Source organism: Sulfitobacter sp. TBRI5 (assembly GCF_051013555.1).
GTDB lineage: Bacteria > Pseudomonadota > Alphaproteobacteria > Rhodobacterales > Rhodobacteraceae > JL08.
This window is the reverse complement of record NZ_CP112884.1, coordinates 1,299,275-2,222,020: the sequence shown is the minus strand read 5'-3', so window position 1 is coordinate 2,222,020 and position 922,746 is coordinate 1,299,275. Positions and strand designations below refer to the sequence as shown.

879 protein-coding genes, 5 tRNA genes, 13 pseudogenes and 5 riboswitches (2 of these 902 only partly in view) are annotated in these 922,746 nt (G+C 56.9%); of the genes and pseudogenes, 428 read left to right on the top strand and 469 right to left on the bottom strand.

Annotated features, from left to right (window positions below; all coding sequences use genetic code 11):
- From OLX72_RS11160 to OLX72_RS11150, 3 genes are all read left to right on the top strand, one after another.
- Positions 1-275: the 3' end of a hypothetical protein gene (locus OLX72_RS11160; RefSeq protein ID WP_433988664.1), read on the top strand. It extends 475 nt beyond the left edge of the window; 275 of the gene's 750 nt are visible here — the last part of the coding sequence; its start codon lies beyond the left edge, outside the window; its stop codon occupies positions 273-275.
- A 228-nt stretch (positions 276-503) separates the two neighbouring features.
- On the top strand, positions 504-761 hold the full coding sequence (locus tag OLX72_RS11155; RefSeq protein WP_433988663.1) for a DUF3302 domain-containing protein: 258 nt from the start codon (positions 504-506) through the stop codon (positions 759-761).
- Positions 758-1,885 carry an HlyD family secretion protein gene (locus OLX72_RS11150; protein ID WP_433988662.1) on the top strand — a complete coding sequence of 376 codons (1,128 nt, stop codon included), beginning with the start codon at positions 758-760 and terminating at the stop codon, positions 1,883-1,885. The genes OLX72_RS11155 and OLX72_RS11150 overlap by 4 nt, the downstream gene beginning before the upstream one ends.
- Positions 1,886-2,325: 440 nt before the next feature.
- Here the strand turns inward: OLX72_RS11150 and OLX72_RS11145 are convergent, their stop codons facing one another.
- The 3 genes and pseudogenes from OLX72_RS11145 to OLX72_RS11135 all read right to left on the bottom strand — a co-directional run bounded on the left by OLX72_RS11145 (position 2,326) and on the right by OLX72_RS11135 (position 4,927).
- Positions 2,326-3,033 carry a hypothetical protein gene (locus tag OLX72_RS11145; RefSeq protein ID WP_433988661.1) on the bottom strand — a complete coding sequence of 236 codons (708 nt, stop codon included), beginning with the start codon at positions 3,031-3,033 and terminating at the stop codon, positions 2,326-2,328.
- Between the two features lie 119 nt (positions 3,034-3,152).
- Positions 3,153-3,344: pseudogene (locus OLX72_RS11140) on the bottom strand (transposase); the annotation flags it as partial.
- A gap of 647 nt (positions 3,345-3,991) precedes the next feature.
- A complete protein-coding gene (locus tag OLX72_RS11135; RefSeq protein ID WP_114870441.1) occupies positions 3,992-4,927 on the bottom strand; it encodes a LysR family transcriptional regulator in 936 nt (311 codons plus the stop codon).
- A gap of 182 nt (positions 4,928-5,109) precedes the next feature.
- Here OLX72_RS11135 and OLX72_RS11130 point away from each other — a divergent pair, with 182 nt between their 5' ends.
- From OLX72_RS11130 to OLX72_RS11105, 6 genes are all read left to right on the top strand, one after another.
- Positions 5,110-5,997, top strand: coding sequence for an amino acid ABC transporter substrate-binding protein (locus OLX72_RS11130; RefSeq protein ID WP_114870442.1), 888 nt, complete (start codon positions 5,110-5,112; stop codon positions 5,995-5,997).
- A 67-nt stretch (positions 5,998-6,064) separates the two neighbouring features.
- Positions 6,065-6,787: an amino acid ABC transporter permease gene (locus tag OLX72_RS11125; protein WP_114870443.1), complete on the top strand. Its 723-nt coding sequence runs from the start codon at positions 6,065-6,067 to the stop codon at positions 6,785-6,787.
- A complete protein-coding gene (locus tag OLX72_RS11120; RefSeq protein WP_114870444.1) occupies positions 6,784-7,443 on the top strand; it encodes an amino acid ABC transporter permease in 660 nt (219 codons plus the stop codon). The genes OLX72_RS11125 and OLX72_RS11120 overlap by 4 nt, the downstream gene beginning before the upstream one ends.
- Positions 7,440-8,168 (top strand): amino acid ABC transporter ATP-binding protein, encoded by a 729-nt coding sequence (locus tag OLX72_RS11115; RefSeq protein WP_114870445.1) that lies wholly within the window; start codon positions 7,440-7,442, stop codon positions 8,166-8,168. The genes OLX72_RS11120 and OLX72_RS11115 overlap by 4 nt, the downstream gene beginning before the upstream one ends.
- A gap of 299 nt (positions 8,169-8,467) precedes the next feature.
- Positions 8,468-8,851: a hypothetical protein gene (locus OLX72_RS11110; RefSeq protein WP_433988660.1), complete on the top strand. Its 384-nt coding sequence runs from the start codon at positions 8,468-8,470 to the stop codon at positions 8,849-8,851.
- Positions 8,838-9,101: a hypothetical protein gene (locus OLX72_RS11105; protein WP_433988659.1), complete on the top strand. Its 264-nt coding sequence runs from the start codon at positions 8,838-8,840 to the stop codon at positions 9,099-9,101. Before OLX72_RS11110 ends, OLX72_RS11105 begins: the two co-directional genes overlap by 14 nt.
- Here the strand turns inward: OLX72_RS11105 and OLX72_RS11100 are convergent.
- The 13 genes from OLX72_RS11100 to OLX72_RS11040 all read right to left on the bottom strand — a co-directional run bounded on the left by OLX72_RS11100 (position 9,083) and on the right by OLX72_RS11040 (position 22,269).
- A complete protein-coding gene (locus OLX72_RS11100) occupies positions 9,083-10,963 on the bottom strand; it encodes a hypothetical protein (protein WP_433988658.1) in 1,881 nt (626 codons plus the stop codon). The two genes, OLX72_RS11105 and OLX72_RS11100, sit on opposite strands and share 19 nt — an antisense overlap.
- Before the next feature lie 18 nt (positions 10,964-10,981).
- Positions 10,982-11,398, bottom strand: coding sequence for a hypothetical protein (locus tag OLX72_RS11095; protein WP_433988657.1), 417 nt, complete (start codon positions 11,396-11,398; stop codon positions 10,982-10,984).
- A gap of 567 nt (positions 11,399-11,965) precedes the next feature.
- Positions 11,966-13,456, bottom strand: coding sequence for a primase-helicase family protein (locus OLX72_RS11090; protein WP_433988656.1), 1,491 nt, complete (start codon positions 13,454-13,456; stop codon positions 11,966-11,968).
- Entirely contained in the window at positions 13,446-14,372 is a 927-nt protein-coding gene (locus tag OLX72_RS11085) for a bifunctional DNA primase/polymerase (RefSeq protein ID WP_433988655.1), read from the bottom strand. Before OLX72_RS11085 ends, OLX72_RS11090 begins: the two co-directional genes overlap by 11 nt.
- Positions 14,369-14,695, bottom strand: a complete 327-nt coding sequence (locus OLX72_RS11080; protein WP_433988654.1) for a hypothetical protein — start codon at positions 14,693-14,695, stop codon at positions 14,369-14,371. The genes OLX72_RS11085 and OLX72_RS11080 overlap by 4 nt, the downstream gene beginning before the upstream one ends.
- A gap of 111 nt (positions 14,696-14,806) precedes the next feature.
- Positions 14,807-15,508: a hypothetical protein gene (locus tag OLX72_RS11075; RefSeq protein ID WP_433988653.1), complete on the bottom strand. Its 702-nt coding sequence runs from the start codon at positions 15,506-15,508 to the stop codon at positions 14,807-14,809.
- Positions 15,501-15,815, bottom strand: coding sequence for a hypothetical protein (locus OLX72_RS11070; protein ID WP_433988652.1), 315 nt, complete (start codon positions 15,813-15,815; stop codon positions 15,501-15,503). Before OLX72_RS11070 ends, OLX72_RS11075 begins: the two co-directional genes overlap by 8 nt.
- A 52-nt stretch (positions 15,816-15,867) precedes the next feature.
- The gene (locus OLX72_RS11065) at positions 15,868-17,100 is read right to left on the bottom strand and encodes a hypothetical protein (protein WP_433988651.1); all 1,233 of its coding nucleotides are present in this window, start codon (positions 17,098-17,100) and stop codon (positions 15,868-15,870) included.
- A gap of 238 nt (positions 17,101-17,338) precedes the next feature.
- Positions 17,339-17,584, bottom strand: a complete 246-nt coding sequence (locus tag OLX72_RS11060; RefSeq protein ID WP_433988650.1) for a helix-turn-helix transcriptional regulator — start codon at positions 17,582-17,584, stop codon at positions 17,339-17,341.
- A gap of 216 nt (positions 17,585-17,800) precedes the next feature.
- The gene (locus OLX72_RS11055) at positions 17,801-18,937 is read right to left on the bottom strand and encodes a tyrosine-type recombinase/integrase (protein ID WP_433988649.1); all 1,137 of its coding nucleotides are present in this window, start codon (positions 18,935-18,937) and stop codon (positions 17,801-17,803) included.
- A gap of 384 nt (positions 18,938-19,321) precedes the next feature.
- Positions 19,322-20,875, bottom strand: a complete 1,554-nt coding sequence (locus OLX72_RS11050; RefSeq protein WP_433988648.1) for a phytoene desaturase family protein — start codon at positions 20,873-20,875, stop codon at positions 19,322-19,324.
- A complete protein-coding gene (locus tag OLX72_RS11045; RefSeq protein ID WP_205388975.1) occupies positions 20,868-21,173 on the bottom strand; it encodes a 2TM domain-containing protein in 306 nt (101 codons plus the stop codon). Before OLX72_RS11045 ends, OLX72_RS11050 begins: the two co-directional genes overlap by 8 nt.
- 259 nt (positions 21,174-21,432) lie before the next feature.
- On the bottom strand, positions 21,433-22,269 hold the full coding sequence (locus tag OLX72_RS11040) for a nitroreductase family protein (protein WP_114871169.1): 837 nt from the start codon (positions 22,267-22,269) through the stop codon (positions 21,433-21,435).
- Positions 22,270-22,407: 138 nt separating this feature from the next.
- On the opposite strand from OLX72_RS11040, the gene OLX72_RS11035 reads away from it, so the two are divergent.
- Genes OLX72_RS11035 through OLX72_RS11005 form a run of 7 tightly spaced genes read left to right on the top strand, consistent with a single transcriptional unit; the run spans position 22,408 to position 28,422 of the window.
- A complete protein-coding gene (locus OLX72_RS11035; RefSeq protein WP_433988647.1) occupies positions 22,408-23,130 on the top strand; it encodes a succinate dehydrogenase/fumarate reductase iron-sulfur subunit in 723 nt (240 codons plus the stop codon).
- Positions 23,130-23,462, top strand: coding sequence for a succinate dehydrogenase (locus tag OLX72_RS11030; RefSeq protein WP_114871171.1), 333 nt, complete (start codon positions 23,130-23,132; stop codon positions 23,460-23,462). The genes OLX72_RS11035 and OLX72_RS11030 overlap by 1 nt, the downstream gene beginning before the upstream one ends.
- A complete protein-coding gene (gene sdhC, locus OLX72_RS11025) occupies positions 23,459-23,800 on the top strand; it encodes a succinate dehydrogenase, cytochrome b556 subunit (protein ID WP_114871172.1) in 342 nt (113 codons plus the stop codon). The genes OLX72_RS11030 and sdhC (OLX72_RS11025) overlap by 4 nt, the downstream gene beginning before the upstream one ends.
- A gap of 3 nt (positions 23,801-23,803) precedes the next feature.
- Positions 23,804-25,567 (top strand): L-aspartate oxidase, encoded by a 1,764-nt coding sequence (locus OLX72_RS11020; RefSeq protein ID WP_114871173.1) that lies wholly within the window; start codon positions 23,804-23,806, stop codon positions 25,565-25,567.
- Positions 25,564-26,520, top strand: a complete 957-nt coding sequence (locus OLX72_RS11015) for a fumarate hydratase (protein ID WP_114871174.1) — start codon at positions 25,564-25,566, stop codon at positions 26,518-26,520. The genes OLX72_RS11020 and OLX72_RS11015 overlap by 4 nt, the downstream gene beginning before the upstream one ends.
- A 19-nt stretch (positions 26,521-26,539) precedes the next feature.
- Complete coding sequence (locus OLX72_RS11010; RefSeq protein WP_114871175.1) at positions 26,540-27,757, top strand: CaiB/BaiF CoA transferase family protein; 1,218 nt, start codon at positions 26,540-26,542, stop codon at positions 27,755-27,757.
- The gene (locus OLX72_RS11005; protein WP_114871176.1) at positions 27,754-28,422 is read left to right on the top strand and encodes a fumarate hydratase C-terminal domain-containing protein; all 669 of its coding nucleotides are present in this window, start codon (positions 27,754-27,756) and stop codon (positions 28,420-28,422) included. Before OLX72_RS11010 ends, OLX72_RS11005 begins: the two co-directional genes overlap by 4 nt.
- Here the strand turns inward: OLX72_RS11005 and OLX72_RS11000 are convergent.
- Genes OLX72_RS11000 through OLX72_RS10985 form a run of 4 tightly spaced genes read right to left on the bottom strand, consistent with a single transcriptional unit; the run spans position 28,419 to position 31,902 of the window.
- Positions 28,419-29,036, bottom strand: coding sequence for a glutathione S-transferase family protein (locus OLX72_RS11000; RefSeq protein WP_114871177.1), 618 nt, complete (start codon positions 29,034-29,036; stop codon positions 28,419-28,421). The genes OLX72_RS11005 and OLX72_RS11000 overlap by 4 nt on opposite strands.
- Positions 29,037-29,063: 27 nt before the next feature.
- Complete coding sequence (locus OLX72_RS10995) at positions 29,064-30,200, bottom strand: mandelate racemase/muconate lactonizing enzyme family protein (RefSeq protein WP_114871178.1); 1,137 nt, start codon at positions 30,198-30,200, stop codon at positions 29,064-29,066.
- A 47-nt stretch (positions 30,201-30,247) separates the two neighbouring features.
- Positions 30,248-30,991, bottom strand: a complete 744-nt coding sequence (locus tag OLX72_RS10990; protein ID WP_114871179.1) for a sulfite exporter TauE/SafE family protein — start codon at positions 30,989-30,991, stop codon at positions 30,248-30,250.
- Positions 30,988-31,902, bottom strand: coding sequence for a LysR family transcriptional regulator (locus tag OLX72_RS10985; RefSeq protein WP_114871180.1), 915 nt, complete (start codon positions 31,900-31,902; stop codon positions 30,988-30,990). Before OLX72_RS10985 ends, OLX72_RS10990 begins: the two co-directional genes overlap by 4 nt.
- Positions 31,903-32,054: 152 nt before the next feature.
- Between OLX72_RS10985 and OLX72_RS10980 the strand changes: the two genes are divergently transcribed.
- The 3 genes from OLX72_RS10980 to OLX72_RS10970 all read left to right on the top strand — a co-directional run bounded on the left by OLX72_RS10980 (position 32,055) and on the right by OLX72_RS10970 (position 35,094).
- The gene (locus tag OLX72_RS10980; RefSeq protein ID WP_433988646.1) at positions 32,055-33,032 is read left to right on the top strand and encodes a Bug family tripartite tricarboxylate transporter substrate binding protein; all 978 of its coding nucleotides are present in this window, start codon (positions 32,055-32,057) and stop codon (positions 33,030-33,032) included.
- A gap of 80 nt (positions 33,033-33,112) precedes the next feature.
- A complete protein-coding gene (locus OLX72_RS10975) occupies positions 33,113-33,604 on the top strand; it encodes a tripartite tricarboxylate transporter TctB family protein (RefSeq protein ID WP_114871182.1) in 492 nt (163 codons plus the stop codon).
- Entirely contained in the window at positions 33,601-35,094 is a 1,494-nt protein-coding gene (locus OLX72_RS10970) for a tripartite tricarboxylate transporter permease (RefSeq protein ID WP_433988645.1), read from the top strand. The genes OLX72_RS10975 and OLX72_RS10970 overlap by 4 nt, the downstream gene beginning before the upstream one ends.
- Before the next feature lie 13 nt (positions 35,095-35,107).
- On the opposite strand, the gene OLX72_RS10965 is transcribed toward OLX72_RS10970, so the two are convergent.
- Entirely contained in the window at positions 35,108-35,866 is a 759-nt protein-coding gene (locus OLX72_RS10965; RefSeq protein WP_114871184.1) for a sulfite exporter TauE/SafE family protein, read from the bottom strand.
- A gap of 210 nt (positions 35,867-36,076) precedes the next feature.
- Between OLX72_RS10965 and OLX72_RS10960 the strand changes: the two genes are divergently transcribed.
- On the top strand, positions 36,077-37,693 hold the full coding sequence (locus tag OLX72_RS10960) for a GMC family oxidoreductase (protein ID WP_433988644.1): 1,617 nt from the start codon (positions 36,077-36,079) through the stop codon (positions 37,691-37,693).
- Between the two features lie 12 nt (positions 37,694-37,705).
- Positions 37,706-38,809: a mandelate racemase/muconate lactonizing enzyme family protein gene (locus OLX72_RS10955; protein WP_433988643.1), complete on the top strand. Its 1,104-nt coding sequence runs from the start codon at positions 37,706-37,708 to the stop codon at positions 38,807-38,809.
- Here the strand turns inward: OLX72_RS10955 and OLX72_RS10950 are convergent.
- The 3 genes from OLX72_RS10950 to OLX72_RS10940 are packed head-to-tail and all read right to left on the bottom strand — an operon-like array spanning position 38,793 to position 40,953.
- Positions 38,793-39,551 carry an SGNH/GDSL hydrolase family protein gene (locus OLX72_RS10950; protein WP_433988642.1) on the bottom strand — a complete coding sequence of 253 codons (759 nt, stop codon included), beginning with the start codon at positions 39,549-39,551 and terminating at the stop codon, positions 38,793-38,795. The two genes, OLX72_RS10955 and OLX72_RS10950, sit on opposite strands and share 17 nt — an antisense overlap.
- Positions 39,552-39,581: 30 nt before the next feature.
- Positions 39,582-40,373, bottom strand: coding sequence for an SseB family protein (locus tag OLX72_RS10945; RefSeq protein ID WP_433988641.1), 792 nt, complete (start codon positions 40,371-40,373; stop codon positions 39,582-39,584).
- Positions 40,366-40,953: a uracil-DNA glycosylase family protein gene (locus OLX72_RS10940; RefSeq protein ID WP_433990455.1), complete on the bottom strand. Its 588-nt coding sequence runs from the start codon at positions 40,951-40,953 to the stop codon at positions 40,366-40,368. Before OLX72_RS10940 ends, OLX72_RS10945 begins: the two co-directional genes overlap by 8 nt.
- Positions 40,954-41,256: 303 nt before the next feature.
- Here OLX72_RS10940 and OLX72_RS10935 point away from each other — a divergent pair, with 303 nt between their 5' ends.
- The 4 genes from OLX72_RS10935 to OLX72_RS10920 are packed head-to-tail and all read left to right on the top strand — an operon-like array spanning position 41,257 to position 45,947.
- Entirely contained in the window at positions 41,257-41,916 is a 660-nt protein-coding gene (locus tag OLX72_RS10935) for an ABC transporter ATP-binding protein (protein WP_114871189.1), read from the top strand.
- Entirely contained in the window at positions 41,894-43,588 is a 1,695-nt protein-coding gene (locus tag OLX72_RS10930) for a capsule biosynthesis protein (RefSeq protein ID WP_114871190.1), read from the top strand. The genes OLX72_RS10935 and OLX72_RS10930 overlap by 23 nt, the downstream gene beginning before the upstream one ends.
- Positions 43,589-43,591: 3 nt before the next feature.
- Positions 43,592-44,425, top strand: a complete 834-nt coding sequence (gene kdsA, locus OLX72_RS10925) for a 3-deoxy-8-phosphooctulonate synthase (protein WP_433988640.1) — start codon at positions 43,592-43,594, stop codon at positions 44,423-44,425.
- A 25-nt stretch (positions 44,426-44,450) separates the two neighbouring features.
- Positions 44,451-45,947 carry a phosphomannomutase/phosphoglucomutase gene (locus tag OLX72_RS10920; RefSeq protein ID WP_433988639.1) on the top strand — a complete coding sequence of 499 codons (1,497 nt, stop codon included), beginning with the start codon at positions 44,451-44,453 and terminating at the stop codon, positions 45,945-45,947.
- A gap of 77 nt (positions 45,948-46,024) precedes the next feature.
- On the opposite strand, the gene OLX72_RS10915 is transcribed toward OLX72_RS10920, so the two are convergent.
- Complete coding sequence (locus OLX72_RS10915; protein WP_433988638.1) at positions 46,025-47,983, bottom strand: AsmA family protein; 1,959 nt, start codon at positions 47,981-47,983, stop codon at positions 46,025-46,027.
- Between the two features lie 99 nt (positions 47,984-48,082).
- On the opposite strand from OLX72_RS10915, the gene rimO reads away from it, so the two are divergent.
- On the top strand, positions 48,083-49,471 hold the full coding sequence (gene rimO, locus OLX72_RS10910; protein WP_114871193.1) for a 30S ribosomal protein S12 methylthiotransferase RimO: 1,389 nt from the start codon (positions 48,083-48,085) through the stop codon (positions 49,469-49,471).
- Between the two features lie 155 nt (positions 49,472-49,626).
- Here the strand turns inward: rimO and OLX72_RS10905 are convergent, their stop codons facing one another.
- A complete protein-coding gene (locus OLX72_RS10905) occupies positions 49,627-50,211 on the bottom strand; it encodes a PA14 domain-containing protein (RefSeq protein WP_114872393.1) in 585 nt (194 codons plus the stop codon).
- A 178-nt stretch (positions 50,212-50,389) separates the two neighbouring features.
- On the opposite strand from OLX72_RS10905, the gene OLX72_RS10900 reads away from it, so the two are divergent.
- Positions 50,390-50,632, top strand: a complete 243-nt coding sequence (locus OLX72_RS10900) for a CDGSH iron-sulfur domain-containing protein (RefSeq protein ID WP_433988637.1) — start codon at positions 50,390-50,392, stop codon at positions 50,630-50,632.
- Here OLX72_RS10900 and OLX72_RS10895 read toward each other — a convergent pair.
- From OLX72_RS10895 to OLX72_RS10885, 3 genes are all read right to left on the bottom strand, one after another.
- Complete coding sequence (locus OLX72_RS10895) at positions 50,627-50,914, bottom strand: DUF6455 family protein (RefSeq protein ID WP_114871195.1); 288 nt, start codon at positions 50,912-50,914, stop codon at positions 50,627-50,629. The genes OLX72_RS10900 and OLX72_RS10895 overlap by 6 nt on opposite strands.
- A gap of 85 nt (positions 50,915-50,999) precedes the next feature.
- Positions 51,000-51,254, bottom strand: a complete 255-nt coding sequence (locus OLX72_RS10890; protein WP_114871196.1) for a DUF6455 family protein — start codon at positions 51,252-51,254, stop codon at positions 51,000-51,002.
- A 138-nt stretch (positions 51,255-51,392) separates the two neighbouring features.
- A complete protein-coding gene (locus OLX72_RS10885) occupies positions 51,393-52,118 on the bottom strand; it encodes a M48 family metallopeptidase (protein WP_114872394.1) in 726 nt (241 codons plus the stop codon).
- A gap of 106 nt (positions 52,119-52,224) precedes the next feature.
- Between OLX72_RS10885 and OLX72_RS10880 the strand changes: the two genes are divergently transcribed.
- Both OLX72_RS10880 and OLX72_RS10875 read left to right on the top strand, forming a co-directional pair.
- Positions 52,225-52,464: a hypothetical protein gene (locus OLX72_RS10880; RefSeq protein WP_114871197.1), complete on the top strand. Its 240-nt coding sequence runs from the start codon at positions 52,225-52,227 to the stop codon at positions 52,462-52,464.
- A 38-nt stretch (positions 52,465-52,502) separates the two neighbouring features.
- Positions 52,503-53,615, top strand: coding sequence for a class II histone deacetylase (locus tag OLX72_RS10875; RefSeq protein ID WP_114871198.1), 1,113 nt, complete (start codon positions 52,503-52,505; stop codon positions 53,613-53,615).
- A gap of 3 nt (positions 53,616-53,618) precedes the next feature.
- Here the strand turns inward: OLX72_RS10875 and OLX72_RS10870 are convergent, their stop codons facing one another.
- On the bottom strand, positions 53,619-55,277 hold the full coding sequence (locus OLX72_RS10870; protein ID WP_114871199.1) for a Y-family DNA polymerase: 1,659 nt from the start codon (positions 55,275-55,277) through the stop codon (positions 53,619-53,621).
- 197 nt (positions 55,278-55,474) lie between these two features.
- Between OLX72_RS10870 and OLX72_RS10865 the strand changes: the two genes are divergently transcribed.
- Together OLX72_RS10865 and OLX72_RS10860 are read left to right on the top strand one after the other, a co-directional pair.
- Positions 55,475-56,587: an S-(hydroxymethyl)glutathione dehydrogenase/class III alcohol dehydrogenase gene (locus tag OLX72_RS10865; RefSeq protein ID WP_114871200.1), complete on the top strand. Its 1,113-nt coding sequence runs from the start codon at positions 55,475-55,477 to the stop codon at positions 56,585-56,587.
- Entirely contained in the window at positions 56,584-57,291 is a 708-nt protein-coding gene (locus OLX72_RS10860; RefSeq protein ID WP_302622780.1) for an NYN domain-containing protein, read from the top strand. The genes OLX72_RS10865 and OLX72_RS10860 overlap by 4 nt, the downstream gene beginning before the upstream one ends.
- Before the next feature lie 3 nt (positions 57,292-57,294).
- On the opposite strand, the gene OLX72_RS10855 is transcribed toward OLX72_RS10860, so the two are convergent.
- Positions 57,295-57,912 carry a TetR/AcrR family transcriptional regulator gene (locus tag OLX72_RS10855; protein WP_433988636.1) on the bottom strand — a complete coding sequence of 206 codons (618 nt, stop codon included), beginning with the start codon at positions 57,910-57,912 and terminating at the stop codon, positions 57,295-57,297.
- A 135-nt stretch (positions 57,913-58,047) separates the two neighbouring features.
- Between OLX72_RS10855 and mbfA the strand changes: the two genes are divergently transcribed.
- From mbfA to OLX72_RS10820, 7 genes are all read left to right on the top strand, one after another.
- Entirely contained in the window at positions 58,048-59,022 is a 975-nt protein-coding gene (gene mbfA, locus OLX72_RS10850; protein WP_114871202.1) for an iron exporter MbfA, read from the top strand.
- 42 nt (positions 59,023-59,064) lie between these two features.
- Positions 59,065-59,991 (top strand): AEC family transporter, encoded by a 927-nt coding sequence (locus OLX72_RS10845; protein ID WP_114871203.1) that lies wholly within the window; start codon positions 59,065-59,067, stop codon positions 59,989-59,991.
- 95 nt (positions 59,992-60,086) lie between these two features.
- Positions 60,087-60,920 (top strand): S-formylglutathione hydrolase, encoded by an 834-nt coding sequence (gene fghA / locus OLX72_RS10840; RefSeq protein ID WP_114871204.1) that lies wholly within the window; start codon positions 60,087-60,089, stop codon positions 60,918-60,920.
- A gap of 71 nt (positions 60,921-60,991) precedes the next feature.
- Positions 60,992-61,450 (top strand): YaiI/YqxD family protein, encoded by a 459-nt coding sequence (locus OLX72_RS10835; RefSeq protein ID WP_114872396.1) that lies wholly within the window; start codon positions 60,992-60,994, stop codon positions 61,448-61,450.
- Positions 61,451-61,487: 37 nt separating this feature from the next.
- Positions 61,488-62,108 (top strand): HAD family hydrolase, encoded by a 621-nt coding sequence (locus tag OLX72_RS10830; protein WP_433988635.1) that lies wholly within the window; start codon positions 61,488-61,490, stop codon positions 62,106-62,108.
- 1 nt (position 62,109) lies between these two features.
- A complete protein-coding gene (locus tag OLX72_RS10825; protein WP_114871205.1) occupies positions 62,110-63,027 on the top strand; it encodes an ornithine cyclodeaminase family protein in 918 nt (305 codons plus the stop codon).
- A complete protein-coding gene (locus tag OLX72_RS10820) occupies positions 63,024-63,962 on the top strand; it encodes an alpha/beta fold hydrolase (RefSeq protein ID WP_433988634.1) in 939 nt (312 codons plus the stop codon). Before OLX72_RS10825 ends, OLX72_RS10820 begins: the two co-directional genes overlap by 4 nt.
- A gap of 11 nt (positions 63,963-63,973) precedes the next feature.
- Here the strand turns inward: OLX72_RS10820 and OLX72_RS10815 are convergent, their stop codons facing one another.
- Complete coding sequence (locus tag OLX72_RS10815; protein ID WP_433988633.1) at positions 63,974-65,215, bottom strand: MFS transporter; 1,242 nt, start codon at positions 65,213-65,215, stop codon at positions 63,974-63,976.
- A 156-nt stretch (positions 65,216-65,371) separates the two neighbouring features.
- On the opposite strand from OLX72_RS10815, the gene zapE reads away from it, so the two are divergent.
- Positions 65,372-66,436: a cell division protein ZapE gene (zapE, locus tag OLX72_RS10810; RefSeq protein WP_433990454.1), complete on the top strand. Its 1,065-nt coding sequence runs from the start codon at positions 65,372-65,374 to the stop codon at positions 66,434-66,436.
- Between the two features lie 9 nt (positions 66,437-66,445).
- On the opposite strand, the gene OLX72_RS10805 is transcribed toward zapE, so the two are convergent.
- From OLX72_RS10805 to OLX72_RS10790, 4 genes are read right to left on the bottom strand one after another with little or no spacing between them, the layout of a single operon-like run.
- Positions 66,446-67,720, bottom strand: coding sequence for a bifunctional folylpolyglutamate synthase/dihydrofolate synthase (locus OLX72_RS10805; RefSeq protein WP_433988632.1), 1,275 nt, complete (start codon positions 67,718-67,720; stop codon positions 66,446-66,448).
- On the bottom strand, positions 67,717-68,667 hold the full coding sequence (gene accD / locus OLX72_RS10800; protein ID WP_114871209.1) for an acetyl-CoA carboxylase, carboxyltransferase subunit beta: 951 nt from the start codon (positions 68,665-68,667) through the stop codon (positions 67,717-67,719). Before accD ends, OLX72_RS10805 begins: the two co-directional genes overlap by 4 nt.
- A 60-nt stretch (positions 68,668-68,727) precedes the next feature.
- On the bottom strand, positions 68,728-69,624 hold the full coding sequence (locus OLX72_RS10795; protein WP_433988631.1) for a lysostaphin resistance A-like protein: 897 nt from the start codon (positions 69,622-69,624) through the stop codon (positions 68,728-68,730).
- Positions 69,625-69,645: 21 nt separating this feature from the next.
- Positions 69,646-72,720, bottom strand: a complete 3,075-nt coding sequence (locus OLX72_RS10790; protein WP_433988630.1) for an ABC transporter transmembrane domain-containing protein — start codon at positions 72,718-72,720, stop codon at positions 69,646-69,648.
- Between the two features lie 182 nt (positions 72,721-72,902).
- On the opposite strand from OLX72_RS10790, the gene ilvD reads away from it, so the two are divergent.
- The 4 genes from ilvD (at position 72,903) to OLX72_RS10770 (ending at position 76,501) form a co-directional block, all read left to right on the top strand.
- On the top strand, positions 72,903-74,636 hold the full coding sequence (ilvD, locus tag OLX72_RS10785) for a dihydroxy-acid dehydratase (protein WP_114871212.1): 1,734 nt from the start codon (positions 72,903-72,905) through the stop codon (positions 74,634-74,636).
- Positions 74,617-75,243 carry a hypothetical protein gene (locus OLX72_RS10780; RefSeq protein ID WP_114871213.1) on the top strand — a complete coding sequence of 209 codons (627 nt, stop codon included), beginning with the start codon at positions 74,617-74,619 and terminating at the stop codon, positions 75,241-75,243. The genes ilvD and OLX72_RS10780 overlap by 20 nt, the downstream gene beginning before the upstream one ends.
- A 95-nt stretch (positions 75,244-75,338) precedes the next feature.
- The gene (locus OLX72_RS10775; protein WP_114871214.1) at positions 75,339-76,112 is read left to right on the top strand and encodes a DUF6478 family protein; all 774 of its coding nucleotides are present in this window, start codon (positions 75,339-75,341) and stop codon (positions 76,110-76,112) included.
- A gap of 11 nt (positions 76,113-76,123) precedes the next feature.
- On the top strand, positions 76,124-76,501 hold the full coding sequence (locus tag OLX72_RS10770) for a hypothetical protein (RefSeq protein ID WP_114871215.1): 378 nt from the start codon (positions 76,124-76,126) through the stop codon (positions 76,499-76,501).
- An 11-nt stretch (positions 76,502-76,512) separates the two neighbouring features.
- Here OLX72_RS10770 and OLX72_RS10765 read toward each other — a convergent pair whose 3' ends face one another.
- Positions 76,513-76,983, bottom strand: a complete 471-nt coding sequence (locus OLX72_RS10765; protein WP_114871216.1) for a DUF1203 domain-containing protein — start codon at positions 76,981-76,983, stop codon at positions 76,513-76,515.
- A gap of 115 nt (positions 76,984-77,098) precedes the next feature.
- Here OLX72_RS10765 and OLX72_RS10760 point away from each other — a divergent pair, with 115 nt between their 5' ends.
- The 6 genes from OLX72_RS10760 (at position 77,099) to OLX72_RS10735 (ending at position 85,501) form a co-directional block, all read left to right on the top strand.
- The gene (locus OLX72_RS10760; RefSeq protein ID WP_433988629.1) at positions 77,099-79,978 is read left to right on the top strand and encodes an error-prone DNA polymerase; all 2,880 of its coding nucleotides are present in this window, start codon (positions 77,099-77,101) and stop codon (positions 79,976-79,978) included.
- 94 nt (positions 79,979-80,072) lie between these two features.
- Positions 80,073-81,590: a 2,3-bisphosphoglycerate-independent phosphoglycerate mutase gene (gene gpmI / locus OLX72_RS10755; RefSeq protein ID WP_433988628.1), complete on the top strand. Its 1,518-nt coding sequence runs from the start codon at positions 80,073-80,075 to the stop codon at positions 81,588-81,590.
- On the top strand, positions 81,587-82,720 hold the full coding sequence (locus OLX72_RS10750; RefSeq protein ID WP_114871219.1) for a murein hydrolase activator EnvC family protein: 1,134 nt from the start codon (positions 81,587-81,589) through the stop codon (positions 82,718-82,720). Before gpmI ends, OLX72_RS10750 begins: the two co-directional genes overlap by 4 nt.
- A gap of 5 nt (positions 82,721-82,725) precedes the next feature.
- Positions 82,726-84,063, top strand: coding sequence for a S41 family peptidase (locus OLX72_RS10745; RefSeq protein ID WP_114872399.1), 1,338 nt, complete (start codon positions 82,726-82,728; stop codon positions 84,061-84,063).
- A gap of 137 nt (positions 84,064-84,200) precedes the next feature.
- On the top strand, positions 84,201-84,779 hold the full coding sequence (locus OLX72_RS10740; RefSeq protein WP_433988627.1) for a nitroreductase family protein: 579 nt from the start codon (positions 84,201-84,203) through the stop codon (positions 84,777-84,779).
- Complete coding sequence (locus OLX72_RS10735; RefSeq protein ID WP_433988626.1) at positions 84,776-85,501, top strand: EI24 domain-containing protein; 726 nt, start codon at positions 84,776-84,778, stop codon at positions 85,499-85,501. The genes OLX72_RS10740 and OLX72_RS10735 overlap by 4 nt, the downstream gene beginning before the upstream one ends.
- On the opposite strand, the gene OLX72_RS10730 is transcribed toward OLX72_RS10735, so the two are convergent.
- On the bottom strand, positions 85,452-85,727 hold the full coding sequence (locus tag OLX72_RS10730; protein WP_114871222.1) for a DUF1467 family protein: 276 nt from the start codon (positions 85,725-85,727) through the stop codon (positions 85,452-85,454). The two genes, OLX72_RS10735 and OLX72_RS10730, sit on opposite strands and share 50 nt — an antisense overlap.
- 3 nt (positions 85,728-85,730) lie before the next feature.
- Entirely contained in the window at positions 85,731-86,135 is a 405-nt protein-coding gene (gene mce / locus OLX72_RS10725) for a methylmalonyl-CoA epimerase (protein ID WP_114872400.1), read from the bottom strand.
- Positions 86,136-86,303: 168 nt separating this feature from the next.
- On the opposite strand from mce, the gene OLX72_RS10720 reads away from it, so the two are divergent.
- Positions 86,304-87,023 (top strand): response regulator, encoded by a 720-nt coding sequence (locus OLX72_RS10720; protein WP_433988625.1) that lies wholly within the window; start codon positions 86,304-86,306, stop codon positions 87,021-87,023.
- A 44-nt stretch (positions 87,024-87,067) separates the two neighbouring features.
- Here the strand turns inward: OLX72_RS10720 and OLX72_RS10715 are convergent, their stop codons facing one another.
- Both OLX72_RS10715 and aspS read right to left on the bottom strand, forming a co-directional pair.
- Complete coding sequence (locus OLX72_RS10715) at positions 87,068-87,799, bottom strand: GNAT family N-acetyltransferase (protein ID WP_433990453.1); 732 nt, start codon at positions 87,797-87,799, stop codon at positions 87,068-87,070.
- Between the two features lie 52 nt (positions 87,800-87,851).
- On the bottom strand, positions 87,852-89,627 hold the full coding sequence (aspS, locus tag OLX72_RS10710) for an aspartate--tRNA ligase (RefSeq protein WP_114872402.1): 1,776 nt from the start codon (positions 89,625-89,627) through the stop codon (positions 87,852-87,854).
- Positions 89,628-89,803: 176 nt separating this feature from the next.
- Here aspS and OLX72_RS10705 point away from each other — a divergent pair, with 176 nt between their 5' ends.
- The 3 genes from OLX72_RS10705 (at position 89,804) to OLX72_RS10695 (ending at position 95,090) form a co-directional block, all read left to right on the top strand.
- Positions 89,804-91,048 carry a class I SAM-dependent methyltransferase gene (locus OLX72_RS10705; protein ID WP_433988624.1) on the top strand — a complete coding sequence of 415 codons (1,245 nt, stop codon included), beginning with the start codon at positions 89,804-89,806 and terminating at the stop codon, positions 91,046-91,048.
- A gap of 252 nt (positions 91,049-91,300) precedes the next feature.
- Complete coding sequence (gene carB, locus OLX72_RS10700) at positions 91,301-94,633, top strand: carbamoyl-phosphate synthase large subunit (protein ID WP_433988623.1); 3,333 nt, start codon at positions 91,301-91,303, stop codon at positions 94,631-94,633.
- Between the two features lie 163 nt (positions 94,634-94,796).
- Positions 94,797-95,090 carry a hypothetical protein gene (locus tag OLX72_RS10695; protein WP_114871225.1) on the top strand — a complete coding sequence of 98 codons (294 nt, stop codon included), beginning with the start codon at positions 94,797-94,799 and terminating at the stop codon, positions 95,088-95,090.
- 64 nt (positions 95,091-95,154) lie between these two features.
- Here OLX72_RS10695 and OLX72_RS10690 read toward each other — a convergent pair whose 3' ends face one another.
- From OLX72_RS10690 to OLX72_RS10680, 3 genes and pseudogenes are all read right to left on the bottom strand, one after another.
- Complete coding sequence (locus OLX72_RS10690; protein WP_433988622.1) at positions 95,155-95,514, bottom strand: VPLPA-CTERM sorting domain-containing protein; 360 nt, start codon at positions 95,512-95,514, stop codon at positions 95,155-95,157.
- Positions 95,515-95,633: 119 nt separating this feature from the next.
- Positions 95,634-95,720, bottom strand: a pseudogene (locus OLX72_RS10685) (recombinase family protein); the annotation flags it as partial.
- A 164-nt stretch (positions 95,721-95,884) separates the two neighbouring features.
- Positions 95,885-96,763: a transferrin-binding protein-like solute binding protein gene (locus tag OLX72_RS10680; RefSeq protein WP_433988621.1), complete on the bottom strand. Its 879-nt coding sequence runs from the start codon at positions 96,761-96,763 to the stop codon at positions 95,885-95,887.
- Between the two features lie 444 nt (positions 96,764-97,207).
- Between OLX72_RS10680 and OLX72_RS10675 the strand changes: the two genes are divergently transcribed.
- Positions 97,208-98,266, top strand: coding sequence for an IS110 family transposase (locus OLX72_RS10675; RefSeq protein ID WP_114868711.1), 1,059 nt, complete (start codon positions 97,208-97,210; stop codon positions 98,264-98,266).
- 351 nt (positions 98,267-98,617) lie between these two features.
- Here OLX72_RS10675 and OLX72_RS10670 read toward each other — a convergent pair whose 3' ends face one another.
- Both OLX72_RS10670 and OLX72_RS10665 read right to left on the bottom strand, forming a co-directional pair.
- Positions 98,618-99,904 (bottom strand): surface lipoprotein assembly modifier, encoded by a 1,287-nt coding sequence (locus OLX72_RS10670; RefSeq protein WP_433988620.1) that lies wholly within the window; start codon positions 99,902-99,904, stop codon positions 98,618-98,620.
- Positions 99,905-100,494: 590 nt separating this feature from the next.
- Complete coding sequence (locus OLX72_RS10665; protein WP_433988619.1) at positions 100,495-100,740, bottom strand: hypothetical protein; 246 nt, start codon at positions 100,738-100,740, stop codon at positions 100,495-100,497.
- A gap of 460 nt (positions 100,741-101,200) precedes the next feature.
- On the opposite strand from OLX72_RS10665, the gene OLX72_RS10660 reads away from it, so the two are divergent.
- Both OLX72_RS10660 and OLX72_RS10655 read left to right on the top strand, forming a co-directional pair.
- The gene (locus OLX72_RS10660) at positions 101,201-102,160 is read left to right on the top strand and encodes an IS481 family transposase (protein WP_433988618.1); all 960 of its coding nucleotides are present in this window, start codon (positions 101,201-101,203) and stop codon (positions 102,158-102,160) included.
- Positions 102,161-102,501: 341 nt separating this feature from the next.
- Positions 102,502-103,626, top strand: coding sequence for a beta-ketoacyl-ACP synthase III (locus tag OLX72_RS10655; protein WP_433988617.1), 1,125 nt, complete (start codon positions 102,502-102,504; stop codon positions 103,624-103,626).
- Between the two features lie 9 nt (positions 103,627-103,635).
- Here the strand turns inward: OLX72_RS10655 and OLX72_RS10650 are convergent, their stop codons facing one another.
- A complete protein-coding gene (locus tag OLX72_RS10650; RefSeq protein WP_114871227.1) occupies positions 103,636-104,094 on the bottom strand; it encodes a hypothetical protein in 459 nt (152 codons plus the stop codon).
- Positions 104,095-104,498: 404 nt separating this feature from the next.
- On the opposite strand from OLX72_RS10650, the gene OLX72_RS10645 reads away from it, so the two are divergent.
- Complete coding sequence (locus tag OLX72_RS10645; protein ID WP_433988616.1) at positions 104,499-105,086, top strand: thymidine kinase; 588 nt, start codon at positions 104,499-104,501, stop codon at positions 105,084-105,086.
- 2 nt (positions 105,087-105,088) lie between these two features.
- On the opposite strand, the gene OLX72_RS10640 is transcribed toward OLX72_RS10645, so the two are convergent.
- The 5 genes from OLX72_RS10640 to OLX72_RS10620 all read right to left on the bottom strand — a co-directional run bounded on the left by OLX72_RS10640 (position 105,089) and on the right by OLX72_RS10620 (position 108,221).
- Positions 105,089-106,039 (bottom strand): 2-hydroxyacid dehydrogenase, encoded by a 951-nt coding sequence (locus tag OLX72_RS10640; protein ID WP_433988615.1) that lies wholly within the window; start codon positions 106,037-106,039, stop codon positions 105,089-105,091.
- Positions 106,039-106,377, bottom strand: coding sequence for a tRNA-binding protein (locus OLX72_RS10635; protein WP_114871230.1), 339 nt, complete (start codon positions 106,375-106,377; stop codon positions 106,039-106,041). Before OLX72_RS10635 ends, OLX72_RS10640 begins: the two co-directional genes overlap by 1 nt.
- The gene (gene proC / locus OLX72_RS10630; protein WP_433988614.1) at positions 106,370-107,185 is read right to left on the bottom strand and encodes a pyrroline-5-carboxylate reductase; all 816 of its coding nucleotides are present in this window, start codon (positions 107,183-107,185) and stop codon (positions 106,370-106,372) included. Before proC ends, OLX72_RS10635 begins: the two co-directional genes overlap by 8 nt.
- A 39-nt stretch (positions 107,186-107,224) precedes the next feature.
- The gene (locus OLX72_RS10625; RefSeq protein ID WP_114871232.1) at positions 107,225-107,725 is read right to left on the bottom strand and encodes a YbjN domain-containing protein; all 501 of its coding nucleotides are present in this window, start codon (positions 107,723-107,725) and stop codon (positions 107,225-107,227) included.
- A 253-nt stretch (positions 107,726-107,978) separates the two neighbouring features.
- Positions 107,979-108,221: an accessory factor UbiK family protein gene (locus tag OLX72_RS10620; RefSeq protein WP_114871233.1), complete on the bottom strand. Its 243-nt coding sequence runs from the start codon at positions 108,219-108,221 to the stop codon at positions 107,979-107,981.
- 96 nt (positions 108,222-108,317) lie between these two features.
- Here OLX72_RS10620 and lgt point away from each other — a divergent pair, with 96 nt between their 5' ends.
- The 5 genes from lgt to OLX72_RS10595 all read left to right on the top strand — a co-directional run bounded on the left by lgt (position 108,318) and on the right by OLX72_RS10595 (position 112,633).
- Entirely contained in the window at positions 108,318-109,208 is an 891-nt protein-coding gene (gene lgt, locus OLX72_RS10615; protein WP_433988613.1) for a prolipoprotein diacylglyceryl transferase, read from the top strand.
- Positions 109,198-110,253, top strand: coding sequence for a class I SAM-dependent methyltransferase (locus tag OLX72_RS10610; protein ID WP_433988612.1), 1,056 nt, complete (start codon positions 109,198-109,200; stop codon positions 110,251-110,253). The genes lgt and OLX72_RS10610 overlap by 11 nt, the downstream gene beginning before the upstream one ends.
- Entirely contained in the window at positions 110,250-111,005 is a 756-nt protein-coding gene (pgeF, locus tag OLX72_RS10605) for a peptidoglycan editing factor PgeF (RefSeq protein ID WP_433988611.1), read from the top strand. The genes OLX72_RS10610 and pgeF overlap by 4 nt, the downstream gene beginning before the upstream one ends.
- Before the next feature lie 279 nt (positions 111,006-111,284).
- Positions 111,285-111,428 carry a hypothetical protein gene (locus tag OLX72_RS10600; RefSeq protein WP_205388977.1) on the top strand — a complete coding sequence of 48 codons (144 nt, stop codon included), beginning with the start codon at positions 111,285-111,287 and terminating at the stop codon, positions 111,426-111,428.
- 347 nt (positions 111,429-111,775) lie between these two features.
- Positions 111,776-112,633: a Hint domain-containing protein gene (locus OLX72_RS10595; RefSeq protein ID WP_254684631.1), complete on the top strand. Its 858-nt coding sequence runs from the start codon at positions 111,776-111,778 to the stop codon at positions 112,631-112,633.
- A gap of 6 nt (positions 112,634-112,639) precedes the next feature.
- Here OLX72_RS10595 and OLX72_RS10590 read toward each other — a convergent pair whose 3' ends face one another.
- Complete coding sequence (locus OLX72_RS10590; RefSeq protein WP_114871238.1) at positions 112,640-113,140, bottom strand: Lrp/AsnC family transcriptional regulator; 501 nt, start codon at positions 113,138-113,140, stop codon at positions 112,640-112,642.
- Positions 113,141-113,353: 213 nt separating this feature from the next.
- Here OLX72_RS10590 and trxB point away from each other — a divergent pair, with 213 nt between their 5' ends.
- From trxB to OLX72_RS10575, 3 genes are all read left to right on the top strand, one after another.
- Positions 113,354-114,298 carry a thioredoxin-disulfide reductase gene (trxB, locus tag OLX72_RS10585; protein ID WP_114871239.1) on the top strand — a complete coding sequence of 315 codons (945 nt, stop codon included), beginning with the start codon at positions 113,354-113,356 and terminating at the stop codon, positions 114,296-114,298.
- Positions 114,299-114,435: 137 nt separating this feature from the next.
- Positions 114,436-116,145, top strand: a complete 1,710-nt coding sequence (locus tag OLX72_RS10580) for a bifunctional sulfate adenylyltransferase/adenylylsulfate kinase (RefSeq protein WP_114871240.1) — start codon at positions 114,436-114,438, stop codon at positions 116,143-116,145.
- Positions 116,146-116,252: 107 nt separating this feature from the next.
- Entirely contained in the window at positions 116,253-117,809 is a 1,557-nt protein-coding gene (locus tag OLX72_RS10575) for an AMP-binding protein (protein ID WP_433988610.1), read from the top strand.
- Here OLX72_RS10575 and OLX72_RS10570 read toward each other — a convergent pair.
- From OLX72_RS10570 to OLX72_RS10560, 3 genes are all read right to left on the bottom strand, one after another.
- Positions 117,806-118,672, bottom strand: a complete 867-nt coding sequence (locus OLX72_RS10570; RefSeq protein ID WP_433988609.1) for a glycosyltransferase family 10 domain-containing protein — start codon at positions 118,670-118,672, stop codon at positions 117,806-117,808. The genes OLX72_RS10575 and OLX72_RS10570 overlap by 4 nt on opposite strands.
- 122 nt (positions 118,673-118,794) lie before the next feature.
- Positions 118,795-119,019: a DUF1150 family protein gene (locus OLX72_RS10565; protein WP_114871242.1), complete on the bottom strand. Its 225-nt coding sequence runs from the start codon at positions 119,017-119,019 to the stop codon at positions 118,795-118,797.
- 3 nt (positions 119,020-119,022) lie between these two features.
- Positions 119,023-119,436, bottom strand: coding sequence for an Hsp20 family protein (locus OLX72_RS10560; RefSeq protein WP_114871243.1), 414 nt, complete (start codon positions 119,434-119,436; stop codon positions 119,023-119,025).
- A 159-nt stretch (positions 119,437-119,595) separates the two neighbouring features.
- On the opposite strand from OLX72_RS10560, the gene OLX72_RS10555 reads away from it, so the two are divergent.
- From OLX72_RS10555 to OLX72_RS10545, 3 genes are all read left to right on the top strand, one after another.
- Positions 119,596-119,820: a YdcH family protein gene (locus tag OLX72_RS10555; RefSeq protein WP_114871244.1), complete on the top strand. Its 225-nt coding sequence runs from the start codon at positions 119,596-119,598 to the stop codon at positions 119,818-119,820.
- 93 nt (positions 119,821-119,913) lie between these two features.
- The gene (purE, locus tag OLX72_RS10550; protein ID WP_433988608.1) at positions 119,914-120,402 is read left to right on the top strand and encodes a 5-(carboxyamino)imidazole ribonucleotide mutase; all 489 of its coding nucleotides are present in this window, start codon (positions 119,914-119,916) and stop codon (positions 120,400-120,402) included.
- The gene (locus tag OLX72_RS10545; RefSeq protein ID WP_114871246.1) at positions 120,395-121,471 is read left to right on the top strand and encodes a 5-(carboxyamino)imidazole ribonucleotide synthase; all 1,077 of its coding nucleotides are present in this window, start codon (positions 120,395-120,397) and stop codon (positions 121,469-121,471) included. Before purE ends, OLX72_RS10545 begins: the two co-directional genes overlap by 8 nt.
- 32 nt (positions 121,472-121,503) lie before the next feature.
- Here the strand turns inward: OLX72_RS10545 and OLX72_RS10540 are convergent, their stop codons facing one another.
- Positions 121,504-122,697, bottom strand: a complete 1,194-nt coding sequence (locus OLX72_RS10540) for an alpha-D-ribose 1-methylphosphonate 5-triphosphate diphosphatase (protein WP_254684632.1) — start codon at positions 122,695-122,697, stop codon at positions 121,504-121,506.
- Positions 122,651-123,451, bottom strand: a complete 801-nt coding sequence (locus OLX72_RS10535; RefSeq protein WP_433990452.1) for an esterase/lipase family protein — start codon at positions 123,449-123,451, stop codon at positions 122,651-122,653. Before OLX72_RS10535 ends, OLX72_RS10540 begins: the two co-directional genes overlap by 47 nt.
- A gap of 95 nt (positions 123,452-123,546) precedes the next feature.
- On the opposite strand from OLX72_RS10535, the gene OLX72_RS10530 reads away from it, so the two are divergent.
- The gene (locus OLX72_RS10530; RefSeq protein ID WP_114872406.1) at positions 123,547-123,999 is read left to right on the top strand and encodes an NUDIX domain-containing protein; all 453 of its coding nucleotides are present in this window, start codon (positions 123,547-123,549) and stop codon (positions 123,997-123,999) included.
- Here OLX72_RS10530 and OLX72_RS10525 read toward each other — a convergent pair.
- The 4 genes from OLX72_RS10525 to groES all read right to left on the bottom strand — a co-directional run bounded on the left by OLX72_RS10525 (position 123,947) and on the right by groES (position 127,865).
- The gene (locus tag OLX72_RS10525) at positions 123,947-124,813 is read right to left on the bottom strand and encodes a DMT family transporter (RefSeq protein ID WP_433988607.1); all 867 of its coding nucleotides are present in this window, start codon (positions 124,811-124,813) and stop codon (positions 123,947-123,949) included. The genes OLX72_RS10530 and OLX72_RS10525 overlap by 53 nt on opposite strands.
- 4 nt (positions 124,814-124,817) lie before the next feature.
- Positions 124,818-125,681, bottom strand: coding sequence for an NAD(P)-dependent oxidoreductase (locus OLX72_RS10520; protein ID WP_433988606.1), 864 nt, complete (start codon positions 125,679-125,681; stop codon positions 124,818-124,820).
- 197 nt (positions 125,682-125,878) lie between these two features.
- On the bottom strand, positions 125,879-127,528 hold the full coding sequence (gene groL / locus OLX72_RS10515) for a chaperonin GroEL (RefSeq protein ID WP_114871250.1): 1,650 nt from the start codon (positions 127,526-127,528) through the stop codon (positions 125,879-125,881).
- Positions 127,529-127,577: 49 nt separating this feature from the next.
- On the bottom strand, positions 127,578-127,865 hold the full coding sequence (gene groES, locus OLX72_RS10510; protein WP_433988605.1) for a co-chaperone GroES: 288 nt from the start codon (positions 127,863-127,865) through the stop codon (positions 127,578-127,580).
- Positions 127,866-128,089: 224 nt separating this feature from the next.
- Between groES and OLX72_RS10505 the strand changes: the two genes are divergently transcribed.
- Positions 128,090-129,079: a TraB/GumN family protein gene (locus OLX72_RS10505; RefSeq protein WP_114871252.1), complete on the top strand. Its 990-nt coding sequence runs from the start codon at positions 128,090-128,092 to the stop codon at positions 129,077-129,079.
- Here the strand turns inward: OLX72_RS10505 and OLX72_RS10500 are convergent.
- Positions 129,076-129,756 carry a DUF2161 domain-containing phosphodiesterase gene (locus OLX72_RS10500; protein ID WP_114871253.1) on the bottom strand — a complete coding sequence of 227 codons (681 nt, stop codon included), beginning with the start codon at positions 129,754-129,756 and terminating at the stop codon, positions 129,076-129,078. The two genes, OLX72_RS10505 and OLX72_RS10500, sit on opposite strands and share 4 nt — an antisense overlap.
- A 120-nt stretch (positions 129,757-129,876) precedes the next feature.
- Here OLX72_RS10500 and OLX72_RS10495 point away from each other — a divergent pair, with 120 nt between their 5' ends.
- Positions 129,877-130,797: a manganese-dependent inorganic pyrophosphatase gene (locus tag OLX72_RS10495; RefSeq protein WP_114871254.1), complete on the top strand. Its 921-nt coding sequence runs from the start codon at positions 129,877-129,879 to the stop codon at positions 130,795-130,797.
- 73 nt (positions 130,798-130,870) lie between these two features.
- Here the strand turns inward: OLX72_RS10495 and OLX72_RS10490 are convergent, their stop codons facing one another.
- The gene (locus tag OLX72_RS10490; RefSeq protein WP_433988604.1) at positions 130,871-131,833 is read right to left on the bottom strand and encodes a Hint domain-containing protein; all 963 of its coding nucleotides are present in this window, start codon (positions 131,831-131,833) and stop codon (positions 130,871-130,873) included.
- Positions 131,834-131,837: 4 nt separating this feature from the next.
- The gene (locus OLX72_RS10485; protein WP_433988603.1) at positions 131,838-132,347 is read right to left on the bottom strand and encodes a toxin-activating lysine-acyltransferase; all 510 of its coding nucleotides are present in this window, start codon (positions 132,345-132,347) and stop codon (positions 131,838-131,840) included.
- 209 nt (positions 132,348-132,556) lie between these two features.
- On the opposite strand from OLX72_RS10485, the gene OLX72_RS10480 reads away from it, so the two are divergent.
- Positions 132,557-133,432: a TIGR01459 family HAD-type hydrolase gene (locus OLX72_RS10480; protein WP_114871257.1), complete on the top strand. Its 876-nt coding sequence runs from the start codon at positions 132,557-132,559 to the stop codon at positions 133,430-133,432.
- A gap of 29 nt (positions 133,433-133,461) precedes the next feature.
- Here the strand turns inward: OLX72_RS10480 and tnpA (OLX72_RS10475) are convergent, their stop codons facing one another.
- Positions 133,462-133,860, bottom strand: a complete 399-nt coding sequence (gene tnpA, locus OLX72_RS10475; protein ID WP_433988602.1) for an IS200/IS605 family transposase — start codon at positions 133,858-133,860, stop codon at positions 133,462-133,464.
- Positions 133,861-134,087: 227 nt separating this feature from the next.
- On the opposite strand from tnpA (OLX72_RS10475), the gene OLX72_RS10470 reads away from it, so the two are divergent.
- The 4 genes from OLX72_RS10470 (at position 134,088) to OLX72_RS10455 (ending at position 137,122) form a co-directional block, all read left to right on the top strand.
- Positions 134,088-134,531 carry a MaoC family dehydratase gene (locus OLX72_RS10470; RefSeq protein ID WP_114871258.1) on the top strand — a complete coding sequence of 148 codons (444 nt, stop codon included), beginning with the start codon at positions 134,088-134,090 and terminating at the stop codon, positions 134,529-134,531.
- A gap of 148 nt (positions 134,532-134,679) precedes the next feature.
- On the top strand, positions 134,680-135,612 hold the full coding sequence (locus OLX72_RS10465; protein WP_114871259.1) for a bifunctional riboflavin kinase/FAD synthetase: 933 nt from the start codon (positions 134,680-134,682) through the stop codon (positions 135,610-135,612).
- A complete protein-coding gene (locus tag OLX72_RS10460; RefSeq protein ID WP_433988601.1) occupies positions 135,609-136,079 on the top strand; it encodes a YcgN family cysteine cluster protein in 471 nt (156 codons plus the stop codon). The genes OLX72_RS10465 and OLX72_RS10460 overlap by 4 nt, the downstream gene beginning before the upstream one ends.
- Complete coding sequence (locus OLX72_RS10455) at positions 136,079-137,122, top strand: threonine aldolase family protein (protein WP_114871261.1); 1,044 nt, start codon at positions 136,079-136,081, stop codon at positions 137,120-137,122. The genes OLX72_RS10460 and OLX72_RS10455 overlap by 1 nt, the downstream gene beginning before the upstream one ends.
- On the opposite strand, the gene OLX72_RS10450 is transcribed toward OLX72_RS10455, so the two are convergent.
- Together OLX72_RS10450 and OLX72_RS10445 are read right to left on the bottom strand one after the other, a co-directional pair.
- Positions 137,119-137,925 carry an alpha/beta fold hydrolase gene (locus tag OLX72_RS10450; protein ID WP_433988600.1) on the bottom strand — a complete coding sequence of 269 codons (807 nt, stop codon included), beginning with the start codon at positions 137,923-137,925 and terminating at the stop codon, positions 137,119-137,121. The genes OLX72_RS10455 and OLX72_RS10450 overlap by 4 nt on opposite strands.
- Positions 137,925-138,524 carry a 2-hydroxychromene-2-carboxylate isomerase gene (locus tag OLX72_RS10445; RefSeq protein WP_114871262.1) on the bottom strand — a complete coding sequence of 200 codons (600 nt, stop codon included), beginning with the start codon at positions 138,522-138,524 and terminating at the stop codon, positions 137,925-137,927. Before OLX72_RS10445 ends, OLX72_RS10450 begins: the two co-directional genes overlap by 1 nt.
- A gap of 109 nt (positions 138,525-138,633) precedes the next feature.
- On the opposite strand from OLX72_RS10445, the gene OLX72_RS10440 reads away from it, so the two are divergent.
- Positions 138,634-139,653 (top strand): ribose-phosphate pyrophosphokinase, encoded by a 1,020-nt coding sequence (locus tag OLX72_RS10440; RefSeq protein ID WP_433990420.1) that lies wholly within the window; start codon positions 138,634-138,636, stop codon positions 139,651-139,653.
- A 16-nt stretch (positions 139,654-139,669) separates the two neighbouring features.
- Here the strand turns inward: OLX72_RS10440 and OLX72_RS10435 are convergent, their stop codons facing one another.
- From OLX72_RS10435 to OLX72_RS10395, 9 genes are all read right to left on the bottom strand, one after another.
- Positions 139,670-140,416, bottom strand: a complete 747-nt coding sequence (locus tag OLX72_RS10435) for an FkbM family methyltransferase (RefSeq protein WP_433990419.1) — start codon at positions 140,414-140,416, stop codon at positions 139,670-139,672.
- 99 nt (positions 140,417-140,515) lie between these two features.
- On the bottom strand, positions 140,516-140,866 hold the full coding sequence (locus tag OLX72_RS10430; protein ID WP_114871265.1) for an H-type lectin domain-containing protein: 351 nt from the start codon (positions 140,864-140,866) through the stop codon (positions 140,516-140,518).
- A 124-nt stretch (positions 140,867-140,990) separates the two neighbouring features.
- Entirely contained in the window at positions 140,991-141,704 is a 714-nt protein-coding gene (locus OLX72_RS10425) for an FkbM family methyltransferase (RefSeq protein ID WP_433990418.1), read from the bottom strand.
- Positions 141,705-141,841: 137 nt separating this feature from the next.
- Complete coding sequence (locus tag OLX72_RS10420; protein ID WP_114871268.1) at positions 141,842-142,240, bottom strand: F0F1 ATP synthase subunit epsilon; 399 nt, start codon at positions 142,238-142,240, stop codon at positions 141,842-141,844.
- A gap of 14 nt (positions 142,241-142,254) precedes the next feature.
- Positions 142,255-143,679 carry a F0F1 ATP synthase subunit beta gene (gene atpD / locus OLX72_RS10415; RefSeq protein WP_114871269.1) on the bottom strand — a complete coding sequence of 475 codons (1,425 nt, stop codon included), beginning with the start codon at positions 143,677-143,679 and terminating at the stop codon, positions 142,255-142,257.
- A gap of 21 nt (positions 143,680-143,700) precedes the next feature.
- Complete coding sequence (locus tag OLX72_RS10410; protein ID WP_114871270.1) at positions 143,701-144,573, bottom strand: F0F1 ATP synthase subunit gamma; 873 nt, start codon at positions 144,571-144,573, stop codon at positions 143,701-143,703.
- 17 nt (positions 144,574-144,590) lie between these two features.
- Entirely contained in the window at positions 144,591-146,129 is a 1,539-nt protein-coding gene (gene atpA / locus OLX72_RS10405) for a F0F1 ATP synthase subunit alpha (RefSeq protein ID WP_433990417.1), read from the bottom strand.
- The gene (locus OLX72_RS10400; protein ID WP_114871272.1) at positions 146,130-146,690 is read right to left on the bottom strand and encodes a F0F1 ATP synthase subunit delta; all 561 of its coding nucleotides are present in this window, start codon (positions 146,688-146,690) and stop codon (positions 146,130-146,132) included.
- Between the two features lie 333 nt (positions 146,691-147,023).
- Entirely contained in the window at positions 147,024-147,770 is a 747-nt protein-coding gene (locus OLX72_RS10395) for a class I SAM-dependent methyltransferase (RefSeq protein WP_114871273.1), read from the bottom strand.
- Between the two features lie 61 nt (positions 147,771-147,831).
- On the opposite strand from OLX72_RS10395, the gene gloB reads away from it, so the two are divergent.
- A complete protein-coding gene (gloB, locus tag OLX72_RS10390) occupies positions 147,832-148,602 on the top strand; it encodes a hydroxyacylglutathione hydrolase (RefSeq protein WP_433990416.1) in 771 nt (256 codons plus the stop codon).
- Between the two features lie 174 nt (positions 148,603-148,776).
- Positions 148,777-151,098: an ATP-dependent Clp protease ATP-binding subunit ClpA gene (gene clpA / locus OLX72_RS10385; RefSeq protein ID WP_114871275.1), complete on the top strand. Its 2,322-nt coding sequence runs from the start codon at positions 148,777-148,779 to the stop codon at positions 151,096-151,098.
- A gap of 98 nt (positions 151,099-151,196) precedes the next feature.
- Here clpA and OLX72_RS10380 read toward each other — a convergent pair whose 3' ends face one another.
- Together OLX72_RS10380 and glyA are read right to left on the bottom strand one after the other, a co-directional pair.
- Positions 151,197-152,714 carry an ABC-F family ATP-binding cassette domain-containing protein gene (locus OLX72_RS10380; protein ID WP_114871276.1) on the bottom strand — a complete coding sequence of 506 codons (1,518 nt, stop codon included), beginning with the start codon at positions 152,712-152,714 and terminating at the stop codon, positions 151,197-151,199.
- Positions 152,715-152,938: 224 nt separating this feature from the next.
- Positions 152,939-154,255 (bottom strand): serine hydroxymethyltransferase, encoded by a 1,317-nt coding sequence (glyA, locus tag OLX72_RS10375; RefSeq protein WP_114871277.1) that lies wholly within the window; start codon positions 154,253-154,255, stop codon positions 152,939-152,941.
- A gap of 97 nt (positions 154,256-154,352) precedes the next feature.
- On the opposite strand from glyA, the gene OLX72_RS10370 reads away from it, so the two are divergent.
- On the top strand, positions 154,353-155,240 hold the full coding sequence (locus OLX72_RS10370) for a LysR family transcriptional regulator (RefSeq protein ID WP_433990415.1): 888 nt from the start codon (positions 154,353-154,355) through the stop codon (positions 155,238-155,240).
- Between the two features lie 3 nt (positions 155,241-155,243).
- On the opposite strand, the gene OLX72_RS10365 is transcribed toward OLX72_RS10370, so the two are convergent.
- The 3 genes from OLX72_RS10365 to OLX72_RS10355 all read right to left on the bottom strand — a co-directional run bounded on the left by OLX72_RS10365 (position 155,244) and on the right by OLX72_RS10355 (position 158,883).
- The gene (locus tag OLX72_RS10365; protein WP_114871279.1) at positions 155,244-157,088 is read right to left on the bottom strand and encodes a peptidoglycan -binding protein; all 1,845 of its coding nucleotides are present in this window, start codon (positions 157,086-157,088) and stop codon (positions 155,244-155,246) included.
- A gap of 3 nt (positions 157,089-157,091) precedes the next feature.
- Positions 157,092-158,282 (bottom strand): biopolymer transporter ExbB, encoded by a 1,191-nt coding sequence (locus OLX72_RS10360; protein ID WP_114871280.1) that lies wholly within the window; start codon positions 158,280-158,282, stop codon positions 157,092-157,094.
- Between the two features lie 70 nt (positions 158,283-158,352).
- Positions 158,353-158,883 (bottom strand): gamma-glutamylcyclotransferase, encoded by a 531-nt coding sequence (locus OLX72_RS10355; RefSeq protein ID WP_114871281.1) that lies wholly within the window; start codon positions 158,881-158,883, stop codon positions 158,353-158,355.
- Between the two features lie 58 nt (positions 158,884-158,941).
- On the opposite strand from OLX72_RS10355, the gene OLX72_RS10350 reads away from it, so the two are divergent.
- On the top strand, positions 158,942-159,949 hold the full coding sequence (locus OLX72_RS10350; protein WP_433990414.1) for a DUF2125 domain-containing protein: 1,008 nt from the start codon (positions 158,942-158,944) through the stop codon (positions 159,947-159,949).
- On the opposite strand, the gene OLX72_RS10345 is transcribed toward OLX72_RS10350, so the two are convergent.
- The 6 genes from OLX72_RS10345 to OLX72_RS10320 form a co-directional block, all read right to left on the bottom strand.
- Complete coding sequence (locus OLX72_RS10345; RefSeq protein WP_114871283.1) at positions 159,946-160,737, bottom strand: extensin-like domain-containing protein; 792 nt, start codon at positions 160,735-160,737, stop codon at positions 159,946-159,948. The two genes, OLX72_RS10350 and OLX72_RS10345, sit on opposite strands and share 4 nt — an antisense overlap.
- On the bottom strand, positions 160,734-161,654 hold the full coding sequence (locus OLX72_RS10340; protein ID WP_114871284.1) for a prephenate/arogenate dehydrogenase family protein: 921 nt from the start codon (positions 161,652-161,654) through the stop codon (positions 160,734-160,736). Before OLX72_RS10340 ends, OLX72_RS10345 begins: the two co-directional genes overlap by 4 nt.
- Positions 161,651-162,736: a histidinol-phosphate transaminase gene (gene hisC, locus OLX72_RS10335; protein ID WP_114871285.1), complete on the bottom strand. Its 1,086-nt coding sequence runs from the start codon at positions 162,734-162,736 to the stop codon at positions 161,651-161,653. Before hisC ends, OLX72_RS10340 begins: the two co-directional genes overlap by 4 nt.
- Positions 162,737-162,856: 120 nt before the next feature.
- On the bottom strand, positions 162,857-163,477 hold the full coding sequence (gene rpsD / locus OLX72_RS10330; RefSeq protein ID WP_114871286.1) for a 30S ribosomal protein S4: 621 nt from the start codon (positions 163,475-163,477) through the stop codon (positions 162,857-162,859).
- Between the two features lie 158 nt (positions 163,478-163,635).
- A complete protein-coding gene (locus OLX72_RS10325) occupies positions 163,636-164,700 on the bottom strand; it encodes a Hint domain-containing protein (RefSeq protein WP_114871287.1) in 1,065 nt (354 codons plus the stop codon).
- 145 nt (positions 164,701-164,845) lie between these two features.
- Positions 164,846-167,356, bottom strand: a complete 2,511-nt coding sequence (locus OLX72_RS10320) for an adenosylcobalamin-dependent ribonucleoside-diphosphate reductase (protein WP_114871288.1) — start codon at positions 167,354-167,356, stop codon at positions 164,846-164,848.
- A gap of 118 nt (positions 167,357-167,474) precedes the next feature.
- Between OLX72_RS10320 and OLX72_RS10315 the strand changes: the two genes are divergently transcribed.
- Positions 167,475-167,906, top strand: a complete 432-nt coding sequence (locus OLX72_RS10315; protein WP_433990413.1) for a DUF1489 family protein — start codon at positions 167,475-167,477, stop codon at positions 167,904-167,906.
- Positions 167,907-167,909: 3 nt separating this feature from the next.
- On the opposite strand, the gene hisG is transcribed toward OLX72_RS10315, so the two are convergent.
- From hisG to hisS, 3 genes are read right to left on the bottom strand one after another with little or no spacing between them, the layout of a single operon-like run.
- Positions 167,910-168,602, bottom strand: a complete 693-nt coding sequence (gene hisG / locus OLX72_RS10310) for an ATP phosphoribosyltransferase (RefSeq protein WP_433990412.1) — start codon at positions 168,600-168,602, stop codon at positions 167,910-167,912.
- A complete protein-coding gene (locus tag OLX72_RS10305) occupies positions 168,599-169,684 on the bottom strand; it encodes an ATP phosphoribosyltransferase regulatory subunit (protein ID WP_433990411.1) in 1,086 nt (361 codons plus the stop codon). The genes hisG and OLX72_RS10305 overlap by 4 nt, the downstream gene beginning before the upstream one ends.
- Positions 169,684-171,285 carry a histidine--tRNA ligase gene (gene hisS / locus OLX72_RS10300; protein ID WP_114871291.1) on the bottom strand — a complete coding sequence of 534 codons (1,602 nt, stop codon included), beginning with the start codon at positions 171,283-171,285 and terminating at the stop codon, positions 169,684-169,686. Before hisS ends, OLX72_RS10305 begins: the two co-directional genes overlap by 1 nt.
- Positions 171,286-171,407: 122 nt before the next feature.
- Between hisS and OLX72_RS10295 the strand changes: the two genes are divergently transcribed.
- Positions 171,408-171,602 (top strand): SlyX family protein, encoded by a 195-nt coding sequence (locus OLX72_RS10295; RefSeq protein WP_114871292.1) that lies wholly within the window; start codon positions 171,408-171,410, stop codon positions 171,600-171,602.
- A 4-nt stretch (positions 171,603-171,606) separates the two neighbouring features.
- On the opposite strand, the gene OLX72_RS10290 is transcribed toward OLX72_RS10295, so the two are convergent.
- Together OLX72_RS10290 and dnaE are read right to left on the bottom strand one after the other, a co-directional pair.
- Complete coding sequence (locus tag OLX72_RS10290; protein WP_114871293.1) at positions 171,607-172,353, bottom strand: hypothetical protein; 747 nt, start codon at positions 172,351-172,353, stop codon at positions 171,607-171,609.
- Positions 172,354-172,444: 91 nt separating this feature from the next.
- Positions 172,445-175,957, bottom strand: a complete 3,513-nt coding sequence (gene dnaE, locus OLX72_RS10285; RefSeq protein ID WP_433990410.1) for a DNA polymerase III subunit alpha — start codon at positions 175,955-175,957, stop codon at positions 172,445-172,447.
- 353 nt (positions 175,958-176,310) lie between these two features.
- On the opposite strand from dnaE, the gene xdhA reads away from it, so the two are divergent.
- The 7 genes from xdhA (at position 176,311) to OLX72_RS10250 (ending at position 185,674) form a co-directional block, all read left to right on the top strand.
- Positions 176,311-177,675: a xanthine dehydrogenase small subunit gene (gene xdhA, locus OLX72_RS10280; RefSeq protein WP_433990409.1), complete on the top strand. Its 1,365-nt coding sequence runs from the start codon at positions 176,311-176,313 to the stop codon at positions 177,673-177,675.
- The gene (gene xdhB, locus OLX72_RS10275) at positions 177,672-180,017 is read left to right on the top strand and encodes a xanthine dehydrogenase molybdopterin binding subunit (protein WP_114871296.1); all 2,346 of its coding nucleotides are present in this window, start codon (positions 177,672-177,674) and stop codon (positions 180,015-180,017) included. The genes xdhA and xdhB overlap by 4 nt, the downstream gene beginning before the upstream one ends.
- Positions 180,007-180,933 (top strand): xanthine dehydrogenase accessory protein XdhC, encoded by a 927-nt coding sequence (xdhC, locus tag OLX72_RS10270; RefSeq protein ID WP_114871297.1) that lies wholly within the window; start codon positions 180,007-180,009, stop codon positions 180,931-180,933. The genes xdhB and xdhC overlap by 11 nt, the downstream gene beginning before the upstream one ends.
- A complete protein-coding gene (locus OLX72_RS10265; RefSeq protein ID WP_114871298.1) occupies positions 180,930-182,459 on the top strand; it encodes an ABC transporter ATP-binding protein in 1,530 nt (509 codons plus the stop codon). The genes xdhC and OLX72_RS10265 overlap by 4 nt, the downstream gene beginning before the upstream one ends.
- Before the next feature lie 84 nt (positions 182,460-182,543).
- Positions 182,544-183,626 carry an ABC transporter permease gene (locus OLX72_RS10260; RefSeq protein WP_433990408.1) on the top strand — a complete coding sequence of 361 codons (1,083 nt, stop codon included), beginning with the start codon at positions 182,544-182,546 and terminating at the stop codon, positions 183,624-183,626.
- Positions 183,626-184,546, top strand: coding sequence for an ABC transporter permease (locus tag OLX72_RS10255; protein WP_114871300.1), 921 nt, complete (start codon positions 183,626-183,628; stop codon positions 184,544-184,546). Before OLX72_RS10260 ends, OLX72_RS10255 begins: the two co-directional genes overlap by 1 nt.
- Before the next feature lie 54 nt (positions 184,547-184,600).
- Positions 184,601-185,674 (top strand): BMP family ABC transporter substrate-binding protein, encoded by a 1,074-nt coding sequence (locus OLX72_RS10250; protein ID WP_114871301.1) that lies wholly within the window; start codon positions 184,601-184,603, stop codon positions 185,672-185,674.
- A gap of 66 nt (positions 185,675-185,740) precedes the next feature.
- Here OLX72_RS10250 and pssA read toward each other — a convergent pair whose 3' ends face one another.
- Complete coding sequence (pssA, locus tag OLX72_RS10245; RefSeq protein WP_114871302.1) at positions 185,741-186,487, bottom strand: CDP-diacylglycerol--serine O-phosphatidyltransferase; 747 nt, start codon at positions 186,485-186,487, stop codon at positions 185,741-185,743.
- A 3-nt stretch (positions 186,488-186,490) separates the two neighbouring features.
- The gene (locus OLX72_RS10240) at positions 186,491-187,183 is read right to left on the bottom strand and encodes a phosphatidylserine decarboxylase (RefSeq protein ID WP_114871303.1); all 693 of its coding nucleotides are present in this window, start codon (positions 187,181-187,183) and stop codon (positions 186,491-186,493) included.
- Positions 187,184-187,373: 190 nt separating this feature from the next.
- Between OLX72_RS10240 and OLX72_RS10235 the strand changes: the two genes are divergently transcribed.
- From OLX72_RS10235 to OLX72_RS10225, 3 genes are all read left to right on the top strand, one after another.
- Positions 187,374-188,450 carry an NAD(P)/FAD-dependent oxidoreductase gene (locus tag OLX72_RS10235; protein WP_114871304.1) on the top strand — a complete coding sequence of 359 codons (1,077 nt, stop codon included), beginning with the start codon at positions 187,374-187,376 and terminating at the stop codon, positions 188,448-188,450.
- The gene (locus OLX72_RS10230) at positions 188,450-189,106 is read left to right on the top strand and encodes a DUF938 domain-containing protein (RefSeq protein WP_114871305.1); all 657 of its coding nucleotides are present in this window, start codon (positions 188,450-188,452) and stop codon (positions 189,104-189,106) included. Before OLX72_RS10235 ends, OLX72_RS10230 begins: the two co-directional genes overlap by 1 nt.
- 70 nt (positions 189,107-189,176) lie before the next feature.
- Positions 189,177-189,512 carry a carboxymuconolactone decarboxylase family protein gene (locus OLX72_RS10225; RefSeq protein WP_114871306.1) on the top strand — a complete coding sequence of 112 codons (336 nt, stop codon included), beginning with the start codon at positions 189,177-189,179 and terminating at the stop codon, positions 189,510-189,512.
- A gap of 61 nt (positions 189,513-189,573) precedes the next feature.
- On the opposite strand, the gene OLX72_RS10220 is transcribed toward OLX72_RS10225, so the two are convergent.
- The 4 genes from OLX72_RS10220 to OLX72_RS10205 form a co-directional block, all read right to left on the bottom strand.
- Positions 189,574-192,078 carry a GcvT family protein gene (locus OLX72_RS10220; protein ID WP_114871307.1) on the bottom strand — a complete coding sequence of 835 codons (2,505 nt, stop codon included), beginning with the start codon at positions 192,076-192,078 and terminating at the stop codon, positions 189,574-189,576.
- A 220-nt stretch (positions 192,079-192,298) separates the two neighbouring features.
- A complete protein-coding gene (locus OLX72_RS10215) occupies positions 192,299-193,705 on the bottom strand; it encodes an FAD-binding oxidoreductase (protein ID WP_433990407.1) in 1,407 nt (468 codons plus the stop codon).
- A 20-nt stretch (positions 193,706-193,725) separates the two neighbouring features.
- Positions 193,726-195,507, bottom strand: coding sequence for a gamma-glutamyltransferase (ggt, locus tag OLX72_RS10210; RefSeq protein ID WP_114871310.1), 1,782 nt, complete (start codon positions 195,505-195,507; stop codon positions 193,726-193,728).
- A 28-nt stretch (positions 195,508-195,535) separates the two neighbouring features.
- Entirely contained in the window at positions 195,536-196,522 is a 987-nt protein-coding gene (locus OLX72_RS10205) for a 2-hydroxyacid dehydrogenase (protein WP_114872409.1), read from the bottom strand.
- Positions 196,523-196,623: 101 nt separating this feature from the next.
- Between OLX72_RS10205 and OLX72_RS10200 the strand changes: the two genes are divergently transcribed.
- Positions 196,624-197,181 carry an SH3 domain-containing protein gene (locus OLX72_RS10200; protein WP_254684635.1) on the top strand — a complete coding sequence of 186 codons (558 nt, stop codon included), beginning with the start codon at positions 196,624-196,626 and terminating at the stop codon, positions 197,179-197,181.
- A gap of 5 nt (positions 197,182-197,186) precedes the next feature.
- On the opposite strand, the gene OLX72_RS10195 is transcribed toward OLX72_RS10200, so the two are convergent.
- Positions 197,187-198,089 (bottom strand): haloalkane dehalogenase, encoded by a 903-nt coding sequence (locus OLX72_RS10195; protein ID WP_433990406.1) that lies wholly within the window; start codon positions 198,087-198,089, stop codon positions 197,187-197,189.
- A 98-nt stretch (positions 198,090-198,187) separates the two neighbouring features.
- Between OLX72_RS10195 and OLX72_RS10190 the strand changes: the two genes are divergently transcribed.
- The 3 genes from OLX72_RS10190 to OLX72_RS10180 all read left to right on the top strand — a co-directional run bounded on the left by OLX72_RS10190 (position 198,188) and on the right by OLX72_RS10180 (position 200,708).
- Positions 198,188-199,177, top strand: coding sequence for an NADPH:quinone reductase (locus OLX72_RS10190; protein WP_114871312.1), 990 nt, complete (start codon positions 198,188-198,190; stop codon positions 199,175-199,177).
- A 77-nt stretch (positions 199,178-199,254) separates the two neighbouring features.
- Positions 199,255-200,568 carry a mechanosensitive ion channel family protein gene (locus tag OLX72_RS10185; RefSeq protein ID WP_114871313.1) on the top strand — a complete coding sequence of 438 codons (1,314 nt, stop codon included), beginning with the start codon at positions 199,255-199,257 and terminating at the stop codon, positions 200,566-200,568.
- Positions 200,569-200,633: 65 nt separating this feature from the next.
- Positions 200,634-200,708 (top strand) — tRNA-Gln (locus OLX72_RS10180).
- Between the two features lie 172 nt (positions 200,709-200,880).
- Here OLX72_RS10180 and OLX72_RS10175 read toward each other — a convergent pair.
- Genes OLX72_RS10175 through OLX72_RS10165 form a run of 3 tightly spaced genes read right to left on the bottom strand, consistent with a single transcriptional unit; the run spans position 200,881 to position 203,187 of the window.
- On the bottom strand, positions 200,881-202,521 hold the full coding sequence (locus tag OLX72_RS10175; RefSeq protein ID WP_433990405.1) for a recombinase family protein: 1,641 nt from the start codon (positions 202,519-202,521) through the stop codon (positions 200,881-200,883).
- Complete coding sequence (locus OLX72_RS10170; protein WP_433990404.1) at positions 202,518-202,928, bottom strand: DUF2924 domain-containing protein; 411 nt, start codon at positions 202,926-202,928, stop codon at positions 202,518-202,520. The genes OLX72_RS10175 and OLX72_RS10170 overlap by 4 nt, the downstream gene beginning before the upstream one ends.
- Positions 202,918-203,187, bottom strand: a complete 270-nt coding sequence (locus OLX72_RS10165) for a DUF3489 domain-containing protein (protein ID WP_433990403.1) — start codon at positions 203,185-203,187, stop codon at positions 202,918-202,920. Before OLX72_RS10165 ends, OLX72_RS10170 begins: the two co-directional genes overlap by 11 nt.
- 447 nt (positions 203,188-203,634) lie before the next feature.
- Between OLX72_RS10165 and OLX72_RS10160 the strand changes: the two are divergent.
- The 3 genes and pseudogenes from OLX72_RS10160 to OLX72_RS10150 all read left to right on the top strand — a co-directional run.
- Positions 203,635-204,582 (top strand): annotated as a pseudogene (locus OLX72_RS10160) (IS110 family transposase); the annotation flags it as partial.
- Between the two features lie 55 nt (positions 204,583-204,637).
- Positions 204,638-205,764, top strand: a protein-coding gene (locus tag OLX72_RS10155; protein WP_433990402.1) for an IS3 family transposase whose coding sequence is annotated in 2 segments (ribosomal slippage) — positions 204,638-204,902 and positions 204,902-205,764 — 1,128 coding nt in all. Because the reading frame shifts where the segments join, the coding sequence is not laid out codon by codon here.
- A 925-nt stretch (positions 205,765-206,689) separates the two neighbouring features.
- Positions 206,690-208,891 carry an NB-ARC domain-containing protein gene (locus OLX72_RS10150; RefSeq protein ID WP_433990401.1) on the top strand — a complete coding sequence of 734 codons (2,202 nt, stop codon included), beginning with the start codon at positions 206,690-206,692 and terminating at the stop codon, positions 208,889-208,891.
- Between the two features lie 902 nt (positions 208,892-209,793).
- On the opposite strand, the gene OLX72_RS10145 is transcribed toward OLX72_RS10150, so the two are convergent.
- From OLX72_RS10145 to pnuC, 4 genes and pseudogenes are all read right to left on the bottom strand, one after another.
- Positions 209,794-210,018 carry a DUF2924 domain-containing protein gene (locus OLX72_RS10145; protein WP_433990400.1) on the bottom strand — a complete coding sequence of 75 codons (225 nt, stop codon included), beginning with the start codon at positions 210,016-210,018 and terminating at the stop codon, positions 209,794-209,796.
- Positions 210,019-210,136: 118 nt separating this feature from the next.
- Positions 210,137-210,271 (bottom strand): annotated as a pseudogene (locus OLX72_RS10140) (IS6 family transposase); the annotation flags it as partial.
- Between the two features lie 151 nt (positions 210,272-210,422).
- Complete coding sequence (locus OLX72_RS10135; RefSeq protein ID WP_433990399.1) at positions 210,423-211,364, bottom strand: AAA family ATPase; 942 nt, start codon at positions 211,362-211,364, stop codon at positions 210,423-210,425.
- Between the two features lie 89 nt (positions 211,365-211,453).
- Positions 211,454-212,053 carry a nicotinamide riboside transporter PnuC gene (pnuC, locus tag OLX72_RS10130; protein ID WP_433990398.1) on the bottom strand — a complete coding sequence of 200 codons (600 nt, stop codon included), beginning with the start codon at positions 212,051-212,053 and terminating at the stop codon, positions 211,454-211,456.
- A 757-nt stretch (positions 212,054-212,810) separates the two neighbouring features.
- Positions 212,811-212,914, top strand: a riboswitch (SAM-I-IV-variant riboswitch).
- Positions 212,915-212,960: 46 nt separating this feature from the next.
- Here pnuC and OLX72_RS10125 point away from each other — a divergent pair.
- The 7 genes from OLX72_RS10125 to OLX72_RS10095 all read left to right on the top strand — a co-directional run bounded on the left by OLX72_RS10125 (position 212,961) and on the right by OLX72_RS10095 (position 223,434).
- The gene (locus OLX72_RS10125; RefSeq protein WP_433990397.1) at positions 212,961-213,563 is read left to right on the top strand and encodes a hypothetical protein; all 603 of its coding nucleotides are present in this window, start codon (positions 212,961-212,963) and stop codon (positions 213,561-213,563) included.
- Positions 213,564-213,794: 231 nt separating this feature from the next.
- The gene (locus OLX72_RS10120; protein ID WP_433990396.1) at positions 213,795-214,469 is read left to right on the top strand and encodes a hypothetical protein; all 675 of its coding nucleotides are present in this window, start codon (positions 213,795-213,797) and stop codon (positions 214,467-214,469) included.
- A gap of 708 nt (positions 214,470-215,177) precedes the next feature.
- Complete coding sequence (locus OLX72_RS10115) at positions 215,178-217,832, top strand: Z1 domain-containing protein (RefSeq protein WP_433990395.1); 2,655 nt, start codon at positions 215,178-215,180, stop codon at positions 217,830-217,832.
- The gene (locus OLX72_RS10110; protein WP_433990394.1) at positions 217,822-218,829 is read left to right on the top strand and encodes a PD-(D/E)XK motif protein; all 1,008 of its coding nucleotides are present in this window, start codon (positions 217,822-217,824) and stop codon (positions 218,827-218,829) included. The genes OLX72_RS10115 and OLX72_RS10110 overlap by 11 nt, the downstream gene beginning before the upstream one ends.
- Complete coding sequence (locus tag OLX72_RS10105) at positions 218,826-220,691, top strand: hypothetical protein (RefSeq protein ID WP_433990393.1); 1,866 nt, start codon at positions 218,826-218,828, stop codon at positions 220,689-220,691. The genes OLX72_RS10110 and OLX72_RS10105 overlap by 4 nt, the downstream gene beginning before the upstream one ends.
- Positions 220,688-221,596: a hypothetical protein gene (locus OLX72_RS10100; protein WP_433990392.1), complete on the top strand. Its 909-nt coding sequence runs from the start codon at positions 220,688-220,690 to the stop codon at positions 221,594-221,596. The genes OLX72_RS10105 and OLX72_RS10100 overlap by 4 nt, the downstream gene beginning before the upstream one ends.
- The gene (locus OLX72_RS10095; protein ID WP_433990391.1) at positions 221,593-223,434 is read left to right on the top strand and encodes a hypothetical protein; all 1,842 of its coding nucleotides are present in this window, start codon (positions 221,593-221,595) and stop codon (positions 223,432-223,434) included. Before OLX72_RS10100 ends, OLX72_RS10095 begins: the two co-directional genes overlap by 4 nt.
- 203 nt (positions 223,435-223,637) lie before the next feature.
- Here OLX72_RS10095 and OLX72_RS10090 read toward each other — a convergent pair whose 3' ends face one another.
- The 15 genes and pseudogenes from OLX72_RS10090 to OLX72_RS10020 all read right to left on the bottom strand — a co-directional run bounded on the left by OLX72_RS10090 (position 223,638) and on the right by OLX72_RS10020 (position 235,615).
- The gene (locus OLX72_RS10090) at positions 223,638-224,039 is read right to left on the bottom strand and encodes a hypothetical protein (protein WP_433990390.1); all 402 of its coding nucleotides are present in this window, start codon (positions 224,037-224,039) and stop codon (positions 223,638-223,640) included.
- Positions 224,036-224,524, bottom strand: a complete 489-nt coding sequence (locus OLX72_RS10085; RefSeq protein ID WP_433990389.1) for a very short patch repair endonuclease — start codon at positions 224,522-224,524, stop codon at positions 224,036-224,038. The genes OLX72_RS10090 and OLX72_RS10085 overlap by 4 nt, the downstream gene beginning before the upstream one ends.
- Entirely contained in the window at positions 224,525-225,724 is a 1,200-nt protein-coding gene (dcm, locus tag OLX72_RS10080; protein WP_433990388.1) for a DNA (cytosine-5-)-methyltransferase, read from the bottom strand.
- Positions 225,725-226,267: 543 nt separating this feature from the next.
- A complete protein-coding gene (locus tag OLX72_RS10075) occupies positions 226,268-227,149 on the bottom strand; it encodes a phosphorothioated DNA-binding restriction endonuclease (protein WP_433990387.1) in 882 nt (293 codons plus the stop codon).
- A gap of 240 nt (positions 227,150-227,389) precedes the next feature.
- Positions 227,390-228,418, bottom strand: coding sequence for a hypothetical protein (locus tag OLX72_RS10070; protein ID WP_433990386.1), 1,029 nt, complete (start codon positions 228,416-228,418; stop codon positions 227,390-227,392).
- Between the two features lie 9 nt (positions 228,419-228,427).
- The gene (locus tag OLX72_RS10065) at positions 228,428-228,781 is read right to left on the bottom strand and encodes a helix-turn-helix domain-containing protein (RefSeq protein ID WP_433990385.1); all 354 of its coding nucleotides are present in this window, start codon (positions 228,779-228,781) and stop codon (positions 228,428-228,430) included.
- Positions 228,782-228,893: 112 nt separating this feature from the next.
- The gene (locus OLX72_RS10060) at positions 228,894-229,454 is read right to left on the bottom strand and encodes a hypothetical protein (RefSeq protein WP_433990384.1); all 561 of its coding nucleotides are present in this window, start codon (positions 229,452-229,454) and stop codon (positions 228,894-228,896) included.
- Complete coding sequence (locus tag OLX72_RS10055) at positions 229,451-231,013, bottom strand: ComF family protein (protein WP_433990383.1); 1,563 nt, start codon at positions 231,011-231,013, stop codon at positions 229,451-229,453. Before OLX72_RS10055 ends, OLX72_RS10060 begins: the two co-directional genes overlap by 4 nt.
- A 27-nt stretch (positions 231,014-231,040) precedes the next feature.
- Positions 231,041-231,238 carry a DUF5681 domain-containing protein gene (locus OLX72_RS10050; RefSeq protein ID WP_433990382.1) on the bottom strand — a complete coding sequence of 66 codons (198 nt, stop codon included), beginning with the start codon at positions 231,236-231,238 and terminating at the stop codon, positions 231,041-231,043.
- A complete protein-coding gene (locus OLX72_RS10045; RefSeq protein ID WP_433990381.1) occupies positions 231,231-231,770 on the bottom strand; it encodes a DNA-methyltransferase in 540 nt (179 codons plus the stop codon). Before OLX72_RS10045 ends, OLX72_RS10050 begins: the two co-directional genes overlap by 8 nt.
- 59 nt (positions 231,771-231,829) lie before the next feature.
- Positions 231,830-231,994 (bottom strand): annotated as a pseudogene (locus tag OLX72_RS10040) (ParB N-terminal domain-containing protein); the annotation flags it as partial.
- 98 nt (positions 231,995-232,092) lie between these two features.
- Positions 232,093-232,890, bottom strand: coding sequence for a hypothetical protein (locus OLX72_RS10035; RefSeq protein WP_433990380.1), 798 nt, complete (start codon positions 232,888-232,890; stop codon positions 232,093-232,095).
- A 423-nt stretch (positions 232,891-233,313) separates the two neighbouring features.
- Positions 233,314-234,942: a recombinase family protein gene (locus OLX72_RS10030; RefSeq protein ID WP_433990379.1), complete on the bottom strand. Its 1,629-nt coding sequence runs from the start codon at positions 234,940-234,942 to the stop codon at positions 233,314-233,316.
- Positions 234,942-235,355, bottom strand: a complete 414-nt coding sequence (locus OLX72_RS10025; RefSeq protein ID WP_433990378.1) for a DUF2924 domain-containing protein — start codon at positions 235,353-235,355, stop codon at positions 234,942-234,944. Before OLX72_RS10025 ends, OLX72_RS10030 begins: the two co-directional genes overlap by 1 nt.
- On the bottom strand, positions 235,352-235,615 hold the full coding sequence (locus tag OLX72_RS10020; protein WP_433990377.1) for a DUF3489 domain-containing protein: 264 nt from the start codon (positions 235,613-235,615) through the stop codon (positions 235,352-235,354). Before OLX72_RS10020 ends, OLX72_RS10025 begins: the two co-directional genes overlap by 4 nt.
- A gap of 289 nt (positions 235,616-235,904) precedes the next feature.
- On the opposite strand from OLX72_RS10020, the gene OLX72_RS10015 reads away from it, so the two are divergent.
- The gene (locus tag OLX72_RS10015) at positions 235,905-236,264 is read left to right on the top strand and encodes a hypothetical protein (RefSeq protein WP_433990376.1); all 360 of its coding nucleotides are present in this window, start codon (positions 235,905-235,907) and stop codon (positions 236,262-236,264) included.
- A 179-nt stretch (positions 236,265-236,443) separates the two neighbouring features.
- Here OLX72_RS10015 and OLX72_RS10010 read toward each other — a convergent pair whose 3' ends face one another.
- The 3 genes from OLX72_RS10010 to OLX72_RS10000 form a co-directional block, all read right to left on the bottom strand.
- A complete protein-coding gene (locus OLX72_RS10010; protein WP_433990494.1) occupies positions 236,444-236,806 on the bottom strand; it encodes a hypothetical protein in 363 nt (120 codons plus the stop codon).
- Positions 236,807-237,801: 995 nt separating this feature from the next.
- A complete protein-coding gene (locus OLX72_RS10005) occupies positions 237,802-238,530 on the bottom strand; it encodes a gamma-glutamylcyclotransferase (RefSeq protein ID WP_433990375.1) in 729 nt (242 codons plus the stop codon).
- Between the two features lie 277 nt (positions 238,531-238,807).
- The gene (locus tag OLX72_RS10000) at positions 238,808-239,191 is read right to left on the bottom strand and encodes a hypothetical protein (protein WP_433990374.1); all 384 of its coding nucleotides are present in this window, start codon (positions 239,189-239,191) and stop codon (positions 238,808-238,810) included.
- Between the two features lie 609 nt (positions 239,192-239,800).
- Here OLX72_RS10000 and OLX72_RS09995 point away from each other — a divergent pair.
- The 3 genes from OLX72_RS09995 to OLX72_RS09985 all read left to right on the top strand — a co-directional run bounded on the left by OLX72_RS09995 (position 239,801) and on the right by OLX72_RS09985 (position 242,618).
- The gene (locus OLX72_RS09995; protein WP_433990373.1) at positions 239,801-240,412 is read left to right on the top strand and encodes a hypothetical protein; all 612 of its coding nucleotides are present in this window, start codon (positions 239,801-239,803) and stop codon (positions 240,410-240,412) included.
- 115 nt (positions 240,413-240,527) lie between these two features.
- The gene (locus tag OLX72_RS09990; protein ID WP_114868711.1) at positions 240,528-241,586 is read left to right on the top strand and encodes an IS110 family transposase; all 1,059 of its coding nucleotides are present in this window, start codon (positions 240,528-240,530) and stop codon (positions 241,584-241,586) included.
- A gap of 327 nt (positions 241,587-241,913) precedes the next feature.
- Positions 241,914-242,618 carry an IS6 family transposase gene (locus OLX72_RS09985; protein WP_433990372.1) on the top strand — a complete coding sequence of 235 codons (705 nt, stop codon included), beginning with the start codon at positions 241,914-241,916 and terminating at the stop codon, positions 242,616-242,618.
- A 155-nt stretch (positions 242,619-242,773) separates the two neighbouring features.
- On the opposite strand, the gene OLX72_RS09980 is transcribed toward OLX72_RS09985, so the two are convergent.
- Positions 242,774-244,486: an adenylate/guanylate cyclase domain-containing protein gene (locus OLX72_RS09980; protein WP_114872176.1), complete on the bottom strand. Its 1,713-nt coding sequence runs from the start codon at positions 244,484-244,486 to the stop codon at positions 242,774-242,776.
- A gap of 301 nt (positions 244,487-244,787) precedes the next feature.
- Here OLX72_RS09980 and OLX72_RS09975 point away from each other — a divergent pair.
- A pseudogene (locus OLX72_RS09975) lies at positions 244,788-245,231 on the top strand (integrase core domain-containing protein); the annotation flags it as partial.
- A gap of 343 nt (positions 245,232-245,574) precedes the next feature.
- On the opposite strand, the gene OLX72_RS09970 reads toward OLX72_RS09975, so the two are convergent.
- The 8 genes and pseudogenes from OLX72_RS09970 to OLX72_RS09935 all read right to left on the bottom strand — a co-directional run bounded on the left by OLX72_RS09970 (position 245,575) and on the right by OLX72_RS09935 (position 252,903).
- Entirely contained in the window at positions 245,575-246,744 is a 1,170-nt protein-coding gene (locus OLX72_RS09970) for a cation:proton antiporter (protein ID WP_114871317.1), read from the bottom strand.
- A 189-nt stretch (positions 246,745-246,933) separates the two neighbouring features.
- Positions 246,934-247,620, bottom strand: a pseudogene (locus tag OLX72_RS09965) (IS6 family transposase); the annotation flags it as partial.
- Positions 247,621-247,784: 164 nt separating this feature from the next.
- The gene (locus OLX72_RS09960) at positions 247,785-249,395 is read right to left on the bottom strand and encodes an AMP-binding protein (RefSeq protein WP_114871319.1); all 1,611 of its coding nucleotides are present in this window, start codon (positions 249,393-249,395) and stop codon (positions 247,785-247,787) included.
- Positions 249,392-250,204, bottom strand: coding sequence for an enoyl-CoA hydratase (locus OLX72_RS09955; protein WP_433990371.1), 813 nt, complete (start codon positions 250,202-250,204; stop codon positions 249,392-249,394). The genes OLX72_RS09960 and OLX72_RS09955 overlap by 4 nt, the downstream gene beginning before the upstream one ends.
- Positions 250,205-250,207: 3 nt before the next feature.
- Positions 250,208-250,597, bottom strand: a complete 390-nt coding sequence (locus OLX72_RS09950; RefSeq protein WP_114871320.1) for a rhodanese-like domain-containing protein — start codon at positions 250,595-250,597, stop codon at positions 250,208-250,210.
- Between the two features lie 116 nt (positions 250,598-250,713).
- Positions 250,714-251,178 carry a CoA-binding protein gene (locus OLX72_RS09945; protein WP_114871321.1) on the bottom strand — a complete coding sequence of 155 codons (465 nt, stop codon included), beginning with the start codon at positions 251,176-251,178 and terminating at the stop codon, positions 250,714-250,716.
- A gap of 1 nt (position 251,179) precedes the next feature.
- The gene (locus tag OLX72_RS09940) at positions 251,180-251,548 is read right to left on the bottom strand and encodes a 2Fe-2S iron-sulfur cluster-binding protein (RefSeq protein ID WP_114871322.1); all 369 of its coding nucleotides are present in this window, start codon (positions 251,546-251,548) and stop codon (positions 251,180-251,182) included.
- Positions 251,545-252,903 (bottom strand): selenium-binding family protein, encoded by a 1,359-nt coding sequence (locus tag OLX72_RS09935; protein ID WP_114871323.1) that lies wholly within the window; start codon positions 252,901-252,903, stop codon positions 251,545-251,547. Before OLX72_RS09935 ends, OLX72_RS09940 begins: the two co-directional genes overlap by 4 nt.
- A gap of 70 nt (positions 252,904-252,973) precedes the next feature.
- On the opposite strand from OLX72_RS09935, the gene OLX72_RS09930 reads away from it, so the two are divergent.
- Positions 252,974-253,735, top strand: coding sequence for an IclR family transcriptional regulator (locus tag OLX72_RS09930; protein WP_433990370.1), 762 nt, complete (start codon positions 252,974-252,976; stop codon positions 253,733-253,735).
- Positions 253,736-253,831: 96 nt separating this feature from the next.
- The gene (locus OLX72_RS09925; RefSeq protein ID WP_114871325.1) at positions 253,832-254,185 is read left to right on the top strand and encodes a putative quinol monooxygenase; all 354 of its coding nucleotides are present in this window, start codon (positions 253,832-253,834) and stop codon (positions 254,183-254,185) included.
- Between the two features lie 282 nt (positions 254,186-254,467).
- On the opposite strand, the gene ureG is transcribed toward OLX72_RS09925, so the two are convergent.
- Positions 254,468-255,079: an urease accessory protein UreG gene (ureG, locus tag OLX72_RS09920; protein ID WP_433990369.1), complete on the bottom strand. Its 612-nt coding sequence runs from the start codon at positions 255,077-255,079 to the stop codon at positions 254,468-254,470.
- Positions 255,080-255,352: 273 nt separating this feature from the next.
- Between ureG and OLX72_RS09915 the strand changes: the two are divergent.
- The 6 genes and pseudogenes from OLX72_RS09915 to OLX72_RS09890 all read left to right on the top strand — a co-directional run.
- Positions 255,353-255,654, top strand: a pseudogene (locus OLX72_RS09915) (integrase core domain-containing protein); the annotation flags it as partial.
- A 158-nt stretch (positions 255,655-255,812) separates the two neighbouring features.
- Positions 255,813-257,237, top strand: coding sequence for a circularly permuted type 2 ATP-grasp protein (locus tag OLX72_RS09910; protein ID WP_114871326.1), 1,425 nt, complete (start codon positions 255,813-255,815; stop codon positions 257,235-257,237).
- Between the two features lies 1 nt (position 257,238).
- On the top strand, positions 257,239-258,180 hold the full coding sequence (locus OLX72_RS09905; protein WP_114871327.1) for an alpha-E domain-containing protein: 942 nt from the start codon (positions 257,239-257,241) through the stop codon (positions 258,178-258,180).
- Positions 258,180-258,977: a transglutaminase family protein gene (locus OLX72_RS09900; protein WP_114871328.1), complete on the top strand. Its 798-nt coding sequence runs from the start codon at positions 258,180-258,182 to the stop codon at positions 258,975-258,977. Before OLX72_RS09905 ends, OLX72_RS09900 begins: the two co-directional genes overlap by 1 nt.
- Positions 258,978-259,010: 33 nt before the next feature.
- Positions 259,011-259,742, top strand: coding sequence for a peptidase (locus OLX72_RS09895; RefSeq protein WP_114871329.1), 732 nt, complete (start codon positions 259,011-259,013; stop codon positions 259,740-259,742).
- Positions 259,743-259,975: 233 nt separating this feature from the next.
- Positions 259,976-260,899: pseudogene (locus OLX72_RS09890) on the top strand (IS30 family transposase); the annotation flags it as partial.
- Here OLX72_RS09890 and OLX72_RS09885 read toward each other — a convergent pair.
- The 5 genes from OLX72_RS09885 to OLX72_RS09865 all read right to left on the bottom strand — a co-directional run bounded on the left by OLX72_RS09885 (position 260,800) and on the right by OLX72_RS09865 (position 262,703).
- Entirely contained in the window at positions 260,800-261,126 is a 327-nt protein-coding gene (locus OLX72_RS09885) for an erythromycin esterase family protein (RefSeq protein WP_433990451.1), read from the bottom strand. The pseudogene OLX72_RS09890 and the gene OLX72_RS09885 overlap by 100 nt on opposite strands.
- A 6-nt stretch (positions 261,127-261,132) precedes the next feature.
- A complete protein-coding gene (tnpA, locus tag OLX72_RS09880; RefSeq protein ID WP_433988602.1) occupies positions 261,133-261,531 on the bottom strand; it encodes an IS200/IS605 family transposase in 399 nt (132 codons plus the stop codon).
- 64 nt (positions 261,532-261,595) lie between these two features.
- On the bottom strand, positions 261,596-261,844 hold the full coding sequence (locus OLX72_RS09875) for an erythromycin esterase family protein (protein ID WP_433990368.1): 249 nt from the start codon (positions 261,842-261,844) through the stop codon (positions 261,596-261,598).
- Positions 261,808-262,086, bottom strand: a complete 279-nt coding sequence (locus OLX72_RS09870; RefSeq protein WP_433990367.1) for a hypothetical protein — start codon at positions 262,084-262,086, stop codon at positions 261,808-261,810. Before OLX72_RS09870 ends, OLX72_RS09875 begins: the two co-directional genes overlap by 37 nt.
- A gap of 209 nt (positions 262,087-262,295) precedes the next feature.
- The gene (locus OLX72_RS09865; protein WP_114871336.1) at positions 262,296-262,703 is read right to left on the bottom strand and encodes an STAS/SEC14 domain-containing protein; all 408 of its coding nucleotides are present in this window, start codon (positions 262,701-262,703) and stop codon (positions 262,296-262,298) included.
- A gap of 279 nt (positions 262,704-262,982) precedes the next feature.
- Between OLX72_RS09865 and OLX72_RS09860 the strand changes: the two genes are divergently transcribed.
- The 3 genes from OLX72_RS09860 (at position 262,983) to OLX72_RS09850 (ending at position 267,568) form a co-directional block, all read left to right on the top strand.
- Positions 262,983-263,468, top strand: a complete 486-nt coding sequence (locus OLX72_RS09860) for a flavodoxin family protein (RefSeq protein ID WP_114871337.1) — start codon at positions 262,983-262,985, stop codon at positions 263,466-263,468.
- Positions 263,469-263,798: 330 nt separating this feature from the next.
- Positions 263,799-265,844, top strand: coding sequence for an FAD-dependent oxidoreductase (locus OLX72_RS09855; protein WP_433990366.1), 2,046 nt, complete (start codon positions 263,799-263,801; stop codon positions 265,842-265,844).
- A 458-nt stretch (positions 265,845-266,302) separates the two neighbouring features.
- Positions 266,303-267,568, top strand: a complete 1,266-nt coding sequence (locus OLX72_RS09850) for an alpha/beta hydrolase (protein ID WP_433990365.1) — start codon at positions 266,303-266,305, stop codon at positions 267,566-267,568.
- A 93-nt stretch (positions 267,569-267,661) separates the two neighbouring features.
- Here the strand turns inward: OLX72_RS09850 and OLX72_RS09845 are convergent, their stop codons facing one another.
- Positions 267,662-268,984 carry an aspartate aminotransferase family protein gene (locus tag OLX72_RS09845; RefSeq protein ID WP_114871339.1) on the bottom strand — a complete coding sequence of 441 codons (1,323 nt, stop codon included), beginning with the start codon at positions 268,982-268,984 and terminating at the stop codon, positions 267,662-267,664.
- A gap of 301 nt (positions 268,985-269,285) precedes the next feature.
- On the opposite strand from OLX72_RS09845, the gene OLX72_RS09840 reads away from it, so the two are divergent.
- The 7 genes from OLX72_RS09840 (at position 269,286) to OLX72_RS09810 (ending at position 276,506) form a co-directional block, all read left to right on the top strand.
- Positions 269,286-270,152 carry a MurR/RpiR family transcriptional regulator gene (locus OLX72_RS09840; RefSeq protein ID WP_114871341.1) on the top strand — a complete coding sequence of 289 codons (867 nt, stop codon included), beginning with the start codon at positions 269,286-269,288 and terminating at the stop codon, positions 270,150-270,152.
- Positions 270,153-270,177: 25 nt separating this feature from the next.
- A complete protein-coding gene (locus tag OLX72_RS09835; RefSeq protein WP_114871342.1) occupies positions 270,178-271,143 on the top strand; it encodes a TAXI family TRAP transporter solute-binding subunit in 966 nt (321 codons plus the stop codon).
- Positions 271,144-271,230: 87 nt separating this feature from the next.
- On the top strand, positions 271,231-273,855 hold the full coding sequence (locus tag OLX72_RS09830; RefSeq protein WP_433990364.1) for a TRAP transporter permease: 2,625 nt from the start codon (positions 271,231-271,233) through the stop codon (positions 273,853-273,855).
- A 10-nt stretch (positions 273,856-273,865) separates the two neighbouring features.
- On the top strand, positions 273,866-274,291 hold the full coding sequence (locus OLX72_RS09825) for a universal stress protein (protein ID WP_114871343.1): 426 nt from the start codon (positions 273,866-273,868) through the stop codon (positions 274,289-274,291).
- Positions 274,292-274,659: 368 nt separating this feature from the next.
- The gene (locus tag OLX72_RS09820; protein ID WP_114871435.1) at positions 274,660-274,863 is read left to right on the top strand and encodes a hypothetical protein; all 204 of its coding nucleotides are present in this window, start codon (positions 274,660-274,662) and stop codon (positions 274,861-274,863) included.
- A 47-nt stretch (positions 274,864-274,910) separates the two neighbouring features.
- Positions 274,911-275,279 carry a hypothetical protein gene (locus OLX72_RS09815; protein WP_114871436.1) on the top strand — a complete coding sequence of 123 codons (369 nt, stop codon included), beginning with the start codon at positions 274,911-274,913 and terminating at the stop codon, positions 275,277-275,279.
- A gap of 168 nt (positions 275,280-275,447) precedes the next feature.
- Positions 275,448-276,506: an IS110 family transposase gene (locus tag OLX72_RS09810; protein WP_114868711.1), complete on the top strand. Its 1,059-nt coding sequence runs from the start codon at positions 275,448-275,450 to the stop codon at positions 276,504-276,506.
- Between the two features lie 448 nt (positions 276,507-276,954).
- On the opposite strand, the gene OLX72_RS09805 is transcribed toward OLX72_RS09810, so the two are convergent.
- Positions 276,955-278,595, bottom strand: coding sequence for a BCCT family transporter (locus tag OLX72_RS09805; protein WP_114871346.1), 1,641 nt, complete (start codon positions 278,593-278,595; stop codon positions 276,955-276,957).
- Between the two features lie 56 nt (positions 278,596-278,651).
- Positions 278,652-279,068, bottom strand: a complete 417-nt coding sequence (locus OLX72_RS09800) for a universal stress protein (protein ID WP_114871347.1) — start codon at positions 279,066-279,068, stop codon at positions 278,652-278,654.
- Between the two features lie 493 nt (positions 279,069-279,561).
- Here OLX72_RS09800 and OLX72_RS09795 point away from each other — a divergent pair, with 493 nt between their 5' ends.
- The 5 genes from OLX72_RS09795 to OLX72_RS09775 are packed head-to-tail and all read left to right on the top strand — an operon-like array spanning position 279,562 to position 286,093.
- The gene (locus OLX72_RS09795) at positions 279,562-280,548 is read left to right on the top strand and encodes a TAXI family TRAP transporter solute-binding subunit (protein WP_114871348.1); all 987 of its coding nucleotides are present in this window, start codon (positions 279,562-279,564) and stop codon (positions 280,546-280,548) included.
- The gene (locus tag OLX72_RS09790; protein ID WP_114871349.1) at positions 280,545-281,015 is read left to right on the top strand and encodes a DUF1850 domain-containing protein; all 471 of its coding nucleotides are present in this window, start codon (positions 280,545-280,547) and stop codon (positions 281,013-281,015) included. The genes OLX72_RS09795 and OLX72_RS09790 overlap by 4 nt, the downstream gene beginning before the upstream one ends.
- A complete protein-coding gene (locus OLX72_RS09785) occupies positions 281,012-282,979 on the top strand; it encodes a TRAP transporter permease (RefSeq protein WP_114871350.1) in 1,968 nt (655 codons plus the stop codon). Before OLX72_RS09790 ends, OLX72_RS09785 begins: the two co-directional genes overlap by 4 nt.
- A gap of 46 nt (positions 282,980-283,025) precedes the next feature.
- A complete protein-coding gene (locus OLX72_RS09780; RefSeq protein WP_114871351.1) occupies positions 283,026-284,765 on the top strand; it encodes a sensor histidine kinase in 1,740 nt (579 codons plus the stop codon).
- The gene (locus OLX72_RS09775) at positions 284,762-286,093 is read left to right on the top strand and encodes a sigma-54-dependent transcriptional regulator (RefSeq protein WP_114871352.1); all 1,332 of its coding nucleotides are present in this window, start codon (positions 284,762-284,764) and stop codon (positions 286,091-286,093) included. Before OLX72_RS09780 ends, OLX72_RS09775 begins: the two co-directional genes overlap by 4 nt.
- 145 nt (positions 286,094-286,238) lie before the next feature.
- Here OLX72_RS09775 and OLX72_RS09770 read toward each other — a convergent pair whose 3' ends face one another.
- The 3 genes from OLX72_RS09770 to OLX72_RS09760 are packed head-to-tail and all read right to left on the bottom strand — an operon-like array spanning position 286,239 to position 291,131.
- Positions 286,239-287,525, bottom strand: coding sequence for an aspartate aminotransferase family protein (locus OLX72_RS09770; protein WP_114871353.1), 1,287 nt, complete (start codon positions 287,523-287,525; stop codon positions 286,239-286,241).
- 4 nt (positions 287,526-287,529) lie between these two features.
- Entirely contained in the window at positions 287,530-288,678 is a 1,149-nt protein-coding gene (locus OLX72_RS09765) for a mandelate racemase/muconate lactonizing enzyme family protein (RefSeq protein ID WP_433990363.1), read from the bottom strand.
- Positions 288,675-291,131: an FAD-dependent oxidoreductase gene (locus OLX72_RS09760; protein WP_433990362.1), complete on the bottom strand. Its 2,457-nt coding sequence runs from the start codon at positions 291,129-291,131 to the stop codon at positions 288,675-288,677. The genes OLX72_RS09765 and OLX72_RS09760 overlap by 4 nt, the downstream gene beginning before the upstream one ends.
- Positions 291,132-291,202: 71 nt before the next feature.
- Here OLX72_RS09760 and OLX72_RS09755 point away from each other — a divergent pair, with 71 nt between their 5' ends.
- From OLX72_RS09755 to OLX72_RS09685, 15 genes are all read left to right on the top strand, one after another.
- The gene (locus OLX72_RS09755) at positions 291,203-292,090 is read left to right on the top strand and encodes a MurR/RpiR family transcriptional regulator (RefSeq protein WP_433990450.1); all 888 of its coding nucleotides are present in this window, start codon (positions 291,203-291,205) and stop codon (positions 292,088-292,090) included.
- Positions 292,091-292,095: 5 nt separating this feature from the next.
- The gene (locus tag OLX72_RS09750) at positions 292,096-293,211 is read left to right on the top strand and encodes an aromatic ring-hydroxylating oxygenase subunit alpha (protein ID WP_114872417.1); all 1,116 of its coding nucleotides are present in this window, start codon (positions 292,096-292,098) and stop codon (positions 293,209-293,211) included.
- A gap of 93 nt (positions 293,212-293,304) precedes the next feature.
- The gene (locus OLX72_RS09745; RefSeq protein ID WP_114871355.1) at positions 293,305-294,147 is read left to right on the top strand and encodes a helix-turn-helix domain-containing protein; all 843 of its coding nucleotides are present in this window, start codon (positions 293,305-293,307) and stop codon (positions 294,145-294,147) included.
- 6 nt (positions 294,148-294,153) lie between these two features.
- Positions 294,154-295,152 (top strand): ArsJ-associated glyceraldehyde-3-phosphate dehydrogenase, encoded by a 999-nt coding sequence (locus tag OLX72_RS09740; RefSeq protein WP_433990361.1) that lies wholly within the window; start codon positions 294,154-294,156, stop codon positions 295,150-295,152.
- The gene (arsJ, locus tag OLX72_RS09735) at positions 295,149-296,426 is read left to right on the top strand and encodes an organoarsenical effux MFS transporter ArsJ (RefSeq protein ID WP_433990360.1); all 1,278 of its coding nucleotides are present in this window, start codon (positions 295,149-295,151) and stop codon (positions 296,424-296,426) included. Before OLX72_RS09740 ends, arsJ begins: the two co-directional genes overlap by 4 nt.
- Positions 296,423-297,433 carry an ACR3 family arsenite efflux transporter gene (gene arsB, locus OLX72_RS09730; RefSeq protein WP_433990359.1) on the top strand — a complete coding sequence of 337 codons (1,011 nt, stop codon included), beginning with the start codon at positions 296,423-296,425 and terminating at the stop codon, positions 297,431-297,433. The genes arsJ and arsB overlap by 4 nt, the downstream gene beginning before the upstream one ends.
- Before the next feature lie 142 nt (positions 297,434-297,575).
- Positions 297,576-298,451: a hypothetical protein gene (locus OLX72_RS09725; protein ID WP_433990358.1), complete on the top strand. Its 876-nt coding sequence runs from the start codon at positions 297,576-297,578 to the stop codon at positions 298,449-298,451.
- Positions 298,452-298,692: 241 nt separating this feature from the next.
- A complete protein-coding gene (locus tag OLX72_RS09720) occupies positions 298,693-301,569 on the top strand; it encodes a monovalent cation/H+ antiporter subunit A (RefSeq protein ID WP_433990357.1) in 2,877 nt (958 codons plus the stop codon).
- 1 nt (position 301,570) lies between these two features.
- Positions 301,571-301,939, top strand: a complete 369-nt coding sequence (locus tag OLX72_RS09715) for a Na+/H+ antiporter subunit C (RefSeq protein WP_114871373.1) — start codon at positions 301,571-301,573, stop codon at positions 301,937-301,939.
- Positions 301,936-303,477, top strand: a complete 1,542-nt coding sequence (locus OLX72_RS09710; RefSeq protein WP_433990356.1) for a monovalent cation/H+ antiporter subunit D — start codon at positions 301,936-301,938, stop codon at positions 303,475-303,477. The genes OLX72_RS09715 and OLX72_RS09710 overlap by 4 nt, the downstream gene beginning before the upstream one ends.
- 1 nt (position 303,478) lies before the next feature.
- The gene (locus OLX72_RS09705; RefSeq protein ID WP_114871375.1) at positions 303,479-303,979 is read left to right on the top strand and encodes a Na+/H+ antiporter subunit E; all 501 of its coding nucleotides are present in this window, start codon (positions 303,479-303,481) and stop codon (positions 303,977-303,979) included.
- Positions 303,976-304,263, top strand: coding sequence for a K+/H+ antiporter subunit F (locus tag OLX72_RS09700; RefSeq protein ID WP_114871376.1), 288 nt, complete (start codon positions 303,976-303,978; stop codon positions 304,261-304,263). Before OLX72_RS09705 ends, OLX72_RS09700 begins: the two co-directional genes overlap by 4 nt.
- Positions 304,260-304,649: a Na+/H+ antiporter subunit G gene (locus OLX72_RS09695; protein ID WP_114871377.1), complete on the top strand. Its 390-nt coding sequence runs from the start codon at positions 304,260-304,262 to the stop codon at positions 304,647-304,649. Before OLX72_RS09700 ends, OLX72_RS09695 begins: the two co-directional genes overlap by 4 nt.
- Before the next feature lie 153 nt (positions 304,650-304,802).
- Positions 304,803-305,297: a histidine phosphatase family protein gene (locus OLX72_RS09690; RefSeq protein WP_114871378.1), complete on the top strand. Its 495-nt coding sequence runs from the start codon at positions 304,803-304,805 to the stop codon at positions 305,295-305,297.
- A 140-nt stretch (positions 305,298-305,437) separates the two neighbouring features.
- Positions 305,438-305,992 carry a L,D-transpeptidase gene (locus tag OLX72_RS09685; RefSeq protein ID WP_114871379.1) on the top strand — a complete coding sequence of 185 codons (555 nt, stop codon included), beginning with the start codon at positions 305,438-305,440 and terminating at the stop codon, positions 305,990-305,992.
- 73 nt (positions 305,993-306,065) lie between these two features.
- Here the strand turns inward: OLX72_RS09685 and OLX72_RS09680 are convergent, their stop codons facing one another.
- From OLX72_RS09680 to OLX72_RS09645, 8 genes are all read right to left on the bottom strand, one after another.
- Positions 306,066-307,046: an ABC transporter substrate-binding protein gene (locus OLX72_RS09680; protein WP_162798127.1), complete on the bottom strand. Its 981-nt coding sequence runs from the start codon at positions 307,044-307,046 to the stop codon at positions 306,066-306,068.
- A gap of 61 nt (positions 307,047-307,107) precedes the next feature.
- The gene (locus OLX72_RS09675; RefSeq protein WP_114871380.1) at positions 307,108-307,947 is read right to left on the bottom strand and encodes an ABC transporter permease; all 840 of its coding nucleotides are present in this window, start codon (positions 307,945-307,947) and stop codon (positions 307,108-307,110) included.
- Positions 307,947-308,810, bottom strand: coding sequence for an ABC transporter permease (locus tag OLX72_RS09670; protein ID WP_433990355.1), 864 nt, complete (start codon positions 308,808-308,810; stop codon positions 307,947-307,949). The genes OLX72_RS09675 and OLX72_RS09670 overlap by 1 nt, the downstream gene beginning before the upstream one ends.
- Before the next feature lie 228 nt (positions 308,811-309,038).
- A complete protein-coding gene (locus tag OLX72_RS09665) occupies positions 309,039-309,824 on the bottom strand; it encodes an ABC transporter ATP-binding protein (RefSeq protein WP_114871382.1) in 786 nt (261 codons plus the stop codon).
- A gap of 30 nt (positions 309,825-309,854) precedes the next feature.
- Positions 309,855-311,315 carry a dihydropyrimidinase gene (gene hydA, locus OLX72_RS09660; RefSeq protein ID WP_114871383.1) on the bottom strand — a complete coding sequence of 487 codons (1,461 nt, stop codon included), beginning with the start codon at positions 311,313-311,315 and terminating at the stop codon, positions 309,855-309,857.
- A 33-nt stretch (positions 311,316-311,348) separates the two neighbouring features.
- Positions 311,349-311,639 (bottom strand): hypothetical protein, encoded by a 291-nt coding sequence (locus OLX72_RS09655; RefSeq protein ID WP_114871384.1) that lies wholly within the window; start codon positions 311,637-311,639, stop codon positions 311,349-311,351.
- 46 nt (positions 311,640-311,685) lie between these two features.
- Positions 311,686-312,936: a Zn-dependent hydrolase gene (locus OLX72_RS09650; RefSeq protein WP_433990354.1), complete on the bottom strand. Its 1,251-nt coding sequence runs from the start codon at positions 312,934-312,936 to the stop codon at positions 311,686-311,688.
- 12 nt (positions 312,937-312,948) lie between these two features.
- A complete protein-coding gene (locus OLX72_RS09645) occupies positions 312,949-313,236 on the bottom strand; it encodes a cupin domain-containing protein (RefSeq protein ID WP_114872421.1) in 288 nt (95 codons plus the stop codon).
- A gap of 182 nt (positions 313,237-313,418) precedes the next feature.
- Between OLX72_RS09645 and OLX72_RS09640 the strand changes: the two genes are divergently transcribed.
- On the top strand, positions 313,419-314,045 hold the full coding sequence (locus tag OLX72_RS09640) for a TetR family transcriptional regulator C-terminal domain-containing protein (protein ID WP_433990353.1): 627 nt from the start codon (positions 313,419-313,421) through the stop codon (positions 314,043-314,045).
- Between the two features lie 41 nt (positions 314,046-314,086).
- Positions 314,087-314,686, top strand: coding sequence for a short chain dehydrogenase (locus tag OLX72_RS09635; RefSeq protein ID WP_433990352.1), 600 nt, complete (start codon positions 314,087-314,089; stop codon positions 314,684-314,686).
- Positions 314,687-314,713: 27 nt separating this feature from the next.
- Here the strand turns inward: OLX72_RS09635 and preA are convergent, their stop codons facing one another.
- Both preA and OLX72_RS09625 read right to left on the bottom strand, forming a co-directional pair.
- Positions 314,714-316,015, bottom strand: a complete 1,302-nt coding sequence (gene preA / locus OLX72_RS09630; protein WP_114871388.1) for an NAD-dependent dihydropyrimidine dehydrogenase subunit PreA — start codon at positions 316,013-316,015, stop codon at positions 314,714-314,716.
- 36 nt (positions 316,016-316,051) lie between these two features.
- On the bottom strand, positions 316,052-317,374 hold the full coding sequence (locus tag OLX72_RS09625; RefSeq protein WP_114872422.1) for an NAD(P)-dependent oxidoreductase: 1,323 nt from the start codon (positions 317,372-317,374) through the stop codon (positions 316,052-316,054).
- 383 nt (positions 317,375-317,757) lie between these two features.
- Here OLX72_RS09625 and OLX72_RS09620 point away from each other — a divergent pair, with 383 nt between their 5' ends.
- Positions 317,758-317,964, top strand: coding sequence for a cold-shock protein (locus OLX72_RS09620; protein ID WP_114871389.1), 207 nt, complete (start codon positions 317,758-317,760; stop codon positions 317,962-317,964).
- An 87-nt stretch (positions 317,965-318,051) separates the two neighbouring features.
- Here the strand turns inward: OLX72_RS09620 and OLX72_RS09615 are convergent, their stop codons facing one another.
- Positions 318,052-318,705, bottom strand: a complete 654-nt coding sequence (locus OLX72_RS09615; RefSeq protein ID WP_433990351.1) for an arylesterase — start codon at positions 318,703-318,705, stop codon at positions 318,052-318,054.
- Between the two features lie 49 nt (positions 318,706-318,754).
- On the opposite strand from OLX72_RS09615, the gene OLX72_RS09610 reads away from it, so the two are divergent.
- Complete coding sequence (locus OLX72_RS09610; RefSeq protein WP_433990350.1) at positions 318,755-319,447, top strand: ABC transporter ATP-binding protein; 693 nt, start codon at positions 318,755-318,757, stop codon at positions 319,445-319,447.
- A complete protein-coding gene (locus OLX72_RS09605) occupies positions 319,444-321,972 on the top strand; it encodes an ABC transporter permease (protein WP_114871392.1) in 2,529 nt (842 codons plus the stop codon). Before OLX72_RS09610 ends, OLX72_RS09605 begins: the two co-directional genes overlap by 4 nt.
- 42 nt (positions 321,973-322,014) lie before the next feature.
- On the opposite strand, the gene gcvP is transcribed toward OLX72_RS09605, so the two are convergent.
- The 4 genes from gcvP to OLX72_RS09585 form a co-directional block, all read right to left on the bottom strand.
- Positions 322,015-324,864 (bottom strand): aminomethyl-transferring glycine dehydrogenase, encoded by a 2,850-nt coding sequence (gene gcvP / locus OLX72_RS09600; RefSeq protein WP_114871393.1) that lies wholly within the window; start codon positions 324,862-324,864, stop codon positions 322,015-322,017.
- A gap of 91 nt (positions 324,865-324,955) precedes the next feature.
- The gene (gene gcvH / locus OLX72_RS09595; RefSeq protein ID WP_114871394.1) at positions 324,956-325,315 is read right to left on the bottom strand and encodes a glycine cleavage system protein GcvH; all 360 of its coding nucleotides are present in this window, start codon (positions 325,313-325,315) and stop codon (positions 324,956-324,958) included.
- Positions 325,316-325,346: 31 nt separating this feature from the next.
- A complete protein-coding gene (gcvT, locus tag OLX72_RS09590; RefSeq protein ID WP_114871395.1) occupies positions 325,347-326,471 on the bottom strand; it encodes a glycine cleavage system aminomethyltransferase GcvT in 1,125 nt (374 codons plus the stop codon).
- 92 nt (positions 326,472-326,563) lie between these two features.
- A riboswitch (glycine riboswitch) is annotated at positions 326,564-326,641 on the bottom strand.
- A riboswitch (glycine riboswitch) is annotated at positions 326,642-326,730 on the bottom strand.
- 21 nt (positions 326,731-326,751) lie between these two features.
- Positions 326,752-327,213, bottom strand: a complete 462-nt coding sequence (locus tag OLX72_RS09585) for an RrF2 family transcriptional regulator (RefSeq protein WP_433990349.1) — start codon at positions 327,211-327,213, stop codon at positions 326,752-326,754.
- A gap of 85 nt (positions 327,214-327,298) precedes the next feature.
- Here OLX72_RS09585 and OLX72_RS09580 point away from each other — a divergent pair, with 85 nt between their 5' ends.
- The gene (locus tag OLX72_RS09580) at positions 327,299-327,895 is read left to right on the top strand and encodes a gamma-glutamylcyclotransferase (protein ID WP_433990348.1); all 597 of its coding nucleotides are present in this window, start codon (positions 327,299-327,301) and stop codon (positions 327,893-327,895) included.
- Between the two features lie 48 nt (positions 327,896-327,943).
- Here the strand turns inward: OLX72_RS09580 and gltX are convergent, their stop codons facing one another.
- The gene (gene gltX / locus OLX72_RS09575) at positions 327,944-329,269 is read right to left on the bottom strand and encodes a glutamate--tRNA ligase (RefSeq protein ID WP_114871397.1); all 1,326 of its coding nucleotides are present in this window, start codon (positions 329,267-329,269) and stop codon (positions 327,944-327,946) included.
- Between the two features lie 69 nt (positions 329,270-329,338).
- On the bottom strand, positions 329,339-329,767 hold the full coding sequence (locus OLX72_RS09570) for a DUF1801 domain-containing protein (protein ID WP_433990347.1): 429 nt from the start codon (positions 329,765-329,767) through the stop codon (positions 329,339-329,341).
- 106 nt (positions 329,768-329,873) lie between these two features.
- On the opposite strand from OLX72_RS09570, the gene OLX72_RS09565 reads away from it, so the two are divergent.
- On the top strand, positions 329,874-330,794 hold the full coding sequence (locus OLX72_RS09565; protein WP_433990346.1) for an MBL fold metallo-hydrolase: 921 nt from the start codon (positions 329,874-329,876) through the stop codon (positions 330,792-330,794).
- A 42-nt stretch (positions 330,795-330,836) separates the two neighbouring features.
- Here the strand turns inward: OLX72_RS09565 and OLX72_RS09560 are convergent, their stop codons facing one another.
- Positions 330,837-332,168, bottom strand: coding sequence for an NAD(P)/FAD-dependent oxidoreductase (locus OLX72_RS09560; RefSeq protein WP_114871400.1), 1,332 nt, complete (start codon positions 332,166-332,168; stop codon positions 330,837-330,839).
- Positions 332,169-332,291: 123 nt separating this feature from the next.
- On the opposite strand from OLX72_RS09560, the gene OLX72_RS09555 reads away from it, so the two are divergent.
- Positions 332,292-332,537 carry a zf-TFIIB domain-containing protein gene (locus OLX72_RS09555; protein WP_433990345.1) on the top strand — a complete coding sequence of 82 codons (246 nt, stop codon included), beginning with the start codon at positions 332,292-332,294 and terminating at the stop codon, positions 332,535-332,537.
- A 21-nt stretch (positions 332,538-332,558) separates the two neighbouring features.
- On the opposite strand, the gene OLX72_RS09550 is transcribed toward OLX72_RS09555, so the two are convergent.
- Positions 332,559-334,217 carry an NAD+ synthase gene (locus OLX72_RS09550; protein WP_114871401.1) on the bottom strand — a complete coding sequence of 553 codons (1,659 nt, stop codon included), beginning with the start codon at positions 334,215-334,217 and terminating at the stop codon, positions 332,559-332,561.
- Positions 334,218-334,374: 157 nt separating this feature from the next.
- Between OLX72_RS09550 and OLX72_RS09545 the strand changes: the two genes are divergently transcribed.
- Positions 334,375-335,769 (top strand): MORN repeat-containing protein, encoded by a 1,395-nt coding sequence (locus OLX72_RS09545; protein WP_114871402.1) that lies wholly within the window; start codon positions 334,375-334,377, stop codon positions 335,767-335,769.
- A 27-nt stretch (positions 335,770-335,796) separates the two neighbouring features.
- On the opposite strand, the gene OLX72_RS09540 is transcribed toward OLX72_RS09545, so the two are convergent.
- Entirely contained in the window at positions 335,797-336,462 is a 666-nt protein-coding gene (locus OLX72_RS09540) for an SDR family NAD(P)-dependent oxidoreductase (protein ID WP_433990344.1), read from the bottom strand.
- Between the two features lie 338 nt (positions 336,463-336,800).
- Here OLX72_RS09540 and OLX72_RS09535 point away from each other — a divergent pair, with 338 nt between their 5' ends.
- From OLX72_RS09535 to OLX72_RS09505, 7 genes are all read left to right on the top strand, one after another.
- A complete protein-coding gene (locus tag OLX72_RS09535; RefSeq protein WP_433990343.1) occupies positions 336,801-338,375 on the top strand; it encodes a 2-isopropylmalate synthase in 1,575 nt (524 codons plus the stop codon).
- Between the two features lie 188 nt (positions 338,376-338,563).
- Complete coding sequence (locus OLX72_RS09530; RefSeq protein WP_205388988.1) at positions 338,564-339,592, top strand: rod shape-determining protein; 1,029 nt, start codon at positions 338,564-338,566, stop codon at positions 339,590-339,592.
- A gap of 32 nt (positions 339,593-339,624) precedes the next feature.
- Entirely contained in the window at positions 339,625-340,527 is a 903-nt protein-coding gene (gene mreC, locus OLX72_RS09525) for a rod shape-determining protein MreC (RefSeq protein WP_433990342.1), read from the top strand.
- On the top strand, positions 340,520-341,059 hold the full coding sequence (locus tag OLX72_RS09520; protein ID WP_114871407.1) for a rod shape-determining protein MreD: 540 nt from the start codon (positions 340,520-340,522) through the stop codon (positions 341,057-341,059). The genes mreC and OLX72_RS09520 overlap by 8 nt, the downstream gene beginning before the upstream one ends.
- The gene (gene mrdA / locus OLX72_RS09515) at positions 341,056-342,999 is read left to right on the top strand and encodes a penicillin-binding protein 2 (protein WP_433990341.1); all 1,944 of its coding nucleotides are present in this window, start codon (positions 341,056-341,058) and stop codon (positions 342,997-342,999) included. Before OLX72_RS09520 ends, mrdA begins: the two co-directional genes overlap by 4 nt.
- Positions 342,996-344,135, top strand: coding sequence for a rod shape-determining protein RodA (rodA, locus tag OLX72_RS09510; RefSeq protein WP_114871409.1), 1,140 nt, complete (start codon positions 342,996-342,998; stop codon positions 344,133-344,135). Before mrdA ends, rodA begins: the two co-directional genes overlap by 4 nt.
- Positions 344,136-344,156: 21 nt before the next feature.
- A complete protein-coding gene (locus OLX72_RS09505; protein ID WP_114871410.1) occupies positions 344,157-345,089 on the top strand; it encodes a 2-hydroxyacid dehydrogenase in 933 nt (310 codons plus the stop codon).
- 6 nt (positions 345,090-345,095) lie between these two features.
- On the opposite strand, the gene OLX72_RS09500 is transcribed toward OLX72_RS09505, so the two are convergent.
- Positions 345,096-347,108 (bottom strand): M3 family metallopeptidase, encoded by a 2,013-nt coding sequence (locus tag OLX72_RS09500; protein WP_114871411.1) that lies wholly within the window; start codon positions 347,106-347,108, stop codon positions 345,096-345,098.
- Positions 347,109-347,235: 127 nt separating this feature from the next.
- Between OLX72_RS09500 and OLX72_RS09495 the strand changes: the two genes are divergently transcribed.
- The 5 genes from OLX72_RS09495 (at position 347,236) to OLX72_RS09475 (ending at position 352,542) form a co-directional block, all read left to right on the top strand.
- A complete protein-coding gene (locus OLX72_RS09495; RefSeq protein ID WP_433990340.1) occupies positions 347,236-348,444 on the top strand; it encodes a trans-sulfuration enzyme family protein in 1,209 nt (402 codons plus the stop codon).
- Positions 348,445-348,723: 279 nt separating this feature from the next.
- Positions 348,724-349,776, top strand: coding sequence for an ABC transporter ATP-binding protein (locus OLX72_RS09490; RefSeq protein WP_433990339.1), 1,053 nt, complete (start codon positions 348,724-348,726; stop codon positions 349,774-349,776).
- Positions 349,773-350,684 (top strand): ABC transporter permease, encoded by a 912-nt coding sequence (locus OLX72_RS09485; protein WP_433990338.1) that lies wholly within the window; start codon positions 349,773-349,775, stop codon positions 350,682-350,684. Before OLX72_RS09490 ends, OLX72_RS09485 begins: the two co-directional genes overlap by 4 nt.
- Complete coding sequence (locus OLX72_RS09480; protein ID WP_433990337.1) at positions 350,677-351,480, top strand: ABC transporter permease; 804 nt, start codon at positions 350,677-350,679, stop codon at positions 351,478-351,480. Before OLX72_RS09485 ends, OLX72_RS09480 begins: the two co-directional genes overlap by 8 nt.
- A gap of 36 nt (positions 351,481-351,516) precedes the next feature.
- Positions 351,517-352,542 carry an extracellular solute-binding protein gene (locus tag OLX72_RS09475; protein WP_433990336.1) on the top strand — a complete coding sequence of 342 codons (1,026 nt, stop codon included), beginning with the start codon at positions 351,517-351,519 and terminating at the stop codon, positions 352,540-352,542.
- Between the two features lie 98 nt (positions 352,543-352,640).
- On the opposite strand, the pseudogene OLX72_RS09470 reads toward OLX72_RS09475, so the two are convergent.
- Positions 352,641-353,189, bottom strand: a pseudogene (locus OLX72_RS09470) (integrase core domain-containing protein); the annotation flags it as partial.
- Positions 353,190-353,438: 249 nt separating this feature from the next.
- On the opposite strand from OLX72_RS09470, the gene OLX72_RS09465 reads away from it, so the two are divergent.
- Both OLX72_RS09465 and OLX72_RS09460 read left to right on the top strand, forming a co-directional pair.
- Positions 353,439-353,714 (top strand): hypothetical protein, encoded by a 276-nt coding sequence (locus tag OLX72_RS09465; protein WP_433990335.1) that lies wholly within the window; start codon positions 353,439-353,441, stop codon positions 353,712-353,714.
- A gap of 77 nt (positions 353,715-353,791) precedes the next feature.
- A complete protein-coding gene (locus tag OLX72_RS09460; protein WP_433990334.1) occupies positions 353,792-355,462 on the top strand; it encodes an amidohydrolase in 1,671 nt (556 codons plus the stop codon).
- A gap of 18 nt (positions 355,463-355,480) precedes the next feature.
- On the opposite strand, the gene OLX72_RS09455 is transcribed toward OLX72_RS09460, so the two are convergent.
- From OLX72_RS09455 to OLX72_RS09435, 5 genes are all read right to left on the bottom strand, one after another.
- Positions 355,481-356,536 (bottom strand): HesA/MoeB/ThiF family protein, encoded by a 1,056-nt coding sequence (locus tag OLX72_RS09455; RefSeq protein ID WP_433990333.1) that lies wholly within the window; start codon positions 356,534-356,536, stop codon positions 355,481-355,483.
- Positions 356,536-356,997, bottom strand: a complete 462-nt coding sequence (gene dut / locus OLX72_RS09450) for a dUTP diphosphatase (protein ID WP_433990332.1) — start codon at positions 356,995-356,997, stop codon at positions 356,536-356,538. Before dut ends, OLX72_RS09455 begins: the two co-directional genes overlap by 1 nt.
- A gap of 42 nt (positions 356,998-357,039) precedes the next feature.
- Positions 357,040-358,242 (bottom strand): bifunctional phosphopantothenoylcysteine decarboxylase/phosphopantothenate--cysteine ligase CoaBC, encoded by a 1,203-nt coding sequence (coaBC, locus tag OLX72_RS09445; protein WP_433990331.1) that lies wholly within the window; start codon positions 358,240-358,242, stop codon positions 357,040-357,042.
- A 68-nt stretch (positions 358,243-358,310) separates the two neighbouring features.
- Entirely contained in the window at positions 358,311-359,102 is a 792-nt protein-coding gene (locus OLX72_RS09440) for a ChaN family lipoprotein (RefSeq protein WP_114871420.1), read from the bottom strand.
- A complete protein-coding gene (locus tag OLX72_RS09435; RefSeq protein ID WP_114871421.1) occupies positions 359,099-359,977 on the bottom strand; it encodes an RNA polymerase factor sigma-32 in 879 nt (292 codons plus the stop codon). The genes OLX72_RS09440 and OLX72_RS09435 overlap by 4 nt, the downstream gene beginning before the upstream one ends.
- A gap of 97 nt (positions 359,978-360,074) precedes the next feature.
- Here OLX72_RS09435 and cobU point away from each other — a divergent pair, with 97 nt between their 5' ends.
- From cobU to OLX72_RS09415, 4 genes are all read left to right on the top strand, one after another.
- A complete protein-coding gene (gene cobU, locus OLX72_RS09430) occupies positions 360,075-360,605 on the top strand; it encodes a bifunctional adenosylcobinamide kinase/adenosylcobinamide-phosphate guanylyltransferase (RefSeq protein ID WP_433990330.1) in 531 nt (176 codons plus the stop codon).
- On the top strand, positions 360,602-361,177 hold the full coding sequence (locus OLX72_RS09425; RefSeq protein WP_433990329.1) for a histidine phosphatase family protein: 576 nt from the start codon (positions 360,602-360,604) through the stop codon (positions 361,175-361,177). The genes cobU and OLX72_RS09425 overlap by 4 nt, the downstream gene beginning before the upstream one ends.
- Before the next feature lie 58 nt (positions 361,178-361,235).
- Entirely contained in the window at positions 361,236-361,919 is a 684-nt protein-coding gene (locus OLX72_RS09420) for a glutathione S-transferase (RefSeq protein ID WP_114871441.1), read from the top strand.
- A gap of 73 nt (positions 361,920-361,992) precedes the next feature.
- A complete protein-coding gene (locus tag OLX72_RS09415) occupies positions 361,993-363,510 on the top strand; it encodes a YifB family Mg chelatase-like AAA ATPase (RefSeq protein ID WP_433990328.1) in 1,518 nt (505 codons plus the stop codon).
- Positions 363,511-363,522: 12 nt separating this feature from the next.
- Here the strand turns inward: OLX72_RS09415 and gshB are convergent, their stop codons facing one another.
- The 3 genes from gshB to rsmI all read right to left on the bottom strand — a co-directional run bounded on the left by gshB (position 363,523) and on the right by rsmI (position 365,760).
- Positions 363,523-364,461 (bottom strand): glutathione synthase, encoded by a 939-nt coding sequence (gene gshB, locus OLX72_RS09410; protein ID WP_114871443.1) that lies wholly within the window; start codon positions 364,459-364,461, stop codon positions 363,523-363,525.
- Between the two features lie 73 nt (positions 364,462-364,534).
- Positions 364,535-364,891, bottom strand: coding sequence for a YraN family protein (locus tag OLX72_RS09405; protein ID WP_433990449.1), 357 nt, complete (start codon positions 364,889-364,891; stop codon positions 364,535-364,537).
- 5 nt (positions 364,892-364,896) lie between these two features.
- A complete protein-coding gene (gene rsmI, locus OLX72_RS09400; RefSeq protein WP_114871444.1) occupies positions 364,897-365,760 on the bottom strand; it encodes a 16S rRNA (cytidine(1402)-2'-O)-methyltransferase in 864 nt (287 codons plus the stop codon).
- Positions 365,761-365,849: 89 nt separating this feature from the next.
- On the opposite strand from rsmI, the gene OLX72_RS09395 reads away from it, so the two are divergent.
- The 3 genes from OLX72_RS09395 to murJ are packed head-to-tail and all read left to right on the top strand — an operon-like array spanning position 365,850 to position 371,372.
- Entirely contained in the window at positions 365,850-367,025 is a 1,176-nt protein-coding gene (locus tag OLX72_RS09395) for a penicillin-binding protein activator (protein ID WP_433990448.1), read from the top strand.
- 19 nt (positions 367,026-367,044) lie between these two features.
- A complete protein-coding gene (locus tag OLX72_RS09390) occupies positions 367,045-369,834 on the top strand; it encodes a [protein-PII] uridylyltransferase (RefSeq protein WP_254684808.1) in 2,790 nt (929 codons plus the stop codon).
- The gene (gene murJ / locus OLX72_RS09385) at positions 369,831-371,372 is read left to right on the top strand and encodes a murein biosynthesis integral membrane protein MurJ (protein ID WP_114871447.1); all 1,542 of its coding nucleotides are present in this window, start codon (positions 369,831-369,833) and stop codon (positions 371,370-371,372) included. Before OLX72_RS09390 ends, murJ begins: the two co-directional genes overlap by 4 nt.
- Here the strand turns inward: murJ and OLX72_RS09380 are convergent.
- Positions 371,369-372,079, bottom strand: a complete 711-nt coding sequence (locus OLX72_RS09380) for a rhomboid family intramembrane serine protease (RefSeq protein WP_114871448.1) — start codon at positions 372,077-372,079, stop codon at positions 371,369-371,371. The two genes, murJ and OLX72_RS09380, sit on opposite strands and share 4 nt — an antisense overlap.
- Positions 372,080-372,153: 74 nt before the next feature.
- Between OLX72_RS09380 and trpS the strand changes: the two genes are divergently transcribed.
- From trpS to OLX72_RS09315, 13 genes are all read left to right on the top strand, one after another.
- Positions 372,154-373,173: a tryptophan--tRNA ligase gene (trpS, locus tag OLX72_RS09375; protein WP_114871449.1), complete on the top strand. Its 1,020-nt coding sequence runs from the start codon at positions 372,154-372,156 to the stop codon at positions 373,171-373,173.
- A 100-nt stretch (positions 373,174-373,273) separates the two neighbouring features.
- Complete coding sequence (locus OLX72_RS09370; protein WP_114871450.1) at positions 373,274-373,759, top strand: VOC family protein; 486 nt, start codon at positions 373,274-373,276, stop codon at positions 373,757-373,759.
- 59 nt (positions 373,760-373,818) lie between these two features.
- Complete coding sequence (locus OLX72_RS09365) at positions 373,819-374,682, top strand: branched-chain amino acid aminotransferase (protein WP_433990327.1); 864 nt, start codon at positions 373,819-373,821, stop codon at positions 374,680-374,682.
- 77 nt (positions 374,683-374,759) lie between these two features.
- Entirely contained in the window at positions 374,760-375,215 is a 456-nt protein-coding gene (locus OLX72_RS09360) for a universal stress protein (protein WP_114871452.1), read from the top strand.
- An 86-nt stretch (positions 375,216-375,301) separates the two neighbouring features.
- The gene (locus tag OLX72_RS09355) at positions 375,302-375,865 is read left to right on the top strand and encodes a NifU family protein (protein WP_114871453.1); all 564 of its coding nucleotides are present in this window, start codon (positions 375,302-375,304) and stop codon (positions 375,863-375,865) included.
- Positions 375,855-376,475 carry a tRNA (adenosine(37)-N6)-threonylcarbamoyltransferase complex dimerization subunit type 1 TsaB gene (gene tsaB, locus OLX72_RS09350; protein WP_433990326.1) on the top strand — a complete coding sequence of 207 codons (621 nt, stop codon included), beginning with the start codon at positions 375,855-375,857 and terminating at the stop codon, positions 376,473-376,475. Before OLX72_RS09355 ends, tsaB begins: the two co-directional genes overlap by 11 nt.
- Before the next feature lie 5 nt (positions 376,476-376,480).
- Complete coding sequence (locus OLX72_RS09345) at positions 376,481-376,897, top strand: GNAT family N-acetyltransferase (RefSeq protein WP_114871455.1); 417 nt, start codon at positions 376,481-376,483, stop codon at positions 376,895-376,897.
- 157 nt (positions 376,898-377,054) lie between these two features.
- Positions 377,055-378,050: a BMP family lipoprotein gene (locus tag OLX72_RS09340; protein WP_114871456.1), complete on the top strand. Its 996-nt coding sequence runs from the start codon at positions 377,055-377,057 to the stop codon at positions 378,048-378,050.
- Positions 378,051-378,052: 2 nt separating this feature from the next.
- Positions 378,053-379,615 (top strand): ABC transporter ATP-binding protein, encoded by a 1,563-nt coding sequence (locus OLX72_RS09335; protein ID WP_114871457.1) that lies wholly within the window; start codon positions 378,053-378,055, stop codon positions 379,613-379,615.
- Positions 379,616-380,710 carry an ABC transporter permease gene (locus OLX72_RS09330; RefSeq protein WP_114871458.1) on the top strand — a complete coding sequence of 365 codons (1,095 nt, stop codon included), beginning with the start codon at positions 379,616-379,618 and terminating at the stop codon, positions 380,708-380,710.
- Complete coding sequence (locus OLX72_RS09325; RefSeq protein WP_114871459.1) at positions 380,710-381,675, top strand: ABC transporter permease; 966 nt, start codon at positions 380,710-380,712, stop codon at positions 381,673-381,675. Before OLX72_RS09330 ends, OLX72_RS09325 begins: the two co-directional genes overlap by 1 nt.
- Before the next feature lie 100 nt (positions 381,676-381,775).
- Positions 381,776-382,699, top strand: a complete 924-nt coding sequence (locus OLX72_RS09320; RefSeq protein ID WP_114871460.1) for a sulfite exporter TauE/SafE family protein — start codon at positions 381,776-381,778, stop codon at positions 382,697-382,699.
- Positions 382,700-382,702: 3 nt separating this feature from the next.
- Positions 382,703-383,458 carry a TIGR02186 family protein gene (locus tag OLX72_RS09315; RefSeq protein WP_114871461.1) on the top strand — a complete coding sequence of 252 codons (756 nt, stop codon included), beginning with the start codon at positions 382,703-382,705 and terminating at the stop codon, positions 383,456-383,458.
- A gap of 23 nt (positions 383,459-383,481) precedes the next feature.
- On the opposite strand, the gene OLX72_RS09310 is transcribed toward OLX72_RS09315, so the two are convergent.
- From OLX72_RS09310 to OLX72_RS09280, 7 genes are all read right to left on the bottom strand, one after another.
- Positions 383,482-384,216, bottom strand: coding sequence for an SDR family oxidoreductase (locus OLX72_RS09310; RefSeq protein ID WP_114871462.1), 735 nt, complete (start codon positions 384,214-384,216; stop codon positions 383,482-383,484).
- Positions 384,213-385,736 carry an ATP-dependent DNA helicase gene (locus tag OLX72_RS09305; RefSeq protein WP_433990325.1) on the bottom strand — a complete coding sequence of 508 codons (1,524 nt, stop codon included), beginning with the start codon at positions 385,734-385,736 and terminating at the stop codon, positions 384,213-384,215. The genes OLX72_RS09310 and OLX72_RS09305 overlap by 4 nt, the downstream gene beginning before the upstream one ends.
- A gap of 61 nt (positions 385,737-385,797) precedes the next feature.
- Positions 385,798-386,436: an acyl-homoserine-lactone synthase gene (locus tag OLX72_RS09300; protein ID WP_433990324.1), complete on the bottom strand. Its 639-nt coding sequence runs from the start codon at positions 386,434-386,436 to the stop codon at positions 385,798-385,800.
- 94 nt (positions 386,437-386,530) lie between these two features.
- Positions 386,531-387,247, bottom strand: coding sequence for a helix-turn-helix transcriptional regulator (locus OLX72_RS09295; protein ID WP_114871465.1), 717 nt, complete (start codon positions 387,245-387,247; stop codon positions 386,531-386,533).
- On the bottom strand, positions 387,189-387,401 hold the full coding sequence (locus OLX72_RS09290; protein ID WP_162798130.1) for a hypothetical protein: 213 nt from the start codon (positions 387,399-387,401) through the stop codon (positions 387,189-387,191). The genes OLX72_RS09295 and OLX72_RS09290 overlap by 59 nt, the downstream gene beginning before the upstream one ends.
- Positions 387,402-387,608: 207 nt before the next feature.
- Positions 387,609-388,895 carry a crotonyl-CoA carboxylase/reductase gene (ccrA, locus tag OLX72_RS09285; RefSeq protein ID WP_114871466.1) on the bottom strand — a complete coding sequence of 429 codons (1,287 nt, stop codon included), beginning with the start codon at positions 388,893-388,895 and terminating at the stop codon, positions 387,609-387,611.
- 141 nt (positions 388,896-389,036) lie between these two features.
- The gene (locus OLX72_RS09280; RefSeq protein ID WP_114871467.1) at positions 389,037-390,449 is read right to left on the bottom strand and encodes a 1-acyl-sn-glycerol-3-phosphate acyltransferase; all 1,413 of its coding nucleotides are present in this window, start codon (positions 390,447-390,449) and stop codon (positions 389,037-389,039) included.
- Between the two features lie 148 nt (positions 390,450-390,597).
- Here OLX72_RS09280 and OLX72_RS09275 point away from each other — a divergent pair, with 148 nt between their 5' ends.
- The 3 genes from OLX72_RS09275 to deoD all read left to right on the top strand — a co-directional run bounded on the left by OLX72_RS09275 (position 390,598) and on the right by deoD (position 393,708).
- Entirely contained in the window at positions 390,598-392,565 is a 1,968-nt protein-coding gene (locus OLX72_RS09275; RefSeq protein WP_433990323.1) for a methylmalonyl-CoA mutase family protein, read from the top strand.
- 93 nt (positions 392,566-392,658) lie between these two features.
- Positions 392,659-392,982, top strand: a complete 324-nt coding sequence (locus OLX72_RS09270; protein ID WP_114871469.1) for an H-NS family nucleoid-associated regulatory protein — start codon at positions 392,659-392,661, stop codon at positions 392,980-392,982.
- A gap of 21 nt (positions 392,983-393,003) precedes the next feature.
- Positions 393,004-393,708: a purine-nucleoside phosphorylase gene (gene deoD / locus OLX72_RS09265; RefSeq protein WP_433990322.1), complete on the top strand. Its 705-nt coding sequence runs from the start codon at positions 393,004-393,006 to the stop codon at positions 393,706-393,708.
- Positions 393,709-393,756: 48 nt separating this feature from the next.
- On the opposite strand, the gene OLX72_RS09260 is transcribed toward deoD, so the two are convergent.
- The 13 genes from OLX72_RS09260 to OLX72_RS09200 all read right to left on the bottom strand — a co-directional run bounded on the left by OLX72_RS09260 (position 393,757) and on the right by OLX72_RS09200 (position 403,947).
- On the bottom strand, positions 393,757-394,932 hold the full coding sequence (locus OLX72_RS09260; RefSeq protein ID WP_114871471.1) for a type III PLP-dependent enzyme: 1,176 nt from the start codon (positions 394,930-394,932) through the stop codon (positions 393,757-393,759).
- Positions 394,933-395,250: 318 nt separating this feature from the next.
- Positions 395,251-396,030, bottom strand: coding sequence for a succinate dehydrogenase iron-sulfur subunit (locus OLX72_RS09255; RefSeq protein ID WP_114871472.1), 780 nt, complete (start codon positions 396,028-396,030; stop codon positions 395,251-395,253).
- A gap of 108 nt (positions 396,031-396,138) precedes the next feature.
- Positions 396,139-397,065: a hypothetical protein gene (locus tag OLX72_RS09250; RefSeq protein WP_114871473.1), complete on the bottom strand. Its 927-nt coding sequence runs from the start codon at positions 397,063-397,065 to the stop codon at positions 396,139-396,141.
- Positions 397,022-397,309, bottom strand: a complete 288-nt coding sequence (locus OLX72_RS09245; RefSeq protein WP_114871474.1) for a hypothetical protein — start codon at positions 397,307-397,309, stop codon at positions 397,022-397,024. Before OLX72_RS09245 ends, OLX72_RS09250 begins: the two co-directional genes overlap by 44 nt.
- Positions 397,309-399,114 (bottom strand): succinate dehydrogenase flavoprotein subunit, encoded by a 1,806-nt coding sequence (gene sdhA, locus OLX72_RS09240; RefSeq protein ID WP_433990321.1) that lies wholly within the window; start codon positions 399,112-399,114, stop codon positions 397,309-397,311. The genes OLX72_RS09245 and sdhA overlap by 1 nt, the downstream gene beginning before the upstream one ends.
- Before the next feature lie 22 nt (positions 399,115-399,136).
- Positions 399,137-399,508 carry a succinate dehydrogenase, hydrophobic membrane anchor protein gene (gene sdhD / locus OLX72_RS09235; RefSeq protein WP_114871476.1) on the bottom strand — a complete coding sequence of 124 codons (372 nt, stop codon included), beginning with the start codon at positions 399,506-399,508 and terminating at the stop codon, positions 399,137-399,139.
- A 12-nt stretch (positions 399,509-399,520) separates the two neighbouring features.
- Positions 399,521-399,904: a succinate dehydrogenase, cytochrome b556 subunit gene (gene sdhC / locus OLX72_RS09230; RefSeq protein ID WP_114871477.1), complete on the bottom strand. Its 384-nt coding sequence runs from the start codon at positions 399,902-399,904 to the stop codon at positions 399,521-399,523.
- A gap of 158 nt (positions 399,905-400,062) precedes the next feature.
- Positions 400,063-400,770 (bottom strand): DUF1194 domain-containing protein, encoded by a 708-nt coding sequence (locus OLX72_RS09225; protein WP_433990320.1) that lies wholly within the window; start codon positions 400,768-400,770, stop codon positions 400,063-400,065.
- Positions 400,771-400,816: 46 nt separating this feature from the next.
- Positions 400,817-401,260 (bottom strand): hypothetical protein, encoded by a 444-nt coding sequence (locus OLX72_RS09220; RefSeq protein WP_433990319.1) that lies wholly within the window; start codon positions 401,258-401,260, stop codon positions 400,817-400,819.
- Between the two features lie 29 nt (positions 401,261-401,289).
- Positions 401,290-402,324 carry a MaoC family dehydratase gene (locus OLX72_RS09215; RefSeq protein WP_114871479.1) on the bottom strand — a complete coding sequence of 345 codons (1,035 nt, stop codon included), beginning with the start codon at positions 402,322-402,324 and terminating at the stop codon, positions 401,290-401,292.
- A complete protein-coding gene (locus OLX72_RS09210; RefSeq protein ID WP_114871480.1) occupies positions 402,325-402,528 on the bottom strand; it encodes a DUF1737 domain-containing protein in 204 nt (67 codons plus the stop codon). It abuts the gene before it with no gap.
- The gene (locus OLX72_RS09205; protein ID WP_114871481.1) at positions 402,525-403,082 is read right to left on the bottom strand and encodes an NnrU family protein; all 558 of its coding nucleotides are present in this window, start codon (positions 403,080-403,082) and stop codon (positions 402,525-402,527) included. Before OLX72_RS09205 ends, OLX72_RS09210 begins: the two co-directional genes overlap by 4 nt.
- A gap of 7 nt (positions 403,083-403,089) precedes the next feature.
- The gene (locus OLX72_RS09200) at positions 403,090-403,947 is read right to left on the bottom strand and encodes an HpcH/HpaI aldolase/citrate lyase family protein (RefSeq protein ID WP_114872429.1); all 858 of its coding nucleotides are present in this window, start codon (positions 403,945-403,947) and stop codon (positions 403,090-403,092) included.
- Between the two features lie 298 nt (positions 403,948-404,245).
- Here OLX72_RS09200 and OLX72_RS09195 point away from each other — a divergent pair, with 298 nt between their 5' ends.
- Complete coding sequence (locus OLX72_RS09195) at positions 404,246-404,557, top strand: hypothetical protein (protein ID WP_254684809.1); 312 nt, start codon at positions 404,246-404,248, stop codon at positions 404,555-404,557.
- Here OLX72_RS09195 and OLX72_RS09190 read toward each other — a convergent pair.
- The gene (locus OLX72_RS09190; RefSeq protein ID WP_114871482.1) at positions 404,554-405,309 is read right to left on the bottom strand and encodes a sulfite exporter TauE/SafE family protein; all 756 of its coding nucleotides are present in this window, start codon (positions 405,307-405,309) and stop codon (positions 404,554-404,556) included. The two genes, OLX72_RS09195 and OLX72_RS09190, sit on opposite strands and share 4 nt — an antisense overlap.
- A gap of 167 nt (positions 405,310-405,476) precedes the next feature.
- Here OLX72_RS09190 and mdh point away from each other — a divergent pair, with 167 nt between their 5' ends.
- The 7 genes from mdh to lpdA all read left to right on the top strand — a co-directional run bounded on the left by mdh (position 405,477) and on the right by lpdA (position 415,389).
- Positions 405,477-406,439 (top strand): malate dehydrogenase, encoded by a 963-nt coding sequence (gene mdh, locus OLX72_RS09185; protein WP_433990318.1) that lies wholly within the window; start codon positions 405,477-405,479, stop codon positions 406,437-406,439.
- A 308-nt stretch (positions 406,440-406,747) separates the two neighbouring features.
- Positions 406,748-407,941 carry an ADP-forming succinate--CoA ligase subunit beta gene (sucC, locus tag OLX72_RS09180; protein ID WP_114871484.1) on the top strand — a complete coding sequence of 398 codons (1,194 nt, stop codon included), beginning with the start codon at positions 406,748-406,750 and terminating at the stop codon, positions 407,939-407,941.
- A gap of 53 nt (positions 407,942-407,994) precedes the next feature.
- Positions 407,995-408,876, top strand: a complete 882-nt coding sequence (gene sucD / locus OLX72_RS09175) for a succinate--CoA ligase subunit alpha (RefSeq protein ID WP_114871485.1) — start codon at positions 407,995-407,997, stop codon at positions 408,874-408,876.
- A gap of 76 nt (positions 408,877-408,952) precedes the next feature.
- Positions 408,953-411,916 carry a 2-oxoglutarate dehydrogenase E1 component gene (locus OLX72_RS09170; protein WP_114871486.1) on the top strand — a complete coding sequence of 988 codons (2,964 nt, stop codon included), beginning with the start codon at positions 408,953-408,955 and terminating at the stop codon, positions 411,914-411,916.
- Positions 411,917-411,919: 3 nt separating this feature from the next.
- Entirely contained in the window at positions 411,920-413,428 is a 1,509-nt protein-coding gene (odhB, locus tag OLX72_RS09165) for a 2-oxoglutarate dehydrogenase complex dihydrolipoyllysine-residue succinyltransferase (protein ID WP_433990317.1), read from the top strand.
- Positions 413,429-413,549: 121 nt separating this feature from the next.
- Positions 413,550-413,960 carry an MAPEG family protein gene (locus OLX72_RS09160; protein ID WP_433990316.1) on the top strand — a complete coding sequence of 137 codons (411 nt, stop codon included), beginning with the start codon at positions 413,550-413,552 and terminating at the stop codon, positions 413,958-413,960.
- Positions 413,961-414,000: 40 nt separating this feature from the next.
- The gene (lpdA, locus tag OLX72_RS09155; RefSeq protein ID WP_433990315.1) at positions 414,001-415,389 is read left to right on the top strand and encodes a dihydrolipoyl dehydrogenase; all 1,389 of its coding nucleotides are present in this window, start codon (positions 414,001-414,003) and stop codon (positions 415,387-415,389) included.
- A gap of 18 nt (positions 415,390-415,407) precedes the next feature.
- Here lpdA and OLX72_RS09150 read toward each other — a convergent pair whose 3' ends face one another.
- The 6 genes from OLX72_RS09150 to OLX72_RS09125 form a co-directional block, all read right to left on the bottom strand.
- Positions 415,408-415,548, bottom strand: coding sequence for a hypothetical protein (locus OLX72_RS09150; protein ID WP_433990314.1), 141 nt, complete (start codon positions 415,546-415,548; stop codon positions 415,408-415,410).
- Entirely contained in the window at positions 415,518-416,642 is a 1,125-nt protein-coding gene (locus tag OLX72_RS09145; protein ID WP_433990313.1) for a hypothetical protein, read from the bottom strand. The genes OLX72_RS09150 and OLX72_RS09145 overlap by 31 nt, the downstream gene beginning before the upstream one ends.
- 82 nt (positions 416,643-416,724) lie before the next feature.
- Positions 416,725-417,330, bottom strand: a complete 606-nt coding sequence (locus tag OLX72_RS09140; protein WP_114871490.1) for a pyridoxamine 5'-phosphate oxidase family protein — start codon at positions 417,328-417,330, stop codon at positions 416,725-416,727.
- On the bottom strand, positions 417,317-418,066 hold the full coding sequence (locus OLX72_RS09135; RefSeq protein WP_433990312.1) for a lysophospholipid acyltransferase family protein: 750 nt from the start codon (positions 418,064-418,066) through the stop codon (positions 417,317-417,319). Before OLX72_RS09135 ends, OLX72_RS09140 begins: the two co-directional genes overlap by 14 nt.
- Positions 418,063-418,968, bottom strand: a complete 906-nt coding sequence (locus OLX72_RS09130; RefSeq protein WP_433990311.1) for a cell division protein FtsX — start codon at positions 418,966-418,968, stop codon at positions 418,063-418,065. Before OLX72_RS09130 ends, OLX72_RS09135 begins: the two co-directional genes overlap by 4 nt.
- Complete coding sequence (locus tag OLX72_RS09125) at positions 418,965-419,642, bottom strand: cell division ATP-binding protein FtsE (RefSeq protein WP_114871492.1); 678 nt, start codon at positions 419,640-419,642, stop codon at positions 418,965-418,967. Before OLX72_RS09125 ends, OLX72_RS09130 begins: the two co-directional genes overlap by 4 nt.
- A 197-nt stretch (positions 419,643-419,839) precedes the next feature.
- On the opposite strand from OLX72_RS09125, the gene OLX72_RS09120 reads away from it, so the two are divergent.
- Positions 419,840-420,688 carry a zinc-ribbon domain-containing protein gene (locus OLX72_RS09120; RefSeq protein ID WP_114871493.1) on the top strand — a complete coding sequence of 283 codons (849 nt, stop codon included), beginning with the start codon at positions 419,840-419,842 and terminating at the stop codon, positions 420,686-420,688.
- Positions 420,689-420,690: 2 nt separating this feature from the next.
- Here OLX72_RS09120 and OLX72_RS09115 read toward each other — a convergent pair whose 3' ends face one another.
- The 8 genes from OLX72_RS09115 to argH all read right to left on the bottom strand — a co-directional run bounded on the left by OLX72_RS09115 (position 420,691) and on the right by argH (position 427,818).
- Positions 420,691-423,267: a TIGR02302 family protein gene (locus OLX72_RS09115; RefSeq protein WP_433990310.1), complete on the bottom strand. Its 2,577-nt coding sequence runs from the start codon at positions 423,265-423,267 to the stop codon at positions 420,691-420,693.
- 33 nt (positions 423,268-423,300) lie between these two features.
- Positions 423,301-424,566 (bottom strand): diaminopimelate decarboxylase, encoded by a 1,266-nt coding sequence (gene lysA, locus OLX72_RS09110; protein WP_114871495.1) that lies wholly within the window; start codon positions 424,564-424,566, stop codon positions 423,301-423,303.
- 147 nt (positions 424,567-424,713) lie between these two features.
- A complete protein-coding gene (locus OLX72_RS09105) occupies positions 424,714-425,100 on the bottom strand; it encodes a VPLPA-CTERM sorting domain-containing protein (protein WP_114871496.1) in 387 nt (128 codons plus the stop codon).
- 120 nt (positions 425,101-425,220) lie between these two features.
- On the bottom strand, positions 425,221-425,442 hold the full coding sequence (locus OLX72_RS09100; RefSeq protein WP_433990309.1) for a hypothetical protein: 222 nt from the start codon (positions 425,440-425,442) through the stop codon (positions 425,221-425,223).
- Positions 425,443-425,625: 183 nt separating this feature from the next.
- Entirely contained in the window at positions 425,626-425,943 is a 318-nt protein-coding gene (locus tag OLX72_RS09095; RefSeq protein ID WP_114871498.1) for a DUF2834 domain-containing protein, read from the bottom strand.
- Complete coding sequence (locus OLX72_RS09090) at positions 425,943-426,107, bottom strand: argininosuccinate lyase (protein ID WP_114871499.1); 165 nt, start codon at positions 426,105-426,107, stop codon at positions 425,943-425,945. Before OLX72_RS09090 ends, OLX72_RS09095 begins: the two co-directional genes overlap by 1 nt.
- Before the next feature lie 146 nt (positions 426,108-426,253).
- On the bottom strand, positions 426,254-426,430 hold the full coding sequence (locus OLX72_RS09085) for a hypothetical protein (RefSeq protein ID WP_205388991.1): 177 nt from the start codon (positions 426,428-426,430) through the stop codon (positions 426,254-426,256).
- Entirely contained in the window at positions 426,427-427,818 is a 1,392-nt protein-coding gene (gene argH / locus OLX72_RS09080; RefSeq protein WP_433990308.1) for an argininosuccinate lyase, read from the bottom strand. Before argH ends, OLX72_RS09085 begins: the two co-directional genes overlap by 4 nt.
- Positions 427,819-427,843: 25 nt before the next feature.
- On the opposite strand from argH, the gene OLX72_RS09075 reads away from it, so the two are divergent.
- Positions 427,844-428,404: a TlpA family protein disulfide reductase gene (locus tag OLX72_RS09075; RefSeq protein WP_114871501.1), complete on the top strand. Its 561-nt coding sequence runs from the start codon at positions 427,844-427,846 to the stop codon at positions 428,402-428,404.
- A gap of 4 nt (positions 428,405-428,408) precedes the next feature.
- Here the strand turns inward: OLX72_RS09075 and OLX72_RS09070 are convergent, their stop codons facing one another.
- Complete coding sequence (locus OLX72_RS09070) at positions 428,409-428,981, bottom strand: DNA-3-methyladenine glycosylase I (protein WP_433990307.1); 573 nt, start codon at positions 428,979-428,981, stop codon at positions 428,409-428,411.
- A 122-nt stretch (positions 428,982-429,103) separates the two neighbouring features.
- Here OLX72_RS09070 and OLX72_RS09065 point away from each other — a divergent pair, with 122 nt between their 5' ends.
- The 5 genes from OLX72_RS09065 (at position 429,104) to yddG (ending at position 434,317) form a co-directional block, all read left to right on the top strand.
- Positions 429,104-429,955, top strand: coding sequence for an EAL domain-containing protein (locus OLX72_RS09065; RefSeq protein ID WP_433990447.1), 852 nt, complete (start codon positions 429,104-429,106; stop codon positions 429,953-429,955).
- A 168-nt stretch (positions 429,956-430,123) separates the two neighbouring features.
- A complete protein-coding gene (locus OLX72_RS09060; RefSeq protein ID WP_114871503.1) occupies positions 430,124-431,299 on the top strand; it encodes an acetyl-CoA C-acetyltransferase in 1,176 nt (391 codons plus the stop codon).
- 151 nt (positions 431,300-431,450) lie between these two features.
- Positions 431,451-432,173, top strand: coding sequence for an acetoacetyl-CoA reductase (phbB, locus tag OLX72_RS09055; RefSeq protein WP_114871504.1), 723 nt, complete (start codon positions 431,451-431,453; stop codon positions 432,171-432,173).
- A gap of 312 nt (positions 432,174-432,485) precedes the next feature.
- The gene (locus OLX72_RS09050) at positions 432,486-433,433 is read left to right on the top strand and encodes a transcriptional regulator GcvA (protein WP_114871505.1); all 948 of its coding nucleotides are present in this window, start codon (positions 432,486-432,488) and stop codon (positions 433,431-433,433) included.
- Positions 433,430-434,317: an aromatic amino acid exporter YddG gene (gene yddG, locus OLX72_RS09045; RefSeq protein ID WP_114871506.1), complete on the top strand. Its 888-nt coding sequence runs from the start codon at positions 433,430-433,432 to the stop codon at positions 434,315-434,317. Before OLX72_RS09050 ends, yddG begins: the two co-directional genes overlap by 4 nt.
- Here the strand turns inward: yddG and OLX72_RS09040 are convergent.
- The 3 genes from OLX72_RS09040 to OLX72_RS09030 form a co-directional block, all read right to left on the bottom strand.
- On the bottom strand, positions 434,306-434,470 hold the full coding sequence (locus OLX72_RS09040) for a YdcH family protein (RefSeq protein WP_433990306.1): 165 nt from the start codon (positions 434,468-434,470) through the stop codon (positions 434,306-434,308). The genes yddG and OLX72_RS09040 overlap by 12 nt on opposite strands.
- A gap of 97 nt (positions 434,471-434,567) precedes the next feature.
- Positions 434,568-435,341, bottom strand: a complete 774-nt coding sequence (locus tag OLX72_RS09035) for a tRNA1(Val) (adenine(37)-N6)-methyltransferase (protein WP_114871507.1) — start codon at positions 435,339-435,341, stop codon at positions 434,568-434,570.
- Positions 435,341-435,562 (bottom strand): DUF2007 domain-containing protein, encoded by a 222-nt coding sequence (locus OLX72_RS09030; protein WP_114871508.1) that lies wholly within the window; start codon positions 435,560-435,562, stop codon positions 435,341-435,343. The genes OLX72_RS09035 and OLX72_RS09030 overlap by 1 nt, the downstream gene beginning before the upstream one ends.
- Positions 435,563-435,630: 68 nt before the next feature.
- On the opposite strand from OLX72_RS09030, the gene OLX72_RS09025 reads away from it, so the two are divergent.
- Positions 435,631-436,620: a polyprenyl synthetase family protein gene (locus tag OLX72_RS09025; protein WP_254684643.1), complete on the top strand. Its 990-nt coding sequence runs from the start codon at positions 435,631-435,633 to the stop codon at positions 436,618-436,620.
- Here OLX72_RS09025 and OLX72_RS09020 read toward each other — a convergent pair.
- The 4 genes from OLX72_RS09020 to soxR form a co-directional block, all read right to left on the bottom strand.
- Entirely contained in the window at positions 436,596-437,486 is an 891-nt protein-coding gene (locus tag OLX72_RS09020; protein WP_433990305.1) for a 4-(cytidine 5'-diphospho)-2-C-methyl-D-erythritol kinase, read from the bottom strand. The genes OLX72_RS09025 and OLX72_RS09020 overlap by 25 nt on opposite strands.
- Positions 437,470-439,164 (bottom strand): tetratricopeptide repeat protein, encoded by a 1,695-nt coding sequence (locus OLX72_RS09015; protein ID WP_368073718.1) that lies wholly within the window; start codon positions 439,162-439,164, stop codon positions 437,470-437,472. The genes OLX72_RS09020 and OLX72_RS09015 overlap by 17 nt, the downstream gene beginning before the upstream one ends.
- Positions 439,165-439,283: 119 nt before the next feature.
- The gene (locus OLX72_RS09010; RefSeq protein WP_433990304.1) at positions 439,284-440,933 is read right to left on the bottom strand and encodes an electron transfer flavoprotein-ubiquinone oxidoreductase; all 1,650 of its coding nucleotides are present in this window, start codon (positions 440,931-440,933) and stop codon (positions 439,284-439,286) included.
- A gap of 154 nt (positions 440,934-441,087) precedes the next feature.
- Positions 441,088-441,567, bottom strand: a complete 480-nt coding sequence (gene soxR / locus OLX72_RS09005; RefSeq protein ID WP_114871513.1) for a redox-sensitive transcriptional activator SoxR — start codon at positions 441,565-441,567, stop codon at positions 441,088-441,090.
- 76 nt (positions 441,568-441,643) lie between these two features.
- Here soxR and OLX72_RS09000 point away from each other — a divergent pair, with 76 nt between their 5' ends.
- The 3 genes from OLX72_RS09000 to OLX72_RS08990 all read left to right on the top strand — a co-directional run bounded on the left by OLX72_RS09000 (position 441,644) and on the right by OLX72_RS08990 (position 443,661).
- On the top strand, positions 441,644-442,024 hold the full coding sequence (locus tag OLX72_RS09000; RefSeq protein WP_433990303.1) for a VOC family protein: 381 nt from the start codon (positions 441,644-441,646) through the stop codon (positions 442,022-442,024).
- A gap of 131 nt (positions 442,025-442,155) precedes the next feature.
- Positions 442,156-442,626 carry a transcription elongation factor GreA gene (gene greA / locus OLX72_RS08995; protein ID WP_433990302.1) on the top strand — a complete coding sequence of 157 codons (471 nt, stop codon included), beginning with the start codon at positions 442,156-442,158 and terminating at the stop codon, positions 442,624-442,626.
- Between the two features lie 12 nt (positions 442,627-442,638).
- On the top strand, positions 442,639-443,661 hold the full coding sequence (locus OLX72_RS08990) for a hypothetical protein (protein ID WP_114871516.1): 1,023 nt from the start codon (positions 442,639-442,641) through the stop codon (positions 443,659-443,661).
- A gap of 25 nt (positions 443,662-443,686) precedes the next feature.
- On the opposite strand, the gene OLX72_RS08985 is transcribed toward OLX72_RS08990, so the two are convergent.
- Genes OLX72_RS08985 through OLX72_RS08970 form a run of 4 tightly spaced genes read right to left on the bottom strand, consistent with a single transcriptional unit; the run spans position 443,687 to position 447,760 of the window.
- On the bottom strand, positions 443,687-445,768 hold the full coding sequence (locus tag OLX72_RS08985) for a molybdenum cofactor synthesis domain-containing protein (RefSeq protein ID WP_433990301.1): 2,082 nt from the start codon (positions 445,766-445,768) through the stop codon (positions 443,687-443,689).
- The gene (gene mobB, locus OLX72_RS08980; RefSeq protein ID WP_114871517.1) at positions 445,765-446,256 is read right to left on the bottom strand and encodes a molybdopterin-guanine dinucleotide biosynthesis protein B; all 492 of its coding nucleotides are present in this window, start codon (positions 446,254-446,256) and stop codon (positions 445,765-445,767) included. The genes OLX72_RS08985 and mobB overlap by 4 nt, the downstream gene beginning before the upstream one ends.
- Positions 446,253-446,873 (bottom strand): molybdenum cofactor guanylyltransferase MobA, encoded by a 621-nt coding sequence (gene mobA, locus OLX72_RS08975; RefSeq protein ID WP_114871518.1) that lies wholly within the window; start codon positions 446,871-446,873, stop codon positions 446,253-446,255. Before mobA ends, mobB begins: the two co-directional genes overlap by 4 nt.
- Positions 446,870-447,760, bottom strand: coding sequence for a formate dehydrogenase accessory sulfurtransferase FdhD (locus OLX72_RS08970; protein WP_114871519.1), 891 nt, complete (start codon positions 447,758-447,760; stop codon positions 446,870-446,872). Before OLX72_RS08970 ends, mobA begins: the two co-directional genes overlap by 4 nt.
- Positions 447,761-447,807: 47 nt before the next feature.
- Here OLX72_RS08970 and OLX72_RS08965 point away from each other — a divergent pair, with 47 nt between their 5' ends.
- A complete protein-coding gene (locus tag OLX72_RS08965) occupies positions 447,808-448,527 on the top strand; it encodes an AzlC family ABC transporter permease (RefSeq protein WP_114871520.1) in 720 nt (239 codons plus the stop codon).
- Positions 448,524-448,850, top strand: coding sequence for an AzlD domain-containing protein (locus OLX72_RS08960; protein ID WP_114871521.1), 327 nt, complete (start codon positions 448,524-448,526; stop codon positions 448,848-448,850). The genes OLX72_RS08965 and OLX72_RS08960 overlap by 4 nt, the downstream gene beginning before the upstream one ends.
- A 3-nt stretch (positions 448,851-448,853) precedes the next feature.
- Here OLX72_RS08960 and OLX72_RS08955 read toward each other — a convergent pair whose 3' ends face one another.
- From OLX72_RS08955 to OLX72_RS08935, 5 genes are all read right to left on the bottom strand, one after another.
- Complete coding sequence (locus tag OLX72_RS08955; RefSeq protein ID WP_433990300.1) at positions 448,854-449,444, bottom strand: hypothetical protein; 591 nt, start codon at positions 449,442-449,444, stop codon at positions 448,854-448,856.
- 21 nt (positions 449,445-449,465) lie between these two features.
- Positions 449,466-449,600 carry an aa3-type cytochrome c oxidase subunit IV gene (locus tag OLX72_RS08950; RefSeq protein WP_114872436.1) on the bottom strand — a complete coding sequence of 45 codons (135 nt, stop codon included), beginning with the start codon at positions 449,598-449,600 and terminating at the stop codon, positions 449,466-449,468.
- A gap of 85 nt (positions 449,601-449,685) precedes the next feature.
- Positions 449,686-450,192 carry a DUF6173 family protein gene (locus OLX72_RS08945; protein WP_114871523.1) on the bottom strand — a complete coding sequence of 169 codons (507 nt, stop codon included), beginning with the start codon at positions 450,190-450,192 and terminating at the stop codon, positions 449,686-449,688.
- A 3-nt stretch (positions 450,193-450,195) separates the two neighbouring features.
- The gene (locus OLX72_RS08940) at positions 450,196-451,254 is read right to left on the bottom strand and encodes an MBL fold metallo-hydrolase (RefSeq protein WP_433990299.1); all 1,059 of its coding nucleotides are present in this window, start codon (positions 451,252-451,254) and stop codon (positions 450,196-450,198) included.
- Positions 451,251-452,963 carry an acyl-CoA dehydrogenase gene (locus OLX72_RS08935; protein ID WP_433990298.1) on the bottom strand — a complete coding sequence of 571 codons (1,713 nt, stop codon included), beginning with the start codon at positions 452,961-452,963 and terminating at the stop codon, positions 451,251-451,253. The genes OLX72_RS08940 and OLX72_RS08935 overlap by 4 nt, the downstream gene beginning before the upstream one ends.
- A gap of 127 nt (positions 452,964-453,090) precedes the next feature.
- Here OLX72_RS08935 and OLX72_RS08930 point away from each other — a divergent pair, with 127 nt between their 5' ends.
- On the top strand, positions 453,091-454,035 hold the full coding sequence (locus tag OLX72_RS08930) for an L-threonylcarbamoyladenylate synthase (protein WP_114871526.1): 945 nt from the start codon (positions 453,091-453,093) through the stop codon (positions 454,033-454,035).
- A 13-nt stretch (positions 454,036-454,048) separates the two neighbouring features.
- On the opposite strand, the gene OLX72_RS08925 is transcribed toward OLX72_RS08930, so the two are convergent.
- The gene (locus OLX72_RS08925) at positions 454,049-454,663 is read right to left on the bottom strand and encodes a YqgE/AlgH family protein (RefSeq protein ID WP_254684645.1); all 615 of its coding nucleotides are present in this window, start codon (positions 454,661-454,663) and stop codon (positions 454,049-454,051) included.
- 122 nt (positions 454,664-454,785) lie between these two features.
- On the opposite strand from OLX72_RS08925, the gene OLX72_RS08920 reads away from it, so the two are divergent.
- Positions 454,786-455,601, top strand: coding sequence for a protein-disulfide reductase DsbD domain-containing protein (locus OLX72_RS08920; RefSeq protein ID WP_254684646.1), 816 nt, complete (start codon positions 454,786-454,788; stop codon positions 455,599-455,601).
- On the opposite strand, the gene OLX72_RS08915 is transcribed toward OLX72_RS08920, so the two are convergent.
- The 5 genes from OLX72_RS08915 to OLX72_RS08895 form a co-directional block, all read right to left on the bottom strand.
- On the bottom strand, positions 455,598-458,993 hold the full coding sequence (locus OLX72_RS08915; protein WP_433990297.1) for an efflux RND transporter permease subunit: 3,396 nt from the start codon (positions 458,991-458,993) through the stop codon (positions 455,598-455,600). The genes OLX72_RS08920 and OLX72_RS08915 overlap by 4 nt on opposite strands.
- A 3-nt stretch (positions 458,994-458,996) precedes the next feature.
- On the bottom strand, positions 458,997-460,454 hold the full coding sequence (locus OLX72_RS08910; protein ID WP_433990296.1) for an efflux RND transporter periplasmic adaptor subunit: 1,458 nt from the start codon (positions 460,452-460,454) through the stop codon (positions 458,997-458,999).
- Positions 460,455-460,549: 95 nt separating this feature from the next.
- On the bottom strand, positions 460,550-461,092 hold the full coding sequence (moaB, locus tag OLX72_RS08905) for a molybdenum cofactor biosynthesis protein B (RefSeq protein ID WP_114871530.1): 543 nt from the start codon (positions 461,090-461,092) through the stop codon (positions 460,550-460,552).
- 3 nt (positions 461,093-461,095) lie between these two features.
- The gene (locus tag OLX72_RS08900; protein WP_433990295.1) at positions 461,096-461,716 is read right to left on the bottom strand and encodes a LysE family translocator; all 621 of its coding nucleotides are present in this window, start codon (positions 461,714-461,716) and stop codon (positions 461,096-461,098) included.
- Complete coding sequence (locus OLX72_RS08895) at positions 461,709-462,473, bottom strand: uracil-DNA glycosylase (protein ID WP_433990294.1); 765 nt, start codon at positions 462,471-462,473, stop codon at positions 461,709-461,711. Before OLX72_RS08895 ends, OLX72_RS08900 begins: the two co-directional genes overlap by 8 nt.
- A gap of 153 nt (positions 462,474-462,626) precedes the next feature.
- On the opposite strand from OLX72_RS08895, the gene OLX72_RS08890 reads away from it, so the two are divergent.
- From OLX72_RS08890 to OLX72_RS08865, 6 genes and pseudogenes are all read left to right on the top strand, one after another.
- Complete coding sequence (locus OLX72_RS08890; RefSeq protein ID WP_114871533.1) at positions 462,627-463,577, top strand: aspartate carbamoyltransferase catalytic subunit; 951 nt, start codon at positions 462,627-462,629, stop codon at positions 463,575-463,577.
- Positions 463,577-464,134, top strand: coding sequence for a hypothetical protein (locus tag OLX72_RS08885; RefSeq protein ID WP_114871534.1), 558 nt, complete (start codon positions 463,577-463,579; stop codon positions 464,132-464,134). The genes OLX72_RS08890 and OLX72_RS08885 overlap by 1 nt, the downstream gene beginning before the upstream one ends.
- Positions 464,131-465,420, top strand: a complete 1,290-nt coding sequence (gene pyrC / locus OLX72_RS08880; protein ID WP_114871535.1) for a dihydroorotase — start codon at positions 464,131-464,133, stop codon at positions 465,418-465,420. Before OLX72_RS08885 ends, pyrC begins: the two co-directional genes overlap by 4 nt.
- The gene (gene plsY, locus OLX72_RS08875) at positions 465,420-466,028 is read left to right on the top strand and encodes a glycerol-3-phosphate 1-O-acyltransferase PlsY (protein WP_114871536.1); all 609 of its coding nucleotides are present in this window, start codon (positions 465,420-465,422) and stop codon (positions 466,026-466,028) included. The genes pyrC and plsY overlap by 1 nt, the downstream gene beginning before the upstream one ends.
- A 63-nt stretch (positions 466,029-466,091) precedes the next feature.
- Positions 466,092-466,433: pseudogene (locus OLX72_RS08870) on the top strand (LysE family translocator); the annotation flags it as partial.
- Positions 466,434-466,494: 61 nt separating this feature from the next.
- Positions 466,495-466,653 (top strand): hypothetical protein, encoded by a 159-nt coding sequence (locus OLX72_RS08865; protein ID WP_433990493.1) that lies wholly within the window; start codon positions 466,495-466,497, stop codon positions 466,651-466,653.
- Here the strand turns inward: OLX72_RS08865 and OLX72_RS08860 are convergent.
- From OLX72_RS08860 to OLX72_RS08845, 4 genes are all read right to left on the bottom strand, one after another.
- Positions 466,644-467,192 (bottom strand): amino acid synthesis family protein, encoded by a 549-nt coding sequence (locus OLX72_RS08860; RefSeq protein WP_433990293.1) that lies wholly within the window; start codon positions 467,190-467,192, stop codon positions 466,644-466,646. The two genes, OLX72_RS08865 and OLX72_RS08860, sit on opposite strands and share 10 nt — an antisense overlap.
- 93 nt (positions 467,193-467,285) lie before the next feature.
- Complete coding sequence (locus OLX72_RS08855; protein WP_433990292.1) at positions 467,286-468,656, bottom strand: glutamate--cysteine ligase; 1,371 nt, start codon at positions 468,654-468,656, stop codon at positions 467,286-467,288.
- Positions 468,657-468,715: 59 nt separating this feature from the next.
- A complete protein-coding gene (locus OLX72_RS08850; protein WP_114871539.1) occupies positions 468,716-469,243 on the bottom strand; it encodes a hypothetical protein in 528 nt (175 codons plus the stop codon).
- The gene (locus OLX72_RS08845; protein WP_114871540.1) at positions 469,240-469,962 is read right to left on the bottom strand and encodes a 16S rRNA (uracil(1498)-N(3))-methyltransferase; all 723 of its coding nucleotides are present in this window, start codon (positions 469,960-469,962) and stop codon (positions 469,240-469,242) included. Before OLX72_RS08845 ends, OLX72_RS08850 begins: the two co-directional genes overlap by 4 nt.
- Positions 469,963-469,974: 12 nt before the next feature.
- Here OLX72_RS08845 and ubiA point away from each other — a divergent pair, with 12 nt between their 5' ends.
- The 3 genes from ubiA (at position 469,975) to OLX72_RS08830 (ending at position 473,228) form a co-directional block, all read left to right on the top strand.
- Positions 469,975-470,937: a 4-hydroxybenzoate octaprenyltransferase gene (gene ubiA / locus OLX72_RS08840; RefSeq protein ID WP_114871541.1), complete on the top strand. Its 963-nt coding sequence runs from the start codon at positions 469,975-469,977 to the stop codon at positions 470,935-470,937.
- A 61-nt stretch (positions 470,938-470,998) separates the two neighbouring features.
- Positions 470,999-472,885, top strand: a complete 1,887-nt coding sequence (locus OLX72_RS08835; protein WP_114871542.1) for an OmpA family protein — start codon at positions 470,999-471,001, stop codon at positions 472,883-472,885.
- Between the two features lie 10 nt (positions 472,886-472,895).
- On the top strand, positions 472,896-473,228 hold the full coding sequence (locus OLX72_RS08830; RefSeq protein ID WP_114871543.1) for a hypothetical protein: 333 nt from the start codon (positions 472,896-472,898) through the stop codon (positions 473,226-473,228).
- 4 nt (positions 473,229-473,232) lie between these two features.
- Here the strand turns inward: OLX72_RS08830 and OLX72_RS08825 are convergent, their stop codons facing one another.
- The 12 genes from OLX72_RS08825 to OLX72_RS08770 all read right to left on the bottom strand — a co-directional run bounded on the left by OLX72_RS08825 (position 473,233) and on the right by OLX72_RS08770 (position 482,925).
- Entirely contained in the window at positions 473,233-473,676 is a 444-nt protein-coding gene (locus OLX72_RS08825) for a molybdenum cofactor biosynthesis protein MoaE (protein ID WP_114871544.1), read from the bottom strand.
- Between the two features lie 3 nt (positions 473,677-473,679).
- The gene (moaD, locus tag OLX72_RS08820; protein ID WP_114871545.1) at positions 473,680-473,925 is read right to left on the bottom strand and encodes a molybdopterin converting factor subunit 1; all 246 of its coding nucleotides are present in this window, start codon (positions 473,923-473,925) and stop codon (positions 473,680-473,682) included.
- Positions 473,925-474,590 carry a CDP-diacylglycerol--glycerol-3-phosphate 3-phosphatidyltransferase gene (gene pgsA, locus OLX72_RS08815; protein ID WP_114871546.1) on the bottom strand — a complete coding sequence of 222 codons (666 nt, stop codon included), beginning with the start codon at positions 474,588-474,590 and terminating at the stop codon, positions 473,925-473,927. The genes moaD and pgsA overlap by 1 nt, the downstream gene beginning before the upstream one ends.
- A gap of 107 nt (positions 474,591-474,697) precedes the next feature.
- Positions 474,698-475,561 carry a DUF6544 family protein gene (locus tag OLX72_RS08810; RefSeq protein ID WP_433990291.1) on the bottom strand — a complete coding sequence of 288 codons (864 nt, stop codon included), beginning with the start codon at positions 475,559-475,561 and terminating at the stop codon, positions 474,698-474,700.
- 51 nt (positions 475,562-475,612) lie between these two features.
- A complete protein-coding gene (uvrC, locus tag OLX72_RS08805; RefSeq protein ID WP_114871548.1) occupies positions 475,613-477,490 on the bottom strand; it encodes an excinuclease ABC subunit UvrC in 1,878 nt (625 codons plus the stop codon).
- Positions 477,491-477,779: 289 nt separating this feature from the next.
- Positions 477,780-478,562: an SDR family oxidoreductase gene (locus OLX72_RS08800; protein ID WP_114871549.1), complete on the bottom strand. Its 783-nt coding sequence runs from the start codon at positions 478,560-478,562 to the stop codon at positions 477,780-477,782.
- 23 nt (positions 478,563-478,585) lie between these two features.
- Positions 478,586-479,530 (bottom strand): calcium/sodium antiporter, encoded by a 945-nt coding sequence (locus OLX72_RS08795; protein ID WP_114871550.1) that lies wholly within the window; start codon positions 479,528-479,530, stop codon positions 478,586-478,588.
- Positions 479,531-479,533: 3 nt separating this feature from the next.
- On the bottom strand, positions 479,534-479,722 hold the full coding sequence (locus OLX72_RS08790; protein ID WP_114871551.1) for a hypothetical protein: 189 nt from the start codon (positions 479,720-479,722) through the stop codon (positions 479,534-479,536).
- On the bottom strand, positions 479,703-480,500 hold the full coding sequence (locus OLX72_RS08785) for a S49 family peptidase (RefSeq protein ID WP_114871552.1): 798 nt from the start codon (positions 480,498-480,500) through the stop codon (positions 479,703-479,705). Before OLX72_RS08785 ends, OLX72_RS08790 begins: the two co-directional genes overlap by 20 nt.
- Positions 480,501-480,612: 112 nt before the next feature.
- A complete protein-coding gene (locus OLX72_RS08780) occupies positions 480,613-481,374 on the bottom strand; it encodes an ABC transporter permease (RefSeq protein ID WP_114871553.1) in 762 nt (253 codons plus the stop codon).
- Entirely contained in the window at positions 481,365-482,300 is a 936-nt protein-coding gene (locus OLX72_RS08775; RefSeq protein WP_114871554.1) for an ABC transporter ATP-binding protein, read from the bottom strand. The genes OLX72_RS08780 and OLX72_RS08775 overlap by 10 nt, the downstream gene beginning before the upstream one ends.
- A gap of 100 nt (positions 482,301-482,400) precedes the next feature.
- Complete coding sequence (locus tag OLX72_RS08770) at positions 482,401-482,925, bottom strand: CoxG family protein (RefSeq protein WP_114871555.1); 525 nt, start codon at positions 482,923-482,925, stop codon at positions 482,401-482,403.
- 143 nt (positions 482,926-483,068) lie between these two features.
- On the opposite strand from OLX72_RS08770, the gene OLX72_RS08765 reads away from it, so the two are divergent.
- The 3 genes from OLX72_RS08765 (at position 483,069) to OLX72_RS08755 (ending at position 488,460) form a co-directional block, all read left to right on the top strand.
- Positions 483,069-484,049: a DMT family transporter gene (locus OLX72_RS08765; protein WP_114871556.1), complete on the top strand. Its 981-nt coding sequence runs from the start codon at positions 483,069-483,071 to the stop codon at positions 484,047-484,049.
- A 168-nt stretch (positions 484,050-484,217) separates the two neighbouring features.
- Positions 484,218-485,312 carry an efflux RND transporter periplasmic adaptor subunit gene (locus OLX72_RS08760; protein ID WP_433990290.1) on the top strand — a complete coding sequence of 365 codons (1,095 nt, stop codon included), beginning with the start codon at positions 484,218-484,220 and terminating at the stop codon, positions 485,310-485,312.
- Positions 485,313-485,316: 4 nt separating this feature from the next.
- A complete protein-coding gene (locus tag OLX72_RS08755) occupies positions 485,317-488,460 on the top strand; it encodes an efflux RND transporter permease subunit (RefSeq protein WP_433990289.1) in 3,144 nt (1,047 codons plus the stop codon).
- A 431-nt stretch (positions 488,461-488,891) separates the two neighbouring features.
- Here OLX72_RS08755 and hemA read toward each other — a convergent pair whose 3' ends face one another.
- Positions 488,892-490,115, bottom strand: coding sequence for a 5-aminolevulinate synthase (gene hemA, locus OLX72_RS08750; RefSeq protein WP_433990288.1), 1,224 nt, complete (start codon positions 490,113-490,115; stop codon positions 488,892-488,894).
- Positions 490,116-490,250: 135 nt separating this feature from the next.
- On the opposite strand from hemA, the gene OLX72_RS08745 reads away from it, so the two are divergent.
- The gene (locus OLX72_RS08745; protein ID WP_433990287.1) at positions 490,251-490,982 is read left to right on the top strand and encodes a Crp/Fnr family transcriptional regulator; all 732 of its coding nucleotides are present in this window, start codon (positions 490,251-490,253) and stop codon (positions 490,980-490,982) included.
- Positions 490,979-491,539, top strand: a complete 561-nt coding sequence (locus OLX72_RS08740) for a DUF4202 domain-containing protein (RefSeq protein ID WP_114871558.1) — start codon at positions 490,979-490,981, stop codon at positions 491,537-491,539. Before OLX72_RS08745 ends, OLX72_RS08740 begins: the two co-directional genes overlap by 4 nt.
- On the opposite strand, the gene OLX72_RS08735 is transcribed toward OLX72_RS08740, so the two are convergent.
- From OLX72_RS08735 to OLX72_RS08700, 8 genes are all read right to left on the bottom strand, one after another.
- Positions 491,529-491,792: a nitric oxide reductase F protein gene (locus OLX72_RS08735; protein ID WP_205388993.1), complete on the bottom strand. Its 264-nt coding sequence runs from the start codon at positions 491,790-491,792 to the stop codon at positions 491,529-491,531. The two genes, OLX72_RS08740 and OLX72_RS08735, sit on opposite strands and share 11 nt — an antisense overlap.
- Before the next feature lie 2 nt (positions 491,793-491,794).
- Complete coding sequence (locus OLX72_RS08730) at positions 491,795-492,343, bottom strand: cytochrome c oxidase subunit 3 (RefSeq protein ID WP_114871560.1); 549 nt, start codon at positions 492,341-492,343, stop codon at positions 491,795-491,797.
- Positions 492,340-494,265: a nitric oxide reductase activation protein NorD gene (locus OLX72_RS08725; RefSeq protein ID WP_433990286.1), complete on the bottom strand. Its 1,926-nt coding sequence runs from the start codon at positions 494,263-494,265 to the stop codon at positions 492,340-492,342. Before OLX72_RS08725 ends, OLX72_RS08730 begins: the two co-directional genes overlap by 4 nt.
- Before the next feature lie 9 nt (positions 494,266-494,274).
- The gene (locus OLX72_RS08720; protein WP_114872442.1) at positions 494,275-495,087 is read right to left on the bottom strand and encodes a CbbQ/NirQ/NorQ/GpvN family protein; all 813 of its coding nucleotides are present in this window, start codon (positions 495,085-495,087) and stop codon (positions 494,275-494,277) included.
- Between the two features lie 5 nt (positions 495,088-495,092).
- The gene (locus tag OLX72_RS08715) at positions 495,093-496,457 is read right to left on the bottom strand and encodes a cbb3-type cytochrome c oxidase subunit I (protein WP_114871561.1); all 1,365 of its coding nucleotides are present in this window, start codon (positions 496,455-496,457) and stop codon (positions 495,093-495,095) included.
- A gap of 15 nt (positions 496,458-496,472) precedes the next feature.
- Positions 496,473-496,925 carry a c-type cytochrome gene (locus OLX72_RS08710; RefSeq protein ID WP_433990285.1) on the bottom strand — a complete coding sequence of 151 codons (453 nt, stop codon included), beginning with the start codon at positions 496,923-496,925 and terminating at the stop codon, positions 496,473-496,475.
- A 110-nt stretch (positions 496,926-497,035) separates the two neighbouring features.
- The gene (locus tag OLX72_RS08705) at positions 497,036-498,229 is read right to left on the bottom strand and encodes an NnrS family protein (RefSeq protein ID WP_433990284.1); all 1,194 of its coding nucleotides are present in this window, start codon (positions 498,227-498,229) and stop codon (positions 497,036-497,038) included.
- Positions 498,226-500,331, bottom strand: a complete 2,106-nt coding sequence (locus OLX72_RS08700; RefSeq protein WP_433990283.1) for a 4Fe-4S binding protein — start codon at positions 500,329-500,331, stop codon at positions 498,226-498,228. The genes OLX72_RS08705 and OLX72_RS08700 overlap by 4 nt, the downstream gene beginning before the upstream one ends.
- Before the next feature lie 109 nt (positions 500,332-500,440).
- On the opposite strand from OLX72_RS08700, the gene OLX72_RS08695 reads away from it, so the two are divergent.
- From OLX72_RS08695 to OLX72_RS08645, 11 genes are all read left to right on the top strand, one after another.
- Complete coding sequence (locus OLX72_RS08695) at positions 500,441-502,195, top strand: nitrite reductase (RefSeq protein ID WP_114871563.1); 1,755 nt, start codon at positions 500,441-500,443, stop codon at positions 502,193-502,195.
- A gap of 74 nt (positions 502,196-502,269) precedes the next feature.
- Positions 502,270-503,055: a uroporphyrinogen-III C-methyltransferase gene (gene cobA / locus OLX72_RS08690; protein ID WP_114871564.1), complete on the top strand. Its 786-nt coding sequence runs from the start codon at positions 502,270-502,272 to the stop codon at positions 503,053-503,055.
- Positions 503,048-503,356, top strand: a complete 309-nt coding sequence (locus OLX72_RS08685) for a c-type cytochrome (protein WP_433990282.1) — start codon at positions 503,048-503,050, stop codon at positions 503,354-503,356. Before cobA ends, OLX72_RS08685 begins: the two co-directional genes overlap by 8 nt.
- Positions 503,353-504,495: a cytochrome D1 domain-containing protein gene (locus OLX72_RS08680; protein ID WP_114871566.1), complete on the top strand. Its 1,143-nt coding sequence runs from the start codon at positions 503,353-503,355 to the stop codon at positions 504,493-504,495. The genes OLX72_RS08685 and OLX72_RS08680 overlap by 4 nt, the downstream gene beginning before the upstream one ends.
- A gap of 3 nt (positions 504,496-504,498) precedes the next feature.
- Positions 504,499-505,491, top strand: coding sequence for a siroheme decarboxylase subunit beta (gene ahbB / locus OLX72_RS08675; RefSeq protein ID WP_114871567.1), 993 nt, complete (start codon positions 504,499-504,501; stop codon positions 505,489-505,491).
- A complete protein-coding gene (locus tag OLX72_RS08670; protein WP_114871568.1) occupies positions 505,488-505,937 on the top strand; it encodes an Lrp/AsnC family transcriptional regulator in 450 nt (149 codons plus the stop codon). The genes ahbB (OLX72_RS08675) and OLX72_RS08670 overlap by 4 nt, the downstream gene beginning before the upstream one ends.
- Complete coding sequence (gene ahbB, locus OLX72_RS08665; RefSeq protein WP_114871569.1) at positions 505,934-506,422, top strand: siroheme decarboxylase subunit beta; 489 nt, start codon at positions 505,934-505,936, stop codon at positions 506,420-506,422. The genes OLX72_RS08670 and ahbB (OLX72_RS08665) overlap by 4 nt, the downstream gene beginning before the upstream one ends.
- A 2-nt stretch (positions 506,423-506,424) precedes the next feature.
- Positions 506,425-507,648 carry a heme d1 biosynthesis radical SAM protein NirJ gene (gene nirJ / locus OLX72_RS08660; protein WP_114871570.1) on the top strand — a complete coding sequence of 408 codons (1,224 nt, stop codon included), beginning with the start codon at positions 506,425-506,427 and terminating at the stop codon, positions 507,646-507,648.
- A complete protein-coding gene (locus tag OLX72_RS08655) occupies positions 507,623-509,170 on the top strand; it encodes a nitrite reductase (protein WP_114871571.1) in 1,548 nt (515 codons plus the stop codon). The genes nirJ and OLX72_RS08655 overlap by 26 nt, the downstream gene beginning before the upstream one ends.
- Positions 509,127-509,876: a CbiX/SirB N-terminal domain-containing protein gene (locus OLX72_RS08650; protein WP_114871572.1), complete on the top strand. Its 750-nt coding sequence runs from the start codon at positions 509,127-509,129 to the stop codon at positions 509,874-509,876. Before OLX72_RS08655 ends, OLX72_RS08650 begins: the two co-directional genes overlap by 44 nt.
- Positions 509,873-510,118: a hypothetical protein gene (locus tag OLX72_RS08645; RefSeq protein ID WP_114871573.1), complete on the top strand. Its 246-nt coding sequence runs from the start codon at positions 509,873-509,875 to the stop codon at positions 510,116-510,118. The genes OLX72_RS08650 and OLX72_RS08645 overlap by 4 nt, the downstream gene beginning before the upstream one ends.
- Before the next feature lie 120 nt (positions 510,119-510,238).
- Here OLX72_RS08645 and OLX72_RS08640 read toward each other — a convergent pair whose 3' ends face one another.
- From OLX72_RS08640 to OLX72_RS08625, 4 genes and pseudogenes are all read right to left on the bottom strand, one after another.
- Complete coding sequence (locus OLX72_RS08640) at positions 510,239-510,619, bottom strand: c-type cytochrome (RefSeq protein WP_114871574.1); 381 nt, start codon at positions 510,617-510,619, stop codon at positions 510,239-510,241.
- Between the two features lie 36 nt (positions 510,620-510,655).
- Positions 510,656-511,588 carry an FAD:protein FMN transferase gene (locus tag OLX72_RS08635; protein ID WP_433990281.1) on the bottom strand — a complete coding sequence of 311 codons (933 nt, stop codon included), beginning with the start codon at positions 511,586-511,588 and terminating at the stop codon, positions 510,656-510,658.
- A 192-nt stretch (positions 511,589-511,780) separates the two neighbouring features.
- Entirely contained in the window at positions 511,781-514,024 is a 2,244-nt protein-coding gene (locus OLX72_RS08630) for a molybdopterin cofactor-binding domain-containing protein (RefSeq protein ID WP_433990280.1), read from the bottom strand.
- A 1-nt stretch (position 514,025) separates the two neighbouring features.
- Positions 514,026-514,483, bottom strand: a pseudogene (locus OLX72_RS08625) ((2Fe-2S)-binding protein).
- Positions 514,484-514,586: 103 nt separating this feature from the next.
- Here OLX72_RS08625 and OLX72_RS08620 point away from each other — a divergent pair.
- Positions 514,587-515,150, top strand: coding sequence for a TetR/AcrR family transcriptional regulator (locus OLX72_RS08620; protein ID WP_114871577.1), 564 nt, complete (start codon positions 514,587-514,589; stop codon positions 515,148-515,150).
- 88 nt (positions 515,151-515,238) lie between these two features.
- Positions 515,239-517,197, top strand: a complete 1,959-nt coding sequence (locus tag OLX72_RS08615) for a sensor histidine kinase (RefSeq protein WP_114871578.1) — start codon at positions 515,239-515,241, stop codon at positions 517,195-517,197.
- Here OLX72_RS08615 and OLX72_RS08610 read toward each other — a convergent pair.
- The 9 genes from OLX72_RS08610 to OLX72_RS08570 form a co-directional block, all read right to left on the bottom strand.
- Positions 517,194-518,552 (bottom strand): sigma-54-dependent transcriptional regulator, encoded by a 1,359-nt coding sequence (locus OLX72_RS08610; protein WP_433990279.1) that lies wholly within the window; start codon positions 518,550-518,552, stop codon positions 517,194-517,196. The genes OLX72_RS08615 and OLX72_RS08610 overlap by 4 nt on opposite strands.
- A gap of 2 nt (positions 518,553-518,554) precedes the next feature.
- Positions 518,555-518,680 (bottom strand): hypothetical protein, encoded by a 126-nt coding sequence (locus OLX72_RS08605; RefSeq protein ID WP_433990278.1) that lies wholly within the window; start codon positions 518,678-518,680, stop codon positions 518,555-518,557.
- 21 nt (positions 518,681-518,701) lie between these two features.
- On the bottom strand, positions 518,702-519,904 hold the full coding sequence (locus tag OLX72_RS08600; protein WP_114871580.1) for a formate dehydrogenase subunit gamma: 1,203 nt from the start codon (positions 519,902-519,904) through the stop codon (positions 518,702-518,704).
- A 111-nt stretch (positions 519,905-520,015) separates the two neighbouring features.
- Positions 520,016-520,612, bottom strand: a complete 597-nt coding sequence (gene fdh3B / locus OLX72_RS08595) for a formate dehydrogenase FDH3 subunit beta (protein WP_114871581.1) — start codon at positions 520,610-520,612, stop codon at positions 520,016-520,018.
- Between the two features lie 13 nt (positions 520,613-520,625).
- On the bottom strand, positions 520,626-523,520 hold the full coding sequence (locus OLX72_RS08590) for a formate dehydrogenase subunit alpha (protein WP_114871582.1): 2,895 nt from the start codon (positions 523,518-523,520) through the stop codon (positions 520,626-520,628).
- Positions 523,521-523,598: 78 nt separating this feature from the next.
- Positions 523,599-523,790, bottom strand: a complete 192-nt coding sequence (locus tag OLX72_RS08585; protein WP_114871583.1) for a ubiquinol-cytochrome c reductase iron-sulfur subunit N-terminal domain-containing protein — start codon at positions 523,788-523,790, stop codon at positions 523,599-523,601.
- Positions 523,791-523,844: 54 nt separating this feature from the next.
- Positions 523,845-524,453, bottom strand: a complete 609-nt coding sequence (locus OLX72_RS08580) for a TorD/DmsD family molecular chaperone (RefSeq protein ID WP_114871584.1) — start codon at positions 524,451-524,453, stop codon at positions 523,845-523,847.
- The gene (locus OLX72_RS08575; RefSeq protein ID WP_114871585.1) at positions 524,450-525,112 is read right to left on the bottom strand and encodes a DUF3306 domain-containing protein; all 663 of its coding nucleotides are present in this window, start codon (positions 525,110-525,112) and stop codon (positions 524,450-524,452) included. Before OLX72_RS08575 ends, OLX72_RS08580 begins: the two co-directional genes overlap by 4 nt.
- Positions 525,109-525,651: a DUF3305 domain-containing protein gene (locus OLX72_RS08570; protein ID WP_114871586.1), complete on the bottom strand. Its 543-nt coding sequence runs from the start codon at positions 525,649-525,651 to the stop codon at positions 525,109-525,111. The genes OLX72_RS08575 and OLX72_RS08570 overlap by 4 nt, the downstream gene beginning before the upstream one ends.
- A gap of 173 nt (positions 525,652-525,824) precedes the next feature.
- Here OLX72_RS08570 and OLX72_RS08565 point away from each other — a divergent pair, with 173 nt between their 5' ends.
- Entirely contained in the window at positions 525,825-526,052 is a 228-nt protein-coding gene (locus OLX72_RS08565; RefSeq protein ID WP_433990277.1) for a hypothetical protein, read from the top strand.
- Positions 526,037-527,989: a 4Fe-4S binding protein gene (locus OLX72_RS08560; protein ID WP_433990276.1), complete on the top strand. Its 1,953-nt coding sequence runs from the start codon at positions 526,037-526,039 to the stop codon at positions 527,987-527,989. The genes OLX72_RS08565 and OLX72_RS08560 overlap by 16 nt, the downstream gene beginning before the upstream one ends.
- Here OLX72_RS08560 and OLX72_RS08555 read toward each other — a convergent pair.
- A complete protein-coding gene (locus OLX72_RS08555) occupies positions 527,983-528,729 on the bottom strand; it encodes a c-type cytochrome (RefSeq protein ID WP_114871587.1) in 747 nt (248 codons plus the stop codon). The two genes, OLX72_RS08560 and OLX72_RS08555, sit on opposite strands and share 7 nt — an antisense overlap.
- A gap of 98 nt (positions 528,730-528,827) precedes the next feature.
- Here OLX72_RS08555 and OLX72_RS08550 point away from each other — a divergent pair, with 98 nt between their 5' ends.
- The 11 genes from OLX72_RS08550 to OLX72_RS08500 all read left to right on the top strand — a co-directional run bounded on the left by OLX72_RS08550 (position 528,828) and on the right by OLX72_RS08500 (position 539,627).
- Entirely contained in the window at positions 528,828-529,022 is a 195-nt protein-coding gene (locus tag OLX72_RS08550; protein WP_114871588.1) for a DUF6494 family protein, read from the top strand.
- A 1-nt stretch (position 529,023) separates the two neighbouring features.
- The gene (locus OLX72_RS08545; RefSeq protein WP_114871589.1) at positions 529,024-530,091 is read left to right on the top strand and encodes an Mrp/NBP35 family ATP-binding protein; all 1,068 of its coding nucleotides are present in this window, start codon (positions 529,024-529,026) and stop codon (positions 530,089-530,091) included.
- Complete coding sequence (locus OLX72_RS08540) at positions 530,088-530,795, top strand: biotin/lipoate--protein ligase family protein (RefSeq protein WP_114871590.1); 708 nt, start codon at positions 530,088-530,090, stop codon at positions 530,793-530,795. Before OLX72_RS08545 ends, OLX72_RS08540 begins: the two co-directional genes overlap by 4 nt.
- On the top strand, positions 530,792-531,304 hold the full coding sequence (locus OLX72_RS08535; RefSeq protein ID WP_114871591.1) for a DUF6505 family protein: 513 nt from the start codon (positions 530,792-530,794) through the stop codon (positions 531,302-531,304). Before OLX72_RS08540 ends, OLX72_RS08535 begins: the two co-directional genes overlap by 4 nt.
- Positions 531,305-531,405: 101 nt before the next feature.
- Positions 531,406-532,803 (top strand): FAD-binding oxidoreductase, encoded by a 1,398-nt coding sequence (locus OLX72_RS08530; RefSeq protein WP_433990275.1) that lies wholly within the window; start codon positions 531,406-531,408, stop codon positions 532,801-532,803.
- Between the two features lie 100 nt (positions 532,804-532,903).
- Positions 532,904-533,608 carry a GntR family transcriptional regulator gene (locus OLX72_RS08525; RefSeq protein ID WP_114871593.1) on the top strand — a complete coding sequence of 235 codons (705 nt, stop codon included), beginning with the start codon at positions 532,904-532,906 and terminating at the stop codon, positions 533,606-533,608.
- Positions 533,598-534,503: a dihydrodipicolinate synthase family protein gene (locus tag OLX72_RS08520; RefSeq protein WP_114871594.1), complete on the top strand. Its 906-nt coding sequence runs from the start codon at positions 533,598-533,600 to the stop codon at positions 534,501-534,503. Before OLX72_RS08525 ends, OLX72_RS08520 begins: the two co-directional genes overlap by 11 nt.
- Positions 534,503-535,981, top strand: a complete 1,479-nt coding sequence (locus OLX72_RS08515; protein ID WP_114871595.1) for an aldehyde dehydrogenase — start codon at positions 534,503-534,505, stop codon at positions 535,979-535,981. The genes OLX72_RS08520 and OLX72_RS08515 overlap by 1 nt, the downstream gene beginning before the upstream one ends.
- Positions 535,978-536,739: an NAD(P)-binding domain-containing protein gene (locus tag OLX72_RS08510; RefSeq protein ID WP_114871596.1), complete on the top strand. Its 762-nt coding sequence runs from the start codon at positions 535,978-535,980 to the stop codon at positions 536,737-536,739. The genes OLX72_RS08515 and OLX72_RS08510 overlap by 4 nt, the downstream gene beginning before the upstream one ends.
- Positions 536,736-538,289: a trimethylamine methyltransferase family protein gene (locus OLX72_RS08505; RefSeq protein WP_433990274.1), complete on the top strand. Its 1,554-nt coding sequence runs from the start codon at positions 536,736-536,738 to the stop codon at positions 538,287-538,289. The genes OLX72_RS08510 and OLX72_RS08505 overlap by 4 nt, the downstream gene beginning before the upstream one ends.
- 60 nt (positions 538,290-538,349) lie before the next feature.
- Positions 538,350-539,627: an NAD(P)/FAD-dependent oxidoreductase gene (locus OLX72_RS08500; RefSeq protein ID WP_368073719.1), complete on the top strand. Its 1,278-nt coding sequence runs from the start codon at positions 538,350-538,352 to the stop codon at positions 539,625-539,627.
- Between the two features lie 15 nt (positions 539,628-539,642).
- Here the strand turns inward: OLX72_RS08500 and OLX72_RS08495 are convergent, their stop codons facing one another.
- On the bottom strand, positions 539,643-541,580 hold the full coding sequence (locus tag OLX72_RS08495; protein WP_114871599.1) for a multiheme c-type cytochrome: 1,938 nt from the start codon (positions 541,578-541,580) through the stop codon (positions 539,643-539,645).
- 198 nt (positions 541,581-541,778) lie between these two features.
- Entirely contained in the window at positions 541,779-542,486 is a 708-nt protein-coding gene (locus tag OLX72_RS08490; protein WP_433990273.1) for a Crp/Fnr family transcriptional regulator, read from the bottom strand.
- A 165-nt stretch (positions 542,487-542,651) separates the two neighbouring features.
- Between OLX72_RS08490 and OLX72_RS08485 the strand changes: the two genes are divergently transcribed.
- From OLX72_RS08485 to OLX72_RS08450, 8 genes are all read left to right on the top strand, one after another.
- On the top strand, positions 542,652-544,241 hold the full coding sequence (locus OLX72_RS08485) for an arylsulfatase (RefSeq protein ID WP_114871601.1): 1,590 nt from the start codon (positions 542,652-542,654) through the stop codon (positions 544,239-544,241).
- Between the two features lie 119 nt (positions 544,242-544,360).
- Positions 544,361-545,329: an HAD family hydrolase gene (locus tag OLX72_RS08480; protein ID WP_433990272.1), complete on the top strand. Its 969-nt coding sequence runs from the start codon at positions 544,361-544,363 to the stop codon at positions 545,327-545,329.
- Between the two features lie 42 nt (positions 545,330-545,371).
- Positions 545,372-546,358: an AAA family ATPase gene (locus OLX72_RS08475; RefSeq protein ID WP_433990271.1), complete on the top strand. Its 987-nt coding sequence runs from the start codon at positions 545,372-545,374 to the stop codon at positions 546,356-546,358.
- Positions 546,359-546,369: 11 nt separating this feature from the next.
- Positions 546,370-547,305 carry a DUF58 domain-containing protein gene (locus OLX72_RS08470; protein WP_114871604.1) on the top strand — a complete coding sequence of 312 codons (936 nt, stop codon included), beginning with the start codon at positions 546,370-546,372 and terminating at the stop codon, positions 547,303-547,305.
- On the top strand, positions 547,302-547,781 hold the full coding sequence (locus OLX72_RS08465; protein WP_433990270.1) for a DUF4381 domain-containing protein: 480 nt from the start codon (positions 547,302-547,304) through the stop codon (positions 547,779-547,781). Before OLX72_RS08470 ends, OLX72_RS08465 begins: the two co-directional genes overlap by 4 nt.
- Complete coding sequence (locus OLX72_RS08460) at positions 547,778-548,761, top strand: VWA domain-containing protein (protein ID WP_433990269.1); 984 nt, start codon at positions 547,778-547,780, stop codon at positions 548,759-548,761. Before OLX72_RS08465 ends, OLX72_RS08460 begins: the two co-directional genes overlap by 4 nt.
- Positions 548,758-550,290, top strand: a complete 1,533-nt coding sequence (locus OLX72_RS08455) for a vWA domain-containing protein (protein ID WP_433990268.1) — start codon at positions 548,758-548,760, stop codon at positions 550,288-550,290. Before OLX72_RS08460 ends, OLX72_RS08455 begins: the two co-directional genes overlap by 4 nt.
- Positions 550,287-551,552 carry a hypothetical protein gene (locus OLX72_RS08450; RefSeq protein WP_433990267.1) on the top strand — a complete coding sequence of 422 codons (1,266 nt, stop codon included), beginning with the start codon at positions 550,287-550,289 and terminating at the stop codon, positions 551,550-551,552. The genes OLX72_RS08455 and OLX72_RS08450 overlap by 4 nt, the downstream gene beginning before the upstream one ends.
- A gap of 6 nt (positions 551,553-551,558) precedes the next feature.
- Here OLX72_RS08450 and OLX72_RS08445 read toward each other — a convergent pair whose 3' ends face one another.
- The 7 genes from OLX72_RS08445 to OLX72_RS08415 form a co-directional block, all read right to left on the bottom strand.
- Complete coding sequence (locus tag OLX72_RS08445; RefSeq protein ID WP_433990266.1) at positions 551,559-552,836, bottom strand: amidohydrolase family protein; 1,278 nt, start codon at positions 552,834-552,836, stop codon at positions 551,559-551,561.
- Complete coding sequence (locus tag OLX72_RS08440; RefSeq protein ID WP_114871609.1) at positions 552,836-553,780, bottom strand: ABC transporter permease; 945 nt, start codon at positions 553,778-553,780, stop codon at positions 552,836-552,838. The genes OLX72_RS08445 and OLX72_RS08440 overlap by 1 nt, the downstream gene beginning before the upstream one ends.
- 3 nt (positions 553,781-553,783) lie before the next feature.
- Positions 553,784-554,833 carry an ABC transporter permease gene (locus OLX72_RS08435; protein ID WP_114871610.1) on the bottom strand — a complete coding sequence of 350 codons (1,050 nt, stop codon included), beginning with the start codon at positions 554,831-554,833 and terminating at the stop codon, positions 553,784-553,786.
- Complete coding sequence (locus OLX72_RS08430; protein ID WP_114871611.1) at positions 554,823-556,373, bottom strand: ABC transporter ATP-binding protein; 1,551 nt, start codon at positions 556,371-556,373, stop codon at positions 554,823-554,825. The genes OLX72_RS08435 and OLX72_RS08430 overlap by 11 nt, the downstream gene beginning before the upstream one ends.
- Positions 556,374-557,378, bottom strand: a complete 1,005-nt coding sequence (locus OLX72_RS08425) for a BMP family protein (protein WP_433990446.1) — start codon at positions 557,376-557,378, stop codon at positions 556,374-556,376.
- A 203-nt stretch (positions 557,379-557,581) separates the two neighbouring features.
- Positions 557,582-561,010: a translocation/assembly module TamB domain-containing protein gene (locus OLX72_RS08420; protein WP_433990265.1), complete on the bottom strand. Its 3,429-nt coding sequence runs from the start codon at positions 561,008-561,010 to the stop codon at positions 557,582-557,584.
- Complete coding sequence (locus OLX72_RS08415; protein WP_433990264.1) at positions 561,007-562,803, bottom strand: autotransporter assembly complex protein TamA; 1,797 nt, start codon at positions 562,801-562,803, stop codon at positions 561,007-561,009. The genes OLX72_RS08420 and OLX72_RS08415 overlap by 4 nt, the downstream gene beginning before the upstream one ends.
- A 283-nt stretch (positions 562,804-563,086) precedes the next feature.
- Here OLX72_RS08415 and OLX72_RS08410 point away from each other — a divergent pair, with 283 nt between their 5' ends.
- From OLX72_RS08410 to OLX72_RS08390, 5 genes are all read left to right on the top strand, one after another.
- Positions 563,087-564,037 (top strand): MBL fold metallo-hydrolase, encoded by a 951-nt coding sequence (locus OLX72_RS08410; RefSeq protein ID WP_114871615.1) that lies wholly within the window; start codon positions 563,087-563,089, stop codon positions 564,035-564,037.
- 4 nt (positions 564,038-564,041) lie between these two features.
- The gene (locus OLX72_RS08405; RefSeq protein WP_114871616.1) at positions 564,042-564,608 is read left to right on the top strand and encodes a DinB family protein; all 567 of its coding nucleotides are present in this window, start codon (positions 564,042-564,044) and stop codon (positions 564,606-564,608) included.
- A complete protein-coding gene (locus tag OLX72_RS08400; RefSeq protein WP_433990263.1) occupies positions 564,605-566,209 on the top strand; it encodes an FAD-dependent oxidoreductase in 1,605 nt (534 codons plus the stop codon). The genes OLX72_RS08405 and OLX72_RS08400 overlap by 4 nt, the downstream gene beginning before the upstream one ends.
- Position 566,210: 1 nt before the next feature.
- Complete coding sequence (locus OLX72_RS08395; protein WP_114871618.1) at positions 566,211-566,411, top strand: DUF2783 domain-containing protein; 201 nt, start codon at positions 566,211-566,213, stop codon at positions 566,409-566,411.
- Between the two features lie 105 nt (positions 566,412-566,516).
- The gene (locus OLX72_RS08390) at positions 566,517-567,533 is read left to right on the top strand and encodes an SDR family NAD(P)-dependent oxidoreductase (RefSeq protein WP_433990262.1); all 1,017 of its coding nucleotides are present in this window, start codon (positions 566,517-566,519) and stop codon (positions 567,531-567,533) included.
- 10 nt (positions 567,534-567,543) lie between these two features.
- Here the strand turns inward: OLX72_RS08390 and OLX72_RS08385 are convergent, their stop codons facing one another.
- The gene (locus OLX72_RS08385; RefSeq protein WP_433990261.1) at positions 567,544-568,803 is read right to left on the bottom strand and encodes a UDP-N-acetylglucosamine 4,6-dehydratase family protein; all 1,260 of its coding nucleotides are present in this window, start codon (positions 568,801-568,803) and stop codon (positions 567,544-567,546) included.
- Positions 568,804-569,014: 211 nt separating this feature from the next.
- On the opposite strand from OLX72_RS08385, the gene OLX72_RS08380 reads away from it, so the two are divergent.
- The 3 genes from OLX72_RS08380 to OLX72_RS08370 all read left to right on the top strand — a co-directional run bounded on the left by OLX72_RS08380 (position 569,015) and on the right by OLX72_RS08370 (position 571,272).
- On the top strand, positions 569,015-569,701 hold the full coding sequence (locus tag OLX72_RS08380; protein ID WP_114871620.1) for a DUF1045 domain-containing protein: 687 nt from the start codon (positions 569,015-569,017) through the stop codon (positions 569,699-569,701).
- A 93-nt stretch (positions 569,702-569,794) separates the two neighbouring features.
- Positions 569,795-570,487 (top strand): ribulose-phosphate 3-epimerase, encoded by a 693-nt coding sequence (gene rpe, locus OLX72_RS08375; protein WP_433990260.1) that lies wholly within the window; start codon positions 569,795-569,797, stop codon positions 570,485-570,487.
- Between the two features lie 20 nt (positions 570,488-570,507).
- Positions 570,508-571,272, top strand: coding sequence for a 2-dehydro-3-deoxygalactonokinase (locus OLX72_RS08370; RefSeq protein WP_114871622.1), 765 nt, complete (start codon positions 570,508-570,510; stop codon positions 571,270-571,272).
- Here OLX72_RS08370 and OLX72_RS08365 read toward each other — a convergent pair.
- The 5 genes from OLX72_RS08365 to OLX72_RS08345 all read right to left on the bottom strand — a co-directional run bounded on the left by OLX72_RS08365 (position 571,230) and on the right by OLX72_RS08345 (position 577,452).
- A complete protein-coding gene (locus OLX72_RS08365) occupies positions 571,230-572,402 on the bottom strand; it encodes an acyl-CoA dehydrogenase family protein (RefSeq protein ID WP_433990259.1) in 1,173 nt (390 codons plus the stop codon). The genes OLX72_RS08370 and OLX72_RS08365 overlap by 43 nt on opposite strands.
- Positions 572,399-573,598, bottom strand: a complete 1,200-nt coding sequence (locus OLX72_RS08360; RefSeq protein WP_114871624.1) for an acyl-CoA dehydrogenase family protein — start codon at positions 573,596-573,598, stop codon at positions 572,399-572,401. The genes OLX72_RS08365 and OLX72_RS08360 overlap by 4 nt, the downstream gene beginning before the upstream one ends.
- A gap of 11 nt (positions 573,599-573,609) precedes the next feature.
- On the bottom strand, positions 573,610-574,779 hold the full coding sequence (locus tag OLX72_RS08355) for an acetyl-CoA C-acyltransferase (protein WP_114871625.1): 1,170 nt from the start codon (positions 574,777-574,779) through the stop codon (positions 573,610-573,612).
- Positions 574,780-574,784: 5 nt separating this feature from the next.
- Positions 574,785-576,866, bottom strand: coding sequence for a 3-hydroxyacyl-CoA dehydrogenase NAD-binding domain-containing protein (locus OLX72_RS08350; protein ID WP_114871626.1), 2,082 nt, complete (start codon positions 576,864-576,866; stop codon positions 574,785-574,787).
- 100 nt (positions 576,867-576,966) lie between these two features.
- Entirely contained in the window at positions 576,967-577,452 is a 486-nt protein-coding gene (locus OLX72_RS08345; protein WP_114871627.1) for a class I SAM-dependent methyltransferase, read from the bottom strand.
- Positions 577,453-577,707: 255 nt separating this feature from the next.
- Between OLX72_RS08345 and OLX72_RS08340 the strand changes: the two genes are divergently transcribed.
- The 4 genes from OLX72_RS08340 to OLX72_RS08325 are packed head-to-tail and all read left to right on the top strand — an operon-like array spanning position 577,708 to position 583,562.
- Positions 577,708-579,480 (top strand): ABC transporter ATP-binding protein, encoded by a 1,773-nt coding sequence (locus tag OLX72_RS08340; protein WP_114871628.1) that lies wholly within the window; start codon positions 577,708-577,710, stop codon positions 579,478-579,480.
- Positions 579,473-581,386 carry an ABC transporter substrate-binding protein gene (locus OLX72_RS08335; RefSeq protein WP_433990258.1) on the top strand — a complete coding sequence of 638 codons (1,914 nt, stop codon included), beginning with the start codon at positions 579,473-579,475 and terminating at the stop codon, positions 581,384-581,386. The genes OLX72_RS08340 and OLX72_RS08335 overlap by 8 nt, the downstream gene beginning before the upstream one ends.
- A complete protein-coding gene (locus OLX72_RS08330; protein ID WP_114871630.1) occupies positions 581,383-582,411 on the top strand; it encodes an ABC transporter permease in 1,029 nt (342 codons plus the stop codon). The genes OLX72_RS08335 and OLX72_RS08330 overlap by 4 nt, the downstream gene beginning before the upstream one ends.
- A complete protein-coding gene (locus tag OLX72_RS08325) occupies positions 582,408-583,562 on the top strand; it encodes an ABC transporter permease (protein ID WP_114871631.1) in 1,155 nt (384 codons plus the stop codon). The genes OLX72_RS08330 and OLX72_RS08325 overlap by 4 nt, the downstream gene beginning before the upstream one ends.
- A gap of 8 nt (positions 583,563-583,570) precedes the next feature.
- Here OLX72_RS08325 and OLX72_RS08320 read toward each other — a convergent pair whose 3' ends face one another.
- Positions 583,571-584,431 (bottom strand): N-formylglutamate amidohydrolase, encoded by an 861-nt coding sequence (locus OLX72_RS08320; RefSeq protein ID WP_433990257.1) that lies wholly within the window; start codon positions 584,429-584,431, stop codon positions 583,571-583,573.
- 149 nt (positions 584,432-584,580) lie between these two features.
- On the opposite strand from OLX72_RS08320, the gene OLX72_RS08315 reads away from it, so the two are divergent.
- The 3 genes from OLX72_RS08315 to OLX72_RS08305 all read left to right on the top strand — a co-directional run bounded on the left by OLX72_RS08315 (position 584,581) and on the right by OLX72_RS08305 (position 586,093).
- Positions 584,581-584,655: transfer RNA gene (locus OLX72_RS08315), tRNA-Val, on the top strand.
- 85 nt (positions 584,656-584,740) lie between these two features.
- Positions 584,741-584,866, top strand: coding sequence for a type B 50S ribosomal protein L36 (ykgO, locus tag OLX72_RS08310; protein ID WP_114871632.1), 126 nt, complete (start codon positions 584,741-584,743; stop codon positions 584,864-584,866).
- Between the two features lie 207 nt (positions 584,867-585,073).
- Complete coding sequence (locus OLX72_RS08305) at positions 585,074-586,093, top strand: Fe(3+) ABC transporter substrate-binding protein (protein ID WP_114871633.1); 1,020 nt, start codon at positions 585,074-585,076, stop codon at positions 586,091-586,093.
- 70 nt (positions 586,094-586,163) lie between these two features.
- Here OLX72_RS08305 and OLX72_RS08300 read toward each other — a convergent pair whose 3' ends face one another.
- From OLX72_RS08300 to OLX72_RS08255, 10 genes are all read right to left on the bottom strand, one after another.
- Positions 586,164-586,817 carry a hypothetical protein gene (locus OLX72_RS08300; protein ID WP_114871634.1) on the bottom strand — a complete coding sequence of 218 codons (654 nt, stop codon included), beginning with the start codon at positions 586,815-586,817 and terminating at the stop codon, positions 586,164-586,166.
- Positions 586,818-586,829: 12 nt separating this feature from the next.
- A complete protein-coding gene (locus OLX72_RS08295) occupies positions 586,830-588,230 on the bottom strand; it encodes a selenium-binding protein SBP56-related protein (protein ID WP_114871635.1) in 1,401 nt (466 codons plus the stop codon).
- Between the two features lie 149 nt (positions 588,231-588,379).
- Complete coding sequence (locus tag OLX72_RS08290; RefSeq protein WP_114871636.1) at positions 588,380-590,023, bottom strand: ABC transporter permease; 1,644 nt, start codon at positions 590,021-590,023, stop codon at positions 588,380-588,382.
- Between the two features lie 105 nt (positions 590,024-590,128).
- Complete coding sequence (locus OLX72_RS08285) at positions 590,129-591,346, bottom strand: phenylacetate--CoA ligase family protein (protein WP_433990256.1); 1,218 nt, start codon at positions 591,344-591,346, stop codon at positions 590,129-590,131.
- A gap of 14 nt (positions 591,347-591,360) precedes the next feature.
- Positions 591,361-592,185 (bottom strand): ABC transporter ATP-binding protein, encoded by an 825-nt coding sequence (locus OLX72_RS08280; RefSeq protein WP_114871637.1) that lies wholly within the window; start codon positions 592,183-592,185, stop codon positions 591,361-591,363.
- Positions 592,186-592,253: 68 nt separating this feature from the next.
- Positions 592,254-593,561: an ABC transporter substrate-binding protein gene (locus tag OLX72_RS08275; RefSeq protein ID WP_368073721.1), complete on the bottom strand. Its 1,308-nt coding sequence runs from the start codon at positions 593,559-593,561 to the stop codon at positions 592,254-592,256.
- Positions 593,562-593,612: 51 nt separating this feature from the next.
- Entirely contained in the window at positions 593,613-594,689 is a 1,077-nt protein-coding gene (locus OLX72_RS08270; protein ID WP_114871638.1) for a branched-chain amino acid ABC transporter permease, read from the bottom strand.
- 81 nt (positions 594,690-594,770) lie between these two features.
- On the bottom strand, positions 594,771-595,724 hold the full coding sequence (locus OLX72_RS08265) for a branched-chain amino acid ABC transporter permease (RefSeq protein WP_114871639.1): 954 nt from the start codon (positions 595,722-595,724) through the stop codon (positions 594,771-594,773).
- A gap of 9 nt (positions 595,725-595,733) precedes the next feature.
- A complete protein-coding gene (locus OLX72_RS08260) occupies positions 595,734-596,489 on the bottom strand; it encodes an ABC transporter ATP-binding protein (RefSeq protein ID WP_114872453.1) in 756 nt (251 codons plus the stop codon).
- Between the two features lie 106 nt (positions 596,490-596,595).
- Complete coding sequence (locus tag OLX72_RS08255; protein ID WP_433990255.1) at positions 596,596-598,569, bottom strand: AMP-binding protein; 1,974 nt, start codon at positions 598,567-598,569, stop codon at positions 596,596-596,598.
- 248 nt (positions 598,570-598,817) lie between these two features.
- On the opposite strand from OLX72_RS08255, the gene OLX72_RS08250 reads away from it, so the two are divergent.
- The 3 genes from OLX72_RS08250 (at position 598,818) to OLX72_RS08240 (ending at position 601,774) form a co-directional block, all read left to right on the top strand.
- Positions 598,818-600,725: a PAS-domain containing protein gene (locus tag OLX72_RS08250; protein WP_433990254.1), complete on the top strand. Its 1,908-nt coding sequence runs from the start codon at positions 598,818-598,820 to the stop codon at positions 600,723-600,725.
- Positions 600,722-601,435, top strand: a complete 714-nt coding sequence (locus OLX72_RS08245; RefSeq protein ID WP_114871640.1) for a response regulator transcription factor — start codon at positions 600,722-600,724, stop codon at positions 601,433-601,435. Before OLX72_RS08250 ends, OLX72_RS08245 begins: the two co-directional genes overlap by 4 nt.
- Positions 601,436-601,525: 90 nt before the next feature.
- Positions 601,526-601,774 carry a VOC family protein gene (locus OLX72_RS08240; RefSeq protein WP_254684651.1) on the top strand — a complete coding sequence of 83 codons (249 nt, stop codon included), beginning with the start codon at positions 601,526-601,528 and terminating at the stop codon, positions 601,772-601,774.
- A gap of 226 nt (positions 601,775-602,000) precedes the next feature.
- Here the strand turns inward: OLX72_RS08240 and OLX72_RS08235 are convergent, their stop codons facing one another.
- The 3 genes from OLX72_RS08235 to OLX72_RS08225 all read right to left on the bottom strand — a co-directional run bounded on the left by OLX72_RS08235 (position 602,001) and on the right by OLX72_RS08225 (position 605,172).
- Entirely contained in the window at positions 602,001-603,269 is a 1,269-nt protein-coding gene (locus OLX72_RS08235) for an ABC transporter permease (protein WP_114871641.1), read from the bottom strand.
- Positions 603,266-604,072, bottom strand: coding sequence for a taurine ABC transporter ATP-binding protein (locus OLX72_RS08230; protein ID WP_114871642.1), 807 nt, complete (start codon positions 604,070-604,072; stop codon positions 603,266-603,268). The genes OLX72_RS08235 and OLX72_RS08230 overlap by 4 nt, the downstream gene beginning before the upstream one ends.
- Positions 604,073-604,182: 110 nt before the next feature.
- Positions 604,183-605,172 carry a taurine ABC transporter substrate-binding protein gene (locus OLX72_RS08225; RefSeq protein ID WP_217621161.1) on the bottom strand — a complete coding sequence of 330 codons (990 nt, stop codon included), beginning with the start codon at positions 605,170-605,172 and terminating at the stop codon, positions 604,183-604,185.
- On the opposite strand from OLX72_RS08225, the gene OLX72_RS08220 reads away from it, so the two are divergent.
- The 9 genes from OLX72_RS08220 to OLX72_RS08180 all read left to right on the top strand — a co-directional run bounded on the left by OLX72_RS08220 (position 605,171) and on the right by OLX72_RS08180 (position 616,882).
- Positions 605,171-605,509, top strand: coding sequence for a hypothetical protein (locus tag OLX72_RS08220; RefSeq protein WP_162798137.1), 339 nt, complete (start codon positions 605,171-605,173; stop codon positions 605,507-605,509). The genes OLX72_RS08225 and OLX72_RS08220 overlap by 2 nt on opposite strands.
- A gap of 78 nt (positions 605,510-605,587) precedes the next feature.
- On the top strand, positions 605,588-606,979 hold the full coding sequence (locus OLX72_RS08215) for an aspartate aminotransferase family protein (protein ID WP_114871645.1): 1,392 nt from the start codon (positions 605,588-605,590) through the stop codon (positions 606,977-606,979).
- Positions 606,980-607,060: 81 nt separating this feature from the next.
- Positions 607,061-607,651, top strand: coding sequence for a CIA30 family protein (locus OLX72_RS08210; protein WP_114871646.1), 591 nt, complete (start codon positions 607,061-607,063; stop codon positions 607,649-607,651).
- Between the two features lie 252 nt (positions 607,652-607,903).
- The gene (locus OLX72_RS08205; protein ID WP_114871647.1) at positions 607,904-609,364 is read left to right on the top strand and encodes a PLP-dependent aminotransferase family protein; all 1,461 of its coding nucleotides are present in this window, start codon (positions 607,904-607,906) and stop codon (positions 609,362-609,364) included.
- Positions 609,365-609,483: 119 nt separating this feature from the next.
- The gene (xsc, locus tag OLX72_RS08200) at positions 609,484-611,262 is read left to right on the top strand and encodes a sulfoacetaldehyde acetyltransferase (RefSeq protein WP_433990253.1); all 1,779 of its coding nucleotides are present in this window, start codon (positions 609,484-609,486) and stop codon (positions 611,260-611,262) included.
- Positions 611,263-611,310: 48 nt separating this feature from the next.
- Positions 611,311-612,333: a phosphate acetyltransferase gene (gene pta, locus OLX72_RS08195; RefSeq protein WP_433990252.1), complete on the top strand. Its 1,023-nt coding sequence runs from the start codon at positions 611,311-611,313 to the stop codon at positions 612,331-612,333.
- Positions 612,334-612,451: 118 nt separating this feature from the next.
- The gene (locus OLX72_RS08190) at positions 612,452-615,265 is read left to right on the top strand and encodes a molybdopterin oxidoreductase family protein (RefSeq protein WP_114871649.1); all 2,814 of its coding nucleotides are present in this window, start codon (positions 612,452-612,454) and stop codon (positions 615,263-615,265) included.
- Positions 615,262-616,008 carry a 4Fe-4S dicluster domain-containing protein gene (locus tag OLX72_RS08185; protein WP_114871650.1) on the top strand — a complete coding sequence of 249 codons (747 nt, stop codon included), beginning with the start codon at positions 615,262-615,264 and terminating at the stop codon, positions 616,006-616,008. The genes OLX72_RS08190 and OLX72_RS08185 overlap by 4 nt, the downstream gene beginning before the upstream one ends.
- Before the next feature lies 1 nt (position 616,009).
- Positions 616,010-616,882, top strand: coding sequence for a dimethyl sulfoxide reductase anchor subunit family protein (locus OLX72_RS08180; RefSeq protein WP_114871651.1), 873 nt, complete (start codon positions 616,010-616,012; stop codon positions 616,880-616,882).
- A 40-nt stretch (positions 616,883-616,922) separates the two neighbouring features.
- On the opposite strand, the gene dapA is transcribed toward OLX72_RS08180, so the two are convergent.
- Positions 616,923-617,798, bottom strand: a complete 876-nt coding sequence (gene dapA / locus OLX72_RS08175) for a 4-hydroxy-tetrahydrodipicolinate synthase (protein WP_433990251.1) — start codon at positions 617,796-617,798, stop codon at positions 616,923-616,925.
- Positions 617,799-617,937: 139 nt separating this feature from the next.
- Here dapA and OLX72_RS08170 point away from each other — a divergent pair, with 139 nt between their 5' ends.
- Complete coding sequence (locus tag OLX72_RS08170; protein WP_433990250.1) at positions 617,938-619,908, top strand: lytic transglycosylase domain-containing protein; 1,971 nt, start codon at positions 617,938-617,940, stop codon at positions 619,906-619,908.
- Here OLX72_RS08170 and OLX72_RS08165 read toward each other — a convergent pair.
- Positions 619,864-620,742 carry a DMT family transporter gene (locus OLX72_RS08165; protein WP_433990249.1) on the bottom strand — a complete coding sequence of 293 codons (879 nt, stop codon included), beginning with the start codon at positions 620,740-620,742 and terminating at the stop codon, positions 619,864-619,866. The genes OLX72_RS08170 and OLX72_RS08165 overlap by 45 nt on opposite strands.
- The gene (mnmD, locus tag OLX72_RS08160; protein ID WP_162798138.1) at positions 620,739-621,413 is read right to left on the bottom strand and encodes a tRNA (5-methylaminomethyl-2-thiouridine)(34)-methyltransferase MnmD; all 675 of its coding nucleotides are present in this window, start codon (positions 621,411-621,413) and stop codon (positions 620,739-620,741) included. Before mnmD ends, OLX72_RS08165 begins: the two co-directional genes overlap by 4 nt.
- 61 nt (positions 621,414-621,474) lie before the next feature.
- Between mnmD and OLX72_RS08155 the strand changes: the two genes are divergently transcribed.
- Complete coding sequence (locus tag OLX72_RS08155; RefSeq protein ID WP_114871656.1) at positions 621,475-622,518, top strand: NAD(P)/FAD-dependent oxidoreductase; 1,044 nt, start codon at positions 621,475-621,477, stop codon at positions 622,516-622,518.
- Here the strand turns inward: OLX72_RS08155 and OLX72_RS08150 are convergent.
- A complete protein-coding gene (locus OLX72_RS08150; RefSeq protein ID WP_114871657.1) occupies positions 622,515-623,318 on the bottom strand; it encodes an FAS1-like dehydratase domain-containing protein in 804 nt (267 codons plus the stop codon). The genes OLX72_RS08155 and OLX72_RS08150 overlap by 4 nt on opposite strands.
- 42 nt (positions 623,319-623,360) lie before the next feature.
- On the opposite strand from OLX72_RS08150, the gene OLX72_RS08145 reads away from it, so the two are divergent.
- The gene (locus OLX72_RS08145; RefSeq protein WP_114872457.1) at positions 623,361-623,765 is read left to right on the top strand and encodes a VOC family protein; all 405 of its coding nucleotides are present in this window, start codon (positions 623,361-623,363) and stop codon (positions 623,763-623,765) included.
- On the opposite strand, the gene OLX72_RS08140 is transcribed toward OLX72_RS08145, so the two are convergent.
- Positions 623,762-624,304, bottom strand: coding sequence for an NADPH-dependent FMN reductase (locus OLX72_RS08140; RefSeq protein ID WP_114871658.1), 543 nt, complete (start codon positions 624,302-624,304; stop codon positions 623,762-623,764). The genes OLX72_RS08145 and OLX72_RS08140 overlap by 4 nt on opposite strands.
- Positions 624,305-624,702: 398 nt before the next feature.
- On the opposite strand from OLX72_RS08140, the gene OLX72_RS08135 reads away from it, so the two are divergent.
- Positions 624,703-625,503 carry a GNAT family N-acetyltransferase gene (locus OLX72_RS08135; RefSeq protein ID WP_433990248.1) on the top strand — a complete coding sequence of 267 codons (801 nt, stop codon included), beginning with the start codon at positions 624,703-624,705 and terminating at the stop codon, positions 625,501-625,503.
- 217 nt (positions 625,504-625,720) lie between these two features.
- Here OLX72_RS08135 and OLX72_RS08130 read toward each other — a convergent pair whose 3' ends face one another.
- The 6 genes from OLX72_RS08130 to OLX72_RS08105 form a co-directional block, all read right to left on the bottom strand.
- Positions 625,721-626,524, bottom strand: a complete 804-nt coding sequence (locus tag OLX72_RS08130) for a class I SAM-dependent methyltransferase (protein ID WP_433990247.1) — start codon at positions 626,522-626,524, stop codon at positions 625,721-625,723.
- Positions 626,525-626,713: 189 nt separating this feature from the next.
- Positions 626,714-627,247: a hypothetical protein gene (locus OLX72_RS08125; protein ID WP_114871662.1), complete on the bottom strand. Its 534-nt coding sequence runs from the start codon at positions 627,245-627,247 to the stop codon at positions 626,714-626,716.
- Between the two features lie 171 nt (positions 627,248-627,418).
- The gene (locus OLX72_RS08120) at positions 627,419-628,087 is read right to left on the bottom strand and encodes an OmpA family protein (protein ID WP_433990246.1); all 669 of its coding nucleotides are present in this window, start codon (positions 628,085-628,087) and stop codon (positions 627,419-627,421) included.
- 136 nt (positions 628,088-628,223) lie between these two features.
- Positions 628,224-629,075: a methylated-DNA--[protein]-cysteine S-methyltransferase gene (locus tag OLX72_RS08115; protein WP_114872458.1), complete on the bottom strand. Its 852-nt coding sequence runs from the start codon at positions 629,073-629,075 to the stop codon at positions 628,224-628,226.
- 91 nt (positions 629,076-629,166) lie between these two features.
- Entirely contained in the window at positions 629,167-629,850 is a 684-nt protein-coding gene (locus tag OLX72_RS08110) for a benzoate/H(+) symporter BenE family transporter (RefSeq protein ID WP_433990245.1), read from the bottom strand.
- Complete coding sequence (locus OLX72_RS08105) at positions 629,847-630,314, bottom strand: benzoate/H(+) symporter BenE family transporter (protein ID WP_433990244.1); 468 nt, start codon at positions 630,312-630,314, stop codon at positions 629,847-629,849. Before OLX72_RS08105 ends, OLX72_RS08110 begins: the two co-directional genes overlap by 4 nt.
- A 146-nt stretch (positions 630,315-630,460) precedes the next feature.
- Between OLX72_RS08105 and nth the strand changes: the two genes are divergently transcribed.
- From nth to OLX72_RS08090, 3 genes are read left to right on the top strand one after another with little or no spacing between them, the layout of a single operon-like run.
- Entirely contained in the window at positions 630,461-631,105 is a 645-nt protein-coding gene (gene nth, locus OLX72_RS08100) for an endonuclease III (RefSeq protein WP_433990243.1), read from the top strand.
- Positions 631,102-632,094 carry an adenosine kinase gene (locus tag OLX72_RS08095; protein ID WP_433990242.1) on the top strand — a complete coding sequence of 331 codons (993 nt, stop codon included), beginning with the start codon at positions 631,102-631,104 and terminating at the stop codon, positions 632,092-632,094. Before nth ends, OLX72_RS08095 begins: the two co-directional genes overlap by 4 nt.
- A complete protein-coding gene (locus OLX72_RS08090) occupies positions 632,030-632,695 on the top strand; it encodes a GNAT family N-acetyltransferase (protein WP_433990241.1) in 666 nt (221 codons plus the stop codon). Before OLX72_RS08095 ends, OLX72_RS08090 begins: the two co-directional genes overlap by 65 nt.
- A gap of 11 nt (positions 632,696-632,706) precedes the next feature.
- Here OLX72_RS08090 and OLX72_RS08085 read toward each other — a convergent pair whose 3' ends face one another.
- On the bottom strand, positions 632,707-633,189 hold the full coding sequence (locus OLX72_RS08085; RefSeq protein WP_433990240.1) for an RNA pyrophosphohydrolase: 483 nt from the start codon (positions 633,187-633,189) through the stop codon (positions 632,707-632,709).
- Between the two features lie 133 nt (positions 633,190-633,322).
- On the opposite strand from OLX72_RS08085, the gene OLX72_RS08080 reads away from it, so the two are divergent.
- Together OLX72_RS08080 and OLX72_RS08075 are read left to right on the top strand one after the other, a co-directional pair.
- Complete coding sequence (locus tag OLX72_RS08080) at positions 633,323-635,350, top strand: FAD-dependent oxidoreductase (protein WP_433990239.1); 2,028 nt, start codon at positions 633,323-633,325, stop codon at positions 635,348-635,350.
- A 40-nt stretch (positions 635,351-635,390) separates the two neighbouring features.
- A complete protein-coding gene (locus OLX72_RS08075) occupies positions 635,391-636,332 on the top strand; it encodes a CorA family divalent cation transporter (protein WP_433990238.1) in 942 nt (313 codons plus the stop codon).
- A gap of 161 nt (positions 636,333-636,493) precedes the next feature.
- On the opposite strand, the gene OLX72_RS08070 is transcribed toward OLX72_RS08075, so the two are convergent.
- Positions 636,494-636,910, bottom strand: coding sequence for a hypothetical protein (locus OLX72_RS08070; RefSeq protein ID WP_433990237.1), 417 nt, complete (start codon positions 636,908-636,910; stop codon positions 636,494-636,496).
- 172 nt (positions 636,911-637,082) lie between these two features.
- Between OLX72_RS08070 and OLX72_RS08065 the strand changes: the two genes are divergently transcribed.
- The 3 genes from OLX72_RS08065 to OLX72_RS08055 all read left to right on the top strand — a co-directional run bounded on the left by OLX72_RS08065 (position 637,083) and on the right by OLX72_RS08055 (position 641,439).
- Complete coding sequence (locus tag OLX72_RS08065) at positions 637,083-638,720, top strand: winged helix-turn-helix domain-containing tetratricopeptide repeat protein (protein WP_433990236.1); 1,638 nt, start codon at positions 637,083-637,085, stop codon at positions 638,718-638,720.
- 160 nt (positions 638,721-638,880) lie between these two features.
- On the top strand, positions 638,881-639,585 hold the full coding sequence (locus tag OLX72_RS08060) for an SDR family NAD(P)-dependent oxidoreductase (RefSeq protein ID WP_433990235.1): 705 nt from the start codon (positions 638,881-638,883) through the stop codon (positions 639,583-639,585).
- A gap of 219 nt (positions 639,586-639,804) precedes the next feature.
- A complete protein-coding gene (locus tag OLX72_RS08055) occupies positions 639,805-641,439 on the top strand; it encodes a hypothetical protein (protein ID WP_433990234.1) in 1,635 nt (544 codons plus the stop codon).
- A gap of 274 nt (positions 641,440-641,713) precedes the next feature.
- Here OLX72_RS08055 and OLX72_RS08050 read toward each other — a convergent pair whose 3' ends face one another.
- A complete protein-coding gene (locus OLX72_RS08050; RefSeq protein WP_114871674.1) occupies positions 641,714-641,932 on the bottom strand; it encodes a tautomerase family protein in 219 nt (72 codons plus the stop codon).
- Between the two features lie 123 nt (positions 641,933-642,055).
- Between OLX72_RS08050 and OLX72_RS08045 the strand changes: the two genes are divergently transcribed.
- The 3 genes from OLX72_RS08045 (at position 642,056) to OLX72_RS08035 (ending at position 644,301) form a co-directional block, all read left to right on the top strand.
- Positions 642,056-642,481 carry an acyl-CoA thioesterase gene (locus tag OLX72_RS08045; RefSeq protein WP_162798140.1) on the top strand — a complete coding sequence of 142 codons (426 nt, stop codon included), beginning with the start codon at positions 642,056-642,058 and terminating at the stop codon, positions 642,479-642,481.
- 102 nt (positions 642,482-642,583) lie between these two features.
- Entirely contained in the window at positions 642,584-643,384 is an 801-nt protein-coding gene (locus OLX72_RS08040) for a class I SAM-dependent methyltransferase (RefSeq protein WP_114871676.1), read from the top strand.
- Positions 643,385-643,911: 527 nt separating this feature from the next.
- A complete protein-coding gene (locus OLX72_RS08035) occupies positions 643,912-644,301 on the top strand; it encodes a GFA family protein (protein WP_162798141.1) in 390 nt (129 codons plus the stop codon).
- Positions 644,302-644,400: 99 nt separating this feature from the next.
- Here the strand turns inward: OLX72_RS08035 and OLX72_RS08030 are convergent, their stop codons facing one another.
- Positions 644,401-644,823, bottom strand: a complete 423-nt coding sequence (locus tag OLX72_RS08030; protein ID WP_433990445.1) for a DUF4399 domain-containing protein — start codon at positions 644,821-644,823, stop codon at positions 644,401-644,403.
- Positions 644,824-645,064: 241 nt separating this feature from the next.
- On the opposite strand from OLX72_RS08030, the gene OLX72_RS08025 reads away from it, so the two are divergent.
- Positions 645,065-645,970, top strand: a complete 906-nt coding sequence (locus OLX72_RS08025) for a LysR family transcriptional regulator (RefSeq protein ID WP_114871679.1) — start codon at positions 645,065-645,067, stop codon at positions 645,968-645,970.
- A gap of 91 nt (positions 645,971-646,061) precedes the next feature.
- Here the strand turns inward: OLX72_RS08025 and OLX72_RS08020 are convergent, their stop codons facing one another.
- The 4 genes from OLX72_RS08020 to OLX72_RS08005 are packed head-to-tail and all read right to left on the bottom strand — an operon-like array spanning position 646,062 to position 649,016.
- The gene (locus OLX72_RS08020; RefSeq protein WP_114871680.1) at positions 646,062-647,000 is read right to left on the bottom strand and encodes an OmpA family protein; all 939 of its coding nucleotides are present in this window, start codon (positions 646,998-647,000) and stop codon (positions 646,062-646,064) included.
- The gene (locus OLX72_RS08015) at positions 646,997-647,569 is read right to left on the bottom strand and encodes a peroxidase-related enzyme (protein WP_433990233.1); all 573 of its coding nucleotides are present in this window, start codon (positions 647,567-647,569) and stop codon (positions 646,997-646,999) included. The genes OLX72_RS08020 and OLX72_RS08015 overlap by 4 nt, the downstream gene beginning before the upstream one ends.
- Positions 647,566-648,297 carry a GNAT family N-acetyltransferase gene (locus OLX72_RS08010; protein WP_433990232.1) on the bottom strand — a complete coding sequence of 244 codons (732 nt, stop codon included), beginning with the start codon at positions 648,295-648,297 and terminating at the stop codon, positions 647,566-647,568. The genes OLX72_RS08015 and OLX72_RS08010 overlap by 4 nt, the downstream gene beginning before the upstream one ends.
- Entirely contained in the window at positions 648,294-649,016 is a 723-nt protein-coding gene (locus tag OLX72_RS08005) for a competence/damage-inducible protein A (protein ID WP_433990231.1), read from the bottom strand. Before OLX72_RS08005 ends, OLX72_RS08010 begins: the two co-directional genes overlap by 4 nt.
- Positions 649,017-649,062: 46 nt before the next feature.
- Here OLX72_RS08005 and sfsA point away from each other — a divergent pair, with 46 nt between their 5' ends.
- From sfsA to OLX72_RS07990, 3 genes are all read left to right on the top strand, one after another.
- A complete protein-coding gene (sfsA, locus tag OLX72_RS08000; protein ID WP_433990230.1) occupies positions 649,063-649,767 on the top strand; it encodes a DNA/RNA nuclease SfsA in 705 nt (234 codons plus the stop codon).
- 54 nt (positions 649,768-649,821) lie between these two features.
- Positions 649,822-650,649, top strand: a complete 828-nt coding sequence (map, locus tag OLX72_RS07995) for a type I methionyl aminopeptidase (RefSeq protein WP_114871684.1) — start codon at positions 649,822-649,824, stop codon at positions 650,647-650,649.
- Positions 650,650-650,831: 182 nt separating this feature from the next.
- Positions 650,832-651,866 (top strand): TRAP transporter substrate-binding protein, encoded by a 1,035-nt coding sequence (locus OLX72_RS07990; RefSeq protein WP_114871685.1) that lies wholly within the window; start codon positions 650,832-650,834, stop codon positions 651,864-651,866.
- A gap of 74 nt (positions 651,867-651,940) precedes the next feature.
- Here the strand turns inward: OLX72_RS07990 and OLX72_RS07985 are convergent, their stop codons facing one another.
- The 3 genes from OLX72_RS07985 to OLX72_RS07975 are packed head-to-tail and all read right to left on the bottom strand — an operon-like array spanning position 651,941 to position 653,923.
- The gene (locus OLX72_RS07985; protein ID WP_114871686.1) at positions 651,941-652,147 is read right to left on the bottom strand and encodes a hypothetical protein; all 207 of its coding nucleotides are present in this window, start codon (positions 652,145-652,147) and stop codon (positions 651,941-651,943) included.
- 19 nt (positions 652,148-652,166) lie between these two features.
- Complete coding sequence (rsmD, locus tag OLX72_RS07980; RefSeq protein ID WP_114871687.1) at positions 652,167-652,718, bottom strand: 16S rRNA (guanine(966)-N(2))-methyltransferase RsmD; 552 nt, start codon at positions 652,716-652,718, stop codon at positions 652,167-652,169.
- The gene (locus tag OLX72_RS07975) at positions 652,715-653,923 is read right to left on the bottom strand and encodes an NAD(P)/FAD-dependent oxidoreductase (RefSeq protein WP_433990229.1); all 1,209 of its coding nucleotides are present in this window, start codon (positions 653,921-653,923) and stop codon (positions 652,715-652,717) included. Before OLX72_RS07975 ends, rsmD begins: the two co-directional genes overlap by 4 nt.
- Positions 653,924-654,018: 95 nt before the next feature.
- Between OLX72_RS07975 and OLX72_RS07970 the strand changes: the two genes are divergently transcribed.
- Entirely contained in the window at positions 654,019-654,507 is a 489-nt protein-coding gene (locus tag OLX72_RS07970) for a peroxiredoxin (RefSeq protein WP_433990228.1), read from the top strand.
- 131 nt (positions 654,508-654,638) lie between these two features.
- Here OLX72_RS07970 and OLX72_RS07965 read toward each other — a convergent pair whose 3' ends face one another.
- From OLX72_RS07965 to OLX72_RS07950, 4 genes are read right to left on the bottom strand one after another with little or no spacing between them, the layout of a single operon-like run.
- Positions 654,639-654,929, bottom strand: coding sequence for a 4a-hydroxytetrahydrobiopterin dehydratase (locus tag OLX72_RS07965; RefSeq protein ID WP_114871690.1), 291 nt, complete (start codon positions 654,927-654,929; stop codon positions 654,639-654,641).
- Complete coding sequence (locus OLX72_RS07960) at positions 654,926-656,113, bottom strand: GNAT family N-acetyltransferase (RefSeq protein ID WP_433990227.1); 1,188 nt, start codon at positions 656,111-656,113, stop codon at positions 654,926-654,928. Before OLX72_RS07960 ends, OLX72_RS07965 begins: the two co-directional genes overlap by 4 nt.
- 44 nt (positions 656,114-656,157) lie before the next feature.
- Positions 656,158-656,922 (bottom strand): glycerophosphodiester phosphodiesterase family protein, encoded by a 765-nt coding sequence (locus OLX72_RS07955; protein ID WP_114871692.1) that lies wholly within the window; start codon positions 656,920-656,922, stop codon positions 656,158-656,160.
- The gene (locus OLX72_RS07950) at positions 656,919-657,377 is read right to left on the bottom strand and encodes a RidA family protein (RefSeq protein ID WP_114871693.1); all 459 of its coding nucleotides are present in this window, start codon (positions 657,375-657,377) and stop codon (positions 656,919-656,921) included. Before OLX72_RS07950 ends, OLX72_RS07955 begins: the two co-directional genes overlap by 4 nt.
- 352 nt (positions 657,378-657,729) lie before the next feature.
- Here OLX72_RS07950 and OLX72_RS07945 point away from each other — a divergent pair, with 352 nt between their 5' ends.
- Positions 657,730-658,551 (top strand): MlaA family lipoprotein, encoded by an 822-nt coding sequence (locus OLX72_RS07945; RefSeq protein ID WP_254684653.1) that lies wholly within the window; start codon positions 657,730-657,732, stop codon positions 658,549-658,551.
- Positions 658,541-659,149, top strand: coding sequence for an MlaC/ttg2D family ABC transporter substrate-binding protein (locus OLX72_RS07940; RefSeq protein ID WP_433990226.1), 609 nt, complete (start codon positions 658,541-658,543; stop codon positions 659,147-659,149). The genes OLX72_RS07945 and OLX72_RS07940 overlap by 11 nt, the downstream gene beginning before the upstream one ends.
- Before the next feature lie 5 nt (positions 659,150-659,154).
- On the opposite strand, the gene OLX72_RS07935 is transcribed toward OLX72_RS07940, so the two are convergent.
- Positions 659,155-661,365: a transglycosylase domain-containing protein gene (locus OLX72_RS07935; protein WP_114871696.1), complete on the bottom strand. Its 2,211-nt coding sequence runs from the start codon at positions 661,363-661,365 to the stop codon at positions 659,155-659,157.
- A 254-nt stretch (positions 661,366-661,619) separates the two neighbouring features.
- Here OLX72_RS07935 and OLX72_RS07930 point away from each other — a divergent pair, with 254 nt between their 5' ends.
- Positions 661,620-661,958, top strand: coding sequence for a P-II family nitrogen regulator (locus tag OLX72_RS07930; protein ID WP_114871697.1), 339 nt, complete (start codon positions 661,620-661,622; stop codon positions 661,956-661,958).
- Positions 661,959-661,987: 29 nt separating this feature from the next.
- Positions 661,988-663,310 carry an ammonium transporter gene (locus OLX72_RS07925; RefSeq protein ID WP_114872461.1) on the top strand — a complete coding sequence of 441 codons (1,323 nt, stop codon included), beginning with the start codon at positions 661,988-661,990 and terminating at the stop codon, positions 663,308-663,310.
- Between the two features lie 143 nt (positions 663,311-663,453).
- On the opposite strand, the gene OLX72_RS07920 is transcribed toward OLX72_RS07925, so the two are convergent.
- Positions 663,454-663,948 (bottom strand): DUF6647 family protein, encoded by a 495-nt coding sequence (locus tag OLX72_RS07920; protein ID WP_433990225.1) that lies wholly within the window; start codon positions 663,946-663,948, stop codon positions 663,454-663,456.
- A 109-nt stretch (positions 663,949-664,057) separates the two neighbouring features.
- On the opposite strand from OLX72_RS07920, the gene OLX72_RS07915 reads away from it, so the two are divergent.
- On the top strand, positions 664,058-664,975 hold the full coding sequence (locus tag OLX72_RS07915; RefSeq protein WP_433990224.1) for a LysR substrate-binding domain-containing protein: 918 nt from the start codon (positions 664,058-664,060) through the stop codon (positions 664,973-664,975).
- A gap of 277 nt (positions 664,976-665,252) precedes the next feature.
- Here the strand turns inward: OLX72_RS07915 and OLX72_RS07910 are convergent, their stop codons facing one another.
- From OLX72_RS07910 to smpB, 4 genes are all read right to left on the bottom strand, one after another.
- On the bottom strand, positions 665,253-666,437 hold the full coding sequence (locus tag OLX72_RS07910; RefSeq protein ID WP_114871700.1) for an aromatic amino acid transaminase: 1,185 nt from the start codon (positions 666,435-666,437) through the stop codon (positions 665,253-665,255).
- A gap of 2 nt (positions 666,438-666,439) precedes the next feature.
- Positions 666,440-667,294 carry a 3-mercaptopyruvate sulfurtransferase gene (gene sseA, locus OLX72_RS07905; RefSeq protein ID WP_114872462.1) on the bottom strand — a complete coding sequence of 285 codons (855 nt, stop codon included), beginning with the start codon at positions 667,292-667,294 and terminating at the stop codon, positions 666,440-666,442.
- Between the two features lie 73 nt (positions 667,295-667,367).
- Positions 667,368-668,015 carry a glutathione S-transferase family protein gene (locus OLX72_RS07900; RefSeq protein ID WP_114871701.1) on the bottom strand — a complete coding sequence of 216 codons (648 nt, stop codon included), beginning with the start codon at positions 668,013-668,015 and terminating at the stop codon, positions 667,368-667,370.
- Complete coding sequence (smpB, locus tag OLX72_RS07895; protein WP_433990223.1) at positions 668,008-668,484, bottom strand: SsrA-binding protein SmpB; 477 nt, start codon at positions 668,482-668,484, stop codon at positions 668,008-668,010. The genes OLX72_RS07900 and smpB overlap by 8 nt, the downstream gene beginning before the upstream one ends.
- A 153-nt stretch (positions 668,485-668,637) precedes the next feature.
- Between smpB and OLX72_RS07890 the strand changes: the two genes are divergently transcribed.
- Positions 668,638-669,882 carry a lytic murein transglycosylase gene (locus OLX72_RS07890; protein ID WP_114872463.1) on the top strand — a complete coding sequence of 415 codons (1,245 nt, stop codon included), beginning with the start codon at positions 668,638-668,640 and terminating at the stop codon, positions 669,880-669,882.
- Between the two features lie 82 nt (positions 669,883-669,964).
- Here the strand turns inward: OLX72_RS07890 and OLX72_RS07885 are convergent, their stop codons facing one another.
- Entirely contained in the window at positions 669,965-670,783 is an 819-nt protein-coding gene (locus tag OLX72_RS07885; RefSeq protein ID WP_114871703.1) for a sulfotransferase family protein, read from the bottom strand.
- Positions 670,784-670,928: 145 nt separating this feature from the next.
- Between OLX72_RS07885 and OLX72_RS07880 the strand changes: the two genes are divergently transcribed.
- Positions 670,929-672,506 carry a DUF5928 domain-containing protein gene (locus OLX72_RS07880; RefSeq protein WP_433990222.1) on the top strand — a complete coding sequence of 526 codons (1,578 nt, stop codon included), beginning with the start codon at positions 670,929-670,931 and terminating at the stop codon, positions 672,504-672,506.
- 8 nt (positions 672,507-672,514) lie between these two features.
- Positions 672,515-672,895: an HIT domain-containing protein gene (locus OLX72_RS07875; protein WP_114872464.1), complete on the top strand. Its 381-nt coding sequence runs from the start codon at positions 672,515-672,517 to the stop codon at positions 672,893-672,895.
- A 14-nt stretch (positions 672,896-672,909) separates the two neighbouring features.
- Here OLX72_RS07875 and OLX72_RS07870 read toward each other — a convergent pair whose 3' ends face one another.
- Genes OLX72_RS07870 through OLX72_RS07840 form a run of 7 tightly spaced genes read right to left on the bottom strand, consistent with a single transcriptional unit; the run spans position 672,910 to position 680,398 of the window.
- On the bottom strand, positions 672,910-673,563 hold the full coding sequence (locus OLX72_RS07870; RefSeq protein ID WP_114871705.1) for a DUF1523 family protein: 654 nt from the start codon (positions 673,561-673,563) through the stop codon (positions 672,910-672,912).
- Positions 673,564-673,575: 12 nt separating this feature from the next.
- Entirely contained in the window at positions 673,576-673,842 is a 267-nt protein-coding gene (locus tag OLX72_RS07865; RefSeq protein WP_114871706.1) for a hypothetical protein, read from the bottom strand.
- Between the two features lie 2 nt (positions 673,843-673,844).
- Positions 673,845-675,191 (bottom strand): DUF6638 family protein, encoded by a 1,347-nt coding sequence (locus OLX72_RS07860; protein ID WP_114871707.1) that lies wholly within the window; start codon positions 675,189-675,191, stop codon positions 673,845-673,847.
- Positions 675,188-676,210 (bottom strand): AbiJ-NTD4 domain-containing protein, encoded by a 1,023-nt coding sequence (locus OLX72_RS07855; RefSeq protein ID WP_433990221.1) that lies wholly within the window; start codon positions 676,208-676,210, stop codon positions 675,188-675,190. The genes OLX72_RS07860 and OLX72_RS07855 overlap by 4 nt, the downstream gene beginning before the upstream one ends.
- Positions 676,211-676,216: 6 nt before the next feature.
- Entirely contained in the window at positions 676,217-678,148 is a 1,932-nt protein-coding gene (locus OLX72_RS07850) for an ATP-binding protein (protein WP_433990220.1), read from the bottom strand.
- A 39-nt stretch (positions 678,149-678,187) separates the two neighbouring features.
- Positions 678,188-679,321 carry a hypothetical protein gene (locus OLX72_RS07845; protein ID WP_433990219.1) on the bottom strand — a complete coding sequence of 378 codons (1,134 nt, stop codon included), beginning with the start codon at positions 679,319-679,321 and terminating at the stop codon, positions 678,188-678,190.
- On the bottom strand, positions 679,322-680,398 hold the full coding sequence (locus OLX72_RS07840; RefSeq protein WP_433990218.1) for a hypothetical protein: 1,077 nt from the start codon (positions 680,396-680,398) through the stop codon (positions 679,322-679,324).
- A 185-nt stretch (positions 680,399-680,583) separates the two neighbouring features.
- Between OLX72_RS07840 and OLX72_RS07835 the strand changes: the two genes are divergently transcribed.
- On the top strand, positions 680,584-680,925 hold the full coding sequence (locus tag OLX72_RS07835) for a cupin domain-containing protein (RefSeq protein WP_114871711.1): 342 nt from the start codon (positions 680,584-680,586) through the stop codon (positions 680,923-680,925).
- A 167-nt stretch (positions 680,926-681,092) separates the two neighbouring features.
- A complete protein-coding gene (locus OLX72_RS07830) occupies positions 681,093-682,571 on the top strand; it encodes an NAD-dependent succinate-semialdehyde dehydrogenase (RefSeq protein WP_114871712.1) in 1,479 nt (492 codons plus the stop codon).
- A gap of 85 nt (positions 682,572-682,656) precedes the next feature.
- Here the strand turns inward: OLX72_RS07830 and OLX72_RS07825 are convergent, their stop codons facing one another.
- The 3 genes from OLX72_RS07825 to OLX72_RS07815 are packed head-to-tail and all read right to left on the bottom strand — an operon-like array spanning position 682,657 to position 684,963.
- Positions 682,657-683,775, bottom strand: a complete 1,119-nt coding sequence (locus tag OLX72_RS07825; RefSeq protein ID WP_433990217.1) for a CaiB/BaiF CoA transferase family protein — start codon at positions 683,773-683,775, stop codon at positions 682,657-682,659.
- The gene (locus tag OLX72_RS07820; protein ID WP_114871714.1) at positions 683,775-684,440 is read right to left on the bottom strand and encodes a DsbA family protein; all 666 of its coding nucleotides are present in this window, start codon (positions 684,438-684,440) and stop codon (positions 683,775-683,777) included. Before OLX72_RS07820 ends, OLX72_RS07825 begins: the two co-directional genes overlap by 1 nt.
- Positions 684,441-684,453: 13 nt before the next feature.
- Positions 684,454-684,963 carry a DUF721 domain-containing protein gene (locus tag OLX72_RS07815; RefSeq protein ID WP_433990216.1) on the bottom strand — a complete coding sequence of 170 codons (510 nt, stop codon included), beginning with the start codon at positions 684,961-684,963 and terminating at the stop codon, positions 684,454-684,456.
- Positions 684,964-685,046: 83 nt separating this feature from the next.
- On the opposite strand from OLX72_RS07815, the gene mutY reads away from it, so the two are divergent.
- Complete coding sequence (mutY, locus tag OLX72_RS07810) at positions 685,047-686,108, top strand: A/G-specific adenine glycosylase (protein WP_114871716.1); 1,062 nt, start codon at positions 685,047-685,049, stop codon at positions 686,106-686,108.
- Between the two features lie 63 nt (positions 686,109-686,171).
- Positions 686,172-687,308, top strand: coding sequence for an alkane 1-monooxygenase (locus tag OLX72_RS07805; protein WP_433990215.1), 1,137 nt, complete (start codon positions 686,172-686,174; stop codon positions 687,306-687,308).
- Here the strand turns inward: OLX72_RS07805 and OLX72_RS07800 are convergent.
- On the bottom strand, positions 687,305-687,976 hold the full coding sequence (locus OLX72_RS07800; RefSeq protein WP_114871718.1) for a cupin domain-containing protein: 672 nt from the start codon (positions 687,974-687,976) through the stop codon (positions 687,305-687,307). The two genes, OLX72_RS07805 and OLX72_RS07800, sit on opposite strands and share 4 nt — an antisense overlap.
- A 95-nt stretch (positions 687,977-688,071) precedes the next feature.
- Positions 688,072-689,463: an adenylate/guanylate cyclase domain-containing protein gene (locus OLX72_RS07795; RefSeq protein WP_114871719.1), complete on the bottom strand. Its 1,392-nt coding sequence runs from the start codon at positions 689,461-689,463 to the stop codon at positions 688,072-688,074.
- A 447-nt stretch (positions 689,464-689,910) separates the two neighbouring features.
- Between OLX72_RS07795 and OLX72_RS07790 the strand changes: the two genes are divergently transcribed.
- Genes OLX72_RS07790 through OLX72_RS07780 form a run of 3 tightly spaced genes read left to right on the top strand, consistent with a single transcriptional unit; the run spans position 689,911 to position 691,723 of the window.
- A complete protein-coding gene (locus tag OLX72_RS07790; protein WP_433990214.1) occupies positions 689,911-690,381 on the top strand; it encodes a hypothetical protein in 471 nt (156 codons plus the stop codon).
- Entirely contained in the window at positions 690,378-691,067 is a 690-nt protein-coding gene (locus OLX72_RS07785) for a hypothetical protein (RefSeq protein WP_433990213.1), read from the top strand. The genes OLX72_RS07790 and OLX72_RS07785 overlap by 4 nt, the downstream gene beginning before the upstream one ends.
- Before the next feature lie 44 nt (positions 691,068-691,111).
- Positions 691,112-691,723, top strand: a complete 612-nt coding sequence (locus OLX72_RS07780; protein WP_114871722.1) for an MAPEG family protein — start codon at positions 691,112-691,114, stop codon at positions 691,721-691,723.
- Between the two features lie 31 nt (positions 691,724-691,754).
- Here OLX72_RS07780 and OLX72_RS07775 read toward each other — a convergent pair whose 3' ends face one another.
- Complete coding sequence (locus OLX72_RS07775) at positions 691,755-693,683, bottom strand: DUF3604 domain-containing protein (RefSeq protein ID WP_433990212.1); 1,929 nt, start codon at positions 693,681-693,683, stop codon at positions 691,755-691,757.
- A gap of 142 nt (positions 693,684-693,825) precedes the next feature.
- Entirely contained in the window at positions 693,826-694,518 is a 693-nt protein-coding gene (locus OLX72_RS07770; RefSeq protein WP_114871724.1) for a winged helix-turn-helix transcriptional regulator, read from the bottom strand.
- A gap of 170 nt (positions 694,519-694,688) precedes the next feature.
- Between OLX72_RS07770 and OLX72_RS07765 the strand changes: the two genes are divergently transcribed.
- Positions 694,689-695,015 (top strand): DUF1330 domain-containing protein, encoded by a 327-nt coding sequence (locus tag OLX72_RS07765; protein WP_114871725.1) that lies wholly within the window; start codon positions 694,689-694,691, stop codon positions 695,013-695,015.
- A 135-nt stretch (positions 695,016-695,150) separates the two neighbouring features.
- Here OLX72_RS07765 and OLX72_RS07760 read toward each other — a convergent pair whose 3' ends face one another.
- The 3 genes from OLX72_RS07760 to OLX72_RS07750 form a co-directional block, all read right to left on the bottom strand.
- Positions 695,151-696,248: a site-specific DNA-methyltransferase gene (locus OLX72_RS07760; RefSeq protein ID WP_114871726.1), complete on the bottom strand. Its 1,098-nt coding sequence runs from the start codon at positions 696,246-696,248 to the stop codon at positions 695,151-695,153.
- A 105-nt stretch (positions 696,249-696,353) separates the two neighbouring features.
- Positions 696,354-696,971, bottom strand: coding sequence for a ribonuclease HII (locus OLX72_RS07755; RefSeq protein WP_433990211.1), 618 nt, complete (start codon positions 696,969-696,971; stop codon positions 696,354-696,356).
- 116 nt (positions 696,972-697,087) lie between these two features.
- Positions 697,088-697,588 carry a hypothetical protein gene (locus tag OLX72_RS07750; protein WP_114871728.1) on the bottom strand — a complete coding sequence of 167 codons (501 nt, stop codon included), beginning with the start codon at positions 697,586-697,588 and terminating at the stop codon, positions 697,088-697,090.
- Positions 697,589-697,766: 178 nt separating this feature from the next.
- Between OLX72_RS07750 and OLX72_RS07745 the strand changes: the two genes are divergently transcribed.
- Both OLX72_RS07745 and OLX72_RS07740 read left to right on the top strand, forming a co-directional pair.
- A complete protein-coding gene (locus tag OLX72_RS07745) occupies positions 697,767-698,060 on the top strand; it encodes a hypothetical protein (RefSeq protein ID WP_114871729.1) in 294 nt (97 codons plus the stop codon).
- Complete coding sequence (locus OLX72_RS07740) at positions 698,032-698,736, top strand: winged helix-turn-helix domain-containing protein (protein ID WP_205388999.1); 705 nt, start codon at positions 698,032-698,034, stop codon at positions 698,734-698,736. Before OLX72_RS07745 ends, OLX72_RS07740 begins: the two co-directional genes overlap by 29 nt.
- A gap of 16 nt (positions 698,737-698,752) precedes the next feature.
- Here OLX72_RS07740 and OLX72_RS07735 read toward each other — a convergent pair whose 3' ends face one another.
- Positions 698,753-699,409, bottom strand: coding sequence for a TetR family transcriptional regulator C-terminal domain-containing protein (locus OLX72_RS07735; protein WP_433990210.1), 657 nt, complete (start codon positions 699,407-699,409; stop codon positions 698,753-698,755).
- Positions 699,410-699,549: 140 nt separating this feature from the next.
- Here OLX72_RS07735 and OLX72_RS07730 point away from each other — a divergent pair, with 140 nt between their 5' ends.
- Genes OLX72_RS07730 through OLX72_RS07715 form a run of 4 tightly spaced genes read left to right on the top strand, consistent with a single transcriptional unit; the run spans position 699,550 to position 705,394 of the window.
- Positions 699,550-701,187 (top strand): phytoene desaturase family protein, encoded by a 1,638-nt coding sequence (locus tag OLX72_RS07730; protein WP_433990209.1) that lies wholly within the window; start codon positions 699,550-699,552, stop codon positions 701,185-701,187.
- Positions 701,188-701,197: 10 nt separating this feature from the next.
- The gene (locus OLX72_RS07725; protein WP_433990208.1) at positions 701,198-702,763 is read left to right on the top strand and encodes a phytoene desaturase family protein; all 1,566 of its coding nucleotides are present in this window, start codon (positions 701,198-701,200) and stop codon (positions 702,761-702,763) included.
- Positions 702,763-703,968 carry an aminomethyltransferase family protein gene (locus OLX72_RS07720; protein ID WP_433990207.1) on the top strand — a complete coding sequence of 402 codons (1,206 nt, stop codon included), beginning with the start codon at positions 702,763-702,765 and terminating at the stop codon, positions 703,966-703,968. Before OLX72_RS07725 ends, OLX72_RS07720 begins: the two co-directional genes overlap by 1 nt.
- A gap of 22 nt (positions 703,969-703,990) precedes the next feature.
- The gene (locus OLX72_RS07715; RefSeq protein WP_433990206.1) at positions 703,991-705,394 is read left to right on the top strand and encodes an aminotransferase; all 1,404 of its coding nucleotides are present in this window, start codon (positions 703,991-703,993) and stop codon (positions 705,392-705,394) included.
- Here the strand turns inward: OLX72_RS07715 and OLX72_RS07710 are convergent.
- Positions 705,391-707,427 (bottom strand): FAD-dependent oxidoreductase, encoded by a 2,037-nt coding sequence (locus OLX72_RS07710; RefSeq protein WP_433990205.1) that lies wholly within the window; start codon positions 707,425-707,427, stop codon positions 705,391-705,393. The genes OLX72_RS07715 and OLX72_RS07710 overlap by 4 nt on opposite strands.
- Before the next feature lie 157 nt (positions 707,428-707,584).
- Between OLX72_RS07710 and OLX72_RS07705 the strand changes: the two genes are divergently transcribed.
- Complete coding sequence (locus tag OLX72_RS07705) at positions 707,585-708,649, top strand: ABC transporter substrate-binding protein (RefSeq protein ID WP_433990204.1); 1,065 nt, start codon at positions 707,585-707,587, stop codon at positions 708,647-708,649.
- 67 nt (positions 708,650-708,716) lie between these two features.
- On the opposite strand, the gene OLX72_RS07700 is transcribed toward OLX72_RS07705, so the two are convergent.
- The 5 genes from OLX72_RS07700 to OLX72_RS07680 form a co-directional block, all read right to left on the bottom strand.
- A complete protein-coding gene (locus tag OLX72_RS07700; RefSeq protein WP_433990203.1) occupies positions 708,717-709,499 on the bottom strand; it encodes a methyltransferase domain-containing protein in 783 nt (260 codons plus the stop codon).
- A gap of 74 nt (positions 709,500-709,573) precedes the next feature.
- Entirely contained in the window at positions 709,574-710,665 is a 1,092-nt protein-coding gene (locus tag OLX72_RS07695) for an ABC transporter ATP-binding protein (RefSeq protein ID WP_433990202.1), read from the bottom strand.
- A gap of 23 nt (positions 710,666-710,688) precedes the next feature.
- Positions 710,689-711,525: an ABC transporter permease gene (locus OLX72_RS07690; protein ID WP_433990201.1), complete on the bottom strand. Its 837-nt coding sequence runs from the start codon at positions 711,523-711,525 to the stop codon at positions 710,689-710,691.
- Complete coding sequence (locus OLX72_RS07685; protein ID WP_433990200.1) at positions 711,522-712,391, bottom strand: ABC transporter permease; 870 nt, start codon at positions 712,389-712,391, stop codon at positions 711,522-711,524. The genes OLX72_RS07690 and OLX72_RS07685 overlap by 4 nt, the downstream gene beginning before the upstream one ends.
- A gap of 71 nt (positions 712,392-712,462) precedes the next feature.
- Positions 712,463-713,674, bottom strand: a complete 1,212-nt coding sequence (locus OLX72_RS07680; protein ID WP_433990199.1) for an aromatic ring-hydroxylating oxygenase subunit alpha — start codon at positions 713,672-713,674, stop codon at positions 712,463-712,465.
- Between the two features lie 289 nt (positions 713,675-713,963).
- Here OLX72_RS07680 and OLX72_RS07675 point away from each other — a divergent pair, with 289 nt between their 5' ends.
- Positions 713,964-715,127, top strand: coding sequence for a primase-helicase family protein (locus tag OLX72_RS07675; RefSeq protein ID WP_433990198.1), 1,164 nt, complete (start codon positions 713,964-713,966; stop codon positions 715,125-715,127).
- Positions 715,128-715,264: 137 nt separating this feature from the next.
- Positions 715,265-715,405: a hypothetical protein gene (locus tag OLX72_RS07670; protein ID WP_433990197.1), complete on the top strand. Its 141-nt coding sequence runs from the start codon at positions 715,265-715,267 to the stop codon at positions 715,403-715,405.
- A gap of 251 nt (positions 715,406-715,656) precedes the next feature.
- Here the strand turns inward: OLX72_RS07670 and OLX72_RS07665 are convergent, their stop codons facing one another.
- Positions 715,657-716,715 carry an IS110 family transposase gene (locus OLX72_RS07665; protein WP_114868711.1) on the bottom strand — a complete coding sequence of 353 codons (1,059 nt, stop codon included), beginning with the start codon at positions 716,713-716,715 and terminating at the stop codon, positions 715,657-715,659.
- 175 nt (positions 716,716-716,890) lie between these two features.
- Here OLX72_RS07665 and OLX72_RS07660 point away from each other — a divergent pair, with 175 nt between their 5' ends.
- Positions 716,891-718,282, top strand: a complete 1,392-nt coding sequence (locus tag OLX72_RS07660; RefSeq protein WP_433990196.1) for an alpha/beta fold hydrolase — start codon at positions 716,891-716,893, stop codon at positions 718,280-718,282.
- Between the two features lie 238 nt (positions 718,283-718,520).
- On the opposite strand, the gene OLX72_RS07655 is transcribed toward OLX72_RS07660, so the two are convergent.
- Positions 718,521-718,790 carry a hypothetical protein gene (locus tag OLX72_RS07655; RefSeq protein WP_433990195.1) on the bottom strand — a complete coding sequence of 90 codons (270 nt, stop codon included), beginning with the start codon at positions 718,788-718,790 and terminating at the stop codon, positions 718,521-718,523.
- Between the two features lie 713 nt (positions 718,791-719,503).
- Here OLX72_RS07655 and OLX72_RS07650 point away from each other — a divergent pair.
- The 4 genes from OLX72_RS07650 (at position 719,504) to OLX72_RS07635 (ending at position 722,939) form a co-directional block, all read left to right on the top strand.
- Positions 719,504-720,022 (top strand): hypothetical protein, encoded by a 519-nt coding sequence (locus OLX72_RS07650; protein ID WP_433990194.1) that lies wholly within the window; start codon positions 719,504-719,506, stop codon positions 720,020-720,022.
- 245 nt (positions 720,023-720,267) lie between these two features.
- A complete protein-coding gene (locus OLX72_RS07645) occupies positions 720,268-721,944 on the top strand; it encodes an adenylate/guanylate cyclase domain-containing protein (protein WP_433990193.1) in 1,677 nt (558 codons plus the stop codon).
- Positions 721,945-721,984: 40 nt separating this feature from the next.
- Positions 721,985-722,347, top strand: coding sequence for a helix-turn-helix domain-containing protein (locus tag OLX72_RS07640; protein ID WP_433989924.1), 363 nt, complete (start codon positions 721,985-721,987; stop codon positions 722,345-722,347).
- A 16-nt stretch (positions 722,348-722,363) separates the two neighbouring features.
- On the top strand, positions 722,364-722,939 hold the full coding sequence (locus OLX72_RS07635; RefSeq protein ID WP_433990192.1) for an IS630 family transposase: 576 nt from the start codon (positions 722,364-722,366) through the stop codon (positions 722,937-722,939).
- Positions 722,940-722,985: 46 nt separating this feature from the next.
- On the opposite strand, the gene OLX72_RS07630 is transcribed toward OLX72_RS07635, so the two are convergent.
- Both OLX72_RS07630 and OLX72_RS07625 read right to left on the bottom strand, forming a co-directional pair.
- Positions 722,986-723,252, bottom strand: coding sequence for a hypothetical protein (locus tag OLX72_RS07630; RefSeq protein WP_433990191.1), 267 nt, complete (start codon positions 723,250-723,252; stop codon positions 722,986-722,988).
- Between the two features lie 177 nt (positions 723,253-723,429).
- A tRNA-Arg gene (locus tag OLX72_RS07625) sits at positions 723,430-723,506 on the bottom strand.
- Positions 723,507-723,626: 120 nt separating this feature from the next.
- On the opposite strand from OLX72_RS07625, the gene OLX72_RS07620 reads away from it, so the two are divergent.
- The 10 genes from OLX72_RS07620 (at position 723,627) to OLX72_RS07575 (ending at position 735,527) form a co-directional block, all read left to right on the top strand.
- Positions 723,627-724,652: a LacI family DNA-binding transcriptional regulator gene (locus OLX72_RS07620; RefSeq protein WP_114872470.1), complete on the top strand. Its 1,026-nt coding sequence runs from the start codon at positions 723,627-723,629 to the stop codon at positions 724,650-724,652.
- Between the two features lie 4 nt (positions 724,653-724,656).
- On the top strand, positions 724,657-725,859 hold the full coding sequence (locus OLX72_RS07615) for a winged helix-turn-helix domain-containing protein (protein ID WP_433990190.1): 1,203 nt from the start codon (positions 724,657-724,659) through the stop codon (positions 725,857-725,859).
- A gap of 209 nt (positions 725,860-726,068) precedes the next feature.
- Positions 726,069-728,162: a hydantoinase/oxoprolinase family protein gene (locus OLX72_RS07610; protein ID WP_433990189.1), complete on the top strand. Its 2,094-nt coding sequence runs from the start codon at positions 726,069-726,071 to the stop codon at positions 728,160-728,162.
- Positions 728,159-729,802 (top strand): hydantoinase B/oxoprolinase family protein, encoded by a 1,644-nt coding sequence (locus tag OLX72_RS07605; RefSeq protein WP_433990188.1) that lies wholly within the window; start codon positions 728,159-728,161, stop codon positions 729,800-729,802. The genes OLX72_RS07610 and OLX72_RS07605 overlap by 4 nt, the downstream gene beginning before the upstream one ends.
- On the top strand, positions 729,795-730,877 hold the full coding sequence (locus OLX72_RS07600) for a pyridoxal phosphate-dependent aminotransferase (RefSeq protein WP_114871742.1): 1,083 nt from the start codon (positions 729,795-729,797) through the stop codon (positions 730,875-730,877). Before OLX72_RS07605 ends, OLX72_RS07600 begins: the two co-directional genes overlap by 8 nt.
- Positions 730,874-731,626 (top strand): maleate cis-trans isomerase family protein, encoded by a 753-nt coding sequence (locus OLX72_RS07595; RefSeq protein ID WP_433990187.1) that lies wholly within the window; start codon positions 730,874-730,876, stop codon positions 731,624-731,626. Before OLX72_RS07600 ends, OLX72_RS07595 begins: the two co-directional genes overlap by 4 nt.
- A complete protein-coding gene (locus OLX72_RS07590; RefSeq protein WP_433990186.1) occupies positions 731,623-732,966 on the top strand; it encodes an MmgE/PrpD family protein in 1,344 nt (447 codons plus the stop codon). The genes OLX72_RS07595 and OLX72_RS07590 overlap by 4 nt, the downstream gene beginning before the upstream one ends.
- A complete protein-coding gene (locus OLX72_RS07585; protein WP_114871745.1) occupies positions 732,963-733,922 on the top strand; it encodes a D-2-hydroxyacid dehydrogenase in 960 nt (319 codons plus the stop codon). Before OLX72_RS07590 ends, OLX72_RS07585 begins: the two co-directional genes overlap by 4 nt.
- Positions 733,923-733,944: 22 nt before the next feature.
- Entirely contained in the window at positions 733,945-734,853 is a 909-nt protein-coding gene (locus OLX72_RS07580; RefSeq protein WP_433990185.1) for a dihydrodipicolinate synthase family protein, read from the top strand.
- Positions 734,854-735,014: 161 nt separating this feature from the next.
- Positions 735,015-735,527, top strand: a complete 513-nt coding sequence (locus tag OLX72_RS07575; protein ID WP_433990184.1) for a hypothetical protein — start codon at positions 735,015-735,017, stop codon at positions 735,525-735,527.
- A 220-nt stretch (positions 735,528-735,747) separates the two neighbouring features.
- Here the strand turns inward: OLX72_RS07575 and OLX72_RS07570 are convergent, their stop codons facing one another.
- The 6 genes from OLX72_RS07570 to OLX72_RS07545 form a co-directional block, all read right to left on the bottom strand.
- Positions 735,748-735,996, bottom strand: coding sequence for a hypothetical protein (locus tag OLX72_RS07570; protein WP_433990183.1), 249 nt, complete (start codon positions 735,994-735,996; stop codon positions 735,748-735,750).
- A gap of 166 nt (positions 735,997-736,162) precedes the next feature.
- Entirely contained in the window at positions 736,163-737,149 is a 987-nt protein-coding gene (locus OLX72_RS07565; protein ID WP_433990182.1) for a calcium/sodium antiporter, read from the bottom strand.
- A gap of 190 nt (positions 737,150-737,339) precedes the next feature.
- Positions 737,340-737,513, bottom strand: a complete 174-nt coding sequence (locus OLX72_RS07560) for a hypothetical protein (RefSeq protein ID WP_433990181.1) — start codon at positions 737,511-737,513, stop codon at positions 737,340-737,342.
- A gap of 45 nt (positions 737,514-737,558) precedes the next feature.
- The gene (locus OLX72_RS07555; protein WP_433990180.1) at positions 737,559-737,780 is read right to left on the bottom strand and encodes a hypothetical protein; all 222 of its coding nucleotides are present in this window, start codon (positions 737,778-737,780) and stop codon (positions 737,559-737,561) included.
- 604 nt (positions 737,781-738,384) lie between these two features.
- Positions 738,385-739,011: an exopolysaccharide biosynthesis protein gene (locus OLX72_RS07550; RefSeq protein WP_433990179.1), complete on the bottom strand. Its 627-nt coding sequence runs from the start codon at positions 739,009-739,011 to the stop codon at positions 738,385-738,387.
- A 5-nt stretch (positions 739,012-739,016) separates the two neighbouring features.
- Entirely contained in the window at positions 739,017-740,024 is a 1,008-nt protein-coding gene (locus OLX72_RS07545) for a TerC family protein (protein WP_433990178.1), read from the bottom strand.
- Between the two features lie 843 nt (positions 740,025-740,867).
- Between OLX72_RS07545 and secD the strand changes: the two genes are divergently transcribed.
- The 11 genes and pseudogenes from secD (at position 740,868) to OLX72_RS07490 (ending at position 752,624) form a co-directional block, all read left to right on the top strand.
- Entirely contained in the window at positions 740,868-743,408 is a 2,541-nt protein-coding gene (gene secD, locus OLX72_RS07540; RefSeq protein WP_433990177.1) for a protein translocase subunit SecD, read from the top strand.
- A gap of 47 nt (positions 743,409-743,455) precedes the next feature.
- On the top strand, positions 743,456-743,851 hold the full coding sequence (locus OLX72_RS07535) for a hypothetical protein (RefSeq protein WP_433990176.1): 396 nt from the start codon (positions 743,456-743,458) through the stop codon (positions 743,849-743,851).
- Between the two features lie 63 nt (positions 743,852-743,914).
- Positions 743,915-744,427, top strand: a complete 513-nt coding sequence (locus OLX72_RS07530) for a pentapeptide repeat-containing protein (RefSeq protein WP_433990175.1) — start codon at positions 743,915-743,917, stop codon at positions 744,425-744,427.
- Positions 744,424-744,714 (top strand): hypothetical protein, encoded by a 291-nt coding sequence (locus OLX72_RS07525; protein ID WP_433990174.1) that lies wholly within the window; start codon positions 744,424-744,426, stop codon positions 744,712-744,714. The genes OLX72_RS07530 and OLX72_RS07525 overlap by 4 nt, the downstream gene beginning before the upstream one ends.
- A pseudogene (locus tag OLX72_RS07520) lies at positions 744,702-745,001 on the top strand (transposase); the annotation flags it as partial. The gene OLX72_RS07525 and the pseudogene OLX72_RS07520, both read left to right, overlap by 13 nt.
- A 224-nt stretch (positions 745,002-745,225) precedes the next feature.
- Positions 745,226-748,540, top strand: coding sequence for an ATP-binding protein (locus OLX72_RS07515; RefSeq protein WP_433990173.1), 3,315 nt, complete (start codon positions 745,226-745,228; stop codon positions 748,538-748,540).
- 458 nt (positions 748,541-748,998) lie between these two features.
- The gene (locus tag OLX72_RS07510) at positions 748,999-750,012 is read left to right on the top strand and encodes an IS110 family transposase (protein ID WP_433990172.1); all 1,014 of its coding nucleotides are present in this window, start codon (positions 748,999-749,001) and stop codon (positions 750,010-750,012) included.
- Between the two features lie 432 nt (positions 750,013-750,444).
- Positions 750,445-750,765 (top strand): hypothetical protein, encoded by a 321-nt coding sequence (locus OLX72_RS07505; RefSeq protein ID WP_433990171.1) that lies wholly within the window; start codon positions 750,445-750,447, stop codon positions 750,763-750,765.
- 487 nt (positions 750,766-751,252) lie between these two features.
- Positions 751,253-751,756 (top strand): GFA family protein, encoded by a 504-nt coding sequence (locus OLX72_RS07500; protein ID WP_433990444.1) that lies wholly within the window; start codon positions 751,253-751,255, stop codon positions 751,754-751,756.
- 212 nt (positions 751,757-751,968) lie between these two features.
- Positions 751,969-752,175 (top strand): hypothetical protein, encoded by a 207-nt coding sequence (locus tag OLX72_RS07495; protein ID WP_433990170.1) that lies wholly within the window; start codon positions 751,969-751,971, stop codon positions 752,173-752,175.
- Positions 752,172-752,624 carry a DUF5681 domain-containing protein gene (locus OLX72_RS07490; RefSeq protein ID WP_433990169.1) on the top strand — a complete coding sequence of 151 codons (453 nt, stop codon included), beginning with the start codon at positions 752,172-752,174 and terminating at the stop codon, positions 752,622-752,624. The genes OLX72_RS07495 and OLX72_RS07490 overlap by 4 nt, the downstream gene beginning before the upstream one ends.
- 81 nt (positions 752,625-752,705) lie before the next feature.
- Here the strand turns inward: OLX72_RS07490 and OLX72_RS07485 are convergent, their stop codons facing one another.
- Positions 752,706-752,888 carry a hypothetical protein gene (locus OLX72_RS07485; RefSeq protein ID WP_433990168.1) on the bottom strand — a complete coding sequence of 61 codons (183 nt, stop codon included), beginning with the start codon at positions 752,886-752,888 and terminating at the stop codon, positions 752,706-752,708.
- A gap of 621 nt (positions 752,889-753,509) precedes the next feature.
- A tRNA-Leu gene (locus OLX72_RS07480) sits at positions 753,510-753,595 on the bottom strand.
- A gap of 218 nt (positions 753,596-753,813) precedes the next feature.
- On the opposite strand from OLX72_RS07480, the gene OLX72_RS07475 reads away from it, so the two are divergent.
- On the top strand, positions 753,814-754,800 hold the full coding sequence (locus OLX72_RS07475; protein ID WP_433990167.1) for a complex I NDUFA9 subunit family protein: 987 nt from the start codon (positions 753,814-753,816) through the stop codon (positions 754,798-754,800).
- Here OLX72_RS07475 and OLX72_RS07470 read toward each other — a convergent pair.
- On the bottom strand, positions 754,791-755,594 hold the full coding sequence (locus OLX72_RS07470) for an undecaprenyl-diphosphate phosphatase (RefSeq protein ID WP_433990166.1): 804 nt from the start codon (positions 755,592-755,594) through the stop codon (positions 754,791-754,793). The genes OLX72_RS07475 and OLX72_RS07470 overlap by 10 nt on opposite strands.
- Before the next feature lie 233 nt (positions 755,595-755,827).
- On the opposite strand from OLX72_RS07470, the gene OLX72_RS07465 reads away from it, so the two are divergent.
- From OLX72_RS07465 to OLX72_RS07430, 8 genes are all read left to right on the top strand, one after another.
- Positions 755,828-757,261 carry an NAD(P)-dependent oxidoreductase gene (locus tag OLX72_RS07465; RefSeq protein WP_433990165.1) on the top strand — a complete coding sequence of 478 codons (1,434 nt, stop codon included), beginning with the start codon at positions 755,828-755,830 and terminating at the stop codon, positions 757,259-757,261.
- Positions 757,262-757,299: 38 nt separating this feature from the next.
- Positions 757,300-757,701, top strand: coding sequence for a GFA family protein (locus OLX72_RS07460; protein WP_254684659.1), 402 nt, complete (start codon positions 757,300-757,302; stop codon positions 757,699-757,701).
- Positions 757,698-758,135: a GFA family protein gene (locus OLX72_RS07455; RefSeq protein ID WP_114871766.1), complete on the top strand. Its 438-nt coding sequence runs from the start codon at positions 757,698-757,700 to the stop codon at positions 758,133-758,135. The genes OLX72_RS07460 and OLX72_RS07455 overlap by 4 nt, the downstream gene beginning before the upstream one ends.
- Positions 758,132-762,664 carry a glutamate synthase large subunit gene (gltB, locus tag OLX72_RS07450; RefSeq protein WP_433990164.1) on the top strand — a complete coding sequence of 1,511 codons (4,533 nt, stop codon included), beginning with the start codon at positions 758,132-758,134 and terminating at the stop codon, positions 762,662-762,664. Before OLX72_RS07455 ends, gltB begins: the two co-directional genes overlap by 4 nt.
- 157 nt (positions 762,665-762,821) lie before the next feature.
- Positions 762,822-763,571: a monofunctional biosynthetic peptidoglycan transglycosylase gene (mtgA, locus tag OLX72_RS07445; protein ID WP_114871768.1), complete on the top strand. Its 750-nt coding sequence runs from the start codon at positions 762,822-762,824 to the stop codon at positions 763,569-763,571.
- 58 nt (positions 763,572-763,629) lie between these two features.
- The gene (gene fzlA / locus OLX72_RS07440) at positions 763,630-764,295 is read left to right on the top strand and encodes an FtsZ-binding protein FzlA (RefSeq protein ID WP_114871769.1); all 666 of its coding nucleotides are present in this window, start codon (positions 763,630-763,632) and stop codon (positions 764,293-764,295) included.
- A gap of 63 nt (positions 764,296-764,358) precedes the next feature.
- Entirely contained in the window at positions 764,359-765,408 is a 1,050-nt protein-coding gene (gene queG, locus OLX72_RS07435) for a tRNA epoxyqueuosine(34) reductase QueG (protein ID WP_433990163.1), read from the top strand.
- A 76-nt stretch (positions 765,409-765,484) separates the two neighbouring features.
- Positions 765,485-767,491, top strand: a complete 2,007-nt coding sequence (locus OLX72_RS07430) for a hydantoinase/oxoprolinase N-terminal domain-containing protein (RefSeq protein WP_433990162.1) — start codon at positions 765,485-765,487, stop codon at positions 767,489-767,491.
- A gap of 26 nt (positions 767,492-767,517) precedes the next feature.
- Here OLX72_RS07430 and msrA (OLX72_RS07425) read toward each other — a convergent pair whose 3' ends face one another.
- Positions 767,518-768,030, bottom strand: a complete 513-nt coding sequence (gene msrA / locus OLX72_RS07425) for a peptide-methionine (S)-S-oxide reductase MsrA (RefSeq protein ID WP_114871772.1) — start codon at positions 768,028-768,030, stop codon at positions 767,518-767,520.
- Positions 768,030-768,479, bottom strand: a complete 450-nt coding sequence (gene msrB / locus OLX72_RS07420; protein ID WP_433990161.1) for a peptide-methionine (R)-S-oxide reductase MsrB — start codon at positions 768,477-768,479, stop codon at positions 768,030-768,032. Before msrB ends, msrA (OLX72_RS07425) begins: the two co-directional genes overlap by 1 nt.
- Positions 768,480-768,623: 144 nt before the next feature.
- On the opposite strand from msrB, the gene OLX72_RS07415 reads away from it, so the two are divergent.
- The gene (locus OLX72_RS07415; protein WP_433990160.1) at positions 768,624-769,145 is read left to right on the top strand and encodes a glutathione peroxidase; all 522 of its coding nucleotides are present in this window, start codon (positions 768,624-768,626) and stop codon (positions 769,143-769,145) included.
- On the opposite strand, the gene OLX72_RS07410 is transcribed toward OLX72_RS07415, so the two are convergent.
- The 5 genes from OLX72_RS07410 to ade form a co-directional block, all read right to left on the bottom strand.
- Positions 769,142-770,140 carry a GlxA family transcriptional regulator gene (locus OLX72_RS07410; protein WP_433990159.1) on the bottom strand — a complete coding sequence of 333 codons (999 nt, stop codon included), beginning with the start codon at positions 770,138-770,140 and terminating at the stop codon, positions 769,142-769,144. The two genes, OLX72_RS07415 and OLX72_RS07410, sit on opposite strands and share 4 nt — an antisense overlap.
- A 68-nt stretch (positions 770,141-770,208) precedes the next feature.
- Complete coding sequence (locus OLX72_RS07405; protein WP_433990158.1) at positions 770,209-771,105, bottom strand: DMT family transporter; 897 nt, start codon at positions 771,103-771,105, stop codon at positions 770,209-770,211.
- Positions 771,106-771,176: 71 nt separating this feature from the next.
- Positions 771,177-771,464, bottom strand: coding sequence for an HU family DNA-binding protein (locus OLX72_RS07400; RefSeq protein WP_114871777.1), 288 nt, complete (start codon positions 771,462-771,464; stop codon positions 771,177-771,179).
- 151 nt (positions 771,465-771,615) lie between these two features.
- Complete coding sequence (locus OLX72_RS07395) at positions 771,616-773,079, bottom strand: AMP nucleosidase (protein ID WP_205389311.1); 1,464 nt, start codon at positions 773,077-773,079, stop codon at positions 771,616-771,618.
- A gap of 5 nt (positions 773,080-773,084) precedes the next feature.
- On the bottom strand, positions 773,085-774,887 hold the full coding sequence (gene ade, locus OLX72_RS07390; protein ID WP_433990157.1) for an adenine deaminase: 1,803 nt from the start codon (positions 774,885-774,887) through the stop codon (positions 773,085-773,087).
- A 59-nt stretch (positions 774,888-774,946) separates the two neighbouring features.
- Here ade and OLX72_RS07385 point away from each other — a divergent pair, with 59 nt between their 5' ends.
- Positions 774,947-775,384: a glyoxalase gene (locus OLX72_RS07385; protein WP_114871780.1), complete on the top strand. Its 438-nt coding sequence runs from the start codon at positions 774,947-774,949 to the stop codon at positions 775,382-775,384.
- A 66-nt stretch (positions 775,385-775,450) separates the two neighbouring features.
- Positions 775,451-776,206, top strand: a complete 756-nt coding sequence (locus tag OLX72_RS07380; protein WP_433990156.1) for a class II aldolase and adducin N-terminal domain-containing protein — start codon at positions 775,451-775,453, stop codon at positions 776,204-776,206.
- Between the two features lie 43 nt (positions 776,207-776,249).
- On the opposite strand, the gene OLX72_RS07375 is transcribed toward OLX72_RS07380, so the two are convergent.
- Positions 776,250-777,197 carry a GlxA family transcriptional regulator gene (locus OLX72_RS07375; protein ID WP_114871782.1) on the bottom strand — a complete coding sequence of 316 codons (948 nt, stop codon included), beginning with the start codon at positions 777,195-777,197 and terminating at the stop codon, positions 776,250-776,252.
- A gap of 78 nt (positions 777,198-777,275) precedes the next feature.
- Here OLX72_RS07375 and OLX72_RS07370 point away from each other — a divergent pair, with 78 nt between their 5' ends.
- From OLX72_RS07370 to OLX72_RS07360, 3 genes are all read left to right on the top strand, one after another.
- Positions 777,276-778,436, top strand: a complete 1,161-nt coding sequence (locus OLX72_RS07370; protein ID WP_433990155.1) for an acyl-CoA dehydrogenase family protein — start codon at positions 777,276-777,278, stop codon at positions 778,434-778,436.
- 216 nt (positions 778,437-778,652) lie between these two features.
- Entirely contained in the window at positions 778,653-780,668 is a 2,016-nt protein-coding gene (locus tag OLX72_RS07365) for an acetate--CoA ligase family protein (RefSeq protein ID WP_433990154.1), read from the top strand.
- Positions 780,669-781,448: a carnitinyl-CoA dehydratase gene (locus OLX72_RS07360; RefSeq protein ID WP_114871785.1), complete on the top strand. Its 780-nt coding sequence runs from the start codon at positions 780,669-780,671 to the stop codon at positions 781,446-781,448. It abuts the gene before it with no gap.
- Here OLX72_RS07360 and OLX72_RS07355 read toward each other — a convergent pair.
- Positions 781,445-782,074 carry a class I SAM-dependent DNA methyltransferase gene (locus OLX72_RS07355; RefSeq protein WP_433990153.1) on the bottom strand — a complete coding sequence of 210 codons (630 nt, stop codon included), beginning with the start codon at positions 782,072-782,074 and terminating at the stop codon, positions 781,445-781,447. The genes OLX72_RS07360 and OLX72_RS07355 overlap by 4 nt on opposite strands.
- A gap of 86 nt (positions 782,075-782,160) precedes the next feature.
- Between OLX72_RS07355 and OLX72_RS07350 the strand changes: the two genes are divergently transcribed.
- Positions 782,161-783,021, top strand: coding sequence for an SDR family oxidoreductase (locus tag OLX72_RS07350; protein WP_114871786.1), 861 nt, complete (start codon positions 782,161-782,163; stop codon positions 783,019-783,021).
- A 6-nt stretch (positions 783,022-783,027) separates the two neighbouring features.
- Here the strand turns inward: OLX72_RS07350 and dxs are convergent, their stop codons facing one another.
- From dxs to OLX72_RS07320, 6 genes are read right to left on the bottom strand one after another with little or no spacing between them, the layout of a single operon-like run.
- Complete coding sequence (gene dxs / locus OLX72_RS07345) at positions 783,028-784,956, bottom strand: 1-deoxy-D-xylulose-5-phosphate synthase (RefSeq protein ID WP_433990152.1); 1,929 nt, start codon at positions 784,954-784,956, stop codon at positions 783,028-783,030.
- A 33-nt stretch (positions 784,957-784,989) separates the two neighbouring features.
- Entirely contained in the window at positions 784,990-785,898 is a 909-nt protein-coding gene (locus OLX72_RS07340; RefSeq protein ID WP_433990151.1) for a polyprenyl synthetase family protein, read from the bottom strand.
- Positions 785,858-786,112 (bottom strand): exodeoxyribonuclease VII small subunit, encoded by a 255-nt coding sequence (locus OLX72_RS07335; protein ID WP_114871789.1) that lies wholly within the window; start codon positions 786,110-786,112, stop codon positions 785,858-785,860. The genes OLX72_RS07340 and OLX72_RS07335 overlap by 41 nt, the downstream gene beginning before the upstream one ends.
- A complete protein-coding gene (locus OLX72_RS07330) occupies positions 786,109-787,035 on the bottom strand; it encodes a histone deacetylase family protein (protein ID WP_433990150.1) in 927 nt (308 codons plus the stop codon). Before OLX72_RS07330 ends, OLX72_RS07335 begins: the two co-directional genes overlap by 4 nt.
- Positions 787,036-787,081: 46 nt before the next feature.
- Positions 787,082-787,783 carry a response regulator gene (locus OLX72_RS07325; protein ID WP_114871791.1) on the bottom strand — a complete coding sequence of 234 codons (702 nt, stop codon included), beginning with the start codon at positions 787,781-787,783 and terminating at the stop codon, positions 787,082-787,084.
- On the bottom strand, positions 787,780-788,292 hold the full coding sequence (locus OLX72_RS07320; RefSeq protein ID WP_114871792.1) for a MarR family winged helix-turn-helix transcriptional regulator: 513 nt from the start codon (positions 788,290-788,292) through the stop codon (positions 787,780-787,782). The genes OLX72_RS07325 and OLX72_RS07320 overlap by 4 nt, the downstream gene beginning before the upstream one ends.
- Before the next feature lie 167 nt (positions 788,293-788,459).
- Between OLX72_RS07320 and OLX72_RS07315 the strand changes: the two genes are divergently transcribed.
- Positions 788,460-789,329, top strand: a complete 870-nt coding sequence (locus OLX72_RS07315) for a branched-chain amino acid aminotransferase (protein WP_114871793.1) — start codon at positions 788,460-788,462, stop codon at positions 789,327-789,329.
- A 60-nt stretch (positions 789,330-789,389) separates the two neighbouring features.
- Here OLX72_RS07315 and cobO read toward each other — a convergent pair whose 3' ends face one another.
- From cobO to aroC, 3 genes are read right to left on the bottom strand one after another with little or no spacing between them, the layout of a single operon-like run.
- Positions 789,390-789,989, bottom strand: coding sequence for a cob(I)yrinic acid a,c-diamide adenosyltransferase (gene cobO / locus OLX72_RS07310; protein WP_433990149.1), 600 nt, complete (start codon positions 789,987-789,989; stop codon positions 789,390-789,392).
- A 54-nt stretch (positions 789,990-790,043) separates the two neighbouring features.
- Positions 790,044-790,982, bottom strand: a complete 939-nt coding sequence (locus OLX72_RS07305; protein WP_114872475.1) for a DMT family transporter — start codon at positions 790,980-790,982, stop codon at positions 790,044-790,046.
- Positions 790,983-791,033: 51 nt separating this feature from the next.
- Positions 791,034-792,137 carry a chorismate synthase gene (aroC, locus tag OLX72_RS07300; RefSeq protein ID WP_114871795.1) on the bottom strand — a complete coding sequence of 368 codons (1,104 nt, stop codon included), beginning with the start codon at positions 792,135-792,137 and terminating at the stop codon, positions 791,034-791,036.
- An 89-nt stretch (positions 792,138-792,226) separates the two neighbouring features.
- A riboswitch (TPP riboswitch) is annotated at positions 792,227-792,327 on the top strand.
- A gap of 39 nt (positions 792,328-792,366) precedes the next feature.
- Here aroC and thiB point away from each other — a divergent pair.
- The 3 genes from thiB to thiQ are packed head-to-tail and all read left to right on the top strand — an operon-like array spanning position 792,367 to position 795,555.
- A complete protein-coding gene (gene thiB, locus OLX72_RS07295; protein ID WP_433990148.1) occupies positions 792,367-793,344 on the top strand; it encodes a thiamine ABC transporter substrate binding subunit in 978 nt (325 codons plus the stop codon).
- Positions 793,320-794,870 carry a thiamine/thiamine pyrophosphate ABC transporter permease ThiP gene (locus OLX72_RS07290; RefSeq protein WP_114871797.1) on the top strand — a complete coding sequence of 517 codons (1,551 nt, stop codon included), beginning with the start codon at positions 793,320-793,322 and terminating at the stop codon, positions 794,868-794,870. The genes thiB and OLX72_RS07290 overlap by 25 nt, the downstream gene beginning before the upstream one ends.
- Entirely contained in the window at positions 794,863-795,555 is a 693-nt protein-coding gene (gene thiQ, locus OLX72_RS07285) for a thiamine ABC transporter ATP-binding protein (RefSeq protein ID WP_114872476.1), read from the top strand. The genes OLX72_RS07290 and thiQ overlap by 8 nt, the downstream gene beginning before the upstream one ends.
- On the opposite strand, the gene OLX72_RS07280 is transcribed toward thiQ, so the two are convergent.
- A complete protein-coding gene (locus OLX72_RS07280; protein ID WP_302622800.1) occupies positions 795,552-796,043 on the bottom strand; it encodes a 6,7-dimethyl-8-ribityllumazine synthase in 492 nt (163 codons plus the stop codon). The genes thiQ and OLX72_RS07280 overlap by 4 nt on opposite strands.
- A 27-nt stretch (positions 796,044-796,070) precedes the next feature.
- A riboswitch (FMN riboswitch) is annotated at positions 796,071-796,222 on the bottom strand.
- Positions 796,223-796,287: 65 nt separating this feature from the next.
- On the opposite strand from OLX72_RS07280, the gene OLX72_RS07275 reads away from it, so the two are divergent.
- From OLX72_RS07275 to OLX72_RS07255, 5 genes are all read left to right on the top strand, one after another.
- Positions 796,288-796,914, top strand: coding sequence for an FMN-binding negative transcriptional regulator (locus OLX72_RS07275; protein WP_433990147.1), 627 nt, complete (start codon positions 796,288-796,290; stop codon positions 796,912-796,914).
- 48 nt (positions 796,915-796,962) lie between these two features.
- Entirely contained in the window at positions 796,963-797,571 is a 609-nt protein-coding gene (locus tag OLX72_RS07270) for a glutathione S-transferase (RefSeq protein WP_433990443.1), read from the top strand.
- 230 nt (positions 797,572-797,801) lie between these two features.
- Positions 797,802-798,362, top strand: coding sequence for a ubiquinol-cytochrome c reductase iron-sulfur subunit (gene petA / locus OLX72_RS07265; protein ID WP_114871799.1), 561 nt, complete (start codon positions 797,802-797,804; stop codon positions 798,360-798,362).
- A gap of 14 nt (positions 798,363-798,376) precedes the next feature.
- Positions 798,377-799,705, top strand: coding sequence for a cytochrome b (petB, locus tag OLX72_RS07260; RefSeq protein ID WP_114871800.1), 1,329 nt, complete (start codon positions 798,377-798,379; stop codon positions 799,703-799,705).
- Between the two features lie 16 nt (positions 799,706-799,721).
- Complete coding sequence (locus tag OLX72_RS07255; protein ID WP_114871801.1) at positions 799,722-800,516, top strand: cytochrome c1; 795 nt, start codon at positions 799,722-799,724, stop codon at positions 800,514-800,516.
- Positions 800,517-800,596: 80 nt separating this feature from the next.
- Here the strand turns inward: OLX72_RS07255 and OLX72_RS07250 are convergent.
- The 4 genes from OLX72_RS07250 to dapF form a co-directional block, all read right to left on the bottom strand.
- Positions 800,597-801,348, bottom strand: a protein-coding gene (locus OLX72_RS07250) for an IS5 family transposase (protein WP_433988765.1) whose coding sequence is annotated in 2 segments (ribosomal slippage) — positions 800,597-801,015 and positions 801,015-801,348 — 753 coding nt in all. Because the reading frame shifts where the segments join, the coding sequence is not laid out codon by codon here.
- Positions 801,349-801,789: 441 nt separating this feature from the next.
- Positions 801,790-802,449, bottom strand: coding sequence for a Crp/Fnr family transcriptional regulator (locus tag OLX72_RS07245; RefSeq protein ID WP_114871802.1), 660 nt, complete (start codon positions 802,447-802,449; stop codon positions 801,790-801,792).
- A gap of 74 nt (positions 802,450-802,523) precedes the next feature.
- Positions 802,524-803,774: a tRNA (N(6)-L-threonylcarbamoyladenosine(37)-C(2))-methylthiotransferase MtaB gene (mtaB, locus tag OLX72_RS07240; protein WP_114871803.1), complete on the bottom strand. Its 1,251-nt coding sequence runs from the start codon at positions 803,772-803,774 to the stop codon at positions 802,524-802,526.
- Entirely contained in the window at positions 803,771-804,604 is an 834-nt protein-coding gene (dapF, locus tag OLX72_RS07235; protein ID WP_114872479.1) for a diaminopimelate epimerase, read from the bottom strand. The genes mtaB and dapF overlap by 4 nt, the downstream gene beginning before the upstream one ends.
- A 105-nt stretch (positions 804,605-804,709) precedes the next feature.
- On the opposite strand from dapF, the gene OLX72_RS07230 reads away from it, so the two are divergent.
- Positions 804,710-804,785: transfer RNA gene (locus OLX72_RS07230), tRNA-Lys, on the top strand.
- 687 nt (positions 804,786-805,472) lie between these two features.
- Here OLX72_RS07230 and OLX72_RS07225 read toward each other — a convergent pair.
- Positions 805,473-806,291, bottom strand: coding sequence for a helix-turn-helix domain-containing protein (locus OLX72_RS07225; RefSeq protein WP_114871818.1), 819 nt, complete (start codon positions 806,289-806,291; stop codon positions 805,473-805,475).
- A 1,199-nt stretch (positions 806,292-807,490) separates the two neighbouring features.
- Between OLX72_RS07225 and OLX72_RS07220 the strand changes: the two genes are divergently transcribed.
- The 3 genes from OLX72_RS07220 to OLX72_RS07210 all read left to right on the top strand — a co-directional run bounded on the left by OLX72_RS07220 (position 807,491) and on the right by OLX72_RS07210 (position 813,323).
- Positions 807,491-810,133 (top strand): zinc-dependent metalloprotease, encoded by a 2,643-nt coding sequence (locus OLX72_RS07220; protein WP_433990146.1) that lies wholly within the window; start codon positions 807,491-807,493, stop codon positions 810,131-810,133.
- A 35-nt stretch (positions 810,134-810,168) separates the two neighbouring features.
- Positions 810,169-812,130 carry an alpha/beta hydrolase gene (locus OLX72_RS07215; protein WP_162798155.1) on the top strand — a complete coding sequence of 654 codons (1,962 nt, stop codon included), beginning with the start codon at positions 810,169-810,171 and terminating at the stop codon, positions 812,128-812,130.
- Between the two features lie 149 nt (positions 812,131-812,279).
- Positions 812,280-813,323, top strand: a complete 1,044-nt coding sequence (locus OLX72_RS07210; protein ID WP_433990145.1) for a helix-turn-helix domain-containing protein — start codon at positions 812,280-812,282, stop codon at positions 813,321-813,323.
- A gap of 68 nt (positions 813,324-813,391) precedes the next feature.
- Here the strand turns inward: OLX72_RS07210 and OLX72_RS07205 are convergent, their stop codons facing one another.
- The 12 genes from OLX72_RS07205 to OLX72_RS07150 all read right to left on the bottom strand — a co-directional run bounded on the left by OLX72_RS07205 (position 813,392) and on the right by OLX72_RS07150 (position 825,454).
- Complete coding sequence (locus tag OLX72_RS07205; RefSeq protein WP_433990144.1) at positions 813,392-813,739, bottom strand: GlsB/YeaQ/YmgE family stress response membrane protein; 348 nt, start codon at positions 813,737-813,739, stop codon at positions 813,392-813,394.
- Positions 813,740-813,798: 59 nt separating this feature from the next.
- Complete coding sequence (locus OLX72_RS07200) at positions 813,799-814,368, bottom strand: hypothetical protein (protein ID WP_433990143.1); 570 nt, start codon at positions 814,366-814,368, stop codon at positions 813,799-813,801.
- Positions 814,369-814,445: 77 nt separating this feature from the next.
- Positions 814,446-815,579 (bottom strand): SH3 domain-containing protein, encoded by a 1,134-nt coding sequence (locus OLX72_RS07195; RefSeq protein WP_433990142.1) that lies wholly within the window; start codon positions 815,577-815,579, stop codon positions 814,446-814,448.
- Positions 815,563-817,209, bottom strand: coding sequence for a serine hydrolase (locus OLX72_RS07190; RefSeq protein WP_433990141.1), 1,647 nt, complete (start codon positions 817,207-817,209; stop codon positions 815,563-815,565). Before OLX72_RS07190 ends, OLX72_RS07195 begins: the two co-directional genes overlap by 17 nt.
- Before the next feature lie 727 nt (positions 817,210-817,936).
- Entirely contained in the window at positions 817,937-818,875 is a 939-nt protein-coding gene (locus OLX72_RS07185) for a metallophosphoesterase family protein (protein ID WP_433990442.1), read from the bottom strand.
- Positions 818,865-820,043: a hypothetical protein gene (locus OLX72_RS07180; RefSeq protein WP_205389004.1), complete on the bottom strand. Its 1,179-nt coding sequence runs from the start codon at positions 820,041-820,043 to the stop codon at positions 818,865-818,867. The genes OLX72_RS07185 and OLX72_RS07180 overlap by 11 nt, the downstream gene beginning before the upstream one ends.
- 260 nt (positions 820,044-820,303) lie before the next feature.
- Entirely contained in the window at positions 820,304-820,969 is a 666-nt protein-coding gene (locus OLX72_RS07175) for a hypothetical protein (RefSeq protein ID WP_162798163.1), read from the bottom strand.
- Positions 820,970-821,023: 54 nt separating this feature from the next.
- Positions 821,024-821,905 (bottom strand): SdiA-regulated domain-containing protein, encoded by an 882-nt coding sequence (locus tag OLX72_RS07170; protein ID WP_433990140.1) that lies wholly within the window; start codon positions 821,903-821,905, stop codon positions 821,024-821,026.
- A gap of 17 nt (positions 821,906-821,922) precedes the next feature.
- Positions 821,923-822,861 carry a hypothetical protein gene (locus OLX72_RS07165; protein ID WP_433990139.1) on the bottom strand — a complete coding sequence of 313 codons (939 nt, stop codon included), beginning with the start codon at positions 822,859-822,861 and terminating at the stop codon, positions 821,923-821,925.
- Positions 822,834-823,565, bottom strand: coding sequence for a heparan-alpha-glucosaminide N-acetyltransferase (locus OLX72_RS07160; protein WP_114871832.1), 732 nt, complete (start codon positions 823,563-823,565; stop codon positions 822,834-822,836). Before OLX72_RS07160 ends, OLX72_RS07165 begins: the two co-directional genes overlap by 28 nt.
- Positions 823,566-823,821: 256 nt before the next feature.
- The gene (locus OLX72_RS07155; protein ID WP_433990138.1) at positions 823,822-824,139 is read right to left on the bottom strand and encodes a hypothetical protein; all 318 of its coding nucleotides are present in this window, start codon (positions 824,137-824,139) and stop codon (positions 823,822-823,824) included.
- Positions 824,140-824,476: 337 nt separating this feature from the next.
- Complete coding sequence (locus OLX72_RS07150) at positions 824,477-825,454, bottom strand: helix-turn-helix domain-containing protein (RefSeq protein ID WP_433990137.1); 978 nt, start codon at positions 825,452-825,454, stop codon at positions 824,477-824,479.
- Between the two features lie 393 nt (positions 825,455-825,847).
- Between OLX72_RS07150 and OLX72_RS07145 the strand changes: the two genes are divergently transcribed.
- The 3 genes from OLX72_RS07145 to OLX72_RS07135 all read left to right on the top strand — a co-directional run bounded on the left by OLX72_RS07145 (position 825,848) and on the right by OLX72_RS07135 (position 829,010).
- Positions 825,848-827,386, top strand: a complete 1,539-nt coding sequence (locus OLX72_RS07145; RefSeq protein ID WP_433990136.1) for a phospholipase D-like domain-containing protein — start codon at positions 825,848-825,850, stop codon at positions 827,384-827,386.
- Between the two features lie 220 nt (positions 827,387-827,606).
- Complete coding sequence (locus OLX72_RS07140) at positions 827,607-828,689, top strand: hypothetical protein (protein ID WP_433990135.1); 1,083 nt, start codon at positions 827,607-827,609, stop codon at positions 828,687-828,689.
- A 36-nt stretch (positions 828,690-828,725) separates the two neighbouring features.
- On the top strand, positions 828,726-829,010 hold the full coding sequence (locus OLX72_RS07135) for a hypothetical protein (protein ID WP_433990134.1): 285 nt from the start codon (positions 828,726-828,728) through the stop codon (positions 829,008-829,010).
- Between the two features lie 97 nt (positions 829,011-829,107).
- Here the strand turns inward: OLX72_RS07135 and OLX72_RS07130 are convergent, their stop codons facing one another.
- From OLX72_RS07130 to OLX72_RS07100, 7 genes are read right to left on the bottom strand one after another with little or no spacing between them, the layout of a single operon-like run.
- Positions 829,108-830,106: a HupE/UreJ family protein gene (locus tag OLX72_RS07130; RefSeq protein WP_433990133.1), complete on the bottom strand. Its 999-nt coding sequence runs from the start codon at positions 830,104-830,106 to the stop codon at positions 829,108-829,110.
- A complete protein-coding gene (locus OLX72_RS07125) occupies positions 830,103-830,942 on the bottom strand; it encodes a peptidyl-prolyl cis-trans isomerase (protein WP_162798168.1) in 840 nt (279 codons plus the stop codon). The genes OLX72_RS07130 and OLX72_RS07125 overlap by 4 nt, the downstream gene beginning before the upstream one ends.
- A 17-nt stretch (positions 830,943-830,959) precedes the next feature.
- Complete coding sequence (locus OLX72_RS07120; RefSeq protein ID WP_433990132.1) at positions 830,960-831,949, bottom strand: SphA family protein; 990 nt, start codon at positions 831,947-831,949, stop codon at positions 830,960-830,962.
- A 49-nt stretch (positions 831,950-831,998) separates the two neighbouring features.
- Positions 831,999-832,769 (bottom strand): hypothetical protein, encoded by a 771-nt coding sequence (locus tag OLX72_RS07115; RefSeq protein WP_433990131.1) that lies wholly within the window; start codon positions 832,767-832,769, stop codon positions 831,999-832,001.
- A gap of 9 nt (positions 832,770-832,778) precedes the next feature.
- The gene (locus OLX72_RS07110) at positions 832,779-834,551 is read right to left on the bottom strand and encodes a DUF3604 domain-containing protein (RefSeq protein WP_433990130.1); all 1,773 of its coding nucleotides are present in this window, start codon (positions 834,549-834,551) and stop codon (positions 832,779-832,781) included.
- Between the two features lie 35 nt (positions 834,552-834,586).
- Positions 834,587-836,185: an arylsulfatase gene (locus OLX72_RS07105; protein ID WP_114871839.1), complete on the bottom strand. Its 1,599-nt coding sequence runs from the start codon at positions 836,183-836,185 to the stop codon at positions 834,587-834,589.
- Positions 836,186-836,195: 10 nt separating this feature from the next.
- Positions 836,196-836,882, bottom strand: a complete 687-nt coding sequence (locus OLX72_RS07100) for a DUF3604 domain-containing protein (protein ID WP_433990129.1) — start codon at positions 836,880-836,882, stop codon at positions 836,196-836,198.
- Between the two features lie 133 nt (positions 836,883-837,015).
- Between OLX72_RS07100 and OLX72_RS07095 the strand changes: the two genes are divergently transcribed.
- A complete protein-coding gene (locus OLX72_RS07095; RefSeq protein ID WP_433990128.1) occupies positions 837,016-837,378 on the top strand; it encodes a Crp/Fnr family transcriptional regulator in 363 nt (120 codons plus the stop codon).
- 42 nt (positions 837,379-837,420) lie between these two features.
- A complete protein-coding gene (locus OLX72_RS07090; RefSeq protein WP_433990127.1) occupies positions 837,421-837,699 on the top strand; it encodes a helix-turn-helix domain-containing protein in 279 nt (92 codons plus the stop codon).
- Positions 837,700-837,839: 140 nt separating this feature from the next.
- Here the strand turns inward: OLX72_RS07090 and OLX72_RS07085 are convergent, their stop codons facing one another.
- From OLX72_RS07085 to OLX72_RS07075, 3 genes are read right to left on the bottom strand one after another with little or no spacing between them, the layout of a single operon-like run.
- A complete protein-coding gene (locus OLX72_RS07085; RefSeq protein ID WP_114871842.1) occupies positions 837,840-838,502 on the bottom strand; it encodes a rhomboid family intramembrane serine protease in 663 nt (220 codons plus the stop codon).
- A gap of 36 nt (positions 838,503-838,538) precedes the next feature.
- Entirely contained in the window at positions 838,539-839,924 is a 1,386-nt protein-coding gene (locus tag OLX72_RS07080; protein ID WP_433990126.1) for a hypothetical protein, read from the bottom strand.
- A gap of 27 nt (positions 839,925-839,951) precedes the next feature.
- Entirely contained in the window at positions 839,952-840,680 is a 729-nt protein-coding gene (locus tag OLX72_RS07075) for a polysaccharide biosynthesis/export family protein (protein WP_433990125.1), read from the bottom strand.
- 225 nt (positions 840,681-840,905) lie between these two features.
- Between OLX72_RS07075 and OLX72_RS07070 the strand changes: the two genes are divergently transcribed.
- Complete coding sequence (locus OLX72_RS07070) at positions 840,906-841,127, top strand: hypothetical protein (protein ID WP_114871845.1); 222 nt, start codon at positions 840,906-840,908, stop codon at positions 841,125-841,127.
- A 110-nt stretch (positions 841,128-841,237) separates the two neighbouring features.
- Here the strand turns inward: OLX72_RS07070 and OLX72_RS07065 are convergent, their stop codons facing one another.
- The 3 genes from OLX72_RS07065 to OLX72_RS07055 are packed head-to-tail and all read right to left on the bottom strand — an operon-like array spanning position 841,238 to position 844,564.
- Complete coding sequence (locus OLX72_RS07065) at positions 841,238-842,134, bottom strand: CpsD/CapB family tyrosine-protein kinase (RefSeq protein ID WP_433990124.1); 897 nt, start codon at positions 842,132-842,134, stop codon at positions 841,238-841,240.
- A gap of 19 nt (positions 842,135-842,153) precedes the next feature.
- Positions 842,154-843,704: a GumC family protein gene (locus OLX72_RS07060; protein ID WP_433990123.1), complete on the bottom strand. Its 1,551-nt coding sequence runs from the start codon at positions 843,702-843,704 to the stop codon at positions 842,154-842,156.
- Positions 843,701-844,564, bottom strand: coding sequence for an ExeA family protein (locus OLX72_RS07055; protein WP_114871848.1), 864 nt, complete (start codon positions 844,562-844,564; stop codon positions 843,701-843,703). Before OLX72_RS07055 ends, OLX72_RS07060 begins: the two co-directional genes overlap by 4 nt.
- An 876-nt stretch (positions 844,565-845,440) precedes the next feature.
- Here OLX72_RS07055 and OLX72_RS07050 point away from each other — a divergent pair.
- The gene (locus tag OLX72_RS07050) at positions 845,441-846,166 is read left to right on the top strand and encodes a sugar transferase (RefSeq protein ID WP_433990122.1); all 726 of its coding nucleotides are present in this window, start codon (positions 845,441-845,443) and stop codon (positions 846,164-846,166) included.
- Between the two features lie 265 nt (positions 846,167-846,431).
- Positions 846,432-848,753, top strand: coding sequence for a tetratricopeptide repeat protein (locus tag OLX72_RS07045; RefSeq protein WP_433990121.1), 2,322 nt, complete (start codon positions 846,432-846,434; stop codon positions 848,751-848,753).
- A gap of 98 nt (positions 848,754-848,851) precedes the next feature.
- Here the strand turns inward: OLX72_RS07045 and OLX72_RS07040 are convergent, their stop codons facing one another.
- Entirely contained in the window at positions 848,852-848,977 is a 126-nt protein-coding gene (locus OLX72_RS07040; protein ID WP_302622783.1) for a hypothetical protein, read from the bottom strand.
- 230 nt (positions 848,978-849,207) lie between these two features.
- Here OLX72_RS07040 and OLX72_RS07035 point away from each other — a divergent pair, with 230 nt between their 5' ends.
- From OLX72_RS07035 to OLX72_RS07005, 7 genes are all read left to right on the top strand, one after another.
- Positions 849,208-849,822 (top strand): ribonuclease D, encoded by a 615-nt coding sequence (locus tag OLX72_RS07035; RefSeq protein WP_433990120.1) that lies wholly within the window; start codon positions 849,208-849,210, stop codon positions 849,820-849,822.
- Between the two features lie 12 nt (positions 849,823-849,834).
- Complete coding sequence (locus tag OLX72_RS07030) at positions 849,835-850,803, top strand: KpsF/GutQ family sugar-phosphate isomerase (RefSeq protein ID WP_114871851.1); 969 nt, start codon at positions 849,835-849,837, stop codon at positions 850,801-850,803.
- A gap of 1 nt (position 850,804) precedes the next feature.
- Complete coding sequence (gene lptC / locus OLX72_RS07025; protein ID WP_114871852.1) at positions 850,805-851,419, top strand: LPS export ABC transporter periplasmic protein LptC; 615 nt, start codon at positions 850,805-850,807, stop codon at positions 851,417-851,419.
- Positions 851,420-851,461: 42 nt separating this feature from the next.
- Positions 851,462-851,929 carry an LptA/OstA family protein gene (locus OLX72_RS07020; protein ID WP_433990119.1) on the top strand — a complete coding sequence of 156 codons (468 nt, stop codon included), beginning with the start codon at positions 851,462-851,464 and terminating at the stop codon, positions 851,927-851,929.
- Positions 851,929-852,687, top strand: a complete 759-nt coding sequence (lptB, locus tag OLX72_RS07015; RefSeq protein ID WP_433990118.1) for an LPS export ABC transporter ATP-binding protein — start codon at positions 851,929-851,931, stop codon at positions 852,685-852,687. Before OLX72_RS07020 ends, lptB begins: the two co-directional genes overlap by 1 nt.
- 249 nt (positions 852,688-852,936) lie before the next feature.
- Entirely contained in the window at positions 852,937-853,500 is a 564-nt protein-coding gene (gene hpf, locus OLX72_RS07010; RefSeq protein WP_114871855.1) for a ribosome hibernation-promoting factor, HPF/YfiA family, read from the top strand.
- Positions 853,501-853,539: 39 nt separating this feature from the next.
- Complete coding sequence (locus OLX72_RS07005; protein WP_433990117.1) at positions 853,540-854,004, top strand: PTS sugar transporter subunit IIA; 465 nt, start codon at positions 853,540-853,542, stop codon at positions 854,002-854,004.
- Here OLX72_RS07005 and OLX72_RS07000 read toward each other — a convergent pair.
- The 9 genes from OLX72_RS07000 to cysQ form a co-directional block, all read right to left on the bottom strand.
- Positions 853,992-855,434, bottom strand: coding sequence for a sulfotransferase family 2 domain-containing protein (locus OLX72_RS07000; RefSeq protein WP_433990116.1), 1,443 nt, complete (start codon positions 855,432-855,434; stop codon positions 853,992-853,994). The two genes, OLX72_RS07005 and OLX72_RS07000, sit on opposite strands and share 13 nt — an antisense overlap.
- On the bottom strand, positions 855,434-857,131 hold the full coding sequence (locus OLX72_RS06995; RefSeq protein ID WP_433990115.1) for a beta-1,6-N-acetylglucosaminyltransferase: 1,698 nt from the start codon (positions 857,129-857,131) through the stop codon (positions 855,434-855,436). Before OLX72_RS06995 ends, OLX72_RS07000 begins: the two co-directional genes overlap by 1 nt.
- Before the next feature lie 15 nt (positions 857,132-857,146).
- Positions 857,147-858,157 (bottom strand): glycosyltransferase family 2 protein, encoded by a 1,011-nt coding sequence (locus tag OLX72_RS06990; protein ID WP_114871859.1) that lies wholly within the window; start codon positions 858,155-858,157, stop codon positions 857,147-857,149.
- Between the two features lie 44 nt (positions 858,158-858,201).
- Positions 858,202-859,446 (bottom strand): glycosyltransferase, encoded by a 1,245-nt coding sequence (locus OLX72_RS06985; protein ID WP_114871860.1) that lies wholly within the window; start codon positions 859,444-859,446, stop codon positions 858,202-858,204.
- Positions 859,406-860,389, bottom strand: coding sequence for a UDP-glucose 4-epimerase GalE (gene galE, locus OLX72_RS06980; RefSeq protein WP_114871861.1), 984 nt, complete (start codon positions 860,387-860,389; stop codon positions 859,406-859,408). The genes OLX72_RS06985 and galE overlap by 41 nt, the downstream gene beginning before the upstream one ends.
- A 21-nt stretch (positions 860,390-860,410) precedes the next feature.
- Positions 860,411-861,304, bottom strand: a complete 894-nt coding sequence (gene galU / locus OLX72_RS06975; RefSeq protein ID WP_114871862.1) for a UTP--glucose-1-phosphate uridylyltransferase GalU — start codon at positions 861,302-861,304, stop codon at positions 860,411-860,413.
- A gap of 155 nt (positions 861,305-861,459) precedes the next feature.
- Entirely contained in the window at positions 861,460-862,689 is a 1,230-nt protein-coding gene (locus OLX72_RS06970; RefSeq protein WP_433990114.1) for a glycosyltransferase family 2 protein, read from the bottom strand.
- Positions 862,686-863,486 carry a 3-deoxy-manno-octulosonate cytidylyltransferase gene (locus tag OLX72_RS06965; RefSeq protein WP_114872486.1) on the bottom strand — a complete coding sequence of 267 codons (801 nt, stop codon included), beginning with the start codon at positions 863,484-863,486 and terminating at the stop codon, positions 862,686-862,688. Before OLX72_RS06965 ends, OLX72_RS06970 begins: the two co-directional genes overlap by 4 nt.
- Entirely contained in the window at positions 863,486-864,283 is a 798-nt protein-coding gene (gene cysQ / locus OLX72_RS06960) for a 3'(2'),5'-bisphosphate nucleotidase CysQ (RefSeq protein ID WP_433990113.1), read from the bottom strand. The genes OLX72_RS06965 and cysQ overlap by 1 nt, the downstream gene beginning before the upstream one ends.
- Positions 864,284-864,400: 117 nt before the next feature.
- On the opposite strand from cysQ, the gene OLX72_RS06955 reads away from it, so the two are divergent.
- Positions 864,401-865,222, top strand: a complete 822-nt coding sequence (locus OLX72_RS06955; RefSeq protein WP_114872487.1) for an ABC transporter permease — start codon at positions 864,401-864,403, stop codon at positions 865,220-865,222.
- Positions 865,223-865,254: 32 nt separating this feature from the next.
- On the opposite strand, the gene OLX72_RS06950 is transcribed toward OLX72_RS06955, so the two are convergent.
- The gene (locus OLX72_RS06950; protein ID WP_114871865.1) at positions 865,255-865,857 is read right to left on the bottom strand and encodes an alpha-ketoglutarate-dependent dioxygenase AlkB family protein; all 603 of its coding nucleotides are present in this window, start codon (positions 865,855-865,857) and stop codon (positions 865,255-865,257) included.
- 215 nt (positions 865,858-866,072) lie between these two features.
- Between OLX72_RS06950 and dnaK the strand changes: the two genes are divergently transcribed.
- From dnaK to radC, 3 genes are all read left to right on the top strand, one after another.
- The gene (dnaK, locus tag OLX72_RS06945; RefSeq protein WP_114871866.1) at positions 866,073-867,977 is read left to right on the top strand and encodes a molecular chaperone DnaK; all 1,905 of its coding nucleotides are present in this window, start codon (positions 866,073-866,075) and stop codon (positions 867,975-867,977) included.
- A gap of 78 nt (positions 867,978-868,055) precedes the next feature.
- Complete coding sequence (gene dnaJ / locus OLX72_RS06940) at positions 868,056-869,210, top strand: molecular chaperone DnaJ (protein ID WP_114871867.1); 1,155 nt, start codon at positions 868,056-868,058, stop codon at positions 869,208-869,210.
- Positions 869,211-869,304: 94 nt separating this feature from the next.
- A complete protein-coding gene (radC, locus tag OLX72_RS06935; RefSeq protein WP_433990112.1) occupies positions 869,305-870,066 on the top strand; it encodes a RadC family protein in 762 nt (253 codons plus the stop codon).
- Between the two features lie 13 nt (positions 870,067-870,079).
- Here the strand turns inward: radC and OLX72_RS06930 are convergent, their stop codons facing one another.
- The 3 genes from OLX72_RS06930 to secA all read right to left on the bottom strand — a co-directional run bounded on the left by OLX72_RS06930 (position 870,080) and on the right by secA (position 875,447).
- Entirely contained in the window at positions 870,080-871,639 is a 1,560-nt protein-coding gene (locus OLX72_RS06930) for a substrate-binding domain-containing protein (protein ID WP_114871869.1), read from the bottom strand.
- Positions 871,640-871,661: 22 nt separating this feature from the next.
- On the bottom strand, positions 871,662-872,621 hold the full coding sequence (locus tag OLX72_RS06925) for a hypothetical protein (protein WP_433990111.1): 960 nt from the start codon (positions 872,619-872,621) through the stop codon (positions 871,662-871,664).
- A 123-nt stretch (positions 872,622-872,744) separates the two neighbouring features.
- The gene (secA, locus tag OLX72_RS06920; protein ID WP_433990110.1) at positions 872,745-875,447 is read right to left on the bottom strand and encodes a preprotein translocase subunit SecA; all 2,703 of its coding nucleotides are present in this window, start codon (positions 875,445-875,447) and stop codon (positions 872,745-872,747) included.
- Positions 875,448-875,630: 183 nt separating this feature from the next.
- Between secA and OLX72_RS06915 the strand changes: the two genes are divergently transcribed.
- Genes OLX72_RS06915 through mutT form a run of 3 tightly spaced genes read left to right on the top strand, consistent with a single transcriptional unit; the run spans position 875,631 to position 878,125 of the window.
- A complete protein-coding gene (locus tag OLX72_RS06915) occupies positions 875,631-876,482 on the top strand; it encodes a peptidylprolyl isomerase (protein ID WP_433990109.1) in 852 nt (283 codons plus the stop codon).
- A gap of 4 nt (positions 876,483-876,486) precedes the next feature.
- Positions 876,487-877,713 (top strand): bifunctional glutamate N-acetyltransferase/amino-acid acetyltransferase ArgJ, encoded by a 1,227-nt coding sequence (gene argJ, locus OLX72_RS06910; protein ID WP_114871873.1) that lies wholly within the window; start codon positions 876,487-876,489, stop codon positions 877,711-877,713.
- Positions 877,714-877,726: 13 nt separating this feature from the next.
- A complete protein-coding gene (gene mutT / locus OLX72_RS06905) occupies positions 877,727-878,125 on the top strand; it encodes an 8-oxo-dGTP diphosphatase MutT (protein ID WP_114871874.1) in 399 nt (132 codons plus the stop codon).
- 362 nt (positions 878,126-878,487) lie between these two features.
- On the opposite strand, the gene infB is transcribed toward mutT, so the two are convergent.
- From infB to pip, 6 genes are all read right to left on the bottom strand, one after another.
- Positions 878,488-880,989, bottom strand: a complete 2,502-nt coding sequence (infB, locus tag OLX72_RS06900) for a translation initiation factor IF-2 (protein WP_114871876.1) — start codon at positions 880,987-880,989, stop codon at positions 878,488-878,490.
- Between the two features lie 9 nt (positions 880,990-880,998).
- Positions 880,999-881,619, bottom strand: coding sequence for an RNA-binding protein (locus tag OLX72_RS06895; protein ID WP_433990108.1), 621 nt, complete (start codon positions 881,617-881,619; stop codon positions 880,999-881,001).
- 22 nt (positions 881,620-881,641) lie between these two features.
- Positions 881,642-883,276, bottom strand: a complete 1,635-nt coding sequence (gene nusA, locus OLX72_RS06890; protein WP_114871878.1) for a transcription termination factor NusA — start codon at positions 883,274-883,276, stop codon at positions 881,642-881,644.
- On the bottom strand, positions 883,276-883,878 hold the full coding sequence (rimP, locus tag OLX72_RS06885) for a ribosome maturation factor RimP (RefSeq protein ID WP_114871879.1): 603 nt from the start codon (positions 883,876-883,878) through the stop codon (positions 883,276-883,278). The genes nusA and rimP overlap by 1 nt, the downstream gene beginning before the upstream one ends.
- A gap of 142 nt (positions 883,879-884,020) precedes the next feature.
- Positions 884,021-884,902 (bottom strand): ABC transporter substrate-binding protein, encoded by an 882-nt coding sequence (locus OLX72_RS06880; RefSeq protein WP_114871880.1) that lies wholly within the window; start codon positions 884,900-884,902, stop codon positions 884,021-884,023.
- Complete coding sequence (gene pip, locus OLX72_RS06875) at positions 884,899-885,870, bottom strand: prolyl aminopeptidase (RefSeq protein WP_114871881.1); 972 nt, start codon at positions 885,868-885,870, stop codon at positions 884,899-884,901. Before pip ends, OLX72_RS06880 begins: the two co-directional genes overlap by 4 nt.
- 49 nt (positions 885,871-885,919) lie before the next feature.
- Between pip and ubiG the strand changes: the two genes are divergently transcribed.
- The gene (ubiG, locus tag OLX72_RS06870; protein WP_114871882.1) at positions 885,920-886,666 is read left to right on the top strand and encodes a bifunctional 2-polyprenyl-6-hydroxyphenol methylase/3-demethylubiquinol 3-O-methyltransferase UbiG; all 747 of its coding nucleotides are present in this window, start codon (positions 885,920-885,922) and stop codon (positions 886,664-886,666) included.
- 7 nt (positions 886,667-886,673) lie between these two features.
- Here ubiG and OLX72_RS06865 read toward each other — a convergent pair whose 3' ends face one another.
- From OLX72_RS06865 to OLX72_RS06850, 4 genes are read right to left on the bottom strand one after another with little or no spacing between them, the layout of a single operon-like run.
- A complete protein-coding gene (locus OLX72_RS06865; protein ID WP_114871883.1) occupies positions 886,674-887,111 on the bottom strand; it encodes a MarR family winged helix-turn-helix transcriptional regulator in 438 nt (145 codons plus the stop codon).
- Entirely contained in the window at positions 887,108-887,941 is an 834-nt protein-coding gene (locus OLX72_RS06860) for a carbon-nitrogen hydrolase family protein (protein ID WP_114871884.1), read from the bottom strand. The genes OLX72_RS06865 and OLX72_RS06860 overlap by 4 nt, the downstream gene beginning before the upstream one ends.
- On the bottom strand, positions 887,938-888,198 hold the full coding sequence (grxC, locus tag OLX72_RS06855) for a glutaredoxin 3 (RefSeq protein WP_114872488.1): 261 nt from the start codon (positions 888,196-888,198) through the stop codon (positions 887,938-887,940). Before grxC ends, OLX72_RS06860 begins: the two co-directional genes overlap by 4 nt.
- A 34-nt stretch (positions 888,199-888,232) precedes the next feature.
- Complete coding sequence (locus OLX72_RS06850) at positions 888,233-888,964, bottom strand: ComF family protein (protein ID WP_114871885.1); 732 nt, start codon at positions 888,962-888,964, stop codon at positions 888,233-888,235.
- Between the two features lie 14 nt (positions 888,965-888,978).
- Between OLX72_RS06850 and OLX72_RS06845 the strand changes: the two genes are divergently transcribed.
- Entirely contained in the window at positions 888,979-889,797 is an 819-nt protein-coding gene (locus tag OLX72_RS06845) for a methyltransferase domain-containing protein (protein WP_114871886.1), read from the top strand.
- A gap of 54 nt (positions 889,798-889,851) precedes the next feature.
- Complete coding sequence (gene hemH, locus OLX72_RS06840) at positions 889,852-890,913, top strand: ferrochelatase (RefSeq protein ID WP_114871887.1); 1,062 nt, start codon at positions 889,852-889,854, stop codon at positions 890,911-890,913.
- 94 nt (positions 890,914-891,007) lie between these two features.
- Here hemH and OLX72_RS06835 read toward each other — a convergent pair whose 3' ends face one another.
- Together OLX72_RS06835 and OLX72_RS06830 are read right to left on the bottom strand one after the other, a co-directional pair.
- Positions 891,008-891,190, bottom strand: a complete 183-nt coding sequence (locus tag OLX72_RS06835; RefSeq protein ID WP_114871888.1) for a hypothetical protein — start codon at positions 891,188-891,190, stop codon at positions 891,008-891,010.
- A 137-nt stretch (positions 891,191-891,327) separates the two neighbouring features.
- Positions 891,328-891,930 (bottom strand): L,D-transpeptidase, encoded by a 603-nt coding sequence (locus tag OLX72_RS06830; protein WP_433990107.1) that lies wholly within the window; start codon positions 891,928-891,930, stop codon positions 891,328-891,330.
- Between the two features lie 165 nt (positions 891,931-892,095).
- Between OLX72_RS06830 and OLX72_RS06825 the strand changes: the two genes are divergently transcribed.
- Positions 892,096-892,602 carry a CAP domain-containing protein gene (locus OLX72_RS06825; protein WP_114871890.1) on the top strand — a complete coding sequence of 169 codons (507 nt, stop codon included), beginning with the start codon at positions 892,096-892,098 and terminating at the stop codon, positions 892,600-892,602.
- 7 nt (positions 892,603-892,609) lie between these two features.
- Here OLX72_RS06825 and OLX72_RS06820 read toward each other — a convergent pair whose 3' ends face one another.
- From OLX72_RS06820 to OLX72_RS06785, 8 genes are all read right to left on the bottom strand, one after another.
- Positions 892,610-893,104: a L,D-transpeptidase family protein gene (locus OLX72_RS06820; RefSeq protein ID WP_114871891.1), complete on the bottom strand. Its 495-nt coding sequence runs from the start codon at positions 893,102-893,104 to the stop codon at positions 892,610-892,612.
- A gap of 86 nt (positions 893,105-893,190) precedes the next feature.
- Complete coding sequence (locus OLX72_RS06815) at positions 893,191-893,964, bottom strand: ion transporter (protein WP_433990106.1); 774 nt, start codon at positions 893,962-893,964, stop codon at positions 893,191-893,193.
- 17 nt (positions 893,965-893,981) lie between these two features.
- The gene (locus OLX72_RS06810) at positions 893,982-895,208 is read right to left on the bottom strand and encodes a class I SAM-dependent RNA methyltransferase (protein ID WP_114871892.1); all 1,227 of its coding nucleotides are present in this window, start codon (positions 895,206-895,208) and stop codon (positions 893,982-893,984) included.
- A 39-nt stretch (positions 895,209-895,247) separates the two neighbouring features.
- A complete protein-coding gene (locus tag OLX72_RS06805) occupies positions 895,248-897,080 on the bottom strand; it encodes an ABC transporter ATP-binding protein (protein WP_205389006.1) in 1,833 nt (610 codons plus the stop codon).
- Positions 897,077-898,915 carry an ABC transporter ATP-binding protein gene (locus OLX72_RS06800; protein WP_433990105.1) on the bottom strand — a complete coding sequence of 613 codons (1,839 nt, stop codon included), beginning with the start codon at positions 898,913-898,915 and terminating at the stop codon, positions 897,077-897,079. Before OLX72_RS06800 ends, OLX72_RS06805 begins: the two co-directional genes overlap by 4 nt.
- Positions 898,916-899,105: 190 nt before the next feature.
- Positions 899,106-900,266 carry a CCA tRNA nucleotidyltransferase gene (locus OLX72_RS06795; RefSeq protein WP_433990104.1) on the bottom strand — a complete coding sequence of 387 codons (1,161 nt, stop codon included), beginning with the start codon at positions 900,264-900,266 and terminating at the stop codon, positions 899,106-899,108.
- Entirely contained in the window at positions 900,263-900,859 is a 597-nt protein-coding gene (locus OLX72_RS06790) for a CoA pyrophosphatase (RefSeq protein ID WP_114871895.1), read from the bottom strand. Before OLX72_RS06790 ends, OLX72_RS06795 begins: the two co-directional genes overlap by 4 nt.
- Positions 900,852-901,838 carry an Hsp33 family molecular chaperone HslO gene (locus OLX72_RS06785; protein WP_114871896.1) on the bottom strand — a complete coding sequence of 329 codons (987 nt, stop codon included), beginning with the start codon at positions 901,836-901,838 and terminating at the stop codon, positions 900,852-900,854. The genes OLX72_RS06790 and OLX72_RS06785 overlap by 8 nt, the downstream gene beginning before the upstream one ends.
- 84 nt (positions 901,839-901,922) lie before the next feature.
- Between OLX72_RS06785 and OLX72_RS06780 the strand changes: the two genes are divergently transcribed.
- Entirely contained in the window at positions 901,923-902,357 is a 435-nt protein-coding gene (locus OLX72_RS06780; protein WP_114872491.1) for an NUDIX hydrolase, read from the top strand.
- Here OLX72_RS06780 and OLX72_RS06775 read toward each other — a convergent pair.
- Positions 902,350-903,624, bottom strand: a complete 1,275-nt coding sequence (locus tag OLX72_RS06775) for a PP2C family protein-serine/threonine phosphatase (RefSeq protein ID WP_433990103.1) — start codon at positions 903,622-903,624, stop codon at positions 902,350-902,352. The genes OLX72_RS06780 and OLX72_RS06775 overlap by 8 nt on opposite strands.
- A 164-nt stretch (positions 903,625-903,788) precedes the next feature.
- Between OLX72_RS06775 and OLX72_RS06770 the strand changes: the two genes are divergently transcribed.
- Complete coding sequence (locus OLX72_RS06770; protein ID WP_433990102.1) at positions 903,789-904,121, top strand: Hpt domain-containing protein; 333 nt, start codon at positions 903,789-903,791, stop codon at positions 904,119-904,121.
- Here the strand turns inward: OLX72_RS06770 and ilvA are convergent.
- Together ilvA and OLX72_RS06760 are read right to left on the bottom strand one after the other, a co-directional pair.
- On the bottom strand, positions 904,118-905,344 hold the full coding sequence (ilvA, locus tag OLX72_RS06765) for a threonine ammonia-lyase IlvA (RefSeq protein ID WP_114871899.1): 1,227 nt from the start codon (positions 905,342-905,344) through the stop codon (positions 904,118-904,120). The genes OLX72_RS06770 and ilvA overlap by 4 nt on opposite strands.
- A 4-nt stretch (positions 905,345-905,348) precedes the next feature.
- The gene (locus OLX72_RS06760; protein ID WP_433990101.1) at positions 905,349-906,077 is read right to left on the bottom strand and encodes a hypothetical protein; all 729 of its coding nucleotides are present in this window, start codon (positions 906,075-906,077) and stop codon (positions 905,349-905,351) included.
- Positions 906,078-906,214: 137 nt separating this feature from the next.
- On the opposite strand from OLX72_RS06760, the gene OLX72_RS06755 reads away from it, so the two are divergent.
- Positions 906,215-907,432 carry an argininosuccinate synthase gene (locus OLX72_RS06755; RefSeq protein WP_114871901.1) on the top strand — a complete coding sequence of 406 codons (1,218 nt, stop codon included), beginning with the start codon at positions 906,215-906,217 and terminating at the stop codon, positions 907,430-907,432.
- Between the two features lie 6 nt (positions 907,433-907,438).
- On the opposite strand, the gene OLX72_RS06750 is transcribed toward OLX72_RS06755, so the two are convergent.
- Together OLX72_RS06750 and OLX72_RS06745 are read right to left on the bottom strand one after the other, a co-directional pair.
- Positions 907,439-908,155 (bottom strand): HAD family hydrolase, encoded by a 717-nt coding sequence (locus OLX72_RS06750; RefSeq protein ID WP_433990100.1) that lies wholly within the window; start codon positions 908,153-908,155, stop codon positions 907,439-907,441.
- Positions 908,155-909,063, bottom strand: a complete 909-nt coding sequence (locus tag OLX72_RS06745) for a D-amino acid aminotransferase (RefSeq protein ID WP_114871903.1) — start codon at positions 909,061-909,063, stop codon at positions 908,155-908,157. The genes OLX72_RS06750 and OLX72_RS06745 overlap by 1 nt, the downstream gene beginning before the upstream one ends.
- A 147-nt stretch (positions 909,064-909,210) precedes the next feature.
- Between OLX72_RS06745 and msrA (OLX72_RS06740) the strand changes: the two genes are divergently transcribed.
- On the top strand, positions 909,211-909,873 hold the full coding sequence (msrA, locus tag OLX72_RS06740) for a peptide-methionine (S)-S-oxide reductase MsrA (protein ID WP_433990099.1): 663 nt from the start codon (positions 909,211-909,213) through the stop codon (positions 909,871-909,873).
- On the opposite strand, the gene OLX72_RS06735 is transcribed toward msrA (OLX72_RS06740), so the two are convergent.
- A complete protein-coding gene (locus tag OLX72_RS06735; RefSeq protein ID WP_433990098.1) occupies positions 909,870-910,748 on the bottom strand; it encodes a ribokinase in 879 nt (292 codons plus the stop codon). The genes msrA (OLX72_RS06740) and OLX72_RS06735 overlap by 4 nt on opposite strands.
- A gap of 31 nt (positions 910,749-910,779) precedes the next feature.
- Positions 910,780-913,035: an NADP-dependent malic enzyme gene (locus OLX72_RS06730; RefSeq protein WP_114871906.1), complete on the bottom strand. Its 2,256-nt coding sequence runs from the start codon at positions 913,033-913,035 to the stop codon at positions 910,780-910,782.
- A 152-nt stretch (positions 913,036-913,187) separates the two neighbouring features.
- On the opposite strand from OLX72_RS06730, the gene mutS reads away from it, so the two are divergent.
- Complete coding sequence (mutS, locus tag OLX72_RS06725; RefSeq protein WP_433990441.1) at positions 913,188-915,803, top strand: DNA mismatch repair protein MutS; 2,616 nt, start codon at positions 913,188-913,190, stop codon at positions 915,801-915,803.
- 66 nt (positions 915,804-915,869) lie between these two features.
- Here mutS and OLX72_RS06720 read toward each other — a convergent pair whose 3' ends face one another.
- Positions 915,870-916,433, bottom strand: coding sequence for a nucleotide exchange factor GrpE (locus OLX72_RS06720; protein WP_114871908.1), 564 nt, complete (start codon positions 916,431-916,433; stop codon positions 915,870-915,872).
- 9 nt (positions 916,434-916,442) lie between these two features.
- Entirely contained in the window at positions 916,443-917,507 is a 1,065-nt protein-coding gene (gene hrcA / locus OLX72_RS06715; protein WP_114871909.1) for a heat-inducible transcriptional repressor HrcA, read from the bottom strand.
- Positions 917,508-917,620: 113 nt separating this feature from the next.
- Between hrcA and rph the strand changes: the two genes are divergently transcribed.
- Genes rph through hemW form a run of 3 tightly spaced genes read left to right on the top strand, consistent with a single transcriptional unit; the run spans position 917,621 to position 920,092 of the window.
- Positions 917,621-918,334 carry a ribonuclease PH gene (gene rph / locus OLX72_RS06710; RefSeq protein WP_114872492.1) on the top strand — a complete coding sequence of 238 codons (714 nt, stop codon included), beginning with the start codon at positions 917,621-917,623 and terminating at the stop codon, positions 918,332-918,334.
- Complete coding sequence (rdgB, locus tag OLX72_RS06705; protein ID WP_433990097.1) at positions 918,331-918,942, top strand: RdgB/HAM1 family non-canonical purine NTP pyrophosphatase; 612 nt, start codon at positions 918,331-918,333, stop codon at positions 918,940-918,942. The genes rph and rdgB overlap by 4 nt, the downstream gene beginning before the upstream one ends.
- Positions 918,935-920,092 (top strand): radical SAM family heme chaperone HemW, encoded by a 1,158-nt coding sequence (gene hemW, locus OLX72_RS06700; RefSeq protein ID WP_433990096.1) that lies wholly within the window; start codon positions 918,935-918,937, stop codon positions 920,090-920,092. The genes rdgB and hemW overlap by 8 nt, the downstream gene beginning before the upstream one ends.
- Here the strand turns inward: hemW and OLX72_RS06695 are convergent.
- The 4 genes in view from OLX72_RS06695 to mnmG are tightly spaced (at most 17 nt apart) and all read right to left on the bottom strand, a layout consistent with a single transcriptional unit that may run on beyond the window.
- Positions 920,089-920,994, bottom strand: coding sequence for a ParB/RepB/Spo0J family partition protein (locus tag OLX72_RS06695; RefSeq protein ID WP_433990095.1), 906 nt, complete (start codon positions 920,992-920,994; stop codon positions 920,089-920,091). The genes hemW and OLX72_RS06695 overlap by 4 nt on opposite strands.
- Before the next feature lie 17 nt (positions 920,995-921,011).
- The gene (locus tag OLX72_RS06690) at positions 921,012-921,821 is read right to left on the bottom strand and encodes a ParA family protein (protein WP_433990094.1); all 810 of its coding nucleotides are present in this window, start codon (positions 921,819-921,821) and stop codon (positions 921,012-921,014) included.
- Entirely contained in the window at positions 921,814-922,434 is a 621-nt protein-coding gene (rsmG, locus tag OLX72_RS06685) for a 16S rRNA (guanine(527)-N(7))-methyltransferase RsmG (protein WP_433990093.1), read from the bottom strand. Before rsmG ends, OLX72_RS06690 begins: the two co-directional genes overlap by 8 nt.
- Positions 922,431-922,746 carry the 3' end of a tRNA uridine-5-carboxymethylaminomethyl(34) synthesis enzyme MnmG gene (gene mnmG / locus OLX72_RS06680; protein WP_433990092.1) on the bottom strand. Its footprint extends 1,565 nt past the window's final position, so 316 of the gene's 1,881 nt are visible here — the last part of the coding sequence; the start codon falls outside the window, past its right edge — the gene reads right to left on this strand; it ends in the stop codon at positions 922,431-922,433. Before mnmG ends, rsmG begins: the two co-directional genes overlap by 4 nt.

Genomic DNA, 922,746 nt, shown 5'->3' with positions numbered 1-922,746 from the left:
CGCACGCCACGCGCTGCCGCAATGCAAGGTATTGCGAACGTATCCACACGCACACGACCGGCGACGGTTCGGTCGAAGTGTCGCCTTTAATGGAAACGCGCCTTCGGGGATTCGACTTCGGATCACTTGAAGAGTTTCGTCGCGCGCTGTCTCGAGTAACCCTCGAGACCTATGATGACGGCGACGTTTGGATGCCCTGGATGCCTGCGGACTTCGACTACATGCCGCCAAAACACTCAGACAATACTGAGGACGAAGCTGATCAGCCGTTTTAGGCTCTGGGCCCATTAAACTTCAAAGTGTCGAAAACCATATAGCAGACCTTCGCAGCACTACGGGTAAACGACCGAGTTGCGGACTTTGCAGACTGTCGATCCGCAGTCCGAAATGCATGACTTAAAGCCTTTTCAGGTTTTATCGGTTGAGAGTGTTAAAGACGTATCCGCTTTCAATTTCATGTTTCAGTATGATAGCTTTGGCGCAAACAAAAACTGGGGACTTCCGTGAGCGGACTAGATATTTTTGCGTGGATTGTTCTCATCGTGCTCATTGGCACGGTGATTGTTATATGGGTGTTTTTGGCAATGTTGCCAGGACGTATTGCTGGGCAACGCAACCACCCTCAGCACGAAGCAGTGAATGTGGCTGGCTGGCTCGGCGCTATCGCTCTTGGTGTGTTCTGGCCACTGGCTCTGGTTTGGGCCTTTTACATTTCGCCGGGACAACAGCTTCCCAGCTCTGATGAGGAGGCAACGTCATGATTGTGTTTCTCACGCTTATCTATGTGGCGGTGCTTTTTGTTCTGATCCGTGCCAAAGTTCTTCCGGACACAAAGGCGACCTGGGCCACGACTGGCGTTTGGATAGTTCTTTTGACAGTCTTTCTATTTATTCCCATGCAATGGGGTGCACCTTCCGGACCAGTTCGCATCATGACCCGTGTGGTTCAGATCGTACCAAATGTAGCTGGGCAAGTGGTTGAAATTGTTGCCAAGCCCAATGTTGCGATTAAAAAAGGCGATGTCCTTTTTCGCATCGACCCTGTTCCATTTCAGCAATCGGTAGACATCGCCGAAGCCAATCTAGTGCGCGTTCAGGCGCAATCGAAACAGGACTTGGAGGCATTGAAAACGGCGCAAGCCAGCCTTCGCCAGGCAACCGCTCAAAAGGAGCTGGCTCAAGCTCGTTATGATGACGATAAAAAACTGGTGGATAGTGGAACTTATTCCGAGAACCGCCTTGAACGGCGTGCAAGTGATTTGGATCAGGCCGCGGCAGCAGTGGACTCGGCTCGTGCCTCTGTGACCCGTGCCGAAGCTGAATTGGGGGCCGTCATGCCAGGAGGAAAAGTTGCTAAACTAGCCGAGGCTGAAACCGGTTTGGATCAGGCCCGCTGGAACTTGGATCAAACGATTGTGCGCGCTCCAGGCGATGGTTATGTAACCAATCTGGCCCTGTCGGTCGGGCAGAGGGTGGTCAGCTTACCATTCGCACCGGCCATGGCTTTCGTAGACACAGCGGAAGCAGGGCCCGTGGCGCAGATACACCAAATATACCTTCGACACATTGAGCCCGGGCAGAAAGTTGAAATCGCCATGAAAACGCGCCCGGGAAAATTGATTTTTGGCACCGTGGACCGTGTCATTCCAGCAGTTTCAGGCGGTCAGGCACAAGTCTCTGGTTCTATTGCTGCGGCAGAGCAAGTCGCTGCAGAACCGTTCTTAGTGCGTATCAATTCCGACAATCCTGAAGATGCCGTCTTCATGGTCCCTGGGTCAGTCGGTACCGTGGCAATATACACCGAGAGCGTCGGGGCCACTCACATAATTCGTAAAGTTATGATGCGAATGACCGCCATTATGAATTACTTAAACCCAGCTCTATAATATTCGAAGAGACAGTAGACTGCGGTTCGCTTCAGGCCTTCCCAAACGTCAAGTTTTTCCGCTTCCTTCACGGCCGAGACTACGAGAATGAATGATGGTCACCCCCCGCGCCTCTGCGTCAACTTCTCGCCGTCCGACGCAATTCCCTTCACCCGCTCATACATTATGGTCTGGCGACACAAAGAAATGCTTGGGAATCAAGCAGTTCATTCCCTGCGCGCAGGGTTTTCGAGAATGCTTCGAGTCTGGACGAACCACTGACGCGATGGACATTTCTTGCGACGAACAAAACTCGGGATCGACGTGCACAGTCTGCTTTGCCCTTTAAACCGGACATCTTAGCAAAAGACTCAGATGTCCGAGTCGAGCCCATTCCGGAAGTGCTCCTGCTATGATACTCGCAGATGCAGCAAGCATGGTCTGAGATTGCGCCCCGGCGCTCAATTCAGATCTTTGTCTTGCCAATACTTCGTGCCAGAAGCATTTGCGTTAACGCGCCACCCCGTTTTGCTCAGCACAAAAAACGACCGCCCATCTGTGAATTTGACTTCAGTCGTCGTGCGTTCGTCTCCCTGCATCGCACCCGCATCTGCGGATGCATCATATCCATTTTCCACAAAGCGTTGGAAATCGACTGGGGTCTCGAACATGATGACGAACTGAGATTCAAAGCCGCCAATTCCGAATGCGGCCCCGGCACCTCCGGTCCCCATTTGCATATATGTACGGGCACCTTCAGGGAGAGACACGGCCACACCACGACCATATCCTGCCGAGAGAGGAAATATGGAGATCCGCCGCATATCGAAAGCGGCATATCCAGCACTGACTTCCAAGGCTCGGGCAGCCTCTGGATTTTCCGCAATTAGACGGGTCAGAACCTCATCTGCCATACGGTCGAGTTTTACTCTGGTCGCCGCCGGTGTTTCTTCATCTTTAACCAGTTCGCTGGTTGAATCTATAGCGTTGCCCGCTGCATCAACTCCTTTCTTGGCAACCTCACCGACCTTGCTCGCGCCTTTCTTCAGGTTGTCCATAAGGCCTTCAGCATGCGCGTGACCGGAACTCGTTACGAGCAAAAGAAGCAGGAGTATTTTCTTCACGATGTCATCGCCTTTTTTCTCAGAACGTGTTGAGTATGCCAACATGCATGGCTCTATAGTTTCGAAATTGCCATAACCGCGCCGTATCATCATACAGACGGACTTTTCGCCGGCCAACGGCTAAATGATGCTACTGCAGCGAAAGGCAGAAGTGTCCGGCGTTTTCAACGGGTCGACGCAACACATGCATTGAAACGCTCGGCTGGTGTTTCGTAGTTGAGCGTCTTTCGAGGTCGTTCGTTGAGTTGTCTGGCGACGGCGCTGAGCTTCGCCTGACTATGTATCGACAAATCTGTGCCCTTTGGGAAGTACTGTCGCAGCAGACGGTTGGTATTTTCGTTTGTGCCGCGTTGCCATCGATCCCATATCTCTGACTTCTGTTTATCTGTGAAAAATATCCGGCGACGATACTTCATTATGCTCACTCCATCTTTGGTCAAAGATTAAAGTGTTGCGTCGACCCGTTGAAACCGCCCCGCGTTGCGGTCATAGACGAATTTTTGACGACCGTCCGCTATCGCCCGAACCGGTCATTGACAGCAGAAAATTTGGTTTTTCGCGAACGAACGACCGCTGAGCGGCGCTTAGCCGTCATCTGAGAAAAACAGTCGGATGACCGAGTCGAGCCCAAAACAACTAATGCTGCATAATGTCTGAAAAGCAGTGGAGAGCGAAAAACCGGCATTGGTATTGGTGAGCACATTGGTGCGATGCGCTGTTGCATCGTCACAATACTATCCAGTTCCCAACAGGCGAAATTCTTTGGCCAGACAGGTTCGAGTTGAGGCAGTTTACAACTCTAATGGAGAAGCCTGAATGAGCTGAGTTTTAATTACAAAGTATTGTGATAGGCAGCGGCTTTGTTGAAAAGGGTGACCTATGGTTATCGAAGGAAATCTCCAAGCTACGTCACAATTTGCTTTTCAGAACAAATTACCTTCCTTTCACGCCATAATTTTCGAATTATATCATACATATAAAGGGTTTTTACATAACTAAATTCTTAAGCGCCAAGTCCCAATATCCCTTCCGATCTTGCCGGAAGAATGTTGGAAATTTCACGGCAAATCGCTTCGACGGTAGGTTTGAGGTTCTCAAATTCCTTTGTTTTCAATCTTAGCATTGTTATCTCCAGCGACGAGGATGGAAATCCCAGATGATCAATTCTGACCAACGTTCCATTTTCCAAGTCGTCTGATGTGGTGATGCCAGGAAGCCAGCCGCAACCCAGCCCGCAGCGAATGCCTGCCAGAATGGATTGTGTCAGGCCTGAAACCAGTTTCATCGACACTTTGTAAGGAAGTTGCGGCAAAAGCGATGAGCGCATCAGATCACCCATGAAAATCTCGGGCGGGTAGCAGACCAGCGGAATGGATCGATTACTGGCGATCATCTCTTTCAGTTCGGGCAGCCAATACGCGGCACAAACAGGGATGAAGCTGTCAAATCCAATGCTTGTGCGCTGCACCAGATCCTTGGGCGGGTCCAGCCGTTTGGTTTCGGTTTCATAGCAGATCATCGCGGCGACCTCTTCGGTCATCAGCATCTGAAAACAGATTTCAAGGTTGGCGGATCTAAGGCGAATGTCATGCGCTGCCATCACATCGCCCAGTGCCTTGAGGGCGCGGGGCAAGATGTTGGCCGAAATTGAGTGTAGCGCTGCAATCCTGATCAGCTGGGTCGGTTCATTGGCAAACGCGTCCTCCAGCTGATTAAGGCTGACCAGCGTGGTTTCAAGTTCAAGCTGAAGCGACCGTAAATGGAAGGTTGGCCCGGAGGGTCGTTTGCTTCGGTCGACGAGCATCACCTTAAGTTTGTATTCAAGTGCCTGAAGGCGTCGCGAATAGGCTGATTGCGATGCGTTGCGGGTTTGGGCCGCCAGTGTGACGCTTTGGGTGCGGATCAATGCCAGCAAATCAAGAATGGAATTTCTGTCCATGCGTCAGATATAGCATGCACATATTGCATAATAAAATGCAATAATATCGCTTTTAAATCGCACAAGCTGCATACAAATTCAGGTTAGAAATCGTGCGGCAGACGTGAGCCGCTGTTTTCGTTCGCTTATTGGCCTTCTTTGGGGCAACATGAGTGAAAACAACAAAAAGGGAGTAAACAACAATGAAACACGGCTTTAGAACACTTGCGGTGACGGCTATAGTGGCTGCGGGCTTTGCGGCACCGGTATTTGCCGATGCGGGCGACAGCCCAACGCTGAAACGCATTCAGGAACGCGGGGTCGTGAATATCGGCCACCGCGAGACATCAATTCCGTTTTCCTACATTGGCAGCGACAACGAGCCGATTGGCTATTCCATTGACCTGTGTCTGAAGATCGTCGACGCGATCAAAGCAGAGCTGGGCGTTGAAGAACTGGACGTGAAATACATCCCCGTCACGGGACAGACCCGCATCCCGCTGATTGCAAACGGCACGATTGATATGGAATGCGGATCAACGACCAACAATCTGACGCGCCAGTTGCAGGTCGAATATTTGCCAACGACCTTTATCACCGGCACCAAGATAGCGTCAAAGGCGGGTTCAGGCATTACCGAGCTGGAGGACTTAGAAGGCAAAATCATTGGGTTGTCGTCCGGCACCACCAACGAAAAGGCGATCAAAGCCGCGATTGAGGCCGGTGGCCTGAATGTGGATATCGTGCCGGTGAAAGACCATAGTCAGGGCTGGCTGGCGCTGGAAACCGACCGGATTGATGCCTATGGCTCGGATGATGTGCTGCTGTACGGTTTGATCTCAAAATCCTCTGATCCATCGGCCTATCAGGTCACGGGGCGGTATTTGTCGTTTGATCCCTATGCGCTGATGGTGCAGCGCAACGATTCCACCTTTGAACGTCTGGGCCGGGCCACCATGGCAGGGTTGATGCGCTCGGGCGAGATGGCTGAGATTTACGCCAAATGGTTTGAGCCAGGACCGACAGGTATCAATATGCCTTTGTCGGAAACCTTGCGCACAGCCTTTGAAGTGCAGGCGCTGCCCGAGTGACCAGACGCTGATACATCCGGGGGCGGGCGATGTTCCGCCCCCGTAACGACATGCGCCGGGGGATCACATGAACTATAACTGGGACTGGGGCATTTTGTTCCGCGAGCCCTATTTGGGGTGGATCATATCCGGTCTTGGCTGGACGTTATGGATTTCGCTTTTTGCCTGGATCATTGCCTTTAGCCTGGGGTCGGTTCTGGGGATTTTCCGCACCTCATCCAGCCCGGTGCTGCGCGCCATCGGCACGCTGTATGTTGAGATTTTCCGCAATATTCCCCTTCTGGTGCAACTGTTCCTGTGGTATTTCGTGTTTCCCGAACTGCTGCCTGATGATTGGTCGCGCTGGGTAAAGCGCGATATGCCGGCACCGGCGATGACCACCGCTATCATTGCGATCGGTCTTTATACGGCGTCGCGGGTGTGTGAGCAGGTCCGGTCGGGCATTGATGCCGTTGGTCTGGGTCAGCGACAGGCCGGCAAGGCCATCGGCATGACCGAGGTACAGGTCTATCGCCATATCCTGTTGCCCAATGCCTACCGCATCATCATCCCGCCGTTGACCAGTGAATTTTTGACGATCTTCAAACAATCCTCGCTGGCGCTGACCATCGGCGTGGTCGAGCTGACGGCCATGACACGCCAGATCGAGGAATACACATTCCAGGGGTTTGAAGCCTTTACCGCCGCCACCATCGTTTATTCGCTGGTGACATTCACGGTCATGGCTATCATGCGCCAGGTTGATAGGCACACGGCGCTTCCCGGCACCTTTTCAAAAGGGGCTGCATGATGTTCGATCTTGATTTCTCGGTCATCCCGGCAAATTCTGAATTGTTGTGGGAGGGTATGAAAATGACCTTCCTTCTGACCGGGCTGGCCATCTGTGGCGGTATCGTTCTGGGCACGTTTCTGGCGCTTTTGAGGATCGCCAAGGTTCCGGTGCTTCAGCATGTTGCGGCTGGCTATGTGAATTTCTTTCGCTCGCTTCCGTTGATTTTGGTGATCTTCTGGCTGTTCTTTCTGGTGCCGTTGATATTGGGGCGTCCGGTGGGCGCGTTTTCATCGGTGCTGGTGGCCTTTGTCATGTTCGAGGCCGCCTATTACTCTGAGATAATCCGCGCCGGGATCAATTCGGTGCGCCCCGGCCAACTGGCAGCGGCGCGGGCCATTGGCCTAACATATGGGCAATCCATGCGCTATATCGTACTGCCTCAGGCATTTCGCGCGATGACGCCCATTCTGCTGACCCAGGCGATCATTCTTTTTCAGGATACGTCGCTGGTTTACGTTGTCGGCCTGCGCGACTTCCTGGTCAGCGCCGAGATCGTGGCAAACCGCGATCAAAAACTGGTTGAGATGTTCCTGTTCGTCGCGGTGGTCTATTTCACCATCTGTTTCCTTGCGTCGATGGGTGTTAAATATCTTCAAAGAAGGCTTGCCACATGATTGAAATGTCATCCGTCAGCAAATGGTACGGTAAATTTCAGGTTCTCAAGGACTGCACGCTCAGCGTGGCAAAGGGCGAGGTTATCGTGGTTTGCGGGCCATCTGGGTCGGGCAAAAGCACGCTGATCAAAACTGTGAACGGGCTGGAGCCGATCAACAGCGGTCAGATTACTGTTGCGGGAACAGACATCACCGCGCGGAGCACGAATCTGGATCAAGTGCGTTCAAAAATTGGCATGGTGTTTCAGAATTTCGAACTGTTCCCGCATATGAACGTGACCGAAAACATCAAGCTGGGTCAGATCAAGGTGCTAGGTCGGGGGGCCAAGGAAGCCGAGGATAAGGCACTTGCGCTGCTAGAGCGCGTAGGCTTGTCCGAGCATGCCCACAAATATCCCTCACAACTGTCTGGTGGGCAGCAACAGCGCGTGGCGATTGCCCGCGGATTGGCGATGGAGCCAATGGCTATGCTTTTTGACGAACCTACGTCTGCGCTTGATCCCGAAATGATCAACGAAGTGCTGGATGTGATGGTCGAACTGGCACAGGAAGGTATGACCATGATGGTCGTCACCCACGAAATGGGATTTGCCAAGAAAGTGGCCGACAGGGTTGTGTTCATGGATTTTGGCGAAATCGTGGAAGATGCGACCTCAAAAGATTTCTTTGGGGCTCCCCGCAGTGAGCGAGCGCAAGAGTTTCTCTCAAAAATTCTTAGCCACTAATATCTGTTCTATGGCCGATAAATTGCCGAAGCGGTAATCGGTGTGAGCGCAGCGAATTCACACATTGTCCGCAAAGCTGTCATCAAGGCAAAATCAAATAATGTCCGGATTCATCCAAAGCGGACCTTCGGCAGGTAGTCAACTTCGAGTCTCAGGACCTTGTTTTGGGTATCCAACCAATCACGAGAAGGTGCCAATTTGGCGTTGTGGGTGACGCCCGCTCCTATGCATGTTTGAGAACTGCGGGGTGGGTTTCGGCTCGCCCCGCCTTCGTTCTTGAATCGCATAGGAACCCCAAAATGACTGACAAAAACCACAATGAAGACCGGGCAGAAAAGCTGGCCGGATTGCTCGCCCCGCTCGTTGCTAAAGACATCCAACATGGAATCGAGAAGCGCCTCAATGAGTTGGAGCAGGAAGTATCCACTCGCCTTGACGGGATTGCGTCAAAGAACTCGGAACTTCTCGATAAGCTCCATCGGACGAAAGACGCAAAACAGTCCCTTGAAGATCAGTTGACAGGGGTGGTCGAAAACCAGACTCGCGGCGACAAACTCGAGGAGATCGTTCTCGACAAAGTGAGCGCACTTGATCCGATCGCCTACCGTACCGCGAAGGCTCAGGCTGAAAAAGCGGGTATTCCGCTGCGCATCGATAGGGAGGCAAAACATGGAACTTCGTGAAGCAGCAAACTTGGCGGCATACGAATTCCTGGCGACCCAGTATCGCCAGGTACGCGACAGTGACGTCGGTCTCGTGCGAAACATCATTCTTGATCGTCTCTATGCATCACCTGCGTCCCCAAACTTTATTGAAGAGACATTGCAGAACCCCAGCTACAAGCGCGCGGTGACCCGTCTTTTGAAGCGCATGAAGCCGGAATTCGTGGAGATCATGGATCGCACCTTCGAACTCTATCGAGACATGGGCTGATGCCGTCGAAGAACGGGCATAAAGTTGAGCGGGAGCTGACCAGGTCGCAGCGAGATCAAATTGTGGTCGACCTCGCGACTGGAGTGATTTCCCCGGAACGGGTGGGATCCAAGTACGGTTTCTCCGGCAACGCTGTTCGGCGCTGGTGGAAAACCGTCCCAGAAGACGAAAAGTTGCTTCTCGTGGCTCAGGATCGGCAGCGTCGCGATGTCGCCTCGAAAAGGAGCGCCGCAGATATGCTCGCTTCGGACGGCGACGATATCGACAACGATCTGCGTTGGCTCATCCAACGCCTGACCTGAAATTCGGTTATCGCGCTTCTTGAGCCTGCGATTGCCCGTCGGCAGCTCTTCGACCAGCAAATTATCCACATTAGCGGCCAGAAGCGGGCAGTTATTGTGCCGGATCGCGCCGTCCAGCAAACGGCTTTCCAGCGACGCGAGAGCGGCACCAAGAACCCATGTTTGCGGGACGCTGGTGAATGTCTTGCTGGTGGCCTGGCGCAGTGCCTGTGCGAACCCAGAGATGCCATGTTCGTCGCCTCCGACAATGTCGGGCCGGATTTCCCGCACCAGATCGAATACGGCCTGCTGCATGTCCTCCGAGCGCTCGAACACGCGCAGGGTGCCACGTTTCACGGCCTCATCATATGTGTCCCTCAAGTTCTCGGGCGCGCGTTCATATCCCATCCGGGTCAGATACTGAAAAACGGTCATGTCCAGATTGCGAGGAGAGGCGCGATGCCGTGAGGCGATACAAACCGCCATAGGGTCGTCCGTCCCGCCTGCGTCGATGCCGATGGCTGTAAAATCGTAATCGGTCCGCGTCGGGCGTTCACATTTGCTCCAGTGTGAATGCAGAACGGTTTCGGCATTTGCGTCACTGTCATTGCGCTCGATACCAAGGCGCTGGGACAATGTGAGCGCAAATGTCTCAAGATCGGATGCGTCTGCGGCCTGTTTCAGTTCGCGCTCCAATTCCGTGGCATCCATTGTGCCCACAGGGTTGGATGCGCTGCGCAGAGAGGGCATGCCGCGCCACCATTGCGACGGATCGGTCGGATCGAGATCGGGGCGTTCTTTCAGCGGGAATGTGAACAGCAGCGGCAGAAAGTCCGGGTCATCGATCTCGCCAGACCGGACGGCGCGGGCATATGTTAGCTGGCGCTTGAATTCGCCCACGGGCGCACTGATCGGCATTGTGGAGATACTGACAGTCTTGAAATCGCGGCCCCAGTTCGCGCCGCCCTGTTTCAACTGATTGACCACGGCAGATGCTCCGTTGATCGTGGCCAGTTCGTGCGTCTCATCCAGTATCAAAAGCACCGGACGGCGTCCGACAGCCGCTTTCATATCGCAGGCAAGCACCTGAATTTCGATCCCAGTTTCCATATGCGTCAGGCTGCGGTTCTGGGCGTTGCTTTTGAACAGGGGCCGCAATTCGTCATCGGCCAGGACAGCCTGGGTGATGTGATCGAACACGATCTTGGCCGCTGGGATGGTCGGTGCCAGAACCGCGATCAGGCCGCGCGTGTTGATGCGCAGCGATGCCGACAGCATGGTGTAGCCCAATGCAAATGCTGCGACAGATACCGATTTGCCCGATCCCTTGCCAAGTACCCACAGGGTTTCGCGACACTGGAAGCTGGCCTTCAGAGCATCCCGTTGCCACGGCAGCCAGCACTGCTCCAACCTGCGGCCCGCCATCGGGCCTTGGGTCAGCATGGTTTTGCCCGCCAAAGTCACAAACCGCTCGGCCAACCCGTCAGGATCGGGCAGAACGGGCACGAGGTCTTGCGCACAGGTCGCCTGATGCCAGTCAGGATTGGCCGTTGTGACGGGGCGGGCGTATTTACTCGGCATCGGGCAGTTCCCGCATGATCAGGCACTCCAGACTTTCGAGGCGGGGTTGGATTTAGGCGGGGCGTTGGGTATCAGCTTGCCTTTTCCCAGTCCGAGCTGTTCGCCCAGCTTGTTCACTGTCGCGCTGTGACGGGCAATGATGGCGCTGGACGGGTGGATGCGCCCGTCTGGCATGACAATCCCGCCACTCGCCGTCATGGCCGCTTGGGCGTCCCGTACCGCCATCAGATTGAGGAAATATGTCTCAACAATTCCAGCTTTCTGCGGCACCCATGCGTCTATGTTGCGGAGATGCTGGATCATCGATTTCCATTCGGCTGCATATTCCTTTCTCAGGCTCTTTGGCAGCGGTGGCAGCGGTTTTGACCTACCTTGATCTGGTTTTGTCTGGATTGCCGTCAATTGGCTCTTTTCGGACGTGATCGGGTTAGGCATTTGAGGCTCCTTTCTTGAAGCGGTTGAAGATTTCTGCGGCGCGGTCGGGCTTAAAATGTTCTGTGTGTGTTTTCGTGGCCCCGTGCGTAGTGGCGCACCCCCAAGCCCGACCTTCGACATACCCCTCCCCCAGTTTTTGGGACCGCGCTCGATCCCGTTCGTGGAGGTTGCAGGGCTGGCATGCTCCACGCAGGTTTTCCCACGACCAAAACGTGCTGTTGTCGGGCAGGTGTTCGATGTGGTCGGCCTGGGTTGCAGGTGCGATGCCGCAGATCGCACAGATCGGACAAGATGCCAGAACACGTTTTCGTACACGTTTCCATCTCTGGGTGCCGTACCATTGCCTGCGTTGAGCTACGATGTGCGGAGGCGTTCTACCCATGCGTTAGCGCGCCTCGCTATATTGCAACCAGAGCGGGAAAAAGAGCGCTTTTGGTCCGTTAGGTCCAATGCGTCCAATATAAACACCCAACTCAGTTTTATATGTAGAAATATATTTTTCTAAAAATATACTTTTTTCCACGTAATGAATATGTATATCTACATTGGACCTATTGGACCTAGCTATCACTTCTGGGCTAACCATTCCTCAAATCCTCCCTGCAAAACAGTCCAATCGATGGCATAAACTTTGCCCATAGGGTGATCGCGCTCAAAGCCTGGGAAACAGACGGCCCGTTCCCTGTCCGTGTTCGCAGGACCGCTGCGCGTCCTGACCTCGCGCACCTTGTTTTGGGTCATCGCGTAAATGTCTTTCCAGAACACCTGCTTCGATACGGGTCTGGATGCGCGATGCTCGTGCTTCAGGTGCCATTCCTTGTAGAGACCATAGACTGTCTTCTTATCCGGCGTCCCGTTGCTGCCCATAGTATGTGTCATCGGCCCGAGACTTTCATTATCCAGAACATCGTGCCACCAGCGGTGCGTTTCGCGCAGGCTCTGGCGACGCTGATCCAGATAGATGTCCGTGATCGGCCTGCTGTCTACCGGGTGAAAGCCCGTCAAGTCGCGCCGTTGCAGAAAGTCCAGCACAGCGTTCTTTCCGCCAGCGTTCAACCATTTGTGCAGGTCATTCCAATATTGTCGCGTTTGTTTGGTCTCGCAGACCTCAAACATTGCAAAACGCCTGTCCGAGAATTCCACGTTCGCGGCGAAACGGTGATTTGTGGCCATAAGGATGCTCAGAAGGTTTTCCATGCAGGTGCTGTCGAGCCCTTTACGGGTCACGGTCATCCACGGTTCGGTGATGAGATTCTTGAACGCATCCGCGCCGCGCAGATCGCCTGCGAACAAGGCCTCATCCGCGAAACAGAACATGGCGCTTTCCAAATGTGCATTGAAGTGCCCCGTCAGGCCCTCAGACTGCGACACGCTCACCCCATGCTGTCCGAATATAGTCAGCATCAGGTTGCCCAGAGTGCCCTTGCCAGTGCCCTGCTTGGCGGAGATCAGGCACAGGGCGACACCAATGCGCTCTGCAGGCCTCTGGACGACCCACGCAAGCCAGTTCAGGATGTATTCACTACTTTCCGGGTTACCATCTGCCAGCAGCATGCTGACATAGTCCAGGAACGGCTTGGGGTCGCCTGGCTTTGGCGTGATCCCGAAACCCCGCCACAGGTTCAGCCGCCCCTCAAATTCGGCTGGTTTGGACGGATCACAGATCAGGCCCCTATATCTGGGCGTCTTCGGGTTGGCGATGAAACGCTCGACCAGCTCACGGTTACCCAGCCAGATTTCGAAATCACTCTTGGATAAGAGATTCAGACGGTCCCGTTTGTGTCCGTTCACCTTTTCGGACGTGAAGTATCCGATGCGAACCTTTTGCCCCATGTTGAGGATGAAATAGTCGGCAACCATTTGGTCGATGGCCACATCCCGCTGGGCGTCGCTCTCCGCATTCACCTGATCATGTACCAAGCGCCGCAACACTCCGATCTGCTGCGGGTAACCGCCTTGGCGACAGGCTGTTTTGAGCGCCTGAATGGCGGGTTCCCGGTCGATCTCGACCAGATCGGAAATGCGCAGGATTTCTGAGGCAAGGGTGTTAGCGTCCATAGAACATCTCCCGCACCTTTGGGCACATCACACCATCTCCACGGCCTTTGACGGCCCGCGCGGCTGCGCGCATGGCCTGACGTTCGGTGATCTCGGTCCAGCCGTCGCGGGCCACAACACCATGTTGAAACTGTGTGGCCAGAAGCCAGACAATCTCGGAATATTTAAACCGTTCGTTTGACAGCAGTTTGGCAATCGACATGTCGAAGCCGGATGCGGACGTATCGTGGAGGCCATCCGCCCCGCCCGCCCAGCGATACCGCAGGGACGGCCTGCCAAATGTCAGCGCCAGACCCAGCCGTCGCGTGACGTCGGCCCTGTCGATGGCCGCAAGCGGGGGCAACGTCAGGTCGCGGCTTGGACCTGATCCGGCCAGTAATTCATCACAGGCCATTTCGGGCAGTTCGGCCAGCGGCGACGAATCTGCGACCGCATACCCAGCCCCGAATGCGATCCACCCGCCCACGCCCCGCGTATCCAGCCCTTGCACCACGTTCTGGCGGGTGCGCAGGTCACGATGCTTTACGGGCAGGGTATAGAGCAAATGCAGTCCGCCCGAGACCGTCCTGTGTGTACGGGTTGCCGTTGGTACCTGCCACTGGATCAGCCATTGCTCCGCAAGGCATCCGTCTTTGTATCCGTCGAGGTCCAGAGAGTAGAGACCATTGCCCATTGCGATGCCAAATCCATTCGCCCGAGACCAGTCAAACCGACTGACATCGGTGCTGGCATTCAGATGCCCGTTCCGGGTCAGCGGGCGCTTGGTCCACTTCCCTTTGGCGGCATCCCATAGAATAGCGACAGGAAAGACAGGCAGACCCGTTGTCGCCGCATAATCGGCCCACGTTTGACCGTGCGGTTGGGCAGGTGCGGTTGGGCCGTCGCGTGTGATCGCCCATTCTGTGCTGGCACTCATGTCATCACCTCACGCACCCGGGCAAACCTGTCGCGATGCTCGTACATCGCCGCGCACTGGCCTGATGATGAGTAAATGCAGACGCCGTGCCGACCAGAAAGCATCTGCAAACGCTCGCCGTCTGCGATCAGCAAAGCAAACAATGCGCTGGTGAGAGGCTGGATCGGGATCGTGCGACAGATCAGGTTGACGTCACCCGCGTCGGCCCGGATCGTGACGGTATCGCCGCGCACCCGGCATTGGATGTCCAGCATGCCGAGTGCCTCATAAGGTTGCAGGACATGACTGAGCATGTTTTCGAGCCGCAAGGTGTAAGGGGTCATCGCATTTTTTCCTCTTGCATTTTTCTGACCGGATGCGATGGTGAGGTATCCATTTACCACCTTGCATCCGAGGGCCGTCAGCATCACCGCTGGCGGTTTCTCTATTTCAATTCACAGTTTTTCGGGCCTGTCAGCGCCCTTGGGGGTGGCACACATCGGCGATCCACCCCTGCGCGCATCCCGCATGATCTGGGATCGGACACACGAGCTTTTGTCCGACAAATCCGCGAGGAACGTCGTCACGCATCCGTAGCCGTACAATGCGGCCACAGCCGCCAGAGGCCCGTCAGACGCGCGTCTGATCGATGACAGCAGACTGGCAGCCTCATCGATCCCCAGCGCGTCACGCACGGCTGCCACACGGGCCTCGGCAGCTGCGCGGCGCTCGCTATTGCCACGGGTCAGTCCGCTCAACTGGGCACGCTGTGCCATCTGGACCGTTGCGGCCCGTGCCTTGGCGGCGCTCAACTGGGCGACCGCCTCGGACGGCTCGGGTTGACCGTGGAGCCACTTGGTTTGCGCCAACTCGACACGGTCCAAGACGGCTGCAAAATCACCCTCATCCGCCCAATATTTGAACGTCGCGATGGCCTCATAACACTCCAGATAAAAATGGACGGCTGGATGGTCGTGCATGCGCAAGCCGTCGCGATCATCAGGGTCCAGACCCAGCGCGCTGATGTCGTTCCGGGCCTCACGTGCCATCGACGTCAGGGTGATGATCACGTCGCCTGCTAACGCATCCGCAATCGGGGACGTCCCCGCATACCACGCGGCATCCATTTCCGGGACTATGCGCCGGAGATCATCCATGTTGATGCCACACGCGCTCGATGTGTTTGCGCAGCGCTGCCCAGCAGTCCGGGCACATGCAGCGCCCTTCCAGCAGTTTGCGCTGACGATGCTCTGTCTGCCCGAGGCTCAGAGTGATTGGGTGCTTGATGCCTCTGGCGGGCACCGTGTGCAGCGCCTTTGACCTGCCGCACATGACGTGCCCGCCAAACACGAGGTGCATTTCATAGGTGCGCATCGGGTGCGGGTTGTCGCGTCCGTCATCAAGGATCAGGGTGTGCGTCTCGCCATTGCCGATGCCGTGACACATTGGGATTGGGTTGTTCATGTTTCTCATCCTGTAAATTGGGGACGCGCCTGTCCGACGCGCCCCGAGTGCCTCAGTCGTTGTCGTCGAGCGCTTTGCGCGCCTGCATGCGGTTATGGATATCGAGCCAATCCCAACCGACACCTGTCAGGGGATCGCTGATCGGCTGTCCGTTCAGAACCGCTGCGGGAAGTTCGAAAGGCTCGGGTTCAAAACCATCAACCTCGTCCGCACTGATGGACATTGCCTCTTCAAGCTCGGCAACCTGCTTTGCGATTTCGGACAGCTTGGCGTCGAACTGTCCGCGCATGGCTTCCATCTCTTCATCGCCAATGGCGTCGTGCAGCCGTTGTGTCTCACGGCGCTCATATGAACGGACGGTTTCATAAACACGGCTTTTCAGTGTCGGGTCGAAATACGGCGAGAAATCTGCCTCAATCGCATCTATCAAAACTTGAGGGTTCAACGTGGCGAGAGCGTCGATTTCACTTTGCTCCCGACCCCAACGCGCACGCCAAGCTGCGGCCCTTTTGTCCGTGGCCTTGATGGGTGTGCTGGGTATGTCGTGTTCGACACATTGCTCGTAACTCAGAGCGGTCGGTAAGGTAATGACCTCCTGTTCCATCAACCCGATCTCGCGCATCAGGTGCAGTTTCCATCCGACAGCCTTTGGCATCGCAAAGCCGCTTGGATCGAAGTCGGAACAATAGCTGATGACGGCGGGTTTGCCGTGGTCGTCAATCATCTTGGCCATTTCGTAAATCAGCCCGTCCGAACCATCCCCTGTGAAGATGAAAACAGCGGCACCAAACTTGTCGGCAAGGTGGGTAAAAATGGGTTCGAGTGAACTTTTCTCCCCAACCAGAATCAATGTGTACGGTTGCGCCATCAGGTGCAGCGGTGTGTCAGTTTCCCTGTAAACCCTGATTTGCGGCTCAAGTTCGTCCGCGTCTGGTATTGAGATATCAAGCGCCGCAGACACCGACACATGATGTCCTGCAGGTGGCCTGATCAGCGGCGAAGCGTGCCGCTGATCCCGCATACAATCGAACGGGATGTATCCGAGCCATTTTGACGCTTTGATCGCATCGTTGAGCCAGTTCGCATCCGCGTCAGTGTTCCGATATGTCTGGCCATTGGTTTTTTTTACTTCGAGTGTCATCAAACCATAGTGAGCGCCGCGCGAATGCAGTGTGTCCAGCAACGGCAAACCAGCCGCTGTATACCTTTCGTTCGCACCTTTCAGAGCAATATCCATATTGGCGCGGAACCAAGAGCCATCGCGATGCGCCGCCTTGGTGTCCAAACGGATCGGATCGCGTTTCGGGGATTGCGCGCAAAGTTCGTCGAACGAAAGGCCAGTTTCTTCGCGGCGTTCGCGTAATACTTCGCCAAGTGTCTTCATAGTGTCATTTCCTTTTCGGGAGAAATGCACTAAAAAGCTGAGTTGTTAGGTTCGTGCTTTTTAGTGCGGATGATTGGGAAGGTCGGCGCGGTTCAGTTCGCGTCGGCTTTTTCTTTCGCCTTTACCGGGACGAATTCGTTCATACCCGTGCCAGATTGGCGTTCAAGATCGGGTCAGTGGACGGGTCGCCGCTATCACGCAGCTTAACCCGTGATGCGATCCACGCGTCAATTTCATGTTCTAGGAACCCACGGGTTTTTGGCGTCATCTGGACGGCGCGCGGAAACAAACCCTGACGGCTCATTTCGTTGACGGATGTGATGGAAAGGCCGACTTTTTGGGCGGCAAGTTTTGGGCGCAGGATGCGCAAATTTTTGGATGTCATTGTTTCCTCCACGACAATCCCGAACAAAAATAAAACCACCCGCGACCGTCGCGAACGGAGTTGTTTGTTTGTTTGATTGCCGCAGAGGAATTTAACCCTACGGGTTGTGACGAATCACAACATTCCTTGGTTCATTAAGTTCCGCAAAGGTTAGACGTAACCTCAGCGGATAGTGGGCGAATCGTCGCCCACACCTACATATTGTGCCATATGGGATCAGAGCGCAAGTATGGAATCTATTTTGTCGCCAAGTGCCTGATATGCCTCCCGCATTTCGTCCAGATAGTCATAGCGATCATATACGGCAGCCATGCGTCCCGCCCCCGTCAGCGCGTGCGACATACACCGTTCGGATATTTCGGGACGCACCCCAGCCCGTCCCATCAGAGTGCGGCTGGTGCGGCGCAGGTCATGCCAAGACCAGCCACTGGTGCCGGACAGTTCGTGTAACCGCTTCAGGGTGCGGTCGAAATTGTTGGACAGGGGTTTACCTGCGGCTGTCGCATAGATGTGTCCAGCGGTCACGCCACGCTTTTGCAGTATCTCGGCAAGCTGTGTGCTGATCGGGTGCGCCTCGACTTTGTGACCTCTGCCACGCACCTTGAAGATGCGAACCTGCCAGACGCCCGCATCGAAATCGATGTGTTCGACCGCAGCGGCACAAAGCTCGCCACTGCGGCGCATCGAATAGATCAATCCAAGACAGTAGTCGCGCCACAATGGCGTGAGCTTGCTGGATGCGTGGATGACGGCGCGCAGCTCGGTATCGGACAGGACGCGCTCTCGGCTGACCTCTGGCACAAGTTCGTCCAGTTTCCCGTTCGGGATCGGGTGACCTGCATCGGCCCAGCGCAGCACGGTGGACAGGTAGCGACAGGCGCGCTTGGCGGCGACATTGTTGTCGCGACGGACAGGGGCAAGCATTGCCTGCTCGGACAGTTTGGCCAGCGGTGTCGCGGGGTCATAACGATACGCGATGGCGGCGCGTTCCTCGTGCCAGCTTGACAGGTTTTTGCCAGCGTCGGCCTCATACCTGTCCAGCAGCTCTGCCAATGTCCTGCGGTCCTGAGTGGCCAGCACCTTTGTGCCAGTCGCGCCGTTAACCTTGGCGCGGTCGGCCTCGGCGATCAGGATGCCCGCGGCACGGCGCGCATCGGACAGGCTGGTGGACGGATATGTGCCAAGGGTGACCTTGCCAGCCTTGCGGCTCTCAAGCCGGAATGTCCGAACGCCGTTGGACGTAACCCGCAGGCGCAGACCTGCCACGCCATCGACGCTGAAATCGCTGCGGGTCTGACCTGGTTTGACCTTCGCGGAGCGGACCTGTGCGTCGGTGCTGATGATGTTTGTCATTGTTCGTTCCTTGCTTCGGGGGTGCGCTGGGGGTGCACCCCTGCTTTGTTGCAAGGCATATATGGGGCATATGGAGTACTTTATGCAAGAGGTCACTTGCAAAAAAGCCAACAAATTAAAGCGTATGGAACATATGGGTGAGTTGTCGGGGGTGCGAGGTGACGCATGGCATGCAGGAGGTCAGCGGTTCGATCCCGCTAGGCTCCACCAATTTCCCCCAACTGTTACGCGACGGGCAGAATATAATGCTCTGGCATAGGGTTTTCCTGTTCGAACACTGTCGCGCTCAAGACCAGAGCTCCGAATGGCGACTGCGCGGCGTTCATGACCGGCTGTATTGAGGTTTTTCGGTCACCTGCCCCAATAAGGTCCAAGTCCGGCAGATCAGCGTCTTACCTGTTTGAAAATTCTTGGATCAACGCTGGCAGCACAAAGTATCCCGCCCCAAAGAGCGCCTTGAATACCCTGACTGACCACGTCTTGCCCGGAGAGATATAGCCCTTTGATCGGGGTCTTGGCATTGAGCGCATCGCTCAGTACGCGTTCTGGCGTTCCGTCAAGCCCATAGAAACGGCCTTCGTGGTGGCCGGTAATCGACGCCGTCGCCAAAGGCGTCGAAAGCTCACGAAAGACGACAAGTTCCGCCAGATCGGGAAAACTCTTCTTGAACAGCGCGAACATTTTGTCCTCGACCCGTTGTTTCATGGCTTTGTACTCTGCGCCGCGTGCACCCGAAGGAAGGCCCGCCCATCGGGCGACACTGTTCCAATCGGCCCAGACGACCATTTCGCCCGCATATTTTTGCTTGGGGCCGGGATCGTGGCTTGGGTCTTTCAGGGACGCAAACGAGACAAAAAAGCCGGGCGGATCGCCTTCCGGCGCATCTGTCCACATCACGTCTACCTCTCCTGTCGGATAGATCCAGTGGTTAGACCGTGTGGCTCCGGCCTCTTTCACGTCACCCTCAAAACCCAAAAACAGGTTGAAGTGGGCAATCGAGGCTGGCAGCGCCTGAATTTTGCCGATCCAGTCTTCGGGTCCGAAGCCTGCAGGCAGTAAATGATTGACCGTTTCGCGCGCACCGATGTTGGATATGACGACATCCGAACGGATTTCCTCTCCCTCGGATGTGCGCACCCCGACGACCCCGTTTTTTTCGACCAGCAGCTTGTCAACCTTCACACCCGCGCGGGCTTCTCCACCTGCTTGCGTGATCGTAGGTACCAGATGCTCAGCAAAAGCCTTGCCGCCACCCACAGGATACCATGCACCGCTTTCCAGAAAAGAACCGCAAACCAGCGCATGCATGGCAAAACTTGCCTTTTTTGGGCGGCCTCCGTGGTCCCCCCATTGCGCGGTAAAAGCAGCGGCCAGATTTTTGTTTTGCGTGATACTGTCGACCACCTCCTGGGTTGTGCGGGCACACCATTTGTTAATGGCCCGATGGTTCCACCACTCAATCATGTGGCCAACAAAGTCAGGCATGGCGCGGGTTGACGCGATCGAGTACATGACTTCCCGCCCTGCGCGCAGCGCGGCAGTCCAGGCTTCGATCGCTTCGGCCTCGTCGGGAAAGCGATCCTTCAGGTCGCGCTCCTGTGCCTCATAGGGGCGTGACAGCGCTAAGGGCGCGGTATCCGCAAGATGCAGGTTGTCATAAACCGCCCCCATGGGTTCGAATTCCATGGGGGTGTGCGACAGCCAGTCGATAAATGCCCGTTCCCGGTCGCCGGGCGCGACACAGCCGAGATAATGAATCCCGACATCCCAGGAAAATCCCTCGCGCGAAAAGCTGTGCGTCAGTCCGCCCAGTGTCTTGTACTGCTCCAAAAGCAAGACCTTGTGGCCCATTTTGGCTAGTGCGGCGGCCGCGGTCATACCGCCCATGCCGGACCCGATAACAATCGCATCCCAAGTCTGTGTTTTTTCATCACCCATAGTGGTTACCCTCCGAATTGTATTCGGGACGTGCCCAAATCCGTTTCAATCCTGCTTCCGACAGCGGCGAAAAGTCTTGGGAAAGCGAGAACCACGAGAGTATGAGATGACCTGCAAAGCCCCAAAGCAGCATTGACCAGCGGCCAAAAACGGAACTGAAAGTGGTCGCGAAACTGACAACGGCAAGAAACAAATTGACCGACACGTAACGCCCCGAGTGAATATCGAAGCACATCATGGCTTCAAAGCGCTTGTTGGCTGATCGAAATGCTTCGAGGTTCTCCATCGCCTTTCTCAATCAGGATTGCTTGATCTTTCTAGTCTAACACACTGACGGGGCCGCCCTATTGAGCGAGGTCAAACTCTCGTGATTGTTCATGTGTTCTTTGCGGATATGAAGCACCGGCAAGCCAAGGAGACACCTCCGGGTTCGGCTGTTCGAACCCATGAAATGAACCGGGCGTCGCGGATAGAGCCATGTTTCGACCAATTGAAAACACGGTATTCCTGACTGCGCGGACCCCTGAATCGGATCGTTCCCCGCCATGCGGTTGCTGTCACTCCAGCTTGAACCCTTTGCTTCGTATGAAAGCGCCGAAATCTTCCCGCTCGGGTTTGGCATACTGACGGGTTTTGCCGTCGGACCAGACATAGGGGTCTGAATGACCAAAGGTTGCCGTGTCGCGCTGCGAAACCTTTTTACCGGGCTGGGCGCGCAAAGCGTCATATGCGTCCAATGCCTGCGTAATCCCGCTTTCGTCAAACCTGTCCCAATGCACCGTCACCGACAGCGGCAGGCGCGGGCTGATCCGGCCATGGGTTTCGGGGAAACCTACCGCCAGCGCAGCAACCGGAAAAACATGATCGGGCAGCTTCAACAGGTCGCTGACCGCTTGCGCATCGTTTCGGATCGTGCTGATCGGGCAGCATCCCAGTCCCATCGCCTCGGTCGCCGTAACACAGGCGGACAGGGCAATGCCGGCATCCACACTCGCGTTGAATAACGCATCCAGATGATCATTCGCGAACGGGCGGTTCCAGCGCGCATGCAACTGGCGTTGCCGCCGGTTATTGCCACAAAACACCAAAAGCGACGGCGCGCCCGCGATCCAGCTTTGCGCCGCTAGCAATTCCTTGACCGCCGACACCACCGCAGAATCGCGCAAAACGATAATGTCGCGTTGTTGCAGATCACTTTTGGAGGGCGCGGACATTGCAACCGCACACAACATCCGCAGGGTTTCATCCGCAACCGGATCCTTTCGGAACGACCGGCACGATGCGCGTGCCGCCATTTTCGTGATTGTTTCACGCGCCGATCCTGTCAGTTCGTCAAGATCAAGGTCTTCCGCGAACCGCGCGCGCAAGTGAGTTTGCAAATCAGACTGGGTCATGCCTGCCCTTTCCAAGCCAATTCGTAAGACTTTCTTACGCAAAACATAAATACTAATTCCTTTTTGTCAGTTTAACTCTTGCTTATAACCAAGGGTGCCGAACATTCGTAGCGAACCCCAAGGAGGCGGTCTGTGGCAATGCAAAAAACTTACCTGCACGTCACAGTCAGCCGCGGTGATGCGAAAGGCGGCCATAAAGACACGTTCAAGGTACCGGCCCACGACAACCAGACGGTTCTGGATGTTGTGTCATGGATCCAGCAAAACGCCGATCCGACACTCAGCTACCGGTTTGCGTGCCGCGTTGGCATGTGCGGCAGCTGCGCGATGATGGTGAACGGACAGCCACGCTGGACCTGCCGCACCCATGTGAAAAAGGTAACGGAAAACGACAGGGTAGATATCGCCCCCCTGCGCAATCTGCCGGTGATCAAGGATCTGGTCGCCGATATGGACCCGTTCTTTGACAAGTGGATCGCCGCCGAAGGGCTGCACCACCCGACACGCGACAGGTCAGATCCGATCGAACAGATCGATCCCCTAACCCCCGATCGCGTCACGGCCAACGCCGGGATCGAATGTATCAATTGTTCGGTCTGTTACGCGGCCTGTGACACCGTGGCGGGCAACGCGGATTATCTGGGGCCAGCGGCCCTTCAACGGGCGTGGACGCTTTATAACGATGCCAAGGACGCCCAGAAACAGGTGATCCTTGATGCCGTGTCCGGCAATGGCGGCTGTCATAACTGCCATTCCATGGGCAGTTGCACGCATTATTGCCCCAATGATCTTGATCCCATGTCCGCGATAGCGGGGCTGAAACGCGAAACCGCCAGATCTTTTTTCAAAAGGCGAACCTGATGATGGACCTTCGGCTTTATATGGCGCAGCGGATCACCGCGCTGATGATGGCCCCGCTTGTGCTGGGCCATATCGCGGTAATGATCTATGCGGTCCAGGGCGGGCTGAGCGCAGCCGAAATTCTGGGACGCACCCAGGGGTCACTTTTCTGGTTCCTGTTTTATGGCAGTTTTGTTCTGGCCGTATCCATACATGCAGCCATCGGGCTTCGCGTCATTTGCCACGAATGGCTTGGCCTGAAGGCCGGCGCGCTGAATGTCGTGTCGTGGGGGATCGGGCTGGGGCTGTTCGCACTGGGCGCGCGTGCCGTGGTGGCGGTTACATGGCTATGATCCGCCCTGCCCGTGCCCACCCGCTTTGGCTGGCCTTTGTGCTGCACCGTCTTTCCGGGCTGGGGCTGGCCCTGTTCCTGCCGCTGCATTTCTGGGTTCTGTCGCTTGCGCTGACCCAACCCGACCGGCTGGATGCGTTTTTGCAGTTCTCGGACCAGCCCATGGTGAAACTTGCAGAATTCGGTCTGGTGTTCCTGCTGGCTGTTCATATGTTCGGCGGCCTGCGCCTGATGGCACTGGAATGGCTGCCGTGGAGCGGAGCACAGAAAACCTGGGCGGCGGCGGCTGTGGGCATCGCATTCCTGATTTCCGGATCATTCTTTTTGCAGGTGGTGTAGCTAATGACATTCAATCCAAGGATCGAACGGCACGACACCGATATCCTGATTTTGGGAACCGGAGGCGCGGGCCTGTTTGCGGCGCTGCACGCCCATCAAAGCGCGCCGGAAGGCACAAAAATCACCATTGCTGTCAAAGGGCTGATCGGAAAATGCGGCTGCACCCGCATGGTGCAGGGCGGCTATAACGTGGCGCTGGGCGGTGGCGACACGGTAGAGCGTCATTTTATGGATACGATACAGGGCGGCAAATGGCTGCCCGATCAGGATATGGCGTGGCGGCTGTGTGAGCAGGCGGTTGTGCGTATTCGCGAACTGGAAAACGAAATCGGCTGTTTTTTTGATCGCAATCCGGATGGCACGCTGCATCAAAAGGCCTTTGCCGGTCAAACCGCCGATCGCACCGTGCACAAGGGCGATCTGACCGGGATCGAGATTATCAACCGGCTTATGGAACAGGTTCTGTCCCGACCGGTCGAAAAACTGCAGGAACACCGCGCCATTGGCCTGATCCCGACCAGGGATGGCAGCGCGCTGGCGGGCGTTCTGATGATCGACATGCGCACAGGCGGGTTTCGGTTCGTACGCGCGAAAACCGTGTTGATGGCCACAGGCGGCGGCCCGACCATGTACAAATACCACACCCCGTCAGGCGACAAGACGATGGACGGGCTGGCCATGGCGCTGCGTGTCGGACTGCCCCTGCGCGATATGGAAATGGTGCAGTTTCACCCGACCGGCCTTTTGGCCGGCGATCACACCCGCATGACCGGCACCGTGCTGGAAGAAGGCCTGCGCGGCGCGGGCGGGCAATTGATCAATCACAACGGTGCGCGGTTCATGTTTGATTATGACGCCAAGGGCGAACGCGCGACCCGCGATGTTGTAAGCCGCGGCATCTATGCCGAGATGCGCAAGAACAACAATCCGGAACAGGAAGGCGTGTTCATTTCGATGGCGCATCTTGGCCTCGACACTGTGCGTCAGAAATTCAAGGGCATGGTCAAACGCTGCGAAGACAGCGGCTTTGATCTGGCCGCCGGTCTGGTCGAGGTGGTGCCGACGGCGCATTACTTTATGGGGGGTGTCGTCGTTGATGTGGACACCCGCACCGCCATGGAAGGGCTTTATGTCGCAGGCGAGGATGCCGGCGGTGCCCATGGATCAAACCGGCTGGGTGGCAACGGGGTCGCCAATTCGACTGTATATGGCGGAATTGCCGGCGACGTGATGGGTGCCGACATCCGGTCCATGACCGCACTGCGCGAGCCCGACGAAGATGTGCTGGCCGCCGAAATCGAACGGGCCTGTCATCCGCTGACACGCGCACCTGATCTTGTCCTGCCGCTGCGCAAGCAATTGCAAGAGGCCATGTGGGACGATGTTGGCGTGATGCGCACCGCAACCGGCATGGCGCGCGGCTTGGAACGGATCGCAGAAATCTCGGAAAACCTGATGGACGTCGGCGTGGCGGCAGATAATCTTGCCTTCAACCTCACATGGCATGACTGGCTGAATTTGCGGTCACTTTGTGATATATCCACCGTCATCACCAAAGCAGGGCTGGCGCGCGAAAATTCGCGCGGCGCCCACTACCGCGAGGATTTTCCCGATCCCGGCGCGATGGAAGACAGTTATTTCACTGTGGCGACGCAAAATGGCAAGGACATAGACGTGACCCGCAAGCCGGTAGAATTCACCATCGTCCGCCCCGGCGAGACGATATTGCCCGATGATGAACCCGAAACACTGGTGGCTGCCCAATGATCCCCATCGACCTGATCCAGAAAACCGCTGAAACCCTAATGGACAAGGCCGCAATCGAAATCCCGCAGGATTATCTGGACGGGTTGAAAGCTGCCGCAAAAACCGAAGACGGCGATCTGTCATCCTTTGTGCTGCAGGCGATGCTGGAAAACTACAAGGCCGCCAAGGAAGACCGCCGCGCCATGTGCGGTGATACCGGCACACCGCGCTGGTACGTGAAAATGGGCAACGATACCCAGATCGAGGGCGGACCCATCGCGCTTGAGGCTGCGTTGCGCCGTGCGACGGCCAACGCCACCAACGGCGTGCCCCTGCGCCCCAACCGGGTGCATCCGCTTTGGCGCACCGACCACAACAACAACGTCGGCATCGGTGCCCCCGAAATCGAATATGGCTATGAACCCGGCGGCGAATGGATTGATCTGATCACCGTTCACAAGGGCGGATTATTTGGCACGGATTACCGGATGCTGTTTCCCTCGGACGGCATACAGGGGATCAAGCGCTTTTACCTCGACAGTCTGGTCGCCTTTGGCAAACGCGGATTGGCCTGCCAGCCCGCGATTATCGGCATCGGGCTGGGCGGGTGCAAGGACACCTGCATGGTATTGGGCAAGCGCGCCGCCTGTCTGCGCGTCGTCGGAAGCCGCAATGCGGATCCGCGCATCGCCGAATTGGAGGACGAGTTCAAGGAACTGGGCAATTCCATCGGTATGGGCGCGATGGGCTTTGTCGGCAAGAACATGGTGATCGATTGCAACATTGAAGTGGGATACTGCCACACCGGGGGCATGCAGATGTCTGTGCACGCATTTTGCCTGTCATCCCGCCGCGCCGTGGCGCGGGTGTTTGCCGACGGGCGCGTGGAATACCGCACTGACCCCGACTGGTTTACAGATTATCAACGCCGCGAAACGGTCGATTGGGAATCCGCGATGGAGGCGGCGGAATGATCTTGGGACCAACAAAAGAATGAAACAGACAAGACCGCTAGACGGTATCCGTGTTCTGGACCTGACCCACGTTCTTGCTGGTCCGTTTGCGACTGGGCAACTGGCGATGATGGGGGCAGATGTTATACGCGTGGAACGCCCGGCAGGTGACGATTTTGTACGGGCTCACGGTGGAACCGATGCGATGAAAGCCGCTGGTTTGGGTGCGTCTTTCCTAAGCCAGAACGCTGGTAAACGTTCTGTCGTGATTGACCTGAAATCAAAAAAAGGGCGTCAGGTATTCTTTGATCTACTTGTCACAGCGGACGTCATCACTGAAAATTTCCGCCCCGGAGTGGTCGACCGTTTGGGTATAGGGTTTGAACCTTGCACGGCGTTGAAGCCGGATATTATCTACGCCAGCCTGTCCGGCTTCGGCCCAAGCGGACCACTGGCAAACAGGCCTGCCTATGACCATATCCTTCAAGGAATCAGCGGGTTAATGGCGATGACAGGCACGGATCAAAGCGGCCCGATGCGTGTCGGCTTGCCAATTGTAGATTATGTCGCCGGTCAAACACTGATTACAGCGATTCTGGCTGCATTTTTACAAAGGGCGAAGACGCCGGAAACAGCCCAGCATCTTCAAATTTCCATGCTGGATGCAATCACGACAATGATGGGTGCTTACGCGCTTCACCATCAAGCGACAGGCCAGTTGCGCGGGCTGGACGGCAACCGTGCGTTTTCGGATTCACCATTTTCAGGACGGTTTGAAACGTCCAACGGACAACTGGTCATTACCGCAAACAACCCCGCGCAAGCACTGCGTTTATGCAAGGCCATAGATCAGGAAGGGTTGGCAGATGTTTCAGACCCCGCTGATGTGCAACGAGTGCTGCGCGATACCTTGTTGCGGCGCAGCGCCGATCACTGGGAGGATGTTTTGTCAGCCGCCCACGTGCCAGCAGCACGGATCAGGACTCTGGCGGAAATCATGGACCATCCGCAAATGCAAAACTCGCGCGCGTGGGGCGATTTGGCGGTGGCCGAACTGGGGCGCACTTTCAAAGTGCCAAGCCTTGCGTTTACAGCCCCGTGGCAAGTCGAAACACTTGAACCGGCACCAGTGCAAGGCCGCGATACCGTTTCAATTCTTTGCGAACTGGGGTATTCTCCGGATCAAATTGCGACTTTGCATCATGACGCTGTGATTTCCGTGCAAACAACGGTTCCACCCAAAGGAGCGGCTCGATGAAACCCCGTGAAATACGGCTGTCCACCACCCCCACACCCGAAGCCATTGCAGACCTGCGCCTTGGCGACATCGTCTATCTGGACGGGTTGATGTATACTGCGCGTGAAGGCGTTTACATGCGCGCGCTTGAAGATCAGGCCAATATCCCGATGGAACTGCCCTCACAAAGCGCTGCGAATTTCCACTGTTCGCCGGCTGCTCGGATCAATCCGGACGGGTCTTTTGAAATGGGCGCGGTGACCGCCACTGCGTCGTTCCGGTTTGCCAAATGGTTGCCGGAATGGATGGCCAAGACGGGCGCGAAACTGATCATCGGCAAAGGTGGAATGACATCAAAGGACTACAAGGAATACTTTGTCCCCAATGGGGCAATTTATCTGTCTACTGTCGGCTACGGCACCGGCGCGTTGCTGGGGCGTGGTGTTGAAAATGTCGAAGCGGTCCACTGGAACGAAGAACTGGGGCTGGCCCAGGCGATGTGGGTGATAAAATGCAACAAGATGGGCCCTTTTATCGTTGCATCAGACCTGAACGGTGATTGCCTGTTTGAACGCGAAAACGCCAAGATCGCACAGAACCTTGAACGGGTTTACGAGGGTACCAAACCGGCTGTTTTGAAACGCTATGGCGAAACCGACGACAGGTCAGACGAGGTCATCGGCTAAAGCCCGTGTTGTGCCAGTGCAGCCTGCACAGCGGGGCGGGCCCGCATTGCTTTGTTATGCGCGTTAAGTCTGGGGTAATCTGCCAGTTCAACCTGTGATGCCGCCATCCATCTGTGCACCAGAAACAGATAGGGGTCGCACATGGAATACCGCTCTCCCAGCGCCCATGGTCCCTTTATCAGGTGATCTTCGACAAACTGCGCGCCTTCTGCGATGTTGGGTGCAACCTTGGCCTGCATCGCCGCGATCGCAACCGGATCATCGGCCCAGCGCGCAGCGCGGGCCTTGTGTGCAAAGGCCACGTGCAAGGTGGAAGAAATGTAGCTGTTCAACGCCTGCGCCTGCGCAAATGCAAACGTATCGGTCGGGGCCAGTGCGTGTTCCGGATGCGCTTGCGTGAGATACGCCAGAATGGCAGTGTTTTCCGTCAGCACCCCTTGGGGTGTTTGCAACGCAGGCACCCGCCCTTTTGGATTGATCGCCAGATAATCCGGCGTCAGATGCGCCTTGTCCGGTATAGATACGACAACCGTGTCATAGGGCGCACCGATTTCTTCAAGCAGGATATGGGCTGCAAGGGCGGAACTACCTTTCGAAAGATACAAGGTATACATAAGTTTGCTTCCTTTCGGATTGCACGTTCAGGACACGCGCGTTTTTTCCAGCGACAATGTTTGATATGGCCCAAGGGCTTGCGGCAGGGTTTCGATACCCAGTCCGGCGGCAGTGCCCAGCGTCCAGTCACCACCTGACATAGCTTCGCCTTCAAAAGCGTCACGCAGCGGGTTCGGGTTTACATCCACTTCCAGCACCCCCGGCCCACCCGCAGCCGCCAACACATGCGCCGAAGCCCGCAGCCCGATACCGCCCCCCAGAAAATGCGGGCAATAGAACCGCCCGGCCTGCAATGCGGTGCGCGCAACGCGCAAACATCCGGTGACGCCACCCCATTTCGCCACATCCGGTTGCAGATAGGCGAAATGGCCCGCCTCGATTGCCTGCGTAAACGCAACATCACCAGCAATGTTTTCCCCAACGGCAATCGGTGTTTTTATGTTGTCGGCAAGGGCCACCCAATTTGAACGCGGGCTGTCTGCCGGAATGGGTTCTTCGATCCATCCAAGCCCAAATGCGTCGGCCTGCTGCATGAAGGCCACGGCGCGGGGCACATCCCAGGCCTGATTGGCATCAGCAAACAGCCGTTCGCCGCTGCCCAGATCATCCGACACCGCGCCCAGCGTTTCCAGATCGGTGACATCATTGAACCCGACCTTGATCTTGAAGGCACCAAATCCGTCGGCGCGGGCACAGGCAACCTGCGCGGCTGCCTTGGACGATGCAATGCCGCTGGCATAACACGGCACAGCCTCTGCCGCGGACGGGTTCAGATAACGCGCCAACGACAGACCAGCGCGCCGCGCCGCCATGTCATGCAGGGCCGTATCCAGCCCGGCAAGCACCTGCTGGAACGGCCCCCACTCTCCGGCTTGCAGCGCCCGAATACGGGTTTGATGTGTCAGTGTTTCCCAAGTGATTTCAGGGGTATCCGCACGGCTTTCAAACACGAGATCGGCAATATCCAGCATCAACAGGCGCGCCCGGTGCTCGGCCCCGGCAGCGGGCCAGTTGGCGAAAATTTCGCCCCAGCCAAAGGCTCCGTCCTCAGCGGTCAGTTGAACGAAAACCGCGGGCCGGTCGCGCATGATGCCAAAAGACGTGGCAACAGGTATTTCGATCGGGACGCGAAACACGGACACGGCAATACGTTCAATCTTCACCCCTGTTTCCTTTCAAGTCAGCAATTGGATCATCGCATCACCACGCGTCAAAACAGTTCACGCACCAGCAGGATTGTACCGGACACAAAGGTCAGCCCGATCAGCATTCTGCGAAACTGATCGTCAGACAGGCGTTTGAAAATCGCAATACCCAGTTGTGCAGCGATCATTGCCGCCGGCAGCGCGACCGCAAGATAGAACAGCGTTTGCTTTGTGTAAGCCCCCTGCAATGCAAGCATAAGTGCAGTCAGCGACAGAACCACCACGTTGAACGGCTGCAACACAGCGCGTGTTTCCGATTTTGGCCAGGGCCGTATGGAACACCACATTGTTGGCAACGCCCCCGAAAGCGAGGCCGTGCCCCCCAGCACCCCGCCGGCAAAGCCGATCAGGCCGTCAATAACCGGCGTGCGCCGTTCGATCCGTGGCAGTGTGCTGCGCAGGCTGAAGAACCCCCCATAAATCAGCAGGAATACGGCGATGATGATTTTAAGCGAGTGTGGTTCAATATAAGCCAGCGCCGCGACGCCAAGTGGGATGCCGAACAGCGCCGGCACCAAGAAACGCAAAAGGCGACGCGGATTGTCGAAAATTGCGTGGCGCACGATCCAGACGCCTTGAAACCCGCTGACAACAGACAGCACAACCACAATTGCAACGGCCTGTACCGGCGGCATGATGTTCAGGAAAAACCCCAAGGCAAAAAGCGCTGTACCAAAACCGGCCAACCCGTTTATAAGCCCGCCCGCACTGGCACCGAGGATCAGCAGAACAAGTATTTCAACGGTCATTCTGCGTTTTCCGGTCGGGGTGGAAGCGGCCTGAACTCGCCGATTTCGATCGCGTGCAGGAAAGCTTTGTGAAGTTCGTCAATGACGCGCTGGCGCAAACTGTCTTTCTTGTATGCCAGCCCGATCTGGCGCACCGGTGCATCATCACCAAGGGAAAGGCGCTTGATCGGCAGGGCATTGACGGGTTGAACCGAATGCACGGGGACGATGGAAACACCAAGATTCGCATAGACCATGCTGGAAATCGCCTCGAGGCTGTCCAGTTCCATCGTTTCCTGCACGATCAGCCTTTTGGACTGGATCCAAGCTTCGATCAGGGTCCCGACCACGGCTTCGCGATTGAACCGAATAAACGAATGCTTTTGCAACAGCTCGAACGGATCATCGCTTTTTGTTTCAAGCGACGCCAACAGCTGCATGGGTTCATCAGCAATATGCAAGAATTCCAATCCAACCGGCAATGCTGCGGGGCGCGAAACGACACCCGCATCAATAGCGCCCCGTTCGATCTGCGTCAGCAATGCGGATGTCAGACCTGGCTGGATGCGCACCCGCAACTCAGGAAAGGGTTGTTTCAAAATGGCCATCGCCAAGGGCGCAAGGCCGGTCAGCATCGTGGGCAACGCGCCAAGAACAACTTCGCCCCGCACCCCCTGATCCCCCAGCGCGGCAGCGACAAGATTGTCATAATCGTGAACGATCTGGCGCGCCTTGGCGACAATGGCGCGGCCCGACTGCGTCAGTTCGGGGGTGCGTTTGGAACGATCGAACAATGCCACATTCAACTCGATTTCCAGTGCACGCATTTGCTGGCTGACAGCCGCGTGCGTCACCAGAACAGAGTCAGCGGCGGCACTGAACGTTTTGTGTTCGGCTACGGCAATCAGCGTCCGCAGCATTCTGATCGACATTCCCCGCCCCTTCACGCTCTGAAATGTAAGCAAAAGTATCGAAATTTGTAAGACTTTATTGCTTATTAAAAGCTTGTCTTAACAATATAAAAAGTCAAGGGTTCACATCAGTTGCCAATAAGGTGAAGCTGTAAAAAAACAGGGAGGAAAAAATGAAACGTACATTTCTAGGCGCAATCGGTGCCCTGGGTCTTGGGCTGGCTGCGACGACAGCGCTGGCAGAATACCCCGAACGACCGATCAATATGGTCATTCCCTACGGTGCAGGGGGCGCAACAGATATCTCGGCCCGCACAATCGCGGAACCGCTGGGCAATGTCGTTGGCAAACCGCTGATCATGGCCAATGTCACCGGCGCGGGCGGCGCAACCGGATCGGTTGCGGTACAGAACGCAAAAGGCGACGGTTACACAATGCTGTTCGCGCGCGTCGGATCCCATTCCGTCAATCCGGCGATGAAGGCAACCCTGCCTTATACGCTGGATGATTTCCGCTTTGTTACCGTTTACGAAATCAACCCGGTCGCGTGCGCTGTCACGCCGGCTTCGGGCATCAATTCGATGGATGACCTTATCGCCAAAGTGAACGAAGGCGGCGTCAGCTACAGTTCCTCCGGCGTTGGCTCTCTGTTGCATCTTGCCGCCGTTATGGTGCTGAAGGAATTCGGCGTTGCCGATCCGCTTAATCAGGCCACACATATTCCGCAAAAGGGCGGCGGCGCGGCGGCTACCGCTGTGCTGAACGGCACAGCCACGTTCCTGTGCACAAACTCTTCGGCGGTGGCCAGCTTTATCGCCAACGGTCAGTTGAAACCCATTCTGGTGACAACGCCGGAACCCGTTGTCGGCTTTGATGCACCAACCGCGGCCGATCTGGGCAAACCCAGCCTGCACCAACTGGTTGGATGGACCGGCATCGCCGGCCCTGACGATCTCCCCGACGATGTTGCCGAAAAATGGGGCGCATGGATGGCCGAAGCCACACAAGACGCCGATTTTCTTGAAAAGATGACGGCGCGCGGCTCCGTGATCGATTTCATGGATCCGGTCGAAGCCAATGATTTCATCCAGACGCAGTATGAAACCTTCCGCGCCCTGGTTGACGAACTGGGCATGCGGATCGAAGGTTGATCATCGGTCAGACTGAAATGGCAAAGTGAAATTCGCCAGACCTGACCGGGTCTGGCGTTTTTCATCGGGGTGGAACGAAGATGAGCAACAAGACAATTCAGCTGCATTTGGGCATCGGGGCATGTATCGCCTGTGTTTTCCTGCTGGCCGTCGCAATTCCCACATGGGTGTCGTCGCCCAGCAATGTCCGTTTTCTGATCATGTCGCCGATATTCTGGCCTGCCACGCTGGCCATTCTGACCGGAATAGTGGGGCTGGGTTTGTTGCTGGACTGGCGTCGTGCCGCGCCCGAAGCGGATGAACCTGAAAACCTTGCGGACAGCACGAAGGCCGCAAGATTGCGCCTGTTGGGAATGGCTGCGATCATGCTGGTCACCATGTATGCGCTGCCGCGCGCGGGTATGGTCTGGACCTGTATGCTGGTGTTTGTCGCCAGTGCCTTTCTGGTCAAGACACGGCATCCCGTTGCAGCCATTGTATGTGCTGTTGCCGTACCGCTGGTTCTTTATGCATTTTTTGCCCACGTGGCCGGGGTCGCGATCCCCCAAGGCAACTTTGTGAGACTGCCATGAGCTTTGCAGACAGCATCCTTGCCGGCCTCTCGCTGGTCGGAAACTTCGAATCGTTCTTTGCCCTGTTCTGCGGGATCGTGATCGGTGTGATCGGCGGAGCAATACCCGGTATGTCGGCCACGATGGCCGTGGCGCTTACCCTGCCCTTCACATTCGCCTTGCAGCCGATCACCGGCATCCTGCTGCTTTTGGGCGTCTACAAGGGTGGAATTTTCGGCGGATCGATACCGGCGATCCTGATCAAGACACCCGGAACGCCCGCCTCGTCGGCAACCATTCTTGATGGCTACCCGATGGCCGAAAAGGGCGAGGCCGGGCGAGCGCTGGGGATGGCGCTTTGGGCGTCTTGCACTGCGGATGTCATTTCAAACCTTGCGCTGATCCTGTTTGCCGGATGGCTTGCGTCTTTTGCCCTCAGTTTCGGACCGCCCGAGTTCTTCGCGCTGATCCTCTTTTCCCTGACGATCATTGCCGGTGTATCGGGCGACAGCCTGTTGCGGGGTGCCTTGTCGGCGCTGTTGGGCCTGTTGCTGGCCACCATCGGCCTTGACCTGATTTATGGCACGAACCGGTTTACCTTTGGCAATCCGAACATGATGGGTGGATTGAACTTTATTGCGGTTCTGATCGGGTTGTTCGCCATTCCGGAAATTATCGCGATGGCCTGGAACCCGACAGCCCATGTCGGCAAGGCGCGCAGTCTGGGAAAGAACTGGGTCAGTTTTGCCGACTACAGGCGCTGTTTCAAATCCATCGTGCGTGGCAGCATGATCGGTGTGTTTCTTGGCTCTATTCCGGGTATCGGCGCGGCACCTTCCGCGTTTCTCAGTTATTCCGAGGCGCGCCGGAAATCACCTCACAAGGAAAACTTTGGCAAGGGCGAAATCGAAGGCGTCGCCGCATCCGAAGCCGGCAATAACGGTGTCGCGGGGGCCACGCTAATTCCGCTGCTTGCTCTGGGTGTGCCGGGGGATGTGATCACGGCAATCATCATCGGCGCATTCATGATCCACGGGCTACAACCCGGCCCGATGATGTTCATTCTGAACGTCGATATCATCTACGGCCTGTTCATCGGGTTGATTGTCAGCTCCGTGTTCCTGTTCTTTGTCGGAACCGTTGCCATCCGCGGGTTCAAATACGTGGCTGACGTGCCCAAGCGCATCCTGATCCCCGCCGTTCTGGTACTGTGCATCTATGGGGTCTTCGCCGTGAACAACAACCTGTTTGACGTGGGCGTTATGTTTGCGATGGGCTGGGTCGGGTTCGCGATGATGCGTTACCGCGTACCTGCCGCCCCCTTCCTGATCGCGTTTATTCTGGGCCCGCTTCTGGAGGACAATTTCCGCCAGTCTATGTTGATGTCGGGCAGCAACCCGTCAATCCTGTTTCGCGGGCCGATTACGTGGTTCTTCTGGTTGCTGACGATTGTAACCGTGATCGCGATTTCCCGCACAACGTTGAAGAACCGGGCTGCGCTGCGATCCTGAAAAGTCGGAAGTCTCAGCCGAAAACAGAGCGTCGGATCAGGTTCAGACCCATAAGAAAGAACACGGATAAAAGGATCCGGCGCAACGTAACCTCGTCCGCGCGGCCACGAAACCGTTCGCCGATCAGAAATCCGGCGAATGTCGGCACCAGCAAGGCAACCGACGCGCCGAATGTTCGAATGTCCACCAGCCCCTGCGCAAAATAACCTGCTGCAAGGGGCACGCTGCCGATAAAGATCAGCAGACCGCTGGCCCGCACAAACTCGGCCATTGGCACTTTGCGTGCGGTCAGATAGATCACCATCGGCGGCGCCCAGACCGAGGTTAGACCGCCCAGAACACCGGCAATTGTGCCCAGCAGATACTGCATCGGACGGGCAAGCCGGTCAGGTATATAGGGCGCCCATGCTGTCACATTGATCAGCACAAACAGAACGATCGCACCGCCAAGCACACCAAACAATATCCGGTCGGATACATCGTAGGTCAGATAGATCGTGACCCAGACCCCGATCACAAGGGCCACGGCAAACGGCAGGTACCGCAGCGCGGTTTGTCTGGCCTGACCGGCACGGTGCACCTGCCAGGCATTGGACACCAGCATCGGAACCAGCAGATAGGCAATCGCGATCCTCGGTGCCATCACGATGGTCATGATCCCAAGTGCCGTTGTCGGCAGCCCGATACCAATCGTGCCTTTCACGGTTCCGGCCACAAACAACGCAAACGCGGGCACAAGCAGATCAAGAAGTGAACCAGAAAGGATATCCATACCTTTCCCCTATCCCGCAGAACGCGGGACTTTACCAGAGCAACAAAACCAGTTGTGGCGCGCCCGTTGCGAATACCCTGACGGTGTGCAGTAAAATCCACGATATGTCGCTATTGAGCCATCTTGACGGAGACAGGGTTGCGCGCTTTGAGTTTCGTTCTGTATGGCGGTTCAAACCGATATCTGACCGCGAAATCCCAGAGGGCAAAATTGACTGAATTTGACTATGTAATTGTTGGTGCGGGATCTGCCGGGTCCGCTCTGGCCAACCGTTTGACACAAGACGGCAAAACTACCGTCGCTCTTCTGGAAGCCGGCGATTGGGATACCTCGATCTGGACACGCCTGCCAATCGGATACGGCAAGGTTTTTTATGATGCGCGCGTCAACTGGAAATACCAGAGCGAGCCCGACCCGAACCGCAACGGACAAAAGATGTACCTGCCACGTGGCAGGGTTCTTGGCGGCTCAAGCTCGATCAATGCGATGGTCTATGTACGCGGCCATAAATCGGATTACGAAGACTGGAATAAAACCGCACCCGGATGGGGTTGGGCTGACGTCGCGCCAGTATTCCGGCGTATGGAAGACTGGTCAGGCGGTTCTGACAATATACGCGGCACGGGCGGTCCGCTGTCCGTCTACGATATGTCAAAAGAAGCACATCCGCTTACTAATACCTATCTGAAGGCTGCGGGCGAAGCCGGTTTTCCACTGAACCCCGATTACAACGGGCCCGACATGGAAGGCGCGACCTGCTACCAGATTACCACGAAAAACGGGGTTCGCGCCTCTGCCGCGCGCAGCTATCTGTGGCCCGCACGCAAAAGGGCCAATCTTGATATCAGAACCCGGTGCCTGGCGCGGCGTGTCCTGATCGAAAACAAACGCGCGGTTGGCATCGAGTATGAACGGAAAGGTCAGATCGAAACCCTGCGCGCCCGGCGCGAGGTGATCCTGTGCGGCGGCGCGATCAATTCCCCGCAATTGCTGCAACTTTCCGGCATCGGCCCCCAAAATGTTCTGCGTGATCAGGGCATTACAATTGTCCACGCCTCGGAACAGGTGGGCCGCAACCTGCAGGATCATCTGGGCGGCGACAACCATTACCGCGCAAAAGTTCCCAGCCTGAACCAGCAACTGGGTCCGCTTTCCGGCAAGGTCCGCGTCGGGCTGGACTATCTTTTGCGCCGCAAGGGGCCATTGTCGCTCAGCCTTAATCAGGGCGGCGGGTTCGTGCGGGTCATGAAGGGTGCAGACCGCCCGGACCTGCAACTTTATTTTTCACCTGTCAGCTATACCCGCGCGCCGGTGGGCACGCGCCCTTTGATGGCGCCGGATCCGTTTCCGGGCTTTCTGCTGGGGTTCAATCCCTGCAAGCCAACCAGCGCCGGGTATCTGCAAATCCGGTCGTCTGATCCGAATGTCGCGCCGGAAATCCACTGCAATTATCTGGACACGCAATATGATCGTGATGTCATGGTCGCCGGCCACCGACTGATGCGCCAGATCGCCAACACTCCCGCGATGCAGGCCGTGATCGAAGAAGAAATTTCGCCCGGCCCCGATCTGACGTCGGATGACGATTTGCTGGCTTTTGTGCGCGAAAAATCCTGGACGGTTTTCCACCAGTGCAGCACGTGCAGAATGGGCACCGATCCTGCACAATCGGTTGTTGACGAACGCCTGCGCGTGCATGGAATTGAGGCGCTTCGGGTTGCGGATGCTTCGATTTTCCCGACTATTCCCACAGGCAATACCAATGCTCCCGCGATCATGGTTGGCGAAAAGGCCGCCGACCTGATCCAGGCAGACGCACATTCCTGAAAGGGGAACAGAATGAAGATCAAATCGATAGAAACCTTCAGCACCGAATTTGTCGGCTTTGTGCGAGTCACAGCCGAAGACGGTTCGCAAGGCTGGGGGCAGGTTTCGACCTATCATTCCGATATTACAACGCAGGTCTTGCACCGTCAGGTTGCGCCTTGGACCCTTGGACAGGACACGACCGATCTGGACGATCTTCTGGATATCGTGGCCGAGCGCGAGCACAAGTTTCCGGGATCATACCTGCGCCGTTCCATGGCAGGGCTGGATACGGCGATCTGGGATATGCGCGGCAAGCAGCAGGGCAAAAGCGTAGCGGAGTTGCTGGGTGGCACGCCGGGTTCAATCCGCGCCTACGCGTCATCCATGAAACGCGACATCACCCCGAAAGACGAGGCCGAGCGCATGAAGAAACTGCGCGACGTGCACGGCTTTGACGCATTCAAGGTGCGCGCAGGGGCGGAAGTGGGACGCAACAGGGATGAATGGCCGGGCCGCACGGAAGAGATTATTCCGACCATGCGCCGTGCCATGGGAGATGACGCCGCGCTGTTGATTGATGCCAACAGCTGCTATTCCCCCGACCGCGCAATCGAAGTCGGGCATATGTTGCAAGACCATGGATTTTCGCACTTTGAAGAACCATGCCCCTATTGGGAACTGGAACAAACCAAACAGGTCACCGATGCGCTGGATATTGATGTGACGGGCGGCGAACAGGATTGCGACCTGCCCACATGGCGCCGGATGATCGACATGCGCGCAGTGGATATTGTGCAGCCTGACATTCTGTATCTGGGCGGAATGTGCCGGACCATGCGGGTTGTGCGCATGGCGCAGGCGGCAGACCTGCCCGTTACCCCCCATTGCGCCAACATGTCATTGGTCACGCTGTTCACGATGCACCTGTTGCGCGCCATTCCGAACGCGGGAAAATACCTCGAATTCTCGATCGAAGGGTCCGATTACTATCCGTGGCAGGACGGGCTGTTCGTAACCTCGCCCTATGACATAAAAGATGGTCAGGCGACGGTCACGGATGCGCCCGGATGGGGTGTGGAAATTGCGCCTGAATGGCTGGCGCGGTCGCAATACCAGATCAGCGAACTTGGCTGACAATTTCCCCTGATTGCTGCAAATCATCCTTGCTTTGACGCTCAATGATTGCAGCGCTGATACGGTCTGCCCACGCGGCATAGACTTGTGCGCCGGGATGAAACCCGTCAATCGCCATTGCGCTTTGATCCAGTGGCAAATCAAGCGCGACGTAGGAACAATCCGGCTGCGCCGCAACGAAACGGCGCAATCCCTGATCCAGCCGGATCGAATGGCGCCCCAGAACCCAACGCAGCGGGTTTGGCAACAGCGGAAACCCACCCATCGGCGGCACTCCGGAAAAGCAAATATGCTGCGCGCCGAACTGAACCCGAAGCAGGCCGGCAAGCTGTTCAACCTGTTTGCGCCAAAGACCCAAAGGCAGCAGGCGGGTCACGTCATTCACACCCAGCGCCACAACGATCACATCGTAGGTTTTATCGTTCTGCCCTTGCAGGTGGCGAATAGTATCCCGCGTTGTAAATCCGGTTCTTGCGACCAGACACCAGTCAACACAATAGGTGCCGGCCAATTGCGTTGTCACCTGACCCGAAAGGGCCTCTTGCTGCGTTTCCACGCCAACGCCGGCTGCCGAGGAATCTCCGACAATAAGAAGTTTCAGATCAGGGCCGTCGCCCAACTGCCCCCTTCGCGCACCCGGAGGTTCGGGCAGTTTCATTGCTTTTTTGCGAACAGACACCGCCTGTGCGATCAACACGGGCAACAACGCGGTCCGCGCCACGACATCCAGCACCAATCCCATTTTACCTGTCTTTCACAAGTATGGACCGGTTCATCGCAACAGGGGCGGCTTGTCCGGGTCAGACCCGGGGGCCGGTCTGTTCACTAGCACCTCGGTCGCAGCAACCGGCAGATCAAAGCGCAACCCGTAGCGCGCCATATGCGCTGCAGCCGGATCGCTGGCGGCAAAGAAACCGACATCGATTGCGCCGGCTTCGATACCGGAAAAGGTCAACGCTTCGTTGGTCGCCTTGGCCAGTGCGGCCTCTGCCCCGTCCAGCGCATCGACAAACCCCAGAAGATGCCCCTGCCCGCCATCTTCGTAGGATACCGAAACCAGATAGGCGCTGGCCGCCAACCCGCGTGCCGTTGCCAGCTTGGCATCCAGCGCCTTGATCAGAACATCCGGCAATCCGGCAGGGGCAGAATAACCAGATATCCGCGCTTCGATTTCCTGTGGCGCCTGACCCAGGGTCTGATGCAGCCAAAGCACTGCGGCAGGCGGGATCAGGATCGAAGACGGTGCCACATCAAGGTTCAATCCCAAACCCATTTGCGCCGATGCCAGCATATTCGCGACGCCCCGCCCTGACAGGGCTGCATAGGGGGCTGCCTGGCCGACAAATGCGCTTAGTCGCGCCTCGCGGTCAAACACCAGTACGTACTGGCTGCCGTCCACATCGAACAATTCAGGTTCGATTGCATCCCCGTCTGCTTCGGATTTCAGAAGTACAAACAGTTCGGCATCTGCCAGCCGTTCAAAGAACCGCAAGCGCAGGGCGTCGTCGTCCTGCGCGGCTTCCATCGCTGCGTGGGCCAGATCAAGCGGGGTTGTTTCAGTCATTCAAAACCTCTTTTACGCGGGCCTGAAGCGCCGGCAAGACATCCGCTTCGAACCACGGATTCTTTCTGATCCACGCGGTATTGCGCCATGACGGATGAGGCAAGGCAAAGATGCGTGGCGCATGGGTCTGCCATGACCTTACCGTCTGGGTAACGGTCGTTTTTGCACCCAGATGCCAGCGATGCGCCGCGGCCCCCACCAGCACCGTCAGCCTGATGGCAGGCAGCGCCTTCATCACACGCGTGTGCCAGGTTTGCGCACAAACGGACGGTGGCGGCAGATCATGTCCATTTGCGTTGTACCCCGGAAAACAAAAGGCCATCGGCACAATTGCAATGCGTGACCTGTCATAAAATTCCGGCTCGTCCAGACCGAGCCAAGATCGCAAACGGTTCCCCGACGGATCGGTGAAAGGACGACCTGACTGGTGTACTTTCGCCCCCGGCGCCTGACCTGCGATCAGTATTCCGGCACCCGGATCAAACCAGGGAACCGGACGTGGCTGATGCGCTGTGGCCGTCGCGGCAAACCTGTCTGCACATATGCGGCACGCACGGATTTCTTCTACCAGATCGGGCATGCGGCGTGGATACCGCAAGCCGTGCCTCCCCATCAATGCCATACTGCAATGGTTGAAGGTCCAGTGACACAACGGCCCGGAATTAAGCGGGAAAGGCAGCATCCGCGCCAGAAACAGAGCCCCAAACGGCACAATTTTGCCAATTCGGGCCTGTTTTAAAGCCTCCGTTGCAGCATTGGCATTGTACTTCTACGCCGAGGTTCGACATAATGGCGTCAAAATCGTCCAATAAGACGTTAATAAACCTCTGTTAGAGAGGATGGCACGGAACCACGGGCCGACACGGGCAGCGCCGGAGCATTGATGCTTGAGTTTGAAAATGTCAGCAAGTCCTTCTGGACGGGCACACAGCGCAAGGTGATCCTTGACCGCGTGTCCTTTCGCGTGGAACTGGGCAATTCACTGGGCATTCTGGCACCGAACGGCACCGGCAAGACCACCCTGATCAACATGATGGCGGGACTAGAAAAACCCGACGAGGGCGAAATCCGGCGGTCATGCAAGATCTCGTTTCCATTGGGTTTCATGGGCGGCGTGATCAGCAAGGTTTCGGCTGTCGAAAACAGCCGGTATATTGCCCGGATGTACGGACTTGATCCTGATTATGTCGAAAGCTTCTGCCGTTGGCTGTGCAATCTGGATGAGTATTTCGAACAACCGCTTGGCACCTATTCGGCGGGCATGCGCGCACGGTTCTGTTTTTCGCTGATGTTGGCGCTGGATTTTGATATCTACCTGATCGACGAGGGGATGCCATCCACGACTGATGTGGAATTCAATCGCAAGGCCGGTGAAATCTTGCAGGAACGCTTGCGCACAACGACCATTGTAATTGTATCTCATCAGGCGGAGACGCTTGAAAAATTCGCACGATCTGCGGCTGTTCTGGTGGATGGTCAGCTTAAAATTTTTGACACGCTCGAAGAGGCGAAACAGCTTTATGACTACCAAACCCAAAGCTAGAAAATTCCGCATCCGACGGACACCCCCAACGCAATCTGGCGGCGTGGAAAACAGTACGTCGTCGAACCCGCACGACGGTACCGAACGCATGCCGCAGACTGCGGACGCCTACCGGTCAGATTTGCAGCACCAGACCAGTGCGCGCACAGATGATCAGATGCAGGATACCGATCAGCCAAGCCCCGATCTGGATGCGATCAAGCGCGAGGGTCTGACCGGTCGCCAGTTGCGCATGGCGCGCCGCGTTGCACAAAAACACAACCTTGCCCCGACATCCGATTTTGATGCAGTGCGGTTGTTGCGGTTGCAGGGCATCGATCCGTTTCAGCGATCCAACCTGCTGGAACTGGTTGTGCCGCGGGCCGGCGCCGAACAGCGCGATGGTGGCCCCGGCAATATGCTGGATGCGCTGCGCGCCCAAAGAGGCGGCGCAGGGTCTGAAGGTACGAAAGTTCAATTGCCCCAGACAGTACCGACGCACAAGCAAACATTGCCATCCACCGGGCTGAGCCCGTCTGAAAAACGCGTCAAGGAAATCACCGAAATCCAGCGGGACATTGCCCGCCGGCGGCGCCGCAAACTGGCCCTGCTGCTGACACGCCTGTCCTTCTTTGTTTTTCTTCCGACCTTCCTTGCCGGATGGTACTTTTTCGTCATCGCCACGCCGATGTACGCAACGAAATCCGAATTTCTGATCTTGCAGGCGGACAATACCGGTGGCGGTTCAGGCCTTGGCGGGCTTCTTTCGGGAACCCAGTTCGCGACCAATCAGGACAGCATTGCGGTCCAATCCTACCTGCAATCCAAAGATGCGATGTTGCGTCTGGATGCGGACGCAGGGTTCAAATCCCACTTCACGCAACCCTCGATTGATCCGATCCAACGCATGAACGAAAATCCATCGGCCGAGGAAGCGTATAAAACCTATAAGAAAAACGTGAAAATCGGATATGATCCGACAGAGGGCGTGATCCGGCTTGAGGTTGCGGCATCCGATCCTGATACAGCCACGCTGTTTTCCAAAAAGCTGATCGCCTATGCCGAAGAGCGGGTGAACAACCTGACACAACAAAAACGCGGCGACCAGATGAAGGATGCCCAGCAAAGCTTTGAAAACGCTGTGCTGGAACGGCGCGCCGCGCAGGAACAATTGGTCACGCTTCAGCAACAGGGCGCGGTTCTTGACCCTGAAGGCGTCATTGCTTCGCTGCGCGGTCAGATCAACACCGTCGAAATACAGCTTCTTGAAAAAGAGCTTCAACTGGCGGCCCTGCTGGACAACAGCCGACCCAACCAAAGCCGCGTGGAAGGTGCGCAGGGCGATGTTCGCCGCCTGCAGGACCAACTGGTAGAACTGAACGCCAAGATGACCGATGCCAGCCAGGGTGAAAACTCTCTGGCGCAGTTGGCGCTGAACATCCAGATGGCGCAGGCCGATCTTGCCACCCGCGATCTGCTGCTGCAATCGGCGCTGCAATCGGTCGAACAGACCCGTATGGAAGCCAGCCGACAGGTCCGCTATCTGACAATCTCGGTGCAGCCGGTTCCATCGGAAGACCCGAGTTACCCCCGCGCCTTCGAAAACACCATTCTTGCCTTCCTGATCTTTGCAGGCATTTATCTTATGATTTCACTTACCGCATCCATCTTGCGCGAACAGGTAACATCCTAACCCATGACACATGTAAAAATTAACGATCTGACAATCGGAAACGATTGCCCGCTGACCGTTATCGCTGGCCCCTGCCAGCTGGAAAGCGCGGATCACGCGCAGATGATTGCCGGCAAAATGAAAGAGGCCTGCGATGCGGCAGGCGCGCAATATGTTTTCAAAGCCTCTTTCGACAAGGCAAACCGTACCTCTCTGGCGGGTGTTCGCGGGCTGGGCATGGATGAAGGGCTGGCCGTGTTGCAGGGCGTGCGCGATGCAATCGGGGTGCCTGTGTTAACGGATGTCCACAACGAAGCCCAATGCGCCCCCGCTGCAGAGGCTGTCGACATTCTGCAAATTCCTGCGTTCCTGTGCCGCCAGACCGATATGCTGTTGGCAGCCGGGAAAACGGGGGCCGCGATCAATGTCAAAAAGGGCCAGTTTCTTGCGCCTTGGGAAATGGGCAACATTGTTACCAAGATCGAAAGCACCGGAAACAAGCGTATTCTGCTGACAGAGCGCGGCACAACATTTGGCTATAACACGCTGGTCGCAGACATGCGGTCGCTGCCGCAGATGGCAAAAACCGGATATCCTGTCGTGATGGACGCAACCCATTCGGTGCAACAACCGGGCGGCCAGGGCGGCAGTTCCGGTGGCCAGCGCGAATTTGCGCCCGTCATGGCCCGCGCGGCCGTTGCGATCGGCGTTGCCGCAGTATTCATCGAAACCCATGAAGACCCGGACAAGTCACCAAGTGACGGCCCCAACATGATCTATCTGGATCAGATGCCGGCCTTGATCAATGTGCTGATGCAATTGGACAAGCTGGCCAAAGCCAACCCCATTTTGATCTGACCATTCGAAAAAGCGAGCATTACCAGTGAAAAAACCGGCCCCGACCGTCACACCCAATACATGGGATTTTCTGAAAGACCCGATGATTACCCCAACGGGGTTTCGCGAATATGATGCGCGCTGGAAATACCCGGACGAAATCAACCTGCCGGGGATCACTGCGTTGGGGCTTGGGTTGGGCACACAGATGCACGCGCGCGGGATCAAACCCGAAATTGCCGTGGCAAATGATTACCGCGACTATTCGCTCAGCATCAAGAATGCCCTGATCCTCGGGCTGATGCAGGCCGGTATCTCGGTCAAGGATATCGGCCCTGCCGTGTCCCCAATGGCCTATTTTTCACAGTTCTATCTGGATGTGCCTGCCGTCGCGATGGTGACGGCCAGCCATAATCCCAACGGATGGACCGGCGTGAAAATGGGGTTTGACCGTCCGCTGACCCACGGCCCCGATGAAATGTCGGAGTTGCGCGACATTGTTCTTGAAGGGCGCGGGCAGGCCCGCCCCGGCGGCGCTTATGAATTTGTCGATGGCGTGAAAGAGGCCTATCTGGACGATCTTGCCGGTGATTTCAAAATGTCCCGCAAGCTGAAAGTTGTTTGTGCAACGGGCAACGGCACCGCCTGCGCCTTTGCGCCCGACCTGTTCCGCCGGATCGGAGTCGAAGTCGTCGAAAGCCACAACACGCTGGATTATACCTTCCCGCATTACAACCCCAACCCCGAAGCCATGGAAATGCTGCATGACATGGCTGACAGCGTCAAAGCATCGAAGGCGGATTTCGCGCTTGGCTTTGATGGCGACGGCGACCGATGCGGCGTGGTCGACGACGAGGGCGAGGAGATATTCGCGGACAAGGTCGGTGTCATCATGGCGCGCGATCTGAGCAAGATTTACCCCAACGCCACCTTTGTCGCCGATGTGAAATCGACCGGGTTGTTCGCGTCCGATCCGGAACTGATCGCAAACGGGGTCAAGGCAGATTACTGGAAGACAGGGCATTCGCACATGAAACGGCGGGTCAAGGAAATCGGGGCGCTGGCCGGCTTTGAGAAATCCGGGCACTACTTTCTGGCTGAACCGATCGGGCGTGGATATGATTGCGGCCTGCGCGTCGCTGTCGAGATTTGCAAGCTGATGAACCGAAACCCGGATAAATCCATGTCTGATCTGCGCCGCGCCCTGCCGCAAACCTGGGCAACGCCCACCATGTCACCTTATTGCGCCGACACGGAAAAATACGCGACGCTGGATCGTCTGGTGGCCAAACTGGTCGCCAAGGCAGACGCGGGCGAACCGCTGGCGGGCCGCGCCATCAAAGAGGTTGTCACCGTTAACGGGGCACGCGTCATTCTGGACAACGGCGCGTGGGGGCTGGTGCGGGCCTCGTCCAACACGCCCAATCTGGTTGTTGTCTGCGAAAGCCCCGAAAGTGATGCGGAAATGCGGGCCATATTTGCTGACATAGACGCGGTTATCCGCACCGAAGCCTCGGTCGGCGATTACGATCAGACGATCTGAAAACGGATTGGTCAGATTCAGGCTTTGGATCAGGACATAACCCCCTGACGAAAGCCCGTATTTGGGGCAAAAAAATGTCAGTCGAACAGCTTTTTCAGGCTGCGGCCCAGTTCCTGTTCCAGCTTGTCCTGAATAGCCTCTTCGGTGGTCTGGCCTTCTTCGGTCACGATACCCAGTTCTTTTTGCAACGTGCGCTCCACCTCTTGCCTGACCTCACTTTCAAGCGCCTTGCGTTCCTGTTCGAAATTCAACTCCAATGCTGCGCCCACATCGGGAATGATCCGGGGTGCAGCCCACGGGCCGGAAATCCGTACGGGAATCGCGAACCCGTTTCCCGAACGTGCGCGTACCGCGACAGGGGTGATCAGGTAATCGATATCCTTTGCACCCAACCCGATACGCCCGGCACCGCGGGTTTCAATCTGGGGCAGGATCAACAGCAGGTCATCGTTCAGGACATCACCGTTCTTCATGACTATTGACGCTGTCAGACTATCAAACACCGTGGTTCCACCGCCGCCGTCGCCTGACCTGATCAACCGGTCCAGATCAAGGCCCGAGATCGTGCCGCGCCCGACCGAAAGGGTGCCTTCGCCGGACAGATTGCGCATGATCTGGTCAACCGATTGGCCGACCCCCAGAAACGCGAGCCGGATATCCGCTTGCCCGGTAAGCCGCTTCCAGCCTGCCATGTCAGACAACACCCCGTTGAGCGCAATGCCCGTGCCCTGAAAGGCACCGCCCGTCGAAAACCCGTTGCGATTGTTCAGCACGATTTCGCCCGCAATGCGCCCGTCATAGGCAAGCACTTCTTCAAGCGTCACAACGGCGCGCGAGCGATCCACCCGAAGGTCCATCCGGGTCGCATCAAGTTTCAGAGATCCGAAATCGATGGCTTCGGCGCTCAGCGCGATGACTCCCTCAAAGGTGGACAGGACGCTGGCATCAATCGGCGTTGTCGACCAGCTCGATGGGGTCGCAGGTGCGGTTCCAGCAGACGATGCCGCGGGTGCGCCCGCACCAGCGTTCAGGCCCGAAACATCCAGCCTGCCGGCAGACAGGCGGGCGTTGATCTGCGGCACGTCGCCAAGTTGAATATCCGCCTCGGCGCGCAAACTGTTGCCATCAAGGTTCATCACCGCATCGCGCAACGCCAGAACACCATCGCGTGTGAGGGTCACGTTGGCGCTGATATCGGCTTTGCGGCCCAATCCCTGCGGCACATCAACCGGCCCAACCCCCAAAGCGTTCAGAAATCCGCCGGTATCCGGTGTGGTGATCTTGGTCTGGCCCGCCAGTTCGCCCAGAATACCGGCGACACCTTCAAAGGATACAGCGCCCCCCGGCCCTGAAACAGCGACGGAAACCGGCTGCGGCTGGCCCTGACTCCACTCCGCGAATTTGTCAATTTCAACCTTTATGGACAGCGGCACGCCGGTTGGGCGCGCTGTGGCGTCAAACTGTGCCGCTCCGGCAGGTTCAGGCCAGATCAGCGACAGGTCAACATTGGCGATATCAATCGTGTCCTGACCTTCGACCGCGTAAATCAGACGGGCATTTCTAACATCCAGATGTTCCAGAACGAATTCATTCTTGTCTGCATTCGGGTCCGGATTGGCGGGCGCTGGCACGTTGGACGGGGTCGGTGATGCCGGTCTGAACAACCAGTTCGCGCGCCCGTCTGCGCGTTGTTCAAGTCGGACAACCGGATTTTCCGCGTCCACCTTGGTAATACGCACATCTCCGCCAAACAAACCGGCAGTGTTGACCCCGATCGCCAGGCTGTCTGCGGTAAACATCGGCCCCTGATCCGACCAGCTCGCGTTCGCAAAGGCAACCGGACCTGTCACAATCCCCAGAACCGGCCACAACGTCACCTGCGTGTCGCCGGTAAATACCAGATCGCGCCCCGTCTGCGCCCTGATCTGATCCGAAGCGATCCGGGCGATCCTGTCACCGGGCAGCAGCAGGACAGACCCGACAGCAACACCGGCAATCAAAAGCAAAACACCGGCCAGACGTATCAACCACCGCATTGCGATACTCCTTGTTGATGAACCAGAGGTAGACCGCATCAGGCGGTATCGCAAGGTTGACCTCTTCCCGCGCGATCACGGATCGCGTATAGCGCGGGGATGAGCACGAACCCGCCAGATATGCGCCCCGATATCGCCCCCGCCGCCCTGTTGCCACAGGCCAAACGCAGCGACCAGCCAAGCATTGGCATGGTCTCGCTTGGTTGCCCCAAGGCATTGGTGGACAGCGAACGGATCCTGACCCGCCTGCGCGCGGAAGGCTACGGTGTTTCGCCCGATTATGCGGGCGCGGACGCCGTTATCGTGAACACCTGCGGCTTTCTGGACAGCGCCAAGGCGGAAAGTCTGGATGCCATCGGCGAAGCGCTGAAAGAAAACGGCAAGGTGATCGTGACCGGCTGTCTGGGTGCGGAACCCGATTACATTCGCGAACACCACCCCAATATTTTGGCGGTGACGGGCCCGCACCAATACGAGCAGGTTCTGGATGCGGTACACGCCGCCGTGCCACCCAGCCCCGACCCGTTTGTCGATCTGCTGCCGGCCTCTGGCGTGTCGCTGACCCCGCGCCATTACAGCTATCTCAAGATTTCAGAAGGGTGCAATCACAAGTGCAAGTTCTGCATCATTCCCGATATGCGTGGCAAACTGGCCAGCCGCCCCGCCCATGCGGTTCTGCGCGAGGCGGAAAAACTGGTGCAGGCCGGCGTGCGTGAACTGCTTGTGATATCACAGGATACATCGGCCTACGGGCTGGACCGCAAATATGATCTGAACCCGTGGAAAGACGGTGAGGTGCGCAGCCACATCACCGATCTGACCCGCGAACTGGGCCAGTTGGGTGCGTGGGTGCGGCTGCATTACGTCTATCCCTACCCGCATGTGCGCGATCTGATCCCGCTGATGGCGGACCCCGCCAATGGTGTGCTGCCCTATCTGGATATCCCGTTCCAGCACGCGCATCCCGATGTGTTACGCCGCATGGCGCGGCCTGCCGCGGGTGCCAGAACGCTGGACGAGATCGCGAACTGGCGCAGCATCTGCCCCGACATCACCCTGCGCAGCACCTTTATCGTCGGCTATCCGGGCGAAACCGAGGCCGAATTCCAGACCCTGCTGGACTGGATGGACGAGGCGCAACTGGATCGTGTCGGGTGCTTTCAATACGAAAACGTTGCCGGTGCGCGCTCAAACGCGCTGCCGGATCATGTTCCGCCCGAGGTGAAACAAGACCGCTGGGATCGCTTCATGGAAAAAGCACAGGCGATTTCCGAGGCGAAACTTGCCGCCAAGGTGGGCCGCTTGATCGATGTGATCGTGGACGACGTCGACACCGACGCCGCCACCTGCCGCACCATGGCCGACGCGCCGGAAATCGACGGCAACCTGTTCATCGACGAAGGGTTCGAGGGATTGAAACCCGGAGATATCGTTTCGGTTCAGGTGGATGAAGCGGGGGAATATGATTTGTGGGGGAAGGTTGTTTGATGTTGAACGAAAGCCAAACGGAACAAACCAACCATTCTTTGAGTATCCACTAGTTTCACTGGAAACAGGTTCCACCCTTGCGGTTTCTCGCAGCAAAAAGCCCGCCTATTACTAGGCGGGCTCTGGAAAAATGATCCCTGTAAGATCAAATATCCCTACTTCTTGTAGCCAAACGCCCCATTTGGCACCTGCGCCAGCGCGCCGCCGCCGCCGGATCCCATGCGCATCATCAGGCAGGATGTGCCTTCTTTCTGGAAATACAGCGCCTTGAGCTCGTACCAGCCGGCCTCGGGCACATCTACGGTTGTCACGCGGGTGGTTTCGCATCCGTGAATGCCATCATAAAGCGCCACCTGCTGGCCGCCGATCCAGACCTGTAGGCCGTCATTGGTCAGGAAATCGATATCATAGCTGCCGGGTGCATCGAATTTGATATAGCCGTTGATATCCGCCGCCACCTGATATTCACGCCGCGCCGTCATCACCAGATCGCCTTCGGTTGTATTCGGGTAGGATAGCCCGGCCAGCGGTTTGCCCCGCTTGCCGCTGCTGTTGATTGCCGCCGAAGCGTCCACCAGCGTTCTGATCTTGTTGGAGGGATACCCGTAATTCACCGCCAGCCCTTCCTTCAGTCTGGCGGGTTGCGGATCGGCGGGTGTCAATGTGACCGACCCTGCCAGACTTATAGTGGCACATAACATGGACAGGGCGGCAATGGCCCCGATCAACCTGATCTTCATTTCGTTCTCCCCATTTTTCGACACGGCAGCGGATTGATCCGTGCCGGCCTTTAAATCTCTATTGCCCCTGATCCTACGGCGCGGCGAAAACGCTGACAAGTAGATCGAATTCACGGACACGAGACTGTCATTTTTTCGGTGCTCCGCTAGATTGGAATCATCAAACAAGAGGTATCCCATGTCTGACGCTCCTATTATCGCCCAAAAGGCACCCTATGCTGTCGAAGTGATCGCCGGAAAAACCTATTTCTGGTGCGCCTGCGGCAAATCGTCAAAACAGCCGTTTTGTGACGGATCGCACAAAGATACCACCATCACCCCGATCAAATACGAGGTCGACGCAGACAAAAAGGCGTTTTTCTGTGGGTGCAAATATTCGACCAAATCGCCATTGTGCGACGGTTCACATTCAAAGCTATGAGGGTCGCCTGCGGCTTGTTTTCTGCCGGAGTTGGCAAAGGATGTCTGCGTTGACACAGTCTTTGGGTCCGGTCTCGGACTCGTCGAATTGCCGGGCCAGCCAGCGTTCGCAGGCATCGGCATGCGCGCAGGTACGGCAGTGTGTAACCATCGCACTGTAATCCTGTGCGCTCAGATGACCGGAATGAATACACTCACTCAGGTTCAGCCCCATCACACGGGCGACAGACCGGGTCAGCCAGAAATGGCGCTCCGGATGTCCAAGTTTAAGAATGTTCGTCATATCCGGGTTTCTTCTTTATCCAAAGCTCCGCCAACTCAGACGCCCCAGCGCCTGACGCCAGCGCCAGCCTCATAAGGAGAATGGGTTAGGGCAGCAGTCGTTCGATCAGATCGGTGTTGCGGCAATAGCTGGGGGATTTGTCCGCGACCCCCTCCTGCTGTGCCAGCCACTGATCGCAATGATCAGGATTGGAGCATCCCGTGCACCGCAATACCGCGTCGCTGATCTCTTCTATCTGAACGTCGCCACGCATCGTGGCCTCTTCCAGATCAACACCGCGCGCTGTGGCCATATGATCGACCAAGGCCGCGTGTCGTTTCAATACGTTTTCGTGTTGCATTGGCGTTTCGCCCCTGTTGTGGACCTTACATTAAGACCCATACTAAGAGAACCGCGCGGTAACGCGCCTTGACTCAGATCAAGGATGGTACCCGCCGGCGGGGCACCAGCGTCGCAATTTTGTGCAATTTTAAGGGAATTATAGCTGTGCGGCCGTCCGGCGAACCGTTTCGATCCGTGCTGCATTCGGCGGATGTGTGCCCAAAAAGCGGTCTCCCGGGTCGGGAATGCGGGTAAAGAACAGAGCACCGCGCAGTGGATCATAGCCAGCACGGGCCGTGATGATCGTGCCCAGCGCGTCGGCCTCAAGTTCGAATTCCTTTGAATAGCTGCGTGCGCCCACGGTGGCGCCCAGATCCTGCGCCGTCTGAACGCTGGCCGGATCGGCACCTGTTAACGTGGCCAGCCCGGCGAAAATCACGGCACCGGCCATCGCATTGTCGCGCTGGCGCGCCAGATGGCCTGCGATATGGTGGGCCGTTTCATGCCCAAGCACAAAGGCAAGCTCGTCCGCGTTGCGCGCATCCCGGATCAGCGCAATCGTGAATGCCACCACGGGCCTGCCGTTTTTATCCAGTGTCTGGAAGGCGTTAGAGGGTTGCCCCGGGCGATCATCCACGACAATCCTGAAATCGCAATTCACCCCGCGGGTGCGCGCGCGGCATTCCCGTTCGGCCACCGGTTCAACCGTGCCGACCACGCGCGCAAATGTGCGCCCGGCCGCATCCGCACTTAGTGCAGGCGCGACCGGCGCGGCAGGTTGTGCCTGCTGTGTCTGGGATGTGGGTGTATTGGTTGTCACGACCACCTCGCCGCACGCGGCGAGGGTTGCCAGAACCCCCAAAGACATCAGCCATCTACGCATCGATTCAGTCCACCAATCAGTTCTGCTTATTTTAGCACGCGTTGCATTGGCCGCCAGTCCTGATAACACGGTCGACGCTTCCGTTTGACACACAGAAAGGTGCGCCATGTTTTCCATCGAGCACGAATTTGACGCCACCGTGATCACCCTTGTGGACGAAGGTGCCGCCCCCTTGCAGGAAGACGTTGCCGTACACGCGTTCGAAGAATGCGTGACCATCGAACAGTTTGATCCGCGCCACGACACGGTCAGGCGCATCACCTTGTCACATGTGCAGGTGCGCGATCTTGCTGCCGCGTTGAATTTGCCGGAAGGTGTGTACCGTTCGATGCCAAAACGGGGCTGACACGGCATATCCGAAACGATCAATGGCATGAGGTTAAGATGAGCACAGGATTTTTCTGGGATGAACGGTGTTTCTGGCACGGCGGGGGCAATTATGCCTACACGCTGCCGGTGGGCGATCTGGTGCAACCGCTGGCGGCAGGCGGCATACCGGAAAACCCGGAAACCAAGCGCCGCCTGAAAAATCTGATGGAAGTGACGGGCATCACGCAAGATCTGGACATGCGCGGCGCGCAACCGGCCAGCCGGGACGATCTGCTGCGGGTGCATCCGGCGCACTACATTGATGAATTCAAAACCCTGTCGGACGCGGGTGGTGGCGAGCTGGGTCTGCGCACACCGTTTGCCAAAGGCGGATACGACATCGCCGCCCTGTCTGCCGGTTTGTCCGTTGCCGCGGTCGAGTCCGTTCTGCGCGGCGAGATTGACAATGCCTATGCCCTGTCGCGCCCGCCGGGGCATCATTGCCTGCCCGATTATCCCAACGGGTTCTGCCTGCTGGCCAACATCGCCATCGCAATCGAAGCGGCACGCGCCAAGGGGCTGGGGCAGAAATTTGCCGTGCTGGATTGGGATGTGCACCACGGCAATGGGACCGAAGCGATTTTCTTTGATCGCGACGATGTGCTGACAATCAGCCTGCATCAGGAAGGCAATTACCCGCTGGATACCGGGGCGATCGCCGATCGCGGCACCGGCGCGGGTGACGGGTATAACATCAATGTGCCGCTGCCCGCCGGCACCGGCCACACCGCCTATCTGGCGGCGATGGACGAAATCGTGCGCCCCGCACTGGACCGGTTCCAGCCCGATATCATCATCGTGGCCTGCGGTTTTGATGCATCGGCAATTGATCCGATGGCGCGGATGCTGGCCACGGCTGACACGTTCAGGCAGATGACATTGCGGATCAGGGATGCCGCCGAAGCCCTGTGCAACGGGCGTCTTGTTCTGGTGCATGAGGGCGGATATTCGGAAGTGTACGTGCCGTTCTGCGCCCATGCCACACTCGAAGCCTTGTCAGACAGCAAACGCACCGCACCGGATCCGCTGGCAAAGACCTTCGATGTGCGCCAACCCTCTGCGCGCTTTGATGCGTTTCTGCGCGAACAGGTGTCGGATATGGCGCGGCAACTGGGGCTGGCCGGATAAACGTCAGGCGAAACTGCCCTGACAGAACCAGCCGGCCGACATCGTGCCGCCATGCCCGTAGAACAGCCATAACCGTTCCCCATTCCGGGTGGTGACAACCCAGTAATCGCGCACTCCGCTGCGCCAGTCGGGATCATCCAGCCACCATTCCGGCGCGATCCGTTCCGGCCCGGTGGCACAGGCCAGATGCAGCGTGCGCCCGCGCCATCGAAACGTCGCCGGAACCGCAGGCTGGTCCGGTGCGCGCACGGGTTCGGGGCGCCACATCAGCACCGGACGGCGCGGCCCCTGATCGGGCCAGTTCGTATCAGCGGCAGACCATGCCGCCGCCATGATCTTTTGGGTTTTTTCCGGAATATGGCTTGCCGCGGGGTGCAAGCGCGTGATCGCGTCAAGCCCGACCCGCGCCCCGATCCGCCCGATCAGATCATCCAGCGCGGTGTTGGCCGCCAAACGCGCGTTCACAGCGCGCCCCGCCTCAAGATGGCCCACCGCCGTGCGATTGTGCAGCGCCTCGGTTTGCAGCGCCTCAATGCGCAACATATCGATCCCGAAACCGGCCTCTATCCGGTCCAGTTTCATCACCAGCAGCGGGCGGATACGGTCGGGGCTGGACGAAGCCCGCGCCAGCGCAACTTCGACCGATTGCACCCCCTGATCGGCCCGGAATACCTGTAAGCGCACCACACGCGCACCGCGTTCCTTTGCCTTCAAATGATCGCACAACCGCGGCAACACCCTGTCCAGCCCCGCAACAAGATCATCCATCAGCCCGATGGGATCAGGCAGTGTCAGGCGCACGGCAAAATGATCCGGCGCGCGTGCCGGTGAAATCGGCTCCGGGGCGCTGCCCATCGCCTGATCCAGCCGCAACACCAGCCCGCGCCCGAACCTGCGCGCCAGACCGGCACGCGGCTGGCCCAACAGATCGCCGACCCGGCGCAGCCCCAGATGCGACAATTGCGCGGTGGTGTCCCCGTCCAGCCTGAGTGCGGCAACCGGAAGCGGGCTGAGCGCGCTGTAATTCTGGCCGGGGGGCGCAATGCACCCAGATCCGGCCAGCAGCGCCGGCGCGCCTGCCGGTGCCGCCCCGCCTTTGGTCCAGTGCCGCCGCTTTCCGGCCCGCGAACGGGTCGCGCGCGCCTCCTGGTCGATGGCATCGCCGCTGCGATGTGATCCGGTGGCCTGCCCTGCATAACGTGCAAGCGCCCAGGCGGCCCCCAATGTGTCTGCTATACCGCACCGCACATGCAATCCCAGATCGGCGCAATCATCCTGAACCACCTGCAACAGCGCCGTTTCCCCGCCAAACAGATGCGCACACCCTGTCAGATCGATCACCAGACCATCGGGCGGGTGTTCAGCGACCCACGGGCTGAATTTTCCGGCCCAACGCCGCAAAACAGTCAGAAAGGCAGCTTCGGCCTCGCGATCCTGCAACCGCGTGATCAGCCCCAGACACATGGCATGGGCATCGCGCACCGGCTGCCCCACCTTCAGGCCCGCCTGCAACGCCTGCCCGTTCAGCGAAGACAGAACCTGCATGTTCTGCGTTTCGGTCACCACCGCCAATGGCATATCCCACAGCCCGCGCGCACGGCGCATCAGCCGTTCCGCACCAAGGCGCGGAAACCACAGGGACAGGACACGGGATTGCGGCATCAGATCACAAATGTTCTATTTTTGTTCTCATTCTATCTAGAGCGAGTCGCCCCCCGAGTCGAGGCCAGCCGGCGCACAACCCACCCCGCCAGAACCAACAGAAAACTGCCGCTTGGGTTATTTTCCGGAAGCAAACAGTTGAAATACCGCCGCGTTTGTCACAGGGTCGCCACAACAGAAAAAGGGGAGGATACAACATGCGCACCCGTGCCGCCGTTGCCGTGGAAGCCGGCAAACCGCTTGAGATAATGGAAGTGAACCTTGAAGGCCCGCGCAAGGGCGAGGTTCTGGTTGAAATCAAGGCCACCGGCCTGTGCCACACCGATGAATTCACCCGTTCTGGCGATGACCCCGAAGGGATATTCCCCGCGATTCTGGGCCACGAAGGTGCCGGTGTTGTGCTGGAAGTGGGCGAAGGCGTCACCACATTGGAACCGGGCGATCACGTGATCCCGCTTTACACGCCCGAGTGCCGCGAATGCGAATACTGCCTGTCGGGCAAGACCAATCTTTGCCAGAAAATCCGGGTCACGCAGGGCCAGGGCCTGCTGCCCGATGGCACCACGCGGTTTTCGATGCTGGATGGCACACCGATCCACCACTACATGGGCTGTTCGACCTTTGCCAACCACACCGTCGTGCCGGAAATTGCGCTGGCCAAAGTGCGCAAGGACGCGCCATTCGACAAGATCTGTTACATCGGCTGCGGTGTCACCACGGGTATCGGCGCGGTGATCAATACGGCCAAGGTCGAAATCGGCGCACGTTGTGTGGTTTTCGGACTGGGCGGCATTGGCCTGAACGTCATTCAGGGCCTGCGCCTTGCCGGGGCCGATCAGGTGGTGGGTGTCGATCTGAACGACGACAAGGCCAAGGTCGGCACCTATTTCGGCATGACCGACTTTGTGAACCCCACCAAGGTCAAGGGCGATCTGGTTGCGCATCTGGTCGAACTGACAGGTGGCGGTGCCGATTACACGTTTGATGCCACCGGCAACACAACCGTCATGCGCACCGCGCTCGAGGCGGCGCACAAGGGCTGGGGAGAAAGCATCATCATCGGCGTGGCCCCCGCGGGTGCCGAAATCTCGACCCGCCCCTTCCAACTGGTCACGGGCCGCGTTTGGCGCGGCACCGCCTTTGGCGGCGCCAAGGGGCGCACCGATGTGCCGAAAATCGTTGATTGGTACATGAGCGGCAAAATCGAGATCGACCCGATGATCACCCACAAGCTGACACTGGACCAGATCAACGAAGGGTTCGAGCTGATGCACAAGGGCGAAAGCATAAGGGCGGTCGTAGAGTTTTGAGCCTGCGCGATACACCGCTTCTGGCCGTGCTGATCGACGCTGACAATATGTCGGCGAAACACGCAGATGCGATCTTTCTTGAGATCGCATCGATGGGCGAAGCCAGCATCCGCCGTATCTATGGTGACTTTCAGGGCGGCGGCCCGCAAGGCTGGACCAAGGAAATACTGGCATCACACGCCATTATTCCCCATCAGCAATTTGCCGGCGCGACCAAAAGAAACGCCTCGGACATAGCATTGGTCATTGATGCCATGGATATCCTGCATTCCGGTCGCTTCGACGGCTTCGTGATCATCTCGTCCGACAGCGATTTTACCAGACTGGCTAGTCGTATCCGCGAGCAGGGAATTGATGTTTTTGGAATTGGCGAAAGCAAAACCCCTGCCGCTTTGCGAAAAGCGTACAAAAAATTCATTCTGGTTGAAAATCTGGTTGCCACGGACGAGCAGGCAGCAACGGAAAAAGAGAAAAGCAACCCGCCATCCAAGGCCCGGCCACTTTTGAGATCTGCCATCGAAGCCGCGGGCGCCGATGGCGGCTGGGTGCCGCTGGGTCAGGTGGGAAAACAGTTAAACGCAAATGACCCGTCATTTGATCCACGTGCCTATGGATGCCCCAACCTAAGCACACTTGCCCGCAAAGCAGGCACATTCGAAGTCAAGGAAATCGACAACACGTTGAAAATACGGACCAAAACCTAGCCTTCAGACCCCGTACCGCGCCAGAAACGTGTCTACCGCATTTTCAATAACTTGCGCGATTTCCGCCTTTGAAAACTCTGACTGGATCCCGAACACCGCCCGTATCCACAGCTTTGCCTTGCACAATTCGGAAAACTGGTCGGCCGCCATGCCGACATCTTCGATGTTCAGTTCTCCGCGCTCGACAGCGCCGCGCATGTATTCCGCCAACCGGTCATGCCCCATTTTGGGGCCGGCGGCATAGAATGCGCGACCAAGTTCGGGAAACCTGTCGCGCTCGGCAACACAAATGCGAAACACACTTTGCGAGAAATCCGACAGCAGGAAGGGCACCAGCTTTGATGCGGCAACAGTCAGCGCCGCACGCGGCTCCTTGCTGGCCTCGATCTGTTCGACAGCTTCATTTGCCATCCGGTCACATTCGATCGTGGCCACCTCCATGAACAGCAGCCGTTTATCGGGAAAATAGCTGTAAAGCGTGGCCTTTGACACACCGGCAGCTTTGGCGATGTCATCTACACTGGCGCCTTCGAAACCATCGGCCATAAACACCTGCCGTGCCCCTGCAACGACCTGATCGTATTTGCGGCCCTTGCGCACAATATCGACGGCTTCACCCATGGTATCCCCTTCTTTGGTAGCTGACAGTTTAAACTGACGGGTTCACTTTCAACAACACCTCAAAATTGATTTCGCACTTGACCCGAATTCGCAGCGGAATAACATTAGAACAATTCTAAATTACAGGAGCGAACCATGCGGTTCCTATCGCAGCGCAAACGTTTTTCGGACCTGTCCGAACAGGAAATCATCGCTTTGGCGATTTCGTCCGAAGAAGACGATGCGCAAATCTATCGCGGCTACGCGGAAACCCTGCGCGCTGATTTCCCTGACAGTGCCGCCGTCTTTGACGGCATGGCCAAGGAAGAAGACGGGCACCGCGCCCGCCTGATCGCATTGCATGAAAAACGGTTTGGATCGACCATCCCGTTGATCCGGCGCGAACATGTTGCAGGATATTATACACGGCGGCCCGTCTGGTTGGTTGAAAACCTGGGGCTGGAGCGCATCCGCGCCGAAGCCGAAGCGATGGAACGCGATGCGGAACGGTTTTATCTGAATGCCGCCGCAAAAACACAGGATGCCGCCACGCGCAAACTGCTGGGCGATCTGGCCGCTGCCGAAGCAGGCCATCAGACAGTCGCCGGAGAACTGGAAGACAAACATCTGGGGGGCGATGCACGCGACAGCGAAGATGCGACCGCCAAGCGCCAGTTCATTCTGACATGGGTGCAACCGGGCCTTGCGGGGCTGATGGACGGATCGGTATCCACGCTGGCCCCGATCTTTGCCGTGGCCTTTGCCACCCAGGACACCTGGACAACCTTTCTGGTCGGGCTGGCGGCGTCTGTGGGCGCCGGTATTTCAATGGGGTTCACCGAAGCTGCGTCTGATGACGGTGAACTGTCGGGGCGCGGCTCTCCTTTGAAACGCGGGTTTGCGTCGGGTATCATGACAACGGTCGGCGGGCTGGGCCACGCCCTGCCCTATCTGATTCCGGATTTCTGGACGGCGACCATCATCGCCTGCATCGTCGTGTTTATCGAGCTGTGGGCAATTGCATGGATCCAGAACAAGTACATGGATACCCCGTTTTTCCGTGCTGCGTTTCAGGTGGTTCTGGGGGGCGCGCTGGTCTTTGCCGCAGGTGTGCTGATCGGCAGCGGCTAGGCGGGCTTGCAGGCGGAGCACGCAAAATATACTGCATGACCCATGGTCGAGATATTTCTGAAAACATTGCCGTTTTTTGCACTGATCGGGTTGGGATTCTGGGCCGGAAAAACGCGGTTCTTCACCGAGGAAGCCACCGCCTATCTGACCAAATTCGTGTTTTATTTTGCACTGTCGGCCATGTTGTTCAGATTTGCCGCAAACCTGTCCCTGTCCGAGGTCTTTAACGGCAAGCTGATCGCGGGATACCTGTGGGCCACGGCCTTTGTCTACGGAATTGCCACCATGGTGGCGTTTATCCGTCGCCTGAACATTGAAACCGCCGCGATCGAGGCGCAATGCGCCGTGATCGGCAATGTCGGCTTTCTGGGCATTCCCATGCTGGTTCTGCTTTTAGGCCCGGACGCGGCAGGTCCGGTCATGCTTGTCTTGGCGGTTGATCTGATCGTGTTTTCAAGCCTGATCGTGATTCTTATCACCGGCGGGCGCGATGGCCGCATGAGCCTTGGCATCTTTCGCACAATCGGTGTCGGCCTGATCAAGAATCCGATGATCGTATCGATTGTACTGGGTCTTTTGTGGTCGTCCTTTTCGCTTCCGATCCCCGCCCCGATGAACGATTTTCTGGCCATACTCGGTGGCGCCGCAACCCCGGGCGCGCTGTTTGCCATCGGTGCATCTCTGGCGTCCAAATCCGCCGAACGCATCGAAGTTGCAGCATGGCTGACCTTTTGCAAACTGGTGCTGCACCCGGCATTCGTGGCCGTTGCCGTCCTGTTTATCTTTCCGATCGATGCCTATTCGGCCGCTGTTGTCATCTCGGCTGCGGCCCTGCCCGTGGCCGGAAATGTCTATATTCTGGCGCAGCATTACGGCGTTGCGCCGCACCGTGTTTCGGCAGCCATTCTTCTGTCGACCGCCGTCAGCATCGTCACCGTTTCGGCCGTGATTGCATGGGTTGCGCCCTGAAAACCTGCGTTTGGGCGGCAATGACCTGCCGTTCAACCCTTGCTGCATCGCACATCACCCGATAGCGATAGGGGAACACAGAAAGGGATGACAGGATGAAAACTGTATCAGAAAACCGGTGCTTTAACGGCCGCCAAGGTGTTTACACCCACACATCCGATGTCTGCGCCTGCGACATGACATTCGGACTGTTCCTGCCGGAAGAGGCCGCGGACGGGCCGGTGCCAGTGTTGTGGTACCTGTCGGGCCTGACGTGCACCCATGAAAACGCAATGGTCAAGGCGGGCGCGCAAACCTGGGCCGCCGAACAGGGCATCGCGCTGGTGTTTCCCGACACCTCGCCGCGGGGCGAGGATGTGGCGGACGACGAGGCGTATGATCTTGGCAAGGGGGCCGGGTTTTACGTGGACGCGACCCAAGACCCTTGGGCACCCCATTTCCAGATGCACAGCTATATCGCACAGGAACTTCCCGCGCTGATCGGCGAACATTTCGCCGTCGATATGGACCGTCAGGCCATTACCGGCCATTCCATGGGCGGCCACGGCGCATTGACCCTTGCGATGGGCCTGCCCGGGCGGTTCCGCTCTGTTTCTGCCTTTGCGCCAATCTGCAATCCGACAGCCAGCGATTGGGGCCGCAAACAATTGTCGGCCTATCTGGGCAAAGATCACAGCCTTTGGGCAGATCATGACGCAACGCTGTTGATGCAAAAGACAGGATTTGACGGCCCTATCCTGATTGATACCGGCACCGACGACCAGTTCATCGATCTTCTGAAACCAGAGGCATTTGCCGCCGCCTGCGCGGAACGTCGGCAAGAAGCGACATTGCGGATGCAGAAAGGCTATGACCACAGTTATTTCTTCGTATCGACGTTCATGGAAGATCACATGGCGTTTCACGCACAGGCGCTTTACGCCGCCTGAAGGTTACTGAATACACGCTGTTGACCTGTTCAACGGATGTTGACGCCGCAAAAAACGGAGCACTGAACAATATGGCCATCTATGTGGATGCCGATGCCTGCCCGGTGAAAGCCGAAGCCGAAAAAGTTGCGACACGCCACGGCATGCAGGTTTTTTTTGTATCCAATGGCGGCCTGCGCCCGTCGCAAAACCCGCTGGTTCAGAACATCATTGTTGATGCCGGCCCCGATGTCGCCGACATGTGGATTGCCGATCGCTGCGGCGCAGGCGATGTGGTTATCACCGGAGACATCCCGCTGGCCGCCAAATGCGTCGAGGCCGGGGCGCGTGTTCTGAAACACAATGGCGAAGCGCTGACACAGGCCAACATAGGCAACGTGCTGGCCACGCGGGATCTGATGGCCGATTTGCGCGCCGCCGATCCGTTTCGCGCAGGCGGCGGGAAAGGCTTTACAAAGGCCGACCGCTCCCGTTTTCTGGAGGCGCTGGAACGCGAATTACGCGCCGCAGCGCGGGGCGGACCCGCATGACACAATCGCCATGGCGACCCTTGAAAGCAGGACGGAAATGCAACCAAAAGCGGTGATCTTTGACATCGGAAACGTGTTGATCGAATGGCAACCGGAATGGTTTTACGATCGCGTGATCGGCGCCGACCGCCGCCAAGCCATGTTCGCCGAAGTGGACCTGCACGGCATGAACGACAGGGTTGATCTGGGCGGGCACTTTACCGAAACCATTTATGCCACCGCCGAAGAATACCCGGAATGGCGCACTGAAATTAGGATGTGGCACGATCACTGGATAGAACTGGCCTCGCCCGCGATTGATCATTCGGTACGTCTTAAATCGGCACTGCGCGCCAAAGGTATTCCGGTGTTTTCCCTGACCAATTTCGGCATCCAGAGCTTTGATTACGCAGCCACGCAATATCCGTTTCTGACGGAATTCGACCGCCAGTATATTTCGGGCCACATGAAGGTGATCAAACCGGATCCCGAAATCTACCGGATGGTAGAAGCGGATTGTGGCATAGAGCCTTCTGCGCTGCTGTTCGCCGATGACCGGACCGACAACATCACGATGGCTGCATCGCGCGGATGGCAGACGCATTTGTTCGATGGCCCGCAAGGCTGGGCTGATGCGCTTGTCAGCCATGGATTATTGACCCCAAGGGAGGCCGCATAAGATGACCCTGACACAAATCCCTTTCGAGGCCGGCGATGCCCTGCTGGACTGGTCGGAACTGGCGCTCGCTCTGGAACAGGGCCATAAGCTGCCAAAGGCCGATATCGGCGATACGTTTCTCTATCGGGGCAAGGACACGTTGCTGTCGCGCGCCGCGTGGATCGACGGCATGGGCGTCGCCGTGAAATCCGCCACCATCTATCCTGACAACCCCGCGCAAGGCAGGCCGATGATCAATGGCGCTGTCTGTCTTTATGCCGATGAAACAGGCATGCTAGAGGCGCTGATCGATTTCCATCTGGTGACAAAATGGAAAACTGTCGGGGACAGCCTGCTGGCCGCCCAAAAACTGGCGCGCGCCGACAGCAAGACAATCCTGATCGTTGGCGCGGGCACAGTGGGCCGTTCGGTTCACGCCGCCTTTGGCCCCGCCTTTAAGGACGCAAGGTTCGAGATATGGAACCGCACGACCGCGACTGCGCAAGCCATGGCCGCAGATTTGCCGAACCTGACAGTTGTCACCGATCTGGAGGATGCCGTGCGCCGCGCAGACATCATCGTGACGGCGACGATGTCCACAACCCCGCTGATCAAGGGTGAGTGGCTGCAACCGGGCCAGCACCTGAACATGATCGGAGCCTACCGCCCGGACATGCGCGAAGCGGATGATACCGCGCTGAAGCGCGCCCGGATTTTTGTAGACAGCTATGACACGACAATCGGCCACATCGGAGAGTTGAAAATCCCGATCGAGGCCGGTGTGATCACGAAATCCGATCTGGTGGCCGACTATTACGACATGGGCGCGTTCAAGCGCACATCAGAAGACGATATCACCCTTTTCAAAAACGGTGGCGGCGCACATCTGGACCTGATGACAAGCCGCTACATTCTGGAAAAATGGATGGCCGCTGCATGATTTTCTTCTGGGGCGTGCTGCTGATCATTCTGGGGGCACTTGTCGCACTGCCTTTCGCCCGCGAGGAAATGCGCCGCAAAATGGGCCCGGAGGAACGCAAGGCCGCCCCGGGACGCTTTGTTACACTATCCCAAGGTGTCACACATTATGAATGGCTGGGCCCTGTCCGCGGTCCGGTGGCCGTCTGTGTACACGGGCTGACAACACCGTCCTATGTGTGGCGTGGTATGGGGCGGGGCCTTGCTTTGATGGGGTATCGCGTGTTGATCTACGATCTTTACGGGCGCGGGTATTCGGATCGCCCCCCCGGGCTTCAAACCGGCCAATTCTTCAACACACAACTGGAAGATCTTCTGGAAGATCAGGCGGTCAGCGACGACATTACACTGTTGGGCTATTCCATGGGCGGAGCGATCGTTGCGTCCTTTACCGCCAGTCACCCTGAAAAAATCCGGCACCTGATCCTGATTGCCCCTGCTGGCATCGCCATTATTCGGAACAGATTGTACGATTTTTGTGTCCGCACCCGGATCGCGGGCGAATGGCTGATGCTTGCGCTGTTTCCATATTTCCACCGCAAAGGCGTGAACACGGAAAAGAATCTGCCCAGTTCAGTTGAGAATATAACGACCCTTCAAAAGGCGGAATTGAAATATCAGGGCTTTGTACCTGCCGTCCTGAGCAGTCTACGTGGCATTCTGGCCGTACCGCTTGAAGACGAACATCGCATCATTCATTCAGCCGGTATTCCGGTTCTGGCAGTGTGGGGCCGCCACGATGATGTCATCCCGCTAAGTGCCGTCGGAAAACTGACCGAGTGGAGCAGGAACGCCCGTCAGGAAGTGATTGAAGATGCCGGCCATGGCCTGACTTACACCCATACAGATGCTGTTCTGGCCGCGATGAGCGATGTGTTACGCGAAGGGCTGTCCTGACGGATCAGAAATCAGGCTGACTGAAGGTAGTGAACAGGCTTTTCCCTGATCGGCAGGTGAACGATGGCGCTGAAGGCGCCGACGCCAACACCGATCCACCAGACAAGTGTGTAATCCCCGTACACGTCATACAATCGTCCACCCAGCCAGACCCCCAGAAAACTACCGATCTGGTGGCTGAGAAACACAAACCCATAAAGCGTGCCCATGTACCGAACCCCGTAAATATAGGCGACAAGCCCGGATGTCAGCGGCACCGTGGCCAGCCACAACATGCCCATCGTCACTGAAAAAACGATGACTGTCAGTGGCGTGATCGGAAACATGATAAACACAGCCGCAACAATCGTACGCCCAACGTAAATACCGGCCAGAAGATATTTCTTGGGCAAGCGGCTGCCGGCCCACCCTGCCATAAGAGTTCCCACGATATTGGCCGCACCGATCAACGAAATCGAAATCGCGCCCAGCGCCGATGTGGTTGTGATCCCCATGGAATACAGCATCCCGCCCGGTTCGATCGGGCCGCAGAGTTCCGTGACAAAGGCAGGGAAATGCGCCGTGATGAATGCCACCTGATACCCGCAACTGAAGAACCCTACAAAAATCAGGATATAAGACGGATCGCGAAACGCCTGCCCCAGAACCGCACCCATTGATCGCTCAATCTCGGCCTTGTTCACGGGTTGGGGCGCGCTTAAAAACGGCAAGGTGAACAGTGTCGCAAGGATCAGGCCGGAAAACACGATAAACGTTGTCTGCCATGACATCAGGCCAAGCAGCCATTCCGCCCCCGGCGGCCCGACGATCTGCCCGAAACTGCCTGCCGCCGCCGCAATCGCAAGCGACATGGAACGGTTTTCATCCGTGGCCGCCCGCCCGACAACGGCCAGAATAACCCCGAACCCGGTCCCCGCGATACCGAATCCGATCAGCCAGGCATAGATCTGGTGGCCCAGCGGCGATGTGGAAAAGGCGGTCAGCACCAGACCCAAAGCATAAACCAGCGCCCCGATCACGATGGCGCGTTTGTCACCGATCTTTTCGGCGATCGCACCGAATATCGGCTGCCCGATACCCCACGCCAGATTCTGGATCGCGATGGCAAGCGAAAACTCGGTGCGCAGCCAACCCAGTTCCGCGGCCACGGGAATCTGGAAAACACCGAATGTCGCCCTGATGCCGAAACTCACGATGATAATGACGCAGCCGACAATCAGAACCGGATTGAATAACCGTGCACTGGTCTGCATGTCATGCTCCTGCTCGCTTTGGGCAGCTTTGTTGTTTGGCGTGCAGCGGTCAAATCAATAAATTTGCCGTTTCACATCAGAAATTCTAATGACTCTCTTTTGCGGCGCGCCGAACACACACTTTCCAATTGTCCACCGCCACGTTATCCCGATCTGATGACGCGCGTTCAGGATCATTATGCAGCCAAAATCGCGGACGGCACTTTACACGCCGATCCAGCGCAAGAGGCCGTGTTGCCCGAATTCGAACGTATGCGCGCCGCGCTGGCCGAACCGGTGCGCAAGAGCCTGTTCAAAAAGGCACCGCCACCGCCAAAAGGTCTTTATATCTGGGGCGGTGTCGGGCGCGGCAAATCCATGCTGATGGATTTGTTTGTGGAAACTCTGCAAGACGCTGATATCGCCGTGCGGCGGGTCCATTTCCATGCCTTCATGCAGGAAATTCACGCTGCTATGCATGTTGCCCGAAAATCCGGCGTGGAAGACGCGATTGCGCCGGTTGCAGCGGATGTTGCAGCACAGGTCCGGCTGCTGGCGTTCGATGAGATGCAGATTACCGATATCACCGATGCCATGATCGTCGGGCGCCTGTTCGAGGCGCTGTTCGCGGCAGGGGTTGTGATTGTCACCACGTCCAACCGCGTGCCGGATGATCTTTACAAGGACGGTCTGAACCGGCAGTTGTTTCTGCCTTTTATCGAGCTTCTGAAAGACAAGATGGTGGTATGGGAATTGTCCAGCCCGACCGATTACCGCCAGAACCGTCTGGAAGGGGCGCAGGTCTATTTCACACCGATCAACACCGAAGCCCGTGCCGCGATCAGCGCCGTGTGGCAGGATCTGACGGGCGGCCCCGCCACCCGCCTGACACTGCACGTCAAAGGCCGCGAGGTTGAAATACCTGCGTTCCGCAATGGCGTGGCCCGCGCCACGTTTTACGATCTGTGCGGCAAACCATTGGGAGCAGCCGATTATCTGGCGCTGGCGGAAACCGCCAAAGTGCTGGTGCTTGAAGACATCCCGCGCCTGTCACGATCCAATTTCAACGAGGCCAAGCGGTTCGTCACATTGATCGATGCATTATACGAGGCCGGAGTGCGGCTGGTGTGCTCCGCGGCCGCCGAACCGGAATTGCTTTATGTCGAAGGCGAAGGCACGTTTGAATTTGAACGCACAGCCTCTCGGTTGCGCGAAATGCAGGCCGAAGACTGGGGCCGCTGAAGCGTTGACCTAGCCGTTTTCGCGCAGAACCGAACCCGCCAGATACAATGACCCGCAAATCACCACGCGCGCCTCGGGATCCTGCTGCGCGATCTGGGTCAGCGCGTCTTTGACAGACATCGCGGTTTTCGCCGTCATGCCGACCCGAGTTGCCACCTCTGCCGTATCTTTAGCATCCAGTGTATTCGCCTCACCCGGGATGGAAACCGCAATCAGGGTTTCAGCCTGTGCCGCCATGGGGCGCAAATAACCTGCTATGTCCTTGGTGTTCAGCATCCCGCAAATCAGGTAAGTCGGACGTGGCGGCAAGCCTGACAGCAGATCGGCAATGGCATGACCGGCGGCGGGATTGTGACCGCCATCAAGCCAAAGCTCGGCATTGGGTGCGACACGCGAAAGCGGGCCATCCGTCAGGCGCTGCATCCGCGCCGGCCAATATGCGTTGGTCACAGCTGCCTCGCAGGCGGCATCGCCCAGATCAAGATGGCGCAACGCCGCCAGCGCAGCACCCGCGTTTTCGATCTGGTGCTTGCCCAGAAGATTGGGCAGCGGCAAATCACGCAGGCCCGTTTCATCCTGATAGATCAATCTGTCCCTTTCGCGCGCGACATGCCAGTGCTGGCCGTAAACCAGAAGCGGTGCCCCCTTGCGCGCGGCGACATCCTCGATCACGCCAAGCGCGTCTTCCGTTTGCGGCCCGACAACACACGGCACTCCGCGTTTGATGATCCCGGCCTTTTCAAAGGCGATTTTGGCAATCGTATCGCCCAGATACTGTTCGTGATCCATCGAAACCGGTGTGATGATGGTAAGTGCCGGATTTGCAATCACGTTGGTGGCATCCAGCCGCCCGCCCAATCCAACCTCAAGCAGGGTATAATCAGCTGGAACACGCGAAAATGCCAGCAAGGCGGCACAGGTTGTGATTTCGAAATAGGTAATCATTTCGCCGTTGTTGGCGGCGTAACATTCATCCAGCGCAACCGTCAGATCAGGCTCGGAAATCAGATTGCCTGCCAGCCTGATGCGTTCGTGGAACCGGGCCAGATGCGGCGAGGTATAAACATGCGCCGACAGACCCGCGCCTTCCATACCGGCGCGAATCATGGCCAGCGTGGAGCCTTTGCCATTGGTCCCCGCCACATGAATGACAGGTGGCAGTTTTTCCTGCGGATTATCCAGCGCGACAAGCAGGCGCCACACGCGATCCAGCGTCAAATCCATGATTTTTGGGTGAAGCGCCATCATCCGTTGCAGGATGATGTCCGAACTGTCAGCGTTCATTTCGCTTTGTCAGCCTTGGGTTTTTCTGGCGCATCCTTGCCCTTGCTATCCGGCGCATCAGGCGCATCCGGCGCGGGCAGATCACCTTTGATTGCCGGTGTCAGCCCCAAAAGCATGCGGGTGATCGTGATCAGTTCTTCGCGCAGTTCGGTGCGCGATGTCACGCGATCCAGCATGCCGTGATCCAGCAGATATTCCGCGCGCTGGAACCCGTCAGGCAGTTTTTCACGAATGGTCTGTTCAATCACGCGTGGCCCGGCAAAGCAGATCAACGCGTTGGGTTCAGCGATATGCACGTCGCCCAGCATCGCATAAGACGCGGTCACACCCCCGGTAGTGGGATGGGTCAGCACCACGATATAGGGCAATCCCGCCTCTTTCAGCATCTGCACTGCAACTGTCGTACGCGGCATCTGCATCAGGGACAGGATACCTTCCTGCATACGCGCGCCGCCTGCCGCAGAAAACAGGATCAGGGGACGTTTCAGTTTCACCGCCTGTTCGGCAGCCGCAATGATGGCATTGCCCACATACATACCCATAGAGCCCGCCATAAAGGAAAAATCCTGCGCCGCAGCCACAATCGGGGTCCGGCCGATTTCTCCGGATGCAACAAGCATCGCTTCTTTTTCACCGGTCGCCTTTTGCGCCGCCTTCATCCGGTCCGGATATTTTTTCTGATCACGAAACTGCAGCGGGTCAACCTTGGGCGCCGGCACAGAGACTTCGCTGTAAATGCCGCCATCGAACAATCTGTCAAAACGGTCCCGCGGCGAAATCGCCATGTGGTGGCCGCAATTGGTGCAGACATTCAGATTGTCGGACAATTCCCGATGAAACAGCATCGATCCGCATTCATCGCATTTATGCCAAAGGTTTTCGGGCGTTTCGCGCCGCGAAAAAATCGAATTGATCCGTGGCCGGACGTAGTTTGTAATCCAGTTCATTTCTCTGCCTTGTCTGGCCTGTGTCGGAATTCAGATAAGGCCCTGCGCCAATAAATGCAATCAGCGCCGCAAAGCCAGTCGTGCTGCAAGCCACGACACGATCATAATCGCAAAATCAACCGGGAGCCAAACCCGCAATGCCGCCTCGTCCGCCATAGAAAACGGAACGGTATAAAGCGAAAGCCCCGACAGGGTGTCCGGCAGGGACGTAAACAGCAACGCCGATACATTGGTGACAAAATGCACCGCGATGGCCGGACCCAATGTGCCTGATCTGGCCGTCAGGTCTGCCATCAGCAGCCCGAAACACGCCGCCCAAAGCGCAATAAGCCCTGCATTCGCACCTGTTTCGGCTGGAACATAGTGGGCCAGCCCGAACAGGGCAGATGGCAAAACCATCCATATCCACGGGCTTTTGAACCGTGCGGCCAGTTGCTGCTGTACATATCCGCGAAACAGGATTTCTTCGGCACTGGTCTGGATCAGCACCACAGCAAGAGAAAGTGGAAGCAGTGCAACCCATGTTCCAACGGGCAGGTTTGGCACCAAAGGCTGGTCCATGCCCCAGGGTGGCAAGATCAGGATAACAGCATTCAGGATTACCAGCGCCTTCAGCACCGCCCAGAAATCAGCATGTGCGATCCGCCACGGGCCAATCAGGCCCGAAGGCGCACGTCCGTGCATGACAAAGGCAGCAGCGCAGACACCTGCCGTCATGAACCCGAAGCTTGCGAGCGACACCAGCGCCGTCAGCGGCGTCGTTGCGGTTTGCATCCCTTCCAGAAAATCACCCATTTTTTCAGGCGGCATCGCGGTTTCGACACCTGTCAGAAACAAGATGTTCAAACCCGTCATGACGAAGGCGCCCAGCGCAAGCCCCAAGACCAGCCGCCAAAGCTCTGACTGGGCTCGCGCCGGCGCAACCAGCCATTCATGGCGCGCGTATGATAACTGCAAGATGTTCATCGGTGCCTTGGTTTACCGCGCCTCTGTTCGTTCGGCCTCGTCTTCGGGGCTGATGCCCGCATGGCGCAACCGTTCCGCTGCGCCATTCAAATGTCCTGCAACTGTCTGTAGCAGGTTCATCGCCACCGCCGGGTCACTTTCGATGACTGCGCGGTATTCCTGTGCGCCGATACGCAGGAACCTCGCATCTGTCACTGCGATCAGGTCAAGGGTACGCGGCTCGTTCAGTACGATCGCCAGATCGCCGATCACGCGCCCCGGCAGAACCGTTGAAATCGGCCTTTTGCTGCCATCGCTTTCGGGCCAGTGCAATTCCGCTGTACCCGACAAACACAGATACGCGGCGTCTGCCCTTTGTCCGACCGAAAAAATACGCTGTCCCGCCTTGGCCTCGTACCATTGCGCACTGAACGCCAACAGGCGTTGGTTTTTTCGATCCAGACGGGAAAACAGTTCGGTATTGGCGATGATGCGCTGTTTGCGTTGCAAATCATCTGAACCGGCAAGAGTGTCAAAACTTGAATCATGGTCCGAAACCGTCCCGATCCGCCCGTTCTTTATCTCGACGAAAATATCGTAGCTGTCGGGGTTTCTGAATTCCGCTTCCATGAAAATCTGTGTTGTATCGGGCAGCAGTTCGCGCAACTTTTCGCGGGTGGTAACGCGGCTTTTGTCATCGTGGCTGGCCAGCGCGCGATCCAAGATCAGGATGTCCGGGCGTTTAATGCCGGCGCGACTGAACGCGGCGCGTTCCTGAATGACCTTGGGCAGATTGGCGCCGCCCAGACCCGTTTCCAGATCATAGATCGTTTCAGACACTTTGCGCTTCAGTCCGTTTTCCAGAAGGACGGTGGCGACAACATCTTCGATTTCTTCCGCATAGGCCCCTGCAACGCGCGATATCCGCCCGTAAAGCGCGTTTTCCATCAACGTCAGGCGCGGCAGGTATGTATCGGGTGAAATCTCGACAAAAATATCCTGGACCTGTTCGCGCAGGGCGGCGGCGCGTGTCTTGCGAATTTCGACAATCTTGCGCTTGTAGCGATCCGGAAAACTTGGGCCGATCTGTTCCGCGGTCAACGCGAAAGGAACCGTCAGCATAAGCGCGTTTTCTTCTGCGGTCAGGCTTTCTGCCCCCTGCGTGCGGCGCTTTTCGGCAATCTGGATCAGTGTTTCGTACAGGTCTTCCTCGATCCCCAGCATCCGGAACAGGGGGTGATCGGTGCCGTCCCTGCCAAAGGTCTGATCCAGAGTGTCGATCACAGCCTGAGAAATCGCGATGCCGTCGTCTGCAAGCCCCTGTTCATCCACAAGCGTCATGAATTTGGTGTTCGCAGCAAGCCCGGTCTGGCTGATATCCTGCAACGGGGACGCAAACATAAGATTGCCCCCAAGCGGGATCGACGGATTAAAACTGTCGGGATCGAAATGGTAAACGTATTGATCCAGATCGGCCTCTTTCAACCGCTCAGCCACGACGGGCCGCAGATCTACCACCGCCTTTGCCAGATCGGGATGTCGTTCGGGATCAAATGTGGACCGCACGCTACGACGGAACATGCCATCGTCCAGCCCCATCGTTTCAACCAGTTTGAACCACCACGCACCGATTTCGTCCGGGCTGGACAGGCCTGCAAGGGAAGGATCAAGCCAGTCGGCCTCGAACGGGTCAACGCTGTTGCCTGTACGCTTTGCCTCGGATTCCTTCTTTTCATCCGCGAAGGCAAAGCCATGCGGCATCACGTTCAGGGGCATCAGCAGGTTTTCCCCCAATGTGCCATCGAACAAATAGGGCTGAGAATGGGCATAACCGATCCGCGCCGCAATCACGGCCTGATGAAATTCGTTCAGGTCCTGATCGCCGATCATCACTTTGCCGCGCGATGGAATCACTTCGCGCGTCAGCAATTCGGCAAAAGCCGTTCGTTCGACCTGGCTTGACGATTTGACGGCCACGCGGGCATGCGCGGGAATATCCAGATTGATATCTTCCAGCACCGGGTTCCCGTCCCCGTCTCGCACCGTAACATCCTTGAGAGAGATCGCACCGGAGAGCCGCGGAATTTCGTCCGGACGGCCAACAAAAAGCGATTCATCAATCATGCCCTTGGGAGCAAACCGTTCTGCAATCAACAGCCAGCGCAGGGACATGTCCTGCACCTGATTGTAATACAACAACAGCTCGCGCCAGGGTGCGGACAGATCCTTGTAAGCCGCCAAAGCCGCAACAAGGGCGCCCACCGTGATTTCACCCTTGATCACAAGGTACCCACCGACAGAAAAGAAAAAGAACGGCGTCAACTGCGTGATGAAGTTGTTCAGAAACTTCATAAAGAATTTTTTCTGATAGATCTGAAACCGGATATCGAACAGACGGCCCAACCTGTCCGTAAATCCGGCCAGACGGTATCGCCAGCCGCCATTGATCCGCAAATCACCGATGCCGGCCGCGCTTTCCCCGATTTCGGACGCCAGATGCCGCACTTCTCCGATGCGCGCCTTGTTCAACTGGTTGATCTGGCGTTGCAGCATCGGAATAAGCCATGCCTGCAAGGGGATCAGGGCAACAGAGGCCAACCCGAACCAGAAACTTTGGACAAAAAGGAAAAACAGAATCGTCAGCATCTGGCCCGCCTGAAACACCGGTTGCGCCACCGCATCCCCCATCAGCCCGCCCATCGGTTCGGCTTCGGATGTGATCATGGACACCAGTTCGCCTTGGGATGTGCGCCGGAAATACGGCCGGGGAAAGCGCAGGATTCGGCTGATCAATTGATAGCGGAACCGGCGCAACAGGCGTTCGGACAAGACGCCTTTCATCGTGTTCAATCGCATTTTCAGCAATCCGTGCGCCAGAACCGCCGCAAGAAACGCAAAACACAAAAGCAGCAGAAACTCGACCTGGGTCAGTTCCACGCCGTATGCATCAAAGGTGCTGAACGTGGCACCGATCGCATCGTTGATGATCCGCTTGGGTAATTCCAGGGTCGCGTAAAGAAACGGAAAGGTCAGCAGCGTTACCAGCAAAAGAATGATCTGGTCACGTTTGGAATACTTCCAGATAAACGCGAACAAGGTACGATCCATCAGGCCAACTCCGATCTGGGTGCGCCGGACTCTTGATCAGTTTTACAGAACCAGTGCCGGAATAGTGAGTTAGCGATCACAGACGCCCATTGCAAGGATCGTGCCGGAACAAGGCAATGGCCTTGCGGTGGTCCGGACCCTTGGGTATTCCGATAAAAACCAGTTTTCAGGGAGTCCCCAACATGCAAAAGCGCCACTTCGATAAATCCCGCCTGCCCAGCCGTCACGTGACAGAAGGACCGGCGCGCGCGCCGCATCGGTCGTATTATTATGCAATGGGATTGGGCGACGAGGAAATCCATCAGCCTCTGGTTGGCGTTGCCACGTGCTGGAACGAAGCGGCCCCTTGTAACATTGCGCTGAACCGTCAGGCACAGGCTGTGAAGCTGGGCGTGAAAACTGGCAGCGGTACACCGCGCGAGTTTACGACAATCACGGTGACAGACGGGATCGCAATGGGCCATGAGGGCATGCGCTCTTCCCTTGCCAGCCGCGAAGCGATTGCCGACACCGTGGAACTGACCATGCGCGGCCATTGTTACGATGCGATTGTCGGCCTTGCGGGCTGCGACAAATCGCTGCCCGGCATGATGATGGCGATGATCCGTCTGAACGTGCCGTCGGTGTTCATCTACGGCGGCTCAATCCTGCCGGGCCGTCTGGACGGCAAAGATGTCACCGTTCAGGATGTATTCGAAGCGGTCGGCCAGCATCAGGCCGGCAACTATTCGGATGAACAGCTGGCGGTTCTGGAACGTGTTGCCTGCCCGTCGGCGGGCGCGTGCGGTGGCCAGTTCACGGCCAACACGATGGCCTGCGTATCCGAAGCAATCGGCCTTGCCCTGCCCAACAGCGCCGGCGCGCCCGCGCCCTATGAATCGCGCGACCAGTATGCGATCGCCTCGGGCGAGGCTGTGATGAACCTGCTTGAGAAAAACATTCGCGCGCGCGACATCGTCACCCGCAAATCTTTGGAAAACGCCGCCCGCATCGTGGCCTGTACCGGCGGATCAACCAATGCCGGTCTGCACCTGCCTGCCATGGCGCACGAAGCCGGGATCGATTTCTTTCTGGATGACGTGTGCGAGATTTTCCGCGACACGCCCTATTTCGTCGATCTGAAACCGGGTGGCCAATATGTGGCCAAGGACATGTACGAAGCGGGCGGTGTTCCCGTGGTCATGAAGCAATTGCGCAAGGCTGGCCTGATCCACGAAGACTGCATGACCGTAACCGGTTATTCGATGGGCGAGGAACTGGACAAGATCGACCGCGAGGCGGATGGCCGCGTGATCTATCCGGTTGAAAAGCCGATCAGCAAAACCGGCGGCGTCGTCGGCCTCAAAGGCAATCTGGCCCCCGGCGGTGCGATTGTGAAGATTGCCGGCATGTCGGACGAAGAAATCGTGTTCACCGGCCCCGCCCGCGTGTTCGAATGTGAAGAAGACGCGTTCGAAGCCGTCAAGGCACGCACCTACAAGGAAGGCGAAGTGCTGGTCATCCGCAATGAAGGCCCTGCAGGCGGCCCCGGCATGCGTGAAATGCTGGCCACAACCGCTGCCTTGTCCGGCCAGGGCATGGGCAAAAAGGTTGCGCTGATCACAGACGGGCGGTTCTCTGGCGCGACACGTGGCTTTTGCGTGGGCCATGTCGGCCCCGAGGCGGCGCATGGCGGGCCGATTGCCCTGCTCAAAGATGGTGACATGATCACGATCGATGCGCCCAACGGCGCACTGACAGTTGCACTGAGCGACGAAGAACTGGCCGCGCGCAAAGCCGACTGGAAAGGCCCGCGTGACACGATCTACGCCAGCGGCGCACTTTGGAAATACGCCCAACTGGTTGGTGAAACCTACAAAGGCGCAGTGACCCATCCAGGCGGCAAGGCCGAAAAGCATGTCTATATGGACCTTTGATCGCGGTCTGGTTCTGGCCGCCAGTCTTGCGCTGGCGGCCTGTGTTCCAGCCTCGGAAATGGGATTTTTGTCAACGACACCGCCGCAACCCGACTCGGCTTTGCGCGCCGCTGTAATGGGCGACGGGGCCATCGCCCTGACGGCGCCGCCGGGCTATTGCATTGATGCCGGATCGCTGAAGCCCGGTTTTGCGCTGATCGCACGCTGCGACACGCTGGGCGGGGCAGGCAGGACTGCAAATGTGCCCCTGGCGTTGATTACCGCAACTGTCGTCACCCAGAAAGCGGGCACACCAGCGCCACGCGCCGCTGACCTTGTTTCAGTTCTGGACAATGCGCAGGTGCTTCAGGCGAAAGATCAAAAAGGCGTTGCGCTGGTTCAGTCCCGTGGCGAAACCGGTTTGCAAGGCTTTAGCGACACGCATTGGCGCGGCGCGTTTCTGGTGAATGATGTCATGGTCGGGCTTGCCCTTTACGCACCGGTCGACGGCAAGGCCAGCGGCCCCAGGGGCGCAGCCATTCTGAACGCGCTTGCCACGCAAACGAAATCCAACTCGGCCAACCAGCGCATTGCAGCGCCGACACCCGTATCCAGCAACACAAACTGAACAAAACGCGCAGATTGAACAATTGTCGGTTTATTTGGCCGGAAACGTTCCGTTAAATGCTGACAAGTCATCGGCAAAAGGCAATAAGACAACGTATGGCGTACAAGGGCGACAGCTTGATCGACAAGATATTGTACCGGCGTGAAATGCGCCGCTGGGCGCGGGCGGCCAGCCATGCTGGCGATACGAATTTAAGCACGCTGCGGGCGCAACGCCAGCAGGCCCGGCTGATGCGATCCCATCTGGACAGCTTGATTCACAAGGCGGAAAATCGGCTGGCCTTGCCCAGTGTCGGATCGACCACGTTTCCCAAACCCCACGATGCCGACTGGGCATGGCGCCCCGAACTGTGGCGCGGGCCGCTGGCGCAGGCCGGCATGTCTTCTGTGCAGACCAAATCCATGCTGGGCAACGAGGTGACGCTGTTTCACGACTGCGCCTATTCTGAACTGACCCTGCGCCAGTTGCGCAACCAGCGCGAGGCCGATCTTGCCCCTTACGGTGTACGGTTGGACGTTTTCAAATTTGACGGCTCGTTTCTGTCACTGGTCATTGATCTGCCACAGGCGGCCGTGGCGGGATTGAAACGCACACATCTGTTGCGGATGGATACAATTCTGGAAATCGAAAAGCCGCTGGAAATTTTTGCCCGCCTCAACATCAAACACGGGCCGAACACGGAACAGATCGTGCGCGAACTGCCCCTGCACGAACAGGATGTCATGGTCGAGTTTGATCTGGCCTATTCCAAACTGAATGAAAAGCGCATCGAAAAGGCGTGGCTTGATCTGATCTTTGAAGGTCCGGAAATGAACCAGGTGGTCATCCGCGATCTTACCTTTAACCGCCGCCCCCGCGCAGCCCTTTGATTGAGGCCGGAATGAGCGATTTTGAACTGACGAAGACCCGCATGATTCAGGGGATCTGGGAAGGTGTTTTGACCCCGAAATCCGGCAACAACACGGTGCCGGATGTCCAAGTCACGCATCTGGCCCAAGTCGTCGCAGACGTCGAAATTGTCGAGGATCAGGACGCCGGGTTATGGCGATTGCGTATTCCGGTGCCCGCCGATGCGATTTCGGATGGTGTGCAAACCTTTCTGATCCACGATAGCAGAACCAAGGATCAACTGGGCCAGTTCTGCCTGATTGCCGGGGACGCGTTGGGGGATGACATCCGCGCCGAAATGGACCTGTTGCGCGCCGAACTGGACATGCTCAAACGTGCGTTTCGCCGGCATTGTCTGGAAACGATGTAGCCGCTTGCAGATCAGGCTTTGCGCTCTACACGCGCCTGATAACAATTGTTGCGGGCCGAGCGGACATGGACATAGGCCACCTTGGGGTCGTCCAGAATGCGGGTCGCATGTTCTGCCAGTCTGGTCGTCGCCACCACAGCACCTGTTCCGTAAACGATCCGGTCATCGCGGCCATATCCTTTGATCAGATAATCCGGCGATGTGGTAAGAACCGGCGGCAGGGCAGTGCTGTCGGTGTGCCGTTCGCACGGTTCGGCACACAGGAAAATCGGGCCGGTTTCGGCGTAAGGGTGCAACCCGTCGAACGGACGATGCGCCAGAATCAGCATATCGGCCCCTTCGGGAATGTTGCGCAAGCAATGACGGCACGGATTGCCGGCCCCATTTGAAACAGCACGTTCGGCAGGGGCGCCATAGGCATCCGGCGCACCGGATTGATAAGCACGGACGATATCGGTTGGCAGGGCTGAAAATGTGATCATGGCACTCTCCTTTCGTCATGGTGTGCCACAGGTTTTGAGGCCCGCGCGACCCGTTTCCTGCGCAAATCACAAAAGGACTCGGAAAAAGAACAAAAGGTGAATAAAATGGATTTCCATGTTCACAGAATTATCGATCACGTCCAATTTCACGTTCCTGACAGGCGCGTCCCACCCCGAGGAATATATCCGCCGGGCGGCGACCCTTGATCTGCCCGCCATTGCCATTGCCGATGACAATTCGGTGGCCGGGATCGTGCGTGCCCACACCGAAGCGCGTCATATCATGCGGCTGGTGCGCGCACGGCAGGACTGGGACGCCGCGAACGGGCTGATCGGGCCGCCCTGCCCCGCTCATCTGCCCAAACCGCAGTCGTTTCCGGTGTATAATGCCCCGCGTCTGATCCCTGCCGCGCGGCTGGTATTTACCGATGCGCCCCCCGTGACGGTGTTGCCAACAGACCGGACCGGATGGGGAAATCTGTGCCGTATTCTGTCCACAGGCCGGTTGCGCACCACCAAGGGCGATTGCGATCTGCAACTGGCAGATTTGCTGGACCGCAGCGAAGGGCTGGAATTGCTGATCTGGCCACAGGGGGATTGGGAGCCGGCGGCGCGGCAGATCAAGACACACGCCCCCGACCGCCTGCATATACTGCTTTGCCCGCATTATGACGGGCAGGACAGCGCCCGTTTTGCCGCGCTGACCCGGCAGGCCAGCGCATTGAACCTGCCCACCCTGGCCAGCGCCGCGCCACGGATGCATCACGGCGCGCGGCGCAAATTGGCCGATGTACTGACAGCCGTGCGCCTTGGGCGAAAGGTGGACGATCTGGGACGCGACGCACTGGCAAACGCCGAACAGCGCCTGCGATCCGAACCCGAAATGCGGCACCTGTTCCAAGGCCACGAAGACGCGGTGGAACGGGCCTATACCCTCGGCACCAGACTGGGCTTCAGCCTTGACCAGTTGCGTTATGAATACCCATCAGAAGGCACGGCGCAGGAAACACCGGCACAACGGCTGGCGCGGTTGGCCTCCGACGGGCTGCGCTGGCGTTATCCGGGCGGGGCATCCGATAAGGTGCGCGCGATGTTGCAGCACGAACTGAATCTGATCAGCAAGCTTAAATACGAACCTTATTTCCTGACAGTGCGCGACATCGTGGCCTTTGCCCGTTCGCGCAACATCCTGTGTCAGGGGCGCGGGTCGGCTGCGAATTCGGTGGTGTGCTATTGTCTTGGCATCACATCCGTCAGCCCCGAGATCGGGACCATGGTCTTTGAACGGTTCGTATCCGAAGCGCGGGATGAACCGCCTGATATTGATGTCGATTTCGAACATGAACGCCGCGAAGAGGTGATCCAGCATATTTATGAACGCTATGGCCGCCATCGTGCGGGCCTGTGCGCCACCGTCGTGCATTATCGCGGCAAACGCGCCATCCGCGAAGTCGGACGCGCCATGGGGCTGAGTGAAGATACCATTTCAGCGCTCAGCTCTCAGCTTTGGGGTTTTTTCAGCACCAAGGGGCTGGAGGAGGAACGCATGCGCGAGATCGGTCTTGATCCGGCCGACCGGCGGCTGCGGCAAATGCTGGATCTGGTTCATGAGATCAACGGCTTTCCCCGCCATCTGTCCCAGCATGTCGGCGGCTTTGTCATCACCCAAGGCAGGCTGGATGAACTGGTTCCGATCGAAAACGCCACGATGGAGGGGCGCACGGTGATCTGCTGGGACAAGGATGACATCGACACATTGGGCATTCTCAAGGTCGATGTCCTGAGCCTTGGAATGCTGACCTGTATCCGCAAGGCGTTTGATCTGCTGCACCAGCATCACCAGATCGATCATACGCTGGCCACCCTGCCCCCCGAAGATCCCCAAGTCTATGATATGCTGTGCCGCGCCGACAGCATCGGGGTATTTCAGGTCGAAAGCCGCGCGCAGATGAATTTTCTGCCGCGGATGCGTCCGCGCAATTTCTACGATCTGGTGATCGAAGTGGCCATCATCCGGCCCGGCCCCATTCAGGGCGATATGGTGCATCCCTACATCCGGCGGCGCAATGGCGAAGAGGCGGTCAGCTTTCCATCAGACGCTTTGGGCGACGTGTTGGGCAAGACGCTGGGTGTGCCGCTGTTTCAGGAACAGGCGATGCAGATCGCCATTGTCGGTGCAGGCTTCACCCCCGATCAGGCCGACCGGTTGCGCCGCTCGCTGGCCACGTTCAAGAAACACGGCAATGTCAGCGAATTTCGCAACCTGTTCCTGCGCGGCATGAAGCGTAACGGTTATGATGAAGATTTCGCCGACCGCTGTTTCAGCCAGATCGAGGGGTTCGGCTCTTACGGATTTCCCGAAAGCCACGCGGCGTCTTTTGCGCTACTGGTCTATGCCTCTGCCTGGATCAAATGCCACCATCCGGGCATTTTTGCCTGTGCTTTGCTGAATTCCCAGCCCATGGGCTTTTATGCCCCCGCCCAGATCGTGCGCGATGCCCGCGAACATGATGTGACCGTACGCCCGATCTGTATCAATTCCAGCTACTGGGACAACGTGATGGAGCCCGACGGGCATGGCGGTCTGGCCCTGCGCCTGGGGTTTCGCCAGATCAAGGGGCTAAGCGAGGAAGACGCCTGCTGGATCACGGCGGCGCGCGGCAACGGGTATCGTTCGGTGCAGGATGTGTGGCGCCGCGCAGGGCTGTCGCCGCCGGTGCTGGCACGGCTGGCCGAAGCGGACGTGTTCGCCGGGCTGGACCTGTCCCGCCGCGCCGCCCTGTGGGAGGCCAAGGCGATCACAACCGACACCCCCCTGCCGCTGTTCGCAGGCGATATCGAAGGCGAAGGCATCGTTGAACCCGCCGCCAATCTTCCCGAAATGACGATGGGCGAACAGGTGGTCGAGGATTACGTTGCCATGCGTCTAAGCCTGCGGGCGCATCCGGTGGCATTGCTGCGCCATATCCTTACCCCCGGAACGCAACCCCTGTAATTTGCAGGCAGCACAACGCCGGCCCTGAAAAAGCGGTTCACCCCAAGCGGCGGACACGGTAGAAGGCGCAAAACAATCCACCGGAGCCTTCTACATGCCTGCCCCCAAACCCGTTGTGTTGTGCATTCTGGATGGCTGGGGGCAGCGGGCCGAAACGACAGGCAATGCGCCGGCGCTGGCCCACACTCCGACATTCGACAGGATCATGGCGACCTGCCCCCACAGTGTTCTTACCACCCATGGCCCCGACGTGGGCCTGCCCAGCGGCCAGATGGGCAATTCCGAAGTCGGCCATACCAATATCGGGGCCGGACGGGTTGTGGCGATGGATCTGGGGATGATTGATCTGGCCATCGAAGACGGCAGTTTTTTCAGTAATGCCGCGTTGTTGGATTTTGTCGAAACCCTTAAAAACACCGGTGGTGCCGCGCATTTGCTGGGCGTTGTGTCCGATGGCGGTGTACACGGGCATCTGGCCCATATTCAGGCGGCTGCACGGGCGCTAAGGGATGCGGGCGTTCCCGTTATCCTGCACCTTTGGACCGATGGCCGCGACGTTGCGCCAAAATCAGCCGCGCCTTTTGTGACCGAATTGCTGGGCGGATTGCCCGCAGGTGTGCAGATCGCAACCCTGACCGGGCGCTATTTTGCGATGGATCGCGACAATCGGTGGGATCGTGTCAAATCCGCCAGTGACGCCATCCTTTACGGGCAAGGGCATCCCTGCGCCGATGCTACAACCGCCATTGCCGAAGCTTATGCGCGCGGCGAAACAGACGAATTCATAACCCCCAGCGTCCTAAACGGGTACGCGGGCGCCACAGATGGGGACGGGCTGTTCTGCCTCAACTTTCGCGCCGATCGCGCCCGAGAGATTCTGGCGGCGCTTGGCCAGCCGGATTTTGACGCGTTCGAGGTTGGTCAACGGCCAAAATGGGCGGCGATGCTGGGCATGGTCGACTATTCCCAAGCCCATAACGCCTATATGACCACGGCCTATCCCAAGGCCGAAATCGTCAACACGCTGGGGGCTTGGGTCGCCGCGCATGAGTTGCGCCAGTTCCGGTTGGCAGAAACCGAAAAATACCCGCATGTGACGTTTTTTCTGAACGGCGGCAAGGAAATGCCCGAAACCGGCGAAGACCGCTTCATGCCGCAATCGCCCAAAGTGGCAACCTATGATCTGCAGCCAGAAATGTCCGCACCCGATGTGACGGATCAGTTTGTGCAGGCCATTCAGGACGATTACGATCTGATCGTCACAAACTACGCCAATCCCGACATGGTCGGCCATACCGGCGATCTGGACGCCGCCATCGCCGCCTGCGAAGCGGTGGATCAGGGTTTGGCCCGTGTGGTTGCGGCGCTGGAACAGGCGGGCGGCGCCATGATCCTTACGGCGGATCACGGCAATTGCGAAACGATGATCGACCCTGAAACAGGTGGCCCGCACACGGCACATACCCTGAACCCGGTGCCCGTTGCCCTGATCGGCGGCCCCGAAGGCGCGCAGCTTAGGCAAGGTCGGCTATCAGACATCGCGCCAACTCTGCTGGAGTTGATGCAACTGGAAACACCGGTCGAAATGACCGGCAAGAGCCTGATCAAATGAAACGTGTGATTGCCCTGATCACGGCCCTGCTTTGGCCCTGCATGTCGCTGGCACAAAGTGATCTGTCAGCAGATGCCCGCGCGGCGGCTGACGCGCTTGAGGCGGCATCGGTTTCATTGCAAGAGGCGGACAGCGCACGTGATCGCATCCGCGCCCTGACTGAAACCGTGAAAGCCTATGAAAGCGGACTTGAGGCGATGCGTGAAGGTTTACGCCGCGCCACGACCCGCGAAGCACAACTGAACCTTCAGCTTGAGGCGCGCAATACCGAAATCGCGGCCCTGCTGGCCGCGTTGCAAACAATCGGAAACACCCCGTCTCCCGTTCTGCTGCTGCACCCGTCCGGCCCCATAGGAACTGCGCGTTCCGGCATGATCCTTTCCGAAGTGACCCCCGCACTGAACGCCCGCGCGGCAGACCTGCGCCGCGATCTGGACGAAGTCCGTACCCTGCGCCTGTTGCAGCAAAACAGCGCGGATAACCTGCTGGAAGGGTTGAACGGCGTGCAAGAGGCGCGCCTGAAGCTGAGTCAGGCTGTGGCAAACCGCACCGATCTGCCGCAACGCTTTACCGAAGATCCGGTGCGTACCGCCGTTCTGATCGCTTCGACCGAAACGCTGGATGCGTTTGCCAGCGGGCTGGTCGAAATCAACGCCGATCAGGTCAGTGATCCTGATACAGATATCTCGATCCAGCAAGGCACGCTGAAATTGCCTGTTCAGGGGCGCATTTTGCATCGTGCCGGACAACCGGACGCCGCCGGGATCAAACGCCCGGGCCTGATCCTTGCCACCCGTCCCCGCGCGCTGGTCACCAGCCCGACGGCAGCGACGATCCGCTATCTCGGACCCTTGCTTGATCTGGGCAATGTGGTGATTCTCGAACCGCAGTCTGACATGCTGTTTGTGCTGGCCGGGCTGGATCAGGTGTTCGGAGAGGTTGGTCAGGTCATTCCACAGGACGCGCCTGTCGGTTTGATGGGGGGAGAAACGCCCGAAATTGGTGCAATCCTGTCACTAAGCGGTGAAGGCACTGGAACTGACCGTTCAGAAACGCTCTATATAGAAGTGAGAAAGGGCAATCAGCCCGTGGACCCGGAAACGTGGTTCCAAACCGAAAAGGATGGATGATCAAGATGAAGAAATTCGCTATGGCCGCAATTGGCGGTACATTGGCAGGTGTTGTCGCTGCAACCCAGATTGCGGGCCCGCTGGTGGCGCAGGAAGCGGCAAAAACCGTAAATGTATACGAGCAGCTTGATCTGTTTGGCGACATATTCGAACGCATCCGCGCGCAATATGTGGAAGAGGTGGATGCAGGTGAACTGATCGAAGCTGCCATTGACGGCATGCTGACATCGCTTGATCCCCATTCAAGCTATCTGTCGCCGGAAGATGCCAGTGCCATGCAGGTTCAGACACGCGGCGAATTCGGCGGCCTGGGCATCGAAGTCACACAGGAAGAAGGCTTTGTTAAGGTGGTGTCGCCCATTGATGGCACCCCCGCAGACGAGGCCGGTATCGAATCCGGCGACTTCATCACACATGTCGATGGTGAAAGCGTTCTGGGTCTGACCCTGGATGAAGCTGTGGATATGATGCGCGGACCTGTCGGTTCGGAAATCCTGATCACTGTCGTGCGCGAGGGCGAACCCGAGCCGTTCGACGTGTCGATCATTCGCGACACCATCAAACTGGTCGCGGTGCGCAGTCGTATTCAGGGCGATACCGTTGTTCTGCGGATCACGACATTCAACGATCAGACCACTCCCAACCTGGAAGCGGGACTGGCCGAGCAGGTCGAAGCTGCGGGCGGTATGGACAACGTCAACGGCATTGTGCTGGATCTGCGCAATAACCCGGGCGGCCTGTTGAACGAGGCGATATCCGTTTCGGATGCGTTTCTTGAAAGCGGCGAGATCGTCAGCACGCGCGGGCGCAACCCAGAAGACGGCGATCGCTTTAACGCGCGCCCCGGTGATCTGGCGATGGGCAAACCGATTGTTGTTTTGATCAATGGCGGGTCTGCATCTGCTTCGGAAATCGTGGCGGGCGCGTTGCAGGATCATCGTCGAGCCATCATCGTGGGCACCAAAAGCTTTGGCAAAGGATCGGTACAGACCGTGATGCCGCTGCGTGGTGAAGGTGCAATGCGTCTGACAACCGCGCGGTATTACACACCGTCGGGTCGTTCCATTCAGGCGCTGGGGGTTTCGCCCGATATCATCGTCGCACAACCCCGTCGTGACCCGAACGCCGAAGAGGAAGAAGAGGAAACAAACCGCTTCAGCCGCACAGAGGCCGATTTGCGGGGCAGCCTGAACAATGACAGCCTGACCGAAGATCAGCGCCGCCAGATTGAAGCTGACCGTGAAAAAGCCCAAGCCGCCGCAGACCTGCGCGAAGAAGATTATCAACTGGCCTATGCCATTGATATCCTGAAAGGTTTGTCCGCCCTCGGCCCGACCGAATAACCGGACCGCCCCGCCTGAAAAGGGCGGAGCGTAATCCCCTGCGATGCAACACCGGTTTGTGCATCTGCCCCGGTTACACCTTGAATTCCGGCAAGGCATGCCCAAGATCGATCCATCGCATTCTAAAAGGCGCCCTTATGCCCGATCCAAACTCTGCTACACTGGACTTTCTGCTGAACCGGCGCTCGCGTCCGGCCAAAACGCTGGGCTTGCCGGTGCCATCGCGCGCCGAGCTTATGCCGATCCTGACGGCCGCCGCGCGCACGCCCGACCATGGCAAGCTGGAACCGTGGCGATTTATCGTGCTGAACTGCACCGCCATTTTGCGCCTTGCCGATCTGGCCGAGGCGCGCGGACATGCGTTGGGCCTGCCAGATGACCAGATTTACAAAGGTCACGCGCCCATACGCACCGGCCATCTGGCTGTTGCCGTGATCGAAAGCCCCAAACCGTCCGACAAGATCCCGCCGCTGGAACAGACCTATTCAACCGGCGCGGTTTGTCTGGCCCTTCTGAACGCGGCGCTTGCCTCTGGCTGGGGCGCGAACTGGCTGTCGGGATGGCCGTCGCATGATCGCACGTTCATGACCGAAGGGCTGGCGCTTGAAGCGCATGAACGGATTGCGGGTTTCATCCATATCGGCACCGAAACCTCCGCACCGCCCGAACGCCCCCGCCCCGATCTGGACGCCATCACGACCTGGCAAGACACATGATCCTTAGCGCGTTCTTCAAGGCGTTGGCGCAGCTTGGCGATCCCCGCTTTCGCCGCGTGCTGTGGGTGGGCATTGGCCTGACACTGGCACTTCTGATCGGCGCAACAGCAGGCTTTGTTGCGCTGCTTGACTGGCTGATTGGTGAACAGGTGTTCCTGCCGCTGATCGGCGAAGTCACCTGGATCGACGATCTGGTCAGCTGGTCCTCTGTTCTATTGATGCTTGTCCTGTCGGTGTTTCTGATGGTGCCGGTCGCATCGGCAATCACGTCCATGTTTCTGGACGAAGTCGCACAGGCTGTCGAAGACAAATCCTATCCGCACCTGCCGCCCGCGCAGCCAGTGCCGTTTTGGGATGCGGTGCGCGACACGGTCAATTTTCTGGGGGTTCTGATCACAGCCAATATTCTGGCGATTATTCTTTACATCGTGCTTTCGCCGGTCGCGCTTTTCATCTTCTGGGGGATGAACGGTTTCTTGCTGGGGCGCGAATATTTTACTCTGGCCGCAATGCGCAGGTTGGACCGGGACAAGGCCAACGCCCTGCGCGCCCGTCACAGCGGAAAAATCTGGCTGGCCGGAACATTGATGGCGATGCCCCTGTCCGTACCTGTGATCAATCTGCTGATCCCGATTTTAGGGGCCGCAACGTTCACGCATTTGTATCACGCGATTATTGCGTCGGACCCATCCGCCCGAACCAGTCAAGATCGCGCACGCTGATCCATCCCGACAGGATGATACCGGCCACGATTACCCATAGAACAAAGGCAACACCGGTGGTGATCCACGCCTTTTTCTTCAGATTATGAACCTCGGGCGCACCCGCATGTGTCCCCGGAACGATATTGCCCAGATCGCCCTGAGTTTTGACACGGATTGGCAGCACGACCAGAAAGGTCAGGAACCAGAAAACGGCATATAGCACGATGGCCGAGGTTATACCCATGGTTCAGACCTGCTCCAGCTCGACCAGACAGCCGTTGAAATCCTTGGGATGCAGGAACAGGACAGGCTTTCCATGCGCCCCGATCTTGGGCTCTCCTGTGCCCAGAACACGTGCGCCGCTGGCGGTCAGATGATCACGCGCGGCCAGAATATCGTCGACCTCGTAACACACGTGATGAATGCCGCCTGACGGGTTCTTGTCCAGAAATCCTTGGATCGGGCTGTTTTCACCCAGCGGATACAACAGCTCGATCTTGGTGTTCGGCAGTTCGATGAACACAACCGTCACACCGTGATCCGGTTCATCCTGCGGAGCGCCCACTTGTGCGCCCAGCGCGTCGCGATATTGGGCCGAAGCCGCCTCAAGATCGGGCACGGCAATGGCAACATGGTTCAGACGTCCGATCATGGCAGTCTCCTTGATGGAAAAGATAACAGGTTGCGGATGCTTATGCCGCCCACCCCGCCCAAGGGCAAGCCTATCCGGCAGCGGCAAATCGCACGCCTTCGTTAACCCACTGTTAGGCAAGTCTGCATAACGATTGTCCATCTGCCGCTGCTCAAAAGGAATCTGCTCATGGATGAAATGGCCCCATTTATCGTTGCGCCCGCTGCGCCTACTGCATCGCGTCCGTTGACCGGGTTGACCGTTCTTGTTGTCGAAGACAGCCGCTTTGCCTGCGAGGCGATGCGCCTGTTATGTCTGCGCAGCGGTGCGCGCATCCGTCGCGCCGATTGCCTGCGATCCGCCCGCCGCCACCTCAAGGTTTATCGCCCGTCTGTGGCGATCATTGATCTGGGGCTGCCCGATGGCTCCGGCGCCGATCTGATCCGCGAGTTGTGCGAGGCCACCCCGCGCGTTGCCGCCATTTTCGCGACATCCGGTGACGAAAATGGCGAGGTTGTCGCGCGGATTGCAGGTGCGGACGGCTTTATGCCCAAACCGATCACGTCACTGGCGCTGTTTCAGAACATGGTACTGGCGCGCATGCCACAAGACCGACGCCCTGCAGGGCTGCGCGTTGTGCCGGATGAAACAGTGGTGCCCGATCCCATCGCATATCGCGATGACATGGCCCATGTCGCAGAGGTGCTGGGCGAAAACGCCGATGATGCGACACTGGATTACATCGCGCAGTTTGTCAGCGGCGTCGCCCATAGTGCAAATGATGCCCCTTTGCACAATGCCGCCAAGGCGCTTGCACGCGCCCGTTCCCAAGGCCGCCCGGTGGCGGCAAACACCGCACAGATCGCCGGGCTGGTACAGGACCGGCTGGATCAGAAAATCGCCATGTGACAGCGTGCGAAAGTGTTGGATCGAATTACCAGAGGATGACGCGCTTACAGTGTCGGATCGGATGTTACCCGGACCAAACCGGTCAGATCGCTTAAACGTTCAATCTGGTGACCGTCGGCATCAAAATTCGCCCGATCAAGCCACATACCGAACGCTTCTTTCAGCGCCGGCCACTCTGCATCGATTGCCGCAAACCACGCGGTATCGCGATTGCGCCCCTTGACGACCAGTGCCTGCCGGAAAACTCCCTCAAAGCTGAGCCCCAACCGCTGACCCGCCGCCCGAGACGGCGCGTTCAGCGCATTGCATTTCCATTCGAACCTGCGATATCCGGCTTCAAATGCCCACTGCATTGTCAGGAACAGCGCTTCAGTCGCTGCCCACGTGCGTTGTAGCGCAGGTGAAAAATTGATGTTGCCCACTTCAATCGAACCGGCAGCCGGCGCAATCCGCAAAAAGCTGAGGACACCACCGCAAATTTCCGTTTCAAGATCGAAAACCGCATAAAACAGATGCGCCTGATCTGCCACCGTTTCGCGCACCCAGCGATGGTATTGCGACGCCGACGAAAACGGGCCGTAAGGCAGATAATCCCAAAGGCTGTCATGCCCTTCATAGGCGCGAAACAACAACGCCGCGTGACGTTCTGCATCCAGCGGTTCCAGCCGGCAATACCGCCCCTTAAGAACAGCAGTTCTGTCCGGTTCGGGCGGAACATGCCAGTTGGGCACAGGCGCACCCAAAGGGCGGGCCGTATCGGATTTGGATTTCCCCATCATGGCGCGACGCTAGATTGAAAAACCCGACACGCCAAGCCTTCACTACGCCCTAGTCCTGCGGAATGATCCGCAACCCCAGTTCCATCAACTGATCGCTCATCGGGTCAGACGGCGCATTCATCATCAGGTCTTCGGCGCGCTGGTTCATCGGGAACATGATAACCTCGCGAATGTTCGCCTCATCCGCCAGCAACATGACGATCCGGTCAATGCCCGCCGCACAGCCGCCGTGAGGCGGTGCGCCATACTGAAACGCGTTGACCATACCGCCAAAGCGCTTGCGCACTTCGTCCGCGCCATAACCGGCGATCTCGAACGCCTTGAACATGATTTCGGGTTTGTGGTTACGGATCGCGCCGCTGACCAGTTCATAGCCATTGCACGCCAGATCATACTGGTATCCCAGAACCTCAAGCGGATCGCCGTTCAACGCGTCCATTCCGCCCTGCGGCATCGAAAACGGGTTGTGTTCGAAATCGATCTTGCCGGTTTCTTCGTCACGTTCGTAAATCGGGAAATCGACGATCCAGGCAAAGGCGAACCTGTCCTTATCGGTCAGGCCCAATTCATTCCCGATCTCGACCCGCGCGCGCCCTGCGACCGCTTCAAAGGTTTTGGGTTTGCCGCCAAGGAAAAACGCGGCATCCCCGACACCCAGACCCAGTTGCCGGCGCAGCGCCTCGGTGCGTTCCGGCCCTATGTTTTTGGCCAGCGGGCCCGCGGCTTCCATTCCCTCGCCCTGATCACGCCAGAAGATATAACCCATACCGGGCAGGCCTTCTTTTTGCGCAAACGCGTTCATGCGGTCGCAAAATTTGCGCGACCCGCCGCCTTGCGCGGGAATGGCGCGAATTTCAGTGCCTTCCTGTTCCAGCAATTTGGCGAAAATTGCAAAACCCGAACCGGCAAAGTGCTCACTGACCACCTGCATCTTGATCGGGTTGCGCAAATCCGGTTTGTCCGTACCGTACCACAGCGCCGCATCCCGATAGGAGATTTGCGGCCAGTGCTGATCCACCTTGCGCCCCCCGCCGAAATCTTCGAACACACCGGTCAGAACCGGCTGGATCGTGTCAAACACATCCTGCTGCTCGACAAAGCTCATCTCGAGGTCGAGTTGATAGAAATCGGTGGGCGAACGATCCGCGCGCGGGTCTTCATCGCGAAAGCACGGCGCGATCTGGAAATACTTGTCAAAGCCGCTGACCATGATCAGCTGTTTGAACTGCTGCGGCGCCTGCGGCAGGGCATAGAATTTACCCGGATGCAGCCGCGACGGCACCAGAAAATCACGCGCACCTTCCGGGCTGCTGGCCGTGATGATCGGGGTCTGGTATTCGCGGAAACCGCTGTCCCACATCCGTTTGCGCATCGACGCAACAACATCTGATCGCAGCTTCATGTTCTGCTGCAGCTTTTCGCGCCGCAGATCAAGATACCGGTAACGCAGGCGGGTTTCTTCAGGATATTCCTGGTCGCCGAATACCATCAAAGGCAGTTCCTCGGCGCGTCCCAGGATTTCGATATCCCGGATAAATACCTCGATCTCGCCAGTGGGCAGCTTGGGGTTCACTAATGACGGGTCGCGCGCCATCACGTTTCCATCAATCCGGATACACCATTCGCTGCGCACCTTTTCGATCTCGGCAAAAACCGGGCTGTCGGGGTCTGCCATCACCTGGGTGATGCCGTAATGGTCGCGCAGATCAATGAACAAAAGGCCACCGTGATCACGCACACGATGCACCCATCCGGACAGGCGAACGGTATCGCCGACGTTATCAGCGGTTAAAGCGGCACAGGTGTGGCTGCGATAGGCATGCATCTTATCGGTTCCCTTCGGGGTCAACGGCGTCGCGCCGATACACCTTGGTTGCGCGTAGAAGTCAAGCGCACCACGGCATCGGGGCAACCCGGAATTGGAAAATTTGTTGTTTGGATGTATATTAGCGCGCCGAAACCGAACGTTTTCAATCCAGACCCCGCAAAACGGGGAACCGGATGAAAGGGGGCGATATGTGGGAACCGGTTTTTGACACGATGATCAGGCGGTTGATCCAGACGGGTCATTTGCAGATCACCTACCCCGATGGCCGCACGCAAAGCTACGGCGACGGCAGCGGACCACCCGTATTGCTGATATTGCACGATCCTAAAATTCTACGCGCCCTGTGCCTTACGCCAGAACTGGCCTTGGGCGAAGGATATATGAACCGGCAGATCACCATCAAAAACGATGCGTTGGGCGATTTGTTGCGTCTAGTTCTGCGCAATCGCCGCCCCGATGCGTTTCCGTTCTGGATCCGCATTCTGGATCGCGCGCGTTTTGCCTTTCGCAATCTGGTGCAACGCAACACCGCCCACAGTGCCAAATCCAACGTCGCGCATCACTATGACATATCCGATGATCTTTACCGGCTGTTTCTGGATGACGACATGCAATATTCCTGTGCGTATTTCGCCGACGACGGGATGAGCCTGAACGACGCCCAAAGCGCCAAGAAATCCCACATCGCGCAAAAGCTGCTTTTATCCCCAGGCCAGCAAGTTCTTGATATCGGCTGTGGCTGGGGGGGCATGGCACTGACCCTGGCGCGCGATTACGGTGTAAAAGTCACCGGAGTGACATTGTCCGAAAACCAGCTGGAAACGGCCAGAACCCGCGTCACACAGGCCGGGCTATCTGACCGGGTCACGATCCGGCTGATGGATTATCGCGACCTGACCGGCCCGTTTGACCGGATTGTCAGTGTCGGCATGCTGGAACATGTCGGTGTTCCCCATTACCGGGATTACTTTGACAAGATCAGTGCGCTGCTTGCGCCGGATGGTGTTGCGCTGATCCATACAATCGGGCGCTGCGGGCCGCCGATTGCCCATTCGCCCTGGATCCACAAATACATCTTTCCAGGTGGCTACGTACCTTCCATGTCCGAACTTGTCCCGGCACTGGAACGATCCGGCCTTTGGACGTGCGACATCGAGGTCTGGCGCCTGCACTATGCCAAGACCCTGCGCCACTGGCGCAACCGGTTTGATGCGCAAATCGATCAGGTTCGCGCGCTTTACGATGATCGGTTCGTCCGTATGTGGCGCTACTACCTGACAGTGTGCATCATGGCCTTTGAAGAACAACAGCAGGCCGTGTTTCAGTTTCAGCTGTCGCATCAGCGCGATGCTGTGCCACTGACGCGCGACTACCTTTATTCCGGTCACATCCCTCGCCTGCATCACGCCGCACAATAAGCCGGACATCCGCTTCTTTTTGTTGCCAATCGTTCCCGCCCGCGTCACAGCGGCGCCTGCCGCGCGCCACTGAAAATCACGCGCTCCACAGGCGCGCTGCATTGGCGCCACATGAATGAACGCAAAAGCTTTTGTATTCCCCCTTGCACCTGCCCCCTTCATGCCTATAACCCACGACAATTTGGACGCGCTTGGGGGCGTGTCCGGAAATCCGATGTAAACCGCACATCTGTCAAAAAAGGGGCCGCTGCCATGCCGAAGAGAACCGACATCAAGTCGATTATGATCATCGGAGCAGGGCCAATCGTAATCGGACAGGCCTGCGAATTCGACTATTCCGGCGCGCAAGCCTGCAAGGCCCTGCGCGAAGAAGGGTATCGGGTTATTCTGGTCAATTCCAACCCGGCCACCATCATGACAGATCCGGGCATGGCGGATGCCACTTATATCGAACCGATCACCCCCGAGATCGTGGCCAAGATCATCGAGAAGGAACGCCCTGATGCATTGCTGCCCACGATGGGCGGGCAGACCGGGCTCAACACATCGCTTGCACTAGAAGAAATGGGTGTGCTGGCCAAGTACAACGTCGAAATGATCGGCGCCAAGCGTGAAGCCATCGAAATGGCCGAAGACCGCAAATTGTTTCGTGAAGCAATGGATCGTCTGGGCATTGAAAATCCCAAAGCCACCATCGCAACCGCGCCTAAAAAGGCCGATGGGTCCAAGGATTTGGCCGCAGGGGTACGCATTGCCTTGGAAGCGTTGGATGACATCGGCCTGCCGGCCATTATCCGTCCTGCCTTTACCATGGGTGGTTCGGGCGGCGGCGTGGCCTACAACCGCGACGATTACGAGTTTTACTGCCGTTCGGGCATGGATGCATCGCCCGTCGGGCAAATCCTGATCGATGAATCCCTGCTGGGCTGGAAAGAATTCGAAATGGAGGTGGTGCGCGATACAGCCGACAACGCCATCATCATCTGTTCCATCGAAAACGTCGATCCGATGGGCGTGCATACCGGCGACTCGATCACCGTTGCGCCAGCACTTACGCTGACCGACAAGGAATACCAGATCATGCGCAATCATTCGATTGCCGTGCTGCGCGAGATTGGCGTGGAAACCGGCGGATCGAACGTGCAATGGGCCGTCAACCCGGCGGATGGTCGTATGGTTGTGATCGAAATGAACCCGCGGGTGTCCCGCTCCTCCGCGCTGGCCTCCAAGGCAACGGGATTTCCGATTGCCAAGGTCGCGGCCAAACTGGCCGTCGGCTACACGCTGGACGAGTTGGACAACGATATCACCAAAGTCACGCCTGCCAGCTTTGAACCGACAATCGACTATGTCGTGACCAAAATTCCGCGCTTTGCATTCGAAAAATTCCCCGGATCAGAACCGCACCTGACCACGGCGATGAAATCCGTCGGCGAAGCCATGTCGATCGGGCGCACAATTCATGAATCCATGCAAAAGGCGCTGGCCTCGATGGAAACCGGCCTGACCGGATTTGACGAGATTGACATACCCGGCGCACCCGATCCTGCCGCCATCACCAAAGCCCTGAGCCAGCAAACACCGGATCGCATCCGGGTTATCGCGCAAGCCATGCGTTTGGGAGCCTCTGATCAGGATATCCATGCGGTTACGATGTTTGATCCGTGGTTTCTGGCGCGCATTCGCGAAATCATCGATGAAGAGGCCAAAGTGCGCGAAAACGGCCTGCCCGATGACGAACAGGGACTGCGCCACCTCAAGATGATGGGATTCACCGATGCACGCCTTGCCAAGCTGGCAGGTAAATCCGAACAGGCGGTGCGCAAGGCACGCAGCGCAGCGGGCGTTGTCGCCTGCTTTAAACGGATCGACACCTGCGCTGCCGAATTCGAGGCGCAAACCCCGTACATGTATTCGACCTATGAAACGCCCGTGTTCGGAGAAGTCGAATGCGAGGCGCGCCCGTCGGACCGGAAAAAAGTGGTCATTCTGGGTGGTGGACCCAACCGGATCGGTCAGGGGATCGAATTCGATTACTGCTGCGTCCATGCATGTTATGCGCTGACAGATGCCGGTTACGAAACCATCATGGTCAATTGCAATCCGGAAACAGTATCGACGGATTATGATACATCTGACCGGCTTTATTTCGAGCCGCTGACCTTTGAACATGTGATGGAAATCCTGCGGGTCGAACAGGAAAACGGCACGTTGCACGGCGTGATCGTGCAATTCGGTGGCCAGACACCTTTGAAACTTGCAAACGCGTTGCAAGACGAAGGTATCCCGATCCTTGGGACAACCCCCGACGCCATCGATCTGGCGGAAGACCGCGAACGTTTCCAGCAACTGGTGCAAGGGCTTGGCCTGAAGCAACCGCATAACGGCATCGCATCAACCGATGCTCAGGCCTTTGAAATCGCAAAAGATATCGGGTTTCCTCTGGTCATCCGCCCCTCTTACGTTCTGGGCGGGCGTGCGATGGAGATCGTGCGCGATCAGGCACAGCTGGAACGCTATATATCCGAAGCGGTGGTTGTTTCGGGGTCCAGCCCCGTGCTGTTGGACAGCTATCTGTCCGGCGCTGTGGAATGCGATGTTGATGCGATCTGTGACGGCACTGACGTGCATGTCGCCGGTATCATGCAACATATCGAAGAGGCGGGCGTTCATTCTGGCGACAGCGCCTGTTCACTGCCGCCCTATTCGCTGGCCCCCGACATCATTGCCGAATTGCACAATCAGACACATGCGCTGGCCCGTGCGCTGAATGTTGTCGGCCTGATGAATATCCAGTTCGCTGTCAAGGACGGCGAAGTGTATCTGATCGAGGTGAACCCGCGTGCAAGCCGGACCGTTCCGTTTGTCGCCAAGGCCACGGATTCCGCCATTGCCTCTATCGCGGCGCGGATCATGGCGGGCGAAAAGCTGGCCGATTTCCCGCAACGCGCGCCCTATGATGCCAATGCCGCTTATGATGACGTGTTGCCGCTGGGCGACCCGCTCAGCCTTGCCGATCCCAACATGCCGTGGTTTTCGGTGAAAGAGGCCGTTCTGCCCTTTGCCCGCTTTCCCGGCGTCGATACAATTCTGGGCCCGGAAATGCGCAGCACCGGCGAAGTGATGGGCTGGGATCGCGATTTCCCGCGCGCGTTTCTCAAGGCGCAGATGGGCGCAGGCATGAGCCTGCCAACATCGGGCTGTGCGTTTCTGTCGATCAAGGACGCCGACAAGACACCGGATATGCTTGAGGCGGCACAAATCCTGACCGGCCTTGGCTTTAGCCTTGTCGCCACACGTGGCACCCAAAGCTGGCTGGCGGAACAGGGCGTGGAGTGCAGCGTCGTCAACAAGGTCTACGAAGGCCGCCCGGACATCGTAGACATGATGAAGGATGGCCGTGTCCAACTGGTGATGAACTCGACCGAGGGCGCGCAGGCGGTCGAGGATTCCAAATCCATCCGCTCGGTCGCATTGTTTGACCGCATCCCCTATTTCACCACGGCGGCCGGTTCACACGCTGCCGCGCTGGCAATCCGCGCACAGGCGGACGGGGATGTTGGCGTGAAGCCGTTGCAGGGCTGATTTGAACTCTGCAAACGTTTGGTCTTTGCCGGTCTGCGGAATTATCCGCAGTCAGGTTCGGTTCTGTGCCCCGTAAATTACACGCGCAAGACTTTGCCGAGCCCTATCCGCTTTTTCAAAACCCATGCTAAGCTGCTTTGTGTCACATCAAAGGAGTTTCCCAATGCGCCCGTTTCTTGCCTTGCCTGTTGCCTTGCTTGTCGCTGCCTGCGCGCAGGAACCAACCCCGCCGCCTGAAACGACCCTGCCCTTTTTTGGCGACGGGTACCGGTTTAGCGGGGATGCCTGCCGCCGCATCGGCGAGGACGCGTATACCAACCAGTTTCTTGACGATGCGGCAGATTTTGTTGGTTGCCCGGAAACAACTGAAAATCTGGGCGTCTTTGTCACCGACACCGGCGCCATCGAAGTGGCGCGGCGCGATGGGTATGTGCTGTATTCCGTGCCAACCAGATAGCGGCTGACGAAAAAAAGGGCCGCCCACTGGGGCAGCCCTTGTTCTAATTCTATGGCAATCGCGTTTACGCGGCCTTGCGGCGCTTGCGGGCTGCGACCAATCCACCGACCGCTGCGATCAGCATGATGCCACTGGCCGGAAGCGGCACAGGCGACACGGTGACAAGGTTCTGCTTGCGCGCGCTGTCCTGGCCCATGCTTTCAAGGAACGTCAGGCGCCAGCGGTCGCCACCAATGTAGTTCTGGGCCGCCGTCAGGAATTCACCTGCAATATCTTCGACCGCATCGCTTGCGCTGGCCTGGAAAGCACCGGTTTCGATGTCGTAGTCGGTGTCATACACCAGTTCCCACAATGCCAACTGGAACCCGGCGGTTGTATCAAGATCCGTCGTAACCAGAGGATTGCCGTAATTGGCATTAAACATCGCCTGAATGCGCGCGATATTTGCCCGGCAATGGCTGACACTTTCATTCCTTCTGATGCCATCTCTCTGATCTTCTTGTAATCCAGACGGACAGGACGACCTTTGTAGACACCCTTGGCTTTAGCTGCTTCAATCCCGGCTCTCTGCCGTTCCTTGAGGTGGTTGAGTTCCATCTCGCCGACCATCCCCAAGACTGTCAGGATCATCTTAGGCACCGGATAGAACATTGGTAAACGTATCTATCACCTTGTTTTCCTTGGGTACTTAGTTCTCAAGGTGCATCTCCCACCGGCCCCGGAAGCCATCGTCCCGATGGACCAGAGGCCAATCATGCGCTAATTTTCAAATTGGACCACGTAAGTGGGGTTATTCAGGGCCGCTCACCGCCAAACGAACCGATGTAACCTCCCGCGCTGAAAGTTCCGCCAATTTCTTGGGCATTTGGGCCGTAAAACTTCCCTGTTGCCGTGCCGCTCAAACCAGAACCAGCAACATTCCCAATATTCATGTCAAAGGATGCACCATTAACTGTTCCTGACCCCTCAAAATCTAAGTCGGGTCGGGGGGTGGTGGGGCCGATGATGCCGGCTTGGGTATTTGTGCTCAACAAATCAATATCTCTGAAATCTGTTGTTGCCGTAACGGTCGAAGTGGTAGCTACAATTTTGCCAGAAACATCCGTAGTAGTGCCGATGCTGTTGCCGCTGTAGGTTGCACTGCCTGTTGGAACTCTATTATTAGACGTGGCCGCTCCGTAACTGCCTGAACCAATCGTACCGGAACCGCTATTTCTGCCCGTCTGCCAAACACCAAAGGTCTGATATTCATATTGTCCTTCAAACAGCGCAGTGTCATCTCCATTTCGCTTGGTCCAAGAGTTCAGAGTGCCAATCTTGATCAAATCATCGCCGTTTGCCTTTTGAAGGTTTACTGATGAATTACCTGCAGGGGCGGTCAGTGCAAGCTTGGTTGTAGCACCATTTTTGGCCTCTAGGTTTAAGGTGGAGGAACCAGAAGTCTCATTAGTTATTGTCGTGGATCCATTGACCACTTCATAATTTGCCGTCTCTGCAGAACCACTGAGAACGGCTGTTCCGTTAGCCCGGAGCGCAGACGCTGACGTGAAAAGATAAACGTCACTATCACCGATACTGCCACTGCCACTGTCACTGCCACCACCACCGCCGCAAGCAGTTAGAAGGAATGGCGAAATCCCAACAAAAAACGACGTCCAAAATCTAATTTTCATAGTTCACCTTAGAACTCTTTTTCAATTTATATCAGTGTATTATGTAGATTGTCGTGTGCTAATGGCAATGCGTTTCTTTACGTAACTCTGTTTCTAGTTAGGAAACGATGCACAGGGAGGCCCTCTAACACCTTCATCCCTCGCGCAGCTTGTCGTACTTTTTTGATAATTATGCTGAAGGCGCTACCCTGGCTTACGATTTCAAGCCATTCTTTTGCGGATATTGGATAATTTTTTCACTTTTTGTCTTATTTCCATCTTACCTAGCTGCTGATCGGTGCAAGCTGACCAAGATGATCCTGATCTTCTTTTCCATTGCATACTGCTTGCGCCTAGCGCAATTGACTTCATTGACGGACCTTCCGGCCAGTACGCTAATGGGATGTACCGGCTGCTTCACCCAGCAGGTTAGGCTTGGCCTATACTGCAAAAAGGAGAAGTAGCATGGCGAAGAATGATTTTGATGAGCTGATGTCAGTTGGCGTTGATATCGGCAAAGACGTATTTCACTTGGTTGGCTTTGACAAAGAAGGTCGGCTTGTTTTGCGCAAGAAGATCAAACGCATGGCGTTGGTTGCGACGTTTGAGGAGCTGCCGCAATGTATTGTCGGGATGGAAGCTTGCCTGAGCGCGCACTTTGTCAGCCGAACGCTGAGCAAGATGGGGTTCGAGCCCCGGATCATTCCCGCGATTTATGTGAAGCCTTTCAACAAGGGCCAGAAGAACGACTACAATGACGCTGAAGCTATTGCAGAAGCCGCTTTGCGTCCCAATCTCAAGACGGTATCGGAGAAGACGCAGGAGCAGCTTGATCTCCAGGCGCTGCATCGCGTTCGGTCACGGCTTGTGTCACGTCGGACAGCAGCAATGAATCAGATCCGGGCCTTTCTGATCGAACAGGGGATCACTGTCCGACGTAGTGTCGCGGCTCTGCGCGCCTCGCTCGAAGCCATTCTTAGCAATCGCGGCGACGAGATGTCCTTGCGGATGCGGAGATTGATCCTGGGGCTCCAACAGGATTGGATATGGCTGGATAAACGGATCGATATGACCACATCTGAAATCAAAGAGGTCAGCGAGACCGAGGAAAGCTGCCAACGTCTGATGACCATTCCGGGCATCGGGCCAATCATCTCAACGGCTGTGGTTGCAGCTGTCGGGACCGGCGAGGCTTATGATCGGGGGCGAGATTTTGCGGCTTGGCTGGGGCTCGTTCCGCGACAACACAGCACCGGCGGGCGCACCATCCTGGGTCGTATCACAAAACGAGGCAGCCGGTATCTCCGCATGCTGTTTGTGCAGGCCGCGCAGGTCATCATGATGCGACCGAAGAACTGGCATAAGTTTAGTTTTGGCGCATGGTTGGAAGCCGCCGCGACGCGCATGCAGCACAACAAGCTCGGCGTGGCGCTTGCCAATAAGCTAGCGCGGATCGCATGGAGTGTTCTTAACTCAGGCAAGGACTTCGATTGGATGGAAAAAGAATTGGCGACTGCGATCTGATCACAGCCGCAAACGACGTTCGTAAACCTCAAATGCATGGAACAGAATAAAAACGCACTCAAAGTCTGAGAGCCCGAATGGTCATAATCGACCTGTCCGCTAATGAGACAAAGGCGCGTGCGTACTCCCAACAGGGCCACGGCAAGCAACACAAGCCGATCCAAAGGCCGGATACATATCAGCGACTTCCAGAAGACATGCAATTGAACACTTGCGAACAGCAGCCGGTACATACATTTCGGGCTCCAGTTGTCTGTCTCATGTCGCACCCCTCAGTATTTACCGATGAGACAACAGCATTTTCTTATCAAGTTGCCCTGCTTGAACCCATAAGCGTCGACGTCACATATTTCAAAATCTTCTCTCCAATCCAAACTCGTACTCGGTTTCGGAATAGCTAAATGCATCGATCCCGGACTTTGTTCGTCTGTGGCTCAGCTCCAAGAAAGGTGAAAATCCATCTCCAATGAACAGGTCGTTCTTTTCAATTCTGATCCTCGCCCCTACAGACTCTTCATCAGGGTTCCCCGTAAACAACGGGCTTGGCTCTGGGAATCCCTTTTTCTCGAAGAAGATCGACGGTCGAAGTGTTAGCCCAAACGGGATATCAACCACTCCCAGCAGTCGCACGCCGTACAGGTCATAGTTGTCCAGATTGAAATCGACACTTTTACCCTCGTAGAAGAGAGACAAACCTATGGAGCCAGTTCCGCCAATTGATTGACGGATGCCAATTTGGGCCTGTCCAAGTGTACCATCAAGGTCATCGGCGGTTTTGTTGTTAACGTTTGCATAGGATGCCTGACCAAAGACGGAAAACCCGGAACCAGTGCGGTTCTCAAAAGTTAACTCCAGCCCAGCATTATCTTCGTAATGCTCCCCGGCAAGATAACGTTGGTAGTAGACAGGGGCCACCGAATATGTGGTGTTCTCGCCCGTGAACCGAAGTCCCGTTCTGGCCCCGGCTGTGTAATCATCATAATTTGAGTTCGATGCCTCGATAATATCGAAGAAGCCCTGTACGAAAAGGGATGAGGTGACATTGTCTCCGAACGTAACACCAATGGGGAGCCGATAGCTCACGGTTCCCGTTGCTCGAACCGCCAGTTGCGAACTCGTGTCTCGATCCAAAGAGGCTGGCCGGATAAGTCCTCCGAAGTCCAACAAGATTGTGTCAGAGTCGTAGTCGCGACTGTTGCCTGCATTGGTGAGGCCCAAGCTAAGATCCCAGTCAAATCCGCGTCGTGCATCTATCGCTCGGATAAAACCGAGTACTCTACGTCGAACTGAATCCGGCAAGTCGCCAGAAAGCACTATGAAGAATTCCTGTCTGGCTCGGTCCCATTGTTCGGCAGCAAAATAGGCTCGTGCCAGTTCGAGACGAACCCTTATCAAAGTCGGATCGGCCCCCAAGATCGACGAAAAAGCCTCAATAGCTTTATCGGGTTTGCCAATTTCAAGATCCTTGAGCCCGGCAAGAAAAATCGATTCAATCGTGTTTGACGATAGCGGTTTTCCGTCAGCGCTGGGGATGCCTGCATTGGCCGAACCGTTATCTTGTTCCGAGTTGGCGAATGCTGGACCAGTTGATAACTGATACATCGAAAGCAGGACGAAAAGAAACAAAAGACGAACCAATTTGATCTCCAAACGAGGGCTTTGGAACTAAAACGAAAAATTGCAATCGTTCAAATTATACGTATCGCCTTGAGCCCCTTACAGTCTGCATTATGGCGTTTAGCAGAATTTGCACTATGCTGAATTAAGCGTTAAGTTCTCGTTTGACAACTTATCCGACATTCCCCAAGTGGAATGCTTTCATCGGTACGGATGCTCGTCCTATTGAAAGAAGCCGTCGTTTCATGAATTTTCCGTCCGCTATTTGAAGATGGTTTATGAACAACATCGCCCAATTTTAATTTAACTTTGAGGTCGATCAAGCGCGATGGCTGCCACCCTCATGGGTCCAACATTGAATGGAACATACGAACCGTGCTCAGGCGGAACATACCTGAAATTTCGACGCACCAAGGAGTATAAATTGCGCGTATTTGGGAGTATATGTGACTGATTAGGAGGGAACAGTATCTCACCGTTAACCCCCCTAACCTATTGTAAATAAAGAGAAAAATAGTATAGGCTTAGGCGTACAGAAATTTGAACGCTCTAATCCCTGTCTCTCCGCCAGTGGCCCTTCCCCAAGCGGGCTTTACAGCCGCAAACCCCACCTAAGCTGCCGCCAGACGGGCCAGTTCCTCTGCGACATGACGGGCAAAGCCCAGATCGTCCAGAATGGCGCGGTGCAGTACAGGTTTTGCGCCTTTCACTTTCCGGATAACCCCGCTTTGATATTTTCCGGGTCCGATCTGGAACACGAGCGGGCGCCACGCACCGCCCTCGTCTTCCTTTAAGCCGCCCGAATGCACCAAAAGCGCGCCCTCGGGTTTGTACTCATACTCAATCGTCAGGTCCATTTTAAACCCTTTCGTTGTCATCGTTACACCTCAACACGGCCGCAACTTGTCCGGTCACGGCCGGATACACATCCTACACGCGCTCTTTCACCGCACAAACAAGGTGGGGATATGACAGGATTGGAGCAAGCTATGGCGGGTTTAAGACCGCGCGGTGGCAGGTCAAACTCCGTAAGAGCGGGGATTGATGCCATTCCTGCAACAATGCTGTAAATGCTTGGACGCGTTTTCCCGTTTTCTCAAGTAAATGGCAGCGGCTGTTTCCATAACAAGCACAAACAGGGCGCCCCGGGTCGGGTTCGATTTCTGGCAAACATGCCCAGATTGGACTTGACGCAAATGTGAAACACAGTGTTTCCAAATGTGCGATTCCGGCCGGACGGACTGGAAAACAACAGCTTAGGTGTTTGATCCCACGGTTTGATGGTGCGATCCTTTCTCAGGAATGGAAGGAAGCACTATGGGACAAGTTCGTCACGGGAGCGCCACGACCACGCACGCCGTCAGAGCTGCAATACAGCGATCGCAAGCTTCGCTCGCGCAACTGAGCCAGGAACTTGGCATCAATCCCAAGACGGTAGCGAAGTGGCGCAAACGCCAGTCCGTTGAAGACCTGAAGACGGGGCCGAAGGAGCCACGCTCGACGGTTCTAACCGAAGCCGAGGAAGCGAACATCGTCGCATTCAGACGGCATACATTGTTGCCGCTGGACGATTGTCTCTATGCTCTGCAGCCGTCCATCCCACATCTGACGCGTTCGGCGCTGCATCGGTGCCTGCAGCGACATGGCATCTCTCGATTGCCTGACGTGGAAGGCGACAAGCCGAAGCGCCAGAAGTTCAAGCGCTACCCTATCGGCTTCTTCCATATCGACATCGCCGAGGTGCAAACCGCTGAGGGCAAGCTTTACCTGTTCGTCGGCATTGACCGCACAAGCAAATTTGCCGTGACCCAACTTGTCGAGAAGGCAGACAGGAAGACAGCCTGGGAGTTCTTGCAGCACATGCTCGAAGGTGTGCCTTATCAGGTGCATACCATTCTGACAGACAACGGCATTCAGTTCGCAGAGCAGCCTAGAAACCGCAACACCATCTATTCCCGGCCAATGCGCTTCGACATGATTTGCGAGGCCAACGGGATCGAACATCGCCTGACGAAGCCCAACCACCCGTGGACCAACGGCCAGGTCGAGCGGATGAACCGGACGATCAAGGACGCGACCGTCAAACGCTTCCACTACGAAAACCACGATCAGTTGCGAACACACCTCGCCGACTTCATGGCAGCCTACAACTTCGCACGCAGGCTGAAGACCCTCGGCGGTCTAACGCCCTACGAATACATCTGCAAAATCTGGACATCAGAGCCAGATCGATTCATCATCAATCCGATCCACCAGATGCCGGGACTGAACACCTAGTTCGCGCCCAACCGTTGGGCGGGGGTCTCTGGTGGCCGCGCGATGGATTGCTGGTCCAACGGGTTTTACCCAACAGGGTGGCAAGTTCAGAGTGGCCCTTTGACGGCAGGTTAAGCACCCCCCGAAACCCACCTTAAGCAGTGATTCATTGTGAACGTCAGTGAACACCTTGAACGCCCCTGTGGACTTCATTGGCAGAGGGACATACATACGGCATATCGGGGGACATACTGCAATTTTTCTAACCCCCCAAGTCATTGGTTTATAATGGTAAATCATCTTTTATAGATTTGTTCTGACAGAGGCATTACTCTGACTGAAACTCACGCAAGGGCCACTTCATGTACAAAGCTGCCATTACCGGCACCGGGGTGTTCACCCCCAGTGAAATCATCACCAATGCCGAACTGGTGGCCGCCTTTAACGCCTATGCGGACCTGTTCAATGCCCGACACGCAGATGAGATTGCGGCCGGCACGACAGAGGCCAAGGAACATTCGTCCGAAGAGTTCATTGTAAAGGCCAGCGGCATCAACCAGCGCTATGTGATCGACAAGTCAGGCGTTCTGGACCCCGAGATCATGCACCCGCTGCTGCGCCAGCGTAGCGATGAAGAACCATCCCTGATGGCGGAAATGGGCGTTGATGCCGCGCAAAAAGCGCTGGCTCAGGCGGGTCGATCGGCATCCGAAGTCGATCTGGTCATTTGCGCCGCTTCGAATATGGAACGCGCCTATCCGGCCATTGCGGTTGAAATCCAGAACCTGCTTGGCTGTGCCGGTTTTGCCTTTGACATGAATGTTGCATGTTCATCTGCAACCTTCGGAATTCAGGCCGCTGCGGACATGATCAAATCCGGCAGCATCCGCAGTGCACTGGTCATCAACCCCGAGATTTGCAGCGCGCATCTGGAATGGCGCGACCGCGATTGCCATTTCATTTTTGGCGATGTCGCAACGGCCACCTTGATTGAACACGCCGACCTGGCGGGCGGCCCCTGTTTCGAGATCGTCTCGACCCGCTGCGCCACCGAATTTTCCAACAGCATCCGCAACAACAACGGCTTTTTGCGCCGCTCGCGCCCCGATGGCACAAAAGACAGGCGCGATATGCAATTCATGCAGAACGGCCGCAAAGTGTTCAAGGAAGTGCTGCCCATGGTCAGCGCGCACATCGCGGCCCACATGGAGGCCGAAAACATAAAAGCATCTGATCTTAAACGGCTTTGGCTGCATCAGGCCAACAAAACGATGAATGATTTCATCGGCAAGAAAGTATTGGGCCGCGCGCCGGAACCAGGCGAACAGCCCAACATCCTGCAAGACTACGCCAATACATCATCGGCCGGTTCCATCATCGCCTTTTCGAAATTCTCTAACGATCTGGCGGATGGTGATCTGGGCGTGATCTGTTCTTTCGGCGCAGGCTATTCTGTCGGGTCGGTCATCGTGAAACGCCGCGACTGACGTACAGGGTCAGCCGCTTTCTTCTTCCAGATGCAACTTCATATCAATCAGAACCTGTTGCAGCATCGACGTTTCTTTCAGCAAACGCTTGGCTTCGTTGATGGTGATAATCCCGTCTTCGATGGATTGCTGGTACTCGGCCATCAGCATCGCAAAGCGCTGGCTTAACGCAATGACATCCGTATTGATCCCGCCTTTGCGTTGTTCATTGGGACGCCTGTCATCATAAGACAGGGTAATCCCTTTCAGTTCGGCCAGTGCCGACGTGACATGAGGATAGGCCGATGCCTCTTCCAGCAGGGCAACGGCATCAATTGGCATAAACCGATCCGCGTGTTCGGGATTGTCTGAATAATAGCGCCCCAATGTCGCCTTGGATTTTCCTGTTAAGGTGCAGGCGGGTTCAATTCCCACATCTTTCACCAAAGCTTCTGTGTGCTTTTTCAGATAACTGCCAATACCGGCCATACAACGCTCCCTGTTACAACCCCGATACAAGACCCCAAGCGGGGAAACCGTAAAGACTTTTCCCATTAATCTGTTTCAAGGGAAATGTCATTTATAAACCGTCCCATAGGTTTTCGGGAAGGTACGAGTTGCCGGTGCCCACTACATCGGTTTCAGGGTGGGGCCCGTCGCGTTACCTGTTTGTAAGGGTCGGCATGTCCGGCTTTTGGGCAGGTGATGCGCGGGTCTATTGAACCAGAGACGTTTCCTTGCATCCGGCGGTTCCTGCCGGTGTCCCCCTTGGACGCGTTATTTGGTGACAATAGAGTTTGTAACGGTTCTGTTCCCATCGCATTTTGCGACACCAGCATCGGCCCCACCCTGGATAGACTTGCCGGGCGGGGCCGATCATCGTAACTGGGCGCATGGCCAAGCTGTATTTTCACTTTTCCACCATGAATGCCGGCAAATCGACGGTTCTGTTGCAGGCTGCGCATAACTATCGCGAGCGCGGTATGCAGACCTATCTTTTGACCGCCCAGTTCGACAAACGCGCCGGAGAGGGACGAATCGCATCGCGGATCGGCATAGGAGAACCTGCAGACACATTTGCTCCGGGAGAAGATCTGTTTGCGAAACTGCAATCACGGATGCAATCCGGCCCCGTTGCCTGCGTATTTGTGGACGAAGCCCAGTTTCTTGAGAAAGATCAGGTGTGGCAACTGGCCCGCGCCGTCGACGATCTGAACGTACCGGTCATGTGCTACGGGCTGCGGGTCGATTTTCGCGGCGCGCTGTTTCCCGGTTCTGCCGAATTGCTGGCCCTGTCTGACGAAATGCGTGAAGTGCGCACCATCTGCCATTGCGGAAAAAAGGCAACGATGGTGATCCGGCAGGACGCAGACGGAAAGGTAGTGACCGACGGAGCGCAGGTACAGATCGGCGGAAACGAAACCTATGTGTCGCTGTGCCGACGTCATTGGCGCGCCGCCACCGGCGACGCACCTGTCTGATGTCACACCGGGTTTGGCAACGGCTTGCCGTCTTTAAACGCGCGTAGATTATCCACCACCATCATCCCCATCGATACACGCACCTCGAGTGCCGATGTCCCGAGATGCGGCAGCAGAACCGCGTTTTCCAACGCGATCAGCGCTTTGGGCACCTTGGGTTCGAATTCATAAACATCAAGCCCGGCACCGGCGATCTGGCCGTCCTCTAGCGCTGTAATCAACGCCGTTTCGTCGATCACGTCACCGCGGGAAATATTGATCAGGTGTGCGGTGGACCGCATTGCCTGAAGAATGCTCTGATCAACCAGATGATGTGTTGCAGCCCCCGCCGGTACAGCCAGCACCAGAACATCAACCTGCGCGGCCAGATCTGTCAGAGTGGCGATACGATCTGCCGGAAAACTCAGCGTTTTTTCGCTTCGGTTGAAATATTTTACCTGCATTCCGAACCCGAAATGGCAGCGTTGCGCAATAGCCTGACCGATCCGGCCCATGCCGACGATACCAACGGTTTTTCCGCTCAGGTGAAGCCCCAGCATCTGTGTCGGGTGCCAGCCTTCCCATTGACCAGATCGCACAAGCCGTTCGCCTTCGCCCGCGCGTCTTGCAGACATCAGCATCAGGGTCATCGCGATATCGGCGGTGGCATCGGTGACGGCCCCCGGCGTGTTGGACACCAGCACACCAGCCGCTCTGGCGGCACTTACATCCAGATGGTTGTATCCGACACCGAAATTGGCCAGCAACCGGCAGCGGGGCGTTGGAACATCGGCAAAAACCTCGGCCGAGAATAGGTCTCCCAATGTTGGCATGACCGCGTCGTAATCGGTTAAGGCCTTGCGCAGTTCATCAGGTGTCAGGGGTGTGGTTTGCGCCCGCACGGTCACGTTGAAATCCGGCTCCAGAGCATCCAGAACCGCCGAAGGCAACGGGCGAGATATCAAGATATCCATCAGTGCATCCGTGCGCCCAAGGGGACGTCCTTGTCCGGCGCGATCAGAACAATATCCCCGTTATTGTCCGATACGCCCAGCACCAGTACCTCTGATCTGACCGGTCCGATCTGGCGGGGCGGAAAATTGACCACGGCCATGACCGATTTCCCGATCAGGGTGTCGGGATCATAATGCTTTGTGATCTGGGCCGAACTTTTTCGTTCGCCGATCTCTTCGCCGAAATCAATCCACAGCTTGAAGGCCGGTTTGCGCGCTTCGGGAAAGGGTTCGGCGCGCACGATGCGACCGACGCGAATATCCACCTTCAGGAAGTCTTCAAAATCAATCTCAGCCACCCGACAACTCCTTCGATCTTTCGCTCGCTGCCTTGACAGCCTTGGGCAACAAGGCGGGAAAACCCTTTTTTTCATCCATCAGAACCTCAAGCGCAGCTTGGGTCGTGCCGTTGGGGCTGGTCACATTTACCCGCAATTGCGCCGGCGTTTCTTCGGTGGCTTCGGCAAGCGCTCCGGCCCCCGCGACAGTGGCCTTGGCCAACTGCATGGCAAGATCTGCGGGCAATCCCTGCGCCTCACCACCTGCCGCAAGTGTTTCGATCAGATGAAACACATAGGCGGGGCCTGACCCGCTGACGCCTGTCACCGCATCCATCTGCGCTTCGCTTTCCAGGCGGACGGTCTGCCCGACAGCCTGCAACAACGCTTCGGCCAGCGCCATGCTTGACGCATCCGCCTTTGCGTTACCGATCAATGCTGTAATCCCCTTTCCGATTGCCGCAGGTGTGTTCGGCATGGCGCGGATCACCGGGGTATCCGCGCCCAGAACCCGTTCGTAGAACGCAATCGGCGTTCCCGCAGCGACGGACACGAACAAGGTTGCGCCGTTGCCCATCTGCGCCAGTGTCGGCAATGCTTCGGCCATCATTTGCGGCTTGACGGCCACCAGAACGATAGCCGGAGCATTGGGCAGATCAGTGTTCAGATGCACGCCTTGCTGTTTCAGCCAGTCTGATGGGTAAGGATCTTTCACCCAGACCGATTGAGGGGGCAATCCGCCGGCCAGCCATCCGGCAAGCATCGCAGATCCCATTTTTCCACAGCCCAGCAGCACAAGGCCCCGGTCTGCCACGATTTTCATGTTCATAGTTGCCCCCTGATCCGGCGTGCCGTTCAGGGGGCAGTTTTACGCGCGCCCGTAGGCCTCTGCAATGGCGACCTGCATCGCCTGGCGGACAGTTTTCCCGCCCCAGACTGCAAGCTGCACAGCCGGGTAATAGCGTTCTGCGCTGTTCACCGCGGCGCCTATCATCGTGTCAATCTGATCCGGACCGGCGACCTGCCCGCCGGACAGAACCAAGCCGTACCGGTAAACCATCAGTTTCTGCTCGGGCCAGTAGGTAAACGCCCCGGCCCAGCATTGATCATTCACCGAATTCAGCAACTCGTAAAGCTGCGGTAGCTTGTCTTCTGGCGGTTCCATTTCGAAAGAGCACACCATTCGCAAAGTCTCGTCATAGCCGGACCATGCCAGCGTGATCGAATAGGTCCGCCATTGTCCCTCGACCGCCATGGCGATCTGGTCATCACCAATACGATCGAAATCCCATTCGTGGTGTTCGGCCAGATGTTCGACGATGTCGATAGGGTGAAGGTCTTCTTCCAGATACTGCTCGGAAAGGGCCATGGTGCCACCTCTTATGATCGCTTCTAGCGATGTGGGGCGGCAGCGCCCCAAGCGCTAGGTGCCTGCTCTACGGGCCGGGGCGAACCCCCGGTCCCATACTATATATGGTGGAGTGTGCAACTGCATCTGGCAACCCCCAATTTTGGGGACAGCCGCAATAAGTTGTGGATAGGTCGGAAAACTGCCCACAATATGGACAGCTCCAGCCTCACTGTTTCAGATCACGAAATGAACGCGCAAGCCGCGCTTCGGCTCAGCCTTTGGCCTCAAGCGCATCAAGCCGCGCCTTCAGTGCCTCATTCTCTTCCCGCGCCTTTTGCGCCATTGCGCGGACCGCATCGAATTCTTCGCGGGTCACGAAATCGCGATCGGCCAACCAGCGGTCGATCATCGAAGACATAGCCGTTTCCGCCTCGTCCTTTGCGCCTTGCGCCACGCCCATCGCATTGGTCATCAACTGCGAAATATCGTCCATAATTTTGTTGCGGGTCTGCATTTGCGTGCACTCCTTTACCGTTGCGATCTATATGGGCATTGTGCGCATCGACCACAAGGTTGACTTCCCCGCACGGCCAAAGGCATTCAGACGCATATGCACGCTGTTCTTCCCTTTCCTGACATCTCGCCCGAGATTTTTGCCATCGACATCTTTGGCTTCCATCTGGCGCTGCGCTGGTACGCGCTGGCCTATATCGTGGGTATCGTTGCGGGCTGGCGTCTAGTGTTGCGCGCCGTTCGAACACCACAACTATGGGCCCACAACAAGGCAGTGATGACCCCGCAGCAGATCGAAGATTTGCTGACCTGGGTGATACTGGGTGTCATTCTGGGCGGCCGGCTAGGTTATGTTCTGTTTTATCAGGCGGGTTACTACCTGCAAAACCCGGCGCTGATCCTGCAGGTCTGGCAAGGCGGCATGTCCTTTCACGGTGGTCTGCTGGGTGTCATACTTGCCGGATTTCTTTACACAAAGCGCCACAACATCAGCAAATTGTCCGCCGCCGACATCATGGCGCTGGGTGTACCGCCGGGTTTGTTGCTGGGACGGCTTGCCAACTTCATCAATGCCGAATTGTGGGGTCGCCCGACCGATCTGCCCTGGGGCGTTGTGTTTCCCGGTGAAGCGGCCCAGTCATGTGATGGCCTGATAGGCCTGTGCGCCCGCCATCCATCGCAACTTTACGAGGCCGTGCTGGAAGGTCTGATCCTTGGCGCTGTCCTGATCTGGCTGGTCTGGCGGCGCGACGGGTTGAAAACGCCCGGGCGCATCGCAGGCACATTCTTTGCCGGCTATGGTCTGGCCCGGTTTGCGGTCGAGTTTGTCCGCCAGCCGGATGCACAGTTCATCACCCCGGGCAATCCGTTGGGCCTTGCGTTGCATATCGGGGGGTATGGCCTGACGATGGGGCAGTTGCTATCCCTGCCGATGATCTTGCTGGGGGTGTATTTGATCAGAAACGCACGGCGACACCATGACGCTTGAGGCGCATTTACTGGATCGAATTGCCCGCGAAGGGCCGCTTAGCGTCGCTGAATACATGACGGATTGTTTGTTGCACCCCACGCTGGGCTATTACACAACCCGTGATCCTTTGGGCGCAACGGGCGACTTTACGACCGCCCCCGAGATCAGCCAGATGTTCGGCGAACTGATCGGGCTGGCTCTGGCTCAGGCTTGGATGGATCAGGGGCGCCCTGCCCATTTCATACTGGCCGAACTTGGCCCCGGACGGGGTACGCTCATGGCCGATATCCTGCGGGCCACCAAATCCGTCCCCGGTTTTCTGGACGCGGCGCAGATCACCCTGATCGAAGCCAGCCCCGTGTTACGACAAAAGCAAAGGGACATGTTGCAGGGCAGTGCCGTACAATGGATCGAAACAACCAATCACTTGCCGGATGCGCCACTTTTTCTTGTCGCGAACGAATTTTTTGATGCTCTGCCCATTCGCCAGTTTGTACGCACCGGACCGGGGTGGCGTGAACGCTGCATCGGCGCCCCTGACGGAAAACTTGCCTTTGGGCTGGGGCCGCCCGGTAAATGGGCGGATCTGGATCATCGTCTGGAAGATACCAAAGACGGCGATCTGATCGAAACCTGCCGCCCCGCGCAGGCCATTCTGGACGATATCGGGCACCAGATCGAAACCTTTGGCGGCGCGGGATTGATCATTGACTATGGCGACTGGCGGACATTGGGCGACACGTTGCAGGCCGTAAGAGCGCATGAATATGTCGATCCCCTGTCGGCCCCCGGTCAGGCCGATCTGACGGCACATGTCGACTTCGAAGCGTTATGCGCAAGCGTGCCCTGTGCCCATACACGCGTCACCCCCCAGGGCATCTTTCTGGAACGGCTTGGCATCTCGCAACGTGCAGAAGCACTGGCCAAAACCGGCTGTCAGGCGCGCAAGGATGTGATCGTTGCCCATCACAGGTTGACGCACCCGACAGAAATGGGAAACCTGTTCAAGACGCTGGGCCTGTTCCCGACAAACGGCCCGCCCCCGCCCGGACTGGATTCATGACGCTTGAAATCATTACCGCAGATGCCTTGACCCCTGCCCGCCATGGGTTTTTCACGCGGCGTGGCGGGGCATCTTCGGGGGTTTTTTCCGGATTGAATTGCGGCGCGGGCAGTTCGGATCAATCCGATATGGTAGCGATCAACCGGGCGCGCGTGGCGGACGCTATGAACGTTGCCCATGACCATCTGGTATCTGTGCATCAGTTTCATTCCACAGATGTCGTGACCCTGACCGAACCCCCGTCCGAAAAACCGCGCGCCGACGCGATGGTTACCGCGACGCCCGGACTGGCGCTTTCCGTATTGTCGGCCGACTGCCAGCCGGTTTTGTTTCATGATCCCAAGGCCGGCATTGTCGGTGCAGCCCATGCAGGATGGCGCGGCGCGCTGGACGGTATTCTGGAAGCGACGATCAAAGCGATGGAAGGCTTGGGTGCAAATCGCGAAAACATAAACGCCGCAATAGGCCCATGTATCAGCCAGTCTGCTTACGAGGTCGGGCCGGATTTTCTGGATGAATTCCTGGCCGATGATCACGACAACGCGCGCTTCTTTGCCAATGGCGCGGGCGATCGGATGCAATTTGATCTTCCCGCATTTGGCCTGCACAGGCTAAGGCGCGCGGGTGTCGGACATGCGGAATGGACACGCCATTGCACATATACGGATGCGGACCGTTTTTTTTCCTATCGGCGCAGCGTACACGCCAAGGAAGCGGATTACGGACGCCTGATCGCTGCCATTTCACTTTGAACTGGGGCAGTACCGTGGCGGTTCATGCCTATTTGACGCCCTATTGCTTGAGCTGAAACACTAAAATCTCGTGGTATTCCCTGATCGCGTTTATTTTTTCGTAATGTTTTCAGTTCAGTAAAGCCTTCGCCACAACGGCTGCGTTATTCAGGAAGGTGTGCCAGAAGATTTTTCAATAAAATCCGTTGTCGTCAAATCCTTGCCCTATTACGCGGGCATTCTGTTCGCGATCAGGACGCATCAAGACGTCATGTCCCTATTGAGAGCAAGGAGCAGATCATGAAAACGAATAAACGGTTCATCAAATCAGTGACCGCGGCAGCCGCATCCACAGAAGTATGCATGCCCTGGGCTCGCGGCGCACGCCGCGCTGCATTCATTGCCAAGCGTTCCGCGCCATTGGCCAAAGTGAAAACCGCCTGACGGCACATGCCCCGTTACACTCGGGCTAGGTGCCTTGCGAGGCGCAGGTGTTACCTGTGACCCGAGTACGAGTGGAAACCCGCCTCCGTTGATTCGGAGGCGGTTTTTTTTGTGCCGAACCAGCCGCTTGGCCAAATTATGGCAAGCCATTCGCAGCAACAGGAAACAAAAAATGCATTTCCCGACAATTGTTTCCGTTTTGAAAAACAATGGTTCGAAAATTTTGACAGTTTACCCGAATCCGGACGACTTTAAGTCTAACGCAAGACATTGAAGCTAACTTTTGCTTCTGTCGTTGATCCGGTGGGGGCCGGCGAAAGAAGCGAATAACCTGCAAAGGTAATCGCATGAAGACCCCCACAAGCGCCGAAGCTTCGGTGCGTCCCTCCACCGCCTTCTCTCGGGCGGAACCCTCCGCAGCCGTCTCTCCGGCTGGTACCAGTATCAATCCGGCGATGTATGGCCGGAAACCGCGCCCCAGTGCATTCGACGGGCGGTCTTCGCAGCAGGCAGCGCCCGCATTGCGCCGCTACGAAGTCGCCTGTCTGAATGCACGCGGCGATATCGAAACATCATCCCACATCGCGCCCGCCATTCCGCTTTTCGAGGCAGCAGTGTCTGCTTTCGCCCGCGGCACGCTGATTTCCACGCCGACCGGCGAAGTAGCGATCGAAGACCTGCTACCCGGAGACGAGATTTTGACAGGCCGCGGAAACGCATCCCCAGTTCAGTGGATCGGATCCACGACATTTCGCCCCGACCGCCCGTCATCCCAAAGCAGCATCACCCATATGACGCGGGTGATGGCAGATGCTTTTGGCATCTCGCGCCCTAGCTCTTACATGATGGCCGGGCCTGCGGCACGTATCCTGCATACGCCTGATCATTTGCGCGCATCTGCCGGGGCGCAAAAAATGCTGACCCCCCTGCGCGGTTTCGTTGACGGGGAAAACGTGATTGACGTCACGCCCCCCGCCCCGATCGAACTGTTTCATCTTTGCCTGAAACATCATGCGATCATTTTTGCCGGTGGGCTTGAAGTGGAAAGCTACCACCCCGGTACTGGCGCATCGACTGAAGTGTCACACAACCTGCGCCAGATTTATCTGTCGATGTTTGATCACATACACCACCTCGCCGATTTTGGCCCGATGATCTACCCGCACGCGCCGGGTGCCCGTTATCACGATGCTTCTGCGATCTGACGCAGTTCAGGCAGATTTTTCCAAACGCGCTTCCAGTACGTCGAACGGCACGCCGGGTTCATCCTTGGCCCCACGAATAACCAGCGATGTTTTAACACTGGCCACATTCGGAGTTGTTAACAGACCGGATGTCAGAAACGTCTGAAAAGTGCTGAGGTCGGGCGCGACGCATTTCAATATGAAATCCACCTCGCCGTTCAGCATATGGCATTCGCGCACCAGCGGCCACTCGCGACAGCGCTGTTCAAAAGCGCGCAGATCGACTTCGGCCTGGCTTTGCAGGCCGACCATCGCAAAAACCTGCACTTCAAAGCCCAGTTCGCGGGCATCCACATCTGCATGATACCCGCGGATAAAGCCGTTTTCTTCCAATGTGCGCACCCGGCGCAAACACGGCGGTGCAGAAATGCCGACCCGCTTGGCCAATTCGACATTGGTCATGCGCCCGTCAGCCTGCAATTCGGCCAAAATCTTGCGATCAATCGGATCAAGGCGCGTTCCGGCCATGTTACCCCCAGTGGAATTTGCGTTTGTTATAGCACTACCGCAGGTGCGCGCAATAATCTTTCGTCTGCGCGCAACATTCTTAACACCACGCGCTTTCGCACATGCAAGGCAGCCATGCAATACAGACAGATTTCAGGGCTTTTCGCCCCCGGACCGGGCCGCTATATGCAACGGGCCGCTGCCAGCACGCAAATCTATACCGGGGAAAAACACATGGCCGAAACACGCAAAACCAAAGTTCTGATCATCGGGTCCGGCCCTGCGGGATACACGGCGGGCGTTTATGCCTCGCGTGCGATGCTGAACCCGATACTGGTGCAGGGCATCGAACCCGGCGGACAACTGACAACCACGACCGAAGTGGAAAACTGGCCGGGCGATACCGAAGTGCAAGGCCCCGATCTTATGATTCGCATGCAGGATCATGCCAAGGCGATGGGCTGCGAGATTATCGGCGACATCATCACGTCAGTCGATTTTTCCAAACGCCCCTTTGTAGCACAATCGGACAGCGGCACAGTGTACGTGGCAGACGCGATTATTCTGGCCACCGGCGCCCGTGCGAAATGGCTGGGTTTGCCCTCGGAAGAGAAATTCAAGGGATTTGGCGTGAGCGCCTGCGCCACTTGCGACGGCTTCTTCTATCGCGGGCAGGAAATCGTGGTAATCGGCGGCGGCAATACTGCGGTGGAAGAAGCGCTTTTCCTGACCAATTTCGCGTCAAAGGTAACTTTGGTCCACCGGCGCGACGAATTGCGCGCCGAAGCCATCCTGATCGACAGGTTGATGAAAAACCCGAAAATCGAACCCCTCTGGTTCCATACACTGGAAGAGGTCATCGGCACGGACGCGCCTTTGGGTGTCGAAGCGGTTCGGGTCAAACATACCAAAACAGGTGAAATCACCGAAATTCCCGCCAAGGGGGTGTTTGTCGCCATCGGACACGCGCCGGCGAATGAACTGGTCAAGGATGTACTGGAAACCCACATGGGTGGCTATGTCGTGACCAAGCCTGACAGCACCGCCACCTCGATCCCCGGCGTCTTTGCTGCGGGCGATCTGACCGATTATAAATATCGTCAGGCCGTCACCAGCGCAGGCATGGGCTGCATGGCCGCGCTTGAGGCCGAGCGATTTCTGGCTGAAAACGAAGAGTGAATGTGCACTGGGCGCGCCAATTTACCACAACGCCCCAAGAATTGCCGCATCACGCTAGACTTTTGCCATGATCACCGGCTAAGCCGCGCGCGAACGGGCAATTACGCCAGTCGGTTATTAAAACGAAAGAGTATCCTATGACGATGTTGAGTAACCTCGCTCCTATTCCCGAGCTTTATGTTTCATATGAATCCGCCCAGAAATTGAAGGTGGAGGCAGGCAATCTGATCAGCTGGGATCTGTCCCCCAGACAGGTTTGCGATCTGGAGCTTTTGATGAATGGCGGGTTCAATCCGCTCAAGGGCTTTCTCGGCGAGGACGATTACAATTCAGTCGTTGAAAACATGCGTCTGCAAAGCGGCGCGCTTTGGCCGATGCCGATTACGCTGGATGTGAACGAAAAATTCGCGGAAAGCATCGAGGTCGGACAGGACATTGCGCTGCGTGATGCCGAAGGCGTTATTCTGGCCACAATGACCGTCACAGACCGCTGGACGCCAGACAAGGCCCGCGAGGCGGAAATGGTGTTTGGCGCTGACGACGATGCGCATCCGGCCGTGAACTACTTGCACAATCAGGCAGGCAAGATTTACCTGGGTGGCCCTGTGACCGGCATCCAACAGCCTGTCCATTATGATTTCCGTGCGCGTCGCGATACACCGAACGAATTGCGCGCCTACTTCCGCAAGGTCGGCTGGCGCCGTATCGTGGCGTTCCAAACCCGCAATCCTTTGCACCGCGCCCATCAGGAACTGACATTCCGCGCCGCGCGCGAAGCGCAGGCCAACCTGCTGATCCATCCGGTTGTCGGCATGACAAAGCCGGGCGACGTCGATCATTTCACCCGCGTGCGCTGCTACGAAGCCGTGCTGGACCAGTACCCGGCTGCCACCACCAGTATGTCTTTGCTGAATCTGGCGATGCGGATGGCTGGGCCGCGCGAAGCCGTCTGGCATGGTCTGATCCGCGCCAATCATGGCTGCACCCACTTTATCGTTGGCCGCGATCATGCAGGCCCCGGCAAGAATTCAAAGGGCGAAGATTTTTACGGCCCTTATGACGCGCAGGACCTGTTCAAAACCCACGAGGAAGAGATCGGCCTTGAAATGGTTGATTTCAAACACATGGTCTATGTGCAGGAAAAAGCGCAATATTATCCTGCCAATGAAGTTCCCGAAGGCGACACGGTTCTGGATATTTCCGGCACCGAATTGCGCCGCCGGCTGGCCGAAGGGCTGGAAATCCCCGAATGGTTTTCCTTTCCCGAGGTTGTGACAGAACTGCGCCGCACGCGCCCTGCCCGTTCCAAACAAGGTTTTACCGTGTTTTTCACCGGTTTTTCGGGGTCGGGAAAATCCACCATCGCCAACGCCTTGATGGTCAAGCTGATGGAAATGGGCGGTCGCCCCGTCACATTGCTGGATGGTGATGTTGTCCGTAAGAACCTGAGCTCCGAACTGGGTTTTTCCAAGGAACACCGCGATCTGAACATTCGCCGCATCGGCTATGTCGCAAGCGAGATCACCAAGAACGGCGGCATCGCAATCTGCGCACCGATCGCCCCTTACGCCACAACACGCCGCGCTGTGCGTGAAGACATTGAATCTTTCGGCGCCTTCGTCGAAGTTCACGTGGCCACGTCCATCGAAGAATGCGAACGCCGTGACCGCAAGGGTCTCTACAAGCTGGCGCGCGAAGGCAAGATCAAGGAATTCACCGGCATTTCCGATCCCTACGATGTTCCGCAAAACCCGGAACTCAGCGTGGAAACCGAAAATGTCGACGTTGACAACTGCGCCCATCAGGTTTTGTTGAAACTTGAAAGCATGGGCTTGATCAAAGCCTGATTTCCAAGGCCCTTCGCCCAGCCGGGCGGGGGGCCTATTGTACCCCGAAAATTTTTTGCCAGCACAGCTGAAAACTGTGTCATATTTGGTAAAAAATGGGGGTTCACATGACAATCTACAAAAGCCCGATGGCAGATCTTCCGCTTGTTGACCGGACGATCACACAGCGCGTTTTCGAAGGGCTGGAAACGCGACCGGATGCAATTGTCATTATTGACGGCGTCAGCGGCGAACAGGTGCGCGCGGGTCAATTGATCTCTGATATCCAAAGCCTTGCCGGCGGGTTGACAGAGCGTGGTTTCGGCAAGGGCCACACCATCGCTATCATGGCCCCCAATATGCCGGCCTATGCTGTCGTGTTTCATGCCGTGGCTTGGGCGGGCGGAACAATCACAACCATAAACCCGACCTATACAGCACACGAAGCCCGGCATCAGCTGATTGATTCCAATTCCGAAATGCTGCTCACAATCCCGGCGTTTCTTGACATTGCAAAGGCGGCCGTTGACGGCACCGGCGTCAAGGAAATCGTGGTCATCGGAACGAGTGAAAGTGCAACACCTTTGGATGATTTGATGGGGCCGCCCCTGATCGAACAGGTGCCTGTGGACGTGAACGATCATGTGGTTGTTCTGCCCTATTCATCGGGCACCACCGGCTTGCCGAAGGGTGTCATGCTGACCCACCGGAACCTTGTCGTTAATCTGGATCAGGTGCTGGCGGTTGCGGATATGAAAGAAGGCGACACAACGCCCGCTTTCCTGCCGTTTTTTCACATTTACGGAATGATGGTGCTTCTGAATTCATACCTTGCGGCAGGGGCGTGCATCATCACCATGCCCCGCTTTGATCTGGAATTGTTCCTGCGACTGACGCAAGACCACAAGGCACGCGCGCTTTGGGTTGTTCCGCCAGTTGCAATTGCGCTGGCCAAACACCCGATGATCGACCAGTTTGATCTGTCGTCGGTCGAATATGTCGGATCAGCCGCAGCGCCCCTGGGCGCAGACCTAGCAAATGCCGTGGCCAACCGCCTGAACTGTATCGCCGTCCAGGCATATGGCATGACCGAATTAAGCCCCGGATCCCATGTCATGTCGCCACATAACCCCAAAGAGGGCGCATGCGGTCAGACCCTTCCCAATACGGAATGCAGGATCGTCGACCTTGAAAGCGGGCAGAACCTTGGCCCGAACCAGGAAGGTGAATTGTGGGTGCGCGGACCGCAGGTAATGAAAGGGTATCTTAACAATCCAGACGCAACCGCCCAGACCATCGACAAGGATGGCTGGCTGCGCACCGGTGACATTGCCTGTTTCGATGACGAAGGATTCCTGTTCATCCGCGATCGCCTGAAAGAATTGATAAAATACAAAGGCTTTCAGGTTGCCCCGGCCGAGCTTGAGGCAACTTTGATGGCACATGACGCAATCGCAGACGCTGCCGTGATCGGCATTCCCGATGACGAAGCGGGCGAGGTTCCGATGGCCTTTGTCGTGTTGACCTCCGGGCAGTCTCTGAACGAAGACGAGGTCAAGGCGCACGTGGCCGAGCATCTTTCGCATTACAAGCAGGTGCGCCACGTCTCATTCATCGACGCCATACCGAAATCCGCATCCGGCAAGATTTTGCGCCGCATATTGCGCGACGGTCTGGCAGCCTAAAGACTGTTCAGCAATGCCTGCGCGGCCCGTTTTTCAAGATCGCCATACGTATCCGCGACGTCTTTGACGGCACGCAACGCAGGCAGACGCTTTTGGTAATCTTCCGGCGAAGCATGTTGCAGCGCCTGCCTGATCTCTTCGGTGTCGCGGCACAGGATCATGCCGGACACATCCATGAACTTGTCCAGATTCGGGCAGCCCCAATAAATCGGTACCGTTTCACACAGAACCGCATCTATCAGCTTTTCAGTAAAGTAGTTTGGTTCCTGAATGTTTTCGATAATGACAGAATACCGATAGGGCAAAAGCCCGTCTGATTTTTGCGCAAAAGGCTGGTAACCGCGTCCCAGAATATCGACGTCAAACCCTTCGTCATTTACCATCTGAACAATGCTGTGACGCAGGCGATGGCCCTGCTGGCTGCGTTTGGCCGAGGCGATGAGAGACGTTAATTTTGTTTTCAGCGGCGACAGGTCCCGCCAGTCCGGCACCCACGTGGTGCCATAGGGTAAAAAAACGCCGTTCGGTATTTGCGCCAACAATGCGTCGTTGTAACTGAGCACACGAAAAAAACGCCGGTGGGAATAGCGTAACAACCAAAGATGTTTGGCATGGATCGCTTCGGGTTCGACAACCATCATCGACACTTGCGCACGCGTGCCAAAGGCAAGTCGGAAATGGGTGCTTGTCCTTGGGTAGACAATCAGATGGTCTGTGGACGCCAAGGCACTTGCCGGCTGGCCGCGCATCCTGTCCGGCTGGCCAATTGGCCAATGCAGATCGTCTGCCGGAAACTGATCCAGATGCCCCCCCGGGGATTGGCCATAAGGCAATATCGCAACTGCGGGGGTCTGGTCTTGCATGTGCCGCATCCTTTGCGCCGTGCTAGCGCAAAAGGCATCACGTTGGCAACGACCGGGCGCACCGCGCAATCACAAGATCATGTTCGCGTCATATGGCGAATGCGCGCCCGGATTTACCGTTCTTAGTGAACCGCTACCGGCGCAAGATCATGCTGACGCGCCAGCACAAAGGCCAGTTTGCGGTCTGCGACAAGGGCAAGTTGTTCCCCGTCTTCGCGGTGTACGGCATACAAATGTTCCAGATCGCCTGCTTCACGCCGCACAGCATCCGGAAGGTCAGCCACCTCGACGGTTTTCACATAGACGATCCGGCTATCGCTTTCCGGTAATTCAAATGGACTGTTCATGGCTTACCCTTTCTTGATCGCAATCGTCTGTACAATAGTTTCCGGTTTCGAGCGGGTCAGATCGACATGCAGCAAACCGTTTTCCATAATCGCCTCGCCGACGTCTACGCCATCAGCCAGCACAAACGAGCGTTGGAATTGTCGCGCTGCAATACCCCGATGCAAAAACACGCGACCGTCATTATCTTCGCTTTGGCGGCCCCGAATGACCAGTTGGCGGTCTTCCACGGTGATCGACAGATCATGTTCACCAAACCCGGCCACGGCCAGCGTTATGCGATAAGAGTAATCCGAAGTCTGTTCGATATTGAACGGCGGATAGCCTTCGTTTCCGGATTTTGCAGTACGTTCCAGCAAACGTTCCAGTTGCTCGAACCCCAGCAGATGGGGATACCCCCCAAGTGTCAGTTTCGTCATATAAGCGTCCTTTGCAAAAGCGACGGTGTGTTGCGGCCCCGTTTCGGCAACCGCTTTGATAGAAACATGGGGTCAAACATCGCGCCAGACAAGGTCTTTGCCAAATCACAATGAATGACTATCTTGGGTTGTCCGACAAATACCGGGAATCAGGCAGCGATGAACGCCCCAATCGATATCTCAATGAAAACCGACGATGTGTTGCGGGTGGAACTGGCTGTGTTCCGGCGCGAACATCGCGATCTTGATGATGCGATAGCAGCGCTTGTTGAAAAGGGAACGGCCGACCAGTTGACCCTGCAACGGCTGAAAAAACGCAAATTGCGCCTGAAAGATACAATCGCCCTGATCGAAGACCGCCTGACGCCCGATATCATTGCCTGAATAGCCGCTGCCTTGCAGGCGCAAACCCGATTGCACCCTTGCCTGCGTTGGCTATAGTGCCCGCTCTTACTTTGGGCGAAAGGCATAGCCGCGATGACATTTCCTCATGTTGGCCTGATCATGGGCAGCCAGTCGGATTGGGCCACGATGAAAGAAGCGGCAGACATTCTGGACGCGCTGGATATCCCTTATGAGGCGCGCATCGTGTCGGCCCACCGCACGCCGGACCGGTTGTGGGACTATGGCAAAACGGCCGTAGAACGCGGTTTGCAGGTGATTATCGCCGGCGCAGGCGGAGCCGCACATTTGCCCGGTATGATGGCATCGAAAACCCGCGTTCCGGTGATTGGCGTTCCGGTTCAGACCCGCGCACTTTCGGGTGTGGATTCATTGTATTCGATCCTGCAAATGCCACGCGGTTATCCGGTGGCGACCATGGCAATCGGCGCACCCGGTGCAGCCAATGCAGGATTGATGGCGGCTGGCATTCTGGCTCTTCTGGATGCAGAACTAGCCACGCGGCTTGATGCATGGCGCGCCGCACTTTCTGCTTCGATCCCGGATGTGCCCCAAGATGACTGAGACACTGAAGACAGGCGCGACCATCGGAATTCTGGGGGGCGGTCAACTGGGCCGTATGCTGTCCGTTGCTGCCGCGCGACTCGGCTTTAGAACCCACATATTCGAACCGGGCGCAAACCCGCCCGCCGGCGATGTTGCACATTGCGTCACCCAAGCGGCGTATGAAGACAGCGATGCGCTGATCAAATTTGCCAACGCAGTCGACGTGATCACCTACGAATTCGAAAACATCCCGACAGCGGCTTTGGATATTCTGGAATCCCACCGCCCGATCCGACCCGGGCGCGAGGCGCTGCGCGTCTCACAGGACAGGCTGACCGAAAAAACGTTCCTGCAAGGTTTGGGTCTGAAAACCGCCCCCTTTGCCGACATAACCGATGCAGAAACCTTGTCCGCTGCACTCGCGACAATTGGCGCGCCCGCCATCCTGAAGACCCGCCGCTTTGGATATGACGGCAAAGGGCAGGCGCGGATCAAATCGCCCGATGATGTTGCGCAAGCCATGGATGATATGGCCGGTGCGCCGTCCATTCTGGAAGGGTTCGTTGATTTTTCTTACGAAGTCTCGGTTATTGCCGCCCGTGGGGTACATGGTGATGTGGCCTGTTTTGATCCGGGCGAAAACGTGCACCGCGATGGTATCCTGCACACAACAACCGTGCCCGCAAGGCTGAGCGCTTCGCAACGCACAGATGCCATTCTTCTGGCCGCGAACATATTGAATGCACTCGATTATGTGGGCGTACTTGGCGTTGAATTGTTCGTCACGTCTCAGGGCCTGATCGTCAATGAAATCGCGCCGCGCGTACACAATTCGGGCCACTGGACACAAAACGGCTGCACCACGGATCAGTTTGAACAGCACATTCGCGCGATTGCCGGCTGGCCCTTGGGCGACGGGCAAAGGTTTGCAGATATCGTGATGGAAAATCTGATTGGCCACGATATGGATCGTGTGCCGTTGCTGGCCAAAGAACCGGACACCGCCCTGCATCTCTACGGAAAGGCCGAAACCAAACCGGGTCGCAAAATGGGCCACGTCAATCGGGTTGTCCGTACCAAAACCTGAATGGCCTCGGCAATGCCGGTCTGACTGTCGCGTTATGCAGCCATGAACCGCGTCGCAACATCACCGGACAGATAGCTGAACCGCCCCGCAGCCATGGTTGCCACAACCCGGTGTGAACCTTGTTCCAGCACCACCAGATCCGCGCGCTGCCCCGAAACCAGCGTGCCGCGATCGGTCAATCCCAGAACACGCGCTGGCCCCGCAGACACCAGATGCCATGCACCCGCCAGATCGGTAAGGCCGCTGGCCGCCAGCATCAGCGCCGCGCGGCGGGGCGAGGGATAATGGTAATCCGATGCCAGCGCATCGCACAATCCCATTGCAATAAGATCCACGGCGCTGGCGTTGCCGTTATGCGAACCACCCCGCACCACATTCGGCGCCCCCAGAATAACAGCGTCACCAGCGGCCTTTGCGGTTTCCGCAGCCTCGACCGTTTCGGGAAATTCCGCGATATGCACGCCCCTGTCGTGCCATTGCCTGCGACCCTGTTGTTTTGCATCGTCATGGCTTCCCATCCGGATGCCGCGCGCCCGCAAATCAGCGCATAACTGGTCCAGCGCCGCGCCGACTTCGTGCGTGCGCGCGAACAGGCCCTCGATCAACGCAAGGTGCGCCTCGGGGCTGCGTCCCGCCTTGAGCGCCTGCCCTGTCAGACGTGGGGGGCGTTTACCCGCTGCCAACCTGTCATGGGGCAGATGATCGTTGAAGACAACGTAAGGCACCTGCCAGCGCGCAATGTCTTCGGGCAGACTGGCGTATTCATCCAACAGATGAGTCTCAAACCGCAACTGCGGTATCAGGTCCGTAACATGGCTGGCTCTGGTGTCGCGGATGGCACACAAGACCTGATCGGCAAATGCCGCACCACGCAATCCGCCTTCCCAACTCAGAAACTGGGCCATGACACCTGTGGTGATGCCATTTGCGGCCAACTCGGCCTCGGCCGCGATCAGCCCTTCCGCCGTTTGTTTCATCGCCCCACGGCGCGGGGCAAGGTGCCGCTCGAACCCGTCGCCGTGAATGTCCACAATGCCCGGCAGCACCAGATAACCACGCAAATCAATCTTGCGCCGTTGCGCATCCGCGCAGATCAAACCGCTTTCAAGATGCAGTTCGGCGTTGTCGCAAACGCCATCGGGGCGCAGCACACTGGCACCCTGAATGGAAAAACAAACATCAGTTCCCATCGTCTGGCGGACCGGATGGATTACCCGTTGTTTCATCCGGGGGCGTTTCGGAACCGCGCGCACCATCCAGACATATTCCGGCCTCGCACCCGATGCCGATCGCCGTTTCCCGGGCAACATCGGTCCAGGACACATCCGGATCAAAGCGCCCGTTTTCCAGAAAAAAGATCACTTCGGCAATCACGGTCGGATTGTTCATCATGAACGTGTGCGTCACAGGCAAAACGATATGATCCGCCATACCGGCAACCTTGGTCGATGCAACACTGACCTTGCCGTCATCCGGGCCTTCGATCACGCTGGAAAAAAACGGGTTCAGCGATTGATCACCTGCGATGACCCCCAGTTCGAAATCGACAGGCGGCAATTTGCGCGGCAGGCTGTCGGGTCCGGTGCCCAATTGTTTGCCGGCCGGGCCATTGAACCAGCCAAAGGATTTGTAATCATCGAACATATCAACCAGTTCGCTGCCCTGATTGGGTGGCCCCAACATGACGACGCGCCCCAGTTTGGCGGGTTTGTCGTACAGAAAAAACTGGCGCACCAGAATGCCACCCATTGAATGGGTCACGAAATGCACCGTGTCATCATCGCATTGTGCAATCGCTTTTGGCAGGGTTTCGGCCACCAAAGTCTGAACCAATGCTTCGGTTGACGGGTATTGGGCATTCACGACGGAATAGCCGTTTGCCTCAAGCACGGTTTCCATCAACACGAAAGACGTATCCGTACGCGCCAGCCCGTGCAGCAAAACGACGCAATCCGCCGCCGCAACACCGGGCCATAACATCAAAAAGGCAAACACCATCCGCATGGGGTTGAGATAGTCGCAAACGCAGCGCTACAAAAGGCCTCTTGTGCACGCTTATCGATGAAAGGCCCGTGATGCGCCCCACAACCGTCCGATTGGCCACCCGCGCCATCATAGTACACGAAAACCGCCTGCTGGTTGTGAACGCATGGCCCGACGGCAAAAGCCCCCTGATGTGCGCGCCCGGTGGCGGTGCCGACGCGGGCCAGTCCTTGCCCGATAATCTGGCGCGCGAAGTGCACGAGGAAACCGGATTGCGCGTGCGTGTCGGCGCACCCTGCATGATCAACGAATTTCATGATCCTGACAGCGGCTTTCATCAGGTCGAGGTGTTTTTCCGCTGTACCGTTGAAACCGCAGACTTATCCGATGACTGGTGCGACCCCGAAGGCATCGTCACGGACCGGCGGTGGGTCACTGCCATCGAACTGGCGGCCCTGCCCCACAAACCCGACAGCCTTGGCCTGCTGGCGTTCAGTCCTGCGCAGGCGCCGCTTTACGATCCGCTTGAACAGGTGACGTGGTAACGGCAATTGCAATCCCCCCCAGCACGACGATCGATGCCAAAACAAGGCGCAGGGTCAGCGCCTCGCCCAGAAACAAAACGCCGCCGATAATGGCGATCACCGGCACGCTAAGCTGCACGACAGCGGCAACCCCGGTGTCCAGCCTGGGCAGAATACTGTACCACAGCGCATATCCCAAACCGGATGTAACGGCCCCCGAAACGATGGCCAGACCGGCGCCGATCAACGTGACTGATGTGCCGCCCCCGACCAGAAGCAATGTCAGCAACGGAACCGCGATCAGGAAATTGGCAGCTGTCGCACCCAGCGCATCGGTCGCGCTGCGCCCTGCTATCGTGTAAACGGCCCAGCCCAGCCCCGCTGCAATCATCATCATCGCGCCACTCAGATAGGGTGGTCCACCGGGCCCGGGCCAAAGCACATAGACCAACCCGCCAAACGCCAGTGCCGCGCCAACCAGTTGTTGGCGGCGTAATCCCCCTGGTTGGCGCGCAGCATGCCCCAGCATGGTGATCTGGACCGTGCCAAACAGGATCAGTGCGCCCAGCCCGGCGTCCAGTGTCAGATACGCCAGGGAAAAACCCACCATATAAACCGACAGCGAAAAGGCCCCGATCAATCGCGGGCGCCATTGCATCTGTACGGGGCCACCGCGCACCGTCAGGATCATACCCAACATGACCGCACCCGAAACAACGCGGATCAACGCAAAACTGCCCGGATCAATGTGCATTCCGTCTACTGCCATGCGGTTCAGCACGGAATTCGCAGCAAAGGCCATCATGGTCAGGGTGGTCAGCAAGATCAGGCGCACGGGCTCAGGCCTTTTCGTAGGCAGTTGAAATCAACGCAGCAATATCGTCGGGTCCCTGCCCGCCTGCCTGTGCGGCGCGCCAGCATTCCTGCGCGATCTGCAATGTTGGTACATCAAGGCCCAGATCATGCGCGGCGCTTACGAACACGTACGCATCCTTGCTGGCGCCATCAATATCAAAGCCGACAGATTTATCCTGCCCCAGAATTCTGGGCACGCGTCCAGCCAGCATGGGCGCGCCGGCAGGCCCGCCCGCCAGCACCGGCATGACCTGATCCAGCGCCAAACCAGATCGTTTTGCGATCTGCATCACATCCACCAAGACCGCCCACAGCCCTTGCAACACGCTGTTGTTCACGATTTTCATGGCCAGCCCGCTGCCCAACGGCCCCACGTGATGCACCTGCCCTGCAATCATCGAAAGGACAGGCGCGGCGCGAGCGAAATCCTGTGCGGTTCCACCGGCAAAGACGCCGCACTGTCCCGCCAGAACCAGTTCAGGTCCGCCCGATATGGGTGCGTCCATCAAAGACCCGGCAGCCGAAACGGTTCTGTCCAGATACTCCTGAAGAACCTTTGGTGCGACCGTTGATGTATCAATGATCAACTTGCCTGAAATCTCTGATTCCAGCAGGGAATGCATCACGTCGCGCACGGCGCTTTCATCGAACAAGCTAAGCAAAATGACATCTGACCGAGTGACCAGATCAGCCAGCGTCATGCAAGGCGTCACACCCCAGCGCGCTGCCTCGGCAGTGCTGATGCCTGAACGTGTCCACGCGGCAACGTCCGCACCTTGCCCCGCCAGACGCTGCGCTATTGCGCGACCCATCCGGCCAAGACCCACAACGCCAAGCCTGTCACCCATCTATGTGCCCCCTGTTTCGGTTTGTTGGTTTACCATACGCGAACCGGCACAGGGCGCAATTTGCCTTTGGCTTGGGTGGCATGTTTCGCCACCGTAAATCTTGCGCGCCGCAGCAGCGCGATAGAAGCGGTGCCAAACGGAAAAAGGCCCGCCAATCCGGCGGGCCTTTCCCTTACTTCACAGTGCCAAAGGCTGGCTTACATCATGCCGCCCATGCCGCCCATGCCGCCCATATCGGGCATGCCGCCGCCACCTGCATTGTCTTTGGCAGGCTTGTCAGCAACCATTGCTTCGGTTGTGATCAACAGACCAGCGATCGAAGCGGCGTCTTGCAGTGCTGTGCGCACGACCTTGGCCGGGTCAATCACGCCGAACTTGAACATGTCGCCATATTCTTCGGTCTGCGCGTTAAAGCCGAACGACGGGTCATTGCTTTCGCGGATCTTGCCAGCAACAACCGAACCGTCCACGCCCGAGTTTTCGGCGATCTGACGCAGCGGTGCTTCAAGTGCCTTGCGAACGATGTTGATACCGATGTTCTGGTCGGCATTTGCGCCTTCCAGTCCGTCCAGTTTCTTCGCCGCCTGGATCAGTGCAACGCCACCACCGACAACGATACCTTCCTGCACGGCCGCGCGGGTCGCGTTCAGGGCATCGTCAACGCGGTCCTTGCGCTCTTTCACTTCGACTTCGGTCATGCCGCCAACACGGATCACGGCAACACCGCCTGCCAGTTTGGCAACGCGCTCTTGCAGTTTTTCACGGTCGTAATCGGAAGTGGTTTCTTCGATCTGGCCGCGGATCTGGGCAACACGTGCCTCGATCTCGGCTTTGGCGCCATTGCCGTCAACGATGGTGGTTTCATCCTTGGTGATCTGCACTTTCTTCGCAGAACCCAGCATGTCCATTGTGACGGATTCAAGCTTCATGCCCAGATCTTCGGAAATCACCTGACCACCTGTCAAAATCGCAAGGTCCTGCAACATCGCTTTGCGGCGATCGCCGAAACCGGGTGCTTTGACAGCTGCGATTTTCAAACCGCCGCGCAGTTTGTTCACAACCAGAGTTGCCAGCGCTTCGCCTTCGACATCTTCCGAAATGATCAACAGTGGCTTCTGCGACTGGATGACCTGCTCCAGCAGGGGAACCATTGGCTGCAGCGACGACAGTTTCTTTTCGTGCAGCAGGATGATCGCGTCTTCCAGTTCGACAGTCATTTTGTCCGCATTGGTGACAAAATAGGGGCTGAGATAGCCACGGTCGAATTGCATGCCTTCGACAACATCGGTTTCTGTTTCCAGACCTTTGTTCTCTTCAACGGTGATCACGCCTTCGTTGCCGACTTTTTGCATCGCATCTGCGATTTGCTGGCCGATTTCCGCTTCGCCGTTGGCGGAAATTGTTCCGACTTGCGCAACTTCCGCACTGTCGGACACGTCGCGCGCCGCTGCTTTGATCGCTTCGACAACACGGGCTGTTGCCAGATCGATGCCGCGCTTCAGATCCATCGGGTTCATGCCGGCGGCAACCGATTTCATGCCTTCTTTGACGATGGCCTGAGCCAGAACAGTCGCGGTTGTGGTACCGTCGCCTGCTTCGTCATTGGTGCGGCTGGCCACTTCTTTGACCATTTGCGCGCCCATGTTTTCGAACTTGTCTTCCAGTTCGATTTCCTTGGCAACCGATACACCGTCTTTGGTGATGCGCGGTGCGCCAAAGGATTTGTCCAAAACCACGTTACGGCCTTTGGGGCCCAGCGTTACCTTTACGGCATCCGCCAGAATATTTACGCCGCGCAGAATCTTGTTGCGGGCATCTGTGTCGAATTTGACGTCCTTAGCAGCCATTTGAATGCTCCTGAATGTCTAGTGTTTCATTGAATAGAAGGTGCGCGACTTAGGAGATGATCCCCATGATGTCGCTTTCTTTCATCATAAGCAGCTCTTCGCCGTCGAGTGTGACCTCGGTGCCCGACCATTTGCCGAACAGGATTTTGTCACCGGTTTTTACAGCCATTTCGATCAGTTCGCCGCTGTCTTTGCGCGCGCCTTCGCCTGTGGCGACAACTTCGCCTTCGCTGGGCTTTTCTTTTGCGCTATCGGGGATGATCAATCCGCCCTTGGTTTTCTCTTCGCTTTCTGTGCGGCGAACCAGCACACGGTCATGAAGCGGTTTCAATGCCATCTTTGCAGCTCCTTAAGGCTCAAAGTTTCTCCCATTGACCCTTCGCAGTCCGAAGGGCCGTTATCACTCACCCCATGCGAGTGATAACGAGGTGTAGCTAAGGATGCCGGAGGCCCGAGTCAAGCTGCGAGCGACAAAAATTTGAACAAGTTCAACATTGCTTTCTGTTGAACTTTGTTATCTTCGCACGTAGCCTTGAGTTCGTTGAATTTCAAGGAATTGCCATGATCTTTCGTTTTGCCGTGACACTGCTGTTTCTGGCTGTGCCTTTGATCGCTGCCGCACAATGTGGCGGAGGCGACTTGCGCTTGCAGATGCCCCAAGGCGAAGCCGATGATCTGGCCCGCAACGTCCAGAACATCCCGTTTGCCACCGGCAATCACTGGCGCGCGGTCAAAGACGCGCGGACAGTCCATGTGATCGGCACCATCCATGTCTATGATCCTCGGCTGGAACCGGTGATGGACGGATTGCGGCCCCTGATCGAAAGCGCAGACCTGATCCTGCTTGAAGCGACGCCGGAAGAAGAAAAGAAACTGCAAGCGGCGATCACCACAAATCCTGCGCTGGTTTTTCTGACCGACGGCCCCACCCTGCCCGAACTGATGCCGGAAGAAGATTGGCAACGCTTGTCCGCAGCGGCAGCATCCCGTCGCATCCCGCCGTTCATGGCCTCGAAATTCCAGCCATGGTATCTGTCTTTGCTGATGGGCATTCCCGGTTGCGCCATGCAAGAGGCTGTCGCAGGGGCGCGCGGTCTTGATCATATGATCGGTGATATCGCAACCGCAGCCAACGTGCCGATGCGCGCGCTGGAACCGTTCGATATGCTGTTCGGCTTGTTCAATGGCGACACGCTGGAAGAACAGATCAGGATGCTGACCCTGAGCGTGATGCCGGATCAAGTGTCCGAAGATGCTCTTTTCACTCTCAAGGAAACCTATTTCGAACAAAGCCCCGCAGAAGCATGGGAGTTTTCGCGTTATCTGGCCCACACCCTACTTGACCTGCCAACAGCCGAGGTTGACGCGCTGTTCGGCGAACTGGAAGACCTGTTGCTGATCCAGCGTAATGCCGCATGGATGCCAATAATTGAGGGGGCATCAGGCGATTTGATTGTTGTTGCCGTTGGCGGCGCGCACCTCATGGGCGAAAATGGCGTTCTGCAATTGCTGGAAAACGCAGGTTACGCCCTGACGCGTCAGACGTTTTAATCAACGCCATCATCGCCCCAGCTATAGGCCCAGTGTTTTAACCCGTCCGCGCCTTGATCGGTAAGCCGGTAAACACCCGTGCGCACCCGTTCGAACCAGCCGTAATGGTTGTCGGCCATGATCCGTGTTGCCACAGACACCTGCACGGCACGGGCCACATCCGATCCCTTGCTGGGTCCATGCTCTGCCAGATGGGCCGCACAGCGCAGCGCTTCTTGTCTGTATCCGGTGACGATACCGAACCGCGTGGCCCCGCCTGCGTTGGGGTCCCCGTCCAGCCGGTCAAACTCTTTCAACAGGCGGTTCGTGCGTTTCCTTGACTTGCGCGGTGCGTAAGGCCCTGGGTCGCATAACACTTCGGCCCGCTTGCCATCGCGCACGACAATCAGGCCAAGCCCCAATCGGCGGCAAAGCGCCAGATTGTCCTTGGTGGCACGCTTGGCGGTTTTGCCACTGGGTTTGGGCACCCCCAGATACACCTGATCCGTGATGGCCAGGCGGGCAATGGCCTGATGAAACAGGCTCAGACTGAACCGCAATTTCAATTCGACGATGACAGGCGGGTCATCGCCGCGCCGCGCCACCAGATCCGCCGCCCCGACTTCGCCCTTGACGGTATAACCCTGCCGTTCTAGCAGAGCCTTAATCGGCGGATAGAGATCACTTTCGCGGTTCATACACGGCAGACTAGGCGATGTTGCGGGCAGCGTCCATTTGTCCCCATCCACACCGTGACAACCTGATTTCGCCCCCGTATAAGGCGGCCAAATCCGACCCTTATTTCAGGAACACACGTTATGACCATCCAAGTATTCGGACACAAATCCCCAGACACAGACAGCACCGGCAGCCCGATTATCTGGGCCTGGTATCTGAACGAAATCAAGGGCGAAAAGGCCGAAGCTGTCCTGTTGGGCGAACCCAATACAGAGGCCGCGTTCATGCTGAAACGCTGGGATCTTCCAAAACCGGCGATCATGTCGGATCTGAAAGCCGACACACCGGTGGTGATCGTAGACACCAACAACCCCGCCGAATTGCCCGACAACATCAACGATGCCGACATTCTGGCAATCATCGACCATCACAAACTGGTCGGCGGGCTGGAAACCAAAGGCCCGATTGATATCACCATCCGTCCGCTGGCCTGCACCGCCACGCTGATGCACGATCTGATGGGGGATGACGCCGCCAAGATGCCCGACTGGGCCAAAGGCGCCATGCTGACCTGTATCCTGTCAGACACTCTTGAATTCCGCAGCCCGACAACAACGCCGACTGACAAGGCGCTGGCTGAGTCGCTTGCCGCTGATCTTGGCCTGTCGATCCCCGAATACGCGGCCGAAATGTTCGCGGCGAAATCGGACGTTTCTTCCTTTTCCGAAGCGGAATTGCTGCGCATGGATTCCAAGGAATACGAAGTTGGCGGAAAACAGTTCCGCGTATCGGTTCTGGAAACCACTTCGCCCCAAATGGTTCTTGACCGCAAGAATGCGCTGATGGCCGCGATGACAGGTGTCGCACAGGAAGACGGCGCCGATCAGGTGTTGCTGTTTGTTGTCGATATCCTGAACGAAGAAGCAACGCTTTTGGTACCCAATGATCTGGTGCGCAATGTCGCCAAGAAAAGCTTTAACGCGGATGCAACCGGCGACAGCGTAGTTCTTCCGGGGATCATGAGCCGCAAGAAACAGATTATCCCGAACCTGAAGGTTTAACCTTTCAATGCAGACAAACGGGGCGTGCATGATTTGATCGGCGCGCCCTTTTTGCTGCGGCAACCAACAGGTCTTAAACCGGTTGAAGCATTGCGGCCTCAAATTCCTTAAGCATTTTCCGCGCCGCTGCGCCAAATCCGGTGGGCATCGCACCGGGGGTATCGGCAAAGATTGCCGCCAGTTCCTGCAATCCTTCGGACCCCATCGCACTCAGCGCCTCTTCGCCCAGATACAGGCTCTCGGCTTTGGCCCCTTCGGCCAACAACACCTCGTGACGGTCCAGCAAGATGTGAAAGTATTCAACAGGTGTAACGGGCGTGACAATCTCGATCCCAGGCCAGTTGATCAGGCTTTTCGCCGGCACCAGCACTTCGGCTTCGCCAAACAACAACTCTACTGCCGGCCCCGCCATTAGAATGCGGTGCTGCTGGGACACAAAAAGATCACGTTGCGGCACCCCGGCCCCTAACGCGCCCGCTGCAATCCGGACCGGGCGCAGCGCCGTTTTTTCATTCAGGTCCTGAACCGATACAGCACTGCTTTCGATCCACCGGACATGTTGTGGGCCGTGGTCAACCGTGGCCACCAGATCCCCGACATTCAAATCCTGAACCGCAACGGCCCCGGACGGTGTGTCGATAAGCGTTCCCGCACAAAAGCATACGCCCTCGATCGTCACTGTGACCAGCAACGTTTCCGTCTGGTTGTTGATCCCGCCCCCCGGCGGGAATGCAAAGGCCGTGAACGTGACTTCAAACGTGTCTGAAACGATCTCTCCGTTGTCCAATGCGTCAAACTCGACCGGATCAACGACATAAGTCCATTCGCCGGTCGTGCCATCGATCGTGGCCGTCCCGATCCCGGGGTCATCGGAAATATCCCATGTGGTGAACCACAGGCTCCAACCGGGATTATTGAACGTGACAGTGGCGTCAAGATCGCCGGTCGCGTCATTGGGTGGCTCACCCGTGACAAACCCGGTGCTGTCACCGGTGATATCGATATCAATCGCGCCAGGCGGGGCTACCGATACCATCAGATCACGCCCCGCGATCCAGCAAACGTTTGAACGCCGCTTTCTTGTAAAGATGCATGTGTACCGTTCCGTCTTCTGTTCTGGTCCACTCGACGATCCGTTCGCGCGTCAGGTCACTGTCCATTCGATTGGTACGGACTCTTTCGTGGGGAATTTCACGCTTCAGTATGTCAACAATTTGACGGATCTGACCAAAAGGCGCGACCATATCCACGATCCAGAAGGACGAACCGCTGGCGAAATCCTTGTCGGTCAAAGGCTTGCCTTCGATCGCATACTTCCGCTCCGCATCATCCGACAGGCCTGCAAACGTTACGAACCCGCGCGGAAACCCGTTTTGTCGAAAGATATGATACTGGCGCAGGCGCAGCGGCGTTTCAAAAGCGTAAATCGCCTGTGTCAAAGACCGTTTGTTATGGGTTTTTGTCAGACCCGACAAATACAGCATCGCACCCAGATCGGCATATGCCTCTGGCGCGATATCAAACCAGCCTTTCGGATACGTCTGTTCCAATGCCTGCTGCCTTTTTGGCTTATTGACGACAGTCTGCCACGACACGCCCCATTTTTGAAGAGTCCGTATGACCGCTCCCTGCGCAAAACATCGCCAGTGTTCCAAATGCGCCCCATGTGGTCCGGGCGGGATATTTCTGGTGGCCCCGGCCTGATGGTTCTTTTATGCAGAACAGGCGCCTTCCCCTTTGTCCAAATCCCGAGGTTTGAATGACCCAGATTATCTCTGCCCTGTCCGACATCTCTGACACTTATGAGGCCCTGTTTGTGGATCTGTGGGGGTGCGTTCATGATGGCGTGAAAGCGTTGCCCGAGGCTGTTGCGGCATTGCAGGCGTATCGCGCCAAAGGGGGCGCTGTTGTTCTGGTCACAAATTCGCCCAAACCCCGCGCTGGTGTCGCAAGCCAGATGAAATCCTTCGGCGTGCCCGATGATGCCTGGGACACCATTGCAACATCCGGGGATTCCGCGCGATCGGCGATGTTTCAGGGTGCGGTTGGCAAAAATGTCTATTTCATGGGTGAATGGGACAGAGATGCTGCATTTTTCGAACCGATCCATCTATTGGACAATCCTGTCGACATAAAACGCGTCCCGCTGGATCAGGCCGACGGGATTGTATGTTGCGGACCGTTCGACCCGATGGCCGACCCGGATGTGAACCGCCCCGACTTTCTGTACGCAAAGCAAAAAGGTCTGAAACTTTTGTGCGCAAACCCTGATATCGTCGTGGATCGGGGTGAAGTGCGCGAATGGTGCGCCGGAGCATTGGCGCAGCTTTACACCGAAATGGGCGGCGAAAGCCTGTATTTCGGCAAACCCCACCCACCAATCTACGATCTGGCCCGCCGCAGACTGGCCGAAATCGGGAATTTGCCCCGCGACAACGCGATTCTGGGCATCGGAGACGGCATTCTGACCGATATTCGTGGCGCAATGGGTGAAGATATCGATTCTCTTTTCATCACTGGCGGGCTGGCGGCCATAGAAACCAAAACGTCGCACCAGCCGGACCCGGATGCGCTAACCGCTTATCTTGAAAAGGAAATGTCCAATCCGACCTATGCAATCGGAAAACTGCGGTAGTGAAGGACCTCCTGCTGACGCAGGAGGCATCATTTGGTGGAATGTAATTCCAGGTACTGCTTGATGACATCGTCAGTCACGTTCCCGGAGGTCGTCGAGAAATACCCACGCGCCCAAAAGCGTCTGCCCCAATACCGCTTGCGCAGGTCAGGGAACTCCATCTGGATGCGTCGGGATGAGCGACCCTTGATGCGTTGCATGACATCGGACAGGGACAGCTTGGGCGGGATCGACAGGAACATATGGATATGATCGCGCGCCAAAACGCCTTTCACGATATGGACACCCAGTTCTCCGCAGGTCTGGATGATTATTTCACGGATCCGCTCACGCATGGCACCCTGCAGAACCTTGTACCGGTACTTCGTGGCCCATACGACGTGGTATCTATGATAGAATCGCGTGTGCGCGGATGACGAGTAGCGCATGATCTTCTCTCCTGAATTTTGAAACCATACCGCCTCAGCGGGTTTCAAAATTCAGGAGAGAAGATCAGAATAGATTCGCTGAAGCGAACCGGCTGGAAGCCGGTGGCTTAAATCCATTAGGTGGAAAGTCAAAAAAAGCTTGCCTTTCTGCATCTGCAAAGTAATAAAGTTACGCAATCGGCCCCAAAACAGGCCCTAATATTACTTTCGGAATTCAGGAGGGCGATATGTTGGACAACATGCCCCGCGGCACGATCTGTATCGAAGACATTGAAATGGGCATGATCCGCTCGTTGCAGAAGGTCGTGACCGACCATGACATTGAACTGTTCGCACAAGTATCGACAGACCGTAATCCGGTTCATCTGGATGATGAATACGCTCAGGATACGATATTTGAGGGACGGATTGCGCATGGCATGCTGACGGCTGGCCTGATTTCTGCGGTGATCGGAGAACAATTGCCGGGTCACGGCACGGTTTACATGGGCCAGACCCTGAAATTTCTGGCACCTGTCCGCCCCGGCGACAGGGTTCAAGCCGAGGTGGAAGTGATCGATATCGACTTTTCAAAGCGCCGCGTCAAACTGGATTGCCGCTGTCTGGTTGACGGCAAAAAGGTTCTGATCGGCGAGGCCACCGTTCTGGCACCGTCGCGCAAGTTCGACTGATCCGGCCCCGGCGTTCCACACCGCGCGTCCCGATCCGGGCTGCGTAAGGAACAAGTATTTATGAAAAGATGAAAATGGCGCCGTGCGATGACGCACCCGGGTGCAACTGCGTCTTGCGTCCGTGCAAACAGGCGGCTACCCAAGCGCCATGAGAATTGTCCGGGATTATCAATTTGTCGAGCCGCAGGATCGCGGCGCCTGTGCCGCTATCGGCAATTTTGACGGTGTCCATCTGGGCCATCAGGCGGTTATCGATCTTGCCAGAAAAACTGTGCCTGATGCGCCACTGGGTATTGTGACGTTTGAACCGCATCCGCGTGCTTTCTTTGCCCCGGACGCTAAGCCGTTTCGATTGATGGGCAGCGAGGCGCGCGCAAGCCGGTTGGAAAAACTGGGCGTCGATCTGCTGTATGAATTGAACTTTAACGCCGGACTTGCCGGGCTGAGCCCCGAAGAATTTGCCCGCAACGTGATCTGTGACGGTCTGGGCCTGTGCCATATAATCGTCGGACCGGATTTCTGTTTTGGCAAAGGCAGGGCCGGCAATGCGCAGGATCTGGTGCGGTTCGGGCAGGACATGGGATTTGGCGTGACGATTTCGCCGCTGATCCAGCAGGGCGTTGCGCGCGTGTCATCCACGGCGATCCGTCAGGCGCTAAGCGATGCACGGCCACGCGACGCGGCAGCCATGCTGGGGCACTGGCATCGCATCGAAGGCCCCGTCATCAGCGGGGAACAGCGTGGGCGTGATCTGGGATATCCCACGGCCAATATGTCGATCGACGGGCTGCACCCGCCTGCATATGGCGTTTATGCGGTTCTGGTGGATGTTCTGGATGGCCCTCACAAGGGCGAATATAAAGGCGCGGCGTCCCTTGGCGTGCGCCCGATGTTCGGGGAAAACCGCGCCAATCTGGAAACGTTTCTGTTCGATTTCTCCGGTGATTTATATGGTGCACATCTTTCAGTCGCTCTGGTCGAATACCTGCGTGGCGAACAGAAATTCGATTCACTTGACGCGCTGACAGACCAGATGAAAGCGGACTGTGCCCGGGCGCGTAGCATTCTGGACGCCTTATGAAAGACCCGATCGAACGCGACGGGCTGGCCAGGCGGTTCTGGGAGTTCAAACCCCTGAACCGGATGACACAGCCCGAATGGGAGGCGCTGTGTGATGGTTGCGGCAAATGCTGTCTCAACAAACTTGAAGACGAAGACACAGGCGAGGTTGCTCTGACGCGCGTCGCCTGCCGTTTGTTTGATGACGAGACATGCCGATGCGCGCAATATGATATCCGCCACCAGTTCGTGCCGGAATGCATTGTTCTGAAACCGGACAATCTGGATACGCACGCCTACTGGATGCCACAAACCTGCGCCTACAGACTATTGTGGGAGGGTAAACCGTTGTTTGACTGGCATCCCCTGATTTCGGGTGACCCCCAAACCGTTCATGATGCCGGCGTATCCGCGCAGGACATCACGGTCAGCGAGTTTGCAACCCCCGAAGACGAGTGGGAAGACTATATTATCGAGGAGCCGACCTGATGTTTTTTGCATCTGACAACGCGGGGCGCGTGCATCCACAGGTTATGGACGCACTGGCCACAGCCAATGAAGGCTTTGCAAAGCCGTATGGTGCCGATCCCATCATGCAGGACGTGCGCACCCGCCTGCGCGAAATCTTCGAAGCGCCAGAGGCCGCGATCTATCTGGTGGCCACCGGAACGGCCGCCAATTCCATCGCGCTGGCCACGATTGGCCAACCCTGGCAAACCGTGTTCTGTTCGCCCGTGGCCCATATTCAGGAAGACGAGTGCAACGCGCCGGAGTTCTATTCCGGCGGGGCCAAGCTGACCCTTGTCGGCGATCGCGACAAGATGAGCGCACAGGCCCTGAACGCGGCCATCGGGCGCGAAGAAACACGTGGCGTGCACGGCGCACAACGCGGGCCGGTTTCGATCACACAAGTGACCGAACGTGGATCGGTATACACTCTGGATGAGATCAGAGCGCTGTGCGATGTGGCAAAATCGTTTGATGTGCCGGTACATCTGGACGGCGCGCGTTTCGCCAACGCACAGGTTGCGCTGGGGTGCAGCGCCGCCGACATGACGTGGAAGGCCGGTGTGGACGTGGTCAGCTTTGGCGGCACCAAGAACGGCCTTATGGGGGTCGAGGCGGTGATCCTGTTCGATCCTTCCAAGGCGTGGGAATTCGAATTGCGGCGCAAGCGCGGCGCGCATCTGTTTTCCAAACATCGCTACCTGTCGGCGCAGATGGCAGCCTATTTGCGCGATGATCTGTGGCTGGACAGTGCGCGCGCGGCCAATGCCAATTGCGCGCGTTTGGCCAACGGGTTAGCCAATGCGGGTGCGCAACTGCTGTATGAACCGCAGGCCAATATGATTTTTGCCGATTTTCCACGTGCAGCGCACCAGCGTCTGCACGATGCCGGGGCCATCTATTATGTCTGGGAAGGCCAGCTTGACGGAAATGATCCCGAAGAGTTGCTGACCGCGCGACTGGTCTGCGACTGGTCGATCACACATGACCAGATCGACCGGTTCGTGGACATATTGAAGGGTTAGGGCGCGTGCGAGAACAGGTCACGGATTGAATCTGCGACCAGACCTGCATGGGTGATCGGGGCCATATGCCCTGCCCCCGGAATTGTGACGCGCGTTGCATCCGGCAATCGCTGCGCCAGAGCCTGACAAATCACATCCATGATCGGATGGGCAGCAGCCCCTTGAACCAGCAGCGCGGGCATCGCCGCCCGTTCGATCACACCGGGGGCAAGCAGACCGTGAACATCGAGGTTCAGGCTGTTGTTTGTCGCCGGGATAAAGATGATCCGATCACACAGGTAAGACCGTGTCTGGGCCGGCAGATCAAACCAGCGCCGCCCATCCCCCCACGCCCGCACAAAATTGCGCGTCACACTTTCTTTGTTGGCGTCCAGATTGCCAAACATGGCCCGCTCTTCTGCGATATAGGCGTCATAAGCGTCCGGGGCGATCGCCTTGGCCGCCGCAAAAAACACCGGTTCAACCAATGTCAGACTGCGCACCCGATCAGGGAAAAGCGTTGCCAGCCGCAGGGCGACCGTCGCGCCGAAGGAATGGCCGACAAGGTCCATCCCGTGCGTCAGCATTGCCGCGCCCATTTCGGTCGCAACATCATGCAGGTCTGAATGACCATCCCAGTCGCCCGATCGTCCGTGCATCGGCAGATCGTAGGCGGTGATTGATGCGATGTCCTGCAACTGCTGCGCCAGTCCAGTCCACGCCCCCGAATGCGCCAGCGAGCAATGTATCGCCAGAACATCGCGTGGCCCGCCAGGGTACATATGCCAATAGGCGGGATGCCCGCCCAATTCACCCGTTGGCATCAGCCGCGTGCAGCCAGATGCGCTTCCAGATCATCCAGACGGTCTTCGCCCCAGAACCGCTGATCATCATCGGTGATGAAAAACGGCGCGCCGAACGCCCCGCGGTTCACCGCCTCTTCCAGATTGGCGGCATAAGTTTCCGCCCCTGCCAGCAACCCGCTGTCAGCAAGCGACGGATCAAACCCCGCCTCTGACAAACAGGCCTTGATCACATCATCCTGTGCCACGTCTTTTTCTTCGGCCCAACAGGCGGCTGTCAGCGACGCAACCAGTTTTGAAAGATCACCACCGCCTGCCGATTGCGCTGCAATGATCGCATAAGACGAAGGTGCCGGATTGGTCGGCCAGAACGCTGGCTTGGGATTGATCGGTTTGCCCGCACGCGCAGCGCGGCGCGGGATTTCCTGCAACCTGTATTCCTGACGCGAGATATGCCGGTCCTTGGGCGGGATGCCACCGGTGCGCGCAAACAGCCTCATGATATCCAGCGGCTTGTACGTGATGGTTGCGCCGTGTTTTTCAGCGATTTCGGCCGGTCTTGTACCGGACAGATAGGTGAAGGGCGAAATCGTTGCGAAAAAGTAATCTATATGGGCCATCTTGTCTCTCTTGCTCCCCTAAATCTTGGACGGACCGTAAGGCCGTGCTAAGCGGTGTCAACATCACGATTCTGTCACATAACCACCGCTGCCACGGGGAATCCATCAAATGCCAGCCATAGTCGAACCCAAGATGATCGCGGGGAATGCAAACCTGCCTCTGGCCAAAGCCATCGCCCGCCGCATGAGCATGTATCGCGGGTCCAATGTCGGGCTGGTCGATGCCCGCGTTGAACGGTTCAATGACGGCGAAATATTTGTCGAAGTGTACGAAAACGTGCGCGGCGAGGATATGTTCATCATTCAGCCGACCTCGAACCCAGCCAATGACAATCTGATGGAACTGCTGATCATGTCAGATGCGCTGCGCCGGTCTTCGGCAGCGCGCATTACTGCTGTTCTGCCCTATTTCGGATATGCCCGCCAGGACAGACGCACCAAGGCACGCACGCCGATTTCTGCGAAACTGGTTGCGAACATGCTGGTCGAGGCGGGAATTGAACGGGTACTGACGATGGATCTGCACGCGGCACAGATTCAGGGGTTTTTCGATATTCCGGTCGATAACCTTTATGCGTCCCCCATTTTTGCGCTGGATATCCAGACGCAGTTCAAAGGCCGGATGGACGATCTGGCCGTTGTGTCCCCGGATGTGGGCGGCGTGGCCCGCGCGCGGGAACTGGCCAAGCGGATCAATTCGCCGCTGGCGATCGTTGACAAACGCCGCGAAAAACCCGGCGAAATCGCTGAAATGACGGTAATCGGCAACGTGAAAGACAAGGTATGCCTGATCGTAGATGACATGTGCGACACGGCCGGAACGCTGTGCAAGGCGGCCGAAGTGCTGTTGGAAAACGGCGCGAAGGAAGTGCATTCCTATATCACGCACGGTGTCATGTCCGGACCCGCTGTGGAACGTGTGACAAATTCGGTAATGAAATCTCTGGTTATCACCGACTCTATTCAGCCCACGGCAGTGGTAAAAAGCGCCGCAAACATCCGTATCGTGCCCACCGCCCCCCTGTTCGCGCAGGCGATCCTGAACATCTGGAACGGAACGTCTGTCTCATCCTTGTTTGATGCCGAAACGCTTGAGCCGATTTATGACGGAATGTACGCGCTCGGCTAGACGAAGGCCCGGTTTATCAACCGGTCGGTTGAGATATCCATTCTTGGGGTAGTGTTAACGCAGGACGATGCGGGTTGTGCCGACGATCCAGCGCATTAGGCAACCCTGATACGGGCCGTGCGTTGACAACGCGGTCACGGCGCAGAAATGTGGCTTCCACGACTCGGGGAATTTGAACCGCTTCAATTTCCACAACACCTGACACATTGTTGGGATGCAGATGAACCGACTGGAAATCGGGGGAAAGCGCATCAATCATCGCCTTTGCCCGGTTGAAAAAGGCAGGCTTTGTCAGGCTTGAAGGGATATGATGCAACTCGATCACGATGATCCTGAACCTTTGCAAAACTTCCGCTGGCGTTGCCGCCAGTGTTTTGTATTCCGCGCCTTCTATATCCATTTGCAGCAGTAGATCAGAGTCGGAGTCCGGATCGGTCTGGTTCACCCAACTCGCAAGCGACATGAATTCACCGTCATCCTCGGGTCCCAGAAACTTTTTTACAAACTGCCCGCCCGGTACATCAATCGGCGGCGCATCAACCGAAGCATCTGCCATGAATGATGGGATTCCGTGTTTGGCGATATCGAATTCAAAAGAAGATTGCGCGGAAACACCGGGGGAGTAACACGCCGAAATACCTGAGAAATCGTTTGGTACGAGATATCCACCATCCTTGAAATCGCCCACCCGGATCAATGGCTTATCAGTTTGAACAGGACGCAGAAAATCGCCGAAGAATGCAAAATTCTTGTAAAAATCCAAAATGTTCAGCCCCTCGCCGAAAACACATGATCAAAACTTAGTGGAGGGGTTCTTGGAAGACAAGCACTGGTCAGCTGAGTGGGAATTGCACGCCTTGCCCTAGTACAGTTCCCAATCATCCGCATGCGCCAACTCGCCCATCGCCATCCAGGCGGCCCGGATGCGCGCGACACGGGTGTCGGCCCATGTACGAAACACCAGATCGAACCCGATTTCGGTGATGTTGTCGGCGGATAAGTCAGCACGGATATTCTGTTCCGCGTCCACATCCCACAGCGAAATCGAAACATGAACCGCGGGGGGGACACGGAAACTTTCCGAAAACGCAACGGTTTTGCGGCGCTCACGCGGGCCGGTTCCGGTCCACATGGTGCCTCCGTTCTCAAACTCCGAGAACATAGCCGTTTCACCCTGATCGATACCAACCAGGTGGTTGCGCAATCGTTTCATAAAACCAGTCAATCATTGCCCGACCGCCAGATTATCCGCGGATTTGGACAAAATTGGGCCTTTAAAAAGGTATGTTTCGCGGAACTATCACGCCTGAAAAATAGCGTACCAGCGTGAAACAGCCTTATACGTATGTGTTTTTCTGCAAATACGGCATCGTCAGCGGTTCGAAATACAGGTCAATCTGCCAGAAACATTTGTCTTGCGGGCGCCACAAAGGATCGGACATATCGACCACCCCAAAGCCCTTGGCCCGCATATAGGCCACCATTTCGTCAAACAGCAGTGATGTGGGGGTAAGCTGATAACAATACACTTCGATCACGACCAGTGAAGCCTTGGCCAGCACGTTTTCAGCGCCTTCTAGAATAGGGACTTCGTGCCCGTGGGTGTCCAGCTTCAGGAAGAACGGGGCTTCATATGGCCCGTTCGGAGCTGCGAAATCATCCAGACGCACGGCCTTTACTTCAATGGCCGTTTCCGGATTTTCCGGATCAGCCGACCCTCCAAACGGAACGCTCCCGTCGAAACGGAGCGTCCCCGTCTTATCACTCGCGGCGGCAAGTTCGTATTCTGCCTGCGCATGTACGCGACAAAAGGTTTCCAGCGCTGGCTGATGCACCGGATTTGCTTCGACCAGAAGATAGTTTGCGTCGGGAAAATAATCCATGGCGGCCAGGGACCACCGCCCATCGGATGCACCCACATCAATCACGGTTTTCACTGTCACACCCCGTGCTGAAATCCGTTTCAACGCTGCCCGCGCGTGTGATCTCTTTCTTTCCGCGGCATACCGCTTGAGAGAAGGTGGCACAGCTTTTTTCAGAAGGGTCTTCATGTCAATGTTCCTGATTATCTTTGCACAAAAATCGCATTTTCAACAATTCGATACAACTCGCATCCGCAATAACAAAAGGCCCCGCCGCAACCGGCAGGGCCTTGAAACTGTTACAGGGCTGCATACCCGGTCAGCGCTTAAACGCCCACCGCTGTCCGCAAAGCTGCCAGATCCGCCAGCAATTTGTCCGCCGCATCCTTGGCTTCACCAGACAATCCGGCCGCACTTTCAGTGGCTTCCGCGACCAGCGCATCGATATCCGCCGCCTTGACTTCGGAGACCTCCATCGCCTTTTCAGCAAGCACCGAAGCGCCTTCGGAAGAGATTTCCGCAAAGCCGCCGGTCACAAGATATTCGGTCGTGCCCGACGGGCCGTTCACGCTCAGAACACCGGGACGCAACGTGGTGATGACGGGCGCATGATCCGGCATCGCCGTCATGTCCCCGTCCGCGCCGGGAATTTGCACCGATGCAACCTGAAGCGACGCAAGGCGGCGCTCTGGTGACACCAGATCGAATTGCATTGTGTCTGCCATCGGTTCAGCTCTCCTTAAGCGGCGTCAGCCGCCATTTTTTCGGCTTTTGCAATCACTTCCTCGATGCCGCCAACCATATAGAAGGCACCTTCGGGCAGGTGATCATATTCGCCGGCCACAACCGCTTTAAACGACTGAATGGTTTCTTCCAGCGGCACCTGTTTGCCGTCTGCACCGGTAAACACCTTGGCCACGTCGAACGGCTGGCTCAGGAAACGCTGAATTTTCCGCGCGCGTGCAACGGTCAGTTTGTCTTCTTCGCTCAGTTCGTCCATGCCCAGGATCGCAATGATATCCTGCAGGGATTTGTAGCGCTGCAGGATACCCTGAACGTCACGGGCAACGCCGTAATGTTCTTCACCAACAACAGCAGGGTCCATCAGACGCGACGTGGAATCCAGCGGGTCAACCGCGGGGTAGATACCAAGTTCGGAAATCGCACGCGACAGAACCGTTGTCGCATCAAGGTGCGCAAACGAAGTTGCCGGCGCCGGGTCGGTAAGGTCATCCGCAGGCACGTAAACGGCTTGCACGGATGTGATCGAACCGGCCTTGGTCGATGTAATACGTTCCTGCATCGCACCCATGTCGGTGGCCAGCGTTGGCTGGTATCCAACCGCAGAAGGAATACGGCCAAGCAGGGCCGAAACCTCGGAACCCGCCTGCGTAAAGCGGAAGATGTTGTCCACGAAGAACAGAACGTCGGTTCCCGACTGGTCGCGGAACTGTTCCGCCAGCGTCAGACCCGTCAGGGCCACACGCATCCGCGCTCCGGGAGGCTCGTTCATCTGGCCGTAGACCAGCGCCACTTTGGACTCTTCAAGATTGTCCGGAACGATAACGCCGGATTCGATCATCTCGTGATAAAGGTCGTTGCCTTCACGGGTCCGTTCACCAACACCCGCGAACACGGAAAAGCCCGAGTGCACTTTGGCGATGTTGTTGATCAGTTCCATGATCAGAACCGTTTTGCCCACACCGGCACCACCAAACAGGCCGATTTTTCCGCCCTTTGCGTAGGGGGCCAGCAGGTCAATCACCTTGATCCCAGTGGCCAGAACCAGCGATTCAGTCGCCTGTTCAGAAAATGCGGGGGCGTCCTGGTGAATCGAACGTGTTTCTTTCGACTTGACCGGACCTTGTTCATCCACGGGTTCGCCAACAACGTTCAGGATGCGGCCCAGGGTCGCGTTTCCGACCGGCACCGAAATCGGACCGTCCGTGTCGGTTACTTTCTGACCGCGCACCAAGCCTTCTGTGGCGTCCATCGCGATCGTGCGCACTGTGTTTTCACCAAGGTGTTGCGCCACTTCCAGCACAAGCGTCTTGCCGTTGTTGTCGGTGGTCAGGGCGTTCAGAATCTCTGGCAGATGATCGCCAAACTGCACGTCGACGACGGCGCCGATAACTTGGGTGATTTTTCCGACTGCATTTGCCATGTCGTTTGTCTCCGGTTCTCGTTAGAGCGCTTCCGCGCCCGAAATAATTTCAATCAGTTCATTCGTGATCACAGCCTGACGCGACCGGTTATATTGGATCGTCAGCTTGTCAATCATCTCGCCCGCGTTGCGCGTGGCGTTGTCCATAGCAGACATCCGCGCGCCCTGTTCGGACGCCCCGTTTTCAAGCAAGGCTGCAAAAATCTGTGTCGCAACACCGCGCGGCAGCAGATCGGCCAGAATTTCCTCTTCGCTGGGTTCATACTCGTACCCAGTTGCAACATCATCAGCATCCGTTTCGAACGCAGCGGGAATAACCTGCTTTTGCGTCGGAATCTGCGTCACAACGTTTTGGAACTCTGAGAAAAAGATCGTCGCCACATCAAACTCGCCGGCGTCAAAACGGGCCAGTACGTCCTTGGCGATATTTTGCGCATCGACATAGCCGACACGTTTGACTTCGCTCAGATCGACATGGCCCACAAAATGTGAACCATATTCGCGTTTCAACTGGTCGCGGCCTTTTTTGCCGACTGTCAGGATCTTGACGGTCTTGCCTTGTTGCAGCAATTCACCCGCACGCACCCGAGCCATTTTGGCGATGTTGGTGTTGAACCCGCCGCACAGCCCACGCTCTGACGTCATCACAACCAGAAGGTGCGTCTGGTCGGATCCCGTTCCACGCAACAACAGCGGCGCGTTATCCGATTTCCCGACAGACGCCGCAAGGCCACCCATCACGGCATTAAAGCGTTCCGTGTATGGGCGCGACTGCTCCGCAGCCTCTTGCGCGCGGCGCAACTTGGCCGCGGCAACCATCTGCATCGCCTTGGTGATCTTGCGGGTCGATTTGACCGACTCGATCCTGTTTTTAAGGTCCTTAAGACTTGGCATTGGCCTGCATCCCTCCCTTAAGCGAAGTCAGCGGCGAATTCGTCCAGCGCAGCCTTGATCTTGTCCTCGACGTCCCCTTTGATTTTGGGGTCTTCGTTGGTGATCATGTCCAGAAGGTCCTTGTGCTTACCACGCAAGTGCCCCAGCAGGCCCGCTTCGAAGCGACCAACATTCTTGACCGAGATTTTATCAAGATAGCCTTTGGTTCCGGCAAAGATCACACAGACGATTTCTGCGTTGGTCAGCGGCGAATACTGCGGCTGCTTCATCAGCTCTGTCAGACGCGCGCCACGGTTCAGCAACTGCTGTGTCGCAGCATCAAGATCGGAACCGAACTGCGCGAACGCCGCCATTTCACGATATTGCGCCAGTTCCAGCTTGACCGGGCCCGCAACAGATTTCATTGCGTTGGTTTGTGCCGAAGATCCCACACGCGAAACCGACAGACCAGTGTTCACAGCCGGGCGGATGCCCTGATAGAACAGTTCGGTTTCAAGGAAAATCTGACCATCTGTGATCGAAATCACGTTGGTCGGAATAAAGGCCGACACGTCACCCCCTTGCGTTTCAATGATCGGCAGCGCCGTCAGCGATCCGTTGCCCGCGTCATCACCCAGTTTCGCCGAGCGTTCCAGCAAACGCGAGTGAAGATAGAAAACGTCACCCGGATAGGCTTCGCGGCCGGGCGGGCGGCGCAGCAGCAGGGACATCTGGCGATAGGACACGGCCTGTTTGGACAGGTCATCGTACACGATCAGCGCATGACGGCCATTGTCGCGGAAATGTTCGGCCATCGCTGTTGCCGAATAGGGTGCCAGAAACTGCATCGGTGCCGGTTCGGACGCGGTTGCGGCCACAACGATCGAGTATTCGATCGCGCCGGTTTCTTCCAGCTTCTTGACCAGCTGCGCCACGGTCGACCGCTTTTGGCCGATCGCAACATAAACGCAGTAAAGCTTCTTGCTTTCGTCTTTTCCGGCAGCGTCGTTGATCGACTTCTGGTTCAGGATCGTATCCAGCGCCACGGCTGTTTTACCTGTCTGACGGTCACCAATGATAAGTTCGCGCTGGCCACGGCCAATCGGGATCATCGCGTCAACCGATTTCAATCCGGTTGCCATCGGTTCGTGAACCGACTTGCGCGGGATGATACCCGGCGCCTTCACGTCGGCAACGCCACGTTTTTTCGCCTTGATCGGGCCCTTGCCGTCGATCGGATTACCCAGACCATCCACAACGCGGCCCAGCAGTTCGTCACCGATTGGAACGTCCACGATGGAATTCGTGCGCTTGACGGTGTCGCCTTCCTTGATGTCACGATCGGACCCGAAGATCACAACGCCGACATTGTCAGCTTCAAGGTTCAGGGCCATGCCCTGAATGCCACCGGGAAATTCGACCATTTCACCGGCCTGCACGTTATCCAGACCGTAGACACGGGCAATCCCGTCACCAACGCTCAACACACGGCCGACTTCGGCGACTTCTGCTTCTTGACCAAAGTTCTTGATCTGGTCTTTCAGGATCGCAGAAATTTCTGCTGCTTGGATACCCATTTATCCGACCTCTTTCATTGCGTTCTGGAGGGAATTGAGTTTGGAACGGATCGACGTATCGATCATTTTCGAACCAACCTTGACGACAAGACCGCCGATCAGACTTTCATCGACGGTCGCATTGATATTTACGGTTTTGCCAAATTGCGCTTTCAGCGTTTTGGCAAGCTTGTCTGTTTGCGCCTTTGTCAGCGCCTTTGCACTTGTCACATCTGCGCCTACTTCACCTTTGCTTTCGGCGATCAGGTTGCGCAGGGATTGCACCAGTTGTGGCAGCACGAACAGCCGGCGTTTTTGCGCCATCACGGCCAGCGTGTTTGCCATCAATGGTGTCAGGGACATCTTCTTGGCAATCGCGGCTATGGCGCCGGTCTGTTCATCGCGGGTGTAAATCGGCGAATGTATCAGCGCGTTGAAATCGTCGCTGCCCGCCAAAGCATCACTCAGGCCAGTCAGATCGGATTCGATCTTGGCGATAGATTTGGATTCAGTAGCAAGTTCAAAAACGGCTGCAGCATAGCGTGAAGCGATGCTTGATGAAATCGAAGCTGGTTCAGACACGTCGACCCTTCCGACATCTGGCCCCTTTCCGCGCGACTGTATGCGCGGCCCGAGGAGGTTAGCGCGCCCTGATACCCACCAAAGCGTCAAAATCAGCGTGGATGTAGCAGAGCCAACCTCACCCCGCAACATGGTATAGCGATAACATCAAAATGCTCTGCGCCCTATAAAAAAGGGCTTTAGCCCGCCTGCGACGGTTTGCGCAACAGATTTTGCAAGTTTTTTTGTTGCGATCCGCAAGGATTCGACGGTTTGGTGCGTATCAGCGGCATCCCCTGTCAGCAGGCGCGCCCGCTGGCCTGATACGATTCTTTGCCCTGTTTCGCACCAGTCTCAAACCGGTTTGGGGGCCCGTTCCTTCATCCCTTCCAGAACGCCCAGCGCGTTTCGCGCGGTATCCCGGATCACCGTACCGGTCGGCGGGTGCACCCTCTTTGTCGCCTCGACCATCAAGACACCACCGGCAATGGCAACAGGTGCCTTGCGCCCGACCCGTTCACAAAGATCAGCCGCCTTGCGCCAGAATCGCCGTGTTGACGGTGGCTGATAAAGGGCCGCACCATGTGTTTCGGGAAGAAAATGATGTTTCTTCAACTGCGTTTCCAGCTGGCTCAGCGTATATGGCCGCCCGAACCCGAACGGCGTCTTGTCACTGCGCGACCAAAGACCGGCGCGGTTCGGAACGATAAACAACGCCTTGCCCCCCGGCCCCAGCACGCGCCAACATTCCTCAAGAAGTTCGGATGGGTGTTCCGAAGTTTCCAGCCCGTGCATCAATACTAGCTTGTCAATGTGCCCGGTTTCGATCGGCCACAGTGTTTCCTCGGTCAGCACTGCAACATTGGGCATCCCTGCGGGCCACGCCATAACGCCTTGCGGTGCTGGCATCAGCGCCGTGACGCGACGCGCATCCGCCAGATACGGACGCAGCAACGGTGCGGCGAAACCGAACCCTGCAACTGTCTGCCCTTTGGCCTCGGGCCAGAACTCCAGCATCCGGTCGCGCACAGCCTTTTGGGCCGCGCGCCCCAAAGCGCTGCGATAGTAGAAATTCCGCAGGTCTTGCACATCAAGATGCATTGCAGCTTTCGTTTGGTTCCGTCACTCTGACCTCAATGTAGCAACGAAAAGGCGAAACACCATGCCTCTTGATATCATCACGATCCCCTGCTTGCAGGACAATTACGCGTTTCTGGCCCACGATCCGGTTTCAGGCGAAACCGCACTGGTCGATATTCCCGAAGCCGCGCCCATCCTGGCCGCATTGACGCAACGCAACTGGAAACTGACCCATGTCCTGATCACGCACCACCATGACGATCACGTGCAGGGGTTGGGCGCGGTGCTTGCCGCTTACCCCGATGCAAAAGTGATAGGCGCCGCGGCAGATTCCCATCGCCTGCCTGACCTGAATATCGAAGTCGCGGAAGGCGACACGGTGCGTATCGGCGCAGATACCGGATACGTGATTGATGTATCCGGCCACACCGTAGGGCACATCGCCTTTCACTTTCCTCAAAGCGCGGCGGTGTTCACCGCGGACAGCCTTATGGCACTGGGGTGCGGGCGTCTGTTTGAAGGCACCGGACCGCAGATGTGGGCCAGCCTGTCCAAGCTGGCGGCACTTCCTGCGGAAACCATAGTTTATTCAGGCCACGAATACACTGCCGCCAACGCCGCGTTCGCTTTGACCATTGAACCCGACAATCCCGCGCTTATATCTCGCAGTGAAGCAATCACCGCGGCCCGTGCCGCCCAAACTCCCACCGTGCCTTCGGCTTTGGCGTTGGAACTGGCTACAAACCCGTTCCTTCGGGCCGCTGTTCCATCCGTGCAGGCCCATCTGGGTATGCAAGGGGCAGATCCAGCAGCAGTTTTTACCGAAATTCGGGCACGAAAAGACCGATTTTGATGCGTCTTTGACGCACAGAAAAGACGCAATCACGTGTTTTGTTACCGCAAAACCAAAGAAAAAACTTGAAGCCGGGAACGGATCAACCAAACTCTAACAGTATGAGGTCATGGTTGGTTCGGGGCGATACCGCAAAACAGTCCTACCCGGCCCAGAATACAAGAGGAGCACAAAGTGCCTTCATTCTCGAATACACTAGAACAGGCAATCCATTCCGCTTTGGCGCTGGCCAACGCGCGGCGTCACGAATTCGCAACTCTGGAACACTTGCTTCTGGCGCTGCTGGACGAACCCGATGCCACGCGGGTGATGAAAGCGTGCAGCGTCGACATCGACGAACTGCGTACCACACTCAACGAATTCATCGACGATGATCTGTCAAACCTTGTGACCCAGATCGACGGGTCCGAAGCTGTGCCGACTGCCGCGTTCCAACGCGTGATCCAGCGCGCGGCGATCCACGTCCAGTCCTCGGGTCGTACCGAAGTAACGGGTGCGAATGTTCTGGTCGCGATATTCGCGGAACGTGAAAGCAATGCCGCGTACTTCCTGCAGGAACAGGACATGACGCGGTATGATGCGGTGAACTTCATCGCCCATGGCGTTGCCAAAGATCCCGCGTTCGGCGAAGCGCGGCCCGTTTCGGGCGCGCCGGAAACCGAAGAAGAGCCTCAGGGCGTGACGGAAGGCGAGCAAAAAGAAAGCGCGCTGGCGAAATACTGCGTTGATCTGAACGCCAAGTCCCGCGAAGGCGACATTGATCCGCTGATCGGTCGCGATGCCGAAGTCGAACGTTGCATTCAGGTGTTGTGCCGCCGCCGCAAGAACAACCCGCTTCTGGTGGGTGATCCGGGCGTGGGCAAAACCGCGATTGCCGAAGGTCTGGCGCGTAAAATCGTGTCCGGCGAAACGCCCGAGGTTCTGGCAAATACAACGATCTATTCGCTTGATATGGGCGCGCTTCTGGCCGGAACACGGTATCGCGGCGATTTCGAAGAACGGCTGAAAGCGGTTGTGTCCGAACTGGAAGGACACAAGGACGCGGTGCTTTTCATTGATGAAATCCACACGGTGATCGGCGCGGGCGCAACATCAGGTGGCGCGATGGATGCGTCCAACCTGCTGAAACCGGCCTTGCAGGGCGGCAAGCTGCGTACAATGGGCAGCACCACCTACAAGGAGTTCCGCCAGCATTTCGAAAAGGATCGCGCACTTAGCCGCCGGTTCCAGAAGATCGACGTGTCCGAACCAACGGTCGAGGATGCTGTGAAAATCCTGAAAGGATTGAAGCCCTATTTCGAAGAACATCACGGTGTCAAATACACCGCCGACGCCATCAAGACGAGTGTCGAACTGGCGGCACGCTATATCAACGACCGCAAACTGCCCGACAGCGCAATCGACGTGATCGACGAAGCCGGCGCAGCGCAGCACCTCGTGGTCGCGGCAAAGCGGCGCAAGACGATTGGCACAAAAGAGGTCGAGGCCGTTGTCGCCAAGATTGCCCGGATCCCGCCGAAAAACGTGTCGAAAGACGATGCCGCCGTGCTGAAAGATCTGGAAGGATCGTTGAAGCGCGTGGTTTTCGGACAGGACAAGGCGATCGAGGCATTGTCATCCGCGATCAAACTGGCCCGCGCGGGCCTGCGCGAACCGGAAAAACCCATTGGCAACTACCTGTTCGCAGGGCCGACGGGTGTAGGCAAAACCGAAGTGGCGAAACAACTGGCCGATGTGCTGGGCGTTGAACTGCTGCGCTTTGACATGTCCGAATACATGGAAAAACACGCCGTTTCGCGCCTGATCGGTGCGCCCCCCGGTTATGTCGGGTTTGATCAGGGCGGTATGTTGACCGACGGTGTCGATCAGCACCCGCACTGCGTATTGTTGCTGGACGAAATGGAAAAGGCCCACCCGGATGTCTATAACATCCTGTTGCAGGTGATGGATCACGGCAAACTGACCGATCACAACGGTCGCACGGTGGATTTCCGGAATGTCGTTCTGATCATGACGTCAAATGCGGGCGCGGCAGAACAGGCGAAAGAGGCCATCGGATTTGGCCGTGACCGTCGCACCGGCGAAGACACTGCCGCGATCGAACGCACGTTCACGCCGGAATTCCGTAACCGTCTGGACGCTGTGATCAGTTTCGCGCCGCTGCCCAAGGATGTCATCCTGCAAGTGGTCGAGAAATTCGTACTGCAACTCGAAGCGCAACTGATGGATCGCAATGTTCATATCGAACTGACCAAACCCGCTGCGGAATGGTTGGCCGACAAGGGTTATGATGACAAAATGGGGGCGCGTCCTCTGGGCCGTGTCATTCAGGAAAACATCAAGAAACCGCTGGCCGAAGAACTGCTGTTTGGCAAACTTGCCAAAGGCGGTCTGGTCAAGGTTGGCCTGAAAGACGGCAAATTGCATCTGACCATCGAAGGCCCGGAAAATCCGCGCCTGTCCGGTAACAAGCCGCCGCTTTTGACAGCGGAATAGAACTGTCGCGGCGTCGCTCGCGATAACCAAAGAAACAAACGCTGCCGAGGTTTGACCCCGGCAGCGTTTTTTTATTTATCAACGCGGCAGTACCCGCGCTATTCCCCGCCCATCTCCCGGGACAGAAACGCTTCGGGGTCATCGACTTCGATCAGCGTGTTGCGCTTGATCCACCAGAACCTGTTGCCCACGTTTCGCAGGAAACTGCGGTCATGGCTGACCAGCAGGCAGGATGCTCCGTGTGCAATCAGTTCGGCTTCCAGCGTCTCCTGCCCTTCAATGTCCAGATGGTTCGTTGGTTCGTCCAGCAAATAGAAATTCGGGTTCTTCAACCGTAACACCAGCATGGCCAGTCGTGCCTTCTGCCCGCCCGACAATGCCCCGATCCTGGTGTCCTGCATCGCAATGGACACGCCCGCACCGGCCAGCAAACCACGTGCCCGCTGGTCGCCCACATCAAACTGTCCGGCAACGGCTGTCATTGGCGTGTCGGCATCATCCAACTGGCTCAGATGCTGGTCGGAATAGGCGGACACAACCGATGGCGCGCATTTAATCACGTCGCTGTCACCTTTCAGCGCCTGCCAGATCAACCGGACAAGCTGTGTCTTGCCCGTCCCGTTGGCTCCCAGCACCACAACGCGATCACCCTGACTAAGCCACTTTCGTCCGGTGCGGTAGAGCAGCCGCCCGTCCGGTGTTTCAACCGCAACATCTTCGAAAGTGAACAGCGCCTTGGCGTGTGTGCCGCTGTTCACCAGCCTGATGTCGCCCGCACTGCGGTCCTGATGGGCCGGTTTGGCCGCCGCCTCCATCTTTTCCGCGCGCTCTGTCAGTTGTTTGGTTTTGGTCACCAACAGGTCAGAACCGGAATTGATGCCGATATTTTTCAGCTTTGCCGCCTGTTTGCGCAATTGCTGCGCCTTGTTCAGATCGTTGGCAAAACGGCGCGCATCTGCCGCGTCGGCCTCTTCCAGTGCGGTGCGCGCAGCCGTGAACGGCAGTTGAAAAACCCGCGACCGTTCCGCCCGCAGGAACAATGTGCGGTTGGTCGTGGCATCCAGAAAAGCGCGATCATGCGATGTGATGACAACGGGCATTTCGCGCGGCAGGGCCCGCAGCCAATCTTGCAACAAGGCGATGCGGTGCAAATCCAGATGGTTTGTCGGCTCGTCCAGCAACAGAACATCCGGCGCGGTGATCCACGCTGCGGCAAGCAGTGCGGTTCGCTGCCATCCACCACTCAGTTCACTTAGCAGCGTGTGGTGCAGTTCATAGGGCACTGTCAGTTCATCCAGCACCACATCGACCCGCCAGCTTTCATAATCGGCCTGTTCCGGCGGCAAGGCGGCCAGCACCAGTTCATGAAAGGTCAGCTTCAGGGCATCTTCGGGCACGTATTGTGCGACATGGGCAACGCGCAATCCGCGCGCACGGGTTATATCGCCGCTGGTGTTTTCAAGGGTTCCGGCCAGCACGGCCAGCAATGTTGATTTCCCCTGACCGTTCGCAGCCACCAGCCCGATCCGGTCGCCTTTTGAGATGGTCAGGTTCAGGTCTGCAAACAAGGGAAAGCCAAGGGTCACGCCCAAAGCATTTGTGTTGATAAGTGTCATGTTGATCTCTGGTCATAAAAAGAACGCCGCAAAGCGCGGTTTTAGGCGGACCAGTGGGGTATGTGTTCCCGGGCCAGCCCTGCAAACGGATTTACAGGGCTTGGCGGGGACCATGCTGAAGTCGGCGGATGATGCGCATGTTCAGCTGGTGCCCTCCCGTTGTTGTCTGTGACCTGAAGCCCAGATTAGAAAGCACAGCCGGTTTTGGCAACCGTGCCTTTGGTTCAGTTGACAAAGTGCAACCGGTCAAACCTTTGCCGAAACGCCGATGTGCGGGCGGCCAGGTGTTCCGGGGCGTTTGAACGCAGGGCTGTCGCGATCAGATCAGCCAGTTCATCAACATGCTGCACGCCTACCCCCCAGCGCACCAGTTCCGGTGTGCCGATACGCAGGCCGTTCATGTCGCCGGCAACCGGTGCAATCGGCAACCCGATCCCGCAGGCCAGAAACCCTGCCTTGCGCAAGGTTTTCGATGCTGCCTGCCCGCCACCAAAATCCGCCGCTGCAATGGCGAACTGGTGCGAACGGGTAAATCCGCGATCCTTGGCAAACACCGGCAATCCTGCACGGTCCAGCGCACCGGCGAACGCTCTGGAAACAGCGATCATTTCAGCCGCATAGGCAGGCCCGCGATCGCGCCAATCCAGCATTCCCACGGCCAGCGCGGCCGACTTCGCAGCATCGAAATTCGCAGTCATGCCCGGAAACGCAATGGCATCCAGCGCGCGCGCCAGTTCCGCGTCATTGCTCACGATCAGCCCGCCTGCCGGACCGCCCAGGCTTTTGTAGGTGCTCATCGTCATCAGATGCGCGCCCTCATGCAGCGGGTTCTTCCATGCCTTGCCCGCGATGATCCCGCATTGATGGGCCGCATCGAACAAAACCTTGGCACCGGTTTCGTCCGCGATGGCGCGCACTTCGGCAACAGGGTGTTCGAACAGGTTCAGGCTGCCGCCCACTGTGATCAGTTTGGGGCGTTCAGCCCGTGCAAGATCGCGCAGGGCGTCTACGTCCAGCGTGTAGCCATCGGCATTGATCGGGGCCTCCACACTGCGCAACCCGTATAGGCCGGCGCATCCTGCGCTGTGATGGGTGACGTGCCCGCCAATTGATGCGGGGGGAACGATGATCGTATCACCCGGTTTGCAGGTGGCCATAAACCCGCACAAATTTGCAATCGCACCCGACGGAACGCGTATTTCGGCAAATTTCGCGTCAAACACTTCGGCACAAAGCTCGGCGGCAATCACCTCGATCTCTTCTATCGCCTCAAGGCCCATTTCATATTTGTCACCAGGATATCCCAGCGACGGACGCGACCCGATACCCGAGGCCAACAATGCCTCGGCCTTGGGGTTCATCACGTTTGTGGCCGGGTTCAGGTTAAAGCAATCAACCTCGTGGATTTTCCGGTTTTCCGCAGCCAGTGCCGTGATCCGCGCGGCGACGTCACGCGACGGCGCTGGCCGGGTGCGCTGCGCTATGTCCTGAACGCGGGCTTCACATTCGGTGGGAACCCAATCTCGGGGGGCAAGTTTCATGGGATGTCTCCTAAGGTCTGACTCATTTTGAAATTACTATGCGCCGGACGCAAACCAGATTATGTATTTTTGTCATTAGAAAAACTAAGGCTAGATTATGTCAGTTTCCCCACCCCGCCCGAAAGGCCCACCGTTGAACGCATTACGCGCCTTTGAGGCGGCCGGTCGAATGGGCGGTTTTGCCCGCGCTGCAGAAGAATTGGGTGTCACACCCGGTGCTATTTCTCAGCACATCAGCACGCTGGAGGGGTGGACAGGGACACTTCTTTTTGAACGCCGTTCGCAAGGGGTTCGGCTGACCAAGACAGGCGCCGATCTTTTGCCGCAGTTTTCCGCGGCTTTTGACGAACTGGGCCACGCCGTAAGGGCCTTGCGCGCAACAACGCCACAACCCACCCTGCATCTGGCTCTGCTGCCCAGTATCGCTCAGTTGTGGTTGGCCCCGCGATTGCCCCGCCTGCGCGCGGCCTTGCCCGGGTTGAAATTGTCGGTGTCTGCCGTAGAAACGCCGCCCAACCTGGACCGCGAGTTGTTTGACCTTAGCCTGTTCATAAGAAAACCGTCGCACTGCGCGGGCGAAACAGTGATCTGTCCTGACGTCATTTTTCCGGTGTGCAGCCCCGAAATTGCAGCGCATCTGACCACACCAGACCAACTGTCTTCCCAAGTGCTGTTGCATGATGCGACTTGGTTTGGCGATTGGGCACTATGGGCTGACCATACCGGATGTTTCCTTTCCAATATCGCAAGTGGTCCGCAGTTTTCCCTTTACAGCCTAGCACTGGAGGAAGCACGCAACGGCGCCGGCGTTCTGATGGGCCATCGCTGTCTTGTGCAAGCTGCGCTGGACGCAGGCGATCTTGTTCAGCCCTTTAGGCAGATCGTCCCGACCGGCAAGGCGTTGGTTCTGGAAACGGCGCAAAGCGCGAAACTGTCAAGCGAGGCACAGGTGGCAATGCAAAAATTGGCAGAACCCTGCGCCTAGGTTCTATTTTTCGGTGAACTTCAATTCGATCCGGCGGTTCTGGGCATAAGCCTCTGGTGTGTCTGCGGTGTTGACGGGCTGGAATTCACCAAAACCGTTCGCAGACAGCCGATCCGGCGGAATACCCAAACTGCCTGTCATGTAGCGCACAACAGAAAGCGCGCGGGCCTGACTTAACTCCCAGTTGTCGGCAAATTCGCCAAAGCCCGACAACGGTTGGTTGTCCGTATGTCCGTCGACGCGGATCACCCAGTCGATTTCGGGCGGAATATCGTCGGCCACGCTTTGCAGGATCGTGGCGATCTTGGCGATCTCCTGCTGGCCTTCATCAGACAATGTGGCACTGGCGGGCGGAAACAGCACCTCGGACGAGAACACAAAACGGTCGCCTTCGATCCGCACGCCTTCCTGATTGCCCAGAACGTCCCGCAGACGGCCAAAAAACTCGGACCGGTATTTCTGCAAATCCTGTGTCTGGTCAACCAGCTGGTTGCGTTCTGCTTCCAGCCGCTTGCGATCTTCTTCAAGCCGGATCCGCTCGGCCTCTTCCAGCAGGCGGCGCTTGCGTTCTTCGGCGGCGACGCGGGCCAGCGCCGTGTTCAACTCTGCACCCAGCGATTCCAATTGCACATTGGCCGCCACATCGCGGGCGCGCGCCTCATCCAGCAGGGATTGCAATTCGCCCAGCTGGTTCCGCAGGGCCGCGACCTGCTGGTTCAGCAATTCGGTCTGGCGCTGGCTTTCTGCAGATGCGGCCTCTTCCTGTGCTAGCGTCTGGTTGGCCGCCGCCAGCAAGGCGGCGCGTCGTTCGGCCAGGCTTTGTTGGGTATCGGCCTCTTCTTCAGCGGCCAGTCGCGCCGCCATCATTTCGCTCAACTGGTCTTTCAGCGCCTGCACGTCAGCGGCGGTATCGGATTTTAATGTGTCTACTTCGCCCAGCGCCGCCAACAGACGCGCGTCCAGTTCTTCTTGTGCGGCGCGCGCGGCGGCCAACAAGGTCAGCGTATCTTCGGCCTCTTGCCGTTGCGCCTCAAGCGACAGGGTCATCGCGGTCAGTTCGGCATCCGCGTTTTCCAGACGCTTACGCAAGGCCTCGGCCGCCGCCGCTTCGGCCAGACGCGCGGCTTCTTCCTCGCTCAGGGCTTGTTGCGTTTCATCCAACTGCGTGCTGAGCGCATCTGCCTGCGCCGTTGCATCAGCGTTTTGCGCGCGCAGATCAGCCACCAGCGCCTCGAGCGCCTCGCGGCGGGCGGCGGCCAGACGCGCCGCCTCGCTTTGAGCATCAACCTCGGAACGGGACTGTGCCAAGGCCAAATTCAGCGCGTCCTGTTCCGACATCAGCCGGCCTTGCTCTGCCAGCAATTGTTCTTTCTCGGACAGAAGCCGATCCTGTTCGCTTTCCAGCGTGGCAATTGTGCCCAACGCATCTTCACGCTGGGATAACAGGGTCGCAACCTGCGCCTCAAAGCTGGTGATACGGGTCTGCGCATCTTCAAGCGCTGCGGCCTGACTGTCACGTTCGCTGGTCAGACTGGCGATCAGCGCCGCCTGTCTTTGCAATTCGCTTGTTCGGTTGTTCAGCGTTTCGGTCAGCGCGCCCATGCGCGCCTGAAGCTGTTGGCCACGCCGTTCTTCCAGACCCAATGCCTGCGCCAGCGCCGCAACTTCGGACGACAGGATATCCAGTTCGCTTTCCTGTCCCGAAATCGTTTCGCGCAGCACGAATTGCACCACCATGAAAATGGTCAGCACGAACATCATAACCAGCAACAGGCCTGTCATTGCATCAACAAAGCCGGGCCAGATCGAGCCCTGAAACCGCTGGCCTGTGCGCCGCGACAAGGCCATCGGTTATTTCTCCTGCGGGTCTGTGGGTTTGCGCATCCGCACCAGCGAACGCGATTGCGTGATCGCCCGGCTAAGCGATGCGATATCTGTGCGCAGTTCCGACATCGCTTCCTGACGGCCCGCAGAAATCTCTTCCAAAATACGCAACATCTGCACGTCGATCGACCGCAGGCGCATCCGGCTTTCCGCGTCCAGCCCTTCTCCGGGGCCGTGCGCGATCATCATTTCGATCAGACGCTCCTGCCCGTCCGCGACGCGTTCCAGCGCGGCTGTGGCACTGGCGCCTCCGTCCATCTGCGCGGTCAGTCCCTGCATCGCATCCGCCACAGACCCCAGCTTTTCATCCACCATCGACCGGCTGATATCGGACTGGGTGAACATCTGTTGCAGCGCTTCCATCTGTTCGTTCAGGTTTTCCAGAACACCCGCCATCACGCCGTGATCACCGCCGCCTTCGTCGCCGGATGAAAATCCGACACGGGTGATCGAAGACAGCCATTCTTCCAGTTCGCGGTAAAACCGGTTCTGGCCATGACCTGCGAACAGTTCCAGCAGCCCCACGATCAGCGATCCGGCCAGACCCAGCAAAGACGACGAAAACGCAACGCCCATGCCGCCCAACTGGTCCTCCAGACCTGTCATCAGGCGATTGAACACCTCGACCCCGGCCTCGCCTTCTTCGGGGGCAAGGCTGCGGATCGTATCGACCATCGCCGGAACCGTGGTTGCCAATCCGTAGAACGTGCCCAAAAGGCCAAGGAAAATCAGCAAATTGACGATATAGCGCGTGATCTCGCGGGCCTCATCGATCCGTGTTGCAACGGAATCAAGAATGGACCGGGTCGAAGATGCGCCCACCTGCATCCGCGCGCCGCGGGTGCGCAAAAGGGCCGCCAACGGTGCCAGCATCGGGGGCGCCTTGACGTTCTGGACCATCACATCGCTGGCAAAACTTTCGATCCAGCGCACCGATCCGATCAGTTGCAACACCTGCCAGAAACAAGACACAACCCCGATCAGGAACACCATCAGAATAAAGCCGTTCAGATAGGGGTTGGCCTGAAACACCGGCAAAACACGCGGCAATGCGACAAACGCGCCAAAGCCGGACAGGCCCAGCACGATCAGCATCAGCAGGATCTGACGAACGGGTTGTGAAAACTGGGGTCTTATATCACGGCCTGTCGGCGCCATCTGATGCGGTCCTGACACTTGTTCTGCTCTGCCCGAACCCTACAGATAAACGGCAGGCAGCGCCAAGGGTTTATGTGGCCAGCGCACGGACCCGCCGCGACAGCCATTCCAGATCGGGATCGTGCAGGCCAAGACCCAACAGATGGTCCCATGTATTGTACAGATATTCGGTATTGGGGCCACGCCCGCCCACAGCGCGCGCAATGATCTGGGCCTGCTCCTCAAGTGGCAGGTTACCGCAATACTGCACATGATCCGCGTCGATCACATAAGCCACCGCCGTCACCTGACGACCATCCTGCAACGTCACATCCAGCATCTTTTCAAGATAGGCTGACGAGATCAGTTCGCGTTCGCGCAAATATGTCAGCACGGCCTCGTCCTGCCCGTCCGGAACGGCCAGCGCAACGCCTTCGCATCTTGCATTTTGCACCTCGTCCAGCGCCAGAACCAGCCCGGGCTCTGCCTCGCTTCCGCGGTGGTGGATTGATCGCATACAAAATGAGCGCGCATAGTTATGCAGCGTCGCCATCTGTTGCTCTGCCACGTCAAAGCCGGGATTCCAAAGCAGTGATCCGTATCCGAATACCCAGAGTGTCATGTTGCTGGCCCTTCCCTGTCAGCGCCTATAAATAACAATCAGACGGCAGGGAAAAGGTGTGCAAGTGAAGTTGATCGTGAAAATTCTTGTTTTGGCGGCGGTGCTTTGGTCCGGGTACTGGGCTTTGACGGCCTATGGGATCCGCAGCGGACTGGCGGCATGGTTTGATGGCCAGCGCGCCAACGGATGGCAGGCAGAATACGCCAACGCCACGACAACCGGCTATCCGCTAAGGGTAACAACGGCGCTGGACCAGCCAGCACTGGCGGATCCGGGCACGGGCGTTGCGTGGCAGGCAGATGATCTGACACTCAGTGCACCAACCTGGTGGCCCGGGCATGTGACGATCACCTTTCCGCAGACGCCCCAACGCCTGTCCTATCTGGATCAGTCACTGGATCTGACAACGACAGAGACAACAGCCAGCTTGCGCCTGAAACCGGGCACTCAGCTTGAGGTTCAGGACCTGTCGCTTCTGGCAGGACAATGGGGGGTCGTGCAAGAAGGCGGCACCCTGTTCGGGGCATCCGATCTGGTCATTTCGGCGCAACAGACCGAGCGCCCTGAACAATACCGGATGAACATGTCTGCCACCGGCTTTCAGCCCGGCAGCATCCCGCGCGCCGCGATGCGGTTACCCGATTCCTGGCCTCTGGTCTTTGATACACTGGCATTGGACATGACGGTCACGTTTGATCGCGTCTGGGACAGGACAGCGCTGGAACAGTCACGCCCGCAACCGCGCGCAATCGCGCTCAAGCTGCTTGAGGGCCATTGGGGCGAATTGCGGTTGCTGGCCACAGGCGCAATTGACATTGATGCCGGCGGCATGCCGACCGGACAGGTCGCAATCAAGGCCGACAACTGGCGCGACATGCTTGCTCTTGCCAAACAGTCCGGCAGCGTGTCGCCAAAGATCATCGACGCTACAGAAGACGTGGTGGGATTGCTTGCAAAACTCAGCGGCAACAGCGAAACGCTGGATGTGGAACTGGGTTTGCGCGACGGCTACATCTTTTTGGGCCCGGTTCCGGTTGGCCCCGCCCCAAGATTTTTCCTGCGCTAGCGGCAAAAGGTTCCGCTGCGATACCGCGCGGTATCGAAATGGAAATGGTCCTGATGAAACCTGTCGGCTTGCGGGCCAAGAACCGTCCCAAAGGGACCGCACGCCGCCTTGTGCATCTTGCGCATTGCGCGGCTGGTGCTGTCATCACGCCACCCTTTCAGCACCGTGATTTCGGATCCGTCCTGCATCACAAACCCCGAGATGTCGATTGCCCGGCCTTTACCGTGCTCTGAAATGCGTGTGCCCCGCTGGCTGTTGCGTGTCCGGCACGCATAGTGCGCCGCCACCTTGATCTGGGCGACATTCCCACGTGACTTAAGCGCGGGTGTCAAACCTTTGTCGACCCATTTGCGCAGGGCTTGCGCCGTGGGGCAATCGATCAGCGCCGCCTGGCTTAGCACGATCCCCGAAACCGACCGGATGCGCACCGCATCCTTGATACCGCATCCCTTGGTTTCACTGGGCACAAAGCCGACAACTTCGCCCTGAAGCGCGGTTTCACCGCACATTGCCCCCTTTTTCAAGGCACGGCGCTTGCCCATGACCTTTTGTTCCAGTTCGGGCGAACGGGCAAACGGGCGCAATGAAATCGGAAGGTCTATCGTCGCCAATCCCACATTGCGCGTTGCAATGATCTGTTCCGAAACCGGCCGCAATTTGGGGCGCACCGGTACGGGGTCAGCACGCACCGGATCAAAACTGCCGCGCGCGACCGGACGCGGCGACACGTCCGGGGCAGCCTGTGCCAGACCGGCCCACAGCATAAGGATGAAGATCAGGCCCTTCATGATTTCTTTTTGGCGCGGCCGAAATCCGGTGCATCCGTATCCTGACCCGCTTCGACAATGCCGCGTCTGATGCTGCGCGTGCGGGTGAAATACGCATGCAAATGCTCACCATCGCCCATTCGGATTGCACGTTGAAGCGCGAACAGCTCTTCGGTGAAGCGGCCCAGAATTTCCAGCGTTGCGTCTTTGTTGTTCAGAAAAACATCGCGCCACATGGTCGGATCGCTGGCCGCAATGCGCGTAAAATCACGGAAACCCCCGGCAGAAAACTTGATCACTTCGCTATCTGTGACGCGTCGCAGATCATCGGCCACGCCGACCATCGTGTAGGCAATCAGGTGCGGTGCGTGCGACGTGACGGCCACAACCAGATCGTGATGATCCGCATCCATCGTTTCGACATAAGATCCCAGACCCAGCCACAAATCGGTCAGACGCTGAACCGCATCGGGATCAGACCCTTCGATGGGAACGATCAGGCACCACCGATTGTCAAAAAGTTCGGCAAATCCGGATTCCGGGCCGGAATGTTCCGTACCTGCCAACGGATGCGCGGGCACGAAATGCACCGCGTCCGGAATGTGCGGCTGAACCGCGTTGATGATCTCGCGCTTGACGGAGCCGACATCAGTAACCGTGGCCCCCGGCTTTAACGCCGGTGCAATTTCCTCGGCAGCTGCGCCCATGGCACCGGGCGGCACGCACAGAACCACCAGATCCGCATCCTTGACGGCGTCAACCGCGCTGTCGCACACCCTGTCACACAGGCCGATGCGGCGCGCGGTTTCTCTGGTTTCCTGCGATCTGGAATAACCGGTCACTTCCCGCGCCAGCCCGGCCCGTTTGATCCCCCAGAACATCGAAGACGCGATCAATCCCAACCCGATCAGTGCGATGCGGTCATAAATCACGCTCATCTTGCGCCCCCTTTGAACTGTCCCACAGCATGGGCAACACGCCGGCAGGCGCGTTCGTCTCCGACGGTAATCCGCAAACAATTGGGCAGCTTGTAACCGGCCACCTGACGCACAATCAGCCCCTGCGATTGCAGGTAGGCATCACAGGCCTGCGCTTCTTCCTGGGATGCAAAGCGTGCCAGAATGAAATTGGCGCAGGATGTATCAGACGGCACACCGTGTTCTGCCAGCGCTTCGGCCAGCCAGGCACGCCAACGGGTGTTTTCAGCGCGGCACTGATTGGCGAACGAAACATCACGGATCGCAGCTTCGGCCGCGGCCAGCGCGGCATTTGACAGGTTGAACGGTCCGCGCACGCGATTGAGAACGTCGATGATGCCAGCAGGGCCATACCCCCAACCGATACGCAATCCGCCCAAACCGTAAAGCTTAGAAAAGGTGCGCGTCATCACGATATTCTCGTGACGGTCCACCAATGCAGCGCCGCCGTCGTATCCGTCAACATATTCAGCGTAAGCCCCATCCAGCACCAGCAGCGTTTGCGCAGGCAGACCATTGGCCAATCGTTCGATTTCGGAAATTCCGATCATCGTTCCGGTGGGATTGTTCGGATTGGCAATAAACACCAGCTTCGTGCGATCTGTACAGGCCGCCAGAATTGCCTGCACATCTGTCACCCGATCCCGTTCCTTCACCTCAACCGGTGTGGCGCCGGCAGCCAGCGCGGAAATCCGGTACATCGCGAAACCGTGTTCCGTGTGAATAACCTCGTCCCCCGGGCCGGCATAAGCCTGACACAGGAACGCGATGATCTCGTCAGATCCCGCACCGCAGATTATGCGGTTCGCATCCAGGCCCAGAACCTCGGCGATGGCCGTGCGCAGGGCCAGATGATCACTAGACGGATACCGGTGCAGATCATAGGCGGCGCGACGGTAGGCATCCGTCGCAGCATCTGACGCCCCCAACGGGTTTTCATTCGATGACAGTTTGACGGCGTTCGACATGCCTTCGACATGCGCGGCCCCACCCTGATACAGGGCAATCTTCATTATTCCCGGTTGCGGGGTGATTTTTGTCATGCGGCAGCATCCTTGTTACGCGCCGTTCTTACAATGGAAATCCGGCAATGCCATCCCAAAACGGAAAAAGGCCGCGATGGTAATCCATCGCGGCCTTTGTAATGCGTTACGCAGAAACGGTTAGTTCTTGGCGTAAAATTCGACCACGAGGTTTGGTTCCATGATGACCGGATAAGGCACATCACCCAGGCTGGGCGTGCGCACGAATGTCGCGGTCAGCTTGTTTGTGTCGACGTCCAGATAATCCGGCACATCGCGCTCGGCCAGCTGGATCGCTTCCAGAACCGCCGCCATCTGCTTGGAGCGGTCACGCACTTCGATCACGTCACCCTCTTTCACACGGTAGGACGGGATGTTGACCTTTTTGCCGTTCACGCGGACATGGCCGTGGTTCACGAACTGGCGCGCCGCAAAGACGGTGGCCACAAATTTCGCACGATACACAACCGCATCCAGACGACGTTCCAGCAGACCGATCAGGTTTTCACCGGTGTCACCTTTGACGCGCTCGGCTTCTCCGTAAATGCGGCGGAACTGTTTTTCTGTCAGATCGCCGTAATAGCCCTTCAGCTTTTGCTTGGCGCGCAGCTGGATGCCGAAATCGGACAATTTGCCCTTGCGGCGCTGGCCGTGCTGGCCGGGGCCGTATTCACGGCGATTGACGGGGGATTTGGGGCGACCCCAGATGTTTTCGCCCATCCGGCGGTCAAGTTTATGTTTGGCAGACGTGCGTTTTGTCACGGCTGATCTCCTTCTTAAGACGACGCCGAGGGACCGGCGACTATGAAGGGCGTTGTCCTCTGGGTTTTCCCCGACAGGCATCCCCTTGCGGGGGCCACCAACACCAATGAAGCCGCGCTTATACGCGCGCCCAAGACAGAGTCAACACCCTGTCCGCGTTATGCCGCGCTATGGGCCAGTATGGCCGCTTCGGACGTCGAAAGATTGCGCCGTGCATAGCTGCCATAGGTGTGGGGATCATATTCAAGATCGGGGTATTCTGATAGCAAACGCACACGATCCCCGTGTTCCAGCGTCGAAAGCGCCGTATTCGCCGGATGAAAGCTTTCGGTTTCCACGCCATTGGCCCAGATGACCTGATGGCGCGGCAGCAGAAGGTGGATATAGGTTACTTCCCGCACAAAAAGATCAACGGAAATGGTGTTGCCGTTGATCAGATCCTTGGCCGATACCAGCACCTCGGGCGTGTTGAACAGCGCCTGCGCGATATCGCCCTTGATCAGCATGCGATGTTCCGGCGACACCAGAAATTCCTGATCCGGCCGCTCGACACCCAGTGCGCCGGCCCGGATCCGGATCGGGCGCAGTTTGGGCATTGCAAAAAGCCGCGCGCCCGTCATCCGGCGGCTGCCGATCCATGCGATATCCTGCGCGCCATTGTCCTTGGTGCTCACCCGGTCGCCTTCGCGCAACTCTTCCACGCGGCGCGGTCCGTCTGGTGTTTCAATCCGCGTACCGGGGGTAAAGCAGATCACCCCGCCCGTCGCCGGCCCCATCGGACTCATCATCGAAGTATCAAGCGTGTGGTGCACGATCCACAGATCGGTATTGCGCGGCGGCATTTCGTCCAGAAACATCAACAGCGGGCGCGCGCCCGGGCCAACTTCGATCACTGTCACCGTGTAGCTTTGCGCCCCGTCCGTCACGACAAAACTGCTGTCCATCAGCGGCTCGTCCACCTCGATCTCGTCCAGATTTGACGTGTGGGAAACGGCCGCACCTACCAGCTTGCGCACCATATGTGCCGCCCGCTTGCGCAGGTTTGTCTCTCCGTCCGCCCGATCCAGCCGCAAAAGGTCCGATGGTCCGTCCACACGCACCGCGTCTCCGCGCCACGCCCACGCCGCCCCCACAGTCAGCGACTGTACAGGGGCCGCTTCAAGCCCATCCACCTCGGTCTGCGACCAGGATATGACAAACGTGCCTCGAAAGCCCGTCTTCATCGCCTGTATGTCCGCCTCGTCTTTTTTTATTGAAAAGACCCTAGCGCAAGTGATTCGTCGCGAAAAGTCCGGATTTGTGTCAGAAATCAAAGGTGTTGCGCGGATGCCTTAATGCGGCGTGAGGTTCAGGTCTGTCACATTGCCCTCATCCGCATTTGGAATGGCCGCAGGCGCCGCAGGTCATGCACCCTTCCTGCATGTGCATTTCGAACTGGCCGCAACTCGGGCACGCCTTGCCGCGCGGCGCATCCAGCCCCACAACCTTGGCCTTCGGGTCCACCTTCAGCCCCATGCCTTCGCCGGCGATGAACCCTGTCGCGATCATATGCTGTTCGATCACGCCGCCGATCGCTGCCAGAATGGACGGGATGTATTTGCCCCCCATCCACGCGCCACCGCGCGGATCAAACACCGCTTTCAGTTCCTCCACCACGAAAGATACATCCCCGCCGCGCCGGAATACGGCCGACACCATCCGCGTCAGCGCCACGGTCCACGCGAAATGTTCCATATTCTTGGAGTTGATAAACACTTCGAACGGACGGCGATGGCCATTGATGACGATATCGTTGATTGTGATGTACAGCGCGTGTTCGCTGTCGGGCCATTTCACCTTGTAGGTGTTGCCCTCAAGCTCGCTGGGCCGGTCCAGCGGTTCGGACATGTAGATCACATCGCCATGCGGCTGCTGCGGTTCGCCCGGGTCCGAGGTGATGACTTCGGGGGCATCATTTGATCCAAACAAAAGCCAACCAGCATCGATGTTAAATGCGTTTGCAACAGCTTCTGCGCCCTCCTTGGATAACTGCTGGTCGACATTCGGCGTTACCCAGTTGGAGTACCTGCTGCGAGCAACTCCAATGGCTTCAGCCGCTTCTTTCTGTGTTTTGAAACCCGCCTTTTCCTGCGCCCATTTCAACCGCTCGGCAGATGTTGCGAGGTCCGGCAAATCCTTCATTTGTCCAGAAATACTCAAAACCGATCCCGTCACATCATTCGGCCGGTATGTGGTGCATCCCTTGCACCCGCTGTCCCACGCCGCCATGTAGACGTCCTTGAACGCCTCGAACGAAATATCCTCGGGGCAGTTGATGGTCTTGGAAATCGATGAATCGACCCATTTCTGCGCCGCCGCCTGCATTTTCACATGATCCAGAGGCGCCAGTGTCTGGGCGTTCACGAAATACTCCGGCAGATCCGCATCACCAAATTTCTCGCGCCACATCCGCACCGCGTAATCCACCACTTCCTCTTGCGTGCGCGAACCGTCCTTTTGCAACACCTTGCGGGTGTAGGCATAGGCAAAGACCGGTTCGATCCCGGAACTGACATTCCCCGCATAAAGGCTGATCGTTCCGGTCGGCGCGATACTGGTCAGCAGCGCATTGCGGATACCATGTGCGCGGATTGCATCGCGCACATCATCGTCCATCGCCTGCATATGGCCGGTCGCAAGATATTTTTCCGCGTCAAACAATGGAAATGCGCCCTTTTCCTTGGCCAGTTGCACTGACGCCAGATAGGCGGCGCGGGCGATCGCGTGCAGCCAGTCCTCGGTCTGGCGCGCCGCCTCGTCCGAACCATAGCGCAAACCCACCATCAAAAGCGCATCGGCAAGCCCGGTCACACCCAGCCCGATCCGACGTTTGGCCTGTGCTTCCCGCGCCTGCGCCTCAAGCGGGAACTTGGACACATCCACGACATTGTCCATCATCCGCACGGCGGTGGCGACCAGATCGGTCATCGCGGTTTCGTCCAGCGCGGCATTTTCCCCGAACGGTTCCGATACCAGCCGCGCCATGTTGATCGATCCCAGCAGGCAGGCGCCATAGGGCGGCAGCGGCTGTTCCCCGCACGGGTTTGTTGCGGCGATGGTTTCGCAATAGTTCAGGTTGTTGGCCGCATTGATCCGGTCGATAAAGATCACGCCCGGTTCGGCATAATCATAGGTCGATTGCATGATCCGGTTCCACAGATCGCGCGCCTGAACCGTGTGATAGACCTTGCCATCAAACTGCAAATCCCAGGGGCCGTCGGTCTTGACCGCGTCCATGAATGCATCGGTGATCAGAACCGACACATTGAACATGCGCAACCGTGCCGGATCGGATTTGGCGGTGATGAAATCCTGAATGTCGGGGTGATCGCAGCGCATCGTCGCCATCATCGCGCCGCGGCGGCTGCCCGCCGACATGATCGTGCGACACATCGCATCCCACACATCCATGAACGAAAGCGGGCCGGATGCATCCGCCGAAACGCCCAGAACATCGGCGCCTTTGGGGCGGATGGTGCTGAAATCATAACCGATGCCGCCACCCTGCTGCATCGTCAGCGCCGCTTCTTTCAGCATTTCGAAAATGCCGCCCATGCTGTCAGGGATCGTGCCCATGACAAAGCAGTTGAACAGGGTCACGCGCCGCGCCGTGCCCGCCCCGGCGGTGATACGACCGGCGGGCAGGTATTTGAAATCTTCCAAAGCGGCGTAAAACTTGTCTTCCCACGCCTTCGGGTCGTCCTCGACCTGCGCCAGATCGCGGGCAATCCGGCGCCAAGTGTCTTCCACTGTCAGATCGCGCGGCGTGCCGTCACCGTCCTTGAAACGGTACTTCATATCCCAGATTTGCTCGGCAATGGGGGCAGCGAAACGGGTCATCGGGCGATTCCTTCGGGATGGCGGGCGTACACCTTACCGCGAACAGGCCAATCTGCACAACAGTTTGCACTGGCTCTGGAATGACCTACTATATGGGGTGTGGCTTGGGGACGACTCTGTGGATAAGTACGTAAATCTTATAAAATTGTCGGTCGGCACCGAAAATGTCGAGGATCTGGCCGACTGGCACCGCACCAAGCGGGCGCAGACCACCGATGGTTTGCCGCGCCACGTTACCCGCATGTGGCCCAAACGCGAGGCCGAGATCCTGAACGGCGGATCGATCTATTGGGTGATCAAGGGGCTGATCCAGTGCCGCCAGCGCATCCTGCGGCTGGACGAGGTGATCGGTCAGGATGGCATCCGGCGCTGCGCCATCGTGCTGGAGCCTGAGTTGCACCGCACCCAGTCGGCCATTAAACGTCCGTTTCAGGGCTGGCGCTATCTGCCGCCCGGCGACGCGCCGCCCGACCTGCCCAAAGGGCGCAAGAACGAAGAGGTTCTGCCACCGGAACTGAACCGCGCGCTGGCCGAAATCGGGGTGCTTTAGGCGTCAGGCGCCCAATTGATCCATCAGGGATTTCAGCGTTTTGCGATCCGCGTTCGACAATGGTGCCGTGCGGCTGCGAAACAGCGTTGCCTGTGATTTCAGGATCAACCCGTCGCCCAGCAGTTTCAGATGATTGGCGCGCAGGGTTTCACCTGTCGACGTGATATCGGCAATCGCTTCGGCGGTTTCGTTCTTCACGGTGCCTTCGGTCGCGCCCTGACTGTCGATAAGCGCATAATCGGCCACGCCATTATCGCGCAGAAAGTCACGCACAAGGCGATGGTATTTGGTGGCAATCCGCATCCGGAAACCGTGCACGGCCCGAAACGCCGCCGCCGCCCCGTCCAGATCATCCAGCGTATCCACATCCACCCACGCCTTGGGCACCGCCAGAATAAGATCCGCCTCGCCAAAGCCAAGCGGATCAACCTCTTCGACCTGCTGTTCCCAGCGGGCCAGTTTTTCGCGCACCAGATCGGTGCCGGTCACGCCCAGATGGATGCGCCCCGCGGCCAGTTCACGCGGGATTTCGCCCGCAGACAGCAATACCAGTTCAACCCCGTCAATGCCGCCCACTGCGCCCGCATATTCACGGTCGGATCCGCTGCGCGACAGGATAATCCCGCGTTTGCCGAACCAGTCAAAGGTCTTTTCCATCAACCGTCCCTTGGACGGCACACCCAGCTTGACGCTCATGTCGCCGCCTCCAGTTCCAGTATCAGACCCGGGCGCATGACGCCGCCGACGGCGGGAATTTCCGCACCCTGCCCCAGTTGCCGCGTCAGCGCATCATAGCGCCCGCCACTGGACACCGCAGGCAAATCGGGGCGTGTTGCGGCATAGAACCCGAAAACGAACCCGTCATAATATTCCATCAGCGTGCGGCCATAGCTGGCATCGAATTCCAGTTGTCCGATCGGGATACCGCGTGCATCCAGCGCGTCCAGCCGTTCCTGCATCCGCCCCACGGCAGCGCCGATGGCGGGCAGATCAACCGCAATATCGCGCAATTGCTCCAGCGCGAAATGCGATGTTTCACGCACGGCAAGAACCGCGTCGATCAACTCCACCTCGCCGCTTGAAATCGGCGCTGTGGCCGCGTCTTCGCGCAGGGCGGCGATGCGCGCCTTGATCTCGGGCACGCTGCGCAGCCCGATCACTGGGCCGGATTTGGCCAGCGGGTCTTTTTTCTTCAACAATGCGCTGCGTGTTTTCGGGGCAGGCGTTTTGCCTGAAAACCGATCCAGCAGGGCGCGAAACCGGCGCGGGCGCCAGATATGGCGCAGCAGCGCCGCCTTGCGCGCATCGCTTGTTTGCAAGCCTTGCACGGCAGCCATCAGCAAGCCGATATCGCCTGTCACCGCACGCAGCGACAAAGGCGCAAGAATGTCGGCGATCAGGGCAAACACTTCGGCATCCGCACCTGCCGGATTGGCACGGTCGAACACCTCGTATCCGACCTGCACATATTCATTGGGGCGGTCGGGGTCCTGTTCCTGACGGCGGAACACTTCGCCCGCATAGGTGTAGCGCGCCGGTTCCGCCCCGTGGGCCATATGCATCTGCACCACCGGCACGGTGAAATCAGGCCGCAACATCTGTTCGCCGCGCAATGCGTCAGACGTGACATAAGCCCGCGCGCGGATGTCTTCTCCGTATAGGTCCAGCAAGGTGCCCGCCGGTTGCAGGATAGGCGTTTCCACTGGCACGGCCCCTGCCGTTTCAAACCGCGCGCGCAAATCCGCGGCGCGGGCCAATGTGGCGGCGCGGGAGGGCATCAGCCCTGGCCGTCCAATATTTCGCGCACCTTTGCGATCAACTGGTCGCGCGGCACTTCAAACTGGCTGGGGCGTTCTTTCCATTCTTCCAGTGTCGCGTTTTGTGCGATCTTCGCGCCAAGGATCAGATCCTTGATCTGCACAACGCCTTTTTCCTTTTCGTCGCCACCTTCGATAATGGCGACCGGACTGGCGCGTTTGTCTGCATATTTCAGCTGGTTGCCGAAATTCTTCGGATTGCCCAGATATACTTCGGCGCGGATATTGGCCTGGCGCAACTCGGCGACCATGGCCTGATAATCGGCCATCCGGTCACGATCCATCACGGTCACAACCACCGGCCCCTGCGCCGCTGTTTCAATCCGTCCCTTGGCGTGCAGCGCCGCCAACAGACGGTCCACCCCGATGGAAATCCCGGTTGCAGGCACTTCCTGACCGGTGAAGCGTTTGACCAGATCGTCATAACGCCCGCCCCCCGCGACCGATCCAAAATTCCGGGTGCGCCCCTTTTCATCCTGAATGTCAAAGGTCAGTTCAGCCTCGTAAACGGGGCCGGTGTAATAGCCAAGGCCGCGCACAACAGACGGGTCGATGATGATACGGTCGGGGCCGTAGCCTTGGGCGGCGAGAAGACCGGCGATCTGTTCAAGTTCATCGACGCCTTGCTGCCCTGTGGTTGAATTGCCAACAATCACACTCAGGTGGTTTACGACTTCAATATTCCACGCAAATCCAGATTTTTGTTCACTTGCATCAGTGTAACCCTTTTCCAGTAAGTTGTGACCGTCCCAGCCCTGCGCATTTGCTTTAAGTTTTCCCGCAACGGCATCTGAAGCAGAGACAAACAACATGATTAGGTCTACCTGTCGTTCAGCAAGTCCCGCCCCCTTGGTAAAATCACCGCTTTCGTCCTTGCGCCCTTCACCCAAAAGCGCACGCACACCGTCAATGCCCAGCCGGTCCAGCTTATCAATCGCGCGCAGCACGATACCGCGTTCATGCGCGAATTTTTCAGGATCGGACGGGTCCAGAACACCCGCCACTTCCATCACCCCGTTCAAAACCTTGCGGTTGTTGATGCGGATCACATAATCCCCGCGCGGGATACCGACAGCCTCCAACGTATCGCTCAGCATGGCGCAAATTTCGGCATCCGCAGCCATGGACGCACTGCCAACCGTATCCGCATCGCATTGGTAAAACTGGCGAAACCGCCCCGGCCCCGGCTTTTCATTGCGCCAGACGGGGCCCATTGCATAGCGGCGGTAGGGGGTTGGCAGATCATTGCGGTGCTGGGCATAAACCCGCGCCAGCGGGGCCGTCAGATCATAGCGCAGCGCCAGCCAGTCACCGCTGTCATCGCCATCTTCCTGCCATGCAAAAACGCCCTCATTGGGGCGGTCCACATCGGGAAGGAACTTGCCCAGCGCTTCTACCGTTTCCACAGCGCTGCTTTCCAGCGCGTCGAAACCATAGCGATGATAGACCTCGGCAATCTGGCGCAGCATATCGGCACGGGTCGTAACCTCGGCCCCGAAATAGTCGCGGAATCCCTTGGGCGGTTCGGCCTTGGGGCGGGGCTGTTTTTTAACCTTGGCCATGCTCTGGTCCTTGCGGGGGTTGGTTCGCCTCGCCCTCTACCGGATGGGGCGCGCAGGAGCAACAGGCTGGCGCATATCCGCGCCCACTTGGCGGTGGCGCAGCGCTATGTTAAGCGCCGCAGATGCAACATCTAGAAGAACAGATTGCCCACCTGACCCGCGCGCTGGATGATCTAAGCGACGTTGTCGCGCGGCAGGAAACGGAAATTGCGGCCTTGACACGCCGCGTTGCCATGTTGATGCAGCGCGAGGGCGAGCGTGAAGCCTCTGAAACCGGCGCTGTGGCGCTGGCCGACGAAAAGCCGCCGCATTACTGAATGTTCAGTTCGATTTGATCGTTTTGGCCAGAACGGCACCGTTGTGAACCAGCATATCGGACCAGCGCGCCGTATCCCCAAACCGTTCATAGGTGCTGATGAATACCGTGTTGCGTTCAACTGATTTGATTCTGGAACCGCAGGGTTTGCCCTTCGGTTTGCCGCACATTCTGGCCTTGATCCCCTCATAAGCCTTGTCGGTGTCGCTATAGGGGTATTCGTCACTCGGCAGGCCATAGCGCAATTGTTCATGCATCGACGGAGCCCCGAAAATGGCCAGCGCGGCGGTAAACTGGCGCGGGCAGCCGTCACGAAAACCCGTCACATAAAAGGTGCGCGGCGCTGTTGTTGTCGGGTTCGTATCATAAAGCCGATAGCCTGATCCGCGTTTTGGGAACCTGTCGATCTCTTTTCCCAGTTTCGTGCCCTTGGCGGCACAGACGCTGGCCACCTGCCCGAATGGCAGCGCGCTGCCCAAAGGTACCTCAGACGCATCCGCAGTGCTGCGGACCAGCAAAAATGTGTCGCCTGCCGTCGAAGCATCGCTTTCCGTTGCTGCGGTGTCTGCGGATGCGCGTGAAAACAGCCCGCCGAAAAGTGCAGGCGGCGTGTCTGCTTCATGAGTTACGATCTGGGCGCCGGTCGGGTCTTCGGCCAAGGGCACATCCGAAAGCCGTTCAAAATCCGCAAGCGGATCGCCACAGGCTGTCAGCGCCAGACAAACGGACGCAAGAATTGCTTTTTGATACACCCCAGGTCCCACTTTTGTGGTTAACAAGGCGGGTGTTTAGCCTAAAACCCGCTGTTTTGTCCATCCTGAGGCAAAAAACGGCGGCTGTAGATCAGATTTCCTCAACTTCCAGAACGCCGCCAAGGCTTTTGATGGCGCCCTTGATCTGCGGCGTCACAGGAAAATCCTGCCCCAGATCAATATCGACTTCTCCGGGCAGTTCAGGGTTCATCAGACAGAACTGTATCGGCCCCTTGCTGCCCGTTTTCGTCGCCTTGATCGCACCATCCAGAACCGATGCAACCGATGTGATCGCGGCGGGGTCATCAACGAAAATACGCAGGCCCATGCCGCCGATATCGGCGACAGCCGCGTCAATCGGCGCGACCGAACGGCCCAGCAATTTCAACTGGTCGCTTTCCATCGTCGCCTCGACGGTGATCACAACCTTTGATCCGGTTTCCAGATGATCCCGCGCCAGTTCAAGCGTATCCGAAAACAGCGTCACTTCGTAGGCGCCGGTGGTGTCTGAAAGCTGCGCAAAGGCAAAACGGTTTCCGCGGGCCGATTTTCGTTCCTGCCGCCCCGCCACAACGCCGGCCATTTTGGCCAGATGCGGCCCGCTTTCAGCGCGCGCCCGAACATCGTCCAGCGTCATCACGCCCTTGCGCTTCAAGGGACCCATGTAGTCATCCAGCGGGTGGCCGGACAGATAAAACCCGATGGCCTTGAATTCTTCGTTCAGACGTTCGGCCGGCAACCAGTCTTCTACCGGCATCAGGCGCGGTTCGGGCAGATCATCGCCCGCTTCACCAAACAACGACACCTGATTTGATGCCTTTTGTTCATGGATCGCCGCCGAATAGGCAACCAGGGGATCAAGCGCATCAAAGACGCGGCGGCGGTTGCTGTCGAGTTGATCAAAAGCACCCGAGCGTGCCAGCATTTCCAGCGGGCGTTTGCCGACCCGCTTCAGATCAACCCGCCGCGCCAGATCGAACAATGTGGAAAAGGGTTTTTCCACACCGTCAACGCGACGGCCTTCGGTGATCAGTTTCATCGCCTCGACGCCAACGTTCTTCAACGCGCCCAGCGCATATACCAGCGCCCCGTCAACCACAGTAAACGTCGGTTCAGACCGGTTGACGCAAGGCGGCACCCACGGCAGGTTCAGCCCCTTGCGCACTTCTTCGAAATAGACTGCCAGCTTTTCGGCCTGATGAAGATCGCAGTTCATCACACCGGCCATGAATTCAACCGGATGGTTCGCCTTGAGCCAAGCGGTCTGATAACTGACAACGGCATAGGCGGCGGCGTGGGATTTGTTGAACCCGTAATTGGCGAATTTATCCAGCAGGTTCCAGACTTCGATCGACTTGGGTTCATCCACCCCGTTTACGGCCGATCCCTTCAGAAACTTGGGACGTTCCGCATCCATCGCTTCCTGAATTTTCTTGCCCATCGCGCGGCGCAACAGGTCGGCACCGCCAAGGCTGTAGCCCGCCATATCCTGCGCGATCTGCATCACCTGTTCCTGATAAACGATGATGCCCTGGGTCTCGTCCAGAATATGATCAATAGTGGGGTGCAGGTTCTCCCGTTCCTTCAACCCGTTCTTGACCTCGCAATAGGTCGGAATGTTTTCCATCGGGCCGGGCCGGTACAGCGCCACAAGCGCCACAATATCTTCAATACAGGTGGGTTTCATCCGCTTCAGGGCATCCATCATGCCTGAACTTTCCACCTGAAACACCGCAACCGTTTTGGCTGCGGCATAAAGCTTGTAAGATGCCTCGTCATCCAGCGGGATCGCCCCGATATCGTCAATCGCAACTTCGGGCGGGTCATATAGCTCTGTCCCGTCCGCCGCGATGTGCAGATGCCGCCCCGATGCCTTGATCAGGTCCAGCGCATTCTGGATCACGGTCAGGGTTTTCAGACCCAGAAAGTCGAACTTGACCAGTCCGGCCTGTTCCACCCATTTCATATTGAACTGCGTCGCAGGCATATCGGATCGCGGATCCTGATAGAGCGGCACCAGCGCATCCAGCGGCCTGTCGCCAATTACGACACCGGCAGCGTGCGTTGATGCATTGCGCAGCAAACCTTCGACCTGCTGGCCATATTCCAGCAACCGCGCGACAACCTCTTCGTTGCGGGCCTCTTCGCGCAGGCGCGGTTCGTCTTTCAGCGCCTTTTCGATACTGACGGGTTTGACACCTTCGACCGGGATCATCTTGGAAAGACGATCCACCTGCCCGTAAGGCATCTGCAACACGCGCCCGATGTCACGTACCGCCGCCTTGGACAGCAGCGCCCCGAACGTGATGATCTGACCCACGCGATCACGCCCGTATTTGCCCTGCACGTACTGGATCACCTCTTCGCGGCGATCCATACAGAAATCGATATCGAAATCAGGCATGCTGACACGTTCAGGGTTCAGAAACCGTTCAAACAGCAACGAATAGCGCAACGGGTCCAGATCGGTGATGGTCAACGCATAAGCCACCAGCGATCCCGCACCGGACCCGCGCCCCGGACCGACAGGAATATCGTGATCCTTGGCCCATTTGATGAAATCGGCAACGATCAGGAAATAGCCGGGAAAGCCCATGCCCTCGATAATGCCCAGCTCAAATTCAAGCCGTTTTTCATACTCTTCCACGCTGGCCGCGTGGGGAATAACCTTAAGGCGTTCTTTCAACCCGTCCTGCGCCTGCCGTCGCAATTCCTCGACCTCGTCATCGGCGAATTTGGGCAGGATCGGATCACGGCGATAAGCCTGAAACGCGCAGCGTTGCGCGATTTCGACCGTGTTTTCAATCGCTTCCGGCAAATCAGCGAACAGCGTCACCATTTCCTGCTGGGATTTGAAATAATGCTGCGCGGTCAGGCGGCGGCGATCCTGTTGCTGATCGACATAAGCGCCGTCGGCAATGCAGATCAGCGCATCATGGGCTTCGTACATGTCTGATTTGGGAAAATAGACATCGTTGGTCGCCACCAGCGGCAGATCCATCGCATAGGCCATTTCAACAAACCCGCGTTCGGTCAGCCGTTCGTTTTCAGGTTGCCCGTCTTCCCCCGGATGGCGCTGCAATTCGACATAAAGGCGGCTATCAAACATCTTTGCCAGTTGCGTCATCAGCGCCTCGGCGGCGGGGCGCTGATTGGCTTGCAACAACCGTCCGACAGGTCCGTCAGGCCCACCGGACAGACAAATCAGACCTTTTGAATGCGCCTCAAGCTCCTCAAGCGTGACCTGGGGCAACTGATCCCCCTTGCCGACATACAGGCAGGTGTTCAGCTTCATCAGATTTTCGTATCCGACCTCGGATTGAGCAAGCAACACAAGCGGCGCAGGTGGTTTGACCCGTTCACCGGGCAGGGTAATCTGATAGGCCAGATCCACCTGACACCCGATAATCGGCTGGATGCCCGCACCGCTGGCCGCAACGGAAAACTCGAGCGCGGCAAACATGTTGTTGGTATCGGTGATCGCAACGGCCGGCATCTGGGCTGCGCGGCACAGATCAGGCAGCTTTTTCAACCGCACGGCCCCTTCCAGAAGGGAGTATTCGGTGTGAACGCGCAGGTGGATGAATCGGGGGCTGTCTGACATGACAGCACGCTATCCCGGACGGTCGTCCGAACGAAAGGGGCATGTTCAAAAAAGGAAGCCACACAGGAAAGTTTCTCTGATTATTCCGCTTTTCAAGAAAGTGCTGTTGATTTCACAAATAATTGCGAAAGCGGCAAATACCTGTTTTCAAGCGACTAATTGCCCAAACCAGCGCCTGCGCGTTCGACCGGATCGAACAAGATGGCCCCGCGGCTGATATGTTTTTCTTGCCAGATTGCCCTATCGGTCCCTAACGTGAGAGAACAAAAACAAGACACAGACATCTTTTTACGTCGCATCAAAGGATCGTCTGCTGCTGTAAGTCCAACGGGGTAAAGCGACGAGTTTCAAAAGTGGACATTACTTTTCTTCTGAACGGGAGTCCTGTTGCGCTGTCGGGTGTGGACCCCACCATGACATTGCTGGATTGGCTGCGTGAAGACCGGGGCCTGACCGGCACAAAAGAAGGCTGCAATGAAGGCGATTGCGGCGCTTGCACCGTGATGGTTGTCGATGACAGGGGCCACAAGGCACTGAACGCCTGCATCCTGTTTTTGCCCCAGTTGCACGGCCGTGCCATACGCACGGTCGAAGGCATGCAGGGATCAAACGGTGAATTGCACCCGGTCCAACAGGCCATGATCGACTGCCACGGATCACAATGCGGGTTTTGCACGCCGGGCTTTATCACATCGATGGTGGTCGGTCATACGCAGGAACGCACGGATCATGACAACGTTCTGGCGGGCAACCTGTGCCGCTGCACCGGATACGCCCCGATCATCCGTGCCGCGCAATCTGTCGAAGATGCAGACCCGCCAGAGTGGCTGGACGACCAGCCCGAAACGCTGGACGCGTCACCGCAAGCTTTTGCCCCGGAAAGCAGCGATGCGCTGGCGGCGTGGTATCAGGCACACCCCGACGGCACATTGATCGCCGGGGCCACGGATGTTGGCCTGTGGGTCACAAAACAATTGCGGGATCTGGGGAATGTGGCGTTTCTGAACCGCTGCTGGGATCTGAAGCGGTTTGACATTACCGATGACACGATCCGCGTCGGGGCCGCTGTGACCATGACGGAACTTGGCGAAACCATGCAATTGCATTACCCGTCTTACGCCGAAATGATCCGGCGCTACGGATCCGAACAGGTGCGCAATGCGGCCACTCTGGGCGGGAACATCGCCAACGGATCCCCCATCGGAGATAACCCGCCGGCCCTGATCGCGATCGGCGCAACGCTTGTTCTGCGCAAAGGGGATGTGCGGCGCGAAATGGCGATGGAAGATTTCTTTGTCGATTATGGCAAGCAGGACCGCGCACCGGGCGAATTTGTGGAAACGATCATTATCCCGCGCGGCCAGGACAGGCTGCGCTGTTACAAGCTGAGCAAACGGTTTGATCAGGATATTTCAGCCGTCTGCGGATGCTTTAACATCTCGGCCGAAGACGGACAGATCAAATCCGCCAGAATCGCATTTGGTGGGATGGCAGGAATTCCAAAACGCGCAGCCCGTGTCGAAGCTGCCCTGATCGGCCAGCCCTGGACGACAGACACGATCCAGACAGCTACCGCCGCATTCGCGCAGGATTTCGAACCGCTCAGCGATATGCGCGCTTCGGCGGGATACCGGCTGGAAACCGCGAAAAACATGCTGGTACGGTATTTCAACGAAGCTCAGGGCACAGCCACATCCGTGCTTGAGGTAACATCATGAGTGTTGCCAAGCCCCTGCCCCACGACGCCGCGCGCCTGCATGTGACAGGGGCGGCGCGCTATGTCGACGATATCCCGACCCCGTCGGGCACGCTGCATCTGGCTTTTGGTCTGAGTAAGGTCGCCAAGGGCAAGATCACATCGATGGATTTGTCCGCCGTACGTGCGGCACAGGGCGTTGTCGCCGTGCTGACAGCCGATGATCTGCCGTTTGAGAATGATGTATCGCCGTCCATTCATGATGAACCATTACTGGCCACAGGCACTGTGCACTATGTCGGCCAGCCTTTGTTCGCCGTGGTTGCAACCAGCCATCTGGCCGCACGCAAGGCGGCCCGGTTGGGTGACGTAACTTACGAAGAAACCAAACCCGTTTTGACCATCGACGACGCAATTGCAGCAGGATCAATCTTTGAAGACGGGCCACGCATCTACAGCAAAGGCGATGCAAACAGCGCCATAGCCAATGCGGCCCACAGGATCGATGGCACCATCGAAATGGGCGGGCAGGAACATTTCTATCTGGAAGGTCAGGCAGCGCTGGCGTTGCCGCAGGAAGACGGCGATATGCTGATCCACTCCTCAACCCAGCACCCCACCGAAATTCAGCACAAGGTGGCCAATGCCATCGGCGTTCCGATGCACGGCGTACGGGTTGAAACACGCCGCATGGGCGGCGGATTTGGCGGCAAGGAAAGCCAGGGTAACGCGCTGGCCGTCGCCTGTGCGGTTGCGGCAAAGCTGACCGGCAAACCATGCAAGATGCGCTATGACCGCGACGATGACATGGTGATAACAGGTAAACGCCACGATTTCCGCATTTCCTATCGCGCCGGGTTTGACGATCAGGGGCGCATCGATGGTGTTGAATTCGTGCAATACGCGCGCTGCGGATGGGCGCTGGACCTGTCGCTTCCGGTGGCAGACCGCGCCATGCTGCATGCGGACAACGCCTATCATCTGCCGGCCGCACGGATTGAAAGCCACCGGTTGAAAACCAACACCCAGTCGGCCACCGCCTTTCGCGGATTTGGCGGGCCGCAGGGGGTCTTGGGAATTGAACGTGTGATTGACCATATCGCCCACCATCTGGGGCTGGACCCGCTGGCCGTGCGGCGCGCGAACTATTACAAGGCGGCGCGGGAGTTGAGCACAGATGCCTCCGGCGGAAGTATTTCCGAAAAGATGAAAACCAAAGGGTCAGAAGCGCAGACAACACCCTATCACATGCCGGTCACGGATTTCATCTTGCACGAGATGACCGACGCACTGGTCGCATCCTCGGATTATGAAGCCCGGCGCGCGGCCATTGCCGAATGGAACGCGTCGAGCCCCGTGTTGAAGAAAGGCATTGCGCTCACACCGGTGAAATTCGGGATTTCCTTTACCCTGACCCATCTTAATCAGGCGGGTGCACTGGTGCATGTCTATCAGGACGGATCGGTGCACATGAACCACGGCGGCACCGAAATGGGTCAGGGTCTGTTTCAGAAGGTGGCGCAGGTGGCCGCCGCGCGGTTCGGAGTGGATGTGGACAAGATCAAGATCACGGCCACGGATACGGCCAAAGTGCCCAACACGTCGGCAACGGCAGCCTCTTCGGGCAGTGATCTGAACGGTATGGCGGTAAAGGCGGCCTGTGACACGATCCGCGACAGGATGAGCGCGTTTCTGGCCGAACTGCATCAAAGCACGTCAGAACAGGTCCGGTTTGAAGATGGTCATGTGCATGTGGGCGGCACGCGCTATACCTTTGCCGAGGCGGCAATGCTGGCCTATCAGAACCGGATCAGCCTGTCGGCCACCGGGTTTTACAAGACACCCGATCTGGACTGGGACCGGATCAAGGGCACGGGCAGGCCGTTTTTCTATTTTGCCTATGGCGCGGCTGTGACCGAAGTGGTGATCGACACCCTGACCGGTGAAAACCGGATATTGCGGGCCGATATCCTGCATGATGCAGGCGCATCCTTGAACCCTGCACTGGATATCGGGCAGGTCGAAGGCGCTTATGTGCAGGGGGCCGGCTGGCTGACGACGGAACACCTTGTCTGGGACGATCAGGGCAGATTGCGCACCCACGCCCCATCGACCTACAAGATCCCGGCCTGTTCGGATCGTCCCGACCAGTTCAATGTCGCATTGTGGGATGCAGAAAACCGCGAGGATACGGTGTACCGGTCCAAGGCAGTCGGCGAACCGCCCTTTATGCTGGGGATATCGGCATTCATGGCGCTGAGCGATGCCATCAGCACCAGCGGCGACCGGTATCCGGCACTGGATGCGCCGGCAACTGCAGAGTGTGTTTTCAGCACGCTCAAGGCGGTGCAGAATGGCGTTTGACGTACAATCCCTGCGCGATGCGGTTGCACGCCACGGGCACGTGGCCCGCATCGTGCTGGCCGAGGTCAAGGGATCTTCTCCGCGCGAAGTCGGCGCCGCCATGCTGGTTTGGGCGGACGGGCAATCCGGCACCATCGGCGGCGGAGCGCTGGAATACGAACTGGCCCGCGCCAGCCGCAATTTGACCAGCGACACGTTGACCCGCCACGCGCTGGGCCCCGACATGGGCCAATGCTGTGGCGGTGCGGTGCGGGTGTTGACCGAATTTTACGATGCGGCACGGATTGAAACGCTGGACAATGAAGTGATCGCGCGTGGACCGGGCGACATGCCACTGGCCGTAAAACGGATGTTGGCGGACGCGCGCAATCAAGGGGTCCGTCCTACGCCACAACTGGTTCAGGGATGGTTTATCGAGCCTGCACATCGCGCCGAACGCAGCGTTTGGATCTGGGGTGCAGGGCATGTGGGCCGCGCGATCGTCGCGGTGCTGGCCCCCCTGCCCGATCTGGCAATGACATGGATCGACACCGGCGCAGACCGGTTTCCAGCGGACATCCCTGATCATATAAGCGTTGTGCCCGCGGCCGATCCGGCCCGTCTGGCTGAACACGCCCCAGAGGACGCAAGCCATCTGATCCTGACCTATTCCCACACGCTTGATCTGGAACTGTGTCATCGCCTGTTGCTGCGGGGCTTTGGATTCTGTGGCCTGATCGGATCGAAAACCAAGTGGGCACGGTTTCGCAAACGGCTTGCCGCGCTGGGGCACAGCCCGGCGCAGATCGACGCGATCACATGCCCGATCGGGGACCCGGAACTGGGTAAACATCCGGCGCGGATCGCGATTGGCGTAGCCGCTGATTTCATAACAGAAAACCGAAATGACACCTCCCGACAGGAGAGACGCGCGTGACAAAGAAACCATCCGATACCCTGCTGCGTATCCGCGGGCTGACCAAGGCCTATCCCGGTGTTGTGGCCAACAGCGATGTGTCTTTTGACATCGGTGTTGGCGAGGTCCACGCCTTGCTGGGTGAAAACGGAGCCGGAAAATCAACGCTGGTCAAAATGATTTATGGCCTTGTCAAACCCGACAGCGGCACGATGGAAATGAACGGAGCCGATTTTGCGCCCCCCGAACCGCGCGCAGCCCGCGCCAGCGGTGTTGCGATGGTGTTCCAGCATTTTTCGCTGTTCGATGCGCTGAACGTGGCCGAAAACATCGCCCTGGGCATGGAAAACCCGCCAAAGATGCGGGATCTGGCCACCCAGATCCAAGACGTGTCAGAACGCTATGGCCTGCCTCTTGATCCCTACCGTGTTGTCGGTGATCTTTCAGCAGGCGAACGTCAGCGCGTTGAGATCATCCGCTGCCTGCTGCAGGATCCGAAACTGTTGATCATGGATGAGCCGACATCGGTTCTGACCCCGCAAGAGGTCGATATCCTGTTCCAGACCCTGCGCAAGCTGAGTGCCGAAGGCACCGCAATTCTGTATATCTCGCACAAACTGGAAGAAATCCGCGCGCTTTGTGACCATGCAACCGTGTTGCGTCTGGGAAAGGTCGTTGGCGAATGCACGCCAGCCGATACAACCGCACGCGACATGGCCGAAATGATGGTCGGCACGATCCTGAAAACGCCGACACGTGCCGGGCGCGACATGGGAGCGGTCGCACTGGAACTGAAAAACCTGAGCGCGAAATCCCCCGGTGCCTTTGGTACATCCCTTAAGAATATCAGCTTTGCGGTTCAGGCAGGCGAAATTCTGGGGCTTGGCGGGGTTGCGGGAAACGGGCAGGACGAACTTCTGGCCGCGCTGTCTGGCGAGATCAGAACAGATCCGGACATGGTGCAGATGCATGGCATTGGCATCGGCCAGATGGGGCCGGCGCAACGTCGCCGCCAGGGACTGCTGAGCGCGCCCGAAGAACGGCTGGGTCATGCCGCAGCACCCGATATGAGCCTGATCGAAAATGCCATGCTGACAGGTGCTGTGCGCGAGAAGCTGGTGAATAACGGGTTTCTGAAATGGGGCAAGGCGCAGGAATTTGCCGAGCGCATTATCAAGGATTTTGATGTCCGCACGCCGGGTGCCGCCAACGCGGCGCGGGCGCTGTCGGGGGGCAACCTGCAAAAATTCGTGATCGGGCGCGAGGTGTTGCAGCGCCCCGAAGTTCTGGTGGTGAACCAGCCGACATGGGGGGTGGATGCCTCTGCGGCGGCTGCAATCCGGCAAGCCTTGCTGGATTTGGCCGCAGGCGGGGCAGCACTGGTTGTCATTTCGCAGGATCTGGATGAACTGATGGAAATTTCCGACCGGTTCGCTGCCCTGAACGAAGGGCGTTTGTCTGATATCCGCCCTGCTGCGGGTCTGACCGTGGAAGAGATCGGAATGATGATGGGCGGGGCCCACGGGATGGAGGTGGCCCATGTTTGAGCCTGTTACTGACCTGAAGTGGCGCCGATCAAAGACGCCTCCGGCGGGGATATTTCTGAACAGAAGAAGCACCGGAGGTGCCCGATGATCCATCTTGTTAAACGCCCGCTGCCATCGCGTGCATGGTCGATGGCGACGCCCCTCGTGGCGGTGCTGGCAACCATGGTGTTTGGCGGCCTGCTGTTCTGGGCGCTGGGGAACAATCCGTTTATCGCCATTCGAACGATATTCTGGGATCCGCTGTTTGGGGAATTCGCGTTTTTCTACCGTCCGCAATTGCTGATCAAGGGTGCGCCCCTGATCCTGATTGCCATCGGATTGTCACTGGGATTTCGCGCCGGCATTTGGAACATCGGTGCAGAAGGCCAATACATTATCGGCGCTCTGGTCGGCGCGGGCGTGGGCCTTGCCTTTTATCCGCTGGAAGCCTGGTACATCTTTCCCCTGATGGTGATTGGTGGTGCGTTTGGCGGATGGGCCTGGGCAATGATCCCGGCGATTCTGAAGGTGAAATTCGGCACCAATGAAATTCTGGTCTCTCTGATGCTGGTTTATGTGGCCGAACAGTTGCTGGCATCGATGTCTTTGGGATTGCTGAAAAATCCCGAAGGGTTCGGCTTTCCGGGCAGTCGCAACCTGCAACAATATGAAAGTGCGCATAATGCCGAGATTATCGCAGGGTCCGGTATGCACTGGGGGGTTGTCGCGGCCTTTATCGCGGTGATTTTCGCCTATGTGCTGCTGAACCGGCACATGCTTGGGTTTCAGATCAAACTGACAGGTCAGGCGCCGCGCGCCGCACGGTTTGGCGGCGTGAACCCGGCGCGCCTGATCCTGTTCTGTCTGGGCGCATCCGGCGCGCTGGCCGGGTTGGCGGGATTGTTCGAAGTGTCGGGCCCATCCGGTGTGGTCAGCATCGACTTTAACGCAGGGTACGGTTTTACCGCGATCATCGTGGCCTTTCTGGGCCGGCTGCATCCGGTGGGCGTTTTGCTGGCCGGATTGCTGATGGCGCTTACCTATATCGGCGGCGAGATCGCACAATCCAATCTGCAACTGCCCGCCGCCGCCATTCAGGTCTTTCAGGGGATGCTTTTGTTTTTCCTGCTGGCCTTTGATCTTCTGACAAATTACCGCATCCGGTTGCGCCAAGGGGAGGTTGCCTAATGGACCTGTCAGCCATCAATCCTGTTCTTCTGATCGCATCCCTTATGGTCGCGGCAACGCCTATCCTGCTGGCCGCCATCGGCGAGCTGGTTGTCGAAAAATCCGGTGTGCTTAATCTGGGTGTCGAAGGCATGATGATCGTCGGAGCCATCAGCGGTTTTGCCATCGCGGTTGAAACCGGATCACCGATACTGGGGTTCTTCGCCGCGGCAATCGGCGGCGCGCTACTGTCTGTTCTGTTTGCGCTGTTGACGCAAGTGGCGCTGGCCAATCAGGTGGCGTCAGGGCTGGCGCTTACACTGTTCGGGCTTGGCCTGTCCGCGCTTTTGGGTCAGGGCTATGTCGGTGTCAAACCGCCGCCCACGGCACGTCTGGATATCCCGGTGATCAGCGATCTGCCCGTGATCGGCCCTATCCTTTTTGGTCATGATCCGATCCTGTATTTCGGCATCGCCCTGACGGCTGTCGTGTGGGCCATGCTGAAGTTCACCCGCGCCGGTCTGATCCTGCGCGCGGTCGGCGAAAGCCATGATGCCGCGCATGCACTTGGATACAAGGTGGTGCGCATCCGTTTCATGGCGATCATGTTTGGCGGCGCCTGCGCGGGCCTTGGCGGCGCTTACATCAGCCTGATCCGGGTGCCACAGTGGACAGAGGGCATGACGGCCGGTGTGGGTTGGATTGCGCTTGCGCTGGTGGTGTTTGCAAGCTGGAAACCGTGGCGGGCGTTGCTGGGTGCCTATTTGTTTGGCGGTGTCACCGTGGTTCAGCTGAATCTTCAGGCGGCAGGCGTTGCCATTCCTGTCGAATATCTGGCAATGTCACCGTATCTGATAACCATTCTGGTTCTGGTGATCCTTTCCGCGGACAAAAGCAGCGCACCTGCCTCGCTTGGCCGTAATTTCCACGCCTCACACTAGGGGCACAACGATGCCCCGGTTCATGGGGCCAACTTACAAAATGGGGAAGTCTAAATGAAACTCACAAAACTCCTGACCGGTGCCGTTGTCGCGCTGGGTCTGGCCACCGGCGCAATGGCGCAAGACAAGACCAAGGTCGGTTTCGTCTTTGTCGGGCCCGTCGGCGATGGCGGCTGGACATATGAACACAATAAGGGCCGTTTGGCTGTCGAAGAAGAATTCGGCGATGCGGTTGAAACCGTATTTGTCGAAAGTGTTCCTGAAGGCCCGGATGCCGAGCGGGTGATGACGCAAATGGCACTGGACGGCGCCGATCTGATTTTCACAACCTCGTTCGGATACATGGACCCGACGATCAACGTGGCCAAGAAATTTCCGGACGTGAAATTCGAACATGCGACCGGTTACAAACGCGCGGACAACGTTTCCACATATTCCGCGCGGTTCTACGAAGGCCGTGCCATTCAGGGCCACATTGCCGGAAAGATGACCAAATCGAATATCATCGGTTATATCGGCTCCTATCCGATCCCCGAAGTGATCCGCGGTATCAACAGCGCCTATATCCACGCCAAGAAGGTAAACCCTGACGTCGAATTCAAGATCATCTGGGCCTACACTTGGTTTGATCCGGCAAAAGAGGCGGATGCGGCCAAGGTTTTGATTGAACAGGGCGCCGACGTGGTCTTGCAACACACGGATTCAACAGCCCCTCAGGCAGCGGCGCAGGCAGCCGGCAACGTAGTGACCTTTGGTCAGGCTTCGGACATGGGCGAATATGCCCCGTTCCCGCGTGTTTCATCCATTATCGATGATTGGGCACCTTACTACATCGCGCGCACCAAGGCCGTGATGGACGGGACATGGGAAAGCATGGACACATGGGACGGTATTGGCCCGGGCATGGTTGGTATCGGCGAGATTTCCGATGCAGTACCCGCAGACGTGAAAGCCGAAGCGCTGGCAATGAAGGCCGCTATTGCGGACGGGTCATACCATCCGTTCACAGGCCCGATCAAGAAACAGGACGGCTCCGACTGGCTGGCCGAAGGCGAAGTGGCCGATGATGGCACACTGGCTGGCATGAACTTCTATGTTGAAGGGATCGAAGGCGACATCCCGAACTAATCCGGGATACCAAACGCTTTGCAGAAAAGGCCCCGTTGCGAAACGGGGCCTTTTTTATTGGCGCGCCTAATCTGCGGCGCGGCGCCATGATGAAAGCCATGCCCACAAGACGCTGACGAAATAAGCCGCAGCAACAATTGAAAGGGTAAGCCACAGATAATTCAGCAGGGCCGCAACAACACAGGCAAAGCCAAGCAGGAAATACTTCACGTTTTCCCGCGATACGGTCATGAATTTGAACGAATAGGTCGGGATGCGGCTGATCATCAGCAAACCGACAGTGGCCATCCAGACGAATATCACCTCGTTGGGCAGATGCGCGCCGTCATCATCCAGAAACGACAGGAAAAGCGGCAACAGGATCAGCATCGCGCCCGCCGGTGCCGGCACCCCGACAAAGTATTTGCCGTTCTTGGCATCAATGTCTGTCTTTTTGCCAACATTGAACCGCGCCAGACGGATCACGCAGCAGACCGAAAACAGCAGCACGGCAAACCAACCCGCCTTTGGCATATCCTGTAAGGTAAACAGATATATCAGAATGGGGGTCGCCACCCCGAAATTCAGAAAGTCGGCAAGCGAGTCTAGCTCGGCGCCCATGGGGCTTTCGCAATTCAGCAGACGGGCCAGACGCCCGTCGATACCATCCAGTACGCAAGCCGCAAGGATCAACAGGACGGCCGTCGAAAACTGGCCCTGAAACCCGAACCGGATGGCGGTAAGCCCGGCGCAAATCGCTGCAAGCGTCACCAGATTGGGTAGCAGTTGAACGATCGGCATTTCGGTTTTAGTGGGCGGTCCTTCAAAAGACATGCTTCACCCCGTCCGCGCGGTGCGCGCTGTTTCGGTTGACGCCAGATCCGCCAGAACCGTTTCACCCGCAACCATGCTTTGCCCGACGCTGACCATCGGGGCCACACCATCCGGCAAATACACATCCACGCGCGATCCAAACCGGATAAGGCCAAACCTTTCGCCCGTATCAATCGCGCGCCCTTTGTCCACGAAACACACAATCCGGCGCGCCACCAGTCCGGCAATCTGAACCACTGCAATCTGGCGCCCGTCTTGAAGTTCAATGCACAGCGAATTGCGTTCGTTGTCCGCGCTTGCCTTGTCCAGCGACGCATTGAGAAACTTGCCCGGGCGATAGGCCACCGCGACGATCCGGCCGCCAATCGGCGCGCGGTTAACGTGGCAGTTGAAGACGTTCATGAAAACACTGACACGCGTCAGCGGCGCGTCTGGCATGCCCAACTCAGCTGGGGGTACGGCGGGTTCGATCAGGGATACGACACCGTCTGCCGGGCTGATGATCAACCCGTCGCGTACCGGTGTCGTTCGTGCGGGGTCACGAAAGAAATAGTAGCACCACACCGTTAGCAAGACACCAATCCATCCCAGAACCGGCGTCAGCAGAAACAGAAAAACCGTGATTGCGGCAAAGATAGCCACGAATTTCCGGCCCTCCGGATGCATCGGTTTGATAAAAGTGCCTAGCATTGTCATGTGAGCAGTTCGCCTTTCTGGCCAAGTTCTGCTGTCTATATCCCCTTGGCCTGCAAGTTCAACGTCTAAGCCGCACAGAAAGCACCTGACGTTGCTGGCGCAGATCGCTAAAAACAACGTTAACGGTTGCGGCAACGCCAAGACCATGCAACCCATTTGCCGTTCCACCGCTGTACACTGAAGGCAGGATATGAGCGACATTATTGTAATCGGGGGCGGTATTGCCGGTGTTTCGGCCGCCGCGCGGCTTGCGCCACATGGCACCGTGACCGTTCTGGAAGGTGAAAGCGCGCTGGGCTATCACGCCTCGGGCCGGTCGGCGGCTCTGTTCGAGGCCAACTATGGCCTACCCCCGACCGTCGCGTTAAGCGTCGCCAGTGCGGATTATCACAGAACGGCAAACGGGGGATACATATCGCCGCGCGGGTTGCTGATACTGGCACGGGAAGCCGATGATGCGCAGTTTGAAGCGGATCGGGTTGCGCTGGATCTGGACGTTCTGACCCCGTCCGAGACATGCGAACTTGTGCCGATCCTGAACAAGGACAGGATTGTGCGCGCCGGATACCACGCCGAGGCATGGGATCTGGACACAGACAGGATGATACAGGATTTTGCCCGCACGGTCCGTCAGGCCGGTGGAAAGGTTCTGACCGGCGAGACGGTCTCGCAGATCACGCGCGCCAACGGAAAATGGATCGTTACCACAAACACACAAACGCACCGCGCCGACATTCTGGTAAATGCGGCAGGCGCATGGGCCGACACGATTGCAAGGATGGCAGGCATTGCCCCGCTGGGGATCACCCCCCATCGCCGTTCCATGGCACGCCTTCCGGCCCCCGGCGGGCATGATGTTTCAGGCTGGCCCATGTTCTTTGGTGCAGGTGAAACATGGTACGCCAAGCCGGATGCCGGAAAACTGCTTGTCTCGCCCGCAGACGAAGACCCGGTTGAACCCCATGATGCCTACGCCGACGATATGGTGCTGGCCGAAGGTCTTGCCCGCTATGAAGAGATGGTAACAACCCCGGTTACCCGGGTTGAAACCAACTGGGCGGGACTGCGCAGTTTTGCCCCCGACAGAACACTGGTGCTGGGCCGCGATCCGGTTCAACCAGATTTCGTCTGGTGCGCAGCACAAGGGGGATACGGGTTTCAGACAGCACCGGCGGCATCGCAACTGGTCGCCGATCTGGTCACAGGCGTGCAACCGGTGCTGGATGCGCAGACCGTTGCCGCCCTGTCGCCGGCACGGTTTTCCTGATGCCTGAACGCAAGCCACCGCACACGGCCAGCATTGCGCACGCGGCCTTGGGCGAAAAATTGTCAGCGCCGGCGGCTTTGCGCAATGCGGATGCATTATGTGACGTGATCGGGATCTATGCGCCAAAAGACGGCCGCGCTTTGGAAATCGCCAGCGGCACCGGACAGCATGTTCTGCGCTTTGCGGCAGTTCGGCCCGATCTTGTCTGGCAACCGACCGATATCGCAGATGATCGTCTCGCAAGCATCAATGCCTATATCGCAGAAGCGCAGGTATCCAACGTGCGCCGCGCGCAACGTCTGGATGCCACGCACCCCGGATGGGCTGCAGAACATGCCGGTTCATCCCTGATCCTTTTGATCAATCTGCTTCACCTGATCAGTCACGCGGAAACAGAGATTCTGATCCGTGAAAGTGCAAAGGCCCTGGCCGCGCAAGGCTTGTTCTTTGTTTACGGGCCATTCACCCGCGCCGGAGAGTTCACCAGCCAGGGTGACCTGTCATTTCATGACAGCCTTGTCTCTCAGGATCCGGATATCGGCTACAAGGATGATTTCGATGTGATCGATCTTGCCCAGTCCGCAGGTTTGGACTTGCGCGCGGCCATCGAAATGCCTGCCAACAACCTTGCCCTGATTTTTGTTCGCCCTGCGTGACTTAGATCAAGGCGATCACATTCCGTTTTGCGCATTCATTTCCTGACCAAATGGCAAACAGGATCACGATATGAGCTGGCAAGACAAACTGGACGACACTCGCACCGAACTGCGCAATCTGAACGGCGCAATCCCTGACACCGCCAAGGCATTCGGTGCCTTGGGCAAAGCGGCCAAGGACGGAGGTGTTCTGGACTACAAGGTCAAGGAATTCATCGCCTTGGGGATTTCCATCGCAGACCGGTGCGAACCCTGTATCACCCTGCATACCGAAGCGCTGGTCAAAGCCGGGGCCACCCGCGAAGAAATCAGCGATGTGCTGTCGATGAGCATCCAGATGGGTGGTGGCCCGTCGCTGATGTACGCGGCCAAGGCGCTGGCCTGTTACGACGCGTTGAAGGCGTGATGTTGAAACGGCCCCGATGAATAGTCGGGGCCGTATTCCTGTGGCGTCTTAGGCGGGTCGGCTATCCGTCGATGCGAATGGTCGCGTTTGACGGATCATAAGGGCTGTCTTCGGTGATCGTCGCGTCCCAAAGCTGGTCAAGCATTTTAACCTTCAGCGTGGTGCCGGCCACAGCCAGTTCCGGCGGGACATAGCCCATGCCGATGGATTTTTCGAACGCCACGGAATATCCGCCCGACGTCAAACGCCCGACACGGGTATCGCCGTGGTACAGCGCCTCGCGTCCCCACGGGTCTGCATCGTCAGGTCCGTCGATCAGCAAGGTCACGCATTTCGAACGGATGCCGATTTTTTCCATCGCGGCCTTGCCGTGAAAGTCCTTGGACAGATCGACAAATCTTGGCAGATCCGCTTCGATTGGGGTCGCATCCCGGCCCAGTTCGGTGCCGAAGGCGCGGTAAGATTTTTCCTGACGCAACCAGTTTTGCGCCCGTGCTCCGACCAGTTTCATACCGTGTTTTTCGCCCGCCTTTTCAAGCAGATCGAACAGATAGTTCTGCATTTCGATCGGGTGATGCAATTCCCAGCCCAGTTCGCCGGTATATGCCACGCGGATTGCATTCACCGGACACATACCAAGTTCGATCCGTTGCGCCGAAAGCCAGGGGAAACGCTTGTTCGACAGCGCCGTGGCCGGATCGCCATCCTTGATTACCTCGGCCAGAACATCACGCGATTTCGGTCCGGCAATGGCGAAAACACCCCATTGCGTGGTCACATCCTGAATTTCGATGTACCCGAACGCGTCCGCCTTGTCCTCGGCGGCCTTGCGCAGGAAATCGGCGTCATATTCTGTCCATGCACCCGCGGACACCAGATAATACTCGTGCTCTTTCAGTCGCACGATGGTGTATTCAGTGCGTGTGGTGCCCGCCGCCGTCAGCGCATAGGTCAGGTTGATCCGGCCCACACGCGGCAGTTTGTTGCAGGTGAACCAGTCCAAGAACGCAGTAGCGCCCGGCCCTTTTACCACATGTTTGGTGAACGCGGTGGCATCAATCAGGCCCACCCCTTCGCGCACCGCCTTGGCCTCGTCCACGGCATATTGCCACCAGCCGCCGCGACGGAACGAACGCGCATCGTGATCGAAATTTTCCGGCGCATCCAGCGGGCCAAAATAATTTGGCCGCTCCCACCCGTTCACAAATCCGAACTGGGCGCCACGCGCCTTTTGCCGGTCATAGGCAGGCGATGTGCGCAACGGGCGGCAGGCGGGGCGTTCTTCGTCGGGATGGTGCAGAATGTAGACGTGATCGTAGCATTCTTCGTTTTTGCGCGCGGCAAATTCGGTTGTCATCCAGGTGCTGGAATAACGCTTGGGATCCAGCGCGGCCATATCGATCTCGGCCTCGCCATCCACCATCATCTGCGCCAGATAATAGCCTGTGCCACCGGCCGCCGTGATCCCGAAGGAAAATCCTTCGGCCAGCCACATATTGCGCAGCCCCGGTGCCGGTCCGACCAGCGGATTGCCATCCGGCGTGTAACAGATCGGGCCGTTGAAATCGTCCTTCAGTCCGCTTTCCTCGCAGGACGGTATGCGGTGGATCATTGCCATGTACTGGTTTTCGATCCGCTCCAGATCAAGCGGGAACAGATCGGCGCGGAAACTGTCGGGCACGCCATATTCGAAACAGGCAGGCGCATTTTTTTCGTAAACGCCCAGAATCCAGCCGCCCCGTTCCTCGCGCACATAAGATTGCGCATCGGCATCCCGCACAACCGGATGTTCCGCACCACCTTCGGCACGGTACTTCACCAGATCCGGATCCTGATCCATCACGATGAACTGGTGTTCGACCGGAATGGCGGGCATCCGGATTCCCAGCATCTTGGCAGTGCGCTGTGCGTGGTTGCCGCTAGCGGTGACAACATGTTCGGCGGTGATGACGATCTGTTCGTCTGACACCACCAGATTGCCACCCTTTTCGACCATCTTGGAACAGGTCACTTCCCAATGTGTACCGGTCCAGTGGAACGCGTCGGCCTGCCATTTGCGTTCTATCATCACGCCGCGCTGACGCGCGCCCTTGGCCATCGCCTGCGTCACGTCCGCGGGGTTAATGTACCCGTCCGTGTGATGATAAAGCGCGCCCTTGAGGTCGTCGGTGCGGATCAGCGGCCAGCGCGCCTTGATCTCGTCCGGGGTCAGCCATTGATAGGGAACATCACAGGTTTCAGCAGTCGACGCATAAAGCATGTATTCGTCCATGCGTTCGTCTGTCTGCGCCATACGAAGGTTTCCGACAACCGCAAACCCGGCGTTCAGACCTGTTTCTGCCTCGAGCGATTTGTAGAAGTCCACGGAATACTTGTGAATATGCGTTGTCGCAAAGGACATGTTGAACAACGGGAGCAACCCCGCAGCATGCCATGTTGATCCCGATGTCAACTCGTCGCGTTCCAGCAACATGACATCGTCCCAACCGGCCTTGGCCAGATGATAGGCAATAGATGTCCCGACGGCCCCGCCGCCGACGACCAATGCTTTGACCTGCGTTTTCATAATTCCGCGATTCCCTAAAGAGTATGTTGGCGCCACAATGCCAAACCGCCCTGCCGCACCACACGGTTCCCCCGACCCATGAATGCGCGAAACCGACCTGCGCGCGCAAAAATGCATTCCGCGTCACCGCCTTGCAATTTGCCGGCTGCCCGTGGCGACTGGTGTGTATCCGTATTTTTGGCAAAAAGAAGCCTGTGCGCTTTCACGCACATATCTGCTTTTAATCGGACACGAATATCTTGCCGGGGTTCATGATCCCTTGCGGATCAAGCGCCGTCTTGATCGCCTGCATGTAACGCGTTGCCGGCCCCAGTTCCTTGACCAGATAGGGTATCTTGCCCTGTCCGATACCATGCTCCCCCGTACAGGTTCCGCCCATTGAAATGGCAAGATCATTCAGCCAGCCGACAAATCCGTCCGCCTTGGCCACCTCTGCCGGATTGTCGCGGTCGATCAGCAAAAGACAGTGAAAATTGCCATCCCCGACATGGCCGACGATCGGGGCCAGAATGCCCAGTTCAGCCAATCGGGATTGTGCCTTATCCACGCATTCGGCAAGCCGTGAAATCGGCACACAAACGTCTGTCGAAATGCCTTGTGCGCCGGGACGCAGTTTCAACGTCGCCCAGTAGGCATCATGGCGGGCCTGCCAGAGCGCGTTGCGTTCTTCCGTCGTGCGCGTTGCGGTATAATCGCTGGCGCCGAACTCTTCCGCGATGTCGCCAAAGCTTTGCGATTGTTCGACAACGCTTGCCTCAGAGCCATGAAACTCCAGCAGCAGCAGTGGCGTGTGCGGCAGATCAAGGTTTGAATAGGCGTTCACCGCCTGCACCGTCAGGGCATCCAGCAATTCGATCCGCGCCACCGGAATGCCGCACTGGATCACCGCAATCACCGCCTGACAGGCCGCATCGACCGTTGGAAAGGAACAGCGCGCCGAAGATATCGCTTCGGGGATGCCGTGCAGTTTCAGGGTGATTTCCGTAATCAGGCCCAATGTGCCTTCGGACCCGACCAGCAACCGCGTCAGATCATAACCGGCCGAAGATTTGCGGGCGCGCGTTGCGGTTCGGATCACCGTTGCATCGGCCATCACCGCCTCAAGCGCCATGACATTGTCGCGCATCGTGCCATAGCGCACGGCATTTGTGCCTGATGCGCGCGTGGACGCCATGCCGCCCAGTGAAGCATTGGCACCGGGATCAATCGGGAAAAACAGGCCCTGATCGCGCAAATGAGTGTTCAGTTGTTCGCGCGTGACACCGGGTTGCACCACACAATCCAGATCTTCGGCGTTGACCGCCAGAATGCGGTTCATGTTGCTGACATCCACAGAAATGCCCCCCGCCGGGGCATTCACATGGCCTTCCAGAGACGTGCCCGTTCCAAAGGGAACCACCGGCACATTATGGGCCGCACAGATTTCGATGATTCCCGCCACCTCTGACGTGCTGGAGGGAAAGACCACCGCATCAGGGGACTGGTTTGTGATCCATGTCGTTGTGTGCGCGTGCTGTTCGCGCATGGATTGACTGGTGTGAAACCGCTCGCCAAAGCGCTGTTTCAGAATGCCCAGCGCCGTGCTGATACCATCTTCGTTACGCGGTAATGTTGTCGCCTGAACCATGCGTTCCCCCTAAACCGCGATCATTCGCCCAGCGCAATGCCTTCGCGGCGCGGGTCGGCACCGCCCGTCAATTGATCGCCGATTGAAATCGCGTGTAATCCCGAATTGAGATCACGCACAGATACGTCAAACCCGATGCTCTCCAACGCGCCCTGAAGCGCGACCGCGTCGGTGCTATCTTCCAGATCAAATGTGCCGAAGCGGTTTATCGCATGCGGCAACGAGACCGCCTGTTGCACATCCAGTCCCCAATCCAGATGCGCAATAATCGTTTTGGCAACATAGCCAATGATCCGGCTTCCCCCCGGTGACCCGACAGCCAGAACCGGTTTGCCATCTTTCAGAACAATCGTTGGCGCCATCGAGGAACGCGGACGTTTTCCCGGCTCCAGCCGGTTCGCAATCGGAACACCATCGACATGGGTGCGAAACGAGAAATCGGTCAATTCATTGTTCAGAAGAAACCCACCAACCATAAGCCGCGATCCAAAGGCATTTTCGATGGTTGTGGTCATCGACAGGACATTGCCCTGTCCGTCCACGATCGAAATATGCGAGGTGGACGGGAATTCGATTGATGTATCATCGGCCCAGTTCAGGGCATGATCGAATTCGGGGCTGCCGGGGCCCACATCGGTCAATGCCATCGGCCCGCCTAGCTGTTTCGCGCGCTGTGCCAGATAGCCCGGTGCGACAAGCCCGTTGGTCGGGACGGGAACAAAATCACTGTCGGCCATGAAGCGGCCCCGATCCGCAAAAGCCAAACGAGATGCATCGCCGATCAGACGCCAGCTTTCGGGGTTCTTTGCCCCCAGCGCGGCCAGATCAAACGGCTCCAGCATGCCCAGTATCTGGCCTACTGTCAGCGCCCCGGACGAAGGCGGGCCCATACCGCAGACCTGATAGACCCGATATCGGGCGCAGACGGCCTCGCGTTCCTTGACGGCGTAAACCGCAAGATCAAGTGTCGACAACACACCGGGGTTGCCGGGGGCCGACCGCACGGTATCGACGATACTACCCGCAAGCGATCCGCTGTAAAAGGCAAGCACACCTGCGTTGGCCAACGCTTGCAAGGTATTGGCATATTCAGGGTTTTTCAGAACATCACCCGCCTTAATCGGCGTTCCACCCGGCAGAAAATAGGCCGCAGTTGTCGCAAATCGCGACAAGCGTTCAGCATCCTGATCCACCAGACCGGCAAGGCGCGGCGAAACGGTAAATCCGTTTCGTGCAAGTTCCGTAGCTTCCGCCAGCAGTTGCGCCCAATCCAACCTGCCCCATTTCTGATGGGCAAGCGCCATCAAGGCAGGCGTGCCCGGCGTTCCGACCGATCTGCCGCCCACAACCGCATCAAAAAACCCGAGCGGTTCACCCTTATCATCCTGAAACAGGGTCGGTGTGGCCGCCAAAGGCGCGGTTTCGCGCCCGTCCAGCGTTGTCAGCTTGCCACTGGCTGCATCATACCAGACCAGAAACGCACCACCGCCAAGGCCCGAGGATTGCGGCTCAACCAGACCCAGAACGGCTTGCACCGCCACCATTGCATCAGCGGCATTTCCACCTGCGCGCAAGATACGGGCGCCGGCCTCGACCGCCAGAGGGTTGGCAGCGGCCACCATCCACGCATCAGATTGTACCGGTTCACCCGACGACTTGGCAGCCAGCGCCCGCTGGACAACATCGGATGATGTTTCGAACACACCGGCAATACTGCTTTCCGGTTGCACGGAATCGGCCGTCTGTTGTGCCCATCCCGCGCTGGCAAGCAAAAGGCAAAGGAACGTCATAGTGAGGCGCATCGGGTCGTCCTTTCGTTCAGGGCGTTTGCTACAGCATGGACGGTACGACCTGATCGGGCGGGCGATGTCCGTCGTCAAAGGTTTTGATATTGATCAGAACCTTTTCCCCCATTTCAGCGCGCCCTTCGCGCGTGGCCGACCCCATATGCGGCAACAGCACCACGTTCTTGAGTTCGCGCAATCGGGGATTTATTTCGGTTCCGTGTTCGTAGACATCAAGACCGGCACCCGCGATTTCACCGGCGCGCAGCATGCGGGTCAGCGCGTTTTCATCAATCACTTCGCCGCGTGACGTGTTGACGATGACAGCCGAGGGTTTCAAAAGCTTCAGACGCCGCGCATTCATCAGGTGGAAGGTGCTGGGCGTGTGCGGGCAATTGATACTGATCACGTCCATGCGCGCCACCATCTGATCCAGACTGTCCCAATAGGTCGCTTCCAGCGCATCTTCGACTTCGGGGCGCAACCGTTTGCGGTTGTGGTAATGGATTTGCATGCCAAAGGCCCGCGCACGTCTTGCAACGGCCTGTCCGATGCGGCCCATTCCCAGAATACCAAGCCGTTTCCCACCGACGCGCCCGCCCAAAAGGGCCGTTGGCGCCCAGCCCGTCCATTCTCCGGACTGCATCAGGGCCAGACCTTCGGGAATGCGGCGCGTGACGGCCAGAATCAGCGCCATCGTCATGTCGGCGGTGTCATCGGTCAGAACACCCGGTGTGTTTGACACCAGAATGCCACGCTGGCGCGCGGTTGCCACATCGATATGGTCAACCCCTGCGCCATAGTTCGCGATCAGTTTCAACCGGTCACCCGCCTGCGTGATCAACGCATTGTCGATGGTATCGGTGATCGTGGGCACGAGAACATCCGCGTTTTGCAGCGCCTCGATCATTTCTGTCCTGCTCATCGGTGTATCATCGCTGCGCAGGCGCACGTTGAACAGTTCAGACAATCTTGTTTCTACCGCTTCGGGCAACCGTCGCGTCACAACAACACTCAGACGTTCTGTTGGCATCATTATCCTTCCTCGGGCTTTCCTTGTTCACCCGCTTTGTGGCATGGTGGCCGATGTAAAGACGGGGCACAAGAACCTCGCACAGAAATCGACGGTCAGACATGAATTCAGGCACTTTTTCCGGCATAACCATGCGCAGGCCTTTGGGTCGTGCCATCGCGTTGATGCTGTGTCTGGTCACTGGTCTTGGCGCGGCTTCGGCAACACTGGCGCAATCTGGCGACGTGGCTGTCAGAGGCCCCGTTACCAATCTGCCGCTGCCGCGGTTTGTTTCGATGAAAGCCGCAGAAGGCAACGTTCGGCGCGGTCCTTCGCTCAGCCATCGGATCGACTGGGTGTTTACGCGCCGTGATATGCCGCTGGAAATCACAGCCGAATACGGTCACTGGCGTCGCGTTCAGGATCGTGACGGAATTGGCGGGTGGATTCACTATTCTTTGCTGTCGGGCAATCGCACCGTGATCATTGATAAGGATATGCTGACCCTTCACAGCCGTCCGGATGAGACGACGCCGATTACGGCCGCGCTTGAACTGGGTGTGGTGGCGCGGCTGGGCGAATGCAACCCGGACTGGTGCCGCCTGTCATCCGGTGGCTTCAAAGGATGGGCCAAAAAAGACGCGCTTTGGGGCGTGGCACCAGATGAGATCCGGGATTAAGCGCCTTACCCGCTGATAAAGCGGTTTACGATCGAGGCAAGTTCCGGCCCCACGTCTTCCTGCAGAAAATGGCCGGCATCCGGCAAAATCACGTGGGACTGGCCTTGCGCGCCCGGCACCTTTTTCTGAAACACCTTTTCAATACCGGCCATAACCCTGTCATCCGCCCCGAATGCGGTCAGGAACGGTTTGTCAAACTGGCGCAACCCTTCCCACGCCACGCGGTTTGGCTGTGACGCGGGATCGTCCGGCCGGCACGGCACAAGCATCGGAAATTCGCGGGCACCCGCGAGGTAGCTGGCATCGGGAAACGGCGCGTCATAGGCCGCTTCTTCCGCCTTGGTCAGTTTCGATTGCGTTCCGCCCGAAACGATGCGGCCACTGCGAAACACAGGGGTGTCCTGCGAATACGCGCGCCAGTTCAGGAACGCCTTGTTCATCGGGTGATCTCCGGTTGGCAAAGCGGTATTGGCGGCGACAACGCGGGCGAACCTGTCCGGCATATCCGCCACAAGGCGCAAACCGATCAATCCGCCCCATTCCTGACAGACCAGCGTGATGCCGGTCAGCTTCAGGCCCTGAACAAAGGCGGACATCCAGTCGACATGCCTCTGATATGTATAATCGCTGCGATCCGCAGGTTTGTCGGACCGTCCAAAACCGATCAGATCAGGCGCAATCACCCGATGCCCGGCCTGCACCCAGATCGGGATCATATGGCGGTAAAGATAAGACCAAGTCGGCTCTCCGTGCAGGGCCAGAACAGGCGCTGCGAGCGATGATCCTTCATCCAGATAATGCAATCGCAACCTGCCGCCATCAGGGTCAGGTACATCAACATAATGCGGCGCAAATGGATAATCGGACAGGTTATCTAACCGCGCGTCAGGTGTGCGCAAGGCTTGCATCGGCTGTTCCTTTCTGCTGGCAACAGACTAGCAATTCACTCGCGCATTGCTAGTGTGCGCCGAATCCGATGATGTGACCCGACCTGAAGGAGGTTCAATTGAAAGCAATCACCTACACGCGTTTTGGGTCTGCAAAGGACGTGTTGCACCTGCAAGACATGGCGGCCGAACCTCCTGCCGCGGGCGAAGTACAGATTGAAATGCGGTTTTCAGGGGTCAACCCGTCCGACGTCAAGGCGCGCGCCGGTGCGCGTGCGGGTGTCACCGAATTGCCTTATCCGATGATCATTCCGCACAGTGACGGTGCCGGCATCATCAGCGCCGTAGGCGAAGGCGTGAACCGCGACCGGATCGGCAGTCGGGTCTGGGTCTGGAACGCCCAGTGGCGCCGCGCCTTCGGAACAGCGGCCGAATTTTGCACCTTGCCGGCGCAACAGGCCGTCCCGCTTGGCGATGACGTGTCTTTTGAAACCGGCGCGTGCCTTGGCATTCCGGGATTGACTGCGGTCCACACCGTATTCAGTGGCGGTGACGTCGCTGGAAAAACCCTGCTGATACAGGGCGGCGCCGGAACCGTCGGATTTCTGGCCGTCCAGCTGGCAAAATGGGGTGGTGCCCATGTGATCGCCACGGCCCACCCCCGCGCGCACCAGCGGATTCTGGATGCCGGGGCCGATACCGTTCTGGATTACACCGCCCCCGATCTGGCCAATCAGGTGCTGGAAGCCGCCAAGGGCCCGGTAAAGCGCATCATCGAAGTTGAATTTGGCGTCAACGCAGAACTGGATGCGACCGTCATCGCCGAAAACGGCACCATAGTCTGTTACGGCTCTGCCAAGAAGATGGAGCCCGCTCTTCCCTTCTATCCGCTGATGTTCAAGGCCGTTACCTTGGAAATGGCGCTGATCTACATCCTGACAGATACCCAGCGTTCTGCTGCAATTGCGCGACTGGGCGATGCCCTGTCCGATGGCGCGTTGACCTGTCCGATAGATCAAGTCTTTGATCTGGCCGGTTGTGCCAAGGCTCATGATATGGTGGCCGCCGGACATCGCGCCGGGGCTGTTCTTGTCAAAACAGCACTTTGACACCATCGAACCGGTTTATACTGCCGCATACCTGCGCTAGGCTTACTGCATTCCTGACGCCGATACGGGCATTTCAAATGCGTTTCTTCTGGGTAGTGTTGTTTGTTGTCCTTTCTGGCGTTGCGTCTGCGCAAACGACGATCCAGCCCGAAGGCACGATATCTGTAGAAGACAGCGCGACGCAGGACGCCGCAATTGCCAATCGCATTCGCGGAATTCTGGCGGAACTCGACGGGTTTGAAAACGTCACGGTAACCGTATCGTCCGGCATCGTCACCCTGCGCGGCACAACGCTGGACGGCGAAACCGCCACGCGCCTGAACACGATCGCAGGCCGGGTGGCGGGTGTTGTGGCGATAGAAAACGAAGTCGTTGAAACCACCGATGTGGTGGAACGGCTGAACCCGGCCGCACAGCGTTTTATGGCACGGCTGAACCAGTTTGTAGCCTTTCTGCCGTTGGCCGGCGTGGCCCTGATCGCCTTTGCCGCCGTTGTTTTCCTCGGATTTGCACTTGCTCGCCTGAAACGCCCTTGGGAAAGGATCGCGCCCAACGCATTTATCGCTGATATCTATCGCCAACTGGTACGGCTGGCCTTTGTTCTGGCGGGTCTGGTGGTCGCGCTTGATATCATCGGGGCAAGCGCATTGCTGTCGACCATATTGGGGGCCGCCGGTATCGTTGGTCTGGCAATCGGCTTTGCCGTCAAGGATACTGTCGAAAACTTCATAGCATCGATCATGCTGTCGATCCGCCAGCCGTTTCGCCCCAACGACACGGTTGAAATCGAAGGTGATACCGGCAATGTGATCCGCCTGACCAGTCGCGCGACCATCCTTTTGTCCTTTGACGGCAACCACATCCGGATACCGAACGCGACCGTTTTCAAAAGCCGCATCGTCAATTATTCGCGCAATCCCGAACGCCGGTTCGTGTTTGATCTGGGTGTGGCTTATGGCACCGATCTGTCCATGGCACGGCAACTGGCGCTGGATACCTTACAGGGGCTGCCCTTTGTGCTGGACACACCGGCGGCGAATGTGTGGGTCGAAAACCTCGGCGACAGTACCGTTGTGTTGCAACTGGCCGCGTGGATCGACCAGACCGAAACCAGCTTTGTCCTGGCGCGCGGAGAAGCCATGCGCGTTGCCCTGACCGCCTTTGAAAATGCCGGCATTGAAATGCCCGAACCGACCTATCGTGTTGTCAATTTCGACCAGGACACGAAAACCGCCCCGAAACCCGAGGCAACGGCACCTGCTGCAAAACCGGAAATCACTGTTGAAAATGTAAAAGCCGATGCGGAAGGCGAATTGGAACACATCATCAACGACGAACGAAACGACCAGAATACAGAAGACCTTTTGAAACTCGACGCGCGGGAAGAGTAACTTCGAAATTTTTACGAATGTGCTCTTGAATTGCCAGATGTTCGGGCGTAATTAGCCACCTGTGTTGGGATGTGGCCTAGCGGTAGGGCAACTGTTTTTGGTACAGTAGATCGTAGGTTCGAATCCTACCATCCCAGCCAAACACTTCTTCAAATGCAGACGATACGACTATCGCTTCATATAGTGACGTGTTTACCGTGGGTTACATGTACTCCTAATTATCGCAGACCGTATGTATCCGTCAAATAAGCCGCAATTTGCCCCGACGTCTGAGGTCGCGCTTTGTGCGATACGAGTGTCCGTGGGAAGAGTTCAGAGAGTCGCGATCAGGGCGCGTTGGTCTTGCCAGTCGTCGGGCAAGCTATGACGCACGCACCAGTCGGATGTGAAGCCCAACGGTTGTTTGCCATCAAGGACTTCCCGGATGATGTCAGGCGCAAGGAAGGCTAAATCGATCAGCTGGTAGATCCTGCCCTTCGTCGTGCCTTCGGCTTTTGCAACCTCCGACAGGGTTTTACCTGCTTTGATCTGCGCGAACCACAAATGCGCTTTGGCGACATTCCGGATCAGGGTTTCATCAAGGCCACCGGGTGCATCACCCAGGATCAGCTTCGTCTCGACGCCGCGTTTTCTCAGCTGGAACGGTGTGGCGATGGACATGCTTTCCGCCGCGAGCTGCTCCTCATCCGTTTCGAATAGGCGTGCGAGGTGATTGCGGCGAAGAGTGACACCAAGTTCGCCGGGCGCCAAGTCGATGCGTTCGACCAGGTTGAGCAGCGGCGCCACATCACTTTTGGACGTGAGGCAGCGCAACTTGTTGCTCGCCGTTCCAATCGCTTCTATCGAGGCGGTTGGGAGGGCGGCTCCAAGAAAGGACGGTTTGGAGAGAGACACGCGTATGACATCGGCGACTTTCTGTTCCAGTTCTTCTGCAGGCAGTCGCCAACCCTCTCCAACAGCTTCCCCGCTGTTTTTGATCAAACGGTGGGAGACATAGTATCGAAGCCGGACGCCTGCCTTTGTCTTTGAATGCGATGGCGTCAGCCGGTCGCCCGTCTCATCGAACAACTTACCGCACAGCAATGATCTCTGCTTCGCGGTTTTACGCGCCCTGCCCTTCGCAGCACCGCTCTGCAGCACCTGCTGGATCTGATCCCAACGGTCCGGATCGATGATCGCCTCATGCTGGCCATCGTGCACTTCTGTCTTGTGACGGATGCGGCCCGCGTAGACGGGGTTCGTCAGCAGGTGGTGGATATGGCCGCGATCAAAGCTGATCCCGCCTGTTATAGATCCATTTGAACCCTTCCTCTGCCGACTGCGCAACCCCAACCGGTCAGCCGCATGTTTTACATCCCGTACGGTTCCGAACTGCTCATAGAGATCGTACAGCGTTCGGATCATCGGAGCTTCGGCCTCGTTGACCTTCAACGTCCTGCCATCCGCATCATAGCCAAGCGGCACCTGCCCGCCCATCCAAAGGCCCCGGCGTTTTGAGGCTGCGATCTTGTCGCGGATCCGCTCCGCTGTGACTTCTCGCTCGAATTGCGCAAACGACAGCAGCATATTCAGCGTCAGGCGCCCCATGCTGGTCGCCGTGTTGAAGGACTGGGTGACCGAGACAAACGAGGCTTGCGCCGCATCCAGCGTATCCACGATCTTCGAGAAGTCAGCGAGCGACCGCGTCAGGCGGTCGATCTTGTAGACGATGATCTGGTCCACCCGGCCGTCGGCGATATCCTGCAGCAGCTTTTGTAGCGCCGGTCGTTCCAGAGACCCGCCGGAAAGCCCGCCATCATCATAGTGTTCCGGCAGCAGCACCCAGCCTTCGTGCTTCTGACTGGCGATATAAGCGGCACAGGCTTCACGCTGTGCATCCAGCGAGTTGAACTCCTGTTCCAGCCCATCCTCTGATGACTTGCGCGTGTAGATGGCGCAGCGGAGCCTGTTCATGTCCGCCGCCCTGCAGGGCTGTTCAACCCGAAGAAGCGCGGACCCGACCACGTCACCCCGGTGATGTGCTTGGCGATGGCCGAGAGCGACTTCCACATTTTGCCATCCAGTTCAAAGCCACCGTCAACCACGTGCACCTGATACACGCGGCCATTCCATTCCCGAACGAGGTGCGCGCCTGGTTGCAGTCTGATGGCGCGCGCGGCACATGCGGGCTCCCCCTTGGAGATGCGTTTTAACGCACGTCTGGTTACAGCTGGCATTCCACCCAGCGCTTTACATTGCGTTTCATAGGCCAGGGCCTTCTGCATAAAGCGCACGGACAGATGTGGCGGTGGAGGCGATCCAAAGACCGCCTCCCATTGCTTGAGCGTTACGGGGCGTTCGGGGTTCGGATCACGCCCCATGCGCCTCGACCTCTTTGGATGAACTTCTCCGAGAGGCTGGCGCGGCAAGAATGCGATACTTTGAAATGCCACCCGACGCAGGCTTCTCTTTGGCGATTTCGTACCCGGCCTTGCGCAAGCCGCTCAGCGCCGCCCGCGTCGTATGCTGCTGCCAGCCAAGCTTGGCGCTCAATGATTTGATATCGCAGCCGGGTGCCTTGCCCAGCAGCCTAATCAGCTGGTCTTTCTTGGTGGCGCGCTTTTTAGATGAATTGGGCATGGTCGCCTCCTCAGGTGATCAGCGGAAACATCCCGCTGCTACTGAGCAGAGCCCGGATGTCCCGAGCGATGCCTCCGAATAGCTTCGGGTGCACTTACAGTACCGCTCTGTCAGCCGCCCAAGTCCAGTCGGTAAGAAGATATTTTTTGCACGAAGGGCTGATTGTGTTGAAAAACTCTGTTTTCTGTAAGAAATGGTGAAATACTTCGCCATAGAGCGCCGGTTGAAGATTTTGGCTGGGGGCTCGACCAAATCAGAGCTTTGGCGATGTGCGCGTCTCTAACAACCCTCGACACGCAAATAGGGCCAACTTTTCCAACGCAACGAAAATTGGCAGAAAAATGAGAGGGCGGGTTTTTCGAATTTTTCAACATGGCGTAATCAGGACCAGCGCACCACCGCGCCTGTTATTCTGGATGCCCATGTCATTGAAAAGGAGACCGACCGATGGAATATTTTGCTGGTTTGGATGTGTCCATGGAAGAGACGCATATCTGTATTCTCGACCGCGAAGGCCTGTTGATCCGGGAAGGGAAAGCACCCTCGACGCCGAAGGCGATTGCCGGGTTTCTCGCTGCCGGACCCACATGTGCCAAGGTTGTTTTCGAGACCGGGCGCATGGCCCCAATGCTGTTCCACGGCCTGACGGAACTTGGTGTCCCGGTCGTTTGCATCGAGAGCCGCCAAGCCTATCAGGCACTGAAGTCGCTCGCAGGGCACAAAACTGACCGTAATGATGCACGAGGCTTGGCGCATCTGGCGCGGACAGGGTTCTATAAACCAACCCATGTCAAATCGCTGTCCGCTCATGCGATCCGCTCGCTGATCGCGGCGCGCAAGAAGCTGGTCGGACAACGCGTGACCATCGATAATCAGATCCGTGGACTTGTCGTCGTGTTTGGGGTCCGCCTGCCACGCGCTCTGTCCCCCGCATTCAAAGACGTGGCTTTGAAAATCAGCGACGGCGTTCCCGGTTTGCATGCTGCGTTGCGAGGCCTGTTTGCGGCGCGCCACGCGATATTGACGGCCGTGGTCGCCATCGACAGCGATATCAAAGTGATGACGCGCAAATCAAACATCTGCACCCGCCTCATGACAGTGCCAGGCGTTGGCCCGATCACGGCACTGGCGTTCGCGGCAGCCATTGATGATCCGACACGCTTTAAACGCTCGCGAGATGTAGGGCCCTATCTCGGGCTGGTTCCCAAACGCCACCAGTCCGGCGAGGTCGACTATACCGGTAGTATCTCGAAATGTGGCGACGTGCGGGTCCGAACGCTGCTCTATGAAGCCGCGAACGTGATGCTCACACGATATGCGGCACCGCTCAAACTCAAGTCATGGGCGCTCGCAATCGGGCAGCGCTCGACAATGAGAAAAGCGCGGGTGGCGCTTGATCCTCCCCCACTGAAGTGGTCCGCCCTTATAGTTAGGAAACGGAGGATCAAAGATGGGAATCAAGCGACACAAGCCGGAAGAGATTGTCACGAAGCTACGGCAGGTTGAGGTGCTTTGCGGCCAAGGAATGCCGCGGGTCGATGCGATCAGGCAGGTGCAGATAGCGGAACAGACGTTTTACCGTTGGCGTAAGCAATATGGTGGAATGGGACCCGACCAACTGAAGGAACTGAAACGTCTTCAAAAGGAGAATGATCGGCTGCGTCGGGCCGTGTCAGACCTGACGTTGGACAAGCTGATCTTGTCTGAGGCTGCACGGGGAAACTACTAAGCCCCTCGCGTCGTCGCGCCTGCATCGACCACATCCGCAGTCACATCAGGGTGTCGGAACGGCGGGTTTGTCATGTCTTGGGGCAACACAGGTCCACACAGAGGCATTTGCCTGTTGGTCGCGCTGACGAGGAGTGTCTGGTCGCTGATATGATCGAACTGACACGCCAATACGGCCGTTACGGTTATCGTCGGATCGCGGCCTTACTCAGGGATGCAGGTTGGCTAGTGAACGACAAGCGTGTCGAACGCCTGTGGCGGCGTGAGGGGCTCAAAGTGCCAATGAAACAGCCCAAGAAGGGGAGGTTGTGGCTGAACGACGGCTCGTGCGTTCGTCTGCGGCCAGAGCATCGCGACCACGTCTGGTCGTATGACTTCGTGCATCACCGGACCGATGATGGAAAGGCGTTCAGAACCCTGAACATCCTGGACGAACACAGCCGGGAATGTCTGGCGATCCGCGTGAAGCGAAGGCTGAACTCGACTGAGGTCATCGATGCTCTGACGGATCTGTTCATCCTGCGAGGCGTTCCAGCGTACATCAGGTCGGACAACGGCCCAGAGTTCATTGCTCAAGCTGTCAGAGACTGGATTGCAGCCGTCGGTGCCAAGACCGCCTATATCGAACCCGGATCGCCCTGGGAGAACGGATACTGTGAAAGCTTCAACGCCCGGTTCCGAGATGAATTGCTAAATGGAGAGGTCTTCTACTCGCTAAGCGAAGCACAAATCCTGATCGAACAATGGAGGAAACACTACAATACCAAACGACCCCACAGTGCTCTGGGCTACCGCCCGCCAGCCCCAGAAACCATCGTCCCGATGGAACCAAGGCCAATTATGCACTAACATTCAAACTGGACCACTTAGGTGGGGCTGATCAAGACGGCTCGCGATCATCCTGCATGCCATGATGCGCGATCAGACTGACTTCCGGGCCGTATGACCAGAACCTGAGCAGCAGAGGATTCCTATATCACAGTTCCTACACGGGAGGACGCCCGAGGGAGGGCGTGGAACATGGCGCCGATTTTGTAGCGACAGAGCAGACGACCAATCTGATCGCGGTTTCAACCTTGCCGATCCACACCCAGCCAACCCCATCATGAGCCCGTGAGCTCGAAGAGAACCCAGGCAACCTCAGACGTTAAACCACCCGCAGAGTGAGAAAGCATATTGACAGATTAGAGAACATAATCGGCGGATTGCGGACCTTCGCAGCGTTTTGTCTGAATGGCTGCTTTCGATCTCAGCTTGCGATTTCGCATTTGCCTCGCGACATCCGTCTAAACCCCAGCCGCAATGCGCCCTTGCACGTCATGAAGCAATCACGCAAAGTTAGAGAAAAAATGTTCAAGAAACAGCCACACCAATTGCAAACATGTGACAAATAGGCGTGTGAGTATAGGCTCAAAAATCGGAGTTTGATCGAAAGATGGCAAGTTTTCAAAAAATAGCACTTTACCTGTTCTTCGACTCGATTGAACAGGATATTGTCAACCAAACTCGCAATTTAATTCAGCCGGAAGATGGTCGAATTCTAAACGAAAAAGAACGGCAAAAAGCGAAAGATAATCTTTCAAATCGAAATATTTCTTACAGTTTTGACGACGACCTAGACCTTCTGAATGGTCTGGACCTTGGGGAAAAGTACGACGTTTTACTCCGGCATAAAGACGCTATGCCCGACCAAATGCGGGAACATTACTTAAAGGTGCAAAAATTGTTCACTCAGTGCATTTCCGTACGAAACACAGTAATGCATGGAAGGCCATTGACTATTGAAGATTATTCGCGAGCTTTTGCCCTTACTAACGAACTTATTAAGAACCCAAAATATTGGCCGACATTTAGCGAGAACCAAAAGAGATACTCGAGCGATCCAAGTTCTATAGTTGATCTATCAATGCATCTTTTTTCAAACGTCGGATACAGCGAAACTTTTAATAACCTACCTGTTCCCGATTACGATGATACGGGTTTTTTTCCTCGGAAGAAGTTAGAACAGGAACTTAAAAAAAGGATAATTGGGAGACACCCAGTGGTAACGGTCTTAGGCGACGGTGGCGATGGGAAAACTGCAGTCACACTTCAGACCTTATATGGATTGCTAAATGGGAACGATCATAATTTTGATGCAATAATATGGGTTTCTGCGAAATCATCAAAATTGACTGGCGCTGAGATTGAGAGAATTGAAACTGAAATTACAAGTTCAGCGGCTGCTTTTGGAGAAGTAGCAGGGATATTTGAAGAAGAAGTTCCTGAGCCGCTAGACCGTGTTTTAAAATTAATGGAAGATAACAAGATACTTCTAGTAATCGACAACTTAGAAACCATTCTCGATGAGAACATCCAACGATTTGCAGCCGACATACCAGGAGAAAGCAAGCTTCTCCTGACTTCTCGAATCCCGCTTGGCTCCGATTTGTCGGTGAAAGTAAACCCTTTCACGGAGGACGAGGCGGTTAGTTTTTTACGCGTACTTATATCCACATATGACATAGACACATTAAAGCGCGAATCCAATCGAAACCTTAAGGCATATGCATCAAAAATGCAAAATAAGCCATTATTGTTGAAGTGGTTTTGCTTAGGCGTCAGGAAAGGTCTCAATCCTGCTGCCATTGTTGCAAATTCTTCGACTGCGCTCAAGTTCTGCTTGGAAAACGTATTTGGTGCACTGGCGTCTACGACCAGGAAACACCTGTCAGTCCTGTCAACCTTACCTAGAGCTTCATCCCTTGCAGTCCTGCAGTACGTGACTGAGGATGACGTACGCAGCCTTGAGGAGAGCTTGGCTGAGTTAATGAGGTTTTCAATTGTTGAGCAAAAAACCGATGCCAATGATGAAGTAACCTTTCAGGTCAAACCTCTCGCCAAATCCTATCTTGTCCGCGTACTTAAGGAAATGCCGGTAAACGTCGAAACAATTTTGAAGAGATTCCGCCAAATTGAAGGTATATATCAGGAAGAGTCTGGCAAAAGAATGGGCGTGAGTAGGTATAACCCAAACCTATATACTGTTCGTTCGAAGTCCGATGCAGTGGCCGTCAGGAAACTTCGCCAGGCTATAGCTCTTGCAAAGAACGATAACTTTCTAGAGGCATTTGAGATAATTGATGACCTTAAAATAACGCTTCCTGATTATTTTGAGGTTTCTAGAGTTGAGGGATACATTAGTTTTCTGAGTGGAAATAATTCAAGAGCACAAGAAGCATACATAAACGCCATTGAGCTGGGGCAAGATCAGCCTCAAATTAATTTAATGTATGGAGAGTTTCTACTTCGAACATACAATGATTACCAAGGAGCTCTGGCGACGTTTCAGAAAGCACTTGAAGCAGCCCCGGAGGCGCCGGAAGTACTGATAGCTGTTACTAAGGCGTCGATGTATGTCTCTGACTTTGAAAAGGCACAATCCTATCTAGAGAAAGCACTAAAATTGGAAAATTTGGAATCCAAGACTATTAGGATTTTGTATGATCTTCAAATTCAAAATTGTTTCAGGAGAATTGAATATATGAGAAGCGATAGCCTCCCTGAGGATATTGCACCATACATAAGATATTTCACCAAAGCTCTAAGCTATATAAGTGCAGAGCATTTGGATGAGACTCTGATTAGGCGAATTAGAGAGTACTCATCAAACATGGCAAGAGTGACCGCGTCTTTTAATCAAAGCGTTTCTGACGAGGTAACTCAATTGGAACATCAATTTAATGAGCTGATGCTATTGACTGAGTCTACAAAGGGAGACGACGAATCCATCACGAGAATTGGCCACCTGAAGGAGTCTGGTCGAAAACCAAACTTTGGCTTTATTACGAGTGTTGATGGCAAAGATACATTTGTGCACAGAGATGATGTCGATCTTGACGTCTGGAACGCTATGCTCTCGGGTGCGTCTGTTAGACATGAAACAGAAAGGCTGATCGACGGAAAAACTAGAGCAGCGAACGTGACTTTAGCTTGATATTCCTTTATCAAATCCGTCCTGCTTGCGAACGTCTAAAGCGGCGAGCTTGAACCCTGAATCGCGGGATTCCCATTGGGTTTGATTTGTGATTCATATGTGGACGCCGCCTTTGGCAAGGCTTGATTTTGTCCTGTTGCGGTGATCGGTTGCTTTCATATGTCCGGCCTGTTTGTGCAGCTTGAAACGATCTGCTGGCCCTGATGGAAATCCGCTGGAGAGCTCCCTAATCAACCTGGCGCGCTTGTGAGGCGCGGTGAATCAGACGGGTTTGTCTCGCCGTTGGCTCGATCGTTACGCATCATTGACTGCCTTTGCCAATTCGGATCGGGCTGCGCAATTAGGCGGCAAGCCCAAAAGGTCTATAGGTTTCTCCTCGGGTGGCCGCGGGTCGAAAGCGCGCCTGCTTCCAACCACTCTCGCGACTTCGCCTGAGGAACTTCTTTTCCTCTATCAACAATAGTTAGCCCTCTTAATCCGAGACCTGGCTGCTGGTGTTTCCAGATCAGCGTATCTTCCGCCAGAGTAACGACGACAATCGAGCGCATGGCCAGCGGATATCGCGGAAGCCCCGATATCGATCCAGCGCTCTGCTGTACCTCCTTGGATATAGCAAGTGCCTACATGGCGGTCGTATGTTTTGGCTCCAGTCAAAAAGCACGCAACAGTCCTATCCCGCAGATGATTTACCATCCAGCGTCGGGCGTCGCGCCCCGCAGCGTTGCCCAGTTCCGGCCCGTCAACGCCGTTCAAGCGGATCGGCACCCCGGATACAACAATCGTGTCGACATCGCGAATTTGCGCAGGGCCCACTATGTCAGCTTGATCAGCGGACAGAGCAGTCGTTGCGTTCCCTGCGAGCAGAGCAAATGCAATCAAAAAATACTTCACGGTGATACTCCTCAAAGGTACGGGCAAAGGTTACGCATTTGGCTAAGCTCGGCTTCATCCACTCCCATCTTTGCAGCCCCAAGATCGGCTTCATCTGTAACGATATGGCGCAGCGGATTTTCTTCATGAGCCAGTTCCCGCCTGACTGTTCGATCCGAAAACCGAGGCCCTGACCAGTTGGTCCCGGTGATCCGTAACGCAATGGCAGACAGCGATCGGAAACGTTCTCCGTTCATGCGAAAGCCATCATCCGTGACTTCAACCTGAAACCGCCGACCGTTCTACTCCCGCACGAGCTGCGTGCCCGGTTTGATGACCGGCGTCGGTGGTCTGACCTGCTTGCCGCCGGCAGCGGACTTCAAGGTGCGTTTCGTGGAGCAAATCCTCAACATTGCGAAGCGACAGCGGGAAGCGGACGTACAGCATCACCGCCAGGCGGATAATCTCAGGGCTCGTTTTGAAATAGCAAAATGGATCAGATTTGGTCATGTCCGGAAGGTACGGAACCGCCCTGCCCGTCTCAAGCTAATTTGCTCTGACAGTGCCGTCATCTGAGTGAAACTGTCGGATGGCCGCCTGAAGCCTTAACTGATAGATGCTGCGGCTTGCGCGAATGTCGCCTCTTGGTGCTCGGATTAAATCAGCCAGAATGGTGTCCAAATCTCTTGGCGTGTGAAACCCAAAATGCATCAACCGCGTCTAGCCGGGCACTGGCTGCTGCCGTACGCGCGGCCCAATCCTCCCCCTGGATGAGCTGCCAGTCAGCCTTAAAGGTATTCAGCCATTCACTCAAACGTTGTGTGAAAAACGCCCGGCGAGTTGTATCTGCAAAATACCGTGTTCCATCGTCATGCCAAGGCGTTTGATGATCAAGCAAAAGGTAGGACTTCCCGGCAACTGCGGTCCGTGCTTGATTTACGAGCGTTTCCGTCACTTTGCCCAGCAGAACCTCGGCCCAGACAAGTGTTTGGACGGCATCAGTATCCTCGATTACGACTGGCCCACCTCGTTTCGCCATTGTATCAGCCAGCGCTTTGTGGCCTGCCATGATCTCCTCAAAATCTGACAAGAGCCAACTTTGCCCATGGCGGAAAATGGCGTCGTACTCGCGTCCGTATTCAGGGATCGGAACACTATTGAGTCTTGTGGCCAAAACCTCTGACAGAGCAGTCTTACCTGTGCTTTCTGCACCGACTAGAACAAGGCGGCGTTGACAATACCCCCGCACCGGACTGGGCACATAGTCCCAATAGCTCCATGAATTTACTCGGATTGCGGTTGCTGACACAGGAACAACTTCTCGATCAGGATCAACCGGAAACGGACGGGCACGAAGTTCCCGCGCGAGGCGGTGTATGTATTCTTCGGAGCCAAATACCCAATCAATCGGTTCGGGGTGAAACTCCGCAATAGCGTCGCGCCAGATGGGCCAGAAGTCGGGGTGGTCTTCAGGCGCTTGCGGAATATCACGATGCATATGTAGAACGCGATACCCTGCTTGTGGAAGGCACTCCCGCATCCAGTTGGCTCGGAGATACCCGTCTATCGGCTCCGCATCATGGCTGCATACAAGAACAGTCATCACATCGCACCGTGCCTTCCCGACCTCGGCGCAATAGACGTGCCCTGAATGGGGTGGCATGAACTTGCCCAACAGAAACCCGCGAGTCGTCATGATGCAAAAGTCTGCATCGTTGCCCGACGCCATTGGATTAATCCCATGATCGCGAGACCCAAGAACACAATGTAAAGTGCCGCCGTTGGCTCCAACCCGCGCGTGTAGAAGAGGCCAATTGCAAGCACATCCACTGCGATCCACAAATACCAGCTTTGTAAGTGCCTTCGCGACAATAAGAATTGCGCGGTGACGCTAAGAGCCGCTACAGCGGCATCCCAATAGGGTGCGGCCGCGTCGGTATATGTTGACATCAGGCTCGCGACGATCAGCCAAACGAGAGCGGTCGCTCCGAGGTACAACGCAAATATGCCTGAGCCCAAAGGCGCCACGATCACCAGTCCGTCCGGAGCCCGCCCGTTCAGCCAAACATAAAAGCCGTAAATCTGAATAACGAAAAAGTAGACCTGCAGAAGCGCGTCGCTATAGAGCCGGTACTCCCAGAAAATGAAGAAATAGAGCGTCACCACCAAAAAGCCGAACGGGTAATTCCAGATTGAACGCCGGATGATCAGGCTTACGTTTAAAACTCCACAGGCAACCGCAATCCATTCAATGGGACGACTGCCAACCATACCCCATAAAAAATCCAACATGCTTCGTTCTCTGTCCGTGGCAATTGCGGAGTTTAGACCGCAAATCACTTGGACAATGCAACCGACATTCTCCATAACCTTATTCCAAGGAAATTCAGAAATTTATGTGGCTAGCGCAGGGTCGTGCAGGGAGTTTACCTGCGCGCAATCTTTCCTGCGATGGACATCACTCTGGACACGGATATTGACGTCTTTATGTATGAGCCACATTCGCCGTGGCTACGCTCTGGTGGAAACGTCAGCTGGTGCGTGCGAATTGGAGCGTGAGGCAAGACGGGGTCACGCGTTCGGCGTGCAGCCATATCTCAATCCACATTGAGGATGAGGTGTGGCAACCGACATCCCTCCGACGACCGTCCTTCGGATTCGTTTCAGATTGCGCTACTGAATCCACTTTCGCACAGGGCGCTCGATCAAATTCAACCATCCTTTGCAAATATGTTTTTTGAACCTTCCTCCTGAAGCACAAAGGCGGTCGACAATAGACATGGCTTGTTCAAAGATCGATTTTGGGCGCTTGGACTATCTCTGCATGAAGATCTCCACCTCTAAATCCAAATGAAACCAAAAGAAAAATGGGCCTGAAGTGAGCCTCTGATCGTGTTCGGAAGCTGAAATTGGCAGACGAGAAATAACTGGTCGCAAACTCTGTCTAATTGTGGTTCCGGCTTCTACGTCTTCCTGCGAAAGCAAAGGTGCCAAAATGAGGTCAGCAACATTTCCATCTTGAAAGACAGCTCAGACAGACTTATTTAAAAAAGTGCATCAAGAGAGAGGCTTCTGCCTCCGCCAACCTGCCCAACCCGGCAAGGTGGTCGCCCGAAAGGGGATGTGGCCAGATCGGCAACGAAAGGGTTGGCCCCATCCTTATGCGATTGTCCTGCCGGTCCCAACAAAGGAGACCGCTATGATTACGCGTCGAGACTTCATCGTCACAACTGCCGCTACAGTATCCAGTCCGTTGGCTCTGCAAGCAGCAGAGGAACAACATGTCTATTTACCTTTGAAGGCCTTGCCGAGGATTCGGACCTTATCCGCGAAGCCAACCGGTGACGGCCGGTTACTGCTTTTTAGCGACGGCCCGGAGACCCCGCCGAAACTGATCAGGTCCGAGGCCCTTGAGCGGGCGTTTGGCCCCGGAACCGATCTCGTCCTTCAACAGCCAGATCACTGGCGCATGATCGACGATGGATGGTTTGCGGAAGAGGACCTCTACGAGCCAGCAGAATTCGAAGATTCCGCCTTCCACGTATGGCATGCCAACTACCGGCCCGAGACGGAAGCTCACGATCTTCTCTACGATCTCTTCCAGGACCAGATAACCGGCCCCTTTGGCGCCCGCATCCCAAGCCTCGGGCTTGAACTCGGGGAGCACCCGAGCACACCGCGCTATGCGACCGCGAAGCTCGATGGCGACTGGTGTCTGCCGCATCTTACGGCCGAAGTGGCTGAGCGTACGAGTTGGCTAGTCGTAGACGGCGTTATCGCTGCTGGCGAGTTGGAGCGTTGACCTGCTGCTGTGTACCAAAAGGAACCCTGTCCCCGCGCGAGTTGTGCAGTTGCGGAAGCTGGGACGTCGAGATGATCTGGATGCACGGCTTGACCGACGGCCACAAATGCAACCGATGTGGGCGGGCCTGGAACGAGGAACACGGCATAGAGATGCGGCCTTCAGATCTCAACTGGGCCCATCTGCCGGCTGTAGGCGCGGCCAAGCACGCCAGACAGCAAGCCCGGCTGCGTGAACATTGAAATTTTGAAAAGACAAAAAAATGCTGGAGAAGCCATGATGTTTGAAGAGTTCGATCTTGATTTTAGACCCAAATCCTACTGGGGCCCACAAAGTCTGGCTTCCTACTTCGGAAGCCATATCACCGGAGAACTTCGAAGGAAGGCCGCCAAAAATGAGGCCGCTTCTGGATCAGACCTCGCCGTACCCACCGAACCAACGCTCGATAGCACGACCCGATCGATACAGGGGTCAATCCATCCTTGGCTCATGGGCGGGGAGTATCTTCCGCCCCTGCGCCCGGATGAGGTGGAGATTGCGCGTGTCACGTTGCGATCCGTAACGATGGACGTCTTTTCGATCAGGGCGCGACGCTCCGGGGAACGGATCTATTACCGGCTGGTCGATGAATACAAGGAGCAGGAACCGCCAAGACGTTTCGTCGTGAAGCCGCGATGGGCCAAGAACCCACTGTCGATGCGCCAAGTGATTTCGATCATCGACGCAAACGGGCTTATCGATGACTACAAAGATTTGAACTTCGACGGGACCAATGCCGAGGACATTTTCGATTTTGCGACAGCGTCCTCTGAATTTTACCCCGAGCTCGCGGCACACTTCGATCACCAAAATAGAAAATGGCTCGAAGAGCTAATTCGACAGTCACCGGACGATGACACAGAATGAGATATGCCCCGGAATGGTGTTGTCAGAATAATCGCACTAGGCTGCCCTTCTTGGCGTCCTCTTCTAATTAGAGGCCGCAATTAACTGTTCTGTAAAGGAAAAGACCTTGCAGAGCGCCACGCAGACCAAGAACCGAGCCTCATAAAGGCTATCAGATAAAGTTCTTCTGACAATACCTCCGAGACAGGTACAACCGTTGGATCGGCCAGTTGTAAGGCTCGGGAACGCGCTATTCAAACCGGTTAGTTTGTCCGCGGCTTAGACCCATGCCGCCGCTGTGATCGAGCGAGTGCAGCGAAAGTCCTCAATGACGGGCCGCACAACAGCATTGTAGTTAGTGGCTGGATGGCCGGTATGGGCCTATAAGAACAGCGCCACTCGGCATGAACTCCTTGTGAGTGCCTCATTGCCGGATGCCAGCTTCGAGTCCAATCCGATCTAGGGGGTTGGGATAAGAACACTTTTTAGCGTGGGGCACCAAGATAGATGCTAGTCGGTCATTTTCGGCAATCCAAGATTGGCCCGCTGCAACATTTTGGACGGTTGCTCACCCGCCGCCGAGCGTCCACATAGCCAGATCGTCCAAGGACAAACCACTTGAGATTGCTCGCTACCGCCTTATTATCGCCCGGCTTTTATTGGATAATAATAAGCAGTTGGCTTTGGAAACCAAATCACTCGTGACATCTTTAAATAAAAGGGAAAATATTGGCTCTCTCGACAACATCAGGTTCGCCTCAAGTCACAAGCTTTCAAAAGCAGATTCGTAACTTCTTACCCACTTGTGGTTCCGTCGAAGAGGCCGCTCAAAAAGTAAAGAAAAGTCTCGAGGATATTGGAGTGGTCTTGGAATTGGACCAGATCCAAGCCCTCGAAAAGGCCGCTCATCTTGTGGAGGAGGGGCTCAAGCCTATCGAGGTTTTGCAGAAGCATTCCATCCTCGAGCCGCACAAAGCCTGGTATATGGGAACGGGCGTTCACTCGAGGCACTGGCCCGCATTAAGAACCTACATCGCCGACTCGAAAGGTTGGGGTGAAGAGACCGCCGAAAAAATAAATGAAACCTCCGACGAAGTAGTGTCTTTGCTTGCAGACCCCCGACAGGAGAAGTTCCAGTATCGTGGACTTGTTGTTGGCTACGTCCAATCCGGGAAAACAGCAAATATGACGGCAGTCATCGCCAAGGCCCTGGATGAGGGGTACAATATGGTTGTTGTGCTAGCTGGCCTTACGAACAAGTTGAGGCAGCAGACCCAGCGCCGGATGGAAAGTGATCTTGTCGCGCGATACGAAGATAATTGGATCAAATGGACGAGCAGCGATGACGACGGCGATTTCAGAATGCCCGCCAACAAGTCTTTTGCTGCTCCGACGCCAGGGCTTGTACAACTTTGTGTTCTCAAGAAAAATGTCTCTCCTCTCAATCACTTCCTCAAGACAATTGAACGGACACCGGCAGCCACCCTTCGTCAGCTGCGAGTGCTCCTAATCGATGACGAATGTGACTCCGCCAGCGTGAATGCCGCTTCCAAAGAACTCGACATGACGGCGATCAACGAGCGGATCCGGACGATTATCAAGAAATTGCAAGCCGTCACCTACGTGGGATACACCGCGACACCATTCGCAAATGTTCTTATCAATCCCTATTCGGACAGTGGCGAGAACCTCGACGACCTTTATCCCCGTAACTTTATTACTGCACTAGAACGACCCAATGGATACTTCGGGGCGGAACAGCTTTTCGGTCGCGATCCCATCGATGCAGACGATATTCGGCCAGATGAAGAGGGCCTTGATATGATCCGCGAGGTTCCGGAAGACGAGTTGCCCCTTCTTCAACCACCATCGCGTAACAACAAGGATGAGTTTCACCCTCAGATGACGTCCAGCCTCCAGGATGCCGTTATCTATTTCATCGCTGCCAGTGCGGCTCGATTGGCCCGTGGGCAATCTGACAAGCACATGACAATGCTGGTTCACACGTCCGTTTACACTGTGCTGCATGATCGCGTCTCCGCATTGATCAAAGGCTGGCTGGAACTGAATGCGGCGGATTTGTGTAACGCGACCGGAGAAGTCGGTGATCGGTTGAAGTCAATCTGGGAAGCAGAGGCGAGCCGGCTGCCAGACACGATCACAACGGAGAACCCAGTCCTTTTTGATGAACTCCTTCCTCACATCGAAGCTGTTCTGATCGCCGTCGAAACACCTGTAGAAAACGGTTTCAGCGAAAACCGTATCAACTACGAAAATGGTCCAAAAATCTACATTGTGGTCGGCGGCACGGTCCTTGCCCGCGGGCTGACCCTTGAGGGGCTAATGGTGAGTTATTTTCTGAGAACTACGTCCCAATACGACACACTCCTTCAGATGGGGCGATGGTTCGGCTACCGCCACGGGTATGAAGATTTCCCCCGGATATGGATGACGATGGAGCTTCGGCGATCTTTCCGAATGCTGGCTGCAGTCGAGGCGGAAATCAGGGCTGATATTAGCGAATATACTCGGCGCAATGTAACGCCGATGGCGTTCGCCGTTCGCATTCGAAGCGTTCCTGGCATGGCAATAACCGCCGCCAACAAGATGCGTCACGCGCAAATTTGTGACATCAGCTACTCTGGACAGCACGTTCAAACGATCAGGTTCGATCGTAAGTCGCCGAACGTGATTGTGTCCAATTGGTCCGCGGCCGCCGAGCTGCTGTCGAGTGCGGAGCGTTTAGCAAAGTCAGCAGATCATGATCAGCGTCTCCTCTACAAGAATGTGCCGGTCAGCCTTGTACGGCGTTTTTTACAGGGTTATCAGGTTCATGATAGCCATCGGGAGTTGTCGTCCAATCTTCTTTTGAAGTATGTAGATGAGTTTTCCGAAACTTTGAAATTCTGGAACGTTGGCCTTTTTCAGCCGCGTGGCGGTCAAGAGAGCGAAAAGAAGCTTGGAACGGCAGGCCGGGTTCGGCTCATCAACCGCGCAATGATAGCGGATGACAAGGCCGACGTTGCTGACATCAAGGCTCTGATGTCCAGGCGAGATGTTATCTTTGATTGTTCGACTGCGTTGCCGCACGACAGAGAGGCCGACTGGTCAGGTTTGAAAAAGTGGCGACAGGAGTGTCTCGGTCTGATTCCGCTGCTACTGCTATATGCAATTGACCGTAATTCGAAGCCTAAACGGGACTCGAAGACACGTACCAACCTTGAAGCAGCAGGTGATCTTATTGGCTTCGGCATAGTCTTCCCCGGTTCTGAAGAAGGCGCAGGTGGATATGTGAGCGTCCGGCTTGAAGCGCCTTCCGGCGATGAGCTTGAATCGCTCGACGAGGAAGTCGACGAGCGTCAGGAGGCCGGAGATGTCATCTGAGGGAGGAACGAACGAAGAAGCTTGGAAGCGACTGCGCAAAGGCCGACATGAGGCTCAAGGCATTTCGATTCCAACTGTTGCTTCCGATTTGATCACTGTCGACGGTGCCGTCCGTTATGCACTTGGAAGTCGGGGAGAAGCACGGCTTCTCGTTCCGATAGGGATGCATGAACGGCTGAAGCATTTCGTCGACAGCCCCGCGCTCCGTGTGTCCGACGCGACATTGCAGCAAGATGGGAAACCAGCTCGCTTTATAGACCTGACTTGTCTGGTTTCCGAACTCGACTCTGTCTTCGCCGAAGTAGCAGAAGAGCTTTTGAAACGCATTCGGAACGGCACACCAGCTCAGAGCGCTGTTCGCTCAACTCTCAACGATTTCCGGGCACTCTTGCTGCGATCTCCAGTCAAAGATGTCAGTGACTCTGAAATTATTGGACTGGTCGGCGAACTCATCATGCTTTGCCGTTTGCTGCGGTTGAACTCGGATAGCTCGGAAGCCTGGCGCGGCCCTGCCGGCGAGCGTCATGACTTTCGGCGCGGTGGAGGTTCTCTTGAAGTGAAAACGACTGGTCGGCCTTCAGACTATTCGGTTTCGATATCCGCGATCGACCAGCTTGATGCCCCGAACGGAGGGGTGCTGCACCTCGTTCACATAATTCTTGAGCGAGATGCCAATGGTCCTCATTCGGTGGGCAGGCTGGCGGCTGCTGCAGCATCGCTATCTTCTGATCCGAATAATGTTATCGAAATGCTCAATCTATTGGGATGCTCTGATCCTGATTCAGAAAGCTGGAACCGGCTTTCCTTCGCTGAGGAGGCAATAGATTTCTATGAAGTTCGAGAGGGCTTTCCTCGGATTTCTTCGGCGTCTTTCAAAGACGGAGCATTACCAGACGGCGTGACAAAAATCGAATACACGATTGATCTTTCACAGGCGACGGAATTTGCGCTCGACAGTGAAGAGGAATTGGATGTTCAGAAAAGGATTGCGGGATGATATTGCCAGTTCTTTCCCTTCAATCCGAGAGCTATTCGGCAACGGGCAATCTTGCCGCTGAGGGCTTCAGAAAACTTCTTGGCACTCCGGGGTTGGATCTGCTCCAGACTGTCGTACGCGAAGCTACACAGAACTGTTGCGACGCCGCGAGAACAGGGCTGGGGCCGGAAATTCATTTCAGGCTGCGACGCCTGCCCGAGCATCAGCTGGCCGTTATGCGTCAGAGCGTGTTTCGAAGCCTTCCAAATCCTGAGAGTTCGGAGGGTCCGTTCCGAAACTTTCTCGAGCAGGACGGTCCCTGGGTTCTAGAAATCTCCGACTTCAACACGATTGGACTAGGGGGACCAACGCGGGCAGATCGGATACCTGCCGGTAACGATGCGACCGACTTTATCGATTTTCTTCGAAACGTCGGATCCCAACGGGACACCGATCGGGGTGGCGGTACTTACGGCTATGGCAAGACTGCACTGTATCTGAGCAGCCGCTGTGCTGCGATCCTTGTAGATTCGCAAACCACACTCCTTGGCGATGACGTGCGCAGGTTGCTGGGTTGCCACCTTGGTTCGGCGCACAATGTAAAGAGCTTGGATGGTAGCGCCGAACGACGAACTGGACGGCACTGGTGGGGCGTCATTGCTGATGGGGATTCCGTGGCTGATCCCGCCGAGAACTCCCAAGCCGCGGCGCTAGCGGAAGGGATTGGATTTCTGCCGCGTTCACCAGAGCGACTTGGAACCTCGATCATGATTGTCGATCCGATTTTCCTTGGTCCAAATGGTGAAGACCCAGAAACTGTGATGGGCATGATTGCCGAGTCCCTGCTCTGGTATTTCTGGCCAAGGCTGATGGAGGATTGTGATCCACAAAAGAAGATCAGTATTAACCTCGAACTGGATGGGCAGCACTTTCCGTTGCCTGCGCCGGAGGTGTTTCCACCGTTGGACAATTTCACCGCAGCGATGCGGGAAATTCGATCAGGCAATAGCGGGGTTGAGGAAGTTCGAAGTCAGAAACCCAAGAAACTCCTTGGCCACATGGCTATCCGAAAAGGTATCAAATCCTCGCGTACTCGCCTAGTTTCCAAGAAAGACTCGATCATTCCCGAGACCTCGTCACATATTGCCGTCATGCGTCCGGTTGAGCTTGTAGTCAGATACTTTGAAGATGAACCGCTTCCTGACCCCCGAGTGGAATGGGCGGGCGTATTTGTCGCCGATCGCGACTTTGAAGTTGAGGCGGCTTTTGCAGCTTCGGAACCGCCGGCGCATGATGACTGGCAACCCAAAATTCTTCCAAAAGGTGACCAGCGCACTTACGTGAGTGTAGCAATTAGAAGGATCAAAGAACGCGCTAGGGAGGTCGCTGCCCCAAACGCAGCGGACCAGGACGCTATCGGAGGCGGACCATCCATAGCGCGTGTTTCCGGACAGTTCGGGCGTTTTCTCGGTTCGCTTTCGGTTGGTGGAGCAGGACCAGAACGGAGAAGTCACTCGTCGCATGGTGCGAGAAAGAAAAATCGCATTTCGGTTCCTGCCTTTCTCCAACTTGAAAGCCATGCCGAAACACGCGTGGCAGTCTTTGAAACCACCGTACATCATGACGGAAAGAACTCAGCTTTGCAGGCGGTAGTGCGGCCCATGCTCGTGCTCGATGGCGGCGCGGCGGCCGATGGTGCCTGGGCCACCACTGCGCCGACTGTCATTTCCTGGAGTACGCCCGATGGATCTGTCTTGAGCGAAACGGATCGCCTGACTTTGGATGGATATTCCGGCGATCTGCAGATTCGGATCGCGATGCCTGATAACTGCGCCGTCACCCTCAAGGCTTCGCTGGAAGATATTGGAGGGGATAGCAAATGACCCGCATTGCATATCCGTTTTTGACGCTGGGTCCAGATGCAGTTGACCCTACTGTCTGGGAACTCATTGATGGCGGCGGGCAGCTTCTGCCTCTTCAGAAATATATCGAAGACTGGGATTATCTTAGCTCACTTCGACTTCGGCGCAGACTGAGTATCAATCTCGAGATTGCCTCCAATCATCTCGCCATTCCCGAAGCAGAACTTGATCTGACAGTTTTGCTGAGGATCGGCACTGGCCCCGGCACTATGCCGCGCGCCTGGGTCCGCTCCGTAAGCTTTGACGTCATCGCTTCGGGTGGGATTGTCGAGATTGACGAATTCTTGGTGGGCGATCAGCTGTCAGGCCGCATCAAATTGGAAACTTCCATACTTTCTTTCAGCCAAAGCGCGCATGCCGGATCGCTGTCACCACGAATTCTTGGAGCGAAGGTCTGGAACCACGACTTGGATGTAACGCTTGAGGGTACTGAACCTCGGTTCCCGATGGAAACTATAAGCTTTGAAACGACTTTTGCCGGTCGCCCACATGCATCTTCACTTTGGTATCTGCACTGGTCACCTGGCAGCATTCATAGTGATTTCGGTGGGGCGGTGCGCCTTTATGTGAACTCGGACAGAAAAGACTTTATTGAACGTCTGACAGAAAATGACCCACTGCTACTACAGACGATCATGGCCGACGTGATGACCCAGCTTGTTTCCGGTGTAATCAGCATGGATGAAGCACAGGAGGTGATCGATAATTCCGAAGATGGTTCTATCGCAGGATACGTCGGAAACTGGCTGAAACTGGCTTTCCCCGGCGAAAGTGCCATCGACGTTCGAAGCAAAATGGAGCGAAGACCTAGTGATTTTAATGCGGGCATACAGGCAGCAGCCGAGATAGGAGGCTTGGGCGCATGAGTGTGATTTTGCTGCCACGGCTAGGACAGATAGCCGTTGACCAAGTGCTGGATGATTACTTTGAAGATATGAAACTATCGGCGACGCTTGACATGCTTCGGCAGACTCCGGGAGCCATGAGCTATGCCGCGAGTGGTGGGACTCCGCTTAAGAAAGAAATCTTGATTGAAATCCGGAACATGCTTGTCGGAGCTGCACAGGCAAACGGATTCCCGTCGCGCGGCTCCACTAAAGAGAGAGCACAGTTCGATACGGATGTTGCGAAACTGCTTGGAGAAAATCCGCTTTTTGCACCTCCTGAGGCACTACGAGATGATGTCTGGGCTTTTCTAACCACCGTCGTAGCACCTGACGTGGTCAAATGGAGATTTGGGACAGCCTCTCGCGAAAGATACCATGGCGGGGTCCGTAACGCCTTCCAGCGTTTGTGGATGCGCGCGTGGTCGCTTGATCGTGGCATGGGGGAAGAGGACCGTTGGGGCTTGATACGCGATCTCACAGAGGACGCCTTTGGGTCGATTGTTGAGCGACCGTCCATAGCGGGCGATAGTCGTTTGGCGCTCGCGCTGGCCGAAGGCTGGGTGCGAATGTCTGAAAGGGCCGGACGTGGAGCGATGGAAGCCATCATGCGTCGAGCAGTGATTGCCTTCCGCCTTCAAAATCAGATTCAGGTTCTTACTGCACTCGAGGATGCGGAGCTGCGCGCTGCAGTCGATCTCGCCTTCGAACGGGCGCGGCAAAGTTTGACTGGTGTGGTTTCAGATAATCTTGGAGAAGAAGCTGATCAAGAAAACGATCCATCCACACTCGGACTTGACACATCGGCTCAAGAGGATGTGCTGCCACCGCCTGAAGCAGGAGTCGGGCAACCCTTCTCGCGCTTGAGATCATTCTTGGGACGCGGGCGAAAAGTTTCGCCCGAAGCTGCGCGGAATGTATCGCAGCCCAGGGACGCCCGCTTTGGCATGCGAGACACTGAAGATGCTGACAGCAGTAATCACCAGAATGGAGGTCGTGTAAATTCAGAAGATGCAATGTCCGGTCGAGAAAAACCGGAAAAAAACCCGACTGCTCAGCCCAATGAAGAGGCTATCTCGGAACAGCTATATGAGTTTTTCGATGAAGTCTCAGGCGACGGTTTGGAAGAACCAGGTGCCGTAATTGATCAGCAAGCTTTCGGCAAACGAGATAGCGAGTCTGTGTCAGAAAATGCAAGTAACGACAATCAAGCGGCGCGCTTCATGATTGGCGAAATGGAGTATGATCAGGCTGGGATAGTTACCTATCTGGACTTTGTCGAAAAAATGGCTGCCGAGCGAAACTGGCTCTCCCCCAAGTCGCGCGAGGCTATCGAAAAGCTGAAATCCGGTAACTTCCGCTTGAGCGCGACAGATCGAAATTCTATGGAGAATCTTAGGAGTAAGCTCTCAAAAATTGCGGTGAAACTTGAAATTCCGAGGAGGGTGGATGTTAGAAAAGACGCTCAGCTGGATACGGACAGTGATGAACTTGAAGTGGGTCAGTACAAGGCCGGACAGACGGGCCCATTCGCGGAAGGCCCAGATGAGATCGATGGCGCTCTGATATGGAATGAGATTACGTTGCCTTCAGGCACAGATGTCAGGATGTCCTATCGTGGCAAAGAACTTTATGCAGAGGTTTCCGAGTCGAAGATCGTTGATCAAGATGGTCAATACTCACCGGGTAGTTGGGCAAACAAGGTGGCCAACGATACAAGCCGGAACGCATGGCGGGATATCTGGTTCAGGAAGCCTGGGGAGCAATCTTGGGTCCTCGCGGACGATCTCAGACGAATTGTGCGCAGACAACAGCCATAGCAACTGAGGTTCGGTCATCCTCGCTTGGGTAACCAAAAAGAAAACACTCTCGCCGCACGAAAGCAAAGTCTTGACTGGGCGCGCAGATATCCCAAACAAAAGACCGACCGAGTACCAAGCGCGTGGCGTTCCAAAGTGCCTCGAAAAACTGGAAGAGCTCGGGTACTCGCACCCTGCGCTGGAAACCGTTGACTAGATTTGTTTCAGGCATTTTTCAGCGTGGCGATCGCCTGTTTAACTGCGTTTGCCTCGAGTTTGATGGTTTTGAAAGACCTCGGCCCGGTTTCGCCAGAGAAGTGGATTATTTTGGCCAGTATCTCGAACAGGGGCAGCGTCTGAACTGCTCCCATCGTACGGGATACATCATCCGTCAAGTAGGTCTTGAACAGTTCACGCCAATTCTTTTCCTCGTAAACTGACGGAAATTCGTCAAGGTTTTCCAGCATGTCCTCGAGGCATCCACAAAGCTGCGCAGTAGTCATTGCAAACCAGTTCCGCTTGCCGCCCTTCCCGCTATTACTAAAGGTGATGACCGTCGCTTTCGATGGTAACGTGACAAGGATCTTGTCGTTATCCGACAGAATATCTTCGAAAACTGCACTCATGCTCTAAACATCCTTTGCTTTTGCTCGACCTTCACGCCGCGTAAATCAAAATAGATTTCGTCCGATCGCACCAGCGCAACAAGCTGGCTCGTGAAATCTTCTCTTTTAGACGCCATCCGCCCCTTGATTGCGCACTCCCAGATAACGCCAACCCTCCAGCCTTGCCCTGCAAGCATCTCTGTGTTTCGAGCATCGCGTTGACGGTTGCCCGCGATCTTTGCCTCCCAGAACACTGTCCTCGTACGGGGAACGCGAAAAAGATGACAACTCTCATGACCATGCCAAAAGCACCCGTTTACGAAGAGCACAAGATTAAACCGCGGCATTACAATATCCGGGCGACCAGCGAGGTCTTTTCTGTGGAGGCGAAAGCGAAGCCCCGCGCCGTGCAGGGCCTTGCGCACGATGAGCTCCGGCTTGGTATCTGTCCCACGAATGCCCGCCATCATCCGGCTTCGTTTTTGCGGAGAGACAATATCGGCCACTCAAAGTTTCCTTTGGTCGAAACCCGCTTCCGAGAGCATCTCGCGCGCAATAGCGCGAATAACGGGCACTGCGACTGAATTGCCAAACTGTTTATATGCTTGGGCATTTGCAACCAGATCTATGACAAAATCCTCCGGAAACCCTTGAAGTGACCTAGCTTCGGAAGGCAAGAGCATGCGGGGATTCCTCCCCAAGTCGCTCTGGTCAATCAGAATCTCGCTGCCATCCTTGTAATATCGCGCACTGATAGTGCTGCAATAGTCTGAATCGCGGGTAAACAGGCTGTAACCGAAACCTTTACCCGCTTTCTTGTGCCGTTCCTTGCGATTGCGGTGCCCTTGCCAAAGACGGTCGGAAATGGTGGCTATCTCTGTGAGGTCGGGGTCATCGACAAGGATATCCGCCAATGGGCGGTGAGACCGGTATTTATCAGACACACGTTCGAACATTCTTCGGACACGTTCGTGATCAGGCAGAGTTCCCTTTTCGCGTAGGAAGCCTACAATATAAATTCTCTCCCGAACCTGGGGGACCCCGAAGTCCCGCGCCTTGAGCACCTCGAAATCAACGTCATAACTAAGCGTTTCCTGAAGGCTGGCTTTAGCGTTGGCCGTCATAGGGATGCCATCAGGAACATTTGCAGAAGCTTGGCCCCGTAAGATCGCCAATATTGTTTCTAATGTGCGGCCACCGTCATGTCCCTTAAGCTGCTTAACGTTTTCCAATAAAAAGGCTTTTGGCTTTTTCTCGGCAAGAATTCTCTGGATCTCGAAAAACATTGTTCCGCGCGTATCAAGAAATCCCTGCTTCCGCCCTGCCTGTGAAAAGGCCTGACAAGGGAAACCCGCAAGCAACAGGTCGTGATCGGGAATCTTTGCCGCAGGAAATTGTGTGATATCGCCATTCTTTTTGGGCACCTCACCGAAGTTGGCAGCATAAGTGATCTGGCTATGTTTATCCCATTCGGAAGTGAAAACACATTTACCACCGGATTCCTGGAACGGGATACGGATACCGCCAATTCCGGCAAAAAGATCGATGAACCTGAAAGCCCTTTTGCCGGTTTTCTGACGATATGGTATCTTATCGGGCAATCGCTCGAGGGCGTTGCTGACTTTCAAAGGAATATTGCCGAGCCCGTTTTCCCAGTCCTTGACACGCGATGCACCCGCCGGACCAAGCCCAAGCAGGGTGGCCATCACCCGCCTTGATACACCTAGCCGCTTCCGCGCTGCGGCCATTTCTTCATATAATTTGGGCTCCGGTTTTTCCATCATCGACCTTATTAGAATTCTATACGAGCACGTTTACATCATCAGCGCGGAAGTTCCAGGCAGGTTATTGCAAACGGACCTGCTTCCAAACGTTCATACCGCCGAGCTAGACGTTATTGTGTGCAAACAGGTTCCTCAAACTCTGTTTTGGTTCCGCAACAAAAGCGGCCTTTGGTGAACCCACCGCGCGCGCCGCGTTTGCTTGCTGCTATGTCCATTGGCTGTAACCCATCGCATCTATGCTGCGCAGCGGTAGCGATTACCAACTTCAAGTATATCGCAAGTTCCTTACATTATTCTGCCATGTACGTTACCGCTAGAAGCTCCTCCTTTTCCTCGGCCAACTTGTCGTGCAAGGCTTTCAGAATTGCCTCGCCTAAAAGTTTGAAGAATTGGCTCTTGGCCTTCAGCGGAGTGCAAGTTTAGAAAACCACCTTTCGCAAGCTTGGATGATACTATCGAGTTTCCTTACTGTAAGAGACCTTTGAATACTTGCATGTTGTGCCACTGGATATATGAAGCCGCGGGAAGCATTCCATCATTTCGCGGTAGTGCAATTTCCCTTTCATGAAATTCGTCATTCAGCTTTCGACCCCAGTCGCCGCCTACCCGTTCGGAGACCCTGACTTTCAAATCGTTGTTTATGGTTATGGCACCAAGGTCGAAAAGCTTGTGATGCATTACGCACAGAGAGAGGCCATTTATAACCTCGTCAGGACCACCAGCAGAGTGCATCTTTATGTGGGCTGCTTCCAGTGCAACAGATGCTCCGTTCATCCTGATATCGTATTTGCAGACACAGCACTGCTCGTAATAGGCATTGAGTACATTGATCCGAAATCGCGGATCACGCTTGCGGCGGATCACGGACTCGACTTCATCATTGCCAAGGTACAGACCGACGGCATCGAGAATGTCCTGGTGCAGGCTTGGCGGGAAATTGCGCTCCAGTACATCAAAAGCCAAATTGTCGATTAGCTTGGGATCGGCCTCAAGTGCAGCGAGTACATCATCAGAAAATCCCGCTTTGAGCCTCCGGTCACGTGCTTCGGTAACGCTCAGATCGCCCGACACATTTTTTTCGTGCTCTTCAACCCACCAGATGTTGCTCTTGTCGTTAGCTAGTCGCGCGAAAGGATAGGCGACGCTCGCCTTGGCTCTAAACGGGCCATAGGTTTTTATGAGCGGGCTGACAATATCCTCGGCATCATTGAACACGATACGCCGGATACGCTCGTTTTTCAGTTTCGAAAGCGCATACAGGAGCAGAAGTGGCTTATGCGGCGCGAGCTTTCCGTCCTTTGAATAGGTACGAATTGAATCAAACCGTTTCAGAATATCGTTTACCATGCGCCTAATTTTCAGCCTGAATTATTCATGTTTTCAATAGACTATCAGATCAGAAGCAGCCCGCAAAGCAGACACATCGTTTCTGTCTGACGTCAGGATATTTGAAACTCGGAGTAGCTGAAATTAGGTGCTCTGTCCCAATAGATGATCGCTAGAACGCTGCGATTAGGTTCCCAGTATTTCAATCTCGATGCGTGGCACTCAGCCGAGGCCAAGCATTGAACGAGAAGCCTCACCCAATCACCAAGATCCGTCCGAAACCTTTGATGGCTTTATCTTGTTGACGAGGTAGTCGATCTGGGATTGCTCCTCAGGCCACACATCTGTTCGTTTTTCTGTGGCGAGCCCTTTGATTGACTTCACCTTGCCCAGCGCCTTTGCGCCATCGATCGCCAGTCTGTCTCCATCGAAGTAGTCGAACCAGGGGAGGCCAGCATGATTGTATTCTTCGACCGAAATCGGTGACAGCGGTGGCTCTTCACCTGTGATCGACATCCATTGCTGGGCATTGGCCAGCATCACAAAGCAACGTTGCCTGTTTTCAAAGTCCCAGGCGTCCAATCCATATTCGTCATCATATATCTCTTGACGCATTGAGCCCCCCATACCAAGGCCCATCTCATTCGATGCGGACGACTCACACATCATATTATATGCTGAAAATGCGCCCGCCCGGCCTGCACCTCCAGCCATCATCGCCTCATGTCTGGCAACCAGTTTCTGAAACCGCTCCTTCTTCATCGGGATCGCTTCAATCTGGATTCCACCGACATCGGTTTCGGGATCGATCTGCTCCTCAACTGTGTATCCTTGGCCCAAAGGCATTGCCACAAACTGGCGCACCTTGCCCTTGGCGACGTTGAATCCGTCCAGCCATGGCTGATCAGGAATGACAACATAGTCTTGTGGATCTTGCGAAAGACCATCGGACCACTTCAGCCCTGAAACGGCGTTGATCTTTCCGGCACCGATTTTCAATGCAACGGGCAGTTCGATTTGTGCCTCTCCCTCTGACTGAAAGTTCAACCAGAGCGCATCAGTCTGGAACATTGGCATGATGATCCCACCTCGCGCCTTGCGGTGCTCGCTATCTCCCAGCTTAAAGTCCTCGATATGACGAAGTGGGAAGCTTCCCAACCCTGGTGGCAGGTAGTGATCCTGGCCGTTATCCGGAATCCGGAGCGTTCGTTGGAAATCGATGCTGATGCCTACATCATCCTCTAAATGCGGAAAGCGAATTGTTAGTTGGTCATTTGTGAGTGAAATCATTTTCGTCTCCTACCAGTCACCGTCCGTAACTTGTCGAACGATATTCAAAATTGCATGATCGGGTTGTTGCTTGAGTTGACGCAAAAGTTCAGCAAATAGCTGGGGCCTCTTCTGTATGATCTGCAAAAGGTCTGAAGAGACCTTCCCCGCCATCGCAAGCAGCATATCCGGGTTTTCCCCGAGAGCCTCCGCCAACGCGATAACCTTGGCTTCCGAGGGCGGTGGCGTCAGATCACGCTCCACTTTGCTCAAGAACGCTGGCTCAACGCCTATACGCATCGCTACCTGCCTTAGGGACATGGTCTTGTCCTCGGCAGTTAACGCTTCGCGACGTTCGCGGATGTATGATCCAAAGGTCTGCATGTGTACTGTGTAGTACTTAGTACACGTTTTGTCAATATAGGCACAAGAACAGGCAATGTTATGCGCATATTATGTGGATCGCAGAGGAAAACCTACCGCTTTGCTTGGATACTCACAGATCAAATCTCTGCTGATCAGCGATGCCAAGATCGGACATCTGCTGTTTGAGTATTGGCGAATTCTCTAACTCACGTACATCTTCAGGGTCGCAAGAACTCAACAATTCTTTTAGCCCCTCCACGCTCTTTACTTCAAAAAACGCCTTGAGCGGGGAGAGATAGATAAGGGAGCTCTTATTCTGCCCCAGGAGTTCACAAACATTCGTCATCGAACCTGCGCTTTTTCCATCCCATAACACGAAACCATAGGTAGCCTTGGCGGCCATAGCCTTGTCTTTTTCAGTATGGATCGCTCTACCTTTTAGTTTGGGATCGACAAGGATCTTCTCAGCACTCCAAGATCCAAAGTTGTTTCGACATGTGCTCCCCGCGAAAAACACCTCAACGTTGGAATATTGCTTTTCAGCAAGGAACGCCTGCATCGCTTTATCTGCACCATAAGCGTCTCCTATGACGATTGTCATACCTCGATTAATGACATTCTCAAGCCGCCCTCGGATTTCTGAATTGAGCCTATTGATCTTGCGCGATCCAGATAGAAATACCGTCTTCATTGATTACAACGTGTCTTCGTCATCGTCAGAACCCATACCTCACCCACATTTCCTTTCTCCTTCAGAACGTCACAACACGCGCGCAACGTCGCCCCTGATCTGTAAAGGTCGTCTATAAGTAACACGTTCATAGCCGAAATGTCCTCTGATCCAGCAATGTGAATGCTTTCTTTCAGTAAGCGCTCGCGGTCTTTTGGGTCGTTCATGCCTTTCAACTCCACACTACTCGTCTTGCCCAGAAAGCCCGAGAGAACAGGTGCATTTATTCTAGCTCCCAATGCTTGAGCAATGGCGTCAACAGGCTGTCTTGGTCGGTCCTTGGATGCAGGCACCGGAATGATGTAGTCAAAACCTTCTGCTGTTATCTCCTTGCTGATTAGCTGGACAATCCTGGGAATGACCGAATAATCATTTAAGTACTTCAGTCGATAGACCTGCTGGCCCATATCGCTTCGTGTGTTATCCCAAGTTGCGTTCCCACGCTCATCCTTACCGGTAAACTCGCTTGCAATCGTATGCACGTCACAGTAGTAACCTCCCGTCCAATTTCCGGACAATCCCCGTGAAAGCGATCCATAAAGACCTGTGTCGGTTCTTTTCTCCCTGCGCGCGACAGGGCCTGTTTGCATGCGTGGGTTGACCAGTCGAACAGGTTTTCTGGGAATAATCTCGGCACTTGGCTTTGAAGCTGGACCTTTTGAAGAAGGGGCCGGTGGATCCATCCGTTTCAAAACCGCAAGAATCCGGTTACCGCCATTCTCGGTCATCACTCTTTCAAAAGTGGCCATCAAAGCGGGATCACAATGCAGTTTTCGCTTTGTTTGCTCGAGGAAATTTTTGTGTTCAGCGACGATGTTTGCGACGGCTAATTTAATCTCGCTTTCGTTCGACGCTCCCTCAACCTCGATAGGCAAGCTGTAGTCAGCCACCTGTCTGACCTTGGGAGCAGTTGTGACAGTCTTTTTGTCTCCATCACAGTCAAACCCCTCAACTACCTTATCAAATATTGCAGCAAATGCGGGATCTTTCGTGCGTTCTTGGATTTCCAGGTCCTGCTCGGAAATCTTCAACATCGATTCAATAAACCACTTTTCTTGACTGTATTCAGACTTGGCGGCAAGAGTGATGTTTAATTTGTCGAGTTTCTTCCCGACGCTTTCCATTGCCTCAGTTGCCGCGTCAATTACCCCTGCTACCGTTTCGGACACCCGAGGAGTGCCTGGATTTACACTTTTTAGCTTTTCCTTGGTATGCTCGCGGCCAGGATCACTTCTCGGCCCGCCTCCCCAATTGTTAAGTTTGTTGATCCAACTGCCAACAACTGCGGTGATGAAAAGTACGTGTGGCATTGCTGCAATTAAACAAATGGGATTGAGACAGAATCCAAAAAACAACAACTGGTTCAACAGCATAACCGCGATGAAGGTGCCCGTGTATGTTGATGCAACGTGCTTTGTTCGCTGCCAAAGATTTCTATACATCTTGTCTTGTGCCAGGTCCTTGAGCCGTCGCTGAACCGGAAATAAATAGAAATTACGTCTCTTTTGCGGCAAAAGCACAAAACCTCGCCCATTGCCCTAGACTGCTTATCTGCTGTCTGGCGACCGCAATAAACCTGGACTGAAGGGCACCTGTGTGGACAGCATCTTGCGGACGATGGTTTTGAGATCAGGCGTTCCCTTGGGACGTCCCTTTGGATTACCTGACTGGCCCTTTTTGAACTGACCCGCCTCGGGTGGCTTACCAAATCCGACATCATACTTATTCTTCTTTCTGTCAGTCATGGTCAAACTCCCCGGCTTCAAGAGACGACAGGCTTACCCCGTCCGCGACACGCACAGGGTCTTCACCGGTCTCGGCGCGCCAGCGTCGCAGCATCACGTCGACATAGGCGGGGTCAATCTCAAGAAGACGCGCATGACGACCAGACCGTTCCGCGGCCATCAGCGTCGCCCCGGCGCCTCCGAACGGATCAAGGACGATATCGCCGCGGCGCGTGACATCGAGAAGCGCATCTTTCACCATCGCCACCGGCTTGGCCGTCGGATGCGCCCGAAGTTCCTGCATCCGGCCTTCCCGGAAAGTATTGACGCCGGCGTACCGCCAGACATTGGTCCGGTTGCGACCAAACCGACCCAGCTGAACGTTGTTGCGATGAGGTGCTCCCGCCTTTGCAAAAACAAAGACAAGCTCGTGCTGCGAGCGATAGAGCGAGCCCATGCCGCCGTTGGTCTTGGCCCAGACGCAGAGATTGAGTTGCGGACCGATTGCTTCCCTGCCTGTGAGTGCCAGATCGGAGGCATGCCGCCAGTCCATACAGATATAGTGACACGCCTGAGACCAAGGTTTCTGGCTGCCGCAAGCCGACCGTGTCCCGCGATCAGCCGATCGCACTCATCGACAAGTATCGGATTGGCAAAGCCAAACGCTTCAATGCTCCGCGCAATCTGGCGGATTTGCCGGTTGCTGTGTGTACGGGCGTTGCCGGGATGACCGGTGAGGTCTTCCGGCGGTCGGTATTCTATATGAAGGTCGGGCATTCTGATCTCCTTTGCTGTTGCGCCAACGCATGCAAAAGAGATCCATGATTTTCGGGTCAGATGATAATGGACCGGTTAGAATTTTTCGCGCTGGGAGATCAGAATGCCCGAGGCGTTTTTTCGGTTCCACGCCGCCAGGCCCTCGCCATATCCAGCGGCTTCTCTCTTGTGAGATCGGCAGGAAGAGCGAGGTTCAGTTCGCGCGCCAGGATACGACAGCACTTGAGACCAAAGCCCGACTCTTCATTGTCGTGCGCGTCCCAGTTCCGCGTTGGGGCTTTGCCCGTCGCTCGGGTGAGTGCGCTTACGACAGCTTTGACCAGTATGTCGTGCGATGCCTCAACAGGCGCCCTCGTAATCCCGTCGTGGATGGCGCGTCGCAGGTCTTGCAAGACCGCAGGCAAATGCTCAACCGCCTTACAAGGCTCCCTTTCCAATGGGTCGGTCTGAAGCGGTCTTATGACTTCCTCAAGATGGACGGTTATGAGTTTCGCCAGTTCAGGCTTGCTCAGGATGGATGTGCAGATCTCCTCCGGAGACATTTCTCCACTCTCAAGCGCCTTAGTTACTTCATAAATCTGAGACCTCAAACGCACACCAAGCTTTGAAGACGGTTTCTTGGCATCCTTTGACAGTTTTGCGTCAAGGGCTGCCCTAAGCTCTATTACTGCCGCTTCGGCTGCGTCAGAGAAACCTATGTGCAGAATGCTCAGTGCAATGTCTATTCTCTCAGCAGGCAAGTGCATTGCCAGTAAGGCGACCAGTTCAGATTGAACCGTGTCGGATAGTTTTGGTCTGCCCTCAACCCAGCCAAAGTCGTCCGATGAAAACCTGATCAGATCCCGCTCGTGGAGATAGGAAATTGCGTCATCAGTTCGGCGGCTTTTATTTGTCATGGCCCGCGATAATAGCACCGGTGAATCTACCCTGCTACTGCCAATTCTTTCCCTGTTCGGATTAAATAAATTCCCTGTTACTGCAAGTAGGGAAATTGTTCGTAACGCACTGAAAATACGCAGGGAAAGGCACTGGCAAACAGTGTCACATCCCCAAAAACGGCAAAATTCCCTGTTCTTTCCCTGTAAAACAGGGAAATCAGACCCGAGATTGGATAGCTCAGGACTGGAAGCACAGCCAACCACTCCAAGATTTTCAGGTAGCGAGAGACTGCCGCGGTATTGTGGCGTGTTTTCAGACTCTTGGCGTATGGGGGTTCAGACTGAGACGGCAGCTTGAGCACGGATCCGGCCAAAATCAAGCCGCAGTCTCTGTTTGCTATTCCGGCGGTACGAGTTTGGAGAGCGAAGGGAAGTTCTGGCTTACAGCAGCGCGAACTGTTCGCGCTGCTCTGACCACGCAGCGGGTACACCCGACTTGATGAGAGTGTCGGACGTCAGGCCATCCGGCTGTTCGCCTCTCGCAATTGCATCTAGGATATCAGGCGCGAGCATCGCGAGATCGACCACATCCTGAATGCGGCGCTTCGATGTGCCTTCCGCCTGCGCGATTTCAGTGAATGTCTTTCCGCTAATAATCATCGACATCCACTTCTGCGCTTTGACGATGTTTTGCACGAGCGTCCGGTCAACTTCGGGCGGCGCATCACCGAGATGCAGTTTCAGCTCGACGCCGCGGCGGCGCATCCGGAATGGCGATATAAGGGTCAGTTCTTCTGTGTTGATCCGATCTGCATCACATTCCAGAGTTTGAGCGAGTTCACTCTGGCTCACATGAACGGTCAATACGCCAGGTTTCAGATCGGCCCGTTCAATCAGAGCCAGACACCGCCTTACTTGCTGGATTGCGTGCAGTTTAATGGATTTGGCAGCAACCTCTGAAGCTGCTAGATTCCGGAGAAGCCGCGTAGCACCGTCGGGGCGCTGCAGATGCTTTCTGACCAGATCCGCAATCAGCCCTTCCAGTTGCTCCGCGGGCAGCCGCCAGGCGTCAGGATGCTTCCGGCTGCGGTCCTTCACAAGCCTGTGAGAGATATAATAGCGCAGACGCTTGCCATTCTTGCGGCTGTGACTGGGGGTCAGACGATCTCCGGTTTCGTCAAAGAGCTTGCCGACCAGCAGAGATCTCGTCGCCTTTCTTTTCGTGCAACGGGCCTTTTGCGCCCCGTTCATCAGCATCTGCTGCACATTATCCCAGATGGACGGTTCAACAATTGCGGGGTGCTGGCCCTCATAGACCTGACCTTTGTGCCGGATGCGTCCGGCATAGATCGGGTTGCTCAGGAGATGATGGATGTGACCGCGATCAAAGGGTGTGCCACCGGAGACGCGCCCTGCCCCGCGCACCCGCCGTCGCGATCTGAGACCAAGACCTTCCGCACGCTCTTTAACTTCGCGAATGAGACCGTGCTCCATATAGAGCTCATACAGTGTCCTGATCGTTGCCGCCTCCTCTTCGTTTATCTTCAGGGTCCGCCCGTCTGCTTCGTAGCCAAGCGGGACATTCCCGCCCATCCAGAGGCCTTTGCGTTTCGACGCCGCGATCTTGTCCCGGATGCGTTCCGCGGTGACCTCGCGCTCGAACTGCGCAAAGCTGAGAAGCACATTGAGCGTCAGCCGCCCCATGCTGGTCGCCGTGTTAAAACTCTGGGTGACCGACACAAATGACGCCTCCGCCTGATCCAGCCGTTCGACCAGTTTGGCAAAGTCGGCCAGAGAGCGGGTCAGGCGATCGATCTTATAGACGACGATCTGATCGACGCGTTTCTCGTCCACCGCCTGCATCAGCCGCTGCAGGGACGGCCGTTCGAGATGCCCACCCGAGATCCCGCCATCATCATAGCGGTCCGGCAGCAATTCCCAGCCCTCATGCTTTTGACTGGCGATATAGGCTTCGCAGGCCTCGCGCTGTGCATCGAGCGAGTTGAAGTCCTGATCCAGCCCCTCTTCAGAGCTTTTGCGGGTATAGATCGCGCAACGGATCCGACGCATCACTGAACCCCGAAGAAGCGCGGACCGGACCAGTGCGCGCCGGTGATGTGTTTGGCGAGTGCGGACAGCGACCGCCAGGATTTGCCATCCATGACATAAGCGCCGTCTTTCACCTCAACCTGATATGTGCGCCCGTTCCATTCACGCACCAGATGAGAGCCCGGTTTGGCGGTGGTTGGGACTACCTTACCAGAGGCTATCTGGTTCAGACGGCGCTTTGTTTTGGCCGACACACCGCCCAGCGCACTGTTCTGTATCTCCCAGATCAAAACCCTTTTCATGAACTGGGGTGAGAGATGCTTGGGTGGTGGTCGACCAAACATTACTTTCCAACGGTCAAGGCATTCGGCGCGATCAAAGGCTTCGATCTGCGCTATCAGGTTTGGCACCTTATCGGGTTGGCCCGTACTCATTGAACACCATCCTGTTCCACAATCCGATAGACCGACCCTTTGTCCGTATCGCTGCGGGCAATCTCGCAACCTGCTTTGCGCTGCGCAGATATCGCCGCGCGTGCTGTGTGCGGCTGCCAGCCAAAGGTCTTTTGAAGCTGTGCAATCGATACGCCGGACTTGCGGGTGAGTAACTTTTGAAGCTGCGCAGGACGCGTGAGTTTGTTTGCGCCAGGCTCGGGTTTATCAGTCTTGCGCGTTTTTACTTCTGATACTGTCATGGTTGTCTCCACTCTGCAGGCAAAGGCCAATCCCTCCCCCTGTACTGAGTGGAGCCCGATCATTCCGGGCGACATTCTTCGCGGTCAGTACCGCTCTCGCGGGCTCAGAAGTCCAGTCATTTTTGCACTTACTGCCCGAAGCTGCCTTTTGAAAGAGGTTGAAGGTGACCCGCCGCAGCACATCATACCAGACGTTCGTCTGCCATGACGCTGAACGATCTAGTCAGCAATTGTAATGCTGTCTATCGTTAAGGCCAACAAACATCTTTGCGAGTGTAGGATCATTGCCATGATCAAGATGAGAGATTTGAATTCCGGCTTTGCATATCGATCGTCGTGGACCGGGTACGCCAAGGGCCGAGGCCTTGATATTAAAAACGCCCCGGTGCTGCACAGCGCACGCATTGATGCCAATCAAGTCTACTACGATCCTTTCAAGGGACCGCGGCACGGTTTCTCAAAAAAGTATGAGCAGTTCATAGAGGCTCTGAAAACAAGCGAATACGCCATCGTTCGACATGGCGGAAAAGATGAGAACCAAGAACTATTCGGGTCGGGCAAACTGATTGCCGTCTATGAGCTTGTTTCCTACACAATTGACGAAAGCGGCGGTGTCAAGATCCAACTCGGGAAACGCGTCGCATTTTAGATCGAACTCTCGCGTGATTGGCTCCAAGCGCCGCCGCACTTTTCCAGCCCAGAGCTGACCTTCATCTGACTGACCATTGCTGCGGCGCAACCTCCCAAAACCGGTCATTGGTCGGAGGCGCAGTATTTTTGTACCGTGGAGGAACGGTTAGACTCTTGAGTCCAGCCTGAACAAGAGTTTCAGGCGGCCATACGGACGGTCTGGTTCATTCTGGCAGGTGCAATTTCCACACTGACGCCCTGACGGAGCCGGGTTCTCAGCCAGATCAGCTGACAAATATTAAGCCTCAGGTGCCTGAAGATCATGCGGATGTTGTGATCGCAGCCGCACAGCACAGCGAAGATTGCGTCGCCATCGGTTCCCTTATCGGGACGCGCCAGATCATGCTTCGAATACTGAGCAATATAGGCCGCAGTATCGCCTTGGGCCTCAGCGATCTCTTGCAGACACATCTTGGTCAGGCGATCTTTTCGATCGCTCGCGTAATTGCCGCTGTCGCTGCGCAGATCTGGAAAGTATCGTTGCAGACGAAACCAACGCACCTGGATTTGACGCTTTGCAGTTTGAAACCCCAACAACGGTGCAAAAGGTCAGACAGTGAAGTCTTTACGTTTGAGAACAGCCAATTAGAAGCGTTTCCATGGTCGTGTGATGACGTCTTTTCATCAATCGGGATTTCGCGACTTCAAGCTTTAAACGCGCGGTCTCCAACTGGAGCATTGCTCTCTCGCGTTGCTTGTACAACCGCCGAACATTGGAGCCCGGGTTCCCTATTATCGCGACGTGGGCTTGGCGAGTTTCTGGAAACCAACTCATAGCTTTTAAAGTCGAAAGATTCCAAGCATTGTCGGCTACCACGTATTTGCGATATGCTAGTTCAAGGGCTCGACGTCTGGTTTGCAATTCGACAAGCATATAGTCCCCTCCACGATCTACGATCCACTTAAGTCTAGGGTAAACTCGTGCGGCGTTTGTATCAACTGTTGAGGGCACCGAGAGCATGAAGGCCTGGGTCTACTTATTCTTGAATTGCCTACAAATAGACGGTCAGGATCGTGCTGGACGGGTTAAAATCCGTTTTTGTCCCGCGGAGCAGTCGTGCGCTGCAGTCTGAATCAAGGCCTGCCAAGAAGATTTAAACATGGGAAGTTTCGTGGGGGAGCATGCGAGCTCAAATCGAATTACTTCGGAAAAATCGTCATACATGCTACGCAAGCACGCTGCCCCCACACCACTTTAAATTGTGGCAAAACTATGTCTATCCCGTTTTAGGAAACAATCTGTTTTCAAAGCGCGACTTATAGTGCTGGTTTTCTTCATGTGCTTCGGGGTCAAAGTGGAATCTAAAACGGCTCAAAGTGGCAATACTGGTACTACCGGTTTTCGACACCTCGCCGCCGAACATCAATCGGCGCAACCAGCCCAAGGCAAATGCACAATTAGATAGTTCGAGCAACTTTGATCGTCTTTCTTCGCTGAAGTAGAGAATAGGTCAACAGAAATCCGAGAAAACCTGCGGAAATGGCGCTCGACCAAGCTACTTTCGGAATGCACGAGCAGAGGCGTGCAGTCTCTTCATGTCATCGTCTTGGATGCCCAATTCGTCTAGATGCATGACCAACGACTGAAGGTAATCGAAATTTGGGCCAAGCCCGCCTTCGGCGACTGCAATCATCCGAGCCGCTTCCTCGACGGTCAGATGCGGCATATAGCGGCGGTTCGTTCGGTCCATGACGAAGACCAATGCTTCTACTGACCCTTGAGGCGTTTCAACTTCGTGAAACACAGGACAGTAAGCACCGGCAAACATCTCCCTGTGCCACATGAATTTTGTCTCGCGATCCACTAAATCTGCAGCGATCCTGAAGGCAACACCGTCACATTGCCCACCTTGATCAAGCGCGGCCATAAGCCCGGGCCGATCATGGCTGCCGCGGCCGCCTTCCAGCAGCATACAAAAACTGCGACGCCAGCCTGATAAAACGCCACGCCGGTATTCTTCGACATAAACCGCTGGATCCCAGATCAAAGAGCCATAGGCGAAAACCCAAAGATCCCGAGACCATCGTCCTGCTAGGACCGTTTGGCGATTGGCTTCTCGCGCGTCGTGGTCCATGCGCCATCCCGGTGGCCAACCCTCGGCCTCAGCTTGCTTATCCAGTTCATCGAAATATTCATGCCCGAAACGCATCTCCGAGGACTCTGGAGGGGTGATTAGATCGCGAAGGGCGGGGGTGTTTTGAAAGACATGTTCTAGAAAAGGCATAGAGCAGTCTTGTTGGTTTTCAGCCCCGATGACCAGAGTAGAATGCGCTGCAGGAAATCGTCGCCAAAAAAGCATCAGGAAACGTGCGGGGTAATCCGTAGATCATCATGTCACAATCTCCTTGTGCATTGATCCTGCTGTTTCGTGCATCAGACCCGTCAATGCAACAAATCAGCTGATCCTGCCTGACCGCTCAGATGATGCGTGACAAGAATGCAATCAAGCGAGTAAGTATGTATTCATGAAACAAATCCCAAAGAAAACGACAGATGATGCCTTAATTCAGGAGTTTCTGAACAAAGGCGGCAAGGTGAACATCGGAAAAACCAAACCGCTTAAAGCCGAACTGGGTTTGAGTAACAATGTTTGGAACAACAAGCTGACCAAAGAAGAAAAGTCGGCACGGGATAAGAAGTGATCTAGTGCGCCAGAAGCAGATTTTCCACAAATTGAAACTTGCTTCTTTGTGGCGCACCGAGCCGCGCATGTAACGGGTGGCTGCCTTTGCGGCAGCATCCGATATGAAGCCGACGTTTTTTTTCAGAATGGTTGTTCCGGATGCTGATCGAGAGTTCTTTGCGGTCCATTTTGCCATCACATCTGTTGCCTTTACAGAAGCCCCCCCCTCTAAAAGTATTTGCGGAAAAATCTGTCTACCCACGCCGGTCCCCTGACCTGAATGCTTTGAACTTTTATACCCCCCCTTCGAAGGTGCCCCGCCCATCCTTAGTGCAAGTCATTGCTGGCTTCATGGTAGCTCCGATCAGTTATCTGACGGGCTAGAATACAGGCCTGTAGGTTTTCACATACGCGCACCGCGCCGATATTCGCCAAAGCGGACGTTCAATGCAGTCACAACGAAGGTCTCAGTTGCGGACTTTTGTGCCGTTCAACTTTTGCACCTTTATGGCGTCAAACGAGTATAATTAACTCCGAAAGAGTTGGGGCGTTGAGATCAGTCATCTTCTTTCATGCTTCGTAGCGTGTTCGGATAAGGAAAACGAAAATGCTCAGCAAGAGAACGGTATAAGCGATGCTGCTCGCGCAGCGATGGCCAGAGGCGCGCGTTGAGCGGTTGAAGAGACGATGGTTTGTACAAACGCACCCGGCCGACCAACTTGCAAACGCTATGAAAGCTGTGGCCCAACGCAATTAGTGTCAAATCAACTGATGACATGACAGACACTATCCGCCAGTGAGCAAAACTTGATTGAGGGCGCTCCAGGCCGAATATAGTGAAGCGTTAACCGTTTACGTTAAGGACGACCGAATGAGAAAATTCTTAGTGCAAACATTCGTCGCTGGGATACTGCTATTCATCCCGGTTTTTTTTCTGGCTTTCGCTTTGTTGAAGGTTTTCGAAGTTATAAAAAAAATTGTAGGCCCTTTGGTCGAGGAATTTGATATCGATACGGTCGCCGGGCTCCTGATTTTGAATGCTTTGGCGGTCCTGGCATTGGCGGTGATGCTGTTCTTGCTCGGTCTGCTCGCGTATCTTCCCGCCGTTTCGTCCCGCGTGGGGAGCTTGGATCGCCTCCTGTCGGATCGTGTTCCAGGCTATTTGATCATAAAGGGTATCATACAAGGCAGGGTTCTGCCGGATACCTCCGCGAACAATCTCAAGTCAGTTTTGGTGAAATATAATGACACGGCGCAAATTGGCTTCGAAGTCGAGCGAACACCGAGCGGCGAGGTGATCGTCTTCCTGCCAAATGTTCCTAATCCACAGACTGGTCGGGCTGCAGCTTTCAAGGCCGAAGACGTTGAGCCGCTGACCCTCCCTCCGCATAAATTGGTTGAGGCATTGAGCTTCTTTGGGAAAGGAATCGGTGGCGAAGTTGCAAAAGCGCGAGAAAGGCGAAACACGTCGAACCATATCTGATTTTTCCTATGCCTTTTCCTCATGAAAGGCGAACGTGGGCTAATGCTAATGGGATGTACCGGCTGCTTCACCCAGCAGGTTAGGCTTGGCCTATACTGCAAAAAGGAGAAGTAGCATGGCGAAGAATGATTTTGATGAGCTGATGTCAGTTGGCGTTGATATCGGCAAAGACGTATTTCACTTGGTTGGCTTTGACAAAGAAGGTCGGCTTGTTTTGCGCAAGAAGATCAAACGCATGGCGTTGGTTGCGACGTTTGAGGAGCTGCCGCAATGTATTGTCGGGATGGAAGCTTGCCTGAGCGCGCACTTTGTCAGCCGAACGCTGAGCAAGATGGGGTTCGAGCCCCGGATCATTCCCGCGATTTATGTGAAGCCTTTCAACAAGGGCCAGAAGAACGACTACAATGACGCTGAAGCTATTGCAGAAGCCGCTTTGCGTCCCAATCTCAAGACGGTATCGGAGAAGACGCAGGAGCAGCTTGATCTCCAGGCGCTGCATCGCGTTCGGTCACGGCTTGTGTCACGTCGGACAGCAGCAATGAATCAGATCCGGGCCTTTCTGATCGAACAGGGGATCACTGTCCGACGTAGTGTCGCGGCTCTGCGCGCCTCGCTCGAAGCCATTCTTAGCAATCGCGGCGACGAGATGTCCTTGCGGATGCGGAGATTGATCCTGGGGCTCCAACAGGATTGGATATGGCTGGATAAACGGATCGATATGACCACATCTGAAATCAAAGAGGTCAGCGAGACCGAGGAAAGCTGCCAACGTCTGATGACCATTCCGGGCATCGGGCCAATCATCTCAACGGCTGTGGTTGCAGCTGTCGGGACCGGCGAGGCTTATGATCGGGGGCGAGATTTTGCGGCTTGGCTGGGGCTCGTTCCGCGACAACACAGCACCGGCGGGCGCACCATCCTGGGTCGTATCACAAAACGAGGCAGCCGGTATCTCCGCATGCTGTTTGTGCAGGCCGCGCAGGTCATCATGATGCGACCGAAGAACTGGCATAAGTTTAGTTTTGGCGCATGGTTGGAAGCCGCCGCGACGCGCATGCAGCACAACAAGCTCGGCGTGGCGCTTGCCAATAAGCTAGCGCGGATCGCATGGAGTGTTCTTAACTCAGGCAAGGACTTCGATTGGATGGAAAAAGAATTGGCGACTGCGATCTGATCACAGCCGCAAACGACGTTCGTAAACCTCAAATGCATGGAACGGAATAAAAACGCACTCAAAGTCTGAGAGCCCGAATGGTCATAATCGACCTGTCCGCTAATGAGACAAAGGCGCGTGCGTACTCCCAACAGGGCCACGGCAAGCAACACAAGCCGATCCAAAGGCCGGATACATATCAGCGACTTCCAGAAGACATGCAATTGAACACTTGCGAACAGCAGCCGGTACATACATTCGGGCTCTTTAAACTCTCAACACTCAAAGCTGGGCATTGTCAGACAAAACCTGCTTGAGACGGGCTGGGCGGTTCCGTACTTTTCGAACATGACCAAACCTGATCCATTTCGTTACTTTAAAACTAGCCCCGAGATCATCCGATTGGCTGTGATGATGTATGTCCGATTTCCGTTGTCGCTAAGGAATGTGGAAGATCTGCTCCACGAACGGGGCATCGATGTGAGCCATGAAGCGGTGAGATATTGGTGGCATCGGTTCGGCCCGATGTTCGCTGCCGAGATCCGAAAACGGCGGATTGTCGGCATGAAATCGAGTAAGTGGCGCTGGCATCTTGATGAGGTGTTCGTGAAAATCAACGGTGAGCGGCATTATCTTTGGCGCGCCGTGGATCACGAAGGCGAGGTTCTGGAAAGCTTTGTGACGAAGACCCGCGACAAGAAGGCTGCTCTGAAATTCTTAAAGAAAGCAATGCGTAAGCACGGTAGTCCCGAAGTGATCGTAACCGACAGGCTGCGATCATACGGTGCTGCACTAAAAGAAATTGGCGCAGCAGATAAGCAGGAAACGGGGCGCTGGCTGAACAACAGGGCGGAGAACTCTCATCTGCCGTTTCGACGACGAGAACGCGCAATGCTCCGCTTTCGACAGATGCGATGTCTGCAAAAATTCGCTGCTGTTCATTCTACCGTTTACAACCATTTCAATCAGGAGCGCGCCCTCTACAGCAGAGACCATTTCAAGATCAACCGAGGCGCCGCTCTTGCCGAGTGGCGCCAGCTTTGTTCCACATAGGTTCCGGCATTTGGCGGCAACCTGAGACGGGTTCGAATTCGTCTGACAGCACCCATGTTTCGGACTGCGTTTTTGTTTCGCGGCCGACTAATGCCGCACCCAGCGTGCACTGAAGATCGTGACGGATATGACCTTCTCTCTGGTTTCCTGTCCACTCATTGTGGCAAACCAGCCTTCAACCAGCCTTTGCGGCAGTTTTCTGCGGAGGCGGGAACGGTAAATATCGGCATCTGAGCCTGCGGGGACGAGGCCGTTATTTCCGGACGCAGCGCCTGCAGGTCACTCACCGCCGCCTGCGCCACATCGACTTTGTCCAGTTGTCCGAGGGACGCAATGAGCATGAGGTGGCTCATAACAAATCCTGAGCGTACCGCCAAAGCATTGCGGCAAGCCTCGGCGGCCTCTTCGTAGCGTCCCATGTGAAAGAACGCACAGCCTTGGACGAGATAGGCGGCATGGCGCAGCGGATCGTGCGGGCTAAGGACGATAGCCTGAGACGCATGTTCCAACGCATCTTGCGGCCGATCAAGAAGGAACAGGTTCATAGATGCCAACATATGAACGGTCGCCGCGTTCGGGATTTCGGCCAACGCCTGTTTGAAGGCCTCCCTGGCCCGTGGCAAGTCGCGTGCCAACATAGAGATCGAGTGTGCCGCATAGGCCATGGCAATCCCGTCGGCGCGATCGCTCGTCAGAACCTTCTCAGCTGCAGCAACGGCTGATTTTGGCCCCTCACCTACGGGCTCGAGGCCCTGAACCATGCGCTGAATGTGCAGCCAGGCCATCAGCCCCGCTGCGGCTGCGTAATCAGGATCCCGCTCCAAAGCGAGTGCGGTCAGCTTGATCGCCTCTCTGTTGTCATTGTCCGTCAACAGGTGGAAGTGCGATTGTGCCCGGAGGTAGAGCTCATAGGCTTCCAGGTTCTCCGTTGGCTTCGCCCGTGCACGATTGGTTTCGGCGTGCCGGAGCGACGGTTCAATTGCAGTAACCACTTCTTGGGTGACCTTGTCCTGAAGATCGAAAATGTCATCCAGCACCCCGTCAAAGCGATCAGCCCAAAGATGGCTGCCGTTATCAGCATCAATGAGCTGCCCCGTAATACGGACTCGTTGACCCGCCCTTCTGACCGACCCCTCCAGCACATAGCGCACGCCCAGGGTTCGACCAACTTCGCGAATATCCGTGCTTTGGCCTTTGAATGTGAACGAAGAGTTTCGCGCCACCACCATCAGCCAACGGAACCGTGAAAGCTCGGTGATAATGTCTTCAGTGATGCCATCAGCGAAAAACTCCTGCTCGGGATCCCCCGACATGTTGTCGAACGGAAGGACTGCAATTCCAGGCCTGACATCTGACATTTCGGCAAGATTTGGCGACGTCCCTTTGGGCCAGCACCAGACGCCGATGCGGCGGGTGATGTTCTTCAGTTCCGTTTGCTCTCCGCCGTCAAACAAGGCTGCGTTGCCTCGGTCGAGGCTGTTGTGAGAGGTATCCGAAATCAAAATCTGATCCGGCTTGGCCAAAGATTCAAGCCGCGCGGCGATATTGATGCCATCACCGAATATGTCGTCGCCATCGGTGACCACTTCGCCCGTGTGAATGCCAATTCGGAGTCGAATATCGTTTGATTTGCGGGACGATTGTATTGCGATGGCGCAATCGGCGGCGTCGGACGTCGAAAAAAACTCGACGATCCAGCCGTCCCCCATACTTTTGATCAAGGTCCCATTATGGGCCGCGAGGATCGACATGAGCGTTTCTTCGCGAAATGATTTGAGCGCTGCAATAGTGCCCTCGCGATCATGATCCATAAGCCCTGAATACCCAACAATATCAGCCGCCAGTACCGTCGTGAGCCGTCTGTCCATTCCCATCTCCCTGTTAATTAGAACTTAGCGTGCTACTTTGGTTATGTCAGCCCGATCGCCCAGTGTGAAATACAGGCCCCGCTTGAGAGTGAAAACAAGGTGATTTTTTTGAGGAAAACTAGAGAGTTTGTTCAGCTCGGCGGATCGTCGTTTCAGTTTTGGTAAATAAGGAAATGTCTGCATCGGGCTCTGACCGGTCAATCGCCGCAATTTGCGCCAATGTCTGAATAGCGGGACGGAGCGGGCTTTCGCCGCGGTTGCGTCGAGGTCTGCTAGGGGGATAGAGTTGGTCGGCTCCACCCTGAACATTCTGGACGAACACAGCAGGGAGTGCCTTGCGATCCGGGTGAACCGCAAGCTGAACTCGGCCGAGGTGATCGACGCCCTGACCGACCTGTTCATCCTGCGGGGCATTCCAGCCTACATTCGGTCAGATAACGGCCCCGAGTTCATTGCTCAGGCCGTCCGAGACTGGATTGCAGCCGTCGGCGCCAAGACCGCCTACATCGAGCCGGGGTCGCCCTGGGAGAACGGATATTGCGAAAGCTTCAACGCAAGGCTCCGGGATGAGCTGTTGAATGGTGAGGTCTTCTACTCGCTTCGCGAAGCACAAATCCTGATCGAACAGTGGAGGAAACACTACAATACCAAACGACCACTTAGTGCTTTGGGCTACCGCCCACCGGCTCCGGAAACCATCGTCCCGATGGAAACCAGGCCAATCATGCACAAACATTCAAACTGAACCACTCAAATGGGGCAGATCATCGCTTTGATTTCCGATCCCGAGTGTCGGCAGGACGGCCTGCACAATATTGACAACGTTTCGTTCGTCTGAGGACTGATCGTCTTTCATCGCGGTTGTTATGGTGAGGTATTGGAAACGTGAAGCGAAGAGCTTGGCCAGCGACTTACTAATTTGAGTGCACCTGCGCTGGTTTGAGGGCACTACGTGAAGGTTGCAGAGGCTAGTCTTGTCGCGATCGTGCGTGTTGCTTAACTGCACCACTTTTTGCCGATGCTGAACGAGCACGGCCTTTCAAGCTAAATGGCGGTTTTGGTCTACTTCGCTCTTACGAAACCATCCGTCAGTCGTTTGATTTATTGTTAGACTCAACATGACGAAGGGCCAACAGCGTGCACGGTGGGCCGATGATTTCAAATATTACAGTGGCAGCAACTGTGAGCGTCATGATCGTCGAGCCCCATTGCGGGATCGCCTCGGCCGCGACCAGCGCCATACCTACCGCAACCCCAGCTTGCGGTAAGAGAGCGGGCCCGTAAGCGTGCCGCTCTGTGACCGGAACTCGCCCTATTCGTGCTCCTATTTCACCGGCCATCAGGCGCGAAACGATACGCAACGCTACATAAGCCACGGTGATCCACCCTAACGACCACAGGGCGTCCACTTTTAGGGAGGCCCCGGCGAGCAGGAAAAAGAGCAGCATGAACGGCCATTGAATATGCTCGATTTCACTGAATGCGCGTTCATGGTGTCGCGCGAAATTCGCGATTACTGCACCTGCGGTCATTCCGGCGATCAGGAAAGACACCTCCAACAGTATCGATATCCCCGCTGTCAAAAACACCACGCCTATGGCTTCGGTTTGAAGCGGTTCCCCCGGCTTGAGCCGTCCTGTGAAATAGGCCGCTGGCACTCCCACGGCGGCCCCAAGAAGGATCGCGCCACCGATATCACGCACCACACCCAGAAGGGGTTCAGACCAGCCATCAGACGTATGCACGAGAGCAAGGCAAAAACTGAACACCACGAGGCCCCAAACATCGTCGATTGCCACAATACCGCTTAGAGTTTCCGAAAAACCGTTTCGAATCCCTGATTGATGGATGACATCAGCGATAGCGGCGGGAGCCGTGGCGGTCGCGATTGCACCCAGCAAAAGTGCGAGTCCTGGATTCAGGCCAAGCAGCGTGAGGCCGCCCCAGACGATTATTGTAGTCCCCAAAACGACACACAGCGAGATTGCAAAGATTGCACGCCCGTGTCTCGACAGGTTCTCCCCAGTTAACTCACTGCCGAGCAAAAACGCAACCATTGTCAGCGCGATTATTGAAAGCGGTTCGAACCATTCAGTTGATGTTTCGGGCAATAGGTCGAAGCCAGATTGGCCGACCAGCAAACCCAATAGCAAAAGCATCGTCACACGCGGCAAGCGGGTAGCGTGACCAAGCTGGTCAGCCACCAGTCCTGCCAGGAAAAGCACACCCAGCGCACCCATCAAAAGACCGTAGTCCAAGCTGTCTCTTCCCTTTGTCGGGTGTTGCGTTTTCCAACACTTGCCTGAAACAAAGGCCGCGAACCAGATAATTTGCGCGAGACACGAGGCTGGTACGCCAAAAAGGCCTCAATTATTGTTTGGCCGCAATTGGAGAGGTGGTGTCAGACCAATTCGAACCCGTCTCTGCAAGGACAGCGACACTGTCCATTAATTCACAAAGAGACCGCGCCACTCAGCCAGAGCGGCGGCACGGTTGAGTTTGAAATTCGTTCGATTTGAAAGGCTGCGTTCCTGATTGAAATGATTGTAGACGGAAGCGTGAACGGCGGCGAATTTCTGCAAACTTCGCATGCGCCGGAAGCGGAGCATCGCCCGTTCTCGTCGTCGGAAAGGCAGATGTGAATTTTCCACTCGGTTATTCAGCCAGCGGCCTGTTTTCTGCTTGTCTGCGACGCCAATCTCTTTGAGCGCAGCGCCGTACGATGCCAGCCCGTCCGTCACTATAACTTCAGGATTGCCGTACTTACGCATTGCTTTCTTTAAGAATTTCAAGGCAGCTTTCTTATCGCGCACCTTTTTGACGTAGCTTTCCAAAACTTCGCCTTGATGATCGACGGCCTGCCAAAGATAATGTCGCTCGCCGTTGATCTTCACGAACATCTCGTCAAGATGCCAACGCCACTTGCTCGATTTCACGCCAGCAACCCGCCGTTTTCGGATCTCCGCCGCGAACATTGGACCGAAGCGATGCCACCAGTATCTCACCGCTTCATGACTGACATCGATGCCGCGTTCATGCAGCAGATCTTCCACGTTGCGCAGCGACAGCGGGAACCGGACATAGAGCATAAACGCCAGGCGGATGATTTCGGGACTGGTTTTGAAGTAGCGAAATGGATCAGGTTAGGTCATCCGGTGAGGCTACGAAACCGCCCTGCCCGGCTCAAGCTGGTTTTGTCTGACAATGCCAGATTCCCGGACCTGAGTGCTAAAGCTGAAATTGGCAAAGCTGAGTTCGTAGTTCGTGCTCATAATGGGTATCCAATCAGAGGTAAGGGTCAGCGTTTCGAGCGGACCAGATCGCGGAGTTCGTTTTTGCGGATTTTTCCGGTGGTGGTTTTCGGTAATTCGCCAAAAATGACTTTCTTGGGGCGCATGTATCCGGCAAGGCGGGTTTTGGCATGGGCCAGCAGTTCTTCTTCGGTCGCCTTGCCCGACAGTTCGACAAAGGCGCAGGGCACTTCGCCCCATTTTTCATCAGGCATTGCCACAACAGCGACAAGACTGACGGCGGGATGTGAATAGAGCGCTTTTTCCACCTCGATGGAGGAGATGTTCTCGCCTCCCGAAATGATGATATCCTTGGAGCGGTCGCGGATCTCGATGTATCCATCGGAATGCTGCACCGCGATGTCGCCCGACCAGAACCAGCCGTCCTTGAAAGCCTTCGCCGTTTCCTCAGGAGCCTTCAGGTAGCCCTTCATCACAATATTGCCGCGAAACACGACCTCACCCAGCGTCTGAGTGTCCCAAGGGACGGGCGAGCCTGTCTCTGGGTCGAGAACCAGAACGTCTTCCTCCAGCTCATAAGCCACGCCTTGTCGCGCCTTTAGTTCGGCCTTTTCCTGTGCAGGCAGGTCGGCCCAAATAGGCTTTTCAGCGCAAACCACTGCCGGGCCATACACCTCGGTCAGCCCGTAGACATGGGTGATGGAGATGCCCATCGCCTCCATCCCCTTTATGACGCTGGCAGGCGGCGGCGCGGCGGCGGTCATCATTTTTACCTTCTGCGGGAAGTCGCGTTTCTGTTCCGCACCGCTGATCATCGACATGATGATCGGAGCACCGCACAGGTGGGTCACACCATGATCGGCAAGAGCATCATAAATTGCGTCAGCACGCGGCGCGCGCAGGAATACATGGGTACCGGCCAGCATGGTGATCGTCCACGGGAAGCACCAGCCATTGCAGTGAAACAGCGGCAGCGTCCAAAGATAGACAGGGTGATGCGACATTTCCCAGGTGACAACGTTGTTGACCGCATTCGTCCATGCGCCGCGGTGGGAATAGACGACGCCCTTGGGCCGCCCTGTCGTACCGGAGGTGTAGTTCAGCGCCAGCGCGTCCCACTCATCATCTGGCAGAGTATAGGCGAAGTCCGGATCGCCCTCGGCCAGCAGGTCGTCATAGCTGAGAGCACCTATCCTGTCGCCGCCAGGTCCTTCGCTGTCTTCGATATCCACGATCAGAAGATCTCGACCCGACTGGGCGACCGCCTCGGCGGCCATCGCTGACAATTCGGTATCCACCAGCAAGACCTTTGCCTCGCCATGATCCAAGATATAGCAGATGGTTTCGGCATCGAGCCTCGTGTTGTTCGCGTTCAGAACCGCGCCCAGCATCGGCAACGCCAGCGCGCATTCCAGCGCCTCTGGGATGTTCGGCGCGATCAGGGCAACGGTGTCGCCCTTGCCGATACCACGTTTGGCCAAAGCCGAGGCCAGCCGCTTGCACCGCTCCGCGACCTCACCCCAGTTGCGCCGGATCGATCCGTGGATCTGCGCGGGCAGTTCCGGGTGTACCCGCTCAACGCGCTTGAGGATCGAAACGGGGGACAGTGCCGTGTGATTAGCGGCATTGCGCGCCAGCTCCGGCCCATCAAACGTCATTCGCCTGTCCATTCTGGCATGGGTTCCTTGCGGGTGAAAGCACCGATTCCGGCCTCGGCGTCGCGCGCCATCATGTTCTCGGCCATAGTGCGGCCTGCAAAGGCATAGGCCTCTTCCAGCGACATTTCGGCCTGCTCATAAAAGGCACGCTTGCCGATCTTGACAGCAGAAGGTGATTTGTCGGCAATGATGCGGGCCATTTCCATGGTCTTCGCCTCGACTTCTGCCAATGGCACGACACGATTAACAAGACCCATCTCGGCGACGCGGGTGGCAGGCAGAAACTCACCCATCAGCAGCATTTCCATCGCCATCTTGCGCGGCACGTTGCGCGATAGCGCAACCATTGGCGTGGAGCAGAAAAGGCCGATATTCACGCCCGACGTGGCGAATGTCGCATCCTCTGCGGCCACGGCCAGATCGCAGGACGCCACCAACTGGCAGCCCGCCGCAGTGGCGATTCCCTTGATCTCGGCTATCACGGGCTGTGGCAGACGAACGACGCGTAACATCATCGCCGAGCACTTGGCAAAGAGGTCCTGAAAATACTGGAACCCACCGTCTTCGTCGGCGCGGTGTGCGGTCATTTCCTTCAGGTTGTGGCCTGCGCAGAAATGGTTGCCGCCACTGCGCAGGATCACAACCTTGATGCTACCGTCCGCCGCGATTGCGTCCAGCATGTCGGACATTGCAGCCAGCATCGCCTCTGAAAGGGCGTTTATCGATTTGGGGGCGTTCAACGTCAGAACACAGATACCGTCCTGGTCCGAGAGCAGGATGAGTTGATTGTTTTCCATTGTACCATCCATGATTTACTCCAATGTGCCCCCGGCTTTTTTCCAAGCGCCAACGCCGCCGGACAGGTTGACAACCGGCGAGAGGCCCATCTCCATGGCCACCAGCGCTGCCATGGCAGACCGTCCGCCGGAGGCGCAGTAAAAAACATAAGTTTTGTCCTGATTGAATTCGGGCTTGTGGGCGGGGCTTTCGGGATCAACGTGAAATTCCATCAAGCCGCGGGACGAGGCCACGGCACCGGGGATGATGCCGGTTTTGGCCTGTTCGGTTCCGTCGCGCAGGTCAACAAACACGTGATCCGAACTGCCCTCCAGCGACAGCGCGTCTTCCGCACTGATCGCAGGGACGGCGGCCAGTGCAGCCTTGACCAAGTCTTTGGAACTCTTGGTGATGTTTTGGGCCATAATGCCTTTCCCTTTCCGTAAGTTTCTGTACTTCGCGACCAGAGCGCTCAAATGCCAGTCTATCGCCAGCGCCGGGCAACCAAATTCGCACGCGCCGCGTGAGAGGCCGTTTGTCTTTATATCGCCAGATCGAGACGCGGCTTCCAGAACGGGCGGAACAGCTCGATCTTGGGGCAGCGGTTCATCACCACCTTGAGCCCTGCGTCCTCGGCCAGCTTCGCAGCGGCATCGTCGTAAACACCGATCTGCCCCCAGATTACCTTGGCCCCGATGGCAATCGCCTTTTGGGTAATGGCATAAAGTTCTTCCTTGGGACGAAAGACTTCGACCATATCAACGGGGCGATTAATCTCTTCGAGCGAATGAACTACCGGAATGCCGCGAATCTCGGTCAGATTTGGGTTCGGATTCACTGGGATCATATCGTAGCCGGTTTCATGCAGCACGCGCAGCACCCCATAACTGAATTTGGTCTTGTCCGCGCTGGCACCGACCATCGCGATGGTTTTGACCGACTTCAGGATGTCAGCGAGGTATTTCTGGTCGTAGTCGTAAAGGTCATCAAGCGCGGTTGCAGGCATTTCAACGCTCCTTGGGGGTGGCAATGTCCGCCTTAAGCTCATGTGGCTCCAGCGGGTCGAGAAAGGGGTTCCGGTAAAGTTTGTCGTGACTTTCGACGCCAATCTCCAACGTGCAGTCGGTGACGGCACGGGCGACGCAGAGCAGGACATAACCATTGTTGATTTGTCGGTTGTTGAGCGCCACCTGACGCCGCTGATCGACCTCACCTTTGGTCAGCTTGGCCGCACATGTTATGCAGCCGCCATACTTACAGCCATAGGGCAGATCTACCCCTTGCTCGCGCAATGTCTCCAACAGCGGGCGGCGCGTTTCGACTTGATAGTTCGCGTCGCTCCTATTGGCGATTGTTATGGTGCGCGTCGCGCTCACAGCCAAATGTCGCTTGTACAATCGCCACCGGGGTAGCGGGTTTCGTGGCAGCGGCTGGGCCCGTTGGGCTCCTGACCGAAATCGACAACGAATTCCTCGTTTATCTTCATGCCTCCGTTTTCCACGTCGCAATCAATCATCAGCATGACACCGCCCTGCGTGCGGATCTCGGGGTAGAACTGGTTATCCCATGTCGAGAACAGCGATGTCGTGACATAGAGCCGCTTACCGTCGAGCGAGAGTTGGTACATCTGCGGTCCACCCGCGACCTTGACGCCATTGACCATGGGTGCCTTGCCCAGCAGGCCGCCCATCCAGACCTGACCGGTCAGCACCGGGTTGTGCGGATCGCTGATATCATACTGGCGCATGTCGCCGTGTAGCCAGTTGTTGAGGTAGAGATACTTGTCGTCCATCGACACGAGGATCGCTGACATCACGCCCGGCACCGGAATGGGCCATTCAGGATGCGGTTCGTTATCAACGTCGATGATCTTCTCCCATTCCCACTTGCCCGCCTCTGATTTCCAGAAATGGATCACGTTGGTCGACAAGGCCGCGCCACAGAAACCATGGCTGCTGTCAGGGTCATGAAGGAATTTGACCTCCAGCGGGATCAGCCCATCTTCGCCCAGATACATGGTTTCGACCGGTTTACGAGCTTCGAAATCCCAGATGTGCAGGCGGCGGCCGTATTTCAGGTGCCCGACCTCTTCCAGATCGAAGCCCGGCATAAAGGTGTTGGGCGCGGCCCACTCGGAAGACACCATGACGTTGTGCCGTGGCTGGTACCAGAAGTCGTAGGAAAACGGGATGTCGCCCATGGTTTCTTCCCAGCGGCCCTGAATCTCGAATTCTTTGTTAAGATGCAGGTAGCCGCCCGGCGCTTCGCCATTCGCGTCACCAAGGAACGAAATGATGATTTCACTCCCGAGGCAATGCACGGTGTGGGGGCCGCTGAGATTAGTCTTTGACTTTATCTCCGCCCCGTCGATGACCTTGTGAAGGCGCGGCGCATAGGGATCGGTGGCCGTGTCGATGACGTGGATGTTGTTGGACCGCACACCCGGCACCAGCAGGTATTTGCGGCTCATCCCCGCGTCGTCATTGCAGGACGAGCAGGCGTTCCAGCCCATGTGGTGTAGCTCATCTCCGATGCCGGGCATTTCCAGCCGGTGAATGACTTGTGAATAGGTCGGGCTGTCGGGATCCGCGTCAACCGTTGCAAGATAGTCCGGCTTCTGAATGCCGGTCCCGGTGTAGATGGCAATCGTATAAAGCAGTTTTTCGCGTGGGGCCTTGATGGCCTCTGCCGGGCTTGCATAGCCCGGGCCGCAACATGCACCGTCCATCATCACATTCCTCCCTTGCGATTCCGCTTCGAGTCTCGTAGTTCGATAAATAGATTCTCACAAGGCAAAAATTATGCACCTGGAACGCTTGACTAGCATTCTCGAAATTGTCGGACAGAAGGGCGCAGCAACCGTAGCCGAGATTTGCGTGCATGCCGACTTGCCCAAACCATCTGCCTACAGGTTAGTACAGGACCTTGTCTCTGTCGGACTGCTGGCGTCATCTACACGCGGACAATTCATCATTGGTACTCGCTTAAAGCGGATCACGCACCGAGACCTTTCTGATAAGGCACTAGTGGAAGTGATCGCGCCAGTTCTGGCCTTAGCCGCGACGGATCACGGCGCAGCATTCTTTCTTTCGCGACTACGTGGAGATCGGGTTGAAATCATACATGTGGCCACCCCTGAGAACGGCGTGTCCTATATGCATCCCGGCGTAGGCAAACGGCCTTTGCACGCCTGTTCGTGCTCCAAAGCGATTGCTGCATTCTCACCCGAGCTGTTGTCAAAGAGGAAACTGAAAGGACAGCTAAAAAAGTACACGGACAGTACCATCACCTGCCTTCAGGATTTAGAGAAGGAATTCGAAATTATTCGTAAACGCGGATATGCCGAATGCTTGGAGGAGCTCGAACGCGGAATCTGCTCAGTCGCGACCATCTTGGCCGAAACGGGACCCGGCGCCACGCTCTCTATCGGCTCCACAGCTTCTGTGCGGGTGTTGAGCGGTACAAAGCGAGAAGAAATTGGTCGAATACTGAAGGCTATGTCGCTTGAGTTGTCCAACTCTCTGGGCTGGAATGAAGCTGACGCCAGCCGGAAGGCGGGATAAGCTAGAAATTAAAGAAAAAATGATTGATGATCGTGATGAGCACGTGCTGCGGCCTTAGCCAGGCAGTGGACCGTGGACAAGTAATGGGGAACAAGTATGTCTGACGCAATGCATGGAAACTTATTCGCGATCAACATCAGGCCCGAATGCAGACAAGCCTTTTTGGACGCGAGTATCTTTGAAGCACAAAGTGTGGTCAGTGAAGAACTAGGGGTTTTTCAATTTCAGGTCATGGTGGATGCCGCCGATCCGAACCGTTTCTATTTTTACGAAGTATTTAGGGATGAGGCTGCTGTACAGGCTCATCGGGATACCTCCGCCTTCAAAAACTGGTGGGACTCAATCCAACCCATGTTGGAAAGCGAAATAGAAATCATTGCTAACATGCGCACTGTGTTTCCATCCGCAAAAGGCTTCGAAATTCAAAAACCTGGGCTGCTACAATGGTGAAACGGCGGCTTCGTCCGCAAAGCGGTTACTGGAACGAGTTCCTCCTTAGTCGTATGTCCGAAGGTGACAGTATTAGGAGCTCATTGTTCGAATAAAAGCCGCGACAATGGCCGCTATACCAAGTTGCTTACTACTGGGTTCTGCTAGACGAATGTGAACTGTCTGACATCAGCGCCTATGGATCCAAGCAGGGGGAAAATGTATAAAAAGCCCTCCCCTGCAAGCGTTTTGGTTGATGTTCCTTTGATCCTGCTTATATGGAATCGGTCTTTCGACGAGGCGTCAAATGCCCGACAGTGATCTGAGGTGCGATACAACCTGATCTGACCCTTGTCCCGTCTTCAAGCACGCGAATACCACTGGGAGATCACCTCGCATTCTGGCGGCGTCTGTGCGCATCACGTCCAGCGAGGCACCAACATGCGGTGCGAGGTCAGTCTTGTTGATGACAAGGATATCGGATCGGGTGATGGCGGGACCACCCTTGCGCGGGATATCTTCGCCGGCCGCGACATCAATGACATAGATCGTAAGATCAGCAAGCTCGGGACTGAAGGTCGCCGAAAGGTTGTCGCCTCCCGATTCAATCAGGACGACCTCGACGTCAGGGTGACGCTGGCGCATCTCTGCCACGGCGGCAAGGTTGATCGAGGCGTCTTCACGAATGGCCGTATGGGGGCAGCCGCCGGTTTCGACACCAATCACCCGATCTGAAGGCAGGATTTGCATACGCATCAAAGCGTCGGCGTCCTCTTGGGTATATATGTCATTTGTGATGACGCCGATCGAGTGATTGTCCTTTAAAAGTTCGGCCAGACGCGCGGTTAGTGTGGTTTTTCCCGCGCCGACCGGACCACCGATGCCAATTCGCAGGGGACCATTGAGTTTCATCATGATTGGAACAGCCTTGGTTCGAGGATTTCGTGGACCATGGATGCGATGTCAGAGAAAAAGGCGTTGCTATAAACGTCGTCCGCATCGACGGTTTTCGTCTCTTCAGCGACTTCAAGGCAGAAAACTTGCAGTCTTTGAATCACCCGTTGACCAGCTTGTCAGCCGCAGCTTTGCTGGTTCCGGATTTCTTGTTCATCTTCACTCCTTGACGGTTACGATGAACCAGAAATCCTCCGTTAGCTAATCCTCAAATCTGTCCCAAAGGTGCTGACGTCAGACAGAGCCCCGAGTTCATTGCTCAGGCCGTCTGAGACTGGATTGCAGCCGTCGGGGCCAATACCGCTTACATCGAACCGGGGTCGCCCTGGGAGAACGGATATTGCGAAAGCTTCAACGCAAGGCTCCGGGATGAGCTGTTGAATGGTGAGGTCTTCTACTCGCTTCGCGAAGCACAAATCCTGATCGAACAATGGAGGAAACACTACAACACCAAACGAACAGATAGTGCTTTGGGCTACCGCCCACCGGCTCCGGAAACCATCGTCCCGATGGCAACCAGACCAATCATGCACTAACTTTCAAACTGGACCACTCAAAAGGGGCAGATCTTTGCGTGCCTAAAGAGGTGCATATCAAACATTGCAAATGGCTAAGAATTCAGCATCAGAAATTTCCACCCCCCCCTAAATGGTCATCGCGTTGCATAACCCTGGCAATCTTCTAAGGTTAACTCATGAAAACAGACGCGGCCCCTTTCAGTGAAATGCACGCCTCTGGGGTCCCTCGCTCCCCATACTCAGGCTATGATGAGTGGTTTGCCAAGCAGAACAACGGCCGACTCGCTACGAAATCACTAGAGGCTGAGGCTTTTTTTCGGCGCTCAGGCATTACGTTTAACGTTTACGGTCAACAGGATGCCGAGGAACGATTGATCCCTTTCGATTTGGTCCCACGGATTATCTCTTCGCGCGAATGGACAAAGTTGTCGCAAGGGATTGAACAGCGTGTCTATGCGATCAACGCGTTTTTGCATGACATTTATAACCGTCAAGAAATCCTGCGGGCAGGTATTATCCCGACGGAACTAATCGCGCAGAATGACGCTTTCTTGCCGCAGATGATTGATTTCAGCCCGCCGGGAGACGTCTATACTCATATCGTTGGCACCGACATTGTGCGCACCGGCGAGGACGATTTTTATGTCCTTGAAGACAACGCGCGCACGCCTTCGGGTGTTAGCTACATGCTGGAAAACCGCGAAACCATGCTGCAGATGTTCCCGGAACTTTTCAGTAGCATCCGGGTGCAATCTGTAAGCGATTATCCTAAGAACTTGCGCCGCTCGCTTGAAGCCTCTGCGCCCGCTGGCTGCGCGGATCGGCCTTGCGTGGCGATCCTGACGCCGGGCATTTATAATTCCGCCTATTATGAACATAGCTTTCTGGCCGATCAAATGGGTGTGGAGCTGGTCGAAGGGCATGACTTGCGTATCGTTGACGGACATGTCGCCATGCGGACCACTAAAGGATACAAGACGATCGACGTAATCTATCGTCGGGTGGATGATGAATATCTCGATCCGTTAACGTTTAATTCCAGCTCCATGTTGGGAGTGCCGGGCATCATAGATGTTTATCGTGCGGGGAATATCACGATCGCCAATGCGCCGGGAACGGGGGTGGCGGATGACAAAGCTGTCTATAGCTACCTTCCTGATATCATCAAGTTCTATACGGGCGAACCTGCAGTCCTCAAAAACGTGCATACCTTCCGCTGTTCGGAGCCGCAGCAGTTAAAATACGTGCTGGATAACCTCGCCGATCTGGTGGTGAAAGAAGTGCATGGCTCAGGCGGCTATGGAATGTTGGTTGGCCCGGCGGCCAGTAAAAAAGAGCTGTCCGATTTCGCCGACAAACTGCGCGCGCGGCCCGACAATTACATCGCGCAACCAACGCTTTCGCTGTCCACGGTTCCGATATTTACAGAAAGTGGCCTTGCGCCCCGTCACGTTGATCTGCGTCCCTTTGCGCTGATGTCGCCTAAGGGTGTGAACATTACCCCCGGCGGACTGACCCGTGTGGCTCTGACAGAAGGGTCGCTCGTGGTCAATTCAAGCCAAGGCGGTGGCACCAAAGACACTTGGGTATTGGAAGACTAATATGCTGGGCAAAACCGCAGGCGGACTTTACTGGATGTTCCGCTCACTTGAGCGGGCAGAGAACACTGCGCGCTTGATAGAAGCTGGCTTTCGCATCGCATTGACGCGGTCGACCACTGCTGAAGCGGAGTGGCAATCGGTGATCACGACACTGGCCGCCCAATCTGCCTATGAGGCGGCTTGCGACGGTTATGACAGCGCACAAGTGGTCAATTTTCTGCTTCGCGAACCCACCAACCCTAGTTCAGTTCTGTCGATCATTAAATCTGCTCGGGACAATGCCAGAATGGTTCGGACCGCATTGACGACAGAAGTATGGTCCTCAGTTAACGAGTCTTGGATGCTGTTCACAGATCTCTTGAAAGACGAGATACCTCAGACAGAACTGCCTGCGGTTCTTGCGACCATCCGTCAGCAATCAGGGCTGGTGCGTGGGGCATTGCACGGAACGATGCTACGCAATGATATCTATGATTTTTGCCGCCTTGGCACCTTCGTCGAGCGGATGGACAACACCGCGCGTATTATTGACGTGAAATACTATTCGCTGCTGCCTGCTCCGTCTTTTGTCGGCAGTAGGCTGGACAATGTGCAATGGGAGACCATCCTGCGCTCTGTTTCGGCCCATCGTGCGTTCCGTTGGGCGGTAGAGGAGGACTTCACTGCCTCCGCAATCGCCGAATTCCTAATTCTGGATCGACGCATGCCAAGGTCGCTTGCATTCTGTGCTGGGCAGATCGTCAATAGCCTGTCGCACCTGGCTGAAGAATACGGAACAACACCTGCGTCACATGACTTGGCCAACGCATTGTGTTCGCAGTTGGTAAACAGAGACATCAATTCTATCTTTAATGAGGGGCTGCACGAGTTTGTCAACGCGCTGATAGACAGCACCGCGAACCTCGCGCAGCAGATCGAAGTCGACTATAGATATACAGGATAATGGATCTCAGCATCAGCCACACGACCGAGTATGCCTACAGCGCGCCCGTGGAATACGCGCTGCAAAAGGTGCGGCTATATCCTTTGTCTTCTGTCATGCAAGAAGTTGTGGATTGGTCGGTAGAAATCACGGGCGGCAAGATTGAGACGAGCTACGTTGATCACTATGGCAACCACGTCGATCTGGTAAGCATCGAGCCGAGCGAAACCGTGCTGAGCATTCGCGCAAGCGGGCACGTGAAAACGCTCAACGACACGGGCGTGCTTGGCCCCGTTTATGGCCGCGCGCCGCTTTGGCACTTTTGCCAGCCAACCCCTCTCACACAACCGGGGGCCGCGATCAAGGCGCTGCCGAAGGTCTCGTTTGACCTCAATATGCAACTCGCCAGTCTGCACACGCTTTCTGCGGCGATACTAAAGGCCTTGCCCTACAAAACCGGTAGCACTGCAGTGGACACGCGTGCCGAAGACGCGCTGCTTGGTGACAGCGGCGTCTGTCAGGACCACGCGCAAATCTTTATCGCCGCGGCGCGACTGTCCGGGCTGCCAGCGCGTTATGTTAGCGGCTACCTAATGATCAACGAACAGGTGGTTCAGGACGCAACCCACGCTTGGGCGGAGGTCTGTATCAAGGGTCTCGGATGGGTTGGCTTTGACGTCTCAAACGGAGTGTCGCCGGATGAAAGATACGTGCGCATCGCTGTCGGTCGCGACGCACGTGATGCCGCCCCCATAGAGGGGCTGCGCATAGGCAACGCGGATGAAACTCTCATGGTATCTTTGCAGGTCCAGCAGTAAAGAGATGCTTGGGTTTTCCAATGGATAGAAGAAATGACATATTGCATCGGAATGCGACTGGACCGCGGGCTTGTTTTTATGGCCGACACCCGCACCAGCGCTGGCGTCGACAATTTTGCGGTCAGCAGAAAAATGTTCACTTGGCAGGTGCCGGACGAGCGCGCGATCACAATCATGACGGCAGGAAATCTGGCGACTACGCAGTCTCTCATCAGCTTGCTGGAAGAACGTTCCGTATCCGAACAGGATCGTAATCCAAGCATCCTTCGAGAACCGACCATGTTTCAAGTGGCGCGTTTGGTCGGTGCCACCTTGCGCGAAGTTATCGCGGGTTCTTCCACCTCGGGTCAAACGTCTGACGATCAATTTGGTGCATCAATAATTCTGGGCGGCCAAATCAAGGGCGGCAAACCGACGATTTTCATGATATATCCGGAAGGCAATTTTATAGAAATAACCGAAGATACCCCGTTCTTTCAGATCGGTGAAACGAAGTATGGTAAACCGATACTTGTCCGCGCCTATGACCATCAAATGGACTTCGATGATGCCATAAAGCTGTTGTTAGTGTCCTTCGATTCCACTGTAAAATCAAACCTTTCGGTTGGGTTACCGTTCGATCTGCAGGTGTATGAAAACGAGTCCTTTGATACGGGACGCACGAAACGGATCAATGAAGAGGATGAAGTGTATCAAACGATTGCGACCGGATGGGGTAATGCACTGCGGGATGCATTCCAGTTGCTACCAAGTTACAAGCTCTGACGTTCGCGACTATGATTTATCGCGCGCTGATTGTTGCGAATGGCGGGATCAGAAATAGTTTAGAATTGATCAAATACCTATCCGTTTCTTGGAATTTCTCGCAAACGCAAAGAATGTCCGCTTTCTGCCGAATTGCAGGTGTGCACGTATCTCGCAGCATCAGTCGAATTGGGCGGCGGTTTCAACGGGTCGACGCAACACTTTAATCTTTGACCAAAGATGGAGTGAGCATAATGAAGTATCGTCGCCGGATATTTTTCACAGATAAACAGAAGTCAGAGATATGGGATCGATGGCAACGCGGCGAGTCGATGAGTTCGATCGGACGTTTGTTTGAACGCGAGTCATCGTCGATCTATCCGCTGCTTGCGCGCACTGGCGGCATTCGCCCGCCGGACCGTGTGAGGTCTCGGCTCGCTCTGACGCTTTCCGACCGCGAAGAGATATCCAGAGGCTTGCGAGCGCAGGTCTCGCTGCGTTCAATTGCTCAAACATTGAAGCGACCGGCATCCACAATCAGTCGCGAGGTCAGGCGCAATGGCGGCGCCAAACTTTATCGAGCAGCGGTGTCTGATGCAGCTGCTTGGGACCGCGCCCATCGCCCAAAGCTCTGCAAGTTGGCGGGCAATGACTATCTGTGCCGCGCAATATCGGCCAAGCTGACGCGCAAATGGTCTCCACAACAAATCGCAGGCTGGTTGATGCGTGAACATCCCGATGAAGACAACAAGCGGGTCTCCCATGAGACGATCTACCGAAGCCTTTTTATCCAGACAAGAGGCGTACTTAAGAAAGAATTATTGGCGCATCTGCGGGCGACACGATCCATACGCCGATCCCGCCATGCCACCTTGAAGCGCAGCGGCCTGGGTAAGTTCAACGACGCAATATCGATCCGTGACAGACCTGCGGACGTTGAGGATCGAGCAGTGCCGGGCCATTGGGAAGGAGACTTGATTGCAGGGTCTGGCAACAGCTTCATCGCGACATTGGTCGAACGTCACACCCGCTTTGTGATGCTGGCCAAGGTGAGCAACAAGGACAGCCACAGTGTCATTCAGGCATTGATCAAACAGTCTCGCAAGTTGCCAAAAGAGCTGTACCGCTCGCTGACCTGGGACCGCGGAACGGAGATGGCTGGACACAAGGCCTTCACGGCCCGCGCGTCCGGTCCAACATGGTCCATTGTCTGCTTTAAGGTTTGGAACATGTGCATGTCCCGCAAGTTCCAGCTTTCGGTCGAGCCGTAGTACATCATTCGATAGTATTGCTCGGCACCAGCAACAACCCGGGCGTTCTGCACTGCATTAAATAAGCTGTCGCCATTGCTTCGCGCCTGAGAGAGCTCTCTTGTAAGTAAGTGAAGGACCTCCTGCTGACGCAGGAGGCATCATTTGGTGGAATGTAATTCCAGGTACTGCTTGATGACATCGTCAGTCACGTTCCCGGAGGTCGTCGAGAAATACCCACGCGCCCAAAAGCGTCTGCCCCAATACCGCTTGCGCAGGTCAGGGAACTCCATCTGGATGCGTCGGGATGAGCGACCCTTGATGCGTTGCATGACATCGGACAGGGACAGCTTGGGCGGGATCGACAGGAACATATGGATATGATCGCGCGCCAAAACGCCTTTCACGATATGGACACCCAGTTCTCCGCAGGTCTGGATGATTATTTCACGGATCCGCTCACGCATGGCACCCTGCAGAACCTTGTACCGGTACTTCGTGGCCCATACGACGTGGTATCTATGATAGAATCGCGTGTGCGCGGATGACGAGTAGCGCATGATCTTCTCTCCTGAATTTTGAAACCATACCGCCTCAGCGGGTTTCAAAATTCAGGAGAGAAGATCAGAATAGATTCGCTGAAGCGAACCGGCTGGAAGCCGGTGGCTTAAATCCATTAGGTGGAAAGTCAACCAAGACCCGCGTCACCGGCTCCTCGCACATTGCGTAGCCACGGGACAAAGCTTCGCGGCCATAGGCTGCGGGCTCGTTTGACCAAGGCGCAAGACATTCGTACCGCCGCCGCGCGAGCGCTGCGGCTGATGGGTCGTGATTGTCTAGATAAGACAAAACTTCCGCGATCGAGTTGAACATACTGTAAATATCCAATCCATGCAGACAAAATGAACCGCACCGCTGCGCGACACCGCCGCACAAGCTTCAAGAGTTTCTTCTAAAAACGTACGAAATGCCACTTCGGTCATTTCTCCAGAGGCCATGGCGAACTCGCGGTGACGCCCCTTGGCATTTGCATGGCCGCTGATCTTGACGTTATAGGGCGGATCTCCTGAATAGCTTACTGTTGATAAACGTGAAACAGGGCCTTCTTGTTCCATTTCAAAAGTCCGTAAAGACAGACGGATGTCTGATCCGAGACTTCCGGAACTTTCCCGGGTGAGACCTGATAACCCACAAGTGACGGTTACAAACGGCGGCTAGACCGACATGAACGCGAAACAAAACGGCGCATAGGGGCCACCATGATCGCTCCAGTCTTTTTATCTGAGATCAGCGCTAAAAGGATGATGACTTTGCAGGAGCCGTTTCAGACGGGAAAATTCTCTTCTTCTTCGCTTTCGCCCGTGCCCCGGTCTTCCAGCCAGTCTTCTGCGGCTTTCTTGTCAGAAAGCGGAAAGCTCTTGATCTCAAGTGACGGGATCACGGCACCCTCGATCTCGGCGGCAGTCCGGATCCAGGCGGTATCCGAAAGCACCGCACATTTGTCGAACTTGCCAATCAAGCTGAACAGATTTGGCAACTTCTGGAATTCAACGGCCATGGCACCCAAGGTCGGCATCTCGAAGTTAGAAATCGTGTAAAGCATCCTGCCGTTCTCGATGCCTTCCGATTGCTCAATAAGATGATCAAGCGCCGAGCGCATTTCTTCTGCATCAATAGCTCCCGAAAGCTCGAGATCTAAACGATTGGCCGATGGTTTCGAAACGTTCAGCATTTCCAGACTCCTTTTCTCTACACCGGACAAGATGCGCGATCCGGATCGCGGCAGCGTTGATGCAGGTCAACAACCTGGCACGCGATAGCAAATGCGTCGAAAACTCAGTTTCAGAAAAGTTGATTGCTCCACCTCCTGCAAAAACTGATGGCGCATGTCTTCGCGGAAACTCTGCCAGTCCGAAATCTGCAATACGAATATCATTCTCGTTGTTGGGTGCGATCCCGCTCCACGCGGCATCTTGGAAGTCGGCAGGCAGGCGTATACGTTTATCCTATCATGACCAAGCTACTCATCGTCTATCATTCCAAAACCGGCGGCAGCCGGCAAATGGCCGAGGCTGCGGCAATCGCCGCGAAAAAAGAGGTCAATACTGACCTGAAGACTGCGCGTGACGCAGAACCTGATGATCTGCTGCAGGCCGATGGCTACATATTTTGCGCGCCGGAAAATCTGGCGGCAATTGCAGGCATCATGAAGGACTTTTTCGATCGGTGCTATTATCCGGTTCTGGGTCGGATTGAGGGTCGGCCCTATGCCCAGATGGTCTGTGCGGGGTCCGATGGCGAAAACGCTGCGCGCCAAACCGCGCGCATTGCGCAGGGGTGGCGCCTTCGCGAAGTGCAGCCGCATCTCATTATCTGCACCCATGCCCAAACGCCGGACGAAATTCTGGCCGACAAAACCATTCCCGAAGAGCAACTCGCCCTTTGTCGCGATCTGGGCTCCGCAATGGGTGCGGGTCTTGGTATGGGGGTTTTCTGAGCAAAGCTATCGGTCTGCGGTTCGTTGCTACCTTTTGCATCAAGATCTGCTAAAAATCTTTTGGGAGGTTCCGTCCAGCTAACCCCAGCGCAATCCTGTCCGTCACCGGACCGTTCGAGACAGCCGGCAGTTTGACTATGAGCGATAATTGCTCGGTCTTACTCTCAGTTTGCGGCTGATAAGGCGGCCGGCGTGTATGCTCGAAAACAAAGCTTGGACCGAATGGATTGATCCGGCAAGGTTCTAATGCGATGCAAGTCGTCAGGAACACGGACCCCGCCAGACCTGTGCCCGCAGGAAATTCACAACAAGCACTTCGAAAGCCCGATCATGTCCAAAGACCCTCTGCTCCAACCCTTTCAGCTCAAGCATCTGACACTGAAGAACCGCATCATGACGACCAGCCATGAACCGGCCTATCCCGAAGACGGGATGCCAAAGGACCGGTACCGCGCCTATCATGCGGAACGGGCAAAGGCCGGCGTTGCATTGACCATGACCGCCGGATCGGCCGCGGTGTCAAAAGACAGCCCGCCGGTCTTCAACAACATCCTCGCCTATCGCGACGAGGTGGTGCCATGGATACGCAACCTCACGGATGCCTGCCACGCGCACGATTGTGCCGTGATGATCCAGCTGACACATCTGGGACGCCGCACAGCCTGGAACAAAGGGGACTGGCTGCCATCGGTGTCGTCCTCGAAACACCGCGAACCCGCACATCGTGCGTTCCCAAAGCTGATCGAAGACTGGGACATCGAGCGGATCATAGGCGATTTTGCCGATGCTGCGGAACGCATGAAAGCCGGAGGAATGGACGGGATCGAATTGCAGGTCTATGGCCATCTGCTGGATCAGTTCTGGTCTCCGCTGACAAATGATCTGACCGGACCTTACGGTGCGGATACGCTGGAAAATCGCCTGCGCTTTCCCCTTGATGTGCTGGCTGCGATCCGCAAGCGGGTGGGCGATGAATTTATCGTTGGTTTTCGCTATACTGCGGATGAGGCCCAGAAAGGCGGGATCACACCGCAGGAAGGGATCGAGATTTCCAAGACGCTAGCCGCCACAGGCCAGCTTGATTTTCTCAACGTAATCCGGGGGCGTATTCATACCGACCCGGCGATGACCGATGTGATCCCGGTTCAGGGTATGCCAAGCGCGCCTCACCTTGATTTTGCGGGCGCAGTCCGCAAAGCAACCGGCATGCCGACCTTTCATGCCGCGCGTATCCCGGATGTCGCCACCGCGCGCCACGCCGTGCAATCGGGACAGCTTGACATGGTGGGCATGACGCGCGCGCACATGGCCGATCCGCATATCGTGAAAAAGATCATGGAAGGGCGCGAAGAAGACATCAGACCCTGCGTCGGCGCGACTTACTGCCTTGACCGGATCTATCAGGCAGGCGACGCACTTTGCATTCACAATGCGGCGACGGGGCGCGAGCTTTCGATGCCACATCAGATCGACCCCGCCCCCGTTGCGCGCAAAGTGGTGATCATCGGTGCCGGCCCCGCCGGGTTGGAGGCCGCCCGCGTGGCAGCCGAACGCGGACATGACGTGGTGGTGTTTGAGGCGCAGCCGGAACCCGGGGGGCAAATCCGCCTGACCGCGCAGAACCCGCGGCGGCGGGAAATGATCGGCATCATTGACTGGCGGATGGCGCAATGCGCCGCGCGCGATGTGGTTTTTCACTTCAACACCTGGGCCGAGGTCGAAGAGGTGCGCGCCGAAAAGCCTGATGTGGTGATCGTCGCGACAGGCGGCTTGCCCAATCTGGAGCTTTTCGAAACCGGGCGCGAGGCGGACCATGTGATCTCTGCCTGGGATATCATTTCGGGCGATGTCAAACCGGCAGGCGACGTTCTGATTTACGATGAAAGCGGCGATCACCCTGCCCTGCAGGCCGCCGAGGTGGCAGCCGCCGCCGGCCTCAAGGTCGAGATCATGACGCCCGACCGCACGTTTTCGCCCGAAGTCATGGCGATGAACCTGGTGCCCTACATGCGCAGTTTGCAGGATAAAGACGTGGTCTTTACCGTGACCCGGCGGCTGACGGGCGTCGTTCGCAGGGGAAACAAGCTGACCGCGACAATCGGCACCGATTACAGCGATCACACCGAAACCCGGGACTATGACCAGATCGTCGTGAATTATGGTACCATGCCGCTGGACGAGCTTTACTTTGACCTCAAGCCTTTCAGCACCAACAAAGGGGCCGTGGATCACGACGCGCTGATCGCGGGCGAGGCACAAAAGACAATGCGCAATCCTGACGGTGCATTCCAGCTTTTCCGCATCGGTGATGCTGTTTCAGCGCGCAATACACATGCTGCGATTTACGACGCACTGCGGCTGGTGAAAGACATCTAGATCGCATCAAGTACCTGTTGGAAATTCGTCGGGGCTGACCGACGGGAATACTCAATTCGCGATTTGGCCTCCAAGGCCGCATTAGCCGCGTCTTGCAATTGCGCTTTCGGGCTTTGTTTTACCAATAGTAATTTCGGCCGTCCGAGATTTGATCGCGGCACTTTGAGCCTTCAAGCGAACGCTCTCAGTTTCAGCTCGGGTTTATCAGATCTTGACCCCGGAGATCTGGTATGCACCCGTCAATTAACAGGAGTTGTTTCATAAAACGCCGCATACTGCCGTTTGCGACTGCCGCGTGGCAATCGAAACGGTCGAGACGAAACACCGAAAATGCGTATTCTTGCAATTTCGGAAATGACGATGCACCAAAAGCTGTGGCAAGGTGCAGCCCTGGCCAAAAAGGTCCAGCGCGCCGGTCCGGTCCGGCACGCAGTTCAACTCGAACGAGGAACAAAGTTTTGCTTTCAATTCTTTTGCGCATGATATCGTTCACGGGGCTTGGCGTGCTCGTCGCGTGTGCGCCGAACGTTTATGATGAAATCGAATTGATGCCCGCACCAACGGTCTATGCCGATACAGGGGCGTCCCCATTCGAGAATGTCACCCGCGAAAACGTTGCTGATCGGGCCAAGCTGTTTTACGTGACCGATAGAATGCCAGCGGGCGCAGAGGATCCTCAGGCTTATTACAACAATGAACGCGGCCATATGCTGCGGGCGGGAACTGCGCGTGTGAAAATTGATCCGGCTCTCGCCACATGGGAGGAAATCAGCCGTGTCACGCTGATGAACCAGCGGGACAGAACCTATACCCTGAAATTGTCCGAAGTCGAAGAGATCGGTGTTCCTCCGTTCAGCCTGAGCCGCTATTTCGATAACGCACCTTCGCAACAGGAGATGGATGCGGCAGGACGTAGCTTTGCCGCCGTCATCGACGCGCAGCTGGGAAAGTCGAAGAACAAGGATATCTTCATCTACACACATGGATACAATGTGGACTTTGACTACTCGAGCCTTGTCTCAAAGGAGTTGCAGCATTTTCTGGGCTATCAGGGCGCATTTATCAGTTACAACTGGACTGCGACGCCAAGCCGGTTCGCCTACTTTCGCGATCAGGAATCGGTTCTGTCCACAAGGCGCAACCTTCGGTCACTTGTTGAGTACCTTTCCGCGAATACCCGCGCGCGGCGTATTCACCTGATCGGATACAGCGCCGGAACAAGGCTCGTCTTCGAAGCCGCTTACCAGATTGCCTTGCAGAAAGGGCCAAAAGCGCGGCTCGGTCGTGTTATTCTGATTGGCAGCGACTTGGACACGTCATTTGTGCTTCAATCGCTCGAAGACGGTCTTCTGGATGCAGTCGAGGACGTTACCTTTTATCAGTCCCAAACGGATTCTGCCCTTGCGGTCTCGAAGTTCATTTATGGCAGGCAGCGTATCGGCCAGACCTCTGAAACGGGTGTAGTGGAACCTGGATTGATCAAAGGGCTGGCCAGTCTCGACAATCTTCACGTGATAGATGTGACAGATGCCGAAGCCGCCGACACCGGCAACGGCCACTGGTACTTTCAGTCGTCTCCATGGGCGAGCAGCGACCTGTTCATATCACTTCTGACCGACAAAAACCCGGCAGAACGCGGGCTCGTACGTGAACCGAACGATATAATCTGGCGCTTCCCATCCAATTACCCTGATGTTCTGAAGTCGCACGACAAAGGCATTTAGGAAGATTTATTCCACAGCATACGACTGTTTTTTCCGCTAACCCGAATAGACCAAATGTACCTGAGCAACCTTGAGTCCACAAAGACAAGGAACTCAATTGGGAAGGGCAGTCTCCAGTGAACTTGCCAACTTCTCTACAAGTTCGTCCACCTGCGCCTCGGTAATAATGAACGGAGGGGCAATAAGCACGTGATCGCCGCTTTTCCCGTCAATCGTTCCGCCCATCGGATAACAGATCAGGCCGGCATCAAATGCGGCCGCCTTGATCCTCGCGTGTCGTTTTTCACTGTGCGGAAACGGGTCTTTGCTGGCGCGGTCCGAGACCAGTTCAATGCCCTGAAACAGCCCCACGCCCCTGATGTCACCCACATGCGGGTGCTGCCCAAATCGGGTTTGCAGAGCCGTTTGCAACTTTATCCCCGCTGTGTTGACGCGTCCAAGAACATCGTCATCCACAAGGCGTTCCAGCACGGCAAGGCCTGCAGCGCAGGCCGCCGGATGGCCCAGATAGGTGTGCCCGTGCTGGAAAAAACCTGTACCGTCCCGGATGGCGTCATGGATTTCCTTGGTACACAACGTGGCCCCGATAGGTTGATAGCCGCCGCCCAACCCCTTGGCGATCGCGCAGATATCAGGATCAGCCCCAAACTGTTCGCAGGCAAAAAGCGTGCCGGTGCGCCCCATGCCACACATCACCTCATCAAGGATCAGCAAGATACCATAGCGATCGCACAGTGCGCGCACGCGGGCGAAGTAATCACCAACGGGCGGCACCGCCCCAAGCGTGGCCCCGACCACCGGTTCCGCGACAAAAGCCATAACCGTTTCGCCGCCAAGCGCCTGAATTTGATCTTCGATTTCAAGCAGAAGCCGGTCCACATAGGCGGCTTCTGTTTCGCCTTCTTGTATTCCGCGATAGGCATAACAGGGGGCGACATGCGTGACATCCATCAGCATGGGCGCGAATTGCGCGCGGCGCCATGCATTGCCACCCGTGGCAAGCGCGCCAAGCGTGTTGCCATGATAGCTTTGCCGCCGTGCGATGACGCGATGACGGTTTGGCTGGCCAATTTCAAGATAATACTGACGCGCCAGTTTCAGCGCCGCTTCCATTGCTTCGGACCCGCCGGAGACGAAATAAACACGGTCCAACGCGCCCGGCGCCAGCGATATGAGCTTGTCCGCAAGCCGTTCTGCAGGTTCCGAGGTGAAGAACCCCGAATGCGCGAAAGCCACCTGATCCAGTTGATCTTTTATCGCCTGCGTGACGTGCGGATCGCCATGGCCCAAGCACGATACTGCCGCATCCCCGCAATTCAGATAGGCCTTGCCGTTTGTGTCATAAAGATACGCACCGTCGCCGCGCGCGACTTTAATCGGCGGCGCTTTGGAATTGCGTGGGAATACATGTGTCATGAGGCGAAGGCTTTCTTTTGCGTAGCGCTGTGCGGTGCAGCCCTGAGTGAGGTGAAGGCAGCAGCAATACTGCGCATCTCAGGCGCGATTTCATCCATGCCCGTCGGTGCCTTGGGGCGATCCGGCTTGTCTGGGCGCGCACCATAAGGCGCTACCATGATGAAGGGATCAAGAAGAAGTCTGGCGCGCATTTTGATCGTGGCCCAAAGCCCATTGTGAAGGGCATGGGGTCGTTGAAACATATATTTCAGCGATTGACAATGCGTGAAACACTTGCCAGCCTGTGTTTCAAAGGGGGATCATGGGACAGCAACAATCGCTTCAGGAACGGGTGTCGGAACGCTATTCCGGCTTGTCCGGACAACTGCGAAAAGCGGCCGACTTTGTTCTGGCCAATCCGCTGGATATTGCCAGCCGCAGCCTGCGCGCGATTTCCTCTGACAGCAAAGTCTCACCCGCGACCTTCTCGCGTCTGGCACGCGCGTTGGGATACGCCACATTCGAAGACATGAAAGAAGCCTCGCGGCGTTCGTTGGGCCTGCACGTGACCAGCCTTTCCGACAAGGCCGAGAAACTGCGCGCTGATCCGTCGCTGGTCAGAACAATGCTTCAACGCCAAAGCGAGGCCTGCATCGGCAATATACGCAGCTTTGCCGCCCAGACCGACGAAGCGCGATTGGCCGATGTGGCCAAGCTGATGCGCGAGGCGCGACAGGTTGTTCTGTTCGGGGCGCTGGCCTCAACGGGGATTGCCGAATATATGGCTTATCTGGCGCATTACTTTGCACCCAACTGGTACCTCGCCGGGCGTTCGGGCGATTCTCTGGGTTCACGCATTGCGGCGCTCGGACAGGGTGACGTGGTGTTTATCGTCACAAAAAACCCTTTTGCGCAGCGCGCCGTGATCGCGGCAAGGCAGGCGCGTGATGTCGGGGCTGACGTGATCCTCGTCACTGATTCTTACAAGTGCCCGGCTTTCTCCAGTGCAAATTATGGCTTTGTTGTTCCTTCAGAAAGCCCGCAATTCTTCTCCTCATATGCGGTGACACTCGTGTTGATCGAAACATTGATCGCCATGATTGTCGCCGGCTCTGAGGCAGATGCAACCGCTGCGATCCAAAGGGTCGACGCGAAAAACCAGGAACTCGGGGAATACTGGTCCGAGTGAAACTAAAACTAGGGAGACTACACACATGCGTAAACAACTGAAAATCGGCGGTGCCGTGCTGCTTGGCGCAATGACCGCAGCATCGATGGTCGTCGCACAACAGTTCATCTCGATCGGCACTGGCGGCGTCACCGGCGTTTATTACCCGACAGGCGGCGCGATCTGCCGCTTGGTCAATAAATCGCGCAAAGAGCATGGCATCCGCTGCGCTGTCGAATCCACAGGTGGATCTGTCTACAACATCAACACGATCAAGGCGGGCGAACTGGAATTTGGCGTCGCGCAATCTGACTGGCAATACCACGCCTATAACGGCACATCGAAATTTGCGGACAATCCTTTCCCCGAAATTCGCGCCGTGATGTCGGTTCACCCCGAACCCTTTACACTGATCGTGCGCGGTGACAGCGACATCGACAGCTTTGAGGGCATCAAGGGCAAGCGCGTCAACGTGGGCAACCCCGGTTCGGGCCAGCGCGCCACGATGGAAGTTGTGATGGATGCCTTTGGCATTGGCATGGACGATCTGGGTCTTGCGACGGAATACAAAGGCTCGGAAATGGCCAAGCAGCTTTGCGATGGCAACATTGACGCGATGATCTACACGATCGGCCATCCCGCCGCCGCCATCAAGGAAGCCACCACAACATGCGATGCCAAACTGGTCAGCGTGACAGGTGCACCGATCGACAAGCTTGTCGCCGACAACCCGTTCTACCGTGTCGCGACAATCCCGGGCGGCATGTATCAAGGAACTGATTCAGACACCGTAACCTTCGGTGTTGGCGCAACCTTCGTGACTTCGGCCGATGTTCCGGAAGATGTTGTCTATATTGTTGCCAAATCGGTCATGGAAAACATCGACGATTTCCGTGGCCTGCACCCTGCCTTTGCCAATCTTGAGCCTGCGCAGATGGTAAAAGACGGGCTTAGCGCTCCGCTGCATGATGGCGCAATGAAAGCGTATAAAGAACTCGGCCTGATCGAGTAGAATTGCGCGACCCAAAAAAGGATCATCCGGCTTGGGCCGGGTGATCCTGTTTTCATAACAAAAGAAAATAGCCAAACGGGGGACAGTATGGCTGAGATGCAAAACGCACCGTCTGCGGACGATATGGTGGCCGAGGCTGATACTGGCGCCCGCAATCCATCGGCGGCCTGGCAGGCCAAGTTGATTATCGGAACCTGTATCGTCTGGTCCCTGTTTCAGCTTTACATCGCGTCCAAAGTACCCGGTGTTCTGGCTCAGGCCACCGGGATGAACTTCTTTGCCAATATTGTCGCACAGGCGCGTTTTGTGCACCTCGCCTTTGCTATCATGCTGGCAACGCTGGCTTTCCCGCTTTTCAAATCTTCTCCCAAGGATCGCATCCCGGCCTATGACTGGGTGCTGATCATCCTTGGCGTCGCCTCTTGCCTCTACCTGATCGTTTTTCGCTTTGAAATCGGTGATCGACCGGGTTTGTGGAGTTCGACAGACATCACCGTTTCAGCGATCGGCATGCTGGTTCTGTTCACGGCTGTGTACCGCTCACTTGGCCTGCCGCTGGTGATCATTGCCGGTGCATTCGTGGCTTTCGCCTTTTTCGGCGGCTATTCGGAATGGGCCCGCAATATTACCAACTATGGTGGCGCATCCCTGTCCAAGGCGCTTGGCCACTACTGGATGCAGACCGAAGGCGTCTTTGGCGTGGCGCTGGGTGTTTCGACAACCATGATCTTTCTCTTTGTACTGTTTGGCGCATTGCTGGACCGCGCCGGTGGCGGCAGCTGGTTCATCAAGGTTGCCATTGCACTGCTTGGCGCCCTGCGTGGCGGGCCGGCAAAGGCTTCGGTCCTGTCATCGATGCTCACCGGGATGATCTCGGGCAGTTCGATTTCAAATACAGTCACAACCGGCACATTCACCATCCCGCTGATGAAGCGCATCGGCTTTCCGGCCGAAAAGGCGGGCGCTGTGGAAGTCGCGTCTTCCACGAACGGCCAGCTTACACCGCCTGTGATGGGCGCGGCTGCCTTTCTGATGGTTGAATATGTGAACATCCCCTATATCGACGTGGTCAAACACGCCTTTCTGCCGGCGGTGATCAGCTATATCGCGCTGCTTTACATTGTGCATCTGGAAGCGCTGAAAATGCAGATGCAGGGCCTTAAGAAAGCAGGCCGGCATATCGGTCCTGTGTTGATCCTCATACTCTTTCTCTCGGGCTTCTTGTTCCTCGGCGCGCTGACCTACGCTATGATCCTTCTGCGCGGCGTGCTCGACGGGTTCATGACAGAAAGCGTCTATGGCGGCCTTGTGGTTGTGGCGCTGCTCTATGTCGTTCTGGTGTACTACGCCTCGCGCTATCCGGATGTGGCGATGGATGATCCCGACGGACCGTTGGAAGCGCCGCGCCTGACGCCGACCCTTTTGGGTGGCGCGTATTTCGCGTTGCCGATCTTCATTCTGGTCTGGAACCTTATGGTGCGCACCGACAGCCTTGAACGCCTGTCGCCTTCGCTTTCGGCCTTTTGGGCTACAGTGTTCATGATCATTGTCGCGCTGACACACCGTCCGCTCAAGGCGATGTTTCGCGGCGAAGGTCTTGGCGGTTCAACCGTGGCCGGCTGGAACGATTTCGTCCAGGGCCTGATCCTTGGCGCACGCAACATGATCGGGATCGGTGTGGCCACGGGGGCCGCGGGCATCATCGTTGGCACGATAAGCCTTACAGGCGCGCATCAGGTGATCGGTCAGGTCATCGAGGTGATCGCCGGCGGCAACATCTGGGTTCTTCTGATCCTCGTGGCGATCATGTCACTCATCCTTGGAATGGGCTTGCCGACTACCGCCAATTATATCGTTGTGTCTTCGCTCATGGCGCCGGTTATCGTCTCGGTGGGCGCGCAGGCGGGCTTTATCTTTCCGCTGATTGCCGTGCACCTTTTCGTGTTCTACTTTGGCATTCTGGCCGATGATACGCCCCCTGTGGGCTTGGCAGCTTATGCCGCCGCGGCCATAAGCCGGGGCGATCCGATAAAAACCGGTGTGCAGGGCTTTTCCTATGATATTCGCACGGCGCTCTTGCCGTTCCTGTTTATCTTCAACACCGATCTGCTGCTGATTGATGTGGGCTTTGCCAAGGCTATTCTGGTGTTCTTCATATCGCTGATTGCGATGCTGCTGTTCGCGGCGGCAACCCAGGGCTATTTCATCGCCAAAAGCCGAATATGGGAAACCGTTGTTCTGCTCTTCATCGCCTTCATGCTGTTCCGGCCTGATTTCTTCCTTGATCAGGTCAGCGACAAATACACCTCGGCCAGCGGACCTGCCGCGCTCGAGTTGATGGCCAGTGCAGAAACCGGCAAGGAGTTGCGGGTGATCGTGGAAGGGCCCGATTTCGACACGGCTGCGATCCGGCCAACGACCATCATACTGCCCGCCATTGCAGATGACGCCGAAGGCGCACTTTCTGCGCAGGGTCTCACGATCCTGCCCGACGGCGATACGCTTGCAATGGACGAACCTTTTCCCGGTACGCCCTTTTTTGAAAGCCTGGGCAACGAGTATGATTTCTACGGCGACACTCCCGTTCAGGTCACGCAGGTACAGATCGAGAATGAGCGTCTGCCCAAAGAACTGTTCTTCATCCCTGCCTTGATCCTGCTGATGGGCATCGTGCTGATCCAAAGCCGCCGTGCCACCCAACCCGCGTTCTGAGGAGGATACCATGTTCAAGTCAATTTTACTTGCCCTTGACATCAACGATCCGGATGGCGCGGTGCGCTGCACCAAGGCCGCGGTCGAGATGGTAACCAGTCAGGGCGCCAGTCTGCATATCCTGAATGTTGTTCCGGATGACGGCATGGCGATTGTCAGCGCCTCTTTGAAAGCCGATCACAACGAAACTGCGGTGGAAGCCTCGCGCGCGGCGCTGCGGGCCTGGGCGCAAAGCAACGTTCCGCCAGAGCTTGGGCCCCAATTGCACGTGGCGCGGGGAAAAATCTACGACCAGATTCTGAAAACCGCGCGCAAGCTGAATGTGGATGCTATCGTTGTCGGCGCGCACAATCCCGAACTGAAAGACTATCTTCTGGGATCAAACGCCGCCCGCGTGGCACGCCATGCCAAACAGTCAGTCTTCGTGATCCGTTGAGCATGTTGCGGGTCTTGCAGTGTTGCGGCTGATGTCGACGACAGTGATAGGGTCAGGCCGGTCTTTTGCTGCATTCGACGCCAGCGGCTGCAATGCGGGACTTTGCCGCCGTTTGAGTTTGCGGGTGTTACATCGCTATCGCACCACAGGCGCGGCCTTAGGACAGGGGGGCTGTCCAACTATGCGTCAACCATTACAAAGTTTAGATCAAGACCGCGGCGCTGAGACCTGGAGCCTGGCTCAGGTTTTACGTGAGGTGCACATATCATGGAAGCAGTGTGTCCATAAAGCTTGAACGAGACACAAAGCAGTGGCATTCTTCTGCTCCGGTATTCCACTTCGGCAATGACAGATAAGGGGAATTTACTATGTCTGCCAATCAACGAAAGAACCTTTTCATTTCTGGCGTTTTAGCTCTGATGTTCGCGCTGGTTTCCGTCACTTCGGCACATGCCCTAAGCAAGAAAGGGAAAGGAGCCGTTATTGGCGCGGGTGTTGGCGGTTTAATAGGGGGCGGTAAAGGAGCCGTCGCTGGGGGAGTTGCTGGAGCGATTATCGGCAATAATTCCTAACAGCGACATATCCCGAATCCGATCTAAATTTGAAGGAAGCTGAACTAATGACTATAATTAGACTATTGGGTTTTGGCGCACTTGCTATTGTCATATCTGCGGTGAGCGCGACCGCAGACGAGGAACTGGACCAGATGCTCAAAGAAGCGCTGCCAGTCATGCATCACTCATGCGAAACCGTCGTTGAGGAAACTGGCGGAGACGAAGAGGCAATCGTGGATGTTGTTCGTAAAATGGCTATCGTATCATTTGCGAACCGCGGTATCGATATTTCAGAATATGCAGGCACCGAGGAAGAATTTGCGGCACTGCGCGCGGAATTTATTGAAGCGCTGCGGGCTGGATGCGAAGCGGACAGAAACGGGCTGCTCGCCGGGATCGTAGACAATGCCATCAAAACGGTTTTAAACCTTTGAAGCAAAATTGGTCGTATCCTTAAGACGGCTTCCGATAAGCGATCAAAGTCGGGTTTTCTAATTGAAATGAGGTGCTGATGCGCGATCTGGCGCGTCCGCTAATGGGATGTACCGGCTGCTTCACCCAGCAGGTTAGGCTTGGCCTATACTGCAAAAAGGAGAAGTAGCATGGCGAAGAATGATTTTGATGAGCTGATGTCAGTTGGCGTTGATATCGGCAAAGACGTATTTCACTTGGTTGGCTTTGACAAAGAAGGTCGGCTTGTTTTGCGCAAGAAGATCAAACGCATGGCGTTGGTTGCGACGTTTGAGGAGCTGCCGCAATGTATTGTCGGGATGGAAGCTTGCCTGAGCGCGCACTTTGTCAGCCGAACGCTGAGCAAGATGGGGTTCGAGCCCCGGATCATTCCCGCGATTTATGTGAAGCCTTTCAACAAGGGCCAGAAGAACGACTACAATGACGCTGAAGCTATTGCAGAAGCCGCTTTGCGTCCCAATCTCAAGACGGTATCGGAGAAGACGCAGGAGCAGCTTGATCTCCAGGCGCTGCATCGCGTTCGGTCACGGCTTGTGTCACGTCGGACAGCAGCAATGAATCAGATCCGGGCCTTTCTGATCGAACAGGGGATCACTGTCCGACGTAGTGTCGCGGCTCTGCGCGCCTCGCTCGAAGCCATTCTTAGCAATCGCGGCGACGAGATGTCCTTGCGGATGCGGAGATTGATCCTGGGGCTCCAACAGGATTGGATATGGCTGGATAAACGGATCGATATGACCACATCTGAAATCAAAGAGGTCAGCGAGACCGAGGAAAGCTGCCAACGTCTGATGACCATTCCGGGCATCGGGCCAATCATCTCAACGGCTGTGGTTGCAGCTGTCGGGACCGGCGAGGCTTATGATCGGGGGCGAGATTTTGCGGCTTGGCTGGGGCTCGTTCCGCGACAACACAGCACCGGCGGGCGCACCATCCTGGGTCGTATCACAAAACGAGGCAGCCGGTATCTCCGCATGCTGTTTGTGCAGGCCGCGCAGGTCATCATGATGCGACCGAAGAACTGGCATAAGTTTAGTTTTGGCGCATGGTTGGAAGCCGCCGCGACGCGCATGCAGCACAACAAGCTCGGCGTGGCGCTTGCCAATAAGCTAGCGCGGATCGCATGGAGTGTTCTTAACTCAGGCAAGGACTTCGATTGGATGGAAAAAGAATTGGCGACTGCGATCTGATCACAGCCGCAAACGACGTTCGTAAACCTCAAATGCATGGAACAGAATAAAAACGCACTCAAAGTCTGAGAGCCCGAATGGTCATAATCGACCTGTCCGCTAATGAGACAAAGGCGCGTGCGTACTCCCAACAGGGCCACGGCAAGCAACACAAGCCGATCCAAAGGCCGGATACATATCAGCGACTTCCAGAAGACATGCAATTGAACACTTGCGAACAGCAGCCGGTACATACATCGGGCTCTATCCGGTCATTCGTGCCGGGTACAGCATCCGGTAATTTGGGTTCATTGCGGACATTCGTTCGCCGCGCAGCATCGTGCAAAAATGGGCTCAGACCAGTCATTCGCCGTAGGCTGCACCAATCACCGCTCTGCGCCCCGTCCGGGCCATTGCGTGATCCGGGCGGTGCGCAGGTTGCGGCGCAGATTATCAGGCCTCTTTTGCCTCACATTGCGCGGCGTTCTTCGACAAGGCCTTTGAACACCGCCCAGCACATCAAAAGCAGAACGACCGTGAAAGGCAGACCTGTAGACAGGACAGCCGCCTGCAACGAGGCCAGACCGCCCCCGATCAGCAAGGCAATCGCCACCGCGCCTTCAAAGCAGCACCAGAAGACCCGCTGGGTAACGGGCGCATCGATTTTGCCGCCCGCCGTGATGGTATCGATCACCAATGATCCCGAATCCGAAGAGGTCACGAAGAATACAACCACCAGAATGATACCGATGAAGGATGTAATCGACGCCAGCGGAAGCTCCTTGAGCATCTCAAACAGTTTCAGTTCAAGCGGCGCCTCACTGACGGCTGTTACCCCATCGTTGACGAACTGGGTGATCGCGGTGCCGCCGAATACGCTCATCCACAACACACAGACAAAGGTCGGGATCAGTAATACGCAGATAATGAACTCGCGCACTGTGCGCCCGCGGCTGACCCGCGCGATGAACATGCCCACGAAAGGCGACCAGGAAATCCACCACGCCCAGTAAAACGATGTCCAGCCCTGGGAATAGTTGGCGTCCTCCCGCCCGAAGGGTTGTGACAGCGGCAGAACGTTCTGCGTGTAAGACACGATTGAATCCCAGAAAATCGCCAGGATCGCAGCCGTAGGCCCGACCAGCAGCACAAACAGCAGAAGAATGAAGGCCAGCCCCATATTGATCTCTGACAGCACCTTGACGCCGCCGTCCAACCCGCGGACCACCGATATCAGTGCAACGGCGGTGATTGCGCTGATCAGCACCACTTCGGTTGTGACCCCCACAGGTATGCCAAACAGCAGGTTAAGACCGGCATTCGCCTGTGTCGCACCATAACCCAGCGATGTGGCCAGACCGAAGAGGGTCGCAAAGACGGCAAGAATGTCGATCACATGTCCCCACCATCCCCACACACGTTCGCCAAGAATAGGGTAAAAGGCCGAGCGGATCGTCAGCGGAAGACCCTTGTTATAGGTAAAGAGCGCCAAAGCCAGCGCCACAACGGCATACATGCCCCAAGGGTGCAAACCCCAGTGATAGATCGTGGCCGCCATACCCAGACTGATGGCGGCTTGCGCGTCGCCCGCAGCGCCACCCAATGGCGCCCAGTCGGTGCGTACCCCGCCCTCTTCCGTGATACCGCCAAGCGAGGTCGAAAAATGACTCATTGGTTCGGACACACCATAGAACATCAGCCCGATCCCCATACCGGCAGCGAACAGCATCGCGAACCAGCCCGGATATCCGTAATCCGGCGTTGCATCCTTGCCGCCCAGCCGGACGGAGCCAAAGGGGCTGACGATCAGGAACAGACAGAAAATGACGAAAATATTGCCGGCGCCGAGGAAAAACCATGCAAATGTCGAGGTTAACCAAGGCCGCAGTGCGCCAAAAATTGCTTCGGCCTGCGCTGGCAGGGCCAGTGCAAAAAACACGAAAACCACAATGGACAGCCCAGAAATCAGAAACACCGGATTGTGAATATCCAGACCGAAAGGCCCGATCTTTGTTTCGATATTATCCTGACCGATCTCGTAGTCGGTTTCGATGATATGCGCGTCACCTTCCGGCGCAGGTATTCCCTGATTGGTCATTTCATCGGCCATTGTCGACCTCCCTTTAAGACAGAGTATTCAAATTTGCGCCGCTGCAAGACGTGCTCTCAAGCGCGCACCAGCATCACCGAACATTTCGCATGCTCGGCCAGTTTCCCGCCGTTGGACGGCCATATATATTCCAGCGCACCCGGCACATGGCTGGCCATGACAACAAGGTCAGCGCCGGTCTTGTCGATGGCCCGCATCAGGGCATCATCAACTTCAACTGTCGGATCATGTGCGATCTCGGTATGTGCCGTAATCTCGATCCCGTGCTTGTCCGAATGCGATTTCGCGAAGTTCTGCAGCTTCCGGCTATACTCTCCCGGTGTGCGCGCCACGCTGCTTGGTGCTGAAGACGTGACACCCACATAACCCAGCGATGCGCCATACATCTTCGCAAGATCTGCCGCACAGGTCAGCGCATTACCAAGTTTATCTGCATGCGCGATATCAACCGGTGCCAAAATCAATTTGAACACGTCAGCCCTCCATTTGAGTGCGGATCGGATCCCAATCTAATAACCTCGGGCTACGCACTTCTTTGTCCTTTGCCGAACACGCCCGGGTTGTTTCTCATGCTAACCTGAAATCGCCGCGTCTTGCAAATTCCGAGAAAAATTAGCCAGATCCCTCGGGCGCTTGCCCGCAATCCAATCACTCCGACCGCAAGTCAAACAGAAGGCCTGAGCGAACCCGATTGTGTTGATGCTAGGGGCAGAACGCGGAATCATCACACCGGACAGTCCGGTGTGGAACGGCCACTTCCGCCAGCCATTAAACCCCATGCGCCAGTGTGACCCATCGCATATTTCGGTGGCAGAATTCTGCGCCAGAGCTGGCGATTTATTGCGAAGAAGTTGCATTGTTCCCGCCGAAAACAGCCCCATCGCTTTTGCAATTTGATAAACTAGCACGGACCCGCGGAAGAGTCGCGGGACATCACAGGCAATTTGCCGGATCTGGGAGAATTACATGCTAAAAGACGTATTTCACTGGCCATTGGGCTTGATTGGAACGGCAGCGATTGTCGGGATGAGCCTTGGCGCGCCCGCTGTGGCGCAGGATCAGCTTTCAATCGCAACAGGCGGTACGGGCGGAACCTATTATCCGGTCGGCGGCGGTCTGGCCGAAATCATCAACAACCACATCGAAGGCTATTCCGCGACGGCAGAAGTCACCGGCGCATCGGTTGAAAACATGGGACTGATCGCCACCGGCGATGCTGATCTGGCGATCGCGCTGGCCGATACTGTTGCGCAGGCCTACACCGGAACCGGAAAATTCGAAGGCCAGCAACTCGATATGGTTCGCGGGCTTGCCTCGCTCTATGCCAACATGGTGCATATCGTGGCTCTGGAAAGCAGCGGGATCACGACGCTTGCAGACCTTCGCGGCAAACGCGTATCGATCGGCGCGCCGGGATCGGGCACCGAGGTCAACACCGCCGCCATTCTTGAGGCGAACGGCATCACCTATGATGACATCGAAGAACAGCGCCTGAATTTCAACGAAACCGCAGATGCGCTGGCCAACGGCGATATCGATGCCGGGTTCTGGTCCGTGGGCGCGCCCACATCGTCGATCCTGAACCTTGCCACCACGCAAGACATCGTCATCATCGCGCTGACGCAGGCCGAACTTGACGCCGCAATGGCCGCAGATGCGACTTTTGCGACAACCACCCTGCCCGGCGGCAGCTATAACGGTGTGGCAGACGACATCGTGGTTCTTGGCATCCCCAACGTGCTGACCGTTTCGTCCGAGATGTCGGATGATCTGGCCTATGCGCTGACAAAAGCCATGTTCGAAAACATCGCCGAGCTTCAGGCCGTGCACCCCGCGGCCAACGAGACCACAATCGAGTTCACGATGGGCGCAACGCCAATCCCGCTGCACCCCGGTGCGCTGCGGTATTACGACGAGGTCGGCGCGAACGTGCCGGATGACCTGCGCGAATGACACCCGCGATCCGAGGAGGGCTTTGTGCCCTCCTCTTTTTGCCTGTGACTGCTGCCGCCCAAGACCTTGTTGCCACCCGCGCCGATGACGGAACCGAGATCGCGCGCATCAAAGTACCCGAAGGCACAGGGTGGTGCGTGTTGTGGCATCATTCCGTCGAAGGGTTCGAAGTCTCGGACTGCTACGAAAACCGCGAGGGTCGCATGGTCCTGGTGCAGTCGCACCTGCCTGATTTTGCGGCCGGACTAGGCCATATCCCCGGTCGCGGCAGGCAGGTTTCAGACGGTGCCGGCGGGTATTTCATCCTGAATATCGACGAACCGGTGCCCGGTGACGCCTATATCCTGCGCCCCGGACTTGCTAGCGTCGACCACCGGTTACAGGTGGGTGAACAAATCGTATCCCTCTCGGCGGTTGCCCCGCGCGAACGAGTGCAGATCGCACTAACAGGAGACGTGGACAAATGACTGCAACAACCGAAATCAGCCCGCCAGAGGTGACGCCGCCGCGGATCGTGCTGCGTGCCATCACGGTGATCGGGATCGCGCTGTCGCTGTTTCAGCTTTACGCGGCCGGTGTGCAACCTTTGGGCCTGTTTTTCCAACGGCCGATCCACCTGGGTTTCGTTCTTGTTCTCTGCTTCCTGATCTATCCGGTTTTCGGCCGCCACAAGGCACGCGGCGTGCTGGGCTGGGTCATCGACGGAACCTTGATCCTGCTGGGTGTGCTTGCGGGCGCCTGGGTTCCGATCAATATTGATACCATCGCCAATCAGGTTTTTCCCCGCGACATCGATGTCTGGATCGGGGTCCTGACCATTATTGTCGTGCTCGAGGCCGCGCGCCGCGCCGTGGGGCTTGGCATGACGCTGATCGGCGCCTTCTTTATCGCCTACGCCTTTGCGGGCAACCGGGGAGAATTGCCGTTTCTGGCCGATTGGATGCCCGGCATCCTCAATCATCGCGGCTATTCGCTTGATCGTGTTGCCAGCCAGATGACACTGGGGGCCGAAGGGATTTTCGGCATCCCGCTGGGTGTGGCGGCAACGTTCGTTTTTATCTTTGTTTTGTTCGGGGCCTTTCTTGAGGTTACCGGTGCCGGCAAATTCTTTATCGATCTGGCCTATGCCGCCGCAGGCAAACAGCGGGGCGGCCCTGCCAAGGCGGCAGTCATCGCCAGTGCGGGTATGGGATCGATTTCCGGCTCGGCGATCGCAAACGTAGTCACAACCGGCGCCTTCACCATCCCCCTGATGAAAAAACTGGGCTACCGGCCCGCACAGGCCGGCGGGATCGAGGCGGCGGCCTCGACCGGCGGACAGATCATGCCGCCCCTGATGGGCGCAGGCGCCTTTCTGATGAGCGAATTCACCCGCGTGCCGTATGTCGATATCGTGCTGGTTTCGATCTTTCCCGCGATCCTCTATTTCGGCACGGTCTATCTGCTGGTTCATATCGCGGCGGTCAAACAAGGGATGACCGGCCTGACCGCCGAAGAATTGCCAAGCGTACGCGCAGTAATGGCGGAGGGCTGGCATTTCCTTTTGCCGCTGGTCGCGCTGGTGGCGTTGCTGGTTGCGGGCTATTCGCCCATGCGGGTTGGTTTCTATGCCATCCTGTCGATCATCGCCGCCGCCTCGGCGCGGGCGCTGTGGACCTTCGCAGCGTCAGGGCCGACACTGGCAGGTTTCGTTGCGCTTTGCCGCCGTGGTATCGCGCTGACACTTGAGGCCCTTGATCTGGGTGCGCGCAACGCGGTCGCTGTTTCGGTGGCTTGTGCCGTGGCAGGCATTATCGTTGGCGTTGTCGGCCTGACGGGGCTGGGGCTTAAATTCTCGGCCATGATGATCGCCTTCTCGGGCGGCAACCTTGTTCTGGCACTGATCCTCGTGCTTCTTGCCAGCCTGATCCTTGGTATGGGCCTGCCGGTTACTGCTGCCTATATCGTGCTTATCATTCTGGTTGGTCCGGCTTTGACCGAACAGTTTGGCGTGCCGGTTTTGATCGCGCATCTGGTGGTGTTCTGGTATTCACAAGACAGCAATGTGACACCGCCTGTCGCGCTGGCCGGCTTTGCCGGGGCCGCGATTGCGGGATCGAAACCCATGGAGACCAGCGTTCAAGCATGGAAATACGCCAAAGGCCTTTATCTGATACCGCTGTTCATGGTCTTCAACGAGGAAATCATCCTTGGCGGCCCGCTGCCCTACGTGCTGTTCAGTGGCGTCATTGCCATTCTGGGCCTCGTGGCCTTTGCTGCGGTACTGGAAGGGTTCTTGTGGCGTCCGATACCGGTCTGGATGCGGCTGCTGCTGGTGCCGGGTGTGGTGGCACTGTTCTGGCCCGACCTTACGGTCGAGATTGCAGGAACGGTTCTGATCGTTCTTTTGCTGGGCATGAACTGGGCGCAGGCGCGTCAGGAAAAGACCTAACCGGCAAATCCGGCAGGGATGGGACACGCATCGGAAACCTGACACCATGACACTGATCCGGCCGCTTCTGGTTGCAGGTCTTGCCGCGGTACTGGTTTGGATTGCCGCGCAGCACCTTGCCCTGCGGGCAGCGCGCACCGAACTGGACCAGACCTTGCTTTTGACCGCGCGCGCTGTCGAGACAGAAGTGGAACGCCTGCGATCCCTTCCCGCTGTCGCGGCCGAGGATGTTCGTGTCCGCAATGCGCTGGCCGGGACAGGCCCGCTGCAAGCCGCAAACACCTATCTGGAAACGGTCGCCGTACATGCCCAGGCGGGCGATCTGTTTCTGATCAACGCGCAGGGCGACACGATTGCCGCGTCGAACTGGAACCGGCCGGGCAGTTTCGTCGGGCAGAATTACGCGTTCCGCCCCTATTTTCAGGAAGCGCTGGAAACAGGACAGGGTCAGTTCTACGCAATCGGGGTCACAACCGGCGTACCGGGATATTTCCTTTCAACCCGGATCGATGCGGCAGACACCCAAGGCGTTCTGGTCGTCAAGCTGGACTTGCGCCCGTTAGAGGACATCTGGCGTGCCGCCGATGCAGATGTGGCCCTTGCCGATGAGAACGGCGTCGTTTTCCTTTCCGCGCGGCCCGATTGGCAATACCGGGCACTTACCCGGCTGAACACCGATGTTCTTGATCGCATTTCCGCCACCCGCGCCTATGAGGGGATCGCGCTGGCGACATCCGAACCGCTGGTATCTTCGCCGCTGAAGGGGGTTGATGCCGAAGGCGCAGGGTGGATCGCGCGGATTGCGCCGATGCAAGCGACCGGCTGGCAAGTGATCGCCGCCCGACCGACCGCAGGATTGCAGCTTCTGGCTTTGGGCTGGGCCGCTCTTGCCGCGCTAGCCACACTGGCGATTGCGGCTGCGTTGAAAGCGTGGGAACAGCGTCGCCAGATCATTGCATTGCGTCTTTCGCAGTCGGAAAAACTGGAATCCATGGTCATTGAACGCACAACGGATCTTGCCCGGGAAGTGGATGCCCGCATTCAGGCCGAAGTAGACCTGAGAGCCGCGCAAGAGGCGCTGGTCCATACTGAAAAGATGGCTGCTCTTGGGCGGATGTCGGCAGCGATCGTCCACGAGATCAGCCAACCGCTTGCGGCGATGGAGGCCACATTATCGGCGGCGGAACTGGGTGTGGATCACGGTGACGCACCAACAATGACCCGTCTGGGCAAGGCGCGCGGGCTGATCCGGCGGATGCAGCGCACAACAAAACACCTCAAAAGCTTTGCGCGCAAGGAAGTGGTGGAATTGTCACTCATCGACATGCGCGTTTCGGTGGATGCCGCCCTTGATCTGGTTGCGCCGCGATTGCGCAGCTTGGGGATTGTACCCCGATATGAAAGCCCGGCAGATGCGGTTTTTGTGATGGCTGGCGCCATCAGGATCGAACAGGTCGTGGTGAATCTGCTGCTGAACGCGCTGGACGCGATTGCCGAAAAACAGGATGCCCATATCAGTATCACTTTGACATCTGAACAGGGTCGGGCGTGCCTGTGCGTGAAAGACACCGGCGTCGGCATTCCCGACGCCGACCTGTCGCATGTCAGCGAACCTTTCTTTTCGACCAAGCTGACCGGTGAGGGGTTGGGTCTTGGCTTGGCAATCTGCAAGGCGATCCTTGCCGATTTCAACGGATCGCTCGATATTTCTTCGACCAAAGGCAAAGGCACGCAAGTGACAGTCACCCTGCCCCTGGCTGTTAAGGAAAAGGTAAAAGCCGCATGACCGCCAGCATCTATATCGTGGATGACGATGCCGATCACCTGTCAGCGCTTGGCGATCTGGTTCAGATTTCCGGCTATGCGGTTCAAGGCTTTTCTTCGGCGGGCGACGCTTTGCGCGCCTTGGCGGGCGAGCCTGACCTTATCATCAGCGATCTGCGTATGCCGCAAATGGACGGTATTGCCTTTCTGAAAGAGATCAAGGCGCAAAGACCGGACGTGCCAGTGGTTCTGTTGACAGGCCACGGCGATATTGGCCACGCGGTCGAGGCAGTCCGTGCCGGCGCCGAGGATTTTCTGGAAAAGCCATACGATTCCGCGCATCTGCTTGCCGTCGTAAGCCGCGCCTTGGAGGCGCAGGCCGCCCGGCGCGAGGTTGCCCGCCTGCAAACGGTTCTGGCCCAGCACGCAGATGTCAGCATTCTGGGAAAGTCACGTGCCATGCGCGGGTTCCGTAAACGCATTGCGGCGCTGGCTTCGGTCGATCTGGACGTGCTGATCACCGGCGAAACAGGTACGGGCAAGGAACTTGCGGCCCGCGCGATCCATGCCGCAAGCACCCGTGGCAAAGGCCCTTTCGTGGCCCTCAATTGCGCGGCCCTGCCGGAACAGATGGCTGAAACGATCCTGTTTGGGCATGGCGCGGGCGTGTTTGCCCACGATGCCAAAGGACGCGCCGGCAAGCTGGAGGCGGCACACGGGGGCACACTTGTGCTGGACGAGGTCGAGACGATGCCCGGCGCCATTCAGGCCAAGCTTTTGCGCGTGTTGCAGGAACGCAGCCTGGAACGGATGGGCGAAACAGCAGCAAGGCCTCTTGATGTCCGGGTCATCGCCACGACGAAAACCAATCTCCGTTTGCTCGACACCTTTCGCCCCGATCTATACTTTCGGCTGGCAGGCACAGAACTGAACACGCCGACATTGCACGAGGCCGGCGAGGATATTCCTTTGATCTTTGCGCATTACGCACAACTTGCCGCCCGCCGCTATGGCCGCGCAGACCCCAAGGTGCCTTGGTCGCTGTCACAAAAGCTCAAGCGTCTTGCGTGGAAAGGAAATGTGCGTGAACTCAAGACAAGCGCCGAGGCCTATGCGCTTGGGCTGTTTGACCTGGGCGGCGTGGCTGGCCCAAGCTCCGGCCCGATGACCCTTTCAGAACGTGTATCTGAATTCGAAGCCCGCGAGATTTCAGCGGTTCTGGATGCCCATGCCGGCAATACGCTGCGTGCCGCGGAAAAACTGGGGATTCCCCGCCGGACCCTTAATGACAAGATGCGGCGCTATGGGTTGTCTTCCGACCCCGACGCCAAGTCTGACAGAACAGACTGATTTGCCCCGCCTGTTCATTTCATCTTGCGCTTGACGGGGAAACAAAAGGGCTAACTTGCCATACTACCCAAAGAACCTCGGCGATACTGGGCCAACGGAAACTCAATTTGGCGAATTACCCGATCTCGGGCATGTCAGTTGGTTCTTATCCATTAACTATCTTCGCCACCGCATGTGCCGCGAGGTTTACGGCTGTCTGCGTCATCTCCAAATCCTCATCCGTCAATGCCAGTGATGGATAAAACTTGCCCGGCGACTTGAAGATGCCGTTCTCGCGCAGGACAGTGTTCCAGACTTCGTTCAGTTTGGGATCGCTGTGTTTCGCACTGCGGTAATCCACCGGGTCGACATCGGTAAAGTAAAGATCAAACAGGGTCGGGTCGCCGCAAATCCTGTGGTTGATACCCGCCTTGGTCAGGGCCCGTGCCTGCATATCAATCAATCGTTGCCCAAGGTCGCGCAGCCGGTCATATTGACCCGCCCGGCGCAGAATTTCCATTGTCTTCAGCCCCGCGACTGATGCGACCGGATTGCCCGACAATGTACCAAGCTGCATCAGCCACTTCTCGGAACCCACGGTCGCCTTGTCAAAATGCGACATGATTTCGGTGCTGCCGCCGAGAGCAGCCAGCGGAAAGCCACCGCCGATGATCTTGCCCAGCGTACAGATATCCGGCGTCACGCCATAACGCTCCTGTGCGCCCCCATAGGCAAGGCGGAACCCGGTAACGATCTCATCGAAAATCAGCAGAACGCCATGCTTGTCGCAGAGGTCGCGCAGACCTTGCAGAAAGCCGGGAAGCGCCGGGATGATGCGCTGCAAAGGCTCTGCGATGATGGCAGCCACGTCATTATGTTCGCTCAGAAGCGATGCGACAGCTTCCAGATCGTTGAAGGGCGCAATCAGCATTTCGTCGGCGACGCCCTGTGGAATACCGGCGCTGTCGGGTACGGCAGTGGGAAAGTTGACCTGTCTGACCGGTGCAAGACTCATCTGCGCCTCTGCGGACATACCATGATAACCGCCTTCGAATTTCAGGATTTTGGATTTGCCGGTAAAGGCGCGCGCCAGACGGATCGCATACATGTCAGCCTCACCACCCGAGGTGACAAAGCGCACCTGTTCGCAGCAGGGTACAGCTTCGACAATCGCTTCGGCCAGCTCTATGCCTTTGGCGTTGTTGGCAAAAAAGGTCATTCCTTGTGGCAGTTGATCAAAGATCACCTCCATGACCTCGGGATGGCCATGACCAAGCAGCATCGGGCCAGAACCGATCAGGTAATCGACATATTCCTTGCCATCCTCGTCCCAGACGTGGCTGCCCTGCCCCCGTGCAATGACAATGCCCGGGTCAAAATTTCCAAATCCCGCGGCCGGAAGAACCTTTCGCGCGCGTGCGATCCAGTCGGCTTGGGTGTGAATGCGGTTCATGTGCTCAGTCCAGTATCAGGTCAGGTGTGCCAAGGCTGCCTTCGTCGATGGTGATGCCAAGACCGGGACCATCAGGCGGAGCGATGCGGCCATGGTCGCGGGTCGGCGCGTCGGGTGCAAGACGCGGGCTGACATAGCCTGACAGGTCACAGACGTTCAGAACAAGGTTTGGCGGAGTCGCCGCGCCAAGGTGCAGCGCGGCAGCAGTGACGATATCGCTGCCCCAGGTACATTCGATACACATCTTGGCACCCAGATGCAGGCACAGGTCGCGCGCCCGGCGCGAAGGCGAAAGCCCGCCGAACTTCGACAACTTCAGCGCCACTGCATCCATGATCCCAAGCCTGTGCCCTTTCAGAAGGGAGGCCGTGTCATGGGCCAACTCGTCAAGTTTCATCGGCAGGCCGGTTGCAGATTGCACCCGTGCGCAGTCCTCCAGCGTAGCGCAGGGTTGTTCCAGCATGATGTCCAGATGCGCAACTCCGCGCCCCACACGGATCGCATCCAATGTCGTGGCACCGCAATTCCAGTCACCGTAAACCAGCGGACCGGGGCCGACCGCCTCGCGCACCTTGACCAGTCGTTCAATATCGGTCTGCCAGTCGCCCGATGCGCCCAGTTTTGCCTGAAACTGGGTGATGCCGTTTGCTTTCGCCTCGTGTGCGATGCGGGCCATCTTGTCGGGGTCGACGCAGGTGATGGAATGGTAAAGCGGCAGGCTCTCTTGCCGGCGTCCGCCCATCAAGGCATGGATCGGCAAACCCGCCGCTTGCCCGGTGATGTCCCAAAGCGCAATGTCCAGCGCAGATTTCGCATAGACGTGACCGGGAAGAATGGCGTCGGCCCTGGCCATCAGGGCCTCTGCCCCGACGGGGGCGCCCCCAAGGATGACCGGTGCCAGTTCCTGCAAGGCGGGTGCAACGCCACGCGCATAGGCAGGCAGGTAATGCGGGATCGGACAAACCTCGCCCCAGCCTGTCAGCCCGGCATCGGTATCGACCGCAATGATAACCGTTTCCACCGTATCGCAGGTTTTGCCGTCGGCCATGTAATAGGCCGTATGGCTGGTCAGCGGCACATGCCAAAGCCGCAACCTTGTAATGCGTTGACCGGTCCCGACAGGCGTCAGCGCAGGAGACGCGATCCGGTTCATTGGGCGGGCTCCTGAATGGCATCCACGCGCGGCAGTTCGCTTTGCGGATCGTAGGCCGGTTCGCCAAGTACGCGGGCAGCGCGGGGCTTGCCATGGATCACCACCTCTAGCGCGGTTCCGGGTTCGGCGGCGTTTGGCTTGATATAGGCGAAAGCGAGGATTTTGCCGACCGTATGGCCATAGACAACTGATGCTGTGGAACCAACCACTTTACCGTCAAGCAACACAGCCTCACCACCGTGACCGTCAATCTCGCCATCCGGTTCGATCCCAAGATACGCACAGACCCAAGGAAGGTCGGTATTCAAGGTTTTTTCGCGTCCCAGATAATCCTTGTCCGTCCGCGCAAAGCGCAACACGCCCGCTTCGGCCAGCGTGACTTCGTTGGTCAGTTCACCCGCGCCCTTGAAGCCTTTTTCCATGCGCATCACGTTCATGGCGAAACTGCCGTAATCAGCTATATCATACGGTTTACCGACGTTCCAAAGCGCGGCGTAGACATCCGTCATCGCCGCAAACGGCATGTGCAATTCCCAGCCCAATTCGCCGGCATAGGACATGCGAAAGGCCCAAATTCTATGTCCGGCAATGTCGATTTCCTGTGCTGAAAGCCAACGAAAGCCCGCGTTGTCAAGCCGCGCGGCAGTGACAGCGCCCAGAACATCGCGGGCGCGAGGACCGTTAAGCGATAATGCGCCCCAGCTATCGGACAACGCGGTGATGGTCACATCCTGTTCGCCGAGATGATGGCGCAGATGATCCAGCAGACGTTGTTCGAAAAAGGCTGCACAAACCAGATAGAACCGATCATCTGCCATGCGGACAACCGTCGTTTCAAGCTCTATTCGGCCGCGGCGGTTCAGCATGTGGGTGAGCGTGATCGATCCGACTTTTTGCGGCATCCGGTTCGCCGTCAGATGATCAAGCAACGCATAGGCATCCGGCCCCTCGACCAGCACCTTGGTGAAAGCGGTCACATCCATTATCCCGACACGTTCGCGCACCGCCTTGACCTCTGCGGCGACCATGTCGTCCACCTCTGTGCGACGGAACGAATAGTGATCTTTCTGCGCTATGCCATCCCTGGCGAACCAGCGCGGGCGCTCAAAACCATAGACCTCTTCATAGACGGCGCCTTTCGCCCCGAGAGTCTCGTAAAGCGGCGATGGCTTGATCGGGCGCCCCGCCAGCCGGTTAAAATGGGGGAATGGAATTTCATGGCGCAGGCAGTAGTCTTCCTTCGCCTTAGTGACCTGCCACTCTTTGACTGCGTAGCTGCCAAAGCGGCGCGGATCGAAATCACGCATCGAGATATCCGCTGCGCCATGCACCATCCAACGTGCCAGTTCACGTGTCAGACCGGGCCCCCAGCCGATACCGATCTGGGTGCCGCAACAACACCAGTAATTTCGCACGCCGGGCGCAGGGCCGATCAGCGGGTTGCCATCCGGCGGATGGCTGATTGCGCCGTGCACATCGCGCGTGATGCCCAGATCGGCAAGAATCGGCATACGATTGAGAGATTCCTCAAGCCACGGCATGACACGGTCATAGTCAGCTTCAAAAAGTTCGTTCTCGGCTTCCCAAGGGCAATGATCCGTCCAGACGGTATTGGGATTGGTCTTTTCGTAGATGCCGATCAGACCCTTCTTTTGTTCCATCCGGATATAACCGGATACCTTTCGATCATCGCGGATCACTGGCAATTCACGCTCCAGATCGCGGAACTCCGGCACCTCGTCGGTCACGAAATAGTGGTGCGTCATCGAAGTCATCGGCAGTTGCAACCCCGACCACTCGCCCATCTGCCGTGCATAGGTGCCACCCGCGTTGACCACATGTTCGCAAGTGATTGTACCCTGTTCGGTTTCAACAACCCATTCGCCGCCCGGCGCTAGCGCGATGTTTGTCGCCCGGCAGCGACGGATGATCCGCGCCCCCTTGGCCCGCGCACCCGTAGCCATTGCCATTGTCACGTTGGTTGGATCTACATGTCCGTCATCCGGCGTGTGCAGCGCGCCCAACACACCTTCAAGGTTGTAAAACGGGTGCAGTTCCGCCACCCGGTCCGGCCCGACAAGTTCGATATTGAACCCGAGAGAGCGCCCGACCGAAAGTGTATGCCGAAGCCAGTCCATCTCGTCCTTGGTATAGGCCAGCCGGAATGAACCGCAGCCATGCCAGGTGACAGCCTGTCCGGTCTCTGCCTCCAACCCGCCGGAATAGAGGCCGATATTATAATCGACGCATTTGCCCAGACCAAAACTGGAGGTGGAATGCGTGATCTGCCCCGCGGCATGCCACGTACTTCCGGACGTCAGCTCGGCCTTTTCAAGCAAGACCACGTCCGGGCCCCATCCTTCGTGCGCGAGGTGATAAGCCAGCCCCACCCCCATCACACCGCCGCCAACAATGACCACACGGGCGTGACTGGGAAAACTCTTCTCCGACATGGTCATATCCTTTGCCCGAAAATCGCGAAACTGATGGACAGGTTAGATGCACATGTGTACCAATGTCAATCATGAATGGCACAAATGTATCATCGAACGTCTTGGACCGCCTCACCGAAGAGTGGGACGCGCTGACACCCGAGGCACAGAAGGCTGCGCGCTACGTCCTCGAAAACCCCAATGACGTTGGGGTTTCGACCGTGCGCGAGATTGCCGAGGCGGCCAATGTCAAACCCAACACCTTTGTGCGTATGGCGCGCCAGGTGGGGTTCGAAGGTTACGAGGATTTCCGCGCGCCCTTCCGCGAGGCGATCCGCAAAGGCGCGGTAAGCTTCCCCGACCGGGCGCGCTGGTTGCAGGATATTCGAAAATCCGGCGACCTTGGCGGGCTTTACGCTGATATGGCCGGCGCCGCGATCCGCAACATCGAAGAAACTTTTGCCGCCACCAGCGCAGAAGCAATGAAATCGGCGGCTGAAACGATATGGGCGTCGCGGCAGGTGTTCACCCTTGGTGTCGGCGTCAACAATGCCAACGCGCGCAACTTTACCTACCTTGCGTCGACCGGCATGACGCAGTTTCACGCGATCCCGCGCCCCGGATCGACCGCGGTAGACGATCTGGCCTGGGCCGACGGGCGCGACGTGCTGATTGCAATGTCCATGCGCCCTTACCGCAGCGAGGTTGTGGCCGCCATCAACGTGGCGCGCGAACAGGGGGTGACGATCATAGGTCTGAGCGACAGCCCCGCCAGCCCGGTCATACGCGCCGCCGATCACGGTTTTGTCGTGGCCGTGGACACACCGCAATTCTTCCCCTCTTCGGTGCCAACCATCGCCCTACTGGAAACCCTGCTCAGCTTTGTCATCGCCGTGGCATCCGAAGAGATCGTGGTGCGGGTCGAGAAATTTCATGATCGTCGCCATCAGCTTGGCATCTACGTGGAGGATCCCGAATGAGTGACATGACCGCGCCCTCAAACAGCGAAGCGGCGGCGCAGACAAGCACGCCTGTGCGCTCGCTTGATGCGCGTTATTACACAGACCCGCACGTCTATGAGGTGGAAAAAGCAGGCCTGCTGGCGCAGACATGGCAGTTTGCGGGACATGCAAGTCAGCTGGAAAACCCCGGTGATTACTTCGCCTTTGATATGGCCGACGAAAGCCTGTTTTGCATCAAGGGGCATGACGGAGTCATTCGCACCTTCTACAACGTCTGCCAGCACCGCGCGCATCAGCTTGTCAGCGGCGAAGGATCAACCCGTGTCGTGGTTTGCCCCTATCACGCATGGACCTATGAACTGACAGGCGGGTTGCGCGCAGCACCCAATTCCAAATCCGTACCGGGTTTTGATAAATCCAAGATCTGCCTGTCCGAAGTACGTACCGAAGTCTTTCTTGGCTTCATTTTTGTCAATCTTGATCCGAACGCCGCGCCAATGGACGAATGGTTCCCAAATTCCCGCGCCGAAATCGAAACATTTGTGCCGCATTGGGCCGATCTGAAACCACTGGAATGGGTGGAAATCCCCGAGAATTGCAATTGGAAAGTGTCGGTCGAGAACTACTCGGAATGTTACCATTGCAGCCTGAACCACCCGACCTTTGCCACTGGCGTGATCCGGCCCGAAACCTATGATATCCAGCCGCAGGGCTATTGTTTGCGCCATACCACCGAATGCAACGACCTGTCCCAGATGACCTATGACATCGCAAGCGGGTTCGAAAACAATGACAAATACTCGTCGTGGTTCTTGTGGCCGATGTTCTCGTTTCAGGTTTATCCGGGCAACCTGCTTAACACCTATCACTGGCGCGCCGTGAATGCGGATCATGTGGTGGTCTGGCGCGGGTGGTATTCGGTCGGTGGCTATGACGACGAAACCGTACGCCGCATGGCCCAGCAAGATCGCGCAACCACCGTCGAAGAGGATATCCATCTGGTCGAAAGCGTTCAGCGCGGGTTGAAATCGCGCGGATATGTTCCGGGTCCGCTGGTTGTCGATCCCGGATGCGGCGTGAATTCCGAACATTCGGTGCTGCATCTGCAACGCTGGATGCGCGAGGCTGTGAATGGCTGAGCTGTTCGCAACATCCGGCTAAGGTCTCGAAACGCGTCGCGATGATCCACGCCATGATTGACGCACTCCCTATATTTCCAATATTCGTGAAATATGGAATCATTGCTCACAGACCGACTCGCAACTCTTAGCCATCCCCAGCGGATGGCGGTGTTTCGTCTGCTCATGCGGCGCTGCCCCGATGAACTGCCCGCCGGCGAGATTGCCGAAGTGCTGGACCTGAAGCCCAGCACCGCATCGGTTTATCTTTCGGCCCTGACACAGGCCGGGCTGATCTCGCAACGCCGGGACAAGACACGACTGCTTTACGCCGTAAATCTTAATGCAGCCCGCGATGTTGTTGCGGGTCTCTTTGTCGATTGTTGTCGCGGCCGGGCAGATCTTTGCCCGCCTCACTTTTCTGACCTTATCAGGAGTATTCCTCTCATGGCTGACAAGAAATATAACGTGCTTTTTGTATGCACCGGCAATTCGGCCCGCTCGATTTTTGCCGAAACCATCCTGCGCGACATGGCAGGTGACAAATTCACCGCTTACTCCGCAGGTACTGCGCATCGCTCAGAGTTGAACCCACTTGCCGTTGAAATGCTGCAATCAAAGGGGCACGACATCGCCCCCTTGCGGTCCAAGAACGTGTCAGAATTTCAACATTCCGACGCGCCGAAAATGGAATTTGTCTTTACAGTGTGTGACCGCGCCGCAAACGAAGAATGCCCCACCTGGCCCGGCCAGCCGGTTTCGGGCCATTGGGGCATGCCGGACCCGGTCAAGGCTGATGGGACTCTTGCTGAAAAGCGGCTGGCGTTTCAACAGACATACGGGGCTTTGTACAACCGGATCAACGCATTCACAGCGCTGTCTTTCGACCTTCTTGATCGCGCGACATTGCAAAAACGAGTCGATGAAATCGGCAAAGAAACCGCCACCCAAGGATAACTGATTATGACCACCTACGCACTGAACGGTCTTGGCCGCATCGGTAAGCTTGCCTTGCGCCCTTTGCTTGAACGCGGCGCGCAGATTGCATTCATCAATGATGCCATTGGCGATCCTGCCATGCATGCGCATCTTCTGGAATTTGACTCGGTTCACGGGCGTTGGCCTGCGGAGTTTGCGGCAGACGCGGATGCGATCAGCATTGACGGAACCCGTATTCCAGTAACCAGCACCCGCACGCTGGAAGACCTGCCTTTGGACGGTGTGGATGTTGTCATAGACTGTACAGGCGCCTTCAAGACAGAGGCCAGCCTGGCCCCGTATTTTGCCGCAGGTGTGAAAAAGGTCATCGTATCGGCGCCGGTCAAGGACGGACCAACGGCAAACATCGTTTATGGCGTAAACGAGGGTATTTACGATCCGGCAACCCACCAGATCATTACAGCGGCCAGTTGCACGACAAACTGCCTTGCTCCGGTCGTGAAGGTTTTGCTTGAGGGGATCGGCATCAAGCACGGTTCCATCACGACAATCCATGATGTGACCAATACCCAGACAATCATCGACCGCCCGGCCAAGGATTTGCGGCGGGCCCGCTCTGCGCTGACCAACCTGATCCCGACCACGACTGGATCGGCCACGGCGATTACCCTGATCTACCCGGAATTGACCGGCAAACTGAACGGCCATGCCGTTCGCGTTCCGCTGCTTAACGCCTCGATCACGGATTGTGTGTTTGAAATGGCCCGCGAAACGACCGTGGAAGAGGTGAACGGGTTGTTCAAGGCCGCCGCCGAGGGCCCGTTGAAAGGTATTCTTGGGTACGAAACACGCCCCCTTGTGTCATCGGATTACACGAACGATCAGCGCAGCAGCATCATTGATGCACCATCGACGATGGTCGTGAACGGCACCCAGCTTAAGGTCTATGCGTGGTATGATAACGAATATGGCTATGCCTACCGGTTGGTCGATGTTGCCCTTATGGTCGGCGGCAAGCTGTGACAAAACCTGACGAACGGCCTGCGGGATTGAGCGCTTACATCGCTGTCACGGCGGCCTACTGGGCCTTCATGCTGACCGACGGTGCCCTGCGCATGCTGGTTCTGCTGCATTTTCACACTTTGGGATTTTCGCCGGTCCAACTGGCCTATCTCTTTGTTCTTTACGAAATCGCCGGTGTCGTGACCAACCTGTCTGCCGGATGGGTTGCGGCGCGGTTCGGCCTGACCTCGACACTCTATGCCGGGCTGACCCTGCAGGTTGTTGCCTTGCTGGCGCTAACCCAGCTTGATCCCGCGTGGAGCATCACGGCCTCTGTGATCTTTGTGATGTCGGTGCAAGGGCTGTCCGGCGTGGCCAAGGATCTTGCCAAGATGAGTTCCAAAAGCGCCGTCAAAATCCTTGCGCCGCGTGACGGCGGCGGTCTGTTCCGCTGGGTGGCGCTTCTGACAGGATCAAAGAATGCAGTCAAAGGAAGCGGCTTTCTGCTGGGTGCCGTATTGCTGGCGGTGTTCGGTTTTGTTCCATCTGTTCTGATAATGGCCGTGATCCTTTTCGCGATCCTGATCGCGGTCGTGATCGGCATGCCATCCGGCCTGCCGGTTGCCCGAAAGGACGCCAAATTCTCCGAGGTGTTATCGAAAAACCGCAACATCAACTGGCTGAGCGCGGCCCGTCTTTTCCTGTTCGGCGCCCGGGATGTGTGGTTTGTGGTTGGCATCCCGATCTATTTCTACGCGGTGCTTTCCGATGGCAGCATCGATGGCAAACACGCCGCATTCTTCATGATCGGTACATTCATGGCTGTCTGGACAATCCTCTACGGCTTTGTTCAGGGCTGGGCCCCCCGCATCCTCAAGGCTGCATCGCGCACCGACGAACAGATTCTGGCCCAAGCCAAACGCTGGGTCGCTATGTTGATCATAGTGCCAGCCCTGCTTGCCGGTCTGGTGTTTCTTGCCCCCGAACCGTCCGGTGCACTGACCTTGACGATCGTTCTGGGTCTTTTGGTGTTTGGCGGCATCTTTGCCGTCAACTCGGCGCTGCACTCTTTCCTGATCCTCAGCTTTACAGATGAAAAAAGGGTCACGATGGATGTCGGTTTCTATTACATGTCCAACGCAGCAGGACGTCTTGTCGGCACGGTTCTGTCCGGCCTGACCTATCAACTGGGGGGGCTTTCATTGTCTTTGGGCACCGCCGCATTCATGATAGGGCTCAGCTGGCTGGCGATGCTGCAACTGAAAACACAAAAAACGACCGGGATTGCAGTATGAACATCTTCGAAAAATACCTGTCCCTCTGGATTGCATTGGCAATGGGGGGCGGGATCGTTCTGGGCAATATTGCACCCCAACTGGTCAATGCGGTCGCAGCGGCGGAACTGGCCAGCGTCAATCTGGTTGTCGCTGTGCTGATATGGGCAATGGTCTATCCGATGATGGTTGGCGTTGATCCCAGATCGCTGCGCGATGTGGCGAAACAACCCCGCGGATTGCTGATCACACTTGTTGTCAACTGGCTGATCAAACCGTTCACCATGGCCGCTTTGGCGGTGCTTTTTTTCCAGTATGTTTTCGCACCATGGATTCCACCCGAAGACGCGATGCAATACATTGCCGGGTTGATCCTTCTTGGCGCGGCGCCGTGCACGGCGATGGTGTTTGTATGGTCGCAACTGACGCGGGGCGATGAAACCTACACGCTTTTGCAGGTGTCAGTGAATGATCTGATCATGGTCATCGCCTTTGCACCGATTGTGGCGTTCCTGTTGGGTGTTACGGATATCAACGTGCCGTGGTCGACGCTGGTTCTGTCGGTTTTGCTGTTTATCGCGCTGCCCCTTTTTGCAGGTTTGATGACACGCCGCCGGCTTGGGTCGATTGACGCGATCGAGGCATTTCAGGCGCGTGTGAAACCCTATTCAATCGTTGGCCTGATCGTAACCGTCATGATCCTGTTTGGCCTGCAGGGGCAGGTGATTGTATCCAAACCATTCATCATCATACTGATCGCCGTACCCATCATTCTGCAAAGCTACGGCATTTTTGCAGTCGGTTACGCGGCCGCCTTTGCATTGAAAGTACCGCACCGGATTGCGGCCCCATGCGCGCTGATCGGCACGTCGAATTTCTTTGAACTGGCCGTCGCGGTTGCCATCAGCCTGTTCGGATTGAACTCTGGTGCTGCCTTGGCAACCGTTGTCGGCGTTCTGGTCGAGGTGCCGGTCATGCTGACCCTTGTTGCATTCGCCAACAAAACGCGGGCACGGTTTGTATCCTAGCACAGCAAGGAATGTGGCACACGCCCAGCCAGGAATGCTGTCAAACCAAGGCGCCCCGCACCCTTCAGATGCAAAACCGGTTCCGTTCGCCCGCAAACCCGATATACTTGCCGCCAGTCATCTCAAACTTCTGCGGAGTGTCATGCAGGTTATCGTTCACACTGGCGCGCACTACACAGACGAAGAGCGGTTGATGAAGTGCCTGTTGAAGAACAAACAGGCTTTTTCGGATTTGGGCGTTGCGGTGCCCGGACCGGGAAAATACCGAAAATTACTGCGTCAGACGCTGATTGCGATGCGCAAGTCAGCGGCAGACCCCGATGCCCGCGAAGTGTTGCTGGATGCCATACTGGATGAAGAAACCGCCGACCGCGTGATCCTGTCCAACACAAATTTTTTCGGCGCGCCCAGAGCGGCGGTACGGCGCGGGAAAATATATCCGGCCGCAGCCGAACGCATGTCGCACTTTCAGCAGCTTTTTCCCGATGACGAGGTTGAAATGTTCATGGGGCTGCGCGATCCGGGAAGCTTTTTGCCAGCGATCTACAAGGAATCCCCCAAGGACGAACTGCACGATTTTCTTGACGGCGCGGACCCGCGCGAACTGCGCTGGTCCAATACGATCCGCGACATAAAGGAAGCAAACCCCGGAATATCTGTCACCGTCTGGTGCAACGAGGATACGCCGATGATCTGGTCCCAGATCGTCAGGGATATGGCCGGTATGGAGCCCTTTTCAGAAATCGAGGGCGCCTATGACCTGTTGTCCGACATCATCAGCCCGCAAGGCATGGCACGTTTTGAAACCTATCTGACATCGCATCCTGCGATGACCGAGGTCCAGCGCCGTCGGGTGATATCCGCGTTTCTGGACAAATTCGCTTTGGAAGATGAAATCGTCGAGGAACTGGACCTGCCGGGATGGACGGACGCGTTGGTTGGCGAGCTGACCGATATCTACGAAGAAGACGTTCTGGAAATCTCGCGCATGCCCGGCGTCCAGTTGATTTCGCCTTAGCTTGGTGCGGTACAGCCAGTACCCGCTTTGACCCCCGTCATCACCCTGCTTTTTGGCACGCAATAATGGCTCGAAGGCCGGAATAAACGCGCATTAACACTTCTCAATCACGCGCCAAGCGACTTATGCTGTCACAAAGACAGGGCATGAATTCATGACAGTTTTTGTCGGTTTCTCTTGAGGTTGCGCGCAAACTGTCACAAATAGGGGAAACTGTCCGGCCCACAGATCAGGAGTTCACGTGTCTCTTTTCCTTGTCGTTGCCCTGCCCTTTCTGGGCGCGCTCTTGCCCGGGTTGATGAATTCCGCTGGACGCCAGGCTTGTGCAGGCGTCACCTTCACCGTCTCACTCGCGGCATTTATCGGATTGCTCACCAATCTGCCGACGGTCCTTGCCGGCGATTTCGTGATGGCACGGGCCGATTGGATTCCCTCGCTCGGGCTGAACTTTACGTTGATGCTGGACGGGTTGGGGTTCTTTTTTGCCGGTCTTATCCTTGGCATCGGATTGCTGATTATTGCCTATGCGCGTTTTTATCTCGCGCGCGAGGACAATATGGGCGAATTCTTTACCTATCTGCTGTTGTTTCAGGGCGCGATGGTCGGCATCGTTCTAAGCGATAACATACTGCTATTACTGATTTTCTGGGAACTTACGTCGCTTTCATCCTTCTTGTTGATCGGGTATTGGAAACATCTGCCCGAAGGGCGGCAAGGCGCCCGTATGGCGCTGGCTGTGACCGGCATGGGCGGGCTGGCGATGATTGGTGGCATGCTTATTCTGGGCCAGATCGCGGGTAGTTATGATCTGAGCGTGATCTTGCAGAACCGTGAACTGATCCAGGCTTCGCCCTTGTATCTGCCCGCCCTGATCCTGATCCTGCTGGGCTGTTTCACCAAATCCGCGCAGTTTCCTTTTCACTTCTGGTTGCCCCACGCCATGGCCGCGCCGACCCCGGTATCGGCCTATCTGCATTCCGCAACGATGGTGAAGGCCGGAATATTTCTGATGGCCCGTATGTGGCCGGTGCTTTCGGGCACGCCGGAATGGTTCGTCATTGTCACCACGGCCGGCTTGGTCACGATGGTGCTGGGGGCTGTGATTGCGCTGTTCAAACATGACCTGAAGGCGCTGCTCGCGTTCTCAACCGTCAGCCACCTGGGCCTGATCACCATGTTGCTGGGCACGGGAACCGCGTTCGGCGCTATGGCTGCCGTGTTCCACATTCTGAACCATGCAACATTCAAGGCTGCGTTGTTCATGTCCGCAGGCATCATTGATCATGAAACCCACACCCGCGATATCCGCAGGCTTGGCGGGTTACGCCACCTGATGCCCGTGACCTTCGGCATTGCGACACTGGCGGCCCTTTCCATGGCTGGTATCCCGTTGCTGAACGGCTTCTTGTCCAAGGAAATGATGCTTGAGGAAACAACGCACACCGTCCTGTTCAACACGTGGTGGCTGGTGCCCGGACTTGCGGTTCTGGGTTCGCTTTTTTCTGCCGCCTATTGCTTCCGGCTGATCGGGCACGTGTTTCTGGGGCCGGTCCGCGACGATTATCCGGCGCAGCCTCATGATCCCGGCTCGGGGCTTTGGTTGCCACCTGCAATTCTGGTTATTCTGGTTGTTGCCATCGGCGTGGCGCCGTTTCTGGCAGAGCCGCTGGTGCGCCTTGTCACTGCAGCCGTATTGGGTGACGCCGCCGAAATGCCAAAAGCCTATCTGAAAATCTGGCATGGTCTGGTACCTGCCCTTTACATGTCGATTGTTGCGACGGTCGGCGGCTTGCTGTTGCTTGCCGCCTACCGCCCGGCCCTGAGAATGTGGGATGCCGCCCCCCGGCCAGAAGCCAAGGTTATTTTCGACGCGATTATTACTGCAGTCGTCGGGCTGGCGCAGCGTGTCATCAACACGCTGCACGATGGTGCGTTTTCTCGCTATGGCGCGATTATGGCTGTGACCGTTCTAAGCGCAGGGTTCTACGCCTGGACAACCGGGACCGTCGGCAGCGCGACGCGGATCATGCAACCTTCGGGCCCGATTCCAATCCTGGGTTGGCTGATGCTGGTGGCTGCAACCTGCGGTCTGGTGTTCCTGCACCGCATCCGCATGCTATCGCTGATCCTGATCGCAATCGTCGGTCTGGTCGTTTCGATCGGGTTTGTCTATTTCAGCGCGCCCGATCTGGCGATGACCCAGATCACCGTAGAAGTGGTCACGATCATCCTGCTGCTTCTGGCGCTGAACTTTCTGCCAAATCGCACACCGGTCGAAAGCACTGTGTTGCGCCGCACGCGCGATACATTCATTGCCGTGGCCGGCGGCCTGTGCGCAATGGCGCTTTCCTATCATTACCTGCTGCGCGATGCCGTCACGACACCGATTTCGGAGTTCCACCTTGCCAATTCCTACAAGGGTGGCGGCGGCACGAACGTTGTGAACGTTATTCTGGTCGATTTCCGCGGATTTGACACCTATGGCGAAATCATCGTTCTGGGGATTGCCGCACTGCTGATCTATGCATTGACCGAAACGCTATTGTCCGGACCTGTCCGGGCGCGCCTGCTGAACCGCAAGCCCGACCAGCCACGCTCGGGAGACATGCACCCGATGATGATGGTTGTGCTGACGCGGGTCATCATGCCGGTTGTTCTGATGGTCGGATTCTACATTTTCCTGCGCGGTCACAACGAACCCGGTGGCGGCTTTATTGCCGGTCTGGTGGTATCGATCGCGGTGGTCATGCAGTACATGGCCAGCGGTTTCAACTGGGCTTCGGACAGGTTGCGCTATCCCTATCACGGCGTCATTGGTGCCGGTGTTCTGGTGGCGGGGTTGACCGGTATCGGATCGTGGTTCTTCACCAAACCATTCCTGACATCGGATTTCACCTATGTCCGCATCCCACCCTTTGAAAAGTTCGAACTGGCCACGGCAGCAGCCTTTGATCTGGGTGTTTTTCTGGCCGTGGTCGGTGCCGTCATGTTGTCACTGGAAAGTTTTTCGCGCCTAGCACGGCGTGCGCACGTTCCCGACAGCGATCACCCGATGGATATCGACCCGTCACGGGACGACCCACAAGCCGACCTGCGCCTCGCGCAGAAGGAGGTGTAGAATGGAACTTCTTGTCGCCTCTGCCATCGGCATTCTGACTGCCGCCGGATTGTATCTGGTGTTCCGGTTGCGCACGTTTCCTGTGATCCTTGGCGTGTCGCTGCTGACTTATGCGGTCAATGTGTTTCTGTTTGCGTCTGGCCGGTTGACGGTGGCGGCCCCACCGATCCTGACGGAAGGCGTTTCAACCTATACTGATCCGCTGCCGCAGGCACTGGTTCTGACTGCGATTGTGATTTCCTTCGGGATGACGGCTGTTGTCGTCATGATTGCGCTGGGCGCTTATCTCGGCTCGGACGATGACCATGTGGACGATCAGATTGAACCGCCTTCGGACGCATCTTTGACCAGGACGGAGGACGCGACATGATTCACTGGATCATCGCCCCCGTTATCCTGCCCGCCATTCTGGCCCCGTTTATCGTGTTGGCCGCACGATATCATATCGGCATCCAGCGGGTCTTTTCGATAGCCGGCGTCTCGATGGTGATCGCCATTGCCGCAGGTCTTGCCTGGCAGGCATCCGATGGCACGATCACGCTTTATCAACTGGGTGATTGGGCTGCGCCTTTCGGCATTGTGCTGGTCGCTGACCGGCTTTCCACGTTGATGGTGCTGCTGACCGCGGTGCTTGCGCTGTTTGTGCTGCTATATTCCATCGGATCGGGATGGGATGACCGCGGACGGCATTTTCACGCGCTGTTCCAGTTCCAGCTGATGGGCATCATGGGTGCGTTTCTGACCGGCGACCTGTTCAACCTTTTCGTCTTTTTCGAAGTACTTCTGATCGCATCCTATGGTTTGATGATCCACGCTGGCGGCAATGTCAGGTTGCGGGCGGGGGTGCAATACGTGCTGTTCAACCTTCTGGGGTCCACCCTGTTCCTGTTTGCACTGGGCGCGATCTATGCGGAAACCGGCACTCTGAACATGGCCGATCTGGCGCAGCGCGTAAATCTGGTCAGTGCTGACACCACGGTCGGCATCAGGGTTGCCGCCATTCTGCTGTTGCTGGTCTTTGCCATCAAGGCAGCGGTCGTGCCGCTGCATTTCTGGCTTCCGTCAAGCTATGCAGAAGCCCCGGCACCTGTTGCAGCCCTGTTTGCCATCATGACCAAGGTGGGTGCCTATGCGATCATCCGGGTCTATACGATCGTTTTTCCACCCGATCTTGCGGTGACGGCGGATTTGCACAGCGCTTTGCTTCTGCCAGCGGCGCTTATTTCGCTGGCCATCGGGATGGTTGGAGTACTGGCGGCAGGCAAGCTTGACCGCCTTGTGGCCTTTGCCGTTATCGGATCGATGGGAATGGTCATGGTCGCGATTGCCATGTTCACGCCCGACAGCATCGCAGCAGCCTTGTATTATATCGTCCATTCGACATTGGCCGCGGGCGCGCTGTTCCTGATCGTCGATCTTGTCCGCACGGGGCGCGCCAACGTAGATCTGGTGGCGGCCCCTCCTGTCGGGGGGGCGGCCCTGACCGCCGGTTTGTTCTTTGTCGCGGCGATCGCGATGGCAGGTCTGCCGCCTTTGTCGGGATTTGTGGGCAAGCTGATGATCCTTGATGCAGCCTATTCCACGCCGGCAATGGTCTGGATTTGGGCCATCGTTCTGTCGGCCAGCCTTATCAGCGTCGTCGGGTTTGCCCGTGCAGGCAGCATCGTGTTCTGGAAGGCGCAAAGCATCGAGCGCCCCGAGGACGAACCTCTCCCCCCCTCACCCGCGATATTGTCATATGTGGCCGTTGGCGGGCTTTTGGGCTTGCTGGTCGCGCATACCGTCTTTGCCGGACCGGTGCAGCGCTACATGGCCGCAACTTCCGCGCAACTTTTTGCACCGGAACCCTATATTTCGACAGTATTGGACACCCCCGGTAAACTCAGCACACCCAAGGAGGCCAATTGACATGATCAAAGCATTCCACTGGCTGTTACCGCACCCGCTTTTGACTCTGTTGCTGGCCGTCGTCTGGACCCTGCTGCAAAACGATGTTTCGGCGGGCATGATTGTGTTTGGCCTGATCCTCGGGATTATCATACCCTTGGGAACATCGGTCTGGTGGCCTGACCGGCCCGAGGGATTCCGAATGGGCCGGATGATCGGCTATGTCATGATTGTGATGTGGGACATTATGGTGGCCAACGTTCAGGTGGCATGGATTGTCCTGACGCGCCCCAATTCCAAACTGCGCCCGGCCTGGGTGATCGTACCGCTGGACCTGCGCACGCCCGAAGCCATTACAATCCTCGCGGGAACCATCACACTGACGCCCGGTACCGTTTCGGCAGACCTGTCCAATGAAGGGCACAGCCTGCTGGTACACGCGCTGGATACCAATGATCCCGACGCTGTACGAGACGAGATCAAGAACCGTTATGAACGCCGTCTCAAGGAGATTTTCACATGACCCTTGCAACCGATGTCATGAATACTGCGCTAATCATTGCGTTTGTCGCAGTTGCGCTGGCACAGCTTATGGCCATGATCCGGCTGGTAATCGGGCCCGATACCGGTGATCGCATTCTGGCGCTTGATACCATGGTGGTAAATGCCATTGGCCTGATCGTGCTGTTGGGAATAGGGCAAGGCACGCGGGTTTACTTCGAGGTTTCGCTGATCATTGCCATGCTGGGGTTCGTTTCTACAGTGGCCTATGCCCGGTTCGTATTGCGCGGGGACATCATAGAATGACGGTAGAAGATTTCCTGACTTATGCCGTGGCTGTCTGCCTTGTGATCGGGGCGTTCTTTACACTTGTCGGTTCGATCGGCCTGCTCAAGTTCAATGATTCCATGACACGGCTTCACGCCCCCACCAAGGTGGGCACGGTGGGTGTTGGTGCCCTGTTGCTGGCATCGATGATCCATTCTTTCACCTTTGGCGAAGGGTCCCTGCACGAGTTGTTGATCATGGCGTTCCTGTTCGTCACAGCACCGATTTCGGCCAATTTCATGGCCAAGGTGACCATTCACAAACGCGCCTGCGCCGAACCCCCGTCGCCTCCGCGCGATGAAACATGGTCGACCCTGGATGTACCCGAAGCAGACCGCGAATTTGTAGAACAGAGCGAAACCTGACCATATGCGCCAACCGTCTATGGCGTTCTGAAACGCGGTGCGGGACAACGGCTTCACCGTCCAAAAGTGCAGGAACCGCGCGAGATTTTGACTATCGGACAAAATGTGGCAGAGTACCGGGATTGATCAAGATTTTTTCCGGTCCCCTGTTTCATGCTGTCCCTACGTTTTCTTACTGCCCTTCTGTTCGCCGCCATCTGTGGTGCTTGTACCCTTCCGGTTATTCCCGATGATGCACAAACAACGATCCTTGCATTGCGCCATGCGGATCGTTCCGGGGATGAATTAAGCTCAAAGGGACAGGTGCGTGCGAAAAACCTGCCTGCGGCTGTCGCTGCCTATGATCTGGATGCCATCTACAGCCCCGATATCGCGCGTAACATTGCCACGGCAGAGCCGCTGTCGCAGGCAACAAGCTTGCCCATTACCCTGATCCCAAAGGAATATGCTGGCGCGCGCATGACGCAGGAACACCCCGACGGCACCGTTCTATGGGTGGGAAACAAGGATAACCTGCGCGCGCTATGGTCCGAACTGGGGGCGCAGGATCCCGCGCCACAGAATTACGGAGAACTGTTTGTCGTCAAAATGCAGGGTAAATCCGCAGCTTCGGTTACGCGCCTTCATGTGCCCGCAGGACTACCCTAGGCTCACTCGCGACAGTATGTTCACATCGTTGTCATGCCTCTTTTGCAACAGTCGGCAAGCGGTTATCCTGAACAAACCTTGATTTTGAACCCCTGCCCGACACATAAAAGTCGAGGGGTGTTTTAGAAGGATTGCTTATAATGATTTCCCGTCGCTTATTTTTGGGAACCGGTATTGCCGCCAGTACACTGCCACAAATCGGTTTTTCGCAAGACGTTGTTTTTGATCCCACACCACAAGAGGTCAGGATCAAGAAAGAATTCCAACCCGGTCAACTGCTGATCCTGCCACGATCCTACTACCTGTATTTCGTGACCGAACAACGCAAGGCCATCCGCTATGGCGTGGGCGTGGGCAAAGCAGGGCTTGAGTTTACCGGCAGCGCCACAATCGACGTGAAAAAGGAATGGCCGACATGGCGGCCGACCGAAGAGATGATCGAACGCGATCCCCATCTCTATACGCAGTTCATCGACAATGATTACATCATGCCCGGTGGCCCCGGAAACCCCTTGGGCGCGCGGGCGCTCTATCTGTTTCAGAACGGAGTAGACACCTATTTCCGCATCCACGGAACGACCCAGCCAAACACAATCGGGCAATCCGTATCAAACGGGTGCATCCGGATGCTGAACGAACATGTCGCCGATCTTTATGAACGCGTGCCTGTCGGAACAGTGGTAACCGTTCTGTAAACGGACCAGCGGACAGTCCCCAATAGAAAAGGGCCCGTCGATCTGACGGGCCCTTTCTTGCGTTTGCTTCGCTTTAGTTCAGCGCTTTGTCCGTAATCGCATGAGTCCACGCGCCTTCGGGCGCTTTGGTGATCATGCCACCTTCCATGGTGATCGCGACAGTCCGGTCAAAAGCGGCCGGATCCAGCGTTCCGTTCGACCCTGCGGTCAGCTTTGCGATTTCGCCCATCATGCGGCGCTGGTGCTTTTCGGTCTGGGCACCGGTGTTGTCATATTCCAGCACGATATCCGCGGCGGCATCCGGGTTTTCCTCGGCCCATTTCCAGCCTTTCATCGACGCACGCACAAACCGGACAAGCTGGTCTGCCTTTGCCTCATCGGCAAGCGTTTCTTCAGTGACGTACAGGCCGTCTTCAAGCGTAGAAATACCTTCGTCTTCGTATTTGAAGACCACCAGATCATCGGGCGTCAAGCCGGCATCAATCACCTGCCAGTACTCATTATAGGTCATGGTGGTTGCGCATTCGACCTGCTTTTGCAGCAGCGGATCAACGTTAAAGTTGATTTTCTGAATGGTCACACCGCCCTCGGACCCGTCTGTGGCGTATCCCAGCTTGCCCATCCAGCTGAGCAACGGGATTTCATTGCCAAAGAACCACGTTCCCAGGGTTTTACCCGGAAAATCCTCGGGCGAATTGATGTTGTGTTCCTTCAGGCAGGTCAGCATCAGACCGGACGATGCAAACGGCTGCGCGATATTGACGATCGGCGCGCCCTTTTCACGCGCGGCCAAAGCCGACGGGCCCCAATCGACCATCACATCGGCGCCACCGCCCAGCAAGACCTGAACCGGAGCGATATCCGGTCCGCCTGGTTTGATCGTGACGTTCAGATCTTCTTCTTCGTAAAAGCCCTGATCCAGCGCCACGTAATAGCCCGCAAACTGCGCCTGTGTGACCCACTTCAGTTGCAATGTCAGATCATCGGCGGCATGGGCCATACTGCCCCATGCGCCCAAAGCGGCAATGCCCAGCGTTTTTGTGATTGTCTTCATGATACTCTCCTTGTTGGTTGTTTTTTGTTTCGTGTCTTTGTTCGCAACGCGCCGCTGTTTTTTACCGGCGCTGCGACGGATGCCAGAATGTAACCGCCCTCTCCATCAGTGCAACCGCCCCGTAAAAGGCGGACCCTGCCAGCGCCGCGACAACAATTTCCGCCCACACCAGATCCATGGCCAATTGCCCGACAGAGGTGGAAATCCGAAATCCCATGCCCCGCGTCGGCGATCCGAAGAATTCGGCAACGATTGCTCCGATCAGTGCCAATGTACTCCCGATTTTCAAACCGTTAAAGATAAATGGCATGGCAGCGGGCAATCGCAGTTTCAGCAGGGTGCGCCAGTACCCCGCCGCATAGGTCCGCATCAGATCGCGCTGCATGGCATCGGTATCCTGCAGGCCCTGCACGGTATTTACCAGCATCGGAAAGAACACCATGACCACAACAACTGCCGCCTTTGACTGCCAGTCAAATCCGAACCACATCACCAGAATGGGCGCCATCCCGATGATCGGCAAAGCCGCGACGAAATTGCCAACCGGCAAAAGCCCGCGTTGCAGGAACGGATAGCGATCGATCCAGATCGCCAGCAAAAAGGCGGACCCGCACCCGATGACATAGCCGCTCAGTGCACCTTTCAGCACGGTTTGTACAAAATCTTCCCACAAAATGGCGGTCGAGGCTGCAAACCGCACGGCAATGGCAGAAGGCGACGGCAACAGAACGGGACTGATCTCCAGCCCGCGGACAACGCTTTCCCAGATCACGATCAACGTCACGCCAAACACAACGGGCACCGCCAGCCGTGTAAAAGACGTACGCGGTTGTCCAGCCAGCCACACATTCAGCGCCCACCCGCCAATCCAGAACAGCGCTCCGAAAACAAGCCAGCCCATCACGCCATCCCCATGCGGCGCAACGTGATGCGCTGCAAAACACCGATTATCCCGACAAGGGCCGCGGCAAGGGCCGCCGCCATGATCAGCGCGCTCCAGATCTGGATGGTCTGGCCGTAATAACTGCCCGCCAGCAGGCGTGCGCCCAATCCGGCAACGGCCCCGGTGGGCAATTCACCAACAATCGCCCCCACCAGCGACGCAGCCATCGCAATCTTGAGCGAGGTAAAAAGATAGGGCATCGATGACGGAAAACGCAGACGCCAGAATGTCTGTGCGGGCGACGCATTCCACGTCCGCATCTGGTCAAGCTGCATGACAGAAGGACTGCGCAAACCCTTGACCATGCCGACCACCACCGGAAAAAAAGACAGATACATCGAAATCACCGCCTTGGGCAGCAATCCGGAAATCCCCACGGCATTCAGAACGACGATGATCATCGGCGCGATGGCCAGAATCGGAATGGTCTGACTCGCGATCACCCATGGCATCACGCTCATGTCCATCGTGCGGTTGAACACAATCCCGACCGCCAGCGCGATCCCCAGCAACGTGCCCAAAACGAACCCCAGCATCGTCGATGAAAAAGTGATCCAAGCATGATAGATCAGGGACCGTTTTGACGTGACTTTTTTCTCGACCGTGGTCTGCCATAATTCGACCGCGACCTGATGCGGTGCCGGCAGCTTCGGTTTGTCCTGCGCCCAGGTATCGGCAATCAGTTCTGCCGTACTCAGTTCAACGCCGGCGCGCGCCGCGTTGTCATAGGCCCACGGTGCGTTCAAAAAAACCGATGCGACATACCACATCGCAAAAATCGCCGATACGACAGTCAGCACAGGCAACAGCGACCGCGTCATGTGCCTGTCTCCGCTTTCATTTGTCCAAAACTACTCCCGCCGGAGGCACCTGCCCTTACCGAAAAGCGCATGATCTGACGGAAAAGAATGAGTACTTTAAGACAAATGAAGGACTTATCGTGTTCCCTGGCCAGGCGGTACAGGCTGGAGAGCCGATGACCGTGACAAGTGAAGGCACCCTGTCCCGGCGATCCTGGATACAAAAGGACAGGGTGTTTTTCCGGCACGCTAAACCTCATCGCCATGCCCCGCGCGCAGGCCTTCGCGCACGCGATGCGCAACCTCAAGAAACTCCGGCGTGTCCCGGATATCCAGTGGCCTCTCTTTGGGCAGCGGGCTGTTGATCACATCGGTGATCCGTCCCGGGCGCGGCGACATGACCACGATCTTGGTACTGAGATACACCGCTTCGGGAATGGAATGGGTGACAAACGCAATGGTCTTGCCGGTGCGTTCCCACAGATGCAGCAACTGTTCGTTCAGATGGTCACGTACGATTTCATCAAGCGCGCCAAAGGGTTCATCCATCAGCAACAGATCGGCATCAAAGGCCAGTGCCCGCGCGATAGAGGCACGTTGCTGCATGCCGCCCGACAATTGCCAGGGATATTTCTTTTCAAATCCGCCCAGTTCGACAAGATCCAGAACACGCGCGACGCGGGCCGCCATATCAGCCGCGTCATAGCCCATAATCTCCAGCGGCAGGCGGATGTTGCCGCCGATTGTGCGCCAAGGATAAAGGCCCGCAGCCTGAAAAACATACCCGTAGGCGCGGGCCTTGCGGGCCTGTTCGGGCGAAGTGCCGTTGATGCTGATCGTTCCGCCCGTGGGCTGTTCCAGATCGGCCATCACCCGCAGAAACGTGGTTTTGCCGCAGCCCGAGGGGCCGATAAAGCTCACAAAATCGCCTTTTTCAATGTCCAGGGACACATCTTTCAACGCGTGCACCGGACCATCGTTGGTTTGGAATGTCAGGTCCAGATTGCGCGCGCTGATAACGGTATTTGAGGTCAATTCATGTGTCCTTGCGTGCCGGTATTGCGCTCAGATTCCCGCCGGAATGTTCAGGGGGTCGCGCTGGATCATTTTCGGGGCGGTCAGCGCCTTCCACTTGCTGAGCGCGACCGACGCCGATGCAAAGGCGGGGCGCGGCACAAACCGTCCGCGGCCCGGCTGCGGCTGGCTGTTCTGGCCCCAGGCCCAGATCACTTCGCCGCGGCTTAGGGTATAGCGCGACTGTGCGTTCACCTTGAACCCTTCGAACACGTTGTAATCCAGAACAGAATGGTGGTTTGCGGGGCTGATCGTTTTGCTCAGCTTGGGATCCCACACCACGATATCGGCATCCGCGCCTTCGACGATCGCACCCTTTTTCGGATAGATGTTCAGGATCTTCGCGACATTCGTGCTGGTCACGGCGACGAATTCATTGGGCGTCAGACGGCCGGTTTCCACGCCTTCGGTCCACAGAACCGCCAGACGTTCTTCCAGCCCGTTCGATCCGTTCGGAATGATCCGGAAATCATCGCGGCCCGCACGTTTCTGTTCGGTGTTAAAGGCGGCATGATCGGTGGCCACCACCTGCAGAGATCCCGCCTGCAAACCCGCCCACAGGCTGTCCTGATGATCTTTTGAGCGGAACGGCGGCGACATCACACGGCGCGCGGCGTGGTCCCAATCCTTGTTGAAGTATTCGCTTTCATCCAGCGTCAGGAACTGGATCAGAGGCTCTCCGTAAACGCGCATCCCCTTTTGGCGGGCCCGCCGGATCGCCTCGTGCGCCTGTTCGCAGGACACGTGAACGACGTAAAGCGGCACCCCCGCCGCATCTGCGATGGTGATGGCGCGGTTGGCAGCTTCGCCTTCGAATTCGGGCGGGCGGGAATAGGCATGGCCCTCTGGCCCGGTGATGCCCTGATCAAAGTATTTCTGCTGCATTTCCGCAACCAGATCACCGTTTTCGGCATGCACCATCGGCAGCGCACCCAGTTCGGCGCAGCGCTTGAAGGACGCGAACATTTCATCGTCCTCGATCATCAGCGCGCCCTTGTAGGCCATGAAATGCTTGAACGAGTTCACGCCCATATCCACGGCGTCTTTCATTTCATTGAACACATCCTCGTTCCAGCCGGTGATCGCCATGTGATAGCCGACATCGGAACAGATTTGCGGCGCGGATTTGCGGTGCCATTCGTTGATCGCGTTCTTGATGCTGCCATCCGCCCCCGGCAGGCAGAAATCGACAACCATCGTTGTGCCGCCCACGGCGGCGGCCCAGGTGCCGGATTCAAAGGTTTCGGCGGCAGTGGTGCCCATGAACGGCATTTCCAGATGGGTATGCGGATCGATCCCGCCGGGGATCACATAGGCGCCTTCGGCATCGATATACTCGTCCCCGCTCAGGTTCTCGCCGATTTCCTTGATGGTTTCGCCTTCGATCAGCACGTCGGCTTTCCAGCTGCGATCTGCTGTGCAGACGGTGCCGTTCTTGATGACCTTTGTCATTTTCATTCTCCCCTCTGTGCGGCCGGTGCCGCGTTATTGTGTTGTGGTGACCGGGTCGCACACCGGAGTGGCACGATGATACGGGTTCAGAACCGGAGCCAGATACCCCCTCGCCGTGCCTTCCATCAGGATATAGTAACATCGGTCTTCGACACCGCGCACCACCTGGCTCAAATCCTGATTGACCGGCAGCGCGCTGCGCGCCAGCTGCGATACGTATCCCCGTTCGACCGCTCTGGGAATGTAGACGCCATTGTAAGGATCACCACAGGCGCTTAGCGCGAGGCCGGCTGCAAAAAGCGGGATCAATCGGACCATGCTCATGTTTTGTCTCCCTGAATCAGTAAGCCACAAGTTTTGACTGCGAACATCACTCTACAATCTCTGCTGTTTCGACAACAGCGTGCATCAGTACATCGGCCCCCGCTGTGGCCCAGTCTTTCGAAATTTCTTCGGCCTCGTTATGGCTCAGACCATCAACACAGGGGCACATGACCATTGCTGTCGGCGACACCTGATTGATCCAGCAGGCATCATGCCCCGCGCCGGAAATCAGGTTCATATGGGAATAACCCAATCTTTCTGCCGCATTGCGTACAACTGTGACACAGGTGTCGTCAAACGTCACCGGATCAAATCCGCCGACCTTTTCCATTTCGATGCCCAACCCCATATCATCGCAGATTTTCCGCGCGCCCGATTTCAACCGCGCCTCCATATCCTCGATCACCTTGATTTCGGGGGATCGCAGATCAACCGTAAAGACCACCTTGCCCGGGATCACGTTGCGCGAATTCGGGTAGACATCGATATGCCCTGCGGCGCCAACCGCGTGTGGCGCGTGTGACCACGCGATCTCATCGACAAGTTCCAGCACACGCGCCATGCCCAGCCCGGCATTCTTGCGCATCGGCATCGGCGTACTGCCGGTATGGGAATCCTTTCCGGTAATGGTGATCTGCGTCCATGAAAGACCCTGCCCGTGGGTGACAACGCCGATATCCTTGCCTTCCGCTTCCAGAATCGGGCCCTGTTCGATGTGCAGTTCAAAAAACGCGTGCATCTTGCGCGCGCCGACGGGTTCATCCCCCTGCCAGCCAATGCGTTTGAGTTCATCGCCAAAGGATTTTCCATCGGCATCGACGCGGGCCTTGGCCCAGTCTTCGGAATGTATGCCTGCAAACACACCGCTGGACAGCATGGCGGGCGCGTAACGCGTACCTTCCTCGTTCGTCCAGTTCGTGACAACGATGGGGTGTTTGGTCTTGATCCCCAGATCATTCAGCGTACGCAAGATTTCCAGCCCGCCCAAAACGCCCAGAACGCCGTCATATTTGCCGCCCGTGGGCTGGGTATCCAGATGCGATCCCACATAGACCGGCAGCGCAACAGGATCAGCACCTTCGCGGCGGGCGAACATATTACCCATAGTGTCCAGCCCCATGGGACAGCCTGCGTCTTCGCACCACTTCTGAAAAAGCGCACGGCCTTCGCCATCTTCGTCTGTCAGGGTCTGACGGTTGTTACCGCCGGCGACACCTGGGCCGATCTTGGCCATCTCCATCAGGCTGTCCCAAAGACGGTCGCCGTTGATTTTCAGATTCTCGCCGGGGGTTGCCATATCATCCTCGCCTTATTTCAATTCTATTTCCACAAACGCCATCGGGGCAGACCCGGCGTTGATCACATTATGTTCCACGCCCGCGTTGCGGCGGTACGCCTCGCCCTGCGCAACAGTGACAGAGCGTATGTTACCACCCGGCTCTTCCAGTTGCATCTGGCACGTCGTGATCGCGGTGATCACATAATCCATTGCATGCGTGTGCCATCCTGTTTCGGCTCCGGCCTCGAAATCAAACCGCGTAACCCGCACCAGATCATCATCGATCAGCTGTGTTGCTTTCGCAGGCAGCCTGTTCATACCGAAAACCATCCAAGACAGAAGCAGTGTACACTCATTTCCGGCCCAATAATTTTACCATTTGGTAAAGCCACGATTGCGGTTAGGGTACCCACTGTCAAGGTTCGACTTGGACATTCCATGTTCGAAGCTGGGCACATTTGGGGTATTGCCTCAGTTTCAATCAGGACCCGGATGTCATAATGCCCGATTCAACGTTGCCGGACGACCGAAAACAGCCAAGCCGCATCCAGAAACGCAACCGGATGGTTATTCTGGATGCTGCGCTGGACGTGTTTTCCCAGCATGGATACCGCGGGGCCACACTGGACCAGATCGCCGAAGCCGCCGGTCTGAGCAAACCCAACATCCTGTATTACTTTGACGGCAAGGAATCCATTCACATCACCCTGCTGAACCAGTTGATGGATACGTGGCTTGACCCGTTGCACAAATTGAATGCGGATGGCGATCCGTTGCCGGAATTGCTTGCCTATATCACGCGAAAGCTGGAAATGGCGCGTGACCTGCCGCGCGAAAGCCGCCTGTTCGCAAACGAAATTCTGCAGGGCGCGCCGCGCATGGGCCCGCATTTGCAATCCAGCCTGAAGCCCCTGTTCGACGATAAATGCGCTATCATCCAGCAGTGGATGGATGCGGGAAAACTTGCAAAAGTTGATCCGAAACACCTGATCTTTTCCATCTGGGCCACAACCCAGCACTACGCCGACTTTGACGCCCAGGTGCAGGTTCTGCTGGAAGGACGATCATCTTATGACGACGCAACAGACTACCTGACAACACTTTTCACCAAGCTGCTGACGCCCTGACACGCGTTGCTGCTCCAATAAACAGATCAAGGGAAACGCTCATGAAAATCGTGATTATCGGCGCCAGTGGCGCAGTTGGCAGAACGGCGGTCCAGGCATTGTCGGGCAGGCACGATGTCGTGACTGTCGGCAAAACCAGCGGCGACATTCAGGCCGACATTGAGGATATTTCAAGCATTCAGGCTTTATATCAGCGCGTCGGAAAAATTGATGCCATGGTTTGTGCCGTCGGACATGGCCATTTCGGACCGGTCAAGGACATGACGACCAAGGATTTCCTGAAAGGCATAAACGGCAAGGTCATGTCGCAGGTCAATCTGGTGCTTGCCGGGTTTGATTACATGAATGACGGCGGTTCATTTACTTTGACCAGCGGCGTTCTGAACCGTGACCCGATCAGGGGCGGCGCGGCAGCCGCCGCAGCCAACGGCGCGATTGACGGGTTTGTCAAAGGCGCCGCTGTCGATATGCCCAGAGGCATCCGCATCAACGCCGTAAGCCCCGAGGTTCTGGAAACGTCCAGACAAAAATATGACGGCTTTTTCCGCGGCCACACCCATGTTTCGGATGAAGCCGTCGGGCTGGCCTACTCGAAGTCGGTCGAAGGGTGCCTGACCGGTCAGGTGTTCATCGTCGAATAGAATGCGCAGCGGCCTTTGCCCGCCAGATCATTCCGCTGCTTTTGCGGCCGGATTGTTTGGATGCGTTGTCCAGTTGGCATAGTCCGGTTCAACCACCTTGCCGGTACGCGGATCAACCAAACCGGGGGCCATTGCCTCCATTGTGATACAGTCTTCCACAGGGCAGACGTTGACGCACAGGTTGCAGGCCACGCATTCCTCGTCGATCACCTCGAAGACGCGGTCGGGCGACATTGAAATCGCCTGATGGCTGGTGTCCTCGCAGGCGGCAAAACAGCGCCCGCACGAAATGCACAGATCCTGATTGATCTTGGCCTTGGCCACGTAATTTAGGTTGAGATACTGCCAGTCGGTCACGTTGGGCACCGCGCGGCGCACGATCTGATCGACCGATGTAATCTCTTTCTCGTCCATCCACTGCGACAGTCCAGAAATCATTTCCTGAACAATTTTGAAACCATAGGTCATCGCAGCCGTACAAACCTGCACATTGCCCGCCCCCAACGCCATGAATTCGGCCGCATCGCGCCATGTGGTGACACCGCCAATGCCGCTGATGGGCAACTTGGCCAGTTCGGGCGTACGAGCGATTTCGGCAACCATGTTCAATGCAATCGGCTTTACCGCTGGCCCGCAATAGCCCCCATGCGCACCCTTGCCATCAATTGTGGGTTCGGGCGCGAACAGGTCCAGATCGACCGACGTGATCGAATTGATCGTATTGATCAGGCTAACGGCATCCGCACCGCCGCGCATGGCTGCTTCGGCCGGTTTGCGCACGTCGGTAATGTTGGGAGTCAGCTTGACGATCACAGGCATGCGCGTGTTCGCCTTGACCCAGCGCGTGACCATTTCGATATATTCCGGCACCTGCCCCACGGCAGAGCCCATGCCCCGTTCAGACATGCCATGCGGGCACCCAAAATTCAGTTCGACCCCGTCAGCACCGGTATCTTCCACTAGGGGCAGAATGAGTTTCCAAGGCTCTTCTTCGCATGGAACCATCAGCGAAACGACCATCGCGTGATCAGGATAATCGCGTTTGACCAGTTTGATCTCGTCCAGATTGGTTTGCAGCGGGCGGTCCGTGATCAGTTCGATATTGTTCAGGCCCAGCAATCGGCGATCCGCCCCGTAAATTGCGCCATAGCGCGGGCCGTTCACGTTCACGACATGCGGGTCAAGCCCCAGCGTCTTCCACACCACGCCGCCCCAGCCTGCATCATAGGCACGGCGCACATTGTATTCCTTGTCCGTGGGCGGCGCACTGGCCAGCCAGAACGGGTTGGGGGATTTGATCCCGATAAATTCACTTTGAAGATTTGCCATTTCGCGTTCCTTCCAAAAGTGGGGGCCAGCCCACGCTTAGCCCATCAAACTTGCATGTATGTCCATCGCCGCATCGCGCCCTTCGGCAACGGCGGTCACGGTCAGATCATCGCCGCCGGTTGCACAGTCGCCACCTGCCCAGACACCTTTGACAGATGTGCGGCCCGCCCCAGTGACGGCAATCTTGCGCCCGTCCAGATCAGGCAGGTCCGACCCTTCAAGCGATTGGCCGATGGCCTTGAACACCTGATCCACTGCCAGACGGACCGTCTGCCCTGTCGGTTTCAGATCGTCCGTTGTGTATTCAAACTCGATTTCGCGCACGGTGCCATTGCCGTGGATCGCCACGGGGGACGCATTGGTGATGATGCGCACGCCCTTGGACGCCGCCAGATCCTGTTCAAACACACTTGCATTCATCCTGTCGCGCCCGCGCCGGTACACAAGCGTGACATTCAGCGCACCCAGCAGTTTGGCCTGAACGGCGGCATCCACAGCGGTCATACCGCCGCCAATCACCACCACATCGCGCCCGACAGGCACCTTGGCCAGATCGCTGGCCTGGCGCAGATCGGCGATAAAATCGACCGCATCCAAAACGCCATCCTTGTCTTCACCGGCCAGATTCAGCGCGTTTACACCGCCCAGACCGATGCCCAGGAATACAGCGTCATACTCTGCCTGAAGCGACGACAGCGAAAGCCCGTTGCCCAGCGCCTTGCCGTATTCGGTGGTGATGCCGCCAATCTTCAAAAGCCAGTCCACTTCGGCCTGGGCGAACCCGTTTGTGGTTTTGTAGGTGGCAATCCCGTATTCGTTCAATCCACCGGGTTTGGGGCGCGCGTCGTAAACGGTGACGTCGCTGCCCAGCATGGCCAACCTGTGCGCACAGGCCAATCCGGCAGGACCGGCCCCGACAACGGCCACCCGTTTGCCCGTATGTTTGGCACGTTCAAACGGATGTACGCCCTTGGATTGAAGACCATCGGTGGCATAGCGCTGCAACTGCCCGATCAGCACCGGCTTGCCCTCGGCCAGTTCGCGCACACACGCCTCTTCGCACAGGGTTTCGGTGGGACAGACCCGCGCACACATGCCGCCCATGATGTTCTGGGTCAGGATCGTCTTGGCCGCCGCATCCGGCGTACCGGTTGCGATCTGGCGAATAAACAGCGGGATATCGATATCCGTCGGACAGGCCGTGATGCACGGCGCATCGTGGCAGAAATAACATCTGTCTGCAGCTACCAGTGCTTCGTGATCATCCAGCGGGGCATGCAGATCGGAAAATCCGGCTTCGTAATCATCCGGGGCCAACCGTCCGGCAACCACACCTTGCGTAAACACATTCTGCGCCATTTGCGTCCCTTCCCCTGCGTCGGTTTCAAACACGCTCTCACGGTTTTATTTTTTTATCAACTGGTAAAATTTTTACACGATGCCTGTTTTTCGAGCGATTCCCGATATGTTGCGGCACGTGCATCCAAGCCCCCCAAATCAAGGGTACGTCGTTTGCATCCTTATGAACGGTACGGAAATCAGTCGGTTACAGGGGCAGGCACCTTTCTGCCGTCACAGGAACTTCATCTTATTCCTCTTGATTTTTTCCCAATGTGACGCCATATAGCGCCTGCGACGTTACCACTATCGACCAAACTGCTCCTTTCGGCTCAGTCTTTCGATCTTGCACTGACCTAGCCGACCTGCCGCATTCCGTGGGCAGTTTTTAAAGGAGAACGACGATGGCTACTGGCACCGTCAAATGGTTTAACTCAACAAAAGGCTTCGGCTTTATCGCGCCCGATGGCGGCAGCAAAGACGTGTTCGTGCACATCTCTGCCGTGGAACGCGCAGGCCTGACCGGTCTGGCCGACAACCAAAAAGTGACATTCGACATCGAACCGGGCCGTGACGGCCGCGAAAGCGCGACAAACATCGCACTGGCGTAAGGTTCGACCCTGCAAAGGGAACGAATTCTGAAAAGAATGGGTGCATCGGCAACGATGCGCCCGTTTTTTTATGCGTGAAACTTGTGCTTACTTGCGCGCCAAGGCGATAAGCTCGACCACGCTTGGCCCGACGGCGGCAACGATGTTCCGCACGCCTGACGCGTTCGGATGGATGCCATCGAACTGCATATAGGGCTGGACCAGCGCGGGATCGGTGTCGCGCAGCGCCGTTCCGCCTGTAATACCCGCAAAAAAGCTGGGCAGGTACAACGCGCCATATTCCTCGGCCAGTTCTGCATACATGGCATCAAATGCCTGTTTGTACTCCGGCCCGTAATTCCTTGGGGCCGTCAGCCCGATCAGCAGAACATCTACATCTGCAGCCTGCGCCGCCTTCAATATCCCTTCCAGGTTTGACCGGCTGACTTGCGGATCGATACCGCGCAGCAAATCATTGCCCCCCAGCGCGACAATCATTGCATCCACATCCGGCGTCAGCGTCCAATCCACCCGCGCCAATCCACCCGCTGTGGTATCACCGGAAACGCCCGCATTGATCAATCGCACGTTGGTTACGCCTTGTGCATGCAGCCAATCGGCCAGTTGCGGCACAAACCCGGCAGATTGACGCAACCCGTAGCCTTGGGTCAGGCTGTCGCCCAATGCAGCTACAGTGATCTCTTCAGCCGCGACAACACTTGCCGCGCAAATCATTGCAATTGCCAAAGAAAGCTTGCGCATCCCGCATCACGCTCCATATGCAAAGTGACGCAACCAAAGGCCCGCACCAATGACCGACCCCGTGATTTCACTAAAGGATGCAGCTCTTTCGCTGGAAGGGAACGCCGGACCTGTCGATATTTTGCACGGCATCACACTGGATGTTGCGCAAGGTGAAACACTTGGTCTTGTGGGGCCATCCGGATCAGGCAAATCGTCACTCCTTATGTTGATGGGTGGCCTTGAACAGGCCACCGGCGGCACGATCAAGGCGCTTGGTCACGACCTGACGGCCATGAACGAAGACGACCTTGCGCGCTTTCGTCTGGAACATATGGGGGTGGTTTTCCAATCCTTCCACCTAATTCCGACAATGACCGCTTTGGAAAATGTCGCGACCCCACTGGAACTGGCGGGTATGCGCGATGCCTTTGATCGCGCTCGGCAGGAACTTGAAACGGTTGGCCTGTCTCATCGTGCAGATCATTACCCGGCCCAGATGTCGGGCGGCGAACAGCAGCGTGTCGCCCTGGCGCGTGCATCGGCGCCACGACCGCATATCCTGCTGGCCGACGAACCGACCGGAAATCTGGATGGCGCAAACGGCGCCGCAATCATAGATCTGCTGTTTGATTTGCGTGATCGCCATGGCGCCACACTGGTACTGGTGACACATTCCAACAGCCTGGCAGACCGGTGCGATCGTATTATCCGGCTGCGCGACGGTCACATAGACGATTCAGCCCGTAAGGCAGCGGAATGAGTTTGCGTCTGGCCGCACGTTTCGCACGGCGAGAACTGCGTGGCGGGCTTCAGGGGTTCCGCATTTTTCTGGCTTGTCTCGCTCTGGGTGTCGCGGCGATTGCGGCTGTCGGCTCTGTGCGCGCCAGCATCGAGGCCGGTCTGGCAAAGGAAGGCGCCGCCCTGCTGGGAGGCGATGCCGAGATCGAACTGACCTACCGCTTTGCAACCGAGGAAGAACGCGACTGGATGCGCCAAAACGCGCAAGAGGTTTCTGAAGTAATCGATTTTCGATCAATGGCAGTGTCGCGGAAAAACGGCGAAGCGGAACGCGGGCTGACGCAGGTAAAAGCAATTGATGATGTTTATCCGCTGGTCGGACAGGTTGACCTGATACCCGAAATGCCGCTGGATATTGCAATGCAGGGCCAGAGCGGTTTGCCCGGTGCGGTGATGGAACGGGCGCTGATCGACCGTATGGCGCTGGTCATCGGCGACAGCTTTGCCCTTGGAACGCAAGACTTTGTCTTGATGGCGGAACTGGCCGGGGAGCCCGATGCGGCGGCGGGAGGTTTCGCCCTTGGGCCACGCACCATTGTAACAACGCAAAATCTGGAAAATTCCGGCCTGCTGGAACCGGGCACGCTGTTTTCTTCGAAATACCGTCTGGCGCTGCCCGAGGGAACCGAACTGGAGGAACTGGAACAACAGGCCAAGGCCCGATTTGAAAATGCAGGGCTGCGCTGGACAGATTCCCGCAACGGCGCGCCGGGTGTGGCCGAATTCGTTGACCGGCTGGGGGCATTTCTGGTTCTGGTCGGGCTATCGGGTCTGGCGGTGGGCGGCGTCGGCGTTTCTGCCGCAGTGCGGGCCTATCTGGCTGGCAAGACCAATGTGATCGCCACGTTGCGGACACTGGGCGCCAGCCGCCGCACGATTTTCCAGACCTATTTCATCCAGATCGGGGTGCTTAGCATATTGGGGATCGTGATCGGCCTGTTCCTGGGCGGCTTTGTTCCCCTGCTTGTTGCGCCACTGATCGAAGCGCGCCTGCCGATACCTGCGTCTTTTGCAATCTATCCAGAGCCCCTGATCGAAGCCGCTTTGTACGGAATTCTGACGGCATTGGTTTTCACACTCTGGCCCCTCGCAAGAACCGAAGACGTCCGCGCGGCGACCCTTTTCAGGGATGCGTTGGGCGGCACCAGATTATTGCCCGCACCGCGGTACCTGCTGGTCATAGTCCTTGGCCTGGCTGCTTTGATCGGGCTGGCGGGTTGGTTCAGCAACACGTGGCGCCTTACCCTGTGGACGGCCGCCGGCATCGCCGGAGCCTTGGTCATCCTGGCGGTTGCTTCGGTTCTGATCCGCTGGGGGTCGCGCCGTGGCGTCCGGCTGGCCCGCAACCGGCCCGCACTGCGATGGGCCTTGGGGGCGATCGGCGGGCCGCGCGAAGGCGCGGCTTCTGTCGTCTTGTCTCTCGGGCTTGGACTGTCCGTACTGGCGGCTGTCGGCCAGATTGACGGAAACCTGCGCAACGCCATTTCGGGGCAATTGCCCGAAGTCGCGCCATCATATTTCTTTGTTGATATTCAGCAGGACCAGATGGACGGGTTCAATGACCGCCTGAACAGTGATGCAGCAGTTCGCAAGGTCGAAAGCGCACCAATGCTGCGAGGTGTGATCACCACAATCAACGGCAGGCCTGCGCGCGACGTCGCTGGCGATCATTGGGTGGTGAATGGGGATCGCGGCGTTACCTACGCCGACCGACTGCCCGAAAACACCCGCATCACGGCTGGCACATGGTGGCCCGAAGGCTACGATGGCCCACCCCAGATCAGCTTTGCCCAGGAAGAAGCCGATGAAATGGGGCTGCTTCTGGGGGATATCCTGACCATCAACATTCTGGGGCGCGACATCACCGCCACGATCACCAGCTTTCGCGAGGTTGATTTTTCCACCGCAGGCATCGGCTTTGTGCTGACGATGAACCCCGCCGCACTGGCGGGTGCGCCGCACAGTTTCATTTCAACCGTCTATGCCGAACCGCAGGCCGAAGCGGCCATTCTGCGCGATCTTTCAAATACCTTTCCCAACATCACCGCCATTCGGGTGCGCGATGCAATCGATCGTGTTTCCGAGGTTCTTGCCGGATTGGCCGCAGCCACATCCTATGGCGCCGCAGCCACATTGCTGACCGGTTTTCTGGTCCTGATCGGCGCTGCTGCCGCAGGCGAAGGGGCACGCACCTACGAGGCCGCCGTCCTGAAAACCCTGGGCGCATCGCGGCGACAGATATTGTACAGCTTTGCCTTGCGGGCGGCCCTGCTGGGCGCGGCGGCGGGGCTGGTCGCGCTGGGGGCCGGATTGCTGGGTGGCTGGGCCGTAAGCACCTATGTGATGAGCACGGATTTCAAGGTTATCTGGCCATCCGCACTGGCCATTATTGCCGGCGGGATCATTGCAACGCTGTTGTCGGGTCTTGCCTTTGCGTGGCGGCCACTGGCCGCGCGCCCGGCACAGGTGCTGCGTGCGCGCGAATAAAATGCGTCTGGCAGACCATCCTGCCAGACGCGGTTTTGCCGTTTACTCTGCCGCCTTGGCGTAATCCTCCATCGGCGGGCAGGTGCAGACCAGATGGCGATCGCCATAAACGTTGTCGACACGGTTGACCGGGGGCCAATATTTATCCACGCGGAACGCACCCGGGGGGAAACACCCCTGTTCGCGCGTATAGGGCCGGTCCCATTTGCTTACCAGATCCTCGACCGTGTGAGGCGCGTTCTTCAACGGGTTGTTGACCGGATCAATCCGCCCCTCTTCGATATCGGCAATTTCGGCGCGGATGGCCAGCATGGCATCGCAGAACCGGTCCAGCTCGGCGCAGGTTTCGCTTTCGGTCGGTTCGATCATCAGCGTGCCCGCCACGGGCCAACTCATCGTCGGGGCGTGAAAGCCGCAATCAATCAGACGTTTGGCAATGTCTTCTACCGTCACGCCGGCGCTGTCCTCATAGGGGCGCGTATCAATGATGCATTCATGCGCCACCCGGCCTGTCGGACCCTTGTACAGCACATCAAACGCCCCTTCGAGCCGCTTGGCGATGTAGTTGGCGTTCAGGATAGCAACCCGTGTTGCCTGCGTCAGGCCTTCACCACCCATCATCAGGCAATACGCCCACGAGATCGGCAAAAGCGACGGGGATCCATAAGGCGCGGCCGAAACCGGCCCCTGTACACCGCCTGTTTGCGGATGGCCGGGAAGATGTTCGATCAGGTGCGATTTGACACCGATCGGGCCCATGCCGGGGCCACCGCCCCCATGCGGGATGCAGAACGTCTTGTGCAGGTTCAGGTGGCTGACATCGCCGCCAAGATCACCGGGGCGCGACAGGCCGACCATCGCGTTCATGTTCGCACCGTCAATATAGACCTGTCCGCCATGGGTGTGCACGATGTTACACACCTCGATCACCGTTTCCTCGAACACGCCGTGGGTCGACGGATACGTGATCATGCATCCGGCAAGATTTTCGGCATGTTTTTCTGCTTTGGCGCGGAAATCTTCCAGATCGATATCGCCTCGCGCATCGGATTTTACAGGCACCACATCCCACCCGACCATATGGGCGCTGGCGGGGTTCGTACCATGGGCCGACATCGGGATCAGGCAAATGTTGCGATGCCCCTGCCCGTTGGCGCGGTGATAGGCCGATATGGTCAACAGGCCCGCATATTCGCCCTGCGCGCCGGAATTGGGTTGCATGGAAATCGCGTCATACCCGGTGATCTGGCACAGTTTGTCACTCAGATCGGTGATCAGTTCGCTATATCCTTCGGCCTGATCTTTGGGCGCGAACGGATGTAGCTGCGAAAACTCGGGCCAGCTGATCGGCATCATTTCCGCCGCCGAATTCAGCTTCATCGTGCACGATCCCAGCGGTATCATCGCCCTGTCCAGTGCCAGATCGCGGTCAGCAAGACGGCGCATATAGCGCATCATTTCGGTTTCGGCACGGTTCATGTGAAAAATCGGATGTTCCAGAAATTCCGTCGTGCGCACCAGATCTTCCGGGACACGGTAGGCCGGCGTGATCAGATCGTCATCCATCATAATCCCGAACGCGCGCCAGACCGCTTCAATCGTGGCGGGGCGGGTCAACTCGTCCAGCGATATGCCGATCTTTGTATCGCCGACGCGGCGCAGGTTGACACCTTCGCGCACGCCCGCGTGCAACACGCCGCGTTGCAGCAGGCCGACATCCACAGTGATCGTGTCAAAGAAAGTTTCGGGTTCCACGTTGAAACCGGCGGCTTCCAGCCCCTTGGCCAGACGCACGGTTTTGCGGTGGATACGCTGCGCAATCGCCTTGAGCCCCTCGGGGCCGTGAAATACCGCGTAAAACCCTGCCATGACGGCCAGCAAAGCCTGCGCGGTACACACGTTGGACGTGGCCTTTTCGCGGCGGATATGTTGTTCGCGCGTTTGCAGCGACAGGCGATAGGCACGGTTGCCGTGGGCATCCACCGACACCCCGACAATGCGCCCGGGCATCGCGCGTTTATACGCATCCCGCGCCGCCATATAGGCGGCATGGGGGCCACCATATCCGACCGGAACACCAAACCGCTGTGTCGAGCCGACAGCGATATCGGCACCCATTTCCGCCGGTTCTTTCAACAGAGTCAGGGCCAGTGGATCGGCGCTGATGATGCCGATTGCATTGGCCCCGTGCAGGGCCGAAATGGCATCGGTAAAATCGCGCACATGTCCGTAGGTTCCCGGATACTGGAAAATCGCGCCGAACACGGCATCGGGATCAATGTTGTCAGGCGATCCGACGATCACTTCGATCCCCAAAGGCGCTGCACGCGTCTGCATCACCGCGATATTCTGCGGGTGGCAGTTTTCGTCGATGAAAAAGCCCTTGGCCTTGGATTTGGCCACCCGTTGCGCCATGGTCATTGCTTCGGCGCAGGCCGTGGCCTCGTCCAGCAGCGACGCATTGGCAATCTCCAGCCCCGTCAGATCACTGACCATGGTCTGAAAGTTCAACAGCGCCTCAAGCCGCCCTTGCGAGATTTCGGGCTGATAGGGAGTGTAGGCCGTGTACCACGCGGGATTTTCCAGAATGTTGCGCTGGATCGCGGGCGGTGTAACCGTGCCGTGATACCCCTGACCGATCAACGAGGTCAGAACCTTGTTTTTCGAAGCGACCTTTTTCATGTGATACAAAAGTTCGCGTTCCGATTTTGCCTTGCCGAAGTCCAGCGGTTCCTTCTGCCGGATCGCGGGGGGCAGCGTATCGTCAATCAGGGCGTCAAGCGTGTCGGCACCGACCACACGCAGCATCTCGGTCATTTCAGACGGGGACGGCCCGATATGGCGGCGGTTGGCAAAATCATAAGGCAGATAGTCGATTGGCTTGAACGGCATTTTTCACTCCCTGAAAGGCAAAGAACCATGGGCCTTTGCTGTGTCCTGGCAAAAAGCGCAGCCGTGTCAACGCACAGGCTGCGCTGTCAGATCAACTGATGAAGGCCTTGTAGGCTGCTTCATCCATATAGTCGTCCAGTTGCGACGGGTCCGCGACGGTCATCTTGAAGAACCACGCCTCGCCTTCCGCATCATCGTTTACCTTGCCCGGTTCATCGGTCAGAACCTCGTTCACTTCGGTAATCTCTCCGTCCAGCGGCGCAAGAATATCCGATGCGGCCTTGACGCTTTCGATCACGACGATCTCTTCGTCTTTGGTGATCGCACGGCCGACTTCGGGCAATTCCACAAACACAACATCGCCCAGTTGTTCGGCGGCGTGTTCGGTGATGCCAACGACGATCTCGTCGCCGTCCTGACGCAGCCATTCATGTTCTTCGGTAAACTTCATTTGGTCGTTCTCCTGCTGGTGATAGTTGTGTTTAACGTTTGAAACCCGCCGCCACAAAGGGCAGTTTGACAACCGCTACCGGCAGGCGTTTGCCCCGCACATCGCCGTAAACGGTTGTGCCGGCTGCGGCGTTTTCGCGGTTCAGCATGCCCATGGCAACGGGGGCCTGCACACTGGGGCCAAACCCGCCAGAGGTGACAGTCCCGATCTGAACATCGGATGTTTCATCGGCGAAAAGCGCGACGCCGCTGCGCATGGGCGCGCGCCCCTGCGGTGACAGACCGACGCGAACGGATGGCGACGGCGTTTCGAATTCGGCAAGTATCACATCGGCACCGGGAAATCCGCCTGCCCGCGCACCGCCCGCGCGGCGCACCTTTTGGATGGCCCAAGTCAGAGCGGCAGATGAAGGTGTGGTGCCAGCATCCATATCCTGTCCGTAAAGGCACAGACCGGCCTCAAGCCGCAGGCTGTCGCGCGCACCAAGACCTATGGGCGCAACCTCTTCCATCTCCAGCAGGGTGCGTACCAGGGGTTCGACATCGCCCTGATCAACCGAAATTTCGAACCCGTCCTCGCCCGTGTACCCCGATCGGGAGGCCCAGACGGCAATTCCGTTCAGATCTAAAGGCGCGGCATCCATGAACCGCATGTTGGCCGCAGCAGGATCCAGACGGGCAAGTGCAGTTTCTGCCTTCGGGCCCTGCAACGCGATAAGAGCGCGATCCTCCAGAACCTCGATCATGATATCAGCAGGCAAACCCGCCCGCATCAGTCGCAGATCGGTTTCCTTACACGCGGCATTGATCACGACAAACAGATCCTGACCACGGCGCGCGAACATCAGATCGTCTTCGATCCCGCCCTTTTCATTGGTAAAGAACCCGTAGCGTTGCCGCCCGTCTGCCAATCCCAGAACATCCACCGGCGCCAGCGCTTCGAAGGCCAGGGCAACCGCATCCCAGGACGCTCCGCGCAACAGCACCTGACCCATATGGCTGACATCGAACAGGCCTGCGGCACTGCGCGTGTGCAAATGTTCCTGCATGACGCCCATCGGATACTGCACCGGCATCGCGTATCCGGCAAAGGGCACCATTTTTGCACCCAGTTCCACATGCAGATCAAACAAAGCCGTATGCAACAAATCCGACACGCCAAAACTCCCCCTTTTTGTGTGCCATTGGCTGTCTGGAAAACCCCGAACATACCGGCACCTGATCGCCAGCCCTTGTGGGTCCGACGCCTGATGCCCCCTCTGTCCTGTTGCCTGAGATCGTTATCCCTTCGGCGGGCGCGCAAACGCCACTCTCCAGAGTCTGTGTTTTGGTTGAAACGGTCCTTTAGGCCTGAGAGTTTCCGGGGCGGTTGCTCCTTCGGCATCGGCGCTGCGCCGATTCTCCCGTTTCAATAGGGTATACGGTAGTATGCAACATTCACGCTGACAAGCGGTCTTGATTGCATTGCGATGGATTCAGCATCGCGATCAAAGCCTCGTTGCCACACACCAGCCCGTCCAGCGTCACGTCGTCCAGTTCCGCAAAGAACGCGGCAGCGGCCTTTGTCAGGGCCTCTCTCAGTCGGCAAGCATTGGTAAAGGGGCATGTATTGTCGGCATCGGCAAAACACTCGGCAATCGGTGTGTTGGCCTCGACACTGCGAAACACATCACCGATCCGGATATCGCCCGGCGCCTTGGCAAGACTTAAGCCGCCATTGCGCCCCCGCTGCGTATGCAAATATCCCAGCTGACTGAGTTGGTTGATCACTTGCGCAAGATGGTTTTCTGAAATGTTGCAGCAGGTCGCGATCTGGTTTTTTGTAACCAGCTTGCCGGGGTGGGCTGCGCAATACATCAGCAATCTGACGGCTATGTTGGTTCGTTTGGTTATCCGCACGCGCGTTCACCTGTTGCCATTCGGTACAATACCTTGGCACAGTCCGCCCGAAACAGGTTTGACCTATATCAAGCGCCCTATTTTTATGACACACATGCCTCCTCCCTATTTCTTCGGTTACGGTTCTCTGGTGAACCGGACCACGCATGATTACGGCAATCCGACCCGTGCAACGGCACAGGGCTGGCGGCGTCTGTGGCGCCATACGGGCAAACGCCCGGTTGCCTTTCTGACCGTGGTTCCTGATCCGTCTTGCAGAATAGACGGGCTGATTGCATCTGTTCCCGGGGCAGACTGGGCCGCGCTGGATGCCCGCGAATGGGCCTATGATCGTGTCGCCGCATCCGATCAGATCAGGCACGACCTTGATCACCGGCCAGCCATCCACCTTTACACCGTCGCGCCTGACCAGAACCACGCGCCCGATACCAGGCATCCGATCCTTCTCAGCTACATAGACGTGGTCGTTCAGGGCTATCTGACCGAATTCGGCGTCGAAGGCGCATTACGGTTTTTCGAAACGACCGATGGATGGGAGGCCCCGATCCTGAATGACCGCGCCGCGCCGGTCTATGCCCGCCATCGCAGCCTGACAGACTTTGAACGCCGCTTCGTCGATCAGAATCTCGAAGCTCTGTCGGCGCGCATTGACCAGCCAGAAGGCTTGAGTCCAAAACGCTAGATTGGCTGGTTTCCGCCAAAGGCCGGATAAACGTTTAGCCAGCCCGGGCTATTTGCGGCGGGGCGGGTTTTGCAGCAAAGGCATCAGTTGCGACATATCCGGTCCGTGCGCCTGTCCGGTCAACGCCTTGCGCAACGGCATGAACAGACCGCGCCCCTTGCGACCGGTCGCGTCTTTTACAGCGGCGGTCCAGCTGCCCCATGTGTCAGGCGTGTAGGGCAAAGGCGGCAACATCGACAGCGCCGTGTCGACAAACTCCGCATCTTCCGGATCGATATCCGGTGTGGCCCCCTTCGACAGCATGTCCCACCAGCTTTCAAGATCGTTCAGCGTCGTGATGTTGTCCTTGACCACGTCCCAGAAAGGCTCTGCAAGATGGGCCGGTACACCGATTTCGGCAACCTGTTCCGCGACGGCGTTGAACGGCTGCGCCTGCAAATAATGGGCGGTCAGCGGCAACAGGTCATCGGCATCGAACTTGGTCGGTGCGGACCCGAAATGGCTGATGTCAAAGCCATCGATCAACTGGGACATATCGGTGCGGATTTCAACGGGATCGGACGATCCAAGCCGGGCCATCAGGCTCAGCAGCGCCATCGGCTGGATGCCGCGCTCACGCAGGTCGCGCAGCGCCAGTGTGCCCAATCTTTTGGACAACGCTTCGCCCTGCGGCCCCGTCAGCAACGAATGATGTGCAAACCGCGGCGGCGTTCCGCCCAGCGCATTGATGATCTGGATTTGCGTGGCTGTGTTGGTCACATGGTCTGATCCGCGCACCACATCCGTGACGCCCATTTCGATATCATCCACCACCGATGCCAGCGTGTACAGAACCTGCCCGTCACCCCGGATCAAAACCGGATCGGACAGGGACGCTGCATCGATCGAAATATCGCCCAGAATGCCATCAGCCCATTCGATGCGTTCATGGTCCAGCAGGAACCGCCACACACCCGGACCACGTTCGGCGCGCAAGGCATCCTTTTGCGCATCCGAAAGGGACAAAGCCGCCCGGTCATAAACCGGCGGCTTGCTCATGTTCAGCTGTTTCTTGCGCTTCAGGTCCAGTTCGGTCGGGGTTTCGAATGCTTCGTAAAAACGGCCTTTTGCGCGCAGTTCGTCCGCAGCCGCGGCGTAGCGGTCCAAACGGTCTGATTGACGTTCCACCCTGTCCCATTCCAGGCCCAGCCATTCCAGATCCCGCATGATCCCATCGACATATTCCTGCTTGGAGCGTTCCGCATCCGTATCGTCGATCCGCAAGATAAACGTCCCGCCGGCCTTGCGGGCGATCAGGTAATTCATCAGCGCGGTGCGCAGGTTGCCAACATGGATGTAACCGGTTGGGGACGGGGCAAAACGGGTAATGGTCATGTGATATCTCCAGCGTCGGCGCTGTCCTGTCACAGGGCATGGGCTTTGTCCAGAAGGCGCGAAACCGCGTTAAGTTGGCGTAACGGGCCAACGCGCATTCAGATTTGCCAGTCCCGCGCCTATCAGTTCGGCCAGAACATCAGTGTCGATATCCGCCAGCTTGTTCACATAAAGACAGGATTTTCCGATCTTGTGTTTGCCAAGGCGGCCCAGAATCTCTGTGAAATCGGCATAACCGGGCATGATATAGATCGACAGCGCCGCCTTGCGCGGCGAAAACCCTGTCGCCAGAAAATCACCTTCCCGACCTGAATCGTAAACATAGTGATAGGTGCCGTAGCCAATGATGGATGTCCCCCACATGCGGGGTTGATACCCGGTAACGCGGCGAAACAGGGTATCCAGCACCTGCGCATCGTTGCGTTTTGCCGCCGGGACAACCCGATCCAGAAAACCCGCGACATCAGTGTCTGACATTTGCGTCTTGTTTCCGGTCATTTGTGAAACCTAGCATAATTGTTTCGTTCGATCACGTCAGCGTTACACTTTGACGACAAAACCGGCACCGACCCTATTTCAAAGCAATCAACAGGAGGACAGTTGAATGACACAGAAAATTACCCGCCGCGCCGCATTGGCCGGTGCCGCCGCCCTGCCCCTTTCCAGTGCCCTTGCCACACAGGCAAGCGCATCGGCCCCGATGATGGGCGCATCGATGGCCCCCTACATGCGGGTCACGTTGGGTGGCTATGACGTGACCACACTATTGGCCGGTACGCGCGCCGTGCCTGATCCGCAGGCGATTTTCGGGATGAACGTGCCCGCCGATGAATTCAATTCGGTTTCGGCTGCCAACAATCTGCCGGTCGATCAGGCCCAGTTCTTTTTCACCCCGACCATTGTGAACACCGGATCCGAACTGGTTCTGTTCGATACAGGCTTATCGGGCGAAGGCACGACCGCCGCACTGGCTGCAGCCGGATACACGCCCGATCAGATCACCGTTGTCGTGATCACGCACATGCATGGCGATCACATCGGCGGTCTGATGACAGGTGACGCACCGACATTCCCCAACGCGCGCTACGTTACCGGAACAACCGAATTCGATGCCTGGGGCAAAGCCGAAAACGAAGGGTTCGAAACCAAAGTGCGCCCCCTGGCCGACCAGATGACATTTCTGGATGATGGTGGCAGCGTGGTCGGCGGCATCACAGCGATGGCTGCATTCGGACACACCCCGGGCCACATGGCATACATGATCGAATCAGACGGCAAACAACTGGTACTTGGTGCGGATTTTGCCAACCATTATGTCTGGTCGCTGGGCTATCCCGACTGGGAGGTCAAATTTGACATGGACAAGGCCGCTGCTGCCGCCACGCGTCGCAAGATGCTGGATATGATGGCGGCCGATAAAATCCCGTTTGTCGGGTACCACATGCCCTGGCCCGCGTTCGGGTATGTCGAAACCCGCGACAGCGGATTTCGGTACGTTCCGCACAGCTATCAGTTGATGCTTTAGGACCAAAACAGCACAAGGCAGGCCCGGACCTGCCTTGTGCCTTCAATACCCGGTTTCCAGCACGGTTTTACTGCCATCGCTGAACCGCGACAGGCGAAAATCGTGCGGATCGACGGTAGGCGGCGCACCTGTAATCAGATCGGCCACAAGCCGCCCCGCCCCCGGCGCGATGCCGAACCCGTGGCCGGAAAATCCTGTCGCAATGTACAATCCGGGCCTGTCTGTAACGGGCGAAATGACCGGGATGGCGTCCGGTGTCACATCAATCAAACCAGCCCAGCTTTGCGCGATTTCGACCCCCTGCAGAAACGGAAATGCGGCGCGGGCAGCAGTCCAGGCATGGTCACGGGCTTTGGCCGACGGCACGGGATCAAGGATGCGACAGGTTTCAAACGGCGACGTGTCGTCTGCCCGCCAGTGGCGTTTCATCCGTGCCTCTTGCCACCAGCGATCCGAAAGCCGAAAGGAAATCGCCTTCCATTCCGCGCGAAGTGCCGGGAAAAACGCCCGCGCAAGGCGGAAACTGTCAGGCACAAGGTCAAACACGTTTTCTTCTCTGGACGCGATGATGTACCCGCCATCGGCATGTTTGCGGAATGCGATTTTGTCGCCTCGAAACGCAACATCCGGCCCGTCCCTGATCGGCGTTGTGCGCAAAACAGAGTTCAGCACCTTCAATTGCGGCAGTTCGATCCCCGCATTGCCCGCAAACAGGCGCGACCATGCGCCCCCCGCCAGCACCACCGCCTGACAACCGATTTCACCCTTTTCAGTCACAACCCCCGACACCGCGCCGGCACTGGTTTCAACTGTCCGCACCGCACAGCCTGTCAGAACATGCGCGCCCGCATCCCGCGCCGCTTCGGCGATGGCAGGTGCCGCCCATTGCGGTTCCGCGCGGCCATCCATCGGCGTTTGCATCGCGCCCGCCAGTTGCATGTTGTTGCGCGGCAACAGACCCTCAAGATCGGCGGCGGACACCATGTGGCACGTCATTTGACGATCTGTCAGATTACGCGTCCAATCCTGATAGCGCGAAAAAATCCGGTCTGAAGAGGCCGCGAAAATACTGCCGGTGCGGGTATAGCCGGTTTTGCGGCCCAATCGCTTGTCCATGCCCTGCCACGCCTGAATGGCAACATCCATAAGGGGAATTTCGCGCGCGTCGCGCCCCGCCATCCGCACCCAGCCCCAGTTCCGGCTGGATTGCTCGGCCCCGATTTCACCCTTTTCGCACAGCGCAACGGAAATGCCCCGCTCGACCAGTTCCAGCGCCGCCATCGCACCGATGATGCCACCACCGATCACCACAACATCAACGCGTTTGGGCAATTGCGTATCACCGATCACAGCGGTTGGAGTGGGGCCGGGCATAGGATGCTGACTTTCAATTGTTTTCGGCAGCTTACACAAGTCTCGTGCATTGAAAATCCGATAAAAACACCCATTTCAAAGACAGGATTTAGTAACTTTTGAACCAAGATGGAGATGGCCCCGATGAAATGCCCGATAGACGATACGACCCTTGTCATGTCTGACCGCAGCGGTGTCGAAATTGATTATTGCCCGACATGCCGCGGGGTTTGGCTGGATCGGGGTGAACTGGACAAGATCATCGAACGATCTGTGCCGCCCGCCGCGCCGCAGGCCGCAGCCCCCCGTCATGAAGAGCAGCGCTATAGCGACAAACCCTATCGCAAAAAGCGCAAGGAAAGCTTTCTGAGCGAGATTTTCGATTTCTGAGGACGCAGCGAACCTGGCGCCCTAGCTTGGATCGCGCCACCGGTTCGCGATCGGATACCGCCGGTCCAGCCAAAAGGCGCGCGGCGAAAGCCGTGTGCCCGGGGCAGACTGGAACCGTTTGTATTCGCTGATATAGATCAGATGCTCGACCTTTTTGACCGTCTCGCGGTCAAATCCGGCGGCGACGCAATCGGCAACCGATCCGTCCTGATCCACCAGAATGTTCAGGATTGCATCAAGCTCCGGATAATACGGCAGGCTGTCGCTGTCCTTCTGATCTTCGCGCAATTCGGCTGAAGGTGGTTTGTCGATGATACGCGGATCAATCATCACCCCGGACGGGCCCATCATCCAGTCGCGATGGTTGGCATTGCGCCAGCGGCAGATTTCAAAAACACGGGTCTTGTACAAATCCTTGATCGGATTGTAGCCACCCGCCATATCCCCGTAGATCGTCGCATACCCGACGGCGACCTCGGATTTGTTGCCGGTGGTCAGCAGCATTTCGCCGAACTTGTTACTCATCGCCATCAACAAAAGTCCGCGCAATCGCGACTGGATGTTTTCTTCGGTCAGGCCGGGTTCCATCCCTTCAAACAGCGGGGCAAGCGTTTGGGTAATGGCCGCGCGCCCCTGCGCGATCGACACCGTGTCGTAATGGCAGCCCAATGCCGACACGACAGATTTCGCATCATCAAGAGACGACTGCGACGTGTATTCCGAAGGCAACATGACACAGCGCACGTTTTCGGCGCTAATCGCGTCTGCAGCGACGGTGGCCACGATCGCGCTGTCGATCCCGCCCGACAAGCCCAACAGAACCTTTTTGAAACCGGTCTTGCGCATGTAATCACGCAAGGCTTCGACCATGGCGCGGTAATCCTGTTCCAGACTGTCCGGAAACGAGGCGCGCAGCCCTTCGACAATCCGCCACCCCTGATCCGTGCGTTCAAGATCGACATGGGTCACCAGTTGATCGAAAACCGGCAATTGCACGGCCAGTTCCCCGCCGGGGTTCAGCCCGAAAGACCCGCCATCAAACACCTGATCATCCTGACCACCCACCATATTAAGGTAGATCAGCGGCAATCCGGTCTCGACCACCCGCGCCACCATATGGTTCAGGCGGGTTTCGAATTTGCCGCGATAATAGGGCGATCCGTTTGGCACCAGCAGAAATTCCGCCCCCGTTTCGGCCAGTGTTTCGGCCACGTCCTCGTGCCAGGCATCTTCGCAGATCGGGCTTCCGATGCGCGTGTTACCCACATTATACGGGCCGCCCAAAGGGCCAGAATCAAATATTCGCACCTCATCGAACACCGTTTCGTTGGGCAGATGATGCTTTAGCGATTTGCTGGCGATCTTGCCGTTCTTCAGAATGAAATAGGCATTGTAAAGCTTGCGGTTTTCTATCCATGGCCCGCCGATGGCCAGTGCGGGGCCGTCTGCGCATTCTTCGGCCAGAGCTTCGATATGCGCCTGGGCGTGGTTCAGAAATGCCGGTTTCAACACAAGATCCTGTGTGTTGTATCCGGTTATGAACATTTCAGGCAGCGCCACAAGGTCAGCATTTGCTGCGCGCCCCTGTTCCCATGCATCCCTCGCAAGGGCTGCATTGCCTGCCAGATCGCCCACCGTCGGGTTCAGCTGCGCCAGTGTCACTCGAAATCGGTCGGCCATTGTGCCCTGATCCTTCGTTATCTGTGTTGCCCATGTAGCAGATCAGCGCGCAAGGGAAAGCCCGCCGCAACGGTTGATCGGCAAAAGACATTGCCCCGAGCCGCGCAACATCTTAGGTTTTCCCGGCACGTTGCCCGAACGTTAATCAGGACATGACATGAAGCACACGATCGCCACCCTTGTTTTTTGTGCCGCACTTTCCGCGACATCCCTACTGGCGCAGGACGCTGCCGTTCTGACCAAGCAATATGACGATGGGGGCGTTTACGAGGGAACATTCCGTAACGGCCTGCAACATGGCACCGGCACCTACACATTGCCAAACGGGTACGAGTATTCCGGCGAATGGGTCGAGGGCGAGATCAAGGGCAATGGCGTTGCCCGTTTTCCGAACGGCTCTGTTTACGAAGGCAACTTTGCAAAAGGCAAACCGGAAGGGTTTGGCAAAATCACCTTTGCCGATGGCGGCACCTATGAAGGCGAATGGCTGGATGGCGCCATTACCGGCAACGGAATCGCGATCTATGCCAATGGCGTGCGCTATGAAGGATCGTTCCGCAATGCCAAGCACCACGGCAAGGGCGTCATGCAATCACCCGGTGGCTATGAATACAACGGCGATTGGGTCAATGGCGTGAAAGAAGGCATGGGCGTGATCACCTATCCGGATGGTGCCATCTATGACGGACAGATAAAGGCCGGCGAGCGTGACGGCACCGGCACCCTGACGATGCCCGACGACCTGACCTATGTGGGCATGTGGAAATCGGGCCAGATCGAAGGCACCGGGGTGCTGACGCAACCCAACGGCGATGTCTACGAAGGCGAACTGGTCGCCGGACGCCGCGAGGGTCAGGGCAAGGTCACTTACGAAAACGGTGATGTCTATGTCGGCGGCTTTGTCAACGACAGGCGACAGGGTCAGGGCACGTTCACCGGAACCGACGGATACGTCTACACCGGCAGTTGGGTGGCCGGAGAGATCGAGGGCGAAGGCACCGTGACCTATCCGGACGGGTCAGTTTACACAGGCCAGTTCAGCGCCGATCTGGCCGATGGTATCGGAAAGATCACCTATCCGGACGGGTCCATTTATGAAGGATCATGGGTGGCGGGCGTGATCGAAGGCCCGGGCAAGGCAACCTATACAAACGGTGTCGTCTACGAAGGCGAGTTTCTGAATGCGCGCAATCACGGTGTAGGTGTGATGACCTACGCAGACGGCTATCGCTATGAAGGCGAATGGAAAGACGGACAGCGCCACGGCCACGGCAAAGCCACCTATCCTGACGGAACGGTCTATACGGGCGAGTTTGTGGATGGGAAACGTCATGGTCAGGGTGAAATCGTGATGGCTGACGGGTTCAAGTACACCGGCGACTGGAAGAACGGCGAAATCAGCGGACAAGGCATTGCGACCTATGCCAACGGCGATATTTACGAAGGCTCTTTCGAAGGGGGCAAACGTCAGGGCACAGGCACGATGCGCTACTCCACCGGGCAGGAAGCCAGCGGAAACTGGGAAAACGGGGCGCTTACCGACGGCGGCTGACCGCAGTCAGACAGCTGCGTCTGATTTTCACCAGGGCACGCGCTTTCCGGCCCAATCGAAAAACCCGCCGGTGTCGTCCACATTCAATCCGGACACCACACGCAACAGGTTTTGCGCCGCCTCTTGCGCCGGAACCGACGGGTGCCGCCCCAGATATTTTTCTGTAAACGCAGTTTGCACCGTGCCCGGGTGCAGCGTCACACAGATTGCATGCGGGTGCGTCCGCGCCAGTTCGATCGCGCCGGTGTGCACGATCTGGTTCACCGCCGCCTTGGCCGCGCGGTAACTGACCCAGCCGCCGATCTGATTGTCACCGATCGAACCGACACGCGCGGAAAGAACCGCAAAGACGGACCAGCTGTCCTTTGGCAAAAGGCGCATCGCGTGGCGCAGGATCAGGGCCGGGCCGATTGCGTTCACCGCAAACTGATCGGCCATCGCCTTGGCAGAAATGGCGCGAACGGATTTTTCAGGCGCTGCCCCGTTGATTTCAAGCGCACCGGTTGCCACCAGAACCAGATCGTAGGGTTCAGAAAGCCGCTGCAATGCGTCCTCGACAGTTTGCGGATCTGTCAGATCAAACCCGTTTTCAGATCGCGAAAGCGTGTCGACTTCGGTGCCGTTGCCCCGCAATTCTGCTGCGATTGCCGATCCGATTCCGCCGGACGACCCTATGATCAATGCGCGTTTCATAAGGTGCCAGTTAGAAGGTTCAGAGTGTTTATCAACTGCCATCCTGCGGTTCTCGCAAATCTTGCCCGCGCAAAGGGAAAGACCGCATAGCGGGTTTCGGTGCCTCGCATTGCTTCGGCTTTCTGCGAAAACACCTCTTTTATTTTGAATCGACGTGGTTATAACTGCAGTCATGACAGGAAACGGGCATATGCATTCGACAGGCACGCGCATTCGCGCGCTGCGTAATGCTGCCCTACTGATCCTAATCCGCCTCTGAGCGTGCCTTCCGGCGCGCCCGCTCAGAGGAGGCCGACGCGCGCCAAGGAAATTAGGATCAGAACAGAAGAGACCCCAAAATGACTGACAAAACACAACAGGACCGTGTGTTGATTTTTGACACCACCTTGCGCGATGGCGAACAAAGCCCCGGCGCCACGATGACCCATGCCGAAAAGCTGGAAATCGCCGGCCTGCTGGATGAAATGGGCGTCGATATCATCGAGGCCGGTTTTCCCATCGCGTCGGACGGCGATTTCAATGCCGTGTCCGAAATCGCACGAAACGCCAAAAACAGCGTTATCTGTGGCCTTGCCCGCGCCAATTTCGGCGATATTGATCGCTGCTGGGAGGCGGTGAAACACGCCAAGTTCCCGCGCATTCACACGTTTATCGGCACCTCTCCGCTGCACCGTGCCATTCCGAACCTGAATATGGATGAAATGGCCGACCGCATCCACGACACAGTCAGCCATGCGCGCAATCTGTGCGACAACGTGCAGTGGTCGCCCATGGATGCCACCCGCACCGAAGAGGATTACCTGTGCCGGGTTGTCGAGATCGCGATCAAGGCCGGTGCCACGACCATCAATATCCCCGATACGGTCGGCTATACCGCACCCATCGAATCCGCCGATCTGATCCGGATGCTGATCGAAAAGGTACCGGGCGCGGATGCGGTGGTGTTCGCCACCCACTGTCATAATGATCTGGGCATGGCGACAGCCAATTCGCTGGCCGCCGTCGAAGGCGGCGCGCGGCAGATTGAATGTACCATCAACGGTTTGGGCGAACGCGCCGGCAATACCGCGCTGGAAGAAGTCGTGATGGCGCTGAAAGTGCGCAATGATATCATGCCCTATCAAACCCGGATCGACGCCACGAAACTGATGAACATCAGCCGTCGGGTGGCGGCAGTGTCCGGTTTCCCGGTGCAGTTCAACAAGGCAATTGTAGGCAAGAACGCCTTTGCCCATGAAAGTGGCATCCATCAGGATGGCATGCTGAAGAACGCGGAAACCTTTGAAATCATGCGCCCCGAAGATGTGGGCCTGACCGAAACCAACATTGTGATGGGCAAACATTCCGGACGCGCCGCGTTGCGGTCCAAATTGAAGGATCTCGGGTTTCAACTGGGCGACAACCAGTTGAAAGACGTGTTCGTCCGGTTCAAGGAACTGGCAGATCGCAAGAAGGAAATCTACGATGACGACCTGATTGCCCTGATGCGTGTCGGCGATGACGCCGAAAACAACCGTTTGCAGATCAAGTCGCTGCGCGTGGTGTGCGGTACGGATGGTCCGCAAACTGCCGATCTGACAATGATCATTGATGGCGCCGAGCATAGCACAACCCAAACCGGCGACGGCCCCGTGGATGCATCTTTCAAGGCCGTCAAGGCGTTGGTCCCGCACGAAGCGCGCCTGCAACTTTATCAGGTGCACGCGGTCACCGAAGGTACCGACGCGCAAGCCACGGTGTCTGTCCGCATGGAAGAAGACGGGCGTATCGTGACCGGTCAGTCGGCGGATACCGACACCGTCGTGGCAAGCGCGCGCGCCTATGTCCACGCGCTGAACCGGCTGCTGGTGCGACGCGAAAAAACCGGGCCCGGTGCCGACAAACGGGAAATCAACTACAAGGACGTCGGGTAAGGCCGGCGCCACACCGGTAAGCGGCGCGGACTGCCCTGTGTATTTGGGCAACTTCGTGCCGTTGCCCTTGCAAACAACCCTTTCACCGGACAGGTGCGAGGCCTATACAGACATGGCCCCCCGGGCCTGACTCGGGGGTCCACAAGAAAAACAAGCAGGATGACAGGCGTATGTCGTGGTTGGGTAGAATGAGCGGTCTCTTTTCGTCGGATATGGCGATCGATCTGGGGACGGCAAACACACTGGTCTATGTCAAAGGCCGCGGCATCGTGCTGTCCGAACCTTCGGTTGTCGCGTACCACATCAAGGACGGCGTCAAGAAGGTGCTGGCCGTTGGCGAAGATGCCAAGCTGATGCTGGGCCGCACCCCCGGTTCGATCGAAGCGATCCGCCCGATGCGTGAAGGCGTGATTGCCGATTTCGACACCGCCGAAGAGATGATCAAGCATTTCATCCGCAAAGTGCACAAACGATCCACGTTTTCCAAGCCCAAGATCATCGTATGCGTCCCGCATGGCGCAACACCGGTGGAAAAACGCGCGATCCGTCAGTCTGTTCTAAGCGCAGGCGCCCGCCGCGCCGGATTGATTGCAGAACCCATCGCAGCCGCCATCGGGGCCGGCATGCCGATCACGGATCCGACGGGCAACATGGTCGTCGATATTGGCGGCGGCACCACCGAGGTTGCAGTGTTGAGCCTTGGAGACATTGTTTATGCCCGTTCTGTCCGCGTTGGCGGCGACCGTATGGACGAAGCGATTATTTCCTATCTGCGGCGCCAGCAGAACCTGCTGGTCGGGGAATCAACGGCGGAACGGATCAAAACCACAATCGGCACCGCACGTATGCCCGATGACGGGCGGGGCACATCCCTGCAAATCCGCGGCCGTGACCTGTTGAATGGCGTGCCCAAGGAAATCGAAATCAGTCAGGCACAGGTGGCCGAGGCACTGGCCGAACCGGTTCAGCAGATCTGCGAAGCGGTGATGACAGCGCTGGAAGCGACCCCGCCCGACCTTGCCGCCGATATCGTCGACCGCGGCGTCATGCTGACCGGTGGTGGCGCGCTGCTGGGGGATCTTGATCTTGCCCTGCGCGAACAGACAGGACTGGCCGTATCGATCGCCGACGAAAGCCTGAATTGCGTTGCATTGGGCACTGGCAAAGCGCTGGAATACGAAAAACAGCTGCGCCACGCGATTGACTACGACAGCTAACCCAACCACCCTTTGGCATCAAAGGGAACACATTGGCCAAAGACAGATCAAACGGCGAAGACTACACAGGTCCCCTGCGGCGATTGCTGATGGGGGTGTTGCTGTTGTGTCTGCTGGCCATTTTTCTGGTCTGGCGGATCGACAGCCCGCGGGTTGAACGGTTTCGCGCGCAGGTGACTGACGCGTTGGCACCCAATCTGGAGTGGGCGATGGCGCCGGTCACAGGCTTTGTCAATCTGATCCGGGATTTCCAAAGCTATCAGCGCCTTTCCGAACAGAACCGCGAATTGCGCAGTGAATTGCGCCAGATGCAGGCATGGAAGGAAGCGGCACTTCAGCTGGAGCAGGAAAACGCCCGCCTGCTGGACCTGAACAATGTGCGCCTTGATCCGCGGCTGACCTATATAACCGGGGTTGTTCTGGCCGACAGCGGATCGCCCTTTCGCCAATCTGTCTTGCTGAATGTTGGCGCGCGGGACGGGATCATGGATGGTTGGGCCACGATGGACGGTATCGGCCTTGTCGGGCGCATTTCCGGCGTCGGAAAAAACACGGCACGGGTCATTCTGCTGACTGATACGACCAGCCGCATTCCGGCAACGGTGCAACCCTCCGGTCAGGTGGCCATGATCTCGGGCGATAACACGGCGGCCCCGCCTGTGGAGTTTCTGGAAAACCCCGATCTGGTGCGGCCCGGTGACCGGGTCATTTCATCCGGTGATGGCGGTGTTTTTCCGGCCGGTTTGCTGATCGGACAGATCGCAGCCGATCCGGCAGGGCGCCTGCGCGTCCGGCTGGCTGCGGATTATGAGCGGTTGGAGTTTCTTCGGGTCCTGCGCCACCATGGCGCCGAGCCAATCGCAGACCCCAGCCAGATCGTGAAACCCGCGCAGGGTGGCGAAACCTCAGACATATCCGAGGCGCCGGATGGCTGAGTTGACGGTATCGCGGCTGTGGCTCATGCGTGCCGCCTTTGTGGCGCTGTGCATGTTCGTGATGTTCCTGCATCTGTTGCCACTAGACACAACGCCGCGCAATTGGGCAGGGCCAGATATCATCATGGCTCTGGCCTTTGCATGGGCATTGCGGCGGCCGGATTATGTACCGGCACTCAGCGTGGCACTGGTGATGCTGTTGGGTGATCTTCTGTTGCAGCGACCGCCCGGTCTGTTGGCATTGCTGGTTTTGTTGGGCACAGAAAACCTCAAAACACGCGCGCGCGCGCTGCGCGAGGCCCCGTTTCTGAGCGAATGGTCAGCCGTTGCGCTTGTGATGATTGCCATAGCCCTTGGAAACCGATTGGTGCTTAGTATTCTGGTCGTTCCACAAGCCGCCTTTTCGCTTAGTTTTTTGCAGATGGGTATGACTGTTCTGTGCTATCCTTTTGTCGTCGCCTTCACCCAGTTTGTCATGGGTGTGCGCAAAATTGCACCGGGCGATGTTGATCTGGTAAGACGTGGCGCATGAAGAAAACCAAACGCGATATCGACGGCAGCCACCGCTTGCTCAGTCGCCGCGCCCTGTTGCTGGGTGGCGTACAACTGGCATTTGCCGGCGCGCTTGCGTTCCGCATGCGTCATCTTCAGGTCGAACAGGCCGACCAGTTCCGCCTTTTGGCCGAAGAAAACCGCATCAACATCCGCCTGATCCCGCCAGAGCGTGGCGAAATCTATGATCGCAACGGGGCCGCGATCGCCAAGAATGTTCCCAGTTACCGGATCGTCATCGTGCGCGAAGATACTGGCGATGTGGACAAGGTTATCAGCAACCTGTCGCAGCTGATCGAACTAGACGACGATGAACTGAACCGTGCGATGGAAGAAATGCGGCGCAGCGCCCCGTTTCTGCCCATAACTGTTGCCGACAAGGTATCGTGGGAAGATGTCAGCAAGGTCGCCGTGAACGCCCCCGCCATGCCAGGCATTACACCCGAAGTCGGGCTAAGCCGCGTCTATCCGCGGGGATCGGATTTTGCCCATGTCGTAGGCTATGTCGGCGCGGTCAGCGATTATGATCTGGAACGGATCGAAGACCCCGACCAGTTGTTGCGCATTCCGCGATTCCAGATCGGCAAGGTCGGGCTTGAAGCCAAGCGCGAGGAAATATTGCGTGGCAAGGCAGGTGCCAAGCGGGTTGAAGTGAACGCCACCGGCCGCGTGATGCGCGAACTGGATCGCCGTGAAGGTCAGGCCGGGTCTGACATCCAATTGACGGTTGATCACAAGCTGCAAGCCTATTTGCAGGCGCGCCTGGTCGGCGAAGCCGCCAGCGCCGTAATTATGGATTGTGACGAAGGCGATCTTTATGCCATCGGATCGGCGCCGACTTTTGATCCGAACCTGTTTGTGCGCGGTATTTCATCAGCGGACTATTCCAGCCTTCTGAACAACAAATACCGCCCCCTGGCCAGCAAATCTGTTCAAGGCACCTATCCGCCCGGATCGACATTCAAAATGATCACCGCAATGGCAGCGCTGGAAGAAGGCCTGATTACACCGGATGAAACCGTGTATTGCCCCGGCCATCTGGACGTCGGCGGGCGCAAATTCCATTGCTGGAAGCGGGCGGGTCACGGGTTCATGAACCTGGAAGACTCTCTCAAGCAAAGTTGCGATGTGTATTATTACGATCTGGCACTGAAGGTGGGGATCGACAAGATTTCTGCTATGGCCAACCGGTTCGGCTTGGGCGTGCGCCACGATCTGCCAATGTCCGCCATAGCCGAAGGTCTGACACCCACGAAGCTTTGGAAGCTGCAAACCCACGATTCCGAATGGCGGATCGGGGACACCGCGAACTCTTCCATCGGACAGGGCTTTATGCTGGCATCTCCGCTGCAACTGGCGGTGATGTCTGCGCGGCTTGCCACAGGGCGTTCAGTTACACCGCGCCTGATCCGCACGATCGACGGCGTTGAAGAACCCAGCGGCGCGGGCGAACCGATGGGTATGAACGAAAACAATCTGCGCAAGATGCGCAAGGCCATGTTCGCCGTCAGCAATGATCGCAGGGGCACCGCCTATCGCAGCCGGATCATAGAAGATGCGTTCCGCATGGCCGGCAAGACCGGAACCAGCCAGGTCCGCAACATCACAGCCGCCGAACGGCGCAGTGGCGTGATCCGCAACGAAGACCTGCCATGGGAACGGCGCGACCACGCCCTGTTTGTCAGCTTTGCACCGATGGATCGTCCGAAATTTGCGGTTTCGGTGGTTGTTGAACACGGCGGCGGCGGCTCCAAGGCTGCGGCCCCCATTGCACGCGACCTGATGTTGCAAGCCCTTTACGGCGAAACGCCCCCGCTGACCGCCTATCCCGAAGGTGATCGCGCGCGGATCAAGGCCCAACAGGAACGACTGAAAGATATCCATCCGATTGCCGACATTGATGGCCGGGGCCGCGCATGAGCTATCTTGAACATTCCGTCAAATCCGTTCCTGCAGGCGTCCGCAAGATTCTGTATCTGAACTGGCCCCTGACCGTCTTGCTGATCGCCGTCGCAAGCATTGGCTTTCTTATGCTGTATTCCGTGGCGGGTGGGTCGTTCACGCCCTGGGCCGAACCGCAAATGAAACGGTTCGTTCTGGGCATGGTATTGATGATCTTTGTCGCCATGGTGCCGATCTGGTTCTGGCGAAACATGGCCGTGGTCGCCTATGGCGTCTCTGTGGCTTTGTTGATCATGGTCGAATTGTTTGGCACGGTGGGCATGGGGGCGCAACGCTGGATCGATCTTGGCTTCATGCGCCTGCAACCTTCGGAATTGATGAAAATCACGCTGGTGATGCTGTTGGCAGCTTATTACGACTGGTTGCCAAGTTTCCGCAAATCCCGCCCATTCTGGGTTCTGATCCCTGTGATCGTGATCCTGTTTCCTACGTTTCTTGTTTTGCGGCAACCGGATCTGGGAACCGCCATTCTGCTGTTGGCCGCTGGCGGTGGTCTGATGTTTGTCGCTGGCGTGCACTGGGCCTATTTCGCGGCTGTCGTTGCCAGCAGCATCGGGCTGATTACCGCGGTGTTCAAAAGCCGTGGCACAGACTGGCAGTTGCTGGCCAATTACCAATTCCGCAGGATTGATACCTTTATCGATCCGTCAACCGATCCGCTGGGCGCGGGCTATCATATCACGCAATCCAAGATCGCGCTTGGCTCGGGCGGCTGGACGGGGCGCGGCTTTATGCAGGGCACACAATCACGGCTGAACTTTCTGCCGGAAAAGCACACGGATTTCATCTTTACGACACTTGCCGAAGAATTCGGCTTTGTCGGAGGGATATCTTTGCTTGTGCTTTATCTGCTGATCATCGTGTTTTGCGTTTATACCGCCTTGTCGACAAAAGACCGGTTTTCCTCTTTGCTTACTCTGGGCATCGCGTTGAACTTCTTTCTGTTCTTTGCGGTCAACATGTCGATGGTCATGGGGCTGGCACCGGTTGTGGGCGTCCCGCTTCCGATGGTCAGCTATGGCGGGTCTGCCATGCTTGTCCTTATGATCGCCTTTGGCCTGGTTCAAAGCGCACATGTCCACCGCCCTCGATAATCCCCAAAAAGAAAGCCTTTCATGACTATCAATATCTTGTTTGCCGCCGCTGAAGAGCGTTGGGAAGATTACAAAGGGCCACTGACCCGCGAACTGGATGCGCGTGGGCTGGATTATGATCTGGGGCTCGCCTTTGCGCCAGAGGACGTTGATTACATCGTTTACGCCCCCAATAGCGCATTACAGGATTTCACCCCGTTCACCCGTACCAAGGCGGTTCTTAACCTTTGGGCCGGGGTCGAGGCGATTGTCGGCAACAAGACACTGACGCAACCGTTGACCCGGATGGTGGATCACGGCCTGACGCAAGGCATGACAGAATGGGTTGTCGGGCACAGCCTGCGGAATCATCTGGGAATGGACGCGCATATCCTGCAACAGGATGGCGTTTGGCGCCCCGGTGCCCCGCCTCTGGCACAGAACCGGCCTGTGACAGTTCTGGGTCTGGGCGCATTGGGCCTGTCGGCCGCGCATGCCTTGGACAATCTGGGGTTTCCAGTCACAGGGTGGAGCAGATCGCCAAAATCCGTACCCGGGATCACATGCCTGCACGGAAAGGATGGATTGCAAAAGGCGCTGTCAACAGCGCAAATCTGCATCCTGTTATTGCCGAATACGCCCGACACCGAAAACACGTTGAATACACAAACACTGGCCATGATGCCGCGCGGGGCGTTCATCATCAATCCGGGGCGCGGGCCGCTGATTGACGACACGGCACTGCTTGCCGCGCTGGACAGCGGCCAGATTGCACACGCCACGCTGGATGTGTTCCGGGTGGAACCGTTGCCCGCAGATCATCCCTACTGGGCGCACCCGTCTGTAACGGTCACGCCGCATATCGCCGCTGAAACCCGTGCGGAAACCTGTGCCGAAGTGGTGGCCGAAAACATCGCGCGCAGCGAAGCCGGCGAACCGCTGTTGCATCTGGTGGACCGCGATCTGGGATACTGACCCCGATCAGGCCGCCAGCCCGCGTCCCTTCAGCAACGCCTCGACGCCGGGCAAACGACCGCGGAACGCCTTGTAAAGCGCTTCGGCATCCTGTGAACCACCGGTCGACAGAATGTGGGTTTCAAGAGCCGCCGCACGAACCGGATCAAAGGCGTTTCCAGCCTCTTCAAAGGCCGCAAATGCATCCGCATCCATGACTTCGGACCACATGTAACTGTAATAGCCGCTGGAATACCCGTCGCTCGCAAAGACATGGGCAAAATGCGGTGTGGCGTGGCGCATTCCGATGGCGTGTGGCATGCCCAGATCTGCCAGAACATCGGCTTGACGCGCCATGGGGTCCGTGGGGGCCGCGCCGTTGTGAAACTCCAGATCAACCAGCGCCGATGCAACATATTCGACCGTGGCAAAGCCCATATCGAAATTTGCCGCCTTCAATACCTTGTCCAGAATATCCTGCGGCATCGGTATACCCGTTTCACAATGCGTCGCGAATTCTGACAGGACTTCGGGCACTTCCAGCCAGTGCTCGAAAAGCTGGCTGGGCAATTCAACGAAATCACGGGCCACGGATGTGCCCGAAACGCTTTCATAGGTCACATCAGACAGCATCTGGTGCAGCGCATGCCCGAATTCATGGAAAAGCGTGCGCGCGTCATCATATGACAACAAAGCCGGATCGCCCTTGGCAAAGTTGCAGACATTTATCACGATAGGGGTCTGTTCTTTCGGGTATTTCGCTTGTGCCCGCATTGCGGAACACCAGGCGCCAGACCGTTTTGACCCACGGGCGAAATAATCACCTATGAAAACCGCCAGATGTTGGCCGTTTCGCGTTACCTCCCACGCGCGGCAGTCTGGGTGATAAAGCGGGATATCCAGTGGCTTGAACGACAGGCCGAACAACCGGTTCGCGCAGGCAAAAGCGGCTTCTATCATGCGGTCCAGTTGCAGATAAGGTTTCAGCGCCGCCTCATCCAGATCATGTTCAGCTTTACGCCTTTTCTCCGCATAGTAACGCCAGTCCCACGGCTCCAGATCGCCGTTGAACCCGTCTTTGTGCATCATCTCGGTCAGAACGTCTGCGTCCGACAACGCCTGCGCTTTGGCCGGTTCCCATACAGCCATCAACAAATCGCGCACGGCCTGCGGGGTTTTGGCCATTTCGGTTTCAAGCTTGTAATCGGCAAAACTGTCATAGCCCAAAAGCTGCGCGCGTTCCTGCCGCAGCGCCAGTATTTCGGCGGCAATATCCCGGTTGTCTGTCGCGCCGCCATTTGCGCCGCGCTTTGACCACGCGATATAAGCGGTCTGACGCAAGTCTCGCCGGTCGGAGAATTGCAGAAACGGAACAATGACAGATCGCGACAACGTCACAACCGGCCCGCCTGCGTTCTTCTCCACTCCGGCGGAGCGCGCCGCTTTGATCGCAAAATCCGGCAAGCCATCCAGATCGTCCTCGGTCAATGGCAGCAGCCATTCGCGTTCGTCAGCCAGCAGGTTCTGGGTAAACTCGGTTCCCAATACGGCCAGCCGCGATTTGATCTTTTTCATGCGCGTTTCTTCGTCACCGTCCAGCGCAGCGCCGGCACGTACGAACCCGCGATGGGTCAACATAAGCACGCGGGCCTGTTCCGGCGTCAGGGCAAGACTGTCACGCTGCGCCCAAAGAGCAGCGACCCGCGAAAACAACGCCTTGTTGGAAGAAATCTCGGAAAAATGCGCTGCCAGTTTGGGTGAAAAATCACGTTGCAGGGTTTCGCGTAACGGATTGCTGTCGGCCCCTGCAACGGTAAAAAACACGGCAAGAACCTGATCCAGATCGTGGCCCGCCGCCTCCAGTGCTTCGATCGTATTGGTAAAGTCGGGTGCGTCCGGATTATGCGCGATCGCGTCTATCTCGGCGCGGTGCCGTTCCAAAGCGGTTTCAAGGGCCGGGGCGAAATCGCTGTCGGAAACCTCATCAAAGGGGGCGACTCCAAATGGCGTCGTCCACGGGCGCAAAAGCGGGTTCGTCATTTCATTCTCCTTTGTCCGGCAAGCTAGGCTTCGCACACAGCATGGTCCAGTGGTGGTTGGAAATTAGCTTGCCATCGCAACGCGAACACGCCGAAAGTACAATCATTCATCGGCAGAGGGCACCAGAATGGCAAAGCGCAACACATATACCGGCATCATGACCACGGCGATCCATGCCGGCGAAATGCCCGATCCGGCAACGAATGCTTCGGCGCCTCCGATCCATATGTCATCCACATTCGTAACGGACGAGCCGTCAGGGTTTTCCGCCCATGATCTGACCGATGACAGCCCCTATACCTACGCCCGCTGGGCCAATCCGACAGTAGATATGCTGGAACATAAGATCGCGGCACTTGAAGGGGCGCAAGCCTGCCTGTGCACGGCCTCGGGCATGGGGGCCGCATCGGCCATCCTGTTCACGTTCCTGAGTTCGGGCGATCATCTGGTCATATCGGATGTGTCTTACGCCGGCGTGGCCGAACTGGTGCGGACAACCCTGCCGCGCATGGGGGTCAAGGTAACTCCGGTCGATATGTCCGATCTTGACGCTGTCGCGCAAGCGATCCGGCCGGGCACAAAGCTGGTTTACACCGAAACGCCCGTGAACCCTATTGGCCGTTTGACAGATTTGGCGGCAGTGTCGCGTCTGGCCCATGACGCCGGGGCATTGGTCAGCTGCGATGCCACGTTTGCCTCGCCGATTGGCATGGACTGTATCCAGCTGGGTGTTGATTTGGTGATGCACTCAACCACCAAGTATATCGGCGGGCACGGTGATGCGGTGGGTGGCGCTGTTGCAGGACGCGCCGATCTGATTGCCCAGATGCGCATCGAAGCGGGCATACACCATGGTAACGTTCTGTCGCCTTTCAACGCATGGCTGATCGCGCGCGGCGCCGCCACCTTGCCGCTGCGCATGCGCGCCCATCAGGAAGGTGCTTCGGCGGTCGCGACCTGGCTTGAAGCGCAGCCCTCGGTCACCCGTGTGATCTACCCCGGACTGCCATCGCACCCGCAATATGAACTGGCCCAGCGGCAGATGAACAACACGTCTGGAATGATCTCGTTTCAGGTCGGAAGTGCCGAAACCGGCCTGTCGATCGCACAGGATATGATCGATAGATTAAACATAATTCACTATGCGGTTTCCCTTGGACACCACCGCAGTCTGATCTTTTGGATGGGCAGTGAAGGCATGATTGACACGTCCTTTCAGCTGAACGACCGTCAGGCTGCATCCTATCGCGATTGGGCGGGGGATGGCATTTTCCGCCTGTCTGTCGGGCTGGAGGACGCCAGCGATCTGATTGCGGATCTTGAACGTGTTTTGTGAGGGGGTGATTCAATTAAATGATTGAATTGATGAAACTTTCACAGCAAATCTGGCAACCTGAAACCAGCAGCCACAAGACAGGCGCAGCGTGTCACGGTCGCGCGGAAAGCGATCCGGTTGTCTGTTCAAAATTTGTGCACCATGCCCGCGGTCCGGCACTCGGCTACCATCTAAATCGCGAAAGTCACAAATGATCTGCTTGACGGCAACCCACCGATTGCGCGTAGAATATATTTAACGGTCGACCAACGGTTGACACATTCGGGGACGGACATTCGCATGATCGAAATTAACGCTGTTACGAAAGCGTATGGAACCGGCAAAAACCGTTTTTTGGCCCTGGACAACGTATCGGTTTCGATAAAGCAGAACGAGTTTTTTACCCTGCTCGGGCCTTCGGGATGCGGCAAAACCACATTGCTGCGCACCATCGCCGGTTTTGTCGACCCAACCAGCGGCACCGTTACAATGAACGGAAAGAACCTGCTGGATCTGCCACCGCACAAACGCCCTGTGAATACGGTTTTTCAAAGCTATGCCCTGTTCCCGCATTTGACAGTGGCGCAGAATATCGGGTTTAGTCTGGAAATGCTGGGCAAACCCAAGGCCGAGATCGACAAAACCGTCGACAAGATGCTGGCGCTTGTCCAGCTGGAAGCATTTGCAACGCGCAAGCCTCAACAACTGTCAGGGGGGCAGCAACAGCGTGTGGCTCTGGCGCGTGCACTGGCACCCGAACCGAAGGTGTTGTTGCTGGATGAACCGCTATCTGCGCTTGATTTGAAGCTGCGCAAGGAAATGCAACTGGAGCTTAAACGACTGCAGATCGAAACGGGCATCACGTTCATCTTCGTGACCCATGATCAGGAAGAAGCGCTGACCATGTCCGACCGGATTGCGGTTATGAAGTCTGGCACCATCCTTCAAATCGGATCGCCGCGCGCGATCTATAACCATCCGGTGGACCGGTTTGTCGCCGATTTCATCGGTGAAACCAATTTCCTGTCCGGCAGCATTGAAAATAGCCAGATCCGTCTATCGTCCGGGGAGCTTTTGGACGGTGAGATTGAGGGGCGCGCGGGCGCCGTGACCTTGGCGGTGCGCCCAGAGCAGGTGCGTATTGGGTCAGCGGGCGATAACGGTGGGCTTTTGGCTACCATCACCGACACCGTCTATTTCGGGACGGACACTCATTGCCACATGCTGTTGTCAGACCAGACAGAAATCGTGGCTCGATTGCAGAGCCCACCTTCCGGGGACATCGGCCTGACACGGGGAGAGAAAGTCAGGCTCAGGTTTGAACCCGGTGCGTTGCAGGTGCTGGAGTCGTGAGTAGCACTGCCGAAGCAACGGCTGATCGCAAAGCGCGGCGTGCATCGTGGCTTTTGTCGCTTCCAGCGCTGGTTGTCCTGTTATTTGCGGCTTCCGGGCCGCTGCTCATCATCGTTGTTTACTCGTTCCTCAGCCCGGGCAAATACGGCAACGTCGACTGGGTTTTCTCACTCGATGCCTGGGTTGGGATCCTCTATTCGCGCGATATCTTCGATGGCACCTACAAACTTGCAGATGCGCATCTAACGATTTTCTGGCGCTCGGTGAAATTGTCGCTTTATACGACCGCCTTTACTTTTGTCGTTGGGTTTCCGACCGCTTGGTTTATCGCGACCCGAAGTCAGAGAATGCGGGCCATCCTATTGTTTCTTATCACTATTCCGTTCTGGACCAACCTTTTGGTCCGCACGTTTGCTATCAATCAGATCATCAGAAACGAAGGCGTGTTTAACACACTGATGATCTGGATGGGCTTCATAGATGAACCGGTACAGATCATTTATACTGATTTCGCGGTCTTTCTCGGCATGACTTATGTTTATCTACCGCTCATGGTCTTGCCGCTTTATGCAACGATTGACCGGTTCGACATGGGTTTACTGGAAGCCGCGCATGATCTTTACGCGAGCCGTTGGCAGGTTCTGCGCACCATCGTGGTGCCCATCGTCAAGCCCGGCATCATAGCCGGATCGATCCTTGTCTTCATTCCGTCGCTTGGCGCGTATGTGACACCGCGCATTCTGGGCGGTGGCCGCAATATGATGATCGGGAATTTCATCGAACTGCAATTTGGTGCCGGCCGCAACTGGCCCCTAGGTGCTGCGCTTTCAGTGACTCTGCTGATCGCCTGTGCCGCTGCTCTTCTGATCTATGTTCGCTTCGCCAATCGAGAAAACGCCCATGGCTAACCGCTCGTTTTCAGTATCGCGACTGCCGGGGTTTGCGGCGATCGCCGTTTCGGTATTGGTTCTTCTTTACCTACCGATAATTCTGCTGGTCCTGTTCTCATTCAATGCTGGCCCTTCACCGGCTGTTTGGGAGGGGTTTTCGCTGCAATGGTACCCGCGTGCCTGGGCCAACGAGCAAGTCAAAGACGCCACAATAAGGTCGCTCATTATCGCATTTGCAGCGGCAATTATCTCGACATCTGTTGCTGTGTTGGCAGCCCTGGGTACGACACGTCGCAAACGATCGAGTGGTCAGACCTTTGTCTATCTGATGATAAACCAGCCGCTGATGGTGCCGGAGATCGTCACCGCAGTGGCTCTGCTGATTATGTTCGGTTTCATCAAGGTGGCCACCGGCTACCAGGGTTTGGGGTATCTGATTATAGCGCATTCCGCCTTTTGTATTCCCTTCGCCTATCTGCCGATCAGGGCGCGACTTGAAGGGATGGACAGCGAGCTGGAAACCGCCGCATCCGATCTTTATGCGACCTCGTGGCAGACGTTCCGGCATGTCACTTTGCCGATGCTGGCGCCTGCGATTGTTGCCGGCTTCATGTTAGCTTTCATCACCTCGCTGGATGACGTGATTATTTCTTTGTTTGTAAAATCAGCGGGTCAGGATACGCTTCCAACGTACATGCTGGGTCAGATTCGACGAAACTTTACTGTCGAGGTCAACGCGATCTCATCGCTGCTGCTAGGCCTCACGGTAATCATGCTAACGGGATTCTTCCTGCTGACCCGAAACAAAGACTGACGATCCAATAACAACAAATCCAACATGGAGAGAAATATGAAAAGAGTGATTTCTGCTGCCGCTGCGCTGCTGGCGAGTACGGTTCTTGCCAGCGCAGAGGGAGAATTGCAGTTATTCAACTGGGGGGACTACACAAACCCAGAACTGTTGGAAAAATTTGAAGCCGAGACAGGCATCAAGGTCACGGTTTCAGACTACGATAGTAACGACACGGCCCTATCCAAGGTGGAAGCAGGCGGCGGTGGCTATGACCTTGTGGTGCCTTCCGCGAATTACATTCAGATTTATGTCGAAAAAGGTCTGATCCAGCAGCTTGACGTCAGCAGATTGTCCAATCACGGCAATATCGAAGATCAGTGGCTGGACGTACCATGGGATCCGGGCAGAACCTACTCTATTCCGTGGCAGTGGGGATCGGTCGGTATTGCTGTGAATGCGGACACCTATTCGGGAGACATCAACACATCAGCAATGTTCCTGGACCCGCCCGAGGAACTAGTCGGCAAGATCAACGTCGCTCCGGAAATGAACGACGTCCTGTCGCTGGCCCTTATGTACGTAGGCGGCGAGCCTTGCACCGAAGATACCGAGGTTCTGAAAAAGGCTCGCGACGTGCTGATGGAAGCCAAGCCGAAATGGCAGTCGATGGATTATGGCGCGACATCGAAACTTGCTGCCAACGACATGCTGGCCTCGGTTTACTGGAACGGCGCCGTCTTCCGCGCCCGTCTGCAGAACGAAAAGGTCAAGTTCGGCTATCCCAAGGAAGGCTTTCCGCTTTGGATGGATTCCGTGGCACTTCTGTCTGACGCCAAGAACGTTGATGAAGCGTATCAGTTCCTGAATTTCATTATGGAACCCGAAAATGCCGGCCTGATCTCTGCTTTCGCGCGGTATGCCAACGGCATCAAAGGATCCGAAGAATTTATGCCCGCTGACATGGAGACCGCACCTGAAATTGTCATTCCTGACGAATTCAAAGCTGCTGGCAAGTTCCTACCGACATGCTCACCCAAAGCACTGGAATACTACACGGCGATTTGGACTGAATTGCGCAAGTAGAACAACGCAGCCACTGTTTTGCGCCGATGGTCGATATAGCCATCGGCGCATTACTTTTGATACTTGAGCAGCCTGATCTAACTGGACCGGTTTGATTGTTAGTGCATGACTGGTCGCGGGTCCATTGGCACGATGGTTTCCGGAGCCGGTGGCCGGTATCCCAAGGCGCTGTGGGGCCGCTTTGTGTTGCAGTGCTTGCGCCAGCCCTCAATGTCGATCTGTGCTTCTCTGAGCGAGTAAAAGAGCTCCCGGTTCAGCAGTTCGTCCCGGAACCGGGGGGCGTTGAAGCTCTCGACATAACCGTTCTCCCACGGGCTGCCCCGCTCGATAAAGGCGGTTTTCGCGCAGACCGCCTCGATCCAGGCCCGGACGTCCTTCGCAACGAACTCAGGCCCGTTGTCGCTGCGCACGAATGCGGGTGGGCCGCGCAATATGAACAGGTCTGTCAGCACATCGATAACATCTGTCGAGTTCAGTCTGCGCTTCAGCCGGATTGTCAGGCATTCCCGGCTGAACTCGTCGAGGATGTTCAAAGTCCGGAACGCCTTGCCATCATCGGTGCGGCAATTGACAAAGTCATAGCTCCAGACGTGATTACGATACTCAGGCTTGAGCCGGATACATGACCCGTCATTTAGCCAAAGTCGACGCATGTCCCACATCAAGAGTGGACTGAACCAAGCAACGTTCCTCGTAGTAGGAATGAGCACCAATTTCGAGCAATAGGACAAAGGCTCGTACGAAGCGAAGTGACGGTGACAAGCCCGCAGCTGTGTGGCACAAAGACGAAATAAACAACGGCTCGGTTGCCACAGACTGGAGTGCGTCCGAAAACGGCCGGGTTAAGTCGCAGAATGCATCGCGAAGCCGTTGAAAATGATTGCGTAGAGTGAGGTATGCAGGAGAAAGCGGCCATTCTAGCGGATGACACAAATGTGGATAATGCCAAAATCTTCATGAACTTTATCATGGCCTACGAAAACACGGCGATGCTGTCTGCGTTTGCCCGTTATGCCAACGGCATCAAAGGATCCGAAGAATTTATGCCGGAAGACATGAAAATAGCCCCAGAAATTGTGGTTCCTGCGGAACTTTTAGGGGCAAACTACGTTGCCAAGACATGCTCGCCCGCGGCACAAAAATTGTACACTGCGATCTGGACAGAGCTTTAAAAATCAGCACGTAGTGGCGCTACCCCCCGGTGTGTCCCGGGGGACAGCGTTTTTCATTTCAACATCGGATACTTGCCATGGCTACATCCCCCGATATCATCATTCTGAACGGCAAACTGATCACGTTCGATCCCGACCAGCCAAAGGCACAAGCCTTGGCGATTACCGGCAGTCTGATATCCGCCGTTGGCGAAAACGATGATATAAAAGCACTTGCCGGGGAAAATTCCAAAATGATCGACGCCAAGGGCGGGACCGTTCTGCCCGGATTTATTGACAGCCATGTGCACCTGTTTGGCGGCTCGTTCGAACTGTCCTGTCTTGATCTTTACGAGGTCGAAGGGCTGGACGCGATGAAGGCCGCAATCCGCCCCTATGCCGATGCGAACCCTGATGAGAAGATCGTGTTCTGCATTCAGGCCGATTACGACATTCTGGGGCTGGGCCGTACCCTGACACGCCACGATCTGGATCAGATCATCGCAGATCGTCCATTGGCAATGTTTGCCCCGGATCATCACACGATCTGGGCCAATACTGCCGCACTGAAGGCAACCGGGTTGTTGGAAGGCGGCAAGGTTGATGCCGGATCGGAAATCGTGATGGGGAATGACGGATTGGCTAGCGGTGAACTGCTGGAACCGGGGGCCTATGCGCCCATCCTTGGGCTGACCCGCCATGGCGGGCGCGAAATGCTGGGTCTTGTCACGGGCGCCGATCCGGTGCCCCCTGCCACCAAAGCCGACCGCGAATTGGACAAGGACGTGATCGAACAGGGTCTGAAACACTGCGCCGCGCAAGGCATCACCACACTGCACAACATGGATGGAAACCGTTATCAGCTTGAACTTCTGACCGAGCTTGAGGCCGAAGGCCGACTGCACGCCCGCGTTGAAATCCCGTTTCACCTGAAAGGCACCGATCCGGTATCGCGCCTGTCCGAAGCGGCCAAGATGCGCGATGATTTTCAAGGCGACAAAGTCTGGTGCAACCGCGTGAAAATGTTCATTGATGGTGTTGTGGAAAGCGGCACGGCGTTGATGCTGCAACCCTACCCCGGATCCGACGACAACACAGGCGACGAGGTATTCACCCAAGAGCATTTCGTGGCATCCTGTGTCGAGGCGGATCGTCTGGGCATGCAGATTTCAGTGCATGCGATCGGGGATGCCGGCGTGCGGCGCACCATTGATGCCTATCAGGCCGCGCAACAAGCCAACGGAAAACGCGACAGCCGCCACCGGATCGAACATCTGGAAGTGATGCACCCCGATGACATCCCGCGACTGGCGGAACTGGATGTCGTTGCGTCCATTCAACCGGCCCATGCGCCGATTGGCCATTTCTTTCCGCCGACAGGTGTGGGCAAGCATCTTCATGACCATCAGATTCCCAGCGCCTACGCATGGCAGGACATCCGCAACACTGGCGCAAAAGTCATTTTCTCAACCGACTGGCCGGTGATCCCCGTTGATGTCATGCCCAATATCAAGGCCGCGATTGCGCCACTTGATCTGGGTGCGCCATGGCGCGATCAGACGCAGTCTTTGAACGACACCCTTGCCAGCTACACGCGCGACAATGCGTGGGTTGAATTCAACGAAGATCGCAAGGGCCAGTTAAAGGCCGGAATGATGGCGGATATTGCCATTATGAGTCACGATCTTGAGGCACTTGCCCCGGCCGACATCACCGATGCGTCGGCCATCATGACAATCTGCGACGGAAAAGTCACCTACACGGCGTGATCGCAAAACCAGCAAGGGTCAGGTCTGATCGGCTTTATCTTTGCGCCCGCAGACCGGGCAATCGCTGCGCGGTTTCAACGTAATCTGCCGGGTTTCGCCGTAAAGACCGTCATAGATCATCATGCGCCCGCGCAAAACTTCGCCGGCCCCGGTGATCAGCTTGACGGCTTCCAGCGCCATCATCGAACCGACCACGCCCGGCAACGGCCCTATTACCCCGGCTTCGGCGCAGGACGGTGCAAGCTCGGCTGCGGGGGCCGCATCAAAAATACAGCGATAACAGGGCGCACCCCGCGCCGGATCGAATACGCTGACCTGACCTTCCCATTGCGACAACGCACCTGATACCAGCGGCTTGCCCAACGCCACAGCCGTTTCATTCACAAGATAGCGCGTTGCAAAATTATCTGTGCCATCCAGGATCAGATCATAATCACCGAACAGATCAGCGGATATTTCCTCAGTCAGCCTGCGGTGGTAGGGACGCACCGTGACAAACGGGTTTTGCGCCAACATGGCGCGTTCGGCAGAAAACACCTTGGGCAGATCAATGTCAGCATCGCGGTGGATGACCTGACGTTGCAGGTTGGCGTTATCAACGACATCATCGTCGATCACCCCGATCGTCCCCACACCGGCTGCCGCCAGATATTGCAACACAGGGGCCCCCAGACCACCTGCGCCGATTACAAGAACCTTGGCCTCCTTCAGCTTTTTCTGGCCGGGTCCACCCACTTCGCGCAATACGATGTGACGGGCATATCTGTTCAGTTCCGTTTCGGAAAAAAGCTCTGGTTTTGTCGGGGTTGCAACCGGCGTACTTGCTTTGCTTCGCAACCAGTTCAAACCTTTTTTATACATCAGGACCAGCACGACAAATCCGGCCAGAATGACCCACAAAGCGGGCGATTCACCGGTCGCCTGACGCAACGGATGCCCAAAAGGCAGCACAAGCTGCACCACCAGAACAACGCTGAACAGCACAAGCAGCAAACCCAGCCGTGTGCGCCGGTCCACCCCCATGAATGCGCCGACACCCCAGATCACAACGCCAAGAAATAGGACCAGCAGCATCAGTTGCGCCCGGTCGATCCGAAACCACCCGCGCCACGGGCCGTTTCATCAAGGGTTTCGACAACATCAAATTGCGCCTGCAGAACCGGCGCCACCACCATCTGCGCAATCCTGTCGCCATGGTGGATCGTCACATCGCCGTCGCCCATGTTCATCATGATCACACCCAGCGGACCGCGATAATCGCTGTCTATGGTTCCCGGGCTGTTTGGCAGGGTGATGCCGTGCTTCAGCGCCAATCCAGAGCGCGGGCGGATCTGAACCTCGAATCCGTCGGGAATGGCCAGCCGCAATCCGGTTGGCACCAGACGGCGATCCCCCGGCTTCAGTGTAATGCCATTGCGCTGATCCGGCGGAAAATTCGCACGCAGATCGGCACCGGCGGCACCGGTTGTTTCGTACGCAGGCAGCAAGACATTTCGATCAGCTGCGTCGTCCCACATCACTTTAATCGCAACCATGCCAATGCCCCACCCGGTTTTTCGCCCCATTCATTTTCATGATCACAGGGCCGGGCCCAGCGCTTTTGCAATACGATCCGCCAACTGTTTTGCTACATCATGTTTCGTCATTCTGGGCCAGTCTTCCGCGCCATCCCCGGTGATCAGAACCACGGCGTTTTCTGCGCCGCCCATAATGCCGGTTTCAGGGCTGACGTCATTGGCAACGATCCAGTCACATCCCTTGCGCTTGCGTTTGGCTGTCGCGTTGGCGGCAACATCGTCCGTTTCAGCCGCGAAGCCGACAACCAGCTTGGGCCGTCCCTTTTTCATCTGCGCAACACCCGCCAGAATATCAGGATTTTCCTTCAGTTTCAGATCGGGCAACGCGCCTTTTGATTTCTTCAGCTTGCTTTGACTGGCGGTGGCAACCCGCCAATCCGCAACTGCTGCGGCAAACACAGCCGCATCAACAGGCAAAGCTGCATCAACGGCGTCTTGCATGTCGGCCGCGCTTTCAACCCTGATCACCTGAACGCCTTCGGGCGGAGGCACATCAGCGGGGCCGGTTACAAAAACCACCTCGGCACCAAGTGCGGCAAGCGCACGACCGATTGCAGCGCCCTGCGCTCCGGACGAGCGGTTGGCGATATAGCGCACCGGATCGATAGGTTCATGTGTGGGGCCGGAAGTTACCAGAATACGGCGCCCCTTTAACGGACCGTCACCCAAGGCCGCTTCAACCGCCGCCACGATCTCAAGCGGCTCTGCCATTCGGCCCGGTCCGAATTCTCCGCAAGCCATGTCGCCGTCATTAGGACCGACAAACCCGATACCATCCTTTTTTAAGGTGGTGATATTGCGTTGGGTCGCAGCATGCTGCCACATCCGCACATTCATGGCCGGGGCCAGCAGAACGGGCGTGTCGGTTGCCATCAAAAGGGTCGATGCCAGATCGTTGGCCAGACCGCCTGCCATCTTGCCCATCAGATCGGCCGTGGCCGGGGCCACAACCACCAGATCGGCACTGCGCGACAACTGGATATGGCCCATTTCCGCTTCGGTTGTCAGATCGAACAGATCGGTATGAACAGTTTCGCCCGCCAGCGCCGACACCGAAAGCGGCGTCACGAATTCAGCGCCTGCGCGGGTCAGAACGGGTGTCACGGATGCGCCGCGCTCTTTCAATCTCCGGATCAGGTCCAGTGATTTATAGGCTGCAATTCCGCCGCCGATTATCAGCAATATGCGCTTTGATGCCAGCATGATGGGCCCTTTTTCTGCTTGGGCCAGCATATGACCCACATCCCAATTCTGCCAGAGCTATTGCAACCCTACCGAAAGGCATCGCACGGGTCCGGGCGTGATACCGGATCGGATGTCAGCATCATGTCAAATCCGCCATCCGGGGTCTGGCCCGTTTCAGCCTGACCGACGCTGATGACAGATACACCCGGATCGGCAAGTGCAACGAACGCGGGCGCCCCCCAATCCTTGCGCGCGTGGCCGTTACCGGTGATCACAACGACCGGACCTCCGGTTTGGCGCAAAGCGTCCAGCGCGACCTTGGCAATGGTTGCGTCACGCAACCGCTGCATTTCGACCATCGCCGGCAACATGTCTTCGGGAAGCGCATCGCAATGCGCCGCCATTTGCAAAGCCTCGCGTTCGGCCTGCTGCGCCTGCGCCAGTGGTTTGGTCAAACCGAACTGTTCGGCCTGCGCGCCGAATGCGTCTGCGACGCCTGTTTCCATTGCTACGCGCGCCGCATCGCGCGGCACGCCGGCACCAAATACAAACGCATCGCCGGTAGCCTTGAAAATCGGATAGTACATTGAAAAATCGGGCCAGCCCGAATCTTCCCAGCCTAATGCGCTGGCAAGTTCATCCTGGTCCGCACCACGCCATTCAGGCACGGCAGCGGCCTGTTGCGATGTCAGCATTTCGAATACGACAGCCGCAGGTTCCAGATTTTCAATCAGGCGCGCCTGTTCGGCATGATGCGCCGGATTATCATGGATTTCGCCTAGAAAAACGATATCGGCAGCCGAAAAATCGCCCGCCCAAACGGCAAACGCGCCCGAAAAGAGCGCGCCGCATATCAAAATTCTGGCTGTGATCCTCATGCGAGGAACTGATGCACCTCACGCGACTGGCTTTCAAGGTTTTTGCGCATCTTCGCAAATGCCGCCGCCTCAAGCTGACGCACACGTTCTTTGGACAAGCCCAGTTCATTTCCAAGGCTTTCAAGCGTCCGCGCATCATCGCGCAATTTACGCTCGCGCACGATAAAGCGTTCGCGTTCATTCAGGGCATTCATTGCAGCCAGCAGCCATTCGCGCAGCTTGTCGGTGTCATGATTGTGCTCGACCACTTCGGCGGCCTGCGCGCTGTCATCTTCAAGCGCGTCGATCCACTCGCGCCCCTCGTCTTCGGTTGATTGCGTCGCATTCAGCGAAAAATCAGAACCTGACAGACGGCCCTCCATCATTTCAACATCATGCAGGGGCACACCGATCTCTGTAGAAATCATCTGGCGCAACTGGTGCCGATCCAGTTCCTGTCCTGCCGCCGCCGCTTCGCGTTCAAGTCGGGCCTGCACCCGGCGCAGATTGAAAAACAGCGATTTCTGGCTTGAGGTCGATCCCGTGCGCACCATCGACCAGTTGCGCATCACGTGATCCTGAATGCTGGCCTTGATCCACCACACCGCGTAGGTCGAAAACCGCACACCCCGGTCAGGATCAAACTTGTCCGCGGCCTTCATCAAACCCAGACCTGCCTCCTGGATCAGATCGTTCATGGGCGCGCCATAGCGTTTGAATTTGGACGCCATGGAAATGGCCAGACGCATGTAGGCCGTTATCAGACGGTGCAGCGCGGCTTCGTCGCGCTGGTCGCGCCATGCGTATGCCAGTTGCAGTTCTGTTTCCGCGTCCAGCAGTTCGGCCTTCATGGCCTTCCGCGACATTGACATATCCCGTGCAGTATCAAGTGCCATGTCTCATCCCCCTGATGAATGGTGGCGCGATGCACGCGCCTTGTGTTGCGCTTTTAAACTTTGTACGCCGATGACACTTATCTGGATCAATTGTGACATGAACATTTCGTTACCAAAGCTGACTCTGGTGCTGGGCGGTGCCGCTGCCGGAAAATCAACCTACGCCGAAGCGCTGGTCAAAAAGGCGTCGGACTCAAAGATCTACATTGCGACGGCCCGCGTTCTGGACGCCGAGATCAAGGCGAAAGTACAAAAACACAAGATCGCGCGCGGTTCAGGATGGACCACGATCGAAGAGCCGCTGGATTTGCCGGCGGCGCTGGCAACCGTGTCAAACCGCGATGCCGTCCTGATCGATTGTGCAACAATGTGGTTGTCCAATCAGATGATGGCCGAAGAAAACCTGGCAGACGCACAGCATCTTTTTCTTAAGGCGCTTGTAGGCTGCCCTGCGCCGGTTGTGATCGTATCGAACGAAGTCGGACAGGGCATCGTGCCGGCCAATGCCATGGCACGACAGTTTCGCGAAGCGCAGGGGCATCTGAACGCATCGATTGCCGAAATCGCGGACACGGTGCTGTTTGTCATCGCTGGATTGCCGCAAGTGCTGAAAGGGTCGCTGCCATGACACGCCTGTTCATGGTGCGCCACGGCCCGACCCATGCCAAAACCTTTGTCGGATGGTCGGACCTGCCTGCGGATCTGTCAGATACCGCCGCTCTGGCCAGACTGGACGCTCATTTGCCACCGGACGGGGTTGTCATCTCTTCCGATTTGATCCGCGCATCGGCCACGGCAGATGCCATCCAGAACAAGCGAACCCGCCTGCCCCATGATCCGGATCTACGAGAGCTGAACTTCGGAGACTGGGAATTGAAAGCATTCACAGACATCGAAAACAACGATCCCGAGCGCGCCCGCGCGTATTGGGACAATCCGGGCGAAGTGCGCCCCCCGAACGGCGAAAGCTGGAACGATGCGCGGAGTCGGGTGGATCGTGTCATTGATCGGCTGCTGGAAACACATTCAGGCCGCGACCTGATTGTTGTGGCGCATTTCGGTGTGATCCTGACACAAGTGCAGCGTGCCCTTAACATTGGCGGATACGAAACTTTTGGCCACCGCATTGACAACTTGTCGGTCACCGAAATCGGGACACACCCGCAGTGGAACGCAATGCGTATCAATCACATACCGTGATCCAAGGGCGCACATTTCTTCGTTTTTCCGGTCATCCGTTTCGCTTTAGCATCGTGTCATGACATATGATCTTTTCATCGGTGACCGGTTGTTTTCAAGCTGGTCTTTGCGCGGCTGGCTGTTGCTGAAGAAATTCGGCCTGCCCCACAACACCCATCTGGTTGGCCTTTATTCCGGCACCATGGCGCAGGATCTTGCCCCTTTGGCCCCTGCGCGTCTGGTCCCCGTCCTCAGAACACCGCAGGGCGATGTGGTTGGTGAAACCATGGCCATTGTCGAAACACTGGCCGAACGTCACCCGGATGCAGGCCATTGGCCGACCGAGGAAAGCGCGCGTATCCTGGCAAGATGGATGTGCGCGGAAATGGCGTCGGGGTTCAGCGCCTTGCGCAGCACCTGCCCGATGCAGTTGCAAATGTGTCATGTGGGCTATGAACCCGCGCCGGATGTGCTGGCGGATCTGGACAGGATCGAAACCCTTTGGAATTTGGCGCGCAGGCGGCATGGCAAAAGCGGGCCGTGGCTGTTCGGGGCATACACCGCTGCCGACGCATTTTTTGCGCCTGTCGCGGCGCGCATAATAGGGTACGGACTGCCCATCAGCGAAGACGCCAGAACCTACTGCATGCAAACCATAGGCGACCCCGCCTTTGTTGCGTGGCGCAAACAGGCGCTTGAGATCAGCTATGATCCGTTTCCCTACCCACAGGATGTGCCCAACACCCCGTGGCCGGTCAGCTGACCCCATTTGTTAACCATTCCTAAACCAACAACAGGCTACCCATTAACCCTTGGGAAACCTAAAGGGGTCAGGTGTGATTACGCGCGCCTACACGGTTGCATTTCAGGGGATCGAAGCGCGTCTGGTTGAAGTGCAATGCGCGGTGACACCGGGATTGCCGGCATTCGCCATCGTCGGCCTGCCGGACAAGGCCGTATCAGAGGCACGCGACCGTGTGCGCACCGCTCTCAGTTCCATGGCGATCGCGCTGCCCTCAAAACGCATCACTATCAACCTGTCCCCGGCCGACTTGCCCAAGGAAGGCAGCCATTTCGATTTGCCCATTGCGCTGGCTCTTCTGGCGGCTCTGGATATTGTCCCGCGCGATTCCATAGAAGGTACAATCGCACTGGGCGAGCTTTCGCTTGACGGATCGCTGATCCCTGTTTTGGGGGCATTGCCAGCGGCGATGGCCGCGGCAGAAGAAAACCGCGGACTGTTATGTCCCAAGGCGTGCGGGGCGGAAGCGGCCTGGGTAGGCAACACGCAAGTGATCGGCGCGGCCAGCCTTGCGGATGTCGTGCGCCATTATTTAGGCCAGAACCCGATCGCCCCGTCAGAACCGGGCGTTGTCACGGCCACACATTACGCCCGCGACCTGCGCGATGTCAAAGGACAGGAACGTGCCAAACGGGCGCTTGAAATCGCGGCTGCGGGGCGCCACCATCTGATTTTTGTTGGCACGCCCGGATCCGGGAAATCCATGCTGGCGGCCAGAATTCCGGGGATTCTGCCGCCTTTGCGTCCTTCCGAAGCTCTTGAAACATCAATGATTCATTCGCTCAGCGGGCTTTTGGATGAAGGCGGCATTTCACGGGCACGGCCGTTTCGTGAACCGCACCACACGGCGTCTATGGCGGCCATTGTCGGCGGTGGGCGTGGCGCGAAACCGGGTGAAATTTCCCTGGCGCATAACGGCGTTCTGTTCATGGACGAGTTTCCCGAATTTCCGCGTGCCGTTCTGGAAACACTGCGCCAGCCGATCGAAACAGGCGAGGTTATCGTCGCCCGGGCCAATGCGCATGTCAGATACCCTTGCAAATTCATGCTGGTTGCCGCGGCCAACCCCTGCAAATGCGGGTATCTGACCGATCCCGCACGCGCATGCGCCCGCGTCCCCCAATGCGGAGAAGACTATATGGGGCGCATTTCCGGCCCCCTGATGGACAGGTTCGATCTGCGCGTGGACGTTCCCCCCGTTGCATTTACCGATCTGGATTTACCAGCGAGCGGCGACACGTCCAAAGACGTTGCAGGCAGGGTGGCGATGGCCCGTCAGAGACAGAATGAACGCTATGCGGATTTTCCGGATGTCAGCGAAAATTCCGACGCCGAGGGTGATCTTCTGGAACAGGTGGCAACACCCGACAAAGAGGGAAAAACGCTTTTGATCCAGGCTGCCGAACGGTTTGGCTTGTCCGCACGCGGCTATCATCGCGTTTTGCGTGTCGCGCGGACCATCGCCGATCTGGACGGGGATGATCACGTATCGCGCACCCACATCGCCGAGGCGATCAGTTTCCGGCTGAATGACGCAGTGCAATCACCCTGAAACGGTGCCCCGTCAGCCTTTGCAACGCGCTTCGATCGCATCCCAGATCTTGCCCGCGATATTGACCCCGTCAAAGCGCTCAAGCTCCTGAATGCCGGTGGGAGACGTCACGTTAATCTCGGTCAGGTAATCACCGATCACATCGATCCCGACGAAAACCTGCCCCTTTTCACGCAACAGCGGGCCAATGCGCGCGCAGATTTCGCGATCCCGCTCGCTCAGGCCGATTTTCTCAGGACGTCCACCCACATGCATGTTGGATCTGGTTTCGCCCTCGGCAGGGACGCGATTGATGGCGCCGACAGGTTCGCCATCGACAAGGATGACACGTTTGTCCCCATTGCGAACATCCGGCAGAAATTTCTGCACGATCAGCGGTTCACGCGAGAAACCGGTGAACAATTCGTGCAGCGATGTCAGGTTCCTGTCATTGGCGTCCAGGCGGAAAACACCCGCGCCGCCATTACCGTAAAGCGGTTTTAGAATGACATCTCCATGACGCGCCTTGAACGCCTTTATCGTTTCAAGGTCACGCGCAATTGTCGTCGGCGGTGTCAGATCCGGAAAATCGAGAACCAAAAGCTTTTCGGGATAGTTGCGCACCCAAAACGGGTCGTTCACCACCAGCGTCTTGGGCGCCAGCCGGTCCAGAAGATGGGTGGACGTGATGTAGTGCATGTCAAAAGGCGGATCCTGACGCAGCCAGACAGCATCGAATTCCGACAAATCCACTTCGCGAACCGGACCAAGATGCGCATGATCCCCCTGAACGCGTTGCACAGTCAGGTCGTGCCCGCGCGCCGTGATCCTGCCCTCCTGATAGGCAAGATGATCGGGTTCGTAATAAAACAGGCTGTGGCCACGCGATTGCGCCTCTTCTGCCAGACGGAACGAACTGTCGGCATTGATATCGACCGCACCGATCGGATCCATTTGAAAAGCGATTTTCATGACATAACCCCATGTGACCTTTTGCGATACATGGCGCAGCCGGAACGCCGGCGCAATGGGCGATCACATCAGCTTACATATGGACAAACGCGTTTTCGATCACCTGAACCATTCCCGCATGATCGACCAGCGCAACATCAAAACGCGCCTCTGTCAGGCTGCCCGAAGGCTCTGACCCCAAAAAATCCGCCGCCGAATTCCGGATACGCTCTATCCGGAGCGGCGAAACCCGTTCGGCAGCCCGCGCGAATGATTTTGAGGTTTTGACTTCAACAAAAATAACCATCGCACCATCGCGCACTATCAGATCGATTTCACCACCCCGTCCGCGCCATCGTCTGTGCGCAATGATGCAGCCGCGGTTTTCGTACACGCGCGCCACCATGTTTTCCGCAGCGACACCGGCATGATAAGCCCGCTGGCCCGTGATCGAATTCAACCGTCGTCCTTTCCCAGTTTCAACGCCAACTGGTACATTTTGCGCCGCGGCAGGTTGTGCGCTTGCGAAACCAGATCTGCGGCATCTTTGACCGACATAGAGGTTAATGCCTGTCTAAGCGCCGATTCTACGTCCATTTCGCTAACAGTTTCCGAACGTTGCCGGTCTATCACCACGACAATTTCACCTTTCAGGGTCGTTCCAGCGATTTCTGCGGCCAGTTCACCAAGGGTGCCACGTTTGACTTCCTCGAATTTCTTGGTCAGTTCCCGACAGATTGCCGCCTTGCGGTCATCGCCCAGAACCGTCGCCGCATCGGCCAACATCGCCGCAACACGTTTGGGTGATTCGTAAAACACAAGCGTTCCCGGTATCTCGCGCAATGATTCAAGGGCGGTCCGTCGCGCACCGCCCGCGTTTGGCAGGAACCCGGCAAAAAAGAATGCGTCAGTCGGCAATCCGGCCAGCGCCAGGGCAGACAGAACGGCAGACGCACCGGGCGCAATGGTGACCAGATACCCTTCGCCTTGTGCCGCCCGTGCCAGATCCAACCCCGGATCGGCAATCAGGGGCATGCCGGCTTCGGATGCGTAGGCCACGGATTTACCCTGTTCAAGATAGTGCAAAAGCTTTGGGCGCACCGCCGAACCGTTATGATCGTGATAGGCCAGCAGCGGGCGATCCCCCAATGGCACGCCGTGAATATCCATCAGACGCCGCATGCTGCGCGTGTCTTCTGCCGCGATCACATCGGCGGACGCCAATATATCCAGCGCACGCAATGTAATGTCCCGCGCCGTCCCGATCGGCGTCGCCACAAAGTAGACACCCGGTGCCAATCTGACCTTTTGGTGATTCAACGCTGGACCCGCCTTTCGTGACGTCTATTATCCCTGCAACGTCAAAGGGCGGGCTGTCGCCGTCCGGTCAGGGAGTATCGCTTGTGTCCATTTTTGCTGTTTTAACCCCCGCCCGCAAGCTTGGCTTGCGCATGTTCGCTGTCTTGGGCCTTTTGGCACTCGCTGCGTGTGACGGGGTTCCGTCCAGCAATCTTGGTGGTCCATCGATCAACCCGACTACGCCGGTTCCTGTGGCGCTGCTGGTTCCGCGCGGATCAGGGCAATCCGGTGATGATGTTCTTGCGCAAAGCCTTGAAAATGCTGCGCGATTGGCGATCAGCGATCTGCAGGGTGTGGAAATCGATCTGCGTGTCTACAACACCGCAGGCAACGCTGACATCGCCGCCAGTCAGGCAACGCAGGCCGTTGCGGATGGTGCCAAGATTATTCTGGGCCCGGTCTATGGCGCATCCGCGAACGCGGTGGGACTTGCCGTGGCGAACAAGGGTGTGAACGTCTTGTCATTCTCCAACAATGCCTCGATCGCGGGCGGCAACGTTTTTGTGCTGGGACCAACCTTTCAGAACACGGCCAACCGACTCGCGCAATTTGCCGCCGGACAGGGAAAATCGCGCATCGTTGTGGTCCATTCGCAAGATGTTGCCGGTGAACAAGGCAAGGCCGCGATCGAAAATGCGGTTCGACGCAGCGGCGCGTCTGTCGTGGCCTCGGTTCCCTATCAGTTATCGCAACAGGGCGTGGTTGCGGCCGTCCCGGAAATCCGCGCGGCCGTTGGGTCTTCGGGTGCGGATGCCATGTTTACCACGGCAACAACGGCGTCCGCCCTTCCCCTGCTGACACAATTACTGCCGGAAGCTGGCGTTGATCCGGCACAGACACAGTTTATCGGCCTGACCCGCTGGGATATTCCGTCGCAAACCCTTGAACTGCCCGGTGTGCAGAACGGATGGTTTGCACTGCCCGACCCCGGTCGAAGCGCGGCCTTCCAGTCGCGGTATCAGGTGGCTTACGGGGCGGCACCGCATCCCATTGGCGGTCTGGCCTATGACGGCATCGCCGCAATCGGGGCCTTGGTGGGAAGTGGCAATGCAAACGCGCTGACGGGCGGCGCTTTGACCCAACCGGCAGGGTTTCAGGGCGTGAATGGCATTTTCCGCCTGCTGCCCGATGGCACAAACGAACGTGGAATGGCGGTGGCAACGATCCGTGACCGGCAGGTTGTGGTGATCGACTCTGCGCCGGGCAGCTTTGGCGCCGGGTTCTGATCTGAACCGCAAAGCATCCATTTCGACTCTCGCGCCTGAATCGGTTCCCGACCGGCCTAAAGCCGCGCGTGAACTGATTTGTCCACCAGACCATATCTTTGATGCGACAGCGTTCGTGAACCAAATAGACGCCATCGCGCAAGAGGTCGACGCGCCGATGGAGTTGCGCGCCCGGACGGTTTCATTGTTGAAAAAGATCAATGCCGAAGGCCGTGCCGCCATTGCTGCCGCATTCAAGGAACGTCCGTTTGCCGCGCGGGAAACAACATCGGCCTATACCTATTTGACCGATGGCCTTGTCACGTCGGCGCTTTATGTCGCTCACAAGCACCTGCACCCGTTGCCGAACCCCACCAAAGGTCAACATATTTCTGTCATCGCTGTTGGGGGCTACGGGCGGGGTGAAATGGCCCCCTATTCCGATGTCGACCTACTGTTTCTGGCCCCGTACAAAACGACCGCCTGGGCCGAAAGCATCATTGAATCGATGCTTTACATCCTTTGGGATCTGAAGCTGAAAGTGGGCCACGCCAGCCGCACAATCAAAGACTGCATACGTTTGGGCCGCGAAGATTTCACCATCCGCACTGCGATGCTGGAACACCGGTTCATTGCGGGCGACGCCGATCTTGCCGCCGATCTGGATGCACGTCTGAAAAACGATCTGTTCAAGGGAACAGGCCGCGAATTCATCGAAGCCAAGCTGGAAGAACGCGACAACCGCCATATCAAACAGGGCGGTCAGCGCTATGTTGTCGAGCCCAATGTAAAGGAGGGCAAAGGCGGGTTGCGCGATTTGCAATCCCTGTTCTGGATTGCAAAATACATCCACGGCGTTCAGGACGCGGCCGATCTGGTGCCCCTCAATGTTTTTACACAAGCCGAGTTTGAAACATTCATCAAAGCCGAGGATTTCCTGTGGGCCGTCCGATCACATCTGCATCTGATCACGGGCCGGGCGACAGATCAGTTGACGTTTGATCTGCAGGTGCAGGTCGCGCAGGCCATGGGGTATAAAGATACGGTCGGGCGGCGCGGTGTCGAAATCTTTATGCAGGATTTTTTCCGTCACGCCACCGCGGTCGGTGACCTGACGCGTATTTTCCTGACCAAACTGGAAGCGATGCACGCCAAGGCCGAGCCTTTGCTGGAACGAATTTTCCGGCGCCGGCCGAAACTGAAACCCGGCTATGTCGAAATCCACAACCGCATCGGAATCGCGAACGAAAAGACGTTTCTGACCGACAAACTGAACCTGTTGCGCCTGTTCGAGGAAGCATTGCGCACCGGCATGCTGATCCATCCAGATGCCATGAGGCTGGTTACCGCGCATCTTGATCTGATTGATGACGACATGCGTTCCAGACCGGAAGCACAACGCATTTTTCTGGATTTGATGCTGAAACACGGCAATCCGGAACGGGCATTGCGCCGGATGAACGAATTGGGGGTTCTGTCGGCATTTATCCCGGAATTCGAACCGATTGTCGCGATGATGCAGTTCAACATGTATCACCACTATACCGTCGATGAACATATCATTCAGTGCATCGCAAATCTGGCACAGATCGAAAAAGGCGAATTGGTCGAAGAATTGCCGGTAGCCTCGGGCATTCTGAAACGCGGGATCAATCGCAAGGTGATGTATGTGGCGTTGCTGCTGCATGATATCGGCAAGGGGCGTTCCGAAGACCATTCCATTCTGGGCGCACAGATCGCGCGCAAGGTCGCACCGCGTCTGGGGCTGAACAAATCGGATTCCGAAACGGTGGAATGGTTGGTGCGCTATCATCTTTTGATGTCGGATATGGCGCAAAAACGCGATATCGCCGATCCCGCCACCATCCGCGATTTTGCGAAAGCGGTGCAAACGGTCAAACGTCTTGATCTGCTGACGGTTCTGACTGTCTGCGATATTCGCGGCGTCGGTCCCGGCACGTGGAACAACTGGAAGGCCGCGCTGATACGCGCACTTTACCGGCAGACCAGACGCGCGCTGGAAACCGGGCTGGAAGATCTGAACCGCGAAAACCGCGGCACCGAAGCCAAGAAACTGTTGCGCGCCGCGCTGCCCGAATGGTCGCGCAAGGAATTGCAGACCGAAACATCCCGCCACTATCCGCCTTACTGGCAGGGCCTGCATGTGACGGCCCATGTTGTTTTCGCAAATCTGCTGCGGGATCTGGGCGAAAATGAAATCCGGATTGATCTGCATCCTGACGAAGACCGAGATGCGACCCGCGCCTGCATGGTCATGCAGGACCATCCCGGCATCTTTGCGCGACTGGCCGGAGCGCTTGCGCTGGTTGGCGCAAATGTGGTGGATGCGCGCAGTTATACGTCCAAGGACGGATATGTGACCGATGTGTTCTGGCTTCAGGATGCCGATGGCCACCCTTACGAAGCCTCGCGCCTGCCACGGTTGAAACAGATGATCGAAAAGACCTTGCAAGGCAAGGTTGTCGCCACCGAAGCGTTGAAATCCCGTGATAAAATCAAAAAGCGTGAACGGGCCTTCAATGTGCCGACCCACATTACCTTTGATAACGAAGGATCAGACATTTACACGATCATCGAGGTCGACACCCGTGACCGCCCCGGATTGCTGTACGATCTGGCCCGCACGCTTGCCGCATCGAATGTCTACATTGCAAACGCGCTGATTGCGACCTATGGCGAACAGGTCGTTGATACGTTTTACGTCAAGGATATGTTCGGGCTGAAATACTACTCGGCCAGCAAACAGAAAACGCTGGAAAACAAACTGCGCGCGGCCATCAAGGAAGGCGCCGAAAGGGCAAGCACATGAAACCTATCCGACTGGTGTCGGGGTTTTTGACGGTCGGAATGTGGACAATGCTAAGCCGGGTGCTGGGCTTTGTACGCGACGCGATGATATTGGCCTATCTGGGCACAGGGCCGCTGTACGAAGCCTATGTTGTTGCCTTTCGCCTGCCCAACATGTTCCGACGTTTCTTTGCCGAAGGCGCGTTCAACATGGCCTTTGTGCCGATGTTTGCGAAAAAACTGGAAGGCGATGAAGACCCCCAGAGATTTGCGCGCGATGCATTTGCCGGTTTGGCGTCGGTTCTGATTGTTCTGACATTGCTGGCCCAGCTGGCAATGCCATGGCTGATCTTTGTTCTGGCAAGCGGGTTCGTCGGGCAGGAACAATTTGATCTGTCTGTGGAATTTGGCCGCATTGCTTTCCCGTACATCTTGTTCATCTCGCTGGCCGCTTTGCTGTCGGGCGTGCTGAACGCGACGGGGCGATTTGCCGCCGCTGCGGCAGCCCCGGTTCTGTTGAACGTGTTGCTGGTGTCGGGCATGGCCGCCGCCGCATGGATCGGCGGCGACGTGGCACGCACCCTGATCTGGATGATCCCGATTGCCGGCCTTGCGCAAATGGCGCTGGTCTGGGTTGCGGCTTCGCGGGCAGGGTTTTCGATCAAACCGGAATGGCCGCGCATGACGCCGGAACTGTCAAAGCTGGTGCGCATCGCCATTCCGGCCGCGCTGGCGGGCGGGGTGGTGCAGATCAACCTGCTGGTCGGGCAGCAGGTTGCATCCTATTTCGACAAGGCTGTTGGCTGGCTTTACGCTGCGGATCGTCTTTATCAATTGCCTTTGGGCGTTGTGGGGATCGCTGTCGGCATTGTTTTGTTGCCGGATCTGTCCCGCCGGTTGAAGGCAAAGGACGATGACGGCGCGCGCGATGCGTTTTCACGCGCCAGCGAAATCGCTTTGGGCCTGACGATCCCGTCTGCGGTTGCGCTGATCGTGATCCCGCTTCCTTTGGTGTCGGTTCTGTTCCAGCGTGGCGCGGCAACGGCGGATGACAGTGCAGCCATTGCCGTCGCGGTCACGATCTATGGTCTGGGCCTGCCCGCCTTTGTTTTGCAAAAAATCCTGCAACCGCTTTTTTTCGCCCGTGAAGATACGCAATCCCCGTTCCGGTATGCGGTAATTGCGATGGTGATCAATGCGGCTGTCGCGCTTGGACTGGCGCCTGTAATTGGCTGGATTGCACCCGCCATCGCAACAACGCTTGCGGCTTGGGCCATGGTTGCCTTTTTGGGGGTCGGTGCCCGCCGCATGGGCACGGTCGCGCGGTTTGATGCGCGGTTTCATCGCCGCATCTGGCGGATTGTGGCAGCTTCACTTTTGATGGGGGCAGTGCTTTGGATCAGCTCGGTGTCTTTGTCGCCATTTCTGGGAATGGCCGGATGGCGCTATCTGGCCCTGTTCATCTTGGTCAGCATCGGAATTCTGAGTTATTTCGGACTGGGCCAGTTGCTGGGCGCCTTCCGCCTTTCGGAAATGCGCGCAACACTGCGCCGTGGTTAAGGCCCGCTGTTTTCACCGCGCAGCCGCCGCAACCATCGCGTCAATGTGCCCGGCACCATAACGCTAGACAACGCAAACCCCGTGGCAAATCCGGCCAGATCCGCCACCCAGTCTTTCTGCGCGCCAAACAGCAACCCGAACAACAACTGGAACGCCATCAGAAACGCGATCAGTGTAAAGGCCCGTTCCTGCCGCGCGCCCACGGACGACAATTTGCGCCACAACAGATAGGTGAACCCGCCGATCAGGCCATAGACACTGGGAAAGCCACCGATCAACGGCACCGGATCATCCAGAAACACGGCATAGGCCAGCGCCCCGACCGCGCCGGATACCAGAAACATGATCAGGGTCGCCAATCCGCCAAACGCTTCGCCGACGACCTTGCCCATCGCCAGCAGAATGACACCGACAAACAGGGCATGCGTAAAGCCCGTGCTGATGAACGAATAGCTGAAAAACCGGATCAGGTGTTCTGGTGGCCAGCGGTTGTTTTCGACCATCCAGTCGAATACCGGGCCCGAAAACGCAAACCTCTGGATCGTTTCCAGACGCCATCCGACAGCTTGCGGGCCACCCATAAGCCCTTCGGCCCCCAGAACCATGACGCATTCGATTCCGATAATGATCATGAACAGGGCCAGCACAACCGGCGGCAACGGATTGACCGGATTGGCGTTGGGATCGATGTCTTGACCGTGGATCATGCCTGCTCTCCTTGACGGGGCCTGACCGCATGGGTAAGCGAGGCGAGCCCAATAATCCAGCCGGAGATGACCAGATGACCGCCCCTGCCTTTTCCCCCCGCGTTTTTTCAGGGATTCAGCCGTCGGGCGATTTGCATCTGGGCAATTATCTTGGCGCGCTGAAGCGTTTTGTAGAAACCCAGAATCAGGGCGTTGAAACGGTGTTTTGCATGGTCGATCTGCACGCGATCACCGTGTGGCAAAACCCACAAGACCTGAAACGCAGCACACGCGAATTGTGCGCCGGGTTTATCGCCTCCGGCATCGATCCGGAAAAATCCATTCTGATCAACCAAAGCCAGGTGCCCGAACATGCGCAACTGGCGTGGATTTTCAATTGCGTGGCCCGCATGGGTTGGATGGGCCGGATGACCCAATGGAAAGACAAGGCAGGCAAAAACGCAGAAAACGCATCGCTCGGGCTGTTTGCCTACCCGGCGCTGATGGCCGCGGACATTCTGATTTACCATGCAACACATGTGCCTGTCGGCGAAGACCAGAAACAGCATCTGGAGCTGACGCGCGATATTGCCGCGAAATTCAACCATGATTACGGCGTTGATTTCTTTCCCATCACCGAACCTGTGATCGAAGGGGCCGCAACGCGGGTCATGTCGCTGCGCGACGGGTCCAAGAAAATGTCAAAGTCGGACCCGTCCGATGCCAGCCGCATCAACATGACCGACAGCGCCGACGACATTGCCAAGAAAATTCGCAAGGCGAAAACCGATCCCGATGCATTGCCATCCGAAATTGACGGACTGAAAGACCGCCCCGAAGCCCGCAATCTGGTCAATATCTACGCCGCTTTGGCGGAAAAAACTGTCGAAGACGTTTTGCGCGAGGTTGGCGGACAACAGTTTGGCGCGTTCAAGCCGATGCTGGCGGATCTGGCAGTATCGAAAATGGCGCCGATTTCATCCGAAATGGCTCGATTGATGGCTGACCCGGCTGAGATTGATCGCATTCTGGGTGTCGGTGCGGAGCGCGCGCGCGAGATTACGGCCCCGATCTTGCGCAAAACATATGAAATCGTCGGCATGGTTGGTGCCTGATAGAACCAGGCCTGCATATTTGAACAGATAGCCTGCACCATTGGGGGTTTGCGGGCCTGTCTGAATACCCCATTCTCTGTGCAACCCGAAAGGAGCGCACATGAGCCGAAAAACCCACTCCGAAACCCGCGTTGGACATGTTCATCTGAAAGTGTCCGATCTTGACGCCGCCATTGCGTTCTATCGCGATGTTCTGGGATTTGACGTGACCCAGCGCTATGGCGATCAGGCCGCCTTTCTGTCGGCTGGCGGCTATCACCATCACATCGGGCTGAACACGTGGCACAGCCGTGGCGGGCCGGCGCCGGCGGCCAATACGACAGGGCTTTATCATGTCGCGTTCCTTTATCCCGACAGGGCCGCCTTGGGCGCGGCGATCAAAGCGGTGCAGGAGGCGGGCATCACGCTGGACGGCGCGGCAGATCACGGTGTCAGTGAAGCGGTCTATCTGCACGATCCCGATGGCAACGGCATAGAACTATACCGCGACAGACCGGAAGCCGAATGGCCGCGCCAGGCAAACGGCACGCTGGCGATGGTCAATGCGCCGCTGGATGTACAAGCATTGGTCGGCGAGGCCAATTAAGGTCTGGACGTCTGACCTAAAACTGCCCTAGGCTTTGCAGGTCAAGGGGAGGATACAACATGGCAACGGGCAGCAATATCAGAACCTACTTTGAAGGTGCCTGGCATGACGGGGATGTGCCCATCATGAATGCAGCCGACCACGGATCGTGGCTGGGCAGCACAGTGTTTGACGGCGCCCGTTTTTTCGAAGGTCTATCTCCTGATCTTGATCTTCACTGCGCCCGCGTGAACCGGTCAGCCGCGGCCTTGATGCTGGCACCGACCGTCGAAACTGACGAAATGGTCGCGATTATTCACGAGGGCCTCAAGCGATTTGCACCGGACGCGGCCGTTTACATCCGCCCGATGTATTGGGGCATTGACGGGGACATTACGGCAATTGTTCCATCGCAGGACAAAACCGGTTTTGCGATCTGTCTGGAAGAAATACCAATGCCGCCCGCAGATCATTCGACCACGCTGACACGCACCCGCTTTCGACGCCCCGTACTGGAAGACAGCGTTGTAAATGCAAAAGCGGGCTGTCTTTATCCCAACAACGCGCGGATGCTAAAGGAAGCGCGTGCCAAAGGTTTTGGCAACGCTTTGGTGGCAGATGCGATGGGCAATGTGGCCGAAACCGCAACGGCGAACGTGTTCATGGTCAAGGACGGTGAGGTTTTCACCCCCATTGGCAACGGCACGTTCCTGTCCGGCATTACCCGCGCCCGCCACATCAAAAATATGCAGGCAGACGGAATGCGGGTGCATGAAAGCGTTCTGAGTTTTGAAGATTTCCACGACGCCGATGAAGTTTTCCTGTCGGGCAATATGGCCAAGGTCACACCTGTAAAAGCCTTTGATGACACGCAATATCAGGTAGGGCCGGTGGCACGGAAAGTTCGGGAAATGTATTGGGACTGGGCCGCGTCAGAACGCTGACCGCCGGCTTTACCGCAAAAGCCAATTGCCACGATCACTAAGTCACGCCATGATCACCCCGGTTAGGGAGCAATCAAATGCGCAAATTTCTGGTGGTATTGGACGACAGCCGCGAATGTCTGAATGCGATGCGTTTTGCCGCAATGCGGTCGGCGCATACCGGGGGCGGCGTACAAATTCTGTCTGTTATCCCGCCTGACGAATTCAACCACTGGATCGGCGTCGGCGAAGTGATGCGCGAAGAGGCCCGCGAACGTATTCACGCCCATTTCGAAGTGTTCGCCAAATGGATGCGGGACAAACAGGGGATTGATCCCGAACTGGTCATTCGCGAAGGCCAGCCCGTCAAGGAAATCATCGCCCAGATTACGGAAGACAAGGAAATCGGGGTTTTGGTTTTGGGGGCCAGCACCGACAACAAGGGGCCCGGCCCAATCATCACGCAACTGATGAAGAATGCAGGTTCCCTGCCCATTCCCGTAACGATCGTTCCGGGTGATCTGTCCAAGGAAAAGCTGGAAGCGATCACCTGAAACCCCCGCTTTAGAATCGTTCCAAACCTTGACTTTCGCCTTGCGCAGACGCATATCCGTAGCTCAGCCCAACCGGAGATGCACACATGTTCATTCAAACTGAATCGACCCCAAACCCCGCGACTTTGAAGTTTCTTCCCGGGCAATCCGTGATGGAAATGGGCACTGCGGATTTTCCATCGGCCGATACGGCTGACAAATCGCCATTGGCCACGCGCATTTTCGCAGTTGGTGGCGTAACAGGCGTGTTCTTCGGGCTTGATTTCGTCACGGTGACAAAATCGGACGACACCGAATGGGACCATATCAAACCCGCCATTCTGGGCGCGATCATGGAACACTATCAGTCCGGTCAGCCGGTTATGAACGACGGTCATGAACCCGCATCGGGCCATGCCGAACATAACGGCGAAAACGGCGAGATTGTATCCCAGATCAAGGAATTGCTGGACAGCCGGGTGCGCCCCGCCGTTGCACAGGACGGCGGCGATATTACCTTTCACGGGTTTGATCGCGGCGTGGTTTACCTTCATATGCAGGGGGCATGCGCAGGCTGTCCGTCTTCTACGCTGACGTTGAAAATGGGCATCGAAAACCTGCTGCGCCACTATATTCCCGAAGTGACCGAGGTACGACCCGTTGCCGTTTGATCAGCCACTGATTCTCGGGTTTGACACATCGGCCGCGCATTGCGCGGCCGTTTTACTGTCTGGCGACCGGATTATTGCGGGCCTTGCAGAAGACATGTCCAAAGGTCAGGCAGAACGGCTGGTACCACTTTTGCAGGAAGTACTGGCAAAGGCAGGCCCAAGCTGGAACGATCTGAATGCTTTGGGTGTCGGGATCGGACCAGGAAATTTCACCGGTATCCGCATTTCGGTAGCGACAGCGCGCGGGCTGGCCATGGGGCTAGACATTGCTGCGGTCGGGGTTTCCGGGTTCGAGGCATTGGCATTCGGCACCACACGCCCGTTCGCGGCACTGATCGATGCACCACGTGCACAGGTTTACAGGCAGGATTATCTGGAAGACGAATGTCTGGCACCGCGGTTACAACTGCGCTTGGATGCAGATGCGGAAACGGCACATGCGGGCCTCGCCACACCGGCGCCGCTGCCTCCTTTGGTGCTGGCCGAACGGATTGCCCGTATCGCTGCAACCAGATGGCAAACCGAAAGCGCTCCGCCTGCCCCACTGTATATGAGGCCTGCGGATGCCGCAACTGCGCGCGACGCACCGCCGGTCATTCTGGCCTCGTGATCCGCATGGTCACACCTTCGCATCTGGCCATGCTTCACCGTGCAGCGTTTACACAAGACCGTGCATGGGACGCAGACGAATTCGCGAACCTGCTGGCCACACCGCACTGTCATGTGATTGCCGAAAGCAACGGATTTGCCTTGATCCGTGTGATCGCAGACGAGGCCGAATTGCTGACAATCGCAGTTCACCCCGAACATCGCCGCGCCGGGCTTGGAAAGTCGTTGTTGATCCGATCCATGGCCAAAGCCACCGAACTGGGCGCATTTGAACTGTTCCTGGAAGTGGCGGCAGACAATGCCGGTGCGCTGGCTTTGTACCACAGCACTGGTTTTGCACAGGTCGGCCTGCGCCCCGGCTATTATGCGCGCGCAGGGGTCGGCCCTGTCGATGCTCTTTTGTTGTCGCGCCCCTTGCCGTAAGGTTTTCCGCATTACCGCCAGAAACACAGTTAAAAAGCAGTTGACCCTTGGCGGGCACTGCGGCCTTATTTGGCGGTGCAAAACGACACCTGAAAACAAACAGGGGCGCCGGAATGGTAAATGGCCGCCTCGTCACAAAACAACTGGGAGACACAGAATGACACTTATGAAATCCCTTATGGGCGCGGCCGCAGGGCTTGCCCTGACGGCGGGCGCGGCTTTGGCCGAACCAGCGTTGATTTTCGATCTTGGCGGCAAGTTTGACAAATCGTTCAACGAAGCAGCCTTTGGCGGGGCACAGCGCTGGGCCGAAGAAACCGGCGAATCCTTCCGTGAAATCGAGCTGCAATCCGAAGCGCAGCGCGAACAGGCCCTGCGCCGGTTTGCCGAAAGCGGATCAAACCCGATCGTAATGGCCGGGTTTGCATTCGCGGATGCGCTGGGACAGGTCGCCGCAGACTATCCTGACACATCATTTGTCATCATCGATATGGTGGTTGACGCCCCCAACGTCCGTTCGGTTGTTTTTAACGAACATGAAGGATCCTATCTGGTTGGCATGATGGCGGCGCAAGCCTCGGAATCCAACACCGTCGGTTTCATCGGCGGCATGGATATTCCGCTGATCCGGAAATTCGCTTGCGGCTATGCTCAGGGTGTAAAGGCTGCAAACCCAGATGCCACCGTGATTGCCAATATGACCGGCACAACACCTTCGGCCTGGAATGATCCGGTAAAGGGCTCTGAACTGACCAAGGCACAGATCAGTCAGGGCGCGGATGTGGTCTATGCGGCGGCGGGCGGCACCGGTGTTGGTGTTCTGCAAACCGCAGCAGATGAAGGCATTCTGTCGATCGGCGTGGACAGCAACCAGAACCATCTGCACCCCGGCAAGGTTCTGACCTCGATGATGAAGCGGGTCGACAATGCGGTTTACAACGCGTTCAAGGATGGCCCCGGATTGGAAGCCGGATTCAATGTCATGGGCATCGCCAATGGCGGCGTGGGTTACGCAATGGATGAAAACAACGCATCCCTTGTCACCGACGAGATGAAAGCATCGGTTGAAGCGGCAGCGGCCAAGATCGCCAGCGGCGAGTTGAGCGTGCATGACTATATGTCTGACGACAGCTGCCCGGACCTGAGCTTCTGAGCGTGGGAGCCGATCAAACTTCGGAGCGGCGGGATACTGCCGCTCCGGCAATTGAATTGCGCGGAATTTCAAAGTCTTTTGGTCCGGTTCAGGCCAACAAGGACATTTCCATTTCGGTCATGCCCGGTACGATACATGGTATCATCGGTGAAAACGGTGCTGGCAAATCCACCTTGATGAGCATCCTTTACGGCTTTTACAAAGCCGACAAGGGCGAGGTGTTCATCGGTGGCCAGCGCACGCAGATACCTGACAGCCAGGCGGCGATTGCCGCCGGCATCGGCATGGTCTTTCAACACTTCAAGCTGGTTGAAAATTTCACGGTTCTGGAAAACATCATTCTGGGGGCCGAAGACGGCCACATGCTGATGCCATCCTTGACCAAGGCACGGCGCATTCTGCTTGAACTGGAACAGGAATACGGACTGAATGTCGATCCTGATGCAGTGATCGAAGACCTGGGCGTCGGCATGCAGCAGAGGGTCGAAATCCTCAAGGCACTGTATCGCAATGCCAATATCTTGATTCTGGATGAACCAACGGGTGTTCTGACCCCGGCCGAGGCGGATCAGTTGTTCCGCATTCTGGATCGGCTGCGTCAGGAAGGCAAAACCATCATCCTGATCACCCACAAACTGCGCGAGATCATGGATATTACCGATACCGTCAGTGTGATGCGCCGTGGTGAAATGACGGCAACTGTCAAAACATCGGAAACATCGCCTGCTGAACTGGCGGAACTGATGGTTGGCCGCAAAGTCTTGCTTCGGGTCGACAAGAAACCGGCGACCCCAGGTGATATCGTGCTTGAAATCAAGAACCTGCGCGTTGTCGATGAAAAAGGCGTGGAGCGCGTCAAGGGCATCAATCTGAATGTGCGCGCCGGTGAAATACTGGGTATTGCAGGCGTTGCGGGCAACGGGCAATCCGAATTGCTTGAGGTATTGGGCGGATATGCCAACGGCACAGGCGAGATCGCAATAAACGGCAAACGGCTGGACGTGACCGGCAGGCTGTCAGACGGGCAAACCCGCCGCGCCAACGGCATTGCGCATGTTCCCGAAGATCGTCAGCGCGAAGGGCTGATCATGCCCTTTCACGCGTGGGAAAACGTGGCTTTTGGCTATCACCGCGACCCGGCCTATAATTCCGGATTGCTGATGAACAACACAGCGCTGCGCCGCGACACCGAGGCCAAGATCGAAAAGTTCGACATCCGGCCTGCCAATTGCTGGCAAGAGGCCAAGAATTTCAGCGGCGGCAACCAGCAGAAAATCGTTGTTGCGCGCGAAATTGAAAGAAACCCCGATCTGTTGCTGATCGGCCAACCGACGCGCGGCGTGGACATCGGCGCCATCGAATTCATTCACCAACAGATCGTGGCCCTGCGGGATCAGGGCAAGGCCATTTTGCTTGTCAGTGTCGAACTGGAAGAAATCCTGTCCCTAAGTGATCGCATCGCAGTGATGTTTGACGGACACATCATGGGCGAACGCCTGCCAGAGCAGACCGACGAAAAGGAACTGGGTCTTTTGATGGCCGGCATGTCGGGAAAGGCCGCATAGATGGATGTGATGCCGAAATGGGCCGAAGTTGTTCTGGTGCCTTTGATTTCATTGTTGCTGGCCGCCATCCTGTCCGCCCTTGTTATTCTGGCCATTGGCGAAGATCCGGTGGCTGCGGTCAAACTGATGATCAATGGCGCTTTGGGGTCTACATACGGGTGGGGCTATACCCTGTATTACGCTACGAACTTCATGTTCACCGGTCTGGCCGTCGCGGTCGCGTTTCACGCACGGCTGTTCAATATCGGCGGCGAAGGTCAGGCGATGCTGGGCGGTCTGGGTGTTGCGCTGGCCTGCCTTTACATTCCGTGGCCGCATTGGTCGCTGGCCCTGTTGGGGGCAACTATCGGTGCGGCGCTGTTTGGGGCCATGTGGGCTGCCATTCCGGCCTATTTGCAGGCCAAACGCGGCAGCCACATCGTAATTACCACCATCATGTTCAATTTCATCGCCGCGGCGGTGCTGAACTATGTTCTGGTCAACATGCTGCGCCCGAAGGGGTCGATGGATCCGGCGACTGCACGGTTCGGTGAAACCGTCCACCTGCCCACGCTGCATGAAATGCTGGCCCCTTTCGGGATCGAATTCTCCAAATCAGCCCCTGCAAATGTGACCCTTCTGGTGGCTGTTCTGGCCTGTGTTGCAGTCTGGGTTCTGATCTGGCGCACCCGTCTGGGATACGAAATCCGCGCTTACGGGCATTCTGAATCCGCTGCGAAATACGCAGGTATTTCACCGGTCAAGATCACCATGATCGCAATGCTGATATCTGGCGGCTTGGCCGGCATGATGGCGATCAACAATGTCATGGGCGAAGCGGAACGGCTGGTTCTTAATGCCACGGAAGGTGCGGGGTTTATCGGCATCGCGGTCGCGCTGATGGGGCGCAGCCATCCCGTCGGTGTGTTTCTGGCCGCGATACTGTTCGGCTTCCTATATCAGGGCGGCGCCGAACTAGCCCTGTGGACGACGATCCCGCGCGAATTGATTGTCGTCATTCAGGCACTGGTCATCCTTTTTACCGGCGCGCTGGACAACATGGTTCGGATGCCGCTTGAAAAGCTGTTTCTGGCCCTGCGGCAAAGGAAAAGCTGATGGATTTTGCAACATTGCTTCAGGTGCTGGACAGCACAGTAAGGCTGGCGACCCCGTTATTGCTGGCCTGTCTGGCCGGGTTGTTTTCCGAACGCGCGGGCATTTTTGATATCGGCCTTGAAGGCAAGATGCTTGCCGCTGCTTTTTTTTCGGCGGCTGTCGCAGCCCTCACCGGATCTGTCTGGCTAGGCCTGCTGGCCGGAGTTGGTGCGTCCATGGCGCTTAGTGCGCTGCACGGTCTGGCGTCAATCACATTCCGCGGCAATCAATTGATATCGGGAGTTGCCATCAATTTTCTGGCGGCCGGCCTGACGGTTCTGATCGCTCAGGACTGGTTTCAACAGGGCGGGCGCACCCCGTCTTTGATAGGGGCAGCCCGGTTTGAACCCATAACGCTGCCTTTCGCGGATGCATTGCGTGACGTGCCATTGCTGGGACCGGTTTATTACGAACTGATCTCGGGGCATTCCGTTCTGGTCTATCTTGCGTTTGCCAGCGTGCCCCTGACGTGGTGGATCCTGTTCCGGACCCGTTTTGGTTTGCGCTTGCGCGCGGTCGGGGAAAACCCGGCAGCCGTTGATACGGCGGGTGTGTCTGTTGTGGGCCTGCGATACGCCGCGGTTGCGATCTGTGGTGTGCTGTGTGGAATTGCCGGGGCTTACCTTGCCACCGCGCTGCAAGCCGGCTTTGTCAAAGACATGACGGCGGGGCGTGGCTTCATCGCATTGGCAGCGCTGATCTTTGCAAAATGGCGCCCCTGGTACGCTCTGTCCGCGTGTCTGCTGTTCGGTTTTCTTCAGGCGATTGCACTGCGATATCAGAATATCGATCTGGGGGCGTTTACCGTTCCGGTGCAGTTCATGGATGCCCTGCCCTACATTCTGACAGTCGTCATTCTGGCCGGGTTTGTCGGCAAGGCCATTCCCCCCCGCGCCGGCGGCGAACCCTACGTGAAAGAACGTTAACGCCTGCAATAAGGCCAGTTCCGGAAAATCGCCCGCGCCTTTGGTCACAGGACGGCTTTGATATATTGCATTTGCGGCGGCGTCCGGTCTAGGAAAGCTAATGCAGATCTATCTTCCCATTGCCGAAGTTTCGGTCAACGCCTTCCTGTTGTTAGGCTTGGGTGGGCTCGTGGGCATCCTGTCGGGCATGTTCGGTGTGGGCGGCGGATTTTTGATGACACCGCTGTTGTTCTTCATCGGGATTCCTCCGGCGGTCGCGGTTGCAACAGAAGCAAACCAGATCGTGGCATCTTCGTTTTCCGGTGTGCTTGCGCATTTCAAGCGAAAGACTGTCGATCTTCGAATGGGAACGGTGCTGTTGATCGGCGGCCTTGTCGGGGCTGCAATCGGTGTATTGGTGTTCAACTACCTCAAACAGTTGGGTCAGGTCGATCTGCTGGTCAAGCTTTGCTATGTCGTGTTTTTGGGCGTTATCGGCAGCCTGATGTTCGTTGAAAGCCTGAATGCCATTCGCAAAGCCCGCAAAAGTGGCGGTGCGCCCGTTCCCAGACGAAAACACCGCGGCTGGATTCACGCGCTGCCGTTCAAGATGCGGTTCCGGACTTCGGGGTTGTATATTTCGGTTATCCCGCCTCTCGTCGTTGGTGTCGCGGTGGGTATTCTTGCCGCGATTATGGGCGTTGGCGGTGGATTTATCATGGTTCCGGCGATGATCTATCTTTTGGGCATGCCAACCAAGGTGGTGGTTGGAACGTCCCTGTTCCAGATCATTTTTGTGACGGCGTTCACAACCCTTCTGCACGCGACAACCAACTTTACCGTTGATATCGTTCTGGCCGTTCTTCTGTTGGTTGGCGGGGTGGTTGGCGCACAGATCGGCACGCGCATCGGTGTGAAAATGAAAGCCGAGCAGTTGCGTATTCTGTTGGCCATCATGGTGCTGGCGGTCTGCGGCAAACTGGCTTTTGATCTTCTTGTCATGCCGGCGGAATTGTATTCCCTTGGCAAACCGGGTGGGCATTAGCAAATGGTTCGTGTTCTGATCCTGCTGATGTGTCTGGCCTGGCCAGCAAGCGCGGAACAGGTGGTTCTGGGCCTCAGCAAAGACAAGGTGGACATCACCACCAGCTTTGACGGTTCGGAAATCCTGATTTTCGGTGCGGTCAAACGCGAAATGCCGATCCCGCAAGGCGAACCTCTTGAAGTGATCATTACCGTTTCCGGCCCCTCCGTGCCGGTGACCGTCCGGCGCAAGGAGAAAAGGTTTGGTATCTGGGTCAACACCGATGTTCTTGAAGTGGACAAAGCGCCCAGTTTCTATGCCATCGCGACCAGCGCGCCTTTGTTCAAGGCCCTGACAGATACCGAAGACCTGCGCCATCGCGTGTCCATTCCGCGCGCAATCCGGTCAGTCGGCGCCCCGCAAAACATCTCGGACGCGGAAAACTTTACGGACGCGGTCATTCGCATCCGGACAGAAAACCGGCTGTATCAGCTTTTGCAGGAATATGTGGTTGTCGATGAACAGACATTGTTCCGAACGGCGATAGAAATGCCCGCCAACCTGACCGAAGGCAACTATGTGATACGCATTTTTCTGACCCGCGGCGGCGAGGTTGTATCAAGCTATGATACCCAGATCGATGTGTACAAGGTCGGGCTGGAACGGTGGTTGTTTGGCCTGTCGCGGGAACAGCCTTTGATTTACGGCTTGATGTCTCTGGCAATTGCGATTGCCGCCGGATGGGGCGCATCCGCCATATTCAAACTGTTCCGCGCCTGATCTGGCAGGTTTTTGGGCGTGTGTCAGCCACGCCCGATATAGGGCATATTCGTTGCCATCACTGTCATGAACTGAACATTCGCACCCTCGGGCATGTTTGCCATGTGCAGAACCGAACGCGCGGCATCATCAACCTGCATCATCGGCATCAGCTTTGCATCCGGGTTCGCGGCCAAGGCGCGGGCGTTCAGATCATCCACCAGTTCGGTCTGGGCATTCCCGATATCGATCTGGCCACACGCGATGTTGAAAGGTCGACCATCCAGAGACAGCGTCTTGGTCAGACCGGTAATGGCGTGTTTGGTCGTCGTGTAACAAACCGACCCGGGGCGTGGCACATAGGCCGACAACGACCCGTTGTTGATGATCCTGCCCCCTTGCGGGGATTGCGCACGCATCTGCGCGAAGGCCAGGCGCGCCGTGATGAACATGCCGCGCAAATTGACATTCAGCACGGCCTCCCATGCGTCCAGATCAATTTCGTCGATGGTTCCGGACGGACCAAATGTTCCGGCATTGTTAAACACCACATCCAGATGGCCCGCCTGCTTTGCAAAACTGTCAAAGACAGCTTGCATTGCCGTTGCATCTGTCACATCCGCCGGCAATGCGATCGCGTGTTCATACTGTTCCTGAAGTCCGTTCAAACGGTCGGCCCTGCGTGCCACCAGGCCAACACGCCAGCCATTCTCTAGAAATTGAACTGCGGTGTTACGTCCTATGCCAGAACTGGCACCGGTGATCAAAACGGATTTCATGTCGGCTCCTCAAGGCTCAGCGGGGCTGGAACTGCGGCCAGGTCATCTATACGCAAGGCATCTGTCGGCTTTGACAACCTGTTACGCACGACCCAGATCAGTCGGTTTTGTGCACGGGTGATTGCCACATAGGCCAGACGTTTCCACAAGGGTTGCCCCGCTTCGATCCGCCCCATACGCGCGGCCACGAAAAGGTCAGGGGCAAATACCTGTACGGTGTCCCATTGGCTGCCCTGTGCCTTGTGGATTGTCACCGCGGCCCCATGCAAAAACGTAGCCCCCATCTTGGCGGCGAACGGGATAAACGGTTCTTCCTCGTCCGGCTTTTCGATCTTGACGATGGATGCAGCACTGACTTGCGGGTCTTCCGCACCGACGACGTGCAACCTTGAAAAACCGGGCTTGCGCCCCGGCCCCAGATAAACCACCTGAGCCCCCTTGATCAGGCCGCGCGCCTCAAGGTCGAGCCGTTTCTTGCGGTGCTTCAGGGGCAGTTCGATACCGTCACAGATCAGCGGCTCACCGGGCAGCAATTCATCATCCGGGGCGCCATAAACGCTGCGAAATGCGGTAATCAGCCGAACACGGGTTGCATTGCGCCAGACCAGAACCGGACTGCGCGCCATCAGGTCAACTTCCACCCGTTCGCCCCAGACAACACGATCATCCGTCCGCGCTATATCCTGAACCATGCCTTCGAAATCGGAAAATTCCAGCTTCGGGTCGGCCAGCGCATGCGCAAGATCAAGGATCGGGTTGTCGGCATCCTGACGGTACACCCGGTCCAGATTGAATTTCCGTGTTTCGGGCAAGCGATCGAATACCATCGTGCCTGACTGGTTCACCGGCGCCAGCTGTGCCGGATCACCGAACAGCAGCAGGGTCGGAAAAATGTCTTTCAGATCTTCAAACTGCCGGTCATCCAGCATCGAACTTTCATCGATAAATCCGACGTCCAACGGCTCTTCGCGGCGCTTCCAGCCTGTGATGAAATCCGAGCCCCGCAATCCGGCTGCGGCCAGCGCGCCGGGAATGGATGCGTTCGCCTTGTAAAACAGCGCCGCGCGATCCAGTGCCTGATCGGTCAATCCTTCGACATCCGGCCGCTCACCATTGCCCGTCAGCCATTCGGCGATTTTTTCGTAATCGGGATCATAGACCGGCGTGTACAATATGCGGTGGATCGTCGTCGCGGGAACACCTTGCAGCCGCAAAACCGATGCTGCCTTGTTGGTTGGCGCGAGGATGGCCAATGTGCGTTTTCCCGCCCTTTTGCGGCTTTCATAATCGCCCGATACAATTTCCACGCCTGCGGTTTTCATTGCGCGATAAAGCTCTGCCAGCAGCAATGTCTTTCCCGATCCGGCCTTGCCCGTGATCGCGACGACGCTGGATTGACCTTCACGGGGGGGCGTCAGTGCACCATCAAGCAAATCTATCCCGGCGATACGCAACGCATCGGCCACCGCATCGTAAGCGGTGGCCTGATCCTGCGAAAATGTAACTGGCGCAACGGTCATATCGGGACACTATAGGCGCTGTCAGGCAGGCGCCAGACAGCTGGATCGATTTGCGGGAAAGTTACGCAGAAAGTGCAAGCTTGCCCCGTTCGCGACGGCCGAATGCGCGATCGAACCAAAGCCGGGAAACGTCTTCGGACAGCCCTGTCCGCGCTGCAATCCGGGCTTTGGCATCTGGCGCAAACTCCCAAAGGCCAACACTGATCTTGCTGCGCCCTTCCCCGTCAGTGCCCAGGATTTCGGGCGATGACCCGATCATGCGATAGATGCGGACCATGCGCGCATCAAAGACACCAACAAAATGGCGGACGCCAAAACCCGCCATGATCTCGCCCCCGCCCAGCATAAGGGCAGCAGCTACACGCGGCGCTGCACCCTGTGCCAGACAAAACCGGGTACATTCCCAGATCAGGGGACTGACCAGTGTGCCGCCTCCCAGAAGGTGGGAAAAATGATCGTTCACCATGACAGGACCAGTTGTCGGCAGGAACCGCATGGATCCGCCATGGCGTCCGCTGCTTTCTTCCCAGATCACATAAAGCGGATTGAGGTCGTCATAGTCATCCCGCTCGTGCCCTTGCGCGTTGACCGACACGTCCCAGCCCAGACGGGTTTTGAACTGGTCCGCCCAATCCTGAAACATGCTCTGTGCAAGTTTCGGATAGTCGTGCAAGTCATTTCCGTAAATGTATCTTAGCATCTTTAACCCCTCCTACAGGATGGCAAAGAGCTACATTTGCGCATGTTAGTTTTGTATTTCAGGGCCGCGCGGTCTGCTCTGATTGACGCAACAGCTAAACGACGATCAATCCGCGGCTAAGGGCGCGTGCAACAGCATGGGTGGTGTTCATCGCGCCCAGTTTGAAACGGGCGCTTTCGATGTAAACACGCAGGGTATGTTCGGAAATGGAAAGCGTTTCGGCAACTTGCGCCCGATTATACCCGATCGCCAGTAAGGTCATTGCATCCACCTCGCGCGGGGACAGCGTTTGTGACGGTTCCGGGGCGCGATCCGGTTCGAAATCAAGCGCCTTCTGATTAAAGTAATGCGCAATCAGGATCAGGTCGCGGCGATGTTTTTCTGTGAACCTGTCCCATTCGTCATCGCAGCAGGAATGAGAAACCGTGAACAAGGCAAATTGACCGTTCGGACCGCGAATTGGAACTGAAAAACCCTGATTGCCAACCCCAAACGACATTGCGTCCGCTTTGAAGGCGCGCGCGGCCTTGCTCGACCAGTCCAGCCTTTTCCAGTCGACAGGGTGGAACCGTTGGTAACACCCTATAATCACGGGATCTATCCGCAGATAATTCCGTTCGATATAGTGCTGCGCCCAAGCCCGGTCGTAAGTTCCGCAGCCGTATTGGTCACCCGCTGAATCCACCCAATGATAAACAATATGGTCAATGGCAAAGTAATCCCGCAATGCAATTGATGCAGATTGAAGGCTGTCAAGCGCGTCGGCTTGCTCCAGTGTTACCAGTATCTGCTCCAGACGAGTTTTGTTCATTGCAGCGCGCGTAAGCCTTTTCATCCAAAGACATGACTTCGGCGGCGGCAATGATCTTGGTATCACCCAACTGTTCCGCCAGCGCATCCATCCCGTTTTTGCGCGCAAAGCTTTGCAGGTCCGCCAGAACGTCTAAAATCCAATCATTTCTCATAATAATATCGCTCTTTGGTAGCTAATAAGTCGTTAACACAACCTTAACATGTTTTCACTTCTCTTGGAATTCGCGTTTTTCAACTCCCCAATAATAGTGGGGGCATATATTTTAACCTTCTGAATTCACATGATTAATAATAAAAAACACCTGCAACCGGCCCAAACCAGTCGCAGGTGTCAATCAAGAGACAGAGTGTTTCTGCTTTTATCGCTTGGCTTCCAGCGCGTCTTCAAATGTCCGAAGTCCGGTCTTAGGCGATTGTACAAGCACCGCCATGTTTCCGGGTTTGTGTTCGTTCCGCATCATTTTCATGTGCGCATCCGGAAGATCGTTCCATGAAAATACTTCTGACATGCATGGATCCAAACGACGCTCCAACATCAGCTTGTTCGCCGATGATGCCTGCTTGAGATGCGCGAAGTGGCTGCCCTGCAAGCGCTTCTGGTGCATCCACATGTAACGCACGTCAAATGTCAGATTGAAACCGGTAGTACCGGCACAGATCACGACCATTCCGCCTTTTTTGCAAACGAATGTCGACACCGGGAATGTTGCTTCGCCGGGATGCTCAAACACCATGTCAACATTGACGCCCTTACCGGTAATGTCCCAGATTGCCTTGCCGAATTTGCGGGCCTCGGCAAACCACGCGGCATATTCAGGGGTATTCACCGTGGGCATTTGCCCCCAGCAATCAAAATCCTTGCGGTTCAGAACGCCTTTTGCGCCCAGATCCAGAACAAACTGGCGTTTGTCTTCGTCGCTGATCACGCCGATCGCATTCGCACCCGCCGTGTTGATCAACTGGATTGCGTAAGATCCCAAACCGCCTGAAGCGCCCCAGACCAGAACATTCTGACCTGGTTTCAGATCATGCGGCTCGTGGCCGAACAGCATCCGGTAGGCTGTCGCAAGAGTAAGCGTGTAACACGCGGCCTCTTCCCAGGTCAGATGTTTGGGGCGCGGCATCAACTGCTGCGATTGCACGCGCGTGAACTGGCCAAACGACCCGTCCGGAGTTTCATACCCCCAGATCCGCTGGGTTGGCGAATACATCGGATCGCCGCCATTGCATTCCTCGTCATCACCATCGTCCTGGTTGCAGTGCACAACGACTTCATCACCAACTTTCCATCGTTTGACTTTGTCACCGACAGCCCAGACGATGCCTGACGCATCAGAACCGGCAATGTGATAGGGTTGTTTGTGTCCGTCAAAAGGACTGATCGGAACGCCCAGAGCGGCCCAGACGCCATTGTAATTCACGCCCGCAGCCATCACGAGAACAAGAACCTCGTTGCTGTCCAGCACCGGTACGTCGACAACTTCTACCTGCATGGCCTTGTCTGGTTCACCATGGCGCTCCCGACGGATTGCCCAGGCATACATCTGTTTCGGGACATAGCCCAAAGGCGGCATTTCACCCATTTCATAAAGATCTTTTTCGGGTGCGTCGTAGTTGGCAATTCCGCCATCGTTGTCCAAAGCCATGTGGCCTCCTGATCTTGTCCCTGTCTTAACACCATACAGCCTGACATCAGGCCGTGCCGCAGCGCAGAATCGCCCGGCGCCTACCGTGGGATATGGCCTGATACGCAATATTGCAACCCAAAACGGTTCAAATTGGTAATTTTATGACCCAGCAGTCGCAGAAATTTCCTTCGCATCCGCAGAAAGTACGGGGCCGTCCTTCGGGACAAGATGCCGGATCGAGTTCGCATAATACGCCAGTGCACTGAGCTGCGCTTCAGGTGTGTGGAACAACCCGTCCTTTTCGATCACGATCCCGCGTTCTGCCAGATGGCGTACCCCCACCTCGACAGCATAATCGCGGTTGTTGCGCGGCAGATGTACGTAGGCATCACCCAATTGCGCCAACAGGCCCGAAACGGACCGTTCCAGTTCCGCACGATCCATCGGCGCACCGCCCTGCAGGACATGCGCAACCAAGGGCACAGGCAACACCGGCACCACATTGCCAATCCGCCGCATCAGCTCGGCCCCAAGGGACGCCGCGATATCACCCTTTTTGCCGGCGCTGAACTGGGCCAGCGACAGGGGCGATCCAAAACTGACCGCAGCATAGCCGAACCTGTGAAAACGTCCCGTCAGCCTGAGCCAGACCTGCTTGAGAGCAAATCCCGCGACAACACTGATGCGCGCGCGGAACCGGCGTTCGCCTGCATCCCCGGCTGCGATCAGAATACGGTCTTCCAAAACCCGGTCATAGTTCAGCGCGACAGGTACAAAAACCACATCGCGATCACCGTCAGTGAATCCGTCCGAGATATATTTCAAAAGGCCCAGCTTTGCCGGCTTCAGCGCCCCGTCAAGGCTAAGCCCACCTTCCGGAAACATGGCTTGGGTCACGCCGCCGTTGGTGGCCAGACCGACATAGCGGGCCAGCACACAGCGATAAAGCTCGTTGCGCGATTTTCGCCGGATGAAATAGGCGCCCATTGCCCGGATCAATCCGGAAAGGGGCCAGACACGCGCCCATTCGCCAACTGCGTAGGACAAGGCCGACCGCTCTGCCGCCAGATATGTAACCAGTACATAATCCATGTTACTGCGGTGATTGATCACGAAGACGACTGTCGCGTCCGGATCCAGTGACTTGAGCGCGTCTTCATCCTGATAGCCCAGCCGTACACGATACAGCGCGTTCGACAACAGTTTGGCCAGACGGATCGCAACGCCGAAATAGGCGCTGGCCGAAAATGAAGGCACGATTTCACGCGCATAGCGGCGCGCCTCTTCAAAGGCGACGTTTTCGGGGATACCGCTGTCTTTTGCATGGGCCGCCACCGCGCGGGTTACTGCGGGGTCGTAAATCAGCCGCTGGATCATATCGTGACGGCGCGCCAGCTTGAATGGTTCGATGGGCCGTTCCAGCCTTTCGTTCACCTTGGCCACGACCTTTTCCAGCCGCCTGCGAAAGAACCAGCGTACAGACGGAAACAGGAAATGCGATGCAAATGTGACCGCCGCGAACAGCAGGATCACAATCAAGAGCCACAGAGGAAGTTCTACTGTCGTTGTCATCAACCTTACCGTGGCAGCAAATCTCGCCACACACAATCACCGGTTTCGGGCCTAATGCCGCAATGCAGCGAATTGACAATTGCGCAAAGTTCCAAGTATCACCCTTTGAACGCAATAAAATTGCCGAAGTGATTCACGAGGTTCGTCCATGACCCAGCACGAAAAAGACCGCCCCTGGCTGATCCGCACCTACGCGGGGCATTCCACCGCTGCCGCGTCCAATGCGCTTTACCGGTCGAACCTGTCCAAAGGACAAACCGGTTTGTCAGTTGCCTTCGATCTGCCCACGCAAACCGGATATGACAGCGATCACATCCTTGCGCGCGGCGAGGTCGGCAAGGTCGGCGTGCCTGTCGCACATCTGGGTGACATGCGGACATTGTTCGATGAAATCCCGCTGGATCAGATGAACACATCGATGACAATCAATGCCACGGCACCTTGGCTGCTGGCCCTGTACATCGCAGTGGCAGAAGAACAGGGCGCCGACATTTCGCAACTGCAAGGCACCGTTCAGAACGACATTATCAAGGAATACCTGTCGCGCGGCACCTATATCTGCCCGCCCAAACCGTCGCTTAAACTGATTACGGATGTGGCGGCGTATTGTTATACGAACGTCCCGAAATGGAACCCGATGAACGTGTGTTCCTATCACCTGCAAGAAGCAGGCGCGACGCCGGAACAGGAACTGGCCTTTGCGCTGGCCACCGCAACCGCAGTGCTTGACGGACTGAAAGGTCAGGTGCCCGACGAAGATTTTCCACGCCTGGTGGGCCGTATTTCCTTTTTCGTGAACGCCGGTATCCGCTTTGTCACCGAAATGTGCAAAATGCGGGCCTTTGTCGACCTGTGGGATGAAATCTGCGAACAGCGATATGGGGTCACAGACCCCAAATACCGCCGTTTTCGCTATGGCGTGCAGGTCAACAGTCTGGGTCTGACCGAACAGCAACCGGAAAACAATGTATACCGCATCCTGATTGAAATGCTGGCTGTGACATTGTCCAAAAACGCACGCGCACGGGCCGTGCAACTGCCTGCCTGGAACGAGGCATTGGGTCTGCCCCGGCCATGGGATCAGCAATGGTCAATGCGGATGCAACAAATTCTGGCCTATGAAACGGACCTGCTGGAATTTGATGATCTGTTTGATGGCAACCCGGCCGTAGACGCCAAGGTGGAAAGCCTGAAAGACGGCGCGCGCGCGGAACTGGCCAATCTGGACAGCATGGGCGGCGCGATCAGTGCGATTGAATACATGAAGTCCCGCCTGGTCGACAGCAACGCAGACCGCCTGAACCGCATCGAAGCCGGCGAAGTCACGGTTGTGGGCGTGAACAAGTTTACAACATCCGAACCGTCACCCCTACAAACCGAAGACGGCGGCATCATGGTCGTAGACCCGGCCGTTGAGCAGGAACAGATCAACCGACTGAACGCCTGGCGCTCAGAGCGTGACGCCGTTGCCGTAAAAGCCGCACTTGAGAACCTGCGCAATGCCGCCAAGACCGGCGAAAACATCATGGGACCGTCGATTGCAGCGGCAAAGGCCGGCGTCACAACCGGCGAATGGGCCGAACAGATGCGCGCGGTCTTTGGCACCTATCGCGGCCCAACCGGAGTGTCTGCGTCCGTATCCAACAAAACAGAAGGGCTGGACGACATCCGCGCAGCCGTAGATGCCGTGAGCGACAAGCTGGGGCGCCGGTTGAAGTTTCTGGTGGGCAAGCCGGGCCTTGACGGCCATTCGAACGGCGCCGAACAAATCGCATTTCGTGCCCGCGATTGCGGCATGGACATTGACTATAACGGCATTCGCCTGACACCGGATGAAATCGTTGCGAATACGATCGAAACACAGGCCCATGTCGTGGGGCTGTCGATTTTAAGCGGATCGCATATTCCGCTTGTTCAGGATCTGATGGAAAAAATGAATGCTGCGGGGTTGGGGCACATCCCAGTCATTGTAGGCGGCATCATACCGGACGACGATGCTGCGAAACTGGCGGCAATGGGTGTCGCGCGGGTTTATACGCCCAAAGATTTTGAACTGAATTCAATCATGATGGATATAATTGAACTGGCGGACCCCAAAGCTGTCGCAGCGCAATAAAGCTTTAACGCTGACACAAAATCGGCCAATGGCATGGATTGAAACAGAATAATTCCCTGTGCGATAAGCGATAACGCTCACAGGGAGAAAAAAATGACGCTCAATCTTAATGAGATGTCCAGAAAAGACCTCGAAAAACTGGCCGCAGATGTGCAAAAAGCATTAAAGGCTGTCGAAGCCACCGAGAAGAAACTGGCGCTTGAAGCTGCAAAAAAGGCCGCTGCCGAATACGGGTTTTCCCTATCGGACATAACCCCGACTGCTGGCCGCAATGCTTCGAATACCAAAGCCAAACGGCCACCAAAGTATTTCAACCCCAAGGACAAAAGCCAGACCTGGTCTGGCAGCGGACGCCAGCCTTTTTGGTTCAAAGAAGCGCTGAAAGCAGGTACAGATCCATCAAAGATGGAAATCTGATAACTACTTAAAGGCGAACGCATGACAATTCATATTGGGGCCGAACCGGGCGATATTGCGGAAACTGTTTTATTGCCCGGCGATCCCTATCGCGCAAAATGGGCTGCGGAAACCTTTCTGAAAGATATCCGACTGGTAAATGAAACCCGCGGAATGCTGGGATTTACCGGAACATGGAATGGCCATCCCGTAACCATTCAGGGCAGCGGAATGGGAATGCCATCGCTGTCAATCTATGTGAATGAATTGATTCGCGATTTCGATGCCAAAACGCTTATCCGCATCGGATCTTGCGGCGGCATGCAGCCGCATGTTGCGATCCGTGACGTGATTATCGCGATGACGGCAACAACCGTAAACACGCCGTCATCGTCTTTGTTCAAAGAACTGAATTTCGCTCCTTCAGCGGACTGGTCGCTGTTGCGGGCCGCTGCGGTCGCTGCCGAAAGCCACGGCACCAGAACACATGTCGGCGGGATATATTCGTCTGACGTGTTCTATGATGAACGTCCGGACCTGAATGAACAGATGGTGCGTCACGGCATACTGGGTGTCGAAATGGAAGCGGCAGAACTTTACACTCTTGCTGCGCGCTATGGCCGGCGGGCGCTTGCGATATTAACGGTGTCGGACCATCTTCTGACGAAAGAGGCGCTTCCGTCCGACCAGCGCGAAAGCAGCTTTGGCGACATGGTCGAGATCGCGCTTGAAGCTGCGTTCGCCTGACAGATTTCCGGGGCATCCCCTCCCGTGGACGCCCCGGAACAACGCACCTTACAGGATCATTACATCCAGTGGGGGAAAACCGTTAAAGCCAACCGAAGAATAGCTTGACGTGTAGGCCCCGCAGTTGCGGATGATCACTTTGTCACCGGCGCACAAATTGTGCGGCAGCATGACCGGGCGTTTTTCGTATAGAACATCGGCACTGTCGCAAGACGGCCCGGCCAGAATGCATGGCCCCTCAATATCACCGTCTTTTTCCGTGAGAAACTGATAACGGATCGCTTCGCCTTCGGTTTCGGCCAGACCGGAAAACCGACCGATATCAAGATAAACCCATCTGTGTACATCGTCGTCGGATTTTCTGGAGACCAGCAAAACCTCGGCCGCGATGGCCCCACATTCCGCCACCAAACCGCGTCCGGGTTCGGCCATGATCATGGGAACATCGCCAAAGCGTTCGGCGATCAGCTGCATCACAGACGCGCAATACGTGGTCGCACCGTCAATCTCTTCACCATAAAACGCCGGGAACCCACCGCCGATGTTGAGCAGGGACAGATCAAATCCCGCCTCTTTCGCATCCCGCCAGACGCTGGCCACCTGATCCAGAGTATCTGTCCACATCTCGGCGCGGCGTGTCTGTGATCCGACATGAAATGACAGGCCGACCGGTGTCAGGCCAACGGTCTTTGCATACGACAGCAACGCCAGAACCTTGGTACGCGCACAGCCGAACTTGCGACTAAGCGGCCAGTCGGCTTGTGATGCGTCCACGATGACACGAATGTAAACTTGCGCAGCGGGTGCATGCGCGGCGATCTTGTCCAGCTCTTCTTCCGCGTCTGCGGCGAACAGAGTCACACCCACCTGATGCGCGAACGCAATATCGCTGACGCGTTTCACAGTGTTGCCAAACGATATCTTTGAAGGGTCAGCCCCCTGGCTCAGACACAGCTCGATCTCGCCACGGGAAGCGGCATCAAATCCCGATCCCATTTGTACCAAACGATCAATGATCGCGCTGGCCGGGTTGGCTTTGACAGCGTAATGGATATGCGCCCGCCCCAGACCCGCAGACAGGGCCGCGTACTGGCGCGCAACGGCTTCGACATCCAGCACAAGCGTCGGCTTGTCGAACCGCGTGTTGCGGATAAACACTTCGGCGCGTGTCTGGTCAGGGCGTGCAGCTTTGAATTCCGAAAAATCGGTGACGTAGGCATTCATTGGTCATCTCCAACAGAACCGGCCATTCATGACCGCTCATTTCCAAAGGAGACGTTACCGTCGCTACGTAACCGTGCGGGAAACCCTGCCGTGCCAGAGGCGCGTGCGTTGGCGTCTGAACGCGCATATGGGGCAATTGCTTGAGTCGATCAATAGAGATTATTGTGTCGACCGAATTTTTTTTGCGCAATGCTCCGGTTGATCACAATCAGGGATCGGAACCGGTATCATCCAATGAACAATTACCCGGACAGTGCGGGCCCGACAGCATCATTGCCCGCGCGAGCCGCCGCCAGAGGCAGCGGCTCGTTCACAGAATCAAACGGTACGTTCAACCATCATCTTTTTGATTTCCGCAATCGCCTTGGCCGGGTTCAAACCCTTGGGACAAGTCTTGGCGCAGTTCATGATCGTGTGGCAGCGGTAAAGTTTGAACGGATCTTCCAGTTCATCCAGACGTTCGCCCGTTGCTTCATCACGGCTGTCGATGATCCAGCGATAGGCATGCAACAAGGCCGCCGGCCCAAGATATCTGTCGCCGTTCCACCAGTAGGACGGGCACGACGTTGAACAACAGGCGCACATCACGCATTCATACAACCCGTCCAGTTTTTCGCGGTCTTCGACCGACTGGCGCCATTCCTTGGCGGGGCGATTGGTTTTGGTTTCAAGCCACGGCATGATGCTGGCGTGCTGGGCGTAAAAATGCGTCAGATCCGGGATCAGGTCTTTGACCACAGGCATGTGCGGCAAGGGGTAAATCTTAACATCGCCCTTCACCTCGTCCATGCCATAGATGCAGGCCAGCGTATTGATCCCGTCAATGTTCATTGCGCAGGATCCACAAATGCCTTCCCGGCAGGACCGCCGGAACGTCAGTGTCGGATCAATCTCGTTCTTGATTTTGATCAGCGCGTCCAGAACCATCGGACCACATGTATCCATATCAACCCAGTAGGTATCCAAGCGCGGGTTCTGACCGTCATCGGGATTCCATCGGTAGATGCTGAACTTGCGGACATTTGTCGCGCCTTCGGGTTTCGGCCATGCCTTGCCCGTGGTTATGCGCGAGTTCTTAGGAAGCGTTAGTTGAACCATTTCGCATCTCCTGTGCTGACGGACGACCCAAGCGCCCGAATATTTCATTGTTTTCTAACGTAAAATCCACGTTGGCGCCAGACGTCCCAACCATATGTGTGTTCATCATCATAATGCCGCACCCAATCCGGGGTGTGCATTGACCAGCGGCTTCAGCAGTTCGACATCATCGGGAAAATGATCCTTCAAAACCGCAAGAAACGCGGCGTCCTGCGCCACTGTCCACAACATCACAAGGTATTCTGAATCTTCAACCATCTCGATCCAGCGTTTGTGCGCGCCCAGATCCTGACCTTTTGCAGCCTCTTGCTGAAACGATGATCCGCCACCGTAACGCTGGATATCGCCCAATGCGTTATCCTTTACCGGCAGCCCCAGCTGGCCAAGTTTTTCGGCACGATACGCCGGCGCAGTGACCCAGGCATCATAGCAGATGCCGATAACGTTGGGATATTTCAGCCGGTCCAGAACCTCGGCATATTGCTCGATAGAACGCAGCATGATCCGGCTGCGCGTCACCGGCGAATACCCCGGATTTCCGCGCAGCTTCTTTAGCAGGGACGCGCTCCAGTTCAGAAACCCGCGATAGACGACGACAACGTGATCCACATCATCAATCTTGAAACCGCGCATGATGGATTTCCCGACATCTGCGGCGGGTGGCGCGCAATCTTCGTAGGACACAACAACCAAAGGCGAAGATCCCGCCTTGGCCATCGTGTCGGTTTTGTCACCGCGACGCTTGCCGTTAACTTCCAAGCTTTTGCGGCTTTCGACCGGGTCGCGCCACGGGCGGCAATTGTTCAGAAAAATCGTACCGGAACTGTCTTCCGGCGGATTGCGCATTATCCAGTTGATCACGGCATGATTCCCGGCCCGGCGCATTCCGAACACCTGCAAAGCCATGTTCGGGTTCAGGCCGCTTTTTCCCCATCCGCTCTCAAGCGGGGATTTGCGCACAATCGCAATCATCTGGCCAAGCCCGGTATCATCATCGGTGTTTTGCCATTTCTTCAGCGAAACAAGCGGCAACACCTTCTTTCTGCTTTGACGAAACACGCATGACTGGCGACAAACGGTAATCCGTGAACTCTATCGTTTCCCATGTTTTGTGGGGGCCGTTTTTCCGGGCAAATTCGATATCCTTCCTGACGCCGTTGTCGTGCAGACACCCCAACAGGATGAAATCGGGGTCTACTTTCGATCTGGCATCGGCCGCCCCTGTACCAAATGGTAAAAGGCCGGCCGTCAGCAACAGGATGGCAAAGCCGGAACGCATCAGTAAACGCGTGCTTTCGGCGCGATTTTCTTCAGGTCGATGCCACCGTCTTCCTGCTTTGACAAAGGCTCCAGATGGACGGGGCGGTACGCCAGCGCGACTTTTGCACCATCGACAACGGCCAGCGTATGTTTGCGCCAGTTCTTGTCATCCCGATCCGCATAGTCTTCGTGCGCGTGTGCCCCACGACTTTCCTTGCGGGCCTCGGCACCGTGGATCGTTGCAAGCGCATTCGGCATCAGGTTCGCAAGTTCAAGCGTTTCCATCAGGTCGGAATTCCACACCAGCGAACGGTCAGTCACCTTCAAATCGGACATCTTGTTTGCGACGTCCGTCATTTTCTTGACGCCCTCGGCCAGTGTCTTGTCCGTGCGGAACACCGCTGCATCGGCTTGCATCGTACGCTGCATTTCCAGACGCAACTCTGCTGTCGGCGTGCCTCCGTCGGCATTGCGCAAGCCGTCGAACCGGTCGAAAGCGGCATCAACGGATGCCTGGTTCAACACCGGGTTAGGCGCTTCGGCATCTACCACCTTGCCCGCCTTGATCGCGGCTGCACGTCCGAACACAACAAGGTCAATCAACGAATTCGATCCCAGACGGTTTGCGCCATGAACAGACGCGCACCCTGCTTCACCCACGGCCATCAGCCCCGGTACGATGGCATCGGGGTCTTTCTTGGTCGGGTTCAGAACCTCGCCCCAGTAATTCGTTGGCACGCCACCCATATTGTAATGAACTGTGGGCAGAACAGGGATCGGTTCCTTGTTCAGATCGACACCCGCAAAGATACGGGCGCTTTCCGAAATACCGGGCAACCGCAGCGCCAGAGTTTCGGGTGGCAAATGGTTCAGGTGCAGGTGGATGTGATCACCATCCGGCCCCACACCGCGCCCTTCCCGGATTTCCATCGTCATGCAGCGCGATACCACATCGCGGCTGGCCAGATCCTTGTAGGTCGGCGCATAGCGTTCCATGAAACGCTCGCCCTCAGAGTTGGTCAGGTATCCACCTTCGCCGCGCGCGCCTTCGGTGATCAGGCAGCCCGATCCGTAAATTCCGGTCGGGTGGAACTGTACGAACTCCATGTCCTGCAACGGCAATCCCTGCCGCGCCACCATGCCCCCCCCGTCACCTGTACAGGTGTGGGCCGATGTCGCGCTGAAATAGGCGCGCCCGTAGCCGCCGGTGGCCAGCACGACCATCTTGGCGTTGAACACATGCATCGTGCCATCGTCCAGCTTCCAGCAGACGACGCCCTGACACTGGCCATCTTCGGACATGATCAGATCGATCGCAAAATATTCGATGTAGAATTCCGCGTTGTTTTTCAGCGACTGGCCATAAAGCGTGTGCAGGATCGCGTGACCGGTCCGGTCAGCCGCGGCGCAGGTGCGTTGCACGGGCGGGCCTTCGCCGAATTCTGTGGTGTGCCCGCCAAACGGGCGCTGGTAAATCTTGCCGTCTTCGGTGCGCGAAAAAGGCACACCGTAATGTTCCAGTTCGTAAACGGCTTTCGGAGCCTCGCGGGCAAGGTATTCCATCGCATCCGTATCACCCAGCCAGTCCGACCCCTTGACCGTGTCATACATGTGCCATTGCCAGTTGTCGGGGCCCATGTTCGACAGCGATGCCGCAATCCCGCCCTGCGCGGCAACCGTATGCGACCGGGTCGGGAAAACCTTGGATATGCAGGCCGTGCGCAGCCCCTGTTCGGCCATGCCCAGCGTTGCCCGCAACCCTGCACCGCCGGCCCCAACCACAACCACGTCATATTCATGTGTTTCGTATTCGTAGGCAGCCATATCTTGCTAATCCCTATAGTTCTTAAAGCGCGATGCGCGCGATGGCGAAAAGACCGGTCGCTGCGGCGGCGTAGCTAAGGCAGATCATCAGAATGATCAGAACCTTCTGTGCCAATCCGTGAACATAGTCCTCGATCAGAACTTGCACACCATCTTTGAAATGCATGAACCCGACGACGATTGTCAGAGCGGCGACAATGGCGGGAAACGGCCGGGCGAAATAGGCCACCACATCCGCATGTGGCGCGCCCAACATCGACCCGAAGGTAAATACGAACAGTGGGATCAGCAGCAAAAGGGCGACAGAACTGACCTTCATCGCCCAGAAATGCGCCACGCCTGACTTGGCGCTTCCCATGCCCGACGCCCGCTTGCGATCTGTTAAATATCTCATCTGCGCCGCCCCTTATATGATCACAACGGTCAGAACCGTCAGAACCAAAGAGCCGATAACCACGGCCCATCCCAGTTTCTCTGCGGTTTCGATTTCAAGACCGATGGCATTGTCCCAGATCAGGTGCCGCACGCCGGCCAGCGTGTGATACCACAAGGCCCACAAGGACAGCAGCATCACAAGGTCGCCGAACCAGCTGGTAATCAGACCGTCCGCAACGGCAAAATATTCAGGTGATGTTGCCGCCGCCAGAAACCACCACACGATCAGCAACGCGGCCAGCAACAAAGCATTGCCGGTGATACGTGTCAGGATCGACGTAATAGAAGTAAGCTGCGGGCGATAGATCGACAGGTGCGGTGAAAGCGGGCGATTGCCCCGGTTCACGTCAGCCATGGGTGAGTCCTTTCCGGTTCTATGCGCACTGTTTTATAGGAATTTTTCCGGCTGTCACCCGCATCAAACCATCAAGAGCGCGGTTTTTTGGCGCGGCCTGTCACTTTTCCGGGGTCAATTTCCGTTTTGTGATCACAGTAATTATTGTGTGATCACAATTATCGCAGATCCAGATGACCTTTGTCTAAATCGGACAGCTGGCGCACCGTCTCGCGCTGCAACTTGCGCCGGATGCGATCCGGATAATCTGCAAAGCCGTTTGCGGTCATGACAAAAGCGCCTTCTCCCGTGATCACGTTTTCCCAGAAATACCCCGTCAGGTCTTCACCATCTGTTTCGATGACAACGGCGTTTACTGTCACTTTCTCCGCGTTCAATGCCGCGTGCATGTCGCGCGGGGATAATCCTTCATTGGATGAACCGTCGCCCGACACATCAATCACCTTGCGCCGGCAATCGGGAATGTCATCAAACGATGCCAGCGAATAATGCAGTGCTTCCCCTATCGCCGTTGAGTAATTCCGCCATAGCAGCGGCTCTTGCGTGACCCGTTCGGCAAAAGCTTCAACTGCGTCAAACGTGGTCATCTGCGCCCAAGAGATGCTTGTCTGTTGTCGCGATGACCCCGTCCATTGCACAAGTGTCAGCCATGCTTGTGCGTCAACCAGTGCTTCGGCCACGATCCCGTCACGCAACGCTTCTGCCAGTCCGTCCATTTGAATACGGTATTCCTGTGGATCGACCGAACCGGACACATCAACCGCCAGCACCAGCGCCAGATCGCAGGCCTGTGCCAATGAACCCGCCGAAACCGCCAGACCCATCCCCAGACCTATCCAGCGCAAATGTGTGCAAACCCGTTTCATAAGGCGACCTTATCAAGCGGTCGCAAAAACGCATTACTGTTTCACGTCACAATACCGACAGAACAAACGCAACCAGTATGACAACCAGCAAGACAGCAGCGATCCGCCAGGGTGTGCGGATTCCGGTGTCTTTTTCAATCTGCATCGGGATGATCATTGACGGAATGGCAACCGCAAGGCCCGCAACAAGTGCGGCAAGTTTCGCGGATAACACATCGGCCGAGATCGGAACCAAAGCCAGCCAGACCAGCATAAAGGCCAACGCGGCAAACGCGCCGCCCAGCACACGGCACAGCGCGCCAATGATCCGTACGGCATTCTTGCCCTTGTCGGATCCGTCCAGTTTCAGAATTTCGCGGTGGTATGCTGTCGGAACAGGCGCAACGCCGTAAACAATTGCCATCGCAAAAGTGCCCAGCGCAGCAAAACAATAAAGACCAACGGCCACTGTCAGCATATCTGTCCCTCCCTCAAAAAGACGCGTATGCATCCGGGCTGCATGAAAAAGCAAGACCTACGTCAAAGCGGCATCAGCGCCCAGTAATCCAGATCCAGCAGGACTTCGGGCAGGTACTTGCCATCGCTGCTTTTCAATTCGAATGGTGCACCGCCCTTGGTTGCCACAAGACGAAGCCGGATCGCACCCACACCCGGCCCAGCTGTTTCTGCCTTGTCCAGCACTTGCGACCATGCACGGATCGTATCACCGCTCAGACAGGGATTGGCGTGCGCGCCACTGTTCAAAGCAACCATCATCTGCGCATTGGCCAACCCGTTGAACGACAGCGCCCGCGCCATTGAAATCACATGCCCGCCATAGATCAGCCGTGTTCCATCAGGGCGTGCCGCCACATCAAAGTGCACTTTCGATGTATTCTGCCAAAGGCGGGTTGCCAGCATATGCTCGGCTTCCTCGACGGTGACTCCATCAACATGATCGATTGTTTCGCCAATCTCGTAATCACCCCAGCGATGCGGTTCACCGGCAAGAGTGTAATCATATCCGGTAAAATCCAGACCTTCGGGTACAACCAGATCTTCGGGCGAAACCACCTTTGCCAGGTCCGGAACCACTGTTTCGGGCGCCGCGGCACCGGGATCGCGTTTTCGCACCATCACCCAGCGCGCGTATTCCAGCACCGTTTCTTCGCGCTGGTTCATTCCGCACGTGCGCACGTAAACCACACCAGTCTTGCCGTTTGAATTCTGCTTGACCCCGATCACTTCGGAAACCGAGCGCAATGTATCCCCGGGATAAACCGGTTTCAGCCAGCGGCCTTCGGCATAACCCAGATTGGCCACAGCGTTCAAAGACACATCAGGAACAGTTTTGCCAAAGACCACGTGAAACGCAGCCAGATCATCGAGCGGACTGGCCGCCAATCCACATGCTCGCGCGAATTCATCCGATGAATAAATGGCGTGCCGCGCCGGATAGAGCGCATGGTAAAGCGCGCGTTCGCCCGCCCCTACCGTGCGTGGCACCGCGTGGTTCAAGACATCGCCTACGCTGTAGTCTTCAAAAAACCGTCCCGAATTGGTCTTTTGCGCCATCTACTGTTCTCCAAGCTTTGTGTTGGGTGTGTATGTGCCGTCTGCCTCCTTGATGACCGCCTGCCCGCATCGCATCACACCGTTCGCCTGATCGAACGCATATGTAGGATCACCGTAAAGCGACCACCCCCGATTCAACGCATCCGTAACCTTGTGGCAGAACGCAGAAGTGTCATCTGCTGTCAAAAACCGATAGAGTTTCATGTCGGGAAAGGCCACACACCCAGCCAGACGTGAACGGCCGCAACCACGCCATAAAGCACCAATGTAATCACCAGCAGGCGCACTTTGGTCGCTGTTCCGGCTGTCGGCGGCGGTGTCCAGTCAGGCTCTGCCCGGTTGATCAGAATGACCGAACCGACAGCCCAGCCCAGCAGTCCACCGAACAGGATGATAGACGCCAGATCGCCATTCACCAGCAAATGCGCCAGTGCCCATATTTTCACCGCTGTCAGTTGCGGGTGGCGGATCTTGTTTGCAGGCCAGACCTTGGCGCCTTTGGCCGCACTTGATCCGTAGACCCAGAAGGCAAGAAGCATCAGCGTATTATTGACGTGAACAAGAAAGGCCGGGGGCGTCCAGACATCTACATACCCGGCACTTCGATAGCCCAGGATCATCATCACGACAGACGCCACAACGGCAACGGCCACCAATCCCTTGCCCTTGTCGCCCAGCGCGGCGCGCGCATCCGGCATCAATCTTTTGAAATAGTGGGCGGCCACCCATAGCAACAGGCCAAGGATCAACAGGGTCATTTTCGGGTCACTCCGCTGCGAGGGCTTCGATTGACTCTGCTTTTGCCAGTACTTCACGTGCAGTTGCAACGTGCAGATTTTCGACGATACGCCCGTCAACCACGGCAACCGCCTGCCCGGCGGCTATCGCCTTTTCGAAGGCATTGATCTGACGGCGCGCCAGATCAATTTCCGCTTCGGTCGGGGCAAATGCCGTATTCGCGATCGCAACCTGTGCCGGATGGATCAGCGTCTTGCCGTCAAACCCCATATCCCGGCCCTGCTCACACTCTGCCTGCAACCCTTGGTCGTCCTTGAACGCGTTGAACACACCGTCAACGATCACAACGCCTTCGGCCTTGGCGGCCAGCAAACACAGACCCAGCGACGCCATCATCGGCAAACGGTCGGGCCGCGTGCGGCTTTGCAGGTCTTTGGCCAGATCGTTTGTGCCCATCACAAAGCCTTCAAGCTTCGGATGCGCCGCAATCTCGGCCGCGTTCAGGATGCCGCGCGGGGTTTCCATCATCGCCCAGATTGGCAGATCACCTGTGATCGACGCCAAAGCATCCATATCGTCGGGATGGTTGACCTTGGGCAGCAACACCGCGTCTGCATCCATTTCTGCAACGGCTTGCGCATCCTTCTTGCCCCAGTCGGTATCCAGCGCGTTAATGCGCACGATACGCATGCGCGGGCCAAATCCGCCCTCGCTCAGCGCCAGCTTCAACCCTTCGCGTGCATTATCCTTTTCATCTACCGCAACCGCATCTTCCAGATCGAAAATAATGGCATCGACAGCCAGAGATTTGGCCTTGTCCATCGCGCGGGGTTTGGATGCGGGGATATACAGGACAGACCGATAAGGGCGCAGTTTTGTGTTCATTTCAGCAGCTTTCTGGCGTGGATTTGCGCCTGAAAGGGCCATTTTTTGGCTGAATGTTCAAGGGATTTCTTGCCGCGGCGCAGCAATTTGCATGGTCTGCGATCAGGTAATCAGCCTTTTTCGCGCCCTGCGCCCGCCGCGTTAACCATTATTCAAAGCCTTCGGAAGCATGCTTTCAACCACATGAAGACGTGGATCAGAACCCTGCCCTACCGGCCTTTAATCGGACCAGGGGATGGCCATTCCGACCTCAACAGCACGAAACCGACGGCACAGGAGATACCGCTTGAAAAACGATATGGCTTTGAAGACCGCCGCACTGACCTTCTGTTTGTTTTTTGCGTGGTTTGAACTGGCGCAGGCGCAGACCGCACGCAATTGCGGCCCCCGCGATCTGGTGATCGAACGGCTTGCATCCGGTTATGGCGAAACCCGTCAAAGCATCGGCTTGGGGCAAAACAACGCAATCGTCGAACTTTTTGCCGCGCGCACAACCGGCACGTGGACAATCACCGTTACAACACCTGACGGGGTCACCTGTCTTGTCGCTTCGGGCGATGCTTTCGAAACGCTTGCGGAAACCCTGCCCGATGCTGGAAGTGACGCCTAAGACAACCCATCCCAGATCAGTTTGCTACCTGTCAGCACCAGCAACACATAGGTCAGTCCAAAAAATACGTGCTCGGGCACCAGACGGTGCGCTTTCACACCCAACCACGCACCAATCAATGCAAACGGGGCAAGAACCAGATTGGCTTGCGCTGTTTGCCAGGTGAACATCCCCAGAAACGCGTAAGGTATGAATTTGGCGATGTTGATTGCCCAGAACACCAACACTGTGGTTGCCTGAAATCCGGTTTTTCCCAGTTTCTGCGACAATAGATACACTGCCGCAGGTGGCCCGCCCGCGTGACTGACAAAGCTGGTAAACCCTGCAACACCACCGGCAACCCAGCCGGCCCAAAGCGGCAGACGTTCCCGGGCGGGCCGGATCAGGCCACGGGTCTGCGCAATTTGCCAAACCACGAACGCAATGGCGATGCCGCCGATCAACAGCCGGATCACGTCCGCATCCGCAACTTGGAACAGGGCAGCCCCCAGCGCGACCCCCGGCACACCCCCGAAGATCAGAACCCGGGCATCTGGCCAGCTCCACTTTTTCCAATAGGGCCGCAATGTCACCGCATCGATCAACATCAACAAAGGCAGCATGATCGCCAGTGCCTGTCCCGGTTCGATCACCAGCGCCAGAATCGTTGCCGCGGCAAAGGCCGCGCCGGATCCGAATCCGGCCTTGGATACGCCTGCAAATACAACTGCGGGCCCGGCAATTGCAAAAAACGTCCAATCCAGTACCAGCATGCAGCAGCCTCATTTTCTTGGTGTGCGACGTGCTTTAGCGCCATTCCCGCCAAGCGAACAGTGCCCGCGCACGTTTGTGCCGCACCGCAGCACCCTTGCACCCTGATACATTTGGGACTACGCAAGCGTCCAAATTTCACCAACCAAACGGACCGGAGACATATTCCATGGCCAGACCCAAAATTGCCCTCATCGGCGCAGGTCAGATCGGCGGCACGCTCGCCCACCTTGCCGCTTTGAAAGAACTTGGCGACGTCGTTCTTTTCGACATCGCAGAAGGCACACCCGAAGGCAAAGCGCTGGACATCGCTGAATCCGGGCCTTCGGAAGGGTTTGATGCGAACCTGTCGGGCACCCAGTCTTACGCCGATATTGCCGGTGCGGATGTGTGCATTGTAACCGCCGGTGTTCCGCGCAAACCGGGGATGAGCCGGGACGATCTGCTGGGCATCAACCTAAAGGTCATGAAATCTGTTGGCGAAGGCATCGCGGCACACGCGCCAGACGCGTTTGTCATCTGCATCACCAACCCGCTGGACGCCATGGTATGGGCCTTGCGCGAATTTTCGGGTCTGCCGTACGAAAAGGTCTGCGGTATGGCCGGTGTTCTGGACAGCGCGCGGTTCCGCCACTTCCTTGCGTCGGAATTTGATGTCAGCATGCGCGATGTCACGGCCTTTGTTCTGGGCGGACACGGCGATACAATGGTGCCGCTCACTCGGTATTCCACGGTTGGCGGCATTCCGTTGCCTGATCTGGTCAAAATGGGCTGGACCACGCAGGAAAAACTGGACGCCATCGTGCAGCGCACCCGTGATGGCGGTGCCGAAATCGTCGGCCTGCTGAAAACCGGCTCCGCCTTTTACGCACCGGCAACATCCGCGATCGAAATGGCCGAGGCCTATCTGAAAGACCAAAAACGCCTGCTGCCCTGCGCCGCTTTTGTCGATGGTGCTTACGGGTTGAAAGGGTTTTATGTCGGAGTTCCGACAGTGATTGGCGCCGGTGGCATTGAACGCGTCGTCGACATCAAGATGAACAAGGATGAGCAGGCCATGTTCGACAAATCTGTCGACGCCGTGAAAGGCCTTGTCGCCGCCTGTAAAGAGATTGATCCAAGCCTGGCCTGATCTCGGACGCGATACCTGAACTTGAAAACGCCCGCTTTGACGGGCGTTTTTTTATGCACGAATGTCGTGGGGATATTCAGAGGCAGACAGCGTATATACGCCCGATAGCCCTGCTGGTACCGCAGATTCAGGTGCGAATCACTTTGCAAATCCGACGGGTTTGAATTTTTGTGATCACACTATTTTTCCCTGTGATCACAAATGTCGCTTTTCTTGTCGAAAAGCCGCCACTGCGGCAAAATGGCATTTAATTATCTGACGAACACGCGACTATAGGCAGATAATTGAAGCTAGACGGGACAGATTTGATGAACATCCACGAGTATCAGGCAAAAGCACTGTTGCGCAGTTACGGCGCACCGGTCTCGGACGGGCGGGTCGTGTTAAGGGCGGAAGACGCCAAAACCGCCGCAGGCGAAATGGACGGTCCGTTGTGGGTGGTCAAGGCACAGATCCACGCCGGTGGTCGCGGCAAGGGCAGCTTTAAAGAAGCTGACGCCGGGGAAAAAGGCGGTGTCCGCCTGACCAAGTCGGTGGAAGAAGCCGCGCAGGAAGCCAAGAAAATGCTGGGCCGGACACTGGTCACCCATCAAACCGGTCCCGCGGGCAAGCAGGTCAATCGCATCTATATCGAAGACGGATCCGGCATCGAAACGGAATTGTATCTGGCCCTGTTGGTCGATCGCCAAACCAGCCGTATTTCTTTTGTCTGCTCGACAGAAGGCGGCATGGACATTGAAGAAGTCGCCGCAAGCACTCCGGAAAAGATCCTGTCGTTCAGTGTTGATCCCGCGACAGGGTATCAGGCGTTTCACGGGCGCCGCATCGCATTTGCTTTGGGCCTGAAAGGCGCGCAGATCAAACAATGTGTGGCCTTGATGGGCACACTTTATAAAATGTTTTCCGAAAAAGACATGGAAATGCTGGAGATCAACCCGCTGATCGTGACCGACAAGGGCGATCTCAAATGTCTGGACGCCAAGATGGGGTTCGATGGCAACGCGATCTATCGCCATTCCGATATTGCGGAACTGCGCGACGAAACCGAAGAAGATCCCAAAGAACTGGCCGCGTCCAAATACGATCTGAACTATATCGCGCTGGACGGAGAAATCGGCTGCATGGTCAACGGCGCGGGCCTTGCCATGGCAACGATGGACATCATCAAACTTTATGGTGCGGAACCCGCCAACTTTCTGGACGTTGGTGGTGGTGCAACCAAGGAAAAAGTGACCGAAGCGTTCAAGATCATCACATCCGATCCCAACGTCAAAGGCATTCTGGTCAACATTTTCGGCGGCATCATGCGCTGCGACGTGATCGCCGAGGGCGTTGTTTCCGCCGTGAAAGAGGTGGGCCTGAAAGTGCCGCTGGTGGTCCGTCTGGAAGGCACAAAGGTCGAAGAAGGCAAGGCCATCATCAACAATTCCGATGTGGACGTGATCGCCGCAGATGATCTGCGCGACGGGGCCGAGAAGATCGTGAAGGCCGTGAAGGGTTAATCGCACAGCGCGCCAACCTTCATTCCGAACAAAAGATATCAAGGAGCCACCGAATGGCCATTCTCATCGACGAAAACACCAAAGTCATCTGTCAGGGCCTTACCGGCTCTCAGGGCACGTTCCACTCGGAACAGGCGATCGCCTACGGCACCAAAATGGTCGGCGGCGTAACGCCAGGCAAAGGCGGCAGCACCCATCTTGACCTGCCGGTGTTCAATTCCGTGCACGAAGCGATGCACACCACCGGCGCGAACGCGTCCGTGATCTATGTGCCGCCCCCCTTTGCCGCGGATTCGATCCTGGAAGCGATTGACGCTGAAATGGAACTGATCATCTGCATCACCGAAGGCATTCCGGTGCTGGATATGATGCGGGTCAAACGTGCGCTGGACGGATCGAAATCGCGCCTTGTCGGCCCCAACTGCCCCGGTGTGATTACGCCGGACGCCTGCAAGATCGGCATTATGCCCGGCCACATCCACAAGCGTGGATCCTGCGGTGTTGTGTCCCGCTCGGGCACGCTGACCTACGAGGCGGTGAAACAGACATCGGACAGCGGGCTTGGCCAGTCCACCGCAGTCGGCATCGGCGGCGACCCGATCAAGGGCACCGAACATATCGATATTCTGGAAATGTTTCTGGCCGACCCTGAAACGCAAAGCATCATCATGATCGGCGAAATCGGCGGCAGCGCCGAAGAAGAAGCCGCACAGTTTCTGGCAGACGAAAAGAAAAAGGGCCGCTGGAAACCCACCGCCGGTTTCATCGCGGGCCGTACCGCACCTCCGGGTCGGCGCATGGGCCATGCCGGTGCCATTGTAGCCGGTGGCAAAGGCGACGCGGAAAGCAAGATCGAAGCAATGCGCAGTGCCGGAATTGTCGTGGCCGAAAGCCCGGCAAGCCTTGGTGAAGCTGTACTGGAAGCGATCGGGTAACTGAATTGGCCCGTTCCGCAGCATGCGGGGCGGGTTTGAATTTTCGTGTCCACATATTTTGAATTGGGGTCCAGACATGACCGAACAACCCACCAACGACCAGTTCCACGCCTCTTCGTTCATGCAGGGGCACAATTCGGAATATCTGGAACAGCTTTACGCGCAATATGCCAACGACCCGAACGCGGTCGATGCAGCCTGGGCCGAGTTTTTCAAGGCTCTGGGCGATGCCGATCTGGACATCAAGAAAGAAGCATCCGGCCCGTCCTGGGCGCGCACGGATTGGCCCCCGGCCCCCAATGACGATCTGACATCGGCACTGACCGGTGAATGGCCCGCGCCGCCCGCCGAAGCGGATGGCGCAGGTAAAAAGATTGCCGCCAAAGCCGCCGAAACCGGTGCCAAAGTCAGCGAAGATGCGATCAAACGTGCCGTGCTGGACAGTATCCGCGCCCTGATGATCATCCGCGCCTACCGTATCCGTGGCCATCTGGTGGCCGATCTGGATCCGCTGGGCATGCGCGAAATGGCGGCGCATCCCGAACTTGATCCCAAATCCTACGGCTTCAGCGAAGCCGATATGGATCGCCCGATTTTCATCGACAATGTTCTGGGCCTACAAATCGCGTCGATGCGCCAGATCGTGGAAATTGTGAAACGCACCTATTGCGGCACGTTTGCCCTGCAATACATGCATATTTCAAATCCGGAAGAAGCCAGCTGGCTGAAGGAACGTATCGAGGGGCTGGACAAGGAAATCCGCTTTACCCGCGAAGGCCGCAAGGCGATCCTCAACAAGATGGTCGAGGCCGAAGGCTTTGAAAAATTCCTGCATGTCAAATACATGGGCACCAAACGCTTTGGTCTGGACGGCGGCGAAAGCCTGATCCCCGCGATGGAACAGATCATCAAACGCGGCGGCGCGCTGGGTGTGCGCGATATCATTATCGGCATGCCCCACCGCGGCCGTCTGTCGGTGCTGGCCAACGTCATGCAAAAGCCCTACCGCGCGATTTTCAACGAATTTCAGGGTGGCAGCTTTAAACCTGAAGATGTCGACGGATCGGGCGATGTGAAATACCACCTTGGCGCGTCATCAGATCGTGAATTTGACGGCAACTCGGTCCATCTGTCGCTGACAGCCAACCCAAGCCACCTTGAGGCGGTCAATCCCGTGGTGCTGGGCAAGGCCCGCGCCAAACAGGACCAGCTGAACGACAAGGAACGCATCAAGGTTCTGCCGATCCTGCTGCACGGAGATGCGGCCTTTGCCGGTCAGGGTGTTGTCGCCGAAGGCTTTGGCCTGTCCGGCCTCAAGGGGCACAAGACCGGCGGTACGATGCATATCATCGTGAACAACCAGATCGGGTTCACCACGGCACCGCATTTTTCGCGTTCGTCCCCGTACCCGACCGATATCGCCCTGATGGTCGAAGCACCGATTTTCCACGTGAACGGCGATGACCCCGAAGCGGTTGTGCACGCGGCCAAGGTTGCCACTGAATTCCGCCAGAAGTTCCACAAGGATGTCGTTCTGGATATCTTTTGCTACCGCCGGTTTGGACATAACGAGGGCGACGAGCCCATGTTCACCAACCCGATCATGTACAAGAAGATCAAGACCCACAAAACCACTCTGTCGCTTTACACCGAACGTCTGGTCAAGGACGGCCTGATCCCCGAAGGCGAAATCGAGGATATGAAAACCGCCTTTCAGGCGTTTCTGAACGATGAGTTCGAAGCGGGTAAGGAATATAAGCCCAACAAAGCCGACTGGCTGGATGGGCGCTGGTCGCATCTGGGCCGCAACAAAGAAGATTACGTGCGCGGCGAAACCGCAATTCCCGCGAAAACACTGGCAGAGGTCGGCAAGGCCCTGACAACCGCGCCCGCTGATTTTCCGTTGCACAAAACCGTTGGCCGGTTGCTGGAAAGCAAAAAGGCGATGTTTGACTCTGGCACAGGCTTTGACTGGGCCACGGGCGAGGCGCTGGCCTTTGGATCGTTGCTGACCGAAGGCTATCCGGTGCGCCTGTCCGGTCAGGATGCGACGCGCGGTACCTTCAGCCACCGCCATTCCGGTTTCATCAATCAGGACACCGAAGAACGGTATTACCCGCTGAACCATGTGCGCAAAGGCCAGTCGCATTACGAAGTCATCGACTCGATGTTGTCCGAATACGCGGTGCTTGGCTTCGAATACGGCTATTCCCTGGCTGAACCCAACGCGCTGACCATCTGGGAAGCGCAGTTTGGCGATTTCGCCAACGGCGCACAGATCATGTTCGATCAGTTCATCAGCTCGGGCGAAAGCAAATGGCTGCGCATGTCCGGTCTGGTGTGCCTGCTGCCACATGGCTACGAAGGCCAGGGGCCGGAACATTCGTCGGCCCGCCTGGAACGGTTCCTGCAAATGTGCGGACAGGACAACTGGATCGTGGCAAACTGCACGACGCCTGCGAACTATTTCCACATCCTGCGCCGACAGGTGCACCGGTCTTTCCGCAAACCGCTGATCATCATGGCGCCGAAATCGCTGTTGCGTCACAAAATGGCCGTCAGCAAAGCCGAAGAATTCACCGAAGGATCGTCCTTTCACCGCGTGTTGTGGGACGATGCGCAGCACGGCAATTCCGATACCAAGCTGAAGCCGGACAACAAGATCAAACGTGTCGTGCTGTGTTCCGGCAAGGTCTATTTTGATCTGCTGGAAGAACGCGATGCGCGCGGGATCGACGATATTTACCTTCTGCGGGTCGAACAGTTCTATCCGTTCCCGGCGATTTCGATGGTTAACGAACTGGAACGGTTCAAATCGGCCGAAGTGGTCTGGTGTCAGGAAGAACCGAAAAATCAGGGCGCGTGGACGTTCATGGAACCGAATATCGAATGGGTTCTGGGCCGGATCAAGGCCAAGCACAAACGCCCCGTCTATGTGGGCCGCGCCACTGCGGCTTCCCCCGCCACCGGCCTCGCCTCTCAGCACAAAGCCCAGCAAGCAGCCCTCGTGAACGACGCGCTGACTATTGAAGGAAAATAAACCATGACAATCGAAATCCGCGTCCCGACTCTGGGCGAATCCGTGACCGAAGCAACCGTGGCCACTTGGTTCAAAAAGCCCGGTGATGCTGTCGCTGTCGATGAAATGCTGTGCGAGCTGGAAACCGACAAAGTCACCGTCGAAGTGCCCAGCCCGTCGGCCGGTACAATGGGTGATATCGTTGCCGCAGAAGGCGATACTGTGGGGGTGAACGCCCTGCTGGCCACATTGAACGAAGGCAAAGGTGCCGCAAAATCCGACGCCCCTGCTGAAAAACCAGCTGCGGACGCCGCGCCAAAAGACAGCGGCGGCACAACCGATGTGATGGTGCCCACCCTTGGCGAATCCGTGACCGAAGCCACCGTCAGCACATGGTTCAAGGCCATGGGCGATACTGTCGCGCAGGATGAAATGCTGTGCGAGTTGGAAACAGACAAGGTCAGCGTCGAAGTGCCAAGCCCCGCCGCCGGTGTTCTGGCCGAAATCGTCGCCCCCGAAGGCAGCACCGTGGATGCTTCGGCAAAACTCGCCGTGATTTCCGGTTCAGGCGCAGCCGCCGCGCCTGCCGCTGAGGCCCCCGCTGCCGCGCCCGCAGCCCCCGCCGCATCCGGCAAGGATGTGGAAAACGCACCCTCGGCGAAAAAGGCCATGGCCGAAGCCGGGATCAGCGCCGACGCCGTTACCGGCACGGGCCGCGACGGGCGGATCATGAAAGAAGATGTGGCCAAGGCACTGGCCGCGGGCACCAGCGCCGCAGCCGCGCCTGCGCCGGCGGCTGCCCCGTCCCGCGCGCCATCTGCCGCGGATGATGCCGCACGCGAAGAACGTGTGAAAATGACGCGGTTGAAACAGACAATGGCCCGCCGCCTGAAAGAGGCACAGAACACCGCCGCGATCCTAACCACCTTTAACGAGGTCGACATGACCGAGGTGATGGCACTGCGCAAGGAATACAAAGACTCGTTTGAAAAGAAACACGGCGTGCGCATGGGCTTCATGTCGTTCTTCACCAAGGCGTGCTGCCACGCGCTTAAGGAAATTCCCGAGGTGAACGCCGAAATCGACGGCACCGACGTGATCTACAAGAACTATGTGCATATGGGCGTGGCTGCTGGCACACCCACCGGCCTTGTGGTGCCAGTTGTGCGCGATGTCGATCAGATGTCGTTTGCCGACATTGAAAAAGCCATTGGCGAAAAAGGCAAACGCGCGCGTGATGGCAAGCTGACCATGGCCGAAATGCAGGGCGGCACATTCACCATTTCGAACGGCGGCGTTTACGGTTCGCTGATGACCGCCCCGATCCTGAACCCGCCGCAATCGGGCATTCTTGGCCTTGCCAAGATTCAAGACCGCCCGATGGCCATCGCCGGCGAGGTTGTGATCCGCCCGATGATGTACATTTCACTGTCTTATGACCACCGGATCATCGACGGCAAGGGCGCTGTCACGTTCCTTGTCCGCGTCAAGGAACTGATCGAGGATCCGCGCCGCTTGCTGATGGATTTGTGATCATTTTGATCCGCGGCGAGAGACATAGGGACACATTCGCCCGCCAGTTTCGAAAAATGTGCCTGCCGGGAAGAAGCGGTTGGGCGCAACCCGTGCGGGCATCGGCAAGGGGTCAAGGCCAATGACCCTCGAACTCACTGTCCTCACCCTCGCTGCCCTGCTTCAGGTCGTTCAGTACGTCCTGATGGCGGTGCCTACGAATATCGAACTGGGGCCGGGCAAGACGCTGTCTCCTCGGGATCGCCATCGCCTGGGCGGTGATTTGCAGGATCAGGTCAGCGTCCCGACGGGCCGCCTGATCCGCGCCCTGAACAACCATTTCGAAGGGTTGATCCTGTTCACCATCGCCTGCGTGGTGATCGCCCTTACAGATCAATCCACCCCTTTCACGGCCAGTTGCGCATGGGTTTATCTGGTCGCACGGATCGCCTACATTCCGGCCTATGCATTTGGCCTTAGCCCTTGGCGCAGCCTGATCTGGGCGGTGGGGTTTCTGGCCACGACATTCATGCTGTTCGCGGCGCTGATCTAATTCGGGCGGTCCGACCGCCCCAAAATCAAAGGATAAACCAATGGCATCTTATGACGTGATCATCATCGGCTCGGGCCCCGGCGGCTATGTCTGCGCCATCCGCTGTGCACAACTTGGCCTAAAGGTGGCGTGCGTCGAAGGGCGCGATACGCTGGGCGGCACCTGCCTGAACGTCGGCTGTATCCCGTCCAAGGCCCTGCTGCACGCCAGCCATATGCTGCACGAGGCCGAACACAATTTCGCAGAGATGGGGCTTAAGGGCAAAAGCCCGTCAGTCGACTGGAAACAGATGCTCGCCTACAAGCAAAGCACGGTTGATACCAACACCAAAGGCATCGAATTCCTGTTCAAGAAGAACAAGATCGACTGGCTGAAAGGCTGGGGCAGCATCCCCGAGGCTGGCAAGGTCAAGGTGGGCGATGACGTGCACGAGGCCAAGAACATCATCATCGCAACCGGATCGGAACCGGCCCCGCTCAAGGGTGTCGACGTGGATGAAAAGGTGGTTGTCACCTCGACCGGCGCGCTGGAACTGGGCAAGGTGCCCAAGAAAATGGTGGTGATCGGCGCGGGTGTGATCGGCCTTGAACTGGGTAGCGTCTATGCCCGTCTGGGATCAGAGGTGACAGTGATCGAATTTCTGGATGCGATCACGCCCGGCATGGACAGCGAAGTGCAAAAAGTGTTCAAGCGGATGCTGGGCAAACAGGGGATCAAATTCATCATGGGCGCCGCCGTTCAAAAGACAGAGGCGACCAAGACCAAGGCCAAGGTGACCTATAAACTGCGCAAGGATGACAGTGAACACGTGGTTGACGCCGATACCGTGCTGCTGGCAACGGGGCGCAAACCCTATACGGACGGTCTGGGGCTGGATGCACTGGGCGTCGAAATGTCCGAGCGCGGCATGATCAAGACCGACGAACACTGGCAGACCAATGTCAAAGGTATCTATGCCATCGGTGATGCCATCGCCGGCCCGATGCTGGCGCACAAGGCCGAAGACGAAGGCATGGCCGCAGCGGAAACGGTGGCGGGCAAACACGGGCATGTAAATTACGGTGTCATTCCCGGTGTGATCTATACCCATCCCGAAGTGGCCAATGTTGGTGAAACCGAAGAGAGCCTGAAAGAACAGGGACGCGCCTTTAAGGTGGGCAAGTTCAGCTTTATGGGCAATGCGCGCGCCAAGGCGGTGTTTGCGGGCGACGGGTTCGTCAAAATTCTGGCAGACAAGGAAACCGATCGCATTCTGGGGGCGCATATCATCGGCCCCGCTGCCGGTGATCTGATCCACGAGGTGTGTGTTGCCATGGAATTCGGCGCATCCGCGCAGGATCTGGCGATGACATGCCACGCCCATCCCACCTACTCCGAGGCTGTGCGCGAAGCCGCTCTGGCCTGCGGCGACGGGCCGATCCACATGTAAGCGGACCGGCGCGCGGGTTTACTGCCGCCGGATATCGACGCGGCGGTTCAACGCCTTGCCATCTGCCGTGTCATTGCTGGCTACGGGCTCCGTTTCGCCTTTGCCGACGGGCCCCAACCGGGCGCCGTCTATGCCTTGGCCGACCAGCCAGTTGACCACGCTTTGCGCGCGCCGGTTGACAGGTCAAGATTATAGGCATCTTCGCCATCGCTGTCCGTATGCCCTTCTATATCCACAACAAGGTCGGGCGCAGCCGTCAGCGCGGCCAGCAACCGTTCCAATGCGCCGGTGGCAGATGGTTTGGGAACATCGCTGTCCACCTCGAAATAGATGCCGTAAAGGCGCGCAACCCCTTCGGTCTCTAATGCCGTCACGATCGGATCGGGCGGCGCGCTTGTTTCAGTTGCTGCAGGTGTCGGGCTACACGGCGTCGTGGTGCCTTCGGGCGCGACCGGTCCGGCCCAGACCGACCGGCTGCGCTGGCGGTATCGGACACCAGCGAGGGCGCCTGTGTTGTCGACCGTCAGGAATGCCGTGCCGGTGATCCCCTGATCGGACCGCCACGACAGCAGCGCAACCCCGTCAACCACCGATCCGGTTACCGTACCCGTGCTAAGCCCGCTATTGTCCGTGAAACACCCAAGGATCAGATCATCCGCCTGCACCAGTTCCACGAAATTCTTGCGCCCGGTCTGAAACACGCCGGTAAACCGGTCCACATCATCAGGCACGGTCAATTCCCCGTGCGCAATCACTTCGGCAAAGTACAGAAACGCGGCATCCGGCGATTGTGCGCTTTCCACGGTAACGCGCAGCCAGCGCATCGGTGTGGTGTTCGTTACATCTGCCAATGTCGCCCCGTCCTCGGCCGCGCTGAAACGCGCCAGTTCGACATATCCGGTTTCGGGGCCGTCTGCGGAACCTTCAATCAACACATCCTTGGCCGAACCACCCGCGACACCGCCGGGCCGGGGGCCGGCACCGTGAATACCTACCTTGGTCAACAGGGCCGGGGACAGAAGTTCAAAGACAAAGGAATAGGGCAACGGGTTTTTCTTGGTGCTCATGCTCCATGTGCTGGACGGATCGCCATCGGTCAGGGCAAGGCCGGCTGTCGGATCATGATCGGACGGCAGCAGGATCGCGCCTTTCGCCAGTGTCAGCAGATCATCAGGCTGCGATGTCTGCGCCGCAACGGGGCGGATCATCGCCGCCGTACAGCTCAGAACCAGCCATATATACAAAAACCGCATTGCAACCCCCCGTTTCGCTTAACGCATCCTGCCTGCAAGGCTAGGGCAAAGCAGGAAATCGGGCAACAACTGCGGTGTCAGGCTACCACATCGTCTTGGCGGCACGTGCGGCCCACGCATCGTCATAGGCTGCACCGCCTTCTTCCCCGTCGGTAATCTCAGCCATGATCTGGCCGATCGTCGGCAGATCCGCGCTGTCATCTGCGCCGCCCCAGATGTCTGCCCGCAACAGCGCGCGCGCACACTGGCTGTAAACCTCGTGTATTGAGATAACGATCACCGTCGCCGGCTGCCGTCCACCTTTGTCAAAACGGGCCCGAAGCGTTGCATCAGTGGTCAGCTGTGCCCGCCCGTTGATACGCATCACGTTATTGGAACCGGGAACCAAGAACATCAGCGAAACCCGTCCGTCACTGACGATATTGCGCAGGGTATCCAGCCGATTGTTCCCCCGCCAGTCGGGCATGGCCAGTGTTCTGGCATCCAGTTCCTGCACCACCGCGCTGTCATCGCCCCGCGGGCTGCCATCCGTTCCGTCCGGTCCGACCGTGGACAGAATGCACAAACGCGATGCCATGATCCATTTGCGATAAAGCGGCGTCAGACCGGGCGTGACCTTGCGCAGGGAAACTGCGCCGGGCTCACCGTAAAGTGCCTCAAGCGCATCAATGTCCTTAATGTACTCCATCAGGATCAAACCCCGCTTCGCCCATCAGCGCGTCTGATCGCGCTTCCACGTCATGTTCCAGTTTCGCCATGAAAACATCCCGGCGCAAACCCGGCGCAATCGGTTCCATGAATTCGACGATCGCAACGCCGGGGTATCGCATGATGCCTTTTCGCGGCCATAAAACACCGACATTGGTGGCCACCGGCACACAGGGCTGGTTCAACTGCTCGTACAAGACGCCGGTTCCAACCTTGTAGGGCGCCTTGACCCCCGGTTTGATCCGTGTGCCTTGCGAATAGATGATCAACTGCCCCGCTTCCTGCTGGCCCGACGCGACATCTGCTACCATTTTTTCAATCGCGGCACCGCGTTTGCCGCGATCCACCGCAACGCAGTTCAGCAACCGCGCATATTGCCCGATGATCGGAGTCCACAAGATTTCCTTTTTCATGATGAACTTAGCAGCCGGTAGTGCCGTGAAAATCATCATGATATCCAGAAAGGACTGATGCTTGGATGCAATCAGCGTTTCGCCTGTTGGCGGGGTGCCACGCACTTCGGTTTTGATGCCGACCATCCAGCTTGCCGTCCAGAACACCCAGCGGGAATAGGTTTTGCAACAAATCCGCGCGCCATTCCGGCTGAACATGGCCCAAGGCGCAAAGACCAGCCCGATGACAGGCATCATCAGATAGATTTGACCCACAAACAGCAGCGACCGGACCCATTGGATGGCAAATGCAATACCGCTCATGCCAGTTCCGCCAACGTGCGCTGTGCCGCAAAACGTGTCGCGCTAAAGGCGACAACGGCAGCGGCAAAAGGGATCACCATGGGAAGAAGCCAGTGCCGCCCCTGATAGCCTAGCCCGGTTAAAAATCCGCCTTCATCTGATGCGGACGGCAACAGGAAAACAGCAGCCAGGCCAAGGATCATACCGGCTGAAGCGCCGACAAAAGCACGCAAGGTGAACCGGCGCACAAAAGCTTTGGCAATGTAATTGTCCTTTGCCCCGACAAGCCGAAGTACGGCGATCAATTGCGCATTCGCGGCCAGCGCGGCATTGGCGGCCAGCGTAATCATCGCCGCCATCGTCAACCCGATCAAGACAATCGAAACCCACCCCAACAAACGCAACCTGTCGGCCGCATGAACCAGCGGGGTCCGCCAGCGTGTGTGATCATCCAGAACGGCACCGGGCGCTTCGGCCTGCAAGCGCAATCGCAAACCAGCCGCATCATATCCCGGTTTGTCCTGAACCACTTCTATCAACTGCGGCACCGGCAGATCGGCCAACGGCACATCCGGGCCAAACCAGGGCGCCAGCAGAACCTGTTGTTCCTCAAGCGACAGTACGCGCACGGTTTCAATGCCGGCGGTGGTTTCCAGCACCCGAACCGCCGCCGCCGTTTGCGCCGCCATCTGATCCTGGGGCGCCGTTATGCGAACCGTCGCGCTTTGGGCAAGTTCGTTGCCCCATCGTTCTGCCAAACGTCCCGTAGCAAGCGAAAGCGCAAGGGCGAAAACCACCAGAAAGGCCATCGCGCCAGATACGAAAATCGTCAACTGCGCCGTAAATCCTGTCGGTGGTACGATACGGTCTGCCTGCACATCACCGGTCAGCAAGGATGCAATGGCGCGGCTGTTCAATTTCATAGATCGGCCCCCGCAAGTTGCAGGCGCCGGTTCGAAATACGCAAGACACGTGCCTGCACCTCGCTTTTGGCAGCGCGGATCAGGGCAAGATCATGTGTCGCAATCAGGATCGTCTTGCCCATCTTGTTCAGCTCGACAAGAAGCCTAAGCAGGCGTTGCGACATTTCCCAATCAACATTTCCGGTGGGCTCATCAGCCAGAACAACATCAGGCGACATGATAACGGCCCGGGCCAGGGCCGCACGTTGCCGCTCGCCTCCGGACAATTCGGGCGGCAATGCATCGCCGCGGCTCGACAATCCGACCCATTGCATCAACTCGCGCAGGTTTTCTGCCTCGCCCGCGGCATCTCGTCCTGAAACGGTCAGCGGCAAGGCCAGGTTTTCAGACACCGACAAATGATCCAGAAACTGGCAATCCTGATGCACGACACCCACCCGGCGACGCAGCATCGCCACATCATCGCGCGTCAGGGCGCGCACATCCGTATCAAACAGGCGAACATGGCCTGACGTGGGCAACAAAGCCCCATAACACAGCTTGAGCAACGTTGTTTTACCGGCACCGGACGGACCTGTCAGAAAATGGAACGATCCGGCAGACAATTTGACGGATATATCGCTCAGCAGTTCACCACCACCATAGCTATAGGCCACATTTTCAAGCTCGATCACGCGTGCGTCCGCCTTTGTTTTCTGCCGGTGTTGTGCCTGACACGCTGCGCAGTTTCAATTCCCCACATGGACAAATTGGCATCATATGCAAACGCGCTTCACCAACTCGGGTTATTGCACTTTTTTCGCGCCTTGTTACAAGATATAGGATGATCAAGACGCTAAAAGGCGACATCACGAGTGGATGAGGCAGTAAAATGCGATTGATTTGCCCGAATTGCGGCGCGCAATACGAAGTCCCGGATGAGGTGATACCTCTGGACGGGCGGGATGTGCAGTGCTCGAATTGTGGCGATACCTGGTTCCAGTCGCACCCTGATCACGCTCAGGCAACGGACGATGATCTTGAAACTCTCACGGCGGATGATGATGCCGAAGAACAGGATCAAGCACCCGAACCGGAAGACCAGCCCGAGACAAAACCCGAGGAAAGTGCCGAACCGAAACCCGATGCCGAAGAAAAGCCGCGGCGGGATCTTGATCCTGCTGTCGCCGAAATTCTGCAACAGGAAGCCGCGCACGAGGCATCAAAACGCAGCAGCGAAAAATCCTCTAACCTTGAAACACAGCCTGATCTGGGCTTGCAGGCCGCCGAAGACGACGCAACACGCCGGTCTCGCGAAGCGCGCGAACGGATGGCCCGGATGCGCGGCGAAGGCTCGGAAACACCTGTTGCGGACAACGCGGCAGATGCGCTTGGATCGCGGCGCGATCTGCTTCCCGACATCGACGAAATCAATTCGACCCTGCGCTCGGCAAGCGACCGGCAGACCGATATCGGCGATGCCGGTGTCTACGAAGACGTCGAAATCATGCGCAAGCGCAGCGGATTCCGTCGCGGTTTTACGCTGACGATCCTGATCGCAGCGATATTGGCCGTGATCTACGTTTTTGCGCCGAAAATCTCGGAAACCGTCCCGCAAGCGGAACCTGCTCTGAACAGTTATGTCATTCTGGTGGACAACGGACGTGTCGTTCTTGACGGCTATGTCACGTCGATCCTTGAGTGGCTGGATGAAAAAGCGTCAGGCGGCGCGGGCGGTTAAGGTTAGAACCGGTCCAGCAGACGTTTCAGATATTCCAGTTCGATATCGGGCCGATCCCCGTCACCCGAACGGCGCCGGATTTCATCCAGCAGTTCGCGCGCGCGCCGATAAACGTCTTCGCCCTGCAACAATCCCTCATCGGTTCCCATAGATCCGTTTGATCCGGCATTGCGCCCCAGCGGGTCGCGGTTTTGCGCTTGACGGTTGCCTTCCGCAGTGCCCTGACCGGGTTGGTTGCGTTGTTCCTGTGCCATTGCCTCGCCAAGATTGCGCATCCCTTCGCGCAGCGCTTCCATCGCTTCGGATTGCTGGTCGATCGCACCGGCATAATCATCCTCGCGCAACGCTTCCTCTGCGCCGTCCATCGCGCGCCCTGCACGATCCAGCGCGTCACGCGCGGCATCGCCCTCGGGTGTTCCGGCGCCGGGCAGATTGCCTTGCTGACGGCCCAGTTCCTGACGCAAAGCCTGTTGGCGGTCGGCAAGACTGCCAGCCCCCTGGGCCTGATTGTCGCCCTGTTCTTCGCCATTCCCCTGACCCTGGCCGCCTTGTCCTTCGTGGCTCTGGCCGCGGCCCTGCCCGCCATTTCGGCCTTCGTTCCCTTGGCTTTCACCAGCTTGCGCGCCCGGATTGAACTGCTCTTGCAGATCCCGGAATGCCTGATCCGACAGACCCTGTTGTTCACGCAGGGTTTCGGCAAGCCCTTCCATCGCCTGTTCGCCCGGCGATTGGCCACCCTGCCCTTGTCCTTGCGTCACACGCATGTTTTCCATCATTTGCTGCAACTCTTGCAGCGCCTGCTGGGCTTCGGCCATACGGCCCTGTTCCATCAGCTCCTGAATGCGATCCATCATCGCTTGCAGGTCATCCTGCGTCATCTGCATGGAATTCTCGGCCGACTGGCGTTCGTCGCTCTGCTCGCCTTCCTGCTGGGCCTGACGTGACAACTGGCGGATGTAGTCATCGCTTGCATCGCGCAGTTCCTGCATCAGTTCCGCGATTTCCTGATCGGAAGCGCCGTTCTTCATCGCTTCGGCCAGTTGTTCCTGCGCGCGGCGAAGCCTTTCAAGCGCATCGGACAAATCGCCCTCTTCCAGCATGATCGCAAGATCCCACATCGCCAAGGCGATTTCATCCTGCTGTTCTGGAGATACACCGTAAGGGGCCAGCGCTTCAATCCGGCGCAGGATGGTCCGCAACCGCAGGTAAGCGGTTTCCGAGCGGAACACTTCATCGGGGCGGTGCGAGACCGCACGCAGCACTTGCGCGATGCGCCCCGCATTCGAAGCGGCCCACAAAAGATCGCGCCGCTGTTCGATAACGGCGGCCGCCATCGGATCAAAGAACCTTCGCCCCGGCAGGGTCATCGGCTTGCCAGCGGCTTGTGTGCTCTGTTCCAGCGCATCCTGGGCGTTAAGCGTGACGATCACCGGAAGATTGGAAAACGGATGTTGGGAAAAGTTTTCAATCAGGCTTTCCGCGTAATTGCGCCTGTCCCCTGTGATCGGTGTCGGCAATGGCACGACAATCGCCTCGCGCGGGTCCGGTTGGGCGGCCAGCCCGTAACGGCGATCAACCGAGTCCAGATCAAGCGTGATCCGCGCAGTTCCAAATTCCACACCGTAATCATCGCGCGCCTCGAACGGCAGGGTCATTTCGCCAACGGCAGACGCTTCGGCCGGGCCGGTGATTTCAATCTGCGGCGGTGTGTCAGAGACAAGATCGACGGCCCAACTGCGCCCGCCTTCACCGTTGATCGTGATGTTTCCGCTGCGTGTGACAGTAAATTCCTGGGTCGGTGATGCCTGCCCTTCAGCCGGTACATCGGACATTGCCGGCGAAACCGTTTCGGTCACATTCAGCGCGCCCACTTCACCATAAAGGCGCAGGGTTATCGTACTTCCCTGTGCAACGCGCAATGACGGGTCAGTGATATCGTTCAGATAGACAGTCGGCAGGCCGGTATAACGGGGCGGTTCCACCCAGCCTTCCCATGTGGGCCCGTTCGGTACCGCCGCCGATGCACCGGCCAGATTGCCAACCGTACCGACCCGCCAGACGGATCCGAACAGCAGGGCGACCAGAAACACAAGTACCGCGACATATCGCAAAGCAAACGGATCGCGCCGAGAAATACGCAGATCGGGCTGAACTGGTTTCGCATCCTTGGTGCGTGCGGCCATCCGGGATTGATGCGCCCGCCACACAGCCATCGCACTGGCATCATCCGCGCCGATTGCGGCATCATCCATCAGCGCCTGAATGGGCCGTCCCGGCAGGGTTGCATCCAGCTTTGCCACCGCTTCGGCCCGCGTGGGCCACGCGAAACTGCGGATGCCCAGCATCAGGAAAACCAACGCGCCCAGCGCCGATAACACGACACCGCCCCACAGCACTTCCAGCGCAAGCATGTCCTGCACGCCCAGCATCAACAGACCGATCACCGCCAGACACAGCGACAGGAACGGCCAGAAACTGCGCAGTGCGCGTTCAGCAACCATACCGTTTTGGGTCAACCGCACCGGCCAGCGCAGGCTTTTCAGACTGCGGCGCATTTCATGGCGGGAAAAAGATGCCATCGCGTTCTCCGGTGGCGCAAACGCGGAACTGCGCTACAACCACTCTGGGATGGTATCGCGATTTATCATTTCGTCAAAGGTTGGACGTGAGCGAATAACCGCAAATTGATCACCATTGACCAAAACCTCGGGAATCATCGGTCTGGTATTGTATTCGCTGCTCATGACAGCGCCATAAGCGCCGGCGCTGCGAAACGCGACAAGATCACCCGCATCCAGTGGCGGCATCATTCTTTGTTTTGCAAACGTATCACCGGATTCGCAGACCGGACCGACGATATCATAGGGCTGCTGTTCAACGGCTGCGTCGGGTTCAAGCAACGGAACGATATCATGATAGGCGTCATACATCGCCGGCCGGATCAGATCGTTCATAGCCGCATCAAGGATCAAAAAATCACGGCCTTCGCCCGACTTGACATAAATGACCTCGCTCACCAGCACGCCGGCGTTGCCCACGATCAGGCGGCCCGGTTCAATTTCCACCTCGCACCCCAGATGGCCGACGCATTTCTTGATCAACGCACCGTATTCCGACGGCAACGGTGGTGCCTCGTTTGATCTGGCGTAGGGAATGCCAAGACCGCCACCCAGATCAAGGCGGCGGATATCATGCCCATCGGCACGCAGTTGTTCTGTCAGTTCGGCAACTTTCAGATAAGCCTGTTCAAACGGGGCCAGATCGACCAGTTGCGATCCGATGTGAACATCGATCCCGATCACATCAAGCCCCGGCATTGCGCCTGCCGTTGCATAGACGTCGCGCGCCCGGGCAATCGGAATGCCGAATTTGTTTTCGGATTTTCCCGTCGCGATCTTGGCATGGGTCTTGGCATCGACATCCGGGTTGACGCGAATGGTGATGGGCGCGATTTTTCCCAGCTCAAGCGCAACAGAATTTAACAGCGCCATTTCGGGTTCGGATTCCACGTTGAACTGCCGGATACCAACGGTCAACGCCATACGCATTTCATCCGCGGTTTTTCCGACACCGGAAAACACGATCTTGTCGCCGGGCACGCCCGCCGCCTTTGCCCGCAGATATTCACCGCCCGAAACGACATCCATACCCGCGCCCGCATTTGCCAGCGTTTTCAATATCGCCTGATTGCTGGCGGCCTTCATGGCGTAACAGACCAGATGGTCCATGCCGGCCAATGCGTCATCAAACAGCCTGAAATGGCGCAAAAGCGTTGCTGTGGAATACGCATAGAACGGCGTTCCAACCGTGGCCGCTATTTCGCTGAGCGGCACGTCTTCGGCATGCAACACGCCGTTTTTATACAAGAAATGATCCATGCCGTGGCATACCCGAATTGTAAGCGCCTTAGCGGGTCATATCAGACCGCGCGGGCAGCGCAATCATCCGTCGTGATTTGGCCGGATCAGAAATGCAAAAAAGGGCGGTCAATGCCGCCCTTTCAGATCCGGTTCAGAATGTCAGGTTCAGGCTGCGCGCTGCTTGCGACGGCGCGCCATGAAGCCCAATCCGCCGATTGCACCAACCAGCAGCGGCAGGCTTGCAGGCACTGGAACCACACTGATGTTTTCGAATACCAGCGAGTCAACGCCGCCCGAACCGCTGAAGTGGATGATGAACTGGTCACCTACTTCGATCAGAGAAGATTTTTCCGTGAACGTCAGCTTTGCGGTTTCACGATCCGCCAGACCGGAGATTGAGCCAAGCGTAGTTTCGGACCCGTCAATATTGGTCAAAAACGTAAACACACCATTGTCAACAGCCGATGCGCCAAGCCATGTCAATGCCGGGCCGGACGTCAGTTCAAAAATGATCTTTCCGCTGTTCGGCGCATCATTCGCCAGATCGCCCATTCCACCAGCTTTACGCTGCCGGATCAGAACATTGCCACCGACGCCGTCATCATTCGCCTCTGGGACGAGATCGAAATCGCCGAAGCAATGGCTTGTAGTCGAAGAAGAGTTTTTTGTCGGTCAGGACGCGGTGTCAAACAGGTTCGCACCTTCTGTCCATCCGGTTGCAGACAGATTGAACGTACGACCCGCAAAAGTATACTCGGTCCATCCGCCGCCATTGCCCAAGTGGGCATTCTTATCTTCAAAATCCATTGTGAATGTCGTGGCGGCCGATGCGGCCATCGGGGCCATCATCAAGGACGCTGCAGCAAATACAGCTTTCAAAGTCGTCTTCATCATTACTCTCCAAACCATTGAACGTTTCTTCTTGCGCTCTGCTCATACCGTATAAACGCGCGAATCGCACGTATAGGCGATATTCTGCCTAACACAATACTGCCATGATTCAATCATTGACGCACCTGACGTAACGGAAACTGACCGTTTCCGGATTCGCACGAAACAACCGGTTTCTGTTATTTATCAGTCTATTGGCCGCGTTCTGAGGAACAGGTACAAAGGCAGCCCGCAACTGACTCCAATGCAGAACGTCGCGGGAATCGCCAGCAGACCAGACCAGTTCCGGCGCACCGCAACTTCGGCGACGATCCAGATCGTGAGCGTGATGGCCGCAATCGTCAGATCCCAGACCAGCCCGCTGCTGGCGGCATTGACGTGCCAGGCATCCACCATGGCCATGATGTCAAACCCATTGGCCATGAACCACTGGACGAAATAGTACATCGGATGGATTGCCCCCCAGACGGCAAGGGCAAGATAGACCATGCGCAAAGGCGACATCAGCGGTGACCGACCACACCGAACCGCGCATAGCCGGATACGGAAATGCCCGGCGGCGGCGTTGTGATCTGGCGTTCGTTATCTGGCGTCGAATACGTGTTACCCGACGGGGCGCCACACGCGGCAACCGATGCACATAATACCGTTAGAACAATAAACTTCATTGGCTTTCACCTTTGTGTCTTGGCATTTCAGGGCTGCCAAAGCCTGCAACTGGTGCCCTTGACCCTGTCAAACTAGGCAACTGTCAGCTTGATCTAACCATTCAGCGTTCGAAAACAAGTATATATGCGTGCCCGCTGCGATACCATCAAAGGCCCAGAAAGACCGACAACGGCCCCTTGCTGACCCCAACGGACGCGGAAGGATAAACGCCACTGGGCGTCACGCTCACGCCCGCGTTCACACTGGGCCGCACTGGCTCTCCGTCCGCGCCACATGCAGCAAGCGCAGTAAGAACGATCATCAAAACAGCCGCATGTTTCATCCCAGAACCTCTTCCCAGCGCGCGATCTGCAACCGCACCTGATCTGGCGCGGTTCCCCCATAGGATATACGCGAATTGACCGAATTTTGCACGCCCAGCACATCAAACACTTCTGCGGATATCTGCGCATGCACCGACTGCATGTCTTCAACGGTCAAATCCGGCAGATCACAGCCCTTGCCTTCGGCCATCGCAACCAGTGCCCCGGTGATATGGTGCGCATCGCGAAACGGCAGGCCAAGAACGCGCACCAGCCAATCCGCCAGATCGGTCGCCGTGGAAAAACCGGACCCGGCGGCGGCGGCCAGATGATCACGGTTGGCGGTCATGTCGCGCACCATGCCTTCCATTGCGGCAAGGGCCAGCATCAGGTTATCGGCAGCATCAAACACCTGTTCCTTGTCTTCCTGCATGTCCTTTGAATAGGTCAGCGGCAGCCCCTTCATCACCATCATCAAACCAACATTGGCCCCCATGATCCGCCCGACCTTGGCGCGGATCAGTTCGGCGGCATCGGGGTTCTTCTTTTGCGGCATGATCGAACTTCCGGTGGAAAACCGGTCCGACAGCGTGACAAACCGGAACTGCGCTGACGACCAGATCACCAGTTCTTCGGCCAGACGGCTTAGGTGCATGGCGCAGATGCTGGAGGCACCAAGAAATTCCAGCGCAAAATCGCGATCGCTGACCGCATCCAGCGAATTGGCGGCGGGCGCGTCAAAACCCAGCGCGGATGCCGTCATATCGCGATCAATCGGAAACGATGTGCCGGCCAGCGCTGCGGTGCCCAGCGGACAAGTATTCATGCGCGCCCGCGCATCCCGCATCCGCCCCAGATCACGGCCCAGCATTTCGACATAGGCCATCATGTGGTGGCCCCATGTGACCGGTTGCGCCACTTGCAGATGCGTAAACCCCGGCATGACCCAGTCGGCCCCTGCCTCGGCCTGTCCCAACAGCGCCTTCATCAACGCGACAATCGCACCATCGGCGGCGTCCAACTGGTCGCGCACCCACAATTTGAAATCGGTGGCCACCTGATCGTTGCGGCTGCGCCCGGTGTGCAGGCGCCCTGCCGGTTCACCGATAATCTCTTTCAGGCGCGACTCCACATTCATGTGAATGTCTTCCAAAGCCGTCGAAAACGGGAAATCCCCCGCTTCGATCTCTGACAATACCGTGAGAAGACCTTTTTGAATGGCGGCGGCATCGCTATCGCTTATGATGCCCGTTGCGCCAAGCATGGCTGCGTGGGCCCGCGAACCAGCAATATCCTGCGCCGCCATACGCTGGTCAAACCCGATGGACGCGTTAATTGCTTCCATGATCGCATCTGGTCCGGCGGCAAAGCGGCCGCCCCACATCTGGTTCTGGGTTTTGTCGGTCATTTGAATACACCCGCTGGGAGGGAACATGAAAAAAATCTGGTTGGCGCTCGTTTATACGGCCCTTGTCTTGGGTGCAAACCCCGCTTTCAGCGATGCGTCAACGCTTGAGGCGTTGCGCGAAGGCGATATGAAAAAGCTGGTGTTCCATGCCGACCCGCAGCAGGTTCCCGCAACCCCGTTCAACATCGAGGATGACGGTGGCACCACCACGCTCGCGGAGTATCAGGGCAAGTATGTCCTGCTGAACTTCTGGGCGACATGGTGCGCGCCCTGCCGCAAGGAAATGCCGATGCTGTCAGAACTTCAGACCAAATTTGGCGGCGACAATTTCACAGTTCTGACAATTGCAACGGGCCGCAACTCTCCCACCGGGATCAGGAAGTTTTTTGATGACATCGGTGTCAGCAATCTGCCCCGCCATCAGGACCCGAAACAGGCCCTGGCCCGCGACATGGGTATTTTCGGGCTGCCAATTACCGTGTTGATCAACCCCGAAGGCCAGGAAATCGCACGGCTGCGGGGCGATGCCGACTGGGTATCGGACAGTGCCAAAACCATTATCTCCACGTTGTTGGCAGGCGGCTGATCCGTCAGCGTACAAGGGCTTTCACCTGGTCATGGCGCGGGCATCCGACCAGATGGTCATTGATCAGTCCGGTGGCCTGCATGAACGCATAAACGATTGTCGGGCCGCAAAACCGGAAACCCGATTTCTTCAGGTCTTTTGATACCATTGCCGACAAAGGTGTTTGTGCAGGCACCTGATCCAGCGAAGTCCAGGCGTTCTGCAGCGGCTTGCCGCCGACATAATCCCACAAAAACTGGTCAAACCCGCCATCGGCTTCGATCTTCTGCCACGCTCTGGCATTTGTGATCGTCGCTTCGATCTTGCCGCGGTGCCGGATTATTCCGGGATTGGAAAGCAGGCGGCCAACTTCGGGGGCGCCCCATTCGGCAATCACATTCGGGTCGAACCCTTCGAAAGCGGCACGAAAATTCTCGCGCTTCTTCAGAATGGTGATCCAGCTTAGCCCGGCCTGAAACCCGTCAAGGACAAGCTTTTCCCACAACGCGCGGCTGTCATATTCAGGAACACCCCAATCGGTGTCGTGATAATCCAGATAAATCTGTTCCGGTCCGGCCCAGCCACATCTTTGCGTCAATTCGAACCCTCCTGCTTTGCGGTTGTATCAAACTTGAACCAAAATCAGAGGTTAAGCCCTTTTTAGCGTTTCGGCGCAACACTCTGACCCGATAATGGGTTTGATCAGGCGATGACAACATGATGCAACGCAAAGGCAAACCGTTCCACGCTGTCGAACGTGGCGAGGATTCTCCGATCAATTTTGCCGTGTCGTCGCGTGACAAATCCGTTTTGGACATGGTTGCGCATGCCATTGCGCACAAGGAAACGTTTCTGACCTATCAACCTGTAATCCTGTGTCAGTCTCCGGACAAACCCGCCTTTTACGAAGGTCTTATCCGGGTGAAAGACGAAACAGGCCGCATCATACCGGCCAAAGATTTTATGAGCGTTGTCGAAACCAGCGAACTCGGCCGCAAGCTGGACTGTCTTGCGCTGGAAATCGGGCTTCGGACCCTTGCCAACAATCCCGGCTTGCGTTTGTCGATCAACATGTCCGCGCGCTCGATCGGGTACCGGCGCTGGATGCGTGTGCTTGATCGCGGGTTGAACCGAAATCCGACCCTCGCGGAGCGGCTGATCCTTGAAATCAACGAAACATCCGCGATGCAGGTGCCCGAACTGGTTGTCGACTTCATGAAACGGCTGCAATCGCGCGGCATTTCCTTTGCTCTGGATGGGTTCGGCGCCGGCGTCACATCCCTGCGGCATCTGAAAGACTTCTATTTCGACATGATCAAGATCGACGGTCAGTTCATCCGCGGTATCGCAACACACCCGGACAATCAGATTCTGGTGCGCGCGATGATCGCAATTGCGGAACAGTTTGAAATGGTCACCGTCGCGGAACATGTCGAAACCGCCGAAGATGTGACCATGCTGGTCAGTCTGGGGGTGGATTGCATGCAGGGTTATTTCTTTGGCAGCACGACGACATCACCACAATGGGCAGCACCGGACCACCGCCAAAAAGGCTCGCGCGCCTCGGCATAACCCTATGCTTTTCGCGTTCTCCAACACCTGAGACACCCTGTCTGTTGCCGCACTGCAGCTAATCCTTTATTGCACTCCCGAAGGGCGGAGGAGCAGGACATTGCAAACACGGCAATTCCTGTTTGATTCTCGGCCAGAACCGGAACCTGGTAGAGGACACACATCACCATGACCAATATTGTAATCGCATCCGCGGCACGTACTGCTGTCGGCAGCTTTGGCGGATCTTTCGCAAACACACCGGCCCATGATCTGGGCGCAACCGTGCTTGAGGCCGTTGTCGAACGCGCCGGTATCGACAAATCGGAAGTGTCCGAAACCATTCTGGGTCAGGTTCTGACAGCCGCCCAGGGCCAGAACCCGGCGCGCCAGGCACATGTCAACGCCGGCCTTCCACTGGAAGCCGCAGCCTGGTCAATCAACCAGGTGTGTGGCTCGGGCCTGCGCGCCGTTGCCTTGGGCGCCCAGCACATCCAGCTGGGTGACGCGGATATCGTGATCGCCGGCGGACAGGAAAACATGACCCTCAGCCCCCACGCCGCCCACCTGCGTGCCGGCCACAAAATGGGGGATATGAAATATATCGACACCATGATCCGCGACGGATTGTGGGATGCCTTCAACGGCTATCACATGGGCCAGACGGCCGAAAACGTTGCTGAGAAATGGCAGATCAGCCGCGAAGCGCAGGATCAATTCGCCGTCGCGTCGCAAAACAAGGCCGAAGCCGCACAGAAAGCCGGCAAGTTCAAAGATGAAATCGTCGCTTTCACGGTCAAGACCCGCAAGGGTGACATCGTGGTAGATGCCGATGAATACATCCGTCACGGCGCCAATATCGAAGCCATGGCCAAGATGCGCCCCGCCTTTACCAAGGATGGATCGGTCACAGCCGCCAACGCTTCCGGCCTGAATGATGGTGCCGCCGCGACCCTGCTGATGTCCGCAGACAATGCCGAAAAACGCGGCATCAAACCTCTGGCCCGTATCGCATCTTATGCGACCGTCGGTCTGGACCCGTCGATCATGGGCGTTGGACCGATCTATGCCAGCCGCAAGGCGCTGGAAAAAGCAGGTTGGAAAGCCGAAGATCTGGATCTTGTAGAAGCCAACGAGGCGTTTGCCGCACAGGCCTGCGCGGTCAACAAGGACATGGGCTGGAACCCGGAGATCGTGAACGTGAACGGCGGCGCGATCGCAATCGGTCATCCCATCGGCGCCTCGGGCTGCCGGGTTTTGAACACGCTGCTGTTTGAAATGCAGCGCCGTGACGCGAAAAAGGGCCTGGCCACATTGTGCATCGGCGGTGGCATGGGTGTCGCTATGTGTGTGGAACGCGACTGATCCACATCAAAGTGCACAAAGTGCAGCCCGATTAAAGACATGCAGACGCGGCATACCGCTGCGGCTGCATTTTCATGACGCAATATTATTGCGCAACTAAATCATACAACGTAACAAGATTACGAACACAAATCTGGAGGAATTCTGAACCATGTCCCGTACAGCCCTTGTAACCGGCGGCAGCCGCGGTATCGGAGCCGCAATTTCCAAAGCTTTGAAAGCGGAGGGCTATAACGTTGCAGCGACCTATGCTGGCAATGACGAAGCCGCCGCGAAGTTTACGGAAGAAACCGGCATCAAAACCTATAAATGGAATGTTGCCGATTACGAAGAATCAAAAGCCGGCATCGCCAAGGTTGAAGCCGAAGTCGGCCCGATTGACGTTGTTGTCGCAAATGCCGGTATCACCCGTGACGCGCCGTTCCACAGAATGACCCCGGAACAGTGGCACGAGGTTATCGATACAAACCTCACCGGAGTGTTCAACACCGTGCATCCGGTCTGGCCGGGCATGCGCGAGCGTAAATACGGGCGCGTCATCGTGATCAGCTCGATCAACGGCCAAAAGGGCCAGTTCGCACAGGTGAACTATGCCGCGACCAAGGCAGGCGATCTGGGTATCGTCAAATCTCTGGCACAAGAAGGCGCCCGTGCGGGCATTACCGCAAATGCAATCTGCCCCGGTTACATCGGAACAGACATGGTCATGGCGGTTCCGGAAAAAGTGCGCGAAAGCATCATCGCGCAAATCCCGGCGGGCCGTTTGGGTGAACCCGATGAAATCGCGCGCTGCGTTGTATTTCTGGCGTCAGAAGATTCGGGCTTTATCAACGGATCCACAATTTCTGCCAACGGAGCGCAGTATTTCGTCTGATTTTGTCCAGTGAACAAAAAAAGGGCCGGTCGATTTGACCGGCCCTTTTCGTTTCATCCCGTAAGAATACTGCGCGCGGTATTCAGCGGGAAGATTTGCCGGAAAACAGCCAGTGCCAGATATCGGCTGCGGCGCGGGCCCGTTCGGAATGTGCCTTGTCCATTGCGTTGCGCAATGTGCGGATTGTTGTAGCTTCGTGCATCTGAACTCTCCTTGGATCAGGTTTGATTAACTGCACTTAACATGGCCTTTTGCAATCAAACTGACAAACGAGACTTTTCAAAGCTTCAATTAAGTTATACTTAACTGAATATGACAGATCGCCTTCCACCCCTCACCGCATTACGCGCCTTTGATGCCGCCGCGCGACACATGTCCTTTGCGCAAGCCGCTGCCGAACTGAACGTAACACCTGCCGCCCTGTCCTTTCAGATCAAGTCACTGGAAGATCATTTGGGCCAGCCTTTGTTTCACCGGCTGAACCGGGCCGTCACCCTGACAGAAGCCGGCCGGGCGCTGGCCCCGGGAACTGCTGATGGATTTGCAATGCTGGCAAGCGCCTGGCGTTCTGCACGACGCCTTCAGAACAATTCAACACTGACCGTCACGGCAGGGCCGGCATTCACTGCAAAATGGCTGGCCCCAAGGCTGTATGAATTCGCACAGGCCCATCCGGACATCGAATTGCGGTTTTCGGCGGGGTTGCGCATTATGGATTTCGATCGCGACGAAATCGATGTTGCTATCCGGTTCGGGTACGGCCCTGATCCGGGATTGTACGCGATACCACTGGCCGTGGAATGGGTCATGCCGGTCATGACATCCGAACTTGCCCAGAAATACCCGACACCCGAATCTCTGAAAGATGCCCCTTTGCTGTTTGACGATTCAATCAGTTTTCTAAGGCCCAAATGCGATTGGCAGACGTGGTTCCGCGCGGTTGGCATTGATTTCAACCCAACGCATGGCGTCCGGTTTTCGCAGGCGGATCACGCAGTGGATGCAGCGCTTGCGGGCGCGGGAATCGTATTGGGCCGGCGCGCCCTGGTGATCAAGGATCTAAGCGAGGGACGGCTGGTCGCGCCGTTCAAAACCGCCATTTCCACCAAGGCGCATTTCAGGTTTTTGTGCCCCGAAGGTGCAGAAAACCGCCCGCAGGTTAAAGCGTTCCGCGATTGGATTTTGCAAGAAATAGAAAAGCTTTCAGATTTCAACGCCACCCTGAACATCATTCCCGTCGAAGATATCGCCGCCAAATGACACGTACTCGCGCCACAGCCATTGGGTTCGGTGCCGTATTGCTCTGGGCGTTGCTGGCCCTGCTTACGGTCGGGTCTGCGCCAACGCCACCCTTGTTACTGAACGCCATCTGTTTTTCCATCGGTGGCATACTGGGGCTGGTCTGGTGCGCCACAACTGGCGGATTTGCGAAACTGCGCGCTGTTCCGCTGTCTGTTTATCTGTTCGGAACACTGGGGCTTTTCGGCTACCACGCGCTGTATTTTTCGGCATTGCGCCTCGCCCCGGCGGCCGAGGCCGGGCTGATTGCTTATCTTTGGCCTTTGTTGATCGTTTTGTTTTCCGGATTGTTACCCGGTGAAAAAATCAGGGCTGGCCATCTGATCGGTGCACTGATCGGTTTTGGCGGTGCCGCACTGATTATTACAGGCGGCGAAACCGGATTTCAGTCATCCGCAATCCCCGGATACGCGCTGGCGTTTCTGTGCGCCCTGACGTGGTCCGGTTATTCGGTTGTTTCGCGGCGGCTGGGCCGGTTTCCAACGGAAACGGTCGCCGTATTCTGTTGTGCAACGGCGGTGCTGTCCGGGGTGCTGCACATGATGTTTGAAACGACAGTTTGGCCCGAAACCACCAGTTCCTGGCTGGCCGCCATCGGGTTGGGCCTTGGGCCTGTCGGGCTGGCCTTTTATGTTTGGGACATAGGCGTAAAAAAGGGCGACATACAGCTTTTGGGCACAGCATCATATGCTGCGCCGCTGCTATCCACACTGTGCCTGGTGCTTGCAGGTATTGCCCCACCAACACTAACGTTGGCGCTTGCGGCCATGTTGATAACCGCTGGCGCCGTGATTGCCGCGCGCGCCAGCAGCAGAAGTGAACAAATCGGCGGTTCAGGCCGTTAGGCGTTCAATCTCTTCCTTGAGTCGCAATTTCTGCTTCTTCAAATCCGCAATTTGAAGTCCATCCACCCCGGGTGCACGTTGGGCATCTTCCACGGCATCACTCAGGTGTTGGTGCTTCTTTTTCAGTTCCGACAGATGCGAGCTCAGGCTCATGGCAATCCTCCTCTGAATAAGTTGCAGTGTATCGAACCATATTTTTTTCCACCTGTCACGCTGCAGACGCAAACTATGGATAACAAATTCTTTACAATCACCCGGCCGCCGGATCGCCAAACGGCAGCGCAGCCCCAAGCCGCAAAACATCGCGTACAAGCGGCGCATAGTCTTCGCCGTCCCGTTCGTGTGTGGCGCCTTGGTGCAGAATAACCGGCGCGTGCAGGGTAAAGGGTGCGCGCCCCGCGGAACGGCCCCGTAATATGACCAGCTCGGCCTTTCGTCCGGCCCGCGCGCAAAGCGGTAACACCTCGATACTGCCCAGCCGGCCAGCGCACGCGGCCAACAGATCGGGCAAACGTTCCGACCTGTGAATGAAATGCGCGTATCCCTTGGGCGCCAGCCTTTTCGCGGCAACGCGCACCCATGTTTCAAGCGGGGTATCTTCGCCCAGCGCGCCTTCGCGCCCGCTGTCATCCGCCGCGGTGCCCTGAGTGCGCTGATAATAGGGCGGGTTTGCGATCACATGATCAAACCGCATCTGGCGCACGTCGGTCGGCAAAGCGCTGATATCTGCCGTCACGGTGGCAAATGACGCTTTGTTCAGTTCCGCATTGCGCCGCGCCAGAGTTGCATAATCGGCCTGTCGCTCGACCCCGGTTATGTGCAGGTCTGCAACGCGGGCCGACAGGCACAAACTGGCCGCGCCAACGCCACAGCCCAGTTCAAGAACCGATTGCCCCGGCTTTGCATTGACACACGCAGCCAGCAACACGGGATCAACACCAGCGCGGTAGCCGTTACGAGGTTGATAAAGTCTGACCTTGCCACCCAGAAACGCATCCAGAGTAACATCTTCTTCTGAAAACATCAGCGCGACTGGCCCAGATCGATCTCATTGTCCAACATAACCCGCAGCGCCCTGTCATAATCACCCGAACGCACCATCATCCGGCGGGGAAATATCCCTATACCGCCTTCAAGAACGCTCATATTTACGTCCATTTCAAAGCAAGCTATATCCTCTCCCTTAAGAAGGGCGGACGCAAAGGCAATGATTGTCGGATCGGTCGTGCGCAGTAGTTCCTTCATAGGCAAGGTTGTAAGAGCAAGGCGGCATGAATGTCGAGCCTTGGAATAGGGGAAGCATGGACAGCGCAATGGTACCTGCAAAGCCGCATGAGCAGTTGGCCCGCTACCTTGCAGGCGAATTGGATCAGGTCAACGCGCTGATCCGGGCGCGCATGGCGTCCGAACACGCCCCCCGCATTCCCGAAGTCACGGCGCATCTGGTCGAAGCAGGCGGAAAACGTCTGCGTCCGATGCTGACATTGGCGACGGCAGGTTTGTGCAACTACGACGGGCCCTATCACATCCATCTGGCGGCCACGGTCGAATTTATTCACACGGCCACTCTCTTGCATGACGATGTGGTAGACGAAAGCGCACAACGCCGGGGCCGCCCCACGGCCAACCTGCTGTGGGACAATCAATCATCCGTACTGGTGGGGGATTATCTGTTCGCCCGCAGTTTCCAGCTAATGGTTGAAACCGGGTCGTTGCGGGTTCTTGATATTCTGGCCAACGCCGCTGCAACGATTGCCGAAGGCGAAGTGCTGCAACTGACAGCCGCCCAGAATCTGGCGACAAGCGAAGACGTCTATCTGAAGGTTGTGCGCGGAAAGACAGCGGCCCTGTTTTCTGCCGCTACCGAAGTTGGCGGCGTGATCGCAAACGCGCCCGAGGACCAGATAAAGGCTTTGTTTGAATATGGCGATGCGTTGGGCATTGCGTTTCAGATTGTCGACGATCTGCTTGATTATCAAGGCGACACCGGGGCAACCGGCAAGAACATCGGCGATGATTTTCGCGAACGTAAACTGACGCTTCCGGTGATCAAGGCCGTCGCGCTGGCGGATCAGACCGAACGGGAATTCTGGGTGCGTACGATCGAAAAGGGCAAGCAACAAGACGGTGATCTTAGCCATGCGCTATCCCTGATGAAAAAGCACCGCACGCTTGAGGCAACGCGCCGCGAAGCGATTGACTGGGCCGATCGGGCCAAATCAGCGCTGACCCGATTGCCGGATCATCCGATCCGTACCATGCTGATTGATCTGGCCGATTACGTCGTCGAACGCATCAACTGAGCATCCGCTTGGGGCGGGGAACCCAACACGGCAAAGCAAACCCACCAATCCGGCCGCTCTGCCGCCAGTTGGAGCGCGGCGGCTTTGGCATCTGCCGGTGCCGGATAGATGCCAAAACACGTGGCCCCCGAACCCGACATCCGGCTGAACGCGCATCCTGACGTGGACGCGATATGATCCAGAACCGCGCTGATCTGGGGAACCTGAGCGATGGCTGCCTGCTGCATGTCATTGCGTTGCCGGCTTAACCAGTCGGCCACAGACGCAGGATCGCTCATGTCGTCTGGCAGAACTCCCATTGCGGCATTGGACCGGCATTCAAGCGCTGCGAACACCGCCGGTGTAGAAACAGGGATACCTGGGTTGACCAGAACAGCCGGCAAAGACGCAAGCGCATCAATCGGGTCCAGAATTTCACCAACGCCGCCAACACGCGCCGGTTTGCCCGACACGCACATCGGCACATCAGCCCCGATTTGCAAAAGTTCGGATGTAACGTCTGCCGCAGCGGCGCGTGGAAACAGCTTTGACATGGCCCTGAAACACGCCGCTGCATCCGCAGACCCGCCGCCGATACCCGATGCGGACGGCAAATGTTTTTCCAGTTGGATATGTACGTCAGCATCCGGCCAGAAAGCGCGCGCGATCCTGCAGACAAGGTTACTTTCATCTGCGGGAACACCTTGTGCCGCAGGACCAGTTACCGAAAGCCCCGCGCCTTTGCCTGTCTCTACCGTGACAATGTCACCAACATCGGCAAAGGCGACAATACTGTCGATCAGATGATACCCGTCAGCGCGCTGGCCGGTGATATGGAGGCTCAGGTTTATTTTTGCCGGTGCAAAGGCCCTAGCCTTCATTTTCATCTTTCGTCAGCTTCAAGGGCGGGGCGCCTTCTTCCTCAAGAACCTGATCCAGCCCGACTTCCAGTTTACGCCGGATACGGTCCGCCTCTTTTTCTTCGGGATCAAAGGACAGGGCACGGTTCCACTGGAAACGGGCCTCGCGATAACGCCCGACAGCCCAGTACACATCGCCCAAATGGTCGTTCACGATAGGATCGACCGCCTCAAGCTCGACCGCCAGTTCCATATGGCCAACCGCCTCTTCGTAGCGCCCCAGACGGTACAAAACCCAACCCAGCGAATCCACGATATATCCGCTGTCCGGGCGGGCGGCGACGGCCCGCTGGATCATGTCCAGCGCCTCATCCAGGTTGATCTGCTTTTCAACCATCGAATAGCCAAGATAGTTCAACACCTGCGGTTGATCCGGGTTCAGTTCCAACGCGGCGCGAAAATCTGCTTCGGCTTCGGGCCAGTTGTCGGATCGTTCATGGGATATGCCCCGCGCATAGAACAAGAACCATTGCGATCTGTCGCCATCCTTGGTCAGGGCAAGGGCGCGGTCATAAGCGCCAACCGCCCCTTCGAAATCATCCTGCTGGCGCAAAAGATCGCCCAATGTCGAATGAACGATCGTCAGGTCGGGGTAAGCCCGTGCAAGTTGTTCCAGCACCTCGACGGATGCATCCGGCTTGCCGCTTTGGTTCAGCGCATTCGCCCGGCCAAGTTCCGCAGCATGATAGGCGCCATGACCTTCGGGCACCTGCTTGTACGTCTCGATCGCAAGATCGAACTGGTCTAGTTCATCCAGTAGGGCGGCACTTAGCAAAAGGGCGTCGATGTGATCGGGCCGCAGATAGGCTGCGATGCGGGTGTAGACCAACGAATAATCAGGGGTCGCTTCATTCGACAACGCGGCCCCTACGGAATAAAACACTTCGGCCAGACCGTCATTGACCGATGTGACATGCGTGAAAGGCAGGCGCTCTCCGGTGCTTAGCCGGTCAACCAGCCCCTGCAACTCCGGGTCAAGCGATGAACCGAACGTGGCCGTCAGCCCGGCAAGCGCATCCTCATTCCGCCCCAACTGGGACAAGACTTCGGCCTGTGCCATCGCCCCGCGTCTGGTTCTGTTGATCGCGCCCGCCGCATCACCCGACAGGATCGCATCAGCACCTTCAAAATCGCCGACCATCGCCAGCGCCAGTGCCTTTTGGTAATAGGCAAAGCCACGCAGCCCTGCATCCTGCGCCACATCGTCAAAACGTTCCAGCCCCTGGGCGACAGACCCGTTGCCGATCTGCGCCCATGCCTCGACCAGACCATCAACCAGAGGGCCAATTCCCAGTTTTTGTGAATCACGTTCCAGAATGGCGGCGTAATCTTCGTTAGCGCTTAGCTTTGCGACAACAATCATGTGTGCAATCTGGCTGCGCAGGCCGGCGGCTTCTATTTGCTGGGCCATCGGATACGCGGTATCGATCCGCCCGAGGGACAGTTGAGCAAGGGCCGCACTTTCCAATAATTCGGGGTCGTTTGGACTACGCACCAACGCTTGGGTGTAGTACTGCGCAGCGACATCGAAATCGCTGGAAAGCGCAGCTTGTCGCGCGGCAAGATAGGCTCCGGCCCCTGATTGTGCGGCCACCGGTACAGCCGACATCGTGATCAGTGCCGCAATACACGCCGTACGTCTCAATAGGTTCCGCAATTGCCCTGCCTCGCTGTTTTCTGCTCTTGCGCGATAAGCTAGGGTTTTATGGGGCAACGCGCAATGGCGCGCGATGAATCAAACCCTTTGCAGACACTGGAATATCATCACATGTTCGGGTAGTTCGGCCCGTCTCCGCCTTGCGGTGTCGTCCAGTTGATGTTTTGCGCAGGATCCTTGATATCACAGGTCTTGCAATGCACACAGTTCTGGAAGTTGATGACAAATCGCGTGTCCTTGCCAGCTGCTTCAACGAATTCATACACTCCAGCCGGGCAATAGCGCGCCGACGGACCCGCAAATTTGGGCAGGTTCTGTGCAACCGGTATCGACGCATCTTTCAGCTTCAAATGCGCGGGCTGGCTTTCTTCGTGATTGGTAAATGAAAACGCGACGTTGGTCAGGCGATCAAAAGACAGCGTGCCATCGGGTTTCGGATAGTCGATGGGCGTGTGCTTGCTGGCTTCTTCCGTCGCTTCAGCATCAGTCTTGCCATGCTTTTGCGTTCCCATCAGGGAAAACCCCAGCGTGTTGGTCCACATATCGAACCCGCCCAGCGTCAGCGAAGCCATCAACCCGTATTTGGACCACAAGGGTTTGACGTTACGCACTTTCTCCAGATCTTTTCCGATAGCGCCAGAACGTACTTCGTCCTCGTAAGCGCTCAGTTCATCCGCACTGCGCCCGTCCTGAATGGCCTTGAACGCGGCTTCGGCTGCAGCTTTGCCAGACAGCATCGCATTATGGTTTCCCTTGATCCGCGGCACGTTGACCATACCGACAGAGCACCCCAAAAGTGCAACACCCGGTGCCACCATTTTGGGCATCGACTGATACCCGCCTTCGGAAATCGCCCGCGCGCCATAGGCCACGCGTTTCCCGCCTTTCAGCAAATCGGCAACCATCGGGTGATGCTTGAAACGCTGGAATTCCATGTAGGGAAACAGGTGCGGGTTCTTGTAGTTCAGATGCACCACAAACCCGACATAGACCTGATTGTTTTCAAGGTGGTAGATGAACGACCCGCCACCGGCATTGCTGCCCAGAGGCCAACCCATTGTATGGGTCACGCGGCCTTCGTGATGTTTATCGGGATCAATTTCCCAGATTTCCTTCATGCCAAGCCCGAATTTCTGCGGCTCTTTCCCCTTGGACAGGTCAAATTTCTCGATCACTTCCTTGGACAGCGACCCGCGTACGCCTTCGGACAGGAAGACATATTTACCGTGCAGTTCCATACCGGGTTCAGAGTTGGGGCCTAGGCTGCCATCTTCTTCCAGACCGAATACACCGGCCACAACGCCTTTGACCTCGCCATTGTCACCGTAAACCAGTTCGGAACAGGACATGCCCGGAAAAATCTCGACCCCCAGCGCCTCGGCCTGTTCGGCCATCCAGCGGCAGACATTGCCCATCGACACGATGTAATTGCCGTGGTTGTTCATCAACGGCGGCATCGGAAAATTCGGGATGCGCAACTGGCCCGCTTCGCCCAGCATGTAGAAATTGTCTTCCTTGACAGGCACATTGATCGGTGCGCCCTTTTCCTTCCAGTCGGGGATCAACGCATCAAGCCCGACAGGATCAAGCACAGCACCGGACAGGATATGGGCACCGACTTCCGAACCTTTTTCCAGAACGACAACATTGATATCGGCATCAAGTTGTTTCAGGCGGATCGCGGCGGACAATCCGGCAGGGCCGGCCCCCACGATAACCACATCATATTCCATTGCTTCGCGTTCAATCTCGGCCATCTCGCGGCTCTCCTGTTCGTTAAGTGGCGCCCACCAATCTGCGCACGAAATAATCTTTCGCGATTGGCTATCGCAGCGGCGGCTTACTTGCAATCACGACACGGCGTAAAAACAGTCCAAAACGACTCTGTAAGTCTGAAACTGGTTCGATTTATCACTTTTGCCAGTTCGATGGCGACCCGACAGGCCTGTGTGGCGTTTCCGGCGCGTCCCCCATTAGATAGCGCGGCCCGGCGCCGTTGATCCTTGCACGGTCCTTGGGGTTATAGAGTTTGCATTTCGCCAGGCTAAGGCACCCGCACCCTATGCAGCCATCCAGTTGATCCCGCAAACGCTGCATTGCATCGATTTTCTGATCCAATACGGCACGAAACTGTATGCTGATCCGGCTCCAGTCGCGCTTGGTCGGGGTGCGCCCCATTGGCAGCCGGTCCAGCTCGGCCTTGATCTGGGGCAGAGAAAACCCGAATTCCTGTGCGATCATCACAAATGACAGGCGACGAATATCCGCACGTTCAAACCGACGGTGTCCGCCGGCATTCCGGTCGGGGTGAACCAACCCCATTTCTTCGTAATACCGGATCGCCGACACCGCCAGACCGGTGCGCTCTGCAACCTCTCCGATGCTTAGCATATAGGCCTCTCTTTCCCTCTTGACCTCAAGCTTACTTGAGGAATTACAAAGAGGCCACACAACAAAGGAGACTGACATGACAGCCCATCTGGAACACACGAATTTCACCGTTGCCAACGTGGATGCCACCGCCGAATGGATGTGCGATCTGTTCGGATGGCAGATACGCTGGGCCGGCCCGTCGATAGACAACGGTCGCAGCGTTCATGTCGGCACCAAAGACCATTACCTTGCGCTTTATTCGCCGGGCAATCCGCACAAGGCGACCGATAACAATTACAAAACGATTGGCGGTTTGAACCATGTTGGGGTTGTGGTCGATGACATCGACGCGATGGAGGAAAAGGTGAAAGCCGCCGGTTTTGTGCCCCAAAACCATGCCGATTACGAACCCGGAAAACGGTTCTATTTCCACGATCACGATGGCATCGAATACGAAGTTGTCGCCTATTCCTGATCGGCCTGATCGCGCGGGTCTGAATGATCCGCGCGTGTTCTGCTTGCAATCCCCCGCCGCTTTGGGTCAGGTATCTGCCAGAGAACTGACAGGTTGTATTAAGACCGTCGTAACGGCGTGGAAGAGTTTGAATGGAAAAGATACCTATGACCCGCGCGGGCCATTCCGCGCTGGAAACCGAATTGAAGCAGTTAAAGTCAGTTGAACGCCCCGCGATCATCAAGGCAATTGCAGAGGCGCGCGAGCATGGCGACCTTTCGGAAAATGCCGAATACCATTCCGCGCGTGAAAAACAGTCTTTCATCGAAGGCCGAATCAAGGAACTGGAAGGCGCGCTAAGCCTTGCCGAAGTTATTGATCCGTCCAAATTATCCGGCGCGATCAAGTTTGGCGCAAAGATAACGCTGGTCGATGAAGATACGGATGAAGAAAAAACTTGGCAGATCGTGGGCGAACACGAGGCCAATATCGAAAATGGCCTGCTCAACATCAAATCGCCTATTGCGCGCGCACTGATCGGCAAGGAAGAAGGTGACAGCGTTGAGGTCCGCACCCCGGGAGGCGAAAAATCCTATGAGGTTCTCAAGATCGTTTACGCGTAAAAGGTACGCCAGATGACCGACAAAGAGACCACACGCCCGACGCCCTTGGGCATTTATGATAAACCGCGCCGCGATGCTATTTCCGGAATCGAGGTGGCAGCGCTTGCCCTCAGCCTTTTGTGGTTGATGGGCACAGCGATTTTCTTTTTGTCTCTGCCCGATCCCGAGGATGCGCTGCCAAGCAACTTTGACAGCCTTCAGTTTCTGATGACGATTCTGGCGATATTCATGCCAATCGCCATGATCTGGGTTGCGGCAACGGCGGCGCGGTCGTCACGTGTGATGCGTGAAGAAAGCCAGCGCCTTCAGACCGCAATTGATGCGATCCGACAGGCCTATGTCGCGCAGAATCAGGGGCGGAACACGGCGTCTGAACCCTCTGTCGTGCGTAAACTGGACGAAATCGCTGCCGCCACACGCAAAACCGAAAGCGCGCTGGCTACGTTTTCCAGCCGTCGCGATGCATCGCCTGTGCGCGCGGCGCCACCTCCGGCTGACAGCTCTATGGGCGAAGAAAACCAAACCTCGCTGGCCCTTGGAACACGCGCCGAAGATATGGCGCCGCCGCTGGAACGCTCTGATTTCATCCGGGCCCTGAATTTTCCCGAAACCGCAGAAGATCACGAAGGGTTTGCAGCCCTGCGCCGCGCCTTGCAGGATCGATCGGCCTCGCAGTTGATACAGGCGGCACAGGATGTGCTGACTTTGTTGTCACAAGACGGCATTTACATGGACGATCTGCGCCCGGATATGGCCAGACCCGAGATATGGCGCCAGTTTGCGGCCGGAGCACGCGGGCGCAGCGTGGCCGCGTTGGGCGGTGTACGTGACAGATCGTCTCTGGCGCTCTCTGCCGGTCGCATGAAGCAGGATCCGATCTTTCGCGATGCGGCGCATCATTTTTTGCGCAAATTCGACAGGATGTTTGCAGAGTTCGAAAAAACAGCATCGGACGCGGAAATCTCCGCACTGTCCGAAACCCGCACAGCGCGCGCCTTTATGCTGCTGGGCCGCGTCGCCGGCACATTTGACTAGGCGACATGCCAAAGCCCCTTATCTGCTAGAGTCCAAAACTCGCGTAGGGAATATACCGCACCGGATCCCCTTTGCTGATGTCGCGCGCGCCATCGTCCAGTTCAACAAGGCCTTCAGCCCAGCTTAGCCCGCTGATCCGGCCTGACCCTTCGGATGCAAACACCTGCGCCTTGCCGTCGCGGATGCGGGCACGCAAGTATTCGCGCCGCCCCGGTTTCTTGCGCTTGTCGAAATCCGCAGGCACATCAAACCCCTGCGGGACCTGCCAGCGTTCGCCCGCCATCTGCGCCATCGCGGGGCGCGCAAAAACAAGGGTACAGACCAGCGCGGCCACGGGATTGCCCGGCAAGCCGAACACCGGCTTGCCGTTCCACAAGCCCAACGCCAAAGGCCGCCCCGGTTTGACGGCGATACGCCACAACGCCATGGCACCCGCCTGTTTCAATAGCGCCGACACATGATCTTCGTCGCCGGCCGATGCGCCACCGCTTGTCAGGATAACATCCGCTTCCAGAGCGGCCTGATCCAGCAATCCGCGCAGCGCGTCGCGGTTGTCAGGCGAAATACCCAAATCAACCGGTTCAAACCCGAATCGCGCGATCATGTTCAGCAGCATCGGGCGATTGGCATCAATGATCTTGTTGTCCTGCGCATCGCCGGTCACATCCACCAGCTCGTCACCGGTAGACACAACAGCAACGCGCAAGCGCTTGTGCGTGTTCACTTGCGTGACACCTGCTGCCGACAACAGCGCCAAGTCGGCAGCCCCGATCCGTTCTCCGGCGCTCAACACCTTGTCACCGGCGGAAAAATCCTCTCCGGCGCGGCGCGTGTTGGCGCCTTGTTTCAACGGGCCATGAAACGCAATCTGGTCTTGGCCAACTGTCACGTCTTCTTCCAGAATGACCGTGTCCACACCCGCAGGCAGGGCAGCCCCCGTCAGTATACGAACCGCCGACCCGTTTGGAACCCGATCCTTGAAATCGCCCCCCGCTGCGGCGCGGCCAGTCACCAGCGGCAGATACTGTGCACCCGATGGCACGCTGCCCGAAAACCCGTACCCGTCCACTGCCGAATTCGCGCGGGGCGGATTGGCCCGTTTTGCGAAAACCGGTTCGGCCAGAACCCGGCCCCTTGATTGCAAAACCGGTATCAGTTCGGTTTCGGTGACGGGGTTCAACCGATCACGCAGCATGGCCAACGCATCATCAACCGGGGTCCAGTCGACACCTGCGGGCAGCGCGAAACAATCATTCCTTAACGGGGGCGGCACGGGTTTATCCGGCGCAAGTTGCGCCTCGTGTCCAACCCCCAAAATCCAGCCCTCTTCCGGCGCGTCCACATCCAGCATCTTGCCCAGTATCACAGGGTCAAGGCGCGACAGGGTTTGCGCAACATTCCGGACCTGCCACGCGTCCTTGATCATGTTCTTGGGTGCGACCCCACCCAAAAGGCTGGGCCAGATTTCCACCACTGAAACAGGCCGGTCCAGCGGTTCGAATGGCCAGACCGAAAGCGTGTCAGGAAACGCGCGTCGCAGACGTGACAGAACCGGCAGCCCCATCATAACCTGCGATCCGACAGCACCCGCTCCTGCCAGTTGCCAGCAGGTGAACGCCCCGGGTGCCTGCGTTTCCACGCTTCGTCGGTCAGGAAACGGGTTAACGTATCCCTGCTTTGTACGCGGCAGACCTGTAATATCACGCTTTAGCCCATTGCCCCAGAACGGGCCATTTGTTCCCAGAGACAGATTGATTTCAGCAGCCATATCAAACCTGTTGTTTTGCGAACCGGCGTCTTTAATCCGGTTTTCAAACCAATCCCAAACGGCAAACGGATCGGTTTGCCCCGTCAAGGCATGCGCGAACCCCTTTGGATACCCGAACGGGAAATCAAACCCGATACAGCACCGGCGACCGGCCGACACCTCAACATTCAGAGTTTCCGTAATCCACTTTTCCGCCACCTGACGGTTGCGCAGATAAACCGGCGCTTCGGCGCCGCCTGCGCTTGCAATGCAGGCCCAGATCGCATCCTTTACCGGTGTCGGGCCACGATCATTTCCTCCGGACCAATCCACCATGATGAACGTGTCATAAGGTGTCACAATCCAACCTCGGACAGTATGAAATCTGCGATGGACACGGTATCGTTCAGATCAAATACCGGACGGTCCAGATCAAGCGGCACGTCCGAAGCGACAGCGCGCACCGTTTCATCATCCGGCGCGATCAACGGGTTGCCGGTTTCGGCGCGATGCGCTTCAACTTTGTGGTGCAGATCGCGTTTATAGCCTTCGATCAGCACCAGATCCACCGGCGCCAGCTTCTTCAAAAGCATGTCCAGCGTGGGTTCCTCTTCGGTGCGCAATTCATGCATCAATGCGAACCGGTTGCGCGACGCCAGCAAAACTTCGGTGGCACCGGCCACGCGATGCCGATGGCTATCCTTGCCCGCGTGATCCACATCAAAGGTGTGATGTGCATGTTTGACGGTTGAAACCGTAAATCCGCGCGCGGTGATTTCGCTCACAAGCCGTTCCATCAGCCCGGTTTTTCCAGCGTTTTTCCAACCGACAACTCCGAAAATTCTCATGATGCGGCCTCAAGTGCGGATTGCGCGGCGATCAGATCATCCGGCGTGTTGACGTTGAAAAAGGGATCAATCCCGTTTGTTTCGAACAAGGCTTCGCGCCCGGCGTGTTGATCTGTCCAGACCACAACCTTGCGCACACCATTGTTCAACGCCGCGCGCAGATCGTCGCGCAACGCGACCGGCCAAAGCCCGAAGGTCGGGTGGCGTACCTGGCCACGCTTTGCATCCGGCGTCGCGGCCAGAGCTAGCGGTGCCGCCATACCCTCAGCGGTGGCCAGAAGGCGCGGCACCAGATCACAGGGGAAAAACGGTGTATCAGCGGCGGCTGTCACAATCGTATCGGCGCCCTGATCTGCCGCCCAGTCCAAACCTGCCAGAACACCGGCCAAAGGGCCGACAAACCCGTCAATCGTATCGGGCAGAACAGGCAGGCCAAACGCTGCAAACCGCGCCGGATCGCCGTTTGCATTCAAGGCAAGCGATGCGACCTGCGGCTCAAGCCTGTCAATGACACGTCTCAGAATGGGAACACCGCCCAGTTTCAGCAGGCCCTTGTCGCCACCACCCATCCGGCTGGCAAGACCACCCGCCAGTATCACACCAAGAGGCTGCTTCATGTCTTGGCCCCCTTGCGGCCCGATTTTCTGGGTTCGTCAGCCACCTGATCCGGATCGGCGTCCCAGATCAGACGCTCTTCGCCCGAAAGGCATATAAACCTGCGCCCCCGCACCCGCCCGATCAGCGTCAGCCCGACATCGCGCGCGATTTCAACGCCCCACGCCGTAAAACCGGAACGCGACGCCAGCACCGGGATTCCCATAAGGGCAGTCTTGATCACCATTTCAGACGTTAAGCGCCCCGTTGTGTAAAGTATCTTGCCCTCGGGCTGGACCTTGTTCATCAGCATCCATCCGGCAATCTTGTCTACGGCGTTGTGGCGGCCAACATCCTCCATATAGACCAAAGGGCGGTCTCCTTCGCACAGAACGGTGCCATGGATCGCTCCGGCCTCAAGATAAAGGGACGGCGTGCGATTGATCTTTGCCGAAAGCGTATAGAGCCAGGACGTGCGCATCGTGGTTTCGGGCAAGGTGATCCCCTCCAGCCCGTCCATCATGTCGCCGAAAACCGTGCCCACGGCACAACCGCTTGTCCGCGTTTTCTTGCGCATCTTTGCTTCAAAATCGGTTTTGACCGCAGTGCGAACAACAATCGTTTCAAGGTCTTCGTCGTAATCGACACCGGTCACGACGTCCTCAAGGCTTAGCATGCGCTGGTTGCGCAGAAATCCAAGCGCAAGGTAGTCCGGATAATCCCCGATCGTCATCGCAGTCACGATTTCCTGGCTGTTCAGAAAAATCGTCAAAGGCCGTTCTTCCACTACGGAAATCTGGCTGACCTTGCCATCCTGATCCGTTCCGTCAACCGCGCGCGTCAGTCCCGGCGCAAACGGGTCGGGCGCGATGATGTAATCTGTTTGATCTTTCGACTTGGCCAATTGCATCCCCTTGATTTCGCAGCTAGGGCTGGCGTCCAGTTTAGGGGCAAGCGATGACTACCTCCACCACCAAATCAATCTTCTGGCAAGGCTTTCGAGACGGCGCGCCGTTTGTTCTTGTGGTCATTCCGTTTTCGGCCCTGTTTGGCGTTCTGGGCACCGAAGCCGGCCTGAGCGTGTTTGAAACCATGACGTTCAGCGTGGTTGTCATTGCAGGTGCGGCACAATTCACCGCTCTGCAACTGATGGTCGAAAATGTTCCAACCCTGATCGTTCTAGCCTCTGCGCTTGCCGTGAACCTGCGGATGGCGATGTATTCAGCGCACCTGACCCCCTTCCTCGGGTCAGCGCCGATCTGGCAGCGGGCGTTGGCAGCCTATTTCACCGTTGATCAGTCATATGCCTGTTCCATATCGAAATTCGAACGCGAACCGGCACTTACCGTGCCTCAGCGCATGGCGTATTTCTTTGGTGCGGTCACGCCGGTCTGCCCGTTGTGGTACCAGTTTACTCTGGTCGGCGCGGTGGTTGGCGGGCGTATTCCGGATTCGTTCGCGCTGGATTTTGCCCTGCCGATTACGTTTCTTGCCATGATCACCCCCATGCTGCGCACCCTTGCGCATGTCGTTGCTGCCGTCGTCGCAATTGTCATGGCCCTGATCTGTGCGGATGTGCCTTACAATCTTGGCCTGATCATCGCCGGTATGGCAGGAATGGTGGCTGGTGCGCGTACCGAGCTTTGGACACAAAACAGAAAGGTGGCTGTTCAATGATCGAACCAACCACACTTTGGACCGTCATCATCGGCTTGGGCATCGGGACGTTTCTGATCCGGTTTTCGTTTATCGGCCTTGTTGGCGACCGTGCGATGCCCGAATGGCTTTTACGCCACCTGCGCTATACGGCCGTCGCGGTCTTGCCTGCGCTTGTCGCCCCTTTGGTGGCGTGGCCTGCTGCAACCGGAGGCACACCGGATGCGCCGCGGGCGCTGGCGGCGCTTGCAACTGTGGTGATCGGCCTGCTGACAAAAAATGTCTTTGCATCCATCATCGGGGGCGCACTTACGCTGTTCGGAATGCTTTATCTGATCGGTTGACGATCACAGAACAGCCAGGGCGTCCACAACGTCTCCGGCATCGTTTTCATAGTATTTTTCGGTCTTCACGCCGGGGATCTGTTCGATCTGGTTTTGAAACCGGATCGGCGACATGGTCACGCCGATCTGGCTGAAGCCCGGCACCTGTGACAGCAACCGTGATGCGGCATTTGTACAGAAACCGCCAAACACAGGCCCGTTGCGGGTGGCAAGCTGATATGCCGCCTGTGCCTGCGCCTGGCTGATTACGATTTCCTGCGTCACCACGTGATGCGATGCGCGTGCATGCGAACTTCTGTAGGTTTGAAAGACCTGTGGTGTGATCCCGTAAAGCACATCGCCGCGTTCCGGTACGTTCGGGGTTCGGAACGATCCTGCCGGATCGAAAATGATCCGTTGCGGCCCGTTGATCATCAGGGCGGTATGCCCGCCTGCCCCTGTCTCGTTGTTGATCATCGTGATGACCGTCAGCTTCGACGGGCCTTCATCCCGGTAGGAGACTGCGGCAATCGATTCAGGCGTCGCCAGAATAGGAGAGCTTTCGCTGCACGCGACCAGGCCCAACATCAGGAACAAAGAAACCAGAACACGCATGATGTGAGCCTACCAGCTTGATCAGGTGATAAAGATCGCCATCAGAATGATGATTGCCATGATGACAATCACAGACCAAGTGGTGAAACGCATGAACCCGTCAAAGGTTTTTTCCTGCGTCTTGATATCCATATCGCCGTGTTTGTGGTCAGCCATTTGCTTTGTGTCCTTGTAGTCCATCGCTTGAACGCTGGTTAACGCATTTTCAAATCCGAGTCATCCCTTCAAAGCGACGCGATTGCTAGGCTTTTTTGCGGGCTTTCGTTTTGGCGGGCTTTTTTGCCAGCTTGGCGGTTTTTTCAAGATCTGCGGCCAGTTGAAACCCAATCCTGTTCGGTTCGGGCTGATCCGCCTGTTTGGGCAGGGCGCGCAGCAACACGTTCAGCTGGCTTACATGCTGGATCAACTGGGTTTTTATGCCGGTTGCTTCGGACCCGTAAAACGTAATGATATCAGGGTCGAAAAAACCCATTCCTTCGATCCGCAAAACGCCGGCGTCCCCCCCGGCAAAGCCCATCGCGACTTCGTGCTGGTTGTCCAGCTGTTCTTCGAAATTCTTTATATAAAGAATTATACGCTCATAGGCCCATTCCGCCGGGCTTTTCTGTTTGACCGGTTTTTTCGCAATATTTTTCTTCAGGGGCTTGGCATCGACGCATTTGCGGTTCGGATCTGTGTGCACTTCGTGCAGACGGGGCAACGCGTCGGCTTCGACCGCCTCTGCAGAAGTTTTGATTGCATCTTCCATCACTTAATCCTTGCGCTGATAGGCCCACGCGCCGTCTTCACGCCGGATGCGCGTTGCAAGACCCGTTTGGTAAAGGTGGCTCAGATGGGCTACGGATTCAACCAGGGCAAGGCCATATTCCGCTTCGCCTATCGATCTTTTGAACAGCGGGGCGAAACAATCACCCGCCGCCTTCGGGGAAGTGATGTAATCAAGCAACCGCGACAAGGCACCGTGATGGTTGTCAATCAACTGGCGCATCCGAAACGGCAAACCTGTGAACGGCAGTTTATGTCCGCCAAGAACCAGATGGTCAGGACGCGCATGTTGCCGCAACCGTTCGCAGGCTTCGATCCATTCGCCGATCGGATCGGCCATCGGTTCGGTTGCATAGACCCCGATATTCGGGCTGATCGACGGCAATATCTGATCCCCCGCCAGAACCAGATTGTCATCGCGGCTCCAGAATGTGGCGTGTTCGGGGGCGTGGCCGTTGCCAATATGAACATCCCAGGTGCGCCCGCCGATTTCGATCACACTGCCCTGCTGGATACGGGTATACCCCAGCGGCAATGGTGCGACGACATCGCCAAAATTGAACGGGCGTTCCGTGGCGCGTTTTTCAAGAATGGCAGGGTCCATGCCTGCGTCGCGATAAAAGGCCAGCGTTTCGGGCGCAGGCACCGGCTGCACATCCAGCGTCAGCATCCGCGCAAACAGCCACGAGGTGCGCGTGGTAACCAGTTCGGCGCCAAATTCCGCCTGAAACCAGCCCGCCAAACCGATATGGTCCGGGTGATAATGCGTTACAATCACGCGGCGCACAGGTTTTCCGGCCAGTGGCCCGTTTAGCAACTGCTGCCAGACGGTCTTGGATTTCCCGGTGTCAAATCCGGTATCGACAATGGTCCAGTAGCTGCCTTCGTCCAGCGCATAGACGTTGACGTGATCCAGCTTCATCGGCAGCGGCAAACGCATCCACAAGACACCTTCGGCAACTTCGATTGCCGTTCCGGGGTCTGGGGGTACGTCCCATGGATAGCGCAGCACCGGTTCGGGATCAGTCAAGGGATTGTCTTTCATGCCATCAGGTCTTCGGCAGTTATGGCAAAAAGCCCCGAAGCGCCAGCTTGGGCATGGGGCAAAAGACCGACATATTCGGGCAGCCGCCGCAAAATATAGAACCGCGCCAGTGCCTCGCGCGATGTGCCCGAGGCAGACAGGGCCGCCACCAGATGATGATGTGCGCCCAAAACCGCCGCAAACGCACGCAGATAAGGGTCTGCTCCGGCAAACCGTTCGTTCATGTCGGTTTGCGATACCATCCAGTCGGTGGCTTCGCGCAATGATTCCGATGCCTGCCAGACCGCTTCCGCAAGATCGGGCAGTCTGGTCCGGGCCTGTTCGGCAAAATCCTCGACCTCGTCCAGTAGCCTGTTGGCCATTTCGCCGCCATCCATCAGCTTGCGCCCCACAAGGTCCATCGCCTGAATGCCGTTCGTACCTTCGTAAATGGCGGTCACACGCACATCGCGGGCAAATTGCGCCGCGCCGGTTTCTTCGACATAGCCCATGCCGCCATGCACCTGAATGCCCGTGTCGGCAACGGATATGCCCGTGTAAGAGCCGAACGCCTTGGCAATCGGCGTCAGAAATGCGGCGCGCGCAGCCCAGTCTGTGTCCTGTGTCGCTGTATGCATGTCCGTGGCCACTGCACAGGACAGCGCGATCGCGCGCGCGGCAAATACGTCGGATTTCATCGACAGCAGCATACGCCGCACATCGGCATGATCGACAATCGCACCGTCACCCGAAACCGCCGTGCGACCCTGTTTGCGATCCATGGCATAGGCAAGCGCGTGCTGGAACGCAGCTTCGGCCACGCCGATGCCCTGACACCCGACGCCAAGCCGCGCATTGTTCATCATCGTGAACATCGTCGCCATGCCCTTGTTCGGTTCGCCCACCAGCCAGCCGGTGGCCCCGTCAAACTGCATGACGGCGGTCGGTGATCCGTGCAGACCCATTTTGTGTTCAAGGCTGACAACATTCAGGCTGTTCGCGGCACCTGCATTGCCGTTCTGGTCCGGCAGACGTTTCGGTACCAGAAACAGGCTGATGCCTTTTGTACCGGCCACACCATCTGGCAACCGGGCCAACACCAGATGGCACACATTTTTGGCCACATCATGGTCACCCCAGCTGATATATATTTTCTGGCCGGTGATGGCATATGTACCATCGTCATTCGGCACAGCTGCCGTGCGCAAGGCGCCGACATCGGATCCGGCCTGCGGTTCCGTCAGGTTCATGGTTCCGGTCCACGCACCAGACACCAGTTTTGGCAGGTACAAGGCCTTGATGGCGTCGCTGGCGTGGTGTTCCAGCGCCTCGATCTGGCCTTGCGACATCAGTGGCGCAAGCTGCAGCGAAAGACACGCGCCGCTCATCATTTCATTCACGGCTGTCGCCAGCGCAACAGGCAGCCCCATGCCGCCATGTTCAGGGCTGGCGCTGATCCCGATCCAGCCCCCTTCTGCAATGGCGCGGTAGCCATCTGCAAATCCGGGGGTTGTGCGCACGACACCGTTTTCAAGTCGCGCCGGTTCCTGATCGCCCGACCGTTGCAGAGGGGCCAGAACCTCGTCACACAGCTTGGCCGCTTCGGTCAGAATGGCCGATGATACATCTTCGGTCGCGTCACTGAACCTTTCGGTCGCGACAACCTGATTAAGTCCCACCACGGAATTCAGTATGAACTGGTATTCGGATACGGGCGCTCGGAATGACATTTGGGGCTTCTCCGGAACAAACCAGCGGCTTGGCAATCGCCTTGGCCGGCTATAAAGACATGTTGCTATTGCGGCCAAAACTATCGGCTCTGACCGCACACGCAACACAAACGCCGCGTAACAAAACATGCCAAACGACATCACACTGGGCCTGACAGCAACACAGGAAGGCGTTGCAAAGGCAGCCGAATTGCTGGCGGCGGGGTTGCTTGTCGCGTTTCCAACCGAAACGGTTTACGGTCTGGGCGCTGACGCCCGCAACAGCCAGGCCGTGGCGAAAGTGTTCGATGCCAAGGGCCGGCCAGCGTTCAACCCCCTGATTGTTCATGTGTCATCACCTCAACAAGCCCGACGCCATGTTGTCTGGTCCGATCTGGCACAACGCCTGGCCGATGCGTTCTGGCCCGGCCCGCTAACGCTGGTTTTGCCGCTTTGCCCCGATCACGGCATTTCACCACTGGTCACGGCAGGTCTGGACACGTTGGCAATCCGGGTTCCCTCCCATCCGACGGCGCAGGCGATCATGGACGCGTTTGATGGCCCTATCGCCGCGCCGTCGGCCAATCCGTCCGGGCGGATCAGCCCGACAACAGCTGATCATGTACGCGCAGGGCTGAACGGCAGGATTTCCGCGATTCTGGATGACGGCCCGTGCGCCGTTGGTGTTGAATCAACCATTGTCGGCCTGCAGAATCATCCGACCTTGCTGCGCGAAGGCGGTGTAACACGCGAAAGCATCGAACAGGTGATGGGCGCACCGCTTGAACTGCCTGCCGCCGATGCCCCGCTGACCGCACCCGGCCAGTTGCGATCGCACTATGCGCCGAACGCAAAGGTCAGGTTGAATGCAAAAACGGCGCATGCCGGCGAAATCCATCTTGGGTTTGGCCCGATCAGGGGGGATCTTAACCTGTCACCCACATCGGATCTGGCCCAGGCTGCGGCGCGATTGTTTGACTATCTGCATCAAATGGATGCAACCGACCAACCCATTGCCATTGCCCCGATACCCGATGTCGGACTGGGCCGTGCGATCAATGACAGATTGTTACGTGCCGCAGCGCCCCGCTGACCGGCCCGTTCACTCAGGCGTGGCCGGCAACTGCGGACAGGCTGATCGGGTCTACCCCGATTGATTTCAGCGCCGCTTCCCATTTCTCGCTTTCGGGAACATCGAACACCAGCTTCGGGCTTGCCGCACAGGTCAACCAGCCATTGCGCGTAATCTCGTTCTCAAGCTGGCCTTCACCCCATCCGGAATATCCAAGCATCAACAGCGCCTGTTTCGGCCCCTGCCCCCGGGCAAGATCTTCCAGAATATCCATGGTCGACGTCATGGAAAAACTCTCGTCAACCTCAAGCGTTTGAATGCGCGACAGGTAATCGGGCGAATGCAGCACAAAGCCGCGCCCCTGTTCGACCGGACCTCCAAAGCACACCTGCATACCCATATTTACCGCACCGTCTTCAACATCGACCTCAAGCTGTTTCATCAGGTCCGTCACCGTAACGTCGCTGACCGGTTTGTTGATGATCAGACCCATCGCGCCTTCGTCAGTGTGTGCGCACATGTAGACAACAGAATGATCGAACCGCGGATCACCCATTCCCGGCATTGCGATCAATAATTTACCTGTCAGGTCAAGCGGCATTGTCAATTTCGGCACCTCGATCCGCGGTTTGGACGCTACCCACAGCATGGCCCGAGCTTGCCTGTGCTGCAAGTTGCTTTGCCCTGATCAGCATCACAATGCCGGTTCAGACACATTCGCTAACCAGAACGTGACTTGGCATTTCAATCGACATGGCCCATCTGGAAAGGATGAGAACCAGAACAGCATCCAGCCTTCTGTGCATTGCCGCCTGTCTGGGCGCAGCCCCTGCATTTGCAGGCGATCCCTATACCGATGTCATTTCGGTCGAGGTTCGCCCCGGTTGGACGCAATCCAACGGCACCCACATGGCCGCATTGCACCTGTCGCTTGCGCCGGGGTGGAAAACCTACTGGCGCGCGCCGGGCGATGCGGGCATCCCGCCACAGTTCTTCTGGGACGGATCGCGCAATATCGGAACAATGGCGGTGTCTTGGCCCACGCCCATGGTGTTTGATCAAAACGGCATGCGGTCTGTCGGATACAAAGACGAACTGGTTATCCCGCTTCACATCACACCGGACAAATCCGGCAAGGATATCCGGATCAAAGGCGAAATCGAACTGGGCGTTTGCAAAGACATCTGCATTCCGCGCAGCCTGAAATTCGACCAGTGGGCATTGGCCGCAAATACGCAGCCCGATGCCGTGATCGCCGCTGCAATGGCCTCTGGCCCCTATAGCGCGGACGAGGCCGGCGTTCGTTCGGTCACATGCAGCCTTAGCCCGATCGAGGGCGGTCTTCGCTTGTCTGCAACAATCACGATGCCGTCATCCGGCGGCACCGAGTTTGCGGTTATCGAACCCGGCGATCCGCAAATCTGGGCGTCTGAATCCGTCAGCGAAAGATCGGGCGACCAACTGACAGCCTACAGCGATCTGATCCATGTCAGTCAAAGTGCATTTGCATTGGACCGGTCGGATGTGCGGATAACGGTACTGGGTGGCAAACACTCGGTCGATATCAGGGGCTGCAGCCCCGGCTAGGCGCGCCTTGCGGCCAGCAAGTATCCTGCTACCGCCACGATGTAAGTGACCAACGCAATCACTGCCGCCCCGATCAGAAACAGCGCCAACCCGGCGATTTCCGGTGACCATGACTGGAACGCGGGAAACACCGACAGGATCGGTGCCGGCAAAGTGCCCAATGCAATCGCCCAACCCAGCGTGGCGATCAGCCAGCCACAAACCAGTCCCCACGCCACAAAAAGCGCCGCCTTTATTCCTGCTGCCGATCCACGCAAGCCACGCCGCATCGCGCTGATCTGGCGGTTCACATCCTGCTGCATGGCCAGCAGGGATGGGACAATCAGCAACACCAGCACCATGCCAAACCCAAGTCCATAGACCAATGTAATCACGGTGGGTTTCAGAAACTGGGCCTGTTGGGATTGTTCGTACAACAGTGGCGCAAGGCCCAATACCGTTGTCAGGGTGGTCAACAGAACCGGCCGCAGACGATCCGCCGCGCCATCGATAATGGAAGGTATAAAACCGCGATCCTTTGCATATTCGTCCACGGTTGTGACCAGAACGATGGAATCGTTGATGATAATGCCGGTCATGCCCAGCAAGCCCACAACTGTAAACATGCTCAGCGGAACATCCCACGCCACATGCCCGTAAATGGTTCCGACCAGTCCGAACGGAATAATGATCATCACCACAACCGGACGCGTCCAACTGGAAAAAACCCACGCCAGAACAAGATAGATGCCCGTCAAACACAGGATCAGACCGGTCAATGCATCGGTCAGGAACGTGTCTTCCTGTTCCGACAAGCCAGAAAACCGGAATTCGACCTGCCGGTCGCTTGCGATCAGGGGCAGTATTTCCTCTTCCAGTTCGGTCATGATCTGTTCAGCCCGTGCCGGATCATCTTCGGACAAATCCCCCGTGACCGAAATCATTCTGATACCGTTTTCACGGCGCACAGTGGAAAATCCGGTCCGCTGCTGCACACTGACAATATCTGCCAGCGGTACATAGGCGCCCGTTGGTGTCCGCAACTGGGTGCGTTCCAGAAAATCTGCCGTCAGCTCTCCTTCGGGCAGTTCCACCCTGATTTCGGCACTGCGCGGCCCGTCCGGAAACGTTGCCGCTTCGATCCCGTTCAAACGGTTGCGCAAAACGCGGCCCAGAGTGTCAATCGTAAAGCCCAGTGCCCGCCCTTGCGCCGTCAGATCAAGGATCAGTTCTTCCTTGTCATAGGCCAGATTATCCTGAACCGCGGACACTTCGGGATAGCGCAGCAGCGCCGCCTGCAAATCCTGTGACGCGGCCTTGAGCGTGTCGGTTCCCGCCCCGAAGAACTGAACATCCAGCGCATCACCCCCCGGACCGGAGCGCCAGCTGCGGAACGAAACCGTTTCGACAAGTGGGTGATGGCGCACGGCATCCTGCAATTCGCCGACAAAGGCAAAGCTGGAATAAGGGCGCAAATCGGCATCAATCAATTCAACCGAAATACCCCCCAGAAGATCCTTGTCCTTGGTTTCAACGCCGGACAATCCGCGCCCCGCATTGCCGCCAATCTCGGCAATCACATAATCAAGCGGATTGCGCCCGTAGCGTTCTTCGTATTCGGCGCCCAGGGATTGAACCGCACGTTGCATTTCGCGCATCATCATCAATGTGTCCTGACGGGTTGCCCCTTCGGCCATCACAAAATTGCCGGTCACTGATCCACGCTCGGGCGCATTGAAAAAACGCCACTGCACATCGCCGCGAATAAACAGCGATACCTGACTGGCCAGAACCAGAATCACGCCGGCAAACACCGCATAGCGCGCCCAGATCACGCCAGCCATGAACGGGCGGAACATGCGCGACCGGAACCACATAAAGCCGCGGTTGACCTGTCGGCTGGGCCAATCGTACCAGTGCCGCTCTCCGGTATGGGCCAGTGCATGCGACATGTGATGCGGCAGGATCAGAAAACATTCCACCAGTGACGCCAGCAAAACCGCAATCACGGTCAGTGGAATATCGCGGATCAGATCACCGAAACGCCCCCCGATGGCCACTAGCCCGAAAAACGCAATGACGGTTGTAAGGGTTGCCGCAAAAACCGGCATTGCCATGCGGCGGGCTGCGTTTTCTGCTGCAGTGACCGGGTGTTCGCCATATCTGCGCGCCCGAAAATCTGCGTGTTCCCCGACGACGATTGCATCATCCACCACGACGCCCAACGTGATGATCAGCCCGAACAGACTGATCATGTTGATGGTAAGCCCCCCCAGGTACATCAGTGCAATCGCAGCCAGCATGGCAACGGGAATACCGGCCGCAACCCAAAATGCGGTGCGCGCGTTCAGGAACAGGAACAGCAGCATCACCACAAGCCCAAGACCCATCAGACCGTTATCCAGCAGGATATCCAGACGCCCCGTGATAGCCTCTGCGCGGGTTCGGATCAGCTCGATCTTGACGTCGGCCGGCAACACAGCCTGCATTTGCGCCGCTACGGTTTCAACCTGTTCCTGAATGCCGATGGCATCGCCTTTGTCGGACCGGTCGATGCGGATGGACACCGCCGGGTTATCCCCCACGAAATAGCTACGATTCCGGTCTACTCCTTCAACCCGAACCGTCGCGATATCCCCGATCGTCAGCTTGGACCCATCCGGGTTCGAACGCAGGACAATGCCTGAAATCTGCTCGGCGCTGCGCTTTTCAACACCGGTGCGCACCCGCGCATTCGCACCTGCGACATCCCCTGCCGGATCAGCATCAACCTCTGCGGCAATCGCAGCGGCGACCTCTGCCATCGAGATATCGTACCCGATAAGCTTCGCAGACGGCACCTCGACAACGGTTTGGGGCGCTGCCACACCGCGGATTGAGGTGCGGGTAACGCCTTCGGCAAAAAGGCGCGTTACGAATTCATCCGCGAAACGGCCCAGTTGATCCGGCCCGATCGGCCCCGTGATCACCACGTCTGTTACCCTGTCGCGCCATGCGCCCCGTCTTACGCTGGGGTCTTCGGCGTCTTCGGGCAGGGTCGTGACCGTATCAACGGCGGTTTGCACGTCATCCGCGGCGCGCGACATGTCCCAGCCCGGATCAAAATCAAGCGTAATGCTGCCCCGCCCCTCGCGCGAGTTTGAATTCGAACTTTCGACCCCTTCAACGGCAAGTAAAACAGGTTCAAGCACCTGCACTATCGCTGCATCTACATCTTCGGCGCCCGCACCTTCCCACTCCACCGACACGGTGACGTTGTCGAGGATCACGTCGGGAAAAAACTGCGCCCGCATATTGGGAAACGATGCAAGACCCGCGACAAGCAAAACCACAAGCAACAGATTGGCGGCTGTGGGATGACGCGTAAAGTAAGACAGCAATCCGCCAGCCGCATGAGGGATGTCCCGGACCATGGCCTACCCTCCCATACGGCTTTCGATCCGTTCGACCATTTGTTGCGGCACTTGCGACTTTTCCAGTTGCGCCAGAATGCGCGCCTTGGCTTCGGCGGGCATTTGTGTGCTTGCCTGCACAAACGCCACCAGTTTCGCGCGGCGCTCTGCACTCAGTTCCAGCATCGCCTGTTCTTCTATCGCGCGGCCCTCATCTCCGCGAAGGGGCCGCACGGCAATGCCGGCACCCAGCAAGGGCGAGCGCGACTCGACAACCTCGCGCCCTTCAAGTTCTTCGGCGCGTACGATCACATCATCCCCCTGACGGCGCAGAACCACCACAGGCAGGGATTCAAGCCGGTCTTCCCCGACAAGAACCAGCACGTTGCTTGCTGCATTCACAGCCGAGGATGGCAACAGATACACATTGTCCAAAGCTGGCTCCTGCACCGAAACCGTCACGAAATCACCCGGTTTGAAACCGGGGGCCTCATCCAGCCTTGCAAAGATAAGACGACCAGTCTGCCCGTTTCCCGCAACGGCACTGTCACGCTCGATATGGGCCCGAGCGGTCAAATCTATGCTGGCCACATCCAAAGTGACCGTGACCGGTGCAAGCAGCAGCTCACCGCTTTCGTCCAGCAAACGGCTGTACTGCGATGTCGATACCCGAAAAGACACCTCAAGTGCCTTTCCGTCAACCAGACTGGCAAGTTTTTCATTGGCGGCAACCAGACCGCCACGCACCACGCTGACATCTGCCAGCGTGCCGTCAAACTCAGCCACGACAACTGTATCATCCAACCGTCTTTCTGCCTCGGCCAGCGCTATACCGGCGCGCGACAGACGGGTCGCCGCCTGATCAACCCGTGCTTCGGCCTGCGCCACGGCCTGTCGGCGCGAAACGACAGCCTGCCGCGCCGAAGACGCTGCAAGTTCTGCAATCTCGACGGCGGCGGCCGTACCAACACCGCGTTCCTGAAGATCGATCTGTCGCTGCAGGGCGCGATCGCGCAATATGGCTTGCGCCTCGGCGGCAGTTTTGTCGTCACGCGCCAGATCAAGCCCGCGCGCTGCATCGCGCACTTCTGCCTCGGCATCACGCAAGTCGCTGGTAATGCGATCCAGCGCAGATTGTGCATCCGCAGGATCGATCCGTATCAGTGACTGGCCGGCCTTGACATCGCCGCCTTCCTGAAACGCATCCGCCAGTTCGACGATACGCCCCCCCGTCGCCGCCCGTATTTCAAGCGTCCGGCGGCTCTGAACTTCGCCAAAAGCGGTCAGAACAGGCGTCAGGGTTTGCGCCGTTGCTGTCAGAACGTTGACTGCAAACACCCGTTCGCGCGGCGCCTCGATAACCGGAGTGTCTGACAAACGGACCTGAATGGCCGATCCGATCATCTTACCAGCATACATTAACAAGGCCAGCGTCGCTGCTGCCAGAAACAATCCCGTCAGGCTTTGCCTGAGAAACCGCATAACTTATCCTTTGTTGGACCCTTGCGGGCCGACACTCTTAAACTAAAGAAGTGGCACGAAATGCCAAGCCACAAGAGTGTTAACGGAGAATTGTTTTATTTCCGTCGCTTATGCTCGTCCAAACGCGGCATAATCTCAACAAAATTGCAGGGCCGGTGCCGGTAATCCAGCTGTAGCCGCAAAATTTCGTCCCAGGCATCCTTGCACGCGCCCGGGCTTCCTGGCAGGGCGAACAGATATGTGCCACCAGCGACCCCGCCAGTCGCCCGTGATTGCACAGCGGATGTGCCGATTTTCTGCATCGAAACAATCGTAAACACGGTTCCGAACGCCTCGATTTCCTTTTCGTAAACATCCCGGTGCGCCTCGACCGTAACATCCCGACCGGTCAGCCCTGTACCGCCCGTTGTCAAAACCACATCTACCGAGGCATCCGCGATCCAGGCCCGCAACTGATCCGAAATAAGCGCCCGTTCGTCCTGAACGATCTTGCGGTCCGCCAGAATATGCCCCGCCTCGCTGATCCGGTCGACCAGCACCTTGCCTGATTTATCCTCATCCAGACTGCGGCTGTCAGACACGGTCAGAACGGCGATCCGGACCGGAACAAATTCCATGCTTTCATCAATTCTGGACATAGCCTAACCCCTTTCAAAAACCGCAAGCCGCACTGCAAGCACGGCGAAAATCCCGCCACTGATCCACGCAAGTGCACGCTCAAACCCTGACGATCCGGTCAGATACCGGCGCACCTGTCCGGCAAAGACACCGACGCCGGCATTGATCAGAAAGCCGCCAATCGCCAGAACCGATCCGAACACCAGAAACTGTCCCAGCACCGATCCATGATCCGGATCCACGAATTGCGGAACAAAGGCCAGCACGAACAGGATGACCTTTGGGTTTGTCAGGTTAACGATGAAGCCTGCGCGAAACGCATTTTTGACAGGCGCGGACAAACGCGGCCCATTGCCGAACCCGCCGCGGATCGCACCCAGTGCCAGCCACAACAGATAGGCCACACCGAACCACCGGATCACATCAAAAAGCCAGGGCACTGCCGCGACAGCCGCACCCAATCCGACACCTGCAAGCGAGACATGCACCATGGAACCCGCGGAAATGCCCGCACTGGCCGCAACCGCCGATGACGCGCCGGATCGGACACCCTGCCCCAGACAAAACATCATGTCTGCCCCCGGAGTGAGGTTCAGCGCAAGCGCGGCAGGCACAAAGGCAAGAAGTGTCAGCAGATCAACCATCGTTCAGTTTCGACTTCAGCGCCAAAAGATCGGCCCACGCCTGCGCCTTGGCCGCCGGATTGCGCAAAAGATAGGCCGGGTGGAACATTGGCAGAACCGGTTTTCCAAAAGCACTCTGCCACTGCCCGCGCAGCCGCGTGATACCCCGTTTGCCCAGTACAGCCTGACAGCTGATATTGCCCATAAGAACCAGAACATCGGGATCGGCCAGCGCCACATGACGCTCCAGAAACGGACGCATCATCGCTATCTCGTCGGGTGCCGGATCACGGTTCTGCGGCGGACGCCAGGGCAGAACATTGGTGATGTAGACCGGATTTCGCGCCGCATCCCGCGACATTGCGATCGCGGCCAGCATCCGGTCAAGCAACTGGCCTGCGCGTCCTACAAACGGCCGGCCTTCCCTGTCTTCGTCCCGCCCCGGAGCCTCGCCGATGATCATCACCCGCGCGGCGGGCACGCCGTCAGAAAAGACCAGATTGCGCGCACCCCGCTTCAATTCACAATGCTCGAACGCCGCCAGCGCCGCCTGCAGGGCTTCCAGTGATCCGGCGTTTCGCGCGGCCTGTTCGGCCTCTGCAACCGGATCCACTGCCGCGGCCATTGCGGAAGCAGGTGCAGGGGCTGCCGCCTGTTTGACCGGCGCAAGCTGAACTTCAAAGCGGTTGACCGGAACGTCGCCAATCGCCTCGGTCGCGCCCAGATCAATCTGCCAGTCCAGCAGCGCTTTGGCCGTGTGAAAATCCATTGATTCCATGCGCCCTACGCTATCCTGCCTGCGATCCGGTGAAAACGCCCAACTTCTTTTTGCACCAAATACGGAAACCCGGTCTTTCAGTTCCGCGCATCCGTCTCTTGCCCGGGCACGACCGCATCCTTATAAGGCTGAAAATTGCTGCCGGAGCGGTCCATGACATTTGCCCACCGTCACCTTCTGGGTATCGAACAACTCAGACCTGACGACATCACGACCATTCTTGATCTGGCAGATGATTATGTGGCGCTGAACCGCCAGACGGCAAAACACTCTGACGTTCTGGCCGGCCTGACCCAGATCAACATGTTCTTTGAAAACTCCACCCGCACCCAGGCCAGCTTTGAACTGGCGGGAAAACGGCTGGGCGCCGATGTGATGAGCATGGCAATGCAGGCTTCGTCGATCAAAAAGGGCGAAACCCTGATTGATACGGCGATGACACTGAACGCCATGCATCCTGATCTTCTGGTGGTGCGCCATCCGCATTCCGGCGCTGTCGATCTTTTGGCGCAAAAGGTCAACTGCGCGGTTCTGAACGCGGGCGACGGGCGTCACGAACATCCGACACAGGCCTTGCTTGACGCGCTGACGATCCGGCGGGCCAAAGGCCGGTTGCACCGCCTGTCGATAGCGATTTGCGGCGATATTGCCCATTCCCGCGTGGCGCGTTCCAACATCATGCTGCTGGGCAAGATGGAAAACCGCGTGCGCCTGATCGGTCCGCCGACACTGATGCCGGCAGGAATTGCCGATTTTGGTGTCGAAGTGTTCGACGATATGAACCGCGGCCTTCAGGATGTAGACGTCGTGATGATGCTGCGCCTTCAGAAAGAGCGCATGGATGGCGGGTTTATCCCGTCAGAGCGTGAATATTACCACCGCTTCGGGCTGGATGCGGAAAAGCTGGGCCATGCCAAATCCGATGCCATCGTCATGCACCCCGGCCCGATGAACAGAGGCGTGGAAATCGATGGAACCCTGGCCGACGACATCAACCGTTCGGTCATTCAGGAACAGGTGGAAATGGGCGTGGCCGTGCGCATGGCCGTGATGGATCTGCTGATGCAAAGCCATCGTGCTCAACATCAGACGGGCGCAATGTGATGCGCATCCATATCCCGAAAAACGAACGCGGTGTGGTCCGGATCTTTGCAATAGATCTGGATGATTCCGCGCAAGCCGAATTCACGACCCGAAACACCGACGAAGGCCGCGATTTATGGCCCCTGCGTGATGCGTTGGGCGTTGCAGATATCCAGCCCCGGCATGTCGAGATTTTTCCGGTCGCGGATCTGGCCGATATCGGCGTTGCCGGATACCTTGCCGAAGGCTACGCCATTGCGCCGGAAGATATTGAAAAGGTCCGGGCCGCGCTTGAGGCCCTGAAAGGGCTGGTGGTTCTGGTCTGGTCACCTGCCTTTGGTGGCGTGGAAACTGAACTGGAGCCCAAGCCGCCCCTGCGGTTGGTCGCGACCTTGCAGGAACCACAACCCGACATCCGGTTTGATGATCTGCCCGATCAATCGGCAAAGGCATCATCTGGTGTAACGCCGCAAAGAAGCAAAGTGTCAGATGCCGCCATGTCCGGGCGGATTGCGATGCTGGCGCTGATTGTGGCCTTTGCTGTCGTCGGGCTGATGATTTGGGTGGGCGCGCAATGACCGATGCAACCGTCTTTACCAATGCCCGCCTGATCGATCCGGAAACCGGAACAGATGACATTGGCTGGGTACGGACAGAAAACGGCCAAATTAGCGCTGTATCCTATGATGCCCTCCCGAAAACGGTGGAAGGAACACGTATCGACTGTTCCGGTAAATGCCTGGCGCCGGGTATTGTCGATATCGGCGTCAAGGTGTGCGAACCGGGGGAACGGCACAAGGAATCCTATCGCTCTGCCGGGCTTGCTGCGGCGGCGGGCGGCGTGACCACGATGGTCACGCGCCCCGATACCGATCCGAGCATCGACAGCCCTGAAATTCTTGAATTTGTGACCCGCCGCGCGAACCAAGCCGCGCCTGTCAATGTCGTGCCCATGGCCGCGCTGACCAAAGGCAGGCAGGGACGCGAAATGACGGAAATCGGGTTTCTTATGGATGCCGGGGCTGTTGCGTTTACTGATTGCGACCACGTGGTCACCGACACCAAGGTATTCAGCCGCGCGCTGACCTATGCCCGATCCTTGGGCGCGCTTGTGATTGCCCATGTGCAGGAACCGGTCCTGTCACAGGGCGCGGCTGTCACCTCTGGCAAATTTGCATCCTTGCGGGGTCTTCCGGCGGTATCGCCCATGGCCGAGCGGATGGGGCTGGACCGTGACATAGCGCTGATCGAAATGACAGGCGCGCGCTATCACGCCGACCAGATCACAACGGCACGGGCCCTGCCAGCGCTTGAGCGGGCGAAACGCAATGGTCTAGACATCACGGCAGGCGTGTCGATCCATCATCTGACGCTGAATGAATTCGACGTGGCCGATTACCGCACCTTCTTCAAGGTCAAACCGCCGCTGCGTGCGGAAGACGATCGGCTGGCGGTTATCGAAGCTGTCCGCAGCGGCCTGATCGATACGATCAGTTCGATGCACACGCCGCAGGACGAAGAAAGCAAACGCCTGCCCTTTGAAGAGGCCGCAAGCGGTGCCGTGGCCCTGGAAACCCTGCTGCCGGCCGCCATGCGCCTTTATCATGCAGGGCAGTTGGATTTGCCCGCGCTTTTCAGGGCCATGTCGCTGAATCCCGCAAAACGGCTTGGCTTGCCCGGTGGCCGGTTGCAGGCAGGTGCTCCCGCCGATCTGGTGTTGTTTGACCCGGATGCGCCATTTATGATGGATCGCACCACCCTGAAATCGAAATCGAAAAACACACCGTTTGACGGACAGCGCATGCAGGGTAAGGTTATCGCAACCTATGTTGCAGGCCAGCCTGTATTTGAAAGACAGCATTAATGCCCTTGTTTGAAACTTCTGTCGCCGGTTTGCTTCTCTGGGCTCTGATCGGATACGGGCTGGGGTCTATTCCGTTCGGCATGGTGTTGGCACGTCTGATGGGGCTGGGGAACCTGCGCGATATCGGGTCGGGCAACATCGGGGCAACCAATGTATTGCGCACAGGCAACAAACTGGCGGCGTTTCTGACACTGCTGCTGGATGGCGCAAAGGGCGCGGTCGCCGTTGTTCTGGCCCGTATGTTTGCCGGCGAAGACGCGGCCCAGATCGCGGCACTTGCCGCCTTTCTGGGGCATTGTTATCCGGTCTGGCTGGGCTTTCGCGGCGGCAAGGGCGTTGCTACGTTTCTGGGCATCATTCTGGCGCTGGCCTGGCCTGTCGGGCTGGCCTGTTGCGCCGCATGGGCGGCAGGCGCAGGTCTGTCGCGCATGTCATCGATGGGCGCGCTGGTGGCTGCGTCTTCGTCCACTTTTTTCATGGTGTTCATGGGACATGCCGGCGCGCTGCTGCTGGGCGTCATTCTGACAGTTTTGGTGATTGTCCGTCACAAGGACAACATCAAGCGGATCAAGGCCGGAACAGAACCAAAGATCGGCCAGAAAACCTGACGGGTCTGTCAAGAAACCCATCGGCAAGTCGCCGTTGCGCACAAATGTGGTTGCGCCAGATGAATGCGCACACTGCAAGGAGCGCCGGCAATGATTGAACTGAATCTGCCCCTGATCCTGATTGCCGCGCTTTTGGCGGGGGCCAGTCCGGGTCCGGCAACATTGGCGATTGCCGGCACATCCATGACATCGGGGCGGCGCGCCGGGCTGGCCCTTGCGTCGGGCGTGACCACCGGATCATTTGTCTGGTCTGTTTCGGCGGCGTTCGGATTGGCGGCCGTGATGCTTGCCAATGCCTGGGCATTCGAAATCATCCGCTACGCCGGGGCGGGGTACTTGCTGTTCCTCGCCTATAAATCCGCGCGCTCTGCCTTGCAGGGGGCGCAGTTGAAAACGCCTGCTCTCGTTCTGTCGCCGCGTCGCGCCTATTCCAAAGGATTGGCGCTGCACCTGACGAACCCAAAGCATGATCGTGTTTCACGCCTATGCTGTGATTTTTTCCAGCGCCCCGATGATCGCCTGTTACCAGCGGATGCGGCGCGGGTTCGAGGCCGTGTTTGCAATGGCTTTTGGTGCTGCCGCACTGCGCATTCTGACAGCCCGTCTTGCCGCGCCTCAGGGCTGAACCGGCCCACTGCCACAGCGCGGGATGGGGCGGCCCCCATCGGCATAGGCCAGAACCATCGCGATTTCGTCCGGTCCGGGGCCATCGGGCACGCACAGCGTAATGGTATCGAAGTGATCGAAAGACCACGGATTATCCTTGTGACCCAAGGGCAAATCGATTGAGGTGCCCGGCCCGCCGATCTTGACATTCGACGGAATAACCGCTGCACCCCCACCCGCAGCGCCACGCATCGGGGCACCCAATCGCGGGTGAATGACAGCGCCGCCATGCTCCATATCACCGTTGACGCCAACGATCGCCGCCTTGCCATAAGACACCGGTGCTTTGGCAAGCTGCGCAACCGCGTCCTGCGCAAGGGTCTGGCCCAGTTCTGCGCCAATCTCGAACAGTTCCGACAGATCATCCCGGTGACGGCCGGCAAGTGGATTGCGAAAAACGGCAATCGCCGCAACCCGCGTAACTGGCGCGCAAGGCTGTCCCAGCAAATCGGCGGTAATCAGTTCGCGCAGGAAAATGATCTTTCGGGTTTGTACCATTGCGGCTTTCCATCTGTTTCAGGTGGAAACTGTGCACGGTTTATGCCGTTCGGTCGATTGGAAATGCACAATATGCTGAAACCGCCCGCAGCTTCAGTACGAATATTCCTGATAAATACGGGTCAGATTCCCGCCCCATTCACCGTTGTATTTGTCCAGCAATTCGTCGGCAGGCACTTTCCCCGACTCGATGCTTTCTTTCAGCGTGTTCAGAAAGTGGGTTTCATCCGGCACCAAGCCGCCCGCGCCGCTGCGCCCGCGCGCTTTCAGTCCCGCTTCGGACAGCGCCACGACTTCGCGCGCCAGATCGTGCATCTTGAGGCTGCCAACCTGCGCCTGCAATCCGTCGCGTCCGGCGGCAACACGCAGTTCTTCGCGTGTTTCAGCATCCCAGCCCTTGACCAGATCCCAAGCACCATCCAACGCGGTCTGATCATACATCAAACCGGTCCAGAAGGCTGGCAGCGCACACAACCGCCGCCAGGGACCGCCATCAGCCCCGCGCATTTCAATGAATTTCTTGATCCGCGCTTCGGGAAAGGCCGTGGTCAGGTGATCGGCCCAATCCGACAGGGTCGGCGTTTCACCCGGAAGCGCCGACAATTCGCCCCTGAGGAAATCACGGAACGATAGGCCCAGCGCATCGATATATTTGCCATCGCGATACACAAAATACATCGGCACATCGAGCGCGTATTGCACCCAGCGTTCAAACCCGAAGCCGTCTTCGAACACGAAAGGCAGCATGCCGGTGCGAGAATCATCAAGATTGCGCCAGACATAGCTGCGCCATGATTTGTAGCCGTTGAGTTTGCCTTCAAAGAAAGGCGAATTGGCAAACAGTGCAGTTGCCACAGGTTGCAACGCAAGGGACACACGCAACTTCTGCACCATGTCCGCCTCGGATCCGAAATCAAGGTTCACCTGCACCGTGCAGGTGCGGCGCATCATTGCCCGGCCCATCGTGCCCACATGCTGCATGTATTCGTTCATCAGGGCATAGCGGCCCTTTGGCATCAGCGGCATGTCGTCATGCGTCCAGATCGGCGCTGCGCCAAGGCCGATGAATCCGACGCCGACCTCGTCCGCGATATCCTTGACCTCGCGCAGGTGGGTGTTCACCTCGTCGCAGGTTTCGTGAATGGTTTCCAACGGCGCGCCCGACAGTTCCAGTTGGCCGCCCGGTTCCAGCGACACATTCGCACCGTCTTTTTCAAGACCGATCAAGTGGCCCGCCTCGCGCACCTCGGACCAGCCGTGACGGTCGCGCAATCCTTCCAACACCGCCAGAATCGATCTTTTGCCTTCGAACGGCAAAGGTTTCAGCGTGTCTTTGCAATAACCGAATTTTTCGTGTTCGGTGCCGATGCGCCAGTCTTCTTTGGGTTTGCACCCGTCGGCCAGATACTCGGCCAACTGGTCATGATGTTCGATCGGGCCACCGCCGGACTGAGGAATGGACATGCGCGTGCTCCAATCTGAAAAAGCGTTCGGGGCAGTCCTGCGTGGAAACCGTCAGGGTGTCAATGCAGCCGGGCCACGCTTGGGCGCAATGGTGTCTTCTCCCAGATCACAACTGCATGAGCTTTTTTGCCCTTCAGCTCGCCCAGCATCCGTTCGGTGCGCAATCCCGGAAGGGTCGAGAATGCATCGAATAGAGTTTCTGCGCCCTCCGCATTCAGGGGAATGTAAACCGGCGGCTGGCCGGGTTGTTCCAGTATCCAGTGGGCCGGTGTGTTGGCATGATCAAGTGTCACACGCTCCAGATCGGCCAGTGCGATCGCGCCGCCGGACAGGGGGCCGAAATAGGTGATCTGGCCTTCGTCCACCTGCACAACACCCGGTCCGCCACTGCCCACGCGAAACCGTGCGCGTTGCAGGCCCAGAACGACCAGCCCTACCCCGACGGCGCCCGTGACATAGCCGACGATCTGCAAGATGCCGTAGGTGCCAACGATCCAGTAAAGGCCCAGTGCAATCAGCCCGATCCCCACCAGAACCTCGCGCAATCGCCACAGCACCTGCCGCGCGGCCGGCCGTATCAGGCTCATGTCCAGTCCCCCAGGGTGTGTTGCCAAAGGGTCATTGCGGCCACCGCCGCCGTATCCGCGCGCAAAACAAGCGGACCCAGTGAAATCGAGTGCGAAAACGGCAAGGCGCGCAGCCGTTTTCGTTCCGCTTCGGAAAACCCGCCTTCGGGCCCGATCAGGATGGCCCAGGGCCCGCGTTCGCTTATCGGCAGGTTCAACCGCCCGCCTGCTTCGGCTTCGTCACAGAACATCAACTGGCGATCCTGCGGCCAATCGGCCAGCAGACGATCCAGTTTGTGCAGGCCCGTCACCTCGGGAACATAGGTTCCGCCGCATTGTTCGGCGGCCTCCACCGCGTGCGCCTGCAGCCGGTCCTGCTGAATGCGGCCTGCATTGGTAAATTCAGTCTGCACCGGAACAATGCGCGCCGCCCCCATTTCGGCAGCTTTTTCCACGATGAAATCGGTACGCGCCTTTTTGATCGGGGCAAACAGCAGCCATAGGTCTGGTGGCATCTGCAAAGGACGCGTCTGGTGTCGCACACTCAAGACACCACTGCGCTTTGACGCTTCGCTGACCTCTGCCAGCCATTCACCATCTTTTCCGTTGAATACAAGAACAGCGGCCCCGACCGCCTGTCGCATGACGCCAAAAAGATAATGTGCAGCATCGCGCCCCAAAGGAACCGATTGCCCCACCCCCAACGGGTGCTCTACATAAAGCCTGATTTTTGCATTCATAGGCTGATACATATGCAAGGTGATGCGCCAACACCAGATGGACAGGTTGCAGATGCTGTCAAAGGCAACTGGGTAGACCTTTACGCACCCGCGCCGGCCCGCCCCTATCTGCGCCTCAGCCGCGCCGACAGGCCGATTGGCACGTGGCTGTTGCTGATCCCGTGCTGGTGGGGTCTGACGCTTGCGATGCTGTTTGACGGCAAGGCCGGTTGGCATGATGCGTGGATTGCGCTGGGATGCGCCCTGGGTGCGTGGCTGATGCGCGGCGCGGGGTGTACCTGGAACGATATTACTGACCGTGATTTTGATGCTCAGGTGGAACGCACGCGATCCCGCCCGATCCCGTCCGGGCAGGTCAGCACCCGACAGGCGGCCATCTGGATGATCGCACAGGCATTGCTGGCGTTTTGCATTCTGCTGACGTTCAATACGGCGGCCATCGCCCTTGGCGTGCTCGCGCTTTTGCCGGTCGCGATCTATCCGTTTGCAAAACGCTTTACTTGGTGGCCGCAGGTTTTTCTGGGTCTGGCGTTCAACTGGGGGGCGCTGCTGGCATGGACCGCACATACCGGATCGCTGGGGGCACCCGCCGTCGTTCTCTATCTGGCCGGTATCGCGTGGACATTGTTTTACGACACGATTTACGCCCATCAGGACACCGAAGACGACGCACTGATCGGAATCAAATCAACGGCACGCCTGTTCGCTGAAAACACCGCGCCATGGTTGCGCCGATTCCTGATGGCGACGGTCGGATTGATGGGAATTGCCGTGATCTATTCCGCCATCGACAGTGCAAATGTTCTGGGAATGGCGATTGCGCTGGGGGGGCCATGGGCCATGGGATGGCACATGACATGGCAATTGCGCGGGCTGGACATACATGACAACGCCAAATTGCTGCGCCTGTTTCGCGCCAACAGGGACACTGGCATGATCCCGCTGGTGTTTTTCTGCGCAGCCCTGCTGACGTGATTGAATACCCTGCCCCATCGGCGTATCAAACCTGAAAGCAACAAGGTCGAGCCTGTTATCGATGCGTCTTTCCGCACTTTTCATTGTTATCGCCACGTTTGTCGGTGCCGCAGTAATAAGCCTTGTGGCGGCCGGGTTTTCGGTAACGCTGATTGAAGACAATTCCGAAATCGGGGTGCGTGATACACTGGACGCCGAGGGAATGCCCTGGGCTGAAGTACAGGCAGACGGATTGCAGGTTACGCTGTCAGGTGTCGCACCATCCGAAGCGGTTCGGTTCAAGGCGCTTAGCGCGGCAGGCAGTGTTGTTGATGCGGCCCGGATCATCGACAACATGGAAGTCAAGGCAGTGGCCGATCTGGCCCCGCCGCGGTTCTCTGTCGAAGTGCTGCGCAATGATCGCGGCATTTCGATCATCGGCCTGATCCCGTCAGCAACGGATCGCGCAGCCATCGTTGAACGCCTGCAAAAGATGGCCGGAAACGGCGATGTCACCGACCTTCTTGAAACCGCCGATTACAGCGTGCCCGATGGATGGGAGGAAGCGCTGGGATTTTCGCTGACGGCCTTGAAAGACCTGCCGAGATCAAAAGTGTCGGTCACGGCGGGGCGTGTTTCAATCACGGCGATGACCGACAGCGCCGAGGCCAAGCAAAAGGTTGAAGACACTCTGACCCGCGCGGCACCGCCCGGAATTCAGCTGGTTGTTGCGATATCAGCGCCGCGCCCTGTCATCACCCCGTTCACATTGCGCTTTGTGCTGGACGCGGACGGCGCACGTTTTGATGCCTGTTCGGCAGACACCGAAGCATCGGCAGATCGCATTCTGGCGGCAGCAAGAATTGCAGGTCTGGGCGAAAACACAGGCTGCACGATCGGCATGGGGGTTCCTTCGCCGAATTGGTCAAAGGCCGCGGTTCAATCCATTTCCGCAATTGCCGAACTGGGTGGCGGTTCGGTGACGTTTTCGGATGCCGATGTCGCCCTGATCGCGATTGAAGGCACGGATCAAGACATTTTTGACCGTGTGGTCGGAGAGCTTGAGGCCGCTCTTCCGGATGTGTTTGCATTGCATGCCGTGCTGCCAGTTCCCGAAACCGGGCAGAACCAGGGCCCGCCGGAGTTTACAGCCACGCTGAGCCCCGAAGGGCTGGTTCAGCTTCGGGGCCGGCTGAGCGATGAAAACCTGCGCAGTGTCGCCGACAGCTACGCCCAGGCCAGATTCGGGTCGGCCCGGGTGTATACGGCGGCGCGGATCGTTTCCGATCTTCCGCCAAACTGGCCGCTGCGCGTTCTGACCGGGCTGGAAGCCCTGAGCTTTCTTAGCAATGGATATGTCACCGTGACCCCGGACAGCATTCAGGTACAGGGGAACACAGGCAACCCTGATGCAAATGCTGCGATTGCCAGTTTGCTGGCTGAGAAACTGGGGGCCGCAGAAGATTTCAAGATCGATGTCGCGTACCAGAAAAAGCTGGATCCCGTGGCCAGCGCCCCAACGCCCGACGAATGCGAAGCCGAGATCAAGGCGATCATCGATGTTGCCAAAATCGATTTCGAACCGGGATCGTCGCAAATGAACGCCGCCGCGCTTGAGACAATGGATGACATTGCGGAAGTTCTGAAAAAATGCGGTGACATGAAAATCGAAATTCAGGGTCATACAGACAGTCAGGGCCGCGAGGAAATGAACCAGCAGCTAAGTCAGGAACGCGCCCAGTCGGTTCTGGACGAACTGCGCGCCCGGCGGGTATTAACATCATCTTTTTCTGCGAAAGGGTATGGCGAAACTTTACCAATCGCGGATAATGGGACCGAAGAAGGTCGGGAAACCAACCGCCGGATCGAATTCAAACTGATCCGCCCGGCCCCGGCAAAAGCAGAACAGCCCACAGGGCTGGAACGCACGGAAGAAGAAATAACGCCGGAAAACGGCGAAACTGAATAGGGACAGGCGTGTGAGCAGAACAGAATTCATTATTGCAACGGCGATCGTTCTTTTTGTCGCGTTCTGTATGGGCTGGTTTGCCAATTGGCTGATCCACCGGTTCACCCGCGTGAGCCAAAGCGATGTCGGTGAACTGGAAAAGATGAGTCAGGAACTGCACGAAGCCGAAGAAACCCGCGATCAGGCCATCACGTATCTGCAACAACGCGAAGCAGAACTGACCAATCAGCTAAGTCAGACCGAGGCGGAACTGCGCGCTGCAATGGATGGATTGCGTGATGCACGCCACGAAGCCGAAGAAATGCGCGGCTATATCGAACGGATGAATGCCCCGACAGGGTAAAGCGCTACCAGCGGGTCAGGGCCTTTTCGTCTTCATCTTTCGACTGCACCCAATCGGAACCTTCCGCGGTCTGTTCCTTTTTCCAGAACGGCGCACGTGATTTCAGGTAATCCATCAGGTATTCGGCGGCTTCGAACGCGTCTTTGCGGTGTCGGGCAGCGGTTGCAACCATCATGATGATATCCCCTGCTGCCAGCGGGCCGTAGCGGTGAATGACAAGAACGTCGCCCAAAGACCATCGTTCGGCCGCGTCTTGTGCAATCTTTTGCAGCGCCCGTTCCGTCATGCCCGGGTAATGTTCGATGTCCATACCGCGCAGGCCGCCTTCGGCAGTATCGCGCACAATGCCCGAAAACGTGACAATCGCGCCCAGATCATGCCGCCCTGTCGCAAATGCGTTCAGCTCTGCACCGGCGTCAAACGGTTCTGACTGTACCCGCACCTGCATCGTTTACCCACCTGTCATGGGCGGAAAAAACGCCACTTCCGAAGCGTTCCCAATCGGGGCGTCGAAATCTGCCAGTTCCTGATCCACAGCAACCCGCAAGGCGCTGAGATCAGAAAACGCCACATCATAGCGCCCCTCGCGCGCGCGCAGTTCATCAACCAGATCGGCCACAGTGGCCGCCTTGGTTTCAAACGTTTCCTTGGGGACGCCGATCCGTTCGCGCACCCATGCGAAATAAAGAATATCCATCAGCGTTGCTCCTTCAAATGCGGCAAGGCCTTTTTAAGATAGTCCACTCCGGTCAACAGTGTAAGCCCGGCGGCCAGCCACAAAAGCCACAGCCCAATGCGTCCTGCCCATTCCATTCCGGCAAGTTTCCAGCGCAAGCCCTGCAAATCAGCGGCTTTGCCGGACAGAATATCCTGAATCATGTTTGGCTCCATCCCCCAGACGGACATGCCCAGATAATGTTCGAATATGCCCTGCGCAAAAAGCACCGAGATCGCGATCATCTGCAGGGTGGTTTTCCATTTGGCCAGACTGGTGACTTTCAATGTGCCTGCCGTATCGCCCAGATACTCGCGCAGGCCAGAAACGAACACTTCACGAAAAAGGATCACCGTGGCAGGCAGCACAAGCCAGGGCGACATTGACGAATAGCCGACAATGACCATCAAGGCGATGACAACCATTGCCTTGTCCGCAATGGGATCCAGCATCGCTCCCAGCTTGGTTTCCTGCCGCCAGGCCCGTGCAAGATACCCGTCAAACCAGTCTGTTATTGCTGCGCTGACGAACAGGATAAGCGCAAACCAGTCTGCATAAGGTCTTGTAAAATATAAAAACATAACCGCGATACCCGGCGCGGCCAGCAACCGCAGAACGGTCAGAATATTTGGCAAAGTCCATTTCATGAAAAAACCCTACATCGCCAAAGTCGCAGGGGAAAGAATGAACGCAAGGCTCAGGCGCTTTCCACACCAAAAATCGGGTGCGGTTGGCGGGCGTCGTTTGTCATCCGCTAAGTTGCGCTCGAACCGGCGCCAGATTTCGGACCGGTTGCGTCAAACGAAACTGACAAGATGCGTGCCTTGTAGAATGGAAAATAGTCTTCAGTTCCGAAATGGTTTCCGCCTTCCACATATGTGGGCAACCGCACACCATCAAAATCGCGGAAACAGGACAGGGTTCCGCCAAAGGGCTGCCTGCGGAAAAGGTGTTCGGGGTTTTCATTGCTCCATCGGTCAATCACGACGTGGCTGGGGCGTCCATCGGGATCGACGGTAATTTCAACAGATTGCTCAAATCCCTGAAAATGACAGATCGCACGCGCAATCTGATCATCAACAGGTTCCCACGTGATATCCTTACCCGGCAAAAGCGCCGCCGGAGCCCAGAATGCGCTTTCAGCGATCAGGCGGCCAAAGGCGGACAACTGATGATCGCGTGCGCGCCCGACCCGCACCACAGGCAACAGATGAAAGACCCAGAACCGTGTCCACGATGTTTCCGGAAGCAACACATCCGACCCGCTGATCGCGCCAAATTTCAACCTCCACACCAAACCATATGGCGGCGCAAGTATCTGTCGCGCCTGCATCGGGCGGTAATCCGGCGCATCCTTGCGGCCCAATGACAATTCCCCCGTCATCGTCAGAACAGTGTTGCGGTGCAGACTTGCCCCTTCTGAAAATGTATAAAGAAAAAACCGCCGCGCGGGGTCAGGCAGGTCTTTGATGGTCTTCGGATCAAAGGCAACCGCAGCACCATTCGACAGGTCCGCAAGCCGCGTCCAGGCGTTTCGTTCAGCCAGAACATCAGACAAACGCCAAAGCAACAATCCGCACGGGATCAGGCAAACCAGTATGATCACAACAGTCAGCATGGACTGTTTTTACAGCGGCAGCTGTCATAACCCAATGACGCTGCTCAAACGCTAGCCACGTTCATGAAAAAACCCGTAAATGGTTTCGGCCAAAGCGTCAGAAACACCATCAACCGCTTTCAGATCAGCCAGATTTGCCCGCGCAACGGCCTTGGCCGATCCGAAATGCGCCAGCAAGGCCCGTTTGCGCGTGGCGCCAACGCCCGGCACTTCGTCCAACGGCGTTGCACCAATCGCCTTTGACCGCTTTGCACGGTGGGTACCAATGGCAAACCGGTGCGCTTCGTCACGCATGCGCTGCACGTAATACAGCACCGGATCATTGTGGCGCAGGGCGAAGGGGCGCTGACCCGTACGGTAAAATTCCTCTTTACCGGCGTCGCGGTCCACCCCCTTTGCGACACCGACCATCGGAATATCCTGCACAGAATGCGCCCGCATGATCGATTGCACCGCGCTAACCTGTCCGGCACCACCATCGATCAGCAACAGATCCGGCCACATGCCTTTGCTGCGATCAGGGTCTTCCTTGATCAGGCGCTTGAACCTTCGGGTCAGAACCTCTTTCATCATGCCGAAATCATCGCCGGGGGTAAGGTCTTCTCCGCGAATGTTGAACTTGCGATACTGGTTTTTCATGAAACCCTCCGGCCCTGCAACAATCATCGCTCCGACCGCATGTGCACCCTGAATATGGCTGTTGTCGTACACTTCGATGCGGGCCGGCGGTGCAGGCAGATCGAACGCCTCGGCAAGGCCTTTCAATAGCTTTTTCTGGGTTGCGGTTTCAGCCATTTTGCGGCCCAGGGATTCGCGCGCGTTGCGCAACGCCCCGTCTACCAGTTCGGCCTTTTCGCCGCGCTTGGGCACGATCAGTTCCACCTTGCGCCCCGCCTTTTCGCTTAACGCGTTCGTCATCAGATCGGGGCTTTCGATCTCGTTGGACAGGATCAGTTGGCGGGGCGGTTCCTTGCCATCGTAAAACTGGCCCAGAAACGCCTCAAGAACCTCGGCGGCATCGACATCATCGCCCACGCGCGGGTAAAAATCGCGGTTGCCCCAGTTCTGGTTGGCTCGAATGAAAAACACTTGAACACAGGCCTGCCCGTCTTCCAGATGCAGGGCGATCACATCCGCTTCGCGCACGCCACGCGGGTTGATACCTTGCGCGGTCTGCACCTGTGTCAGGGCACGGATACGATCCCGTATTGCGGCAGCGCGTTCGTATTCCATGTTTTCAGACGCTTGCGCCATCTGTGTCGCCAGCGTTTCCTGCACCTCGGTCGACTTGCCGGACAAGAACCGTTCTGCATCGCGCACGGAAGCGGCATAATCCCGTTCCGAGATATGGCCGACACATGGTGCCGAACAGCGTTTGATCTGGTACAAAAGACAGGGCCGTGTTCGCGCATCGAACACGGTATCGGTGCAATTGCGCAGCAGAAAAACCTTTTGCAGCTGGTTCAACGTCCGGTTTACCGCACCCGCGCTGGCAAAGGGGCCGTAATACGCCCCCTTCTCTTTCTTTGCGCCACGATGCTTTTTGATCTGTGGAAACGCATGGTCCTTGGCGACCAGAATATTGGGGAAACTTTTGTCATCACGCAGCAGAACGTTGAACTTGGGCTTCAACTGTTTGATCAGGTTCTGTTCCAGCAACAACGCTTCGGTTTCGGTTTTCGTGGTCAGAAACATCATCGATGCTGTGGCGCGGATCATCCTGTCGATCCGGCTGCTATGGCCACCGGGACGCGCATAATTCGAAACCCGGGCCCGCAGATTGCGCGCCTTACCAACATACAGCACCCGGCTGTCCGCATCGAGCATTCTGTAAACCCCTGGCGCATTGCTCAGCGACTTCAAATAGGACTGAATACAGGCATGACCGGTCACATTTGGGGCCGTCGTTTTGTTGTCAGGTTGTGTCATGATCAACAGATATGATTCTCTGGCTCTGGCTGCAATCTTGACTGGCCCACTGCAAGGCCAAAGGCATCCCCGCTTCTTGTGGATAAGTCTGATGATATCTTTCGGTGATCCGGAAATTTTCGTTGTGTTTTGGTAGCTTCGCCGAACTGCCTAAAATTTAGGCAGCTAAATAACATACTGTTTTTACATGATATTTTTATGAACATTAAGCAAGTCGCTGAAAACAAAGGTCTTTTTGTGACATTTTTGTAAATCACTGCGCCCACGTGCAAAACTTGCACGGGGAATATCACATTTCAACGCCCAGAACGTCCGGTGTCTGCCATCCAAGATGCTGTCCGCCGTCGACACAGATCAATTGCCCCGTCACTGATCGTGCATCCAGAAGGTATCCAAGAGCGGTCGTTATATCCCCCTCGTCCGCGCCCCGGCTCAGAACCGTCGCACGGCGTTGTGCATCAAAATGCGCCTCGCTTTGCCGTGCGCCCTTTAAGGTCGGCCCCGGCCCGATCGCGTTGACCCTGATGGCAGGGGCCAGCGCCTGCGCCGCTGTACGGGTCAGCGCCCAGAGGCCCATTTTGGCCAGCGTGTATGTCATGAAATCCGGCGTCAGCTTGCGCACCCGCTGATCAATCATGTTGACCACAAGACCGGCCGAAACCGGTTCGTTCCGTGTGTCCATCTGCGCTGCCAGGTTTTGCGCTGCCATCGCCTGGGTCAGCACAAAGGGCGCGCGCAGATTGCTTTCCATATGTCGATCCCAGCTTGAGCGGGTCGCGGTTTCAATCGTGTCATATTCAAAGATCGACGCATTATTGATCAGGCAGGTTACCGGCCCGCCCAGCGCATCAACCACAGAAGGCAACAGGGCCTGAACGGCGTTTTCGTCAAGCAGGTCAGCCTGTATCGCGACAGACTTGCGGCCCATCGCCAGAATTTCGTCAACAACGCATTGCGCCTCGGCTTGGGACGTTGCGTAGTGCACGGCCACATCATATCCGCGGCCCGCCATGTACAGCGCCATCGCGCGTCCCAGCCGCCTGCCTGCACCTGTTACCAAACATATCGACATCTCGGTGCGTCCCCTTCAATCCGTTAGATCAACACCACTGTCAGATAGACCAAATAAAGTGCGGTCAAGCCGATGCCCCAGGCCTTTGTGATGTCACGCCGCCAGTAGACAAACGGGATCAACATGATCGATGCCGCCAGCATGACCCAAAGATCAAAGCGAAGGAACTCCGGATCCACGCTGATCGGCCCGACAAGCGAAGCTATTCCGATGATCGCCAGCAGATTGAACATGTTCGACCCGATCACGTTGCCCAGCGCAACATCAGCCTGTCTGCGCAACGCGGCCATCACGGTGGTTGCCAGTTCGGGCAATGACGTTCCGATGGCAACCAGCGTCAGGCCGATCACGGTGTCGCTGACGCCATAGGTTTTCGCAATAACGGTTGCATTGTCCACCAGCAGATCAGCACCCAAGGGAAGACCGATCAGACCCAGAACCAGAAAAACGGCGATCTTCCACCACGGCATATCCGGATCGGCACCTTCGACATCTGCCTCGATACTGTCATTGGCTGTCTTGTGGGCCCGCGCATCGCGAAATGCATCACCCAGCACCAGCGCCAGCACCGACAGCAGAACCAAACCGCTGATCCAGTCGAAAACACCGCGAAACGCCAGCGCTATAAATATAAGCGACGAGGCGATCATAAAGCCGAATGTCTTGCGCGTGTTGCATTCGCTTGTGTGCAAGGTCGCCAACAGCGCCGGTATGCCCAGAACCAGCAACACATTCGCCGTGTTCGAGCCAACAACATTGCCCAGCGCAATGCCCGGCGCATTGTCCAGCACCGCCTGGATCGAAATCAGCAATTCCGGTGCGGATGTACCAAAGGCCACGATAGTCAGGCTGACGATCAACGCCGGCACGCCCAATCGAAGACTAAGATTCACCGCGCCCTTAACAAGCGCGTCACCGGCAAGCAGCAGGATAACAAGGCCCAGGATTACTAAAAGCCAGGCAATCACAGCTTATCCTTTTCCCTGGCCGCACGAACACGGCCCCTTGCCGATCCGGAATTTTCCACAGTGGCGGCAGCGGGCAGATGCCAGCCGTTTCTGGCCCGGCAAGGTGATTTTGCCGAACATGGCCAATACACCCATAAAGACCAGAAACAGGATGACGATCTTGAATATCACGTCACAGCCCAAACCGCGCATATTGTGCGCGTTCTTCCAGTCCGGCCAGCGCGTCCTGGGTCAGTTGCAGGCCGAATTTCTGCAGGAAGGGCTTGCGTATGCCATAACGACGAAAGCGAACCTTGTCGCCAAAACATTCTTTCATCTTGGGTTGAAGATGGCCGATGCCGTCAATCAAACCGACCTCTTGCGCCTTGTGACCCACCCATATTTCACCTGTAAACAGGTCTTTTTTCTGGTCAAGCTTGTCGCCGCGGCGGCTTTTGATATGCGCGATAAAGGTGCCGTGGATATCGTTCAGAATTTCTTTGAGCCGTGTCACATCTTCCGGTTTTTCCGGGCTGAACGGGTCGAGCATGGATTTCGACTTTCCCGCGGTATAAACGCGGCGTTCAACGCCCTGCCGCGCCAGAAACACATGCGCCCCGAATCCCGCCGAAATCACCCCGATCGATCCGATGACCGAACTGTCGTCGGCCCATATTTCATCCGCCGCAGCTGCCAGCCAATACCCACCCGACGCGGCCACATCTTCGACAAAGGCAAAGACGGGGATGTTCTTTTCTTCCGCAAGGCGCCGGATACGCGCCCCGATCAAGGAAGACTGCACCGGTGATCCGCCGGGGGAATTGATTTCAAGCGCAACCGCATCCGGCTTGCCGCGCGAAAACGCCTTTTCGATGATCGGCGCCATGCCGGCATCGCTTAACGATCCGCGCCCCGCCATTCCAATGGCACCGGCCAACCGGATGACGGCGACCGTCGGGTGCGATTTGATAAAGGGAAGCCGTGCTCTCATGTATGCCCATGTATATTTCAGCGCAGCGACAAACAAGGCAGCGATGCAATATCGTTCTTCATCTTTTCAAAAATACTTGAAAGCAGGTCCGGTTCCGCACGATCCCGTCCGCTTACTTGCGCAACCGCCATCCGGTTCTGAAAATCCAGCCGATGACAGCCAGACAAAGCAATGTGAACCCGGCAATCGCAAGCAGGCTTAACCCGATGGGAACGTCTGCGGTGCCAAAGAATGACCAGCGAAAACCCGAAATCAGGTACACGACCGGATTGAACAGCGTGATCGTCTGCCAGACCGGCGGCAGCATAGAGATCGAGTAAAACGACCCGCCAAGGAAAACCAAAGGGGTGACAATCAGCAACGGGACAAGCTGCAACTGTTCGAAATTGCCCGCCCAGATCCCGATAATGAACCCCATCAACGAAAAGGACAGGCAGGTCAGTACCAGAAACAGGATCATCGCCAACGGATGTGCAATCTGCAGATCAATGAAAAATCCGGCCGTGACAAGAATGACCAGACCAATAAATAGCGATTTCGTCGCAGCCGCCCCGACATAGCCCATGACAATTTCCAGAAAATTCACCGGCGCCGAAAGCAATTCGTAGAACGTGCCGATGAATTTCGGAAAATAGATACCAAAGGACGCGTTTGAAATTGCCTGCGTCATCACCGACAGCATGATAAGGCCGGGAACGATAAAGGCCCCATAGCTGATACCTTCGACCTCCTGAATACGGCTGCCGATCGCCGCCCCGAAAACCACAAAGTACAGCGATGTTGAAATCACAGGAGAAATGAAGCTTTGCAACAGCGTGCGGAAAAAGCGCGCCATTTCGTAAAGATATATCGCTTTCACAGCCGTTAGGTTGATGACGCATCCTCCTGCACAAGATTGACGAATATGTCTTCCAGACTGCTTTGCTGGGTTTGCAGATCGCGCAGAACCAGACCGGCGCCGGCCAGATCGGCCAGCAGCTTGGTGATGCCTGTCCGGTCGCTCTTAGTATCATAGGTATAGATCAGGCTGAGTTTGTCAGCGCCCAGTTCCAGTTGGTAATGCGACAGGGCAGCGGGTATTTCAGGTGTCTTGTTCTGGATGTGGATCACCAGCCGTTTCTGGCCCATTCGCGCCATCAACGCGGTTTTGTCTTCCACCAGAAGCAGGGCACCCTTGTTGATCACACCCACGCGATCCGCGATGGCTTCGGCTTCTTCGATGTAATGCGTCGTCAGGATGATCGTAACGCCGCTGGCTTTCAAACCGGCAACGATATCCCACATGTCCTTGCGCAGTTCGACATCAACACCGGCTGTAGGTTCATCCAGAAACAGGATGTCCGGTTCATGGCTTAACGCTTTGGCAATCAACACGCGGCGCTTCATACCGCCCGACAGTTCCATGATGCGGTTGTTGCGTTTGTCCCAAAGTGACAATTGCCGCAATATCCTTTCAAGGATGGCATCATCGCGGGCCTTCCCGAACAGTCCGCGCGAAAATCGGACCGTGTTGATCACTTTTTCAAAAGGCTCAAGCGCGATTTCCTGCGGCACCAGCCCGATCATCGCGCGCGCAGCGCGGTAGTCTGTCATGATGTCATGACCGGCAACCGTGACAGAGCCGGATGTCGGTGTGGTGATGCCACACACGGTAGAAATCAACGTCGTCTTGCCAGCACCGTTTGGTCCCAGCAGCGCGATGATTTCGCCCTTTTCGATCTGCAGGCTAACGCCCTTTAGCGCTTCGAACCCGTCGTCATAGGATTTGCGAAGGTCGCGGATGTCCAGCACTGGTGCCATGAAGTCAGAAAGCCTTGGTTGTTTGCGCGAACCCTAAAAGGCAAACCCGCGATTGGATACCGCGCAATTGCACAGACTGACCTGCGTAACCGCGCAGGTCTTAGCCACGTTTGGTAAACCGTTTGATCCAGCCTTTCTTTTCGGCCTCGGGCGCTGCGTCGCCGTCTTCCGCACCTTCTGCGGGTCCTTCCAACACTTCCTGAAACCGAGTGAAAAACTGATCGGCCATTTTCTTGGCAAATCCGTCAATCAGCCTGCTGCCCAATTGCGCAAGCTTTCCGCCAACCTTCGCTTCGACATCGTAAATCAGCCGCGTGCCGCCGTCTTCCAGCGGTTCAAGACGAACATTTGCGCCGCCCTTGGCAAACCCGGCGGCACCGCCCTTGCCTTCTCCGGAAATGATCAGGGATGTGTTTTCAACCATTTCCGAAAGAACCACAGTACCCTTGAAAGTGGCTTTTACGGGGCCAACCTTTTGCACCACGACCGCCTCGAACCCGTCTTCGGGCGATCCTGTGACCTCTTGCGCGCCGGGCACACATTCCATCAGCACATCGGGACTTAGCAAAGCCGCATAGACTGTGGCCGGGGGGGCCTGAATATCGCGCTGATCGCTCATCTGCATAATGTGTCTCCTCGCTGTGCTCATTGTTTTCTAATGCATCTTTGGATGGCCGCCAACGACGTTTCGATCCGGTGTCGCAAACAGGCATAGACACCAGCCAGCGCTGTGTTAGCGGTGAAGTCAAATCAAAGTAGGAACTTCATTTGACCTCTGCCCTGAGAAATCAGTCCAGTGTCGGCATTGCTTTCATTCTGGCCGGCATGCTCAGCATTTCGCTGAATGATCTGATGATTAAACTGTTGTCTGGCGATTATCCCCTGCACCAGATCGTTTTCGCGCGATCCAGCATTGGTATTCTGTTCACGCTGATCCTTGTGCGGTTCGAAGGCGGGCTTTCGATTTTGAAGACAAAGCAACCTGCCTTGCATCTGCTGCGCGGTGTTTTGATCGTGATCGCCAACATGACATTTTTCGTGGCACTTGCCGCCTTGCCGCTGGCGGATGCAACGGCCCTGTTTTTTGCAGCGCCGTTGTTCATAACCCTTTTGTCCATTCCAATACTGGGTGAAAAAGTCGGGCCTTTGCGGATCATCGCTGTTGCCATCGGATTTTTGGGCGTCATCGTCATGCAGCGCCCATGGGAAGGATCAGATGATCTCATGGCAAGCCGCATCGTGCTTTTGTTGCCGGTTTTGTCCGCCATCACATATGCGTTCAACCAGATCCTGACACGAAAACTGGGCGGAACGACCAAGGCTTCGGCACTGGCATTATACATTCAGGCAACGTTTATTGTTGTGTCGGTCCTGTTTTACGTCGTCGCCGGCGACGGGCGCTTTGCCCAAGGGTCCGAAAACAGCAGTGTGCAGTTTCTTCTGCGGGCCTGGGTCTGGCCCACAGACAATGATATCTGGGTCATGCTCGGGCTTGGCGTGAACTCTGCGATCATCGGATATTGCCTCAGTCAGGCGTACAGGATGGCCGACGCTGCCACGATCGCACCGTTTGAATATGTCGGCCTGCTTCTGGCCGTTTTCTGGGGCTGGGTCTTCTGGGCCGAAATCCCGGTGTGGGAGGTTTGGCTGGGCATGCTTCTGATCATGGGATCGGGCCTGTTCGTGTTTTTGCGCGAACGGCAAAAGGCAAGGAAACTGGCATCAGCAACTGTGAACCGGCGCTACTAAGGCGCTGCCTTCCTTTGCCGGTGCCATTTTTGCATGCTTGATACGCTTCAAGATACCGGACCTGTCCGCATCCACGAAGGTTGCGCCCCGTGATTGGCGGCGTTACCGTTATTGAAAGGATGTGTCAGGCATTCCAATCAACAAAAAACACGGGGGCGTTTAATCAGAATGCTAAAGACACTTGCTCGCACAATTACGCTTGTCCTGCTTTGCGCTCCCGCACATGCGCAACAACCCCCGCCGCCCGCCGTCATTGTAACGCAGGCAATCCTTGAAAACGTGAACGAAAGCGCTGTGTTCAACGGGCGGCTGGAAGCAGACCAGCGCGTTGATCTGCGGGCACGTGTCAGCGGAACGCTGATGGAAGTTCTGTTTGAACCGGGCGATATCGTATCAGAAGGCGATGTCCTGTTTCTTATCGAAGAAACACTTTACGCCGCCGCTGTGAAAGAAGCCGAAGGATCACTGGTTTCGGCCGAAGCAGAGCGCAAACTTGCAGAACTTGAACGCGACAGACAACAGGTTCTGGTCGAACGCGAAGCATCGGCACAAACACAACTGGATCGTGCCGAAGCCGCGCTTGGTCAGGCCGAGGGTTCTGTTATCCGCCTGAATGCCGCGCTTGATACCGCAAGACTGAATTTGTCCTATACCAAGGTCGTTGCGCCTTTTTCGGGGCGTTTAGGCGTTGCACAAGTGGACGAAGGCGCACTTGTCGGGCTTGAAAGCGGGCCGCTGGTGACGCTCACAAAGCTTGATCCGATACACGCAGAATTCCCGGTATCGACAGCCAATCTGCGTGCGCATCTGGATCGTGTGGCTTCTGGCAAGTCCAGCAACGAGGCCGTCGTGTCTTTGATCCTGGCAAACGGGGATACCTATGAAAGAATGGGTGACGTCGATTTTGTGGACAGCGCTGTCAATTCGGCAACCGACTCTGTGAACGTCCGGGCCAGGTTCGACAACCCGGAAGGTGTTCTTCTTGATACAGAGCTTGTTCGCGTTGTTCTGACATCGGGCGAGGCAACCGAAGTCCTGACGGTGCCGCAACAAGCCATCCAGCGCGATCTGCAAGGCGCATTTGTTCTGGTTGTGGCCGACGATAATACTGCCCAACAGCGGCGCGTCGAAGTTGACCGGATTGCGCAGGGCAAGGCGATTGTGTCCGACGGACTGGTCGCAGGTGAAAAGGTGGTTACAGACGGCATCAACAAGGTGCGCCCCGGCATGGTCGTTGATGCGGCCACTGCGGACAACGGATAGTCCGATGCTGGCAGATCTCTTTATTGCGCGCCCCCGCTTTGCCGGCGTCATTTCAATCGTCATGTTTCTGGCCGGTCTTATCGCCCTGACGCGGATGCCGGTCGAACAGTTCCCCGATATCGTTCCGCCGCAGGTCACCGTGACCGCATCTTATCCCGGTGCCGGGGCCGAAGTGACGGAACAAACCGTCGCGCAGGTGATCGAAGACAAGGTCATTGGCGTCGATGACATGATTTACATGAAATCCACGTCGGGCGCGGATGGCAGTTACACGCTGAACGTCAGCTTTGCAGTCGGCACCGACCCCGACATCGCCACTGTCAACGTACAGAACCGTATGGCATTGGCTGAACCGTTGCTGCCGGCTGATGTGCGCAACACCGGGATCAGTGTGGCCTCCAAATCGACATCGCTGCTGATGGGTATCGTGCTCTACGCCAAAGACGAAAGCGTCGACGGTCCTTTGCTGACCAACTACGCGCGCATCAACCTTGTTGATCAGTTGAAAAGGGTGGCAGGGGTTGGCGATGCCAAGCTTTTTGGCAGTGACGATTTTGCCATGCAGATCAATCTGGACATTGACCGACTGACGGCCCTTGGGCTGGTGCCTGATGATATCTCGGCAGCGCTGCGCACCCAGAACGTTCAGGCGGCTGCAGGGCGCGTTGGCGGGCAACCGATGACGGAAGACCCAGGTCTGCAATTGAACATCACGACCACCGGCCGCCTGTCCGATGCCGAAGAATTCGCCGAAATCATCGTTCGGTCCAACCCTGACGGATCGGTGATCCGTATTGGCGACGTGGCCACGGTAATTCTGGGCGAAAAAAGCGCTGACGTCATCACCAGCTTTGACGGTGTGCCGGGCACGCTGATCGGCATGTATCTGGCCCCCGGTTCCAATGCCCTGAATGCGGCCGAAGACGCCAAGCACCTGATGGAACGGCTGTCGCAGAATTTCCCGTCCGGCATCGGATACGATATCATTTCGGACAATTCCGTGTTCGTCGAAGAAAGCATTCTGGCGGTTGAACACACTTTGATCGAAGCGTTCGTTCTGGTCGTGCTGATCGTATTCCTGTTTCTGGGGAATTTGCGCGCCACGATCGTACCTCTTGTCGCCGTGCCCGTGGCATTGGTTGGTACCTTTGCGGTGATGATGGCGATGGGGTTTTCGCTGAACACCGTGTCATTGCTTGCACTGGTACTGGCCATCGGGATCGTGGTGGATGACGCCATTGTTGTTGTCGAGGCCGTCGAGGCCAAGATGGAGGAAAACCCCGGGATGAGCCCCGCCGAAGCGGCCAGTGCCGCAATGGGCGAAATCACCGGTGCGATCCTTGCCATTACGCTGGTGCTGTTGTCGGTTTTCGTGCCGGTCGCCTTTATTCCCGGTATATCCGGCCAGCTGTTCCAGCAATTCGCGGTGGCTGTATCTGTCTCGATGGTGATTTCGGCGATTAACGCGCTGACCTTGTCACCGGCCCTGTGTGCCATTTTGTTAAAACCGCACCACGGACCCAAGAAAGGTATCCTTGGCTGGATCTCAAACCGCATCGACAATGCGCGCGACGGCTATGCAAATGTGGCGGGTCACATTGCCCGCAGGGCTGTATTGGGCGTGCTGCTACTGGTCGGAGCAGGCGTTATGACCGGGCTTCTGTTCGGCAAGATCCCAACCGGGTTTTTACCCGCGGAAGATCAGGGATCTTACATTGTAGAAACAAGATTGCCGGAATCCGCATCCGTAAACCGGACATTCGCAGCCCAGCGCCAGGTCGAAGACCTGATCCGCGAAATTCCCGGCGTCAAGACCGTGACCAGCGTTGTCGGCTACTCCATTCTTGACGGCATCGTAAAATCAAATGCGGCCTTTTCGTTTGTTTCGATGGACGAGTTTGCCGAGCGTACCACAGTCGAAACATCGGTTTTTTCCGCCATTCAATCGACACTTGTTCGCGGCAGTACAATACGTGAAGCGCAGGTGATCGCATTCAACCTGCCACCCATTGCCGGGCTGGGCAGCGGCTCAGGCTTCGAAATGCAGCTGACCGATCTGCAAGGGCGCAGTGCTGCCGATCTGGCCGCAACGGCGCGCGGACTGACAGTTGCTGCCAATCAGCATCCTGATCTGTCCGGCGTCTATACAACCTTTTCGGCCAACAGCCCGCAACTGTTCCTGAATATCGATCGAAAGCGGCTTTATACGCTGGGTGTTCAGGTAAGTGATGTGTTCTCGGCTTTGCAGGCGTCTTTGGGTGGCCTCTACATCAACGATTTCAACCTGTTCGGCCGGGCATGGCAGGTGCGCGTGATTGCGCAGGAACAGAACCGCGATGCCGTAGACGATATCAACCGGATTCACGTCCGTTCAAACACCGGCCAAATGGTTCCGTTATCTGCATTTGCGACGGTTGAATACACGACCGGCCCGATGTCATTGCAGCGTTATAACAACGTGCGGACCGCCACGATTAACGGTGATCCGGCTGCTGGCGCGTCTTCGGGCGATGCGATTGCGGCGATGGAACAGATCATGGCGGCCAATGCACCACCCGGCTTTGATTACGAATGGACCGGAACCGCTCTTCAGGAAAAAGCGGCTTCTGGGCAAACCACAGTCATTCTGGCGCTGGCCGTTTTGTTTGCCTATCTGTTTCTGGTCGCGCTTTACGAAAGCTGGACCATTCCGGTTCCGGTTCTGTTGTCGGTCATTTTCGGCGTTCTGGGTGCGATGATTGCCTTGCTGGTCACCGGATTGCCTTTCAATATCTATGCCCAGATCGGGTTGGTTGTGCTGCTTGCACTTGCAGCCAAGAACGCGATTCTTATCGTGGAATTCGCCATGGCGAAACGGGCCGCCGGCCTCTCGATTATCGACGCCGCGATATCCGGCGCCAGCGCACGGTTTCGCGCGGTGATGATGACAAGCTTTGCCTTTATCGCGGGCCTTATCCCACTGGTCACAGCCGAAGGTGCTTCGATGCTGAGCAGGCGCGCGGTTGGTACCGGTGTTGCAGGCGGGATGCTGGCAGCGGCAGCCGTCGGGATCTTTGTGATCCCTGCCTTATACGTCGTGTTTCAGACATTGCGGGAAAAGGTCAAACGACAACCGGACGCGACAACTCCGGATCAACCGTCCACATAGGTTTACTGCGGGTTCAGGAGTGGCCAAGGGTTATAATCCGCCGGAACAAACTCGCATTCATCCCGGCGGGCACCCGAACCACTCACTCTGTCCAGCAAGGTTTCCCCTGGGACATAATGCCGTGGCACTCGTCACTACAGGGATCGTTAGACAGCCCAAAATGGGCCAGTATATGACGCCGATAAGCGTCAGGTGTCAGGAATTTGGCGCAAGTAAGGTCGGGTTTTCCGGGTCGTTTTTTCGTCCGGCTCGGTTTCGGAAACAATGGCGGGCAAATCATCTGGCCGTTACAGATTTCACAAAGATATCCCGCCCGACTGTTTCCAGGATCAGCACGAAAATCGCCCCAAACCGCTTTAACAATTGAGGCGAAATTGCCCATCTTCAATAATGGCCAATTCCGGAACAATCTGTTTCTGAGCGCGGCAAATCTACTGCGCGGCCACAGGCAACCGGGCCAGCTTGCACTGATTCCACAATTGCGCCAACGCGTTCACCAACCGGTCAAGATCTTGCGTGCTGTGAACAGGTGACGGAGTGATGCGCAACCGTTCCGTGCCTTTCGGGACTGTCGGATAATTGATCGGCTGAATGTAAATTCCGAATTGGTCCAGCAGCAGGTCCGAGATGTATTTGCACTTGACCGGATCGCCAACCATCACTGGGATGATATGACTGGGATTATCCAGATGCGGTATGCCTGCCTTGTCCAGGCGCATACGCAGTTCTGCCACGCGTTTCTGTTGCAAGGCCCGTTCGCTCTGGCTTGATTTCAGATGGCGAACCGATGCGGCGGCACCGGCGGCGATGGCGGGCGGCAGCGCCGTGGTGAAAATGAACCCGCTTGAGAAACTGCGCACGAAATCACACAGTGCAGCGGAAGCCGCGATATATCCGCCAACAACACCAAATGCCTTGCCCAGCGTTCCCTCGATCACTGTCAGCCGGTGCATCAGCCCTTCGCGTTCGGCAATGCCGCCGCCACGTGGCCCATAAAGGCCAACAGCGTGTACCTCGTCCAGATAGGTCATCGCGCCATACCGGTCGGCAAGATCACAAATCTCGGCAATCGGGGCAATGTCGCCATCCATTGAATAGACGCTTTCAAAGGCGATCAGCTTGGGCGCGTTCGCCGGGGCCGCAGCCAGTTTCGCCTCGAGATCGGCAAGGTCATTGTGCTTCCAGATCACTTTGGGTGCCCGCGAATGGCGAATACCCTCGATCATGCTTGCGTGGTTCAAGGCATCGGAAAACACGATGCAATCAGGAATTTCCGACGCCAGTGTTCCCAGCGCGGCCCAGTTTGACACGTATCCCGATGTAAACAGCAGGGCCGCTTCCTTGCCGTGCAGATCAGCCAGTTCAGCCTCAAGCAGAACGTGATCATGCGTGGTGCCGGAAATATTGCGTGTTCCCCCCGCGCCAGCACCACACCTGTCCAGCGCGGTATGCATCGCGTTCAGAACCGACGGATGCTGCCCCATCCCAAGATAATCGTTTGAACACCACACCGTGACATCCTGCTGGTCGTCACCCTTGTGTCGGGTGGCCGCGGGAAAGTGCCCCTTGTGCCGTGCCAGATCGGTGAAGATGCGGTAATTCCCTTCTTCCTTGAGGCGCGAAAGACGATCATGGAAATAGGTTTCATATGTCATGTCAGACCCCTCGGACTTTTGGTGTTGATGGCCAAAAAATAGGATGCGGCACCGTTTGCTTCCTTGACTAACGTCAAGTCATCGAGCCGCAGCCTTCAAAAGTCTTGGTTGCCATGTTTTCGCGCCACACATAGCATGGCAAAAAAGCGTGGAACCAGAATGATCAAAGACTTGAACTTGAAAACAGCCAGAGAGTCTTTGCTGCTACGCAGCCTGCCTGATCCTGTTGTTGATACCGTGCTTAAAGGCGCACACACCCGGACCGCGACACGGGGCGAAACTCTTTTTCTGCAGGGTGAAATGGCACAAGTTATTCATGTCGTTCTGGATGGCTGGGTGAAACTGTACCGTATTGCCCCAAACGGAAACGAAGCCGTGGTCAGCGTGTTCACCCGCGGCAGCAGTTTTGGTGAAGCCGTTGCACTGCGTCATCTGGACTATCCGGTATCGGGAGAGGCGGTAACCGACTGCACATTGATGCAAATCTCGGCAACCTCGCTCATTTCGCTGATGAAGGACCAGCCGGAAATCTGCGTTTCGATTTTGGCATCAACCTTTCAGCACCTGCATTCTCTTGTGTCACAAGTTGAACAAATCAAGGCACAGACCGGGGCCCAGCGGGTTGCGGAATTCCTGCTGGATTTAAGCAACTGTGCTGATGGAAGCTGCGTTGTGACCCTGCCCTACGACAAGGTTCTGATCGCTGGCCGGCTTGGGATGAAACCGGAAAGCCTGTCCCGCGCGTTTTCGAAATTGCGCCCCGTTGGCGTGCGGATTTCCAAAAACCACGCCACGATCGATAATGTGGAACGCTTGCGTGACTACGCCGAAGAAGATCCTGCGGCAGCCTGGAACAAAGCGCTGTGAGCAGACTGGAACAGGCGCTTTCACGGATTGACGCGGCCAACGCGGCCGATCCCGATACAGCCGAAGGCGCGCCCGCCGCGCAGCTTTATGGCCAACGGATGAGCGCGGAACTCGCGCGCCTTTTTCCCGACGCGTCAGAGCCGCTGCAAATCGCCGCCCGCGGTCAACATATTGAACGCTGGGTTCTGAAGCGGGCCGATTTTCCGCAGGACCGCGCCGGATATCTGGCGTGGCGGCGCGATCTGGCCAGGCATCATGCGCATCGTGTCGGAGAGATCATGTTGGAGAGCGGCTATAGTGCAGATCAGGCAGATGCCGCAGGGCGGATGATCCGCAAAGAGGGGATCAAGCGCGACCCAGAGGTCCAGGCACTGGAAGACGTGATTTGTTTCGTCTTTCTGAAATGGTATTTTTCACCGTTTTCCAAAACGCAAGCCCCCGACAAATTGCTGAGGATCGTGGAAAAGACAGCGCGCAAAATGTCGGCAGAAGGGCGTACGCGTGTTTTGAAGGAATTCGATTTACCTGCCGATTTCGCGGACGCTTTCAAAACATGAACGGGATCAGATAGAGGCCCAGCAACACGGTACAGAACACACCAAGCGCCAGCCCAAAGCCGCGGGCCCAGAACGGCGCGGCACACAGCCCCAGATAGCGCGACAGGATCACACGCGCTTTCAGCCAGGCAAGCAGCAGAACAATTGCCCCGCTCGCGGCATGCCACTGCGATGGCACAGGCAGGATCGACACCAACGTTGAAACGGCGCTGAACCCGATCAGCATCCCCCAACCCAAAATCAAGGCCCGCATCGTCATCGCAGCAGATAGATCACGGGGAACAACAGAACCCAAACCAGATCAACCATATGCCAGAACGCTGCGCCTACTTCGATGTTGCGGGGCGCATCGCGCCACATCACCAACAGCAGAATGACAATCCCGGCCACCACATGCGCAGCGTGAAACCCTGTAAGCAGATAGTAGAACGTAAAGAACGGGTGCGTGTCCCAGCCGATCCCAAGTTCTGCCTTGTCGGCATACTCTGCTGATTTGATCCACAAGAATGCAAAGCCCAGGACAGCAGCGAGCCCTAGCAACACGCGGGCGCGCGCACGTTGGCCGCGTTCGCGCACGGCAACGGCAAGCGCCGCAAACAACCCGCTTGTCACCAGAACAATCGTGTTGATCCCGGCCGCTGTGCTGTTCAGCACGGCCTGCGCTGATGCAAACCCTGCAGGATCGGTGGCCCGCATCGCCGAAAAGGCCGCCAGACCGGCCCCGAACACCAGCAGCTCGCTGATGATCAACACCCACATCATCAAATCGCCGGGCAGCTCATCCAGCACCGAATGCGTGCTCATGCACCCACCAGTTCCCGATAGATTTGCGGCAACGCCTCGGTCAGCTTGTCGGGGTGCGCGATCACATGAAAGCCGCCGCGCCCGAACAGTCGCGGGAACCACGTTTTGGCCTGTTTGTCGATGGTGACACCAAACACCGATTGCCCTGCACGACGCGCCTCGCGCACGGCCATGGCAGTATCTTCGATCCCGTGGCGGCCTTCGTAATGGTCCAGATCATTGGGTTTGCCATCGGTAATAACCAGAAGAAGGCGGCGCTTCTTGCCCTGTTGCGCCAGATCGGCCGACGCATGGCGGATCGCTGCCCCCAACCGCGTGTAGAATCCCGGGCGCAATGCACCAATCCGGTCTTCGACATGCGCGCTCATCGCTTCACCAAAAGCTTTGCATTGCTGGATATAGACGCGGTCACGTTTTAAGGATGAAAACGCATGGATCGCAAAATCGTCCCCGCACGCATCCAACCCCCAGCTGAGCGCCGCCAGCGCTTCACGCTCGATATCAATCACGGTGCGCCCCGTTACGGCGCTTTCCGTCGAACGGGACACATCAAGAAGGATAGACACCGCCAGATCGCGGGCCTGTGGCAGGGATTGCCGCCAGATGCGGTTGCTGCCCGACCCATTGGCCAGAATATCGACACGCGCGCGCACAACCGCCTCCATGTCCAGTTCATCTCCGTCCAGACATGCCGGAACAAACACCCGTCCCGGGCGCAATGCTTCGAACTGGCGTTTGACATGACGGATACGACGCGCCGCACGAGGGTCTTCTCGAAAGGAAGGAATTGTATCCCCCGCTTTGGCAAGACTGTGCAAAACACGCACGTGATCAGGTAGATAGCTGCCAGAGCGCGCATCCCATTCCGGAAATGTCGTCACGCCGGACAGGCGTTCACGGTCTACGTCTTCGGGGGCCAGATCCAGATGCAGCTTCAGCCGCGTGGCCGGTGCCTTGGAAATCTGGCCAAGGCCGATTTCATCCTGATCGTCAGCCGCTTTTTTTGCATTGTCCGGATCATCGTCATCGACACGGCGGTTCAGGTTCAGGAACTCTGCCCAACTTAGAATGGCTTCGAACTTGTGCAGGATCAGGCTGTCGGTGCGTTCGGCCTGATCGGCCTGACGACGGCGCGCGCGATGGGTGCCGTCACCGGATTCTTCGGGCGGCCCGTCTGAATCACGCGCTTCGACACTGTCTGGGGCGCTGAACACCAGTTCGCGCAGATCAGGCCACAGAGGCACCGGCTGATAGGGGCTGTATCCCCTTGTTGCCGTCAGGGTTTCACGTGGAGCATCCAGCAATTTCAATGCCAGTGCAGGCAGCGGCGCAGGATCGCCCAGCGCAGCCCGCACCAGGGCTTCGACGGCGGCTTCGGTTTTCGGCAGGTGCGCTGTGCGGCGGTGGTGGCGTGTGACATCACACAGACCGCGGTAAAGATCGGCCAGACCGGGGCCATTTTCCAACGCCGCCCGCGCCATTGTACGGGCGGCATCAATTGCACGCAGATCGGCGCGCAACGGATCATCATCGCGCACGAATTCGGGTGCGTGCGCCGCTGCGGCTGTCAGCCACAGATACAAGGCCCCGTTGGCTTCGCGCGTTGGAAAAACCGCCAGTCTTTGCGGCAAGCGCAAGGCTTCTCCGTCAAAGCTGGCGCGCGGGACTATTTCGGCCTCGGCTCCCAGACGGCGCAGAAAGCTCAGCCTGTGGCGGCTGACTTCGGCGCTGACAGGGCGCAGTTCGACGGCATGGGAACCGCCCAGTCCACGGAAAAAAACTGCCAGCCGCCCGCTGACCTCGGAAAGGTCAACACCGGCTCCGTGATGCATGGTTGGCGCATCCAGACGGCTGGCAAACGCGTGCCACAGTTTCCCGACAGTTTCTTCGGGTTCCCATGGCTCGATTTCAATCTTGCCCATGGCCATGCCTCACCCGAAGATGGCCGTAACAAGATCGAGGAGCCCGCGTTTGATATCGGCATCATCGGTCAGCGGTTCGATCATCGCCGCTTCGACGGCCCGTTCCACGGGCATGCCTTGTGCTATCAACGTGGCCGCATAGACGATCAGCCGTGTTGAAACACCCTCTTCCAGATCCTGACCTTTCAGGGCCCGCAATTTCCCGCCAAGTCGGACAAGCGGTTTGACCCGGTCAACATCCAGCCCACTTTCACAGGCCACGACTTCCACCTCGACATCGGGCTTGGGAAAGTCGAATTCAACGGCCAGAAAGCGCTGGCGTGTCGATGGTTTAAGGGTTTTGAGAATATTCTGGTAACCGGGGTTGTACGAGGCCACCAGCATAAATCCGGGCGCGGCTTCAAGCTCTTCTCCGGTACGGTCGATCGGCAGGATACGCCGGTCATCCGTCAACGGATGCAAGACTACAGTCACGTCCTTTCGCGCCTCGACCACTTCGTCAAGGTAGCAGATCGCGCCTTCGCGCACCGCGCGGGTCAGCGGGCCATCGACCCAAACGGTTTCTCCGCCTTTCAGCAGATACCGCCCGATCAGGTCGGCTGCTGACAGATCGTCATGACAGGCTACCGTATAAAGCGGGCGGCCAAGACGGGCGGCCATATGGGTGACAAAGCGTGTCTTGCCACAGCCTGTCGGACCTTTCAGAAGAACCGGCAGATCATTCGCGCTGGCCGCTTCGAACAGGGCGCATTCATCGCCCTGCGGCAGGTAAAAGGGGGCGTCAGCCGCCCCCTTCTTGTTCGGGGCAAAGGTGCCATCCATATCGATCACTCCGCTGCTACTGTTTTACCGGGTTCGATCACTTCGCGCCGGGGCACAAAGATCGCGTAAAGGAACAACAGAACGCCCAGGAAGACGACCACACCGGACCCAAAGCGCATCCAGTAGAACAGCGCGATGCTGTCCTGCACGTCCATAAAGTTTTCGCCCAGCACGCGCTGCATGTGGGTTTGGACAGTGCCAGCAAAGGTCAGTGTGAAGGTCATGAACACCATACCACCCGACATCAGCCAGAACGACGCCATGTTCAGCACCTGATTATAGGGATCACGCCCTTTCAGGATCGGCATCGCATAGGTGAAGATCGCAAGGTTAAGGCAGACATAGGCACCATAAAACGCAAGGTGTCCGTGCGCAGCCGTGATCTGGGTGCCGTGGGTATAGTAGTTGACCCCGTGCAGCGTGTGCAGGAAGCCCCAGACACCCGCCCCGAAGAACGCCAGTGTGGCGCAGCCAAGGCTCCACAACAGTGCTGCCTTGTTCGGATGGTCCCGACGGCCCTTCCAGACCATGACAAAGGCAAAGGCCATCATCATGAAGAACGGGATCACTTCAAGCGAACTGAAGATGGATCCGATCCACTGCCAGTAACCGGGTGATCCGATCCAGTAATAATGGTGTCCGGTACCAAGGATGCCGGAAAACAGCGCTGCGGCAACGATGACGTAAAGCCACTTTTCAACCACCTCGCGGTCCACGCCGGTCAGCTTGAGCATCAGGTAGGCCAGAATGGATGCCATTATCAGCTCCCACACGCCTTCCACCCACAGGTGGATCACATACCACCAGTACTGTTTGTCCAGCGCCAGATTGTCAGGATTGTAAAAGGCGAACAGGAACAACAGTGCCAGACCCCACAAACCCAGCAACAGGATGTTGGTGATTGCGGTTTTCTTGCCTTTCAGAACTGTCATGCTGACATTGTAAAGGAACATCAATGCAGCCACGACGATGCCCACCTTGACCCATTTGGGTTGTTCCAGAAACTCGCGTCCTTCCTTGCCCAGCAACCAGTTGCCTTCGAACAGGTTGAACACATAGGTCAGCACAACGCCCAGTGTTCCGACCACCAGGATGATCAGTTGCAGATAGGCAATGGTAGGCGAATGGATTTCACGCTCGGCTTCTTCCGGGATCAGGAAATAGGCCGCGCCGAAAAAGCCCAGAAGCAGCCACACAACAAGGCTGTTGGTGTGCAGCATCCGGATAATGTTAAATGGCAAAAGCTCTGACAGGGTGTTGGGCATCACATACACAAACCCCGCCAGCAAACCGCCCACGATCTGGATCGCGAACAGGCCAAGCGCCACCCCAAAATACGCATACGCGATTTTTTGTGATTGGTATTTCATCGGTTTCGTCCTTTCTCAGCCCGCATCATTGGGCGGCCAGCCCTGCGCATCGATAGAATCGGTCCACAGCAGAAAATCACTGAGGGCGCGGTATTCTTCGTCTTTCAGGCCAAAGTTCGGCATCTGACGGCGGCCTTCGATGCCTGTCGGCATGGCCTCCATCCAGCCTTTGAGCGTTTCAAACGCCGCCTCCGGATCGTCTTCGACGCCCCAGCGGGTCATCACGTTCGCCAGTTCAGGCGCGAAATACGCGCCTTCGCCAAGGATCGTGTGACAGTTGATACAACCGTTCTGTTCCCAAAGGTGTTTTCCAAGGGCAACGCTTTCGGTGATGCCCTCGTGATCGGTAGATGTGGTGACGATGTAACGGTGCGAATGAACCGACAGCCCCACAAAGATGATAATAAAGAACAGGGATCCCCCGAAAAAGATGTTCCGGGCCATGCTCTTGGTCATGACTTCGCGCATTGCGCTCTCCTTTTGCGCTGCGTTGATGATAGGGGCACTTTGTGCGCCGCGGCCGTTTTGATCCTTGGCAAAAGTCAAGCAGCGGCGTTTCTTTTACGTTTTCGCAAATGTCACGCGGTCTGGCGCGGCCCCGATATAGCCGGCCACAGCGCGATCAGGTAAAGGGTAAAGGCGATGATCCAGATGCCACCGGCGCCCAGCATCATGGGAAAATAGAAATCGCCCGACAGCGTGGATCCGACCCAGCGCAAACCGGCGGCCAGAATGATCAGCCCGTAGGCAACAGCGACCGCAACCGGCGCAATCAACGGGCGCCCGCTATGGCCCAGTATTGCACGGCTCATCACGGCCAGTGTCATACCCCCGATGCAACCGATGCCCAGAACATGCAGTGCCGCAACTTCGCTGGACAGGGCGAACTGGCTGGCCCCCCAAGACACCAGCCCCACGCCAAGCATAAGCATGCCCAGATGCAACGACCAAAGGATCGGTTGGTTCCACGTCCAGAACGGCCGCCAGCAGGCCACACGCAGACATTGCAGAATGCCGGCAATTGCGGCCATTCCCCCCAACACCCATGCGGGCAAACCGATCAACAGGGCCAGCGGCAACGCCGCCATTAACAGAATGGCAGGGCGCTCGATCCGGTTCGGGCTGGTTGGCCAAAAAGCTTCCGCGACACCTGCGCGTTTCATCGCATTTCGGGTAAAGGCCGGTGTCACGCGTCCGCCCAGAACAGCAATCATCGCGCACAGCGCAAACAGACCGGCCCGCAATCCGACGGCTGCACTGTCCTCTGTCACGCCCATCCATTCCAGATGCACCACCAGATTGCTGACCCAGATTGCGCCAAGAAACCCGACAAGAACCATGTTCTGAGGTTTCGGCCGTTTGATCAGTTGCGACATGATCTGGGCGATCATGATCGGCAGAAAGGCAAGATCGGCAATGGCAACCAAACTCGCCGGCAAGGTACCGGACCACCACATGACAGCCCGTCCGGCAAGCCAGACACCCGCAGCGACGGCGATAAAGCGTTGCGGCGCGGCCTTGGCACCGGTCCAGTTTGGCACGGCTGTCAGCAGAAAGCCCCCCAACGCCGCAGCAGAGTAGCCGAATATCATCTCGTGTGCGTGCCACAGATGCGGCGGCGGGGCGAAGGGCAGATCATAAATCATGCCGCCGGCGAAATGCACCCCCAGATACAATTCCCATACCAGCATCGAAAATATCGCAAACGCCCCCGCAGCCAGAAAGAAGATGCGGAAGCCCTGGGAAAACAGACGTGAGATCAGCGATGTCATGCGGATGACCCTCCTACAGCGGGTGTGGCGCGTTGGCGCCTTTTCAGAACAGGGCAGGTTGCGGCATCATTCATGACAACCTGACATCTGAGGCACAGAACACATTCGTTCGGGTTGATACGGCCCAGCGGATCAATCGCGCCGACCGTACACTTGGTCTCGCACAACCGGCATTCGCGGCCGCATTGCGGGCGGCGGTGCAGCCAGTCGAATATCTTGAGCTTGGCCGGAATGGCCAGTGCGGCGCCCAGCGGGCAAAGATAGCGGCAATAAAACCGTTCGATAAACAGCCCGGCCGTAAGCAGCACCAGCACAAAGGCCACAAATGGCCATGCGCGCATCATCTGCATGGAAATCGCCGTCTTGAACGGCTCTGCCTCTGCCAGAATTAGCGCCTGTGTCATCGAATAGAAGGACAGCGCCAGAATCGCCACGAACAAGGTGTACTTGATGATCCACAGCCGTTCGTGCAGGGCATGCGGCACCTTGATCTGGGGCACACCCAGACGTTGCGCGATAACATTCGACAGTTCCTGCAAAGCGCCAAACGGGCATAGCCAACCACAGAACACACCCCGCCCCCAAAACAACAAACCCAGACCGACACCCGCCCAAAGCGTGAATATGACCGGTTCGATCAGGAATGTTTCCCAGCGAAATCCGTTCAGCAGGGAATGCACAAAGGCGACGACCTGCACGACAGACAACTGGCCGTTCAGAATCCAACCCAGCCAGACCAGTGTGGTTGTCAGAAACCCCAGCCGGATGGCCCGCCACAATTTGGGCCGGCGCACCACGGATTCCTGAAACAGAAGGATCAGGGTCAGTATGATTTGCATAGCTGCAACGCTGATCACGGCAAACCGTTTGTCCTGCCACGTCAGCTGCCATAACGGCGCAGCTTCGGGCGGGGGCGGCACCAGATGCGTTTCAGGCAAGGCGTATGGAACATCAATCACGAATGACAGGTCATTCCCGGCGCTGTCGGGGCGTGTCGCCGTCAGTTCAAGGGTGAACGGGCGGGTCGGGTCAAAGCCGTCCGGCGGGATCGTGAACGGGCGGGTCGGGTCAAAGCCGTCCGGCGGGATCGTGAACAGGCTGCGTTCCTTGGTTTCCGGCGCACCCGCCGTGGCCAGTTTATCAACGCGCACATATCCTGCATCGGTGATCGGCACACGCCTGTCGCCCTGCACCAGAACGATCCTGTCAAAAACGCCGGTCTTGCGCCAATCAGTGCCCCGGTGCGAATAAAGCCCGCGCGAGGCAACAAACAGAACCACGTCACCGGGTCCAAGCGCCCCGACAGCGCGGGTATATTGCTGCTGTCCCAGAATATTGCGGCCAATCGTGGGGGGATCGGCCAGGGCGACCCATACCTCTATGAAGGGCGCATCCCCTGCGGGAACCGGAACCTTGGCCCCGCTCAAGGCCGCGCGCGCGGTATCGAGTGTTACCACGCTGTGCGAAATTGCGTTTTCGGCAATCAGTGTGGGCCAGTCCTTTGCTTCAAAACTGATCCGGTCGATGCCACCACCGGGCAGCAATCCGCGCCCGATTGCCAATGTGCGCGCAGTCCGCAGGATCGAATCCCTGATTACACCTGTAGAAACCGTCGCGCGGGAGATAATGTCCGGCATATCGGGGCCGTCACCCGCCCCGTCTGGGTTCGTCAGGTCAATACCGGCAAACCCATCGACGAATCTGGCGATGTCCTGATCTGTCAGGCCCAAAGTCAGAATGGGTTCGTTGTGCTGCATCAGCCTGGCGCCAACGATGCGGCCTTGCGGACCAATGGCCACCATCACATCCAGCGGACGGCCCGAGTAGCCGACAGAGCGTGCAATTTCCCATGTCGACGCAATATGGCCAACAACCCTGCCGCCCTGGGATACGGACCACCCCGGAACGGCGGCTTCGTCGCGTGTGATGACCGGCGCATCCTGCAGATCAAAAAGGCCCTGGGCAATCTCGGGTGTTGGCGGGATCGCGGCAATGCCCTGCTCCATCTGCGGACGCACAGTTTGCGCACTGGCAAAATGCACCGAAGCCGGTGCAACACAGGCCAACACACAAATCATCATGGATACAAGTTGACGAACCATTCCATCTTGTTGCGCGCCGGAAAGTTTGCCGCCTTAACGAAAGTCAAGGCACCCGATCACGAACGCGCGCAAAACCGTAGCTGCCTCACCAGCGAACGGAGTATTCGTTATGAAATCCAAAACAGCCATCCGGCGCGCATCGCTTTTGACAAGCGCTGCAGTCGCACTGGGCCTTGCCGTGACAGGCGCATCAGCCCAGGAAAAGCCAAAAGACCACGGCGATGACGCCGCTGCGGCCTATCAACCAAGCATGACAACGCTTGGTCAGATCCAGGTCGAAATTCCGGGCAGAAAACCCGGCGACCCTGTCATGACACCTTCCGAATTCCAGAAGGCGACAACCATCTATTTCGAACGGTGCGCAGGCTGCCACGGCGTGCTGCGCAAAGGCGCGACCGGCAAGGCATTGACCACCGATATCACCCGCGAAAACGGGTTTGAATATCTGCGCGACTTTATCACATACGGCTCTCCTGCGGGCATGCCCAACTGGGGAACCTCGGGTGACTTTACCGAAGAAGACGTGGACCTGATGGCCCGCTATCTGCTGCTTGAACCGCCCGCGCCGCCCGAATACGGCATGCCGCAAATGCGCGAAAGCTGGAAAGTTCTGATCGCGCCGGAAGACCGCCCAACCGAAAAAATGAACGATTGGGATATCGACAATCTGTTTTCTGTGACATTGCGCGATGCCGGCCAGATCGCCTTGATCGACGGTGCAAGCTATGAAATCAAATCGGTGATCGACACCGGTTACGCTGTGCACATCAGCCGGATTTCCGCATCCGGTCGCTATCTGCTGGTGATTGGCCGTGACGCCAAGATCAACATGATCGACCTGTGGATGGAAAACCCGGCCACGGTTGCCGAAATCAAGGTCGGTGCCGAAGCGCGGTCTGTCGAAACATCCAAAATGGAAGGGTTCGAGGACAAATACGCCATCGCCGGCAGCTACTGGCCGCCGCAATACGTGATCATGGATGGCAACACGCTGGAACCGCTCAAGATCAAATCCACCCGTGGCATGATCTATGACGAACAGACCTATCACCCCGAACCTCGGGTCGCGGCGATTATTTCGTCCCACTACAAACCTGAATTCATCGTGAACGTGAAGGAAACCGGCAAGATTCTGTTGGTCGACTATTCAGACATCAAGAACCTGAAAGTCACCGAAATCGAAGCCGAACGGTTCCTGCATGATGGTGGTCTGGACAGCACCAAACGTTACTTCCTGACAGCGGCCAACGCCCGTAACAAAGTGGCGGTGATCGACACCAAGGAAGGGTCGCTGACTGCAATGGTCGAAACCGAAGGTGCGACACCGCACCCGGGTCGCGGTGCCAACATCAACCACCCGACATACGGACCCGTCTGGGCTACATCCCACCTTGGTGACGATACTGTTGCCCTGATCGGAACAGACCCGGAAGGCCACCCCGATCATGCGTGGAAGATGGTGCAGCAGCTTTACGCCATGGGTGGCGGATCGCTGTTTGTGAAAACTCACCCCACATCAGAGCATCTGTATGTCGATGCGCCGCTGAACCCGGATGCCGAAGTTTCCGGTTCGGTCGCGGTCTTCAAAATTGCAGACCTGGCGCAGGAAGAACCTGAATTCACTGTTCTTCCGATCGTCGAATGGGCGGGAATCGCTGATGGTCAACCTCGTGTTGTCCAAGGCGAATACAACCAGGCCGGCAACGAAATCTGGTTCTCGGTCTGGAATGCTGCCGATCTGGAATCAGCCATCGTTGTTGTCGATGACAAGACGCTGGAGCTCAAGCACGTCATCAAAGACGAACGCCTGATCACACCGACTGGCAAGTTCAACGTCTACAACACACGTGCCGACGTTTACTGACAAACATGTCCGGGGGCCGCTGGCCGGCCCCCGGATTTCCCCAAGACATCAGGCCGACGAAAAGGAGCCGCCCCATGACTCATGCAGGTAAAGTATATCTGATCGGTGCCGGACCCGGCGATGCAGACCTGATGACATTGCGCGCCTTGCGCATGTTGCAAAGCGCGGATGCGGTTGTTTACGACCGCCTTGTTTCTCCTGAAATTCTGGATCTTGCACCGGCAACGGCGCAAATGATCCCGGTGGGCAAAGCCCCCAAATGCCACACGGTTCCACAGGACCGGATCAATGAAATTCTGACCGAACTGGCCCTGCAGGGCCTGACCGTTGCCCGCCTCAAGGGCGGTGACCCGTTGATTTTCGGGCGCGGATCGGAAGAAGCCGCGCATCTGATGGATCACGGCATCGAAGTAGAATACGCCCCCGGCATCACCGCCGCCCAGGGCATGGCCGCCGCAACCGGCGTGCCGTTGACCCATCGCGGCCTTGCGACCGGTGTGCGTTATGTGACCGGCCACCGGGCCGCTGATCAGAAACTGGATCTGGACTGGGCCAGTCTGGCCAACACCGACACCACGCTTGTTGTCTATATGGGTGTCGCAAACATCAGCGAAATCGCCTTGCGCCTGATGGGCGAAGGCATGCCCGGTTCGATGCCTGTGATGGCGATTTCAAGCGCGACAACCCCGCGTGAAAAACGTCTGATCTCGCGGCTTGACCAGGTTGGCGTCGACATTCAGGCAATGCCGCTGCGCGCGCCGGTTCTGTTCGTCATCGGACATGTCGTGTCACTCTACCGCGAACAACCGGTCCACTCGCAGGAGGCGCAGCCACTTCTGGCCGCGATGGCCGGTGAATAGGCTGTTTGCATATCTGTTTCTGGCCAGTGCCGCCATTGCGGGCGATCGGGCAGACGTTGACGGCCCTGCGCTGGAACGCCTTGTGAAACAGGATTGTGGCTCATGTCACGGCCTGACGCTCAAGGGCGGGCTTGGTCCTGATATCCAGCCTAGCTCCCTTGCGCACCACGATCCTGAAACGCTGGGGACCATTATCCTTGACGGTATTCCGGGCACAGCCATGCCCCCATGGCGTCCGTTGTTGACCAAAGCCGAGGTGGAATGGGTCGTGACCTATCTTTTGACCGGAGTCGCAGAATGAACCGTGTTGTGCTGACAACCATTTGCACGCTAGTCTTTGGTGCGCCCGCCTTTTCCCAATCCACCGGCGATCTTGGTCTTGTCGTCGAACGCGCCACCGGGTCGCTTCTGGTGGTCGATCAATCGGATCGTGCGAAGATCGGACGGATCGAAGGATTGGGCGACCTCAGCCACGCGTCACTGGTTTATTCCCCTGACCAGCAATTCGCCTTTGTGTTCGGCCGCGATGGTGGCCTGACCAAGGTCGATATCCTGTCACAGACCATCGTGGCGCGTGTGATGCAGGCGGGAAATTCTATCGGAGGTGCGATCTCTGATGATGGAAAGCTGGTCGCGGTCTCCAATTACGAACCCGGCGGCGTGCGTATTTTTGAAACTGAAACGCTCGCAATGGTTGCCGACATCCCCACCGGCGCAAAAACCATCGGACTGGTCGACATCCCCGAAAGCCGGTTTGTGTTCACCCTGTGGGATGATGGCGAAACCTGGATTGTAGACATGTCGGGCGACACACCCGCGATCACCAAAATCAAGGATATCGGCATAAACCCTTATGATGCGCTGGTCACAGCTGACGGGCGGACATACATCACCGGCCTGTTCGGAGAAGACCACCTGACTGCGCTGGATCTGTGGCAGGATATCCCCGAACCGCAACCGATCCTGCAAGGATATGGCAAGGGGCGCGAAGGTTTACCGGTCTACAAGATGCCGCATCTGGAAGGATGGGCCTTGGCAGGCGGAGAATTCGTGCTGCCGGCGATCGGCCAGCACGAAGTATTGTGGGTCGATGCCCGCAGTTTGCAGGAAACCGGGCGCACAGCGACTCATGGACAACCTGTCTTTGCCATGTCCCGTCCCGATGGCCGTCACGTCTGGGTGAATTTTGCCCACCCGCTGAACGATACGATTCAGGTGATCGACAGCACCACGAAAGCGGTCATTCATGAATTCAGCCCGGGGCCCGGTGTACTTCATATGGAGTTCACTCCACGCGGACACGAAGTTTGGCTGTCCGTCCGCGACGCCGGTAAAGTCATGATCTACGACACGCAAACCTTTGAAAAGTTGCGCGAAATTGACGCGGAAAGCCCCTCTGGCATTTTCTTTACGGCCCGCGCGCATCGGTTGGGGTTGTAAGACATGGAAGGCGTTACCGATCCGATCACACAATCCCTACTGGATGACTGGCAGCGCGATTTCCCGATTGATCCAACGCCGTTTCATATCATTTCGCAAAAGCTTGGGATCAGCGAACAGGATGTCATCGAACGGCTGAAAAAACAGCGCGAAACAGGCCGTATCACACGCGTTGGGGCCACCTGCGCGCCCAATACGGTTTCGGCCAGCACGTTGGCCGCCGTGGCCGCACCCGAAGACCGTATCGAGGAAGTTGCCGCCATCATCGGGGCAGAGGACGGCGTTAACCATTCCTATCTGCGCGAACATGACTGGAACCTGTGGTTTGTCGCCACCGGCCCGGACCGCGCCCATGTAGACAAGACGCTGCGCCGCATCTCAGAGCGGTCCGGGTTACGTGTTCTTGACCTGCGGCTTGTGCGCCCCTTCAATATTGATCTGGGGTTTGCATTGCGGCGCAACGGCACAACCCACGCTGTTTCAAAACAGGTGGATGCATCGGTTTTTCAACCGGATGATCGCCCGATTTTGCAGGCATTGACCAAGGGACTAGCGCTGACACCGCGCCCCTTTCTTGCGTTGGCCGATGCACTGGGCCGCAGTGAAAGCAGTGTCCTGGACAGGGTTCAGGCCCTAAGCGATGCGGGCATCATCGCGCGCCTTGGCGTGATCGTGCGCCACCGTGCGTTGGGCTGGCGATCAAATGCGATGGTGGTATGGGACCTGCCCCATGACAAGATCACCACAATCGGTCCACTTTTGGCGGCCCAGCCTGGCATAACACTCTGCTACGAGCGCGAACCGGTACCCGGTGTCTGGCCCTACAGATTGTATTCGATGATCCATGCAAGAACACGCGCCGATGCGCTGGATGTTCTGACCCGCGTTTGCAGCCTGCCCGAACTTACGAACGTGCCGCATCTGCCGTTGTTTTCACTACATTGCTTCAAACAAACCGGTGCAATGGTCGCTGAACCCGAAAAGGCCAACCCATGATTCTGGATGATACCGACCGCCTGCTTTTGAATCACTTGCAGGACGGCTTTCCGATTGCCGCGCATCCCTACAAAGTGGTCGCAGATCAGCTTGGGCTGACCGAACAGATCGTGCTGAACCGACTGAAGGCGTTGAAGGAAAACCGAATGATCACCCGTTTTGGCCCGTTCTTTGATGCGGCCGCGCTGGGGGGTGCGTTTTGCCTGTGCGCTATGGCCGTGCCGGAAGACGAATTTGAAACCGTCCTGACAAAAGTCAATGCTTACGCCGAGGTGGCGCACAATTATGAACGCAGTCACCGGCTGAACATGTGGTTCGTTTTGGCCACGGAAACCCAAGAGGAAATCGAACAGGTGGCTACATCCCTTCGTCAGGAAACAGGGCACAATGTTCTCTGTTTTCCAAAACTCAGGGAGTTCTTTATTCGCTTCCGGGTTGCCGCATGAAACTTGATCCCATCGACCGCCAGATTATCACCGCAACACAATCCGGACTCCCGCTTGTGACAGAGCCATATGCGCATGTTGCGGGTCAGCTGGGCATCAGCGAACACGATCTGCTGGACCGTATGAACGCGATGCAGGCCCGCGGCGTGATCCGCCGTATCGCGGTGGCCCCGAACCATTACAAGCTTGGCATGATCGCCAACGGAATGTCAGTCTGGGATGTCGCGGACGATCGTGTTGCCGAACTGGGCCAGATGGTCGGAGATCTGCCATTTGTCAGCCATTGCTATGAACGCCCCCGCGCCCTGCCCGAATGGCCTTACAACCTGTTTGCCATGTTACACGGCACCTCGCGCGACGATGTCGAATCCTTGCGACACAAGGTAGCCAGTCTGCTGGGGGATGCCTGCGCCGCCCACGACATTCTGTATTCAACCCGTATCCTGAAAAAGACCGGGCTGCGGCTGCGGCCCCAGAAAGGTTAAATATGTTCCGTCTATCCGAGTATATGCACCAGCTTGTTCATCCCACGCCTGTCCGTGTACGTCGTGGCGACGGGCCTGTGAAACCGGTCGTGATCTGGAACCTGACACGGCGCTGCAACCTGAAATGCCGCCACTGTTATACCGTCTCTGCCGATGTGCATTTCCCCGGGGAGTTGAGCCACGAACAGGCTGTCTCTACACTGGACGATCTGGGTGACTTTGGCGTTCCCGCGCTGATTCTGTCGGGGGGCGAACCATTGGACCGGTTCGATTTCTTTGATCTGGCAGCCCGCGCGCGGCCCAAGGTCAAGATGCTTGCCCTTTCGACCAATGGCACGAAAATTCACGGCGAAACCGCCGACCGCGTCGCCGAAATCGGGTTCGATTACGTCGGCATTTCAATCGACGGCATTGGCGCCACGAACGATTGGTTCCGCGGCGTGGACGGTGCGTTTGACGATGCGGTGCGCGGTGTGCGCGAGTGCAAGAAACGCGGCATAAAAGTCGGGTTGCGCTTTACCTTGACGCGGGACAATGCCGCGCAGTTACCGGACCTTCTGCAATTGTGTGATGATGAAGGTATCGACAAATTCTACCTGTCACATCTTGTTTACGCCGGTCGCGGAGACAAGAACCGTGGCGAGGACGCTGTGCACAAACACACCCGCGATGCGCTGGATCAGTTGATTGACCGCGCATGGGTCGGTGCCGCCGAAGACATGCCGCTGGATATCGTGACCGGCAACAATGATGCCGATGCCGTGTTGCTGATGAACTGGGCCAAAAGGCATTTCGATCAACCGAAACTGGACAATCTGCGCGACCATCTTGAAGCCTGGGGTGGCAATTCATCCGGTCTGGGCGTTGCCAACATCGATCATCAGGGCAAGGTGCATCCCGACACCTATTGGTCCGACTATACGATCGGCAGCGTCAAAGACACGCCGTTTTCACAGCTTTGGACAGGCGGTGATCCGATGCTGGCGCAATTGCGCCTGCGCCCGCGCCCTCTCAAGGGGCGGTGCGGGGCCTGTGCGTTCCAATCTGTGTGCGGCGGCAACACCCGTATCCGGGCCTTGCAGCTAACAGGTGATCCATGGGCCGAAGATCCGGCATGCTACCTGTCGAACGCCGAAATCGGCGTGGACGAAACCCAAGATACCGATCGCCTGATCGTGACGCCATTCCGGGGGAAACGCCATGATCCGGCGCATCGTTTTCACTAGCCTTCTGATACTGGGTGCCGCCAATGCACAGGCAGATCCGGCCGAGATTTACAATGACAACTGCGCGTCCTGCCACGGTGCGGCGCGTCTGGGTGGAACGGGCCCGGCCCTGATCCCCGAAACGCTGGGACGGATGCGCGGCCCCAACCTTGAAAAGGTCATTGCCGACGGCCGCGCCGCAACGCAAATGCCCGCGTTCGCAGATGTGTTGACGGCGGACGACATCACCAGCCTTGCCGCCTACCTCGAAACACCGCTGGACGAAGTTCCGGACTGGGATACGGATCAAATTGCCGAAACCTTGTGGCTGGATCCCGATTACGTTGCGGCGGATGCCCCTGTTTTTGATGCCGACCCGATGAACATCACGCTGGTTGTGGAAACCGGTGATCATCATGTCAGCGTTCTGGATGGCGACACATTTGACGTGCTTGACCGGTTTGAAACCCCGTTTGCCGTACATGGCGGCCCAAAATTCAGCCCCGAAGGCCGGTATGTTTTCATCATGTCGCGCGATGGCTGGGTTCAGAAATACGATATCTGGTCGCTGCATCAGGTTGGCCGTGTGCGCGCCGGACTGAACAGCCGCAATATCGCGATCAGCGCCGACGGGCTGCACCTTGCTGTCGCCAATTATCTGCCCATGACGCTGACCTTGCTGTCTACGGCCGATCTGAGTGTTGAAAAGGTCATGCCGGTATTCTCGAAAAGCGGCGTGCACAGCCGTGTTTCGGCGGTCTATCAGGCCCCGCAGCGCAACAGCTTTATCCTTGCCCTGAAAGATGCCCCCGAGATTTGGGAGGTCGCGACCGACCCGAATGCCGATCCGGTCTACGAAGGTTTTATCCATTCTCAGGAAAAGGACATGATAGAAGCCATTCCATCGTCCCAAGGGCTGTTCGCGCGCCGCCGGATCGAAACCGCCGAACCGCTGGACGATTTCTTTTTCACGGACGATTACCGCAACCTGATCGGAGCGTCCCGTGATGGTGCGCGCGGCGTTGTCGTCAACCTGAATGTCGGGCGCGAGATCGCGGAACTGCCCTTGCCCGGCATGCCGCATCTGGGGTCCGGCATCAGCTGGGAACTGGACGGTCGCCGCGTCATGGCAACGCCGCATCTGAAAGAAGGTAAACTGTCGATCATCGACACAGATGACTGGAGCATTCTGAAAACCATTGAAACCGACGGGCCGGGATTTTTCCTGCGCAGTCACGAAAATTCACCCTATTTCTGGGCGGATGTGTTTTTCGGACCGAACAAGGACGTGATGCACGTCATCGACAAGCAAAGCCTTGAAATCGTGAAAACCCTGCGCCCGGAGCCCGGTGCGACGGTGGCGCATGTGGAATTCACCCGCGACGGGCGCTATGCTTTGGTTTCGGTGTGGGAAGACGATGGCGCTGTTATCGTTTATGACGCACAAACTCTAGTCGAACTGCGCCGCCTTCCGATGCGCAAACCATCCGGGAAATACAATGTCTGGAACAAAATCACCTTTTCCGAAGGAACCAGCCACTAAGCGGCAGGCCATCATCGTCAGCCACGGCCAACCCTCTGATCCGGATCCGGCCGAAGTTGAACTGGCAACGCTGGCCATGGATGTCGCACGCCTGATGCCCGACTGGCACGTGCAAAGCGCCACACTGGCCAAGGAAAACGCATTGGAAACCGCCTTGGAGCAGGCAGGTCCTGCGCCGTTGATTTATCCGCTTTTCATGACGCACGGATGGTTCACGCAGACCACCCTGCCAAAGCGCGTCACTTCGCCTGATGCAAAGATCCTGGCGCCGCTGGGCGTGGACCAATCATTGCCCGCGCTGGCCGAACGCTGGCTTCTGGCCGAACTGAAAGCCCAAGGCTGGAACGCCGGAGACACTTGTTTGATTGTCGCAGCGCACGGATCCGGGCGCAGTGAGAATTCCTCGCGCGATACGCGCAGCTTTTCGAATGCGCTTTCGGCGCGCCTGCCCTTTGGCGAGATACGTGTCGGGTTCATCGAAGAACCGCCCTATCTGACAGATGTGGTATTCGATGCAGGGGAAAAATCCATCTGCCTGCCGTTCTTTGCCGCGATCCGCGGGCATGTAACCGATGATATACCCGAGGCGCTGGATGGTGCCGAATTCGCCGGCTTGCGCCTTGATCCGATCGGGACACATCCCGACATACCGGCCCTGATCGCATCTGAACTGGCCGCGCAATTCGAACACAGGGCAATCGCATGACACCCACCCCACCCAAAAGCGGCCTGCCGTTCGGAAAGCTTTTTGCCGTTCTTTACATCTTCACGGTAGGGGCCGTTGCGATCAATCTGTTCATGCTTGGCCTTATGCTGCAGGCCATCGGGTTCACCGCTATGTCACCGGTCACGGCACTTGTCCTTAGCATCCCGCTGGGCCTGCCGGCCAACTGGCTTGTTACGCGCTGGGTGCGTGGATTGATGGACGAAGCTGACGGCACAAACTGAAAGAACCTGTAATCAACAGGTTTGTTGTTTTTCTGCGTCAGAGTCTTGGCCAAAAAATAAACGCTGCCGGACAGGCCGACAGCGTTTATTCAGGTACTGGTTTTAGTCAGTTGTCCGCAATCACTCGAACGAAGCCATATAGGCAATGACGTCCATGATTTCCTGTTCCTTGCGCAATCCGGCAAAGGACATCTTGGTCTTTGGCAGGAAATCTTTTGGTTTGGTCAGGAATGCGGTCAGGTTCTCTTCGTCCCAAACCAAACCTTCGCCGGCTTTTTCCATCAGCGCGTCCGAATATTTGAAATCGGCATTCGCTCCTGCTGGTGCACCGACGATTCCGTTCAGAATCGGACCAACCTTGTTCTTGGCGTCCTCGCCAACTGCGTGGCACGCCTTGCATTTCTTGAATACTTTTTCGCCTTTTTCAGCGTCACCTTCTGCAAAGGCAGGTGTCGACAAAGCCAGCAACGTGGCTGCGGTGGTCAGAATTGGTTTGATCATGTTCAGAGTCCTCTTCTTCAGATAAGGTTTTCTAGTTTAGTTTTCGGGAAACTTCCAATGGTCTGCATGAGTTCCGGGTGCGACATTAAGCATCCCGCAGTTGATATGCCGTCCGCAATCGCCGCAGAGTGCGAAGATACGGACACCAACTGATGCATCCCCCCCCCGCCCTGCCGAGCGCGGATCAAGAATGTGGCCAATCCGGCCCTGTGAATCCAGAACCGTACCGGATGGCGAAGATGTTGAAAGCGCACGATCTTTCAAGGTGATACGGTTGATCAATGTGCCATCCGGCATCGCCACACCCACACTCCACCCCGGGCCGTCGGCACGTTGCCCGATCGCGGCAATTTCGCCCATATCGATCAGGACATCCGTCAATCCGCGCCGGCGCAACAGGGCTGCGATCTGGTCGGTCACATAGCCTTGGGCGATGCCATTCAGGGTCAATGCCATTTCGGGGCGTTTCAGGCAGATTTCATCGGCATCAAACTGCACATATCTCCAACCGATGCGCTTGCGCATGTCCGCTTCGCTTTTACGGTCAACGGACACACCGTTTCGCACGGCATGCGCATATAGTTCCCACAACGGCTGAACCGTCGGATCAAATGCACCTCGCGAGGCTGTGTGCAGCCGGTCGCACAACCGCAAAACCGAAACCAGATCAGCGCTTGGCGCATTCAGCCTTCCGGCGGCGTTGAGGCGGGACAATTCCGATTGCCTGTCAAACAGGCTGAAAACCCGTTCAAGACGTGCCAGTTCCCGTTCCACTGCTTTGAACACCGGACGCGCCTGTTGTGTACTGACACCCGACAATCGCATCGAAACAGGCGCCCCAAGGGCCTGTCCGTTCCATCTGGTCAGATGGCCTTGCGATGCCATCACAGCAGAGGGATCACCGGCTGCAACTGCCGCACCGGCAGCAGAAATTGACAGAAATCGGCGGCGCGTCAGGCGATTTGACATCAGACTGTCGCCTTTCGCTGATCACGGGGATCAACGGCGTTCATCGCATCCCGGAAGAATGCTGTCTCCAGACTTGGATTGCATAACTGTGCCATCCCTATTCAATATCGGAACCGCCGCTTCCCCGACTTGACCTAAGTCAACGGTTTTCGCGGCTTTGGCAGGCCCTGCGCCGCAACCTGCCGCCGGCAATCAAACGAAATCGACAAACTTGTTGAATGGCATTTCCCGGATACGCACGCCCGTTGCCGCAAAAATCGCATTGGCCAGCGCGGGTGCCGCGGGCGGAACCGGTGGCTCTCCTATACCACGGATTTTTGATGCGTTTTCAAGACCTTTCACTTCGATAACCGGACACTGATCGATGCGCATACCTTCGAAGTCATAATAATTCGACTGTTCGACAGCGCCCTCAGAAAAGGTGATTTCGCAGTTCATCGCATGACCCAATCCCCAGATCACGCCGCCCTGTACCTGATTTTCAAAATTGACGGGATCAACAATACGCCCGACATCGGCCGCAACATAGACTTTGTCAATCCGGATGCCTGCATCGGTATTTGTGACTTCGATCACTTCGGCCACAGGCACGCCGAACGACATGCAGAACGCCACACCCCGTCCCCGGTTTGCCCCCAGATCAGCGCCGTCCCAACCTGACATGTCACGCACCGCTTCCAGTACCTTGCGGGACGATTCATGCCAGCACAGCCGGATACGTTCCGCCATCGGGTCCGCGCCCGCAGCATGGATCAACTCGTCCAGAAACCCGTCATGGAAAAACCCGTTTGTGGATGCACCAACAGAACGCCACGAACTGATCGGTGCCAGCGGCGGCGCGCGATACCCTGTCACGCGGTAGTTGGGCAGAGCGAACGGTTGTTCCCACGCGCCTGCAACGATCTGAAGGTCCGGCCCCGGAACCGGAAACCCCTGCCGCCCCATCTGGGATGCGATAATGGATGGCATTGCGATCGACAGGTCATAGGTTTCAACCCTGCCGTCCCTGACCGCCCCGCGCATCCGCGCCATCGCGATCTGGCGCGCATAATCCTGTGCAATATCCTCTTCTCGGGAATATGTCAGTTTGACGGGCGTGCCTTTCATCTGCACTGCTATTTCCGCGGCTTTCCTGACAACGTCGTCTTCCAGACGATGCCCGAAACTACCGCCCATCATCTGGACATGCACGTGCACCTTGTCGGCAGGAATACCGGTGATCTCTGCCACGTTGGCTTGCACAAAGCGCGGTATCTGCGTCCCCGTCCACACATCCACCCGATCATCCGTGACTTTGACAATCGCATTCACCGGCTCCAGCGGCGCATGGGCCAGATAGGGCGCCCGATACTCGGCCTCCAGCACCTGGCCGGTGGTCAGACCCGCCTCGATATCCCCGTCGTCGCGTTTTCGGCTATCGCGAAATTCATCTGTAAAGGCACCCGACAGGGCCGCCCAATGGTCTTCCTGTTCCGATGGAAACGCCGCCGGTTCCCAATCAATTTCGATATGCTGTGCCGCCCTAATTGCATACCAGGTGTTGGACGCAACAATAGCGACACCGCCGGTCACCGGAACAACAGCCTGAACACCCCGCTGTTTTAACGCCTTGCTGGCGTCAAAACGGTTCATCTTGCCTGTCTGGTGCGGGTTAAGCCGGACCGTCGCATGCACCATATCAGGGACATTCACGTCAATGCCAAAAATCTGCGTTCCCGTAGATTTCGCAACAATATCAATTCTCTGCATCGGCTTGCCGATGATGCGCCATTCCGAAGGCGGTCGCAGGCGTACATTGTCAACCGGCTCCAGATCGGCGGCAATCCCTGCAAGATCAACATACGAAATCTCGGTTCCATCCGGCAGAATGACCGCGCCGTTTTCCGTTTTCATCTGATCAACGGACACCCCGGTTTGCTGCGATGCCGCAAGTTTCAGGGTTTCGCGCGCCACTGCGCCGGCCAAACGCAGTTTTTCGTATGCATCCGGAACCGTTGTCGACCCTCCGGTGATCTGCATGCCAGTGAACTTCATCACGACATCCACGAAACCACGCGCAGATTCCGCGACGAAACGGTCATCTGTCGACCGGAATGGCGCACCTTCTTCTGATAATGCAGTGTTGTAATAGGCAGGGCTGGGTGGGCCCGGATCGACCCGCACCTGATCAAGTGTCACATCCAATTCTTCAGCAATCAATGCCGCCTGAACCGAATAAACCCCCTGTCCGGAATCCGCCCTTGGCGTGATCAGCGTGATACCGGATGCACCAATTTTGACATACGGGTTCAACGCCACCTCGCCCGGTTCAAGGGTTTCCAGCAACGGATTTTCAACCGGCCGCTTGTACGCGAAATAGCCAAACGCAACACCGCCGGCGATGGCTGCCGAACCCACAAGAAACGAACGGCGCGCAATGGTTTTGATACGGCCCATATTACACCTCGCTCAGTTTTGCTGCTGCGCTGTGAATGGCCGATCTAATGCGCGGATACGTTCCGCAGCGGCAAAGATTGCCAGCCATTGCATCGTCGATTTCGCCATCGTTCGGGGCTGCGTTTCGGGCCAACAGATCAGCCGCCTGCATGATTTGCCCCGATTGACAGTACCCACATTGCGCAACCTGATGTTCGATCCATGCCTGTTGCACCGCATGCAAGACATCAGGAGTTCCAAGCCCTTCGATCGTTGTGACCCGCCCGTCAAGATCGCCCACTTGTATCTGGCACGATCTTTGCGCTGTGCCATCCACATGCACGGTGCAGGCCCCGCACATAGCAACACCACACCCGTATTTCGGCCCGGTATCCCCAATTCATCGCGCAGAACCCACAACAGCGGCATTTCGGGATCCACATCGACATCGTACTCCTTGTCATTCACGATCAGTTTCACGGCAGCGATCCTCACATTAGGCGGTCATGCAGTTTTACATTTGTACAATAATTGGCATTTTGTACATATTGTACAATACGACATACAATGTAAACATCTCTTCATGTCGAACGGAACTGATCACATTGCACGATCTGCCATCAGCGTCGTGTCGCGCTATGGCATTCGCAAGGCCACGATGGGCGATGTCGCAGCTGCCGCAGGAGTGTCGCGGCAAACCCTGTACAACACCTACGCAAACAAGGATCAGGTGATTCAGGCAGCCATTCGCTATGTCACCGACAGCGGTATTCATGATGTTCACAAAGCCTGGGACAATAGCCCAACCCTGTCTGAACAACTTGACCGGTTTTTCGAGATCGGCCCGTTGTCATGGTTCGATCTTGTTCAATCCTCACCGGATGCGGCCGATCTGATCGACGGGTTGAACCTGGCCGGTGGCGAAGAGCTGGCCAAAGGTGCAGCCCGCTGGACGGACGCGCTTGAAAGCCTGTTCCAGCCTTACGCCGACACGCTTGAAAGCAAGGGCGTGACCGCCAAAGGTGTTGCCGAACTTGTCTATACCTCCAGCCACAGCGCAAAGACCGGCTCGGGTGATCGCACACAGCTGGCCGGACGCCTGAAAACGCTGAAACAGAGCATTCTTTCTCTGGTGAACGAGATTTGATTCCGCCCCAGAACGGATTTGCGCGTGACGGGCCGACATGGTCTAATCACTGTCGAAACGGCGCAAGGGGCAAACAAATGGAACAGCGATGCTGAAATCCGTTCGGCTACGCTTGTTGGTCCTCGCTTTGTTACCGCTGATCGTCTTGCTGCCATTGATGCTAGGTGTTGGCATCAATCGCTGGGCTGCACGATACGATGCTTTGCTGATTGCCAATGTCGCCAGTGACTTGCGCATCGCCGAACAATATCTGCGGCGTATTCTGGACAGCAGCGAAACCGAGGTTGAGGGGCTGGCCAAATCGGTTGAATTCAACGCTATCCTATCCGCGGGCGGCCCGCCCGTTGATACGCTGCTTGAACGCGCGCGCATCGATCTTGGGCTGGATTTCTTGCACTACCTGCCAAAAACAGCCGCACAAACATCCCCCTGGCCCGTCGTCCAGAATGTTCTGAACGGCGGCGCGTCATCGCATATCGATATATTTTCGGAACAGGATCTGGCACAAAATGCACCTGCGCTGGCAGAACAGGCCAAAATCCCGCTGATCGCAACCCAGGCTGCCGTCCCGACCGATCGACTTGTCGAAGATCGCGGAATGGTCGTGCACACGGCAACCCATGTTGCATTGCCCGGACACGAGGGCGTGTTGGTCGGCGGCACATTGCTGAACCGGAACCTGCACTTCATCGATACCATCAACGATCTTGTCTACCGCGAATCCAACGCGGATGGTGCGCGCCAGGGTACCGCCACACTGTTTCTGGAAGACGTGCGCATCAGCACCAATGTGCGCCTTTTCGAGGATGTCCGCGCTCTTGGCACACGTGTGTCCGCCGAGGTGCGGGGGGCTGTTCTGGATCAGGGGCGCACGTGGCTGGACCGCGCCTTTGTTGTCAACGACTGGTACATTTCGGGTTACTTGCCAATTCTGGACAGCCACGACAAACGGGTTGGCATGTTATATGTCGGCTTTCTTGAGGCCCCGTTCAAAGCTGCGACACGATCTGCCTATTGGTCGGTCCTGGCCGCTTTCCTGGCGATTGTCGCCCTGACGGTTCCTTTGTTTCTGCGCATTGCGCGCGGCATTTTCGCACCGCTGGAACGCATGACCAAAACCATGCGCGAGGTCGAAGAAGGAAATCTTGAGGCGCGCATCGGGCCGGTGGGCACCCGCGACGAAATCGGCGAGGTCGCTTCGCATCTGGATACGCTTCTGGATCAGGTGCGTGATCGCGATCAGGCATTGCGCAACTGGGCCGAAGAATTGAACACGCGGGTCGAACAACGCACCGAAGAATTGCGCGATGCAAACAAGAAACTGGAAACCACGTTCCAGCAGCTTGTCGTTTCAGAAAAACTGGCTTCGATCGGCGAAATCACTGCCGGTGTGGCGCATGAGATCAACAATCCTGTCGCGGTCATTCAGGGAAACGTGGATGTCATGCGCGCCGCACTGGGGGACAAGGCCGCGGACCTGAACACTGAATTCTCGTTGATCGACCGGCAGGTACAACGGATCAACGCTATTGTCGGCAAGCTTTTGCAGTTCGCCCGCCCCAGCGAATTCAGCGGAACGGCAGACTCTGTTGCGCTGGACGAAGTGATTGAAGATTGTCTGGTTCTGGTGGGCTATGGCATCAGCCAGACCGACACCACGGTGATCCGCGATTTTCAGGATGCACCCAATGTGATGATGGATCATGGCGAATTGCAGCAGGTCATCATCAACCTGCTTGTAAACGCCCTGCAGGCAATGGACGGAAGTGGCGTACTGACACTTCGGATCAAACCCCAGAGCCGAAACGACCGGCAAGGCGTATCCGTGGAAATCAAGGACAGTGGCGCCGGAATAGCCGACGACATTCTGGACAAGGTGTTTGATCCGTTCTTCACCACCAAGCCCGGCGAAGGTTCGGGATTGGGATTATCCATAAGCCAGACACTGGTACAACGCGCCGGCGGCCAGATCATGGCGCAGCATGGCAGTGATGGCGGTACTGTGTTTACGGTATGGTTGCCTTCAGCCGATGCGCCGCAGGCCTAATTCTCCCAAAGGGCGCACTTGCGGTCGATGGTCTTGCGCGACACACCCAACCGGCGCGCCGCTTCTGCACGGTTGCCGTTGCAGGCATCCAGAACGTGCATGATGTGCCGTTGTTCAACCAGTTCCAGGGTTTCAATGGCTTCGGTACCCGAAATCGCACCCGTACCGGCAAATTCGTCGGGAAATTCACCCAATATGACAGAGCGTTCGATGAGGTTGCGCAATTCGCGTACATTTCCGGGCCACGTGTAGCGCCGCAGCTTGAGCAGGACACTTTCGTTCAGGTCCAGTGCCGGTAAGCCCAGTGCGCGGGAAATCTGAGCCATGAACATCGCGGCGAGTTCAACCACATCGTCGCCCCGGTTTTCAAGCGTGGGCATTTCAATGTTCACAACGTTGATCCGGTGAAACAGATCGGCACGAAACGTCCCTGCATCGACGGCCTTGGGCAGATCTGCATTCGTCGCAAACAATATCCGCACGTTCAGCGGCAATTCACGCTCTGATCCGGAAGGCCTGACCTTGTGTTCTTCGACCACCCGCAACAGGGTTGCCTGCACCTGTGGCGGCAAATACGCGACTTCGTCCAGAAACAGCGTACCGCCATCCGCATGCAGAAACAGCCCTTCGGTGCGATGCTGATCATCATCGACGATCCCGAACAGTTCCTGCGCGATCCGGTCGGGGGACAATGCAGCGCAGTTGATCGGCACAAAGGGCTGACCAGCCCGGTCCGACATCGAATGCAATGTGCGCGCCGCGACCTCCTTGCCCGTACCACTTGCGCCCGTGAACAGCACAGAAGTGGGCAAGGGTGCCATTTTCACCAACAGATCGCGGACGCGGTTGATCTGGGGCGACGTGCCCAACAGGCGCCCGCGCGCGCCGGTATCGTCCGACTGCAATTCATATCGCATCAGATAGTTTTCGCGGCGCAAACGCTGGCGATCCATTGCCCGCGCAACGGCGTTGGTGATCTGGTTGGCCCGAAAAGGCTTCAGAACGAAATCGGCAACGCCGGCGCGCAGTGCGGTTATCGCGGTTTCCAGATCAGCATAGGCAGTGATCAGGATCGCATCGCCGAAAAACCCGACACGGCGTTGTTCACGCAACCATTGCAGGCCGGTTTTTCCCGGCATGATGTTATCCAGAACCACCAGATCGAAATGGTTTGAATCCAGCAGCCGCGCGGCGGCATCCGCGCTTTCCGCCTGTTCCACCCGTTTACAACGCGGCGACAGGGTCTTGGTCAGGAAATTACGCATCCCCGGTTCGTCATCCACGATCAGAACCGAGGCGCGCGCCAGCGTTTCACCATATGCGTCTGCGTCAGCGGCAGCAGGTTTTGCCTGCATGATCAGTCCAATCTGACATCCGCGCCGGTTGTCTGGTCTTCAGCCGAGAAGCTGATTTCGTGCAGGACATAATAGGCACCTACCGCGATCACGGCTGTGGCGGCAAAGGACAAAAGCATCATTTTCATTGTACGTCTCCCTTTGTCCCGCTACTCGGCCGGGCTTGCTGATTTTGTCGCCTTTGACGTCACTTCTTCGACCCACAGGCTGTGATGCTCGCGTGCCCACTGTTCTTCGACTTCGCCGGATCCCATTGCATCGTAAGCGCCTTCCATGCCGACAGTGCCGATGTAGATGTGCGCAAAGATGATCGCCAGCAGAACGAAGGACACGATCGCATGCCACAACTGGGCATATTGCATTTCCTCATGCGGCGCGAGCACGGTGTTCAATTCTCCGAACCCGAACAGTTGCGGCAAACCCGTTGCGTTCAGAATGGCAAACGTCTTGGCAAACATCGGCAGTTCGAACGGAAAAAGCAATGAAAGACCGGATGCCGAGATCGACGCCCCCAGCACAATGACCGACCAGAATATCAGCTTTTGGCCTGCGTTAAATTTTCCCGCGGGCGGATGCAGGCCCTTGCGGAAAATACCGCCCCCCTGCGCCAGCCATTTCAGATCGGATTTTGCGGGCAGGTTGTGCACCACCCACATGAAAAACACCATCACCAGACCCAGCATAAAAGCCCACGAAACATTGTTGTGAACCCATTTCGAAGCGATCGCGATGGTTGAAAAACTTTCGTGCCCGAACAGCGGGATCATGACCTTGCGGCCGAACAACGAAATCAGTCCCGTCAGGCCAAGCACCAGAAAGGAACCGGCCATCAGCCAGTGCCCGAACCGTTCAGCGGCCTGAAAGCGGGTAATCGTGCGGCCGGTTTTTTCGCCGTCAATGCGAATGCGCCCGCGAATAAGATAGAACAACGCCAAGAGGACAATCGTACCCCCCAGCAGATACGCTCCGTATGTGGCCAGCGGGCCATTGCGGAACGAATACCACCACATGCCGCCATCCTGTATCACCACACCGGCGGCAGGGCCGCGAACCTGCGTTGTGATATTCGCCGTGCCGTACCGGTACGCGCGCCAAAGCTCCGGATCGGATGCGCCACCCAGCGTTCCCAACTGGCTGCTGATCCCCGCAGCCGCATCCGGATCGCCGGTTGCTTCGCTTCGGAATGTATCATCCAGCTTTTCACCACGCTGGCGGGCCATGATGTCTTCCAAAGTCTGTGCCCCGCCCGTGGCAGAGCGGTCAGTCTCGGTATTTTCCTGCGCAAATGCACCTGTGCTCAGAACAAGGCTCAGGATGAATCCGAATACGGGAATAAGCAGCGCACGGGCCATAAGCAGGCTCCTTGTGTCGGTTTTATTTGAATCTTTATTTATTTCAGCGCGACAGGGCGGCAAGAATGCCGCCCCACGCTTTATCTGTTTGGCACGAGGCCAGTGGGCAAATCAGCCGCCCTTTTGGTCGTAGGCAGTGCCCCAACCCCAAGCGCCCGAACCAAATCCACGGGCCACGACGCGTTCACGGTAGATACCGGAGACAACATCGCCGTCGCCTGCCAAAAGCGCCTTGGTGGCACACATCTCGGCGCAGATCGGCAATTTGCCTTCTGCAATCCGGTTGCGGCCATATTTGGCGAATTCGGCTGTAGAGTGGTTTTCTTCCGGGCCACCGGCGCAGAATGTACATTTGTCCATCTTGCCACGGGATCCGAAGTTGCCGGCCTGCGGGAACTGCGGCGCACCGAACGGGCACGCGTAGAAACAGTATCCGCACCCGATGCACAGGTCCTTGGAATGCAGAACGACACCTTCCTCGTTCTGATAGAAGCAATCCACCGGACAAACCGCCATACAGGGCGCGTCCGAACAGTGCATACATGCCACGGAAATCGACCGTTCACCCGGATCGCCGTCATTGATGGTGACGACCTTCCGGCGGTTGATGCCCCAAGGCACTTCATGCTCGTTCTTACACGCTGTCACACACGCATTGCATTCGATGCAGCGTTCGGCGTCGACGAGAAACTTTGCTCTTGCAGCCATTATGGTGTCCTCCTTATGCCGACCAGATTTTGCAAAGAGTGGCTTTCGTCTCTTGCATCTGTGTCACTGAATCATAGCCATAGGTTTGTGCGGTGTTTGTGCTTTCGCCCAATACATAAGGGTCCGCACCCGCCGGATACTTGCTCCGCCGGTCTTCGCCCTCCAGATGGCCGCCAAAGTGGAACGGCATGAACGCCACCCCTTCGCCGACACGGTTTGTGACCATTGCCATCACCTTGACCTTGCCGCCTTCCGGGCCTTCGACCCAGACCTGAGATCCGTCACGCACACCCAGATTGTTGGCGTCACGTGTGTTGATCTCGACGAACATGTCCTGCTGAAGCTCGGCCAACCACGGGTTGGATCGGGTTTCGTCGCCACCACCCTCGTATTCCACAAGACGACCAGACGTCAGGATCATTGGATAATCCTTGGAAAAGTCGTTCTTCTGGATCGAGGCATACATGGTCGGAAGACGATAGAACTTCCGGTCCTCGTATGTCGGGTAGTCCGCGACCAGATCGCGCCGGTTTGTATACAGCGGTTCGCGATGTACCGGGATCGGATCGGGGAAGGTCCAGACCACCGCCCGCGCCTTGGCATTGCCGAATGGCGCACATTCATGTGCGATCGCCACCCTTTGGATGCCACCTGACAGGTCGGTTTTCCAGTTTGTATCCGGTCCGGCCACCGCATCAATCGCGGCACGCTCTTCATCGGTCAACTCGCTGTCCCAACCCAGATCCATCAGCATCTGCATGGTGAATTCGGGGTAACCGTCCTGAATATCCGAATCCTTGCTGTAGACACCTTCGGCCAACAGGTTGTCCCCGTCACGTTCCACGCCAAACCGGGCACGGAATGTCAGTCCACCTTCGGACACGCGCTTGGACATGTCATAAAGGTTGGGCGTTCCGGGATGGTTCATTTCGGGAGTGCCCCAGCACGGCCATGGCATACCATAATAATCACCATCTGCCGGACCACCCACCGCCTGCAGCGTCGTTCTGTCGAACGTATGCTGGTTGGCCATGTGCAGTTTCATCCGCTCCGGGCTTTGACCGGTATAGCCGACTGTCCACATACCGCTGTTGAATTCGCGGGTGATGCTTTCGACATTCGGGGTTTCCGGATCGTCCATTTCGATATTGCGGAACAGACGGTCGGCAAAGCCGAATTTGTTGGCGAACTTGGCAATGATCACCTCGTCCGGGACGCTTTCGAACAGAGGTTCAATCACGCGGTCACGCCACTGGATCGATCTGTTCGAGGCGGTCACCGAACCGCGGGTTTCAAACTGCGTACAGGCCGGCAACAGGTAAACGCCGTCTGTCCGGTCATGAAGAATGGCGGAAACGGTGGGGAACGGATCGATCACGACCAGCATGTCCAGCTTTTCCATCGCCGTCTTCATTTCCTTCATACGCGTCTGGCTGTTGGGCGCGTGGCCCCACAACACCATGGCGCGCACCTTGGCGGGCTGATCCATATTGGCCGGGTCTTCCAACACACCGTCGATCCAGCGCGACACCGGAATACCGGTTTCGTTCATCAACGGTTTGTCTTTGCCATCCGCACCCTGGATCGTGTCGAACTGCGCCTTGAGCCAGTCCATATCCTCGCCCCAGACACGGCCCCAATGGGCCCATGCACCGGCAGACAGGCCATAATAGCCCGGCAGGGTATGGGACAGAACACCCAGATCGGTGGCACCTTGCACGTTGTCGTGGCCGCGGAAGATATTTGTTCCGCCACCCGATGTGCCCATGTTGCCCAGCGCAAGCTGAAGCACACAATAGGCGCGTGTGTTGTTGTTGCCGCTGGTGTGCTGCGTACCGCCCATACACCAGACAACAGTGCCGGGACGGTTGTTGACCATCGTACGGGCGACGCGGCGCAACTGTTCGCCGGGTGCACCTGTCACGCGCTCGACCTCTTCCGGTGTCCATTTGGCGACTTCGGTCTTGATCTGGTCCATTCCCCACACGCGGGTGCGGATGAATTCTTTGTCTTCCCAGCCATTCTCAAAGATATGCCACAGAATACCCCAGACCAGCGCAACGTCTGTACCTGGGCGGAACCGCACGTATTCATCAGCGTGGGCCGCCGTGCGGGTAAACCGCGGGTCGCACACGATCAAAGGCGCGTTGTTCTGTTCCTTGGCTTTCAGGATATGCAGCAGAGACACGGGATGCGCCTCGGCCGGGTTTCCGCCAATGATGAAAATCGCCTTGGAATTGTGCATGTCGTTGTAGCTGTTGGTCATGGCGCCGTAGCCCCATGTGTTTGCAACACCCGCAACCGTGGTCGAGTGACAAATCCGCGCTTGGTGGTCCACGTTGTTCGTGCCCCAGTAGCCGGCGAATTTGCGGAACAGGTAGGCCTGTTCGTTGTTATGCTTGGCCGATCCCAGCCAGTACACTGAATCCGGACCGCTTTCTTCGCGGATGTTCATCATGCCGTCGCCGATCTCGTCGATCGCCTGTTCCCAGCTGATGCGTTTCCATTCACCGCCTTCGCGCTTCATGGGATATTTCAGGCGGCGTTCACCATGGGCGTGCTCGCGAACCGCGGCCCCCTTGGCGCAATGCGCCCCCAGATTGAAAGGGCTGTCCCAGCCGGGTTCCTGACCCGTCCAGACACCATTGTCGACTTCGGCTACAACCGTGCAACCGACCGAACAGTGGGTACAAACCGTTTTGACAGTTTCAACTGCTGTGTTTGCGGCAGACTGCGCATTCGCTGCCGTCACTGTGCCGCCCGTTGCGGCAATTGCGGTCAGGCCACCAATGGCCAATCCCGAACCGCGCAAAAACGCACGGCGGTCAACCGATGTTTCAGACATCGTCGACAGGATACTTGTCCGCTGGGAGCGTCGCGCAACCCCGTTGGTCTTTTTCCTAAGCATAGTTTTTCCTCCATAAGGAACTCCTCTGACAGTCGGGCCTCACGCAACCAGTCGTCAGCGGATATTAAGGACGTCCGATCAGAACCGGGCGCTGTCGAGATAGGCGCGGGTATGCGCAGTGTCCTGCATCTTGTCAGATGAAAGATCGACCGGCTGCGCTTGTGCATCCGATCCGCTGACGGCAACCGCAGCAACGGCTGCCGGTGCGGCTGTGCCAGCCAGTTTCAGAAAATCGCGGCGGCTGGTGCCGTCGGCTTTTTCCTTTTTCATGGGAATTCTCCCCTTCTGTGTTGTGGCGGGGCCCCCCGCCGGTCTGCGCGGGATTTATCCCGCAATCATCCGGAACGCCTCGCGTTCGATATCCATGAACTGTTTGCCGACCGAGCCGACAGACGCATAGAACACCGACGCTTGCGCGGCTTCCAAATCCGAAAAGAAATGTGTGGCCCAAGGGCCGATATGTTTGTTGAAGAACAGCTTTTGGTCGGCAAGGTCCGCCGATCGGCCGAACCGGCCAACGATCAGTCCGCCCATCATCTCCATCAGCGATGCGATGTTGTCCTCCGGCTCGAACACGTTCTGGGCGCGCGTGACACCGCGTGCCGCCATATCCTTGCGCAATGTTGCCAGCGGTTTTTCATTCAGAAAGCCCGTCAGGTAATAGCTTGCATAGGGCAGCAGTTCACCGCGCCCCAAACCGATGAACAGGGCATTGAATTCTGAAAGCACCGCGTTGGGCTTGGTCACTTTTGCGACGCGCGCCAGTGTTGAAATGGCTTCCCCCATCGCGCTGTCGTCGCCTGACAGGCCGGCACATTGATCCAGCAGGGTTTGATCGGGCGGCCCCGACAGCAACAGCCCCAGAAAATTGTACAGGTCCGCGCGCAACCGGTCTTCTGCACTGACTGACGTGGTATCTGCCAAAGCACTCATGCTGCGGCCTCCGATCCGTTTGGTTTTGAATATTGAAACCGCATCCGGCGGCGGGGCGCTTCGATGTGATCAGACAGGTCGTCTTGCGCTAACGGTTCGGGATCTTTTGATTGTTCGGCGGTTGTGACCTGCGCGTCTTGCTCTTGCAGGGCCATATCCTGGTCGGGCGCGCCCTGCGGTTCGCCCTCAAGCTCGGGTTCTTCGGAAACGGCTTCTGCCATCTCGGCCTTTGCCAGTTTCTCTTCGGCCTGACGCGCCATTTCCTGAACATGGCTTAGCATGCCCTTGCCAACCTGATAGGCCGTTTGCAGGTTTTCGACGACCATCGCACTATCGGTAAAATCCTGACCGTAATCCACAAGCCCATCAACATTGGCCAGCACCGGGTTCAGCTTCCACAACTGGCGCAGGGCACGACGGCGCAGGCGATCCGGCACCGCCTTTGACATAAAACCCCGGACATCATCACCCAGCTTCAGGCTATCGGGGTCCGGCAACCCGAACTCTTCCAGCAGTTCTTCATCACTCTTGGCCTCTTGCACCGCCTGTTCTTCCGCGGCAGTGCGCGCCAGCGTCTCTTGCTCTTCCGCCAGCGCCTCGGCCTGAACGCGCGCCTTGCGGTCCGACCAGAACCCGGATGAACCTGTGCGACCAGTCAATGCACCTGCTCCTTGTCAGAACGTTTGCTCGGGGCGCGATAAACATCGCTCATCTGCGAAATCCGTGCATCGCCAACGCCATCCTGCACCCGATCGGTCCGGTGTTTGTCGCGGCGGCGCTTTATGAACGCCTCGTGCTCGTGGTGCTTCACGGCGAAATCGCGGATCCACGCGATCAGGCCACCCGGCATCGGCACCTTTTCCACCAGATCTTCGCCATTGTCCGCGTAATCCTGCGCCTCGTAGGGCGACGCGGTGGCCAGCAAAACATCGTAGGGATGCTCCGCAGACATCGTCTTGCGCAACACGACGTAGATTGCCGGAACACTGTCGGACAATCCCGTCAGATACGCCTCGCTGTCGGCACCGTGCAATTCCAGATAGGGGGTCGCGATGTGGTATTCCTGAACGCCGTCTTCTTCGCGCAGCAGCTTCCATCGAGCTTCCGACGCCCCCGGCAAAACAGCAACCGCTTTCCAACACCACTTGGCCCACCGGGTCACACCCGGCGTCCGCCTCAGAACAACGCCCAGCGGCATTGTCTGATACTGGTTTGGATTGTGGATCAAGGCTCCTCCCAAAGGCATGATCTGCTGTATTCTATCGTATGCTGGACCAACTCTGCCGCGACGCAAAGAACTTTTGGCAGATTTTTACATCAAAATGCGCAAACGGACAAAATGGGGCGTCACCACGACCATCGACCCCCAACATGGACGAAATGTCCCTCGGGCGGATCGGCGCGATTTTCTGCCATGATCAGATCGCACCGAATGATTCGGTATGTGGCACGCCGTTCCATCAACCGGATAGCGCGAACCCGAATCAAGTTTTCCGGTTTACGGCGGATCGAATCCGTGGCTACACTTGCGCGCAGCCGCCTGAAATCGAACCGGTTTTCCAGAAAATGAAAGCGCAAAAAAGATGCCTAAACACCTGATAATATGTGATTGTTTGGGAAGTCAGTCCATCGATGCCGATGGGTTGTCGAACGCAACGGGATTGTCGTGTTCCCGACTGCACACAGCGCTTTGCACCACGCAGATTGATCTGGCCGCCAAGGCAATCGAGTCTGGCGATGCCATAATCGCATGCCAGCAGGAACGGTCGCGATTCGAAGAACTGGCCCACGATCTGGAGGCCGACATTCCCGGTTTTGTCGACCTGCGGGACCGTGCGGGATGGTCTGCCGATACCGCCGATAAACTACCCAAAATGGCCGCCCTGGCCGCCGAGGCGCTGTTGCCCGTCGCCGAAGGCAAATCGCTTGACGTGGTATCCGAAGGTATATGCCTGATCATCGGGCCCGGCGCGGTCGCGCTTGAGGCGGCGCGCAAGCTCAAGGATATCCTGAGCTTGACCGTTCTTTTGACCGACGAAACCGCGCCGGAAAGGGAAACCGGTTTTGATATCGTGCGCGGACGCATTGAAATGGCACGCGGCGCACTGGGCGGGTTTGACCTGACGTTTGATGCCTTGCAAGAAATCGAACCGGGCGGACGTGGCGCCGCCGTGTTTTCACCGCCCAAGTCGGGTGCATCTTCGCAATGTGATGTCATTATTGATCTTTCTGGAAACCCGCCGCTGTTTCCCGCACCTGAAAAGCGCGAAGGATACCTGCGCGCCGATCCGTCATACAGCCCGGCCGTCGCAGACGTGATCTTGCAGGCGTCCCAAATGGTCGGGACATTCGAAAAACCGCTGTATGTCCGCCTCGAGCCGTCCTTGTGCGCCCATTCACGTGCCGAAAAACCGGCATGTTCGAATTGTCTGAATGCATGCCCCACCGGCGCCATCACTTCGGCCGGCGAACATGTTGCGATCGACCCCATGATCTGCGCTGGATGCGGTGCCTGTTCGGCCCTGTGTCCGTCCGGTGCGATTTCATATGATGCCCCGACGGTTGATACGGTATTCCGGCGGGTTCAGGTTCTGGCATCAACCTACAGAAAAGAGGCCGGATCAGTGCCGCGCCTTCTGGTGCACGATGACGGGCACGGCGATCAGATGATATCGCTGTCCGCCCGCCACGGTCGTGGCCTGCCTGCCGACGTTATCCCGTTGGAAGTGACTGCACTTGCCGGTTTCGGACATGCCGAAATGCTGGCTGCGCTGGGCAGCGGGTTTTCCTCTGTTTCTGTACTGCTGTCGCCGCGGTCTGATCGCGAAACACTGGCCCGCGAAACGGAACTGGCAAATGCGATCGCGGGCACCAAGGTCAGCCTTCTGGATGTGAGCGACCCTGATGCCCTTTCAGATTCGCTTTTTGATGCGGGCCCTGCCGATATCGCACATGATCCGATCCTGCCCATGGGCACGCGCCGTCAGGTGGCCCGCACCGCCGCCAAGGCGCTGGCCACGGATGCGACGATTGTGCCCCTGCCCGAAACCGCCCCTTATGGTGCCGTTCTGGTGGACACGGATGCCTGTACCTTGTGTTTGTCCTGTGTGTCGCTTTGCCCGTCGGGCGCATTGGCGGAAAATCCCGACAAACCCCAGTTGCGCTTTCAGGAAGATGCCTGTCTGCAATGCGGTCTGTGCAGCAACATCTGCCCGGAACAGGCGATCACCCTTGAACCCCGGTTCAACCTGACAGACGCGGCATTCACGCAGGTTATCCTGAACGAGGAAGAACCGTTTGCCTGTATCGAATGCGGCAGCCTGTTTGGCGTGAAATCGACGGTCGAAAGGATCACCGAAAAGCTTGCCGGGAAGCACGCGATGTTTTCCAACCCAAAAGCCGCCAGAATGATCCAGATGTGCGACAATTGCCGCATTCAGGCGCAGTACCATTCCGATGACAACCCGTTTGCCGCCGGAGAACGCCCGAAAGTACGCACCAGCGACGATTATTTCTTAAAGCGCAAGGATCACTGAGTTTGCAGCGGCGCGCCCAAATCGGCCGGTTCGATGGTGACGACATAGGCAAGGATCGCGTCCAGATCCTGCCCGCTCATCCGCATCGGCTCGATCGGCGACGGGCGGGCCGGATCAAAAGGCTGTGTGATCCCATCAACCTGCGTAAAGGCCGGGTGCGGTTTCAGCGCGTAAAAAGCCTCGAACCGGAATTCCCAGTTGTCCAGCGCCCGGATCAGGGCAAAAGACGGGGTCGATCCGATGGCTTTCATGCGGTTCTTTTCGTTCACAACGTGGCATCGCCCGCAATGCACCAGCGACAAACGTTCGCCCGCGACGGCATCACCGTCGCGGATCACCGGCGCATCTTCGACTTCGGCGACGACCGGCAATGTGAACATCGCGCCATCGTCCGGCTGATACCCCGTTATGGCCCGTCCGCCAGCATCCGAAACAAGCCATTCAACGAACCGGTCTGCCGCAGGTGTGCTTTGCACAACATCCAGATACCAAGTTGCGGCCGGACCCTCGAAAACGGCCGTTCCGCGATTGTCGGTATTCAACTCAAGCTCGGCCGGTTCACCCGATGTAACGCGCGACACCTTGACCGATGTTTTAAGGGAAAACCGAGGCAACAGGTGATCAGGCAGGCCGGTCTTTTCCAGCGTATCGGGAACCAGAAGGCGGAAAGTCTTGTCATCCGCATGTGCAAGGTTGACCATCGACAGCCAAATGCCAAATGTGCACCACAAAATACGCATACGAACCTCTTTTTGCCTGAACCGCAGGCCAGAAGCCTAGCGGCACATAACGCCGCGGGTCAACATTTCGGACATCCAGATCAAAGGAGCACAAGCTTATGAGCGAAGATTTCAATATGTCGATGCGCAAATTCCTCAAGCAGGTTGGCGTGACATCGCAACAGGCCATAGAAGAAGCGATGCGCGGAAAATCCACCGGCGGCCAGAGTTTCGAGGCCAAGGTGGTTTTGACAATTCCGGGCCTCGATCTGGAGCATGTCGTGACAGGAAAAATCACAGGTCAGGATAACTGAAGTGTCCGTAACGCGCGACGATGTACTTTCAGTACTGAAAACCATCAAGGATCCGCTTTCGGATCAGGATATCATGGCCGCCGGCCTTGTGCGCGCCCTGTCAGTCGACGAAGGAGCGGTACGGTTTGTGTTTGAAGTGGCCCCGTCTCTGGCCGCGAAAATGGAACCCGTGCGCGCCCAAGCCGAGGCGGCACTGAAGGCGATGCCGGGCATCGCCAGCGTCTCTGCGATCATGACGGCCCATACCACAAGCGCGCCGCCACCGGATCTGAAACCGTCGCGCCCTGCCGAAGCAAAAGGCCCCCAGAAAATTCCCGGCATCGACCGGATTGTTGCCATCGCCTCGGGCAAGGGTGGTGTTGGAAAATCTACAGTTTCGGCAAATCTTGCCTGTGCCCTCGCCGCCGAAGGCCGTCGCGTGGGATTGCTGGATGCCGATGTTTACGGCCCCTCCCAGCCGCGTATGCTGGGTGTGTCCGGGCGCCCGGCTTCGCCCGATGGGAAGACGATCCTGCCGATGCGCAATCATGGCGTCACGATGATGTCGCTGGGATTGATGGCGAACGAAGATCAGGCGGTCGTGTGGCGTGGGCCGATGTTGATGGGCGCGCTTCAGCAAATGCTGTCGCAGGTCCAATGGGGCGCGTTGGATGTATTGTTGGTTGATCTTCCACCCGGTACCGGTGACGTACAGATGACACTGGCACAAAAGGCCCAGCTGAACGGCGCGATCATTGTATCGACCCCGCAGGATGTTGCATTGATCGATGCCCGAAAAGGCATCGACATGTTCAACCAGCTGGGCACACCCATTCTGGGAATGATCGAAAACATGAGCACGCATATCTGTTCGGCCTGTGGCCACGAAGAACATATTTTCGGCCATGGTGGCGTTGTCAGCGAAGCCGCCAAGATCGGTGTACCTCTGATGGCGGAAATTCCGTTGCATCTGGATATCCGTCTGGCAGCCGACGGCGGCGCACCGATTGTGGTGTCCAAACCGGACAGCGCGCAGGCACAGGCCTTTCGCAAAGTCGCGCGGGCCCTTATTGCGGATGGCAACGCATGACCACGCCCACCTTTCCCCCATTGCTTAGCGGCTTTGCCGTTTCCGGTGACACCGATCCCTTTGATACGGCACAGGCACAGGCCGCCATAGGGTGTGACGCGGGTTTGATCGTTTACAACCTCGGGGCAACAGAGTTGCGGGCCGCAATCGTACTGGTGCCAGAAGTGCCACTGGCTGATGCAATGGCCATGCTGCCGGCCTGTGGTGTCGGCTTCCAGAATGCTTTGGGCGCACTGGCCCCGCCAGAGGTTGCCGTTCATCTCGACTGGAAGGGCGGCATTCAGGTGAACGGGGCATCCTGTGGCAGGTTGCGGGCTGTCGCATCAACCAATGACCCCGAACAGGTTCCCGACTGGTTGATCGTCGGACTTGAGGTTCCGCTTTGGCCCGCGTCAGACGATACCGGCCACACTCCGGATCAAACGGCCCTTTACGCCGAAGGATGCGCCGATGTGGATGCTGTTCAGCTTCTGGAAAGCTGGGCCCGGCACACGTTGGTCTGGATCAGCCGCTGGACAGACGAAGGAACCGCCGTCGTTCACAATGAATGGCGCGGCCTGTCCAGCGATATCGGCGAAAACGTGGCCTTTGCCGATCAAAGCGGCACATTCCTGGGCGTTGACGAAAAGTTCGGGATGCTGCTTCGTAGCGGTGACACGAACCATCTTATCCCCCTGACCCGCGTTCTGGAGGCTTCACAATGACAGACGGTGCCCCCGCATATCTGGCCCGCGCAATCCATTTCGATGAAAGCGATATGAACATCTTTCACACTCCGGCCCGCACGGGCGAATGGTGCATTTCGGGCGGTTTCGAATTCTCGAACTGGTCCGAGGGTGATCTGACGGGCAAGGCCAAACAGGCTTTTGCCAATGGCTGGCTTGGGCTGGAAACCTTCGGAAGGGTATCTGTTGTTGCAATCACCAAGATCGAACCTTCCGAATTCGAGGTACTGATAGATATGCTGGCCGCCCATTTCGTCAGCCATTACGGCGCACCATCCGTTGAAGCCGCGCGCGGTGTTGCATTGGCTGAGCTGACCCAAATGGCGGAACTTTGCGACGGACAGGCCCCCAACACGCTGCTGATGCTAAGCCGCGAGTTGACCGAGGCCGGTGTGAAAGAGGCCTTTCGTATGATCGAGCCGCAAGAGGCCGGTCTGGACCAGTTTGCCATTCACGGATCGCTGGACGAAGAACCGCACCAACACTAGAACGGGCGTGTCGCGAGACTGTTGTGGCGTCTGTTTCCGGTGCTTGCCCAAAAGATCAAACCATGCGGTTATGACCCGATGGGATTTGGGGAAAACCGCCGATGCTTGATCCGCTTTTCGTAAACGCGCTTGAACAGATTTGCGGGTCCGGCGCCATTCTGACCGGCAACGCTCTTGCCGGTCAGGATTTCGGATTTCACCCTGAAAATCTTGGCGCGACATGCGCCGTGCGCCCGCAATCAACGGAACAGGTTGCCGATGTCTTGAAGCTGTGTAACCGGTTCGGGGTTTCCGCCGTGCCCCAGGGCGGATTGACGGGTCTTGCAGGTGGCGCTGTTTCAAATGCGGGACAGATAATTATCAGCAGCGCAAGACTGCCGACGGAGATTGAAATAGATCCGGTGAACCGGCTTGCGCTGGTTACAGCGGGCACCACGTTGGCAGCGCTTGATCATGCAGCGCGTAAACACGGATTGTGCGCCGGCATTGACATCGGCGCGCGTGATACGGCAACCATCGGCGGCATGATCGCCACCAATGCTGGCGGGGGCGAGGCATTTCGCAACGGCATCATGCGCAACCGTGTTCTCGGGCTTGAGGCGGTTTCGGCGACCGGCATCATCATGTCCGACCTGAAAAGGGTCACCAAGGCCAATGAAGGCATCGATATAAAACAGGTATTTATCGGATCCGAAGGCACATTGGGCTTCATCACCCGCGCCGTTTTGCGGCTGGCACCAGCGCCCGGCATTTGCTGCACCTTTATCGCGTCATTTTCCGACACGATAACCGCGCTGAACATGTTTCACGCCCTGAACGCCATGCCATCTGCCCGGCTGTTGCGGGCCGAGATCATGTGGCGCGATTATGCGGTTGAAACGGCCAAAGCACTGAACCTGCAAGCCGTTTTACCTGCCCCGGATCGCTCTGTGCATGTTGCCTTTGAAATGGATCCGTTGAACGGGTCTGTTGATGCGTTTTTGGATTCTCTGGCCGAGCAACTGGAAACCGCCGGATGTGAAGACGTGATCGTGGCCCAGAACGAACGGGAACGAAACAACATCTGGATGGTGCGCGAAGACAGCTGGGCATTGGAAAAGATGTTTTCGCATAACTTCTGGTATGATGTTTCACTGCCCCACAGCATGCTTGACGGCTATGTCACGCGCACAAAAGACGCGCTGCAAAAGTTGCACCCCTCGATCCGAACATTTGTGATGGGGCATCTGGGCGATGGCAACCTGCATCTGACAATCTCGGGCACTGACGAAATCGGCGAACTGCACGATGCTATTTCAGAGATCGTTTATCAGGGTCTTGCCGCTTCGGGCGCATCCTTTTCCGCAGAACACGGCATCGGAACAGACAAACGGTCTGATCTGGGCCGCTACGGCGATGCAGGAAAACTCCAGATCATGCGGATGATAAAATCTGCGCTGGACCCGAACGGGATCATGAATCCCGGCAAGGTCATCACAATCGACATCGCTGAAACCTGAACCGATATCAGGCCGCAGGAATGGCTTGACTCGGTCACAGGTCACGCCCTATTAAAATGTATACAATATGTCCACAATTTGTAGAATCAGGAACTGACCCTTGTCGAAATCCCGAAAACTGGATTGTCTCAACGATCTGAAGCTTAGAATCCTGACACTGGATTTGGGCCCCGGCTCTGATCTGGACGAAGTCACTCTTGCTGATCACTACGGAATTTCGCGCACGCCCCTGCGCGAGATAGTGCAGCGTCTTGCCGGTGACGGGTATCTTGAACTGGCCGAAAACCGCGGCGCCAAGGTGGCATCGATGGACCTGAACACAATGCGCACGTTCTTTCAGACGGCGCCGCTGATCTATGCCAACATTGCCCGTCTGGCCGCCGAAAACCGCCAACCCGTTCAGATCGAAGACCTGAAGAAAACCCAGACCCAGTTTGCGACAGCAACAAAAAATGCAAACGCCGCGCAAGCTGCGATGTTGAACCACCGCTTTCACGCCATCATCGGCGAAATGGCCCATAACCCGTATCTCGTGGCCAGTCTAAGCCGGATGCTGGTCGATCATACCCGTCTAAGCCAGACATTCTATCGCCCGGAATCAGACACGGAACAGGCTTTGGTAAAGAAGGCCAGCGATCAGCATGACGCGATGATTTCCGCAATCGAAGCGCGTGAACCCGCGCTGGCCATCGACCTGACATTGCAACACTGGGATCTGTCAAAAGATCGCCTGGAACGTTTCGTCACCCCCGACCCTTTGCCACTGGATGTGATTTCCCTCAAGGAGCGCCGCAATGCAGTTTGAAGGCATCTACACCCCCCTGATCACACCTTATCATGATGATTTCACCGTCAACGAAGATGCGCTGGCCGATACCGTAGAACACCTGATCGGGGCCGGTGTGAACGGCATCATCGTGGCGGGTACAACCGGCGAATATTATGCGCAAACCGGCGAAGAACGTGTCTGGATGATGAAACGCGCCACTGATCTGATCAAGGGGCGGGTTCCTGTCATCATCGGCACCGGCGCCATCCGCACCGAAGACAGCATAGAATTTGCGCTGGCGGCAAAGGCCCACAAGGCGAATGCCATTCTGGTTGCCACGCCCCCTTACGCGTACCCGACAGGGCGTGAGATTGCCCTTCATGCGCTTGCAATTGACCGGGCGGCCAACCTGCCTGTGATGCTTTACAATTATCCCGGCCGCATGTCTGTCAACATGGATGAAGACACGCTGAACCGGCTGGGACGGTCCCCCAATTTTTGCGCGATCAAGGAAAGCAGCGGTGACATCAACCGCCTGCACATGCTGGCGCGGGATTATCCGCATATCGCATTGTCCTGCGGCATGGATGATCAGGCACTGGAGTTTTTCGCCTGGGGCGCACGCAGCTGGGTTTGCGCCGGATCAAATTTCGCCCCCGAGGCACATATCGCGCTTTATCGTGCCTGCGCCGTCGAGGGTGATTTTACCAAGGGGCGCGCGATCATGTCAGCCATGCTACCGCTGATGCGGGTGCTGGAACAGGGCGGCAAGTTCATCCAGTGCATCAAAAACGGGCTGACCCTGCGTGGCATAGATGCCGGACCGCCGCGCAAACCGCTGCAACCGCTGAACAAAGATGACAAACGCGAACTGGCCGAGGTCATTCGCACCATGAACACAACCATTTCCCAGATCACGGGAGAGTCATAATGACCGATTTGCTGACCCACGCAGAATACCAAGCCATCGCAGGTTCTCTGACCCTGCCGCGCGCGCCGTTTATCGACGGCAAATTCCACAAGGGCGCGGGGCCGATGATGGCGACAATCAACCCGGCGACAGGCGCGGAACTGGCACAGATCAGCACCGCGAACGCCGCAGATGTTGATCTTTCCGTATCAAAGGCACGCGATGCGTTCGATCAGGGGCGTTGGGCCAAAATCCACCCGTCCGAACGAAAAGACACACTGATCCGTCTGTGCAAACTGATCACCCGAAACCGGCGCGAACTGGCCGTGATGGAAAGCCTCGACAGTGGCAAACCGATCCGCGATTGCGAATCGATCGATCTGCCCGAAACCATCAACTGCATCAAATGGCACGCCGAAGCGATCGACAAGATCTATGACCAGACGGGGCCGTCCGGCGACGATGCGATTTCCCTGATCGTGCGCGAACCCGTTGGCGTTGTAGCCGCCATACTGCCATGGAATTTCCCGCTTTTGATGATGGCATGGAAAATCGGGCCCGCACTGGCCGCCGGGAATTCGGTGATCGTGAAACCCGCGGAACAGACCACCCTGACCGCGCTGCGGCTGGCCGAACTGGCCTACGAAGCCGGTGTGCCGAACGGTGTCTTGCAGGTTTTGCCCGGGGACGGGCCGTCTGTGGGTGAACCGCTGGGGCGGCACGGCGGGGTGGATATGGTCAGCTTTACCGGATCAACAGAAACCGGACGGCGGTTTTTGCGGTATTCGGCCGACAGCAATCTGAAAAAGGTGGTTCTGGAATGCGGTGGCAAAAACCCCGCTATCGTGCTGGCAGATGCCGAAAACCTTGATCATGTGGCGCAGCATGTGGTGAATGCCGCGTTCTGGAACATGGGTGAAAACTGTTCCGCCGCCTCGCGCCTGATTGTCCACAAGAATGTGAAATCCGCACTGATGGACCGGATCAAGGCGCGCATGCGGGATTGGAAAACCGGCGATCCGCTGGACCCCGCCAACCATCTGGGCGCGCTGGTTGATGCGGAACACTGCGCGAAAGTGCGAAGCTATATGGACAAATCGGATGCTGGCAAGGGGCCATATGTTCAGCCCGTTGTTTATGAAGTACCCAAATCCGACAAACGGACGCGCGAAGAAATCTTTGGCCCCGTTCTGGCTGTGATCGAAGTTTCAAGCACCGATGAAGCCGTCGCAATTGCCAATGATACCGAATACGGGCTGGCGGCTTCGCTGTTCACGGCCAGCGCGCGTCAGGCGATCAGGGTGGCCCGAGACATCCGCGCCGGAACCGTAACCGTGAACTGTTACGGAGAAGGCGATGCAGCAACGCCTTTTGGCGGGTACAAGCAATCCGGCTTTGGCGGGCGGGACAATGGCGTTCACGCTCACGACCAGTACACCGAACTGAAAACCATCTGGATCGATCTGACCGACCCGTCAGACGGGGACAACGTGGGATGAGCGCCATCGGCTTTATCGGTACCGGCCACATCGCGGCCCCGATGGTGCGGTTCCTGTCGGACCACGGGCATGTGATTTCAGTGTCAGATCGCAACGCGGATGTCGCGGCGGACCTGAACAAAAGCCACGGGGTCAGGATTGCGGACAATCAAAGCGTGGTGGATGCCTCTGACATCGTGTTTCTTTGCGTACGGCCCCATCTGGCCGAAGACATACTGACCGCATTGAATTTCAGACAGGACCAGCAGATCATTTCGGTAATGGCAGGCGTTGCGCTGGAACGTCTTCAATCCCTTTGTTCGCCTGCCGCTGATTTCAGCCTGACCATCCCGTTCGGATTTCTGGAAGCCGGGGGCTGCCCCCTGCCTGCGTACCCGTCCAAAACTCTGCTGGAACACTTGTTTTCACCGGAAAATCCGGTGATCGAGCTGGCCTCGGAAAGCGCGCTGAACCAGCACTTCGCGATCTGCACGCTGCTGCCCGGCCTGCTTGACCTGATGTCGACCGGCGCAGGATGGTTGGGCGATGCCACCGGCGATCAGGACGCCGCGGCGCTTTACACAACTCAGCTGATCCGCGGTTTTCTGGCCGCGCTGCCACCATCAGATGCAGGTCAACTGTCGCGCGAACGCGATGCACTGGCCACCGATGGAACCATCAGTCTGCAAATGACGACCGCACTGCGCGACGGCGGGTGCCATGACACATTGAAACAAGCACTTGATGCGATCAACGCACGTCTGGAGACAAAATCATGAGCGTGGATGCTGTAGGTACGATCCGGCGCGGACGTGGCGCGCGCAAGGCCACCCGCCAGCAACGCGATGTGGCGATGCTGCCCGCGCTTGAACGCGGTTTGCCCCTGACAGAACCGATGGACGCCGAACAGATCGCGCGTATCGATGCGGCTTCGATGGATATTCTGGAAGAGGTTGGCGTGGTGTTCCGCGATCCCGTTGCGATTGCGGACTGGCGCAAGGCAGGGGCCGATGTCCGCGATGGTGACAGGGTGCATCTGGATCGTGCTCTGGTGCGCGATCTGATTTCGACGATCCCGGAAAGCTTTACCTACCACGCGCGCAATCCGGCGCATAATCTGCCCTTCGGCAAGAACCACAGCATTTTTGTACCGATGACGGGTGCGCCCTATCTGCGCGATCTTGATAACGTCAGGCGCAATCCGACACTGGATGATCTGGCCAATTTTCACAAGCTTAGCCACATGCTGCCGGCGCTGCATTCATCTGCGCATCACATTGTGGAACCCTACGATCATCCGATCAGCCAGCGCCATCTGCGCATCACCTATTCGTCGATGAAACATTCCGACAAGACGTTCATGGGTATGACCACCAGCCCCAAGAACGCCGAAGATGTGCTGGATATGTGCGCCATCCTGTTCGGTGAGGAGTTTCTGGAAACGCATCCAGTTGTCACCGGCAATTGCAACGGAAATTCCCCGCTTGTCTGGGATGAAACCATGCTGGGCGCCATGCGGGCGTTCAGCCGCCGCAATCAGCCGGTTCTGTGTTCGCCTTTCGTGTTGGGCGGGGCAAACACGCCCGCATCCGTAGCCCCCACCGTCGCGCAGTTGAATGCCGAAGCGCTAAGCGCGCTGGCCTATACGCAGGTCATCCGCAAGGGCGCGCCTGCGATCTATGGCCATTACCTCAGCACGGTCAGCATGAAATCGGGCGCACCGATGGCGGGCACCCCGGAAATCAGCCTGATGAATTTCATGATCGGCCAGATGGCGCGGTATTATGGCGTTCCGTGGCGCACGTCGAACACATTGGGCGGGGCCAAGACATTCGACGCCCAAGCCGGATATGAAAGCGCGACAACCCTGATGGCCGTGCTGATGGCAGGGGCCAATTACATCTGGCACTCTGCCGGCTGGAACGAGGCCGGAATGCACTGTTCGATGGCCAAATTTGTGGTTGATGCCGAACAATGCGCGATGGGCTACCGCATGGCCCAGGGCATCCGCTGGGATGATTTTGACGAAGCCTTGCGCGCAGTGCGTGATGTCGGACCGGGCGGGCATTATCTGGGCCATCCCCACACGCTGGAAAATTTTCAACGCGCGTTTTTCATGCCCGAATTGTTTGACAACAATTCAATCGAACAATGGCAGGCAGAAGGGTCTCACGACATCAACGCAAGGGCAAACGCCCATGCCCGCACCATGTTAAAGGAATACGAGGAACCAAGACTGGATCCCGCTGTCAACGAGGCATTGCTGGATTACATCGCTCGGCGAGAGCGCGAAATCCCTGCCGCTGACGCCCTTAATCAAAGCTATTGATCCGCCATGAAGGTGCGCGCGCTTCCCGTTGATCCAGGCCCTGCTGCATGGAACAGGCTATTGCCTGCACCGCCGCCCGTAGAGGAACAAGTCGGGGCGCAAACCGCTGAGTGGCTGATCATCGGTGCCGGTTTTGCCGGATTGGCGGCGGCGCGGCGGCTGACCCAGTTGCGCCCGAAAGACACCATCATCATTCTGGACGCGACGCGCATCGGCGAAGGCCCGGCGGGGCGCAATTCTGGTTTCATGATCGATCTGCCACATGATCTGTCCTCCAGCGATTATGGCGGCGCACTCGACGCCGACCGCGCCCAGACCATTGCCAACCGTCATGCCATTGCCTTTGCCGCAGAGATGGCCCGCGATTTCGACCTGTCGCAAGAAGCTTTTGTGCAATGCGGCAAGATCAATGCAGCGGCAACAGATGCGGGGCATCGGCACAATCTGGATTATGCCCGCCACCTGACCAGCATGGGCGAAGCGCACGAATTGCGCAGCGCCGCGCAGATGCAGGCCATGACAGGAACGGATTATTACCAAAGCGGGTTGTTCACCCCGCATTCCGCGATGATCCAGCCGGCTATGTTTGTGCGGGGTGTTGCAAAGGGGCTGCGTTCAAACCGGGTTTCAATTTACGAAAACAGCCCGGTCGTGGAACTGGCCAGACCGTCCGGTTGGGTCGCCACCACACCCAAGGGCACGGTCACGGCACCCAACGTCATTCTGGCAGTGAACGGGCATCTGAACAGTTTCGGATTCTATCGGAACCGGCTGATGCACGTCTTTACATATGCCTCAATGACCAAGGCGATGACACCCGAACAGATTGTCCGTTTGGGTGGCGATCCGGTATGGGGGGTCACGCCTGCCGATCCGATGGGCACGACAGTGCGCAGGATTTCCGGCACAGGCGGCGACAGGATCGTGATCCGCAACCGGTTTACCTATGATCCGTCCATGACGGTGCCAGACAGGCGGATCACCGATGTCGGCCATACACATGATCGTGCCTTTCGCGCGCGGTTTCCGATGCTGTCCGATGTCGAAATGGAATACCGCTGGGGCGGGCGTTTGTGCATCAGCCGCAACAACGTTCAGGTGATTGGCGAACTGGAACCCGGCCTGTTTTCAGCCTGCTGCCAGAACGGGCTGGGCACCGCCAAAGGCACTTTGGCCGGATTGCTGGCGGCAGAACTGGCCACCGGCCACAAGTCGGCGCAACTTGATGCCGCAGCAAAGGCGGACCAGCCAACGCGTTTGCCGCCAAAGCCGCTGGCCTATCTGGGCGCGAACGCGTTCATGCGCTTTCAGGAACGAAAAGCGGGCAAGGAACTATAAGGCTTTCGCGCGCGTCTACTGCGCCAGCTCTGCCCGCATCAGGCTCAGATCTATGTTGTCGGGGTTGGCAGCCAATGCCGCATCCGCCGTTTCAATTGCAGCGTCGATATTTCCAAGGGCCGCATGTATCCGGACCATCATCATCCACGCCTGCACCATCTGCGGGTCCATGCGCACCGCTTCGCCAAAGGCCGAAAGCGCCGAATCCATACGCCGTGTGGTCAGACCGATCCCAGCCAAAACCAGTTGGGTTTCAGGAAAATCCGCCTTGGCCTGCAATGTCTGCTGCCATTCCCCCATCGCCTGTCCCAGACTTTCCGTCACGCGTTCCGGCATGCGCACGATGTTCAGGTTCAAAAACTCGCGTGCTGCGGCCATCCGCACCAGTTTCACGGGATCTTCCAGCATATTCATGAACAGGCCGGGCCGTTCGGTTTCGGGCGCACCCCGCTGCACCGGAATGGCCGCGGCGCGAACCATGGGATCGGGGTCTTGCAACGCAGGTTGCAGGCGCGCCGCGATTTGCGGATCCGTCACCGCCGCCAGAACCTCAAGCGCGGTGGCGCGGACAATTGCGGGCAGGGCCTGATACTCGACAATTTCGATCAGCCCCGTGACCTGACCGCGGGGATCGGACCGGGCGCGCGCCATCGCCTGTGAAAAATGCGGGCCGCGCTTGATGCTGTCGGGATACCAGGTTTCAACCTTTTCCGCCGCCCAGGACGCCGATTCGTTTGTATGGCAATCGTTGCAGGCATTGGGGGCCAATGTGATAACCGAAAGATCCGGACGCGGAATACGGAAAGAGTGATCACGCCGCCCGTCTATACCCATATAATCGCGCTCGATCATGTGGCAGCTTTTGCATTGCGCGCCTTCGCTGCCCTGTTCGTGAAAATGATGTGAGGGATCATCATAATCTGCCGCGACAAGCGTCGGAAAACGCGGGTTGGCCGCCGGTGAATGGCATTGCGCGCAAACCGCATTTCCTTCGGCCTTAAGCTCTGCCGTATGCGCATTGTGGCAATCTGTGCAGGCCACGCCTTTTGCGTACATTTTGGATTGCAGGAAAGACCCGTAAACATAAACCTCTTCAAGGATCTGCCCGTCCGGATGATACAACCCATCGCGCAGCGGGCTAAGGCGATACGCATCATGGAACGGCGTGCCGGGCAACGGGTTCCCGTCCGTGAACGGTTCGCGGCGGGCATGGCAACTGGCACATTGCTGTATTTCGGCCTCGGGCCCGGCATCGAAATCCATGCTGAATCCTGTTTCGCCAACCTTGGCCCAGCGCGCCGGATCATAGGTATCATTTGCAACGGCCCAGTCGCGATGTGCCTCTCCGGGGCCGTGACAGGCCTCGCACCCGACACCGATTTCAGATTGGGTGCTGGAATAGGTTCTGGCGATCGGATCGTAATTCTTTTCAAACGCCGTCGCATGACATTCCGCGCAGCGCGCATTCCAGTTCTTGTAGGGTCCGGTCCAGTGCAAACCGTCGCTCGCCGGCAAATCCTGTTCTGGATACAGGTGATACCATTCCTGCTTTTCCACATCCCAGACCACATCAAAGGATTGCACCGTACCGGGTTCGGTTTCGATCAGGTATTGTTGCAGCGGCGCGATCCCGGCCACCCCCGCCAGGGGATATTTTGTGATCGCACCATCCGGCCCGTCCGATTCGATGAAATAGCTGTCGCCGTCGAACGAAAACCGCGTCAGCACACCTCTGTGATAAAAATCGGCATCATCAAAATCGCCCAGAACATTGCCTTCGGTGGGGGGTGTCCACGCCAGCGCATGATGTGACCCGTCCCATTGTTCCGCCTCGTCAAGATGACAATCGCGGCAGGTTTCGGACCCGATATAGGCAGGTACAAAAGGGGTTTGCGCCGATGCCGGCCCACCTGAAAGGCACAGCAAAAGACCAATCAGCAAACCGGCCACCATCCGGGACACGGGCTGGCCCGACCGGAAGATCGCATTTTGGGAAAAGCAACTTTTTATCAAGGATCTGACCAACGTGATAGGCGACAACCTGTAAGAGACTGGCACGGCACCCGCGGCAAGTCTAGCGCAGTGGCCGCCCCTATTTGTCGCGCCTGCGTGATAGGGCAAAGAAGCATTCGAACCCGTCACGGCGATGGATCAGGATCGCAAGTATTCCGCCAATGCGGCGCGGTCCCTGACGCGCAGACGGCGATAGCCGATCTCGACCAGGTTCAGCCCGGCAAGCGATTTCAGCAATCTCTGCGCCGTGGGAACCGACACGGCAATCATCGCGGCAAGACGTTCCTGCGACGTGGGAATCCAGGTTTCGTTTCCACCTAGCCCATCATTTGAAAACAGCAGCCACGCCGCCATTCGTTTTTTTGTGTCCAGAATGGCCATGTTGGCCAGCAGGCGCAGGGCGATAGCCATGTTGACATGGCTTAGCGCATAGAAATCCTGGATCAGTTCGGGGTGTTCGCCAACCAGCTTCTGTATTCTTCGGCTTGACAGAAACAGAACCTCTGTGTCTTCCGACGCCACGACAGACACCAGACGCACCTGATCCGCGAAAAGAGCAAGATCACCGATCCAGAATCCGTTGGTGGATTGATACGCCGCAAAATCGGTACCTGCGTCATTGGGAATCGTTACGATCACACCACCCTTGATCAATCCGTAAAGACCCTCTGGCGGATCACCGATGTGATAGATGGTTTCGCCTTCTTCGTAACGGCGCACCCGTCCGCAGGACAGGATCAACCGGCGGGCGTTTTCAGAGCGACCGGCCAGCCAGCCACTTCTTGAAAAACCCTCCAGAACACTGCGACTGGCCGGTCGTGATCTTTTTCTTTCCAAAACTGTCATATGATTATTTTGTCAAATCCGATTATGTTTAACAATAAGGTATTCGGTCAAATTGCCAGTGTGGCATTTGCGAAACCGACATCAAACTTAATGTAGTGATTTGATTTCAACACCAACCAGAGAGGCATTTTAGCGATGCGACATCACCTACCCGGAACCGCGTTCATGCGGTCAACCTTAAAACGATTGGCGGTGCTGTCCTGCGCCGTTGCAATCGCGGCACCCGCCTGGGCGCAGGACGAAAAACCCAACATCCTTGTGATCTGGGGCGATGACGTCGGCCAGTCCAACATCTCGGCCTATACACGCGGCATGATGGGATACAACACGCCGAACATTGATCGAATCGCCAACGAAGGCATGCTTTTCACCGACTATTATGGTGAACAGTCCTGTACCGCCGGACGGTCATCGTTCATCATGGGCCAGTCGGTGTTCCGCACCGGTCTGTCCAAGGTCGGCCTGCCCGGCGCTGACGAGGGCATGCAGATCGAAGACCCTACGATTGCCGGCCTTCTCAAGGCGCAAGGTTACGCCACCGGCCAGTTTGGCAAGAACCACCTTGGCGACAAGGATGAACACCTTCCGACGAACCACGGGTTTGATGAGTTCTTGGGCAACCTCTACCACCTGAACGCCGAGGAAGAGCCCGAGAACGAAGATTATCCCGGCGACATGATTATGCCCGATGGCTCGACCTTCCGTGACCGTTTTGGTCCGCGCGGAGTGATCAAGTCCTCATCCGATGGCACAATTGAAGACACCGGACCGCTGACCAAAAAGCGGATGGAAACCGTGGATGACGAAACAGCAGCCGCAGCCATCGACTTCATCAAGCGCAACGAGGAACAGGGCAAGCCTTGGTTTGTCTGGTGGTCGGGCACACGGATGCACTTCCGCACCCATGTCAGCGACGAAAACCGGAAAATCGCCGACGACATCGTTGGCAAAAAGGTGGATGAATACACCGCTGGCATGATCGAACATGACATGGATATCGGCAATTTCCTCGACACTCTTGATGAACTGGGCATCGCCGACAACACGATCGTGTTCTATTCGACCGACAACGGCCCACACATGAACACGTGGCCTGACGCCGGCATGACACCGTTCTGGGGTGAAAAGAACACCCAGTGGGAAGGCGCATGGCGTGTGCCTGCCATGGTGCGCTGGCCCGGAAAGATTGCCGAAGGATCGGTCAGCAATGAAATCGTGCATCACATGGACTGGTTGCCGACATTTCTTGCCGCCGCAGGCAATGAAACAGTCAAGGAAGACCTTTTGGAAGGTATCACAGTCGCCGAAGTGGGTGGCGGGCGCGATTACCGCGTGCATCTGGACGGCTACAACCTTCTGCCGATGCTGACCGGAGAAACCAAGGAAAGCGGACGTAACGAGATCTTCTACTTTACCGACGATGGCGACCTTGCCGCGCTCCGGTATCGTGACTGGAAGATCACCTTCCTTGAGCAGAAGGAATGGGCGACATTCCGCGCCTGGATCGAGCCGTTGACGCCATTGCGCACACCGCTGATCTTCAACCTGCGACGTGATCCCTATGAACGCGGCTATCGCACGTCAAACACCTATTATGACTGGATGTTGGATCGCGCCTACATGCTCGTACCGGCGCAGGCTTACGTGGCGCAATTCCTTGAAACCTTCAAGGAATATCCGCCCCGTCAGGAAGCAGCCAGCTTCAGCCTCGACAAGGTGATGGAGAAACTGTCGACCCCGCCAGGTACGCCGTAAGATCTGTCGCTTTTACATGACATGGCGTTGCGCGGTACCTTGTCCGCGCAACGCCGCTTTTTGCCAGTAGTGTCTCCGGTACAATTGATCCAGATTTGTTATTCCCGAGGAGAGTTTCGATGCGTTTGAGCTTCAGTCTTGCACTGGTTGCTTCCCTGTGTGCAGCCCCGGTTATCGCCGACCCCCTGCCATCCTGGAACGAAACCGATGCCAAATCGCGTATCATAAACTTTGTCGATGACGTGACAGACCCGTCCCTGGACACCTATGTCAGACCGGACGACAGAATTGCCGTATTCGACAACGACGGCACATTGTGGAGCGAACAACCGGTCTATTTCCAACTGATCTATGCCATTGATCGCGTTGCGCGCATGGCAGCAGACAACCCCGATATTCTGACGTCAGATGTTCTGAAGGCGGCGGCGGCGGGCGATATGGACGGCATCATGGCGGGTGGTGAAAAGGGATTGCTTGAAATCATCGATGCATCGCATTCGGGTATGTCTGTCGATGACTTTCAGGCAGATGTTCTTGCATGGCTTGATACGGCACGCCATCCGACAACAGGCCGCCCCTACGACGAAATGCTTTATCAACCCATGCTCGAACTGTTGCGGTATCTGCGCGACGAAGGATTTTCGACCTACATCGTTTCTGGCGGTGGCGTTCACTTCATGCGCGCCTTTGCGGAAGAAGCGTATAACATTCCGCCATCCCAGGTGATCGGAAGCGCGCTCAACTCAAGCTATCAGGTGATTGATGGCGTTCCGACTGTCGTGAAAACGCCCGGCATTGCATTTATCGACGACAAGGAAGGCAAACCTGTCGGGATCGACGCCAAGATCGGCAAACGCCCGATCTTCGTGGGTGGCAATTCTGATGGCGATTTCGCCATGCTGGAATGGGCGACAAGCGGCGAAGGCCCGCGCTTTGGCCTGATCGTTCACCACACCGACGCCGAACGCGAAGTTGCCTATGACCGCGACAGCCATATCGGCACACTTGTACGCGGACTGGACGAAGGCCCCGACCGCGGATGGCTGATTGTGGACATGGCAAATGACTGGGCGCGTGTCTGGCCCTGAAACAGGCTTAGACAGCGTAGAAAACAAACAGGGTGAACAGCAATGTCGGCACGTGAACAGATCAGCGCCTTGCAAGAGCGCATGGCGCAATCCATCATCGGCCAGAAGGATGTTATCGAACGGCTGGTGATCGGGCTTTTGGCCAATGGCAACCTGTTGATCGAAGGCCTGCCCGGCCTTGCGAAAACCCGCGCGGTCAAGGCCATGTCGCAAAACCTCGAAGCTGATTTCAGCCGCATCCAGTTCACGCCCGATCTGCTGCCCTCTGATGTCACGGGAACCGAAGTGTATCACCAGTCGGATACCGGCGCGGAATTCCGGTTCGAGGCGGGGCCGATTTTTGCCAATATCGTTCTGGCCGACGAGATTAACCGCGCCCCGGCCAAAGTGCAGGCCGCCCTGTTGGAAGCGATGGAGGAACGGCAGGTGACAGTTGCGGGGACAACGCACAAGATGCCGCCCCTGTTCATTGTGATGGCCACGCAAAACCCGATCGAACAGGAAGGCACCTATCCCCTGCCCGAAGCGCAGATGGACCGGTTTCTGATGCATGTGCGCGTTGATTACCCCCCAGTCGAGGACGAGGTTGAAGTCATCCGTCTGGTGCGCGCCGAGGATGCGGCGGCAAACGCCCCCAAATCAAAGACCAACAAAGAAGGGCCGGCGCCGATCCCGCAACAGGCGGTGTTTGATGCCCGCACTGAAATCGGCGCTGTGACGGTGTCGGACGCAATGGACAGGTATATGGCCGATCTGGTCTACGGCACACGCACCCCCAAGGCGCTGAGCGACGATCTGGCCCGCTGGATCGAAGTTGGCTCCAGCCCGCGCGCATCGCTTGCGCTGGACAAATGCGGACGGGCACATGCCTGGCTGTCGGGGCGCGACTATGTCGATCCGGCAGATGTGCGGGCCATTGCCCATGACGTGTTACGGCATCGATTGACACTGACATTCGAGGCGCAGGGCGAAGGGGTAAGCGCGGACGACATCATCGATACCCTGATCGAATTGGTCGCACTGCCGTAAGGGGAACGCCAATGGCCGATCTCGCCGACCCTCGCATCCATGTTGATCTGGCACATCTTCAGGCGCTGAAACTGATGGCGCGCCACATCAGTTTTCTGCCGGGTCAACCGGTCGACAGTATCCTGAACGGGCGCCATGCCTCGCGTCTGAAAGGGCGCGGCCTGAATTTCGAAGAACTGCGGCATTACAGTATCGGCGATGATGTCCGCACGATTGACTGGAAGGTCACGGCGCGGGCGCGAGAACCCTATGTGCGCGTCTACACCGAAGAACGGGACAGACCCGCGCTTCTGATCGTGGATCAGCGGATGTCGATGTTTTTTGGCAGCAAGCGGAACATGAAATCCGTCACCGCCGCCGAAGCCGCCGCGCTGGCCGCCTTTGCCATTCGTGAACAGGGCGATCGTGTGGGCGGCATCGTATTCAATGATGAATCCGTGATCGAACACCGGCCACAGTCCAGCCTGAAAGCGCTGAACCGGTTTCTGGCGTCGGTGGCGTCAGCAAATTCGGCGTTATCGGCAGATCATATTCCCGCGCAATCCATGCTATTGAACCAGCCGCTGGCCGCTGCATCGCGCATCGCCAAGACAAAGGGGCTTGTTCTGGTGTTCAGCGATTTCGACGGCATGGACGCCACGACAGAAAAAATACTGCGCGCCCTTGCCCAGCATAATGACGTGATTCTGTTTACCGTCACCGATCCCATCGCCGACGATATGCCCAAGGATCTGGATATCGTTGTGTCCGACGGTCAGTTACAGGCGCAACTGGCCATCGGATCAGACCAGACACGCAAAAAGCTGCAGGATTTTGCTTCGGCCCGGCTAAAGACCTTGCTGGAGATTTCGCAGAAATATGGCATTCCAGTTCTGCCCCTGACGGCGGCGGCGGAAACCCTGCCGCAGATACTTGCGTTGATGGGCGCAAGACGCAAACCGACATGAGCGAGGATCTTTCAAAACTCGGCCTGACCGAACTTTATGATCAGCTGATCCCGATCACGCCGCCGCCGCAGGTGCCGCTGACGCCGCAAACGGCAGGATGGTTGATTTTGGCCGCCGTCATCACAGCCGCCGGTATCGTTGCTATTGCCCTGTGGCGGCGGCGATACCGCGCCAACGCCTATCGCCGCGCAGCGCTTGCCGCACTGCAAGATGCCGGCGACAATCCGGCAATGATTGCACATATCCTGCGACGGACCGCAATTGCCGCGTACCCGCGCGACAGGGTGGCGGGCCTGATCGGTGACGACTGGCTAGGGTTTCTGGATGCGACCTGTCCAGATATCAAACTGTCCCGAACCGATGCCGGGCAAACACTGCTGAATGCGCCTTACACAGCGACCGCACCGGATACGGATCTGGCCGCATCGGCGCGCCGCTGGATCAAATCGCATACGACCAAGGGAACAGTGCCATGATGCTGACCTTTGGCTTTGTCTGGGCGTTCTGCCTATTACCGCTTCCCCTGTTGGTATGGTGGTTGGCCCCACCGCACAAGGAACGCACCACAGCGTTGCGCGTGCCGTTCTTTCGCCAGGTCACCAGCGCCACGCAAAGCGCGGTGTCACAGGGCGCGTTGGTTCTGCCACGGTCGAGATTGCAGATGTTGACCACCATCCTGTGCTGGATTCTTCTGGTCACGGCTCTGGCACGGCCGGAACGTCTGGGTGATCCTGTAACAATCGAAAAATCGGCACGGGATCTGATATTGGCCGTCGATATTTCAGGGTCCATGGATGACCGCGATATGGAAGCGCCCGACGGCACGCGCAAACAACGGCTGCAAGCGGTCAAGGATGTGATCGCTGGATTTATCGCCGATCGGGAAGGCGATCGGATCAGCCTGATCGTGTTTGGCGCAAAAGCCTATGTTCAGACACCGTTTACCGAAGATCTGGACAGCGTGTCGGAATTGCTGAACCAGACACAGGTCGGCATGGCGGGGCCGAATACGGCCATCGGCGATGCCATTGGCCTGTCCATCCGCACCTTTGAAACCAGCGAAGTGGACCAGCGCCTGCTGATCCTGCTTAGTGACGGTGCCGACACCAGCAGCATGATGAGCCCCGTAAACGCGGCCGAGATTGCCGCACAGGCGGGCGTGACGATTTACACGATAGGGGTCGGCGACCCGGAAGGCAGCGGCGAAGAACGGCTTGATCTGGACGCGCTGGAAGACATCGCAACCCGTGCATCAGGATCGTTCTATTACGCCGATGATGAACAGGGATTGGCCGAAATATACGACCGGATTGATGAAAGTAATCCGCGCGTCACCGACACCCAGACCTTTCAGCCCCGCGACCAGATCGGATTTATCCCGCTGTCGCTTGCCCTTGTGATTGGCCTTGTGGTTCTGGCGTTCTTGCATCTGACCCGTCCGGGGCGGCGCGCATGATGGAAGATATCACATACTGGCTTGGCGTTTTTCATTTCATCCGGCCGTGGTGGTTGATCACCGTGCCTTTGGCTGCCCTGTTATGGTGGCGGATCCGCCCGAAAGCGGATCAGCAGGCGGCATTGACCAAAGGGTTTCCTGCGCATCTGGCCAAGGCATTGACAGTGGGCGGACAGGGCAGGCAACGGTTTTATCCCATCGACGGTGTCGCTGCGTTTCTGGTGCTTCTGGCGCTGGCGGCCGCCGGGCCGACATGGGGCCGGTTGCCAAATCCGCTGCTTGCACAAACGGCCCCGCTGGCTGTCGCGATCAAGGTGACGCCATCGATGGAAGCAAACGATGTTCAGCCCACCCGACTGGACCGCGCGCAATTCAAAATCCTTGATCTCGTGGCGCGGCGGGCAGGTGCGGAAACCGCCCTGATCGCCTACGCAGGGACGGCACATCGCGTCGCCCCCCTGACAACCGATCCGAATATCCTGCGCTCTTACATGCAGGGGCTTTCCCCCGAAGTGATGCCCAAGGACGGCGCCGATGCGGCGGCAGCCCTGACCAAGGCGGTGGCCGAACTGGAACGCACCCAGACGCCTGGCGCTATTCTGTTTGTGCTGGATGATTTCACCCAAGCCGACAGCGCCGCGTTCGCGAATGAAGCCGACGCACGGCCACCCGTTGTCTTTTTCGTGATTGCACCCGACAGCGTTGTGCTCCCGCAGCTGGAAACTGTCCCGAATGCATCAACCGTGCGGCTAAGTGCGGATGACAGCGATCTTGACCGGATCGAGCGGCGCATATTGTCCGCCTACCGCAAGGCGCTGCTGGACGATGAAACGCAGACCTGGAATGACAGGGGATGGCTTTTGGGATGGCCTGCTGCGCTGTTGCTTTTGCTGTGGTTCCGCAAAGGGTGGACGATGCGGTGGGCTGTTCTGATCGGGCTGGTTGTGGGCCTGAACACGCCCAATGCCGCCCGTGCAGATGGCTGGAAAAGCTGGTTCTGGACACCGGATCAACAGGGGCGTCTGGCCTTTGACGACAAGGATTTCAAGGCGGCCGCCGACCTGTTTCAGGATCCGCAATGGCGCGCATATGCCCAGTTCAAAGACGGCCAGTACGAGGCCGCGGCCGAAAGCTATGCCGCGATGGAGGGGGCCGACGCCGCCTTTGGCGAAGGCATGGCCCGCCTGCGCAACCGCCAGTACCGCCCGGGCATGCGCGCCTTTGAACGGGCGCTGGAACTGCAACCGGATTTCGACGCCGCCCGCCACAATCTGGAAGTCGCAACCGCAATGGTGAAGCTGGTCGAAGAAACACAGGCGCAATCCGACACCGGCGAAGAGGCCGGTATCGGCGCGGACGAGATCGTCTTTGACAATGAAAGCGGGATGGGTGCGGAAACCCAGATCGAATCCGAAAAAGAAGGCGGTGGCCTGCAAACGGCAGATGAATGGATGCGCTCAGTTGATACGGATGTAGGTGACTTTCTGAAATCCCGCTTTCTGATTGAAAATTCGCAGGTGGCGGAATGATCCGGTTTGTGATCACCCTGTGCCTTGCGCTTGCACTGGCCCTGCCCGCGGCTGCACAAGATCCCAAGATCGAATTCAGCGCACAGGAAGACACGGTTCTTTTGGGCCAGCCCCTGATCGTACGGCTAAAGGTGCTGGTGCCGACCTTCATGCCGTCCCCGCCCGCCTTTCCATCCTTCGAAGCGCCCAACCTGATGGTCAGGCTGAACGGGCGCGCCACCAACCCGACCAGCGAAACCATCGACGGGGAAACATGGTCGGGCGTGATCCGCACCTATACGATCTATCCCATGATCGAGGGCACATTCCAGTTGCCCGCCTCTGACCTGACAATTGTATATCAAGATGACGACGGCGTAACGCCCGTCACGAAAACGCTTTCCACACCCGCTTTTGCGTTCACGTCAACCATTCCCGAGGGGGCCAGGGGGCTTGATCCCGTCATTCTTGCCAAGGACCTGGAGATCACCCAATCCATCACCGCAGCGGACGGGCCGATCAAGGTCGGGGATGCGATCACCAGACAGCTTGAAATCAGCGTCGAAGGCACATCACCCTTGTTTCTTCCGCCTTTGCTGGTCGAAACTGAAACTGAAACTGAAAATCTGCGGGGATATCCGCAAGATCCCAAAGTCACCGAAGCCGTTGATCGCGGGGTTTTGTCGGGCACGCGCACGGAACAGATATCCTATATTGCCACGCAGGCAGGGCCAGTCAGCTTGCCGGTCTTGCAGCTGGAGTGGTTCAATCTGTCTTCAAACCAGGTGGAAACCGTGGAACTGGACGGTGCGAGCTTTGAAATAGAGCCAGGCCCCACGCCAAAACGCGAAGCAGATCCCGCGCTGATCCTGATGTGGATGGCCTTGGGGGTCGGCGGGGCGATCGTGGGCTGGGCCATGTGGCGGTTCTTGTGGCCTGTGCTTCGCCAGCGACGTGCGCGCCGCAAATCCGAACGCAAGGCAAGCGAGGCTTACGCCCATCAAAACCTGCGCAAAGCCATCGGGCATCACAATCTGAACGAAACCTTGCGCTGGCTGGAAATCTGGCGGCACCGGATGCCCCCCCGATCAGCCGTGGCGCAAACCGCCATCGATACGGCCCTGTTGTCGATCACCGCTGCGCAGTTCGGCTCCGGCACCAAACCGGATGTCAAAGCTGCGTGGGCTGAACTGGGCTGCGCGGTTGAGGCCGCGCGCAAGGCCGAACAGGCAGCATTGTCGAATGATCAGGCGTCATCCCTGCCCGCACTCAACCCGTTCTGACCCGTCCTAGGAATGGGCCGCGTGTCTGCGCCGCACATGATCGGGTCGCCCGTCAACCGAAAGGCGCGCATTGTTGCGCTGCTTGCGTGACACCACTTTGCCCTTGGCGATCACGCACAGCCGGTCAGGGCGCAGACGCACCGCCTCAATCGGGTTGCCGGCATCCAGCACCACAAGCGAAGCCTTGGCGCCCACATGCAGGCCGTAATCGTCAAGCCCCATGATCTGCGCATTAGAATGCGTGACCATCTCGAAACACTGGCGCATCTCATCCGGGCTGGACATCTGGGCCACGTGCAACCCCATGAACGCCACATCCAGCATGTCGGCCGTGCCTAGGCTGTACCACGGGTCCATCACGCAATCCTGCCCCCAGCCGACAGTGATGCCCATCGCCAGCATTTCCTTGACCCGCGTCAGCCCGCGGCGTTTGGGGAACGTATCATGCCGGCCCTGCAACATGATGTTGATCAGAGGGTTTGGAATGGCGGCCACCTGTGCCTCGGCCATCAGCGACAACAGTTTCGAGACATAGTAATTGTCCATCGAATGCATCGACGTCAGGTGTGATCCGGCCACCCTGCCCTGCAAACCAAGGCGCTGGGTTTCGTAAGCCAGTGTTTCGATATGGCGCGACATCGGATCATCTGTTTCGTCGCAATGCATGTCCACCATCAGTCCGCGCTTTGCCGCCATTTTACACAGCGCCGTCACCGATGCGGCCCCATCCGCCATCGTGCGTTCGAAATGCGGGATGCCGCCCACCACATCCACGCCCATATCCAGGGCGCGCACGGTGTTTTGCAACGCTGTCGGATCGCGAAAGAGCCCGTCCTGCGGGAACGCGACCAGTTGCAGATCGATATAGTCCGCCACCTGCTTTTTCACGTCCAGCAACACCTCAACTCCGGTCAGAGTGTCATCGCAAGTGTCCACATGGCTGCGGATCGCAAGCAGACCCATCGAAACCGCCCAGTCACAATAGGCCAGTGCACGGTCGCGCACCTCGTCCGGTGTCATCACCTGTTTCAACTCGCCCCACAGACCGATCCCTTCCAGCAGGGTGCCGGATGCGTTGATGCGCGGCGTGCCATAGGAAAGCGTTGCGTCCATATGGAAATGCGGATCGACAAAGGGCGGGCTGACCAGATCGCCACTGGCGTCGATCACTTCGCCTGCTTCGGCTTCGATCTTGTCGATCGCGGTGATCTTGCCGCCCGCGATCCCGATATCGGCCACACGCCCGTCCGGCAGCGTGCCGCCTTTGACAATCAGATCAAACATCAGCGTTCTCCCTTGTTGAACGGCACCATCAATGCGGCTGGCACCTCGGCGCGGCGCGACATGATCACCAGCGCAAGGATCGAAAGGATATAGGGCATCATCAGGAATATCTGATAGGGCACATCGGCCCCCAGCGGCGTTTGCTGCACCCTGATCTGCAACGCGTCAAAAGCCGCAAACAGGATCGCCCCGATCAGCGTTTTTCCCGGCTTCCACGATCCGAACACCACCAGCGCGATACAGATCCAGCCCCGCCCGTTGACCATTTCGAAAAAGAACGAATTGAACGCCGACATGGTCAGAAATGCACCACCCACGGCCATCAACCCGCTGCCCACCATCACGGCCCCCATCCGAATGCCCGTAACCGACAGCCCCTGCGCCGCCACGGCCGAAGGGTTTTCGCCTGCCGCGCGCAGGGCAAGGCCCAGTGGCGTACGATACAAAACGACCGAGACAACCACCACCAGCACAAAGGCCAGATAGGTCAGCGGCGTCTGGTTGAACAGCGCCGGGCCAATCAGCGGAATGTCGGACAACACAGGGATCGGCAATGGCTGAAATGCTTCGATCTTGGGCGGGGATGTCACCTCGGGGAGGGCCAGACGGTAGCAGAAATAGGTCAGCGACGTGGCCAGCAAGGTAATGCCAAGGCCCACGACATGCTGTGACAGCCCAAAGGGCACCGTCAGCGTGCCATGCAGCAACCCGAACAACATACCCGCCAGCATCGCGGCACATACCCCGACCCACAGACCGCCCCCCAGATAGACCGTCATCCAGCCGACAAAGGCGCCCACCACCATGATGCCTTCGATCCCAAGGTTCAGCACACCCGCGCGTTCACAGATCAATTCACCCAGCGCGGCAAAGATCAGCGGGCTGGCGATGCGGATCGCAGCGGCCCAGAAACTGGCGGATAACAGGATATCAATGATGTCCATCGCCTAATCCCACCTGATCCGGAACCGTGTCAGCATGATTGCCAGCACCATCATTAACAGCGCCGTGGCCAGCATGATGTCAGCCAGATAGGTCGGCACGCCCACTGCCCTGCTCATGCTGTCGGCGCCCACAAAAATACCCGCAACGAACAGCGCGGCAACAACAACGCCCAACGGATTAAGCAGCGCCAGCATCGCGACAATAATACCGGTATAACCAAACCCCGGAGACAGATCCAAAGTCAGGCTGCCCTTAAGGCCCGCCACTTCGGAAAATCCTGCCAGCGCCGCCAGCCCGCCTGACAGCAACGCCGTTTTGATCAGTACCAGATTGACCGGAATACCGGCAAAGCGCGCCGCATCCTTGTTCTGGCCGACCGCGCGCATTTCATATCCCAGCGTCGTGCGCGTTTGCACGACCCAGATGATCAGGGCCGAAATCAGCGCAAGGCCAAAACCCCAGTGCAGGCGCAAACCTTCGACAATGCGGGGCAATCGCGCCTCGGCCAGAAGTTTTTGCGATTTGGGCCAGCCCATCGCCATCGGGTCTTTCAACGCGCCTTCCAGCAGCATCGACACCCACAGCAGAACTACAAAGTTCAAAAGCAGGGTTGTCACAACCTCGTCCACGCCGAAACGGGTTTTCAGATAGGTGGGCAACAACAGCACCATCGCACCCGCCACCATCGCAGCCAGTGCAATGGTCGGAATAAGTGCGGCAGACGCCCAGGGCAGTGCCCCGGTGCCCAGAACAACCGTGACCACCGCACCGACATATAATTGCGCCTCGGCTCCGATGTTCCACAGCTTGGCGCGAAAGGCGACAGCCACGGCAAGGCCGGTAAAGATCAGCGGCGTGGCCCTGTTCAGCGTTTCAAGGGCCGCAAATTGCGATCCGAACGCACCCTTGAATATCAGGCCCAGCACCGAAAACGGCGAAGCGCCCGCAACCATGGCCAGCAGGGATGTGACAATCACGGTGCTGATCAGTGCCACGGCGGGCAGGCCGGTAGTCCGCGACAATGCCGGGTTCGCGATCGGTTCAAGCCGCATGGGTGTTCCCCTGCTCGAACCCGTGGCCAGCCATCCAGACCCCCAGTTCTGTTGTTGTCTTGCTGCCACGATCAAACGCGGGCGAAAGCCGGCCTTCGGAAATCACGTGGATCACATCCGACAGCGCGACGATTTCGTCCAGATCCTCGGAAATCAGGATCACCGCCGCCCCACGATCCCGCGCGGCCAGCAACTGTTCGTGCACATAGGTCAGCGCGCCGATATCCAGACCGCGCACCGGCTGGTTCGCCAGCACAATCATCGGTTCGGTTTCCAGAACGCGGCCCAGAATAAGCTTTTGCATATTGCCGCCCGATAGCAGGCGAATGCGCGTTTCCGGCCCGGGACAGCGCACATCATAGGTTTTGATGATGTTTTCGGTGAAACTGCGCGCGCGCGCCCAGTTCATCCAGCCTTTGCGGCTGTAGGGCGGTTTCGCATAGAGTTCCAGTATCGCGTTTTCCGTCAGGTCAAAATCGGAAATTGTGCCGGTCTTGTGCCGGTCTTCGGGAATACGCGCGATACCTGCCGACACCGCATTGCGCGGTGACCAGTTCACAGGTTCCACCCCGTCCAGATGCAGATCGCCCTCTGCCGGCCGGATCAGCCCGCCCACCAGATCGGCCAGTGCCGCCTGCCCGTTGCCGGATACACCCGCCAGCCCGATAATCTGCCCCGCGCGCACCGAAAGGTTCACAGCCTTCAACCCCGGCGCACTGCCACGATCAGGCGTTGAAACGGTATCAAGCTGCAACAACACCTTGCCCGGCGTGCTGGTTTGAACCTGGGCCGCCGGCACTTCTGCCCCCACCATCATTTCTGCCAGTGTATGACGGTCTGTATCCGCTGTCATTGCTTCTGCCACCAGCTTGCCGTGGCGCAAAACCACAACCCTTGATGAAATGGCCGCCACCTCGTGCAGTTTGTGCGAAATAAAGATTACCGACAGGCCATGCGCCACCGCCTTGCGCATCGTGGCGAACAGATCATCGGTTTCCTGCGGGGTCAGAACCGCTGTCGGTTCGTCCAGAATAAGAATGCGGGCATCGCGATAAAGCGCTTTCAGGATTTCGACCCGCTGGCGTTCTCCGACCGTCAGCGACCCGACCAGCGCATCAGGATCAACGCTCAGCCCGTAATCATCCACCAGTGCCAGAATACGCGCCCTTGCATCGGCGCGGCCAAAGCCAAGTTTCCACAACGGCATCGTGCCCAGCACGATGTTTTCCAGCACCGTCATGTTATCGGCCAGCGTGAAATGCTGATGCACCATGCCCACGCCCGCCGCCAGCGTGGCGCGCGGGTTTCCGGGCGGAATGGGGTGTCCGAACACTTCTACAGTGCCAGTATCGGCGGTGTACTGACCGAACAGGATATTCATCAACGTCGTTTTGCCGGCACCGTTTTCGCCCAAAAGGGCGATCACTTCACCTTTGTGCAAATCAAAGCTGATTGCATCATTGGCCACCAGTGACCCAAAGGATTTGGTAATATTGTCAAGGCGCAGGACAACCTGCGCCTTGGTGTTGGTTTCGTTCACTTACTTGGACTTTGGTTCTTCGTCGTTGATCTCGACCACGTGCGATCCGTTCTTGATCGCCTGTGTGCGTTCTTCGACCAGATTCAGTGCCTCTTGCGGGATTTTACCCTCGAACGTGCCCAGCGGTGCCAGCGAACAGCCACCCTCTTTCATGAAGGAATAGACGCCGTAGTCCGCCGCCTTGAACTTGCCGGCCTTGGCTTCGGCAATTGCCTTGTCCAGTGTCGGCTCAAAGTGCCAGATCGCCGAAGCAACCACGGTTTCCGGATAATCCGCCTGCGTATCGATCACGTTGCCGATGGCCAGAACGCCCTTTTCCTGCGCCGCATCAGATACACCGAAACGTTCTGCATAAAGCAGGTCAGCGCCGTTTTCGATCATCGCAAAAGCGGTTTCCTTGGCTTTGGGCGGATCGAACCAGCTACCGATAAAGCTGACCTGGAATGTAATATCAGGGTTCATCTCCGCAGCACCCGCCATGAAAGCATGCATCAGACGGTTCACTTCGGGGATCGGGAAACCGCCGACCATACCGATATTGTTCGATTTGGTCATTGATCCGGCGATGATGCCCGACAGGTACGCGGCATCCTGAATATAGTTGTCGAACACCGCAAAATTGTGCAGCGCCGGATCTTCCTTGAAGCTGGATCCCATCAGAAAGGCGATTTCGGGATAGTCCGCGGCGACTTCGCGTGCCTCGTCCTCGGCACCGAACACTTCGCCGATGATCATCTGGTACCCTTGTTCGGCGTATTCGCGCATCACGCGGGCATAATCCGTATTGCTGACATTTTCGGAAAACACATAGCTGATATCGCCACGGGCCTGCGCGGTTTCAGCGGCCTTGTGAATGCGGCTGACCCACTGCTGCTCCACCGGCACGGTGTAGATACCCGCAACCTTCAGCGGCTCTGCCGCCAACAATGGCGATTGCAGACCGGCAGCACCAACAGCGGCAAGAACTGCGCCTGTTCCCAGAAGTGTACGGCGTGTGATGTTCATTTTGGAATTGAGTTGTTTTGAATTTGACATTGTCCCACCCGGTTGTTGTTAAGTTTTTACCGTTTGATAAAATTTTTACCGAGTCAAGCAAAGCCTCGGCAAAAACGCTGCAAACAACATTGCTCTTACAAGGCGCGTGGCGCAAGCGTTCAATTTTTGTGCAGCAATTCCGGAGACGTAGACCGCGAGTCTGCGCCCACGCGTTAATAATCACGCTCAAAAAACAATCCGACAGAACTATCGCCTTCGTCATCCACAGCGCCTTTGGCGGTCAGCGACTTGGTCAGGTCAATATTCAGCGAAACCTCGCTGCTGCCATCCGTCCCAGCCGTGACTTCGGTATAGATATTTTCCGTCAGATATTTCCCGGCCTCAAACTGGGTCACACCTTCTTCGTCGGTAGTGATGTCCAGATTATCGAGGCCGAAACCGGTGCGCAGGTTCTTGATGACATTTATGCCGCTTCCACCCGCCAGAACCGCGACCGCGCTGGCCAGTCTCAACGCCTGAAAGGCCGACATGTCAGACACGCTTTGTCCGAACATAAGCTGTGCCAGTATTTCGTCATCAGGGGCGTCCGGCGTCGATTCCAGCGTAATCTCGGGATCATCCACCGGCCCTTCAAGGATAATCTTGGCCGTGAAATCCTGCGTTGTATTTGACGTCACAAACCGGACGTATGGCAGAAAACTGCCTTGCAACTGGATGATCCCCTCATCCAGAGTGAACCTTTTCGCCAGAATATCCAGCCGCCCCCGGATCAGATCAAACCGGCCGGACGAAATGATATTGTTTGTCGTGCCCTTGATCTGCAACTGACCACCCAGTTCGGCATCAAGCCCCCGGCCCCGCACAAATATGCGCGGCGCATTGACGGTGATCGCCAGAGGATAGGCAGGCCCGGCAGCCCCCGAACTGGCCTCCGCATCTTCGTCCTGGATCAGACCAGCCCTTTCGCGTGTCAGATGAACAGGCACGGGTTCTGCAACATGCTGTATCTCCGGTATGTCGCCGATTGCACTCAAACCCGATGCAGGAACCTTGATCTCGGTTTGTCCCACATCGATCCGGCCGGCTATTTGCGCCCCCCCCGTCAGGGCACCATTCACGGATATCGTCCCATCCAGAACTGTTTCGTAAAGGCTGGGATCAATCAGCTTGACCCCGGCCAGCTGAATATCAAGATCCGAGTTCAACCCACCGGTCAATCCGATCGGACCAGACACTTTCAAAGAACCGCCATTCTCGACTGCAGCGGAAACATCCACGTTGGCCGACGCTCCGGACAGCGTCACGTTCGTGTTGATATTGCTTAGTGCAAGGCGCAGGTTGGGTGCCGAAAACGTCGCGCCCGCTGTCCCGATTGTACCTGAAACCGAACTTAGCGCCGGCGGACCGTTGACCGAAAGATCGAATGTCGCGGGGCCTTGCAATACGCGTGGCTTCAGAAACGGGGCCGACAACCCAAGCGGGGCGGTACCAACGATTTCAATATCCAGATCACCGCTATCCGCAACCAGACCACTCACATCCGCCTTCGTTCCCGAAGGGCCGTCCGCGTTCAGCGAAACCTGCCATCCGTTCGCTGCCTTTTTGGCATTCCCTTTTGTAGAAAGTGGGCCCGGTATCTGTGGCACAAAAACCCGGATGTCCGGCAGGCTGGCTTCGAAATCAACATCGGCATCCGGACCTGTCACACGGCCCTTGACCATCGCGCGCGATGCATAGGGGCCGTCTGCACTGGCATCCACAGACCAACCGTTTGCATCCTCTTCGGCCTGTGCCTTTACACTTAGCGATCCGGTGTATTCAGGGGCCAGCAGCGAAATATCACGCAATGTCGCGTCAAGCTGAACCTGACTGTCGCCACTACTCAGATCGGCCTGCCCTTTGGCTTGCAACGCCGGATTGGACAGGTCCAGCTTTGACACCTTGAACCCTTCAGTGGTTCTGCTTGCAATAATATCCAGCTGCGTACGCCCCGCCATCAGGATATCGGCTTGCGCCTGATCCACCTTCAGATCATCGCTCCGGCCTTTCACTTCGACATCAAAAGTACCCGCCAGCGGCGCAACCTCGCCCGCCACCGAAACCGCCACTGCACCCGCAAGGGCGCGATCCGCGAGGGCCGAAAAGCGGCTGATATCCTGCGCGTCAACCTGCACGTTCAAACGTGTCAGCAAACCGCTTGCAGGATCATTGATGATCACCCGCCCGCGCACACCATAGTCTTCTCCAGTTGCAACCAGATCCGACAACCTGACCGGCTGCCCTTCGATATAGTTGACGTTTGTCGAAACATTCAGTTGCGATCCAACCGCTTCGCGCAAACTGGAATCGGCCAATCGCAGACCTGTGACAGCGGCTGTCACATCCCCGACCACCTGCCCGACATGTCCAACCTCGCCATGCAGATTTCCCACCATCTCAACCTGCGCTTGCGATACCTCGTTTCCATCCCGAGAGACATCGCGCACATCGAAAACCGCATTCAGGCTATCGCCATCTGCGGCATCGAACTGAACCGAAAGATCCATTGCCGAAACGTAGGTTTCCGGCCCGCCCAAAGGCAGCAGGACGGCATCGCCGTCGGGATGACCGATTTTGGCGTCGACATCCATGAATACCGGCCAGTAATCACTGTTCAGACGCACCTGCCCGTCCAGATTGGCCTGTTGGGCAGCAAGGCTGAATGCGCGTACGTCGATGCTGCCATCGACGGCGGTGTGCACATCGACATCCAGCGCGATATCATCGCCAAAAAAGGGCTGATACTGCGGCGCAAGCAAAGCCGCGATATCTCCGCCCAGTTGGGCCTGGATGCGGCGCGCCGGTTTTGTCTGACCTTCAGCAACCGGTTCCGCGCTAAGCTTTACCTGACCGGTCAAACGCGGTTCGTTATTTGCTGCCAGCGCGATTTGTGCAACAAAATCGCTTAGCACTCCCGTTCCATCAACCGTCAGATCAAGTTCGGGATGTCCGGGCAGATTCATCAGGCGCACAGCGATCCCGCCCGAATCTTCCACCACCTCAAGCTTGACAGCCAGCGTTTCAGTTGCCTGTTCAAAACTGGCATCAATCAGGAAACGCCCCATCTTTCCGTCTGTTCGTTCCGCATTCAGATCGGTTTCAAATTCCCCGTCTTCCAGCCTTGCCGATGCCGTGATCGACAGGGCAACCGCCTCGCCCAGAATGGGTTCGCCCAACGTGATTTCATCTACCCTGAACTCGGCTATGTTGATTGCGACCGGCAGTTCAGGCAAAGAAAATCCGCTGGCTTCCGCATCCGGAACCTCGGCCTGTTCTTCGGTTTTCGGAATGCGTTTCAAATCCAGCGATTTGGCGGACAACGTGTTGACTTCGAACCGTCCACGCAGCAGCGCCGACCGCTTCCAATCCAACACGACATCGGTCAGTGACAGCCAGATACCGTCTTCATCGGCAATGGTCAGACTGTCAAAAGACGCCTCCGACGTCAGCACACCCCTGAACCCTTCCAGACGCACATCGCGCCCCGCCCCGGCAAGAGCCTCTTCTATCTTGCGCGTCAGGAACCCGCGATCATCTTCCTGCGCCAAGCCCGCATTTGCGCAGCCCAGACAAAACATCAGAATGAGGGCCAGCTTTCTCAAAACGCTTGTCCGATCCCGATATAGATTTCAAAATTATTGCTTTCATTCGGTCCATCAACCGGCACAGCGACATCAAACCGGATCGGGCCGATCGGCGTTTGGTAGCGCACGCCGATACCTGCACCGCTTTGTGAATCGCCGCTGCCTTCGCTGGGCAATGGGTCTGACCCGATAAAGCCGTAATCATAAAACCCGACGATTCCGATCGTCTCGGTAACCTTGAACCGCGCCTCGGCGGAAAGACCCAGAAAGGATCGCCCGCCAGCGATCAATCCGCCGCCTACGTCCACGCCCAAGGATTCATAGGGTTGCCCGCGCACTGTGCCGCCGCCGCCCGAGTAAAACACGAAATCGCTCGGGGCATCCGCCAAGGATGGCCCGAAAACCGATCCCAACTGCGCACGAAACGCGAGGGTAACCGGGCGCTCTGTCCCGAAGCTGCGGTAAATTCTGTAGTCTCCGAACGCACGAACACCGTCATCCGATCCGCGAATGGCAGCAAAAGGCGCAGCGTTGGCGCGCAGGTAATAGCCCTTGGTCGCATCCAGTTGGTTGTTTCGGTAATCGCGGCGGGTTTCAGCGGGGATGATAAACAACAGATATTCGTCTTCACCGAACGCATCACGGGTTTCCGCTGCCATCAGGCCAACGCCATATTCGTATTCGCGGCGGTCCGATGCGATCCAGTTCACACCAACGCCAACGGTTGCCTGACGCGTGAAATAGTTGACTTCGTTCAATTCTTCGAGTTCGGCCAATGCGTATAAATCACGGTCTGGCCCAAAGGTTGCAGGCCGTTCGAACCGCGCGCTCAGCCGATAATCGTCGCCGCCCGTGTCGCCGCCAATGCCGCTGATTTCACCTTCGATCCGCAACCGCTCGGCACCGCCCAACAGGTTGCGATGCATCCAGAATGCGCTCAGGCTCAACCCGTCAGACGTTGCAATATCCCCACCAAATCCGACGCGGCGGCGGCGCTGTTCGGACACGTCCAGCGTAATATCCAACGTCTGGTTCAATCCGACATTTTCGGCTTCGGAGAACGCAACCGAACCAAACGCACCCGTGCGCCGCAACCGTTTGGCAGACTTGTCCAAAGCTTCGGGTGAAAAAACCTCGCCTTGCGGCAGGCCCGCGATTTCCAGAATGCGTTCCGTACGAACCCGTCTGTTGCCCTTGACGGTCAGGTTGCCGAATTTCAGCTGTTGCCCCGCATTCACCTGCAATGCAGCATTCAGGATCGCGTTCCGGTGATCTGCCGTCACCTTTTGATCAACGATCCTGGCCTTGGCGTACCCCAGATCACGCCACCCCGAAATTGCCCGTTCACTGGCGCCGCGCAAGGTGGAAAGACCGGCGGTTTCACCCGTTGCGAACCCCTTTGGCAATTCGGTTCCCGGCGCGATCGGTTTTACCTGCGCTGTTCCGTAACGGAAAACCGGCCCCGGCTGAATGTTAATAACAGCCGAATTCGCGGTCTTGGGGGCGTTGATCGCGCTGACATTTGCCGCTTCCCGGCCATCCAGCTTGATGCTGATTTCCGCACCAAAGTATCCAGCCTCGTACAACACCGCCAGCAAACGGGCGTAATCTGCTGTTGCCGATGCGTAAGGGTCTTGGCTGGCGGCGTCCTCGTTATTCGCCTGTTCAACCAGCAGCGATGCGCCGTTCAAACTGTCAAGAACGTCCTCGGGAAGATCACCATTGATCTGCACGGTCAGCGCCATAGCCGATTGTATCGACAGCAAGATGCCGACCGATAGTCTGAAGAGAAATTTCGACGTCAGTTTCAAGTCATCGTTTTCCCTGCCGGAACGGAACCGAAAGGCTGAATTAAACGAAAGTCGCGTGTCCTGCCCCAATGGGTTTTATTGGCCCAGATATGCCCGATGCGCGCACCTGACCGCAAGTAAAGAAATCGTTCACAGGTGAATATTCACGGCTGTTTCAACGGCGGATACGCGGTGCCTTGCCTGCTTTCGCTGCATGTGAACCCGTGTTAGCTTTGCTGCGATTGAATTACGACATGAAGGGGCGTTTGCATTTCCTGCACAACGGCACTTGAAGGGAAAATCAATGACAAAAGCATTCGCATCGCAAGGTGACTTGGAGGAAAAAATCGTCAGCTTCAGCGAAGTCGGCGACGGTATCTGGGCCTATACGGCACAAGGCGATCCCAATTCGGGTGTCATCATCGGCGACAACTCTGTGATGATTGTCGAAGCGCAGGCAACACCGCGTCTGGCCAAAAAGGTGATCGAGAATGTGCGCACCGTCACTGACAAACCGATCTCGCATGTGGTTCTGACGCATTACCACGCCGTGCGCGTTCTTGGCGCATCGGCCTATGGCGCCGATCAGATCATCATGAGCGATGCAGCCCGCGCCATGGTGGTGGAACGCGGGCAAGAAGATTGGGACAGTGAATTCCAGCGCTTCCCCCGTCTGTTCGAAGGCCATGAAAGTATCCCGGGCCTGACCTATCCGACCACCACGTTTTCGGATGCGATGACAGTCTATCTGGGCAACCGGCGTGTCGATCTTATGCATCTGGGGCGCGCCCATACCGCTGGCGATATTGTTGTTCACGTGCCTGACCAGAACGTCATGTTCACGGGCGATATCGTTGAATACCATTCGGCCTGTTACTGTGGCGATGGCTACTTTGGTGAATGGAATCATACGCTTGATAACATCCGGTCTTTCGATGTTGATGCTATTGCGCCCGGTCGTGGTGATGCATTGATCGGAAAAGAAATGGTCAACGCCGCAATCGAAAACACGCGCGATTTCGTAAACAGCACCTATGCCCCCGCCGCGCGCGTCGCAGCCCGTGGTGGATCGTTGAAAGAGGCGTGGGATGCGGTACGTGCGGCCTGTGATCCGAAATTTTCCGATTATGCGATCTATGAACACTGCCTGCCCTTCAACGTGGCCCGCGCCTATGACGAAGCCCGCGGCGTAGAGACGCCAAAGATCTGGACCGCAGAGCGCGATCTGGAGATGTGGGCCGCATTGCAGGAATGATCAAATGAAGGATGCATTTGTTTTGATGGCGCAAAACAACGCATGGGCCAACACAACGCTCTATGCCGCGGTTGCAGGGCTGTCAGACAGTGCGTTTTCCGGTCCGCGTCCGGGTTTCTTTCCGTCGCTTAAGCGAACGCTGAACCACATTTACGAGGTTGATCTTTATTATATTGATGCCCTGCAGGAAACCGGACATGGCCGTTCGGTTTATGACCGGACCGATGTCGGGTCGTGTGCGGCCCTTGCAAAGTTACAAACCGCACTGGATCAAGAGCTGATCCGCTTCTGCGAAACACTACGGCCCCAAGATCTGGATAGTCTGCGCCTGACCCGGCGTGAAACAGGCGATGTTTATGAACGGGTCGGGCCTTTGCTGCTGCACCTGTTTCAACATCAGATCCATCATCGCGGTCAGGCCCACACGATGGTTCACCACGCCGGTATCGCACCACCACAACTGGATGATTTCTACCTTGAATACGGGCGCGCACCGACTGCTGCGCGCTATTTTGCGGAACCGTTGGAAACAACCAAACGCCCGCAATCAGGCAAACGCGGCCCACAATGACCAGAATTTTTGAAAAACCTCTGTATCCCTACCGCCGTTCCGCAGATCAGGATCGCGAAACACCGGCGCGCAAGCAGGTGATTGTTGTCGGCGCGGGGCCTGTGGGATTGGCGGCGGCGATTGATCTCGCGCAGCAGGACATTCCGGTTCTTATACTCGATGACAACGAAAAGGTGTCTTTCGGCAGTCGCGCCATCTGTTTTTCGAAACGGACGCTGGACATCGCTGACAGGTTGGGATGCGGTCAGGAATTGACCGAAAAAGGCGTTCAGTGGAACGTTGGCAAGGTATTTTTCGGCGACCGGCAGGTCTATCACTTCAACCTGCAACCCGAAGCAGGACACAAACGCCCCGCCTTTATCAATCTTCAGCAATACCATCTGGAACACCACCTGATCAAACGGGTCAGGGCGCTGGAAAACGCCGGTGCGCCAATCGAATTGCGTGGGCGCAACAAGGTTACGCAGGCGAGCCAGCACGACGATCACGTCTCGCTGAACATAGAAACGCCCGATGGCCCTTACGCCTTGGAATGCGACTGGCTGATCGCGTGTGATGGTGCCGGTTCCCCGATGCGTCAGATGCTGGGGCTGGATTTCGTCGGGCGCGTGTTCGAGGATAACTTTCTGATCGCCGATGTGGTGATGGACGCCGATTTTCCGAAAGAGCGCTGGTTCTGGTTTGATCCTCCGTTCAACCGTGGCCAATCAGCATTGCTGCACAAACAGCCCGACGGGGTCTGGCGCATTGATCTGCAACTGGGCTGGGACATCAACAAAGACGAAGAACAAAAGCCACAAAATGTTGTTGCCCGCCTGAAGGCGATGTTGGGCGCGCATATCGATTTCGAACTGGAATGGGTGTCGATCTACAAGTTTCAGTGCCGCCGCATGGAACGTTTCCGCCATAACCGCGTCATATTCGCGGGTGACGCCGCACATCAGGTATCGCCTTTCGGCGCGCGCGGGGCCAATTCGGGCCTGCAAGACACCGACAACTTGTGCTGGAAGCTCAAACTGGTGATCGACGGAACCGCACCCGAAACCCTGCTCGACTCTTACGATGCCGAACGTGTTTTCGGAGCCGACGAAAACATCCTTAACTCGTCGCGTTCGACAGATTTCATAACACCGAAATCACAGATCAGCAGGATATTGCGGGATGCCGTGCTGGACCTTTCCGAACATCACGGCTTTGCACGCCCGATGGTCAATTCCGGCCGCTTGTCGGTGCCCTGCAATTACGAATCCTCGCCCCTCACAGGCCCCGATGATCTTGCTGGCGGTCCCGCATTGACACGCCCGGGCGCGCCATGTTGCGACGTGCCCATGGCACAGGGGTTTCTTCTGGAAAATCTGGGCCCCGGCTTTAGCCTTCTGACAATGAATGCAACCGCGCCGGATGCAATCAGTGAAGCAGGTGTAAGTGCGCGGCGCGTCAAGATGGATTGCGATCCCGTCATCCGGGAAAGATTTCTGGGAAGTGCCGACTCTGCGGTATATCTGGTGCGCCCCGATCACTATATCGCGGCCCGGTGGGGCACGTTTGATGAAACCAAAATATGCGCTGCCATGCGCCGCGCCATCGGAAAAGAGGGTTGAAATGGTACAGTTGAACCTTGAACCCAACATTACAGATGTGGATGGGTTTTATGCCGAATTGCTGGCCGCCCATGACGGCCTGACAAAAGACCAAAGCGATGCGTTTCACGCCCGGCTGGTGCTGATCCTGTGCAATCATATCGGCGACCGCGAAGTTCTGCGCGCTGCCCTGAAGACCGCCACGATGCCGGATGAGGCATAAACGGGGTCAACCTCCAATCCACTCATGTGCCCTTGGCCTGATCGCCGCCAACTGGCAAAAGGCGCCAACCGTCCTGAACCGAACATGACAATCAAGGCAAACAGAATGCAGCGCACAGCACTTGTTACCGGGTCTGCCGGATTTATCGGATACTTCACGGCGCGCGCGCTGCTGGACGCGGGGTGGCGCGTTGTCGGGCTGGACGCGATGACCGATTATTACGACGTGACGCTGAAACAGCGCCGTCAGGCAATGCTTATGCAAAGCGCCGGTTTTACCGCCGTGAACGCACGGCTTGAACAGGATGGGCTGCTGCTGGATCTATTCGAAAAGCACCGTTTCGATGCGATCATTCATCTGGCGGCGCAGGCCGGTGTGCGGTTTTCCATCGATCAGCCGCGCAGCTATGTTCAATCCAACCTTGTCGGCACGCTTGAACTGCTCGAGGCGGCACGCGCCTATCCCCCGGCGCACACTCTGCTGGCGTCCACATCTTCGGTCTATGGCGCGAATACGGATATGCCTTACCGCGAAACCGATCAGACCAACCGGCAGATGTCGTTCTATGCAGCGACGAAAAAGGCCACGGAAAGCATGGCCCATTCCTATGCCCATCTTTACGATCTTCCGATGACGATGTTCCGTTTTTTTACCGTTTACGGAGCATGGGGAAGGCCCGACATGGCCCATTTCAAATTCACCAAGGCCATTCTGGAAGGGAACCCGATCGACATTTACAACCACGGCAAAATGCAGCGGGATTTCACCTATATCGACGATCTTGTTGCCGGCATCTGTGCGCTAATCGATGCCGCGCCACGACGTCCAGCAACAGAACAGGACATAGCCGATGGTGACAGCCTTTCTGCGGTCGCGCCGTACCGGATTGTAAACATCGGAAACGGACAGCCGGTTGAACTGATGACATTCATTAAAGCCATCGAAACCGCAGTTGGCCGGACAGCAGAAAAACGATTTCTGCCCATGCAACCCGGCGATGTGCCGGCCACATGGGCCGATGCAAGCCTGCTGGAAACTTTGACAGGGTCACGCCCCGCAACACCGATAAACGTTGGCATTCAGGCCTTTGTCGACTGGTATCTCGATTATTATCAAGTATAGCCGCGCGCGTTCATATCGCGGTTTGTTCCGGAATCCGATCCTCTGACAGGGCTGACGTGACAATCCGGCGGGCTGACGCGTTGTCAACATGCGCAACGGCAGTTGCCAGATCACGCAATATCCGGGCCATTTCCAGTTCCGAAATACCCTTGGGTGACGCGCGAAAAATCTTGCGGTGCGGCGTTGGTTCTAGCGTGGCAGAGACCAGCAATTCTTCAAACAGTTTCTCACCACGGCGCAAACCTGTAATCTGCAAGTCGATTTCACCGTCTGGCGCACATTCATCGCGGATCCTGACGCCAGAGTGTCGCGCAATACGGCGGGCCAGATCGACAATCCGCACCGGTTTTCCCATGTCCAGCATGAACAAATCACCGCCCCTGGCAAAGGCGCTTGCACTTAGAACCAGATGCGCGGCTTCGGGAATTGTCATGAAATAGCGCGAAACATCCTTGTGCGTGATGGTGACAGGGCCACCGGCCGCGATCTGTTCCTGAAACAGGGGCACAACCGAGCCGGACGAGCCGACCACATTGCCGAACCGCACCATAGAAAAAATCGTTCCGGGTGCGCGTGTCTGGATATCCTGAACAACCAGTTCAGCCAGTCGTTTGGTTGCCCCCATGATGTTCTTGGGGCGCACCGCCTTGTCCGTTGAAACCAGCACAAACCGTTTGACCCCAGACTGGCGCGCAACATCGGCCATAACCTGTGTACCGATCACGTTGTTCAGAACGCCCGCAATTTCGTTTTCTTCGATAAGGGCAACATGTTTATAGGCCGCCGCGTGCAGAACGATGCTTACCTCATTCTGGCTCAGGGTTGAAAAAACCCTGGCAGCATCGGTGACCGATGCCAGAACGGGGCGCAGCACAACACCGTTTGCCCGTGCCGCTTCACGCAGTTTGCGATCGATCTGATAAAGCGCAAGCTCTGAATGATCCAACAGTACCAGCAAACGCGGGCAAGCTTCGATAACCTGTCGGGCCAGTTCAGAACCAACCGATCCACCTGCACCGGTAATCAGGACAGACTGGCCGTGATAAACCGCCGCGATCTGCGGCGCGGTCAGGTCTACGTGCGCGCGCCCGAGCAAGACATCACGTTCGTCGTGAATGATGCGATCCTGTAGCGGTCTGTGAACCGTCTTTGCCCTGCCGGCGTAATGGCTTGTCCATGGTCCGATCAATCCGGTTGATCGTGACAGGGCAGACAGAAAGAAATGAAGTGGGCGGAACCAACGCAGGGCAGCATGTGACAATTCGATCATTTTCAGTTCCAGAAATCTCCGTTCTTGCGCAGCGCAACACCGGGCAAGTGTCGCACCCAAGGCAACGTGGTCACATCAGCACGGCTTTGTTTTCAGTTTGGTTAACGAAACCAGTCCACAAAGAACGAAACTTCCGATTTTCCAAGCATCGGGAAAAGCAATCTGGACAAAAGAAGGGTTTCCAGACCAGTCTTTGACAAACGGGGGCCTTATGAACTTTCAGCGCTATGCCATCTATTACACGCCACCCCAGGGCGATCTGGCCGATTTCGGGTCAAGCTGGCTGGGGTGGGATATACGAACCGGCAAACCTGTGACGCGGCCGCATATCCCCGGGTTGTCCGAACCAATCCAAGACCTGACAGAAACACCGCGCCGATACGGGTTTCATGCCACGTTGAAACCGCCGTTCCGACTGGCCGAGAACCGGACCGAGCAAGAACTGCAAACGGCGCTGGCGGCACTTGCCAAAACGCTTTCGCCCATCGCGCTTGACGGGCTGAAACTGGTCGCCTTGGGCCAGTTTCTTGCGCTTGTGCCCAAAAGCGATACGAAACCGCTTGCCCAGTTGGCCGCGAAATGTGTGCAGGATCTGGATTGTTTTCGCGCGCCTTTGACGGCGCAGGAAATCGCGCGGCGCGAAGCATCCACCCTGTCCGACAGGCAGAAAGAACATCTGGCGCAGTGGGGCTATCCGCATGTGATGGAAGATTTCAAATTTCACATCACCCTGACAGGCAAACTGGGTAAAACAACGCGTTCCCAAACCAGCGCAGCGTTGCAAAACGCCTTGCTGCCGGTGCTGGAACAGGTTTTGAACATTGATCGCATCATTCTGGCCGGTGAAAGCGAAACGGGATACTTTCACCAGATTTCAAGCGCGCGCCTGACTGGATGACCGCACACGTGGCGTTGCACCGCTGGACCTTTGACCAAAGCGCAAGCTATATCACAACAAATCCCCGTTCCCGCAAAAAAGGTGCGCTGCCCCATGTCCTTTGAACGTTCTGTTAAAATCGCCCCGTCGATCCTGTCAGCCGATTTCGCCAATTTTGGTGCCGAATGCGAAGCCATTGAAACGCAGGGATGCGACTGGGTGCATGTTGATGTGATGGATGGCCATTTCGTGCCCAACATCACTTTCGGCCCGTCAACCTGCGCCGCAATCCGCCCCCACATCAAAGGCGTCATGGACGTGCATTTGATGATTGCACCTGTTGATCCCTATATCGAAGCATTCGCCAAGGCAGGTGCCGACGTGATCACCGCACATGTCGAGGCCGGGCCCCATGTGCACCGGACAATGCAGGCCATCCGCGCCAATGGTGCCAAGGCGGGGATTGCATTGAACCCCGGCACACCGGCCAGCGCGATAGAATATCTGCTGGATTTGGTGGATCTGGTCTGCGTGATGACAGTGAACCCCGGCTTTGGCGGGCAAAAGTTCATTCATTCGCAGATCGAGAAAGTGCGCCAGTTGAAATCGATGATCGGCGGCCGGCCCGTTCATATCGAAATCGACGGCGGTGTTGATCCGACAACAGCGCCGCTGGTGACGCAGGCAGGGGCAGACGTTCTGGTTGCCGGATCTGCAGTGTTCAAGGGCGGATCGGTCAGTAATCCGGACGTATACGGCCAGAATATCCGTGCCATCCGCGAAGCGGCAGTGGGTGTCTATGCCTGATCAAAGACCGGTTCAGACCCATGGATAACTGGGCCGCAGCCTATGTCGATGGCGAACACGTCACGGTTTGGGAACTGCAGGCCGAACAGGTTTTGGCGTGCAAAGACGTGCCTGTGACCGCCTTCACCGACTATGCTGCAAAAATTCAGGGGCCGATCATCGCATGTGGTTTGCCCGGCCCTTCCCGCATCGTGCCCTGCACCCCGTTTGAAACAGTTGGCGCAACTTCGATCTCGTCCAATATCGCCGCCGTTCCCGCGCTGGCGCAACACAATCCGCCCGCAATCAGCAGCGGGTTGGAAACTGTGATCACCGGCTATTTGTCCGTGAACCCCGTTTTCGAAGGCGTCATTTGCGTACATGGCGCAGCAACCTTGTGGGCGCAGATTTCGGCGGGCGAAGTCGTCAGCTTTCAAACGTTCCTGACCCCTGAATTGATCACTGCTCTGGCCGGGGCGCAGCACCCGACCGACGGTTTTTGCGATGCCGTGTCAGACACGTTGTCCCATCCCGATCGTCTGGCCCGCCAGTTGAGCAGCGCCAGAACCATGAACGCGCCGGACAGGGTAACCGGCCATCTGGTCGGTGCGGAACTGGCCGCGGCAAAACCCTATTGGCTGGGCCAGCAGATCGTCATGATCGGGAACCTGACAGATCTATACACCAAGGCGTTGCAAATGCAGGGTGCCGAAGTGGCTGTTGCGCCCTGGGAAGACATGATCCTGAACGGGTTGAAGGTGGCTTATGCGGTGGTGGCCGCAGTCCCGGACCGCCCCGCCAACTGATCCGCACCAAGCGCGATAAAGCGTTCCAGATGATGATCGGTGTCGCCAAACCGATGATCGATCATCACGATACGTTTGGCGATATGCGCCAGTTCGTATTCCTGCGTCATTGCGATACCGCCGTGCATCTGAATTGACTCTTCGGCGACAAGTTTGCCCACGCGACCCATCAGATGTTTCGCGGCACTGACATGCCGCTCACGCGTGACACGATCCGCTTCCAGATGGCCCGCGGCAAGAATCACGGCCGAACGCGCCTGTTTCAGTTCGATAAACACATCCGCCATTCGGTGCGCCAGTACCTGAAACGAACCAATCGGACGGCCAAATTGCGTACGGGTGCCCAGATAATCCAGCGTCAGCCGCGCGGCTGTTTCCATCGCCCCCAGCGCCTCGGCGATCAAGGCAACATTGGCCATAGCCACGCATTTTTCGATTGCGTCAAACCCGTTACCCTCACTGCCCAGCAACGCGTCTTGCGGTAGCACAAGACCGTCCATAACGATTTCTGCTGCGCGCCCTCCGCTGATCAGCGGATAGCCGTTCAGTTCAAGCCCGTCTGCATCTGACGGAACAAGGAAAAGCAAAATGCCGTTTTGATCATCAACATCACCGGATGTCCGGGCAGACACCACCAGATGATCGGCCGCCTCGGCATTCACCACAACCGATTTGCGCCCGTTCAGAACATAGTGATCTCCTCGGTTCTGCGCGGTTGTTGCAACAATGTTCAGATCATATCGGCTGGTTGGCTCACCATGTGCAAATGCCAGATGCACAGATCCGGCCATCACATCCTCCAGAATTCCGGCGTGATCGTCGGTGCCCAGTTCCGCAATCAGACCGGCACCCAGAATGGCCGTATCCAGAAACGGTTCGACCACACCGGCGCGGCCCAGTTCTTCGAACACGGTTGTAATGTCAAACCCCGTTCCGCCAAAGCCGCCCTTGTCTTCGCCAAGCAATGCGCCGATCACGCCCAGATCTGCCATTTGGGACCAGATCGTCGCAGACAGGCCCGCGGTGCTGTCCAGTATCTGGTTTCGCACCTGCGTTGTGTATTTATCCGCCAGAAACCGCCGCAGGCTGTCCTGTAGCATCCGGCGCTCTTCGGTCAGTTCGAAATTCATCCTGTCTGCCCCCGCATCGCGGTCTTGGCGATAATCTCGCGCTGGATTTCATTCGAACCGCCGTAAATCGAAATCTTGCGGTTGTTGAAATATTGCCTTGCAACCGGCCGTGCGTAATCCGGCCCGATGCCTGCGTTATCGCCTTCAATCGCTTCGGACACGAACGGCATCGCATAAGGCCCGACCGCACGGCGTGTCAGATCATTGATCTCCTGACGGATGATCGTGCCTTTGACCTTCAGCATCGAGCTTTCAACACCCGGCGCCTGCCCTGACGCCGCCTTGCTGATCATGCGCAGATTGGTGATTTCCATCGCCATCAATTCGATTTCAACCCGTGCGATCCGCGCAGCAAATAGGGGGTTTTCGATCAATGGCCGACCGCCCGCAACCTCGGCGCGGGCAATGCGCTTCAAGGCGTCCAGGCCCGCCGCGGAAAACCCTGTACCGGCGATGTTCGTGCGTTCATGGGTCAAAAGATACTTGGCGTAGGTCCACCCCTGGTTTTCCTCGCCTACAAGATTCTCGACAGGCACACGCACGTCTGTAAACCAGACCTCGTTCACTTCGGCGCTGCCATCCAGAAGGATGATAGGGCGCACTTTTATACCCGGCGTTTCCATGTCGATCAGCAGAAACGATATGCCTTCCTGCTGCTTGACCCCCGGATCGGTCCGCACAAGGCAAAAAATCATGTTTGCGTACTGGCCCAGTGTCGTCCACGTCTTCTGGCCATTCACCACATAGTGGTCGCCGTCATGCACGGCGCTGGTTTTCAACGATGCAAGATCAGACCCGGCACCGGGTTCGGAATACCCCTGACACCACCAGTCCGCGCCATTCAGGATACGGGGAAGCCAATGATCCTGTTGCTCCTTCGATCCGAATTTTTGCAACACCGGGCCCAGCATCGTCAGACCGAACGGCACCACCCGCGGCGCATAGGCACGCGCGCATTCTTCCTCAAAAATATGGCGTTGAACGGCGTTCCATTCGGCACCCCCGAACGTCTTTGGCCAGTTTATGGCAAGCCATCCGCGCGCATGCAGGATCGCGTGCCAACGGTCATGGTCCTGTTTGCTCAGGGTTGCGCCGGCGCGCACCTTGTCACTCAGGTCTGATGGCAATTCAGCCTTCAGAAAGGCACGCACTTCCTCCCGAAAGGCCAGTTCTTTATCAGAATAACTCAGGTCCATGACAAATGCCCCTAGTAGATTTCAAACAAGCCCGCGGCCCCCATGCCGCCACCGATACACATGGTCACCACTCCCAGCTTTGCCCCGCGTCGGTGTCCTTCGCGCAGCAGATGGCCCGCCATACGCGCACCTGTCATTCCAAACGGGTGCCCGATTGCGATGGACCCGCCGTTCACGTTGCATTTTTCGTCATCAATTCCCAGCTTGTCGCGGCAGTACAACGCCTGCGACGCAAACGCTTCGTTCAACTCCCACAGGTCGATATCGTCAACCTTCAGCCCGTGCCGTTCAAGCAGACGGGGCACGGCAAACACCGGCCCGATGCCCATTTCGTCGGGTTCGCATCCGGCAACGGCAAAGCCCCTGAACGCGCCCATCGGGGTCAGCCCCTGCCGTTCGGCCTGTTGCGCATCCATCATCACCAACGCGGCGGCCCCGTCGCTTAACTGGCTGGCATTGCCTGCAGTAACATAGCCGCCTTCGCGCACAGGTTGCAGCGCCTGCAACCCTTCCAGAACCGTACCCGGGCGATTGCATTCGTCGCGATCTACCGTGACCTTGTGTTGTGACACTTCTCCGGTTTCCTTGTCCTTCACAGCCATGACCGTCTGCATCGGAACAATTTCATCTTCGAACAGGCCCGCCTTTTGCGCCGCCGCAATCCGCTGCTGGCTGCGCAATCCATATTCATCCTGCGCGTCCCGCGTGATGCCGTATCGCTTTGCCACGATATCCGCTGTTTCGATCATCGCCATGTAAATTGCCGGTTTATGTTCCAGAATCCACGCCTCTGGCGTTGGCGTGGTGTTCGGCTGCACCATCGAAATGCTTTCAACACCGCCCGCAATCATCGGGCCGGCACCCGCTTGGATTGCCTGGGCTGCCAGTGCAATCGTTTGCAGACCACTGGAACAATAGCGGTTCACCGTCATGCCCGACACGGTGACTGGCAGACCGGCGCGGATCGCAATCTGGCGGGCAATATTCTGGCCCGTCGCCCCTTCGGGAAAACCACAGCCAATGATGCAATCCTCGATGGTGTTCGGATCAAGCCCGGCGCGTTCGACCGCTGCGGAAACCGCATGCCCCCCCATGGTTGCGCCATGCGTTATGTTGAACGATCCGCGGAACGATTTTGCCAGGCCCGTACGAGCCGTCGAAACGATAACAGCTTGTTTCATCAGGATTATCCTTTGTTCAGATCATCAAAACTGCGCCCGTCACGGACCAGTTCCTGTAACAGCGGCGCGGGCTGCCAGAAATACGCATCTTCCTGTGCGAAGGTTTCAATATCCTTCAACACTTCGGGCAATCCGGTCAGGTCTGCCCATTTCAGCGGCCCACCGCGATAACGCGGAAACCCATAACCAAACAGCAGCGTCATATCCACGTCCAGCGGGCGGCGCGCAATGCCTTCGCCCACTACTTTGGCAGCCTCGTTGACCATCGCTGCCATATAGCGGCGCACGATCTCTTCATCCGAAAACGCCCGTGGTGTGATCTTTTTTGATGCACGTTCTGCGGCGATCAACTCCATCACTTCGGGGTTTGGCGTGCCCCCGCGTTTGCCCGCCTCGTAGATATAATAGCCTTTGCCGGTTTTCTGCCCGAAATGGCCCGCCTCGCACAGGCGGTCGGGATAATCCGGCACCCGTTCACGCGGATCGCGGGTGGGGGCCAACCGCTTGCGGCTGGCCCAGCCGATATCCAGCCCCGCCAGATCGGCCACCGCGAACGGCCCCATGGCAAAACCGAAATCCGTCAGCGCCTTGTCGATCTGATAGGGGCTGGCCCCATCCAGAATCATATGGTCGGCACAGGTGCGATAGGCGCTCAGAATACGGTTGCCGATAAAGCCGTCGCACACGCCCGCGCGCACGGCGACCTTGCGCATTGCCTTGCCCAGCGCAAATGCGGTGGCCACCACGTCCGGCGCGGTTTTGTCGGCCACCACCACTTCAAGCAGCTTCATGACATGGGCCGGCGAAAAAAAGTGCAGCCCGATCACATCCTGCGGCCGCGACGTGCTTGCCGCGATTTCATTCACATCCAGATAGGATGTATTGGTCGCCAACACGGCCCCCTGTTTGCACACTGCGTCAAGCTTGGCGAATACGTCTTTCTTGACGGCCATGTCTTCGAAAACCGCTTCGATCACCAGATCAGCATTGCTTAGCGCATTGTAATCCGTGGCCAGTGTGAGGGCCTTTTGCGTCAGGGCATCATATTGTTCCTGACTAAGTTTGCCACGTTTGAGCGCGCCGCCCAGATTGCCTTCTATACGGTCGCGGGCCGCTTTGGCTGCCGCGTCAGACATTTCGATCAAGGTCACTGCGAATCCCGACAACAAGGCCGCGGTAACGATTCCCGCGCCCATGGTGCCACCGCCGATCACGCCGATCGCCTTGACGTCACGTGGCGCAATGCCTTGCAACTCTGGCAGTTTGCTGACTGCACGTTCTGAAAAAAACGCATGGATCAATCCGTGACGCTGATCCGTTGCCATCAATTCGGAAAACAATTCCCGCTCGCGCTTCAGACCTTCGAAAAAAGGCAACTCGCTTGCGGCCTGCACCGCGCGTACTGCCGTTGCTGGCGAAAGTTGTCCCCGCCCCTTGGCAAGCACGTCCGCATAAACCACATCGAAATCGACAGGATCCGGCCCCGGCATATCGCAAACCGGACGGCGCGGCGCCCCCTGATCCAGCAATGCCTGCGCATAACCCACGCCGATGCTTTGCGGATCACCTTTTTCCAGACGGTCCAGAATGCCCATCTGCAACGCCTCGTCCGCGCCGACATGCCGGCCTGTTGTGATCATGCCCAAAGCCGCCTTGGCCCCGGTCAGACGCGGCAACCGCTGGGTGCCGCCTGCACCGGGCAGAATACCCAGATGCACCTCGGGCAACCCCACTTTCGCGGACGGAACGGCAATGCGGTAATGCGCCGACAGCGCCACCTCAAGACCACCGCCCAAAGCGGTGCCATGCAAGCAAGCAACGACTATCAGCGGCGATGCTTCGATCCGGTTGCACAGATCAGGCAGCCAGGGGTCTTGCGGCGGCTTTCCAAACTCGCTGATATCGGCACCTGCGGGGAACGAACGGCCATCGCCAACAATCACAACTGCCTTGGCCTCTCCCTCGGCCCGTGTCATCGCCTTGTCCAGACCAAGCCGCACCGCGTGACCCAATGCGTTCACCGGCGGGTTTTGCACCCGCAGCACTGCAATATCTCCGTGCAGTTCGTAAGCAATCACTTCAGACATCAGGTCGTCCCCGCAAAACTGGAATTCCGTTGGCGCAAGGCTGTTCTTTTATTGTCCAGGGATCAAGGGTGTGCTGCGTAACGCTGCGTCGTAAAAACTGTTACTTGCGATAGACAAAGCATCGGCCCGGCACGGCCCCCGGTGGCAAAGGCAGTTCTTCGAGATCGTTGAAATACATGCGATCACTTGAAACCATGAGGCCGCCAACGGCCAGCAAAGGTTCGATCAGCGGTGACAATGTGCGTGCAAACGCATCATTGAGGGCCGGAATATGCCCCCCCAGATCCGCATGGATCAGGCTGGCTTTCGCGCCAAACCGCCGCAGGGCCGCAGGCAGTGTTTCGATCACGTCACCCAGAATCATATGGTCGGGGTCTGGCGTAGACTCGGGATGAGATTCAACCGCGCGATCAAAAACATAGATGTCCCTGCCCTTCACGATTTCATGCAAGTGGTGGTAGGTGCGTCCGTTTCCCAACCCCAGTTCAAAAACGGGGCCGGGCAGGTTTCCGGTCTGCTCGACAGCAAAGTTCAGGCACGCACGTTGCGACACCATACGGTCAATGAACAGGTCAAGGCGGGTCATGTATCATTCCTTATCTTCCGTCGTCCTGATCCGGCGGAGGCGCCCACCGGATCCGAACGCTAGATGCCTGATCCAATTCGGAATGTGTAGGGTCTTGTGTCTGTTTCGGGCGGGTCGCCCTGCACAAAATTCGCCAGATCGGATTTGACTAACAGGCTGCCAATGGGTGATGGTATGATTGCGCTGCGGGTCCATTGTCCTGAAGCTTTTGTGTGAGTGGCCTTTTTGGACAATAGACAGTTGGAACCGGATTGAATGAAGCCCCTGTTGCAAGTTGACAACCTGAGCATCGGGTTCGGCAAGGCGCCGCCGGTCATCAGCGATGTAAGTTTTGCTGTCCTTCCCGGACAGACACTTGCCCTGGTCGGTGAAAGCGGCTCTGGCAAGACACTGTCGTGCCGCACGATCCTGCGGATTCTGCCCAGTACCGCACGGATATTGGGGGGCAGCATCACTTTTAGTCGCGCTGACAAATCTGTCGAATTGCTGTCGCTCCGTGAACGGCAAATGCGCGATATCCGCGGCAACTACATTTCGATGATCTTTCAGGAACCGATGCGATCACTGTCGCCGTTGCACCGGATCGGCAATCAGGTGTCCGAGGTTCTGAAACTGCATGACGGCCTGTCAGAGCGTGCGGCGCGCAAGACTGTCTTGCAAACGTTCGATCGGGTCGGATTTCCCGATCCCGAACGGGTGTACAGCGCCTACCCCTTCGAATTGTCAGGCGGCATGCGTCAACGGGCTATGATCGCGATGGCGATGGTTGCCAAACCGGATCTTCTGATCGCCGACGAACCAACCACCGCGCTGGACGTAACCACGCAGGCGCAGGTCTTGGGCCTGATCAAGGATCTGCAGCGCGAGACAGGCATGGCCGTCATTCTGGTCACGCATGATCTGGGTGTTGTTGCCAACATGGCTGAACAGGTTGTTGTTCTGAACAACGGGCGGGTGATGGAATCCGGTGCTGCCAATCTGGTACTGTCCGCACCGGCGCATCCTTACACACAAAAACTGTTCAACGCCGCGCCGCTGATACCAGCCGTTGCCAAGGGCGCGCCCCCGCTGGAAAAGCAGGATCTGATCCTGTCGATGTCCGACGTATCGAAAACCTATTACGTGCGCGGCGCATCGGCCTGGAAACCCAAGATCGAGGTGAACGCCTGCCGGGGCATCAATCTGAACGTACCGCGCGGCAAGACACTGGCGGTGGTGGGGGAAAGCGGATCGGGCAAAACCACCTGCGCGCGCATCGCTTTGGGCGCGGAACGCCCGGACGCGGGCGGTTCGGTCATGTTCACAGCGGAACAGGGCACCACGCCGCTGGCGGTTCACGCACTGGACAAAACGCAGCGCTTTGCTTTTCAAAAACAGGCGCAAATGGTGTTTCAGGATCCCTATTCCTCGCTTAATCCGCGTATGCGGGTCGTGGATGCATTGACCGAGCCGCTTGAAATTCACGGCATTGGAAACCGCACCGAACAACGGGAACGCGCGGCAGCGTCACTGACGCAGGTCGGGTTGAACCCCGATATGCTGTACCGTTATCCGCACGCCTTTTCCGGCGGCCAGCGGCAGCGCCTTTCGATTGCACGCGCCCTGACGCTTGATCCGGTTTTTCTGGTCTGTGACGAACCGACATCAGCACTGGATGTGTCCGTTCAGGACCAGATACTGACCCTTCTGGAAGATATCCGCGACCGGATGAACCTGTCTTATCTTTTCATCAGCCACGATCTGGCCGTCGTTGCACGTATCGCCGACGAAGTGGCCGTGATGCGACAGGGACTGGTGGTAGAACAGGCGCCACCGGCCACGTTGTTCTATGATCCACGCCACCCCTACACCAAGGCGCTGATCGCGGCCCAGCCTGAACCCGATATTTCACGACCCATCGACCTGAACATCGTGGCGCAGGGCGCGGGCAGCCCGATGGCGTGGCCCGAAGCGTTCCGCATGACCGAAACAGAACTGCCCGCCCTGACCGAATTGTCACCCGGCCACAAGGTACGGTGCCATGTATAGACTGCTGATCTTATCCATCCTCCTGATCTGGGGCAGCGCGGCAGCCGCGCAAACCCCTGTGCTGAAGGAAAGCACATTCTGGCAAAGCGAAGTTGAACGCGGCGATATGCCCCCGATTGCAGCACGTTTGCCCGCAGAACCGCTGATTGTGGATCTACCCGCAAAAGGCCGCAGTTTTGGCGTGCAGGGCGGCACGATGCGCACCTTGGTATCCCGTTCGAAAGACGTGCGGCAAATGGTGGTTTATGGCTACGCCCGTCTGGTCGGCTACGATGAAAACTACGAACTGAAGCCGGATATCCTGTCCAGCTATGAAATAGATGACAACCGGCGCTTCGTGTTCAATCTGCGCCCTGGCCACCGCTGGTCCAACGGTGCGCCGTTCACCTCGGCCGATTTCGAATACTGGTGGAAACATATCGCCAATAACAAGGAACTTAGCCCGACAGGCCCGCCCGAATTCATGAGCGTCGAGGGCGAATATCCCGAAGTCAGCTTTCCCGACCGCTACACCGTCATTTTTGAATGGTCCAAGCCGAACGGACGGTTTCTTCAGTTGCTGGCCGAAGCGCGCCCGCCGTTTATCTACCGGCCCGCCAATTACCTGAAACAGTTTCACAAGGATTTTGTAGATCCGGAAACCCTTGCCGAAATCGTCGAAGAAAAGCGGGTGAACAGTTGGGCGGCACTGCACAACAAACTGGATAACATGTACAAGTTCGACAATCCGGACGAACCGACATTGCAACCGTGGATGAGTGCATCGAACAATTCGACATCTCGGTATCTGTTTGTGCGCAACCCCTATTACCACCGGATCGATTCAAAGGGCGTTCAGCTGCCCTATATCGACATTGTCGAAATGACAGTGACAGGCTCGGGTCTCATCGCGGCCAAGGCCAATGCGGGCGAAGCAGACCTGCAGGCACGTGGCCTGGATTTTCGCGATGTTCCGATTCTGAAAAAGGGCGAACTGGACGGCGGAAACTATGTCGTTCATCTTTGGTCCAATGCCGTCGCATCGCAAATCGCGATTTATCCCAACCTGAATTTCGCAGATCCGATCTGGCGCGATATCTTGCGCGATGTCCGGTTCCGGCGGGCGCTGTCTCTGGGCATAGACAGACGCATGATCAATCGCGGGCTGTATTTTGGTCTGGGTGTCGAAGGCGGCATGACGGTTCTAAAGCAAAGCCCGTTTTTTGAAGATGAAAACCGGACAGCCTGGGCAACCTATGACGTTGAAAAGGCAAACGCCCTGCTGAATGAAATGGGCCTGACAGAGCGAACCGGCGATGGGTTTCGCAAACTGCCGGATGGTCGTCCGCTGCGTTTTATCATCGAAACAGCCGGCGAACGGCAAGAAGTCGAAAACGTTCTTCAGATCGTGACAGACACCTGGCGCGACATTGGCGTGCAACTTGTGATGCGCCCGCTGGATCGCGATATCCTGCGCAACAGGGTCTATGCAGGCGTCACCATGGGGGCGGTCTGGTTCGGGTGGGACAACGGTATTCCCACGGCCATGACCCCACCGACCTACCTTGCACCCACAACGCAGGATTTCTTTGCCTGGCCGATGTGGGGGCAATATTATCAAACGACAGGACAAGCCGGTGAACCGCCAGATTTGGAACCCGCACAGCGACTGCTGGATCTGGCACATGCGTGGGAACGCACGACTGACAAAACGGAACGCAGTCGTATCTGGCAGGAAATGCTTGAGATTCATGCCGACCAATTGTTCGGGATTGGAATCATCTCTGAAACACCCCAACCCGTCGTCGTGTCCAAACGTCTGCGCAACGTCCCCGAAACCGCCCTTTGGACATGGGAACCGGGCGCGCATTTTGGCGTGCACCGGATCGATGAATTTTATTTTGAGCCGGAGCCCGTGACACAATGATGGTCTTGCGCTACGCGATCTACCGCTTCTTCACGATGCTGCTGACGCTGCTTGTGGTGTCGGTGCTGATCTTTGTGATCATCAACCTGCCGCCCGGCGACTACCTGAGCAACCAGATCAACGAACTGCGCGCGACGGGGCAAAGCTCTGGCGTGGCCAAGGCCGAATTCTTGCGCGAAGAATACGCCCTGGATCGACCCATCTGGGAACAATACCTGATCTGGGTCGGGTTCGCGCCCGGACCAAACGGGTTTTCCGGCCTGATACAAGGCGATTTTGGCTGGTCTTTCGAATTCGACAGGCCAGTGTCGGAAATTGTCGGGGATGCGTTGTGGCTGACGGTTCTGGTGAACCTTTCTGCGGTGTTGTTTGTCTATATCGTGGCGCTTCCTCTGGGTGTTCTGGCGGCGGCAAAGTCGGAAAGCTGGGTTGATTACACGGCGGGTTTCGTCGGGTATCTGGGCCTTGCCACCCCCAACTTTCTGCTGGCGCTTATTCTATTCTATTATGGCCATAAATATTTCGACCTGCCCATCGGCGGCCTGATGTCCCCCGAATTCGAAGGTGAACCGATGAGTTGGGAAAAGGTCAAATCGGTGCTGGTTCACCTGATTGTACCGACCTTCGTGATCGGCACCTCTGGTGCTGCAGGCATGATGCAACGGCTGCGCGCCAATATGCTGGACGAACTGGGCAAACCCTATGTGGAAACCGCTACAGCCAAAGGCATGGCGCCGGCGCGGATGCTGACCAAATACCCGTTGCGTGTGGCCTTTAACCCGTTTGTCGCCGATATCGGAAACCTGCTGCCCGCCATGGTTTCGGGGTCGGTTCTGGTGTCTGTGGTGCTGGGCTTGCAAACCATCGGCCCCGATCTTCTGGCCGCCCTGAAAAGTCAGGATCAGTTTCTGGCAGGGTTTGTGCTGATGTTCGTGGCATTGCTCACGTTGATTGGCACGATGATTTCCGATGTTCTGCTGATGCTGCTTGATCCGCGCATCCGGTACGGGGGGCGCGAATTATGACCATTCTGCCCGATGGCCGGTATGTTGACGATGCACCTTACGATCCAAGCGAAGACCTGCACAAACTTGAACGCACGGATATGGATGCGCCCAACTGGGTGCTGGTCTGGCGCCGCTTTCGCCGTCACAAGCTTGGCCTGATTTCCGGTCTGTTCCTGTTGTTTTCCTATCTGATGCTGCCGATTGCCGGTTTCATCGCGCCCTATACACCGAACGAACGCCACACCGATCATCTTTATGCCCCGCCGCAGGGGATCCACCTGTTCAATCAGGGAAAATTCATCGGACCACATGTCATTCCACTGGTTGCACGGGCCGATCTGACAGAATTCCGCTGGTATTATGATCCGCAGCTCGACACCCCCATGCCGCTTGAATTCTTTTGCGAGGGTGGCACCTATAAACTCGCCGGGCTGATCAAGACCAACAAACACCTGTTCTGCGCCCCCGAAGGTGCGACAGTGTTTCTGTTGGGGTCTGACAGGCTTGGTCGCGATGTGTTTTCCCGCATCCTTTACGGCGCGCAACTGTCTCTTACCGTCGGTCTGATCGGGATCAGCGTATCGTTCCTGCTGGGCATCGGCTTTGGCAGCATCGCGGGATATTTCGGCGGCAAGACGGACTGGCTGATCCAGCGCACGATCGAGATTTTGCGCTCTCTGCCGGAACTGCCTTTGTGGCTGGCCCTATCGGCGGCGGTGCCGTCGCACTGGGGGCCAGTTGCCGTCTTTTTCATAATTTCGATCATATTGGGCCTGTTGGACTGGCCCGGACTGGCCCGGTCCGTCCGATCAAAATTTCTAAGCTTGCGCGAAGAGGAATATGTACGCGCTGCGGAAATGATGGGGGCCAAACCAAAGCGGATTATCCAGCGCCATCTGCTTCCCAATTTCCTCAGCCATCTTATCGCAAGCGCAACCCTGTCAATTCCGGCGATGATCCTCGGGGAAACCGCGCTCAGTTTTCTGGGCCTCGGGTTGCGCGCGCCAGCGGTCAGTTGGGGCGTCATGCTGAACGATGCCCAGAACCTTGCGTCGATCGAAATCTATCCGTGGACCGCCATTCCGATGCTGCCGATCATCATCGTTGTGCTGGCCTTCAACTTTCTGGGTGACGGCCTGCGCGATTCACTGGACCCATATAAAAGCTGACAGCTGCGCTATTCGGCGGCCAGTGGCATGCGCCGTTGTCCGATCGCACTGATTTCTGCAATCACGCCGCGCAGGGTTCTTTGGAACGCATCAAAGTTCTTGTTCGGCCGGATCAGGATTTCATTCATATAGATCGACCGGTCAATTTCGACCTGAATGGCGTGTTGCTGGCGCGACGGGCGTCCATAGGCCTGCGTCACATAGGCCCCCGCGAACGGTGCATTGCGCGAAACAACAAAACCCGCCGTCGCAAATGCGGATTCGATCCGGTCGACAATTTCACCGTTTGCCGCGGCTCCGAACCGGTCCCCCAACACAATCTCGGGGCGTTTGACCCCTGATCTTGCAATACCGTCCATCGCCTCGTGCGGCATTGAATGGCAATCGATCAATATGGCGCGGCCATGATCCGAAAGCGCCTGATCCAGAAGGTTCTGCAGGGCGTGATGGTAGGGATACCAATACTGGTCGATACGGCGCTGTGCCTCTGCCCGTCGCAGCTTGCCCCGATAGATCGCGCGACCATTGGCCACCACCCGCGGAATGACACCCAAACCGGACGCAACGCGCGGGTTGTGCCCGTGCTTTTCCACCCCTTCGATCAACGCCGGGTCAAGTTCATCGGGGCTGCGATTCAGATCCAGATAGGCACGCGGAACGCCCGCCTTCAGAAAAGGGGCGCCAAATTCCGGCGCACAGCCAAACAACTGATCAACAAATGCATCTTCGGAAGACCGGATAATATGTTCATCCAGAACCGACTGGCGTACAAAGGCGTGCGGATAATTGCGCGCACTGTGTGGCGAAGCGAAAACCGCACAGGATGTGCGGTGCTCCGGTAGAATCAGATCAAAGGCGTCGTTCTGCATTTCCATTCTCCTTATGGGATATGATAGCGCATTAAAGTCAAATGCCAAAAGCCCTTGATCCCTTCTGCGACTCCTTTTATAGACCGCCTACCGGCGCGGATTTCCGCGCCCCATTTTGTTGGGGCACAGTTATTCCTGTTGGTATTCATGGGCGCTTAGCTCAGCGGTAGAGCACTTCGTTGACATCGAAGGGGTCACAAGTTCGAACCTTGTAGTGCCCACCATGAATTCACTGTTTTGGATGGCATCGCCGTTCCGAACACCCGCAACCCCGGCGCTGGCCCGCGCCACGAGACCAGGAGAAGACCCATGAAGGTCAGAAATTCGCTCCGTTCGCTCAAAGCACGGCATCGTGATTGCCGCATTGTGCGTCGCAAAGGCCGCGTCTACGTGATCAACAAGACGCAGCCCCGGTTCAAGGCCCGTCAGGGATAAGACACCGGTCAAAACGCCTGTATGGGCGTTCAGACATAAAAAAGCCGCCCGGTCTTCGGGCGGCTTTTTTGCGTGCGGGTCTTAGGCACGAATAATAACCGACTAAAACAGTAAGAATATGATTGCGCTCCCCGCAGAATCATGTTTCTGATGGTTTTAGTCGGAAATATCCGAAGCACTCGCACATCATGCAAAAAGGCTCCTCAGATGACGAAACTTCTTACTCCAACGCTGGCAATTGCACTGGCCGGAACCGTTGCCACCATGGCCACAGCCCAAGGCGAACTGAACCTTTATTCCTCGCGCCACTACGACACAGACGAACGCCTGTATTCCGATTTTACCGATGCAACCGGCATCACGATCAACCGGATTGAAGGCAAGGCTGACGAATTGCTGGCGCGGATGCAGGCAGAAGGCGCCAACAGCCCCGCCGATATCCTGCTGACGGTCGACACATCCCGTCTGGCACGGGCCAAGGACCTGGGCGTTTTACAGTCTGTCGATAGCGCAATTCTGGAAGACCGCATTCCCCCGCAGTTGCAGGACACCGACAACCAATGGTTTGGTTTGTCACAGCGTTCGCGCATCATCTTTTACAACACAGAAACCGTCGACACGCCGCCGCAAACCTATGCCGCGCTTGCAGATCCGATGTACAAGGGCCAGATCTGCATCAGATCGTCCAGCAATGAATACAACCAAACCCTGCTGGCAGCGATTGTCACACATGCCGGTGAAGACGCGGCCCGTGACTGGGCAACCGGCGTCGTGGCCAACATGGCACGCGACCCGCAAGGTGGCGACACAGATCAGCTGCGCGGCATTGTGTCGGGGGAATGTGATATCTCTGTATCCAACACCTATTACTTTGCCCGCGCGATCCGCACGGATGTAAAAGGCGTCTCCGAAAGCATCGATCAGATCGGCTGGCTTTTCCCCGATCAGGATGGCAACGGCGCACACATGAACCTGTCCGGAGGCGGTGTTGCGGCCTATGCCCCGAACTATGACAACGCGGTAAAATTCCTCGAATATCTGGCTTCGGATCAGGCGCAGCAGTATTTCTCGGCCGGAAACGATGAATACCCTGTTGTCGAGGGCGTGCAATTGTCTCCCTCGGTTGAAAAACTTGGGTCATTCCAAGCGGATGACGTCGATTTGTCAGCCGTTGCGAAAAACATCGCAACCGCGCAAAAGATCTTTAACGAAGTGGGCTGGAAGTAATCTGGCCATCATACCAAAAAATTTTTGAAACGCGGGTTTGGCGACCCGCGTTTTTTTGCCTGCCCTTCGGCTAAAGCGCGTGGAAAAATCCGATTGTACCGACCAGAACCAGCGAAAGCGCCCAGACGATATCCAGATCGAACCAGCTTTTGGTCAGGAATTTTAGGCCCAGCCACCGATACACGGCAAGCGCGATGCCGCCACCCGCAACGATCATTGCGGCCGTGTGAACAAGCGCAACGGCGATCGCAAGACCAGCGTTTTCGCCCATGAGCGACGCCGCAGCTTGATGGCCGGCATCCAGTTCCGACATTTCGCACAGCCCCAGGTAAATCGGGACCAGCATCAATCCGGCCCCATGCGCCAGTGCCACCAGAAACGACCAAAGCGCCAGACGAGAAGGCGGAATCCGCGCCAGAAACCGTGGATGACGCCGGTTCAGCAACAAAAACACCCCAAGCCCGATCACCAATACCGCGGCACCCAGCTGGATTTCGCGCTGGTAATCGATCAGGACGTACATGAACGCAAAGGGAAGCAGAATGCCGACCATGGACACAAAATGGCCCACTGCCAGCGCGGCAAGCGCGCGCGGCAAGGCACCGGCCTTCTGCTCCATCAGGGCGGCCGAGACGGCAAGGGGCCAACCCATGCCGGGATTGGCCCCATGGTATAATCCAACCCCGATAACGGCCAGCCACAGGCCAGCCGCACCGGAAAGCATTTCAGTCAACGATCAGACCGACGGATAGCAAAAGCTGTCAGTGGAACAATCCCCGCCTTCAAGACGAATCTGGTGTGACCGATAGCCATCAGGGAACTTGACCCAGAAATCCTTGTCCAGAGTCAGGCCGCCCTTTTCGCCGACATTCGCCATAACCATCGCAGCACCACGTTCGCCCGGATAGAACTGGTCGTCCCATGTGGAATAAAGCGAGTTGGTCCAGTAGACGCGTTTGCCATCGCGGCTGATCTCGACCATCTGCGGGCCATAGCCGAACTCTTCGCCGTTGGGGTGCTTTGTCTTGGCGACGATACCGCCGATTTCGACCTTGCCGGCCAGAACGGGGTTCATCGGATCCGATACATCGTATTGATGCATTTCCCCCAATCCCCAGCACGCCACATAAAGATATTTGTCGTCCAGACTAAGATCGATATCCGTCACCAGCGGCGGCACCGCCCCGAACCCTTTCAGAAGGTCCGGCAGATCATCCGGATCGGCAGGTACGGGATCGATCGTGACCGTTTTCTTGGCCTCAAACGTTCCGTCCTTGTTGCGCCACCATGTGAATATGGCACCTTGCAGGTTGGTCGTATCCACGACGACACCGCAAAATCCGTACTCTTTCACAGGGTCATGCGCCGGCCGGATTTCCAATGCCATCTGATGGTTTTCGCCCAGATCAATGGTCTGGACATTCTTGCGCGCCCGCAGATCCCAGAAATGGATCTTGTGGCCATATTTGTTGCTCAGCAGGTCTTCGGCAACGATCCCGTTTTCGAACTGCGGTGGCAGGCCCCATTCCGAACTGACCATGTAATCGCGCGGCAGGTTCCACCAGAAATCGTAGTGCTTGTCCTGAATGCCCCGGTCCATTTCCCAGCGGCCCAGAATTTCGAAGGTTTCACAATCCATGATAAAGATACCCGGCGGTCCGTCAGTGCCATCCTTGCCACCCCCGCCCAATGTCGAAACATAAACGCCTTCCGGTCCGCAATGGATTGTATGCGGGCGGGAATATCCGGTTTTTTCAAACACCTCTTCGGGTTCGATGATCTTGTGAATCTTTGCTTTCAGCGGTTCCTTGACATCAATGATGTAAATCCGCGAAGACCGTATCCCCGGAATAATAAGGTAACGACGTTCCAGAAACGCGTGGCCCGACAAGGGCGACAGAGACGAAGAACAGGCATTCCAGCCGAAATGATGAAACTCGTCCCCTTTGTTCGGCATGATCACCTGATGGACAATATCGCCATAGGTTTTCGATTTGGGGTCGACATCGACGACTGCCAAACCATCCGGCTTTGATCCGTCCGGACTGAGCATCAGGGTAAAGGCAACGGTTTCCACCGGTGCTTCCATCGCCATTTTCGGGGACGGGTGAAAGGTGGGGTCTGGTCTCAAATTCATTGGCTCTCCTCCCAGAGATTGGAATTGAATTCGCCGTTTTCCATTTTTTTTTGGAATTATTTTCGCGCTGGTCCAGCGTCGACGAAGTTGACCGATTCAGTCAAGCTTTTTCACTTCACAATTCGAAAACCGCCGAAACGGTGCCTGCGCTAGATCTGTCTGCCGACCTGCCGACAAATCAGAACAACCGGCAGCAAACCAACCGCGACAATCACAAGACTGGGCACCGCAGCACCGGCCAGTCTTTCGTCAGATGCCAGCCGGTACGCCTGCACCGCCAAGGTATCATAGTTGAAAGGTCGCATGATCAGCGTGGCTGGCAATTCCTTCATCACATCAACGAATACGATCAGCAAAGCGGTCAACAAACTGGGTGTCAAAATCGGCAGATGCACACGACGAAGCGTACCAAAAGGGGTTTGCCCCAGGGATCGCGCCGCGGCATCCATATTGGCATGTACTGTGCTTTGACCACCTTCATAAGCGCCCAGCGCAGCCGCCAGAAAGCGCACCATATAGGCCGCAACCAGCAACCATATCGACCCCGTCACAAGCAACCCGGTCGAGATATCAAAGGTTGACCTCATCCAGCTGTCCAGCACGTTATCGAAAACCGCAAAAGGCACCATCAGCCCGACCGCGATTACACCCCCCGGAACCGCATAGCCCAACCGCGCGGCATAGGCGGCCGCAGAAGACAAACGCCCGGGCCGCAACCGCTGGAAAAACCCAACCGCAACCGCAGCGCACACCGTCAGAACCGCAGCAGTGCCCGCCAGCGTGATCGAATTTCGGATAAAACTCAGATACCGGCTGCTGAACAAATCCTGTTCAGACCCAAGGCCCATTTGCAGCAGAATCGCAACCGGCAGCAAACACCCGAACACGACAGGAACCGCGCACAGGAAAAAGGCCAAAGCCGCGCGAACACCGTGTAATTCTGCCGGCGGCATGGTCTGGTGACGTTTTGACGTATCATGGTATTTGGCGTTGCCACGCTGATACCGTTCCAGCATGGCAAGCATAAGCGCAAATGTCAGCAAACACAGGGCAAGCTGGGCTGCGGCAGCGCGATCTGCCATTGAAAACCAACTGGTGTAGATCCCGGTCGCAAATGTCTGGACCCCAAAATACGCGACCGTACCAAAATCTGCGATCGTCTCCATCACAGCCAGCAACACACCGCCGGCAATTGCGGGCCGCGCCATCGGAAGGCTGACCTGCAAAAAGGCCGCCCAGGCGCTTTTGCCCAAGGCCCGAGCAGCCAGAAAAGTGGTTCCGCTTTGCTGCAGGAATGCAGCGCGGGCAAGAAGATAGACATAAGGATACAGAACCAGGATCAACATAACCGCCGCGCCACCGACGGATCTGATTTCGGGAAACCAGTAATCTCTCGGGCCCCAGCCCGTTACATCGCGCAGGGTGCTTTGAACAATGCCGGGATGATCCAGAATGTGGGTATAGGCATATGCCAGAACATAGGCCGGAAAGGCCAGCGGCAGCACCAATGCAATCTCAAGTATCCGAACTCCGGGAAACCGGGTCATCGTCACCAGCCATGCCGCGCCAACACCCAACGCGAATGTACCAAGCGCCACCAGCAGGACCAGAACCAGTGTCGTACCGGCATAACGCGGCAACACCGTGTCGATCAGATGCGCAACCGTGTCTGTGCCGCCCGAAAGCGCGGCAATCAGCACCGCCAGCATGGGCAGAACACAGGCAATCGCCGTGGCAGATGCCAGCACACCCAACCATCGCAGGCTGTCCCCGGAACGGGATTGTCTCTGCATGTGTGCGCTATTCAACGGAAACCTCGGGGTCAGTCTCTTTGGGTGCCCCAAACGGGGCAGTGACCCTTAATTGACCAAATCAGTCGGAATTGCCAGAGCGATTGATCAATCGTATGTGCGCTGATCCTCGATCACCAGACCGTCTTTGGGCAATGTGCCGGGGGCGACAACCTCTACCTTGCCTTTCAGCTTCAGCACTTCGGCGACGGATGCGCCGTAGGCATCCGCGTCACCTCCGGCGCTTTCGATCTGAACCGTCATCACATCCATTTCGCCGCTCCGCGAGGCGATGACGCGGGCCTTCACCACTTCTTCATGGCGCGCGACAAGCGCCGCCACCTGTTCGGGGCGCACGAACATACCCTTGATTTTGGTCGTCTGGTCCGCGCGGCCCATCCATCCTTTGATACGCATATTGGTGCGGCCACACGGGCTGGTCCCGGGCAACACCGCGCTCAGATCGCCTGTGGCGAACCGGATCAGCGGGTAATCGGGGTTCAGCGTGGTCACGACGACTTCGCCCACCTCACCGTCCGGGACCGGATCGCCGGTGCCCGGGGTCACGATTTCAACGATGACATTTTCGTCGACGATCATCCCTTCCATCGCCGCACTTTCATAAGCGATACTGCCCAGATCGGCGGTTGCGTAACATTGCAGACAGGATATGCCCCGCTCTGCATATTCCGCGCGCAGTGACGGAAACAGCGCGCCCCCGCCCACGGCGGCCCGCGTGATGCCCAGTTTGACACCCATTTCGTCGGCACGATCCAATATGATCTTCAGATAATCCGGTGTGCCAGCATAGGCGGTAACGCCGGTATCGTGCGCCGCCGTAACCTGCAAATCGGTCTGGCCCGTTCCCGCAGGCAAAACCGCCGCGCCAACCGCGCGTGCACCGCTTTCGAAGATCATGCCGGCGGGTGTCAGATGATAGCCAAAACAGTTCTGGACAATATCGCCCTTGCCAATGCCGCAGGCGTGCAGGAACCGCCCCATGCGCCACCAGTCATGTTCGATCCCGCCCGGTTCATAGATCGGCCCCGGCGATTGGAAAACATAGGCAAACCCCGATGCGGGCCGCATGGTAAACCCGCCAAAAGGCGGTTGCCCGGCCTGCGCGGTGCCAATTTCGGATTTGCGCAACACTGGCAAACCGGCCAGCGCGGCCGCATCCTTAATGGCCGCTGCGTCCACACCGTCCAGACGGCCCGCATAGCCCGCCAAAGCCTGCGCACGCGCAATCTGCGCGGGCAGTGCCGTAGCCAGATCACGGGCGCGATCATTGGCAGATCGTGTTTCCAGATTGTCAAAATGGGTCATAGCAGCATCCCGCATCAGCTTAACCACCGCTTGCGGCGGCGATAGGAACGCACATCCCGGAACGATTTGCGCCCTTCATCCGACATCCCCAGATAGAATTCCTTTACATCCGGGTTCTCGCGCAATTCGGCCGCCGGCCCGTCCATGACCACCCGTCCGCTTTCAAGAATATAGCCGTAATGGGCAAATCGCAGCGCGACATTGGTGTTCTGTTCGGCCAGCAAAAAGCTGACGCCCTCGTTTTCATTGACGGACTTCACAATGCCGAAAATCTGTTCAACCAGTTGCGGTGCAAGCCCCATAGACGGCTCGTCCAGCAGAATGGTTTCCGGTTTGGACATCAGCGCGCGCCCGATCGCTGTCATCTGTTGTTCGCCGCCGGATGTGTACCCCGATTGCGATTTACGGCGCTCTTTCAGCCGCGGAAAATAGGAATAGACCATGTCCAGATCGGCCTCGACGGCCCCCTTGCCATCGCGGCGTGTATAGGCACCGGTCAGCAGGTTTTCCTCGACGGTCAGGTGTTCAAAACAATGGCGCCCTTCCATGACCTGAATTACGCCCTTGCGCACCAGATCGGATGGGTCTTTGTCCTGCACGCGTTCGCCACGATAAAGGATTGACCCCTTGGTCACTTCACCGCGTTCGGAATGCAGCAGGTTCGAAATCGCCTTGAGCGTTGTGGTTTTGCCCGCGCCGTTTCCGCCCAGCAGGGCCGTAATCCCACCCTTGGGAACCGACAGGCTGACCCCTTTCAGAACCAGAATGACGTGATTGTAAATCACTTCGATATTGTTGACCTCAAGCAGGGTCTCGGTGGTCTTGGAACTGTCCAGCATGGTCGCTCTTCTTGGCAAAAGGCATCAGGGTGTCCACCGGCGGCACAAGACCGCCGGTGGCGCATTGCTTAGCTCTCTGCGTTACACGCTTCGTTTACCGGCCAGGGCGCATTTGCCTCGGCATATTCGGCAGCTTTGGCAGTTTCGAGCGCAGAAATTGCATCTGTATCAGGCACCAGAAGATCGCTGGCCTGCACGAACTCGGAACCGTTCCATTCCAGCATCCAGCCACCCGAGTGACCGGTATGGTCGGCACAGGATGTCTTGAACGGCGGCACCATGCCCGACATGCCCAGCTCGGCCAGACGTGCTTCGGTGATGTCGATGTTTTCCAGACCCCAACGCAACTGTTCGGCGTTTATGTTGGCGTCGCCGAAATGCGCCTGAGCGGCGGCAATACCTTCGGCAAGGATCATCGAAATCACGATGCCACGCTGATAGAACACTTCGCCCATCTCTTCTTCGCTGGCTAGGGATTTACCCGCATCAAAAACATGCTTGCGAATGTCTGCCATGACAGGCGCATCCGACTGCGGCATCGACCAGCTGATCGAACGGTAGCCTTTTCCGTCTTCGCCAACGGCTTGCAGGTCATCGGAATGACCCGCCCACCAGACGCCCACGAACTGGTCCATCGGGTATTTGGTTTTCACCGCTTCGGTGATCGCACCGGCGTTCATCGCGCCCCAGCCCCACATCACGACAAAGTCGGGACGTTCACGGCGGATTTGCAGCCACTGCGCCGACTGGTTCTGCATTTCCTTCAGACCGACCGGAATGGGCAGCAATTCAAAACCGTGCTCGGCGGCCTTGCTTTCCAGATAGGGCAAAGGCTCTTTGCCATAGGGGTGATCCAGATGCAGAAACGCGATTTTCTTGCCCTTCAGTCCGGCCTGATCGCCACCACCCAACTCCGTCAGGATCATCGATGCACCATCCCAGTAAGATGCAGGCATGTTGAACGCCCACTGGAACACCTTGCCGTCTGCCATCGGGCTAAAGCCGTAGCCGGGGGCCAGGATCGGAATCTTGTCCACGTTCGTCTTGGGCAGAACCTGCAACGTGATACCTGTGGACCATGGCTGCGTTACGATCGCCTTGCCTTTGGTTTTCTCATAGCATTCCACGCCTTTTTCCGTGGAATAGCCGGTTTCGCATTCGTCAAAATCGATCTTGACGCCGCCAATGCCGCCATCGCGCGCATTCAGCATTTCCATATAGTCTTTCTGGCCGTTCATCAGCGGAATACCTGTCGCCGCAAACGGACCGGTCCGATAGGACAGGTTGGGTGCATAAAGGCCTTCTGCCGCGGCCGATCCCGCAACGCCGAGAGCCATCGCGGCCCCAAGTGCAAATTTGGTTAGGTGTTTCATCATATTCCTCCCGTGGATTTTGATTTCGTTAACGTCTTGCATGAATGGCGCCCCCTAATGCGGAAACGGCCAGATAATCAGTTTTTCGCGGATCAGCGCCCAAAGCCGCGCCAATCCATGTGGTTCGATGATCAGGAAAAAGATGATCAGCGATCCGACGATCATGATGTTGAGATGTTCAACCGTGGCCGATTTGATATCAAGCCCCAACGCTTCGGGTACGGTGTTCAGAACAACCGGCAACCCGACGATCAGGATCGCACCCAGATAGTTGCCCATGATCGATCCCAATCCACCGATAATGGCGATGAACAGCACCCGAAACGACAGCGGAATATCAAACAGGTTCGGTTCTGCCGCGCCGCGCCACATGAACACGAACAACGCCCCCGAAACACCGATGACATAGCTGGACACCGCAAAAGCCGTCAGCTTGGATTTCATCAGGTTGATGCCGATCAGTTCCGCGGCGATATCCATATCCCGCGTTGCCTTCCACGTGCGACCCAGATTGCCGCGCGTCAGGTTGATACACAGTAAGGTCAGCAGGCTGACAATCACCAGCACGACGTAGTACTGCGTCATTGACGACGCCAGCGGCCCCGCCACCGTCACCCCGAACATATCAAGGTTGGGCACCTGAATGGCACCCGACGCGTTGTAATTGTAAAGCCAGGCCCATTTTTCGAACAGCCAGACCAGAAAGAACTGCGCCGCCAGCGTCGCAATCGCCAGATAGAATCCCTTGATCCGCAAACTTGGGATGCCGAACATCACGCCGACGCCTGCACTGAAGAACCCAGACAGCAGGATCGCCAGCACCGGGTTCATCTCGGGCATGATGGTGACCATCTTGTAGCAGGCATAAGCCCCCACACCCATGAACGCGCCGGTCCCAAGGCTCAGTTGTCCGGCATAGCCGGTCAGGATGTTCAGCCCCATCGCCGCCAGCGAATAGATCAGGATCGGGATCAGCAGCGTCTGGAACGCAAATTCGGACGCTGTCATCGGCAGGATGATCCAGACAAAGGCCAGAATGACCATCAGCAGGATCGCGTCCTGACGCACCGGGAACAGCGCCTGATCCTTGACATAGGATGTCTTGAACTGACCTGCGGTTCTGTAAAGCATCTTGGTTCTCTTCTACTTGCTTGAACGGTTGGGGCCTTGCGGCCCGCCTTTGGTGTCTGGTGCAGCGCGCCCCGCGCCGCCCTAGACCCTTTCGATTATCTTTTCTCCGAACAGTCCCTGCGGGCGGAACAGCAGCACGATCAGCGCCAGAACAAAGGCAAACCATGTTTCGGTGTTGCCCCCCATCAGCGGCTGTCCCCAATAGATTTCGAACAGTTTTTCCAGCATTCCGATCATCAGCCCGCCGATGATCGCGCCGGTAATGCTTTCCAGCCCGCCCAGCATCAGCACCGGCAGCGCCTTGTAGGCAATCACCTCAAGCGCAAAGGAAACACCTGCACGGGCCCCCCACGCGATGCCCGTGACCAGCGCGATGATACCGGCAATGAACCAGACCAGAACCCAGATGGTCTGCAGTGAAATGCCAACAGACAGGGCCGCCTGATGGTCATCGCCCAGCGCACGGATGGCCCGGCCCATACGGGTCTTGTTCAAAAACACCAGCAAGCCGACAACCAGCATCGCTGCGACGGCCACGGCTGTCACATCCTTCTGTTCAAGGATCAGCAGGCCGCCAAACGGTTCCAGAACCCAGCTGTCCGTCGGAATCCCCAGTTCTTCGGTGATCATGATCTTGTTTTCGCCACCGAAGATGATCTCGCCGAAGCCGATCAGAAACAGGGTGATCCCGATGGTTGCCATGAACAGGATGATATCGGGCTGCCCGACAAGCGGGCGCAGCACGATCCGTTCAATGGTCACTGCCAGTACGAACATCACGGCCAGCGTCAGCAACACGCAGATCCACGCCGGAACGCCCATCTCGTAAAGCCCCACAAGGGTCAGCGCGGCAAACACCACCATGATCCCCTGGGCAAAGTTGAAAATGCGCGATGACCGGTAGATCAGAACAAAGCCCAGCGCGATCAATGCATAAAGGATACCGGAAACAAGCCCTTCCCACAGCACCTGCATCAGGAAATCGGGGGCTTCGACCATGTCGATAAACGGTGTGACAAAGATATCTTTTAACATCAGTAGCCCCTAGTGCTGAACGCCAAGGTAAGCATCAATCACGTCCTGATTATTGCGCACCTCGTCCGGCGTACCGTCGCCGATCTTTTTACCGTAATCCATCACGACCACCCGGTCGCTCAGGTCCATCACCACCCCCATATCGTGTTCGATCAACACGATCGTGGTGCCGAATTCATCGTTCACGTCCAGAACAAAGCGGCTCATGTCCTCTTTTTCCTCGACATTCATACCCGCCATCGGTTCGTCCAGCAGCAGGATTTTCGGCTCCGCCGCCAGCGCCCGCGCCAGCTCGACCCGTTTCTTCAACCCATAGGGCAACCGCCCCACAGGCGTTTTTCGGATCGCCTGAATTTCAAGAAAATCAATGACTTCCTCAACCTTTTCGCGGTTCTCCATTTCTTCGCTGCGCGCCTTGCCCCACCACATCGCCTGGCTCAGCAGGCCCGCGTTCATATGCGTCAGCCGACCGGTCATCACATTGTCCAGCACAGACATGCCTTCAAACAGCGCAATATTCTGGAACGTGCGCGCAATCCCCTGACGTGCCACCTCATAAGGTTTCATCGAAGGACGTTGCGATCCACGATACCAGACCTCACCCTCCTGCGGGTGATAAAACCCGGAAATCACGTTCAGCATCGATGATTTGCCGGCCCCGTTCGGCCCGATGATGGCGCGCACTTCGCCCTCGTGCACATCAAACGAAATATCCTTGATCGCCTCGACTCCGCCAAAGCGCAGGGTGATGTTTTTCATTTCCATCACCGTACCGCCAATCTGGCGACCATCAGCCGTAACATAGCCTTCGGTCTCTTTCACGCTGCCCCGCCCTTCATCTTTTCATAAATACTTACTGCGCCCTGCCCGCTCATTCCGCTGCCACCTGCTGTGGCGTGACCGGAACAACCTTGGCATCGCGAATTTCCAGCATTGCGGAAATCGATCCCTTGCGCCCGTCTTCATAGGTCACTTCGGTCGTGGTGCTGACCTTGGGCGATCCATCGTAAAGCGCTGTGATGATATCCGCGAATTTCTCTTCAATGATCCGGCGGCGCACCTTGCGCGTGCGGGTCAGTTCGCCGTCATCCGCATCCAGTTCCTTGTGCAGAATGACAAAGCGGTGAATCTGGCAGCCTGACAGCATCGGGTCTTCGGCCAATGATGCATTCACGGCTTCCACATGGGATTGCACCGTATCCATGACCTGCGGATGCGCCGCCAGTTCCTGATAGGATCCGTAAGCGATATTGTTGCGTTCGGCCCAGTTGCCCACTGCGGTCAGATCGATATTGATAAAGGCCGTGCATTCCTCGCGTCCGTTGCCGAACACGACAGCCTCAAGGATGTTGGGAAAGAACTTCAGCTTGTTTTCCGCGTATTTCGGCGCGAACAGGGCACCCGAGGCCATTTTGCCCACGTCCTTGGCGCGATCGATGATGCGCAGATGGCCGGTGTCTTCCTCGATAAATCCGGCATCCCCTGTGGCCACCCAGCCTTCGGGATCCTTGGTGTCTGCCGTACTTTCGGGGTTCTTGTAATATTCCACAAATACGCCGGGGCTGCGATAGAACACCTCACCGTTTTCGGCGATCCGCAATTCCACGCCGGGGCACGGCACCCCGACCGTGTCGCTGCGCACCTGCCCGTCGGGCTGCGCGGTGATAAACACGGTGGCCTCGGTCTGGCCGTAAAGCTGTTTCAGATTGATGCCGAGCGAGCGGTAGAAATCGAAAATTTCCGGCCCGATCGCTTCACCTGCCGTGTATCCAACACGTACCGAAGAAAAGCCCAGCGCGTTCTTCAATGGCCCGTAGACCACAAATTCGCCCAGCTTGTATTTCAAACGGTCAAATACGCCCACCGAATGACCATCAAGAATATCAGGACCGACCTTGCGCGCATGCGCCATGAAGTAATCGAAAATCCGTTTCTTGACCGGGCTGGCATCTTCCATCCGGATCATCACGTTGGTCAGCTGCGTTTCGAAAATACGCGGTGGCGCAAAATAATAGCTGGGCCCGATTTCACGCAGGTCCGTCATCATCGTGTCCGCGCTTTCGGGGCAATTGACACAGAACCCTGTCCAATAGGCTTGCCCGATGGAAAAGATGAAATCGCCCACCCATGCCATCGGCAAATAGGCCAGAACTTCGTCAGATTCACGCAGATTGTCGAATTCGGAACTGGATTTCGCCGTTTCGATCACGTTGCGATTGGACAGCAATACCCCTTTGGGCTTTCCGGTGGTGCCAGATGTATAAAGCATCACGCAGGGACTGTCGTAATTCAGGGTGGCTTCTCGCCGCTGCAGTTCGGGCAGAAACTCGTCCAGAGCGGCCCGGCCCTGTTCCTGCACATGGCTGAACTGATGCAGTTTTGAATGGTCGTATTTGCGCAAACCGCGCGGATCCAGATAGATCATGTGTTCGAACTGATGCAGGTTTTCCTGCACCTCGATCACTTTGTCGACCTGCTCCTGATCTGCGACAATCGCAAACCGCGCGCCGCAATGTTCCATCACATAGGCCATCTCTTCGGCCACAGCATCCTGATACAGGGGCACTGGTATGGCACCGACAGACTGAGCTGCCACCATCGACCAGTATAGATAGGGACGATTGCGGCCGATCACGGCTATAAAATCGCCTTCGCGCACACCCATATTGATCAACCCCAGCGCCAGTGCCTGAATTTCGGCTTCGGCCTGCGCCCATGTCCAGCTTTGCCAGATGCCCAGATCTTTTTCGCGGTACGCGGCAGACCCGGCGTACTGGATTGCATTTCTGTGCAAAAGCGCCGGGATGGATTGGTGTCCGCCCGCGCCGTTCAGCGTATCAGCCAAATTTGTCTCCTCCCGAACTTTTACCGATTGCGGCAAAAGCCTCTTTCGCCCTTGGACGATTCCCCGTGCGTCCAAGATGCGCGTTTGACATTCCACGTCAACTTTTTCGCAATGTTTTCCCAATCCTTACGAATTGTAACAACGGCAGGGGCCACACCAATTCCCCTTCTGTTATTGACAGGCCGACCGAAAAAGCCTGCTTTGATCTGGTGCCACCGGATGCTAGCCAAGTCACAACGGAGGGTCGCGTGGAACAGCAAACACCCAATATCAATGCTCTGACGACCGCAGGGTTGAACCTGATCGCGCAATCCCTGTCGATCTTTGATCACAACCTGCGTCTGGTTAAGATAAACCGCCCGATGCAGCAGATGTTCAATCTGCCCGATGCGATGGTGCAGCCTGGCGTTTCCTTTGAAGCGGTCATTCGCTATCTGGTCGAAGCCGGAGAGTACGGGCCTGTCGATGATATCTCTGACTTTGTGAAAACCCGCGTGGAACGGGCACGCGATTTCAAACCGCACTATATGGAACGCACCCGCGCCAATGGCAGAACGATTTCCGTGGAAGGCGCGCCCTTGCCGCAAGGCGGCTGGGTCACTGTCTATACCGACATCACCCGCACCAAGGAACACGAAGTTCTGTTGCGGGCCCGATCCGAGGAATTGTCCGAACAGCTTCTGGCCCATTCCGAAGCTCTGTCTGCCACAAACCGTAAACTGGAAGCGACCGTAAACGCGCTGGAAGAAGCCAAACACCAGCTGACAGAAATCGAAGCCCGCACACGTCTGACCACGGAAATGATGCCGGCTCATATCGCGCATGTCGGTTCGGACGGCATTTATACCTATTCCAACCGGCGGCTCAGTTCGGTCATTCCGGGGCGACCTTCCAGTATTCTTGGGCTGCACATCAGCGATGCGTTGGGCGGGTCTGCGTTCGGGCGGATCAAACCCTATCTTGATAAGGCCTATTGCGGCACATCATCCGTGTTCGAATTCACCGACAAACCCAGTTCACGCAGGATCAGGGCCGCGTTTACCCCCGACGAAAAGGGCGGCGTCTATATTCTTTCGATGGACGTGACCGAAGAAACCCAGGCCCGCGTCGCCCTTCAACATACCCGAAAACGCGAACTGGCCGCCCAGATGACAAGCGGCCTAGCGCATGACTTTTCCAACCTGCTGACCATTATTTTGGGCATGCAAAGCAAGCTGAAGCGCATGCCGCTGCCTGAAGGCGCCGCCGATCTGGTTGACGCGACACTGGCGGCTGCGCGGCGCGGCGGATCGCTGCTGGGCCGGATCGGGGATATGACAGGCCACCGCACCCTGCGCCCCGTCGCCTGCAATGTGGCCGAACTGCTGAACGATCTGAACATTCTGGCCAGCCCCGCCTTACCGCGAGGCGTGTCACTGAACATCCAAAACCGGCTGGACCCTGGCGCGCCGAATATACTGCTGGACGTCGGCATGGTGCAGGACAGCCTGTTGAATGTTATCCTGAATGCGCGCGATGCCTGCGGGGCGCAGGGCGGCATCAGCCTGACAGCCCGCAATCTGGACAACACCTGGATCGAATTCCAGATCGAAGACACCGGCCCCGGCTTTTCTGACGATGCCCTGAAACAGGCGCTTGATCCGTTCTTTACCACCAAAGGCAGCGAAGGATCAGGTCTGGGCATGTCGATGGTCTATGACATGACCAAACTGGCCGGCGGGGATTTGCGGTTTGGCAACACCGGCAGTGGCGCGATTGTAACATTGCGCCTGCCCTACCGCATTGCGCCCGATGCTGTTGGCGGTCTGGTTCTGCTGGTCGAGGACAGCGATGACATCCGCGCCAACGTCCGCGATATGCTGATCGATCTTGGCCATTCCGTGATCGAGGCCACATCCGCGGATGAGGCGATTGCCCTTGCGGCCGACCTGCCAGACATTTCCATGGTGTTGTCCGACATTCTGATCGAAGGTGCGGGAACCGGCATAGATGTTGTAAACCGAATGCGCGGTACCGGTGTACCCTGCGTTTTGATGACATCGCTGCCGCCCGATCACGCCCTGCATCAACAGGCCCTGTCGATCGCCGCTGTCTTGCGCAAACCTTTTGATACCGCGTCGCTTGCGGCGCTTATTGCCCCGAAAGCCGCAGAATGACCAGTGATCCCGCCGCACCGCTTGTGACCATACTGGATGACGAACCCGACGTGCGAAACGTTCTGTCGGACGCCCTGAATGAAGCGGGGTTCCGCACCCTTTGTTTTGGCCGCGCGCGCGAGTTTGAAGCCGCGCTGAAAACGCAACGCCCCGATGTGTGCCTTGTCGATCTTTCGCTGCCCGATACCGACGGGCTGGCCCTTGTGCATCGGCTGGCGCTGGAACAGGGCGCGGCTGTCATCATCATTTCGGGGCGAACGCAGGTACAGGACCGGATCACCGGGCTGGAACTTGGCGCTGATGACTATATTACCAAACCCTTCGATCCCGCCGAAGTGGTTGCCCGCATCAGGGCACGCATTCGCGGCGGGCAAGCCGCAACACCGGCAGGCCATTCCGCCCGTTTCAATGGCTGGACCGCACATTTCGACCAATACCTGCTTAAGGACAGTGAAGGGCAGGAAACCCCGTTTTCCCACGCTGAAGGCGAAGTTCTGCGCCTGTTTCTGGAACGGCCAAAACGGCTGATTTCACGCGATCTGATGCAGGAAACCCTGGGGGGCGCCGCCGGTGAAAGCTTTGACAGGGCGATGGATGTGCGTATTTCGCGCCTGCGCACCAAATTGCGGGAAGACCCCAAGAATCCGCGGCTGATCAAAACCATATACGGCGCCGGCTATATCTTTCTGGGTGACGTGCAGTGGGATTAATGCGTTTCCTGGCCGTTTGGTGATCACCTGTGTGCCCCAACTGCACAAATGAAGTAGCATGGGAAAAGCCAGCAACAGGAGACTCAACAGATGGAACTTGGCGCGTTTTCAATCAGCCTGAATGTCAAAGACGTCAACGCGAGCATGGCGTTTTATGAAAAGCTTGGGTTTCAAGCCTTTGGCGGAGATCCCGATCAGGGGTGGGCCATCCTGAAAAACGGTGTCTGCATCATCGGTCTGTTTCAGGGCATGATCGAAAAAACCACGCTTACCTTCAATCCCGGTTGGGATCAGGATGCGAACACGCTGAAGGATTTCACCGATGTTCGGGACATTTAGAAAGCATTAAGCAAAAGCGGTCTAAGCTTTGAAAGCGAAGCCGACGAGACCGGCACAGGCCCCGCAAGTTTTGTGGTGATTGATCCGGACGGCATCCCGATTCTGGTAGACCAGCACGTCTAACCGCACCGGCGCTGCCGCCTGACAGTACGAACGGAAACCGCCGCCAGATCCTGTCCGGCGGCGGTTGTTCTTTTGACTTAGGACGCTGGCAAGACTTCAGGCGTCAGCCTTTGCCCTTCCACGGCACCAGAATCCGTTCGGCCCAGCGCATCAGCATGTCGATTCCAAAGCCGATGATCCCGATCAGGATAATCCCCATGATCACGATATCGGTGTTCTGGAACTTGGATGCGACCATGATCATCATGCCCGCGCCTTTTTCCGCCGCCACCAGTTCAGCCGCCACAACGGTGCCCCAACACACGCCCATCGCAACCCGCGCGCCAGTAAAGATTTCCGGCAGGCTGTTAGGGATGATGACATAGCGCATGATCTGCCATTTGCTGGCCCCCAGCGAATAGGCCGCGTGCACCTTGCTGATCTTCACGCCCGACACGCCCGATCTGGCCGCAATCGCCATGATCCAGAGCGCCGCAAGAAACAGCAGGATGATTTTTCCGGCTTCCCCGATACCCGCCCAGATGATCACCAGCGGGATCAATGCCAGTGGCGGAACGGGACGCATGAATTCGACAATCGGATCAAACCAGCCGCGGAACCAGTTGCTTAGCCCCATTGCATAGCCCAGCGGAATACCCACCAGTGCGCCCAGCAAAAACCCGACGACAACGCGAAACAGCGACCAGCCCAGGTGGCCCAGCAATGACGTGTTGCGGAAACCTTCGCTGGATATCTTGATCATCCGCTCCCAGACCGCCTCTGGTGATGGCAGGTAAAGTGGTTCCATCTGCCAGCCTTTTGTCGGCTCGAAATTGGGCGTGCCCTTGTCCGAAAGACTGACGACACCGCCTTCAATCTCGACAGACTGCCCCGGCGATACCGGCGTACCGTTAATGGCAACAATCTGCGCGCCATCGCTTTTCTTGACGTCATCGTTTTTGTCGACCGACACAAGAACACTGCGCCACGCCGCCACAGTTGCCGAATCGTCTTTCGCAAACCCGTCAGAACCGGACACTTCGGGCGCGTCTGGATTTTCGTCGCGGCCATGAACAAGCACCGTCACCGTTGCATCGTCGCGTTGCCCGTCCGCGGTTTCGGCGGTGTACACAAAACTGGTCGTGCCCTGATACGGGCCGGGTGCATGCATGAACGACGGCAGTAACGCCGATCCGGTAAACATACCCCACATAACAAAAATCGTGATGATGGAAATCACACCGGCAATCCGGTTGGGCGTTACGGCGCTTTCATCACCGAATGTCACGGTCTTCAGGGATGTGTAATCATTCTTGGCGGCCTGATGCGCCACCCGCGTCACGATGTAAAAAGAAACAGCGAAAATGGCGGTATATATGAGCAGAGGGATCATGCTGTTTCCTCCGTACGGCCCATAATTTCTTCTTCCATATCCCAGATCATACCCAGAATTTCTTCACGTGTTTTGGCGTAATCCGTATGCTTCTTCACCTCGCGAAGATCAGCACCAACACCCAGTTCCGCAAAGGGCAGCCGGTATTCCTTGTGAATACGTCCGGGGCGCGGGGCCATCACCAACAAACGTTCACCCAGCAACAATGCCTCTTCCACGGAATGGGTGATCAGAATGATCGTCTTGCCGGTTTCCTTCCACAGTTTCAGAACCAGCGATTGCATCTTTTCACGCGTCAGCGCGTCCAGCGCGCCCAACGGTTCGTCCATCAGAATGACATCGGGATCATTTGCCAGACAGCGGGCCAGTGCCACGCGCTGCTGCATCCCGCCTGACAATTCGTAAACCGCCTTTTCCTTGAATTCCTGCAAGCCGACGACATCCAGCAAGTGATTGACGATCTCGGCCTTGTCGTGTTTGGGCATGCCCTTCATCGACGGGCCAAACCCGACATTTTCGCGCACCGACATCCATTCAAACAAAGCACCCTGCTGAAACACCATGCCGCGTTCGGCATCCGGCCCGTGGACCTCGTGCCCGTTCATCACGATCTTGCCCTCGGTCGGGGCCAGAAACCCCGCAAGGATATTCAACAACGTGGTTTTACCGCAGCCCGATGGCCCCAGCACCGACATCAGTTCACCCTCTTTGAGGTGCAGACTGACATCTTTCAACGCCTGAACGGACCCGCCATTGGGCAGGTCAAATCGCATGGAAATTTTTTCGATTGATAATCCGGACATGGGCTCTCCCTCAAGGAATGCAGTCGGACGTGTGCATGATCTGCACACCGGTATTCAGATGATACGAAAACGGGGGCACGGCCTGTGCCGTGCCCCCGATCCGAACTGGCTTACATGCCTTGCGCGGCTTGCAACGGCCCGGTGTTGACCGTGCCTTCATAGCTGTCCATCGCGGCATCGATGCTGCCTGCTTCCACGAACACGTCGGCGACGCCTTTCATGAATTCCTGGCTACCACCGCCCAGCCACTTGCCGGACAACTGGTCGTCAACGGACGGGAACACAAACGTATCCATTGTCGAAGCCGTGGCATCGACATCCATACCGGCGTCTTTGGCGATCACGGCCAGCATTTCATCCCGGTTCGATCCGGCATTCCACATTGCGTTGGCGTCTGCCGTCACTTTCAGGAACTTCGCCAGCATGTCGCCTTCTTCGGCGACAAAGCTTGCCGGCGCGCTGGTAACGTCAAACACCAGAATGCCCAGCTCTTCTTTCTCGGCACCGGTCAGCAATACGTTGCCGTGCTCTTTCATGCGACGCAGCGCGCCACCCCAGCCACAGGCCATATCCAAAGATCCCTGTGCAAGTGCCGCAGCACCTTCGGCAGGGGCCATATCAACAACATCCATACTGCCAACGTCGACGCCAAAGTGGCTCATCTGTTTCAGAAAGCCGTAATGCGCGGCTGTGCCCAGTGGCACGGCCACTTTCTTGCCGGCCAGTTCGGACGCGCTGCCTTGGTCAATCTCAAGCCCGCTGGCGACGACGCAGTTGTCATTGTCGGCATAGGACACCGCAACATCGACAATCTGGATATCCTGACCGGCGGATGCTGCCACAACAAAGGGTGGTACACCCTGGCTGACGCTGATCTGCACGTCGCCCGATGCCATCGCGGCGCTCATCGCTGTGCCGGTGTCAAAGCTGACCCAGTTCACGGTTGTGCCCAAAGCTTCGTCATATGTTCCGTTCACTTTCGCGTACTGAAACGGCATCGGCCATTCAAGAAAGTAACCAACGGTGATGTCCGCCAAAGCGGCATTCGCGACTGTCAGCATGGCAACACCAGCAACGGCACCCATCAGTTTCGATTTCATGTTCATAGAAGATTCTCCCGGTTTGATCGCCGCCTTCAAGCGGCTTTGTTTGTCATTGGGGGCGGTTGTCCGCCTCTTGTGCGATTACAGCACCGCATCAGGTGAAAACCTGTGCTTGCCGGTGATCCCAACGCAAAAGGCACCGCCGATCAACATTTTTTCACACGATCCGCGCGAGTTTGAAGAATGCGTATTCCGGTATCGGAAACCCGAAATTGGTCTTTTTAACATGAAATCATGTATTTGCCGCGCAATTGCGCCAGTTTTTGTTGGGAACGTGAACGCTTTTGGCCCTACAGGGATGTCGCAACTGGCCCTATCCAGAGTCGCAATTTAGTGGTGATTTTTGATCAAATTACGGGCATATTACTGCCAGATAACGTTTGGCATTCCTTCTTCACAGAAAGGTCACATCATGGACGGCACGTTTAAAGACAATGATATCAGTCATGTGGTGCAAGCCGACAAGGCGCATGTCTGGCACCACCTGATTCAGCATAAACCCTTCGAATCTACGGATCCGCGGATCATCGTGGAAGGCAAAGGCATGCGCGTCTGGGATCAGAAGGGCAAAGAGCATCTGGATGCTGTTTCCGGCGGGGTCTGGACCGTGAATGTCGGCTATGGCCGCGAATCCATCGCCAACGCCGTGCGCGATCAGCTGATCAAGCTGAACTATTTCGCCGGCTCGGCCGGGTCGATCCCTGGCGCGATCTTTGCCGAAAAGCTGATCGAAAAAATGCCGGGAATGAGCCGCGTCTACTATACGAACTCCGGTTCCGAGGCGAACGAGAAAGCCTTCAAGATGGTGCGGCAACTGTCGCATGCAAAATATGGCGGCAAGAAATACAAGATCCTGTACCGTGATCGCGATTATCACGGCACCACAATCGGCGCGCTGTCTGCCGGTGGTCAGGATGAACGCAACGCGCAATACGGCCCCTTTACGCCCGGATTTGTACGTGTCCCGCATTGCCTTGAATATCGCGGTTTTGAACAGGACGGGGCCGATCTGGAAAACTACGGCCAGTGGGCCGCCGACCAGATCGAAGCGACCATCCTGCGCGAAGGTCCGGAAACTGTCGGATCGCTTTGCCTTGAACCCGTTACCGCGGGCGGTGGTGTGATCACGCCGCCGAAAGGCTATTGGGAGCGGGTCCAGGAAATCTGCGAAAAATACGAAGTGCTGCTGCATATCGACGAAGTCGTGTGCGGTGTCGGGCGCACAGGCACGTGGTTCGGCTATCAGCATTTCGGCATCAAACCCGATATGGTGACAATGGCCAAAGGCGTCGCTTCGGGCTACGCCGCGATTGCCTGTCTGGTGACAACCGAAGGCGTCTTTGACAAGTTCAAGGACAACGCGGACGATCCGATGAACTATTTCCGCGATATTTCTACTTTTGGCGGGTGCACCGCCGGCCCGGCTGCGGCCATTGAAAACCTGCGGATCATTGAAGACGAAAACCTGCTGGAAAACACCACAGCGATGGGTGCCCGTCTGATCGACAACCTGAATGCGCTGGCAGACAAACACGTTGCCATTGGTCAGGTGCGTGGCAAAGGCCTGTTCTGCGGTGCCGAACTTGTCGCCGATCGCGAAACACGCGCACCGATGCCGGAAAAACAGGTGGCCGCCGTCGTAGCCGACTGTATGGCGCAGGGCGTCATCATTGGTATGACCAACCGGTCGGTACCCGGCTACAACAATACGTTGTGCCTGTCGCCCGCGCTGATCGCCACGCCGGATGACATCGACGAGATTACAACCGCCATTGATGGCGCATTGGGTCGCGTTTTCGGCTAAATCCGGCCGGTTTTCCGGCACGTACAAAATTGGCCCCGAACGGTATTTGAAATTTACCGGTTCGGGGCCATTTCGCATTTCATGACCAGTTTGAACATCCAAACCACACGGCTTGTGTCGCGTCGATCATGGCTTGCACTACCGGTTGCGTTGGTTGCGGGGCATCTTTGGGCGGGCGATCTGATGGCGGACGATCAAAAGCCGGTACAGGATTATTCCTGGACCTATCTTGCCGATACCGTGATGGGCGGCGTGTCCGAGGGGCAGGCAGGTTTACAGAACCGCAACGGTTCCACTGTCCTTCAACTCACCGGAACAGTCAGCACGGAAAACCGCGGTGGCTTCATCCAGGTCCGCACGGCTTTGCCCGATGGCCTGCCCCCGACTGCAATTGGCATCCGCTTGCGGGTGCGCGGCAACGGACAACAGTATTTCGTTCATCTGCGAACGACATCAACACGCCTTCCATGGCAATATTATCAGGCCCCGTTTGACACGTCGGCCAACTGGCAGATTGTCGATATTCCGCTGGACCGGTTCAAAGCGTCCGGATCGATATTGCCGGATCAGGTCAAACCCGAGGCCATCCGATCGCTTGGTATCGTGGCCTACGGTCGGGACCATCTGGCCGATGTGTCCGTTCAGTCGATCGGAACCTATGCCGCGCAATAACAGCGGCAACCGGCCATGGCTTGCGCTGACGTGCGCGGATCTGCCAACGCACGTTTTCACCCGAAATGACATGATTCTCCACTTACAAGCCGAACATTTTTGATACCAATTGTCTCAATAATGCAGCTTCATATCCGAATTTTCCCTAGTGATTCCCGACGCTTACGTGGCTTTTTCACCAGAATTCCCTGCGGTTTCATTTCCTGATAAGTCCAGATTGAACTGGCCCTAAGTCCAAAGTACACTCGACAAATGTCGCTTCCTGTTGAAACCTTTTTTCTGAAACCTGACATGCAAGGCACCTTGCAGGCGCAGATACAGCAGATGATTGCGCAGGGCATATTATCCGGGCGATTTACCAAGGGCGAAAAACTGCCTTCTACCCGCAAGATGGCCAACCATCTGGGCGTCAGCCGCATCACCGTCACGCTGGCTTATACCGAACTGCTGGCGAACGATTATCTGACATCACAGGGTCGTTCAGGATATTTTGTATCCCCCAATGCACCCATCCCCCCCGATTTCGCACCCTCTGCTCCGCAACAGGATGCCGTCGATTGGGCCCGCGCGATCGGGCGGCGGTACACCGGCGGCGATACCCCCAGCAAACCGCAGGACTGGGCGCGCTACCGGTTTCCTTTCATCTACGGACAGGCCGATCCTGCGCTGTTTGATCACGCGAACTGGCGGCACTGCGCCCTGCAGGCAATGGGACAAAAAGACTTCACACCGCTGACCACGGATTATTACGATCAGGACGATCCGCAACTGATCGAATTCATTGTGCGCCACACCCTGCCGCGCCGTGGCATCAACGCCCGCCCGGAACAGGTTCTGATCACGCTGGGCGCACAGAACGCATTGTGGCTCACCGCACAAATCCTGCTGACGCAGCGCCGCACCGCAGCCATCGAAGACCCCTGTTATCACGCCCTGCGCGATATCCTGACCCAGTCGCGCTGCCATTTATCGCCGATCCGCGTCGACAAGGATGGCTTGCCCCCCGATGCCATCCCCCCCGGCACCGATGTGATATTCACAACGCCCAGCCACCAATGCCCGACCACGGCAACGATGCCTCTGGACCGGCGGCGCGCGTTGCTGGAACGGGCCCGCCAGATGGAGGCGCTGATCGTCGAGGACGATTACGAATTTGAAATGTCCTTTCTCAAACCGCCCTCGCCCGCGCTGAAATCACTGGATCCGGACGGGCGCGTTATTTATGTCGGCAGCTTTTCCAAATCGCTGTTTCCGGGCCTGCGGCTTGGCTACCTTGTCGGGTCCGAACCCTTTATCCGCGAGGCCCGCGCCCTGCGCGCCAGCGTATTGCGCCATCCGCCCGGCCATATCCAGCGTACGGCTGCCTATTTCCTGTCCCTTGGGCACTACGATGCCCTGATCCGGCGCATGGGGCGGGCGTTCCATGAACGGCGCAGCGTGATGGAAACCGCCATCGCCGAAACAGGATTGCGCATCGCCGGTCAGGGTGCGTTCGGGGGGTCGTCTTTCTGGATGCAGGCACCGAGCCACGTCGATACCGATATACTTGCGAAAAGGCTATTAGGCGACGGCGTGATGATCGAACCCGGACGCGCCTTTTTCAGCGGCACAGGACGCCCCAAACATTATTATCGTCTGGCCTACTCTTCAATTCCGGCATCCAGAATACCGGACGGGATTGCACGGATTAAGACCGCGATTGACAACTTTTGATACACTGGCCTTATCGCGGGGGCCTATCTGGCCCTAACTCGCTTTGGCCAAACGCCCTAAAACCTTTGCAAGCTTAACCGCATATGCGCGATCACCCATTTTTCCGAAGGATCACAGCCATGAAAATGACGACCGAAGAAGCCTTTATCAAAACACTTCAGCGGCACGGGATAGAACATGCCTTTGGAATCATCGGGTCGGCCATGATGCCGATCAGCGATCTGTTCCCGGTTGCCGGCATCACCTTCTGGGATTGCGCCCATGAAGGCAGCGCCGGAATGATGGCCGATGGCTACACCCGCGCCACCGGCAAGATGTCGATGATGATCGCCCAGAACGGCCCCGGCATCACCAATTTCGTGACCGCCGTGAAAACCGCCTACTGGAACCACACGCCGCTGCTGCTGGTCACACCGCAAGCCGCGAACAAGACAATCGGTCAGGGCGGATTTCAGGAAGTCGAACAGATGAAGCTGTTCGAAGACATGGTCGCCTATCAGGAAGAAGTGCGCGATCCGACCCGTATCGCCGAAACCCTGAACCGTGTGATCCTGCAGGCCAAACGCGCCAGCGCCCCCGCGCAAATCAACGTGCCGCGCGATTTCTGGACTCAGGTCATTGATATCGAAATTCCCGAAATCGTCGAATTCGAACGTCCCGCGGGCGGTGAAGCCGCGATTGCGCAAGCGGCCGATCTGATCGGAAATGCCAAGTTTCCGGTTATTCTGAATGGCGCGGGCGTTGTCCTCGCAGGTGCGATCAAGGATACGATCGCTTTGGCCGAACGTCTGGATGCGCCGGTTTGCGTTGGTTACCAGCACAATGATGCGTTTCCCGGTTCGCACCCGCTTTTTGCCGGTCCGCTGGGCTATAACGGATCAAAGGCCGGCATGGAGTTGATCAACAAGGCCGATGTTGTTCTGTGCCTTGGTACACGCCTGAACCCGTTTTCGACATTGCCGGGTTACGGCATCGATTACTGGCCCAAGGACGCCAAGATCATTCAGGTTGATATCAACCCCGACCGGATCGGTCTGACCAAGAAAGTGACCGTGGGCATTATTGGCGACGCCAAGAAAGTGGCTCAGTCCATTCTGGCGAAACTGCCTGAAAACGCTGGCGATGATGGCCGTGCAGAACGCAAGAACCTGATCGCGACAACAAAATCCACATGGGCGCAACAACTGTCCAGCATGGACCACGAAGAAGACGATCCCGGCACCACATGGAACGAACGCGCCCGTGGCGCAAAACCCGACTGGATGAGCCCGCGTATGGCGTGGCGTGCGATTCAGGCGGCTTTGCCCAAGAACGCGATCATTTCGTCCGATATCGGCAACAACTGCGCCATCGGCAACGCCTATCCTTCGTTTGAAGAAGGCCGCAAATATCTGGCACCCGGCCTGTTCGGGCCTTGCGGTTACGGCCTTCCGGCTGTGGCAGGTGCCAAGATCGGATGCCCCGATGTGCCTGTCGTCGGTTTTTCGGGCGATGGTGCATTCGGCATTGCTGTCAACGAACTGACAGCGATCGGGCGCGAAGAATGGCCCGCGATGACGCAGATCGTGTTCCGCAACTACCAGTGGGGCGCGGAAAAGCGCAACTCGACCCTGTGGTACGAAGACAACTTTGTCGGCACCGAACTGGACACAGGCGTGTCTTATGCCGGTATCGCCAATGCCTGCGGTCTGAAAGGTGTCGTGGCCCGCACGATGGACGAACTGACCGATGCGCTGAACCAGGCGATCAAGGACCAGATGGAAAACGGCGTGACCACCCTGATCGAAGCGATGATCAATCAGGAACTGGGTGAACCGTTCCGCCGTGATGCCATGAAGAAACCGGTCGCCGTTGCAGGCGTCTCTGCCGCCGATATGCACCCGCAGACAGGCGCATGAACCGGTGCCAACCGGCCTGACATTACGTTGCCTGCCAACGGTACGACCTTGAAACCGCTGCGCGACATACACAAACGCGCAGCGGCAAGCCCAGCGCGGATTGTGCTGAGCGAAGGCCACGATCCAAGGGTCGTGGCCGGTGCCGTTCAGGCGGTCAAGGCCGGGTTTGCATCGGTCGTTCTGGTCGGTCCGCACGACATAGTGGCCCGACAATTATCTGATGCAGACGGCGACGGTTTGTCAGGCATTACGATAGAAGATCCGGCAACATCCGCGCATGGTGCGGATCTGGCCAACCTCTATTTCGAACTGCGCAAACACAAAGGTGTCAGCGAAGACGTGGCGCGCGAACAGGCGCGCGATCCATTGATTTTTGCGGCGCTGATGGTGCGGGTCGGTCTGGCCGACGGCACCATTGGCGGTGCGGTCTGCACAACATCCGATACCGTCCGCGCCGCGATCACGATGATAGGCAAGACGCCGGACGCGGCACTGGTTTCCAGCTTTTTCCTGATGGTTTTACCCGACAACCATTTCAGCGGTATCGATGCATTGGTGTTTTCCGATTGCGGTCTGGTGATTGATCCGTCCGCATCTGAACTTGCCTCGATCGCCGTGGCAGCAGCGAAATCCTACACCGCCATGATGGCACAGCCCGCGCGGGTTGCGATGCTGTCTTTTTCGACCAAGGGCAGCGCGCATCATGCCCATGTCGATAAAGTGGCAAAAGCAACGGAACTTGCGCGGGAACAAGCCCCCAACCTGCTGATTGACGGTGAGATGCAGTTTGACGCTGCGTTTGTGCCTTCTGTTGCGGCAACCAAAGCGCCGGACTCCGCCATCGCGGGGAACGCCAACGTCATGATCTTTCCAGACCTTGATGCCGGAAACATCGGCTACAAAATCGCACAGCGGATCGGCGGCGCAACCGCCATCGGCCCGATTCTTCAGGGACTGACCAAACCCGCCAATGATTTGTCGCGCGGATGTTCTGCACAGGACGTGTTCAACATGATCGCCGTAACCGTGGTGCAGGCCCAGTCTGCCAAAGCTGACCGGAAAGAACCCTAGACCATCCCGCGCATTTCGCGTTTTGAAAAACAGAATTCCGATTGATCGGGTGTGAACAGAAAATTGTCGTGCTATTCGGGGTCTCGCACTAGCGTGTACCGAACGCCAAGGAGTAGAGATGCCGCATCGCCAGCCAACCCTCGACACGTCGCCGCATGTTTCGGACGAGGTGCGCAAAACCACCTGCTATATGTGCGCCTGTCGCTGCGGGATCAATGTGCATCTGAAAGACGGCAAGGTGGCCTATATCGAAGGCAACCGCGATCACCCGGTAAACAAGGGCGTGTTGTGCGCCAAGGGCAGCGCGGGCATCATGCAGGTCAACGCGCCGTCCCGCCTGCGCGCGCCCCTGAAGCGGGTTGGCCCGCGCGGATCGGGCGAGTTCGAGGAGATCAGTTGGGACGAGGCGCTGGATCTGGCAGTCAGTTGGCTCAAACCGATCCGTGACACCAATCCCGAAAAGCTGGCGTTCTTCACCGGTCGTGATCAATCGCAATCCTTCACCAGTTTCTGGGCACAGAATTTCGGCACGCCCAACTATGCGGCCCATGGCGGATTTTGCAGCGTCAACATGGCGGCGGCAGGTATATACACGATGGGCGGGGCGTTCTGGGAATTCGGCCAGCCCGACTGGGACCACACGAAACTGTTCATGCTGTTCGGCGTTGCCGAAGACCATGACAGCAACCCGATCAAGATGGGCATCGGCAAGATCAAGGCGCGCGGTGCCAAGATAATCGGCGTCAATCCGATCCGCACCGGATATAATGCCGTGGCGGATGAATGGGTCGGCATCACACCGGGCACAGACGGATTGTTCATTCTGGCGCTGGTGCATGAACTGATGAAGGCGGGCAAGATCGATCTGGATTATCTGGCGCGCTATACCAACGCGCCGGTTCTGGTTGATTCAGACCCCAAGTCGCCGGAATACGGTCTGTTCCTGAAAGACGACGATGGCAAACCGCTGGTTGTCGACCGCGTCACGGGCAAACTGACCGCCTTTGACAAACCCGGCGTACGCCCCGATCTGTCCGGTACGCATCGCAGCGCCGGCATCACCCATGTGCCCGTGTTCCACATGATGGCAGATCGTTATCTGGCAGACGAATACGCCCCCGAGGCGGTGGCAGACCGCTGCGGCATCCCCGCCGCCAAGATCAAAACCATCGCTGCCGAACTGGCCCGCGTCGCCTTTGACGAAGCGTTCGAGATCAAGCAGGAATGGACAGATTTCCGCGGCGAAAAACACGCCAGCATGACAGGGCGGCCTGTATCCTTCCATTCGATGCGCGGTGTCAGCGCCCATGCCAACGGGTTTCAGACCTGCCGCGCGCTGCATGTGTTGCAGATCCTGCTGGGCACGGTCGAGGTGCCGGGCGGCTTCCGCTTTAAACCGCCCTACCCCAAACCGGCCACGATCCACCCAAAACCGCATTGCAAGGTCACACCCGGCGCGCCGCTTGACGGCCCGCATCTAGGCTTTGTGCAGGGGCCGGACGATCTGGCCCTGAAAGACGACGGCACACCGGCGCGCATCGACAAGGCATTTACCTGGGAAAACCCGATGTCGGCGCACGGACTGATGCACATGGTGATCAGCAACGCCTATGCCGGTGATCCCTACAAGATCGATACGTTGTTCATGTACATGGCAAACATGTCGTGGAATTCCTCGATGAACACGCGCGGCGTGATCGACATGCTGACTGACACGGATGAAAACGGCGATTATGTGATCCCGCGCATCATCTATTCGGATGCCTACAGCTCCGAAATGGTGGCCTATTCCGATCTGATCCTGCCCGATGCCACCTATCTGGAACGCCACGACTGCATCAGCCTGCTGGACCGCCCGATCTGCGAGGCTGACGCCGCCGCCGATGCCATCCGCTGGCCCGTAATCGAACCCGACCGCGATGTGCGCGGCTTTCAATCCGCGCTGTGCGATCTGGGCGCACGTCTGGGCTTGCCAGGGTTCGTGACAGAAGATGGCAGCCAGAAATACGCGGATTACGCCGATTACATCGTCAATCACGAACGCAAACCGGGCATCGGCCCGCTGGCCGGCTTCCGCGGCGATGGCTCTGACACCGGACGCGGTGATGTGAACCCAGATCAACTGGACAAATACATCGAAAACGGCGGCTTTTTCGTCAGCCACATTCCCGAAGGTGCCGATTACTATAAACCATGGAACATGGCCTATCAGGACTGGGCCGTGAAAATCGGCCTCTATGACGCGCCCCAGCCCTATCTGTTCCAGCTTTACGTGGAACCGATGCGCAAGTTCCAGCTGGCCGCCGAAGGTCACGGAGATCGCCAGCCCCCCGACCATCTGCGCGACCAGATCAAATCGCGCATGGACCCGCTGCCGATCTGGTATGAAACCGACCAGACCGGCAACGAAGGCTTTACCGTCAACGCGCTGACGCAACGGCCGATGGCCATGTATCATTCGTGGGGCTCGCAAAACGCATGGCTGCGCCAGCTGCACGGGCGCAACCCGTTGTATCTGCCAACCAGACTGATGCAGGAACACGGGTTCAAGGATGGCGACTGGGCGCGCGTATCCTCACCGCACGGTGCCATCCGCGTACCTGTTGCGCATATGGCAGCGCTGAATGAAAACACCGTGTGGACATGGAACGCGATCGGCAAACGCAAAGGCGCGTGGGCACTGGAGCCCGATGCCCCCGAAGCGACCAAGGGCTTTCTGCTGAACCACCTGATCCACGAATTGCTGCCGCCCAAGGGCGATGGTTTACGATGGGCCAATTCAGACCCGATCACCGGTCAGGCGGCGTGGTTCGACCTGAAGGTGAAGATCGAAAAGGTCGATGACCAGACCGAATGCGAACCTGCCTTTGACGCGATCCAATCCCCCGTCGGCACCGGCCCGAAAGAACTGAAATGGAAGGTGGGTAAATGACCGAACTGCCAACCCGTACCGAGAAAAAGCTTGGCCTTGTCATTGATCTGGACACCTGCGTGGGCTGCCATGCCTGCGTGATTTCCTGCAAGGGCTGGAATACCGAAAACTACGGCGCGCCGCTGTCGGATCAAGATCCTTACGGCGCGGACCCGTCCGGCACGTTCCTGAACCGGGTCCATTCCTACGAGGTGCAGCCCGCAACCGGCCCCGCGCAACTGATCCACTTTCCCAAATCCTGCCTGCATTGCGAAGACGCGCCCTGCGTCACGGTGTGCCCGACCGGCGCCAGCTATAAACGGGTGGAAGACGGCATCGTGCTGGTCAACGAAAGCGATTGCATCGGCTGCGGCCTGTGCGCATGGGCCTGCCCTTATGGCGCGCGCGAAATGGACGCCGCAGCAGGGGTGATGAAAAAATGTACCCTGTGCGTCGATCGTATCTATAACGAAAACCTGCCCGAGGATGACCGCCAGCCCGCCTGCGTGCGCACCTGCCCGTCAAACGCACGCCATTTCGGCGATCTGGGCGATCCCGACAGCGAAGTATCCAAACTGGTGGCGGATCGTGGCGGTATGGATCTGATGCCCGAACAGGGCACCAAACCGGTCAACAAATACCTGCCCCCCCGCCCCAAGGACAGCTATGAACAGTTCGATGTTCTGGCCCCGTTTCTGGACCCCGTGATCGAAGAGCCCAAAGGCTTCCTTGGCTGGCTTGATAAAACGCTGGAGAAGCTCTGACATGCATCCCGCCCCGTCTGTTATTGCCTTTACCACTTTGTCCGGCCTTGGCTTTGGCCTGTTGTTCTGGCTGGGTCTTGGCTATCCGCCTGTCACCGGCTGGACCGCCTTTGCCTTTTTTGCCATTGCCTATGTTCTGGCCGTCGGCGGCTTGCTGGCGTCAACCTTTCACCTTGGCCATCCCGAACGCGCGCTCAAGGCGTTTACCCAGTGGAAAACAAGCTGGCTCAGCCGCGAGGCATGGATGTCTGTCATGGCGCTGACGGTCATGGGCCTTTACGGCGCAGGCGCGGTCTTTTTCGGGGCCCACTGGGCGCCATTGGGATGGCTGGGCGCGCTTTTGTCGCTTGCAACGGTCTACACAACCTCGATGATCTACGGACAGTTGAAAACCGTGCCACGCTGGAACATCCCGCTGACACCGGTCATGTTCCTGAGCTTTTCACTGGCCGGTGGTGCGTTGCTGGCGGATCAGACCACATGGGCCCTTGGCCTGCTGGTTGTCGCGGGCCTTGTGCAACTGGCCTATTGGATAATGGGGGACAAGGCATTTACCGGTTCGGCCACAACCATGGCCAGCGCGACGGGTCTGGGCAACATCGGCACCGTGCGCGCCTTTGAACCGCCCCACACCGGCACCAATTATCTGCTGCGCGAGTTCGTTTATGTCGTGGCCCGCAAACACGCACAGAAACTGCGGGTGATCGCATTGGCGCTGATGGTGGTGGTGCCGGTCATATTGTTGGCGCTGCCTTTCAACCACATGTTCGCCGCCCTTGCGGTGCTCAGCCACCTGATCGGAGTTGCAACTTCTCGCTGGCTGTTCTTTGCCGAGGCAGAACACGTCGTCGGCCTCTATTACGGCAAACGATAGGCGGCGTGCTCGACCCTGACGGGATCGGGCGACCGTGCAATCAGTCGATCAGGCCCGCGTGGCGCATCGCGGCATCGATCTGTGCCTTGGTGCTGTCCATCAATCCGGTCAGGGGCAGGCGCACTTCTTCGCTGCACATGCCCAGACGCGACAAGCCGTATTTGGCCCCGACAAGACCCGGTTCAACGAAAATCGCTTCGTGCAGGGGCATCAGCCGGTCCTGCAATTCCAGCGCCTTGGCGTAGTCCCCTGCCAGTGTCGCGGCCTGAAACTGCGCGCACAGGGCCGGAGCCACATTGGCGGTGACAGAGATACAGCCCACACCACCATGCGCATTGAACCCCAGCGCGCTTGCATCTTCTCCGGACAATTGCACAAAATCTGCGCCGCAGGTCGCACGCTGCTGGGACACACGCGCAACATCGCCGGTTGCGTCCTTCACACCGATGATACGCGGCAATCTGGCCAGTTCGCCCATAGTGTCTGGCGTCATGTCGATGATCGACCGGCCGGGAATGTTGTAGATGATGATCGGCAGGTCGCAACAATCGTGCAGCGCGGTGAAATGCGCGATCAGCCCGCGTTGCGTGGGTTTGTTGTAATAGGGCGTCACGACAAGCGCGGCATCCGCGCCGACGGAATGGGCGTGCTGCATCAAACGGATGCCTTCCAGCGTGTTGTTGGATCCGGCACCGGCGATCACCGGTTTGCGCCCTGCAACCAGCCGCACAACCTCTTCCACGACTTTTTCGTGTTCCTTGTGGGTCAGTGTCGGGCTTTCGCCTGTCGTTCCCACAGGCACGAACCCGTCAGTGCCTTCACCAATGTGCCATTCGATCAGCTTGGCCAAAGTATCCAGATCCAAAGCTCCGTTGCGAAACGGAGTGACAAGCGCGGGCATAGAGCCTTTGAACATTATGTGCGTTCCTTGTATCTGGCGGGGCAAACAACCCGGTGGTAAAAGCTGACACATGCTCTAGGTTTCCCGGTTGAACCAGACCGCATGCACGATATTGTTTCAGCGTCTATCCCTGACATGGCCCGAAATGCAAGACATGACACGAAATCTGATCGCTATACTCCTCGTCCTTGGCTTGGCTTTTCCCGCCATTGCGCAATCCCCGCGACCATTGGGGCAGGCGATGGATGCAATGCGTGGCGGCAATTGGGGAAACGCCGGCCTTTTGGCCGAACGGGACGGTGCCGTAGCGCTGGACGTGATCGAATGGCACCGCCTTCGCGAAGGGCGCGGCAGCTATGAAGAGGTGATCGCGTTTCTGGAACGGCGGCCCAACTGGCCCGGGCTGGAATGGTTGCGCCGCAAATCCGAACCGGTGGTTATCCAGCAATCCCATCAGGACGTTTTGAATTTTTTCGCCAAGGTTCCCCCGCAAACAGCCGGCGGCGTGCTGTCATACGCCCGCGCGCTGGACTCTGTCGGACAATCCGAAAAAGCCCGCAAGGAAGTGATCAATGCCTGGCGCACGATGCGTATGGGCGCGGGCGAACATGCGCTTTTTCTCGGCGCACACGAAACCCTGCTCAAAGATCACCATATTGCGCGGCTGGATTATATGCTTTGGCGCGGCTGGACGTCAGATGCCAACCGGATGAAGGCCCTTGTGCCGCAAGGCTGGCAGGTTCTGGCCCAGGCCCGGATTGCACTGCGTGACGGCGCGGACGGGGTCAACGCCCTGATCGACAAGGTGCCTGCCAGTTTGCAGTCAAACCCGGGGCTGGCATTTGATCGGTTCGACTGGCGGGCGCGCAAAAGGCTGGACACGGCGATCGACCTGATGCTGGAACAAAGCACCAGCGCAGAGACACTGGGCCGCCCGGATGCCTGGGCACCGCGCCGTCGCACCATGGCGCGAGACCAGATGCGCGAGGGCAATGCAAAACGTGCCTATGCAATCGCGGCGCAAAACCATCTGACCGAAGGGTCGGATTATGCCGATCTGGAATGGCTGGCCGGATACATCGCCCTGCGCAAGCTGAACGATCCGAAAACCGCGCTTTATCATTTCAAACGCTTTGATGCCGCCGTGGCTTCGCCCATCTCAAAGGGCCGCGCCGGATACTGGACCGGACGTGCCTATCAGGCGTTGGGCGATGCGGCGGGCGCGCTAAGGGCATTTGAAGACGGGGCGCAATACCAGACATCATTTTACGGGCTTCTGGCCGCCGAAGCAGCAGATACACCATTTGATATCAGTCTGGCGGGTCAGGAAGAATTCGGCGCCTGGCGTAGTGCCAGCTTTTCAAAATCCAGCGTGTTCGAAGCCGGGCTGTTGTTGCTGGCATCAGGCGAGGTTAATCTGGCCGAACGGTTCCTGACACATCTGTCGGAATCCCTGTCACGGACCGAAGCCGGGCAACTGGGCGACATGGCGATGGAACTGGCCCAACCGCATCTGGCCGTCATGATCGGCAAGCGGGTTGCGACGCAGGGAACCGTTTTGCCAGCCGCCTATTACGCCCTGCATCCAATGCGCCAGATGGATCTGCCGATGGCGCCGGAAATGGTGTTGGCCATTGCCCGGCGCGAAAGCGAATTTGATCCCGGTGTGGTCAGCGGCGTTGGCGCGCGGGGCCTGATGCAGATCATGCCCGCAACCGCACGCGAGGTTGCAGGCCAGTTGGGCCGTGGCGCCGAACACAGCACCGACCGCCTGCTTGTCGACTGGAAATACAACGCCGAGCTTGGGGCGGCCTTCCTGTCGACGCTGGCGGGGCAATTTGACGGAAATGTCGTGATGATGTCCGCAGCCTACAATGCCGGCGCCAGCCGCCCGATCCGGTGGATGCAGCAATACGGTGATCCGCGCAGCAATGCTGATCCGGGTTTTGACGTAATCGACTGGATCGAACACATCCCGTTTCGCGAAACCCAGAACTACGTGATGCGTGTCACGGAAAGCCTGCCGATCTACCGTGCGCGACTAGGGCTTGATCCGCTGCCCGTTCCCTTTAGCGAAGAACTAACCGGTTCGACGTTGCGCGCGTTCGCGCCAAAAAGTGAATAGCCCCGCCGCCACGATAATCCCCGCCCCGATCGCCACATTCTGTTCAACGGTTTCGCCAAACACCGCGATACCCAGAACCGATGCGAAAACCAGTTGCAGATAGGCAAAAGGCTGCACGGCGCTGGCCTCGGCCACCTCGTAGCACTTGATCAGCAACCAATGGCCGGTCACGCCCGTCAGGCAAAGCGCCGCCATCCAGCCCCAATCCGGCTGCGTCATCGGCTCCCACGCCCAAAGGCCCAGCGCCGTCATCGCCACAGCCCCCGTTACACCTGTCCAGAAAAAGCTGGTCGCGGTGGTGTCACGACGCGCGGCATAGCGCGTCAGCAGCCCATAGACGGCAAACATGGTCGCCGCGATCAGCGGAATGATCACCGCCGGATCGAAAACCCCGATCCCGGGCTGCAGGATGATCAGAACGCCGACAAACCCGACCCCGATCGCCGACCACCGCCGCCACCCGACCTTTTCGCCCAGAATAGGGCCGGACAGGGCCGCCACCAGCAGCGGATAGCAGGTGAAAACCGCATGGCTTTCGACCAGACCCAGAATTGTGAAACTGGCCACCATCACACAGATTTCCGTCGACAGCAGAACGCCGCGCACGATTTGCAGAACCGGCTGTGTCGTCCGCGCCGCCGCACCAACGCCACCGGCCTTGCGCGCCGCAATCGAAATCACGAAGGCGGCGAAAAACCAGTACCGGATCATGACGATCATTAGCACGTTGTATTCCCCCGCCAGATGGCGCGAAATGCCGTCCTGTACCGAAAATACGAACGTGGTCAGCACCATCAGCCCGATCCCCAAAGGGATGTTGTTGGATTGTGTCATTGCAGCATGGCCTTTGTCATATGGCGCTTGCGGCCATACCCTGGCACGCGGGTGACAGAAAACCCCGCCTCTTGCAATCCGCGACGCACAAACCCCGCAGCGGTATAGGTGGCGATGCTACCGCCCTTTTCGGTGTGCAGGGCCACCTGCCGCATCAGGTCAGGCCCCCACAATTCGGGGTTCTTGGCGGGTGAAAACCCGTCCAGATACCACGCATCGGCCTTGCCGGCCCAACGGGGCAACGTTTCGCGCGCATCCCCCACGATCAGATCCAACTCGACACCACCCGCAAATTCAAACCGCCCGCCGATCTCCGTCCAGCGGGCAACAAGGTCCTGCGCGATGCCAGCCAGCTCCGCGAACGGCTTTAGCGCCTGCGCGATGTCATCCCTGCGCATCGGAAACGCCTCAAAGCTGGAATACCGCAAGGTTCCGGCCCTGCCGGACGCCCGCCAGCTTTGCAACGTGGCCAGAAAATTCAGACCGGTGCCAAAGCCAAGTTCCGCGATATGAAACCCGTCCCTGAACCTGTCCGGCAGATCATTGCCATGCAGAAAAACATGGCGCGTTTCATCCAGCCCGTTTTCCAGCGAATAATACGGATCGTCAAAGCGCGTCGACACTGGCACATCTTCATTGCGCCATTCTATATCTGGATGCTGGTTCTGCATGGCTGGGTCCATTAAAGTCTGCCCGAGCGCGGGACAATGAAGTGAGGCAGGTAAATTGGCAATGCCGGATGTAACCATTCGCGGTGCAGGTATTTTCGGGTTGTCCATCGCATGGGCCTGCCTGCAACGCGGCGCGCGCGTGCAGGTCATCGACCCGGGCGGCGTTGGTGCCGGATCAAGCGGCGGCATTGTCGGCGCGCTGGCGCCGCACACACCGGAAAACTGGAACAGCAAAAAGGCGTTCCAACTGGACAGCCTGCTACTGGCCGGCACGTTCTGGGCCGAAATCGATGCCACATCCGGCCTGTCATCAGGCTATGCCCGCAGCGGACGGCTGCAACCGATCCCCGATGAAATTGCTCTCGAACGGGCGAAAAACCGTGGCCGCAACGCCGAAACCCTCTGGCAGGGCAAAGCCGTGTGGGAGGTGGTGCAGGCAGATCGCGATTGGGCGCCGCTCAGCCCGACAGGGTACCTGATCCATGATACTCTCAGCGCGCGGATACATCCGCGACAGGCCTGTGCCGCACTTGCCGCCGCGATCACGGCACGGGGTGGGCGCATCCTGTCTGATGCCCCCGATCAGGGCGCGGTGATCTGGGCCACCGGCGCGCACGGTCTGGACCAGCTGAGCCAAGAACTGGGCCGACCGGTCGGCGGCCCGAACAAAGGTCAGGCGGCGCTGTTGCAGCCCGCCGCCCCGCTGCCGCCGGATGCGCCGCAGATTTTTGCCGACACCGTCCATGTCATCGCGCATGCCGACGGTACAATTGCCATTGGCTCAACCAGCGAACCGGTCTTTGATGATCCGGCTGCGACAGATGGCAAACTGGACGCCGTCATTGCCCGCGCCCGCGCCGCCGTTCCGGCGCTGCACGATGCCACGCTGATTTCCACCTGGGCCGGATTGCGCCCCCGAAGCCGATCCCGCGCGCCTGTTCTGGGCACCTATCCGGGGCGGGCGGGCCATTTTATCGCCAATGGCGGGTTCAAGATCGGCTTTGGCATGGCACCGCGGATCGCCACGGTGATGGCCGATCTGGTGCTTGACGGGGCGGATCATATTCCCGATGAATTCAGGCTGGAACCACCCGGCACAGCCTAATCCGCCGTCGCACTCATACATTGCCGCCCGTCCGGCCCGCGCACCCACAAATCACCGTCTTTCCAGCACAGGCTTGCGGTTTCGAAATGCATCAGCGGGGCAGTCGCGCGAAAGGCAAATCTGCGCAGCGTTCCAAGGTGGGATTGCGCCAGAAGCATCAGATGTTGCGCCAATAGCGGACCATGAACCACCAATCCGGCATAGCCTTCCACATCGCGGGCATAATCCAGATCATAGTGGATGCGATGCCCATTGAAGGTCAGCGCGGAATAGCGAAACAAAAGCGTCGACGAAAACGCCACATCGTGCCGGTCCGTTTCATCGCGCGCGGCCATCGGCGGTACCGGTCGCGGGGCATCGGGCGATGGATCTTCCCGATAGACCAGATCATGCCATTCGCTCAGGCACAATTGCCCGTTCTGATGAATATCATGGCGCAGGGTAACAAAGGCCAAAGGCCCGGTGCGGCCGTCTTTGCGTGCGGCGCTTTCCAATACACTGGTTTTCACCGCATCAACGCCCGCAAGCAGCGGTGCGTGAAATTCAAGCCGCCCGCCCGCCCACATCCGGCGCGGCAGGCCCATATCGGGGATAAGCCCGCCCACTTTCGGGTGCCCGTCACGCCCCAGTTGATCGGGCGGTTGTGGTGCCCAGAAATACAGCTGGTGAAAAAACGGCGGCAGAGCACTGCCCTGACGGATCGTCGGCGCCTGCCCCAACGCAATTTCAAACGCAGCCGCCCGCGCCGGATCCAGAACATCGGTTTGACGGTGTTCGCCCTGTGTCGCATCATCATTCATAAAGCGCAGGATATGGCGCTGACCGGAAAGGGGCAATTGCCGATGACACCACACATTACCGCAATCGATCATCTGGTGTTGACGGTTGCCGACATCCCCCGAACGATCCGGTTCTATCGCGACGTTCTGGGCGCACAGCCCAAGGAATTTCCCGTTGCCGATGGCAGCACCCGCTGGGCGCTGGATATCGGGGCGCAAAAGATCAACCTTCATCTGCACGGGAACGAATTCGAACCGAAATCCGCACATCCGACGCCGGGTTCGGCAGATCTGTGTTTCCTGTCAGATGCCCCTGCCGATCTCTGGTGCGCGCACCTTGCCGCACTTGACGTGCCTATCGAGGACGGCCCGGTTAAGCGCACCGGTGCAACTGGCCCGATCCTGTCGATCTATCTGCGCGACCCCGATCAGAACCTGATCGAAATCGGCACGCCGCCGGGTACCTAACGCCCGATTTCCGCGCGCAGCGCCGTCATCAGTGCTTTCAGCGTCTTGGTGTACATTTCGCTTGTCAGGTGGCCCTGATCGTCGAATTCATTGCTGCTGTCGGCCAGATGCACCTCTGGACCCTGCAGGATACGGGGGCGAAACGCCACAAGACAGGATCGCAATGTGGTTTGCGCCCGTTCCCCGCCCGCACGCCCCGCTGCCGCCGACATCACCGCAACCGGTTTATCCGACCATGGGTTGCCGTCTGTCCGGCTGACCCAGTCCAGCGCATTCTTCAACACACCGGACAAGCCCTTGTTGTATTCCGGCGTTGAAATGACCACAGCGTCTGCTTGCGCAATCTGGTCCGCCAGCCGCTGCACCTCGGACGGGATCCCGTCTGCGTCCTCGTCATCGCCGTTATAAAGCGGCAGCAACAGGTCGGCTTCGACATAGGTTGCATCCCCGAACAGGCGCGCGGCTTCGCGGATCAACTTGCGATTGGTCGCGTCCTTGCGCAGGGAACCGGAAATCCCGAGAAGTACAGGCTCTGACATAAACTGGTCCTTTGAATAATTGCGTGTGCTGCCTTACGTAACCTTTGAGTTACAAAAACAAAGGGCTTTGGTGCGAAACCGGGGCCATTCGCGGTAAATGATGCAAACGGCGCGAATGCTTTTGGCAAATCCCTGCAATGCCGGGGTTTGGTTTCCCGTTAGCTCTTCAAAGCCGCCTGTGTCTGACCATGTGGGTGTGGAATGGCGATGAACGGCCTCGGTGCGGACGATGCGCCAGTTCGTTACTGCCTCAAGAACGTTCGCTTCGAAAAACAAAGTAAAAAGCCGAAGTTCGCAGCCACCCGGATTAAACGTCAAAAAAATTCCGAACTTGCGCCTCGAACACAAAACGCATTCTTTACTTCTCAAAGTTTAACAAATTGGAGAATGCACAAGCAATGTCGCGCATTGTTTCGTTTGCCAAATCGGGCCTCGATATGGATGCGCTTCATCGTGCCATGCTGGCTGCATTCTCTGACTACGTTGTTCCTCTGCAACCAGATGCAGATACATTTCGATCAACGCTGAGCTCTAGAGGTTTCGATCCCGAGGCGTCCTTTGTCGCCGTCGACGGAGATGAAATCATCGGATTTTGGAACGTGGCGACGCGCAACACCAAACGGTACCTGATAGGCAGCGGCACACGGATTGGTCATCGACGCAAAGGATTGGCGTCAAGCTTGGGTATGGCGGCGATAAATGCGGCAGAGAATGCCGGGATTGAGAGCTTTTGGCTCGAGGTTATTGAGGGAAACGAAGGCGCTGAACGTCTCTATACGAAGATGGGGTTTGACGTGACCAGAAAGCTCGACTGTTATCGGCTTGATCATCCATCTCCTGATACGTCCTCATTCAAACTGGCGGATTTCGGCACCGTTGCGAATGCCATTCAAAGGTATTCGACTTGGGAGCCGACCTGGCAGAACGCCAAGGAAACCATTTCTGGCCTGCGGCTGACGTCCTTCCTGCACGAAAAAGGCGGAGCGATCATTGGCGCTGGTGGCCTCGTGCATCAGATTGCCGCCAGCGAACCCTCGGCATTGGAAGACCTCCTTGCTGCGGCAGCCACGGTCGGCTCTCTGACATTGGTAAATGTCGATTGCTCTGACAGCGCCTTACGGTCCCTTCTGCAGGAGCTTGGGGCTCACCGCTTCATCGTTCAGTCGGAAATGCGTCTGTTGTTGCCGAAAGTATCTTAGCGGTCTTTCGAACTCGGCGCAGCATCGGTAACTCTGGCCTCATTCCAGCCATTGCTGTTCCAGCTTCTGAAACGCATTGACTGCGGCACCTGCAATGCCGGGGTGTGGTTTCCTTTTTGCTCTTTGAAGCAGCTTGCGGTTGCAGAATGGCGATGAACGGCCTCGGTGCGGACGATGCTGCTATTCACGAGCACAGGTCAAACGTACTCAATTGTGTCTATGCGGCGACCGCTTCGACAATGTGAATTCTGGCCGGGACAGCAATGCCATCTTCGCTTTGATACTGTTTGCAGGCGTCAATGATCGCAGCTCTGATGTCATCAAGTTTATGTTCGTCGACCTCAACGTCCTTGAGCATCATGCCAACCGTTACTTTCATGTGAAGGTCTGCAACGCGTTCCGCCGAGCCGGGCGGGCGCAACAACAGATCAAATGTTTCGATCTTGGATTTCCAGCCAGTTCGCTCCAAGATCGTTTCAAGAGCAGTTGGGTCACCAAACCGCATTGGCCCCGGTCCAGAAGGATCCGGCCTTTGTACGTCCGCGATCATTTGATCGACTATTCTGCGAGGCATGGAAAACCACGGATTTTCACGAGGCGTGGCCCATACTGTTGCCGTCATACGTCCATTGGGCTTAATCGCGGATCTAAGATTCTTGAAGGCGGCATCGTTGTCATCAAAAAACATAATCCCGAAGTTTGCTATAACCGCGTCGAACATGTCTTTTTCATATGGATGTGAGCCAGCGTCTCCTACGATCAGTTGGACATTGTCTGGCGCACGTTCCTTGGCAACAGCAACCAAAGGCGAAGCGACATCAATTCCAAGTACACGGGCCTGATCCCCCACTGATTTGGCTGCATGAAGGAGTGTGGGTCCAGTGCCACAGCCGACATCCAATACGGTTTCCCCAGATTTCAGTTTTGCCGCTTCAAAAAGTGCTTCGAATACCTCGCTGAAGGAGGTTTCCAAATCTGGAGCCGCCTCCAGCCAAGGACGCGCCATTTCATCCCAATCCATAATTAGTCCAATCTGAATAGTTGCAAGAATATGATCAGCATAGCGGACATTCGATTGTCACGCAGCATCGGCCACTCCGGCCTCAATCCTGACAGTGCCTCGAAGCCCAATTGGACCGCCCCTGCCATTGTCGGACGACACGGAACACTTGTTTTTCGGGATGCAGGCGACCTTGGCCAAAATCGGGCTCTAGCTGGAGAACCGTGCCCGAACGGTCTCGATGTCAAGTTGGTGTTCCGTCAGACCTTCGGCCTCCCATTCGCTTCTTTCCGCCTCGAAAAAGTCGCCACCGTAAATGTGCAATGCACCGGTAAGCCGGGGAATTGGATTGGTCACGGAATGAATGATATCCGCACCCATCGGGCAGACGTCGCCGGTTGACAATGCCTTTGCACCGGCCGCTTCGATCAGCCCGTTTGGGTGATCTTTGATGCGGCGCCAGAATATGTTGTCCTCGCGGCCACCGTAGATGCCTATCACAGCCCACATTTCGTGGTTATGAGGCGGGATGGTCGTTGACGGTTTCCACGCCAGATTCACGATCGTCAGTTTTGACGATTGATAAAGCGGGGTAATGCCCGGCTCTGTCGGCGCTCCCAGCGACGCAAGCACATCGGCAGGATCAGACATTACGCGCCGCATTACTTCGGCAGCTGATTTGTGTGTCGGGTCTGTTTCAACAGCTTCGACGCAGTCTGCGACAAATCTATCAATATCGAACATCCAGCAATCCCCCCTGTGGCAACCTTACCACAAACAGGGCTTGTCGTCAGCAATGGCCCAAATCCAGCCAGTGCCACGGGGTTTTCCAAAAACGCATTGACCGCAGTTTTTGCGAAAAAACAAAGGGCTCCGGTGTGAAACCGAAGCCCTTTACTGTGCTGTTATGCGCGATCAGGCGGTCGGCAGGATCACGATTTCCACGCGACGATTCTGTGCCTTGCCTTCCGGCGTCAGGTTTGACGCAATCGGCTGGTCCTCGCCGCGCCCATAGGCCTGGATACGCGATGCCGGTACGCCTGCACCCAAGAGAACGCTGGACACGGAATCGGCGCGGCGTTGCGACAATTGCTGGTTATACGCCGCTTCACCTGTATTGTCGGTATGTCCGATGATCTGGACTGTCGAATTCGGGTAGTTCTGCAAATTGCTGGCCACGGTGCGCAGATCGCTTTGCAGATCGGGGCGGACCGACGCGCTGTCGGTTGCAAACAGGATATCCTGAGGCAGCGTTACGATCAGGCGGTCGCCGGTGTTTGTAATCTGTACATCTTCATTCGCCAGCTGCTGGCGCAACTCGGCCTCCTGACGATCCAGATTGTTGCCGGCAAAGCCGCCCACGACACCGCCAAGCGCCGCACCCGCCAGCGCTGCTTCGGTTTTGTTGCCCGATCCGCCAACCAGCGTGCCCAGCGCCGCGCCAACACCGGCGCCCAAAAGGGCACCCTGTTTGGCGTTCGCATTCGGGTCATCGGGGTTGTTCAGTTGTGAAGGATTGGTGCACGCGCCCAACGCAAACGTGCCGCACACCGCCAGGATCAGGGGGGTTTTTACTGATATCATTGCTCTACTACCTCGTATCGGGCCCTTTTTTTCAGGGCGCGGTTGATTATGGCCCCGTTCTTAAACCCTGTGCACATCACAATACAATGAAAACTGGGCTTCGGCAGCATTCCGCGCATGGCTATTTGTGGCAATATCAGGCCTCGGCGCGGGCGGATTCATACGCCAGCAGCGCCCGTTTGACGGGCAAACCCCAATGATAGCCCCCCAGTCCACCTGATTTGCGTAAGGCGCGGTGGCAGGGGATCAGCCAGCTGATCGGATTGCGCCCGACCGCCGTGCCCACCGCGCGCACGGCGCGCGGGTTACCGACGGCATCGGCGATTTCCGAATAGGTCGTCACCTGCCCCGACGGGATGCTTAACAACGCCTCCCACACCTTGATCTGGAACGGCGCACCGATCAGATACAGCGGTGTTGGTGACAGTTCGTTTCCCTGCGCCCCAAAGGCCGACAGCACCCAGGGGCGCAACATCATCGGATCTTCTACAAATGTCGCCTTGGGCCAGCGCGACAGCATGTCCGCCATCGCAGCCTCTTCTCCGGTTTCGGCTGCGAACGCGATACCGCAAATGCCCTTGTCCGTACCCATCACAAGGCTGGGGCCAAACGGGCTGTCAAACCATCCCCAGAACACCTTCAGGCCGTCGCCACCGCGGGCAAACTCTCCGGGGCTCATCGCTTCCCAGCGCAGGAACATGTCGTGAAGGCGCCCACTGCCCGACAGACCGGTGGCCATCGACGCCTCAAGCGTCGTGAAATGATCGCGCAAAAGCGCCTTGGCATGGCCCAGTGCAAGATATTGCTGGAACCGTTTGGGCGAAACGCCCACCCAGCGCGAAAACACCCGCTGGAAATGCGCCGGACTCATGTCCATCTGGGCAGCCAGCGCCTCAAGGCTCAGGCCCGCCCCATCCTGATCAATCAGATCAATGGCGCGGCGCATCACGCCGTAATGATAGCCCTGTTCGCTGTTACCGGTGTCCATATCCATACCCATTGCGTCCTCTGGCCCTTGATACAGCAAAACTACGCAATTCGCCCGGACCACGCGACCCGAAACATGCGCAAATCCGCGACTACCGGCGCGCCCAACGGTTCAGCGCGTGCGCCGCAACCCCGATCACCAGCCCCCAGAACGCTGACCCGATCCCAAAGGCGCCGACCCCCGATGCCGTCACGACAAAGGCAATCGCGGCGGGAAACGGATCATCCTGCCCCGCAAACGCCAGACGGGCCGATGCAACAAACGGTCCGAACAGCGCCACACCGGCAATCATCGCGACCAGTGCAGGCGGCACGTTCCCGATCACCTCAACCACCGATGCCCCGCCCAGCGCCAGCACGCCATAGCCCGCCGCATAGACCGGCCCGCACAGCCACCGCTTGTTCCTGTCGGGATGGGCATCGGCGCCGGTACAGATCGACGCGGTGATTGCGGCCAGACTGGTGGTATGCCCGCCAAAGGGCGCACTTAACAGTGATGCGGCACCTGTAATTGCAACAATGGGACGGCTGGGCGGCACGTATCCCGATGCCTGCAACACTGCAAATCCCGGCAGGTTTTGCGAGGCCATCGTGACCAGATACAGCGGAATACCCAGCCCGATCAGAACCGCCGGATCGAAAACCGGGGCAACCCAGACAAATTCGGACCAAGCAAGGCCATGGGTCTGGCCGGCAAGACCCAGCGCATAGGCAAGCCCGACACCGCCGATCACCACGGCCAGAACAGCCCAGGCGGGTGAAAACAGGCGGATCACAAGAAAGGCAATGACCAGCGCAGCGGCACACCCAGCAGCGGCAACGCCACAGTCTCAACCGCCACACCCAACACAAACGGAAACAGAACCCCGGCAAGGATCGCGGCGGCGATGCCGGACGGGATACGCTGCACCAGCGCACTTAGCGGTTTGAACGCGGCGGTGATCATCAGCAACAGCGCGCAAAACAAAAACGCGCCCACAGCCATCTGGATCGACACGCCCGATGTGGTGGCAATCAGCGCCGCTCCCGGTGTTGACCAAGCGGTGACAATGGGCATCCGGTAGGTCACGCTTAGAATGGCCGTGGTCATCATCATCGAAACGCACAGAACGGCAATCCAAGATGCGGTTTGCGCCTGCGTTGCCTGCACCGCCTCGGCGGCGGCGATCACCACGGCAACCGATCCGCCAAACCCCACCAGAACCGCAACAAGCGCTGAAATAACAACCGAAACTCTCATCGCGCTCTCTGATATTGCGTTCTGCGCGCATGTTTGCGGGCCAATCCCGTGCGTGTCAAACGCGCATGTGATTGAACTCTGGCCGGTCGCGGATTAAGACGATTGCGACCCCTTGAATGCGGGACAGAACCGACCGCAGGGGCGACATGGCAAAGCAGCTTGATTATCACACCATCCGCGAGATTTTCAGCCGGTTTCAGACGGCAGATCCCGAACCCAAGGGCGAACTGGATCACGTCAACGTCTACACTCTGGTTGTGGCCGTCGCCTTAAGCGCGCAGGCCACCGATGCCGGTGTGAACAAGGCCACCAAAGCCCTGTTCAAAGTTGCCGATACTCCGGAAAAAATGCTGGCTTTGGGCGAAGAAGGTCTGACCGAATATGTGAAAACCATCGGCCTGTTCCGCCAAAAGGCCAAGAACGTGATCAAACTTAGCCGGATACTGGTCGAAGATTATGGCGGCGTGGTGCCAAATTCGCGCGCTGCGCTGCAATCATTGCCCGGTGTCGGTCGCAAGACTGCCAATGTCGTGCTGAATATGTGGTGGCGCTATCCCGCTCAGGCCGTCGATACCCACATCTTCCGTCTGGGCAACCGTTCGGGCATTGCACCGGGCAAAACCGTGGATGCGGTGGAACGCGCCATCGAAGACAACATACCAACCGATTTTCAACTACACGCCCATCACTGGATGATCCTGCACGGGCGCTATACCTGTGTCGCGCGCAAACCCAAATGCGCCGCCTGCCTCATTCGTGATCTCTGCCAATTCGAGGATAAAACCCTATGAAAACCTACCAGCTTGTCGGCATCGGAAATGCCGTTGTCGATGTGATTTCGAAATCCGATGATCAGTTTCTGGATGATATGGGCATTCAGAAAGGCATCATGCAACTGATCGAACAGGACCGGGCGGAAACCCTGTACGGTGCGATGAAACAAAGGGTGCAAACCCCCGGCGGCTCTGTCGCCAACACCATCGCGGGGGCCGGCGCGCTGGGGTTAAGCACCGCCTTTATCGGGCGCGTGCATGACGATGCGCTGGGGCATTTCTATGCCGACGCGATGAACGAAGGCGGAACCGATTTCGTGAATCCGCCGGTCAGGAACGGCGAACTGCCCACCTCGCGCAGCATGATCTTCGTGTCGCCTGATGGCGAACGTTCGATGAATACCTATCTTGGCATTTCGTCCGAACTGGGCCCCGATGACGTGCCCTCCGATGTTGCAGGACAGGCCGAGATTATTTTCCTCGAAGGGTACCTGTTCGATAAGGACAAAGGCAAAGAAGCCTTCCTTCAGGCAGCACGGGCCTGCCGCGCCAATGGTGGCAAGACAGGTATCGCAATTTCCGATCCGTTCTGCGTTGATCGCCACCGCGCCGATTTTCTGCAACTGATCGGCAATGAACTGGATTACGTGATCGGCAACGAGGCCGAAATCCGGTCCTTGTTTGAAACCGACGATCTGGAAGACGCGATTGCGCGCACCGCTGCAATGTGTCCGCTGGTTGTCTGCACGCGGTCCGGTGACGGTGTCTCGATCATTTCCGATGGCCAGCGCATCAACATCGCGGTTGAAAAAATCAAACCGGTCGACGCCACCGGCGCCGGGGATCAGTTTGCCGCCGGCTTCCTTTTCGGGCTGGCGAACGGCCATGATCTTGAAACCAGCGGGCGCATGGGGTGCGTTGCCGCGCGCGAGGTGATTGGCCATGTCGGCCCGCGCCCCGAAAACGATGTGGAAACCCTGTTCCGCGCGGCCGGATTGCTGGGATAGGATGATGCTGGGCGTCGGTGAATACGAAATACCCAAGGGCAAATTGTCGGTTGTCGTCACCTATCTTGAAATGACCGCGCCACAACCCGTACGCGCCGCCCCCGCGATCAAGGGCTTTTCCATGCGCCGCGTCACCAATCCGGATGTTGCATGGTATCGCGATCTGTTCCGCCGGGTCGGTGCGCTGGAATGGCTTTGGCATTCACGTCTTGATCTGGACGACGCGGAACTTGACGCGATCCTGACCGATCCCGCCGTACACGTTTACGCCGCACAGCTTGACGGGCAGGACGAAGGTATTGTCGAACTTGATTTCCGCACCCAAGGCCTGTGCGAGCTGGCATTTTTCGGCACCACGCGATCCCTGATGGGCAAGGGCGCGGGACGGGCCATGATGAACCACGCGATCACCGCAGCCTGGGCCGAACCCATCCGGCTGTTGCATGTGCACACCTGCACCGCAGATCACCCTGCCGCGCTGGCGTTTTATCAGCGCAGCGGCTTCGTTCCGGTGCGACAGACCATCGATATCGAAGAAGACCCGCGCCTGACCGGGATGGTCCCACGCGATTCCGGCCCACATGTTCCGATATTCGACTGATCCCGCAGCGCCTAAAGAAGCGCGCGGAATTCGTCCACGACACGGGCATAAACATCCCGTTTGAACGGCACGATATGATCAACCAGAAGATCGATCGGCAACCAGCGCCACTGTGAAAACTCAGGGTGTTCCGTCGCTATGTCGATCTGGTCGTCACGGCCGATAAAGCGCATCAGAAACCATTTCTGTTCCTGCCCCCGATACCGGCCCTTCCAGATCTGCGGGACCAGATCGTGCGGCAGATCATAGGGCAGCCAGTCTTTGGTTTCCGCCTCGATCGTCACCAGATCGGGCACAACACCGGTTTCTTCCCATAATTCACGCAGGGCGGCGTCACGCGCGCTTTCGCCCTTGTCCACGCCCCCTTGCGGCATCTGCCACGCCTCAGTGAAGCGGTCGCGCCGCTGGCCCACAAACACCTCGCCCGCCGCGTTGCACAACATCACGCCGACACAGGGGCGATAAGGCAGTCTGGCAATCTGATCCGGTGTCATCGGCGGCATCCTTTTGGCAATTGGCCTATCTCTAACCTACCGATACATTAGTACAAGCCCGTGACGCGGCGTAGCGCGTGACATGGCCGCACGGTTGGGGTGATCTGTGCCCAACGTATCGAAAGAGGTTTTGATGTCCAATTATCCGCACATGCTTGCACCGCTTGATCTGGGGTTCACGACCCTGAAAAACCGCGTTCTGATGGGGTCCATGCACACCGGTCTGGAAGAAACCAAAGACTGGAATCGCGTGGCCGAATTCTATGCCGAGCGCGCGCGGGGCGAAGTGGGGCTGATGGTGACAGGCGGCATCGGTCCCAATCTGGAAGGTTCGGTTTTGCCCGGAGCCGCGATGATGGTCAGCCAGGATGATATCGACAATCACTCCGTGGTTACGCAACGGGTCCACGATGCAGGCGGGAAAATCGCCATGCAGATCCTGCATGCGGGCCGCTATGCCTACGGCCCGAAATGCGTGGCCCCCTCTGCGATCAAATCCCCGATTTCCCCCTTTCCCCCGACGGAACTTGATGCCGCCGGCATCGAAAAACAGATCAGCGATATCGTCGACACCGCCGTGCGCGCCCGTCAGGCCGGCTATGACGGGGTCGAGATTATGGGCTCGGAAGGGTATTTCCTGAACCAGTTTCTGGTGACACATACCAACAAACGCACTGATGAATGGGGCGGGTCTTATGAAAACCGGATGCGCCTGCCGGTCGAGGTGGTGCGCCGCACCCGCGCAGCCGTGGGCGATGATTTCATCATCATCTACCGTCTGTCGATGATTGATCTGATCCCGAACGGATCAACCCACGCCGAAGTAGTGCAACTGGCAAAGGCGGTCGAGGCAGCAGGCGCCAGCATCATCAACACCGGCATCGGCTGGCACGAGGCGCGCATCCCCACAATCGCCACATCCGTGCCCCGCGCGGCCTTCGCGTGGGTCACGAAAAAGCTGATGGGCAAGGTCGGTATCCCCATCATCACGTCCAACCGGATCAACACACCCGATGTCGCGGAAAACGTGCTTGCCACCGGCTACGCCGATATGGTGTCGATGGCGCGCCCGATGCTGGCGGACGCACAATTTGTGTCCAAGGCAATGGCCGGAAACGCCGCCAGCATCGCGCCCTGCATTGCCTGCAACCAGGCATGTCTTGACCACACGTTCAGCGGCAAAATCTCAAGCTGTCTGGTCAATCCGCGCGCCTGCTACGAAACCGAACTGGTCGTCACACCGGCGCAAACACGCAAATCCTTTGCCGTGGTCGGCGCCGGACCTGCTGGATTGTCCGCCGCGATGACACTGGCGGAACGCGGCCATCAGGTAACGCTGTTTGATCGCGCCAATGCCATTGGCGGGCAACTGAACATGGCCAAACAGGTGCCGGGCAAGGAAGAATTCTGGGGGCTGGTCGACTGGTACAAAACCATGGTCGCGGATATGGGCATTGAAACCAGATTGGGCCAATCGGTAACGGCCGACGATCTGACCGGATTTGATGATGTGATCGTCGCCACCGGTGTCGTTCCGCGTGATCCAGCAATTGCCGGGCAGGATGCCCCGAACGTGCTCAGCTATATCGACGTATTGCGCGACAAGGCCCCTGTCGGGAAAACCGTCGCGATTGTGGGGGCGGGCGGTATCGGTTTCGATGTTGCCGAATTTCTTGCGCAAGAAGGATCAAGCCCGACAGAAAACCTGCCGGAATGGATGGAAGAATGGGGCGTCAGCGACCCCGAGGAAAACCGCGGCGGTCTTGCCCCGGAAGGCCCCAAACCCGAAGCCCCTGCCCGTGCTGTAACCCTGCTGCAACGCAAGGCCGAAAAACCGGGCAAGCGTCTGGGCAAGACAACCGGCTGGATCCATCGCGCCGCGCTGAACATGAAGGGCGTCAGGATGATGGGCGGTGTGAACTATGAAAGCGTCGAACCGGGCGGATTGATGGTGTCCTTTGGCGAAGCCCGTGAAAATCCGACATTGATCGAAGCCGACACAATTGTCCTGTGCGCGGGTCAGTTGCCGGAACGCTCGCTTGCCGATGAACTGATTGCAAAAGGCATGTCCTGCCATGTTATCGGCGGTGCCGATGTGGCCGCCGAACTGGATGCCAAACGCGCGATTGATCAGGGAACCCGTCTTGCTGCCACACTCTAGTGGAACGTGATATGTCGATACGCAACAGGGGTGACCAGCCATGCCATTGCTGACATACGATATCTGGGCCGATGGACGTGCAGAGCCCGCCCCCGATCTGGACCCGACAGGGCCGGCCCACTACCGGTGGTTCCATTTCGACCGTGACGATCCGGCTCTGGATCCCTGGTGCGACAGCCATCTGCCCGAAATCGTCGCACAATCATTGTTGCAAAGCGAAACCCGCCCGCGCTGCGATGTGTTTCAGGACGGGCTGATCATCAACCTGCGCAGCGTGAACCTGAACACGGACGGACCCGTTGATCTGATGGTGTCCCTGCGCATGTGGGTGGCCGAAAAAACGATCGTGACCGTCAGGTTGCGCAAGGTTTTCGCGCTGGACGGGATCAAGGACAGTTGCGCCCGGAATGACGCTCCGCCAACGGTCGGGCAGTTTCTGGGTCAGGTGGTGCAGGGCTTGTCGGAACGCACGCATGACGTTGTGCTTGATCTGACCGAACAGGTCGAAACCCTCGAGGACGCCTTTGAAAACGACGCCGCACCAGAAGCGTCACACCTTCCGGTACCACGCAAGACGATCATAGGGCTGCGGCGCTACCTTGTGCCCCAAAGCGCCGCGCTGACAGCATTGCTGAACCTTGAAAGCCCCATGTTGAACCGGCTGGATAGGTTGCATCTGCGCGAAGCCGTCAATCAAGCTCTGGTGTCAAGCGAGGCACTCGAGTCTCTGGCGGCACGACTCTCGGCCCTGCAGGATCACATCGACGCGCATATCGCCCGCCAACACAGCCGAAACGGGTACGCGCTGTCGCTGATCGCCGCGATATTTCTGCCGCTGGGGTTCATTACCGGCCTGTTCGGCGTCAACCTTGCTGGTATGCCCGGCGTCGGCTGGCCGGGCGCATTTGCCGCGCTCTGCGTCGGCATCTTTGTGATTGCCGGTCTCAGCTTTGCAATCCTGAAATGGTCAAAGCTTCTTTAGGCTCGGGAACTACAAACGGGTTCCAGCTTCAACGCTGGCTTCTGGCAGGACCGGCGGTTCGACAAAATCTGGCTGATGTCGGAAGTGCGGACTAAGCAGACGCTAATCTCTTTGAGTTCAACGTCTGCTTTGGCTCAGAGCAAACCAACGGAAGTTGAAGTTCAAAGCCCCGTCGAAGGTTCGGTGCTGAGCAGTTCGAATGTCATCTTTCCATTGACGTCAAACTTTTGAACGACATCTCCATTCCGAACAGCGGTCAGACAACGAAAGCGACCGTTGTCAGCGGCCATCGACACGCAGACCTTGTTTGTGTCGGTGATGGCATAGCTGCCGGAGCCTTCCCACCCGCCGTTGGTCAACACTCCGCTCACGACATTGCTTGGGTCGTAATAGAAGCGGAACATCTTGTCTCCGGATTTCGCCGTCACCGCGTGTCCGATCAAAAGCTCTGCAATCTGATCCGACGAAAGCTGTTTGCCTCCGTTCTTCAAGGCTGTCTGCAATTCGGTATCCGCAAAAACCGCGCTGCCTACCAATGCTGTTGCAGCTACAAATATCAATGTCTTCAAGTGCTTCATGTCTAGATTTCCTTTGATCTGTAAGGTTCGGTGCGGTCAGGCAACTGACCGCCAACAACAGTTGTACGCCACGGAACCCAAGCGCTTGATCGCAAGCTGACAATTTCTGATATCGAGATGACATTCGCCAAACAGCGTTGAAACGATAGTTGTGTTGGTCTTAGACTTCAGCATGTACGAATTCAGGGAATTCACGCTTGATCCTGCCATCGGTCTGACCCGCAACGGTGCGCCGGTCGCGCTGGAGCCTCAGGCCCTACAACTGCTCGAATATCTCGTTCTCAATCGGCACAGGGTTGTCAGCAAGCAAGATATCGTGGACGAGATCTGGGGCGGCAATGCGATCACTGACGCGACCTTGAATACGCGGATCAGGTCCGTGCGCAGGGCTCTCGGGGACTCGGCAGCAGCCGCCAGCTTCATCAAGACCTTTCCCAAGCGCGGTTTTCAGTTCGTAGCCCCGGTCAAGGATGCGGGGACAAAGGCCGGGCGGCCCCGAAGGGCGTTGGAGCGTTGGCCGTTGGTCGCAGGCGCCGCCGCAACCGTGACACTTTTAGCGCTCTTAGTGTTCGCCTTCGGCAACCGAGCCTCTGAGCTTGAAACAGAAAAACCCTCACTTGCGGTCGTGCAGTTTGATAACCTCGGCGACGAGCACACGTTGCGCTATTTTGTAGACGGGATGACGGACGACCTTATCGCCCATTTGTCCCGCAATCGAGAGCTGTTCGTGGTGTCCAGCGCGACAATGTTTTCCTATGCGGACGAACAGGCGACCCCGATCGAGATTGCCCGTGATTTGGGCGTCAGCTATGTCGTCAGGGGGAGTGTCCGCCGGTCTGGCGATCAGGTACGCGTCAGTGGCGAACTCATCGACGTTCAGGAGGGGGAAACCATCTGGGCCGAAGTCTTTGATCGCAGTCTTACGGATGTCTTTGGTGTTCAGGACGAAATCAGCCAGGCCATCGCAGGTCAATTGCTGCCTGAAATTTACCAATCGGATATAGCGCGGATACGCGAAAAACCGACGGAAGATTTCGATGCCTGGGACTTTTATCTGCGCGGACGCGCACTACAGACTGTGTTTTCCAAAGACGCGCAGTATGAAGCCTTGGGATTTGCCCAGGACGCGATCAGTCGTGATCCGCAGTTCGCAGCGGCCTACAGTCTGAAAGCCCGTGCGCTTGGGACGATCTTCTTCTTTCAATGGAGCGATACTCCGCAAGATACGCTGGTTTCGGCAACAGAGGCTGCCACGCGGGCCATCGAACTGGATAATGATGATGCGCAAGCGCATGCTGCTCTTGGCTATATCCATCGGTTTACCGGTAAAGCCGATCTTGCCATTGCCAATCTTGAGCGTGCAGTGGTGCTGAACCCAAATGACGCGCGTATTCGGCTGGAATTGGGGCATACCTACGACTGGTTCCGCATGCAGGAGCGTGCGTTGCCTCAGATAAACATGGCGATCAAACTCAGCCCGCGGGACCCATTGTTGCAAAACATGTACTTTTACAAGGGTCATATCCTTTTCCACCTCGGGCGGTACGAGGACGCATTGGGTGCGGCACGTGAACTCGGCGCGTTGGCTACGAGCAATGCTTGGCGCGTCTTTTACCATCTGCTGCGTGCGGCCAACCTTACCGAACTGGACCGGCACAAAGAGGCGCAGGACGCCATCAAGGACGCCCTTTTCATTAATCCGAACCTGTCTGTTTCGGCCATGCAACGGCAGTTTGCCGGATCAAAAAACGACCCGGAAAACAGGAGGATTTGGTTGTCCTCCCTGAAAAACGCTGGCTTGCCTGAGTAAGAACCTGTTTCGGCGGAATGACCGCCTTGGCGCAAACAGTGAACATTCGCGATAGATTGGCGAAGGACCGTGTTGCGGGACGAAGGCGTCGCACATTACGCGATTTGATTGGTTCATGATACGATTGTACGAACGCAACTTGTCTGAGGAGAGTATCGCAATGGGCGGGAAGGTCTGTGCAATCATTGGTTTTGGTCCGGGCTTGGGAACTGCCTATGCTGAGATTTTCAAAGACGCTGGATACGATCTCGGGCTGCTAAGCAGATCGAAGGCGGATCTCGGCAGTGACGAAGCTACAAACACGTCAATTCGAACCTACAAGTGCGATGCAGGAGAACCTGGCAGCATAAAGGACGCTCTTGCCTCTGTCCAAAACGAGTTAGGTCCGATTGACGTCGTAATCTACAACGCCGACCTCGCTCAATTCGGGTCTCTCGACGATGTTTCCGAACTCCAGTTTGAACAGAGTTGGCGGGTTGGAGCGCTGGGTCTATTTGCCACCGCCAAGTTTTTAGGGCCTCAGATGTCTAAACGCGGTTCAGGCGTGATTATCGTATCTGGTGCCACGGCCGCGCTTCGAGGGAATATCTGGACGACAGCTTTCGCTCCCTCCAAGTCTGCCCAACGTACATTGGCGAACTCGCTCGCGAAGCAGCTCGGTCCGAAAGGAGTGCACGTTGTTTATCTGGTCATTGATGGTGTGATCGATACAGAAGACACCCGAACAAACTTCGCACCCGAAGAACCCGACGAGTTTTTCATCAAACCCACTCGGATTGCTGAAACGGCACTTATGCTCGCTCGGCAAGACAAATCGGCTTGGACATTCGAACTCGACATCCGTCCGTTCGGAGAGAAGTGGTAAACTGTCGGCCGAGCCAACAGCGGCTATGTGAGGTGCACCGACCAATATTTGCAACTGGTGCTCTATGGCGAGATTATTAACCGTGTTCGGAGAAAACAGAGTTTTTCAACACAATCAGCCCGAAGCCGAAGGTGGCGCATAGTTCACTCGAAACATCGGGCTAGGCAGACTGAGCCCGAAGTTTGTGATATCGTTGGTAAGTCAACGAGGAGTATTTTCATGTCAGATTATTTCAATTTGGGCAGCTACAGTCGCCCAGTCAGTGATGTTCCTGATGCACAAATGTGGTTTGATCGCGGCCTTGTCTGGCTGTTCGCTTACAATCATGAAGAAGCCATTGTCTGTTTCGAAAAGGCGCTTAAGGCCGATCCTGTCTGCGCTTTAGCTCAATGGGGGATCGCCTATGCCATCGGCCCGAATTACAACAAGCCGTGGGAGTTTTTTACGCCGGAGGAGAAATCACCAGCGCTTGAACGCGCGCACACAGCGCTTAAGGCGGGCCTCGCTCTCGACAATGCCAAGCCGGTGGAACGCGCTCTGATCCAAGCACTTGCATCGCGCTACCCGACCGATCCGGAAATTGAAGATTACCAGCCTTTCAATGACGGTTTCGCAGCCGCCATGAAGCCGGTTTACGAGGCTCATTCCGACGATCTGGATATCGTCTTTGCTTATGCTGAAGCCATGATGAACCGGACTCCTTGGCAGCTATGGGATTTTCATAATGGCGTTCCCAACCCCGATGCTTCAACACCTGAGGCGATGGCCGTGCTTGAGCGTGCTTTCGATCAGACTTCCGGGGCTTGGGACCATCCAGGCTTGTTGCACATGTACATTCACCTGATGGAGATGTCACCGTTTCCGGAACGTGCCCTACGCCATGGCGACCGCTTGAAAGACCTGGTTCCTGATGCCGGCCATCTGGTACACATGGGAACGCACATAGATGTATTGTGTGGTGAATATCAGAACGTCCTCTACAGAAATCTTGCTGCCGCTAAAGTAGATGAGAAATTCAAGGCCTACGCTGGACCGGCAAACTTCTACGCGCTCTACCGTATTCACAATCTGCACTTTGCTTTCTATGGAGCAATGTTTCTTGGTCAAAAGGAAGCTGCAATCAATGCAGCTGTACGCCTGCGTGAAGAAGTTCCCGACGAGGTTGTGCGCTCTTACCCAGATATATTCGAAACTTTCGTCGCCGCTGCACCGCACGTCTACATTCGCTTCGGTATGTGGTCCGAGATACTTGATCTCGCGCAACCTGAAGACAAGGAACTTTATGTCACCACTGACGCCCTGATCTATTATGCCAAGGCGGTAGCGTTTGCTAATCTGGGTCGACAGGAAGAAGCCATAGCAGCAATGGCTGATTTCACCTCGGCCTATGCGAAGGTTCCTGAAAGCCGGATGTTGTTCAACAACAAGGCGCGCGATGTGCTTGGCTTGGCCGAAGAGATGATGAAAGGCGAGATCGACTTTAAAGCAGGCCGTCGTGAGGAAGGCCTGAACCATCTGCGCAAGGCGGTCGATCTGGACGACAACTTGGAATACGAAGAACCCTGGTCTTGGCCGCAGCCCACGCGTCACGCTTTGGGTGCACTGCTCATGGAGGCTGGCGAATATGACGAGGCCGAAGCGGCATATCGTGCTGATTTGGGTCTAGATGGCAAACTACCGCGTCCAAGCCAGCACCCGCGTAATGTCTGGGCGCTGCACGGCTTGCACGAGTGTCTGACAAGGCGAGGCGAGAGCGTGGAACTGCCTCATGTGAAGCTATTGCTTGATCAGGCTATTGCGCGGGCTGATATCCCGATCCGTGCAAGTTGCTTGTGCCGCGCGGCTGCAGCCTGAATACCAAGAATCATCCAGTGCGCTGCCTTTGTTAACGGTGCATGCCGCTGATATTAAAGACAAAACAGGGGATGCATCAGCGTTGCGCCTGCATTCCAACTTGATTGTTCCTTTTTGGGTGCACGATCAACCTAAAACACCGCTCTGCGGCTCGGTCATAGCGTCAGTTTTGGCAACAGTCCGGTGTCGATGTAGTCTGCCAATAAAGCTCCTGCCCGCTTATAGGCCCAAGGTCCAAGGCCGTGGCAAGTTTGTTCAATTTCAGGAGGCTTGATCAATCGCGTGCGCGCATCTCCAAAGCATCTTCGGTTGTCAGGATATTTCCGGCGTAACCCCACGAACCGCTGCTCACTTCATGTACGCGGACGGATGTCCCGGCCCTGATGGTCTGACCTGCGACCTCACCAAATGCGACTGTCACCTTTCGGATGATCTCGGCTTTCTCCTCCGCAGAGAATACACCTTCTAGAACTTGGATATCGATGGATGGCATCACCCGCTCCTTTGTCTGTGGCCTCGCAGAAGATCAATCATTTGAACGATCGTCTGGCCCGCAACATGACATATGATGCTTCTCCGTGTAAAATTGCATATTAAAAATGAAAGGTGTCCGAGAATGACTGCCATGATTTCCTTCCGCTCTGTCGTTGACCCCGCAGATTGTGATTTTCTGGGCCACATGAATGTTTCGAGATACTTTGCCGCCTGTTCAGACGGTGTTTTCGCCATCCAATCAGAGATGGGGTTGACAGCCCGTGACATGCGCTCGGGGCGCAGGCTGTCATTTGCAGTCGTACATGCCGAAAGCGATTTTCGATCCGAACTGTCTGCAGGTGATGCAATACGGCTGGAGACATCGATCATTGAGATGGGTGTCAAATCCATCACATTCCGGCATCGTCTTGTAAGGTCTGAAGACGATGCAACGGCGTTTGAAACAGTATTCAAATGTGTGATGTTGAGTCTGGAAACACGCAGGGCAGCGGACATTCCGGATGAGGTCCGACAGAGGGCGAGTGCCTGGCAGGAAGACGCCACCTAGTCGACCTGGGACATAGTGTTAACTCCACCGGATGGCAGACTGGATGGCTGCACAAAGACAACGCGAAGAAAATTTGAAAGGTCAGCGCTGAGGGAGAAGAACATGACAAACACGGAATGGCAACTCAGCGGCAATATGGCCGAACGATACGAAGAATACCTCGTACCCGTCATTTTTATGCCTTGGGCCAATCACCTGATTGCGCGCGCGGGCCTTGTTCCCGGCGATAGTCTTCTCGATCTGGCTTGCGGAACAGGCATTGTCGCACGACTTGCAGCACAGTCAGGTGTCATGGCGACAGGCGGTGACATCAATCCCGCCATGTTGGCAGTTGCAAAAGAACGCGCCGCAGGGTTGGACGCAAGTTTCCATTCGGCAGATGCGCAGGACCTGCCATTCGAAGATGAAATTTTTGATGCCGTCATATGCCAGCAAGGCCTTCAATTCTTTCCAGACAAGCCTGCCGCAATGTCTGAGTGTTTACGCGTCATAAAACCAGGTGGCCAGGCCGTGTTTTGCACGGCGCGTGGGTTGGAGGAAAATCCTCTAATGCGCGCACAGGTTACCGCCTTTGGCAGGCATTTTGGCGAAGAGACAACAGGAGCGATCCGTGCCGTTTGTGGCTTTCCTGATCCCGATGAGATGCGGTCTGTATTCGAAGGCGCAGGTTTCGGGCAGGTCGCAGTTGAGAAAGTTGTTCTTGATCTTGAAGCTGAAGATGGGCCCGCATTTGTGAATGGATTGATGATGGCAACTCCAGTTGCCGACCGCATAGCGGCAATGACCCCCACTGACCGTACGGCACTGCAAAACGATATCCTAAAGGGGTTCGGAACCTATTATGATTTCGCGCTGCGTTTCCCCCATAGCGCCAACATCGTTGTAGCATCGCGGTCTGTGTAAACTCTGAGGAGACACCATTCAGGGAAGCACCTTTAACGAACGGTTGGTTTTGCAGAGGCTTATGGGCCTTTAAAGAATTTTCATGACCTTCGCGCTGAATGGCGGCATTGAGGAACAGTGACTGTTCTCGTTCGCATTTGCAGAAAACCAACGAGCTGACCAGACCTGCGCCGCCAATGGCAGTTTTGCGCAACATTCGGTCATCCGTGCGGATTGCAGAATCGGTCACAATCGGCTCTAACCTGTCATACAATCGATTTATCTGGATCGCAGCTTTGCCGCGCCAAGCGGCTGTTCACGGCTGAAACTTCGAAACTCGGGGGCTGAATGGCTGCCTAGGCCAAAAGCAGACGCTGGCGGCAAATGGGTCTGGTTCAGCTTTGCGGACGAACCCGTCATGCACAATGCGCGGGCAGAAGCTTTGCCTTGGTCGAACATCGCTTTTGTGCGACCGTGCTCATGTCGTTGCAAGGAACGGGAGGCCAGATATGATTTACCACGCACAATGCGCCTGCGGGGCGGTAAAGATGGAGGCCGATGGTGAACCACTGGTTCAGTGCTACTGTCATTGCAACTCATGCCGCAGTCGCACCGGCAGTCCGGTAAGTGCTCCGGTTCTTTGGCCAAGACCGAAAATACGTTTTGTTTCGGGTGAGGATAAACTGCGGCGCTATTCCAAAAACAACCATCCCGAAGGCGGCGTCCTTACCTGTGGTGTTTGCAATGGTCTGGTCGGAGTGTACCTGGCGGATGCAGGCTTGTTCGATATCTTTGCCGGTCTCTTTTCAGATCTGAAATTCACGCCGACTGTGCATCTCAACTACGAAAATGCCGTGCTTCCAATCAAGGATGGCTTGCCAAAACTGAAAGACATGCCAGCCGATTGGGGTGGCAGCGGTGAATTCATGGTCGAATAGTCAAAGACGCAATCGGTTCCAGTTATCGCGACAGCCCTGATATTTTCAACGGGGGCCCAGAACCCGGGCCCCTGCCTTTTAAACCGCCCGCAGTACCGTCTATTCAACCGTGATCGTAATCACATCGGACACAACCGCGGGGTTGTGCGGCACGTGCCCCATATCCCCAAGCACAAGTTGCAGCGTGTGCGTGCCGGGCGGCAAATCCAGCGTCACTTCGGTCTGGCCACCGCCGAAATGCATGTGGTTTTCATCCGCAGGCAAACCGTTCATCAATTCGTCCGCGCCATCTTCGCCCTGCCCGAATGGCGGACGGTTCAACAGCAAATGATGATGGCCGGTGTTGTCCTTTTCCGTACCTGCGGGCGCGACACCCATACCGCTTAGCCCGAACAAGACAGTCACCGGAGACGTCACGGATGCACCGTCTTCAAGGTTCGCAAAATACACCTGTGCCTCTGGCGGCGCGGCCGATTGCTGTGCCACTGCCGGCACCGAAAACGCTAAGAGCGTTGCAGCCATAACAAGAATTTTTTTCATTTTTCTTCCTCCCGTTTTGCACGAATTCATTTGTAAAATAGCGCTGGATCGTACCACATCCAGCCCCCAGCATACCCATGTTTCGCAGTTGGAACACCAGTTTTGGTTGTTTCCCTGCCATGAACGATCCCTGCAATAACCTAGATATTATCCCACCCGCGCCGCGTTTATGCCCAGATTCAGGTCGATAGATCAGTCTCGAACCAAGATTTAAGGAATTGGTATGGATCGCTTAACTGAGATGGAAGCCTTCGCCACGGTGGTGGATCAGGGCGGCTTTACAGATGCCGCCAAGAAGATGGGGATTTCCAAATCCGCCGTCTCGAAGCACGTCTCGAGCCTGGAGGCACGTCTGGGGGCGCGTCTGCTGAACCGGACCACTCGACGCGTAAGCCCAACGGAAATCGGACTGGCCTATTATGACCGTGCCCGCCGGGTTCTGAACGATGCGGGCGAGGCTGATGCCTTGGTCACATCCATGCAATCTGCGCCCTCCGGTCTGCTCCGGATCAGCGTTGCGACCGATTTTGGCGTCAATCACCTGTCGCCCGTGCTGTCAGAATTCCTTGCGGACTTTCCTGATATCACCGTCAACATGGTTCTCAACAACCGCTACGTTGAACTGATTTCCGAAGGGTTCGACATGGCCGTGCGGATCGGAGAGCTTGAGGACAGCACCCTGCGTGCCCGCAAGCTGACCGAAACCACCAAACGGATGATCGCATCTCCGGCCTATTTCGAAAAATACGGCCGCCCCGAAAAAATCGATGATCTGAACGAACACAAGCTGCTGCATTATTCCAACCAGTCCAGCGGCAATGTCTGGAAACTGACGGCCCCGTCCGGTGAAAAACGTCAGGTGCGCACCGCGGGCTGGCTCAGCGTCAATGACGGTCAATCCCTGTTGAACGCGGCCATTTCCGGATTGGGCATCGCCTATCTGCCCAGCTATCTATATGCCGATTCCCTGAAACAGGGCCTGATCGAAGATGCAATTCCCGATCTGCCGATGGAAACCCAAGGCATCTACGCCGTTTATCCCCCGGGCCGCTTTACCCAGCCCAAAGTGCGCGCCTTCATTGATTTTCTGGTCCATTCCTTCGCCGAAAAAGGCCCGTCCGACTGGTAGATCAGACAGATTTCCCTGTTGTCCTTCCCCTTGGCAACACACCTGCCCCCATACGCCCTGCGCTGTGGGGGCTTTTCTTTCGGCACCATCGCTATCGGGCCGATATCAGTATCGCTTCGACGCGCCGGTTCAGTTCGCGACCGTCCGGTGTCAGATTTGAAGCGATCGGCGCCAGATATCCCATCCCCTCGGCATCAAGTTGCGCGGCGGGAATGGCAAAATCGCGGATCAGCCGATCCATCACAGACTCCGCACGTTGTTTGGACAATGCGATATTCACGCCCAGATCGCCTTCACTGTCAGTATGGCCGACCAGCGCGATTTTCAGGCCCTCGTTTTCGGCCAGAAACTGCGCAAGCGCTGCAAGGCTCGGATAGTCTCCGGCGCTCAGTTGTGACGATCCTGTTTCAAATTTCAGATCAGGCAGAACCACATGGCCGAAATCAGTAAGCTGCGTTGCCAGATCACCCTGCGCGGGTGGTTCCGCGCGCCGGGCCAGATCATCTGACCCGGTGGGCGTGTGCCGCAACCCGCTGCGGGCAACCGCCTGAATAACCTGAATATATCCGGATGTACCGGATTGTGAAACCATCAGGGTTATCACCTCTTCCGGGTTTTCCAATGTGCCATTGACCGCCGTCAGAAACCTGTAATCGCGCACATCCACAAACATATTCGGCGTCGGCATAACCTCGACCGCAAAGCGGAAATCGAACCCGCCGCAGGTTTCCGCATCGCAGCGAAAAACCGTAGTGAAATTCGCAGCCTCAAGCTGGTCTTGCAGCGGGTCCATGATTTGCAGCGATGTCAGCGTCTTGCCATCGATCCGCCAGACACGGCGGTCAATGCGCCCTTCAACCTCAAGGCTGGGCACCTTGCCATCCTCATACACGCCAACCGGGGCCTGATAAGTGTCCAGCGCACTGACCCGTTCAACCGTCTGGCGGGCATTTGGCGGCAACGTCAGGTCCAGCGCCTTGGCTGGCGGGGCGCATGCACCACAAACTATGATGGCCAGCGCTCTGATCATCGGTTTTGCGCGTGATACTCTTCGTTCGGGCGCATCGCCGTGGCGCTGGCCACCCGGTTTGTCATGTTGAAAAAACCCGCCACATTGGCAATGTCCCAGATATCGCGGTCGCTGAACCCGACATCGCGCAAAGCCTGGCGATGCGTCTCTTCTATCGTCGCACTGGCACTTGTCATCAATGCGGCGAAATCCAGCATCGCGCGCTGACGGTCATCCAGCGGGGCAACACGGTAATTCATCACCAATGCCTCGCCCAGCGCGGGATCACCCGACAATTGCCGCACCGCCTGACCGTGCGCCACCAGACAATAGAAACACTTGTTGATCGACGAAACGACAACGGCAATCATTTCACGCTCCAGCTTGCTCAACCCCGAGGGCGCAAGCATCAGATCGTTGTACATCGCAGTAAAGGCGTTCAGCTTTTCAACATCAAAGGCATAGGCCTTCAGCACGTTGGGGATCATGCCCAGTTTTTGCGTGCAGATATCGAAATATTTCTGCGTTTCCTCGGGCAGCGGGTCGACCATCGGCAGGTTCAGCGCGGTGGGCAGGGATGTATCCGTCATGATTTGTCTTTCTCATCAGGCAGGTAGCGGTAATGATAGTGTCCCACAACCGCCATACCAAGGGAAGTGTAGAGCCGGTTTGCACCGGTGTTTTCATCTGTGCAGACAACCGACAGGGTCTTTGCCCCCTGCCTTGCGGCCCAGAAGGCAGCGCCCCGCATGATCCACGCGCCCATGCCATGGCGCCGCTGGTGTTCCAGCACTTCGATCGCATGAACCATCGCCGTATCGCCATGCATAGCGACAAAGGCTGCGGCGGCGGGGTGTTCGTTCCACCGCCCCAGCAGGCTGGTTTTTGGCCCCGTTGCAAGGCGCATCACATCGACACGCGCAGGACCGATCCCGCCTTTGGCCCAGATTTCCAGCATGATTGCCAAAGGTTCCCAGATTTCGAAAACTGTCACGCGGGGCAGCGGGATATCCGTCAACTGCACAACCGGACAGGCATAGGCTGTCACCGGATCAAGAACACGGTAGCCACGTGTTTCCAGCAAACGATCCAGCCCCTGCTGCCCTTTGCGCAGCATGAACAAGGCATCCTGCCCCAATCGGGCCATCGCTTGCTCGGCCTGATCTATGTCCGCATCCTCTACATCAATTTCCGTACTCGCTGCGGACACACGCTTGCCCCCGCCCTTGCCCTCACGCAAAATCCACGGGCCGTCCTTGATCATTCGCGCGGCTGGCCATGTCGCATCGACCACATCAAAGATCGATGCGTCGCTCATTCGCCGAACACTGCCGACAATCGCGCAATTGCCATATCCACGCGCGCGCCATCGCTGCCGCGGATCACGATGTTCGATCCGTAAATCCCGTCTTTGATGAACGGATAGGATCCGATCGACAGGTCGGAAAACTCTGCCGCCAGTTCTGCCAGCGGTCCGGCGATATCCCCCTCGCCGCGCTGAATGCGCAGGGTTTGGGATAACAGGGGCTTGCCGCCCGTCAGGGTTGGCAAAACGCTGGCCACCATGGCCTGAAACACCGAAGGCACGCCTGCCATCACGTATACGTTTTCAATCGAAAACCCCGGCGCCGCCGACACCGGATTTTCGATCAGCCCCGCACCATCGGGAATACGCGCCATGCGCAACCGCGCCGCGTTCAGTTCCAGCCCCGATCGTTCGTAGTGTGCCGCAAGGATCGCATGCGCATCTTCGCGCACGTCGATATGCGCATCAAACGCCGCGGCGATACAATCGGCGGTGATGTCATCATGGGTCGGCCCGATACCGCCGCTGGTGAACACATGATCAAACCCTTGGCTCAGTGCCTTTACGGCATTGATAATCGCCGCGCGATCATCGCTGACAACACGCACCTCGCGCAGATCGATGGCCTGTTTGGTCAGTTCCTGCGCCAGATAGTGCGTGTTTGAATCGCGGGTGCGGCCGGATAAAATTTCATCTCCGATCACCAGCATGGCGGCAGTAGGGTTTGGCATGGTCTTGTCCTTGAATGGGTCTGACCGCAGGTATAGGGGGTGTCCCATGCGCTTTCAAACCCCTCTTGTTCCGGCCACGCTGATCCGTCGTTACAAACGGTTTCTGGCCGATTGCCTGTTGCCGGACGGGCGCGAAATCACCGCGCACTGCGCCAACCCCGGATCAATGATGGGGCTGGCACAACCGGGGTGCAAAATCTGGCTGGAACCCAATGACGACCCCCGCAAAAAGCTGAAATACGGCTGGCGCCTTGTGGATCATGAAAACGGCCACTTTACCGGCGTTGATACGGGCGTGCCCAATCGCGTGTTGGGCAACGCATTGCGCAATCAACAGATTGCGCCCTTTGCCAAATACACCGATGTGCAGGCCGAGGTGAAATACGGCCAGAACAGCCGCATCGATTATCTGCTGCGCGCTCCGGACCTGCCCGATCTTTACCTTGAAATCAAAAGCGTAACACTGTGCCGGCAAGGCGGGTTGGCCGAATTTCCCGACAGCGTGACAAAACGGGGCGCAAAACACCTGGAAGAACTTGCCGGAATGGTTTTGCAAGGCCACCGCGCTGCGATGCTGTACCTTGTCCAGCGCACCGATTGCACGGCTTTCGATCTCGCGCGCGATATTGATCCGGCCTATGGCCGCGCATTTGATACGGCGCGCGCAGCAGGTGTTGAAACCTTTTGCTTTGGCACCCAGATATCACCCGAAGCTGTCGATATGGCCGGGCCGGCCGCTTGCCGCGCCTAAGCTGGTCTGGCACTTTTCATTTTCCCGTTATAATAACCCCCTAACACCGCGAGAATGAGGCCCCACGTGAATAACGAAACCCGTGGCCGTCTGACAAAGGACGGCATTCGAATTTATGAACCGTCCGATTTTGCCGGAATGCATGTTGCCGGCGCATTGGCCGCGCGGATTCTGGATGATGTCGCGCCACATGTTCAGGTTGGGCAAACCACCGAAGAAATTGACCGTATCATCACCGATATGGTTGATGCCGCAGGCGCGAAATCGGCAACCATCGGCTACAAGGGCTATCAGCACGCCAGTTGCATTTCGGTCAACCACGTCGTTTGCCACGGTATTCCCAGTGTCAAAACCCTGAAGGACGGCGATATTCTGAACATCGACGTCACGGTCATCGTCGATGGCTGGTTCGGTGATACCTCGCGGATGTACGTGGCCGGCAAATTGCCACGCAAGGCCGAACGCCTGATCGATGTCACCCACGACGCCCTGATGCGCGGGATCGAGGCCGTGAAACCCGGCAACACGTTCGGCGATATCGGCCACGCGATCCAAAGCTTTGTGGAGAGCCATCGCATGTCCGTCGTGCGCGATTTTTGCGGTCACGGGCTGGGCCGCGTGTTTCACGCGCCGCCCAACGTATTGCACTATGGCCGTCCGGGCACCGGCGCCACGCTGGAACCGGGCATGTTCTTCACCATTGAACCGATGGTCAATCTGGGACGGCCTGAAACCAAGACACTGTCCGATGACTGGACGGCTGTAACCCGTGACAAATCCCTCTCAGCCCAGTTCGAACACTCGGTCGGCGTGACGGAAACCGGCGTGGACATTTTCACATTGTCCCCGGCAGGCCGGTTTCACCCCACATACGGGGAATAATTTCAGCGTTTCCCCCCAAATGCTGAATAATAAGCCAGCGACTGCGCTTATCGGAAGAAATTCGACTTTTATTGCTTCAGGTTATTGCGAATGATTTGCAACTCGGCCATGCACGCCCTAGTTAACCAATTGCCGCACTGCAGCGGCGTATCGCTTTGTCCTGTATAAAGGAGGCCCGCGCGATGACCTTTCTGAAATCCGTAGCCCTTGCCGCCCTCTTGGGGGTAACCGCAACCGCCGCAACAGCCCAGGAAATCACGTTACGCTTTCAGCATTTCGTGTCTCCCAAATCGGCCAACCCGAAATTCTTCATCGAACCCTGGGCCAAAAAGATCGAAGCGGAAAGCAATGGCCGCATCAAGGTCGAAATTTACCCGTTCATGCAGCTGGGCGGCAAAGCCCCCAGCCAGTACGACCTGATCCGCGACGGCGCGATTGACGGTGGCTGGGTCATTCCGGGCTACCAGCCCGGTCGTTTCCCCGAAGCGGAAGCCATGGAAATGCCGTTCATGACCACGAAATCAGGCGAAGAAGCCAGCCGCGCGGCATGGTTATTCACACAGAAAAACCTGATGGACGATTTCGCCGATGTACACCTGATTGCCGCGCATATGCACGGGCGCGGTCTGGTCCACAAAAAAGGCCCCGTAATCAGCACCGTCAGCGATTTCAACGGGCTGAAACTGCGCGGTCCTTCGCGCCCCGCAACGCTGCTTCTGGACAGGCTGGGCGCTACGCCGGTCGGCATGGCCGTTCCCGCCTTTCCCGAAGCCCTGTCAAAAGGTGTGGTTGATGGCGGCGTCATCACCTGGGAAATGTCTCCATCGCTCAAACTTGATGAACTGACAGACAGCCACACCGACGTGGCGGGCGAAAAATCGCTTTATAACCTGTTCTTCATCTGGGCGATGAACAAGGACAGCTATGCTGCCCTGCCCGATGACCTCAAGGCCGTGATCGACAACAATTCCGGCATGATGGCCAGCGCATGGGCCGGTCGTGCCCATGATCAGGGCGATCTGGAAGGCCGCGCCGCCATGGAAGCATCCGGCAACGCCATTGGCGAAATCAGCGAGGCTGAAACCCAGCTGATGCAGGAAATGGGCGAAACCGTCACCGCCAACTGGATCGAAGAAATGAATGCCAAGGGTCTGGATGGTGCCGGCCTGATCGCGGACGCACGCGCCGCGGTTCAGATCACCCGCGACTGGAAATAGCCCCTTTTACATCGAACATTACGGGTGCTGCCGGATCACCGGCGGCACCTGCAATACACTCCGCAGCGCGCCGGTTATGGGCTGTCGTCCTCATCCGCCTGCGCCGCCAGCGCATCCTTGCGCAACCGGTCCAGCAGCACGGTTTCCCGCCCCCACGGCACCACCGCGTCACTTAGAAACAATGGCCCGCGGTACCGCTGCCGCTCGGTGCCACTGCGGGCGCTTGACCGGTGCGTCTGGCCCGGAAGGCGGATGTTAAAAAATGACGCCACGTTTTGCATGGAATCATTCTATCACGGCTCAATCCGCTTGCAAAATCGTGATATGGGTCGCGCCGTATTTGCGCTGGTCCAGCAGGGAAAACCCGTCCGGTGCGGGCTGGGGCGTGCTGTCTTCCCACACGATCATCGCATCGTCACCAATCCATCCGCCCGCCCTGGCCGCATCCAGCGCGCGCGCCCCCAAATCCTTGCCATATGGCGGGTCGAGAAACACCAGATCATAAGGCGCATCCTCGTTCGCCGGCAGCTTGCGCGCATCCCGCCGGATCAACCGCGTCTGCGCGCCCGATCCCGTCAAGGCAATATTCTGGCGGATCAACTGTCCGGCCTTGGCCCCGTCATCGACAAAACACACCTGCGCCGCCCCGCGCGACAGCGCCTCAAGCCCCAGCGCGCCGGTTCCGGCAAACAGGTCCAGCACCCGTGCCCCGTCGAACACATCATATTTGGTCAGTATATTGAACAGGCTCTCGCGCACCCGGTCCGATGTCGGGCGCAAATGCGCACCCGCGTCCCCCTTGCCAACCGAGGCCAGCGCCAGACCGCGAAACTGCCCCGCAATGATCCTCACGCTTTCAGCAGGGCCTTCATATCGGTGTCCGGGTTGGCAATCACATCCGGCGCGGGCGATTTTCCGGCCTCGATCAACCGCTTGCCAATCATGTAATTGCGCGGATCGTTCATCGCATCCACCGCCAGCAACGTATCATCCTTGTAATACCAGAACGACACGGTATCGCCCTCGCCCTTGCGCGTGACAATATGATCATAGCCGCTGTTCAGCCCGGCAATCTGCAATTTCACGTCATACTGATCCGACCAGAACCAAGGCTGCGGTACATAGTCTTTTTGCGCCCCCAGCAGGTTGTCGGCCACACATTCGGCCTGATCAATCGCGTTCTGCACACTCTCCAGCCGGATGCGCGCGCCTTTGTAGGGAAAAGACGCGCAATCCCCCGCCGCCCAGATCGACGGATCCGATGTGCGCCCCTGCGCATCAACCTCGATCCCGTTGTTCAGGATCAGCCCCGCCGCCTCGGCCAGCGCGTGACCGGGCGTGACACCAACGCCGACGATCACAAAATCGACCTCCAGTTCGGTGCCGTCACTCAGCCGCGCGCCGGATACGTGATCTTCGCCCAGCAACCGGTCCAGCCCGATCCCCTCGCGGATGTCCACACCATGTGCGCGATGCAGCGCGCGAAAATAATCACTGGTTTCCGGCGCGGCCACACGTTGCAGGATCCGGTCCGCCATTTCCACCAACGTCACCTTTACGCCCAGCTTGCTGGCAACCGAAGCAGCCTCCAGCCCGATATAGCCACCACCGACAATCAGCGCGCGTGCGCCCTCGGTAAAATCGGGGGCCATTCCATCGACATCTGCCAATGTGCGCACGACATGCACGCCCGCCAGATCGCCGCCGATCGATGCTGGCAGGCGTCGCGGCTCTGAACCGGTGGTCAGAACCAGATGATCATAGGCGATCACCTCGCCATTCACCGAAACCGTTTTGGCATCCCGGTCAATGGCATCGACGGCATGGCCCAGTTTCAGGGTGATACCGTGTTCGCCGTAAAACGCTTCCGGCCGCAGGAACAACCGCTCCAGCGCCATCTCGCCGGTCAGATAGGTCTTGGACAGCGGCGGCCGCTGATAGGGTGGCACCGGCTCCGCCCCGATCAGCGTGATCTGACCATCAAAGCCGCCATTGCGCAGGCGCATAACCAAAGACGCACCGGCCTGTCCCGCGCCGATCACAACGATGTGGCTCATTTTACGCTCTCCCGCACGAAAACCAGTGGTCCATTGCCTCGGCGAACCCTATATCCTTGAAACAGCAAAACGCAATTACACGAAAGCGACACATAATGACAATTTCTCAAGGCGATGCACTGCCGGACGCTTCATTGGTCCGGATGGGGGCAGACGGCCCCGAAGCCGTAAACCTGTCCGACAAGACCAAGGGCCGCAAGGTCGTGATTTTTGCAGTGCCCGGCGCGTTCACGCCGACATGCCATTCTGCCCATGTGCCCAGCTTCGTGCGCACCAAGGATCAGTTCGCTGCCAAAGGCGTCGATGAAATCATCTGCATCAGTGTGAATGACCCTTTCGTCATGAAGGCATGGGGCGAAGCCACCGGCGCAACCGATGCCGGCATCACAATGCTGGCGGATGCGCAAAGCGCGTTCACAACAGCGATCGGCATGAATTTTGATGCCCCGCCCGCCGGTCTGATGGCCCGCTCGAAACGCTACGCGATGCTGGTTGATAACGGCACGGTCACGCTGTTTCAGGCCGAAGAAAGCCCGGGCGTCGGCGACGTCTCGGGTGGTGAGGCCCTGCTGGACGCGATGTAAGATCACAACAGTCGGCGCCGTGCGAACCCACGTACGGCACCGGCCCATTCTTCATCTTTTCCAAAATACTTTCGCCGAAGGCGACAAAGCATCGCGCCGCGCCCCATGGGGCGCGTCATTCTTGGGCGGGCCTAAAGGCTGTCCATCTTCCGGGCAAGCTTGGCATCCAGCGTGCTTAACCCGTCCACGTCATGGGTCGTCAGCACAACATTCACCGTTTTGTAGACATTGTCCCATTCCGGGTGATGATCCCATTTTTCCGCCCACAAGGCGACCCGTGTCATCCAGCCGAACGCCTCGACGAAATTCTTGAACACGAATGTTTTGCGGATCGCATCGCGCTCCGGCACCATTTCCCAACCGGACGCGAACAGCGGTTCCAGCAACGCGCCTCTGGTTTCTTCAGACAGTTTCTCGGTCATTCCTGTTCCTCTACATTTGCTTTCCTGAACGGGCCATAGGCCGTCAGTATTTCTACATCTTCCTCGACTGCCGCCTGTTCGGCGCGCAGATACTGCGCGATGGCATCTGCAAAACCCGGATCCCCGACCCAGTGCAGCGAATGGGTCAGGCTGGGCAGATAACCCCGCGCCAGCTTGTGCTCTCCCTGCGCCCCCGCCTCGACCCGGCCCAGACCGCGGGCAATCGCAAAATCAATCGCCTGATAGTAACACAGTTCGAAATGCAGGCAGGGGTGATGCTCTGTGCAGCCCCAGTATCGGCCAAACAACGCATCAGCCCCGATAAAGTTCAACGCTCCGGCAACATATTGCCCGTCACGTCTGGCCAGCACCAGCGCCATGTCATCGCGCAGGCTGTCCTGCGCAATGTCGAAAAACCGCCGTGTCAGATACGGCGTGCCCCATTTGCGCGCGCCTGTATCCTGATAGAACACCCAGAATGCATCCCAGTGTTCGGGACGGATCTGATCGCCCGTCAGGGTTTCGATCGTGCCGCCGAATGCCTTGGCCTGCGCCCGTTCCTTGCGGATGTTCTTGCGCTTGCGTGACGACAATGTGGACAGAAAATCATCAAAGCTTTCGTAGCCGTGGTTCAGCCAGTGAAACTGCTGTGTCGTCCGGGCCATCAGGCCCAGATCACCGCCCCGTTTGGCCTCCTCTTTGGTACAGAACGTCACGTGCAGCGACGAAATCCTGTTGTTCTGCGCCAGTTGCACCGCGCCCTGCACCAATGCCGAAAACCCGGCCTCTTCAAATCCGGGCCGGATCAGAAACCGTCGCCCTGTCGCTGGCGTATGCGGTACGGCGATCTGCAATTTCGGGTAATATCGCCCGCCCGCACGTTCATAGGCATGGGCCCAGTTGTGATCAAAGATGTATTCGCCCTGCGAATGCGATTTCAGGTACATCGGCGCGCAAGCGATCAGCTGGCCCTGTGCATAGGCCGTCAGATAATGCGGATGCCAGCCTGTGCCGGTGCCCACCGAACCGCTGTCTTCCAGAGCGCTCAGAAACCGGTAGGTGGTAAAGGGGTCATTGGGCCGGTCGCCGGTCGCTGCTTCGGGGCAGGCACAGCTGTCCCAGTCAGACGCGTCAATCTTTGACAGCGCATCCACTACCCTGATTTCGATTTCCTGTTCAGCCATCGCGTCCCTGCCTTGGGTCGTATGTGTGGCCCGCATCGCTGCAATCAAGCAGGCAATGCTGCCAGATAGCCTTCGAAGGTGATGTTTTCCGCGATCCGGCGCGCCTCTGCCTCTTCAAGGGGCGACCTTATGGTCCAACACAGGATACGCGCGCCGCGCTGTTTCAGGGCACGCACCCGCTGGCGATCCAGATCACAGGCCTCGTGGCTGATGAAACTGGCAGCCGTGCGGTCATAATCCGGAATGTCGCGTAACACGTCGCACATCTTCGTGCTCAGCGGCCAATCGTCGGGATCATAGGCGCTGGTGACGATGCCGCGCGCCATATCCGGTGACAGGCGGGCCATTTCAGCAACAGAATGCGGGTTGAACGACATCACGGCCAACGGGCCGGTATAGGTTGAAATGGCCAGCGCGGTGGCCTGTTCCAGCGGGCCGACATTGGCGCCCATCGCGCCATCCTGATCCTTGATTTCGATCAGCAAAGGCACACGCCCGTTGATCAGTTCCAGCACCTCTTTCAGGGTCGGTATGCCCTCTGTTCCGCCTTTCAGCGGAATTTGCGCCAGTTCGACCGCCGTGCGGGCGTTCATCGGCCCTTTGGCATCTGTCAGGCGGCCAAGATCGTAATCATGGAACACCATCGCCTGCCCGTCGGCAGACAATTGCAGATCAATCTCTATGCCATAGCCCGCGTCCAGCGCCGCCCGGATGGCGGCCCGGCTGTTTTCAGGGCGCCCGTCCGACACATCGTGCAACGCACGATGGGCCAGCGGAATGTCGATAAAAGCAGACGCAAGAGGGATCATTTGATCTGGAATATTCCCTCGATTTCAACCGCAACGCCCAACGGCAGCGCCGCAGCGGAAACCGCCGATCGGGAATGGCGCCCGGCATCACCCACAGCCGCAACCATGAAATCAGACGCGCCGTTGATCACTTTGGGCTGATCGGTGAAATCAGCCGTGGAATTCACGAAACCTGTCAGTTTGATCACCCGCACAAGACGGTTGATATCGCCGCCACACGCGGCTTTGACCTGCGCCAGCAGGCTGATCGCGCAGGATTTGGCAGCCGCCGCCCCGTCTTCGACGCTCATGTTGTCGCCCAGCTTGCCGGTGATAAACCCGTCTGGCCCGTTCGAAATCTGGCCGGATACGTAAAGGATGTCGCCGACCTGCACATAAGGCACATAGTTGGCGGCGGGCGCGGGGGCATCCGGCAGGGTGACACCCAGTTCGGTCAGTTTCGATTCAATGCTCATCGGGAAATCCTCTTGTTCAAAGTGTTCGGCCAGACGCTAGCGGGCCTTGCGTCCGACGGAAAGCTGGAAATCCGGGTTCACAACCCGGTGAACAGGAAAACGATCCTCTTCTGACCGGGATGTCATCCTGCCGGGCCCAGACGCAATTTCATGTCAAAATAAGGCGAATTGACACAGATTACACCGCCTTAGCTGGCTTTCGCCCATCCGGTTTCCAACTGAACACAGCAGTTACAAAACGTGCCCAACTCATGTATCTGTCAGGCCACATTGAAAATAATCCCGCACGCACCCGCTGGGCATTCCGACAACAATGATTCATCAGGGCGCGAGTTACAGACTGGTTGGTTTCTTGGTACAGCTCACAGCGACTTCAGGGGCAGGATTTTGGCGCACGGGCGTTTTGCTCGTCGCGTTGCTGACGCTTGTTGCCTGCACAACACCGGATGCAGATAACCGGGATGTCAGCCAGGCCTTCGATCCGTTCGAAGAAGAAAACCGGCGTACACACGAATTCAACAAATCAATTGACCGTGCGCTGCTGCGTCCCGCTGGCAGGGGCTATCAGACCATTGTGCCCATACCCGTGCAGGCCGCTGTCGGTAATTTTTCAAGCAACCTGTCGATGCCCGGCGTTGCCGTGAACAGCCTGCTTCAGGGTGATCTGGGCGGCACCGGCCTTGCAATTGTCCGCTTCGCAATGAATTCGACCATCGGCATCGGCGGTCTGATTGATGCAGCTGACGAATTCAACGTGCCCGATCACGATACAGATTTCGGTGAAACCCTGCATGTCTGGGGCGCACCCGAAGGCGCGTTTATCGAATTGCCGTTCCTTGGCCCGTCCACGGAACGGGATGCAACGGGCCGCTTTGTCGATCTGTTCACCAACCCGCTGGCCTATGTTGTCAGCGGATCTGACCAGCTTTGGGGGTATGGCGCCGCCGTCGCCTCAAGCGTCAGTGATCGGGGCCGATTCAGTGAAACCATCGACTTTATCCTGTATGAAAGCGCCGACAGCTATGCCCAAAGCCGCCTGATCTATATTCAGAACCGGCGGTTCGAACTGGGACAGGGCAGCGAAAACGATGGCACTGACCCCTATTCAGACCCCTATGATGATTTCTACTCTGATCCCTATGATGACCCGTACGAGGACCCCTATGCAGAATAGTTTATTTGACAGACGTACCACACTTATCGGGCTTGCCGCATCGGTGGCCGGATTTTCGATGCCGACATCCGTGTTCGCCCTGACAGAACAGGGGGCAAAGGCGCTGGTTGACCAGTTGGTCGGCGAAATCAACAAAGTGATCAGTTCCGGCAAATCCGAATCCGCGATGATCAAGGATTTCGAAAAGATTTTCGTGCGCTACGCCGATGTGCCGATCATGGCCAGATACGCTTTGGGAAATGACGGACGCACCGCCAGCGCTGCCCAGATCCAGAATTTCACCCGCGCGTTTCAGGGCTACATCGCCCGAAAATACGGCAAACAGTTTCGCGATTTCATCGGTGGACAGGTGATTGTTCAATCCAGCCGCAAAATCAAAAGCGGGTACGAGATCAGATCGACGGTCAAGCTCAGCGGTCAGAAACCGTTCGAAGTCACCTTTCTGGTGTCTGACCGGTCGGGGCGCGATCTGTTTTTCAACATGTTCATCGAAGGCGTGAACATGTTGCTGGCCGAACGTGCCGAAATCGGCGCGATGCTGGACCGTCGCGGCGGCAATATCGACCAGATGACAGCCGATCTGGCCAAGGCGGGATAACCGCGTTACCGGCTGGGCGACGCGGGCGCCTGGCCGGACGATCCACCGCCACTGCCACCGCCAAAGATATCCCGCAGCACGTTTTCGATAATCGACCCTGTGGAATTGGAACCAGAAGTTCCGCCGCCCAGCTGCGCACCCGGATCAAAGGTTTTCGTTCCCGCCCCCGGCACATCCATCGGCAGCGCGCGGGGCGGCACACCTTCCAGCACGCGCACCATCACCTCGTGCCAGATTTCGGCGGGCAATCCGCCCCCTGTCACCCCGGTCAGCGGGGAATTGTCATCATAGCCCATCCAGATGCCCGCCACGTAATCGGCCGAAAATCCGATAAACCACGCATCCCGCGCGCCTTGCGTCGTGCCGGTTTTCCCGGCCAGTTGCCACCCGTCAATTGCAGCCCGCCCACCCGATCCTTCGGATACGACCTTTTCCATCATATAGGTCAGCGACCGCGCCGCGCGTTCCTGAATAACCCGCTCTCCGATACCGCCGCCGGCCCCCATCAGCGGTTCCCGGTCGCCCAGAAGGCGCAATTCGATCAAACCATAGGGTTTGACGGCCGACCCGCCGTTCAGAATACCGGCATAGGCTCCGGTCATTTCAAGCAATGTGCTTTCAGATGCCCCCAGCGCCAGGGCTGGGCCCAGCGCCAGATCGCTTTTGATCCCGAAATCCTCGGCGATCTTGCGCACATTCTCGCGCCCGACGCTTTCAGATACCTTCACCGCCGGCACGTTCAGAGAATCCTTCAGCGCCTGCGTCAGCGTGACGGTTCCATAATGCTTGCGTGTGTAGTTTTCCGGGCACCACTGGCCCGATCCGGGGATGTTCATGCAAAACGGTTCGTCCAGAACCACATCATTGGGCGAATAACCCAGTTCCAGCGCCGTGGCATAAACGAACGGCTTGAACGATGATCCCGTCTGGCGCAGCGCCTGCGTGGCCCGGTTGAAACCACCCGACACCTTGGTGTTGCGCCCGCCCACCATCGCACGTACCGCACCATCTGCCGACATGACGACAATGGCAGCCTGCGCCTTTGATCCTTCACGCACCTTGTTTTCGAAAACCGATATCATCGCCGCCTCGGCGGCTTTCTGGATGCGTTGGTCCAGCGTGGTGCGAATGATCACGTCTTCGGTCGTTTTGCGGGTAAAAAACTCCGGCCCGGTGGACATCACCCAATCGGCAAAATACCCGCCGGCGCGCGCCTCTGCGGCTTCTGACAATACAGCGGGGTTGGCCTGCGCATAGGCGGCCTCGGCCTCGGTCAGATAGCCTTCTTCGCTCATCAGGCGGACAATGGTTGCCGCGCGGTTCTGCGACCGGTCCAGATCATTGGTCGGCGCGTAACGGCTGGGCGCGACCAGCAGCCCCGCCAGCATCGCGGCTTCGGCCGGATTGACCTCGGCGGCGGACTTGCCGAAATAACGCTGGCTTGCGGCCTCGAATCCGCGCGCACCGGCCCCCAGAAAAGCGCGGTTCATATAGATCGTCAGAATTTCGTCTTTCGAATATTTGACCTCCATCGCCATCGCAAAAATCGCTTCGTACATCTTGCGCTGGATAGTGCCACGGCGGCAGTCGGCCTCGTAGTCGGCTTCGCTCATGCCCGATTCCGGATCATAGGGCACGCCCAGACACAGCAGTTTCGCCGTCTGCTGCGTAATCGTCGATCCGCCATGGCCCGAAAGCGGCCCGCGCCCTTCGCGCAGGTTGATGCGCACAGCGCTGGCCACACCGCGCGGGCTGATGCCGAAATGGCGGTAGAACCGGCGGTCTTCTGTCGCGACAATCGCGTTCTTCAGATGCGGGGAAACGGTATCGGTCGTCACCACACCGCCAAACTGATCCCCGCGCCACGCGAACACAGCGCCGGTCTGGTCCATCAACGTCACCGATCCGCGGGCGCGCCCGTCCAGCAATGACGTCATGTTGGGCAATGTCAGGTACACATAACCAATCGCCAGCGCCAGAATGACCGCCATGATCGCGCCGATGCGCCACCCGATCCCCCACAGCAGACGCAACAGCCACCGCACCGGCGCCAGAAGCCAGCGCAACGGCCCGCGCATCGGCCTTCGCGTCCGTTTGGGTCTGGATTTGCGCGGCGCGGCTTTTGGCTTGGCCTTGCGCGCCGATTTTGACGCCGATCCCGAAGGATAGCGTTTGTCCGCCACCAAAGGCGGTTTTCGACGCGATGAATCACTCATTGATGCCCTGCCCGAGCCTGTTCTTTCGGACAGACTACTATGCCTTCTTCGGAATGTTGAGGCACAGACTTTCTCTGTATGCCTTTTTAGTTAGCCCATTTTTTAGGCAAAACACCTTTTCTGTGCAAAAATTGTGCAAATTACACCAGCGCCAGCCGCTTTGCGCACCGTAATTCCCTTTCATTCACGCTGCAGTCGCGCATTTTTCTGCAAGTGCGAAATGCAGGACTTCCTGCCAAGTTAAGGGGACAAAGGTGAAACTCATCATTGCGACAATCAAACCGTTCAAGCTGGAAGAGGTCCGCGAAGCGCTGACCAACGCAGGCGTGCGCGGCATGATGGTGACGGAAATAAAGGGCTTCGGCTCTCAATCGGGTCACACAGAAATTTATCGCGGCGCGGAATACGCGGTGAACTTCGTTCCGAAAATCAAACTCGAAATCGTGGTCGCGGCGTCGATGGCTGATCAGGTCGTCGAAACCATCGCCAAGACAGCCAAGACCGGCAAGATCGGCGACGGCAAGATTTTCGTGCTGGACGTGCAGCAGGCGATCCGCGTGCGCACCGGCGAAACCAACGACGAGGCGCTTTGAAAATGTGCCAGACCAAGGAAAACAAACCGATGAAACTGATCAAAATTCTTCCGGTCGCGGCGGCAATGGCCGCGCTGCCGTCACTTGCGCTGGCACAGGATGCCACGCCGGGCTTCGACGAGATCGGCCCCTATATCATGACCACCCTGCTGTTCTGCATGGCCGGTTTTCTGGTGTTCTTCATGGCCGCAGGCTTTGCGATGCTCGAAGGCGGGCTGGTGCGTTCCAAGAACGTCACCATGCAGATGACAAAGAACATCGCGCTCTATTCCTTTGCCGCGATCATGTACTGGCTGATCGGGTTCAACCTGATGTATCCCGGCGATGGCTGGATCATGGCAGGCTGGGTCGGCCCGTTCTTCTCGCAAACCGTACTTGATCCGGTGGGCGTGGCCGCCGCCGATGCGGCGCTTGATTATGCTTCGGTCGGATCCGATTTCTTCTTCCAGCTGGTGTTCGTTGCCGCCACCGCCTCGATCGTGTCGGGCGCGCTGGCCGAACGGATCAAGCTGTGGCCGTTCCTGATCTTCGTCATCGTGTTGACGGGTGTCCTGTACCCGATCTCGGGCTCGTGGCAGTGGGGCGGCGGCTGGCTGTCCGAGGCCGGCTTCTCGGACTTCGCCGGTTCGACAGTTGTGCATTCGGTCGGCGGCTGGGCCGCGCTTGCAGGCGCGCTGATCCTTGGCCCGCGTATCGGCAAATATGGCAAGGACGGCAAGGTTATCCCGATGCCCGGTTCAAACCTGGCACTGGCGACACTTGGCACTTTCATCCTGTGGCTGGGCTGGTTCGGCTTCAACGGCGGCTCGCAACTGGCCATGGGAACAGTTGGCGACGTATCTGACGTGTCGCGGATCTTTGCCAACACCAACATGGCGGCGGCAGCCGGTGCGGTCACCGCGCTGATCCTGACGCAGGTGCTTTACAAGAAACCGGACCTGACAATGGTTCTGAACGGCGCGCTGGCCGGTCTGGTGGCAATTACCGCCGAACCGCTGGCACCAACCCTGTTCGGCGCCCTGTGGATCGGTGCAATTGGCGGTGTGATCGTTGTCTTTGCCGTGCCCTTCCTCGACAAGATGAAGATCGACGACGTTGTCGGCGCGATCCCGGTGCACTTGTTTGCCGGCATCTGGGGCACCATCGCGGTGATCTTCTATGGCGATGCAAGCCTGAGCACTCAGCTGTTGGGCATCCTCGCCTATGGTATCTTCACCTTCGTGGCCTCGCTGATCGTCTGGTTGATCCTGAAATCGACAATGGGCATCCGCGTCAGCGAAGAGGACGAGATTAACGGCCTCGACATGGCCGAACTGGGGATGGAAGCCTATCCCGAGTTCTCCAAAGGCTGAACCAACCTGAAATGGTGGGGTGACGAGTATACCCGGGCGTTCGCGCCCGGGTTTTTTTACGGAAATGTCCGCAGACCGTGTTGGTCAGTTGGGTGGACTTTTCCGCCTTTCGCCGCAATCACGCCAATGGCAGCTATGGCTCCTTAGGGGTGAATATCGCGTACAGCGCAACTTGAGGCTAGTACGATCGCGATCCAGTTGACGTCGAGTGTAATTTCGCGTTCGGCCAACCAGTTCTTCTGAACATGGTAAGCGGCGTGCTCTTTGGCTGCTTCGCAATAAAAGTGCTTCCCGCCCTGACGGTGATGCACGAGTTCATGCAGCAGCACGGCAACGTCCTGCGGGTTTTCCGCGCTCCACGGACGGACCAACGAAATAGTTCCGGTGTCAGGGTCATAAAGCCCACGCGGAGTGCTGCCGATCATTGATGCCATCTCGCTTGGTTCTGCCAAGTCCTGAGCATCCACAAACACGATTGTGGCAGAGGTGTCTGCTGCTGGAAGAACTGTTGTGGTGTCGATCCAATAGTGAAGCTCTTCAATTAGCCCGGCTTGGATGGAACTGGGTTCGGCTCCGGCAATGCTCGAATAGGCAATAAGAAGCTGGGCGGCCACGGCAACCGTGGCGCGTTGGGTCAAGAGCATGGCTCCCTCCGTCCGGCAAGTGTTGATTTGCCAGAAGTCTAGCCAGCAGGTATGCTTGACTGCAAAGGATCGTAATTCATCGCCTGACGAGGAAAATTCACTTGTGAAGAAACGGCGGCTCCCTCCGTTCTCAGCCGTGAAGGCCTTCGAGGCAGCAGCCCGGCACTTGAGCTTTAAAGCTGCTGCGGATGAACTTTGCCTGAGCCCCTCTGCAATCTCGCATCAAATCCGAGCTCTTGAGGATTACCTTGCGACGGCGCTCTTCCGGCGCGAGGGCAACCGGATCAGTCTGACGGGCACAGGACGCGACTATGCCGGCCGGCTGTCGCAGTTGCTGGATCATCTGGATGACAGCACGCGCGCAGCACGGGCAGGAACGCACGGGCAGACCTTGCGGGTCCTGTCCACGCCCGGGTTTGCCGCTCGCTGGCTGGTGCCGCGCATGGCAAGGTTTCAACATGCGCCGGCAATCCGACTGCACATCGCCGAGGGAGCACCATCTACCAATTTTTCAACCAACAATGCCGATGTCGTGATCAAGTGGCGCGATGATGCGGAAGAGGGCGTTGATGTCGTGCCCTTCATTCATTCGGCGCGTTACCCGGTGGCGTCTCCTGCGTTACTGGAGCGTGAAAGCATATCCCACCCGCGCGACTTGCTTCGCCTGACCCTGTTTCGGGACGAAGTTGACGATCAATGGCCTGCATGGTTTCGCGCTGCTGGCGTTGTGGCCGAACTGGCCGAGGGCGACCCGATATATCCAAATTGCGAATATGCCTCCACGGCCGCTGAGGCAGGCTTGGGCGTGTCGCTGGCCTATGAGGCGGTCGTCGGCCCAACAGTGGCGGAAGGCCGTCTAGTGCGTTTGTTCAAGGCGACGACAATCCCCTTTACCATCTACGCCATTGCAACCAAGGCGACGCGCCGCAATGACCCGCTTATCCGCGCATTCCGCGATTGGTTGCTGGCCGAGGCGAGACAGAATTCCGCTACTAGCAAATCAATCCTCGTGGCCGAGTAACTGTCCACGCTGACAACCGTCGGCGCACCAGCGGTAGGTTTCGTTGGAATACCAGAATCTGAATGCGGTTTTTGTGGATTCCAGCGGTACAGCAGGCATTCGTTTCCGCCGCAGCACCAGCCAAAAAGGCCTCAATTCAGCCCTCGCCCACAACACCAGCTTTACCGCGTGCGGACAGCCTTCGCAGAAACGCCGCCGCGAGGCAGGCTCTCCCGAATTAAAGTAACGCGAACCAATGCAGTCTGGCGGAAACCGCTTTTTTTCTATCGCGCGATCTTCAGATGCCGACGTCGATGATCGCCTTGGCCAGAATGGGCACGGTGTCCTTGTTCAGACCGGCAATGTTCACGCGGCTGTCGCCCACCATGTAAATCGCGTGTTTGGCCCGCAGTTCCTCGACCTTGTCCTTGCTTGCGCCCAGACGTGAAAACATGCCGCGGTGCTGTGCGATGAATCCGAACCGGTCCGATCCCGACAGCCGCTGCAATTCCGCCGCCAGCGCGGTGCGCAGCCCCAGCATGCTTAACCGAACCTCTTCCAGTTCGGCCTGCCAGTCGGCGCGCAGTGCGTCGTCGTTCAGGATCATTGTCACCAGCCGCGCACCGTGATCGGGCGGAAACGAATAGTTCTGCCGGTTCAGGAATGCCAGTGTGCCCTGGCTGAGCGCCTGTTGCCCCGCATCCTGCGATACCGCCATCAACAGGCCGGTGCGTTCGCGGTAGATGCCAAAGTTCTTGGAACAGCTGGCCGCAATCAGACATTCCGGCACAGAAGACGCGATCAACTGTGTTGCCAGCGCATCTTCACTCAAACCGTCACCGAACCCCTGATAGGCGATGTCGATCATCGGCACGGCACCGGTCTTGTTCAACAGATCGGCCACCGCGCGCCATTCTGTCATGTTCAGGTTCGCGCCAGTCGGGTTGTGGCAACATCCGTGCAGCAAAATTACATCCCCGGCCCGCGCCTGCGCCAGATCCTGCATCATGCCGTCAAAATCCACCGCGCGGGTGTCTCCGTCGAAGTACCGGTACTCGACAATCGGCATCCCAAGATATTTCAGGATCGAAATGTGGTTCGGCCATGTCGGGTTTGATACAAACACCCGCGCGTCCGGATTGGCCATTCTGATCAGTTCAAACGCCTGACGTACCGCACCCGTTCCCCCCGGCGTGGCCGCCGCGGCCACGTTTGCGCGGGCCACGGCATCGCCCAGAACCAGTGCGATCATCGCATCGCTGAACGCAGGATCGCCGGCCAGCCCGACATAGCTTTTGCTTGTCTGCTCTTCCCACAACCGGTGCTCTGCGGCCTTGATCGCCCGCATCACGGGCGTGTTGCCGGTGGCATCCTTGTAAACGCCCACCCCAAGATCTATTTTGACAGGCCGCGGATCGTCCTTCAGCTGCTGCATCAGCATCAGGATGCCGTCGGCCGGCTGTGGTTTCAGATTGCTCAGCATGGTTATGCGTCTCCTGTGGCAACGGGCACGGTCGGGAACATGCCCCATTCCGCCCATGATCCGTCATAAAGGGTGTGATCGGTCTTGCCGATCCGTTCCAGTGCAAGGCTCAGGATCGCAGCCGTCACACCCGACCCGCAGGTGGTGATGACCGGCTTTGACAGATCCGCGCCAGATGCCTCGAACACGGCTTTCAGGTCCGATGCGTCTTTCATGGTCTTATCCTCATTCAGAAGATCGGCATAAAAGACGTTGCGCGATCCCGGAATGTGCCCACTGCGTAACCCTTCGCGGGGTTCCGGCGCATCGCCGCGAAACCGCGCCGGCGAACGGGCATCCAGAATTTCGTGATCCCCCAGCTTCGAGGCCGACGCCACCTGCGTGACATCGCGCACCAGCTGATTCTGGAACCGCACCGTCATGTGGCGATCCCGTACAACGGGCGGCAGATCCTCAGTCTCGCGGCCCTCGGCCTGCCATTTGGGAAACCCGCCATCCAGAACCGCAACATCACGCTGCCCCATCAGGCGGAACAGCCACCACACCCGCGCCGCCGACAGCAGCCCGGCACCGTCATAGACAACAACCTGATGCCCGTCGCCCACACCCATCGCGCGCAGCCGTGACATGAATTTTTCGATCGGGGGTGCCATATGAGGCAGGTCAGACCGGTGATCGGAAATATCATCGATATCGAAAAACCGTGCGCCGGGAATATGCGCCGCCTGGTATTCAGCCTGTGCATCGCGCCCCGTATCGGGCAGGTACCATGACGCATCCAGAATCCGCAGGTCGGGATCCTTCATATGGGCTGCCAGCCAGTCCGTGGAAACAAGGGTTTTTGGATCGTCTGTCATCATCTTTATCCGCTTGGCCAAGGTTGCCTATGACCTACAAGCAGGGGCGCGCACTGGCAAGGCTACGGCGGGCTTATGTCGCATCCCCGCATACACTCTGATAGGACGGCCGCGCTTGCGCCTTGTCCCACCAGCGCGACAGCGCCGTGAACCGGCGCATCATATCGCGCCCTTCTGCGGCCATGGCAAAATACCCGATCATCGGGGACAGGTGCAGATCGGCCAGTGTCACACTCTGCCCGTCCAGAACGTGGCCCTCGGCGGCGATATCCTCAAGCGCGCCCAGAACAGCCGGTGCGGCCCGAAGCCCCGCTGCCGCCTTTTGCGGATCAGCGTCAAGCCCCAGTGCCGGGCGATAGACCAGATGCGAAAAGACATCGCGCACAAGCGGCTGGTAGCCATACGCGTCCATGATCGAAATCACCTGCTGTATCCGCGCCCGGGCTTTGACAGCGGCAGGCACTAGTGGCGGACGCGGCGCGATGTCATCCACATAGCGCAAAATCGCGCTTGTCTCGTACAGGGTGAAGCCGCCATCGCGCAACACCGGAACCCGCCCGAACGGATGTAACCGCGCAAGCGCGTCCGAAGGTGGATCCTCGAACGGATCAGCCTCGACAAAACCAAACGCAACGGATTTTTCGATCAGGGCCATCTGCACGGCGCGGGTGTAAACGCTGGGCGTGAACCCGAACAGCGTCACGCCGCCCGTCTTATCCATGGTCTTTCAGCAATCGGGCCTTCTGGCGCGACCAGTCACGCTTGGCTTCGGTATCGCGTTTATCATGGTTTTTCTTGCCCTTGGCGATCCCGATCTTCAGCTTGGCGATGCCGCGATGGTTGAAATACATCACCAGCGGGACCAGCGTCATGCCCTTGCGCTGCGTGGCATTCCACAGGCGCGCCAGTTCCTTGCGCGATACCAGCATCTTGCGGCGGCGGCGTTCTTCGTGGCGGAATGTTCTGGCCCCTTCGTAGGGCGCGATATAGCTGTTCACCAACCACAATTCGCCGTCTTCAACGGCGGCATAGCTTTCGGCAATATTGGCACCACCCGCGCGCAGGGATTTCACCTCGGACCCTTCCAGAATGATGCCGCATTCCAGATCATCCTCGATCGCGTAATCATACCGCGCACGCCGGTTTTCGGCGATCACCTTGTAGTTCGGGTCTGATTTTTTCTGGGCCATGGCAGGCAGATGTAGGCGGTGACGCCTGACAGCGCAAGATGGCGCGCACGCCCGAACCCGCGCAAATCCACCGATCCCGCCGCTTGCACCTTGATGTCGCGCGCCGCTGCGGTAGATGTGGGACAACGCGGCACAGACAAAAGGGTGAAACCGATGCTGACACGACGCATGATGGGGTTTGGACTGGCGGCAACGGCACTGGCATCCTGTGGCGGCAATGTCACATCGTTCTCGTCCTCATCTTCCACGGCGTCAGCGACACGCATGCAATCGGTTCCGAATGCCGGGTTTGATGCCTGGGTGGCCAGGTTCCGGGGCCGCGCTGCCGCCGCCGGAATATCCGCCACAACGATCGATCGGGCCTTTCGCGGTGTCGGATATCTGCCCGGCGTGATCGAACGGGACCGCAACCAGACTGAATTCAAACGCTCTTTGGAAGATTACTTGGCCATCGCCGCGTCGGACGAGCGGATCGCCACGGGCCGGACCAAACTGCGCCAGTACGATGCCACCCTGTCCCGGATCGAAACGCGCTATGGCGTGGAAAAGCAATATGTGACCGCAATCTGGGGACTGGAAAGCCGCTATGGCGAGCGGCGCGGCGACATTCCGGTAATCTCGTCGCTGTCGACACTGGCCTTTGACGGGCGGCGCGGCACGTTTTTTGAAAAACAGCTGATCGCGGCCCTGCGGATTCTGCAGTACGGCGACACAACAGCGGATCGCATGACCGGAAGCTGGGCCGGTGCCATGGGCCACACCCAGTTCATTCCCACATCTTACGAAGCCTTTGCCGTGGATTTCACCGGCGACGGGCGGCGCGATATCTGGTCGGATGATCCGACCGACGCGCTGGCCTCGGCGGCGGCTTATCTGGCTAAGAACGGCTGGACCCGTGGCCAGCCCTGGGGGGTCGAGGTGCGCCTGCCGCAAGGGTTCAACACCGGTCTCACCGGGCGCGGTACGGCCCGGTCCACCGCGGATTGGGCCAGTATGGGGGTGCGCGATATGAACGGGCGCACCGTGCCGGATTACGGCCGCGCTTCGGTGATCATCCCCTCCGGTGCCCGCGGCCCCGCCTTCATGACGTTCAGCAATTTCACCACGATCACACGCTACAACAATTCGGAAAGCTATGTGATCGGCATCGGCCATCTGGCCGACCGGATCATCGGCAAACCGCCGATCCAGGGCAGCTTTCCCCCCGATGCCAGCGGCATGACGATCAACGACCGCCGCGCCCTGCAACAGGGGCTGACCGCTGCCGGGTTCGACACCGGCGGCACCGATGGCGTGATCGGATCGAAAACCACGGCTGCGATCACCGCCTATCAAAGCGCTAACGGGCTGGCCGTAACGGGGCAGCCTTCGCTCGACCTGCTGGCGCGGTTGCAATAACTGTCGGATTTTTTGAGTATTTTTGGACAAATGAAGACCGGCCTGTCTTCATCTTTTCATAAATACTTGCCTGCTTCGGCAGTCAGTCGCCCAATTTAATGTGCACTTCATCCAGATCGATTTCGCCGGTCGGCATCTTGTTGGATGGATCATCGAAATCGTATTTGAACAACTGGAAATCACGCTTGTAGATTTCAAACATCAGATGCTTTGACAGATCGTCAAAGTAATCCTCGACCGGATGGGCGCGTTTGGGTCCGTGGCCTTCGCTTTCGTTGAAACGGGGGATGCTGGCAAGATCGACCGAATGGGGTGTCTCCACGGCGTTGAGCACCGATTGCATGCCGTCATTGAATTTTTCGGTCCAGAAAATGTTGTCGTACCGGCCACCGTTCACAATGAAGGTAGACAGGTGGCCCGACTGCGCGGACCAGTGGATATCAGGCTCCATCGGGCGGCGCCAGCGGATGGAATCGCGTGCAAACAACAAAAAGCGGCGGAAGGATTTGATCTGGTCAAACTCCTGCTTGCCATCATCACCGCCCACTTCGATGCCGTATTTCTGGATCAGCAGCGGCACCAGATTGCCCCGGTAGCGTTTACCGTTGCGCTGGATGCCGCAGATTTTATCAAAGAATGATGACAGGATGCGGGTGTAGGGATTGCGCACACAGGTAAAGGCGTAAGAGGCGTGATCCTGCACATTGGCCGAAATCAGATGCTGGCTGTCTTCCAGCGCCCATTTGTGCAGGCCGCCCTTGGCGTCGTGAATATCGCCATCAAAGAAAACGCCGTGATCTGAATAATACATGATCTGCCCGATCGTCGAACAGGCGCATTTGGGCACCACGCGATAGACCACGCTTTCGCTTTCTGTCATCCACGTACCGGGAAAGCCCATACTGCTCGCTCCTATGCGCTGCGGCGCGTTTATGTGACCACAGTTGCTTCATCCGACAAAAAAGCAAACAAATCCTGTTTATTCAATCAGTGTTCAACAGTATCACGGTAGGCAACACAAAAAAAAGGGCAGTCACGTTCCGAGAATGGCCAAAATCGCCTACATATTGCTATGCCACAAAGACCCGGAGGCCATTATCAACCAGGCTGAACGGCTGACCGCTGTTGGCGACTATATGTCCATCCATTTCGATGCGCGGGCCAAGCCGGCGCATTTCGATATGATCCGGCGCGCGCTCAAGGACAATCCGAACGTCGTGTTTGCCCGCAAGCGGATCAAATGCGGGTGGGGGGCGTGGTCTTTGGTGCAGGCCAGCATCCATGCGGTCGAAGCTGCGGTTGACGCGTTTCCGCGGGCCACGCATTTCTACATGTTGTCCGGCGATTGCATGGCGATCAAATCGGCTGAATACGCCCATGAATTTCTGGACAGCCGCGATGTCGATTACATCGAAAGCTTTGATTTTTTCGAAAGCGACTGGATCAAGACCGGAATGAAGCAGGAGCGGTTGATCTACCGGCATCTGTTCAATGAACGCACACAACCCGGCCTGTTCTATGCGGCCTACGGGTTTCAGAAACGGCTTGGGCTGACCCGCAGCATCCCACCCGATATTCAGGTTCAGATAGGAAGCCAGTGGTGGTGCCTGCGGCGGCGCACGATCGAATGGATACTGGATTTCATCAAATCAAGGCGTGATGTCGTCCGGTTTTTCCGTACCACATGGATACCGGATGAAACATTTTTCCAGACACTGGTGCGCCATCTTGTGCCCGAGACCGAGATCGAGACTCGTACATTGACCTGCCTGATGTTTTCCGATTACGGGGTGCCGATTACCTTTTACAACGATCACTACGATCTTTTGCTAAGCCAGGATTTCCTTTTTGCCCGCAAGATCAGCCCCGAGGCGCGCGAACTGAAGCGCCGGCTGGGCGCGCTTTATGCGGCAAGCGGTGTCGAATTCCAGATTTCGAACGAAGCCCAGAGCCTGTTCAAATTCCTGACCGGGCGGGGCCGGATCGGGCGGCGTTTTGCCAGCCGGTTCTGGGAAACCGAAAGCACGCTGGGGCGCGAACGTGAATTGCTGATCGTGGTGTGCAAGAAATGGCACGTCGCCAAACGGATGGTCGAACGCATTCGCGCGGTCAGCAACATCCCGACAATCGAATATCTGTTCAACGAAGAAGATACGGATCTTCCCGATCTGGGGGGCATTCAAACGACCCTTGGCAAACGTACACGGCACCGCCGTTCGCTGGTGCGGATGTTGTTTGATTATTACGAAACCGATCGCCTGCTGGTCTGCATGGACCCCAACAACATCGAGCTGTTGCAGGATTTCTGTTCGGACCGGTCTGTGACCAGGTTGCTTGAGATCGAATGCCAGTTCAGTGATGATTATTTGAAAGGGCATGCCATGCGGGTTGGGCTTACCGGGGAACGCACCCCGCCCGAGACACTGGAGCGGCTGTTGCCCACCATCCGGCAGGACATGATCTTTGAAAGCGACCGCATCCGCGACGCCGATTTCGAAAACCACTACCGGTTGCGTGAAACGGATGACCCAGAAAAAAATGCTGAAAAGCTGGCCGCTTTTCTTGCCATTTCACACGGCAACGCGCATCAGGTCACGGCATCCGAACACTTGTTTTCCGACTGAGGTACATGATGGCTTATGTTTATGACGACCAGAATATTTTCGCCAAAATCCTGCGCGGCGAGATTCCGAACAGCACGGTTCTGGATACCGAACACGCGCTGGCGTTCAACGATCTATATCCTCAGGCGCCAGTGCATGTGCTGGTGATCCCGAAAGGGCCCTATGTGTGTTATGACCATTTCGCGCTTGAAGCATCGGATGCGGAAATCATCGGCTTTACCCGCGCCATCGGCGAGGTGTGCAAAATCACCGGCGTTCAGCCCGGTGCGGGGGGCGACGGGTTTCGCGCCATTTCAAACACCGGCACACATGGCGTTCAGGAAGTGCCGCATCTGCATTTGCATATTCTGGGCGGGCGTCCGTTGGGGCGGATGCTGCAAAAGGCGTGATTGCGCTGGCGCGGCTACTTGCTGCGCCAGCTGTCAAACCAGCGCCGGATACGCCCGCGCCGTTCGTCCACCGCATCGCCGGCGGCCTCCCAACTGTCTGAAATTTCTTCCAGCGTCGGATCGATCCGGCGTTGGCGGAACCGCCGCCAGCGTACCCAGATACCATAGACCAGTGCGGCCAGCAGCGTCAGGATAATGATATTCAGCCAAGGCAGGCCCAGTTGGTGATCCGGGCCCGTGGCCGGTTTGACACCCAGCGCATTGGGATAGATCGACAGGAATTCGTTGCGCCAGCCGTAATGCCGGATCACAGCCCATTGCGCGCCACCGGCCGTTGTCTTGGATTCCAGATCGGATGCTTCGGCCTGCAGGTTCGAGGTGTCGAATTTGAAGAACGGCGGCCAGCCCCAACCGGTATCTTCGTTGCGGTAGATGATCGGCTTGCCGTTGTCCTTGAACGCCTGAATGAAGAAAACATCGCGGTTCGTGAGGTTCGGGTTGTCGCCGGTTTGCGCATGCGACCAGAAGATCGAATTCTCGCCGAAATCGATGCGTTCCAGATAGGTATCTGTAATCCGCACCACGTCGCGTTGCGGCAGCGTATAATGCAGGAAACTGCCGATGAAGACCCAGACAGCAATGATCAAAGCCCACTTGATGTATTTCATTTCGCCCGTCCCCTAGTGGAAATTGGTCAGATAGATGATGATCGACACCACGACAACCGGCACAACGTAAACCCCCAGGATTAGTTTGCGCCGCAGCGATCCGTCATAGTCTTCCAGTCCCTGTTGCACCCATGCGTCCTTGTCGCCTTCCATGCCTTCTTCGTCCCATTCGCGCTGCAGCTTTCCCTTGCGCACCGCGCGCGAATAAAACGACAGGGCAACGTAGATGATGGTCAGAACCACAAATCCGATGACAAGCAAACGACCCAGTGCAAACATGGCTACCCCTTCCTGACCGCGCCCCAGGGTCCGACACGATCAATCAGATCGCGGGGATCGGGGGCTGCAGGTTCTTCCATCGGCGCATCATGCCCGAACAACGCGCGGCGCGCACCTGCCTTGTCTACCTGATATTCCCGGTCCAGAAAATCAACCACATAGGATTTCTTGGCCTCGCTCCAGCCCTGATAACGCTGATAGAACGCATCCTTGTGGCAGATGAACAACTGGCGGATATCCTTTGGGGTCAGTTCGGCAAGCAGCATGTTCACCAGATCACGGTCGGGTGTATCGGCAGCGCGCAGCGTATAGAAATAGGCCGGGTGGTCAGACGCGATCCGCGGCCATGGACCGCCATCTTCGGCCCAGCGCAGCAGCGCGGACAGGGCGTGGAATTCGGGCGGCAGACCGGCGGCGTTTTCGCGCGCCAGCCGCCTGATATCACGCCGCGTCGCCCCCTTCAGATCAATGCCGCTTTGGGTTGCGGCATCCACCACGATGAAATCAATCTTTTGCCGCAGGATAGCGGCGGCATCGATGCCACGCGCCTTGACGATGGGTTCGACCAGCCCGTTGAATTCGAAAAACCGCGCGATCCTGTTGGGTTCGGAAAAATCCAGCACATACTGGATCGGCAATTCGCCCAGCGGCGCCTTGGGCCCAACCGATATCAGCGCCGGATGTTCGACCCCGCGAAACAGGTAGAGCCCGCCGAAATGTGCGGTCCAGAAATTATCCTGTTCGAATTTCATGTGTCTGAGCTTGACCGGATTGCGCGTCACATCGCCGGTGCGTTTGGCCAATGTGATCATGTCCGCGATCAGCACATCATCAAACCAGCCGTCCTCGGCGGTTTTGAACCGGTCCACCATATCGCCAAGCGCCTTGGCATCGCGCACCGTGCCGGTTGTGGTATCGGCCTCGACGGTGACGCTGCGGATATCGAACAGACGTTTGGGCGAAGACACATCATAGACCGAATTCACCAGCTCCCCCGCCACGGCATCCCGGGCCGTCAGTGCAAATAACTGCGCCTCGTTTTCAGTGATGAACTGGCGCAATATCCCGCGCGAGGTTGAAAATTTCGTATTCAGCAGCGGCGCGCGTTTCTGATCGGTCGTCAGCAGAATGAACTGCCGGTTCACCCCGGCATGGTTCAGATACAGATGGTCGTTCAGCTCGTCCCCGATCTCGGGCGAATAGCCGGAAATGTCGATGTGGAAATCGGACAGCTGCGTAGTCTTGCCTGTCAGATGCTTGAGCGCACGGTTATACCGGTCCACCAGCGCGGGCGAGGCAACCTCGATCAGGTTACCGAACATCAGGCCACGTTGGATAAGCCGTTTCATAGGGATGAACCCCTCTTCTCTTCAAACCGAAGGACGAGCATTTTTATCCATGACATTGCACCTTCGATTGCCCAAGAAGTTTGAAACACTGTGAGTTGCGGCATCGGTTCGCTTCCGGGGCCGTGACCAAGCTGGTTCCGAACCTTTGAAAAATAAGCCTTGAGTAACTCCTTTTCCCAAACCTCCAAGAAAACCAGATCTTTCTTTGATAAGTTGTCAATGAAACTGTGAGCTCCATTTTCTTTCCCATGGGTCGCACATAGCTCGCCTGAAATGATTTTGAGTGTACTTTCGAGCGCTTTGGCCGCAAAAAATGCTGGATCTTTTCCTCCATTGTCCCTCTGATCAACCGCTTCTTTCATGTCCAAATCAACATTTTGCCAGATTGGTTCAGAAACTAGACTCCAAAATGGTTGTTTGATTTCGTGTGAGACTAATTGATCAGCCTCTATTTGAAAAAGGCCGTTGTGATAGTGCAAAGGAAAGTTTGCAGCGCGAAATCTGGAGTTAACTTCGGCGGCAGCGTCTTCATATTTTTGAATTTCTAGTTGGTAAGCCTTAGAGACCATATCCGCGACTGGGCCGCCTATTTTCACAGTATCACGCATTGCCTCTGCACGCTCATACTTCTGTCGCAAACCGACCTCGATTAGACCGAGCCTTTCCTTTAGGTATTGATCAATATCAGCATCCAATGCTTTTTGCGCGGAATACCAGTTTCTACAAATTTCTATGTACGGCCTTTGCCTGCTTTCGGTCCGCCTGTATTCTCCGAGGCCGACGTCGGTCTGATAATAAGCATCGGACAACCAACGAGCACCTAGCTCATTGGCAAGCCTTTTATGAACTTCCGCCCAAAAACTGGCACTCGATTCTTGTTCTTTACCTACTTCTCCCCAGTAGGGGTGGAAATCTTCAAGTATAGTAAAGCACTGATGTAGCGTTCTTTTTTCTCGCCGAAGCAAACTCCTAAACAGTGCTGTCTCTTCGTATCTTGTGAAAAACACATCTGTAAGCATGAAGCTCTATTTCCCTTCCAGATACCGCTTCTTCGCCGCTTCGGTCCGCTCGTATTCGCGCACCATGTTGTCAATCGCCACCTCGTCGGATTTATCCGCATAGCGGAATTCTGAATCCGCGTAGCGGTTGATTTCCTGTATCACCATCTCAACCGTGATCGGCTGGCGCAGTTCCTTGATCATGTTCATTTTCGTGTCGTAATCCTGAAACAGGAACAGATCGGGGTTTTCCATCCACTCGTCGGGCAGTTCGAAATCCATTGCCCGCACCTTGACCGCGTCTGTGATGTTCTTGATCGCGCGGCCGGTAAAACGGTCATCCGCCTCCTGAATGCCTTTCAGATAGGTGCCCAGCTTGGCAATCGTATCCAGCGCGCCGATGTCGCCTCTGACCTGTTCATAGACCCGCAACAACCCGTCCTCGTGCGGTCGCGCATACGATGCGAAAGAGGCGGCGACCGCCTTCTTGATCTCTTGCGCGGCATAGGCATCGTGATCGCCCAGCGGAATGTCGTGGTTCTTGCCCATCAGCAGATACAGGATGTCGATATAATCCTCGCGCGTGATCGGACCATCAACCAGAAACCGCGCGCCGGCGCGCTGGCGCAGCGCATCATCGACATTTTCGGGATAGTTCGAAAACATCCCGAACGTACAGTTGCCGCGCACCACCGTATTGGCCCCGGCAAAGCTTTCCATCAGCACGGCCGTAATCTCAAGCTGGCCGGCGCTGGACTGGCGATCACCGCGTTTGCCTGCAAGCGTGTCGATATCATCGATTGTGCCGAACCCGATTACCGACGGGTCGATGATCGTGTCGATGAACGCCTTGGCGTTCTGCCCCGATTTGCCCTGATAGCTGTCGATATTGTCCGTGCTCAGATTCTGGTAGCGGAACGGATAGCCTGCAATCTGGCAATAGTCGTTGATCATGCCCGCCATCATCTGGATCAGGGTCGTCTTGCCCGTGCCCGGCTTGCCATCCCCCATGAAGGTAAAGATGAACCCGCCCAGTTCGGCAAACGGGTTCAGGCGCCTGTCAAAATCATAGGCCATCAGCATCTTGGCCAGCTTCATCGCCTGATACTTGGCAATATGGTTGCCCACCACCTCGTTCGGTTTCTTGAACGTCATCGTCAGGGTGGTCGATTTTGCCTTGGAACTGGGGGAAAATCCGCGGATCGTCAGATCATCCGCCGCCACGTGCCACGCGGCGCCGTTGAACGGCTCCAGCCGCCCGGCGGTCTGGGCGCGCAACTTAACCTTTTCCATCAGCTGTTCGGCAAAGGCCGCCACCGTCGCCACAAGGCGCGCATCGTCACCGGCATGTGCGCCGATGTCCTGATCCAGTTCCCACAGCGCGCCATGCAGCGCCAGTTGCCCGTTGTCAGTCAGTATTTCTTCAACCTCACCGACCTCGACCGTGACTTCGGACAGGTGCGGCGACAACAGATAGGCCGTGGCGTTGCCAAACACATAAAGCGTGATCAGTGCCTCGGCCGCCAGCAATTCGGAAAACTCGGTCTTGCGCGCGGCCGCCAGTGACCCCTGCAAATTCGCCCGTTTCAGATCGCCCAGCCCGGTTTGCGCACCGTACTGATCCGCCACCGCCAGCGCGATCGACACCGCGCGCCGCAGCACGTTCATCACCGTCGCCTGCAACGGCGATGTCAGCGCATCCCCGCCATCCGCAGCCTCGATCCGCGCCAGCAGTTGCACCCCTTCGCTGCGCGCCGTCGACCGCGTGACAAGGCCGGGTGTGGTGGTGCGAAACCGCCGCCGGGATCCGATCCCGCTGGATTTTTCCGGTGTCTCGTCCGAGTCTGCCACTCCGATCCGGGGCGTGTGGTCAAACCCTTCCAGCATGGCCGTAACAGCAGGGTAATGCCCCACAATATCGTCTTCGCGCAGTTCCATCTGGTCCGAGGTCAGGCTCATATCTTCACTTTCCCAAAATACTCCCGCCGGAGGCATCCGTCATCGATAGGACAGAACACGCCCCTGCGGACTCACTACAAATTTCCGCACACTGGCAAAGCCGGGCGGGTTCTTTTCTTCCAGAACCTGATAGGGGCGCTGGGGCAGGATGATGCTGCGCTCGGTGCGGGTGGCACCGGTGTCCACACCGCGCCCGGCAAACGGATCAAGGGCAAAAACCTGCCGCTCCACCTTTGAAAACCAGCCGGCACGCTCTTCGATCACCCGCTCGCTTTCCAGATCTTCGGTGGTCCAGACTAGCGCCCAGTCCTGCCCTTCAGGTGATTTTGCCTCGGCCAGAACCTCGCGCAGCGGACCCGATTGTGCGGTATACGCATGCGAATACATCGGGCCGATATGGAACCGGCGCAGCCGCTTTGGATGCAGATCATCAAAATCTCGGTCAAACCCCTGTGCGATGGTCAACAGTTTCAGCCCGCCCAGGCTTTGCGCCATCAGATGCGCCTGCGCCTCGGGCCAGCGGTTCTGATCCTTGGGCAAGGCGGTCTTGCCGGTGTCCTCGACCTCCATCAGATAGATTGTCGGCAGGTTGATCTGGCTGTCATAGACGGCCCAGTGCAGCAGAAACCTGCGCCGCTGTTCCGACAGATTGCCCGTCCACACGGCCTGCGGATCGTTCTGCGCCCAGAACAGGTGCCCGCGCAGCAATTCTTCGTAGTAGAGCCGTTGGGACAGTGCGAATTGCAGTTTGGTCGGCAATTCCAGATCGCCGATGATCTGCCGCACCATCTGGTCTTTCAGCGCCTCTGCGGACGGCATATTGTCCAGATGCCGCGCGGCCTGTTGCGCGTCATTGGCCATAGTCAGCAATTCGGCCGCCACCGGAAATCCGCTTTCATGCGCGTCCATCGCCAGACTGCCGAAAAACCGCCCCGTATCCCGCCCCACCAGCAGATATTTCAGGCTAAGCGCGCGAAACGTATAAGACAGCGCCGCGCCATAACGCGTCAAAACCTTGACCTCGTCCTTGCTCAGGCTGCCTTCGGCTTCCATCACCCCGGCCACGCGGGTCATGTGGCCGATGATCGACTCAAACTTCTTGAAGTACCGTCGCGAGGCAAAAGGATCGGTCAGCCCGACATGGTCGCGATCCGGTGTGACAGGATCTGTCATCTATCCGCCGTAAAGGTTCTTGTCGTGCTTCTCGATGATCTTCCCAAAGCGGCGGGCAAAGCGTTCGTCGGCCTTGGCCTTGGCTTCCAGAACCTCGCGGGCAAACACCATGTGGTCTTCATGCGCTTCCATCATGTCGGCCATGCGCTTGTTGGTGGCTGTCCCGATCGAGGCCATGGCGGTTTGCGCCTCCTGATCCGTCTGCACGCCAATTTCGTTGATCCGGTGGGCAACGTCCTGTTGCTGAGCGGTTTTCAACGATTTCGACAGGGCATCATACAGCACCACGCGCTGTTTTGTGTCGGTTTGCAGCTTGTTGATCAAAACCATTTGCGTTGCCGCCTGGTTTTGCAGCGAATCAATCCAGGTCTTGCCCTTTTCGATATAGCGTTCCAGCGTCTGCGATTTCGCCAGCTTGACCTGTTCGTCCTGCACCATGGCATTGTATTTCGTGTTCAGCGCGGCCAGTTCGGTTTCCAGTTTGGTGCGCGCGGCGGCATCCTGTTCGACCGCGATCTTGTTTTCCAGCGCGATGATCTTGGGGTCCATTCCCAGAATTTCGGCGCGTGTGGCTTCCAGTTCGCCGACCGTCAGTTCGCGTTCATCCAGCGTTTCGGACAGGTTGCCCTCGACCTTGGTGCGCTGCTCTTCCAGCATCCGCAACTGGCCTTCCAGCAATTGCACGATCACATCGGATTTGCCGATCAGATCCTGCAATTTGTCGTCAATCGAAGCGGTGCGCATCCGTTCCTGCCGCATGCTGTCGGATTTGCCCTTTGAAAACACGCCGACAAAGCTTTCCCAGCCTGTCTTGTTGCGCATTTCGTCAAAATCCTTGGAAAAGGCCGCTGTCACATCATCCAACCCCATGATCAGTTCGGCGATATTGGCGTTCATCACATCCGTATGCGCGTGCACATCGTCCAGCGTGGCGTTTTCGATGTCGATCATCGCATCATCGCCGGATTTCATCTTGGCCCGCGCAGTTTCGATCCGGCCGGTCAGTTCGGCGATTTTTGCCTGTGCCTCGGCCACCTGGGCCTGGGATTCTTTCACCTGTGCGTCAAAATTGGCCATGAAACGTTCCTTTTTCCAACCTGTTACCCTTGATATAAGGAATGTTACGTGGATTTACATCAAAACATTCCGAACTGTCGGATAAAACTGTCGCAAATCATCGCTTCAATTGAAAGAGCGCGCGTTGCAGCCGTACTGCAATGGCGTATATCATTGGTCTGATCTTCTAACCACGGTGGCCCTGCATGACCCTGAATATGTTTCCCGTAACGCCGCACGGCGATCCAGAATACGACGCCCCCGCGCCCGAAAAGCTGATTTCAGGCGATCCCAAATTCACCACGTGGAACCTTGAAGAGCGCGACGGGCTTTACTGTGGCATCTGGCAATCCACGCCGGGCAAATGGCGCATGTCCTATGACGAATGGGAATATTGCCGCATCCTGTCGGGCACATCCGTCGTCACAGAAGACGGCGGCGCACCGATCACAGTGACAGCGGGCGACAGTTTCATTCTGCGCCCCGGCTTTTCTGGCACGTGGGAGGTTCTGGAAACCACCACCAAGGATTACGTCATCCGGCTCTGACCGCTTCTTTTTGGCCCGAATACGGACTCCCGCAGGCCCGATAAAGGCGCTGCGTTTGCGGCGCGGGCGTACACCCGCGGGTTTCGCATTCGCCTGCACGTGGCTCTGGACAAATGCCCTGCGACTTGCTTTGGGTGCTGCAACACCAAACATGAAGGGAGCGCGCGATGCTTGATGCGACAACAGACCTGAAATCACTTTTGAAAGATCCCAGCCTTCTGGCAACCCAAGGCTATGTCGGCGGGCAATGGATCGATGGCGACGGGGGCGCAACGTTCGATGTGTCCAATCCGGCGCGCGGCGATGTGATTGCCGCGGTCGCCGATCTTAGCCGCGCCCAGGTGGCAGGTGCCATTGCGCAGGCCGAAGCGGCGCAAAAGGACTGGGCCAAATGGACCGGCAAGGAACGCGCCGCCGTGCTGCGCAAGTGGTTCGATCTGATGATCGAAAACGCCGATGATCTGGCAATGATCCTGACCGCCGAACAGGGCAAGCCGCTGGCCGAAGCCAAGGGCGAGATCGTTTACGGAGCCTCGTTCGTGGAGTTCTTTGGCGAACAGGCCAAGCGCGTCTACGGCGAAACCATTCCCGGCCACCAGCGCGACAAGCGGATCACCGTAATCAAGCAGCCCATCGGTGTGGCCGCATCCATCACGCCGTGGAATTTCCCCAATGCGATGATCACGCGCAAGGCGGCCCCGGCACTGGCGGCGGGCTGTGCGTTCGTGGCGCGCCCTGCGGCGGAAACGCCACTGTCCGCCACCGTTCTGGGTGTGCTGGCCGAGCGCGCGGGCATTCCGGCGGGCGTGTTCAACGTTGTTCCGTCGTCCCGGTCATCGGAAATCGGCAAGGAATTCTGCGAAAACCCCGCCGTACGCAAGTTGACCTTTACCGGATCCACCGAAGTCGGCCGCATCCTGCTGCGTCAGGCCGCAGATCAGGTGATGAAATGCAGCATGGAACTGGGCGGCAACGCCCCGTTCATCGTGTTTGACGATGCCGATCTGGATGCCGCCGTTGAAGGCGCGATGCTGTGCAAGTTCCGCAACAACGGGCAGACCTGTGTCTGTGCCAACCGGATTTACGTTCAGGCCGGTGTCTACGACGCCTTTGCCGAAAAACTGACGGCTGCGGTGAACAAGCTGAGCGTTGGCGACGGGCTGTCTGACGGTGTGACAACCGGCCCGCTGATCAATGCCGATGCGGTCGACAAGGTCGTCGAACATATCGAGGACGTGACAGCCAATGGCGGCACAGTTCTGGCGGGCGGCAAGGCCCACGCGCTGGGTGGCACGTTCTTCCAGCCCACCATTGTTGCCGGCGTGACGCAGGACATGAAGGTGGCGCAGGAAGAAACATTCGGCCCGCTGGCGCCGCTGTTCAAATTCGAGGATGAAGACGAAGTGATCGCGATGGCCAATGACACGATCTTTGGTCTTGCATCCTATTTCTACGCCAAGGATCTGAGCCGCGTTTACAAGGTTGCCGAAGCGCTGGAATACGGGATCGTCGGCGTCAACACCGGCATCATTTCCACCGAGGTCGGGCCGTTTGGCGGTGTCAAGCAATCCGGTCTGGGCCGCGAAGGCAGCCACCACGGCATCGAGGATTATCTGGAGATGAAATACATCTGCATGTCCGTCTGATCCACGATCACACAGAAACCGGAAAAGCCGCCGGCGCGATACAATTCGCACCGGCGGCTTTTTCATGTCCGGATCGGTCTGGCCGTCAGCCGGCGTTGTCTTCGCCCAGTTTGGGCGCCGGACGGTGCAGGGCCAGATTGGCATCGGAAAACCGGAACGGGGATCGCACACCCGGCACGCCATCCAGTTCGATCTGCATGTCGCGGGCCACGACCTGCGGGTCGGCCATCACCTCGTCCAGCGTGTTGATCGGGCCGGCGGGCACACCCTGAGCCTCGCAAGCTGCCAAAAGATCGGCCTTGGTGCGTTGTGACGTGGCCGCTGTCAGGCGGGCTGTCATGTCGGCGCGGTTTTCAATACGTTTGGCATTGGACAGAAAGTCAGGTGCCTGCGCCATGTCATCCAGCCCCAGCAACCGGCACAGGCGCTGGTACTGGCCGTCATTGCCGGTGGCGATGATGATATGCCCGTCGGCGCAATCGAACACCTGATAGGGGGTCAGGTTGGGGTGGGCATTGCCCATCCGGCCGGGCGGTGTGCCGGTGACCAGATAGTTCATCGCCTGATTTGCGGTGACAGACACGGCCACATCCAGCAGGGACATGTCGATATACTGGCCCTGCCCTGTCGACTGGCGCTGATGCACGGCAGCCAGAATGGCGGTGGTGGCATAGACGCCGGTGAAGATATCGGTGATCGCCACGCCGGATTTCTGCGGCTGGCCGTCCGCCTCTCCGGTGATCGACATCAGGCCAGACATGCCCTGAATGATGAAATCATACCCGGCGCGATGGGAATAGGGGCCATCCTGCCCGAATCCGGTGATAGAACAATAGATCAGGCGGGGATTGATCTTGTGCAGATCGCCATAGGCCAGACCGTATTTTGCCAGCCCGCCCTTCTTGAAATTCTCGATCAGGATATCGGCATCCGCGATCAGGGCCTTGATCCGCTCCTGCCCTTCGGGCGTGGAAAAATCGACAGTGACCGATGCCTTGCCCCGGTTGCAGGAATGGAAATAGGCCGCCGAGACATCTTCGTCACGGGTGACAAAGGGCGGGCCCCATTTGCGCGTGTCATCGCCATCGGGCGATTCCACCTTGATCACTTCGGCCCCCAGATCCGACAGCGTCTGACCGGCCCAGGGGCCGGCCAGAATACGCGCCAGTTCGATGACCTTCAGCCCAGCAAGCGGTCCCGGCATCAGTTGCCCAATGCAGTCTCGATCCGCGCCGACATATCATCGTAGCTGAGGTTCGAATATTTGGTGCCGTCGATGATGAAGGTCGGGGTTGAGGTGATATCGTCCGCTTCGGCGTTGGCCTGATACCATGCCACCAGAGTTTGCGCCTTGTCCGCATCCTGCAGACAGGCATTCAGTTCATCATCGCTGACCCCGGCCAGACGCCCGATTTTACGCAATTCTTCGACAATCTGGTTCGGATCGCCGGCGCGGGCCCATGTTTGCTGACCGGAATACAGCAGATCGGACACCCCGAAAAAGCGATCAGGTCCGGCGCAGCGGGCAATCATCGATGCCCAAAGGCCGAATCGGTCGAAATAGACTTCGCGGTAAACGAACCGGACCTTGCCGGTATCGATATAATCAGCCTTCAACTGCTTGTAGGGACCGGCGTGGAACGATGCGCAATGCGGACATGTATAAGACGCATATTCGATCACGGTGACCGGCGCGTTTTCATCGCCTTGCACCATCTCGGTGATGGTGGAAATATCGATATCCGCAGCCTGTTGGGCGTTGGCTGCCCCGACCAGCGGGTTGGGCGGGGTGGAAGACGTGCCGGTGAACCACAAAGCCCCGAGGCCAAGGGTTACGGCAGCACAAATGACGGCGATCACACGCTTCATAGCGGATCCTTTCCTAGCGTTTTGCTTTTGATAGAACGTTTTTACCCAGCAGTTCCAGCGCGGAACGCAGGTTTTCGTTTTCAACCGACTTTGCCGCGTCGCGGGCGGATTGTTCCACCGCGGGATCGGCTGGGTTTTCGGCATGTGGTTTCGAGCGCATTTCGAACTGTGCCTGCCCTTCGGCAAAGCCTGTGGGCGCAGTCTGGGTGATGCGGATACGCGAAATGGCATTATAGCCGTAAACGGCATTCACCTTGGCGCGCAGTTGTTCCTTTTGCATTTCCAGCATCGGGGCCTGTGCGCCGGTTGTCAGAACCGTCAGCGTTGCGCCAAAGCCGCCGCGCCCATAGCTGACATTAACGGGCCGCGCGATGGCAGCGATATCGTCGCCCACGATTTCCGGCCACCCGGTCAGCACACGGCTGACGGCAAAGCCGCGCGTTTCACCCGCGCGCCGGATCCGGTCCGTCAACAGCGTTGCGGTCCGCTTGAATCCCTTGGTGCCGCCCTGTTTCAAGGTCATGGTTTTGGTTCTCCGCGTTGTGCGCTACTTTAGTGGACAGATGATCCAGCGCCAGTGAAACCGACCTGACCGGAGTATAAACATTGCGTGACCTGCCTGCCCCGGATGCGTTGGCCGACGCGTTGCTGACCTGGTATGACGTGCATGCCCGCGACATGCCGTGGCGGGTACCGCCTGCCGCCCGCAAGGCCGGTGTGCACCCTGATCCCTATCGGGTCTGGTTGTCGGAAATCATGTTGCAACAGACAACTGTGGCGGCGGTGCGCGATTATTTCCTGCGGTTCACGACGCGCTGGCCCACTGTGGCCGATCTGGCTGCGGCCCAAGACAGTGATGTGATGGGCGAATGGGCCGGATTGGGATATTACGCCCGCGCCCGCAACCTGCTGAAATGTGCGCGCCAGATCGTGGCCGATCACGGCGGCCGGTTTCCGCCCGATTACGACGCGCTGATCGCCCTGCCGGGCATCGGGCCCTACACAGCGGCGGCGATTTCATCAATCGCGTTCGATCTGCGCCATGTGGTGGTCGACGGCAACGTGGAACGCGTGATGGCGCGGATGTTCGATATTCACACGCCGTTGCCTGCCGCCAAACCGGGATTGACGGCGCAGGCCGACGCGCTGACCCCGCATCTGCGACCCGGTGATTATGCGCAGGCGGTGATGGATCTGGGCGCAACGATATGCACGCCGAAATCGCCCGCCTGTGGCATCTGCCCGTGGCGCACGCCCTGCGCGGCGCGCGCGCAGGGTACCGCCGCCGATCTGCCCAGGAAAACACCCAAGAAACCCAAACCGACGCGCTATGGCATTGTCTATCTTGTCGAACGCAGCGATGGCGCGGTTTTGCTGGAACGCCGCGCCGATAAGGGATTGCTGGGCGGCATGCTCGGGTGGCCGGGATCGGAGTGGGCCGAAACCGCGCCCCAAGAAAGCCCGCCCTGCGTTGCGGACTGGACCGACACCAAGACCGAGGTGCGCCATACATTCACCCACTTTCATCTGATCCTGCGCGTCAGGTCTGCCACCGTGGCGCAGGATCATCCGGTGGACAGGGGCGAATTTCTGGAGCGCGACAGGTTCCGGCCATCCGATCTGCCCACCGTGATGCGCAAAGCCTATGATTTACGCCACGCAAGTTAACGCAGGCTTTGTGCAGGCGGCCATGGCGGGTTATATCCTTATCGACGAAACACGAGGCCCGGCATGACACGTTCTGCACCACAAACCACACCGCCCGCCGCGGCATTGCCTTTCGCGCTGTCCCTGGCCCTGATCCCGCTGGCATGGATCGGCGCGCTGAACGGTGGCTGGACGGTCTTGCTGTTGCCGCTGGCCACCTGGGCGCTGTTTTCGGGGCTGGATGCGGTCTTGGGCATGAACACTAAAAATGCCGATCCTGAAACCGACGAGGACGAACTGTTCTGGTACAAGGGCATTACGATTGCATGGGTGCCATTGCAGTTTGTGACGGTGTTCGCCCTGATCTGGTATGTGCCGCAGTCGGATCATCTGAACACGGTCGAAAAGCTGGCGCTGTTCTTTGGTGTCGGCGTGATGACCGGGACAATCGGGATCAATTACAGCCACGAACTGATGCATCAGAAAAACCGTCTGGAACGTGGACTGGCCGATGTCTTGCTCGCCATGGTGCTCTATTCGCATTTCCGGTCCGAACATCTGCTGGTGCATCACCGCTATGTCGCCACGCCGCGCGATCCGGTAACTGCGCGCTATAATGAAGGGTTTCACCGGTTTTATCCGCGGGTGCTGAAACAGTGCCTGATCTCGGCGTTTCGGGCCGAAAAGGACATGCTGGCGCGCAAGAACCTGCCGTGGACTGATTTAAGCAACCCGTTTTTCAAATACTGGGCGCTGCAGGGCGCGATGCTGGTACTGGCGTTTCTTCTGGGCGGCTGGTCGGGCTTTGGGCTGTTTCTGATGCAGGCGGGCGTTGCGATCTGGCAGCTTGAACTGGTGAACTATGTCGAACATTACGGGCTGACGCGCAAACATCTGGGCGATGGCAAATATGAACACGTCCAGCCCCGCCATTCCTGGAACGCGCCGTTCAAGGCATCGAACTGGCTGCTGATCAATCTGCAACGCCATTCTGACCACCATTATAAACCCGACCGCCGCTTTCCCCTGTTGCAGAACTATACCGAAGCCGATGCGCCGCAATTGCCTTACGGGTATCCGGTGATGACCATGGCGGCGATGGTGCCGCCGCTGTGGCGCAAGGTGATGAACAAGCGGGTGAAACGCTGGCGCGAGATGTATTATCCTGAAATCACCGACTGGACCGCCTATAACAAGGCGCGCAATCCGATGCCGCGCTAGGCCGCATCGGCGTGCGGCGCCAGATGGCCCGTTTTCACGTAGATCAGGCACCCCTCTTCGGAAAACGGCTGGTGCTGTGAAAGATGCGGTGAGCGCAGCCAGCTGCCTGCCGGATAGTCGCCGTGTTCATCCTGAAACGTGCCTTCGATCACGAAAATCTCTTCTCCGCCCCAATGGCGGTGGGCGGTGAATTTCGTGCCCGGCGCCCAGCGCACAAGCGCAACGTTTTCCCCCGGGACAGAGTGAAGCGGCAATACCGACAGGCCCGGCGCCGAACCCGGAACAAACTGTGCGCTTCTTGTATCAACCACCTTCTGTTCGGTATCGTCTGGATCGAACTGGTGCAGTTTGACCAGAATGGTGCACCCTCCCTTTGTGTGGGGTTTGTGCGCTGTCCCGATCGGGTTGCGCACATAAGACCCTGCCGGATAATCGCCGCTTTCATCGGAAAACACGCCGTCCAGCACCAGATATTCTTCGCCGCCGTCATGGGTATGGGCATCGAAATAGGAATTTGGCGCAAAGCGCACGATCGTCGTGGCGCGCGCAACTTCGTCGCCGATCCGGTCCAGCATCATGCGATCAACACCGCCTGCAGGGGACGACACCCATTCGTAATCGGATGGCCGCACGACAACACGTTTTGTAAAATCGGCATTCAGGCGCATGGGATGTCTCCTTTTGCTTTCGGCGTTCTGGTCAGCGCGCGCGGGTTCGCTTGACGTATTTAAGGCGCGCGGGCCCGCGGGACAACGGGTGGCGGTCAGTTGAGTGTCCAGACCGGGATTTCCTGCGCCACCCCGCGAATGGGATGTGCCCCCCGTTCGGTTAGGCCCGACAGGCATGTTTCGGGTGAAACAGCTTCGTCCTGCACTTGTTGCACAAATGCGTGACTGGCCGCCAGACGTGCCCCCAGCGGACGGGTCAGCGCCTCAAGCCGGCTGGCCACGTTGACGGTGTTGCCGATCACCGCAAATTCAAGCCGGTTGACCCCGATATCGCCCAGAACAACCGGGCCATAGTGCAAACCGAACCGCGCTTCGATCGGTGTTTCGCCAGCGGCACAGCGCTGGTCGTTCCACTGATCCAGCGCCCGGATCATGGCGCGGGCGCACAGAACCGCATTCGTAGCATCCTGTTCACCGGCAACGGGCGTGCCGAACGTGGCCATCAGACCATCGCCCAGAAATTTGTCGAGCGTGCCGTGATTGTCGAAAATCGCGGTTTCCATCAGGGCATGAAAATCCCGCAACGTTGCGATCACGGTCTGCGGCGGCCGTTCAGAGGCATATTCCGTAAACCCGACGATATCGACGAACATCACCGCAACGCCCTGCGATCTGATCTGCTTGAGCGGTTCATCATTCTGGGACAGTTCGGCGACGACATTGGGTGAAAAATACCGGGACAGGTTGGCCCGTTCGCGTTCCAGCGCCGCGTTGCCCAACAACAGCCGGTTGAAGCGCCGCACCGTCAGCGCCAGCGTGTAGGCACAGATGACAAAAACAACGATTTCCTGTGTCCGAATGTCGAAACTCAGACTGTTCGGATCCAGAAGCGTGACCATCTGCGGCACGAACCCGAAGGCAGTTTGCGTTGCGTCGGTCAGCGCCGGATCGACAGAGCCGTACCACCACATCAGCGCAACCCCGATGGCCCAAAGCGCAGCTGTCCAGTTGCCCAGCGCCATAATGGTGCGCCAGGAATAGGCAAGCGTGCCACTGGCGAGGATCACGAAGAAATAGATGAAATTGCCAAAGCGGTAGATCATCGCATCGGGCCATTCGGTCACGCTGAACGGGTTGGGGAACACCAGAATAAAGGTCATCAGCGCCAGATCGACGAAGATCAGAAACAGTTCGACGCCCGACCGGCCCACCCGCCCGACCTTGCGCAGCGCCCACCCGTTCAGCGCCACCAGAACCAGAAGCACCTCGTAATACAGCACCTCGATGTTGGGGTTAAGGAACGGCAGCATGACGCCAATAACCGCCAACGAGATCCAGCGCGCCCGAATAGCCAGTTCCAGCCCTTCGCGTTTGTGGCGTTCAAGGGCGGATTCCGTAAAGCGGTTGGCCTGAACATCCGCCTCTGTCATCTGGTCGGGTAAATCCGACACGGAAAAGACGGGGAAGGATTGCATGGTTCTGGCCATTTCTTGTCCTCTCGGATCGGTTTTGCGGCTTTGTGGATCAAAGTTTACCCGATTTACATCGGGTCAGGACAAAAAAAGCCCTACCAGTCTTGGGAACGGGGGGCTGTGCGAGGCTTAGACTGTTCCGGCACACCATTCCATTTGACAAGTTACGCGGTCTGACATCAACGTAATCTTGAGAGACGCCGGTTCGGCAACGTACCTCCGATCTCTTTCTTCTTGATGCGTGGTTTTGCCATGGGCATGGGTGTGCTTATTCTTGCGGTGCTGGGCGTAGCGGGATTTTTTCTTGCTGGGAAGCTCGGACTTCTGGGCTTCTTTCTGACACTCGGCAATCGCGGGCAAGCCAGATTTCATCGAACCGAACGCGACGGTCAAACTGTCTTCAGTATCACCCCGGCAAGACCTTCGATCGCAGCTTTGGTTGCGATTGTTGTGGGTGTGATCATGCTGGCGAGTATAAATACGCTTGAGATCATCGCGTTTTTCGACCTGATCCCGCTGACCATGGGGGCGCTCGCCTTTCTGATCGGGGCACGCTACCGACGATCCGCCGAAATCACGATTACGAGTGATGCGGTCAACAGTGGCGGCAAATCCTGGCGGCTGGGCGAGATTGCGGATTTCAACGTGCGGCAGGGAAGCTGGATCAATGCGAAAGAGCCGCCACCTTTGGTTGAGCGAACGCCGGATGGCGGACTGGTTCATGCCAGCAAGTCCACATCAGCGATGTTTTCACGCGCACTCAACAGACGGATGATCGATCGTTCCTATCTTGTCAGTTTGCGCACCCGCGCGGGCAGTGACGAGACGGTTTTAAGCGGCGGGCTGACGCCGGACTGTGCCCAAGCACTGCAGCGCGACCTGCGCGAGGCCATTTCCAAATACGCCAAGGCCTGGATGGGGGGTGTCGCATGACATCATTTTCGTTTCTGATAATCGCAGGACTGATCGCGAGCGCCGGTAGCGCAGCGGCACAGGCGGACTCATTTCCGGTGGTCCAGTCTGAAACCGCCTTTCTGGATGCTTGTGAACATGAATGGGTAAAGCGCGAGCCAAATGCGGCCCCTTGGGCGCGGGCCGAATGCCAGGTCAAGTGGCGATGGGCCGCAGCGGCAGGCCCGATGGCAGATACCATACTTGCGATGAGCAGAGCCGACGGCGACGCAGTAAACCCGCAAGCGCCGCGTGCGATATCCGGGGCGGCTATGCCGGCCGGGGTTGCAATGTCCTTGGACGCAGCAGGCATCCGCTTTGACTGGCAAGAGCCGGGCTCGGAGGGCCGGTACAACGTCACCGGCGCACTGCGCAGCCGCGGTGTTGATCTGCAATCGCTGGGTTGCCCGCAATACCCCGGTGCATCAATGGGCCGCGAAAAGGTCATGCTGGCTCTTGCACCCGGCCGTCAACCTTTTGTCGTTACAGTCTATAGCCGTGCTGCGCCGACCAGCTTTGAACCCGGAGTTTATGAGGTCGATGCCGATTTCAGCGGCAACGTGCCTGACCAGCAAGCATTGCAGGCTGGCCGCTATCCCGACGGTGGGGGCCGCGCTTTTGCCGTCGGTCCTAACGCCTGGGTGGCTGATTGCCCCGATCCGGAGTAAACGCGGGATCAAGAGATGCCTTCCAAAAGAAAGCGAGATGACGCATGTCGTATTCAATAAGAGCGCAGCGGGCAGATGAAGCGGAGATCGTGACGCTTCGAGACAAACGAATCCGCAAATACGCAGTGATCATCCAGGCGTATCCGGTTGTACTCATACTGGTCAGTGTTGTTATCAATCTACTGGCATTTGGTGTTGAACCATTCGTACTTGCCCTGCCATCAACTGAAATCGTCTGGGCATTGACGATTTGCGGACTGCTTCTGGTTCTGAACCACACCTGGTTGATGACAGCGACGGAACTGACACGTCTGCATCACAACATGTACGCCACCCACGAGGAATGGACCCAAAACAACGCCCGCAAAGAAGACGTGGACGAACAGGGCTGGATCGAGCTTGAGCGTCACCATAACGCCCACCGAAATGCGACCGAGAATACCGTTTATTTCATTTTTCTGGCATTCATCGTCTGCATCACTTCTCCGGCAACCCTATTAGCGCAGGTCTGGCTGGTCTGCTTTGCAATTGCCCGCATCGGATATTCATTCGGTGCTTTGCGCGGACGGACCGGGCTGCGACAGGCATCGATGAGCTTTAGCCTGCTTGCGATTTACGGTCTTGCAAGCAATCTGGCGCTAAGCCTGCTGGTATAGCAGCGCCGTTTTTCGCATCTTGAGTACCGATTTAGGGATTGTACCAAATCGGCGAAGAATAGGCTCTCTCTTGTCCTTTCAAGGTAACGTTGTCCGGAAACTCGACGTTGAATTTCACTCGGTCATATGCTGTCCAGCGCGGGGTCGGAATCTCGATCACACGAGCATAGTAAAACGCCTTTAGCGATGGATCGAACTCCGGATCGGTCCAAACCGTACCCAACTCGGCAGCGCCGATTGTATTTGTCCAATTCGGAACCGCCAGGTCCACCGTATCACCAACCGGCGGCAGTTTACCGTTTTCATCCGGTATGCGCTGGTCTGACCATGCGACATCGTAAACGCGCTCTTGCGTGTTTCCTTCTGCATCAAGCCATCCTTTGACCACCTGTATGCGGTCAATGTTCGCGCCAATCGGATCTCTCAGCGCATAAACAAGAAAGCGGGGCGAGGTTTTTGCGTCAGGTGCTGCGGACAGATCTGATCCCATTGGTACGCCCTTGGCATAGCCAACCTGCGCCAGTTCCCGAGTATTCGCGTCATTCTCGTCAAAATCCCAGCCACCGAAAAATCTCAGGCGCAAACGGTTGCCGGTGGTCGCATAGACTTCCCGACGTTCCATCGCGTCGAATATTGCACCGCGTGTGTTTTCTGTTGCCCAGACCGCTGTAAGCCCGGAAGTGATATATTGCCATGCCGCGATTCCGGCCAGCCCATCCGCCGTTTTGTTCGAAAAGTGGATTTCTCCGTTTTCTACAACTCTGTCCGGAGATGGCTCATAAGTTGTGAATTTGTGGAAGAAGTTGTTGTTTTCCATTGTTGTCATGCCGACATGCGTGTCACTGGCGCCGACCATGCCGAATTTGAACGGATTCACACCAAGTTTGCTTTCAAGCTGCAGGCCACGTTTGAGACCCGAACGTGCATATTCTCCGGGCAACATCTCTGGCGTTTTCAGTTCGGTAAGATCAAGGTTCCCAACATCCCAGTTTTCAAAGTCAGCAAATTCATCCGTCGGAGACAGCAGAGGATGCGATTCTCCGTCGCCCTTCATTTGCGTCGCCTCATATAACCGTTCCCACTTTTGCCGATTTTCTGCGTACTCGGCGTCAAGTTCGGCACCGTCCGCGAAATCATCCTGCAGGGCAAACATCATACCGTTCGAAAGGTTGCCATTGTGCGGAATGGCTGTGACATCTCCGCCAGTGGTGTTTTCGTAGTTCTCAAGCCAAGCCCACAAATCGCGGGGGTTTCTGGACCCTACGGGCGGTGTTGTTGTGTAAGGCAATACCTGACCGGCACGCTCTGGGCCGTCCCGGAAAATGACGTTTCTGTGCAAATTGTTGCCCGCGACCAGCGAGGTCCACTCAAAGGCAATGAACGTTGTGAAAACACCGGGATCGTTAAACTCTTCCGCTGCCAGAACGATATCATCCCAGACCCGTTTGTAGGCCGGATTACCCGGTTGATAGTTCAGTTCCGGAGAAATGGTGCCTTGGGCAAACTGAGTGATCAGGCGGAACATCGCCTCTGCAGCAACAGTGCCACCTGCATTGAAATCCTCGTGAAATGTTTTTCCGTCAGGGTCCGCCATGATGTTCGGCGCGCCCTCCAGGATATCAATGATCGCGCCCATGGCGTCAGAGTGATCCGTGATCATGTAGAAATCGAGTGGTCTGGACAGTTTAACCGGCTGGCCCGTGTTTGAGGTTACCTGCTCGCCCCGGGCCAAACGATATGCATCGCGCGGCATCAGCCGCGTACCAGAACCACCAGCGTCTGCTGACAAACCGGTATGTACATGCGTGTCGCCGAAATACACATTCGTAGGAAACGCACGGTCGGCATACGGAGAATACGGCCGGCCGCTGAAAACATCGTCTGATACGCCCGTGGCGTCCTGAGCATAAAGCGAGCCGGACAACAAAGCTGCCAAAGCGGCTGATACAATTATACGCATCCTACGATCTCCCAAGCTTTTGTGTTTTCCCTGATGTTACAGCAGCATGCGCAAAAAAAGAAAGTAGGCAGTGTCAAAAACTGTGAATCAGACCCAGCGAGAGGATCGTTTTCCCTGAGCTCTCGCTGTGTCTTCGCGGATTCTAGGCCACCAGCTTTTTCTGTTTGGCAAAGGGGCTTAACCCCATCCAGACTTGCATGGTTTGCGCGAGCTGCCGATCACCCAAAAGCTCTATCTTGTCCCGTTCCCTTTCAATCGTGCTTAGTCCCATCCATATCGCGGTCATCGTTCGCAAGTCGGTGGTCACATACAGGTTGATCTCGAATCCCGGATCGGACCAGCAAAGATCGACTTCGCCGTCAGGTTCGATGACCAGCCACCAGAGGTTTTTCGTGGACGGTAAATCCGAGTACATAAACTGAACTGCTGTGCGGATCTGCGGTAAAGGGGATGGATCAAGATTGCGGCGCATGTCCCACATGAGAAGCGAAGGGTCGAGGTTTTTGAGGGAAAGCGATGACTCGACCCATTTCTGACCCCAGATGCCTATGGCTTCGATGACCGAGCGAAGGTCTTTTCCAGCCTCGGTCAGGTGGTATTCGTAAATGCCTTTGTCGGTTTTCAATGCCTTGCGTTCAACCACGCCCGCCTGTTCAAGCTCTTTCAACCGTGTCGACAACAAAGCAGGCGACATCTTGGGAACGCCACGTCGCAAGTCGTTGAACCGTGTGGTTCCCGCAACGAGTTCGCGCAACAAAACCATGGTCCATCTTGTGCAAAGCACCTCGGACGCCATGGCCACGGGGCAAAACTGCTTGTATCCGGCTTGTGCCATATCGAACCTCCTGTTCCATAAGGAATGATCCTAGGGTCCGAAACACCATCCGCCTAGTTCAGAAACTGAATCTGGTGGTTCAGATGCGGAACTGGATCGGTTGCGGCACCGTACCCTAGGTTTCTCTGGCAAGCCTCGATGTTCGATGCTGAAGCCAATGGGAGAAAATTATGAGTGTATTTCTAATAGCCGACATCAAGATCACAGACGATAGCTGGGTTCCGGACTACGCGACCCATGTCCACGAACTGGTAAAAAAGCACGGTGGCCGGTACCTGTCTCGCAGCGGCAATATCGAAACCCTTGAGGGTTCGGACAAGGACAGCACGCTGATTGCGATTCTGGAATTTCCAACGCGGGACGCATTGAACAGTTTTGCATCCGATCCGGAATATGCACCGTTTGGCCGGGCGCGACAGGCGGGGAGCGTCAGCAATTTTCACGTGATCGACGATACCGATATTGCCGGGTCAATTCCCTACCTGAAGGCCGGGTGAAAACCGGCAAATATTCTGCCTGACAGGTGCACAAAAAAGGCCCCGCCTTTGGGGGGCGGGGCCAAGGTGAGTGCCTGTTTTACAGGCGGTCCAGACAGACCACAGGCACCGGCGGTATTCGAATTCTCTTGAAAATCAGTTGGCCATTTCCGAACGGATTTGCTGCCGCAACAGATCGATTGGCACGCGTTTTCCATCGCGTTTGAAGTGCCAATAGGTCCAGCCATTGCAGCTTGGCGCGCCTTCCAGCGCGGCGCCAACCTGATGGATCGAGCCTTTGACATCATCCCCGATCAGGGTGCCATCGGCACGCACCTTGGCCTTGTGGCGGTTGTTCATGGAATAAAGTTCTTCGCCCGGTCGCAGCATGCCGCGTTCCACCAACTGGCCAAAGGGAACGCGCGGTTCGGCCCGTTTTGATGCGCTGACCTGCAACGCTTCGCGGTCGAACTTACGCACGGATGCAATACGTTTTTCCGCGACCTTGCGATAGGCGGCTTCGCGTTCGATACCGATGTATTCGCGGCCCAGCATCTTGGCGACAGCCCCTGTGGTGCCGGTGCCAAAAAACGGATCAAGCACAACATCGCCGGGATTGGTAGAGCCGACAAGTACGCGGTGCAGCAGGCTTTCGGGTTTTTGCGTCGGGTGGGCCTTTTCGCCGTTGTCGTCTTTCAGACGTTCGTGGCCGGTACAGATCGGCAGCACCCAGTCGCTGCGCATCTGGATCCCTTCGTTCAACGCCTTCAGCGCTTCGTAGTTGAAGGTGTATTTGCCGCCTTCTTCCTTGCTGGCCCAGATCATCGTTTCATGGGCATTGGTAAACCGCTTGCCGCGAAAGTTCGGCATCGGGTTGGATTTGCGCCAGACAACATCGTTCAGCAGCCAGAAACCGGTATCCTGCATCGCCGCGCCGACGCGGAAAATGTTGTGATAAGATCCGATAACCCAAATCGCGCCATGCGGTTTCAGCAACCTGCGGGCCGCTTTCAGCCATGCTTTGGTGAAGGTGTCATAGGCAGCGAAAGACGAGAACTGATCCCAGGCGTCATCCACGGCATCGACGCGGGAATTGTCGGGGCGGTGCAGGTCGCCTTTGAGTTGGAGATTATAGGGCGGATCGGCAAAGATCAGATCAACAGAGCCCTCCGGCAAACTGTTCATCACATCAATGCAATCGCCATCAATAATCGTATTCAGCGGGAGCGCCGCGGCGCCCTTTGTCTTGGTCATTCTGTCTGCCTCTGTCCCGGCGCATTTTACGCTCGTTGGTTGAGGACAAAGATGAGTCAAAGCTGATTCGTCGTCAATTTCTTTTTTGAATCAAGGCTTTAAGATTTAGCCTTGATACAAGATATAGTGCACCGGTTTAAACGAACGTCTATGGTGTGGGGTTACGCCAAGATTTTGAAGCGCCAACCTGTGGCTTTTTGACGGATATCCCGCATTTGTCTCCCATCCATATCCCGGATGCTGTTGCGCCAAATCCACCATGATGCGATCGCGGCATATTTTTGCAACGATCGAGGCCGCAGAAATCGAAACTGATTTGCTGTCACCCTTGATCAGCGGTTCAGCCGGAATGTGTAATCCGCGTGGAATCAAGTTGCCGTCGATCAACAGGAAATCCGGCGGCGGGTTCAATCCGTCAACCGCACGTTCCATCGCCAGATGCGACGCGCGCAGAATATTGAGCGTGTCGATTTCTTCGACGCTTGCATGCGCAATCGATACATCGGCAACAGCCATCAGGGCATCGTTCAGACGAGCGCGCACCGCTGGCCCCAGTTTTTTGGAATCGTTCAGCCCGGCGGGTATGTTGGCCGGGTCCAGAATAACCGCCGCGGCGGTGACGGGGCCTGCCAGCGGGCCGCGCCCCACTTCATCGACGCCCGCAATGCGGATGTACCCGCGTGCAGCGGCTTCTGCTTCGAATGAATAGTCAGGTCCGGCCATACTGTTGAATGCCCGCAGGACCGCCCCGACATCAACCCGAAAAAGGGGGAAAGGTACTGAATCAGACCTTTCCCCAAGTTCGGCACCATAGAACGCGGTGCCGCTTCGCCTGCGTACTAGTTGCGGGCGAAGGTGTATCCATAGGTGCGCAGGCATTGCGGGCCGTAGCCGCGCCGCACGCCGCCACGGCTGCGCACTTCGCTGTAGCACTCGCTTGGCAGGCGGTTCACATGGCGATAATTTTTGCGCAGGCAATGTTCGCCCAAAAGCCGAACCGGCCCGCGCCGCGTGTTGTAATCGTTCAGGCAATGACCTGGCAGAACCTTGCGCGCGACCCGGTCGGGCAACGGTCTGGGTTTCAACGCATGACGGGGCGCATGTTGGGTACGCGGCAACGGCTGATAGTCGCGGCGCGCGGTATAATCATAATCAGGCGCCTTATCCTTTTTGCGCTGGTCGTTGATGATAGCCCCCAGAACGACAAGCCCGGCGACTCCGGCCAGAAAGCGGGCCACATCCCGATCGCCGGCACGGGCCGACCCGGCCGAGAATGCAGTGATTGAAATGGAAACCGAAATGATTGCGGCAATGAATCTTCTGTGGCGTTTTCCGGACATCTTGTCGTTCCTTTTGCAGCTTAGGTTGATCCTGTTCCGATGCGGAAAGCAGGGAATATGCCCAAGACTGGGTGAGGACGGCAAAGACAGGCAATATCAGCGCGGCGTTATCCGATAACAGCGAACCGGCGGCGGCCCGATATTGAATATCAGCCAGCAAAGGCGCACTAAGTGACTTATGAAACAGATGCTTCTTTCCCTTGTGGCCACCGTTGTGCTGGCCTGGATGGCGCCGCCGGTTCTGGCCGCCGATTGTTTTGCCGATTACAAGGCCAAACAGGACAACCCGCTGCGCCTGCATTACGGCGTGGTTCAAATCAGCGGTGCCTGCACCAAAGAGTCGGCAAAATCGGAAATCGCGGCAAGACTGTCCGGCAGCGGGTGGACTGTGTTAAATGTGGTGTCCGTTTTCGGGCCTGAAGGTTTGCCAGAAAGGAAAGACAGTGCCGGACCTTTCTACCTCCGTTATTGACACGCGCCGGTCCGGAAACCGGATCGTGGTTTTCGGGATCGTCTCTATTGTTCTGATCCTTCTTGTTGCGGCCATCGGGCTTTTTTTTGCCTTGCCGGATGCCGGGGCATTTGATGCCCGCGTTGAACAACTGTTTATCGAAAACAATGATCTGACCGCGCAGGCCGAGATCAAGCTGCTTGAAATTCTGGCGCAGTCCGGCACGGCATTTTCCGATACGTTGTCCAGTTACCGCATTGTGATCTTTGTGCTGCTGGTGTTCGCCACGGCGCTTTTGGTGGCGGCGCTGGTGTTTCTGGTGATGCTGGTCACGCTGAACCGGCGCATGGCACAGATTGAACGCGTGGGCATTCAGGTCAATTCGCTGTTGATCAGCCGCGAGGAAAAAACCGTTTATCTGAACAATCTGGGCTTCAAGCTGACCGAAGCGGCAATGGAAACCCTTAGCGTTCTGGCCGAAGCGCGGCTGGACGACGATGTACTGTCCGGATCCGAGATCGAAGGTATGATTTCAGGGCGCAACGCCGCCGATTGTGACGAAGCAGCAGGGGCCACCCGCATCAAGCGATTGCGCGACACGCTGGGCAATCAGATCGTGTCGGAACTGCTGGTCAAAAACATTGCAAGACGCGGTTACATGCTGGCGATCGACAAAGATGTGATCCAAGTCATCTAGGCCGGTTGGGCGCGTATCACCGCACCTGTTTGCGGATTCTTTCCGCATGATCGGGCAAAAGCTGCTGAACCAGTTCGAACGTCGATTCAAGTGCGTTTTCGATGGTTTCCGTTTTGGGGAACAGATGCAACCGCTGCCAGAACGCATCGGTAAACCCGTCAATCCATTCCGCGATGCGCGCCGGGTTGGCCTGATCATCATCCGCCAGCAAACGTTCGCAAACATTGCGGACCGCCTGTGAACGGCGGATATCGAACTGGGCTGAAACATCGGCATAGGACGGCGTGAATTTTTGTTCGCCCCAAAAGGCGAACCAGATCGACAACGCGTCAGAGTTGCAGACCTGCGGCGCAAAATCTGCCCGGATCAGGGCCAGCAACTGATCCAGATGGTCCGGTCCAGCGGCAGCAAGAGCCTGTTGCCAGTTTTCCTCGTAACGTCTGTATTGTTCGCGCAAGGCTTCGGTCAGAAGGCCGGTTTTCGATTTGAAGTAGAAAACGGCAACCCCTTGCGAAAGCGATGCCTCGTTCGCAACCGTCGCCAGGGTTGTCTTGGTCAGACCGTTCGCCACAATCGAACGCAGCGTGGCATCCAGCAACTGTTGGCGCCGCTTGTCTGCATTTGCCTTGCGCTCTTTTCTGGGCTTGGCCGTTTCGGTTTCAGTCGTCTTCATATTGCCGCCTCTGACAGGTAGCCCCTGTTTTTCATAAACCGCGCACCGTGTCAGCCAGATTATTTTTATTTGAGCGCTCAGAAAAACTTTACCGTCAAGAGTCTGTCGGCTAGTATCGCGGGAAATCATGGAGACGGAAAATGGGCAAACACAGCGCCTATGATGCGATTGTCGCAGGGGCGGGCCACAATGGCCTGACAACTGCCTGCTATCTGGCCAAGGCCGGTTTGCGGACACTGGTCGTGGAAAAGAACGACTGGATCGGCGGCGCCGCTGTCAGCCGGTCGCTGCACGAAGGCTGGACCTATTCCAACTGTTCCTATGTCTGTTCGCTGCTGCGCCGTGAAATCGTGCGCGATCTGGAATTGCCGCGCTTTGGTTTGCAGGTGATCCCCTACGAAGGCGGTGCCAGCTTTGACCGGAAGGGCGATTATTTCGCCTACATGTCCGACCATGATGCCCTGCGCCGTGAAATGGCGCGGCATAATCCACGGGATGTGGATGCCTATGAACGGTTCAGCCAGACCGTGATCCGCCAGTGCCGGTTCATCCGTCCGTTCCTGCTGCGCAATGCGCCGGATCCCACATCGATGAAACCCCGCGACATTTCCGAATTGCTGTTTCTGGTCAAACAGGCGCACGGGCTGGGGGCCAAGGAACTGGGTGAAACCCTGCGGTTCTGGACCATGTCGATCGGCGATTTTCTGGACGAGCATTTTGAAAACGATCTGATCAAGGCGCATCTGGCCGGATCGGGCATCATCGGCACCGGCCTTGGCGTCTATTCGCCCGGAACGGCCTACGTGTTGCTGCACCATTACATGGGCGATGTGGATGGCGCCATTGGCGCGTGGGGCTTTGCGCGCGGCGGGATGGGGGCCATTTCCAATGCGCTTGGCGCAGCCTTCGAAGAGGCGGGCGGCGAAATAGCCGTTGGGTCGGGCGTTGAAAAGTTTCTGGTCAAGGACGGCAAGGTGACGGGTGTGGCGCTGGAAAACGGCGATACGTTCGAAGCCCCGATTGTGGCTTCGAACATGGATGTGAAACGCACATTCCTGCATCATGTGGATCGCGGCGATCTGCCCGCAGATTTCACCCGCGCGGTGGAACGGTTCAAAATTCGCGGATCCAGCGGCAAGATCAACATCGCGCTGGATGCTCTGCCCGAATTTCCCGCAGCCCCGGTCAACGCCACGTTCCTGCGTGGCGACATGCATTGTTCAACCTCGCTGAACGAACTGGAACGGGCCTATGACGACTGGAAGGAAGGGCAATGGTCGTCCGACCCTTATTTCGACATGCTGATCCCCAGCCAGATCGACCCGACGATGGCACCGCCCGGCAAACATATGATGACAGTGTTCGTTCAGTATGCCCCCTACGATCTGGAGGTGAACGGCGTGCGCAGCGGCGAGAACTGGAACGATGCAAACCGCAAGGCCTTTGCCGATTGCGTGTTTGACAAGATTGAACAAGCCTGCCCCGAAATCCGCAAACGCATTGTCCATGCAGAAGTGCGCACCCCTTGGGATATCGAAAAAGAGGTTGGCCTGACCGAAGGCAACATCTTTCAGGGTGAACTGACCTTTGACCAGTTGCTGTTCAACCGTCCGGTGCCCGGTTACGCGCAATATGACACACCGATTGACGGCATGTATATTGTCGGATCATCCGCCCACCCCGGTGGCGGTGTGATGGCGGCCCCCGGCGCCAACGCCGCACGTGAAATTCTGCGCACCATCGGCAAGGGCAAGCTGATGCCCAGTTTTGCAGCGTGAGGGGGATGGCATGAACACAACATCCAAACCTTATGATGCGATCGTGATCGGGGCGGGCCACAACGGGCTTGCCGCGGCGGCGACACTGGCCGCCAAGGGCAAATCGGTATGCGTGATCGAACGGGACACGGCGATTGGCGGCATGTCCAAAACCGTGGACATGGGCGACGGGGTCAAGGTCCCCCAAATCGCGCATCTGCTCTACAATCTGAACCCGGTTGTGGCGCGCGAGATCGGGTTGACCCTGCCGAAATCGGTCAACCTGCCGACTGTGTCGCTTTCGGCGGATGGCAAACACGTTGTGATGGACGGCAAGGATGTATCCTTTGCCGATGGGTCCGCACATCCCGAAGCGGAAACCTATCGCGCGCTGGTGGCGCGTTTGCAAAAATTCGCAACGCTGCTGGGCCGGATGTCGGTCAAACCGCCGCCGTCCCTTGCGGGTGGATTGGCAGAAATTGCGACGCTCAGGGAACTGGCGGGGCTGGCAAAGCTTGGCATTGATCTGAAACGTATGGGCAAAAAGGACATGCGCGAATTTCTGCGTATCCTGCTGTCAAACGCCAGTGACGTTCTGTTGGACGAACTGCAAGACGCGCCACTGGCAGGTGCCTTGTCGGCGGATGCGGTACGCGGCGCCTATGCGGGGCCGCGTTCACCGGGCACGGTGTTTTCGCTGATGTACCGTCTGGGTAATGGCGGTGCGGTGCAATTGCCGATGGGCGGCATGGGTGCGGTTGCCGATGCCTTTGCCACTGCGGCTCGGGGCAAGGGCTGTGACATTCGCACCGGAACCGGTGTGGCGCGTGTTCTGGTTAAAGAGGACCGCACACAGGGTGTGGAACTGGACGATGGCACGGTGATCCGGGCCAAGGCGGTTCTGTCCAGCCTCGGCGGTTTTCAGACCATGCAGATGGCCGGTGTCGCCCATTTTGATACCGAAGCGGTGCGCCGCATGCGCAACCTGCGCAACAAGGGCACAACTGCCAAGGTGCATCTGGTGCTGAGCGGCGTGCCCACGTTTACTGGATTGTCGGCGAAACAGGCCGCTGCACGGTTGCTGGTTGCCCCGTCATCCACCTATGTCGAACGGGCGTTCAACCCCGCAAAATATGGCGAAATGTCGAAAGATCCGGTGATCGAGGCCGTTCTTCCCAGCCTGTCGGATCCGTCGCTTTGCACCAACGGACAGCATGTGCTGTCTGCCGTGGTCAGCTATGTGCCCTACGCGCTAGACGGCGGATGGGACGACGCCGCGCGTAAGCATCTGATCAAGCTGACGATTGAAACGCTGGAACGATATGCGCCGGGCATCTCTGGCCTTGTGACCCGCGCCGATGCACTGACCCCAGCCGATATCGAGGCGCAGACCGGTGCGCCCGGCGGGCACTGGCATCACGCCGAAATGGGGTTTGACCAGATACTGACAGTGCGGCCGGCCAACGGCATGGCCCATTACCGGTTCGGCATTGGCGGCTATTACCTGTGCGGGGCATCCGCCCATCCCGGCGGGGATGTGATGGGGGCAGCAGGGCGCAATGCCGCGCTGCAACTTTTGCAGGACGGAGGGGTGTGATGGCGCGCGCAACGAAACAGAAAACACAACAAACAGGCGTGCCCATCGGGCTGATCGACGGGCCGTTCCAATCCCGGCTGGCGCCGCTGAGCCGCGCGAAATCGTGGGGGCGCTGGGCCGGTTACGTGTCGCCACTGGTTCTGGATACGGTCGAGTTTGAATATTTCGCGATCCGCAATCAGGCCACGCTGTTTGATATTTCACCGATGCACAAATACCGGATTTCCGGACCGGATGCGCTGGCCGTGGTCAACCACTTGGTCACGCGCGATGTGCGCAAGATCCGCGATGGCCGCGTCAGCTACGTGATGTGGTGCGACGAAGATGGCATGCTGATCGACGACGGAACATTGTTCCGCTTTGCCGAGGACGATTACCGGTTGTGCTGTCAGGAACCGATGTTCGGCTGGCTGCTGGACGCCGCATGGGGTTTTGACGTTCAGGTGATCGACGAAAGCGATCTGGTCGCGGCCTTGTCTTTGCAGGGGCCGACATCATTTTCGCTGCTGAAAGATGCCGGCCTTGGCGCGGTTGCGGACATGAAACCCTTTGACTGGCGCGAGGTGGAACCCGATCTGTGGGTGTCGCGCACCGGGTTTACCGGCGATCTGGGCTATGAAATCTGGGTGCCATGGGACAAGGCGACACAATTGTGGGACAGGTTGTGGGCCGCGGGCGATCATTGGGGCGTGCGCGCCATCGGATCCGAAGCGCTGAACATCGTGCGGATCGAGGCGGGGTTTATCGCCGCCGGCGTGGATTTCCAGCCGGTTCATGCGGTGATGCGTCTGCACCGCGGGCGCACCCCGATCGAACTTAGTTTTGAAAAGATGGTGGCCTTTGACAAGGGCCATTTCAACGGGCGCCGCGCGTTGTTGAAACAGGTTGCCGATGGCCGCCGCTATCATCTGGCCAAGATCGACATCGGCGGTTTCAAACCCGCGCAGGACGCGCTGATCTATCACCGCAAAAAGAAAGAGGTCGGGTTTGTCACGTCCGGGGTCTGGTCGCCCACCACCAAACGCAACATCGCGCTGGCCGAGTTCAAGGCGCCTTACGGATTTGCCATCACATCCGATCTCTGGGTCGAAGTGTACGTGAACGAAGAAGGCCGCTGGGACCGGCGCCTTGTCCCGCTGAAAATCGAAAACAAGCCGTTCTTTCAGAACGCACGCGCACGGGCCACACCGCCCGGCCCGTTTTAATCCGTCGCCAAGGAGAGACTCCATGACAAGCGTCAGTGAAAACATCACCGCATTGCCGAACGAACCGGATGCCGAACAGTTGAATGCCTGGGACCGCAAGTATCAGCTTCATCCCTGGTGCCCGATGGACAGCTGGCGGGATTACGACAACATGCTCGTCGATCAGGCCGAGGGTATTTACCTTTGGGATCACAAAGGCAAAAGGTTCATTGACGGCCCCGGCGGCATGTGGTGCGTGCAAATTGGCTATGGCCGTCAGAAAATGGCGGATGCGATATCGACCCAGGTGATGCGGCTGGCCTATAACTCTCCCTGGACCACAACAACCGAACCCTCGGCCGTTCTGGCCCGCAAGATCGCAAAAATGACACCCGGCGATCTAAATAATGTGTTTTTCACCACGGGCGGGTCAACCGCCGTCGACAGCGCCCTGCGCACTGTCCAGTTTCTGAACAACCGATTGGGACGCCCAAACAAGAAAATCGTGATCGCGCGGGAAAAGGGGTATCACGGGTCAACCTATCTGGCATCGACCGTGACGGGCAAGGAACGCGACAAGAACAGGTTCGACGTGGAAAGCCGTCTGGTTGAATTCCTGCCCGACGTTAACCCCTATCGCCGCCCCAAAGGGATGAGCGTTGAGGAATGGTGCGATGAAAAGATCGCCGATCTTGAAAACGCGATTGCAGAGCTTGGGCCGGAAAACGTGGGCGCGTTCATCGCCGAACCGATCCTGTGTTCCGGCGGTGTGATCGTCCCACCGCCCGGATATCACAAGCGCACGCTTGAGGTGTGCCGCAAGCATGACATTATCTATATCTCGGACGAGGTGGTGACAGGGTTCGGCCGTCTGGGCCACTGGTTCGCCAGTGAAGATGTTTTCGGCATCCAGCCCGATATCATCACCTGTGCCAAAGGTCTGACATCAGGGTATCTGCCGCTGGGCGCCTGTATCATATCCGACCGGATCATGCAGCGCATGACGGGGCCGGATCAGGATGTGCTGTTTTCAAACGGCTATACCTATTCGGCGCATCCGGTGTGCTGTGCTGCCGCCCTGACCAACATCGAGATCATCGAGGAAGAAGGAATTCTGGAGCATGTGCGCGAGGTGACGCCCCATTTCCAGAAGCGCCTGCATGATCTGATCAAGTATCCGATTGTCGGTGATGTGCGCGGCATGGGATTGCTGGGCTGTATCGAAGGCCGCCCCGAAGAAGACGGCGGCAATCTGGAAGCGCAGCGCAAACTGGGCGCGTTGCTGGATGAAGCCTGTGAGGAAATGGGGCTGCTGGTGCGCCCGCTGATTAACATGGCGGTTTTTTCGCCACCTCTGATCATCTCCAAGGACCAGATCGACGAGATGTTCGATATTCTGGAAAAGGCACTTCAGAAGGTGACGGACGATATGGCAGACGCCGCCTAGCGCAACAAGGTCGGGTGCTCGCGCCGGCCATGTGTCTGCGCCGGATCGATGTTCCGGCCCAGATCCATTGCCGCGCGGTACCCGCTGTAAACAGCCGCGGCAATCGTCGAGGCCGCATCGGCATCGCCGATACGCAGCAGCGATTTCATCTTTGGCGTCTGCCGGTCTGCAAGGTCTGAATAGAGATCCGTCACCGGCAGCCGGCGGGTCAACGGGATAACACCATCGCAAGCAATCATATCCGTCTGGCCGGAAAACACACAGCACAGCCGCACCTGTCCGTTTCCAACTCCCGCGACCTGCTGGTTGGTCACGATCTTTACCCCGGCATTGATCAGGGCGGCGTTGGATTGCATTTGTTCCGACGTATGCGCACCCCACGCACATGCGCGCCCCGCAGGTGTGACAAGGGTTACATCATGCCCACGCCCGCGCAGTTCCAGCGCCAACACCGATCCCATGTAATAGTGATCGTCGTCATAAATGACGACCGACTGCGCGCCGATGTGCGTTCCGTCCAGAACGGTTTCCGCATTGACGATCATGTTCGGATCAGCCGGTTCGAACCCAAAATCGCTATGGCGCCCGATCGCATCCGAAGCCCAGCGCGCGCCGGTTGCGATCAGGACATGATCCACCTCTAAAGCGATCACATCATCCACGCGCATCCGGCTTTCGGGGTAAACCGCGATATTGTCCAGTTTGGCGATCTGACCGATGCGCCAGTCACGCACCCGCGCCCATTCAGACAGGCCGGGCAAGCGGGATTCACGGGTTACGCGCCCGCCCAGTTGCCTGTTCGCCTCGGCCAGAATCACGCTGTGCCCGCGCGCGCCCAGAACCCGCGCCGCTTCCAGCCCGGCAGGCCCGCCCCCGACCACAAGCACCTTTTCCGGTCTGTCGCTTTGACCTGTCTTTTCCGGATGCCAGCCAAGGCGCCATTCTTCACCCATTGTCGGGTTTTGGGTGCACCGGATCGGAACGCCCAGTGAATCCTGCGCATAACAGATGTTGCACCCGATACATTCCCTTATATCGTCTGAGCGCCCCTGCGCGATCTTTTCCGGCAGGAACGGATCGGCGATCGACGGGCGGGCCGCGCCGATCAGATCCTGTGTGCCGTCGCGAATGACCCGCGCCATCGTGTCGGGCGATGAGTAACGCCCCACCGCCACGACAGGTTTGTCTGTCAGTGTCTTGGCCCGCGCCACGCTATTTGCAAGAGCAGCTTCTTTCACAAAGCGCGACGCGCCCATTTCGACGCCGTAATCATGGACTGTCAGATCCCACAGATCGGGCAAACCGGACAGCAGTGAAAACGCATCATAGGTTTCGGGGTCTTCCAGATCGACGGTAAACCGAGTGGCGACGGCCGCCCTGTCCCCGACAGCGTCTTTCGTATCTTCGATTATTTCGGCCACAAGACGCACGCGGTTTTGCAAGCTTCCGCCGTATTCGTCACTGCGCGTGTTGGTATCTGCGTTCAGAAAATCCGACAACAGATAGCCATGCGTTGCATAGACATAGACGATGTCAAACCCGGCCTCTAACGCGCGCAGTGCCGCGTCACGGTGCCATTTGCGGATATTGCGGATGTCCTGTTTATCAATCCGGCGGGTCTGGCCGGGGTGGAACGCGCTGCTGTCGGTCTGGGGACGGTTGCGCAGCCCCAGCGCCGGCATCCGCGAGGCCAGGTTGACCGTCATTCCGCCACCAACCCAAAGTTCAACGCCTGCCAGCGCCCCATGTTCATGCACCGCCTCTGTCATCAATCGATGTGCGTCGATATCTTCTTTGCCCCACAAGGTGGCGTTGGCGTGCCCTTCATTGTCCGAACTGGGATGGATCGAACAGTATTCGGTATTCACAACACCCCAGCCGCCTTCCGCCTTGATCCCCCGCATCGCCGCCAGTGCACTCGGACGACGCCATCCCATACCCGTGCAATGGGGCACCTGATAAAATCGGTTCTTGGCGGTGACAGGCCCGATCTGGATCGGCTGGAAAAGAATATCATGGGCTGGATCGCGCATATTTTCAGTCTCGTATGTCCAAGGGTTGTTGTTTTTATTTGAGCGCTCAATAAAAACTTGTGTCAACACGGAATCCCCCTTAGCCTTTTGGGGAAATACAAATAACATCACCTGACGTCGTCCAATTGAACCAAGAAAACCAAAAAAGGGGAGAACTATGAATCACTTTAAATCCATCAGCGCGGCCTTGGCGTGTTCGGTCGCGGCCATCGGAACCATGGTCCATGCACAAGATGCGGAACTGGTTGTCTTTGACTGGGCCGGATATGAAGATCCGGAGTTTTATACCGCCTACACGGAAACCCACGGCGAAGGCCCGACTTTCGCATTCTTCGGCGATGAAGAAGAAGCGTTCCAGAAACTGCGTTCGGGGTTCAAGGCCGATCTGGCACATCCCTGTTCCCAATCGGTCCCAAAGTGGATCGAGGCCGGTTTGATCGCGCCGCTTGATACATCGCGGATTGATCGTTGGGATGAAATTGACCCCAACTTCCGCGAAATCGAAGCGTTCAAGAAAGACGGTGAGTATTATTTCGTCCCGATCGACTGGGGCAACACGGCAACGACCTATAACACCGAATTGCTGAGCGAAGAGGATGTGGCATCGCTGCAGGCATTCGCCGATCCGAAACACGCAGGCCGTATTTCCATCGGCGACAACGTGGATGACGCCTATGCCCTTGGATTTCTGGCGACAGGCGTCAAGGACTGGACCACGGCCACCGACGAACAGTTCAAGGCGGCATCCGATTTCCTGCGCAAGGTGCACCCGAATGTGCGCACCTACTGGTCTGACGGGGCAACGCTGGCGCAGTTGATGCAAAGCGGCGAAGTCTATCTGTCATGGGCCTGGAACGAAACGTTTTCAACCATGAGCTACGAAGGCTTTCCGATTGCGATGAAACGCGACACCGCCGAAGGATCGTCAAGCTGGGTCTGCGGTTACACGAAAATGGCGGAAGGGCCGGGATCCGAAGACAAGGTCTATGATTTCATCAACGCATGGCTTGAACCCAAGACGGCGGAATACATCGTCAACGCATGGGGCTATGGCCACAGCAACGCTGAAGCCCTTTCCGGAATGAGCGCGGAAGATCTGGCCGCTGTCGGGTTGGAAACCAGCGACAGCCTGCGTGATGGCACATTGTGGCAAGCGCCCGTCCCTTCGGAACTGCGCGAGAAAATGATTGCGGAATTCGAACTGATCAAAGCCGGTTTTTAAGGCACCGCACATCGTGAACGGAAATGCTGTCAGACCACGGTCTGGCAGCATTTTTTTCGCCCGAACCCTAGGCCGGACGTTGCGCGCGAATGTGGTGGGGGCAATGTTCGCCGGACTTCAGCACCTTGACCATGGCCGTCCATGTCTTGATCTGGTCGGCAATAAAGGACGCACCGTGTTTATTTTCCAGATCTGACCGGTCAGGGCCGACCAGATAGGCCAGTTCCTGTTCACCGACTTGTGCATACCACGCATTGCGGCTGGACAGGGTGACATCCTGAAAACCGGCCCCGTGCAAGGCATCCGCATACCGCGTGGGAGACGCCATTGCGAAATCAAGCGCTTCGAGTTTGATATAATGCTGCATGTCTTCTGAGGGCGTATCATCATGGGCGATCAGCCAATCTGATGCTGCAAACCAGCCGCCGGGCTTCAAAACACGAAAAACTTCGGCCGACAGGAAATCCTTGTCCGGAATATGAATGATCGAATCTTTGGAAAACACCACATCAAAGCTTTGATCGTCAAATTCGAACGGACCTGGAGACACCTGTTTGATCGACACCCGGTCCTGCAGACATGCCGCAGCAATCCGCGCGCGCGCCGCATCGCACACCGGCGTTTCGACATCAACGCCAACAACGTGGCCCGCGCCGTGATCCCGCGCCAGAGACAAGGTGATCGCGCCCGACCCACACCCGATATCCAGAACGTTTTTCCCGGCCAGATCCAAACCCGTCAGAACGCGCGACACCTCTTCCGGGCCGCCGGGCGAAAGATACCCTTCCCCCCACATCTGTTCCAGAAATGCGATATGGGCATCGTCGTAGAGATCATCTGACACGGTCATTTCCCTTTCTTAACAGCGGGCGCGGGTGACGGACCTGTCTTTATACCTGAAGCAGGTCGCGTACATCGGCTGCCCTAATTAAACAAAACAATCGAATCCGAACCCCATCCGACGGACACGGTGTTTCCCGGTTTTACCACAGACCGTCCCGCCGTGTTGCGCATGGAAATTGTAACTGGCTTGGTCTGGTCGGGCAGCAGGACGTCATAATACGTCATGTCCCCGTAGTAGGATGTGTTCACAACATCGGCGTTGACTGTCCGTTCGGATGCCGCCCCATCAAACAACACAGTCAGCATTTCAGGGCGGATGCCCACGGTTTCGATGGTTTGCGGTGTCAATCCGTCAGGCACCTGCGCGCGGGGTATATCTACCTGCCCCAGTGCGGCGATTTCGAATGTGATGTGATCATTCGCCATTTGAACAAACCGCGCATCCAGAAAATTCATCACCCCGATAAAGGATGCCACCCGACGCGTATTGGGGTAGCGGTACAATTCTTCCGGAGTTGCCATCTGGGCAATCTCGCCTTCGAACATGACGGCGATCCGGTCGGACATGATCAGCGCTTCTTCCTGATCGTGGGTGACCAGAATAAACGTGATCCCCAGCGATTGCTGCAAAGCCCGCAATTCCACCTGCATCTGTTCGCGCAGCTTCTTGTCCAGTGCCGAAAGCGGTTCATCCAGCAATACGACCTTTGGCTTCATCACCAGTGCCCGCGCCAAAGCAACGCGCTGGCGCTGTCCGCCCGACAACTCGTGCGCGGCGCGGGTGCCGTATCCTTGCAGATCGACTTTGGCCAACGCGTTTTCGACCTCTTCGGCCATTTCGGCCTTGGACAGTTTCTTGCGCTTCAATCCGTATCCGACGTTTTCAGCGACACTCAGATGCGGAAAAATCGCGTAGCTTTGAAACACCATATTGGTTGGCCGGTGATTGGCGGTGATCCCTTCCATCGGTTTCCCGTCAATCACGATGGATCCTGTTGTCGGGTCTTCGAAACCCGCGATCATGCGCAGCAATGTCGTTTTTCCACAGCCGGACGGACCCAGCAGGGAAAAGAACTCTCCCTCCCGTATCTCGGCGTTGATCCCGCGTAGGGCCTGGACCGACCCAAAATTCTTGGTGACGTCGTTCAGGTTGATGATGGTTTGGGGGGTCATTCAGATTTCGCTTTGTACATGTGCTAGATAAATCCACCGGATGCGGACGCATCCATTCCCTGCCTGTGCGCTGCCCGGCGGCGGAACCATTCGGACGCCATCAGCAACAGGATCGACAGAACCAGCAATATGGTTCCAAGCGCCATGATCGAAGGCAGTTTGGTCGGAAAGCGCAACTGGCTCCAGATATAGACCGGAAGCGTGACGTCGGTTCCGGTCAGGAAAAACGCGATGATGAATTCATCCAGCGAAATGGTGAACGTGATCAGCAGGCTGGACACGATACCGGGCATCACCAAGGGCAATGTCACCCGCGTAAACGTGCCCCATTTGGTTTCACCCAGATCGAATGAGGCCTCTTCCAGGCTTTGATCCAGCCCCTGAAACGCCGAACTGAGAATGGCAATGGCAAATGGCGTGCAGATCAGAACATGCCCCGCGACAACCGTCCACAATGACAGTGACATGCCCAATTGCATCAGCATCACCAACAACGCGACGGCCACGATGATTTCAGGCAGCACAAGCGGCAGCATGATAAAGCCGACAATGCCCTTTTTCATCGGGAACCGGTATCGCGCCATCGCCCGCGCAGCGCAGGCCCCCAGCAAGGTGCTGATCACAGCCGTTGAAACGGCAACAACCAGACTGTTCCTGACGGCACCGTGCAAGGCATCGGTTTCCCACAACAGATCGAACCATTTGGTGGTGTACCCGCTAAGCGGGAAGGCGATGATCGTCGCGTCATTGAATGCAAAAAGCGGCAGCAGGATGACCGGCGCATAAAGGAACACCATATAGGCCACGGCATAAACCAGCAGCCAGTTCACCGACAGGTAGTTGCGCCGCTTCACACTCATCTCTGGGCCTTTCCGCCGAACCGGCGACCGGCCAGAAAGATCAGCACGCTGATAAAGGCGACCACGACCATCGACGTGACCGCCAGCGCAGCCCCAAGCGGCGCGTTATTGGCCTTGCCGAACTGGATCTGGATCATGTTGGAAATCATCAACCCGTCTGTTCCCCCCACCAGACGCGGCGTAATGAAATCGCCAACAGTCGGGATCAGAACGATCAGGGTGGCCGCCACGACGCCGGGCATCGCCAGTGGCAGTGTCACACGGAAAAACCGGCGCATCGGCCCGTCACCCAGATCTTCGGCCGCTTCCAGCAGGGACCTGTCGATCTTTTCCAATGCAACGAAGATCGGCAAAATGGCAAACGGCGCCCATGCGTGGGCCAAGGTCAGCACCACCGCGTTTGCGTTATATAGGATAAAGGTCAGCGGTTCGTCGATAAAACCCAGGTTCATCAATGTGGAATTGAGCACACCGTTATACCCTAGTATCACCTTCCACAGGAACACCCGCAGCAGATAGCTTGTCCAGAACGGAACGGTGATCAAGAACAACCACAACGCCTTGCGCCGTTTCACGTGAAAGGACAGATAATAGGCGATCGGGAACGCCAGCAGGACCGTCACGAATGTCACGATCAGCGAAATCCGGATCGAACGGTACAGCAGCACCTGATAGATCGGCTGCGACCATGCCTCGCGGTAATTGTCCAGCGTCAGCGTCCGGTCGATATCCAGATAGTTCTGGGTCCAGAAACTGAAGGTCAGCACCATCAGCAACGGTGCCGCCAGCATGATCAGTGCATAGATAAGGGTCGGGCTGATCAGGGTCAGCCCCTGACGATGCTCTTTGCTGATTTCAACCGACAATCACGAAATCCCCAGCGCTGATGCCACCACCCCGGAACGGGGGTGTTGCGACAATTCATGCATATTTCGGATCACCTGTCGCCCTTTACTTTTTCCAACAGGGCTGCGTTCTGCGATTCTACCGTACCGGCCGCTGGCTCTTCCTGAGTCAGCACCGGGAACAGGCGGCGCAATTCGTCGTGATAGGCTTTTACTCCGTATTCAAGATCGGACAGAACAACACCATCATAGGCGCTGGAAAATGCAGCCTCCCATGTCCATTCGATCAGTTGTTCGTCTTCCTTGGTGGTCAGCCTGTCGATCCGCCCGCTTAGATACCGCGACAACCGCATGCGCCGGTCTTCGTTCTTGTGTTTGTAAACCGCACCGCGCTGGATGCATTTCCCGTTGGAAATCGGAAACTCCTGATAAAAACTGATCGAGTCCGGATAAAGGCTGATTACGAAATTGGGAAACATCCCGATATACAGCCACGCATCCTTGTGCGTGTCGTCCAGATTGTCGGGGCTTTGCAGAATATTCTTGTACTGACGCACACTCCACAAACGGGCGGGGCTGTCGCGGAAGGTGGCGAACGACCGGTTTGATCCGTCGGTCAGAGGTTCGTCATAGTAATTCCCGCCATAAAGATCCTGCAATCCGGGATGCGCCATCGGCACGTGATAGCCTTCGTTGTCCACATCGCGCACACATTTCCAGTTCGCGTTGACTTCTTCGGCCCAGAACCCGTCGCCAGTGGGCACAAAATCTTCCGTGTTGTACTGATCCACTTCCGCTTCCAGACGCGACAATATCTGTTTGACCGAAGGTTGCGGCCCCGGCTGGAAGCGCACGAAAACGAACCCTTTCCAAACCTCGAACTCCAGCGGTTTCAGCCCGAATTCCACAGGGTCCAGATCGGGCAGGGTCTTGGGCTGCGCGGCGCCGCGCAGAGTGCCATCAAGATTATAGGCCCACCCGTGAAACGGGCAGATAATCGCGGATTTGCAAGTGCCGCTTTCTTCGCCGACCACACGCGATCCGCGATGGCGGCACAGGTTGTGAAACGCCCGGATTTCGCCGTCTTCCCCGCGAATGATCAGCGCGCGTTCACCCACGATATCGAAGGCCAGAAAATCACCCGTGTTGGGCACATCGCTTGCATGACACACAACCTGCCAGTGCCGCCTGAACAACATGTCCTTTTCCATTTCGAACATTTCGGGATTGAAAAAGCTCCACGCGGGCAAGCCTCTGCGGTCCCAGTTGTTGGGAATGTTCAAATTCGGATCTTGGTCATTCATGGAAAAGCGCCTCCTGGCACCAGGTTTCACGTGATCCTTCGTATCAAAAAATGTTTGAGTGCTCAAATAAAAAATAGGGTGCAGACCACCGTCGACAAGTCTCTATTGCCAAAATGAGGCAGATTGGGTGGGACCGACTAACAATGCGCAATTCAATGTCAGATTCGCACCCATGCCATCAATGTGCGCTCATAAGCTATGCGTGTCCGCTCAAGTGCCAAAAGGTTCCCCAGTGGAAGCGTGGTGGTACCTGGACCGTCGGTCTCACACCAAGCGTAATTCCTCCGAGATGTGGCGGCTCACGTTCGACTGGGACATGCGCAATCTCAAGGGCAAGAAGCTCGGTCACAGTCAGGCTGACAGGCTCGGGTGGTTGAATGAAAACCTCGCGCGGTTCGATGGTGTGATGTTCAAGCCCGGGATGGGGGCCGAGATCGAGGATCCACCGGGGGAGATGCCCGGGTTCTATATCAATTCTTGGGCTCCGATCGTGCCGCCGGTCTGGAATAGTGCTGAGCCTAAGCCGTGGTTGGATCATTTCGCCAAGATCGTGCCTGATGAGGCCGATCGGGAGGTGATGATCAACTACATGGCATTTCTACTTCAAAACCCCGGTCTCAAGGTGAACTGGGCTCCTGTGCTCATCGGCCGAGAGGGGAGCGGCAAGGACACCCTGTTCCATCCGCTGACAAAGCACCTCGGGCGTTACGCAAGGGAAGCTCTGACCCTGCAAATGGTTACGAGCCAGTTTAACGGGTGGATCGATCGGTGCCTGTTTGCGCTGGTGCAGGAGAAGCAGGGCGGCCGGTGGCACGACAAGCACGAGGCGGCGGAGGCGCTCAAGACCCTGATCTCGGCACCCCCGAACCGGATCAAGTTTGAGCGTAAAGGCATGGATGCCGGCGAGCTCGAAAACGTCGTCAATCTCGTGTTTTTCGTGAACTCGGCCGACGCACTGCAGATCGACCGGGAGAGCCGCCGGTATTTCCCGATCGAGAGCGATTTCCTACCCGCTGATCCTGATGGCTATTTTGTGGGCCTCTGGGGCTACCTCAACGACGGCGGTGCCGAGCAGGTGGTGGCATGGCTCCTACGGCGCCGGGTGACGCACGTACGAGAGCGGATGCGTGCTCCGAAAGCGAGTGCGTTCGAGCGGATCGTTGAGGCCGGTCTCGGCCCGACTGGTGAGGCGATCGCGAATTTTGTCGAGGGGCGCGATTGGGTGTCGATCCCAGAGGTGTGCGATGCACTCTATCACCTCGACTATATTACCCCGGGCGCCCGGGCGCCCAAAGCCGTGGCTGGGGTGCTGCGCGGCCTCGGTCTGAGTGCCACACATCGCGTCCAGTTTTCGTGTGGCGGTAAGAGCATGGCCCGCGCGGTCCACGTTCGAGACGGCGTTGATGTAGACCTCCACGCGGTTCGCGAAGCTCTCAAGGAGGCCGCGAAATGATATCGCCACAGCAAAACGGCCATTGCCACACGTCTGCCACACATCATGTGTGGCGCTCCTACCCTTTGTTTCATTGGGTGAAATGGCTCTGCCACACGTGCCACAGCAAATTATAGCAGGATCAATATAAGCACATAGTGAGTGGGTACACATTCGCAGTGGTGCGTATGGAACGGCAGAAAAGGGAATTTGGTGTGGCAAGTGTGGCGCGCGACCAGGCCCGCGCGGCAGTGCGTGGCGCGCGCGATACGCTGGACGGTGTCATGCGCTTTGCCTGACGGCACCGAGCCCGATGTATGTACCGGCTGCTGTTCGCAAGTGTTCAATTGCATGTCTTCTGGAAGTCGCTGATATGTATCCGGCCTTTGGATCGGCTTGTGTTGCTTGCCGTGGCCCTGTTGGGAGTACGCACGCGCCTTTGTCTCATTAGCGGACAGGTCGATTATGACCATTCGGGCTCTCAGACTTTGAGTGCGTTTTTATTCCGTTCCATGCATTTGAGGTTTACGAACGTCGTTTGCGGCTGTGATCAGATCGCAGTCGCCAATTCTTTTTCCATCCAATCGAAGTCCTTGCCTGAGTTAAGAACACTCCATGCGATCCGCGCTAGCTTATTGGCAAGCGCCACGCCGAGCTTGTTGTGCTGCATGCGCGTCGCGGCGGCTTCCAACCATGCGCCAAAACTAAACTTATGCCAGTTCTTCGGTCGCATCATGATGACCTGCGCGGCCTGCACAAACAGCATGCGGAGATACCGGCTGCCTCGTTTTGTGATACGACCCAGGATGGTGCGCCCGCCGGTGCTGTGTTGTCGCGGAACGAGCCCCAGCCAAGCCGCAAAATCTCGCCCCCGATCATAAGCCTCGCCGGTCCCGACAGCTGCAACCACAGCCGTTGAGATGATTGGCCCGATGCCCGGAATGGTCATCAGACGTTGGCAGCTTTCCTCGGTCTCGCTGACCTCTTTGATTTCAGATGTGGTCATATCGATCCGTTTATCCAGCCATATCCAATCCTGTTGGAGCCCCAGGATCAATCTCCGCATCCGCAAGGACATCTCGTCGCCGCGATTGCTAAGAATGGCTTCGAGCGAGGCGCGCAGAGCCGCGACACTACGTCGGACAGTGATCCCCTGTTCGATCAGAAAGGCCCGGATCTGATTCATTGCTGCTGTCCGACGTGACACAAGCCGTGACCGAACGCGATGCAGCGCCTGGAGATCAAGCTGCTCCTGCGTCTTCTCCGATACCGTCTTGAGATTGGGACGCAAAGCGGCTTCTGCAATAGCTTCAGCGTCATTGTAGTCGTTCTTCTGGCCCTTGTTGAAAGGCTTCACATAAATCGCGGGAATGATCCGGGGCTCGAACCCCATCTTGCTCAGCGTTCGGCTGACAAAGTGCGCGCTCAGGCAAGCTTCCATCCCGACAATACATTGCGGCAGCTCCTCAAACGTCGCAACCAACGCCATGCGTTTGATCTTCTTGCGCAAAACAAGCCGACCTTCTTTGTCAAAGCCAACCAAGTGAAATACGTCTTTGCCGATATCAACGCCAACTGACATCAGCTCATCAAAATCATTCTTCGCCATGCTACTTCTCCTTTTTGCAGTATAGGCCAAGCCTAACCTGCTGGCTGAAGCAGCCGGTACATCCCATTAGTGGAAATTGCTTCTACACAACATAGTTCCAAACGCTCGGGCAAATGTTTCCAACTTGAAACAGGCAAAAGATGCTAAGAGGTAATCCTCGAGGAGGACCACGCTTATGCAAAATCGTCTGGCAGCAATAATGGCCACAGATATGGTCGGCTACTCGCGACTAATGGAAATCGACGAACTGGGCGTTCTCACTCGCCAAAAAGCACACCGGAAAGAGTTGATAGATCCTAAGATCGCATCCAACCGCGGTGAAATTATCAAAACGACTGGCGACGGTATGCTCGTCACGTTTTCATCGATAAAGGATGCAGTTCGTTGCGCAATAGACGTCCAAAGTGAAATGAACCGCCGAGAAACCGATGAACCTGAGGAACAGCGTATCTCTTACCGCATAGGTATTAATCTTGGCGATATTATTTTTGACGATGGTGACGTCTTCGGTGACGGCGTAAATGTTGCTTCCAGACTTGAAAGTCTTGCCCCGCCTGGAGGAATCTGTGTGTCGGATGTCGTCCACCAGTCAGCGGCAGACCGGATAGATGTTTCCTTTCGAGATATGGGAGGACAGCGCGTCAAAAACCTTTCACGTCCGATCCGCGTCTGGCAATGGTCTCCCGACGCGCCGCCAGAACGCAAACCACCAGACATATCGCTGCAGCAGCGCGTAAGCTTTTGCCAATCGGCAGACGGTACACATCTGGCATGGGCATCAACAGGAAGCGGAATGCCTGTGCTGAAGGCTCCAAATTGGCTGAACCATCTTGAATATGAATGGACTAGCCCCGTTTGGGGAGACTTCCTTTCGGAATTCTCGAAGCTTTGTAATCTTGTGCGGTTCGATCAGCGGGGAAACGGTCTGTCGGACTGGGATGTCGAAGACATTACTGAAGACCGAATGATAGATGATATGCTTGCAGTCGCTGACGCGGCGGGATTGGAGCGCTTTGGTCTTTTTGGCATCAGTCAGGGAGCGGCCTTCAGCGTTCGCTTCGCCGTAAAGCATCCGGAAAGGGTTAAATTCTTAATCCTCCTTGGCGGATACGCGCGAGGGCGAATGGTTCGTGATGATCCGGATGCAGCTCAATTTTATGAAGCCTCACGCGCGATGGTATCGTCAGGTTGGGGCTCTCCAAGTCCGGTATATCGCCACTTCTTCACCACCGCTTACATCCCAGATGCAACGAAGGCAGAAGGAGACAGTTTTGACGAGATGCAGCGAATTTCAACCAGCCCGGAAAACGCGCTCAGGATAATGGAAATGAACGCATATGTGGATTCACGGAAAGAAGCACGTGCAATCCGCGTTCCGACGCTGGTGTTGCATGTCAAAGGCGACATGGCGGCAGCAATCAAGGAAGGCAGAGAACTGGCTAAGGAAATTCCGGGCGCAGGATTTACGGAGTTACCGGGAGCCAATCATTGTATGATTCGCGGCCATCCAGGATTTGATGAGTTTTTCCATGAGATCAGTCCATTTCTGGAAGCCAACAGCGGATGATTTGATAAAGTGATTTTCGGCTAGAAAAACAGAACCTGATGTCTCCTTAGTCCCGCAACTCGGAAACTCGAAATTTTTTGACGAACATCCGCTAATGGTAAGAGCGGTCCTTCAGAACGAAACGTCGAATTTCCAATCGTGAACGACTTCTTCACGCGGCATTGCAGTCAACTTCAGAAATTGCGCTCGTGCGCAATTGCTTACGATCACACCCAAATTCACCAGCCGAATACAGAATTTAAGCGCCGCCCTCGACCTCGATATAGATTTCGATCGGATCGATCACTGTGTGTTGGGATTTGCTCGCTGCGGCCTCTGATGATCCGAGTGTGGTCTTCATCTTTTCAAGATCTACGCCTTCGAAGACAATTGACACTTGATCTTTGTCGGAATGCTTGAAAATTCGGTGACCTGAACAGAAGTTGGAGAAAGTTTGCGTGCGCACTTCTCCCCCGCCTAACCATGTGTCCATGTTTCCAACAGCATGCGTTACAACAACCGTAGTCATGATGAATCCCCCTGTTTCTGCCGCGCTTTGTATAGGTGCGGCAGTGTCCACTCTAACACGTCTGACTGATAATCCCTATAACTCATGGAGTTGCCCTTTGTTGTCGTTATATGACGAATCTGGCTCATTCGTAGCGTCCAGTCGGTTTGGACGCCTGTGAATTTTGCAGTTCTGAAGGACCGCTCTGGGCACGTTTAACCAAAACTTCAAATTTCCAGTCATGAACGGCTGCTTAACGCGACGAACCGGTCGACAGAGAAAAATAGTCGAATGACTGCATCGAGCCCTACCTGTGAATTCGTATTTTGTGTTGCGTGCGCTTGCAGCATGAAAAATGCCGCGGGAGCGGAAAATCCGGTGCCGCCGTGCAGCGATCGAACCGGCCATTCACGCACACCGCAGCAAGGACCAGCGGTCGAATTCACAGAGTGCGGATGGGGTGGATGGCTCCTGCATCACCCGGCGTCGCAATGCGCCATATTGCAGGTGTCATAACGCGCCGCGAAATCTGACGGTGAGCCCTTCTAAGAACTTGGCCACTCCGCATCCGACGACAAAGTTGCCGTTGTCACGATGCGTAGGAAGGCCTAACTTTGCCAACAGACCCAGCTACTTGGAGTATGTCAGTCAAGATCAGCACCGTGACCGGGCCAAAATCGGGTCTGGACCACAGCCGCGGTTGATTGCGCGGTTCCCGGAATGAAGGACAAGGAATGAACCTCCGTCTCTCCGCATTCATATGCATGGCTCTGGCGCTCCCGGCCTTGGCCCAGCAGTCGCCGGACTTTCCGAGGAACGGCAAGCTCATCATCCAATTGACCAGCTCACAGTTTGCGAGCGGTTTTGGGGAATACCTTGTGCCGCCATTGGTCGACGCATTCCAAAAAACGGGTATGGTCTATGCCTATGATTTCGAGGCGGATTTCGCCGCAACGGTCGAGACCGGCGCGGATGTCGGCAAATGGTATGAGGCGGATGAAACGGCGGACGTTGCGGAGGTCTGGCTATACGAACGTTTCGTTACTGTCGGTCTGTCACCAGCCGAGATGGATATCGAACCGCATGGTAAACTCGCTCCTAGTTTCTCGATAACCGTTAAGCTTGTGACGCCCGACCAAGATAGGGTAGACGAGCTAAATTGCCTGATCGCACTTGCGACACGTGAGCTGGCAGCGCGCTACAAGGCTAAAGGCCATGTTTTGGTTGATGGAAGTAGCTGCGCCCGAAAATAGGGCCAACCACAGGCACCGGTCCCGTGCGAGCGGTTTGGTCCTTGGGCCATTTTTGCCTGTTACCCCAATGTCGCAAAAGTCCGCAGAGCGGGCTTTCGTGCAACGTGCCGCGAACGGCAGATCCGAGCCCAAAACAGGCGGAGTTTCAGGGCATCATGGTTTTTCGTTGACCAGAAGTTTGGCATCATTCCAACTTTTCTTGTCGACGCTGGTTACTTCGCTAGAATGTTACGCGGAGGTGAGCAATGCGTTCACGAATAACAATTCTGATGTTTGTCGACATCGTTGGGTATTCCACAATGATGAAACGCGATCAGAATGCGGCCATTGAAGCAGTTCGTGAACTCAAAAACCGATATCTTGAGCCGGTTGTATCAGACCTTGGAGGAGAGGTACTCAAACGCATGGGCGATGGCTGGATCATCGCTTTCTCCTCGATCGGGCCGGCACTGGATAGCGCCATGCAGGTTCAGTCCAGTCTCTACAACCATCGAGACATCAAGCTTCGGATCGGGTGCCACATCGGTGAAATTGTCGAAGATGAAGACGATTTTTATGGTCCCGGCGTCAATATCGTTCAGCGCATTCAGACAGAAGCACCGCCCGGGGGGCTGATGATCTCAGAAGACCTTTTTCGCCAGCTTTCCGATGACAAGGGGAAAGTGCTAAATGATGCAGGTACGTTCAGTCTCAAGAACATTTCCCAGCCGGTAAGGCTCTACCAATGGCGGCCAACGCCTAGCGGTAAATCCAATTGGGGTGATGTGCCTTCGATCGTGGTTCAGCCCTTCGAATTTGCACCTGCTGATGTCGACACCGGTTCGCTAGCTGGCGATCTGCGCGATCAGTTGATCGCGCGTATTTCGCGGCGAAAGGGTGTAATTGTGTTCGACGGCCTGAACAAGACCGTGGACAAGGCCACCTATGATCTGCGCGGACGATTGCGGCTGGCTGGCAGCAGGGGGAGATTTACCGTCACCCTGACCCTGCGGTCTGATGCCCGCCCCGTCTGGTCGCAAACATATGAGGCGGGAAAAGATGATATTTTTGCTTTTTGCGACGATGTCCTGCAGCTGGCGGAAGGGGATCTTCGGCTTCAAACCAACGCGTTTGATGGCGACCGGCTGGCGGAAATCTCAAGCGATGATCTGAGCGTTTCTGAACTCAGGGCAAGAGCAGCAAACGAGTACTACAAGGTCACGACAGAAAGCTGGAGTTATGGACTGGCGCTGATGGAGCGTGCTATTGAACTGAACCCGCTGGACGGGGTGTCACTCGCCATGCGCGCTGAGGCGCAGATCATGTTGCATGGAGCCCGCTATGAAATGATGGCGGATGATCTGAAGGCAACTCTGTCCGATGACCTGAACACTGCTGTTATCCAGTCACCAAAGAGTGACTATGTATTTTGGGCAAGGGCCTTGTTCCGGCTCACTGTGATGGATGACGTAGCGGGCGCGCGCGCTGATCTGCGGCGCAGCCGTGATTTGAATCCTGCGTACCTTGAGAACCATGAACTCGAAGGACAGATTTGCTTGCGGGAATCTGACTTTTCAGGCGCAGACATGGCCTACTCTCGCCTGATTGAACGCGGGGCTCAAAATCCTCTCCAGCCTTATCGGCTGTTCCAACGCAGCGTCGCGCGTTTTTGTGGCGGTGATTTTGAAGGCGCAGAGCGAGATGCGGCAGCCGCTTCGGATTTGCGGCCAAACGAAGCCGGTCACATGAAAATGCGTGCGCTAGCGCTGAAGGAACTGCAATTGGCGGAGCAAGCCGAAGCCTGCCTCATCGCAGCGCGTAGGCTTTCTTCGGACCCCATGATCACGACGAAACTACCGGTATTGCCACCGGACTTTGGTTGGCTATCCGAGAGATTAGAGCGCTTTGCGTGTGATCGGATTCGGGATTCCCATTTGGGGTGAACCGTGATTCTTTGTTTGGAAACAAACAAAGGCGGTGAATATGGGCAAACCTCATCCAAAGGAGCTTCGTGAGCGCGTTGTGGCGCATGTACTGGCTGGCAATACGCATCACTCTGCGGCAGCGCGGTTCGATGTATCGGTCAAATTCGTCAATGACATGGTCAAACTGAAACGCGAAACCGGGTCGCTTGCGCCCAAACGTCAGGGCAATCCGGGCATCGGCAAACTGACGCCACACGAAGATTGGGTGCGGGCACAGGTGGAAACAAGAGGCGAGATCACGCTTGACGAGATGACCGCGCGGCTCCTCTCGGAGCGGGGCATATCTGTTACCCCCAGTTCGGTCTGGCGACTTTTCCAGCGCCTTGGGCTGACGCACAAAAAAAGACATTCAGGCGCTTGAGCAGAAGCGTGCCAAAGTGGCGCGAGAGCGGCGTATCTGGATCGTGCATCGCCAGCCTTTCATGGCACATATGTTGGAACGCATCGGCTTTCTGGACGAGACCTGGCTGAAAACCAACATGACCAAGACCACCGGCTGGGCACCGCGCGGGCAGCGGTTTGTCGATCATGCGCCTTTCGGGCATTGGCGTACGCAAACATTTGTCGCAGCGCTGCGCCACAACAGGTTGGATGCGCCCTGGGTGATCGACGGCACCATGAACCGCGCAACATTCGACACTTATGTCGAAACCCAACTCGCGCCGACGCTGCGCAAAGGCGATGTGATCATCCTGGACAACCTGTCCAGCCACAAAAGCCAATACGCCGCAGAGCTGCTGCAAGACCGAGGCGCATGGTTCTTGTTCCTGCCACCGTACTCACCCGATCTGAACCCCATCGAGATGGCCTTCTCAAAGCTCAAGGCGCTGATCAGAAAGGCGGCAGCCAGAACATATGAAGCACTTTGGACAGCTGTCGGTCATGTTTGCGATCTGTTCACCGACGAAGAATGCTTCAACTTCTTCAAAGCTGCAGGGTATGGAACCGATTAAACGCAAAACGCTCTAAAGCCAGGCGTTCAAGAATAACTCAGAAAGACTAAAGGGCCGGTTCGTCCGCGACTGAATTGTTGGAAGCGTCTGCGGCGAAAGTACGGTTTGAAATTTGTGGCTCAGCAGTACTTTGAACGACCGCTATGATGATTTTAGCTGCGACGCTGCGATTATACGCCCATTTGACCAAGGTTTTGCGGAATGAATGTGGCGTGAAGGTCGGAAGACCTGCGTCTATGAACGCGTCCTCGACTACTTTGCGAATGGCGTTGGCGCTTTTGTAGATCTCGCGCTTGAAACCGATCACTTGCATCGCGCCATCTACCACATCCGTCTTGAGCGGCCCTTGGCATCCATGTTGAAGTGGTCGGCGTCCGAGTGCCGGATGCGGTTCATCTACCCATTGGGAGTGTTTGGGTAGTTAATCGGGTAGTTTTTTCTAAATGAATTTAGTCATAGTATTGTTTTAATTTAAAAATTTTACAATTATTGGTGACCCCGGCAGGATTCGAACCTGCAACCTGCCCCTTAGGAGGGGGCTGCTCTATCCAGTTGAGCCACGGGGTCACGCGGACCTGTCATAGCGATATGATCCGTCATTGTCATGGATTTTGCATCACGCTTGTACCGGCAACCTCGTTTGCGGTAACAAAGATCGAAAGAGCATCAATCAATCGAGACATACCCGTGAGCACAGAAACCAAACGCCCGCTGACCCTTCGCGATGTTTCAGAAGCATCCGGCGTGTCCGAAATGACGGTCAGCAGGGTTCTGCGCAATCGGGGCGATGTATCGGATGCAACCCGCGAACGTGTTCTGGCGGCGGCCAAGCAATTGGGCTACGTACCCAACAAGATCGCCGGCGCGCTGGCGTCGCAACGGGTCAATCTGGTGGCGGTGATCATACCGTCCTTGTCCAACATGGTGTTCCCCGAAGTGCTGACAGGCATCAATCAGGTGCTGGAAGACACGCCCTTGCAACCGGTTGTCGGGGTGACGGATTATCTGCCTGAAAAAGAAGAACAGGTGCTTTACGAGATGTTGTCGTGGCGACCATCCGGCGTGATCATCGCAGGACTGGAACATTCCGACGCGGCCCGCGCGATGCTGGAAAACGCAGGCATTCCCGTGGTCGAGATCATGGATGTCGACGGCCGCCCGGTGGACGCGATGGTGGGCATTTCACATCGTCGCGCAGGGCGCGAAATGGCGCAGGCGATCCTGAAGGCGGGGTATCAGCATATCGGGTTCATGGGCACCAAGATGCCGCTGGACCACCGCGCGCGCAAACGGTTCGAAGGATTCACCGAAGCGCTGGCCAAGGCCGGTGTCGAGATCGAGGACAGAGCGTTTTATTCCGGTGGATCAGCACTGGTAAAGGGTCGCGAAATGACCCAGCAAATGCTGGAACGCAGCCCCGATCTGGATTTTCTGTACTATTCGAACGATATGATCGGTGCAGGGGGTTTGCTTTATCTTTTGGAGCAGGGCATCGACATTCCGGGGCAGATTGGCCTTGCTGGCTTTAACGGGGTCGAATTGTTGCAAGGCCTGCCACGCAAGCTGGCCACTATGGATGCCTGCCGTCTCGAAATCGGGCGGGCGGCGGCCAAGATCATCTGCGATGCGATGGATGAGAACCGGAAAGATTTCGAAACCCGGATTACGCTGACCCCGAAAATTTCCTATGGCGACACGCTGAAACGGCGTTGACCGGGTGCCTGTACCGATTTTGAAAAATGCCGATGCACGGCGTTTGTTTCTGGACCGGCATGCCCTGGCCGACCCCCCCGCCGGGCCAGCAAAGGGGCCTATCCTAGGCGAACTGATCAAACGCCTGGGGTTTGTCCAGCTTGACAGCATCAACACCGTCGCCCGCGCGCATGATCTGATCCTGTTTGCACGACGCCCGTCCTTTCGCTGTGCCGATCTGAAGCGGTTATATGAAAAAGATCAGGCCCTGTTCGAACACTGGACCCATGATGCCGCGATGATCCCGATGGAGTTTTATCCGCACTGGCACCTGCGGCAGGCACGAGACGCCCAAAAGCTGAAGAACCAGTGGCGCAACTGGCGGCGCGACGGATTTGAAAGCCAGTTCGAAGAAGTTCTGCGCCATGTCCGTGATCATGGCCCTGTGGGATCTTCGGATGTTGGCAAACATGAAAAGCGCGGATCGGGCGGCTGGTGGGATTGGCACCCGTCCAAAACCGCACTGGAATATCTGTGGCGCAGCGGCGCGCTGACCGTCACCGGGCGCAACGCCTTTCAAAAGCAATACGATCTGACAGAGCGCGTGATTGACCAGACCCTGATAGACAATCGCCCTGATCCCCAGACCAGTATCAACTGGAAATGCGCGGGCGCGCTGGATCGGCTGGGCTTTGCCACCTCGGGCGAAATCGCGGCATTCTGGGCAACTGTCACACCCGCCGAGGCCAAGGCGTGGTGCACCGAACATCTGGCTGCCGGTGACCTGATCGAACTGGATGTTGAAAGCGCCGACGGATCCCTGCGCCGCTGTTTTGCGCGCCCCGATGTTTTTACCAGCGCACACTCAGCGCCCGAGCCGACAAACCGCATCCGGGTGCTTAGCCCGTTTGACCCGGCATTGCGGGACCGGGCGCGCGCGGAACGCCTGTTTGGATTTCACTATCGAATCGAGGTCTTCACGCCCGAAGCCAAACGCAACTACGGCTATTATGTCTTTCCGTTGTTGCAGGGCCGCAGGCTGGTCGGACGGATCGATATGAAAGCGCATCGTGATCTGGACAAGCTGATCGTCAGGGCGGTCTGGCCGGAAAAAGACATCAGGTGGTCAGACACAAGGACACAGAAACTGGGCGCTGAACTGGTCCGGATTGGCCGTCTTGCCGGAACTTCCCGGATCGAGTTTGCCGACGGCTGGCTGCGTCCTTGAATTGATCATTTGACAGACTCAAAACTTTTCGCCACGGTTTTCTTGTATCTTTGGATCGGCGGACACCCCTTTGAATAGCATTGTTCAAACCCAGCTTTGCAATCGCCGCGCGACCGGCTGCGATCTGGTTGTTTAACGGGCGGGGCCAAAACGCCCCTGTTCGCCATTGTTAGACACGGGCAGCCCTGCCCTTTTTTCAAAGACACCCAATGACATCTCAATCCAGTTTGCGCCTTGCCGTCGATATCGGCGGCACGTTTACCGACACGGTTCTTATGAATGGCAAGCTGGAGGTTCTTGCCACCGCCAAAACCCCGACCACACCGGAAAATCCGACACTTGGTGCGCTGGATGGCGCACACATCGCGCTGGACCTGGCCGGACACCAGATGGCCGATGTGACCGGATTTATCCACGGCACGACCCTGGCAACCAACGCCCTGATCGAACGGCGCGGGGCGCAGGTGGCAACCATCACGACGGCCGGTTTCCGCGATATTCTGGAAATCGCCTATGAGCGCCGATACAGCCAATATGACATCAACCTGACAAAGCCCGATTTGCTGGTCACGCGGGACCGCAGCCTGACAATCGGCGGGCGCATGAATGCAAAAGGTCAGGAACTGACACCTCTGGATACCGATGCCGTGCCCGTTCTTTTGGAACAGTTGGATGCCTGTGGGGCTGATGCGGTGGCAATTTGCCTCCTGCACAGTTACGCAAATGCGGATCACGAACAGGCCTTGGCCCGGCTGATCCTGCATCACCGGCCCGATCTGGTGGTGTCGGTATCAAGTGATATCAGCCCCGAAGCCCGCGAATTTGAACGGCTCTGCACCACCGTTGCCAACGCATATGTTCAACCGCTGATGTCGCGGTACCTGAAGGATTTTGCCAACCGGTTCGCGGCCCATGGCCTGACCTGCCCGATCCTGATGATGACAGCAGGTGGCGGGATGACCACGCTGGAAACGGCGGTGCAACACCCGATCCGTCTGGTTGAATCCGGGCCTGCCGGTGGTGCCATTCTGGCCGCGCGTGTTGCCGCGCAAAGCGGTGAAACCGAAGTGCTGTCTTTCGACATGGGGGGTACCACGGCCAAGCTGTGTCTGATCGACCGGTTTCAGCCGCAAACGGCGCGGAATTTCGAAATCTCGCGCGCTGAACGGTTCATCAAGGGCAGTGGCATGCCGGTGCGCATTCCCGTGCTTGAAATGATCGAGATCGGGGCCGGCGGCGGTTCGATCGCGTCCGTTGACCGGCTGGGCCGGCTGAAGGTCGGACCACAAAGCGCGGGCAGCGAACCGGGCCCAGCGGCCTTTGCCAAGGGCGGAAGCGAACCGACAGTGACGGATTCAGATGTTGTTTTGGGCTTGATAGACCCTGGTCGCTTTGCCGAGGGACGCCTGAAGATCGATGCCGGTGCCGCGCAAAACGCGCTGGCGCAATACCTGGCAGCAGCGTTGCAAACAGACAGTATCGGCGCTGCAATTGGCATCAGCGAAATTGTCGACGAAAGCATGGCCAGCGCCGGGCGGATGCACGCGGTTGAATCCGGCAAGGATCTGGCGACACGCACGATGATTGCCTTTGGTGGCAACGGGCCATTGCACGCAACCCGCGTTGCGCGCAGGGCCGGTGTTTCACGCATTCTGATCCCGCACGATCCCGGCGTCGGATCTGCTGTCGGGTTCCTTTTTGCACCCGTATCCTTCGAAATTGTGCGTAGCCGCTACGCCACCCTAGATGATCTGGATACCGAGGCGCTGAACCGGTTTTTCGAAGAGATGGCGCAACAGGCCAGCGCCGTGGTGCGCGCAGGTGCCCCCGATCAGCCACTGCACCAGAAACGCAGCGCCTTCATGCGGTATCACGGACAAGGGCACGAAATTGAAATTGCATTGCCAGAACGGAAACTGGCCGCCAGCGACATTGCCGGATTGAAGGCATCGTTCGAACGGGAATACAGCCAGCAGTTTTCGCGCATCGTCCCCGGAATGAAAATCGAAATCATGAACTGGGCGCTGACGGTTTCAACCCACGCGCAGGAACCCAGCCCCGAAACAAGGGATATTGCACAAAACGATGCGCAGCCCGACAGCACGCGAACGATCATTTGCGATATCACCGGCCAGCCGGCCAAGGCCGGTGTCTACCTGCGCAAAACGCTGCGGCCCGGCGACACGCTGAACGGCCCTGCCCTGATCCTTGAACCGCAAACTACAACATTCGTCAGCCGCGATTTCCGTGCCCGCGTTGACGCGAACGGCACCCTGGTTCTGACGCAAGAGGAGCGCGTATGATGAACGATTTGTCCAACACCCGCCTGCAAGTGATGTGGAACCGGCTTTTGGCGATTGTCGAAGAGCAGGGTCAGGCCCTGATCCGCGCGGCTTTCAGCCCGATCGTGCGCGAGTGCGGCGATATCTCGGCTGGAATCTTCGATCTTCAGGGCCGCATGCTGGCACAGGCCGTGACAGGTACACCCGGGCACATCAACACGATGGCCGAAGCCGTCAAAACCTTGCGCGCCCGGTTTGATCTGCAACAGATGCAACCGGGCGATATCTACATGACCAACGATCCCTGGATCGCCTCGGGGCATCTGAACGATTTCCTGTTGATGATGCCGGTTTTCTTTCAGGGGCGCGTTATCGGCTTTACCTCGTGTACATCACATCTGGTCGATCTGGGTGGCCTTGGGATGGGTCCCGAAGGGTCGGATATCTATGACGAAGGGCTGCTGATGCCCCCCTGCAAACTGGTTGAACGCGGCGAGATCAACGCGCTGCTGATGGAGATCGTCAAAGCCAATTCGCGCGAGCCGGTTGCCAATGAAGGCGACATTTACGCGCTGGTCGCGTGTTGTGAAACGGGTGCAACCCGCCTGTCCGGGATGATGGAAGAATTCGGATTGCAGGATCTGAACGCCTTGTCCGACTATATTATTGCCACATCACGCGCCGGTACTCTGGCGGCAATCGCCCAAGTGCCTAACGGCGTTTACAAGAACACGATCGGGATCGACGGATACGAATCCGCGATCGATCTTTGTGCCACGCTGACAGTGTCTGATACGGGCATTTCGCTTGATTTTACCGGAACATCGGGGTGCTCGGCAAAAGGCATCAACGTTCCGTTGAATTATGCGACAGCGTATTCCGTCTTTGCTTTGCGCTGCATTATCGGGCCGGACATTCCCAACAATGCCGGATCACTGGAACCGTTTCAGGTGACGGCGCCAGAAGGATGCATTTTGAATGCTGTGGCACCCGCCCCGGTCGCAATGCGCCATACGATCGGGCAGATGACGCCTGATCTGGTCTATGGCTGTCTGCATCAGGCCCTGCCCCATTCCGTGCCGTCCGAAGGCGCATCGTGCATGTATGATCTGCCATTGCGCCACACACCTGATGCGGTTCAATCGGGTGGCACCCAATTCGCGCTGGAACTGGTCTATAATGGCGGCACCGGGGCCCGCCCGACCGCCGATGGCTTGTCGGCCACAGCCTTTCCCAGCGGCGTCTGGGGCAGTCAGGTTGAAATGACCGAAGCGGTCGGACCGGTTTTGATCACCAAGCGCGAATTGCGCTGTGACAGTGGCGGTGCCGGAACATTTCGTGGCGGTTTGGGCCAGCACATCGAAATGATATCCGCTACGGACGAAGACATTATGCTGTTTCTGTCGGTTGAACGGATCAAGAACCCGGCACGGGGACGCAACGGCGGGCATGCCGGTGCGCCCGGTCGTGTGCGTATCGGGATGGACGGGCCCGATTTGCCCGGCAAGGGCGAGGTGCGCATTCCTGCGGGAAAAACGCTTGTGTTTGAAACGCCCGGCGGCGGCGGATTTGGTGATCCGGCCCAACGCGCGCCAGAGGATATCGCGCGCGATATCGCGTTCGGGCTGGTCAGCAGGGACAAGGCGCAGCGAAATGCTTAAGGCGAACGCACATATCGCCGATATGGCCCCTTATGCGCTGGCCAACCTGACGGCGGAACCCGGCACACGGCTGATTTCCCTGTCCCAGAACGAAAGTCTGCGCCCGCCCAGCCCCCGCGCCAGCCAAGCGGCGATCACGGCAATGGGTCAGGCCGCGCTTTATCCTGATCCCGATTGGACCGATCTGCGCAATGCCATCGCGCAGGTCCATGCCATCGATCCGGCCATGATCCTGTGCGGGGCTGGATCAATGGAATTGATTGCCGCGCTGCTGCATGCCTATGCCAGCGCGACAGACACGATACTGGCCCCCGCCTACAGCTATGCCTTTTTCCGGACCATGGCGCATGTCACGCAGGCACGGTATCTGATTGCGCCGGAACCGGATTTGCGCGTTTGCACAAATACCCTGCTGACCGCTTTGACGGACGACACAAAAATCGTGTGCATCGCAAACCCCGGCAACCCGACAGGCACCGTGATCCCTTCGCAGGATTTGCGCGATCTGCGGGCCGCATTGCCCCGCGATACCCTATTGATCATTGACGAGGCCTATGGAGAGTTTGCCACTTCGAACGAACCGGTCTTTGATATGGCCCAATCGGGCAATACCGTCATTCTGCGCACGTTTTCCAAGGCTTACGGTCTGGCGGGCCTGCGTGTCGGGTGGGGCGTTTTTCCCGAACATATCGCCAGCGAAACACGCAAATTGCTGAACCCGAACAATATCAGTGCCGTCAGCCAGGCCGCTGCCGCCGCAGCGATGCAGGATCAGGAATACATGAAAAAAACATGCAGCCTGACGGCGGACCTGCGCACAGAGCTGATAAAAACCTGCCGTCAACTGGGCCTTGAAGTACCTGAAAGCCAGACGAATTTTGCCCTGATCCGGTTTGACAGCGCCGCCAGCGCCAACAGTGCGGACAGCGCGTTGCGACAACGCGGCGTGATCATGCGCGGCATGGCCGGGTACGGATTACCGGAATGCCTGCGGGCAACAATAGGACCCCCAGAGGATATGAAGCTTGCTATAGAAACCCTGAAACAATGGCACGAACAACGAGGCACCAAATGAGATATCTTTCCCGCGGGACGGCCCGTATCGGGGTTCTTGTGCCCTTTACCAATACAAACCTTGAGGCGGACATGGCGCTTATGCGGCCGCAAGGCGTGTCGTTTCATTACGCGCGTCTGGGCGGATATGATCGCGATGAGATACCGGACGAAAAACAAATGGCCGGTCTTGGTGCATCCGATCTGGATGAACCGCTGGCCCTGTTGCTGGGGGTAAGGCCGGATGTGGTGATGTACGGCTGTACCTCTGCCACGCTGACGCACGGACCGCAATTTGATGCCGACCTGTCGCGCAAGATCACGGATTTGAGCGGTGCGGCAACAGTGACTGCGGCAGGGGCGCTGGTTTTTGCGCTGAAGGCCCTGGGCGCAACCAGAATTGGCTTTGCATCCCCCTATGTTCCAAAAATCAATGATGACGCAGTCGCCTTTCTGCAAAGCTGCGGAGTAACCACCCTGCACCGCTCTGAAGTTATGGGCACTTTGGACAATTACAGTCAGGGCGAACTGACGCCGCAAAAGGTTTTCGATCTGGGGCGCGCCGCCGATCATCCGGACGCGCAGGCGATTGTTCTGTCGTGCACTGACATGCGCAGTGTGGAAATCATCGACCGGCTTGAAGCCGAACTGGGCAAGCCGGTGATCACGTCAAATCAGGCGATGCTGTTTCAGGCTTTGCATCACCTTGGGCTGGGATACGCAGACGGGTTTGGAAACCTGTTCACATCGCTGGAAAGGGAAACGGCATGACGCAGATGGAAAAAATTGCAGATTTCATTCTTGATCCCGACCTGTCGGTTCCCGAAAGCGCGCTGGCGATGGCTGCCACGCTGCTGGTTGACACATTGGGGGTATGCGCGGGCGCGACCCATCTGGATGCCGGGCGGATCGCGCGCGATTTTGCGGTTGATTTCCACGCGGCCAGCGGCGCCGGTTTTGCCGCCCCGATCCTGTTTGACGGGCGCCATGCCAGCCTGTCTGGCGCGGCCTTTGCTGCGGCCACCCAGATCGATAATCTGGATGCGCATGACGGCTATAATCCGACCCTCGGGCATATCGGATGTGCTGTCGTGCCCGCGCTGTTTGCCTTTGCCGCACATTGCCCGGAATTGACCGGCAGGCAGGCGCTGACGGCCTTGGCCATGTCATACGAAGTTGCGGCCCGCGCCGGAATTTCATTGCACGCAACAGTGTCTGACTATCACACATCCGGCGCATGGAACGCCTTGGGCGTGGCCGCTTTGGGGGCGCGACTGCGCAATCACGATACGCCGACGCTGCGGCAGGGATTGGGCATTGCGGAATACCACGGCCCGCGCAGCCAGATGATGCGCGAAATTGCAAACCCCACCATGTTGCACGATGGATCAGGGATCGGTGCGCTGACCGGCGTGAACGCCGTGCTGCTGGCCGAACGCGGATTTCTGGGCGCGCCCGCCATCACGGTGGAATCGGACGAGGTTGCGCAACACTGGGCCGATCTGGGGGGCGACTGGACCATTGAGCGGAATTATATCAAGCCCTACCCGATCTGCCGGTGGGCCCATGCCGCGATTGATGCCACACACGCGCTGCTCACCACCCACGACCTGAACGCGGATCAGATTGCGTCTGTCCATATCAACACATTTCGTCAGGCGGCATGTCTTTATTCCGGTATGCCGGAAACCACATCGCAGGCGCAGTATTCGCTTCCTTTTGCTGTCGCTGTTCTGATGCGTCATGGGCGCATCGCCCCCGAACATGTGAGCGGCGCGGCCTTGTCCGACCCGGAAACCGCGCAGGTGTTGACACGGATCACAGTCAGCGAAACGGCGCGCCATTCTGATCGCTTTCCTGCCGGGCGCTGGTCGGATGTGACGATGACACTGCGCGACGGGCGCAGCTTTCATTCCGGTGATGTTCATGCCAGAGGTGGGCCCGAGGCACCGATGGACCAGACAGAACTGAGGGAAAAATTTGACGCGATGGTAAATCCGTCTTTCGGACCTGGCCGCAGTCAGGCGATCTGGGATGCCGGCATGGGGCTGGTGCAGTCCGACACCCTGTTTTCCAGTCTGTCGCATGTCGTGGAAAAGGGGCCGGAATGACCACTGTCGTAATTCACACAGACCATCCGCAACCCTGTATCGATCTGCTGTCACCGCGGCATCCCGATCTTACCTTCGTACCGTGCAATACATACGAGGCATTGCCGCAATGCCTGCGGGATAACCGCCCTGACGTGGTGTTTTCTACCCGTTTTGCGGGAACACCGTCTTACCCGGCGCAGGCGGTCTTGGGCCCTGATGCGCCGCGCTGGCTGTCCGTCGGCGGATCCGGTGTGGATCATCTGGGCAAGTGGGACACGGACAAGATCACTGTTACCAATGCTGCCGGTGTCGCAGCTGGCATGATGGCCGAGTTTGCGTTTGGCTGCCTGTTGCATTTCACCCTGGATATCGACGGACTGAATGCTGACAAATCCGCCCGCATCTGGCGGAACAGGACTGTCACGCCGTTGCGCGGCAAAACGCTGCTGGTCATCGGATTGGGGCAAACCGGTCAGGCCGTTGCCGCGCTGGCGCAGGCGTTTGGCATGACTGTGATCGGCACACGTGCGCGCCCGCAACCGATGGACAATGTCGATCATGTCTATGCCGCGGATGAAATCGCAACCCTTTTGCCCAGCGCGGACGCCATTGTTGTCTGCACCCCCCTTCTGGACAGCACCAGAGGATTACTGGACGCGGCAGCCTTTGCCACCATGAAACCCGGTGCCCTGCTTGTTGATGTTTCGCGCGGCGGTGTCGTCGTGCAATCCGCCCTGATCGATGCGTTGACGCGGGGCAATCTGGCTGCCGCTGGTCTTGATGTGTTCGAAACAGAGCCTTTGCCCGAAGATAGCCCGCTGTGGGAGCTGCCAAATCTGGTTGTTTCGCCGCATTGTTCAAGCGTTTATGACGGCTGGGAGAACGCATCGATCCTGATGTTCTCGGACAATCTTGTCCGGTTTCAGCAGGGCGCACCGCTGCACAACATTGTTGATCCGCATCGCGGCTACTGAATGACTACAAAAAGGTTTTAGAATGTCCAAAGGCGCATTTCACGGCATCGTCACACCGATCCTGACACCCTACAACGATGATCAATCCATCGCGCGCGATCTTTATCTGGCGCATGCGGCATGGCAGCTGCAAATCGGGGCCGACTATATTTCCCCGTTCGGCACAACCGGCGAAGCTGTCAGCAACGGCATGCAGGAACGCATGTCAATATTGGAAGATCTGGTGGCAACCGGCAATGTCCCCCCGTCGAAAATGATGCCCGGTACAGGCGTTGGCGCCCTGCCAGACACAATTGCGCTGACCCGCCATGCCGTTGATCTTGGCTGCGCCGCCGCAATGGTTCTGTCACCCCATTATTACGCGGGCGCGACCACGGATGAAGGCCTTTATCGGTACTTCAGTGATCTGATCGAAGGTGTCGGATCAGACGCCTTGCGCATCTGCCTGTATCACATCCCGCAAATGACCGGCGTGGCGATGACACCAGCGCTTTCGGCGCGCCTGAACACCGCGTTTCCCGATATTGTGAGCGCCTACAAAGACAGTTCGGGCAATTGGCAGAACACGCTGGACGTTCTGGCCGCCGCACCGGGTTTGGCTGTTTTTCCGGCATCGGAAACACGATTGGCCGAGGGATCAGCGGTTGGCATCGCCGGATGCATTTCGGCAACCTGCAACACCAACATCAAACAAATCCGCCAGTATCAGGATCATATTCTGGCCGGTGAAACATCTGCGGCCAAAAAACTGACACCCGCAATCGATGCACACCGTATGGCCGTGCAGAACGCGGGTCTGATCCCCGCGCTAAAATCCATGATGGCCGCCGCCAGCGGCGAAGCAAGATGGCTTAACCTGCGCGCCCCGATGGACCGCGCCGATCCGTCCATCGGCGTTGAAATCAACAAAACGCTGAAATGGTCACTTTGAGAAACCTCGAATTTTGGCGAGGATGAGAAAGACATCGTGAACAATTCAACTGCAATTTTTTGGTTGAAAAACGGAGGTTTGGCTTGAATTGCACCGCTGGTGAAACTTGTTTCAAAAACTTTCGATTCCTTATTGCTCTTTGTTTTTGGACCGGAGTGAATGTGACAGCATTTGTTCAATCCGCATTCGCTAGTGATGAAAAAATGTCGAATTTTCAGAAGGAATTTTTGATCGAAAAGGAGGCAAAAATTCGTTTTCTAGCTTGGCCGGGATCAAGTGAATTCGAATTGACGTTCCAGCAGGCCGATGAGCTTGGGTATCTGCATGATGACCCCAAAAGCGAAAGTATCAAAGATGCCGACTTGTTGCTGTTTTTCTTGGATGGTTGGGACGATCTTGAAAAGATCCCCCAAAATTACGAGGACTTCACGCGCATTTTTGATTCAATTGATAGGGATGGGGGTGAAGTTACTCTGCACTATGACGTGGATTTTGGAGAAGAAAGCGGCCTGAAATCAAAAAGATTATACTTCCTGAATATCAGGAATATTCCAGAGCAAGCATTTGACACTCTCAGCGACGCTTGTCGTGCCAAGTTCATATATGGCAGTGCCTTTCCTGAAGACGCATTCAAACTTTGGATGGACAGCGGTTGCCTGAATACAAGCAATTGACGGAGACACCAACGGGCACCTCTGTAGTGTGGAAAAATAACAGACGCACGGTTTAACGCGTGTGTAGGAGGCATAAGTGGTCGCTTGATCCTCGCGTTCATCAGCGATCTTTCACCGCCAAGAAGCAGGAAAGGTGAGACGATCAGCCAGAGGGCCAGAGATGCGTAGACCCATCTGAACTTGTCATGCTTGTTCATTGCACAATCTCCAAGGCCAGGGGTTACGTGTCCGTTTCGATATCGGGGATCATCTCGGTTTCAACCGCGATCATCATTTCTTCATCATTCACCAGGCCATCGGCATTGGTGTCGATTTCCAGAAACAGATCTTCGGTGAGTTCGGGAAAGACCGTTTGAAGCTCAACGAGGGATGCTTTTCCGTCCCCGTCAGTATCGATCTGCGCACTCATGGCATGAGCCGAGAAGGCTACGAAGGTCGCGAGAAGAGCACCAAGGGCGACTCTACTCATTTTTTTCTCCATAAGAGATGTGGCGATCCAAAGCGTTTCGCCTATTGCAGAAATGGACACGTTCAATGCGAAAAACAAGAGCGAGTTCGAAATATAGGAAGTAGTGAATTCAGGTCACTAAAACGAAAAACAAATGGAGGACCGTATCTGCCGATGCAGTGCCTATTCACGGCCAGAGCACGTAAAGATAGCCCAAATATCCTGCAAAAAGCGCCGCGCCCTCCCATCGCGCGATCCTCAGGCCGGTCCATGCGAAGACAACGATCAGGACAGAGACGCCGACCATGACGAGGTTGTCGAAACTTGCAATTTCGGCCGGAACTTCGCCTGGCGCGATCACTGCCGTGGCGCCGCCGATGAACAGGATGTTGTAGATGTTCGAGCCCACGATGTTGCCGAACGCTACATCGGCTTGCTTACGAATTGCTGCAAAAACGGATGTTATGAGTTCCGGCAAGGATGTACCGACAGCGACGATGGTCAAGCCAGTTACGGTCTCCGATATACCGTAGGACCCCGCCAGGGCGACTGCCCCGTCGACAAGGAAGGTTCCGCCCAAAACGACAAGCGTAAGACCACCCACGGTTATCAGTAGCGGTGTCATGATCGATCCGGATGGTTTCATCGGCGGTACGGTACCGGGATCCACCGACTGAAGTGCCACGCTCTTGTCGTAGATTGCCCCGTGGTCGGGCTTGGTATTTGCCAAACTCTCCTGCCGAAAGGCGATGTAGACATAGACGACAAGCGCCAGAATGAAAACCACACCCAACCAGCGTTCCATGGGCATCGTGGCTGCAACTGTCGTAAACAGGACTGCAACTGCAACCATCACCGCTCCGTCTCGTCGCAACGCCGTGGAGGCTATGGCCATCGGGTACAGGATTGCAGAAACGCCGAGGATCAACAGGATATTGGCAATATTCGAGCCAACGATGTTGCCGTAGGCAATTCCGGGCGCGCCGATCAGCGCGGCTTGAACCGAAGTCACAAGTTCCGGGGTCGAGGTGCCGAACCCCACAAGCGTGAGCCCGATGACGAGTGGAGAGACGCCAAAACGGCTGGCCACCTGAACCGCGCCGCGCACGAGCAGATCGCCACCCACAACCAAAAGGACAAAACCACCGACCAGCGGCAGCCATATATCGAACACTTAGTTTCCTAGCTCTTAATGGATTCCGGATACCTGACGCGGTCTGCTATTCCGCTTTCATTTGACCACGTTAGTCGTTGCCAGCGTCACGGGCCATTAAAAAGATAGGCTCCAGAATAACGACATAACCGAGACAAATACCCCCGGAGAATTTTGTCCGCCGGAGGTATTGTTTTTAAGCTTTTGAGGCTTACTCAGTTACGGGCGCGGTCTGTTCGATCGCAGGGATCACCTCATCGGTGGCCCCGCCGCCGAACCAATCATACCCGTAGCCCAGAGCGGCAATCACGACGATTGCGGCCCCTGCGGCTCCGCCCCAGACCCACCAGTTGGTCATCTTGGGCGCATGCATGTTCACAGCCATCTCATCAATCCTTCGATTGAGTGCGAAAAACCTGACCGAGAAAAGTTACTCGGTCGGTTCCTCGATCATCCCGGATTCGAGTGCGGCCGCGAGTTCCGCTTCGTCCACCAAAGTGTCACCGCTTGTGTCGACCGCGCCGAATGCTTCTTCGGTCAGGTCGGGATACTTCACCGCCATTTCGGTGAAGGAAATCTGGCTGTCGCCATCGGTATCGACGTCCGAAACCGTAAGGGCGAAGGCCGGAGCCGCGATCAGAGCGGCCATCATGGTACCAACTGCTACACGACGCATATTCGTTTTCTCCTGAAAACTTCGAAGGATTAATTCCCTCGAGTACACTTGAAATCAGCACTCCCTGATCGGCGTTCAAGTGCTCCGTGAGATCCTCGATACAAATTTCTCAGTCCTACGGTCTCTTCGGCCAATCTCCGCTCAGTGCATTACCAAAATAGGGGAAAGCGTTTTGTCCCTGCAGTCACTGCCACATAAAGCCAGCGTGAATTTGAAGACGAGTGGGCGAAGTCAAAGCCAGCCACGTCGGCGGCACCAGAGATACGGCAGCACAGCCGAGGCCAACATGGGAACAATGGCCAGCACTGTCTGAAGTTCAGCGACATCCTTGCGTTTGGCTGACCGCCCGCTGACAAGCGCCCCTAAGAGGGTAGTCTCTTCCCGTCCATATCGTGATCAACCCAACTCTCAAACGCTTGTCTTGGACACCTCCGGCAAGACCGGTTCATCCCTTAAACGCGGCGAAAACTAGCGGGCATCGACCCGCTATGTGTGTTTAACTCCGCTCACTGGCTTCGGGAAGGTCAGGAACAAGTGGGTCGAGGTCTTTTGCAGTTGGCATCGCTGTTCATCGCATGTGTCATTTGAACAGAAGCTCCAAAATCGCGAAACCGCCGAGGAAGACCATACCGGTTACAAAAGCGGTCGAGAAAAGGGTTAGGAGAAGCCCAGCGGCAAACCAGTAGCCGTCGCGCTCGCTGAGGCCGAGTGCCAGCATGATGATAGAAAACGCAGGCAAGCCGTTGGCGAAGGGAATGGGCAGGAAAAGGAACATCGCAAGTATGAGGGCCGCGATACCGATGAGCCTTTCGGCCAGCAGGTGCGAGGTTGGCCACCAACGCGGTCTGGCAAGGCGTTCGACGCGTTCGACGTAGGGAACCGACACCGTGACGATCCGCTCGAAGGCCGCGCGCTCGATAGCGCGGTCGGCGACGAAACGTGGCAGCCACACATCCGGACGTCCGAGGATGAGCTGCACGGCGAGAAACATCAGCGGCACCGCAGTGAAGACTGACGAGCCCGGGATGAAAAGAAAGACGTTCGGCGCAGCGAAAATCACCATGAGCGGGGCGAAGCTGCGGTCGCGCAGGGCGCTGACGATATCGCCGACCGAAATCTGCTCACCGTTCCCGACCGACAGGTCCCGCAGCACCACAGAGAGTTTGCGGCCGGGTTGCGGGTTCAGAAGCGGCGTTGGGGCGTTCACGGCAGTCACTCCGGTTGAACCGGATTGACCGCTAAAGGCATCGCTGCATTGGACTTTCGCGTCTGCCATAGCGACAGCGCGATACCGCCCATCAGCAATGTGGCGGTCACACCGAGAGAGAGCGCAGCCGGCACTTTCTCGATACCCAGCACCTCGGCCCCGATGACCTTGGCACCGATGAAGACCAACACAAGCGACACGGCCGTTTTGAGGTGCACAAAGCGGTGCATCATTGCCGAGAGGGCGAAGTAGAGCGCCCGGAGGCCGAGAATGGCGAATATGTTCGAGGTATAGACGATGTAGGGATCCGTCGTGATCGCAAAAATAGCCGGGATCGAGTCGACTGCGAAGATCACGTCCGCCAGTTCGACCATGACAAGCGCCAGGAATAGCGGCGTGACGAACAGGGCCGTTTTTCCCACTGAACCTACTGTCTGTCGGACAAAAAAGCGCTCGCCCTGCAAGCCGTCCGTGACCCGGAACCGGCGGCGCATGAAGCGCAGGATCGGATTGTATGCGACATCATATTCCGCATCTCCATTTCGCAGCATCTTGATACCAGTGAAGATCAGGAACGCGGCGAAAACCAAAAGCACCCATTCGAAACGTTCGACCACCGCCGCACCGACGCCGATCACGATCCCGCGCAGAATTATGACGCCGAGGATGCCGTAAACCAACACCCGGTGCTGGTAGGCCCGGGGCACGCCAAAATAGGTGAATATCATCGCGATGACGAAGATATTGTCCATCGCGAGGCTCTTTTCGACGACAAAGCCGGTCAGGTATAAGAGCGCCGCCCGTTCGCCCATGAACTGCCAAATCCAGAGCGAGAACAAGAGCCCGATGCTGATATAGAAGGCCGAAAGCAACAGGCTCTCGCGAATGCCGATTTCGTGGGATTTTCGGTGCAGAACGCCAAGGTCGAAGACCAAGAGAGCCATAACGAGGCACAGGAACAGCGCCCAGGTCCAGAGTGGCTTGCCGAGAAAATCGAGCGTCAGAAGATCCAAGATCCACCTCCAGAGTTGACCCGCCCGCAGAGGCTGTCAGAGACACCAACCCTTTGGGTCGGCGCAAGATCGGAACCTGAGCAACTCTTTAGTTGGGAGGGAAACATCGCTGCACAAGGGGCGCAAGTTACGTTTCGAAGACTTGGGGCAGCGATGACTGTACCGAGCTATGAAAACCGTACGAAAGCACCGTCGGCATTGGCAGGAAAGCGCTCACCCGAAACGGACGGCTTGTCACCCACTCGCTAATGTTCATTTACAAGTGTCGAATTCAGAGGAAGCTGTTTCTACAGAGCGACTCATCGCTCTGTATCAGGAGTGAACAGCGATGGCTGATCCAAAATCCAAACCCAAGCCGAAACAGATACCAGGCGCGCAGCCCGGCCCGCAGGGACCCCAAACTGCGAGCGGGAGCACAAAGAAGTAGCGCATCGCGACGGTTGAAGGGAAACTACCCTATGGCGCGGACACCGGAAAGATTTCTCCGGCCTCTCGAAGAGATTTTCCCAGACACGATAGATCCAGAATTACTGATTGAGTTCAGGATTTAAGCATGGGGTTGTGCGCCCTCGACAAGATAGTCTGGCGCAATCCTTCTAACCCAGCGGCGCGGTTGAAGTAACCGCGCCGTTTTTTTTTGCCACAACGCTTCAGTTCTGTCCGGCCGTTTCCTGCTTGGTCCCGCCTGAATTAACTTTGCCCCATTGAAATCTGCTTGACGCGATCTGATCTCAAATATGTTCCGCTGCGGATCATCAAGGGTCGCTAAATCGCGTCCGCGTGATGCACCCGCGACGGACTGTCGACGCGTCCCCGACCCTGCGGAACGCCTGAGGATTTGACGTGAAGACACCTGTTTGGAGGTTCGTCCTCTATGCCATCGTGATCCTGGTTGGAATCGCGCTTGCGCTGCCAACCTTCCTGCCACGCGAGACCGCTCGCGCGCTGCCTGCATGGCTGCCCGACCGACCGGTAGCACTCGGTATCGACCTTCGCGGAGGCGCGTCGCTGACGCTGCAGGCCGACGAGACGGTGCTGGTCGACGAAATGCTGGCCGACGCGCGTGCAGAAATCGGCGAGGCGCTCGAGGCGGCGGGCCTCGCTGTCCACCTGAAGATTGAAGGTCAGGACTTGGTGATCAGTCCGCGCGAACCGAATGGCCCCGCATCCTCTCTTCGAACCGCTGTTGAGAGTGCGCTCCCTACCTTCCAGCGCGGCGCCCTCAGCGCCACAGAACCGGCCTTCTATCTTACAGAAGCGAACGCCGGTACGCTGCGGCTTGCTCTGCGAAACGTTGCGCTGGAGGCAGCGCAGTCCGATGCAATGGCCCAGAGCATCGAGGTCGTGCGCAAGCGCGTGGATGAGGCCGGCGTCGCTGAACCTTCGATCCAGCGCCTTGGAACGGACCGCATCCTGGTGCAGATGCCGGGCGTGAGCGACCCCTCGGCGTTGCGGTCGCTTCTCGGCAGCACAGCAGAACTGACATTCCATCGACTGGCTCCTGATCCTGGCGGCGGACGCGCGCTCGCGGCAGACACCCTGCGCCTGCCCATGGCCGATGGATCTGGTTCTGTCGTGGTGGATGCGCGGCACGCGCTCGACGGAGAGCGGCTCGCGGATGCCTCCGCCGCCTTCAGCCCCGAAACCGGCGCGCCCGTGGTGCACTTCCGCTTCGACACCCAAGGTGCGGTCATTTTCGGAGAGCTTACGCAAGCGCTCGTCGGTCAGCCCTTCGCAATCGTCCTCGACGGTAAGGTGCTGAGCGCACCTGTCATCCGCGAACCGATCCTGGGCGGGTCCGGCGAAATCAGCGGCGATTTCACGATCGAAGAGACTACGACCCTGTCGGCGCTCCTGCGGGCGGGCGCGCTGCCCGTGCCGCTTGAAGTGATCGAGGAACGAACCGTCGGCGCCGATCTGGGCGCAGATGCCATCACTGGCGGCCTCTGGACCGGGCTTGCGGGTTTCGGGCTCGTTGCCGCGGTTTTGATCCTGCTCTACGGTGGATGGGGCCTCGTCGCGACCGGCGCACTGCTGCTGAACGTGGTCCTGACCATTGCTGCGCTGACCCTGCTGGGTGCAACACTGACCTTGCCGGGTATCGCGGGCCTGATCCTGGGCATGGGCCTTGCTGTTGACGCAAACGTGCTCATCAACGAACGCATTCGCGAGGAAACCGCGCGGGGCAAGCGTGCCGCCTCGGCCGTACAAGCCGGGTTCGACCGCGCCTATCGCGCGATCCTGGACAGCAACCTTACCACATTCATTGCGACCGCACTCCTGTTCTGGCTTGGCTCGGGTCCGGTCAAAGGCTTCGCCGTCACGATGGGACTTGGCATTCTGATCTCGCTTTTCACGGCGGTCACGGTCGTGCGCTCGGCCATGGACATCTACCTGCGGACGCGAAAGCCGAAGACCTTCGAGATCCGGGCTCCGCTCGGGTTTCTGCGTGCGAAGGCAACGCCGACGTTCCGCTTCATGCGAATGCGGTTCGCGGGACTGGGTTTGTCGCTGGTTCTCTCGGTCGCCTCACTGGTGCTCTTCGTCACTCCAGGCCTGAATTACGGCGTGGATTTCCGGGGAGGCACTTTGGTGGAGGCGCATTTCAGCGCCACACCGGATGTGGCGAGCATTCGAACCTCGGTCGAGGCACTGGAACTCGGAGACGTATCGCTGCAGCAATCCGATTGGGCCCGGAGCCTGCTGATCCGCGTTGAAGAGCAGCCAGGCGGCGAAGCAGCTCAGACCCGCGCCGCCGACCAGGTGCGTGCGGCCGTCACCGCCGATGCGCCCGACGCGAGTTTCGAACGCGTCGAGATCGTCGGCCCTCGCGTCAGCGCCGAGCTAGCCGTTGCCGGCATCCTGGCGGTGGGTGCGGCAAGCCTCGCCATGCTGATCTACATCTGGGCGCGCTTTGACTGGCCCTTCGCCGTAGGTGCCATCGCGACGCTGGCCCTCGACATCACCAAGACGGTGGGCTTCTTTGCCCTGACCGGACTCGATTTCGGGCTCACTGCGATTGCGGCCCTGCTGACGCTGATCGGCTATTCGGTCAACGACAAGGTGGTCGTCTACGACCGGATGCGCGAGAACATCGGGCTGCACCCGACCATGCCGCTTCGCGAGTTGATCGACCTCTCGATCAACCAGACACTGGCGCGGTCGCTCTATACCTCTGTCACCGCCCTCGTCGCCATGCTGCCCATGGCGATCTGGGGTGGCGCGGCGGTGCAAAGCTTCGCGATCCCCATGGCCTTCGGCATCGTCATCGCCGCGGGCTCATCGGTCTTCATCGCGGCACCCATCTTGCTTTTCCTCGGCGACTGGCGGTCGAGCAAGTCCGCGGACGCGACCTTGGTCGCCGCCGAACACTCCCCAACGTGACCGCTCCGACCCATGCAGTCGCAGCCATATCCCGAAAGGATCCTGACATGCACCACACCGTCGCACTCGCCGCCAGCCTCGCCACTCTCGCCCTCATCTGCACGATCTATTACTGCAACATCCTTGCGCGCCCTTCGAGCTGGCTGCGCAGCGAGATGCTTGCCATGGTTCTTCTCTCCTTGCTCACGGGCCTGTTCCCGCTGGCTGTCACGGCGGCTATTGCAGGGCTCTGGCAAGCGCTGACAAGCGGTTTTTCCATTATTGCGTTGGTTTCCGCGGGCGCTGATCTGATAGCTGTCGCGGCGGTCCTGGCAAGCATTTGGCTGTTTCGGAGGCTGGTGAAAGAGACTTACCGCGACAGGGTCGGGCCCGACAACGTGACACCGCTTTCACCGGCACCGGTGCACCGCCATGACGCACCGTCTCACAGGATTGCAGCCTGATCGGTGCGTTTTGTTTCTGATCCACCGTTCCCAGACGGTCGTTGCACTAAGAAGGCCTTTCGTATGCGTACGTTCAGTTTTTCACTTGTACTGGTCGTCCTGATCGGAAGCACACTTTCGGTTGCCGCTGAAACACTGACTGTCCCGCCCGAGATGCGAGCGCTCGGGCGTTGCTCTGGCTGTGAGCTTGAGAGCGGCAACTTCAGCGGATACCGCCTTACAAGCATCGACCTAAGGGGGGCAAACCTGGCGGACGTGGTCTTCGACGGTGCCCAACTGAGTGTCGCGGTCTTCGAGAATGCCGTTCTGTCGCGCGTCAGCTTTGTAGGTGCCAATCTGAGTGGAGCGAACTTCGCCGGCGCCCGTCTCAGCGATGTGTCCTTCGAGGGTGCCAACCTGCGCGGTGCCGTCTTTGAAGAGGCTCAGCTCGAGCGGACAACGCTCGATGCTGCCTATCTCTGCAACACGCAGATGCCTTCAGACGAGATGGACTATTCCGACTGTGACGGAACCTGGGAAGCCCCGGCGACGCGATCACGCAAACATAATGCCGGGACTCAGGGTTATGAGCAATGATCGAGGACTTTTGGCAGATTGCTGCGGTGGGCTTCGCGGCGCAGATGGTCGAGGGCGCGCTAGGCATGGCCTACGGGCTGACATCGACATGGCTTTTGCTGACTCTCGGCTATTCGCCAGCAGCGGTGAGCGCCGCGGTGCATCTTGCCGAAACCGCGACCACGGTCGCCGCCATCCGGGATGAATACCGCTTGAAACTAGCGCAGCGATGCGGCACACTTGGCGGACCTATTCTGATCCAAAACGGAATGCGCCTGTTTGGAAGGCCAGAAACTATCGGGCATTGAAGTCTGACTGCTCAGGATGCGAGTTGAAGGCAAAGTGCTGTCCCAAAGCCGAAACGCGTTCAGTCCATCGCGAGAAATATGAAGTCGTCAGAGATTTTGCACGCCAATGCACCGCTTCCGAGTTCAATCCGAAAGCTCAAGCGCGACGCAAGAAAGTCGAGATGCTCTTCGCCCATCTCAAACGCATCCTCGGCCTCGGACGGCTCCGATTACGTGGCCCTTGCGGTGTCCAAGACGAATTTACCCTCGCAGCTACCGCCCAGAACCTCCGCAAACTGGCCAAACTAAAAGCATCAATGACCGCTTTCATCAGGACCGGACCTTCGCCGCGTTATGGCGCAATGACCGAGTTGCGGGACTTTGCGGTCGTTCGCTCAGATTTTCCAAATGGCGCATTCAGCCGCCTTCGAACGCTCGCTGACGTCGTCGACCGGGCCTTTTGACCCTTCGCAATAGACCCAACGACACATTTTCTGGTACAGACAACAAACAGACTAAGGATATCGTCCGCATGGAGATCGATATACGCGCTTGGCTTGAAGGTCTCGGGCTTGGCGAATATTTCTTCGCCTTTGAGGAGAACCGTGTCGATGGGCAGGTGCTCGCTCATCTAACGGCTGATGATCTGAAGGATATCGGTGTCACCGCGGTGGGACACAGACGCAAGCTACTGGAAGCGATTGCAAGCCTCGGTGCTGATGATCAACCAGATGAGGCCGTTGCAGTTGGTGCGCAGGACCCTGGGGTAATTGCGCAGAAACACACGGGCGAACGACGGCAAGTGACGGTTCTGTTTGCTGATTTGTCTGGGTTCACCAGACTGTCATCGTCAATAGATTCTGAGGAAGTGCATGAGTTACTTGCTGTGTATTTTGAAGTAGTCGATGGACTCATCCGCGACTTCGGAGGAACAGTTGACAAGCATGTCGGCGACAGCGTGATGGCCGTATTCGGCGCGCCAGTATCGCATGGGAACGACGCGGAAAGAGCCGTCCGGGCTGCAGTCGCGATTCAGGAGGCAATGCCCGGCATTTCGGAGCGCATTGGCCGCCCTTTGGAGGCCCATATAGGGATTGCCAGCGGAGAAGTCGTAGCGAGCGGATTCGGATCAGACAGCCATTACACGGTAACCGGAGATTCCGTGAACCTTGCCGCAAGGCTTACAGACAAGGCGCTGGCAGGCGATGTGTATGTCTCTGAAATAGTCCGTCGGGCTGTTGGAACCGCACTCGCAGCAACTGATATGGGAGAAATCTCGGTGAAGGGACTGGCCGTCCCGGTTCGTGTTTATTCAGTGCACGGAAGCCAAAACTCGTCTGATGCGCCTCCTGAACGCCCGTTCGTAGGCCGATTGGCAGAAACCCGGCAGTTCAGGATCGCACTTGAAGCCTGCGAGGACGCCAGACAGGGACAGCTCATCCATATCCGGGGCGATGCTGGAATCGGAAAGACCCGTCTGACAACTGAATTTTGCCGCCTCGCTGTTGATCGCGGCTTCGTCTGTCATCGCTCTCAGATCCTCGACTTCGGTGTCGGCAAGGGACAGGACCCTGTGCGGATTTTGGTGCGCAGTCTCCTCGACCTGCCCGCCGCAGGTGATCTGGAAAGCAGACAGGCGGCAATGCGGCAGACAATCTCCGACGGAGCAGTTTCGGAAAAAAGTGAGGCCCACCTCAACGACCTTCTCGATCTGCCGCAGTCGGCGGAGAGCCAGGCAATGTACGATGCGATGGACAATCTCACTCGCAATGTCGGGAAGCTGCAGACGGTAGTCACCCTGGCCCGCCACTTGAGTAACAAACGTCCACGACTGATCGTTTTTGAGGATCTGCACTGGGCGGAAAAGATCGTGCTTCAGCAGATCGCCGAACTTGGTCGTGGCGCTTCTGACGCCTCCATTTTGATTGTGTTGACTTCGAGAATCGAAGGCGATCCGCTTGGTCCGTCTTGGCGGGGTCAGATCGCCAGCACGTCCTTCATGACCTTTGATCTCGGTCCGCTGAGCCCTGCCGACGCTATGGGGATGGCGGCAAACTTTGTCGGTACGGCAAACAAGTTCGCACGAACCTGCATCGAACGGGCTGCAGGCAACCCGCTTTTCCTCGAACAGCTTCTTCGGAGTGCCGAGGAAACCGGCGAGTTTCAGGTTCCCGGTTCGATTCAGAGCATCGTACAGGAGCGCATCGACAGGCTGCCGATCGCAGACAAGGCTGTCGTTCAGGCCGCATCGGTTCTCGGTCAGCGCTTCACCCTTGTCGCGTTGCAGCATTTGATTGACGATACCGGCTACGACTGTTCACGGCTTACACTGCACCAGCTTGTCCGGGAGCAAGGCGAAGATTTTCTATTCGTGCATGCGCTTGTCAGGGATGTCATATATGGCTCGCTGCTGAGATCCCGACGAAATGAGCTGCACCTCGCCGCAGCAGATTGGTTTAAAGAGAGCGATCTGCCATTGCGTGCCGAACATCTGGAACAGGCCGGGCATGAGGGTGCCGCCGAAGCCTACCGCGCAGCGGCCGAGGCGCAGGTAAAATCTCTCAGGCTCGAACACGCCCGTCGCTTGGCAGAGCGCGGCCTGGCGCTTGCGGTGGAGCCGTCGACCGTTTTTGCCCTCAACGCAATGCTAGGCGAACTTCTGCGAGAGCTTGGTGAACCGGAGCGTTCGATTGACGCTTGGCAAAAGGCGCTTGCCAGGCACAGCAACCAAACGGAACGGAGCATCGCCCTGTTGGGTATCGCCGAAGCAATGCGCATCGTTGAACGCGTAGACGAAGCGCTTGCTCTTGTGGACGAGGCGCAACCAATCGCCGAAGCGCAAGATCTCAAGGACGTCCTGATGCGCCTGCATCATTTGCGGGGTAATCTGTTGTTCCCGAAAGGCGACATCACTGGCTGCGAAGCCAGTCACAGACACAGCATCGATCTCGCAAGGCAAATCGGATCGGCCGAAGGGGAGGCGCGCGGGCTGGGCGGGCTAGGCGACGCGGCCTACGTAGCCGGTCGTATGAGCACTTCACATGACGTGCTTTCCGAATGTGTCGAAATCTGTCGAGAGCACGCTTTCGGTCGCACGGAAGTCGCAAACGCCGCGCAGATATGCCAGACTAAAATTTTTCGGCTCGAACTCCGTGAGGCCATTAAACTTGGGAAAACGGTCATTGAGGCAGCGCGCCGCGTCGGACATGACAGGGCCGAACTCAACGCCGCGACGGCCTGCCTGTTCGCCGCTACAGAACTGAACGACTGGTCGACGGCCGAAGAGTACGGGAACTATGTTTCGGCTCTTGGAGAAAAGCTCGGATCTGTGCGTTTCAGCCAAGAAGCGATGGCATTTATGGGTGTCCGGCTGAATGCGCAGGGCCGGTCGGCTGAGGCACTTTCCAAGATCAGAACGTCGATCGCAGCGGCGCGGGAACTGGGTTTCTCTTTCGGTGGACCCAGAATGCTGGGACATCTTTCTCGAATTACAAAAGATACGAATGAACAAGATGATGCGCTGGCAGAAGCCGAAGCGATCATCCAAAGCGGCTGTGTCGGACATAACCAACCTTTTTTCTTCCGGGATGCCATCGAAGTCATGCTTGATCGGGGCGACTGGAACGATGTCAGCCGCTATGCCGATGCTCTTGCGGCGTTTCCGCCGGGCGAAACTCTCCCATGGTCGGAATACTACTCGGCGCGGGCGCGCGGGCTTACCGCATGGGAGCAAGGCGCGCGCGATGATGAGGCGGTAGCCACGCTCAACCGCTTACGGGACGAAGCCCAGCGGATCGGACTCGTGTCCGCAGTGCCTGCCATCAACCGGGCTCTCGGCATAGCTTGAAAAAATTCCGGTGCAAAACCAAACCTAACCTGAAGCATCGCAAACGACAGCTTCAGCCGTCATTCAAGTTATTTCAAAAACCCGCTCATAACCGAAGCCGTTTCTGAAGTTTTTGGGTGTCCCGCGATAGCAGACGTTCGCTGCGACACAGATTTTGGGGAACTTTGGGCTGATTGTGTTGAAAAACTCCATTTTTACCGAAAACCAGTGAAAATTTTGTCCATTGAGAAGCCGTCGAGATTTTTGGCTAGGGGGTCGGCCAAAACACCGGTTCGGCGATGTGAGGGCATGTCATGGCCTGCTCTTGGCAATTAAAGTCAACTTTGATGAAGCATTGGAAATTGGCGGAAAAATGAGGGAGCCGAATTTTCGAGTTTTTCAACATGGCGTAATCAGAACCAGCGCGCATCGATGCCTGTTATTCTTGATGTTCATATCATTGAAAAGGAGACCGACCGATGGAATATTTTGCTGGTTTGGATGTGTCCATGGAAGAGACGCATATCTGCATTCTTGATCGAGACGGGGCGCTTATCCTGGAAGGAAAAGCATCCTCGACACCGAAGGCGATCACCGCGTTTCTGGCCGCCGGACCCACATGTACCAAAGTTGTTTTTGAGACTGGGCGGATGGCTCCAATGCTCCACCACGGCCTGACGGAGCTTGGTGTCCCGGTTGTTTGCATCGAAAGCCGCCAAGCCTATCAGGCACTGAAGTCCCTAGCTGGGCATAAAACCGACCGAAACGACGCGCGTGGATTGGCGCATTTGGCACGGACAGGGTTCTACAAACCGACCCATGTCAAATCGCTTTCCGCTCATGCGATCCGCTCGCTGATCGCGGCGCGCAAGAAGCTGGTCGGACAACGCGTGACCATCGATAATCAGATCCGTGGACTTGTTGTCGTGTTTGGTGTGCGATTGCCACGGGCTCTGTCGCCTGCATTCAAGGACGCTGCCCTCAAAGTCAGCGACGGCGTTCCCGGTTTGCATGCAGCGTTGCGAGGTCTGTTTGCGGCGCGCGAAGCGATATTGACGGCCGTGGCCGCCATCGACAGCGATATCAAAGTGATGACGCGCAAATCAAACATCTGCACCCGCCTCATGACAGTGCCAGGCGTTGGCCCGATCACGGCACTGGCGTTCGCGGCAGCCATTGATGATCCGACACGCTTTAAACGCTCGCGAGATGTAGGGCCCTATCTCGGGCTGGTTCCCAAACGCCACCAGTCCGGCGAGGTCGACTATACCGGTAGTATCTCGAAATGTGGCGACGTGCGGGTCCGAACGCTGCTCTATGAAGCCGCGAACGTGATGCTCACACGATATGCGGCACCGCTCAAACTCAAGTCATGGGCGCTCGCAATCGGGCAGCGCTCGACAATGAGAAAAGCGCGGGTGGCGCTGGCAAGACGGCTCGCGATCATCCTGCATGCCATGATGCGCGATCAGACTGACTTCCGGGCCGTATGACCAGAACCTGAGCAGCAGAGGATTCCTATATCACAGTTCCTACACGGGAGGACGCCCGAGGGAGGGCGTGGAACATGGCGCCGATTTTGTAGCGACAGAGCAGACGACCAATCTGATCGCGGTTTCAACCTTGCCGATCCACACCCAGCCAACCCCATCATGAGCCCGTGAGCTCGAAGAGAACCCAGGCAACCTCAGACGTTAAACCACCCGCAGAGTGAGAAAGTATATTGACAGATTAGAGAACAAAATCGGCTCTCACCGGTCATTCGCCGCGGTCAGCACCAGTGACTGATTTGCGGGCCTACTCTCGACAACGGGGAACAGCTTCCGTTTGACTTGTTCCTTGGTGTGCCAAAGCACGCTGCGCCAAAAGTAGTCCGCGACAGCGCTTTAACTGAAAGCGATTGGATTTCCATTGACCTTGCTTCGATGGAAACAGCCTTTCCCGATGTCTATGCGATGGGAGACGCTGCAAAAACCGGTTTGCCCAAGGCCGGTTCATTTGCCGAAAGTCAGGCCAGTGCAGTTGCCAGCGGCATTCTGTCAAAGATCAGAGGTGGCGAAGCAGCCCCAAACACAGGCAGCGAAGAGTGTCAGGTCGAATTCGGCGATGGCCGAGTCAGTTGGGCCGATGCAGATTTTCTGAGCGGGCCAAAGCTGACGGTCGTTTATAATCCGCCTTCGCTTGAGGGGCGAAAGCACAAGGAAGCCTTTGCGAAGGATCGCGAAGTGCGTTGGTTCGGGGAGTAGCATTTGCTAGAGACCAAAAGGGCCCATGAACTTTTCAATTCGCCGTCCGCCATGGTCGAAGTTGGCCTCAAACACAAAACCTTCAAAGGCAGTTTTGTCCGCAGAGCGGAAGTAGACCAATTTTTCGTAAGTGTCCGCTCTTGTGGTAAGCGGTCGTTCATAAACAAAACTTCAAATTTCCAGTCATGAACGGCTGCTTAACGCGACGAACCGGTCGTCAGAGAAAAACAGTCGAATGACTGCATCGAGACATACGTCGCAACCGCAGCGAACGTCCGGTCTTGGTGAAAGCAGTCGTTTAGAACCAAAACTTCGAATTTCCGGTTGTGAGCGGCTGCTTAACGCGACGAACCGGTCATCAGATAAGAACAGTCGAATGACTGCATCGAGCCCAAAGGCGACGTTCTGGGAATCTTTCCATTGTAATAATTTGGAGTTGTGCGAAGTTTGAGTGGCCGGCATTCATAGACAGTCGCAATCGAAGGTTATGGGGGATGGAGAAATGACAAGCCATGAGGGAGGCTGCCTTTGTGGTGCCATTCGTTATAAAACTCTGGCAGAACCGAGCCGGGTTACAGTCTGCCATTGTCGCTTCTGTCAGAAAGCCACCGGATCGGCCTATATGGTTGAGCCGATTTTTGAAGCAGAGGACTTTGCCCTGCTTCAGGGCTCGCCCTCTACTTACGATCAAGTGTCTGCGGGTTCTGGCAAAGTGGTTCACATTCACTTTTGCCCCGACTGCGGCACCAAGCTTTGGCTTAGCTTCGAGAGGTTTCCTGACGCGGTCGGTGTATATGCTGGAACCTTTGATGATCCGTGTTGGTTTACGATCGAACCGGTTTCCTCAAAGCACATTTTCCTCGGTGTAGCGCGGTCAGACACCGTTATTCCCGCAGGTCTGCCAACATTCGTTGAACATGCGACAGCGAACGACGGGACGCCGCAGGAGGCAGCGGTATTCGAAACTTGTCACCAGATCGGTAGCAGATAGCGGAGGCTGTCTGTTTTGTCCGCAACTCAGTCATTGCGCCATGACGCGGCGAAGGTCCGGTGCTGATGGAAGCGGGCATTTGGCTGTTGGGCCGTCCGCTGGTCCAAAACCTAGCCCCTGCGTTGGATCTCCGGCGCTGACGGCAATGCGTCGGGTGCAGGCACATTGGCGGCCATTGCTTTATTTGCAAAACGCAGTTAGCAGGTTAGCAAATGGCACGTATCGGCGCACGCATCGCGAAGCTTGAACGCAATCGCCCAGACCCTCGGGCATGCGAGCAGCTTGACCTCGACCTGCCCCCGGACCTGTGCGCGCGGATAGAGGATGCAAAAGTGGCAGGAACCTTTCCGCAATCACTTTCCAACGATGACCTGCTAGCCATTAAGCGCGCGGCAGATTTGGTACAGAGCCACGCATGACGCACCGAAACAACGGACGCAATACGGATGGCACCTTTGCGCCCGGCAATCCCGGCAAGCCAAGGGGCACCCGCCACAAGGCGACACAAGCGGCGCTGGCGCTACTGGACGGTGAAGCCGAAGCACTGAGCCGCCAAGCCGTGACAATGGCGCTAGAAGGCGACACAACAGCGCTGCGCCTATGCCTTGAACGCATCGCTCCGCCAAGACGCGACGCCCCTGTAAGCTTTTCCCTGCCCCCCATGCAATCAGCATCCGATGCAGCCAAGGCAGCGGGCGCGGTTCTGGACGCTGTGGCGGCTGGTGACCTGACCCCGCAAGAGGGCTCGCATATCATGGCGCTTGTGGAGACTTACCGCCGCACGTTGGAAACAAGCACACTTGAAGCACGCGTGGCGGCATTGGAAGAAGGCGACAATGAAAATTGCTCGGTGGCTTGTAAGACTTGAATCAAAACGCGTCGCGAACGTGCCGCAACCGTTAGTGTTAATGTTTGCCGGCAATTGGGTCTGCGACGCACACGCATCATCCTACCTGTGATCGATCTCGGCAAGCTTAAGCCGGAGCCGAGCGTGGCGGGTGGCCCAGATTTGGCGGTGCAATTCGTTGCGTTGTTCTTCACCTGTCATTTTTGCTCCCATTCTTGTTTCTTGTTCCTGCTCAGCAATCCAACGATCGATCTCGCTTTTGCGAAACCGCCATGCGTTTCCCACCTTGAACCCGGGAACCTTCCCCTCAGATGCGAACCGGTAGGCCACTATCTAAGCGATTTTGAGATACTCAGCGAGCTCTTTCACGGTCGAAATGCTTTCGTTGAGCATTCTGAAATGTCCTCTCTGAGGGATGTGTTTCGAAACTAGAGCAAAGGAGGTGAAGCAGCAATCTCAGCAATTTTTCAGCAGATCACCGATTCCTCATGATGACGACCATGGTCATTCAGTCGGAGGATTGGCCGTTCATCGCCCCTGATGGGCGATAATGCAGGCCGCGGATCTGCGAACACATTGGCCACACGGGCACGCGTGATGGGCTGGGAGTGTCACTGTTGCCAGCCCCCGATGGCCGTGACTGGATAGTTTGCCGGATGCATGATGCGGGCGGCGGGGAAAACACGAAAAATCGCACCCGAACTGGAAGCAGGGTGGCCGAAGCGGTGGCGCGGTGGAGATGCGCAAATTGGTGAACATGCAGGCTCGAGAATTGGCTGTTCTGGGGGAAGCAATGAGATAACCCAAACCGGCGGGCATCAACATGCATAGGGTGTATAATTAGGGGGATACGAAAATTATTATTTAAATTTTTTTAAATAAAAGCAATTACTTATGCTGAAAATATGGTGCCCAGGAGAGGACTCGAACCTCCACACCCTTGCGAGTACTAGCACCTGAAGCTAGCGCGTCTACCATTCCGCCACCTGGGCCGGTGTCGTGAAATGTGCGTTTACGATGGTGACGCAGACGTGTCAATTGCCTTTTCTCCGGATTATTCACACTGCCACCACGGCAGGCAAACCGGGCCAAAACTTTGCCTGTCATCCGCGTGTTTAATTCTGCCTTGCCGGACAGCGGCGTTTTTGCGCCTTGTTTGCAGAGCGTGCGGGCGATACATCTGGGCAACCAAGAAACGCAGGAGCATTTGATGTCCAAACTGGTCACCATTTATGGCGGGTCCGGCTTTGTGGGCCGATACGTTGCGCGGCGCATGGCAAAAGAAGGCTGGCGTGTTCGCGTGGCGGTGCGGCGACCGAACGAAGCGATGTTTGTGAAACCCTACGGCGTCGTGGGACAGGTCGAACCGATCCTGTGCAACATCCGCGATGACGCGTCTGTTGCCGCCGCAATGTCCGGGGCCGATGCGGTGATCAACTGCGTGGGTATTCTGGCGGAAGCCGGCAAGAACAAGTTTGATACGGTACAGGCCGAAGGCGCCGAACGTGTCGCCAGACTGGCTGCGGCCGAAGGCGTATCGCGTCTTGTCCAACTGTCTGCCATCGGGGCCTACACAGAATCCGACAGTGAATATGCCCGCACCAAGGCTCTGGGCGAAGCGGGTGTTCTGAAACACATGCCCGATGCGATGATCCTGCGTCCTTCAATTGTGTTCGGGGCCGAGGATGGTTTTTTCAACCGGTTTGCAGGCATGGCGCGCTTTGGCCCGGTTCTGCCCGTTGTGGGCGCGGATACATTGTTCCAGCCGGTCTATGTCGATGATGTCGCGCAGGCCGCCGTTCTGGGTGCCACAGGCAAGGCTGCGGGCGGTGTTTACGAGTTGGGCGGTCCGGATGTCAGCACGTTCCGTGAATTGATGGGCCAGATGCTGGGTGTCATCCGCCGGCGCCGGCTGGTTCTGAACATACCGTTCTGGGCCGCATCGATCATGGGATTTGTCTTTGACATGACCCATACTGTGTCGTTCGGGTTGATCCCGGCCCAGATCACCTGCGATCAGGTGCGCAATCTGCGCAATGACAACATTGTTTCCGAAGGCGCAAAGGGATTGGCGGATCTGGGGATCAAAGCCACCGCGCTTGAGGCTGTGCTGCCGGATTATCTGTGGCGGTTCCGTCCGTCCGGGCAATATGACACCATCAAGGAATCCGCGGTGAAAATGCGCGCTCAGGAATAGGCGATGACCAGAAGAACCAGCCCGAGGGCGATTCTGTAGATCACGTAGGGCGTGAAACTGACACTGCGCAAAAGGCGCATCATCAGCATCAGCGCCACCAAAGCGGCGATAAACGAAAATACGGCTGCGATCGCACCGGCGCGGGCGGTTTCCACATTTGCTGTTGCGAACACTTCCCCTCCGACCAGAAAGCCGGAGGCAAGGATCGTCGGGATTGACATCAACATGCCAAGCCGGGCGGCGTCCTCTCGCTTGTAGCCCAGACGCCGGGCGCCGGTGATCGTTATGCCCGATCGAGATGTTCCCGGAAGCAGGGCAAGCACCTGCCACAATCCCATGACAACCGCATCTTTTGCTGTCCAGTGCGCGCTGGTTTTAGCATTTGGTCCGGTTCTGTCGGCCCAGTACAGAACCACACCAAAAATCAGCATGGTCCACCCGATCAGTGCGACAGAACGCAGGTGTTCTTCCCATCCGGCCACCGCGATGATCAGGCCCGCAACCGCAACCGGAAGTGTGGACAGACACAGACAGAACGCAAGTATGGCGCCATCGGTGTCAACCTTGCCGACGGCCAGACGCTTCAGGCCATGCAGGGCCATCCTCACGTCGGTCCAGAAATACATCACAACCGCCACAAGCGATCCGACGTGAACGGCAACATCGATAACCTGCCCCTGATCGTTCATCCCGGTCAGTGACGGCAGCAGAATAAGGTGGCCGGAAGACGACACAGGCAAAAACTCGGTCACCCCCTGGACAAGGGCTACAATTATCAAATTGAACAAAGTCATACCGTTCAGCTTTCGCACACGTCTACTGCCTGCCCTCCGTATAAGTTCTTTTGTTCAAATGGAAAGACAGCATTTAGGTCACATTTGTTACCTAAATTTTGCATTTTTGACCACAGGCGCAGTGCCGGAAGCCAAAATAATTGAAACTAGGTCACTATTACTGACTTTTTTATCGTTTACAGGTGTTTTAAAGACACTGGACCGAGTCGGGATCGCCAAGGGGAGTCGGAAATTTGGCCAAACAGCCCATGCTTAAATTCGTGAACATTGAGCGGATCATGCCCGAAAAGCGGGATGCGCAAGCGCGCAGCGCCGATTTCGATGAAATCTATGCCGAATATGCCGACGAAAAGGCAAAGGAACAGGCAAGCCGGTGCAGCCAGTGTGGGGTGCCCTATTGCCAGACCCATTGCCCGCTGCACAACAATATCCCCGACTGGCTGCGTTTGACTGCCGAAGGCCGTCTGCAAGAAGCCTACGAGCTTAGCCAGGCCACGAATACCTTTCCCGAAATATGCGGACGGATCTGCCCCCAGGATCGCCTGTGCGAAGGCAATTGCGTGATCGAGCAATCAGGCCACGGCACAGTTACAATCGGTTCGGTCGAAAAGTACCTAACGGATACGGCATGGGAAAAAGGCTGGGTCAAACCGATTGATCCGGGTCAGGAACGCGCCGAAAGCGTTGGAATTATCGGTGCCGGCCCCGGCGGTCTGGCCGCGGCGGATGTGTTGCGCCGCGCCGGCATACAAGTCACTATTTATGACCGTTATGACCGCGCAGGCGGATTGCTGACCTACGGTATTCCCGGTTTCAAACTGGAAAAAGACGTGGTGATGCGCCGCAACGAACAGCTGGAACAAGGCGGCGTCAAGATTGAGCTGAATTGCAACGTGGGCGAAGACATTTCGTTCGAAGACCTGCGCGCGCGCCATGATGCAATTCTGGTTGCGACCGGCGTTTACAAGACACGCGATCTGCAGGCCCCCGGCAGCGCCGCAGAGGGTGTTGTAAGCGCGATTGAATTCCTGACGGCAAGCAACCGCAAAAGTTTCGGCGATGCCGTGCCGGAATTCGATTCCGGCGCGCTGAATGCCCAGGGCAAGCGGGTTGTCGTGATTGGCGGCGGCGACACGGCAATGGATTGTGTCCGCACGTCTGTCCGTCAGGGGGCTGTGTCGGTCAAGTGTCTGTACCGGCGGGATCGCGCCAACATGCCCGGATCACAACGCGAAGTGCAGAACGCCGAAGAAGAAGGTGTTGTGTTTGAATGGCTTAGCGCGCCCAAAGGTTTTGCAGGCGATCCCGTGACAGGTGTTATGGTGCAAAAGATGCGTCTTGGCGCACCGGACGCAACAGGGCGTCAGGCCCCCGAAGTGATCGAAGACGCCGATTATGTCGAAGACGCCGATCTTGTGATCAAGGCGCTGGGTTTTGAACCGGAAGACCTGCCCACACTCTGGAACCAGCCAGAACTTGAAGTTACACGCTGGGGCACCATCAAGGCAGATTTCACGACAGGCGCCACGGCTTTGCCGGGGGTTTATGCCGTGGGCGATATTGTGCGCGGGGCATCCCTTGTGGTGTGGGCAATCAAGGACGGGCGCGATGCAGCGGCGGCCATACTTGACCAGTTCAACGCGGCGGCGGCTGTGGCGGCCGAATAACAGCCATGAAACAGGACGGGTTCATAACAGGACAGTGCATGTGCGGTGCCGTCACTCTGCGCGCCCAGCGCGGTGCGCCGGTTATCCGGGCCTGCCACTGCGACATGTGCCGCCGCTGGACAAGCAGCATGTTCATGTCGATCCCCTGTGATCAGGATACGATCACCGTCGACGGGCCAGCCAGAGTTTTCCGGTCTTCCGAATGGGCCGAACGGGCGTTTTGTGACACCTGCGGGTCCGCGCTTTGGTACATGACGGTCCATGACCGACACCGCAATCTGGCGGCGGGCCTGTTTCAGAATGCGGCCGGCAACACGCTGAACCTTGAATTCAACAGCGACCAGAAACCGGACGGTTATGCGCTGGCTGGCGATCATCAACGATTGAGCGAAGCGGAAACAATTGCGCTGTTTACATCCGGCACTGGTGGGCCATCATGACCAACACGACCGGCAGATGCCTGTGCGGCGAAGTCCGCGTGACCGTCACAGCCCCACTGGACGCGATTTCGGCGTGTCATTGCGATATGTGCCGCCGCTGGAGCGGATCGGTGCAAATGGGCATTGCGGTCGATAGTGATCATGTACAGGTCAGCGGCCCCGTCAAACGCCACCAGTCGTCTTCTTTTGCCGAACGCGCCTGGTGTGACCACTGCGGATCCGCACTTTGGCTGCGCGACACCTCCGGAGCGAATGCACGATTTATCGAACTTGTGCCGGGCCTGTTTGACAACGCGGGCGATGCAAGCCTTGTCCGAGAAGTTTACGCAGACAAATGCCCCACCGGTTACGCATTTCGCGGCGATCACAATCGGATCACCAAAGCGGATTATGAAAAGAACAACCCCTTCGTTCGAGAGGAAGATACACCATGACAAAATTTGATGATGCGTGGGTGCGGGCCGAAGAAGAAAAGCGCAAATGGATGGCTGAAAACAGTCTCTATTCCGAAGAAGATGAGCATTCTTCCTGTGGCGTCGGTCTTGTTGTGTCCCTTGACGGGTCGCCATCGCGCACAGTCGTGGAAAAGGGGATTCAGGCGCTCAAGGCGATCTGGCATCGCGGCGCGGTGGATGCTGATGGCAAGACCGGAGACGGGGCCGGCATTCACGTACAGATTCCGGTGCCGTTCTTCTACAACCAGATCGAAAGAACCGGGCACACGCCACGTATGGATCAGCTTATTGCGGTGGGTCAGGTGTTTCTGCCCCGCACCAATTTTGCCGCACAGGAAACCTGCCGCACGATCATGGAAACCGAAGTGCTGCGCATGGGCTATTACATCTACGGATGGCGGCACGTTCCGGTCGATATCACCTGTCTGGGCGAAAAGGCGAACGCGACGCGGCCCGAAATTGAACAGATCATCATCAGCAATTCCAAAGGCGTTGATGAGGAAACCTTTGAGCGCGAGCTTTACGTGATCCGGCGCCGCGTCGAAAAAGCTGCGGCTGCGGCCCATGTACAGGGTCTGTATATCGCGTCTTTGTCATGCCGTTCGATCATCTACAAAGGCATGATGCTGGCCGAACAGGTTGCCGTTTTCTATCCCGACCTGATGGATGAACGGTTTGAAAGCGCCTTTGCCATCTATCACCAGCGCTATTCCACCAACACGTTCCCGCAATGGTGGCTGGCCCAGCCATTTCGGATGCTGGCCCATAACGGCGAAATCAACACGCTCAAGGGCAACGTCAACTGGATGAAAAGCCACGAGATTCGCATGGCGTCGAGCACGTTCGGGGACATGGCGGAAGATATCAAACCGATCATTCCCCAGGGATCATCGGATTCGGGCGCCCTGGACGCCGTGTTCGAGGTTCTGGTGCGTGCGGGGCGCAATGCGCCCATGGCAAAAACCATGCTTGTCCCTGAAAGCTGGAGCAAACAGGCCATCGAACTGCCGCAGGCGTGGCGTGATATGTATTCCTATTGCAATTCGGTCATGGAACCATGGGACGGCCCTGCCGCACTGGCCATGACGGACGGGCGCTGGGTGTGCGCCGGTCTTGACCGGAACGGGCTGCGCCCGATGCGCTATGTGGTGACAGGCAGCGGCTTGCTGATTGCTGGATCCGAGGCCGGAATGGTGCCGATCAACGAAGCTGGCGTTGTTGAAAAAGGCGCGCTTGGCCCGGGTCAGTTGATTGCGGTCGATATGGCCGAGGGTCGGCTGTATCACGACACCGAAATCAAGAATAAGCTGTCGGATGCGCAGCCGTTTGGCGAATGGGTCGGCAAGATCAAGGAACTGGATCAGCACCTGTCTGCCGTCACTGAAAAAGCTGTGTTTGACGGACCCGAGTTGCGTAAGCGCCAGATCGCAGCGGGTTACACCATTGAAGAAATTGAACAAATCCTTGCGCCTATGGCCGAAGATGGCAAGGAAACCCTCGCGTCCATGGGCGATGATACGCCTTCGGCCGTGTTGTCAAAACAGTACCGGCCGCTTAGCCATTTTTTCCGCCAGAATTTTTCGCAGGTCACAAACCCGCCCATCGACAGTTTGCGCGAATACCGCGTGATGAGCCTTAAGACGCGGTTCGGAAACCTGAAGAACGTGCTGGACGAAGACAGCAACCAGACCGAAATTCTGGTGATGGAAAGCCCGTTTATCGGGAACACCCAGTTTGAAGAGTTGCGCGAACATTTCAACGCCGATCTGGTCGAGATCGACTGTAGTTTCGCGCCCGGAACCGGGGCATTGAATGCCGCCTTGGCCCGCGTCAGGGCCGAAGCCGAAGATGCCGTGCGATCCGGCGCCGGGCATATCGTTCTGTCGGATCATCTGTCGAACAACGACAAGGTTGCGATGCCGATGATTCTGGCAACCAGCGCCGTGCACAGCCACTTGATCCGTAAGGGATTGCGCACATTCTGTTCTGTCACGGTGCGGTCGGCGGAATGCATTGATCCGCATTATTTCGCCGTTCTGATCGGGTGCGGTGCAACTATCGTGAACCCCTATCTGGCCGAGGATACTCTGGCCGACCGCATCAGTCGCGGATTGCTGGATGGTCCGCTGACAGAAGCAGTTGCGCGTTATCGCGAAGCCATTGATCAGGGTCTGCTCAAGATCATGGCAAAAATGGGAATTTCGGTCATTTCCAGCTATCGCGGCGGTCTGAATTTCGAGGCCGTCGGGTTAAGCCGGGCCATGTGTGCCGAATATTTCCCCGGTATGACAAGCCGGATTTCCGGCATTGGCGTGGTCGGCATCCAGCGCAAGGCCGAAGAGGTGCACACACGCGGCTGGCAGGGTGACGGAACCGTCATGCCGATCGGAGGCTTTTACAAGGCGCGCACAAGCGGTGAAACCCACGCATGGGAAGCCACGTCGATGCACATGTTGCAGATGGCCTGCAACAAGGCATCTTATGAAATGTGGAAGCAATACAGCGCCAAGATGAAAAGCAATCCGCCCATTCATCTGCGCGACCTTCTTGAGATCAAGCCATTGGGCGCGCCCGTACCGATCGAGGAAGTGGAAAGCATCACCAGCATCCGCAAGCGGTTTGTCACCCCTGGCATGTCGCTTGGCGCCCTTAGCCCCGAGGCGCACAAGACGCTGAACGTGGCAATGAACCGGATCGGTGCCAAATCGGATTCCGGCGAAGGCGGCGAAGACCCCGCCCATTTTGTACCCGAACCCAACGGCGATAATCCGTCTGCCAAGATCAAACAGGTGGCATCCGGCCGCTTCGGGGTAACGGCCGAATATCTGAACCAATGCGAAGAACTGGAAATCAAGGTGGCCCAGGGGGCCAAACCCGGCGAAGGCGGCCAGTTGCCCGGCATGAAAGTGACCGAACTGATCGCACGTTTGCGCCATTCCACCCCCGGTGTGACACTGATTTCACCGCCGCCGCATCACGACATCTATTCGATCGAGGATCTGGCCCAGCTGATCTATGATCTCAAACAGATCAACCCGCGCTGCAAGGTGACTGTAAAGCTCGTCGCCAGCTCGGGTGTCGGGACAATTGCAGCCGGTGTGGCCAAGGCAAAAGCCGACATTATCCTTATTTCGGGTCACAATGGCGGCACCGGAGCGTCGCCTGCGACATCCATCAAATACGCGGGCCTGCCATGGGAAATGGGTCTGACCGAAGCACATCAGGTTCTCAGCATGAACAAGCTGCGCGACCGGATCACGTTGCGCACCGATGGCGGTTTGCGCACCGGCCGCGATATTGTCATGGCCGCGATGATGGGTGCCGAAGAATACGGTATCGGCACCGCTGCGCTGATCGCGATGGGCTGCATCATGGTGCGCCAGTGCCAAAGCAACACCTGCCCTGTGGGCGTATGCACGCAGGATGATGCATTGCGGGCAAAGTTCACCGGTAACGCAGACAAGGTTGTGAACCTGATCACGTTCTATGCCACCGAAGTGCGTGAATTGCTGGCTGCAATCGGTGCCCGATCCCTGGACGAGGTGATTGGCCGTGCCGATCTTCTGACACAGGTATCGCGCGGGTCTGCGCATCTGGACGATCTGGATCTTAACCCGTTGCTGATCACCGTAGATGGCGCATCTGAAATCGTTTACGATCGCAACCGGCCACGAAATGCCGTGCCGGATACGCTGGATGCAGAAATCGTCCGCGATGCGGCGCGATTCCTGGAAGATGGCGAAAAAATGCAGCTGTCCTATGCGGTGCAGAACACTCACCGCACGGTAGGTGCCCGCACGTCCAGCCACATCGTGAAACGGTTTGGCATGCGCAACACGCTGCAACCCAACCATCTGACGGTCAAGTTGACAGGCTCTGCCGGCCAATCCCTTGGCGCATTTGCGGCACCGGGGCTGAAACTTGAGGTCAGTGGCGATGCGAACGATTATGTGGGCAAGGGTCTTTCCGGCGGAACGATCGTTGTGCGCCCGCCAATGGCCAGCCCGCTGGATGCGTCCAAGAACACGATCATCGGCAACACGGTGCTCTATGGCGCGACCGACGGCTATCTGTTTGCGGCAGGTCGCGCCGGCGAACGGTTTGCCGTGCGCAATTCGGGCGCCAAGGCCGTGATCGAAGGCTGTGGCAGCAACGGGTGTGAATATATGACAGGCGGTGTTGCGGTCATTCTGGGTGAAATCGGTGCGAATTTCGCGGCCGGCATGACGGGGGGTATGGCCTACTTGTACGACCCGACCGGCCATTCGAAAACGCTGATGAACATGGAAACTGTTGTAACTTGCCCTGTAACAGTGCCGCATTGGCTGAAGGAACTGGAAGAACTGGTGCAGCGCCATGCTGCTGAAACCGGCAGTCGCAAAGCAATCGACCTGCTACAGCACTGGGATCTTGAGATTGGCAATTTCATGCAGATCTGCCCGAAAGAAATGCTGGTCCACATCGCCGCTCCGCTGGAGTTGTCGGATACCGCAATGCCCGCGGAATAGCAGTTCTTCACACGTCTTTCTGTGGCGCGGTCCGGATACCGGTTCCGCGCCCTGATTTGTATCGCGGATCCGTCAGGTCGTTTTTCAAAGCGGCCGGGCTGCCGGTTGCGCGATCTTGCGCTTTTCTCGGGGCGCGCTGCCGCCTATAGCTAGGCACATGTCACAGGCATCGAAATCAAAAACGACCCGGTCCAAAACCAAATCCAAGGCCAAGGCGGGCAAGACACCCCAAACCGGCCCGATAAGACGCGTATTGCGCTGGGCCGCGCGCGGCGCATTGGCGATCTTCGCCTTTTTCGTATTGGCTGTTTTGCTGTTGAACTGGGTAAATCCCCCCACAAATCTTTACATGATGTCAGAATCCCGCCGATTGGGCGGCGTGAAACAGGAATGGGTCGCGCTGACGCAGATCAATCCGGCGATGGCACGATCTGTCGTTGCTGCGGAAGACGCGAATTTCTGCAACCACTGGGGGTTTGATCTACCCGCGATCAAGGCCGCAATCGAAGCGGGCAGCAATCGCGGCGCATCGACGATCACCCAGCAAACAGTCAAGAATGTCTTACTTTGGCATGGGCGCACATGGATCAGAAAAGCGCTGGAGGCGGGCCTGACGCCGCTGGTCGAAGCGATCTGGTCCAAACGCAGGATCATCGAAGTCTACCTGAACGTCGCCGAATTCGACGAAGGCGTGTTTGGGGTGAAAGCGGCGGCAGATCACTATTTTGGTGTAACGCCTGACAGGTTGTCAGATGCTCAGGCAGCACGACTGGCCGCCATCCTTCCCGCACCAAAAACACGATCCGCCTCTGATCCGTCCGCGACAACGCGCAAACGTGCCGCTTCCATTCAGGACGGGGCGGCCACGATCCGCGCGGATGGCCGGTCAGCGTGTTTCGAGAGTTGAAATATCACGCGCCAGCGGGCATTGAAGAAGAACCTTTGTTCGATCTGGATTAGAATGCATGGCCCGCCTATTTCATGTTCCCCTGTCACCGTTCTGCCGGAAAGTAAGGCTGAGCCTTGCCGAAAAGAAAATCGAGGTTGAACTGGTTGAAGAGAGGTACTGGGAGGCGGATCCGGATTTTCTGCGTCGCAACCCCGCCGCCAAGGTGCCGGTGCTGAAACTTGACGGGCTGATGATGGCCGAAAGCGGCCCGATCTGCGAATACATCGAAGAAACCCGACCCGAACCGCCTTTGTTGCCCAAGGATTCAGTGGGCCGCCTGGAAGTGCGCCGCCTGGTGAACTGGTTTGATGACAAATTCCATCACGAAGTGACATCAAAGCTTTTGTACGAACGGGTGAACAAAAAGGTCATGGGGCATGGGTTTCCCGACAGCCGGAACGTCAAGGACGGCGCCAAGGCCATCAAGTACCATCTTGATTACATGACATGGCTTTTGGATCACCGCCGCTGGCTGGCCGGCGATCACATGTCACTGGCTGATTTTGCCGCGGCTGCACATCTGAGTTCACTGGATTACATTTCCGACGTCGACTGGAACCGCTCTGACGTGGTCAAGGACTGGTATGCCAAGATCAAATCACGGCCTGCATTCCGGTCCATACTGGCCGATCAGGTCCCCGGCTTTCCGCCGCCACGCCATTACAATGACCTTGATTTCTGATCTTTCCGCCGCGATCAATTGCCTTTGCAGGAAGGGTGCCACCCCCGGCCCTCAACATTCGACATGAGCGACGATCTGAAGAAAAGGCTGATCGAGGAAGCCCGAAACCTTGGATTTGTTGCCTGCAAACTGTGCCGCCCGTGGGACGTGCCAGAGGTGCGCGCGCGGCTGAATGCCTTTGTAGAGTCTGGATACCACGGACAGATGTCGTGGATGGCAGACCGGATGAACTGGCGCGGTGATCCGTCCGCACTCTGGCCCGAAGCGCAATCCGTTATCATGCTTGCCGACAGCTATGCGCCTGAACACGACCCGCTTGACGTGCTGAACCACTCCGAAAGTGGCGCCATTTCGGTTTACGCGCAAAACCGGGATTATCACGATGTGGTCAAAAAACGCCTGAAAAGGCTGGCCCGCTGGCTGATCGAACAGCGACCCTGCGAAGTGAAGGTCTTTGTTGATACCGCACCGGTTCCGGAAAAGGCGCTGGGGCAGGCAGCAGGGCTGGGATGGCAGGGGAAACACACAAACCTGGTCAGTCGGGAATGGGGCAATTGGGCCTTTTTAGGGTCTATTTTCACGACTCTGACACTGCCGACCGATCCCGCGGAAACCGACAATTGCGGATCCTGCCGTGCCTGTCTGGATGTGTGCCCGACAAACGCGTTTCCTGCACCCTACCAGCTGGACGCGCGGCGTTGCATTTCGTATCTGACGATCGAACATTCCGGCCCGGTTGACACAGATCTGCGGCCGTTGCTGGGCAATCACATCTACGGATGCGACGATTGTCTGGCTGTTTGCCCATGGAACAAGTTTGCACTCAAAGCATCCGACATGAGATATGCCGCACGCGATGACCTGATAGCACCAAAACTGGCTGATCTGGCGAAACTGGATGATGCAGGGTTTCGCAGCCTGTTTTCCGGTTCGCCCGTAAAACGGATCGGTCGCAACCGCTTTGTGCGAAATGTTCTTTACGCCGTGGGAAATTCGGCCGATGCGGGCCTGACAGAAACCGCCCGCTCGCTGGTTGAGAATCCGGATCCGGCGGTTTCCGATGCGGCACGCTGGGCGATTGACCGGCTGGGCCGGGCCGGATCGGCAAAATAGGCCATCCAATGCCGTTTAAAGACTGGCAACGTCCCGTCTTTTGATTAAACCGCTATCAAACAGGAAGGAGACAGACGTGTCAGTATTGTTGGGCGTAGATACGGGCGGCACCTATACAGATGCGGTTCTGATCCGGGATGATGAAACCGTAATTGCCAGCGCCAAATCGCTGACCACGCGGCACGATCTGGCGGTGGGCGTCGGCGGCGCGGTGGCTGCGGTTCTGGACCGGTCAGGCATTGATGTTGCGGACATCGCGATGGCGTCGCTGTCGACGACACTGGCCACCAACGCGCTTGTCGAAGGTCAGGGGGGCCGTGTTGCCTTGATCTATATCGGTTTCAAGGAACGCGATCTGGCAACACATGGCCTGTTGGAAGCCTTGAAAGGCGATCCCTATCTGGTGCTGGGCGGGGGCCACAATCACGCAGGCGGACAGGCGGCACCATTGGACGAGACGGCGCTGGTTGCCTTTCTGGAAGACCATAAAAACGATGTTTCGGGATTTGCCGTTGCGGCGCAATTCGCAACCCGCAACCCGGCACACGAATTGCGCGCCGCCGAACTTGTCCATTCGGTGACAGGCCGGCCTGTTTCGTCGTCTCATCAACTGTCGGCGAAACTGAATGGCCCAAAGCGCGCGATGACAGCGGTTCTGAATGCGCGTCTGATCGGCATGATCGATCGGTTGATCGGGCGGGCCGAAGACAAACTGCGCGATCTGGGCATATCCGCACCCTTGATGGTCGTTCGGGGTGATGGTGCGTTGATATCGTCAAAGATGGCACGGGAGCGGCCGATTGAAACGATCCTGAGCGGGCCTGCGGCGTCTATTGTCGGGGCGCGGTGGTTAACCAAGGCGGATCACGCGCTGGTTTCGGATATCGGGGGCACCACCACGGATGTGGCCGTTCTGAAAGACGGGCGGCCCGCCATTGATCCGGGTGGCGCACGTGTCGGGCCTTACCGGACAATGGTCGAAGCCGTCGCGATGCGCACGACCGGTCTGGGGGGTGACAGCGAAGTTCATTTCATTTCGGAAGGACTGAAAGGCAGCGTAACCCTGGGGCCGCGCCGTCTGTTGCCGATATCGCTTTTGGCGATGGATGCACCTGACATTGTCCTGCCGATACTGGAAGCGCAATTGCGCGCTGCCGTGCCCGGCGATCATGACGGGCGATTTGTGCGCGCTGTACAAGGCCAGACCATAGAAGGTCTGGGACCGCGGGAAGCGGCCGTTCTTGAGCGGATCGGCGATGCTGTTCATCCGGTGGGGCACATATTGCGAAACCGGGTCGAAATCGGATCCCTCAAGCGACTGGTCGAACGCGGCCTTGTCCAGATTGCAGGCCTGACACCGTCTGATGCCAGCCACGCGCTTGGCCTGTCATTGGTCTGGAATGTCGATGCTGCCCGGATGGCGCTGATCCTGTTTGGACGTCGGCGCACCGGCGCTGGTGAAACCCTTGCGCAAAACCCTGACGATATGGCCCGGATGATCATCGATCAACTGACGGAACAAACGTCGTTAGCTATATTAGAGACTGTTTTTTCAGAAGAAGACAGCGATTTTGGCCTGACGCCCGAACAGTTGGCACGCCATGTCCTGACCCGAAAGGGGTTCGATCGCCACGCGGGTCTGATCCGGTTCGAAGCATCGGTCAACGTGCCGGTGATCGGTCTGGGCGCCTCCGCCCCGACCTATTATCCCGCGGTTGGCAAAAGACTGCACTGTGAAATGATCCTGCCCGAACACGCAGGTGTGGCCAACGCCATCGGTGCCGTTGTCGGGCGGGTCACAATGCGCAAAAGCGGCACGATCACATCGCCGTCCGAAGGGCGATATCGCGTGCACCTTGATACGGGCCCCGAAGATTTCGGAGATTCCGAACAGGCCCTCGTACGGCTTGAGACTGTCTTGCGCACTGCCGCAGACGGGGATGCCCGCGCCGCCGGGGCGGGCGATATCCAGATATCGGTAACACGGGATGTAAAAAAGGCCGCTGCGGAAGCCCGCGAGGTGTTCATCGAAGCAACTGTGGTTGTCGAAGCGTCGGGGCGCCCGCGCATTGCAGTCGGGTAAGGCGGGATTGCCCCGCCTTACGCCTGCTAGGATGCTTTCGCTGTTCTTTTGGGCAAGACCCAATCCGCGCGCGGGAAATGACAGGTGTAGCCATTTGGAATCCGCTCAAGATAGTCCTGATGTTCCGGTTCTGCCTCCCAGAAATCTCCGACAGGTTCCACTTCGGTCACCACGGGTCCGGGCCAAATGCCGGATGCGTTGACATCGGCAATCGTATCAAGCGCAGTTTCCCGCTGCGCCTCATCCACATAGTAGATCGCTGATCGATAGCTTAGCCCGCGATCATTTCCTTGGCGGTTCAGGGTTGTCGGATCGTGAATCTGGAAAAAAAGCTCCAGCAAATCGCGAAAACTGATTGTGTTAGGGTCGAAAATCACTTCGATCCCTTCGGCGTGGGTGCCGTGATTGCGATAGGTTGCATTTGGAACGTCCCCGCCTGTGTAACCCACACGGGTCGACAACACCCCGGCGCGCTTGCGGATCAGATCCTGCATGCCCCAAAAGCAACCACCAGCCAAAACTGCGCGTTCCTGTGCCATTACGATATATCCTCTATCTGGTTCAAATAGGCCCCGTACCCTTCGGCCTCCATATCATCGCGGTGAATAAACCGCAGCGACGCCGAATTGATGCAATAGCGCAGCCCGCCCCGATCAACCGGCCCATCGGGAAACACGTGGCCCAGATGGCTGTCGCCATGGGTGCTGCGCACTTCGGTACGGATCATGCCCAGCGATGCATCGCGCAATTCCTGCACATGGGCAGGTTCGATCGGTTTCGTGAAACTGGGCCAGCCGCACCCGCTTTCGTATTTGTCAGCCGATGCAAACAGCGGTTCGCCAGATACGATATCCACGTATATTCCCGGCTCCTTGTTGTTCAGCAAAGCGCCGGTGCCGGGGCGTTCGGTTCCGCTTTCCTGCGTCACATGATATTCTTCCGGTGACAGGCTGGCGATCACGTCCGGATTTTTTGTGTAAGTGGTCATATAGCCTCCGATCAATTGGTCACGATGATTAGATGGCGCGCCGCGCCAGGAATAAAAGTGTTATTTCAGGCCACTCGCGCTGTCGTGTTGTGATCTGGCAACCGGTTTTGTCCGTACATATATCACATAATGGGGAGAGCAATCATGATCCGTTGGGTTTTTGCAGCACTGTTTGCAGTCATCAGCAGCATGACCCTGGCACGTGGCCCTGTCGGTGTGTTTCCTTCGATTGATGGCGGAACCTTGGATATGTCCGAATGGTCCGGCCAACCGGTTCTGGTTGTGAACACTGCGTCGCAATGTGCCTTTACCGGCCAATATGCCGAATTGCAGGCGTTATACGATACCTACAGATCGCGGGGTCTGGTTGTGCTGGCTGTTCCGTCCGATGATTTCAATCAGGAACTGGATACCGCCGCCGAGGTCAAAGAGTTTTGCGCGCTGAACTACGATATGGATCTGCCGATGACGGACATAACATCTGTTAAAGGCACGACAGCGCATCCGTTTTTCAAAGCCGTCAAGGCACAAACCGGATTTGTTCCGAAATGGAATTTCAACAAGGTGCTGATCGGGCCCGACGGTGCCGTCGTCGCGACCTGGGGGTCGGCAACAAAACCAACCTCGCGCAAGATCACGGCGCAGATAGAGCCATTGTTGAACTAGTCCGATCCGGGCCACAAGAGACCGGTACCAACAGCGTCATGGCTGGGATTGGTGCCAAATTCGCGCCGGTAACTTTTTGAAAAATGCGACGGAGAGCGAAACCCGCACGCCACTGATATTTCGGTGATCGACATTTGGGTCTGACGCAGCAATTCGCGCGCCCGTTCAAGACGCAGCCGCAAATAGTACCGTTTGGGCGATTGCCCCAGATGTTTCGCAAACAGCCGTTCCAACTGGCGGGACGACAACCCTGTCACGACAGCGATATCGTCAGAGCTTAGCGGATCTTCAACATTGTTTTGCATGATCTGCAACGCCAGAGACAGCTTGGAGTGCCGATATTCACCCCCGACCCGCAAAGACATACGTTGCGCGTGGGAATGCCCGCGCGGTGCCGTATAGATCATCTGGTCCGCAACCCACCGCGCCAGATCCACACCGTAATCTTCGCTGACCCTGTGCAACATCAGATCCATCGAAGCGGCACCACCGGCTGTTGTGAACACTTTCCCGTCGACCGAATAAATACTGTCTTCCATGATCACGTCTGGCAACAGCTCGCTTAGTGCCGTTTTATATTCCCAATGCGTTGTCACCCGTTTCCCGTTGATCAGACCGGCCAATGCCAGCGTATATGTACCGCTAGACAACGCGCCAAAATCCATACCCTTGCGGGTTTCGCGCCGAAGCCAGTTCAGGATAGGTTTGGTGCTTGCGCGGCCCACGTGTTCTCCTGCGCAAACGATCAGGGTTTCGCTTCTGTCCAGCGGCCCCAAGGCATCATCAACCTCTACCGTTACGCCGTTCCAGGCCCGCACCGGTTGACCGGTTTCACCTAGTAAACGCCAGGTATAATAGGTGCCATGGTCCAGATGCCGGTTGGCAAGCGACAAGGTTTCAAGGGCACAGGTGAAACCCAATTGCGAAAAACCCGGCAACAGCAAAAAAACATATCGTTTTGGCGCCTGTGCCGGTTGGGTTTGGATATCTGTCATCAGGTTTTTTGTGCAATCGAAGGGCTTTGAACCCCAGTTGCGATTGCTGCCCCGCTCAAGTCAACACGCTATGGATCAGACCAGGAGCGCGATTTCAATTTGCCGGATTGGCGCGACACCTGAACTGCCAGAATACCTGCGGCAATAATTGACACGCCGATGACGTCCCGCGGGCCCAGCGCTTCGGCCAGAAAAAGCGATGCGATCGCCACACCGAAAAACGGATTGAGAAAATGGAACGTCGCAGCGCGCGTTGCACCGATCCGGTTGACCAGAAAGAACCAGACCAAGGTCGCGATCAACCCGGGAACAAGCGTTGTATACGCAAACGCGATGGCGAGTGTCGGTGTCGGGTTAAGCCGCGGCGTTTCAAACAACAGGGCCGCAATGGCAAGTGCCACGCACCCCACCAACATCTGCAACCCAACAATCATCAGGAAACTTCCACCTGATGTCGCCCGCCGCACCGCCATTGTTGCAAATGTCAGCGCAAGAACGCCAACGCAACACAAGGCAAGGCCATAGAGATCAACGCCACCCTGAAAACGGGCGCCCATGATCAGCACGACCCCGATCATGCCAAGCACCAGCCCCAGAATACCCAGCGGCTTCAACCGTTCGCCCAGAAAGGCCCAGCTGGCCACGGCAACCAGCAACGGCATGGTTGATGCGATGATCGCGGCGAGGGACGCTTCGATCGTTTGCATGGCGACAAAAAACAAACCCAGATAAAGCGCGTTCTGACACACGCCAAACAGGATCGTTGCACGCCACTGGTCCGATGTCAGATGCCAGCTTTGCCCCATTGCGCGGGCAATTGCTATGCCCAGAAGGCCAGAGATCAGATAGCGTACTGACAGCGCTAACAGCGGCGAGGCATCCACAACGATAAAGCGGGCGGACGTAAAGGCAGAGGACCACATAAGGGCAAAAGCCAGCCCCATGCCAATTGCGCGCGTGTCCATTCAGTCTGCCCCAATTAGAAAGGGTCGCCCCATCGGGACGACCCTTTCCGCAATTCGAAACAAGGTCAAGATCAGCCGTTAACGCTGTCTTTCAACGCTTTGGCAATCGTCATCTTGACGACTTTGTCCGCGTCTTTCTTGAACTGTTCACCTGTGGCCGGGTTGCGCACCATGCGCTCGGGCCGTTCGCGGCAATAGATTTTGCCAACGCCGGGCAATGTTACGGCGCCGCCGCCGGAAACTTCGCGTGTGATCAGCGCACACACTGAATCCAGCGCACCTGCTGCTGCTTTTTTGTCTGTTCCCATTTCATCGGCCAGTGCGGCGACGAGTTGGGTTTTGGTCATTGGTTTCGCCATTTTAGGTCTCCTTCGGCTGCCCGAAACTTAGGGCCTCATTCGCGCAATGTAACGGAATATAGTGTAGGAACACAACAAATAGTGGTTAAGCGCAAGAGGAAAACAGCGCTTTTTTGCCCTTTTTTGCGGGTTTTTCACCCAAAAGGCCGTTTCAAAGGAACGCAGTCTCGTCAAAAGACCGTAATTTCCGGCTGTGAAGCCGATCCAGAGGCATGCCACGCAACGCTTCCATTGCCCGGATTCCGATCATCAAATGCCGCGCAACCTGGGTCTTGTAAAAGTCTGATGCCATCCCCGGCAGCTTCAATTCGCCATGCAGTGGCTTATCGGAAACGCAAAGCAGCGTGCCATAGGGAACCCGAAAACGATACCCGTTCGCTGCGATCGTGGCGCTTTCCATGTCCAGAGCAATTGCGCGGGATTGCGACAGACGCTGCACCGGCCCCGACTGATCGCGCAGTTCCCAGTTGCGATTGTCGATCGTGGCAACCGTTCCGGTGCGCATGATCCGCTTCAGCTCGAACCCTTCCAGTTTGGTCACGGCAGCAACCGCTTGTTCCAGAGCAATCTGGATTTCGGCCAACGCCGGGATCGGGGTCCAGACCGGCAGATCATCGTCCAGAACATGATCTTCGCGCAAATAGGCATGGGCCAGAACGAAATCGCCCAGCGCCTGCGAATTCCGCAAACCGGCGCAGTGTCCCACCATCAGCCAGGCATGTGGCCGTAAAACGGCGATGTGATCCGTTGCGGTTTTGGCGTTTGAAGGGCCGACACCGATATTGACCAGAGTTATACCGGACCCGTCCTCGCGCTTCAGGTGGTACGTGGGCATTTGCGGCAACTTCAACAGGTGATCCAATGGCGCGTCAGCAGACGTGATCACCATGTTTCCCGTGCTGACAAAGCTTGTATATCCGCTGTTCGGATCGGCAAGCTGGGAACGCGCGAACGCTTCGAATTCGGCGACGTAGAACTGATAGTTGGTGAACAGAACATGGTTCTGAAAATGATGCGGGTCGGTTGCGGTGTAATGCGCAAGGCGCGCCAGTGAATAATCCACGCGCTGGGCCGTAAACGGGGCCAGAACACCGACATTGTCCGGGGTCGCGTAGGTTCCGTTTACGATATCGTCGTTTGTGGTGCTCAGATCAGGGACATCAAAGTAATCGCGCAGGATAAAATCGGATGCGCCTTCCTGTGGAACATCAAGCGTTTCATCACCGACAACGGCAAAATGCACGGGAATCGGTGTATCGGACAGCCCGATCTGTACGGGCATGCCGTGGTTTTCGATCAGCAGCCCAATCTGCTGGATCAGATAGTTCCGAAACAGATCCGGGCGCGTGATACTGGAGGCATAGGTGCCCGGTGCCGCGACATGACCGAAACTGAGCCGCGTATCCACATGCGCATAGCTTGTGGTGGTGAACCGGATTTCTGGATAAAAGGCCCGATACCGCGCGGTCGGGTATCCTTCTTCCATCGCGCGCCTGAAATTTTTCCGCAAGAATCCGGTGGCTGTTTCGTACATCAGTTCAAGCCGCGCCACGGCGGCCTTGGCATCCCGAAAGGTTTCGGCTTCGGGCACATCCGGCGTCTTGATGGTGCTTATCTCGGTCATCTGTCTGTCCTGATCAGATTGATCTTTTCAAATCGCGTCACATCGACCAGCCCCAGATCGGATATCCGTAACTCGGGGATGACAACCAGCGCCAAAAGGGAATGTTGCATATAGGCATTGTTCAATGTGCAGCCGCAGGTCTGCATCGCTTTCATCATCGCTTGCGCCTTTGCGGCAACCTCTTGTGCCGGACTGTCCGACATCAATCCGGCAATCGGCAATTCAACCAGCGCCAGTTCCACGTCATCCTTGAACACCGTTATACCGCCACCCACGTCGGCAAGACGATTTGCCGCCAACGCCATCTGCGCGCAGTCCGTGCCAACGACAATCATATGGTGGCTGTCATGCGCCACAGTCGAAGCCATGGCCATGCGGCCGGTGTACCCAAATCCGGATACAAACCCGTTCACCACGCCGCCGGTGGCGCGGTGCCGTTCTACCAATGCAATCTGAAACGTATCGCCCTGTCCTTCGATCAGCCCGTTATCGACCGGCAGATCACGCACCAGCGCCTGTGTCGGCGCCTGATTTTCAACAACTCCGATCACGTTGACGCGGGCGCTGTTTGCGCCTTTGGGGGCTGCAATTTCAAAATCTGTTTCGGTCAGGCTGTGGCCAAGGTGCACGGTGCCGCGCGCGGTATCCGGCCAGGGGTAATGCGGGCATTCGACCAGGCATTTTCCCTTTTCAGAGACTGTTTTTCCACGTGCGATGACATGTTCGATCGGCAGCGTTTCCAAATCAGACGTCAGAACGATATCCGCGCGCCGGCCCGGAGTGATGGACCCGATTTCGCGTTCCAGCCCAAAATGCGTGGCAGTGTTGATCGTCGCCATCTGCAAGGCAACGACGGGATCACAACCACAGGCAATTGCGTGGCGCACAACACGGTTCATATGTCCTTCGTTCACCAATGTACCGGAATGGCAATCATCGGTGCACAGGATGAAACTGCGCGAATCCAGCCCCTTTTCGGTCACGGCTGTGATCTGGGTTTCAACATCATACCACGCAGACCCCAGCCGCATCATCAAACCCATACCCTGACGGACGCGCGCAATTGCATCCGCTTCGCATGTGCCTTCGTGATCATCGGCTGGGCCGCCGGCCACATATGCCGCGAAATTCGACCCTAAATCAGGCGATGCATAATGTCCGCCAACGGTTTTCCCTGCCATCTGCGTAGCCGCAATTTCGGCCAGCATCTTCGGGTCACCATTGATCACACCGGGAAAGTTCATCATTTCACCGAGGCCGATGATGCCGGGCCATGACATCGCTTCGGCCACATCTTCGGGGGATATTTCAAACCCTGTGGTTTCCAGCCCCGGCGCAGACGGCGCGCAGGACGGCATCTGCGTAAAGATGTTGATCGGTTGCATCAACGCCTCGTCATGCATCATGCGGACCCCGGAAAGGCCCAGAACATTGGCAATTTCATGCGGGTCGGTGAACATCGACGTGGTGCCATGCGGGATCACAGCCCGCGCAAATTCCGCCGGCGTCAGCATGCCGCTTTCGATGTGCATATGCGCATCGCAAAGCCCCGGGATCATATAGCGCTCGTCTGCGTCAATGATTTCGGTATCGGGGCCGATACAATGCGATGCATCTGTTCCGACATAGGCAATGCGCCCTTCGGCGATCGCGATATCATGGCCGGGTAAACATTCACGCGTGTGCACATTCACCCAGATCCCGTTGCGGATCACGGTATCGGCTGTGCTGCGTCCGGCGGCGACAGCGACAAGACGTGGCGCTGTCTGCGCCCATGAAAGTGGTGTTGTGTCGTTCATGCGGTACGTTGACATGCGTCAAGGGCATGATCAAGCTGAACCATAAGGAGTGAGTGTCCATGGATTTCGAAACCGTTTCAGCCGAGGCTTTCGGCGCATCGCTGCGGGGCATCGGCCTGAACCTGCTGGTCAGGGATGTTCTGGCCGAATGCGCCTTTTTAGAGACTGTTTTTGGCATGAGTTACCATCAAGCAAGCGCGGATTTCGCGATTGTGACCTATCAATCCCAGGTGTTTCAGCTTCACTCTGACGGGACATATCACAGTAATCCGTTGCTGGGGTTGCTGCCCGAAAACCCGCCGCGCGGCGCTGGTATTGAAATCCGGCTTTACGATAGCGATCCGGATATCACCGCCGAAAAGGCGCACACAGCCGGTGCAGTGGTTTTACAGGAACCGACGAACAAACCACATGGTTTGCGGGAAACCTATATTCTGTGCGAAAACGGCTATGCGTGGGTGGCCAGCCGCCCAACAGACGATGCCGCACCCGACTGATCCGCAAAATACGGCAAGCTTGCAGATCGAACGAAATACGCCGGAAAACCAAAAGAAAGATATCCCATGACAGTTGCTCAGATACGACCCAATATGGACCACTGGCAGGAACGCGTCGATCTGGCGGCGGCGTTCCGATGGACCGCAAGGTTGAACCTGCACGAGGCCGTAGCCAATCATTTCAGCCTGTCCATCAACGACGACGGCACCCGTTTCCTGATGAACCCGAACCAGCGCCATTTTTCCCGGATCAAGGCCGGCGATCTGATCGTGGTAGACGCCAATGACCCCGAAACCCTGATAGGGCCGAACGCGCCCGATCCGACCGCCTGGGGCCTGCATGGCGGTCTGCACCGGCATTGCCCGCATGCGCGCTGCGCGATGCACGTCCATTCCATACATGCCACTGTCCTGGCCTCGCTGGCGGACAGCCGCCTGCCACCGATTGATCAGAACTGCGCCACGTTTTTCAACCGGTACGTGATCGATGACGGGTATGGCGGTCTTGCCTTTGAAGAGGAAGGCGAACGTTGTGCCGCCTTGCTGACCAATCCAAAGCATAAGGTTATGATAATGGGCAATCACGGCATCATGATTATCGGTGATTCCGTCGCGGACACGTTCAACAGGCTCTATTACTTCGAACGCGCAGCCGAAACCTATATCCGCGCTTTGCAAACAGGCCAGCCGTTGCGGGTACTGCCCGATGATGTTGCCGAAAAGACGGCACAGGAACTGGACGATTATCCCGGACAGGCAGACCGCCATCTGGAAGAGCTAAAAGCGATCCTGGACCAGGAGGGATCGGATTACGCAAGCTGATCCGGTTTCATCGGGTCTGCGCCCGACTGCAACAAGCGCATCCTCAGACAAGGGCAAGCCGCAGGGCGCGCGGGGTTGTTCCGAATTCCGCTTTGAACGCGCGCGTCATTGCACTCGCATCCTGATAGCCACAGCGCAATGCAATCTCTGAAACGGGCAAAACAGTCTCTAACACTAGCTTTCTTGCTACAATAAGACGTATCCGCCGATAGACTTTTTGCGGTGCGGCGCCTGTTGCGGTGCGCATTCGTGCCTCAAGCGTTTTTTGGGTGCATCCGACCCGAAACGCGATGGCCGCAATGGTCAGCGGGTCTTCTACATGCTCTTGCATCAATGCAATGGCCCGATTGGTCACGCTTCGGCTGCGCCCGCGCCCGACCGGCATAGCGACCTGCGGATGGCCCGACATGAAAAGCTGCGCAACTTCCAGCGCAAGGGCTTGCCCATGATCACGGCCAATCAGAAACATCACCATATCAAAGGCTGCCATGGCACCGCTGCACGTGACCCTGTCGCCATCTATGACAAACCGTTCCCGAACGCCGTCGATGTCGGGAAATTCTTCGGCAAACGCCGCCAGTTCTTCCCAATGAATTGTAGCGCGGTGCCCCGACAGCAATCCGGCATGCGCCAACAGCCAGCTTCCGGTATCCATACCAGCCAGAACCTTGAACTGCTTTGCAGCCGAACCCAAGGCTGCACGGTTTTGCCATGTGGCATGTGTGCGAAACCCGTAAGACGGCATGACCAAAAGCATATCACCCTCGGCATCCTTCAAGGGTGTATGCGGGCGTACCTCCAACCCGCTGGAAGATGTTGCGGGCAACCCGTTCACCGTCAAGAAGACCCATTGATACAACTGCCGCCCCGACAACATGTTCGCGGCGCGCAAAGGTTCTACCGTGTTTGCCAGACAGTGATTGGAAAACCCGTCATAAAGAACCAGGCCGTAACGCTGACAGAGCGAAGAAGTTTTTGACCAGCTTTGCATGATAACTGACTATTTCAGCACGATGGACAAAAGCAATCCCCGTAACCTGTTCCTCGGCTGATCAAAGGGATTTACGCAATGCAATACGGGCTGACAGACGAACAGGAAATGATTGCATCAACGGTGCGATCCTTTGTCGAAAAAGAAATCTACCCGCATGAAGAACTTGTTGAACGTACAGGCGACGTCCCTCAGGAGATCGCGGACGAGATCAAACGCAAAACCATCGAGCTTGGGTTTTATGCCTGCAATTTTCCGGAAAGCGTAGGCTGTGCCGGCCTGAACCATATGGAATTCGCACTGGTCGAACGGGAACTGGGCCGCGGCTCCATGGCACTGAACCATTTTTTCGGCCGTCCACAAAACATTCTGATGGCGTGCGAGGGCGAACAGATCGAACGATACCTGACACCCGCAATACGCGGCGAACGGATGGATGCACTGGCCATGACCGAACCTGGCGCCGGATCTGATGTACGCGGCATGAAATGTGCGGCAAAACGCGATGGCGGCGATTGGGTGGTGAATGGCACAAAGCACTTCATCTCGGGCGCGGACCATGCCGATTTCATCATCGTGTTCATCGCAACCGGCGAAGATCAGACACCAAAAGGCCCAAAAAAGCGCATCACGGCCTTTCTGGTTGATCGCGGCACGCCGGGCTTCACCATTCGTGACGGATACAAATCGGTCAGCCACCGCGGCTACAAGAACATGATACTGGAATTTGATGACTGCCGTTTGCCGGATGCGCAGGTTCTGGGCGATGTTGACGGCGGCTTTGAGGTGATGAACACTTGGCTTTACGCAACACGGATTACGGTTGCCACCATGTCGGTCGGGCGGGCACGCCGCGTTTTCGACTATGCGCTGGACTATGCGGCCACCCGCGAACAGTTCGGTCAGAAAATCGGCAAATTCCAAGGCGTTTCGTTCCAGATTGCCGACATGATCACCGAAATCGATGCCGCCGATCTTTTGACGCTTGCCGCCGCTGACCGCCTGGATAAATCGCTGCCCGCCAACCGCGAGATTGCGTCAGCCAAACTATATGCCTCTGAAATGCTGGCACGCGTCACAGATGCGGCGCTCCAAATACACGGTGGCATGGGTCTGATGGATGATTATCCGCTGGAACGGTTCTGGCGCGACGCACGTGTGGAACGTATCTGGGACGGTACGTCCGAAATTCAGCGCCATATCATCAGTCGCGAACTGCTTCGGGCGCTGGGCGCTTAACCATGCCTCCGGCAGGGATATTTGAAAACAGAAGAACAAGGTCCAGCCCCCTGCCTGCGGTTCGCGCGGCAGGGGGCCTTCTCCTGTTACGGTCATCGGCGTCCCCGCCTGTACCGCCTGACCCGAATGAACTGCCAAAGTTAATAAAGCATTGCTTCTTCTGTTTAAAAATATCCAGAAACGCCGGCTTGTCCGACCCAGAACGGGATTTCGGTGATGTCTGACCTGTCAAGATTGTTCCGGCCGAAATCGATTGCGGTGATCGGAGGCGGAGCGTGGTGCGCGCAGGTGATCGCCCAGTCACAGAAAATGGGATTCAGCGGGTCCATTTGGCCCGTTCACCCCAACGGCGGTGCCTTTGGCGGGATTGACGCGTATACAACACTTACGGATCTACCCGAACCGCCGGATGCCACCTTTGTCGGCATCAACCGCCAGGCCACAATCGCAACCGTCACCGGATTGCGGGGCATGGGCGCAGGCGGTGCGGTATGTTTTGCGTCCGGGTTTGCCGAAGCCGCTGCCGAAGATGCAACAGGCACCGGTTTGCAGGCGGAACTGGTTGCTGCCGCCGGTGCGATGCCAATTCTGGGCCCGAACTGTTACGGGTTCATTAATGCGCTGGACGGGGCGTTGCTGTGGCCGGATCAACATGGATGCGCGCGGGTTGACCGGGGCGTTGCCATCCTGACGCAATCGTCAAATATCGCGATCAATCTGACGATGCAGAAACGCGGATTGCCTATCGCGTACACCGTTACGTGCGGAAATATGGCCCAGACGTCTCAGGCCGATATTGCGTGCGGTTTGCTGGACGACCCGCGCGTCACCGCAATCGGGGTTCACATCGAAGGGTTCGGATCGCTTTCCGCCTGGGAACGCTTTGCGCTGGCCGCGTACGAACGCGGTGTTCCTGTGATTGCCCTGAAAGTCGGGCGGTCAGAACACGCTCAGAAAGCCGCAGTTTCGCACACGGCATCACTGGCGGGAAGTGATGCAGGCGCACAGGCCGTTCTGGACCGGCTGGGTATCTCGCGGGTGCATGATCTGCCGACCTTTCTGGAAACCCTCAAGCTGCTTCACTTCAACGGGCGGCTGGCATCGAACCGGTTGTCATCAATCAGTTGCTCCGGCGGGGAGGCGAGCCTGGCCGCTGATACCGCACATGGCCGCAATGTTGAATTTCCACCGCTTGATTCAGAGCAAAAGCAGGCTCTGAAAAAGGCTTTGGGGCCAAAAGTCGCCTTAGCAAACCCGTTGGATTACCACACCTATATCTGGCGCAATGATGGTGCGATGGCCGATGCCTGGACCCCTATGGCGGCACCCGATATTGCGCTGACACTCAGCATTGTCGACTATCCTCATACCGATGCGTCTGATTGGGTTTGCGCAACCAATGCCGCACTTGAGGTTCGAAAGCGGACAGGGCGGCCGGTTGCCGTGGTCGCCACACTGCCCGAACTTATGCCGCAGGACGTTGCCGCCCAACTTGCCGCTGGTGGTGTGACCCCGATGCTTGGCCTGAGCGAGGCGATTGCCGCTGCCGAAGCCGCCGCACCGAAAAACGCCCCCATTCGCGAACCGATGCTGCCCCCCGGCCGGGACCGGGACGGCACCGTTCTGACCGAAGTGCAAGCCAAGGTGGCGCTGGCGCAGCATGGTCTGTCGGTTCCGCTTCTGGATATTGCGGAAAGTCCGGAAGCCGCAGAAAAAATGGCCACCGTCATGCCGGAACCGCTTGTTCTCAAGGGGATCGGAATTACGCATAAATCCGACGTCGGTGCGGTCAGGGTTGGCCTGAAGGCGGCCGAGGTTCACGCAGTTGCAAGAGAAATGCCAACCGAGACGTTTCTGATCGAAGAAATGATCACGGGCGGTGTTGCAGAGTTGCTTGTCGGGATCACCCGCGATCCGGCACACGGTTTTGTTCTGACACTGGCCGCCGGCGGGACGTTGACGGAAATACTTTCAGATGCGGTGTCGTTGATGGTACCGGCTTCTGACACAGCGGTAAAACAGGCTCTGACAAGGCTGAAAACCTATCCTTTGCTGATCGGTTTCCGGGGCCAGCCCGCAGCCGATATGAACGCGATCTGTGCGGCAGTTCAGGCCATACAGGCCTATGTTGTTGAAAACGCCGATACGGTTTGCGAGGTTGAGGTTAATCCGCTGATATGCACACCGACGCGCGCTGTTGCCGCAGATGCCCTGATTAGAAAGGCCACATGAATGTCACCGCTTAAAACAAGAACCGAAGGTCCGATCCTTGAAGTCACGCTGGATCGCCCAAAGGCCAACGCCATTGATCTGCTGACCTCACGCGAAATGGGTGATGTATTTGCGCGGTTTCGTGACGATCCGGAATTGCGCGTTGCGATTATCACTGGTGGAGGAGAGAAATTTTTCTGCCCCGGTTGGGATCTGAAAGCAGCGGCAGACGGTGATGCGGTTGATGGCGATTACGGTGTCGGTGGCTTTGGCGGATTGCAGGAATTGCGGGGCATGAACAAACCCGTGATTGCAGCCGTAAACGGCATCGCGTGTGGTGGCGGGCTTGAACTGGCCTTGAGCGCGGACATTATTCTGGCTGCGGATCATGCCACTTTTGCATTGCCGGAAATCAGGTCCGGAACGGTGGCTGATGCGGCTTCGGTAAAACTGCCCAAACGCATTCCCTATCACATCGCGATGGAATTGCTGCTGACCGGTCGCTGGTTCGACGCACCCGAGGCGCATCATTGGGGCCTTGTGAACGAAGTGATTCCGGCGGATCAGCTGATGGATCGCGCGTGGGAGCTTGCCCGGCTTCTCGCCTCGGGGCCGCCACTGGTTTACGCGGCGATCAAGGAAATCGTGCGCGACGCGGAAGATTCGAAATTTCAGGACGCGATGAACCGGATCACAAGGCGGCAAATTCCTTCGGTCGACACGCTTTATGCATCCGAAGACCAGTTGGAAGGCGCGCGCGCTTTCGCGGAAAAACGGGATCCGGTCTGGAAGGGGCGTTAGGCCTTTCGAAACTGTGCGACAAAGGCCTGATCGTCTTTGTGTTCGCCCTTTGTCGTGACTTCGTAAATCCGCACATTTGTCAGAGACAAATCATAAATACTGCCATTCAGAGTCTCGAATTTGGCGGCAAACCCGGCTGACCCAAAATGCTTGGCGTTAATGGAAAGCGCAATCAACCCACCGGGTTTTGCAACGCGCGCAAGTTCATCAATCGCCTGTGGGCCAACATGGCCCGCCGTAAACGTACCCGAACTGACGATCCCGCCATAGCTGTTGTCGGCAACCGGCAACCCCTGCAAAAGGTCCGCTGTGAACAGGCTGCGATAAACATCCTTTGCGGCGGCCACCTTCAGCATGTCGGCAGAAATGTCCGTTGCTTCGATCTCGGAAATGCCCAGTTCGCGCAGGGCGGCGCCACACACGCCGGTACCTGCCCCGACATCCAGAACAGGGCCCTGCCCGCCAGATGCGACGAAATGCTGGGCAACCTGCAAATGCAGGATGTACCCCTGTTCCCCGACAAAGTCCTTATCGTAGCTTTCTGCCCAGTCTGCATACAGCCGTTTTGAATCCTCGGGCGAGGAAAGAGAATACGCTCTGGACAGGTTTGGCGGTTTCGAAGTCATGACCCCATTAGACCCGACACTGCCTTTGTCGATCAAGTGCCTTGTAGCGCTTGCATATTTGGCCGGCATTGCGCATCTGATGTTCCATGACAAAAACGCTGCTTTCTTTCGGTCACGGGTATTCAGCGCAGGCGCTGGCACGCCTGCTTTTACCGCTGGGGTGGCGTGTGATCGGAACAACACGATCAGATCAGAAGGCAAAGCAGCTTGAACAGAACGGAATTACGCCGGTTATCTGGCCGGGTGCGGATATGCGGGACCATATCGCGCAGGCCAGTCATATTCTGGTTTCGGCCGGCCCGGATGGATCAGGTGATCCTGTACTGGCCCAGTGCCGTGATGCCATCGCAAACAGGGCAAAGGATCTGACCTGGGTCGGATATTTGTCGACAACCGGTGTTTACGGCGACCATCAGGGCGGGTGGGTTGACGAAAAAACACCGCTGACCCCCAGCACAAAACGCGGCACTGCACGGATGAAAGCCGAAGCAGAATGGCAATCGGTTGCCGGCTTGCCATTGCACATATTCCGGTTGGCCGGGATTTACGGGCCGGGCCGCGGACCGTTCGAAAAGGTCCGGAATGGGACCGCGCGCAGGATCGTGAAAGACGGGCAGGTGTTTTCGCGCATTCACGTGGAAGACATTGCCAAAGTCCTGATGGCCTCAATCACCTGCCCCAATCCCGGCGCTGTCTACAACCTTTGCGATGATGATCCGGCCCCGCCGCAGGATGTGATCGGCTATGCCGCGCAATTGCTGAACCTGCCCGTTCCGCCGGAAATTGCCTTTGAAGATGCCGATCTTACCCCGATGGCGCGCAGCTTTTATGCAGAAAGCAAACGTGTGCGAAATGACCGGATCAAGGACGAATTGAACGTGCGCCTCAGCTTTCCCACCTACCGCGAAGGATTGCAGGCCATGCTGGCGGACAGTACCAAAAAATAGACCCTATCAGGCCCTTTTTTCACCAATAGCCGCAATGCCCAGAACGTTCAGAACCTTGGCTTCGATATGTTCGGCGTTCATTGCAGCGCTGGCATACATGTCCGCCGGGCTTGCCTGATCGATGAACGTATCAGGCAGAACCATGGACCGGTATCGCAGACCCGTATCAAAAATGCCTTCTTCCGCGATCAACTGTGCAACATGGCTGCCAAATCCACCCACGGCACCTTCTTCGACCGTGATCAGGGCCTCGTGGTTGCGCGCCAGCGACAGGATCAGATCCCTGTCCAGCGGTTTGGCAAAGCGCGCATCGGCAATCGTGGGGTTAATCCCCTTCGCGCCCAGCGATTCTGCCGCTTTCCTAACTTCGGACAGACGGGTCCCAAAGGACAAGATGGCCACCCGTGCACCATTCTGAACGATCCTGCCTTTGCCAATTTCCAAAATCTCGCCCCGCTCAGGCAAATCGACACCCACACCTTCTCCGCGCGGGAAACGAACGGAAATCGGGCCACTGTCATGCGCAGCAGCGGTGGCCACCATATGCATCAATTCCGCCTCGTCCGCGGCCGCCATGACGGTAAAACCGGGCAAATTTGCGAGATACGCAATGTCGTAGCTGCCTGCATGGGTCGCGCCGTCAGCGCCGACCAGCCCCGCGCGGTCAATCGCGAAACGGACCGGCAGCCGCTGAATGGCCACATCATGCACCACCTGATCGTAACCGCGCTGCAAAAACGTGGAATACATCGTGCAAAACGGCTTCATCCCGCCTGCGGCCAAAGCGGCCGAAAATGTAACCCCGTGCTGCTCGGCAATACCGACGTCAAAGCATCGACTGGGATACCGGTCTGCAAACATATTCAACCCGGTTCCGTCCGGCATCGCGGCGGTGACGGCACAAATCTTGTCATCTGCCGCCGCTTCGGCCAGCAATGCCTTGGCGAAAACGCTGGTATAACTGGGTGCGTTCGAAGGCGTCTTGGCCTGTTTGCCGGTTACAACATCAAACTTGGCTGTGGCATGGCCTTTGTCCCGCGCGGCTTCGGCAGGGGCGTAGCCTTTGCCCTTTTTTGTAATCACGTGAATCAGGATCGGGCCTGTGGCGCGCTGCTTTACGGTGCGCAGCACCGGCAAAAGCTGCGACATGTCGTGCCCGTCGATCGGCCCGACATAAGAAAACCCAAGCGCTTCGAACAGCGTTCCGCCAACGGCCATGCCTTTGAGAACATCCCTGGCGCGTTTGGCCCCCTCGCGAAACGGTTCGGGCAGCAGGGACACCGCGCCCTTGGCTGCAGCCTTTAATTCCTGAAACGGCTCTTCTGCGTAAAGGCGGCTCAGATAAGACGACATGGCACCGACAGGCGGTGCAATGCTCATTTCATTGTCGTTCAGGATGACAATCAGCCGTTTTTTCAAATGGCCTGCATTGTTCATGGCCTCATAGGCCATTCCGGCACTCATGGCACCATCACCGATCACGGCGATGGCATCGCCCAATCCTTCGGGCGTGTTGCCGCCCAGATCGCACGCAACGGCAAACCCCAATGCAGCACTGATCGACGTCGAAGAATGGGCTGCTCCGAAAGGATCATAGGGCGATTCAGATCGTTTGGTGAAGCCGCTTAACCCGTCCTTCATCCGCAATGTTCTGATCCGGTCGCGCCGTTCCGTCAGGATTTTATGCGGATAACACTGGTGCCCCACGTCCCAAACCAGCTTATCGCGTGGCGTGTCAAAAACGGCATGCAGTGCAACTGTCAGTTCGACCACACCCAGCCCGGCCCCCAGATGGCCCCCCGTGACCGAAACCGCCGAAATCGTTTCCGCACGCAGTTCCCCGGCCAGTTGGGTCAACTGGCGGTCGGTCAACTGTTTCAGGTCTGCCGGACGATCAATCGTGTCCAGCAATGGCGTTTTGGGCCGGTCGTTCATATGCGCCTCCTGTGGCACAAGGCCTAACTGTGCCTAGCTGTCGCGCGAGAGAACGAACCGCGCCGCCTCCCGCAAGGTTTGCGCCTCTGATCCATAGCCATCCAGCGCATCACAGGCGGCTTGGACAAGTTCTCTGGCGCGTTTCTTTGCCCCGTCCAGACCCAGATGTGACACAAACGTCGCCTTGCCTGCGGCATCGTCTTTGCCGACCCGCTTGCCAGCCTTGGATGCATCGCCTTCCACATCCAAGATGTCGTCGGCAATCTGGAAAGCAAGCCCCAATGCTTGCGCGAATTGGCGCAGCGCACGATTGTCTGCCATGGCCATGATCGCACCCGCCTCGCAAGACCACTGGATCAGGGCGCCGGTCTTGTTCACCTGAAGCGCAGTAATTTCGTCCAGCGACAATGGCAATTCCGCTGTTTCGGCGGCGATATCAAGCGCTTGTCCCAAAACCATACCCTGCACGCCGCTGGCAATGGCAAGACTTCTGGCCAGTTCGACCCGGATTTCTGCAGATCCGCATTCGGGGTGGGTCACACATTCAAACGCAAGACTTTGCAATGCATCGCCGACCAGAACCGCCGTCGCCTCGTTCCATCTGACATGAAGTGTCGGCAGACCGCGCCGCAAATCATCATCGTCCATACATGGCAAATCGTCGTGAACTAGGCTGTAGGCGTGCATGGCTTCAATCGCGGCGGCCGGCCAGATCGCCTGCTGCGGGTCGACAGAATGCAACCGCGCCGATTCCAGCACCAGAAAGGCTCGCAAGCGTTTCCCGCCCCCAACCGCATAAGACATACCTTTGATCACAGGAAGGGCGGGCCGCGTCGGCAGTATCTTGTCAAAATGAGCCTGAACAGCCGTTGCGGCTGCCTTCAGGCGAACATCAAACACGTCAGAGACCTTCGACAGGTTTCGTTCCGGTTGCCGCACCATCCGCATCCAGTGTGATCATAGCCACTTTTTCTTCGGCTTCCTTCAGCTTGGCCTCACAGCGTTTTTTCAGGGCAGCGCCCCGTTCATAAAGGCTGATGGACGCATCCAGCGCGACATCGCCGCGCTCAAGCTGGGTCACGACCTGTTCAAGCTCGGCCATGGCCTGTTCAAATGTCATTTCGTTTACCGGGGTGTCGGTCGGGGTATCGGTCATATCGCGGCTTTCATCAATTCTTGTACATGGGCGTGCGCTGCGGCGGCCAGCGCAGTCAGATCATACCCGCCTTCCAGTGTCGAGACCACGCGCCCGTTGCAGCATTTTGCTGCGATGGCGCAAATCTGTTCCGTGATCCACGCAAAATCTTCTGTGGTCCAGTCAAGCTGTGCCAGCGGATCATCGCGATGCGCGTCAAAGCCCGCACTGATGATGATCAGATCGGGATCAAAGGCCAGCAATCGGGGAAAAGCAGTCTCTGAATAGGCCTTTTTCATATCTTCGCCATCCGAACCGGGCGGCAGCGGAATATTCAGGATGTTATCATACGCACCGGCTTCATCGGCGCGTCCGGTGCCCGGCCACAGCGGCATTTGCTGTGACGTAACCAGCAAAGAGCGCTTTTCGTCCCATAAGATATCCTGCGTTCCGTTGCCGTGGTGGACATCGAAATCAACGACCGCAACACGGTTCAACCCGTGGTGATCCAACGCGTATTTCGCCGCCAATGCAGTGTTGCCGATGAAACAGAACCCCATTGCAGTGTCTGTTTCCGCATGATGCCCGGGTGGGCGCGTGGCACAAAACGCATTGCCGGTCTCACCTGCCAGAACCATATCAACGGCACGCACAACGGCGCCCGCCGCACGAAAAGCGGCCGTTAACGTGCCCGGTGACATCCATGTATCCGCGTCAATCTGTGCGGCGCCCGATTTGGGTGCCGTGCGGCGCAGATCTGCCAGGTAGGATGCCGGATGAACCCGCAAAACATCATCTTCGGCGGCCAAAGGCGCTGTGATCTGTGGCAGGTTCAGCGGCGCCAGCGCGTGCAGCACATGTTCCAGCCGCGCCAAACGTTCCGGGTGTCCTTCGGGCGTGACATGGTCCAGACAATCGGCGTGGGTAATCAGGGCAGTCTGCATCTTCCGTCTTCACCTTTTTAAAAATACTTGAATCCCGACCGGCGGTCTAATCGGGGGCCAGCATGTATCCGGCCCCGCGCACGGTTTGCAGATACCGGGGCTGTTTCGAATTTTCTTCGATCTTGCGGCGCAAACGGGTGATCTGGACATCGACGGCCCGTTCCTGCGCCTGCCCCAGATCGCGCCCCAGATCTTCGACCAGTTTGGCCCGGCTGACCGGTTCACCGGGACAGGACGAAAAGATTTTCATCAACTGGCTTTCCGTGGCCGTCAGCCGGACAGGTTCTACGCCCTGCCACATCTGGCCGCGTTCAATATCGTACCGGATCGGGCCAAGATGCAGGATTTTCGGCGCGGTGCTTTCGGCAGGTGTTTCGGGCATGCGCCGCAAAATCGCGTTGATCCGCAAAAGCAGTTCTTTGGGCTCGAACGGCTTTGCCAGATAGTCATCCGCACCGGCCTCCAGCCCTTCGATGCGGTTTTCGGTTTCGCCCTTTGCCGTCAGCAGCAAAATGGGCGTTTGCGAGTTTTCCCGCAGGGATCTGGTTAAAGACACGCCGTCTTCGCCCGGCATCATGACATCCATGACGATCATATCAAAATCCAGACCCGACAGAATGCGCCGTGCATGGGCTGCATCGCGGGCCGATGTGACCAGAAATCCGTTACGCACCAGAAACTTTTGCAGCAGGCTGCGGATGCGTTCATCATCGTCCACAATCAGCAGGTGGGCGTCCATCTCGCTCATTGGCCTGCCTCCTTCAGCCTGACGTATTTGCGCCGCAGGTCGGCGTCCATCATTGCCTCCAGAACCTGGCGAAACCCGCTGACCGCCTCGGGGCCAGCTTCGCGATAGGCGGCACGCATGCGTTCGCGTTGTGCATCCGAAAGGGTGCGTTCCAGCTCGGCGCCTTTTTCCGTCAGGTGCAGGTGGCGCTCGCGTTTGTCGGTTTTGCCAACACGGCTTTCTACAAGACCATCCTGTATCAGGGTGCGCAAAACGCGGTTCAGCGATTGTTTGGTTACGCCCAGAATGTTCAGCAGGTTGTTCACCGTGGTCCCCGGCGCGCGGCTGATGAAATGAACCGCGCGGTGATGTGCCCGACCATAGGCCATGTCGGAAAGAATCCGGTCGGGATCAGCGGTAAAGCCGCGATAGGCAAAGAACATTGCCTCGATCCCTTGTCGCAACTGTTCGTCCGTGAGGAACAGCAGGCTTTCACCCCCGTACCCTTGTGCCGCACGCCCTTCGGCCATGATACCCTCGTTTACTGAACTGATTTGCGGCAGCTTACGTCAGTGTTGTTGACATTCCAAGGGCGAAGCGATATCGAACCGCAGTTTTCGCGCAATTATATGTCCGAAGTGGCCATAATTTGCGCAATATATGCAAAGACAATCGCAACGCATAGGAGGATTCTATCATGGCGGGACGATATGATGATCGGGATGGCTACATCTGGATGGACGGCAAAATGATCGACTGGCGCGACGCCAACGTCCACATTCTGACCCATGCCATGCACTATGCGTCCTCTGTCTTTGAAGGGGAACGCGCGTATAATGGCAAAATCTTCAAATCGCGCGAACATTCCGAACGCCTGAAGCGTTCGGCGCAGATGATCGATTTCGAAATTCCATACACCATCGACGAGATCGAGGCCGCCAAAGTCGAGGTTCTGGCGGCAAGCGGATTGCAGGACGCCTATGTGCGCGCAGTCGCCTGGCGCGGCGCGGGCGAAGACATGGGTGTCGCATCGGCCCGCAACCCGGTGCGCATGGCGATCGCGGCATGGGAATGGGGTGCCTATTACGGCGACGCCAAGATGAAAGGCGCCAAGCTGGACATTTCAAAATGGAAGCGCCCAAGCCCCGAAACCATTCCAAGCCACGCTAAAGCGGCTGGCCTTTACATGATCTGCACCATGTCCAAACACGCGGCAGAGGCCAAAGGTTGTTCGGATGCGATGATGTTCGATTATCGCGGCTATGTCGCCGAAGCCACCGGCGCAAACATCTTTTTCGTCAAGAACGGCGAGGTTCACACCCCCGACCCGGATTGCTTTCTGAACGGCCTGACGCGGCAAACCGTGATCGGAATGCTGAAAGACCGCCAGATCAAGGTGCATGAACGCCATATCATGCCCGAAGAACTGGAAGGGTTTGAACAATGCTGGCTGACCGGCACCGCCGCCGAAGTGACTCCGGTTGGCCAGATCGGGGATTACAATTTCGAAGTCGGCGCACTGACCCGCGAGATTGCGCAAGGCTATGAAAAACTGGTGCGCGCCTGATCCGGCAGTCTGCAGGTAAGCAAAAGGTGGCCTGACATGTCAGGCCACCCGAATGCTATCCTAGAAATCCACGCCGCGCTGCGCCTTGATCCCGGCGGCATAGGGGTGTTTGATTTCGGTCATTTCAGTCACTAAATCGGCGTATTCCATTAATTCCGGCTTGGCATCGCGCCCTGTCAGGATCACGCTGGTTTTGTCAGATCGCGCCTTCAGCCCGTCAAGAACGGCAGCCACATCCAGATAATCGTACCGCAGCGCGATATTGATTTCGTCCAGAACGATCAGGTCGAATTCACCGCTTTCCATCATTTCGCAGGCTTTCTGATAGGCCGCCGTCGCAGCCGCGATATCGCGATCCTTGTCCTGTGTATCCCAGGTGAAACCTTCGCCCATCGTGTGCCAGACCACCTGCCCCAACCTGCCAAAGAACTGCCGTTCGCCGGTGATCCACGTGCCCTTGATAAACTGCACGACACCAACCTTCTGTTTCCAGCCCAGCGCCCGCACAATAACCCCGAATGCGGAACTGGATTTGCCCTTTCCGTTGCCAGTATGGACAAGCACCAGACCGCGCCCGGGGTCTTTTGCCTCGGCGATTTTCTCGCGGTGTTTGGCCTGCACGGCTTTCATTTCAGCTTTGTGGGTGTTTGCGTCGGTCATGTTTGCTCCTGTTGGGACGGTACGGATCACGCTCCGTTTTGATGAATAGCATTGCTAGGCTTTCGGGTCGGTCACGGAACGGGCCTTGCGCCTTTCAAGCCCGAGGTGGTGTTCGCGCCAGATCACCAGGACACCGGCGCTGATCACCAGCGTCGCACCAAAGAGCATGACCAGCGTTGGCAGCTCGCCAAACCAGACATAGCCGATCACAATCGCAAACAGCATCGAGGCATAATCATAAGGGGCCAGCATAGACACTGTTCCAAAGCGATATGCCGAAGTGATCAGAATTTGTGCGACGCCCCCCATCAGCCCGGCCAGAACCAAAAGTGCGATTGTCGTAAGGTCAGGCACCACCCATCCGAACGGCAATGTCATCAGTGACAACAGGGATGCAGTTGCCGAAAAGTAAAACACTATGGCAGCCGTGTGTTCTGTCTGAACCATCTGACGTATCTGGATCTGCACCAGCGACCGCATAAAGGTGGCAACCAGTATCATCAGCGCCCCGATGGTGGCCTGATCGGTCAGACCGGAAGAACCGGACAAGCGCGGCGACAATATGATCAGAACCCCAAGCAAGCCGAGCGAGACAGCCCCGACACGGATCAACCTGATCCGCTCTCCCAGCAGTATCGCCGCCAGAATGACTGTGAATATCGGCGTGGCAAACCCGATTGCCGTCACTTCGGGAAGCGGCAGAAGACCGAGGCCAAAGAACGTAAGCCCCATCGCCGTTGTTCCAAAAATTCCCCGGCGCACGTGGCCCCACGGGTTTTTTGCGATCAGTCCGCTGCGCAGTTGGCCACGCTGGATCAGCCAGATCACAATCACCGGAATCGCGAAAAAGGATCGAAAGAACACCGCCTCGCCTGCAGGAACCAGATCCGAAGTGGCCTTGATCAGCGCCGCCATTGTGGTGAACAGGAAAACCGCCGTCAGCTTTAACGCAATGCCAAGTGCAGGTCGCGATGATGCGTCTTCAACTTTCATCTTGCGCATGTGCCATTCAGGGGCGTTTGATTTTGCGCACCAAAAGCCAAATTATTCCCCGATCACACCCTGGTTTTCACCGACCTGTCCGCGATGCAGCAATAGATGGTCCAGCAGCACACACGCCATCATCGCCTCTCCGACCGGAACGGCGCGGATCCCGACACAGGGATCGTGGCGGCCCTTGGTGATGATATCGGTGTTTTCACCTGATTTAGTCACTGTTTTGCGCGTGGTCAGTATCGAAGATGTGGGCTTGACCGCAAAACGAACGACAATGTCCTGACCGGTGCTGATACCGCCCAGAATTCCCCCCGCATGGTTGGACGAATACACCGGTCCGTCCGGGCCCATTCTGATTTCATCGGCATTCAGTTCACCAGTAAGCATGGCGGCAGACATGCCTTCCCCAATCTCGACCCCCTTGACCGCGTTGATCGACATCATCGCCGCAGCCAGATCCGTATCCAGTTTTGCATAGACAGGCGCGCCCAAACCCGCGGGCACACCGCGGGCAACAAGTTCAATCACGGCGCCAACCGAACTGCCTGATTTGCGCAATCCGTCCAGATACGCGGCCCAATCGGTTGCGGCCTGCGCATCGGGCACCCAGAACGGGTTTTGTTCGATCTGATCCCAATCGAACCGTTCCCTGTCGATAGGGTGCGCACCCATCTGCACCATGTAGCCGGTGATCTGAATATCCGGCACAAGCGATTTGATGGCTTCGCGCGCCAGACCGCCTGCGGCGACGCGACTGGCGGTCTCCCGGGCAGAAGATCGCCCGCCGCCGCGATAGTCGCGAATTCCGTATTTCTGAAAATACGTGATGTCGGCGTGACCGGGGCGGAACTTGTCCTTTATGTCACCATAATCTTTCGATCGCTGATCCGTATTCTGGATCAAAAGTTGCACCGGCGTGCCTGTTGTCTTGCCCTCGAATACGCCAGACAGAATTTGCACCTCATCTGCCTCGCGCCTTTGGGTCGTGTACTTGTTCTGGCCCGGTTTGCGCTTGTCCAGCCACTGCTGGATCATTGCTTCGTCAACGGGCACACCGGGTGGGCAGCCATCCACCGTTGCGCCAATGGCAGGTCCGTGGCTTTCGCCCCATGTGGTGACGCGGAAAAGGTGGCCAAAACTGTTGATCGACATGAAACACTCCTTTGTGTTGTCTCTAGCCTTGGTGCGGCACTGCCTCAAGGTGTTTCGGCTTGCAGAGATCATCGGCGGGCTTTACGATCAAATCTACCTCGGGGGGCCTTAGCTGGCTGAGATGCAATTCTGCGGACCCGTTGAACCTGAACCAGTTAACACTGGCGGAGGGAAGGTCCGGGCTCAAATGCTCTTCCCCTTTTCCCAACGCCGCAATTAGGAGGATACGATGAAGTATCTCACGTTCGTTGCGGGCATAATTGGCGCGTCGACGGCTTTTGCCGAAACACCGGAACTGACCATTTATACCTATGATAGCTTTGTGTCCGATTGGGGGCCCGGCCCGGTGATCGAAGCAGAGTTTGAAAAAACCTGCGGCTGTGATCTGAAATTGGTCGGGGCGGGCGATGGCGCCGCCCTTTTGGCGCGTATCCGTTTGGAAGGCGCACGGTCTGATGCCGACATTGTGCTAGGGTTAGACACTAATCTGACTCAGGCGGCACTGGATACGGGCCTTTTTGTGTCCCATTCGGTTTCTGCGGATTACAACTTGCCGATCCCATGGCAAGACGATCATTTCGTGCCCTATGACTGGGGCTATTTCGCCTTTGTCCACAATGCGGATCTGACCCCGCCGACAAGTTTTTCCGCGCTGGCCGACAGTGATCTGAAGATCGTCATTCAAGATCCCAGATCATCGACTCCGGGCTTGGGTCTGCTAATGTGGGTCAAGACCGCACATGGTGATGCAGCACCCCAAATCTGGGAGGGTTTGTCCGACAATATCCTGACCGTCACGAAAGGCTGGTCCGAAGCCTATGGCCTGTTCCTGGAAGGCGAAGCGGACATGGTGCTGTCTTACACCACCTCTCCGGCATACCACCTGATTGCCGAAGGCGACACGAGCAAATCGGCAGCTGCCTTTGAAGAAGGCCATTACATGCAGATCGAAGTGGCGGCCAAACTGGCAAGCAGCGACCAGCCGGAACTGGCAGACGCTTTTCTGGAATTCATGGTGTCAGATGCATTTCAGTCGGTGATATCAACGACGAACTGGATGTACCCTTCGGTGACGCCGCAAAACGGTTTGCCAGACGGGTTTGAGACTCTGATAAAGCCTGAAAAGGCTTTGATTGTGCCCTCGGCAGATGCTCCGGCACTGCGTGATCAGGCTTTGGCCGAATGGCTTTCAGCGTTGTCGCAGTAAACCGTTGGCCCGGAATCGGCGCTGCAGCTTTGGTGGCAGCGCTGGTTCTGGGCACTTTGCTGGCTGTTGTCCTTCGCTCCGAGGCAGGGCAAAGCCTTGGCGCGTCAGATTGGGCGGCCGTGCGGTTTACAATGTCTCAGGCGCTTGTTTCTGCCGGGCTGAGCGTGATGCTGGCAATTCCGGTGGCGCGCGCCCTTGCGCGACGGACATTTCCGGGGCGCAGCGTGTTGATCACGCTGCTTGGGGCACCGTTCATCCTGCCCGTGATCGTTGCCGTCCTGGGTTTGCTGGCCGTTTTCGGACGCAACGGATGGGTAAGCCAGGGGCTTGAAAGCATCGGATTGCCGCCTGTGTCGATCTATGGGTTTCACGGCGTGGTGCTGGCGCATATGTTTTTCAATCTGCCACTGGCGACGCGGCTGATCCTGCAAGGGTGGCAGGATATTCCATCCGAGCGTTTTCGACTGGCCGCACAGTTGGGTTTTGATGCGAAAGGCATTGCACGCCTGCTGGAATGGCCAATGCTAGCACGGGTTTTACCGGGTGCGTTTGCAATCGTGTTTGCCATTTGCCTGACCAGTTTCGCCGTTGCGCTGACACTGGGCGGCGGACCAAAGGCCACAACAATAGAACTGGCCATCTATCAGGCGTTCCGGTTTGATTTTGATTTGGGGCGGGCCGCGTTTTTGTCCTGTTTGCAGATGGCGATTGCCGGAACCGCGGCCGTGCTGGCCCTGACAGTGTCCAGCCAGACCGGGTTCGGTCGCGGATTTGATCGGGTCACACAACGCTGGGATGCCAGATCAGCACTGACAAAACTGCTTGATACGCTTCTTATCCTTTGTGCGGCAATGTTTTTGATCCTGCCATTGACGGCCGTTGTGCTGGCAGGTCTGCCCGCACTTTTTGCGCTGCCAAATAGTGTCTATCACGCGGCTTTTCTGTCTTTGTCCATCGCGCTGACCAGCACCGTGATCTTGTTGCTGCTGGCGTTGCCACTGGCGGCAACCATTGCACAGTCGCGTACCGGATTGACTGAAAGCATCGGGTTTCTAAGCCTTGCAGCCTCACCCCTGGTCATCGGTACGGGCCTGTTCATCGTGCTTTTTCCATTGGCCGACCCGTTCGCACTGGCCGTTCCGGTAACGGCGCTTGTCAATGCGGTGATGGCCTTGCCATTTGCGCTTCGCATCCTTGTACCGGGAATGCGGGATGTTCTGGGGCAATACGGGCCACTGGCACAAACTCTGGGCGTGCAGGGCCTTGGCATTTGGCGCCTACTGATCCTGCCCAGATTACGCCCGCAGATCGGGTTCGCCGCCGGGTTGGGTGCGGCCCTTTCAACGGGTGATCTGGGTGTGATCGCGCTGTTTGCCGATCCGCAACGCGCGACTTTGCCGTTGCAGATGTACCGGTTGATGGGGGCATATCAGATGGAAACGGCCGCCGCCGCGGGTTTGCTGCTTGTGGTGCTGTCGCTTTTTCTGTTCTGGATATGTGACAAAGGGGGGCGCTGGCGTGCTTGAACTGGACAAGGTCGTTTTGCGCAGCGGAACGTTTGAATTGCGCGCCGATCTGGATGTCGATGACCGGGCGATTGTTGCCGTCATCGGGCCGTCCGGTGCCGGAAAATCGACACTGTTAAACGCAATTGCGGGATTTCAACCCATCACCGAAGGGCAATTGAAATGGCAAGGCACGGACATCACACAGGCCGCACCATCCAACCGGCCTGTTGCCATGCTGTTTCAGGACAATAACCTGTTCCCACATCTGTCACTGGCCCAGAATATCGGTCTTGGCCTGCACCCGACACTACGCCTTTCCTCTGAGGATCAAGCCAAGGTGGAACACGCATTGCAGCGCGTCGGCTTGCAAGGGTTGGGCGCACGCAAACCGGCGGATGTTTCGGGCGGTCAGCAAAGCCGCGCCGCTCTTGCGCGGATTCTGTTGCAAAAGAAACCGTTGATCCTGTTGGACGAACCCTTTGCTGCCTTGGGCCCTGCGATGCGCCGTGAAATGCTGGATCTGGTTGCGGAACTGGCGCGTGAATCCGGGGCGACTGTACTGATGGTAAGCCACGCCCCGTCGGATGCCCGCCAGATTGCAGATCAGGTTATTCTGGTCGCTGACAACATCGCACACCCGCCGCTTGCCACTGACGAATTGCTGGACAATCCGCCAGCGGCACTGCGCGATTATCTGGGTTAAGCAGCTTTCGCAGAAACTTGCGCGCGGGTCGCGACGATGCTGCGTGCCGCCTGTGCCGCCTCGCGCCCCTTTTCAACGAAATGCGCCTTGTAGATCGCTTTGTGATGTGCGGTTTCCTGATAATGATGCGGCGTAAGGGATACCGAAAGCACCGGCACGCCGCTGTCCAGACCGGCCCGCATCAGCCCGTCGACCACTGCGCCAGCAACGAAATCGTGACGATAAATACCGCCATCAACAACAAATGCGGCGCAAATGATTGCATGATATTGGCCGGTATTGGCCAGATCACGCGCCATAAGCGGCAGTTCAAATGCCCCGGGAACATCAAAAACATCCACCGAATTTGCTGGAATAGACTCTAAAAATCCGTCCAAAGCCCGGTCCACGATGTCAGCGTGCCATTGGGCCTTAACGAATGCATAACGGGTGTGTGACATATCTGATCTCTCCTTTTTGGTCTCACAACACCCAAGGCGATCACGAATGAATGTGCCGCAACGAGCGACACATTCAACCGTTCTCTCTCATCCGGACTATGACCGTCGGCTCTGGCATCGCACCAGATCTGCTGACCTTTGAACCGCAAGGGGTCAAAGCGCTCGCGGGCTCGTGGTGTTCACCACATACCGCCGGTGGGGAATTTCGCCCCGCCCTGAGAACCCGGCCAACTTGCCAATTCCGATAGCGGGGTTCAATAAGAAAAACGAAACACAAAGAGGCGAAACCGACATGCACCCGAATCCGGTTTTTCACACGGGCGATCGCGACCGGAACCTTAGCTATGCGCGGGAACGCGGATTCGGCGTGCTGGCGGTTTGCATCGGATCTGCGCCGGTGATGTCCCATGTGCCTTTTCTGATATGCGAAGACAATGAAACGGTGCTGTTGCATCTGGTCCGGTCCAACCCGATCGCGCGCGCCCTGAAAACACCGCTAGAGGCGCGAATCGCGGTGTCCGGTCCGGACAGCTACATTTCGCCGGACTGGTACGATGTTCCGGATCAGGTTCCGACCTGGAACTATGTGGCAATTCACCTGACCGGCAGTCTGGAACTGCGCCCTGTTGAAGAATTGCGCGCCACTCTGGACGCGCAATCGGCGCTTTACGAAGACCGCCTGTTGCCCAAAACCCCGTGGACAACCGAAAAAATGACGCCCGCAGCCCTCAACAAGATGATGCGCATGATCGTGCCATGCAAAATGCAGATCAGCGATGTCGACGCGACCTGGAAGCTGAACCAGAATAAACCCGACGATGTAAGGCTGCGCGCGGCCGATCACGTTGATGGATACGGGCTTGGCCACGAAGTGCAATTGCTATCCGCGATGATGCGCGGAGCGGGCATGGACAGTTGACGTGATGCTGCCTAGGCTTCGCTCTGAATTCTGGGAAAAGGCATGAAAATGAAGCTGTATCATAGTCCGACATCACCATACGTGCGCAAAGTCATGGTGCTGCTGCACGAATCCGGTCAACTGGATGATGTCACTCTTGAACCAACGTCCGGAACGCCGGTAGATCCGGCACAGGGACTGGGGGCCAAGAACCCGCTGTCCAAGGTGCCCGCACTTGAACGGCCCGATGGTCCTGCCGTGTACGACAGCCGTGTTATCTGTGCCTATCTGGATGATCGGGCGTCCTCTGGCCTTTATCCGGCAGGTGCGCGCCGCTGGGATACCCTGACGCTTGAGGCGACGGCAGATGGCATTCTGGATGCCGCGCTGGCCATGACATACGAGGCCCGCCTGCGACCGGAAGAAATCAGATGGCAGCCATGGGTCGAAGGCCAATGGGACAAGATTTCAAGGGCCTGTACCGCGTTGAACACCCGCTGGATGAGCCATCTGGCCGGCCCGCTGGACATGGGGCAAATCGCCGTTGCCTGCGCTTTGGGCTATGTGGATCTGCGCCATGATGCGCGCGGATGGCGCAGCGGAAACGACGCGCTTGCCACTTGGTACGCCGCGTTCTCTCAGCGGCCCAGCATGGTGCAAACCGTACCACCGCAATGAACTGACCCGATCCGGCGCAACACCGCGATCCGATTTGGGCGGTTGCGTCCTGATGTTGTCGAAAGAACATAATGGCGCTTTGCGGTGGTGCCTGCGACCACATGCACACCTTTCAGTGCTTTACGGGGCGCAGTTGCACCGCTAAATAGCCCCAAAGGACTGGCTGCGCTGTGGCGTGGCCGAAACGCGTATTGGCCCGGATTGCCGGGTGCAGGAATGGAGTGAGCCCCTTGTCCCATGCAGAAGACCACGAAGGCACACGGAGGGATTTCCTCTATTATGCGACCGCAGGTGCAGGTGCCGTAACCGCAGGTGCCGCCGTCTGGCCGCTGGTCAACCAGATGAACCCGTCTGCGGACGTCAAGGCGCTGTCCTCGATCCGTGTAGATGTTGCGGATCTTGAGGTTGGCACGCAGCTGACCGTCAAATGGCTGGGCAAACCCGTGTTTATCCGCCGCCGCACAGAAGAAGAGATTGCGGATGCCCGCGCCGTGGATCTGGCGGATCTGCCTGATGGCGATGCGCGCAACAACAATATCGGCGCAGCCCCGGCAACGGACGAAAACCGCGCAATGGATGAAAACGGCGAATGGCTGGTCATGCTGGGTGTTTGCACGCATCTGGGCTGTGTGCCTTTGGGCGACGGTGCCGGCGACTTCCACGGCTGGTTTTGCCCGTGCCACGGATCGCACTACGATTCATCAGGTCGCATCCGCAAAGGTCCGGCACCGGAAAACCTTCCGGTTCCTGTTGCTGAATTCGTGGACGAAACCACGATCAAACTGGGTTAAGGGAGAAAACAGAAATGGCTGGTATTCCTCACGACCATTACGAACCGAAATCCGGTGGTGAAAAGTGGCTGCATTCGCGCCTCCCGATCGTCGGATTGATGTATGACACCATTATGATCCCCACACCCAAGAACCTGAACTGGATGTGGATCTGGGGTATCGTTCTGACGTTCTGCCTTGTCTTGCAAATTGCAACGGGCATTGTTCTTGCGATGCATTACACACCGCATGTCGACAACGCCTTTGCGTCGGTTGAACACATCATGCGCAACGTGAACGGCGGCTATATGCTGCGCTACATGCACCAGAACGGCGCGTCGCTGTTTTTTGTTGCCGTCTATCTGCACATTTTCCGTGGTCTCTATTACGGATCGTACAAGGCCCCCCGCGAAATCACGTGGATCATCGGTATGCTGATCTATCTGATGATGATGGGCACGGCCTTTATGGGTTATGTTCTCCCCTGGGGTCAGATGTCATTCTGGGGCGCGACCGTGATCACCGGCCTGTTCGGAGCGATCCCGTTCATCGGTGACACCCTGCAAACCTGGCTTTTGGGCGGACCGGCGGTGGACAATGCCACACTGAACCGTTTCTTCAGCCTGCACTATCTGCTGCCCTTCGTGATTGCCGCGCTGGTGGCTGTCCATATCTGGGCCTTCCACACAACAGGCAACAACAACCCCACCGGGGTTGAGGTGCGCCGCGGGTCCAAGGAAGAGGCCGAAAAAGACACGCTGCCGTTCTGGCCCTATTTTGTGATCAAGGATTTGTTCGCACTGGCGGTTATTCTGGCTGTGTTCTTTGCCGTGGTTGGCTTTATGCCGAACTATCTGGGCCACCCCGACAACTACATCGAAGCGAACCCGCTGGTGACGCCCGCACACATCGTGCCGGAATGGTACTTCCTGCCGTTCTACGCCATCCTGCGTGCCTTCACCTCCGAAGTTTGGGTGGTGCAGATCGCATCTTTTGTGACAGGCGGCATCATTGACGCCAAGTTCTTTGGTGTTCTGGCGATGTTCGGTGCGATCGCGGTTATGGCGTTGGCGCCTTGGCTGGATACGTCCAGCGTGCGGTCGGGCCGCTATCGCCCGATGTTCAAATGGTGGTTCGCGCTGCTCTGCATCGACTTCATGGTGCTGATGTGGCTGGGGGCAATGCCCGCCGAAGAGCCTTATGCAACGTGGGCCCTTATCGCGTCAGGGTACTGGTTTGCCTACTTCCTTGTCATCCTGCCGCTTTTGGGCGTGATCGAAAAACCGGTCGCACCACCCGCGACAATCGAGGAAGACTTTGACTCGCATTACCCCAAGGCGTCTGACGCCACACCGGCAGAATAAGAAAGGAAACGGGACAATGTTCAAGACACTTGCACTTTCCGCAGTGACCGCCCTGACCCTTTCAACCGGAGGCGTCATGGCCGCTGGCGGCGGGGATCAGCATATCGAGGATTTCGATTTCTCGTTCGAAGGCCCGTTCGGCGTTTACGACCCGAACCAGTTGCAACGCGGCCTGCAGGTCTACACCGAAGTCTGCGCAGCCTGCCATGGTCTGAAATACGTGCCCTTGCGCACCCTTTCGGACGATGGCGGACCGGCCATGCCCGAGGATCAGATCCGCGCCTATGCCGAACAGAATTTCGAGGTATTCGATGCCGAGCTGGATGATTTTCGCGCGGCAACGCCGGTTGATCATTTTCCGGGGTCTAACCTTGAAACCGCGCCTGATCTGTCATTGATGGCGAAAAAGCGGGCCGGCTTTCACGGACCCTATGGATTGGGCATAAACCAGTTCTTCAAGGGCATGGGTGGACCGGAATACATTGCATCCCTGCTGGTTGGATATACTGGCGAGGAAAAAGAACAGGCTGGTGTAACTTTCTACGAAAACACCGCGTTTCCGGGCGGATGGATTGCAATGGCACCGCCCCTGTCGGACGAGCTGGTTGAATACGAAGACGGCCACAAAAACGATCTGCACCATCTGTCTGCGGATGTATCCGCCTTCCTGATGTGGACAGCCGAGCCGAAAATGATGGCGCGCAAGCAAGCTGGTTTTGTTGGCGTACTATTCCTGACAGTCTTGTCCGTTCTTTTGTATCTCACAAACAAACGCATCTGGGCGCCGGTCAAAGGCAAAAAGACAAGCTGACGCTTTTTCCAGAATGTTAAAATCAAAAACGCCCTGTGCAGTGAATTGCACAGGGCGTTTTCTTTAGGGGCTGTTGACGTTCACCTGATGTGAATGATTGTAGCGGCGATCGAGATGAATGCTTTGAAGCTGGGGTCTGTTTTGCACGAGCGCATAGCTATCCCTCTGTTTTCCTTCAGTTTGCCAAAGTAGTTTTCGATCAGGTGCCGCCATTTGTAGGTGTCTTTGTCGAACTCCGCCGGGAACTTCCGGTTGGACTTCGGCGGAATGACCGGAGTGATGTCGCGATCCAGCAGGTCATTGCGCAGCCAATCCGCATCAAAGGCCCTGTCCGCCAGCAGGTGCCCGGCAGACAGATTTCGGATCAGTGTATCGGTCTCGCGCAGATCATGGGCTTGTCCGGGCATCAGGCAAAAATCGACGAGGTTGCCGAGCGCGTCCGTCAGCGCCAGTATCTTCGTGGTTATCCCCCCGCGAGAGCGCCCGATGGCCTGGCAAAGAGTCCCCCTTTTGCGCCTTGGCCAGAGCGGTGAACCTTGACGATGGTGCCATCGATCATGGCGTATTCGAGGTCGGCGTCTGAGGCTAATACTTTGAACATATGATAGAAAATATCTGCCTTAACCCACCTGCGGAACCGCTTGAACACAGAGTTCCACTTGCCGAATTCGTCCGGCAACTCGCGCCATTGTGCCCCAGTGCGAACGATCCAAAGGACGGCTTCCACAAACAGGCGAGGATCGCGCCCAGTTTGTCCCGGGTCTGTGGGTTTTCCAAGACAATACGGGTCGATGATTGTCCAATGCGCATCGGTCAGGACTCTTCGGGTCAAGGCTGCTCTCCTCTGTTTGCAACCTTGAATCAGAAGTTAAGTGATTTGGGAATCCCGAACGTCAACAGCCCCTAGGCAGCGGCTACTTTATTTACCGTTTACTTGGGAGACTTCCTCTGCCCTTTGTAAACACCGTTTTTACTGGTTATAGGTTCTGTTGATCTGGCGTTGAGCAGCGCGGCATTGTTCACTTGTGAATGAAATCCAGCCAAAAATATCGCGGGCCAGAGCAACCGGGGACGGATAAAAAATGCGGCGTACGTTGTGTGTGCTGGGACGGGACATTTTCGAACACCTTTCTTTCTATTGGTTCTGATCGGTTGTTAGGGAGGACCAACCTTGGTTTGAATAAGATGACTATGCCAGTTGTACGGCGTCCGGTCTGTGAACTTGATCACACAAACACACAAACACACAAACACACAAAAATTCTGGATTTGTTTAAGTCAGGTCAGCAAGCGCCCGCAGTGCAGCCCGATCCAGCACTTTCATCCCGCCCCGCAGCGATGAAATAACACCTGCTTTGCGCCATGCGGCCATTGTCTTGGAAACGGCTTCGCGGGTGGCACCGACATGGTCTGCCAGTACGGACTGGGACAGGGTAAGCGTATCATGCTCTGTATCTGTCAAATGAAGGATGCGGCGCGCAAGGCGCATTGGCATCGGCAGGAAAACCTGTTCGCTTAACTGATCACCCATCCACCGCATCCGCTGGCCTGCAAGGCGGATCAGATCTTCGGCAAGATCAGGATCAGACCGGATTTCGCGCAGCAGATCGGCGTTTTTGATCTTGTGCAGCACGCAAGGCTCGATTGCGGTTACCGTAGCTGTACGCGGCCCCGGATCAAACAGCGCGATTTCGCCAAACAACGCACCCTGTCGAAATATATCGAGGGCAAGCTTACGTCCGTCGCGCGACAGAACACTGACTTCCAACGCGCCTGAAACAATCGCATACAAAGCATCGCCAGCGTCCCCCTGTTCGAACAGAACGGCATTCGGTTCAAGCGACACTTTGGATGCAACCGATCCCATAAGCCGCGTCAGGCCCGGGGACGCACCGGCCATAAAGCCAAAGCTATGAAGGGGTTCAGGGGCCATAAGCTGCTTTCTTACCAGACATTCAGCTTAGCAAAGCTGGAACATAAAGCAAAAGCAGATCGCGCTGCCACCACTCAGGCAGCGTACAACTGTCCGTCCCGTTGCGACAGGATCCTGGCTAACACGATCTGACCCTCCGGTTGCGGTGTGTCGAACCGCACTTCTGTAAACTGCTCGGTCCGCCCCATATGCGGGCTTTCCATCAGAATGCGGTGGGTCTTGCCGATTTGCGCGTTCAGATGGCGTTTGACCTGCTGATCGCCTGCATTGCGCAACCGCGCCGCGCGCGATTTGATATCTGCCCCGTTCACCGCAGGCATGCGCGCCGCAGGCGTACCCTGCCGTGCGGAATAGGGAAACACATGCAGCCAGGTCAGATCACAGTCCTCTACCAGCTTTAGCGAGTTTTCGAACATCGCCTCGGTTTCAGTTGGAAACCCGGCGATAATATCGGCGCCAAAGGTCATATCCGGACGCAGGGCGCGGGCAGCCTGGACGAACCGGATGGCATCATCGCGCAGATGGCGCCGTTTCATCCGTTTCAGGATCATGTCATCGCCATGCTGCAACGACAAATGCAGGTGTGGCATCAAACGTGGCTCGGTCGCGATGGCCTGCATCAGGTTTTCATCAACTTCAATGGAATCGATAGAACTGATGCGCAAACGGGCCAGATCCGGCACCAGTTTCAGAATTCGCATCACCAGATCGCCCAGTCGCGGCTCAGACGGCAGGTCTGCCCCCCAACTGGTCAGATCGACCCCGGTCAGCACCACCTCGTTATAGCCGCGCCCCACAAGCCGTTTGATCTGTTCCACCACCACCCCGGCCGGAACCGACCGGGAATTGCCACGCCCATAGGGAATGATGCAGAAGGTGCACCGGTGATCACAGCCGTTCTGGACCTGAACATAGGCTCTGCTTCGGGTGCCAAACCCGTCTATCAGGTGGCCAGCCGTTTCGGTCACGGACATGATGTCATCCACCTGAACGGGTTCGGTGCCAAAATCGCCCGCCAGACCGGCCCATGTGCCAGGCTGCATTTTCTCTGTGTTTCCGATCACCGCATCGACTTCTTCCATATCGGAAAACGTCTTTGGTTCGGTTTGCGCGGCGCATCCTGTCACGATCAGACGGGCACCGGGGTTTTCGCGCCGCAGTTTGCGAATTTCCTGCCGCGCCTTGCGCACCGCTTCTGCTGTGACGGCGCATGTGTTGACGATAACGGCGTTTTCCAGTCCCGCCCCGGCAGTAAGCTCTTTCATCGCTTCGGTTTCATAAGCGTTCAACCGGCAGCCAAGCGTGGCAAATACAGGGGCACTCACTTGATCGACTCCAGAAAAGAACGGGTAAAGGAGCCGGAAAATACATGACTTGTGGGCCCTGTCATCCAGACCCCGTCATCACGCCAGTCGATATGAAGCGTTCCACCGTCCAGATCAATACGTACGGCCCGGCTTGTCAGCCCCCGCCGCGCGGCAGCCACCGCCACCGCACAGGACGAAGACCCGGACGCCAGCGTAATGCCCACGCCACGTTCCCAAACCCGCATCCGGATATGATCGCGCCCGACAATCTGGGCAACCTGCACATTTGTACGGTTCGGAAAAAGCGCATGATGCTCGATCAAGGGCCCGAACTTTTCCAGATCGATGCTGTCCACGTTTTCGACGAAAAAGCTGCAATGCGGATTGCCCATGCCTGTCGCGGTCGGGGCGCCATCCAGAGGCAGTTCAATTGTATCCATCGCGCGCGCCAAAGGAATGTCTGCCCAATCCAGTTGCGGGTGTCCCATATTCACCGATGTTTCCCCGTCACTTGCGCGACAGGCAAAAAGATCACCACGGTCTGTCGTCAGGTGCACAGAAGACACATCTGATTCGTCCATCAGATAGCGCGCAATACAGCGCGTGGCGTTTCCACATGCCGCCGAAATCGTTCCGTCCGCGTTAAAAAACGTCAGATGCGCATCTGCCGTTCCACGCGTGATCAGGGCAAGCTGATCAAATCCAACGCCAAAATGGCGATTCCCGATGGCAATGGCCAAAGCAGGTGACACATCAATGCTGCGCGCGCGCGCGTCCAGTACAACAAAGTCGTTGCCCAGCCCGTGCATCTTCATAAAAGGCAATTCTGATGTATCAGCGTTGTTCATTGCGCGCATATAACCCCGCAAAGCAGACTATTCCAGCCTGAGCCGAAGTTTCGTGCATTTCGGGCTTGACCCCTTTCACCCGTCTTTCTAAGTAGACGGCCTAGTGGGCCTGTAGCTCAGTTGGTAGAGCAACTGACTTTTAATCAGTAGGTCTCCGGTTCGAACCCGGACGGGCTCACCATTTAAATCAATAACTTAACTCAGAAAATTATGTTGGCGCCTCCAGCGGGGTAAGCACTAGGTAAGCTTCAGCTCGAATTTTCTTTTGCATTCGACGTTCATCTGTCCCAGCTCAGATTAAATCTGGGAGGATCGCATGGGCCATATCAGGCTCGGAACTTTACCACAGTCAAAAAAATGGCGAGATGTCATTGGGTTGCTTGAGGCAGACGCGCCCTTAACTCAGTGCCGTAACAAGACAGCTCATTGAGCGCCCAAGAAAGATCTTGCAATACGAAACACCAGCAGAGAGGTTTGCTCAGTGTGTTGCGGCGATCCATTGAATCCGCAGCGGCAAAGCAGTCATCTGAGTAAAACAGCCAGATGACCGCATTGAGCCCGGCGTTGACCTTGCAATCTATGTAACTGTTACTGCTAATGACAACGCTAAAACCTTGTCACTTAAAGTGTATGACTGACAGACTTTGAATCGTCGGATCTTAGCGGGCTATGCCTTCGACATGCGCATACTCTGACTGTGGCATCCATCGGTGCAGTTTGCGGCGAATGACAGGCTTAAATCATTTTGAAGTCCGCCCAAATCAGTCAATCCGATCAGCAGGTGCAACGAGTAGCTGAACGTACGCCAGATCCTGTCCAAGAGATAGGGAGTAGTTCAGTTCGATGTATGGCGATCGGGGCGGGTGCGTCAGAATCGCGGCATCATTGCCGGTGAGTTATCAGAGAGATCGTTTTTGATGCAGTACCGGACGTAATCACTGATTTCCGCCGATTCCGGGTCGAAGTTGCCACAATTTCGCATCACATCCCGTACGTTGATGTCCTTGCCGAGGTACTCCAGCACCGATCTGAAACAGACAATCTCATGCGCGTTGTCCGGATTAACCCCAAGGGTAAGCCCGGAGAGGAAGGTGATCGGGTTGAGATCCGACTTGTAGTAGACTGAATGCCAAGCCGACGAACCTGGTTCTTCCTGGCGTTCCGATATGACTAGACGGCCGGCGGCCGGATAGACGATACCTTCGTGCCTAATGACGCGGGGTAAATTGAACTCGCTGTCCGGGTAGCGTTCGATCTGGCGAGACAGGATGAAGTCACCTTCCTGATAGAGGTTTGTTAGACTTCGATAGACCATTCCTGATGTGCGCTCCGGAATGAAATAGAAGTAGTAGTACCCGAGATACTTTTTCCAGTCCTTCAGGCCCGTGTCAGGCGGTTTGCAGAGTCTTTCAACAAAGCCGTGGAGTGGATTCCTCGGTTGATCGATGCGTGGCGACTTCAGTCTAATTATTTCCGAGAACTCGTCGTGATTCAGAAAGAGCTCGTGATCTTCGATTCCGAAGAAGTCGCACAGCCGCCGGACTGTGTGCAGCGACGGCTTGGTCGTGCCGGCGAGATAGCGATTGAACTGCTGACGATTGATCCCGATCCGGCGACAGATATCCGAAACCGAACGACCGTAGCTGCATAGCAATCGAAGGTTGATCGCGAAGTCATCAAGTGCCATTTCTGCCTCTGTGCTCGACCAGGCAAATTACCGGAGCAAACACCATACAGCAGACTAGCCGCAGACCACAACGAAAAATCGACGCTATTTGACGCCAATAATAGCCAATATAGCGTCGGATTGAGAGCCTGTTTGGCATTGCCCCCGGAAACCAAAGTCCCGACAATTCGACAAAGCAAGAAACCATCCTGATGTTCAATGTGCTTCCATGGTTGGCAACGCTGGCGCAAATGGCTTCTTAGTGTAAATGTTTGTTTAATATAATCAGATGGGAGGGGACCATTGATATCTGTAAAAAGGGCGGTGTCTGGTAGAACGATCTTGATAGCAGTCTCAACAGTGATGGGCATGACGGGTGCGGCTCAAGCCTCAGAATGTCCACTGAAGTGGCAACACGCTTATGAAACTGGCGTAAGGGATGGGGGCGCCGATGGCGCGCGCCAACGGGACTATGCCCCAACGCGGCACAATCGCCATTTCCATGCCTTGGTTAAAACTAGGCCATCTCGAGGCGATTGTTATAATGAAGGTTACAACATCGGCTACGAAAACGCGATCGCGGATGTTCAGAACCGGGGACGGCATTCCCATAGTGGCGCGCCCGAAGCTGGGTCAAACGAACGTGCTTACTATGATGACGGATGCCACGAGGGTGCCGGCGACGCCAAGATGGGCATGAGCATGGCCTATGAGCGTCACTCAAACATGTACGACACCCGCTTTGAACCCTATTTCAAGCAGGGCTACGAAGCCTGTTGGCGACACTATCGCTGATAACATTGCCATGCCGGCAGCACTCAAACTCGTCTCTCGATGGCTGAACACTGAAGATGGGGAAATGGCAGGATAAATGGAGGACGCAATGAGAACGAAATCGATTTTTTTTGAGTGTAGCAACCCTTGCAACCGCTTTGGTCTTGTCGGGCTGCGTTGAAACAACCTCGAGCGGCTCGAGCAGCGCTTGTCCATCTGGCTTGGGCGGTAACGAGTGTGAGTATTATCAGGATGGCTATCGTCTCGGCGCCAACGACACAGGCGTGGGAATGAGTATGGCCTACGAGCGGCACGGGGGATACGATTCCAGGTTCGAACCGTATTTCGCACGTGTCTATAACGACGGTTGGCTCGCCAACAGATAGCAACCGTGATCTGCTTGGCGTCACAGGAAAAAATAGGACGTCTATGAATAGGAGGATCAGTTGGGCAAAGATCTGATCGGCTTGGGCGGGCGGTTCGTAGGTGGAATCCTCGTTAAGATGACCTTCAATGTGATAATAGTGCTCGTACTTTTTGCTGCTAGCGCCGCCATTGGGCAGGATGCAAGTCAAGCCACCAATGCGTCCAATTCTGTGGAGAATTCTTCTGTGAAGACTTCAGAAACCAAGACTGATGAAACTGCAGAAGCCGAAACTGATCCCTATAAGGCCGCCCTCGACGGAGCGACGCAGTTAGGCGAGGGCCCGGCGCAACTTTGGGAAAAGGACGGCAGAACGCTTATCTTAATACCGCCGATCCTGCTCGACCGCGTCTTCATGTGGTATGCAGAGGCTGTTAGCCTACCTGCAGGGGTCATTAGCTACTCTGGTAACGCGATCGGGGAGACCATTGTCAGGCTTGAACGAAGGGGCAACCAAGTTTTCGTAAGAGACCTCGCTGGCCACAATGTACGTCGCGCGGCGGTAGCTGACAGCGATCACCATCTCGACGCCAAACTGGCACCGATTCAGATCGCTGTCGGAAGCGTAACGCTGGGTCCTGTCCTGTTCGGCCTTCCTATCACGGCCGAAGGGCCTGAGGGTGAGCTACTTCTCGATGTGACGGACGTGTTCTCGACTGACATTGGCGGTCCTCTGACGGCAGGCTCGGCCATCGGTGCCGCAGCCGCCGACCCCGCGCGATCATGGATAGACCGTGCGCGGTCCTTTCCAGAGAATATCTCCATCCGTTCGCATCTGACCTTTCCCACGCCCAAAGGTGCAAAGTCGATGATCGTCGGTCATTGGCTTGTCATCCTTCCCGAAGAGCTTATGACCCCACGAGAGGCTGACCCGCTAATGGGGCATTTCAATACCTCGTTTGTCGAGTACGGCAACGATGCGCCGGTGCGCGATGTCACCTACATTCTGCGCCACAGGCTCGAGAAAGCCGACCCCGATGCGACCGGGCCGACCGACCCGGTCGAGGCGCTTGTTTACTACATCGGTCAGGGGGTTCCCGATCGATGGCGGCCCTATATCCGCGAGGGTATCGAAATGTGGAACGTCGCTTTCGAGGCGGCGGACTTTTCGAACGCAATCGTTGCACGCGACGCGCCGACGCCTGAAGAAGACCCCGACTGGTCGGCCGAAGATGCGCGCATCAACGTCGTGCGCTGGCTCCCCCAGGAAATGGCAAATGCCATGGGACCGGTTCTCTACGATCCCCGTTCGGGTGAAATCCTGTCAGCCCACATCCTTGTCTGGCCCAAGGTGATCCCATACTTCGAAACCTATTACTATCTTCTGCACAACGCCGTAGACCCAGAGGCGAACACCCTGCCTCTCTCACCCGAGAAACAAGGCGAATTGATGCGTTACGTGGTGGCGCACGAGGTTGGGCACACACTGGGCCTACGCCACAATCACATTGCTTCGACGGTATGGAGCATCGCCCAGCAACGAGACCCCGCCTTCATGGCTGAGAACGGCCCGAATGGGTCCATAATGGCATATGGGCGCTTTAACCAGGCGGCACAACCGGGGGATGGCGTCGAAGACTTCTACCCCCAAATCTCGGCATATGACCGCCTGGCTATCGAATACGGTTATCGCGATTTTGGAGGTGCCGAGGCGACCGAAACCGGCCTCGCGTCATTGATCGAGCGATCGAAGTCGGACAGAACACTTCGATGGGCAGCCGCCGAGATGCCATCGGAGTCTCGGCAAGGCAGTGACCCGCGTCTGCAAAGAGAGAATACGGCGGACGACAGGGTGGAGGCAACGCGGCTCGTCGCAATACGATTGAGGGAGGCACTCTCTAATCTCCCCTCCGCAGCAGGCGGCGACGAAGACATAATTCGCTCGGCTTACGATCAGGCTTTGAGCACTTATCTGTCTTTCGTTCAGAGTGTTCTGACCAATGTTGGCGGCGTCTACGACGAACCCGCGAACGTTGAGCGTTATCGTCCTGTGCCAGCACCCGAACAACGCAGATCCGTCCGCTTCGTACTTGAGGAGGCGCCTGACACTCTTAGTATGTTCGAGATGCCCAGCCTTATCGACCGGTTGGAACCAGCCGGCGCTCGCCTGACTCTAGATGGTGCCGCCTCACAAGCTGTTATTCTCTTGCTCAATGGGAAGCTGCTCGGGGCGCTCGACGAGCAGCAGAGGCGCGACGCGGATGCGTATGGGCCCGTCGACCTTGGTGATGACATGCTTGCAGTGCTATTCAGCGACCTCGGCGAAACTGATCCGCGTCGACGCGCGATGCAGAGCGCCTTCATTCAGTCTGCCTGGGAAATTATTGTCGCTCCCCCAGCCCCGCGCGGAGTTCTGACACTTCTTGCAGGATTATTGAGCTCCGACCCAGACGCCTTGAATGTCACCGCATCGACTGGAGCAGAGACGGCCTTTCCAGCCTGGGCGCGTGCAAGGCTGCCGCAGCTTGCTACGAGACTGCGCGCGGCCTCAGGGGATAGCGACGATCCTGCAGTTTCGGGCCATTATGCGGAACTTGCACGACGGATCGACTCAGCACTGGCTGGAGAAGCCCCACCAAGCTTGGCGAATTCGACTGGAAGTGGCGCAGGGGGCGCAAACCTTACCGCCCTCCCGACGACAGCGGGCCCGATACCAAGAAAATGAAGGTTCAATTACTATCCTCTAAGGTGCAAACTTCTGTGAACAGAATAACGTCGTTTCTCTTGATAGTGCTTGTCATGCTGATCGCTTCCTATCAGGGCGAGACGCATAAAGCATTTGCCTCACAATTGGATTTACAGGTCGATCGGCTGGCAAGGGTCATCTCCCCTCCACGTCTATCCGGTCGAGTAGCCGGTATCCATATTGAAGCCTGCGAACCAACACAGTCGCCGGGTATCAACGCGGTGGAGGGCGAGGACTACTACTGCGGCGTCTTCACCGTGCCGCAGTACTGGGGCGAGCCGGACGGCCCATATCTCGACCTGGCTTTTGTCACGGTCAAGGCGGCTGGCGAAGATCCTGCGTCCAATGCCCTGATCTTTCTGGCCGGCGGTCCCGGCCAGAGTTCACTGACCAAACCCATTGATGGCTATCAGCGTCTGCGGGAAAACCACGACATCATTCGCATGGATCAGCGCGGAACGGGCTTCAGCCAGCGCCTGGGCTATGAAGAGTGCCTGGTCTTGGCGCTGCAGAATGATGCGCCGCCGGCCCAGATCGAAGCCTTGCAAGCAGCGTCCTTCAACCCGTTGGCGGCAGGTTCAACCACGCCGAAGCTGGAAGAGCTAGATATCCCGGTTCTGAACGAGATCTGCTGGGCGCAGTTTACCGCACAGGGGCTCGATCTTAGTCAATTCACGACCGCTGCCGGTGCTCGCGACATCGTGGAACTCCTCAAGGCGTTGGACTACGAGGGTTTCACGGTCCACGGCGTCTCCTATGGCACACGTCTGGCCATGACGATCATGGCTGAACTGCCCACATACGATGACGCGCCCACACTGCGTTCCGTTGTCCTGGATTCAGCCTTTCCGCCTTCGATCTACACGATCGCCGCGTTTCCGCGCAAAGATCATGACTTTATGCTGCAGCTGCTGGCGGAGTGCCGGGCGGATGCCGGGTGTCGCCAAGCGTACCCCAATTTGGACATGCGGCTGTCTGCTTTGCTAAACAGGCTTGAGGACGAACCGCTCATCGCCAGTGGGGAGTCGGTCACCTTGGGTGATGTGGCCAAGCAAATGATGATGGTCGGTGCCTCTCAGGCCGCTTACCTGCCCAGCATGATCGTCGAACTGGAGGCGGGTCTTTTGGACACCTATCTGGCGCTGCGCGATGGGATTGTTGGCAACGATCCCCCCCGAAACTATGCAGGCGACCTCGACCGGAGCGACCCGGTGCAGGCCTTTATCGGCGATGCCTATGATGCCCTCGGCGGCGTTTCAGGCTTGGAATTGATCGTCTATCTCAATTTTTCCCTTGTTGAAGCGGATCCACTGGCAGCCATGCAGACCGTTGTCGCGGAAACCTTCAGCGGCGAAACAGGTGATCGACTCAATGCAAAATTGGCAACGCTGACCGCCGAGGCGATCGCTGAATCGCCTTACGTCGCACAGATCCAGGCGGACTTCGCGGCTGAGATGGGTATTGGCGATCCCGCGGAATTGGCAAAGCTTGAATTGGCCAAACAGCGTCTATCCGTTGCCGGCAGGCTCGCTCAGCCATTGTTCAACACGATCCATTGCATCGAGGACATCCCGTTTGAGCGCTTCGAGGATGCCGTCAACAGCTACAACGATCTGGCATTTCCACAATTGGGCAACCTAGCATTATCGCAAACGATGGCAGACCTTTGTCGTAACTGGCCTGTGGCAGCTGCGCCCATCCAAGTTAAAGACCCGGTGAGCAGCACGGTTCCGACGCTGATCCTGCAAGGCGCATACGACAGGCGGACGCCGGTCTTCATGGGCAAGCGTGCCGCCCGCGAACTGGAGAACAGCACTTACGTCCTTGTTCCGCAGAGTGGGCATGAGGTTTGGAGCTACGCGGGTGACTGTGTGGGCCAGATTGCCGGCGCCTTTATCCAGGATCCAGGCGCTGACCTTGACCTGAGCTGCCTGGACGCGCGACAACCGCAATGGGTATTGCCACGCGAAAAGTGATGGCAACTCCAAATAGTTGATGGTGAAGCTTAATCCGAATAGTGCCGGGAGAGTTCTGTGCCTTTCCAAGAATAAATGTTATCCGAACACTGAATTCGCCTCGGTGTGTTTGCCTAAAGTCTGCTGAGATCGCTTCGTCGGAGTACGGAATGGCTGCATCTTACTACGTCAATACTTTTGATTTGCCGCCAGATCAGGCGCGAGCAATTTGGCGTGAGATAACCGACGAAACATACGAACTAGCTTCAGCAGCCTGTGCGGGGAACGACTATAGATTTGCCACGCGTATGTGGCTTGCACCGGATATCTTATTTTTCAGGGTCCGAACGAAAGCGAACACCATATTCAGACCGAGCAAGCTAGTCGAGGGGCGCCCCACTCGCCTCATAAAGGTTAAACTGTATCAGTGTGGCGGAGAAACCATTCAGTTAGATGGTGAGAAATTCCACTTGGATAGCAGTGCGCTCCACTTTATCGATCAAAATCGATCCAAAAGCGAAGCTCACACAGATCACGAACTGGTTTCGATCTTTTTACCCCATCACGCACTTGGATATGACCCGTCGACCCATCCGCCCGTCTTGAGTTTCAGCCTAGACTCCGCCCTCGGACGTTTTCTTCTGGCAACCATTGACGCCGCATTTCAGGAGCTTGACCATCTGAGCCAAAATGAGCTTTCGGTTCTTGCAGAAAGCATCTCAGGGACGCTCAAAAGCGTTCTATCTAATAGAACGAGACATGAAAAATATACAAATACCCAAAATGACCAAGTTAATGCCATCAAGGACTTCATTGAAAAGAATCTTAAATGTAATTGGCTTGGCGCGGGTAGGATATCCCAAGAATTGAAACTGTCCCGAGCTACACTGTTCCGCCACCTGGAAGAATACGGAGGAGTGAACCGGTACATTGTTTCGCGCCGGTTGAGCAGAGCATATCGGGATTTGTCTGAGGCACAGCCCGTGCGAGGCGTCGTTAAGGCCATTGCCGAACGTTGGGGATTTTCTTCACAAGCTCACTTCAGTCGGGTGTTTAAGGAAGAATTTGACGTAAGCCCCGTGTCTTTGGTCGGTCGGTGGGTTCAAAAGCCTCATGATGCGGCAGCAACGGACAACGCTCATGAGCGAGGGAACATCTCTCAATATGCGCCCGACATCGCTGCGCTAAAGTGGGCGTACGAACGTTACAGATAGTCGAGTGGCCTTCGTTTATCCACTTGAGACTCTCAGACAAGCAGATAGCGACGGGCAGCTAACGACAGTCAACGAATAGACTGGTATAGGTACGTGTTATCTATAGCCGCCAATTTTAGTTCGGGTAGCGCCGAACCAAGCACAACGTAGGAAATGGAACGACGTGATGGAAAACCGGTTCCGATCGTGATGCCGAGCATTGGGAACAGAAACCCCGCCAGGATCGATCCACCGATCCCGACCACGACATCCCCCCAGAATCCCAGTCCGCTGCCCTTAACGATAAGGCCTGCAAGCCAGCCGACAACTGCACCGACAACGATCATGATCAAAAGACCGATCACCAATCCCAGACCCGTACCAACCGCTTCCGCAGCGCCTTCCTGTGCCAGCGCCGGCCCCGCGGCCAAAGCCACTAAAAATGAAAGCTGTGTTCTTTTTATTGTTCAAGTCTTCCTCTGTTGTGATGCAGGTCTCAGTTACAGCCAGGATAGCGGTAACGGTCGGCTTCGGACACATCTGCCGGACAATCAGTCGGAGCGGAGTGATACCAATGCACGACACGCGTACCAGTCCGATCAAACGAACATTGGAATGTTTGACCGGAGGCGGCACTTCCGTTGACGGCATGTGTACCGTCGACCCTTTGCCCTTCGTAGGAAAGGGAGGCGATTTCGCTTGGCGACACATGCAGGTGATGCGCAGCATAGGTATTGCAGGAGCTCAACATCTGAGATTCATCAACTGCCCCGCCGGAACTGATGCCGCCAGAATGGTACCAGTTTACGACATGCGTTCCGCCCCGATTGAAAGAGCATTGGAATGTCTGGCCAGAGGTCGTGCTGCCATTAACGGCGTGGGTGCCGTCAACCCTCTGACCCTGGTAAGACAAGGATGCGATGTCGCTTGTGGAAACGTGCAGATGATGCGCTGCATAGCTGTTACAATTGCTCATCATCTGCGACTGGTCAGCAGCGGTCGCCGCCTGCCCAGCGCCAAGCGCAACGACAGCGTATGCAAGAATCCTCGCTGTTTTCTGTTTCATGATTACCTTCCTTTTGAATAAAAGTTGACTAGTTTCGAGCTGTTCTGGCTGATCCGGCCAGTATGATGCTTCGAAGATCATCCGCCCCAGATGACCGCGTCAGGAATGACAAAACGTTCCTCACCGACGAAAACGATGCTGTTGTCGCCATCGCGCGTGACAGTCATGCCGCGTCCCTGGTCTGCCTGCGACTGATCGTAGGATACGGCAGTACCACCTTGGAAGAAAATGGTCCGGCTGCCGCCCTCTGGCCATTCGATCGTTACCGCTCCGGTCCCATTGCCTTGTCTTTTGACTCCAAAATCGCAGCTTTGATCAGGGGCATCTGCGTTGCGCACGCATTGAACCTGTCCTGTGGCGTGATAGTCGGTGCCGGGAACCAAGACGTCTTCGTTACCTGCCGGAACGGGGATCAGATCAGGAAGCTGTGTGGCTGCTCCTTCACCGCTTCCTTCAATCAGGAAATCACCCGCGACCCATCCGTCAAAACCGGGATCAGACAGCGTCGCGACGCGGCACCATCTGCGCGCTTCGGCGATGCGGCAGCCAAGGTTCCGCAGCGGTGTGCCATTGACCAAGCGGGTGACAATTCCGGCGCCTTCGGAAGGCTCTTGGCGCATGTTGAGGGTGCCTCCGCCAGTTTCCACGGCCCAATAGTCGGGCCCGCCCTGCAGCCCATCAGCAAAGTCGCCCTGAACGATCTCGCCCGTCTCTCCTGTGATCGAAACTTCAAGCGTGTAATCCGACACCTCCCCGTTTCGCGCGGCGTTTCGGTACAGATAGACCGAGACCGAGTATTCGCCTGAAAGCAGCAGAGCACCCGAAAACCGGTTCAAGTCCGGCATGAGTGGTCCGGTGAGACTGCCTACCGCAAGCGCTCGATCACCAGGGCCGCTGCCGGGTGCGTAAACATTGAAATAGGTCGCGGTGTTGTTTGATGTCAGGCTGATGTTCATCACCTGTCCGGCTTCGGCGCCAAGTTTGTAAACAACGAATTCGCGGCCGGTGATCTGCCCTTTGATCGTTGCACCTGTCGCGCCTGCCGGGAACCGGACCTGCTCTTCGCGCATGTCGTCCTGCGCTGCCACCCGGGTAACAGTCAGAACCAGAAGCAGGATAAGCGCAGAAAAGCCGAGCACCACCCATCGCAAGAAACCAGAAGAAATCCGGCGCGATTGCATGGTCAGGAAAAGATCAGTTGGTTGTGTCATGTGCAAACTCCATAGTTCCAGCGTTCTGCCCCAAAACAAGGACAAGGGTTTTGTCATTCCATTGGAATCCGGTTGTTTCTTGCAGCGCCTTCAGAAATTTGTCTTCCAACGAGTCGGGCTCACAAAGCGCCTTGGTCGACACTTTGGTCACCATCGACAATGCGTCGTCCTTTTGATCGTATTTGCCCAAAACACGGTTGCAATCTGCCTTTACGGCCAGATCACCGCCGTCCTGAAAGAAGATCGCGTAGCGTTGCGGATCCTCGACTGTCGTGGTGTGTCCACTGGCATCCGTCGCCGAAGCCCAGACCCACCGGGTTCCCGTCAAAGACTGGGCAGCATCGGCGCGCTTTTCCAGAGCCCCAGATTCGGCAAGGGCCCCAAACACAAGGCTAGAACCCAGAGCTGCGAGGTTGCGCGCCGAATTCGTCCAGATTACCAGCGATATATCCTGATCACGAAACAGGCCAATGTCGGATTCATAGCCCAAGGTCTGGCCACCATGCCCCCAGAAGCCGCCGGGCTTTTCGCCGATCCCGATGCCATATGTCATGAAACCGCCATCGGTCGGGACACCTTCCAACATTGCCGAAAGCGTCGCCGGATCGTTAAAGAGCCTACCCGCCATCAGGCCGCGTATGAACAGGTCCATGTCCTGAGCCGTCGATATGACACCACCTGCGGCCCAGGCCTGTGACATGTTCCAGTCGGTCGTATCCAAGTCGAAAGGCGGCTGATAGTAAGAGCGGGGCAAGTTGAATTCTGGCTGCGGCACCCCGTTCCAAAGAAAGCTGTTCTGCATCCCCAGCGGTTCGAATATCCGGTCGCGAAACAGATCGCCCAAAGGCTTGCCGGTGATCTTTTCAAGGATCATGCCGATCAGAATGTAGCCGGTATTGCTGTATGACCACTGGCCCTGCGCACCCGGTTCGAAATTCGGCGCCCCGTTGTCGATCACAAAGCGGATCAACTCTTCAGGTGTATAGCTTCTGGCCAGAAGATCCTGATCGGACAGCGCACCCTCCATGATACCCGGCACACCGTTCGGGGCGTTGTCGGTATAGCTGAAGATGCCCGAGGTGTGATTGGACAGTTGCCGGATCGTAATCATGTCGCCGAAAGGAAGTGCGGCGGCGACCTCTGGCAAATGCACGGCAAGAAGATCGTCAAGCGAAAGTTCACCTTCCTCGACAAGCTGCATCAGAATGGTCGCTGTTATCATCTTCGAATTGCTGCCGATCTGAAACGGCCGGCCACAGTCCAAAGGTGCATTCGTCGCGATATCTGCCGTGCCGGCGGAACGGTGGTAAGTCCAGTCTGGCGACCGGACGAACAATTCAGAGCCTGGCGCAAATCCCACTACTTCTGCTGATTCCGCGTCGCCGTCGATCACTGTCAGAAGGGTTGAATCGAGCTTGGCGGCAATTGCATCGGGAACTGCCTGATTTGTGACACAGGCGATTGGTGTTACTTGATCTGCTGCAACCGGACCGGGCGAAATAGCCAGAGTAATAAGGCAGAACAAGGCGGCGAAAGCCTTCTGGAGGGGAAAGGACACGTAAAATGGCCCGAAGCCAGGAATGCCTTTGCGGGCCGATAGTCCGCTGAAAAGATCAAGACCTGACGGCATAGGTGGCTTACAACATGGCGTCTTAAGGCGAAGAGTACCCGGATATTTCATGACAATGCCCTGCTCTTTCTGGTTGAAAAGTCACCCGCCGTACCTTCTGAAAACCCGCGCCAATCATCTACTGACCAACGCGGGTTCACGAGAAACGATATTCTACACGACGAGGTTGACGTGTTACTCTTTAAGACCGGTGGCATCACGATCACTTTGTTTTGCCACCGTATACGCCGGCCGGTAAGACAGACGATTGGAACGCTTATCGTGCCCAGCATCGTAGTCCTGGTCTTAGGCCACGCTCGAAGTCTGCCGTCTCGGCAGTGTCCGAATGTCTATGGTTTTTCCGGTAGTAATTTTCGTTTTGCGTCAACGCTTCGAAGCCTAGAACCGCCTGAACGCCGACCACGGTTTCCTCGTCCTTTTCTGCCTTCGCGAGCAATGGTCCGGTCGCCACCACGAGAGCCGCAACTGCTGAAACGGAAGTCTTTCTCATGATGTTGCAACCCTAATCTCCACGAGCTTCAGGCGGACACATCCTAAAGCAGTTTCCAACAATCGAGTTACCTTCGACAAATTATCGTTTCATATGAGATATGTGTATCGCCACCGGATTCGTCTGGCTATCCGGATTGCGAAGCCGTCATCCATTAACCGAAGCAGCAATCATTAATTTTCGGAAACGTCTTACTGAACGCCGATCTGCTTCGGACTCTGTGGCGTATCAGTGTGACTAGGGCACCAGATCAAGCCGTTTCAAGGCGGAGGAACCACTGCCGACCTGCGTTGGCAATTTAGTCCAGTCAATCGGGAAAGAGAACGCGTCACCCGTATAAGCGGTAATGTCAATTTCACCCTGTGCGGAAATTTCCAGAACCGTGATCGCATGTGCGCTTCGGGTGCTTGTGCCAAGCAATCGGCGCGGCCCACCTCCCAGACAAGCCTGACTGACAAAGACCGTTTCATCCTTCCAACCAGGATAAAACGCATGATGATGACCCGACAAGTGCAGATCAAGATCAATGGACCGGAAGATATCCTGGAGCCCCGTGTCACCAATGATTTCTGTTTCCCGCCCGATGGCGAAAGGCCAAAGTGGCAAATGACTGAAAGCGATCAGCGTCTCATCGCGCGCCGCAAGAGCGCGCAACCGCTTGGATTGCCCGCCTTGCAGTGGCCCGATGACAGTGGCATCCAAAGATACGAATGTGACATTTTTCATCCGGAATGCGTAGAAAAACGGATAGTCGGCGTCATCAATGTAATCGACCGCCGGTTTCCTTGCGCGCCATTGTTCGGCAAAGATCCGGCGTTCCCCTTCAAAGCCACCATAGGCAGAGGCGTCATGGTTACCGGGTGTGACCAACAGGGGGATGCCGGCACTGCGCAGCGGGTCGGTGACCCCGGCATGAAACGCCTGCCACATCGCCTTCACCTGTGTTTCACTTAGAACCGGTCGGCGCTGTCCTGCCACCATGTCGCCCGTGGATATCACCAGATCCGGAGCCAACTTGATGATACGTTCGACCGCGGCGTTGACGCGCGGATTGTAGTCTGTCGATCCGTAAGAGCCATTAAGGTCGGAAATGACCGCAACCCGCAAAGACTGGGCAAAGGCCGACCCGGAAATGAGCAGCAGTAAAATCGCGCTTAGAAGCGACTTAACTACCATCACAAGCGATTTCCTTTGCTTCAACACGTCCGGTTTCAAAAAACTCCTTGGGTTCGAGATCGAAGATCAACCGCCCCTGTTCGCAGTTCCCGCGCAAGATTCCGGTGGCCAGTCCGGTATTCGTCACAACCTGAGCGACTTCACGCTCGTTCAACCCAAATGACGTTGCCAACCATTGCGCGATTGGACCATAGCCCTGGAAATCCGAGTTCAACGCGATCAGCTTTCGATAGGTCGCCGCATTCAGGTGACGAAGCTTCTCAAGCATCTGTGTGCTCTTGGCGAAATTGGCATATTGCACGCGCCCGCCGGCATCATTGTCATTCAGATTGGTGCGCCTCAGCAGGATGGCATCCGCAGGTACCGATCCGTCGCCGGGTTCGTGGTGCTTTGCCTTCTTGTGCTTGAGCTTGCCACCTTCAAGCCAATAGTAGTAGGGCGTGAAATCGATATTTCCGACGCGGTCCTGCTGGCTGAAGATGAAATCCAAAAGGATGATTTCCGTAAGCTCTGTCATCCAGAAGACCATTTGTTGCGGCGTTACGGACGCACCCATATCCTTGGCGATCTGCCGGTCCTTTCGTCCCTCGCTCAGCCCATGTTCGATCGCTTCCACCAGCGCCTTATCCGAGCGCAGGGCAAGGAACGGCGGTGTTTTCTGGAAATCCTCGTTCTGTCCCTTGCCCCATCCCGAGACGCGCGTCCCGTTGATCTCGGACCCGTAGCGGTGCCCCGGGCTGCTGGTCAGCACGCCGAATATCTGGCTGCGATCCGCTGTAAACAAGTCATCGGTCGGCTGATAGCTGCGGGGGTTTTCCTCGGCGGCAACCAACGCTGCCCACCCGGCATGGTTCATGCGTCCACCGTGTTTTCCCCCGGAAAGGGATAGACCCGAACGCGCGACATCGCCCAGATGTGCTTTGGCGTCAATCGACCGCCAGACCGTGACCGGCACCTTGACCGTCATGTCGAAATAGCGCGAGAAATGGTAATACAGCAGCGGAGAGGGCGAAAACGTGCCGCTGGTCCCCTTGGCATTCATGGTCGGCTTGAACTTGGCCAGCGTATCCTTCGCCAGGCGGTCGGCGGACTTGCCCTCCTTGCAGGCATTGCGCTCGAACTCCACTCGGTTCCCGGCATAGGGTCCTTCGCTGATGTCGTGAACCATCGTTCCCGGACTGGTACTCCAGGTCTTTGGGCACAAGGCGGTATCGGCGGCATAAAGATCAATCGCACAATAGGCCGCTTCCTGTTCGAGATCGTCGTTGTCATACACACCACCCGGAACAGGCGGAATCCGGACACAGCGCTCGGTAATGCCGTTCGGACTGCCAAAGGTTGTCTCGGTACCGCGAACGGCGTCTGACGCAAGAACCGGAGCGGCAATCATGATAAGGGCCAAGGCAAGGCTAGGTTTCATCATCGCGTTCATTTCGGGCACACCGCTGCTTGCTGCGCGGCCGAGATCGTTAGCGCCGGATCAAGTTTGAACTTGTCGAACTTGCTATTGATCCAGGCATCGCAGCCCCCAGAACAGGGCGCACCATTGCGGGCCTCGTTCCAATAGGCCTTTGCCCGCGCCTCGGACCAGCCGCAGAATTGCACCAGCGCCATCGCCGAGAGCGCGCCAGAGGCATGTACGCCCCACATGCAATGCACCAGCACCGGCCCGCCGCCCCCAGTGATCCGGTCATGAACAGACTTCATGACGGCGGATGGGCGGGAAGAGCGCGCCGACTGATAGTCGAGCGTGCCGGATCCGCAGGATGTCGTGCCGTAGTCCGTGTTCTTTCCAAAATCCGCATAGTAAGCCCCGGAAAAGCCCGCCTCGCACAGTTGGGTTCGCTGCGACGAAGACAGGCCGGTTCGGGATTTGTCGCCCCCTTTGAAACCCGCACGGTAAAGGACGCCGGTCAGGACCGGCCGCACAAAGGCCAGACCTTCAGCAGGCGTCGCACCCGACCGCGCGAGCATCTGCTTCTCGGAAGGCCCCCCCGATCTGGTCGTGAAATCCTCGGCCGCCGCCTGCATCCCCACCACGGCCATGAATATTGCAGCCACAAAGCGAGCCGCTATTTGAGTTGATTTCGTCATTGTTCGGTCCTCCGTTCGAAGTATGAGAGGCGGCACCCGATGTGCGCGCCGGATTCAGTCTATTCGATAGGTCAGTAGGCGAGAGTCCTTACCGTCATCGGTGACGATAAAGATGGTCTGCCCATCAGAGCTGAGCGCTACGCCTTCGGCATTCGAGACACGACGTGGATGCCCCCGGGCCTCATCCACTAGCACCCAGCCCTGTGCCTGCATCCTGTCGATATCAAAGAAAAATAACGCCTTTCCGGTATCGCTGGTTATCCAAAGTCCCCGCCGCCTTGCGTCCCAGGCGAGGCCCGAGACATCCAGATGATCGTCTTCCGCCTTGTCCGATGCAAAACCGGCAGATCCGGTCAACGCAATGACCTGCCGCACCTGCGCAAGATCCGGCGATAGTGCAATCAAAAGTCTCGGGCGCCGTTCCTTCAAGACGTAGACGATACCGGTCTCGGGATCGACGCTGATCCCCTCCAATCCGTCCTTCGTGTCATTGGCGGAAAAATGGGGCGCGAGACCGGATGCCCCGCTCATCGACAAAAGCGAATGACGGGTCAAATGGCCAGCATTTGAAAAAGCCAGCACTTCGTTCGTGTCTTCACGCACGGCAAGAATACGTCCGCCGCCGACATCAATGGCCACCCCTTCAAGGTCCATTTCAGCATCAAGGGACGATCTCGGCTGAACATACCCCGCCTCATCTAGCTGAAAAAGCATTGCTGTATTGTCGCTTACAGCCCAGAACCCGCCGTCTAGAGCCAGACTGAGGCCCGAAACCTCGGTGAAGCCATGGCCGCGATCCGCAATCTTTTCAGAGCTTTCAAATCTTATCTGGATGCTTTCAGAGGATCCGAACGCAGAAAAACCGAACAAAATCGCGCTGAGAATTGCTGCGACCTTCACCGCAGTCCGCGTTCTGCGCGTCCAAAGCACGGTCACGGCCCCCCCTATATTCATCAATCCACATGCCAATCGGAAATTCCCGTGTCGCCTTGTTTCACCAGTTCCGCCATCTCTCGTTCAAGTGTGGAGCGTCGTTGCCCGCGCGGACCAGACACGACATAGCTTACAATCGGTTTGAACTTGCTCTTGCTCATCGACACGGTCTTGAACCCGCGTTCCGCAAGAAGTTCGCGCAGTGCTAGCATTGCATCGGGGCCGACCTGCTCTTCGGAGAACTTAACCTCAAGCTCGAAATTGACCGGGCCGCCAAATGCATAGATCACAATCCACGCGCTGGCCGATGTGATCAGGGCAACGACGGGCAGATCAAGCCCGACACAAAGCCCGATCAGTGTAACGAGAATGAGGCGCATCGTATCGGCCGCGCCGCCGTCGGACTTGAAGCGCAGCAAACCGCCAAGACCAAACAGCACAAAGCCGATCAGATAACCGTGATGCATAATCAGGAAACCTACGACCATACCGATAAGGCCATAGACGAACAGATCGCGCGGAGCATCGAAATCCGCCTTGACCCGGCGCGAGGCGAGATGCACGGGATGATAGGCGATTATGGCGGCCATCGCGGTCGTTTCGATCAGCGCCAATGCGAATTGCCAGAGCTCTTCAGGATTGAAAATCTGATTCCACCCTCGCCCGCGGACATCGATTTCCTGAAGCGCGCCCCCCGCTTCTCCAATGATCTGCGCATGAGCGGCACCTGTCGCGACACAAAGGCACGAAATGACGAGAGCTGCTAGTAATCCTTTGTAAACAGTGGGATGCGTGATCAATCTTTTGTATTCCTTCTTATCATGCCTCACGCTGGTTGGCCCTTCTGGCAGCGATATTCTAGCAAAACGTAGCGCCTCATCGGGTGTTGTGGAACCCCTCTTGCGGCAAGGGACGGCCCACGGCCACATCATCATGATGCTATCTTCATCGTCGTCCAAACCAGAGCCAACAGTATGGGCTGATGCAGCAAGTAGATGGCCAGACTATTCCGGCCGAGCCAAGAAACGGCATAAACGGGAAACCATTGCGGCCACGCGGGTTCCAACCGCCGCAAATGAATGGTCCGGGCAAAAGCAATGCCGAAGAGGAACGAGGCGAACCATGGCACCAGCGGAATGAAATCCAACGAAGCACGCACCTGTGCCCCCAAACCGGTCCACGCCAACCAGGGGGCGGTGAACACATCCCGCCCTACACTTGCATCTGCAATCAGGACCAATACCGCTGCAACAGCGGATACCCAGGCAGGCAAGAAAAGGAACGGAACACCCAAAAGGCTCGCGGCAGCAATCGCGTGTAAAATGCCAAAATAGATGAACCGCGATGGTATAGCGGCGTAAGTCACCAGAGAAATCAAGCACGCGGCACCTGCAATAAGAAGGAACCGCCGAAACCATGCTCTGCTGCGGAAACCATGCTCATTGGCCAGAACAAGGCTAATGCCAGATAAGAACAGAAAGCTCGCGGCGATGCCGCGCGCGTAAAGCGCCCAACCCCCAGTCAGGGTGGTTCCAGACGCGATCAATCCGAAAAGCTCTAAATCTCTTGCAAAGTGGAACACGACCATCTGCGACAGCGCGATTGCGCGGGCAAGGTCAAGAAGACATAACCTTCCGCTGTCGCGTCCATCGGCAAAGCACATCTCAGTACGCGCGGAGGACTGGCCAGAGATCAAGACGCGGACACCTCTTGAAGTTTTCCCACGACGCTTCCGCAATCGACCATAACACTTATGACCTTGTCCAAGTCACGGGGGCTCGAAACACTGGAAGGATCAGCCGCCGAGACCATCAAAAATCCTGTACGGCCTGAACAGTCGAAAAGAACCCCGGCGACATACCATCCTGCATCCACCGCTTTCAGCCGATCGGGCGGAAAGCGGTGGCTTCATTTGCAGTTTACAGAGTTCCTTCATTCGTCAGAGACGAGATGTCTGCCGTCGTTCCATCGCTGTAGCCGATGCAACGCCAAGGCGCCCTGTCGGGGCCAACGCCGACAATTACTTCTGTACCCGCTTGCGAGAAGCTGGAAGACAAAAGAGCCACCTCAGGGTTGTTCGTGACCTGAGTAACATCGCGGAGACAGCCCTGTTCGGCCAGACTTGGCGTGGCTGACTGCGAACCGCTTCCGGAATCTTCGACGCAAGCAACCAGCCCGGTCAGTGCCAGTCCGGCAAGTATCGGCTTTAATGATGTTTTCATGTTCTTTTTCCTCATAAATAGTCCGTTTTTCTCTGCCGTTCGAAAAGAAATGAGCGTTTGGCAAAAAGCTAGTGGGGCAGAATATTTACAGGCTAACCCGACTGCATTCAAAATGCCATGCATCGCGGCGTCAATCTATTTCAGGTAGTACAGCAGCTTGGGTTGCTTCGCTATTCATAGAAATAAAGTTGCCAGTATTTTTCCGTCTAAATGCATCAGTATATCATGAAAAACAGGAAATCGGGATGGTCACACGCGCCACGGTTTACGCAGTCAGAACAGCCAGTTACAATTGTCGCGTCCCTGGAAAGACGGAGATCGGCAATCTCACTTTCTTGCACTGTCAGTTTTCCTACCGGCGTGCACGCGTTTCGGAGGGTAATTCCCCGAAACGCTCGCCATAAACGCGCGCGAAGCGGCCAAGATGCCGGAACCCGCAGGCGAACGCCGCATCCGTCACAGATTTGCCGTCATCGGGCGCCAGCAGCATAGCACGCGCCTCATCAAGCCGGAACGAAGTCAAAACCTGCAACGGTGTCATGGACACTGCATCCTTAAAGGCTTGTTCCAGTGTTCGGTTGCTTAAACCGCAGGCTCTGGCAACTTCGGTAATCATCACGATGTCAGACAAGTTCGCCTGCATGTATTCCATCGCACGCTTAACATGCCGACCTTTGGTTGAAAGTGACGCAATCTGAGGAAGGTGGAATAGGCCTGCGTCGTCCAACAACTCGACCACTTTTTCCGAGACAAACTGGCTCCACTGCGTGTGGACCCCCGGCAAGTCCAGCCGCCGCGAACCCCGAGCAATCTCGGAATACATCGCCATACAACCATGGACTAATTCACCGGACAGTTGATGCTTCTGATGGCTAAGTGCGAAGCTAAAAGAATTCGTGCGATTTGCCTGACGAAGTGGAATGCCCATGCGCTCTGCTGCATTGGCGATTTCCGAGAAGGGGACGACTACCGGTACACCTAAGAACTCATCTCCATTCGGTGAAAAAACTTCAGTTTTGCGGCAATTAGGCGAAAACAATAGAGCACTTACGTTGGCAAGGGCTTCGTACTCCTTACGATTTGCAGAAGACCTGAGATACCCCTGAAGCGGCACCACAATGGAAACGCCGAAACTCTCTCTTACCTCAACCTCGTGACCGGTAGATCGCACTTGACCGACAACCATATTACCGATTGAGTATTTTGATATCGCCGCTTTGCCTTGTGCCTTGTCGGACAGGCGAAACACGTCCGGACTAGAAAACAGACTTTCCCTGGAATTACGGCCCGGCCGATTGTCGTAGCATGAAATACGTTTGAATTTCGACAACGTCTTTACAATCCCACGGCTTCTCAAGAAAAAGTCAAACCAACACTCGTCTTTTTCACTTTCGCTAGCTTCTCAACTTAGCTTCAAAAATCTGGAATTCCAGATCATTTACTCGTTTCAGTTGTACCACTTCACAGGAAAGCGTTGCCGCTAGGTAAAGCGCTTTGATTCGCCATTGCGTGTTAGGTGTTGCCCATTGTTGAGCCAATTGGCGCCCATCCTGAGTTGGCGTTCTCCGTGTGATGTCAAATGCCTGTCAGCAATCGCTTCCAAATCCCCCTGTGCAAGGATCAATAGTTTGATGTGCCCCCAGTTTTGTAGTCTAAACTGCAGGCCGCTCTCCGTCCCCACCACGGTTTACGCAGGTGGTCTCCGAAGTTACGGTGTATAGGTTTGAAGGACAAAGAAATTGCCATGAAACCGAAATTGTTTTCGAGACTTCTTTTGCTTGCATTTTCGGGCTTCCTGACAGCGTGTACAGAACTACGACCCGTAGATTTGCCATCGCAATCTACGAGTTCACCATCGACAACCGGCGTCTGGCCGGAACTTGACAGTATTTATGCGGGTGACTGGCAGCTGCCTTTGAATGAAGGGCGAGTAGCGCTTGAGTGGCGTCTTCGCGCGATTGATTCCGCAACGCAATCTATCGATTTGCAAAGTTTCATATGGACGTTGGACAAGTCAGGAAGCCTAATCCATGATCGACTAATTCGGGCTGCAGACCGCGGAGTGGACGTCAAAATCCTGATTGACGACTCCTTCCTTGCAGGAGCGGACCGACAAACACTCGCGCTTCACGAACATGAAAACATCCAATACCGAGTGTACAATCCGTACAAACGTCGATCCACCAATGCAATCACCAGACAAATCCTTAACCTGTCAGAGTTTCATCGCTTGGATCACAGGATGCACAACAAAACCATGGTTGTCGACAATCAGGTCGCAATTATTGGCGGTCGCAACCTTGCCGACGAATACTTTGGTATAGATCAGGATTATAATTTCCGGGATATGGAGTTGCTAATCGGCGGTCCGGTCGTTCCAGAAATATCAATGTCTTTTGACAACTACTGGAATGATCAATGGTCCTTTCCAATTGATGCCGTTAGTCACCTGAGGACACGAAACACTGCGCGAAGCGCGATCAGCCAAAGAGCACAGACCTTGTCCTCTTTCTTCCCAGTTTTGGATGATGCGCAACGGGATCAAATTTGGCGTCAGACCGTTCGGCAATCATTCCGAGGGACTACGATGCTCTACGTGGACAAACCGCCCGGTGTGGCTCCAGACGCGGCAGAGGACAGACCTGTTCAGGTCGCTGGCGAACTTGCGCAACTGATAAACAGTGCGCGTCAGGAAGTTGTGATCGTATCAGCATACTTGATTCCGACTCCGACCATCACCGCTGTCTTACGAAACGCCGCGCAACGGGGTGTAAGTGTGCGGATTCTGACAAACTCCATCAACTCAAACAATCACGTATCGGCATACGCGGCCTATCGAACTCACGTCGCAGAGCTAATGACTTTTGGTACCCAGATTCATGAATTGCGCGCAGATGGGAAGGGTAGATCACGATACATTCTGCCACCGATAAGTGAAAAGAAACTGGGCCTGCATGCCAAATACATGATTGTGGACGGCAGTCGCGTTTTTGTAGGCAGCTCTAACTTGGACCCAAGATCCTTACGGATTAACACGGAGATTGGTTTGGTCGTCGAAAGCCGTGCACTGAGCGAGAGGCTGCTGAAGCTGACCGAACCCGATTTCGCGGCGACTAGTTCTTGGCAACTAACGCTGACCTCTGAAGGTAAAATAAACTGGATCGGGGACGGCGGTATTTTGGTTTCCGAGCCGGCGAGTCACGGATTCCAAAAGATGGAGGAATGGTTTTTTGCACATCTTCCGATAGAAGCGGAACTATAGAAGCTTCATACCGAAGTGCCTTCTATTCGGTCTCGCAAGCCGAGAATAGTAGCAACGTCGGGCAAAGGTTGAAAGTTTAATCAAATGCACACATCCGGAAACTCCTTATTAGTTTAACCAGCCCGTGAACAAGTGTCGGGGAGTACATCTTCAGGTTTTTTGGAACCAATTGCGGCGATAGCTATTTGAGCGTTTTGATTCGAACCGTTTGGTCGGATTAATGAGTTCTCCGAGCTATGAATTAGCGGACTTAGGAGACTTCAATTTTCCGGCCATCACCTCGGCTGCTGCGCGCAAGGGATCGTCTGAAAGATGCGCGTATCCAATGGGAACCGAGATCCTTCGAGTTACCTCAGTTGAAGGCAGCCGGTTTACTGGGAGTTGGTTGTACTACGATGGCAAGTGGCGCGACATCACAGGTGTAACTACATCGGACAGAATAGACTTCAGTGGTGAGGGAAACGCGGCCTGGAGTTGGCTAAGAGCTGATCAAGAGGCGGCGCAGAAGAAGCTCGAGACAGCGCTTCGCCCTGCTAACTTTGAGGACTGGCTGCCAAGTACTGTTGCGAAAGAGATCTTCACTGCGCTTGGTGTCGTGAACTGGCTTCGCGACGACGCTGAGAAGTTCAGCGGTGAGCATTGCCCGGGCAGGCCGTTAAACCAGCTGTCTGTATACCGCAGAAATCAGCCTGAGCCCGATTTCCTCTGGAACTTCTCTTGGGACCTAAATCGCACGTCGCTCGTTTCTCAGTACTCTAGTGAGTTTCTTCGAGAGGGGCGGGACATCAAGACGAGCGAACGGCGCGCCCTGATAGAAAGCCGCGCTGAAGCACGAAAGGACACATATGAAAGGGATAGGCAGGCAGTCCAAACTGCTGCGCGCTCGTTTATGGACAGTGGGAAAGGAACGCTCGCCAATATCATTGCAGCTCTTGAAATTGATGAGATCGCGACCCTGGAACTTCTTGAGCGCGGTGTGCGCATCGATCTTGAACCGACCGACAACATGAGTAGCACTCAGTCGGATGGGCAGCAGCAGTATCGCGTTGCCTACACCGTTGTCTCGCCATTTGAGCAACTCGAGCGACAACTCAAGATAGACCTGGCGAACATGAATTACACGTCTTCTCTTAACCTGCTATTTGACATGTCTGCCAACCCGATTCCGAGACGATTGAATTTCACATGCACATACCCGAATTTGCGAAGCGTTCCGAAATCTAGAGAGAGTGTGAGAGCAGAAATGGTGAGCTATTCCTCTGGGCGTGATGGTTACCGCGTTTCGATGTCGTGTAGTTCCTGACATGAAGCCGATCTCCAGAACTAAGGTTAGGCTGTGTTGGCACAATGCACAATTGCGGAATTGCGCCGTGATGGATGCCCTTTTGAAACAATCGACGGGCTGATTGTTTTGTCAGCCACGGCAAAGGCAGCGCAATGTGTCGAAACTCTTCGGACCATCGCAAAGCAGGTGCGTGGCCCGGCCATCGCATTGAAGGGAACATCAGAGCAGGAAATGCTTGCCTCGGTGTTTTCTGGAGGGACGATTATCGCGGTCAGTGATCCTGCCGCGATGGTGCGCGTTTTATGCAAGCATGTCGAAAACACGTCTGGGCAAAGCTAAAGTCTGCGCCGGATACGAGCAGACCAATTCGAACCGGTCTGCTCGTGGACAGCGACACTGCCATCGCCGCTTCTGCAACGGTCGAAGTTTTATTGGATCAAAACGCCGCGATCCGCTCAATCACCCAGAAAGCGGCCAGACTGCCGATGCCATAACTTGCGGTTTTTGTCAGCGGAGCGGCCATAGTCCGGAACTTCGGATAGAGACGCTGCGCCAAGTAGCCAACAGCCAGAACCAGCACGATGAAGAGAATCTGGCCCAACTCGACCCCGATGTTGAACGCAAACAGAGCCAGAGGAACATCACCTTCCGGCAGGCCGATCTCGCGCAGCGCGCCAGCAAAGCCCAAACCGTGAATCAGACCGAATGCGAAGGACAAGACCCAGGGTATGCGTTCGGCCAGCGGGTCGCGGGCTTCTGGCGGCAAGGACAGTTCATGGGCGAGAAACAGGATAGACAGCGCGATCACCGCCTCGACGGGCGGCGGTGGAATGCTTAGCCAGCCCAGCGTGGCGGCGGCCAGAGTAATGCTGTGCGCAAGTGTGAAGGCCGTGATCGCCCACAGAAGCCGCTGCCATCCGCGGATCAGCAACAGCAGCGCAAAGACGAAAAGCAGATGATCGACGCCCTCAAGTATGTGGGTGACGCCAAGCGCGACATAGCTCGAAAGGATGTCCAGAACGCCGGGATCGTCGGGCACGGTGAAGGCTGTCTCTGCTGACGTCAATCGGTGAACCTGTGTTCGTCCCGGAGTCAACTCGTAACGCACGAGGGTTTCGGTTCGGGTGTTCTCCAGCCCGTCGATCCGGATCACACCGCCGACAAGGCCGCCGGTGCAGACGGCGACCCAGCCGGTTGTCCATGCGCGCCCATCGAAAACCGGCGGCGGCGGCGGGTCATTTGTGCAGACATCGGGCAGCCGTGGTTCAATCGGCATGGGTCGCCCGTTCACATCGGGCATTCGCCAAGTCACGCGCCACCGCTCCTGCCCCATTGCCTCGAGGTTGAGATAGCCGGGATCAAGGGCATGTGCGCGCAGGACAGCCGGGAAACAGGTGACCAAAACCGTCACCAGAATCAGCGCGAGCCGTGTCACTGGTTCAGTACCTCACCAGCATCCGGCAATGTGACCGAGTATCGGGCGAGCACGGCCTGAGTGTAGCTTTCACGCAGTGTCTTCGTCCGGTCAGCACGCCATTCGGCCTCGACCCGATTTCGGATCTCGGACAACGGCGGAAGGGTTGGGTCCGACCGGTCGGTCACGCGCACCAGATGCTGGCCATAACCGCTTGGAACCGGCCCCTGCCACGAGTTCAGCGGCAACGCGGCCAGGGTCGCGTCAAATCCCGCCCCGAAGGTCCGGTCAATGACCGGTGCGGGCGTCATCGGGAAGCTTGATGGCAGCAAGCTGGCAACCCCGAGCGTCGCGGGATCGGCACCGTTTTCCAGCAATACCCGGATCTCGGACGCAGCCCCTTCCTCGGGCAAAAGCACCTGCTCGAATGCGATGTCTGGTGGTTGCATGAACCGTTCCGGATTCGCATCGAGATAGGCTTGCAACTCTGCGTCTTCCGGCTCCAGCACGGCGGCGCCCGACTCCGACAGGAACTGCATCTTCAAGTTCAACCGTTGCCGGATCACCGCGTCCCCGCGATCCAGCCCAAGCTCCAGCGCCTCCCGGACATTGGCTTCCTCAACGGCCCAGGACTGCATCAATGCCTCCAACTCCTGCGCCGTCGGCGGACGGCGCCACGTAGCCGTAAACTGATCCACCAACCTGGCGGCCTCTGGCGCGGTCAGTACAATAGCATCGGGCGGCGGCGACGAGGGCGTGTCGTCAAGCATCGCGAAAACGACAAAGATCAGACCGCCCAGAGCGATGAAATGCACGAACGAAGATTTCAGTAAACCGTGAAACGTCACGTCTGTCATTGCGCGGTCTTTCGATATCAGAATGTCATCGTCATATTGAACCAAAGCGTATCGCTTTCAAAGCGTCTTTTGGCGTCAAATTCATGGGTATACTTCAGTTTGAAATTCGTGGATTTGCCGAACACCTTTCCCCCGCTGAAGGTTACAATCGGCCCCAGCCCGCTGACCCGCGCCTTGAGACTTTGCGCCCCCAGCGCTGCGCGGGTTGCTGCCGCGCCGCTGCCGCTGTCGTCTTCGAGTTGCTGATAGGTATAGCCCGTCAACCCGACCGCCCAACCGGACTTGAAATGCTGGAGTGCTGCAGCCTCTAACATGAACGCCGGGGCAGTCTGATAGTCGGTCGCCTTGTTGCGGGTGCTGAACAGGACGCTGGCCGCACCGGACACTTCGAACCCGGTGCCAGGATCGAAATACGTGCTTGAAATGACCGGCTGGAACGACCAGACGTTCTTGCCGTTGCTTAATGCATCAATGGTTCCGGACGAGATGTCGACTGTTGCAAGGTCGTAGTTCCCGGTCGGTACGAAGACCGACATGCCGACACTGTAATGAAACTTCTGCCGGTGCCATCCGACCATCGGCGTGACGGTGATGTCACCTATCCCCGAGGTCGTGTCCTTGATCGATGATCCCGCCAGAGGCGGGGTGATCGCGACATAGGACAGGCTGGCGTCAAGGAACGGAATGTTGAGGTTGACGGCCGGGGTTCCGCCCCAGAGCACAGAGTCGAAAACATGCGTGTAGCTGAGCTTGAGCAAATTGAGGTTCAGCTCTGTATCCGCCCGGATCGGCAGGCCACCAACCGACAGGCCTTGCACGTTGCCTTGCAGATTGATGATATCAATCCCGAAATACTGCCCAGGCCCCGGCACGATGCCGGCAAAGCTGTCGCGCGAGCCGAGTAGATAGGCGCCGACCCCGCCCTCGACCGCGGCCGCGCGGTCCGCGCAAGTAACGCTTAACAGTATCGCGGTGGCGCCAAGGCAGGTCTTGATCCCTTTGGACATGGTGTTCCTTCCGATGTTTCCCGAATGCGCTCGTGGCACATTTCGCGTGTCAGGACTTGGGCAGCAGCGGCTTCACGGTGAAACTCACCGTGTCGGATTCCGCCGCGCCCTTGTCGTAGAAATTATGTTCGTAGCTGGCGGTGAACTGGACCGGTGTGGTGCCGAAACGCGTGAGCTTGGACAGTTTGACGCCCAGCGGCCGGGATGTAAATTCTCCGGCATCCCAGTCATAGGTGAACACCATTTCGGACAGGCCGGTCGACCAGCCGTTGCCCAGCCCGATATTAAGGATTGGCTGGAAGGTGGACAGATTCACATCCGGCCTCGTGTCGTCGCCCGCAACGGTCAGGAGGTTCTGGTTGAAAGCCCCCCACAGAACCTTACCGGCCTGAGCCGAAAATCCTGCTGCCGGCCCGATCGCCCACTTTTCGGCCGACAACCCCGAGGTGCCTGTCGGAAACAAGGCCACCGCGCCGACCCCCCATCGCCCCCAGGGCGCATCGAAGGTCGTGAGGTTGAAGACGGTTATGTCAGACAGGCCATCAACACCTCCCGGACTGTCAGTGATGTAGGGCACCGTGACTCTTGCGATGTTGCTGGTGCCTGCCAGCGTGAACGGAATCGCAGCACGGAACTGCACCCGGTTCGCCGACTCGCCCGGCAGGTTGTGAAACCGGTAGCTGTAGAAATCCTGAAGCTGGAAAGACATCAGCGATGCGGTCGGATCGCTCGCCGCCTGATCAAGCGATTGCCCACTTTCCTGCGCCATCGCCGTTGAGGCAAGGAGCACGAGGTTTGCGGCGATTGCGTAGCGGATCATCGTCGTGTCCTATCTTGCGGGCGAGTACCAGATCGGCGAGCCCCAGGCGCGTTCCTGGATTGTGGCGGGCACGTCCTCCAGAAGGGAAAGATCGTTGCGCACGGCATCATATGTCGACCAGCGCGGTGTCGGGATTTCGAGGACGCGGGCATAATAGAAGGCCGTTGCCTGCGGGTCATAGTCGACATCCGTCCAGCGTCCCATCAGCACCGGCGCGCCTATCTCGTTGGTGAACATCGCCGTTTTCAGGTCCACCGTGTTGCCAACCGCCGGAAGCTTGCCGGTGGCCGGGTCGATCTCGCGGTCGCCTGACCAGACAACATCGATGATCTTCTCGTTGGCGTCGCCATATTCGTCAATCCAGCCCTTGATGATCTGGATGCGGTCAAGATTGGCGCCCATCGGGTCCTTCTCGGCATGAACGGTGAAGCTGGGTGCATCGCCCAGCGGCGGCAGGTTGCCCCCCATATGGGTACCAAGCAGATAGCCTTCGTTGGCCATTGCCACCGGATCGGTCGGCTCGGACAGGCCGACGCCGCCGAACATCCGTATCTTGATGCGGGGCCCCGAGGTTGCGAAGGTCTCGCGCCGCTTCATCGCGTCCCAGATTGCGGCGCGGGTGTTCTCGATCGCCCAGACCCCGGCAAGCGAACCGATGGACAGATCCTTGCCGTCGATCCAGCCGGCCACGCTGCCTGTGCGGCGACGCTCGACACTTCCATCCTCGGGTCCATGCGCGCCGATGAAACTGTCTTCGGCCACGGCCGACATCATCCCGTTATGATTGTCGGTCCCACCGATGAAGCCATATTTGAACGGGTTCACGCCCAGTGCGAATTCATAACCCAGCCCGTCGATCAGCCCCCCGCGCACGAAATCGCGCTGGCGGAAGATACGGCCTGAGTTCTTCTGGATCGAATCCGCGTTCTCGAACCCGGCAAACTCGTCCGCGGCCCAGAACTTGCGATGTACCTCGGAATTGCCTTTCACCTGCATCATCTCGATCAGCGGTTCGAAATGCTGGCGCGTGCGGGCATAATCTAGGTCCATTGTATCGCCAAAACTGTCGATGTCGGGGAACATCCGCCCCTTGGACGCATTGGAATTGTGGGGGATGGCAAGAAGGCGGCGACCTTCAGCTTCCTGCCCCTTCATCCACTTCCAGAGGTTTTCCTCTTCGTTGATGTCGATATAGCTCGGCACGCTGTTGGGCACGTTGTTGTCGCGGAACAGCACATTACGGTGCAGGTTTGCCCCGTTGGGCGCCGCGGACCACTCAAAGCCGATCAGCGCGGTGAAGGTGCCGGGATCATTGGCCTCTTCGGCGGCATCGACGATCACCTGCCAGGCAGATTTGGCCGTCGCCGGGCCGGCGAAAAAGGGCGGATGCTGTGGCGTGGCGGAACGGTTCGAGGAAACAACATACTTGATGAACCATTCCTGCCTATCCTCGAGGCTTTCCAACCCGCGCAGCGCGACGAGATCGGCGTTGTCATGGCCAGGGGCGTCCTCGTACATGGTCGAATACATCTCGCCCAGGTATTCCGCGTGATCTGTCACGGCGGCGAAGTCGAGCGGTCGTTTGTGCTGGGCGGTGGTGCCGTCCGGCAGGGTTACAGACTCGCCGCGGGCATAGGCCAAGCTGTCGGCCGGCATCAGCCGCGTGCCACCGATATAGGCGTCCAGCGAGAAGGCCGTGTGCAGGTGGGTTTCGCCGAAATAGGCATTACGCAACGGGTTAGGCTCGGCCTGAGTGATGATCGGGGCAAGGGCCAGAGCCACAAGCGCAGTTGCACCTTTGAATGCAGATTTGAGTTTCATAGTCCAAGATCCTTCGGCGGAAACAATTTGAAAGTGGCGCCATGTGCCTTGAGTTCGGCGCCAAGCGAGGCGGTCCAGGCGTTCATGCGATGGCCGACCGGGTACTCTTCCTTCGGATCGACATAAAGATTGAACAGCCAGGGCGCGAGACCCGTAGGTACGACGGCCGCCATGTCGATATAAAGGAACTTCTCCTGTGGCAGGGACACAAGAAGATGCGCCTTGTATTCCAGCATCCGTATCGCGGCGAGTTGCGCGCCAAGCCAGTTATAGACATGTTCGCGGCGGCTTTCGCCGTTTTCGACGATCAGGAACGAGCTTTGGTCGATGCCGTCATAATACTTGTCATCCGGCAGGCTGTCGGTAGACACGCCCCCCAGCGCCAGCGATGTGTCGAACAGGTCCATCAGGTCGAACAACCCGTCCGACACCCGGCCCGGCTCGATCATCCCGTTCCAGTAGGCAATGCCCGGCACCCGGACGCCGCCCTCCCATGTGGTGCCCTTGGCGCCACGGAACGGGGTGTATCCGCTGTCGGGCCAGCTATCCATTTGCGGGCCATTGTCGGAGGTGACAAAGATAATGGTATTCTCCAGCTCTCCCACCTGATCCAGCTTGGCCACGATGTCGCCGATATAGGCGTCCACCTCGACCATGTTGTCGCGATAGGGGTATTTAGACGCGCTTGCGCCTTTGAATGCCTCGGAAGGAAAATTGTCGGCATGCACCTTCATAAAGCTGTGGCTGATAAAGAACGGCTTGTCGCCCATGGCCAGTTCTTCGATCCGTTTGAGGGTATAGTCGCGCAGTTTGCGGTCGCCTTCGGCCATCTTTTCCATGCTATCGATGGTCTCGACGGTTTCGGTGGTGCCGTCCTTAAGCCCGTAGATCAGATCGTTGTTCGACCCGATCGCGCGATAGCGGGCCAGCTTGTCGGGATCAAGGACGAGATCGGGGAACCGCCCTTGATAGACGTCCTGGGTGTATTCCTTCTGCGCCTTGTAGAAGCCATAGAATTCGTCAAAGCCCACGTCATGCGGGCGCATTCCCTCGCCTTCGCCGATATGCCACTTGCCTACCAGCATCGTGTGATATCCGGCATCCGATAGCAGGCCCGCAACCGAAAGCTCGCCCTCCCACGGGTTCTGCTTGATGTCGTCGCCGGCCAGGATCGGGCGGATCAGTCCGGTGCGCACCGGCAGTCGCCCGGTGTAGACGGCAGCACGGGTCGGCGTGCAGGTGTATTGCGAATAGGTCGAGGTCAGCTTGAGCCCCTCGGCTGCAAGCGCGTCCATGTTCGGCGTCGCCGCTCCGATCATTTCGCCGCCGCCAAAGGCGCCCGGATCGCCATAGCCCATGTCGTCGACGATGAAGATCACGATATTGGGTTTCTGCCCGGTGCGGGCCTCGAAATCGGCCAGTTTTTTCGCCGCCGCGGCCTCCTGCTCGGGGCGTGGAATCGCGGGCTGGCGGTTGACTGACGTTGCCACCGCTCGGCTGAGCGTCGAGGCCGGTTGCGGAACGGCGGGTTTTTCCTGCGCCAGCGTGGCGCTGGCCAGCAAAAGTGCGCAACAGGTAGAAATCAGTCTGTTCATCTTTGCATCCTTAGTTCGGTGTATACCAGATGGGCGACGTATAGGCGCGTTCCTGGGTGATCATGACCACTTCGGGGTCCAGCTTGAACGGATTGACCCCCTCGTTGGCCTGAAATTGCAGGCCGTATTTCAGGATCGAACGGGCGTATTCGAAGGGCAGCATCTCGGGCGTCTTGGCCTCGGACACGTCCAGATTGGCCCAGTCCCACTGCTCGTAATCTGCAAACTCGTCGGTGGGAGAGAGCAGCGGGTGTGTTTCGCTGTCTCCCTTGGTCTGGCCGATCTCCAGCAGTTTTTCCCAGCGGGCGCGGGTTTCGAGGTATTCCCGGTCGAAGGGCGCGCCGCGCATGATGTCTGTGATTACTCCCATGCCGTCGGTGTGTTCTGTCAGCATGTAGAAATCAAACGGGCGGGGCAGCTTGACCGGTTGTCCGGTGTTCGATGTCACCTGCTCACCTCTTGCAAAGCGATACATGTCGCGTGGCATCAGCGTGGTGCCGCCGCCACCGGCATCCGCCGAAAGCGCCGAATGGACATGCGTGTCGCCAAACAGCACTTGCGTTGGAAAGCCGCGGTTTGCGTTCGGCGAATAAGGCTGCCCTTTCAACACGTCCACGGCACCGTCAGGCGGGGGGTCCTGCCCCATGACGGGCATGGCAAAAAAAGCGGCGGCCGCTGCTGCAAAGACGGTTTTCATCAAGGTGTTCCTTTAGCAGGTTCCAGGCAAACTGCCGGCTCGAATCGGTTTCCAATCGCAAGTATCGTCAAGCTAGGGTAGCTTCGCGTCAATGATTGCGCTTTCGTCCACAATCTTGGGAAATGGAGTCTACATGTCCGCCATCGGAATTCTCTCAAAGGGTTGGGTGGGGGATCTTCCCGTCCAATTAGGGCGCCGGTTCTGCGCTCTTGGTCAGCAGGTTTCCTTTGGGCCCGGCGAGATTGTGTATTCCGCCGGTGAGGAAGCGAACAGTTTATACGGGTGTCTCGGCGGCACCTTGCGTTTGAGTTTTGCGGGTGAAAACGGAGCGCTGCGCTTTGTACATCTGATGGGTCCCGGTATGTGGACCGGCGATTTTGCTTTCCTGTCCAACCAGCCGCGCGCGTTCGAACTCAGGACCTCGGAAGCGGCACGACTGCTGCGGATTGATCGCGGGGCGGTCCTGCGCCTTGCCCACGATCATCCCGAAACCTAGAAGTGGCTGGCGTTCTGCACCGCATGCAACCTGGGTCTGGCCATGACCGTGGCCGACCACCTTATGATCCGGGATGCAGGTAAGCGGCTGGCAGCGACGCTGTTGCGGCTGTCGGCGCGCCTCGGATCGCATCCATCCGTGGCCCCGATAGATCGGTTGCTGCTGACCCAGTCGGATCTGGCTGATGCCGCCAACCTGTCCCTATCCGCGACCGGGCGTCTATTGCGCAGTCTGCATTCGCAAGGGCTGATCGATGTCAGTTATGGAGAGATCGGCATCGTCAATGCGCCCCGACTTCAGAGTCTGGTTGAGAAATGCTGAATGGAGCGGTCTGCCGTCATGATATAATTCGGCACTCTGACTGTTGGCCAGCAGATCTCCGGTTCGAACCCGGACGGGCTCACCATTTCACGCGATGCAAAATGCCGCGCACGAGCCCTGTTTCGGGTACCGGAGCAAGATTATGGCAAACGCTCAGGTGTGCTGGGGCGGGCAAGCAGGAAGGTTGCAAGACATCCGGCGAAAAATCCGCCCAGATGTGTTTCCCAGGCGAGCTGGCCGCCCGTGCTCCAGTACATGACAACATTCAGCAGAATAAGCAGCGTGATCGGCCACAATATGGCAAAGGCCAAAGTCTTGAGGCCCGACCGTTCGGCCAGAGTTGCAGACACATCAATCACGATCCAGGCCCCCGCAAGCCCGAACAACCCGCCGGACGCCCCAACCATCGGCTGGATGGTCGTTCCGAACAGACCGAAGCCAAGCGCGCCTCCCAAAACGGCGGCAACATAGACAAGCAGGAACCGCCAGGAACCCAGCGAGGCAGAAATCGACCCGCCCAGGGTAAACAAGGTGATCATGTTGACCACCAGATGACCAAAACCGGCATGCAGAAACGCGTAGGTCACAAACATGGAGTAGGGCTGTACCGCATAGTTCGGACGCCAGCCTTGCAAAAGCCCCGACCAGAACGCGCCGTTCTGATAGGTCAGCGAGCGAAGCCGGGTACTTGCCCAAAGTCCCCAGTCCGCGCCCTGCAAGACCAGTTCGGGAAGGACGCACAGGACGATCAGAAGGAACACCATCCACGGGCGGCCTTCAGAGAGGGGGGATTGATCCGTCATGAAGTGATTGAAGCAGGGCCACCGCGCTTTTGCACGTCAGCGCAACAGATCAAATTCACGCCGCAACGTTACAAAGATGGATTGCGAATCCGCTTCACCAACGTTCTGTTCATCCCGGATACGGTAACTCACGCCGGAACTGAGCGTCCAATCCTGCGTCAACGCATGATTATAACTGATCGAAAGGTCCGTCCGGTTCACATCATTCGCGTTATCAAATTCCGATGCGCCATAACTTGCATCAAACCCGATGCTCGACACCGAATTGATATCGTACAAGTACCCAAGAGCCAGCGTTGTGAACAGTCGTTCATCATCTTCGCTGTTGCTTGAGATCTGCCGGTTCAGTCGTGCAAACACGCGGCCCGTTGGCAGGTTACGCTGCCAGTTCAAGCTGCCTATGACGTTGGCATCAAAGGTATCACTGTCCGTAACACCAATGCTGTAAGACAATGAGCCAAGCGGGATTGGCATCATCCGCGCAAACAACAAGGTCGCGCGGCGGCCGTTTTCATTCTGAGTCACGTCGAAAGAGGTTTCGACCGATCCGGAAGACAAATCCCGAGACCAGGTCAGGCTGCCGATGACACCTTCGTCCACTTCCGTAACACCGAATTCCTCGGTGTCTGTTTCAGAATAACCGATAGATCCCACAATGCGGGTCGTTGCCGAAATCGCATGATCGGCGCCAACGCTAACAGATGTGGTGCGTCGGTCCGTCTGTTGTGTATCGTCCGAGGTAAAGCGGCTGTATTCAGCGTCGATAAACGCCGTTGTAACCGACGAAAACCGGAACAGGACGCTACCGCCGGCACCCAAGCGTTCAAAATCGTCAAGGGTGGAACCAGCAGACAAATTCCGATACGTCGTTTGGGCTGCATCAGCAAACAGGACGAACCCGATCGGGTCCTGTAATCCGGTTTCGATCCGCGCGTTGGCACGGGCAACTTCGCGCGTTCCCGTACCGTTCAGACTCTCGAAATCTTCCGGCAATACGATGACGCCGTTCTCGTCCTCGAAGTCGGACAATGATCTGTCAAAAGAAACGTCGCTTTCGGCATAGCTCGCGCCGAATGAAAGAAGCGCGTTGGCACCCGTTGTTGAATAGTTGAAACCGATGTTCGGGTCGACCAAACCGGTATCGACACCTTGCTCTACATCACCATATCGCAGCGCCGCACCCAGATTGAAACGCAGGCTTTGCGTTCTTGTCTGGCTGAGCACGTTCAGATCAAACGCCGTTGTGGAAAACGCGGACGACCCGGATTCCGGGATATCCAGAGACAGGTTATCCCCCGCCTCGAACCGTTGTTCGACACCAAACGTTGCCTGCAGCCCTTCAAGCTCCTGCGCGAACGCAGGCATCAACGTTACAACCAGCCCGCACAAGGCCGTCGTTCCCAAATACAGCTTTCTACTCACGATTGCGCCCCGCTCGTGATTTTTTTGTTATTCGAACAGCCTTCTTTGCGGCACAATAATCACGTCGCCAGATGCCAACGTGGTTGTACCGATGCTGCTTTGTCCTGCAAGTATGTCTTGGTAGTTGATATTGTACACCTTCTCAGTGCCCGACTTGTCTTTGCGTCGCAGTTGAATCCGCTTGGTGGCGGCAAAATCAGAAAAGCCACCGATTTCGGCAAGAAGCTGCAAAATGTTTGTCCCGCTGGAAACCGAAACCTTGCCCGCGTTTGCAACTTCTCCCAAGACGTAAACATCAATTGTCGACGTTCCGGAATAGGTTGCAGGGTCCGGTGCGGCCACGCTGTTCACCGACACAAAAACCGTCGGCGGTGCTGCGAAGTTCGGCGCCAGTTTTCCCGCGATTTCAGCCTGAACCTGATCCACGCTGCGTCCGGACGCCAAAACCGTACCTGCCAGCGGCAAGGAAATGCGCCCATCCGGCGTGACAAGAACCTGCCTGTTGATGCTGGGATCTTCCAGCACTTCCACTTGCAGGACATCACCTGACTTAACACGGTAACTGTCCTGAGCGGACGCCGAAGCCACAAAAAACGGCAAAACAAACAATACCGTAGCGAGCGTGAAAATATGTTTCATGCTAATCTTTCTCTCGTTCCGGGCAACAGGCCCTTTTGCACGAGCATAAGCACAACACGGCTTTGCAGAAAGCAAAAACGCGGAAATATTGCAAATAGCGCATACAAATACCGCCAAGCCGTGCCGATGATGCAACAGCGTTTCCGATGACAGACGCCTTTTATTGATGAAATATCAACAGAGCCGGCAATCGCTCGCCGACAGGCGCCTTAATCCTCATTTCATTCCGCGCAGTCATAATTGTGCCTTAGTAAGACCACATTTGCGCGCCAACGTCAGTCCATCTGCCAAGATGAGTACTGCTTTGTTGGACCGTGTCGCAAATCAAAGAAAGAAAATAGAATGCTAGGTTTCGTTTTTCTGGGGGTTGTTGCAAGTTTCGGTGCCACCGCGACGGCGCTTTTCTACGGATTGCCGATCTGGCTTGCCATTCTGATCTATGTTGCCACCGGCACCACGACCCTGCTTGCGATTGTGGGGTGGGTCGCAATCCGCGAGAAACTTGTGACGTCATCCGGCAATAACGAAGAGTTCGAATTCGGCATGCAGGGCAGCCAGAGCTGATTCGCACAACTGGCCGCATTTACGGCTGTTTTCACAATTCTCCCGTCACGACCATCAGGTTTGATCAAGTCGTTGCGCGATACCGCTGACGCCTTCTATCGCACAAACACTCAATATCCGTGCTGTTCGCCATACCCTTCGTGGCTAACCAGATACCGGCACTTGTTCAGCATGACACCCAGAACGTTTGTGCGCGCGGCAAGCTCTTGTTCGCACTTGTCGATCTCTTCAATCGTAGTTTTCTCTGCCTCGCCGATAAGCAGGGCACAATCCACCTGATCCAGAAACGCCATCGTGTCATCGCTGGCAAACAAGGGTGGCGTATCGAACATCATGATTTCCGGAAGATACCGTTCCTCGAGTTCGTCTATGACCTTGCCGGTTGTTACACCCTGCAACAGCTCAGAAGGGTTACGCGCCGTTGTCTGGTTGACAGCAAATGCCAGGTTGCGGCCATATCGCAGGATGTGATCTTCCGGTGCGTCTTGCCCGCTCAGCGCTTTGGAAAACTGCTGGTTTCCCTCGATACCAAGCAGCGCAGCCATCGAAGGCCGTCGCAAATCCAGCTCGATCAGCATTGTCCGCTGATCCGGAGCGCGCGCAAGGCTGAACGCCAGGTTGACGCATGTCATTGTCTTGCCAGCGCCTGCTGTCGGAGAGGTAACGGCAACCCTGCGCCAGTTGTTCGCGCGCATCTGATGCAACAACCGGGTCCGCAAAACATCGTAAGGAACGGCCTCGGGACCGGTTTGATATGCAACGATACGATTGCGTTCAAGATGGACCTGTTTGGGATCGAACCGCTTGAGAGCAGCCCAGGCTTCATCCCGCTGCTTGAACGACATGTCCGAAGACAGGACAAGGGGTTTCTTTGCTTCACGGTCTTCGGCAACCGGCGATGCGGACTTTGGCTTTCCCACCTGCGCAGGGGCGCGCGCGGCCGCGGGATCGCTATGGCCTTCCCTTGCCTTACGTGCCTTGTCGATCGCTGTTTGAATACGTTCCATCTGTTTTCCTACTCGTACCCTACCGAAGCCGTTCGATTAAACCGGCAACGCCGGATTTTTCCAGAACCCGTTCCACCAACAAATCCATGGGCAGATAATAGACATGCAACAAGTAGAGACTAAGCGGTATGCCGATGGCCACGAGGGCCAGCAGGCTGCCTATGATCAATCTACGCCGTGTGCGCTGCCGTTTTGTTGTGATGAACGGGATGGTCGCAAACGGCGTTATTCCCAGCCGTGTGCTGATTTCGCTGGGGCGACGGATCGCACCGTTCATCATCTCGATCAGTGCGACCAGACCAACGCCCAGAAGTATACCGGCAGCAACAGATGCCGTAGCAATTTTGGGGCGGTCCGGACTTGTCGGTTCGCGCGGTTCAACCGCTTGTTCGATCACCGTGATACGTTGCCCGCGCGACTGCGCTTCGATCTGGTCACCGGTTCGTGCAGCGGCTAAATCCGCAGTTGCGCGATTATACTGGATTCTGATGTTTTCATAATCACGTTCAAGAGTTCCAAGCGTGACCGTGTTTGTCGGGGTTGCTTCGATCGACTTGTTAAGTTCTTCCAACTCGCCTTCGATCGTCTGCTTTTGCTGCTCCAGAAATTCGGTCTGGCTGTCCAGATCTGCAAGTTGCAGATCGTAAACCGATAATTCCTGACCATTGTTTTCATTCGGCTGGAGTTGGGTTGCCAGCGCTTTTTCCAACGCTTCAATTTGCGCCTTCAATGTCTTTACGCGCGGATTCTGATCCGAATAGATGACCATAGCCGATGCAAGTTCGGATTGTAGTGTCTGCAATCTGCGTTGTTCCGGCGTAAGCGTCTGGCCCGTCAGATCAATTGTTCCGGTTCTTTCATACAATTCAACAAGCCGTTCGCGCCGGTCTCTTAACCCGGTCAGATCCCGTTCAATCTGTAGCAATCTTTCCTGCAGCGACGCCTGCCTGGTGCGACGGTAGTCCATGCTATCGGGCAGCGCGTCTTTGTTGCGCAGCTTGAAATCAAGCATCTTCGCGCCCTGCTGCGCCAGTTCATCATCAAGCCGCGCAACTTCCTGCCTGAAGAAATCAAGGGTCTGGCTGGTGACAGCTGTGCGCAACGCGACGTTTTCTTGCAATATCTGAGTCACCAGATCGTTGGTTACGGCCGCCGATGTTCTGGCATCCGGGGCCGCGAACGACACATTCACGAATGATGCGGCGTCTCGCGAATTGGGCAAGCTGACTTTGATCCGTTTGTTCATATCCCGAACAATGGCGTCGGGGTTCATGTCGGGCCCCGCCTTGTGCACCTGATATCTGCGCGACATATCAATCAGGTTGTTTCGCGTCAGAATACGCTGTCGGATAATCTGAAGAAGTTCAGAGGATTCGGCCCGGACCGTCGATTCCGCCAGATCGCCCGGAATTTGCGGGGATTCAACCAGCAGGCGCGCTTCGGCTTCGTACACAGAAGGCAGCGTATACGCCATTGTTATGCCAACGGCAGATACCGCCATTGCCACCAGAAGGAAGTAATGAAACCGTCGCAAGAACAAGGACAGGTAGAATTTGATATCGGCAATCATTGGGTTGTTTCTTCTCCGTGCCCAAAGGCACCTGCACCAAAGAACGCACCGTCATCCAGAACTTGACGAACAGTCGCCAGCGTTACTGTTTTCTGGTTCTTGGTAAACGCATACACCATCGACAAATCACACAACTGGTTCACAAGCCTTGGCACACCACCGGTCGCCTCGTAGATCAGATTACTGGCAACCTCACTGAAAAGGTTACGCTCCGCACCCGACAGCCGCAGCCTGTGCCCGATATAGGCATTGACCGTTGTCGCGTCCATGGCATCAAGGTGAAAACTCGCTGCGACGCGCTGTGCGAATTGCCGCAAGTCCGGACGGCGTACGATATCGCGCAATTCAGGTTGTCCGACCAGAACCAGCTGAAGCAGTACATCGCTGTTCGAGTTGATGTTGGTGAACATTCTCAACTCTTCCAGAGATTCGCGGCTTAGGTTCTGGGCTTCGTCAAAAATCAGAATGACACGGTTTCCCTCTGCGTATTCCTTGATCAGGTATTTCTGAAAGGAATCGAACAGCGAAACATAACTTGCTTCCTGCGGTGCCGGCTGATCAAGCGACATCAGCACCCATTGCAGCAGTTCGCCACGTGAACCGTGTGCGTTGGACACCAGGCCGACTTTGACACCGTCATCCAGATTCTTCAGAAGATGCTGCAAAAGCGTGGTTTTGCCCGCGCCCACCTCGCCTGTGATAAGGGTGATCGGCGCACTTGTCAGAATTCCATATTCCAGCATGGTATACGCGCGTCTGTGCGACGCGGACCAATACAGATAATTGGGATCAGGAACCAAGGAAAACGGGCGCTTTTTGAGCCCGAAGTGGTCCGTATAGATGTCAAGCGTACTGTCCATGGCGCGGGTGTATCCCGATTTGAGTGCGGGTTCTATCGAATTGACTAAAAGTCCTGCATACCCTGTTTCGATCGTGTCGGATTGATCATTTATGTAGTCATCTTTTGACGAAAGTTGAGGGCCCGTGTGCCGTGCCTTAACCGACGTGCGCACGGTCCGTAAAATAAAGTCTTTCGCGCGGTCACCTTCATCGCGTCTGGAAAACTTCAGGCTCGCTTGTGATTCACGAAGCCTGCGCACTATTCGCCTGTGATCTTCAGGTGATGTGTCATGCCTCAGAACGCTGCTATGGTTGGCGCGCACAATATCAAACGGTGGCTTTACCACCACGCGCCACCGTGAAGAGTGTGTGTATGTTGCGACGTCAGACACTATATCGCTGCCTCTCGTTGACTACCGCAAGCCAGACCCTGGCTTCAGCTCTTATTGATCGGGCGCGCACGTCGCGCCACGGCTTTCACCTTCTGGCGCGCAGTGAAACAGTCATATCTGGCGAAAAAAAGTCACCAATCCGGCCTTTGCATGATGCATCGGCGTATTTAGGGGATTTGCAGCACAAATGCTCGATTCGACATTAGTTTTGAACGCAGTCTTGACCACACACATTGTCCCCGAAACGGAACTAAAGACTGATTTTGAGATTTATTTTTGAACCCTGCTGGACAATACGGCCACATTTTAAGCGATTCAAAGCACCTCAGGCCAAGATTCGGCAATCGTTGGATTTTTCTCTGGCATGCTGGCAGTTCAGATGTTAATTCAGTGTTAATAAAAAGTGCACGCTGATCTGTTTGTTGCGCAAATAAAAAAAGCTAGAGCGGTTAAATTCGACTTGACGGCGGCGTCGTTTGTTACGCGTTGCTGAAATGTGGTTCTGTGTTTGTACTGATTGAAAGATTTGAAATGACCATTCAAGATAAGCAATTTAAGCGCGATGCCGCTTTTGTAGCGGATGTATCCGGAAAATTCGTCCTTGAACCTTCTGTAGTTCAGAAGGGTTGGTATGGATCCTTTTTCAAGCGTGTGTGCGACCTGGCTCTGGTGCTGATCGCCGCGCCTTTTGTCGTCCCGGTAATCCTGATCCTGTGCGCCCTGATTGCGCGGGATGGCGCGAACCCTTTCTACCGCCAGAACCGTATCGGACGTAATGGCCGCGTCTTTTCGATGTGGAAACTGCGGACGATGATCCCCGATGCTGACAAGTTCCTGAGCGGCTACCTTGCCGAAAACGGCGAAGCTGCCAAGGAATGGGCAGAATCGCAAAAGTTGAAAAATGACCCGAGGATTACATCGTTCGGTTCTATTCTACGCAAGAGCTCTTTGGATGAACTTCCCCAGCTGTGGAACGTTCTGACAGGCGAAATGAGCCTTGTCGGACCGCGCCCGATGATGCCCGATCAGCGCGATCTTTATCCTGGTCTTGCGTATTTCTCGATGCGTCCTGGTTTGACCGGATACTGGCAGATTTCTGACCGTAACGAGAGCAGCTTTTCGGCGCGCGCCCGGTTTGATACGCGTTACTTCAATGACATGAGCCTGATTACGGATATCAAGATTCTGTTCAAAACCGTCGGTGTGGTTTTGCGCGGAACGGGGTACTGAACTCGGCACGGCATTGTCACGATGGCAAACAACCGACAATGATCATACAACAAAGGGTCGCCTTCATCTGCGACCCTTTTCGATGTTACACTTTATGATAACATTGTACGTCTAGGAAAACGGGTCGACTGACCTGCCAAACAGGATGGAACCAATCAAGATGCTTCGTATTCCGGGAATCACTGCGGCCCTGCTTTCTGCCACTCTCTTTCTAGCTGCTTGCGAAAGTTCTGAAGAGCGGGCGCAAAAACATTATGAAAGCGGCATGTCACTGTTGGAGCAGGGGGATGTTGCCCGTGCCGAAGTTGAGTTTCGCAACGTGTTCAAACTCAATCCGCGTCACAAGGAAGCCCGTTTGGCCTATGCGCGCACTCAAAGTGATGCAGGCAAGATCCGGGGCGCTTTCAAGCAGTACCTCACGCTGGTCGAGTTTTATCCCGAGAATCTGGAAGGCCGGATCGAGCTTGCACGCATGGCAATGCTGAACCGCGACTGGGAAGAAGGCGAACGCCACGGACGTGCGGCATATGAACTGGCGCCGGATAACGCAGATGTTCTGGCCCTGATTGCAGCGCTTGATTTTGTAAAGGCACGCCGCGATTCGAACGAACCCGAAGCGCGCAAACAGGCCGAAATTCTGAAAGACGTGTTGGAGACAAACCCGGAAGACGGAATCGCACGCCGCATCGTTGTCGAGCATTTGGTAAACCGTCAGGAATTTGATCAGGCGCTGGTACAGCTTAATCAGGGCATAGAATTCGAGCCCGATTCATTCGAGCTTTTGATGGCGCGCCTGCAGGTTCAGTACGAGCTAGGGGACAACAAAGGCGTCGAAGCATCCCTCAAGGAAATGGTATCGAAGTTTCCTGAAAACATCGATCTGCAACGCACGCTGATCGCCTGGTATCTGGAACGCAACGATCTGGAAGGCGCCGAAGCATTTTTGCGCGAACTTGCGAACCGCCCCGACGCGGAACCAGCAGCAAAAATCGTTGTCGTACAGTTCTTGACAGAAACTCAGGGGCCGGAAGCCGCCCGCGCTGAACTGGCCCGTCTTGTTGAATCAGAAGAAGAAAATCTGGTGTATCGCGCCCTTCTTGCCTCGATGGACTTTGAAGAGGGCAAGCAGGACGAGGCCATCGCCGAACTTGAACAGGTGTTGGAGCAGAACGAACCAAGCGATGACCGGCGCAATTCGCAGATCCTGCTGGCCAGAATGCTGATCCAGACCAATAATCCGGTTGGCGCGCGTTCTTTGGTAGAGGAAATTCTGGCGGAAGATTCCGGCCACGTTGCAGCGCTGAAAATGCAAGCGGCATGGCTGATCGACGAAGACAAGCCGAGCGAGGCCATCGTCGCCCTGAGAACCGCGTTGGCGGGCGCGCCCAACGATGCCTCGATCATGACATTGATGGGCCAGGCACATGAACGGGAAGGTGCCCGTGAACTGGCCGGCGAACGCTATGCGCTTGCGGTGGACGTGTCTGGCGCTGCCCCGGCTGAATCGCTGCGCTATGCGTCATTCCTTATGGCGGACAACCGCATTGAATCCGCCCAGTCGGTTATTCAGGAAGCGTTGAACAAAGCGCCCCAGAACATCGAGCTGCTTCGCAATATGGCGATGATTTATATTGCCCAGCAGGATTGGAACCGGGCGACACGCATTGTTTGGTCCTTGCGCGCACTGGAAACCGATCAGGCAACCAACGTTGCGAATGGTATCGAGGCAGAAGTTCTGTCACGTCAGGAACGCACCGAAGACACGATTTCTTTCCTCAAGGACATGCTGAGTGAAGACACTGGAAACACCGGCGCTCTTGCCGCACTGGTTGAAACCCAGGTGCGGGATGGTCAACTGGACGAAGCAACCGCGCTATTGGAAGAACAGCTTGTGGCCAGACCCAACGACCCTTCTTTGCGGTTCCTGCGGGCCGGCCTTTATTTTCTGGAAGATGATCGCGCCCGCGCCGAGGAAGAATACAAGAAACTTCTGGAAGAGTTTCCCGGAAACGATCGTGTCCTGAGAACCTATTACAGCCTGCTGATCGCCGAAGGCCGCGATGCCGAAGCCGGTGAACTTGTGGACAAGGTCATTGCACAAAGACCGGATGCCAGCAGTGCGCTTTTGCTCAAAGCAGAACGGCTTGAAAAAGCGCAGGACTTTGAAGGCGCAATCGCGATTTACGAAGACTTGTATGCGAAGAACAGCAGCAGCGTCATTCTTGCCAACAACCTGGCCAGCCTGATCACCACGCATCGCACAGATCCCGAAAGCCTTGAACGTGGTTTTGCAATCGCCAGTCGCCTGAAGGGCACAACGTTTCCGCCGCTTCAGGATACCTATGGCTGGATCGAATACCGACGCGGCAATTACGAAGAAGCTCTGGCATATCTGGAGCCGGCAGCAGCCGGATTGCCGGAAGATCCGTTGGTCCAGTTCCATCTTGGCATGACCTATGCCGCCCTTGAAAGAACCCAGGAGGCACGGGAAACTTTGACACGCGCTTTGGAAATTGCAGGTGACAGGCCGCTTCCGCAATTTGATGTTGCGCGCGAAACTTTAGAAAAACTCCCAGCACCGGAATAGATCCGAGAACAGCTTTGGCTGCGAGCGAGGGGCGCTGTGTCAGGCGTGGCACGTGAATGTCATGCGTCTGCGTGGCAACCTGCGAGAACCGGTACCTTCTAACGCCCGTCGTAAGTATAGGTCGGGATCGAAGACAGCTGTTCGCCATTGATCGAAGTTGAATTCTGTCCCGGCTCACAGGCGCAGAGAAGCAGAACAATTGCAAAAGGAACAAATAGTTTCATTTGGTGTATCCTTGTTTGTCTTGCGACCAATGACGATCAACCGGGCCATCCGATAACGGAATGATAACAAAAAAGAACCCGGAAAGAACGGTGTAACCCTGATCACGAAACCCAAGCATACTGCGCTCTTGTAAATTAGACTACCGGAAACCTGTATTGGCGGTCCGGCGCGCTGACGGTTAAAAAAACCGCCACTTTCCCATTCATCAAAGCCGCGATATAGGTGCGCCATGACAAATCATCTTTATCAAAACGATCTTCCCGGCGGGCTGGATATGGGGCCGGTTGTGGCTATCGATTGTGAAACAATGGGGTTGAATCCCCATCGTGATCGCCTGTGTGTTGTTCAGCTTAGCAGCGGCGACGGCAACGCGCATATCGTTCAGATCGAACTTGGTCAGACGACGGCACCCAACCTGTGTGCATTGTTGGAAAACCCCGATGTGCTGAAGCTGTTCCATTTCGGTCGATTTGACATCGCGGCCATGTACAACGCATTCGCGGTAATAACCGCGCCGGTTTACTGCACGAAAATCGCAAGCCGACTGGTGCGCACCTATACCGACCGGCACGGATTGAAAAACCTGACACAGGAATTACTTGGGGTTGACCTGTCCAAACAGCAGCAATCCAGCGATTGGGGTGCACGTGACCTTAGCAATGCCCAAATTGAATATGCTGCGTCGGATGTTCTGTACCTGCATCAGCTGCGGGATGCTTTGGATACGATGCTTGTCCGTGAAGGGCGTGCCGACATCGCCAAGGCGTGCTTTGACTTTTTGCCAATGCGGGCAAAGCTGGATTTGGCAGGCTGGCCCGAAACCGATATTTTTGCACATTCCTGAAAGATCACAGACATGACCGGGCCTGAACAGTTTTTGAGCACCGCCCGCCGGGTGATTGATACCGAAACCAAAGCGCTTGCGCTCTTGTCAGCGGGTCTTGATGAGTCTTTCGCAGCGGCGGTGCAAATGCTTCTGGATGCAAAAGGCCGGGTTATCGTTCTGGGCATGGGAAAATCCGGCCACATCGCACGAAAGATTGCCGCAACCTTTGCAAGCACAGGAACTCCGGCGCATTTTGTCCACCCGGCCGAGGCCAGCCATGGCGATCTGGGCATGGTTGCGCAGGGGGATGTGGCGCTGGTTCTGTCAAATTCGGGCGAAACGCCGGAACTTGCCGATGTCATTGCCTACACACGCCGCTTTGATATCCCCATGATTGGCGTTGCCAGCCGCGCAGAATCGACGCTGATCCGGCAATCCGATATCGGCTTGATCCTGCCGCGCGCCGAAGAGGCCTGCGGAACAGGCGTGGTACCGACATCTTCAACCACGATGACCCTGGCGCTGGGCGATGCTCTTGCCGTGGCCCTGATGGAACATCGCGCTTTCACGCCCGAACATTTCCGTGAATTTCATCCGGGCGGAAAACTTGGGGCGCAACTAAGTCGTGTACGTGACCTGATGCACAAGGGCGATGCAGTACCGACAGTCGCTGGTTCTGCCAAAATGGGCGATGCGCTGATCGAAATCAGCCAAAAGGGGTTTGGCGTTGTTGGTGTGTGCGATGATCAGGGCATCCTGACGGGTATTATCACAGATGGTGATTTGCGCCGCCACATGGATGGCCTTTTGTCGCTGAACGCTGACGATGTCATGACGCATAATCCAACGACAATTGCCCCCGATGCACTTGCCGAACAGGCCGTGGCGATCATGAACAAGCGCAAGATCACCTGCCTGTTTGTCGTAGACCCGGCCGGCCCGCCCAAAGCGATCGGGCTGTTGCACATTCACGACTGTTTGCGGGTCGGGCTGGGCTAGAATGGCCAAGCGCGTAGATCGCTATTCGCGCCTGATCGCCTGGCTAAAGGTTTTGCTGCCACTGACGGCGCTTGCCCTGCTGTCGACGATGTTCCTGCTGTCGCGCAGTGTGGACCCGACAAACACCATTCCCTTCGCCGATACCGAGGTTCAGGAACGTTTGCGCACGCAGCAGATCACCGGGCCGGTTTTCGCAGGCACCACTGATGCAGGCGACCAAATCAGTGTCAGCGCCAGTGTGGTCAGACCCGGCACAGCCGGTTCAGAGCGTCCGGAGGCGGATAATCTGGTCGGTCAGATCAATCTGAACGAGGGCGGGCAGATCAAGCTGACTGCCAAAAGCGGAGAACTGGATGCAGCAGGTGAAGTTGTTGTTTTCAGGGGGTCTGTCGTCATCGAAAACAGCGAAGGCTACGTAATCCGCACCGAACATCTGCGGTCTTCCTTATCGCGAATCGAAGCTGATACATTGTCATCCGTGTCTGCCACCAGCCCTTTGGGGGACTTGCAGGCCGGCAAAATGCAGTTGCGATCCGACCCCGACAGCGAGGTTGTTCAAATGGTTTTCACAAACGGGGTAAAGCTGATATACCGCCCCAAACAAACGGACAGATAACCGGTGGCGTATTTGCGTCTTTTTTCAATAGTCACGTGTGTCGTGATAACCGCTTTTGCGCCGGATTGGGCAGTTGCCCAAGCCGAAAGTGCGCAGGTCACGTTCGGCGTCATCAAACAAGACCCCGATTTACCAGTTGAAGTGACATCAGATACGCTTTCCGTAAGCCAGTTGGACGGAACGGCTGTTTTTGATGGCGATGTTCTGGTGGTTCAGGGCGAAATGCGTCTGGCGGCTGCTTCAGTTCTGGTCGTTTACAGCGAAGAAAATTCTGAAATCCAGCGCCTGGAGGCAACCGGTGGCGTGACACTGGTCAGCGGTGCGGATGCCGCCGAGGCAGAGCGCGCCGATTATGACATTGTCAGCGGCACCATCGTCATGACCACAAATGTCCTGCTGACGCAGGGCCAGAATGCGCTGACCGCAGACAAGATGACCGTGAACCTGCGCGATGGCACAGCGCAAATGAACGGGAGGGTTAAAACCATCTTTCGGACTGGAACCGATTGATGCCAAAGCCGAATCTGAGTCTGACCAACGGAAATTCCGGCCTTTGCATCGAACAATTGCGCAAGAGCTATCGCAAGAAAGTTGTGATCAGAAACTTTAGCATGCAATTGAAACGGGGTGAGGTTGTTGCCCTGCTGGGCCCCAACGGATCGGGCAAGACAACAACGTTCTATGCCGTTGCAGGTTTGGTGATGCCAGAGGGCGGTCGTGTACTGATAGATGGTCAGGATGCCACATATCTGCCCATGTATCGCCGCGCCCAACTGGGCATAGGTTACCTGCCTCAGGAAATGAGTATTTTCCGCGGCCTGAATGTCGAAGATAACATCTCGGCCATACTGGATATCACCGAGAAGGACCGGCACAAACGGCGCGAACGCCTCGAAGAACTTCTGTCAGAGTTTTCGATAGAACACCTGCGACGCGCCCCAGCGCTGGCATTGTCAGGAGGCGAGCGCCGGCGGGTCGAGATTGCCCGCTGTCTGGCCGCCAACCCAAAATATCTTCTGCTGGACGAACCGTTTGCAGGTGTTGATCCGATATCCGTGGGCGATATCAGACATCTGGTGGCAGATCTCAAAAAACGCGGCATCGGTGTTCTGATTACCGACCATAACGTTCGGGAAACATTAGAAATTGTTGATCGAGCCTATATCCTGCATGATGGTCAGGTTCTGATGTCAGGCACACCGGACGAAGTGGTGCAGAACGAAAATGTGCGCCGGGTCTATCTTGGTGACAATTTTAAAATATCCTAAAATGGTTCAAAATTCGTTAACCAATTTTCCGCCTACCAAGTCACCGCTTTTGATTGACAGCCCCCCCGTATTTCGCCTCAAATAGGGTATGGATCTTGTGTTCTTTGACTCGGAAGTTCGTCCGCCCGTTTGTCGGGGCCCGGACTTTGCAATGTCAAACTCCGGCGTCCTATCCTGCATTCGGCCATAAACCTTGACGGAAAACCACTGGCAAGCTGTGTCCGCGTGTCAAATAAAAAGGGAGAGATAATGCGCTATCAAATCACCGGAAAACAAATCGATATCGGCGAAGCCCTTCAAATACATGTGAAGGACGAATTGAACGAAGCCGTCAAAAAATATGCCGAACGTCCGACAGACGCAAACGTCGTGTTTTCCAAATCCGCCAGCGAATATGTATGTGAATCGACGGTGCATTTATCCACCGGACTGACTGCGCAGGCAAAGGGACATGCCCACGAAATCTATGCCGCTTTCGATGCCTGCCGCGAGAAAATGGAAAAACAGTTGCGCCGTTACAAAAGGCGACTGAAAGATCATCATCGCGACCGTGCGGAACCGGTTGAATTGTTTGGAGCATCCTCTTATATCCTCGCGTCGGAAGAAGACTCGGATGCGATCGAGCCGGAAACACTCCAGCCGATGATCGTTGCTGAAATGGAAATGAAAATACCGTCTCTCTCGGTTGGAGAGGCCGTAATGCAAATGGAATTGGCAGGCGCACCTGTATTGGTGTTTCGAAACGAGAGTAAGAACGGGGTCAACGTCGTTTATCGCCGCGATGACGGCAACATCGGATGGATCGACCCCTGAATGTGAAACCCGCGCCGTCATAAAGCCATTGGAGAAAACATGGAAATGTCCAAGATCCTCGCCCCTCAGGCGGTAAAGGTGGTGGCTTCGACCTCAAGCAAAAAGCGGCTTTTGCATGATCTTTCCGATCTTGCCTTTGTCGCCTACGGCCTTCCCGCCGCCGAAACGGTCGAAGCATTGATGGAACGGGAAACCCTTGGCCCGACAGGCGTGGGAAACGGCGTGGCATTGCCACACGCGCGCCTGCCGGGCGTGGAATCTGTGGTCGGGGCGTTTATCCTTTTGGAAAAACCGATAGATTTCAATTCGATAGACCGGCAGCCTGTTGATCTTGCGTTTGCGTTGTTTGCGCCCGAGGATGCCGGTGTCGAGCATTTGAAGGCACTGGCGCTGGTATCACGTACATTGCGTGACGCATCCGTATGCGCGAAACTTCGGGCCAACCCCGATGCGGCTACGATTTATGCAATCCTGACGGAAGCGCAATCAGTTCAGGCGGCGTGACCGCCGCCCCATTCCGAAAATCCGAACATCATGTAATCTCGCTGATAGATATCGGCGACCATTTGTTCGATTTGTTCATCGTAAATGTCCGCCAACGCAAACGGAGTGTCGGCAGCGGCCGCATGTGGTACGGGTGGATTCGAATATCCATATTGCATCGCAAGCGCCGGTAAAGCGCTGGAAAGCTCGTCTTCTCGCAGGACATAATCAGGCAGGACAAATTCGCCAAAACCTTGCAAGGCCTGGGATTGAGTACACCAGGTGGCATCCACACGAATGGCCGTTTGGCCAGCCAGATTCCCGCGCAGGAATTCCAGAAACGCAACAAACGCGGTCCGGTGCGCAGCCCGGTCATATCCGGATTGTTGCTGGTTTTGGGGCAAGGGCACCTTGTAGCGGGTCTTTAATGTCTGGCGTATTTGCGCAAAACTTCCTTCACCGGTGTTCAGAATGCGTTCACAGAATACGGAATGAGCACGCGCAACAGGGTGCCGCAGGACGGTAAAGCTTCTGTGTCCGGTGTTCCGGCGTTTCCATTGACGCAGGTTTTTCTGGTTCATTCCGGTGGTCAGATCATCCTGCGAAACGCCATCAAGCCCGGCCATCCAGTCTGTCACAACCGCTTCGCACGATCCGCGTATCGGCAAGTAAAGCAGCGGTGCCTTGGCTGCTGCAACATAGCTGGGCACGACCGGCCCGCGTCTGGGTTCAAAATTCGGGGTACGCGACAGGTTGAACCAATCCAGCCCGGCAATACTGGACATCATTTCCTTCCTGTTCACGACCTTGTCTACCGTGGGTTCCGGGTTCTGCTTTTTCAGCTTTTTTTCCAGCCCTTTCAGAACATCATCCTGTCCCAGAAAGCGGCCTATGCCGTTCACGACCTCCAGATCCTGCAAGTCTTCATAGGACAGATAGAATGCAGTTTGCCCTGTAGTTTGCAGACCGTGCAGGATTTTCATCTGAAACGTCTGCAATACGTTCAGATGATCCGCAAATTCTTCGGCGTCGAATTCGGCCTTGCCATCCTTTCGGCGCTTTAAATCGGTTAACTTCCATTGGCCGGTTGCCTGCGCAATCTTCCACGAAACATAACTGTCCAGCGGGTTACGCGTCAGAATTACTTTGGCACAGCGCGGATCAGGCAAAAACAGATCGAATGCGCGCGGGTCATGATCGTGAAAGAACCTGAAACCGCCCAATCCATCCGATTTGGTCCTGATCGCGTTGATCAGACGCGCCGGATCCCGGTCACGCACATCCTGAGTGATACCCAGAATTTCGCTGGATTTGGGGTACCCGATGAAATGCGGGTTGAACGCCTCACCGTGGCAAACAAGGCGCGCAAACGCGTTCAGATTGGATTCAAGAAAATTGGACCCTGTGCGCATTTCCGCCAGCACAACGAAGTAATCGAAATTTCCCGCCATCACTGAACAAGATAGGGTTTGCGCGGCGCAGGCGGCGATTGGTTTGACCCGTGTTCAACCGGAAAATCGCCCATCAGGTGCGGATGCATTCCCTGATTTTTCAGATTTTGCAGGAACTGGCCAAACCCGTTCAGATCAACCATTTTCGGCACTTCGGACAACCGCCGCGACGACGCGTGTCCGATTTCGTCCAGAATGCTTTGCAGCGGCTCCATCGGCGCCTCGATAAACTCGGCCATTGTCCAGATGCGCACCCGTGCCTTGTTCTGCGGCGATCTCAGAAGATCCAGATGCTTGTTTTCGATCTTTTGCAAAAGCGCCGCTTCTTTTCGGATATCCGCAAAATTGCGATTGGATTTGAACAAGGGAACGGACCAGGCGCCGCTGATTACGGACACCTGCGCATTCGAATCCTTCGCTATTTTCCAGTTGATCTTTTGCCGGTCCCGAGGACCGAACTGGAAACACTGCCGTTCACCCCGCGTGTTCCAGATCAGGCTGGTCAGAAACGCGTTGGGATCGTAATCGCGGGCTTTCGCACTGTCACTCAGCGCGCCGTTTATCACGGTTTGGCCACCCGCATATTCGACACGTTCAGGTGCGAACAAATGTCCGTGCACCCGCGCACCCGTTGTTTTTTCCAGCCAGGGTTCAAAGTTTTCGAACAGCTCTGAAAACCCCTGAAATACTGAATACGGACCAGCGGTAGCCCCGTTTTCCCAATCCTGATTTGGAAAACGGCTTTGCATATACAAACCCGGGCGTCCTCTGGTCCGGCGTTCAACCGCCTTTGCAAATATCCGGTCGATTTTCCCCGGATTAGGCTCTGTCCGTTTCAGGGCCGTGGCCGCATCGGTCAGAAACGCCTGATAGATTTTTCCGGCGCGCGGCCAGATTTTGCGTGCAACAAAGCAATCCGAACGGCGCAGCAACTGAAGGTGATCATCGTAAAATATGTGCGGTTTGCCCTGAAAATCGAATTTGGAAAGGGTCAGCGACCGGCTTTCGATATTGATCGAATATTGCCGGGCCAATGTCTGAAAATAGCTTTCATCCGGAATCCAGACCTGTCGGAAATACCTGTCGATCTGCCCCCTTTCAGGGTCTTCCAGAATTGCAGACAGGGTTTGCCGGGTCAGGCACCACCATTGCGACCCCATATGCGGCACCAGCCCGCGCGGCATCTTGCGTGTCAGATGCAATCGGCGTTGCAGATCCACATAGGCATCAAAAAGAAACCGGTACCGTTTCCATGAAAACGGAAACCGCAAGGTGAACCGTTCCTGATCAAGCCCGCCAACCGTCCAGGGCACATCCGATGTTGTGGCGGATTCGATGAAATCGGTTTGCGGCCGGTCTTCGAGGTATTCGATCAATTCGTCCACCGGGCGCAGCGGCAAACACGACCCCGACATCAGATAGACATGCCGAACCTGCGGAAATTCCGCCAGCATCAATTCTGATCCGGATTGCGATGCGGCCACAATGCCCCATGTTCCCCATTCGCAGCGGAACCTTTTGCTGAACAGCACATGCGGCACATCGGCCAGCGATTGCACAAAGCTGTTATAGGCAGAGTGCGCGACGTTCTTGTCCACGTGGATCACAACCGGGCAGCCGGCAGCCGCCCAATGTCGGGCCACCTGTTCGGCCCTTCCCAGTGCGGTGTGCACCAGCATGACAATTCCGACGCTCAATGCATCTCCTTGATTTTATGCCCAGTTTCCTTTGGACATCAGACCCAATATTTCCAGTTGCCGCCAGTTAATATATTTTTCCGACCATTTGCACCAAAGTTCCGGATTGTCCTCAAGCGTTTCGGCATAGGCCTTGTATTCCACGCTTGCGGCGTAATGCTGCTTGCGCGCCAGTTCTTCTTTCGCTTTCTGCGGAAATGTATCCAGAAATTTGGTGTGTAACAAAATGCCCGAGGCTTTTTCTCCGCCCCATTCATCATAGACCTGGTTCAGGCCGCGCGGCAGCAGCATATGCGTTGAACTGGCATAGACATATCGTTTTTCCCACTTCACCAGCGGTATCTTGTTCAGCGCCGGCGCTTTTTCCGGTGCGTCGCGGAAAAACACCCGCCGCCGTGGACCACCTTGAATCCACAGGTTGCCAAAGCGTTTGTTCCTTTTCAGAGTATAGTTGCCACTGTCGAACCACGCCGCGATTTCCAGCGGATCCTGCCCTTCCTGGTAAGGATGTTCGCCAATCGGCCCTTTGGGGTACATATCCAAAAGCATCGCACTGAAGGATTTTATGGAAGATGCATCCAGCCAGTCGGTAAGCGCCCGCAATGGGCGGGTATCACAAAACGGATAAATCAGAAACTCGTCTGGGTCGACAACCAGTGCCCAGTGGCCGTCAGCATATTTCATCTGCAGAGCGTTCAGCCAGTCAACGCCGAAACGGGCGCGCTTATAGCTCGCCTTGGTGTGCCAGACCGATACATCGGTTTGTTCCGCCAGATAATCCAGCGATCCGTCCGTGCTGTCGTTGTCCACAAAGAAAAAGTGGTTCACGCCCTGATCTCGGTAATACTGAAGAAAATACGGAAGCCTGATCCGTTCGTTCCGCTGCGTGCAAAACAGAAGAATATCGTTTGACCTGATCTGATCAGTCCGCAAGACGACCGATGAAATCTCGCGCCGTTTGCGCAGTGCACGCAAACGCCAACGCTTTCTAAGCAACCTTAGCCGATATGACTGCCAAACGCCCAACTTTACCTCTGTCGTCTTGCCAGTCGCGCCCCGGAATTACGCTATTACGTCAGCCTTAAGACAGTGTTGAAATGCGTTTTCCAGTCTGGTGGATCAAACGCGTTTGCCATGTTTGTCTTTTTCGGTTTCGGGATCTCGGCAAGGTTCCTTATTTTTGTTTCCCACAAATACCGATCTGATGCCTCTGCGTAAACGGGAATATCGCCCAGTGTTTCCCTGTAAACCGGCAAATCGTTGCACAGAACAGGTACGCCCAGCGCTGCCGCTTCAATCGGTGGCAGGCCGTACCCTTCTGCAAGACTGGGAAACAGCAGGCCCAATGACCCGCTTAGAACTGTGGCGACCTGCCCGTCTGTCAACGGTGCCACTTCTGAAATGCGGTGATTGTCCGCTGCCTTGTCCAGTCTTGAAAACACATCCTGATTATTCCAGCCCCGGCTTCCGCAGATCATCAGATGTGGCGCACCGTCGGAAAAACCATCCCAGATATCCAGCAAAAGCGCGTGTTTCTTGCGGGGTTCAATTGTGCCCACCGTGACAAAATAGGGCTGCGTAGGAACAATACCCTCTGGCACGTCGGCAAGCTCCGGAACCTCAACGCCCAGATGCGCCACGATACCTTGCGGCGGGTTACCCCACATAGACAGCCAGTGTTCGGCACGTTCTGCGCTACAGGCAGAGTTGTAAATGATCAGGTCCGCCCATGCGCCTGCCTGCCGCAGAAAAGCGCGAAACCGGTCAACGCTGCCTTCCCGTTGGAACTGCGGAAAATCCAGGGGAATGGTATCATGAACAAAAACCGCAACGCGCCCGTTGATACTGTGCCGGACAGCGGACAAGACCCGGTCGGTCAGGTTGGTATGCCCGATGTTCAGATACGCCGTCCCGCCGGGTAAATGCCGGTGCAGCATGTCGGGCAAACGCCTTGGGCGACACCGATCCAGCGCAAGTCGGCGCACATCAGATTCCGCACGGCGCACGCTATCCGGTTTGGTGCGCACGAGGCGGGACAATGTATCAATCGATCCCCACGGTTCAGCACCTGAAATCCGCGCCCGCAAGGCCAGCATTCCGCCGCGTTCCAGCAATATATATCCGTAGGTTGTACGGATAAGCGCAAAAACCGGGGTGCTTTCATCGGTCAGGTGATTAAGATAGGCCCATTCGACCCGATCAATACCGGTCATTGGGCGGCCCACACGACTGACCAGCCGGGTCAAATCCAGCAGGCGGGCCGCGGGTGCGGTTTTATGTGTCGTAGTGGCCAGTTTGGTGCCATCTCCAAGCATCCGAGATCATCGTTTTCAGGTCGGACCGGCTGGGCGACCAACCCAGTTCCTTCTTGGCACGCACCGACCCCGAAACAAGCTTTGTGCAATCCCCCGGGCGACGTTCTCCGATATTATGAGGCACGGGGCGGTTCGTGACAGCGCTGGAGTGTTCGATCACCTCAAGCACCGAAAAGCCCGTGCCGGTACCCAGATTGAACACTCGGCTTTGTTTGCCATCCAGTAACCATTTCAAACCCAGAACATGCGCATCCACAAGGTCGCAGACGTGCACGTAATCACGAATACAGGTTCCGTCAGGCGTGTCATAATCTGTTCCGAACACAGTCAGCGCATCACGTTTGCCATCAATTGCATCCAGCATCAAAGGAACAAGGTGCGTTTCCGGCTGATGGAACTCTCCGACTTCGGCCTCGGGATCCGCGCCCGCAACATTGAAATACCGGAAAATGACGTTCTGCAGGTTATGGGCTGCATCGAAATTCGCCAAAATATCTTCGATCGCACGCTTGGACGCGCCGTAGGCATTGATGGGATGTTGCGCGCTGTCTTCATCCAGAACCACATTGTCCTGATCGCCGTAGGTGGCGCATGTAGACGAAAAAACAAACCTGAGACATCCGGCGGCCACAGCCGCTTCGATCAGGTTCAGGGAACCGGCAACATTGTTGGACCAATAGCGCCCAGGCTCTGCCATGCTTTCTCCGACCTGCGACAGGGCGGCAAAATGCATGACCGCAACGGGTTCATACTGTTCAAACACAGCGTCCAGGCGCGCGCGATCCATCAGATCGCCACGCTCGAACGGGCCGAATTTCACGGCATCCTGCCAGCCGGTGACCAGATTATCAAAAGTCACCGGAGTGAAACCGGCAGCGCGCAATGCCTTGCACGCATGCGAACCGATATAGCCCGCACCGCCCGTCACCAACACGTAAGTCAAGGATTGCCCTTTCAGAAACGGCTATTCCGCGGCTTTATCGACCGAAATCATTTCGCGCAGATACTGGGCCAGATCGTCACGCAATTCTTCGCGCGCCAGACCAAAGGCAACCGTGGCCTGCAGAAACCCGGCTTTTGAACCGCAATCAAAACGCTGTCCGCGGAACCGGTATCCGTAAACGCCATGTTTGGACCCGATTTCAGCAGCAATTGCATCCGTCAGCTGTATTTCGCCGCCGGCGCCACTTTTCATCTTGTTCAGCCTTTGCAAAACACTGGGCGCAAGAATGTAACGGCCAATTACGGCAAGATTGGAAGGGGCCTGCCCCGCTGCCGGTTTTTCAACCATACCCTTGACCGAAACCATCGAACCCATGTCGTCCTGTACATCCAGAACACCGTAAGAAGATGCCTTTTCCGGCGGAACTTCCATTGCGGCAACCATATTGCCGCCGGTTTCATGATACGCCTCGACCATTTGTTGAAGGCAGGGTTTTTCGGCAGCGATCACATCGTCCGGAAGGATCACGGCAAAAGGCTCGTCAGCAATAAGACGCCGCGCGCACCAGACAGCGTGCCCCAAACCCAGCGCCTTGTGCTGGCGGATATAGGCAATGGCGCCGCTTTCCATATTCGTCGTTTTCAGAATTTCGAGAAGGTCATCCTTGCCCTTTTTGCGAAGCTCCTGCTCCAGCTGCGGCGCGTGGTCAAAATAATCTTCCAGCGCACCCTTGCCGCGGGACGTGACAAAAATGAATTCCTTGATCCCGGCAGCGCGGGCCTCGTCAATGGCGTACTGGATCAGGGGGCGATCCACCAATGTCATGATTTCTTTGGGAACCGACTTTGTCGCCGGTAGAAAACGTGTGCCCATTCCGGCCACAGGAAAAATAGCTTTGGTAACTTTTCTACGCATTTTAATCCTCAAACTCGTCCAACCACATTCATCAAGGGCAGGTTACCGATAATGATACTGTGAAACAGCATTACGAACATGTCATTCTGACAAAATCACGGCCATTCGTTGAAAATTCCGCAGTGATGTGCCTTTTTCGCCTGACTGCCATGAAATCACAACAGCCTCTGACGGTGTATTCGGAAACATTCTACCCGAACTCTGCGGGAAAAGCGATAGAACCGGAACAGCGGCGAATCGCGTTCTGACCGCCCGAACAATCCGCCGCGTTGCACCCAATATCCGTCATCATGAAACCATATCCTGTGAAAAAGGGCGGTGGGTGACATCATCAGAAGGGTCACGATATGTCCGGATTTTACCTTGGCAATTGCCCTGGTGCGCAGCGATTTCGCGCTCCAGACGCGACCGGATATGACTTCTGATTTGGCAGTTTCGTTACCGACAAAACGCCTGAACGTGTCCTCGCAATCGGCGATGGGGACCAGATCGGCCAACTTGCGGCTCAGACCCTCTGAATACCCCTGTCGCAAACCGCGCATCATCGCGCTGACATCGCGCGGCTCAAGCCCGCCGGTAACCATGTGCCGCAACAGCCGGTTGCGTTCGTTATTCTGTACTCTGGCCCATACCTGCGCCCGCTTTGCCGTGTCACAATGCTTGCCCAGATAAACAGCCCAACTTGCCCCGATCTGGAACAGATCACGGGGCACACGGTTGGACTTACGGCTCGAATTACCTTGGTACCCGTGATGGACTTCGGCCAGTGGTACAAGCGCTGTCAGAACGCCCTGCTTTGCCAGCCGCATGTTCACATCTGCATCATCATGGAAATAGCGAAAGGCCGGATCAAAACCACCCATCTTTGCCAGAACAGGCCGTCGGAACGCCATGTTAGTGCCTTGGGTCTTTATCGCCGTCGCCGGTTTCGGCGTCAGAACAACCGGTTGGTCCGCGCTCAGATTAAGGCTTGTCTCCACCCCTTCCGCATCGATGGTACGGGCTTTCCACTGATAGGATATTCCGTTTCGCGCGCGGACGTATCCGCCTGCCGCACCAACATCACGGTATCTGAAAGGTTCGGTCAGATAGGTCAGCCATGATGGTTCAGGCACGGCATCATCGTCGATAAAGGCCACGATCTCACCTGCTGCATGCAGAATACCTGTGTTTCGGGCCGCAGAAATGTTGGCTTCGTCAAAAGGAATGCACTTGATCGCGGCTCCCAAGGCAGAGCTTTCGATCGCCGCGACCCCGTTCTGATCTGCAACAACGATCACCTCGAAACAGGGATACCGTAACTGCCCCAGCGCCGTAACACAGCGCACCAGCGCCTTGGGTCGATCCCGGCTGACGACGATAACGCTGACGGGTATGGGGGTCACTCTATCCCCATTTGCGCCATCATCTGTTCAATTTTGGGCACATCCTGCGGGTTGTTCAACTCCCAGAACTGCCGCCCCCGCGCGTCTACTTCCACGCAAAGAACCGGGCGGCCGTTTTCCATGAACCGCAACTGCTCCAACCCTTCGAGTTGCTCCAGCGGGCCAACCGGCCAGTCCGGATACGCGCTTAACGCATCGGGTTTGAACGCATAGACGCCCACATGATGGAACACCGGCGTCAGTTCGGACTCTTCGAAAGACTGGCTGACATAGGGCACCACCTCTTTCGAAAAATAAAGCGCGGCATGGTTACGGGCAAAAACGGCCGTTGTACCACCAACCCGGCCCGCCTTGCGATCATTCAGAAACCCGTTCAGCGTTGCGCCGTCACATTGCAAAACCGGCGTTGCAACCTGTGCTTCCGGTGCGTTTTGCAATCCTGCGATCAACGCCTCGACGAACCAGGGCGGTGTCAAAGGTGCATCACCTTGCAGATTGACGACGATTTCATAGCTTTCGACCAGCGCCGCGTGCGCCTCGGCGCACCGTTCGGTTCCGTTCAGACAATCCGAAGATGTCATCACAACCTCGGCCCCGAACGCTTCTGCGGCCTGCCGGATACGATCATCATCGGTTGCCACAACAACGCGATCAACGCCCTTTACAGCGCGGGCCGCATCCCAGCTGCGTTCAATCAGGCTTTTCGAGACGCCACCGGCCCCTTTCAATGCGACCAGCGGCTTGCCCGGGTATCTGGAAGACTGGTAGCGGGCGGGAATGACAATCAGAACGGACATCATGGCGCTTTCAGGTCTACACCCGGTGCGTAGGCAATGAAAAACGGGTTTGCAAAACCGTCTTTGCCGTACATCAGTGGGGCATGGTCTTCGAACCTGACAACGTCACCCCCGGCACCTTTCAGAACGGCATGACCGGCAGCGGTATCCCATTCCATCGTGCGCCCGACCCGTGGGTAAAGATCGGCCTCTCCGGTCGCAACCAGACAGAACTTTAACGACGATCCTGCGCTTTTCATGTCGTTCACGGCATATTTGCCGATGTAGTCATCTGTTGCCTGATCCCTGTGCGACTTTGATGCGACCACCAAAAGAGCCGAATTGTCAGGTTTAGAGACTGATATCGGGCTGCACTGACCGATACTGTCTTTCTTGAATGGCCCCTGTTCTTCAACAGACTGACCGTCCGCGCGGGTGAAAAACATGCGATCTTTCGCGGGTGCGTATACGACACCCCGTGTCGGAACCCCTTTTTCAACCAAAGCGATGTTGACGGTAAAATCACCACGCCGGTTGATGAATTCCTTGGTGCCATCCAGCGGATCAACGATCAGAAATGTATCACCTTTCGCGCTGTGCGATGCTGCCTGTTCTTCCGTCACCAGCATCATATCGGGAAATGCCAGTCTTAACCCATCCGAAATAATCGCGTCGGCGGCTTCATCTGCTGCGGTTACGGGGCTTTCGTCTGATTTTACTTTCACATCGAAATCGTCGGAATCGTAAATATCCATGATGACCTCGCCGGCTTTCAATGCCAGTTCACGGATCACAGGCACAAGGACCTCATAATTCAAAGGAATACTCCTGTTGTCACTCTTGTTGAAATGTCTTCACTTGATCTTTATGCTTGCCACATATCGGAACATCAAGAATTCCGTGTCACGTTCCCCGCTCAAAAGGGCAAATCAGGCATGTTTCAATACGAACGCAAGCAATCAATGTTTGGGTCCGCTCTTTCCCTGTTAGAGCTGATCTATCATTCCGTTGTCCGCAGCGTGCGTAAAACGCACGGCAATGCGTTTCTGGCGATTGCCACGAACATGCTTCAGGCCGTCATTTTCGTGGCGGCCTTTTTCTTCATGTTTTCGATCCTCGGTTTGCGCGGCGCGGCGTTGCGCGGTGATTTTCTGATTTACATCATGACAGGCATTTTCCTGTTTCTGACGCATATCAAAACAGTCGGGGCTGTTGTCGGTGCTGAAGGCCCGGCAAGCCCGATGATGCAACACGCCCCCATGAATACGATTGTCGCAATTGCGGCCGCCGCATTCGGCGCGCTTTACATACAGGTACTGTCGCTTTTCACGATCCTGTTCATTTATCACGTGGCCTTTACGCCCCTGGTGATTGATCAGCCTGTCGCGACATTCGGAATGTTGTTGCTGTCGTGGTTCACCGGTCTGGCGGTCGGGATCGTGTTTCTGGCGATCAAGCCCTGGGCGCCCGGTTTTGTCACGATTGCCAGTACGATTTACCAGCGCGCGAACATGATCGCGTCGGGCAAGATGTTTGTGGCCAACTCTTTACCAACATTCATGTTGAACCTGTTTGACTGGAACCCGCTGTTTCATTGCATCGATCAATCGCGCGGATTTGCATTTATCAACTACAACCCCCGATACACGTCCGTTGAATATCCGCTTATCGTTGCGGTGGTCCTGATCATGATCGGATTGATGGGTGAGTTTTACACCCGGCGGCATGCATCTGTCAGTTGGGGTGCGCGCCTGTAGCTGACGCCTGAATTCGCAGGCTCAGCCGTGCGTCAGGTCGCTATACGCAATGTCAGATTTATGCGCCCGCCTTTGGGCAGCAATCGCGACGAACCGAACCTGATCCGGTCTATGCCATGATAGGCAAGGCGCGCATCGCCCGTCATCACCACAACGTCGCCCGATTGTAACCAGACAGATCGGGTTTGCCCGCCCCGTTTCGTTTGGCCGACCCGAAAAAGGGCATCATCACCCAGCGATACGGATACAACCGGCCAGTTCAGATCTGCCTCGTCCTTGTCTTGATGCAACGACATACGCGCATTTTCTGAATAGAAGTTTATCAAACAACTGTCCGGCAGGCGATCAACTCCGGAAACCTGTCGCCAGATATCCAGCACCTGATCGGGAATCTCGGGCCAGACTGTGCCCGCCGGATGGGTTTGCGCATAACGGTATCCGCTTTGGTCAGAATACCATCCGACAGATCCCGCCGAAGTCATGCGAACGCTCATTTTTTGGCCCTGCGGTGTCTGCGGCGAAAACATCGGAGCTTGCGCAATGACCTGCCGCAAATCCTCGACCAGCGACGCTTGTGCCCCCGGTGACAACAGGTCTTTGTATATATCAAAGCCGTGAAAGCTCAGCTTTTTCATAGCCTGTTTTCCTGTCATTGACGAAACCAAGTTAAAAACCTTGAAGATTCACAAAAATGCTGTGGGTTCAGCGGTTGCAGGGGTCAAAGTCGCTCCTTATATACGGCTGGAAGCGCGGAAACGGCAATGTCGGGGCCGCACAACCAGATCGGGGTCAGGATGCCGAAACGGGTCCAGCCCTCGTGTCATCGCCTTGAAAAGAAAAGGGATCAAATATGGCTAAAGTAATTGGAATTGACCTTGGAACGACAAACAGCTGCGTTGCAATCATGGACGGCTCTCAGCCCCGTGTGATTGAAAACGCCGAAGGCGCGCGCACGACGCCGTCTATTGTCGCCTTTACAGATAATGAACGTCTCGTTGGACAACCTGCAAAACGGCAGGCTGTGACCAACCCCGACAACACGATTTTTGGCGTCAAGCGCCTGATCGGTCGTCGCAACGACGATCCGGATCTGGCCAAGGACAAGAAAAACCTGCCGTTCAACGTAATTGATGGTGGCAATGGCGACGCATGGGTCGAAGCCAAGGGCGACAAATATTCCCCCAGCCAGATCTCTGCGTTCATCCTCGGCAAGATGAAAGAAACGGCTGAAAGCTATTTGGGCGAAGAAGTCAGCCAGGCGGTTATTACCGTTCCCGCGTATTTCAATGACGCCCAGCGTCAGGCCACGAAAGATGCCGGCAAGATCGCCGGTCTGGAAGTGCTGCGGATCATCAACGAACCGACAGCCGCCGCGCTGGCATATGGTCTGGACAAGGAAAACACCCACACAATCGCGGTCTATGACCTTGGCGGCGGTACGTTCGACGTCACCATTCTGGAAATCGACGACGGCCTGTTCGAAGTGAAATCGACTAACGGGGATACGTTCCTTGGCGGTGAAGATTTTGACATGCGCATCGTCAACTATCTTGCCGACGAGTTCAAAAAAGAGAACGGCGTTGATCTGACCAAGGACAAAATGGCGTTGCAGCGTCTGAAGGAAGCTGCCGAAAAGGCCAAGATCGAACTGTCTTCGTCCTCGCAGACCGAAATCAACCAACCGTTCATCTCGATGGATCCAAAAGGCGGTCAGCCTTTGCACCTTGTCATGAAACTGACCCGTGCCAAGCTGGAATCGCTTGTATCCGATCTGATCAAATCGTCGATGAAACCCTGCCAGGCCGCTTTGAAAGATGCAGGTCTCAGCACGTCCGACATTGACGAGATCGTTCTTGTCGGCGGTATGACCCGCATGCCCAAGGTTGTTGAAGAAGTCACTAAATTCTTCGGAAAAGAGCCACATAAAGGCGTCAACCCGGATGAAGTTGTTGCACTGGGCGCAGCCATCCAGGCCGGTGTTTTGCAGGGCGACGTAAAAGACGTTGTGCTGCTCGATGTGACACCGCTGTCGCTTGGTATCGAAACTCTGGGCGGCGTATTCACCCGCCTGATCGACCGCAACACGACGATCCCGACGAAGAAGTCACAGATTTTCTCGACCGCCGAAGACAACCAGAATGCCGTGACCATCCGGGTGTTCCAGGGTGAACGGGAAATGGCAGCCGACAACAAGATCCTTGGTGCCTTCAATCTGGAAAACATCCCGCCGGCACCGCGCGGCATGCCCCAGATTGAAGTGACCTTTGATATCGACGCCAACGGTATTGTGGCTGTCGGGGCCTTGGATAAGGGCACCGGCAAAGAGCAAAAGATCACGATTCAGGCATCTGGCGGTTTGTCCGATGAAGATATCGAAAAAATGGTCAAGGACGCCGAAGAGAACGCGGAATCCGATAAGGAGCGCCGTGAACTGATCGAAGCGAAGAACCAGGCGGAAGGCCTGATCCATTCGACCGAAAAGTCGATGGAAGAGCATTCGGACAAGGTGGACCCAACCACGATCGAAGCGATCGAACTGGCCATTGTGGCGCTGAAGGACGAGATTGAAACCGACAATGTCGGCAAAATCAAATCCGGCATCCAGAACGTGACCGAAGCGGCCATGAAACTGGGTGAGGCAATCTACAAATCCAGTCAGGAAGCCGACAACGAGCCTTCGGCAGCCGACGAGGCGCATGACGACGATATTGTTGATGCCGAGTTCGAAGATCTGGATGACGACAAACGTGCCTAAGCACGGAATGGAGTGATGTGTGGGCCGGTTCATTTAGCGAACCGGCCCACATGCGTTCCGCAACAAGGGTAGTTTCCCATGGCAAAACGTGACTTTTACGATGTGCTGGGCGTCAGCAAAGGCGCTTCGGGCGACGAGATTAAAAAGGCTTATCGCTCCAAAGCCAAAGAGTTGCATCCTGACCGCAACGCCGACAACCCAAAGGCCGAAGCGCAATTCAAGGAAGCGAACGAAGCCTACGAAGTACTGAAAGACGCTGACAAGAAGGCCGCCTACGACCGATTTGGCCATGCCGCTTTCGAAGGCGGAATGGGTGGTGGCGGAAGACCCGGTGGCGGCTTTGGCGGCGGCCATGGCGATTTTTCCAGCGCGTTTTCCGACGTATTTGATGACCTGTTCGGTGATTTCATGGGCGGCCAGCGCGGCGGCGGCGGTCGCAACCGTGCCGCGCGCGGATCAGACCTGCGCTACAACCTGCGCGTTTCGCTAGAAGAGGCATATTCCGGCCTTCAGAAAACCATCAACGTCCCGACATCGGTCAGTTGTGGTTCGTGCGAAGGATCAGGTGCCGAAGGCGGCGCCGAGCCGACAGCCTGCCCAACCTGTTCGGGCATGGGGAAAGTACGTGCCCAACAGGGGTTTTTCACGGTTGAACGGACATGTCCGACATGTTCGGGCATGGGCCAGATCATCAAGAACCCCTGCAAATCCTGTAGCGGTGCAGGCCGCGTCGAAAAAGACCGTGCCTTGAACGTGAACATCCCGGCAGGTGTTGAAACCGGCACCCGCATCCGTTTGGCCGGCGAAGGCGAAGCGGGAATGCGCGGCGGACCGTCTGGTGATTTGTACATTTTCGTCGAGGTATCGCCCCACAAACTGTTCGAACGCGACGGCACGAACCTCTACTGCCGGGTGCCCGTATCCATGTCGACCGCCGCATTGGGCGGAAACATAGAAGTGCCGACCATAGATGGCGGACGGGGCCGGGTGCAGATACCGGCAGGCAGCCAGTCGGGCCGGCAGATGCGCTTGCGCGGCAAAGGCATGCCCGCGCTTCGCGGTGGCGGCACTGGCGATATGTTCATCGAACTGGCGGTTGAAACGCCTGTGAACCTGACCAGCCGTCAGAAAGAGCTGTTGAAAGAATTCGAAGATCTGTCCGAGAACAACAATCCCGAAAGCAGCAGCTTCTTTTCATCGGTAAAGTCTTTCTGGGACTCGATGAAAGGGTAGAACCGCTTGTCTGGTCTCTTTTTACGGGTCCGAAAATCGATCCTGCGCGGCAGCTGTTAATCATATTGTAACCAGCCTGCGACAGGCTGTCTGCATGGCATATAATTCAAGCTCTTTCGCTGATCAGCCCCTGCCGTTTCTGACGGACGAGGCATCGCCTGTGCCCGTTTCGGCGGGCAAGATGCCGTCTTACATCGCAAATCACCGCACACGCCTGCGCGCCCGATTCAGGCTGGGCGGCGCGCACGCATTGCCTGACTACGAAATGCTGGAACTGGTACTGTTTCGCGCGATACCCCGCCAGGATGTAAAACCGCTGGTGAATCTTTTGCTGACAGAGTTTGGCGATTTCAATCGCGTCATCACCGCCGCACCGGAACGTCTGATTCGCGTCAAGGGCGTGGGTGAGGCGGTGATCACCGAATTGAAAATTGTAGAAGCCGCAGCTCATCGTCTGGCCCGAAGCCGCGTGATGGACAGACAAGTGATTTCCAGTTGGGATGCCGTTCTGGATTATTGCCATACGACAATGGCGCACCGCGAAACCGAACAGTTTCGGGTTCTTTACCTTGATCGCAAGAACACGTTGATCGCGGATGAAGAGCAGGCGGAAGGCACTGTTGATCATGTTCCGGTTTACCCGCGCGAGATTGCCAAACGCGCGCTTGAATTAAACGCATCGGCTTTGATTCTTGTTCACAATCACCCATCCGGAGATCCAACGCCGTCCGAAGCAGACATTGCAATGACATCCCAGATCGCGACCGCAACCGATGTGCTGGGGATCAGGTTGCATGATCATCTGATCATCGGAAAATCAAAAGAGATCAGCTTTCGCGCACAGGGGCTGTTGTAATCGCGGCCTGCTGCTAACGTACCCAAACCTCGACCCTGCGATTCACCTGACGGCCCCAGTCGCTGTCGTCACAGGCCATTGGCAATGCTTCGCCGAACGCATCGACATCAAGTGTCACACGGTCCAGATTGGCGGTTTCCGCAGCCGCAACAACCGCTTGCCTTACCGCCTCGGCGCGCCGTCTGGCTATTGCCTGATTGGCAAGAGAAGGGCCATCACCGTCACTGAAACCCACAAACAACAGCCTGCGCGTATCGTATTGGCCTGCCTCCAGGGCAGTTGCCAGTTGTTGCACGTTCGATCGTGATTGCGCATCCAGACGCACAGACCCTGCTTCGAACCGGAACGATGTCGTCAGCCGCTTCATAGGCGCCAGAACCGAAACCATCTGGCGCAACCGCTCTCCGGAATTATCATCGCCCATGATCAGGATCGCATTTGCCAACCTGTCGCCCTGCGCGTTCAACCCGATTTCTTCGGGCGACTGATCCACAAAGCCGATGCGACGGATAACAGTCTGTGCCGTAGGACCACGCGTAAACGCGAGAAATTCGCGCGCCAGTTTCGGCAACCGCCGCGCTGGTTGATACAGAAACATCGGCGCTGTCAGTGGATAGTCTTCGGTTTTTATCGAACGCCTGTTGGCGCTAAGAGAAAACCCGCAACGGCCCGTCAGCGTCAAAACCTGACTGTTGCCGGCTTCTGCATAACTGGCAATGCCCAGCGCAAAAGGATCCGTCAGCACAGCTTCGGGAACAGACCGGCTTAGGGCGTGGCGCTTGATACCTTCGCCAAGGGTCAGTTTCGCGGGCTTCATCAACCGGTCTTCGACAGCCTGATGCAAGCCCGAACCCGCCGCGGGCAGATGCAGCGATATCTGCGCATCCGGGCCGCCAAGCTCTGACCAGTTGGTGAGGCGGCCAGCAAAGACCGCCGCCAATTCTGTAGTAGAAATCGACCGAACAGGATTACCCGGCCAGACCACCGGAACCATGGCATCCAGCGCCAGAACCCGGCTGCGGTTGGCGCGTGTCATATCCCCCATCCCGGCCTCGCGCGCGCGCTGTTGTTCGTTCGGGCGAATTTCGCGCTGTGCCATGACAATATCGGCTTCGTTTGCCAGAAGATCGGCAAAGCCTTCATCTGTATTGCTGACGCGAAAGGCAAAGCGGCCCGCCGGTTTTCCGGTTTGCCGGTCGGTGATCAGATAAACGAAATGCGAATCATCTATCGTTTCTCGCGTCGTTTTGTATCCGCTGCGCTGGGCAAATGCCTCCAGCAACGCCGGCACCAGCACTTCACCCATCGCCGAGGATCCTGAAATCGCAAGCTCTGCGACGTAATCTTCAAGATTGGGGCATCCGGGCCCGTCACACAACACGCCCGATCCGTCGACGGTCAATTCGCCATAGACCGTTTCCAGACGATAAAATTCTCCGTCAAAACCCAACAGGTTTCCGCTGATTTCTACCGCACCATCACGCGATGTTAACGTGACGTCTTGCGCCCACGCAGTTGTACAGTTCCAGAACAGAAGAAACGCGGCGAACACCGCCGCGCACCTGAATGACATTCGAATGTCCTAACGTCGCAAATCAGTTCCGAGCGACTTTCAGGTCTTCGAGCAGATTATTCAACACCAGAAAATCACCGACAGCGTCACATCCCGGCACAGACAGGGACAGGTTCTGGCTTTTGAGTTGCCCGGCATCGCGCATTTCAAGCGACTGCGCTTGAATATCACGACCACAATTGATCTTGGTCACAGCCGATTCAACGCTTAGGGACACAACGCCGTTTTCCCGCGCTGTGCCGGTTGGAAACGTATAGATTTGCGCCAGTAATGGCTCTGGTGCGCTGCGATCACCCAGAACCGTCAGAAATCCGCCCTCGCCCTTTGCTGCAACACTCAGGTCGCGGGCGGCGTCCTGCCAGACATGCCCTGTTGATCCGTATTCGGCGCCATATTCACGCGCATGCAATTCAAAGCCCAGATCGCCTTTCCACTGGACAACCACACGGTCGTAAAATTCTAGCCCGTCAACATCAACCTGAACCGATGTGCCGTCGCCTTCTGAAAAGGCCAGCATGAAAAATGCGCGTGGATTGAGCGCCGGAACCGTGACGTTCAAAGATCCGTCTACCGCAGTGGTTTCCGTAAACATCATGCCGCTGTGGTGAATCGTGACGCGTTCGTTGCCCAGACAGGGCGCACGCAGCGATATATCGACCATCGCGGCCGCCAGAACCTGTGCGGAAGCGGTGATTTCGCAATCAACCGGAGGAGCCTCAAGCGAAAGTGCCTGCCCCAGACCGAGAATGCCTTCCGGCAAAGCAGAGGTCAGTGCAATGGATTGAATATCAAGCCGCGAATCGTCAAGCGTTGGAAGTTTGACTCCCAGTTCGGCCTGAATAGGTTTGACTTCGATTTCCGGGATCTCTGACGATCCGCCATACCTTTGTTGAGCCGTTTCAGAGCTTTGCATGACAAAACCGATACCAACCGCACAGGCGAGCGTCCCTCCCGCCAAGGCTATCTGATTCAAATAGGACATAATCCGTCTCCATCCCCACCATGGGCAAAGATCAGAGTGGCACCAAAAAAGGGCCGAGTTATGACGGACTATAGGTGTGAATCAGGCAAGAACATGGCAAATCGCCAACGTGTTACCGAACAGTTACGCCAGTCTGCCGTGGCAATGCTTGAATTTCTTGCCGGATCCGCACGGGCATTTGTCGTTACGCCCCGGATTGCCCCAGGTTGACGGATCATCTTCGACAAAGCCGTCAGCCGCAGCTTGCGGATCGGGTGCCGGCGACGGAGCGCCACCAGTCTCGGCCAATTTTGCCTGAGCCTGCTGCGCCGCGATCATTTCCATCAAAGCCTGTTGCTCTTCGGGTGTGCGCGGTCGGGCAGTTGCCAGAATACGCGTGATGTCTTCGCGCAGGGAATCAAGCATTCCCTCGAACAACTGGAACGATTCATTCTTGTATTCGTTCAGTGGATCACGCTGCGCATAGCCCCGAAACCCGACAACCGAGCGCAAATGCTCTAACGTCAGCAGGTGTTCGCGCCATTTCGCATCGATCGTCTGAAGCAGCACCTGCTTTTCAATCATGCGCATGTTTTCTGCGCCAAAGGACACTGCCTTTTTCGCCATGAAGTCATCGCTGGCCTTGACCAGACGTTCACAAATCTCGTTGTCGTCCACGCCTTCTTCGTTTGCCCAATCAACAACGGGCAAATCCATACCCAGCTTCTCAACGACCTGCGCATGCAACCCTTCGGTGTCCCACTGGTCTGCATAGGTTTTGGGGGGCATGAATTCGTGGATAAGATCTTCGATCACTTCGTGGCGCATGTCGCGGGTGATTTCCGAAAGATCTTCGGCTTCCATGATTTCGCGACGCTGCGAAAACACGACCTTGCGCTGATCGTTCATCACATCGTCGAATTTCAGAACCTGTTTGCGGTTGTCAAAGTTCCGGCCTTCAACCTTGGCCTGCGCCCGTTCCAAAGATTTGTTGACCCACGGGTGAACGATGGCCTCGCCTTCCTTCATCCCCATGGACAACAGAACCTTGTCCAGTTTCTCACCGCCGAAAATGCGCATCAAATCGTCTTCAAGGCTCAGGTAGAATGCTGTTTTGCCCGGATCACCCTGGCGGCCTGAACGTCCGCGCAACTGGTTGTCGATCCGGCGGCTTTCGTGCCGTTCGGACGCCAGAACAAACAGACCACCGGCTTGTTTGACCTTTTCTTTCTCTTCCGCGTGTTCGCCTTCAATTTTTGCCCGAAGCGCTTCGGGGTCGGCATCCGGATCGGCATTCAGTGCGTCCAGCACCTGCATCTCGACGTTACCACCCAACTGGATATCGGTACCGCGACCGGCCATGTTGGTTGCAATTGTCACCGCACCGAATTTGCCCGCATCCGCGACAATCTTGGCTTCCTGTTCGTGTTGCCGGGCATTCAGTACGTTGTGTGGAATACCTTCGGCTTTCAGCATTTCGCTGATCATTTCCGATTTTTCGATCGACGTGGTTCCAACCAGCAAGGGCTGCCCCTTGGCATGCGCTTCCTTGATGGAAACCACCATCGCTTCGTATTTTTCCTTTGCGGTCCGGTACACCGCGTCATCTTCATCAATCCGCGCGATTGGCCGGTTTGTCGGAACCTCGACAACACCAAGCTTGTAAATTTCCTGAAATTCTTCTGCTTCGGTGGCGGCCGTGCCCGTCATACCCGAAAGCTTTTCATAAAGCCGGAAATAGTTCTGGAACGTTACCGATGCCAGCGTCACGTTTTCCGCCGCAATCGGACAACCTTCTTTGGCTTCGATGGCCTGATGCAGTCCGTCCGACAAGCGGCGTCCTGCCATCATGCGTCCGGTGAATTCATCAATCAGGACAACATCATTATCGCGCACGATATAATCTTTGTCCTTCTGGAAAAGCTTGTGCGCGCGCAGACCCTGATTGATATGGTGCACAATCGTCGTGCTTTCCGGATCATAAAGGCTTTGCCCTTCTTCCAGCAAACCACGCTCTGTCAGCAGCTGTTCCAGAAATTCGTTCCCGTCATCTGTGAATGTCACATTACGGGTCTTTTCGTCCAGTTCGTAATGATCGGGCGTCAGCGAAGGGATAAGGGCATCAATGGTCTGATACAGATCTGACCGGTCCTGAGACGGGCCGGAAATGATCAGCGGCGTGCGCGCCTCGTCGATCAGGATACTGTCAACCTCGTCCACGATCGCGTAATAATGATCGCGCTGGAACATCTCTTTCAGGTCCGACTTCATGTTGTCGCGCAGATAGTCAAAGCCAAGTTCGTTATTGGTGGCGTAGGTCACATCGCAACCATAGGCCGCGCCTTTTTCCGAACCGGGTTGCCCCGGATAGACTGCACCGGTGGTCAGACCCAGAGCGCTGAAAACCTTGCTCATCCATTCCGCGTCGCGCTTGACCAGATAGTCGTTGACCGTGACGATATGAACGCCCCGCTCCAGCAGCGCATTCAGATAGGCAGGAAATGTCGCCACAAGGGTCTTGCCCTCGCCTGTCTTCATTTCGGAAATATTGCCCTGATGCAGGAAAATCCCACCCATCAACTGCACATCATAGGCGCGCAGGCCCAGGGCGCGGCGGGCCGCTTCGCGGCAGTTTGCAAACGCCTCGGGCAGCAAGTCGTCAAGACTTTCACCCTCACTCAGCCGTTTCTTGAAATCTTGCGTCTTTTCGATCAGCGCTTCATCCAAAAGTTTTTCAAACTCCGGCTCCAGCGCATTGATCTTGTCTATCAGCGGGCGCGTTGCCTTGATCTTACGGTCATTTGGCGTTCCAAACACCTTTTTTGTGATGGTTCCAAAACCCAGCATGCTCTCTCCAGCCGATCTGACGTGTTCTTGTGCGGCATTCACTTGCCCGCCCCGCGCACAGCCCATAGATACTGGGGTGATAGACGGCTCCGCATAGCCATGAGGCGATGTAAGGTTCCCGTCAAACAGTGTCAACGTCACCCGGCCAGTTCGGGCGTCCGAGACGCTAACATAGGATGGATTATGCTAAATAAGTTACGTAAAATGCCCGCTGTTGCCCTTATGTCGATGATGGCGCTGCCCGTCGCCGCCCAGGACACACCAACAGCCGATACTGTTGTCGCCACTGTGAATGGAACAGAAATCAAGCTGGGGCACATGATTGTTGCCCGCGCCACGCTGCCGGAACAATATCAGCAACTGCCCGACGAAGTGTTGTTTACCGGAATTCTGGATCAGTTGATCCAGCAAACCGCGCTTGAACAAAGCCTGACAACCGAACCGCCCAAACGTGTGACGCTGTCGCTGGAAAATGAACGCCGTTCGCTGCTAGCCGCAGAAGCAATCGAAGGCGTTCTGGCGGACGCATTGACAGACGAGGCGATTCAGGGCATGTACGATGCGCAGTTTGCCAATGCCGATGGTGGCGACGAATATAACGCATCGCACATTCTGGTCGAAACCGAGGAAGAAGCGGCAGCCGTCAAAGCCGCGCTGGACGGTGGCGCAGATTTTGCCGACACCGCGCGCGAAAAATCAACCGGACCGTCAGGCCCCGGCGGCGGCGAACTGGGATGGTTTGGCCCCGGCATGATGGTTCCCGAATTCGAAGCGGCAGTTGTCGCGCTGGAGCCCGGCACGATATCAGAGCCTGTTCAGACACAATTTGGCTGGCATATCGTCAAACTGAACGAAACCCGCAAGAAACCGGCCCCTACGCTGGACGAGGCGCGCGACCAGATTGTAGAGCAAATTCAGCAGCAAGCCGTGAACGAGCGGGTTGCCGAACTGACTGCGGCGGCAGAGGTTGATCGCGAGGCAGGTGCCGCTGTTGATCCTGCGATAATCAAAAGTCTGGACCTGCTGGAGAACTGATAACATGGCCGGTACGCCACCCCTTTCGCCTTTGGCGCCCAAAACCTTTCCGAAATTGCCGGTGATTGATGGCGTATCGTTTGCAACCGCTGCCGCCGGGATAAAATACGCCGGCCGCACCGATGTGATGTTGGCTGTCACGACACCCGGAACGGCAGTGGCGGGCGTGTTTACACGCTCGTCCACGCGGTCTGCACCGGTTCTGGACTGTCAGGCAAAGATCGGAACAGACTCATCTGATGGCGCCGCGTTTCTGGTGAATTCCGGAAACGCCAACGCCTTTACCGGACGTCACGGAACGGATTCGGTCAGCACAATTTGCAATGCCGTTGCCAAAGCTTCGGCAATTCCTGCGGAACGCGTCTTTACGGCATCGACAGGCGTGATCGGAGAGCCTTTGCCGCATGACAGGATCGTTGGTGTTCTTGACGAACTTGCCAGCCATCTGCGCCCTGACGGAATGCAGGATGCCGCGCGCGCAATCATGACGACTGACACATTTCCCAAAGGCGCGGCGGCAAGCTGTGACATTGGCGGCAACACCGTTTCCATTGCGGGCATCGCAAAAGGGTCCGGAATGATCGCACCCGATATGGCGACGATGCTGGTTTACATCTTTACCGATGCGAAAATCCAGCAACCCGAGCTTCAGGCCATCGTATCGGAATTGAACAATGCAACTTTCAATTGCATCACCGTCGACAGCGATACATCCACTTCGGACAGCGTTCTGGTCGCAGCGACGGGGGCATCCGGAATAGATGTTACCGGCCAACAGGTGTTTCGTGACGCCCTGCGCGAGGTCATGCTTGATCTGGCGCATCAAGTCGTGCGCGATGGAGAAGGGGCCACCAAATTCGTCGAGATCAGCGTCACCAACGCGACAAGTGACACCGATGCCAGGATACATGCTCTGTCCATCGCAAATTCGCCGCTGGTCAAGACCGCCATTGCGGGGGAAGACGCCAATTGGGGCCGTGTCGTTATGGCGATTGGGAAATCCGGCGCGCCCGCCGACCGTGATAAACTTTCGATCCGCTTCGGGGAACACATCGTCGCTGAAAACGGATGGGTCAGCCCGAACTACAACGAACAGGCAGCGTCAGAGTATATGAAAGGCCAGTCTCTTTCGATTTCCGTGGATTTCGGCATCGGATCAGGGGCCGCCACTGTGTGGACCTGCGATCTGACCCATGGCTACATCACGATCAACGGCGATTACAGATCGTGACGGAGACGGTCACTTGAAAACGGTTCTTGTCTCTGCCGTCGCGCTTATCGATGTGGACGGGCGTGTGTTGATCACCCAGCGCCCACCCGGCAAATCAATGGCCGGATTGTGGGAGTTTCCGGGCGGCAAGATTGAACCCGGAGAAACACCCGAGGTCGCCCTGATCCGCGAACTTCAGGAAGAACTGGGTATTGATACATGGGCCTCGTGTCTTGCGCCGTTGACCTTTGCCAGCCACGCTTACGATGATTTCCACCTTCTGATGCCACTTTTTGCCTGCCGCAAATGGGATGGAGTGCCGACTTCGCGGGAAGGACAGGCGCTGAAATGGGTGCGCGCCAATGCGCTGCGCGACTATCCGATGCCCCCCGCCGATATCCCGCTCATCTCGATTTTGCGGGATTGGTTGTAATTGCATTGGGTCTTCGGGGCTGATCAATCAACCCATAGGCGAAAACTCGCCCAAATGCTGCTTTTGGGCCGGTTACTGCGCAATGTTGCTGCCCTGGTTAAGAATTGACAGATGATTATTTCCAAAGGGTCCGCTACAAAAAGCCTATCAAATTTTTTGGGGAGATTTGATTTGCTAAGGACAATCATCATCGGCACATGCGTGTCGATCCAGGGCATATACGTCCGGACGTTTCCAGATGGCAGAATTGCGGTAAGGGACGGGCAGACGATATATTCCGGAATGCCGGTTGCCTGACCGGAAGGAATGAAACCAAAGACCAGAAGACGTAAGGGACAGCCAATGCTGTCCCTTTTATTTTATCAATCCAGTGTGCGGTTCACTTCTTCGCGCTCGAAAATCTCGATCACGTCACCGGGACGAACATCTTCGTAATTTTCAAACGCCATGCCGCATTCCTGGCCGGACTGCACTTCCGCGACTTCGTCTTTAAAGCGCTTCAGCGTTTTCAATGTGCCCTCGTGGATGACAACGTTGTCGCGCAGCAGACGAACACCCGCAGACCGGCGTGCAACGCCTTCGGTCACAAGACACCCGGCAACCTTGCCGACATTGGACACTTTGAACACGTCCTTGATTTCGGCATACCCGATGAATTTTTCCTTGATCTCGTTGCTCAGCAGGCCGGAAGCGGCTGCTTTTACATCGTCGACCAGATCATAGATCACCGAATAGTACCGGATTTCGACACCTTTCTGGTTCGCGGTATTACGGGCTGATGCGTTTGCACGCACGTTAAAGCCCATAATCGGGGCATTGGATGCCTCGGCCAGCCCGACATCGGTTTCGGTAATCGCGCCCACTCCGGAATGGAGCACACGAACACGCACCTCTTCGTTGCCGATTTTTTCCATCGCCTGCACGATTGCTTCGGCTGAACCCTGAACGTCCGCCTTGACCAGAATTGGCATTTCATTGACGGATTCATCCGCCTTGGCATTTGCCATCAACTGTTCCAGCGTCGTCGCCGCGCCGGCTGCTGCGCGTTTGTCTTTGGCAGCGCTTGCACGATATTCCGCGATTTCACGGGCCTGAGCTTCGGTGGCAACAACGTTCAGAACGTCGCCCGCTTCGGGTGTTCCGTTCAGGCCCAACACTTCCACCGGAACCGATGGTCCGGCTTCGTTCACGCGTTCGCCCTTGTCATCGACCAGTGCGCGCACTTTGCCCCACTGTTCGCCTACAACAAAGATATCGCCCTTTTTCAGCGTACCTGTCTGAACCAGAACCGTTGCCACAGGGCCGCGACCCACATCCAGTTGCGCTTCGATCACCGCACCCTCGGCGGCGCGGTCCGGATTGGCCTTGAGTTCCAGAACTTCAGCCTGCAACGAAATCGCCTCGAGCAATTCGTCAAGACCGGTTCCCTTGATGGCCGAAACCTCGACATCCTGAACGTCACCAGACATCTTTTCCACGACCACTTCGTGCTGCAACAGGTCTGTACGCACCTTGTCAGGATTTGCTTCGGGGCGGTCGATCTTGTTGATCGCAACGATCATCGGAACACCCGCCGCTTTCGCGTGCGCAATTGCTTCGACAGTCTGCGGCATCACGGCATCATCTGCCGCAACAACCAGAACAACAATGTCCGTCACCTGTGCCCCGCGCGACCGCATGGATGTAAACGCGGCGTGGCCGGGTGTATCCAGAAAGGTCATTTCAGACCCGTCAGCCGTTTTTACACGATAGGCACCGATATGCTGCGTGATCCCGCCCGCTTCGCCAGAAACAACTTTGGCCTTGCGGATGGCATCCAGCAACGATGTCTTGCCGTGGTCAACGTGACCCATGACAGTGATAACCGGAGGCCGCGGCAACAGGTCTTCTTCCTTATCCTGAACCTGGGCAATCACATCTTCCACGTCAGCATCGGACACCCGGACAACCTTGTGGCCGAATTCCTCGATGATCAGTTCGGCTGTATCTGCGTCGATGGTTTCGTTTTGCGTCACCATCATCCCGTTGTTCATCAGGGATTTGATTACCGCACCAACGCGTTCCGCCATACGGTTCGCCAGTTCGGACACGACGATCGCTTCGGGCAATTGTACTTCGCGCACGATCTTTTCGCGCTCGACACTGCCGCCCATCGCCTTTTGACGCGCGCGTTCCTGTTTGCGCTTCATCGCCGCCATGGAACGTTGACGCCCGCCTTCACCACCGGCAAGGGCCTGGTTCAGGGTCAGTTTTCCAGAACGGCGTCCGTCATCAAAGCCTTGTTTGTTCCGTGTCGGGCGCTGATCCTGCTCACGGTCCGTCTTGCGTGATGGCGCGGGTGCGCCTCCTGCACTCTTGCTCGGGCCGCGTGGTGTCGGCGCTTCTGCACTTGGCGCGATCTCGGCGGCCGCGGCTGCGGCGGCGCGCTTGGCCGCGGCTTCCGCATCAAGCTGTTCCTGCTTGGCTTTGGCAGCAGCACGTTCTTCGCGTTCGCGTTCTTCTTTTTCCTTGGCTTCCGCCTCGGCGCGGCGGCGGTCACGCTCTTCTTCGCGCGCCTTTTCTTCAGCCTCGCGCTGAAGCGCGTCTTCTGTCTCGCGTGCTTTGGCAGCCTGAACCGCCTTCAGACGCCGTTCCATTTCCGCATCGGTGATGCCGGCAGGACGACGCGACGGATCACCCGTGACCGGACCGGTGGCCGGCGTGGCAGGTTTTGCCGCGCCCGGTTTAGGCACGACAACCCGCTTACGTTTTGTTTCCACAACGACGTTCTTGGTCCGCCCATGGCTAAAGCTCTGCTTTACATTCCCGGGGCGGGATCCACCGGGGCGCAGCCCCAACGTCTTTTTGCCATCACTATCGCTCATAAAGCTGTCTTATCCTTTCAGGCGGGCATCGCCGCCGTCATTTCTTCGCAGGCCCTTAAGCCTTTGCGCTTCCTCTACTACACGCGACGTGAGTCCACCAGAGGCGAGCGCTGCATGTATCACAGTTTGGCGTCCGAATGCCAAACCCAATTCACCGGCTGCCAGCCAGCCGATATATGTCCCAAAGTGCGGCGTGCTCAGTTTCGATTTTCCGCGCCCCGATCCGTCTATTGCCTGGATCAGAACCTGCGCTTCTTCCTTGATCAGCCAGTCCTTGACCTTTTCATATCCGGCCACCGCGTGGCCTGATTTGCGTGACAAGCTTAACAAATCGACAACGCGTCGTACCAAAAGCGCTTCAACAAGGTCTGCAAACCCTTCAGGCACCTGCACCGCCTGCCTTGCCGCCTTGGCGAACAGCTTTTTATCAACTGCTTTTTGCAAAGCCAACCGATCTGCCGCAACCCAGATACCGCGACCGGGCAGTTTGCCGGCAATGTCCGGCACGATCTGATCGTCAGGCCCCACCACAAAGCGGATCAGGCCGAACTTCGGCTGCACCTCGCCCGTGGCAATGCACTTGCGTTCAGGACCTTCAGATCGGTCTTTCGAGGCGCCACCGCGTCCCATGTGCGTGCCACGAGGCCTGAAATCAGGCCTCGCTCTCCTCGGCAAACACGTTTGCGTCCGGATCAGATTCGCCGTCTTCCTCGCCTGCCTTTTCAAGTTCTGCCGGGTCAACCCACCCAAGCATGACCCGTGCGGTCATGACCAGATGCTGCGCCTCTTCAAGGGACATATCGAATGCTTCCAGCAAGCCATCGTCTTTTACGCGCTCACCATCTACCGTGGTCCAGCCGCCGGCCAGTTCCCAATCCGCACAGGTGGCGAAATCTTCCAGCGTTTTAACGCCATCATTCGCCAACGCCTCAATCATCTGGGGTGTCAGACCCTCAAATTCAACCAGGCTGTCTTCGACGCCCAGCGCACGGGCATTTTCCAGTGCGGCCTTGTTTTGCGCCTCAAGAACGTCGCGGGCACGCGCCTGCAGCTCATTGGCTGTGTCTTCGTCGACACCGTCAATCACCAGCAGTTCGTCAACTTCGACATAGGCCACTTCTTCCAGATTGGTGAAACCTTCCGACACCAGCAACTGGGCAAAGAATTCGTCCAGATCCAGATTGTCCATGAACAGTTTGGTCCGCAGTTCAAACTCGGCCTGACGGCGCGCGCTTTCCTGTTCCTCGGTCATGATGTCGATATCCAGACCCGTCAGCTGGCTGGCAAGACGCACGTTCTGGCCTCGGCGGCCAATGGCAAGGCTCAGCTGTTCTTCGGGTACGACCACTTCGATCTTTCCGGCTTCTTCATCCAGAACAACCTTGGACACTTCGGCGGGCTGCAAGGCATTCACAAGGAAAGTCGGCTGGTCTTCGTTCCACGGAATGATATCGATCTTTTCGCCCTGCAATTCGTTTACAACGGCCTGAACGCGGCTGCCGCGCATACCGACGCAGGCACCAACCGGGTCAATCGAGTTGTCATACGAGATCACCGCGATCTTGGCGCGCGAACCCGGATCACGGGCAACCGCCTTGATCTCGATGATGCCGTCATAGATTTCCGGCACTTCCATCTTGAACAGTTCCGCCATGAATTCGGGGGCAGTGCGGCTCAGGAAAATCTGCGGCCCGCGCTGCTCGCGGCGCACATCCTTGATATAGACGCGGATACGGTCGTTCGGGCGATACGATTCGCGCCCGATTTTTTCATTACGGCGCAGAATCGCTTCGCCCGCACCAACATCCACGATGACGTTGCCATATTCTTCGCGCTTGACCAGACCATTGATGATGGTGCCCGCGCGATCCTTGAATTCCTCGTACTGGCGATCACGTTCGGCTTCGCGCACTTTCTGCAGGATAACCTGCTTTGCCGATTGCGCCGCGATCCGTCCCATTTCAACGGGGGGAACTTCCTCGACGAAAGTATCGCCCACTTTGGGATCGTCCATATACTGCTTGGCCTGCTCGACAGTGAATTCGGCCTGATAGTTTTCCAGCTCTTCGTCTTCAACAACGGTGCGCACGCGGGTGAATGTGGCTTTGCCGGTCTTGCGGTCGATATGAACACGAATGTCCATTTCCGCGCCATAGCGGGACTTGGCGGCGCGGGCCAGGGATTCTTCCATCGCTTCGACGACCAGACCGGGATCGATCATCTTTTCGCGGGCCACGGCCTCGGCGGTTTGCAACAGCTCAAGCTGGTTTGCGGATGTAATGGCCATCAGTTGTTCTCCACAGATTGTTCGGTCGTGTCGTCCGTATCGGACGTTTCATTGACCACTTCATCAAAATCATCTTCGTTCAAAGCGCCCGACGCTTTGCGCTGGCGCAGCATTTCCTTGATCAGGTCATCCGTCAGCACCAGCTTGGCATCTACCAGCCAGTCAAATTGCAGGCCGATCGTGCCTTCTTCAATGTTGATCAAAACCTCTTCGCCCTCGACACCTGCCAGCGTCCCTTTGAAGCGGCGGCGGCCGTCAATCAGATCGGCGGTTTCGATCTTGGCCTCGTAGCCTTCGAACATCTCGAAATCCTTGAGGCGGGTCAGGGGCCGGTCGATACCCGGGCTAGAGACTTCCAAAGTATAGGCATCCAGTATCGGATCCTCGACATCCAGAACCGCGCTGACCTCCTGACTGATCTTGGCGCAATCATCGACTTCGATCCCGCCTTGCGGCCGGTCTGCCATGATCTGCAATGTGCTTTCCTTGCCCGACATCAGCCGGACGCGCACCAGTTCATACCCCATGTCTTCGATCACGGGGGTGATGATCTCGGCCATCCGGCGGTCCATCGCAGCTTTGGCAATCAAATCGTTTGTCATTTTTCCAAGCACAAAAAAACGGGCGCGCGGCCCGTTACATCGTTTCGGTGGGCACCGGGTTTGGACCCCAGCGCGCCGCTGTTGATAGGGATATACGGATGTCAGCGCGGTTCTGCAAGGGGCAACAAAACCATTGGCGCTTTTAGGTCAGCCACCAACGCTCGGCCATGCGGTAATTGTCCAGCGGCCATCTTGTGCCGGACGCGTCGGACATGGCCAGCGATGCCTCAACCCGGACCGCGAATTGGTGAACGATCTTCACGGCGTCGCCTGTTCCGGTCAATCCGGACGGGTCAATCTGGTCCGCCACATCGACATACCCGCCTTCCAGCGCCTGCGCGCGAACCCGTGCATCCGGAACCGACGTGAATTCAACAGTCTCGAACCAGCCGGATTTGCCATCCTTGTAATGTTCTTCGACCCGCACGCCCAGAAACTGGCGACCCGGCAGAAACTTTTTCACCCGGTAAAGCCCGGTTCCAACGCCGGCTTTCACCGCCGCTTCGGTTTCGTGCGCGGGGTAAATAACCAAGCTTGGGTCAGACAAGAGAAACGGGAAATCCGCGTTGCTGCGGGCAAGCACGATTCTGACACAGGCGGGCCCTGCCACCTGAATTTCCGTCACGTCCTGCAACAACCCATTCCGGCGATGGCGCTGAACAGAGGCGACAACATCAACGGCCCCGAACGGAATGCCATTGTGAAACACCGCATCTTCGCGCAGATCAAATATCCATTCGCGCGCGTCGGCACTGCCTGTCCAGCGCGTGGCCAGTTCACCGCGCAATGTGCCTTTGGCCGCAATTTCGGTCAGCGTATCAAATACAGCGCCCTGTGCCGCAGCCCGCATGAACAGGCCCGGATTCGGTTCGCCCCACATGTCGCCCCGGCTTGCACCCGAAAGGGCGGCACGCAAACGTCCACCCGGTTGCGGCCCGGTTCCGGCCGCCGACACCCCGGTTGCGGCCAGCAATGCGGCGGCTGCGCCCGAAGTGAAAAGCGCACGGCGATCAACGGTACTCATTCTTCGGCAATCCCGTCCATAACACGCACCAGTTCGGCGCTGATACCCGGCTCTGACAGCGCGTGCCCGGCATTGCGCACCATTTTCAAATCAGCAGCGGGCCAGCGTTCGGCAAGTGCCCACGCCGAATGCGGCGGGCAGATCATATCGTATCTGCCTTGCACGATATAGCCCGGAATATGGGCGATTCTGTCCATGTGCGCGAGAATTTGGCCATCAAACTCCAGAAAACCTGCGTTTATGAAATAGTGATTCTCCAATCGGGCAAACGCACGGGCGTAATCTCCGGGGCTTTCGCCTGCCGATCCCGACGAATGGATCGAGGCCAATGCGTTTTCCCAGGCGGACCATGCGCGCGCGAATTGCGTTTCCGTACCAAGATCGCCGGAAAACAGCCTTCGGTGGTAGGCTGTAATCATGTCGTCCTGCTCGGCTTTGGGGATAAGAGATGCGAAACGCGACCAGGTTTCCGGCCAGAATGCGCCCGCGCCACCGCCATAGAACCAGTCCAGTTCGCGCTGTGTCATCAGGAAAACACCGCGCAGTACAAGCTGTGCAACCCTTACGGGGTGGGTCTGGGCATAAATCAGGGCAAGGGTCGCGCCCCAGCTGCCACCAAATACGATCCATGACGTGATACCCAGATCCTCGCGGATCCGTTCGATATCGGCCACCAGATGCCATGTGGTGTTATCCTTGACCGATGCGTGCGGGCGCGACCGTCCACATCCGCGCTGATCGAAAAGAACAACACGATAGATTTTGGGATCGAAATACCGCCGCATGGCCGGGCTGCAGCCCCCGCCCGGACCGCCGTGCAGAACAACAACCGGAATGCCGTTCGGGTTGCCGCACTGTTCGACATAAATCAGATGGCCGTCGCCCATATCCATCATCCGCTGATCGAACGGGTCGATCGGCGGATACAGATATTGCACTGCGCGCTTTTGATCCAAGAATTTGTCCATTACTGACCTATATAACGCTCGTGACCCACAAGAGCATATGGAGACCAGAATGCAAGCGCCTCAGAGCACAGTTGATCCGGCCGAGATCGCCAAATTCGAAGCAATGGCGGCAGAGTGGTGGGACCCGAAAGGGAAATTCAAGCCGTTGCATATGCTTAATCCCTGCCGGCTGGACTATATTACATCCCAGATTGCGGGCGAGTTTGATCGCGATCTGAAAACGATCAGGCCGTTCAAAGGATTGCGTATTCTGGATATCGGTTGTGGCGGCGGGTTGTTATCGGAACCGATGGCGCGCCTTGGGGCCACGGTTGTGGGTGCAGATGCGGCCGAGCGCAATATTCCTGTGGCCCGTGTTCACGCCGAACAATCCGGTCTGGACATTGATTATCGTCACACAACAGCCGAAGCGATGGCCGCCGCGGGCGAGCAATTCGATGTCGTTCTGAATATGGAGGTTGTCGAACATGTGGAAGGACCGCTGGCATACCTGACCGCGTGCCAGACCCTTTTGAAACCGGGTGGATTGCACATCTGCTCCACCCTGAACCGCAATCCGAAATCATTCATGATGGCCATAATCGGCGCGGAACACGTCATGCGCTGGTTGCCGAAGGGTACGCATGAATGGTCAAAATTCATCACCCCAGATGAGCTTTTTGCTTTGCTCGAAAAATCCGGTGTCACGCCCGTGGATCGCAAGGGATTTGTTTTCAATCCAATCAGCTGGAGTTGGTCATTGTCTGATCGCGACTTAAGCGTGAACTACGTGACCGCCAGTATAAAACCGGCCTGAACAGGCTCTAACCCTCAAGTTTCGAGCGCATTTCCCGCAGGATGGGAACGGTCGCCTTGACCTTGTCGCTGCCAAGGGATCCAACCATTTCCTGAATAAGCGGCGTGATCGCCGACAGGGCCTGATCGCGCGCCCGGCGCCCTGCCGGGCTGATCGCAACCATTTTGCGGCGCGCATCATCCCAATCGGGGCGGATATGGATGTATCCGGCCCATTCCAGTTTGTTCAGCGTATTTGTCATTGCGCCGCGGGTAACGTGGAATTGGTCTGCCAGTTGCGCAGGGCTGCGTTCGTCGCTGATCCATGCCAGCGCATTCAGAACCGAGAAATGCGAAATTTCCATGCCCTTGGGCAACACGCGGCTTAGCCGGTTTCGCAACAACTGGTCAACGGTCAGGATTTCACTGACAAGAGTCACCGCAAGGGCATTGTTTTCTTCGGTCATTCTGGTCCGTCAAAGGGTCGGATATGGGTAAGCGACATAACGCGCTTACGTGCTTTTGCCACCTCTGACATATCAAAATCAACCATGTGCACGCCCGGTTCTGTCCCGGCATCCAGCAAAACCTCGCCCCACGGCGCGATTACCATCGAATGGCCGTGTGTTGTTCGCGACTTTCCAACAGTGGCTTTATGCGTGCCGGTTTGCGCCGGTGCCATCACAAAACACCCGTTTTCGATCGCGCGGGACCGCAAAAGTGATTCCCAGTGCGCCTTGCCGGTCACATGCGAAAACGCAGCCGGCACCGTCAGGATGTTGGCACCCGCCAACGCCAGTTTCTGATAAAGATGGGGAAACCGGATATCGTAACAGATCGTCATACCGATCGTCGCAAACGGCGTCTGTGCCAGAACGGCCCTTTCGCCCGGGCGATACCCATCTGATTCGCGATAGGTTTCTTCTGGTGTCACCTGAACGTCGAACATATGGATTTTGTCATATTGCGCCTGAATGCGGCCGTCGGGATCGATCAGGAAGGACCGGTTCGCAAACCGCCCGTCCGGATCATCTGTTTTCAGCCCAAGTGATCCGATCAACAGCCATATACCCAACGCACCAGCCTGTGATTGCAGCGCCGCCAGCGTCGGATCGTTCTGCTGCGAACACAAAACCGTCTGTTGGTGCGAACGACTGGCGGAAACGCAATTCGTGACTTCGGGTGTCAGTACAAACCGGGCGCCCTGCGCGGCGGCCTCTGCCACAAAGGCTTGCGTTTCAATCAGGTTTTCTGCCGGATCGTCGCTTGAGTTCAACTGGATAAGGCCCGCTTTCATGACACCGCCAACAACGCGTCCAGCTTGCCCGCCCGTTCCAGCGCATAAAGATCATCACATCCACCGACATGAATATCGCCGACAAAAATCTGCGGGACGGTGCGGCCACCCTGGGCGCGCTGCACCATTTCTGCGCGCCGCTCGGGATGGGCGCTTATGTTCACTTCACTAAAGTTTACGCCCTTTTGGGACAGCAGGCGTTTGGCGGCATGACAAAAGCCGCAGGTCGGCGATGTATAAATTTCGACTGGTTGCATGATCTGGCCTTTCAACTAATCCGTTGTCAGGCATTTAGGCATCCTTTGCAACGCGTGCCAGTGCCAACACACAAACGTCACCCGCACCGGCACGCTGGCACGCCTCGGTCGCGGCGGCAAAGGTTGCGCCCGATGTCATCACATCGTCAACCAGCACGATCTTGCGGTTCTTGATCAGGTTTTTACGCTTCGGATGGATACGGATCGCATTCTGCAACATCTCGAATCTCTGCTCTCTGCCCAATCCTTCCAAAGATTTGGTGGCCACCGTCCGCACCAACAAATCGGGGCAGACTTCCATGCCGGTTTCCCGCGCCAGTGCACGCGTTAGCAATGCAGACTGATTGTAACGCCGTTTCAGCAAACGCCGCCAATGTAACGGCACCGGCACCAACAGGGTGTCGTGATCAAAAATGTCCCGCCCTGCCGCAATCAGCCACAAAGCTGCAGGGCGCGCGATATCGGCGCGATCACCGTGCTTCAGCGCCAGAACCATTTTGCGCCCTGTGTCATTATACGCCAATGCCGCACGCCCTTTGCGCCATGGCCGGGCAATCACAAGGCAATCATCGCAATGCAGGGCGTCCTGGCCCTGCTCTCCCGCAAACGGCACGCCGCACGTGTCACAGATGGTGCCCCCGATAAAGGACGTATCGCGCCAGCACGACCCGCACAGCCCGAAATCACTCTCGACCATGGCGCCGCACCCTATGCAGCGCGGCGGATACAAAAGCTTCAGTGCCGTTTGAAACTTGCCATCCGCCATCCTAATATCCGCCCATGACCAAACATTCCCCCCTGAGTGATACAGACGCACTAAGGCGCAACAGGGCGCGTGCGAACCCTGATCTTTTGTACCTGCATCACGCTGCGGCCGAGGATGTTCAGGATCGGCTAAGTCTGGTTAACAAACGCTTTACGTCGGTGGCGATTGTCACGCCGTTTCCCGAAATCTGGAAAGACGCATGGCCAGATGCGCATTTCATTCCAGACACGGAAACACTGGCGTTGCAGGTTGGCGCGCATGATCTGGTGGTTCACGGGCTGTGTCTGCATTGGTCCAACGATCCGGTCGGGCAACTGATCCAGTGCCGGCGCGCGTTGAAACCCGACGGGTTGATGATCGCAACTTTGTTTGGTGGGCAAACCCTGAATGAATTGCGCGTCTGTCTGTCCGAAGCCGAAGTCGCGCTGACCGGGGGTTTGTCACCCCGGATCGCACCGATGGGTGAAATCCGTGACCTTGGCGCCCTGCTGCAAAGAGCAGATTTCGCATTACCGGTCGCAGATTCGACCCTGATAAAGGGCGATTATCCTTCAATGATCCACCTTATGCAGGAACTGCGGGGTATGGGTGAAGGCAATGCCCTGGCCGGTCGCACCCGCGCACCGACCCGTTCAAAGCTGTTTGATCACGCCAGCACGCTCTACGCCAGACATTACGGAAATCCGCAGGGCCGGATCCTTGCAACCTTTGAATTTGTCACGCTGACGGGTTGGGCGCCCGATGAATCGCAGCAAAAACCCCTGCGACCCGGCTCTGCCCGCCAGCGTCTGGCAGATGCCCTTGCGGTTCCGGAAATAAAACTACCTGATTGACCATCCGGGAAAACCAATTATCTCAGGCGGATTACGCCAGAACAGGAATATCAAATGTTGGACGCAACCCCTAAAGCAGTCTGCCCCGCACATGCGCCGTCAGATCACCCGAAACTGCCGCAGGAAAAGGTTGGGATCCTGATCGCCAATCTGGGAACGCCGGACAATTACGATTACTGGTCCATGCGGCGGTATCTGGGTGAATTTCTGTCAGACCAGCGTGTTATTGATTACAGCCCGTGGCTTTGGCAGCCGTTGCTGCAACTTGTGATTCTGACAAAGCGGCCCTTTTCAAGTGGCGCCGCCTATAAATCGATCTGGAACCACGAAGCTGGCGAAAGCCCCTTGATGACCATCACCAAACAGCAAACCGCCAAAATATCTTCGGCGATGAAGGCGCGGTTCGGGGATGATGTCATGGTCGATTTCTGCATGCGCTACGGTAACCCGTCGACAAAATCAAAAGTACGCGCAATGGTCGATGCCGGTTGCCGCAAGATATTGTTTTTCCCGCTTTATCCGCATTATGCGGGCGCCACATCGGCCACCGCAAATGATGCGTTTTTCCGCGCTTTGATGGAAGAAAAGTGGCAACCGGTCACGCGCACAGTTGAACCCTATTTCCAGCATCCGATGTATATCGAGGCGCTGGCCCAGTCCATTGAACGGGCCTACGATGAGGCAGACAAAAAACCGGACCTTCTTGTCTGTTCCTATCACGGTGTCCCAAAGCGTTATCTGACCGAAGGTGATCCCTATCACTGCCAGTGTCAGAAAACGACGCGCCTGCTGAAAGAGCGTCTGGGCTGGGATGACAGCGAGATTACCACAACCTTTCAATCCCGTTTCGGACCGGAAGAATGGCTTCAACCCTACTCGGTTGAGGAAGTGGCCCGTTTGGCGGAAGCCGGAAAAACAAACATCGCGGTTTGCGCCCCGGCCTTTTCGGCCGACTGCATCGAGACGCTGGAAGAGATAAACGAAGAGATCAAGGAAAGCTTTGAAGAGGCGGGCGGTAAAGACTTTACCTACATTCCCTGCCTGAACGATGATGATGCGCATATTGCAGCGCTGGAACAGATCATCCTTGAAAACACACGTGGCTGGCTGGACTAGTCCGGCACACCACCTGCGACCGAAACAATGCCGCACAAAAGAAAAAGGCGATGGAACCCCATCGCCTTTTCCCTTGTAAAACTGTCAGTACGTATCAGTCGGCTGCAACAGCGGCACCAACGATAACCAGCAGCAACAGTGGCAACCAAATGCCACCGGACGAACCGGTTGTTTCTTCAACGACCACAGGAGCTTCGATAACAGGCTCGGCGATTGTGCCGGCAAATGCAGTCGAAGCAGCAGCTGTCAGAGCAGCGGCGAGTACAAGTTTCTTCATATTAACCTCCAGAATTCGCGTGGCGGAAAAATACCGGCACGCACCCAAGACTTACCTCGTACTCTTGTCTAACCAGCAAACATGGCGGATTGCAAACTTAACTTACTGTTCCCGCGCTCTTAAAACCCAAAATGTCGTCAAATTAGCAACACTTGCGTGCCCACTTTCGCCATCGCGAACAGTTCGGCAATGTTTTCATTGTACAAGCCAATGCATCCATTGGACGATTGCCTGCCGATTTTGCGCGTATCGTGCGTTCCGTGAATACGGTAATATGTCCAGCTCAGATAAAGCGCGTGTGTTCCCAATGGGTTGTCCGGCCCTGGGCCGATATATTCGGGCCATTCAGGATTGCGCCGCAGCATCGACGGTGTCGGCCGCCAACTGGGTCCTTCGACCTTCTGTACAACCGAAGTCCTGCCGCGCCGGGTCAACTCTTCGCTTAACGGAACGCTGGACGGGTACAATTTATAGATCGATTGATCTTCGGACCAGTAATGCAGCGCTCGTGATGAAATATCGACCAGAATGGCCCCATTTCTGGTGTTGCTGAAATAGGGCTGCCAATCCAGCGTTCTGAAACTTGAAATATTGCGGCGTACGACCTCGGACAGATCGCGTTCAACTTCGTACGTACCATCGGAACTGGTTGATTGTGCGATCGCAGGCGTTGCAGCAAGGGCAGCAGTTCCGGCCAGAAAGGCGCGGCGCGTTGGCATGTCAAACGGCGTTTTCGTCATTGTAATTCTCCGGATTCGGACTCTGAGCAGTTGGTTTCATAATATGGCGAGAAAGACGCAGTCGCAAATCAAACCAAAGTTATTTGATATCAGACACGCGAAGTAGGTTTGTAAGATGCGTCATCTCGCGGTATTCGGGTGTAAACATAGTATATGGGAAGTCTCATGCGGATAATTGCACTGCTCTTTGCCGGTCTGGTCGCTTTGGCTGCGTGCGCCCCATCCGAGCCGCAGCTGGGTGCCGATGGTCAGCCTTTGCCGAAACTGTACCGAATCGGTAATCTGGATACGTCAAAAATCCAGTTTCGGGTGCTTGATTCTGTAAACGCCCTGCGGCAGGCGGCAGGTGCACCACCTGTTGCACTTGATTCCAAGCTGAACGCCGCGGCGGCCACCCATTCGCGCGATATGTCGGTGCAGAACCGTCCGTGGCATTTTGGATCTGACGGATCCTCGCCCATCGATCGCGTTCAAAGGGTCGGATATCCCGGGCGTTTGACCGGCGAAAACATTTCGGAAACCTATGAAACCGAAGTTCAGACACTGGCCGCCTGGATGGAACAACCCGATACCCGCGCCGTCATCCTGAACCCCGAGGCGCGGAACATGGGATTCTCGTGGTTTCAGGAATCAAACGGAAAGATCTGGTGGACAATGGTGATGGGAAGCTGATCCGGCCTTATGGTCGGATTGTAATCGGCGTTCCGTTTCGAACCATTGCGTAAATATCTTCTATTTCGCGATCCGTTACCGCAATGCAGCCCCATGTCCAATCATCCACGCCGTTGCGCCATTTCTTTGGACGCCCGTGAATGAAAATGTCACCACCCGGTGATTTGCCCAAGGCTTTGGCCGCGGCGATATCATCCTGATTGGGATAGGAAATTCCGATCGACAGATGGAACTTGCTGTTTGGGTTGCGCCGGTCGATCACATAGGTGCCTTCGGGCGTTCTGCCGTCGCCTTCGATCGATTTGTGGCCCGTCGGCGCAAAGCCAAGCGAAATCTGGTAGTCCTTCAACACCTCTTCATGGTGCAGCAGGTACATTTTCCGCGCTTCCTTGTTCACGACAACCGAGGTGACTTCCGGCCCGTCATATGTCTTGAATTTGCTGGCACACCCGGTCAGGCCCAGTGCAGCCAGAATGACCAATAGGAACTGTAAACTGCGCATTTCTTGCTCTTTATGTTTGCCTCATCCCGTTCCTACCCCGAGATGCTGTTTGCGCAAAGCACATTCGAACAGACGTAACGCAGCCGTTATTTCCGATCGAGCCGCCTTTCGATTTCGGCAAGTCTGGCCAGAACCTCGTCACGGTAGGCATCAGTACGCACGCCGTCTTCTTGGGCGTGTGCATCTTGCATTGAGTTCACGATCAGACCGACGAGAAGGTTCACAACGGCAAACGTGGTAACCATTATAAACGGCACAAAAAACACCCAGGCAAAGGGATAAACCTCCATCACGGGGCGCACGATGCCCATCGACCAGCTTTCAAGGGTCATGATCTGGAACAGCGTGTATCCCGATTGCCCCAAAGACCCGAACCATTGCGGGAAAGACGCCGCAAACAATTTGGTCGAAATAACCGCACCGATGTAGAAGATGATCGCCATAAGCAGGAAAACGCTGCCCATGCCCGGCAGAGCCAGAACAAAACCTTCGACAACACGGCGCAAACGTGGCGCAACGGAAATGACCCGCAAGACCCGCAGAATGCGCAGCGCCCGCAAAACCGACATGGATTGCGCCCCCGGCACAAGAGCCGCGCCGACAATTACGAAATCAAAAAGGTTCCAGCCGCTTTTGAAAAACCGGCCTCCATGCGCCACAAGCTTCAAACTGATTTCAATCACGAATATGGCAAGGCACGTCTGATCAAGCGCTAGAATCAACGGGCCGAAACGCGCCATGATAGGTGCCGAAGTTTCCATTCCCAACAGGATCGCATTGAAAATAATCACGGCGATCACGCCGTTTGTGACCATCGGGCTAGCCAGCCAGTCCGCGAGCCTGCTGCGAAAATCCATCATGTTCCCTTTTAAAGATTTCAAACCATATGGGTTCGCGTGAACGCTGCGGCAAGCTCTGTATGGGGTGACCAGCGGAACTGATCGACAACTTGCACCCAGACAAGCTGAAACCCTGATTTCGTCAAACAGGCGGCATCGCGCGCGAACGTACCCGGGTTGCACGATACATAGGCGATTTTTTGAACATCGCTTTTTGCCAACTGCTCCACCTGCGCTTCCGCTCCGGCGCGCGGCGGATCAAGAACAACGGCCTCAACATGCCTGAATTCATCAGGATAAAGCGGCCGCCGGAACAGATCGCGGGTTTCATGTGTGACTTTTTTCAATCCTGTCGCGCGGCGCCAACCCTGATCCAGCGCGGCCATCATTGCCGCTTCGCCTTCCACGCAATGAACTTCTGCCTGATCGGCAAGCGGGAGCGAAAACGTTCCGCATCCGGCAAAAAGATCCGTTATTTTACCTGCATCGCCAACAGCCGCACGAACAGCAGCAAGCAATGCTGCCTCTCCGTCAGCGGTGGCCTGCAAGAACGCACCGGGCGGCGGAACAACCTGTGCGTGGCCGAATGGCTGCACCGGGGGGGCCTGCATTGCGACCACCTCGTCATCCCAGCTCAGCCGCGCAACGCCGCGCCCCTCGGTCCAGGCGGCAAGCGCAATGCGCAGCGCCCCATCCAGATCCTTGCCGCCGGCAACGGCCACATCAAGGCCAGCTGACGATTGCGTCAGCGTAACCGAAAGATGCCCTTTGCGGCTGCCCCCGGCGCCTGCCAATCCACCCAAATCCGGTAGGATGGCAATAAGGTCAGGGTGCAAAAGTTTGCAGTCGGGCAACTCGACGATCACGTCTGATCCGCGTGCATGAAACCCTGTCAGCGAACCTTTCTTGGTACGCCGCACCGCCAGTGTGGCACGCCTGCGGCTTTGGGCGGGCGATGTGTGGATGGGAAGAAAATCAGTGTCTATTCCGTGCGAAAGCAGCAATTCCCTGACAAGGTCAGTCTTCCAGTTTGCAACAAACTCGTCAGAAGCATGCTGTAACTGGCACCCGCCACAGGTTTTGAAATGACGGCACGGGGGCGTTACGCGATCAGCGGATGGCGTCAGAATGCGCACATCTGTCACGCGCGCCCCTTCGGCCACCCCCGTCACCACCTCGCCTGGCAGCGTAAGAGGTACGTAAAACGGGCCATCGGCCACGCCATCGCCCTGATGGCCCAAACGCTTGATTGTGAACTGGTTCATTTAGGTCTGATACCCGTAGAACGCTTGTTGCAAAAGCACCTATTCCGCCGCCCGCGTTTCGATGAAGCCACCCGATTGCCTGCTCCAGAACTGCGCGTACAGACCATCACGCGCCAACAAGGCCTTGTGCGATCCGGATTCGACGATCTTGCCGTTGTCCAGAACGATGATCCGGTCCATTTCCGAAAGGGTCGACAGCCTGTGGGCGATGGCCAGAACCGTCTTGCCCTGCATCACACGACTAAGCGCCGATTGGATGGATGCCTCAACCTCGCTGTCCAGCGCGCTGGTCGCTTCGTCCAGAACCAGAATTGGTGCGTCCTTTAAAATGGCGCGCGCCAGGGCGATCCGCTGGCGTTGCCCACCGGACAGTTTCACGCCACGTTCGCCCAGATGGGCATCGTACCCGGTGCGCCCTTTGTGATCCTGAAGCTCCAGAATGAATTCGTGCGCCTCGGCTTGCTTGGCGGCAGCGATCAGCTCGTCTTGTGATGCATCCGGACGACCATAAGATATGTTTTCGCGCGCCGATCTGTTGAACATTGCCGTTTCTTGCGTGACCATTCCAATCTGTCGGCGCAGACTTTCTTGCGTCACCTTCGAAATGTCCTGTCCATCAATGCGGATACGGCCATTTTCCACGTCATAGAGCCGCATCAAGACCGAAACCAGCGTCGATTTTCCGGCACCGGACGCACCTACGATGCCCAGCTTTTCGCCGGGCCGTACGGCCAGGTTTATGTCATCGATGCCGCCCGTCCGACGGCCATAGGCAAATCCGACGTGATCAAACGCAACCTCTCCCTTGGTTACGATCAGGTCGGGTGTTTCATCGGAATCATCAATCCGGTTGCGCGGTGTCAGGGTGCGCATACCATCTTCGATTTCGCCCACATTGGAATAAATCGCCATAAGCGTAAAGCTGACCCAGCCTGTCATCTGGGCAATCCGGATCGAAACCGCCCCGGCGGCGACAATGTCGCCTTCTGTTGCCAGACCCGACCGCCACAACATCAAAACCCCGCCAATCATCAGCACGGGCAGAACACCTGCCAAGGTCATCAGGCAAAACCGGAAACCTGCTGATAGGTACCCGAACCGCAACGCCTTTTCGCGAAAATATTGCATCGCGCCCAGCGCCGCACGGTCTTCGTGGTCGGCATGTGCGAACAGTTTTACGGTCTTGATATTCGTAATCGTATCAACCACCTGGCCGGATACCATCGCACGTGCGCCCGCGCGACTGGCCGACAAGGTGCGAACCCGGGGCAAGAACCAGTTGATCATTGCAAAATAAAGGCCCAGCCAGATCACGAATGCTGCCGCGACACGCCAGTCGATCGCAAACAATAGCACGACAGATCCCAGCAGCGATGCCAGTGCAAAGGCAACCACATTGATCATTTCCGCTGCAACTTCGGTTACCGCACGCGCCGCCTGCATCTGTTTCTGGGCAATGCGCCCCGCAAAATCGTCATCAAAAAACCCGACACTCTGGCCCAGTGTCCAGCGATGCAACCGGGACAAAACAAGCGGATTCACATTGGGCTGAACGATAATTGCGTTGGCCGACGCGCTAAGCCCGAACAATAAGGGACGGGCAAGAATGAAAAACGCAATCGCCCCAATGATCATCCATGTGTTGGAACCGTCAAAGAAAGTGTCGGGTGTGCTTGAAACCGCGCTGTCTATAACCAAACCCAGAATCAGGGCGGTTCCGGCCTCAAGCGCGCCGGCGGCGGCGGACAAAAACGCTGCAAGCCACAGGGCAGGCCATGCTCCCGAAAGGCACCATCGAAAGAACGCGCCCAGCGTTTCGGGGGGCGCACCATCCGCCTCTTCAAACGCATCTATCATCGTCTCGATTTTCACTCGGCTGCCTCGACATTCAGAAACCCGCCGGATTGGCGTGCCCAGAATGATGAATATAGGCCGCCTTTTTCCAAAAGCGCGTCATGTGATCCTTCTTCGACAACGCGGCCCTGATCCAGCACCAGAATACGATCCATATGGGCAATTGTGGACAGCCGGTGCGCGATTGCGATCACCGTCTTGCCTTCCATCATTCCATACAACGTGCCCTGAATCGCGGCTTCCACCTCGCTGTCCAGCGCGCTGGTTGCTTCGTCCAGCAGCAGGATGGGCGCATCTTTCAGAATGACGCGCGCAAGTGTGATCCGTTGCCGTTGCCCACCAGAAAGCTTGACCCCTCTTTCGCCGACATGCGCATCATATCCGCTGCGCCCTTCCGGATCGGTCAGATCCAGAATGAAATCATGCGCTTCGGCTTGACGGGCCGCAGACAGCATTTCCTGTTCGGTCGCCTCGGGGCGCCCGTAAAGGATGTTGTCGCGCACTGACCGGTGCAGCAGCGAACTGTCTTGCTGCACCATTCCGATGTTCAAACGCAAACTGTCTTGCGTCACCTTTGTGATGTCCTGGCCATCAATCAGAATGCGACCGCTGTCAGGGTCGTAAAACCGCAATAAGAGCTTTACCAGTGTCGATTTTCCTGCCCCTGATCGCCCGATCAGGCCAATTTTTTCACCGGGTTCGATGGTCAGATCTATCCGGTCCAGTCCGCCTGCTTCGCGACCATAGTGATGACTTAGCGATTGCAGTTCGATCCTTCCGTTTGTCAGAACAAGCGGCTTTGCCCCGATCGTGTCTTTCAGGGCAATGGGTTGCGCAATGGTTTCCATGCCTTCCGCAACAACGCCAAGCTCTCGGAAAAACGATGTCAGCGCCCACATGATCCACGCCGTCATCGAATTCAGCCGCAAGGTCAGCGTGATTGCGGCGGCCACCACGCCCACACTTGCCTGTTCCTGAACCCACAACAGAACGCCCATGCCCACAACGCCAACGATCAACAGCCCGTTCAGCGTCACAAGTGCGATATCCATCTTGGTGAAGATCCGCATTTCCGCCTGAAACGTTCTGCGGCTTTCTTCGATTGCGTCCTGCGCAAAATTAAGTTCACGGCTGTGATGAGCGAACATCTTGACCGAATGGATGTTGGAATAGCTGTCCACCACCCGCCCGGTGATCGCCGAACGTGCATCCGACGCCGCCTTGGATGCGGGCCCGACGCGCGACACGGTCCAGCGGACCAAAGCAGCATAAAGCGCAAACCACAGCAGCAATGGCAGCAGCAACCGCACATCCGCAAACATCAACAAAACCGCCGCGCCGATCAGATAGGCCAGCGAAAACGATATCGCGTCAAACACCTGAAAAACCACTTCGCCGGCGGCAGGCGGGGTTTGCATGATCCGGTTTGCAATGCGACCTGCGAAATCGTTTTCGAACCAGCCAACAGATTGACGCAAAACATGTTTATGCGCGCGCCACCGGATCAGCGTTCCGAAATTGGGCAGAATCGTATTGTTCAGCAGCACCACATCAAGCGCTTGAAGAACTGGCCGCAGGAAAACGATGAACACGGCAACCAGGATCAATTCGGTGCCATAATTGTCCCACACTTTGGCCGGATCGCCCGACATCAAATCAACAACCCGGCCCATGTAATAGATCAGGCCGACTTCGATCGCGGCGACAACGATTGACATGAAGGCCGTGAATGCGAAAACGCGCCGGAATGGCTGCGCGTAATCCTTCAGAAACAGCCACAGCGTTTGCGGAGGGTGGTCCGTTTCAGTGTATTCTACATAAGGATCGACAAGATTTTCGAAAAATTTGAACATGGCGGCAATCCGACAGGGAACAGGGTAGCATAAAGACGACTGCAAGAAGGCGCGGCCGTCCCGACGGAGCGGTGAATTCAGCTAAAGCCGTACCAGATCCCGCAATACATACCGTAGTCCTCCACGTCGCCATGTGTGAATTTTCCGGAAGGTATCGCAGTTCTTCGGGGCTGTCACCCCTTGGCGGTCCTCAATAACTACCGCTCAGCAGCGCATCACGCGTCAATGTAAACCCGGACCGGATCCACGCCGATTGAAGGGTCTCCAGTTTTTTTCCCAGTGCTTTCCCGGTGTATTCCGGCATGAGGTCTGCGGCTTTGACTGGAAAAACCTGCTGCGAACCAACTTTTGCGGACAGAAGGGTGGATTCGTCAAATTCAGTCTCAAACAAGGCGTTTCTGAGCAAGATCGCATCTATGGCCTGCTGCTCTCCCAGCCGGTAACCAAGCTCTGTTGCGCTGGCAGTTGACGCTGCGCTTTCGCGCAACAGCATTATCGCGCGCGCATCAGATTTGCTTAACCGCAGGTCGTCCGCGGGCGTTGCCGCACTTAGCGCCGCCAATCGCCGCAACGCATCCGGTTGCTGCCTTGCGCAGTTTTCAATGTGGATCAGCGGGGCCAGCGCCCGATCCTGTGCGCCGCTCAGAATGCGGACCAGAATGCCCATCTGGTTCATGGTGGCAATGGCTGGCGCGGGGTCCGGCGCGCTAAGCAATTTCAGCATTTCCTTGCCAATTCGTTCTTTCGACAGCCGATCCAGCCCGTCAAGATGCCCGGCAATCGCGGCCAGCGCGTCCGGATCAAACCCGTTTTCCGGTTCAGCGTACCAGGCCGAAAACCGAAAAAAACGCAGAATGCGCAAATAATCTTCTTCAATGCGCTGCGCAGGGTCTTCGATAAATCGCACGCGGCGCGCCCTCAGATCATCCATCCCGCCCAAAGGATCGACCACCTTGCCTTGCGGCGTCGCGTATAAGGCGTTCATTGTGAAATCGCGGCGGCGCGCATCATCTTTCAGGTCTTTGGAAAACCTGACGGTGGCCTTGCGCCCGTCCGTTTCAATATCCTTGCGAAAGGTTGTGATTTCGTAGGGCCGCCCCCCGGAGAGGACCGTGATTGTGCCGTGGTCTATTCCGGTCGGGATCGCCTTTAATCCGGCCGCCACAGCCAATTCAATTGTATCTTCGGGAATTGCGTCGGTTGCGATGTCAATGTCGCTGACGTTGACGCCCAACAGGGCATCACGAACGCATCCGCCAACAAACAACGCCTGTGCCCCGGCATCTGTCAGCGCGCGGCAAACGGCCTGTGTTTGATCACACGCGATCCATTCCGCCCTGAGCACTGTCATTTTGCCATCCGTTCTGCCAATCCACGCAATATGCGTGCCGTAGCACCCCAGATATAATAGGGCCCGTAGGGAACCACATAATAGTGGCGACGGCGCCCCTGCCACAGGCGCGATTGTATCAGATAATTGCCCGGTTCCATCACATGTTCCAGCGGCACAAAGAACACTTCGTCAACTTCGCCCACTTCTGCAACAGGCGTAAAACAATCTCTGACAAGGCCCAAAACGGGTGTAACCTGAAAACCGGTGACTGTTTCGTGGTCGGGCAATGTACCAATGATCCTGACGGAATCAGACGTCAGACCAATTTCTTCACGCGCCTCGCGCAGGGCCGCAGCCACGACATCCGCGTCTGCCTGATCCTGTTTGCCGCCCGCAAATGCGATCTGGCCCGGGTGATGTTTCAGCGCCGATGATCGCTTGGTCAGGACAACGTTCCATCGATCCGCCCCTTGCACCAACGCGACCAATACGCCGGCCGGCCTTAGAACACGCCTCTTTGGCAATTCGAAATCCTTATTCAGGTCAAAATCAGAAGAACTGGCCCCCGTTCGGGCCAGTGCATCTGTTAACTGCTGAACAAGATTATCCATCGTCTGGCTGATCGGCCTCAAACCCCAGCGTTGCAGGGTCCAGATCATAATGCGCACTGCAAAACTGGCAATCCGCGGTCACACGGCCATCTTCTGTTGTCATCTTTTCGATATCCTTGGCCGAGTAGATCGACAGACTTTGCCGCACGCGATCCTCGGAACAGGTACATCCGAACCGAACCGCCTGCGTATCAAACACGCGCGGCGCTTCTTCGTGAAACAGCCGGACCAACAGATCGGTCGGCGGCAATGCCGGCCCGATCAGTTCAATGTCTTCGACTGTATCCAGCAACAGGTTGACCCGGTTCCAGTTCTCGCCCTCTTCACCATCAATGATGTCATCAGCTGTCAAAACCTCGCCAGTGCCTTCACCGCGCGCGACAAAAGGCGAAGCTTTTGGCATGTGCTGCAACATGATCCCGCCGGCGCGCCAGTGCTCTGGCACGTCTATTTCGGTCGATTTCCCGAAACTCAGCGAAAACCGTGTCGGAATTTGTTCGGACTGCGCGAAATAGCTTTGCGCACACTCTGTCAAAGACTGCCCCGTCAAAGGCGTAATGCCCTGATAGGGTGTCATATCGTTGCCCTGATCGATCATGATCGCGAAATAACCTTCGCCGACCTGATCAAACGGGGCTGAATCGGTCAGACGGTCTGCATCATAGCTGGCATATGCACGGATGCGAGCAGGCGCGCCCTCTTCCGTCGGACCATAGTAATCGGTGGCAATCATGCGCACTGGTCCGTTGGATTGCACCTGCAACTGCAACTTCCAGCGCAATTTGATCGTTTGTCCGATCAGCGAAGTCAAAAGCGCCATTTCCGCGACCAGCGCCTCTACCTTTTCGGGATAGTCGTGCTGTTTCAGGATACCGCCCAAGACGCCATCCAGACGGGCCACGCGGCCGCGGATATCAGAATTATCAAGTTGAAATGGCAGAACAGTGTCGTCCCACACGAGTTTTGATCCGAGTGTCATGGGGTTTCCTTAAACGCCAGAGGTTGGCATACCGCGTCTATATAGGCGCGGCAAGTCAGGTAAAAAGGGGCATCTGCAGTGACAATACGAAGGTTCGGGGATACGCCGGTTGCCGGGCAAACTTATACGCGCCGCGCAGGTGCCTATGCAATTCTGCCTCTCGGACACTCAATTTTGCTGACTTGCCAGATGTCACCCGCCCCTGATATCCAGCTTCCCGGCGGTGGAATTGATGCCGGCGAATCCCCCATAGCTGCCCTTCACCGCGAGGTTTTCGAAGAAACCGGCTGGACCATCGCAGCACCGCGACGTGTCGGTGCATTCCGCCGTTTTGTGTTCATGCCGGAATACGATTTATGGGCCGAAAAGCTGTGCATGATCTACACGGCGCGCCCTGTGCGACGTGTCGGGCCTCCTGCGGAAAAAGACCATCATCCCCTGTGGCTTCCGCCCGCTGACGCGGCAGAGGTTCTGGGCAATGATGGCGACAGGCATTTTGTAAAACGGTTTTTCACTTAGCTGTCGTGCCGAATTCAAAAAGTATTGCGGAAACATCATCGGGAAAGGCACGGCCCCCGGCATAGTCCGTCAGGGTCCAGACCAGCGCTTCCAGCAGGGCGGGGCCTTTTGTAGATGCGAGGTTCTGTATCATTTTCTCCAACCCCGCTTCGCCCAAATGGGTGCCTGCCGGGTTCGGACATTCCGTAACCCCGTCCGACAGAATCAAAAGGCGATCCCCCTGTTTCAGATGCAGGGAATACTGCGAAAACTCTGCTTCCGGCAGCAATCCTACCGGAAACCCGCCCGGTCCGGTCTGTTCGATTTTGCCGCTGGCCCGCTGAACGATCGGGTGGGGATGCCCCGCCCGCCCGACTTCCACGACCCCACTGGTCAGATCGATATGCGCAAGCAGCAGCGTAAAGTAATGCTCTGTGTCCATTTCATTCAGGACCAGACTGTTAAGGTTCTGCATTACCTCTGCTGTGGGTCGCGCGACTATTTTTCCGCCTGCACCAACGCCAAGCGCAATGTTCTGTTCGGGCAATGCAGACGAAAGATATCCGGCAAGCCGCGCCGTCATCAAAGCAGAACTTATCCCGTGGCCTGAAACGTCTATCGCAAACAGTCCCAAATGGCTTTCGCCAGCCGGATAGAACCCGACAAGATCACCGCCCACATGCCCGCACGAGCGCAGCAACAAGGATAATTCAGCGGCTTCAAACGTCTTATATCTGTCTCTAACAAGTGATTGTTGCAGTTTCTTGGCTTCCACCAGATCGCGATCAAGAGAGTCATAGAGCGTTTGCAATTCGCTGAGCGTATCGGAAATCAGCCGGTTTTTTCCCTTAAGCTCCCGCTCCATCCGCAGAATACGATCTCCCGCGGCAATACGGGCCCTTAACTCGTGCGAATTGACGGGCTTGGTCAAGAAATCATCGGCACCAGCGTCCAACCCGCGCGCCACTTCGTTCTTTTCACTTTTTGACGTCAGCAGAATGAAATACCCGTACCGGTCCGTGGGCAAACTGCGGAAAGCCCTGCAAAACTCCAGCCCGTCCATACCCGGCATCATCCAGTCGCTGATAACCAGATCGGGAACGTAGCTTTTGCACAGGTTCAATGCGTCATGGCCGGATTCTGCCTCGGCCACGTCAAACCCCCATTTTTTCAGCGCGCCGGACACGATTTTGCGTTGCAGCCTGCTGTCATCAACCACAAGAACGCGCTGAACAGCACTGCCTGCCGGGTCTGCGCCCTGTATTTCTGTCGAATAAGAAGCCAGCATTGTTCCTGCACCAAAGACCACGTTTCAAGGAATCCAAGGCCGGACTAAACCGCGCTGTTTAACAATTGCTAAACCCTAAAATTCGACCCGGTTTTGCCGGTATTAGTCATGTTCGGTTAAAGGCTTGGCTGCCATTCTTTTGTCAAAGATGGAAAAGGTGTCACATGATTGACTGGACCCGCCTCAAGGATCTTCGCGACGAGGTTGGCGCAGAAGAGTTTGAGGATATCGTTGCCCTTTTTCTGGACGAGGTAGACGATGCGGACGAAAAGCTGCGGTCTGCCCCCGACACCGCCACGCTGGAAGATGATCTTCATTTTCTCAAAGGCAGCGCGCTTACTCTTGGGTTTCGCGATCTGTCAGACTTATGCCAGACAGGCGAAACCGAAGCCTCGCAAGGGCGCGCGGACACTGTCGATGTCGCTGCAATCCTGAACAGCTATCAGAATTCCAAACATGTCTTTCTATCGGATCGGGCCGCGCATATGACGTATTAGATCACGAACTGCGCCAGAGTTTCGTCATTCGTGATGTCAGTATAGGTAAATCCGGCGGCATCCAGTTTTGCGCAGAATGCTTTAAAGTTCGCAGCATCGCTTGTTTCGATCCCGATCAGAACCGACCCGAAATTTCGCGCGGATTTTTTCAGATACTCGAACCGCGCAATATCATCGTCCGGACCAAGCAGGTTCAGAAATTCCTTGAGAGCGCCCGGCCTTTGCGGCAGCCGCAGAATAAAGTATTTCTTGACGCCAGAGTAACGCAAGGCGCGCTCTTTCACCTCTGGCAGGCGTTCGAAATCGAAATTCCCACCTGATGTGACACAGACAACGGTCTTGCCCCTGATCTGGTCCGCAACATCCACCAACGCTTCGACAGACAGCGCGCCGGCGGGTTCCAGCACGATGCCTTCGACATTCAGCATTTCAATAATCGTCGCGCAAATACGATCTTCAGAAATGGTAATCGCGCGGGATGCGGCGATGGAGTTGAGCCGCGCAAAAGTGCGCTGGCCAATCTTGGCCACTGCCGCACCATCCACAAAGCTGTTGATGGGCGAAACATCCACCGGCTGCCCTGCTTCCAGCGCACGTTTCAAACTGGGGGCGCCTGACGGTTCGACAAAGGTGTAACTGATGCTGTCACCAAAGTAGCTGTATGTGCCCGCTGACAAACCACCACCACCGACAGGCAGGATGATATGGTCCGGGGCCTTCCCCAGCTCTTCCTCGATTTCGACGGCGACCGATGCCTGGCCTTCGATGACGTCTTCATCGTCGAACGGCGACAAGAAATGCGCGCCCTGTTCCGCACAAAACGCCTGCGCCGAAGCAAGCGTATCGTCAAAATAGTCACCCACCAGCCGGATTTTGACGTTGTCACCGCCGAACATCCGCGTTTTTTGGATTTTTTGCTGGGGTGTCGTGACCGGCATGAAAATCACCCCCTGCACGTCGAAATGACGGCACATATAGGCAACCCCCTGCGCATGATTGCCGGCGCTGGCGCAGACAAATTGCGCCTGCCCCGCAAGCTTGCGCATGGCATTGAATGCGCCGCGCAGCTTGTACGACCGCACCGGGCTCAGATCTTCGCGTTTCAGAAAGACATCTGCTTCAAACCGGTCAGACAGATGCACGTTGCGCTGCAACGGCGTTGCCGGAAAGACATCTCTCATGGCTTGCGTTGCAGCGCGGGCCGCTGCCTGAAATTGGGTCATTCTCTTAGGACAGTTCGCGTTTTTCGATGAAGTAGCCATAGAACGTTGTGAACAGGCTGATACCGAACATCGTGATGAACCATTGTGCCGCCACCATATATATGATCCCCAGCATCAAGCTGATCGACGCCAGAATGGCACCGGGCAGAACCAGAAGAATCAAACCGCCGATCATGCACAATATGATCACGAATATGGTTCCGGTGGTTCCTTCGGTCGCCTTCCAGGCAGCAGACATGGTTAGCGGTTCGCCCACGGCGGCAGACGGCAGTATCGCGCACAGACGATAGAACAGAAACACCGCGAAAATTGATCCGACCGACAGGATCGCCGCCGCCAACGGCCCCTGAAGCCCGATTGCAATCGGAAGAGATGCCACAATAATTACGGCAACCATCGCCAGACCGATCAGGATCGAACGCCCGAAATAGGCGGCCATGCGCCCTCCGTTCCAGTTTGGCAGAAACCCGTCCGGTTCTTCTTCCAGCAGGATGTACCGGTGCCAGGCCACCGCGATCCAAAGGCTGGTGATGACCGAAACGATTGTACCGATAAACTGAATGCCCGCGCCCTCTGTGTTGGGCACGCCGTCTTCCATCGTTCCAAACCCGGAAACCTGCGCCCAAACCTGAAACGCTGCCGAGATGATGTACAAAAGCGCGGATATTCGGAGCGCGACGCCTAAATTCGCCCAAACCAGACGCACGGAATGCGTGAATATTTGCCAGCCCATTTTGTTTCCAATCTTTGCTTTGAACACCTGTTTAAGCAGTAGACAGCCAACAATGCGGCGTCAACGCGCGTTGCCAATCTTGCCCCGACTATGAAAACCCGATATCGCCCGATCAATCCCGTGTGAAGGAACCAAAAATGCAAGCCCCAAAGAAAGTTGTTCTCGCCTATTCCGGCGGCCTTGATACATCAATCATCCTGAAGTGGTTACAGACCGAATACGGCTGTGAGGTGATCACGTTTACCGCAGACCTTGGGCAAGGCGAAGAACTGGAACCGGCGCGCAAGAAAGCCGAGATGATGGGCGCCTCTTCGATCCATATCGAAGATCTGCGCGAGGAATTCGTTCGTGACTTTGTATTCCCGATGTTTCGCGCAAATGCCCTTTATGAGGGTCTGTATTTGTTGGGAACGTCCATCGCGCGCCCGCTGATTTCCAAGCGTCTTGTTGAAATTGCAGCCGCCGAAGGTGCGGATGCGGTTGCGCACGGGGCCACAGGAAAAGGCAACGATCAGGTGCGGTTCGAACTGGCCGCCTATGCGCTGAACCCCGATATCAAGGTCATCGCGCCCTGGCGTGAATGGGATCTGACCAGCCGCACACGGTTGATTGATTTTGCGGAAAAAAACCAGATACCAATTGCCAAGGACAAACGCGGCGAAGCACCGTTCTCCGTCGACGCAAATCTTTTGCACACCTCGTCCGAAGGCAAGGTTCTGGAAGATCCGGCGGATGAGGCCCCCGATTACGTGTACCAGCGCACGGTCAACCCCGAAGACGCGCCCGACACACCCGAATATATCGAAATCGGGTTTTTGCGCGGTGATGCAGTATCGATCAATGGCACAGCCATGTCGCCGGCGGAAATTCTGACCACGTTGAACGAAATTGGCGGCAAACACGGCTGTGGCCGGCTTGATCTTGTCGAAGGTCGCTTTGTCGGTATGAAATCCCGCGGCATCTATGAAACACCAGGCGGAACATTACTGCTTGAGGCGCATCGCGGAATTGAATCCATCACGCTTGATCGTGGGCAGGCGCATCTCAAGGACGAGCTGATGCCGAAATACGCCGAGCTGATCTATAATGGCTTCTGGTTCAGCCCCGAACGCGAAATGCTGCAAGCCCTGATCGACAAATCACAAGAACATGTAACGGGAACCGTGCGCCTCAAGCTTTACAAAGGGCTGGCCCGCACTGTCGGGCGCTGGTCTGATTATTCGCTATATTCCGAAGCACATGTGACATTCGAAGATGATGCAGGCGCTTATGATCAAAAGGATGCCGCAGGCTTTATCCAGCTCAACGCACTTCGGTTAAAGCTGATCGCGGCGCGCGATCGCCGACTGAAGTAACGCTGTTCAGGCCAATTTGAGCTTGGCAAGTTTTTGATAACTCGGCAGCGCAAGTTCTGCCAGCGCGGCGTATTCAGGCTCTAACAGGGGGATTCCGTCTTCTGCCCTGGCAAACCCGGTGCTGTTGTGCACCGCCCCGTACCAGTGTTTTGACCAGACGCCATCCTGCACATGGCCCCCAACGGGCCAGTGCAACATGCTGGCATCCCAGTTCAGGCCCAAAGCGGCACACAATAGTTTCAACATATGCTCGGGATCGGCGCGGATATCGGCAGAATCAATTACAATTGACGTCTGGCCCAGCGCCCTGACCTCTTCCAACAGGTCCGCCTGCTGCAGAAACCCAAGATCGTCCAGCGAAGGCCCTTCGCGTTTCTTGGCATAGCTTGCAACCACATAGGCAGGATGGCGGATCAGAAACACATTTCTGACCTTGGAAATCCAGTCGCGCGGCATCCCTTCGACCATATGATGGGTCATATGTTTTTGATAGAAATGCAGCTTGTTCTCGGGGATCGGGCCAATCAAGGACTGTGCCACTTTCTTGGGATCTGTCGGATGCCCGGCTAAAATTTCGGCACGCATCGGATGATCCGCCCCGGTGCGCGCCAGAAACGGGGCATAGAACGGTTCATCCACGATGTGAAAATCCGCGCGTGCACCAAAACTGTACATCATCGCCGTCGAAAGGTTGCGCGGCCCCGACCACATGGCAATCCGCATTATGCGCATTCCCTGGCAATCAGCGCCTTGTACAGATCGCGCAGTTTTTCGGTCATTGGCCCCATCTCACCTGACCCGATCTGGCGCCCGTCAATCTCGCCCACCGGGGTTTGCGCACCGAACGTGCCGGTCAAAAAAGCCTCGTCCGCGCCATAGGTGTCGACCAGCGAAAAATTCCGCTCGAAAACGGGGATATCGTTGGCGACACACAGATCGATAACCTTCTGGCGCGTAATCCCGTTCATGCAGTAATCGCCCGTGCTGGTCCAAACCGCGCCATTCCTGACGATAAAGAAATTGCAGGCGTTCGTCGTGTTCACAAATCCATGCACATCCAGCATCAACGCCTCGTCGGCCCCTGCCTTTTCCGCCGCGATGCAGGCCAGAATACAGTTCAGTTTGGAATGCGAATTCAGTTTCGGATCCTGTGTCATCGGCAGGCCACGCAAATGCGGAACCGTCGCCAACCGGATCGGGCGCGGTATCCTGGGCTTTGAATGTTCCATGATGATAACCATCGTCGGGCCGGACCGGCTAAGCGAAGGATGCTGAAACGGCCGGGTTTTCACGCCCCGTGTGACCATCAGCCTTGCATGCGCATCTGTTGTGAATCCGTTGGCTTGCTGTGTCTCTAACAAAGCGGAAACCACGCCTTTCCGGCTTAGCCCGATATCAAGATCAATCGCTTTTGCAGCTTCGAACAAGCGGTCGATATGGGCATCCATAAATGCCCAGCGCCCGTTATACAGGCGCAACCCCTCCCACACGCCGTCGCCCAACATAAAGCCGCTGTCATAAACGCTGACCGTCGCTTCGGATTTTGGCCGCAAGGCGCCGTTTACATAAATCAGGATGTCCTCGTTACGGGTGTCTTCCTGGGCTTGGTGGGTCGTTACATGCTCGGTCATTTCAGCCTCCTGTTGCGCGGACGCTAGGCAAGCCACACAGCGCTGCCAAGAGGTAAATTCCTGTCACCTCACTGTGAAAAGCCGTTTCAGCCCGTTGTCACAACCGTAAACGCAAGACACGATAAGCATAACGATGGAGGGTTTCACATGTCTGTCCTGCAAAATGCAAAGATTGCCGTTCTTGGTATTCTGATCGTGATCGGCTTTGCCGCGTCCCATTCAAAGGCACATGCTTCGGGTCAGGAAATACTTACAGTCGCCGGCGGGTGTTTCTGGTGCGTCGAAGCCGATTTTGAAGGCGTCGATGGTGTTAAGGAGGTTGTATCCGGCTATACCGGCGGAAATGTGGAAAACCCGACCTATAAACAGGTCACGCGCGGCGGAACCGGTCACTATGAAGCGGTCCAGATCACTTTCGACCCGAAAATCGTCACCCGAGACGCATTGCTGGCCAAGTTTTTCCGCTCAATCGACCCGACAGATTCCGGAGGGCAGTTCTGCGATCGCGGCGAAAGCTATCGTTCAGCCGTGTTTTATTACAACGCCAGCCAGCAATCCGCCGCAGAACAGGAAAAGGCGCGCGCTGAAAAAGCGTTGGGTCAAACGGTTGTAACGCCACTTCTCCCGGCATCACGGTTTTATCTGGCCGCGGATTACCATCAGGACTACTACAAGGGATCAAGCCTTGTACTGACCCGGTTTGGCCCGAAATCACAATCCAGCGCATACAAGGCGTATCGCAAGGCCTGCGGGCGCGATGAGCGCGTCAAAGAATTGTGGGGATCACAAGCGCCGTTTGTAAACAGCTAAATCGCGCTTTTCGCTTCTTGCACGTCTTTCAGATCAGGGATGACATCCGCCGTCCCTTCCCGCGTTACCATTAACGCTGCAGCAACGCTTGCCGTTTCTATCGCTTGCGCGATGGGCTTGCCCCGATCCACACCGGCGATAACGTAACCGGTAAACGTGTCACCCGCACCGGTCGTATCGACAGGTGTGACGTGAAACGCCGGAAAATGTCTGGTTTTGCCTTTAACAGTGTCGATCCAACGACATCCATCCGCGCCAAGCGTGACAATCACGTGGCGCACCGGCAGTTGATCCGGCGCAACGCCCAGTGCGGTTTCCAGCTGCTCCGCCTCAACCGCATTCAGAAACAGAAACTCGATAAACGGCAAAACAGCCTGAACCGCCGCAGTTTCAAAAGGTGCGGCGGCATAGGCCACCCGAAGCCCCAGACGTGCGCCCATTTCAGCGGCGTGGGTTTGGCCATTGGTTTCATTCTGCAAGACCAGAAAATCGCCCATATCCGCACCCGAAAGCGCAGTTCCGATCTGATCCTTGGTGATGGAATGATTTGCACCGGCAAACAGTACAATCTGGCTTTCCCCATCCGGCGCAACACAGATATTGGCATGTCCGGTCGGCAGATCACTGACTGCGATATGCGTCACGTCAACACCGTATTCCAGCAATCGGGTCTGGGCCCAGCGCCCGTCCTGTCCTACGGCACCGATGTGAAACACCCGCGCCGCCGCTCGCGCAGCGGCCACGGACATATTAGTTCCCTTGCCGCCCAGTCCGCGGGTCAGCCGGCTTGCGGCCAGCGTTTCGCCAGCGACCGGGATACGGGGAACGCTGTAAAAATTGTCAGCGTTGATTGATCCCAGATTGTAAATCGCCAACTCAACCTCCCCTTTTCGCCAGCAAGCTGCGCTAGCCGACTTTGCACGCTGCCAGAACCGCCATATTCAGAATATCGTTCGCCGTCGAATTGGAACCGCAAATCTGGATCGATTCGCCAACCCCGCTTAGAATCGGGCCAATGACCGTTGCACCGCCCATTTCCTGCATCAGCTTGACCGAAATGCTGGCCGAATGGCGCGCCGGAACGACCAGAATGTTGGCTGGTCCCGTCAGACGGGAAAACGGGTATTGGGCCTGGGTTGCCGTATTCAGCGCAACATCAACCGTCATTTCGCCTTCATATTCGAAATCAACCCCGCGGCGGTCCAGCACCTTGGGCGCCAGATGCATCTTGTGCGCACGTTCTGATACCGGATACCCGAACGTCGAAAAGCTGACGAATGCAACACGCGGGTCAAGCCCCATGTGCCGCGCGACAGCGGCACTGCGTTCAGCTATTGTTGCCAGATCTTCCTCGTCCGGCCATTCGTGCACAAGCGTATCGGCAATCAGCACGATGCGGCCCTTGTGCAGCAAAGCGGTAACGCCCGCAGCGCCGTGTGCCGCATCGGCATCAAATACCGAATTGATCCTGTCCAGAATATGCGACGACTTGCGCGTCGCCCCGGTTACAAGCCCGTCGCCGTGCCCATGCGCCAGCATGAGGGCAGAAAAAACATGCCGGTCGCGCGCGGCCAGTCGGTGGATATCCTGCCGGTCATGCCCTTTGCGTTGAAGACGGTTGTAAAGGAATTCCTTGTAGGTCTCGAGATGCGGAGTGATCGCCGCATTCACGACTTCCAGTTCCTGAACGGCATCGCCCAGACCGCTGGCTTCCAGCTTAGCTTTCACATCGTAATCGCGCCCAACGACCAGCGCCTGCCCCAGACCCGATCGCTGATACATGACAGCAGCGCGCAAAACCCTTGGGTCGTCACCTTCCGCAAAAATCATCCGCGCCTGCGCCGCACGTGCACGCGCATTCAGACCGCGAAGAATGCTGGCCGTCGGATCCATACGCGATTTAAGCGAAAGTTCGTAAGCATCCATATCGATAATCGGACGGCGCGCAGCGCCTGTGTTCATTCCCGCGCGCGCAACAGCTGTAGGGATGCGGTGAATCAAACGCGGATCAAATGGCGTGGGAATGATGTAATCACGCCCGAAGCTCAGATTGCGGCCATATGCCAGCGCAACCTCATCAGGGACATCTTCTCTGGCAAGCTCTGCCAATGCCTGCGCGCAGGCAATCTTCATCTCGTCATTGATCGCACGCGCGTGAATGTCCAGAGCGCCGCGAAACAGATACGGAAAGCCAAGCACGTTGTTGACCTGGTTGGGATAGTCACTGCGCCCGGTCGCAACAATCGCGTCTTCGCGCACGGCATGTGCTTCTTCGGGCGTAATTTCCGGATCGGGGTTTGCCATTGCGAAAATCACCGGATTATCCGCCATGTTTGCCACCATTTCAGGTGTCACGGCCCCCTTGGCAGACACGCCCAGAAAGACATCCGCGCCTTTCATGGCGTCATCCAGCGATCGCAGATCCGTTTTCACCGCATGGGCAGATTTCCACTGGTTCATACCTTCGGACCGGCCCTGGTAGATCACGCCTTTGGTGTCGCACATGATGCAGTTCTCATGCCGGGCCCCCATGGATTTCAACAGCTCAAGGCACGCGATACCCGCAGCCCCCGCACCGTTCAGAACAATCCGCACATCTTCGATTTTCTTGTTCGACAGGTGCAGCGCGTTGATCAGGCCGGCAGCACAGATCACCGCCGTTCCGTGCTGGTCGTCATGGAACACCGGAATGTCCATTTCTTCCTTCAGCCGTTGTTCAATGATGAAACACTCTGGCGCCTTGATGTCCTCAAGGTTGATCCCGCCAAAGGTGGGACCCATCAACTTGACCGCTGCACAGAACGCATCCGGATCTTCGGTGTCCAGCTCGATATCGATGCTGTTGACGTCCGCAAAACGCTTGAACAGCACCGCCTTGCCTTCCATCACCGGCTTGGAGGCCAGTGCGCCCAGATTGCCCAGACCCAAAACTGCCGTCCCGTTGGAAATGACAGCAACCAGATTGCCCTTGTTCGTATAGTCATAGGCGGTTTCAGGGGCGGCTGCGATAGCCTCGCAAGGCACCGCAACGCCAGGAGAATACGCAAGCGACAAATCGCGTTGCGTTGTCATCGGGACAGTTGCGGTGATTTCGAATTTTCCGGGCGTTGGCTCCAGATGAAAGGCAAGCGCCTCTTCTGCTGTCACTTTGTTCTTGGACATTTCGGGTTCTTTCCTGCTGCGGGCTTGGGCGTCTTACCCCAGTGGCGCGCGCGCCTCAATCAGATTGCGTTTTCGCCTTTCGCCCGATGAACGGCCTTTGTAAGGTTCGCCACGGCCAAGTGTGGGGAAATCGCGTGTCAACGACAACGCCTATGATGGCGCAATATCTGGGCATCAAGCAGGCGCACAAGGACGCGCTGCTGTTCTATCGCATGGGTGATTTCTACGAAATGTTCTTTGACGATGCTGTCGCGGCATCGCAAGCGCTGGATATCGCGCTGACCAAGCGTGGCAAACACGACGATCAGGATATTCCGATGTGCGGTGTCCCTGTCCATGCCGCCGAAGGATATCTGCTGACACTGATCCGCAAAGGATTTCGCGTCGCCGTCTGCGAACAGATGGAAAGCCCGGCAGAGGCCAAGAAGCGCGGTCACAAATCTGTTGTCAAACGGGATGTTGTGCGTCTGGTCACGCCGGGCACGCTGACCGAGGACTCATTGCTTGAGGCGCGCCGCCACAATTATCTGGCCGCCTATGCGGAAATCCGCGACATTGCTGCCTTGGCGTGGGTCGATATTTCAACCGGCGCCTTTCACGTCATGCCGTTGAATCCCGCGCGGCTGGGCCCTGAACTGGCACGGCTGGCCCCCGCAGAACTGGTTGTGTCAGAATCAAAAGAGGCCGATTTATACGGTTTAGTCTCTGATTTCGGGATTGCCCTGACAGCCCTTGCGCGCGCCACATTCGACAGCGCAGGCGCGCAGAAACAGATATGTGACGTGTTTGGCATCGCCACGCTGGACGCATTCGGCACATTTGACCGCGCAGAAATCGCGGCAATGGGCGCAATTGTTCAGTATCTGGACATGACCCAAAAGGGCAAACTTCCGCTTTTGGCAAAACCCGTACGGGAAACGACGGACCGCACAGTGCAGATTGATGCGGCGACCCGCAGAAATCTGGAACTGACGCACGCCTTGTCGGGCGGGCGCGCCGGATCGCTTTTGTCTGTCATTGATCGCACGGTCACACCGGGTGGTGCGCGCCTGCTGGAACGAAGGCTGTCAAGCCCGTCAAGATCGCTTTCAGAGATTCAGCGCAGGCTGGACGCCATCGATTTCGGGTTAGCCCATCGCCCGCTGTTTCGCGACATTTGCGAACACTTGCGCAAAGCGCCGGATCTGGATCGGGCGCTGTCACGCGTATCACTGGATCGTGCCGGACCCCGCGATCTGGCGGCAATCCGCGACGGATTGATTGCCGCGCAGGCGATTGCCGGCCTGCTACCCCCAACGGATGCGCCGGATCTGCTGGCCACCGCTGCGAAAGATCTTGTCGGACAGGATGAACTTATCGCCCTGCTTGACGATGCGCTGGTTGCAGATCCCCCGCTACTTGCGCGTGATGGTGGGTTTATCACGTCCGGCTATGATCCCGATCTTGATCAGGCCCGCACCCTGCGCGATCAGGGCCGTTCCGTTATTGCGGCTTTGCAGCAGGATTATGTTTCGGCAACAGGCATTCCTTCGCTGAAGATCAAACATAACAACGTGTTGGGGTATTTCATCGAAACCACGTCGACACATGCTGACAAGATGTTGTCGCCACCGCTTTCGGAAAGCTTCATACATCGCCAGACAACGGCCAATCAGGTCAGGTTCACAACGGTCGCCCTGTCGGAAATGGAAACCAGGATCCTGAACGCGGGCAGTCACGCCCTGGAGATTGAAAAGCGTCTCTATCAAAGCCTTAGTCAGGCCGTTTTGGCCAAGGCTGCAGCCATCAACACGGCCGCGCGCGGGTTGGCAGAGATCGATCTTGCCGCAGCGCTGGCGGATCTGGCGCTGGGTGAAGACTGGTGCCGACCACAAATAGATGACAGCCGGTCCTTTTCAATCACTGGCGGGCGCCACCCGGTTGTCGAACGGGCCTTGCGCACGCAGGGCGGCGCGCCCTTTGTTGCCAATAATTGCAATTTGTCGGGTGGCGATACGTCGAACATCTGGCTTCTGACCGGCCCCAATATGGCCGGGAAGTCCACGTTCCTGCGCCAGAACGCGTTGATTGCGCTGCTGGCGCAAATGGGCAGCTATGTGCCTGCCGCTTCGGCGCATATCGGTATGATCAGCCAGTTGTTCAGTCGCGTCGGCGCATCCGATGATCTGGCCCGCGGGCGATCGACATTCATGGTCGAAATGGTGGAAACGGCAGCGATCCTCAATCAATCCGATGATCGCGCGCTGGTTATACTTGATGAAATCGGTCGTGGTACATCAACTTATGACGGGCTGTCGATTGCCTGGGCCACGCTGGAACACCTGCACGACGTCAACAAATGCCGCGCGCTGTTTGCAACCCATTACCATGAACTGACGGCCCTTTCCGCAAAACTGGCCGGAGTCGAAAATGCGACCGTCACGGTCAAGGAATGGGAAGGCGAAGTTATCTTCCTGCACGAAGTCAAACGTGGCGCTGCCGACAGGTCTTATGGGGTTCAGGTCGCACAACTGGCCGGCCTGCCCGTGTCTGTCGTTGCACGCGCCCGGGTTGTGCTTGACGCGCTGGAAAAAGGCGAACGTACAGGTGGACCGACGCAGAAGGCATTGATTGACGATCTTCCGCTGTTTTCAGCCACGCCACCACCGCCGCCCGTTCAAAAATCGTCCGAACTTGAAGAGACGCTGTCAGACATCCACCCTGACGAGTTGTCGCCCCGAGAAGCATTGCAGATTCTCTATAAACTGAAAGAGGCGTCACAGTCCTGACTGCAACGCCCCGCTTTCATCTTTTCAAAAATACTTCCGCCGGAGGCTCCGATAAATCTGCGCCACTTACCCTGCCGGGGTCGATGACACACCAACCTGCGCCGGGCGCAGCAAACGGTCGTGCAGCATGAACCCTTCGGCCGCCACCTGAATGATGTCACCCGCCTTGGTTCCGGGAACAGGGGCCTCGAACATGGCCTGATGATTTTGCGGGTCAAACCTGTCACCGACCTGCGGCGAAATCAGTTCGATTCCGTGCTTTTTGAAAACATTCAAAAGCTCGCGCATCGTCAGCTCCACACCTTCCAGAAGCGCCGCGGAAACCTCGCGCTGATCGTCCGTCGCCGCTTCCAGCGCGCGCTTCATGTTGTCGTAAACCGGCAGCATATCCCGTGCCAGTTTTGATCCGCCGTATTGCTCTGCTTCACGCCGGTCTTTTTCAGACCGTTTGCGGGAATTTTCGGCATCAGCCAGCGCGCGCATGAACCGGTCACGAAACGCATCCCGCTCCGCTCTCAATGTGTCGATTTCCAATGCCTCGTCGTCAATTTCCAGCATCTCGTCGGCATATTCTTCTGCCTCTGCCGTATCAATATCGTCAAGAAAGTCTTCGTTTTTCGGCTCTGCCATTTTTCACCTCTAACTCCGGTCGGAAATCAGTTTTCCCACCAGTTGCGCCGTGTAATCCACAATCGGCACAATACGTCCATAGTTCAGTCTGGTCGGTCCGATTACCCCGACCGCACCAATTATCTTTCGGTCTGCGTTCATATATGGGGAAACCACCAAAGAGGAACCCGAAAGTGAAAAAAGTTTGTTCTCAGAGCCAATAAAAATGCGCACACCCTCACCGCTTTCGGCGCCTTCCAGAAAATCGGCTATATCGCGCTTGCGCTCAAGATCGTCGAACAGTGTGCGAATCCGCTCAAGGTCCGCCTCTTCTTCCTCTCGGGCAAGAAGATTGGCGCGACCCCTTACAATCAAGCGCTCGCTGCGTTCACCTTCGTTTTCCCAAAGGGCAACGCCGCTTTCCACCAGCGCGCGCGCGAGAACGTCAATCTCCTGTCGCCGCTCTGCGATTTCGTGGCGCATGACTGTGGAAAAATCGCTCAGCGTCTTGCCTTCAATCAACGAGTTCAGGAAATTCGCGGCTTCCCGCATTGAACTGGGGGTCTGTCCTGGTGGGGGCGCAAATATCCTGTTTTCGACATGACCGTCCGCAAAGACAAGCACCACAAGCGCTCGATCCTGGCCCAGCGACACGAATTCAATATGCCGAATCGGGGCCTCGTGCTTTGGCGTCAGAACAAGGGATGCGCCCTGTGTAACACCTGACAGCGCAGACCCGACACGATCCAGCAACCCGGCAACGTCGGGTGAGTTTCCCCCCATCGTCGCATCGATTTTCTGGCGGTCCGCCTGATCAAGATCGCCGACTTCCAGCAATCCATCCACAAACATCCGCAAGCCCAGTTGCGTCGGAACCCGACCGGCGCTGATATGCGGGCTGTTCAGAAGGCCCAGATACTCCAGATCCTGCATGACGTTGCGGATCGTAGCCGCGCTGACCTTTTCGCTTAACGTGCGCGTCAGCGTCCGGCTTCCAACAGGGTCGCCGCTGGCCAGATAGCCTTCTACGACCTGTCGAAACACCTCTCGGGACCGGTCATTCAGTTCGTCCAGCAACTGTGTACTTTCAGACATTCTTACTTCCTTGAATGGGCTGCCATTAAAACGGGCCCGGACGAAACGTCAATCGGGGTTGCATCTGCGTTGGCTGGGGCGGTATCCCGATGGAACCCAAAAAGGATTACAAAATGCGCCCCTCTGGTAGAAATTTAAGCGAAATGCGTGCCGTTTCAATCGAAACCGGTGTTACAAAACACGCCGAAGGCTCTTGTCTGATCAAAATGGGTGACACCCATGTTCTGTGCACAGCCACAATCGAAGACCGCGTACCGCCTTTTATCAAGGGATCCGGACTGGGGTGGGTCACGGCCGAATACGGAATGCTGCCGCGCGCCACAAACACCCGCATGCGCCGCGAGGCCGCTTCCGGGAAACAAAGCGGGCGCACTGTTGAAATCCAGCGCCTGATCGGGCGGTCATTGCGCGCCGGTGTAGATCGCGTTGCCCTGGGTGAACGGCAGATCACAATTGATTGTGATGTTATCCAGGCAGATGGCGGAACCCGCTGTGCATCAATCACAGGGGGGTGGGTTGCTCTTAAACTGGCAGTCAACAAACTGATGAAAATCGGCGATGTTACCAGTGATCCGTTGATTGATCCTGTGGCCGCGATCAGTTGCGGTATTTACGCGGGACAGCCGGTTCTTGATCTTGATTATCCCGAAGATTCAGAAGCCGGTGTCGATGGAAACTTTATCATGACAGGATCGGGCCAGTTGATCGAAGTCCAGATGAGCGCGGAAGGCTCGACCTACTCGCGCGATCAGATGAATGCCCTGATGGATCTGGCGGAAAAAGGCGTGTCGGAACTTGTCGCGCTGCAAAAATCTGCTGCCGCATGACGCGTAAATTCACCGACAAAACGCTTTTGGTTGCGACCCACAATCAGGGAAAGCTGGAAGAAATCGCCGCTTTGCTTGCCCCTTTTGACGTGTCCGTTGTCGGGGCCGCTGAAATGAATCTGGCAGAGCCTGATGAAACGGAGGCGACTTTCGCCGGCAACGCCCGTATCAAGGCGCACGCCGCAGCGCGCGCAACCGGCTTACCTGCTTTGGCAGATGACAGCGGAATCGAGATCGAGGCGCTGGGTAACGCGCCCGGCGTCTACACCGCAGATTGGGCCGAAACACCTTCGGGCCGCGATTTTGTCATGGCCATGACCCGTACACATAACGAGCTTGAAGCCGTCAACGCACCCTACCCGCGAAAAGCACGGTTTTGCTGCACTCTGGTTCTTGCATGGCCGGATGGTCACGATGAAGTGTTTCCCGGCGTAATGCCGGGTCAGGTGGTCTGGCCGATGCGGGGCAACCAAGGCCACGGATATGATCCGATATTTGTACCGGACGGGTATGATGTGACATTCGGCGAAATGGACCGGTGGGAGAAAAACAAGATCAGCCATCGGGCCGACGCGTTCAAAAAACTTGTCGCAGGCTGTTTTGACTGAAGACTGGCAACAGGGCGGTTTCGGCCTTTACGTGCATTGGCCCTATTGCGAGGCAAAATGCCCGTATTGCGACTTCAACAGCCATGTCTCGCGTAACATCGATCAAAAGGCGTGGGCGCGGGCGTATCAAAAGGAACTGGAACGGATCGCAACCGAATTGCCCGGCCGTGTCCTGAACACCATTTTTTTTGGCGGCGGCACACCCAGCCTGATGAATCCCGATACTGTTGCCGGTATTATCGAAACAGCACGCAAGTTCTGGCCAACTTCAAATAATCTGGAAGTCACGCTTGAGGCCAACCCCGGCTCGGTAGAGGCGGGTCGTTTCACGGCATTCCGGGATGGCGGCGTAAACCGGATTTCAATGGGTATTCAGGCCTTGAACGATCTGGATCTGAAAAGACTGGGCCGCATCCATACAGTTGCCGACGCTCGCGCAGCCTTTGATATCGCGCACCAGACCTTTGAGCGGGTCAGTTTTGATCTGATCTACGCACGACAGGATCAGACCCTGACAGATTGGGAACAGGAATTGACCCTGGCGCTGTCCATGGCCGTCGATCATCTTTCCCTGTACCAGCTGACGATCGAAGACGGCACCGCCTTTGGCGATCGGTATGCCGTTGGAAAATTGCGGGGCCTGCCCGATGAAACCCTTGCGGCCGACATGTTCCAGATCACTCAGGACATTTGCGAAGCGCACGGCCTCCCGGCTTACGAAGTGTCCAATCACGCACGCCCCGGCTCTGAATCACTCCATAACCTGATTTACTGGCGCTACGGTGATTACGCCGGCATCGGTCCGGGCGCGCATGGGCGCATAACGCTAGGCGGTCAGCGTTTGGCTACAGAAAGCTGGAGCAATCCGCAGAAATGGCTGGAGTCTGTTGACCGGGGAACCGGTGAAAAAACCCGCGATCTGATCTCTCTTGAAGATCAGGCCAGCGAATATCTGATGATGGCACTGCGCATCCGGTCCGGCCTTGATGTTGATCGTTATACGGCCCTTGCCGGGCATCCACCCGATGCTGAATCACGTTCATCTCTTGTTCATCTTGGCATGATTGCCGACACGGGATCAAATATTTCCGTTACAAAACAAGGACTTATGGTTCTAAACGCGGTAATCCGTGAACTTTTGCCCACCTAACGGGCGCTTAGAATCCGGCAAATTTCATCCAGATCGTCCAAAGACTTGTACGAAATCACCACATCACCCATTTCGCTGTCTGCCTTGTGATTAACCGCCACGTTCATTCCAAGTGCCGCAGACAGATCCCCTTCAAGCGCTTTGGTGTCTGCGTCTTTTTCCGCCGATCCGGAAACCTTGGGTGGTTTCGGCTTCAACCCGTCAGCGTCTTTTGTGTTGGCTTTTTTCACCAGGGCTTCTGTCTGGCGCACCGACAGCTGGCCTTTTACGATCTGTGCGGCCAGCCTCGATGGCTCGGCCGCCATAATCAATGCGCGCGCATGCCCCGCCGAAAGAGAGCCGCCCCGGACAAGATCCAGAACATCATCAGGCAACTGCAAAAGCCGCATCAGGTTCGCAATATGGCTTCTGCTTTTTCCCAGCGCCTCTGCCAGCTTTTCCTGAGTATGTCCGAATTTTTCCATAAGCTGCCGAAAAGCCGCCGCCTCTTCGATTGGGTTAAGATCAGCGCGCTGGATGTTTTCGATAATTGCGACTTCCAGAACCTCGACATCATCAAAATCGCGAACCAGAACGGGCAATTCGTGCAGTTTTGCCAGTTGCGCAGCGCGCCAGCGACGTTCACCAGCAACGATTTCATAGTTGCCGCCGCCCTGTTGGCGCACGATCAGCGGCTGGATAACTCCCTTTTCGGAAATTGATGCGGCCAAATCATTCAGATCATCTTCGGAAAAACGGCGGCGCGGCTGGTTCGGATTGGGCACAATCCGTTCAATCGGAACAAACAGCTCCGGGCGGCGCGGCTGTTCGGGTGCATCTCCGTCAGGTTGCGCAGACACGTCCGCCATAAGCGCAGACAGCCCCCGGCCCAGGCCCCTTCTTTTGTTTTTTTCATCTGCCATATTCTTGCCTCCGGAGTTTACGCTGCAACGCTTGCATGTTTTTTCAAGATTTCCCGCGCCAAGGCACGATACGCTTCGGCACCCTTGGATGTCGTATCGTAGTTCAACACCGGCACAGCATAGGATGGTGCCTCGCTTACCCTGACATTTCGCGGGATTTTGGTGGAAAACACCAGATCGCCCAGATTATCGCGTGCGTCCTGTTCGACCTGTTGCGACAGATTATTTCGGCGATCATACATTGTCAGAACGATCCCTTCGATCCGCAAATTCGCATTTGCCGTCTGGCGGACCTCGCGCACAGAAAGCATCAATTGCGAAAGCCCTTCCAGCGCAAAAAATTCCGCCTGCAAAGGAACCAGAACAGAATGCGCGGCCACCATTGCATTAACCGTCAACAGGTTGAGCGATGGCGGACAATCGATCAGGATAAAATCAAATGCAAATGCATCCATGGCTGTCTGGCGCAAGGCATCATGCAACAAAAAGCTGCGCTTTTCATTCGCCATCAGGTCTAAATCAGCCGAACTGAGGTCTACCGTTGCTGGAATCACATACAGACCCTCATTCGATGTTGTTTGAATAATCTCACTCAAATCAACATCTTCCAGCAAAAGCTCGTATGTTGTCAGGTCTCGGTCATCCACATCAATCCCCAGCCCGGTTGATGCGTTTCCCTGCGGGTCCAGATCAACAACCAGAACACGGCAGCCTTTTTCAACAAGGGCCGCAGCCAGGTTGATTGTCGTCGTTGTCTTTCCGACACCGCCTTTCTGGTTGGCAACTGCGATTATTTTCGGACCTGCCGGACGGGTTGGATCAAACACGCAATGCTCCCTTGATTTTCAGAATGACGGCTCCGGATTCCGTTATACTTTTAATCGCCTCACACTCAAATGACCATCTGGATCGTGCGGTTTCGACTTCTTTTTCCCACGTCTGCCCCTTTGGGAACAGGGCCGTGCCACTTTCTGCAAGATGGCGCTCTGTGTACTCCAACAGCTGGTCCAGATCGGCAAGCGCGCGCGCTGACAGCGTGTTTGCATTCTGCTTCGCGGCACTTTCCACGCGCTCGGTCAGAACGGTCGCGTTCACGCCGGTTTCGCGGATCACAGTGCGCAGGAATGCCGATTTCCTTTGATCGCTTTCGATCAGGGTAAACAGTGTAGCGGGTGATTTTTCGCTTGCGATACACGCGACGACCAGTCCGGGAAAGCCCCCGCCACTCCCAAGATCAACCCAATGCCCAACTTCTCCGGACAGCGCGAACATTTGAGCGGAATCAAGCATATGCCGCGTCCACATCTCGGAAAGACTGGCCCGCGAGACGAGGTTAATTTTGGGATTCCACTTTTCCAACAGATTGGCGTAGCAACGTAGTTTATCGGATGTTTCACGTGAAACATTCAACTCCTGCAAGACCCGGCCCTGATCTGTCATAGGGCGCGCTTTGCCCGATCAACCTGACGGATCTTGGCCAGCACCAACGCCAGTGCGGCCGGTGTCATCCCGTCAATCCGGGCGGCCTGCGCAAGGTTTGTCGGCCGCGCCTGTTGTAATTTGGCCTTGAGTTCATTTGACAATCCGCTGATGCCCTCAAAGCTCATATCGGGCGGAAGCTTTTGATTTTCATCACGTTTCAGCGCCTCAACATCCCGTTCTTGCCGCAGGATATAATGCGCATACAAAGCGTCCCGCTCCAACTGTACCCTTGTCGGGATATCCAGATCTGACAGTTCTGGGATCAACGCC

Coding starts and splice junctions, on each gene's coding strand:
- OLX72_RS11150 (WP_433988662.1), top strand. CDS start 758: ATGATTGTGTTTCTCACGCTTATCTATGTGGCGGTGCTTTTTGTTCTG.
- OLX72_RS11145 (WP_433988661.1), bottom strand. CDS start 3,033: ATGTTGGCATACTCAACACGTTCTGAGAAAAAAGGCGATGACATCGTG.
- OLX72_RS11135 (WP_114870441.1), bottom strand. CDS start 4,927: ATGGACAGAAATTCCATTCTTGATTTGCTGGCATTGATCCGCACCCAA.
- OLX72_RS11130 (WP_114870442.1), top strand. CDS start 5,110: ATGAAACACGGCTTTAGAACACTTGCGGTGACGGCTATAGTGGCTGCG.
- OLX72_RS11125 (WP_114870443.1), top strand. CDS start 6,065: ATGAACTATAACTGGGACTGGGGCATTTTGTTCCGCGAGCCCTATTTG.
- OLX72_RS11120 (WP_114870444.1), top strand. CDS start 6,784: ATGATGTTCGATCTTGATTTCTCGGTCATCCCGGCAAATTCTGAATTG.
- OLX72_RS11115 (WP_114870445.1), top strand. CDS start 7,440: ATGATTGAAATGTCATCCGTCAGCAAATGGTACGGTAAATTTCAGGTT.
- OLX72_RS11110 (WP_433988660.1), top strand. CDS start 8,468: ATGACTGACAAAAACCACAATGAAGACCGGGCAGAAAAGCTGGCCGGA.
- OLX72_RS11105 (WP_433988659.1), top strand. CDS start 8,838: ATGGAACTTCGTGAAGCAGCAAACTTGGCGGCATACGAATTCCTGGCG.
- OLX72_RS11100 (WP_433988658.1), bottom strand. CDS start 10,963: ATGCCGAGTAAATACGCCCGCCCCGTCACAACGGCCAATCCTGACTGG.
- OLX72_RS11095 (WP_433988657.1), bottom strand. CDS start 11,398: ATGCCTAACCCGATCACGTCCGAAAAGAGCCAATTGACGGCAATCCAG.
- OLX72_RS11090 (WP_433988656.1), bottom strand. CDS start 13,456: ATGGACGCTAACACCCTTGCCTCAGAAATCCTGCGCATTTCCGATCTG.
- OLX72_RS11085 (WP_433988655.1), bottom strand. CDS start 14,372: ATGAGTGCCAGCACAGAATGGGCGATCACACGCGACGGCCCAACCGCA.
- OLX72_RS11080 (WP_433988654.1), bottom strand. CDS start 14,695: ATGACCCCTTACACCTTGCGGCTCGAAAACATGCTCAGTCATGTCCTG.
- OLX72_RS11075 (WP_433988653.1), bottom strand. CDS start 15,508: ATGGATGATCTCCGGCGCATAGTCCCGGAAATGGATGCCGCGTGGTAT.
- OLX72_RS11070 (WP_433988652.1), bottom strand. CDS start 15,815: ATGAACAACCCAATCCCAATGTGTCACGGCATCGGCAATGGCGAGACG.
- OLX72_RS11060 (WP_433988650.1), bottom strand. CDS start 17,584: ATGACATCCAAAAATTTGCGCATCCTGCGCCCAAAACTTGCCGCCCAA.
- OLX72_RS11055 (WP_433988649.1), bottom strand. CDS start 18,937: ATGACAAACATCATCAGCACCGACGCACAGGTCCGCTCCGCGAAGGTC.
- OLX72_RS11050 (WP_433988648.1), bottom strand. CDS start 20,875: ATGGGTGATGAAAAAACACAGACTTGGGATGCGATTGTTATCGGGTCC.
- OLX72_RS11040 (WP_114871169.1), bottom strand. CDS start 22,269: ATGACCCAGTCTGATTTGCAAACTCACTTGCGCGCGCGGTTCGCGGAA.
- OLX72_RS11035 (WP_433988647.1), top strand. CDS start 22,408: ATGCAAAAAACTTACCTGCACGTCACAGTCAGCCGCGGTGATGCGAAA.
- OLX72_RS11030 (WP_114871171.1), top strand. CDS start 23,130: ATGATGGACCTTCGGCTTTATATGGCGCAGCGGATCACCGCGCTGATG.
- sdhC (WP_114871172.1), top strand. CDS start 23,459: ATGATCCGCCCTGCCCGTGCCCACCCGCTTTGGCTGGCCTTTGTGCTG.
- OLX72_RS11020 (WP_114871173.1), top strand. CDS start 23,804: ATGACATTCAATCCAAGGATCGAACGGCACGACACCGATATCCTGATT.
- OLX72_RS11015 (WP_114871174.1), top strand. CDS start 25,564: ATGATCCCCATCGACCTGATCCAGAAAACCGCTGAAACCCTAATGGAC.
- OLX72_RS11010 (WP_114871175.1), top strand. CDS start 26,540: ATGAAACAGACAAGACCGCTAGACGGTATCCGTGTTCTGGACCTGACC.
- OLX72_RS11005 (WP_114871176.1), top strand. CDS start 27,754: ATGAAACCCCGTGAAATACGGCTGTCCACCACCCCCACACCCGAAGCC.
- OLX72_RS11000 (WP_114871177.1), bottom strand. CDS start 29,036: ATGTATACCTTGTATCTTTCGAAAGGTAGTTCCGCCCTTGCAGCCCAT.
- OLX72_RS10990 (WP_114871179.1), bottom strand. CDS start 30,991: ATGACCGTTGAAATACTTGTTCTGCTGATCCTCGGTGCCAGTGCGGGC.
- OLX72_RS10985 (WP_114871180.1), bottom strand. CDS start 31,902: ATGTCGATCAGAATGCTGCGGACGCTGATTGCCGTAGCCGAACACAAA.
- OLX72_RS10980 (WP_433988646.1), top strand. CDS start 32,055: ATGAAACGTACATTTCTAGGCGCAATCGGTGCCCTGGGTCTTGGGCTG.
- OLX72_RS10975 (WP_114871182.1), top strand. CDS start 33,113: ATGAGCAACAAGACAATTCAGCTGCATTTGGGCATCGGGGCATGTATC.
- OLX72_RS10970 (WP_433988645.1), top strand. CDS start 33,601: ATGAGCTTTGCAGACAGCATCCTTGCCGGCCTCTCGCTGGTCGGAAAC.
- OLX72_RS10965 (WP_114871184.1), bottom strand. CDS start 35,866: ATGGATATCCTTTCTGGTTCACTTCTTGATCTGCTTGTGCCCGCGTTT.
- OLX72_RS10955 (WP_433988643.1), top strand. CDS start 37,706: ATGAAGATCAAATCGATAGAAACCTTCAGCACCGAATTTGTCGGCTTT.
- OLX72_RS10950 (WP_433988642.1), bottom strand. CDS start 39,551: ATGGGATTGGTGCTGGATGTCGTGGCGCGGACCGCGTTGTTGCCCGTG.
- OLX72_RS10945 (WP_433988641.1), bottom strand. CDS start 40,373: ATGACTGAAACAACCCCGCTTGATCTGGCCCACGCAGCGATGGAAGCC.
- OLX72_RS10940 (WP_433990455.1), bottom strand. CDS start 40,953: ATGCCCGATCTGGTAGAAGAAATCCGTGCGTGCCGCATATGTGCAGAC.
- OLX72_RS10935 (WP_114871189.1), top strand. CDS start 41,257: ATGCTTGAGTTTGAAAATGTCAGCAAGTCCTTCTGGACGGGCACACAG.
- OLX72_RS10930 (WP_114871190.1), top strand. CDS start 41,894: ATGACTACCAAACCCAAAGCTAGAAAATTCCGCATCCGACGGACACCC.
- kdsA (WP_433988640.1), top strand. CDS start 43,592: ATGACACATGTAAAAATTAACGATCTGACAATCGGAAACGATTGCCCG.
- OLX72_RS10915 (WP_433988638.1), bottom strand. CDS start 47,983: ATGCGGTGGTTGATACGTCTGGCCGGTGTTTTGCTTTTGATTGCCGGT.
- rimO (WP_114871193.1), top strand. CDS start 48,083: ATGAGCACGAACCCGCCAGATATGCGCCCCGATATCGCCCCCGCCGCC.
- OLX72_RS10905 (WP_114872393.1), bottom strand. CDS start 50,211: ATGAAGATCAGGTTGATCGGGGCCATTGCCGCCCTGTCCATGTTATGT.
- OLX72_RS10900 (WP_433988637.1), top strand. CDS start 50,390: ATGTCTGACGCTCCTATTATCGCCCAAAAGGCACCCTATGCTGTCGAA.
- OLX72_RS10895 (WP_114871195.1), bottom strand. CDS start 50,914: ATGACGAACATTCTTAAACTTGGACATCCGGAGCGCCATTTCTGGCTG.
- OLX72_RS10890 (WP_114871196.1), bottom strand. CDS start 51,254: ATGCAACACGAAAACGTATTGAAACGACACGCGGCCTTGGTCGATCAT.
- OLX72_RS10885 (WP_114872394.1), bottom strand. CDS start 52,118: ATGCGTAGATGGCTGATGTCTTTGGGGGTTCTGGCAACCCTCGCCGCG.
- OLX72_RS10880 (WP_114871197.1), top strand. CDS start 52,225: ATGTTTTCCATCGAGCACGAATTTGACGCCACCGTGATCACCCTTGTG.
- OLX72_RS10875 (WP_114871198.1), top strand. CDS start 52,503: ATGAGCACAGGATTTTTCTGGGATGAACGGTGTTTCTGGCACGGCGGG.
- OLX72_RS10870 (WP_114871199.1), bottom strand. CDS start 55,277: ATGCCGCAATCCCGTGTCCTGTCCCTGTGGTTTCCGCGCCTTGGTGCG.
- OLX72_RS10865 (WP_114871200.1), top strand. CDS start 55,475: ATGCGCACCCGTGCCGCCGTTGCCGTGGAAGCCGGCAAACCGCTTGAG.
- OLX72_RS10855 (WP_433988636.1), bottom strand. CDS start 57,912: ATGGGTGAAGCCGTCGATATTGTGCGCAAGGGCCGCAAATACGATCAG.
- mbfA (WP_114871202.1), top strand. CDS start 58,048: ATGCGGTTCCTATCGCAGCGCAAACGTTTTTCGGACCTGTCCGAACAG.
- OLX72_RS10845 (WP_114871203.1), top strand. CDS start 59,065: ATGGTCGAGATATTTCTGAAAACATTGCCGTTTTTTGCACTGATCGGG.
- fghA (WP_114871204.1), top strand. CDS start 60,087: ATGAAAACTGTATCAGAAAACCGGTGCTTTAACGGCCGCCAAGGTGTT.
- OLX72_RS10835 (WP_114872396.1), top strand. CDS start 60,992: ATGGCCATCTATGTGGATGCCGATGCCTGCCCGGTGAAAGCCGAAGCC.
- OLX72_RS10830 (WP_433988635.1), top strand. CDS start 61,488: ATGCAACCAAAAGCGGTGATCTTTGACATCGGAAACGTGTTGATCGAA.
- OLX72_RS10825 (WP_114871205.1), top strand. CDS start 62,110: ATGACCCTGACACAAATCCCTTTCGAGGCCGGCGATGCCCTGCTGGAC.
- OLX72_RS10820 (WP_433988634.1), top strand. CDS start 63,024: ATGATTTTCTTCTGGGGCGTGCTGCTGATCATTCTGGGGGCACTTGTC.
- OLX72_RS10815 (WP_433988633.1), bottom strand. CDS start 65,215: ATGCAGACCAGTGCACGGTTATTCAATCCGGTTCTGATTGTCGGCTGC.
- zapE (WP_433990454.1), top strand. CDS start 65,372: ATGACGCGCGTTCAGGATCATTATGCAGCCAAAATCGCGGACGGCACT.
- OLX72_RS10805 (WP_433988632.1), bottom strand. CDS start 67,720: ATGAACGCTGACAGTTCGGACATCATCCTGCAACGGATGATGGCGCTT.
- accD (WP_114871209.1), bottom strand. CDS start 68,667: ATGAACTGGATTACAAACTACGTCCGGCCACGGATCAATTCGATTTTT.
- OLX72_RS10790 (WP_433988630.1), bottom strand. CDS start 72,720: ATGGATCGTACCTTGTTCGCGTTTATCTGGAAGTATTCCAAACGTGAC.
- ilvD (WP_114871212.1), top strand. CDS start 72,903: ATGCAAAAGCGCCACTTCGATAAATCCCGCCTGCCCAGCCGTCACGTG.
- OLX72_RS10780 (WP_114871213.1), top strand. CDS start 74,617: ATGTCTATATGGACCTTTGATCGCGGTCTGGTTCTGGCCGCCAGTCTT.
- OLX72_RS10775 (WP_114871214.1), top strand. CDS start 75,339: ATGGCGTACAAGGGCGACAGCTTGATCGACAAGATATTGTACCGGCGT.
- OLX72_RS10770 (WP_114871215.1), top strand. CDS start 76,124: ATGAGCGATTTTGAACTGACGAAGACCCGCATGATTCAGGGGATCTGG.
- OLX72_RS10765 (WP_114871216.1), bottom strand. CDS start 76,983: ATGATCACATTTTCAGCCCTGCCAACCGATATCGTCCGTGCTTATCAA.
- OLX72_RS10760 (WP_433988629.1), top strand. CDS start 77,099: ATGTTCACAGAATTATCGATCACGTCCAATTTCACGTTCCTGACAGGC.
- gpmI (WP_433988628.1), top strand. CDS start 80,073: ATGCCTGCCCCCAAACCCGTTGTGTTGTGCATTCTGGATGGCTGGGGG.
- OLX72_RS10750 (WP_114871219.1), top strand. CDS start 81,587: ATGAAACGTGTGATTGCCCTGATCACGGCCCTGCTTTGGCCCTGCATG.
- OLX72_RS10745 (WP_114872399.1), top strand. CDS start 82,726: ATGAAGAAATTCGCTATGGCCGCAATTGGCGGTACATTGGCAGGTGTT.
- OLX72_RS10740 (WP_433988627.1), top strand. CDS start 84,201: ATGCCCGATCCAAACTCTGCTACACTGGACTTTCTGCTGAACCGGCGC.
- OLX72_RS10735 (WP_433988626.1), top strand. CDS start 84,776: ATGATCCTTAGCGCGTTCTTCAAGGCGTTGGCGCAGCTTGGCGATCCC.
- OLX72_RS10730 (WP_114871222.1), bottom strand. CDS start 85,727: ATGGGTATAACCTCGGCCATCGTGCTATATGCCGTTTTCTGGTTCCTG.
- mce (WP_114872400.1), bottom strand. CDS start 86,135: ATGATCGGACGTCTGAACCATGTTGCCATTGCCGTGCCCGATCTTGAG.
- OLX72_RS10720 (WP_433988625.1), top strand. CDS start 86,304: ATGGATGAAATGGCCCCATTTATCGTTGCGCCCGCTGCGCCTACTGCA.
- OLX72_RS10715 (WP_433990453.1), bottom strand. CDS start 87,799: ATGGGGAAATCCAAATCCGATACGGCCCGCCCTTTGGGTGCGCCTGTG.
- aspS (WP_114872402.1), bottom strand. CDS start 89,627: ATGCATGCCTATCGCAGCCACACCTGTGCCGCTTTAACCGCTGATAAC.
- OLX72_RS10705 (WP_433988624.1), top strand. CDS start 89,804: ATGAAAGGGGGCGATATGTGGGAACCGGTTTTTGACACGATGATCAGG.
- carB (WP_433988623.1), top strand. CDS start 91,301: ATGCCGAAGAGAACCGACATCAAGTCGATTATGATCATCGGAGCAGGG.
- OLX72_RS10695 (WP_114871225.1), top strand. CDS start 94,797: ATGCGCCCGTTTCTTGCCTTGCCTGTTGCCTTGCTTGTCGCTGCCTGC.
- OLX72_RS10690 (WP_433988622.1), bottom strand. CDS start 95,514: ATGTTTAATGCCAATTACGGCAATCCTCTGGTTACGACGGATCTTGAT.
- OLX72_RS10680 (WP_433988621.1), bottom strand. CDS start 96,763: ATGAAAATTAGATTTTGGACGTCGTTTTTTGTTGGGATTTCGCCATTC.
- OLX72_RS10675 (WP_114868711.1), top strand. CDS start 97,208: ATGGCGAAGAATGATTTTGATGAGCTGATGTCAGTTGGCGTTGATATC.
- OLX72_RS10665 (WP_433988619.1), bottom strand. CDS start 100,740: ATGGACCTGACGATTGAGTATGAGTACAAACCCGAGGGCGCGCTTTTG.
- OLX72_RS10660 (WP_433988618.1), top strand. CDS start 101,201: ATGGGACAAGTTCGTCACGGGAGCGCCACGACCACGCACGCCGTCAGA.
- OLX72_RS10655 (WP_433988617.1), top strand. CDS start 102,502: ATGTACAAAGCTGCCATTACCGGCACCGGGGTGTTCACCCCCAGTGAA.
- OLX72_RS10650 (WP_114871227.1), bottom strand. CDS start 104,094: ATGGCCGGTATTGGCAGTTATCTGAAAAAGCACACAGAAGCTTTGGTG.
- OLX72_RS10645 (WP_433988616.1), top strand. CDS start 104,499: ATGGCCAAGCTGTATTTTCACTTTTCCACCATGAATGCCGGCAAATCG.
- OLX72_RS10640 (WP_433988615.1), bottom strand. CDS start 106,039: ATGGATATCTTGATATCTCGCCCGTTGCCTTCGGCGGTTCTGGATGCT.
- proC (WP_433988614.1), bottom strand. CDS start 107,185: ATGAACATGAAAATCGTGGCAGACCGGGGCCTTGTGCTGCTGGGCTGT.
- OLX72_RS10625 (WP_114871232.1), bottom strand. CDS start 107,725: ATGGCCCTTTCCGAGCAGTATCTGGAAGAAGACCTTCACCCTATCGAC.
- OLX72_RS10620 (WP_114871233.1), bottom strand. CDS start 108,221: ATGCAGACCCGCAACAAAATTATGGACGATATTTCGCAGTTGATGACC.
- lgt (WP_433988613.1), top strand. CDS start 108,318: ATGCACGCTGTTCTTCCCTTTCCTGACATCTCGCCCGAGATTTTTGCC.
- OLX72_RS10610 (WP_433988612.1), top strand. CDS start 109,198: ATGACGCTTGAGGCGCATTTACTGGATCGAATTGCCCGCGAAGGGCCG.
- pgeF (WP_433988611.1), top strand. CDS start 110,250: ATGACGCTTGAAATCATTACCGCAGATGCCTTGACCCCTGCCCGCCAT.
- OLX72_RS10600 (WP_205388977.1), top strand. CDS start 111,285: ATGAAAACGAATAAACGGTTCATCAAATCAGTGACCGCGGCAGCCGCA.
- OLX72_RS10595 (WP_254684631.1), top strand. CDS start 111,776: ATGAAGACCCCCACAAGCGCCGAAGCTTCGGTGCGTCCCTCCACCGCC.
- OLX72_RS10590 (WP_114871238.1), bottom strand. CDS start 113,140: ATGGCCGGAACGCGCCTTGATCCGATTGATCGCAAGATTTTGGCCGAA.
- trxB (WP_114871239.1), top strand. CDS start 113,354: ATGGCCGAAACACGCAAAACCAAAGTTCTGATCATCGGGTCCGGCCCT.
- OLX72_RS10580 (WP_114871240.1), top strand. CDS start 114,436: ATGACGATGTTGAGTAACCTCGCTCCTATTCCCGAGCTTTATGTTTCA.
- OLX72_RS10575 (WP_433988610.1), top strand. CDS start 116,253: ATGACAATCTACAAAAGCCCGATGGCAGATCTTCCGCTTGTTGACCGG.
- OLX72_RS10570 (WP_433988609.1), bottom strand. CDS start 118,672: ATGCAAGACCAGACCCCCGCAGTTGCGATATTGCCTTATGGCCAATCC.
- OLX72_RS10565 (WP_114871242.1), bottom strand. CDS start 119,019: ATGAACAGTCCATTTGAATTACCGGAAAGCGATAGCCGGATCGTCTAT.
- OLX72_RS10560 (WP_114871243.1), bottom strand. CDS start 119,436: ATGACGAAACTGACACTTGGGGGGTATCCCCATCTGCTGGGGTTCGAG.
- OLX72_RS10555 (WP_114871244.1), top strand. CDS start 119,596: ATGAACGCCCCAATCGATATCTCAATGAAAACCGACGATGTGTTGCGG.
- purE (WP_433988608.1), top strand. CDS start 119,914: ATGACATTTCCTCATGTTGGCCTGATCATGGGCAGCCAGTCGGATTGG.
- OLX72_RS10545 (WP_114871246.1), top strand. CDS start 120,395: ATGACTGAGACACTGAAGACAGGCGCGACCATCGGAATTCTGGGGGGC.
- OLX72_RS10540 (WP_254684632.1), bottom strand. CDS start 122,697: ATGAAACAACGGGTAATCCATCCGGTCCGCCAGACGATGGGAACTGAT.
- OLX72_RS10535 (WP_433990452.1), bottom strand. CDS start 123,451: ATGTTATGGCCCGGTGTTGCGGCGGCGGATTGCGTCGTTTTGCTGCAC.
- OLX72_RS10530 (WP_114872406.1), top strand. CDS start 123,547: ATGCGCCCCACAACCGTCCGATTGGCCACCCGCGCCATCATAGTACAC.
- OLX72_RS10520 (WP_433988606.1), bottom strand. CDS start 125,681: ATGGGTGACAGGCTTGGCGTTGTGGGTCTTGGCCGGATGGGTCGCGCA.
- groL (WP_114871250.1), bottom strand. CDS start 127,528: ATGGCTGCTAAGGACGTCAAATTCGACACAGATGCCCGCAACAAGATT.
- groES (WP_433988605.1), bottom strand. CDS start 127,865: ATGGCATTGAAACCGCTTCATGACCGTGTGCTGGTTCGCCGCACAGAA.
- OLX72_RS10505 (WP_114871252.1), top strand. CDS start 128,090: ATGATCTTTCGTTTTGCCGTGACACTGCTGTTTCTGGCTGTGCCTTTG.
- OLX72_RS10500 (WP_114871253.1), bottom strand. CDS start 129,756: ATGAACCGCGAAAGTGATCTCTATCCGCCGATTAAGGCTCTGCTAGAA.
- OLX72_RS10495 (WP_114871254.1), top strand. CDS start 129,877: ATGACCATCCAAGTATTCGGACACAAATCCCCAGACACAGACAGCACC.
- OLX72_RS10490 (WP_433988604.1), bottom strand. CDS start 131,833: ATGGTATCGGTAGCCCCGCCTGGCGCGATTGATATCGATATCACCGGT.
- OLX72_RS10480 (WP_114871257.1), top strand. CDS start 132,557: ATGACCCAGATTATCTCTGCCCTGTCCGACATCTCTGACACTTATGAG.
- tnpA (WP_433988602.1), bottom strand. CDS start 133,860: ATGCGCTACTCGTCATCCGCGCACACGCGATTCTATCATAGATACCAC.
- OLX72_RS10470 (WP_114871258.1), top strand. CDS start 134,088: ATGTTGGACAACATGCCCCGCGGCACGATCTGTATCGAAGACATTGAA.
- OLX72_RS10465 (WP_114871259.1), top strand. CDS start 134,680: ATGAGAATTGTCCGGGATTATCAATTTGTCGAGCCGCAGGATCGCGGC.
- OLX72_RS10460 (WP_433988601.1), top strand. CDS start 135,609: ATGAAAGACCCGATCGAACGCGACGGGCTGGCCAGGCGGTTCTGGGAG.
- OLX72_RS10455 (WP_114871261.1), top strand. CDS start 136,079: ATGTTTTTTGCATCTGACAACGCGGGGCGCGTGCATCCACAGGTTATG.
- OLX72_RS10450 (WP_433988600.1), bottom strand. CDS start 137,925: ATGCCAACGGGTGAATTGGGCGGGCATCCCGCCTATTGGCATATGTAC.
- OLX72_RS10445 (WP_114871262.1), bottom strand. CDS start 138,524: ATGGCCCATATAGATTACTTTTTCGCAACGATTTCGCCCTTCACCTAT.
- OLX72_RS10440 (WP_433990420.1), top strand. CDS start 138,634: ATGCCAGCCATAGTCGAACCCAAGATGATCGCGGGGAATGCAAACCTG.
- OLX72_RS10430 (WP_114871265.1), bottom strand. CDS start 140,866: ATGAAACGATTGCGCAACCACCTGGTTGGTATCGATCAGGGTGAAACG.
- OLX72_RS10425 (WP_433990418.1), bottom strand. CDS start 141,704: ATGAAGACCCTTCTGAAAAAAGCTGTGCCACCTTCTCTCAAGCGGTAT.
- OLX72_RS10420 (WP_114871268.1), bottom strand. CDS start 142,240: ATGGCAGACACAATGCAATTCGATCTGGTGTCACCAGAGCGCCGCCTT.
- atpD (WP_114871269.1), bottom strand. CDS start 143,679: ATGGCAAATGCAGTCGGAAAAATCACCCAAGTTATCGGCGCCGTCGTC.
- OLX72_RS10410 (WP_114871270.1), bottom strand. CDS start 144,573: ATGCCAAGTCTTAAGGACCTTAAAAACAGGATCGAGTCGGTCAAATCG.
- atpA (WP_433990417.1), bottom strand. CDS start 146,129: ATGGGTATCCAAGCAGCAGAAATTTCTGCGATCCTGAAAGACCAGATC.
- OLX72_RS10395 (WP_114871273.1), bottom strand. CDS start 147,770: ATGCATCTTGATGTGCAAGACCTGCGGAATTTCTACTATCGCAGCGCT.
- gloB (WP_433990416.1), top strand. CDS start 147,832: ATGCCTCTTGATATCATCACGATCCCCTGCTTGCAGGACAATTACGCG.
- OLX72_RS10380 (WP_114871276.1), bottom strand. CDS start 152,714: ATGACACTTATCAACACAAATGCTTTGGGCGTGACCCTTGGCTTTCCC.
- glyA (WP_114871277.1), bottom strand. CDS start 154,255: ATGAAACTTGCCCCCCGAGATTGGGTTCCCACCGAATGTGAAGCCCGC.
- OLX72_RS10370 (WP_433990415.1), top strand. CDS start 154,353: ATGTCAGTTTCCCCACCCCGCCCGAAAGGCCCACCGTTGAACGCATTA.
- OLX72_RS10365 (WP_114871279.1), bottom strand. CDS start 157,088: ATGGCCTTGTCGCGGCGCACAGGCCAGCGGTTTCAGGGCTCGATCTGG.
- OLX72_RS10360 (WP_114871280.1), bottom strand. CDS start 158,282: ATGGCGCCGACAGGCCGTGATATAAGACCCCAGTTTTCACAACCCGTT.
- OLX72_RS10355 (WP_114871281.1), bottom strand. CDS start 158,883: ATGACACTCTGGGTATTCGGATACGGATCACTGCTTTGGAATCCCGGC.
- OLX72_RS10345 (WP_114871283.1), bottom strand. CDS start 160,737: ATGAAGGGCCTGATCTTCATCCTTATGCTGTGGGCCGGTCTGGCACAG.
- OLX72_RS10340 (WP_114871284.1), bottom strand. CDS start 161,654: ATGAGCGTGATTTATGACCGCATCGCACTGATCGGGTTGGGATTGATC.
- hisC (WP_114871285.1), bottom strand. CDS start 162,736: ATGACAAAAATCACCCCGCAACCGGGAATAATGAAGATTGCCCTGTAT.
- OLX72_RS10325 (WP_114871287.1), bottom strand. CDS start 164,700: ATGAAGACGGGCTTTCGAGGCACGTTTGTCATATCCTGGTCGCAGACC.
- OLX72_RS10320 (WP_114871288.1), bottom strand. CDS start 167,356: ATGACCCGTTTCGCTGCCCCCATTGCCGAGCAAATCTGGGATATGAAG.
- hisG (WP_433990412.1), bottom strand. CDS start 168,602: ATGAGCGTCAAGCTGGGTGTGCCGTCCAAGGGACGGTTGATGGAAAAG.
- OLX72_RS10305 (WP_433990411.1), bottom strand. CDS start 169,684: ATGCCCTCCCGCGCCGCCACATTGGCCCGCGCCGCGGATTTGCGCGCG.
- hisS (WP_114871291.1), bottom strand. CDS start 171,285: ATGGCCAAGGTTAAAAAACAGCCCCGCCCCAAGGCCGAACCGCCCAAG.
- OLX72_RS10295 (WP_114871292.1), top strand. CDS start 171,408: ATGCAACATCTAGAAGAACAGATTGCCCACCTGACCCGCGCGCTGGAT.
- dnaE (WP_433990410.1), bottom strand. CDS start 175,957: ATGTCAGACAGCCCCCGATTCATCCACCTGCGCGTTCACACCGAATAC.
- xdhB (WP_114871296.1), top strand. CDS start 177,672: ATGAGTGTTGCCAAGCCCCTGCCCCACGACGCCGCGCGCCTGCATGTG.
- xdhC (WP_114871297.1), top strand. CDS start 180,007: ATGGCGTTTGACGTACAATCCCTGCGCGATGCGGTTGCACGCCACGGG.
- OLX72_RS10260 (WP_433990408.1), top strand. CDS start 182,544: ATGATCCATCTTGTTAAACGCCCGCTGCCATCGCGTGCATGGTCGATG.
- OLX72_RS10255 (WP_114871300.1), top strand. CDS start 183,626: ATGGACCTGTCAGCCATCAATCCTGTTCTTCTGATCGCATCCCTTATG.
- OLX72_RS10250 (WP_114871301.1), top strand. CDS start 184,601: ATGAAACTCACAAAACTCCTGACCGGTGCCGTTGTCGCGCTGGGTCTG.
- pssA (WP_114871302.1), bottom strand. CDS start 186,487: ATGTCTTTTGAAGGACCGCCCACTAAAACCGAAATGCCGATCGTTCAA.
- OLX72_RS10240 (WP_114871303.1), bottom strand. CDS start 187,183: ATGACAATGCTAGGCACTTTTATCAAACCGATGCATCCGGAGGGCCGG.
- OLX72_RS10235 (WP_114871304.1), top strand. CDS start 187,374: ATGAGCGACATTATTGTAATCGGGGGCGGTATTGCCGGTGTTTCGGCC.
- OLX72_RS10230 (WP_114871305.1), top strand. CDS start 188,450: ATGCCTGAACGCAAGCCACCGCACACGGCCAGCATTGCGCACGCGGCC.
- OLX72_RS10225 (WP_114871306.1), top strand. CDS start 189,177: ATGAGCTGGCAAGACAAACTGGACGACACTCGCACCGAACTGCGCAAT.
- OLX72_RS10220 (WP_114871307.1), bottom strand. CDS start 192,078: ATGAAAACGCAGGTCAAAGCATTGGTCGTCGGCGGCGGGGCCGTCGGG.
- OLX72_RS10215 (WP_433990407.1), bottom strand. CDS start 193,705: ATGGTTCAGGCGACAACATTACCGCGTAACGAAGATGGTATCAGCACG.
- ggt (WP_114871310.1), bottom strand. CDS start 195,507: ATGCGCCTCACTATGACGTTCCTTTGCCTTTTGCTTGCCAGCGCGGGA.
- OLX72_RS10205 (WP_114872409.1), bottom strand. CDS start 196,522: ATGCCAACAGAACGTCTGAGTGTTGTTGTGACGCGACGGTTGCCCGAA.
- OLX72_RS10200 (WP_254684635.1), top strand. CDS start 196,624: ATGAATTCAGGCACTTTTTCCGGCATAACCATGCGCAGGCCTTTGGGT.
- OLX72_RS10195 (WP_433990406.1), bottom strand. CDS start 198,089: ATGCAAGCCTTGCGCACACCTGACGCGCGGTTAGATAACCTGTCCGAT.
- OLX72_RS10185 (WP_114871313.1), top strand. CDS start 199,255: ATGCGTTTCTTCTGGGTAGTGTTGTTTGTTGTCCTTTCTGGCGTTGCG.
- OLX72_RS10175 (WP_433990405.1), bottom strand. CDS start 202,521: ATGAACAGGCTCCGCTGCGCCATCTACACGCGCAAGTCATCAGAGGAT.
- OLX72_RS10170 (WP_433990404.1), bottom strand. CDS start 202,928: ATGGGGCGTGATCCGAACCCCGAACGCCCCGTAACGCTCAAGCAATGG.
- OLX72_RS10165 (WP_433990403.1), bottom strand. CDS start 203,187: ATGCCCAATTCATCTAAAAAGCGCGCCACCAAGAAAGACCAGCTGATT.
- OLX72_RS10145 (WP_433990400.1), bottom strand. CDS start 210,018: ATGAACGGAGAACGTTTCCGATCGCTGTCTGCCATTGCGTTACGGATC.
- OLX72_RS10135 (WP_433990399.1), bottom strand. CDS start 211,364: ATGACTGTTCTTGTATGCAGCCATGATGCGGAGCCGATAGACGGGTAT.
- pnuC (WP_433990398.1), bottom strand. CDS start 212,053: ATGTTGGATTTTTTATGGGGTATGGTTGGCAGTCGTCCCATTGAATGG.
- OLX72_RS10125 (WP_433990397.1), top strand. CDS start 212,961: ATGATTACGCGTCGAGACTTCATCGTCACAACTGCCGCTACAGTATCC.
- OLX72_RS10110 (WP_433990394.1), top strand. CDS start 217,822: ATGTCATCTGAGGGAGGAACGAACGAAGAAGCTTGGAAGCGACTGCGC.
- OLX72_RS10105 (WP_433990393.1), top strand. CDS start 218,826: ATGATATTGCCAGTTCTTTCCCTTCAATCCGAGAGCTATTCGGCAACG.
- OLX72_RS10100 (WP_433990392.1), top strand. CDS start 220,688: ATGACCCGCATTGCATATCCGTTTTTGACGCTGGGTCCAGATGCAGTT.
- OLX72_RS10095 (WP_433990391.1), top strand. CDS start 221,593: ATGAGTGTGATTTTGCTGCCACGGCTAGGACAGATAGCCGTTGACCAA.
- OLX72_RS10090 (WP_433990390.1), bottom strand. CDS start 224,039: ATGAGTGCAGTTTTCGAAGATATTCTGTCGGATAACGACAAGATCCTT.
- dcm (WP_433990388.1), bottom strand. CDS start 225,724: ATGGCCACCCTGCTTGGGCTTGGTCCGGCGGGTGCATCGCGTGTCAAG.
- OLX72_RS10075 (WP_433990387.1), bottom strand. CDS start 227,149: ATGGTAAACGATATTCTGAAACGGTTTGATTCAATTCGTACCTATTCA.
- OLX72_RS10070 (WP_433990386.1), bottom strand. CDS start 228,418: ATGATTTCACTCACAAATGACCAACTAACAATTCGCTTTCCGCATTTA.
- OLX72_RS10065 (WP_433990385.1), bottom strand. CDS start 228,781: ATGCAGACCTTTGGATCATACATCCGCGAACGTCGCGAAGCGTTAACT.
- OLX72_RS10060 (WP_433990384.1), bottom strand. CDS start 229,454: ATGAAGACGGTATTTCTATCTGGATCGCGCAAGATCAATAGGCTCAAT.
- OLX72_RS10050 (WP_433990382.1), bottom strand. CDS start 231,238: ATGACTGACAGAAAGAAGAATAAGTATGATGTCGGATTTGGTAAGCCA.
- OLX72_RS10045 (WP_433990381.1), bottom strand. CDS start 231,770: ATGGACTGGCGGCATGCCTCCGATCTGGCACTCACAGGCAGGGAAGCA.
- OLX72_RS10035 (WP_433990380.1), bottom strand. CDS start 232,890: ATGACAAATAAAAGCCGCCGAACTGATGACGCAATTTCCTATCTCCAC.
- OLX72_RS10030 (WP_433990379.1), bottom strand. CDS start 234,942: ATGCGTCGGATCCGTTGCGCGATCTATACCCGCAAAAGCTCTGAAGAG.
- OLX72_RS10025 (WP_433990378.1), bottom strand. CDS start 235,355: ATGAGTACGGGCCAACCCGATAAGGTGCCAAACCTGATAGCGCAGATC.
- OLX72_RS10020 (WP_433990377.1), bottom strand. CDS start 235,615: ATGACAGTATCAGAAGTAAAAACGCGCAAGACTGATAAACCCGAGCCT.
- OLX72_RS10015 (WP_433990376.1), top strand. CDS start 235,905: ATGATCAAGATGAGAGATTTGAATTCCGGCTTTGCATATCGATCGTCG.
- OLX72_RS10005 (WP_433990375.1), bottom strand. CDS start 238,530: ATGCCTTTTCTAGAACATGTCTTTCAAAACACCCCCGCCCTTCGCGAT.
- OLX72_RS09995 (WP_433990373.1), top strand. CDS start 239,801: ATGAGAAAATTCTTAGTGCAAACATTCGTCGCTGGGATACTGCTATTC.
- OLX72_RS09990 (WP_114868711.1), top strand. CDS start 240,528: ATGGCGAAGAATGATTTTGATGAGCTGATGTCAGTTGGCGTTGATATC.
- OLX72_RS09985 (WP_433990372.1), top strand. CDS start 241,914: ATGACCAAACCTGATCCATTTCGTTACTTTAAAACTAGCCCCGAGATC.
- OLX72_RS09980 (WP_114872176.1), bottom strand. CDS start 244,486: ATGGACAGACGGCTCACGACGGTACTGGCGGCTGATATTGTTGGGTAT.
- OLX72_RS09960 (WP_114871319.1), bottom strand. CDS start 249,395: ATGACGTTTGATGGGCCGGAGCTGGCGCGCAATGCCGCTAATCACACG.
- OLX72_RS09955 (WP_433990371.1), bottom strand. CDS start 250,204: ATGGATGGTACAATGGAAAACAATCAACTCATCCTGCTCTCGGACCAG.
- OLX72_RS09950 (WP_114871320.1), bottom strand. CDS start 250,597: ATGGCCCAAAACATCACCAAGAGTTCCAAAGACTTGGTCAAGGCTGCA.
- OLX72_RS09945 (WP_114871321.1), bottom strand. CDS start 251,178: ATGCCTGCAACCGCGCTTGATGACCTTTACGACTACGACCAGAAATAC.
- OLX72_RS09935 (WP_114871323.1), bottom strand. CDS start 252,903: ATGATGGACGGTGCATGTTGCGGCCCGGGCTATGCAAGCCCGGCAGAG.
- OLX72_RS09930 (WP_433990370.1), top strand. CDS start 252,974: ATGCACCTGGAACGCTTGACTAGCATTCTCGAAATTGTCGGACAGAAG.
- OLX72_RS09925 (WP_114871325.1), top strand. CDS start 253,832: ATGTCTGACGCAATGCATGGAAACTTATTCGCGATCAACATCAGGCCC.
- ureG (WP_433990369.1), bottom strand. CDS start 255,079: ATGATGAAACTCAATGGTCCCCTGCGAATTGGCATCGGTGGTCCGGTC.
- OLX72_RS09910 (WP_114871326.1), top strand. CDS start 255,813: ATGAAAACAGACGCGGCCCCTTTCAGTGAAATGCACGCCTCTGGGGTC.
- OLX72_RS09905 (WP_114871327.1), top strand. CDS start 257,239: ATGCTGGGCAAAACCGCAGGCGGACTTTACTGGATGTTCCGCTCACTT.
- OLX72_RS09900 (WP_114871328.1), top strand. CDS start 258,180: ATGGATCTCAGCATCAGCCACACGACCGAGTATGCCTACAGCGCGCCC.
- OLX72_RS09895 (WP_114871329.1), top strand. CDS start 259,011: ATGACATATTGCATCGGAATGCGACTGGACCGCGGGCTTGTTTTTATG.
- tnpA (WP_433988602.1), bottom strand. CDS start 261,531: ATGCGCTACTCGTCATCCGCGCACACGCGATTCTATCATAGATACCAC.
- OLX72_RS09875 (WP_433990368.1), bottom strand. CDS start 261,844: ATGTTCAACTCGATCGCGGAAGTTTTGTCTTATCTAGACAATCACGAC.
- OLX72_RS09870 (WP_433990367.1), bottom strand. CDS start 262,086: ATGGAACAAGAAGGCCCTGTTTCACGTTTATCAACAGTAAGCTATTCA.
- OLX72_RS09865 (WP_114871336.1), bottom strand. CDS start 262,703: ATGCTGAACGTTTCGAAACCATCGGCCAATCGTTTAGATCTCGAGCTT.
- OLX72_RS09860 (WP_114871337.1), top strand. CDS start 262,983: ATGACCAAGCTACTCATCGTCTATCATTCCAAAACCGGCGGCAGCCGG.
- OLX72_RS09855 (WP_433990366.1), top strand. CDS start 263,799: ATGTCCAAAGACCCTCTGCTCCAACCCTTTCAGCTCAAGCATCTGACA.
- OLX72_RS09845 (WP_114871339.1), bottom strand. CDS start 268,984: ATGACACATGTATTCCCACGCAATTCCAAAGCGCCGCCGATTAAAGTC.
- OLX72_RS09840 (WP_114871341.1), top strand. CDS start 269,286: ATGGGACAGCAACAATCGCTTCAGGAACGGGTGTCGGAACGCTATTCC.
- OLX72_RS09835 (WP_114871342.1), top strand. CDS start 270,178: ATGCGTAAACAACTGAAAATCGGCGGTGCCGTGCTGCTTGGCGCAATG.
- OLX72_RS09830 (WP_433990364.1), top strand. CDS start 271,231: ATGGCTGAGATGCAAAACGCACCGTCTGCGGACGATATGGTGGCCGAG.
- OLX72_RS09825 (WP_114871343.1), top strand. CDS start 273,866: ATGTTCAAGTCAATTTTACTTGCCCTTGACATCAACGATCCGGATGGC.
- OLX72_RS09820 (WP_114871435.1), top strand. CDS start 274,660: ATGTCTGCCAATCAACGAAAGAACCTTTTCATTTCTGGCGTTTTAGCT.
- OLX72_RS09815 (WP_114871436.1), top strand. CDS start 274,911: ATGACTATAATTAGACTATTGGGTTTTGGCGCACTTGCTATTGTCATA.
- OLX72_RS09810 (WP_114868711.1), top strand. CDS start 275,448: ATGGCGAAGAATGATTTTGATGAGCTGATGTCAGTTGGCGTTGATATC.
- OLX72_RS09805 (WP_114871346.1), bottom strand. CDS start 278,595: ATGGCCGATGAAATGACCAATCAGGGAATACCTGCGCCGGAAGGTGAC.
- OLX72_RS09795 (WP_114871348.1), top strand. CDS start 279,562: ATGCTAAAAGACGTATTTCACTGGCCATTGGGCTTGATTGGAACGGCA.
- OLX72_RS09790 (WP_114871349.1), top strand. CDS start 280,545: ATGACACCCGCGATCCGAGGAGGGCTTTGTGCCCTCCTCTTTTTGCCT.
- OLX72_RS09785 (WP_114871350.1), top strand. CDS start 281,012: ATGACTGCAACAACCGAAATCAGCCCGCCAGAGGTGACGCCGCCGCGG.
- OLX72_RS09780 (WP_114871351.1), top strand. CDS start 283,026: ATGACACTGATCCGGCCGCTTCTGGTTGCAGGTCTTGCCGCGGTACTG.
- OLX72_RS09775 (WP_114871352.1), top strand. CDS start 284,762: ATGACCGCCAGCATCTATATCGTGGATGACGATGCCGATCACCTGTCA.
- OLX72_RS09770 (WP_114871353.1), bottom strand. CDS start 287,525: ATGAACCGCATTCACACCCAAGCCGACTGGATCGCACGCGCGCGAAAG.
- OLX72_RS09765 (WP_433990363.1), bottom strand. CDS start 288,678: ATGAACCGGATCGCGTCTCCTGCGCTGACGCCTGTCGGGACCGGTCAA.
- OLX72_RS09760 (WP_433990362.1), bottom strand. CDS start 291,131: ATGTCGGAGAAGAGTTTTCCCAGTCACGCCCGTGTGGTCATTGTTGGC.
- OLX72_RS09755 (WP_433990450.1), top strand. CDS start 291,203: ATGAATGGCACAAATGTATCATCGAACGTCTTGGACCGCCTCACCGAA.
- OLX72_RS09750 (WP_114872417.1), top strand. CDS start 292,096: ATGACCGCGCCCTCAAACAGCGAAGCGGCGGCGCAGACAAGCACGCCT.
- OLX72_RS09745 (WP_114871355.1), top strand. CDS start 293,305: ATGGAATCATTGCTCACAGACCGACTCGCAACTCTTAGCCATCCCCAG.
- OLX72_RS09740 (WP_433990361.1), top strand. CDS start 294,154: ATGACCACCTACGCACTGAACGGTCTTGGCCGCATCGGTAAGCTTGCC.
- arsB (WP_433990359.1), top strand. CDS start 296,423: ATGAACATCTTCGAAAAATACCTGTCCCTCTGGATTGCATTGGCAATG.
- OLX72_RS09725 (WP_433990358.1), top strand. CDS start 297,576: ATGCAGGTTATCGTTCACACTGGCGCGCACTACACAGACGAAGAGCGG.
- OLX72_RS09715 (WP_114871373.1), top strand. CDS start 301,571: ATGGAACTTCTTGTCGCCTCTGCCATCGGCATTCTGACTGCCGCCGGA.
- OLX72_RS09710 (WP_433990356.1), top strand. CDS start 301,936: ATGATTCACTGGATCATCGCCCCCGTTATCCTGCCCGCCATTCTGGCC.
- OLX72_RS09705 (WP_114871375.1), top strand. CDS start 303,479: ATGATCAAAGCATTCCACTGGCTGTTACCGCACCCGCTTTTGACTCTG.
- OLX72_RS09700 (WP_114871376.1), top strand. CDS start 303,976: ATGACCCTTGCAACCGATGTCATGAATACTGCGCTAATCATTGCGTTT.
- OLX72_RS09695 (WP_114871377.1), top strand. CDS start 304,260: ATGACGGTAGAAGATTTCCTGACTTATGCCGTGGCTGTCTGCCTTGTG.
- OLX72_RS09690 (WP_114871378.1), top strand. CDS start 304,803: ATGCTGTCCCTACGTTTTCTTACTGCCCTTCTGTTCGCCGCCATCTGT.
- OLX72_RS09685 (WP_114871379.1), top strand. CDS start 305,438: ATGATTTCCCGTCGCTTATTTTTGGGAACCGGTATTGCCGCCAGTACA.
- OLX72_RS09680 (WP_162798127.1), bottom strand. CDS start 307,046: ATGAAGACAATCACAAAAACGCTGGGCATTGCCGCTTTGGGCGCATGG.
- OLX72_RS09675 (WP_114871380.1), bottom strand. CDS start 307,947: ATGGGCTGGCTTGTTTTCGGAGCGCTGTTCTGGATTGGCGGGTGGGCG.
- OLX72_RS09670 (WP_433990355.1), bottom strand. CDS start 308,810: ATGACGCGGTCGCTGTTGCCTGTGCTGACTGTCGTATCGGCGATTTTT.
- hydA (WP_114871383.1), bottom strand. CDS start 311,315: ATGACAAAGGTCATCAAGAACGGCACCGTCTGCACAGCAGATCGCAGC.
- OLX72_RS09655 (WP_114871384.1), bottom strand. CDS start 311,639: ATGAGCATGGTCCGATTGATCCCGCTTTTTGCAGCCGGCCTCGCGCTA.
- OLX72_RS09650 (WP_433990354.1), bottom strand. CDS start 312,936: ATGGCAACCCCCGGCGAGAATCTGAAAATCAACGGCGACCGTCTTTGG.
- OLX72_RS09645 (WP_114872421.1), bottom strand. CDS start 313,236: ATGAACAGGCTGCCTGCGAAAGCAACACAGCTGATCGATGATGATCTG.
- OLX72_RS09640 (WP_433990353.1), top strand. CDS start 313,419: ATGCCCGATTCAACGTTGCCGGACGACCGAAAACAGCCAAGCCGCATC.
- OLX72_RS09635 (WP_433990352.1), top strand. CDS start 314,087: ATGAAAATCGTGATTATCGGCGCCAGTGGCGCAGTTGGCAGAACGGCG.
- preA (WP_114871388.1), bottom strand. CDS start 316,015: ATGGCAAATCTTCAAAGTGAATTTATCGGGATCAAATCCCCCAACCCG.
- OLX72_RS09625 (WP_114872422.1), bottom strand. CDS start 317,374: ATGGCGCAGAATGTGTTTACGCAAGGTGTGGTTGCCGGACGGTTGGCC.
- OLX72_RS09620 (WP_114871389.1), top strand. CDS start 317,758: ATGGCTACTGGCACCGTCAAATGGTTTAACTCAACAAAAGGCTTCGGC.
- OLX72_RS09615 (WP_433990351.1), bottom strand. CDS start 318,705: ATGCGCAAGCTTTCTTTGGCAATTGCAATGATTTGCGCGGCAAGTGTT.
- OLX72_RS09610 (WP_433990350.1), top strand. CDS start 318,755: ATGACCGACCCCGTGATTTCACTAAAGGATGCAGCTCTTTCGCTGGAA.
- OLX72_RS09605 (WP_114871392.1), top strand. CDS start 319,444: ATGAGTTTGCGTCTGGCCGCACGTTTCGCACGGCGAGAACTGCGTGGC.
- gcvP (WP_114871393.1), bottom strand. CDS start 324,864: ATGCCGTTCAAGCCAATCGACTATCTGCCTTATGATTTTGCCAACCGC.
- gcvH (WP_114871394.1), bottom strand. CDS start 325,315: ATGAAGTTTACCGAAGAACATGAATGGCTGCGTCAGGACGGCGACGAG.
- OLX72_RS09580 (WP_433990348.1), top strand. CDS start 327,299: ATGACACACATGCCTCCTCCCTATTTCTTCGGTTACGGTTCTCTGGTG.
- gltX (WP_114871397.1), bottom strand. CDS start 329,269: ATGACCATTACCCGTTTTGCCCCGTCCCCAACCGGTTACATCCATGTT.
- OLX72_RS09570 (WP_433990347.1), bottom strand. CDS start 329,767: ATGACCGGAAACAAGACGCAAATGTCAGACACTGATGTCGCGGGTTTT.
- OLX72_RS09565 (WP_433990346.1), top strand. CDS start 329,874: ATGACACAGAAAATTACCCGCCGCGCCGCATTGGCCGGTGCCGCCGCC.
- OLX72_RS09560 (WP_114871400.1), bottom strand. CDS start 332,168: ATGCCCGGCCCCACTCCAACCGCTGTGATCGGTGATACGCAATTGCCC.
- OLX72_RS09555 (WP_433990345.1), top strand. CDS start 332,292: ATGAAATGCCCGATAGACGATACGACCCTTGTCATGTCTGACCGCAGC.
- OLX72_RS09550 (WP_114871401.1), bottom strand. CDS start 334,217: ATGGCCGACCGATTTCGAGTGACACTGGCGCAGCTGAACCCGACGGTG.
- OLX72_RS09545 (WP_114871402.1), top strand. CDS start 334,375: ATGAAGCACACGATCGCCACCCTTGTTTTTTGTGCCGCACTTTCCGCG.
- OLX72_RS09540 (WP_433990344.1), bottom strand. CDS start 336,462: ATGAAACGCGCATTGATCATAGGGTCGTCCGGCGGAATCGGATCGGCA.
- OLX72_RS09535 (WP_433990343.1), top strand. CDS start 336,801: ATGACTGACAAAACACAACAGGACCGTGTGTTGATTTTTGACACCACC.
- OLX72_RS09530 (WP_205388988.1), top strand. CDS start 338,564: ATGAGCGGTCTCTTTTCGTCGGATATGGCGATCGATCTGGGGACGGCA.
- OLX72_RS09520 (WP_114871407.1), top strand. CDS start 340,520: ATGGCTGAGTTGACGGTATCGCGGCTGTGGCTCATGCGTGCCGCCTTT.
- mrdA (WP_433990341.1), top strand. CDS start 341,056: ATGAAGAAAACCAAACGCGATATCGACGGCAGCCACCGCTTGCTCAGT.
- rodA (WP_114871409.1), top strand. CDS start 342,996: ATGAGCTATCTTGAACATTCCGTCAAATCCGTTCCTGCAGGCGTCCGC.
- OLX72_RS09505 (WP_114871410.1), top strand. CDS start 344,157: ATGACTATCAATATCTTGTTTGCCGCCGCTGAAGAGCGTTGGGAAGAT.
- OLX72_RS09500 (WP_114871411.1), bottom strand. CDS start 347,108: ATGACGAACCCGCTTTTGCGCCCGTGGACGACGCCATTTGGAGTCGCC.
- OLX72_RS09495 (WP_433990340.1), top strand. CDS start 347,236: ATGGCAAAGCGCAACACATATACCGGCATCATGACCACGGCGATCCAT.
- OLX72_RS09490 (WP_433990339.1), top strand. CDS start 348,724: ATGATCGAAATTAACGCTGTTACGAAAGCGTATGGAACCGGCAAAAAC.
- OLX72_RS09480 (WP_433990337.1), top strand. CDS start 350,677: ATGGCTAACCGCTCGTTTTCAGTATCGCGACTGCCGGGGTTTGCGGCG.
- OLX72_RS09475 (WP_433990336.1), top strand. CDS start 351,517: ATGAAAAGAGTGATTTCTGCTGCCGCTGCGCTGCTGGCGAGTACGGTT.
- OLX72_RS09465 (WP_433990335.1), top strand. CDS start 353,439: ATGCAGGAGAAAGCGGCCATTCTAGCGGATGACACAAATGTGGATAAT.
- OLX72_RS09460 (WP_433990334.1), top strand. CDS start 353,792: ATGGCTACATCCCCCGATATCATCATTCTGAACGGCAAACTGATCACG.
- OLX72_RS09455 (WP_433990333.1), bottom strand. CDS start 356,536: ATGCTGCTGGTCCTATTTCTTGGCGTTGTGATCTGGGGTGTCGGCGCA.
- dut (WP_433990332.1), bottom strand. CDS start 356,997: ATGGTTGCGATTAAAGTGATGTGGGACGACGCAGCTGATCGAAATGTC.
- coaBC (WP_433990331.1), bottom strand. CDS start 358,242: ATGCTGGCATCAAAGCGCATATTGCTGATAATCGGCGGCGGAATTGCA.
- OLX72_RS09440 (WP_114871420.1), bottom strand. CDS start 359,102: ATGAGGATCACAGCCAGAATTTTGATATGCGGCGCGCTCTTTTCGGGC.
- OLX72_RS09435 (WP_114871421.1), bottom strand. CDS start 359,977: ATGGCACTTGATACTGCACGGGATATGTCAATGTCGCGGAAGGCCATG.
- cobU (WP_433990330.1), top strand. CDS start 360,075: ATGAACATTTCGTTACCAAAGCTGACTCTGGTGCTGGGCGGTGCCGCT.
- OLX72_RS09425 (WP_433990329.1), top strand. CDS start 360,602: ATGACACGCCTGTTCATGGTGCGCCACGGCCCGACCCATGCCAAAACC.
- OLX72_RS09420 (WP_114871441.1), top strand. CDS start 361,236: ATGACATATGATCTTTTCATCGGTGACCGGTTGTTTTCAAGCTGGTCT.
- gshB (WP_114871443.1), bottom strand. CDS start 364,461: ATGAAAATCGCTTTTCAAATGGATCCGATCGGTGCGGTCGATATCAAT.
- murJ (WP_114871447.1), top strand. CDS start 369,831: ATGAAACCTATCCGACTGGTGTCGGGGTTTTTGACGGTCGGAATGTGG.
- OLX72_RS09380 (WP_114871448.1), bottom strand. CDS start 372,079: ATGATCCACGGTCAAGACATCGATCCCAACGCCAATCCGGTCAATCCG.
- trpS (WP_114871449.1), top strand. CDS start 372,154: ATGACCGCCCCTGCCTTTTCCCCCCGCGTTTTTTCAGGGATTCAGCCG.
- OLX72_RS09370 (WP_114871450.1), top strand. CDS start 373,274: ATGAGCCGAAAAACCCACTCCGAAACCCGCGTTGGACATGTTCATCTG.
- OLX72_RS09365 (WP_433990327.1), top strand. CDS start 373,819: ATGGCAACGGGCAGCAATATCAGAACCTACTTTGAAGGTGCCTGGCAT.
- OLX72_RS09360 (WP_114871452.1), top strand. CDS start 374,760: ATGCGCAAATTTCTGGTGGTATTGGACGACAGCCGCGAATGTCTGAAT.
- OLX72_RS09355 (WP_114871453.1), top strand. CDS start 375,302: ATGTTCATTCAAACTGAATCGACCCCAAACCCCGCGACTTTGAAGTTT.
- OLX72_RS09345 (WP_114871455.1), top strand. CDS start 376,481: ATGGTCACACCTTCGCATCTGGCCATGCTTCACCGTGCAGCGTTTACA.
- OLX72_RS09340 (WP_114871456.1), top strand. CDS start 377,055: ATGACACTTATGAAATCCCTTATGGGCGCGGCCGCAGGGCTTGCCCTG.
- OLX72_RS09330 (WP_114871458.1), top strand. CDS start 379,616: ATGGATGTGATGCCGAAATGGGCCGAAGTTGTTCTGGTGCCTTTGATT.
- OLX72_RS09325 (WP_114871459.1), top strand. CDS start 380,710: ATGGATTTTGCAACATTGCTTCAGGTGCTGGACAGCACAGTAAGGCTG.
- OLX72_RS09320 (WP_114871460.1), top strand. CDS start 381,776: ATGCAGATCTATCTTCCCATTGCCGAAGTTTCGGTCAACGCCTTCCTG.
- OLX72_RS09315 (WP_114871461.1), top strand. CDS start 382,703: ATGGTTCGTGTTCTGATCCTGCTGATGTGTCTGGCCTGGCCAGCAAGC.
- OLX72_RS09310 (WP_114871462.1), bottom strand. CDS start 384,216: ATGAAATCCGTTTTGATCACCGGTGCCAGTTCTGGCATAGGACGTAAC.
- OLX72_RS09305 (WP_433990325.1), bottom strand. CDS start 385,736: ATGACCGTTGCGCCAGTTACATTTTCGCAGGATCAGGCCACCGCTTAC.
- OLX72_RS09300 (WP_433990324.1), bottom strand. CDS start 386,436: ATGCTAAGATACATTTACGGAAATGACTTGCACGACTATCCGAAACTT.
- OLX72_RS09295 (WP_114871465.1), bottom strand. CDS start 387,247: ATGAACAAAACTCGTCTGGAGCAGATACTGGTAACACTGGAGCAAGCC.
- OLX72_RS09290 (WP_162798130.1), bottom strand. CDS start 387,401: ATGAGAAATGATTGGATTTTAGACGTTCTGGCGGACCTGCAAAGCTTT.
- ccrA (WP_114871466.1), bottom strand. CDS start 388,895: ATGGCTTTGGACAACGATGGCGGAATTGCCAACTACGACGCACCCGAA.
- OLX72_RS09280 (WP_114871467.1), bottom strand. CDS start 390,449: ATGACAACGACAGTAGAACTTCCTCTGTGGCTCTTGATTGTGATCCTG.
- OLX72_RS09275 (WP_433990323.1), top strand. CDS start 390,598: ATGACCCAGCACGAAAAAGACCGCCCCTGGCTGATCCGCACCTACGCG.
- OLX72_RS09270 (WP_114871469.1), top strand. CDS start 392,659: ATGACGCTCAATCTTAATGAGATGTCCAGAAAAGACCTCGAAAAACTG.
- deoD (WP_433990322.1), top strand. CDS start 393,004: ATGACAATTCATATTGGGGCCGAACCGGGCGATATTGCGGAAACTGTT.
- OLX72_RS09260 (WP_114871471.1), bottom strand. CDS start 394,932: ATGAATGCCTACGTCACCGATTTTTCGGAATTCAAAGCTGCACGCCCT.
- OLX72_RS09255 (WP_114871472.1), bottom strand. CDS start 396,030: ATGGTTCAACTAACGCTTCCTAAGAACTCGCGCATAACCACGGGCAAG.
- OLX72_RS09245 (WP_114871474.1), bottom strand. CDS start 397,309: ATGCGTTCCGGCTTTGCCATCCTGTTGCTGACGGCCGGCCTTTTACCA.
- sdhA (WP_433990321.1), bottom strand. CDS start 399,114: ATGGCTGCCTACGAATACGAAACACATGAATATGACGTGGTTGTGGTT.
- sdhD (WP_114871476.1), bottom strand. CDS start 399,508: ATGAGATATTTAACAGATCGCAAGCGGGCGTCGGGCATGGGAAGCGCC.
- sdhC (WP_114871477.1), bottom strand. CDS start 399,904: ATGGCTGACGTGAACCGGGGCAATCGCCCGCTTTCACCGCACCTGTCG.
- OLX72_RS09225 (WP_433990320.1), bottom strand. CDS start 400,770: ATGAAACGGGTTTGCACACATTTGCGCTGGATAGGTCTGGGGATGGGT.
- OLX72_RS09220 (WP_433990319.1), bottom strand. CDS start 401,260: ATGCATACGCGTCTTTTTGAGGGAGGGACAGATATGCTGACAGTGGCC.
- OLX72_RS09215 (WP_114871479.1), bottom strand. CDS start 402,324: ATGGCGCAAAAGACCAATTCGGGACGGTTTTTTGAAGACTACAGCGTA.
- OLX72_RS09210 (WP_114871480.1), bottom strand. CDS start 402,528: ATGAAACTCTATCGGTTTTTGACAGCAGATGACACTTCTGCGTTCTGC.
- OLX72_RS09205 (WP_114871481.1), bottom strand. CDS start 403,082: ATGACCCTGTTGATCCTTGGCCTGTTGCTATGGGTGGCCGCCCACTAT.
- OLX72_RS09200 (WP_114872429.1), bottom strand. CDS start 403,947: ATGAACACAAAACTGCGCCCTTATCGGTCTGTCCTGTATATCCCCGCA.
- OLX72_RS09195 (WP_254684809.1), top strand. CDS start 404,246: ATGGCTTTGAAGACCGCCGCACTGACCTTCTGTTTGTTTTTTGCGTGG.
- OLX72_RS09190 (WP_114871482.1), bottom strand. CDS start 405,309: ATGCTGGTACTGGATTGGACGTTTTTTGCAATTGCCGGGCCCGCAGTT.
- mdh (WP_433990318.1), top strand. CDS start 405,477: ATGGCCAGACCCAAAATTGCCCTCATCGGCGCAGGTCAGATCGGCGGC.
- sucC (WP_114871484.1), top strand. CDS start 406,748: ATGAACATCCACGAGTATCAGGCAAAAGCACTGTTGCGCAGTTACGGC.
- sucD (WP_114871485.1), top strand. CDS start 407,995: ATGGCCATTCTCATCGACGAAAACACCAAAGTCATCTGTCAGGGCCTT.
- OLX72_RS09170 (WP_114871486.1), top strand. CDS start 408,953: ATGACCGAACAACCCACCAACGACCAGTTCCACGCCTCTTCGTTCATG.
- odhB (WP_433990317.1), top strand. CDS start 411,920: ATGACAATCGAAATCCGCGTCCCGACTCTGGGCGAATCCGTGACCGAA.
- OLX72_RS09160 (WP_433990316.1), top strand. CDS start 413,550: ATGACCCTCGAACTCACTGTCCTCACCCTCGCTGCCCTGCTTCAGGTC.
- lpdA (WP_433990315.1), top strand. CDS start 414,001: ATGGCATCTTATGACGTGATCATCATCGGCTCGGGCCCCGGCGGCTAT.
- OLX72_RS09145 (WP_433990313.1), bottom strand. CDS start 416,642: ATGCGGTTTTTGTATATATGGCTGGTTCTGAGCTGTACGGCGGCGATG.
- OLX72_RS09140 (WP_114871490.1), bottom strand. CDS start 417,330: ATGGAGTACATTAAGGACATTGATGCGCTTGAGGCACTTTACGGTGAG.
- OLX72_RS09135 (WP_433990312.1), bottom strand. CDS start 418,066: ATGAGCGGTATTGCATTTGCCATCCAATGGGTCCGGTCGCTGCTGTTT.
- OLX72_RS09130 (WP_433990311.1), bottom strand. CDS start 418,968: ATGAAATTGAACAGCCGCGCCATTGCATCCTTGCTGACCGGTGATGTG.
- OLX72_RS09120 (WP_114871493.1), top strand. CDS start 419,840: ATGCGATTGATTTGCCCGAATTGCGGCGCGCAATACGAAGTCCCGGAT.
- OLX72_RS09115 (WP_433990310.1), bottom strand. CDS start 423,267: ATGGCATCTTTTTCCCGCCATGAAATGCGCCGCAGTCTGAAAAGCCTG.
- lysA (WP_114871495.1), bottom strand. CDS start 424,566: ATGGATCATTTCTTGTATAAAAACGGCGTGTTGCATGCCGAAGACGTG.
- OLX72_RS09105 (WP_114871496.1), bottom strand. CDS start 425,100: ATGGGCGATCTGGCGAATGATGCGCCGAACAGCGGAAAGATCATTTTT.
- OLX72_RS09100 (WP_433990309.1), bottom strand. CDS start 425,442: ATGATGAAGACGACTTTGAAAGCTGTATTTGCTGCAGCGTCCTTGATG.
- OLX72_RS09095 (WP_114871498.1), bottom strand. CDS start 425,943: ATGTCGCCTTTGCGCATGGTCTATCTTGCCCTTGCCGTCTGGGGGGCA.
- OLX72_RS09090 (WP_114871499.1), bottom strand. CDS start 426,107: ATGAAGTTTATTGTTCTAACGGTATTATGTGCATCGGTTGCCGCGTGT.
- OLX72_RS09085 (WP_205388991.1), bottom strand. CDS start 426,430: ATGAAACATGCGGCTGTTTTGATGATCGTTCTTACTGCGCTTGCTGCA.
- argH (WP_433990308.1), bottom strand. CDS start 427,818: ATGACCGACAAAACCCAGAACCAGATGTGGGGCGGCCGCTTTGCCGCC.
- OLX72_RS09075 (WP_114871501.1), top strand. CDS start 427,844: ATGAAAAAAATCTGGTTGGCGCTCGTTTATACGGCCCTTGTCTTGGGT.
- OLX72_RS09065 (WP_433990447.1), top strand. CDS start 429,104: ATGCAACGCAAAGGCAAACCGTTCCACGCTGTCGAACGTGGCGAGGAT.
- OLX72_RS09060 (WP_114871503.1), top strand. CDS start 430,124: ATGACCAATATTGTAATCGCATCCGCGGCACGTACTGCTGTCGGCAGC.
- phbB (WP_114871504.1), top strand. CDS start 431,451: ATGTCCCGTACAGCCCTTGTAACCGGCGGCAGCCGCGGTATCGGAGCC.
- OLX72_RS09050 (WP_114871505.1), top strand. CDS start 432,486: ATGACAGATCGCCTTCCACCCCTCACCGCATTACGCGCCTTTGATGCC.
- yddG (WP_114871506.1), top strand. CDS start 433,430: ATGACACGTACTCGCGCCACAGCCATTGGGTTCGGTGCCGTATTGCTC.
- OLX72_RS09040 (WP_433990306.1), bottom strand. CDS start 434,470: ATGAGCCTGAGCTCGCATCTGTCGGAACTGAAAAAGAAGCACCAACAC.
- OLX72_RS09035 (WP_114871507.1), bottom strand. CDS start 435,341: ATGTTTTCAGAAGAAGATGTTACTCTGGATGCGTTTCTGGGTGGCAAG.
- OLX72_RS09030 (WP_114871508.1), bottom strand. CDS start 435,562: ATGAAGGAACTACTGCGCACGACCGATCCGACAATCATTGCCTTTGCG.
- OLX72_RS09025 (WP_254684643.1), top strand. CDS start 435,631: ATGGTACCTGCAAAGCCGCATGAGCAGTTGGCCCGCTACCTTGCAGGC.
- OLX72_RS09020 (WP_433990305.1), bottom strand. CDS start 437,486: ATGAAAATGAAGGCTAGGGCCTTTGCACCGGCAAAAATAAACCTGAGC.
- OLX72_RS09010 (WP_433990304.1), bottom strand. CDS start 440,933: ATGGCCGAGATTGAACGCGAAGCAATGGAATATGATGTGGTTATCGTG.
- soxR (WP_114871513.1), bottom strand. CDS start 441,567: ATGCTAAGCATCGGAGAGGTTGCAGAGCGCACCGGTCTGGCGGTGTCG.
- OLX72_RS09000 (WP_433990303.1), top strand. CDS start 441,644: ATGACAGCCCATCTGGAACACACGAATTTCACCGTTGCCAACGTGGAT.
- greA (WP_433990302.1), top strand. CDS start 442,156: ATGGAAAAGATACCTATGACCCGCGCGGGCCATTCCGCGCTGGAAACC.
- OLX72_RS08990 (WP_114871516.1), top strand. CDS start 442,639: ATGACCGACAAAGAGACCACACGCCCGACGCCCTTGGGCATTTATGAT.
- mobB (WP_114871517.1), bottom strand. CDS start 446,256: ATGAGAATTTTCGGAGTTGTCGGTTGGAAAAACGCTGGAAAAACCGGG.
- mobA (WP_114871518.1), bottom strand. CDS start 446,873: ATGAAGCAGCCTCTTGGTGTGATACTGGCGGGTGGTCTTGCCAGCCGG.
- OLX72_RS08970 (WP_114871519.1), bottom strand. CDS start 447,760: ATGCAATTGGCCAAGTCGAAAGATCAAACAGATTACATCATCGCGCCC.
- OLX72_RS08965 (WP_114871520.1), top strand. CDS start 447,808: ATGACTACCTCCACCACCAAATCAATCTTCTGGCAAGGCTTTCGAGAC.
- OLX72_RS08960 (WP_114871521.1), top strand. CDS start 448,524: ATGATCGAACCAACCACACTTTGGACCGTCATCATCGGCTTGGGCATC.
- OLX72_RS08955 (WP_433990300.1), bottom strand. CDS start 449,444: ATGCGTGTTCTGGTTTCTTTGTTCCTGATGTTGGGCCTGGTCGCGTGC.
- OLX72_RS08950 (WP_114872436.1), bottom strand. CDS start 449,600: ATGGCTGACCACAAACACGGCGATATGGATATCAAGACGCAGGAAAAA.
- OLX72_RS08945 (WP_114871523.1), bottom strand. CDS start 450,192: ATGGAAGATGCAATCAAAACTTCTGCAGAGGCGGTCGAAGCCGACGCG.
- OLX72_RS08940 (WP_433990299.1), bottom strand. CDS start 451,254: ATGAAAGACAATCCCTTGACTGATCCCGAACCGGTGCTGCGCTATCCA.
- OLX72_RS08935 (WP_433990298.1), bottom strand. CDS start 452,963: ATGTCATTCCGAGCGCCCGTATCCGAATACCAGTTCATACTGAATTCC.
- OLX72_RS08930 (WP_114871526.1), top strand. CDS start 453,091: ATGCCAAACGACATCACACTGGGCCTGACAGCAACACAGGAAGGCGTT.
- OLX72_RS08925 (WP_254684645.1), bottom strand. CDS start 454,663: ATGCTGTGGGTAGCGTCCAAACCGCGGATCGAGGTGCCGAAATTGACA.
- OLX72_RS08920 (WP_254684646.1), top strand. CDS start 454,786: ATGAGAACCAGAACAGCATCCAGCCTTCTGTGCATTGCCGCCTGTCTG.
- OLX72_RS08915 (WP_433990297.1), bottom strand. CDS start 458,993: ATGGTCCGGGACATCCCTCATGCGGCTGGCGGATTGCTGTCTTACTTT.
- OLX72_RS08910 (WP_433990296.1), bottom strand. CDS start 460,454: ATGCGGTTTCTCAGGCAAAGCCTGACGGGATTGTTTCTGGCAGCAGCG.
- moaB (WP_114871530.1), bottom strand. CDS start 461,092: ATGTCCAGAATTGATGAAAGCATGGAATTTGTTCCGGTCCGGATCGCC.
- OLX72_RS08900 (WP_433990295.1), bottom strand. CDS start 461,716: ATGGTTGATCTGCTGACACTTCTTGCCTTTGTGCCTGCCGCGCTTGCG.
- OLX72_RS08895 (WP_433990294.1), bottom strand. CDS start 462,473: ATGGAATCAATGGATTTTCACACGGCCAAAGCGCTGCTGGACTGGCAG.
- OLX72_RS08890 (WP_114871533.1), top strand. CDS start 462,627: ATGACATTTGCCCACCGTCACCTTCTGGGTATCGAACAACTCAGACCT.
- OLX72_RS08885 (WP_114871534.1), top strand. CDS start 463,577: ATGCGCATCCATATCCCGAAAAACGAACGCGGTGTGGTCCGGATCTTT.
- pyrC (WP_114871535.1), top strand. CDS start 464,131: ATGACCGATGCAACCGTCTTTACCAATGCCCGCCTGATCGATCCGGAA.
- plsY (WP_114871536.1), top strand. CDS start 465,420: ATGCCCTTGTTTGAAACTTCTGTCGCCGGTTTGCTTCTCTGGGCTCTG.
- OLX72_RS08865 (WP_433990493.1), top strand. CDS start 466,495: ATGATCGTGTTTCACGCCTATGCTGTGATTTTTTCCAGCGCCCCGATG.
- OLX72_RS08860 (WP_433990293.1), bottom strand. CDS start 467,192: ATGGTACAAACCCGAAAGATCATTTTCCTGCGCGAACTGATTACCGCC.
- OLX72_RS08855 (WP_433990292.1), bottom strand. CDS start 468,656: ATGTCCATTCCTCAGTCCGGCGGTGGCCCGATCGAACATCATGACCAG.
- OLX72_RS08850 (WP_114871539.1), bottom strand. CDS start 469,243: ATGAGCCTGATACGGCCGGCCGCGCGGCAGGTGCTGTGGCGATTGCGC.
- OLX72_RS08845 (WP_114871540.1), bottom strand. CDS start 469,962: ATGAATGCAAAAATCAGGCTTTATGTAGAGCACCCGTTGGGGGTGGGG.
- ubiA (WP_114871541.1), top strand. CDS start 469,975: ATGCAAGGTGATGCGCCAACACCAGATGGACAGGTTGCAGATGCTGTC.
- OLX72_RS08835 (WP_114871542.1), top strand. CDS start 470,999: ATGCGTCTTTCCGCACTTTTCATTGTTATCGCCACGTTTGTCGGTGCC.
- OLX72_RS08825 (WP_114871544.1), bottom strand. CDS start 473,676: ATGCAGGTGCGGGTACAGTCAGAACCGTTTGACGCCGGTGCAGAGCTG.
- moaD (WP_114871545.1), bottom strand. CDS start 473,925: ATGGATATTCTTTATTTCGCATGGGTGCGCGAACGGATCGGCGTCCCC.
- pgsA (WP_114871546.1), bottom strand. CDS start 474,590: ATGAAATGGACTTTGCCAAATATTCTGACCGTTCTGCGGTTGCTGGCC.
- OLX72_RS08810 (WP_433990291.1), bottom strand. CDS start 475,561: ATGCTGACTGTTGTGATCATACTGGTTTGCCTGATCCCGTGCGGATTG.
- uvrC (WP_114871548.1), bottom strand. CDS start 477,490: ATGACACAACCTGACAACAAAACGACGGCCCCAAATGTGACCGGTCAT.
- OLX72_RS08800 (WP_114871549.1), bottom strand. CDS start 478,562: ATGTCGATATGTTTGGTAACAGGTGCAGGCAGGCGGCTGGGACGCGCG.
- OLX72_RS08790 (WP_114871551.1), bottom strand. CDS start 479,722: ATGCGCGGTTTGGGCTGTGACGTGATATTCAAGATCGTCATCCTGTTT.
- OLX72_RS08785 (WP_114871552.1), bottom strand. CDS start 480,500: ATGAGAGCACGGCTTCCCTTTATCAAATCGCACCCGACGGTCGCCGTC.
- OLX72_RS08775 (WP_114871554.1), bottom strand. CDS start 482,300: ATGGCACCAGTGCTGGACATCCGCGACCTTCGCAAATCCTATGACGAC.
- OLX72_RS08770 (WP_114871555.1), bottom strand. CDS start 482,925: ATGCAGATGAGCGATCAGCGCGATATTCAGGCCCCCCCGGCCACAGTC.
- OLX72_RS08760 (WP_433990290.1), top strand. CDS start 484,218: ATGCTAAAGACACTTGCTCGCACAATTACGCTTGTCCTGCTTTGCGCT.
- OLX72_RS08755 (WP_433990289.1), top strand. CDS start 485,317: ATGCTGGCAGATCTCTTTATTGCGCGCCCCCGCTTTGCCGGCGTCATT.
- hemA (WP_433990288.1), bottom strand. CDS start 490,115: ATGACATATGAAACCTATTTCCATGATCGTCTTTCGCGCCTCAAGGAA.
- OLX72_RS08745 (WP_433990287.1), top strand. CDS start 490,251: ATGGCAAAAAAGCGTGGAACCAGAATGATCAAAGACTTGAACTTGAAA.
- OLX72_RS08735 (WP_205388993.1), bottom strand. CDS start 491,792: ATGCGGGCCTTGATTTTGGGTTGGGGGATGCTGATCGGGTTCAGCGCC.
- OLX72_RS08730 (WP_114871560.1), bottom strand. CDS start 492,343: ATGAGCACGCATTCGGTGCTGGATGAGCTGCCCGGCGATTTGATGATG.
- OLX72_RS08725 (WP_433990286.1), bottom strand. CDS start 494,265: ATGGGCAAGATTGAAATCGAGCCATGGGAACCCGAAGAAACTGTCGGG.
- OLX72_RS08720 (WP_114872442.1), bottom strand. CDS start 495,087: ATGGATGGCACCTTTGCCCCGAACAAGAAGGGGGCGGCTGACGCCCCC.
- OLX72_RS08715 (WP_114871561.1), bottom strand. CDS start 496,457: ATGAAATACCAATCACAAAAAATCGCGTATGCGTATTTTGGGGTGGCG.
- OLX72_RS08710 (WP_433990285.1), bottom strand. CDS start 496,925: ATGCGCGAAGTCATGACCAAGAGCATGGCCCGGAACATCTTTTTCGGG.
- OLX72_RS08705 (WP_433990284.1), bottom strand. CDS start 498,229: ATGACATCGCTGATCTCACGTCTGTTTTCCCAGGGCTTCCGCATCTTC.
- OLX72_RS08700 (WP_433990283.1), bottom strand. CDS start 500,331: ATGGTTCGTCAACTTGTATCCATGATGATTTGTGTGTTGGCCTGTGTT.
- OLX72_RS08695 (WP_114871563.1), top strand. CDS start 500,441: ATGAAATCCAAAACAGCCATCCGGCGCGCATCGCTTTTGACAAGCGCT.
- cobA (WP_114871564.1), top strand. CDS start 502,270: ATGACTCATGCAGGTAAAGTATATCTGATCGGTGCCGGACCCGGCGAT.
- OLX72_RS08680 (WP_114871566.1), top strand. CDS start 503,353: ATGAACCGTGTTGTGCTGACAACCATTTGCACGCTAGTCTTTGGTGCG.
- ahbB (WP_114871567.1), top strand. CDS start 504,499: ATGGAAGGCGTTACCGATCCGATCACACAATCCCTACTGGATGACTGG.
- OLX72_RS08670 (WP_114871568.1), top strand. CDS start 505,488: ATGATTCTGGATGATACCGACCGCCTGCTTTTGAATCACTTGCAGGAC.
- ahbB (WP_114871569.1), top strand. CDS start 505,934: ATGAAACTTGATCCCATCGACCGCCAGATTATCACCGCAACACAATCC.
- nirJ (WP_114871570.1), top strand. CDS start 506,425: ATGTTCCGTCTATCCGAGTATATGCACCAGCTTGTTCATCCCACGCCT.
- OLX72_RS08655 (WP_114871571.1), top strand. CDS start 507,623: ATGATCCGGCGCATCGTTTTCACTAGCCTTCTGATACTGGGTGCCGCC.
- OLX72_RS08650 (WP_114871572.1), top strand. CDS start 509,127: ATGTCTGGAACAAAATCACCTTTTCCGAAGGAACCAGCCACTAAGCGG.
- OLX72_RS08645 (WP_114871573.1), top strand. CDS start 509,873: ATGACACCCACCCCACCCAAAAGCGGCCTGCCGTTCGGAAAGCTTTTT.
- OLX72_RS08640 (WP_114871574.1), bottom strand. CDS start 510,619: ATGATCAAACCAATTCTGACCACCGCAGCCACGTTGCTGGCTTTGTCG.
- OLX72_RS08635 (WP_433990281.1), bottom strand. CDS start 511,588: ATGTCAAATCGCCTGACGCGCCGCCGATTTCTGTCAATTTCTGCTGCC.
- OLX72_RS08630 (WP_433990280.1), bottom strand. CDS start 514,024: ATGGGCCGTATCAAAACCATTGCGCGCCGTTCGTTTCTTGTGGGTTCG.
- OLX72_RS08620 (WP_114871577.1), top strand. CDS start 514,587: ATGTCGAACGGAACTGATCACATTGCACGATCTGCCATCAGCGTCGTG.
- OLX72_RS08615 (WP_114871578.1), top strand. CDS start 515,239: ATGCTGAAATCCGTTCGGCTACGCTTGTTGGTCCTCGCTTTGTTACCG.
- OLX72_RS08610 (WP_433990279.1), bottom strand. CDS start 518,552: ATGCAGGCAAAACCTGCTGCCGCTGACGCAGACGCATATGGTGAAACG.
- OLX72_RS08605 (WP_433990278.1), bottom strand. CDS start 518,680: ATGAAAATGATGCTTTTGTCCTTTGCCGCCACAGCCGTGATCGCGGTA.
- OLX72_RS08600 (WP_114871580.1), bottom strand. CDS start 519,904: ATGGCCCGTGCGCTGCTTATTCCCGTATTCGGATTCATCCTGAGCCTT.
- fdh3B (WP_114871581.1), bottom strand. CDS start 520,612: ATGGCTGCAAGAGCAAAGTTTCTCGTCGACGCCGAACGCTGCATCGAA.
- OLX72_RS08590 (WP_114871582.1), bottom strand. CDS start 523,520: ATGCTTAGGAAAAAGACCAACGGGGTTGCGCGACGCTCCCAGCGGACA.
- OLX72_RS08585 (WP_114871583.1), bottom strand. CDS start 523,790: ATGAAAAAGGAAAAAGCCGACGGCACCAGCCGCCGCGATTTTCTGAAA.
- OLX72_RS08580 (WP_114871584.1), bottom strand. CDS start 524,453: ATGAGTGCTTTGGCAGATACCACGTCAGTCAGTGCAGAAGACCGGTTG.
- OLX72_RS08570 (WP_114871586.1), bottom strand. CDS start 525,651: ATGCCGCTGGGCGTTGTTCTGAGGCGGACGCCGGGTGTGACCCGGTGG.
- OLX72_RS08565 (WP_433990277.1), top strand. CDS start 525,825: ATGGACGAAATGTCCCTCGGGCGGATCGGCGCGATTTTCTGCCATGAT.
- OLX72_RS08560 (WP_433990276.1), top strand. CDS start 526,037: ATGCCTAAACACCTGATAATATGTGATTGTTTGGGAAGTCAGTCCATC.
- OLX72_RS08555 (WP_114871587.1), bottom strand. CDS start 528,729: ATGCGTATTTTGTGGTGCACATTTGGCATTTGGCTGTCGATGGTCAAC.
- OLX72_RS08550 (WP_114871588.1), top strand. CDS start 528,828: ATGAGCGAAGATTTCAATATGTCGATGCGCAAATTCCTCAAGCAGGTT.
- OLX72_RS08540 (WP_114871590.1), top strand. CDS start 530,088: ATGACCACGCCCACCTTTCCCCCATTGCTTAGCGGCTTTGCCGTTTCC.
- OLX72_RS08535 (WP_114871591.1), top strand. CDS start 530,792: ATGACAGACGGTGCCCCCGCATATCTGGCCCGCGCAATCCATTTCGAT.
- OLX72_RS08530 (WP_433990275.1), top strand. CDS start 531,406: ATGCTTGATCCGCTTTTCGTAAACGCGCTTGAACAGATTTGCGGGTCC.
- OLX72_RS08520 (WP_114871594.1), top strand. CDS start 533,598: ATGCAGTTTGAAGGCATCTACACCCCCCTGATCACACCTTATCATGAT.
- OLX72_RS08515 (WP_114871595.1), top strand. CDS start 534,503: ATGACCGATTTGCTGACCCACGCAGAATACCAAGCCATCGCAGGTTCT.
- OLX72_RS08510 (WP_114871596.1), top strand. CDS start 535,978: ATGAGCGCCATCGGCTTTATCGGTACCGGCCACATCGCGGCCCCGATG.
- OLX72_RS08505 (WP_433990274.1), top strand. CDS start 536,736: ATGAGCGTGGATGCTGTAGGTACGATCCGGCGCGGACGTGGCGCGCGC.
- OLX72_RS08495 (WP_114871599.1), bottom strand. CDS start 541,580: ATGGTGGCCGGTTTGCTGATTGGTCTTTTGCTGTGCCTTTCAGGTGGG.
- OLX72_RS08490 (WP_433990273.1), bottom strand. CDS start 542,486: ATGACAGTTTTGGAAAGAAAAAGATCACGACCGGCCAGTCGCAGTGTT.
- OLX72_RS08485 (WP_114871601.1), top strand. CDS start 542,652: ATGCGGTCAACCTTAAAACGATTGGCGGTGCTGTCCTGCGCCGTTGCA.
- OLX72_RS08480 (WP_433990272.1), top strand. CDS start 544,361: ATGCGTTTGAGCTTCAGTCTTGCACTGGTTGCTTCCCTGTGTGCAGCC.
- OLX72_RS08475 (WP_433990271.1), top strand. CDS start 545,372: ATGTCGGCACGTGAACAGATCAGCGCCTTGCAAGAGCGCATGGCGCAA.
- OLX72_RS08470 (WP_114871604.1), top strand. CDS start 546,370: ATGGCCGATCTCGCCGACCCTCGCATCCATGTTGATCTGGCACATCTT.
- OLX72_RS08465 (WP_433990270.1), top strand. CDS start 547,302: ATGAGCGAGGATCTTTCAAAACTCGGCCTGACCGAACTTTATGATCAG.
- OLX72_RS08460 (WP_433990269.1), top strand. CDS start 547,778: ATGATGCTGACCTTTGGCTTTGTCTGGGCGTTCTGCCTATTACCGCTT.
- OLX72_RS08455 (WP_433990268.1), top strand. CDS start 548,758: ATGATGGAAGATATCACATACTGGCTTGGCGTTTTTCATTTCATCCGG.
- OLX72_RS08450 (WP_433990267.1), top strand. CDS start 550,287: ATGATCCGGTTTGTGATCACCCTGTGCCTTGCGCTTGCACTGGCCCTG.
- OLX72_RS08445 (WP_433990266.1), bottom strand. CDS start 552,836: ATGTTTGATCTGATTGTCAAAGGCGGCACGCTGCCGGACGGGCGTGTG.
- OLX72_RS08440 (WP_114871609.1), bottom strand. CDS start 553,780: ATGGACATCATTGATATCCTGTTATCCGCCAGTTTCTGGGCCGCTGCG.
- OLX72_RS08435 (WP_114871610.1), bottom strand. CDS start 554,833: ATGCGGCTTGAACCGATCGCGAACCCGGCATTGTCGCGGACTACCGGC.
- OLX72_RS08425 (WP_433990446.1), bottom strand. CDS start 557,378: ATGAACATCACACGCCGTACACTTCTGGGAACAGGCGCAGTTCTTGCC.
- OLX72_RS08410 (WP_114871615.1), top strand. CDS start 563,087: ATGACAAAAGCATTCGCATCGCAAGGTGACTTGGAGGAAAAAATCGTC.
- OLX72_RS08405 (WP_114871616.1), top strand. CDS start 564,042: ATGAAGGATGCATTTGTTTTGATGGCGCAAAACAACGCATGGGCCAAC.
- OLX72_RS08400 (WP_433990263.1), top strand. CDS start 564,605: ATGACCAGAATTTTTGAAAAACCTCTGTATCCCTACCGCCGTTCCGCA.
- OLX72_RS08395 (WP_114871618.1), top strand. CDS start 566,211: ATGGTACAGTTGAACCTTGAACCCAACATTACAGATGTGGATGGGTTT.
- OLX72_RS08390 (WP_433990262.1), top strand. CDS start 566,517: ATGCAGCGCACAGCACTTGTTACCGGGTCTGCCGGATTTATCGGATAC.
- OLX72_RS08385 (WP_433990261.1), bottom strand. CDS start 568,803: ATGATCGAATTGTCACATGCTGCCCTGCGTTGGTTCCGCCCACTTCAT.
- OLX72_RS08380 (WP_114871620.1), top strand. CDS start 569,015: ATGAACTTTCAGCGCTATGCCATCTATTACACGCCACCCCAGGGCGAT.
- rpe (WP_433990260.1), top strand. CDS start 569,795: ATGTCCTTTGAACGTTCTGTTAAAATCGCCCCGTCGATCCTGTCAGCC.
- OLX72_RS08370 (WP_114871622.1), top strand. CDS start 570,508: ATGGATAACTGGGCCGCAGCCTATGTCGATGGCGAACACGTCACGGTT.
- OLX72_RS08365 (WP_433990259.1), bottom strand. CDS start 572,402: ATGAATTTCGAACTGACCGAAGAGCGCCGGATGCTACAGGACAGCCTG.
- OLX72_RS08360 (WP_114871624.1), bottom strand. CDS start 573,598: ATGGACCTGAGTTATTCTGATAAAGAACTGGCCTTTCGGGAGGAAGTG.
- OLX72_RS08355 (WP_114871625.1), bottom strand. CDS start 574,779: ATGAAACAAGCTGTTATCGTTTCGACGGCTCGTACGGGCCTGGCAAAA.
- OLX72_RS08350 (WP_114871626.1), bottom strand. CDS start 576,866: ATGTCTGAAGTGATTGCTTACGAACTGCACGGAGATATTGCAGTGCTG.
- OLX72_RS08345 (WP_114871627.1), bottom strand. CDS start 577,452: ATGACCCGCCTTGACCTGTTCATTGACCGTATGGTGTCGCAACGTGCG.
- OLX72_RS08340 (WP_114871628.1), top strand. CDS start 577,708: ATGAAGCCCCTGTTGCAAGTTGACAACCTGAGCATCGGGTTCGGCAAG.
- OLX72_RS08335 (WP_433990258.1), top strand. CDS start 579,473: ATGTATAGACTGCTGATCTTATCCATCCTCCTGATCTGGGGCAGCGCG.
- OLX72_RS08330 (WP_114871630.1), top strand. CDS start 581,383: ATGATGGTCTTGCGCTACGCGATCTACCGCTTCTTCACGATGCTGCTG.
- OLX72_RS08325 (WP_114871631.1), top strand. CDS start 582,408: ATGACCATTCTGCCCGATGGCCGGTATGTTGACGATGCACCTTACGAT.
- OLX72_RS08320 (WP_433990257.1), bottom strand. CDS start 584,431: ATGCAGAACGACGCCTTTGATCTGATTCTACCGGAGCACCGCACATCC.
- ykgO (WP_114871632.1), top strand. CDS start 584,741: ATGAAGGTCAGAAATTCGCTCCGTTCGCTCAAAGCACGGCATCGTGAT.
- OLX72_RS08305 (WP_114871633.1), top strand. CDS start 585,074: ATGACGAAACTTCTTACTCCAACGCTGGCAATTGCACTGGCCGGAACC.
- OLX72_RS08300 (WP_114871634.1), bottom strand. CDS start 586,817: ATGCTTTCCGGTGCGGCTGGCCTGTGGCTGGCCGTTATCGGGGTTGGA.
- OLX72_RS08295 (WP_114871635.1), bottom strand. CDS start 588,230: ATGAATTTGAGACCAGACCCCACCTTTCACCCGTCCCCGAAAATGGCG.
- OLX72_RS08290 (WP_114871636.1), bottom strand. CDS start 590,023: ATGCAGAGACAATCCCGTTCCGGGGACAGCCTGCGATGGTTGGGTGTG.
- OLX72_RS08285 (WP_433990256.1), bottom strand. CDS start 591,346: ATGACCCATTTTGACAATCTGGAAACACGATCTGCCAATGATCGCGCC.
- OLX72_RS08280 (WP_114871637.1), bottom strand. CDS start 592,185: ATGCTGGACAGTTCCAAGACCACCGAGACCCTGCTTGAGGTCAACAAT.
- OLX72_RS08275 (WP_368073721.1), bottom strand. CDS start 593,561: ATGATGAAACACCTAACCAAATTTGCACTTGGGGCCGCGATGGCTCTC.
- OLX72_RS08270 (WP_114871638.1), bottom strand. CDS start 594,689: ATGCTTTACAGAACCGCAGGTCAGTTCAAGACATCCTATGTCAAGGAT.
- OLX72_RS08265 (WP_114871639.1), bottom strand. CDS start 595,724: ATGTTAAAAGATATCTTTGTCACACCGTTTATCGACATGGTCGAAGCC.
- OLX72_RS08260 (WP_114872453.1), bottom strand. CDS start 596,489: ATGGAAATGAAAAACATCACCCTGCGCTTTGGCGGAGTCGAGGCGATC.
- OLX72_RS08245 (WP_114871640.1), top strand. CDS start 600,722: ATGACCAGTGATCCCGCCGCACCGCTTGTGACCATACTGGATGACGAA.
- OLX72_RS08240 (WP_254684651.1), top strand. CDS start 601,526: ATGGAACTTGGCGCGTTTTCAATCAGCCTGAATGTCAAAGACGTCAAC.
- OLX72_RS08235 (WP_114871641.1), bottom strand. CDS start 603,269: ATGATCCCTCTGCTCATATATACCGCCATTTTCGCTGTTTCTTTTTAC.
- OLX72_RS08230 (WP_114871642.1), bottom strand. CDS start 604,072: ATGTCCGGATTATCAATCGAAAAAATTTCCATGCGATTTGACCTGCCC.
- OLX72_RS08220 (WP_162798137.1), top strand. CDS start 605,171: ATGTTCATAGAAGATTCTCCCGGTTTGATCGCCGCCTTCAAGCGGCTT.
- OLX72_RS08225 (WP_217621161.1), bottom strand. CDS start 605,172: ATGAAATCGAAACTGATGGGTGCCGTTGCTGGTGTTGCCATGCTGACA.
- OLX72_RS08215 (WP_114871645.1), top strand. CDS start 605,588: ATGGACGGCACGTTTAAAGACAATGATATCAGTCATGTGGTGCAAGCC.
- OLX72_RS08210 (WP_114871646.1), top strand. CDS start 607,061: ATGACCAGTTTGAACATCCAAACCACACGGCTTGTGTCGCGTCGATCA.
- OLX72_RS08205 (WP_114871647.1), top strand. CDS start 607,904: ATGTCGCTTCCTGTTGAAACCTTTTTTCTGAAACCTGACATGCAAGGC.
- xsc (WP_433990253.1), top strand. CDS start 609,484: ATGAAAATGACGACCGAAGAAGCCTTTATCAAAACACTTCAGCGGCAC.
- OLX72_RS08190 (WP_114871649.1), top strand. CDS start 612,452: ATGCCGCATCGCCAGCCAACCCTCGACACGTCGCCGCATGTTTCGGAC.
- OLX72_RS08185 (WP_114871650.1), top strand. CDS start 615,262: ATGACCGAACTGCCAACCCGTACCGAGAAAAAGCTTGGCCTTGTCATT.
- OLX72_RS08180 (WP_114871651.1), top strand. CDS start 616,010: ATGCATCCCGCCCCGTCTGTTATTGCCTTTACCACTTTGTCCGGCCTT.
- dapA (WP_433990251.1), bottom strand. CDS start 617,798: ATGTTCAAAGGCTCTATGCCCGCGCTTGTCACTCCGTTTCGCAACGGA.
- OLX72_RS08170 (WP_433990250.1), top strand. CDS start 617,938: ATGACACGAAATCTGATCGCTATACTCCTCGTCCTTGGCTTGGCTTTT.
- OLX72_RS08165 (WP_433990249.1), bottom strand. CDS start 620,742: ATGACACAATCCAACAACATCCCTTTGGGGATCGGGCTGATGGTGCTG.
- mnmD (WP_162798138.1), bottom strand. CDS start 621,413: ATGCAGAACCAGCATCCAGATATAGAATGGCGCAATGAAGATGTGCCA.
- OLX72_RS08155 (WP_114871656.1), top strand. CDS start 621,475: ATGCCGGATGTAACCATTCGCGGTGCAGGTATTTTCGGGTTGTCCATC.
- OLX72_RS08150 (WP_114871657.1), bottom strand. CDS start 623,318: ATGAATGATGATGCGACACAGGGCGAACACCGTCAAACCGATGTTCTG.
- OLX72_RS08145 (WP_114872457.1), top strand. CDS start 623,361: ATGACACCACACATTACCGCAATCGATCATCTGGTGTTGACGGTTGCC.
- OLX72_RS08140 (WP_114871658.1), bottom strand. CDS start 624,304: ATGTCAGAGCCTGTACTTCTCGGGATTTCCGGTTCCCTGCGCAAGGAC.
- OLX72_RS08135 (WP_433990248.1), top strand. CDS start 624,703: ATGTCGCGCATTGTTTCGTTTGCCAAATCGGGCCTCGATATGGATGCG.
- OLX72_RS08130 (WP_433990247.1), bottom strand. CDS start 626,524: ATGGATTGGGATGAAATGGCGCGTCCTTGGCTGGAGGCGGCTCCAGAT.
- OLX72_RS08125 (WP_114871662.1), bottom strand. CDS start 627,247: ATGTTCGATATTGATAGATTTGTCGCAGACTGCGTCGAAGCTGTTGAA.
- OLX72_RS08120 (WP_433990246.1), bottom strand. CDS start 628,087: ATGATATCAGTAAAAACCCCCCTGATCCTGGCGGTGTGCGGCACGTTT.
- OLX72_RS08115 (WP_114872458.1), bottom strand. CDS start 629,075: ATGGACACCGGTAACAGCGAACAGGGCTATCATTACGGCGTGATGCGC.
- OLX72_RS08105 (WP_433990244.1), bottom strand. CDS start 630,314: ATGAGAGTTTCGGTTGTTATTTCAGCGCTTGTTGCGGTTCTGGTGGGG.
- nth (WP_433990243.1), top strand. CDS start 630,461: ATGGCAAAGCAGCTTGATTATCACACCATCCGCGAGATTTTCAGCCGG.
- OLX72_RS08095 (WP_433990242.1), top strand. CDS start 631,102: ATGAAAACCTACCAGCTTGTCGGCATCGGAAATGCCGTTGTCGATGTG.
- OLX72_RS08090 (WP_433990241.1), top strand. CDS start 632,030: ATGTCGGCCCGCGCCCCGAAAACGATGTGGAAACCCTGTTCCGCGCGG.
- OLX72_RS08085 (WP_433990240.1), bottom strand. CDS start 633,189: ATGACACCGGATCAGATTGCCAGACTGCCTTATCGCCCCTGTGTCGGC.
- OLX72_RS08080 (WP_433990239.1), top strand. CDS start 633,323: ATGTCCAATTATCCGCACATGCTTGCACCGCTTGATCTGGGGTTCACG.
- OLX72_RS08075 (WP_433990238.1), top strand. CDS start 635,391: ATGCCATTGCTGACATACGATATCTGGGCCGATGGACGTGCAGAGCCC.
- OLX72_RS08070 (WP_433990237.1), bottom strand. CDS start 636,910: ATGAAGCACTTGAAGACATTGATATTTGTAGCTGCAACAGCATTGGTA.
- OLX72_RS08065 (WP_433990236.1), top strand. CDS start 637,083: ATGTACGAATTCAGGGAATTCACGCTTGATCCTGCCATCGGTCTGACC.
- OLX72_RS08060 (WP_433990235.1), top strand. CDS start 638,881: ATGGGCGGGAAGGTCTGTGCAATCATTGGTTTTGGTCCGGGCTTGGGA.
- OLX72_RS08055 (WP_433990234.1), top strand. CDS start 639,805: ATGTCAGATTATTTCAATTTGGGCAGCTACAGTCGCCCAGTCAGTGAT.
- OLX72_RS08050 (WP_114871674.1), bottom strand. CDS start 641,932: ATGCCATCCATCGATATCCAAGTTCTAGAAGGTGTATTCTCTGCGGAG.
- OLX72_RS08045 (WP_162798140.1), top strand. CDS start 642,056: ATGACTGCCATGATTTCCTTCCGCTCTGTCGTTGACCCCGCAGATTGT.
- OLX72_RS08040 (WP_114871676.1), top strand. CDS start 642,584: ATGACAAACACGGAATGGCAACTCAGCGGCAATATGGCCGAACGATAC.
- OLX72_RS08035 (WP_162798141.1), top strand. CDS start 643,912: ATGGAGGCCGATGGTGAACCACTGGTTCAGTGCTACTGTCATTGCAAC.
- OLX72_RS08030 (WP_433990445.1), bottom strand. CDS start 644,823: ATGGCTGCAACGCTCTTAGCGTTTTCGGTGCCGGCAGTGGCACAGCAA.
- OLX72_RS08025 (WP_114871679.1), top strand. CDS start 645,065: ATGGATCGCTTAACTGAGATGGAAGCCTTCGCCACGGTGGTGGATCAG.
- OLX72_RS08020 (WP_114871680.1), bottom strand. CDS start 647,000: ATGATCAGAGCGCTGGCCATCATAGTTTGTGGTGCATGCGCCCCGCCA.
- OLX72_RS08015 (WP_433990233.1), bottom strand. CDS start 647,569: ATGACGGATACATCCCTGCCCACCGCGCTGAACCTGCCGATGGTCGAC.
- OLX72_RS08010 (WP_433990232.1), bottom strand. CDS start 648,297: ATGAGCGACGCATCGATCTTTGATGTGGTCGATGCGACATGGCCAGCC.
- OLX72_RS08005 (WP_433990231.1), bottom strand. CDS start 649,016: ATGCCAAACCCTACTGCCGCCATGCTGGTGATCGGAGATGAAATTTTA.
- sfsA (WP_433990230.1), top strand. CDS start 649,063: ATGCGCTTTCAAACCCCTCTTGTTCCGGCCACGCTGATCCGTCGTTAC.
- map (WP_114871684.1), top strand. CDS start 649,822: ATGAGGCCCCACGTGAATAACGAAACCCGTGGCCGTCTGACAAAGGAC.
- OLX72_RS07990 (WP_114871685.1), top strand. CDS start 650,832: ATGACCTTTCTGAAATCCGTAGCCCTTGCCGCCCTCTTGGGGGTAACC.
- OLX72_RS07985 (WP_114871686.1), bottom strand. CDS start 652,147: ATGCAAAACGTGGCGTCATTTTTTAACATCCGCCTTCCGGGCCAGACG.
- OLX72_RS07975 (WP_433990229.1), bottom strand. CDS start 653,923: ATGAGCCACATCGTTGTGATCGGCGCGGGACAGGCCGGTGCGTCTTTG.
- OLX72_RS07970 (WP_433990228.1), top strand. CDS start 654,019: ATGACAATTTCTCAAGGCGATGCACTGCCGGACGCTTCATTGGTCCGG.
- OLX72_RS07965 (WP_114871690.1), bottom strand. CDS start 654,929: ATGACCGAGAAACTGTCTGAAGAAACCAGAGGCGCGTTGCTGGAACCG.
- OLX72_RS07960 (WP_433990227.1), bottom strand. CDS start 656,113: ATGGCTGAACAGGAAATCGAAATCAGGGTAGTGGATGCGCTGTCAAAG.
- OLX72_RS07955 (WP_114871692.1), bottom strand. CDS start 656,922: ATGATCCCTCTTGCGTCTGCTTTTATCGACATTCCGCTGGCCCATCGT.
- OLX72_RS07950 (WP_114871693.1), bottom strand. CDS start 657,377: ATGAGCATTGAATCGAAACTGACCGAACTGGGTGTCACCCTGCCGGAT.
- OLX72_RS07940 (WP_433990226.1), top strand. CDS start 658,541: ATGCAGAATAGTTTATTTGACAGACGTACCACACTTATCGGGCTTGCC.
- OLX72_RS07935 (WP_114871696.1), bottom strand. CDS start 661,365: ATGAGTGATTCATCGCGTCGAAAACCGCCTTTGGTGGCGGACAAACGC.
- OLX72_RS07925 (WP_114872461.1), top strand. CDS start 661,988: ATGAAACTGATCAAAATTCTTCCGGTCGCGGCGGCAATGGCCGCGCTG.
- OLX72_RS07910 (WP_114871700.1), bottom strand. CDS start 666,437: ATGCTGAGCAATCTGAAACCACAGCCGGCCGACGGCATCCTGATGCTG.
- sseA (WP_114872462.1), bottom strand. CDS start 667,294: ATGACAGACGATCCAAAAACCCTTGTTTCCACGGACTGGCTGGCAGCC.
- OLX72_RS07900 (WP_114871701.1), bottom strand. CDS start 668,015: ATGGATAAGACGGGCGGCGTGACGCTGTTCGGGTTCACGCCCAGCGTT.
- smpB (WP_433990223.1), bottom strand. CDS start 668,484: ATGGCCCAGAAAAAATCAGACCCGAACTACAAGGTGATCGCCGAAAAC.
- OLX72_RS07890 (WP_114872463.1), top strand. CDS start 668,638: ATGCTGACACGACGCATGATGGGGTTTGGACTGGCGGCAACGGCACTG.
- OLX72_RS07885 (WP_114871703.1), bottom strand. CDS start 670,783: ATGGGCTTTCCCGGTACGTGGATGACAGAAAGCGAAAGCGTGGTCTAT.
- OLX72_RS07880 (WP_433990222.1), top strand. CDS start 670,929: ATGGCCAAAATCGCCTACATATTGCTATGCCACAAAGACCCGGAGGCC.
- OLX72_RS07875 (WP_114872464.1), top strand. CDS start 672,515: ATGGCTTATGTTTATGACGACCAGAATATTTTCGCCAAAATCCTGCGC.
- OLX72_RS07870 (WP_114871705.1), bottom strand. CDS start 673,563: ATGAAATACATCAAGTGGGCTTTGATCATTGCTGTCTGGGTCTTCATC.
- OLX72_RS07865 (WP_114871706.1), bottom strand. CDS start 673,842: ATGTTTGCACTGGGTCGTTTGCTTGTCATCGGATTTGTGGTTCTGACC.
- OLX72_RS07860 (WP_114871707.1), bottom strand. CDS start 675,191: ATGAAACGGCTTATCCAACGTGGCCTGATGTTCGGTAACCTGATCGAG.
- OLX72_RS07855 (WP_433990221.1), bottom strand. CDS start 676,210: ATGCTTACAGATGTGTTTTTCACAAGATACGAAGAGACAGCACTGTTT.
- OLX72_RS07850 (WP_433990220.1), bottom strand. CDS start 678,148: ATGAGCCTGACCTCGGACCAGATGGAACTGCGCGAAGACGATATTGTG.
- OLX72_RS07845 (WP_433990219.1), bottom strand. CDS start 679,321: ATGACAGATCCTGTCACACCGGATCGCGACCATGTCGGGCTGACCGAT.
- OLX72_RS07840 (WP_433990218.1), bottom strand. CDS start 680,398: ATGGCCAATTTTGACGCACAGGTGAAAGAATCCCAGGCCCAGGTGGCC.
- OLX72_RS07835 (WP_114871711.1), top strand. CDS start 680,584: ATGACCCTGAATATGTTTCCCGTAACGCCGCACGGCGATCCAGAATAC.
- OLX72_RS07830 (WP_114871712.1), top strand. CDS start 681,093: ATGCTTGATGCGACAACAGACCTGAAATCACTTTTGAAAGATCCCAGC.
- OLX72_RS07825 (WP_433990217.1), bottom strand. CDS start 683,775: ATGCCGGGACCGCTTGCTGGGCTGAAGGTCATCGAACTGGCGCGTATT.
- OLX72_RS07820 (WP_114871714.1), bottom strand. CDS start 684,440: ATGAAGCGTGTGATCGCCGTCATTTGTGCTGCCGTAACCCTTGGCCTC.
- OLX72_RS07815 (WP_433990216.1), bottom strand. CDS start 684,963: ATGACCTTGAAACAGGGCGGCACCAAGGGATTCAAGCGGACCGCAACG.
- OLX72_RS07805 (WP_433990215.1), top strand. CDS start 686,172: ATGACACGTTCTGCACCACAAACCACACCGCCCGCCGCGGCATTGCCT.
- OLX72_RS07800 (WP_114871718.1), bottom strand. CDS start 687,976: ATGCGCCTGAATGCCGATTTTACAAAACGTGTTGTCGTGCGGCCATCC.
- OLX72_RS07795 (WP_114871719.1), bottom strand. CDS start 689,463: ATGGCCAGAACCATGCAATCCTTCCCCGTCTTTTCCGTGTCGGATTTA.
- OLX72_RS07790 (WP_433990214.1), top strand. CDS start 689,911: ATGCTGGCGAGTATAAATACGCTTGAGATCATCGCGTTTTTCGACCTG.
- OLX72_RS07785 (WP_433990213.1), top strand. CDS start 690,378: ATGACATCATTTTCGTTTCTGATAATCGCAGGACTGATCGCGAGCGCC.
- OLX72_RS07780 (WP_114871722.1), top strand. CDS start 691,112: ATGTCGTATTCAATAAGAGCGCAGCGGGCAGATGAAGCGGAGATCGTG.
- OLX72_RS07775 (WP_433990212.1), bottom strand. CDS start 693,683: ATGCGTATAATTGTATCAGCCGCTTTGGCAGCTTTGTTGTCCGGCTCG.
- OLX72_RS07770 (WP_114871724.1), bottom strand. CDS start 694,518: ATGGCACAAGCCGGATACAAGCAGTTTTGCCCCGTGGCCATGGCGTCC.
- OLX72_RS07765 (WP_114871725.1), top strand. CDS start 694,689: ATGAGTGTATTTCTAATAGCCGACATCAAGATCACAGACGATAGCTGG.
- OLX72_RS07760 (WP_114871726.1), bottom strand. CDS start 696,248: ATGACCAAGACAAAGGGCGCCGCGGCGCTCCCGCTGAATACGATTATT.
- OLX72_RS07755 (WP_433990211.1), bottom strand. CDS start 696,971: ATGGCCGGACCTGACTATTCATTCGAAGCAGAAGCCGCTGCACGCGGG.
- OLX72_RS07750 (WP_114871728.1), bottom strand. CDS start 697,588: ATGTCCGGAAAACGCCACAGAAGATTCATTGCCGCAATCATTTCGGTT.
- OLX72_RS07745 (WP_114871729.1), top strand. CDS start 697,767: ATGAAACAGATGCTTCTTTCCCTTGTGGCCACCGTTGTGCTGGCCTGG.
- OLX72_RS07735 (WP_433990210.1), bottom strand. CDS start 699,409: ATGAAGACGACTGAAACCGAAACGGCCAAGCCCAGAAAAGAGCGCAAG.
- OLX72_RS07730 (WP_433990209.1), top strand. CDS start 699,550: ATGGGCAAACACAGCGCCTATGATGCGATTGTCGCAGGGGCGGGCCAC.
- OLX72_RS07725 (WP_433990208.1), top strand. CDS start 701,198: ATGAACACAACATCCAAACCTTATGATGCGATCGTGATCGGGGCGGGC.
- OLX72_RS07720 (WP_433990207.1), top strand. CDS start 702,763: ATGGCGCGCGCAACGAAACAGAAAACACAACAAACAGGCGTGCCCATC.
- OLX72_RS07715 (WP_433990206.1), top strand. CDS start 703,991: ATGACAAGCGTCAGTGAAAACATCACCGCATTGCCGAACGAACCGGAT.
- OLX72_RS07710 (WP_433990205.1), bottom strand. CDS start 707,427: ATGCGCGATCCAGCCCATGATATTCTTTTCCAGCCGATCCAGATCGGG.
- OLX72_RS07705 (WP_433990204.1), top strand. CDS start 707,585: ATGAATCACTTTAAATCCATCAGCGCGGCCTTGGCGTGTTCGGTCGCG.
- OLX72_RS07700 (WP_433990203.1), bottom strand. CDS start 709,499: ATGACCGTGTCAGATGATCTCTACGACGATGCCCATATCGCATTTCTG.
- OLX72_RS07695 (WP_433990202.1), bottom strand. CDS start 710,665: ATGACCCCCCAAACCATCATCAACCTGAACGACGTCACCAAGAATTTT.
- OLX72_RS07690 (WP_433990201.1), bottom strand. CDS start 711,525: ATGAGTGTGAAGCGGCGCAACTACCTGTCGGTGAACTGGCTGCTGGTT.
- OLX72_RS07680 (WP_433990199.1), bottom strand. CDS start 713,674: ATGAATGACCAAGATCCGAATTTGAACATTCCCAACAACTGGGACCGC.
- OLX72_RS07675 (WP_433990198.1), top strand. CDS start 713,964: ATGTGGCGGCTCACGTTCGACTGGGACATGCGCAATCTCAAGGGCAAG.
- OLX72_RS07665 (WP_114868711.1), bottom strand. CDS start 716,715: ATGGCGAAGAATGATTTTGATGAGCTGATGTCAGTTGGCGTTGATATC.
- OLX72_RS07660 (WP_433990196.1), top strand. CDS start 716,891: ATGCAAAATCGTCTGGCAGCAATAATGGCCACAGATATGGTCGGCTAC.
- OLX72_RS07655 (WP_433990195.1), bottom strand. CDS start 718,790: ATGACTACGGTTGTTGTAACGCATGCTGTTGGAAACATGGACACATGG.
- OLX72_RS07650 (WP_433990194.1), top strand. CDS start 719,504: ATGAACCTCCGTCTCTCCGCATTCATATGCATGGCTCTGGCGCTCCCG.
- OLX72_RS07645 (WP_433990193.1), top strand. CDS start 720,268: ATGCGTTCACGAATAACAATTCTGATGTTTGTCGACATCGTTGGGTAT.
- OLX72_RS07640 (WP_433989924.1), top strand. CDS start 721,985: ATGGGCAAACCTCATCCAAAGGAGCTTCGTGAGCGCGTTGTGGCGCAT.
- OLX72_RS07630 (WP_433990191.1), bottom strand. CDS start 723,252: ATGCAAGTGATCGGTTTCAAGCGCGAGATCTACAAAAGCGCCAACGCC.
- OLX72_RS07610 (WP_433990189.1), top strand. CDS start 726,069: ATGACATCTCAATCCAGTTTGCGCCTTGCCGTCGATATCGGCGGCACG.
- OLX72_RS07605 (WP_433990188.1), top strand. CDS start 728,159: ATGATGAACGATTTGTCCAACACCCGCCTGCAAGTGATGTGGAACCGG.
- OLX72_RS07600 (WP_114871742.1), top strand. CDS start 729,795: ATGCTTAAGGCGAACGCACATATCGCCGATATGGCCCCTTATGCGCTG.
- OLX72_RS07595 (WP_433990187.1), top strand. CDS start 730,874: ATGAGATATCTTTCCCGCGGGACGGCCCGTATCGGGGTTCTTGTGCCC.
- OLX72_RS07590 (WP_433990186.1), top strand. CDS start 731,623: ATGACGCAGATGGAAAAAATTGCAGATTTCATTCTTGATCCCGACCTG.
- OLX72_RS07585 (WP_114871745.1), top strand. CDS start 732,963: ATGACCACTGTCGTAATTCACACAGACCATCCGCAACCCTGTATCGAT.
- OLX72_RS07580 (WP_433990185.1), top strand. CDS start 733,945: ATGTCCAAAGGCGCATTTCACGGCATCGTCACACCGATCCTGACACCC.
- OLX72_RS07570 (WP_433990183.1), bottom strand. CDS start 735,996: ATGAGTAGAGTCGCCCTTGGTGCTCTTCTCGCGACCTTCGTAGCCTTC.
- OLX72_RS07560 (WP_433990181.1), bottom strand. CDS start 737,513: ATGGCTGTGAACATGCATGCGCCCAAGATGACCAACTGGTGGGTCTGG.
- OLX72_RS07555 (WP_433990180.1), bottom strand. CDS start 737,780: ATGATGGCCGCTCTGATCGCGGCTCCGGCCTTCGCCCTTACGGTTTCG.
- OLX72_RS07535 (WP_433990176.1), top strand. CDS start 743,456: ATGCACCACACCGTCGCACTCGCCGCCAGCCTCGCCACTCTCGCCCTC.
- OLX72_RS07530 (WP_433990175.1), top strand. CDS start 743,915: ATGCGTACGTTCAGTTTTTCACTTGTACTGGTCGTCCTGATCGGAAGC.
- OLX72_RS07525 (WP_433990174.1), top strand. CDS start 744,424: ATGATCGAGGACTTTTGGCAGATTGCTGCGGTGGGCTTCGCGGCGCAG.
- OLX72_RS07515 (WP_433990173.1), top strand. CDS start 745,226: ATGGAGATCGATATACGCGCTTGGCTTGAAGGTCTCGGGCTTGGCGAA.
- OLX72_RS07510 (WP_433990172.1), top strand. CDS start 748,999: ATGGAATATTTTGCTGGTTTGGATGTGTCCATGGAAGAGACGCATATC.
- OLX72_RS07505 (WP_433990171.1), top strand. CDS start 750,445: ATGGAAACAGCCTTTCCCGATGTCTATGCGATGGGAGACGCTGCAAAA.
- OLX72_RS07500 (WP_433990444.1), top strand. CDS start 751,253: ATGGGGGATGGAGAAATGACAAGCCATGAGGGAGGCTGCCTTTGTGGT.
- OLX72_RS07495 (WP_433990170.1), top strand. CDS start 751,969: ATGGCACGTATCGGCGCACGCATCGCGAAGCTTGAACGCAATCGCCCA.
- OLX72_RS07490 (WP_433990169.1), top strand. CDS start 752,172: ATGACGCACCGAAACAACGGACGCAATACGGATGGCACCTTTGCGCCC.
- OLX72_RS07475 (WP_433990167.1), top strand. CDS start 753,814: ATGTCCAAACTGGTCACCATTTATGGCGGGTCCGGCTTTGTGGGCCGA.
- OLX72_RS07470 (WP_433990166.1), bottom strand. CDS start 755,594: ATGACTTTGTTCAATTTGATAATTGTAGCCCTTGTCCAGGGGGTGACC.
- OLX72_RS07460 (WP_254684659.1), top strand. CDS start 757,300: ATGTGCGGTGCCGTCACTCTGCGCGCCCAGCGCGGTGCGCCGGTTATC.
- OLX72_RS07455 (WP_114871766.1), top strand. CDS start 757,698: ATGACCAACACGACCGGCAGATGCCTGTGCGGCGAAGTCCGCGTGACC.
- gltB (WP_433990164.1), top strand. CDS start 758,132: ATGACAAAATTTGATGATGCGTGGGTGCGGGCCGAAGAAGAAAAGCGC.
- mtgA (WP_114871768.1), top strand. CDS start 762,822: ATGTCACAGGCATCGAAATCAAAAACGACCCGGTCCAAAACCAAATCC.
- fzlA (WP_114871769.1), top strand. CDS start 763,630: ATGGCCCGCCTATTTCATGTTCCCCTGTCACCGTTCTGCCGGAAAGTA.
- queG (WP_433990163.1), top strand. CDS start 764,359: ATGAGCGACGATCTGAAGAAAAGGCTGATCGAGGAAGCCCGAAACCTT.
- msrA (WP_114871772.1), bottom strand. CDS start 768,030: ATGGCACAGGAACGCGCAGTTTTGGCTGGTGGTTGCTTTTGGGGCATG.
- msrB (WP_433990161.1), bottom strand. CDS start 768,479: ATGACCACTTACACAAAAAATCCGGACGTGATCGCCAGCCTGTCACCG.
- OLX72_RS07415 (WP_433990160.1), top strand. CDS start 768,624: ATGATCCGTTGGGTTTTTGCAGCACTGTTTGCAGTCATCAGCAGCATG.
- OLX72_RS07410 (WP_433990159.1), bottom strand. CDS start 770,140: ATGACAGATATCCAAACCCAACCGGCACAGGCGCCAAAACGATATGTT.
- OLX72_RS07405 (WP_433990158.1), bottom strand. CDS start 771,105: ATGGACACGCGCGCAATTGGCATGGGGCTGGCTTTTGCCCTTATGTGG.
- OLX72_RS07400 (WP_114871777.1), bottom strand. CDS start 771,464: ATGGCGAAACCAATGACCAAAACCCAACTCGTCGCCGCACTGGCCGAT.
- ade (WP_433990157.1), bottom strand. CDS start 774,887: ATGAACGACACAACACCACTTTCATGGGCGCAGACAGCGCCACGTCTT.
- OLX72_RS07385 (WP_114871780.1), top strand. CDS start 774,947: ATGGATTTCGAAACCGTTTCAGCCGAGGCTTTCGGCGCATCGCTGCGG.
- OLX72_RS07380 (WP_433990156.1), top strand. CDS start 775,451: ATGACAGTTGCTCAGATACGACCCAATATGGACCACTGGCAGGAACGC.
- OLX72_RS07375 (WP_114871782.1), bottom strand. CDS start 777,197: ATGCAAAGCTGGTCAAAAACTTCTTCGCTCTGTCAGCGTTACGGCCTG.
- OLX72_RS07370 (WP_433990155.1), top strand. CDS start 777,276: ATGCAATACGGGCTGACAGACGAACAGGAAATGATTGCATCAACGGTG.
- OLX72_RS07365 (WP_433990154.1), top strand. CDS start 778,653: ATGTCTGACCTGTCAAGATTGTTCCGGCCGAAATCGATTGCGGTGATC.
- OLX72_RS07360 (WP_114871785.1), top strand. CDS start 780,669: ATGTCACCGCTTAAAACAAGAACCGAAGGTCCGATCCTTGAAGTCACG.
- OLX72_RS07355 (WP_433990153.1), bottom strand. CDS start 782,074: ATGACTTCGAAACCGCCAAACCTGTCCAGAGCGTATTCTCTTTCCTCG.
- OLX72_RS07350 (WP_114871786.1), top strand. CDS start 782,161: ATGACAAAAACGCTGCTTTCTTTCGGTCACGGGTATTCAGCGCAGGCG.
- dxs (WP_433990152.1), bottom strand. CDS start 784,956: ATGAACGACCGGCCCAAAACGCCATTGCTGGACACGATTGATCGTCCG.
- OLX72_RS07340 (WP_433990151.1), bottom strand. CDS start 785,898: ATGGTGCGGCAACCGGAACGAAACCTGTCGAAGGTCTCTGACGTGTTT.
- OLX72_RS07335 (WP_114871789.1), bottom strand. CDS start 786,112: ATGACCGATACCCCGACCGACACCCCGGTAAACGAAATGACATTTGAA.
- OLX72_RS07330 (WP_433990150.1), bottom strand. CDS start 787,035: ATGCAGACTGCCCTGATTACCCACGCCGATTGTCTGGACCATGTCACG.
- OLX72_RS07325 (WP_114871791.1), bottom strand. CDS start 787,783: ATGAGCGAGATGGACGCCCACCTGCTGATTGTGGACGATGATGAACGC.
- OLX72_RS07320 (WP_114871792.1), bottom strand. CDS start 788,292: ATGGCCGAAGGGCGTGCGGCACAAGGGTACGGGGGTGAAAGCCTGCTG.
- OLX72_RS07315 (WP_114871793.1), top strand. CDS start 788,460: ATGGCGGGACGATATGATGATCGGGATGGCTACATCTGGATGGACGGC.
- cobO (WP_433990149.1), bottom strand. CDS start 789,989: ATGACCGACGCAAACACCCACAAAGCTGAAATGAAAGCCGTGCAGGCC.
- OLX72_RS07305 (WP_114872475.1), bottom strand. CDS start 790,982: ATGAAAGTTGAAGACGCATCATCGCGACCTGCACTTGGCATTGCGTTA.
- aroC (WP_114871795.1), bottom strand. CDS start 792,137: ATGTCGATCAACAGTTTTGGCCACCTTTTCCGCGTCACCACATGGGGC.
- thiB (WP_433990148.1), top strand. CDS start 792,367: ATGAAGTATCTCACGTTCGTTGCGGGCATAATTGGCGCGTCGACGGCT.
- OLX72_RS07290 (WP_114871797.1), top strand. CDS start 793,320: ATGGCTTTCAGCGTTGTCGCAGTAAACCGTTGGCCCGGAATCGGCGCT.
- OLX72_RS07275 (WP_433990147.1), top strand. CDS start 796,288: ATGCACCCGAATCCGGTTTTTCACACGGGCGATCGCGACCGGAACCTT.
- OLX72_RS07270 (WP_433990443.1), top strand. CDS start 796,963: ATGAAGCTGTATCATAGTCCGACATCACCATACGTGCGCAAAGTCATG.
- petB (WP_114871800.1), top strand. CDS start 798,377: ATGGCTGGTATTCCTCACGACCATTACGAACCGAAATCCGGTGGTGAA.
- OLX72_RS07255 (WP_114871801.1), top strand. CDS start 799,722: ATGTTCAAGACACTTGCACTTTCCGCAGTGACCGCCCTGACCCTTTCA.
- OLX72_RS07245 (WP_114871802.1), bottom strand. CDS start 802,449: ATGGCCCCTGAACCCCTTCATAGCTTTGGCTTTATGGCCGGTGCGTCC.
- dapF (WP_114872479.1), bottom strand. CDS start 804,604: ATGAACAACGCTGATACATCAGAATTGCCTTTTATGAAGATGCACGGG.
- OLX72_RS07225 (WP_114871818.1), bottom strand. CDS start 806,291: ATGGCACTTGATGACTTCGCGATCAACCTTCGATTGCTATGCAGCTAC.
- OLX72_RS07210 (WP_433990145.1), top strand. CDS start 812,280: ATGGCTGCATCTTACTACGTCAATACTTTTGATTTGCCGCCAGATCAG.
- OLX72_RS07200 (WP_433990143.1), bottom strand. CDS start 814,368: ATGAAACAGAAAACAGCGAGGATTCTTGCATACGCTGTCGTTGCGCTT.
- OLX72_RS07195 (WP_433990142.1), bottom strand. CDS start 815,579: ATGACACAACCAACTGATCTTTTCCTGACCATGCAATCGCGCCGGATT.
- OLX72_RS07190 (WP_433990141.1), bottom strand. CDS start 817,209: ATGCCGTCAGGTCTTGATCTTTTCAGCGGACTATCGGCCCGCAAAGGC.
- OLX72_RS07185 (WP_433990442.1), bottom strand. CDS start 818,875: ATGGTAGTTAAGTCGCTTCTAAGCGCGATTTTACTGCTGCTCATTTCC.
- OLX72_RS07180 (WP_205389004.1), bottom strand. CDS start 820,043: ATGGTTCACGACATCAGCGAAGGACCCTATGCCGGGAACCGAGTGGAG.
- OLX72_RS07175 (WP_162798163.1), bottom strand. CDS start 820,969: ATGACGAAATCAACTCAAATAGCGGCTCGCTTTGTGGCTGCAATATTC.
- OLX72_RS07160 (WP_114871832.1), bottom strand. CDS start 823,565: ATGTGCTTTGCCGATGGACGCGACAGCGGAAGGTTATGTCTTCTTGAC.
- OLX72_RS07155 (WP_433990138.1), bottom strand. CDS start 824,139: ATGAGGAAAAAGAACATGAAAACATCATTAAAGCCGATACTTGCCGGA.
- OLX72_RS07140 (WP_433990135.1), top strand. CDS start 827,607: ATGAGTTCTCCGAGCTATGAATTAGCGGACTTAGGAGACTTCAATTTT.
- OLX72_RS07125 (WP_162798168.1), bottom strand. CDS start 830,942: ATGACAGACGTGACGTTTCACGGTTTACTGAAATCTTCGTTCGTGCAT.
- OLX72_RS07120 (WP_433990132.1), bottom strand. CDS start 831,949: ATGTCCAAAGGGATCAAGACCTGCCTTGGCGCCACCGCGATACTGTTA.
- OLX72_RS07115 (WP_433990131.1), bottom strand. CDS start 832,769: ATGATCCGCTACGCAATCGCCGCAAACCTCGTGCTCCTTGCCTCAACG.
- OLX72_RS07105 (WP_114871839.1), bottom strand. CDS start 836,185: ATGAACAGACTGATTTCTACCTGTTGCGCACTTTTGCTGGCCAGCGCC.
- OLX72_RS07100 (WP_433990129.1), bottom strand. CDS start 836,882: ATGAAAACCGTCTTTGCAGCAGCGGCCGCCGCTTTTTTTGCCATGCCC.
- OLX72_RS07095 (WP_433990128.1), top strand. CDS start 837,016: ATGTCCGCCATCGGAATTCTCTCAAAGGGTTGGGTGGGGGATCTTCCC.
- OLX72_RS07090 (WP_433990127.1), top strand. CDS start 837,421: ATGACCGTGGCCGACCACCTTATGATCCGGGATGCAGGTAAGCGGCTG.
- OLX72_RS07085 (WP_114871842.1), bottom strand. CDS start 838,502: ATGACGGATCAATCCCCCCTCTCTGAAGGCCGCCCGTGGATGGTGTTC.
- OLX72_RS07070 (WP_114871845.1), top strand. CDS start 840,906: ATGCTAGGTTTCGTTTTTCTGGGGGTTGTTGCAAGTTTCGGTGCCACC.
- OLX72_RS07065 (WP_433990124.1), bottom strand. CDS start 842,134: ATGGAACGTATTCAAACAGCGATCGACAAGGCACGTAAGGCAAGGGAA.
- OLX72_RS07060 (WP_433990123.1), bottom strand. CDS start 843,704: ATGATTGCCGATATCAAATTCTACCTGTCCTTGTTCTTGCGACGGTTT.
- OLX72_RS07055 (WP_114871848.1), bottom strand. CDS start 844,564: ATGGACAGTACGCTTGACATCTATACGGACCACTTCGGGCTCAAAAAG.
- OLX72_RS07045 (WP_433990121.1), top strand. CDS start 846,432: ATGTCACTGTTGGAGCAGGGGGATGTTGCCCGTGCCGAAGTTGAGTTT.
- OLX72_RS07040 (WP_302622783.1), bottom strand. CDS start 848,977: ATGAAACTATTTGTTCCTTTTGCAATTGTTCTGCTTCTCTGCGCCTGT.
- OLX72_RS07035 (WP_433990120.1), top strand. CDS start 849,208: ATGACAAATCATCTTTATCAAAACGATCTTCCCGGCGGGCTGGATATG.
- OLX72_RS07030 (WP_114871851.1), top strand. CDS start 849,835: ATGACCGGGCCTGAACAGTTTTTGAGCACCGCCCGCCGGGTGATTGAT.
- lptC (WP_114871852.1), top strand. CDS start 850,805: ATGGCCAAGCGCGTAGATCGCTATTCGCGCCTGATCGCCTGGCTAAAG.
- lptB (WP_433990118.1), top strand. CDS start 851,929: ATGCCAAAGCCGAATCTGAGTCTGACCAACGGAAATTCCGGCCTTTGC.
- hpf (WP_114871855.1), top strand. CDS start 852,937: ATGCGCTATCAAATCACCGGAAAACAAATCGATATCGGCGAAGCCCTT.
- OLX72_RS07005 (WP_433990117.1), top strand. CDS start 853,540: ATGGAAATGTCCAAGATCCTCGCCCCTCAGGCGGTAAAGGTGGTGGCT.
- OLX72_RS07000 (WP_433990116.1), bottom strand. CDS start 855,434: ATGGCGGGAAATTTCGATTACTTCGTTGTGCTGGCGGAAATGCGCACA.
- OLX72_RS06985 (WP_114871860.1), bottom strand. CDS start 859,446: ATGCTTGGAGATGGCACCAAACTGGCCACTACGACACATAAAACCGCA.
- galU (WP_114871862.1), bottom strand. CDS start 861,304: ATGCGTAGAAAAGTTACCAAAGCTATTTTTCCTGTGGCCGGAATGGGC.
- OLX72_RS06965 (WP_114872486.1), bottom strand. CDS start 863,486: ATGTCCGTTCTGATTGTCATTCCCGCCCGCTACCAGTCTTCCAGATAC.
- OLX72_RS06955 (WP_114872487.1), top strand. CDS start 864,401: ATGTTTCAATACGAACGCAAGCAATCAATGTTTGGGTCCGCTCTTTCC.
- OLX72_RS06950 (WP_114871865.1), bottom strand. CDS start 865,857: ATGAAAAAGCTGAGCTTTCACGGCTTTGATATATACAAAGACCTGTTG.
- dnaK (WP_114871866.1), top strand. CDS start 866,073: ATGGCTAAAGTAATTGGAATTGACCTTGGAACGACAAACAGCTGCGTT.
- dnaJ (WP_114871867.1), top strand. CDS start 868,056: ATGGCAAAACGTGACTTTTACGATGTGCTGGGCGTCAGCAAAGGCGCT.
- radC (WP_433990112.1), top strand. CDS start 869,305: ATGGCATATAATTCAAGCTCTTTCGCTGATCAGCCCCTGCCGTTTCTG.
- OLX72_RS06930 (WP_114871869.1), bottom strand. CDS start 871,639: ATGTCATTCAGGTGCGCGGCGGTGTTCGCCGCGTTTCTTCTGTTCTGG.
- OLX72_RS06925 (WP_433990111.1), bottom strand. CDS start 872,621: ATGTCCTATTTGAATCAGATAGCCTTGGCGGGAGGGACGCTCGCCTGT.
- secA (WP_433990110.1), bottom strand. CDS start 875,447: ATGCTGGGTTTTGGAACCATCACAAAAAAGGTGTTTGGAACGCCAAAT.
- OLX72_RS06915 (WP_433990109.1), top strand. CDS start 875,631: ATGCTAAATAAGTTACGTAAAATGCCCGCTGTTGCCCTTATGTCGATG.
- argJ (WP_114871873.1), top strand. CDS start 876,487: ATGGCCGGTACGCCACCCCTTTCGCCTTTGGCGCCCAAAACCTTTCCG.
- infB (WP_114871876.1), bottom strand. CDS start 880,989: ATGAGCGATAGTGATGGCAAAAAGACGTTGGGGCTGCGCCCCGGTGGA.
- OLX72_RS06895 (WP_433990108.1), bottom strand. CDS start 881,619: ATGGGACGCGGTGGCGCCTCGAAAGACCGATCTGAAGGTCCTGAACGC.
- nusA (WP_114871878.1), bottom strand. CDS start 883,276: ATGGCCATTACATCCGCAAACCAGCTTGAGCTGTTGCAAACCGCCGAG.
- rimP (WP_114871879.1), bottom strand. CDS start 883,878: ATGACAAACGATTTGATTGCCAAAGCTGCGATGGACCGCCGGATGGCC.
- OLX72_RS06880 (WP_114871880.1), bottom strand. CDS start 884,902: ATGAGTACCGTTGATCGCCGTGCGCTTTTCACTTCGGGCGCAGCCGCC.
- pip (WP_114871881.1), bottom strand. CDS start 885,870: ATGGACAAATTCTTGGATCAAAAGCGCGCAGTGCAATATCTGTATCCG.
- ubiG (WP_114871882.1), top strand. CDS start 885,920: ATGCAAGCGCCTCAGAGCACAGTTGATCCGGCCGAGATCGCCAAATTC.
- OLX72_RS06865 (WP_114871883.1), bottom strand. CDS start 887,111: ATGACCGAAGAAAACAATGCCCTTGCGGTGACTCTTGTCAGTGAAATC.
- OLX72_RS06860 (WP_114871884.1), bottom strand. CDS start 887,941: ATGAAAGCGGGCCTTATCCAGTTGAACTCAAGCGACGATCCGGCAGAA.
- grxC (WP_114872488.1), bottom strand. CDS start 888,198: ATGCAACCAGTCGAAATTTATACATCGCCGACCTGCGGCTTTTGTCAT.
- OLX72_RS06850 (WP_114871885.1), bottom strand. CDS start 888,964: ATGGCGGATGGCAAGTTTCAAACGGCACTGAAGCTTTTGTATCCGCCG.
- OLX72_RS06845 (WP_114871886.1), top strand. CDS start 888,979: ATGACCAAACATTCCCCCCTGAGTGATACAGACGCACTAAGGCGCAAC.
- hemH (WP_114871887.1), top strand. CDS start 889,852: ATGTTGGACGCAACCCCTAAAGCAGTCTGCCCCGCACATGCGCCGTCA.
- OLX72_RS06835 (WP_114871888.1), bottom strand. CDS start 891,190: ATGAAGAAACTTGTACTCGCCGCTGCTCTGACAGCTGCTGCTTCGACT.
- OLX72_RS06830 (WP_433990107.1), bottom strand. CDS start 891,930: ATGACGAAAACGCCGTTTGACATGCCAACGCGCCGCGCCTTTCTGGCC.
- OLX72_RS06825 (WP_114871890.1), top strand. CDS start 892,096: ATGCGGATAATTGCACTGCTCTTTGCCGGTCTGGTCGCTTTGGCTGCG.
- OLX72_RS06820 (WP_114871891.1), bottom strand. CDS start 893,104: ATGCGCAGTTTACAGTTCCTATTGGTCATTCTGGCTGCACTGGGCCTG.
- OLX72_RS06815 (WP_433990106.1), bottom strand. CDS start 893,964: ATGATGGATTTTCGCAGCAGGCTCGCGGACTGGCTGGCTAGCCCGATG.
- OLX72_RS06810 (WP_114871892.1), bottom strand. CDS start 895,208: ATGAACCAGTTCACAATCAAGCGTTTGGGCCATCAGGGCGATGGCGTG.
- OLX72_RS06800 (WP_433990105.1), bottom strand. CDS start 898,915: ATGTTCAAATTTTTCGAAAATCTTGTCGATCCTTATGTAGAATACACT.
- OLX72_RS06795 (WP_433990104.1), bottom strand. CDS start 900,266: ATGACAGTGCTCAGGGCGGAATGGATCGCGTGTGATCAAACACAGGCC.
- OLX72_RS06790 (WP_114871895.1), bottom strand. CDS start 900,859: ATGGATAATCTTGTTCAGCAGTTAACAGATGCACTGGCCCGAACGGGG.
- OLX72_RS06785 (WP_114871896.1), bottom strand. CDS start 901,838: ATGACACTCGGATCAAAACTCGTGTGGGACGACACTGTTCTGCCATTT.
- OLX72_RS06775 (WP_433990103.1), bottom strand. CDS start 903,624: ATGCTGGCTTCTTATTCGACAGAAATACAGGGCGCAGACCCGGCAGGC.
- OLX72_RS06770 (WP_433990102.1), top strand. CDS start 903,789: ATGATTGACTGGACCCGCCTCAAGGATCTTCGCGACGAGGTTGGCGCA.
- ilvA (WP_114871899.1), bottom strand. CDS start 905,344: ATGACCCAATTTCAGGCAGCGGCCCGCGCTGCAACGCAAGCCATGAGA.
- OLX72_RS06760 (WP_433990101.1), bottom strand. CDS start 906,077: ATGGGCTGGCAAATATTCACGCATTCCGTGCGTCTGGTTTGGGCGAAT.
- OLX72_RS06755 (WP_114871901.1), top strand. CDS start 906,215: ATGCAAGCCCCAAAGAAAGTTGTTCTCGCCTATTCCGGCGGCCTTGAT.
- OLX72_RS06750 (WP_433990100.1), bottom strand. CDS start 908,155: ATGCGGATTGCCATGTGGTCGGGGCCGCGCAACCTTTCGACGGCGATG.
- OLX72_RS06745 (WP_114871903.1), bottom strand. CDS start 909,063: ATGACCGAGCATGTAACGACCCACCAAGCCCAGGAAGACACCCGTAAC.
- msrA (WP_433990099.1), top strand. CDS start 909,211: ATGTCTGTCCTGCAAAATGCAAAGATTGCCGTTCTTGGTATTCTGATC.
- OLX72_RS06730 (WP_114871906.1), bottom strand. CDS start 913,035: ATGTCCAAGAACAAAGTGACAGCAGAAGAGGCGCTTGCCTTTCATCTG.
- mutS (WP_433990441.1), top strand. CDS start 913,188: ATGATGGCGCAATATCTGGGCATCAAGCAGGCGCACAAGGACGCGCTG.
- OLX72_RS06720 (WP_114871908.1), bottom strand. CDS start 916,433: ATGGCAGAGCCGAAAAACGAAGACTTTCTTGACGATATTGATACGGCA.
- hrcA (WP_114871909.1), bottom strand. CDS start 917,507: ATGTCTGAAAGTACACAGTTGCTGGACGAACTGAATGACCGGTCCCGA.
- rph (WP_114872492.1), top strand. CDS start 917,621: ATGCGCCCCTCTGGTAGAAATTTAAGCGAAATGCGTGCCGTTTCAATC.
- rdgB (WP_433990097.1), top strand. CDS start 918,331: ATGACGCGTAAATTCACCGACAAAACGCTTTTGGTTGCGACCCACAAT.
- OLX72_RS06695 (WP_433990095.1), bottom strand. CDS start 920,994: ATGGCAGATGAAAAAAACAAAAGAAGGGGCCTGGGCCGGGGGCTGTCT.
- rsmG (WP_433990093.1), bottom strand. CDS start 922,434: ATGACAGATCAGGGCCGGGTCTTGCAGGAGTTGAATGTTTCACGTGAA.